The sequence below is a fragment of the Bartonella sp. SL320 genome (genome assembly GCF_059687635.1).
Genome location: NZ_CM185143.1, coordinates 672501 through 1595246, shown reverse-complemented (window position 1 = coordinate 1595246; position 922746 = coordinate 672501). Strand labels below are relative to the sequence as shown.

Genomic DNA, 922746 nt, shown 5'->3' with positions numbered 1-922746 from the left:
AAAAATATAGATATACTTTTTTTATAAAGTATTGTAAAAAAGTAACAGTAATAATTTACAAAAAATCTTCTTAAGAGTTGGTTTATTCATTAATATATGTAATTATTATAATATTTAAAAACATATTTATAAAATATTTTTTATGTATCATATATAGAATAATATATAATTATTTTATTATTTTATGAAGTTGATTTAATATTATTTTCAATGCATTTATATCAATAATATTGATTAAAATTTATACCGACTAAATATATAAAAATTAACTTTATTGTTGGGTGTATAATAAGAAATATAAAATTTTTTGGTATATATGAGAATATTATCAATAATGAATAGGAATGGCAGCACTGAAGTTTTATTTTCTATAGTGGTTTTTATTATAGATTTTATTATAGATTAAGTTTTTTATAGAGAGTATAATTTTCTCTACATTGTTTTTTTTAAGAGTATTTTTTCTAAAGTTAATTACTTACAGAAAGATCTGCTTTTATTGCCAATTTTAAAAGTTTATTTAAGTGTTTTCAGAAAATTTTATGATGCTTTTGATCTCTCTCTACGTTATTCAATGTTATTATATGATGTTAAGCTTCTTATTTTAAAGAAACCTTTCTCAAGGAACTCAAGCCTATTCCACAATACTCAAGTCTATTTCACAATGATGTATGTGAGTGGTATCATGATAAAGCCTCATAATATAAAATTCGTAGGGCGCTGCCCTTTTTATGTTTATATAGGAAAAAGGAGGGTACTATCATATACCTTTCTTGTTCTGAATATTACTAAAATCCTTGGTTTTTGAGATGCTTCATGAAGAGGCGTTTTATTCATTTCTTTTATAGATTCCGCGCATTTTAATGTATTTTCTATGATCAATATGCACATACCACAGAATTTTATCATGTTGGGCCATGTGTTTAATAAGCTGATGTGGCGTTGTTTCGGCATAAAATTTTTTTATATCTTATTGAGCATTGAGCAGGGCATCGTAATATTCTTTTTTTTGACAAATCTAGTCATTTACCAAGAGAGGTTACTAATGTTGGGAATAGAATATGGGATTTGAGAGAGAGAGTTTACCGGTAGAGGTGATTTCACAGAAGGTTGGGTTTTTGTGGGTTCATATCCTTACTTTTTTGCTTCCTTTAAAGCATGTACAATGGTTTCATGTTTTCTGGACGAGAGCGCTTATTTTTTCTTCACATTGAGATGCAATCGCCCCGTGTTGTGAAACGCGCATTTGTTGAAGTTATTATAAAAGGAGAGAAGCGAGAAGGGGAGGACATTTGGGGAAAAATCCCCCCTTACAAAAGTTTACAAACTAATATAGTCAAGAGGTTTTTTTATAACAAATCGCGCCATATTGCCATTGCTTCTAAGACTTCTCCTAAATGTGCATGTTTTGCGATAACTGTTTCCGCACCAGCTTCTGCAAGTGCATTAGAGTGGCCAAGATAGCTATGGGATCCTCCCGTAAAGCCGATGACACGCATGCCTGCTGCTATGGCGGCATGCACGCCATGAAGTGAATCTTCTATAACGATCGTGTTTTGAGGCTCTACCTGTAATTGTTCTGCGGCAAAAAGGAAAACATCAGGAGCAGGTTTTGTCTTTTTTGTTCCAACTTCAGGTGCTGAAAATATTTTACCTTCAAAAAGGTCATAGAGATTAACTGTTGTGAGCATCTCTTTTATATCTACACTCTTTGCATTAGAGCAGATACAGTAGGGATAGCGCGTTTGAATAATTTCTACGGCTTGTCTTACATCATCAATAGCTCGTAATTCAGTTTTTATTTGTGTACGAAAAATATTGGTCATCTGATCTATGAGATGAGCAGAAACTGGTTTTTCTGTTTCCTGTTCAACGTGTTTAAGAATATCGCGAAAGATAAGCCCTGAAAAACGCTCACTTAATTCTTCGGGTGATATTTCATATCCTGTTTGTTTGAGCAATTGAGATCCAATTTTTGCGGCAAGATATTCAGAGTCGACGAGAACGCCGTCACAATCAAAAATAATAAGATCTATCTGAGGCATAAGATATTCCTTTACATGTTACGAGATGGACAACTTTCATGAAAACAATATTAAGAGGACCTTATTTCATAAAAAGGTGCTTTGAAAATGATTCTTAATTCTTTTACGAAATAAAAGATACGGGAAGAGTACATTAAAGAAAGAAAAATAAGGATTCATTCATATGAAAGTTTTTTTTTACTTTAAAAAAAATAAAAACGAATATCAATTTTGCAGAAATTTAACGATACGTTTACTCTATTTTGTAAATATGAATTGGTAATGCGGGCCTATAAACTATTTTGATTGATTATAGGGCAAATTCAGTTCATTTTGTTGGGTTTTTCATGACAGTTATTCAGCTTCAAAAAGATTTCATTCGTACTCCTTCACAGATGCCATGGCGCAATAAAATTTTTAAAGGAGATTGTGTTGCCGTTTTAGAAAAATTGCCAAAACATTCCGTGGATATGATTTTTGCGGATCCCCCTTATAATTTGCAATTGGATGGTGCTTTATACCGTCCAGATCATTCGCTTGTTGATGCGGTTGATGATGCATGGGACCAGTTTGAGAGTTTTGCTGCTTATGATGCTTTTACCCGTGCATGGTTGCTTGCGTGTCGTCGTGTTTTAAAGCCCAATGGAACGCTTTGGGTTATTGGATCTTACCATAATATTTTTCGCGTTGGTACGGCATTGCAAGATTTAGGTTTTTGGATGCTTAATGATATCATTTGGCGCAAAAATAATCCGATGCCTAATTTTAGAGGGCGTCGCTTTCAAAATGCGCATGAGACGCTTATTTGGGCTGTGCGAGATCAAAAAGATAAAAAGTACACCTTTAATTATGATGCTTTAAAAGCAGCAAATGAAGATTTGCAAATGCGTTCAGATTGGCTTTTCCCTCTCTGCACTGGCGCTGAACGTTTAAAGGATGATTCAGGGCGTAAGTTACATCCGACACAAAAACCACAAGCGTTATTAGCGCGTATTATTATGGCTTCTAGTAAACCTGGAGATGTTATTCTTGATCCGTTTTTTGGTTCAGGAACAACAGGGGCTGTTGCCAAGCTTTTAGGGCGTGATTTTGTTGGGATTGAACGCGAGCAAGATTACATTGATGCGGCATGTGAGAGAATTGCGGCGGTCAAACCTTTAGCGCAACCAGAATTGGCGATTTTGGATAGAAAAAAAGCAGAACCGCGCGTAGCATTCAATAGCTTGCTTGAAGCTGGTTTACTCTATCCTGGAGAAGTTCTTTATGATCGCAAGAAGCAAGTATCTGCTATTGTAAGAGCTGATGGTACAATTATGCATGGTGGTGAAGCAGGTTCAATTCACGCAATGGGTAGAAAGGCTCAAGATTCGCAAAGCTGTAATGGTTGGACCTTTTGGTATTACGAGGAAAATGGTCGGTTGAAGTCCATAGATCATTTAAGAATGGTCATACGTTCACAAATGTTAAAAACGGGTGTTGTATAAACTAGGATGATCGCATCATTCTATTGACTACCGGTATATTCTCGATTGGTTTACACCTCTCATTCAAAACACAGTGCTATTGGGTTAGCAATTGACGCGCTTAAAAAAACATTTCTCAATGCATTCAATTCCATTTCGCGATGGCATCTGTGAATGATATAATGGTAAACGTCCCATGACGTGTATAAAGTTTATAGAGCACCCCCATCTTTACGTTTGTGAAGGAGGTAAGACGGCACTCTCATACACCTCAGTGGCTCCCAAATGTTGTAACAGCTCTTGGCATTTGAGACGATTGAGGCATTTTAAAATGTTTGTATTCATATGTTAGCTCTGCTTATGATGTGCAGGCAAGCATTTTTAATTGATTCAAAATAAACAGATTTGAAATGGGAGGATTTTACGATATTTGTGACTCTTATTTAACATGCAAAATAGTTAATTATCTTATAAATCAATATGTTGCCTTTATTGAGATGGATAGGAGGACACTTTATATCTTTCTTAGATTTTTTTACATAGCAATTTCGTTTGTAAATAACAAATGAGCGTTTTTTAGTTTTTTACAAAGAAATGAAAATGAGAAATTTTCACTCTATGCTCTCATTTAAGTTCCAAAAGAGTTAAATGATTAATCAATATATTTTTATGAAAATAAAACAACAAAATTTAAAAAATTCATTTGGAAGTTCAAAATTAAGTGCTTTTTGGGGAGGAGTTACAGCTATGGATGTGCGTACAATATTTCAATTTATTGCATTATAAAGACAACTTTGAATGGTTCAACTTAAATTAGCTCCTAAATATCATCAGATTTTCTCATTTAAAATCTGTTTTATGCTAAAGCAACAAAATCACTTAGCTTACATGTCATAAGCGGGGTTGGCGTGTGAGTAAAAACTGCTCCAGAAAGGATTTAGAAAAGTACCTCTTATAAACCATCTCAAGTGCCAAGGGTGGTAGAACAACATTAGAGATTGGTCAAGGTGTATGATGGTACGTACTTATTTGTTTTTTCAGAAGCAAAAAAAGATAAATTTTGCAACTTAAATCTAAGCTTTTTCTATCCCTTCTTAACTCTTATCCATAGAAAAAATTGGTCATTTTATTTTCATAAATTTTCCTTTTACAGAGGAAGAAATGGTTTCTAGAGATACAAAAGTTTCTGTTAACAAGTATTTTTACGAAGTGGAAAGGCTATTTAAGTTTGAAAGCATTGGGAAGTGCTATGGCAATGGCTTTTTTCATAACAGTAGGGAGGGCTTCTTCGGCAAGATGTTGAATGTTACACCACCAACCATTTTCACAATTCATTTCATGAACATCCTCAGTGTAGTAAACATCAAGTTTTAGAGAAAAGTGGGTAAAAACATGGGTAATTTGTCCTTTAAATTGCCAATTGGCAGTAAAGGGTGCGTTTTGGAGTCCATTTTCATTATTTATGCCAATATTGTTAGGAATTTGAGTCATTCCGCCAAGGAGTTTTTGCGTTTGTCGTTTTTCCAAATAAATTTGTCTCTTTTTATTAAGAATCACAAAAGCAACTCCTGTTTTTGAAGGGCGTTCTTTTTTAGGGGCTTTGACTGGAAAAGATTCCGCTTGTTGCATCTTTGCTGCTTTACATAAAACTTCAAGAGGACAGATATAACAAGATGGTTTGCGTGGAGTACAAATTGTTGCTCCCAAATCCATCATTGCTTGGGCAAAGTCGCCAGGGCGATTTAGATCAGTAATTTTTTGTGCTTTTTCTTTAATTTCAGCTTTTGCTTTTGGTAATATTGAAGTGATAGCAAAAAGGCGGGCGACGACACGTTCGACATTACCATCAACAACTGCTACAGGGTGGTTAAAAGCAATTGCAGCAATGGCTGCGGCCGTATAGTCTCCAATACCAGCAAGAGTTCGCAATGCTTTTACGGATTGTGGAAATTGTCCTGCATAGTTTTCAACAAGTTGTATTGCACATTTTTTAAGATTACGGGCACGTGAATAATAGCCAAGTCCAGCCCATGCTTTCATAACGTCATCTTGTGAGGCTTTTGCTAAAGAAGAAAGATCTGGCCAAAGTTTCAGAAACTTTTTAAAATAAGGCTTAACCGTTTCAACGGTTGTTTGTTGAAGCATGATTTCAGAAAGCCAAACTTGATAAGGATCAGGACGGATACCTTGTTTTTGCTCTTTGGGGGTAATCCGCCATGGGAGATGTCTGTGATTTTGATCGTACCAAGAAAGAAGGTGCGAAGAAACTTCATACATGATTGTTTTCAAGCATAGGAAGAGGTAAAATGCAAAAGAAAAGAGTATTTATTGGGGAATTCATGTTTTTTGTTCTTTTACGGTCAAGGTTTTGGTGAGAAGACAAATTTCTATTTTGTTGGTATTTTATAAATTAGAAAAGAAATATTTTTTAGATGAAACAAGTGATTGTCATTGAGTAAACAGTTGAACAATGATCTAAAGATGAGAAAACAACTAAAAAAACATACTTTTTATTCTCTTTCTGAGACGGTATTCAAAATACTTGATCCAGTTTTACGCAAAAGAACAGGGCTCAATGTCGCGCTTATAGAGCATTGGCCACAAATTGTGGGCTATGATATCAGCGAACATACAATACCACTTAAAATTATCTGGAAGCGTCGCGCAGATCAAGATGAAGTTTTTCAGCCAGCAACACTTGTTGTCGCATGTGAAGGATTTGCTGCGTTAAAATTGATGCATGAAACAGAGGAATTGCTTCATAAGATTAATGGTTTTTTTGGCTATATTGCTGTTGATCGTATCAAAATTGAGCAAAGGAGTATGTCGGTTTTTATGAAGCATGTGCCTTTCAAGCCGACGTTGAGTGAACAGGATAAAAAATGCGTGGAAAAAATGCTTGAAGGAATTGAAGATGAAAGCCTACGTCAGTCACTTTACAAACTTGGCTGTTGCATTTTTTCGGAAAAAAATAATAAATAGCAAGATATTTTATATATTTTCCTTTAGTATATGAGAAAGCATTGGATTCCTATTCGTTTAATAACAACAGAAAAGTAATATTTATGGTAAAATATCGTTCTTTTTTATCTTTCGGGATAATTTTTCTCTTCATAATGATTGTACAAAACAGCCTAGCAGTTGCTTTAGCGCGTGGTCCCAAACCTGTTGCAACGGTGGATATGGCTGAACTTCTTCAGTCGGGTAAAGTAAAAGATCGTTTTGAAGGAGAAGCGGATGCACCAGTCGTCATTGTTGAGTATGCTTCGTTGACATGTACGCATTGTGCGCATTTTTATAATGATATACTTCCTCAAATTCGTAAAAAATATATCAAAACAGGAAAAGTAAAACTGATTTTCCGCGATTATGCTTTTGATCCTCGGGCAACAGCAGGTTTTATGTTAGCGCGCTGTGCACCAGAAGATCGTTATTTTCCTTTGATAGAAGTTTTATTTCAAAAACAAAATGAGTGGGTTTGGGGAAAAGATGCTCTAACACCCTTGAAAAAAATTAGCTTAATGGCCGGTTTTACCGAAGAAAGTTTTACTGCGTGTTTAAAAAATCAGACCATTTTAGATGAAGTGAATGCATCTTTTGAGCGTGGTAAAGAACTGGGTGTCACAGCAACGCCTACTTTCTTTATCAATGGTGATAAATATGAAGGTGCCATGAAAGTAGAAGACTTTTTGTCGGTGATTGATCGTTATCTTAAAAAATGAGTTTTAATTTTCCAGAAGATGGATAAGTGAGACGTGTGATCATTATCTCTTTTGGGAAGATTGGTCTTATGCAGTTATGAAGCGATTATGAAACGATATTTTTTATTTTGCTGATTTTTAAATCAAATCATTGCTTTTAAATGAGCCTAGGTTGAATGATGTTTTGATGCTGATATGGGAGGATGTGTACAATGAAAAAATGGGTTTATAGTTTTGGAGATGGCAGCGCAGAAGGAAATGCAAGCGAGCGTAATCTTTTGGGAGGTAAGGGCGCTAATTTAGCAGAAATGAGTAATTTGGGTTTGCCTGTCCCTCCAGGCTTTACTCTGACAACTGAAGTTTGTAATTTTTATTATACTCATAACAAATCATATCCAGAAGAGCTACAGGAATCTGTTAAGCAAGCGCTAAGACGCGTGGGGGAACAAACAGGGCGTGAATTTGGGAATAAGCAAAGGCCACTTTTACTTTCTGTTCGTTCAGGGGCGCGAGCATCTATGCCAGGAATGATGGATACAGTGTTAAATCTTGGCATGAACGATGAGACTGTAAAAGCGATTGCTTTGCAAGCCAATAATGAACGCTTTGCCTATGATAGTTATCGACGTTTTATCCAAATGTATTCTAACGTTGTTTTGGGATTAGACCATTCATATTTTGAAGAAATTCTCGATGAAGCAAAAGCACGCAGTGGTTATACTATTGATACAGAAATGACCGCAGATGATTGGAAGAATGTTATTTTTTCTTATAAAGCCTATGTTGAAGAAAAATCAGGAAGCCCTTTTCCACAAGACCCTGAACAGCAGTTATGGGGGGCGATTGGAGCCGTTTTTTCAAGTTGGATGACGGCACGTGCGGTTACTTATCGTCGTTTACATAACATTCCTGAAAATTGGGGAACGGCAGTAAATGTGCAAGCTATGGTTTTTGGTAATATAGGAGAAGATTCGGCAACAGGGGTTGCTTTTACACGCAATCCGTCAACAGGGAAAAAAGAACTTTACGGTGAATTTTTAGTTAATGCGCAAGGGGAAGATGTTGTGGCGGGTATTCGAACGCCTCAAAATATTACAGAAAATGCGCGTATTGTTGCCGGTTCAAATAAACCGTCTTTAGAAAAAATCATGCCTGAAGCTTTTTTGAAGTTATGTCAGATTGCGCAGAATCTTGAACAGCATTATCGGGATATGCAAGATCTCGAATTTACCATTGAAAAAGGTAAATTGTGGATGCTGCAGACACGTTCAGGAAAACGCACAGCTCGTGCGGCTCTCAAGATGGCCATTGAAATGGTTGAGGAGGGGCTCATCAGTCGTGAAGAGGCATTGATGCGTATTGATGCAAAGTCACTTGACCAACTTTTACACCCAACACTTGATCCTAAAGCAGAACGTTTGGTTATAGGGCGTGGTTTACCAGCTTCTCCTGGAGCGGCAACGGGTGAAATTGTTTTTACTTCAGAAGAGGCAGAAACGGCGTCGGCAGAAGGGCGCAAAGTTATTTTGGTTCGTGTAGAAACAAGCCCCGAAGATATTCATGGTATGCATGCGGCAGAAGGAATTTTAACAACGCGTGGCGGCATGACAAGCCATGCTGCTGTCGTAGCGCGAGGGATGGGAAAACCCTGTATTTCTGGTGCTGGCAGTGTGCGAATTGACTATAACACAAATACGCTTCTTGCTTCAGGAGAAAGCTTTAAAAAGGGTGATATTATTACGATTGATGGTGGAAGTGGGGAAATTTTCAAAGGGAAGGTTGCGATGTTGCAGCCTGAGCTTTGCGGAGATTTTGCAACGTTAATGGAGTGGGCTGATGGGATGCGACGTATAAGAGTTCGTGCCAATGCTGAGACACCCTCTGATGCCCATATGGGGCGTTCTTTCGGAGCTGAAGGTATTGGTCTTTGTCGTACGGAGCATATGTTTTTTTCTGGTGAACGTATCGTTGCTATGCGTGAAATGATTTTAAGCCATGATGAAACGGGGCGTCGTAAAGCGTTAGACAAGCTTTTGCCAATGCAGCGTTCAGATTTTAGTGAATTATTTGAAATTATGTGTGGTTTGCCTGTAACCATTCGTCTGTTAGACCCGCCACTCCATGAATTTTTACCTAAAACCGATGCAGAAATTCTTGAAGTTGCAACAGCTATGGGGGTTTCTGCGGAAGTGCTTGCTGAACGCGCCCAGCAGCTGCACGAATTTAATCCTATGCTTGGATTACGAGGCTGCCGTTTAGCCATTACTTATCCTGAAATTGCTGAAATGCAAGCGCGAGCGATTTTTGAAGCGGCAGCAGAAGCTGCCCAAAAATCTGGATCCCCTGTCATACTTGAAATTATGGTGCCACTTATTGCGCTTAAATCTGAACTCGATTTTGTAAAAGAGCGTATTGATCAGGTTGCTGGGGAAGTGATGAAAGAAAAGAAAAGCACTATTCAGTATATGGTTGGAACGATGATTGAGCTTCCAAGAGCAGCGCTTCGAGCCGATGAAATTGCTGAAACGGCGGAATTTTTTTCATTTGGTACAAACGATTTAACACAAACCACGTTTGGAATTTCTCGTGATGATGCTGCTCCTTTTTTGGCAACCTATTTTCAAAAGGGCCTTTTAGAACAAGATCCTTTCGTCTCGATTGATCGTGATGGCGTAGGAGAACTGATTGCTATTGCTGCACAGCGTGGACGCTCAAAGCGTGCAAAAATAAAATTGGGAATTTGTGGTGAGCATGGGGGAGATCCTGCTTCTATTGCTTTATGTGAAGAAAATAACCTAGATTATGTTTCATGTTCTCCTTTTCGAGTCCCAATTGCTCGTTTAGCAGCAGCGCAAGCGGCCATAGCAAAAAGGATATAACGGGTTAATATTTTTTATTATATCGTTACCACTGAAATAAATTTTTATGTACACTCCTTTATTTTCTTCCTTAAAGAAAATTATAATGCATTATAATTTATCTCATGTGAAAAAGTGTATTTTGAGAGGTCTGTGAAAGAAAATATAAAGTAAGATAAAAAAGTGTATTATTAATATAATTTCAGTATTGAGGGGATTCTTGATAAAGAGTGACGCACTATTGTGCAGTTAATTCATATACCTGCTATTTTTATTAAGGGGATCTCTTATGCAAGAAAGAGTACTCTAAACAAAAGCCTCTATTTTAAACATTTATTTATTGTTTTTAAGAAACGTCTCTTAATTCATTTCATGTTATCAGCCGTGGAATGGGATTACATACAACTCTTTGTAGGTTTATAAAATTCCCTCTAGAGTTTAAAAGTCCATTGCGTGCGACCAACTTTATACTTATGAAGAAATATCACGATTGTACAAATTATTGATTTATAATGATAGTTTTTTATTTCTCATATTGAATAAGAGCTTTAAATATCGCATGATTTTCTCATTTCAAATTTTTTTATAATTGAACCAATCAAAACTATTTCTCTTGCACGTTATAGAGGGAGAAAGCAAGATGAAGAAAAAAATTAAAGCAAGAATATACCTCTTATAAATTGTCTCAAGTGCCAAGAGCTATCGCAACATTGGAGATAGACGTAGTCGTGTGTAACAGTATCAGCTTACTTCTATTACAAGTATAAAGATGATAGTGCACAGTGGGGCTGTTATTATATTATTCACGGGGTATTGTTGCAAAATAGGCTTGACGATTTTGCAGGATATTTCTCTAAAAAAAGCCTGTAAATATGCAATTCAAGTATCCCATTGAGGGTGTTTTTTTCATGAGGGGGCGTGAACCCAAAAAGACACGTGATAAAAAAGTTTTAGGGCAATAATCCCCATTATTTAAAAGAAAGAACATCCTTTAGATGTCTTTGAAAGTCGTAAAGCTGAATGAAAGGAAAATGGTCAAAATGGGAAGCGATTTCTAGCCTTAAAATTTTATATTCTGCTCAAATTATAAACTGCCTCCCTATTTTAAGAGATTACATAAATAGAAATACACAATACGTTTGCACTCATTTGTTATACAAAAGCTACAACAGCAGACAAAGTACATCTTAGTCTTTATCTTAAACATGTGATTGAATGAGGACTTGAATGTTGATTTAGAAGTCATAACAAAAGCATGAGCTTTTTTAGAAAACAACACCATAGAACACAAAACTTTCCAGTAATGAATTGGAAAAATGTGCTGTCCTTTTATAAAACACTTTACAAAATAAAAACCATAACATAACTGGCTTTTCATCTATGCATTTTTACAGGTGTTCTGACATATCCTTTATATCATATTCACACAATCAAATAGATAGTCATAGATGGATCATTTCTGGATCGAGAATATAAGAGGAAGATGTGATGCTACAACAGAGTGTTGGGTCCCTTTATCATCAAAAGCAACAAAATTTTAAAAACAAGCGCGTTTGCTCTCTTACAACGATTTCTTTTTTCTGTAATCGGTCGTGATCCCCTTACTAGAAAATTGTATGGCTCAATATAGAATGTGTGTAAGAAAGCCATTCTGATTATTAAATATAAAAGGGATTGTGGTGAAAAAATATTTTTGTATTTAGGAGGCATTAAATAAGAGAATGACAAATTATCATTATCAATAAAGAGATTATTTTTATAATATAGATGGTTAGCTTTAATTTAATAAACCAATTTCACGCATTTTCGTTAAAACTGTGTGGTTAATTTTTCCCGTGATAGGAAGATCAAATATTTTTTGAAACTGTTTTAAGGCCTCTGTGGTCTTTTGATCTTCTATTCCTGTGACAATAACTTCCTCATGACCAAAATGATGTAAAGCTTTTTGCACCTGTAAAATATCTTCAACAGAAGGATCTAAAACAGTATCTTTCGAATTTGTTACATTTCCTGTTGTTATATCACTGGCCATTTCTATTTCACTCTGTTTAATTAATATCGCAATTTCATCTGTTTTAGGATTGGATAAAACATTGTTTTGCATTTTTTGAGTAGCTTGTTGTTCTAATAGAGCGATAGCACGACGCGTCTTAGGCCCATCCAGCCCATCTAAAGGCCCATCATAAAGTCCTAATTTTGCTAATTCTTTTTGCTTTTCCAGCATGTTTGCTGATTGAGAGAGAAAGGATGAATTTGTCTGCTGATGACTTGGAAGAGTCACAGAATCTACATGAGAAAGTTTTTGTGATCTTACTTCTTTTTCAGATAAATGAGGTTTTTTTTCTATAGTTTGAGCAGAGGAAAACTTCATTTGAGTTAAAATATTTTTATGCGTTGTTATTTGCAAAAATAGAGCATTAAATGAAACAAATAAAAAACTAATGATAAAAAGAAGAGAGCCGATAGAAAATAAAGTATTTTTTCGTGTATAGAAATAAAGAGTTCTTGTTATCCAAAAAATAAAATAAAAAATTATAAGAAGAAGGGTGATAACAATACTACTCTGGTATTTACGATTTTTTACAGTTTTTTTTCGGGATGTCTTTCGGTTTGTTGTCATTCGTTTTGATTTTCAGTTGCATTTATTTTTCAAAAAAGAAACGAATATAAATTATTTCTTACTTCCAGCTAGAAAGAAGCACATTATTTATATGATTGCTTCTTTCCTTCAAGCTCTTAAAGTGAGCAGCTTCATTATATCAATTTATAAGTTGATAAATCAATAAGGGCATTTATCAACTTTTATTAATTTCATATTTAAAAATCTTTAATCTCTATAAAGGGAGTGTTCAATGAATAAGCATCCAAGGCCATTTTGGTATTCGCAAAATGCATTATCATAGTTAATTATCGAAATAGTTATATCACGTCATTCTTCATTTTGGGTGCATAGGGTTACTTATACTTTAAAATTAGGTCGAGATTCTTTTCTTATAACGCTAAAAAAGACATCCATTATATATTTTTCATAATTTACATATAAAGGGTTACTGCTCTGTAAAGGATTTAGGAAGAACAATGATTTCTTAATGATCTTATATTTTTGTATAAAGGCCTTTACACATAATAAGGATCAATGAAATTTATATTTACAATGTTATAGAAAAAACTTTCCTTGAGATGGAATTATAAGAAATGCGTCTATTTTTTTAATGTTTTATCGACATATTGATTATTTTCGTAACATACCAGTAAAAGTCTTATAAATTCAGTAAAATTTTATAGCAAATGTACAGATTTTATCGATAATAGAATAAGAATGGCAGAATTTTATTCCCTTTAGTCTTTTCAGCTAAGCTTAAAATAATAAGTTATTATTTAAAATAAATATATATGCAACATAGGAAAAAATTAGACTATGTATTTAATCCTTATGCTTTTGTTATACTTTTATGAAATAAAAAGCTGCAAATGTGCATTTTAACGGTAACCCCATTGAGTGTTTCTATCTTGGTGCTTATAAAGAAACAATCTGAATCATCACATATTTCTCCAGCGTCCAATATTTTGTAACCAACCTTGACACTTTAAGCGGTTCATAAGAGGAATTGTTAGCTTTTTTTGTAAAGTTTTTATCCATATGGCTTTCCCCGTTTGTAATGTGCAAGTAAGAGATTCTGATTGTTTCAACATAGAATAGGTTTGAAATGAGATAATCTATGATATTAAGCTCTTTCGTTAAACATAGAAATCAAAAAGTTATTATGATGAATCAATATGTTGTACATTCTCTATTTCTTATGCACGAACATAATTATATCTCTCAATATGCTGATGATATAATCGGCCTATAAATATATAATATTTTTTGTACAATTTTGATGTTGATTTTTTACCGAATAAACCATGTATCCTATTTTTATGCAGCGGCATTGTATTATCTATAAAAGAGCCTTTGACATAGGTCACAGAAATGAGGACTCAATTTTATAAAACTCATTTTATAAATTTTTTATAAAGAAGTGGCATATAAAATGCTTCTTTTGTTGTATTGACCACTGCAGTACATTGATTGCTCATGATACGTTTTTTTATCAAATTATCATTTTTTTTGTTTGTTGTTTTTATCATTATTTCATTTTTTGTTGCAAATCCAGGGAGTAACCATTCTCCTCGCTCCCAAAATAATGAGACAACAACGAGCGATGTGATTATTGCTTTTAAAGAAGCTTTAAGTGATTTAGGAACATTTTGTGACCGTAATATAGAAGCCTGCAAAGTAGGCAGGTCCTTTTTAAGTTTACTTGGCGAACGTGCATATCATGGTGCAAGAGCTGCTTATGAATATTTAGGGCATATATTAGGAAACAAAAATAATATAGAGAATTCTTCTAATGTTTCTCGCAAAATGGAAATACAAAAGTTCTTACAAAACCGTACAATATTATCTTGAAAGAGTAGTTTTTAACATTCTTCATATTCATTATGTTAGAAAAAATAAATATTGATCTGTTAATGAATGTATTTAACAATGATTATTCAGATCAAACAGGACTAAAATAATGGCAGAAACAATCGATAATATTATAGAGAACTTTTCACTTTTGGATAATTGGGAAGATCGTTATCGTTATGTCATTGAGCTTGGTCATGAGTTGCCACCTTTTCCAGAAAGCGCGCGAAACGAAGCCCACAAAGTTCCTGGTTGTGTTAGCCAAGTATGGCTTTTATCTTCACGAAATAATTCGGAAGACCCAACATTAACCTTTCAGGGCGATTCCGATGCTCACATTGTGCGTGGACTCATTTATATTCTTCTGGCTTTTTATTCCGGTAAGAAAGCTTCTGAAATTCGCAATTCTAATGCTCAAGATCTCTTTGAAAAACTTGGTTTAAATGAAAATATCACACCACAACGATCAAACGGTCTTAAATCAATGATTAAACGAATTCACGACGAAAGCTCTGTATAATCCTCTTTTTAGAAAGGATTATACAGATAACACTTTTATAAAAAACATATACACGAAAAATAAACTTTATATACGAACTGTTTTTTCGCAAAATACAATTTATTTAGCTTTTTTTCGTTTGCTTTTGCGTCCAAGCCCCATTTCTTTAGCTAAAGCTGACCGTGTTTTTGCATAATTAGGCGCTACCATAGGATAAGAGCTATCTAACTGCCACTTTTCACGATATTCCTCTGGCAACATTCCATAATGTGTCATAAGGTGACGCTTGAGAGATTTAAATTTTTTTCCATCTTCAAGACAAATGAGATAATCAGGAAATACTGAACGCTTTGGATTAACGGCAGGCCTTTGTTTTTCAGTTTCGACTTCTGTTAACTCTAGATTCCCTGCTTTACGAAAAGCAGCATGGACATCAGCAATTAAACTTGGCACTTCAGTCGGTCGAATAGAATTATTACTCACGTAGGCAGCAACAATATCAGCAACCAATGTAATAACTAAATTGCTTTCAGTCTCTAAGACTGCACGATGTTCCATTCTTGTTTCCTTTAATTCAAAATCGAGTAATTTAAAATCGAGATATAGCGCATATACTCATAATACAAAGACGCCATGCACATGAGCTTCATATTGTACAAAAATCTTTTTTGTCAATTCAATTATTCTATAAAATTGCCAAAACACAAAAAAATCAAAGAAAGACCTCTTTTTTGTCATAATATACAATAAGAAAAATTAAATTCTTACATGATGAAATATAGCTTTATTCTATAACATGATGTGCATAATATATAATATAGCACAAATATAAAAAAATATAAGGTAAAATTTATTTATTTTTTTTGAGAATGTAAAAGTAAACTTAGGAGTTATAAAATAAAAAACGTAAATTATTATTTTTTTTAAATTTATAATTAATTAAGTATTTTTTATGAACTATTAAATTTATTTTAATATTTTGTATTTACTAAGTTTAATAATAATAAAAAAATATATTTGTGAATATAATAAAGAATTATTGTTAATAACACCAATTATTATTCAATAAATTATAGAATATTTATTTATTACTTACAGTTTAATAATAAAATTTTAAATACATATTTATTCACTTCTATAAAATTATAAACTTATACTGTTTCAAAAAAAATCATTTCTTCCTTTCATAACCTAATTGTTTTACCAGTCACTTCCATTATAAAAGTGGCACTCCACCTCTAGAAAACAATAGCTGTGACAAGTGATAAATAGAAGGATATTAATTGTAAAAGTCATCACGGCGCTATTTTTGCAATTGAGTAAAGTTGATATTTTTACACTTGCAACAATAACTGTGATTCTAGCATATAAACACAGCTAATAACATATTTTATATAGGATTGTGTATGACCCACACTTTTATCACTCCTCCCAAAGCGTCTAGAATCACTCATAAGGAAATGTATCATGGTATTTTGCGTGATGATCCCTATCATTGGTTACGTGCATCTAACTGGCAAGATGTTTTTAAAAATCCTAACTGTCTTGATCCCAATATTCGACATCACCTCGAAAAGGAGAATGCTTATCAAGAAGCTCAAATGGCTGATACAAAGTCATTAAGAGATTTACTTTTTAGCGAAATGAAAAGCAGGATCCAAGAGAATGATAGTTCCGTTCCTATAAAAAAAGGACCTTTTGCTTACGGATTTTCTTATGTTACTGGAGGGCAGCAACCACATTATTTTCGGACACCAAGGAATGGTGGAGAAAGACATGTTTATCTTAATGGTGATCTTTTGGCTGAAGGTAAGGAATATTTCAATTTTGGTTCAGTTCAAGAATCTCCTGATCATAGATATGTTGTATGGACCTATGACGATAAAGGATCAGAATTTTACACAGCTAAAATTCGTAATTTAGAAACATTATCTGATTTTACGGACACTATTACTGATACATCTGGACAAATTGTGTGGGATGCTCAATCTGAAGGTTTTTTCTATACAAAAGTGGATGAAAATCATCGCCCTTCGAAGCTTTATTATCATCGCTTAAACACGGATCAATCGCAAGATAAACTTATTTTTCATGAAGATAATCCAGGTTTTTTCTTAAATGTAAGCGGTTCTAAGCTTCATGATGTTATTTATATTAATATTCATGACCATGAAACGTCAGAGATCTGGTTAATTCCTGCAAAAGCACCTCTTAATGCTCCTCAATGTGTACGAAAACGGCAAAAAGGTGTTGAATATTCACTGACAGAAGGTGGAGACGTCTTTTATATTCTTACAAATGTAGACAATGCAAAGGACTTTAAAATGATGGTTGCGCCATATGCAGCGCCGCAATCAGAAAATTGGTCAGAACTTGTGTCTCATCAGCTTGGACGTTTGATTTTATCCCATGATGCATATCAAGATTTTCTTATTTGGCTCGAACGCTTTGAAGGACTTCCTCGTATCAACATTATGGATCGTACGACGCAACAAATCCATTCCATTGCTTTTGATGAAGAGGCTTATTCTTTAGGTCTGCAAGGTGCAGCGGAATATAATAGCCAGTCCATTCGTTTTTCTTACTCATCGATGACGACACCTGATCAAATTTTTGATTATGAGGTGAAAAGTCGCAAACGAATATTGTTAAAGACACAGATCATTCCCTCTGGTCATAATAAAGATGACTATATAACGCGGCGTATTATGGCCACTGCAGAGGATGGTGAAAAAATTCCCATCTCACTTTTTTATCATAAAACGACATCTCTTAATGGTCGTGCACCTTGTCTTCTTTATGGTTATGGTGCTTATGGAATCTCTATACCTGCCAGTTTCAATAGTAATGTACTCTCTCTCGTAAACAGAGGTTTTATTTATGCCATTGCTCATATTCGTGGCGGCAAAGAAAAAGGGGTTGAATGGTATGAGAAAGGAAAGCATTTTTTTAAACATAACACATTTACTGATTTTATTGCTTGTGGGCGCTATCTTGTAAACAATAATTTCACAGCTCATGATCGGCTTATTGCGCACGGTGGTTCGGCAGGTGGAATGTTGATGGGGGCTGTTGCCAATATTGCGCCACAGGATTTTGCTGGGATTATAGCCAATGTACCTTTTGTTGATGTTTTAACAACGATGCTTGACGCTTCTTTACCCCTAACGCCTCCTGAATGGCCTGAATGGGGAAACCCTCTTAAATCACAAGAAGATTATAATCTTATAGCTTCTTATTCTCCCTATGATAACGTCAAAGCGCAAAAATACCCTCCTATGCTTGTGATAGCAGGATTAACCGATCCTCGTGTAACTTACTGGGAGCCCGCAAAATGGGTAGCAAAATTGCGTGCGTTAAAAACAGATGATAATGCAATTTTATTGCGTATTAATATGGACTCAGGACACGCTGGCGCAGCTGGACGTTTTTCAAAGTTAGAAGAAATTGCTTATATCTATGCCTATATTCTAAAGATAGCAGGAAAAGACTTTTGCTAATCTATAATATCTTCGTTTGTAAGTCCCTATAACTTATCGGATTATAGGGACTTTTATGCCATAGAAAACTATTTAGGTAGCTTACAATCCGCAATCTTCATAAAGTTTTAAAACATAATCCCAATTGATCAAATGATCTACGAAAGCTTCAAGATATTTCGGGCGAGCATTGCGATAGTCAATGTAATAGGAATGTTCCCACACATCCACACCTAGAATAGGTTGAGCATCATAGACCAAAGGATTTTCACCATTCGGCATTTTCATAATTTCAAGTTTACCATCTTTAACAGCAACCCACGCCCATCCAGAGCCGAATTGCGCACCAGCAGTAGCAATAAAATCAGCGCGGAATTTGTCATAGCCACCTAGATCAGATTCAATAGCTTTTGCTAGCTTTTCTGGCAGCTTTTGACCTCCACCATCTTTTTTCATCCAATGCCAAAAATGGTTATGGTTGTAATATTGCGCTGCATTATTAAACAAACCAATATTTTTTCCAAAACTCTTTTTAATAATCTCTTCAAGGCTTTCATTTTCCAAGCCTGCGTCTTTTATAAGGTTGTTGGTATTGGTGAGATAAGCGAGGTGATGCTTATCATGATGATATTCAAGCGTTTCGCGTGACATATAGGGCGAAAGAGCATCGTAATCATAAGGCAATGCAGCCAATTCAAAAGCCATTTAAAAATCTCCTCGATTCTAATTGTTAAGCTTACTTTAAAAACCTAATTTGCCATTTGCAGCACTTAAAAGCAAATGTTGAATGCTTATATTAATTAATTTTAATGTCTTCCTTTTTGTCGTAAAAGGAGCTTTTAGAAAATATATGCTAATGAATGAAAAAACAGCACGGGCCCATATAAATATTGCTTTTGAAGATTTTTTTACATCTATGAATAGGCTAAAATATCATAATCTTTTAGATAAAAAGTAAATAGAGAGAACGATCATTCCTTGTTTTGATACCTGAAAATCTTTTTTCAAAGATCACATAAAATGTTTTTAATTTCTGCAAAACTTTCCTAATTTATCGGTGTATCATGGTATTAAAAACAGAATATTACGTTCATATATTTAAGAGATATTCCTCAATGCACTTAATCTCATTTCATTGCGCTATCCATGAATAACAAGCCATTGGACATTAGCACCTTTATGCTTAATGAATGAGTATAGCGGTCATCATACACTTTGCCAGTCTCCAATGAGGTGATAGTTTTTGCTTTAATTGAGTTAAGGTGAGATTGGAATATATCAAGAAAAATAAAGCATATGCTAATTTATTAGAAACATGAGTAAACAGTAAGCTTTTTTGTTTCTAGGAAATTAATACAAGAGCAAAAAATTGATAGATAAAGTTTTATGACTTGTGTTAAAATAAAAAATGTCTATACGTTTCTGTTACAAATTGGTATCGATGCAATATCTCACAAAGTGGAGAGACTTTTTGATAAAAAAGTAAAGTCTTTTATTTTCAGATATTGCGTCCAATCACAGGAATCGCTATAAGGTGCAAAAGCAGTTATAAAGCGTATTTTTTTGGGGTATAGCCAAGCGGTAAGGCACCGGTTTTTGGTACCGGCATTCCCTGGTTCGAATCCAGGTACCCCAGCCATACTTTAGTGAAATCAATGAGGGTGGGGCATTCAGATTTCAGAATTTAAGCGTGGATTGGACTCTTAATTTTCTGCTGTTACTTGTTAGATTTTGTAAACTGAAAAGTGCTCATTTGTAGTGAGTTGGCGCTAAATATGCTAAGGTTTCTTTCAATAGCTATTGCCAAATAGTTTTTTTCAAGACTCTTTTCTATAAGAGGGAGCTTAAATGATTTATGTTTTCTGAGTGTATAAAGGTTGGATAGAGACTTTTAGTGCGCTGAAAAGGGAGCATACGGTCAGTAATTGCTTGAAAAATAAAAGGGTTTACTAAGCTTAGTAAACGCAAAACAACCGAGTTTGATGACATAATAAATATATTTCTTTGTTGTTTTTGTAAACCAAGAGAAGGCTACGGGTTTTTCTTGTGAATGACTCATTTGAATTTATGATTTTCTTTAAAAGAAAGAGCAATGAGTGTTGCATATTTAAACAGTATTATTTCTTAATAAGTAATATACATTTTGTGAGAATATAATATATTGTTTATACAGTATTTTTATTGTTATTTTTACAAACCATATTTGATAATTTTCTAAACATCATGCTACCCGCTTTCATTGTATCACTGTGATACGTTTTTTTAACAAATATTTAAAGGAGGACTAAAATGGGGAGTTCAAGCTCACGCAGTGATCCACGGGGATCATCAAGTTTTTTTCATTATGAAACATGTAGTTCTACTGATTATGCTGTTACAATTGTTGAAGGGGCTGCAGCTGGAGCAGTTACAGGAGCAGCAGGCAATGCGTTGAAAGGTGCTGTCTTAGGACCAGAAGGTATGGGGGCGGCCGCTTGGGCAGGAGCAATAACTGGCGTAGGTTCGGGGGCAGTTGGAGCCGGTATAGGTAAATGGGTACAATGCCACTAAAAAATTGAAGAGCGCTGGTATTTGTTTTTAGAAAATAACCAGTAAATTATTCCTGAAGTTTATTTCATATATTTATATATGAAATAAACTTCAGGAATATAAAATTTTGAGCTGGATTTTATAATGGTAGATTTTTCTAATAGTATTACGGCTTCATTAATATCAACAATTATATTTGTATTTTTATGTATTATTCCTTATATATTCAAATCCCATAATTGGAAAAAAAATGCAAAGGGGGAATTATTTAAAATAGCTATGTTCTTTATGTTATATTCTCTTATTGATTATTTACGTAGATATATTGGTTTATACTAGATTCATATAAATTTATTTTTTACAGAGTTTTTTCTTAAAAACCGCGAATTGTATCAACTTTTCCAATACGCTTAACAACTACTCCATTTGCTGAGTGCATATTGATTTCACTCTGATAGTTATGATGTGGGGCATTATGCTTAGATGTAGTCGCAAATGATCTTAAAGGCGCAGTAGTCGTGGGATGCATGGGTCTAATTAAAAGACAAAAAGCGCTACCGTTGGAGCGTTCCTAGGTGCAGCAGAACAAGGTGGTAATACATTGATCGATAAGATAGATGAATGTTATCATCGATAAAGTGAAAGAATGCTGTTTCTAATTTATTAGAAAATATCTAGAAAGATATTTCAGAGATCAGTGATATTGTAAACACACTTTAAAGTTATGGCTAAACTGATTTCAGGGATATTTTTGTTTATGACAATAGATGTTTTATTTTGGATTTTTTTTATGAATGATCTTATTCGTATTATTGTATAATTATTATCTTCTATAGGTGCTTTATTTATATTTTTCTATACATTATTTTATATTATAAATATAAAGGTTATAGTAAAAATAAATTAGAAAAAGATTTTGTTAAGGATATTTTTGTTCATTATATTATTGTCTATGACATTTTTTATTTGTATACGTTATTTATATGAATAATTATTATTTTATATACTGTTAATCTTAAAAAATATTTACTGATTACATTTAGACAGATACTTTAATATTAGTATAATATTCCTGTTTTTTATTTGCTATTTTAAAATTTTTTTAATTATTTCAAGAATGGTTCGGTTTGAGATTATTGTCTTTTGTATAAAAATTCTCAGTTTATAGCTTTTGAAAAATGATTTTTTATGAATCATATTTATTGAAAAATAAGCAATTTTTATGAAATAAAATGCCTTATCTCTCTTGATTATTATCCATCATCTGGTGAGAGAGGAAGTGAAGCGATTTCTGTATCAAGGGCATCCATAAAATCGATAATAAAAGCAGCATTGGTTCCCAAATCTCTTGGCAAATAACGAGAGGCAGAACGCATATCAACAAAGGTGGTATCACCTTCATTCGTTAAACGTATCACAATGTCCGAAATAAAACCAAGGTAAAAAGTTTTAGCTTTCGTTTCAATATAAATCTCATTCTCTTCGCCTTTGAATTCTCGTTGCGCTACAATAGGCCAATCATACGCAGCTAAAACATTGAGAACAGATTCACGGATCCGTTCAGGTGAGCCATCATAACGGCGCCCTGATATTTCCGGCCATTGTGATCTCTGTAATGTTGCTTGTTCCAGCAACATACTTTTAAGTGGTAAAGCATTGCTGGGACGTATTGTACGAAAAAAAGCCGGTGGTCTTTGTGTATCGGTAGAAATATCGTAAAGAGCGGGTAAGGTAAACCAGAGTCCAAAAAATAACATCAATGGTGTTGCAGTTATGAGTGAATAAACGATCCCTTTTAAAGCTTTCATGCCCCCTAAAGCCGCACTGACCCACAAACTATGAAGTGCTTTAATAGCAAGAAAAAGAGAAATAACCACACAGCCCGTAGAAATGCCGATCAAAATTATAAAATCAGTTACGTTAATGACGGAAAAACGTTGTAAAATAATCGAAAATAATAGAATAAAGAACGCTAATCCACCAAATCGAGGAGACCATACCGCTGCTCTTGAAATTAACCGAACATATTTCTTTTGCATGAAGTTTTTTCCCCTCAACTGTAAACTATAAGCAAAGTTTTTTAGAGTGCATATCCCACAAAAAGCTTCCGCTCATAAGACAAAAGTAAAGCACTTGTTTTTGAGATCAAGGATGCGTGATATTTCATTAATTTCCAGCGATTATTTTAGAGCTTTTATGGAAGGTAATAGGTATTTCTTCGGAAAATTACCATGTCATTGATCGAGTTTTATGGAAATGTTTGTTAATAAATAGAAATAAACTCAAATGATAAGTTCTCCAGTTGTTATGAGCCTATTTATCTAAAATTTTACACTTTCTCTTTTCGTTGCGGGGAGTTTTTTCTGTCAGGTAATGTCTATCGAATAACGAAATATCATTGAGTTGCCAATTCACGGTGTTTGTTTTAAAAAGATATCTCTCAATGCTCACACTCATTTTGCGACAGTGTCTATGAAGGGGTTAACAATCAAGCAATTGAGCATCTCCATCTCTACGTTTATAAACAAGAAAACCAGCCTCATCATTCTATTTTTTAGACTTCAATGTTGCAACAGCTCTTGAGCAGAGACGGTTTATTATAGGCATTTTTATTGTACAGTGTTTATTTACACATCAATTTTGCTCGTACTATGCAAAAGACGCGGGGGTTGATTGATTCAAATGGGACAAGTTTGTTAATGAGAAAATCTTAGGATATTGGGCGCTTTTAATTCAACATCTAAAGAAATAAATTATCATTATAAATAAAAGTGTTGTCTAAATATAAGATGAGTATGTGCAACAGAGATTTCATTCTCTCTTATATAGATAATCAATGGACCTCCATACATGTGGTTTGTATTTCCATCAAAGATTAATGTGAGGGGATTAAAAACATTTTATCTATCTTTATAAAAAACGAGGGATCTAAAATCAGACAAACCTAAATTATAATATATCGATTAATAGAAAAAATTGATCGAGGGAAAAGATAACCATTCTTATAGGTTTTGTTTCATTTTTATTAAAAAGTAGGTCGCTGTACAAGTAAGGATATTTTTATTCATAAAATATGCGACAAGTAGCCGATGAAAGAAAAGTTTCACTTTCTTTCTTTGCCATGGAAGAAGGGGTAAAAATACGTAAAATGACAAAACCTTCATTCAAATTTTTAGCAACCAAAACTGCATTGGCATTTTTTTTAGGTTTTGATTTTTTAAGTTCTATTATTTGTATTGGTTTTCCAATGATAAGATCGAGTGTAGCATCAGGGGCGGTTCGATCATTAAGGCTGTAGAAAATGATTCCGTTGTGTGTGTAGGCAGCCAGTGACCAAAATTGTTGTGTTTTCAAAGCCTTTAAATGAACGGGTCCATTTTCAAGATTAAATCTGCAAACTTTAAGAAGAAAGAGTGGATCAGAAAACTCTTGAATAGGATTATCAGGGGTAAAATCAACAAATTGATAAGGGGCTCCGGATTTTTTAAGAGCTGTCCATATATTATTTTGTGCCCAAGAGGGGATCAGAAAGAGAACACAAATATGAACAATAATAGCACCAATGAATGCAAGAAGTGCGGTATGAATAAATCTAGTCACAATTTATTTGTCCTGATGGGATCTGTTCTATTGAGGGCATGGTGAGATTGTGTAATGCTGTTGCAGTGATGATGGGGGTATCATATAAGGTGAGAATAAGCCCGAATTCTTTTTGACTAACGGTTGCAAGCCAATTTCCAGTTTGCGGTGTAGATGAAATATTGATGTGCAATGAGCCATCATGCTCATAGATAATATTATCAGTGTGAAGTTCAAAGGGTATTTCTTTCGATGAAATGTAGGGTTTAAGGTATTTATCCGCTGTATAAAGGGTAAAAAGACGGGTTTGAGGGAGAGTGCCTTTGAGCAAATAATGACAGTGAGGGTGGAGTGGGCGTCCTTGGTTGTCTTGCCAAATCTGGAATTGAAGACCTTCAGTGTATCCAAGTGAAACAATACCTTGTTTGATCGTGCGGGCGCGGGTGTAAGGATCCATATTGGCGGTCCCTATTTGTGGGTAAGCACTCCAGTTTCCAATTGTAAAGCGTCCAAAATGAGGAAAGGAGTTAAGCACATAATCGACACTCAGTGTTCCCCATAAAATGGAAAAAGCGAAGATAAATACGAAGATAGTGATATTTAAAAACAACAGAGAGTATCTTGAATTCACAATATTTCATCTCCTGTTGTTTTTGTTTTCAAAAAAATTGCAGAGGTCTTTTTCAGATCTTTGTTAATCAAGCGCACGATAGTTAATGTTTCAGGAGAAAGCATAGAGGGTATTGGGGGAAAAAGTTCAGAATCTGCATGAGAGGGAAGTTGTGAGGGCTGATAAGGAAGGAGAGAATCTTTAACACCGTAGAGCTGTTTAAGCATGATATTTTGATGAGCAGTAAGCATAATACGATGCCATATCATGGCAGGAACGCCCCCTCCAAAAGCACGATTCATGGGTGAAAAGTTATCATTTCCCATCCATACTGCGCCAGTATAATTACCCGTAAAGCCAACAAACCAAGCATCGCGATAGGATTGTGATGTTCCAGTTTTTCCAGCAACAAGAGTCATAGGCAGAGCAGCACGCTTACCGGATCCTCGTGTTGTGACACCCACCATCATTTGGTTCATATAAGCAGCTGATTGTCTGCTGAGAACTCGGTGTAGTTTTTTCCCGTTATGCTCGAAGTCCCATACTACATGTCCATTAATTGTTTTTATTTGTGTAAACCCATGACGATTACCAGCTATCCCACCATTCGCAAAGACATTAAAGCCAGTTGCTTGATCCATGGGGGTCATGTTGGAAGTACCAAGAACCATCGTTTTGTGTGATAGAATATGTGCGTTAATTCCCATACTTTTGATGAGATCTATGATGGGTTTTGTATCGCGGTGAAGATATTGATAGGTCAGATAAACAGGGACGGTATTAATGGAAAAAGCTAAAGCGGTTGCCAAATCAATTTTTCCCAAATAACGACCAGAATTATTTTTGGGTGTCCAACCGCCCCAGTTGATAGGGGCATCTAAAACGATTGTTGAAGGTGAAAGACCGTGTTCCAGTGCGGCTGCGTAAACATAAGGCTTGAATGAAGAGCCAGGTTGCCGCCCGCCTTGTGTTGCTCTGTTAAATTGACTCTTTTTATAATCTACTCCTCCAACAATTGCGCATACGGCACCATTATTATCGAGTATGACGGTGGCCGCTTGTGTTACATGATATTGTTGACCATATTGATGTAAGTGATATGCAATAGATTCTTCTGCTATTTTTTGGAGTGCTGGATCAAGCGTTGTTTGAATAATTAAACGATGGCTTGGAAGTTGATCACGCATTTTTTTGACTTCCTCGAATGCCCAATCAAGAAAATAGTCAGGCTGATAATTGTCTAGTTGGGGAAGAGCCTTAGCAGGGTGGCGATGTGCGTTAATAATCTGGCTTTTTGTCATAAAGCCGCTGTTAACAAGATTAGAAAGAACGACATTGGCACGTGTTTGCGCAGCAAAAAGATGCCGATGAGGTGCATATTTTGTTGGCGCTTTAAAGAGTCCTGCTAACATAGCCGATTCACTTAAAGATACGTGACGGATATTTTTTCCAAAGTAAAATTTTGCCGCTGCTGCAATACCAAAATTGTTTCCTCCCATATAGGCACGGTCAAGATAAAGTTGCAAAATTTGTTTTTTGCTAAAATTTGCTTCGAGCCAAAGAGCAAGATAAGCTTCTTTGATTTTACGTGTTATGGTTCGCTCATTTGTTAAAAATAAATTTTTAGCTAATTGTTGTGTAAGGGTTGATCCCCCTTGTACTACACCTTTAGCTTGCATGTTTTGTGAAATTGCCCGTGTAAGCCCTTGAAAATCAATGCCAAAATGATCAAAAAAACGACGATCTTCTGTAGCCAGAACCGCTTTAATAACGGTGTCCGGCATTTCTTCAACGGGGACAGAGATCGCCGGTAGTGCACCACGGTGACCAATGGGATTTCCATAGCGATCTAAAAAAAGAATAGAAAAGTTTTTAGGAGATGACCAATCTGTTTTGGTCAGTTCAAAAATAGAAATGCCCAAAATGGTGAAAAGGGTAAAGCCTATCAACCCTAATGTAAGCATTTCATCGAGAACTTCAACGATAAAGCGTTTCCATCCTTGAAGATGAAAATTTTGTGAGATGATTTTTGCCTTTTTCCAGAAAAAACGGTTAGCAGAACGAAGGCGATAAAGCGCAGTATCTAATCGTGCATCTAATTCGATGAGAGCAGGGCTATGAAATGGCTTATGTTGTTGTCCTTTCTTTTTTTTAAAAAAATTAAACATCTAAAAAGAGCCTGTGGAAAAGTCATACAACCAAATAAATCTATCAAAATTATATGGAGTAGAAGTATTTTTTTTCTATAGCTCTTAACGAAAAGGCGTTTATTTGAGAATTATTCATATCTCATAAAAAAATGTATTAAGATTTTATTATTTTATTCAATAATTTTTCTTTTTATTATTAAAAATATTTTATTTTTAATTTTTAAAAATTTGGAGTAATATGAATGTGTTATTCTGGAGGATGAAGGATTTTCCATTTGTCATTTTTAAATTGATCCCCAAAAAAAACATTATTTTTTTTATCCTTTAGAAGATTAAGAAGATAGATTATTGAGATGTCTATGATGAAAAAAGTTTTCTTGTTTCTGATAATAACAGCTTTTTTAGGAGCTGATTCTGTTTTAGCTGCGGGGTGTGTTGAGGTAGGCAAGAGGGTTGCAGCCCAAGAGGATGGGGTTCTTGTTCGTTCAAAAGCGGTTGCTCAGGATGGAAGGGATATGTGTGCGATTGTGTTTGTTGTCCCGGCTCGTAATGGTGAAAAGTTGCGCCGTGTTGAAGTTGTTGTTCCCGCCGATTAGCATTTGGCAGCTGGTTTCGTGATGCGTATCTTAATCGTTGAAGATGATCGGAATCTTCATCATCAGTTAGCAGAAGCAGTAAAACAAGCAGGATATGTTTCCGATAGTGCTTTTGATGGGGAAGAGGCTTATTTTTTAGGCAGCACAGAGGCTTATGACGCGGTGATACTTGATATAGGTTTGCCGCAGATTGATGGTGTTCGTATTGTTGAAAAATGGCGTCAAGAAGGGCGCACCATGCCGGTTTTAATGTTAACGGCACGGGATCGTTGGTCTGATAAGGTGCTTGGTATTGATGCAGGGGCTGACGATTATGTTGTAAAGCCATTTCATTTGGAGGAAGTAATGGCGCGCTTGCGGGCGCTAATTCGTCGCTCTGCAGGACATGCGACCAGTGCCTTATGTTGTGGAAATGTTTTGTTAGATACCAAGACATCTCGTGTTTTTGTGGATGGTCAACCCATTAAACTAACATCTTATGAGTTTAGACTTCTTTCGTATCTCATGCATCATTGTGACAGAGTCATTTCAAGAACAGAGCTAACGGAGCATCTTTATGATCAGGATTTTGATAAGGATTCAAATACGGTGGAAGTTTTTGTAGGGCGGTTACGGAGAAAGCTTGGCGTGGATTTGATTGAGACCATTCGAGGAATGGGGTATCGCGTAAAAACGCTAGGTGATGAATGAATGTTTTCAAAGAGGATAATTGGTTTCAGAGGCTCTTTTTTGTCATTACACGATCGCTCAGTTTACGGGTTATGATCTTGTCAACATTATGGATTGTTATTTCTCTTTTATCAATTTCTGCAGTGAGTATTTTATTTTATAAGCGTTCAACTGAAGAGAGCTTGGAGCGTATTCTTTCTGCTCAACTCTACAGTTTGATTGCAACAGTGACAGTGTCACCGGAAGGCATTTTGAGTGGAGGGGCTGGAATTGATGACATTCGTTATGCTGATTCAACAACGGGATGGTATTGGGAAGTGGTGGCCATATCCCATAATTTGAAAGGAAGATTGACCTCCCCCTCATTGGGAACAGGAGAGATTTTTACCCCCAACGATGTCGATATACCTTTTGATAATAAATTCTTTCGCTCTTATCGGATAAAGGGAAATAATGGTCAAAAGCTACAAGTGATCGAGAGTGATGTTGTTCTTGATAATAAAAATCATATTGCACGTTTTCGGCTTGTTGGGAATATTGATGAAGCACATGCCCAAGTAAAGGAATTTAAGAAAACTTTGCAAATTTTTCTTTGGAGTTTTGGTCTTGGGAGTGTTCTGATTAATATTGCGATTATTTTCTTTAGTTTTCAACCATTGAAGCTTATTCAACGCGCATTGAATAATATTCGAGAAGGACGAGTTCACTATGTCAATACCGATCTCGTTAGCGAAGTCATGCCGCTTGTCCAAGAGATGAATGCTCTCATTAAGAATAACCAGCGTATTATTGAGCGATTTCGTACACAGGTTGGTAATCTTGCGCATTCATTGAAAACACCTTTGTCTGTGGTTATGAATGAGACAGATAAGATGCGCGGAGGAAAGGCTGATTTGTTGAGAGAGCAAACGCAAATAATGCAAGCTCAAATCAATCATTATCTTCAGCGGGCGCGAATTGCAGCACAATGCGATAGTATTGTCTATCATACATCTGTTCGCAGTGTGATTGATCGTCTAATACGGGTTATGAAAAAGCTTAATCCCGAAAAACAAATTGAATTTATTATGGATGCTGATGATATTGTTTTTTCTGGAGAGAAGGAAGACTTAGAAGAAATTGTAGGGAATTTGCTTGAAAATGCTACTCAGTGGTCTCGCGAACATGTATTGATCTCTTGTTGTTTAGAAGAAAATATTGAAGAAGAAAAATATTTTAGTATCCTTGTTGAAGATGATGGTCCTGGTTTAACAGAAGATAAAATTGATGAAGCGTTAAAAAGAGGGCGGCGGTTTGATGAAAGTAAGCCGGGAACAGGTTTAGGGTTAGCAATTGTTTCAGATATGGTCAATGAATATGGTGGTCATCTCTTTTTATCGCGTTCTGTCTTGGGGGGATTGTGTACAAAAGTCTTATTACCCAAAATGGGAGAATAACGTATTTCTCCTTAATCCGTAGATGTCTATAAATTTTTTGTAAAGAAATGTTTAGACCATACAAATAAAGGAGGGAGGTCTTTCAGAAGATCGGTATTCATAATCAAAATAGAAAATAAAGCCTTATTTTTATTTTATTGATAAAAGTGATCTATATGAGAGAAATGAACAATAGATTTTTCGATGTTTTTTATAAAAAGATAAATTTTAATTATTTTACATCATTCTTCTCATGAAAAGGATAACAGGGTCAGCGGGTTATCTTCTGGTCGTATTGGAAAAAAATGATATGCTTTTACTCATTTTTGCAGCATTTTTTCTTATTTTTCTGGCAGCTATTCTTTTTTTTTCACTCCGTTTTGATGATGGAATAAAGAAAAAGTGGCAAATTCAAATCATAGACGGTTATAAAAGTCATCTGCCTATGGTTGAGGCTCATAAGCTTTATAGGCATTATAAAAAAAGAAATATTCTTAAAACTTTAAGTATTTTTTTTGTTCTTCTTATGACTTGGAGCATCTATGGGCTGACAGGCAATCCAGAAGTGAAAAGTTATTTTTTTAGCGAATTAATGGATAAAAATCCTAAAACTCTTAGTAAGCAAGAAAGGCTTGTTCGTCTACAAGTGCTTTTTTTCCGTTCCCCTCATGATGGCAAGTTAGCCGATGCGTTAGCGGTAGGGTATCTCGAAGAAAGTCATTTTCAAGAAGCTGTGAATACTTATTTAGATGCACTTCGTTTGAATGGAGAAACAGCGCCAAGGCTTGTAGGATATGGTTTAGCATTGGTTGGTTATGAAGGGGGAGTAATCACGCGAGAGGCACAAAGTGCTTTTCAAAAAGCAGCAGATTTAGCGCCAACAGATTTTTATCCGCGCCTATTGTTAGCTGATGCATTTCATCAAGCTGGAAAAACAGCAAAAGCAGTGCAGTTTTTACAAAGCTTTCTTGATACAATGCCTGAAAATTTTGCAGGACGTTCACGGGTTGAAAAAATGATGATTCAATTACGAGCTTCAGAAAGTAAACAGACAAAGGGGGCGCTGCCAATCGAGATAGAGAAAAGCAAGTTAGAATGACAAGCGCAATGATTATCTTAGAAATGGAAAACATAGGTAGAGGGAGTTGAAAAACAAAAAGGAAGAATGTCAAGAGCGTGGCACAAGTCATTATAGATTAAATAAAAATTGGTGTAAAAACTAAAAAAGGAATAAAGGTATCAATAAGCGTGTTGGGCAGAGGTGAGGTACTGGATAAAAAGTTGCACCTACGGAGAAGATATGCAAAGCTCTTAAAAAAGTAAAATATGGATGCTTATATAACTTATTTCAAATTTTTTTCGCAGAGTGTCTATGAACAATCAACCTTTAAAAAATTCTGCTTCATTGAAGCTTGTTTTAAAGCAGCGAAAAAAAAAGCGCTTACTGATCATCGTATTGTGTTGTTTGGTTATGGCAATTGCGGCAAATCTTATTCTGTATGCAATGCGTCATGCGGTCAGTTTTTTTAGAATGCCCTCTGAAGTTACGAGAGAAGATATTTTAACGGGGCGCCCTTTGCGTTTGGGGGGCTTTGTTGAAAAAGGGACCGTTCAATATGTGGGGGAGAGTGGCATTATGTTCTTTGTAACGGATAACAAAAAACATGAAAAAGTAATTTTCAAGGGGACCTTACCGGATCTTTTTCGTGAAGGTCAGGGGGTGATTGTAGAAGGGCATTTCGATAAACAGGGTTTTTTTATAGGAACGCGTATTTTAGCAAAACATGATGCAACTTATAGGCCTAAAGAAACCGCTGATCGCTTGAAAAAACATTACAGTGTGGAGAAATAATTCGATTGTGCTTGTCGAACTGGGTCATATTTTTTTAGCTGCAGCATTTGCCGTAAGCTTATTAGGAGCTTTCTTACCTGCTTTCGGTTTTTGGAGGCAAGAGCGTTTGTTAATGCAAACAGTGATCCCTCTAACCTATATCACTTTCACATTATTGCTCTTATCTTTTTTCGTGATGATTTACGCGCATGTTGTATCTGATTTTTCTGTCTTGAATGTTGTTGAGAATTCTCATTCAGAAAAACCGATGCTCTATAAAATCACGGGCCTTTGGGGCAATCATGAAGGCTCCATGTTATTATGGGTTTTAAATCTTTCTTTTTTTAGTGCGCTGATGGCTTTCTTTAGTCAACATTTGCCAGTAGATTTTAAGGCGCTTGTTTTAATTTGCCAAAGTTGGATTACAAGCGCTTTTCTCTTATTTATTCTTTTTATATCCAATCCATTTTTACGTGTGAATCCGCCAGCGTTGCAGGGCAATGATCTCAATCCTCTTTTACAAGATATTGCATTGGCAATTCATCCCCCACTCCTTTATTTAGGTTATGTTGGCTTTTCACTTTGTTTTTCTTTTGCTGTTGCGGCATTAATTAGGGGGCATATTGATAAAATTTGGGCACGTTGGATTCGTCCTTGGCTTTTACTTTCTTGGTGTTTTTTAACATTGGGGATTATGGTTGGCTCCTATTGGGCTTATTATGAATTAGGATGGGGAGGCTATTGGTTCTGGGATCCCGTTGAAAATGTTTCATTTATGCCTTGGCTTTCAGGAACAGCTCTTTTACATTCTACTCTTGTTCTCGAAAAACGAGAAATATTGAAAAGTTGGACTTTATTTTTAGCATTGCTTACTTTTTCCCTTTCCTTGATGGGAACTTTTCTTGTGCGTTCGGGACTGTTAGTTTCTGTTCACAGTTTTGCTGTTGATCCAACACGGGGACAAGCCATTCTTGCACTTTTATTTTTCTTTACGGGAGCGGCTTTTCTTCTTTTTGCTTTGCGTATTCCTCTTTTAAAAACAGAAAGATTTTTTCAACCAATTTCGCGTGAAGGGTTTATTGTTTTAAATAACTTATTACTGATAACAATAACCGCAACAGTATTGATTGGTACGCTCTATCCTTATTTTATTGAGATGTTAACAGGACAAAAAATTTCTGTAGGGGCTGCTTTTTTTAACCTGACCTGTGGACCGCTCATGCTTTTATTGTTGTTGCTTGTTCCATTTGGGTCAATGATGGCATGGAAACGCGGTGATGTTCTCGCAGTTTTTGAACGTTTGTGGTTTGTTTTTTTCTTGGTTGCTATCGTCTGTTTTATATTATTTTATGCGGCATCTGTGCGCGACATTCTTGCAGTTTTAGGTATTGGGCTCTCATCATTCGTTTTTTTAGGTAGTTTAGCGGATCTGTGGGGAAGGAGTGGATATGGCAAGAGAGCTTTTTTTGTGCGCGTTAAGAGATTTCTTGGATTACCATGGTCTATTTTTGGTGCAACCATGGCACATATGGGATTAGGTGTTACATTATTTGGTATCATTTGTGTGGCAAGTTTCGGGCAAGAACGTATTTTAATCATGACCATAGGAGAGCGGGTAAAGATAGCCGATAAAACGCTTCATTTTGATGCCGTGCAGGACAGTTTCGGTTCGAATTATTCGGCAATGGCGTTTTATTTTAAAATATATGAAAATCAAAAAATCGTGGGTCATGTAACAGCCTCTAAGCGATTTTATTCAAGCCAAAATACATCAACAACGGAAGTTGGTCTTCAAAATCATGGTTTATCGCAGCTCTATATTGTGCCCGGACATCTCGATAATCGGGGGCTTGTTGTGCATATATGGTGGAAACCTTATATAATATGCGTTTGGTTAGGGGCATTCATGATGGCTGTGGGAGGATGTCTTTCTCTTCTAGGGTATTGGTTTCGCACTGGAGCCTATAAGAGGGTATTGCTTGCTTTAAATTTAGGGAGGAGACATTGAGATGAAAAAAAATCTTTGGGTTTTATTTTTTTTAATCACAACATTTTCTTTTCGATTAGCGATAGCCGTGGAACCAGATGAGATTTTAAAGGATACAGTCCTTGAAATGCGCGCGCGCGATATTTCATCGCGTTTACGTTGTCCTGTTTGTCAAAATCAATCAATTGATGATTCAGATGCTTCTCTAGCACGTGATTTACGGCTTTTAATTCGGGAAAAACTAAAAATGGGCTATAGCAATCAGCAAGTGATTGACTTTCTTGTTGAGCGATATGGTGAATTTATTCTCTTAAAACCACCCTTGAATAAAACAACTTGGTTGTTATGGTTTTCGCCTTTAATTATTATCATCATTGGTGCAAGTGTCATATTTTTCCAGTTAAAACAGTATAAGCGTGAGAAAATGATGATTGTAAAGGCAACGGAGAAAAAACAGTTAAAAACGCCGTTGCATTAAAAGAGATATTCCATAAAGGGAGAAGTTTAGCGCACCTGAAATGAACATTCAATCTTATTGTAATTATATTGGAGAATACTGAAATCTTACAAAACTTTAATAATTTAGACAGAAAACGGTAAGGTCTGGTATTTTATAAATAATCAGATTGGGATAGGAATATGATTGAATAGGAGCATAGAGTAAATGTTAAAAAAAACTTTCTTTAAAACATTTGTCGCAGTAAGTTTTTCCGCAGCATTGGAGAGTGCGCTGTTTTTTAGTGGATGTACATCAAGCTTATGGACGACAAAGGCTCATGCAAGTTCTGTATTTACTTCGTTGGTGCAACAACAGGGATTTGCAGATATCGTTGCGCAAGTAAAGCCAGCGGTTGTTGCAGTGCAAGTAAAGAGCAATAAAAAGAAAGAAGATTGGTTCTTTAGCAACTTTTTTAGTGGTCCAGGGATTGATCAATTACCAGATCAACATCCTTTAAAAAGGCTTTTTAGAGAGTTTTATGATTTTGATAAGCCTAAAAATAAATTTCCCCATCATTCACAAAGACTCCGTCCTGTCGCTTTGGGATCGGGATTTTTTATTTCATCTGATGGTTACATTGTGACCAATGATCATGTGATTTTTGATGGGACAAGTTATACTATTGTTCTAGATGATGGTACAGAATTGAATGCAAAGCTCATTGGAAAAGATCCTAAAACCGATCTTGCAGTCCTAAAAGTAAATGATAAAAGAAAATTTTCCTATGTTGATTTTGGTGATGATTCAAAGCTTCGTGTTGGAGATTGGGTTGTTGCTATTGGTAATCCATTTGGTCTTGGTGGAACTGTAACAGCAGGGATTGTTTCGGCACGTGGACGCGATATTGGCACGGGTGTTTATGATGATTTTATTCAGATTGATGCGGCTGTTAATAGAGGAAACTCTGGTGGTCCAACATTCGATCTTAATGGAAAGGTTGTAGGGGTTAATACAGCAATTTTTTCTCCTTCTGGAGGAAATGTGGGGATCGCTTTTGCTATTCCGGCAGCGACTGTAAAACAGGTTGTACAACAACTTATCGAAAAAGGTTCCGTTCAACGTGGTTGGCTAGGTGTTCAGATTCAGCCCGTAACAAAAGAGATTTCCGATTCAATAGGTTTGAAAGAAGCCAAAGGTGCTTTGGTGACTGATCCGTTAAAAGGACCCGCAGAAAAGGCTGGTATTAAGGTTGGTGATGTCATTATTTCGGTAAATAATGAAAAAATTGCTGATGCGCGTGAGCTTGCGAGACGTATTGCAAATACGAAGCCAGGAGAAACAGTCACTATAGGGATTTGGAGATCAGGTAAGGAGGAGAGTGTAAAGGTCAAACTTACTTCGATGTCTGAAGATGAAAGTAAGAAAGAGGGGGCAAAGTCTTCAAATGGACACGGTGACTTAGATGAAACATTGGAAGATTATGGTTTGATTGTTATTCCTTCTGATGATGGGGTAGGGGTGGTCGTAACGGATGTTGATACCGATTCAGATGCTGCTGATAAAGGGATACGTCCTGGCGATATCATTGTGACAGTGAATAATAAACCGGTTAAAAAAACCTCTGATATTACTGATGTCATTAAGAATGCCCAAAAATTAGGGCGAAAAGCTATACTCCTACAAGTGCGAACAAATGATCAAAATCGTTTTGTTGCTCTTCCAATTTTTAAAAAATAGTATTTTATTATGAGTGGGACAGAGATTTTGTAGATTTCTGTCCTACAATACAATTTTATAAAAATAATGGAGATGCGTTTTATGAAAATACTCGTTATCGAAGATGATCGTGAGACAGGACGTTATCTCGAAAAAGCTTTTTTGGAGGTCGGACATTCCGTTGATGTTGCTTATGATGGTGATACTGGATACGCTTTAGCAGAAACAGAAAATTATGATGTTATGGTTGTTGACCGAATGCTTTTACATCGCGATGGTCTTTCTATTATTTCTGAATTGCGTGCTAAAGGTCATGAAACGCCGGTTCTTGTTCTGTCGGCTTTAGGGCAAGTTAATGATCGTGTAACGGGGTTGCGTGCAGGGGCGGATGATTATTTGACAAAGCCGTATGCTTTTTCCGAACTTCTTGCGCGTGTTGAAGTCTTACAACGGCGGAAGAATCCTAAAGAGGCAGAAACTGTGTATTGTGTAAGCAATCTTGAGCTTGATCGATTAGCTCATACAGTAAAACGGGGGCATAAAAACATCATATTGCAACCACGAGAGTTTCGTTTACTGGAGTATTTAATGCGTTATGCGGGGCAGGTTGTTACACGTACGATGCTGTTGGAAAATGTTTGGGATTATCATTTTGATCCACAAACGAATGTCATTGATGTCCATATTTCTCGTTTAAGAGCCAAAATTGAAAAAGATTTTGATGTTCCCCTTCTCCATACTGTGCGTGGTGCTGGATATATGCTGAAAGCACCAGATAACAAAGCATGAATCGTTTGATTAATATAATGCGCACGACAGCGCTAAGGCTTTCAGCACTTTATATTTTATTGTTTGGATTGGTGGCAACAGGCCTTTCTATTTATATGACGGCATTTTCTGCTTCGTTGTTAACAGAGCAAACTGAACAGGCTTTACATGAAGAATTAAAGTATATTGAAAATGCTTATAATTATGGGGGACTGTCCCTATTAATGCGCACGATAGATTATCGTTCAAGACAACCAGGGGCATTTCTTTATCTTGTCACAGACCCTATGGGACGCATTCTAGCAGGAAATGTCGCACGGATTGAATTAGGTCTTTTAAATCAGAGTGGTTTTATTTCTACCTCTTTTTTGTATTCCCGTTTTGGAGAACACGGAAAAACAAGTGAACATCGCGCTTTGGCAGTTATTGTTGATTTGCCTAATGCTATGAAGATTCTTATAGGACGGGATTTAGATGAACCAGAACGTTTTGCAGCAGTTATTCGTAAGGCTGTGATCATTGCACTTGCGGCAATGGTGGGAGGCGCTTTACTTATATGGTTTTTTGTTGGCAGGAGAGCTTTACAAAGGATTGATCAGGTCACAGCAGCATCACGGCGCTTGATGGATGGTGATTTCAGTGGGCGTTTACCGGTTTCTGGGGTAGGAGATGAGTTTGATCGATTATCAACAAATCTGAATGTTATGTTAGACCGCATTGAAGAGTTAAATATTGGTTTGCGTCAAGTATCAGATAATATTGCTCATGATCTGAAAACACCGTTAACGCGTCTTAGAAATCGTGCTGAAGAGGCGCTTTCGGGAGACAAGACAAAGCTTGAATATCGTCAGGTCCTTGAGAGTGTTATTGCTGAATCAGACCAACTTATTCGTACGTTTAATGCGATTTTAATGATTTCACGCATCGAAGCGAGCAGTGCAATTGAGCATCTTGAGATGATGAATATGAAACTTATCCTTGAAGATGCTGTTGAGCTTTACGAACCTTTTGCTGAAGAGTCAGGTGTTTTACTTCAGTTAGGAAATATCTTTGATAAAGAACTTAAATTAAATCGTGAGCTTATTGCACAAACAATTTTTAATCTTATCGACAATGCGATTAAATATGCCTCTAAAGATGAAGGAAAGGCGAAGGTTTTATTATCAATGGAATATCGTGATGAACATTTATTAGTTGTTGTAAGCGATAATGGTCCAGGAATAGCAGAGGACAAACGTGAAAAAGTCACAGAGCGCTTTGTTCGTCTTGAAGAAAGCCGTACACAACCTGGTTTTGGGATTGGTTTAAGTATAGCAAAAGCAGTGATGAAGCTGCACGGGGGTGAACTATTACTTGAAAATGCCAATCCAGGGCTTCGGGCTGTTTTGTTATTTCCTTAAAGATATTTTTTCACTTTTTTCTTTTTATCCGTAACGACTATTTTAAAAGTATAATTGCAATAGAAAGGAAGGCAAAATGCTTTTCAAGGGAGATCAGATGAAACAAGCTTTTTTTAAAACACAGCTTCTCCCTTTATGCCCTCTCAATGAAAGTGGTTCCCAATGGTTAAAAGATATGGAAGAACAAGCAAGGAAAGAAGGTTTAGAGCCGCTTATTTCCGCCATTTTAGAGAATGGAACACAGATTGATTTTATCCGTGCAGTGTTGACCTTATCTCCTTTTTTGCGTGAGGTTTTAATTAGTAATCCATCATATCTTAGTCCTTTGTTGCATGTTGATATAGAAACAAGATTGAGTGAAATTATCGATGATATTATGGTTATTGATAAAAATGAACAGATCAATGAAACTTCATTGATGGCTGCTTTAAGACGCAAAAAACGAGAAGCGCATGTTCTCATTGCATTAGCTGATTTGAGTGGTCTTTTTACTTACGAAGTTTCATGTGCTTGGTTGACACGCTTGGGTGAAGCTGCATTAGGTGTAGCATTGCGTTTTCTCTTAAGAGAAGCACATAATCATGGTAAGATCAATTTGCTGAGTCTTGAAAATCCAGAAAAAGACTGTGGTTTAATTATTTTAGGGATGGGAAAATTAGGAGCAGGGGAACTTAATTATTCTTCTGATATTGATCTTATTGTTCTCATTGATGAAACGTCTCCTCATATTGGTAATCTTTCTGAAAGTGTCGACATATTTTCTAAAATGGTTCGTCGATTAATCCGTATCATTCAAGAACGCACTGCGGAAGGATATGTTTTTCGCCTTGATTTTCGTCTTCGTCCAGATCCAGGATCGACACCTTTGGCCTTACCAGTAAGGACTGCCTTGCGTTATTACGAAGGGCGTGGACAAAATTGGGAACGAGCCGCTATGATTAAAGCACGTCCCGTTGCTGGCGATAAAAGAGCAGGTTTTAACTTTCTTAAAGAGCTTTTTCCCTACGTGTGGCGAAAATATTTAGATTATGCTGCGATTGCTGATATTCATTCGATCAAACGTCAAATTCATGCGCATAGAAGTTATGGTCAAATTGCAGCTTATGGCCATAACATAAAGTTAGGTCGTGGTGGTATTCGTGAAATTGAGTTTTTTGTTCAGACACAACAGCTCATTGCTGGTGGACGTTTTCCTCAATTACGTGGGCGTCAGACAGTTGCAATGTTAACAGAACTTCACACGCTTGGTTGGATTAGTGAGAAAACGAGAGATAGTCTTATAAAAAGTTATGCTTTTCTAAGAAATGTTGAACATCGTATTCAGATGCTTGCGGATGAACAAACGCATCTTCTTCCAAATGATATTTCTCAATTCACGCGTGTTGCTTATTTAATGGGTTATCACGACAAGTGCATTTTTATCCGTGATTTATTAAAAACACTTCAGACTGTTGAAAAACACTATGCAGCACTGTTTGAGAATGAACAAGAACTTGGTTTAGAAACTGGCAATTTAGTTTTTACAGGTGAAGAAGATGATCCGGAGACATTAATAACATTAAGCCGTTTAGGTTTTGAAAGAGCGAGTGATATTTGTCGTATTATGCGCACACTCCATTGTGGTCGTTATAAAGCAACGCAATCAGCTGAAGCACGTGAGAGGTTAACGGAATTAACACCAGCTCTTTTAAAAGCCTTTGGTGCAACAAAACGAGCAGATGAGGCGATGTTGCGTTTTGATAGTTTTTTACAAGGACTGCCTTCAGGAATTCAGCTTTTTAGTCTTTTGCAGTCTAATCCCTCTCTTTTAAATATGCTTGTCCTAATTATGGGAGCTGCTCCACGTCTTGCGGAAATTATTACACGCAGGTCCCATGTTTTTGATGGAATGTTAGACCCCAATATTCTTTCAGAATTACCGACAAAAACCTATTTAGAAAAACGGCTTGAATATTTTCTTGAAGATGTTCTTTCTTATGAAGAAACTCTCGACCATTTAAGGATTTTTGCGGATGAACAACGTTTTTTGATTGGTATTCGAATTTTAAATGGTACAATTACAGGAGAAAGAGCTGGATTTGCTTTTACTGCACTTGCTGACCTTATGATCACAAAAACATTTGCTGCCGTTCAAGAGGAATTTTTTCGTCTTCATGGTCGTATTAAAGGGGGACGTGTTGGCATCTTAGGCATGGGGAAGCTTGGAAGTCGTGAATTAACGGCGGGTTCGGATGTTGATATCATTTTGGTTTATGAACACGATGATGATGCAGAAATATCTGATGGAGAAAAACCTCTTTACATCTCTCAATATTATACGCGTTTAGCACAGCGCCTTGTTTCTGCTTTATCCACACTTACAAGCCAAGGTGTTCTTTATGCTGTTGATTTAAGATTACGACCCTTGGGCAATAAAGGCCCTGTTGCTGTTTCTTTTCCATTTTTTAAAAAATATTATCGCCAACAAGCCTGGATATGGGAATATCTTGCTTTAACAAGGGCTCGAGGCATAGCAGGAGATCCTGATTTTTTACAAAAGCTAGAAAATGAAGTGTGTGCAATTATTGCACTTTCTCGGAATAAAAATGAAGTTGCAAAAGACGTATGTGACATGCGCTCTTTGATTGCAAAAGAAAAGCCGCCAAAAAATCAATGGGATTTTAAAACGATGTCTGGTGGCATTATGGATTTGGAGTTTATTGCTCAATTTGCTCTTATTACGCATGTCATTGAGTTTAAAATTGGAGCAACGACAGCGGATATTTTAGATCAGTTACCGAACAGTTTTCTTCATCAGTCATGTATTGCTGATTTACATTATGCCTATGATCTCTATACAAATTTGAGTCAAATTATACGGCTTTGCTTAAATGATCCTCTTGATCCCAATGATATGCCACCTGGTTTAAGTGATCTTTTGTTAAACAGCGTTGGAGAGCCTGATTTGCTTCGTGTTGAAAAACTAATTGCAGAAACTGGGCAGTCAATCTGTTCAATTTTTACAAAAATTATGAAACATTAAATACATTTTATAATAATTTTATGAAAGCATTGAATGTGATTTTTAGATAAAACATAAACAGATATTATAGAATGATAAAAACTGCTCATTCCATTTTTATATATTAATTTTGATATCTTATTATACATTGAAGAGCTTTGGAGAATGAAAGTTTTTTTCTATTAGCTTCTCAAGTATGATGAAAGAACTTTTCTGTTAAATGAGCTTATCCTAGGCATTATTCTTTATACAAAAAAATGAAATAATGATGCAGTGACATCCTTTTAGTGAATGATACTCGTTTCATGAGCCTTAGCTCATGGGTATGTAAAAGCATAGCTCATTTATTAAGCATCAGTATACCAGATACATTTATAAATTGAGAGATCTTCAACATAGGGATATGTGCCAGAGTGCTTTTATCGCATAGATTTAGATAAACTATTATAAAGGTTATGACTATTTCTTATTACAATAATAGTACCAATATATTTAAGTAAATAAGCTAAAAAGTTTTATAAATTATATCTCTCATTTTAAAAAAAATGATATTAGGATTATTTATATACTGCTGGATAATAACAATTAATATAAAGATATAAAATTTAATAGAGAGAAGTATTTTATGAAAAAAACAAAGAAACTTTAAGTTTTGTACAATTATTATTTAACAAAAAATACTTTAATATTTAAATAGAAACTTCATTTTTTTATAACTGTGTCATTTTTGCTATAGATTTTTTGCAAAAAGTGTGAAACGATTTGTTATTATTTATGATCACATTAGCTTTTAGAGGAGCAATTATGATTACTAAGTATTTAATCTCAACATCTATCTTTTCTTTAATTTCAATTTCTGTATTACAGGCAGCGGATATCGTTGTTTCTGAACAGCCTGTTCCTGTTATTGCAGCTCCTGCCTTTTCTTGGACAGGGTTTTATGTTGGAGGGCAGATTGGTAACTTTTCAAGTAAAACAGCTGTAAATTATTTAGCAGATGCAACTGCTGGAAAATGGGAGCCAGTTCCAAAAGAAAATTTACCTAAACTTTCTGGTTTTATAGGGGGAGTTTATGCAGGTTCCAATATTGATATCGATAATGGTTTTATTATCGGTGTCGATACGGATATTATGTGGTCTAATAAAAAGCATACGAAAGAGATCAGTGTACCGAAAAACAACCAAATCGGCGAAACAGCAGGAACTTCAAAAAAAAGAAGTTCTGGTGATGATGACTCTGCAGCGTCGCAAATTGAATCTATACATCATACTCTAAAACAAAAATGGTCTGGCGCTACGCGGGTGAAAGTTGGTTTGTCGATTGAGCGGATGATGCCTTATCTTTCTGGGGGGATTGCTTATACGCAGCTTCAGAATGTTATTGGAGTAGCGGCTAATAACACAAATGCTGAGAGCAGAAGTGAAGCAATTAATATTGCTGATTTTGTCAGTGATGAAAAAAAGACTATGGTTGGTTATACCCTTGGAGGGGGTGTTGATTTTGCAATGACTGATAATATTATTGTCCGTGCAGAATATCGTTATTCAGACTTTGGTAAGAAGAAGTTCGTACAGGACAGATTTGAAATGGACTATAAGACAAACGATTTCCGCGTAGGTGTTGCTTATAAGTTTTAATTTTCTGCAGAATTAAACAGTTTAAAAGCCTCATTTTCGAATGAGGCTTTTATTTTTCAAATAGGTCTAGAAAAATATTTTTCACTCAGAAGAGATATTGTTTTATTCGGATAATAATTTGATTTATAAAGAGAGTTCACTGTTTTGCTTATGGAATGGGAACTCCAAATATCATAGAATTCTTTTATTACCTATTCTACGTTGAAACAATCAAAATCATTTGTTTGTACTTTATAGATAGGGAGGGGGCGTGAGTATAAAAAACATTAAAGTAAGAATAAAAACACTGCTTGCGAACCATCCTAATAAGCACAAAAGGCGATTATCGCATTAAGGGGTGGCAAAGTGTGTGATGGTAGCAATTTTCTTCTTTATAAACGTAAAAATGTAGTGTTCAGTGTATTTTATCATGAAACTATTTATCGGGATCGTCGAGAAATAGGCTTGGAAAACAATAATATTGCTTAAAACAAGCGTATGAATTGGCAATCCAATGGCATTCTACTTTTATGTGAAATATCTTTTATATAATCAGATTTTTCTATGTCATATGATTATAAAATATTTTATGCGGTAGAAAAAAGTCGCAAAAATTTTAAAAATAAACAGTTTTATATTCACAATATAATTCAAGAATTATCCTAATATCATTTAATATGATTTATAGGAATAAATACCCCCAAAATGCATACTATAATTTTGTATTATTATTGGATAATTTATGTTCTATTATAGAGAATAATGCATAATAATACAATAATTATAAAGTGATTTATAGGAAAAAACGGAGAGTAAGTGAGAAATTTATAGGGACATAAAAAACATTATTCCTTATGCTTATTATTGAAATAGAATTTATCATTCTTTATAAATTTCTCAAATTTCCCTATTAATAGTAAAGAGTTATTTAAAATCCATTTACAATAAAGCAATCAACATCATTATTTGCACATTTCTAAGTAGAATTTCCATATAGAAAGTATAGACTTTAGTTATTCGTGGTTTTTTTATCATCATTAATATTTAGACATAGAAGCTAAATGATCTTCTCCATCTATCCTACAAAATATCATCACTATAGGGGTATAAGGATTTTATGTATGAGATGCTTTGAGAGGGAATTTGTGATGAAGTGCAAAGAAAGATTTGTAGAACTTTATTAAGTCAATCATAGGGAGCAATCGGTAGATGAAATTTGCACGAAAAAAATCCGAATTATTTATAGATCAGATAGGATAGAAATCTTCGTCCTTTAGGGTGGGAAGGAGGGAGACTAATAAGTTTGTAAAGTCAGTTACATAAGTGGGATAGCTCATGAAGTTCTCTGAGAGACACTGATTGATCCACAGAGAAGCTAAATCTTTATTTTATTAAAGAAGAAGAGAGAAATAAAATTATGATTTATGAAAGGGATATGAAGTAAAAATATTGTCTTTTTTTGGGGGCAATTTGGGAAGCATTCTTACAAAATATTTAAAGATTAATTGTTTCAGTACAGGCAATCTCGTTTTGGAGATTGATAATGCTATAACGTTGTAATTGGCAGCACCATTGACTTTGTAAGCGTTCAATAGAAAATAAGTTAAAGCCGGCAGGTGGTTTTTTACCACCAAAAGCTTGTGATGCGGAAGAAACACCAACAACAGGAATTTTTTTTATTGGTCCTTCAATGTATTTCAATGTGGGTAAATGAGTATGTCCATGAAGAATAAGTTCACAACCGTGATGTTTGATAACGTCTAGAAAACGTTTTGTATCCCGTAATTTTTTATGCCAAGAAGTTGCTTTGGGAAAGGGAGGATGGTGGATCATGACGACACGAAAAAGGTTGCGCTGTGCTGCTTCATTCAAAAGATGCGGTAACGTTTGTGCTTGCATTTTACCAAAATAACCAGAAGCTTGAAAAGGGGGGGTCGCGATGGCTGAAGAAGCTGCTATGATGGCGACATCTTTGCGAATGCGCATATAAGGAAAAGGAAAGGCATTGGCTTGAGGCACGTCACCTGTGATCCAAGGTTTAAAGAGAGTACATGCTTTTTGCAGGGCTCCACGGACATAGGCATCATGATTTCCAAATGTCAAAGAAATATCCTGAGGGTGTCCTAAGGCAAGAAGCCAACGACGTGCTTGTTCAAATTCCTTATCGAGAGCAAGGTTCACAAGATCGCCAGAGATCACTAGATGATCAGGTTTTGTTTTGTTCAAGGCATCTATTAAAGTTTCGAGGACATTTGTTGCCATTTGGCTCTTACGCTTTTTTTGCCAATTTAAGTAACCGGTAAGGCGTTTTCCAGAAAGTTCTAAAAGGGAAGGTTTTGGGAGAGGGGAAAGATGGATATCCGATATATGGGCAAGATAAAACATAAAAGCTCGTAGAGTATTAAAAACGTTTTAAAGAATAAACATAAGATAAGTTGCTACTTAAAGGCAAGAAGGATTGTAAAATGAAAAATAGCTTTTTGAAAGGATGAGAAAATTCTTTGGAGAATTGATGCTGAATTGTATTCTTTATGAAAAAGGAAGCCTAATATAATAGGCTACTGTCGGCAACCGATATGTCTTTTGTATGATGGGATAAACTTTAAAATGATGGTCATAAAGTTTTAAAATTTTTAAACAGCTTTTATACGACCCTACATTATCACAAAAAATCTAATCACTCAGTGTTAAAATACAAAAGGATCTATCGTATTTATCAGAGTTTTTTACGGTTTTGCGCTGTCATACATTGCTTTTCATGGGTAAATATTTTTCACGCAAAACAGAACGCTCCAAACGAAATATTCCAAATAAAATATCATTATATTGTACATTTACATATTTGTTTTAAAGAAATATTTTCCAGAGTGCTTGATTTCATTTCACGAAAATTCTTCATTGCTATAAAAAGTCTCGTTTGTAAGGTTTATGCATACACCACTATTTTTATACCATGGACAAGATATTGATTTATAATGATAATTTATTCATATTGAATTGAGAGTTCCGAATATCGTAAGATTCTCTCATTTTAAATTTCTCTATCTTAAATCAATCAAAATCACTTGCTTGAATGTCATAAGCGGGGTTGGTGTGTGGATAAAATTTGTATAATAAAAATGGCTCACCGTTTTAAGTGCCAAGATCTGTCGCAACACTCAAAGGCTGGCAAATAGTATGATGGTGCCGGCTTGTTACACTATATACAAGGTGCTTACCAAAACAATCATACGGTTTCTCCTAAATTTATAAAAATTCTTGCTTTAAGAGGATGAATAAGAGAAGATTTCATTCTATTTTTCAATGGTTTTTATCCATATAGAACTTCTTCTAATGATCTGCAAAAGAATGATTTTTATTAATTCAATGTGGATTATAAATTAAGAAAAATTCTATAGGGAATAATACCTCAATATGAGAAAAGAATAATGATTTATTAAAAATCAATAACTGATTTAATTAAAAAACAAGAAAATACACAGAAAAGATAAGCTGAATTTTAAATTATTCTACGAAATCTCAAAACTTTTTAACGGCCTTCACGATACCACATACTGCTCAACAGTAATAGGCAAGCAAGCAGTGCAAAAAAACCAGAAAATATTGAAAAATAAAAGGTATTGATTAAACGCGTTTCTGTTGCTTCTTTCAAAACAATTGAATGTGCCGGAGAAGATAAAGGTTTTGTTTGTGATTGAATGAGTTTGAGTGGAGGAAGATAAATGTTTTCTTTTCCCTCAAGGTGTAAACGTCCAATGTAACCACCGGTGTGTTTAACAATGGGGGCTAGTTTTTCCTGTGTTGAAATTAAGTCAAATAATTCAAGATTATCCAACATCCCGACAGAAGAAAGAGCTGTTAGATGCCCATTTTTAATAGTAAAAATCCCTGTTTCATCCGTGGCTATAGTTGCACTGAAGAGTCCTTCTTGCTCTTTAGTAAGAACGATTTTTTGTTTTTTTCCAGAAGGAAAAGTTATTTCAGCAGGTTCTGGATGATCTTTGAGGGTTTGACGGCGAATTGTTAAATGATGATGACTGCTGGTTGCGCTTAATTTTTCTTCCTCAAGTTCTGGTTCTTTCATGAGCCAATGGGCAATTCGGCGATAAAGAGCTGCATAAGGACCACCGCCTTCAAAACCTCGTGCCCAAAGCCAACTTTCATCGGAAAGCAACATGCCTACACGGCCTTTATCAACATGGGAGAGAAGTAAAAGCGGTTGTTCATCGGCTCCTTTCATGAGGGCGATCCCGTTGTTTATGTTTTGAATAGCAATTTGTCGCAGCCATCGACCCCACTGAGAAGCTGGATAAGCAGGGGTTGCAAGATCCCTTGTAACAGGATGGCGTTCACCTTCTTTGGTTAATGCGGGGCGAAAAGGTTTTTCAATAATATCTCCATTAGGTAATGCCGGTAGAATGCTTATTAGAGGTGTTTTTGCAAGTGAGTTTTTTTGAGTAAATTCAGGTCCTGTTACCATCAATAACGCACCACCCTTTTGTACATATTGGGCAATATAATCATAATAGATTAAGGGCAGAACAGCAGAGTGTTGGTAGCCATCAAGAATAATGAGATCAAAGTTATTAATCTCTTCAACAAAAAGCTTTCTTGTGGGAAAGACCACCAGTGATAATTGGCTTAAGGGCGTATTATCTGCTTTGGTGGGAGGACGCAAAATAGTAAAGTGAACAAGATCAATATTGGAGTCACCTTTCAAAAGGTCACGCCATGTCCGTTCTCCATTATAAGGGGCGCCTGAAATAAGAAGAACGCGTAAATTTTCTCTGACTCCCTCAATCGTTGTTATGGCGCGGTTATTTTCAAAGCTTAGTTCACCTTTGTAAGGTTCAGTCGTCGCTTGGATAATATTTTTTTCAGCATGAGGCAGAGTAATTTCAGTTTGAAAAATAATGCCAGGAGTTGCAGAATAATGGCCAACTTCTTGTCCATTAACACTGAGTATAATATTGGCTTTCTGTGGTATTGTTTTTTGAGAGACTCCTTTATCTTCTACCAAAATGGAGAGCCTTTGTGGTCTGTTGACAAGAGCAAAGCGTGGAGGAGAAATAAACTTGATTTGACGGTCAAATTCATCTGAGTGCCCTGTGATCAGAGCATTAAGAGGTGCTTCATGATGAAGATCTGATAGGTTAGGAATGTCATGCACTTGTCCATCAGTGATAAAAATGGTTCCTGCATAACGAGAGGGTGGGATATCAGAGAGTGCTTGTGTTAAAGCATCAAACAAATTCGTTGAAGAGGCATATTGATTATCAGCTAGTTTTCCAGCTTCAATAAAACGTGGTTCAAATTGTGGATAATGTGCCAGTGCTTGGGTTAATTGCGCGCGCGCTTCATCCGTATCCTTTGTGCGTGTTCCCAATGTTTGACTTTTGCTGTGGTCAATGACAATCCCTACCGTGCTTTTCAGCGGTTCACGCTGTTCTTTTATGATCATTGGATTGAGCAAAGCAAGAATAAGGCAACTCAATGCCATTAGACGCAATAAAGATCCTTGACGCTTTGTAACAAGACCAACAACGACAAAAAGAATGGATATTCCGCTTAACAGCAGAATCCAAAAGAAGGGCAAAAAAGGCTGAAAAGTTAAAAATGGTATCATTGCCTTCTTTCTCTTTTAAAGCGTTCCAGAAGTGCTGGAACATGAACTTGGTCCGCTTTATAGTTTCCAGTAAGGATGTAAAGGACAATATTTAAACCTGCACGAAATGCCCATAGACGTTGCATTGGATCATTGGGAACAAGCGGATATTTCCATGTTCCTTTTTCATCAAGTGCCCAAGCCCCAGCAAAGTTATTTGCGGTGATGAGCAGGGAACTTACATTATCGCCAGAGCTAAAAGAACTTTTATTTTTTTTGTTCGTTGATGAGGATTCAACCCATAAAGGTGAACCACGGTAGAGACCAGGAAAATCAGGCATAATATAAAAAGAACGCGCAACAACATGATCTTTTGAGGCAGGCTCAATGGAGGGAATGTTTAACCCTTTTAAGATGGTTCGTAATCTTTGCGTTTCTGGAGTGGTATCTCCTTCAAGATTAAGATTGCTATTCATTTGATCGCGCGTATCAAATAAAATTGTTCCTCCATGTTTCATAAAGTTATTTATTTTTTCAAGCGCTTTAGGAGTTGGTATAGGACTCTTAGCATCAATTGGCCAGTAAATAAGGGGATAAAAGGAAAGTTCATCTTTATCGAGATCAAGAGCTGTAACAGAGCCTGGGGTAAGCATTGTGCGTTCTGCGATAAATTGACTTAAAGCTTTTAGACCACTTTTACTCGTTGTATCAATTTCATGATTGTTGGTTATAACGTAGGCAAGGTGTGTTGCACCAGCGGCTTGTACACTATCATGATGATTTTCTGTCGTTTGTGCATGCAAAGTCGGGTCATATGAAAACAAGACAATAAAAATGATGAGAGGGAGGAGAAACATATTACGCCGTTTATTAAAAGAAAAAATACCTCCCATCCATAAAATGAGAAAATTATCAAAGGCAAATAATAAGAGAGCTAATCCTAAAAGAGGACCGATAAGATTTTTTTCTTTTGTGTCGTAAGATAAAGGGCTCTTGTTAAGAGAAGTTGGCAATGATGATTGTTTCATCAAGCGCGATGAATGATTTAAGAGGTTGAGTGCATAAAAATTGTTTTTGACACCATAAAGTCCTGGAGGCGTATGATAGGAAGGGTGGGGCGGATTTTGAGCATCAAGGACCAGAGGAATAACATCAGATGGCGGTACTTGTAATTGTCCGTCAGACGCTATGGTTCGCCAAGGGTTTTGTACCATTGTACTTTTTTCTCGATATGCTGAATTTGTGTTTTCAAAAGACCCTAATGTGATCAGTTTTTGCAACATTTGTGCAAAAAAGCCAGAAAGAGGAAGATTAGACCATGTAGGATCAGGAGCAACATGAATGAGAATGAGGGTTCCTTTACCACGCTTTGCTGCGGTAATAAGAGGGGTTCCATCTGAAAGGCTAAGCCATGTTTTTTCAAAAAGATCTGGGGTTGGTTCTGCGAGGATTTGGCGCGAAACAGTAACCTCTTCTGGAAAAGGAAGATCAAAGAAAAAACTCTTTTTTGCAAAAGGGGCAAGTTTTTGCGGTTTTGTCCAAGACATAATACTTCCAAGGGAACGTTGACCTTGACGCAGCGGTACTGGAAGAAGGCTATCGTAATGTTCTGCGCTACTGAGTTTTTCTCCTGCAAAGCGGATGAGTGTCCCTCCTTTATTCACAAAATCAGAAAGCTTTTTTTCTGCTTTTTCAGGGATATTAACCATGTCACCCATAATGAAAACAGATGGATTTTGTTTAAGCAAATGATCAATATCCGTTGAAAGCTCTCTTCCACCGGCTGTAATAAGCTGTGTATGACCTTGTAGGGCTTTGATAATATAATAAAATGGCGCCAGTAAAGGTTGAGCCATTTCATTGGTATCGGGGGAGAGAAGAGCAACACGGCTTATTTTGCTATGGCTGTCTACTAAAAAGGTTGCAGCAGCATGGTTTTGGTTATTGATTTTTATCCAAGCAATATCATTGCGCAGTTCAAGGGGAACATCAAAAGGAACAAGTGCTGTTGTTTCACCTTCAGAGAAATTTTTCGTGAATTGACCGAGCAGTTGATTATTTGAATCGTAAAGGCTGAGTATCGCGGGCGTTGTACCATGTGTTGTTGAGCGGATAATACGCGCGACCATATTTCCATCGTTATTTTCTATGGATGTTATGCCAATTAAATCGGAAATATCAGCCAAATACCATAAGAAGTTTTTAGGTTTTAATTCTTCAAGAAGTGCAAAAGCTTGCTCATCTTCATTTGTTTTTAATCCATCACTTAAATAAACAATATCAAGAGGTTTTTCGTTGGTTATTTCTTTGAGTTTTTGTAAGGCATGCAAACGGTTGACAGGCCAAGGACGTGGCTGCAAATGCATTAAATGCTTCTTTATAATCTTTGCTGGTTGGGGGGACACATTAGAGGTATCATTTTCAGCTGTAGCAACAAGATAAATATTTTTTTGCTGTTTTTCTGCCTGAGCAAGGATCGTTTCAGCGATAGCGATGCGTTTTTCCCATTCTTTTACAGATGCCCAACCATTATCAATAATGAGTGCAAGGGATTGAGATTCAGAAAAGCTTATTGGTTTTTGATTCAAAGTAGGGCGGGCCAAAGCTATGATAACAAGTGCTGCTATGATTAAACGCAACAAAAGTAACCACCAAGGCGTATGTTTTGCTGTTTCCTGCTGATGGGTTGATTTAGGTAAGAAACGTAGAGGAGGAAAAAGCTCTTTACGCGCAGATGGAGGGGTTATCCGCAACAGCCACCAAATGACCGGTAGAACCAAGAGCCCTAATAACAGAAAAGGAGCAGCAAAACTCAAAGTGCCCTCCTTTTTTGCAAGGGAAAGTTACCCATTGTATTTGCAAGATGCAAAATGGTTTCTGTTAAAGGTTGATCCGTTCTGCTAACGTGATAAGACCAGCCTTGGCGCGCGCAAAAATTTGCTAACTCTTGTCGCCGTGCTTGATAGAGCTTACAATAGTTTTTACGAAGATTTTCTGCTTTTCCAAAGGTGAGTTTTTCTTTCGTTTCAGGATCAAAAAACTCTGTACGACCTGCGTAGGGAAAGTTTTCTTCTGCGGGATCAGCAATTTCAATTAAATGAGCTGTCACTTGTTTTGTCGATAAAGTCGTTAAATGTTGGATGATTTTTTCAGGAAGGTCGAGAAAATCACTCATTATAATGGTATGTGAAAAGCGCGTAATCGTTGAAAAATCAGGAAATGAATTTTCATCTGAATGATTTTCTAAAGCAAAAGCTATTCGCTCTACAACATTAGATGTCATTGTGGGGGGCATTAAATTGGGAATAGCAATATGTTCGCCACTGCGTGCAAGAAGTGATGCTAAGGCAAGGGTCAGAATAATGGCATGATTACCTTTAGAGATTTTAGAAAAACGCGAACAGTAATGCATTGATGGGCTCTGATCGGGCCAAAGCCAAATGGTTTGTGTCATTTGCCATTCGTGTTCACGCAGATACGTATTTTCATCGCGGGCTGAGCGACGCCAATCAATACGGGTAATGGATTCTCCTTCCATATAAGGACGAAATTGCCAAAAATTTTCCCCATTACCACGTTTACGTTGACCATGCCATCCGGTTATCAGTGTATTAGCGATATGACGCGCTTGTAACAAGAAATATGGCATTTTGCCAATATCCTTATGCAGCTCTTTTGCCAGCGACAATGGAGGTTTTTGTAAAACTTTTTTGCCAATAGCCATTTAAAGAGCATCTTTCACAAGCTTATTGATAATATCTTTGACGGTTATATCTTCAGCACGGGCAGAAAAATTAAGCGCCATACGGTGTTGTAAGACAGGATAGGCCAATGCTTCAACATCATCAAGTGAGGGCGCTAAACGCCCATAATAAAGGGCACGGGCGCGAACACAAAGTGAAAGGGCTTGTGATGCACGTGGACCAGGCCCCCAAGAAACATAAGTATTGGCAAGGCTATTGTCTTTATGAGGGCGGGCTGAGCGGACAATTTTTAAAATAGTTTCGACCACATTTTCTGAAAGAGGCATTTTGCGAACGATATTTTGAATCTTTTGCAATTTTTTGGCGGATAAAATTGCTTTTGCATTTGATTTTTTTTCTTTTGTTGTTTCTAAAATGATCCGCCGCTCTGTTGTAAGGTCAGGATAGTCAATATCAATTTGCATCAAAAAGCGATCGAGTTGTGCTTCAGGAAGTGGGTAGGTTCCTTCCTGTTCAAGAGGATTTTGCGTTGCAAGAACATGAAACGGTTGGGGCAAGTCATAACGGGTTCCTGCAACGGTTACATGATATTCTTGCATAGCTTGTAGAAGGGCCGATTGTGTGCGTGGAGAAGCACGATTGATTTCATCAGCCATGAGAAGTTGCGTGAAAATAGGACCTTGAACGTAACGAAAAGAACGTTTTCCTTCTTTATCGGAATCCATAATTTCAGAACCAATAATGTCGGATGGCATTAAGTCGGGGGTAAATTGGATCCGTTTTTCATCAAGCCCTAAGACGGTTCCCAATGTTTCAACAAGGCGTGTTTTAGCAAGTCCTGGAGCCCCAACAAGAAGAGCATGACCACCAGCAAAAATAGCGATTAAGGCATATTCGATGACATGACTTTGTCCAAAAATAACTTTGTCAATTTCTTGTTGTAGGATATCTAATTCTTTGTGTGCTGTATCAATATCTCCAATAATGACTTGGGCATCATGATTGGTATTGACCTTTTTTACAGAATTAGATGACGGATCACGGTGACTCATATTTCTTCCTTAAAGCGTTTGGCGCAAAAAAAAATGGTAATTTTCTCTGTATGATAATGGATATTTTATTGTTTGTAACAGAAAATAAGAAGAAAAGAAGCATCATATGTCGTTTTTTTTCATATTTGTCTATAAAGGGAAAAGTTTCTTTGGAGAAAATAGGCAATGTTTTATAAGGGGTGTCTTAAAAATTTTGTTTTATGAAGAGAATTCTTTAAGATAAGGGAAACAACTTTTTTGAAAGGTTAAAGGGTGAATATAAGGCAGAACTTCAAACAGGTTGCGTGGTTACAAAAAAATGATATCCAAACACTTCTTCGTGTTCTATCTTTAGAGGGGGAAGAGGCGCGTATTGTAGGGGGAGCGGTGCGCAATCAACTGCTAGGTCAGCCTATTAGTGATATTGATATTGCGACAACCTGCTTGCCGCAACAAGTTATAACGCGTGTAGAAAACGCAGGATTTAAAGCTATTCCTACAGGGATTGCTTTTGGTACCATAACAGTAGTTACGCATTCGTGTTCTTATGAGGTCACAACGCTTCGCAGCGATATTGAGACGGATGGTCGTCATGCAAAAGTAGCCTTTGGTCGTGATTGGAAAAAAGATGCTGAACGGCGGGATTTTACGATAAACGCGCTTTATTGTGATGCAGATGGCAACCTTTATGATGACGTGGGAGGTTTAAATGATATTGCGAGCCGAACAGTTCGTTTTATCGGTGTTGCAGAAAATCGTATTAGCGAAGATTATTTGCGTATTCTACGTTTTTTTCGCTTTTTTGCGTGGTATGGAGCAGGGCGACCTGATGGGCAAGGGTTGAAGGCATGTGTTCGTTTAAAACACGGTTTAGAAAAACTGTCTTCTGAGCGTATTTGGGCAGAAATGAAAAAGCTTCTTTTAGCTTGTGACCCAACACGGGCCCTTTTATGGATGCGACAAAGCAGAATTTTGTCACTCATTTTTCCTGAAACAGAAAAATGGGGCATTGATGCAATTCACGCATTGGTAAAAACAGAACAGATGCTTGGTTGGAAAGTTGATCCACTTTTACGGCTAGAAAGTCTTCTTCCTCCTGACCCTATACGTCTTCATGACATGGCACAGCGCTTGCGTTTTTCCCATAAAGAAACAACGCGGTTAAAGGAATGGGCAGAATTAGAAATAATAAGCCCAAACTGTTCTGATCATTTTGTACAAAAATTGCTTTATTTTCATGGGAAACAGCCGGTTTTAGATCAATTATCTTTGTCTGTTGCTGCATTACATGCCGATACTCTAGAAAAAAAGGATATTGTACAAAAAAGAGAAGATTATCTCAAGCTTTATCAACTGGCTCAAAAATGGCAAATTCCAACTTTTCCCATTAATGGTAATGATTTAATAAAAAAGGGTTTTTCAAAAGGTGTCCTTTTAGGAAAAAAGCTTAAAGAGCTAGAAATGATATGGGTTGAAAACGGATTTTTAATGGATCGCCATACATTATTAGAAAAAATTGATTGATAATATTGTTTGTTTATAAATGCGTGAGTTTTTTACTTGTTAAGTTAACATATTCATTGATAATAATTTATCATTATTCACATGAGATAAGAGTGCCGAATATTGTAAGGTTATCTTATAGTCTGTTCATATTAAATTAATCACAATGACAGTCTTAATGTGTCATAAGCGGGGAAGTCGTGTGAAAAAAACGATTATAGGGAGAAAAAATGCTTCTTATGACTCAACTTAAAATAGGGAAAAAACTTTTAAGCGGGCACAGATTGTGAAGAGGCTGACTTGCATATTTATTAAGTATGAGAGAGTAGGATGCCCAATGTTTTTTTTTACTATGCACGAGGGATATTTATATCATTGATAGGCGTGGTACGAAATGGATGTGATGGATCTAAGAAAAGTTTATTTTAACAAGTGTATGAATGAGCAATACAATGGCGTTTTGTACTTTGTGATAAAGTGACTTTAGTTAAGTTTTTTTCTTATTTTTGAGCATTATAAGCTTATCGCTGTTTATTTTTCAGCACTTGATTATTGGAAAATAGCAGATATTATATGCTTTAACTGTTATTTATATGATAGCTTGTAGGCTTTATTCCAAGAATATTGTTGAAAAGTATGTGCTTTTAAGATTTATAAAATTCTTGAAAGGTGAATTTTTTCTACTTATTTGAAAACCAGAGTTCATGCATTTTGATCATTCTATTCAAGCTTTGATAGAATGATTATGTTTTTACAGATGACAGTTTCCTTCATAATAACCAATTTGGCGCAGTGCTTCTCCTGTTGTTATGGCTACGCTCATAGCAAGATTGAGAGAGCGTGCCTGTGGTTGCATGGGAATTTTCAATGTGTAATCGGCAGATTTATGAACATAGTCGGGGACTCCAGCTGATTCACGACCAAAAAGTAAAACATCATTTTTCTGGTAGCTTATCTGCGTATAGCATGTTTTTGCTTTTGTACTTAAAAGCAAAAGACGGCGGTTAAAGTGTTTCATGGAGCTTAAAAAATGTTGCCAATCAATATGTCGTTCTAAGGAAGCATATTCGAGATAATCCAATCCTGCACGTTTGAGATTACGATCCGACAGATTAAAGCCTGCGGGTTCAATAATGTGTACATGTAAACCAAAACAAGCACTAAGACGCAAAATCGTTCCGGTATTACCAGCAATGTCAGGTTGGAAAAGAGCAATATGAAGTGTCATGTTCTCTGTAGTATGATTTTTTTTTCGACGTTGTAAAGAAGTGCTATAATTTATTCTAAAAAAATATAATTGAGAAATATATCGTTTTCGCATTGAGCTTGTATGCATTTTTTAAATTTCAGGAAAAAAGTTACGGTTAAAGATTTTTTTTGAGATGAGAGAGAAGCTTCTATTATGAACTTCTTTGATTGAGCGATCCATAAAATAGATTGGCTCATTATAGTGAAAAGTACGATATTCAATTTATGGTAAAAAGTAGGATATTTAAAGAGGTTGGATCATTCGTTCTAGTTAAAATCGACAAAAGATGCTGTTTATGTATCAAGAGGAAACAGAAAAAGTACTCATGCTACAACAAGTTGAGTTTGGGAGATGGAGAGATAGTATAAGTTTATTAAAGAGTTAGCTAATAAATTTAAACTTATTGGTTGAGATCTGATGATAACAAGACAAATTTTTGAAGAGTGTTTGTTTACACGCTCTTTCCGTTTATCTCACATCAGAGAAGGGGGTGATTGATTGAATATGAATAGGTTTGAAATAAAAGAAAATCAGGGTATTTTGGGATTATACTTACTCTTTAAAATGGCAAGTTATCATTATTAAATCAGTTTCTTGTATAACTCGTATAAATGGCATGTTTGTTTGATGGGGCTATTTTCATGGGGGAAGGCAACGAAGTAATCTAAGCATTGTACAATAGAAGAGGGTATGATAAAAAAATAGTTTAGCAAAGTATCTCTTTAAAGTTAAGGCAATGGGTGAGCAGACGAGACGGGATTTTCTGTTTTTGGTAACGGCTGTTGCAGGAGCCGTTGGGATGGGGGTGGTCGCGTGGCCTTTTATTCGTCAGTTGCGTCCAGATGAAGCTGTTCTGGCATCCTCTTCTGTTGAGGTTGATCTTTCAGGTATTGAAGAGGGGATGTCGGTGACGGTAAAATGGCGAGGACAGCCTGTTGTTATTCGAAACCGTACGGCAAAAGAAATTGCTGATGCACGTGCTACGAATTTAAATCTTCTAAAAGATCGTCAAGCCCGCAATCCTAATCTTGGAGGGGAAAAAGAAGCGACAGACTTGGCACGTTCAGCAGGTAAAGGGCGTGAAAATTGGCTTATTGTCATTAACCTTTGTACGCATCTAGGTTGTGTGACACTTGGGCAATCAGGTAAATTTGGAGGGTGGTTGTGCCCGTGTCACGGGTCTGTTTATGATACCGCCGGAAGAGTGCGATCAGGTCCAGCAAACTATAATTTAGCTATTCCACCTTACCAATTTCTTTCTGATACTTTGCTCAAAATAGGATAAGGTTATGACAAGGTTTCCTCCCTATTGTCCTAAAAATGCTCTTTCCCGTTGGTTGGATAAGCGTTTGCCTCTTCCCCGTTTTTTTTATAATGCATTTGTGATTTTCCCTATTCCACGTAATCTTAATTACTTTTATACATTTGGCGGTATTTTGACCATTATGCTTTTATCACAGCTTTTGACTGGTCTTGTTCTGTCATTGCATTATGTTCCAGATATTCATTTGGCTTTTGAAACGGGTGAACGATTTCGACGTGAAGGTCAGTTTGGTTGGCTTTTTCGTCCATGGCATAGTGTAGGCTCTTCGTTTTTTTTTATTGCCGTTTATATCCATTTGGCACGCGGACTTTATTATGGTTCTTATAAAAATATGCGAGAAATGGTGTGGATCACAGGAATTTTGATTTATATCATCATGATGGCAATTGCATTTTTTGGTTATGTGCTTGTTTGGGGGATGATGTCTATTTCAGCCGCTTCAGTGATTGCAGGGCTTTTCAAAACGATACCTTTGGTGGGGACATGGTTGCATGAAATACTCCTTGGTGGTTATGGTGTAGGACAACCAACATTGAATCGTTTTTATGTTTTCCATTATGTTTTATCCTTTGTTTTGCTTCTTTTTGTGGGGCTTCATATTTGGGCAATCCACTGTGTTGGGCAAGGAAATCCAACGGGTCTTGTTGTGCAATCAGATAAAGAAATAGTTCCGTTTTCACCCTATGCGCTTATCAAAGATATTTTTGCCATTACTGTTTTTTTGATCTTTTTTGCTTGGTTTTTGTTTTATATGCCCGATTATATGGGGCAGGCTGAAAATTATAATGTCGCCGATCCTTTAAAGGCACCTCTTCGTGTGGTTCCAGAATGGTATTTTTTGCCTTTTTATGCCATGTTGCGTGCGATAACTTTTGATATTGGTATTTTTTCTTCAACTTTTGTAGGTTTTGTTCTCTTCATCAGTTCGATTTGTGTTTTAATTTTTGTTCCATGGTTAGATCGCTCTAAAATATGTTCAGCAAGGTATCGACCTGTTTATAAAATTTTCTTTTGGGCGTTGGTTTTTGATGTTGTTTTTCTTGGTTGGCTGGGGTCAAGAGAAATAAGTGACGCAATTCTTTTATGGACGCAATTGGCTACGGTTTATTATTTTATATTCTTTTTGGTTATTCTGCCGACTTTGCCAGCATTTGAAAAAAGTCCTGCTCTTCCATCGTCAATTATGCAAGATCTAAAACAGAAAAAAAAGAGACTATGGTAAATGTTTTTGTGGGACTGATTATTATTATTGCTATGAACTTTTCTGTTCAGAGTTTAGCGAGTGATGTCTCTGATCGATCCGATCAAGAAGAGGAATTTATTTCTTTTCCTCTACAGATTCCTAAAAAACAAGAATGGAGTTTTTCAGGTCCATTTGGATTCTATGATAAGGCGCAATTGCGGCGTGGATTAAAGGTTTATAAACAAGTTTGCTCCAGCTGCCATGGATTAAAATATGTGTCTTTTCGCCATTTAAAGGCTCTGGGCTATGATCAAGAACAGATTAAAGCTTTGGCGGCACAATATGAAGTGCGCGATGGTCCTAATCGAGAAGGAAAAATTTTTAAACGTCCTGGAGGGGTAACGGATTATTTTCCTTCTCCCTTGGCGTATGAAGAAGAAGCAAGATTTGCTTTAAATGGTGCTTATCCTCCAGATTTATCATTGATGGCACGTGCACGAGGCGTATCTTTGCCATTTCCTGCTTTAATTACTGATGTATTGACTCATTATGATACGGCTGGCCCAGATTATATTACAGCTCTTTTAACAGGATATCAGGAGGCGCCAAAGAATATAAAAATTGTGGATGGTTATTGGTATAATCCTTATTTTATTGCCAGTAACGCTTTAACTATGGCGCCTCCTTTAAGTGATGGTGTGGTTGCTTATGAAGATGGAACCCCAGAAACTGTTGAACATTACGCGCGCGATGTTTCTGCTTTTTTGATGTGGGCTGCTGATCCTCATATGGAAATTCGTAAAAAAACCGGTTTTCGTGTTATTTTATTTTTAATCATTTTTGCAGGGCTCGTTTATATCTTAAAAAATCGTATTTGGTATGATTTAGAGGAAGAGTTTGAAAAAAAAACAAAAGATGGAATAGAGAAAAAAGGATAAAGTGACTGTTCTTGAAAGATTAGAGAGTATGAAGGGTATAGAGAGCATAAGGAACAAATCGGTTTATGATGCATTGAGCTTTTGTAAAGTAAAAGCAAAGTAAAAACGGAGATGTTAAAATGAAAAAAACTATATGTACTACTCTTATGTCAATTTTGATGGTTTCTAGTACTTATGCTCAGTCTTTTGAAGTGCCTTCTAAACCTGAAGTGATTTCTTCGACAGGTATTGTACAGGTAGGGATCGATAAGTCTGTGCGTTATGTGACACCTTTAGCAACGGATTTTGTTGCTTCCAGCCTTATAGGTGCCGAGGTTTATAATATAGAAGATGAAAATATTGGTGAAGTAAAAGATATTATTTTACGTGAAAATAATATTGCGGGGTTTGTGATTGCTGTTGGCGGCTTCCTTGGCATAGGCGAGAGTTATGTGGTCGTTTCTCCAGAAACAATACAGATGACAAATGATTATGGTAAGTGGAAACTTATTACAAACGCAACAAAGGATTCCCTAAAGAATGCTCCAACATTTAAATACGAAGGTCGTTGGGCACACTAACCTTATATTTCTATTTTTTAATGAATAAAGAGGTTGCTATCATCATAATATGGTAGCAACTACTTTTTGTTCAGGAGAACTTTAGGAGTTCTTACAACAATCCTCTATGAACTTACGACAAAATCTTCAAGATAAAATATTAAGGAAGAGTGAAGATTTAAGTATTATGTTTAAATAACATGATATCGCCATCTTGCACAATGTATTCTTTTCCTTCATCACGGGCTTTGCCTGCCTCTTTTGCACCGCTTTCTCCCCCTAGAGTAATATAATCATTGTAGCTGATGGTTTGGGCACGAATGAAGCCGCGCTCAAAATCTGAGTGAATAACGCCGGCGGCTTGGGGAGCTTTTGTACCGCGTGTAATTGTCCAGGCTCGTGTTTCTTTAGGTCCACAGGTGAAGTAAGTGATAAGATCAAGCAAATGGTAACCAGCGCGAATGAGGCGATTTAAACTTGGTTCAAAGAGTCCTAGAGCATCGAGATATTCTGATGCTTCAGCTTCACTCAATTGTGTGATTTCCGCTTCGATAGAAGCAGAAATGATAATGCTTTGCGCATTTTGCTCTGTTGCCATTTTTTCAACGGTTTGGGTAAAGTTATTTCCATGAGCAGCATCATTTTCGCTTACATTGCAAACATAAAGCACAGGCTTGGAGGTTAAAAGATTTAAATTTTTCAAAATGTGGTGTTCATCTAAGGAGATATCTTTGAGTAATAACCGGACAGGATTTCCTTTTTGCAGGATATTTAATGCTTTTTCCATAACGGGTAGAATTGTGAGAGCTTCTTTGTCCTTTCCAGTTGCTCGTTTACGGGTTTGTACGATTCGTCTCTCTAGACTTTCCAGGTCTGCTAGCATGAGTTCAGTTTCAACCGTTGTAGCATCAGAAATAGGATCAATACGTCCTTCTACATGGGTAATATCTTCGTCTTGAAAACAGCGTAAAACGTGGATAATGGCATCGACTTCGCGAATATTGGCTAAAAATTTGTTCCCTAAACCTTCGCCTTTTGAAGCACCTCTTACAAGCCCCGCAATATCAACAAAGTTAATACGTGTAGGAATCAGTTCTTTCGAACCAGCAATTGATGCAATTTTTTCCATTCGCAAATCTGGAACCGCAACTTCACCGGTATTAGGTTCAATGGTACAAAAAGGATAATTGGCAGCTTGTGCAGTAGCTGTTTTTGTTAATGCATTAAAAAGAGTTGATTTCCCAACATTAGGTAATCCGACAATACCGCATTTAAAGCCCATGAGAGTCTTTCTTTTCTGTTGATTTTATGGACGAAAATAAAACTTCGTTTTTATAGCATATTTTCAAAAGAGTTATAGTCTTGTATTACGATAAGTGAGAAAAAAGTCTACAGCAATGAATAATCTGCTTTTTTACCTTTTAAAGTTTTTCTTATCTTAGATAATTTAAGAAAACTTCGAGTTAATGTTAATAGTGTGCTAAGTTTTTCATGGTAGGCAAATTTGCATAAACAATGAATCGGAGAAAATAGAAGAGTGTTATCTCGTTATGCCTTTTTAATTGCAGCACTTTTAGCTTTGTCTGGATGTGCTACACATCGATTAGATCTGTCATCGGCTTCTGTTCAACAAGCTCGATACATTCCACCAGAAATACAGGCTTTGTACGGTCCTGTGACCAATGAAACTTATCCGTTACCTGCTATTGATCTTGCAAAAATTGATCCAAAGTTTTGGCGACAAGAAGTGATTTATTATACATCTTATCCCCCTGGAACATTGGTTATTGATACGCAAGAATGTTTTCTCTACCTTATTGGTGAAAATGGAAAAGCTTTACGCTATGGGATTGGAGTGGGTAAGGAAGGCCTAGCATTTGAAGGTGAGGGGGTTGTCCAGCGCAAGCGTCGGTGGCCAAATTGGGCTCCTACTGCAGCCATGATGGCGCGAGAACCAGAACGTTATGGTCATTTGGGGAAAGGAATGCCACCAGGACCTGATAACCCATTAGGTGCGCGAGCACTTTATCTTTTCAAAAATGGAAAAGATACACTTTTCCGTATTCATGGTTCACACGAATCTTGGTCCATTGGGCATGCTATTTCAAGCGGATGTATTCGTTTGCTTAATCAAGATATTATTGATCTTTATGATCGTGTTCCCATTGGTTCGCGTGTTGTGGTCTTGCAAAAAAATGAGAGTACACCTAGAGTTTATAGTCAACAAGCAAATGGGTACGATCCGCTGCAGTCAACCATTCAACCAAATGATTTTTATTAACTTTAGAGAGAAGATTGAAGCAAGCCACTTGAGTATATCGGTTTTATCTTCAATCTTCTCTTTCTTCCAAAAGAGAGAATAAACCTCTCTTTTTTAAAAAGGTATACAAGTATCATTATTCCATTTATCAGGTTCTTATGTTGTCAGAAGCTTTTTCCTTTGAGAAGATGCATAAGAGATGTTTTTTTCTCTTTTCGAGAGTTTTTATTAATTATGTCTTCTATGTCTTCCAACTTGTAAGGTGTAAGTCAAAGGGTTTGATTTTTCCATGATTAATAGATTTGTATAAATCTTATGATATTCAATTTATAAAAATAATGGTTATAAATCAACAGGTTATATAAACCCCATAGAGAAGTGTTGATTTTCTACTGATGAGAGAAAATAAGCTTTTAGAGTAAGTTTTTACTTTTTATCGTTTGTGAAATTTCATTCATAAAGAGGGATTGATCATCTTTTATGAGAAGAGCAATATTTTTTGCAATTGCTTTTAAGAGGGGGGATAACCATTCTTGATCAGATTTGGTAAAATTTCCTAAAACATGCTGATGAACAAGCTCTTTTCTTCCAGGATGACCAATTCCTATACGGAGACGACAATAATCAGTGCCACAATGGGCATCAATAGACTTAATACCATTATGTCCATTACTTCCACCTCCGATTTTTACACGAACTTTTCCCGGAGACAGATCTAATTCATCATAAATAATGATTAAATTCTTCAAGTCTAATTTATAAAATCGCAAAGCTTCACCAATAGCTTGACCAGAAAGATTCATAAAAGTTTGCGGTTTTATAAGAAAAATTTTCTCATTATTTATGAAACCATTGGAGATTTCTGCTTGAAATTTCTTAGACCATGGAGAAAAAGGAAAAGACTGATAAATGGCATCGATAGCCATAAAACCGATATTATGGCGGTTATTTTGATATTGTAAACCAGGATTGCCAAGACCAGCAATAAGCCACATGTGTACCTTTTCTCAAAGTATGAGGGAGGAAAATATCTGATAAATGAAGGCGGGAAATATTCCCGCCTGTTGATTTTTATGAAGTTTGTGTATCGTCTTCATCATTTTCTTGTTCAGGAGTTTCATCACTGATCTCCAAGGTAGCAGGAGCTGCAATGGTTGCAATGGTAAAATCTCGATCTTGGATGATAGGCGTCACATCTTTTGGTAGTTGTACAGCTGAAATGTGAATAGAATCACCAATAGAGTAGCTGGAGAGATCAATTTCAATGGCTTCAGGAATAGCATTTGCTGGAGCCATACATTCAATTTCGTGCCGAACAATATTGAGGACACCACCCTTTTTAATTCCAGGTGCTGTATCTTCATTGAGGAAGTGGACAGGAATGTTGACTTCCACAACAGATTTTGCTGAAATGCGCAAGAAATCGACATGGAGGGGAAAGTCACGCACAGGGTCTAATTGATAATCTTTTGGCAAGACCATAATTTTTTGCTTGCCGAGAACAATTGTTGCAACAGTAGTACGAAAACCACCGGCGTGAATTTTATAAAAAATTTCCTTATAGGGAACTGTTATTGCCAAAGGAGGTTGTTTTTCACCATAAATGACAGCAGGAATAAGACCGTTGCGGCGAAGTTCACGGGAGGACCCCTTACCAACCCGCTCGCGTTTTTCGGCCTTAAGAGTGTAGCTTTTACTCATAATTTAAGTCCTTATTTACATGATTGGAGATCCTTCAAAAACAATAACAGTTTTTGCATGGATATGAAGATATTTACTGATAAACAGCAATTGCTCCATTCTGCGTTGCCTCCAAGGGTGTCTACGCAGAAGTCTGTTCTATAATTCAAACTATTCATAGATGCAAGAGTTGTGGGAAAAATCGATGATTTCTACCGTTAAAAAGGAGGAAATGTTACAAATTGCGGTGCGGATGGAGAATCAACCAATAGGCGCTGATATGTTTAAAATTAAACACTGGAGATGTTATGAAGGTTGATATTGCCTTGGGTGAGATGTCAGAAAGTCGTGCTTTGCATAAATCGATGCCAGCACTTCTTGATCTGGAAGAATTATTGGCGACACGTCTTCTTGTACAAGGAAATTCCGGTTCAGGAAAATCACATCTTTTACGCCGTCTTTTAGAACAAAGTGCTCAGTGGGTACAGCATTGTGTAATTGATCCAGAAGGCGATTTTGTAACTTTGGCAGATAAGTTTGGTCATGTTATTGTAGAGGCTCAACGCAGCGAATTAGAGTTAACGCGTATTGCACATCGCATTCGACAACATCGGGTTTCGGTGGTGTTTAATCTTGAAGGATTGGATACTGAACAACAGATGCGTGCTGTGGGGGCTTTTCTTGGAGCACTTTTTGATGTGGAACGTGATTATTGGTATCCTATGCTTGTTGTTGTTGATGAAGCACAATTGTTTGCTCCAACTGCAGCAGGAGAAGTTTCCGATGAAGCACGTAAAATTTCTCTGAGTGCTATGACCAATCTTATGTGTCGAGGACGGAAACGGGGGCTTGCTGGTGTTATTGCAACACAACGTTTAGCTAAGCTTGCCAAAAATGTTGCTGCTGAAGCTTCAAATTTTTTAATAGGGCGGACTTTTCTAGATATCGACATGGTGCGGGCGGCTGATCTTTTGGGAATGGAGCGTCGTCAAGCGGAAATGTTTAGAGACCTTGAGCGGGGACATTTTATTGCTTTAGGCCCTGCTTTATCACGGCGCCCCTTACCAATCATCATTGGTTCGGTTGAAACTTTGGCACGCTCTTCTAGTCCTAAATTAATGCCACTTCCAACAGAGCGGGATGATATAGATGTACAAGAACTCGTTTTTACGGCTTCACCAGAGGAAATTTTAACACCATTTAAACAAACACGAGAGCCGGTGAGAGAAAAATCAATGCACGAGATGTTAGAAGAGGTCGTGCATAAAAAACAAGAAATATTGGAAGAAACCCCAAGCTTATTTCCTGAACTTTCTGATGTTGAGCGTGACAGTCAAGCAGAACAAGTTATTCGGGAAATTCTGGAGGATCCTGAGGCTTTTTATCGTTCAACAGCGGTACTTTATCAAGACTTTTCAGTTCGTTGCCGTATCCATGGTATGTCAAAGGTTCCTTTTAATCTTTCACAATTTCGGCGTAAATTGGCTATTGCGCAAGCTTTTGTTGATGAACAAACCGCTGTCAGTGAACATTGGAAACATATTTTGCAGATATCAGAAAGCTTGGAAGATGATGTTCAAGGCGTTTTCTTGAATGTGGCACAGGCTGCATTAGGCGGAAAGCCGTGCCCATCCGATGCATTTTTGGCCCGTCTTTATGGGACACATTCTTTAAGCCGTGCACGTCGACTTTTAACCTATTTCGAAGAGCGTGGACTCATTGTTATTCATACGCATTTTAGTGGACAACGTATTGTTGCATTTCCCAACCTTGGTGTCGAAACAGCACCAGGAGATCCTAAGGAACCACTTTAACCAAATAAGCTGGAAACGGATTGCTCTGCTGCTGTTCTGGCGATTGCTTCTCCAATGAGATCAGCAATGGGCAAAACGCGAATATTATGGGCTTTCTCAATGGCCCCTGTTGGCATAATTGAATCTGTAATAACGAGTTCTTTCATTTCTGAATGGGTAATGCGTTCAATAGCACTACCAGAAAGAACACCGTGGGTGATATAAGCTGTGACACTATTGGCACCATGTTTAAGCAGAGCGCTTGCTGCATTGCATAAAGTTCCCCCTGAATCAACAATATCATCCAGCAAAAGACAATCTTTTCCTGATACATCTCCAATAATATTCATAACTTCTGATTCACCAGGGCGTTCGCGACGTTTATCAACAATAGCAAGTAAACTGTTCAAGCGCTTAGCGAGCGAGCGAGCGCGGACCACCCCTCCCACATCCGGTGAAACAACAATAACATTTTCAAGAGAATAATGCACTTTGACATCGCGAGCAATGACAGGAACAGCATAGAGATTATCTGTGGGGATATCGAAAAAACCTTGAATTTGTCCTGCATGAAGATCCAATGTTAAAACCCGATGGGCGCCTGCTTCAGTAATGAGGTTAGCAACAAGTTTTGCAGAAATAGGAGTCCGTGGTCCAGGTTTCCTATCTTGTCGGGCATAGCCAAAATAAGGAATAACCGCTGTAATACGACGCGCAGAAGAACGACGAAGGGCATCAATCATGATAAGCAGTTCCATCAAATGATCATTTGCCGGATAAGATGTGGATTGCAAAACAAAAACATCTTGTCCACGTACATTTTCATGTAACTCTACGAAAATTTCTTGATCAGCAAAACGCTTTACAGTTGCTCTTCCTAAGGGAATATTTAAATAATTTGTAACATCTTCGGCTAGGCGTGGATTAGAATTTCCGCAGAAAAGTTTCATAGTAGGACCTCTGAATAATCATGGTGAGAATGCGACACGGTTTTTAATTTCTTTTTACTAAATTGCAAGAAAACAATTACAAAAGCCTTACAATTTTATTGATTACTATTAAAGAACTATGCGGCGTGCTTTCTCTTTTTCCAAAATTTTTGTTCTTTGTAGAGTTAATTCTTGAAATTGTAACAAAAAACAAAGGATGTGATTTAATTGGTACGGATGAGAATGTGCGATAGAGAATGATTTATTTATTTTTTTTTGTTGTAAATTTCTGCAACATATATTTGTTGTAAAAAAAAGGAGAGGTTATGAGGATTTTTTTATCTTAAAATGTTCATTCAATGTTGATTGGCTTTTTCTAGAGTTATTTATAAAAAACAGCTTTCATATAAATAGTATTTCATGTTTGAGGTAAAGGATAGGGCGTATCCGAATAATTATTTTGTTAGAAATAATGATAATCAAATAGTAAAAAAGAGAGCAATTGTTTTATAATAGCTACAGTTTTTTTGCTTTATGAAGCCGACGAGAATTTTGTGAAAAAGCCATAAAGGGACTTACTTATTTCTTTGCTGTTTTGATCTTTTTATGAATGAAGAAATATTTATCTTTTATTGCAGCATAATAGCAGACATTTGCCGTCCATAATCAGGCTCATCGCGGTGTGTTGCTCGTCGATAAGAAAAAAAACGCTGTTCATCTTGATAGGTACAAAGCTCTACACAAGAAGCATTAACCCCTGCTTCTTTAAGTTGATTGATAATAAATTCCCACAGATTAAAGTAAAAGTGATTGACTTTTTTTGTTTTTAAAAAATATTTTTGAAATTTGCTATGAGACTCAATAAATTGATTGTAAAACTCACCTGTGACTTCATAGTGGCAAGGGCCAATACAAGGTCCCAGCACTGCTGTTATTGATTGCCTTTTAGCGCCTTGTTGTTCCATAATAGCAATTGTTTTCTCGATAATTCCATTTAAGCTTCCGCGCCAGCCAGCATGCGTTGCGGCGATGACTCCAGCTTGTGGATCAGCAAATAGAATGGGGCCACAATCTGCTGTAAGAACCCCAATAGCAAGTTTTTGGGTGGTCGTAACAAGAGCATCTGCTTGAGGAAGATCTCCGACAATTGCTTGATCAACGACGACAACGTTACAGGAATGTATTTGATTAACTGTGACAAGATTGTGTGCCTCAATAGCAAAATAATCAGCGATCAAAAGACGGTTGTGCGCAATATGGTCAGGATGATCATTTGAACTTTTTCCAACATTAAGACTATGATAAAGTTTTTTTGAAATACCACCTTGACGTGTAAAAAATCCATGTTTTATTCCATAAAGGCGTAAAGTAGAAAGATCTTTTGCAAGGATAGGATGAAGGACAGGTTTCATAAAAGTTCCTTGATGGGGATTATTGGAAGTAGGGGAGGGGGACGCTCATCTTTGTCAATAAATATTCCAAATAATAATGAATTTATTACCACAATTGCCGATCATCAAAATTGAGGAGGTATCGATATATTTTTATCACTGACATGTAAAACTTTAAATAATGTGCCCATTTGATCTGGACCAGTGAGCCGTTCGATGTCTTGGCAGATTTTTTCTTGCAAGGGAGCACTTTTGTTCATTCCAAGCTGTTTTGCACGTTCTAAAATTCCCATTTTAAAAAGAAAGTCTCTTTGGTCCAAGATTTCAGAAAAACAGCCTTTTTCAAGAGCTATGTTTTTTAAAAAAGAAAAATCAACATGGGATGTTAAATCATGTTCACCAGGAGCATCAAAAACATCGCGAAATTGATGTTTTGAGAGTGCTTGCAGGGTATCGCCAAAAGCAAGGTCACAAGCACCATAGTCAATAAGCAAAGCAGAACCTGTCATTTGCACTAAATGGTGGCTGATTTGTTGCATGAATTGATGTCGTAAGGGGGCATGTTCAAAAATTGTTCCATCAGGAACTTTAGAACAATGGGTTTGTAAACAAGAAGAGGGAAGTTTATGTGGAGCGGCAATAAAGATAAGATCTCCATCTTGATTGACAGTAATGCAGCGTTCTTTCCATTCTCCATTGACTTTAATATATTGGTTTATGGGGAGTGTATCAAGGAATTCATTCGCAATAAGGAAGAGAGGTTTTAAAGGAATTTGATTAAAATTTTCAATGTGATGGATTTTTTTTTGATAAGAGCAAAGGCGCGTTTTTTGTTCTTTTGCAAGTTGTTGGCTTATTTCCACCAAAAAAATTTCGGCCGCATTAAATGCTGTTATAGAGAGCTTTTGGATGGTTCGCAAAATATCATCCATCAAAGTTCCACGTCCTGGACCTATTTCAGCAAGAATAAAAGGATGAGGACACCCTTGGGCTTTCCAGCTTGCAAGAGTCCAAATGCCAATCATTTCTCCGAATAATTGGCTTACTTCTGGGGCTGTAATGAAATCACCAGTACGCCCAAAAGGCGTTTGTGTTTGATAATAGCCAAATTGAGGGTCTGTGAGCGCCAATGTCATATATTGACTGACAGTAATGGGGCCATGAGATACAATAATGTCTTTAATTTTTTCTTTGAGGGATGCCATTTTCGGTAGATTTGTCTTTAAATGCTTGAAGGAGGAGATAAAACCCTAAAAGAAACATGGGAAGAGATAAAGCCATGCCATAGGTAAAGCCTGTAGAATGAAAAAGAGTCGAGAACCATTCTGGATCTTCTTGAGGAGCACGGTAAACTTCTGAGATACTGCGTGCTATTGCATAACCTATAATAAATATTCCTGACACAGCTCCGCGGCGTTTGAGTGCTTTGAAGGCAAAAATAACAATGAAGAGAATAATAAAAAGAATAAATCCTTCCATAAATGCTTCGTAAAGTTGGCTTGGATGGCGCGGTAAATAGGAAGGATCTAGGGGAAAACAAACTGCCCAAGGTTGAGTGGTAACGTTGCCCCATAATTCTTGATTAATAAAATTGCAGATTCGTACAATGCCGATACCGATAGGAGCACCGGCAGCAATGATATCAAACATGGATCGTATGTTGATGTTATTTTTACGAGCAAATAAAATCATTGCAATGATGATACCAATGAGACCACCATGAAAAGACATCCCCCCATCCCATACGGCAATGATAGCACTTGGATGGCTAAAGTAATAAAGAGGATCCCATACAAGAACTTGTCCTAAACGCCCTCCGATAACGACGCTTATAGCAGACCAGACAACAAAGTCTCCGATCTTCTCTTTATCCATAGGGGGGTAATTTTTATGCCATAGAGATGATTTCTTTAATAATTTTTGCGCATACCACCAAGCAAAAAGAATACCGATAACGTAACCAAGTCCATACCAATGGAGAGCTATGGGCCCTAGCTGGACAATGACAGGATCAAGAAAAGACGGAAAAGCAATAGCTGGACAAGACAGATTATTCATGAATTAAGCACTTTACATGATATGAAATGGATATGAAGTGACTCTGATGATCAGAAATGACAGATGAAGGCATAATGGTCAAGTCAAGAGAGAGGCAAGTCAGAAAGGTGAAGGGGTTTCCACTGGTTTATCATTATAAAAAAAATTATAATGATAAAAGGGACATTAAAAAACTTCTAAACACAATCATCATAAAAAGTTTGTATAGCAAAAATAGGGTAAAAGGAACAAATTACAGTATCTAAATGTTATGAGAATACGCTATAATGCATGTATCAATAATTATTTAAGGAAATTTTTTATGCGTAATGGATCAAACCGTATTCTTGATGAATTAGCCAAATTAGCAACGGATGCCGCTGACGTTGCGCAAGGTATTCGCCGTGAAGCTGGAACAGCTTTTCGTGTGCAGGCCGAAAAGATAGCCAACAAACTTGATCTCGTTTCTCGCGAAGAATTTGAAGCCTTTAAGGAGTTAGTGCTGAAAGTCCATGCCGATAATGCTGATTTGAAAAGGCGCCTTGATGATTTGGAAAAAAATGATTTAAAAAAAACACAAACACGAAAAAAGTAAAATCGTCTTTTAAAAAAATGCCTCAAAAAAATATCCCCAATTTTTCAATATGATGCGTGAAACTAAAAAATGCTTAATCTTGAGTCTGTTAGAGGGAAGTGTTTGTTTATTTTTGGTAAAAATACATTTTTTGAATCAAGGGGGGACTGGCGCTATGAAATTGTATCAATACACTGAAAAGACTTGATGATTCGTTTTATGATTTCAGGTTGCCCTCAAAGAGCATGCCAAGAGTGTGGTTATGTTCTGGGTATTTGCGTACTGTTGATGTCTTTAATGTGTATTTGTTTGGTGTAAAGGTTCTGATTGTAGCAAAATATTGTTACAGTTCAGTTGATTTATATTTTGTTGACGATGTTTTAAGATGATTGAGGATTATGATGAGGCTTGCATTTTGCGCCACAGAGAGAAAAGAGCATCCTGTTGACTTTATTGAACAGATTGCTTGTGAATATGACTGGTCGTTTGAGCGGGATGCACAAGATGAAATTTGTGTTTGTGTGGAAGGAAAACGAGCAAATTATCGTCTTGCTTTTTCATGGATGGAAGAGCAGGAAGCCCTTCATTTGGCATGTTCATTTGATCTTTCTATTGAAAATGCTCGAACAGCTGAAATACAGCGTTTATTACTCGCGATTAATGAAAAATTGTTGTTGGGACATTTTGATTATTGGCAAAGGAATAATTCGGTTATTTATCGACAAGGACTTCTTTTGGCGGGTGGGGTTCATCCATCCCATATACAGGTTGAAACATTGTTGATACACGCACTTAAGGTCTGTGAAAGCCATTATGTTGCTTTTCAGATGGTCGCTTTATCAGGGGAAAGCGCTTACAATGCACTCCAATACACTTTATTTGAAACTGTAGGGAATGCCTAAAATATCAAATCTGTTATTTTTTACAGATAGTTTGCTGAAATATTGCTCAGAGGGGGATATCGAGAATAGCGCGTAAGCCCCCGAGAGGGCTCTCATCGAGTTGTATATTACCACCATGGCTGCGTGCTATGTCCTGAGCAATAGAAAGGCCAAGTCCTGTTCCACTTTCATCTTGATTTCGTGCTGTATCAATTCTGAAGAATGGTTTAAAGACTTCTGTTCGCATATCTTTATGAATCCCAGGTCCATCATCATCGATGATCAATATAAAAGATTCTTGTTGAGAGTGAGCTGTTAGTTTAACGGTTGTGCCGTAACAAAATGCGTTCGAGACAAGATTGCTGACCAAGCGTGTGAAAGCCCAGGGGCGTACTTGTATCTCTGTAGGGCCTTCAATGGTGTAGGAAAATTGTCGTTTGTGAAGATGAGCATCGGCAGAGAATTTTTGCATAAGAGCATTAAGGTCAAAGGTTTTGACACTTTCACTTCCTTCACCCCGGGCAAAAGCAAGATAACCTTCTAACATATTTTGCATATCACTTACATCTTGCTCAAGTGGTTTAATATCAAAATCAGTATTTGCTAATGCTAACTGAAGTTTAAAACGTGTAAGAATAGTTCTCAAATCATGGCTTACACCTGAGAGCATCATGGTGCGTTGTTCTATCTGGCGTTCAATCCGTTCACGCATGCGTAAAAAAGCAATGCCTGCACGACAGACTTCCTCAGCTCCTTGTGGTTGAAATCCTTTTGGTAAGGGACGTCCACGCCCAAAACTTTCAGCAGCTTCAGCAAGTTGTTGAATGGGTTTTATTTGATTGCGTAAGAAATAAATTGCTATCAGCAATAAAACAAGAGCAGTTCCCAGCATCCAGCTTAAAAAAATAGCAGTATTGGAAGCATAAGCTTGACTGCGTGGTGCAAAGACGCGCAAGATGCTGTGACCAAGGTGGATACGGATTTCAACAAGATCAGAATCCCCTACGGTATCAATCCAGAAGGGACGATTGATTTGGCGGGTGATTTCTTCACTGAGAAAATAATCAAGAATTGCAAAAAATGGTTTCGGTCCTGGAGGAGGAAGAGGGGCAGGAGAGAGAATAGAAATATTGAGACCCAGACGTTGTTGTGCAATACGTTTGATATCTTCATAGTTATCTTTGTTATCTTTCTGCGGATAGGTTTCAATAATATCAATAATGGCTGCAATATCATGTACGACAGCTGTTGAAAGACGCTCAGTGACCATTTGCCAATGACGTTCCATAAAGACATAAGCAATGACCGTCTGCAGAAGCACCATGGGAGCGATAATAATGATCAAAGAGCGAGCATAAAGCCGTTTAGGCATCTTTTTCGTTAACCATCGAAAAAAAATTCTTAAAGGTTTGACCATTTTAGCGCCTATTCAATTGAGAGTTTATACCCTATTCCTCGCACGGTTTGGAGCCATATAGGCAGTGCTGGATTTTTTTCGATCTTACGACGAAGGCGATTGATTTGTACATCAATAGCACGTTCACTGATTGTATTTTCATCCAGTGCAAATTGATGACGCGGAATAATGTCACCAGCATTTTCAGCAAAAATGACCATCATTTTTTGTTCTTTATCGGTTAATTTAATAATTTCTCCTCCCCTTTTAAGTTCACGCCGTGAAATTGAAAATATATAAGGACCAAAAACGATTTGCTCAATTTTAGGTTGGGAAAGGGGAAAACCACGTCGTAAAATGGCGTTGATGCGAAGGAGAAGTTCACGAGGATCAAACGGCTTGGCAAGATAATCATCTGCGCCTGCTTCTAATCCACGGATACGGCTGTCTGTTTCTGATAAAGCTGTTAGCATGAGGATAGGAACATCTTTTGTTTGGCGAAGTGAATGGGTAAGATTAATACCGTTTTCACCCGGCATCATGACATCAACAACAAGAAGGTCAAAATCTAGACTTGCCAATAGTCGTCTTGCTTGATTGGCATTAGCTGAAACGGAAACACGAAATCCATGTTTAATGAGAAACTGAAATAAAAGATTACGAATACGTGTATCGTCATCAATCACAAGAAGGTGAGGGGCATCGTCACACAAAACTTGAACGTGATCGGTCATTCTTCAAAACCTTTAAACTATTTTTCAAAATATTTAACTTTACATAAGTTGCATAAAGCTGTCGAGCAGGCTATCCTATAGATAAAAGGAAATGTTTCTTGTAAGCTTGAAGAAAGTAATCTTGAAAAATTTATTTTTTGAAAAGAATTTCATGAGTAATTTTAGTACACATATTATTCCGGTTACACCTTTTAAGCAAAATTGTACTCTGCTTTTTGATGAGGAACAAAAAAGTGGCGTTTTAGTGGACCCTGGTGGGGATTGGCTTCGAATTCAAAAAGTCATTAAAGAAAAGGGTGTTACCGTTGAAGCGATTTGGATAACACATGGTCATTTTGATCATGTGGGGGCAGCCATGCAAGCAAAAGAGACGCTTGGTGTTAAAATTATCGGTTCACATTGCGATGATAAGCCTGTGATGGATGCTGTGGTTGAGAGTGCAAGAAGCTATGGTATTACGGATACTTCTGTTTGTATTCCAGATCAATGGTTAGAAGATGGCGATAGTGTTCATTTTGCTGAACATGTATTCCAGGTTTTTCATACACCAGGGCATTCTCCTGGTCATGTTATTTACTTTAATGAAAAAGAGCGTTTCGCTTTATTGGGTGATGTTCTCTTTCGTGGTTCTATCGGACGTACAGATTTTCCTTTTTGTTCCCATGAAAAATTGATGAAATCACTTCGAGAAAAAGTTTTATCTTTAGGGGATGATGTCCGTTTCATCTGTGGGCATGGTCCTGGGAGTTATCTAGGCTATGAGCGTCAGTGGAATCCTTTCCTTCAAGAATTAAATACATAACCCTAAAACGCTTGAAAGCGTTTTAGGGTTATTTAAAAATTTTTGGCAAAGTAAAAATGTTAATTTAATGGAGCATAACAAAAGTGGTCTCGTCCATCATAGCCTCGAAAAGTACCTGTTTGAGGGTTGAATGAACGATATTTTTTCTTGCAATATTGAATCCAGCCACGAGTCCACGGTTGCTGAAGAGGTTGGCCTGTTACTGTTGACTGAACTTCATAAATGACTTGGTTTTCTGGAACTTGTTGATATATTACTTGCGGAACCTCTTGATATATGACCTGTCCTTGTGGCACAGGTTGATAGATAACTTGTGGTTGTTCTGGTTTTTTCAAAACATTGCCAAGAATTGCTCCGGCTGCGAGACCCAGAATACCTGCTGCTAAAGCATCTCCTGAGTTATTACGCGTCACATGATGTTCATGTATATGATGATGTGTTGTCTTTTTGCGTTCAACATAACGATATGTTTTGCGCTCAACATGATGACGATTATGTTCACGTCTTTTATGCTCCACATGATAATGAGGATGAGTATGATAATGGGGATGAATATGAGAAGAGTGATGTCTCTCAAAAGTAGAATGGCTATTAGAATGATAAGAAGGGAAATAGGAATTCATTCCTCTCCTCATGTCATGCATTTGCTTATCCATACTTTTTCTCATATCATTTATTTGCCTATCAACATGATTTTCACTATGCATCCATTTCATATCTGCAAGCGCTGTACTGAGTGGCATCAGAATGGTTGCTGCTGATACCGCTGATAATACCGCTAATTTACTTATTTTCTTCATAGCGACACTCCTTGACCTAAATTCGTATTTCTTCACATCATATACATGACAAGCTGAACATAATCTGAACGACTTTTGACTTTATTTAGACAAAACGAATTAAAGAGCTATTTGGTTGATAAAAAATGATAAAATAAACAGAAAATAAAGATTTTTTTTCATAAAAAACACATCTATTAATGTTAATCGACAAGAATCATATTGATAAAATCTCATTTTTACAAGAGTAACAAAGCTTTTAGTTTAATAGATAACTCTTGTATCATATGATACTTTATAACTTAAAAATACAAAAATATAAATCAAAAAAATACCAACGTTATTATAAATATATGCTTTTATAATAAGAGGATATTTTATATTTGAGGGAGCATATTGTGTATTTTTATGGATGTATCCTCCAACTTTTAAGATTCATCAAAATAACATATTTCTCGTGAATGATATACAGCATGATCTTTACACTGATAAAAACATAAGGGTGATGACATCATTGTATGTATGAATAATATTTATAAGCTCTTCATTTTACGATCGGTTTTAGTCTTGAGAAAGTTTGGAAAAGATGACCATCTTTTTCTCTGTTTCTTTCATTTTTTGAAATGTTGGTATCTATGGATGAACCTTCGTGATTAAGATTTGTATCATCTAAAAGTTAATGGAATTATGGGGAGGATGTTTGCTACACTATTTTAAAGGCTCATCCGCAATGACGAGTTCTATTTTCTGGAGTTGTTTTATTTCATCACGAAGTCGTGCAGCTTCTTCAAAATTCAGGTCTGCTGCTGCTTTACGCATTAGTTTTTCTAGAGATTGAATATGGCCTGCTAACTTGTTACGATCCATATTATTTTGTGTGATAAAATTAGGAATATTTGAAGGATTTTGATAGTTTTCACTTCCTGCATTGAGAATGTCGTCGATATTTTTTTTGATACTGGTTGGTGTGATATGGTTCTCTTTATTGTAAGCTATCTGTTTTTGTCGACGTCTTTGTGTTTCTTGTAAAGCACGTTCTATAGAGCCCGTAATGGTATCCGCATAAAGAATAACGTGGCCATCTACGTTGCGTGCGGCACGTCCGATGGTTTGAATGAGCGAGGTTTCTGAGCGCAAAAAACCTTCTTTATCGGCATCTAGTATGGCAACAAAACCGCATTCTGGAATATCTAAACCTTCTCGAAGGAGGTTAATCCCAATGAGGACATCAAAGGTGCCAAGCCGCAGATCACGAAGAATTTCAATACGCTCTAATGTATCAATATCAGAATGCATATAGCGTACCCGAATACCTTGTTCGTGGAGATACTCTGTCAAATCTTCGGCCATACGTTTAGTTAGGACAGTGACCAATGTACGATAGCCTTTTTGGATTGTTGTACGAATTTCATTCACAACATCATCGACCTGAGTGCGTGCTGGACGAACTTCTGTTTCTGGGTCAACAAGCCCTGTTGGGCGAATGATTTGTTCAGCAAAAATGCCATGGGATTGTTCTATTTCCCAGCGTCCAGGTGTTGCAGAGACAGCAATCGTTTGTGGACGCATCGCATCCCATTCTTCAAAGCGTAAGGGGCGGTTGTCCATACAGGAAGGGAGACGAAAACCATATTCTGCTAGAGTGGCTTTTCTGCGAAAGTCACCGCGATACATGCCACCAATTTGGGGAATGGTTACATGGCTTTCATCGATAAAAGCAAGCGCATTGAGTGGAATATATTCGAATAAGGTTGGTGGTGGTTCACCAGGATTTCGTCCGGTTAAATAACGCGAATAATTTTCAATTCCTGGACATGAACCTGTTGTTTCTAACATTTCTAAATCAAAAATTGTACGCTGTTCTAAGCGTTGTGCTTCTAAAAGACGTCCAGCAGCATTCAATTCATCAAGACGTTGAACGAGCTCTTTTTTGATCGATTTCATTGCTTGATTTAAGGTTGGACGTGGTATTACGTAGTGTGAATTAGCATAAATTTTAATAGATTGAAGGTCATCTGTTTTTTGTCCTGTTAGAGGATCAAATTCCGTAATTGTTTCTACTTCATCACCAAAAAGCGAGATACGCCAAGCACGATCCTCAAGGTGAGCAGGAAAAATTTCAATGGTATCCCCGCGTACACGAAAGGAACCACGAACGAAATTAATGTCTTGTCGATAATATTGTTGAGAAACTAAATCAGCCAAGAATTTCCGTTGATTGAGTTTTTCCCCTTTTTCTATTTGGAAGGTCATAGCCGTATAGGTTTCTACCGAGCCAATTCCATAGATACAGGAGACAGATGCAACGATGATAACGTCATCACGCTCTAAAACGGCGCGTGTTGCAGCATGGCGCATACGGTCGATTTGTTCATTAATAGAGGATTCTTTTTCAATATAAGTGTCAGAACGTGCCACATAGGCTTCTGGTTGATAATAGTCATAATAAGAAACAAAATACTCAACAGCATTGTGAGGAAAAAAACTTTTAAATTCCCCATAAAGCTGCGCTGCTAAAGTTTTATTCGGGGCTAAAATGAGAGCTGGACGCTGTGTTTTTTCAATGACTTTCGCCATCGTATAGGTCTTTCCTGAGCCTGTAACCCCCAAAAGCACTTGTGTCCGTTCATCTTTTTCAATTCCCTCAACCAGCGTTTTAATGGCTTGAGGTTGGTCGCCTGCTGGCTGAAAGGAGGTTTCGAGTTGAAATGGAATACCGCCTTCAGATTTTTCAGGACGAATAGGGCGGTGAGGTGTCCATAGTGCACCATTCTTAAAAAGAGGATTACCTGAAGCAATAAGAGCAGAAAGAGCTTCTACGGTTGCAGTAACACCATTTTTCATTGTTGTATCCTTTGATAGAAAAGTGCTGGTGATCTTAAAGGAAATACGAATTTTTACAATTTCATTACGATAACAGCAAAACGTTATAGAACAAGTTTGTTTTGGTTTACTGGAGTGTTCATGAGGATATTGATCAAGTTTTTTCTATGAGACGAATTCTTCGAAATGTTTCTTTGGAGGGGGCGTATTCATGGACACTATTGCCTTCTTGTCATGATGATCTTTAAAAGGGCATAAGTTATTATGGCTGTGATAGAGAATAATCATATGTGGTTTGTTTGGGAACTGAAGACATTGTGTATGTGTGATAAAGATCATTTCCATCTTTAAATGAAAGATAACGAGATGACACCCAGCCTACTTGAGTATTATATCGGATATGGCACCAATTTCCTTCACAGTTTTTAACAAAGACCAGCTCTCCAGCAGAGATTAAGCCATAAACCTCATGCTGAGTGCTTGGTCCTGTTCTAAAATTAAGATTTGTTGTCACAAAGGCATCTGCTGCCTCAGATATTGTTGGGGCTAAAAAGAAAGAGGCAATCATAAAAAAAGTGACAAGTTTTTTCATTTTTCTGCAAAAAAATTCTTTAAAAATTATCCTTCTTTCTCCACATCTCATATGATTTCTTTTTCTAGACTATGATAAAGAAGAAAAAAATACAATTCTTTCTTCTTTAGAAAACTGTAAAGAAGGAGAGTGAAGTTGAACATTCTAAATACAAAAATGAGATGTTTTAAACACTATTAGTGCATGTTTTGTTTCCTTTGATTTATTTTTATATGGAAAACAGGGATACTGTGCTATATAATAGGAAAGATCGTAGTTTTCGGATTCCAAAAGTAATTTTGGAAGCCGTTTTTTGTATTTTTATTAAACCTTCCGTGTAATAGAAAGGGACGGGTTATGGAAAAAGTTCCGATGACTACAACTGGTTTTGAAAGTCTTAAAGAAGAGTTGCGTTGGCGTCAACAACAGGAACGTCCAAGAATTATTGAAGCAATTTCTGAGGCGCGTGCCCATGGTGATTTGTCTGAAAATGCCGAGTATCATGCTGCTAAAGAAGCACAAAGTCATAATGAGGGGCGTATAAATGAGCTTGAAGATTATATTGCGCGGGCAGAAGTTATAGATGTCTCTCGTCTTTCAGGCGACAAAATCAAATTTGGAGCGACCATTAAACTCTTGGACGAGGATACTGAAGAAAAAAAGGTGTATCAGATTGTAGGGGATCAAGAAGCTGATGTAAAGGTTGGTAAAATCTCTATTTCTTCACCGATTGCACGTGCACTCATTGGTAAGCAAGAGGGTGATGTGATTGAAGTGAATGCGCCTGGTGGTGCACATAATTACGAAATCATTAAGGTTCAGTACATCTAAATATCTAAATTGTTATGCGTGTGTCTTTAGAAGAAACTGAAATTATTGCGCCTCACTTTAAAAGGCGTTTATCGGGAGTAACATCTACGATTATTCAGCTTGTTCCACTGCAGCGCGAACAGGGGGTGCGTATATCCACTTTCGGGCTTGGATTACCAAGAAGTTTACCGGCTCTTGCCTTTAAGGACCTTTTCGGACTTTGGAAAAGTCCGAAAGGGAAGTCGTTTCGTGTTTGGCATGCAAGGCGTAATATTGAGATGCTTTGTGGGATCTTTTTGCGTGATGTCTTGCGTATGAAGCTTAAACTTATCTTTACATCCGCTTCTCAACGTCATCATAAGTCTTTTACAAAGTGGTTAATTCGCCGTATGGATAGAGTAATTGCTACAAGTGTACAGACGGGATCGTATCTAGAAGTGCCTCATAGAGTTATTATGCATGGGGTGGATATGAGGCGGTTTACGCCACCACAGACTCTTGATGATTCCTTTTCCTCGACAGGATTTCCAGGAAAATATGCGGTGGGATGTTTTGGCCGTGTGCGCAGCTCAAAGGGAACAGATTTATTTGTGGAGGCAATGATAGCGTTATTGCCGCGCTACCCAGAGTGGACAGCACTTATCGCTGGTCGTACGACAGAGCAACATTATCATTTTGAAAAAGAATTACGCAAAAAAGTTGCTAAAGCAGGTTTGGAGGATCGCATTATTTTTCTTGGTGAGATTTTGGATACACCTTTGTGGTATCGTCGCCTGTCGCTTTATGTTGCACCTTCCCGTACAGAAGGTTTCGGTTTAACGCCTTTGGAGGCAATGGCATCACAGGTTGCGGTTGTAACGAGTGATGCAGGAGCTTATAAAGAATTGGTGGTGGAGGGAACCGGAACGGTTGTTAAAGCAGGAGATGGGGGAGCTTTAACAGAAGCGATTGAACCTTATTTTGCGGATGTAGAAAAAACATTGGCAGACGGAAAGAAAGCTTTAATCCACGTCCGTACACACTTCCCTTTGGAAAAAGAGGCAAGTGAGATTGAAAGTGTTTACAAAGAATTGTTTGAGGAAAAAACAGTTTAATACTATATAAAAAAATCCTTTTGGGAATGATAAAAAGTACTCTCTTAAAGGTTCTTTCATAATTATTAAAAAAATAAATATTATTTTACAAAATTTATTTTGTCTTGAGTAGAATGCTATAAGAATTTCTCAAAATTTTGGATAAAAGACTAAAAATGTCTACGCTTGAGAATGATATATGGCTTATAATAAAAGTATACGCGGAGGGAGGAAGGCTATTCTCATAATATATTCAAAATAAGGCAATAAGACTTTAGCTCAAGTCTAGAAATTATACACTACCTTGACAGTATTATGCTGATATTATTCGTTTGATAAGACTTAAATAGACAGCGAAAAAATGTTTCTGATCTTAAAAAAAGAATAATAATGCTATCTTCCATGGATAAAATAGTCATACATATTTTCAATAAATTCATAATAAGATGGTTTTAAAATCAATATATTGATTCATATAGATAACTTACCTTTTAAATTTGCATAAGAGCTTTGAATATCGTAAGATTTTTTCATATCAAATCTGTTGATATTCAATCAATAAATTAATGAGAGCTCTCCGCTTGCACATCACAATTGGAAGATGGCATAGGGTGAATAAATATTATTTTGCATATTCTTCACGCCTTTTTAGCTTGTCAATTTTTTTATCACGGGAGAATAAAATGTTATACATTAGAATTGTTCACGCCAGAAAGCGGGAATAAAAAGGACGAATATTGTTATGATTTCAAGGCGTCCAGCTAACATTAGAAAACTTAAAATCCATAAAGCATTATCGTTGATTGTAGAAAAGTTACCAGCGGGGCCAATAATATCTCCAAAACCTGGGCCAACATTTGAAAGTGCTGTTAAGACGCCTGTGAAGGCAGAGGTAAAATCAAGACCCGTTGTCAGCAAAAGCGCGGTGCCAATAACAAGGCAAAACATATAAAGACAGACAAAAAACAAAACAGCTTGAGCAACATCGTTTGATATATTTGAATGATCGTAGCGCGCTTTTACAACGACATTAGGAGAGAGAAGTTTTTCTATATTTGTTTGTGTAATACGCCAAAGAATAATGAGGCGATTGATTTTCATCCCACCAGAAGTAGAACCAGCACATCCGCCTGTAAAAGAAACAATGAAGAAAATTCCAAGCGCAAACGGTCCCCAAAGTTGATAATCTTTCGCACTGTAACCTGTGGTGCTAATAATGGATGAGAGGTGAAAAATGACATCAAGAAAAATCACGTGGAAAGCACGAGGATCATGAAACCGTAGCCATGCTGCTAAAGCAAAGCTAAAAATGAGAACAATGTGGAGAAAAACAATCACTTGTGGATCAAGGAAGCGTTTGGAGTGCCCTGGAAGGACTAATTTAACATAAAGCACGAAGGGCAAAGCAGAAAGCAACATGAAAATTGTTGAAATAATTAAGATGGCTGGTGTATCAGAAAAGTAGCCAAAAGAAGCATCATGCGTTGAAAAACCAGCGGTTGCAACCGTACTCATTGCATGGTTAATGGCATCAAATAAGCTCATACCTGCAGCAAAATAAGAAAGCATACAAGCCAGTGTGAGTCCAACATATGCAATGATAATTCCGTTAGCAATTTGGTTGATGCGAGGCAATATTTTTTCAGATTTATCAGATGATTCCATATGAAAAAGTCGTACGCCCCCCACACGTAGAGAAGGCAAAAGCAAGAGGGCTAAACCGATAAAACCAATGCCTCCAATCCAGCATATAATGGAGCGCCATAACAAAATACTTCGCGATAAATTATCAAGCCCAGAAAGGACTGTGGAGCCTGTTGTTGTGATTCCAGAAACAGATTCAAAGATGGCTCCTGCTAGAGAAATGGGAAGAGAGGAAAGATAAAGAGGTAAGGCACCCACAATGCTTCCTGTAAGCCAAAGACAAACGGTAAGCATAAAGCCAAGCCGTGCTGAAAAACGACAAGTAGCGCCCTTTGTTGCTAAAAGAATCAGCGTTGCTAACATTGTCGTTATGGCACAAGAATAGAGAAAGATCATCCAATTACGGTTGTTGTCGTGCAAATCCACAAAAATTGGTAAAAGCATCGCTCCTCCCATAATTAACGCAAAACGTGCACAGACATTGATAATAAACTGAAAAATGACCGTTCCCTATCTTCGTATCTCTTTTTATTATGGTTTTGTGCTGATAAGAATTTACGTTTTTCTCTTTATAGGATAAAGTTTAATTCTTAACATTAACATGCCTTAATGAATTGGTGATCAAACCTTTTCATAAAATTTTAAAAGAAGTATATATACAACATAATTGAGGCTATTGAAAAATGTTTTTTTAAAAAGGCTGTATTCCGTTATCATTTATAGAATTATTAAGTTGCAAAATTATTAAGTTGTAAAAGGTGAAGGGGATTTAATGGTACAATCGCATATACGTCTGCTGATTATTGGCTCAGGTCCGGCTGGTTATACAGCGGCGATCTATGCGGCAAGAGCAATGCTCAAGCCAGTCTTAGTGACAGGTTTGCAGCAGGGAGGGCAATTAACAATTACAACAGATGTCGAAAATTATCCAGGTTTTGCTGATCCCATTCAAGGTCCATGGCTAATGGAACAAATGGCAAAACAAGCTGAGAATATGGGGACAAAAATTGTTTATGATACGATTACAAAAGCAGATTTATTGAAGTATCCTTTTGTTTTATATGGGGATTTAGGAACACAATATTCTTGTGATGCCTTGATTATTGCTACAGGAGCTCAAGCGCGCTGGCTTGGTTTAGAAAGTGAACAGACTTTTATGGGCGGTGGTGTTTCTGCTTGTGCAACATGTGATGGTTTTTTTTATCGGGATAAGGATGTTATTGTTGTAGGAGGAGGCAATACGGCCGTTGAAGAAGCCCTTTATTTATCGCATATAGCAAAAAGTGTAACTGTTGTTCATCGACGAGAACAATTTAGAGCAGAAAAAATTTTGCAAGATAGGTTGTTTGCTTATAATAATGTACGTGTTCTGTGGGATCATGTGGTCGAAGAAATTGTAGGGCTACCAGCTCAGGGAGCGAAGGGAGCTGTTGTAACCGGGGCACGTTTGAAAAATGTTAAAACAGGTCACGAGATGAAGATAGAAGCAGAGGGAATATTTATTGCTATTGGGCATGATCCTGCTGTGTCTCTATTTGCAGGACAATTGAAACAAAAACGAGGTGGCTATTTATGGACGGCACCAGACTCAACAGCCACAAGCATTGCTGGTGTTTTTGCTGCAGGGGATGTAACAGATGACACATTTCGCCAAGCTGTAACAGCAGCAGGAAGGGGATGTATGGCAGCATTGGAAGCAGAGCGGTTTTTAGATAGATCTAAGCATTAATAATTCATTGAAAACATAGAGAATCTAGAGGTAGAATTAGTTGTGGCGCCACCGTTGGATTGGGATAAGTTAAGGGTTTTTCACGCTGCGGCAGAAGCGGGATCATTTACGCATGCTGCTCAAAAGCTTCATTTATCCCAATCAGCAGTTTCACGACAGGTTGCGGCTTTAGAACAAGAGGTTGGGGTTTCGTTATTCCAGCGTCATGCGCGTGGTTTGATTCTTACACAACAGGGTGAAACTCTGTATCGTACAGCTCATGATGTTTTGATGAAGCTTGAAAGTGTACGTTTGCAATTAAGTGAAAGCTATGCAAAACCAACAGGGCACTTGCGTGTGACTTCGACCTTTGGAATGGGGGCAGGGTGGATTGCAGAGCGTATGCCAGAATTTCTTAGTCTTTATCCTGATATGCAGGTCCAGCTTTTGCTTTCCGATGAAGAACTTGATTTGACAATGTATCATGCAGATTGTGCTGTTCGCCTTCATCGTCCCCAACAACCTGATCTTATACAAAGAAAATTATTTACAATCCATATGCATGTTTATGCTTCGGAAAAGTATATTGCAAATTATGGAAAACCGGAAAAATTGTCTGAGCTTGATGAACATCGTATTATTTCGTTTGGTGAACCAGTTCCCCCTTATTTGTCTGGTTTAAATTGGTTGGAAAAAGCTGGTAGAAGTGATGGATCATTGCGCACTTCAGTCCTACAAATCAACAATATTATTTCAATAAAGAATGCGCTTATGCGTGATCTTGGGATTGCAGTACTGCCTGATTATATTGTCAATAATGATGAGCGCTTGGTGCGTCTTTTTCCTGATATGGTTGATATTCCTTCTTTTGATACTTTTTTTTGTTATCCTTATAATTTGAAGAATTTGGCAAGGTTGAATGCTTTTCGAGATTATATTTTTTTGAAAGCACGTCAGTGGTCTTTTTAATATTCATGCCTTAATTTATAAGGAATAATTAATTATTTTGCACTTTGAGACTTTCATAATATTCTTTCGTTTCAAATCTTTCCATATTAAATTAATGAAAATCATTCATTGCATGATGTTGTAAATGTGCCAATTATAGATTTAATCATAAGAATCCAGCTTTATTTATATTAAATTAGAAGCGTGCTACCCTTAAGCTTCTCTCATTTAAAACCTGTTTATATCAAATCACTTTCTTTCTCATCATAAGAGTGGGATGGCAGATGTGGATAAAAATTGTATAAGAGGCATGCCTTTTCATAATCCCTTTTAAGTTTCAAGGGGCATCGCACAATTGGGGGCTGGTAAATTAGTGTGAGGGTTGAGACTTTTCTTTCACAAGTGTAAAGGTGAGGGGGCTCAATAGATTTTATATTATTTCATAGGGGTTTTATTGTTAGACCATTTACGGGTGCTGCCGCGAAAGGAGCTTGAATGTTTTGAGAAATATCTCTTTAAAACAAGCGTGTGAATTGGCAATGCAAGTATATTCCATATAGGGCGATCTATTTTACGTGAAGGGTGTGACCTTATTAAAGAACGGGATAAACAAAATTTAAGGTAATGCAATCTCTATTATTGAAAGGATATTTCTCTAGAGACTTTTGAAATCTGTACAGCAGAATTAAAAGGTGATGGTAAAGATGGGAATGGATTTCTATCCTTAAAATTTTATATTTTTTTCAAATGAGATTGTCTGCCTGTTTTTAGAAATTACATAAATAGAGATACACAATACTCTTGTCATCATCTAGCATATAAAAAAAAGCTAATAGAGTTCTTAAAGCACTGAACTGTCTTAATCTTTGTTTCAAACATGCTGCGGTGTTAGGATTGAATGTTGATTGACAAGCAGCGGAAAAAGCACGTTCTCTGTTAGGAAAAAAATACCATAAAACGCGAAACTCTTCAGCTATGAATTGGAGAGATACCGCAATTTTTTATATTACAAAACGCTTTGCCAAACAATAATCATAACACAACGGGCTTTGCATTTGCTTATTCTTGCAAGGGGGGCTTTTCCCTTATGTCATATTCATAAAATCAGGTTGCGGATGATAGTCTCTACCATCCTTGGTTCGAGAATATGAAAGGTCGATTGATCCGATGAGAGAATTTCGTATGTCTTTATTATTAGAGATTTTAAAGCAAGCGCACTTTCTTTCACATAATGATTTCTTTTTTTCTGCGAGAGGTCGCAGTTACTTGGTTAACAGTTGTATGTCAAAGTATATGAGAAAAATAAACTTTAAGCTTGTTCACATGGGGTTCACTCTAATTTACAAGGGGATTGGTTAGCTAAAATAACCGATGCCTTTCATGAGGACGCTGAAACTATTTTAAGTCATACGGTAGAAAGTATGCGTGTGGATAAACACTTTTGCAGAAAAAAATAAAATATCTTTTATAAATGCTTTCACATGAGAAGGCTGCTATAATATTGAAAACAAATGATCGTATGAGGGATAAGCTCTCTCTATTTAATCAAAGAGAATGGTATAAGATTGAAGAAAAATTAAAGCTATGTGTTTATTGCATAGCAGATACGCTTAAGTCTTTATTGTGCTTCCTCTTATAAAATGACATAGAATGTTATCTCTTGATTATGTTGCCTCCCATTGCATTTTCTTGAGTGTTCCCTTACGAAGATCTGTCAGATTGATTTTATCTCTGAGGATTTTCCAGATTTGCCGGACATTTGTCCGGCTTTTTTTTACTCCTCCAAGAGCTTTTTGAAATTTCAATGCATGGGAAGATTGATAAGAATAAAATTTCAAAACTTGTAGATATCCAACAATTTTTTAAAAGCATACTAAAGCTCAACGAGGAATTTGAGAGAGGTTTATTCTGTTGTACCCTAAAAACACTGTTTTTAGGGAGGTGATATACAGCGTATAAATTTTGTACATGAAGTGTTTTGTCTGAGAATATGAGGTGAATATTGAGGACTTTTTCGTAAAAGCTATGAAGTTAATCAAATCGTTAATAGAGAAAACTTAAGAAAAATTGAACTATTGACACAGCGAAGAAGGATAGGCTCTTCTTAATTTTAAAGTGAATAGGAATTTGAGAAAAAATTTAATTTAGGACCATTTTATAAGAGTGATAATGCTTAAAAGTAGGAGGTCTTTTTTCGTATTATAAGTAAATAGGGAAGGAAAACTTTATCAATTCACGCGCTTCCTTAAGTGGCGTCTTTCAGTGTGCTCAATATTTTTACAGCCGTGGATCGTATAACGTAAAAGTTTTCACAAAGAATATAAGATTTATTGTATATAACTATTTTTATACTTATGAAGCAGCAAGCTGACCATTAGCATTCTTTTACCAACTTTCAACAGTTGCATAATCTTTGTATTTGAGAAAAGAAGGTATTTTGGCTCTTTTTTTATTGTTTGTACTCACACATTGAATCTTTTTGTGATGAGAAAGATAACAATTTTGATTAGTTTCAGACGAATAAATCTGCAAACTCTGCGAGAGGGACAACGCAAGTTAAAAATCAAAGAGTTATAACCAATAAATATTTTTCTATATTTTATCTTAATAAGAGGGAAAGAAAATCGATTTTTTAATTCAAGTTATTCTCGTAATCTTCAGATGTATGTTTTGGATGGAGAAAGCAGAATAAGCTTTTCATGCCTTATGAACATAGACCGATTATTTAATCTCTGGATTTTTTTAATCTTTATATACAGCCTTTATTTTTGCCTTGTGTTTATTCATGGATATTTTTTCTAAAAATCGATTGACTCGCTCTATGATACAAACTCCGATATTTTCTCAGATCAATTGATATTTGGCAAAAAATGATCACGAGAAATGATGTTAAAATTTTTAAATTAAATTATTGCAAAAGCGTTGGATACGTGTACAAGCTTCTTCAAGTAATTTTTCTGATGTGGCATAAGAAATACGAAAAGCAGATCCAAGCCCAAAGGCCGATCCTTGGACGACAGCAACAGCTTCTGTTTCTAGAAGCGCTATAGCAAAGTCTTCATCATTTTTAATACATTGACCGTTCGGTGTTTTTTTGCCAATAAGTTCTTCGCAAGAGGGATAAACATAAAAAGCACCTTCGGGTGTTGGACAATGAATTCCAGGAGTTTGGTTTAGCATGGAAACAACGAGATCACGGCGTGCTTGAAAAATACTTTTATTTTTAACAATAAAGTCTTGCGGCCCATTGAGTGCTTCAACAGCAGCCCATTGTGAAATAACACTTGTACCAGATGTTTGCTGACCTTGAATGATATCCATTGCTTTAATGAGTTCTTGTGGTCCACCGGCATAACCGATCCTCCAGCCTGTCATCGCATAGGCTTTAGAAACACCATTCATTGTGAGTGTACGCTCATAAAGTGCGGGTTCTACTTGAGCAGGCGTTACAAAGGTAAAATCTTCATAGGTGAGATGTTCATAGATATCATCGGAAAGGATATAGACATGAGGATATTTTACTAAAACATCCGTGAGGCTTTTCAATTCATTATATGTATAAGCGGCACCTGATGGGTTTGAAGGAGAGTTAAAGATGAACCATTTTGTTTTAGGAGTAATGGCTGCTTCAAGCTCTTGTGGTTGGAGTTTATAAGAAAATTCGGCTTTTGTTTCTAGAAAGACAGGTGTACCATCATTAAGAGCAACCATTTCTGGATAACTTACCCAATAAGGGGACGGAATGATGACTTCATCTCCTTTATTCAAAGTTGCCATTAATGCATTAAAGAGAATTTGTTTTCCACCGGTACCAACAATAATTTGTTCCGGTTGGTAAAGAAGGTTATTTTCTCTTTTAAATTTGGCAGAAATTGCTTGACGCAATTCGGGAATTCCAGATATAGGAGGATATTTTGTTTCTCCTCTTCGAATAGCTTCAATGGCTGCGTTTTTTATGTTGTCTGGGGTATCAAAGTCTGGTTCTCCAGCACTTAAAGCAATAACATCGCGCCCTAATGTTTTTAAGTGACGGGCCTTTTGGGAAGCAGCAATTGTTGCAGAAGGTTTGATGCGAGACAGCTTGTCGGCAATAAAAGCCATAATTTAAAATCCTTATATTATATCAATAAATAGTTATTGCTTTAAGGATATTCTATAAGAGATTATACTGTATGCAATAAAAAACTTCCAAAATACTCTTACACAGACTTTATATTGTTCTTTTTTGGAGGTTTTTACAAGGTTATTGCTGTTAGATTTTATGAAAGTTTTAGAAGAAGCATAGGAATGTCTTGATAAATTATTTAAGATAGATAAACAGGGATTTTCTTTATCAAGGTCAATTTTTTTTATACAAAATAAAAAAAATCTTCGTCTGTAATGACGAAGATCTTTGAATAAAATACTGCAGAGTTTAAATTTTAAAGAGCTGCAAGATTGCCAGCGGCAAATTTTCCTGAACGACGATCTTGAAGAACATCGTAAGAAATTTTTTGTCCTTCATTAAGATTGCTTAGACCAGAACGCTCAACAGCGGAAATGTGTACAAATACATCTGCACTGCCATCACTAGGCTGAATAAATCCGAAACCTTTTGTTGTATTAAACCACTTAACTGTTCCTGTAGACATAGGAAACTCCTTAGATATATAATTATAGTGTGTACTGAAGTTATAATTCTTCAGTACGATTGCAGATCGAAATTAGGTGGGAGAGGTTTCGTCAAAAGTGCAGAACGCACAGGAAAGAAAGTCACGTAACCGAAAATTCGATAAAACCCGTATAAAAGCCTTTAGCATAAAAAGCAAGCTTTAATTGCTATTTTTTATACAAAGAAAAAATCGAAAAAGCCTATATTTTTCACATAGCAAGAAATTTAACTGAAATAACTTTGCAGGGAATGTACTTCAAGGCGCTTTTTTTTGAGTGCTTTGATCGCTTCTACGACAGCTTCAGCCCCTGCTATTGTTGTATAATAGGGGACATTTTGCATAAGGGCGGCATAACGTAATGATTTGGAGTCTGAGATAGCACTGGCTGTGCTGGTTGTATTAAAAATCAATTGAATTTGGCGATTACGAATAGCATCTTCAATATGCGGATGTCCCTCTAGAACTTTGTTGATTTTTTCTGCTTGAACATGATGTTCGGTGAGAAACTTTTGTGTTCCACTTGTGGCAACAACAGAAAAGCCAAGCTCTGTTAAACGTTTTACAGGATTTAAGATGCGCCTTTTGTCTTCATCTCTTACAGAAACGAATACAGTTCCCTCCTTGGGGAGCTTTACACCAGCTCCAAGTTGTGCCTTAGCAAAAGCAAGCGCAAACTCATAGTCAAGCCCCATAACTTCACCGGTTGAGCGCATTTCTGGACCAAGGAGTGTATCAACACCTGAAAAACGGGCAAAAGGAAACACGGCTTCCTTGACTGCCATATGTTGTGTTTTCTGCGAAGCAGGTAAACCACCATAAGCCTGGAGAGCATTATGAAGTGTTTCTCCAGCCATAATACGTGCAGCCATTTTAGCAATAGGGCGACCAATTGTTTTTGCAACAAATGGAACTGTTCGTGAAGCACGGGGATTGACTTCTAAGACATAAATGGTGTCATCTTTAATAGCATATTGTACATTCATTAAGCCACGAACATGAAGGGCTTGTGCTAATGCTTTAGTTTGGCGCTCTAATTCAGCGACGATGTTCTGTGAGAGCGTATGAACGGGTAGGGAACACGCTGAATCACCGGAGTGGATTCCTGCTTCTTCAATATGTTCCATAATGCCAACAACAAGTGTTTCTTTGCCATCACAAAGACAATCAACATCGACTTCAATGGCTTCTGTTAGATAGGTATCAAAGAGAAGCGGATTTTTACCAAGCAATATATTGATTTGTCCTGTTTTATCGTTGGGATAACGGGCTTTGATATCTTCAGAAATTAATTCAGGAACAGTTTCAAGTAAATAATTTTGCAAACTTCGCTCGTCACGGATAATTTGCATAGCACGTCCTCCTAAAACATAAGAGGGACGGACAACTAATGGGAAACCTAGTTCATGGGCAATAAGACGTGCTTGTTCGACAGAGTGAGCAATGCCATTCTTAGGTTGTGTTAAGTTAAGTTTAAAGAGTAGTTTTTGAAAGCGATCTCTATCTTCCGCTAAATCAATGGCGTCAGGTGAAGTACCGAGGATGGGAATATTGTGTTTTTCCAGAGCGCTTGCTAATTTTAATGGCGTTTGTCCACCAAATTGGACGATGACTCCAACCAGTTCACCTTTTTCCTTTTCTGCTTCTAAAATAGCGATAACATCTTCTGTTGTTAAAGATTCAAAGTAAAGACGATCAGAGGTATCATAGTCAGTTGAAACGGTTTCAGGATTGCAGTTAATCATAATCGCTTCAAAGCCCGCATCGCGTAGTGCAAAAGCCGCGTGGCAGCAACAGTAATCAAATTCAATTCCTTGTCCAATGCGGTTTGGACCACCCCCTAAGATAGCAATTTTTTTGCGTTCAGAAACGTGTGCTTCTGAGTGCTCTATACCTGCAAAGGGAACCTCATATGTTGAATACATATAGGCTGTAGGGGAAGAAAATTCAGCAGCACAAGTGTCAATCCGTTTGAAGACTTGTTTAACATTCAGTGATTTTCGCAAAGTGGCGATATCATCGGGTTCTTGTCCGGTAAGGGTGGCTAATCGCGCATCTGAAAATCCCATAGCTTTTAACATACGTAAATTATCTGCATCTTGGGGTAATCCATGGATGCGAATACGCTGCTCCATTTCAATGATGGAAGCTATTTGCTCTAAAAACCACGGATCAATTTTGCTGATTTGGTGAATTTCATTTAAAGGTAAGCCTGCACGCATAGCTTGAGCAATATAGCGTAAACGATCAGGACTTGGTATGGCAATGGCTGAGCGTATAGAACTTCTTTCATCACCTTCAGCATGTTCTGGGATGACAATTTCATCAAGACCGGTAAGTCCTGTTTCAAGTCCACGGAGTGCTTTTTGTAATGATTCTTGAAAAGTACGTCCAATGGCCATGACCTCTCCTACAGATTTCATCGCTGTCGTGAGGACAGGTGATGATCCAGGAAACTTTTCGAAAGCAAAACGAGGAATTTTGGTCACAATATAGTCAATAGAAGGCTCAAATGACGCTGGTGTTTCTCCACCGGTGATATCATTTTTTAATTCATCAAGTGTATAACCAACAGCAAGTTTTGCTGCTACCTTGGCAATGGGAAAACCGGTTGCCTTTGAAGCGAGCGCTGAAGAGCGAGAAACACGAGGATTCATTTCAATAACAATAAGGCGTCCATTTTCAGGATTGACAGCAAATTGTACATTGGATCCACCTGTTTCAACACCAATTTCACGCAAAACAGCAATCGAAGCATTGCGCATACGTTGATATTCTTTATCGGTTAAGGTAAGGGCAGGGGCTACGGTGATCGAATCACCAGTATGAATCCCCATCGGGTCAATGTTTTCAATAGAACAAACAATGATACAGTTGTCGTTTTTATCACGAACAACTTCCATCTCATATTCTTTCCACCCTAAAACACTTTCTTCAATTAAAACTTCTGTTGTCGGAGAAGCTTCAAGCCCACGTTCAATAATTTCGTAAAATTCAGAGCGATTATAAGCGATTCCACCACCAGTCCCACCAAGGGTAAATGAAGGACGAATAATCGCTGGAAGCCCAACAACATCAAGCGCTTGAACTGCTTTTGCTGTTGCATGAGCGATATAATGTTGTTTGCGATCAGCTTCGGTATGTCGCCAATTGCGTTCAAGTTCTTCAAGGGCTTTTTCAAGGGCTGCACCAGAAAGTTTTTCTTTAAGTTCAGCACGCGTTTTTGCATGTTGTTGGCGATTTTCTTCTTTTAATTCTGTTGCATTGGCTAACATAGACTTTGGTGTTTCCAAACCGATTTTTGCCATTGCTTGGCGGAATAAAGCACGATCTTCTGCTTTATCAATAGCTTCTGCATTAGCGCCTATCATTTCAACATGATAGCGGTCTAAAATCCCCATACGCTTTAATGATAAAGCGGTATTGAGAGCTGTTTGTCCTCCCATGGTAGGTAAAAGGGCATCGGGACGTTCATGAGCAATAATTTTTGCAACAATTTCAGGTGTAATGGGCTCTATATAAGTTGCATCAGCGAGATCTGGATCTGTCATAATCGTAGCAGGATTAGAATTCACCAAAATAATGCGGTACCCTTCTTCTTTTAATGCTTTACAGGCTTGTGTGCCGGAATAGTCAAATTCACATGCTTGACCAATGATAATAGGTCCTGCTCCGATGATAAGAATAGATTTTATATCTGTGCGTTTGGGCATGGCTTTTTCCTATGACAAATATCCGTGCACGATTGTGGCAAGAAAAATATTTAAGTTTTGAGGTAACAGTCATTTTATAAGTTAAGTGACAAAGAAAGTAAGCACTAAAATACCTTTTCCATGCTTTTTTTTCATAAAATTGAAGATATTTTTTTAAATTGGGGCACTTTATCAATATATCAAAAGGATAACCTTGGATAGAAAAATAAGAGTGCTCCAAAGAATGAAACTATTCAAGTATTTGTGCGGAATAAAACATAAACCATTATTGATGTTTCAATAGAGTTTCGTAAAACAGAACACCCCAAATGGCATATAGATATGTTGCACATTCACGGGCTTGTTTTAAAGAGAGACCTCTCAAGGCATTCAAGCCCATTTCACAGCGGCGCTCATGAATGGTATAATAATAAAATCCTATAAATTATAAATATTGAGCACCCCCATCTTGATGCTTATGAAGGAGAAAGTCGGCACCATCACACGCTTGTGTCAGCCTTTGAGTGTTGCGACAGCCGTTGGCACGTATGACGATTCATGAAAAGACATTTTATTATACAGTTCTTATCCAATAAGCCAGTCCAGCTTTTGATGTGCAAGGGAATGGTTTGGATTGAGTCAACATAAGGGAGATGTGAAATGAAAGAACCTTATGATACTCGGGGAAGGATTCGATATAAATAATGCTATATTATCTATATAAATCAATGTTTTGCTGTAAAAATAGGGAGATTATTGTGTTGTTTGGTAAAATAATACGGTTTAGAGCGGTGTGATATAGAGCATAACATGAGACATGAGATATTTTTTGTTAAAGTTTTTTAGGTGTGTGATAAAATCTAATTTAGAGTTTGTTAGGAGCCTTTATGAAGTAAACCATTTGAAGTGGTTGGAGTTGGAAACTGTGAGAGAAAAAGCTAGATTATTTAAAGATTGTCTCTGGTTGTAGTCTTGGGGTTTGAGGAGAGGAAGAACGTCAATTTCTGTATGATTTCATTCCATAAAATGAGGAAAGTAGTATTTTAGGATAATAACGATAAAAATAATCTCAAAATGATTTTGTTGGGTTTTAAAAGCTAATCAATACTCTCCTTTGACTTTAGGGATGATGTTCAAAACTTTTTTAAATAGAGAGAAAATTAAAATGTTGAACATTTCTCAAAAGAGAATTTTCTGTCTGAAAGATGTATCCATAGGAAAACTTTTGGTGGCTAAGTCTCAAAAGGGGATTTGTTATACTGCGTTAGGCGATACCACAGAGCAATTATTACAGGAGTTTACGGTACGCTTTGGTGATGCACAACACGTTGTGGGTGATGATACATTTAAAAGAGAAGTCGCTCATATTATAGCTATGATAGAAACACCTAAATCGGTAAAAAAATGTGATTTCCCTTTAGATATAAAGGGTACAGTTTTTCAACGAAAAGTATGGGCACTATTATGTGAAATCCCGTGTGGTGAAACAATTTCATATGAGGTCTTAGCGTGTCGTGTGGGGATGCCCAATGCTTTTCGTGCCGTTGCGAATGCGTGTGCCCGTAATGAATTGGCTGTCATCATTCCGTGTCATCGTGTTGTGCGGAAGAACGGTTTTATTTCAGGGTATCGTTGGGGAGCTAAACGAAAACAAATTTTGCTCCAACGGGAACAAAATGGAGATAAAAAAATTTAACTTTGTGTAATAGGCATGATAATGGTTACCGTTGTTCCTTTCATTTCTTTTGAAGTAATTTCAAGTTTTCCTTTATGAAGTTCTAACAGAGAGCGTGAAATAGCTAACCCAAGACCTGAGCCCGTATGAGATTTTGTAAGCTGATTTTCAACTTGTTCAAAAGGCTGCCCAAGTTTTTTAATGGCTGATTGCGGAATACCAACACCTGTATCGGTAATTTTAAAAATAAGATTATTTTTTTTCCGAAAAGCGCAGACATCAATATTTCCGCCAGAAGGCGTAAATTTAACAGCATTAGAGATAAGATTAAGAAAAATTTGTTTCATTGCACGACCATCAACTTCAGCATGAAGTTGTGGGGTAATGTTTGTTGTAACAGCAATATTTTTTTCTTGAGCTTGAGGCGTTAGTGTTCGTACAGCTTCACTAATAATGGGCTCGAGATCGGTATTTTTACAATCAAGCGAAAATCTTCCAGCTTCGATTTTTGACATATCAAGGATATCATTGATAAGAGTTAAAAGATGGGTCCCTGAATTATAAATATCATGCATATATTCCTTATAGCGTTGTGAACCAAGAGGGCCAAAAGTTGATTGCAGCATGATATCTGAGAAGCCAAGAATAGCATTCAATGGCGTGCGCAATTCATGAGACATATTGGCTAAAAATTCTGATTTAGCCTTATTCGCACTTTCAGCACGCTCTTTTTCTTCTTTCAGACTTTTATTAAGTTTCTCAACTTCTGTTGCACGTTGTTGAGCACTGCCCCGTGTACGTTTGAGTTCTTGAATAAAAGAAAAAAGACGCCTTTCACTGTCTTCAAATTTTTCCTGTTGTTGTTTAAGCTCAGAAATATCAGTACCAATACAAACCAATCCTCCGTCTTGGGTCCGCCGTTCATTAATTTTAAGCCAATAACCATCGGCTGTTTGACGAATACTGGTTAAGTTGCCAGTACCATCATCTTTGAGGGGATATTCACTGAGTGCAGGGCGAGCCATGGCTTCGACGGTTTCTCGTTGGATTCCTGATTGTAGAATTTGTTTAGGAATAGCAGCATATTCACAAAATTTGCTGTTGGACATAACTAAACGCCCCTCAGCATCCCATAGCACAAAAGATTCTGAAATATTTTCAATCGCATCACGAATACGAAGATCTGCTTGAGCTGTTTGTTCAGCCAATTGTTGCTGTTCACTAATATCGAAAGAAATACCAACCAAATGGGGTTCTTCTTCTTCAGTAACTTCAGCGCGAAGTCGCATCCATACATAATGACCATCCGCATGACGCATGGGAATATTGATATCGATATGTTTTTTTTTGCCTCCCATTAATTCTTGAGCAAGGTCAAAAAAATTGGCATCATTCGGATTAATAATGGCGCTAATTTGGGAAATTGAGAGCAATGCATCTTGAGGGATATAGCCAAGCATTTCGTACATTGCTCGTGACCAGTAGACGCGTCCACTTGCCATATTCCAATCCCATAATCCACAGCGTCCACGCATCATAGCCATATCAATACGGTTTTGAATTTTTTCTGAAATAATATCTGTTTTACGTGCACGTAAAAGTTGATTATAATAAACATAAAGAAGAACAAGAATAATACCGCACGTTCCGATGAATAGCGTTATATTAAGCGAAAAAAACTTGCGCCATTCCATAGCGCTATCTTGTAACTTTTCGCTAATGAATACGCCATATTGCCCGTTTTTTGTTTGGTGGAATGAAGCAAGAGCAGGGATATCCTTGCCTATTGTGATTTTCATTACTCCAACGTGTTGTCCAAGAGCTTGTAAAGCAATGCTGTCAGAAATAAAATCTTGTAAAGCTTTTCCTAAGACAATCTGTGAACTGGATGAAGCTAAGACATTGCCTTTTTGATCAACGATAGCCATTAGAGTGCTGGAATTAATAAGGTCCTGATTGCGCAAGGTGGTGAGGATATTTTGCAAATGATCATGAGAAAGGGCAGAGACTTTTCCTTTCTGAGAAAAAGCCAATAAGTCACGCTCAATTGTATTGGCAATATGAGAAGCTAAGAGAGCGAGGGTAGAGCGCGTGCTTTTGTCAATTGTATCGCGCCAATCATAGAGTGATACAAAACGAATTGCTGCAAGGACAATAAGAAATGTGACAATAACAAATGGAAGAAAGCGTCGTAACCAAGGTTCAATAAAGAGAAGCTTTTGATAGGAAGCGCCAGAAAAAAGATGAATACGCTTTGTCTGCGCTTTATGATTTTGAGCGCTCGATTTTGAATCAGCATACATCTCCGTTGGCGCATCATATGCGTCCAATTTAGTCATCTCTTGTTCCTTTAATTCCGGAATAATGTGATTTAAAAACTGCTTCGATTTGCATGAGTAACCCCATCGAGTGCAGTGAATCAAAACAGGAGTCTTCTGTCCAGTCTTTTTTTTAAAAAAAAGTATTTTACTTTTATGAATGTGGAATATGAAGAGGCAAAGGTATTAAAAACATGACCGATAAACAAGTTTAGATTGCTTGTTTATCGGTTTAATGATGATCAAGGTATTGGTAGAATTTATTTTAAAAAATATTATAGCATATTGATTTAAAATATTCTTTTGTTTCAAGTGAGCAGACGATCGATGATATCAGCGACATCGCTTGATAATTTTGGCGCAGCAGCAATTGTTTTTAATTCGGTTTCAAGTTTTTGTTGACGAATGGGTTCTAATTGTCGCCAAGAGCGCATCATTGTTAATAACCGTGAAGCCAGCTGTGGATTTTTTTTGTCAATTTCCAAAATGATTTGGCAAAGAAAATGATAAGACGCTCCATCCAGTCGGTTAAAGCTCGTGAGGTTATTAGAGGCAAAGACACCGATTAGGGATCGTACACGATTAGGATTATCTAGTGAAAATAGTGGGTGTTGCATGAGCTTTTGAACATGTTCCAAAGTTGATGCACCAGCAACCATTGCTTGAATAGAGAACCATTTATCCATGACCAAAGGATCATGCCGATAGCGGTTTTCAAAATCATTTAAAGCATTTTGTGCCTGCTCACTTTTGTTAAAACGCTTCACGAGAACAGCAATACTCGCCATACGGTCAGTCATATTGTTGGCTGTTGCATATTGTGTTGCAGCACGGTTTGGATTGTCCTCAGCAATAGAAAGGTAATCCAGTATGATATTCTTTAAGGCTCGCTTTCCAGCTTGTACAGTGTTTGGGGAATAGGGCTCATTACTTTCCATTTGCGCATAAAACTTTGTTAAGAGCTCTTGGTGTGTTTGTGCAAGTGAAACGAGAAACTGATTACGGATTTGATGGATACGATCTGGATCAATATTTTTACCGATTGTATGAGCAAGCTCAACTTCACTAGGTAAATTTAAACAGAAGGCACGAAATTCAGGCTCTAACGTTTCATCTGTTAGGATCATTTCAATGAGATTGAGCAAAGCAGAGGGAAGTGTTGCTTTTTCTTGTGTTTTATCTTGAATGCTTTGAATTAAAGCTTGCGTCATTAATTGGTTAAGAGATTGCCAGCGATTGATGTGATTGTCATCATGTTGCGCAAGAAAAATAAGTTCGCTTTCATTGAATGGCGTCTGTAAAATGATTGGTGCAGAAAAATCTCGCAGCAGTGATAAAACAGGTTTTTCACGAAGACCCTTTAATGTGAATGTTTGGCTTTCCTTAGACAGCAGCATAACATCTGATTGAATATCTGTATCCGCTTCATAAGCAAGTTTTTCTCCCTTAGATCCTAACAAACCAAATGCAATAGGGATAAGCATGGGCTTTTTTATATTTTGTTGTGGGGTTGCAGGAATATGTTGCTTTGCATGAATTGTTAAAACACCATCACTATAGTGGCTGTCTATTTCTACATTGGGGGTGCCTGCCTGTTCATACCACAGCATAAACTGAGAGAAGTCTTGATGAGATACTTCAGCAAAACAAGCAATAAAATCTTCAATTGTACAGGCTTGTCCATCATGGCGTTGAAAATAAAGATCCGTGCCTTTCCGAAACAGAGTAGGACCCAAAATCGTTCGTATCATGCGAACCACTTCAGCACCTTTTTCGTAAACAGTTGTGGTGTAAAAATTATTAATTTGGCTATATTGGCGAGGACGTACAGGATGAGCGAGAGGTCCAGCATCTTCGGCAAATTGCGTTGCTTTTAATATTTTTACATTTTCAATTCTCTGTAGGCTGCGGACATTTTGATCGGATGAAAACTCTTGATCACGATAAACAGTGAAACCTTCTTTTAAACAGAGTTGAAACCAATCGCGACAGGTAACACGATTACCACTCCAATTATGGAAATATTCATGGGCGATGACACGTTCAACATTTCTATAATCCTGATCGGTTGCTGTTTCAGGGTCAACAAGAACATATTTATCATTAAAAACATTAAGTCCTTTGTTTTCCATTGCGCCCATGTTAAAGTCGGAAACAGCAACAATATTAAAAATATCAAGGTCATATTCGCGTCCGAAACATTGTTCATCCCAACGCATGGAGCGTTTGAGTGCATCCATTGCATAAGCAGCGCGTTTTGTTTTTCCTTTTTCTACATAGATACCAAGCTCGATACGTCGTCCAGATACAGTTGTAAAATGGTCTTCTAACTTATCAAGATCTCCACCGACTAAAGCAAAGAGATACGATGGTTTGGGATAAGGATCTTCCCAAATAGCAAAATGACGATTATTCTCTAACGTTCCTGTTTCCACCAGATTACCGTTTGAAAGCAAGATTGGGCTTGTTTGGGAATCGGCTTCAATTTTCACTCTATAGGTAGAAAGAATATCTGGGCGGTCGTAAAAATAAGTCATACGACGAAAACCTTCGGATTCACATTGTGTGCAATAAACACCATTTGAAAGATAAAGCCCCATAAGTTGGCGATTGCTTTCAGGATTTACTTCCGTAACCAAACTCAATGTAAAAGGAGCCGTTGGTGGCGTGGTAATTTCTAAACGTGAAGGCGTAACTTTATAAGCGTTTGGGGCTAATGTCTCACCATTAATCGCAACAGAAATTAAAGTAAGATCATCACCCGAAAGCACGAGAGGTGTTAATTCTTTTGTATTTTGACGGGGCTCAATAGACAATATGGCTGTAACAGAGGTTTTTGTTGGTGCTAATTGGAAGGAAAGTTGTGTTTTAGGAATGGTGTAAGGGGTTGGTTGGTAGTCTTCCAAACGATAAATAGGTGTTGTTGGCTGTTTCATAATTTTCTCCCATTCGTATTTTTACAGTTTAAAGAAAGTGCTTAATTTTAAAGACAAAGAAGATTAAAAATCATACAAGGTTATCGAGACGATTTTTTACTTCTAAAAAGTCTATCCATGTAAGCTTTTTTTGACTAGGGGTTCGAAGAAGGTAAGCAGGGTGAAAAGTTGGCATAACAGGTATTTTTATATTATCTTCACTTTCATAAACATGCCATTTCCCTCGTGTTCGGATAATCCCATTTTGAGATCCCGTAAGAAATTGTGCAGCAACGCCTCCCAGCGCTATAAGCACACGAGGACGTGCTAAATAAATGTGCCGTTCAATAAAAGGGCGGCACAAGGCAACTTCTCTTGGTGTTGGTGTACGATTGCCTGGTGGGCGCCAAGGAATAGTGTTGGCGATATAGACATTATCTCTTGTTAAGCCAATTGATGCTAGAATTTTATTCAGTAACATTCCTGCCTTTCCCACAAAAGGAATTCCCTGTATATCCTCTTCTCGTCCAGGGGCTTCGCCTATGAGCATCAGGGGGCTTCCTGCTGTTCCATCTGAAAAACAGGTATTTTTTGCTGTCAACTTTAATGAACAACCATTAAATGCAAGAAGAGCAGATTTTAATTCATCGAGTGTCTTTGCATTTTTGGCACTCTCGACAGCTGCAGGGTCATTTTGTATGACCTTAGAGTTATGCTGCGTATGATGATTTAATTTTATGGTTGGAGATGTTTTGGGGGATGTTCGTTGATTATGAGAAATATCCACAACAGGTGTTATTTTTTTCTCTGAACAAGCAGACGACTTCAAACGATCAATCGGTAAGTCTGTCAGAACAGCATCCGCACCACTTTCTTTATAAAAGTTTAAGAGTTCTTCATAGGAAATTGAGTACGGTGTTTGATTGAGCATTTTATTTTTTCTAATGATCTAACGACTATAGATCAAACAAAATTATCCTTCAAGTTTTATAAATATTTTTGTTAGCGTTCTTATATAAGAACGATGATAGCATTTTTTCTTTATCATAAAAAAGCTAGATCGTAAAATGCAGGTGTTTGTGATTATACACACCTGTTAAATGTACAAATTGTTTAAATTTCAGTATATTATCTTCTAAAAAAGAATTAATATCTTCATGGTAAAAGAGTTTTAGACTGAATGCAAGTGTAATAAATAATAATATTTGTAAGCATTATATTCTGTAATTAATAATTAATGAAATTTATCATATTCTATTTATAATTTTAGTTATAAACTTTTTATTATTATATTTTTATCTTTGTTGATAAATTTTATTAAAAAATATTAATCATATAAATAAAAGATATTAATATTACTTTCATATGAGAAAATATGAGGACTTTAAGAATTGTTTTTACAATGATTTAAAAGCAATGTGTGGGTATATTCTTTTGCTTTTTTTACAGCTGAAATAAGAGATTCATCGAGTGCTAAATGAGCCGCAATAGCACTTGAGAGAATACATCCTGTTCCACGCATTGTTCCTTTTATACGGGGAGCAGAAATATTGATGATTTCCATTTTGTCAATGAAGCTATCAATTGCAAGGGGGCCCTCTGCATGTCCCCCTTTTACTAAAACAGAACGGGCTCCCAATGATAAAAGTGTTTTTGCTTGTTGTATTATCTCTTCATGATGAGATGCTAAAGGGGTTTGGCTGAGAACAGCGAGTTCGTCTCTATTTGGTGTTAAAAGAGTAACACGTGGAAGAAGCTGATTGATCATAATTTCTATAACTTTTTCTGTTGTCAGCTTTCCTCCTGATGAGGCAACCAGTACAGGATCAAGAATAACGGGAATATGAGGATAATCTTCAAGGACACGACAAATTGCTGCTATAATTGCTTGATTTCCTGTCATACCAATTTTTATTGCGCTGATGGAATGAGCCTCTAAGGCACTGCGCATTTGTGCGGCAATCAGTTTTTCATTCATGGGGACAATTTCAGCAACGTGATGATCATCTTGTACATTGACACAAGTGATGGCTAAATTTGCTTTGATGTGAAAATAGGCAGCTGTTTCTATATCACGAACAATGCCAGCACCACCTGTTGGATCAGTGCCTGCAACAATAAGAATAGAAGGTGTTAACGCCATGGCTGAGTTACCGTAAGCCATTGTTTTACTCGCTCTTCGGGTTTTTTATGCAGGATAATGTCGGTAACAACAGCCGCGCTATTGGCTCCTGCGTTCAACACATCTATTGCGCGTTCTGGGTTTAAACCACCAATGCCAACGAAAGGTAAATCCCCAATCTGTTTTCTCCATTGTTTAATTTTTTCTAACCCTTGAGGTTGCCATTTCATTTTTTTTAAGATTGTTGGATAAATAGGACCAAGAGCAATATAATCAGGATGAACAGAGAGTGCGCTATCCAACTCATATTCATCATGGGTGCTAAGACCAAATCTTATGCCATTTTTACGAATTGCGGGAAGATCAGCATTGCTTAGATCTTCTTGTCCAAGATGAATAAAGTCGCATTTTTCATCAATGGCTATGCGCCAATAATCATTAATAATGAGTTGTGCCCCCCATTGATCACAGATATTTTTTGCGCGTCTGATATGTTGATGGATTTTTTGAAGCTCTTCGTTTTTCATCCGCAACTGTATGAGCTTAATACCAAGAGGAACTAAGCGTTCAACCCAATCAGCATTATCAACGATGAGGTAAAATGGATCTAATTTCATCAAAAGACCGCTTTACCGATAACAGGGGTTGAAGGAACCGCTACATTGCGTGCTTCGAGAATACCGGCTTTATATCCCATACGTCCTGCCTGAATAGCTTTAGAAAATGCTTCAGCCATCAAGGCAGGATCACCTGCTTTAGCAACTGCGGTATTAAGAAGGACCGCATCATAACCCAGTTCCATCGCAACCGCAGCATGGGATGGACGCCCAATGCCGGCATCAATCACAAGAGTAACATCAGGAAGGTAAGCGCGGATAGAACGCAGTCCATCAGTATGATGAGGGCCTTTTGCCGATCCAATAGGGGCACACCAAGGCATAATGACACGGCAACCAACATCGAGAAGCTTTTCAGCAACAATAAGATCATCGGTTGTATAAGCAAAAACTTTGAAATTTTCACTGTTTAAAATTTTTGCGGCTTCAATTAAAGAAAAAACATTGGGCTGCAAAGTATCGGAATTACCAATAATTTCGAGTTTAATCCAAGAGGTTTTAAAGAGATCACGAGCTAAATGGGCTGTCGTTACTGCTTCTTTAACAGTGTAACAACCTGCAGTATTGGGAAGTATCGTTATATCAAGCTCTTGAAGGAATTGCCAAAATTGTCCCCCTCCTTTTCCACCGGCACTTTCTCGGCGCAACGAAACGGTTATAATTTCTGTATTCGATTTATGAATAGCATCACGCAGAATTGCAGGTGAGGGATATTGCGCTGTACCTAACAGTAGACGGGATGAGAATTCACGTCCATAAAGATTCAACATAAAGATTAGCCTCCTTGCATTGGGCTTAAAATTTCTACTTTATCTCCTTCACACAAAATAAATTGATCGCGCGCCTCTACAGGAATAACTTGTGCATTAACAGCTGTTGCGAGCCACTCTCCTTCATACCCCAATTCCACAAGCAAGAGATTAAGAAAAGAGGCCTTTGTTTGAATTTTTTCACCATTAACAAATATTTGCATATTTTATTCCAATGCCAATTTTACTGCTCGTTTTGCCATTTCTGGAGATAAAAGAAAACCATGTCTATAAAATCCATTTATAGAGATGTGATTACCATATTTGTATACAGAAGGGAAGTTATCAGGATAGGCTGGGCGAACTCCAACGCCGGATTCAACAATTTCTGCTTCAGCAAAAGCAGGGTGCAATGTATAGGCAGCGTTGAGCAGTTCCATCATTGATCTAACCGATATGGCCCCCTCAAAGTCACTTTCAATCATCGTTGCACCAATCATAAAAATATTATCTTTCCGTGGTACAATATAGAGCGGAATCCGTGGATGGAGGAGACGAATTGGGCGGGAAAGTTTAATATCTTTACTGCGCACCAGCAGCATTTCACCACGCACCCCCCGTATATTTTTATCTTTTCCCAAACGGTCTATGCCTGTTGCATCAATAATCATATCAAAATCTGTTTCAGCTATTTCGACATCAACAAAACATGCCCCGTTTTTTATCAGGATTTCTTTTAAAGCAATAAGCGCTTTACGAGGATCAAGATGAGCTTCATTTTCATAAAAAAGAGCACAATCAAAATGTTCTGCAAGATCGGGTTCAAGATGCGCTATTTCTGCATGGTTTATCATTCTATAATGATGTGTCCGCTCTGAAAATCGTTTAAGTTCTACCTTATCTCGTGCTGGTGCAACGACTAAAGTTCCTTTTTGTATAACAAGATCCGGAAATGTTGTAGACCACCATTGTATGGCTTGTACACCAAGGTCTTCAACAATCTGTTCAGCATTTTCTCTTTCACAGTAAGGGGCGAGCATTCCGCCCGCATACCAACTTGCCGTTCCTATAGGAGAAGAAGAAGGGGCCGATACAGTCACATGAGCGCCTTTTTGTTTTAACATAAAAGCAACGGTTAAACCACCAACCCCCGCACCTTTGATAAGGATATTCTTCAACTGTGTGCTCTCTTTTTTTGAGGTGCTTCAACATAAAGATCACCATTTTCTTGATATTTTTCAGCCATAGCAACCATCCCTTCACCTTTTGTTTTTTGGAGTGCTGCAGCATCACGAATATCATGAGAAATACGCATAGAACAGAATTTTGGTCCACACATGGAACAAAAATGCACCAATTTATGGGCATCTTTCGGCATTGTTTCATCATGAAAGGCACACGCTGTTTCTGGATCAAGAGACAGATTGAATTGATCATGCCATCTAAAGTCAAATCGTGCACGTGAAAGAGCATTATCGCGCAATTGTGCTCTGGGCAAACCTTTTGCAAGATCAGCCGCATGAGCGGCGATTTTATAAGTGATAACACCCGTTTTGACATCACTTTTATCGGGAAGTCCTAAATGTTCTTTAGGGGTTACATAGCACAACATAGCGGTTCCAAACCATCCAATCATCGCCGCCCCAATGGCGGATGTGATATGGTCATAGCCAGGAGCGATATCAGTTGTAAGAGGTCCCAAAGTATAAAAAGGGGCTTCATGACAAAGATCGAGTTGCTGCTCCATATTTTCTTTAATTTTGTGCATGGGAACATGTCCTGGTCCTTCAATCATCACCTGTACATTTTTTTTCCAAGCAATTTTTGTCAATTCTCCTAAAGTTCTCAGTTCAGCAAATTGGGCTTCATCATTAGCATCAGCAATAGAACCAGGGCGTAATCCATCTCCTAAGGAAAGAGAGATATCATAGGTGCTTGCAATATCACAAATTTCATCAAAATGCTCATAGAGAAAGCTTTCTTTATGATGATGGAGACACCATTTTGCCATAATAGAACCACCTCGTGAAACAATACCTGTGACACGATCAATGGTCATCGGAATAAATGGTAACCTTAAGCCAGCATGAATAGTAAAATAATCAACGCCTTGTTCTGCTTGTTCTATGAGAGTATCACGAAAAATATCCCATGTTAAATTTTCCGCAATACCTTGTACTTTTTCGAGTGCTTGATAAAGAGGAACAGTCCCAATGGGAACAGGGGAATTTCGAATAATCCACTCACGAATATTGTGAATATTCCGCCCTGTCGAGAGATCCATTACTGTATCTGCCCCCCAACGAATAGCCCAAACCATTTTATCAACTTCTTCTGCCATTGAAGACGTTACGGCAGAATTGCCAATATTGGCATTAATTTTAACACGAAAATTGCGTCCGATAATCATTGGCTCGCATTCTGGGTGATTGATATTTTGGGGAATAATAGCGCGTCCATTTGCAATTTCATTCCGAACAAATTCCGCAGTATAAATTTCTGGTATTTCTCCCCCCAATGGATTTGATTGCGCTTTTTGTTGATCTTTTACGGCTAATCCTTCATTTTCTCGTATAGCAACATATTCCATTTCTTCTGTAATAATCCCCGCACGGGCATATGCCATTTGTGTAATTCCTTTACCACTTTTGGCGCGTAAAATAGGACGTTTTTGTTCAAAGGCTGGTATAGGAGAGCTTGTTAATCCATTATCTTCAGGTTTAATTGGGCGTGCAGGATAAGCTTCAGTATCAGCACGCTTAGAGAGCCAAGATGAGCCAATTGCGGGTAAACCTTTGGTAAGATCAATGGTTGCATCTTTGTCGGTATAGGGGCCAGAAGTATCATAAACACTTAAAGGTTTTTCACCACTACCATCGGTTAATGAAATTTCACGCAATGGAACACGTACATCAGAAAAGAGCAGGCTCTGTTGATAAATTTTGCGTGAAGCGGGAAAGGGACCACAACTGATTGATGGAATATTTTTCGGCACAAACTTTTTCCTTCTAAATACAGAGTTTAAAAACCAAGGTGGTATGGGGATATATTCAAACGATCAATTATGTACTCTTAAATGAAGAAAGACTTATAATACTTTATAGTAAGCGGCCTTCAACAAAGCTTAAGAAAATTTATTTTGAAAAGATTAACGCAATATTTAAATAATATCTGCACTCCCCCATGTAAACACTTTTATGAGCACAGATATGATTGGCTTAAATACGGACATTGTCAATCACAAAGATATATTTTAACGATTTTGATGTGTTTTTAGAGAATGAAAATAGATATTATGAAGCCATAAACTATAATATTAAGAAGTCATCTTGGACCGTTGAAGGGATAGCAAATGCTCAATTAATGAAGCATTTTTGTTTTTTTTATTAATGAGCCAGATGAGTTTGCAAAATAGTTTGGAAAATGCTTATTTTTATATCGTAATGAATTAAAGAAAACTCCAATAATTGCGAGATCATGTTTAAAAGGATTTATTGTTCTTGCAAAAAAAATATACCTATAATAAAATATATACACTAGGAGAGCCGTTTTAAGTGTAAGAGGGGAGCAGGCGGTTACAGAGCGTTGGTTTTAAAGAGCTGGCGACATGTTTTTATAAGAGGTTGGGGGTGAGGGCTTGTTTCTTAGGGCCCAGATCGGATACAATCTTCAGAGATACAGATACAATTTTAGATTTGAGAAAAGTCTATGATTTTGTTTTAGTATTTCAGTCTACTGAAGAGAAGAGATTATCATATCGAATATATTTTCTATGATACATTAAGGTTGAAGAGAAGTCAGTTCAAAAAACATTGGTACTGATCTCATAATACACTTTCAGGAATAAATTGAATGAAATAGAATAAAGTATCTGCATGTAAATAAAAATATAATGAAGCATGCAAAGAAGAAACTAAATTTTGAATTTTTAAAATACAAATTATAGTCAAAAAATAAATTAACATATTGAAAAAAAGTATCTCATTAAAAATTTAAATCAACAGATTTCTATGTAGATGACAAGTTACTGCATTTAATAATGGTTATATGAAATCCATAGCGATGGAAAATTTGAACAGTATTTGTAAACTTTGCAACAAGATGCAAGATTAAAAATACAATTATATAACAATAATAAAGCAACAAAGTAAGATATTAAGTAACATCAGATGAGATGGCTATATTACACAGTAGAAGTGGAAGCATTTAAGACTGATATTATAAAAAAATCTGATGAAATTAGCTTATTAAATTGAAAGGAGTAAAGAGCAAGAGAGCACGTAAAATATGGGGATTGTACAGTGGTTATGATATAACAATGCGGTAAGAACATTTTACAGCATAGAATGAAAAATTATTAGAAAAACGATGAACATTATGGGGGATTTATAATGTCTAATATTTACGATTGGTCACTAAAAGCTGATGAAAATGCTCATTCAGATAATATCATTAATTGGGCAGAAGGTCAGCCACCTAGTTCTGTCAATGATAGTGCGCGGGCGATGATGCAGCGCGTGCGTGAATATCTTGCAGATAATGGTGGATCTATTGACTCAAGCTTTGTGATCAATGCGGAAGATAAAACAACATTAATTACTTTAAAGACAGTTTCGTCTATAAAGAAATATAATAATGATATCGTTATACGTTTTAAAGCGCGTGGTGTGAATATTGGCACGACGACAGTAACTCTTAATAACATAGGAGAAAAACTTATCTATAAAGCCACTGATGCAGGCATTACACCATTAGAAGGCGGAGAATTACAAACAGATGGCATCTATGAAATGGTATACAATAATGGTTTTTCAATACAAGAGCATGAGGGATGGTATTTATTAAATCCTACACCACCAAAGATAGAAATTTTTCCTGCTGGATTTATTGCGACATTTGCTATGCAAGAAGCACCAGTCGGTTGGCTTTTATGTGATGGTAAAGCCTATAAACGTGAAGATTATCCGCAGCTATTCAAGGCAATAGGGGATACATGGGGAAAAGACAGTGAAACAACTTTTAAAGTTCCAGATTTTAGGGGCATGTTTTTACGTGGTTTTGATGATGGCCGTGGTTTAGATGAGGATAGACTATTTGCCAATGAACAGCAAGATAGCATAAAATCGCATACGCATATTGGAACCATTGAAGAAGCAGGCGAGCATACACACAATTTTCAATATAAAGGCGTTGGATGGCAGACTGGTGATATTGGGAGATCATCGCGTTATTATACCTATAATGCTACCTTGCAAGGGACAACAGATCCTATTGATGCACATACACACAAGATAACTCTTTCCCATACGGGTGAGACAGAAACGCGACCTGTTAATACAACGGTTGTCTATGCTATAAAGTCATGAGCGTGATCGAGGAATAAAGAAGCTCTACACATTTGATAATTTTACTAACGCGGAGTAATTCCGCGTTATTTTTATGCATGTGAAAAGAAAACCTATACTGTTAATACGATACTTAAAAGAGTCAAAAAACAATTTTTAAATGATAGGAGGCCGTTGAATCTGTAGAGCTGATGATATAGCTTAAATTGTAATTTTTTATAATGATGACATAGAGAAAATGTGTAAAAATCATTTAAAAATTTATCCTTGAGTGATCTTGATATATATTTTTTCGTAAGATGTTTTGAGAGGGTAAAAAGAGAGAGCGTTATTCAATTTGATGCATGAAAAAATGCAATGTTTGTAACGTTTTTTAGTGTGCAAAAACAACAGACCTCTCTATGAAGGTCATTCATCTCATAAAGAGATCTTTCATCTGTAAAACTTATTTCTTGGAGTATTTTCATAAAGACAAGAGTGATAGAAAGAGCCGAAAATGTGTATTTCATGTTATATAAACGCGTGATAGCAAAATAAAAGCTCCAATATTTCTAGTTACGTAAAATCTTAAATGATTTTAATGAGGTGGTTTTTTCTAAAAATATCTTTTGTGTGTGTTGTTAATGATAGATGACAGAAAGACACTTGTGTAAAATAAAACAGACTCTTGAATATTGGCATGTTTTATTTTTCTCATGGCTTGTAATTTTGAAACTAAAGTCGATGGTTTTGAGATCTGACTTCATAGGAGGATGCTGTTTGAGGGAGTATAAACGGGATATCTTCTTTAGGTAATTCAGAAACGTTTAAGGAACAATGATAAACATTGCGGAGATTTTGTGTTGTCAAAACGGCAGAAGCATTTCCTTCGCAATAAACCTCTCCCTCTTTGAGCAAAATCATGCTATCTGCATAATGGGCCGCGAGATTGAGGTCGTGAAGAACAGCAAGAACACCACCACCAGAATGAGCAAATTGTTTTGCAATATCCATAACGATAATTTGATGTTGAATATCGAGGCTAGCAATAGGTTCATCTAATATCATCCAACGGGGAGTTCCATTATAAATGGGTTCCCAGATTTGACAGAGAACACGCGCAAGTTGTACACGCGCTTGTTCTCCACCTGATAATTGGTGATAATAAAGGTTACCGTAATCAGAAAGGTCAACGCGCTCTAAAGCTTCGTGGATAAGATTTTGCAGTTTGGCTTTGGCAGTGGTAATTTGATTGACAGAAAGGCCAAGCCCTACAACTTCATGGACTAAGAATGGAAATACAAGCGTTGTTGATTGCGGGAGCACAGCGCGCATTTTTGCCATCTCATAAATCTTTGTTTGTCGGACATCATAACCATTTAAGATCATTTTTCCACTGTAAGGAATTTCCCCACTCAATGCTTTGATAAAAGTACTTTTCCCAGATCCGTTGGGACCAATAATGATGGTAAAAGCTCCACTTTTAGCTTGAAGATTAATGTGCTTAAGAATCTGTTTCTTTCCGCGCTGAACGCAAATATCTGTCGCTTCAATCATGAAAAGTCTGTTCCTCTTTTGCATATAAGGATCCACAGGAAGAAAGGGGAACCAAAAAGCGCTGTTACGATTCCAATTGGTAATTCTGCGGGGGCAACAATTAAGCGTGAAAACGTATCAGCAAAAATAAGTAATGCTGCTCCCAAAAGAGCAGAATAAGGAATGAGATAACGGTGATCGGGACCAATGAGCTGACGTAAGATATGAGGAACAATAATACCAATAAAACCAATACCACCACTGACAGCAACAGAACTACCACACATAAGAGCAACAAGGGGAATAGCAATATTTTTAACACGTTGCACAGGGAAACCGATATGGCCAGCAACAGCTTCTCCAAGAGCCAGAGCATTCAGTGCGCGTGATAAAAAAGGAGAAAAAAGAAGACCAACAAAGATGAAAGGGAGAACAAGCCATACTTTCAACCATGTTGCACCCGCAAGAGAACCAAGACTCCAAAAAGTGATATCACGTAATTGTTGGTCATTGGCCATAAAAATCAACGTTCCGACAACTGCACCACTTAAGGCACCAAGAGCGATACCAGCAAGCAACATGGTTGCAATAGAGGTAAAGCTATGATGCGTTGCGATTATATAGAGAATAATCGTTGATAAAAGCCCACCACAAAAAGCGCCTATGATAACTTTGTAAGGTTCTAGAAAAGGTGCAAATGAAACAGGAAAGGCAAAACCTACAACAATGGCTAAAACAGCACCAAGACCGGCCCCTGCTGAGACACCTACAATGCCAGGATCTGCAAGAGGATTACGAAAAAGTCCTTGCATAAGAACGCCAGAGACAGCCAAAGCGGCGCCGATCAATAACCCTAAGATAACGCGAGGAAGCCTTATATCAATAAATATGAGATAATCGCGTGTTTTACGACTGACAGAAAATTCTTGCGTAAACATGCTATAGAGAAAATCAAAAAATGAAGTATTTGAAGCACCATTTAAAAGGCCGCTTAACATACTAAAGATGAGGAATATTACGAGGCCTAATAAGAGTATTTTTCTCGCATTTTCACGATTTGTTTTTTTATTTTTTCCTGTTTCAGAGGCATAAACCATGGATGGATTCTCTACCAATTCTATCCGTTTTTATCGCTTTGGTTTGCACCATAAAGCATATGAATAAGGTCTCTTGATGCCTCTGGAGTGCGTGGACCAAATCCTAAAAGATACATAGCATCCATTTGTTTAATAGCATGATTTTTAGCGGCAGTTGTTGCTTGAATGGCTGGTATCGCTAAAAGCTTCTCAAGATTAGTAGATTTTCCACTATGTGTTATCAGTAAAATAGCATCAGGATTTGCTTTCAATAATGCTTCGTTATTGAGAAGCTTATACCCCTTATAATCCGTAATAGCATTAATAGCTCCTGAAAGTTTTATGATACCATCAGCCGCTGTATTTGTTCCAGATGCCATAACGCGTCCATTTTGCACGGACAAAATAAAAAGCACACGCTTTGGTTTGGTTACTTTTGCCAAAAGAGCATCATTTTCTACAAAATCGCGACTCACTTTTTGAATGAGCTCAGCAGCCTGTGCTTCACGATGGATGGCTTTTCCCACAAGGCGAATTTTTTCTATGACACTTTCTCGAGAATAGTCTTCTGGTATAATCACGATAGGAATTGATGTTTTTTTGAGAATTTCAATTGTTGAAGGAGGCCCACTTCCTTCAACAAGTAAGATGCCTTCTGGAGCAAGAGACAGCACACCTTCCGGTGAAAGAGCGCGCATATAGCCCAGTACAGGAAGTTTGAGGGCTTCTTTGGGATAAACACTCGTACTATCACGGGCAACAAGTCGATCTTGTGCGCCTAATGCATAAACAATTTCTGTAAGAGAACCACCAATGGAGACAATTCGTGCATTTTCAGAAAAATGTGTGGTAGGTTCAGCAATGGCTCTTTGAGAAAAGAAGCTAAGAGAAAGCAATATAAAAAGAAGAAAAAAGCTTAAGTGTCTGCGCAAAAGAAGTATAAGCATATTTCATCTTCCTAAGCGACGACTAATTCTTGATAGAGCGGAAGAGATTTCAATAAAGAACGCCAATCTTCACGCTCTTTTTGACCTTCTTTGCGCAGGCCAAAGAATTGAACAATCATTTCATCATTCTTATCAAAAACCTCAAGTGAACTGACATAACCATCACGGGTAGGTTTTCGAACATGCCATACACTCGCAATTCCAGACGTGAGTAAATGGAGGTCAAATCCTGGATCAAGAACATTAAGCCAAGGTCCCATTTGCTTAATATTTTTTACAATTCCACTAAAAATTTGAATACATCCCTTATTTCCAACAAAGCACATAATGGGCAATTCTTGTTGTGCGGCTTGATTCAACATTATTTCAACAGCATTGACCTGTAATTCTTCAGCAAATTCATTGCCAGCATATTTTACAGCATGATGTCGATTAATTTTAAATTCAGAAATAATTTCGTGAAGTTGGTGTACATTGGTCATTTTCCGCCAACGATCTCGAAACTTCTCAATGTCCAATTCTGTTATGTCACAATGAATGGGGAGAGAAACAGGAAGGATGTCGAGAACAGAAGACTGATCTTCAAGAAGGAGCTTCTCAACAAGTTCATTCCACTCTTCCATATTCGTCATATCTTGAGAATAGATTTTTAAAATAGCAACGCCATGTGGATCAAAGAATTGTAAACTTTTTGCAGGTTTTCCACGAATGATGAGATCATATTCAAAACCAAACTTCCAGTGTTTCGTAAAAATACGCAAATCAATTTCACCAAGTGTTATAGGAACATGTTGATTTTGAACAATTTTTTCAAAACATCCTGTTATTTCATGAACAGCATGTTCGTTGCGTGTTAAGACCATGACTTTTCCAAGTCGAGGAGCACTCTCCAAGAGAGTAGCAACATCAGTTTGTAGCTTTTTTGCTTTTCCAACACTACAATAAGCCGCAATCAATTCCGCTTCAGATATACCAATCGAAACGGCAAAATCACGGTTTCGCATTTCTTTTTTTTCTTCACGTAAACGAAGAATCATTTCAGCTGTATGGGGCATGGACTTCAACCTTATTTTACTTAACTCAAAAACGAACTCTCAAATTTTACATTCCACGGTGATAGATTGAACGCTTAAAGAAGTTCAATCTATCACAAAATAACGCTTTATCACCAACAGCAGAACAATCAAAAAACGATAAAATGGAAAGAATACAAGCTTCCAAATCTTTATGATTTTAAAGATATTAAAAACAGAAACACAAATAATTTATCCTTTTATCGATATGATTTTCTATTAACTAAATTGCTAACAGAAGTGATTAAAATTTTTGTACAAACGATACCTTAAAGTTGCGACCAGGCTGGCTATAATAATCCTTCGGTGTTGAACTTTTTCCTGAAGGAAGCTCTGATGCATTCCAATATTTTGTATTGAAAAGATTATAAACACCAGCTCTTAGAACAGGCCCCGTTTCACCGAATGGCTTCCACCATCCTGTCATATCAACGACATGATATCCTGGAATTTTTTGATAATCAGATTCCTCTGCCACTTTATCACGTTTGGCTGCCAAAGTAAGAATAATATCACTTCCCCAAACCTCTTTTGCATATCCCAATCCGATAATGGCTTTTAAAGGAGGAATTGAGTTAAGATATTCCTTTTTGTCAAGGTCTTTTCCTTGCGAATAAGTAAGCGCAACATTGGTATGAAAACCATTTTTAAGAACTAAATGCGCATTTGTTTCAAGACCAAAAATCTGTACACGCGAACGATTCATGTAATGCCGACGCGCAAATCTGAATTCTTCTGATGGTCCTCTGTCCTCGGTATCTATGAAATTTTTATATTGATTGATAAAGGCGTTAAATGAACCACCGAAATTTGCATTTCCATACCGCAGACCAACATCATACCCATTGCTTGTTTCTGGTTGAAGATCAGGATTTCCTTTCACGTAATAAGCAGAGGGCTTAATGTAAGAGACGTAAAGCTCTGAAATACGGGGTGCACGAAAAGCTTGTGCCCACTGAGCATAGAGTGTAACTTGATTACGAACATCCCATTCGGCACGTAATTTAGGAGAAAAGCGTGATCCATTTCTTTCTGGAGGGAATTTATCAGAAATCAGTGCCTTCTCATAAGCAGGTGTTTTCTGAGGAACATACTTGTACCAATCATATCGAATTCCCGGTGTTACACGAAAACGATTATCATTCAAACCAATTTCATCTTCAAAAACAAAACCTAAATTGTAACCATTGGTGTCTGGTGAATCTGATCGGTTAGCAGGAACAAAAAGACATCCTCTCGCATATTCTTCTATATGGCAATTGTCTTTACCGAACAAATAGTGATGAAATTTAGATGACGCAACATCTGTTGCAAATTTCAACGTATGGCTTACAGTACCAAAATCAACTTTTTTAAGCGCATTAGCATTGAAACCATAATTGATGTTCCGCAAAAAATTATCCCTTAAATAATCGCCTTTGGGGGCTGAAACACGAACGCCGGTCGTAACGTAACGACTTGATTGCCTTTGCCAATAAAGCTGCCCACTAAACGCATCAAGAACCGCATCGCCATTACCACTATAATTATAAGAAAGAGAAAAGCGCTCACGAAGTTTATCATCTTGCTCATAAACAGAACCTGGAGCATATCTCTTAGATGAATTTAATGCATGTGTATTACTATTATGACCAAAACGCTCTGCGGTAAAACCAAGCCGGTGATTATCACTCAAATATTGATGAATTTTAAAGAGCAAATTATTTTTGTCAAAATGAGAGGGGTTTTTACGTGTACGCTCTCCATACCCGTCCTCTGTTCCCATATTTTTACGCTCATGACCTTCTATATAAGAGCCTTGGAAAAGCAAAAATGTCCGATAATTGCGCACAGCAAAAGCTTGATCAATGCGCCAACTATTATCAACAGAATGATACCCCCCTTTGATAAGGCTTCCCCAATTTTTCCCTTCCCCAATAAGATCTTCAGGATTAAGGGTACGCAGCGCAATTATTCCTCCTAGGGCGCCAGAACCATAAAGACTAAAATCGGACCCTTGAATAGTATCAAACGTAGAAAGAGCATTGAAATCAAAAGTGGTATTTCCACCGCCACCACGGAATATATCATTAAACCATGGAAGAGAAATACCATCCATTGTCGTAACAACACGGTTTGCATCTAAACCACGAATAACAAAACTATTATTTTCCGAGTTATAGGAGACAGAAGGATTAAGACGACTGACATCATAAACATCAGTTATTTGTTTTTCATCAATATTCTTGCTGGTTTGACGATCAGTTAGAACGGTTATTGAATTTGAAGCATCCTTTATCTTTTTTCCTTTAATAAGGATTGGCTTGAGTTCAGTTACAACATTCTTATCGCTGTTTTGTGCAAAAACAAATGAAGGTATACAGACCGACAACGCACCTAAAATCACACAGCTCTTATGGATATTTTTTCGTCTTATTTGCATAACACATTATAACCTTTTTTAAAAACATCCCCTCTCTAAGCTTGAAATTTTACATATAAAAATGCCCGTAAAAACGCTTGACTTAACCCTATCAAAAATTAGCCAACCAAGCAGGAATGATTTAATAATATAAAATCACAGAGAACCATATTAAACATGATAAAATCAGTCAAGAAAAAAGTTGCAATTTCAAAATAGCTTGTTTTAATGAGATGAGATACCAATATTGCACTTAGAATAGTGGCGGAAGCAACGATGAATTTTGCAAATACGAGGCAGTTATCAACTCTTTGGATTGGTGCATTTGTTGGCGCTCTTTCATTGCATATTGCATTGGGAACACAGTTTTATTTTCGAAAGACGGGTGTTCGTAATGGTATGCTCTCGTCAACAGTTGTGCTAACGCTTACTCAAGAGTCTCCACATTTGGATATTGATATAGATTCATCGAATCCAGATCATGATATAGATTTATCAAATGTCAGTACAGAATCAGAACGATTACAGCCGGATCTTGCAGGACAAGAGCCAGAAATATTGGAAACACTAGATGAAATTCAACCGGAAGAGCCGCAGCATACTGTAGAAAAAGATGATTTTACAGAAAAAAAACTGGAAGAATCTTTTCTCCCAAAAGTAGAAGATAAAATATCTGAGAAAAAAATAAGACCAAAGACCGTTGTGAAACAACCCCTTGCAAAGGCTGTGCGTTCATCAAGCGCCAGAAAAAGCAGCAGTACAGCAGGGCTTGAAGATATAATGTTAATGGAGTGGTTAGCAAAGGTGCAGTCGCAATTAGAACAGCAAAAAAATTATGTTGTAAGACAGCGTACCAGTAGTGCAAAAGGAACGGTGAAGTTAGAATTTAGAGTGCATGAGCAGGGGAGTATTTTTTCTAGTCGTATCGTTGTTTCTGCTGGAGATCCAGAGCTTGATCGATTGGCTATGGCAGCTCTTCAACGTGTTGGTTCTTTTCCGCCCCCTCCACCATCAAAAGTAAATAAAATGATCAGAGTATCCTTGATATTTAGCTGATTTTATAGGGAGCTCTGTTGGGGTAATATATTGATTTGTAATGATGACTAGCTATTTTATCATTTGAATGAAATATGGTTTTTCAAATCTTTTTGACGTTGAATCAATCAAAATCATTCGCTTAAAGGTGTCACAAGAGAGAACATGGATAAAAAATTTTAGGAGTGAACATATTTCTTAGAATGCTCTAGACCAAAAGGCTTTTTCACCATTGGGAGTCTGGAGATGAGAGAACTATATTTTACGTAAGTAAAGGTTATATGTCTCATCGATTTTTATACCATTCGTAAGCGTTTTTTCATCTATACTCTTCAGTAACATCATTGTTGTGAAATGAGTTTAGAAACATTAAAAAATATCTTTTCAAAATAAAAATAGGCATAAGAAACACCTACATTTGGGCCAGATATTCTATTTTGTATGAAGGATGTGAACTTATATAAAAAGAACTTATATAAAAATAAGAGAAATAAAAGGCAAAGCTTCCTCTTCATTTTTTTTAGATATCGATATGTTTTTAAAGTCGTCAAGCTAAATGAAAAGGGAAGGGGCGGGAGGATATTTTTTAAAGGTTTTCACGTTCCATGAGTCTTTCTTTTTGCTTCAGAATGCTCCAAGTAGATAGATGCAATAATGCCTCCGATTTAGTATAGAAATATTGTAAACAGAAAAAACACTCTCAAAACATGGTGTTGTACAAGATTTGAATGTTGATGAATAAGAAACAGTAAAAAAATGAACTATTCTTTTCACTTTTTTTACATTGAAACCTCTGTGATATTATTGTTTATGTGTTAAGATGAAATGCACTATTTGTGCAACATGATGATTTGTAATGATAAATCATTATTTTATATTTAAAATGAAAGCCCCAAATAGCATAGGATTTCCCCCTTTCAGCTCTATTAATACGACATCAGTTCAAATCACAGATTTGCACTTCATAAAGCAGGGTTATATGCGAGTACTCTTTAGAAGAGGATAAAATGTTTCTTAAGAACACCATGCTATTAGGGAAGATTAAGGCATATTATTTCCAGCGACCCGAAAGCAGGTCGGTTTTGATATCTATTTTTCCAGTAAGTCTTGCTTTATAGACACCGTAATTTTCCATGACACGCATCACATAATTGCGTGTTTCTGTATAAGGAATGCGCTCAATCCAATCAATGATGTTATCAAGAGATTGTCCTCGAGGATCGCCATAACGTTTTATCCATTCATTGACCCGACGAGGCCCCGCATTATAGCCAATAAGCGTTAGTATATAGGATCCATTAAAACGTTCCAATTGTTCATTGAGAAAATGAGCTCCTAATGTTACATTATAACGGGCGTCGCTGCTGAATTTTTTATGAGACCATGCGATTGAGTATTTTTTTGCGAGTGCCTTTGCTGTTGTAGGAAGCAATTGGAGTATGCCTTGTGCTCCTGCTTTTGATATGGCTGTCGGATTAAATTCGCTTTCTTGACGAGCAATAGCATAAATAAGTGATTTTTCTTCTACAGAAATATGAGTAGAAGCTGGTATGGCTCCCAGAGGATGAGCAAGTGCTCCGACATTTTTTCCCCGAAATGCAGCCATTTTTCCGATTTTGAGGCTGGTATAATAGTCCCCATTTTTTTCTGCCATAACAGCCAGAAGAGCTAATTCACCGGGGCTTTCTATTTTTTTTCCGAGTTCTCTATAAAAAACTTTAGCAAAATCAGTATAGCCTGCTTCTTCAAGACGTTGAATGGCTTTGATCGCTTTTCGTGCACTAAAATGTTGTCGCTCAGCGGTTGTCGGTTTTGGAAAGGAAATATTCAGCTGTTTTTGGTTGAGTCGTGCAGCGGCTAATTGACCATAATAGGTTGCACCAAAATGAGCTGCGCGATGAAAGTAATGCTGGGCATTTTTGTGTTCTCCTAGCGCTTCTGCTGTTCGTCCCATCCAGTAATATCCACGTGACGCAGAAAAAGGTGAAGAAGAGAGTTGAGGAATGCATGAAAAATGCTGCATTGCTAATTGAGGGTTATGAAGAAACCGTAGAGCATACCATCCTGCGTGAAACTGAGCATCGACGGCTAATTCAGAGGTTAACCCTGTGTGCATCACAACGAGTTGATAAGCTATTTTTGGTTTGTTTAAATCGAGCATTTCGCGAGAAAGTGCTCGTTGTTCTTTCCACAATGAATAAGGGTTCATAAGATGAAAGGCATCTTTGGATGTTTTCATCATGAGCGTTGCAGCTGCATCATATTGCTCTGTTTTTCGAAGATGGCGCATTCGAGTAAACTGAAAGAAAGAATTTTTTTTCCATACTCTCTCTATCGCTTGTAATTTTTTTGTCGCTTTAGGATCCTTTTTTTCAACGGCCACAAAGGCATTAAAAAGAGATTGGGCATGGGCTAGTTTTGCAACGCGTGCCGCTGAATCAAAGCGATGTGCATACAGCATAGACTGCATGCGTTTTAAATGATCAATGGGTTTTAAAGCAGCGCCTGCATTTTTAAGAACAAACATTTCTTCTTTCGCATTAAGCGGTGTTTTATGCCACCACGGTGCAATAACGTGTTGAGCACGAGTGGTTTGTCCTGTTGCCATAAGCGCTTTAGTAAAGAGAGCCATGCCTTGTGCTGTTCGGGGGGGATGATGAGAAAATTTTTGGATGATAGCGCGTGTAACATTGGTTTCATTCAGAAAAGCACGTTCAGCATTGCGTTGCATCGTTTCTATGCCTGGCCATCCTTTGAGCACGTTGATTGCATTAAATATTTCAGCACTTGGTATCTTATCTTGGTTGGATATCCCCAGTGCCCATGTCAAAATGTAACGATCAAGATTATGTTTTTCCAGTGAATTACGAAGACTTATTGTTTTTGCAACATTGTTGTTTGCAAGAGCATCGAGCCCAGCTTTCAGTTTCTTGAGTGCTGCAGTAGTATGTGCTGTCGAGTCTTTCTGTTGAGAAGATTCTTGAGCTTTTTGTTTTAAGGTAAGGGGGGTAGGGCGCGCCAAAGGAATGGGGGCTGTTCCATGTAAAAGAGGTGTTTGTGCATAGGCACTTGAAAGTAAAATTCTTATTGCCAGTATAAATGCAGTAAAGGTTGATACGAAAAGAGAGGTGGAAAATACACGCATAGAAAAAAGACCTTCAGACCTTGCTTTTTGTAAAAACTGAAGAGGTTATAGAACATAAGCATGAAAAACGCGTTAATATAGACAGTTTATTTTAAAGAAATGTTCAAAATTCAAGGAAAAGGCAAGTTTATCTTATGGGGGCTTTTTTTTAAATTCATCTTGCCCCAATGATAGAGCAAGATTATGCTCTATCTAAAGTTTATAAAGGCGATTATTAAAAAGAATAAAAGCGAACATTATAGGGAGTTTATCATGCTCAAGGGAGCTATAACTGCGCTCATTACACCGTTTGATCATAAGGGTGAAATTGATGAGAAAGCGTTTTGTGATTTTGTTGAATGGCAGATCACACAAGGGATTAACGGTGTAAGCCCTGTTGGAACAACAGGTGAATCAGCAACTTTAAGCCATGAAGAACATAAACGAATTATAGAATTGTGTGTTAGGCAGGTTGCAAAGCGTGTTCCTGTTGTTGCTGGAGCAGGATCCAATAGCACAAGTGAGGCTATAGAGCTTGCACAATATGCGCAAAAAGCTGGTGCAGATGCCGTTTTGGTTGTCACCCCCTATTATAATAGGCCCAATCAGTTAGGTTTATATAAGCATTTTTCTTCCATTGCCAAAGCTGTTTCTATTCCGATTATAATTTATAATATTCCGGGGCGTTCTGTTATCGATATGGCTGTAGAAACGATGCGAGAGCTTTATCAAGATTTTAGCAATATTATTGGTGTTAAGGACGCAACGAGCAGAATTGAGCGCGTGAGTGAACAAAGTGAAAAGTGCGGCAAAGATTTTATGCAACTTTCCGGTGATGATTGCACAGCATTAGGTTTTAATGCTCATGGAGGTGTCGGTTGTATTTCGGTTTCCTCCAATGTTGCTCCAAAACTTTGTGCAGAGCTTCAAGCCGCTTGTTTCCATGGTGATTATAAAACAGCACGGGAATTAAATGATCGTCTCATGCCTCTCAATCGTGCGGTATTTATTGAACCGAGTCCTGCCGGTATTAAATATGCTGCTGCAAAATTAGGATTTTGTGGTGAGACTGTGCGTTCTCCGATTGTTCCATTAACAGAGGGCACAAAGAAGATTATTGATGCTGCTCTTAATCATGCTGGTCTTTTAAAAGCGTAAAATGATATTAACAAAGCCATGAATAAAAAAAGAATGCGCCCGTACGGAAAATAATTGCTGACAATCGTAAAGCACGTTTTAATTTTGAAATCCTTAATAATCTTGAGGCGGGGATTGTTCTTCAAGGAGCGGAAGTAAAGTCTTTACGTTCTAATCATGCAAATATTGCTGAAAGCTATGCGAGTTTTGAAAATGGGGAACTATGGTTAGTAAACAGCTATATTCCTGAATATACGCAGGCTAATCGTTTTAACCATGAGCCGCGACGTTTGCGTAAGTTATTACTTTCAAAACGTGAGATGGCACGCTTTTTTAATGCAACATCTCGTGAAGGAATGACTCTTGTTCCTCTCAAACTTTATTTTAATGAACGGGGACGTGTTAAGTTAGAGATTGCTCTAGCACGTGGAAAAAAACTTCATGATAAGCGCGAAACGGAAAAAAAACGTGATTGGGGACGCGAAAAAGCAAGACTTTTAAAAAGATATGGATGATCGGCTTGGATATCCTTTATTAATTTAACATTGATCCAAGTATGTTTTTGCTGCTTGAAAAATTTGGTGAAACATAGCGTCTGTTAAGCGACCAGTATTCGTATTATAACGAGAACAGTGATAGCTTGAAAAGATGCGCAATCTTCCAATGTTATTGATTTTACCATGTCCAAAAGGGTGAGCTAAAACTTTTGCATTAAGAGCGCGTATCGTTGAATGGTGTGCAATGGTACCTAAGGTAATAACGGCTTTGAGTTTGGGAAGATTTGTTAAAAGAGGCGAAAAGAAAGAGCGGCACGTGTTAATTTCTACACTGGTGGGTTTGTTTTCTGGTGGAACACAACGAACAGAGTTAACGATTGCAGCATCAATCAGTTCAAGAGTATCGTCTGCTCTTTCTTCAAAAACGCCTTGTGCAAACCCGAATTTTTTTAAAGTAGAATAAAGTAAGTGCCCAGCATAATCACCCGTAAATGGACGTCCAGTTCGATTGGCTCCACGCAATCCAGGAGCAAGACCAACAATGAGAAGACGCGTTGTTTCTGCTCCTTTATAGGGAAAGAAAGGGCGTACCGGTGCATTATACCAATTTGGTTCTTTCATACGCCAGTCAGCGATAAACTGATGGAGCCTAGGGCATAAATTACAATTTGGGGGTGGTTCTGGGCAAAGCGATGTTAATGGGGTATTCATGGCGTTTAGCATCAATTATTCTTTATTCTTTCGAGTCTTTTGTGGTGTGTATGACGGGTTATGTTTGGATAAACAACCTAGAATATAAATAAACTGTTTTAGAAGAAAGTTTAATATAAATTCATAGCTAATTATGATATAATGAGAGGCAATTTTTTAGTCATTTATTGAATGAATAAGAGTGCGATGCACATAATGTTCAAAAAAATCTGTTTTCATAAATATATTAATCATAAAAAGCATGTATAAGGCTGTTGTTATTGGAAAGAATTTTTAAGAGTTGGTATTCCTTTTAAAAGGATAAAGATTCTTAAAGAGATATTTTTTCAAGAAACACCTTCCTTTGTTTGAATCCAGTCTATTGAAGTTCTTTTAAGAGCAGTTTTTATAACGAACATGAAGAGGATATACATTTTTTATAAAGTTTCCAAGAATTTTCTCAAATTAAGTTTTTTAAGCAAAAAATATGAAAGTTTGTATTGTTTTCCTTGTGTTTTATTTTGATTATTGTATATACTCCTCGTATCCGCTATTAAATTTTTATTTGAGAAAGAGGCATAAATGGCCCGCGTAACGGTAGAAGATTGTATTGATAAAGTTGATAACCGCTTTGAATTGGTACTTTTAGCAGGTCATCGGGCGCGTCAGATTTCACAAGGAGCGCAGATTACAGTTGATCGTGATAATGATAAAAATCCGGTTGTTGCTTTGCGTGAAATAGCAGAGGAAACATTGTCGCCTGCTGATTTAAAGGAAGATCTTATTCATTCGCTGCAAAAGCATGTGGAAGTCGATGAGCCAGAAATGGCAAGTGAACTTATTACCCATTCAAGTGAAGCTGAAAATGTTTTTAATACATCATCGCAAGAAGAAGGCACTTCATTTGATCAGATGACAGAAGAAGAGCTTTTAGCGGGTATAGAAGGTTTGGTTGTTCCGGAAAAAAGTGACGATTATTAATTGCGCCAGTGAATATTACAGGAGTGTTCATATTACAGGAATAAAGATACTTTGTCTGTAAGAAGCTGTTATTTTTCTTGTCTTTTATTGATAAGATGTGTTCAATGGGTATTAGAGGTGTGAAAAGATAAAGGATATACTCGTATGATGCGTCAGTGTGAGCTTGTTGAGCGTGTTCAGCGTTACAAGTCTGACGTAGATGAGGCTCTTTTAAACAGAGCCTATGATTATGCAATGAGAAAGCATGCACATCAAAAGCGTGCTTCGGGTGATCTCTATTTTTCTCATCCTTTAGAAGTTGCTTCTATTTTAACAGATATGCGTTTGGATGAAGCAACGATTGCTGTCGCTCTTTTGCATGATACGATTGAAGATACAAGCGCTACACGAGCAGAAATTGATCAACTTTTTGGTTCTGAAATTGGGAAGTTGGTTGAAGGTCTTACAAAGCTTAATAAGCTTGATCTTGTCTCAAAAAAAGCTGTACAAGCAGAAAATCTTCGTAAACTTCTTATTGCCATTTCTGATGATGTTCGTGTTCTTTTAGTCAAACTTGCAGACCGCCTTCATAATATGCGTACTCTTGGTGTTATGCGTGATGATAAACGTCGACGCATTGCTGAGGAGACGATGGATATTTATGCGCCACTTGCGGGGCGTATGGGTATGCAGGATATGCGCGAAGAGTTAGAGGACCTCTCTTTTTTTTATTTAAATCCAGAAGGTCATCGTACGATTACCAATCGGCTTTCTGAATTATTGAAGCACAACCGTGATTTGCTTTCCACAATTGAAAATGAATTGACAAAGCTTTTTTTTGAGCATGGCATTAAGGCAGATGTTAAAAGCCGTCAGAAAAAATCTTATTCAGTCTTTCGCAAAATGGAAAGTAAAGCCTTATCTTTTGAACAGTTATCGGATATTTTTGGATTTCGTGTGATTGTTGAATCGGTTAATGATTGTTATCGTGCTCTTGGTGTTATCCATACGACATGGCCAATGGTTCCTGGTCGTTTTAAAGATTATATCTCTATTCCCAAGCAAAATGATTATCGTTCTATTCATACAACTATTGTGGGGCCTTCAAGACAACGCGTTGAATTACAAATTAGAACGGCTGCCATGGATGAAGTTGCTGAATATGGGGTTGCTGCCCATTCCATATATAAAGAGCAAGGTTCCAATTATTCGACTTCAAAGTTATCAAGCGAAACGAATGCCTATGCATGGCTGCGTCAAACGATACAATCTTTATCTGATGGAGATAATCCAGAAGAGTTTTTAGAACATACAAAACTTGAGCTTTTTCAAGACCAAGTTTTTTGTTTTACGCCAAAAGGTCGCTTAATTGCTTTTCCTAAGGGCGCAACGCCTATTGATTTTGCTTATGCTGTCCATACAGATATCGGTAACTCTTGTGTGGGCGTAAAAATTAATGGTCGTATTATGCCTTTAATGACTAAATTAAAAAATGGTGATGAAGTTGATATTATCCGTTCACACGCTCAAATTCCGCCAGCCGCGTGGGAACTTCTTGTTGTCACGGGGAAAGCGCGTTCAGCCATTCGACGCGCCAGTCGTGCAGCGGTACGTAAGCAATATTCAGGTTTAGGATATCGTATTCTTGAGCGTTCGTTTGAATATATGGGGAAACAATTTTCAAAAGATGTTGTGAAGAAAGTTTTGCCACGTTTGGCACGTAAAGATGTAGAGGATGTCTTGGCCGCTGTTGGGCGTGGAGAACTATTTTCGGCTGATGTGATTAAAGCGGTTTATCCTGATTATCAAGAGCGTGTGGTACAAAAGTCATCTTTTAAGCCTGGGGAAGAAGGGTGGTTTAATATTGAAAATGCTCAAGGGATGATTTTTAAGGTTCCAGAAAATGAGAAGGATGCGACGATAGAGGATCATCAGTCTAAAGCATTACCTATTCGAGGAACCCGTGGAGATATACCTGTGCGTTTTTCACCAGAAGGTGCTGTACCTGGAGATCGGATTGTTGGTATTATGCAACCAGGCTCTGGAATCGTTATTTATCCAATCCAGTCTTCGGCTTTGATGGCCTATGATGATCAGCCAGAACGGTGGATTGATGTCCGCTGGGATATTGATGCCCAAATGAATGAACGTTTTCCTGCACGGATAAATATTTTGGTTGTAAACAGTCCCGGTTCTTTAGCAGAAATTACGCAAATAATTTCTGCTAACGATGCGAATATCCAAAACTTATCTTTTATTCGTACAGCACCAGATTTTACAGAAATAATGATTGATTTAGAAGTTTGGGATTTAAAACATTTGAATCGTATTTTTTCTCAGTTAAAAAAGGCAGATTCAGTGAGTACAGTACGACGGGTTCATGGATAACAAGAAAGATTTTGCAATGAATACACAAGATGTTATTGATATTTTTAAACAAGCAGATGCTATTTTAGAAGGGCATTTTATTTTAACATCGGGGCGCCATAGTGCGATTTATATGCAAAAGGCAAAAGTGTTTATGCATGCTGACTTGACGGAAAAGCTTTGTCGTGGATTGGCTGAAAAAATCAAAAAATCTATTGAAGGAAAAATTGATTATGTCGTTGGTCCTGCAATTGGTGGTCTTATTCCTTCCTATGAAACTTCGCGTCACCTTGGTGTTCCTTCTCTTTGGGTGGAGCGTGTCAATGGAATCTTTGAATTGCGTCGTTTTGAAATCAAGAAGGGGGCACGGGTTGTTATTGTCGAAGATATTGTGACAACGGGTCTTTCTATTCGTGAGACTGTTGAGGCTTTGTCAGCAGTAGGAGCAGAGGTATTGGCAGGAGCATGTATCCTTGATCGTTCTGGTGGTAAGGCGGATGTTGGTGTTGCGTTGATTGCGCTTGCTGAATACGAGATAGCTTCTTATGCGAGTGATGCACTTCCTGCGGATCTTTCTGTTCTTCCAGCGATTAAACCGGGCAGTCGAAATATCTAACTGTCTTTCTATTTTTTTATGCAAAAGCTTAAAAAGATTAATTTGGATGATGTAGATTATTTCATCATCAAAAGATGTGTATATGAGAGTTATATGCTTTTTCGTCGTAGAAAACCAATTGATTTTGTAACGCGTATTAGACTTTGGTTATGGCCACGTCGTTCATTTTCTCGCTCATTTTCTTACATCTATAAACGTATTTTGCGTATATCGGCAACACCGCATGAAGTTGCGTTAGGGTTTGCTATTGGCATTTTTTTAGCCTGTTCTCCTGTTTTCGGGGTGCATATCATCTTGGCAATATTTCTTTCTTGGCTTTTGCGTGCAAACTTTGCGGCTGCAATCATCGGGACGGTTTTTTCTAATCCACTCACATTTTTATTGATTGCTATGGCTGATTATAAAGTAGGATATTTTTGTTTATCGCTTTTTAGCGATGTCCATGAGACTTCGCTTTCTCAAATTCGTGCTCTGTTTAATGGTTTTAAAGTGTCCAATTTCTCTCTTCTTTTTAAAGGTGCATGGGACACAATTATGAGTCCTATGATTTTAGGTGGAACTCTTTTAGGTGTTGTTTTTGGTGGTTTATCTTATATAGGTGTTTACAGAGCAACGGCTCGTTTTAAACAAAAGCGCTATCAAAAGATTATAAAAAAAAGGCGTTTAAAGAAGCGTTCATCTTAAGAAAGATCGGGTAATATCTTATGATTGTTGGTCTTGGAAATGATTTAGTTGATATACGACGTATTGAAAAAATGTTGGTTCGTTATGGCGAGCGTTTTATCCAACGTATTTTTACGGATATTGAAAGGAATAGATCCGAAAGTCTTAAAAAAAAATCTTTTTCTTATGCGAAAAGATTTGCTGCTAAAGAAGCGTGTGCTAAAGCCTTAGGAACGGGAATCGCTTGTGGTATCAATTGGAAAGACATAGGCGTAGTGAATTTGCCATCTGGTAAACCAGTCATGGAATTAACAAATCGTGCGCAAATGCAACTTCAAAAGTTATTACCTCCGCATCATGATGCGGTTATTCATCTTAGCATAACGGATGATTTTCCTTGGGCGCAGGCATTTGTTATTATCGAAGCACTTCCACGTGGATAGATAGCATGAGAGATTGTACTTTTGTTATTTGAATATTATGATGAAAATAAGTTATATTTGTGATGAGAAGGCAGTTGGTGATGATCCAAAAAGATAAAGTGCATAAAAAAGAAAAAAAAGGTGGGATTCTTGAATTAATTTCTGTTTTAATACAGGCTCTGCTTTTAGCAGCGTTTATTCGGACACTTTTTTTTCAGCCTTTTAGTATTCCTTCTGGTTCAATGCGTCCTACTTTATTGGTGGGGGATTATCTGTTTGTTTCTAAGTATGCATATGGGTATTCTCATTTTTCCCTCCCTTTTTCTCCGCCTCTTTTTTCTGGACGTATTTGGGCATCCCAACCTCAACGTGGAGATGTGGTCGTTTTTCGTTTACCAAGTAATCCAAAGATCGATTATATAAAACGCGTTGTTGGGCTACCAGGTGATCGTATACAAGTTCGTCAAAGTGTCCTTTATATTAATGATGAGGCTGTTTCACGTCACTTTATGGGGGAGATTGATAATTCTGATATAACGGAAGTGAATTATCCCGTTGAGGTCTATCGTGAGACACTGCCCAATGGTGTTAGCTATGATACGCTTGATTTAGCTTTTATCCCAAAAGTTGATGATACAAAAGTCTTTGAAGTTCCTCAGGGACATTATTTTATGATGGGTGATAACCGCGACAATTCGGATGATAGTCGTTTGGATGTAGGCTATGTTCCAGAAGAAAATCTTATTGGTCGCGCGAGCATAATTTTCTTTTCTATCAGTAACGGTTCAAGTGCTTGGCAGATTTGGCGTTGGCCATTTGATGTGCGTTGGAAACGTTTGTTTTCTTTCATAAATACGGTTCATGATTTGCCGCTTATCAAGCAAGGAAACAACGATGAAACGTCTCATGATTGATCAGCTTTTCAAGCTGACGGGGCATCGTTTTAAAGATGAAGAGAGATTAAAAAGAGCATTAACCCATGCAAGTGTACAAGATTCGGAACAGGGAAATTATGAACGGTTAGAGTTTCTAGGTGATCGAGTTTTAGGGCTTTTGATTGCAGAGATGCTCTATCAACTTTTCCCCCAGGCAAGTGAAGGTGAATTATCAGTCCGTTTAAATCATTTGGTTAATGCGCAGACATGTGCTGATATTGCGCGCGAAATGAGGCTTCCTGATATGATCCATGTTGGTTTTGAGATGAAAAGTTTTGCAAGACGTCGACTCATCAATATGCATGCAGATGTCGTGGAAGCTTTGATTGCCGTGATTTATCTAGAGGGAGGATTGGAAAGCGTTCGTCCCTTTATTCAAAAATATTGGCAAAGTCGGGCAAAGAAAATGGATGCTGGTCGGCGTGATGCCAAGACGGAATTACAAGAATGGGCGCATATCCAAGGCAATGCACAACCACATTATCAGGTTATCAAACGTTCAGGCCCAGATCACGATCCTGTTTTTATGGTAGAGGTCAGTATTTCAGGTTTTGCTTCAGAGATTGGGCAGGGAAGTTCTAAAAGATATGCCGAAAGAATGGCCGCTGAAAAAGTTTTGAGACGAGAGGGGGTATGGAAAAACGTGGAAAAAAATGATCATGAGTGACGTTATGAAAACCCGTTCTGGATTTGTTGTGCTTATTGGGATGCCAAATGCCGGTAAATCGACTTTGGTTAATCAATTGGTTGGAACAAAAGTTTCAATTGTAACGCATAAAGTACAAACAACACGAACTTTAATCCGCGGCATTGTCATTCATGATGATGTGCAAATTGTGTTAGTCGATACACCGGGTGTTTTTCGTCCTCATAAGCGTTTAGAACGTGCCATGGTCTCTGCGGCTTGGGGAGGGGCTAAAAGCGCTGATGTTCTTCTTGTTTTAATCGACGCTCAAAGTGGTCTTTCAGATGAAGTTGCTATGATGTTAGATATTGTAAACAATATGAAACAAGAAAAAATTCTTGTTCTCAATAAGGTTGATACTGTTGTTAAATCATCTCTTCTAGCATTAACCACTCAAATAAATGAACGTGTGAAATTTGCGCAAACATTTATGATTTCTGCTCTAAACGGTTCTGGTTGCAAGGATTTACTTCATGCGTTGAGTAACATGATGCAGGAGGGGCCATGGTATTATCCGGAAGATCAAATTTCTGATATGCCTATGCGTCATCTCGCTGCAGAAATTACGCGTGAAAAACTTTTTCTTCGCCTTCATGATGAGCTTCCTTATTCTTCCACGGTTGAAACAGAAAGTTTTGAAGAGCGTTCAGATGGTTCTGTTAAAATTAATCAAGTTATTTATGTAGAGCGTGAGAGTCAGAGGAAAATTGTTTTAGGCTCAAAAGGCGATACAATTAAAACGATTGGTCAAGCAGCACGCAAGGAACTCATGGAAATTATGGACCAAAAGGTTCATCTTTTTCTCTTTGTGAAAGTGCGCAATAATTGGGATACCGATCCAGAACGTTATCGTGAAATGGGATTGGATTTTTTGAAATAATTAAAATAAAATGAAGTGGAAAGAGCAAGCTGTTATTCTTGGGGCACGCCAATATGGTGAAACAAGTGTTATTCTTGAGATTATGACGCGCGAGCATGGTCGTTATATGGGGGTGGTAAAAGGGGGGCGTTCGCGTCGTATGGCTGCTCTTCTTCAGCCGGGAAATTTTGTGGAGGCTGAATGGTGTGCGCGTTTAGAAGAACATTTAGGGCTTTTTCGCCTTGAGGCGCTTGATTTACATGCGGCGCGATTAATTTGTCTACCGGAAGCACTTTATGCTTTGCAATTGATTGCTTTTCATTTACGGCTTCTTCCCGAGCGTGATCCGCACCCTGTCTTATACGATATTTTACACCTTTTTATGCAGAATTGTGATGAACCATTTGTCAATGCGGAATTGTTGGTGCGCTTTGAAATGCGGCTTCTTGAAGAACTTGGTTTTGGTCTTGATTTATCTTGTTGTGCTGCCACAGGTCGCCAAGAAAAGCTTTATTACGTATCGCCAAAATCTGGACGGGCTGTTTGTGAAGAAGCAGGGGAGCCTTGGAAAAAAAAGCTTCTCATTCTTCCACAGTTTCTTGTGCAAAGAGCAATCCGTCCTGCTGATTTTAGGGATATAATGGACGGTTTTAACTTAACGGGTTTTTTTCTTATGCGTCATGTCTGGGAGCCACGAGATATCAAACAGCCATCGGTGCGTATGAATTTGATACAGTTGTTTGAGCGTCGATTTGGTATACAAGCCTTTATTTGTTGATCTGATCATAATTGAATAGAATGGAAAAATGAAAGTTTTAGAGACAATTGCGGAAGTTCGCCAATATATTTCACAGGAACGGCATTTAGGCTTTTCAATTGGCTTTGTTCCAACAATGGGAGCACTCCATGAGGGGCATCTGGCATTAGTACAGCGTGCAAAAGCAATGTGTGACCGTGTATTGGTTTCTATTTTTGTTAATCCAAAGCAATTTGGACCCCATGAGGATTTTGCTCAATATCCAAGAGATTTGAAAAGCGATTGTGCTTTATTAAAAAAAGCGGGTGTTGAATATGTTTTTGCGCCTTCCGTGGAAGAAATGTGGCCCTTGGGAAATGATACGATTGTAGAGGTAAAAAAATTATCACGTATTTTGATGGGAAAATTACGTCCAGGGCACTTTTGTGGTGTAACAAGCGTTGTTGCTAAGCTTTTTAATATTGTTCAACCCGATAAGGCTTTTTTTGGAGAAAAGGATTTTCAACAAATTTTAATTATTCGGCGTATGGTTGAAGATCTAGCTTTTCCTGTTGAAATTGTTGGCGTTCCTATTTTACGTGAAGCAGATGGTGTTGCGCACTCTTCACGGAATAAACTTTTAACCTTAGAAGATCGTAAAGCTGCCAAAATTATTCCTGAAAGTGGAAAAGCTGCTGAAAAGCTTTACCATGAAGGTGAACGGTCGGTTGATAAGTTATGCAAAACTGTTCGTAATATTTTACAACAAGAAACGCGTGCCATCATTGAAGCAATAGATTTACGCGATATGAAAACTTTGCATGCGGTCAAAGGAAAGTTGAATAGACCGGCAGTTTTATTGCTTACGGTTCGTTTTGGTGAAGTAAGGCTTATTGATCAATATATATTGCAAGAAAAGGGCGGAAAATGAGTATACATAAAACTGTAAGGCGTATAACATCTTCTCAAATACGTGAAAGAAAAGGACAACAGCCAATTGTTTCTTTAACAGCTTATCAAGCTTATACGGCGCGGATTGCTGATCCCTATTGCGATATTCTTTTGGTTGGTGATAGCGTTGGTATGGTGGTATATGGCTTTGAGACAACACTTCCTGTTAATTTGGATATGATGATTTTACACGGGCAGGCTGTGGTGCGTGGGTCTCAAAAAGCTCTTGTCGTTATTGATATGCCTTTTGGCTCTTATGAAGAAAGTAAAGAGCAGGCTTTTGTTAATGCATCGCGTGTTCTGGCACAAACGGGATGTGGGGCCGTTAAGCTTGAAGGTGGTGCTTATATCGCCGAAACAATAGATTTTTTATGTAAACGAGGTATTCCAGTGATGGGGCATATTGGTCTCACACCCCAAGCGGTGAATCGTTTTGGTGGTTTTAAGACACAAGGACGTAAAGAGAGTGATTGGCAGAAAATTGAAGATGATGGGATTGCAATTGAAGAGGCTGGTGCTTTTGCTGTTGTTTTAGAAGGGATTGTCGAGCCTTTAGCGGTAAAACTGACAGAAAAGCTTTCTATTCCAACCATCGGTATTGGTGCATCCAGTCAATGTGATGGACAAGTGTTGGTGATGGAAGATATGCTGGGCTATGGTGCTCATGTGCCAAAATTTGTACGTCGTTATGGAGACCTTGAACAAGCCATGGAAACTGCAATCAAAAACTACGCAGAGGATGTTACATCCCGTGCTTTTCCAGCGGATAATGAAGTTTATAAACTGAAATAGATGTTCAGTTTAAGATAAAAAGTTTGAGAATAGCACATTTGTTGTTTCGATAATAAATGGGGAGTGTTTCGTATATTTTTGTATGTCATTTGAATTGTGATTTCTCTCATTGCTTTTTTCTTTAATTGGAACATGCTTTTCATGCAAAAGAGAAACGCCATTGGCATGCTAATTTGCGCGCTTTAAAAAAACTTTCTTAAGATCCCCAATCCCATTTCGTGACAGCACTTGTAAATAGCATAACGATTATAACGATAAAGTCTCTATGAAGTATATAAAATTTGTTAATTACCGTCATCTTTACGTTTCACAAAAGAGTAAGCTGGTTCCATTACACATTTTACCAACTTTCAATGTTGCGGCAGTGCTTAGTACTTGAGGCGGTCCATAAGAGGCATTTTTAGTTCTTTCTTGTATAGTTTTATTCACATAACTCTCTCCGCTTAGATGTGTAAGAAAATGGTTTGATTGATTCAATATAAACAAAAAAAATAATAAATTATTATTATAAATCAGTATATTGACTTTATAGGTTATTGGTAAATGGTTACGGAGTTTTTTTTAAAAGGCTCTTCGTTGGGTGTAAAAAACTTTGGCTTCGATGATGTTTTTTAATTGATAGGATATAAGGGCGGTAATTGTAGAAGAATAATAAGGATACTCAGCTTTATTTTTTATAAGAACTTTTGCGCCATAAATGGAAAAAAACGATATATATTCAGCTATAATGACAAGAATAAATAATGCGAAGAGATCTATGATCTTTGGGTATCCAAGTCATTAAAGCGCGTTAAAAATGCGTTTTCAATTTGTTGTGTAGAGGAGGGGTGTAAATGAAGATCATCCGGTACAATATTATTGGGAGAGCCAAAATAGCGAACGGCTTCTTCTGTCTTAAATCCAGCAAGCGTGATCGCTTCATAATATGCTGCGATACGGTCAGCTTGTTTAATTTTTTTTAAAAGTTTTTGAGAAAGATCAACAGAAAGAGAAAAGCGCATGTGAATAGCATCTTGAATGCGCTTTTCGATGCATTCATATTGTTTTCCTATGACAGCTTTAAAGGGTGAAATCATATCACCGATGACGTATTCTGGTGCATCATGAAGAAGCGCATAAAGACATTCGGTGCTCCCTGCTTGTGGGAAAAGTTTTTGAAATATTTGTTCAACCAAAAGTGAATGTTGGGCAACAGAATAGGCATGATCTCCTCGTGTTTGACCATTCCAACGGGCCACGCGGGCAAGTCCATGGGCAATATCTTCAATTTCAATATCAAAAGGAGAAGGATTGAGAAGATCGAGTCTGCGTCCAGAGAGCATTCTTTGCCAAGCGCGTGCTTCTCCACTTTTTAATAGTTCAGCTTTAGCCATACGTATTTTCTATCTTAATTTTCAGGAAAGGTAAAATCCATATTTTCAGCAATATGTATGGTGACAGGAATATTTTTTACAGTAAAGGGGATATTTTGATCCATAGCATCTTTGACGTGGTCAATACGCATTAAAGCAAGAGCTTCATTTCCAACACATGTTCCCAAGTGCCCAAGTACTTTTGTTCCTGCTTCAATATTTGCTTGAGGGGGAAGATCATACTGGCCTTTTACAATTAAAATACGGCGTCGTGCTGCACGGCGGTGGTGCATTCGTGAAACAATTTCTTGTCCAATATAACATCCTTTGTTGAATGCAAGTCCATTGATTTGATCGTAATTAATATCATGAGGAAAGACTTTTCCGACTTCATAGTCTTGACCACTTTCCGCAATCGCATAACGAATACGCAATTGATTCCATGTATCATAATCTTCTGAAGTTAAAAACGAAACTTTGCCGTAGATTCGCATTATTTTTTCTTGTTGTGGGAAGCGTTTATCAACAAAATTTGAATCAAAATTTAAACTATCTGATTCATTTTTCCAAGAAACTGTGACAAGCTCTTGTAATGGTTGTATAATTTCTACTTTTTTACGCAGTTTATAGAGCAACAGACGCTTATAGAGTGTATCGGCCAAAGACATCTCAATATCAATAAAATAACCTTCCTCTCTTTTACCGATAAGAAAATCAGAAAGAATCTTTCCTTGTGGAGATAAAAGAGCCCCAGGAAAAACTTCTTTGGGGCCGATTTTTTTTACATCTGTTGTAATTAGAGATTGCAGAAAATCTGTTGCTTCTTCGCCTATAACTTGAATAATTCCGCGATTTTTTAAGCAAATGGCATTTTGTTTTTCAATCATGGTTCTTGCCTTTCTGCTCAAAGTTACCTAATCGATAAGTGAGCAATATGTAAGGAGCGTGGCTATGTTTAAAACATTTGATACAATTTTTAAAGGTGCAACAGTTGTGAACCATGATGGAAGAAGCAAGCGTGATATTGGTGTTACAAATGGCCGTATTGCTGAAATTGGCGACCTCACATATGCTTCGGCCGGTGAGGTGATTGATTGTACGGGACTGCATATTTTGCCGGGAATTATTGATAGCCAAGTACATTTTCGTGAACCAGGCAATGAACATAAGGAAGATTTGGAAAGTGGTTCATATTCTGCTGTGTTAGGGGGAGTTACAGCAGTCTTTGAAATGCCGAACACCAATCCATTAACAACATCAGAAGATACATTAAGGGATAAGGTTAAGCGCGGATTTCATCGCATGCATTGTGATTTTGCATTTTGGGTTGGAGGAACGCGTGAAAATGCCCATGAACTCTCTGAATTAGAAAGACTTCCTGGTGCAGCTGGAATTAAAGTCTTTATGGGGTCTTCTACAGGTGATCTTTTGGTCGATGATGATGAAAGTGTACGTCTTATTTTGCAAAACACACGCCGTCGTGCAGCTTTTCATTCAGAAGATGAGGAAAGGCTCAAAGAGCGTAAAATACTGCGTATTGAAGGGGATGCATCATCACATCCCGTTTGGCGTGATGAGATTGCGGCGTTAAAGTGTACACAACGTTTGGTAAAAATTGCGCATGAAACGAAGGCACGCATTCATGTGTTACACCTTTCAACAGAAGAAGAAATTGATTTTCTAAAAAAACATAAAGATGTTGCAACAATTGAAGTGACACATCATCATTTAACGCTCACGGCTGATGATTATAAGCAATTTGGTACATTAATTCAGATGAATCCACCTATTCGTGAGCCACGTCATCGTGAAGCTCTTTGGTATGGTGTTCAACAGGGGATTATTGATGTTTTAGGTTCTGATCATGCGCCACATACCCTTGAAGAAAAGCTTCAACCTTATCCTTCTTCGCCTTCAGGAATGACAGGAGTGCAAACAACAGCAGCCATTATGTTGACACATGTGAATGCAGGAAAAATGTCTCTTGAGCGTTTTGTTGATCTCACTTCACATAGTCCTAGTCGTATTTTTGGTATAAGTTGTAAAGGACGTCTTGCTGTTGGATATGATGCTGATTTGACGATTGTTGATCTTCAACGGGAAGAAGTCATTACGAATGCCCTGATTGGTTCGCGTGCCGGTTGGACACCTTATGATGGTCAAAAGGTTAAAGGTTGGCCTGTTGGAACAATTATCCGTGGTATGCGCGTTATGTGGGAAGGTGAAATTGTCACACCTTCACAAGGAGAACCGGTTAAATTCATAGAAACTTTGGTGTAGACAGCATAAATTTTATCTTACTTATGCTAAAAACACCATCTTTTAGAGCAGTGATGCGATATTAAGGCATATCAGATTTCTTGACACATAAATGTTTGTTCAGTGTCTAATGAATGTCTTTAGGCTTTTTTCTAGAGTGTTAATGAAGCAAATTGCATGAGGGGGTATCGGGGGGAAATCTGCTAGAATTCGGACTTTTACATTGGTATGGGGTAGGAATTTTTATCCTTAAAACGCAGGAAGGAGGATAAAGAACGATATAGAGAAAAAACTCTCATAAGAATAAAAATTATTCTTCAAAAGTTACTCTCTTTTGAGAAGACAGCTTACTGATCTTTGCATTTATAAAGGCGGCATCGTTGATATTACTAAAAGTGAGGGAGATATTTTTTTACAGGTTCGCTGTTATAATGCGTGAGAAGGTTTTCAGATAAAGTTCTTCCCTCTTCAATGTATCTTTGATTAGCTTCAATGGCTGCTTGTGTACAATGATGATAATTTTCAGAAAAAGCAAGATAGGCTTCATTAAATGCTTCATAAAAATAAGCGCGTCTTTGTGGGGTGGGGTGTTCTGCTTCAATCAGTGCGTTCATATAATCATACCATTGGTTTGTTGGGGACTCGCAAAGACTTTGGAGGGAATGCAGGGATCCCAAAATTTCTGCGAGGCGAAGGAGTTTTTTTTCATAAGGTGGAGATTGTTGCGCAAAGACTGGCATTGAAATGATAAGAAATATTAAAATAATAATGTTCATCAATCTATTACGCATTATTTTTATTACTTTCTTTGAATAAAACTCTGTACAAATAAAATAATTATGTCATGAAAATGATGTCTAAAAATAGAGTAATTGCGACGTTATTCTCAATGATTGCTTATAAAATATAGGGCGTAAGAGACCGTAAGAAACCCATTGTGAAATATTGAAAAGACGGATGAAACTCTGTGTGGTTAAAAATTTAGGTTTTGTTCCTTTTCATATAAATTCAAACTGTATAGTTTATGGAATTGTTTCTAAGGCTCCTTTTCTTAAGGAGGAATAAGATCTTTATCAAATCAAATGCTTTTAATTAAATAAAAGAGAGTGTTTTTATGATAAATGATGAATACAGTTTCGAGACAATTGGGGAAGAAGAATTTTATATAAAATAAAAGTTTTTACTCTAAACTGCATAATACGATCATTTGAGATAAGAGACATCTAAAAGGGCGGCACATCATATCGTTCACGGAGTATAATGATGAAAGAGTTGCGATTTTATAATACGCTGACACGAAAAAAAGAAAATTTTATACCAATCGATCCGACAAAAGTGCGTCTTTATGTTTGTGGTCCAACAGTTTATGATTATGCGCATATAGGAAATGCACGTCCTGTCATTGTTTTTGATGTTTTATTTCGCTTATTGCGTCATGTTTATGGTAATGATCATGTTCTTTATGCGCGTAATATTACCGATGTCGATGATAAAATTAATGCACGAGCCGCCCACGAATATCCAAATTTGTCATTCAATGACGCTATTCGTCAATTAACAGAACGTACATATGCCCAGTTTCAACAAGACACAATAGCGCTGGGGTGTTTATTGCCAACCAGCCAGCCACGTGCAACTGAGCATTTAGAGGAGATGCGCGCGCTCATTGAAAGGTTGCTTGAAAAGGGGCACGCTTATAAAGCGGAAAATCATATATTATTTTCTATAAGCAGCATAAAAAATCCTCCCTATTATGGTGCATTTGCCAATCGTTCTTTAGATGAAATGAGGGCAGGGGCGCGTATTGATGTTGCTGCTTATAAACGAGAGGAGATGGATTTTGTTTTATGGAAACCTTCTGCGGAAGGAGAGCCAGGTTGGGAATCGCCGGGAGGCATACCTGTTTTAGGTCGTCCAGGTTGGCATATTGAGTGTTCTGCCATGTCAATGGCAAAGTTATTAGCGCCCTATGGCGGTGGTTTAACTTGTGATGATCCAACGGCGAATATTTTTGATATCCATGGTGGTGGACTTGATTTAATTTTTCCGCACCATGAAAATGAGATAGCACAAAGTTGTTCAGCTTTTGGGACGGAACGAATGGCTAATTTTTGGATGCATAACGGCTTTTTACAAGTTGAAGGCAAAAAAATGTCGAAAAGCTTTGGCAACTTCATAACCATTCGTTCTGTTTTAGAGAATAATTTGGGGGAATTTAATGGTGTTTTAGCCGATGAAATGAAGCAAAATTGGGCGGGTTTGTCTGCACGTTTTTCGATGCTTCAAACGCATTATCGTGAACCATTAAATTGGACCGCACAGCGTTTAAGACAATCAAGCCGTGAACTTTATCGTTGGTATGAACTGCTTCGCAGTAAAAAGAATATAATAAACAACAATGAAACGATTGATGATACTTTAGTAGATGCTCTTAGTGATGATCTTAATACGCCCAAAGCATTAACGCTTTTGCGAAAATTTTATAAAGCAGGGGATGCTTTGGCTCTTGCTCATGGAATGAATTTATTAGGACTATTACGACAAGAATGGATTAAAGAAATAGACAGTCCATTATTCATAAGAAAAACATGGCTTGATTCAAAATTTATTGATCAGCGCATTGCCGAAAGACTACGGCTTATCCATAATAAAGAGTGGGACGCTGCGGATACAATTCGTGATGAGCTTGCAGCCGAGGGGATTCTCTTAAAAGATAGTAAGGATCCGCAAAGTGGTGAGCGTATAACTATGTGGGAAATAAAACGATCCTAATTTCCCTATTCCAGCAGTTCTCATAAAGTAAAGGGAGAATATGATGGAATTTTTAGATCATTACGGGTATATCGCGCTTAAGCTGGCTGTAGGTCTTATTGCTTTCCTATTCATTTTAAGAACAACGGGTCGTGGGAGTTTGAGGCAAATGACACCCATCGATTTGGTCAGCAATTTTGTCATGGGAGGTATTATTGGAGGAGTCATTTATAACCAGAATATTAGCAGCATTCAATTATTGCTTGTTTTATTGATTTGGCAAACCTTGATTGCCTCTTTTAATCTTTTTGCACGCTATTCAGTTTTTTTTCGCCGTCTTATTGCAGGGAGGAATGTTACATTGGTTTTAGATGGAGCCTTTCAAATGGATAAGATTAAAAATTTAGGGATCAATATCAATGATCTTATTGCGATGTTACGTCTTAAAGGATGTCACTTACATGAAGCTGCTTTTGTGCGTTTGGAAACCAATGGTGATTGCACTGTTATTAAAAAGGAAGAGGGGAAAAAATCAACGATTGTCGTGGAAAATGGTGAGGTTATTGATGATGGTCTTAAAGAGATTGGTAAAACAAAAAAGTGGCTTCATGCAGAATTGAAAAAAAAGCATGTAAAAGTTGAAAATTTATTTGCAGCAGAGTGGTATGAGAAGACAGATCAAAATAATAAACTGTATCGTGGATTATTTCTTGTTCCTTTTTCAAAAACAGTCTAACTTCACACAACGAGTAGGTATAGCTTATCGAAAAGCGTAACAAGAGATGGACCTATGAATATATAAATAACACAGGGGGGTGTTTTGCCTGTTTGTGTGGATGATAGAGAAGTAAAGGCTTTATGAAACGCAATGAAATGAGAAAAACTGTATCATCTGATACAGAGGGAACTCTGCACACACTTTACAATTTATGGCCTTATATGTGGCCGGTAGGTCGGCGTGATCTAAAAATACGTGTGCTGTGGGCAATATTTTATCTTGTTTTGGCTAAGCTCGTTCTTATATCTGTACCGTATTTTTTTAAATATGCTACGAATGTGCTTGATACAAGCTTTCAGCTCCCAGAATGGTTTCCATCCAGTTTACTTATTCCCATCATGCTTGTTTTGGCATACAATGCTGCACGTATTATACAGGCTGGATTAAATCAATTACGCGATTCTCTTTTTGCCACTGTTAGTCAATACGCTGTGCGTCAACTCGCTTATAAAACCTTTGTCCATATTCATGAGTTATCTTTACGATTTCATTTAGAACGCCGAACTGGTGGGCTTTCTCGCGTGATTGAACGTGGTACAAAAGGGATTGAAGCAATCGTAAGATTTTCAATTCTCAGTACCGTACCGACAGTTTTAGAATTTATATTAACGGCTTTTGTATTTTACATCAATTATGGGGGGTATTATCTTCTCATCGTTGTTATAACAGTTTTATTATATACTTTGTTTACTATTAAGGCGAGTGATTGGCGTATTCGTATTCGGCAACAAATGAATACAGCAGATACGGAAGCGAATACTCGCGCTGTTGATTCTCTTTTGAATTTTGAAACGGTCAAATATTTTGGCAATGAAACGCTAGAAGCCGATCGTTTTGATGCCGCTATGGCCGGTTATGAAAAAGCTGCAACAAAGATTTGGACATCGTTAAGTTGGCTTAATTTTGGTCAAGCTCTTATCTTTGGTATTGGCATGACGATCATGATGTTGATGTCAGCTTATGAAGTTTTTTATAAGACACAAACTTTAGGAGATTTTGTTTTTATTAATGCTCTTTTAATGCAACTTTCTATTCCATTGAATTTTATTGGTTCAATTTATCGTGATGTTCGACAAGGTTTAACGGATATTGAAGCGATGTTTGATCTTTTAGATGTTCAGCAGGAAATCGTTGATAAATCAGATGCTAAACCGTTAGAGATAAGTGATGGGACCATTCGTTTTCATCAGGTAAAGTTTTCTTATGATTCGGCGCGTCAAATTCTCAGAGATATTAATTTTGAAGTCCCAGGAGGAAAAACAGTCGCTATTGTCGGTCCATCAGGTGCTGGTAAATCAACCATTTCTCGATTGCTTTTTCGGTTTTATGATGTTGATGCGGGCTCTATCACAATTGACGGGCAGGATATTCGTAATGTAACACAAAAGAGTTTGCGGGAAGCAATCGGTATGGTTCCACAAGATACAGTATTATTTAATGATACAATTGCCTATAATATTTGCTACGGACGTCCAAGTGCGACAGATGAAGAGATGCGCAAAGCTGCTGAAATGGCACAAATATCAAAATTTATTGAGGTGTTACCGGAAGGTTTTCAGTCTATGGTAGGAGAGCGTGGTCTAAAATTATCAGGGGGAGAAAAACAACGGGTGGCTATTGCACGAACACTTTTAAAAGCTCCCCCCTTCTTATTCTAGATGAAGCAACAGCGGCTCTTGATACGACAACGGAACAGGAAATTCAACAAGCATTAGATATTGTAAGCCGTGGACGAACAACATTGATTATTGCGCATCGTCTTTCTACGGTTATCAATGCTGATGAAATTTTGGTTCTTAAAAGTGGTCGTATTATTGAAAATGGGACGCATACAGAGCTTTTACGCAAGAAAGGTTTATATGCTTCAATGTGGAACAAGCAGCTTGAAGCATCGCAAGCTGAAGAAAAATTACGTAAAATGCGTGAAGAAGATGAGACAGGTATTGTTAATCGTAAAAAATAAGGTGGGCAAAATGTAATCTATACCTTTATATAGGGTGATTGATAAAATACATAAAAAGACACAAGAGGAACAAAAAGGGTTATTGCTTGTTTAAGTTTACGATGAATAGGAAATTATATGAGTATTCTACAATCTGTCCATAATAGCTTTGTGCCGATTCATAAAGAAGGTTATCCTTTTATTGTAGCATTTTTTGTTATTTCGCTTATTCTTGGTTGGATATGGAGTCCATTGTTTTGGTGCGGGCTTGTTCTCACGGTGTGGTGTATATACTTTTTCCGCGATCCCGATCGTGTGATCCCTTTAAATTCAAATTGGGTTATGTCGCCTGCAGACGGCCGCATTTCATTTGTGGAATCATGTGTTCCACCTGAAGAATTAGGGTTAGGGCAAGATGAAATGATCCGTATTTCTATTTTTATGGATGTTTTTTCATGTCATATCAATCGTATCCCTATCAATGGTACAGTAGAGTCGATCGTTTATCATCCAGGTCGTTTTACCAATGCTGAGTTTGATAAGGCTAGTCAGTTTAATGAGCGTAATGGGCTGGTCATTGAGAGCAAACATGGTAAAATCGGTATTGTACAGATAGCAGGGATGCTTGCGCGTCGCATTGTTTGTTGGTCAAAAGAAAATGATGCCGTTATGACGGGGGAACGATTTGGATTGATTCGTTTTGGTTCTCGCCTTGATATTTATGTACCAACTGAAATGAAATTGCGTGTTGCGGTTGGTCAGACAGCAATTGCTGGAGAGACCGTTTTGGGCTCTTTTGATGATAAGAGTGCTACAACGGACTTCAGATACGATTAGGATAGACAATGAAAAATTTTTCGCCATTTTCTTCATTCAACCCTGAAGGGCAGCATGATGATGTTACAAATCGGCGGCGTTCACCTACATCAATGCGATATGTCATTCCCAATATCATTACTATCTTAGCAATTTGCGCAGGGATGAGCAGCATTCGTTTAGCTTTGGAGCAACGCTATGAAGCTGCGATTTTAATGGTTCTTTTGGCCGCAGTTTTAGATGGTGCGGATGGTCGCATTGCACGTTTAATAGATGGGAGTTCACCTTTTGGAGCACAGATGGATTCTCTTGCTGATATTGTAAATTTTGGTGTGACTCCTGCACTTATTGTTTATTCTTTTATTTTGCATCAAGCACACCACATTGGTTGGGTTGCAGCCCTTGTCTATTGTGTTGCTTGTTGTTTGCGATTAGCGCGTTTTAATGTGATGTTGGATAATACCAATATACCTCAGTGGCAAAAAAGTTATTTTGTTGGTGTTCCAGCACCAGCAGGTGCATTGCTCCTTTTATTACCTATGTATTTAGGGGCTCTCGGTTTAGTTCCCAGTTGGGGGTGGGCATTATTTTTTAGTCTTTATACGGTAATTATTGCTTTTCTTTTGATTAGTCGCCTACCAGTATGGAATGCAAAAACAATTGATCAAAATTTAAGACGTGATATCGTTATACCGTGCATGTTGGTTATTGTTATTTATGTCGGTTTTCTTGCAACTTATACATGGAAAACTTTATTGATCACAGCTGTTAGCTATATGATTTTTCTCCCCTGTAGTTTTATCGCTTATAATAAACGTGCTTCTTTAGAAGAAAAAAAGGCTGAGGCTAAAGCTATCCAAGATTCATAAAGCGCTTTATTCTTCTGTTAAAAATCATTGATTTATAATGATAATCTAGCGTTATTCATGTTGAATTAGACCCTCGAATAACGTAAGCTTCTTTCATTTCAAATCTCTCTCATGTTGCATCAACCAAAATCATTCTATTGCACGCCAAAGGCGGGATGAATGTGTGGATAAAATTTGTATAATAAAAATGGCTTTTCATAAACCGTCTTAAGTGCCAAGGTTTATCGCAACATTGTGAAAAGTACAGGAAGAAAGAGAGAGTAGGCTATTTACATTTCAGATGATGATCAATCAGGGATATGATAATCCACAAACCGATTTTTACGGACATTAAAGAGTTTTCCAGTTTCCTTTAAATCAGGTGAGAGCAAATGAACTATTTTTTTTGCAACCTCTTGTGGTGATGGGAGTGTTTCTGGATCTTCACCAGGCATAGCTTCAGCCCGCATAGCAGTTCGTGTGGCACCAGGGTTGACACAATTAATTTTAATAGGGGTTTGTTTGAGCTCTTCTGCCCAACAGCGCGAAATCATTTCTAAAGCTGCTTTAGAGGCTGCATAAGCCCCCCAGAAAGGGCGCGCATCATGCGCAACGCTTGAGGATAACAGGAGAGCCCGTCCAGCATCAGATTCACGTAATAAAGGCTCTAAGGCTTTTATTAAGCGCCATTGGCTGAAAAGATTTATTTGAAAGACATCTTCAAAGACCGTGTTTTCTATATGCGCTATTGGTGAGAGTGTTCCAAGGATTCCTGCATTTGCAACGATAATATCAAGTTTTTTCCAACGTTTTGTAATAGAGAGTGCAAGAGCATCGATATTTTCCATATGATGCAAGTCAAGAGGAACAAGGGTAGCAAAAGCCCCTTTTTCTTGGATTTGATTGTCCAGTTCAGTAAGCCCACTGACTGTTCGTGCAAGAGCAATAATATGAGCACCACGTGCAGCAAGCTCGAGTGCCAAATAATAGCCAATTCCTCTTGAGGCACCAGTAACAAGTGCAACACGCCCATGGAGACTAAAGTCATGTTTTGTCATCATTAATCTCTTGTTTTAAGAACAGATGATTGATGAATTTTGGAGAAATTTTCTTGATCAACCAGATGTGTAGGATAATATCCAGTAAAATAATGGTCAGTAAATTGTGGATCGGCGTTATTTCGTTTTTCTCCTGCTACAGCAAGATATAATCCATCCGTTGAAAGAAATTCTAAAGAGTCCGCTCCAATAAAATTGCACATAGATTTTAAATCTGGATATTGATTTGCTAAAAGACTTTCAGCTTTAGGGGTATCAATACCATAAAAGTCAGGATAGAAAATCATAGGGCTAGAAACACGCATATGAACTTCTTTTGCTCCTGCATCACGGAGCATTCGCACAATTTTAAGCGATGTTGTCCCTCGTACAATAGAGTCATCAATTAAAATAACCCTTTTTCCTTCAATGATAGGGCGGTTTGCAGAATGTTTTAACTTGACGCCAAAAGCGCGAATTTGTTGTGTTGGTTCGATAAAAGTACGGCCAACATAGTGATTACGAATAATACCAAGCTCGAAAGGAATTCCAATTTCTTGTGCATAGCCAATTGCGGCAGGTGTTCCTCCGTCCGGAACTGGAACGACAACATCTCCCTCACAAGGGGCTTCCTGTGCTAGACGGATCCCCATATTTTTGCGTGTTGTATAAACACTCCGTCCTCCAACGATAGAGTCAGGACGAGCAAAATAAACATATTCAAACAAGCAAAGTTTTTCTGGCTTTTCATTTTCTGGTTTTATAATTTTTTTCGTAATTTCCCCATTCTTTTGTATTTCACAGATAATGATTTCCCCATTTTTAACATCACGGACATATTTTGCTCCAATAATATCAAGAGCACAAGTTTCGGAACAAAAGATAGGCTTACCATCAAGTTCCCCCATCACGAGGGGTCTAATCCCTGTTGGGTCACGTGCAGCAATAAGCTTTGTACGTGTAAGCGCTAACATAGCATATCCCCCTTCTACTTGCCGAATTGCATCAACAAAACGATCAGAGGACGATTCATAACGTGAGCGGGCAATAAGATGGAGAAAAACTTCTGAATCTGATGTTGATTGACAGATAGCACCAGAAGCAATGAGTTCACGGCGTAATGTAAGACCATTGGTAAGATTACCATTATGAGCAATAGCAATGCCTCCAGCTTTCAATTCAGCAAAAAGGGGTTGAACATTGCGTAATGCTACTTCTCCAGTTGTTGAGTAACGCGTATGTCCAATAGCGCGATTTCCTGGCAAGCGTGCAAGTGTTGCAGGGTTTGTATAGTGATCACCAACAAGACCTAAATGCTTTTCTTGATGAAACATTTTATTATGGTAGGAAACAATACCAGCTGCTTCTTGTCCACGATGCTGGAGTGCGTGGAGTCCAAGAGCTGTTAATGTTGCTGCATCTTCATGCCCAAGAATGCCAAAAACCCCACATTCTTCATGAAGGGTATCATCATCTAATGAAAATTCTTGACAGGAAATATTGCTTTTTATCATCATATTCTTTCAGTTGTGATAGAGAGGAATTATTAATATCACATTTTATATTATTTAGTTTTTTTCCTTGTGAAAAGCTATTCTCCATTTTTTAGAATTGTCTTTTCATGAGGGAGCTCCTTATGCGTATGTTTATCGCTGTCTTTAAATAAATTTTCCGCCTTTTCGAGGACAGATCCAAAATCTTTTGGAAGTATTTCCCAAACCTTTTGTCCCAGTGAATCTAAAATAGGCCTCATTTTAGCATCTTTTAACCAGTTTGCTTGGTGCTCGGGTTTAATCAGGGCATTAATCAGCAACATAGCGATGACCATAATCAGTAAACCACGAAGTGCCCCAAAAATAAAACCAATAGAACGGTCAAGAAGACCAATTCGACTATCAATAATAAAATCAGAGATCTTCATTGTAATAATTGAAGTAATAATAAGAACAATAATAAAAATTGTGACCAATGTTGTGATCAATGCAATCATTTTATTAGAAAGATATTGTTCAAAGAAAGGTAAGACAGGCTTGAATAAAAGCAATGTCGTAACAGCTGCAACTGCCCAAGAAACCAACGATAACACCTCACGTGAGAATCCTCGAAGCATAGCAAGAAAAGCGGACAACAGGATGATTACTACGACAATTCCATCAAGGATTGTTATGATCATTTGTTTGTTCCTTATACATAAAGTTTTGTTCTTTTAAGTCAGTATAAAAATACATTTTTTGTGCTTATAGCAAGGATCTTTCATATTTTGTAGATTTTTTTCTATATTATTATAACTGTGGTAAAAATCATTTTTTACTTGCGGTAAGAGTAGCAACGAGTTCAGGGAGGTCGGAGAAAGTTTTTTGTTGAAAATTAAGCGACTTCATCATTTCGGTTGTTGTCGTGGGATGAAATGCTCCCTGAAAGCCGAGTTTTTTTGCTTCATTGATGCGTTGTGCTGAATGAGCAACAGCGCGGGTAGCTCCTGAAAGACTGACTTCACCAAAATATACATAATCTGTTGGCAAAGGGATATTGGCAAGAGAAGAGACTAAAGCCGCGGCTACAGCTAAATCAGCGGCAGGTTCTGATATGCGATACCCACCTGCCACATTTAGATAGACATCATGCTGCCCAAAACGAATGCCACAATGGGCTTCTAAAACAGCAAGAATCATAGAAAGACGATTTCCATCCCAACCGACAACCGCACGTCTGGGGGTTCCAAGGGAAGAGGGAGCAACGAGCGCTTGAATTTCTACTAATATCGGGCGTGTTCCTTCCATTCCAGCAAAAACAGCAGCGCCTGGTGCTTTTTCATTGCGTTCTCCTAAAAATAATTCGGATGGATTGATCACTTCGCGTAAGCCTTTATCAGACATTTCAAAGACGCCAATTTCATCTGTTGGCCCGAAGCGATTTTTTACAGTTCTAAGAATGCGATAATGATGTCCTCCTTCACCCTCAAAATAAAGAACGCCATCAACCATATGTTCAACGACCCGAGGACCAGCAATTTGACCATCTTTTGTCACATGACCAACAAGAACAACAGCAGCTCCTGTTTTTTTAGCAAAGCGTATCATAGCTTGAGCACCAATACGCACTTGTGTGACAGTGCCGGGAGATGAATCTGCTGTATCTGACCATAAGGTTTGAATTGAATCGATAATCACCATATCAAGATTTTTATGCTCGCTTAAGGTTGCAAGAATATCTTCAACATTGGTTTCAGCAGCAAGCTTTACCTCTGTATTATGCGCTCCAAGCCTTTGCGCACGCAGACAAATTTGCGCAATAGCTTCTTCACCTGAGACATAAATAACATTATGTCCTTTGCGTGCTAAAGCAGCAGCTGTTTGTGTGAGCAATGTTGATTTTCCAATACCTGGATCACCACCAACAAGGAGTGCGGATCCACGAACAAACCCCCCGCCGGTAACACGATCAAGTTCAGCAATACCAGAATGAATACGTGGAGCATCTTGGATATCTCCAGAAAGAGATGTAAGGGCGACGATGCGTCCTTTACGAGTATTCTGCTTAGGTCCACTTCCTATGCCGCTATTTATATTTTCTTCAATAAGGGAATTCCATTCTCCACAGGCGTTACATTTTCCTGCCCAACGAGAATGAACAGTTCCACAATTTTGGCAAATAAATTGAACACGGGTGCGTGCCATACTGATTTAACCGATTTGTTCTGGAAGATAATTGCTGTCTGCCAGATCACTAAAGCGTGTAAATTCAGATTGAAAGGCAAGGGATACGATTCCTGTCGGCCCGTGTCGTTGTTTTGCAACAATGACATCAGCTTTCCCCATAATTTCATCCATTGTCTCTATCCATTTCATATGTTCAAGAGTGCCCAATTTTGGTTCTTCATTTTTGAGATAATATTCTTCACGATAGACAAAAAGAACGATGTCGGCATCCTGCTCGATAGAACCAAAGCCACCTAAATCAGAGAGTTTTGGGCGTTTATCTGTTCTGTTTTCAACTTGATATGAAAGTTGTGAAAGAGCAATAATAGGGATATTTAATTCTTTTGCTAATGCTTTTAATCCTACGGTAATCTCTTGAATAGGATTTTCAGATGAATATTTTAAATCACTTATCATAAGTTGGATATAATCAATAATTAAAATATCCAAACCATGTTGTTTCTTGAGGTGTCGTGCACGGGCAGCCAGTTGTGAAACTGATATCCCCCCAGTTTGATTAATATAAAGGGGTGCCTTTTTGAGCTGGTTTACCGTACGCATGACTTTTGAAAATTGTTCAACTGAAATATTACCTCGTCGAATATCAGAAGAAGAGATTTCTGTTTGTTCAGAAATAATACGGGTTGCAAGCTGTTCAGAGGACATTTCAAGTGAGAAAAACCCTACAACACCCCCTTCATTTTCTTCGGTATTGCCATTATGATTATAAGCATTGGCAATATTAAAGGCAATATTGGTTGCCAGTGAAGTTTTTCCCATACTAGGACGCCCAGCGAGAATAATTAAGTCGGAAGGCTGTAGTCCACACAGTTTGTCATCAAGTGTTTTAATGTGGGTAGCTATTCCCGATAATTGTGAAGAGCGCCTTTTCGCAGCACTGGCTATATCAAGAACTCTTTTGATTGCTTGATCAAGACTGTCAAATCCATTATCGCAGTCTTCTTTTTTTTCTAGCATAATTATACACTTTCCCTTTATCGAAATATCAGTTCTTATACAATTTTATATCAAGAATAGTTTGCATCTTGTAGAAGTTTCTCTGTACTATAATTTAAAACATAAGCTGTGCTTTATATGTGGTCATGAGGGTTGTTTTTTTAGACAGGTTAGAAAATGTTTTATTAAAAAATTAGAGATTTTTCTGTGAAGAGGAAACATCTTGCTATTTTTTATGATAATTTATTTTGCACAACAACAGAAATTATTTTTGAATTTAAAAATAAAAAATGAGTGTTTTGTGAGAAGAAACCTTGGTAAAAGAAGAGGCAATAGAGCAAGATCTAAGTTAGCTATGGATTTTAATATATGAGTTTCACTTACAACATTAAGAGATACGTTATCATTTCGTCCAAGAGGGATGTTATTCAATAGCTTTTAAAGAGCAAATAATGACGGCAAGAATCACTAAAAAATAATTTTTTATAAAAAATTCTATTCTTGATAAAAGAAATACATTTTTTCTCTAATGAGAAGAATGGTTTCACAGTTTTGATAGATAAGAACACAGGTGTGTGCCATGTTGATTTAACCGATTTGTTCTGGAAGATAATTGCTGTCTGCCAGATCACTAAAGCGTGTGAAATCCGATTGAAAGGCAAGGGATACGACGCCTGTGGGCCCATGTCGTTGTTTTGCAATAATGACATCAGCTTTACCCTCAATTTCACCCATTTCATCTATCCATTTTGTATGTTCAGAAGTGCCCAACTTGGGTTCTTCATTTTTAAGATAATATGCTTCACGATAGACAAAAAGAACGATGTCGGCATCTTGCTCGATAGAACCAGATTCACGCAAGTCTGAGAGTTGTGGTCGTTTATCCGTTCTGTTTTCGACTTGGCGCGAAAGCTGTGAAAGAGCGATAATAGGGATGTTCAATTCTTTGGCTAAGGCTTTGAGCCCCGTCGTAATTTCTGTAATCTCTTGAACACGATTTTCAGACGAACGCTTTGAACTACTTGTCATAAGTTGGATATAATCGATGATTAAAATATCCAAACCATGTTGTCGCTTAAGACGCCGTGCACGAGCTGCCAACTGCGTAATTGATATTCCCCCTGTTTGGTCGATATAAAGGGGGGCCCTTTGGAGTTGCTTTACCGCACGAATAATTTTTGAAAATTGCTCATCTGAAATATTCCCCCGTCGAATATCAGAAGAAGAAACTTCGGTTTGTTCAGAAATAATACGGGTCGCAAGCTGTTCTGAGGACATTTCAAGTGAGAAAAATCCTACAATGCCCCCTTCATTTTCTTCGGTCTTGTCATTACGGTTATAAGCATTGGCAATATTAAAGGCAATGTTGGTCGCTAGTGAGGTTTTTCCCATACCAGGGCGTCCAGCAAGGATAATTAAGTCAGATGCTTGTAATCCTCCCATTTTTTCATCAAGTGTTTTAATATGGGTAGCTATCCCTGATAATTGTGAAGTGCGCCTTTTCGCTGCACTTGCCATATCGATAGCTTTTTTGACAGCCTCATCAAAATTTTCGAATCCGCCGCCATATTTCCCTTTTTCTGCGAGCTCAAATAACTGATTTTCAACAGTTTCAATTTGTTGGGCAGGCGTAAGCTCTACAGGAGCATCAAAGGCTGTATTGACAACTTGAGTTCCAAGATTAATCAAAGAACGGCGGATAAAAAGGTCATAAATAACGCGTCCATAATCTTCCGCGTTAATAATGGTGACGGCCTCTTTTGCTAAGCGGACAACATACTGGTATACAGTAAGATCTCCAATTTTCTCTTCCATTTGGAGGTGAGGTTTGATCGTAACGGGATCTACATGTTTTCCGGTTTTAATAAGGTGAGATAAAACAGTATAAATCTTTTGATGGAGCGGGTCAAAAAAGTGTTCTGGTTTTAGAAAGTCTGAAACGCGATCAAGAGAATCATTGTTGATAAAGATGGCACCAAGTAATGCCTGTTCAGCTTCAATATTATGTGGAAGTTGCCGAAAAGAAGAGGAATCTTCTTTTTTCGAAGAGCTGATATTAACAACGCTAGTTTCTTCCATAATATTTTCCACTAAAATTCTAAGTCTAGCAACTTTAGGCGATCAATTTAAAATCGTATATTAACAGTATAGAGCTACAAAGCTTCATTTTAAGTTAAAATCATATAATTTTAAAAAAAACTTTTTTCGTTGTTCATTTATCATGCGTGTTTTATTGATATAATAACACCTATTGCGTATATTTTATTTTTACAATATGCACTTTAAAAGTGGCGGATTTCGGTAATCTAAATTTAAGTATTTTAAAGTTATGTGATCTTAAAATTCCAATATCATACATAAGTATAACTGCTTTTTTATCATTAAAATTATTTTAGATCATATGAAGATATAATAAAATGACACCTCATTCAAACGTTAAACTTAAGAGTAGAATTTTAAATTATTTTTTACTTCTATTCTGGAAAATAAAAAACATTTCCTCTTAGTGATATTACCATTTTAATCATGTAATATTTTTAGATAATATACTTTTCATTATTCATAAAAATTAGATTATTTATGTACGATAGTCATAAAATACTCAATTTTAAATCGTGAGTATTTTATGACTAATATTTTAAATGAAATAAAAGATATAAAACAGAAAACAAAAGGAGCAATTAAGCTTCTTGATGAGGACTGTTTATATCGTTGTCATTCATTTCTTCTACCAACATTTCTTCTGACAATAATTCTTCCTGATTTTCTTCTAATGTTTCTTCTTGAATATTATATATTTCTTCAGCAGAAGTGAGTGTTTCACCTTCTGCTTGGCGTTGTGCTTCACTGGCAGAACGTGCAACATTAATAACCACAGAAATTTGAACCTCAGGATGGAGGCTGAGAGTAATTGTGTGAAGACCGATCATTTTGATTGGATGATTCAGTTCAATTTGATTTCGTCCAATAGAAAATCCTTCATCTGTTATGATTTCAGCAATATCACGTGTTGATACAGATCCATAAAGTTGTCCTGTTTCACCAGCAGAACGAACAACGATAAATGATTGACCATCAAGTTTTTCAGCAATTTTTTGTGCTTCGCTTTTGCGTTCAAGATTACGTGCTTCAAGCTGTGCACGTTGTATCTCAAAATGTTTTTTATTCGCTTCATTTGCACGTAAAGCTTTCCCTTGAGGCAAGAGAAAGTTACGTGCATAACCATCTTTAACTGAGACAATATCACCCATCTGACCAAGACGAGGAATGCGCTCAAGTAGAATAATATCCATAGTTTTTCCTTTCGAATAAATAAATTTAGGGAAGTTTTTTGCGTGATTGAAAATTGTATTGAATAGCGGCCCAAACCCCCATCAAAAGCATCATGAAAGAAACAGGCGGGAAAAAAACAACAGTTAAAATAGCAATATAGACAAGCGAAAGTATAATAACCCGACCGTTTACCCCTTTTGTAATATTGTGAAGGTAGGCTAAACCGCTAATTGATATGATGACAGTATAGGCAGAGCTAAAGACATATGTTCCCAAATTAAGAGAATCGCTCAATTCAATCATTGATGCCATGGAAACAACAACGAAAATAACAATTCCAGAAATCGGAAGACGAAGGGTTTTGCTCCAATCATCTCGAGGTCTTTTTAGCCACTTCATATATTGAGCTGTCATTATTGAAAAATAAAGATTACCAATGAGGAAAACCAAACTATAAACCGTCAGAGCAACAGCTGCTAGAGTCGCAGCATGCGCCATTACAAATTCACTAATATTAAGTATATCAGCTTCTTTTAATGATTGCGATTGCTGTAGAGCTTGTACTATATTTGCAGCGATTTTTTGTGCAACGAAAGGGCTATCTGGACGGGCTTTTACATAGAGTCCAATGAAGGTTACCATAAAAGCAATAAAGTTTGTTAAATGAAAAATAACAGATGATAATGGGTACCATATCAGTGTATTTTCTTTTTGCTCTGGTCGTGCAAGTCCAAGCATCCAAGAAGCATAAACAGCAGGAAGAAAAGATAACAGCATAAGCCCGAGAGAAATATAGATATCAGTGACTAAGGAAAGAATAACAGTTGCACTAATTAAAGCAACGAAACTAGCAAATGTTCCTTGGCCAAATGCAACAATAAAAATTGGTAATGAAAGAAAGCAACCAAGAAGTAGAGATAAAGAGGGTACTATCTTTTCAATACTGATGATCGCCACTCCTATCACAGCAGCAAACAACCCCGCTAAAACACCGGTCAATATCTCATCAGTACGATCTTTTTTCATTTATTGCTGTCCTGCTTTTTTGCAGTTAGAGGCGTGGTAATACCTCAACTTTAATATTTAATAGCCTAACATAGTATATAATAAGCCATTTTCCTAAACCATACAAGAAAAGCAACTGAAGAGTTTCTCCAGTTGCACAAGTGTCTTGATCGTTTACTTTATAACATATGGGAGTAAGCCTAAAAAGCGAGCACGCTTGATCGCGTTAGCTAATTCACGCTGCTTTTTCTGACTAACAGCTGTAATCCGTGAAGGAACAATTTTCCCACGTTCAGAAATATAACGTTGCAATAATTTGATATCTTTATAATCAATTTTAGGAGCATTCGTTCCTGAAAAAGGACATGTCTTACGACGACGATGAAAGGGACGACGTGTAGAGTTTTGATTAGTATCAGCCATCATTCTACCCCTTCTATAGCATTTTCGCGTTGACGACGTGGAGAACGAGAGCGCTCTTCATCCTGACCAATATGGGCATTACGATCAAGGTGTGAGAGCATTGCAGATTTTTCTTTTTCGTGTTTTTCTACACGGATAGTCATGTAACGCAAAATATCTTCATTGATTCGCATCTGACGCTCCATTTCAGCGATTGCTGCAGCTGGTGCATCAATGTTGACCAAGGCATAATAAGCCTTACGGTTTTTACGAATACGATAAGCAAGAGGACGAAGTCCCCAATTTTCTACACGCCCAACTTTTCCACCGTGCGTTTCAATGACACCTTTGTAAAGGTTCAAAAGCTCATCAACTTGCTGTGGTGCAATATCTTGTCGGGCAAGGAACATATGTTCATAAAGAGCCATTGTTTTGCCTTTCTTCAATTAAGTCTTACCGGTTTTAGCGCAAAGCCTCTGCGACTTGTCTTTTTTGGAAATCCAAAGAAGAAAGGACGCTTTTACAATTCGAGACATCTCAGAGCGGAGACACGGGAGGCCGGAAACATTGTATTTCCTACTGATATTCTACAGCCCTCCGTTCAACCTCCAGCTAAAATGCCGGCAACGAACATTTCACATCTACAGGTTATTTTTAAAAATAGCAAGTTTACGCACATAAAAAAATTGATTTATTAAATCTTGATATATTTTCACTATATTTCCCTCTTCTACAAAGAGAGTGTGCTGTAACATACAGATAAAGGAGATAAAAATGGACTTGTTAAACCAGATTGATGTGACATTCTTTAAGATGCTTGTCGGCAATCATCAATCTTGGTCGATTTTAGTTTTGTTTAGTATTTTTTGTGCAAAATTTTTAATTTATATTATTCCTCTTCATCTATGTGCGTTGTGGTTTTGTGGTGGAGAAAGGGAACGATGTGTTGTGCTAAGCATTTGCATGAGCATTTGTACGGCTCTTTTTATAGGTTATCTTATTTCTCTCATTTATTTCCATCCACGTCCATTCGTTGTAGGGTTGACAACACCGTTGATTAAACATCGTGCCACAGCTTCTTTTCCTAGTAATCATGCTTTAACCATTGCATCTTATACAGCGAGCTTTTATTTTTATCGATACAAAGGGACTTTTAAATGTGCCGTGGTATTTTTATGCTTAATCTGCTGGGCTCGCATCTTTGTGGGGGTACATTATCCCTTTGATATTTTAGCAGGTGTAATTTTAGGAACTCTCATAAGTTTGGGCGTTATTCAGTTTATCGCTCCTTATTTTCCTAAGTTTTTATATCAAATTCCGCCCTTAAAATATAATTTTAAGAAAGATATTCATTCTAAATAAAGCACTTTATCTTGACTTTTTGCGGATGAATAAGGTCAAAAGAGAATAATTTAATGGCACAATTTTAGGAGTCGATTAATGGGTGCAGCTTTTATTTTTCCAGGGCAAGGGAGTCAACTTGTTGGGATGGGAAAGGCGCTTGCAGAGCAATTTGTTGCAGCGCGAATGGTTTTCGAGGAAGTTGATGATGCTTTGGGGGAAAAATTATCAGAGATCATTTTTGAGGGACCTGCTGATGTTTTAACGTTAACAGCCAATGCCCAACCAGCACTCATGGCTGTATCCATGGCTGTCATTCGTGTGATGGAACAATTGGGGCTTCGTATAGAAGAAAAGGTAACGTTTGTTGCCGGTCATTCTTTAGGAGAATATTCAGCTCTTTGTGCTGCTGGTACATTCAGTCTCACAGATACGGCAAGGCTTTTGCGTATTCGTGGCAATGCCATGCAGGCTGCTGTTGCGGTTGGTGAAGGCTCTATGGCAGCTCTTATCGGTTTGGAAGAGCATGTTGTGGAAGAAATTTGCCAAACTGTTTTGGGAGAAGGATTATGCCAGATTGCCAATGATAATGGTGGGGGGCAAATTGTTATTTCAGGTGTCGCAAAAGCCGTTGAGAAAGCAGTAGAGATTGCCTCAACAAAAGGTGCAAAACGTGCAGTTCTTCTTCCAGTTTCTGCTCCTTTTCACTCAATGTTAATGCAGCCTGCTGCCGATGCCATGAAGAAAGCACTTTTGACTGTTAATAAGGCAGCGCCTATTATTCCTTTGATTGCCAATGTTTCTGTTGTTCCAGAAAGTGATCCTGAGCGTATTTCTACTCTTCTTGTTCAACAAGTAACAGGAAGGGTGCGGTGGCGTGAAACAATAGAATGGATCGGTGCGAATGGGGTCGATACACTTTTTGAGGTTGGTTCTGGAAAAGTATTAACAGGTCTAACGCGCCGTATTAACAAGGATATAAAAGGGGTAACAATTGGAACAGTTGATGAAATAGAAGCAGCGCTAGAGATGCTTGGTGTTTAATCTACAAAGGAGTTAAAAAATGTTTAGATTAGCAGGACGTAAAGCTCTTGTAACGGGGGCATCGGGAGGAATCGGTGAGGCAATTGCACGTTGTTTCCATGCACAAGGAGCCATTGTTGGACTTCATGGAACACGTGAAGAAAAGCTTCAAGAAGTGGCAGCAGAATTAGGACAGAATGTTTTTGTATTTCCCGCTAATCTTTCTGAACGTCAATCGATTAAACAATTGGCTGAAGCTGCAGAAAAAGAAATGGATGGTGTTGATATTTTAGTTAACAATGCGGGAATCACCAAGGATGGTCTTTTTGTGCGCATGCAAGATAAAGACTGGGATAATGTTTTAGAAGTTAATCTAACAGCTGCTTCTCTTTTGACGCGTGAATTAACACATTTTATGATGCGCCGTCGTTATGGAAGGATTATTAACATTACATCTGTTGTGGGTGTTGTGGGTAATCCTGGACAAACGAATTATTGTGCTGCAAAGGCAGGATTGATAGGTTTTTCTAAAGCTTTGGCACACGAAATTGCTTCACGAAATATTACTGTCAATTGTATTGCTCCAGGATTTATTAAATCTGCCATGACAGATAAGCTTAACGAAAAGCAAAAAGAAAATATTATGGCTGCGATTCCAATGAAACGTATGGGAAGTGGGGAAGAAATAGCTGCTGCTGCTGTTTATTTAGCGAGCGATGAAGCGGCCTATATGACAGGTCAAACACTCCATATTAATGGTGGAATGGCAATGATTTGAGTATTTTCTTGTATTCCACATTGATTTATAAGACGTATTATTTTAGATAGTAACGATTGAAATAGAAAGATGCGTCTGTTTCTTTATAAGGTCGTTGATCAATTGATCTCAAAATGTCAAATTGGTTCATTTTGGAGGGGATATCCACAGGATGTTTTAAATCATTGCTAAAATCTTTTAAAGAAATGCATCTATTGCTTGATTAGATGAGCCGATATAGTTAACCAAATTATAGGAAAATATAAATTCGAGGATTTCAACATGAGTGATACAGTAGAGCGCGTTAAGAAAATTATTGTGGAGCATCTTGGGGTTAATGCCGATAAAGTCGTAGAAAATGCAAGCTTTATCGATGATTTAGGGGCTGATAGTCTTGATACGGTTGAACTCGTTATGGCTTTTGAAGAAGAATTTGGTGTAGAAATTCCAGATGAAGCTGCTGAAACGATTTTTACAGTTGGTGATGCAGTCAAGTTTATTGATAAAGCTTCTGCATAATTACGAAAAGGCAAAGGCATTTATTGCTTTTGCCTATATTCTACGAGCCTTTTTTGAAAAGAAAGCTTTGAGAGCTGAAGTTTAGTTCAAGGTTAGAAGTTATGAGACGTGTTGTTGTTACTGGTTTAGGATTAGTATCACCATTAGCTGGTAATGTTGAATATAGCTGGAAACGACTTCTGGAAGGAAGAAGTGGTGTTCGGCGTGTTACTGAATTTGATGTGTCTGATTTGCCATGCCAGATTGCAGCACGTATCCCCTTAGGGGATGGAACAGAAGGAACTTATAATCCTGATTTGTATATGGAGCCTAAAGAGCAACGTAAGGTTGATGCATTTATCGTTTATGCAATGGCTGCTGCTAACCAAGCGCTTGCAGATGCTGAATGGTTTCCTAAAAATGATGAAGATCAGATTTGCACAGGGGTATTAATTGGTTCTGGAATTGGGGGAATTGAGGGCATTGTTGAGGCTGGTTATACGCTTCGTGATAAAGGTCCACGTCGTGTTTCTCCTTTTTTATTCCAGGTCGTTTGATTAATCTTGCTTCTGGTTATGTGTCTATTCAATATGGTTTACGGGGCCCTAATCATTCTGTCGTAACAGCTTGTTCAACAGGGGCGCATGCGATCGGTGATGCCGCACGTTTGATTATGTTCGGTGATGCAGATGTCATGGTAGCAGGGGGGACCGAATCTCCGATAAATCGGATATCTCTTGCGGGCTTTTCTGCTTGTAGAGCTCTTTCTACTTGTCGCAATGATGATCCTGAACGGGCCTCACGTCCTTATGATGCTGATCGTGATGGTTTTGTGATGGGGGAGGGAGCCGCAGTTGTTGTTTTAGAAGAGCTGGAACATGCCAAAAGGCGAGGGGCACGTATTTATGCTGAGGTTATTGGCTATGGTTTATCGGGTGATGCTTACCACATTACGGCGCCTTCAGAAAGTGGTGAAGGGGCTCAGCGTAGTATGATGGCGGCTCTTAAGCGTGCACAAGTGAATGTGAGTGAACTTGATTATATTAATGCTCATGGGACATCGACGATGGCTGATTCCATAGAGCTAGCAGCTGTTGAGCGTGTTTTAGGGAGTTATGCCTCACAAGTTTCTATGTCATCAACGAAATCATCTATCGGGCATTTACTTGGTGCTGCCGGTGCTGCTGAGGCTATTTTTTGTGTTTTAGCTATACGAGATAATATAGCCCCAGCGACCCTTAATCTTGACAATCCGTCGATTGAAACAAAAATCGATCTTGTGCCACACAAACCGCGTGAGCGAAAGATTGATACGATACTTTCAAATTCTTTTGGATTTGGTGGGACAAATGCATCGTTAGTGATGCGACGTTTTAGGGGATAATAAGTATTTTCATTTAATTTCTGCTTTTGAATTTTCTCCTTTATTATAAGGTGAAAGGGAAATTATAATATTGTCCTTAATTTCTATTGAGGGGTTATGTCCGATGTGAAAAATCATTAAAGGACAGAAGTGATTCCTCTTCGAATCATTGAAGCAGATATATGACATGTTAACACATAAAAAACGAAAGAAATCATCTATCGTCCGTAACCCATTGGTTATTATTGGTCATTTTTTTCTTATGCTGATTGTGATTATTCTTTTTGGCATAAGTATTCCTCTTTATATTGGAAAAGGTATTTTTGAGGAAAAGGGAAAAATTGAGGAAGAACAAGTTGTTCTTATTCATCCAGGAACAGGAATTCGTGAGATTGCTTCACTATTAGAAAAACGGGGTTTCATTCGGTCATCAGATATTTTTATTTATGGGGTTGGTTATCACCAAAATACAACTCATCTGAAGGCTGGTGAATATTTAATTCCAGCCCATGCATCAATGCGAGATATTATGGATATTCTTGTGAAAGGAAAATCCATTGAGTATACATTTACAGTACCAGAAGGGTTAACAGTTCAGCAAGTTTTTGATCGATTAGCGGAAAATGAAATTTTGATTGGGGATCTTCCAAAAATTTTGCCTCCAGAAGGCTATTTGATGACGGATACTGTTCGTTTTATTCGAGGGACGACGCGTGCAGAAATTATCAAAAGATTGCTCGAAGGACAGAAAAAATTGATTCATGCGATATGGGCTACACGTTCACCTGATTTACCCATTAAATCAATTGATGAATTTGTCATATTGGCCTCAATTGTTGAGAAAGAAACAGGAGTTGCTTCAGAAAGACCAATGGTTGCTGCGGTATTTTATAACCGCCTTACAAAGCATATGCGTCTTCAATCGGATCCAACGGTAATTTATGGTCTCTTTGGAGGAAAAGGAAAGCCATCCGGTCGTGCAATTTACCGTTCAGATCTTGAGAAGGAAACACCTTATAATACTTATAAAATTAATGGTTTGCCGCCAACAGCTATTGCAAATCCAGGGCGCGATTCTTTGAAAGCGGTGGCACATCCACCAAGCAGTGATGCGCTTTATTTTGTTGCAGATGGTTCAGGAGGGCATGTTTTTTCTCGAACCTTAGAGGAACATAATGTGAATGTTCGCAAATGGCGAGAATTAAAGGCAAAAAATTGATTTATAATGATACCGAATCTTTTGGTTTCGTAAATGAGAGCCGAAATAGAGTAAGATTTTTCTATGTAAACTTTTGATAAGAGTGATAAAAAAATCGTTTTCTTATATGTTACGAATAGAGTGAACGTATGAATAAAAAATCTTTAAGAAATAAAATAATATATTTTTTGATAAATTATCTCAATGGAAGAACAAAAGAAAACAATTGATTGGGAAAAAGGTTGAGATAATGTATCACTCAAATTTTAAAAAATATGAATATAGTAGAGTAGTATGATGACAGTCTGTGAAAGTGCATTGAATAGGATAAAAACAAATCAACGTCGTGGTTTTTTATTTATTCTCTCTTCACCTTCAGGTGCTGGTAAATCAACAATTTCTCGGTTACTTCTAAAAGATGGACAATTAGAGCTTTCTATCAGTGTGACAACGAGGAAAAAGCGTCCTAGTGAAGTCGATGGACTCCATTATCACTTTATTTCAAAGGAAGAGTTTGAACATAAACGTGATAGAGATGAATTTATTGAATGGGCAGAAGTCCATGGGAATTATTATGGCACGTTACGTGAAACTGTTGAAAATGCATTGAGCGCTGGCCAAGACATGTTGTTTGATATTGATTATCAAGGCACTGAGCAAATGAAAAAAAAAATGCCAGGAGACACCGTATCTGTTTTTATTCTTCCACCATCAATGAAAGAGCTTGTTTCGCGTTTACATCGTCGAGCAGAAGATAGTCAAGATATCATCAATTTACGATTGGAGAACGCGCGAACGGAGCTAAAACATTGGCATTCTTACGATTATATTGTTATCAATGAGGATTTAGATCAGTCTTTATCACTTATTAAATCAATTTATTTAGCTGAAACCGCAAAACGCGATAGATGTGCTTTTCTTGGCTCTTTTGTTAATGGACTTATTGCTGAAAAGATTGATTAATATTTCTTACTGTTTTGAAAAAGCTATACTTTTTAGGTTATCAAATTTGCTAAAGTTACAAATTCGGAAATCGAAAGTGTTTCAGCACGGCGTGTTCCATCAATGCCAGCTTTTTCTAACAGCACTTCACCTCCAAGTGTTTTGAGGTTTTGACGAAGCATTTTTCGTCTTTGTCCAAAAGCGGTTTTTGTGACGAGGCTTAATTTTTCTGCAGAACAGACAAGAGGTCGTGCTCGTGGAATAATATGAACAACGGAAGATGTTACTTTAGGCGCCGGTATGAAAGCTTGAGGAGGCACATCAAAAGCAATTTTAGCCGTGGTACGCCAGCCAGTTAAGACACTAAGACGTCCATAATGAGAAGATTGGGGTTTAGCCGTCATTCGTTGGGCAACCTCTCGTTGAAACATCAATGTCATTGATTCATAAAAAGGAGGCCATGGTTCCACGAGCAGCCAATTTAATAAGAGTTGTGTTCCAATATTATAAGGAAGATTGGCAATAATGCGTGGTTTTTCAGGGGTTGTTTCAAAGAGTTTTGAGAAATCTTGCTTTAGGGCATCATGACAAATAACTTTTAATTTATTTGGATAGTTCTTTTCTATTTCTAAGAGAGCCGGTATGCAGCGCTCATCGCGTTCTATTGCTGTTACAATAGCACCCTTTGCGAGTAAGGCGCGTGTGAGACCTCCAGGACCTGGTCCAACCTCAATAACGGGTTTTCCTTCGATATTTCCTGCTTGATGAGCAACTTTAGAGGTTAAATTCAGATCAAAAAGAAAATTTTGTCCCAAAGATTTATGAGCTTGTAAGCCATATGTATCAATGACTTCACGCAGAGGAGGGAGATTATCTATTGGCATGGTATCAAACTATTTTTTGCAAGTTGATTTGCAAGTTTAAGAGCAGCAATAAAGCTTTCAGGAGAAGCTATGCCTTTATCAGCAATGTCAAAAGCAGTTCCGTGATCTGGAGATGTGCGAATAAAAGGGAGACCTAATGTAACATTAACGGTCGTATCAAAATCGAGAGTTTTAACAGGAATAAGAGCTTGATCATGATACATGCAAAGGGCAACATCATATGTCTTTCTTGCACATTCGTGGAACATTGTATCGGCAGGAAGCGGGCCTGTAATATTGAGTCCTTTCTTTTTAAGATATTCAATAGCAGGAGCAATAACTTCAAACTCTTCTTTTCCCATTGCACCTCCTTCTCCAGCATGAGGGTTGAGACCAGCAACAGCTAAGCGGGGGGACGTTATTTTAAAACGTGTTTTTAAGTCATATTCAGTAATGAAGGCTGTTTGAGTGATTAAATGATGGGTCAGTTGTGAAGGAACATCTTTGATTGGAATATGAACAGTCATTGGAACTGTCTTTAGTCGAGGTCCTGCCAACATCATAACAGGATGATAACATTTATGAAAAGTTTTATGGGCCAAATCGGCTAAAAACTCTGTATGACCTGGGAATTCAAATCCAGTATCATAAAGATTCTTTTTTGCAATAGGACAAGTGACAAGAGCACACGCATGACCATCATGAATTAATTGAACACAGCGTTCAATCGCTTCAATGATTCCAGCGGCATTGTCTGATAAAGATATACCTACTTGATCACTTTGTTTGTTTTTTAACGGTATAATAGGAAGAGCGTTTTGAAAATTTTTGACAGAATTGGTGGCTAAAACAGATTCCACTTCAACATCAATCTTTAAAAAACAAGCGCGTGAACGAATAACATCTGGATCAGCAACAAGGACAAAAGGTGGAACTTGACGGGTAACGCGCAAATTCCACGCTTTTAGAGCTATTTCAGGACCAATTCCGGCAGGATCTCCACCGCTAACAACAAGAGCAGTCATTATTGAATACGAGCGACGCGCCGCAGTTCTTCTAAATATTTTTCGCTTAATTCTTCAAGTTTTTTCGGGCTTCTTGTTTTACTGTCTTGAAGAGAAAATATCAGCCGCGCGACATAATCATCAGAAACCCTTTTTATTTTGCAAACAGCAATTGCTTCGATGCCATCAGATGTTTCTTGCAATTTTGTCATCTTTCCAGCAGGTGTTGCAAGAATAGCTTGCTCCCATGCACTGGGAAGTTGAGGCTCCAGAAACTTTCCTAAATGGCGGATTGTAACATCTAAAATGCCTCTTGCTTGATTGTGAGCATTTGCACATCCACGGAAATGCGCGCGAAAATTGCTTGCTTCTCTTTGACGTTTTTCAAAGATTTCTGAACGACGGTGTGCAGGAATAACAAAAATAATGCGCTGTAATGTATATTCATTGGTTGAAGGCTTAACACCACCATTTTTTAATATTCTACGTACAGCATCTTGTTCGCTAATCATCCCCGTTTCAGCTTGATAACGTGCGCTAACAAGACGCCCCCATCCTATCTGTCCACGAATGTAATCTTTAAAATGTTGTACAGTAATATCACTTTGGATCAAAATTTGATCGAGCTGATCGATCGTCATATTATTTTGTGTTGCAAAATTCTCAAAAGCTCTATCAACTTCATCATTGCTCACTTCAATATTACGGCGTTTTATTTCAATATCTTTCAGCTTTTCGTCAATAAGCTCTTTTTTAGCCTGTGCCACCAAATTGCCTTGTTTTTGTTGCAATCTGAGAAAAGCAACACGCCTTTGTATATCATAATTTGTAATGGGGTTGCCATTAACTGTAACAACAATAGCAGTCTGCGCAAAGGCCAACGGAATCGAAAGTTCATTTATTAGCAGGCTGCTTACACTCAAAGACGTAATATAAAATAAAGCAAGAACACGCTTTTTCAATTTATTCATGTAAATAGGCTTTCGCATTGTTTATTAATTCTCATTAACAACTTAAACTATACGCTTTCTTTCATAAAAACAATAATAAGTTAAATCACTTATACATTCTCTTTATAAATTTGAATCCATCTTTTTTCCGATATCCGCAATTGTACGTAATGAAAAAGAAAAATTAAAGTTTTGCAAGGGGGCTTTTTTCCCTGGATTTATTACCTGTTGATAACCAAATGTAAGCCCGAAACATTCATCTGCATAATTCAAGCTAATCCCTCGCTTTATAAATCTACCAGATACAAGATCATAACCGGCGTTGCTATTAATAGACCAATAGTCTGCCAGTTTAAGTCCTGTTTGAAAAGAAATTTCTTGTCGCTCTTTGGGATATTCATAATTTTCTTGGCTTGCGATATAAGCATATTGTATAGAGGCCCAAAAGAACTTCCACCTTTGTGATGCTTCGATTTCACTACGATGGATTTTTCCTGTTTTTTTATCAAAGCGTCCACGTGTTTCTAAGGAAAAGCCGTTTTTATGGGTTGCACCAAACATTGCAACATAGTCTGAACGTTTTGCTTCTAGGCTAGAATGAATACCGACATTAACAAAGTCTTTTTCTGCAAAAGAATTTTTCCCTGCGAGATGAAAAGATTGTCCAATAAGACCATAAAGAGACCAGTTGTTATTAAAGCTTCCAGAATATCTTAGACCTATATTGGCTCTTGTACCCCCTTCTATACGATCATAACCAGAAAATTTATCTCGTTGAAAGAGAGTGGTTGCATCAAAGACAAAGCTTTGTGCATCTTCATTAGGAAGTTGTCCGATATATTGTTCATTATTGCGTATAAAAATTTGTGCAGTTGGTTCTATAATATGTGTAGAATGAGCCGTTGTAATGAGGAAGGGATAGCGTGCTTCCAACCCTGCTGTTGCCATGCCACGAATTTTTGAGCCGCGAATTGCGGATAAGGCATTGTTTTCTACAGAAGGTGCATGATTTTCTTGTCCATTGATTGTAAGGATATCGGCGCGTAGAGAGAAAAGGGGGGTTAATATGAGTCCATTGTGCGTATTGAAGCGCCTTTTCCACTGAATCTCATTTGTTAAACGCAAGCTATTTCCAGCCATACCAGAAAGTCTCACTGTGTTGAGAGGATCTTTTTTCCAGTCGGATGAACTGACGTCAGCATGAGAGCGATAAATTGATTGCATATTGCTATGGAAGGTTAACTCTCCATTATAAATAGGCCCATCTGGTGTGAAAGAATAATCAATGCGTGGTAGAACCCACGCTTGCCGAGAGTGACGTTCATAATAAGGATCATTTAATATCGAATCTTGAATTTTAAAATGATAAAAACGCATATCAAAATGGTTTTTCCTTGCAAGACCGTTCAGATAGATCTGAGAAAGTTGTGTAGGGTTTCTATAATTTTCAAGTTTGTAGGCACGGCTAAAATGTCGATCTGATTGTGCAAGAATATCCCATCCATAAGTCCAATGTGCATTAATACGAAAGTCCCCCTTTGTCGCCAGCATATAACGGTTTTTATATTGTGCATCAATTGTATCACTATCAAATCTATGCGGTTTCATTTGATAGATATGAGCAAAGCGAATATTATAACGGCCCGTTTTTAAACGCTGACGCCATTCTCCTTCGGTTAAAAGTCCTTGTTGGGTATAAATGGTAGAAGAAAGCGTGAAATCATAATGGGGGGCGAGATTCCAGAAATAAGAATTCTTTATGCCCATACCAAGATAATTAGTAAAAGAAAAATGAGGTGTAAGCAGACCGCTCGCACGCTTGACAGTTGGATCATAGAGTTCAAAAGTTGGAAATTTTATAATAGGAACACCAAAAACTTCAAAGCTGCTATTTTCAAACCGAATTTTTTTGACGCTATTATTCCATATGATCTTTCTGGCTTTAATTTTCCACAAGACCTCTCTATCGGGTTTATAAGAGCAAGGTTCACAGGCTGTATAGGTTGCATTTTCAAAGACTGTTATTTGATTGTTTTTGCGTGTTGCATTTTGAGCTGCAAAGTGAACATTGTTGGCCGTATCAATCCGTAAGGCATTTACAAAACCCTCGCCAAGATCTTTGGTCATATCAATTTGGTTGGAATAGATTTTATTCCCATCTTTTTGAGTAATTTCAACATTCCCTTGTGCGATAAGTCGTCCTGTTTTTTGATTGTAAATAATTTTTTGAGCGACAACTTTATTGCCATCATATTCGATTTGGACATTCCCTTGTGCAGAAACAGTGTTTTCATCACGATTGTAGATGAGTTCATCCGCAGAGAGCAAAAGAGGACGTTCTGAATTGTGAATGCGACTTTGAGAAGAAGATATAAGGCTTTGAGCATGCGCACTATAAGGCAAAGCTCCCCCTAAAATAATCCCCATAACACTTCTAAAAGCAAGAGCACTTAGTTTTTTTAAAATGATTTTCTTATCTGTTAATGCTTTCACTTAGCCATCCTCTTTATGAAGTAAAAAAGAGATTCCCAAGAATAATGCAATAACAACTGGTGTCCAAGCGGCAATAATTGGTGGGATATATCCAGCATTACCAAAGGCCTGAACAAGTACGGAAACAACATAAAGCATAAACCCAGCGATTACGCCACCAAGAATCAACGTTCCAGATTGGCCAGAACGTGTAAAATTTAAAGATACAGTTGCCGCAATAAGAGTCATTGCCACAAGCAATGCTGGTAAGGCAATCAAAGATTGTAAATACATATCAAAATTATGAGCAGAATGGCCAAATGAACGTGCAATCATAATTTTTTTTGGCAATTGGTAAAATGGAATAGTTGCCGGATTTACTAAGCGTTCCGTTAAAAATTCAGGTTTTAGATTGGTCTTTATTTGCAACATGGAAAATTTTTCGGGGGAATGCCCTATTTTATAGATTGTTCCATTTGTTAAGAGCCAGGCACCATTGGTTAAGGTTGCTTTTGGGGCGTTAATCCAATTTTTGACGGTTGCGTTATCCTTGTATTGTACAAAGGTTGCATCGAGAAGAGAAAGTCCTTGATCGGTGATAAATTTAGCACCAATGGTTGTTCTGCCTAAGTCTGTACGCTGTGTTAACCAATGAATACGTGGATTATGAAGAGGGGTTAATACATTACTATTGCGCCATTCAGTCATCATTTTTTCTGCTTTGGAAAATCCCCATGCCGCAAGAGGGTTAATGAGAAGAATTGAAAATAGTCCCAAAAGAAAAGCTCCCAAACAGGCTGGCATAAGAAATTGCCATGCAGAAACACCAATTGAACGCGTTATCACAAGTTCAAGTTTTTTATTAAGCGAGATAAGCGTTGCCATTGCTGAAAAGAGCGCAATAAAAGGGATAAGTTGTTGCATAATAAAAGGGATGCGTAAAACAGAGAGAAGAAATGCATCTTTTGTTGTATAATGTGCAAAGGAGGGAAGTCTACCAGAATTTTCTGTAAAATCGATTAAAAGAGCAAGAACAAAAATGCCCCCCAAAAAATAACAAGTTATTTTAAGGTAACGTATAAAAAAATAGCGTCCTAGTGTCCACCCAATCATGATATTTCATCCGGAAAGTCTTGAGATTTTCGTTGTTCAAATTTGTTTATTACTTTTTTTAAAAAAATTTGAAGTATCTCATTCAGTTTTGTGGGGAATCCAATTTTATGATTCGTTAAAAGCATAAACAAGACCAATATACTTGTTCCTATGGGTGTAATATAAAGAAAAGGAACATACGCAAGATTGTTCTTTGCTTTTTCAGCGAAAAAATATCCTATCCAATAGACCAGAAAAGAAAGAGCAATTGCCAAGACACTTGTAGCGTGATGAGCTTGTCGATGGGAGCGTACATCGCCTGCCGTTGCTAAGGCAATAAGTGAAAAAACGATAGGATAGAGCCATTGTGTTAGTCGGCGGTGAAACTCAGCTCTATACTGGAGTGGTTTTCGTTGATAATAGGGATCTTTTGGATCTGGATTTTGTAAATAAGAAAGAGACCGATCTTTTGGATAAAAAGTAGGTGCTTTATCGTTGGGGATAAACTCCCCTAGGCTAAAAGTATATGAGCTAAATTGAACGATTGAAACAGTGTTGTTTTGATGGTTTATTCTTTCTATTTCACCGTTATTGAGAACTAAAAAGCGACCATTTTGATTGTTTACAATGGAAGCTTTTGTTGCATAATAAAAAAGATCAGTTTGAGGATCACGCTGGTCGGCAATGAAAAGACGTTCAAGTGTTCCGTTTGGATTCCGTTCGCCAATTTCTATATAAAGGTTATTGGCAAGTTTTTGAAAGCTTCCTTCACTAATCAACAGATTAATAAGGTCAAAATGGGCACTTGCTAGCATTTGTCGCATATGAAGACGCGCTTGAGGAACAACAAAATTAGCGATAGAAAAAGAGATACATGATGCAACAATAGCAAGCAGAAGAATAGGTTTCCAAACAATACTTTTCGGAAAACCAGAGGCATTAATAACAGCAAGTTCTGAGTCTTGATTCATGGTTGAAAGGATGGTGGTCACTGCAATCACTAATGCAAAGGGAATGACAACAAAAATAACAGAAGGAACCAATGAAAGTGAAAATTGTAAGACCGTAAGGAGTGTTTGTTTACTTGTTGTAAGAAAGTTTATCCGTGCAAGAATCTGTACTGTCCAACTAACGCCTACGGCTGCAATCATGACAGAACTAAATAAAATAAAGACACGTTTCAGGATGTATAACTCAATAATACGCATAAATTAGGGAACACTCTCAGCCTTTAATTCGATAGCAAATATTTTCATTGCTTTCGGTTAAAATATAATAAAATCAAAAAACATCCTCCCCTAGACTAGATGTTCTCACCCTAATACAAAATTACTCACTAGATTCCTTTTAATTTTTTTACATATTATATTTTATTTTCAACGATAGTCTACAAACAATCTAGAAAATAGCTTAAAAAAACCTTTTTATTAATGTTGAAAATAAGATTTTTTTGCCTTTTAAAAAGCTTTTTAAAGACATAAGCAAAAAGATGATGCTGCTCAATAGAAAAAGAGGTTTATATCTTGAGCCATTTCCTTTTATATAGAGAAAGAATTTTCCCTAAAAAAGATGTTGGCTTTTTATAGAGAATGATGAGGGCTTAAGAAATTGGATATTTTATTCTATCATTTGACGCAGTCAACGCTGAAAGATATTTTACCAACGCTTGTGGAGCGTGCATTGGATCGTTTTGGTAAAGTAACAATACAATGTGTGAGTAAAGAACAACGCGATTTTATAGATATGCATTTATGGGTTTATGCTGATGAATCATTTATTGGACATGGAACGGAGAGTGATCAATATTCAAGCTTTCAGCCTGTATTTCTGACGACAGGACAAGAAAATCCCAATGATTCCAAGATTCGTTTTCTCGTAGAGGGGGCCGTTTGTTCCAATATTGATGCTTATCAACGGCTTGTTGTGCTCTTTGATGGTAGAAATGATGAGCAGTTGAATTTTGCTCGAGCACAGTGGAAAAAATATAAAATGGAAAATCATAATTTAACGTATTGGCAACAGAGCGAAGATCGTAGTTGGGAAAAACAGGTTTAATGCGTCTTGTATCTCTTGTTCTGATTTTTATAGGATTGCTAGGAATGGTCAATCCAGCACTTTTTGTTGCGGAGGGATCAGGAGGAGGGCGTTGGGTCTTTATTGTGATTTTTCTTTTAGGTATACTAAAAATATGGCCTATAAGTAAAATATTGAAACGACGTGATGATGATGATTGATCGCATTTTGCTTGTTTTATGGGCTGTGATATTGGCTTTTTTTTGCGTTTCGTGGCTGGGAACAACGCATATTCTATCAGGAATATTCGCTGTTACTGATATGAGCAATGTTGCGGATTTTTTATTTTTCTTTTTGAGTACATTGTTTGCAGGAATATTGTGGTGGCGTATACCGCAGCCTCTGTCTTTAAAAATGAGACTGGCAGCATTTTTGCTGCCAGTCCTTATTTTATTTCTCTTCACAATATTTTAGTTAGATATTTCATCATCTGTAAATCCGACAAAGCAAATCAGTGAAATAAAAGAAGCGAGAAGCAAATAATAGCCGATATAAGATGTATCAAAATGTTGCACTAGGTATTCTGCAATATAAGGCGCAAGAGAGGCTCCTACGATACCAGATAAGTTGAAGGTGATAGAAGAACCCGTGTAGCGAATGGCTGTTGGGTATGGTGAAGCCAAAACAGCACCAAGAGGGCTATAGATCATCCCCATGATAGACAAACCAATGACAGACATTGCAAGAACTCCTATGACTCCAGAGTTTAAGAAATAGGGAATTGCAAAAGAATAGATACCAGTGATGATTGTAATCCAAATCATCAAAGTTCTCCGTCTAATACGATCAGCGAGCTTTCCAGTGATGACAGTAAAAATTCCACAGAAAATAGCACCGATAATTTCGACTTGAAGAGCTTGATAAAACGGCAATTGTAGATGATTTGTTGAGTAGCTCAACAAATATGCAGTAACCAAGTAAAACAAAACAAATGTTGCCATACCAGAGAATATGCCAAGAAATAGGATTCGTGGACATTTTACAAAGACATCGATGATAGGAACTCTGACGCGTTCTTTACTTTCAAGCGTTTTTTTGAATTGAACAGTTTCATTGATTGAAAGACGGACCCATAATCCTATAATCATAAAAACAACTGAAGCAATAAATGGAATGCGCCATCCCCAAGCTAAAAGTTCATCATGATCGAGAAAATACAAAAGAGCTAAATAAACAGCAATGGATAAAAACAAGCCGATTGGAACGCCCAGCTGGGGGAACATTGCATACCAGCCGCGTTTTTCTGGTGGAGCATTTTCTGTTGCGAGCAAAACTGCTCCTCCCCATTCTCCTCCTAACCCCATTCCTTGTCCAATACGGCACAAAGTTAAGAGGAAAGGGGCAATCCATCCAGCGGTTTCATACGTGGGAAGAAAACCAATAATGACTGTTGAAAGCCCCATTGTGAGAAGAGAGGCGATCAGTGTTGCTTTTCTTCCAATTTTATCTCCAAAATGTCCAAAGACAATTGATCCAAAGGGGCGGGCAAAAAAAGCCGCTCCAAAAATAAGGAAAGATTGCAAAATGGCAATCTGATCATTTTGTGTTGGAAAAAACACATGAGGAAATATGAGAGCTGCGGCAGTGGCAAAGACATAGAAGTCAAAAAATTCAATTGTTGGGCCAATAAGGCTTGCAAACAAAATGCGACGAGGGGAATTTCTGTTGCTTGTACCTTGTATTTCTGAGTTTATAGACATGAATAGAATGTCCCTTTCAGTATATGACAAATCAAATATGAATTAACCAACTATAATTATAAAAATTTCAAATCAGTGTCGAGTCGATATTATGCATATTCTCAATATATTAAAACAATGCTTATAAACTGATGAGCATGAATAAGTGTTTTGGGGATTATTAAAGTTGAAATGAATAAAAAAACTATTTTAAATGCTATCAAAGGCAAACATATATGGCTATTAAAGGGTGTTCTCCTTCCCAGAGCTATTTCCTTTAAAGTTTAAAGCCAATTTTTATCTATTGAGAATCAATCTTATTCGTAGATCAGTGGCTAGGTCTCAAAACATTAAAAAATTTTTCTATGAATATAATTACAACACTTTTTAAGTGTATGAATCGAAAGTAAATCTTTTGGTTGTGTGTGCGTTTTAAAACACATAGTGTATATTTTATCCGTCAGAGCTTAAGCCATCGAATGCTTTGTTATCTTTAAAAAAATATGAGGTTAATCCATTACAGAATGTTGTTTTGGTCTATGCACTTTTTTTTAAACGGGGGATTTAAATTTGGAATGATGGAGTGTGAATCATGCAACGCACATTAAAAGTAAGTTTTTGCGCGTTAATGACCAGCAGTTTTTTTATCAAGATTGCAAATGCACATGGAGTAGCAACACCAAACGAAAAACTATTAAAACCAGTAGGTATCAATGAACATCTAGAAAAGACAAAAAAATTGTTATCAAAAGTGAGGGGATTAAAAGAAAAAAAAGAGGGGGCAAAAATGATAGTGCATGAAAAGATAATAGAAGGAAGTAAGTCCTCAGAGGAGGAAAGGAAGGAATCAGAAAACCTGTTTTTTGAAGTCTTAACAAATTCAATAATAAGTGATGGTGCTGCTATTTATATTACCCCCCGTGATTCTGATGCTTCTGAAATAAATAACTTTAGCTATGAAGATGCAGGCTATTCCATCAATAATACGGTTCGAAAGGGTGGAAAACTCTACATTGATGCAGCAAGTGTTAGTAGGGATACGACAATTGAACATGATGGAATTGAGTTTGTTCGAAACTTGAGCAGTTCAGAATATGCCATTGTAAAAAAAGGGGGAAACCAAACTGTTGAAAGTGGTGCAAATGCAGAAGGCGCTCAAATCCATGGTGGTGAGCAGACTGTTTTTGGTAAGGGCATCCTTGGATCTGGTTTGTCGCGTACAAATAAGGAAAGTAGTGCTTATAACACTGAAATTCATGCTGCAGATGGAATGCTAGGAATACAAAATATCTATAGTGGGGGGATGGCTGTTGACACAAAGGTGATGAAAGGCGGTGTCCAGAATCTTGATGGTCAAGAGAATTTTAATAATGGTTTCTCAGAGGATGCTGATACAGCTGATATAGAAGAGGAAGATTTTACTCTCAATGAGGGGGCTTTTGCACTGAGTACTGAACTTTTTAAAAATGGGGTGCAGAATATATTTGCAGGAGGGAATGCGAGTGAAGTTACTTTATATGATAGAGCTACTCAGAAAATATATGATACCGGATATGTAGACACTTTGACAATTAATCATCAAGCAGAATCATGGGTTTTAGCTGGTGCAATAGTAGATAAGAATACAAATGTTCATGATTTTGGTAGCCTTTATCTTTATGCTGGGAGTGGTGAAACAGTTACGGAAGTAGAAAATCTTCATTTAAATGGAGAAGATACCAAGCTATACATTATTGCCTCTGAAGATAATGGCAAAAAAACTCATGTTAATATCCAGAGTTTAAAAGGAAATGGTCGCGTTATTTTTACGTCTTCTGGTGCTAATAAGAATTACTCTGAGCTTAATATTGATGATCTTTCAGGTTCTTTACATTTCGATTTCAAGGTCAATTTTTCCAAGCATCTTAGTGATTATCTCCTCATAAAAAAAGGAGCAGGTCATCACACAATCAGTGTGATGGATTCTGGACGTGAAGTGACAAACTCTTCTCACAAAAAGCTTAAATTAATTTCTGATCGTAGTGGAAACGCTCATTTTATTCTGACAAACACTTTTGGTGAAAAGGTCGAAACGATTGATGCAGGAACCTATAGGTATCGTTTGAAACACAGAAATAATAAGGATACCGGTAAAATTTGGTATTTAGATGCGAATTATGCCGTTGATGAGACAAGTCCCTCCTTATTTTCTGACTTTAATTTGCAACCATCTGCCATGGCTTCATTATCGAGTGATCTCACAGAACACACAATCGAAAAGGGAATGATTGTTACGATTGCGGATCCTAGCTTTAACAGTAGCGGTGAGAAAGTTGATAGTAATGGAGAAACTTCAATTAGTAATACAGTTAAAAATGGTGGAAATCTCTCCGTTTATAGCGGTGGTTTTAGCTTGTATACCAAAATTGAAAATAGCAGTATTGAACTTATTAAAACACAGGGAGTTTCACAAGATACGATTGTTTATAAAGGAGGAACACAAAGGGTTGAAGATGGGGGAAAAGTAGAAGATACACAAGTTCATGGTGGTGAGCAGTTTGTTTCAGGAAAGTCTGATATTCAAGGTGAGATGGTGAAGAGCAGTGCCTATGATACTGTTATTTCTGGTGAAAATGAAGTGCGAGGATATCAGAATGTCTATGATGATGGAGAGGTTTTTGGTACAAAAATTAAGGAAGGAGGGGTACAAAATCTTTATGTAGAACAGGATCTCAACGATTATAGCAGTTTTGCATTTAATACAGAGGTCTTTTCTGGTGGAGAACAACACGTTTTAGCAGGAGGAATCGCTCTTGGCGTTCTTTTACAAGGGCATGCTTTCCAGAAAATAGATTTAGGGGGTTATGTAAAAGATTTAACCATTAAGGATCAAGCACAATCATGGTTACATCATGGTGCAACAGTAGAAGGAAGCACCATGATTCATGATTCAGGGCGAATTTATCTTTATGCTGGTGCTGATCAATCTCGTACTGAAGTCGAAAAAATTGTGTTAAACGGCAAAGATACAAAATTGTACGCTATTGCTTCTACGATGGATGGCGAAAGTTCTTTGATTGAGAACTTAAGTGGTGATGGCAGTATTCTTTTTACTTCTACGCCGTTTAATCCACATCACTCTAAACTTGAGGTTGGTAATCTTTCAGGGAATTTACATTTTAGGTTGAATACTAATTTTTCAGAGCAGCGCGGTGATTATCTCCTTATAAAAAAGGGAGAAGGACATCACACCATAAGTGTGATTGATTCTGGTGTTGAAATGACCAATTCTTCTCTACTAAATCAGAACTTAGTTCTTGAGCTTGATTTGATTCATGAACAAAGCGGAAAGGCTCATTTTACTCTGATAGATTTTTCTGGTGAAAAGACAAGTACAATTGATGGTGGAGCCTACATGTATGCTCTAAAGATGAAAGAGCATAACGGTGGAAAGATTTGGTATTTAACATCATCACAAACAACTTCTATTCCTATAACTTCCTCTCCTCATACGGAATTATCTATAGAGGAAACTCCGGAAAAAGAAGAAAATATCACATCACCACTAGATGTTAGTATTAATTTTGATCCATATTCTGATGTCATTCATTTCAGTATTGGTGAGGGAGGAGGGATTTTACAAAGCTTTTTGCTTGGTGATGATCGCGTCGTTTATATCTCTGATGATGGAGGCGCTCTTAAACAGTCCATTAATGCGACAGTTGAGGGATCTGGAACACTTTATGTTGAAGCGGGTGGTTTCAGTAAGAATACAACAATTGAAAATGGTGGTTCCGAGATTATAGGGGAACAGGGAATCTCAGAGTCGACGATTATTTACGAAGGGGGAAAACAAAAAGTAGAAGGAGGAGGATCTTCTTTGCAGACGACAATCTACGGTGGTAATCAACTTGTTTGGGGAGATAGTTACGAAAACGGGGGGATTGTTGGAAGCAGTGCTTATGATACGATAATTTATAGTCAGGGGGATACACTAGGGCAGCAGAATGTCTATGATGATGGAATGGCAGTGGGAACAAAAGTGATGAGTGGGGGAATACAAACTCTTGCTAAATGGTTTCCAGATGATGATAGCTTTGCAGAAAAGGCCGGTGGTTTAACCGTGAATACTGAAGTTTTCGCAGGTGGTGTCCAGCGAGTATTGGCAGGAGGTGAAGCCCACAGCGTAATTTTACACCGCCATGCAGCTCAAGAAGTTCATGCTGGTAGCATTGTAAAAAATCTAACAATTGGAGAGGGAGCCACTTCATGGGTTTTTTCTGGTGCGCTGTTAAGAGGAGAAATAACGGTTCAGGATTCTGGGCAAATCCATCTTTATGCTGGAAGTGATCCACATCATACTACAGTAGAAGATGTCCATTTAGAGGGGGAAAATGCTCAATTATACTCTGTTGCGAGTGAATTTGACGACAAAAGTATACAGATTCAGAAGTTAAGTGGTGTAGGAAAAGTTATTTTTACCTCTGCTGAGGACGATTTATATTACTCTAAGCTTTATGTTGATGATCTTTCGGGGAGTCTCCATTTCAATTTTAATGTTAGCCTTGCAGAAGGAGAGGGAGATTATCTCTTTATTAAGAATGGTAGCGGTTCTCACACAATAAGTGTGGTTGATTCTGGGATTGAAATTGTTGATCCTTCTGCAACAGAACTTGATTTGATTGTTGATCAAAGTGGAGGCGCATCTTTTACTTTACAAAGTTTTTCTGGCGCCAAAATTCAAATTGCTGATGGTGGAACCTACACATATGCTTTAAAACAAAGAGTTGATGAGGATGGGGATGAAAAAATTTGGTATTTATCTGCAGTCTTTATTGATGATTTTTCATTTCTCAATAGTCTGCCACGCAGTAGAAGCAGATCTGCACGGCACTTAAGTCAAAATCAATCCGTTTCTTCTCTTTCAACGCTTACAAAGACACAAGAGTATGCGATTAATTTGCCACGTCAAATAAAACAGCACCACAACTTAAGGAAGAAATCTTCAGCTTCTGTTGCTTCAATTGTTGCAACTTTGAAAAGCCAAATGATTAAAGGAGCACCTCCCCCTCTTTCTACTGATAAACAACAGATGGTTGTTTCAGCATCTTCTCAAGTTTCAGCTGATCAAATGACTTTGCGTCCAGGCAATCAAGAAAAGCCATCTCCACAATTAAGTGAAACGCTTTCAGTTTCTCAACTTTTAACCACGCCTTCTACAGATGCGGTCTTGTCTATGTCTGTCGCTCCAGCAATGGTGTTTCACAATGAAATGCAAACTGTGCGTGCGGGAAGAGGAATTTTAGATCAAAGTCAAAAGAATACGTCTTTATGGAGTTATGCGATTAAATCGAAAGAGAGTATTGCGACAAAGCATATAGACTTTAAGCTCGATCAGACCGGTATCGTTTTAGGGATCAATGGCTTAAGCGAATGGGAAAATGGAGAATTTTATATTGGAGGTTTCGGAAGTTATGACCACGCACGTATTGCACATGCACGGGGTGGGATCAGCAGTATCAATAGTTATGGCATTGGGGCTTATGTCACTTATCTGGATCATGGCGGCTGGTATTTAGACAGTATTTTAAAATACAATCATTATCAAAATACTCTTAAGGCAGTTTCCACGAATGGTTTAGGCATTGAAGGAACCTATACGCAATGGGCAGTAGGAACCACCTTTGAAGCCGGTTATCGACTTCAGACGTCCAAAAGCAGTTGGTTACAGCCTTATGGACAATTTACATGGTTGCAAGTTGAAGGTAAAAAAATCAAATTATCGAATGACATGATCGGTAACATGCGTCCCTTCACTTCTTTACGCAGTGAGGTTGGTTTATCTTTAGGGTATGAATTTGGCTCTGGCATGGCTTCTTCCTCACAGGCATATATTACAGCAGCATGGTTGCGTGAGAATAAAGACGACAATCAGACATTGATTAATGAACAACATCCATTTACCACAGATTTATCAGGCAATGCGGGTAAATTGGGCATAGGTTTGAGCAGTTTTGTGAGTGAGAAGTTGAAGTTATATGGTGAGGCCAATTATGTTAAAGGGCGTAAAACAAAACAATCCCTTCAAGGCATTATAGGGGTACGCTATAGTTTTTAGCGATATGGTTATTTTTCCGTTATTTTTAAATATATGATTGTTTTTAAAAGCCTTTAATGAAGCGTCAGAAAATATTTTATAGCATGCAGATTCGCTTTTTATGATAAGTCGTATAGCCTTATATACTCTGTGATATATTGCTTTTTTCTTTGATAAGAAATCTTGAAAAGCGTGCTAAAGGGACACGATAAAAATGTCCTTATATTCTCGATCAAAAAGCATCTAAAAGATTGCAAAGAGTGCTTTTAAAGTGAGATGATGGGGATTCTCAGAAGAATTATTACAGCTTAAGATTGAAAATATATTTTGCAGAGCTAATTACGTTTGTTGTCTAGGCAAGACGTGAAAGGGGGGAGGATATGGCTCTACAATATAAATGGAAACGAAATTGTTGGGTGCTCATGTTGAGCAGCTGTTTTGTGCAAGCTGCTGCTGCAAATGAGGGAGGGATACCTCTTTTTTGTCAATCGTCAAGTTATGAAAATAACCAAGTATTTCAGGCTCAATATAATGGGGATATGAAAACAGAAAAATGCATATTGGGAGCATCGAATGATGTCATTGTAAGAGCGAACAATGAAGTAGACTTCTTTAAAAAGCCTATCGATTTTACTCTTGTTAAGAGCGCTAGAGTATTTGCGAGCCAACAAGAGCTTAATGGCAATTATCGTAACAATGTTGGATATAGTACGCAAGAACAAAAGATTGCGTCTCTTAAAAAGCCTGAACTTATCTTCATTAAAGATGGGGCATTGCTCGAAAATTATGTTCTTGATCATGAAGGTAAAGCTTACATTTCAAATGATGGTGAGATTGATAGTCCAGGGCGATCTATCAATAACACGGTAAAGAATGGTGCAGAGCTTTATGTGTATGCAGGAGGTCTTAGTGAGAATAGTAAAATTGAATATGGTGGAATTGAAAATGTTCAGGCTTTGAAAGGAAAACAAGGCTTTTCAAAAAATGCTGTCGTTAAAGAAGGTGGACAACAAAGTGTTGGAAATGGAGGAAGAGTCGAGGGGACTAAAATTTATGGTGGGGAGCAGCTTGTTTTTGGGAAGGGAGATGTTGGAGAAGAGGTTAAAGGAAGTAGCGCTTCTCATACGGTCATTTATGGTCAAGGTAAAACACTAGGTCAACAAAAAGTGTATGATGGGGGAATAGTTTGGAATACAAAAGTTATGCGAGGGGGCGTCCAAGAGATTGGAAAAAAATCTCAAAATACAAAAAATAATGGTGTTGCATTTGACACAGAGGTTTTTGCTGGTGGTAAACAGCGTATTTTAAAAGGCGGTCAAGCTATTGGAGTCACTTTAAATGAGAGTGCTGTTCAGGAAATATATAATGACGGATCTGTAAAAAATCTAACAATGAATGATGAAACAACATCATGGGTGCATGCTGGAGCGACATTAGAAGGTAAAACACAGGTCAATCATTCTGGACAGCTTCATCTTTATGCGGGGACTGATCAGCAGCGTACAATCGCAGAAGATATTCTTCTCAATGGAAAAGATACCAAGCTGTACGCACTTACGGATGAGTTTGATGGAAAAAGCTCTTTGATAAAAAAATTAAGTGGTGAGGGAAGTGTTATTTTTGCATTTACAGGTTCTGATCCCTACTATTCTCAGCTTCATGTGAATAATCTTTCAGGAAACTTACATTTCGCGTTCAATACCACGATTGCTCATAACCGTGGCGATTATCTCTTGGTTGAGAAAGGTACTGGGAATCATACAATAAGTGTTGCTGATTCTGGTGTTGAAATCACGGATCCTTTTTCAAATAAGCGTGATTTAATTACGGATCAAAGTGGTGGAGCGCATTTTGCCTTAACAGATCTTAAGGGTGAAAAAATAAACGCCATTGATGGTGGAACTTATATGTATGGCTTAAAAGAAAGAAAGGATGAAAATGGAAAAGTTTGGTTTTTATCTGCAGATCGCCTCAGTGGACCAGAAACCTCTATTCCAGATCCTAAAAATCCGTTCGTTCCTGGTGGAACATCAACCACTCCTTCTACGGATGCAGTATTAACGTTGTCCGTAATCCCTGGACTTATTTTTAACAATGAATTGCAAATTGTACGGAATGGTAGAAAAATTTGGAACAGAAATAGAAAAGATATCGAACTGTGGACTTATGCAATTAAGAGCAGAGAACGCATTGCAACAGGCCATACACACTTTAAACTTGGGCAGACAGGTTTAGTTGTTGGGGCGGATCAGTTGAATGAATTAAGGCATGGAGAGTTGTATATTGGTGGTTTCGGTAGTTATGATCAAGCACGTGTTTCACATGCACGAGGGGGAGATAGTGGTCTAAGTTCTTATAGCATTGGAACGTACGCAACTTATTTTGATCGTCGTGGATGGTATATGGACGGTGTTTTGAAATATAATTATTATCGAGATAATTTGAAAGCTATCTCAACGAATGGCTTCGCTTTTCAAAGCCACTACAATCAATGGGCGATAGGGGGATCATTTGAGATTGGTTGTTATTTTGAACCAGCACAGAATACTTGGATGCAGCCTTATATCAAGTTAACAGGACTACAGGTTGAAGGTAAAAAAATAAAGCTTTCCAATGGAATGATTGGTGATTTAAACCCATCGACTTCATTCCGCAGTGAAGTTGGATTAACGGCAGGACATGAATTCTTTGTGAATTCAGAAACGTCATTAACAGCTTATATTATGGCAGCTTGGTTGCGTGAGAATGTAAATAATAATGATGTGATAATTAATAACCAGCATAAATTTATTACGGACTTATCGGGTAGTGCAGGTAAACTGGGAATTGGTTTAAACAGTTCGGTCAATGATAAACTAACACTTTATGCGGAAGCACATTATTTAAAAGGACGTAAGATTAAGAATGCTCTTCAAGGTATTTTAGGGTTACGTTATAGTTTCTAAATACACATTTATACGGCTGATTAATTTTATAAATGTCATTGTTTTCATTTTGGATAAGAGTGTCCTGAATATCGTAGGATTTTCTCATTCCAAATCTATTCCATGTTGAATCAATCAGAATCATTTGCTTGCATGCCACAAGTGGAGAAGAGTTGTGTGGCGTAAAATTGTATAAGAAAGCACGCAAAATGCTTCTTATGAACCGCCTCAAATGCTAAGGAGTATCGCAATATTTTAGAGCTAGAAAAATGTGTGATGATTCCGGCTTGCTTTGCTATAAGCGTAAAGATGTTGGTGCTCAATGGATTGACCATTTTATTATTGATGTTGGGGAAATGGGCTTGGGGCGTATTGAGAGATATTTCTTTCAAACAAGTGCATGAGTGAGTAACGCAAGTATGTTCCGTTTAGGATTTTCTGTTATACGTGAGGGGTGTGACCCCATTAAAGGGCACGAGCATTTTTTAGTGGTTTATAGGTATACAACTTATAATTGTTTTAAATCAAATAAACACACTAAAAATTGTATTTAGACATAAATAAAACACATTATGATACATTCTAAAATGAACGACCTACGTAGATGTGGGATATTTTTCTAAATAATTGAGAGTGGAGTGTGGATAATGCGGTATAAATACAAATTAAGCTTTTCAGTATTGATGATTAGTAGTTGTCTCGTGCCATTTGCAAATGCAGTTGAGAACAAGAATAGAGAGCTAAAAAGATTAGAAAATGTGATGCCTAGAGGAACGGTATCAAAGGGTTCAGCACTGATTACAAATGCACTTCCTAGTATGAATATTAAAATTGAGGATGGTGGTGTAGAAGTCGTTGAAAATGGATTAGTTTCTCTAGGATCCACTATTCAAAAAGGGGGGATGCAAATAGTTACACGCAGAGGAACTGCAGTGGAAGCTAAAATTCTTGGAGGTAAGCAGTTTATTCATGAAGAGGCAAATCTTGATCTGACAACTGTGGAAAGAAAAAGCAGTGCATATAATACAACAGTTGCTGGGGGTGGTGGAGCAGTAGGGCAGCAGAATGTGTATGATGGAGCATGGGCTGAGAATACGAAAGTGGGAAAAGACGGAGAACAAAATCTTTATGCGGGGCAAAGAAAAGAAGGTGGGAAAGCAAAGGATACCGAGGTTTCTGGGAATGGTAGACAACACGTCTTAGCAGGAGGAGATTCCTTTAATACTACCTTGAAGGATCAGGCTATTCAAGTTGTATATCCTCAAGGATTTGTGGATACTTTAACAATTATGGATTCTGCTAAGTCATGGTTACATGTTGGTGCGAAAGGTGTTGTTGGAGAAGTAAGGGTCAATGGTAACGGAGAACTTTATTTATTCTCTGGCGATAGGACAAATCATACTACTAAGAAAAAGATTCCTATAAAGGACAGACCTGAGGAAACAATATTTGAGGTTGGTGAACGGAATATAGGAGAAAAACATCAGATTGAAATTGAAGATTTAGGAGGGGAAGATGGAACTGTTATTTTTACTTCTATTCCGTATGATCCACGCCATATTTCACTTCATGTTGAGAGGCTTTCAGGTAATTTACATTTTCGATTCAGTATTAGTGCCAAAGGGAATGCGAGTGATTACTTGTCGATTGATGAAGGCACAGGTAATCACAAAATAAGTGTTGCCGATTCTGGTGCTGAAATTACAGGTCCTTTCTCACAAAAAAATGGTTTGGTCACAGAGATTAATTTAGTTACTGATAAAGGCCAAAATGAAGGAGCTAATTTTACTCTGGAAAACCTTTCCGGTCAGGAAATCCAAAATTTTGATGGTGGAACCTATCTGTATGTTTTACGGAAGAGAAGAAGATGTGCTGATTCTAGTGGTTATTCTACAACTTGGTATTTGAGTAGAGCCACTGAAAATTTAGAGCATTCTAATTCTGAAGTACAATGTGTAAACAAGAAAACGAAGGTTCCTGTTGCATTGTCTGATCAAGCTGCTCCTTTTGGAAAAAAAAATACCAATTCTCGTAAACCTTCTAAAAAAGAGCAATCTAGACCACGTCCTCCACGTCATTTAAGAGAAGCACAAAATGTTTCCAGTATTTCGGTGTCTTCTTCTCAAGAAAATCAAACTCATGTGGTATCTCCTCCAGCACCACCTCCTCCTCTTTCTGCTGACCAACAACAGATGGCTGTTTCAGTATCTTCTCAAGTTTTAGCCGATCAGATGACTTTGCGTCCAGCGCATAAAGAACAACCTTCTTTACAATTAAGTGAGACGCTTTCAGTTTCTCAATTTTTAACCACGCCTTCTACAGATGCGGTCTTGTCTATGTCTGTCGCTCCAGCGATGGTGTTTCACAATGAAATGCAATCCGTGCGTGCGGGAAGAGGAATTTTAGATCAAAGTCAAAAGAATACGGCTTTATGGAGTTATACGATTAAAACGAAAGAGAGTATTGCGACAAAGCATATAGACTTTAAGCTCGATCAGACCGGTATCGTTTTGGGGCTTAATGGCTTAAGCGAATGGGAAAATGGAGAATTTTATATTGGAGGTTTCGGAAGTTATGACCACGCACGTATTGCACATGCACGGGGTGGTATCAGCGGTATCAATAGTTATGGCATTGGGGCTTATGTCACTTATCTGGATCATGGCGGCTGGTATTTAGATAGTATTTTAAAATACAATCATTATCAAAATACTCTTAAGGCAGTTTCCACGAATGGTTTAGGGATTGAAGGAACCTATACGCAATGGGCGTTGGGAACCAGCTTTGAAGCCGGTTATCGGCTTCAGACGTCCAAAAGCAGTTGGTTACAGCCTTATGGACAATTTACATGGTTGCAAGTTGAAGGTAAAGAAATCAAATTATCGAATGACATGATCGGTAACATGCGTCCCTTCACTTCATTACGCAGTGAGGTTGGTTTATCTTTAGGGTATGAATTTGGCTCTGGCATGGCTTCTTCCTCACAGGCATATATTACAGCAGCATGGTTGCGTGAGAATAAAGACGACAATCAGACATTGATTAATGAACAACATCCATTTACTACAGATTTATCAGGGAATGCGGGTAAATTAGGAATAGGTTTGAGCAGTTTTGTGAGTGAGAAGTTGAAGTTATATGGTGAGGCCAATTATGTTAAAGGGCGTAAAACAAAACAATCCCTTCAAGGCATTATAGGGGTACGCTATAGTTTCTAATTATGGAGGTATTTTGGGGTTGATCTTAGTATGTCAGGCATTTTTCAAACCTAAATACGAAGTGTTTAGCCGAGCCTTTTTTCAAGGAAAAGGCTTTTTATAAAAGGTATATGTTTTGCATGTTGATTTTTTCTTATAATTTTTTATTGCTTAAATGGTGATTTTGATGAGAGGCATTTAGGGTAGAGGAGGGATTATAAGTAAAAAATATAATAAAGACAATATGTTGAATGAAATTATTTTATATGAATCTACCTTTTTAGACGTGATTCATTTGACTACTTTTAATATAAGATTCCATGTATGAATAGAGTATAAAGAGCAAATCATGATGAAAATATTATAACGCATTGTTATTCAAATGAAATGAAAAGCAGTTATCATTCATAACGGTTCATAAATTTCATGATACGTTTTTATCACAGAATAAATCGCATTAAAGAATATGGATTTTTAGAGAATAAGGATTTTTTTAATTTCGATAAATTTTTAGCGAAATCATTATAAGCTTATAGGTTTAATTTATAAGATTGTATACAAGGACTTAAAGACAAAGTCGTTCTTAAAGCCTTTTTAATGATATAGCAAGCGAGCAATAAACGTTTTAAAAGTTATAATTTTAAAATATGAAACCAAATGAGGTCAATCCAAATTTGGATTAAGTGATTTTAGTCATCTAAAAATTGGGGAAACTTATTGAGATAAAGATAAGCAGGAAAAATTCAAAACCACTATACATCACAAAAGCACAGAATTTTGCTCAATTTTTAGAAAAAGCTATAATGTTTAAAGATAGTTTTATTCTAAAGTTAGCGAGATTGAATTTGATTTGGTTAATATTATTAACTCAAAATTAAGCCGGCTAATTTGCAAAGAAGTTATGTTTGAGTGCAAAATGAAAAGATACTTATGATAACCTCTATAAATGCACGTTTAAACGTTTGAAACATAAAATGAGCCTTTATTAAGAAACGTTTAAAACCTTAGATTTTATAAAAGCGGTTGTTTATTTGTCTTATGAAAAGCTGCTTTTAAAAACCAATGCTCGTAAATGTCAAACAGATTGTATTACAGACATTCATTTCAAACGCATTTTTTTTGAATTGTATTGATAAAGTTACCAGGCATTTTGATAATTTTTTTTGTATATAGGTATTCATGATTGATTTCATTCGTATAGATCATTTGCATCTCTATTTGAAAGCCGCGTCATATCAATTGGCATGGGTATAAATACAAGCTGAGCCCTAGCAATTGTGGCACGACCATAGATCTTACATAATTAAAAATCACAATGTCATAAGAGACATGCGCATTACTACAAACTTGAGAATAATGATGTATTTTACATTGTCATAAACACGAGCATGACCATATACATAAGCATCATTATCATATATCCAGCAATTGCCATAGTGTGATAAGTTGCTTTGATTTTATAAGATAAACGATAAATAAGACAATTATGATTTATTGCTTGTTATGAAGACATCTAAAGAGAGACTGATAATTATATAGATCAGTAAAATCCCTTTGAATAATCTCTTGTTGTCTCTTATATGTAACAGTTGCAATAAAGTAGATATATTTTGTGAATAACAGTCTTTACTTGCACCTCAAAATTATATTATATGCAACCCCTTAAAATTAAGAAGCGTATAGAATGTATGATTGTCATTTAACTGTGCAATTATACGCTTTTCAGAGGCGGGGGGAGTGATATGGTTTGGATAACCAATAAAGCGGGTTTATACAGGGGAGCCTATACTTTTCTTTTAGATATTATAAGTATTACTCTCATCAAAAAATTAAAAAATTGTTACGCGGTCGGCAGTTATTTCTACAAAGCTGATAAAGCAGTTTATTTTACTCTTCATATTGAAGGTAAAGTAAATGTGTAAGTTTTATTTTTCTTTTGTGTGTGCAGTGTTTTTTTGTTTTTTTTCATGGGGGAGTTTTGCAGAAAGCATTCGTGAGCAAGCAATTGATCAATTCGAGAGGATTCAACGTCAACAAACGCAAGATCGGCGTTTTCAACAATTACATCGCAGGAATGAAGCACACGAGACTTTATTACAAGATGATGAAGAATCCACGGTATTTCAAAACGCTTCAACACAAAAAAACTGTTTGCTGATTAAAAACATTGAATTTGTTGGTGCTCAGTTGATTTCTCGCACCGATCTTCATCACACCATTTCTTTTTGGGAAGGACGGTGTCTTGGTATTGCCGAGATCAACAATGTTCTCAAAGCGGTCACCAAGCTTTATATGAAGCACGGCTATATTGCGGTGCGGGCTTATTTACCTGAACAAGATTTAAGAGGTGGTCGTCTTAAAATTGTTGTTGTTGAAGGACAAATAGAGGATATCACTCTGGAGGGTCATAAAGTTGACAGGCAATATCAAGGGGAAATTATAACGGCTTTTCCACATCTGATTGGTCAACCTGTTCATCTGCGCTCGATAGAACAAGGACTTGATCAAATCAATCGGCTTTTTTCTCGTCATGCGACCATTAATCTTGGTGCTGGGGATGCTCCTGGTGGTTCTATTCTTGATATTCATATTGATAAACAGAAGCCGTGGCTCGTTACACTTTCTAGTGATAATCTTGGTGCTAAAGCGACGGGGATTTACCAAACGCGCGTTAGCCTTTCTTTTGATGATTTATTAAGGATCAATGATCAATGGTCTTTTAGTTATCAGCGCTCTATGAATGGTCATCCGTATCATTTTTCTCATAAGCGGCCCAATAGTGATACAATAACAGGTTCCTTTTCCATTCCCTATGGCTATTGGACGGTAGGTCTTGATGGCAGTTGGAGCCAATATCATTCGAATATTAAGGGAATATTTTCTGATATTGATACTGACGGTAAATCTTTATCGCTTACGCCATGGGTTTCACGGGTTATTGACCGAGATCAAGAGGGAAAAACATGGATTACAGGACGATTGACATGGAAATCTTCTGATAATTTTATTATGGGCAGTAAGGTTGATGTTTCCAGCCGTAAACTAGCTATTGCCACATTAGAACTTGATCATTCACGCAAATGGATGGGAGGAGAATTAAGCGCTCATATAGAGTTTCATAAGGGTTTGGCGATTTTGGGTGCTTATGATGATAAAGAACAAGAAATTTCGACAAAAAACGTTCCCAAAGGGCAATTTTCAAAGTTGTCTTTTTCTTTAGGGTATGGGCGTGCCTTTTCGCTAAACCAGTCTAATTTTCGCTATAACACGTTGTTTTCAGGGCAATTGTCCCCTGATACGTTATTTAGTTCAGAACAACTGTCGCTTGGCGGAAATTCTTCTGTGCGTGGCGTGCGTGAGGCGGTTTATTACGGCAATAGTGGGGTGTTTTGGCGTAATGAATTATCGCTATTATTATCAGGTTTTTCTTCGAAAATAGGGCGTAAATTTATGGGGAAGTTTACACCGTATATGGCACTTGATTTAGGGATGGTCGCCAATGCTCCCCTTAGAAACAGTTTGGGTGGTAGCCTTGTTGGGGCAACGCTGGGTTTCCATGCAAATGGAGAGATTTTGGATATTGATGCCTCTTATTCGAATATTTTAACCCAATCGACACCGATAGAAAAGGGGAATGCGACAGGGTTGTTTCAAATGCGGGCATTATTGAGATTTTAAAAGCAAAGAGGCAGAAAAAGATTGCCTTGCTTGTATCCATTAGGGTGTTTTTTTTAAGAGATAGAAGCTTTTTGAGGAGATTAAGATGCGGGGATTGAAGGGGCAGAAGCATAAAGTGGGATTTGTACGTGAGATAGGGTGGAGAATTCTTGGATTTTTAAAGCAAGGAGCCCATAAGGGGCTTTCCCTGATTTTAAGTTTTAGTTTAGCTTTCCAACCTTTGTTAGTGCAAGCCCAAGCAATGGGTGCACAAAGATCAGCAGTTCAAGAGACCCAAGGGATTAAAGCGGCTGATGGGGTTGGCTCTTCTTTCCGCCCCACGATAGGGGAAGCCAGCAATGGTGTACCACTTGTTGATATAGCACGCCCCAATGGGCAGGGTCTTTCTCATAATAAATATGACAGTTTTAATGTTGATGCTCATGGCGTGATTTTAAATAATTCGACCAAGGAGGTTTCGCGTTCACAGCTTGGCGGTTTGGTGCTTGGCAATGGCAATTTACGGAGCACTGGTGCGGCAAAGGTTATTCTCAATGAAGTGATAAGTGCCAATCGTTCGCGTCTTGAAGGCGTGAGCGAAGTACATGGGCATGCAGCCGATGTTATTATCGCCAATCCTAATGGAATTACCTGTCAGGGCTGTGGCTTTATCAATACACCCCGGGTGACTTTATCGACGGGACAGCCGATTATTGGTGCCAATGGGGCTTTGAGCGGTTTACGCGTTGAGGGAGGTAATATCACCATTGGTGCTAAAGGGGTTGATGGGCGCACAGTGGATATTTTTGATCTTGTATCGCGCAAGATCAGTGTCGCAGGTCCCATACAGGTCAAAGGGGATTTAGCCGTTATCGCGGGGCATAATCATTTTGATTATGATAAACGGGAAGCAACGTCTCTTGGTTCTGATGGCAAAGAGCCGGAATTGGCAATAGATTCCAGTGAGTTTGGTGGGATGTATGCGGGTCAGATCCGCGTGCTTGCCAATGATAAAGGAGCTGGCGTTAAAATGCGGGGAGACATGGTTGCCAATGCAGGTGCCATGAGATTGACGAGTGATGGCAAGTTGGTGCTGGCTAAAGCCCGTGCTAAAGGTGCAGTACATGCACACTCTCACCATAACGATGTTCATGTAAAAGATTTTCTTTTTTCAGAAAAGGCGATTGAGCTTAAGGCGCGTCACACGGTTGAATTAGCAAAACATGCACGGGTTGCTGCGAGCGGCAATATTGATGTGAATGCCAATACGATCAAGCTTGGGGTCAACGCTTTATTGGCAAATGGCATTGGCAATGATGGAAAACAGTCAGCTACGGGTTCTTTACATTTACAAGCCACAAAAGTTGAGGCAGGCAGTGGGCGAATTGCGGCTGGTGCACTTTTACAGATCAATGCCGATGTCATTGATCTGGATCGTTTGCAAGACAACAATCAGACAGGGGTCTCTTCCCTTGGTGATTTGACCATTAAAACCAATCAAATTACGGCTTTAAACAACCATATTGGTGCTGGGGGAAATATTGTTCTAACAGCCGATGATGCATTGAATGTAGGAGCTGGTCATTATAGTGCAGGCGGCTTTCTTTTGGCGAAAGCAGCAGCGCTCACATCACAGGCTCGTTTAGCGGCAGAACAAAAAGTTGATCTTTTTGCGCAGAGTGGTGATCTGATCCAAGAAGGCAGTGTCTCGTCTAATGGCGATGTAACGCTTCAAGCGCATAATGCACTTACCAACAAAGGTAAGATCCTCAGTATGCAGAAGGCTGCATTGATAGTCGGTGGCATGCTCACAACCAGCGCGAACAGTACGATATTGGGGCATGATGTGCTCTTAAACGCTGAGAGTTTAAGCCAAGCGGGATCTGTGGAAGCAGAAGGTGGAGAACTTGCTTTCCAAGTGCGTGATCAGATCATTAATCATGGCGTAATGCGTGGTGACAGCGTCAATGCTGATGCCGGTGCTTTGATCAATCAAGGGATGTTGATTGCCAACAATGATTTACATCTGACGATCAGCACACAAGAAGGGAGCGATACACAACAGGCTTTAGTTGAAAATGCTTCAGGGGCACTTATCCAAAGTGGGGGAAGTTTTGTTTTGTCTGCAGGACAATTGCGCAATGCTGGTACGCTTGGTTCTAGTGGTGATATGGTTGCTCTCAATGTGAGCGGAGATCTGAGCAATAGTGGGCTGATTTACGCAAAAAAGTCCATGAATATATCCAGTGATGGTGATCTGATCAATAAGCGTGGCAGAATAATTTCTGAAGAATCTCTCACCATTGGCGGGCTGAAAGAGACACGAGCTGGTCATGTAAACAATGAGGCTGGTCTTCTCAGTGCTCTTGCCGGTGAGATGAAGATTATTGCAACGTCTTTTGTCAATAAAGGCGCTAAAACGACAACTTCAGACCAACAAAGTGCTACTACACATGATGAAGGTGCACATGTTTTAGTGCGGGATGGTTTGCGTATTGATGTGGGGCGTTTTGAGAATATTGATGGTCTCATTTCGACGCAAGGGGCAGTTAACGTTGTTGCAGACAGTGTGATCCAAGCAGGGCGCGTGGAGGTGGAGCGTGGTGCTCTTCAATTCACGAGCCGTGGTGATTTAAGCAATAGCGGTACAATAGAAAGCAATGATGCAGTTGGCTTGCATGCGCAAACAAATCTCAACCAAACAGGGCGCATTGTTTCCAAAAAGCGGATAGAGTTTTCTAGCGATGCCATCTTAACAATGGGTGAGACAAGTGAGATTGGTGCCTATGATGTTGCGTTGAAGGCAGGCATGCTCACCAATGCAGGGCGTGTGGAAGCGCAAGGTGGAGCGCTTATCTTAAATAGCTCTGGTATTGTAAGCAATCAGGGCATCATGGTGGGGGGTGTTGTTGATGCAAGGCTTGGTTCTTTAGCAAATTCGGGTCAATTTTTAGCCAATGGCGCCTTTAGGCTTGTAGCAGAAAACCATGATCCACTATTGGGGCAAGCGGCTCTGGTTTTAAATGCTGAAGGTGGGGTTCTCAAAAGTGGTGGCGCTTTTGTTTTGACGACAGATGCATTGAACAATGCCGGCAGCCTTGGTTCCAGTGGAGATGGGGTTGCGCTCAATGTGAGTGGAGATTTAAGCAATAGCGGGCTGATTTATGCCAAGAAATCCGCAACACTCTCCTTAGATGGAGATTTTATCAATCAGTTTGGCGATGTCATCGCTGAAGATAATTTGATTATCCGTGGCTTAAAGGGAGAGCGAGCTGGTCATGTCATCAACAGTTCGGGGCTTTTAGAAGCTGTCTCAGGCGATATGCGTTTTGATGTCTTAGCGCTTACCAACATGCGTGAAGGTGGGGTTGAGGTAAGCGATAAAGTGGTTAAGCATAATGTCTATGAAACATCACATACAGAAACAGATGGGTGGTTTTTTGTTGATACAACGACCACAACTACCAGAGTTACAACGACGGTTAGTCAGCAACAGCCTCATTTTAAGCATAATGCTGCACAGATTTTAGCAGGGCGTCATCTCACGGTTCATGCTGGCGATATCCGCAATAGCTATAGCTTGATTTCTGCCAATGGCAACATTGAGATGCGGGGTGATACGCTGCTCAATGAAGGGCGCGATTTAATCGAAACAACCAAGATTGTAACTAAAACACGTATCGAAACTACGTCTGGCGATATTTTAGGTGCAGGGTTTGTTCAAATAGGAGGCACAGACACATGGGATTATGTTGGCGAACCTGTAACCAACACACGCACCTATGATGCAGTTTATGGCACGATTGAAGCGGGGGGAACGCTTGATGCCAAGGTGACAGGCTATATTGACAATCATGCGGTGCGTGAGGGGGTGGAGCAAGTTGGCTTAAGCTCTGGTGATAAAGGCTTGGCTGGAGTTAAAAACACCGATTTTGACGGCTCTAAACCACTGATCAGTGATGATCGATTAGACGGGATTATCAATGGTTTAACGGGGCACAAAGCCCTTTTTACACCGAGTATCGAAACACCAGAACCAGAATCCATACAAGTACCAAAGCAAGATGGTCTGAGCTCTGTCCAGACAGAATTGGCAAAACCCCAAACACCAGATGTGCCGTTTTTAGTCGAGACGCGTCCAGATTTTGTTAACCCCAGCAAATTTTTGGGTTCTGATTATTTCCTCAAAAGGGTTGGCAATTATAAGCCTGAGCACGTGTTTAAAAGATTAGGGGATGCCTATTATGAATATCGTCTGATAAGTGAGCAAATTTTTGAACTCACCGGTAATCGCAGTCTTATAGATGTTGATGATCCCAATGCACAAATGCAAAGGCTTTATGACAATGCCATCGCTCAGCAAGGCCCATTAGGGTTAGAGCTAGGCAAACCTTTATCGTCTCAGCAAATTGCTGGGATTAAAGAGGATATGATCTGGCTTGAAACGCATGTTGTCAACGGGCAAGAAGTCTTGGTGCCTCGCGTTTATTTGTCACCAAACTCTTTGCTCACGCAGGATATTTATGGGGCAAAAACACAGCAAGCAAGCCTTGCCAGTGCTCGAATAAAAGGCAATGGCGTCACTATAGAGACGGATCGCTTTGCCAATAGCGGCACCATTTTGAGTGAGGATGTACTCAACGTTTCAACAACACAAACTTTGTTGAATGATGGTGGGTTTTTACTGGGCAGCGGTGCTGTTGATTTGAGCAGTCAAGGGCTTTTTGTCAATTCGTCAGGGGTTATTCTGGGGGATATCATCACTATCGATGCAGAAACTATAGCCGATGGGACGGCCAAAATCCGTGACACGAATCCATATGGTTTTGTTGATCGGAGCGGACAGCAGGCTCAAATTATTTCTGTTCAGGATTTGAATATTCATTCTCTTGGCGATTTAAGCATGAATGGTGGACAATGGAGCAGTGGTGGCTCGATGACGGTGATTGCTGGTGGTTCTGCGACCATTGGTTCATTGGTACTAGAGAGTGATCATAAGCAAAGCTTGGAAAAAGGGCATTATGATGCTCAAAGCAGTTTGCATCAGTTGGCCGAAGTCAACAGTGGTGACAATCTAACCATTGTTACAGGCGGTGAGCTTAATCTTGCGGGAAAGATTAAAGCCAAGGGTGATGGGGATTTCACCAGTGGTGGCGCTCTCACTGTGGTTTCAGAGCAAGATTTTAGCAGTTTTGACTTAGACCTTAGGGGGAAAGAAGGCGATAAATCGAAGCAAAAGAATAAGTTTCGTCAACAATCAACCGAAGTTACCACCAATAAAACCACGATAGAAACGGATGGCAATCTCTCCATGCATGCCAAGGATGGAGATCTCACACTTAAAGCCATAGGGGCAAAAAGTGGTGATAAGATACATCTTGCATCAGATAAGGGGAAGATCAAGTTTCTGACCAACAAGGATCAGGATTTTAAAGACACCTATCAGCGCAATGAAAACCTTGTGTGGTGGAGTGAGAGCGACAAAGGCTATCTGCAGGAGACCATCGAGCATGTCACCATGGAAGCTGGTGGGGGCATGAAGCTTGATGCGGGCGATGGCTTTGTTGTTGAATATGAACAAACCGGTGATTTTGACCAATCTCTTGAGGAATTGGCACGTTCTCCAGAACTGTCCTGGATCAAGCAACTGCGGGATGATCCAGAATTAGCCAAGCAGGTCGATTGGCAGGCTGTGAAGGCTGAGTTTCAAGAGTGGGATTATAAAAAGCAAGGTCTCACAGAAGTAGGGGCCGCTTTAGTCACCTTGATTGTGACAGCTGTTACCGCCGGAACGGCTTCCAGTGCAGCCGGTGCCATTGCTGGCACATTAGGTGTTGGTTCCAGCACAGCCATGAATGCAGCGATACAAGCAGGTGTCCAAGCATTGATCAACAAAAGTGCTGTGGCTCTTGTCAATAATCGCGGCAACATTGCCGACGCACTCCATGAGCTAGGCTCTTCGAAAAATGTTTTGAGTATTGTCTCTTCAATGTTAACAGCAGGCTTGACCAGTCAACTCACACAGATGGCTGGTGTTGGTCAGTCCTTACCAAAAACCGCACCTTTGGTCGATCGCATTACGCGTGAGGCAGAAAAGAATCTGATCAAAGCCGCTATTGGCACGGGCGTTCAAACAGCGCTTGAAGGCGGTTCTTTAGATAAGAACTTTTTTAACAATCTGCGCACTGCCTTGTCAGGAACCCTTGGCAAGACGTTGGCGGAAGAAATTGGTACCGCCAAGGCAGAGGGCAAAATAGATACGGTCACACAAATTGTTGCCCATGCGGGGCTTGGCTGTATTGTCGGTGCGACAGCGAGTGGGGATTGTACGGCTGGCGCTGTTGGGGGAGCAGTGGGGGAAGCCGCTGCCATGCTCCAGTTTAAACTGTCGACCAAAAATTTTATACAAAAAGAAATAGCAGCATTGGATGGTCGTATTCCAACGGCAGAAGAACAAGCGCGTATAAATGCAAAGATTGAAGCACAGTTTGCTGATTTTAATGATCATGTCATTGATATTTCCCGTATTGCGGGGGGCTTTGCTGCTGCTCTTGCTGGTGGTGATGTCAATACCGGCGCTGATGCAGCTGGTAATGCTGCGGAGAATAATTTTCTTCCCGCAGTAGCAGCATTCGCAGCATTTATTGTATCGCTTGCACCAGAAGAGTTGGCCGCTCTCTCCCTTTTTATGGCTGGCGGAGCAACTCTTGTTCAATCTTCTAGCAATAGGTCGACTATAGCTGATTTTCTTGCCGATTGGTTTGCATCAAAAAATTCTGCAGAAGACAGTGAAAAAACAAATCAAAACTCACAAGAAGAAAAAGATAAAAATTCTCAGAAAGAAAATAAAAATAAGGACAAAAACGGAAAAAATAAAGATCCACAAAACAATAATAATGGAAAAGGTAACCTACTTCACCAAGCCAGGAAGCATCATGACAAAAAGCGCGATGAGAAAAAACAAGAATTAAGGGATGAAGGCTGTATAGTATGCGAGGCAGAAATAGTATTCAAAACTAAAAATGGTAATAAGACAGCAAGATCTCGTGCGGATATTGTTTATATAGAGGATGGTAAACTAAAAATTGGTGAGGTAAAAACGGGAAAGAATTCTAAACTAAGTGAACTGCAAAACATTTTAAAAGAGGCACATGAAGAAGGAAATGCAGAGCCCACAAAAGGAAAATTTATAAAATTTCTTAAAGAGAATAAAGAATTCTTAGAGAAATATCAAGAAGATTTTAAAAATTTCAAAGGAAATCAAGATCAATTGAGAAAAGCTAATCAAAACTGGATTAAAGAACAATTAAGTAATAAGTTAGAGAAAACCGAATTTAATCTTTTTCGTTATCCAGGACTTAAGGAAATTGAGTGATGCAGAAAACTAAAAATATAACAGGGCTTTGAAAGTTAAGTTGGGAGTATGAGATCAGCTATCAACTACGGCAGTAGATTAATTAGTATTAACAGGAATAAGCTTTGAATTGTGGAGAATAATCTATGAACTTTGCTTTAAAAAAAATACATCGCCCTGATATTATTTATATAGAAAAAGGTATATTGAAAGTTATTGACATGAAAACTGGTAATTCTCAATTAACAGCATGTCAAAAAGATTTTGAAACAGCTTATAAAATAGGAGATGCAAAGCCTTTTGGAAAAATTATGAAACGGTATCTAGAAGAAAATAAGGAACAGCTTAATAAATATCAAGAAGATTTAAAAAAATTTGAAGGGGATGCAGAGCTTCTGAAAGAGTTTAGAGACCATTGGAGTGAGAATCAAATAAACAAAGAGTGGAATAAAATAATTACTTACGCAGTTAGCCGTTATCCAGGGATGGGAGAAGAGTGAAATATTATGCAAACTAAAGATGCAGCAGAAATATTAAAAAGTCTTGGCTGTGAGCTTTATCGTGATGAAGTAGGCGATACATTTGCCTATTATTATCTTCCCGATCGCATTGTGGATTTGAGCTATGGTGTAAAATATGAAAAGGATGGTGAAAAATTTTGGTTATTAGCTAGTCTCACAACTGCTTCTTATAGTCTTGCTTGTGAATATTCTAGAGGACAAAAGTCGCGGTATGGATATGTACTGTATCCAGAAATAGGTGATTTCGGGATTACGGTACCGGATCTTTCTGAAATCCATATTGAGGAAGCTTTAAATAAAGTAATCGTTTGGGCACAAACACAGGATATTGAACAAAAATTACATGAAGAAGCTGCTAATCATTCTCTTGTTGCAAGGGCTCTTCTCGGTGATATAGAAGCTTTAAGGAGTTATGAGTCTACGCCCAAAGTATTTGTGCCAGAATTTTCTGATTATAAAATGATGACGTGGACTGACCGCCTTATTTTATTTGCACAAGCCTATAAGAATGGGGAGTTAGACGATATTCTAACGTGCAAAAATCCCAAACTGCGCTCGATAAGCTTTACAGCAGCAATGCGCATTCTTAAAACCCACGGTTGGTTTTCTACGGAACCTGGAAAGATGTGGCTCTCTTTGCCTGATCGTTTTATTCAGTTTGATTTTGGTTTTGTGCATCTTCTTGATAGATACAATGTTCGTCTTGAAGCTGAGATTTCTAACGAAGAGATTTCTGTAGCTTGCGAATATATTCACTATAGAGGAGAGTATGAGTATATATCTCCTACAAATATTTATAATTCTTTTAATACGATTGGGGGAGGGATTTTTAGCGGTTTTGGTAAAGGGATTGATATTTGTGTAGAGACGTTGAATGAGCAAGAGCTTATCAAAATTTCTGAGCGGATAATACAATGGGCACGCGCCCAAGATTTACAAGCATCGATTGAAAGCAAAACGCTTGTTCAAAAATATAGCTACAATACAGATATAATTTGGCATTTGGCTTGTTTAGCATTGACAGGTAAAATTGATGTACTGAGATCTTATCAAAATTCCATTGCGGTAGGTACAATTTCTGAACATTTGGATGATGATGAAGTAGAAAAATATGTTAACCATGCCGTTGAATTTGCTGAAAAACATTTGAAAGTCCTTCATGAGCGAGAAGCAGCAGAAGCACATTTTGGTCCACAAGCTTTTATTACTTTCAATAAAGTTGCTGAGCAATTAAAAGAAATAGGTTGGACAGTTTATCGTGATAAAAACTACAATCGCAATGCTTATTTCATAAGTAAAGACCGTATCATTAATATAGTGTACAGCCTTCAAAGTGATGACAAAGAGCCGATAGTTGTATTTAAGGCTTCCCTTTCAACACTGGGCTTTTCCACGGCTCATAGAGAGATTTTCTATAATATGCCTCAATATACAGCTCTCAAAGAAGCAGAAGAAGTTTATACAGTTTCTAGTACTGAATTAGATGATGGTAAAGTTAAGGAGATTTGTGCGGATATTCTTGAATGGGCTGAGCAGCAAAATGTCAATCAAATCATTTATGATTATGTAGCGTTTCCCCCAGACAGTGAATTTGATCTTGTAGCACGTCACCTTATTGCACTTGTTTTGATTGGGGATATTGAAAAGCTCAAATTTTACAAGGAGAGTTTTAGAAAGGGAAATCCTTTAGGCTTTGTGGAAGAAATTTCAAAATATAGAGTTGATAATCTTCTCACTCTTGCACGGGGTTATCGGGTCGGTTTTCCAAAAAATGCTCCGATTTTAAGCTTGGATCCACAAACAACATCTGTTGCCTCCAAAACTATTGCTGTTGAGGCGACAGAGGAAGTAGATGAAAGGGATGATAGAGATGCTCCATTAACCATGGAAAGTGCCACAGCACTTTTAAAAAGCCTAGGCTGGTCAACAGAGAAAATCGATGAGAATGACCATATGGCAAGCTATCAATTGGCTGATCGTGAAGTAGATATTCTTTATAACGATGAAATTGCTAAAGATTGTCCGCAATTTGATAGCGCCTTTTTGATTAGCACCGGTATTCTTTCTGCTGCTTGCAAATTTATTGATCCTACACACACAGAAGATATCCAAGATATACAGCTTAATTTTGAAGCCAAGGGGTTGGAAATTTTTGAACCAGAAGTCACAGCAGATCGTTTAACACAGGCACTTGATGATGCACTAGAATGGGCGGTCAAAGAGATTGACCTTTCTGAAAGACTTCGCTGTGATTATGGCATAGTTCCTTGGCAACAGGATGCAAAGTCTAAAGCAGATGATACGGATTATGCTTTACTTCATCTTGGAGCCCTTGCTTTGTTAGGCGATATTGAGACTTTGCAGTCTTATCAGCAAAGCTTTGCCTTAGGAGATCATTTAGGCTTTGATGAAAACATTCAACAGCTTCATCTTGAACGCGCTATCGCTTTAGCCAAGGAAGTAGCAAAATCAAAGCAATTGAGCTACGCCTTGATTGAAAAAGTATCAAAAACATGAGCCATCTGGAAGAAAAATAATTCTGAACAAGAGCTTTCTAGCGAGGTGAAGCTTTATTCCTAGCAAAAAAAGTCGCTAAATTAATCGGAAAAAAAGATAAGAAATAGCATTTTAAGAAATATCAATTTGACCAATCTCTTGAGGAATTGGCACGTTCTCCAGAACTGTCCTGGATCAAACAACTGCAGGATGATCCAGAATTAGCCAAGCAGGTCGATTGGCAGGCTGTGAAGGCTGAATTTCAAGAGTGGGATTATAAAAAGCAAGGTCTTACAGAAGTAGGGGCCGCTTTAGTCACCTTGATCGTGACAGCTGTTACCGCCGGAACGGCTTCTAGTGCAGCCAGTGCCATTGCTGGCACATTGGGTGTTGGCTCCAGCACAGCCATGAATGCAGCAATACAAGCAGGTGTACAGGCATTGATCAACAAAAGTGCTGTGGCTCTTGTCAATAATCGCGGCAACATTGCCGAGGCATTGCATGAGCTAGGCTCTTCGAAAAATGTCTTGAGTATTGTCTCTTCAATGTTAACAGCAGGCTTGACCAGTCAATTCACACAGATGGCTGGTGTTGGTCAGTCCTTACCAAAAACCGCACCTTTGGTCGATCGCATTACGCGTGAGGCAGAAAAGAATCTGATCAAAGCCGCCATTGGCACGGGTGTGCAAACGGCTCTTGAAGGCGGTTCTTTAGATAAGAACTTTTTTAACAATCTGCGCACTGCCTTATCAGGAACCCTTGGAAAAACATTAGCGGAAGAAATTGGTACTGCTAAGGCAGAAGGCAAAATAGACACGGTTACACAGATCGTCGCTCATGCGGGGCTTGGCTGTATTGTTGGTGCGACAGCGAGTGGTGATTGTACAGCTGGTGTTGTGGGAGGGGCTGTAGGTGAAGCCGCCGCCATGCTCCAGTTTAAACTGTGGATGCAAAACATTGTAAAAGAGGAAATGGGGGACCTTAATGGTCGCACCCCAACGGCAGAAGAACAAGCGCGCATCACCGCCAAGATTGATGCACAATTTGCCAACTTTAAAGAGCACACCATTGATATCGCACGCATTGCGGGGGGCTTTGCTGCCGCCCTTACTGGTGGTGATGTCAATACCGGTGCTGATGCTGCAGGTAATGCTGCGGAGAATAACTTTTTGGGTAGCGCCCAACGCGCTCAGATGAAGAAAGAGTTAGAAGAGTGTCCTGATGATCAATGCCGAAAAGAAGTTAATGAAAAATGGTTCGAGATTGACGAACAACAAGATAGAACTTTTGGGACAGGCATGATGTTTGGTCTCATTGCCGATATACCAATCAAGCTATTGGACTTAGCTGATGACTTAGCTCATCGCGCTATGCAAAACATACTGTTAGCAGTAATAGTTAATAGAAATCCATGGGAGAGCAGTAAAGCAACTCTTAATAGTATTGGAACAGGAGCGTCTTGGGTTGTGAGTGGACATATGGTTGATGATGTCAAGGAAGCTGCCGGTCAATTCTGGGGAGGTGTTGAGGATTCTTTTATAGGGCATATAGGTTACATAAAAGAGAATTTTGACAAAGCGGAGGTTGACGGAGCTTTTAATGCTGGTTTTGAAAGCGGCAGATTATCAGCCGGAGTTCTAGAAAACTTTGCTGGAGGAGCTGGGGCAGTCAAGGGAGGCATACAGCTTGGCGAAAAGGCTTGGATCAAATTCATGGCGAGGAAAGATTTTGCTCAATTTGCTTCCAAGAAAAATCTTGCAGAACTTGCCGCTCAGGGAGATCTGACCAAACTTGCAGCGAAAAAAGAACAGACAAAACTCGCTTCTAAAGAAAAAAAGAATTGGTTAAAAGGCAAACCCACTAAATTTACCGATAGCTTTGGTCAGACATACAAAGTCTATTGGAGAGACGATTTGTTTGATCCTTACAGAATTTCTGATTGGAAAGAAAATAAAAAAACGGTATGGGGTACTAATCTTGATAGAATAGAAACAGGAAGAGCACCTATAGGACATGATGACTGGCCTGTTGAGTTGCATCACCTAAATCAAACCCCTGATGGGCCCTTAGCAGTAATGAGCCATGAGTTTCATAAAAAATATACTTCCGTGATTCATGCTAATCCTAAAAAACATCAATCGCTTATAGATAGAAAAAAGTTTGAGAAGCAGAGAGAGGAATTTTGGAAAGAGCGCCGTGAAGATTATAGAGAACAAAAAAACAGTTATTTAGGAGGAATAATCGATATGAGATGGGGGATTATAGGTCTAGATTTTAACAGATGGGGACAGGAGCATTAGCAGTAATGCTCTACGGTTAATGAAAAGAGACTTATAGAATAATTTATGGAGAATAATTAATGAAAACCTATACCTTAAATGATGTTATAGTATTAGTTGATAAATATAATGGTGATATTATAAATTTTGGTACTGAAGATGATGCAGTTGATGATCTTGTGATTAAAAAGGCGGAGAAAGCTCTCGGTTTACAATTCACATCGTCTTACAAGAGTTTTTTAAAACATTGTAAAGGTGGAGATATTGGTGGTGATGAAATTTATGGCCTGTATGAGCATCCTATAGGTGTTTCTGTTAATGACATTGTTTACCAAAACTTACTCGATAGAAAACATGGTTTTGCGACACCAGAACAGCTTGCCGTTAGCAGAACAGATTTTGGTGAAACCTTTTATTTTGATTATACACAGTTTCGGGATGGAGAATGCCCACTTTATGTCATGCTTCCATCTGAAGATTGCGAATATTACGCGAGTAATTTTTATGAATTCCTTTGTAAAAGAATTAAAGAAAGCGTAGGAGCTGAGATACCTGAAGGTGATCAACCGATTGAAAAAATTGAGCCCCCTCTCACTCCGCAACCTATCCCTTTTTACAAGCGCTTTTGGAAAAAAATATGGGGGAGGTGACATGGGGGGGAGAAAATATGTAACGTTTATAAGGGATATACAGCAGATATTCCTAGTAGTGGTATTATTTACGATCTCTTAATTCGCTTCCAAGAAAAATCTTGCAGAACTTGCCGCTCAAGGAGATCTTGAAAAACTTGCAGCGAAGAAAGAACAAACCAAACTCGCTTCTAAAGAAAAAAAGAATTGGTTAAAAGGCAAACCCATTAAATTTACCGATAGCTTTGGTCAGACATACAAAGTCTATTGGAGAGACGATTTGTTTGATCCTAACAAAAGAGTTAAATGGAGAGTAAACAAAAAAGACGTGTGGGGCACCAATGTTGAGAGAATGAAAACAGGCAGAGCACCTATAGGGGTTGATGGCTGGTCTGTTGAGTTGCATCACCTAAATCAAACCCCTGATGGCGCCTTAGCAGAAACGAGCCATGAATTTCATAAAAAATATACTTTCGTTATTCATGATAATCCAAAAACACATCAATCGCTTATAGAGAGAGACAAGTTTAATAAGTGGGGAGAGGAATATTGGAAGGAACGTGCTAAAGGCTATAGAGAACAAAAAAACAGTCATTTAGGAGGAATAATCGATATGAGATGGGGGATTATAGGTCTAGATTTTAACAGATGGGGACAGGAGCATCAGCAGTAATGCTCTACGGTTGATGAAAAGAGAAAAAACAGAGACTTATAAAATAATTGATGGAGAATAATTGATGAAAACCTATACTTTAGATGATGTTATACAATTAGTTGATAAATATGATGGTGATATTGTCAATTTTTGTTCTGAAGAAAATGCAGTTGATGATCTCGTGATTGAAAAGGCAGAGAAAGCTCTTGGTTTACAATTCACATCCTCTTACAAGAGTTTTTTAAAACATTATAAAGGCGGGGATATTGCTGGTTATGAAATCTATAGTCTTTATAAGGATTGTGAGAAAGATATTCCTTTTGATGATATTGTTCACCAAAACTTAAATTATTATAGAAAACATGGTTTTGTAACACCAGAACAGCTTGCCGTTAGCAGAACAGATTTTGGTGAAACCTTTTATTTTGATTATACACAGTTTCGGGATGGTGAATGCCCACTTTATGTCAGGCTTGCATTGGGTGATTGTGAATATTACGCAAGTAATTTTTATGAATTCCTTTGCAAAAGGATTATAGTACACGTAGGAGATGAGATTCTTTATGGGGATCAACCGATTGAAAGAACTGAGATCATTCCCACTCCACAACCTATCCCTTTTTACAAGCGCTTTTGGAAAAAAATATGGAAGAGATGATATTGGTGATGGGAAATCTCTAATTTTTCTAGAGATCCTCATTATTACATAAGCAATTTTTGTGATTTTTTATGCAAAAGAATAAGGGGGGGGCACGCAGGGGAAGATTCATGAAAACCTATACCTTAGCTGATGTTGAACAATTAATTGATAAAGTGAATAAATATGATGATGATATTATCAATTTGGGTAGTGAAGATGATGAAGAGAATGAAACAGATGATCTACAGATTGAAAGGGCGGAGAAAGCTCTTGGTTTAAAGTTCACATCGTCTTACAAAGTTTTTTTAAAGAAATATGGAGGAGGAGAAATTGGTGGTGATGAAATTTTTAGCATTTATAACGCAAGTTTTGAGGATCATCCTGCAGGCGATATTGTGTATAAAAACTTATATCATAGGAAACATGGTTTTGCGACACCAGAACAGCTTATTGTTAGCAGAACAGATTTTGGTGAAAGCTTTTATTTTGATTACTCTCAGTTTCGGGATGGTGAGTGTCCGCTCTATCTTAAATTTCCACCTAGAGATCCCCAGTATTACGCGAGTAATTTTTATGAATTTCTCTGTAAAAGAATTAAAGAGCACGCAGGTGAAGATTCATGAAAACTTACACTTTAGATGATGTTGCACAATTAGTTGATAAATATATTGATAGTGTTGATTTTGGCACTACAGATGAAGCAGTTGATGATGTATTGATTGAAAAAGCAGAAAAAACTCTCGGTTTGCAGTTTACATCTTCTTATAAAAGTTTTTTAAAAAACTATGGAAGAGCAGAGATCTGTGGTGAGGAAATATTAAGTGTTTATAATACAAATTTTGAAATTGCTCGTAGTGATGATATTGTTTACTATCATATAACGGATATAGAAAATGGTTTAGCAAAACCACAGCAGCTTGTTGTGAGTAGAACAGATTTTGGTGAGACATTTTATTTTGATTACTCTCAGTTTCAGGATGGTGAGTGTCCGCTCTATCTTAGATTTCCACCTGGCGATCCCCAGTATTACGCAGGTAACTTTTATGAATTTCTTTGTAAAAGGATTACAGATAACTTGAAGTAAATTTCTTTGTATGGTGGTTTTACTTCTGAATTCAAATGTTAAACCACCATTATTTTTTTAGGGGGGATCATCTATGAAAACCTATACCTTAAATGATGTTATAGTATTAGTTGATAAATATGATGATATTATCAATTTTCGTACTGAAGATGATGTTGTTGATGATCTCGTGATTGAAAAAGCAGAGAAAGCTCTTGGTTTGAAATTTACATCCTCTTACAAGAGTTTTTTTAAACATTATAAAGGCGGGGACATTGCTGGTGAAGAAATCTATAGTCTTTATGAACATCCTATAGGTGTTTCTGTTAACGATATTGTTTTCCAAAATTTAAATGATAGAAAACGTGGTCTTACGACAACAGAAAAGCTTGTCGTTTGTGATGCTGATTTTGGTGAAACTTTTTATTTTGATTATACGCAGTTTCGGGACGGAGAATGTCCACTTTATGTCAGGCTTCCATCTGAAGATTGTGAATATTACGCGAGTAATTTTTATGAATTTCTTTGCAAAAGAATTAAAGAGCACGTGGGAGATGAGATACTTTATGGGGATCAACCGATTGAAAAGATTGAGACCATTCCCACTCCACAACCTATCCCTTTTTACAAGCGCTTTTGGAAAAAATTATGGGGGAGGTGACATGGGGGGGGAGAAAATATGTAACGTTTATAAGGGATATACAGCAGATATTCCTAGTAGTGGTATTATTTACGATCTCTTAATTCGCTTCCAAGAAAAATCTTGCAGAACTTGCCGCTCAAGGAGATCTTGAAAAACTTGCAGCGAAGAAAGAACAAACCAAACTCGCTTCTAAAGAAAAAAAGAATTGGTTAAAAGGCAAACCCACTAAATTTACCGATAGCAAATTTGGTCAGACAAACAAAGTCTATCGGAGAGACGATTTGTTTGATCCTAACAAAAGGGTTAAATGGACAGTAAACAAAAAAGACGTGTGGGGCACCAATGTTGAGAGAATGGAAGCAGGAAGAGCCCCTATAGGATATGATGGTCAACCTGTTGAGTTGCATCACCTAAATCAAACCCCTGATGGTCCCTTAGCAGAAACTAGTAAGGAATTTCATAACAAGTATAGTTCCGTGATTCATAATAATCCAAAAAGACATCAATCGCTTATAGATAGAAAAAAGTTTGATAAGCAGAGAGAGGAATTTTGGTATAAACTTGGTAATGAGTATGGAGAACAAAAAAACAGTAATTTAGGAGGAATAATCAATATGAGATGGGGTATCATAGGTCTAGATTTTAACAGATGGGGACAGGAGCATCAGCAGTAATGTCCTACGGTTAATTGAAAAAAGAAAAAACAAAGATTTATAAAATAATTGATGGAGAATAATTAATGAAAACCTATACCTTAGCTGATGTTGCAGTATTAGTTGATAAATATGATGGTGATATTGTTAATTTTTGTTCTGAAGAAAATGCAGTTGATGATCTCGTGATTGAAAAGGCGGAGAAAGCTCTTGGTTTACAATTCACATCCTCTTACAAGAATTTTTTAAAACATTATAAAGGCGGGGACATTGCTGGTTATGAAATCTATAGTCTTTATAAGGATTGTGGAAAAGATATTCCTTTTGATGATATTGTTCACCAAAACTTAAATGATAGGAAACGTGGTTTTGCGACACCAGAACAGCTTATCGTTTGTGATGCTGGTTTTGGTGAAACCTTTTATTTTGATTATACACAGTTTCAGGATGGAGAATGCCCACTTTATGTCATGCTTCCATCTGAAGATTGCGAATATTACGCGAGTAATTTTTATGAATTCCTTTGCAAAAGAATTAAAGAGCACGTGGGAGATGAGATACTTGATGGTGATCAACCGATTGAAAAGACTGAGAACCCTCCCACTCCACAACCAATCCCTTTTTACAAGCGCTTTTGGAAAAAATTATGGGGGAGGTGACATGGGGGGAGAAAATATGTAACGTTTATAAGGGATATACAGCAGATATTCCTAGTAGTGGTATTATTTACGATCTCTTAATTCGCTTCCAAGAAAAATCTTGCAGAACTTGCCGCTCAAGGAGATCTTGAAAAACTTGCAGCGAAGAAAGAACAAACCAAACTCGCTTCTAAAGAAAAAAAGAATTGGTTAAAAGGCAAACCCATTAAATTTACCGATAGCTTTGGTCAGACATACAAAGTCTATTGGAGAGACGATTTGTTTGATCCTAACAAAAGAGTTAAATGGAGAGTAAACAAAAAAGACGTGTGGGGCACTAATCTTGAAAAAATGGAGAGAGGAATATTGGAAGGAACGTGCTAAAGGCTATAGAGAACAAAAAAACAGTCATTTAGGAGGAATAATCGATATGAGATGGGGTATCATAGGTCTAGATTTTAACAGATGGGGACAGGAGCATCAGCAGTAATGCTCTACGGTTGATGAAAAGAGAAAAAAGGGACCTATAGAATAATTTATGGAGAATAATTGATGAAAACCTATACCTTAAATGATGTTGCAGTATTAATTGATAAAGTGAATAAATATGATGATGATATTATCAATTTGGGTAGTGAAGATGATGAAGAGAATGAAACAGATGATCTACAGATTGAAAGGGCGGAGAAAGCTCTTGGTTTAAAGTTCACATCGTCTTACAAAGTTTTTTTAAAGAAATATGGAGGAGGAGAAATTGGTGGTGATGAAGTCTTTAGCATTTATGGAGATGGTGGGGAAGGTATTCCTGCTGGTGATATTGTTTACCAAAACTTACTCGATAGAAAACATGGTTTTGCGACACCAGAACAGCTTTTGATTATCATGAACAGGACAACGGGCCGTTGCCATAACGCCCATGCCAAACACCCCGCAAGGCACGTGTAATGTCATGAGAATTTATACAAGAATAAATCTTTTACCCTATGATGATTACGTCATAGAATGGCTTCTGCTATTCATAAGCTTCGTGTAAAATGAAAAGCCTTGTCCATTCTTATGTGACAAGTTTTTTATGACACGTTACTTTGACGTTGCTGTTTTTCTTGCTCGATAATATTCAAAAGATCTGATTGTAACCAACGCGATAAAACACCAAATTTTAAAAGTTTTTGGAGAGAGCTATTGGTGATATGACGGCGGAAAGTTGAGATACGCATATGAAGTAGTTTTGCATATTCATGGGTTTGTTTTAAAGAAACATTTCTTAAGGCACCCAAGCCCATTTCGCGGCGTTGATCAATGATATAACGATAAAGCCATTGAGCACCGCCATCTTTACGCTCATGAAGAAGTAAGCTGGGCATCATCGTTATATTTGCCAGCCCCAATGTTGCAACAGCCCTTGCATTAAGACGGTTCATAAGAGGTGTTTTTTGTCTTTTCTTGTATAGTTTTTACTCACACTCCAACGCTACTTTTTGATGTGCAAGCGAATGATTTTGATTGATTCAACATGAGAGAGATTTGAAATGAAAGAATCTTACGGTATTCAAAGTTCTAATTTAATATGAATAACGCTATATTATTATAAATCAATATCTTTTCTAGGAATATAAAGAGAGTTCAATATTTACTGAGAGGTGGCAGTGCATTTTATGATGGGAGGAGATATTATAGGTATTCCTATTGATGTTTTATTTACAGGTTATTTTATATTTTGAGAATTTGTATAGATTTTTGCAGAGTCACTTGGCAAAGGGCTGCTTGCTCGCTATAGAAACAGTCAGAAAATGTTATAAATGAAATAAAGGTGGTTAAATGGCTTTAGAGCGTACTTTTTCGATGATTAAACCAGATGCAACACGTCGTAATTTGACTGGTGCAATTATCAAAATGCTAGAGGATGCGGGCTTGCGTGTTGTAGCATCTAAACGTGTGTGGATGAGCAGACGTGAGGCTGAAAATTTTTATGCTGTTCATAAAGAACGCCCTTTTTTTAGCGAATTGGTTGAATTTATGTCTTCTGGTCCAACAGTTGTACAGGTTTTAGAAGGAGAAAATGCTATAGCTAAAAACCGTGAAGTAATGGGGGCTACAAATCCTAGTGATGCAGAAGAAGGGACAATTCGTAAGGTTCATGCTTTGTCGATTGGTGAAAACTCTGTCCATGGATCCGATAGTGCTGAAACAGCAAAAACAGAAATCGCTTTTTGGTTTTCTGAGATAGAAATTGTTGGTTAATAAAAGCGTAAATAAAAAGCAAAAACCCGAAACATTGTGTTTTGGGTTTTTGCTTATAAGATTATAGATCTCTTTGGCAGATATGTAGATTTATCGTTTTTTCCGCTTGTAATATTGCAACTGTTTTGTGGAGAGATAAGGCCTATTTATTTTTTGAATGCCTTTTAACTGTACGCCAATTTTGGTAGTGACGGGTGAAGAAGTGCTGTAATTGTTTCATCATCAATAGATTTGAAGTAAGTCAATCTTACGCTATTTTTATCTCTGGTTTAAGTAGCAGAAAGATAGATTATCAGTACAAATCAAGAGATTATTTTACGATATCACATGTTTTAAACCTGCGCGAAAATAATCCCACCCTGTCCACAATGTAAGCAGGGCTGAAATCCATAGCATAGTAATGCCAAATTCCACTGTGTAAGGAAAAATTTTGTTACCAGCTGGTCCTGCTAAAAGAAAGATAATAGCGATCATTTGTACAAAAGTTTTCCACTTTGCAAGACGAGAGACCGGAACGCTCACTTTTAATTCAGCTAAATATTCACGCAATCCTGATACAAGAATTTCTCGGCAAAGAATGATAATGGCTGCCCATAGAGTCCATCCAGCGATGGTACTGTCTGCGGCAAGTAAGAGCAGGCACGCAGAGACGAGAAGTTTATCGGCAATTGGATCTAACATGCGACCAATATTGGATGTTTGTTCCCAAATACGAGCAAGGTAACCATCAAGAAAGTCAGTAATGGATGCAATGATAAAAATGGAAACGGCAATCCAGCGCACGATATCACTTGATTGTAGGCGTCCTTCTACAAAAAAGCACGCAACCACCATTGGGACTGCAACAATTCTTGCATACGTTAAAAGATTTGGAAAAGAAAAAGTATGATTTTTCATAGAGCTATTTTAAATTCTTGTGAAAGAGAATATATCCCCTTAAACGTAACAAGGCTAAGGTGATGAAACAAGCCTATTTTTCATGAAAATGGTTATGAATTTTTTGTGCAATTGTGACAGAGATTCCCGTGACATTTTTCAAATCTTCAAGTGAGGCATTAGCAACAGCTTTAGCACTTCCGAAATGATGAAGCAACGCACGCTTTCTTGTCGGACCGATATTTTCGATTTCATCAAGGGGATTTTTGAATGTTGCTTTTTTTCGTTTTATTCTATGTGTTCCAATGGCAAAACGATGTGCTTCATCACGCAGACGTTGCAAAAAATAGAGGATGGGATCACGGGGCGGAAGTGTAAAAGGAGGGATACCTTTTATAAAAAATCGTTCACGCCCCGCATGACGGTCAACACCTTTGGCAATTCCAATAACGGTGATCAAATTATTTAATTGTAATTCAGCAAGTATTGTATGCACACTGTTGATTTGTCCTTCACCACCATCGATTAAGATAAGATCAGGCCAAATGGGAAAAAGGTCATGATCTTGTATGTCATGACTTTTATCGGGTAAATGATGCTCTTTGATAAGGCGTGAAAATCTTCGTTTAATCACTTCTTTCATCATGCCAAAATCATCACCAGGCGTGATATCTGTTGAGCGAATGTTGAATTTGCGATATTGATTTTTAACAAATCCCATTTGACCAGCAACAATCATAGCGCCTACCGAATTTGTTCCCATAATATGAGAATTGTCATAGACTTCTATACGGCGCGGAGGAAAGGGTAGTTGGAATGTTTCAGCAAGCCCTTGAAGCAATTTTGTATGGGTTGCTGTTTCAGCAAGCTTATGTTCAAGTGCTTCATGAGCATTAAGATAGGCATGGTTAACAAGCTTTTTGCGTTCACCTTGCTTGGGTAAAGAGAGAGATATTTTGTGATTTGCTTTGAGACTCAATGCTTCTGTAAGAAGTGTCTTTTCTTCAATTTCTTCGGATAAAAGGATGTTTTTGGGAAGTGGTTTATCATCGTAAAATTGGGCAAGAAAACTCGCTAAAATTTCAGTCCGAGAAAAAGAGGGATCTGCTTTAGGAAAATAGGCACGGTTTCCCCAATTTTGCCCCATGCGAAAAAAGAACACTTGAATACAGGTCATTCCTTCTTTTTGTGCAATTGCAAAGACATCTGCTTCTTTTACTGTTTGAGGATTAATACCTTGATGGCTTTGAATATGAGAAAGAGCGGATAAGCGGTCACGATAAGAAGCGGCTTGCTCAAAATCAAGATTTTCTGCGGCTTTATGCATAGCTTGAACCATATCATTTTTAACAGACTGATCTTTTCCCGAAAGGAACGCTTTTGCTTCTCTCACCAGTTCTTTATAATCACTATCATTAATTTCATGGGTACAAGGTGCAGAACATCGCTTAATTTGATAAAGCAAACAGGGACGCGTACGGTTTTCAAAAATTGCATTTGTACAGGTCCGTAATAAAAAAGCACGTTGTAAAACATGAATTGTTTGTGTTACTGCACCAGCAGAAGCAAAAGGACCAAAATAATGAGCTTTTTGTGTTCGAGCACCACGATGTTTGTAAAGTGCAGGTGCTCGATGATCATCTGTAATCATAATATAAGGAAAGCTCTTATCATCACGGAGTAATACATTAAAATGTGGATGCAATCTTTTGATGAGATTGGCTTCTAAAAGGAGTGCTTCTGTCTCTGTATGGGTAACAATAAATTCCATATGATATGTTGCACGAATCATGCGGGTAATACGATTATTGTGTCCTTGTTCACGTGCATAGTTTAAAACACGTTTTTTGAGATTACGGGCTTTTCCAACGTATAGAATATCACCATTTTCACCAATCATTCGGTAAACTCCCGGCTTATGCGGCAGGTGTTTAGCAAACTCTTGTATGAATTTGACGCCTTGGAATTGACTTTTTTCATTGTTTTGATTGGCATTGTTCCACGTAAGATTAGAGAGAAAAGAAAGCTTTTCTCGTTTATTTTGCGAACAATTTGTATTATTTTTCAGGATCATTCCATTTATCAAGAAACGCTTTTTGTTTACTCTTCTATTAAATAATGATTATTTATGCCTTTAATAATTTTTGTCTATAAATAATACACTATAGCATAAGAGTATGATTTTAGAGTGCTTATTTTACGTAAAAAAATATGAGAATTGTTATTTAAGATAGCTTTATGAACGCACCCCACTGATTCATTAAAAATGATTGGAATAGGAAATCCATGATGATAAAAGAGGGGAGAGAGTTTTTAAAAGAAAGAGAACGACTTCAAGTTTATAGTCATTAGCTCAATGATATGGTGATATTATCCAAAAAGTAAAAGAGTATTATCACCTCTTACAAAATGGCATGTTAATTTAGGAAAAATATAAAGAAAACTGAGATCATAGATGTTCTGTTTGAAGCCACTTATGTGTTATTTGGGCATGTTCATCTTGTCCAAGACGGTTGATAAGAAAAGGGCTGAGCTGTTTCATTTCTTCTTCCAAAAGATAGGGAGGGTTGATAATAATCATCCCACTTCCATTCATTGTAGGTGGACTTGAACTTTTTCGAATACGCATTTCAAGCTGTAGAATCTTAGGAATTCCCGTTTGGTAAAGCGCGTGAAGAAAATGTTTAATTTCCTTGTCATATTTAACGGGATACCATAAAGCGTAGATCCCTCCAGAAAAACGACGATAGGCTTTCATTAATCCTTCAATAAGGCGGGAAAATTCTCCAGTTTTTTCAAACGGAGGATCAACAAGAATCAATCCACGTTTTTCTTTTGGTGGTACATGAGCATTTAAGGAAAGCCAACCGTCCAAATGTAGAACTTTTGTCTGATAATCACCGGCAAAATTTTTTGCTAAAATATGATAATCTTCATTGTGCAATTCTATTGCGGTAAGGCGATCTTGTTTCCGTAATAATTGACGAATAAGAACAGGAGATCCAGGATAAAATACAATTTCTTTTTTCTCTTTATTGAGGGCATCAATGATATCATACCATGGACAAAGGAGTGCTCTTAAATCTTCAGGGATAGACGCTGAAAAAATTTGTTGTACACCTTCACGCCACTCTCCAGTTTTTTGGGCTTCTAAAGAAGAGAGATCATAAATACCGATACCAGCATGCGTATCTATAACGCGGAAAGCTTTTTCTTTTCGTTTGAGATATTCTACAATGCGGGTGACAATAATGTGTTTAAAAACATCAGCAAAATTGCCAGCATGATAAATATGCCGATAATTCATGGAAGAAACTCTATCATTTGTATGACTGTATTAGATTATTAGCACAGAATAATAGAATTGATATCCATAAAAATTCTTTTGTAGAAAGAATGTTTTCATCAAAAAATTATACACATATTATGATTTTTTATTGGTAACGGATAGTTTCGAAGAAATGTTTGTCTGATACCGTCCCACACTGTTTTTTTATAAAGACATTGGATAGAGTGTTTGCGGATACAGTGTTTGCTTAGTCCTCTAAGGGATCAGATAAATTTCTTTTAGAAAAGTTTTTAAACCTTTTAAAACTATCTATGAAGCGGTTTATTATTTTTGAATGGTTTACGTGATAATATGCTAAAAGGCGTGTGATTGCTTTTAAGTTAAGAAAAAAATATATAATTAGGATACGATATTTGATACTCTCTTCAGAGGTAAGTGAGAAAACAATTAAAAGCATAGGGTTAGAGAGAGTAATGGGTAATATTTTTTCACCAACACATTTAATTATAATTTTATTGCTTATTTTTGTGCTTTTCGGACGCGGTAAGATTTCTGAATTAATGGGCGATGTTGCTAAGGGAATTAAAGCCTTTAAAAAGAATATGAAGGAAGAAGAGGTGGGCGTTGAGGATAAAGTTGAAATGACTGCTTCTTCCCAAATAATTGATAAGGAATCTGAGCCGTTATCGGTGAAACATGCAGCAACACGCAAAAAGGCTTCTTCTCACTCTAAAGGAGGCAAGACATCTGTTGCTAAAAAACAGCATATCAAATAACAAAGACGCCATTATCATTGTATATTAATTTTTTATCAGGAAGTCGAGTTAAGCGATGTTTGGGATTGATGGAGCAGAGCTTGTCGTAATCTTACTTGTTCTGATCATTGTTGTTGGACCAAAAGATTTACCTAAAATAATCAAGATAATAGCAAAGGTAAGAGCTTATGTATCTTCAACAGCAAACGAACTTCGTCACCAGTTTGATGAGGTAATAAAACAAATCGAGCTTCATGATGTGCAAAATACATGTTCGGATATAAGCGATTCAAGCAAGAAGTTGGCAGAGACTTTTGGTTCCATTGAAAATACATTAAAGGATATCCCTGATAATATGGATATTCAGGCAACAAATCATAAGTCAGAAAAAAATAAAGAAATTTTGGAATGTGATCAAAAAGCGATCAAGAAAGATGGAGCCGTCTCTCTTGCTTCTCATCATTCTGAAAGCATTTCTGTTGCCTCTAAAGATAAAGAATCTGTATTATGAATGTAAAAAAAGATGAAATTGATGGCAATATAGCGCCATTTTTAGAACATTTAATTGAACTTCGTCAGCGAATTATTTCTGCTTTGGTTGCATTTATGATTGCTTTTTTGATGTGTTTTCTTGTTAAAGATTATATTTTAAATTTTTTACTATGGCCTTATCAATGGGCAATGAAAATATCAGGGGGACATCCTGAGAATATTCGTTTGCAATCAACGCAAGTATGGGAAACTTTTTTAACAAAGATGAAACTTGCTGCTTTTGGGGGGATTATTTTATCTTTTCCCTATACAGCTTTCCAGTTTTATAGTTTTATTGCACCAGGGCTTTATAAAAATGAGCGGATGGCTTTTTTACCATTTCTTATTGGAGGACCTCTTTTATTTTGTATTGGGGGAGCGTTTGTTTATGCTTTATTGGCACCGATAATATTATGGTTTAGCCTTTCTCAACAATTTCTTCCAGATGTTCATTTAAGAATAGATTTTATCGTGCGTATTTCTGATTATTTAGGCTTTATGACGTCGTTTATCCTTATTTTTGGTTTGATTTTTCAATTGCCTCTTGTCATCAGTCTTTTAACAAAAGTTGGACTTTTAACATCTCATGATTTGGTGTCTAAACGAAAATGGTTTATTCTTCTCTCTTTCATTATTGCGGCAATGATAACGCCGTCGGATTTTTTTACGATGTTTGCAGTAGCTTTACCAACGATAGCACTTTATGAGATCTCCATTTTAATTGCTTACGGTCTAGAAAAGAGAAGAAAATCCGCTTAAGAAAAATGTATACTCTTACACGATGAGAAATAAGTAAAAATAATATAAATGAGGAATGTTAATGCTTGATATTAAGTGGATTCGCGAAAACCCTAAAGAATTAGATAAAGCGCTTGTAAGTAGAGGTCTTGAACCACAAGCTGAAAGGTTAATACAACTTGACTTGGCACGCCGGTCACATGTTGCTAAGGTACAATTGGCGCAGGAACGTCGCAATGCGCTTTCAAAAGAAATAGGACAAGCTTTAGCTCTATCTGATCAGCAAATGGTTGCACGCCTTAGAGCAGAAGTTGAAGAAATAAAAGTCTTTCTTTCCTCAGCAACAGCGGAAGAAAAACAGCTGACAGAGAGTCTTGAGAAAATTCTTTCAGCACTTCCCAATATTCCATTGGATGATGTTCCAGAAGGTAAAGATGAAAGTGATAATGTCGTCATTCGACATTTTGGAACGCCTCCAACCTTTAATTTTACACCAAAGGAGCATTTTGATCTTGGTCTAAATCTCAAGCAGATGGATTTTGAACGGGCTAGTCGTTTGTCTGGAACACGTTTTACAGTACTTTCAGGGGCGTTAGCACGGTTAGAGCGCGCATTAGGACAATTTATGCTTGATGTGCATGTCAATGAGCATGGTTATACGGAAGTTTCAGTGCCTCTTCTTGTTCGTGATGAGATTGTTTACGGAGCAGCACAATTGCCGAAGTTTGCTGAAGATCTTTTTCAGACAACAGATGGTCGATGGCTTATTTCTACAGCAGAAGTGCCCTTAACCAATTTGGTTAACAATGAAATTCTTGAAATATCAGATCTGCCACTACGATTTTCTTCTTTGTCTCCCTGTTTTCGCTCAGAGGCAGGAGCCGCCGGTCGTGATACGCGCGGTATGTTGCGTCAACACCAATTTTGGAAGGTAGAAATGGTTTCAATTACCAGTGAAGAACAATCTCTTACTGAATTGGAACGTATGACGGAATGTGCAGAAGATATCTTAAAACGGCTTGGTTTGCCTTTTCGTACGGTGGTTCTTTCTACGGGGGATATGGGGTTTGCAGCACGTAAAACCTATGACATCGAGGTTTGGCTTCCTGGTCAAGCATGTTATCGTGAAATTTCTAGCTGTTCCGTTTGTGGAGACTTTCAAGGTCGTCGTATGAATGCGCGCTATCGTCAAGAAGGCGATAAAAAATTGCATTTTGTTCATAGTCTTAATGGTTCTGGTACAGCTGTTGGTCGTTGTCTTATTGCTGTGCTTGAAAATTATCAACAGGCCGATGGGTCAATTATTGTTCCAGATGTTTTACAACCCTATATGGGGGGGATACGTTGTATTGCTGCTTAATTTTGCGAAAGGAGAGATAATATGCTTTTATTGCAAAGAGGTCATGGTATGCAAAAACGCAAGGTTTTGCCATTTTAAAATAAGCGATTTGTAGAGACGATACAAAGTGCACTTCCATTAATAGAGTGAATGATACTATGGGGCAAAAGGGTATTTTACAGTTTCGTGAGGAGTTGGCTGCTCTTGTACTGAAAATGCGTCGCAAAGGCATTGATGACGTGCAATTTTTTTCAGTGTTAGAAAAAATACCACGTCAAAAATTTGTTTCTGCCCCTTGGTTTAATAGTGCTTATGATAATAAAGTTATTCCCCTTGAGTGTGGTGAATATATGGAACGTTTGGAAGAACAACTGTTAATTCTTTCTGCACTATCATTGAAAAAAAAACATCGTGTTTTGGAAATCGGTACAGGCTCTGGTTTTTGCACTGCTCTTATGGCATGCTTAAGTGATCGTGTGACAACGATTGATCGTTACAAAACGCTTGTTGATTTGGCACGCCAAAAGTTTCAAACTTTGGGCATTGAGAATATTATTATACGACAGACTGATGGAAGTCATAGTGTGGCAGGTTTGGGATCATTTGATCGCATTCTTATTTGGCCATCACGTTCTGATGAACCCAAGGAATTTTTAGAACTTTTAGCTGAAAATGGAATTCTCATTCAGGCGATAGGACCTGATGAAGGAGTACAAACGGTGACGCGCTATACAAAAATTGGTAGTCGATTTGAGTATTTAGAGCTGTTTCAAGTGCGTTATCAACCTTTTATTAAAGGTATTGCAGAAATACTTTAGTTTTTAAAATTTAAGAAAGAGTACAAATTATTTCACTCTTTTTATTTTGCCATTAAATTCATTTTGATCTTCAGTAAAGATATTTATGAATAAAACATCTCATTTTAACTCTTCGGTAATTTAAAAAAGCTTTAATGGAGTAAGTTGAGTATTGATGAGTGAGCGAAACGATGTGTTTAAAAGCTTTGGATAATATTTTCCGGCATAATTTTCAGAGAATAACTTTTTTAGCGGTGGTCATTATTGTTGCTGGTTGTAGTTCTGGTACACAACGTTTTTCCAATATTTTTTCTCATCATACGGTATCATCTCAATCAAATATAGCGAACTCTATGTCTACGGATCCGCGAATGCTATCGTATGGCGAAGGGATGATACAAAGCACTGAATTGCCACCTGTAGACTCAAGCGATGATTCGTGGATTGATGACAATTCTCCCTATAATTCTTCACAGCAAGATAGGAGAGTTTTTTCGGATGGTCGCGTTATGGGAGCTCCTCCACGTAATCTTGGAACGCTTTCTCGTTCACAAATGGATAATTCTCCTATTTTTCGGCAAAACTCTTATATTGTCCAGAGTGGAGACACACTGCTTAGTATTGCAAGACAAACAGGGGTTAGTGTTGAGGCATTAAAGTTAGCAAACGGTATAAACAGCAATTCCATTTATATCGGTCAGGTCCTTGTCGTTCCAAGCAAACGTACATTAGCAACTTCAAAAGCGCACAATAATAACGATTGGGCAACGTCAACAGCAGAATCTTCCCTCCAATCTCAAGTGACGTCTTCTATAAAGCATAAGAAGACGACGCCTATATATAAAGCTCCTATAACAACGCCACCTTCTACACAGATGATGCAATTGAAGCATGAGTCTGGTTCATCAAGTACTGTTACGCGTACAGATAATATTATGACACCGCAAGCTACAGGGATTTCTAAGATGCGTTGGCCAGTACGAGGGCGTTTACTAAGCCAGTTTGGTCAAAAAAAGGGAACAATAATGAATCGAGGAATAGACATTGCAGTGCCTGAAGGTTCATCGGTAAAGGCGGCAGAAAATGGTGTGGTTATTTATGCAGGAGATGGATTAAAAGAACTGGGTAATGTTGTTATGATTCGACATGAAAATAATATTATCACTATTTATGGATGCAATAGTAAGCTTGTTGTTAATAAAGGAGAAAGAATAAGACGTGGTGATGAGATTGCTAAGTCTGGTGTTTCTGGAAATGTTAAAACGCCACGTGTTTATTTTGAGATGCGTAAGAATTCATTACCGGTTGATCCTCTTAAATATTTAGAAAACTAATTGGTTGAGTATTTTAAATGAGACTGATCTGATAGTTGATAAATATTTCATAAAAAATAAGTTATTTTCTTAACTTAATGATACCCCCAAAAATATTTTAAACCTTCTAGAGTTTTTATTTTTAGAGCTAATTCTGCAATAACATGACCTTTCTGCTTGATTTTCTTTGATGCCTAAAAACACCTAGCTATGCTTGAGGCGTTGAATAATCAGTCTGTAGTATTGCTCTTTTTTTCAAAGCAGTTCATATTTGATAACGTATTGATATTTTTTTTATCATTATGCTCGATCATTGAAAGATGTTTATCCATATCTCATGTAATGTGGTCTCAGATAATTATTCATTTAGAAGAACAGTTGGTTGCGTTCATTGAATATCATCATCTTTGTGAAGGTATAAGACGATAACATCATACGATTTGTCAGCACCCAATATTCTAACTATTTTTGCATTTCAGAGGGAGCATAAAAAGAGATATTTGATTCTTTATCATCAAGAATTTTTATCTTCATGTTCATTTTATAATTGTGATGTGCAAGAAAATTGTTTTGATTAATTCAAAAGGTTTGAAATGAGAGCTAAGGTGTTGAGCTTGATCATTTGATACTAAAAATAATAAATTATCATTATAAATGAAAGTTTTTTCCTTAGAAAAGTTATTTTGTATCATTTATTGAGTGAGTGAGAAGGATTCTAGTGTAGGATATATAATCCAAGAGAAATAAATCTGTTTTTTAAATATTTTTCTTATTGTATTCTGTCGCTTAAGGATTTATTGCATTTTTATAAAGCTGAGATTACATTATCTCGTCATCACTTTTTATAATAAATTCTTTAGAAAAGTTTTTCTGAATGGGAATTTTATTTTAATAGAGTGGGAAATACCTGAAGTTTAACGAGTAGGAGATAAACATGTTTATTACGAACGCTTATGCTCAAGGTGCAGGCGATGTTTCCAGTGGAATTTCATTTGTTAGCGTTGTCCCGCTCATTTTAATTTTTGCAATTATGTATTTTTTTATCATTCGTCCACAGCGTGCACAAATGAAAAAGCGACAGGAAATGCTTAATGCAGTACGTCGTGGTGATACGGTTATAACGGGTGGTGGTATTATCGGCAAGGTTACGAAAGTTCACGATGAGAGTGGTGAACTAGAGGTCGAAATTGGTGATAATATGAATATTCGTGTTATTCGCTCGACACTAGCTGATGTGCGCGTTAAAGGTGAGCCGATTGCAGAAAAGAAATTAAAGCTCAACACTAAAACAAAAACACCACAAAAGTCTAAGTCTAAAACGACTGAGAAAGAAAAAGTGAGTATCTCTAAAGAGAAAAAAGCTATATCAAAGGAAAATAAGGATAAGGCATCTTAAAGTATAAATGAAGTTTATACTATTTTTGAAAGCATTTTTATAAAAAAATTCAAAATATAAAGACAATTTCATTAGGAGGAATAGTTTTTATAGTCACAATCCCAAGTGGTTTTTTTGTTTTCTGTAGACTATTAAAATAGTTGCTTTATGTTATGGAATATTACGGCAAATTTTTCTGTCTTTTAAAAGGTATCCTTATCTCTTTCAAAAAGAAGCTTTTTATTTTTGTATAAATTTGGTTGAGGCAGATTTTTCCAGGGTAGAATAAATATATAGCATTTAATCGCACAGTTTATAGCTGATTTTTCATATATTTGTTGTACGATCCGATAAAGGTTTTATAGCAAAAATTTCTCTCTCAATCCTTTTAGGATTATGGCTAATATATCAATTTTGTATTACCATTAAATTTTATGATAAGAAGTAAAAGACAAGAGGATTTTCAAAAATAAAGGGTGCTTGTTCATGTCCAATGCAATTCAAATCCGTGAAGCACATTTTCCAAGCCGTGCACCTATTGATGCTTACGGAAATGGTGGATTTCGTTTTGCTGATATGTCTCATAGAGGTTCTATTATTTGTGTCCCATCAGGAATTTATGGCATTGATATGGCAGGTCCTATTCCTACTCAAGGTGATCTATTTCGTGTTTTAGAAGAAGCATCTGAGATTGAAGTTTTATTAATAGGGACTGGAATTGAATTATTACGATTACCTGAAGAGTTACGGGTTCTTTTAGGGGAAAAGCATATTTCATCAGATACAATGAGTACGGGAGCAGCGGTGCGTACATTTAATGTTTTATTGGCTGAAGATCGCGCTGTTGCGGCGTTATTATTTGCGGTAGAATGACGTATTTTTAATAAAATAAATGTTTTCGTCTAGCATAAAAGACGAATATAATTATTACGTTGCACTGCAAAATACCGCTGTTTAAAGCGGTAATATAAAGAAATATAAAATATACATAACTTGATACATCAAGTGTATTTTTAATACAGCAGAAAGTATTCATAGCTAGGGAAGATGAGAGTGCCTCGTAAATCACATAAGGGATAAGATTCTAGCGCTTGAGATGGTTGATAAGAGGCATTTTTTATTCTTTTTTTAAATCTACGTATCCGCTCCGCTCGTGGCGTTTAAGAGAATAGTTTTGATTATTTTAATATGCAATAAGTTTGCAATGAGAAAATTCTATGAGATCCTGGATTTTAATTCAATATCCAAGGTGATAAATTATAATTATAAATCAATGCATTAATAATAATAAGATTTTATAGAAAGGGCAATTGGATTTTTTATAAATAGGTGCGGGGAGGGACTTTTATCTTTAGGATGGGAATAAGGCTAATAAGTTGATGAAGTCTTTGTGATCAGTGTATGTTTTATAAAAGTGCCTTGTTATCTATTCAGTCAAAAGTGTTTTGCGTTGTCTGTTGCTCTATCTCAGTTTTACTATACATGTTAGGATTAGTTTTTAGATGTTTTTACGACATGAGTTGGATAAGATAAATTTTGTTCTAAAAATGAGTTATTTCATTTTTAAAAACTTTCTTTCTGAAAAGAAAAGTGATTAGAAAAGAAGTCTTAATTCATCATACATTAAGAAACACATTGAAAATGTCTTACTTTCTGGGCTTTATTTTTAAATATGAATAAAAAGAGAATTATTAATTTAATGGCTAAAAAAGGGACGTTAATCGGTTCATAGAATGGTAGGTTCTCTTCCTTATTGTTTTGATATTTTACGTAATATAGATCGTGATCGCTATATATCGGTTTTATTTGCACCTAAAAAAAAGCGTCAAGCATTGGCGGCTCTTTACGCATTTAATGCTGAGATTTCTCGTATTCGTGAAAGTGTTCATGATCCACTCATTGGAGAAATGCGATTGCGCTGGTGGTATGATTCTATTGCGCATGGTGAAGAGCAAACGAGTGGAAGTAATCCGATTTTGAGTGATTTATTGACAGCAATAAATCTTTTTAATTTACCTAAGGCAGATTTTTTACGGTATTGTGATGCACAAATTTTGGATCTTTACCACAATCCAATAGAAACGCTTCATGATCTCGAGCACTATTGTGGAGAGACAGCAAGTGTAATTTTACAGCTTTCTTGTCTGATATTAGATCCTGATGCTGCACAAGATTTTACAGATACCTATGAACATGGAGGGATTACTCAGGGATTAAGCGGTGTATTGCGCCTTTTATCATTCATGCAATCACGATATCAATATTATTTACCTACTGATATTTTGAAGGCTGTAGGGGTAAACAGGGAGGATTTAGATTCTCATCGTCTCAGTGATCAACAAAAGAGCCGTATTGTTGAAGCTATGGTAGCATTATCACGCGATCATTATAGCAAACTTTACGCATATTCTTGTACTTTACCCAGAACTCTTAAGCCCGCATTTCTTCCCTTGGCCATTATACCGGCTTCTCTTCAAAAGGCTCTTCAGCTAGGGGCCGCAGTTTTTCAAGAAAATGCAACTTTACCATTGATATATCGCTATTGGTTGATAACAAGGACAGCAATAAGCAGTAATCTGCCAAAGATAGTGTAAAAGATTAAAATTAGACTAATTTTTTTATGTTGAAGTTAAAAGGGGATGTTCGTGATAAGAAACCATTTCCTTGTTATAAAAAACATTGATGTGTTGATTTTTATGAACAAAAAAGAATGAGAAATTTCATAACCTTTTAAAATATGGTGTATTGGATGGATGAGAGGCAAGCCAACACCATTTTTATTATTGTCCAGCTCCCAATGTTACGACCGCCCTTGGCACTTAAAACTCTTTATAAGATCGATCTCCTCCCTTTAATGTTTATTCAAACGCTCATTCCATTTATATACGCGGAAGAGAGGCTTTGATTGATGCAATATGGAACAGATTTGAAATAAAAAAAGTTTAAGGTATTTAGAATTTTTATTCAATATGAATAATGCTGTATTATGATTATAAATCAATGTATTATCCAATAAAGAAAAACATAAGATAAAGCTTAATTACATTGGTTTTCTAGGATAAAAGCTTTTAAGTATTCTGAATATATTGACCATATTTCATTTGCAAATGAAATATGATTCCTTCTTATGAGAGATGTTATCTTGGTATTCTATAAATCAATAAAAAACGTTCACTTTTGAGAAATTAAAATGATGAAGTCATAATTGATGGTTGTTATGATCTATGAAAAAAATAATTTATCATGAGAGTTCGTTTTTCATTCATATTGAATGAAAGCCTTGAACAGAAGAAAATTTTCTCATTTTAAATCATGTTTAGAATGAATTTTAAAAGTGTTTTTTCATGTTATAAGTTGGGTGTGTCAAAAAAACATTTAAGGAAGAAGCAATGGGTTCCTTATGAAGGCATATTAAGAGTAGCAATATGATGAGTTGTCAATGAATGACAGTGGGGATGATAATCGGGGATGATATTAAGCGCTGAATTGGTGAGAACCTTTACAGTCTTTGGATATATAATATTATTTACTGTGTTGAAAAAAAACGCTCCGACATTTCATTCCTCATTTTCTTGCAAATCCATAAATGCACCGACTTGCAAGAAAATGAATTGTAATGCCGATCTTAAGATATCAGTAACAAGAGATTTATCTTACCTTTTCAACGACAGATGAAATAGTGATAGAAAGCCTATCAAGTAAGCTCTTTAACTTATGTCCCCCTCTCTTTATTGGAGAGCGTTAAAGATCTGATTATAATTCGTACTATTAATTTCCAAAGGATTTTCCTTATTGGCAATTTGTAGCACTTCTAACTTGAGATCTTCTCTTATCATCATATCTATATTGGTACGGATATCAGGTGAAAGAGTATGAGGCGTGATATCTTTAGGCATCGTTACAGTCTTTATTTGATAAATAATACGGTTTGTTGCAACTGGACCTTTTATGATGCCATAATGATCTTTGGGACCGGAAAATAGTGCTTTAATCCCTTCAGCCCCAAGGGTTTCAGATGAGTCTTGACGCCGGAGGGCTTGTGTTGTGTGTTTTGTAACACCAAGTGTACGCGCAAGAGCAACAAGACTTTTTCCTTCCCTAAGCTGATTGAGAGCGTTTTGGGCTTTTTCATCAAGAAGGCGTTGAGTTTCTTCACTTTTCCATTGAGAAAGAGCATCTATCTTTGATTCTTCAAGTGTTTTATCGCGGGCAGGAATAATTTTATCGACCTTATACCAGAGATATCCACCATGTTGAAAAGAGAGAGGATCAAGATCAACACCTTCATTTGCTTTATAAATGGCATTCAGTAGAATATCTTTTTCAGGTAAATCCGTGAGGAGGGTACCTTCAAGCGTTTTTCCTGTTTGATCAAGGGTAATTGTGCGCAAAGATAAGTTGTATTGCTCAGCAAGTTCTTTAAGAGAAGCACCCTCAAAACGAGCATTTTCAATGGCAACATAATTGTTACGAATCTCATCATTAGCACGATTTTTGGCAAGCGTTTGACGAATATTTTCTTCTACCTTTTCAAAGGGGAGAGAACTTGCAGGCTCAATATGGATGACGCGAATGAGAACAGGCCCCTGTAAGTCATTGATGACAGGGCTAACTTCCCCCTGTTGGAGTTCAAAAACTTCAGATGCGAGATGATTAGAAAGTTCATTTTCTGCAAGAGGCCCTTTTTTTATGTCATTAAGGGTCTTTTTTTCAGCTTTTACCAGCTCATCAAAACTCAATCCATCGGCCATTTTTTTGGCTGCATTATCAGCTTCTTTACGTGTGGAAAATCGCAGTTCTTCAAATGTACGTTTTTCAGGCGTTACAAAACGGGAAGCATTTTGGGTATAATAGGCTTTTGCTTCATCTGTTGAGATATCTTGAGGTTTTACGAAATCATTAAGTTCCATAGAGAGTAAAGAGACAGTGCGGTATTCTGGAGCACGAAATTCACTTTGATGTGTTTCAAACCATTTTTGTAGTGTTTCGTGATCAGGATCAGCAATTGTTTGCTTTTCTTTTAGGTCAATCACAAGATAATCAGCACTCCGCATTTCTCCTTGATAAAGAGCAAGGGCTTTATAAAAGAGATCAGGTGCTTTCATATCAGAAAGCAAAGCTGTAATAAGTTGATTACGCTTTTCTTGTTTGGTATAATAATTAAGAAAAGCACTTTCGCTGATCCGTAAATACTGAAGATAGTTGTGAAATAAATTTTTATCAAAAGTGCCATTTACTTGGAACATATTATCAGAACCAATTGTATGAGCTATGGTATCTTTTGAAAGACTTATTTTCATTTTACGAACTTGTTCATCAAAGAGTGCATTTTGTTGTAATTGATTAAACACAAAAGCAGGAATTTGATATTGCTGCATTTCATTTGGTGTAAACATGCGTCCAAGATGGGCCGCCTGTGCTAAACGTGAACTTTGATCGGCAAGTGCGAGACGATAATCATCAATAGTTACTGTGGACTTTCCAGAAGTAATGAGATCCCTTTCGCTTTTTGTGTGTAGCTGTGGTATCCCCCATAAAAGAATGAAACATAAGAGTAAAATAGCAAGGAAAGTTCTGGAAATCCAAGAATTTGTAGCACTTCTTATGACGTCAAGCATTGTTCAATTCCATTTTTAACATAAATTATTACCAAAGCAGTAATGGAATTTGCAATAAAGAGACAAAAGATGCAAGCTTTTAAAGACTTGCTTTCGTTTTATAATTTGATACTACAGATAAACTAAAGTGTTATAAGAACTCTTGAGGTAAAAATATGTCTCCGAATATTCGACCTTTTCTTGCTGGAAATTGGAAAATGAATGGAACAAATGAATCGCTTGGAGAGTTGCGTGCTATTGCTACAGGTATAAGCTCTGATTTCCGTCATCTATTTGAAGCACTTATTTGCGTTCCAGCGACGCTTTTATCGCGTGCTTCTGATACACTGGATGGTGCCAATCTCCTTCTAGGAGGACAAAATTGTCACTTTGATGATCATGGTCCTTATACGGGGGATATTTCAGCTTTTATGCTTAAAGAAGCCGGAGCAAGTCATGTTATTCTTGGGCATTCAGAACGTCGTACAGTGTATAAGGAAAATAATGCAATTGTCCGTGCCAAAGTGCAAGCTGCGTGGCGCGCAGGTCTTGTAGCTCTTGTGTGTATTGGGGAAACATTGGAGGAGCGTAATAATAATAAAGTATTGGATGTTCTTGAGCAGCAGCTTGCAGGATCTTTACCAGATGATGCAACAGCAGAAAATACCATTATCGCCTATGAACCTATTTGGGCGATAGGCACTGGCAATACGGCGACTTTAGAAGATATTGCAAAAGTGCATCATTTCATTCGTGATGAGATGCGTGCTCGTTTTGGTGATGAAGGAAATAAGATGCGTTTGCTTTATGGCGGATCCGTAAAGCCATCCAATGCCTTTGAGCTTTTAAGCATTGCACATGTTAATGGTGCTTTGATCGGTGGAGCTAGCTTAAAAGCAATTGATTTTTTAACTATTTGCGATGTTTGTCGTAAATTATAGCAGAGAAATTTGAGTTCCCTCTTGGATTGTGTGTTATTTATGTGTAAATAACCATGAAAGAGTTATTTGAAGAGCAGGGTTTATGCAAACAGTACTTATTGTTATTCATCTATTGATTGTGATTACTTTGGTTGGGGTTATCTTAATCCAACCTTCAGAAGGTGGTGGGCTCGGCGTGAGTAATAATAGCTCAGGCTTGATGAAAACCCGTGGATCTCAGAACCCTTTAACACGTTTGACGGCTATTTTAGCGTGTTGTTTTTTTGTTGTGTCCATTGGGCTTAGTGTGGTGGGAAGTATATCAAATTCTAGTTCTGACATTTTAAAACGTATACCAGCTAACTCACAGCATAATTCCCCCAATCAAAGTTCAGAATCAGTCCCATCGTCAAATGGTAAGTCTTCACCCTCTATTCTTGAACAGCTTGGAGGCACTTCGGATTCCACACCGGAACAAAAGCAAGAACAAAAACAGTCTACAATGCCTGAAGCGGAAAGTCCGGTCCCACCTGTTCGTGAAGTCCCACCTGGTCTTGAAAAGACAGTACCAGATAACAGTACAAAATAGTTTTTTTAAAAAAATATGGACTTTTTAGAAAAGGTGATTTTTTCACCTTTTTTATTTTAGAAGAAAAATTGTTTCTTTTTGCATTTTTTACTGGAAAAATCATTATAAATTGCTTATCAGCATAAGCCCATGGCACGTTATGTTTTTATTACTGGTGGTGTGGTTTCTTCCCTTGGAAAAGGCATCGCAGCAGCGGCGTTAGCAGCGTTATTACAGGCGCGTGGTTATCGTGTACGTCTTCGCAAACTTGATCCTTATTTAAATGTTGACCCAGGGACGATGTCGCCTTATCAACATGGTGAAGTGTTTGTAACCGATGATGGTGCAGAAACGGATCTTGATCTTGGTCATTATGAGCGTTTTACAGGGCGCTCTGCAAATAGCCAAGATAATATTACAACAGGGCGTATTTATCGCAATATCATAGAACGAGAGCGGCGGGGTGATTATTTGGGGGCAACCGTTCAAGTTATTCCGCATGTTACAGATGAAATTAAGCGATTCATTACGACAGGAAATGAAGAATTTGATTTTGTTTTGTGTGAAATAGGGGGAACGGTTGGTGATATTGAAGCCATGCCCTTTCTAGAAGCGATTCGTCAGCTTGGTAATGAACTTTCTCGACAAAATGTCGTTTATGTCCATCTTACATTAATGCCTTATATTTCTTCGGCAGGTGAATTAAAAACCAAACCAACACAACATTCTGTCAAAGAGTTGCAATCAGTTGGTATTTCTCCTGATATTTTGCTTGTGCGTGCCGATCGGTCTATCCCCGAAACAGAGCGGTGTAAGTTATCACTTTTTTGCAATGTTCGCTCCAATGCCGTTATTCAAGCATTAGATATGCCAACAATTTATGATGTTCCCATGGCCTATCATAAAGAGGGATTAGATTCTGAAGTACTTTGTGCTTTTGGAATCGATTCGGCACCTCCACCTCAGATGGATCGTTGGGAAGAGATTACGCATCGCATTCATCATCCTGAGGGAGAAGTTACGATTGCTATTGTAGGAAAATATACAGGCTTAAAGGATGCTTATAAATCTCTTATCGAAGCGATTGCGCATGGTGGTTTAGCGAATAAAGTAAAAGTTAATATTGAGTGGATTGATTCGCAACTTCTTGAAAAAGAAGATTCCGTTTTAGCTTTACAAAAAGCGCATGGAATTTTGGTTCCTGGGGCTTTTGGGGCTCGAGGGGCTGAAGGGAAAATTCGAGCAATTCAATTTGCACGAGAGCGTAAAATTCCATTTTTAGGGATTTGTTTTGGCATGCAACTGGCTTGTATAGAAGCTGCACGCAATATTGCAAAGATTAAGAATGCTTCATCAAGTGAGTTTTGTGAAACAGAAAATCCAATTGTCGGTTTAATGACGGAATGGCTCAAAGGCGATGTTCTTGAAAAGCGGACAAGAAATGGTGACCTTGGTGGATCTATGCGCCTTGGTGCTTTTGCTGCTGAATTAAAAGAAGAGAGCCATATTGCCAAAATTTATGGGATGACAAAGATTGTTGAACGGCATCGCCATCGTTATGAAGTCAATATTGATTATAAAGATCAGTTAGAACAATGTGGTTTGATTTTTTCTGGCATGTCTCCCGATGGTATTTTGCCGGAAACAATAGAATATGCAGATCATCCATGGTTTATTGCTGTTCAATATCATCCAGAACTAAAATCACGTCCTTTTGATCCACATCCGCTTTTTTCTTCTTTTATTGAGGCCGCTGTAGAACAAAGTCGATTAGTTTAATACATAAGTTTTGTTACTTTTTTTGAGGGATAAAATGACGAAACCAAATGCTCGTATAAAAGTTGGAAATGTTATTTTTTCAAATGAAATGCCTTTTTCATTAATTGCAGGTCCATGTCAGATGGAAAGTCGTGATCATGCTTTTGAAATGGCTGGTCGGATTAAAACAATGACCGATCAGCTTGGTATTGGTTTTGTTTATAAATCAAGTTACGATAAAGCCAACCGGACCTCTTTGAGTGCAGCACGTGGCATTGGTCTTGAAAAAGCAATGGCCATTTTTTCTGATTTAAAAAAAGAGTTTGATTGTCCCATATTGACTGATGTGCATACCGAAGAGCAATGTAGGATTGTTTCTTCTACAGTTGATGTTTTACAAATACCAGCTTTTTTATGTCGTCAAACAGATCTTTTGGTTGCAGCTGCCAAAACAGGACGTGTTATTAATATTAAAAAAGGTCAGTTTTTGGCGCCGTGGGATATGGAGAATGTTTTAAAAAAGGTTGTTTACAGTGGTAATCCCAATGTGATGCTTTGTGAGCGCGGTACGTCATTTGGTTATAACCGACTTATTTCGGATATGCGTTCGTTGCCTGTCTTACGTTCATTTGGGGCTCCTGTTATTTTCGATGCAACACATTCTGTTCAAGAACCTGGAGGGCAGGGGGCTTCATCTGGTGGACAGCGTCAGTTTGTTGAAGTTTTAGCGCGTGCGGCTGTTTCTGTTGGGGTTGCAGGTGTTTTCTTAGAAACGCATCAAGATCCAGATCATGCGCCTTCTGATGGTCCCAATATGATTAAAATTGATGATTTACAAAGATTGCTTGAGACTTTAATGGAATTTGATTATCTGTCAAAAAAGCTAAATTAAGAAGAAAAAATGTTTTATTAATAGGGCATTAGAAATAGACGCGACTTTTGTTAAATAGGGAAATATAGATGACTATAATTGTCGATATCATTGGGCGTGAGGTTCTTGATAGCCGTGGTAATCCAACGGTAGAAGTTGATGTTCATTTGGAAAATGGAGCTTTTGGTCGCGCTCTGGTTCCCTCAGGGGCTTCAACGGGGGCACATGAGGCTGTTGAGCTTCGTGATGGTGGTTTGCGCTATCAAGGGAAGGGTGTTGAAAAAGCAGTTGCAGCAGTTAATGGTGAAATCCTTGAAGAACTTGGTGGGCGGGATGCAAGAGATCAAATTGCTATTGATCAAGCAATGATTGCTTTGGATGGAACGCCAAATAAATCTCGTCTTGGTGCTAATGCACTTCTTGGTGTTTCTTTGGCTGTTGCAAAGGCAGCCGCGGACTCATTAAATCTACCTTTGTATCGTTATATTGGTGGGACGCAAGCGCATATCCTTCCCACCCCCATGATGAACATTATTAATGGGGGCGTTCATGCTGATAATTTGATTGATTTTCAAGAGTTTATGATTATTCCTGTAGGAGCCCCTACCGTAAGAGAAGCCATCCGTTATGGTGCTGAGGTTTTTCATGCGTTGAAAAAGCGTTTAAAAGATGCGGGGCATAATACCAATGTTGGTGATGAAGGTGGTTTTGCACCTCAATTTAAAAGTGCAGATCAAGCAATTGATTTTATTATGGAATCTATTATCTCATGTGGTTACAAACTCGGTGAAGAGATTGCACTTGGTTTAGACTGTGCTTCCACTGAATTTTATAAAAATGGCTCATATTTTTATAAAGGTGAGGGCAAATGCCGTGATATCCAAGAACAGGTAGATTATTTGGCACATCTTGTGAAAAGTTATCCTATTATTACCATTGAAGATGGAATGGCAGAGGATGATTGGGAAGGTTGGAAGCTCCTTACTGACACAATTGGAAAAAAATGTCAGCTTGTTGGCGATGATTTATTTGTAACAAATTCAGAACGTTTGCGTGAGGGTATCAAAATGGGGGTAGGCAATTCTATTCTCATAAAAGTTAATCAAATTGGGACATTGAGTGAAACTCTTGATGCTGTAGAAGTCGCACATAAAGCAGGTTATCGTGCCATTATATCTCATCGTTCAGGTGAAACAGAGGATTCTTTTATTGCAGATCTTGCGGTTGCAACAAATTGCGGACAAATTAAAACAGGTTCTCTTGCACGTTCGGATAGATTAGCAAAGTACAATCAACTTATTCGTATTGAGGAAATGCTAGGAGCCCAAGCATGTTATGCTGGTGATATATATCGTTGATTATTGTGAGCATAAAATATGAGAGTATAATATCATTTAGATTATGAAATTAAGATTTTTTATTAAAGGCATATCACAATAATTTTATAGGCATTTAAATTTATAGGGATTAAGATGAGAGGTATAATTATTAGTCAAGATCAAGGAACGTATCTCGTTTCGGGAGATGATGGTAAGCGTTATCAGTTTGCGACTTGGGATTGGTTGGGAAAGAAACCACCAAGGGTTGGAGATACCGTTGATTTTGTCTGTGAAGGGGGTGTTGTCAGTTCTGTTTTTCCATTATTAAAACCAAATGCAGAGAACTCAAAAGTCATGTTTGCACTTCTTTGTTGGTTTGCTGGTATCTTTGGTGTTCATCGCTTTATGGTAGGGAGAGTTCGGACGGGTGCTTTAATGCTTATTCTATCTTTATCATTTTTTGGATTGATGATTTCCGGTATTTGGGCAATTGTTGATTTTATACTTATTGTTGCTGGAAGATTTACGGATAAAAATGGAAATAAGATTACAGATTTGTGATAATTTTATAATAATATAACGAGCAGGAAATTTATTTTATTATTGTTATCAATATATTAAGTTAATAATGTCCAGTTATTGCACTATATGTCTCTAATGTGGGATATTAAGAAAAATATGCACAGTTAAGTAACAGTATTGAAAAAGACCGTGCTATTTTATATAGGTAAAACAACGACGTAAATCAACGAAGGTGTATTTTGCCTTGCTGCTTATAGAAGCAGAAAACATTGATTATTGGGGGCCTCAAAACTATTTTAATTTCACATTTATCACGGTTGCTACGAATGTTGTTTACGCCGTGAAGGTCGTCAACATGTCATGGAATTAGAAATAACCTCTTTATGGATGATATATAAGGAATAGCTTTGTAGGTGAGCAAGGATGAAAGGTACAATTATTGGTCAGGACCAAGAGGTTTATCTTGTTTCGGGAGATGATGGTAAACGTTATCAATTTTCGAGCTGCGATTGGTTAGGAAAAAAAGTGCCTAATATAGGAGATATCGTTGATTTTGTATATGAAGATAATACCGTAAGATCTGTTCTCCCTTTATTGAGTAAATCTCAGTCAGACAAATCAAGGTTGGCGATAGCACTTGTTTGTTGGTTTTTTGGTTCATTAGGAATTCATCGTTTTATGGCTGGTAAAGTTGGGACCGGTATTGCAATGCTTCTTATAACAATAACAGGTATAGGATTATTAGTTACTATACCTTGGGCATTTATTGATTTCATAGTTATTTTATCGGGATATTTTAGGGATGACAATGGCGATAAAATTATAAATTGGTAAAATTTTAGAATAATATAAAATATTAAAGAGCAAGGAACTCTCTTTACTTTTAATATTGTCGATATATCAGATCCATAGTATTAAATTACTTTAAATATATGTTTTTAAAGGAAAATATTAGAAGTATATAAATAAAACTATTGAAAAATAAAGTAATATTTTATATAAAAACAAAAGTACAAATCGAACAGCGTGCTTTATATTGCTACTTATATTTGCAGGAATTTTAAGCTTTTTAAATTGTCATATATCACGGTGAGTACAGATCGTATTCATGTAGTGAGATTTATCCAACATATTATCATATTAGAAAAAAGTTTCTTTATGAATAATAATTTTCTAGATGATGAAGATGAAAGGTAAGATTATTGTTCAAAATCAAGGAGATTATTTCATTTCAGGGGCTAATGGTAAGCGCTATCAATTTGCGAATTGGGATTGGTTAGGGAAAAAAACTCTAAAGGTTGGTGATGTCGTTGATTCTGTGTGTAAAGGGGATACTATTAAATCTATTTTCCCTATTTTGACTGAAAGTCAGTCACAACAATCAAAAGTGACGTTAGCGGTCATTTATTTTTTTTAGGGGGACTAGGGATTCATCGTTTTATGGTTGGTAAAGTTGGAACTGGCATTGTAATGCTTCTTATAAGTATAATAACTATACCATTTACTATGGAGTTAGGGGGTATAGGGATTATTTTTATAATTATTACCTTGGGTATTGATTGATTTTATAGTCATTTTAACAGGAAATTTTAAGGACAAAGATGGGTGTAAGATCACAAGTTAGTGAATATCCGGTTTATAAGATAAAAAGTGAGACATTCAGCTTACTTTGAGTATCTTAAGGGGGGTAAACTGGTGATAACAAATTGTTTGTCCTGTAGATTGAGTAATGAGGCGTTAATTAAAATCGTGCATAGTTAGGCAGAATATTTAAAAAACTTATGCTGTAGAGACTGTGCTATTTTATGTGGACAAAGCAAAAACGTCGATCAATCAAAGTGCGTTTTGTACTACCTCTTATGACGGTAGGTGTTTTAAGCTATTTCAGTTACCATATTTATCATGGTGAGTATGGATTGTATTCACGCAGTGAAGTTAATCAACAGATTAGCGAATTGGAAAAGGAGCTTCATAAAATAGAAGCTGAGCGGGAATTTATTGAAAAACGCATTTCTCTTTTACGCAATGGACATATCGAAAAGGATATGTTGGATGAGTATATTCGAAAGAATTTAAACGTTTCTAAGCCAAATGAATTAACAATCTTAACGCCTTGTAAATGATAGAAAAAATGAATGAAAGGTCGCTTAATTTGAACGACAATCAGCAATGATATTGTTTAAGCTGATTGATAAGGCTTGTAACTTTTGTTCGTAAAGGGTATTCCTAAATAATCATAAAAGGGAGTTTAATATGGCAGAAAGACTTAAAAAAAATTCTGCGTCGGTAGCGCACACTGCATTATCAAGCACCACAAAGAAAGCATCAATAGTAGATTTTACAAAAGAGGAAGAAATTGATGTTTATCGTGAAATGCTCTTAATTCGCCGTTTTGAAGAAAAAGCAGGACAACTTTATGGGATGGGGCTTATTGGGGGATTTTGTCATCTTTATATTGGGCAGGAAGCTGTTGTTATAGGCACTTTAAAGGCAGCTAAAGAAGGTGATCAGGTTATTACGTCTTATCGTGATCATGGCCATATGCTAGCTGTTGGGATGAGCCCGCGTGGTGTTATGGCAGAATTAACAGGACGTCAAGGGGGCTTTTCCAAAGGGAAAGGGGGCTCGATGCATATGTTCTCTAAAGAAAAGAACTTTTATGGTGGACATGGTATTGTTGGTGCGCAAGTTCCCATAGGTTCAGGTTTGGCATTTTCGAATCAATATCTTGGTAAAGATAATGTGACATTGGTTTATTTTGGTGATGGTGCTGCCAATCAGGGGCAGGTTTACGAAAGTTTTAATATGGCTTCACTTTGGAAGCTACCCGTTGTTTATATTATTGAAAACAATCAGTATGCTATGGGAACATCCGTTTCACGGGCGTCTGCAGAAACTGATTTTTCCCGTCGTGGTCTTTCTTTTGAGATTCCAGGTATTGTTGTTGATGGTATGGATGTTCGCTCCGTAAAAGGGGCTGCTGATGAAGCAATTTCTTGGGCTCGTTCAGGTAAAGGGCCGATCATTCTTGATATGCAAACCTATCGTTATCGTGGTCATTCCATGTCTGATCCAGCAAAATATCGCTCTAAAGAAGAAGTCCAAAAAATAAAAGAGGAACACGATCCGATTGATCAAGTAAAAAGTCGGATTCTTAAACAAAATTGGGCGAGTGAAGACGACTTGAAGTCTATTGAGAAAGAGATTCGTGCAATTGTTGCTGATGCGGTAGATTTTGCACAAAGTGATCAAGAGCCAGATGCTTCTGAGCTCTACACTGATATTTTAGTTTGATGCGAGGGAAGCAAGTATGTCTATTGATATTTTGATGCCGGCGCTTTCACCAACCATGGAAGAAGGTAAACTATCTAAGTGGCTTAAAAAAGAAGGTGATAAGGTTAGCTCTGGCGATGTTATTGCTGAAATTGAAACGGATAAGGCAACAATGGAAGTAGAGGCTGTTGATGAAGGCACTCTTGGTAAAATTTTTGTGCCTGAAGGTTCTGAAGGCGTAAAGGTTAATAGTGTTATTGCGGTTTTATTAGAAGAAGGTGAGCGTGCTGAGGATATTTCTCAACCTACAAATACAACACAAAAATCTGAAGCATCTTCTCCTTCTCTTCCTTCCTCAGTTCCACAGTCTCCAACTTTTGCGCCACCTCCTGATTTTGATATTCCAGCGGGAACACCAATGGTGACAATGACAGTTCGTGAAGCACTTAATCAAGCTTTGGCTGAAGAAATGCGCCGTGATGAAAAGGTTTTTCTCATGGGGGAAGAAGTCGCGCAATATCAAGGAGCCTATAAAGTTAGCCAAGGTTTGTTGGAAGAATTCGGGGAGCGCCGAGTTATTGATACCCCAATTACAGAACACGGCTTTGCTGGGCTGGCTGTTGGTGCTGCTTTTGGAGGACTACGCCCCATTGTCGAGTTTATGACATTTAATTTTGCCATGCAGGCAATGGATCAAATTATTAACTCAGCAGCAAAAACACGTTATATGTCTGGTGGACAAATGAGCGTTCCTATGGTTTTCCGCGGTCCCAATGGTGCTGCTGCTCGTGTTGGTGCTCAACATTCTCAATGCTATGCTGCATGGTATAGTCATATCCCAGGGTTGAAAGTTGTTATGCCTTATAGTGCAGCAGATGCAAAAGGTTTACTAAAAGCAGCTATTCGTGATGATAATCCTATTATTTTCCTTGAAAATGAGATTTTATACGGGCATCAATTTGAGGTTCCTCAACTTGATGATTTTGTTTTGCCTATTGGTAAAGCGCGTATCCATAAGTCTGGGCAAGATGTGACGATTGTTGCATACGGGATTGGAATGCATTACGCTGTTCAAGCATTACCAGAAATTGAAAAGCTTGGTATTGACGTTGAATTAATTGATTTACGAACTATTCGTCCTATGGATCTTCCAACAATTCTTTCTTCCGTTAAAAAAACAGGTCGTTTGGTAACGATTGAAGAGGGGTTCCCTCAATCATCTGTGGGAACTGAAATAGCAACGCGTGTTATGCAGCAAGCTTTTGACTATCTTGATGCACCAATTGCGACGATTTCTGGCAAAGATGTTCCGATGCCTTATGCAGCGAATCTTGAAAAGTTGGCTTTGCCTGATACGGCTGAAATTATTGAGGCTGTTAAAGCTGTGACGTACAGAGCATAACGGAGGAAAGCATAATGCCCATTAAAATTACAATGCCAGCGCTTTCCCCTACGATGGAAGAGGGAAATTTAACAAAATGGAATATTAAGGAGGGCGATAAGGTTTCTTCTGGGGATGTTATTGCGGAAATTGAGACGGATAAAGCGACGATGGAAGTCGAGGCCGTTGATGAAGGTACAGTTGCTAAAATTGTTGTTCCTGCTGGAACACAAGGCGTTAAAGTGAATGCTTTGATTGTGGTTTTAGCAGAAGAAGGTGAAGATTTAGCTGAAGCTGCAAAAGTTGTAGAAGACACGCCTTCTGTCGCAAGACAAGAACCAGAGGGTAAAGAGAGCGTAAAACAAACAGATTCTCTAAAGCCGGCGGACTCAAAGGATGTAAAAATGTCTCATGAATCATCAGTGCAGCAATTCATACAGCAAGATAAAGAAGGAAATCGTCTTTTTGCTTCTCCTTTAGCACGGCGATTAGCCTCGCAGGCTGGTCTTGATTTATCTCTTATTTCTGGAAGTGGTCCGCATGGGCGTATTATCAAGCGCGATGTAGAAAAAGCTATGAGCGGTGGTCTTTCTCAAGCTTCTTATGCGTCACAGATGGGAGAGGCGGTCGCAGCAGGTGCTTCTGATAAACAGATATTGAAGCTCTTTAAAGAGGACGAATATATCTTCACTCCCCATAATAATATGCGTAAAACGATTGCTACACGTTTGGTGGAATCAAAACAAAGAGTTCCACATTTCTATATAACGGTGGATTGTGAACTTGATGCGTTATTAGCGCTGCGTACACAATTGAATGCTGCTGCACCAATGATTAAGACGCAGGAAGAAGCTAAGCCTACTTATAAGCTTTCAGTTAATGATATGGTGATCAAAGCTGTCGCTCTTTCTTTGAAAGCGGTTCCTGATGCGAATGTCTCTTGGCTTGAAGGTGGAATGCTTCATCATAAACATTGTGATGTTGGGGTTGCAGTTTCTATTCCCAATGGATTAATTACGCCGATCATTCGCCATGCAGAGGAAAAGCCGTTATCGCTTATTTCAAAAGAAATGAAAGATTTTGCAAAGCGGGCGCGTGAGCACAAGTTAAAAATGGAAGAATATCAAGGCGGGACAACAGCTGTATCCAATATGGGGATGTATGGTGTAAAAAGTTTTTCTGCTATCCTTAATCCACCGCATGCGACGATTTTTGCCATTGGTGCAGGAGAACAACGCGCTGTTGTTAAAAATGGTGCATTAGCTGTCGCGACAGTTATGTCGGTTACTCTTTCTGCTGATCATCGCGCTGTTGATGGAGCTTTAGCAGCAGAGCTCGCACGAACTTTTAAGAAGATAATTGAAAACCCACTAGCAATGTTGGTTTGAACAAAAGTTCTTCACGCAAATTGTCAGAGAGTGTGTTAAGAGAGTAAAAACAAATTTAAAAAGTCTGAAGAGCAATATTATGGCCGTTTCTAGGATATTATTGCTGTTTCTAGTTTGGATAAAATATTTATATGATACTGAGAGTAAAAGACATAAGATAATTCTGTCATGTTGTTTTTTAGTCTTAAGTTTAAAAAGTACATAGCCATTTTATATATATCCATGGAGGAATTACTGTGGCAAGTCTTTATGATGTAATTGTGATTGGGTCAGGTCCAGGCGGATATGTAACCGCAATTCGTGCAGCACAATGTGGCTTTAAGACAGCAATTGTTGAGCGTGAACATTTAGGGGGGATTTGTTTAAATTGGGGATGTATTCCAACAAAAGCCCTTTTACGTTCCGCGGAAATGAAACATTTTGCCGAACATGCGAAAGATTATGGACTAAAAATTAATGGTTCAATTGAAGCAAACATCAAAGACGTTGTGGCACGTTCACGCGGCGTTTCAGCACGTTTAAATGCGGGGGTTGGTTTTTTAATGAAAAAAAACAAAATTGATATTATCTGGGGTGAAGCAAAGCTTACGAAGGAAGCGAAAGGAAGCCAGCCTGCGGAAATTATGGTTTCGTCATCGTCCAAGCCAATTATGCAACCGCAAAATCCAGTCCCTAAAGGAACATTAGGGGCGGGGACTTATCAAGCAAAGCACATCATTATTGCAACAGGAGCACGCCCTCGTGTTCTTCCTAATATTGAACCAGATGGAAAGCTCATTTGGACTTATTTTGAAGCGATGATACCACCAGCAATGCCAAAATCGCTTTTGGTTATAGGATCTGGAGCTATTGGCATTGAATTTGCTTCCTTTTATCGGGATATGGGCGCTGAGGTCACTGTTGTTGAAATGATGCCTCATATCATGCCGGCTGAAGATATTGAAATTTCAACATTTGCTCGTAAACAGTTAGAGAAAAAAGGTTTACGCATTCTTTGCCAAGCAAAAGTAACAAAAGTTGAAAAAGCTCTCAATTCTGTGACTGTACATATTGATGTTCAAGGCAAAACACAGACCATGACTGTTGACCGATTAATTTCTGCTGTTGGGGTGCAAGGTAATATTGAGAATCTTGGGTTAGAGGCGTTGGGTATAAAAACCGATCGTGGGTGCATTGTAACTGATGAATGGAGTTGGACAGGAGTTGCGGGTATTTATGCTATCGGTGATGTGGCAGGCCCTCCTATGTTAGCGCATAAAGCAGAAGAAGAAGGCGTGATATGTATTGAACGTCTTGCTGGTTTAAAAAATGTTCATCCGCTTGATAAGAAAAAAATTCCAGGATGTACTTATTGCACACCGCAAGTTGCTTCTGTAGGGTTTTCAGAAGCGGCAGCAAAAGAAGCAGGTTATGATATACGTATTGGTCGTTATTCCTTTTCAGCCAATGGCAAAGCGATTGCTTTGGGTGAAGATCAGGGATTAGTCAAAACAATTTTTGATAAAAAGACAGGACAGCTTCTTGGAGCTCATATGGTAGGGGCTGAGGTAACAGAATTGATTCAGGGGTTTGTTATTGCCATGAATCTTGAAACTACAGAAGAAGAATTAATGCATACTGTCTTTCCACATCCGACCTTATCGGAAATGATGAAAGAAAGTGTATTGGATGCTTATGATCAAGTTTTAAATGCTTGATGATTAGCTTTGTGTGAAAAATCTTATATTTTTCATGAATCCTTCGTATTTATAAGGCAAAGGCTTAAATGGTTACGGTTGTTGATAGAGTTACGAATAGACGTTTGCGTCATCCTGAAAAGGCCCATCGTCCAGATACAAGCGTTCAGAAAAAGCCAGATTGGATTCGTGTAAAAGCACCAACATCACCGATCTATAAGGAAACGCATAGCATTGTTCGCACCCATAAGTTAGTAACTGTCTGTGAAGAAGCAGGTTGTCCTAATATTGGCGAATGTTGGAGCCAGCGGCATGCCAGCTTTATGATTTTAGGTGAGATATGTACACGTGCGTGTGCTTTTTGTAACGTTGCAACAGGTATTCCGCTTGCCGTTGATGATAATGAGCCAGAACGTGTAGCTGATGCTGTTGCTCGGATGGAATTAAAGCATGTCGTCATCACATCGGTTGATCGCGATGATCTTGCTGATGGGGGCGCTGAGCATTTTGCAAAAGTTATTTATGCGATTCGTCGAGAAGCACCTAAAACGACAATTGAAGTTCTTACCCCTGATTTTCGTCATAAGGATGGTGCTTTAGAAATTGTTGTTGCTGCTAAGCCTGACGTTTTTAACCATAATTTAGAAACAGTTCCTTCTAAATATTTGAAGGTTCGTCCAGGAGCACGTTATTTTCATTCAATTCGTTTGTTACAACGTGTTAAAGAGCTTGATCCAACAATTTTTACAAAATCGGGAATTATGGTTGGCCTTGGAGAAGAGAGAAATGAAATTCTGCAATTGATGGATGATTTACGTGCTGCAGATGTGGATTTTATGACCATTGGACAATATTTGCAACCTACGCGAAAACATCATCCAGTTATTCGTTTTGTACCTCCTGAAGAGTTTGAATCTTTTGCTAAAATTGGTAAAGCAAAAGGATTTTTACATATGGCTTCTAATCCTTTGACTCGTTCATCTCATCATGCAGGAGATGATTTTGCCATTTTGCAAAAAGCGCGTGATGAAAAATTTGCTTTACAGAGATAATGATGCCAACTTTTTCAACACATCGGCAAGTTGCTCATAGTGCTCGTGAGATGTTTGATCTTGTATCAGATATCGAGCGTTATCCTGAATTTTTACCTATGTGTGAGGCCTTAATAATACGCTCTCGCAAGGAATGTGAAGAAAAAACATTGCTTCTTGCCGATATGACTGTTGGCTATAAGGTTATTCGGGAAACTTTTACAACACAAGTTTTTCTTCAGCCGAAAAAAGGTTTGATAGAGGTTAACTATATTGATGGGCCATTTAAATATCTTGAAAATCGTTGGGCCTTTCATGATATTGAAAATACCGATGCCTGTAATGTGGAATTTTTTATTGATTATGAATTTAAAAGTAAAATACTCGGACACGTGATGGGCTCAATGTTTGATATTGCGTTTCGTAAATTTACCGATGCTTTTGAAAAACGTGCTCATCAGATTTATGGCTCTTCGGTAACATAATCTATTGCATTATTTTTTAACAATACACCTTGTTATAAAGGTATAGAGATAAAAATAAATTTCTGTCTTTATGTCTTTTAATTGAAGGTTTTTAGCTTTCGAAAGCATATCAAGAAATATCATTTTAAATAGTGAAGACGATTCATAGCTTCATACTTTTGTTTCTTTCTTTTTTAGGGGCATATCTTTTAAACAGAACATCACAATATTATTAGATAATATATTTTTTTATAATGATAATATAGTGTTATTCATATTGAACTGAAACTCTTAATACCGTAGGTTTCTCTCGTTCTAGGTCTGTTTTTATATTGGAACAATAAAACCACTTACTGGCATGTTATAAGTATTTCACACAGTTTTTTTCATTTGTGGTCTGCAAGTGAATAAATTTGATTAACTCAACATAAAAAAGGATCGGCGATAACTTTATGATATTCGGGGCTTTTATTTCCAAGTTGTAATATAATAAGTTATTATGACTCCAATGTGGAAGAGAAAGTTTTGAAATTGGTATGGTAATTCAGTGAAGTAGTTCCAGAATCATTTGAAAAGCATTCTCAACAGTTGCATGACGGATAGCTTTTCGATCAAGATCACCAAAATGCATTTCTTGGTGCAGGGGGGAGTGATTTTTGTAAGCGACCGCAAAATGCACAAGTCCGATAGGTTTGTTCAGACTTGCACCTCCTGGACCAGCAATTCCTGTTACAGAAACTGCAATGTCAGCTTGTGAATGTTTTAATCCACCCTCGGCCATTGCAAGAGCAACTTCTTTTGAAACGGCACCGTAGGTTTTTATAAGTTTAGCGCATACACCAACAAGGCGCGTTTTGGATTCATTTGAATAAACAACAAATCCACAATCGAGCACATCGGATGATCCTGCAATATTCGTGAGGTTTGCAGCAATGAGTCCTCCTGTACAAGACTCGACAGTTGTTAACAGCAAACCTTTTTGGCGACAGGTATTAAGAACTTCACGCGCTTGTTTTTCACAAAAACATGTCATTTGGGAATTTCTCCTGGATAAAGAACACTCGCTGTTGCCAAAGCCGCAATGCCCTCGCTACGACCAATAAATCCGAGTTTTTCATTTGTTGTTGCTTTGATAGAGATACGATCAGGTGTTATTGCAAGTATTGTCATAAGGTTTTCTGTCATAGCGTGACGATAGGGGCCAATTTTAGGGTTTTCAGCGATAATTGTGATATCCACATTCGCGATACGCCCCCCCGCTTGTATAATAATATCAAGAGCATGGCGTAGAAAAATTTCTGATGATACATTTTTCCATTGAGGATCAGAGGGAGGAAAATGTGTACCAATATCTCCTGCACCTTGGGTTGCAAGAAGGGCATCTGTTAATGCATGAAGAGCAACATCCGCATCGGAGTGTCCATTTAATTTTTTATGAAAAGGGATTTTTATACCACATAATATAAGAAAATCTCCTTCTTCAAAAGAATGAACATCATAACCATTCCCAGTACGGATATCAGGAAACATTTGCATTTTTTTCTGGAGGTGGAAAAGGGCGCTATCAAAGTCTTCTTGCCATGTAATTTTTATATTATGAGGATTACCTGGAACAGTAAGCATAGGAATCCCAAACCATTCGGCAATTGCACAATCATCAGTAAAGTCTTCTTTACCAAGTTTTTTTGCTTGTTTATGGGCTGCTAAAATATGATCAAAAGGAAAACACTGTGGCGTTTGTGCACGATAAAGATGGGTACGGGGGATTGTTTCTAAAACATGCTGATGATTGACATGTTTAAGCGTATCAGAGACGGGGAGAACGGGAAGAACGCCTTTTTCAGGCGTGATCGTGTTATGAATGTTATCAAGGAGCTTGTTTTCGATAAAGGGGCGTGCGCCATCATGAATATGAACATATTGGGGATTGAGATTTTTAAGAGCCTGAAGTCCATGTAAAGTAGAGATTTGACGTGTATTGCCTCCTTCAACGATAATAAGGCGCTCTTTAAATTCGGCGAGTGCCTGTTCACAGATTTGACGATCTTCTGGATGAATAACAAGAATAATCGTTGTGATAGCTGGATGCTGCAAAAAACAATGAACAGTATGATAAATAACCGGCTTTTGTCCTAGAAGCCGATATTGTTTGGGAATTTTATGGGGAGATCCTACTCTTTCACCACGTCCAGCGGCTAATATTATTGCTGCAATAGAAATATTAAAATCTCCTTGTCTTAATAATCTTAGTTTACTCTTTTATCGTTAATTTTAAAATGATTTTGAAAAGACGATCGTTGTAAATCAGCAAGAGATATCACGGATAACACCTCAAAAAAAGCATTTAATGCTTTTTGAAGTGCGGTATTTAAACCACAAAAATCAATCAATGGGCAAGTCGGTTCTGCAGTATCGAAACATTCTGCGAGGGAAAAGTTATCTTCTGTAACTTTCACAACATCAGCAACTGAAATTTCTGCTGCGGGTTTAGCCAATTTAACACCACCATTGCGTCCGCGCACTGTTTGTATAAAACCTGCTTGAACAAGCGGCTGAAGGATTTTGAATAAAAAAAGTTCTGAAACAGCATATGTTTTAGCAATTTCTGGAACACGACTGAGAGTTCCCTGATTATCTGCACAATACATGAGCATTCGAAGAGCATAATTTGTCTGTTTTGTTAATCGCATCTCATTTCCTTTGTAAAGTATTGTCGAACGCGGTTTATTTTAAAGATTTTGTAAAATGGAGAAGTTCTTTTCCATTGACTATATTTGCTCTATTTTAAATGGAGTATTACTATTGTCAATTTCTGTCACAAAAGGTTATATGAGAATAATGGGATAAGGATCTGTAAGCTCATGATGGATGCAACGTCTGTGACGAAACTTCAAGACATGGATAAAAATACTTATAACGATGAGTTATATCGTTTAAATAAGGTATATATCTTTTTAGGGGTTGCTATTATTGTCTTGGCTTTACTTACAGCCTCTGCTTCATTTATTATCCTTATTGGGTTAACCCCTGTTGTCCCCAGTAGAACGGTCACCCTTATTCTTATAGGGATTAATAGTTTTTGGGTTTTAGGGCTTGTTGTCATCGTTTTTTATGAGATGATTCCTATTATTCGTGCTTGGCGTTCAAGACGTGCAGGATCACGCCTTCATGTGCGTCTTATTTCATTGTTTGCACTTGTTGCAACGATGCCAGCTGTTGCTGTCGCTCTTGTGTCAGGGCCTGCACTCAATTTAGGGCTTGATCGATGGTTTGATACAACAACGCGGCAAATTGTGGGGTCTTCTATTGATTTAGCAAATGCTTATGCAGATGAAATGCTTCAAAATTTAAAAAATTTATCCTATGCTATGGCGTTTGCACTTGATAACAAAAAACTTTTAGAACGTAATCCAGCTGAATATAGGATGCAATTGACGCGTCATGCTCTAGGGCGCAATTTGCGTGGTGCATTTTTGTTAAGTTCTCGCGGAACTATTTTTATATCGAGTGCTCTTGGTGATGAGGATAAACTACCAATCCCTCCTTCTCATCTTATTGAACGTGCAACCAGTGCGAGGCCTTTTTCTTTTCAGCCAGGTGTTCACGATTATTTTGGTATTATTTTAAAATTCACCAATATTCCAAACACATTTTTATATTTGGTGCGTGATGTTGATAAAGGCGTTTTATCGGCTTTGCGTTTGACAGAAGTCAATACAGATCGTTATCGCGATTTAAATGAAAACCGCCTGCTGACGCAAATTGCATTTGGTATGCTTTATTTATGTCTTTTTTTTAGTTTGTTCTTATCCGCTATTTGGGCTGCGATTGCTGTCGCTGATCGCTTAGTTCGTCCTATTCGTCTTCTGATTAGTGCTGCTGATGATGTTGCTTCTGGAAATATGGAAATTTTTGTACCAGTACGAGCAAAAGATGGAGATATTGGGCAATTATCTAAAACTTTTAATTATATGGTCAGTGAATTAAAAAGTCGGCGCAATGAACTGATTGCAGTGCGTGATCAAATTGATGAAAGACGGCGTTTTTCTGAAGCTGTGTTATCGGGCGTAACTGCGGGAGTAGCCGGTATTGATGATAATGGTGATATTACAATTATTAATAGGTCTATTGAAACGATGTTTGATATTCGTTTTGAACAGGTTGTTGGACAAAGCCTTTTATCTTTGAGTGCTGAAATCTGGCAGGTTTTTCAATTTGCACGTTCATTGGGGCGTAAAAATCATCATGAGCAGGTCACTTTAAACGTTGCAGGAAAAGAGCGTGTCTGTAATGTTCAAGTTACGATGGAAGAGGATGATGGACAGGGGCAATCTTGGGTTCTAACCATTGATGATATTACAGATCTTGTTGCAGCACAACGTACAGCAGCGTGGGCCGATATTGCACGGCGTATTGCACACGAAATAAAAAATCCCCTCACACCTATTCAGTTATCGGCTGAACGTATTCGTAAACGTTATAACAAAGTTATTACACAAGATAGAGAGGTTTTTGAACGGTGTATTGACACAATTATTCGACAGGTTGGCGATATTGGGCGTATGGTTGATGAGTTTTCTTCTTTTGCACGTATGCCCAAACCACAAATGCATGTTTTAGATATACGTGAATTGTTGCGTGAAGCATGTTTCTTGATAGAAGTAACGCGACATGATATTCATTTTGAGCAAGACTTAGGAAGTCATCCCCTTATGGGGGCATTTGATAATCGCCTTATTGTACAGGCTTTTTGCAACGTTATCAAAAATGCCAGCGAATCCATAGATTCTGTTATGCGAGAGGAAAATATTCGCGGTCATATTCTTATCCGTTCTTATCGTCAAGAAGAATGGGTGATTGTGGATGTTGTTGATAACGGGAAAGGACTTCCTAAAGAGCAAAGACAAAAGCTATTAGAACCCTATATAACAACGCGGGAGAAAGGAACAGGACTCGGGCTGGCCATTGTACGCAAAGTTATAGAAGATCACGGTGGTTCTATGGAGCTTCATGATGCACCAGAGAGTTTTTATGAAGGTCGTGGTGCGATGATCCGTTTAATGTTTCCGGCGCAGGGAGAAAAGCAGGGTCGTATTATACAAGCTATAAATCATAAGATAGGGGAATAGTATGGTATCAGATATCTTGATTGTTGATGATGAAGCGGATATTCGTGAGCTTGTTGCTGGTATTTTAGATGATGAAGGTTATGAAACGCGTGTTGCTTGTAATTCTGATGAAGCATTGGCTCAAATTAGTGAGCGTATTCCAAAACTCATTTTCTTAGATATTTGGTTACAGGGAAGCCGCCTCGATGGTCTTGCACTACTTGATGAAATTAAAACGCAATATCCGGCTCTTCCGGTTGTTATGATTTCTGGTCATGGGAATATTGAGACTGCTGTTTCTGCTATAAAGCGAGGGGCCTATGATTTTATTGAAAAACCTTTTAAAGCAGACAGACTTGTATTGGTTGCTGAGCGAACACTTGAAAACTCAAATTTGAAACGTGAGCTTTTAGAATTGCGAAAACGCTCGAACGAGACATTGGAGTTGCTCGGAAAATCAACGGTTATTAAAAATTTGCGCCAAATTATAGAAAAAGTAGCACCAACCAATAGTCGCATCATGATAACAGGTCCTTCAGGGGCGGGAAAAGAGACTGTTGCACGAACGATACATGCGCTCTCAACACGTTCAGATGGGCCCTTTGTTACAATAAATGCAGCAACGATTACGCCGGAAAGAATGGAAATAGAGTTGTTTGGGAGCGAAATGGAGGGAAGAGAGCGCAAGATCGGTGCCTTAGAGGAAGCCCATGGTGGAATACTCTATCTTGATGAAATTGCTGATATGCCGCGTGAGACTCAGGGTAAGATTCTTCGCGTGTTAACGGGACAGGCATTTGAGAGAGTTGGCGGTACAAAACGTGTTAAGGTGGATGTTCGTATTATTTCTTCAACAGCGCAAAATCTTGAAAATCTTATTTCTGACGGGCGCTTTAGAGAAGATCTTTTCCACCGCCTTTCCGTTGTTCCTATTGCTGTTCCTCCCCTTTCAGCCCGTCGTGAAGATATTCCAGAACTGGTCCATCATTTTGTAAAAACAATATCGCAGCAGGTTGGAATTAAGCCGCGTGAAATCAGTGATGATGTGATCGCTATATTGCAAACGCATGCTTGGCCGGGTAATGTACGGCAATTACGCAACAATATTGAGCGTCTTCTCATTCTTGTGCGGGATGGTGATGGTCCTATAACAGCGGACTTTCTCCCCAGTGAAGTGAGTGATTCTTTGCCACGTTTTCAAATGGATTCAGATGAAAGTATCATGGATTTACCGTTGCGTGAAGCACGAGAATTGTTTGAAAAGAAATATTTAGTCGCGCAAATTGGGCGTTTGGGTGGAAATATATCTCGCACTGCTGAATTTATAGGCATGGAACGTTCAGCCTTGCACCGTAAACTTAAAGCGCTTGGAGTTTCTTAAGGTTATGCGTATTATTATTTGCGGTGCAGGACAGGTTGGTTATGGGATAGCAGAGCGTCTTGCTGCTGAAAATCACGATGTGACTGTTATTGATATTGAAACCAGATTAATTGAAAAAATTCGCGACACATTGGATGTAAGAGGTTTTGTTGGTCATGGTTCACGGCCTGAAGTTCTTTTGGCTGCCGATGCGGACAAAGCTGATATGCTGATTGCTGTTACTTTGTTTGATGAAGTGAATATGGTCGCGTGCCAGGTCGCTCATTCATTATTTAATGTTCCCACAAAAATTGCTCGTATTCGCTCACAATCTTATTTAGAGCCACGCTATAAGACACTTTTTTCCAGAGAGAATATTCCCATTGATGTGGTCATTTCGCCAGAAGTTGAAGTTGGGGAAATGGTTTTACGTCGTATTGCTCTGCCTGGTGCAATAGATGTTCTTTATTTTTGTAATGATGATATTGTTGCGCTAGCTTTAGAATGTATGGAAGATTGTCCTGTTATTAATACCCCTTTGCGTCAATTAACAGAGCTTTTTCCAGATCTTCATACAACGGTTACTGCCATTAAACGTGGTTCAGAATTGTTAGTTGCACATTCAGAAACACAATTACGTGTTGGTGATATAACCTATCTTGTTGTTGCTCGTGAACAGATGCGTCGTGCTGTTGGGCTTTTTGGTCATAAAGAACAAGATGCCCACCGTATGATTATTGCAGGGGGAGGACATATTGGTCTTTATGTAGCACAGGCTATTGAAAAGCGTCTTCATAAATTAAAATTGAAGATTATAGAGTCGCAGAGAGAAAGAGCCCTCACAATCGCTGATCAGCTTGAAAAAACAACTGTTTTATATGGGAATGTCTTAGATCCGGTTATTCTTCAAGATGCAGGAATTGATCAGGCTGATTTAATGATTACATTAACCAATCAGGATCAGGTTAATCTCTTAAGCGCTATTATTGCTAAAAGATTGGGTTGTAAAGCTAATATGGTGTTGATTAATAATGTTGCTTACCAAGAATTTAGCCGTACCGTTGGTGTGGATGCCTATCTTAATCCCCATAGTGTTACAATATCGAGAATTTTACAACAAATGCGCCGTGGGCGTATTCGTTGTGTTCATTCAGTTTTTAATGGTCGGGCAGAAATTATTGAAGCTGAAGTGATGCAAACCTCTTCATTGGTTGGTAAGTCATTATCAGAGCTTAATTTATCAGATGGTTTGAGAATTGGGGCAATTTATCGTAATAAAACAATAATACAACTTTCAGCAGAGACGCGTATTTTGTCTGGTGATAGAATAGTAATTTTTGCCCTTGCTGATAGAGTTCGAGAGGTTGAACAACTTTTTCGCGTAAGTTTGGAATATTTTTGATAGATTATTGATGGATATTTGTACTTTTTGGTATAGTGGGCAGTTAAGATTAGTGGATAGACTTTGTTTGTCTTCAATGGTTAAAACTGGACAGCGCGTTAAGCTTTTTAGTTATGATAAGGAAATAGGCAATCTCCCTGCTGGTGTTGAGTTGCATGAAGCCGAATCAATTTTACCGCGTTCAGCAATTTATCGCCTTGATCCCCATTTTTCTGAGGATAAACCAGGATGTACAATTGTTCAGTTCTCGGATTTTTTTCGTGTTATGCTGATGAAATATCAACAAGGTGTTTGGTTAGATACAGATGTTTATCTCGTTAAACAATTTCATCCAGATGCGAATAAGGTTTGGTTAGCAAGAGAAAATAATGTAAGAGTAGGCGTTTCTGCCCTTTATTTTCCTCCAGACAACCCTATCATAAAAGTGTTTGAAGATTATTGGGCAAGCACAGAAATTGTTCCTCATTGGCTTGGTTTTAAGCGCCGTGTTTGGAGACCATTCTGGTTAAAGAGAAAAAAAATACCAGTCTTACCGAGAAATCTTGGCGTTACGATATTTGGCAATGATGGTATTTCACGCTTAGCAAAACGGTATGGTTTTTTTCATGAATCAAAAGAAAAGGAAACTTTTTATTATTGGACTGGGCGAAAAACTGAATACATTTTTGAACCAACTTTTGGTGTAAAACCGCTTACAGATTCACGCATGATAGGATTTCATATTCACAAAAAGATAAAGACCACACAAAAGCCTCAGGAAGGAAGTTTTTACCATTGGGCAGTTTCTCGCATTCCTGAAGTTCATGATTTGTTTTAAGTAGAGTTATTATAGCTATTTTAACCATTGGGATTTTAATCTATCTTAAACAGCTCTTGATTGTCGCTTACACAAGAGAGTAATGTTAGCCTATGGATAAAAATATTGAATGTATAAAGAGCGATTGTTATATGACAAGGAAAGTGAAAATATGAGTGATCCAATGAAAACAGCCTTAAGCCTTGTTCCTATGGTTATTGAACAAACCAATCGTGGTGAGCGGGCCTATGATATTTTTTCCCGTCTTTTAAAGGAGCGGATTATTTTTATTAATGGTCCTGTTGAAGATGGTATGGCAATGCTTGTTTGTGCTCAATTGCTTTTCTTGGAAGCGGAAAATCCCAAAAAAGAAATTAGTCTTTATATTAATTCTCCAGGGGGAGTCGTGACATCTGGTATGGCAATTTATGATACGATGCAGTTTATTCGCCCTCCTGTTTCTACGCTTTGCATGGGGCAGGCAGCATCTATGGGATCGTTATTGTTAACAGCTGGAGCAAAAGGGCACCGTTTTACTTTACCAAATGCGCGTATTATGGTGCATCAACCATCTGGTGGTTTTCAAGGTCAAGCGTCAGATATTGAGCGACATGCACAAGATATTATAAAGATGAAACGGCGTTTAAATGAAATTTATGTTCAACATACAGGTCAAGATTATGAGGTTATTGAGAGAACGCTCGATCGCGATCATTTTATGACAGCAGAAGAAGCTAAAGCATTTGGCTTAGTTGATGATGTTATACATTATCGTGCTGAGACTGAAAAAGAAGAAAAAGATTAAGGATTTTTATAGAAAAAATAGCTACTTTAAATAAAGAATTTTATAGTATCGCAAAATTAAAAGAGACACCTAAAAAATATTGAGACATTTATGATTTTCTATATGTCTTTTAGTTTTCATGATGAACAGCTTCCTTTGAAAAGGCGAAGTATTCATATATCGTGGTGAAAGGAAAGAAAAATGAGCAAAATTAGCAATAGCGGGAACGAATCAAAGAACACTCTCTATTGCTCGTTCTGCGGCAAGAGTCAGCATGAGGTGCGTAAGCTTATTGCAGGTCCTACTGTATTTATCTGTGATGAGTGTGTAGAGCTTTGCATGGATATTATTCGGGAAGAAAATAAGTCTTCTGGGGTTAAGGTGCGTGATGGCGTTCCTACTCCGCAGGAAATTATAACTGTTCTTGATGATTATGTTATTGGTCAGCAGCATGCAAAGCGTGTTCTTTCTGTTGCAGTCCATAATCATTATAAACGGTTAGCGCATCAGTCCAAAAGCAATGATATTGAGTTAGCGAAATCAAATATTCTTCTTGTTGGTCCAACAGGTTGCGGTAAAACTTATCTTGCGCAGACATTAGCACGTATTATTGATGTTCCTTTTACAATGGCGGATGCGACCACTTTGACTGAAGCGGGCTATGTGGGTGAAGATGTTGAAAATATTATTTTAAAGCTTCTTCAAGCGGCGGATTATAATGTTGAACGTGCGCAGCGTGGTATTGTTTATATTGATGAGGTCGATAAGATTTCTCGTAAAGCTGACAATCCTTCTATTACAAGAGATGTTTCGGGGGAAGGTGTTCAGCAAGCGTTATTAAAAATTATGGAAGGAACGATTGCTTCTGTTCCTCCTCAAGGTGGACGTAAACATCCGCAACAAGAGTTTCTTCAAGTTGACACGACAAACATCTTATTCATTTGTGGAGGAGCCTTTGCAGGTTTAGAGCGAATTATTTCAGGGCGTGGTGAAAAAACTTCTATTGGTTTTTCTGCGACCGTTAAGGCCCCTGACGAGCGTTGCGTTGGTGAAATCTTTCGTGATTTAGAGCCTGAAGATCTTATAAAATTTGGTTTAATACCAGAATTTATTGGGCGTCTTCCTATTGTTGCTACTTTAGAGGATTTAGACGTTAACGCTCTTGTGCAAATTTTATCACAACCTAAAAATGCCTTAGTAAAACAATATCAGCGCCTTTTTGAAATGGAAAATGTTGAGTTAACATTTCATGAAGATGCTTTACGTGTTATTGCGAAGAAAGCTATTGAACGTAAAACTGGTGCCCGTGGTTTACGTTCGATTATGGAAAAGATCTTGCTTGAGACGATGTTTGAGTTGCCAGCTCTTGAAGGCGTTCAAAAAGTGGTTATTTCGAGTGATGTCGTTGATGGGAAAGCACGTCCTCTTTATATTTATTCAGAACGTACAGAAGATAAGGAAAATGTATCGGCATGACAGTGTGTGGTGTACAATATAGGAAGTGGTTATGAACAGTATTGAGTGAGTATTTCTAATAATATCGTTATAGTGCTTGATTTATGTGTTCATAATTACCACTTCATGTATTGTGAAGAGCTGAGATTTTCTAAGAGTGGGCTTGTTGTTGTAGATAGCTCATAGGCTCCAGAAAGGAGAGTTATGCAATATATTGATGAAAAGACAGATGAGTTAAGAGATGGGGTTTATGCTGTTTTACCTCTTCGTGATATTGTTGTCTTCCCCCATATGATTGTTCCACTTTTTGTGGGTCGCGAAAAATCTATTCGTGCTCTTGAAGAAACGATGGCGGTTGATAAGCAGATACTCTTGGTGACACAAAAAAATGCCTCTGATGATGATCCAAAAGCAGAGGATATTTATCATATTGGTACATTTGCAAATATTCTTCAACTTTTAAAGCTTCCTGATGGCACTGTAAAGGTTTTGGTTGAGGGAACAGCACGTGCAAAAATTAGTCAGTTTGCTTTAAGTGAAGGCTATCATCAGGCTTTTGCAACTGTTACAGAAGAACCTAGAGAGGGTGATGTTGAGATTGAAGCTCTTTCAAGGTCGGTAATTTCTTATTTTGAAAATTATGTAAAGCTTAATAAAAAAATCTCTCCTGAAGTTGTCAATGCGATTGGCCAGATTGATAATCCTTCTAAGCTTGCTGATACGATTGCCTCTCATTTGATGATTAAACTTGCAGAAAAACAGGAGATATTAGAGCTTTTACCTGTACGGGATCGTCTTGAGCGTGTCCTGTCTTTCATGGAAGGAGAAATTTCTGTTTTGCAGGTTGAAAAGCGGATCCGTTCGCACGTTAAACGGCAAATGGAAAAAAACCAACGGGAATATTATCTCAATGAGCAGATGAAGGCTATTCAAAAAGAGTTAGGAGCAGGTGATGATAGCCGCGATGAGCTTTCTGAACTAGAAGACCGTATTAAGAATACAAAACTTTCCAAGGAAGCACAGGAAAAAGCTGTGGCAGAGCTGAGAAAATTACGGAATATGTCTCCTATGTCTGCAGAAGCGACAGTGGTCCGTAATTATCTTGATTGGTTATTAGCAATGCCTTGGGGTAAAAAATCTAAGATTAAAAACAATTTAGATTTTGCTGAAAAGGTCATGAATAATGAACATTTCGGTCTTGAAAAAGTTAAAGAGAGAATTATTGAGTATTTGGCTGTACAAAGTCGCGCGTCGAAGATAAAAGGTCCCATTATTTGTTTGTTAGGTCCTCCTGGTGTGGGAAAAACATCATTAGCGCGCTCTATTGCAAAGGCGACGGGACGTGAATATGTTCGTATCTCGTTGGGAGGTGTACGGGACGAAGCAGAAATTCGTGGACATCGCCGAACATATATTGGTTCGATGCCTGGAAAAATTATCCAGTCTATGAAAAAAGCAAAAAAATCTAATCCGCTTTTCTTGCTTGATGAGATTGATAAAATGGGACAAGATTTTCGTGGAGATCCTTCTTCTGCTTTATTAGAAGTTCTTGATCCTGAACAAAATGGTACATTCACCGACCACTATTTGGAAGTTGAATATGATCTTTCTGATGTCATGTTTATCACAACTGCCAATACGCTTAATATTCCAGGTCCGTTAATGGATCGAATGGAAATTATTCGTATTGCTGGTTATACTGAATGTGAGAAAATGGAAATTGTTAAGCAGCATCTTTTACCGAAGGCCCTAAAAGAGCACTGTTTGTCTAAAAAAGAGCTCAGTATTTCTGATGAAGCAGTAAGGTCAATTATTCAGTTTTACACACGCGAAGCAGGTGTTCGTAATCTTGAGCGTGAACTCATGAAAGTTGCTCGTAAATCTGTTACAAAAATTCTAAAAACACATCAAAAATCTGTAAAAGTTACCGAAAATAATATTAATGATTTCCTAGGAGTTAAACGTTACCACTATAATCAGATTGAAGGAGAAAATCATATTGGTGTTGTAACAGGCCTTGCGTGGACAGAGGTTGGTGGAGAGTTATTGACCATTGAAGGCGTTATGATGCCCGGAAAAGGAAAGATGACTGTCACTGGGAATTTGCGTGATATTATGAAAGAGTCTATTTCTGCGGCTGCATCTTATGTCCGTTCTCGTGCTGTTGATTTTGGTATTGAACCTCCACTTTTTGAAAAACGCGATATCCATGTTCATGTCCCAGAGGGAGCAACACCAAAAGATGGTCCATCTGCTGGAATTGCAATGGTAACCGCGATTGTTTCGGTCCTTACAGGGATAGCTGTGCATAAAGATATCGCTATGACTGGTGAAATTACTTTACGTGGGCGTGTTTTACCCATTGGTGGATTAAAAGAAAAACTCTTAGCTGCGCTTCGAGGAGGAATAAAAAAAGTACTCATTCCTGAAGAAAATGCAAAAGATTTGGTCGATATTCCTGATGATGTCAAAAATAATATGGAAATTATTCCAGTAAATCATGTGAGTGAAGTTTTGAAACACGCTTTAGTTCGTTTCCCCGACACTATTGAATGGAAGGAGCCTTCTACAGTGGCTGTTCCCATCCGGTCAGAGAACAGCGATGGTGAAGGAATACAGATTGCACACTGATTCACTTAATCTCTTTATAACGGCATTTTTTAAGCGACTGAAGGTGATTTCATAGTTATTATTTTGTTTTTTATCAAAAAAAAATAAAAAATTCCGTGAATAACTGTGATTATTGCTAAAAAAACAATGTTTTGGATAAAAATAAGACTTCTGTTTGCTGTACTTTTCAATAAACTGACCAATAACATGATTAGGTCATGTTGCCAGGTAATATAGGGAAAGGAAATATCTCATGAATAAAAGTGAATTGGTTAGCTCCGTTGCTGAAAAGGCAGGTGTTTCAAAAGCGCAAGCAGGGGCTGTTGTTGATGCTTTTATGGCGTCTGTAACAGAAGCGTTGGCTTCAGGGGGCGATGTTCGTCTTCCAGGTTTTGGCTCTTTTGAAGTTTCTCATCGTGCTGCGACAAAGGGGCGTAATCCTTCAACGGGTGCTGAGATCGATATTCCAGCACGTTCTGTACCTAAATTTTCTGCAGGAAAAAGCCTTAAAGAAGCAGTTAATAAAAAATAATTTAAACAATATTAAAAAAACCCGATTTATTTATAATCGGGTTTTTTTAACATATATGCATCGTATGCGTTTTTCATACAAAAATTTTTTAGATTTGTACGGTACTTTTCTCATTTCATGAATTTCTAATATTTTTGAAAATCATTTCAAATATTGTCTAAAATACCGTGGTTTTCAAATGTATTGTCTCAAGATTATTTCAATAAATACTCTATTTTAATAATAGGGTATTGTATAGCTCATAAATATGATGTTCACTTTTATGATGTGGAAGTGCTACGGTATTTATTTCCAAATAACACTCATAAAGAGTATAAGGTAAAAAACTCTGTGAAATCTATAAAACTATTATGAATTACAATTTTTACACTTAATATAAAGTGCACGTGAGTTTTCTAATGTTATTTTTCCAGTTTTTATAATATTATGACTAGCTACTTAGCATTTGAGGTGGGGCTCTAAGAGGTTGTCTTTTTCCTTTCTTCTATAGTTCTCTTAACTTACAATAACAATTTCACTTATGAGGCAATAGTTGACTGGTTAAGCAGATGATTTTTATCGATAGACTATAAGATGATTTGAAATAAAATAGTTTTGTAATATTGAGATTTATCACTCACTATAGATAAGAGGTTTTATAAATATTAAGAAAAGAAATTTAAAATAAAAAAATATATTATAAAGTGATATTATAGTATAAATTAATAACATTATTAAAATTTAATTATTGTTTTTTTATTGTCATAATAGTTTTATATTATTAATTTGTTTTTATCATTTATTAATATTAACTTATTTGTAAAGAGAATTGATTATTTATAATAAAAGATTATTTCATATCTTTTACATTATTGAATAAATGATGAAATATAGAATAGCGTTTATTGATTGAGAGAGTCCTTTTAAACAAGGCTTTAGAATGATTATTTTATGAGGGTTATAGAGACCTATTCAGTAGATGAGAGGTGAATCATGTATTTTTTATAAACAGGGGCTCTTGGATTCTTTATTTGTTAACCACTGAATACAATCATTGAGAGCTCTTGCTGTTATAACTTGTTTTTTTGCTAATTTTTTTTCTTTACTTGGCAAGCGTTTTCCTGAATGTTTAAAAGAAGAAATAGGGGGAAAGAGTCCAAAATTGATATTCATAGGCTGAAAAGACTGTCTTTCTGCTTCTTCATCTATAATGTGTCCCCCTGTAATATGATTCAAAAGAGCTCCGAATGCTGTGGTTTGTGGGGGGAGACAAGGACACTTATGATGATAGTCGGCCACAGAAAAACGTCCAGCAAGAAGCCCTATTGCTGCTGATTCTACATAACCTTCACATCCAGTAATTTGTCCAGCAAAGCGTAGCTGTTTTTGTTGTTTTAAACGAAGGGTTTGATCAAGAATGATTGGAGAGTTGAGATAGGTATTGCGGTGAAGGCCGCCAAGACGTGCGAATTCTGCTTTTTCAAGACCGGGGATCATTCTAAAAATACGGATTTGTTCACCATATTTCAGTTTTGTTTGAAAGCCAACCATATTATAAAGCGTTCCAAGCTTATTATCTTGGCGTAATTGAACGACAGCATAGGGTTTAACGGTGGGGTTATGGGCATTGGTTAAGCCCATAGGTTTCATAGGTCCATGTCTTAAAGTTTCAAGTCCGCGTTCAGCCATAATTTCAATGGGGAGGCATCCATCAAAATAGGGTGTTTTTTCAAAGTCACGAAACTCTGTTTTCTCTGCCTTTTTTAGCGCTTCAACGAATGCTTCATATTGTTCTTTATCGAGGGGACAATTAAGATAATCTTTTCCTGTTCCCTCAGGACCAATTTTATCGTAGCGAGACTGATACCAACAAATATTTGTATCAATACTATCGGTATGGATAATAGGTGCAATAGCATCAAAAAAAGAAAGAGCTTTTATACCGGTTATTTCTTTTAATTCTTGAGCAAGTGCAGGTGAGGTAAGGGGCCCCGTTGCAATGACAACATGCTTCCAATCTTCGGGAATCTCTTGAATTTCTTCGCGTTTGATTGTTATAAGCGAATGATTTTCAAGTGCTGATGTCACAGTTTTTGAAAATCCATCACGGTCAACAGCAAGAGCACTCCCAGCAGGGACTTTGTTGGCATCAGCTGCTTTCATAATTAACGATTTTGCTAATCGCATTTCAGCATGTAAAAGCCCTACGGCATTTGTTGATGAGTCATCAGAGCGAAAGGAATTTGAACAAACCAGTTCTGCTAATTTATCAGTTTTATGGGCATCTGACTTTTTTTGGGGACGCATTTCATGCAAAATAACAGGAATTCCTGATTGAGCGATTTGCCAGCTTGCTTCACACCCTGCAAGACCGCCACCGATAATATGAATTGGAGTATCGAATTTCTTTAACATAATCGACTTATTAGCGTAAGCCGCCGTGTATGAAAAGCCTAGATTTTGTTTTTATTTTTTATAAGAATGGCGCGTATTGAGTTTTTTTAATATATTTGTTTGCTTTTTTTCTATAATTAATGGTATAGAAACGCCGCTTGTATAAGGTTATTAGCTTGCTAAGTTTGAGCGGATGTGGCGAAATTGGTAGACGCACCAGATTTAGGTTCTGGCGGGAGACCGTGGGGGTTCGAGTCCCTCCATCCGCACCAAAGCAATCCCTTAAGTGCTACGGATTTCTAAATGTCTGAAATTCCGCTTACATGGTAATGTAACACTTAAAGTGTTAGAATGTAATGATGATTAGAGTGGGGTTATCCCTCTCCTTGAGAAAAATGAAGGTGTTTAATGCAGGTTACCGAGACGCTTAATGAAGGACTGAAGCGCGAAATTAAGATCGTGGTTCCAGCGAAAGATTTAGAAGAAAAACTAAATGAACGATTGGATGATACCAAGGGTAAGGTTAAGCTTAACGGTTTTCGTCCCGGTAAAGTGCCTAGTGGACATTTGCGAAAAATGTACGGTAAATCTTTTATGGCAGAGATTCTCAATGAGATACTCGCTGATGCGCCACGTTCTATCTTAGCGGACAGAAATGAACGTGCAGCGATGCAACCGAAAATTGATATAGACGAAGATGAAGAAATTCTAGAGGGAAAAGCCGATTTTACTTTTAGTTTAAAGTATGAAGTTTTACCAAAAATTGAAATTAAAGACTTTGAATATATCGAAGTTATTCGTGAAATTGCAGCGATTCCTGAAAAGGACATTGATGAGCAAGTTAATCGTGTCCTTTCTTCTACGCGTAATTATTCCCTAAAAGAAGGGATTGCTGAAGAAGGTGATCGTATTACCATAGATTATTTGGGTAAGCTTGAGGGGGTTCCATTTGAAGGTGGGGCAGATAATGATGCACAACTGATTCTTGGATCAAAACAATTTATTCCAGGTTTTGAAGAGCAATTAGTTGGTGTAAAAGCTGGGGATGCAAAAACGATTTCTGTTCAGTTTCCTGATAATTATAGTGCCGCACATTTGGCAGGACGGGAGGCAGAGTTTGATATTACTGTCAAGGCTGTCTTTAAACCAGATGAGTTAAAAATTGATGATGAAGCAGCGCAAAAGGTTGGTTTAGAATCTCTAGAGCGTTTGCGTGAGGTTGTTCGTGGGCAGATTGAAAGCCAATATGGTTCAATGACACGTCAAAAAGTTAAACGTCAAATTCTTGATGCTTTAGATGCTGATTATAATTTTGAGATTCCTGAAGGTCTTTTAGAAATTGAGTTTAACAATATATGGGCGCAGGTTAATGATGATTTGAAAAAGGCGGGGCGTAGTTTTGAGGACGAGGGGATTACAGAAGAAAAGGCACGGGAAGAATATCGTGTTCTTGCACAACGTCGTGTCCGTCTTGGTTTGGTGCTTTCTGAAATTGGAATGAAGGTTGGTGTTAAAGTTAGTGAAGATGAGCTAAAAGCAGCTGTTTTTGAGCAAGTTCGTCAGTATCCTGGACAGGAAAAAGAGATTATGGACTTTTTCCGCAAGACACCGGAAGCTGTTGAAAATCTACGGGCTCCGATTTTTGAAGAAAAGGTTATTGATCATTTGTTGGCGAAGATAAAAGTCACAGATAAAGAAGTGACGGTTGAAGAACTGATGAAAGAATATGACGAATCAGATGCTCCTGAAGAAAAGACAGCAAAGAAAAAATCTTCAGTGAAAGAAAAGTCTGCAGAAAAAGCATCAGCTAAGAAAAAGGCTCCTAAAAAAGCGTAGATTTAAATGAATAGAACAAGCTCGATGGAATCGGGTTTGTTTTGAAATTATATTCTAGGCTTACACTGGGAATAGTTTTAGATGAGCCGTGAGATATGTTTTAAAATATTGGTAGTGGATTGGCAATGAGCATCATTGATACGCGTATTCCTGATTCTAAGCGTTTTATTTCTGGCGTTACAGGTGATTGGGAAGTCATCATTGGCATGGAGGTTCATGCACAAGTCATATCAAATTCAAAACTTTTTTCAGGAGCATCAACCAAATTCGGTGCAGAGCCGAACAATCATGTATCACTTATTGATGCGGCTATGCCAGGAATGTTGCCGGTTCTTAATCAAGAATGTGTTCGTCAAGCGGTTCGAACGGGTTTAGGATTAAAAGCGCGTATTAATTTAAAATCTGTTTTTGATCGCAAGAATTACTTTTATCCAGATTTACCGCAAGGGTATCAGATTTCTCAGTTTCGCTATCCCATTGTAGGGGAGGGGAAGATTACCATATCTGTTGGTCCAGATTCGAATGGCCAATTTGAGGATATCGAAGTAGGGATTGAAAGGTTGCATCTTGAACAGGATGCTGGAAAATCCATGCATGATCAACATCCAACGATGTCTTTTGTGGATCTTAATCGTTCTGGTGTTGCTCTTATGGAAATTGTTTCCAAACCTGATATGCGCTCATCAGATGAAGCCAAAGCTTATATGACAAAACTGCGGACGATTGTTCGTTATTTAGGAACCTGCGATGGCAATATGGATGAAGGTTCTATGCGTGCGGATGTGAATGTATCCGTTCGTCGTCCTGGTGAAGATTTTGGAACGCGTTGTGAAATCAAAAATGTTAATTCTATTCGCTTTATTGGTCAAGCAATTGAATATGAAGCACGTCGTCAGATCGCAATCTTAGAAGATGGGGGCGTCATAGAGCAAGAAACACGGCTTTTTGATGCGACTAAAGGTGAAACCCGCTCTATGCGCTCAAAGGAAGAAGCGCATGATTATCGTTATTTCCCTGATCCTGATCTTTTACCATTAGAGTTTGATCAAGCATTTGTGGATGCTTTGGCAGCAGACTTGCCTGAATTGCCTGACGCTATAAAAGCACGTTTTGTTAAGGAAATGGGATTGACCGTGTATGATGCTTCCATTCTTGTGACAGAAAAGGCTATTGCGGATTATTTTGAAGAAGTAGCGTATGGGCGTGATGGAAAAATAGTTGCCAATTGGGTGATTAATGACCTCTTAGGAGCTTTAAATAAAGATAATCGCGAAATTGAAGCGTCACCAGTATCGCCAAGTCAGTTGGGAAGCATTATTGATCTTATAAAAGAAGGCGTTATCTCTGGAAAAATTGCCAAAGATCTTTTTGAGATTGTTTGGAATGAGGGGGGAGATCCACGCCAAATTGTAGAAGAACGCAATATGAGGCAGGTAACTGATACGAAGGCTATTGAAAGAGCCGTTGATGAGATCATTGCTAATAATTCTGATAAAGTTGTGCAAGCAAAGCAAAAACCTGCTTTAGCAGGTTGGTTTGTTGGACAGGTCATGAAAGCAACAGGGGGTAAGGCAAATCCTCAAACGGTTAATGAATTGGTTAAGATAAAACTTGGCATAGATTAAATTTTATGGGGTAGAGACAAATCCATAAATATGATATCTTGTCGAAATTAAGGGATAGTAAGTTATCCAATCAATTGAGGTGTGGCTGGATTTACCAGTCACTTTTTTGCTAATTTCAAGCATTACTAAGTTTATTCCAGCGCTTGATTTTATTTATGAGCATACTGAGGAAATGGAATAGGAAATGGCTCGTTTTTTTAAGCAAATATTTACCTGGTGGAATGGTAATACCATAGGTACGCGTTTTTTTACATGGCGCAAAGGTAAGCGGATAGGGGAAGATCAATTTGGAAATATATATTATGAGGGGGGACTTCATAAAGATGGTTATCCGCATCGTTGGGTTATTTATAAAGACTATTCGGAAGCTTCCACTATTCCACCAGGTTGGCACGGTTGGATTCATCATCGCTTTGATAATCCACCAACACAGGAGGATTATCACCCCTATGAATGGGAAAAGCCTCATGTTGCAAATATGACAGGAACAAGTGAGGCTTATCGACCAAAGGGAGCTATTCCTTACAATGATGAACGTCCTTTTGTGCATGAGGATTATGATGCCTGGTCACCTAAAAGATAAAATGGTCACCTAAAAAATAAAATGTTTTAATGGACGTGTGTATTTTCATCTTATTGGGCTCTATGTTATGATAAATATTATTTTAAAGGTGCGATTGATTTTGAGATGATGAGTTTTTTTTTATTATTGAGGTTGAGACGTTTTAGATATATTTTTTTTATAGGAATTTTGGTGTTTTTATCCTTAAATAGTGGGGTGCGTGCTGAACGTATTAGCAATGGAATTGCTGTTTTCGCGGGTCTTGATAAAATTACGGGGCGGACGACTCGTTTTGAAGTTTCTCTTGGTGAAACTTATCAGTATGGTGCATTGCAGGTGACTCCTCGTGCTTGTTATACGAGCTCTAAAGATGAACCAACGCGTACAACAGGTTTTGTTGAAGTTAATGAAGTAACATTAGATAAAAAAATACGGCGTATTTTTACAGGGTGGATGTTTGCAGATAGTCCTGGTTTAAATGCTGTTGAGCATCCTATTTATGATGTGTGGTTAAAAGATTGCAAGCAGGCTTCTCAAGACTTACCTCTTCAATGATTACGGTATTATCTATTTGTAATCCATTGATTTATAATGAGAGTTTATCATTTCACAATTCGAATGGGAAGTTTGAGTTTTATGATTTTTTTATTCTAAACTTTTTATATTGAAAAGAGCAAAACTCTTGCCTTATTCGTTACAAACGGTCTGCTATTTAAGAAAGAAATAAAATTTTTTTCATGAACCTTTTGCATCCAAGGATGCATTATGCAAATTACGTATTGTTTTTAGAGTATCCCATAGGCAACAATTCTTGAATTATATCTATTAGAAGTTGAAGTAAAAGCTTATTCATATTGGCTAAAAAGATAAACTGATTCTTGTGCCTTTAATAAGGTTAAACCTCTTATGAAGAACGGAACATCATTGTGTTTTATATTTACGGGCTTGTTTTAAAGTGACCTCTCTTAAGGCTCGTCACATTCATTTCATGATGGCGCTCATGAATGGTATAAAGATAAATCCATTAAGTATTTCCTATCTTTAGGCTTGTAGAAGAATAAGCAGAGATCATCACACATTTGGGACCGCGCCCAATGTTGCTCCTCGATAGTCCTTGACACTTAAAACTCTTCATAAGAGGCATTTTTATTCTTCTCTTGCACAGGTTTTATCAACACAGTTCTTTCCGCTTGTAACGTGCAAGCCAATGGTTTTACTTAATAAAATGAGTTTGGGATGAGAGAATCTTACGATATTGGAAAATCTAACTCGATATGAATAAAATTAAATTATCATTATAAATCAAAATTTTGACCTTATGAAAAAACAGACATGTAAAGTGCATAGTTTATGAAACACCAAGAATTATATCGAGAAAAAACAAAAGTACTGGTAGGCCTTCATTCTTATGGAGATTTCTTTTGTCATTCACAAAGTAGAAGCAATTCAAGCTCTTTTGTTGGAACAATTAAGCTTTAAGATTATTTAAAATTTTAATTTCAGTATAGCATGTTTAAAAAAATGCCAAAATTGATATGTTTCTGGAAAAAAACAACATTTATGGTATTTTACATTTTTATTATAAAGTGCTTCACAATAAAGTTTGTATATTGCATGACAAACTTCATATTTTAATAATCAAGATATCATTACATATTTTACGTGATATTTTGGATATCCATGCTTTTAAAAATCTTTTTATATAAGAGACACGTATTTTTATAGTGAGCTTTTAAAAATTTAATAAAGGGATTTCGAAAAGCCGTTAAAAGATTTCGTATTACGGGGAGGGATACCTTTATTTTGCGTAAAGAATGTCCTGTTATTCCAAAGAATAAGAGATTTTATACAATGAAAGTTTCTAGTCATCAATATAAGAATGTTTCCCGATTGCCAAGAAAACCTAAAGAACCTTTATTGAATGTTCCATTTATTATTGTTGTTTTGATCGTATTTTGTTTTTGTCTTTATTGCATTCCTCAGTATTTTTTTTCTCCTCAGCTTTATACTGAAAGTTTGGAGTTTTTTTCATTTACACCAACATTGTTTAAGACGGATCCTCTTGCATTTTTTTATACCATGGTGAGTTATTCATTTATGCATGGTAGTTTTAAACATGTTACTCTTAATATGGTTTGGCTTTTGGTTTTTGGTTCTCCTTTAGTAAAGCATTTTGGTGTTTTACGTTTTTTAATTTTTTGGGTTGTAACGGCCGTTGTTTCTGTTTTGACTTATTTTATCTTTCATCAAGAAAGTGTCATCTCACTTGTTGGGGCATCAGGGGCTGTATCTGGCATGATGGGAGCTATTGCACGTTACGGTTTTCCCAGCAGTTATTTAGGGGCCAATGCGCAGAACGAAAAACCTTTGGGGGCTTTATTATCCATCAAAAAAGCTCTTTGTTCCAAGGGCGTACTCATTTATATAAGTGTATGGCTGGCGGCTGATTTTATCATAGGTATTTCTTCTGTTCTGTTTGAAGAAAATGGTATCTCAATAGCATGGGAAGCGCATATTGGCGGGTTTGTTACGGGTTTTTTGTTGGTTCGTTTTTTTGATGTCTCACAAAAAATTAAAAGCTAGAATCTAAGATATCGATGCGCTACATAAAGTGCTATTGTTGCGGCGTTTGAAACATTTAATGATTTAATATTTCCAGGCATATCAAGGCGCGCTAAAGCGCAAACGGTCTCACGAGTTTTTTTACGCAAACCTTTGCCTTCTGCTCCTAAAACAAGAGCAACTTTATTTCCTGTTAGTGCTGTTTCTAGAGGTTGTTCCCCTTCTGAATCAAGACCAAAGCTTGTAAAGCCTGTTTGGTGGAGTTCTTGAAGAGTTTCAGCAAGGTTTCGTACGGTAATGTAATGAATCATTTCTAGGGCTCCAGATGCCGCTTTCGCAAGAACGCCGCTTTCCTGGGGAGAGTGTCGGTAAGTAGTAATAAGGGCCTTAGCTTTAAATGCAACGGCAGAGCGCATAATGGCACCAACATTATGAGGATCAGTAATTTGATCCATGACAATGACCAGATCACTATTGGTTAGCTCCGATAGCTTGCACGGTTTGAGAGGAGACGTTTCCAAAACAATCCCTTGATGAACCGCCTCACTTCCAACGAGCGAATCAAGATATTTAGGGGTGCATAATGTAACAGGGCAAGGATAATCTGATTCGGACATATTTAATCGTTTTAAGGCATTTTGTGTAACGTAAAGACATTTAAAAGTTCTTTTTGGGTTTTTTAAAGCAGCCTGAACGGAATGAATGCCATAAAGACGGATTATCCCTTGCTGTAAGGCAACAGTTTCCTTCTTTAGCTGCGTAGAAGATCGAGAAGGAGAGCCTTTTCTATCACGATATTGACGACGTAAACGAGCATAATGAGAATTTTGTGATGTTTTATCTTTCATAACTTCTTTATAGCCTCTTAATAAGAAAAATAGCTAGAAAAAATCTATAATTTAAAGTTATGAGCAGGAAATTTGTACAGAATTGTATTTATTCTGTTGACAGATACAATCGTAATCGTCATAACCACATCGCAATCAGATTGAATTGAATGGGTATTCGAGATGATTGTCGTGATGCCTCATCGCGCGACTTTGCCGGTGTAATGGAGGGGTGCCCGAGTGGTTAAAGGGGGCGGACTGTAAATCCGTTGCGTATGCTACGTTGGTTCGAATCCAACCCCCTCCACCATTCATCGAAGGAGAGTTAGTCCATGGGTCATGCGGGTATAGCTCAATGGTAGAGCAGCAGCCTTCCAAGCTGAATACGCGGGTTCGATTCCCGCTACCCGCTCCAAATGGTTGTTGGTGATCAGGCAGTTTGATGTGATATACGATGGAAGATATTCCATTGTTTAAAGTGGGCGGGCTTTTCCGTCTAGGTATTATGGTGATTGGGCTGGTTATAGGGTCCAGTTGAATTCAGTTCTGCAGACCTGTTTTTAGGGGCAAACAAAGATAGAGAATAGAACAAGAGACTAATAGCGATGGCGAAGAGCAAATTTGAACGTACGAAACCACATGTTAATATTGGTACGATTGGTCACGTTGATCATGGGAAGACTTCGTTGACAGCAGCGATTACGAAATTTTTTGGTGAATTTAAAGCCTATGACCAAATTGATGCTGCACCGGAGGAACGTGCCCGTGGGATTACCATTTCTACAGCACATGTTGAGTATGAAACGGAGAATCGTCACTATGCTCACGTTGATTGTCCAGGACACGCTGACTATGTGAAAAATATGATCACTGGGGCAGCGCAGATGGATGGAGCCATTTTGGTTGTTTCTGCCGCTGATGGTCCTATGCCTCAAACCCGTGAGCATATTTTGCTTGCTCGTCAGGTTGGTGTTCCAGCGATTGTTGTTTTTCTGAATAAGGTTGATCAGGTTGATGATGCAGAGCTTTTGGAACTTGTAGAGCTTGAGGTTCGTGAACTATTATCCAAATATGACTTCCCAGGCGATGATATTCCGATTGTTAAAGGTTCTGCATTGGCAGCACTTGAGGATAAAGATAAAAGCATTGGTGAAGATGCGGTTCGTCTTTTAATGAGTGAAGTTGATAGTTATATCCCAACGCCTGAGCGTCCTGTTGATCAGCCATTTTTGATGCCGATAGAAGATGTTTTTTCTATTTCGGGTCGTGGAACGGTTGTTACGGGTCGTGTTGAGCGTGGTATTATTAAAGTTGGCGAGGAAATTGAAATTATCGGAATTCGTCCGACTTCCAAGACGACGGTTACAGGGGTTGAAATGTTCCGCAAGCTTTTAGATCAAGGTCAAGCGGGTGATAATATCGGGGCTTTGCTTCGTGGTGTTGATCGTGAAGGGATTGAGCGTGGTCAAGTATTGGCGAAGCCCGGTTCTGTTACACCGCATACCCGTTTTAAAGCAGAGGCTTACATTTTGACGAAAGATGAAGGAGGTCGTCATACACCCTTTTTCACGAATTATCGTCCGCAATTTTACTTCCGTACGACGGATGTTACGGGTATAGTTACGCTTCCAGAAGGAACGGAAATGGTTATGCCAGGCGATAATGTTGCGATGGATGTGTCACTGATTGTTCCGATAGCGATGGAAGAGAAACTTCGTTTTGCTATTCGTGAAGGTGGTCGTACTGTTGGTGCCGGTATCGTCTCTAAGATCATTGAATAAATAATGTGTGTTAAAACATTGCTGGAAGAGTTGCTAAAGGTATTTTAGTTTTGAGAGTTAGGGGTATAGCTCAGTTGGTAGAGCGGCGGTCTCCAAAACCGCAGGTCGCGGGTTCAAGTCCTGCTGCCCCTGCCAAAAGGGGGATAGAGTTTTAGATATGGGGGAACAGATCTTGCAGCCTTTTTCGCTTTTTTTTATATGGGGCTTGTTTTTTTGTGTGTGAAACGCTATTGAATAGAAAGTAAAGAGAATTGCATCAGTCTGGAAGTTGGCTTTTGCATTTTTTGTATTTGTATAAAACACAGTGGGACTAGAAGAGAGTATATAGGGCTAGAGAGAGTATAGTGTGACGATGGCATCTAAAACCAATCCGATTACCTTTTTAAAGCAAGTTTATGCAGAGACAATTAAAGTGAAATGGCCTACACGTCGTGAGACGGTTATTTCTACTGTTATGGTTTTGCTCGTGACTGCTTTAGCTTCAGCTTTTTTCTTTATTGTGGATCAGGTTATGCATTTTAGTGTTTGGCGGGTTATTGATCTTCTGAAATATCTTTTTAGTTGAGAATGTAAGGAAGTGTGACTGTGGCGGCTCGTTGGTATATTGTTCAGGCATATTCAAATTTTGAAAAAAAAGTAGCGGAAGCTATTGATAAAGAAGCTAAGCAAAAGGGACTTGACCATTTATTTGAAAGGATTTTTGTTCCAACGGAGCGTGTTGTAGAAGTCCGTCGTGGACGAAAAGTTGATGCTGAACGAAAATTTTTTCCTGGCTATGTTCTTGTTCGTGCTGAGTTAACGGATGAGGTTTATCATCTTATTAAGAATACACCTAAAGTGACGGGATTTTTAGGGTCGGATTCGCGTCCTGTTCCCATTTCTGATCGAGAGGTTGAGCAAATTCTCAAACAAGTTCAGGAAGGTGTTGAGTCTCCAAAATCTTCTGTATTGTTTGAGGTTGGAGAGCAAGTTCGCGTTGCTGATGGTCCTTTTGTTTCATTTAATGGAATTGTTCAAGAGGTTGAGGAAGAGCGCTCTCGTCTTAAGGTTGAGGTGCTCATTTTTGGGCGTCCTACGCCTGTTGATTTGGAATTTGGTCAGGTTGAAAAACTCTGATTAAACTTAGAGTGATTTTGAATGACTTTAAGGAAGACGTGGGAGGTGATTTATGGCTTTTGTCGGCTTAATGATCCGAACCACATGACTGCAGCGGGTGGCGAGCAAGATATCAAGAAAGATATATTGTCAGTATACCAGTAAAATTGAAGGCAGATTATTATGGCAAAAAAAAGTATAGGTCAGCTCAAGTTGCAGGTTCCTGCAGGGGCTGCTACTCCATCTCCACCGATTGGTCCAGCTCTTGGACAACGTGGTATTAATATTATGGAGTTTTGTAAAGCGTTTAACGCAGCGACACAAGAAATGGAAAAGGGAGCACCGATTCCAGTTGTTATTACGTATTATCAAGATAAGTCTTTTACGTTTTCTCTCAAAACACCTCCCGTATCGTTCTTTTTAAAGAAGGAGGCACAACTAAAGTCAGGATCAAAAGAGCCTGGTAAAGTGTCTGTAGGAAGTATTTCTCGCGATAAAATTCGTTCGATTGCGGAATCAAAGATGAAGGATCTTAATGCGAATGATATTGAGGCAGCAATGCGTATGGTTGAAGGTTCTGCGCGCTCGATGGGCTTAGAAGTGGTGGGCTAGTATTATGGCAAAAGTAGCAAAGAGAATAAAGAATATCCGAAAAGATATTGATTTTAATCAACTTTACGCTTTAAAAGATGCCGTTTCAATGGTTAAGGAGCGTGCTGTTGCTAAGTTTGATGAGACAATTGAAATTTCAATGAACTTGGGTGTTGATCCTCGTCATGCTGATCAGATGGTTCGAGGTGTTGCTCATTTGCCAAACGGTACGGGACGAAATATTCGTGTTGCTGTTTTTGCTCGTGGCGACAAGGCTGAGGAAGCTAAGGCTGCAGGAGCTGATATTGTGGGTGCTGAGGATTTATTTGAAAGCGTTAATGGGGGAACAATTAACTTTGATCGTTGTATTGCAACGCCAGATATGATGCCTCTTGTTGGTCGTCTTGGTAAGATTTTAGGGCCACGGAGTTTGATGCCAAATCCGAAAGTTGGTACCGTAACACTTGATGTTTCTGGTGCTGTTAAGGCTTCTAAGGGTGGTGCTGTCGAGTTTCGTGTTGAAAAAGCTGGTATCGTACATGCTGGTATTGGGAAGGCTTCTTTTGGCGTTGAAAAAGTCGTGGAAAATATTAAAGCCTTTGCAAGTGCAGTTATTAAAGCAAAACCGCAAGGCGCGAAAGGTGAGTATATTAAGCGTGTTGCTGTTTCTTCAACGATGGGGGTTGGCATTAAAGTTGATCCCGCAACAGTTCGTTCAGAGTCAGTATAGGTCTGAATTATAATTTTTTTGAGGTATGTGATTATCAAAGTTATATTTTAAATGTCAGTTTTAACAGGCATTTAGCTATCTAAGCTTTATAAGGCTTAGGTTATACCGGAAGAAATTCCGGAATATCCTGTCCGAGATTGTAGGTGATGCTTTTAAGTATCTTAATCAAGAAAAACCTGCATGAGACTGGGGTAAAAAAACTGAGAGTTAAAAAGACTTGAAGGGTTTGAGCCAGGGTTACCTTTGAATGCTATGCGTGAAAAGGGGACAGGATCCTCATCGGTGACATGAAATATTTTTATGTTATCAAAGGTAACCAACAGATTTGTTCTAAACAAATCTGTTAAATGGAGAAAGACAGTGAATAGAGCGGAAAAACGCGAGTTTGTTACATGGCTTAACGAGGCTTTTAAGAAGTCTGGTTCTGTTATTGTTGCACATTATTCCGGTCTGACAGTTTCGCAGATGAACGATCTTCGTTCAAAAATGGGTGAAGCTGGCGGTGCCGTTAAAGTCGCCAAAAACCGTCTTGCTAAAATCGCTCTTCAGGGCACGGAATCTGAATCGATAGCAAGTTTGTTTACTGGGCAGACGCTTATTGCTTATTCAGAAGATCCAATTACAGCACCGAAAGTTGCTGTTGATTTTGCGAAAAGCAATGACAAATTTGTCATCCTTGGTGGTTCAATGGGTGCAACGAATTTGAGTGTAGACGCTGTGAAGTCATTGGCTTCATTGCCTTCGCTCAACGAGTTGCGGGCAAAAATTGTGGGTATGATTTCTACCCCTGCGACCCGTATTGCACAGGTTGTTAATGCACCTGCTGGTCAGGTTGCACGTGTCATTGGAGCATATGCTCAGGAGGATAAGGCGGCTTAAGGCTGTTTGTATTCATATTTATGGGAAAGTTTTGCTGCTTTTCTGTTTTTTGAATAAATTTTAAACAATGGTTCAAATCTTTTAATTGAAGGAATTTAAAAATGGCTGATCTAGCAAAGATCGTAGAAGACCTTTCTAACTTAACTCTTTTGGAAGCTGCAGAGCTTTCTAAGTTGCTTGAAGAAAAATGGGGCGTTTCGGCTGCTGCTCCTGTAGCTGTTGCTGCTGTTGCTGGTGCGGCTGCTCCAGCTGCTGAAGAAAAAACAGAATTTGATGTTATTCTTGTTGAAGGTGGCGCACAAAAGATTAATGTTATTAAGGAAGTTCGTGCTCTGACAGGACTTGGTCTTAAAGAAGCAAAAGATCTTGTTGAAGGGGCGCCTAAGCCTATTAAAGAAGGGGCTTCGAAAGAAGAAGCAGAAAAAATTAAATCTCAACTTGAAGCTGCTGGTGCTAAAGTTGAACTTAAATAAGTTTAATTGTATCGGCGGACATAAATGTTCGCCGATTTTCTTATCTCTTAGATAAAGAGGGAAAGTAATGAGTAAGAAAACCTTTTTCCAATGGTTTTATAACAGTTATGGTATAGGTTGGATTTCTCGTTCCTCATCATAGAGCCAAATAGATGAATGGCTTGTTTTGGTGGGAAAAGTTAACGATGCTCATTATTGGGTGTCAAGTGAACTGATCTGCATATGCAGGTTAATGATGTAAGGCTTTCAAGGTTGGTCTATCTTGAAGAGTAAGGATCAAGGAGCGATGATGGCTCAGACTCACGCAATGATGTCTCAATTCAATGGTCGTAAGCGGGTACGCAAATTTTTTGGTAAGATTCCTGAAATAGCAGAGATGCCGAATCTTATTGAGGTTCAAAAAGCGTCATATGATCAGTTTCTCATGGTTGAGGAACCGAAAGGTGGACGACCAGATGAAGGTTTGCAAGCTGTTTTTAAATCGGTATTTCCTATTTCCGATTTTTCCGGTACAGCTATGCTTGAGTTTGTTGGTTATGAATTTGATTTACCGAAGTTTGATGTTGAAGAATGTCGTCAACGTGATTTAACTTATGCGGCCCCATTAAAGGTCGTATTACGTTTGATTGTTTTTGATGTTGATGAGGATACGGGGTCAAAAGATATCAAAGACATTAAAGAGCAAGGCGTTTATATGGGCGATATGCCTTTAATGACGACAAATGGTACCTTTATTGTTAATGGTACGGAGCGCGTGATTGTTTCTCAGATGCATCGTTCTCCTGGTGTCTTTTTTGATCATGATAAAGGGAAGTCTCATTCATCGGGAAAGCTTCTTTTTGCTGCTCGTGTTATTCCATATCGTGGCTCTTGGTTGGACATTGAGTTTGATGCTAAGGACATCATTTATGCGCGTATTGATCGGCGGCGCAAGATTCCTGTTACCAGTCTTTTGATGGCATTAGGTATGGATGCCTCAGATATTTTGTCAACCTTTTATGATAAAGTGACTTATGAACGTGATGGAGAAGGATGGCGTGTTCCTTATTCTGTTGATCGTTTTAAAGGCATGAAGCTCATTTCTGATCTTATCGATGCAGATAGTGGTGAAGTTGTTGCAGAAGCTGGGAAAAAGCTAACAGTTCGTAGCGCAAAGTCTTTGGCAGAAAAGGGCCTCAAGGCGGTTAAAGTCAGTGAAGATGATTTATTAGGGTGTTATCTTGCCGAAGATATCGTCAATTATGAGACAGGTGAGATTTATCTTGAAGCTGGCGATGAAATTGATGAAAAAGTATTAAAAACTTTGCTTGATGTGAGTGCTGATCAAATCAATATCCTTGATATTGATCACATGAATATCGGTGCCTATATCCGCAATACTTTAAAGGTAGATAAAAATGAAAGTCGACAAGATGCATTATTTGATATTTACCGCGTAATGCGTCCAGGTGAACCTCCAACAATTGATACAGCAGAAGCAATGTTTCATTCATTGTTTTTTGACCCAGAGCGTTATGATCTTTCAGCTGTTGGACGTGTTAAGATGAATCTGCGTATGGATCTTGATTGTCCAGATACGGTCCGCGTTTTACGTCAAGAGGATATTCTTGCTGTTGTGAAGATGTTGGTTGAATTGCGTGATGGTCGTGGTGAAATTGATGATATTGATAATCTTGGTAATCGTCGCGTTCGTTCGGTTGGGGAATTGATGGAAAATCAATATCGCATTGGTCTCCTTCGTATGGAGCGTGCGATAAAAGAACGTATGTCATCCGTTGAAATTGATACAGTTATGCCGCAGGATTTAATCAATGCAAAGCCTGCCGCAGCAGCCGTTCGTGAGTTTTTTGGGTCTTCACAATTATCACAGTTTATGGATCAAACTAATCCGCTGTCGGAAATTACCCATAAGCGCCGTCTTTCTGCTCTTGGTCCAGGGGGATTGACTCGTGAGCGTGCGGGATTTGAGGTGCGTGACGTTCATCCTACCCATTATGGTCGTATTTGTCCGATTGAAACACCAGAAGGCCCCAATATTGGTCTTATTAACTCTTTAGCAACATTTGCGCGGGTTAATAAATATGGCTTTATTGAAAGCCCATATCGAAAAATTGTTGATGGTAAAGTCACCAAGGAAGTTATTTATCTTTCAGCGATGGAAGAAGCAAAGCATTATGTTGCACAAGCAAATTCTTCATTAGACAGTGAAGGACGTTTTATAGAAGAGTTTGTTGTTTGTCGTCATGCGGGTGAAGTTTTAATGGCGCCGCGTGATTATGTTGATTTGATGGATGTTTCACCAAAACAGTTGGTCTCAGTCGCAGCCGCACTTATTCCTTTTTTGGAAAATGATGATGCGAATCGTGCGCTTATGGGATCGAATATGCAGCGTCAGGCCGTTCCTCTTGTTCGCGCGGAAGCGCCATTTGTTGGGACGGGGATGGAATCCGTTGTTGCGCGCGATTCAGGAGCTGCGGTGAGTGCAAAACGTAGCGGTATTGTTGATCAAGTTGATGCTACCCGTATTGTTATCCGTGCAACAGAAGATTTAGATCCTTCAAAATCGGGCGTTGATATTTATCGCTTACAAAAGTTTCAGCGTTCTAACCAGTCTACCTGTATTAATCAGCGTCCTCTTGTGCATGTGGGTGATCGGGTAGAGAAAGGTGATATCATTGCAGATGGACCCTCTACGGATCTTGGTGACTTGGCTCTTGGGCGGAATGTTCTTGTCGCCTTTATGCCGTGGAATGGATACAACTACGAAGATTCCATTTTGTTATCTGAGCGCATTGTTGCAGATGATGTGTTTACTTCGATCCATATCGAAGAATTTGAAGTTGCAGCCCGTGATACAAAACTTGGGCCTGAGGAAATTACCCGTGATATTCCGAACGTTGCGGAAGAAGCGTTAAGAAATCTCGACGAAGCTGGCATTATTTATATTGGTGCTGAAGTTCAACCAGGTGATATTTTGGTCGGAAAGATTACACCAAAGGGTGAAAGTCCGATGACACCGGAAGAAAAGCTTTTGCGTGCAATTTTTGGAGAAAAGGCGTCAGATGTTCGTGATACTTCTATGCGCATGCCTCCTGGGACATTTGGGACTGTTGTTGAAGTTCGCGTTTTTAATCGCCATGGTGTAGAAAAAGATGAACGCGCTATGGCCATTGAGCGTGAAGAAATTGAGCGTTTAGCAAAAGACCGTGATGATGAGCAATCGATTCTTGATCGCAATGTTTATGCGCGCCTTACGGATATGCTGACCGGTAAAGTCGCTGTAGAAGGTCCAAAAGGCTTTTCGGGAAGCAAAAAGCTTGATAGTACGGTAATGGGGAATTATCCACGATCGCAGTGGTGGCATTTTGCCGTTGAGGATGAAAAGCTTCAAAATGAAATTGAAGCTTTGCGCAAGCAATATGATGAATCAAAAGAAGCGTTACAACGTCGCTTTATGGATAAAGTTGAAAAGGTCCAAAGAGGTGATGAAATGCCTCCTGGTGTCATGAAAATGGTTAAGGTTTTTGTGGCTGTGAAGCGTAAAATTCAACCAGGAGATAAGATGGCGGGACGTCACGGCAATAAGGGTGTTGTCTCACGTATTCTTCCCGTCGAGGATATGCCATTTCTTGAAGATGGAACCCATGCTGATATCGTTTTAAATCCACTTGGTGTGCCCAGTCGTATGAATGTTGGACAAATTCTTGAGACACACCTTGGCTGGGCATGTGCGGGGATGGGCAAGAAGATTGGTGATTTGTTAGAATTATATCAAGAGACTGGTGATATACTCCCTCTGCGTCAGCGTATTGAAAATCTTATGCCTGATGATAATCATAATGAACCTGTGCGTCAGTATGATAACGAAAGCCTTTATAAGTTGGCATTGCAAATGAAGAAAGGGGTTTCAATTGCAACACCTGTTTTTGATGGAGCCCATGAGTCTGATATCAATATGATGCTTGAAGACGCAGGATTAGATAGCTCAGGGCAGGTTACGCTTTATGATGGTCGTACGGGAGAGCCTTTTGATCGTCCAGTAACGGTGGGGTATATTTACATGTTGAAATTGCACCATCTTGTTGATGATAAAATTCATGCGCGTTCTATAGGTCCTTATTCGCTTGTTACGCAGCAGCCATTAGGCGGTAAGGCACAATTTGGTGGTCAGCGTTTTGGTGAAATGGAGGTATGGGCACTTGAAGCTTATGGTGCAGCATACACTTTGCAAGAGATGTTGACAGTAAAATCGGATGATGTTGCGGGGCGGACAAAAGTCTATGAAGCGATTGTGCGTGGTGATGATACATTTGAAGCCGGAATACCTGAAAGCTTTAATGTGTTGGTGAAAGAAATGCGTTCACTCGCTCTGAATGTAGAGCTTGATGATGCACGTGAACTCATTGCACAGCGTGTGCTATCTGATACAGCAGAACAATAATTCAAGGAGCGCACTAGAAAATGAGTGCGCTCTGATTACTTATACGAGGTTCAATAACCTTATTAAGGCCATACAGATTATTTTAAAAGTAAATGTCTTTTAAAAGAAGATCTGTTATAGAATGAGTAAGATATTACAACAGGTTCTAAGAATCTTTGAAGGAGACCAGCATGAACCACGAGGTCATGAATCTTTTCAACCCTCAAGCGCCAGCGCAGACATTTGACTCTATTCGTATTTCTATTGCGAGTCCTGAGAAAATTTTGTCCTGGTCGTATGGTGAGATTAAGAAGCCTGAGACGATTAATTATCGGACTTTTAAACCAGAGCGTGATGGTCTTTTTTGTGCGCGTATATTTGGCCCGATTAAAGACTATGAATGTTTATGCGGCAAATATAAACGCATGAAATATAAGGGGATTATTTGTGAGAAATGCGGCGTAGAGGTGACTCTTTCGCGTGTACGTCGTGAACGTATGGGGCACATTGAGCTTGCAGCGCCTGTTGCACATATATGGTTTCTTAAATCGTTACCAGGTCGTATTTCTACACTTTTAGATTTGACTTTAAAAGATATTGAGCGTGTTCTTTATTTTGAAAATTATATTGTAACCGAGCCAGGGCTGACCTCCCTTAAACTCCACCAACTTCTTTCTGAAGAAGAATATATGCTCGCTATTGATGAGTTTGGAGAAGATCAGTTTACAGCGATGATTGGTGCTGAAGCTATTTACGAGCTTTTAGCGAGTATGGAGCTCGATAAAATAGCCAATGATTTGCGTCTTGAATTAGCTGAAACAACTTCAGAGTTAAAGCAGAAAAAATTGATTAAACGACTTAAGATCGTTGAAAATTTTCTTGAATCTGGAAATAAGCCAGAGTGGATGATTATGAAAACAATTCCGGTTATTCCACCGGATTTACGTCCACTTGTTCCACTTGATGGTGGGCGTTTTGCGACATCAGATCTCAATGATCTTTATCGGCGTGTTATCAATCGTAATAACCGTTTAAAACGGCTGATTGAATTACGTGCTCCTGGGATTATTGTACGCAATGAAAAACGTATGGTGCAAGAGGCTGTTGATGCGTTGTTTGATAATGGGCGGCGCGGGCGTGTAATTACGGGAGCCAATAAACGTCCGTTAAAATCTCTTTCAGATATGTTAAAAGGTAAGCAAGGTCGTTTTCGTCAAAACTTACTTGGAAAGCGTGTTGATTACTCAGGGCGTTCTGTTATTGTGACAGGTCCTGAATTAAAATTACATCAATGTGGTCTTCCCAAGAAAATGGCCCTTGAATTATTTAAGCCCTTCATTTATGCGCGACTTGATGCGAAAGGGTATTCCTCAACTGTAAAACAAGCAAAAAAACTTGTTGAGAAAGAGCATCCAGAAGTTTGGGATATTTTGGATGAGGTTATTCGTGAACATCCTGTTCTACTTAATCGTGCACCAACATTGCACCGTTTGGGAATTCAGGCTTTTGAACCTATCTTAATTGAAGGGAAGGCTATCCAACTTCATCCATTGGTATGTACCGCTTTTAATGCGGATTTTGATGGTGATCAGATGGCTGTTCACGTTCCGCTTTCTCTTGAAGCACAGCTTGAAGCTCGTGTTTTGATGATGTCGACCAATAATATTCTTCATCCAGCCAATGGTGCCCCCATTATTGTTCCATCACAGGACATGGTTCTTGGTCTTTATTATCTTTCGATTGTTTCTGAAAAAGAACCAGGTGAGGGAATGGCTTTTTCCGATATAGGTGAGCTTCATTATGCTTTGGAAAATAAGGTCGTAACGCTTCATACAAAGATTAAAGGTCGTGTTAAAAGTATCGGTAAGGATGGAAAAGAAGTTGCTAAACTTTATGATACGACACCTGGTCGTTTGATTATCGGTGAACTTTTACCGAAAAATCCTGACATCTCATTTGATATTGTCAATCAAGAAATGACGAAAAAGAATATTTCTAAAATGATTGATCATGTTTACCGCCACTGTGGACAAAAAGAGACGGTTATTTTTTGTGACCGTATTATGCAGCTTGGTTTTTCTTATGCTTGTCGTGCAGGAATTTCATTTGGTAAGGATGATATGGTTATTCCTGATAGCAAGTCACGTTTGGTTGCAGAAACAGAAGCTTTGGCTAAGGAGTACGAACAGCAATATAATGATGGTTTGATTACACAAGGTGAAAAATACAATAAGGTTGTCGATGCTTGGGGTAAATGTACCGATCGCGTTGCAGATGAAATGATGAAACGGATTCAAGCTGTTGATTTTGATCCAAAAACAGGTCGTCAACGGCCCATGAATTCAATTTATATGATGTCGCATTCTGGGGCTCGTGGTTCTGCTAACCAGATGAGGCAATTGGCTGGTATGCGTGGATTGATGGCAAAACCATCGGGTGAAATTATTGAAACACCTATTATTTCAAATTTTAAGGAAGGTCTAACTGTTAACGAATATTTCAACTCCACGCATGGTGCACGTAAAGGACTTGCTGATACTGCATTAAAAACGGCGAATTCTGGTTATCTAACACGGCGTCTTGTTGATGTTGCACAAGATGCTATTATTTCGGCTGTTGATTGTGGCACAGCAAAAGGGCTTACCATGCAGCCAATTGTTGATGCAGGACAAATTGTTGCTTCTCTAGGGCAAAGAATTCTTGGTCGTACAGCGCTTATTGATATTTTACATCCCGTCTCTGGAGAGGTTATCCTTGAAGGTGGAGCGATGATTGAGGAAGCTGATGTTGCGAAGATTGAAGAAGCGGGAATTCAATCTGTTCAAATTCGTTCTGCTTTAACATGCGAAACACGTCTTGGTGTTTGTGCTAAATGCTATGGCCGTGATTTGGCACGTGGAACACCTGTTAATCAGGGAGAAGCCGTTGGTGTTATTGCTGCTCAGTCAATTGGTGAGCCAGGAACACAGCTTACTATGCGTACTTTCCACCTAGGAGGAACAGCGCAGGTTGTTGATTCATCGTATTTAGAAGCATCTTATGAAGGTACGGTAGAGATTCGTAATCGTAATGTGGTTCGCAACTCTGAAGGCCATTTGGTTGTTATGGGGCGTAATATGGCTATCCTTATCAAGGATGAGTTAGGAAAAGAGCGCGTGGTGCATCGTGTGAGCTATGGTGCGCATATTTTTGTTGATGATGGTGATGTGGTTAAACGTGGTCAGCGTATAGCAGAATGGGATCCTTATACACGTCCGATTTTAACGGAAGTTGATGGCTACGTAGGATTTGAAGATATGATTGATGGTTTATCGGTCACTGAAACAGCTGATGAATCTACGGGGATTACAAAGCATTTGGTGATTGATTGGCGTGCTAATCCACGTGGTGCAGATCTCAAACCAGCTATTATTATTCACGCAGATAAAAAAGGCGAATCCATTGCTAAATTGTATAAGGGAGGTGAAGCCCGTTATATGATGTCAGTAGAAACGATTCTTTCTGTTGAACTTGGTGCTCATGTTAAGGCTGGTGATGTGATTGCTCGTTTGCCAATGGAAAGTGCCAAAACGAAAGATATTACAGGTGGTCTACCACGTGTGGCTGAACTTTTTGAAGCACGTCGTCCAAAGGATCATGCGATTATTGCTGAAGTCAGTGGTACGATTCGATTTGGTCGTGGTTATAAGAATAAACGTCGTATTATTATAGAACCAAATGATGAAACTCTTGAGCCAGTAGAATATTTAATTCCGAAAGGTAAGTTATTTCACTTCCAAGAAGGCGATCAAATTGAAAAAGGCGATTATATCCTTGATGGTAATCCAGCGCCTCATGATATCTTGGCGATTAAGGGCGTTGAAGCTTTAGCATCTTACCTTGTTAATGAGATTCAAGAGGTTTATCGTTTGCAAGGGGTTCTTATTAATGACAAGCACATTGAAGTGATTGTTCGTCAAATGTTGCAAAAAGTTGAAATTACTGAATCTGGGGATTCTGGTTATATTCCAGGTGATAATGTTGATCGTATTGAACTTGATGAAATCAATGATAATTTGATCGCAGAAGGGAAGAAACCTGCATCTGGTAATCCCATTCTTCTTGGGATTACAAAAGCTTCTCTTCAAACGCCTTCTTTCATTTCGGCGGCATCGTTTCAGGAAACAACCCGTGTTCTTACTGAAGCGGCAGTTTCTGGTAAAATTGATACTTTACAAGGACTTAAGGAGAACGTTATTGTCGGTCGTCTTATTCCTGCCGGTACAGGAGGTACAATTTCTCAAATCCGTCGTATTGCAGCAGTTCGTGATGATTTGATTGTTGATGAGCAACGTAAGTCTAGTAAAAATGAAATGGCTAAGGCTATGTTGACAAATATGACAACTGAAGCCGTTGCTGAATAATTTTAGGATAATACCCCTAATAAATATAAAAACGTCTGAATAGAAAATTCAGACGTTTTTTCATTTTAAAGTTCTTTAAGCAGTAGAGAAAGTTGTTTTTTAAGATATGTGAAATTTAAAATCCATATTCAAGGAAAGAAGGAGTTTCTACAAGGGCGGCTGATTTCGAATTTTAAGAAGATTTTTGATTGATATCTGTTATAAGAAATAGACATATTTCTTATAAGAATGCGATCTATGAAGATAGAATGATAAAATGTATGAGTATTATTCAATTGGATGAATTGACACGTGTATTTTCAATAACAGTTTGGATTTTTCCTTATTATGAAGAAGACGGATTTCTTTTTCCTTTCTGGCGTGCTTTATACAAAACGGATCGCTATAAGCTAAAACAAAATGCTGCATGCTAAAAGAGTTAGATGTTCATTGTTTGCAATATCACATGTATAATAATGAGAAAAACACTTGATAATGAAAAAAAGCTTAAGAAATTAAGTTCAGGAGTTTATAAAAGCAAACTGATTCAAAGTAGATATCAGCGTGATATTGATGATTTTCAGCAGAATTTAAAAATAAATTAAAGAGATTTTTTTGAGAGCTTAGCGAAGTTGAGCAGGTGGAACATTGATTATAAAAATTATTTCATCTTCTTTTAGATAATTTCCTTTCTATTAAAAGAGATAGGTTGTATTATCTTTAATGGGGGTATTGAACACAGCTTAATTTAAAGAAATAGAGCATTTCAAAAAAGTTGCAAGAGTATTTGCGCGGTATATTGTCCTTGATAGGGAAAAACTCATAAAGAAAGTAAAGAGAATGCCAGTTTCTCCTATGAATATTTTTCAATCTATTTTGTCACGAAAGTCAATTCGTTCTTTTACTAATCAATCAGTTAGTCTGGAAACAGTCAAAGAAATCTTAAAACTTGCAGCACGTGCACCATCTGGAACAAATATTCAGCCATGGCAAGTAATTGTGCTTACGGGAAGTATATTACAAAAAGTAGGGCAAGAACTTTCCCAACTTGTGCTTTCAGGTGTAAAAGGAGAGCGTGAATATCATTATTATCCACGTCAGTGGCGCGAGCCTTATATTTCCAGGCGTCAAAAAGTTGGTTTGGATCTTTATCAGAGTCTTGGAATTGAAAAAGGTGATGAAGAAAAAATGATTCATCAAAAAGCACGAAATTTTTTATTTTTCGATGCACCTGTAGGACTCCTGTTTACAATGGATCATGATATGGAAAGGGGGAGTTGGCTTGATTTGGGGATGTTTATGCAGACCATTATGTTAGCAGCACGTGGATTTGGATTAGATACCTGTCCTCAAGCAGCTTTTGCGGATTATCATAAGCAAATTCGTAGCCTTTTATCTATCCCCTCTGATCGCAATATTATTTGTGGTATGGCACTTGGTTATCGCGATACAAGTGCTCCAGAAAACAATTTTGAGACAGAACGAGAACCTTTAGAAAACTTTGTACGTTTCATTGAAAGATGTCCATAGGATAGTTTTATATAATGAAGCATATGTTTTGAAGAACTTTGGTATGATAAAAAACACCCTCATCCAGAATCTCTTATTCTTGTTGAAAGCTTACTATTGCATATTAGCACTTATTTTACTACGTTTGAAAAATGAAGAAATTAAAGTGATGACTTTAGGAGCATTGTCCGTTTTGAAGGTTGGCTAATAATGGAAAGCACTATAGAAAGAAAATGTTGGGTGGTCGCAAGGCGCGCGACATTCGTGTTTATCGCTGTTATTTTTTTAGTTTATCTCGCAATTTGATTCTAAACGGGATAAACGTTATAAAAAAGCGTATATGCTCAAGCTGTACTGTAGTTTTGAGGGGATGCATGTTTTTATCTGTTTTTGAACTTTTTAAAATTGGGATTGGTCCTTCTAGTTCACATACAATGGGGCCGATGACAGCTTCCAATATGTTTTTGCAAAAGATACGAGACTTTTCTCAGTCATCTGATATTCAAGTTTCGCGTATACGTGTTTATCTCTATGGCTCTTTAGCTTTCACAGGTATTGGTCATGCGACAGATAGGGCTATCATATTAGGACTTTTAGGAGAAAAAGCTTCCACGGTTGATCCTGATAGCATGGCGTTCCTGTTAGAAAAAGTTATACGTGAAAAAAAAGTACAACCAGAAGGTCATCCTGCTTATCAGTTTGATTCACAAAGTGATCTTATTTTTGAGCGAAAGGAAATCTTACCTGGACACACCAATGGGCTAGCGTTTGAAGGACTTGATACGGAGGGGAATGTTTTATTGCGGCAGATTTATTATTCTATCGGTGGTGGCTTTGTAGTGACTGAAGATGAATTAAATCATATGAGTGATAATGTACAAGCAGAAGTGCCTGACGTGCCATATCCATTTGATTCTGCGCGTACAATGTTATCAATGGCAGAAAAATCAGGGCTTTCAATTGCTGAAATGAAGCGCTTAAATGAAGAAACAAAGATAGAGCGCTCTTCTCTGGATGCAGGGCTTGATAAAATTTTTTCAGCAATGACAAGTTGCATTGATAGAGGTCTTGCACAAGAAGGGGAGTTGCCTGGTGGATTACATGTTTTAAGGCGTGCTAAAAAGCTGCATGAAACGCTTTTGGAAAAACAAAAGAAAAATTACAATTATCCACTTTGGGCAAATGATTGGCTTTCGGTATATGCTATGGCAGTCAATGAGGAAAATGCCGCTGGTGGTCGTGTTGTTACAGCACCTACAAACGGGGCGGCTGGTGTTGTCCCAGCAGTTTTGCGTTATTATCTTCAGTTTAATGATGGTTCAGATCAAAAGGGAATACATAATTTTCTATTAACGGCAGCCGCTATTGGTGGCGTTATCAAACATAATGCTTCTATTTCTGGTGCAGAAGTTGGATGTCAAGGTGAAGTTGGAACAGCATCTTCAATGGCTGCTGCAGGATTGACCGCGGCGTTAGGTGGAACACCGGCTCAAATTGAAAATGCAGCGGAAATAGCGCTTGAGCATCATTTAGGAATGACGTGTGATCCTGTTGCAGGTCTTGTACAAGTTCCTTGTATTGAGCGTAATGCAATGGGGGCTGTTAAGGCAGTAACGGCTTCTTCTCTGGCATTATATGGTAATGGAGATCATTTTGTTTCTCTTGATGCTTGTATAGAAACAATGCGCCAAACCGGTCATGATATGAGTGAACGCTATAAAGAAACAAGTAAAGGTGGACTCGCAGTTAATGTGACGTCTTGTTAAGAATGCGATCTCTTGTTAGGAGCTGGAATATTTTTTAAATCTATGGTTGCAATCTTTGTGAAATGATCACATTGTTGTTCCTAAAAAGGTTGAGTTTTTTACTTATTAATCAAAATTTAAATTTAATTCACCAGCATGCTTGAAGTAAATTAGAGATGTATTTTGTATTGTTTTTAACAAGAAATAGTCTTTGCTAGCAAGATTTAAGGGAGAGTATTTCTTGTATCTGTTTAACGTATCTCCTGAAATGGGAAAACAGTCTCACTAAGAAAAAATATGAGCGCATAAAGTAAAATGAGCGTTCAATCTCTCATTACTTTTTTCTTAGGTCTTATGACTTTTAAAAATTTCTGTAGCAATATCTTTTAAAGAATGAAAAATTAAACCTTTATCGAGAGAAATTCTTTAAATCTAAATGATGATGGGGTGCGAGGGGAGCTTTAAAAAATTAATTTCTTTAAAAGTAAAATTCTTTTAGACATCTGATATGTTAAAAATTATTTTTAAAACAAAGATATATGATAAAATATTAATCCTTAATTTTTATTTTATAAATCCTGTACTGTCAAAAAAGTTAAACTAAATAATAACGTATACATTGAAAATAGTTATCAAAAACTTTGGTGAAGAATAGAATGTATATAATAGAACATTATCATGTCGCTTGTTCATGAGTTTGTCTTAAAGAGGTATTTCTCAATGCTCGTCATACCTATTTCGAGATGGCACTCATAATTGGTATAAAATTGACAGAATATCAGCATCTTGATTTATAAAGGGAGCAAATGAATATTACCATTCTTTTTATCAGCTCTCAATGTTACAAAAACTCTTGGTATTTGAGACAGTCCATAAGAGGTATTTTGTTTTCTTTTTTAATAGTTTTACATGCCGATCCTTTTTGTGATGAGTAAACAAATAATTTTGATGGATTCAATAGAGGAAAATCTTACGAAAATTTTTCATTGAATATGAAAAAATAAATTATCATGCTCCTTTAAGTTTTTTTCTTGCTTGAATTTCATCAAAGAAAAATTGTCAAGCAGTTCATTATTAAAATTAAAATCTTATGAAAAGCGTGTAATGATCTTTAATTTTGATATTTTTTCGTTTTTTATCAATAATATTTGTATGTCTAAATTTGCTTTGTCTGTTGAAAGAAATACAAGAAAAAGGGCTTAGATTACTTTTTACAGCGTTTATTTTACAGCGTTTATATTGTAGAGGAAGTCGTTATTAAAAGGGGGGCTTGATTGAACTTTTACAATAATCTCATCAAGTGATAAGTCATTCATCCAATAAAGATATTTATTTTTTCCAGATAGATATCAAGGACACTTTTTTATATTAAATTAAAAAGTGGAAACATATTTGGTATTTTTTATATCCTTAAAAAAGGTCTAATTAGAATCTTGAGGATATTTGGATAGTTGGAAAAGCCGTTAGCATAATTCTTATGATTAAAAAAATATGTCAGTTCAAAGGCTTTTCTAAAATGTCGATAATGATGCAATAAGAAACTCTCTTTTTTTGAGAGGATTGGTAGAATTAAATATTTGTTGCTCCTAAACGGATTTTAATAGGCACGTTACCAGTTTGGCTCGCAACGCGTAAATGAATACGTACAGGAGGCATTATAAGGCGACGGTTGCGCATTGTTTGGCAAATGAGAAGATTAACAAGAGATTGTGTATCTAATATAGTTGGATTATATTTTAAACCAGCAAGTTTTGCTGCAGCATCATGAAGAGAACGCAATGAAATGAGGGATGATTGCTTCAATAAAATTTCTTTTTTATAGAATGAAGCAAAAGCATTATCTGTCATAATACTATCCTTAACGCAGAATTCAAAAACTTTTAGTAGGCTACAGTATAGCAGTTAAAATTTGCTTTCTTTAATGTAGAACAAGCATCAAATGCTTCTTTTTTTGATTGAAACCCTGTAAAGCGGGCTCGATAATAACGCCGCCCCTTTTTTTCAAACAGTTGCATATGTGAAGAGGCGTGCTTTAAAGTAGAAAAAGCTGTATTTTTTGCTTTTACAAGCAAAGTTTTGGCTTGTTCTTTACTAGGAAGAGAACCAATTTGGATAGCCCATCCGGCGTTTGTGGACAAAGAGGCAGTTAGAACTTTATGAGTCTCAACAGGTATAATTTTTTGAGGGTTAGGTATTGGTATAATTACTTTATTTACAGCCGTTATTGCGATATTGGAGTTTTTGGGTTGTTCTGCAAATGCTGTTAACAGAGTCGAAATTTCATCGTCAAAATTATTTGAATCAGCTTTAATAGTCGGTATAGGCGTATTGGCACCATTGGGTAAATGATAGTGTACAGAGGCCATTAAATGTTTATCACTTTTCATTTGGCTTGCTTTTGGTAAATATCGATTCAATAAGCTCGCCATATGTTCGTCACGTGCAGTAGATGATTTTCCTCCCATAACAACAGCGACAATAGAGCGCCCTTCAAGACGCATCGAAGTTGCTAAATTAGAACCTGACATTTGTGTATATCCTGTTTTAATTCCATCAACACCTTTCATTATTTTGACGAGTTTATTATGGCTGTTAATGGTATGTCCACGGAAATTAAAGCTTTTTATTTTGAACAATTTATATTGTTTTGGAAAATGTTTACGCAGAGCTAATGACAAAGTAGCTATATCTCGTGCTGTAGAATAATTGTGCACATCCGGCAGTCCTGAAGCATTGGCAAAATGCGTATGTTTCATGCCAAGTTTACGGGCTTTTGCGGTCATCATTCGAGCAAATTTTTTTTCACTGCCTCCAAGATATTCTGCAATGGCTGCAGCAACATCATTTGCGGATCTTGTAATGAGTGCTTTAGCGGCAGCTTCTGCAGAAATTGTTTGGCCTGCTTTAAATCCAATTTTTGTCGGTGGGCGCATTGCTGCGTAATGTGAAACAGGAATTGGTGTATTGGGTGTCACACGACCCATCTGCATTGCTTCAAATAGGAGGTATAATGTCATCATTTTTGTTAAAGAGGCAGGATAACGTTTCAGTGTTGCATTGGCTTGAAAGAGCGTTTTTCCCGTAGAGGCATCAATAACAATGGCCGCATACTTATCAGGATAAGCTCCTTGAGGTGTCGCTGATGCCCAACAATAAGAAAAAGCTAACATAACAAAAGAAATTGTTATTTTTTTATAGTAGCACATAATTTTCTGACCGTTAATATACACTTGCAGTATCCTATTTCTCCATTTACCCTAAAAAACTTCTATAAAGTTTTCTTTTTTGTAACAAGTTGGTGCAGTTTAGACGAATGGTATTACTAATTTGTTTACAGAAGTTATTTTATGAGTGATTTAAATCTAACCATAGAGGAAAGTCTTTTCTTATACGAAAGAGCTATTGCAATAGTTGTGAAAGAACTTAAAATTAATAAAAAATATGCTGCATGGAAAACGATAATGGGACAAACACTCATAATAAATCCTATACCTTATATTATGCATAATATTATGCATCATGAAAAGGGCAAGAGTTGGGAGGGGGGTAGGCATGATGTGGTTATAATACCTAAGGCTAGACAAAAACTCCAAAAACCTAAATTATATCGTGTCCTTTTACTTAATGATGATTACACACCTATGGACTTTGTTGTTTTCATTTTGAAAAACTTTTTCAAAAAAAGTTTCGAAGAGGCAACGCAGATTATGTTAGATGTTCATCATAATGGGATAGGCGAATGTGGAACCTATACTTATGAAGTGGCTGAAATGAAAATAGAACAAGTAAGGGAGTGTGCACGTCAAAATGAACATCCATTACAATGTGTAATGGAATGGAAGTGAGGAATTATGCCATCTTTTACACCTAGCCTTGAAGAGGTTTTACATCGTGCATTAACAATTGCTACTCAAGCGCGGCATGAATATGCAACATTAGAGCATCTTCTCCTTGCGTTATTAGATGATGCCGATGCAAATTTGGTTATTCAAGCATGCCAAGTAGATATAGAGGAATTGCGAGAACGCTTAACCAATTATCTTCGCTCAGAGTTAGATGAACAAATTAAAGCTGATGAGGATACAAAGCCTACGACTTTTTTTCAGCGAGTTATCCAACGTGCGGTGATACATGCTCAATCAGCAGGAAAAGATGAAGTATCGGGAGCCAATGTTCTTGTTGCAATTTTTTCTGAACGTGAAAGCCATGCAGCCTATTTTCTTCAAGAGATGGGAATGACACGCTATGATGCTGTACGTTTTATTTCACATGGTATCACGCGTGATGATGGGTTATCTATGTTACTTGAAGGACTTGAAGAGCAATTAGATCAGCAGATTTCAGACAATGGTGAAAGGGTAACAAGTGCTTTAACGAGTTATTGTGTTGATCTCAATTGTAAAGCACGGAATGGAAAAATTGATTTATTAATTGGCCGTGAAAGAGAAATTTCACGCATGATTCAGATTTTATGTCGAAGATCAAAAAACAATCCGCTTTTAGTTGGTGATCCTGGAGTGGGAAAAACGGCTATAATTGAGGGATTGGCAAAGCGTATTGTTGATGGACAAGTGCCTGACATTTTATCAAATGCAACGATATTTTCTCTTGATATGGGGGGACTTGTTGCTGGTACCCGTTATCGTGGTGATTTTGAAGAACGATTAAAGCAAGTGATTAAAGAGTTTGAGCTTTGTCCTGATGCTATTTTATTTATTGATGAAATTCATACCTTAATTGGAGCAGGGGCAACATTAGGGGGAAATATGGATGCGGCAAATCTTTTAAAACCTGTATTGTCTTCTGGAACTATGCGATGTATTGGGTCAACAACTTACAGAGAATATCGAAAATTTTTTGAACAAGACCGTGCTTTAGAGCGCCGTTTTCAGAAGATTGATATTAATGAACCTTCTGTTCCTGATGCGATTAAGATTTTGCAGGGGATGAAGCCTTACTTTGAAGATTTTCATCAGATCAAATATACCGATCAGGCGATGAAGGCATCGGTAGAACTGTCTTCACGTTATATGGTTGATCGTAGATTACCAGACAAAGCAATTGATATTATTGATGAAAGTGGTGCGGCGCAAAAGCTTTTGCCACAAAAACAGCGTAAAAAAACGATAGGTGTTAAGGAAATTGAAGCGACGGTTGCGACAATTGCAAGAATTCCTTCCAAAACAGTTTCGCGGAATGATCAGAAGATATTGAGTAAGCTTGAAAGGGAGCTCAAGCATGTTGTTTATGGGCAAGATCAGGCCATTTCTGCATTAGTGTCATCCATTAAATTGGCTCGAGCTGGTTTACGCGAACCAGATAAACCAATAGGAAGTTATTTATTTTCAGGACCAACAGGTGTAGGAAAAACTGAAGTTGCAAAACAGCTGGCATCATCTTTAGGCATTGAACTCTTACGTTTTGATATGTCAGAATATATGGAACGCCATACGGTAGCGCGTTTAATCGGTGCTCCTCCAGGTTATATAGGGTTTGATCAAGGAGGTCTTCTTACAGATGCAGTTGATCAGAAGCCTTATGCAGTCCTATTGCTTGATGAAATTGAGAAAGCTCATCCAGAGTTATTTAACATTTTATTGCAGGTCATGGATTATGGTCGATTAACAGACCATAATGGCAAGAAAATTGATTTCCGTAATATTATTTTAATTATGACAACCAATGCTGGTGCTTCAGATATGGCAAAATCAGCGATTGGATTTGGAAAAGTTAATCGCGATGGTGAGGATATAGAAGCAATCAATCGGTTATTTACACCAGAATTTCGTAATCGGTTAGATGCAATTATTCCGTTTGCACCTTTATCGCACTTAACGATTAATCAGATCGTGCAAAAATTTATTTTTCAGCTTGAAGCACAGTTAGCTGATCGGGGAATTTCTTTTGAATTAAGTCCTTCTGCAACTTTATGGCTTTCCGATAAAGGATATGATTCTCAGATGGGAGCACGCCCATTAGGCCGTGTTATACAAGAATACATTAAAAAGCCATTAGCGGATGAAATTTTATTTGGAAAGTTACGTAACGGTGGCATCGTTCGCGTATTGACACAAAAATCAAATGGCGAAAAAGAAAGATTACAGTTAAAAATTTCCTCTTCCGATATATCTATTGGCTCAAAGAAAAGTAAAACAAAGAATTTTAATAAAAAAGCTGTAGGAAAGAAAAGCACAACATCTTAAGAACGTGTTACAAGAGGGCCTATTATAGGGCAGCACGAATTTTTTTGGCATTCTCTTCAAGTATTTCTGTAGGTGTTATTACTTCATTGTGGGGGGAAAGTTCTATTCCTGTCATACGTGGTATAATGTGGAAATGAAGATGGTAAACGCTTTGTTGGCTCGCTGCTTCATTAAATTGCATGACCGTTATACCATCTGCTTGAAAAGCTTTTTTAACAGCATTGGCGATTTTTTGAACAGCTTTAATAACAGAAAATAACGTTTCAGGATCGGCATCAAGTAAGTTTCTAGAGCCTTTTTTAGGAATAACCAGCGTATGACCTGGAGCTTGTGGCATAATATCCATGAAACCAATAACATCATCATCTTCGTAAACACGAACAGAAGGGATTTCATTACGAATTAATTTAGCAAAAATATTGTTATTGTCATAAGCTTGTTTCATACGAATATTTCCTTTTATTGTAAGTTTAGAATTTTAATTTCAAAACAAAAAAACGCAAGTTTTATCAGAGTGTAAGACAAAGAATATTTTGATTTCAGTTATATTTAAGAGAGACAATGTCTTTAATAAAAATTTAAATTTCTATGATAGCTTCAATTTCTACAGGAACATCCATAGGAAGAGAAGCAACACCGATAGCAGAACGGGCGTGTTTTCCAATTTCACCAAGAATGTTAACGAATAAATCAGAAGCGCCATTGGCAACAAAAGGGATATCGGTAAAATGAGGATCGACAGCTACAAAAACAGTAATTTTTACTACGCGTTTTATTTTATTTAAGTCTCCTAGAGTTTTTTTAAGTTGAGCGAGAATATTAAGAGCACAAGCTTCGGCTGCTTGTTTTGCCTGCTGAGTATTTACAGTTGCACCAACTTTACCAATGGCTGTAGGCTTTCCATTCATAAGAGGAAGTTGTCCAGAAATAAAGATTTGATTACCACTTTGTGAAGTAGTAATATAATTGGCGAGAGGTTGCGTTGCTTCAGGAAGAGTGATACCGAGCTTTTCTAAGTTTTTTTCGATCACATTGGTCATAGTTTAAACTCCATAGCTGTTCTATATACATTCATTGCATAACCTATTTTCTGACTGAAGGAAATGTGTGGTTAATTGAGAAATGAGCCTTTTTTGCTTTATTGTATAATGTTACGCAACGGGAATAAAGTTTGGAAGTTAGGAATGATTAGATTATTATTTATAATAATTTTATATAGTATTTTTTTATGTACTGTGAGAGCTGAAGAGCCTATTTTTATTGTGCCTCATCGAGCAATTTATGATTTTCATCTTGATAGCGTCTCTCATGAAATGGCAATTTCAGGGATGTCAGGGCGAATGGTTTATGAGCTTACCGGTTCTCCATGTCAGGGCTATAGCACACGTTTTCGTTTTATTAGCCGTACTCACATTGATGATATGCCAGTACGTTTAACAGATCAACAGACGACGAGTTATGAAACGGGGGATAGTCGTACATTTCGTTTTGATATTACCGATCAAGAGGGAGAAGAGGTTGCACATCGTGCTGAAGGGGTAGCACAGCGTACTGAAGATGGACTTACAGTTACTTTAAAGAAGCCAAAGGAAAAAGAGTATAAGCTTGCCATGGCTGAATTTCCAATAATGCAACTAAAGAATATTATCCGCCATGCAAAAGCAGGAGATCACTTTTATAATGTTACTGTATTTGATGGGACCAATAAAGCCGATAAAGTTATAAAAGAAAGTATCGTTATCGGAAAAAAAACGGCGCTTTTATCTGATAGCGAAACGGAAAAAATGAAAAAACTGAATGAAGAAGAATATTGGCCTATTACAATCTCTTATTTTGATGATGCAGAAAATAAAGATGGTTTGCCGGTTTATCAAAGCAGTTTTCTCTTAAATGAAAATGGTGTTATGCGTGATCTTCGTATCGATTATGGTACTTTTTCAGTGCGTGCAAAATTGAATAGTCTCGAATTTCTCGAGCTTGGAAAAGATCTTGATCAATGTGAAAATGCAAATATTAAATGATTGAAGAAAATGACTTGAAAAAGAATCAAATATTAGTATGTTTGCGCTATTCCACACGCGGAGTTTGGGTGTTTGCCAATGATTTGTAAAAAAAGTCTAGTAAGCATCCGCCGGTAGCAGTTTTTTCTGCTTTTTTCCGCGGAGGTTAAACCGGAAAGGATAAAATTTATGGCACTACCCGATTTTACGATGCACCAGCTTTTAGAAGCAGGTGTGCATTTTGGTCACCAGACTCATCGCTGGAATCCTAAAATGACTCCCTATATTTATGGGCAGCGGAATAATATTCATATTATTGATCTTGCTCAGACTGTTCCACTTTTACATCAAGCGCTTAAGCTTGTTTCAGATACTGTTGCGCGTGGTGGTCGCATTCTGTTCGTTGGAACGAAAAGGCAAGCTTCTGAAATTATTGCTGATGCGGCGAATCGTTCAGCGCAATATTATGTTAATGCGCGTTGGCTTGGCGGTATGTTGACGAACTGGAAAACAATCTCCAATTCGATTCATCGTTTGCGTAAGCTTGATGAAATTCTTGCTGCTGAAGCCCAAGGCTTTACCAAAAAGGAACGTTTAAATCTTGAACGTGACCGTGAAAAGCTTAATCGTGCGCTTGGTGGTATTAAAGATATGGGCTCTGTTCCAGATCTTATTTTTGTTATCGATACAAATAAGGAAAATATTGCACTCCAAGAAGCGAAACGTTTGGGTATTCCAGTGATTGCTATTATTGATACCAATTGTGATCCCGATGATGTAACACATCCAATACCAGGCAATGATGATGCTTCACGTGCAATTTCGCTTTATTGTGATCTTTTTGCTCGTGCTGCTCTTGATGGTATTGCGCGCCAGCAAGGTGCGATGGGTATTGATTTAGGAGCTCAAGTTGAGGCACCTGTGGAGCCTGTTTTGGAAGAAAACGCGGTTTCAGCAGTTCCTGAGTGATATAAAACGCCTAATTAAGGTACTTTTATTATCGAAAGAAAAGGGTATAGGCGTGCAGAGGAAGTTTGCACGCTTTCACTGTTACAGAATAAAGAGGCAAATATGAGCGTTACTGCTGCACAAGTAAAAGAACTTCGGGAATTATCGGGCGCCGGTATGATGGACTGTAAAGCTGCTTTAGCAGAAACCAATGGTGATATGGAAGCTGCTGTTGATTGGCTTCGTAAAAAAGGAATAGCTAAAGCAGATAAAAAGGCTGGTCGTACGGCGGCTGAGGGATTAATAGGAGTTGTATCAAAAGATTCACAGGCAGTTTTGGTTGAGATTAATTCTGAAACAGATTTTGTTGCACGCAATGATGGATTTCAAGATATCGTGCGCAACGTAGCAACTGCTGCCTTGGATACGCCAGGTGATGTTGAATCTGTTGCTGTTTCTCTTTATCCAGGCTCTGAGAAGACTGTAGACGTTACGATTAAAGATGCAATTGGTACTATTGGCGAGAACATGACGTTTCGTCGTTCTGCTAAATTATCTGTTGAGAATGGTGTTGTGGCGACTTATATACACAACAGTGTGGCTGATGGGCTTGGGAAACTTGGTGTTTTGGTTGCAATTGAAACAACAGGAAATAAAGAAGCTGCTCTTGCTTTTGGGCGGCAGGTTGCCATGCATATTGCGGCAACCAATCCATTAGCGCTTACAGCACAAGATGTTGATGCTAGTGCTGTTGAACGTGAAAAAGCAATTTTTTCAGATCAAGCGCGTCAGTCTGGAAAACCTGAAAATATCATTGAAAAAATGGTAGAAGGACGTATGCGTAAGTTTTTTGAAGAGGTTGTTTTGCTTTCTCAAGCTTTTGTTATGAATCCTGATATGACCGTTGAAGCTGCTTTAAAAGATGCTGAGAAATCAATTGGTGCTCCAGCAAAGATTACAGGCTTTATTCGTTTTGCACTGGGTGAAGGTGTGGAAAAAGAGGAGTCTGATTTTGCTGCAGAGGTTGCGGCAGCTGCAAAAGGCTAGTTATTACAAACTCTTGATTAGAGATTTAAAGCCATTATTGGTTTTAGGGTCTTTGAGTAAAACAATATAATTGTTTGAGAGGGCGTCACGTGAAAGAAGTGGTGCCCTTCGTGGTGTCAAAAGCAAAAAGACAATGTGCTTTTGGGGAGATTATGAATGGCATTAGCGCTTCCGTATAAACGTATTCTTTTAAAGGCTTCTGGTGAAGCTCTTATGGGGGGGCAAAGTTTTGGCATTGATGTTTCTGTTGTTGACCGTATTGCTGCTGATATTGCAGAAGTGCGAGCAATGGGGATAGAAGTTGCAGTCGTTATCGGGGGGAAATATTTTTCGTGGTGTTGCTGTTGCTTCGCATGGAGGAGATCGTGTGACGGGTGATCATATGGGAATGCTTGCAACGGCTATTAATTCTTTAGCATTGCGAACATCATTAACAAAATTAGGGGTCGAAGCCGTTGTACTTTCTGCGATTGCTATGCCACAAATTTGTGAAAGTTTCTCACAACGTAAAGCAATAGCTTATATGAATCAGGGAAAAGTTGTTATTTTTGCGGGCGGTACAGGAAATCCATTTTTTACCACTGATTCTGCTGCGACTTTACGGGCAGCGGAAATCGGTGCGGATGTTCTTCTTAAAGGAACACAAGTTGATGGTATTTATTCAGCAGATCCCAAAATAGATCCTACGGCTAAGCGTTTTGATCAATTAACGCATGCTGAGATTTTGCAATGGGGATTATCGGTGATGGATTCAACGGCAGTCACTTTAGCTCGTGAAAACAATGTACCGATTATAGTGTATTCTATTCATGAAAAAGGCGGTTTGGCTAAGGTCTTGAATGGAACTGGACGCTTTACAATAGTATCGGAATAAAGGTAATCTTCAAAAGATAATTGAAGGAGGCATAAATATGAATATTACGTCAATTATGGATGATCTGAAACGTCGTATGGATGGTGCTATTACAGCTTTTAAACATGAATTGGGTGGTTTGCGGACGGGGCGAGCATCGGCCAGTTTATTAGAACCGTTGACTGTTGAATCTTATGGTTCTGTTGTGCACATCAATCAGGTTGCAAATATCTCTGTTCCCGAACCTCGGATGCTTTCCGTTTCTGTTTGGGATAAAACGATGGTAGGAGCTGTTGAGCGTGCTATCCGTGATTCTGGTCTTGGTTTGAATCCCATAACGGATGGTGCGACTTTACGTATTCCTTTACCTGAATTGAATGAAGAGCGTCGTAAAGAACTTGTAAAAATTGCGCATCACTATGCAGAGCAAGCGCGTGTTGCTACACGTCATGTTCGTCGGGATGGTATGGACAATTTGAAAAAGTTAGAAAAAGATGGTGAAATCGGACAAGATGAAGCCCATAATTTATCTGAAAAAGTTCAAAAACTCACAGATGAGACTATTGCTGATATCGATAAAATTTTAGCTGTGAAAGAATCTGAAATTATGCACGTTTAGAACCGTTTTTTCATCAGAAAAAAGATATTATATGTCCAGTGTGTAAATTGTCTTTATAGATTAAGAGCAGGTAAGTAATCACACTGTGATAGCAAGGTGGTGTGATACAGGAGGTTATTTTATCATCTTTGTAGTTTATAAGGGAAAGATTCATTAGAAAAGGCTGATTGCTTTTATTCTTTAATTTGCGCAGCAAATTATGCCCTTTGCTGAAGGAAACTATTTAACAACGTGCTAAGAATTTTTTGTTCAGTATGTCGTTGTTAAGCTACATGATTAAAAACATTAAAGATTACTTCAATATTCTAAGATGGAGCTGAGAAAAGTATAATGCATTGCTCTTACATTCAACGATAAAATATGCACATAGGAAAATATGCACATAGGATGGGTCAAGCGGATGTTATGGGGTATTCATTTTTTTATGGCGAAGAACTGATAGGAAAGTTTTTATACGAAACTTCTGTGAATTAATTTATGTGGGGCGTAGATAGTTTCTTTCTCATTTTAATTTAAAAAATATTGAAAAAATTATTTTAGGATTAGCTTTAATAAGGGAGATTTTTGAAGCTGTTCTCATTGATTATTCGTCTTGTAAGCGCTATCTTGGTAGATGAGATCATTTATGATAAATTATAAGAGGAATTTGTACAAGTGTGCAATAAAAATACTGTGTAGGGAATTTTTGTTGCATCAATTTTAGAGTTTGTATTTTTTTACTTTTATTGTTTGGATGTTGTTTTGTCTAATTTGGTCTATCGCGTTCTGACAGCTTTTATATTTGGCGTTATTGCTTTGTATCTAACGTGGCTGGGAGGAATCTACTTCATTATATTTGCATGGTGTATTGGTGGTTTTATTCTTTATGAGTGGATGCGTATTACGCAGGAGAAGTGGTGTGTTTTACAAAAAATATTAGCAAGTATTTTTTATTTTCTCTTTGGCTTTTTTTTAGTGTCGAGATTATCTGCTTCATTGGTTTTTTGTGTTTTAGTTTTTTTGGCTTTGGTCCTGGCTATTCTTTCTAAAAAAAAGAATGGTTGGGTTTTTTGTGGTTTTTTATATGCATCTTTTCCTGTTGCGGCTTTATGCTTTTTACGGGACCATGAGATGTTGGGGTTTCAAGTTGTTATTTTCTTATTTACGATAGTGTGGGGAACAGATATTGGTGGATATTTTATCGGCCGTGCATTGGGGGGGCCTAAATTAGCACCACAATTTTCTCCTAATAAAACATGGTCTGGAGCACTTGGAGGTACATTATTCGGCGTTTTAGGTGGTCTATGGGTTGCTTTTGGATTTTTTGATATCAATTTAGCAAGTTTTTTTGTGCCACTCCTTACACTTATTTTATCAATTGTTTCCCAAGTAAGTGATTTAGGACAATCATGGTTTAAAAGGCACTTTTCTGTTAAAGATTCTAGCTCTTTGTTGCCTGGACATGGTGGATTTATGGACCGCATGGATGGGTTGGTAGGAGCGGTTTTACTTCTTTATTTAATTGGTTCTTTTATGTCTGATATGGACACACCTTTTAATCTTTTTAGTATGGTTTAATGGGGAGAAGGTATTTTGGAATTTTTAAATCATATGGTCACGACGGGTGACATTCTTTTAAGAAGTTTGAGTATTCTTTTCATCGTTATGATTATCATTTTTGTGCACGAACTTGGGCATTATCTCATTGGGCGGTGGTGTGGTATCAAGGCTTTGGTTTTTTCACTTGGATTTGGGCCACAAATAGCCAGTTACACAGATAAGCATGGTACGAAGTGGCGTTTAGCGCTTATCCCCTTAGGAGGTTATGTAAAGTTTGTTGGAGAAGAGGAAAAAAACGATACGGTATCATCCCAATCATCTCCGATTATTGATGGTTCATTTGCTGGTGCACATGCTTGGAAAAAAGCAGCAACTGTTTTTGCTGGTCCTTTATTTAATGCCCTTTTTACTGTTGTTATTCTAACATTTTTTTTCTTTATTTATGGTCGTGTTATCATTGAACCTGTTGTTGGCTCTTTGGTAAAAGAGGGCCCTGCTGTTCAGTCTGGTTTAGCGTTAGGAGACCGTTTTATTGAAATGGATGGTCAACGGGTTGAAAGTTTTAAAGACTTGATGAATTATGTGGCTTTTCATGGAAAAAAACCGATAGAGTTTAAAATAGAACGCATGGGGCGAGAGTTTACAACGGTCATTACCCCGGAAGTTGTTGAGCGAGATGATGGATTTGGGAATCTAACACAAATTGCTATGATAGGTGTGGGGGGGCCTGTCGATTTAAATAATCCTTCAAATGTAGATCCAGTTTATATAAAGCATGTCCGTTATGGTTTTATAAAAGCGGTAAAAGAAGCATCAAACCGTACAGTATTTATTGCCACTCAAACTGTTCTTTTTATGAGTCGTTTAATCGGGGGTAAAGAAGATCGTTGTCAATTAAGTGGTCCTTCTAAAACCGTTAAAATTGCTTGGAAAGTAAGTGAGACAGGTTTTATCTCTTTATTGAATTTGGCTGCTATTCTTTCAATAAGTGTTGGGATTATTAACCTTTTTCCGATTCTACCGCTTGATGGTGGGCATCTTGTATTTCATGTTATTGAGGTCATCACAAGGAGGAAGATATCCGCTAAAATTCAGGGAATGGTTGTTCGTTTAGGTTTTTCCCTTCTTCTCCTTTTTATGATTTTTGTCTTTTTTAATGATTATTTTTGTTGGTTTAGCTAATTAAATTATGGAAAAGACTTTATAAATTGGGTAATAATAGCAAAAATAAATTGAAGGTCGTTTACCATGTCTGCAAAATGTTGTGGCGTTGTATATTATAATGGGTAATTAAGGGATAAAAAGTCTCGCAGTAAAAAGGTTGTTATGGCATAGCTTTTTAAGGCATCATGTCTAAGGAACAAGAGTAAGGTAAAAAAACCAATGACTACGAATTCAAAGTTTTTAAATGCAGCATCTGTGTTGGTGTTAAAGATGGGGATGATCGCTCCGGCAGCGGTCTTTATGTCAATTGCTGCGGTTGGGGAAATACAAGCGTCTGTAGTCCGTTCTATTGAGGTTCGTGGGAATAAATTCGTGAGTTCTCAGGCGATTCGTGACAATATGGGTATTAAGGCTGGACAAGGGGTTTCCAGGGGTGATGTCGATCATGCTGTGAAGAATCTTTTCGCATTAGGTTTATTTTATGATGTTAAAATAAATCAAGTAGGTGATAAATTGGTTGTGTTCGTAAAAGAATACGAGGTTGTCAATCAAGTATTATTTCAGGGAAATAAATCTTTTAAAGACCCAGATCTTAAACGGTTTATTTCTTTAAAACCGAATGAGCCTTTTAACTCTGCTAAGCTTTCTGCTGATATAAATACAATTCGTGAAGCTTATAAAACGCTTGGCCGTAATAATGTCACTGTTAACGTTCAAACGATTAACCTTGGAAAAGGGCGTGTTAATGTGGTATTTAATGTGGTTGAAGGACAAAAAACAAAGATTGGTGATATTACTTTTAGGGGAAATAGTGTCTTTGGAAACCGTCGTTTGCGTGATGTGATTTCAACAAAATCTTCAGGAATTTTTTCGAAGTTGTTAGGAGGCGATGTTTATAGCGAAGAACGTCTTGCTGCTGATGAAGAAGCTTTACGTCGCTTTTATTATAATCGTGGTTATGCAGATTTTCGTGTTGTTTCCTCTAAAGCGACTTTTGATGCTGCAAGCAATACGTATAAAATTTCTTTCCTTCTTGATGAAGGTCCGCGCTATAAAATTAGTGATATTCAGATTGAAAGTGATGTTGATGGAATTGATATTCAATCTGTAAAAAGCAAGCTTAAAACCCAACCAGGTAATGTTTATAGCGCAGAGGATATTGAACAGTCTGTCGCAATTATTAATAATAAGGTTGCTGATTCTGGGTATGCTTTTGCTAAAGTTGAGCCGCGGGGAAACCGTGATTTGGCAAATCATACAATTTCAATTTTATATAATATTGAACAAGGTACACGTGCTTACATTCAGCGTATTGATATCCGTGGCAATGAGAAAACCCGTGATTACGTTATTCGCCGTGAGCTTGATTTGAATGAAGGAGATGCCTACAATCAGACTTTATTACAACGAGCAAAGCGTCGTCTGGAAAGTTTAGGTTTCTTCAAAGCTGTTAATATTTCGATGGTTCCCACTGATCAATCTGATCAGGTTATTTTAGTGATAGATGTCGTTGAAGCTTCAACAGGAGATCTCTCTCTTTCTGGGGGATATACGACGGGAGGAACAAGCCCTGGTATGTCACTTGAAGTTTCAGTTACTGAGCGTAATCTTGGAGGACGTGGCCAGTATGTTCGTTTAGGGTTAGGAGCGGGGCAAGAGAAATCTCGTAATTATAATTTATCATTTGTTGATCCATATTTTTTAGGGTACCGTTTATCGGCTGGTATTGATGTTTTTCGTAGTACTTATCGTGCTGATAAAGCCTATGATGTACGACAGACAGGAGGATCATTACGGTTTTCGTTACCGATTAATAATCAATTATCTGCAAATGTTGCTTATTCTTATGTACAGGAAGAATATGACTTTGGCGGAGAGTATGATTTTGACAAAGAGAGTGATATAATAGAATTATATGGGAAATATTCTGGTGCGATTGTTCAAGCGGCAAAGAACAGCCCATGGAAACGTTCATCAATTAGTTATGGTTTAACCTATAATACGATTGACGATATGAGAAATCCCCATGATGGGTGGTATGTGCATCTTCTTCAGGAATATGCAGGACTTGGTGGAAATGCAAAATTCTTGAAGACCACGGGTAAGGCGATGATGTACAAAACTCTTTCTGATCAGAGAGATATTGTTGGTTTGCTTTCCTTTGGCGGTGGTTATATCCACGGAACAGGCAAAGAGGGTGTTCGTATTTTCGATATGTTTAAAGCCAATACTGATATGATCCGAGGGTTCAAATACAATGGGATAGGTCCACGTCAGATTTCCAGTAAAGGTGAAGTTTATTTCTTAGGGGGAACGACATATATGAATGCAACTGCTGAAGTGCAGTTTCCTATTCCTGTTGTGCCTGAAGGATTTGGATTACGCGGTGCTTTATTTGCGGATGTTGCTACGCTTTATGGCAATAATTATAAAGCCGTTTTTAGTGGGGAACCGCCTGTTACCAATACCAAAAGTGCTTGGCGCTCATCTGCAGGTGTGAGTTTGATGTGGGAATCTCCATTTGGTCCGTTGCGTTTTGATTATGCTTGGCCAATAACAAAGCAAGAAGGTGATCGTTTGCAGCAATTGAACTTTGGTATTTCTACGAAGTTCTAATTTGAGTGTTTTAAGAAGGAAAAACTTGAAGAAAATAGCTTAGGCTGGGAGAGAAAGTGTTTTGATGGCGGATACATTTTTTTTTACGCCGTCCCGGCAATTAACAGTTGCAAATGTTGCTGAGTTGACGGGTGCAAAGCTTCTTAATCCAGAGTTTTCTCATAAAGTTATTAATACTCTTTCTTCGCTTGACAGTGCTGTAGAAGGTTCCCTTATTTTTGTAGAGCATCGGAAGTTTTCTGATGCTTTACTAGACAGTTCTGCTGCTGCTGTTTTTTGTACGAATGATATTGTTTTTAAAGTTCCTGAAACGATGGCAATTTTAGTGACATCTACACCGCAGCGGGATTTTGCTCAGATTGGTCGTATTTTGTTTCCTGATTCTGTCAAGCCGATGCCCTGGTTGGGAGAAAAAGGGATTTCACCGCATGCGCATATTCATCCAACGGCTAAATTTGCCCATGATGTGTGTATTGAAGCGGGAGCAGTTATTGGTAGAAATGTTGAGATTGGGGCAGGAACTCTTGTTTCATCCACAGCTGTTATTGGTGAAAATTGCCGTATTGGACGTGATTGCTATATTGCTCCTAAAGTAACTGTTCAATGTTCTTTAATCGGTGATAGGGTTCAGCTTTATCCTGGTGTTTGCGTTGGACAAGACGGTTTTGGTTATGTTGGGAGTACTTCTGGAATTGAGAAAATCCCACAACTTGGTCGCGTTATTATTGAGGATGATGTAGAAATTGGTGCGAACACAACGATTGATCGTGGGACATTTCAAGATACTGTTATTGGAGAAGGCAGCAAGATTGATAATCTTGTACAAATTGCTCACAATGTAAAAATTGGCCGTTATTGCCTTATTGCTGCTCAATGTGGAATCGCAGGAAGTACATCGATAGGGGATATGTCTCAGCTTGGCGGAAGTGTTGGAGTAGCGGATCATATTGTTATAGGTAAATGTGTTCAGATTGCAGCGCGCAGTGGTGTTATGAATGACATTCCGGATGGTGAAAAATGGGGAGGTAGTCCAGCGCGACCATTTAAACAATGGTTTCGTGAAGTAGCGACGTTACGCAGTATGGGAAAAATTAAAAAGGAGAAAAGCTGATATGATCAGCACTGAAGGAGTAAAAAAATTAGAGGCTGTTGATATTGAAAAACTGCTATCGATATTACCGCATCGTTATCCATTTTTATTAATCGATCGTATCGTTGATATTGATGGTGAACAAGAAGCGATTGGTATTAAAAATATAACGATTAATGAACCACATTTTACGGGACATTTTCCCGCAAAGCCTGTTATGCCTGGCGTTTTGATTTTAGAAGCTATGGCACAAACGGCAGGAGCAATAGCACTTTTAAATTTAGGCAATAAACGAACGAATCTAGTTTACCTTATGACGGTTGATAATGCGAAATTTCGTAAGCCGGTTATGCCTGGTGATCAGCTCAAGATTCATGTTCAGCTTTTAAAAAGGAGATCTGGCATGAGGCGCTTTTCATGTGTTGCAAAAGTAGAAGATGTCTGCGTCGCTGAAGCAGAAATTGCTGCGATGATTGTTGAAGAAGAATAAACGATATTTGATGGGAATTTTAAAATGTCCGGTACGAGAATCCATCCAACTGCCCTTGTAGAGAAGGGAGCACAGCTTGGTGAGAATGTACGCGTTGGGCCATTTTGCCATATTAGTTCAGAGGCTGTTATTGGTGATGAATGTAGTTTGACAAGTCATGTTGTAATCATGGGAAAGACAACTTTAGGGGCCAAGAGTAAGGTTTTTTCTCATGCCGTTTTGGGAGCAGAGCCACAAAATAATAAACATAAAGGGGGAGATACAACTCTTTCTATTGGTAAAAATTGTACGATTCGTGAAGGCGTAACAATGCATAGAGGCTCCGATTCGAGTGTGGGAGTGACGATTGTTGGTGATAATTGCCAATTTTTTTGTTATGCGCATATTGCTCACGATTGTCATGTAGGCAATCATGTAACATTTGCTAATAACGTAATGATTGCTGGTCACGTTACGATTGGTGATTATGTGATTATCGGTGGTGGTGCTGCTGTTCACCAATTTGTTCGTGTTGGACATCATGCATTTATTGGCGGTGTATCTGCACTGGTAGGTGATCTAATTCCTTATGGAACAGCTGTTGGTGTGCAGGCAAAACTTGCTGGATTGAATATTATCGGCATGAAGCGTGCAGGGCTTAAGCGTCAAGATATTCACGCACTTCGTCATGCGGTTTCTATGCTTTTTGATCATAGCAAGCCATTTAAAGAACGTGTCGATGATGTTGCTTCTTTCTATTCTTCCTCTCAGTCGGTTGCCGACGTTGTTAATTTTATTAGAGAAGAAGGAAGACGTTTTTATTGTACACCAAAATTTGAAGGTGATAGAATAAAAGAACATAAGGATTAAAAATGCCTATTTGGGGTGCCAGAAATGTTCTTTCCGGCCGTACTGCTGTTATAGCAGGAAGTGGTGTTCTACCGATTACTGTTGCGCAGGCTCTTGAGAAGAATGGAGAAAATCCTTTTCTTGTGCTTTTGCAGGGTGAGGCGGATTCTGTTCTTTACCGCTATGAGCATTGTGAACTATCAATTGTAGAATTAGCGCGACTTGTTAAAATCTTAAAAGAAGCTGGCGTTTATAATGTTGTTTTGGCAGGTGGTGTGAAAAAGCGACCACTTCTTACACAATTGCAACTGGACTGGACAACATTTTTAGCTCTTCCTAAGTTAATCGGAGCTTTGAGGAGGGGGGACGATGCGTTATTAAAAGCTTTTATAAGGGTTATTGAAGCGCATGGTTTTTGTGTTATTGGTGCTCACGAAATAGTCTCAGATCTTTTAGCGCCTATAGAATTTAATTTAACAGTACGGCGTGCGACGCAGAAAGAGAAAAAAGATATTCTTTTAGCAGCACAAGCAGCAAAGCTTTTAGGTCAATTGGATGTCGGGCAAGCCGTTGTCGTTGTCCAAGGAAGGGTGGTTGCTCTAGAGGGCGCTGAGGGAACTGATAATATGTTGTGGCGTGTTTATGAAATGCGAGAAAGAGGGAAAATTCCCCCTAAAGGTGGTGTTCTTGTTAAATGTGCAAAGCCTCAACAGGATGATCGCGTTGATTTGCCATCAATTGGGCCTGCCACAATAATGAATATTGCAAAGAGTGGTTTATCTGGTATTGCGGTAGAGGCAAATAGAAGTCTAATATTATCAGTGAAAACAACAGTAGAAAAAGCCAACAAATATTCTCTATTTATAGAAACATTTGAAAAGTCTGATCATGAATGATGGTTTTTTAAAGATTGCTGTAGTTGCAGGTGAGGAATCTGGTGATTTACTGGGGGCAGATTTAATTTCTTGTTTATCACAACAAATAGGATGCAACATTCATTTGATAGGTGTTGGGGGAACGCATTTAAAGGCCTTAGGTTTAAAAAGCTTTTTTGATTCTCATGATATTGCTTTAATAGGTTTAAAAGAAGTATTAAAAAAATTACCGTTGTTGTTGCTTCATATTCGCAATTTATCCAAATTTATCGCGCGAGAACAACCTGATTGTTTAATTATTATTGATAGTCCTGATTTCACGCATCGTGTTGCAAAAAAGGTACGTGTTTTAGCGCCTTCTATTCCGATTATTAAATATATTGCACCAACCGTTTGGGCATGGAGGCCAGAGCGTGCAAAAGCTATGCGCGGCTTTATTGATCATGTTTTAGCGGTTTTTCCTTTTGAAGAAAAGGTTATGCAGGATTTGGGAGGTCCTACGACCACCTATGTTGGACATCGTCTTTTGACATATCCTCCTCTTTTGAAAGTTCAGTCAGAAAAAAAGCACCAGGTAAAGCAAGGAAATTTGTGTGATCAACAAACATCATCGCTGACATTAGTTATTTTGCCAGGGTCACGCAATTTAGAGATTCGTTCTTTAATGCCTATTTTTCGAGAAACAGTAGAGATTCTTGGTCAACGTATTCCTCATTTACAGATTATTTTACCAACTTTACCCCATTTGGTGGATAGAATTCGTGATTTTGTGCAGGGCTGGAAAAGTAAAGTAGAAATTGTTGTTGGTGAGGATGAAAAATGGCGTGCTTTTGCGCAAGCGGATGCAGCTCTTGCGGCCCATGGAACGGTTTCTCTTGAATTAGCCTTAGCAAAAATTCCTACGATTCTATGCTATAAACTTGATTATTTTTCTAGACTGTTTATTTTTCCAAAAATGATGTTATGGAGTGCAGCCCTTCCAAATATCATTGCTGATAGACCTATTGTTCCGGAATATTTGAATGAATTAATCCGCCCTGGCATGTTAGCAAGACAGTTAGAACAACTTTTATCTAATCCTTTATTGCGTCAAGCTCAACTCGATGCTTTTGAGGAGGTGGAACAGAAAATGAAAATTGAAGTCCCATCGGGAATTGTCGGTGCACAAAAAATTATCACTCTTTTAAAAAACAGAACTGAAATTATATAAATAAAACAATATTTTGATAATTAATGTTTAATTTTAGCAAGAAAATCACACGCACGTTGGCTTTGAGGGGCGGTAAAAAATGTGTCCGAGTTTGTATCTTCAACAATTTTTCCATTTTCTAAAAAGAGTATTCTTTCTGAGACTTTACGTGCAAAGCCCATTTCATGGGTAACACAGAGCATTGTAATCCCTGTATCAGCCAATCGAGCCATGACTTCCAAAACTTCCCCCACACTTTCTGGATCAAGAGCTGAAGTGGGCTCATCAAAAAGCATGACTTCAGGTTCCATACAAAGCGCACGGGCAATCGCAACACGTTGCTGTTGTCCACCAGAAAGTTGTAAAGGATATTTTTCACAGTGTTTTTCAATCCCGACATGCGTTAAGTAACGAATTGCGCGTTCTTTTGCTTGTTGTTTGGAAAGTCCTTGAACCGTCATAGGAGCTAAAATACAATTTTGTATAACACTCATGTGAGGAAATAAATTAAAGTTCTGAAAAACCATTCCTATCTTTCGAAGAACATTTTTTTGCTGTTGTACAGGAGCGGTGTTGATGTCAACGTTATGGATACAGATTGAACCTTTTTGTGCTTGTTCTAATTGGTTCATACAACGAATGAGTGTTGATTTTCCTGATCCGGATGGACCACAAATAACGATATGTTCACCAGCTTGAACATCAAAATTGATGTCATGGAGGACCTGAAAGTTTCCATACCATTTATTGAGGTTTCGAATGGAGATCACAGGGTTTTGACTAGGAGAGATCGATAGCTTATTTTTTAAATTCATCTTTTTTTATTCTTTCATTGATGGATAAATTGATTAATTCAACATTTGGATTTGGTAAAGTTTTTTATGATCGTTTTATTTTATCGTAAATATCGAGTGAGGTGATGTTCGATAAAAACAATAAAACGATGAATAAGTTCAACCATAAAAAGATAGATAAGAGCAGCCCAAACGTAAACTTGAAAATCAAATGTACGTGAATAAGTGAGTTTAGCAATCCCCATTAAGTCATAAACAGTAATAAGTGAGGCAATGGCACTGGATTTAATCATTAAAATCAACTCATTTCCCAATGGGCGTAATGCTACAATCATTGCTTGTGGAAGAATAATTTTAAAAAATGTAATAGAATTGCTCAGACCTAAAGCTTTTGATGCTTCACGTTGTCCAGTTTTTACGGATAGGAAACTTCCCTTAAAGATCTCAGATTGATAGGCAGCAGAATTGAGTGTAAAAATAAAAAGACAACAATACCATGCGTTTTGAAAAAACCACCATAGACCAACTTGTTGCCAAAAACTGTTCATGGAACCAAGTCCATAATAAAAAAGGAAGAGTTGGGCTAACAAAGGAGAACCGCGGAAGAAATAGACATAAGCATTTGCAAGATATTGTAAAAATTTATTTTTTGATAAACGTGCAAAAGCGATAAGCATACCAAGGAAAAAACCAAGAGAACAAGAGATAGAAACAAGCTTAATAGTAACAATAAAGCCATCAATAAATTTGGGCCCATAACGGCTTAAAAGATCAGGATTAAAAAGAAAATAAAGCCATTCAGGAATCATTAACTTAGTACCTTTTTATAGCCCATTTGAGTATATGTTTCCAAACGGTGTAAGATTACAGTAAAAAACGCTGAAAATAATAAATAGAGTAAGCAGGCAACAAGATAAAATAGCATGGGTTCATTGGTTGCAGCGACAGCTAAATTCGTTTGTCGCATAAGGTCAACAAGCGCGATGGTTGAAACGAGGGATGTATCTTTCAGTAAAGTAAGCCAATTATTAGAAAGTCCTGGTAAGGCGTTTTGGATGAGTTGAGGAAAGACAATACGGAAAAATGTGGTTGACCGTGAAAGGCCTAAAGCTTTAGCCGCTTCATATTGACCTTTATCAAAAATGTTAAATGCTCCAAGCCAAACTTCACAAGAAAAGGAAGCAAGAACCATACTGAGTGCGAGAACACCAGCAACAAAAGCATTAATACTGAACATGACTTCAAAATTAAAATAGTCAAAGACATTTTGAATAAGGCTTTGTAATCCGTAGTATACTAAAAATAAGGTTAAAAGCTCTGGTAGTCCACGAAATACCGTTGAAAAGAGACGTGCTATAGTTTTGGCGATCTTAATATTGGATCGAATCATCATTGCATTGAGAAGCCCTAGAGGAAGTCCTAGAAGGCCACAACATAATGCTAATGACAATGTCACTCCTGCACTAGAAAGTATAACCATTCCCCAGCCACCATTGCTAAAAGATAGCAATGCTAAACTTTCAATCATTTTTATGTTCCTCTTGAAGAGTTAGATAATATTTTTTAGAAATAACGATCGGATTTCATTTAAATATTATAGTGATATTTAATTGATATCGAATGTAAAATATTTTCTCATAATTTTCTCATAAGTTCCATCCAAACGGATTTCTTTTATTGCTTCATTGAACTTATTTTTAAGGTCATTATTATTTTGACGCAATGCAATTGCAACAGGAAATTTTGTTTCCTCTAGGGTTCCTAGAAGGAGACAGCAATCTTTTCCTTCATTTTTAAGCCAATTTAATGCTTGTAATTTATCAACAATAATCATATCAAGTCGATGATTTAAAAGGTCACGGTTTACCTCTATTGTGGAAGGATAGAGTTTTACTTTCACCTCTTTAGAGGCATAATGATCTTCTGCATAAACAGCTTGTGTTGTATTTGATTGTACACCAAGGTTTTTACCTTTAAAATCTTGAGGCGAGATTTCTTTAATTCCCGAAGCTTTGGTAACAATGACAGCCAGTGCTGTGTCGTAGTAAGGATCTGTGAAGTCAATTTTTTGTAAACGCTCTTGCGTATGAGAAAGGGAAGCAACGATAGCATCATATTTTTTTGCAATAAGTCCGGGAATCATTCCCTCGAAATCTTGCGTAACAATCGTACACTCAACATTCATTTTTTTACAAAGCGCATAAGATATATCAATATCAAATCCCTGTAGTTTGTTATTTGAATCAATATAACTAAAGGGAGGATAAGTGCCTTCACTGGCGATTTTTAATGTTTTCGCATCAGCCAATGGGGTGAATAGCGCGGCGCTTATTATAAGAGCTCCTGCTAATAGTTTCATGATATTCTCCTATTGGATAAGCGGGCAAATATGAAATCGTTACATTTTTATAATCTGTAAGTTTTTCTGGAGCAATGCAAAAATTTATCGCTGTTTATTTTAGATTATTATGCTGGACATTATTATCAAAAAAATTATCTTTTTTATTGATTTAAAGAAGCGTAAATATTGTACTGTTTGTACGATGCCTAATTTGCTGAAATGATAAGTCTATATTATTTCATGAGAAAAAGCTGAGAATTTTTCTCGAAAAACAAGGCTATTCAATTTGAAGATAAAAAAATAGATCTTGATAAGATTAAAAACAAAACCCTGTTATTATCCTCAAATTTTATAAAATGTTTAACTATTGAAAAACAATTAAGAATTATTTTTTTAATAAATGTACATTTTACTCATAAAAATGCTGAATTTCTCACTATTTTTTCTGAACAAAAATTTAAAAATTGTTTTTTGAAAAGATTCGATTTTAATTGATATCGAATGTAAAATATTTTTTCATAATTGTCTCATAGGTTCCATCGGCGCGTATTTCTTCTATTGCTTTATTAAAACTATTTTTAAGATCATTATTATTTTTACGCAGTGCAATTGCGACGGGAAATTTTGTTTCTTCTAAAGTTCCTAGAAGCTTACAGCAATCTTTTCCTTCATTTTCAAGCCAATTTAAGGCCTTTACTTTATCAAAGATGATGATATCAAGCCGATGGCTTAAAAGATCACGATGAACTTCTATGGCTGTAGGGTAAAGCTTGATATTCACACCTTCAGAAGAATAGTGATCCTCTGCGTAGGCAGCTTGTGTGGTATTCGATTGTACACCAAGATTTTTACCTCTAAAGCTTTTCGTTGAAATGTCTTTAATTCCTGAATTTTTGCTAACAATGACAGCGAGTACCGTATTGTAGTAAGGATCAGTAAAATCAATTTTTTGTAAGCGTTCTTTTGTAGGAGAAAGGGAAGAAACAATGGCATCGTATTTTTTGGCAAGAAGGCCGGGAATCATTCCCTCGAAGTCTTGTGTGACAATCGTACATTCCACATTCATTTTTTTACAAAGGGCATAAGATAGATCAATATCAACCCCTTGAAGTTCGTTATTTGAGTCAATATAGCTAAACGGGGGATAAGAAGCATCACTTGCAATTTTCAGAGTTTGAGAATTAGCCGATAGGGTAAAGAGTGTTGTGCTTATTATAAGAGCTCTTGCTAATAACTTCATTATGTTCTCCTATTGGATAAGCGGGCAAATATGAAACCATCATGCATTTGTATAATCTGTAAGCTCTTTTGGAGCAATGTAAAAAATTTATCGCTATTCATTTTGCTATCATTATGCTGGATATTATAATCGAAAAAATGATTTATTCGTATCCAATATGGGGTATGGGGAAAGAAATACAAAAAAGAAGGAAAGTTTTTGTTTATAATAGGATGTGTTTTAATAGTTTCATTTAAATCAATAAGTTATCTTTAAAAGAAAAACGATTGATTTAAATATAAAGATAATTTTAATTCTCAACAGGATAAATTATCAATTATTCTTAAATTTTGTATAAAATATTTCAATATTAATCATATAAAAATAAATTTATTTTCTAATATTCGTGAAGTTTTTTGTAAAAAGAAGCACATTTTTAACAGATTTTGTTAAGGTAAACAGTTGCATAAGACACAATCATTAACGAAATGATTGCTATCAAAAAGTATCATTTTGTATAGAAAACTTAAGAGTATATTTCATTTCTTTCTCATTGTTTTTAGGAAGAATAGGAAGTTTTTGGTAGATAAAAACACACTTAAGGGAAGCTTTTTTATTTGGGGAGGATAGAGAGTGAAACTTTAACATTTCTCAATTTAAATATGTAATTAGTTTTTTTATACGACACAATAAATATGCTTATCTAAAGGATAATAAGAATTATAAGATCAATTTTATACTCAATGTTTAGCCTATTTTTAAAGAGTACTCTCTCATTGACCCATTGAGTCAAAAGTTAGATTTTTTCATAAACTTTTATGGTGATGTTGTCTCTGTAAAAAGAGTTTTAAAATCAGATCTTATAAAAATTCTTAAAGGATGCTTTTTGTTCACTTTCAATAAAGCTTCAGGAAATTGAAGCTTTATTGAATGATTTATTTTTTTTAATTTGCACGTTTATCTATAGAAACATAATCACGCATAGCATAACCTGTGTAGAGTTGGCGGGGACGACCAATTTTTTGTGCTGGGTCTTCAATCATTTCTTTCCACTGTGCTACCCATCCGACACTGCGTGCTAATGCAAAAAGAACAGTAAACATTTCGGTTGGAAAGCCTAGAGCTTTTAAGGTAATACCGGAATAGAAATCAACATTCGGATAAAGCTTTTTCTCAATAAAATATTCATCACTTAAGGCAATTTTTTCAAGTTCTATTGCAATATCCAGAAGTGGATCATCTTGAATGTTGAGCTCTTTTAAAACTTCATGACAGGTTTTTTGCATGATTTTCGCACGGGGGTCGTAATTTTTATAGACACGGTGTCCAAAACCCATAAGGCGGAAAGGGTCATTTTTATCTTTTGCACGTGCAATAAATTCAGGAATTCTTTTAATAGAACCTATTTCTTGCAGCATTTTTAGACATGCTTCATTGGCTCCACCATGTGCTGGTCCCCAAAGGCATGCAACACCTGCTGCAATACAAGCAAACGGATTAGCACCCGATGATCCAGCAAGACGGACCGTAGATGTAGAAGCATTTTGTTCATGATCTGCATGAAGAGTAAAGATTTGATCCATCGCTCGTGCAAGAACAGGGTTTACTTTATATTCTTCACAAGGAACAGCAAAGCACATATGAAGGAAATTTGCAGCATAACCAAGATCATTGCGTGGATAAACAAACGCTTGTCCAATACTATACTTATAGGCCATAGCAGCAAGTGTTGGAACTTTTGAGATAAGACGCACAGAAGCGATCATTCTCTGTTGAGGATCTGTAATGTCAATAGAGTCGTGATAGAACGCAGACATAGCGCCAAGGCAGGCAACCATGACGGCCATGGGATGCGAGTCACGACGAAAGCCGTGGAAGAAGCGTGAAAACTGTTCGTGGACCATGGTATGCTGCATGATACGTCGATCAAAGTCATTTTTTTCTTGCTGTGTCGGGAGTTCCCCATAAAGGAGCAAATAACAGCTTTCAAGAAAGTCTCCCTTTTCAGCCAATTGGTCGATAGGATATCCGCGATAAAGCAATATCCCTTTATCGCCATCAATATAAGTAATTTTTGATTCACAAGAAGCCGTGGAAGTAAAACCAGGGTCATAAGTAAAAGTATCGGTTTTTTTGTAGAGAGAAGCAATTTCGATGACATCAGGTCCACTCGTGCCTTTACGCAGGGGAAGCTCTACTTTTTTATCATTCACAATAATATGTGCGTTATTCTCAGACATTCGGCATTCCTTTCAGATCCTTCTCTTCTAAAAATTAAGACTCTGCTTCATCAGAGTGGAGATGTATAACTGAAGCTTTTCTTACTTAATATTAAAGGTAGATTGCATCTAAAAGTGAGTACATGCAATCTAAAAATATTTTCTTATCGATCATTATTACTCAATAAAAACTGTATTTCAATGATATAACATAAAAAAATTCTTTTAGATCGCTTTGAGATATCCGTATAGATACACTCAGGATACATCATGAACCTATGGTTGTGATAAGTTGGTCATTGATGCGGTGAAGAGATTCATCGCGTCCCAATAAAATAAGCACATCCAAAACACCTGGCGATGTGGTACATCCTGTAAGAGCTGCACGAAGTGGTTGGGCGATAGAGCCAAATTTAAGATTCTGTGTTTGGATATAAGAGCGAAGAGCTTCATCGAGGACTTTTGTGTCCCAAGAAGGGCAAGCTTTCAGAGCAAGATAAAGATCCTTTAAAATAGTTCGTCCATTTTCATCTAAGAGCATTTGGGCTTTTTCATCAAGTTGTAATGGCCGTTGCGTAAAAATGAAGGAAGCATTGTCAATCAGCTCGCACAGGTTTTTTGAACGTTCTTTCAAGTGTGGGATTGCTTTGAAAAATTGAATACGGCGCTGTTCATCAAGTCTTTCAATGATCTGTGCCCCCCCCTCTATTTCCGGTAGAATATCAAGAGCCGCATCAAAAAGTTCTTGATCCTTACTCATGCGCATGTAGTGCCCGTTGATGGAATCAAGCTTTTTGAGATCAAAACGAGCAGCACCTTTGTTAATATCTTCAATATCAAACCAAGAAATCATATCTTCAAGTGACATGAGTTCGTCATCACCATGACTCCATCCTAAACGGACAAGGTAATTGCGCAAAGCAGCAGGAAGGTATCCCATTGTTCGATAAGCATCAACACCGAGCGCACCATGCCGCTTTGATAACTTTGCACCATTTTCACCATGGATAAGAGGAATATGGGCCATAACAGGAATATCCCACCCCATTGCTTTAAAGATAATCGTTTGTCGGGCAGCATTGGTTAGGTGATCATCACCACGTATGATATGTGTGACACCCATATCATGATCATCAACGACAACAGCATGCATATAGGTAGGTGAACCATCAGAACGCAAAATGATAAAGTCATCTAAATCTTTATTAGGAAAACGAATATCTCCTTGAACACGGTCATGTACAATCGTTTCTCCATCTTCAGGGGCTTTGATACGAATAACAGGTTTGACACCTTGAGGCGCTTTAGAAGGGTCACGGTCACGCCAACGTCCATCATAACGTGGTGGGCGTCCTTCTGCACGGGCTTTTTCACGCATTTCAGCTAACTCTTCAGGTGAGGCATAACAATAATATGCTTTGCCATTTTTGACTAATTGTTCGGCAATTTGGCGGTGACGTTCTGCACGTTCGAATTGTGAAATAGGGGGACCATCATAACTAAGCCCCATCCAGTGCAAACCATCTATAATAGCTTTTACAGCGGCTTCAGTTGAGCGTTCTCGGTCTGTATCTTCAATGCGTAGAAGCATTTTTCCACCGGTATGTTTTGCATAAAGCCAATTAAAAAGAGCCGTACGAGCGCCACCAATATGAAGAAAGCCTGTGGGCGAGGGAGCAAAACGAGTAATAACAGACACGAATATTTTCCTTTAAATTATGAGATATTACTTATAGAACTTTATAAAAAGGTTATGTTAGCATAGGTTATGAGGTGTGCAATAGCTGCATTGCGAGTTAAAAGTGGGGGCGAGTTAAAAGTGGGGGGCGGATGTTTCATCAAAGTAAAGTTAAAGAGGGTTTATCCGCAAAATCTGTTACAGAAAGAAAAAAGCCATGTCAAATAGGGCAGCGTCTTTTTTCGAGGTGTAATGGTGCCAAGAATGGCGGTTATAATCAACAAAGATTCTTTTTATTGAAGCTTTTAAAAGAAGCAATCATTTTTGTTGGGAAATGGTTAGCAGATTGTATTAATAAAGAAGTTTCTTTTGGTATCCTTTTTTCGCTAACTTTGTTCTTTTTTTCTCTAGGAATCATTTTTTATTTTCATTTAGAACAAGAGCCAAGTTGGGGACAATTGGGGGCGTTTCTCAGTATTTTTCTGGGAATATTCTATAGTGCACATTTTTATCGAAAAATGTGGATTCCGACGTTTTTTTTGTTTTGTATCGTATTGGGAGCTTTGGCTGCCAAAATAGAAACCTGGCGTATTGCAACACCCATGTTAAGCAGCGACATTGTCACCACATTGACGGGAAGAATTGTTTCTATTGAATCAGGAACCAAAGGGAGATTCCGTTTAGTCTTGGATGTTTTGAACACAGAAAGGCCCATATTACGCCATCGTCTTCATCGTGTGTATCTATCGGCAAGATATTTGCCATCTGGATTAGCAATTGGTGATGGTTTGCATGGAAAAGTTAAGCTTCGTGCGTTCTTGGGGCCGGTGCGTCCAGGGGGCTACGATTTTAGTTTTCATAATTATTTTAAAGGAATTGGGGCTCAAGGCGTTTATTTAGGAAAACCAAGAAAAATATCCGTTGCAAAGCCTGATGCAATATTTGCTATCATTTTACAGAAAATTGAAAGTTTACGCACAAAGATAACACAAAGAATCCGATTAGCTCTTGAGGGAGAAAAGGGAAGTGTTGCTGCGGCTCTCATAACAGGACACCGTGCTGGCATTTCAAATGAGACAAATGAAGCGCTACGTACGGCTGGATTAGCCCATATTTTATCAATATCAGGTTTACATATGGCTTTGTTGAGTGGCATAGTTCTTTTGGGTGTTCGTAGTTTTTTAGCACTTTTTCCAGTTTTTTCTTCCTATTACTCCAGTAAAAAATTTGCTGCTATCGTTGCATTTATGATAACAGCGTTTTATTTGCTTTTGTCAGGTTTAGCGATATCAGCACAAAGAAGCTTTGTGATGATTGCTGTTATGTTGATTGCTATATTGTGTAATCGCTCTGCTGTAACAATGCGTAATTTTTCTATTGCAGGGTTGATAACTCTAGCGATTAGACCCCATGAAATATTGGGACCTAGTTTTCAAATGTCCTTTTCAGCGACAGTTGCTTTGATTGCGTTTTTTGATTGGTGGAGTGGACGGTCATTTTTTCGTAAAAGAAAAACATCCCCTTCTTATGTTGGAGGAGGAGTTATCAATGTTACTTTCTTATCGATACTTTCAATATGTGCATCTTCCCTTGTTGCAGGGAGTGCAAGCGGAATTTATGCTGCTTATCATTTTTCTAATACGGCATCTTTGAGTATTTTCAGTAATGCTTTTGCTTTGCCTATCATTTCAATGTTGGTTATTCCTTTTGGATTAATTGCAGTTCTGGCAATGTTAGGGGGGGTCGAATGGCTTCCTCTTCAAATTATGGGGTTTGGTATTGATCTTGTAATAAAGATTGCACAGACTATTAAGGCTATTTCTCCTGATTTAAATCCTGGTTTTATGCCGTTATCCGCGTTGGTTTTATTGAGTATAGGCTTGGTTGGGCTGACTTTTTGCAAAACACCTATCAGACTCCTTTTTAGTCTTTTTATCTTAGCTGGTATGTTTATTTGTGTCATGCATTCACCTATACAATTGATTATAGCCGATAATATGCGTCTTGTAGGTGTTATCCATGATAAAAAATTATATATTGATCGTCACCATTATTCTAAGTTTACGACATCCATATGGAAAAAGTCATTTCGTTTGAATGAAACGATTAAACCCACAAGGTATGGTCCTTCGTTTCACGGACAATTTATTTGTGATCGTCATGTATGTACGTCTTTATTAGAGAATAGATTAAAAGTTATGGTTTTACAGAGAGAAACAGATCAATGCTTAGAGGCAGATATTCTTATTCAGACACGTTTAATGCATAACAAAACATGCAACAACAAGGCAAAAATAATATTTATGCCTCAACAATTGCAATCAAGAGGAAGCGTTATGATAACGAAAGGTGGAGATGTTATTTGGTCTTCGCTAGGGTTTTATAGACCGTGGAATATGCACAGACAATATTCACAAAAAAAACTATAATTTGTCGCATTTTCTCATATCTAGATAATTAACCAAACAAAAATCAAGAGAAGATTTTTCTGATATATTTTTGCGTTGAAATAGAAAAGATAATTGTTGATTATTCCATTTTATTCTTATCATATATTTCTATAATGGGTAACATCTCTTCAAAAGAAAGTAGCAGTTAAGTTGCAATAAAGTGTATCAAAAGATTGCCTTTTATTATCGTTATTGCTGATGGTAATGGGGTGGTGTGTGTGTGTTGCTTGCGGATAATAAAAGGTAAAGTCATTCATGGATGTTCAGCGGTTAAAAAAAATGGCAGCTGCTAAAGCGCTTGAATTTATTGAAGATGGTATGCGGCTTGGTATTGGATCTGGTTCAACTGTTAATGAATTTATTCGTCTTCTTGGTGAGCGTGTTGCGGAGGGGCTGCGTGTGACGGGTGTTGCTACCTCACGATATTCTGAACAACTCTGTCATCAGTTTGGGGTGCCTGTTAGCACTCTAGAACAAATACCCGAACTTGATCTTGATATTGATGGAGCAGATGAAATTGGTCCTCAGATGTCTCTCATTAAAGGGGGAGGGGGAGCATTGTTGTATGAAAAAATTGTCGCATCGGCATCTCGTGCAATGCTTGTCATTGCTGATGAAACAAAGATAGTCAAAAGACTTGGTGCTTTTGCGCTACCGATTGAAGTGAATTCATTTGGTGTCCATACAACACGCAAAGCCATCGAAAAAGTTGCGTGTGATTTAGGACTTTCTGGAGAAATTTCATTGCGAATGAATGGAAAAAAGCCTTTTGAAACAGATGGTGGTCATTTTATTCTTGATGCATCTTGGGGATGCATTTTGCAGCCCAAATTATTATCAGACGCGCTTCTTGCCATTCCTGGGGTTGTTGAGCATGGTCTTTTTTTGGGGGTGGCTTCACGTGCAATTGTCGCTATGGCTGATGGTCAAATAAAAGTTTTAGAGCCATTTGATTTTTAGAAAAGACATTTGCATGGTGATGTGGTAGCACAGTAAAAAAGATTTTGGGTAGAATAACGAATTTAAATTATAATTAGCGATTGGGGTAATCATTAAATGAGAGTAATATTTTCTTTTCAGCGTTTTTTCGTATACTTAGCTGCAATTACCGTTTTTTTTAATATTGGCATGGTTCATGCGCAAGGTGTGAGTGAGCAGCATTTAGATGCTGCACGAAAGGCAATCAGAGCTATTCATGCAACGGATCAGTTTGATAGTTTTTTACCAAATGCAGTCCACGATTTTAAAAATGAATTGATTAGTGATGATCCGAATTTGGCAACAACTATTTCTGATATTGTTGATAAGCAGGCGCTTGCTTTAATTAAAAGGCGCTCTGATCTAGAAAAAGAGGTTGCTCATGTGTATGCAAAATATTTTACGCAAAAAGAGCTTGATGCAATCACAGCATTTTATAATTCTGATACCGGTAAAAAGTTTTTGAAAGAAGTTCCTAATATCGCACGTGATTCCTATTCTGCATTTGATGTATGGCGTTCTGCTCTTATGCAAGATCTTGTAGAAAATGTAAAAAAAGAAATGTCTGAAACACTTAATTTGGATAATACTGCGATTCCTACAAAATCAGAATCTCCAGAAAGTAAAAAATAGTCTGATGGATATCATAACAGCAATAGGCAATTTCTGATTTTTAAAGAGCGGCGGTTTTTCCGCCGTTTTTAATATTTTAATTTAAAAATCCGTTCTTTTTAACTATAAAAAATGCTTCTTCAAAAGAAAAAAACTTTTCTTTGAAAATAAATGATCTTAGCTTATTGTTGCAGATATATTAAGAAGGAATAGTTTGTGAGCTCATTTGATTTTGATTTATTTGTTATTGGAAGTGGTTCTGGTGGGGTGCGTGCAGCACGGCTTGCAGGAGGTCTTGGTAAGCGTGTCGCTATAGCAGAGGAATATCGCATAGGGGGAACTTGTGTTATTCGCGGTTGTGTTCCCAAAAAACTTTATGTTTATGCTTCACAATATACAAAAGAATTTAAGAAAAGCGTTGGTTTCGGGTGGAAATATGCGGATCCAATTTTTAGCTGGGAAAAGTTGGTTGAGGCTAAAAATAAAGAAATATCAAGATTAGAAGGGCTGTATCGTCAGGGATTAGAAAATAACAATGTGCATATTTATGAAAGTCGTGCTACTTTTATCGATGATCACACATTAGAGCTTTCTGCTACCGGTGAGCGCGTAACTGCAGAAAAAATTTTGATTGCAACGGGGGCGAAAGTTGCACCAAATACGACCATAGAAGGCGCTGATTTTTGCCTGACATCTAATGAGATTTTTGATCTTGATGAACTTCCAAAATCAATAGTCATTGTTGGTGGTGGGTATATTGGTGTTGAGTTTGCTAATATTTTTCATGAGCTAGGTGTAAAAACGACACTCCTTCATCGTGGTGATTTAATTCTCCGTGATTTTGATCATGATTTGCGGCAATTGCTCAGCGATTCAATGATTGAAAAAGGGATTTCTATTCTCTATGGCGTAACAATTTCTAAAGTGCAGGCGGCAGAAAATTGTTATACTGTTGTTTTATCCAATGGGCAAACGATCAAGACCGATCAAGTTATGTTAGCTATGGGGCGTATGCCTAATACCGTTGGTTTAGGACTTGAGAGGGCAGGTATAAAAGTGAATGCGTTTGGTGGTGTTATTGTTGATGAAAAAATGACAACAAATATCCCCCATATTTGGGCTGTAGGGGATGTAACAGGTCATATTCAATTAACACCTGTTGCGATACATGATGCCATGTGTTTCGTGAAGACAGCATTTGAGAATATTCCTACAAAACCTGATTATGATTTAATTACAACGGCCGTTTTTTCACAGCCTGAAATTGGAACAGTAGGTCTTTCAGAAGAAGAGGCCATACAGCGTTATAAGCGTCTTGAAATTTATCGTACTATTTTTCGTCCTATGCGTAATGTTCTTTCCGGTAGTTTAGAGAAAATGTTTATGAAACTCATTGTTGATGGTGAAAGCCGTATTGTTGTAGGTGCTCATATTTTAGGAGAAAATGCCGGTGAGATGGCACAGCTTATTGGAATATCTCTCAAAGGTAGGCTGACGAAGGATATCTTTGATGAAACAATGGCGGTGCATCCAACGATGGCAGAAGAATTTGTGACGATGTATAAACCAAGTTATATATATGAAAATGGAAAGAAGATAGAAAGTTAAACAGCCCTTAAGTTTGATAAAAAGTTTTTGATATGCCAAGCTGGAAGCTTAATTTTTTAGAGAGAGCGTAATGATAAAAGAATGGGCGCCTGACTCTTGGAGAGAAAGGCCAATTAAACAAGTTCCGACTTATCCAGATAAGTCTATGTTAGAAGATGTTGAACGAAAGCTGAGAAGCTATCCTCCTTTGGTTTTTGCGGGTGAAGCACGTGATTTAAAAAATGAATTAGCGGCTGTTGCGAAAGGCAGGGCTTTTTTATTACAAGGTGGAGATTGTGCCGAAAGCTTTGCCGAACATGAAGCTGATAATATCCGTGATTTTTTTCGTGTATTTTTGCAAATGGCGATTGTTTTAACCTTTGGGAGTTCTAAACCCGTTGTTAAAATTGGTCGTATTGCTGGTCAATTTGCAAAGCCTCGTTCTTCTGATATAGAAAAAAAAGATGGCGTTGAATTTCCTGCTTATCGGGGGGATATTATTAATGGCATTGAATTTGGAGCTGATTCTCGTATTCCAGATCCACAACGGATGTCTATGGCTTATCGCCAATCTGCGGCAACACTTAATCTGTTGCGCGCTTTTTCACAAGGTGGTTATGCTAATTTAGAAAATGTTCACACATGGATGTTGGGTTTTGTTTCTAACAGTCCGCAGGGGGAGCGTTATGAATTATTGGCAGAACGTATTTCTGAAGCAATTGATTTTATGCGTTCCATAGGGATCACATCCAAAACGCATTCTTCATTGCGTGAAACATCTTTTTATACCAGTCATGAAGCACTTTTGCTTGGTTATGAAGAGGCTTTGACGCGGATTGATTCAACTTCAGGAAATTGGTATGCAACATCTGGCCATATGTTATGGATTGGTGACCGTACACGTCAGATTGATCATGCTCACGTTGAATATTGCCGCGGCATTAAAAATCCCATAGGATTAAAGTGTGGTCCTTCTATTGAACCTGATGAGCTTTTAAGATTAATTGATATTTTGAATCCTGAGAACGAACTGGGGCGTCTTACACTTATTACGCGCTTTGGTTATGATAAGGTTGAAAGTTATCTTCCGCAACTTATCCGTGCCGTTGAACGGGAAAAGCGTGAGGTTATATGGTCCTGTGATCCAATGCATGGCAATACAATTACTGCCAACGGTTATAAGACGCGCCCCTTTGAATATGTGTTAAAAGAAGTAGAGAACTTTTTTGCTGTGCATCGTGGAGAGGGAACCTATCCAGGAGGCATTCATATTGAGATGACAGGTCGTGATGTAACCGAATGTACGGGGGGGGCGCATGCTATTTCTGTAGAAGATTTATCTGATCGCTATCATACGCAATGTGATCCACGATTAAATGCAGATCAAGCATTAGAATTGGCTTTTCTTGTTGCTGAACTCCTTAAAAAGAATCGTGCAACTGACCCGTTAGCACTGGCTGCTGGTAAGTAGATAAATATCTTCCTAACATCTTTTATTTTAGATCATTATGGTCATTTTAAAAGAAGTAATATTTTTCAATGATGAAGAATAAAGTTGTGGTCGCCAAACAGATGAAGTGATACAAAGGTTTATGAAAAATGATTTTCGGATAGCAGTTGCTCAATTAAATCCCATTGTCGGTGATATTGAAGGAAATTTTTCTCTTGCTGTTATGGCGCATCAAACGGCCAAAGAAGAGGGGGCTGACCTTGTTTTATTCACGGAGCTTTTTATAAGTGCTTATCCGCCGGAAGATCTTATTTTAAAACCTGCTTTTACAAAAACATGTGAAGAGGCTGTTGAGAAATTAGCAAAAACAACCATAGGTGGACCAGGAATTGTTATTGGTCTCCCATTAAGGCGTAATGGCTATATTTACAATGGTGTCATGCTTCTTGATGAAGGGCGAGTCATTGCTGAAAGCTTGAAGTTTGATTTACCTAATTACGCTGAGTTTGATGAAAAGCGTCTATTTTCCCCTGGACCACGTCCTGAGCCGATTAATTATCATGGAATAAAATTGGGAATAGTGATTTGTGAAGATATTTGGAATGATTCTTCTTTATGTGAAGAACTTGGCAATAAAGGGGCTGAGATGATTCTGGTTCTTAATGGATCTCCCTATTATCGTAATAAAACGCAAAAGCGGATAGACGTTGCTCGTGCACATGCACTTCAATCTGGGCTGCCAGTTATCTATGCTAATCAAGTTGGTGGTCAGGATGAATTGGTTTTTGATGGGGGATCTTTTGCCTTGAATGGACAAGGCAAAACGGTATTTCAAATGAAACATTTTGACAGCCATCTTTCTTTAAGTCATTGGCAACAAACAACGACAGAATGGCACTGTATTTCAGGTCCTAATGAAAGTCTTTTCAATGGATTAGCTGCTGATTATCAGGCTTGTGTTTTAGGTTTGAAAGATTACGTTAATAAAAACGGCTTTAAGGATGTTATTCTTGGTCTTTCAGGAGGAATTGATTCAGCCCTTTGTACGGCAATGGCGGTGGATGCTCTTGGTGCTGAGAGGGTTCGCACCATTATGATGCCCTATCACTATACTTCGCAAGAATCATTACAAGATGCTAAAGAATGTGCTGATCTTTTAGGATGCCATTATGAAATCATACCGATTGAGCAAGCTGTTGAGGCTTTTTTGAATATAGTATCGCCTCTTTTTGTAGGCTTATCCTCTGATGTGACGGAAGAAAATCTTCAAAGTCGTATCCGTGGCACACTTTTAATGGCTCTTTCAAATAAATTTGGGTCAATGGTGGTAACAACAGGCAATAAGTCAGAAATGGCTGTGGGATATGCAACACTGTATGGTGATATGAATGGCGGATTTAATCCCCTTAAAGATATTTATAAAATACAAGTGTATGAATTAGCTGAGTGGCGCAATAAAAATCACTTACATAATTTAAAAGGACCAAAAGGAATTGTCATTCCGCCCAATATTATAGAAAAAGCACCTTCTGCAGAGCTGCGGGAAAATCAAAAAGATGAAGATTCTCTTCCCCCTTATCCTATTTTAGATGATATCTTGCAATCTCTTGTAGAAAATGACATGAGTATTTGTGATATTGTTCAGCGTGGGCATTTGCGGGAAACTGTTGAGAAAATTGAACAGCTTCTTTATGGTGCTGAATATAAAAGGCGACAATCTGCACCCGGTGTAAAAATCAGTTACAAGAATTTCGGACGCGATCGTCGTTATCCCATTGTCAATCATTTTCGCGATAAAAATTGAGTATTCTTTTATGGTTAAAGTTCGTTTTGCTCCCTCTCCAACAGGTTATATTCACATTGGCAATATCCGTAGTGCGCTTTTCAATTGGCTTCATGCGCAAGCACATAAGGGAAAGTTTATTTTGCGCTATGATGATACAGATATTGAGCGTTCTAAACAGGAATATATCGATGCTATTGCTGTTGACCTTGAATGGCTTGGAATCCAACCCGATGAAATTTATTACCAATCTAAGCGATTTAAGCGATATGATGAAGTGGCAGAAATTCTCAAACAACGCGGTCTTCTTTATCCTTGTTATGAAACAGCGGAAGAATTAGAGCGACGTCGTAAAATCCAGCTTTCACGCAAACTGCCTCCCATTTATGACCGTGCAGCATTGAAGTTGACAGCAGAAGAGAAAAAAAACTTTGAATCACAAGGTCGTAAACCCCATTGGCGTTTTCTTCTTCCTAATTTTGAAAATAATCCTTTGCAAACAAAGAGAACAGATGTTTGTTGGAATGATGCCGTAAAGGGAAAGTTAACGATTGATTTGGCTTCTCTTTCAGACCCTGTTCTTATTCGTGAAGATGGAACCTATCTTTATACATTACCGTCTGTTGTAGATGATGTAGATATGGCCATTACACATATTATTCGTGGCGATGATCATGTTACAAATACAGGTGCTCAGATTGCTCTTTTTAAAGCTCTGGATGCAGAATTACCGGTTTTTGGTCATTTTAATTTATTAGCGACAGTTTTAGGAAAAGGATTTTCAAAACGTAACAATGATCTTTCTATTCGTTCTCTACGGGAAGAAGGATTTGAATCGATAGCTGTTCAATGTCTTGCTGTTTTGATTGGGACATCACAAAATGTGCATCCCTATCCCCATCAAGCAGCGCTTTTAGAACACTTTAATTTACAAAATACATCAAAATCGGTGGCAAAATTTGATATTGCTGATCTTTATACTTTAAATAGTCACCTTGTTCATGAATTAAATTATGAGGACGTTAAAACGCGTCTTCAAAATCTTTCTATTGAAGGAGAAAAGGCGGAGTATTTTTGGAATGCGATAAAAGGCAATATTGATAAAGTCAATGATGCTGTCTTGTGGTGGAAAATCATTCATGATGAACAGAGTTTTGATACCGTTGCACCAGAGGATCGCGCATTCGTACAGCAGTCACTTGATTTCTTACCTGAAGGTGTCTTGAAGGATGAAAGTTGGCAAGTTTGGACGACAGCCTTAAAAGAAAAAACCGGACGGAAAGGAAAGTCTCTATTTATGCCATTACGTCAAGCACTTACGGGCATGGATCATGGACCAGAAATGGGAAAGCTTTTACAGCTTTTAGGGCGTGAAAAAGTAATAGAAAGACTCTCTGGGAAATAAGAGAAACTTTTTTAAAAGCATTTTCTATTTATTTTACGCTTACAGAGAGAAAAGCGTGAGTTTATTTACGCGTTTTTATCAGCATGAATGCAGGAATATCATCACCAAACCCAAGGGGTACGTAATTCCTATTTTTTCGTGGGCGCTGTTGCTCAGATGGACTTTCTTTACTTTTCACGTTTTTGATAGGGTCTATTTTATTCTCTTTTACGGACTTTTTAGAGGGGGTAACGGATTCTTTTCGAGCAGTTTTCTTTGATGATTGTGAAGATTCTTTCTTTACAACAATATCTTCTGTTTGATCATCGGTTATCAAAGTTGAGAGATCTCCATTGAGCCATTCAATTTTTTCATGACTCATTTCTTCAATAGCGTTGATATATTTTTGATCCTCTTTTGTGACGATTGTAAAAGCTTTCCCACGACGATTTGCACGCCCTGTACGACCAATTCGATGGATATAGTCTTCAGCATGTGTAGGAACATCATAATTAAACACATGACTTACCGCGGGGATATCGAGACCACGGGCAGCAACATCAGAAGCAACCAAAAGCGTAAGTTTATTATTTTTAAAATCAGCGAGCGTGTTCATGCGTGAATACTGATCCATATCTCCATGAAGTGCCCCGACATTAAAGTTATGTTTAACGAGAGATCTAAAAAGTTCGGAGATATCTCTCTTTCGATTACAGAAAATGATGGCATTTTGCAGCGCAGCCCCTTCATTTTGGATAAGTTCTCGTAAAACCGCTCTTTTATCCCATGATTTATTGCCGGATTTGACAAGCCTTTGTGTAATTGTGGTCGCTGTTGAAGAAGCTTTTGTAACTTCAACAGATACAGGAGAATGTAAAAATTGTTTCGTTAGCTTTGTAATTTCTGGCGCCATTGTTGCAGAAAAGAACAAAGTTTGACGCGTAAAAGGAGTTAGTTTACAGATGCGTTCAATATCAGGAATAAATCCCATATCCAACATACGATCAGCTTCATCAATTACAAGAATTTCAACACCCATAAGGAGTAATTTACCGCGCTCGAAATGATCAAGAAGGCGCCCAGGTGTTGCGATAAGAACATCCGCTCCTCGTTCAAGTTTGCGATCTTGGTGTTCAAAAGAAACTCCACCAATTAAAAGAGCAACATTTAAACGATGATTTATTCCATATTTATCGAAATTTTCTTCAACTTGGGCCGCAATTTCCCGTGTTGGCTCCAAGATGAGCGTACGAGGCATTCGTGCTCTTGCACGACCTTTTTCAAGGAGAGTGAGCATAGGCAATACGAAAGAGGCGGTTTTCCCTGTTCCCGTTTGAGCAATTCCTAGAACGTCTTTTCTTTGAAGAACATGAGGAATGGTTTCACTTTGAATAGGTGTTGGAACTGTATATCCCGCTGACTTTACTGCATTAATAACCTTTGCAGAAAGACCTAAATCATCAAAACTGTTTAAAGATGGTATCATTTTTTTTATCAATTGCTCTGAGATTTTAACTTCGCACTCTCAATGATGAGTATAATTAATATCCCCCACTCTTAGAAGAGTGTTAAGATACTTTCAGAAAAAACACAACTATAACAATCATATACATATAAAGCACATAATACAATCATTAATAGCGAAATTGTTCTGATAAAATGCGCTCATCCCATGAATGATTTGAGTCAAAAAGGATTGAAGCTGTTACTTCTGTTGCCATTGAAATAGTTACTGAATGGACAGATTTAACTTCAACATTATCAGCAGCAGCATTAACAGGGCGTTTGTCGGGTTCGAGCATATCAAAGCGTACTGTTACTGTATCGGGAAGCAATGCGCCATGCCAACGTCGAGGGCGAAATGGGCTAACGGGTGTGAGGGCCATAAGGGGGGCCATAAGGGGGAGAATAGGTCCTTGTGCTGATAAATTATAGGCGGTTGATCCTGCAGGTGTTGCGACGAGGACACCATCACAACTTAATTGTTCCATGCGTACATTATTATCAATACTGATACGAATTTTTGCTGCTTGATAAGATTGTCGAAAGAGGGATACTTCATTAATGGCAAGCGCTTCGATAGATCCTTGACATTCAGTTTTTGCAATCATACGCAAAGGATGGATTTCTTTTTTATGGGCGTCAGCAATACGATTAGGTAATTCTTTTTCATGAAATTCATTCATAAGAAATCCTACAGAACCTTGATTCATACCATAAATAGGTTTTCCAGTGTTCATCACGTCTCGTACTGTTTGTAACATTGTTCCATCACCGCCAATAGCAACAACAATATCAGTTTCTTCCAAAGAAGAATGACCATAAACGGAAATTAATTTATGAGTAGCTTTAAGAGCTTCCTCTGTTTCTGCGGAAATAAAATGAAAGCGACTTGGTACTGTAGTCATTTAAGAATTATCCTGATACTTATACTTTATTTTGTAGCCTATTTTTTAAGAGTTTTGAAGTTGCAATAAAAGCTCTTTTTATAATAAAAAGAGTATTGAAGACAAAAAGATAAGCTATTTCAAGATAAAGCATCATTGTAGAAAAAAGAAGATTGCGTCGTTAGATAATTTACAAACAAGTAATTTTTTTATTAAAACGGTTATTTAAACATTGAAGCTGAGAGTATGATTGGTTAAAAGATCACAACTGATTTTGATAATCAGTGTGGAGCACCCGTAGCTCAGCTGGATAGAGCGCTGCCCTCCGAAGGCAGAGGTCACAGATTCGAATTCTGTCGGGTGCACCAAATTCTTCAATTTAACAGCATCCTCAATAACAATTTTCCCTAAAAGAATTGAATTCCCTCTTTATGAAAATGGTCATTTGAGTTGTTTACTAAGTTTTGTAGCGGATGAGCAAATCATTTTGAGAGAAGTAGAATTTACGATTGCATTTATAATTTTTCGGTTAATCATTTTGAATATCGAGATAAAAAAGCAAAACGATCTCAATATGCTTTCAATTTAAATGTGAACACATATAACATAAAAATTCATTTAATTCACTCTGTTATGATGTAACTGATTCAGCCATGTTAACATTAGAGCGTTAAATATGTTGCGATGGCTATTAAAATAGATAGATCTGCTTTTATTCTCTAAGCTAAAGGCTTTTATGGTGAAATGGGATGCGGATGAGAATATTAACCGCTAGAGGAATAATAAGGAGTTGGGGGAAAAGTAACTATCTAGATTTAAATTCTTTAAAAATCGCTCTATGCAGTATGGTTATCATGGTTTTTGTGGGGGGATTGGGTGATTTCTCTATACACCAATATTACCAGTTATACTGGATGAGGGATTGTTTACCTTTAATCAACTTTCTTATATAGCCAGTGCTAATTATGGTGGTTATTTAGTTGGGAATATGTTTTTTACATTTAGTAGAATTGGGAATATATCTCTTGCTCCTTGCATGCTATTTGGTTCAGCCATAGTGACAACAGCACTTATTATCTCTATGACATTAGCTGTTTTGAGCCGTTTTTCTGCTGGTGTACACGTGTTGCAATGATGGTTTTGGGTTCTATTATGATTATGTAGTATAACCATAATGGGCGAATTATTTCTTCGCTTTATGCGGGTGTAGGAATGGGTATTCTACTAGGTAATGAATATGTTACTGTTGGTCTGAGCAGAGCGTTTGACGTGACAAACATTTGGTGTGGAGCCGGCTTAATATCGATTGTATTGTTATTTTTTTGTTTCCACATCGTATTGATAAGCCTTAATTTTCTGTTAATGTACCGTTAGCGCATGAAAATATTGTTTGATGGAAATTTGCTTTACTTCACAGGTTAGAGGGATTTGGTTACATTATTGTCGCAGCATATCTTTCACTGATGGCAAAAACATTTAATTTCCAACCCTTTTCAAGTCACTTATGGTTGCTTGTTGGAAGTGCCATTGTTCCTAGTTGTTTTATCTGGTTGTGGGCAGCACATCGGCGGGAGATACTACGTTGTCTGATGTTCAATTTACTTATCCAAGGAGGATGCATCTTATTGGCACTCTTTAGCTAGTTTCCCATTCTGGTAATCATCAGTTGCTGAGGGTTTGGATTCACTTTTATGGGGACGGTCTCTCTAGTTATGCCGCTAGCTAAACGTTTACGTACGCCACATGGCATAAATCTATTTGGAGCTGTTACATTAACTTACGGCGTTGGCCAAATACTGGGACGAGTCTTATGCAATTTGGTTCATATACTATTACATTATCAGTTATCTATGGTGCTGTCGCATTCTTTTCAGCTGCTGGAATCTGCCAATATTTTCTTTGTAAAAAGATGGTTGGTATTTGGATAAATTAACAACCTTCACTAAAAAACAAAAAAACTATAATGATCCACTTGACCCAAGTGATCCGCAAAAATATCGTAGCAATGAAATTAATTTAAGCCATGCAATTTTTCATGTTGACAATAGTATAAGTTATTTTGGAAGTCTTTTATGATGCTTTTATTATTCTAATAAGGAGATGACAGTATATCTCACTCTAAAGTTGCTATTTTGAGCGTTATAGAAACAGTATTTTCGAACGTTTGCTCACGCTTTATTGCCATTATCCGCTTTCTGGGGACATTGATATTTTATTAATTAATTCCAACAAGATCGAAACAGGTGTGCATAGTGTGCACCATCCCGATCATTTGTTCGTTAACATAACTAGCCTAACAAATTACTTTATTTAGTGATGATACGGTTAAGAATATAGGGCCTATTCGTAAAGGGCTCAATTTTTATCAATGAGCTATTCAACCAGGCTATCGTAATATTAATGGTGTTTTTTCTCGTACAAAACATGATGAAAAAGAGCAGAGAAAATGATTATTTATCACGTCGTTTGTTAGGCGAGTACTTATTCTTGGGCGTACAGAGAGTTCACGCGAAATTTACCTTCTGCTATTCGTATTAAGGAGATACGACAAAGAGCTGAAAATCTCCATCACTGCCTAAATAGCCATAAGGTGGATATTGTTTTGGCAGAAGGTTATCATGACAGTGCAGATTTCGTTTATATCACGACAGGCTAGGGTAAGAATATATATTCTCAACATGATGACAGCCTGCAACAGTTTGTGATTACTCATCAAAAGAGAAATGTGCTTCTGGACTATTATCCAACGTCTCATCTAATTGAACAGCTGGATTCTATAGCGCCTCAATCTCGTGTGTTGAATCAAGGAATCGGATTAAGTGCCTATGATGTCTTGTCGCAGTTGACTTACGACCGTGGTGGTAACTTTACGGAAGATGCTGGTCAGCTGCACTAACACCAAGCGAAAAAAGAACCTACGATAGCTCCATTCTCTCGTCAAACACTGCCTTTTAGTCGTCGTGGCGTTAGTCAGAAAGGTGATGTGGTGAATAATATGGATATTCATTCTTTACTCTTGATGTGATACATCATCGGCAAATGCAGCAATAGCATTGCTATCGGTTCGCCACAACTAAATTTAAAAACACAGATCTTGCCACTGTTGCTTAAAGAAATGAGCGATGTTTATCGAAGTACGTAACTGGAGCGCTGATTTTCCTCTAGATCTTATGTTGTTACTCCCAAAGATACAAATGTTTTATTTTGATGACGATTTTTCTTTTATTCGTAATATTTCTTCTCAGGGCATCATTCGGCCATTTATAAATCATCAATATCATACTGTGGGTATCGACATTAATCGTCATCAGAATCCTATAAATACAGAAGGACAAGTACAAAATATATTATGGGTGTTGGGTAACCCTGTAGAGAGGATAAACTTTTATACATATATTGTGTCTAGATCATTAGTTAATTCGCGAGCACTGCAGGATGCATGATATATATATGAGTAGCTATATCATCGCTACTCAGCTAAAAATACGACAGTGAATGTACATTGATGATATAAATTTTTTTAGTACGCATATTGTCAGTATCTGCTATAGCAACGATATTAATACACTTCGTTTTTTCACATCTACTTCAATAAGAGCTTGGCTATTTGTTTTATTGGGTGGCGTTACTGTTATCGCTTATTTATCTCTGTTCAATTTCTTTTTCTTGTATCAATACACACTATTTTCTGCTCGCAATCTGCATGTTATCACCGATAAATACTCATTTTAAAATGCATATCTGTTATGTATTAATCTTTTCGTCTTCGTTTATCTGAGTTTTTTATTCGATACTTACTAAATTATGGAAATCTTATGATCTACGTAAACATTCAAATTACGAATGAAGATGTTACCTATGAACAAAAGAAACAGTTGATCGAAGGAGCCACTCAATTATTGTATTGGTTGATATTTTGAATGAAAATCCGATAACGACTGTTGTTGTAATTGATGAAGTGGAGACGGATAATTGGGGGATCGGCAGTGTTCCAGTGACAAAATTAAGGAAAAATTTAAATAGTGAATAGCTTTACGTATTTTACGATAAATTAATCCGATCAATCGGGATCCATTCGCTATTCTATTAGTCTGTTGCCGTTTTTTGATGGGGAAAAACACAAGGTTAACACCAAGTGGGGCAATATCAAGGTGATCAGTATCAAGGGGGACAAGAGGAGGACACCCCATGAAGATCCCCGCAAAGCATCTTGTGGTCGAGCTTGAAGATATGAGTCTCGATATGATTTGTTATCACCATGCCTTGTCTGTTTTAGGAGACCGGAGGCAAGCGGGTTTATTGAAAAGCTATTTAGAAGCCACGCTGGAGGCTAATCCAGAGATTGCGGGGTATGGGGCTTTTTTACCGCGGGGCTTAAAAGTCTTTCTGCCTGAATTTGTATCATGCGAAAAGAACAGTATGGTCAAACGGCTATGGGATTAATGCGCACATATCACTTTATTGAGGTAAGGGGTAGGAATGCTATATTTCTATAAAATCAATAGATTATATAGAAGTTCGGGAATTTTGATTCCGGTGATTCTTTTAACTTATTTTCTGCCTATCCCGAACCTTTTTAGAGCTTATTCTCGATCATTTAGTTCTAAATTTATCTTTTATTTTCTCTTCTTTCAGATATTAAGAAAGATGGCTGTGAGAGAAGGAATTGTGTTAGAGGTCTGCTAAGGTTATTGTGTTTCAAAGGTTACTTTTTAACACCTTTTGAACTATATTACCACCTTATTGTAAGGTAGGAGTATAGTCATGGCTACAACTGTTAAACTGTCTGATGATCTCATTAATGAGGCTAAGCGTTACGCGTCTATTTATAGCCGCTCGGTTCCTAAGCAAATTGAATATTGGTCGCGTATGGGCAAAATAGCCGAAGAAAATCCAGATCCCTCCTTTCAATTTATTCAAGCAATCTTACTTGGACAACAAAAAAATGCAGATGGCGATGTAACAGCATTCGAATTTGGCTGAATCTATGCAAGTTTTACAAACCCATTCATTTAAAAAACTGTCAAAAAACTGCATGCCAACCAAAAACAAGATCTAGACCAAGCTGTTTGCGTCATTATGAAAACGCCCACCATTGGTCAAGCCAAAACAGGTGATCTTTCTGGTGTTTTTGTCTATAAATTTAAAATGGCTAAGCAATTGATGCTGCTTGCTTACAGCTATGAAGATCACACGATTACTTTGACCTTGTTAGCACTTGGCTCTCATGAAAATTTTTACCGAGATCTTAAAGCATAATATATTTTACAACTTGATAGAGGCACACAGCATTAATTTTACTAAAGTTCTCCTGTGCTAAAGGTATTAAACCAAAATTTATAGACATGATCAAGCTATATTGGGCACCTAATTGCGGCATAATATTTTTAGCTAAACCGATTGGAGGACTTTGCAGCAAAGGAGTACTGCACTCATCTGCTATTACATACCTCTAACTTGAGTTAAAAACAAAGCTCTTCCGTACACCCCAACAAATGGCTTTGTCATGATAGAATTTTACTAGATTAGAGGTAAGTCAGTAGCATCTGTTATAAATTTAACGCTTCGCACTTTCCTCGGTAAATTCAAGCCGCAAAATACTAAATACAACTAAGTCCTATAGCTCAATGCGCACATAATCATGCATGGTGTTTCTACGCTCAACAAGTTACACCTCAGTTCTCTTGCGCAAATACGAATAAGAAGGGTTTAATTTGCTAATTTTAGCTCAGTCTTAAGTACAACGTCTGGAAAGGCTACACGTGCCTGCTGCATCAACGTAATATTAATGCCATAGAAAAATCCCTTACTATCTGCTATAGCTTCATAAGGATTGCCTATAATGTAAAAAATGAAAAATAATATAAAATAAATTTACAAAAATGATTGACTAGGATAGTAGAGCACGATAACGATTCATGCAATGCGAGTCCGCAAGAGGAGATAAGGTATTGCATTTTAATTGAAGGTTTAGTTTTTAAGGAAAGTAAAAGCCTTATCCAACTAAGGCTCCGTGGGGAGGGGGCCATTACATGCAAGAACAAACATTTGTAAATTATAATAAAAATGCTTATGAATTAGGCGTGGAGCGTTTACGCTCTATGGAATTGGTCGAGACCCCTTCAATTCTTGAAGAAATGGCCGATGTTGCCCCTGATCTCGCAAAATTCATCATCTCTTTTGTGTATGGAGAAATTTATGAGCGACCTCACTTAACAAGCCGTATTCGGCAGCTTGCCACCGTTGCCATTTCTGCAACTCTCGGTAATGCAAAACGGCAACTCAAATTCCACCTTACCAGTGCTCTTAATATTGGGTGTAGTCCTGCTGAGCTGATTGAAGTAATAGGGGCTATACTGGTGGGTTGCGCTTATGGGGAATGCCACAAAATATTCGTGTTTGTTCACTCCAAGTTGATAAAGTTAATACGGATTTTCGTCGCAATTTTAAAGGATTCCCAGAGATACCTCCAGAGAATCTTGCCAAAATGCTTCACCCAGATGACATTGCTTCCGCGGTCAACTTTATTCTTTCCTCATCTAATACCGCACAAATTTCTTCTATACGTCTCGATGCTCCACTTTGGTATCAAGTATAAGGATCTATCCAATGAAAATCACGCCCAGAATAGCTCTTGTCTTAACTCTCGTAGGAACCTTTTTTTGGGGTTCCAATTTCCAAGCCACTAAGATAGCTTTAACGACTGTTTCTCCATGGACAGCTTCTTTTGAGCGGTTTCTCATTGCTGTAATCGCCATATTTTTAATTATGATTTTCAAAGAAGGCTTGCGGTGGCATGTTTTATCGCAAAATTTTATTTCTTATATTTTCCTAGGGATTATCGGTGTGGCAGGGTTTAATGGCGCTTTATTTGTTGGCTTGCAAACGTCAAATCCCATAACAGCCTCCCTCATCATGGCGACAACCCCTATTAGTGCTAATATTATTGAAGCTATCATGAATAAATCTTTCCCAACCTGTGAGAGGGTTATAGGGATGCTCATTAGCATGTTCGGGGTCTATTTAGTCATAACAAATGGGAGATTTTTGTCTAACCATGTTTCCTTTGCCAAAGGAGATATTATGATTCTTTTAGGTTCCATTGGTTGGGCGTTCTATACCGTGGGCACGCGGTCATTTGTCAAGAACGCAACCCCGCTTGAAACAACAAGCTGGACGATGCTCTCTGGCACCATCGCCCTTGGCGTCCTAACCTTTTTATTCGAATCCCCTCTTCAAGAAACGATGTCTATGTCCGGCGCTAGTTTATTCGCACTCCTTTGGATAGGGCTTGCAGGATCAGTTTTAGCCTACCTATTTTGGAATATTGGAATAGCGATCCGAGGTCCGGGTAAGACGGCGATATTTTTCAATTTTGTACCTATTTCAGCCTTATTGGTGCAAATCCTGTTCGGCTTCATCCCTCAAATCATGCAAATCATAGGCGTTTTTGTTACGATTTTTGGAGTTCTAATCGGACAAGGCTATATATTCAGCTTACTAGGATCTAGAAAAGCCGTTCCCAATGCGCATAAAGAGTAATATACTTTTTAAGATGAATGGAAATTGGCGTGTTATTTTTCGCTTTATCGGAACAGATGTGGAGCTTGTTGATTATCAAGATTACCATTGATGAAAGGAATGAAAACAAATGACGCATAACCCCGCCCATTCTAGTGAAGTTCTAAAAGTAGCTTTTTTAGAAGAAATGGGGATAACAATACAAAAATTAGCGTATTGTCTTCATATAACAAAATACGTATTTATTGTCAAATAATATTTATCTTTTTTTGATATTTTTTTGTATTTTTTAAATACGTTGTGTATTGATAATATCTTATGATTATGAATTTCTTCTTTTATATTTATATGCGTTTAAAGCTATATTATGGGCTTTATGAAACGATTGCGTTATGTTTTGATCGTATACATCTATAATATTTAAAAAGGCTCTCATAATGCGTATTTTTATCTTTATAACCTATCAGTTTTTTTACTAAATGAATTTAAATTTTTTTTTGAATTTTGTTTATAATACATTTAAAATTTAATAGCCTCTTATAGGTGCTCTCTTTATAATCAATGCGCTCATTTACAGTTTAGTTATTTGAAGCTGCTGTTTTTACGCATTTTCTATAGCTGTTATATGCTTTATAGCCATGGCATCATTTTTCATTTTCATAAGAGAAACGATAAGTAGGATAATTGTAATTTATAGACTGTTATGAAAACATCTAAAGAGAGATTGATAATTATAGAGATCAGTAAAATTCCTTTTAATAGGCTTTTGTCAGTGATGTCAGTTTTGTCAGTTCTTTTTAGACCCTAGAGTATTTTTTTTAATGAGATAAAAAAATAAAAGTTATTATATTTCAATATGTTAATTTTTATCAAATTTAAAAATAACAACCTATAGTGATATTATAAAGATATAAACACAACTTATGATATATTTTGAAGGTATTTTGAGGGTGTTAGGAACCTTCAAAACTATAAGAAAAATGAATATACATAACTCTCTTTAAACAAAGCTTTTGAAAAGGATAAACTATCATTTGAGATTATGGTATAATCTCTTAAAGACAATCCAAAAGAAGCGTATTCACTTTAAGATGGGATTTCTTATAAGTCTTAAACCAAATTAAGAGTGTTTAAAAATGCAAATAATTTTTTTTAGAATAACGCATATAAACACTCCTTTTAAGATTGTATGTAATCAACTTAATAAAAGAGGTACAGATTATATAGCTATATCCTATACCCCTTATAATTAGCATACCCATTATGTGAGCATGCCTTAATAAGTAATAAGCTTATTCAGTTTCTCTAATTTCTAATTTTGGTAAGCTCTTAACGATTTTCATTGTCTCTAAACTTACAGTAATAATCCTTTGAAACAACTCCAATGGATAAGCAGGATTTCCAACGGTTTCAACAGCATAGCGATTGGCATCATTCACAATACCGCTCTTTTTATCAGTCTTAACGCATTGACGCCCCATAACCCATTCAAGAGCGGACTTGCCATTCACGATATACTCATAAGCTTCCTTAGGTATATCAGTCATTGTGATATTGCTGTTGTAAATAACCGTCGATTTATCCTTTTCCTTATTATTCTTAATTTTTGCGAATTTCATTTCTGTAACGTAATAAAATTCCTTAGGATTAGAGATATCTGTTTGTTTCGGATTGCCTTTTTTAAATGAGACTGGATAAGGTTTCACATCTTCATAATTCACGTGCAAATGACCGAGTTCACGCCCTGCTGTAACAAATTTCCAAAAGTCATCAGCACTCTTTACACAAGGGATACGAGGCAATTCTTTAGAGAGGTTATCAGCATAGCGAACACGATAATCTTCCGAATGTAAAAGACCATAAACATAGTAGAATAGATCATCTTTTGTTATATTCTCATTCGGATAAGCCGCTTTAAAATAAGCTAGCCCTTCATCCGTAATGGCATCACGCTTTTGTAAACCATTATTTTTGCTTTCTTCTGTAGCATTTGCGAACAAATGGGATTGTTTCTCACTTTTATTTTTTGAAACCGTAGTGTCTTCATAAATATAGCGTGGAAAGCATTGACCATTCTCTATCACCTGAAGATCAGACACAGTCTTAATCATAAGTAGGGAAAAGTCTTTTTTTGCTCCTGTACCTGTAAGTTGTATCACTCTATTTTCAACCGCTTCTCCTATCGGAAATATGCGCGGCATTTGATAAACCATTTCATTGAAGGTACGATTATAATAGAGCCATTGTTGTGTAAAAGGACGATATAGGTTTTGAATAAGGCATTTATCTTCAAATTCAAAAAACTTTCCTTTTTCCAAATCTTGTTTAAGAGCACGGCTCCAACTGATTTTACTTTCATCAGAATTTACAAAATTGTTTATAGTATTTTTACGTATCCTGCGATCAACATGTCTATAAGCATCTTTAAAACGTTTTACTTCACTATTATAGAAAGTAATCATATTACTCATGTTTTTTTCTAAAACTTCATGGCTTGAATTATATGCCCAAGCATCACGATTGGTTACAACTCCAAGAGAAAAAATTTCAAAGAGCTTTCTATGATTGTTCTTGTCACCTAAAGTTAAGAATGTCTCGAAACTATCATCACGTTGACCAAGCCAATCACCATGTCTGTCTGGTGTGATTATTTGCCAACCTTGTTCATTCCGTGTAATACCATCAATGCTACCAAAATCCTTAATTGTCTTAAGCTTTTTTTCTCTTGTGCAATAATCTTCCAAAGCATGGAAATATATCTTACCACGCTGTTGAGATTTTGGATTTTTGACGAGAATGGAAATAGCAATAGGCGCCCGAGAACCTTCACCAAAAATTCCATCACCTTCTTTTTTACGTTGTTCTCCAGACGTTCGTGCATTCCCCCGTAAATGGAAAATATAAAGGCTGCTAAATTCTTCAACGAGGCACTTGCGTAAACCATCCATGGATTTAGTATCTACAAAACCCGCATTTGTGACAAAACCAATAATACCACGGTTTTGTATACGGTCACTAGCCCAGCGGATAGCGCGGATATAACTGTCATAAAGTGCTTGTACACAAGTTGCTTTTGATTGAGCAGCATAAGTTTCTCCAATACGGTCATTCAATATGGGATAGGGAGTGTTCTTTGCATTATCATTTTCACTTTTTTGCCCTGTTGAATAAGGAGGGTTCCCAAAGATAACTTCGATATTTAGATTTTTTTGATGTTCTAAATATTCACTATTTTCTTTCATAGTACCTTCCATCAGATCTTTTTGCTCAAAAAGATAAAACGTATCAGTTAAACCAATATGCTTGAATGGGATATAATTCCCTTTCATAAGACCATGATAGGTTGCTTCGATATTAATGGCTGCTATGTAATAAGCGAGCAAGACAATCTCATTAGCATGGATATCATAACGATATTTATATTCCATATCCTCTGGTTTGATCAGTTTAGATTGTAAAAGCCGTGTGATAAAGGTACCAGTACCTGTAAAAGGGTCGAGAATAGAGACACCCCGTGATCCTAAGCTTTTCCCAAATTCATTGCGTAAGATATCATCAACAGAGTGAATGATAAAATCAACAACCTCAATGGGGGTATAAACAATTCCTAACTTTTCTACCGTACGCGGAAAAGCATAACGGAAAAATTCATTATAAAGCTCTACAATTAAGCTTTGTTGTGCTTCAAGAGTGGTAATTCCACGCGTGTAAAATTGTATACTTCTAGAAATATTGTTGAGATCTTGAGATTCTTCTTTAAGAGCAAACTTATCAAGGGCATTGAGTACACGTTGTAAGGCGCAAGATACGGGATTTTTTTGAACAAACTGATGCCCCTCAAATAAAGCATTAAAGACTGGACGCGTCACAAGATGTTGCGCAAGCATTTCAATCGCATTTTGTTCGGAGATATTTGTGTTTAAATTGCTACGCAATTCGGTCATAAAATCATCAAACACCTGCCGTGTTTCAGTTTCTGATTTTGTTAAAACCTCAGTTAAGCGTGTGATATGAGTTTGAGCAAGATCAGCAACATTTATTGCCCATTTTTTCCAATAGCTAGGGTCGTAAAATCTATTGACAATAGCAGCTTTAATGACATCTTTACATTTAGAAAAAAGGGGGAGTTCTCCTTGTTCTCCACTTGTATGAGAGGGTTCATAAGTTGCTAACCCAATATTAAGTCCTAAATACTCTAATTTTGAGCGTGTAGGTAAATCATCAATAACCGTGGTCGTATCTTCTAACGCAAGTTCTTGAGAAGCAGCGACGATTTCGAGAGCATAGCTTACGTCTTGTTTTTTGTGCATATGATGAATTATTTTATTAAAGTTATCATCATGGGCACGTAAAGCATTAAGAACTTGCCAGATAACATTATACTTTTTGTTGTTTTCTAAGGCTATTTCCGGCGGAATGCCAGCGGGTATCCCAATGGGTAGAATGATATAGCCTCTTTTTTTACCCTCTGCTCGACGCATGACGCGTCCTATCGCTTGAATAATCTCAATTTGACTTTTGCGCGGGTGTAAAAATAGAACAGCATCAAGAGCAGGAACATCAACACCTTCAGACAAACAACGTACATTGGTCAGAACACGGCAAGTATTTTCCCCCACATCTTCCTTTAACCAGTCAAGTTGTTTTGTACGTTCTTTAGCACTAAAGCTTCCATCAATATGGGCAAAGGTACAGTTAAGAGGAGGAGCATCTTTATAGTTTTTATGAAGAGCGCGCAAAGATTCTTGCACTTTTTCTTTTTTGAATCTTTTGCATATGCGTTTAGAGGTATCAATATCTTTGCAAAATGCTAAAGCTCTACGCATAGGCTTGGGGTCATCTTCAAGGTCAAGTTTCAGATCCATTTTGGTAAGGGCTCTATAACAGCCATTAATCTTGGTCCTATCGTCAAGAATAAGTTCATAATTCTCATCGGTAATCAGATGTTGAATGGATTCACTCACTTCTTCTTCGTTGACAACTAATATGATAACTTTACAAGGTGATAACAGTTTATCCTCTAAAGCACGTGAAAAGCTGTAAGCATAAAGTTGTTTGCCATAGAGTTTTTCATTATCCATGGACACCAAAACGTTATTGGAGAAGACAGCATTCCTTTTTAGCTTGTCACTAAAGATCCTTGGGGTTGCTGTCATGTAGAGGCGTTTTTTGCCGCCAATGATGCTGTTATCGTGAACTTTGATAAATTCAGATTCATGCTTGTCTGTTCCCAATACAACCCCCGTTGTTCTATGGGCTTCATCACAAATGATCAGATCAAATTCGGGTAAATCATATTCTTTTTGCGCATCGGAAATCACTTGAATAGAATGGTACGTCGAAAAGATGACGGTCATCACATCAAGAGAGGCTTTATTGGCTTTACGCGCAAGTTCTTTCGCATCCGTTGTAGCCGGTAAAACAAGATCAGAGGCATCCAACCCCGCTTCATCATCATGTTTGCCTTTACGACGCTTGCCTACTTGTGTATCCGAACACACCGCAAAGGAACGCAAGGGGATTTCTGTATCAATGGTCCATTCACGGATTGTTTGTGACATCAAAGCAAGAGAAGGCACTAAAAACAACACACGCTTGCCTTTTCCGGCGAGAGTTTCTGCTATCTTAAGGCTTGTGAACGTTTTCCCTGTACCACATGCCATAATCAGTTTGCCACGGTCTGCTTCTTTTAAACCTTCACAGACTTTCTCAAGTGCTTCCTTTTGATGATCTAAAAGCTTTTTTTTCGGTTGCTCTTTAAGGGCAGCTTGTCCTCTTTCTTTATAAGCCCCCCAATCAATTTGACTGTTTTCTAAATCAAACAAATTAATCTGTTGAATGCGAACTTCTTGACCATCACACGTGTTGTTCGCATTATCACTCCAATTGCTTTCAGTGCTATCAACAAGAATACGACGCGTAAAAATCTTTTTTCCAGAAGCTGCTATAAAGCTATTAATATCTTCTTTTTTAATGATGTGAGAAGCATCATAACATTTACATTGAATAGCCGCATAGCCGCCGTCATCACGGATTGTAGCGACCAAATCAATACCGATATCACGCCTATCTTCATCATGTTCCCCAGCCCATTCCGAATAAGTCTGAACCTTTTCGTATTCTTGCTTTTGTAAAGGGTCTTCAGACAGATAATCCTTCACAAGATTTTCAAACAGCGTTCCTAATTCACGGGGGGATTTTGCTTGTTGACGATAATATTCCAACAGAGAGCGTAGCGTGACGTGTTCATGATCAGACTTAACAGATTGCAGCATATTACAATAAAAATCCCTTGCCTTATAAGATGATCAATAATCATCAAAAGAATCAAAACGAATTCAATTAAATATACTTAAAACAAATATCGATAATAAAGTGAGAAAAAAGTGCTAAAAAAGCCGATAATTTTTTCAAAAGAGGTTTTTAAAGGTTGTTTATCAACAACCTATGAACCATGGTCAGATCAGCAAAATAGTGAAATTTGCTATTCGTTTGATGTGTGAATCAGACAATACACTATGGGCTTTTAAAACATCATAATGATTATTTTGATAGGTTTTATACAAATTTTACAGAGAGATTTTGAAGGTTTCTCAAATCCTCAAAATACCTTCAAAATATATTATGAGTTGTATCTATAGCTTTATAATATCACTATAGGTTGTTATTTTTAAACTTGGTAAAAATTAACCATTTGAAATATAATAATTTTTATTTTTTTGATTTCAAAAATATATAAGGGGGCATAAAAAGAACCTTCAAAATCTTCAAAATCCTCGAAATTAAGAGATAAAAAGACTTTGAAGATTCATGACACAAATAAAGGTTATAAAGTTTAGTGTTTTATAAGATTTTCAGATTACCTATTGTGATATCTTACCACTTTTCACTAAAGGATTCCATTCATAGCGTATGGTAGGTCGACCGCCTTTAGAGCTATGATCACTTGCTATTTGACGAATATAGTTACAACGACATAAAAGCTCTAAAGCTTGCTTGACGGCTCCATTGTCCTTTAAACATTTCCAGTCACGTTTATAAACATCACGTAAAGTAAAACCATCGGGTAAATAATCACAGCGTTCGACAATTAATTTTGCACGCTCTGCTGTTAATGTATCCCCCGCCGCATAAAGACGTTTTGCGTGACTTATCAGATATTTTTCCCAATACAAAGCTCTCTCAAGAGCATTTCTATTGATTTCAAAACGCCTCCCTTCACACAGTTCAAAAATCAACGCAAGGGTTGGGATAGTTTTATCCATTTTCAAAAGATATGATTGTAAATTTGTAGAGAAATTTTCCCCTTTGATTGTTCTTTGAAAATTTTCCCACCATTCACGAAAGATCTCTTGAGCTTCAGCAGAAAAGCGTATGGTTATGGGGTGTTTTGGTGATCCTAATGGTTTATCATAAAGGGAACAAAAAACACCTTCATACTTTTGCCAGCCCTCTTGATTGGGTGGTCTATCAACCAATTGCCAATCTTTTGTCTCATCGGGCCACACCAACATTTGAAACCGTTGCAATAAACCGTCATCATTTATTCCATGGTGCATGGCTTGAATAATGGGAATAATTCGTGAAGGTTGAATGCCTCCAATCATTGATAAAGTTACATGGGGGATAAAAATGGTTCCACGCTCTATACGGTCATAGGTAAATTGATCATCTCCATTAAAAGCTGTTAAATAGAAAGAACGGTCTGTTTGATATTCCTTTCTCTCCAAATTGGCTAAAAAACCAGATAATTCATCACGGACCATTAAGAGACCACGGGGGGTTCTTTTAACAATTCCCCAAGCTTTTCAACCGTCACATCATTGACGATAAAGCGAGAGACATCATCATCATGCGCATTGTCTTTAGAGAGTGTCTCAAACAACAGAGCACGGGCTGTTTCACACTCACCTTTTTTAAGCGCTTTATTGGCTTGTCTTTCTTTTTCTCTTTTGCCTAAACTTTCTAATCTCTCTTCAATTTCTTGCCTTTCTTTCTGCTTTAACCACTCTTTATACCATTCCTTTTGGGGCTTGCATCATAAAGACCTCAAAGCCTTGGCTATAAGCACGCGCAGCGAGGTTAAAACCTGCTTTACGACCCGCATCATCGCCATCCATTGCAATTGTCAGACGTCCTTTATCGGGGGTAAATTCACACGCATCATGCCACTGGTGGAAAGAGACGCCCATAAATTCACGGGCTCTGATAATAAACCAGACAGCAGAGCTAGACCCGTTTCAATGCCTTCACAAATAACCAGATGCTTTGGATTGGCTTGACTTAAGTGCACAGCACCGCCCATGACAGACCCCAACATGGCTTTTGCTGGTTTCTGATCTGTTTTGCAGCCATTGGCTTGTAAAAAGGTCCTATGAATAGCAAAAGAGCCAGCCCCCTTAACAAGCGCTACCAACGCGGGCAGTGTCATTCCTAATGGATGCGGACAGTTGTCGTGAAAGCGTAAATCGTGAAAGCGTAAATAAGGAAATAAGTCATAACAAATACCCCGCATACGTAAATAGGTTTCTGCTAAGGTATTTTTAATCGGTTGACTTTGTTGCCAAATTGCTTTTGCTCTTTCTGCTTTCTGTTTTGCTCGTTTGAAATCAGCACAAAACTGTTTTGAGAAAGAAAGCGTATGATCATAAGTTTTATCCAAAAAGGCTTGTTTCCCCAGCAAGCCAATTCTTCTGAGTGCTTGTATGATCTCTCTAAAAGAGCAACCAGCATAACAGTAGAGTAAAAGACGCCCATCATGTCCATTGGAAAGAGATAAGCTAGGCCATTGATCATCATGGGCTGGACAACGGGCACTTCCATAATCCCCATACCAAACCCCATGCAAGGCACGTGTAATGCCCTGCGCATTCCGTAAAAGAAAACATATTTTTTGATCCTATAATGATTGCATCATAGGACGGACTCTGCTATTCATAAATCTCGTGTGAAAATGAAAAGCCTTGTCCATCCTTATGTGACAAGGTTTTTTTTATGCCGCATCACTTTGATGTTGCTGTTTTGCTTGCTCGATTACATTCAAAAGATCCGATTGTAACCAACGGGAAAAAAACCAAATTTTAAAGGTTTTGGTAAAGAGCTATTGGTCACATGACGGCGGAATGTTGAGACACTCATATGAAGCAATTTTGCACTTTCACGGTCTGTTAAAAGAACATCATTTTCTATCATAGTAAAATCCTTTCAAATATTAAAAAATGAGAACAAATTATGCCCATTTATTAAGCACATTTTGGTTCATTTTTGAAGGTATTTTATTCATAGAAAACAATATTTTATTATACATTTTCTCATGTGATAATTTATGAGTTTAATTGAGAAAGAATGAGAGAACAGAGAGAGAAAGTTATCCACAGATAATGGGGTATTGCACCCCATATCTTAAGATTGCCCTGTAACATAAGCCGCCCATTTATCCATATAGACACGGCGCTGTTCTAAATAATCAGTACGACGATAGGCACGCTCTACTTGCCCTCCGACCGTATGACTTAGAATAGTTTCAGCAACCTCATAGGGGGCATCGGTTGTTTCAGCAAGCCAATCGCGTAAACTAGAGCGAAATCCATGGGGACGTGCTTCAATTCCAATCTGTTGCATATAGTGTGACATGCAATTCTCACCAAGAGGACCCCGACCGGTTGCAGAAAAAAAGAAATCATTGCGAGAAAGCAAACGCGCTTGTTTCAAAATGTCTAATGCTTCTGATGATAAAGGCACACGAAATTCTTTTGTTGTATCAAGCTTTCCTTTCATATTCTCAGCAGGGATAGTCCATATATCATCTTCAATTTGATCTTTATGAATATGACGTAAAGGAAAAGTACGAACGCCTGTCAAAATAAGCAAACGCAAAGCCAGTTGTGTTAGGGTTGTTTTTTGGCAAAGTGTTTTATAAAAAGAAGGAACATCTTTCCAATCCATGGCAGGTAAATTTTGCGTTTTATGACGTTGTTTACCTAAGAGCGCGCGTGCTTTTTCTGTTGCTTGTAAATCAACATTCAATCCTAATGCAGCCGCATATTTGAGACAAAGATTAAGACGATTCAGTGCTTTTCTTGCTGTTACAGCTTTTGTATGCCAGATAGGGGCAAGCGTATTGCGTATTTCTGTTTGTGTAATTTCTGAAACGGGCAGGCAACCTAATTTAGGGAGAATGTAAAGCCGCAAAGGTGCAAACCAATTTCCAGCCTTGCCGTCACCTTTTAATTCAGCTTTACGACTTTCAAAAGCATCTAGTGCAATATCTTTTAAATAATGGAGATTGCTTATTGCTTCACGCTTTTGTTTATCGCGTTCTTTAATGGGGTCACGACCCTCATGTAAAACAGAACGCCATTGGTTTGCCAATTCACGTGCTTGTTTTAAAGAGACATGTCTTAAGGCACCCAATCCCATTTCACGACGCCGACCGTGAATGGTGTAACGATAAAGCCATTGAGCACCCCCATCTTTACGCTTATGAAGAAGCAAGTCAGCACCATCATTATATTTGCCAGCCCCCAATGTTGCGACAGATCTTGTATTAAGACGGTTCATAAGAGGCATTTTTAGTCCTTTCTTGTATAAATTTTACCCATACACCAGCCCCGCTTGTGATGTGCAAATGAGTGATTTTGATTGATGCAACATAAACAGATTTGAAATGAGAGAATCTTACGTTATTCGAGAGTCTAATTCAATATGAATAACGCTAAATTATCATTATAAATCAATGTGTTGCCTTGTGCATGCGCCGCTTAATTGCGTTTTTGATTTAATAAAAACAGCGTTGAAGGCAGAGTTTGATGGTTCTCTAAAAGAGCTAGAGAAACGCTTAGAATCCTTGAGAGAAGATGTTGAAGATTTGAAAGAGTGTTCATTGGATGAAGTACTCTAGAGGGTGTAAGGAGGAAAGCATATGAAGATACCAGATCATAGTCATGAATATTTGATACCGGTAGCGACGAAAGAGGAAATTAGAGAAGGCACTTCGCAAGATAGTGTCGTTGTCCCGAAATTGTTAGGGACAGCCTCTTTGTATTCTTATGAAACCTTTGCGCCGTTAGAACAGGTTGTTAATGCAAGGCAAGAAGCAGAAAAAGCCATGGCACGCGCAAATAGTGCGCAACAGGTTGCAGAAGAATCAAAGCGGGTATCGGAACAAGCGCTTACAGAAGTGACAAAAACGGTTGAGAAGGTTGGTACAGCGCTTATGACCTCTACTGAGGCAAAAGAAGCGGTTACAACAGCAACGACAGCGGCGAATATAGCGAAACAGACAGCTGATGATGCCAAGGGCTTAGCCGAAGAAGCGAAGAATGCATCAGATGCGGTGAAGCAAATAGCAGAAACCTTAAAGACGTCTGTTGATAGAGCCTCTGGGGAAATCAGTGGTACGAAAGGTTCATTGGCAACAGCATTGGAAAGTTTTTCAGAGGTCAAGCAGGCAAGTGATAGTGCAGTGAATGTCTCGACAGAAGCCAAGAGGTTGGCCGATGAATCGAAGTCGATTGCTGAACGCGCAGAACAAACAGCGAGAGAAGCTTCACAAACAGCTACAGAGACAACGCAAGTAGCCGCGACAGCGGTAGCGACGTGTAATGAAGTCAAGACTGTAGCGACCCAAGCCAGTCTTAAGGCAGATGGAGCCAAACAGACAGCCGATGATGCTAAGGATATAGCGGAAGAGGTCAAAGGGTTATCGGAGCGGGCGACATTTTCAGTCACAGAACTCACAAAAACAGTCTCCCAAGTAGAAAAGTCAGTAGAGACAGCTTTAAGCGATGCAAGAGCGGCCAAGGAGGCAGCAGAGGGATCAAAAACTCTTTCAGGAGAAGCGAAAAAGATAGCCGGCGAAGCGACGTCGAAAGCGGAAGAGGCTCAACAAGAGGCATCAGAAGCCTCTCGAATAGCCAATGAAGCGAAGTTAGCAGCAGAGCAAGCCTTACAAGCCGATAGACAAGCGGTTCGTGAAGGGAGTGAAGCGTCTAAAAGTTTAGCAGAAGAAGTTCAGAAGAAAGTTGAGGAAGTAGAGAGTGTTTGTGAAAAAGCCAAACAGCTCGCAACAGAAGCTAAAAATACCTCCACAAATGCGCTTACATCAGTCAATGATGTAAAGGGGATTGTTGAAGAAGTTAAGGTTTTAGCAGAAAAAGCGACGACAGCCTCTACAGAGGTGCAAAAGACAGCAGAGCAAGCCTTAAGAGAAGCCAATACAGCGAAAACAACGGCGGATACGGCGTCTAATACAGCCAATGATGCCAAGGTGATTGCGGAGGAAGCTAAACAAACGCTAGGAGAAGTCAAAGGAATTGCAGACACGGCATTATCGACAGCGACGACAGCCAAGCAGAAAGGAGATGAGGTAAGCCAGCAAACTTCAGAAGCGTTGACGAAGTCTGGAGAAGCCAAGATACTAGCGGAAGAGGCAAAGGCTAAAGCGGAAAGCGTAGAGAGTGTTGCGAATGAAGCAAAAGAGACGAGTGATGAGGCAAATCAAACAGCAACCTCTGCGAAGAGCCTCTCAGAAGAAGCTAAAGAGGAGGCAAGTAAAGCCAAAGTAGCAGCTTTAGAAGCAAAAAGCGCGGCGGATAATGCAAATACGAAAGCTGATCAGGCTCAACAGGGTGTAGAGGAAGCAACAAAAATAGCCAATGAGGCGAAAGCAGCGGCAGAAGCAGCAACGCGTTCAGGAGAGACATCAGGTCAAGAGAGTGTAGAAGCGGTTAAGAGTTTAGCAGAGGAGGCAAAGAAGGTTGCCGATGGTGCACAAAAGAAGGCATCACAGGTAGAGACAGTAGCGGAGGAAGCGGAAAAATTAGCTAAAGAAGCCAAGCAGACAGCAGGTTATGCGAAACATGATGCAGAGCAAGCCCGTAGTGAGGTGGAAAAGGCAAAAAACATAGCGTATGGAGCTTCCAACAAAGCAAGTGACGCAAAGGAAGCAGCAGATAGCGCGAAGGTAAAATCCAGCTTGGCAGAGAGAGCTGCCGAAGAAGCTAAGAAAATAGCGAATAAAGCTGATGACCGAGCGTATGAAGCGAAGAATGAAATAGAAAAAGCTAAGGAAATAGCAGAGAGTGCAAAATATATAGCATCAGAAGCAAAGAAGGCAGCAGAAGAAGCTGGTAAAAAAGCTGTGTCTTTGGAGAAAGAAGCAGACGAGGCACAAAAAATATCGAAGGAAGCCAAAGATCAAGCTTCTTATGCGAAACATGATGCGGGACAGGCGCGGTCAATAGCAGAAAATGCAGAGCAAATAGCCTCGTCTACACGGAGTAGGGTTATAGATATCAATCAGGTTGTTGATAATTTTAAAGCTCCCGTAAGTTTAGCGCGGATGTATTCAGAAGAAGCTAAGAAAAAAGCTGAGGCAGCAGATTCACAAGCTTATCAAGCCAAGAGTGAAGCCACTAAAGCTAAAGAAACAGCCGATAAAGCGAAAAGGACAGCAGAAGAAGCCAAAACAACAGCCGAAACAGTCGTCACTACAGTAGCCGCACAAGCAAAAAGTTTCGCAGAAAAGGTAACCACTCTTCTGCAACAGTCTAATTTAACGGTTTTATCAATTCCCACCCCATTTCTTGTTGCGACGGACAAAGCGCAATTAACCGTGAAAAAAGGCACCTATCTCACTTTGCCACGAACCCATGATATTTTGGTTATAAATTATACGACAGATGAGAGAATAGACGTGTCGTCTCTTTCGGCGGGCAAGGATTATTATCTTTATTTGGTACCGGAGGGAGATTCTCATAAAATTGTTGTCTCAGACAACTCTAGCTATCCAAGGGATTACATCTTTAGTAAGTACCGCAAGATAGGAAGGCTTCATACGCTTTGTGCGGATGTTGGTACGATTTATGATCATCCTTTATCGGGTTATAAAGCAGGGGATATTTTACCGAATTCTGTATGGTGTCTTAATCACCGCCCTTATAGTTCACCAGAGGGAATGGTCTATGACCCTTCTCAAGATCTTTTGGTTGATATTTATCTTCAATCAGGTACGGGTAAAAATACAAAATCGGCGTATAATGTTCCAATCACAACGGGTCGTATCTATACAGAGCATACAACAGATATGATGCGTGTAAAGAAATCTTTATTAAGCGATAAGGAGTTTATCACGGCACTGTATGGCAGTAATGAGAAAACAAGTATAGCAGGCAATAAAGCCCCTAGTCCTAAAAATTCAGGAGGACATAGGGATACGGAAAATCGTCGTATGATTTCTCATATAGGGTGTGAGGATGGTTGCGGTTATGTTTGGCAATATTTGTCAGAGACTTTTCCCATGCAAGCAGCTTCAGGTGGGGCAAGTTTGAAAACTACCATGAATGTGTTGGTAGGTGGAGGAAGTTGGCAACAAGGTTCGTATAATGGTCCTTCTTATCGCAATGGTCAGTATACACGTGGTTTCAAGGATGACAAAATAGGCGCGCGCGGTTGTAGCCGCCTGCGTCATTTTGTTTAGGAGTGAGAGATGATAGATTATCCAGAGCATTTAAATACGAAGCAAGATTATCTTAATATGCTTGAATTTGATAAGGCTGAAACGGTAAGACGGCTAGAGATGCTTTTAGCAACGCGTTTTTATTGGGTCTTTATCAAAGAGCTTAGTGAAGGAGAAGAGGGGCTAGAAGATGATACACACAGGGTTTGTGTAACAACCGAAATTCCGTCTGATTCAACCGATGATTTTGTAGAAAAGCGTTGTCAGTATGAATTACAGGAAAGCGAATATGCGCCGCTTTTTCAACTTGGCTTTGGTGTTGAAGAAGTAGAACAGTTGATCAAAGAGAACAAAGACTGAAGTCATAATAATCGTACATTATGTTTATCCAGCTCCACGTTTGTGGGGCTTTTTTTATGGAGGATTTAGATGAGAAAGATCTCAAAAGAAGGGTTAGAGCTTATTAAACAGTGGGAAGGTTTACGTTTAGAAGCTTATAGAGATGTCGCATGTATCTGGACCATTGGTTATGGTCACACCAGCAATGTCGGTCAACCGTTTGTCAAAAAAGGCATGTGTATTACGCAAGAGCAAGCGGAAGAAATCCTTTGTGAAGACTTAAAGAAATTTGAGAAGACGGTAGAGGAATCGGTAACGGTTTCGTTAACGGATTGCCAATTCGCGGCATTGGTATCGTTTTGTTATAACGTAGGAACAAAAGCTTTTTGCAAGTCAACATTGTTGAAGAAGCTTAATCAGGGGGATTATGAAGCCGTTCCCTTCGAGTTACAGAAATGGAATAAAGTGGGCGGCAAGCCTCTACAGGGTTTGGCTAATCGTCGCGCTGCAGAAGCTGGTTTTTGGGCCAAGGGGTCTTATGTTGCTTCGAACTATCAAAGGGTAGAAACGAAGGAGGCAACGGGTCTTTTAAAGATAGAAGCACTTGCACCGATTATAGGGTCTTGTTCAGGGTTTGGAGGCTTTTTGGTAGGCAATGGACCCGTCCAATGGGCATTAGCAGGGATTATGGTTTTAGCTGCGTGTACAGGACTGGTGATTGTTGCCAAGCGGTTTAAGGAACAGCGCTTGTGATTTTTTGGTTCAAAAGAAATCTGTCTCTTTTGTTAGCGGCTTTAGCCGTTTTTTTAATGGCTTTAGCCAAAGCGTTTCACCTTGGCAAGAAATCAGAACGGCAAAAGCAAACGGAGCATGCTTTAAAGACAGCAAGAACCCGTTTTGAGGTAGAAAATAAAGTTAATCAAAAAACTGATGCTGGTGTGCGTTCTGCTTTGTCTCGCTGGGTGCGCGGCAAATAGGTCTGTTTCTTGTGTTGGTTGGTTGCCAATTTATTTAGACCATAAAGATGTTGAGGTCATTAGTTCTAATCTAGCAAGAGATATCTTGAAACATAATCAACAGGGAGCACGCTTATGTGGTTGGCAAAATGAGTGAAAAAAAAGGAATCAGGAACGAGGTCTCTCAGAAACAGAACAACGGCTGCTTCAGGAGATGATAGAAACCTATCAAGGCTTAAAGATGATGTCACGTATCATCAAGTGGTTAGCCTTCATTGTTTTTATGTTTGTAATCGATTTTTCTCGTTTTATGGACGCGTTAGGGAATAGCTTCTCACACTTTAAAAAATGGATAACCAAGAGTTAGAGAAAACCTATGTTTGATATACCACATAGAATTAGATTTTTAAAAACTCATAATGGAGATGCAAGCTTAGAACAAGATTGCCTCTTAACATCAACAATGAATCGTCAATGGCAAAAAATTTTTAATAATCTTCTCATAGCTAGCTATCATTGTCGTAAAAAAAATAAAGTAAAGAATCCAGATATTAGTTTTCAGAAGGATGTGATTGATGTTTTTGATAATGATGCGATTGAACAACGTATTGCGTTGATTAGTTATTATTTGTCTAATTTCTTTAAAGAAGATTTTGATGATTGCTATATTGCAAGATGCTATAGTTCTGGTAGTTTTGACGATTTTTATTTCGTAGCAAAAGTAAACGGTTTTAGTTTTCCACTTCATTTAGGAAACAAAAAATACCGTAAGGTTTTTCATTCTAAAATTATCCAAACCTCTCCTCGAAAAGAAGTTTTGATTCGCAATAATTGAGCGCATATTGCAAAATTCTATTCCCGAACCCTTATTTACTTATCCCGAACCTTAAAAAAGCACCTATAAAGTCAATAAGTTACAGCACGATAAAAGCGCTGTGGCGGAGGGGGTGGGATTCGAACCCACGGTACAGTCTCCTGCACGCCGGTTTTCAAGACCGGTGCCTTAAACCGCTCGGCCACCCCTCCAAATTAGATACGCTTTTTGACAAACTTCTTACAAAAGGTCAATCATTTTAATACGCCTTCTAAGGCTTTTTTATAAAATTGTTTAAATTTTAATTAAAATAATTCTTCATAAGTCAATTCCTTGAGTATATTCTCCAATATTCTCGTTTTTTAAGTCTCACTGGGTAGACTATTGAAAACATCGATAAACCTTATTTAAGAAAGCTATATTTGTAGGATAAGCTAGGAACATATTTCACTGAGCTAGGGTATTGTTAGAATATCAAAGACCAACGCCTTAAGATGAGGATTCAGAAAGCAGAAAGGTAAGTATTCACGCAAAAGTAATAACTTATGTCGATATTACTATAAAGATGAATGGGGAAGATTGGTGTGAGAATTTTCAAAGATGAAAACCTTCCAATTTGTTATCCTAGCGCTGTCATTTCAGAAAGAAATGTCAAGAAGTCCTTAAATAGCCATTTTTGTAAAAAAATATAAGATCACATCTGGATATGTGTCTTACGCTTGCTAGTAACGGTCAACGTTTCTCATATCCATGTGTTTTCGCAGCTTGTGAGGAAAGAAGCCATCCAACATTTAATGCTATTTATCCATAGAGATGATAACTACAATCGAAAAAAATATAAAAATATCTATTTAAATTATAATCAAAACATTAATAATAATTATAAGTATAACGTTGATATAATGTAATTTTAGTAGTAATTTTATTGTGTTTTTGATACAGTACTTACGGTATATTTATCGGAAAGAGATAAAAAAGATTGGTAATGTCTAATTATTATTTTGAAAATAAAAAAACAGAACATAAAATAATTTAATATGTTGTTTCGTAATATCAAAGTTATTCAAGGATAGGGAAATGAAGCAGATTATAAAATTATTAAGCGGGATAACTCTATTTGTTATGGCTGGATGTCTCCCAGAACAGCCTTCTCGAACAGCTGTAGATACATGGGAAAAATCTGGTGCAGATCAGCTGGAAATTAAAAAAGCTTTATTGGAATGCGGAATCCAAAATCTTGATGGTCGTCTTGATACTGAAAAAAGTACCGATGAGAGGTTCAATGCCGAGGAAACTGTGAATGCATGCATGATACAAGCAGGTTTTAAGGATAAATTGGGAAGGGTGAAATGGTGTGAGAAATATGAAAATCTTCCAATTTGTCAGCCTGATGCTGTTATTCCTCAGCGAAGTGTAGAGAGGCGCTTGAATAGTCCTCATTGTGAAGAGCACAAAGAACAACCTGAATGTCAGCCTTAAGTATTGTGGCTACTGTAATCAAAAAAAATCTTACATTTTTGTATTTGTATGGGGGGTGGGGTTGTTTTTTTAATATTTGTATGGTAGCGGAAGTCATCTTGCATATGAGAAAATATTAGCAGGCCTATCAGTCTTACTATCGTAGGTATTGAAGGGGGGGGAAATGAAAAAAATATTGAAATTATTGAGTGCTGTAATTTTATTCAGCTCTGCTGGATGTATCAGTAAACCTCCCCCATCGACTTTAGCATTATGGGAAAAGCCCGGTGCTAATAAGTCTGTTGTCCAACAAGCACTATCAAAATGTGGCTGGAAACCAGTCTACGCTTCTTCTGAAAATATGGATTCACGTGTAAGTGAGTTTGCAGCAATTTATGAGTGTATGACTAAAGCAGGTTATCGTTACAAATTGCAAGATTCGAAGGGAATCTATTTTTCACCAGCGCCGCGAAGTGATTCATTTTTAGCCAATTTAATGATAGCAGGGTATCAGCAGGTTATGGATAATGATACTTTTGGTGTAACCAATTCGACAAAACAAGAGCGAGATTTGATGTTACGTTTGGAGAATGATAAAAAACGCCAAAAAATAAAAAAAGCTTTGAAAAAGTAAAACACTCATCTTTAAAGAAATAATTGAATGAAAACACTATGGAGGAGAGAGAGAAATAGAGCTCTTTTATCCTCTAATGTAGCTATATTCATTAGCTGTCATGTGTGCAATAGTTTTATTATCAGATGATGATAGTGGGGAGTATGTAGAAATCTATTCAGTATAAAAAATGGCAAAGAATAGCTTTACTAAAATAGCTGTTTTTAATGATAATAAGCGGATTACTTTCATAGAACTAGTTTTGATGAAATTTTATTTTGTTACTTTTCAATTTTAGGGTAGTGAATATTTCACTATATTTTATTTTATATTTGAATATTTAAAGTATTACGCAAGAAGTTTTGGTGTCAATAGCTTTTCATTTTATGATCTTTTTTCAGATGATATCTCCTAATGTATTTCATTAATTCATTCAAACCATTGATGATGATGGGATATTTAAGGAAAGTTTTGTTTATTCAATTTTTGCTAGAGAGCTGATAAGTTTGGTGTAGATATTATATGCACCGGCTTATATCTCAGTGCGCGTTTCCTTGGGGAGGGGCGAGGAAATGATATGGTTATAGATTTTACTGTATCTCATTGTATGATATTTTTATTAACATATTTTGATTATTTAAAGCTTAAAAGTTATTTTCATTTTGTTGTAATTTCGTTTTGGAAAATGAGATAAGTTGAATATTATATCTCTTCAACATTCATATTTTTTCGCATTGTAAAAGATTAATTTTCTGGCGCTTTATGTGATACTCTTAGTATTGGGGATAAATCTTAAAGAGACCGTTATCTTCAATGATATTTTTAAATTTTTTGTTCTTTCTTTACATAAAATACAAAACATACTATTAAATGTTGTAATTTATCATAAAACAATAAAATAGCCTTTCTCATTTTGTTCTTATTGTATTTAATTCGCAGTTTATTGTTTTGCCAGCATTTTTTGTTGAAAAAAGAAAGTTTTAAAAAGCAATGATAATCAAGGTATCTAATAATCGCTTGTATTTGTATGTTTTTACGGCAGCTATTTTTTCTTTTTTGTTAAACATAAACGTTGCGGCACAGTCGCGCCCATTTGTATCACTATCGTGTGATGGAAACAAATTACCTTATGAATGCAGTGATGGTGAAAAACATACAATTAGTGATAAAATATATAAGTTCACAGCACCTGTTAAACTAAAGGATGGAGAGGGGAATTTTTTCACTTTGCCGGTTGCTATAGGAGTACAGGAGCCCAATACAGTTATTCAGGCAATGCGTATACAGATTGAAGGGACTGCAGGCGTAGAAGATATTTATGGTGCTGTTGTATCACGAGGGGGAAAAATTGTCTTGAGTGATTCAGCTTTTAAAAATCTTTCAATAGGTCTTAAAGCTGATAGCGGAGTAATTGAGATTGATCGTGGAGTAATTGAGGCTTCTCAGGCTGCTGCTTATGCAGAGAAGCTAGGAGGATCTATTAAGCTAACAAGTACAAAAATTAAAGTGGAAGGCCAGGGTATTGGTCAAAAGAGTGCTCTTTTTGTTAGTGCTGATGCGGGTATTCAAATGAAGGGGGGATCCATTGATGTGAATAATGCGGCTGCGCTTTATGTGGGGAGAGGGGGAAATGCAACTTTAGATGGTGTTACCATTACTTCAAAACGTCAAACAACAAAAGAGAGAGAAAATGAAGAAATTGCACCTCCAGTTTTCAATGTAAAACAGCAGGGCTCTGTGTATTTAAAAAATACGAATATTGTCTCTACGGATGTTCATGTTTTAACAGTTGGACAAGACTTTAACACACAATCTGATGTTGGCAGAGAAGAAATTTTTTTAATTTCACGGGTTAATATTGAAGATTCAAAGATTAAGGCAGGAGGTAACAAACATGGTATGCATTTTGAGATGGGGGAGAAAAGCAATGCGCGCGAACAAGGGCTTGTCTTTTTGAAAAGAACGGCTTTTGAGGTTCCAGATGGAACGGCTATACATAGTCAGAACAGTCGCAGTTATATTGCGGTAACGGAAGGCACAACAATTTCTGGTGATTTATTATTAACAGCTGAAAAAGGAGGGACTATAGCGATTCTGGCCGATTCTTCTTCATTGATAGGAGGGACTCGTGTTGTCGATGATTCTGTTGCTGAGCTTTATTTGACAGGAGGATCAAAATGGTTTTTGACAAGAAAAAGAGGGAGAGATTTGCACCTTACAAATCGTACAAGTTCATTTATTTCATTTGTAAAACTTTCTGATGGTTTTATTGCTTTTGAAACGCCAATGTTTCAGGAGTATCAGACGCTTTATATTGGGAAGGGAGAGAAAGAAGTTTATAGTGCACAAGATAGGGCAGATATTTATCTCAATACCTATCTCAGGAGTGATGGTTTGCTCGATAATAAAAAGACTGACCGCCTTTTGATTCATGGTGATGTCTCTGGAAAAACAACGGTTTATGTGCAATTTATTGTAGAAAATCAGGGAGAGGTAGAAACGGGTGAAAATGCTCATAGTATTTCACTGATTCAGGTTTCTGGAAAAGCAGCAGAGGATTCTTTTCAGTTAGATCGTGCTTATATTGCATTACAGGGGTTACCTTACCAATATTATCTTCATGCCTATGGTCCAGCTTCTTCTCTTGGGAATACACAAACTTCTCACAGATTGGTTGAAGGGGAGGGAGACTTTTGGGATTTCCGCCTTGAAAGTAAATATATTCAGCCTGTTTTAGGAATGTCGGTTAGTCCTCATTCTGATTTAAAGATTAGGGATGTTGTTCCACAAGTTCCGACTTATCTTCTGTTGCCAAATGCTTTTTTTCATGTGGGGATTATGGATATCAGTCATCAACAAAAGCGGTTGCAAACTACGCGGTCTATTTCTCGTAAGCCCTTAAAAGCTGAAAGAGATTTTGCTTTATCTGTTTATGGTTACGGTGGAAGTTATCATTATGTCTCAGATTTGTCTCTCCTTGAATATGGGTACGACGGGAATGTTGATTATAGCGCTATCGAAACAGACATTTTACTTAAAACAATAGAGGGAGCATATAATACCACATCTTTAGGGATTATGGGAACCTATGGAAAGCTTTCCTTACAACCTTGTGGTGTGGAACAAAGTCAAAAGAGTCCGTTTAATAAAGGGTCATTTACCGTATACGGTAGTGTGAAATACAACACTGGTTTTTATGCGGATGGTCTTTTATCTTATGGTTTTTTTAAAGGGGATGTGCTTACTCATGCTTGGGGCAAGACGGCGACATTAAAAGCAAAACCTCTGAATGTTTCGTTGTCTGCTGGTAAAATGTTTATAACAGGTCGTGAAGGTCTTATTTTTGATCCGCAGATTCAGTTTATTTATCAACATCTTCAATTTGATAAGTTTCGTGATATTGATGGATTTGATGTTGAAATACAAAAAAGCTCTCAATGGTTGATGCGTATTGGAGGGTATTTAAGTAAAACATTTACGGCAGATAAAAAAGATCGTATCATTTCTTTTAATGGCAATATTCATCTTGCACATCGTTTTGGTGAAAAACAATTTGCTCATCTAAAAGATGTTTTCCAGTTAGGTTCTTTTGGTTCTTCTTTAGAAACAGGTTTGGGTATTAAAGCGCAATTTTCTTCTAAAGTTACGCTTCATAGTGATCTTAGCTATCAGCATAAGTTAACTAAGGCAGGTTTTTCTGGTGTTCGTCTTTCTGGTGGATTGCGTTATCACTTTTAAGAAATCTTTTTAAAAATAATATATGTGATTTTTAAAATCTTATTCTCTTGTTGAGAATTAAAAATATTGTTGATGTGGCATTTTAGTTCTTCTTTTGATAATGACACCATGTGTTTTAATAAATAGCAAAGGATCACGTTGTTTTAAACTTTTTATCTGGTTGATAGGGAGCGCAAATGCTTCAAAATTGCCAATAAAACTCTAGATCTGTTTTTATGTTGTTTGGGCTACAAATATATGAGATGTATTCGTTATAGTTTTTTAATAGCTGTATTTTTCATCCTCTTATGCTATAAAAAAACTGTTGTTTGAGGTATGTTAATATCAAAAAGCAGACGGGATATTGGTTGCTGATTAGAGGGCTTTGTTATTAAGCAAAGATGGGTGATGTGTAAAATGCACAGTTCATATTTTTTGTGAGGTGTATTTTTTGCTTTGTTTTATATGCTGTAAGGAGCATTTTAAAAACATGTGAGTAAGCTGTGTAAATACCTCTCTTTTTTAGATGGGGAGTATGCAAGGTGATGGGTAAATTACTATTATCAAATTCAAGATTTGCGTTTTTCAATCGAGATAAATTCTTCAAAAAATTATTCTGGCAGCTGTTGCTGAATATATGAACAAGACCATGTCTTATTTGTTCAATAAATAAGAAATACAATTCTTAAATCAGAGTGATGTTGGGAGGGGCTTTTTCCTTTTTTGAGGCGTGCGGCGAAGAAGTTGATCACGTTAAACAAGTCGATCATAAGTTTTTGTTATTGTTTCAAATATAGGACATATTGAAGAGCTTCCATTAAAATGCGGTGGAAAGTAGGTTATAGACTCCCTCAATCCTTTGTTTCTGAAATATGCATTTTTTAAAAAAGAAGTGTTGGCAGAGTTTTAGGCAATCGCATGGTGATTTCGTCTGTTTTGATGAGATTGATATCAAAATTGAGGTTGCGTAGAAATTCTTTATCGGATTACTGATCATCATGGTGTTTCCACAAGATGCTTAAGGTATCATCAAGCCATTTATGGTAATCGCGCGCTTCGTGATCTGAGGCATGAACAGAGAAAATAAAACCAGGATATCCACCAAATGCTGGTGGCGGTGGTGCAATATGATCGGTTTCAAAGAAAATTATCGTTCTGGCAGTTTGAGGATGTTGTGCAACCTTATCGAGACCTGAAAAACCGCAAAAATGTCCATAACCTTGAAGAGGAATAATGTAATTGGCAGCCACTTTTTTAGCGGGGAGTATATCGGGAAGGTCTGGGGTTTGTTCAGCTAAAGCGGCCTTCATACAGAGTTTTGCAAATGAAATACCGGTACTTTGTTCCACAATAAAATGGGAAACACCTGATCCACCGATATGAGCACCAATCTCAATGATATAAGGTAAATTATTGGCATCTAGGCGGAGCTCTACATGCGCAGCACCCATATTGATACCAAGAGCTTTAACCCCAGAGCACGCAGTCTCACATAAAGCAATCATGAGAGGATCATCTCTATCACAGCGTTGACGATAAATTGTTTCTTCAAACCATGGACCTTCCGGTTGTCCTTTGTCACCAACGGCGAGAACATGGACACCTGCTGTATCAACAAAACATTCTACGACGAATTCTTTTCCTGGCAAATACTGTTCTATTACTAAACCTATAGGTTGATTTTTATCGTTAAAACGCGCCATATCTTTATGCTGAACATTCCATACAGCTTTGACGAGATCAGGAAGTTCGGCGGAATTTTTAGCTAACATTACGCCTGTACTCGCCCATCCAGAGATGGGTTTAATGACCAATGGATAGTCCAAGGTATGTATTTGTGATAGGTCTTCTGGATTATCTATATAAAAAAATCTTGGTGTTCTAAGCCCTGCTTTAGCAAAAGTTTGACGCATGAGATATTTGTTTCGGGTTAATGCCGCTACTTTTGGCTCAATACTTGGGGTATTAATTTTTTTTGCTGCCAAAGCTGTCCATAGAATGGCTTCTTCGCGAAGGGTCATAACTCCAGCAATATTGCGTTCTTTTACGCCTGCTGCAAAAGTCTCTAAAGCTGCCTCTGGGTTTTCAAAAACAGGAAGTTGCCAAGTTGAAGTAACTGCTGTAGGTAGCTGAATAGGAGCGCTTTCAGCGCAATCATAGATCATGACTAATTCGATATTAGCGGCTTGTGCTGCTTCAAATATAAAGGATAGTTTTGCATTGCGCTGGCAAACTAACGCGAGTTTTTTCATTTTGTTTCCTCATTAAATTTGGAATTTTTAGCACGGTGTTGTCGTTGCCATGCAGATACCTTTGAGGCATCTATAAATAAGAGTGTCATTCCTATAACAGCCATGATCATGGCAATTATTTTGATTATATTGAGAGAAGTGTTTGAGCCGATGAGCCATTCACATGCAACCACTGCAAAAGGAGATAATACACCGATCGTGTTGGCGTATAATACGCCCCCTTCGGCGAGAACTTTTTGGTACAATACATAAACGGGTGCCGAGCAAACAGTTCCTAAAATCAATATTTTAAAGATATCTTCTAACTGAAGATAGAAGAGGGGGGTAGGATCAAAAATGAATAATGGCATAAATGATGCGGTAGAAATTGTCGTAATCCAAGCCAGTGAGGTGAGCAAAGGTAAATTTTTAAGATAACGTTTAGACAATAAGCCATAAGTCGAGTAAGAAAACGCCGCTGTTAAAGTAAGAGCTATGCCTATGAGACTATAAGATTCACCCTCTGTACTGTTTATATTGAATGCTATAGCCGCTATGCTGACAATGATCATACCAATAAGCTTGAACCATGAAAACATAAGACTATTCGTGAGTGTTCCCAATATATAGGTTATTCCTGGAATAGTGGCTAAAACCATGGTTAAATCACTGGCTTTGAGTGATTTTAAGGCTCCAAAGCTGCAGACAAAGTACAGTGAAAATCCTAACACTGATAGAATTAAAAAAGAAGGTATCATGGAAAGTAATGGGAGGGATCTGAAAACAGCTTTTTCACGAAAGACTGCAATCAACCATAAGGTGGCGGCAGTTGCACACAACCTCAATCCAACTGCATGCATGACGGGTATATTGCTCACCAAATTCTTAGATAATAACCAACTTATAGAAAACAATGCTAGAATGGCAAAAGTAAATAAGAATAACCGTCCTTTTAAAAAACTCAATGATTCAATTCCCCAATAACGCGCCGTGCATAATATGATGTTGAAAAATTAAATCGTGACTTTAAGGTTTGCAGTCTTCCCAGATTATTTTGGATATAATCCTTAGCCCCTGCCAAATAAGCGTCATCATCTAACGTTTCAAGTGCTTCTATATCTTCTATCATCAATGCTATTACTTCTTCAAGACGCTTTAAATCAAATTGAAGATAACCTTGATCCGTTTCAATCAATGCTTTGTTACGCATCAGTATTTCAAAAAGCAAGATATAAGAAAAATAAATTCTTTAAAAAATTATTCTAACAGCTGTTGCTAAATATATGAACAAGACCATTGTCTTGTTTGTTCAATATTAAGGATATACTTTAAAATCAGGTTGCGATGGGTAAGATTTTTTTCTTCTGCTCAGATAGAAAAATTTGTAAGATAGGAAAATAAATCAATTTAAACCTTAAATAAAATATATAGAGCTTTGAAAAAAACACTTTTTAAATATCAGAGGTGAAAACAATATGCGTGAAATTTTGAATCATTTTGATAGGACCCTGAATAAAAATAGTTTGAATAAAAGTGATCCTGTTCAGAAGACACGAAATCTTTCACGTCAACCACATCCAAAACGGTTTTATAGGGAAGTGAAGATTGCTTATGAGGAAGGGGGCTTTACAATCTTATTGGATGAACGTCCAGTTAAAACACCAGCAAAGCGTCATTTTCTTGTACCAACGGAAGTGTTTGCTGAATTCATTGCGCAAGAATTTGAGAGCCAAAAGGACATTGTTGATCCAGCCAAAATGCCTATGACGCGTCTGGTTAATACTGTTATTGATGGTATTGCTGATGATATGCAGATTGTTTTTGAAGATCTATTGCGTTTTGTTGCCTGTGATATGATCTTTTATCGTGCACAAACACCAAAAGAGTTGGTACATCGGCAATGTGAACAGTGGGATCCTTTATTGGATTGGGCCGAAGAAAAACTAGGAGCGCGGTTTTATTTAACAGAAGGGTTGATGCATGTGGAACAACCGCCAGAAGCCATTCAAGCCGTGAGTCATTATTTGCGTAATGTTGAATCTCCTTATATGCTTGCTGCACTTCATATGATGACAACCTTAACGGGATCTGCACTTATTGCGCTTGCGGTTGCTGCTGGAAAAATTGACGCGGACCATGCTTGGTCTATTGCCCATTTAGATGAAGACTGGACGATGGAACAATGGGGAACGGATAAAGAAGCAACAGCATATCGTGCGCATAAGAAAGCTGAATTTAATGCTGCTGCTACAATTGTTAGAACTTGTTTATAAGGTTAAATCTTTTATGATGTGCATTCTTTTTGATTACAGCATTTTTGTAATTTTTATAGGATTGATTTTAATTTTTTCAAGTCCGGGAAATTCTTCAGTGGTGATGTTTAAGAGCGCTTCTTCATTCCCATGAATGAAATACCAGTGGGGGTAGCCGAATTGGGGGTGATCAAGCAGCGCAATAATCTCAGTTTGAATAGAAGATTTTTGTCCAGAATTTGTTGTCGCTACAAGCTCTACAGGTATCACAAAATAAAGAACGCCATTGTCAAGCTCGCCTCCACGTCTTTGCTCTTGATTGATGTGTATGCTTTCAATTTTATAACGTTCTGTCAACCGTTCTATTTGGCTTTTCATGATTTGTCGAAATTGTGATTGACTAAGATTTTTTTTGGCTGTTAAGCTGTTGATAATTTGGGGAGGGATAGCATTTAAAATAGCATTCGCATCGGCGTTTTGAAGTGCTTTACTGTAAGCTAATATCTCCTCTTCAAAGAGACGAAATACTGGGTTTTTCATGGGGCTTGCTTGTGTTATCGGTGCGATAAAGAGCATGTATAAAAAAACGAAAAAACAAATTCGCAGCATTAGAAACCTTATTAATTTATTTGAAGAGACTCAATGCATTATAAAGGAAAAGCAGATGAGAAAAAAAGTCTCTTATGCTCTGGCATGAGACGGATATCCACAAAAATGGAGGCTTTTGCCTCCATTTTAAAAATCAAAAGAATGCATACTAATTGTTTAAACAGAATAGTACATATCAAATTCAACAGGATGCGGTGTTGTTTCATAGCGCAAGACTTCTTGCATCTTGACTTGAATAAAGGAGTTAATCTGATCATCATCAAAAACGTCGCCAGCTTTAAGAAAGCCACGATCTTTGTCGAGTGCTTCAAGTGCTTCGCGTAGACTTCCTGAAACGGTAGGGATTTCTTTGAGTTCTTTTAAGGGAAGATCATAAAGGTCCTTATCCATAGCATGGCCAGGGTGAATTTTGTTTTTGATGCCATCAAGACCAGCCATTAAGAGGGCTGCAAATGCTAAATAGGGATTTGCTGTTGGGTCTGGAAAACGCACTTCTACACGTTTTGAATTTGGCGAAGAACTCATTGGAATACGGCAAGATGCAGAACGGTTACGTGCCGAATAGGCTAGAAGGACAGGAGCTTCATAACCAGGCACCAAACGCTTATAAGAGTTTGTGGATGGATTGGTGAAGGCGTTGATTGCTTTTGCATGCTTAATAACACCACCGATAAAAAATAAGCAGGTTTCAGAGAGACCGGCATATTCATTTCCTGCAAAAATGGGTTTGCCATCTTTCCAAATGGACATGTGAACATGCATTCCAGAGCCGTTATCACCAAAAACTGGTTTGGGCATAAAGGTTGCTGTTTTCCCATAACTATTTGCTATTTGGTGCACGACATATTTGAAAATTTGCATCTTATCAGCTTCGCGAACGAGCGTATCAAAACGAATACCCAACTCATGTTGGCCTGCTGCCACTTCGTGATGGTGTTTTTCAACCTGTACACCCATATCTTTGAGTGCTGTGAGCATTTCAGAACGCATATCTTGGCAGGAATCAATCGGTGGAACAGGAAGGTAGCCCCCCTTCATTCGTGGGCGATGCCCCAGATTGCCCGTTTCATATTCTGTATCATCATTGGAGGGAAGTTCACTTGAATCGAGTTTAAATCCTGTATTGTAAGGATCTGTTTTATAACGCACGTCATCAAAGATAAAAAATTCTGCTTCTGGACCTATATTGATTGTGTCTCCAATACCTAAAGATTTCATATAAACCTCAGCTCTTTTGGCAATAGAGCGAGGATCTCTACGATAAAATTCACCAGAGACAGGATCCAGTACGTCACAAAATATGACCAAAGTAGACTGAGCAAAAAAAGGATCAATATGTGCCGTTTGGGGATCTGGCATTAAAACCATGTCAGATTCATTAATTGTTTTCCAACCAGCAATTGAAGAACCATCAAACATAACACCATCACTAAAGGTATCTTCGCTGATTTCTGCAATATCCATTGTAATGTGATGCAATTTTCCTCGTGGATCAGTAAAACGTAAATCAACAAAACGGATTTCGTTGTCTGCAATCTGTTTGATAATATCTGATGCGGTTGTCATATTCAATTTCCTTAATATGGCGTTGAGGGTAATAAAAGGTGAATTTTTCGTTGTTTATTAAAGAGCATCGGTCCCAGTTTCGTCAGTGCCTATACGAATGGCATCATCAATAGAAAAAACAAATATCTTTCCATCTCCTATATGTTTTGTTTGTGCTGCTTTGCGTATTGCATCAACAGTTTGTTCTAGTTTTTCATCGGATACAACAATTTCAATCTTTACTTTAGGCAGAAAGTCAACAACATACTTTGTACCACGATAAAGTTCTGTATGCTCTCTTTGACGACCAAAACCTTTCGCTTCGGTTACTGTAATACCATGTAGTCCAATTTTTTGAAGCGCTTCTTTTACTTCATCAAGTTTGAAAGGTTTTATAATGGCTTCAATTTTTTTCATGCTGAAATTATCTCCAACGTTATTTTGTCTTTTTAGACTTCATCACATTATATTGACAACTGTAAGATGTCCAACAGATACTTTTTGCACAAAAAGTCGAAAATGATGATATTCTATGCTTTTGGAGAAGCGTTTCTTTTGTGTTGAATACTGCGTTGACTTATAAGGATACTTAGATTTCTTTCGCATTGAATAAGAAAGTTTAGTAGCGTAAGCTTTTTATCATCTTAAATCTTTTTTATCGTCAATCAATCAAAACAACATCTTCGTATAGCATAAATAATACAGGTGTGTGGATAAAAACGATTAAGAGAGAAATAAAATGCCTATTATGAGCGGAATTTCAAATGCAAGGGCTTTGGAGTGTCGATGGTGGGGGGTAGCAAGTATTGGAAAATATAATGATAGTGCCGATTTGCTCGGTCATAAGTATAAAGACATTGCTGTACCATAATGGAGGTATCAGATTATCAGTTGGAGGGGATATCGTGAAATGGACTTGAGAGAATTGAGAATTTTTTTAAACAAGCGTCAGGAATTGGCAACGCAAATATAGTCCATTTGGAGCGTTTCGTATTCCGTGAGATGCTCATTAATAATATGGTTGATAAAAGTATGAAGCTATGCGTAATTTTCATGATAAGATATGATTGTGGATGCTTTTGAAGATCATTCAGATGAATTAAAAGGAGATATGAAAACTTTATTTATATCTTTAACACTTCAGATCCTTTTAAAATGAGACTGTTTGATCGTTTCAGATATAAACAAAGAGAGAAAAGAAACACAATTATGTGCGCATTCCTATTTGTCAATAGGAAAACTGAGACTGCTTATAAAGCACTAAATTGTTTCAGTTTTTATTTCAGATATGCTGCTATACTGAAATAAGATGTTGCTTTATAAGCAACAATAAAAGTACAAGCTTTGTTCGTATGCTGTATTTTACAAGGTAAGCCTTTTTAAGAGTTGGAATTGTAGAGAGATTGACGCCGTAAAACATCTTTGAGAAATTTTCCCGTATAGGAAGCGGGAACCTTAATAATGTCTTCAGGGCGTCCAATTGCAACGATTTCTCCACCGCGATCTCCACCTTCTGGTCCTAAATCAATAATCCAGTCGGCTGTTTTGATAACGTCAAGGTTATGTTCAATGACGATGACGGTGTTGCCTTGCTCGACCAGTTCATGGAGCACTTCAAGAAGTTTGGAAATATCGTGAAAATGTAAACCTGTCGTTGGTTCATCCAAAATATAAAGTGTACGTCCCGTTGTCTTGCGTGAAAGTTCTTTTGCAAGTTTTACACGTTGTGCTTCCCCACCAGAAAGCGTGGTGGCTTGCTGTCCTACTTTTATGTACCCCAGTCCCACTTTAATGAGGGTTTCCATTTTATTATGAATAGCGGGAACAGCGTGGAAAAATTCCTCTGCCTTTTCGATGGTCATATCCAAAATATCAGCGATAGATTGTCCTTTGAATTTTATTTCTAGTGTTTCTCGATTATAGCGCTTTCCTTTACAGACATCACAAGTCACATAGACATCCGGTAAAAAGTGCATTTCAATTTTGATGACTCCATCACCTTGACAGGCTTCGCAGCGTCCTCCTTTAACATTAAATGAAAAACGCCCTGCTTTATAACCACGGGCTTTTGATTCTGGAAGTTCGGCAAACCAGTCACGAATAGGGGTAAACGCACCTGTATAGGTTGCGGGATTAGAACGTGGGGTGCGGCCAATGGGAGATTGGTTGATATCGATGACTTTATCCAGAAATTCTAAGCCTTCAATTTTATCATAGCTGGCAGGGCTGTGATGGCTGCCCATGATCTGATGGGAAGCCGCTTTGAAAAGCGTTTCAATAAGAAATGTTGATTTTCCTCCTCCAGAAACACCGGTGACGCATGTGAAGGTTCCAAGAGGAATGTTCGTACTGATATTTTTAAGGTTATTGCCTTTGGCGCCAATGACTTTAAGGGTTTTAGATTTTGATATTTTGCGTCGTTGAGGCGGCATTTTAACAGTCATTTTTCCTGAAAGATATTGACCTGTGAGAGAGGCTGGATTCTCTATAATTTCTTGCGGTGTCCCTTGCGCTATGATTTCACCACCATGAACGCCCGCAGCAGGGCCCATATCGACAACATGGTCTGCTGTGAGAATAGCATCTTCATCATGTTCAACGACAATGACTGTATTGCCAAGATCGCGCAAATGCCGTAGCATTTCCAAAAGACGTTCGTTATCACGTTGATGTAAACCGATGGATGGTTCGTCTAAAATATAAAGGACCCCTGTAAGACCAGAACCAATCTGGGAGGCTAATCGAATGCGTTGGCTTTCTCCTCCTGAAAGGGTTCCTGAATTTCGAGATAAGGTAAGATATTCCAATCCTACATGGTTTAAAAAAGCTAAGCGTTCGCGAATTTCTTTTAAAATACGTGTGGCGATATTACGTTGTTTTTCCGTGAGATATTGATGGATATTGGCAAACCAATCATCTGCTTTGAGAATAGAAAGATCTGATATTTGTCCAATATGCATCCCATGGATTTTTACAGCAAGTGCCTCTGGTTTTAAACGATAACCATGACAGGCTGGGCAAGGTGAAGAAGACATATAACGCTCAATTTCTTCACGGGACCAAGCAGAATCGGTCTCTTTCCAGCGCCTCTCCATATTGGGGATGATTCCTTCAAAAGATTGAGTTATTTTATGTGAACCAGAATTATTTTTGTAGATAAAAGAGATTTCATTTCCTTTTGTACCGTAGAGAATAGCTTGTTGTGCTTCATGAGAGAGTGCATACCATTGATCTGTGAGTTTGAAACCGTAAGCTTTCCCTAATGCTTCTAAGGTTTGGCTATAATAAAGTGAATCTGATTTAGCCCAAGGTGCAATGGCTCCGCCTTTTAAGGTAAGATTTTTATTGGGCACAATTTTCAGTGGGTCCATTGCCTTTTTGATGCCCAACCCATCACAAAGGGGACAGGCGCCAAAAGGATTATTGAACGAAAAAAGACGAGGTTCAATTTCAGGGATAGAGAAACCTGATACAGGGCAGGAAAACTTTTCTGAAAAAAGAATCCGTTTGTGTGTGTCATTTTTTGACTTATGAGCAGATTCTTTTGTCGTTTCTTTTTGTGCCAAGGGTTGGTCTGCCATTTCAGCAATGGCAAGTCCATTGGCTAGCTGTAAACAAGTCTCTATACTATCAGCCAAGCGAGAGGTAATATCCTTTTGTACAACAATGCGGTCTACCACGACATCGATGTCATGTTTATATTTTTTATCAAGAGGCGGAATATCAGGGATTTCATAGAATGTTCCATCAACTTTAGCGCGTTGAAATCCTTTTTTTAGAAGTTCTGTTAGCTCTTTTTTATATTCTCCTTTTCGACCTCGCACTAAGGGAGCCATAATAAAAATTCGTGTTCCTTCTGGTAAGGCCATAATTTGATCAACCATTTGGCTTACCGTTTGACTTTCAATAGGAAGTCCTGTTGCAGGAGAATGAGGAATACCAATACGGGCAAAGAGAAGACGCATATAGTCGTGGATTTCAGTGACAGTACCGACCGTGGAGCGAGGATTGCGGCTGGTTGTCTTTTGTTCAATGGAGATAGCAGGCGAAAGGCCGTCGATACGGTCAACATCGGGTTTTTGCATAACTTCGAGAAATTGACGTGCATAAGCCGAAAGACTTTCGACATAACGGCGTTGTCCTTCAGCGTAAATTGTATCAAAGGCTAAGGATGATTTACCAGAACCAGAAAGTCCTGTGATAACAATAAGTTTATCACGAGGGAGATCGAGATCAATATTTTTGAGGTTATGCTCACGTGCACCGCGAATGGAGATATATTTTTGATGAGTCATATTTTATCCTTGGCATGTGTGACAAAAATTGAGCCTCTAAAACGGAATAAAACTGTTTTTTTTAAATTACAATGTGTTTAACTGCTTTAACGCAGAAAGAAGGTATAGGTTTTATAGAAAGAAAAATACAAATAAGCAGGTTTTTATTCTCTACTGATGGAATAAACTATGCGTTGTTATCATATTTTGTTATAGTTATGCGGATACAACCTTGGAAAGGATAGCAATATCCATATTGAAGGTCAATTACAGACATGTAAATTGAAGGTCAAGATGTTTATAATTGTTCTATAATAGACTATTTACGAATTAAAATTTTGGAGTTTATGCGATGGCTGGTAGCCTTAATAAAGTTATTTTGATTGGTAATCTCGGGGCAGATCCTGAAATCCGCCGTTTGAATTCAGGAGATCAAGTGGCAAATTTGCGTATTGCTACCTCGGAAAGTTGGCGTGATCGGAATACAAATGAGCGAAAAGAACGCACCGAGTGGCATAATATTGTTATTTTTAATGAAAACCTTGTCAAAGTTGCAGAGCAATATTTAAAAAAAGGCAGCAAAATTTATATTGAGGGGCAGTTACAGACACGAAAATGGCAAGATCAAAATGGCAATGATCGTTATACAACAGAGATTGTTTTGCAAAAATATCGTGGTGAATTGCAAATGCTTGATGGACGTGGAGGAGCGAGTGGGGAGCAGGGAGCAAGTCAAGGGGGCAATTACAGTGGTAGCTTTGCGGATAGTAGCTCAAATCAGAGAAATACTTTTGGTCAGAATAATAGCCAAGCAGGAGAAAGCTTTTCTCATAAATTAGATGATGATGTACCTTTCTAAGATTCTTTGAAATTACAAGATTACGATTTCTTTATGGTTTGTTTGTTTCAGATTTTTAGAAGTTTAGAGAAGTGGAAACTGTTCATTATTGGTTATTTTTAATAGAAATTAATAACATCTTGAAAAATATTGTTAAATTCATCCTTTGTTATGAGAGAGAAAATAGCATTCTAGTGTATTTTTCGATATAAATAAGGCCAAATGATTCTTTAATGATTCTTTAACATTTGAAAGTTTTGAAATTGTGACCGATCTTATTCCACAGCCAGAACGTGATGTGCTGACCGGTATTGAACCAATCAGTATTATTGATGAAATGCAACGCTCTTATCTCGATTATGCGATGAGCGTAATTGTCTCGCGTGCACTCCCTGATGTCCGTGATGGTCTTAAACCTGTTCATCGACGTATCCTACATGCGATGAATGAGATGGGGCTTGTTTTTAATAAGCCATTTCGTAAATCTGCTGGTGTTGTTGGGGAGGTTATGGGTAAATTCCATCCCCATGGTGATGCTTCGATTTATGATGCCTTGGTGCGTATGGCGCAGGACTTCTCTTTAAGAAATCCATTGATTGATGGTCAGGGGAATTTTGGTTCCGTTGACGGTGATCCTCCCGCGGCAATGCGCTATACTGAGTGTCGTTTAGAAAAAGTTTCAGAAGCGCTTTTGGCTGATATTGACAAAGATACGGTTGACTTTCAGGATAATTATGATGGACGTGAACGTGAACCGGTTGTCTTACCAGCCCGTTTTCCTAATCTTTTGGTTAACGGATCAGGGGGGATTGCTGTGGGAATGGCAACCAATATTCCGCCCCATAATCTTGGTGAAGTTGTGGATGGTTGTATTGCTCTGATTGATAATCCTGCTATCACACTCGATCAAATTATTGAAATTATTCCTGGTCCAGACTTTCCTACAGGGGGGATTATCCTCGGCCATTCTGGTGTTCGTTCAGCTTATGAAACAGGACGTGGCTCAATTATTATGCGTGCTAAAGTTGATATTGAAGAAATTCGCAATGGTCGCCAGGCCATCATTGTGAGTGAGATTCCTTATCAAGTTAATAAGGCAACGATGATTGAGAAAATGGCCGAATTGGTGCGTGATAAGCGCATTGAGGGAATTTCTGATTTGCGTGATGAATCTGATCGTGATGGGTATCGTGTCGTTATTGAGTTGAAGAAAGATGTTGTTGCGGAAGTTGTTTTAAACCAATTATATCGTTATACGCCGCTGCAAACTTCTTTTGGTTGTAATATGGTGGCGTTGAATGGGGGAAAACCTGAACAAATGACGTTGCTTGATATGCTTCGTGCATTTGTTTCTTTTCGGGAAGAGGTTGTTAGCCGACGGACAAAATATCTTTTGCGTAAGGCACGTGAACGGGCCCACGTTTTGGTGGGGCTTGCTCTTGCGGTTGCCAATATTGATGAAATCATAGCACTTATTCGCAAAGCTCCTGATCCACAGACAGCACGTACACAATTAATGGAACGACGCTGGCCAGCGATGGATGTTGCGCCTTTGATTAGACTTATTGATGATCCCCGTCATATTATTCATGAGGATGGTACTTATAATCTCTCTGAAGAGCAAGCACGTGCTATTTTAGAATTGCGTTTGCAACGGTTAACAGCTCTTGGGCGTGATGAAATTGCTGATGAATTGAATAAAATTGGCGTGGATATTGCTGATTATCTCGATATTTTGGCATCGCGTGTACGAATACTTCGTATTGTTAAGGACGAATTGAGTGCTCTTCGTGAGGAATTTGCAACGCCGCGACGGACCGTATTTGGTTTTGGTAGTGCTGAGATGGAGAGTGAGGATCTCATTGCGCCAGAGGATATGGTGGTAACGGTGAGCCATAGCGGCTATATTAAACGTGTCCCTCTTAATACCTACCGTGCACAACGCCGTGGCGGTAAAGGACGTTCTGGTATGTCCACGAAGGATGAGGATTTTGTAACGCGCTTGTTTGTCGCCAATACGCATACGCCAGTCCTTTTCTTTTCATCACGGGGCATTGTTTATAAGGAAAAAGTTTGGCGACTACCGTTAGGGACACCGCAATCGCGTGGGCGGGCTTTGATCAATATGCTTCCCTTACAACAAGGCGAACGCATTACAACGATTATGCCTTTACCTGAAGATGAAGCGAGCTGGAGTGCATTGGATATCATGTTTGCGACAACACGTGGAACTGTGCGTCGTAATAAGTTATCAGATTTTGTTCAGGTTAATCGTAATGGTAAAATTGCCATGAAACTTGATGAAGAAGATGAAATTCTTTCTGTTGAAACCTGTACAGAACATGATGATGTCGTTCTCACAACAGCAAATGGGCAATGTATTCGTTTTCCTGTTGTAGATGTTCGTGTTTTTGCAGGGCGTAATTCTGTGGGGGTTCGTGGTATTAATTTGGCCAAAGGCGATAAAGTCATTTCAATGACAATCTTAGAGCATGTTGAGGCGACGTCTGTTGAGCGTTCTGCCTATATTAAACGTGTGATGAATGAACGGCGTGCTGCTGGTGCGGATACTGATATTGAAGATATTGTCACTCTTGATGAAGAAGATGAGGGACTTGCAACAGAGTTAACAGATGAACGTTATGCAGAACTCCATGCACGTGAACAAATGCTTTTGACGGTGAGTGAATTTGGTTATGGTAAACGCTCTTCTTCCTATGAATTCCGGATTTCGGGACGTGGGGGAAAGGGGATTCGTGCAACAGATCCATCTAAAACAGCTGAAATTGGTAAATTAGTCGCGGCTTTTCCGGTGAAGGCGCAAGATCAAATTATGTTGGTTTCAGATGGGGGACAGCTTATTCGCGTCCCTGTTGAGGGAATTCGCACTGCGGGTCGTTCAACGAAGGGGGTGACGATTTTTAATACAGCCGAAGGTGAAAGAGTTGTGTCGGTTGAGCGTATTTCTGAACCTGAAGATGATACGCGTTCATTAGAGGATGAAGATAGGCAGCATTCTGATACAGTTGATATGAACGAAGAAAAATAAATTTGAAGAGGGTGGAGTAAAATCGTGAAAATTGCTTTTTATGCTGGTTCCTTTGATCCTCTTACAAACGGTCATCTTGATGTTTTGAAAGGGTGTTTTGTCTTAGCTGATAAGGTGATTGTCGCTATAGGTATACAGGCGAGTAAAAAAACATTCTTTAGTTTTGAAGAGCGCGTTGATTTTATTACACAGGTCGGGAAAGATTTTTTTGGTGCCGATTCTGATCGGTTGCAGGTTCTTTCATTTAATAACCTTCTCATTGAGAAGGCGCGTGAAGTTGGCGCTTCGTTTCTCATTCGTGGGTTGCGTGATGGTACTGATCTTGATTATGAAATGCAAATGGCAGGGATGAATGCTATTATGGCCCCTGAATTGCAAACTGTTTTTTTGCCGGCAAGCGTTTCTGGACGTGCGATAACGTCTACATTGGTTCGTCAAATTGCTTCTATGGGAGGGGATGTGACACCGTTTGTGCCGCCCAATATTGCACAAGCTTTACATTCGAAATTTCAGTCTTTTAAAGGTGAATAATTGTGTTTCGTAGATTCTTTGCTATTTTGATATGTGTTTTTTGCTTTTTTTCATGGCACGCTGTTGCTGATGATTCTAACTCAGCAAGTCATGCAAGCCTTCTTGTTTTATCTCTCAAAGACGGTGACGTTATTATTCGTCTGCGTCCTGATTTGGCGCCAAAGCATGTTGCGCAAATCAAGAAACTAACAGAAGAGGGGGCTTATAATAATGTTGTGTTTCATCGCGTTATTCCTGGCTTTATGGCACAAACTGGTGATGTGAAGTTTGGAAAAAAAGGCAGTAGAGATTTTGATCTAAAACGTGTTGGTATGGGAGGCTCAGATTATCCCAATATACCAGCTGAATTTTCAAAGCAGCCGTTTAAACGCGGTACTGTTGGGATGGCACGTTCACAAGATCCAGATTCAGCAAATTCTCAATTTTTCATTTGTTTTGATGATGCATCTTTTTTAAATGGTCAGTATACGGTTGTTGGGGAGGTTATAAAGGGGATGGATGTTGTTGATAAAATAAAAAAAGGGTCCACAAGTAATAATGGATCTGTAAAAAATCCTGATGTTATTCATGCTGCTATTTTACAAGTTGAGAAATAAATCAAGAAATAAATCAAAGGAGCTTTCCATATGGCTGAGAATAAAAATCCAGAAAATACTTTAATTCTTGAAACAACGAAAGGCAGGGTTGTCATTGAGCTTTTTGCTGATTTAGCGCCTCATCATGTGGCACGTATTAAAGAGCTTGTCCGTGAAGGTGCTTATGATAATGTTATTTTTCATCGTGTTATTGATGGTTTTATGGCGCAGACTGGTGATGTGCAATTTGGAAAAAAGGATGGTGAAAAATTTGATTTATCACGTGCAGGTATGGGCGGTTCAGAAAAACCAAATTTAACAGCAGAGTTTTCCAATCTTTCTCATAAGCGTGGTACAGTTTCTATGGCACGGAGTCAGAATCCAAATTCTGCTAATTCGCAGTTTTTTATTTGTTTTGCCGATGCTCCGTGGCTTGATCGTCAATATTCCATATGGGGGAGGGTCGTTGAAGGTATGGAAAATGTTGATAAAATTAAGCGTGGTGAACCCGTTATCGATCCTGATGCAATTACCAAAGCTGTTATTGCAGCGGATGAACAATAATATAAATCATACGTGTTTCAATTTTAGATTTTTAGGAAAAATACTCTTTTCTGATTAATAAAGGCATGCGGGATTTTTTATAGTATCACGCCTAATTTTCATATTTTCGAGCCAAGAATTGTCTGTATATTTCCTTCAATTTGATTTTCACGAATATGGTGCCAATGATTTGTACGAACAGTTGTTAGGATAAGAAAAAGTAAAGTCCGTTGTGTTAGGGTTGTTATTTTGCGAAGCTTTTTATAAAAGTTGGTACTTCTCTTCGATGTATTGCCGATCTTTTAATGGTTTTATGATGTTATTTTTCTAAAAAAGTACGTGCTTTTGTTGCTGCTTGTATATCAATATTCAAGTCTCATGCTGTAGCATGTTTGAAATACATATTGAGAATGGATAAGAGTCTAGTTGCTTCAGTGTTTGGTGAAAACATGAGCGTATTGTTCCTTATTGGCATAATCTTTAAAAACAGGAAGATTGCTTAATTTAGGGAGAATATAAAGGCGTAAAGATGAATACAAAAAGTTAGATGTGTTATTTGCTTTTTAATTCAGCTTTATTTTTTTATGCTCGTTGAGTGAATCACAAATTAATTCATAAAATTTATGGTAATGCTTCGTAAGGAAGATATCTTATCTCTTTCTATGAGAGATATGCATTGATGGAATCAAAAAGATAAGAGTGATGATAAAGACATTTCATTATAGAAAAATTGCTCAAGATGGATGTGCGCGTCGAGGCGAAATTATTACTGGACGGGGGTGTGTTCGCACACCTGCTTTTATGCCTGTGGGGACAGCAGGAACTGTTAAGGCTATGTATATGGATCAAATACGTGATCTTGGGGCGGATATTATTTTGGGGAATACTTATCATTTAATGTTACGTCCAGGAGCTGAACGTGTTGCACGTTTAGGGGGATTACATGAATTTTCACGCTGGAATGGACCTATTTTAACCGATTCTGGTGGTTTTCAGGTTATGTCATTGGCGGGCATCCGTAAAATTACTGAACAAGGTGTGATTTTTCGCTCTTATATTAATGGAGCTTATTATGAAATGAGTCCAGAGCGTTCTATCGAAATTCAAGGACTTCTTGGTGCCGATATCCAGATGCAGTTGGATCAATGTATTGCATTACCAGCCACTGAAAAAGAGATGGAAGAAGCTATGGAACTTTCATTGCGGTGGGCACAACGTTGTAAAACAGCTTTTGGGAATCAGCCAGATAAAGCAATGTTTGGGATTGTTCAAGGTGGTGATAATACGAAACTGCGTGAGCGTTCCGCTCAAGCATTAAAAGAAATGGATTTAAAGGGATACGCGATTGGAGGGCTTGCTGTTGGTGAGCCGCAGAGTGTTATGACAGCAGTGTTGGACGCTACGTGTCCGATGTTACCAGAGGATAAACCACGCTATCTTATGGGGGTGGGAACTCCTGATGATATTTTACAAAGTGTTGCGCGTGGTGTTGATATGTTTGATTGTGTTATGCCGACGCGTGCAGGGCGTCATGGTTTAGCTTTTACACGCTTTGGTAGGATTAATTTACGGAATGCACGTTATGCAGAAGATCCCCACCCTCTTGATCCACAGTCACTTTGTCCGGCAGCAAATGATTACAGCTGTGCTTATTTACATCATTTGATAAAATCTGGTGAATCTCTAGGTGGTATGTTGTTGACTTGGAATAATCTTTTTTATTACCAACAACTGATGCAAGAAATTCGTGATGCCATTGAAGAAGGCTGTTATGCTGATTTTTGTGCTGAAACGCGTGCTCTATGGGCACAAGGACGCTAAATATATATTATCTGATATAGCACTTTATTTGTTTATTCAATTTATCTTTTTACTTACAAACTTTACGAAGAAATGAAACTACAAAACTTTTCAAAAATATAAAATTGCACTATTTTAAAACGTAAAGGTACTACTTTATGGGATACATATTTTTTTATCATTATCATAAAAAAACAGAAACTGTTACTCCGGTACGCGCTACCTGATCCGGAGAAAAACAGTTTGTTTCTGTTTCTGCAGACTGTTTAAAGCAACAATGTTAATGAGGCGTTAGCGAACTCTTAAAGAAGTATGAAAATTGTACTTTTATGCGTTTCTTTGTGTTTTCTATTGATTAAGGTAAATAATTTGTTATATAAGTTATAACATGTAATTTATTAGAAAATTACAATAATGATAAAATAATGTTATATCATTTAAAGTTTATAATTTTATGTTTTTATTATTTTTATATAATTATACTTTTATAAAAGATCGATAAATACATTTAACTGAAAATATTATATTAATTTTATTCTCTATTGATAAAGTTTATAAGAAAATAAGTCATAATATATTACGTAAATATTTCAAATTTACAGATAGTAAGTGAGATAAAAACGATCTTATACTCTCTCTATGAAATGAAAGAGGGAATATTTTTAGAATAGGATTATTTAATCAATGGAGAGATCAAGCACTATTATCATGAAAATTTAAAAGAATCTGCAATAACGCATAAGGATGGCGGATTTGTTGAAATTATAGCTTATCGGTTTGGAGGTTGTGCATTCAAGTAATAAAAACGAAGAAATAATAAATTGAGAAGAAGTTTTATACTTATATCAAGATAATGATGAGATATTATTTACCTATTGGAAATGCATTCTTCGATAAGGCTTAGAGTTTTTTATAGTGTGGCACATTGTTTTTTAGTAAAAGTTTTAAGATAAAATTGTGAAATTGCTGAAGAGAGAAAACAAAGTTTATTATTTGACTGGGTTCATAAAAATAGTTGCATATATCTATAATCGTTAGATTTTTAAAAGATCATTCATTAAAGAATCTTATTTAAAACTTCATATATCAAAATGTTTCTAAAACTTTATTGGGAAAGATTTGGTATGCATGTACAATATTTTGAATTTTTATTTTTACCTATTACAGATATCTATAGCTCAAACTCTTATTTAGAAGTGATGATATGAAGGATTCGCATAAAGAAAACATCCTTGCATTGGGAATTGATTCGAGAATACGGCGTTTAGCAATTTTAGCTCTTGCAGTGGGGAGTTTTGCTATTGGAACTGCAGAGTTTGTAGCAATGGGGCTTCTACCAGAAATGGCACGAAGTTCATATGTTGATATTCCTACGGCTGGTCAATATATTTCTGCTTATGCATTAGGGGTTGTGATTGGAGCGCCTCTGTTAGCTGTTGCGACAGCTCAGATTTCACGCAAAACTGTTTTAATAGGGCTGATGTTTTTTTATGCCTTAGCGAATATTGCGAGTGCTTTTTTTTCTGATTTTAGCATATTAGTCGCTTTACGCTTTCTTAGTGGTCTTCCCCATGGAATCTATTTTGGGCTTGCGGCTCTGGTTGCCTCTTCAATGGTGGAAATGAATGAGCGTTCTAAAGCCGTTGGGGCTGTTATGCTTGGTTTGACCATTGCAACCGTTTTGGGAGCACCAGGGGCTACTTGGATTGGTCAACTTATTGGTTGGCAGATTGCTTTTGTCCTTGTGGGTATGATTGCTTTATTGTGTTGTTTGCTTATTGGAAATTTTTTGCCGTGTGATTCAAGAACCCCAAGAACGAGCCCTTTACGCGAAATGGGGGCATTAAAGCAAAAGCAGGTGTGGCTTCTTTTGGTCATGGTTTCGGTGGGAGCATCAGGATTATTTTCTATTTTTACTTATATTAAGTCAACATTAATGCATATTTCTGGTGTTTCCCTTGAATGGGTGCCATTTATTATGCCCTTAGTTGGATTGGGGATGGTGGGTGGAAATCTCTTGGGGCCTAAATTGGCTGTTAAAATAGGCATTTCGCCGATGATATTTTTTTCTATGCTTTGGAGTGTATTTGTTTTTTTGCTTTTTTTCTTTTTATCTTATGCTCCATTAACAGCAGCACTAGGATGCTTTTTGGTTGGAACTTCTTTTGCGGCTATGCCTTCTATACAAACAAAAATTATGGATGTTGCACGACAGGGACAAATTTTGGCAGGCGCATTAATGCAGTCTGCTTTTAATATTGCCAACGCTCTTGGTGCAGAATCTGGAGCATTGGTTTTAAAATTGGGCTATAGTTATGAATATACAGCTATTTTGGGGAGTCTTCTAACTTTGTGCGGTTTAATGGTGTTTTGCGTCTCATGGTCTCTGGAGAAGCATACTTAATATTTTTCTTTTTTTGCGTGAAGAAAAAATTTTTATATTTATTTCTCGTTATTGGCATGTCCTGTTGGATTTTTTAATATGCAGTAAGAAATGCGCAGCGCTAATGGAATAGCAAAACAAAATAAAAGACCTATGAGCACGATAAGAAGGGTTTTTGCTGCTAAGATCATGCCTATTGTTCCTCCAGGATTAAAGAGTCCAGCAAGATTAGTGATGACTCCTGCTAGAGTTGCACTTAAGGCTGCTGAAAATAGTTGCACAGAGGTAAGGGATTCACTGGCACGCAAAGCATCTTCCTCATTTGTACATTGTAAGATCCTTGTAAGCAAATGGGGCCACGCTATGCCAGCACTGACCCCAATAAAAAAGAGTGCTAAGCAAATAATAAGAATATATCCGAGTGTAGAAACTTCTGTTGGAATGAGCCATAAAAGAATAATGATACCTAACAATTTTAATAAGGGGGAATATATAATGATATTGCGAATTTTTTTTGCGGAGACACCAGCACTTGAGAGGGCGCCACATGTCCATCCTAGGCTCATAAGTGCTGCTATATAACCAGCAATAAGAGGCGCTTGCTTATGAAGCTCTTGAAGGAAAAGGGGTAAATAAAGTTCTATACTGTATACGACTGTTGTCATAATAAGTATCAATGCGTAAACAGGAAAAATTTCAGAAGAAAAAGAAAAGGTTTTGTGCGGCAACATGGGATGAAGAGACGATGTTTCGATTTTTTCTAAAACAAAGAGAAGACTAAATCCGATAACGAGCCCGCAAATTTTTGCCATTGTTGCCTCCATAGCGCCTCCAATAGAAATGATAAAAATCAATAAGGTGAGTGTAAGAAGCTGAAGAAGAGGGAAAGGAGATGTTGGAATGTCGGTTTTATTCTTTTGAGGTAAAAGTTTAAAGGCGATGAGTGAGAAAAATATAGCGAAGATGCCAATGATCCAAAAGGATGCTCGCCATAGGCCATAATATACGGAAAGCCCTCCGATCGCTGGTCCTAACAAGGTGGATATTCCCCACATTCCAGAAATAACACTTAATGCGTGTGACCATAAAGATGGACTGAAAACAATACGTATCATGGAATAAGATAAGGATAACAAAGAACCACTTCCAAATCCTTGAATAAAGCGTCCTATTAAAAATAATGGCATAGATGAAGAAATGCTGCATAGAAAAGTTCCTAGGGTAAAGATCAGTCCAGAGATAACATAAGCGTTGCGAGGACCTAGTTTCCCTAATATTTTTGTTGCAAGCGAAGTGCCCAGCAGTGAAGCCGTAATGAAGACAGTCGCCACCCAAGAGTAATATATTTCACTGCCAATATGATTCATGAGAGAGGGTAAAATAGTAATAACAATATAAACGTTGGTGGCATGCAACACAACCCCACCTGTAAACGTTAAAAAGCAAAGACCATTTTTACCCAATAAAAGCGTAGACCAGCTTTGTTTTTTCACTGTTTTGCTATTTAATAAAAAATTATTCTCTTTATTACTTATAAAGTAGTTCTTTAAATTTTCCAAGAAAAATTCAAAGCTCTAAACAGAGCTTTGAATTATAGTTAATTTATTTCTTAATTGCCCATTGCTTTTTTGAGATTTTCATCAATTTTATCGAGAAAACCTGTTGTAGAAAGCCATTTTTGTTTCGGACCAATCAAAAGTGCAAGGTCTTTAGTCATAAAACCTTCTTCAACGGTTTTAATACAAACTTCTTCCAATGTTGTGGCAAAGTTTTTTAATTTCTCATTGTTATCCAGTTTGGCACGGTGCGCTAGTCCACGGGTCCATGCAAAAATAGATGCAATAGAATTTGTTGAGGTTTCTTCATTTTTTTGATGCTGACGATAATGGCGTGTTACAGTGCCGTGTGCGGCCTCTGCTTCAACAATTTTACCATCTGGTGTCATGAGAACGGAAGTCATAAGCCCAAGAGAACCAAAGCCTTGAGCAACAATATCAGATTGAACATCACCATCATAGTTTTTACATGCCCATACGTATCCACCGGACCATTTTAATGAAGAAGCAACCATGTCATCAATGAGGCGATGTTCGTAATGTAATTTACGATTTTCGAACTCCTCCTTAAATTCTGTATCGAATATTTCTTGAAAGATATCTTTAAAACGACCATCGTAAGTTTTTAGAATGGTATTTTTTGTTGAAAGATAAACTGGAACATTCCGTTGTAGTCCATAATTAAAAGATGCGCGGGCAAAGTCACGAATTGATTCATCAAGATTATACATCGCCATGGTAACCCCTGCGCTTGGGGCATCAAAAACCTCATGCTCAATAACTTGATTATCATCACCGACAAATTTAATACTTACTTTTCCTTTTCCTGGAAACTTAAAGTCTGTAGCCTTATACTGGTCACCAAAAGCATGACGTCCGATAATAATTGGTTTTGTCCAGTTAGGAACAAGGCGGGGGACATTTTTACAGATAATGGGTTCGCGAAAAATAACGCCTCCTAAAATATTGCGGATGGTGCCATTGGGGGATTTCCACATTTTTTTAAGGTTAAATTCTTTAACACGAGCCTCATCAGGCGTAATGGTTGCACATTTTATACCAACCCCATATTTTTTGATAGCATTGGCAGAATCGATTGTTACCTGATCATTGGTTGCATCACGGTTCTCGACCGAAAGATCATAATATTTGAGATCAATATCGAGATAGGGATGGATTAATTTATCTTTGATATATTTCCAGATGATACGGGTCATTTCATCCCCATCGAGTTCAACAACGGGGTTTTCTACTTTGATCTTTGCCATTAGAAGTCCTTTTTCTTTTCAGTGATATTACTTTATAGCACTTTCAGGTTTATAATGAAAAGTAAAAACAAAGGGAAAGAGCATACAAATATGGATGTTAGAAGATATGATCAATAGAGTGTAAACTTTGTTGAGGAATTGAATTTTTGAAAAGAAATAATGTGTTGGAAAACCTGTAGTTATTGTATAATTGATAAAAAGTTTGTTTATAGATAAGTAAGTAGGTCTCTGGGAAACAGGGGGATACATTTCTATTATCAAAGTTTTTATTTAACTATTTGATAAGTCGATTGTATTTTTTAATTATCTTTCTTAGCCTGAGTAAGAATCTATTTTTTGCATTGCTCTTTAAATTCTAAGATTACGGTCTGTTTGTTTATAGAAAAATTTAATCTGATACAGATGTGATACAACGGTCCTGTAATGGGGAATGATTCATCTGAAATGCGTTTTTGGAGCAACTTCAGTTTTGAACATTGAAGGGAATACATAAAGAGTCAGGCTGGTTTTAATTTAAAAACGAATAGCTTATGTATGAACACGGCGCATAAGATTACCCTGTCACGAGAGAGCACACTAATTTATAATTTTCTGATTTTTATTGCTGTTAAGTGCCCATAATCAAAGGGCTATTCTTAAAAAGAAAAAAATGAGTCACATCAATGACTTTCGCACCTTTTTTACAGATAGATTATCTATACCTTATTCCCTTATTTTTATCGGGTATCCCTAATATTTAAAAATACGAATAAAATCAATATATTACACAGATATAAATAAAGAATGGTACGCCCAAGGGGAATCGAACCCCTGTTTCCGCCGTGAAAGGGCGATGTCCTAACCGCTAGACGATGGGCGCGAACCAATGATGAGGCTTATAGAGAGGATCTTTTTACTGCGCAAGCCCTCTGAGGCATTTTTTTGAAAAAAAGTGTGTTTTATTGAATAATTTTTGTGTGTCTCTTGTTTTGATCATTTTATTTTTTCAGATTTTTTGTAAAAAAAATATAGAGTTATCATGATGAATAGAGAAAACTTTAATATAAAAATTTATACTTAATGAATGATAACATTGTTCATTTTCAGTTTGAAGGTGTAGGTAAAAACAATCATAATAGCATTTTAAAGATGTTTATTTTTTGCATATTTTACTCATTTTTGTTTCATGCCAGCACATGTTAATGTTGTTTAACTCACCTTGAGAGAGCGTCTACACAGAAGGCTGCTTACTTGAGCTTATCATAAAGCAAAAACAGTACCATTTATGAAGTAAAAGCCAATATTTATGAGCATACTAACAAATAGGGCGAATCATAAAAAAGTTTTCTTTTAAAGCATAACCTATTGATTCTTTTCAGTTAACAAAATTAAAGAACCACAATGATAAAAATGAAAAATATTGAGAGAACTTTTATGAAATATCTTAAAAATTATTTTTTCTCAACTTCACTTTGACATGGCTGTCGGAAATTTAAAAGCTCTTTATTTGTTTTCTTAACGATTAATAAAGATTATTTATTTGCAAATTAAAGCAGTGTAGGTAAAGGGCTGATTTAGTTTTTTGTCATGTCAGTTTGTTTTTTTTAGGGATAGAGATAAGTTGAGGTAAAATATTCGAATTTTACAAATTTATTCTCCATATTTATAATGCCTCGGGACGATGTTGTGTATATGTGTATACATGAGTTTTTATTTTTTACTTTAAATGTAAGATTCTGTTTTGATAGAGGAGAGCATTAGGGAGTTTGCATTTTTGCATTAAAGAATGATCGTTCAAGCTATATAATGGTGGGAAGGAATGTGGTATTATCTACTGATCTATTTTATTGTATCCATTCTCGTAACATATCATATGAAAGAATGCTTTTTTTTCAAATTTTTATAGCAACTTGTATTAATTTTGCAGATTTTTATCCTTAATTCATTTTGTTATAAAGATTATGAAATCTTTGAAAAAAATAAATATTTATATTTTTAGGAATTTTCCTTGAATAAATGAGGGTAATTCTATTAGAAAAAATTAAAGTGAAGAGAGCAGGGGATTTCTTTTGTCCTGATGGGTATCAGTGTTCTTTGTGTTGATAAGCACAATCATTTAAATAGTTTTTCAATTAAAGATAGGGATCAGTGGTTAGATAATGGCAGAAGCTTTAAAAGTTGGCGTTGCGGGACTTGGTACGGTTGGTACTTCAGTTGTTCGAGCTCTGTGTGAAAAAGAAAATAGTTTAGCTTGTCAATGCGGACGATCTATCAAAGTCGTTGCTGTGAGTGCACGTGATAAAAGCCGTAATCGTGGTATTGATCTTAGTAATATAAGATGGTTTGATTCACCTGTGGAGATGGCTGCCTTTGATGAGATTGATGTTTTTGTCGAGTTAATTGGTGGTGAATTGGATATTGTGTATACCGCTGTTAAGCGGGCGCTTGAGGCAGGACATCATGTTGTGACTGCCAATAAAGCTCTTCTTGCTCGACATGGGGTAGAGTTGGCTATACTTGCGGAACAAAAAGGTGTTTTTCTTCATTTTGAAGCCGCTGTTGCAGGGGGAATTCCTGTTATTAAAGCGATGAGAGAATCACTTGTAAGTAATCACATATCGCGGATTTATGGGATTCTCAATGGAACCTGTAATTATATATTAACACGCATGTTTACGGAAGGTCTTTCATTTAAAGATTGTTTAGCAGATGCACAAAGACTGGGCTATGCTGAAGCAGATCCAACTTTTGATATTGAGGGAAATGATACGGCTCATAAATTAGCTTTGTTGACAAGTTTGGCATTTGGAACAGCTGTTTCGTTAGATGATGTTTATGTTGAAGGAATTCATAATATTTCCCAAATTGATATCCGAGCGGCTGATGAGTTGGGATATCGAATTAAGCTTTTAGGCGTTGCATTAAAAACGGATTCTGGAATAGAGCAACGAGTTCATCCAACAATGGTCCCAACATCCTCAATGATTGCACAGATCAATGGTGTAACCAATGCTCTTTCTATTCAAAGTGATTTGTTAGGTGAATTACTGTTTTCTGGTCCTGGGGCTGGAGGGATGGCAACAGCATCAGCCGTTATTGGTGATTTGGCTGATATAGCAAAAGCGCGTTCTGGTTTTTACTATGCACCTGTTTTAAGACGTCCAGCATTAGAACTTGCTCCTCATACAAAAGCCCGCATTTCAAATCATGCAGGGGGGTATTTTATTCGTTTAAATGTTCATGATCGTGCTGGTGTTTTTGCAGCGGTTGCAAGGCATATGGCTGATCATCACATTTCTTTAGAGTCGATTGTTCAAAGACCGTTTGTAGAAAATCAGATTGAAAAAACAATTATTTTAATCACGCATGAAACCACAGAAGTGAATGTACGACAGGCACTTGCAGAAATTGCAAAAGATGGACTTCTTGTTGCAAAATCTCAATTCATTCGTATTGAACGTATGGCAGAGAATTGATAACTTACCTTGATTAAGACAAGCTTGAATAGTTTTATCTCTTGTGGAATGTTTTCATCTTTGTCAAAAGCTTTATTCTTAGAGCTTAATAAAGACTTGTATTTTTCTGGTATTCATTCGGTAGGATTTTTTATATGCCCACAACTCAGAAGACTTTAAATGGACTTGATCGTATTTTGACACTTGAATTGGTACGTGTCACTGAACGTGCTGCTGTTGCTGCTGCACGCTGGCGCGGACGTGGCGATGAAAAGGCGGCAGATCAAGCTGCTGTGGACGCAATGCGGCGAGAGCTTAATCGATTGCCTATTGAGGGTACAGTGGTGATTGGTGAAGGTGAGCGCGATGAAGCACCTATGCTCTATATTGGAGAAAAAGTAGGTCTTCAAAGTGGACTGGCAATTGATATTGCACTTGATCCACTGGAAGGAACAACACTTTGTGCTAAAAATCTTGCCAATTCTTTGGCGGTAGTTGCAATTGCTGAAAAGGGTAACCTCCTTTATGCTCCTGATGTTTATATGAACAAAATTGCTATTGGTCCTGGTTATCCAAAGGGAGTGGTCGATATCGATGCTTCTCCTACCGATAATATTCATGCTCTTGCAAAGGCTAAAGGAGTGGCTGTTAATCAGATGACTGTTTGTATTATGGATAGACCCCGTCATGAAAAGTTGATTGATGAAGTGCGAACGACAGGAGCGTCAATTCGCTTGATTGGTGATGGAGATGTTGCTGCCGTTATTGATACAACGAATCCAGAAGAAACAGGTATTGATATCTATATGGGGATTGGTGGAGCTCCAGAGGGCGTTCTAGCATCTGCTGCTTTACGCTGCATTGGAGGGCAGATGCAAGGGCGTTTGTTGCTTGATACAGAAGAGAAAATTGCTCGTGCAGCCAAAATGGGGATTAGTAATCCCAATAAGGTTTATACAATGGAAGAAATGGCAAAGGGTGACGTTTTGTTCTCAGCAACAGGGGTGACAGATGGTAATATGCTTTCTGGTGTTAAATTCACGCCTCGCTACATTCAAACGGAAACGCTTGTCATGCGTTCTCATACAGGGACAGTTCGTAATATTAAAGCACAGCATAGAGATCATTCAAAATTTGATTAATATTTTTGTTATCTCTAAAAAAATAAAAGATGACTTTTAGGGCATACGCTTCCATGAAGGTTATTCATGGAAGCGTAGATATGAGAATATCGTCTTATTATGAGAGCTGGACAGAATGCACCCAGCCATTTGTGTCTTCTATATTCCCTTTTTGAAGACCAACCAATTGTGTTTTAAGTTGTTTTGTGACTTCTCCAATCGTTTCATTTCCGATAATAAATTCTCCGCCTTTATATCTAAAACGACCGATTGAGGTAACAACAGCAGCTGTACCACAAGCAAAGACTTCTTTAAGATGTCCACTTTTTGCATCTTCTTGAAGTGTTGCAAAAGAATAAGGATGCTCTTCTATCGTTAAACCCATTTGTTGAGCTAATTGTAAAATTGAATGACGCGTTATTCCTGGAAGGATCGTTCCATTAAGAGGAGGGGTTATAAGTGTATTATTGTCCATAATAAAGCAGACATTCATACCGCCAAGTTCTTCAATCCATTTATGTTCAACCATATCAAGGAAGAGAACTTGGCTACAATTGTTTTCAGTTGCAATTTTTTGTGCAAGCAAGCTGGCTGCATAGTTGCCTCCACACTTGGCAGCACCTGTTCCTCCTGGACCAGCACGACTATACTCTGTTTCAATCCAGACGCTGACAGGTTTTTCTTCTCCTTTAAAATAGGATGCAACTGGAGAGGCAATGATACAAAAAAGGTAATCTTGAGAAGGACGAACGCCCAAAAAGTTTTCATTACCAAACATAAATGGACGGATATAGAGGCTCGCATTAGGATAATCCGAAACCCATTTTTGATCAATTTTCACGAGTTGATGAACGGCATCTAGAAAAATATCTTTTGGTAATGCTGGCATAGCTAATCGTTGTGCTGACTCGATTAGCCGTTGTGCATTAGCATCAGGACGAAAGAGCAAGATGCGTCCATCTTTTGCACGATATGCTTTTAAACCCTCAAAAACTTCCTGTCCATAATGCAAAACGGTACTTGCAGGGTTAATTTCTAACGCTTTGTATTGAGAAATAACGGCGTTGTGCCAACCTTTGTTTTCAGTCCATCGAATAGTACACATATGGTCTGTAAAAAATTGACCAAAACCAGGATTTTTTAGAATTTCTTCACGTTTTTCTTCTGATAGAGGTGATGGGTGCTGTTCTATTTTAAAGGGAAGTGACGATAGGGGAGATTTCATAAGAAAAACCTTTTGAGATTGTTTTATTTTTTATTAAATAAAAATAATGAGATATTTTAACCATAACTCTATTATTAGCAAATCCTCTGTGTCAATGTTTTATTATAGAGTTCAAAGGGAAGTCTTATAGAATTCAAAGGCTGTGGTAGACATTTTAATTTTATTTTTGTCTCTTTTTCCAACTTTATGCAGCAAACTGGAACCTTTATCTCTCTTTATCGTTTTCTCAAAATAAATGCCTGAATAATTTCATGTATGCATATTTTCTAGAAATTTAAAGGTAAGGGAATTGAGAAAAGGAATCCACTATGATTGATAAAAATTATCACACATATGAAGAACGTATGGCAGAAGAAAGAAAAGAACATGAACAGCGTGTTTCAATTGCTAAGGGTATTTTTGCTATTCTTCTTGCACTCGTTATTATCTGGTTTATTTTTGGTTTTTTAGGATCTTTTTTTGCAAAATCTCCTGAACACAGTTCGCACTATAATACTCCAGAAACAAGCCAGACCACAACAACACCTCAAAAAGATTTAAATTCACCTCCCCCTGTGCCTTATACCTATAAGGATACACAGTGATTTTTTCGTAAACATAATCTTAAAGTGAAAATCGACGTAAATTAAAGAATAAAATCATAAGCAAATAGATAAGCAAAAAAGACAGAGATGATTTTAATTTCTAAAGTTTTTGATAAATCATTAAAAGCTTTTGAAATACATGGACTTGAAATCAATCATGCAACGGTTGTTAAAACCGTTGCATTGATTAGTTTAGCGCGTGATAAAGCAACTTCCACCAGAATTTTTAATGGTTTCACAAAGATTTATAGCTTCATTACGATTCTGTGTTTGAATACGAATACGGTAATAGGTTCCTTTTCCCGGTATAAAAGCCGGTTGAATATTTAAAGGACGAGATCCGATAAGGAAGCCAAATTTAGATCTCATATTTTTTAAAGAATCTCTAGCCAACTCATGCGTTGGTTGAGAGGCAAGTTGCACATAATAACTCTCTGAATTTTGTGGTGTAACTCTGTTTTGTGATGTCGGACGAGAGGCGGCGTGCGTTTCTACTTCTGCATTTCTTTCGGCATGAGAAGGTATTGGGATAAATTTTTCTTCGATATCCGCATTAGAAGTATTTTCAGCGATTATTTTATCAATATTATTTTTGAGATCATATTCTATTTGGGGGGCGTTGTTATCAGAATCATGCGAGGAAATAACAGATGGCTCTTGAACTTCATCAGGGGTTTGATCAATCGTTTCTGCAGATTGAGCAACAGTTTTGCTTTCTGTTTGATGCACGGGAGACAGTGTCACTGTACCATCTGGGTTAACAATAACTGTTCGTACTTCTTGCGTGGGAATAGTATGATGAATGGCTTGTGCGACGGCATCTTCAACATCAGATTCATTTGAAGAAGATGATGAGAAGTTTTGAGGTTGTTCTGAATTTAATGCTTCTAAATTTTCGGGTTGTTCAGAGTTATCAATAAGAAATTTTTGAGTATTTTCTTGTTTTTCATTTTCTTCTGTTGTTTGTTTATAGATATCTAAATTATGGGCAACATCACTTTTCGTTTCAGTTGTTTCTGGTTTAAATTTAAAAGGTGTATTATCTGCATGGATAATGATCGTTTCTTCATTTTTTTGTGAGGACATAAAAAAGTGAGAATAACCAGCAACTCCAACGGCTACTAAAATAAGAAGAAAAAGTCCTTTGATGAAAAATTTACCAAAAATAGAGTTTTTAAAGGGAGAAGGCGTTGAGTGATGTGTGAGCTCTCCGTCCGATCCTATGTGGGTTGAATTCTCATTTAAAGAGGGAGAATTATATTCCATATTGGCGGTAGAGAAATAGTCGGCATTTTGTTCTTTAGAGTTTATATAAATACCTTCTTTTGAATTTTGCATACTTTGATGAAAAACTTCATCTTTCTGTTGTTTTTGAAAAAAGTTGTCTGTTGGAACATTTCCAACATTAAGGACATCAGCAAACTCTTCTTCTAGACCACCGCTCGTTGGTACATCGTATTCTGGAGCTTCATATGGGACTTCCGGAACCATAATAGAGCCAGTTTTTTCTACGACTTCCTCTGAAAATTTATAAGTATCAACATTGGGAGGGGGGGTATTTCTGTGTGTATAGTTATGGGCAAAAAAGCTATCTGTTTGTTTTGTATCAAGAGGTTCTGACGCGGAAAGAAACGCATCTAAATTATTTTCATTATAGGTTGGAACTTTTTCGCTATAAGTTTCCTGTTGTGAGGGGCTTTCTTGAAAAAAGTGGGGATAATTGGCTGTATGATCCTCTTGTGAAAGTTCCTTTAAATCAGACTGTCTATCAACGTGTGTAGAATCCAAAGGTGATGAGAAGTTACTTGTTGTTTGACTTCTTGTCGTGTTTTGTTCTTCTGACACAAGGTTGGAAGATGAGAAAAAATCATTTTCTTTTGAGGAAGAGGAGACATCCGTATAATTTTTTTCAGTCCAATTTTCTTGAGCCGCTGAAATTTTATAGGGATGATTTATGGGAGTGTCGTAGAAATTTTGATTATCATCATAATTTTTTTGTATATTCGCAGTCTCAGGCTGTTGTGAGATTGTTTGTGAGAAGCGATTAGTTTGTTCAGCAGCTTCTCTTTCCTCTTTCTTATTTTCGCGTCTTTCAGATTTATCAAAGGAGAAGTTTTCTGATTCTGATTTTGAAATAAGATTACTTTTTTCAAAAAAAGGATCAGCACCGATTGCTGTCATTTTCTGTTGAGAGGATTGATTCTTTTGGATTGGTAGTGGAGAAAGCGCATCTAAAATTTGTTCTTCATCATGACTGGGTGATGAAGAATGTTTCTCTTCAGATAAATTATTTTGTTTCACATGGTTGAAAGAAGCAGTTTGGGCAATATTTGACGCTTGTGCATTGCTGGTTGCGTGCAAGTCCCATTGCTTATTTTGATCATCAAATGGTAAGTCATGCGTTAGATTATTTTCAAGTTCTGCTTCTAGAAAGGACAAATCAAAATCATCATCATGGGATGATGTTTCGGGATGAGATGTTGATCGATCTGTCTGTGAAGAAGATTGCTCATTTCGGTTTCCGCTTTGTTTGTTCGGATTAAAAATGCGCGTAAGTCTTTCTAAAGGATCATGGTGTTCATGATCGTGTTTTATTTCGTGCGGATTTTTGCGATCGTTATCGCTCATAGCTTTTCTCACATGATGATTTGCATTTTCATGCAATCAATGGTTAACTTTGATTTGTTAATTAAAATTATAAATTTTCCCCCTCTCATGCAAGGATACATGAAAAAGTTCATCAATACAGTATCTATTGTATGTATTTATAGAACTTTTTCAACGCATTTCTATTGGTGCTTCAACTCCTATGATGGTAAGTCCGGATGATAAAATATTGATAACAGCTTGTATCAGTCCTAATCTTGCAAAGGATAATTCTTTATCATCAGGCTGAATAAAGCGTAAATTAAAGTCTTCACTCCCTTTATTCCAAAGGGTATGAAAGTTAGAGGCAAGGTCATAGAGATAAAACGCTAATCTATGGGGTTCTTTATGAACGACGGCTTGTTCAATGATACGCGGATATTCAGAAAGTTTGCGTATTAATAGTATTTCATTATCATCTGTTAGTCGATGAAGATGGGTGGTCAATGTGTCCTTTGAAAAGTTTTCAATATGAAGTGTTTCTTGTGCTTGACGAAAGACTGAGTGACACCGTGCATTGGCATATTGTACATAAAAGATGGGGTTATCTTTTGATTGCTCTGTTACTTTTGTAAAATCAAAATCAAGAGGTGCTTCACATTTACGATATAGCATCATAAAACGCACTGGATCACGACCAACTTCCTCGACAACATCCCGTAGAGTAACAAATGATCCTGCTCTTTTTGACATGCGTACAGGTTGACCATTGCGAAAGAGTTTGACCAACTGACATAAGAAAACACTTAATTTGGCTTTATCCCCAGAAATTGCTTTTGCCATGGCTTCTAGCCGCTTTACATAACCAGCATGGTCTGCGCCTAGAATATAAATCATTTCATCAAAATGACGATTAAATTTATCCCGAAAATAGGCAACATCTGCAGCAAAATAAGTATAAGAACCATCAGATTTGACTAAAACACGGTCTTGGTCATCACCAACATTTGTTGAACGGAATAAAGTTTGTTCGCTTGGTTCCCAATCTTCTATATTTTGTCCTTTTGGAGGGGGGAGCTTTCCTTTGTAGATATAACCATTTAAGGTAAGTTCGTTAATAGTATTACGAATAGCAAGGGCGTTATCGGCATAAAGCATTCGCTCAGAAAAAAAGATATCATGATAAATATTAAGAGCAGCCAAATCTTCACGAATCATGGACATCATTGCATGAACGGCACGTTCTTTCACGAGAGATAAGGCTTCATCTTTATCCATTGTGAGGAGTTGCTCACCAAACTCTTGAGCCAGTGATTGACCCAATGGTATCAAGTATTCTCCGGGATAGAACCCTTCTGGGATTTCATCAATTTTTTCTCCAAGAGCTTCACGATAGCGCAACAGCACGGAGTGAGCGAGGACTTCGATTTGTTGACCCGCATCATTGATATAATATTCTCTCGTAATGTTATAGCCTGTAAATTGCAGCAAATTGGAAAGAACGTCTCCAACAACAGCTCCGCGACAGTGTCCTACATGCATGGGGCCTGTTGGGTTTGCTGAAACATATTCAACATTGACGCGCTTGCCTTCTCCCATTGGGATACGACCATAAGAAAGGCCTAATTCAAGCATGGATTTTATAGCATCTTGCCAAAATAATTTTGTAAGCTTGATATTTATAAAACCAGGACCGGCAACATCAATATTCTCGATGGAGGAATCATTTTTAAGCAACTCTATAATTTTATCTGCAAGTGCACGGGGTCCCATCCCAATAGATTTTGCAAGCACCATAGCAGCATTGGTTGATAAATGACCATGGGAGGAATCACGTGGGGGATCAACGGTGATTTTCGATAAATCTGGATCTTCTCCATTTTTTCCTTTTATATCGGATAATTCAATTGATTTTTTTATTTTTTTTTCAAAGTTTTTAAAGATATTCATATTGAGCTTCCATGATGATGCCAAAAGCCATTAAACGAAATGATCTTTATGGTCAAATAAACGATGATATTCACGTAGAGCATAGTGATCAGTCATGCCCGAAAGGAAGTCAGCAATCAGACGTGCTAACTCTTGATTTTTTAAGTGTTCTGTTTTTTTGCACCAACTTTCAGGCATTGTATCTGGATTTTTATAATAACAATTGAATAATTTTTGTACAATGCATTTTGCTTCATTGCGACGACTAAGAACTTGTTCGTGATAATAAAGATTTTTAAAGAGAAAGTTTTTTAGTTCTTTTTCGTAAACGGTCATTGATGGTGAAAAGGTAACAATGGTTTGTTTTGCTTGGTGAATATCGTTTATGCTGGTTGGTTTGATGCGTGCTAAATTTTCGTTTGATTGCTTGATAACATCTTCGACCATGGTTGTTATTTGTCTTCGTACGAGTGTGTAACCGCGTCGTGCTTGGTCAAGGTGGGGATGCTCCTTTGTTATATCTTTTAATATTTCTGCAGTTAGAAAAACACTTTCGAATTGTTCGAGTGTTAAAAATTGCGACCGTAAACCATCATCAATATCATGGGCATTGTATGCAATATCATCTGCAATCGCAGCACATTGCGCTTCTAGTCCTGCAAAACAATCGAGTGCAAGATCTTGCTTTGCGTTGTATTGTAAAATATCAATAGGAACTTCTTTATTCTTTGCGTGAGGACCTAAAAGGGGACCATTATGCTTTACAAGTCCCTCGAGGGTTTCCCATGTCAGGTTGAGGCCATCAAAATTTGCATAGCGCTGTTCTAGTTTTGTAACAATGCGTAAGGCTTGTGCATTATGATCAAAACCGCCATAATGAGCCATGGCTTCATTGAGAGCCTCTTCTCCTGCATGGCCAAAAGGTGTGTGCCCAAAGTCATGAACAAGAGCAATAGCTTCGGCAAGATCTTCATCAAGACAAAGGGCACGGGCTAATGTTCGTGCAATTTGAGAAACCTCTATGGAATGGGTAAGGCGGGTACGATAATGATCGCTTTCATCAGCAATAAACACTTGCGTTTTATGTTTAAGACGTCGAAACGCATTAGAATGAATAATACGATCTCTATCTCGTTGAAAGGGTGAGCGTATAGGGCTCATCGTCTCATGGAATAATCGACCACGGCTTGTTTGTGGATGAGCACTGTAGACCGCTCGAGATTGGTAATTAAAGTTGATCGTGCCTATATTCATTGCAAGCTGTCCATTATCATCTTAAAATCGAGAGTGGTTTATGATGAATAAGTTTCTCTTTACAGTGTGGGATACTCTTTCTTGATGGTTTAATGCAAGGATATATAAAATGAATGTAAAAATTTCAGATGTTGCTGCTAAGCAAATTGTACAGATACTTTTGCGTGAACCCGATAAAATAGCTTTACGTATTTCTGTTGAAGGGGGTGGGTGTTCTGGTTTTTCTTACAAATATGACTTGGTTTCTGAAATAAGTAAAGAGGATCTTGTTCTCAAAAAAGATGGGGCAACAGTGCTTATTGATTCCCTTTCACTTCCTTTCATGGAAGGAGCTGAGATTGATTTTGTTGATGATCTTATGGGGCAATCTTTTCAAATCCATAATCCCAATGCTGTTTCATCATGTGGTTGTGGTGTGAGTTTTTCAATTTAAGAGTGATGGCTTTGTGATATTGTTTCTTGAAAAAAATATCATGTTGGTCAACAATGCGAAAATGGCTAGTCTTATAAAAATAGTGCACCGATGTGTGTGGTTATATTTGTTGCTCAATTTATTGATCTGGAGCCCCTATGCTTTTTGTGAAGAAAGTGTCGATCAGCAGCAGGGACAATCACGGAGTTTTATTTTAAAGTCTCAAGAGCCAGAAAAAGAGAATTTAACATCTCAGGCACAACTTATTTTAAATGCTCAATTAACAAATAGTCGTCAAGATATTGAGAAAGGGCTTGTCTGGCGGGTTTATGCTCCTATTCTAGGGATTGATAATAAATTACCCTTAGTGGCAACTTATAAGGGGGGAAGTGCGCGTTTTGATTTAGAGCCCGGAAGTTATATTGTTCATGTCTCATTTGGTCATATGAGCGCTGTGCGTCAGGTTCGTCTAGAAAATGGGCAGAGTCTTGTGAAAAATTTTCACCTTGAGGCTGGGGGGCTTATTTTAAATGCAACACTGCTCAATGGTGTTATCAATGAAAAAGAATTACGTTTCACAATCTATGAGGATGAAAAAGAAAATGATGATACGGGGATAGTTTTATCAAATGTAAAACCTCAATCCGTTGTGCGTTTAAAAGCTGGCCGTTATCATGTTGCTTCTCATTATGGTTCCATTAATGCGACAGCGCGTTCGGATATTCAAGTAGAAGCTGGTAAAATGACAGAGGTTACCCTTGAGCATCAGGCGGCTCAAATTGTTTTAAAGCTGGTACGACAAGAAGGAGGAGAAGCGCTTGCAGATACAAGTTGGTCTCTTGCCAATGATTCTGGTGATATTGTGTATGAAACCGTTGGTGCTTATGTTTCGCTCGTCTTAGCAGAGGGAGAGTATATTGCCATTGCTAAAAATAAAGATAAAATTTATCAAAAAGTTTTTTCTGTCATTTCTGGTCACGACGAAGATATAAGTGTGGTGGCGAATGAACAAAATATGCAACGTATTGATGAAGATGCGGATTGATCGTTTTTTATGGGGGTAAACTATGATGAGAGATGAGAAAAGGGGGGCATTTTGATTGAAATTTCTACGGTTGGTGTGTTTTTTGCTGGGGCACTCTCTTTTTTATCGCCATGTGTTTTGCCATTAGTCCCTCCTTATTTATGCTATATGGCAGGGGTTGGTATTGATGATTTTCGTTCAGAAAAGCGTGATGAGAAAGCCCTTATACGGTGGGCTTTATTGTCTTGTGTTATGGCTTTTGTTCTGGGGTTTACCACTGTTTTTGTGGCCTTAGGTGCAAGTGCAAGTACAATTGGTAAGTTCATCGGTTATTATCGTGATTGGTTTGCTCTTGCTGCTGGAGTGATTATTATTATTTTTGGTTTAAATTTTTTAGGGCTTTTCAAGATTAACTTTTTATTTCGTGAAGCGCGTTTCCAGACCCATAAAACACCGGCAGGTCTTTTAGGGGCCTATGTTATTGGTTTAGCTTTTGCCTTTGGTTGGACACCGTGTATTGGTCCTATTTTAGGGCCTATTATAACGCTTGCTGGAACAAAAGAAACTGTGGGAGAAGGAGCTATTTTATTAGCGATCTATGCATTAGGTCTTGCGGTTCCTTTTGTGTTGGCAGCTTTATTTTCGAGTCATTTTATGCGATTTCTAGCAGCTTTTCGTATTCATTTAGGAAAAGTTGAAAAAATTATTGGTGTTTTTCTTATTGTTACAGGGATTTTGTTTTTAACAGGCTCTATGCAGGATCTTTCATTTTGGCTTTTAGAGCATTATCCTTCATTGAGTTATGTTGAAGATATTGGTTGGCACGATATTATGAACTTTTTTGGATTTTCTCATTAGTCTTGTGTGTTTTTATGGTTAGAAGTTGTCTTTCTATTGTTCTTGCTGCAGGTGAGGGGACGCGTATGAAATCGTCTCTGCCTAAGGTGCTTCATAAAATTGCTGGATTGCCTCTTATATGCCACGTTCTAAAACAAATGGAATTGGCAGGCTCTTCACAATTGGCTGTTGTTGTAGGATTTGGTGCTCAAAAAGTTACACATGTTGTTCAGTCATTTGTAAAAGATGCGATGATTTTTGAACAAAAAGAGCGTTTAGGAACGGCGCATGCTGTTTTATCGGCTCGTTTAGCTTTGCAAAAGGGAGCAGATGATATTCTCATTGTTTTTGGAGATACACCTCTCATTCAGCAAGATTCATTGCTGAAAGTTCGTGCTGAACTTGCTGAGGGAGCCGATGTTGTTTTTGCAGGCTTTCATACTAAAAATCCAACAGGTTATGGGCGACTTCTCAAGAAAAATGGTCAATTGATCAAAATTGTAGAAGAAAAAGATGCGAGCAGTGAAGAAAAAAAGATTTCTTTTTGTAATGGGGGAATCCTTGCTATGCGTGGAAAGCACGCACTTTCTCTTTTAGAGAAGGTTGATAATAATAATAGAAAAAAAGAATATTACTTAACAGATATTGCTTCTCTGGCAACACGTGAAGGTTTAGATGTGCGTGTTGTCGAAGTTCCTTTTGAAGATATCGTAGGAATTAACAATTGTTTTGAGCTTTCTGAGGCTGATTCTTTGTGGCAAAAACGTAAAGCGCGCGATTTAATGTTATCAGGTGTGACACTCTTAAAACCAGAAACAGTCTATTTTTCTTATGATACAGAAATTGAACCAGGGGTGGTGATAGAGCCGAATGTTTATTTTGGATTAGGTGTGAAAGTACACTCTGGTGCTGTTATTCATGCATTTAGTTATCTTGAAGGTGCTGTGGTTGGTCAAGATGCACAAATTGGTCCCTATGCACGTTTGCGTCCAGGAACAGAGTTAGCAAAGTCTGTAAAGGTTGGAAATTTTTGTGAAGTTAAACAAGCTAAGATAGGAGAATCTTCTAAAATCAATCATTTAAGTTATATTGGTGATGCTGAAATTGGTGTACATACCAATATTGGAGCTGGTACCATTACGTGCAATTATGATGGATTTAACAAATATAAAACCACGATTGGTGATCATGCTTTTGTTGGGTCTAATACGGCGCTTGTTTCTCCATTAGTGGTAGGGAATGGTTCTTATATTGCTTCAGGAAGTGTTATTACTAAAAATATTCCTATGAACAGTATGGCTTTTGGGCGTGCACGACAGGTTATAAAAGAGGACTATGCAACAAAATTTCGGGCGCGCTTGTTAGAGAACAATTTGTCAGAAAACAAACAGAAAAAATGATCATTTTCAGTCTATTTCTGTGTTTTGTGCCGATCTAACGATGAGTAAGAGGTTTGCTCTGAGAGATTGCCGTATTCTATGTTTGAATTATTTTATTATTTATCGTTTTAAATAAAGGCTGTTGGATTATTTTATAAAATTTAAATCTTTAAGATGTGGGTTGGAGCTTTTTAATGTGTGGAATTGTTGGAATTCTTGGAAAAAGGTGTGTTACATCTTCTTTAGTGGAAGGATTAAAACGTCTTGAATATAGAGGGTATGATTCATCTGGGGTGGCAACAGTCCATAAGGGGCATCTTTCTCGTGTACGCGCTGAGGGAAAGCTTGTTCATTTAGAAGAAAAATTAAAAAAAACACCTCTGGAGGGAAATTTAGGGATTGGCCATACCCGTTGGGCGACGCATGGCGTTGCTGTTGAACGCAATGCGCATCCCCATGTAACTGAAAAGCTTGCAGTTGTTCATAATGGGATTATTGAAAATTTTGTAGAATTGCAAAAGGAACTCATTGAAGATGGTTATATCTTTGAAACAGAAACGGATACGGAAGTTATTGCGCATTTAATAACGCGTGCATTAAAAAGTGGTCTTTCTCCGCAAGAAGCCGTGCGTACCAGTTGGAAAAGGTTGCAGGGGGCTTTTACTATTGCTCTTATTTTTGAAGGCGAAGATAACCTTATGATTGCAGCTTGTTCTGGTCCACCGCTGGCCATTGGCTATGGAAAAGATGAATTTTTTGTGGGATCAGATGCTCTTGCTTTGGCACCATTCGTTGATCATATTAGCTATCTAGAAGATGGCGATTGGGCTGTTCTCACACACGAAGGCGTTACAATTTATGATGGAGACAATCAACCCGTAAAACGCCCTGTGACAACCTTACTTGAAGGAGCTTTATTGATTTCTAAGGGAAATCATCGTCATTTTATGCACAAGGAAATGTTTGAGCAACCTGAAGTGATTTCGCATAATTTAGCGCATTATCTTGATCTTGGAAATTATACCGTTCGCCCCTTTGAGAATTTGATTGATTGGAAAAATATTCATCGGCTTTTTTTCGCAAGTTGTGGGACGGCTTATTATTCAACCTTAGTTGCGCGCTATTGGTTTGAGAAATTTACCGCTTTAAGTGTTGATAATGATGTTGCGTCCGAGTTTCGTTATCGTGAGCCTCCTATAACGTCTGATGTGTTATCGCTGTTTGTTTCTCAATCTGGTGAAACAGCGGATACATTGGCTTCTTTGCGGTATTGTCGTGAGCGGGGTGTAAAAACAGCAACAATTGTCAATGTTGAGCAATCAACAATGGCAAGGGAAGCTGATTTTATTCTCCCAACACTTGCTGGACCAGAAATTGGGGTTGCTTCAACAAAAGCTTTTACCTGTCAATTAGCAACGCTTGCTTCACTCGCACTGAGTGCTGGGAAACAACGTGGACGTCTCTCAGTTCAAATGGAAAAGCAATTGGTTCAACAGCTGGCGGAAGTTCCCCGTATTTTAAATGAGGTTTTAAAATTAGAAGGTAAAATTGAATCTCTTTGTCGTGATTTGGTGAATGCAAAAAGTGTTCTTTATTTGGGACGTGGCACATCTTATCCGATTGCTTTAGAGGGAGCCCTTAAACTGAAAGAGCTTTCTTATATTCACGCTGAAGGGTATGCGGCGGGTGAGTTGAAGCATGGACCCATTGCTCTGGTGGATGAAACAATACCTGTTATTGTTGTCGCGCCTTATGATCGATGGTTTGAAAAGACTTTTTCTAATATGCAAGAAGTGGTAGCGCGCAATGGTCGTATTATTTTGATCACCGATCAAAAAGGCGCTGAAGCAGCTTGTCTGAACACTTTATCAACAATTACTTTGCCAGCTGTTCCAGAATTTATTTCTCCTATTATTTATGCGCTTCCCATTCAATTAATTGCTTATCATACGGCTGTTTTATTAGGAACAGATGTCGATCAGCCACGTAATTTAGCAAAATCAGTCACAGTTGAGTAAAAATAGATTGTGTCTTTCTGAATTTTTAGAGAATAATTAAGTGTAACAAATTGATTTATAATGATGGTTTGTTTTTCAATTTTTCTCTGTTGAAAGAGAGCACCAACGACAGGATTTTTTCATTTAAAATCTTTGATGATAGAATGACGAATATTCTGTCAAAAAACAGATCAGGTGTATGGATATAAGGGTAAAAAGAATGGTAGTAGGTTTCTATTCTAAGAAAGCGCGTACTTTTTCTTATAATATTCACATTTCGTGCAGTTTCATGTTTGAGACACATATTATAGACGGATAGGAGTTCTGTTGGTTGTTGTCGCTTTTGTATGCAAGATAGGAGCAGTGTGTATCCTTTTAGGGGGCTTTTTTTAAACGGGTAGACAGCCTTATCTGAAGAAAATATAAAGCCATAAATATCTAAATGAACTTCTATTCTTATCATAGTCTTTAATGCAGCTTTACAGCTTTCAAAAGTATCTAAAGCAATATCTTAATAGAAATTATGTATTGCTTCACGCTTTGATTTATTGTCCTCTTTAATGGGGGGAATCCTTTTCAAGGAAAATAGATCGCTCCAAACAGAATATATTTAGGGGGCATATTCACGCACTTGTTTTAAAGGAACATCTCCCAAGGTTTCCAAGCCCACATTACGACTGTCGCCTATGAGGCGGTATATCGGAAAATCCATCGAGCACCACCGTCTTTAGGTTTGTGAAGATGCAAATCAACACCACTACAAACCAGCTCTATTGTGACAGCCTTTGGTACGTGAAAGGGGTTATAAGAGGCATTTTTAGTCCTTTTTTGTACAGTTTTTATCCAAAAACTAGATCCGCTTGTGGTATGCAAGAAAACGGTTTTGATTGATTTAATATGGGATAGATTTAAAGTGAGAAAATTCTACGGTATTCAAGCTTCTCATTTAATATAAATAAAATTATATTATTTTATAAATCAATACGTTAATCTTTTAATGCAAGCGTAATTCAGATAGGGAGAGGAGATGCTTCTGTTGGTTTATTCTTCCTTCATGAAGTATAATGGTGTAGGGATTGCGTTAGGCCATTTATGAGTGATCCCAAGAAAGAAAATCATATTTAAAGAGAGAGGTATTTTTATTTTTTCAGAGAGTCTTTATTATCCTGATTATCCTGATTATCCTGATCGTAAGAGACGTGTAGCATCATCGTGTCCGAAAAGATAAAGGAGCAATCGTAAAGCTTGTCCTCGATCAGAAGAAAGATGAGGATCACGTTGTAAAAACAAGCGTGCATCCTTTCTTGCCATTGACAAAAGATCACTGTGAACGGCAAGGTTTGCTATATGAAACTCAGGGACACCGGATTGTTTTGTGCCCAAAAGTTCTCCTTCGCCTCGCAATCGCCAATCTTCTTCAGCAATTTCAAAACCATCTTCTGTGTTGCGGATAATATTCAGGCGTTTTGCTGCTGTTTTAGTCAGTGGATCTTTATAGAGCAAAATGCAGGAAGATTTTTTATCGCCTCGTCCTACACGTCCACGTAATTGGTGCAATTGTGAAAGGCCAAAATGTTCTGCGTGTTCGATGATGATAATCGAAGCGTCTGGAATATCCACGCCCACTTCAATAACGGTGGTTGCAACTAAAATACGTGTATTCCCGCTTTTAAAAGATTCCATAGCAGCTTCTTTTTCTACTGTAGACATTTTGCCATGAATCATCCCAACGCAAGCTCCAAAGCGCTCATGGAGAAAGGCAAAACGGTTTTCAATGGAGGTGAGATCAAGAGCGATTGATTCTTCTACTAAAGGACAAATCCAATAGAGCTTTTCTCCTTTTTCGAGTGCAACGGCGATTCGTTCTATAAGCTCATGAATACGTTTCAAAGAAAGCATTGCTGTCGTAATAGGCTGTCGTCCCCTTGGTTTTTCTATAATTTTAGAGACATCCATATCACCAAAAGCGGTTAAAACAAGTGTGCGAGGAATGGGGGTTGCTGTCATAACCAGCATATCCGGTTTATCGCCTTTTTCTGTAAGAGCGATACGTTGGTGCACACCAAAACGGTGTTGTTCATCGATAATGGTTAAGGCGAGATTGTTATAAATAACACTTTCTTGTATAAGAGCATGGGTTCCAATGACAATGGATACTTGACCTGATGAAATATCATTCAAGATATTTGTCCGCAATTTTCCTTTTTCTCGTCCAGTTAAAAGCGTTGTTTTTAATCCGATTTTTTCGGCAAGAGGGGTAATGGTGGCAAAATGTTGCCGAGCAAGCACTTCTGTGGGTGCCATTAAAGCTGATTGTCCTGAATTTTCAGCAATTTGTGCCATTGCCATGAGTGCTACGACGGTTTTTCCTGCTCCTACATCACCTTGGAGCAGTCTTAGCATTGGTTCTGGTGAAGCAAGATCATTGGTGATATCCTCGACCGCTTTTATTTGTCCCGTTGTGAGTTGAAAAGGGAGGACATTGAGCAATTTTTTCGTATAAATTCCTGTTGATGGTCGAGAGGTCCCAACAAGAGATTTTGTTTTTAAACGCACAAGGCCTAGAGCTAATTGACAGGCAAGCAGTTCATCATAGGCAAGACGTTTGCGTGCTGTACTATCTAAAGATAGATCATCAGGATTAATGGGCGCATGGATACGGCGTAAGGCAACAGAAAAAGAAGAAAAATTCTGCTGCTTTTTAACATTTTCGTCTATCCATTCTGGGAGGAGAGGAATAGAATCAAGAGCGTTTTGTATGGCACGTCTTAGTGTCTTTGCCGCGAGACCAGCGGTAGAGGGATAAACAGCTTCGATAAGAGGAATTTGATTTGATTGTTCGCTTGGAGCGATATAGTCAGGATGGACCATTGAGAGTTGCTCATTAAACCATTCAACTTTTCCTGATACAATAATTTTCCCTCCCTCGGGGAGTTGTTTTTTGAGCCAAAGAGGTTGAGCATGAAAAAAGACTAAATTTATTTTTCCTGTTTCATCATGGGCGTTAACACGATAGGGGATTTTGTTATGGCCACGGGGTGGTGGTTGATGTTGATCGATGACAATTTCGAGTGTAACGGTCTCTCCTTCTTTTGCATAAGCAATGCTGGGACACCTTCTACGATCTATCACGGAATGAGGCATTAATTGAAGAAGATCAATAAGGGTTGCTTCACGTTGTGTAGGATTAACATTTAAAAGTTTTGTCAATAAGCCATAGATTCTAGGTGTAATACCAGAGAGCGTTCGAATAGAATTAAAAAGAGGAATAAGAAGATTTGGAGGCATGAGGAAATTTAACCTGCTCTTTTTGTTTTTTCTAGACCTTTCAAAGAGCCTCTTGGGGATAAAGTCATAAAGAGGAGATTTTTTTACACATTAAGTTTTAGGAAGAAAAATTAATATTTAAAGAGAAATATAATAAAAGAATATAAAAATAGAAAAAGAATGCAAAAATTAAAGTTCTTATATAAATCATCTATATTTTTCTTTTTATTTTAAGCGTTTATTTGCTGTGAATAGAAGCATTTTCTTGATAGAACTCTCTTATAAATATCAATAAAATTGAAATATTTTTCTTATGTGGGATGATGAATTTATAGCTTTAAAGTTATGGTAACTTGAAGGTTTTTCTTTAAAGAGTGCAGTGCTGTTTGGCGTTTATTTTGTAGTGGGAAATTGTGAGAGTGAAAAAAGATAAAAATAAAATGCAAGAATATAAAAATTCTCTTCCTCGCTTTATTCATTTGAGAGTGCATTCAGCTTATTCCTTGCTCGAAGGGGCTTTAAAAATCCCACAAATTATTCAACAGACGATTTCAGATCATGCACCAGCGGTTGCTATTACTGATACCAATAATTTATTTGGTGCTTTGGAATTTTCACAGTATTGTCTTTCTCATGGGGTCCAACCTATTATTGGTTGTCAGCTTAACGTTGACTTTTGTGATGAAAATGAGCATTCACGTTTGGTTAAAGGACGTAATCCGTCTGATTTTTGCTCTATGGTTCTGTTGGCAGCTAATGAGAGCGGTTATGCTCATTTGGTTCGCCTTGTGAGCCGTGCTTATCTTGATAAATGTGATACTGATCCTCCTCATATTAAAGCGGATTGGTTATCGGCGCACAGTGAAGGCATCATTGCTTTAACGGGCGGCAAGGGAGGACCTATTAATCTTTCTTTGGCAGAAGAGAAAAAAGAACGTGCTGTTGAGCGTTTAATTTATTTGAAAAAAATTTTTACTGATCGTCTTTATATAGAATTACAACGGCATGGTTCTTATGACCGCAGAATAGAAGCTGGTCTTATTGAATTGGCTTATGCGCATGAAATCCCTCTTGTTGCAACGAATGAATCTTTTTTTCTGAAGAGAGAAGGATATGAGGCGCATGATGCGTTAATGGCTGTTGCAGAAGGACAAATTGTCTCTAATCCAGAGCGAAAACGAGTGACGCCAGATCATTATTTGAAGTCCCAAGATGAAATGGTAAAACTGTTTTCTGATCTTCCAGAAGCTTTAGAAAATAGCGTTGAAATTGCCTTACGTTGTCATATTGCTTCTCCCATCCGAAATCCGATATTGCCTCGCTTTATAGAACAATCTACTGATTCACAAATTACTTTAAAGGTAGAAGATAGTGAATTGTTAAATCAAGCTAAAGCTGGTTTAAAAATGCGTCTTGAAACAATTGGATTAGCTGAAGGCTATACCGTTGCAGATTATGAACAGCGGCTTGATTATGAAGTTTCAGTTATTACACGGATGCAATTTTCTGGATATTTTCTTATCGTTTCAGATTTCATAAAATGGGCAAAGGCTCATGATATTCCTGTTGGTCCAGGGCGGGGCTCTGGTGCTGGTTCACTTGTTGCTTATGCTTTGACGATCACTGATGTTGATCCATTGCGTTTTTCTCTTCTCTTTGAACGTTTTCTCAATCCAGATCGTGTTTCAATGCCAGATTTTGATATCGATTTTTGTCAAGATCGTCGCGAAGAAGTTATTCAATATGTTCAAAAAAAATATGGACGTGATCAAGTTGCTCAAATTATTACCTTTGGTAAATTACAAGCACGCGCAGTTTTACGCGATGTAGGGCGTGTTTTAGAAGTTCCTTATCGTCAGGTGGATTATCTGACAAAACTCATTCCTGCTACGCCAGGAAGTCAAGTGGAATTGGCTGATGCAATTAAGGATGAACCGAAATTTGAAGAGGAAAAGAAAAAAGATCCGCTCATAGGACGTGTATTAGATATAGCACTTCAATTGGAGGGACTTTATCGTCACGCTTCCACGCATGCCGCTGGGATTGTCATTGGAGATCGTCCCCTTTGGGAGCTTGTCCCGATGTATCGCGATCCTCGTTCTGATATGCCAGTTACACAATTTAACATGAAATATGTTGAGCAGGCAGGGCTGGTAAAATTTGATTTTCTGGGATTAAAAACGCTGACTGTTTTGAAAATGGCTGTTGATTTTGTTGCCAGAAAAGGGATCAAAATAGATTTGTCAAATATTCCTCTCAATGATGAAACAACCTACGCTATGATGGCGCGTGGTGAAACGGTTGGCGTGTTTCAGGTAGAAAGTTCTGGTATGCGCAAGGCGCTCATTGGCATGAAGCCAGATCGTATTGAAGATATTATTGCGTTGGTTGCGCTTTATCGTCCTGGCCCAATGGAGAATATTCCAACTTATAATGCACGCAAACACGGGGAAGAGGAAATCGCTTCTATTCATCCTAAAATAGATCATCTGATTAAAGAAACACAAGGGGTTATTGTGTATCAAGAGCAGGTGATGCAGATTGCTCAGGTGCTGGCTGGTTATTCACTTGGAGAAGCTGATTTATTACGTCGTGCTATGGGGAAAAAAATTCATGCAGAAATGCAAAAACAACGTACGCGTTTTGTCAATGGAGCCGTTGCTGGTGGTGTTGATAAAGAGCAAGCTGATATTATCTTTGATCTTTTAGCAAAATTTGCCGATTACGGATTTAATAAATCGCATGCTGCTGCTTATGCCATTGTTTCTTATCAAACAGCTTATATGAAAGCCAATTATCCCGTTGAGTTTTTAGCTGCTTCAATGACATATGATATGACGAATACGGATAAGCTCAATGATTTTCGGCGTGAGGCATTAAGGCTGGGTATTGAAGTTATTGCACCCTCTATACAAACATCTCATCGTGTTTTTGAGGTTGGTGATAACTGTATTTATTATTCTCTTGCAGCCATTAAAGGGGTGGGAGAAACGGTTGTTGATCATATTGTTGCCAGTCGTGGGAAACAGACTTTTAAGGATTTGGAAGATTTTTGTGCGCGTGTTGATCCTCGGATTGTCAATAAGCGTGCGATGGAAAGTTTAGTTTGTGCTGGTGCTTTTGATTGTTTTAACATTGCACGTGAGGTTTTATTAGCCAATCTTGGAACGCTTCATGCACGGGCACTTCGTATTCTCGATGATAATTCGAGCGGGCAGGTTGATATATTTGGAATGGTAGGTGGGTTAAGAGAACCTTTGATTTTATCACAAACCACTCCTTGGTTGCTGGCTGAAAAGCTTTATCGAGAATTTCAAGCAATAGGTTTTTATTTTTCAGCACATCCATTGGATGAGTATCAAGCTATTCTTGCCAAAAAACGTGTTCAGACTTGGAGTGATTTTTCCAATGCCGTTAAGGGAGGAGCAACCGCTGCACGCCTTGCTGGAACCGTTGTGGCAAAAAATGTGCGCAAAACAAAATCAGGTAAAAAGATGGGAATCATTCATTTTTCTGATGCAAGTGGACAATATGAGGCGGTTCTTTTTTCTGAAGCACTTTCGGATTATGAAGAAATGCTAGAACCCGGAAAATCTTTTATTATTACGGTGAGTGCAGAAAATCGCTCTGAAGGGGTTAGTTTGCGAATTGAGACAATTCAATCTTTGGAAAAGGAAGCATTACAGCAGCATAAAATGATGCGTCTCTTTATAAAAACTGTTGATATGCTTCCACAAATTGAACAAAATTTAAACCTTGGAGGAAATGGAGAGGTCGGGATTATCTTAATTCAGGAAGATGGATTACGAGAAGTCGAAATTGCACTTCCCAAGCGATATAAGGTAAATTCACATGTCGCCAATGCTATGAAGTTGATTCAGGGTGTTGTTGATGTTGAATTGAGTTAAAGAATGGTACTGATTTTAAGTGGTATTTTTTTAGAGAGCTAGAAACTATCTTTTAAAATCGGAAAGGTGATTTCGAAAGATCTTTTTGTTATTTGATATACATGATGATGAACTTTTAGTGTCATAAAGCCCAAAAATCTTTTTCCTTAATAATATTCAAAGGATTAGAAGAATTTTATAAGTTTTTATTATGATTTTTTATGGAATTCATCGCATCATACATATAAAGCCAATTGAGATTTGACATTATACTCTCTGATGTACGAATTTTCATCATGAAATTACGGGCTATTGCTATGGGGCCGGTTGCATGATAAACGAATTTGTTGAAATCTCCGCGTTTTTTTACTGCTTCAATACGGGGGATACGTGTTGTTTCGTAAAGCGAAAGAGCTTTCGTTAATGAAAGATCTTTCAAGGAAAGAACTTCTGCTAATGTGGCAGAGTCTTCGATTGCCATAGCAGCACCTTGCGCTGCAAAAGGTAGAGCTGCATGTGCACAATCGCCAACAAATACTTGTCTCTCTAAGCCTACAAAGCGATTTTGTTTCATGTGAAAGAGTGGCCAATATCTCCATTCATCAATATGATCAAAGATTTGTAAGATTTTTGAATTCCAGCCCTTAAAAAGAGCTTTGAGTTTTTCTTTATCGCCTTTATGGGCCCATCCTTCTTTTGAATTTTCTCCATTTGTGATGGCAACAAAATTAAAAATTTTTTCTGATGCTTGAATGGGATAGACAACAAGATGATTATTGGGTCCCATCCAAGCTGTGATTGTCTTCATATTTTGCAACGAAGAACGAAAGTTTTGAGGAAGATTATCAAATGCTGTTGTTGCACGCCAAGCAATAAAGCCACTAAAAGTTGCTTTTTCATGAAAAGGAGATTGTTGCCGTAATGTTGACCAAACGCCATCACACCCGACCAGGAGGGGCGTTGCATAAAGCTGTTCTGTTCCTGTATCTGTTTTGATTGTTGTTATTTTAATGTCGGTTGCAGATTGACTAGAAGAGACAATCGTTTCACCTGCTTTGTATTTGATCAAAGAATTTTCAATCACGGCGTTGTATAAAGTTTTTTGTAAAGCCGCACGATGAATTGTTATATAAGGGCTTTTCCAATATTTTTCTGTTAGATTAATAAGATGAGCACGTAGACGTATTTTAAAAGATACGCCATCTTTTAACTCAAGAAAATGAGGAATTATTGCAGCTTCAGTAAGTTTATTAAGAAGTCCCCAGCGTGCGAGAATAGATGTTGCATTTGGAGTCAGTTGAATACCAGCGCCTACAGTTTCAAGTTGCTTACACTTTTCAATAATGGTACTCGCGATTCCTTTATGAGCAAGCGCTAAAGCAGTACTTAAACCAGCAATTCCTCCTCCAACGATAATAGGTGATGGGTCCACAAATGATTTCATATTAAACAAGCAGAATTAAAAGGGTATTAGAAAAGCCTAAAGAACCCATTATAATTGCTTGTCTGGTTGGTATAAACATCCTATAGGGTTTGTTTGATTGTACGAGAGTGAGGGAACATAACGATAAAGTGTTGAGCAATAAGGGCAGACTTTCTCATCAGCTGCTCCCATGTCGATGAAGATATGGGGATGATCGAATGGTTGTGTAGCGCCCACACACATAAATTCTTTTACACCAATTTCGATTGTCTTACATCCAAGGTCATTTTGGAAATGGGGAATATTGTGATCAGCCATGGTGTGCAAACTCCAGAATAAATTATTTCATTAGGCATGATGAAGTTCTTCTATTTTACAAGTATGAGTTTGTAATAAAGCTTGTAATAATGCAAGATGCTTTTTAAGATAAATTTCCCCTATTTTATGCTATATTAGAATAGTTATCATACTTTTAGCGCTTTGCGCATGGAGTGAATTTTAAGTATTTTTAAATATCAAATGCTAACATGATGAGAAAAATTAAGCATTAATGTGTTCGTATGATGATAACATATTATAAAATATTATGTGAGATATTTCCTAAAGGCTTTTTAAAAGCATAAAAGAAGATTAATGAGAATATATGGAACAGAGGGTGGCAGATAAAATTTCTATATCGGGTTTAACAATGAAAAATCCGGCGCGGTTTATTAATCGAGAGTTTTCATGGTTACAATTTAATAATCGTGTTTTGATGGAAGCTGCTAATCCGAAACATCCTTTATTAGAGCGGCTACAATTTCTTTCGATTTCAGCGACAAATCTTGATGAATTTTTTATGGTTCGTGTCGCTGGTCTTGCGGCTCAAGTTCGTGCTCATGTTACAACGTGCAGTGCAGATGGGCATACGCCACAAGAGCAGCTTGATATTGTGTTAGCTGAGACTTCAAAGTTGCAGGCTCTCCAACTACAGGAATTGAATATTTTACGTGAAGAATTTAAAAAGAATAATATTGAAATTATTTGTTCTGATGATCTGTCAGAAATTGAAAAATCATGGCTTGAAAAATATTTTCTTGAGAAAATCTTTCCTGTTCTCAAACCTTTGCCTGTTGATTCTATACAGCCTTTTCCCTTTATTCCTAATTTAGGATTATCTCTTGCGCTTCAATTGTCTGGAGGGGCGGATCAACACTCATGTACAATGTTATTGCCACTTTCAATGCTTTTGAGGCGTTTTATTCTTCTTCCCCAAAAGGGTAATCATTTTCGTTTTATTGCATCTGAAGATGTTATTTGCTTATTTATCAAATATCTATTTCCTCACTATAAGGTTAATGGAATTGGTACATTTAGAGTGATTAGGGATAGTGATATTGAAGTAGAAGAAGAAGCTGAAGATCTTGTTCACTTTTTTGAAACGGCTCTTAAAAGGCGAAGACGTGGGCAGGTTATCCGAATTGAGTTTGACACAAAAATGCCAGAAAACTTGCGTCAATTTATCGCAAGTTGTCTTGCTGTTCCTGATAATTGTCTTAATGTTCTTGATGGATATTTAGCGCTTAATATGGTCTCAGAGATTATTACGATTCCTCGTGATGATCTCAAGTTTACTCCTTATGTTTCTCGTGTTCCAGAATCTATTCGTAAACATAATGGGGATTGTTTTGCAGCTATTCGTGAAAATGATATTGTGATCCATCACCCTTATGAAACATTTGATATTGTTGTTCAATTTTTACGTCAAGCTGCCTGCGATCCTGATGTTATAGAAATCAAACAAACTCTTTATCGGACATCAAATGATAGTCCCATTGTTAGCGCTCTGATTGAAGCTGCTAAACAAGGAAAGTCTGTGACTGCTTTGGTAGAGGTTAAAGCACGTTTTGATGAGGAAGCCAATATTCGTTGGGCACGAGATCTCGAATGTGCTGGCGTTCAAGTTATTTTTGGTTTTATTGCCTTAAAGACACATGCCAAGATGTCGCTGGTTATAAGACGTGAAGGAAAACATCTTTGTTCTTATGTTCATCTTGGAACTGGAAATTATCATCCCGTTAACGCTAAAACTTATACGGATCTATCTTTTTTTTCCACGGATAATGATATCGCTCATGATGTTGCATTATTATTTAATTATATTGGGCAATATGAGCGCCCAAATGAGGTAATGAAAATTGCTTTTTCACCCTTAACATTGCGTGGTCGTATTTTAGAGCATATTAAAGGTGAAATTGTTCATGCACAACAAGGAAAATGTGCTGCTATTTGGATGAAAGTAAACGCATTGGTTGATCCTGAAATTATTGATGCTTTATATCATGCGAGTCAAGCAGGGGTACAGATTGATTTGATCGTGCGGGGGATATGTTGTTTACGTCCTCGTATTCCAGGAATTTCGGATAATATTCGTGTAAAATCAATCGTAGGGCGTTTTCTTGAACATAGCCGCATTTTTTGTTTTGGGAATGGTCAAGATTTGCCTAATGAAAATGCCCTTGTTTACTTCGGCTCTGCTGATATGATGCCTCGTAATCTAGACTACCGAATTGAAATATTGGTTCCAGTTTTTAATAAAATGGTACGACAGCAGATTCTTTTACAAATTATGGTGGCTAATCTCATTGATAATCAACAAAGCTTTGCTATACTCAAAAACGGAACATCGAAACGTATCACACCGCAGAGAGGTGAAAGCCCGTTTAATGCGCAGGAGTATTTTATGGCCAATACAGATTTTGCGGGGAGAAATGAGTTCTTTTGAATCTTCGATTTCGCGCTTAGTTGCATTGCATCGGCAACAAGCTGAAATGTATAAAGACTGAAGTCCAATGACATATAGAGGTGCTCAAGGTCGGCTAAAAGGGCGCAAGCCTGTTGCTGTGATTGACATTGGATCAAATTCTGTTCGACTGGTTATTTATGAGGGACTTGTTCGCTCACCGACGGTTTTGTTTAATGAAAAGGTTCTTTGTGGCCTTGGTCATGGTGTGGCAAAAACGGGATTTTTAGAAGAAAATTCGGTGAAAATGGCATTGCAAACACTAGAACGCTTTCGTACGCTTTGTCGACAGATTGGGGCCGATAAGGTCTATACTTTAGCAACGGCAGCAGCACGAGATGCAAAAAATGGATTAGAATTTATTCAAAGTGCTGAAAATGTTTTACAAAATAAAATATATCTTCTTTCAGGAAGTGAAGAAGCGATGTATTCGGCCTATGGAGTTGTCTCTACTTTTTATCAACCAAAAGGTCTTTCTGGGGATCTTGGTGGTGGAAGTCTCGAGTTAATTGATATTGATCATTCTGATGTCGGTGAAGGGATAACGCTTCCATTAGGTGGTTTACGGCTACATTATATGTCGAATAATGATAGTAGTGTGGCCGCAAAAATTGTGCATGAGCAATTTTATAAATCTTCTGTTGCACGTACGCGTAAAGGTCGGGCACGTTATTTTTATGCCGTAGGGGGGACATGGCGTAATTTGGCAAAACTCCATATGGCAATGAAACACTATCGGCTCCCTGTTATGCATGGCTATGAAGTTGATGCCGTGGAAATGGAGAACTTTTTGCGTCTTGTCGCAAGTGGCGACATTGATAATATGAAAGGGATTGCAGCGGTTTCACAAAATCGTCGGAAGCTTTTATCCTATGGGGCAATTGTTCTGATCGAACTCATTCAGTGTATGGAGTTTGAAAAAATAATCTTTTCTGGTGCTGGCGTTCGTGAAGGTTTTCTTTATTCACGTTTGTCCCAAGCGGTTCGATCTTCAGACCCTCTCATTGCGGCGTGCACAGAAATGGCTATTTTACGGGCGCGCTCACCAAAACAGGCAGAAGAACTTATTGACTTTACAACGAAAGCCTTTGAAGTTTTTGGTATTTCAGAAACTGAAAATGAATGCCGTTATCGTCAAGCGGCTTGTCTTCTTGCCGATATTGGTTGGCGTATACACCCAGATTATCGAGGTAATGAGGCGGCAAATCAGATAGCATTAGGGTCTTATCCAGGAATTTCTCACGAGGGGCGTCTTTATGCGGCACTAGCTGTTTTTTTTCGTAATACGAGTTTACTGGTTGATAAAGAATCTCTGCCCATTTTTCAATTAGCAACGCAAAATCTCATTGAGAAAGCACGTATTCTTGGTGAAACCATGCGTATTGCTCATCTTTTTAGCGCTTCTGTTGCAGGAATCTTGCCTCATTTATTATGGCATAAAAAAGTAGACCATATTGTTTTGAAAATCCCGAAAAATTACGCTGGTTTATTGGGAGAACGCCCTCTTGGACGGTTAAAGAAATTATCAAAAATCATAAAACAACCTCTTGATTTTGAAATTTCTTGATTTTTCCTCCTAATTTATTCGTGTTTCAGATTTGAAGAGGTTCGGTATTTTCGTTTCTATGCTCGTTCATTTTTAATGATTATATTGCAATTTCGATAAGGATTTTGTTCGTCTCATACTTTAAGACCATATTTATGGATGGCTTATAAGCGCATACCAATTGATTTTGATACAGAGCGTAATGGATTTTTAAAAATGAGAATATTTTAAACTTACTCAAAGATTTTTTCTATATTATTTCAAATAAAATGAGTTTAATGGGGAGAGGTTGTAAAGCCTTTCTTTTCTGTTTTTTCATTCATTTTGACACAAAATAAACCTCTCTTGAGAGACTCTATGGAAATCTCAGAATATTAAAAATATGAATTAAAACTGTTTTGTGCTTATTTTTCCATCGTTAAAGTAAAATCCTATCTGGCCTTTTAGAAGTTGTTCAGCTTTTTGACCAAATATTTCATAGCGCCAGCCATTCATAGCAGGAATATTTTTCTTTATTCCTCCATTAGCAATTTTTTCTAAATCATTAGATGTTGCAATCATTTTAGGGGCAATGCCGTTTTCGTTTGCAACAAGTTTTAAGAGTACTTTGAGCAGATCAATAGCCGCGGCTGTTGTGTCATTGATTGGGTTATGTTTAGGAATAGGGGGTAAAGTAGAAAGATCGACCTCTAAGCCTTCGTGGACAGCCTTAATTAATGATGATGCGATTGAGCGTTTATCCCAATTTTTACTAAGACCGCGCAACCGTTTTAACGCAGCTTCATCTTTTGGTTGTTGGGTTGCTATTTCGATAAGACATTCATCTTTCATGATATGGCGACGGGGCATATTGTGTTTTCGTGCTTCACGTTCACGCCACGCTGCTATCTTTTGTAATACAGCAAGTTCACGCGGTTTTTTAACTTTTCCTTTCACTTTTTTCCATGCTTCATCTTCTGGCATATCATAGGTTTTAGGATTTAAAAGGATTTTTATTTCGTCATCCATCCAATGAGTCCGTTGATCTTTTTCTAACCTTTTTTTCAAGAGGAGATAAACATCTCTTAGATAAGTGACATCAGCAAGGGCATAGAGCAGTTGTTTTTCAGACAGCGGGCGACAGCTCCAATCTGTAAAACGGGAGGATTTATCAAGATGATGCCCCGTGCAGCGCTGTACAATTTGATCATAGGAGATAGAATCACCAAATCCGCAAATTGATCCTGCTACTTGTGTGTCAAAGAGAGGGGAAGGAATAACGCCTCCAAGATAATAAATTGTTTCAATATCTTGGCGAGCGGAGTGAAAAACTTTGACAATTTTTTTATCGATCATAAGATCAAAAAACGGTTTTAAATCAATATCTGGTGCTATGGGATCAATCAGAACGGTAACATCTGGTGATGCAAGCTGGATTAAACACAGTTGAGGCCAAAAAGTTGTTTCGCGGATAAATTCAGTATCGACTGTTACAAAATCAGAGGTGCTGAGAGCGTTAAGTGCAATTTCAAGATCTGTTGTTTGTGTAATAAGATTCATCATTTTATTATAATTCGATAAATTGATTTTTTTCTTTATATTGACTTTATTTTCGCGTTTTTATTCTTAATATCTTGACAAATGGTGATTAAAAAGCGTTTGTAGCGCATGTGAATATTATAATCAAAGGCAAAAAAACATGCACCGTTATCGCAGTCATCATTGTGCGGCTCTTCGTAGATGTGATGTAGGAACACAAGTTCGTCTTTCGGGATGGGTTCATCGTGTTCGTGATCATGGAGGAATTCTTTTTGTGGATTTGCGTGATCATTTTGGAATCACACAAATTGTTGCGGACCCTGCTTCACCAGCTTTTAAAGTTATTGAAAAAGTGCGTTCTGAATGGGTTATTCGTGTGGATGGAGAGGTGTGTGCACGTTCTGATGAGGTTATTAATGCAACGCTTCCAACAGGTGAGATTGAGATTTTTGCACAAGAGGTCGAAATTCTTTCAAAATCTGAAGAGCTTCCTTTACCAGTTTTTGGTGAGCCTGATTATCCAGAAGATATTCGATTAAAATATCGTTTTCTTGATTTGCGTCGAGAAACGATGCACAAAAATATCATGCGTCGGACTGAAATTATTGCGGCTATGAGACGGGCTATGCAAAATAATGGTTTTACGGAATTTACAACACCGCTTTTGACAGCCTCATCACCAGAAGGGGCGCGTGATTTTTTGGTTCCAAGTCGTGTCCATCAGGGAAAATTTTATGCACTACCGCAAGCGCCACAGCAATATAAACAGTTGTTGATGATGTCAGGCTTTGATCGTTATTTTCAAATTGCGCCATGTTTTAGAGATGAAGATCCACGGGCCGACCGTTTTGCTGGTGAGTTTTATCAATTAGATGTTGAAATGAGTTTTGTTGAACAAGAAGATGTTTTAGCAACGATGGAACCCATTATGCGTTCTATTTTTGAAGAATTTGCAGATGGAAAAAAGGTAACACAAAACTTTCCTCGCATTCCTTATGATGAAGCAATGCGTAAATACGGTTCTGATAAACCTGATTTACGCAATCCGATCATTATGGAGGATGTTTCTCAGCATTTTAATAATTCTGGTTTCAAAGTTTTTGCTCAGATTTTAGCAAATGATAAGAATGCGCAAGTATGGGCTATTCCGGCTAAAACAGGTGGAAGCCGTGCTTTTTGTGATCGGATGAATGGATGGGCACAAGGCGAGGGGCAACCAGGGCTCGGGTATATTTTCTGGCGCGAAGAAGAAGGAAAGTTTGAAGGAGCAGGGCCTATTGCCAAAAATCTCGGTGAGCAGAGAACTGAAGAAATTCGTATACAACTTGGCCTTGAAAGTGGTGATGCTTGTTTTTTTGTCGCAGGAGATCCAAAGAAATTTGCATCTTTTGCTGGAGCAGCCCGTATACGGATAGGGGAAGAATTAAACCTTGTCGATAGAGAGAGTTTTTCTTTAGCGTGGATTGTTGATTTTCCATTTTTTGAATGGAATGAAGATGAAAAAAAGATTGATTTTTCCCATAATCCTTTTTCCATGCCACAAGGAGGGGAAAATGCTCTTGAGTGTCAAGATCCTCTTACGCTTAAAGCTTTTCAGTATGATCTTGTTTGTAATGGTTATGAGATTGCATCTGGTGGGATTCGTAATCACTTACCAGAAATGATGCTTAAAGTTTTTGAACTTGTAGGGCTTTCTAAGGACGTTGTGCAAGATCGTTTTGGTGCTCTTTATCGCGCATTCCATTATGGGGCTCCCCCCCATGGTGGTATGGCTGCAGGAATAGATCGCATCATTATGCTATTGCAAGGTGTTAAAAATTTACGTGAAGTTGCTTTATTTCCTATGAATCAACAGGCGCTTGATCTTTTGATGAGTGCGCCGTCTGATGTTTCGTCTACACAATTACGTGATTTAGGAATTCGCATTGCTCCTCCTCAAAAAAACAATTCATAAAATTGATTGATGAATTGTTATCGTCCCTTTTCCGTAGCGTGAGTTTTGATGCGTCTCTTTGATGATTCTAAAGGGCATAGGTGCTGGATTTAGAGAGGAAAAAGAATGCTATTGTTGTTAATGCTTCAAGAGGCATGGTTTCTAAAAAAATGCCTCACAATGCAGTTGCTCTCATTTTACGATGTTTACTCGTGAAGGATATAGCTTAACTCATGACTGCTATAAGAGCCATTATTTAGCATAATCTTTATTAAATAAAAGGGTAAGCCGTCATTCTGCCTTCTAGGTTTTAATGTTTCTGAAAATTTTTGTATGCAAATGGTTTCAGTATTTTTATTTCTTGCTTGGATAGTCGCTCTTATCTTTTGATAAGCAAGAAAATGATAATGATTGAGTTATCATGAATAAATTGGAAATGAAAAAACTTTATAATATTTAGAAGTCTCGTTTAAGTTATAAAATATCTTTATATATCAATATATTAGTTATAATTTATTAAAGTTTTTACAATGTCATAAAAGAAAAAATGTCTTTTCGTTTTTATGGGAATACTGCACTTTTTTATCCTATAGATTCAATTTTAGAAAAACTAGGAAAATTTATTTCATATCGCTTTAAAAAGTTATGTCATGCTTGCATTTTTCTTAGACATATCAACTAAATAATGGCATTTTTTTAGATTTTTATTTATTTTGAAATGCTTTTTGCTTTCCTTAACAATGAAAATATTTTATTTTTATCCCTTAAAGAGGATATTGAAAGAAGCTTTTGATAATGCATGAAATGTTTTCATATATCGTTTAGGAAAAGGGGAAAAACATGTATAAGTTTTTCAAATTGATATAATTTTCTGTTCATGTTTTAATTGCAATGTTTATTTTTATATCGTTGACTTTTAATAAAAAATTAGACTCATAAAAGTTTTCATGAAATAAATCCTACAAAATAATTTCTTATTATTGTGGGAATTGTTATTCTAATACTATGTCTGATAAAATGAATTTACCTTTTGATAAAGAACATATTGAACCAATAGAATTACGATCTGCTTTACAAGAACGTTATTTGGCTTATGCACTTTCTACGATTACGCATCGTGCATTGCCTGATGTGCGTGATGGATTGAAACCTGTGCATCGGCGGATTGTTCATGCGATGCGTCTTCTCAAACTGAATCCTGGACATTCTTATGCAAAATGTGCACGGATTGTCGGTGATGTCATGGGAAAGTTTCATCCTCATGGGGATGCATCTATTTATGATGCTTTGGTGCGTTTGGCTCAAAGCTTTGCGGTTCGTTATCCGTTGGTTGATGGACAAGGCAATTTTGGCAATATTGATGGTGATAATGCTGCGGCTATGCGTTATACGGAAGCACGCATGACTGAAGTAGCTGCATTGTTGCTTGAGGGAATTAATGAAAATGCTATTGATTTTCGTTTGACCTATAATGAAGAAGATGAAGAGCCTGTTGTGCTACCAGGGGCTTTTCCTAATCTTTTAGCCAATGGTTCTTCAGGTATTGCTGTTGGTATGGCAACGTCTATTCCTCCTCACAATGTTTCTGAGCTCTGTGATGCGGCGCTGCATTTGATTGCACACCCCGATACGCGTGATGAGGATTTAAATCAATTTGTGCTGGGACCTGATTTTCCAACCGGTGGTATTTTGGTTGAACCTAAAAAGAGTATTGAGGAATCTTATCGTATCGGGCGGGGTTTCTTTCGATTGCGTTCACGTTGGCATCAGGAAACTGGTAGCCGAGGTTCTTATGTGATTGTTGTGACTGAAATTCCCTACCAAGTTCAAAAGTCACGCCTTATTGAAAAAACGGCAGAATTATTGCTTGCACGACGTTTACCAATGCTTGAGGATATTCAAGATGAATCAGCAGAAGATATCCGCATTGTGCTTGTTCCCAAAAATCGGTCGGTTGATCCTGAACTTCTTATGGAATCCCTTTTTAAATTGACTGATTTTGAAGTACGATTTCCTCTTAATCTTAATGTTTTATCTTTGGGAAAAATACCCAATGTTCTCTCGTTGCGAGAAAGTTTGCAGCAATGGCTTGAACATCGTCAAGAAGTGCTTATTCGACGTTCTCATTATCGGCTTGATCAAATTGATGCCCGATTGGAAATTCTTCATGGCTATCTTATTGCTTATTTGAATCTTGATGAGGTCATTCAGATTATTCGTGAAGAGAATGATCCGAAAAGCAAGCTGATTAATCGTTTTGAATTAACAGAAAATCAAGCGGAAGCTATTCTTAATATGCGCTTGCGTTCTTTACGAAAGCTTGAAGAATTTGAAATTCGTAAGGAATTTGAAATGCTTAAGGGTGAAAAAGAAAAACTACAGAATTTGTTATCCTCTCCTACAAAACAATGGAAAATCATTTCAGAAGAGATCAAAAAAGTTCGAAATACATTTGGTCCTGAAACACTCTTAGGAAAAAGACGGACAACATTTGAAGAAGCACCAAGACATGATCTTGACGATATTCAACAAGCAATGATCGAAAAAGAACCGGTTACTATTGTTATTTCTGAAAAGGGGTGGATGCGTGCTTTGAAGGGACATTTGAACGATTACAAAGCGCTATCTTTTAAAGAAGGAGATAGTTTAAAGTTAGCATTTCCCGCATTTACGACCGATAAGATTGTGCTAATAAGTACTGGGGGAAAGTTTTTCGCACTTAGTGCAAATAGCTTACCTGGAGGGCGGGGACATGGTGAACCTATTCGTCTTTTAGTGGATATGGATGATGAGCATGATGTTCTTACAGCTTTTGTGCATCATGCAGAAGAAAAATTGCTCCTGGTTTCATCTCAAGGTAATGGCTTTATCGTTCCTGCTTCAGAAGTAATTGCGAATACACGAAAAGGAAAACAAGTGATGAATGTAAAATCTTCTGATGAGGTCAAGCTTTGTGTTCCGGTCAATGGTGATCATGTTGCCGTGGTTGGTGAAAACCGCAAAATGCTTATTTTTTCTATTGAACAAATACCAGAAATGAATCGTGGTAAAGGGGTTCGCCTACAACGTTACAAAGAGGGTGGCATTATTGATGCCAAGACTTTTAATTTATCAGAAGGCTTAAGTTGGCAAGATAGCGCTGAACGAATCTTTAACCGTCAAGCGGATGATCTCATTGAATGGATGGGAACACGTGCGGGTGTTGGGCGTCTGGTACCAAAAGGATTTCCAAAATCGGGTAAATTTATCAATTAAAGGATAGAACGCTTTTATGCCAAGCCTATAAAAGCGTAAAATGCTACGTGTTTTTGCTATACGATAACTAATTGAGTTATAAGAATAATTAAAATATTATTTATATTAAATGAAATGCTTTATTGTTGACTTATTTCAACTTTGTTCATGTTGAAATAAACAAAGTGATGTATTTGCACATCACAAGCAGATTAGTGTATAAATAACAAATTATAAAGAAAAGCATTAAAAGTGTCTTTTATGCATTATTTAAAGTCCCAAAAACTATCGTAACACTAAAAACTTAAATAGACGCAAAAGGTTTATACGCTTTATAAGTGTGAGGATGATCGGAACCATTTTTATACACTTTATTGTTTTACCATTACATTATTCATGAGTACTGTTGTGAAGTGATTTGATGTTTTTGTATCTAAATAAGGGTAAGTGTATTGCGTATGTCTGTTTGTGTAATCTCCGAGACGGAGAGGCAAGCTAATTTGGAAAGAATATGAAAGCATAATAGTAAAAAACAATGATTATTTTTATCATCACCTTTTAATTCGGTTTTCCGGCTTTCAAAAGCATCCAGAGCAATATTTTTTTAATAATGGAGATTACCTATTGTCTCACGCTTTTGTTTATTGTGTTTTTAATGGGGGCACGTCCTTAGAAAAAAACAGAGAACCATTCACACGCTTGTTTAAAAAAAAACATCTCGCAACGCTCTCAATCCCATTTCGCAGCGACACCTGTGAATAGTATACCGATAAATCCATTGAGCCCCTGCGTTTTTACGCTTGTGAAGGAGCAAAGCAGGCAACATCACACTATTTTCTAGCTTTAGAATTTTTGCTACCAAACCTTGGAACTTAAAACGGTTCATAAGAGCTATTTTTAGTCTCTTCTTATACAATTTTACCCACACACCAGCACCACTTTTGACGTGTAAGAGAATGGTTTTGATGGATTCAAGATAAACAAATTTGAAATGAGAGAATCTTACGGGATTCGGATCTCTAATTTAATATGAATAACGATAAATTATCATTATAAATCAATATCTTGATACTTTAAGAAGTGTATCTTAAAAAATATATGGATGAATAATACAAGAGTATTTTATTTGAAAACATTCCATTTTGTTTAATAAGCATAGCTTTGTTTATTAAGAGAAATGGTACTAATCTTCTCTTAAGCATATTTATTCGTTAGGATTATGGTGATATTGCCTAAAGAGATGACCACGTTCAGCCCATAAGACAAGAAGGATGGCAACAAGACTGAGAAAGAAAAATCCTGCTGAGTTTGGGATAGTTGTTTCATCAAATTGTTGGGCAATAAAAAAGCTCAATCCTGCACCGATAGAAGTTTGAAGAAAGCCAGATACAGAAGAAGCTGTACCAGCAATCTCGCCTACGGATTCGAGAGCGAGAGTATTGAAATTAGCCATAAGACCACCGCAGGCAAACATTAATATACAATATAATACCATATAAAAAGGAAAAGGAAGAACACCATTTGCTAAAATGGAGCCAATAAGCCAAATGCATGAAGTGGCACAAAAGAGCAAAAGCATCGTATGTGCAATACGTCGCATTCCAAGACGTCCGACAAGTTTAGAATTCATGAATGATGAGAAAGCTTGAAATGCAGCACCAATAGCAAATGCTACTGGAAACCAAAAACCTAAATTATAAATTCCTTCATAGGTTTGTTGTGATGTATTAACAGCAATAAAAATACAACCTAAAATGATGGACGCTGCGAGTGTGTAGCAAAGTGTTGTACGATTTGTCATAACAACCCATAAATTGTGTTTTATGGAAGAAAAAGAAAGAGGGCGTTGCTCGTGAAGTGTTTCAGGTAAGCGAAATAATATCCAAATTATCAACCCAAAACCAACCAGCGCCATGAACACAAAAATAAATTGCCAGTGTCCGAGCAGTAAAATGATCTGCCCTGCTGCGGGGCCAACCATTGGGGCAACAAGAAAAACCATCATAACAATAGACATGACTTCTGCCATTTTTCGACCACTGTAGAGATCACGTACAACAGAAACTGTAAGAACGCGCATAGCTGCGCCTCCAATACCTTGCAAAATGCGCAAAACAAGTAAGAGAGAAAAATCAGTTACAAAGGCGCAGCCAATCGCCGTAAATGAATAAAAAGCAAGCCCGATAAGTATAAGCTTGCGTCGTCCATAGCGATCGCTTATTGGGCCAAAAAATATCTGGGCAATACCATAACTAATAAGATAACTCGAAATGATATAATGTTGATCATTTTCGTTGAGAACATTTAAGCCTTCCAAAATATTAGGCATAGCCGGTAACATAATGTCTACAGCTATAGCGTTAATAGCCATAAGTGAAGCAATAAGAATAACAAATTCTTTATAGCCAATTTTTTTCCTAATCGCATCACTGTGCGTCTGTTCATCAACTAAATATGACATACGGCATCCTTGAAATAAAAATTTCGTCTAAAAACAGTTCTTTTTTTAGAGTCTGAATAAAATGAAAGATACCTATGATTGATTACAGGGAATATTTTTTTCTTTCAAAAGTTGTTGTAACTCATTGTTTTGAAACATTTCTTTAACAATATCACAGCCTCCTACGAATTCCCCTTTAATATAAAGCTGTGGAATCGTTGGCCAATTTGAGTAATCTTTGATCCCTTGACGCAACTCGTCAGAAGTCAAAATATTAATTCCTTTATAATCCAATCCTAAATAGTTGAGGATTTGAACAACTTGTCCTGAAAATCCGCATTGTGGAGCGTCAGGCGTCCCCTTCATGAATAAAATGACGTCATTTGTTTTAATTTCGTTGTCAATAAAATCATGAACAGTGGTCATTTTTATCCCTCGATATCTCAGATTTGTATAAGTGTGTAATGATCTTTATACTATTTTTAATCGTATTGAATGAATGAATGCAAGAAGAAATTTAGTTTATTTAGGAATATTCGTTTGCAACATTAAGGCGTGAAGGTCATTTCCCATATTACCTTTAAGGGCATCATAGACCATTTTATGTTGCTGAACACGGGTTTTACCACGAAAACTTTCAGAAATAACTTCTGCAGCATAATGTTCACCATCGCCAGCAAGATCACGAATTATTACAGTAGCATCGGGAATACCTTCACGAATAAGTGTTTCAATTGCATGGGCACTCATTGCCATCATTATTCTCCTATGTTGTTCATTTTTTTGTAAGAGCTTTTTTAAAAGAATAGATTTTTTACGCTTCACCCATAAATTGTGAAAACCAGTTCTCATAGGCTTGTGTAAGCGTGTCTATCGAAAGTGTGAATATCCCCTCTATATCAAGCGAATCTCCTTTAACTTGGCCTAGCTCTATTATCGAAACGTCATGGGTTTGTGCATGCTCTTTAAGACTGTTGAGTGCATCAGGTTTAACGGCTAAAAGATAACGTCCTTGGTCTTCTCCAAAAAGTTCCGCATGGTGAGGCGATTTATGGCTTAGTTTTACCTTGATTCCTTTTCTTGCTTTAATCACCATTTCTGCTAGTGCAATTGCTAATCCCCCATCAGAAATGTCATGAGCAGCATGAACAAAACCGCTATGAATGACATCTCGGACAAATTGACCATGCTTTTTCTCAAGTTGCAAATCAACGGGAGGAGGGGCACCAGCATCAATATTTAAAATGTCACGGGCATAGATTGATTGTCCTAAATGAGAGCCACAATTTCCCACTAAAATGAGACTATCTCCATTTTGCATACCACTTATTGTTACCATTTTAGACCAGTCACTCAGAAGGCCTACACCAGCAATTGTGGGAGTGGGAAGAATAGCTTTCCCATTTGTTTCATTATAAAGAGAAACATTACCGGAAACGATAGGAAAGTCGAGGCTTCTGCAAGCTTCTCCGATGCCTTTAATTGCAAAAACCAGTTGTCCCATAATTTCAGGTTTCTCAGGATTCCCAAAATTGAGATTATCTGTCGCAGCCAGTGGTGTTGCACCTGTCGCGCTAATATTTCGCCAGCATTCTGCGACAGCTTGCTTTCCTCCTTCATAAGGGTCTGCTTCACAATAGCGGGGTGTTACATCAGAAGAAAAAGCAAGAGCACGTTTACTCTGATTGTTGATACGGATAACGCCTGCATCACCTCCGGGACAAATAAGGCTATTTCCTTGGATAAGAGTATCATATTGTTCATAAATCCATCGCTTTGAACTTTGATCAGCAGAATTCAATAAGGACAAAAGTGCATCACCAAGATTCTCAACTTTTTTAAAGTCTTCTGCTTTTAGGACTGTTTTTTTTGCAGGTTCACTCCAAGGACGATCATAAACAGGGGCTTCATCACCAAGTTCTTTGATCGGAAGATTGACAACTTCTTCTCCTTGATGAAATACACGGAAACGTAAATCATCGGTTGTTTTTCCAATGATAGAAAAATGGAGCCCCCACTTATGAAAAATAGCTGCTGCTTGCTTTTCTAGCTCCGGTTTAAGAACCATGAGCATACGCTCTTGACTTTCAGAAAGCATCATTTCATAGGCTGTCATGTTTTCTTCACGAACCGGAACGGTATCGAGATTAAGCTGTATTCCTAGATTTCCTTTGGCACCCATTTCAACAGCAGAAGAGGTAAGTCCTGCAGCCCCCATATCTTGAATAGCAACCACAGCGCCAAGCTCCATGAGCTCCAAACAGGCTTCAAGAAGACATTTTTCTGTAAAAGGATCACCAACTTGAACAGTTGGACGTTTCTCACTGATTGAATCATCAAATTCAGCAGAAGCCATTGTGGCTCCACCGACACCATCGCGCCCTGTTTTTGCACCAAGATAAACCACAGGGAGTCCTACACCTTGTGCTTTAGAATAAAAAAGAGCATCTGTCTTTGCAATACCAGCGACAAAAGCGTTAACAAGGATATTACCATTATAGCGCGCATCAAAATTAGTCTCTCCACCAACCGTTGGAACACCGAAAGAATTGCTATAACCACCAATTCCAGAAACAACACCAGCAACAAGATGGCGTGTGCGGGGGTGTTGAGGGGCACCAAAACGCAATGCATTCATAGCAGCAACAGGACGGGCGCCCATTGTAAAGACATCACGTAAAATACCACCAACACCTGTTGCAGCTCCTTGATAAGGTTCAATATAAGAAGGATGATTATGACTTTCCATTTTAAAAACAACACATTGACCTTCACCAATATCGACAACACCAGCATTTTCACCAGGTCCTTGAATGACGCACTTTCCCTCTGTTGGAAGCGTTCTGAGCCATTTTTTAGAGGATTTATAGGAGCAATGTTCGTTCCACATTGCAGAAAAAATTCCCAATTCAGTAAATGTTGGTTCTCGACCAATTAATGTTAGGATACGTTGATATTCATCCTCTTTTAGGCCGTGTTGTGCAATGAGCTCTGGGGTAATCGTGATGTTATTGCAAGGATTCATGAGTATTTATCCGTCAAATTAATCGAAATTTAGCATTTTAATTTTTTTAATCTAGCAGCTTAGATTATGGAAAACTATGTAGTTTAATAATAAAAATGTTCATAAGAACATAAGCTGAAGATTTTGTTCGTTTTGTTGGGTGGATTTAAAAACCAAAAACAATTTTAAATAATGATGTGTTTAGAGAATAATATCCATTGTTGTTTATAAAGAACTTCGCTCATAAATTTGTGACGTAAAAAATGATATAGATCCTTGTTTTTACAATTATAGAGAAGAAAGATTTTTGTAGCATCAGTCATTAACCAATTCTAAAACACTTTGAAAAAGTAAACGACCGTCAATTCCTCCATGGGCGGGTTCAATAAGGTTTTCAGGATGGGGCATCATGCCAAGAATATTACCAGCTTTATTAACAATACCAGCAATATCTTTTATCGAGCCATTAGGATTTGTATTTTCTGCATAACGAAAAACAATTTGTTCATTGTCTTCCATCTGTTTTAATGTTTCATTATCAACAAAATAATTTCCATCGTGGTGAGCAACAGGACAACGAATAATTTGTCCTTTAGAATAATATTGAGAAAATTTTGTCTTGGCGTTAACGACTTCAAGTTTGACTTCACGGCAAACAAATTTTAAGGAAGCATTACGCATTAAAGTTCCAGGTAACAATCCAGCTTCCGCCAAAATTTGAAATCCATTACAAATGCCTATTATTGTAACACCTTTTTGTGCTTTTTCACGAACGGCTTTTAAAATGGGGGTTCGCGCTCCGATAGCACCACATCTTAAATAGTCACCATAAGAAAAACCACCAGGAATAATAATAACATCTACATCTGGAATTGTTGTTTCTGTTTGCCAAATTTTGAGTGGCTCAACTCCTGTTATATGATGCAATGCTGCAACCATATCTCGGTCACGATTTAATCCAGGAAATTGAATGATGGCAGTTTTCATGAGCGTTCCATTTAAAGAAGTTCGATAGTATAATTTTCAATGACAGTATTTGCGAGTAACTCTTCACACATCTGCTCAAGCTTTTTCTTTGCAGTTCGAGAGGGTTGATCATCAAGGACAATGTCAAAAACTTTTCCTTGACGAATAGAATGAATACCTTCGAAGGCTAAACTTTTTAAAGCACCAACAATTGCTTCTCCTTGTGGATCAAGGACGCTTTCCTTTAAAGTAACTGTAATGCGTGCTTTCATTTTTTACTTCCTGTTCTTAAAAGAACCTCTTCCTTGAAGAGGTGTATTGATAAAAGATGATATTATTTTTATCTTGACGAGGTTTTTATTTTACGAGGACGGGACCACTTGGTCGAATTGGTTCATTTTCATTCATAATACCAAGGCGTTTGGCAACCTCTTGATAGGCATTAATAAGCCCCCCCATATCGCGACGAAAACGATCTTTATCCATTTTTTCTCGTGTTTGCATATCCCACAATCGTGCAGAATCAGGTGAAATTTCATCAGCAAGGACAATGCGCATTGTTTCATCTTCCCACAGGCGGCCAAATTCCATTTTAAAATCAACCAATTGGATGTTTACGCCGGCAAAAAGCCCAGAAAGAAAATCGTTAATACGAATTGAAAGTTGCATGATATCTTCGAGCTCTTGCGGAACTGCCCACCCAAAAGCCGTGATATGTTCTTCTGTTACCATAGGATCATCAAGAGAATCATTTTTATAGTAGAATTCGATGATAGATTGTGGAAGTGGGGTTCCTTCTTCCAGTCCTAAACGCTTAGCAAGAGAGCCAGCCGCAACATTTCGAACAACAACTTCCAATGGAATGATTTCTACTGCTTTAATAAGCTGTTCGCGCATATTTATGCGTTTGATAAAATGTGTTGGGATACCCAAACGTCCAAGGTGGCTAAAAATATGTTCTGAAATTCGGTTGTTTAAAACCCCTTTTCCATCAATAATTTCATGTTTTTTTGCATTAAAGGCCGTAGCATCATCTTTAAAAAATTGAATATACGTTCCTGGTTCAGGTCCTTCATATAAAATTTTGGCCTTGCCTTCATAAATACGGTGGCGACGATTCATTACGCTTCTCTGGTTATCTTGAGAGGTTTTAATAACATTAATAAGTGATACTATCCTAATTGATAGAAATTCTCAATGATATTGCTATAATACTTTTATAATTTTTGTCATGATACATCTATTCAAAGGTGGAGTTTCAGAGGCGATGAAAAAAAGATCCCCTCTTTTAGATTAAATTTTTGCAAGAAAGTGAGAGAGGACCATAAGTCCTTCAGGCCAAGGTCCGTGTCCAGATTCTGCGTTAATGTGGCCAGAATAGCCAGCATCAACAAGGAGTGCACCCCAATCATTGGCAATTTTTTCTGCTACGGAAAATTGACAAAATTCATCGTTGCGGCTGGCGATGACAATGGAAGGAAAAGGCAATTTTTGACGATGATAGGGGCCAAATGTCATTAAATGTTTGGGACGTATTTTTTCATTGGAGACATCTGGAGGTGCAACAAAGAAAGCACCACAAATTTTTTCTGTATTTTGTACAGTTGCATGAAGTGCGGTAGGAACGCCTAATGAATGAGCAATAATCATAACAGGTCTTTGCGCTTGTGCTATGCCAGTTTTAACTGCATTAACCCAATCTTCACAAACAGGTTTTGACCAATGGGCTTGTTCTATGCGACGGGCTGTCGATAATTTTTTTTCCCAGCGTGTTTGCCAATGATCAGGACCAGATCCTTTGTAGCCTGGAACAATAAGAATATCGAGTTGATTTGCTTTCATGGGTTGTTTTCTTTTTTACAATAGATTTTGATCGTCAATAGAATAAGATTTAGGATTTCTATGTCGCTTTATTGTTGTTCAAAAACACGTTTAAAAATCGTATTGATATGTTTGGTATGGTAAGAAAGGTCAAATTTTTCTCGAATCTCTGCTTCACTTAAAGCATTGGTAACCTCTTGATCATGGAGCAGTTCTTCTAAAAAGTCTTTTCCTTGTTCCCAAACCTTCATCGCATTTCGTTGTACAATCCGATACGAATCTTCGCGACTGATTCCTGCTTGTGTAAGTGCTAAAAGTACCCGTTGTGAGTGAACAAGTCCTCGGAATTTATTGAGATTTTTTTGCATATTTTCTGGATAGACAATGAGATTCTCAATGACAGATGTGAGGCGAGAAAGAGCAAAATCAAGTGTAATCGTTGCATCAGGACCAATATAACGCTCAACAGATGAGTGAGAAATATCACGTTCATGCCAAAGGGCGACATTTTCCATAGCAGGGAGTGCAAATGCACGGACCATACGGGCTAATCCTGTTAAATTTTCTGTTAAAACGGGATTACGTTTATGAGGCATTGCCGATGACCCTTTTTGGCCCGGTGAGAAGTGCTCTTCTGCTTCAAGAACTTCCGTTCGTTGTAAATGGCGTATTTCTATCGCTAACCTTTCAATAGAGGATGCAATAACACCAAGTGTTGCAAAAAACATCGCATGACGATCCCGCGGTATGACTTGGGTGGAAACGGGTTCAGCACGCATCCCCAAGGCTTTTGCGACATGTTCTTCAACGCGTGGATCGATATTGGCAAAAGTTCCTACAGCACCTGAAATTGCGCAAGTAGAAATTTCTTCGCGTGCTGTAAGAAGACGTTTGCGACAACGGGAAAATTCAGCATATGCGAGAGCAAATTTGACTCCAAATGTTGTTGGTTCAGCATGAATGCCATGACTGCGTCCAATGGTAATGGTCTCTTTATGCTCAAAAGCACGTCTTTTTAAGGCTTTAAGAAGTTGGTCTATATCCTTGAGTAAAATATCACTCGCACGCATCAATTGAATGCTTAGTGTTGTATCGAGAACATCAGATGAGGTCATACCTTGATGGATAAAACGTGCTTCTGGTCCAATAAATTCAGCAAGATGGGTTAGAAATGCGATAACATCATGTTTGGTAATTGCTTCAATTTCATCAATGCGATTAACATCAAATTTAGCGGCTGCTCCTTTTTCCCAAATAACTTTGGCGGCTTCTTTCGGAATAATCCCCAATTCAGCTAGGGCATCACAGGCATGGGCTTCAATTTCAAACCAAATACGATATTTCGTTTCGGGAGACCAAATTGCGACCATTTCAGGGCGAGAATAACGTGGGATCATCATTTTTTTCCTTGTTGTGAGAGGATTGCGGCTTGGCGCAATGCACTTATGCGTGTTTTGTAAAGCTCTTTGTTTCCGTTTTTATAAATTGCAGAGCCTGCGACAAATACATTTGCACCAGCTTTTGCAGTTATTCCAATCGTATCAACGGTAATACCACCATCAACTTCAAGATCAATAGGGCGGTTGGCAATCATGCTTTTAACACGCTTAATTTTGTCTTTTATTTCTGGGATGAAGTTTTGTCCACCAAAACCGGGATTGACTGTCATGATGAGGATGAGATCTAATTGATCAAGCAAATATTCAAGGACATGTTCAGGGGTGCTTGGATTAAGTGCAATTCCTGCTTTTTTACCCATTGCCTTGATTGTTTGGAGTGAACGATGAAGATGGGGACTTGCTTCAGCATGAATCGTTATAATATCTGCGCCAGCTTTTGCAAAAGCTTCCAAATAAGGATCAACAGGTTTGATCATCAGGTGGACATCAAAGACTGCTTTGGTTAATGGGCGCAGTGCTTTGATAATTTCAGGACCAAAGGTGATGTTAGGAACAAAGTGCCCATCCATAATATCAAGATGGAGCCAATCTGCACCAGCATCAATAACATCTAATATTTCTTGTCCAAGTTTAGAAAAATCAGAAGCCAAGAGTGAAGGTGAAATGAGATAAGAATGGGGCATAAAAATCTCCTTGATTGGCTGTTTTTATCATGTCGCTGTGTATACACAAATATCTTTTGTGTTATGACGGAAAAGAAAAAATATGTATATAGATCTCTTTGATGGAAAGATCGCTTGAAATTTTAAAGTTTGATAAGTGAAAGATATGTCGAATCATAAAACACGTTTGATGCCTGAACTTCAAGATAATATTACCGTTTCTTCGCAAGAATATCGAGATGCTATGAGCCATTTTGCAGGCGCTGTGCATATTGTGACAACAGATGGCATTAAAGGAAAGCGCGGAGTAACGGTTTCGGCTTGTTGTTCTCTATCAGATAATCCTCCAACACTTCTTGTTTGTCTCATGCGCCATAATCTAAAGAATCATGTTTTTATGGAGAATGGAATTTTTTGTGTTAATAGCTTGGCTGGCAAACATCGTCCATTAGCGGATGCCTTTTCAAGGCGTTGCAATGTTACACAAAATGAGCGTTTTGATTTTGCACAATGGGGAACTTTGCAAACGGGAGCGCCTAGTCTTTCAGACGCTTTAGCGTCTTTTGATTGCCGTTTGATTTGTTGGCACGAACACGCAACCCACTATGTATTGATTGGTGAAGTTGTTGCAATCAACCGTAGTCAAGAAAAAGATGCCTTGATGTATTTAAAACGTGGATATCACACTTTGCCTTTATAAAGATTTTATTTTTTTCGTATGGGTTAAATAATGCGTTGCTTCATTTACATTTTAGTACAATGATGAGGTGGCGATAAGATGGCGACAATATTTAATTTTTTTTCTTTTTGAGTTTTTTTAATAAACGAGAAAAATCATTTTTCTGATGATTTTTTATCGAGAGTCTAATTTAGATAAAAAAGCAATCAAGACCAAATAGCGTATTTAGATACACTTGTAGATTGTGATAAAAAAATATTTTCCCCTTGTGTTAATAAGGATTGCACAATATATAGACCGCACAGAGCATATGTGGAGGTTTTTTGTTGCATGAGCGAAGAGATTGATCGTCAATATCGCCCTAGTGAAGATGAGCCTTTTATGAATGAGCGGCAAAAGGCGTATTTTCGTGCTAAATTGATTTCTTGGAAGAATGATATTTTAAAAGAAGCGCGTGAGACTTTAGAAAATTTGCAAGAAGAGAATGTGGGACAGCCCGATTTGACCGATAGGGCATCTTCTGAAACTGATCGTACAATTGAATTACGTGCTCGTGATCGTCAAAGAAAACTTATTTCAAAAATAGACGCTGCTTTAGAGCGCATTGATAATGGGACATATGGTTTTTGTGAAGAAACCGGCGAGCCCATTAGTATCAAGCGTCTTGAGGCTCGGCCAATTGCTGTTTTGTCGTTGGAAGCACAAGAACGTCACGAACGACGTGAAAAAGTTTATCGCGATGATTAAAACCACTTCAATGATAAACAAATGAAGTTTGTAGCGATAACTATATATTTTATTTTGGGGAGGTAGGAATAAACAAAGATGGTTCTTGCCTTCCTTCAATTTCGGCTGTGATTGCTGAATCTTTTACCGCCTGATTCGTAAAAGAAGCAGAGGTTTTATCTGGCGTATTGTTACTTTCTGTTAGGGAAGAGGTAGGATGAGTATGTATTTCTCTCTCTTGTCTTCTGGATATGCTGGCAATATCGGATTCTACAACCACATCTGTTAATCCGCCAATAAGAAGCAAATGTTCTTTATTATCACAACGCACTAAAACAAGGCGGCGTGCTCGATCTATAGAAATTGCTTCACATAATGCTAATCGTGATGGAGTTTTTTTTCTATTAATACTAAATCTTCCTGTATTTAAACGGCGTAAAAACAAGATAATTATGGTAATAGCTGCGATTGTTATTATAAAAAATAAAAAGCTTATCGTTATGTTTGCAGCAGATACACCTATTTGGTCTGATAACCAGCTAACCATAAAATTTCTCCCATTTCGGTATGGAAATATCATTTTTTATTGAGATAAATTAACACACATACCCTTAAAGGTTCACTTACAAGACAAGAAATAAACTTTTTAACTAAGTGAGCTTTCTTAAAAGGATAATATCATAGTATATATTTTATAACAATGAATATAAAGGAATTCCTTAGTATAAGAAACAGCTATAATCTGAGGCAATGAGAGAGATGGATAAAGGTTTTGAGAATAATGAAAAGTCAGCATCTTCTTTTCATCGGAGAGTTGCTATTTGGGGTGTTGTTTTTATCTTCGTTTTCTTCTTTATCGTGGGCATTTTAGATTTTTTTTATCCACAAGGTTATTTACAAAAGGCTACGTTGGCATTTCTTTTAATTCTAGCAATTATTGGTGTTGCAACAGTTATTTTAAGTGTGATGGGAATTTTAAGATACCATGCATTATGGTTGCATGAAGATTTTGATTTTAGCATCTTTAATAAGAGCGATGATGCAATTGTAATCTCTGATCTTTCTGGTTTTGTTTATTATTCTAATCAAAACTATCAAAAAATTCTGACCTATAAGCCTGAGGGGTCTTGTTATAGGGTTATTGCTGATCTTCCAGGAGCGGGGGCACTTGCCTATCGCTTAAAAGTTGCAGCCTGTAATAACTTTGCTGCACAAGAAGAATTAAGAGTAGAGCAACCAATTTTTACTGATTCTACACAAAAAAAATCTGTTTGGTATAACATTTCTGTTCAACCAATTACAAAACAGAAAAAAAAGCTTTTATTTTGGCGCATTAGCGATATTTCGCATTTACAACACACCCAAGAAGTTTTTTTCTCAAACCTTCAAGAGGCGATTAATCATTTAGACCAAGCACCTGTTAGTTTTGTGTCCGTTAATACACGAGGTACACTTCTTTATGCGAATGCGGTTTTTGCCGAATGGTTTTCAATTGATTTAGCAAATTTTACCGTAGGTCAATATCATTTTGATTCGTTATTGGAGAGCGCTGGCGCGCAGATCTCATGGAATGATATTTGTTTGCAAATCAATCGATATCAAAGTTTAGGTTATTCTTTACCTTATAGTTTTTCGTTGTGTTTAAATTCGCAAACGATTGGTGAGAAAATATTCCATTGTTTTATATCTGCTTCTTCTTTGTTAGAGGAGGAAGCCATTTATCGCATTGTGATCATTCCACAACAAATAGAAAAACAAGAGAATGATCAATTAAAACTACCGAATATATTAGAAGAATATTTTGATGCTAGCCCTTTTGCAATAGCCGTGGTGGATCAGGAAGGGCAATTGGTTCATATGAATAATGCTTTTTCATCACTCACAGGATGTATGAATAAAACTATCAATTTTTATGATGTTATTTCTCGTCGTGATTATGGGCAGTTAGAGCGTGCCTTTCAAAAAATTGCGATTAATAAAAATTATTTTGTTTCTCTGGAAACTGTTTTAGAAAAGAATGAAGAATGCCATTTACGACTTCATATTATGTCTATGCCGTCTTATCATAGTGATTCGGTAGAAGATTTAGTTATTATCTCTGTCATTGAAACAACAGAACAAAAAACGCTTGAAGATAAAATGGTGCAAAGCCAGAAGATGCAAGCTGTTGGACAATTGGCTGGTGGTATTGCTCATGATTTTAATAATGTTTTAACCGCAATTTTAATGTCATGTGATCTTCTTTTAAATACGCATCGTAGTTCTGATCCTGCTCATGCTGATCTGATCAATATTAAAAATAATGCTAATCGTGCTGCTGCTCTTGTACAGCAATTGCTTGCTTTTTCTAGAAAGCAAACACTTCGACTTGAAGAGGTTGATTTTACAGAATTTTTATCAGACATTCGCAATCTTATTTTACCACTTTTGGGGAATAATACTCAGTTAAAAATTATCCATGGAAGAGATTTGTGGAGCGTTGAGGTTGATCAAGCATCTTTTCAGCGTGTGATTATGAATTTGGTTATTAATGCACGTGATGCCATGGTCGATGGAGGGATTGTTACGATTGCGACAAACAATATTACAAAACAACAAAGTACTGAATTTAATCATCTTGGTTTAGCACTTGGTGAGTATGTGCAATTAACTATTGCAGATACAGGAACTGGGATATCTGCCGCTATACAAGAAAAAATGTTTGAGCCATTTTTTACAACCAAAGAAGTTGGAAAAGGAACAGGCCTTGGTTTATCAATGGTTTATGGAATTATCAAGCAAAGCGGTGGGTATATTTATTGTGATAGTAAAGTGGGAGAAGGAGCAACATTTCATATTTTTCTGCCTCGTTATATCCCCCTTATAAAAGAAAACATTTCTCAAAAGATTGAAAAAGATGAAGAGAAAGATAAGAATATAGATCTAACAGGATCTGCGACTGTTTTATTGGTTGAAGATGAGGATGCGGTCAGAATGGGGGGCGTAAGGGCTCTTCAAATGAGAGGATATACGGTTTTAGAAGCGGCAAGCGGGGTGGAAGCTCTTTCTATTCTTGAGGAAAAAAAGGGCGCTGTTGATATTATTGTTTCTGATGTGGTGATGCCAGAAATGGATGGTCCTACTTTATTGAAGGAAGTTCGTAAACTCTATCCTGATATCAAATTTCTTTTCGTTTCTGGATATGCAAAAGATGCTTTTGCTAAGAATCTTCCACAAGATGCTGTTTTTGGCTTTTTATCTAAACCTTTTACACTCAAACAGTTAGCTATAACAGTTAAAGAAACACTTTCATCATAATACAATAAAAAAACGGCGCATTTATTTTTTAGGGGAAAATACGAGAGTATTTTGATCAATAGAATTTATGGTAATGTCAAAGAACTGAATAAAAAAGAAAAATTTTGAAATTTAATTCAAATTCAAAAAAGTTGCACATTTGATGCAAAAATTTATGAAGAAGTCGGCTTTCCTCTATCAACATTTCATCGTTTTTTTTATTATAGTTATCAGATACGTATGGCGTTGAGAAATATTGTAGATTGCTGATATCCTCAAAAGGATACGAGCTGTTGTTGCGTATCGACCATTTTTCTCTTTCCTTCAATAAATGTTTTTAAAGCTTCAGGGTAGAGCTTATGCTCTGCTTTAAGAACTCTTTGTGCTAAGTTTTCAGTGGTATCATCAGGATAGACTGGAACGGCTGCTTGGGCGAGGATTTTTCCAGCATCCATGTCTTCTGTAACAAGATGAACAGTGCAACCTGTGATTTTTACACCTGCTTGTAAAACTCTTTCATGTGTATTTAAACCTTTAAATGAAGGTAAAAGAGAAGGGTGAATGTTTAAAATTCGTCCCTCATAAAGTTTTACAAAACGCGATGAAATAAGGCGCATATACCCCGCAAAGCAGAGAAAATCTGGTTTGTATTGATTTAAAATCGTGAAAATATTTTCTTCATGTTCTTCTTTCGTTTTGTAGTTTTTGCGATCAACAATATAAACAGGTAAGTTATGATGTTGTGCTTTTTCAATACCATTTGCATGGGGATTATCGCAAATAACGGCAACGATTTTAGCAGGATACTCTTTTTGTTGACTTGCTTGAGCAAGTGCGACCATATTGGATCCATTACCAGAAATGAAAACGACAATTTGTTTTTTCATAAATGCAGCACTCCTTTATAAAGTATTCCTTTATTTTGATCTTGGCGTTTTGTTAAAACTCCAAGGGGAGTTACAAACTCTCCATTTTTTTCAAGAGCTTGCGTAATTATTTCAGCGACATGCTGTGCTACGATAATGATCATGCCAATACCACAATTGAATGTTCGTAACATTTCTGTTTCTTCTATTTTACCTTGTTTGGCAATCCATGAAAAGACGGAGGGAACCTTAATGGTAGAAAGATTAATTTCAGCGCAGAGAGAAGAGGGAACGACACGTGGAATATTTTCAGGAAAGCCTCCACCCGTAATATGCGCTAGAGCTTTAATTCCTTCGTATTTTCGCATGATAGGAAGAAGCGACTTCACATAAATGCGGGTTGGTGTCAAAAGTTCTGTACCAAGACTGTTTTGGGGGGCAAAAGGGGCAGGGTCATTCCATTTGAGATCATTTTGCTGGATGATTCGTCGAACAAGCGAAAAGCCATTGGAATGAATTCCCGAGGCGCTTAGACCTAAGATAATATCGCCTTCAGTCAGATTCTTTGAAGGGAGTAGCGCACTGCGTTCACACGCCCCTACAGCAAAACCTGCTAGATCATAATCGCCCTCTGCATACATTCCTGGCATTTCCGCAGTTTCTCCCCCAATAAGCGCTGCACCGGCTTGTTTACATCCCTCTGCAATACCAGAAACGATTGCAGCACCTTGTTCAGGGTCAAGCTTTCCAGTAGCAAAATAATCCAGAAAAAAGAGAGGTTCTGCCCCTTGTACAAGTAAATCATTGACACACATAGCGACCAGATCAATACCTACAGTGTTATGGTGACCCACTTCAATAGCAATTTTTAGTTTTGTTCCTACACCATCATTGGCAGCAACTAAGATAGGATCTGTAAAACCCGCTGCTTTTAAATCAAAAAGGCCACCAAAACCGCCAATTTCCGCATCTGCTCCGGCTCGTTTTGTCGCACGGATAAAGGGTTTAATTTTTTCTACCATAGCATTACCCATATCGATGTTTACACCGGCTTTTGCGTAGGTAAGACCAACTTTAGACTTGTCCTCAGCCTTGGATTTATTATTTGTAAGATCTTGATTGCTCATTGGAGCCTTCCTTGTAATGGAAAATCAGGTTTTGACCTTATGCAATGCCATGATAGAGTTTTCTCTGCAAGAGATATTAATAAGAAAATAAGCAACTTTTCTTGTACCTTATTTTGAAGATGTTTATAATTTTTGTGAAGAATTTTTTTTAGGATATTTTATGAGCAAGATATCAGATAATCACGGACAGTTTTCTTGGAAACTTATGAAAAAGAAAGCGAGTGAGAATACATCCCCTGACCGTTATAAAACTTATATGCCCGCATATACTCAATTACCGTTACCCAATAATATGAAAAGACAAATCTTTTTTTGGCTGGGGACACTGATTTTTTTCATTCTTTTTATGTTTATTTTTGGATCAATTTTGCTTCCTTTTGTTGCAGGAATTGTGTTGGCTTATTTTCTTAATCCCATTGTTCAACTTCTTGAAAAATTTGGTCTTCATCGTGTGTTTGCAACTGTCCTTATTACTTTATTTATTGTTATTGTCTTTGTTGCTGCTTTAATTATTTTGATTCCTATCATTAGTTGGCAAATACAGCAATTTGTGAGTGATGGCTTACCTGTTTATATTAATCGTATTCAAACCTTTTTTGTTGAGCATGATTTTGATTGGATCAGACGTTATTTTGGAAGTGATCCAAATGAATTACGGCGTAATATTAAAGGATTTTTAGGAGAAGGTTCTGATCTTATTACATCTCTTTTGAATTCACTTTTGAAATCCGGGAAGTCTATTGTTAATATTATTAGCCTATTTGTTGTCGCGCCTGTAGTGGCATTTTATATGTTATTAGATTGGCCACGTATGGTGACAGCAATTGATTCGTTAATACCGCGTGATCATCTTGAAACCGTTCGTAGTATTTTTCATGAAATGGATAGAGCTATTGCAGGATTTGTTCGTGGACAAGGAACTGTTTGTCTCATATTGGGGGGGTATTATGCTATTGGTTTAACAATCGCAGGACTCAACTTTGGTCTTTTGATTGGTATGTTTATTGGCCTTATTAGCTTTATTCCTTATATTGGCACAATGAGTGGTTTAGTTCTTTCTGTTGGTATTGCATGGGTCCAGTTTTATCCCAATAATTGGGGGGAATCATCGTCGTGATAGCACTTTTTCTAATTGGTCAATTTATTGAAGGGTACATCCTTCAACCAAAACTTGTGGGTTCATCGGTAGGATTACATCCCGTGTGGTTGATGTTTTCACTTTTTGCTTTTTCTTCACTCTTTGGCTTTACTGGTATGCTTGTTGCGGTTCCTGCGGCAGCAGCTGTGGGCGTTTTAGTGCGTTTTGCTCTTCATACTTATCTTAGTTCTCAGATGTATTCGCAAAGTGGAAATTCGGAGCCGCTAAAATGAATGGGCGTGAAACGCAATTATCTTTAAATTTTCCTTATGAGCCGATTTTTCAGTTTGATGATTTAGTGGTAACGCAAAGCAATCGTATGGCTTTTCAGTTGATTGATCACTGGCCAAATTGGAGCTTACCTATTGCTGTTTTGGTTGGAAAAAAAGGATCTGGAAAAACGCATTTTTCGAGTATATGGCTCCAAAAAGCAAATGCATTCCGGATTCAGCACAATGAAATTGATCAAGCTGTTGCTAGAGCTTCTTTAGGGAGATCATTTTTAATAGAGGATATTGATACTGGTGAAATTAATGAAACAGAACTTTTTCATTTAATTAACAGCGTTAAACAAGCAAATGTTAATGCACAACAAGCTACTTTATTGATGACGGCACGGACATTCCCTTCTACTTGGAATTTGAAGTTAAGTGATCTAAAAAGTCGTCTTAACTCGGTGATGTTCGTTGAAATTAATCAGCCTGATGATGCATTGTTAACAGCTGTTGCCTTTAAGCTTTTTTCCGATAGGCAGCTTATCGTGCATCCAGATACAGTTTATTATCTTATTAGCCGTTGTGAACGTTCTTTATTTTCATTGAAGAATGTTATTGATTCTGTTGATCAGTTAGCGTTGCAAAGAAAAAGAAAAATAACGCGTGCTGTGATTGCTGAAGTTTTGAATAGAAAAAAAATATAAACACTCCTTATCACGGTTTTACGTATTTTTTCTTTCTATTATTGTTTGAATATAAGGGAAAATAGGTCAATTTAAATTTTCTGCTTTTGTAGTATCTATTAAGAATAGAAAAATATTATTTTTCACTCTTTTATGCGTTTCGTTTCAATTGTTTTGAGATTTTATCGGATGAATATTTTTTCATCACTGGCAAGCTTGTATTTTGGTATTTAAAATATGTTTTAAAAAATTCTTTGTTTTGTTTATAATAAAAATTTTATAATTTGCAAATTTAGCTAAATGAAAAAATTAGAGTTTTTAAATCTTTGGGAGAATAGAAAAAGGGGAAAAGGAGTTAAATACAGCTGAATTTTATATGAGTACAGTAAAAATACCATATCCCCTTTGGGTAAGTTTTTGTAACATTTAAGTCGTTTTTTCTAAAATTTTATCTGTAAAATGCATTCTGATACAATGAGAATTGCTTAGATCAGAATAAAAACTGTCGAGTTTTTATAGAGGTGTTTGATATTTTTTATGGAAATTAGTTTTTATTTTTGTCAATAAATTTTTGTTATTGAGTAGGAAAAAATTTAAAAACATTCTTTTTTGTAAAGAAATGCAACAAAATTGAAAAAAAGTGTGTTTTTCTCTTGCACTTCTGTTGTGAAAATTTTAGGAAACATGCATGCAAATGAATTCAAATGGCGGAGCGTAGCGCAGCCTGGTAGCGCACCTGATTTGGGATCAGGGGGTCGTAGGTTCGAATCCTATCGCTCCGACCATATATTTGATGCAGTGTATGAAAATAACCCAGTTGGGTGCGTGTGGTGAGAAAAGATCATTCAAGCGTTGTGTAATCTGAAGGGAAAAGACATGATCGCACGTATTTATAGTCCTGCTAAAACAGCTATGCAGTCCGGTAAGGGAAATGCAGGTTTTTGGATTCTACAGTATGAACCGGTGAAAGCAAAAATGATAGAGCCTCTTATGGGCTATACAGCAACTTCTGATATGAATAATCAAGTAAAAATTCGATTTAATAGGAAGGAAGAAGCAATTGCTTTTGCACGCAAAAATGCTATTCCTTATCGTGTAGAAAAGACACATATGTCGATTCGACGTGCTGTTTCTTATTCTGATAATTTTCGCAGTGATCGGCAGCAACCTTGGACACATTGAATTAAAGATGCTGTTTTAAATTGAGAAAATAATCAGTTGGGTCCCGTAGCTCAGCTGGATAGAGCAACGGCCTTCTAAGCCGTGGGTCACAGGTTCGAATCCTGTCGGGATCACCATATTAAAAAATATCGATAGACTACAAAAGTTTAGGAATTTTTTTCATTTTGATTCTATCAGTATATCTTTCTGTACGCTCCACGCTTTTTTGTTTTTTTATTGATGATATTGCAGTTTTCTGGCTGACCGAAAAGTGCCTTCAGTTGTGATATGCTGACTTTGCGCATTTGTTGCCGTCTATTGCTGTCAATTTTTTTAGCCATTGCTGATTCTTTTAATGTCTGTTGCATTTCATGCTTTAGAATATAGATTGCCAAAACTTTCTTTTACGCGCTTCTTTTCATTTTTTTAATGAATAATATTATTACGTTTTTCAGTATGATCTTTGGTAAAATGAATTCTGATGAGATAAGAGGTATGATGATTTCCATTCAGAAGTGTTTTACAAAACATTCAAGAATCAAAATGCTATCTGTTTATGATGAGCGTTTAGGAACAACATCTCTTAAAGGGATGGGGAGGTTCTTTCTGTAATGAAAACTATGTCTTATAGCGCATTATGACATTAGATTTTGGGTATAAAAAGATGCTGTATATGCTGTCTAAATAAGATATTGTTTTTTTCAATGAGATACACTTATTACCAATCTGATTTAATGTGTTTGTTATTTTTGCTCAGGGTAGGGCTATAAATTTCAGCAATGTTACATATTCTATTTGAGTTGTGAATGAAAATGGATGGTATTTTAGGGGGCAGTTTTTAGATTTTACATTTATATTTTTAAATATTTTTCTTATTTCTTTATAGTTTTTGCTCTATGCAAGAACTATTTTAGTATGGAATAATACTGGTAGTAAAGTACTACGCGGATAAGGTCTGATGTTCTAAACGCATACGATTTAAGGTGATCATTGTTTCAATAGGAATACAAAGAATAGAGTGCCATTATATGGCATAGTTTATGTATTTCTTTTAAAGAGACAGCCCTTAAAGCCTCCAAAAAACCATTGGTGGCGAGAAAGTGGTATACAATATATCTGATTGTTCCTTTATAAAGCGTAAAGATGATGGTATTTTATGAAATTTAGTATTATACTATTCACGAACATCAACGTGAAATGTTGCGATAAACTTTAGCTTTTCAGATCATTATAGTTATTTACTATCTTCCACTACAATTTTTATTCATATACCAATCCTTCTTGTGACGTGCAAGAAAGTGCTTCAACATGGGGAGAGGTTAGAAATGAAAGAATGTTACAATATTCGGATTTCTCATTCAACATATCAAGCAATAAAATATTTTTATAAATCAATATTTTGATCAAAGAAAAATTTGCTTTTATTAATATTTTATGATCCTGTTATTGATAAGCTTAAAATACTGCTCTAAAAACCAAGTGTTTTACGCATTGATAAAACTGTTATTATAACTCTAACGATTTTGAGAGCAGGTGTGCGTCAGTAGAGAAGAAAGAATCATAAAAAGGGAAACAGATTAAAAGACAAACAATGTTTTTTAGAAAAAAGTTGACGTTTGTTGAAAGAATTTTACAGTTTTATAATGAAATTTCCTAATTCGTTGCAACCGAAACTGTTGATGCACTTACAATGCCTTCAGATAATTTATCCCATAAGGTGTTATCAGAGCTTAAAAAATATTAGAAATATCCTTTAGAGCATGTCTTTATCGAGGCATATTGCAAAATCCTATTCCCTCACTTCTTAAAACATAGGTGAAAATTAATAAGTTATTTAAACTAAAACCCGAATGGTGGGCGTGACAGGGATTGAACCTGTGACCCCTACGATGTCAACGTAGTGCTCTCCCGCTGAGCTACACGCCCATTCACCGATGTTGCATACACCATATCGAATGACAAACGTCAATGCTTAATTTCATTTTTTCTTACAATAGATGAAAATAACCTAAAAAAGCATCTTTTTAAGCAGCGATAAGGATCTTTTCAACCTCATTGACGAGTTCCCGTAAGTGAAATGGTTTAGACAGTACTTTTGCATCAGGAGGGGCATCACTATTTGAATTGAGTGCAACCGCTGCAAAACCTGTAATGAACATTACTCGTAAGTCAGGGTCAATCTCAGTCGCGCGCCGTGCAAGTTCGATTCCGTCCATTTCTGGCATCACAATGTCAGTCAGGAGAAGAGAAAATGGTTCTTCTTGTAAACGTTCATATGCGCTAATACCATTATCGAAATCGGCGACTTCGTAGCCTGCACGTTCTAGGGCTTTTACGAGAAAGCGACGCATATCGTTATCATCTTCTGCGAGCAGGATTCGTTTCATGATTATGTTCCAATGGCTCCATTTGTCAGAGTTTTTGCCGCATCAATTATACAATATAGAATATTTATAAAAAAGATGGTAAAATACTCATAATTGAAATGAATGGCAAAATGGTTAATTCTTACATTTTTATTCAGAATACAGCATATTCGTTGTGAGTTAGTTAAATTCGAAATGTATGTGATTTTTTAAAGATAATTCATCGTTGTTTTTTCTTGTAAATTTTTTCATTCTTATCAGAGTTCTATTAAAAAACCTATACAAATCATTACTGTAGGACTATCCATATTGGGAAAGTAGAAGAATATTATGTTAATTTATTGTTTTTAAAAATCTCTACAACAAAATAGAATGTTTATAGTCATTTGTGTTTTATAGAAACGTGTAAACAAAGTTATAAACGAAGTTTATTTTTAGGGTATTTTTCTTAAATGCTAATATACCGATTTATAAAGATAATTCATTTTTTATATGTTTAATTAAGAATCCCAAACATCTTAAGACTCTTTCATTTCGAACCGCTCTATATTGAATCAATCAAAAGCACTTGTTTGCACATCAGGAGCGGGATGAGTGTGTGGATAAAATTTATATAATAAAAATGATTCTCATGAACCGTCTTAAGTGCCAAGGTCTGCCGCAACATTGGGTGCTGAAAAATAGTGTGATGGCGCTGGTTTACTTCTTCACAAGAGTCTCAAGTAGCTAAGAGTGATGTGACAACATTGGTGGAATTTCTAAAATATAATGGTGGATACTAGCCTCTTCCTTTACAAGCGTAAAGATAGTTGCTTCAATGGGGGAACCATTATAGCATTCATAAGCGCCGTCATAAAATAGGATGGAATCGCTGAGAGATGTCTCTTTAAAATAAGCGTATGAAATTGTAATACAATAAATAAAAACTATTATTTATCTCTAAATATAGAATAACTACTTATCAATAAATCAAAAATAGTCCTTTGAAGTTTTGTTTTGAGTAATTTATAGTATTTATTGAGTAATTTTATTATCTTTATTTTTTATTAAATAAGTTATATTTAAATATATAAATAATATATTTGTTTTATTAAGTTATATTACAGACAATAACAATATACTTTAATATATTTTGTTAGAGGATTTTATAAATATTTAAATTATGGCCTGTCTTTAGAGTCTATGAAGTGATTCATATGAATGATTAAAAAAGGAATCCATTATATAAGAAGTATCCATAGATTAACGTTATTCGTATAAATCTTCGTTTTGGATAAGGCTGAGCAGAAGCTAAAGTCTGCTGTTATTTTCAGAGATATTATCAGGGATAAACGCATCAAATGCAACCCAAAACTGTTTTTTATAACCTTCATTATGCATAATTGTATCAAGTTCAGCGCCTGTAATGGTAATACTTTCTGTCAGGCGTGTGTGTTGGCATAATTGCCGTACTTCAATGTTATTAGCAAGATTATTTTGATTGGCGAGAATAAAGAGTGTTGGGATTTGTAAATGTCCGTGACATATATTTTTCTTTACAGAATCAATCGCATCAAATACCGACGCCATCCATCGAGATGTCGGGGGCTTGATGGAAGGGAATAGTCCTTGAGAGGTGTGTTCCAATTGTAGATTTTTGGAGGTATTTTTTTTAAACTTTTTACCATTTTTTGCGGGGATGAAACCAAGACCTATATCAGAAAGAAATTGTGTTAGTTGATGTTGAAAACCATTTGTTTTATTACGGAATGGAGCAAAAAGGGGAGAAACACAGAGCAGTCTATTAAACTGATGATTAATAAAATCTAATCCGCTAAGTGCTATTAGTCCCCCCATACCATAGGTGAGCATAGAGTAAGGTGGTGGACAGTTATGATAAACAACATTTTTAAGAAATTCATATAAGTCATTAATATCATTATTTATATCAAAGTAATAATGTCGGCTTTTTTTCCGTGTTGTGAAGGATGTTTTTTGGGGATTAAACCAGTCAAATATTGCTGTATGAAACCCTCGTTTAGATATTTCATTTATGGTTAATAAATATGTCTCTAAAACATTTGTGTTATTTTCGAGAATAACAATTGTTCCCTTAGACTTTTCCGCTTCAGGATATGTTATCGCAAAACGAATTTCGCGATCCACTGCTATTGTAAGGGTATCATGATGGATATTCGTAGGAGTAGAATCCCAGTCGATGGGATAAAGAGGTGTTTTCAATTGAAATCCTTTAAGTTTATTTGCTGCTGAGTGCAAGGTGAGATAACGAGAGGACTTTGTGATATTTATGTAATGATGAAAAAGGATTAAGAAAGGGGTATATTGTTTTTTAGATCGTTTTTATCAATTTAGGTACAAAAGAAGAGTTGAAATAAGAAAAGACGATTACCAAATAATATAATGTGGTTGCCATGATGGGGCCGCGGGTTCACAGGTAAGTTTGCCATTTGGGAGCTTTGTGAATCAGTTATAAATTATAGTCGCTCTAAAGGAGGGCAGTGTTATGCGTCAAGTAGACTTTTCACCATTTTATCGTTCTACAGTAGGTTTTGATCATCTTTTAAACTGGTTTGATTCAAGAACACAACCAGAGGAAGTTTCCTCTTATCCCCCTTATAATATTGAACGTTTAACTGAAGATTCTTATAGAATTTCTATGGCTGTTGCTGGTTTTTCTCAAGATGAAATTGATATTGAAACGCATTGTAATCAGCTAATTGTTAAGGGAGATAGAAAGCCTGAAAAGAATGATGAAGAACGAGAATTTCTTTATCGCGGTATTGCTTCACGTGCTTTTGAACGGCGTTTTCATTTGGCTGACCATGTGAAAGTTATTGGAGCAGAACTTGGAGATGGGCTTCTTCATATTCAGCTTAGAAGAGAAACGCCTGCTGAATTAAAACCCAAAAAGATAACCGTACAGATGTCTCCACCCGCTACCAAAAATGATAGCAGCGACATTGTTGCGTAAAGCAAGGTTAGAGAATATCAAAACCGAATAATTATAAGTTTTTAAATAATAAAATAACGCGAGGCAAAAATCTCGCGTTTCTTGTCTTCTTATAAAAACGAAGATGATTCTTATAAAAAAAGTTTTTCTCAAATTGATGAAAAAAAATATTACTGCACGATTCTACCTTGAAGAAAAAATCACGGATGTGCAATTGAAATGAAAAATTCTAAATAAGCTTATATTTTATAGCGTTTAAAAAATGGTCGGAGCGGCGGGATTTGAACCCACGACCCCTTGACCCCCAGTCAAGTGCGCTACCAAGCTGCGCTACGCTCCGAGCTCGTGTAACGATTAAATGACTGTTTCTTTAAAGGCAAGAGAAAAAATAAACAGAATAAAATATAAAATGCTCTGAAGACCTATAGCTTTTGAAAGTAAAAAATTTGCATATCAATATGTTGGTATTTATTCAAAATGAGCAATGAATCTGTAAAGCTTTTTGTTATCACTAAATTTTTAGCTCTATAGTTAATAGATCTATGATTTAACTCCTTTTGCAGATTATGAAGGGATAGGATTTATGACTTTGGGGATATGGGGGAAGGAGGAAATAAGTATGGGAGATATATTTTTATCTTATAACTTATTGAAGAATAAATCTTTTTAAAAAGATAGAAGTGAATGTATGGCATTAAAATATTTTTTTTATTTAGAGTTTTTATAGGAAAAGCATTTTGTGTTTTATGTGAACAAAAAATTATAAATTCTCTCTTGTACACTCAAGAATCTCATTTTAGGGGGATGCTTTTTTATACCAATAAAAAGATTAAGATGTTTTAATTTATGTCTTGTTGTTTTTTTTCTAAAGGACCAGATAGAATATGGTAGAGAAAAAACGTTTAAAGTTATTCATTAAGCCAAGAAAAGAGTAAACAATGAGCCGTTTTTCAGTAATAAGTTTAACACAAGCCGCTATAAATCGTGTAAAAGCGATTATGGATGCAAAAGATGCACGAGGTATTCTTGTTGGGGTTAAAAAGGGCGGTTGTGCAGGAATGGAATATACAATTACTCTTGTCAAAGAAGAGAGGATAGAGGCGGATGTTGTTGAAGTAAATGGTGCTCGTGTTTTTATAGCGCGTGATGCGGTATTATTTTTATTAGGTACACAGATGGATTATGAAGTAACAACACTTCGTTCTGGTTTTGTTTTTAAAAATCCTAATCAAGTGTCAGCATGTGGGTGTGGCGAGTCGGTTGAACTTCGTCCTGTTTCCCAAGATCAATATAAAATAAATCAAGCTTCATGAAATTATAGCTTAAGAGAAATTATCATTGTGTAATTTGGGGTGACTTGTTCTTTTTGATAGAAAAAGTCTAAATTTTTTTATCATTCATTTTTAGCTTGCTTCCAAAGTACTTCCATTTCGTACAAGGATGCGTCCGTGAGTGTTTTAGATTGAGCGGATAGCTTTTCTTCAATATAAGCAAAACGTTTTCGAAACTTTATATTTGTTTTCTTTAATGCTTTTTGTGAATCAATTGCTAAGTGGCGTGCAAGATTAAGAAGGACAAAATAAAGATCCCCAAACTCTTCTTCTATCTCTGAATTTTTTCTATTTTTGATGGCTTCTTTGAGTTCTTCGAGTTCCTCTTCTATTTTTGCAAAAATTTTATCACTTGCTTGCCAATCAAACCCCATTTGAGCTGCTTCCTCTTGTAAAGAAAGGGCCTCTTGGTTTGCTGGCTGGATTTGTTTTACTTTTGCAAGAATACTCATACTTGAATTGATATTGTTTTCTTCGCACAATTTTTTGTGTTCAGTCTGTTCTCTCTTTTTTATATATTCCCATTCTTCTTTTATAAACCCCCGTTTTCTTTGCTCAGCATTTCCAAAAACGTGAGGATGGCGGCGAATCATTTTTTCTGTAATTGCATAAACAATATCTTCAAAGGTAAAGCTGCCTTCTTCTTGTGCAATGGTCGCATGATAGACAACCTGAAAAAGAAGGTCTCCAAGTTCTTCACAGAGATCTCTTCGATTTTTTCGTTCAATGGCATCGATGACTTCGTAAACTTCTTCGAGCATATAGGGGATGAGGGATTCAAAATTTTGTTTTTTATGCCATACACAGCCACTATCGGGATTTCGTAAGGCTGTGATAATTGCGGTAAGATCTTTGATATCTTTTGAGGCTAACATTTGTCCTTCCTCTATAAGCAATAGAGCTTATGTTAGATGTCCCAACGTCTGTGTAACCACGTCCATTGTCCAGGATATTCACGAACCCAAGCTTCAACAATATCATTTAATTTTTGCGTAGAAGCAGCGATATCAATATCATTTTTTTTATCACGTGGAAGTTCTACATGTTCATACAGCTCTAAACGATGACGCCCTCCAGGTAGACGAATACAGCGTGCTGGATAAATATTACAGTCATATTGTCGTGCAAGCTTTATAATTAAGGGATTAGTTTTAACGGGTCTATTAAAAAATGTTCCCATAATGCCGCGGCGAAATTTTTGATCAACGAGCATGCCAACATTTTCACCTTCTGCTAATTTACCTGCTAATGCCCACGCTGCACCAGCTTTTGAGGGAACAAGATGTCCCATAGAAGTTTGTCGTGCTTTAAGGACTCGTTTGGCAACATAAGGGTTGTTGGGTGGTCTAAATAAGACCGTAACATTCAGATCAAAACTTTGTGCGCAAATAGGCAGAAGTTCAAAGTTTCCAGTATGCGCTGTGAAAAAAATATGTGGCTTTTTTTCTTCTTTTAATCGTTCAAAAATTTCAACGCCTTTAACTTCAATAAAACCAGGTTGGTCCGCATGGGGATCAAAATCAAAAATTTTATCAAGAAAAATATATTCGGCCAGAAAGCGTCCTATATTTTCCCACATTTCTATTGCAATCGTCTGAAGTTCTTTTTCTGTTTTTTCTGGGTATGCGCTCCTAAGATTTGTAAGTGTTATTTGATGACGATGTACAAGGGGACCGATTTTTTTTGCCAACCAAGAAAAAAAGGAAATTCCCATTTTGGCTGGAAAGAATTTTAGAATAAATAAAGAACAAAAGAGCAGATATGCTCCTAATAAGTAGGATATTTTTTTGGCAATAACTTTAATACGATATAGGAGTTTTTTTAAAGAAAGTTTCATCATGATTTAATCGATTTTAAGAATAATTTTACCAAAAACATTACGGCTTTCCATTCGTTTTAAAGCTGTATCAATTTCATCAAGCTCAACAATTGTATCAATGACAGGATGTACGATTTTTTGTGCCATTTTTTTCATGGCATTTTTCATATTTTCCATACGACAGCCAAATGAACCAAATATCTTAAGCTGTTGTTGGAATAATTGCATGAGATTTAATTGGGCTGAAACACCAGAGGTAGAACCGCACGTCACTAAGCGGGCTCCTTTTTTCATACACAACAGAGAACCGTTCCATGTATCGACACCAACATGCTCAAAAACAACATCAACCCCTTTTTTTTGGGTTAATTTGCGCACGACACCTTCAAAACGATCTTTACGATAATTAATCACATGATCTGCTCCAAGAGCATGTGCTTTTGCAATTTTTTCATCTGAACCTACCGTCGTAATAACGGTACATCCCATATGTTTTGCAAGTTGAATGGCTGCAGAGCCAATACCGGAACCACCAGCTTGTATCAGGATTGTTTCTCCTGCTTGTAGTTTTGCATTATCGAAAAGCATATGTTCTACGGTACCAAAAGTAATGGGAGCAACAGCGGCTTGCAATTCATCACATTGGGGAGGGGCTGGAACCAATAAACGTGCAGGTAAATTGACAAGCTCACAAGCAAATCCATCAAGATGAAAACCGTAGACACCCTTTACATCAGTGCAAAGATTATCCCGTCCTTCATGACAGGCTTGGCAAACTCCGCAGGTTTTTGCACCATAAATTGAGACAATCTGTCCAACTTGGAGATTTTTAACGCCATCTCCTACTTTTACAATCTCACCAGAGGCTTCAGCACCAATGATAAGGGGCATTTTTCTTTTGGCAAAGGCCATGCCTCGCCATCCCCATACATCAATATGATTAAGAGCAACAGCTTTTATCCGCACTGTTACTTCACCTAGTCCAGGTGAAGGGGGCGGGGAAATATTGGTGATTTCAAGCTGGCGTTCATTGAGCAATTGTAGCGCACGCATTATTATTCCCCTTAAATTGATAATTGTTATTGCTTCAGTATGATTAATTTTAGTCAGTATGGAAAAGACTAACCTTTATAAGCTGTGATAACAAGACTCGTATTTTGACCACCGAATCCAAATGAGTTTGACAGAACCGCATTGACATTGGCTTTACGGCTATGATGAGGAACAACGTCTAAAGGGATAGCAGGGTCAGGATTATCGTAATTTATTGTAGGTGGAAGTATTCCTGATTGAATCGTTAAAAGTGAAAAAACAGCTTCTATGGCTCCAGCAGCTGTTAAAGTATGTCCAATCATTGATTTATTAGAAGAAACGGGAATATGTTCTAAAATATCACCGAAGACTGTCGATAGTGCGAGATATTCCATTTTCTCATTTTCAGGTGTTGAGGTTCCATGGGCATTAATATAGTCAATCTCATGGATGGTTATTTGTGCATCATTTAAGGCTTTGCGAACGGAACCAATGGCTGGTGAGGCATCCGGTTTTGAACGTGTACGGTGAAAATCATCGGCGGTTTCGCCACAACCTGCTAAAATTCCTAAAATTGTAGCATTACGGTCTAATGCGCTTTGAAGTGATTCAAGAACAAGAGCGCCTGAGCCTTCTGCCATAACAAATCCATCTCTATCACGACTGAAAGGTTTTGCTGCTTTTTCGGCTGGTTCATTCTGAGTAGAAAGAGCAGATAGCAATGAAAAGCGAATGAGAGATTCTGCTGAAACTGATCCATCTGTCGCAATGGTCAGAGCGCGATCTGTTTCTCCTCGTCGAATAGATTCAACACCTAACTGAATTGCTGTTGCACCAGATGCACAAGCTGTGGAAAGTGTAACGGGAAGTCCTTTTGTGCCAAAGTTTTTTTGCAGTTTTTCAGCAATTGCACCAAATTGTGTGGTTTCAAAAAGCGCCTCATGGCGTTTATGCTGACAGATTTTAAGAAGATGTGCATAAGAAGGTTCATTGTTGAATTCTTCCTCTTGATCAAGACTAAAACGTGCTTTCCATTCAAGTTCAACAGGAGGCGCAGCTAAAAAAAGGGGGCCATTAAAGTGTGTTTTATCAAGTGCGGCTTGTTCTAAAGCTTCTTCAGCAGCAAGATGTGCAAGCTTTTCAGAAAGAGCCGAAGCACCAAGCGTACTTTCTTTGAGAAAATCAATTGTTCCAGCAATATATGTATTTAATCCCTCAACGGGAAAACGCGTTATTTTGTGAATTCCGCTGACACCGCTTGTTAATTTTTGCCAATTTTCATCTTTTCCTTTTCCCAATGATGTAACAATGCCAGCTCCCGTTATAGCGACAAGTGGACGTCCAAAATGATCATGATATTTCACGCTAGAATTCCCCTTCAAACAGCCGTAAGACGTACAATACCTTCAGCTCTTTTTATACCAATCGTTGTAACAAATATTTCATTTATTTCTTTAGAAAAAGGCTTTTCATGAGGACTTAACGCTGGAAAACAGTGTTTTTTTTCAATTGAAAGTGCAGCAAGGGCAAGTGCTAGAGGAAATTGCGCTTCTCGCATATAACCAAATAATGTTGTAATACCACGGTAAGATAGACCAGCATCATCAAGAGCATTTTGTTCTGCTTTTGTAGCTTTATGAGCACCTGAAGCCCCTGAAATGGCTAAGGAATCTTCAGCGCCCACCGTTTTCAACATTGTCGCAATTGACTCCTTTAGTGGCGTTTTTGTTCTATCTACTTGGTCTGTAATAATTTGGCTAATTTCAGCATATGCACGTGCGTTACGTTTTTTTGCATGTTTTCCACTTTCAAGAACAAGAAAGACACCACCAGAACCGGGTATAATACCACCACCAGGGTGAATTTCACGATCCCACACTGGACTCCATCCATTATGAGTTAAAAGCTCCCCAAGCTCATGCGCCAATAACATATCATAACTTTGTGCGTTATAGGAACTTCCTACAAGAGCATGAGTACTTTGTCCTGATTGAATACGGGCTACAGCAATTTGAAGTGCAGAAAGTCCACTGCCTTCTTCTCCCATAAAGGTGCGCGATGATCCTGTGACTTTATGAACAATTGAAATATTTCCTGCCAAAAGATTTGAAAGTTGTGCCAAAAATAATGTTGGACGAAGCTCGGTTGAAAGTGCGACATTCAACATAGAAGCATGGTCGGTGACTGTGCGTGCTTTGGCAAGAATCTGTGTATCAACAGTAATATCACGTTCTCCTCCACTTGCTGCTACGATCATATCCATCGTTGACGTGAACTGTTCGTTATTTTTCATGCCAGCATCATCAAGAGCAAGACCAGCCGCATAGGTACCAAGACGTTGCCATGTCCCCATTTGCCGTTGATCACTCTTTTTAGGAATTTGTAAACTCCAATCAATGTCTGGCAATTGATGAACTGTGTAGGGTGAAAAAGTCGTACAATCTAGGTTTGGTTTACAGTTTGGATCATTTAAGAGTTTCCAATGTTGATCCGTTCCTTCTCCCAGAGAGCTTATGAGGCCTATACCCGTGATGAATACAGATTGATCATGCATGGTAAAAAAATTACTCCGCCTGTTTTAAGGCAACGAGAGCATCAATTTTTGCACAAAGATTTTTAAGAACAAAATATTCTTCTGTTGCAACGGTCCCTTCATTGACTTCTTGTGTCCATTGTTCTAGGGGAACTTTTATTCCGAAAGCTTTATCAATAGCAAAAACAATATCAAGAAAATCAAGACTATCGATTCCTAGATCATCAATTGTATGACTTTCAGGGGTGATTGTATTGCGATCAATTTCACTGATTTCCGCAATAATATCGGCGACTTTATCAAATGTGGAAGGCAATGTATGGATTCCTTATTATAGAGTTAGTCAATTAAAAATACATGTAATACTATTCTTCTAGCCTTTTTTCTCTTTAAAAAAAAGCCTTAATAGAGAATATAGTTGTCTTTTCTAGAGAGAAAAAAGCTTCATCGTACGTGAAATACTATACCTCAATATTTAAAAAACTTTGAAGTTTTATTGTACATTTATTTTACGAGTTTATTTTTTCTATTTGCTGCAAGAACGGCAAGGGCTGTCATATTAACAATGCCTCGTGAAGTTACTGAAGGTGTTAAAATATGTGCGGGACGTGCAGCCCCGATTAAGATAGGACCAACATGGAGTGCATTTGTGAGACTTTTTACGGTGTTGAGCGTGATGTTGGCTGAATCAAGGGTTGGAAAGATAAGCAAATTTGCTTCACTTTTAAGACGAGAATCAGGAAAAACACGATCTCGAAAAACTTTGGAAAGGGCAGCATCGCCATGCATTTCACCATCAGCTTCTAAATGAGGATGTAATTTGGCAAGAATTTCTGTAGCACGGCGCATTTTACGCGCACTTTCTGTGTTTTTAGAACCAAAGTTTGAGTGTGATAATAAGGCGGCTTTGGGTATTATTCCAAATGCTTCAACTTCTTGAGCTGCCAATACAGTCATTTCAGCGATTTCTTCTGCAGAAGGATTTTCGTTGACATAAGTATCAGTGAGAAAAAGAGTACGCTGTTGAGAGATTAGCAAACTCATAGCAGAAAAACGATGAACATGAGGATCAAGTCCGATAATTTGTTCAATCAATTCGAGTTGACGTTCAAAACGTCCTTCCAAGCCGCAAATCATTGCATCTGCTTCTTCACGCATGACGGCAAGGGCAGCAATAGCCGTTGTTGATGTCCGCACAACTGTTTTTGCCATTTCAGGCGTCACACCACGTCTTCCTGTATAATGAAAAAATAAATTAACATAATCATGAAAACGTGGATCATCTTCAGGGTTTGTTAATTCAAAATCTATATGAGGGCGAATTCTTAAACCAAAACGTTTTAATCTTGCTTCTATGACGTGTGGACGGCCGATAAGAAGGGGTGTTGCTGTTTGTTCTTCAATAACAACTTGCGCTGCACGAAGAACGCGTTCATCTTCACCATTTGCATAGATGACGCGTTTACGTTTTGCTGTTTTTGCTGCAGCAAAAACAGGTTTCATTGTTAAGCCAGAAAGGAAGACAAAGCGATTGAGGATATCATGGTAGGCTTCCATATCTTCAATGGGACGAAGTGCGACACCCGTTGCCATCGCTGCTTTAGCAACAGCGGGAGCAATACGCAGTATTAAACGCGGATCAAAAGGAGAGGGGATCAGATAATCTGGTCCAAAAATAGGTGGTTCTTTTGAGTATGCACGTGCGACAACATCTGAAGTTTCTTCACGAGCAAGGGCCGCAATCGCATGAACAGCAGCCATTTTCATTTCTTCATTAATGGCAGTTGCACCTACGTCCAATGCACCACGAAAGATATAGGGAAAACAAAGGACATTATTAACTTGATTAGGATAATCAGAGCGCCCTGTGCAGATCATTGCATCAGGTCTTATAGAATAGGCTTCTTCGGGCATAATTTCTGGTACTGGATTAGCCAGTGCTAAAATGAGTGGATTTGCAGCCATTCTTTTAAGATATTCAGGCTTTAAAACACCACCCGCCGAGAGGCCTAGAAAAATATCCGCATCATCAATAATATCGGATAAAGTTCGTGCGTCAGTTTTTTGTGCGTAATTGACTTTCCAACGATCCATAAGGGTTTGGCGGCCTTCATAAACAACGCCCTCTAAGTCACTCAGCCAAATATTTTCAACTTTTGCTCCAAGACGGACCAAAAGATTAAGACAAGCAAGGGCTGCAGCTCCAGCACCGGAGGTAACTATTTTTGCATTTTCAATCTTTTTTCCGGAAAGATTTAAGGCATTTAATACAGCCGCAGAAACAATAATAGCCGTTCCATGTTGGTCATCATGAAAAACTGGAATATTCATCTTGGCACGCAGTTTTTCTTCGACTTCAAAACATTCAGGAGCCTTGATATCTTCAAGATTAATACCACCAAATGTGGGCTCTAAGGTCGATACTGTTTGTACCATTTGTTCTATATCGGATGCATCAATTTCAATATCAAAAACATCAATATTGGCAAATTTTTTGAATAAAACGGCTTTGCCTTCCATAACAGGCTTTGAAGCAAGTGGGCCAATGTTTCCTAACCCCAAAACAGCCGTTCCATTTGATATAACAGCGACTAAATTAGAACGAGACGTATATTGAGCAGCAAGATTAGGATTTTCATGAATTGCAAGACATGGTGCTGCAACACCTGGAGAATAAGCAAGAGCTAAATCACGTTGATTATCAAGAGGTTTTGTTGCTTGTATTTCTAATTTTCCAGGTTTGGGGTATTGGTGATAAAAAAGGGCGGCACTATCAAGTTCAGCTTTTGGTGAACTGAAATTACTCTTTTGTTCTCTAGACATGTTTATGATATCCAAGTTAGTGTATGTTTATACGAGTGTTCCATTTACGATAAGGTTTTATCCACTAATAGCTTCTCATTTCTCTGAATATCAAAATGCATGAGCAAATTCTTCTGGATCATAAAACCAGTTTTATGTTTCTCTTCGTTTGTGCGCATGAATCATTTCATAGGTAGTAGCACATCTATTTTTCTTATCCTTAATAAAACGCATCAAAATTGATGAGTCTATAAACAAACAAAATATTTTACTAATGATTACATTACCAAGCCATTATTTTTTTTGCAATGGTTACAAAACAAGGAAAGAACAGAAGCGTGTTTCCTATTGCTTTTATCAGATTTTTATAAAATATGTCTTTTACTTAAAGTTTTTAAACTTAGCTAGAAGAATCTTTCAATAATACTTTGAAAGTTGAAGTTATGTTATTTATTGTCTAATGAACTTTTTAATCGTTCAGAGCTGTTTTTTTATATACTAACAAGTATAATTTTAATAAATAAAGACGTTGCTGTAATAGCTGTCATTATACATTTTATACCTGAACTCTTCTATTCCATATGATGCCCTATTTTATAACTGATAATAAAACATCTCATATGTTGAATAGGAAATTTTAATCCAATAAGATTCATTCAATTCCAATTTTCTTACGATAAGAAAAAATATTTCCTTATATAGTTCAAGTAAGAGTATGCTTGAGATAAAAAAGTTAAGTAAAAAAGTTAAGAAAGAGATATTTTTTATGAGCTGCTTTAATCAAAAGCACGAAAAATTGTGAGAGTTAGCAAATAAAATAATATTACCGATTGTGTGCCTTTATAAAACTGTAAAAATAAAAAGGATAAAAAAGTAGGAAATATTATTTATCGTTTTTAGAGTGATAGGCTTTTTAAAAAGTTATTATGCTTTCTTTAGGGTTATTGCTTAGGCTATCAAAAACACATAGCGACTATTTCAGCCTTTGAGGCACAAAGCCCCAGGTGAAAGCAAATAACTCTATGATGGGCAATAAAGACAACTAAAGAGAAAAAGTGAAAAAATATTTTCTCCACTCTTCTTAAGAATAGCTTTTTTCATTTCTTTTGCTGTCTATTGGATTCGTCCACTGGCATGAGCAAGCATGGTATAAACTTTTCCTGTATCTGAGATCAGGTATTTGCGGACTGAACTGGATGAACCAGAACTGCGCGATATATCACGTAAGAGTTTTTCAAAATCCGCAACATACTGATTTACTGAACGTTTAAATTCAAAATCACTCATATATTTTTTCTGAATCATTTCAAATATTGTTTTTCCATTCAAGGTATAAAGGTGTTCTGTTACGATGTTTTTTTGTCCACGTTGATAATGATCCCATAACTCAACAATAGCATTGTGATTAATAGCTTGCACGATACCCGATGCTAACGCGTTAAGAGAACTGCTTGCAGGACGTGGTTTTGTTTGTACAGATGTTAAAACGGCCTCATTTGGGGTTTCATCATACAATGTTTCTTCACGTGATGCTCTTTCTAAGAGATTTGACACCCATTTATTGGATCTTTTTTTGCTTTGATCTTGTTGCAAAATAGGTTTAGGGGGGATGATCTTTTTAATGGACTCAGAAGAATTTTCACTTCTTTTATTAAGCATTGATGGTGTAGGAAATGCCGATACTAACTGTTCTCTTGCATCCTTTTGATCATTTTGTATAACACCGACGAGATCTTTTAATGCGGTAATTTGTTCATTCAAAGCCGTGCGAATTGTTTGTGTTGTTTCTTTTGTTTTTTCTGGAAGCTTTTTAGCATTTTCATGAATATCATTATTAATCTTTGAAAGCTCTAAACGAACTTCATCTGCGGAGCGACGTATATCTTCGGCTGCTCCTGAAAAACGCGTTGACGCTTCACTAATAAGCCTATTAAGGGACTGTTGGAATGAATCTGTGGCGTTGCGCGTATTCTTATCAGAGCGTTCAAGGGCTAAGTTGAAGATTTTTTCATAATGCTCAATCATTTGATTAATTTCATGAGACTTTGAAACAAGAGCATCACTTAATACAGAAAGCGTATTATGTTTTTCTTCAAGTGTTGCACTTAGTGAATTTTCAGACTGTTCAAGAACGTGAATAGTTTGGGAAAGAGTTTTTGCATGTTCACCAAAACTGTTCGTTATATGATTAATTTGCTCAAAAGTGTTGTTTGAGAGCCCTTGCAAAATTTCAACATTGTTATTGAGTGCTTGATTTGAGGCTGATAAACGCTCTGCTACTTGGTTTGTATTGCGGAAAAAATTGTTCGTCGTTTCATTAAACTGACCATCAATATTTTGAACGGCTGATAATAAAACATTACCATTTTCGTGGAAGTTATAAATTGATTGATTCAACTGCGTTAAGAGGGATGAGACATTATTAACAAGCTCTTCCTTCATAGAAGTTACGGTTTGAAGTGTTTCAGAATTTGCTTTGTTCAAGCTATTCACTAAAGATTCATTATGGGCATAAATTCTTTGTTCAGCATCTTGTGTGGAGAGAGAGAGTTGCTCACCGATATGCTGCGTTAAAGAATCTATTGATTCTGTTGTACTCTGCGCTGCTTGATTTAAGTGATTTGTTAGCTCTGTTATTTTTCCAACATGTTCTGAAATTTGTGTTGCTGTCTGATTTCCTGCGTCTTCCAGACGGTTTGTTACATCAGAAAGCTGATATCCTAAATTATTTTTAAGATTTTGCATAGAGTGATGAAGAACGTCACAACGCTCATTAAGGACTTGCTCTATTGCTGTTGTTGATGTGTGAATTGTTTCATTCAATAATGCTTGTGCATTATGACTGGCTGTTGCAAAGGCTTCGACCGTATGTGCTGTTTGTTCAGACAAAACAGACAGAACTTTTTCACTGGTATCATAAACTGTTTTCTTAACGTTTGATACAATACGATTACCTGACTCTGAGAGAATATTTTCTGCTTGTGTCGTAACATTCGTAACAGATGAAAGAATTTGTTCACTTGTAGAAGACAGAATATCAGAGGCTTTTATAATCTTATTATGCAGGCTATCTGTGACTATGTTAACAGAATCTTCTAAGCTAATACGCATATTATCAACACTGCTTTCCAGGGCTTGTTGAATGAGTTGATTGTGTTCATTATTAAGCATGAGAGACGTTTTTAATGTGTCAGAACGTTCCTCAATAACAGATGTTTGCATATCAATGGCTTCACAGACTTGGCTAAATTTTTCCGATAACTTTTCCTCTAGTGTTGTCGTCCGTTCAAAAATTCTGTGTGCACGATCTTCCAAATTTGTATCGAATGATTCCATACGTGTTTCAAGGGTTTCAAAGAAAACACCACTCGACTGAGAAAGAGTATTTTTTAAAACTTCAGCGTGGCTCTCAAGATTTTTGATATGATCTTGAACCGTTTCAGTAATGTTTTTATTATTGGCAGCAATGGCACTTTCAACTAAATCTATTTGTTGTTTCAATGCAACATCAACGCGGATATCACTTTTTGCGATAAGGTTATGGATTGTTTCCATACGTTGCTCGAGTGTGCGTGCTTGATCGGCAAGAACCTCATTGAGAGAAAAACTATTAATTGCTAAAGAATCACGCAGAGCATCAGCACGGATATCAATATTTCTCGCTTGTGCTTCTAAAGCATCTTGCGTTGTATTACAGCTTTGTACAATGACTTCTTGTAGTTTATCCGTGCATTGAATAATATTTGCAATATGATTTTCAGCTTGTTTATCAACGACTTGAACATTATCAGTCAAAACTTTTTCAATATGAGAAGTATTTTGTGCCAAGACATCAATCTGATTTCTTAATGCATCAGCGATTTTATTCTTCTCATTATCGAGCATGTCTGCCATGAGGGCTCGTTGATCAGAAAGTTGCACTTTAAAATCTTGCGAACGTTCTTGTATGATATCAACAATAGCATTGTCGACATGTTGAATTTCTTCTCTTAAGTTTTCTTTACTTTTATCAATTGCAGAAAGAATAGCTTCACGTCCACTCGTAAACGCATGGGTAATGTCAGCTGTTTTTTCTTGGAGGTTCTCATTTATTTTCAAGACATGAGCTTCCAAGAAGTTACCAAGTTTCTCAGCATTATCCTCTAAAGCCTGACTACGTTCTATGAAGGAATCAATGATAGAGTTACTGTGTTCTTTAAGAGAAAGATCAACAGTTGCTAAACGTTGCTCAAAAGCTCCAATCGCTTGCGAGGTTACGTTATCAAATTTAGAAGAGAGTTTATTTGCTTGATCGTCAAGCTTTAAGATCTTCTCATCAAAATTTTGTAGAGATTGATTATTGCGATCAATAAGAGCTTTATCCAGGGCTTTAAACTTTTCATCGACAGCGTGCAACGTTTGATCGGTTACTGTTTGTATATGTGTTGCAATCTTAGCAGCATGAACTTCCGCTTTTTCTGCTGTTTCATTAAAGGTTCTTTCTATTTGTTTTTCATTATGATCAAATCGTTTTGCAAAACCATCAAAATTTTTTCCTAATTCATGAAAAAAATCTATGTTTTTCTGCTGAATTTGTGTTGTTGTTTCGTTAAACTTTTCAATAAGCTGATTTGTTACGCCACCACCGGTATAGGAAAGTTTTTCAACAAGATCTTCGCCTTGTTTTTGCAATGTTTGCGAAAGAGTTGCGCAAGCTTTTCAACATTGGTTACAATCTTAGAAGTAACCAAGCCAAATTCATCGCTCAGTTGCTCTTGGGTTCCTTTAATTGTTGATTGTACGCGATCGGCGTGATTCAAAATGGCTATGCGTTCATTACTCAATTCTTTGATGAGTGTATGAATACGTGATTCATTTTCAGCATAGGCTTGTTCTAAGTTATGAACTTCACCTTGTATGATTGCTTCAAGTTCAACAGCACGTCCGAGGGTACGCTCAATGCCTTCGTTCATCGCTGCTACTTCTTCACGAATGGTTTGCCCTATAGCAATAGCTTGTTTTTCAGATAGATGTTGCGGTTCACTAAGACGTTGTGCAGCATTTGTCATAAGAAGAGCAATATTATGCAATTCGTTTGAACGTTTTGTTAATTGAGCAACGCCCCAAGATATAAAGATAGGAATTGCTGTTCCGGCTGCTACAGCGAGTCCTGTTGGGGATGTCACAAAAGTGCTAATATTGGATAAAGAGCTGAATGCGGTAGGGGCAAGCTTATGGGCAATAAAAGCTCCTCCTGTTGCCCATAAAGCACTAAGTGCTGTTGTATACCAGTAGATCCGAGAAGAAGAACGCTGTTTTAAGGGACCAAAATTGACAGGGGTTGTTATATCATCATTTGCAGGAAGAAGTTTTGTCGATAACAACGTATTGTGAACGGTTCCTCCTGAAATATCAGGTGAAGGTTTTGGAGCAAAAAGCTGTTCAACAACGGACTTATCAATAACAGCATCATCATGAATATTAGAGACAAAAGTTGAAGAACCATTTTCAGCAAAAAATTCTTCTTCTGCCATTGCAATTTTTTGAATCAAATCATCCACGTTAACAATATTTTCAGAGTTATTGGATGATATCGTTTCAAATCCCGTGTCATCGAAATCAAAGTTCATCGCTTTTGTGAGGGCTTCTTCAACTTCAACTTCAAATGTTTGCAATTTGGTTCTGCGTGCCATACTCGCCTCGTACTCTTACAGACGGAAAAAAGGGATACGTCCTTTTCCATATAAATTCTGCATACTAGCTGTTAATTATTTAGAAAGGAATATGCTGAGGAAAAAAAATTGAAAACTTATCAAAATAAAGTTAACGCCGTATCTTAACCTCTGTTGAAAGGATTATAAAATACAATAAAAACAATCCATTATTTTATGCTAACAAAAACAAAAATACTGTTTACAACTTGTTCTTATCAAAAACTTTATCAACTTATTATCTTTAAAGATAAAGACAATTTAATGGCAGTTATATTAATCTTAAAAAACAGTGCGGTGCGAATGCTTATCTTAAATATTGATAATCGATAATAAATAATGTTGTTGTCCGCTTACTTTTATTGATTCTAAATGAAGGGGATTCATTATCCCGTATATATTTTGGGATGTATAAAAGTCTGTCTTTTTAATTGTAAGCTCATCAAAAAGTAAACGTGGAAAAAATTTGAATTTAATGCTAGATTTTCGTAAGCTGTACTCTATTATTGCCTTGAGGATCCTTTTTTTCTCTAATTTCAGTTGTTTGTTGCTAAAATTTGAAGCTTCTACGTTGACAATTGGATATTTTTCAGTCGATATGCATGCACGAATATTTTATGCAATCGAGATGAAGGTGTAATAATAATGGCAGAGCGATCACAACACCTGCAAGATGTATTTTTAAATACGGTGCGTAAGCAAAAAATCTCCCTTACAATTTTTCTTGTTAATGGCGTTAAACTCACAGGTATTGTAACTTCATTTGATAATTTTTGTGTTCTTTTGCGTCGTGATGGACACGCGCAATTGGTTTATAAACATGCTATTTCTACGATTATGCCTGGACAGCCTGTACAGATGTTTGAAGGAGAAAATCCTGAATAACCACATCATTTTACGATAAACCTCTTATCCCCTTTAAAAGTATTTAGATTACTATGATAAATGAAAATGAGAGATTAGAAGGGGTATTTTCGCAAATTATAAAGCAGGTGCGCACGCTTGTTTTGATACCAATTTTTCAAGAGAGTAGAAGTGAAAACTCTTTAAGAGAGCGTTCTCTTTCTTCTCGTGTTCAAGAGGCATTGGGGTTAGCGCGTGCGATAAGGTTAGAAGTTGTTAATTATGAAACAATTAACATTGCAACGCCTCGTCCTGCAACTCTTTTTGGAAAAGGTAAAGCAAATGCGCTTGCCGATTATATTAATGAACATTCCATCGATCTTGCCATTATAGATCACTTTTTAACGCCGGTACAGCAGCGTAATTTAGAAAAATTATGGAATTGTAAAGTTATCGATAGAACAGCTTTAATTCTTGAGATTTTTGGTGATCGTGCACGAACAAAAGAAGGAGTTTTGCAAGTAGAATTAGCGCATTTGTCCTATCAAAAAGGACGGCTTGTACGCAGTTGGACGCACTTGGAAAGACAACGGGGGGGGCGTGGATTCCTAGGTGGACCTGGTGAAACGCAAATTGAAGCAGACAGGCGTCTTTTACAAGAAAAGATTATTCGTATTCGTCGCGAATTGGCAACGGTTATTAAAACACGTGCGCTTCATAGAGTAAAAAGAAAAAAAACATCTTATCCTGTTGTTGCTTTGGTAGGGTATACAAACACAGGAAAATCAACACTTTTTAACCATTTAAGCGGTGCGGATGTTTTGGCACAGAATATGTTATTTGCAACGCTTGATCCGACTTTGCGCAAAGTTAATCTTCCCCATGGAAAAACTATTCTTTTATCTGATACTGTGGGTTTTATCTCTAACTTACCAACAAACTTGATTGCAGCGTTTAGAGCAACCCTTGAAGAAGTGGTTGAAGCGGATCTCATTCTTCATATAAGAGATATGTCAGATCTTGATCATCGTGCTCATGCTGAAGATGTCTTAGAAGTGCTTTCAAGTCTTGATATCGATATTGATGATACAGAGCGTATCATAGAAGTTTGGAATAAGATTGATGTGTTAGATGAGCAAGCATTGAATGTTTTACAAACGAGCGCAAAGACACGGTTAAACTCTGCTTTCATGATATCTGCGCTTAAGGGAGAAGGACTCGATCAGCTATTAAGAGCCATTGAAAAGCGAATTTTTGGAGAGGTTCAACGCATTGAATATCTTTTAAAGTCTCATGAAATGTCGCTTATTGATTGGTTTTATGAAAATTCTGCGGAAATAATGCAAGAAGGACATGATGATGGGTCTGTTACCATTAGAGCTGTTCTTACTTCTGAAGCAAAAAAACAACTAGAGAACATCAAAAAAAATATGAATTAGTTTTTTTAAGCTATTGTTGAACATCTTTGCTTAAGTTTTATGTTTTTCTTATTTCAAAATAATATCACAGCAAGTTAAGAGGATAGTTACTACTTTCTCTTAATAAAACAATATGAAGAAGTATTTTGCTGGTTAAAATAAAGATGAGTCTTAAATATAATAAAAGACTGTTTATATACACAGTATGGCGAAACATTGTGATTGTTTTGCTGTTACCAATGCTGTGTATCTCTTTGATTTGGGGGTATTATTTTATTCAACCCCGTGGCTACCAAGCAACTTTAACATTCTTATTATCTGATTCTGTAGGAAAGCCATTACCAATTGAAGAACAAGACAATATTATCGCCTTTTTATTTTCAAAGCCTCTATTCTTAGATGATTCGCATGCTTCTTTGAAGGATTCTTATCGGAAACAAAATCAAGGAAATATCCGTTTATCCCGTCATGGTAACCTTATTGATCTTACTTTTGAATCTGAAACACTTGAAGCAGCTCAACAGGGAGTAGAAACTTGGTTTTCCGTATTTTCACAAGCAGTCACGCCCCAAAAACAGTCTTTGTTAAATGAGAAGTTAGAAGACAAACAATATGATAATACTGCAATCGTTAATATTATGCAGGAATTCCGTGCATCGATCGATTCGTTTATTCAACATAGTGTAAAACAAACAGAGCTTCATGATATTTCAATGCAATTAACGCAAGCAACTTTAAAGCGTATTCATTTAACAAGTTTGAATGCAACAATTAATATGATGCGTGAAAAGGGGCAATCTTTACTATCTTTATCGTTTATTGCAGAAAATTCAGCAATTGTTGCTTTGGAATCTAAACGTGATCTCTTGGAGACGCAAAGAGCACATATGGCTGCACAATTGGGGTGGGCACATCCTCAAATTAAGGCGATGACTGCAGAATTAGAAGCTATTTCTCAACAATTAAAAAATAAAATTTTACAGATCGTTTATCAAATCCATTCAGATGAGGTTATTACAACGGAATTGGAAAAACAGCTCAAAAAAAGAATGAGTTCTTTTGTAAAAGATCAATTCCAATCTTTAAGTCAAATATTTAATGAATTTGAAAATAAAATAGAAGCAGCGATCAATGCACAAAATAAAGCAATAAGTAAGTCTGCTCAAGGGAAAGAAAAAGTCATTGATTCGAATGATGCTTCTCTTCTCTTGAAAAATACAAAAATCCAGGTGGTGATGCCAACAAAGTTAGCACCAATTTCTTTTATATCTCTTTATGGAAAAAATATTCTTGTGAGTGCCTTGGTTAGTCTCATTACTCTTTTACTTGGAATAGTGTTATTTTATCCGTGCTTTAGAAGAAAAAGAGAACAACACTCAGAAGAGGATTTTAGATCAAAAGAAAATTTTCTTAAGAAGAATGAGAATATTTTAGTCTCTCAAGAAACAAAAAATCTTGAGGCTTTTATTACGATAGAAGGATTATCTGATGTCTTGAAATGGTGTGCTTCAACCGTTATTTCAATCATTGGACCAGAGGCAGCACGGACAGCGGCAAAGCTTTCACTTAATCTTGCAAAAGAGAACAAAACAATTTTATTGGTCGATATTTCTGGTCAACAAATAGAGAAAGTCATTGGTCCACATCGAGGACTGAGTGATATTTTAACAGGCAATGCCCAGTTTCATGATGTCATTTACCGTGATTATGATACGGGGGTTGATATTCTCCCTCAGGGGTTAACGAGCGCTGTTTCTGCACAAGATTTTTCAAATGATATTTCTCATATATTACAAGAATTTAAAAAAGAGTACGATTTTATCATTTTAGAGATGGCAAGCGAACCCCAATATGGGGTTGAGCAATTTGCAGAGCTAACAGACTATTATATTTGTAATACTGTTCTGAATAAACAGGATTGGATGATGCGGATGGTCAATTCCTTTCCAAAGACTGTTTATCGCATTATTACAGCATAAATGTAAAAAAAAGATACATATGTATCGTATATTATATTATCGTGGTGTTCTTGTATTTTTCTAAGGTTATAGTAGATATTATCCTATAAAGATTTAATGTTTAAACTTTGAAATGCATGTGCATTTGGAGAGAAGCGTGGGGCAATCAGAGATGGCAGTAAAAAAATTTAACGAGAGCATTTTGACACCTGTGCAGAAGAAAAATCGAAAGCAAATTCAGGTGTGGCTTTATGCTATTTTATTGCTTTGCTTGGCAATTGTTTTGGTAGGGGGGGCAACCCGTTTAACAGGATCAGGATTATCGATAACCGAATGGAAACCGATACACGGTGTCATACCACCAATTGGTATTGAGCAATGGCAAGAGGAATTTTTAAAATATCAACAGATAGCACAGTATAAACTGCTTAATCGCGATATGACTTTAAGTGCTTTTAAGGTCATATTTTGGTGGGAATGGGCACATCGTGTTCTCGGACGTCTTGTTGGTCTTGTCGCTTTATTGGGGCTTATTTGGTTTTGGGTAACGAAGCGTATTGAAAAAAATATTTTACTGCCGCTTATTGTCGTGCCAATTCTTATCGCTTTTCAAGGTTTTATCGGTTGGTGGATGGTTGCTTCAGGGATTGGACAAAGTAATTTAACAAGTGTGAGTCAATATCGTTTGGCATTTCATCTTATAACGGCATGCCTGGTTATTATTTTTGTTACTTATTTATCTCGAGGACTGGCAGAATATTCAGAAAAACCAACCAATCAAAGAGTGCAATATTTTGCAGCTTGGCTTGTTATTCTCGTCTTAATAGAAATCTATTTTGGTGCTTTGGTCGCAGGGCTTCATGCTGGAAAAGTCTATAATACATGGCCGCTTATGGATGGTCAGATTATTCCTGATGGATTGTTAGAGCATCGTCCTATTTGGCTCAATTTATTCGAAAACTCCTTAACAGTTCAATTTGTGCATCGGTTTTTTGCTTATTTTTTATTTATTGTCTCGGTTTTTCATGCTTTCTATGTGCAAAAAAATATTCCGCATTCAACGCACTCGCGCCGGGCATTTCTTATTTGTGTTATGATTATTATCCAAGCGCTTTTGGGAATCTTGACGCTGTTACATGAGGTTCCAATAAGTTTGGGACTTATTCATCAAAGTATGGCACTAGCAGTGTTATGTTTTGCAGTTGCGCACTGGCGAGCAACCAAAGGGGCTTATCGCGTTGTTGAATAAAGCGTGTATCCAGATGAAGTTTAATGACCTGAAAGCATTAAATCGAGGTTTTGGATAGCAGCAGCGGAGGCGCCTTTTCCTAAATTATCAAAGAGGGCACAGAGATTAAAAACGCCTTCGTGATCATTTCCAAATACGAATAGTTTCATACCATCTTTATTGGCAAAACATTCAGGATTTAGTCTTTGAAGAGAAGAGGTCTCTTCTTGTGATGCAACTGAAATGATATTTTGTCCATCGTAATGGTTTGTAAGAATTTCGCGCAGATCAGAACAATTTGCTGATTTTGTAAATAAATGACGGTGCAGTGGAAGATTCACAATCATGCCCTGAGGAAAACGACCAACACTGGGTATAAAAAGTGGCGTGTGGTTGATTTGTCCATGGAGTTTAATTTCTGGCACATGTTTGTGTTCAAGATTGAGTCCATAGATAAAATAATTTTCCGGAATATTTTCTTGAGATTGATTTTCCATTTCTGTGATCAATTGCTTTCCACCACCGGTATAGCCAGAGATTGCATGAATCGAGATAGGATAATCAGCGTCTAGCAATCCTGCTTCGCGAAGGGGGCGAATCAAGCTAATGGCACCGGTCGGATAACAGCCAGGATTAGATACGTAATGGGCTGCTTGAATGCGCTTTTTTTGGCCTGCTGTCATTTCAGGAAAACCGTAGATCCAGTCTGAGGCTACACGGTGAGCTGTTGAGCTATCAATAACCCTAATGTTTTTATTCTTTTTAAGCCAATAAACAGTTTCACGTGCTGCATCATCTGGAAGACATAAAATGGCAATATCGCTTTGATTAAGATAGTCTTGCCGTAAATGAATATTATGGCGATCCTTATGAGCAAGAGAGAGTAACTCTAAATCTGTACGCTTCTCTAAGCGTTTTTGTATTTGTAGTCCAGTGGTACCATGTTCACCATCAATAAAAACTTTGGTTGCCATTCTTACTTGCCTTGATAAAACTTCTCTTAACTTATCTCAACGATATCCATCTTTTCATATTATAAATTATTTTAAATCATTACCAACTTAAATAATAATCATTAACTCATTGAATTTATTTATATTAAAGGTATTTCGTAAAACATATAAACAAATTAAGAGTTTAAAAGAAGGAACTTAACTTAACTTTTTTACTGTTTCTATCACAAGGACTAAGATAACAAATGAGTATTTTCCTCATTATTTTTTAAATGTAAGGGGGTTAAAATATTTGGTTTACAAGGTGTGCTGTGTTATCGTTTAGTGACTTTATTTTTTAATGTTAGGAACACGTTTTATGACTCAGCAAGAAAATGACACACAAAAGCGCTTTTTTAATGATAATTTACAAACTGTTGATAGTGCGATTTTTGATGCCATTAGAGATGAATTTGGGCGTCAACAGCATGAGATTGAGCTGATTGCTTCAGAGAATATTGTTTCAAGAGCCGTTCTTGAAGCGCAAGGATCAGTTTTAACCAATAAATATGCAGAAGGTTATCCAAGAAAGCGCTACTATGGTGGGTGTCAATTTGTTGATGTCGTTGAAGATTTAGCCATTGAAAGAGCAAAACAGCTTTTTGGAGCTGCTTTTGCAAATGTACAGCCTAATTCTGGTAGTCAAATGAATCAAGCTGTCTTTTTAGCTTTACTTTATCCAGGTGATACATTTATGGGGCTGGATTTAAATGCTGGTGGTCATTTAACCCACGGTTCATCTGTCAACATGTCAGGAAAATGGTTTGACGTTGTTTCCTATGGAGTGCGTCAAGAAGATCAGATTATTGATATGGAGGAAGTTGAGCGACTTGCAAAAGAACGTAAGCCTAAACTTATTATAGCAGGAGGCTCGTCTTATCCTCGATTCTGGGATTGGAAAAGATTCCGTGAAATTGCCGATGAGATTGGTGCTTATCTGCTCGTTGATATGTCTCATATTGCAGGTCTCGTTGCTGGGGGCGTTCATCCTTCACCTGTTCCTCATGCCCATATTGTAACGACAACAACACATAAATCGCTTCGAGGTCCTCGTGGTGGTTTAATCTTAACAAATGATGAGGCTTTATCCAGAAAAATTAATTCTGCTATTTTCCCTGGTCTTCAAGGCGGACCTTTGATGCATGTGATTGCGGCAAAGGCTGTTGCATTTGAGGAAGCTTTACGTCCTTCTTTCAAGAGTTACAGTGCCAATGTTGTTGCTAATGCGAAAACGTTAGCAAAAACATTACAGAGTAATGGTTTTGATATTGTTTCTGGGGGCACAGATAATCATTTATTGTTGGTTGATTTACGTTCGAAGAATCTAACAGGAAAACGTGCCGAATTGGCTTTAGGACGCGCTCATATTACCTGCAATAAAAATGGCATTCCTTTTGATCCTGAAACGCCATCTATAACATCGGGAATTCGTTTAGGATCACCTGCTGCTACAACACGTGGTTTCTTAGAAAAAGAGTTTGTTCAAGTTGGTCATCTAATCGCAGAAGTTCTTGATGGTCTTCGGAATGCAACAAATGATGAAGATAATCATGCTGTTGAAATGTCAGTTAAGAAAAAGGTGGAAGAGATAACAAATCAATTTCCTCTTTACTCTTATCTTAGCGCACATTGAGGATATAAAAGAAATGCGCTGTCCTTACTGTCAATATGAGGATACACAGGTTAAAGATTCACGTCCTGCAGAGGAGGGGGCGGTTATTCGCCGCCGCCGTGTATGTTCCGTTTGTGGTGGCCGTTTTACAACTTTTGAACGTGTTCAACTGCGTGAGCTCTTAGTGACTAAAAAAAGTGGACGATGTGAGCCATTCGACCGTGATAAATTAATGCGATCGGTTGATGTGGCTGTACGTAAGCGTAATATTGATCCTGATCATATTGAACGAGCAATTTCTGGCATTGTGCGTCAGCTTGAAAGTTTGGGGGAACCAGAGATAGCTTCAGAGAAAATTGGACATCTTGTAATGGAAGCATTGAAAAGAATAGATGATATTGCTTATATCCGTTTTGCATCTGTCTATCGAGATTTTCGTAATGCAAGCGATTTTCACGATGTTATTGATGAGTTATCAAAGGGTATAGCGGAGACAGAATCTCATTTTGATGAATAAAAAAGTGCAAGATGAACGGTTTATGGCTGCGGCTATCCGTTTAGCAGAGCGTCATGTGGGACTTACAGGTGAGAATCCTTCCGTGGGTGCGTTAATTGTGCAAAACAATGACGGTGAGGGATCGTCTATTGTTGGCCATGGTGTAACCGCTCTTCATGGCAAGCCTCATGCCGAAGTTCAAGCTTTATGCATGGCTGGTTCTTTGGCTCAAGGAGCGACTGCTTATGTGACTTTAGAGCCTTGTGCACATTATGGAAAAACTTCTCCGTGTGTCAATGCTCTTATTGATTCAGGTATTTCCCGAGTTGTTGTTGCTCTGACCGATTGTGATAAGCGTGTGAATGGTCGTGGTCTGGCTCTTTTGCGTGCGGCTGGTATTGAAGTCATTGAGGGCATTTTAGCTGAAGAGGCTTTGGAATCTTTGTGGACACATTGGTGTATAAAGAAGATACAACGCTGTGCTGTCACTTTTAAAATGGCAATTTCTGCTGATAATGGTGTGGGGAAAAAGGGGCAGGGGGGAATAAAAATTAGTGGAACGCTTTCTCATGCCCATACGCATATTTTACGGGCTCAAAATGATGCTATTCTCGTTGGTATTGGCACTATACTAGCAGATGATCCACAGCTCAATTGTCGCTTGCCAGGGATGGAGATGCGCTCACCAATTCGTATTATTTTAGATGCAGATTTATCTATCCCTCTCGATGCGAAAGTTGTCCAAACCGCTATAAAAATTCCTACTTGGGTTATTTGTGATGTGGATCTTGCAAAGAAAAGCAAAAAAAATGCACTGGAGAAACATGGTGTATCTATTTATTCGATAGAGATGAATAATGGTTATTTAGAACCCTTCGCTCTTTTACAGATGCTTTATAAACACGGGATCAATAGTGTTTTACTGGAAGGGGGTGTGAAGACAGGGGAGAATTTTTTGAATGCTGGTTGTATTGATCATTTGATATGTTTTTATAGCCCTGTTGTTTTAGGAAAAAATCGTATTGAAGCGCCTCATTTTGGAAATTATCTCTCGCAGTTTCATGAAATTGAGACAAGAATGTTTGGAAATGATCGTTTTTATAAATGGAGACGTAAGACATTATGTTCACAGGAATTGTAACAGATATCGGTTGTGTTGAAGATGTTCAGTCTTTAAAGCAGGGGATACGTTTAAAGATTACGACACGCTATGCTATCGAAAGCTTAGCAATTGGTGCATCAATTGCCTGTTCAGGAATTTGTCTGACGATTGTGGAACGAGGATTTAATCAAGAAGATTCCAATTGGTTTGTTGTTGAGGCGTGGGAAGAAGCGTTACGTTTAACGAATCTTCCTCGATGGAAAAAAGGAACTTTTGTTAATTTAGAACGTTCGCTCAAATTGGGTGATGAAATGGGAGGACATTTAGTTTCCGGTCATATTGATGGCTTAGCTGAAATCATTGAACAAAAAATTGAAGGAGATGCAATTCGTTTTTATTTAAAAGTTTCAAAACCATTTATGCCTTTTATTGTTCCTAAGGGATCTCTTGCACTTAATGGAACATCTTTGACTGTTAATGGTGTTGATGATTGTGTTTTTGATGTTCTAATTATTCGCCATACACTTGAAATGACAACTTGGGGACAAGCTAAAATTGGAGATTGGGTCAATCTGGAAATTGATCAACTTGCTCGCTATGCTGCTAAGCTTTTAGCTTTTAAAAGAGAAGATAAATAAGCAACAACTCTATTGATCGTCTTTAGAGTTTTATGCTCTATAACTTTGAGTTTTTTGATTCGTTTTTTGTGGAATTTCATTATGATGAAAGAGATACGTAAAAAGTCTCACGTATTGATTGTTGAAGCACGTTTTTATGAAGATATTTCTGATGCGCTTTTGAAAGGTGCTGTGAATGCTTTGCAAAAAGCTGAAGTAAGTTATGATGTTATAACGGTTCCAGGCGCCTTAGAAATACCAGCGGCAATCGCTTTTGCTGAGAAAAATAAGATATCATCTTATGATGGTTATGTTGCACTGGGATGTGTTATTCGGGGTGAAACATATCACTTTGAAATTGTTGCCAATGATTCTTGTCGGGCTTTGATGGATTTAACGGTTCATAAGCACTTAGCTATTGGAAATGGTATTTTAACTGTTGAAAACAAAGAACAAGCATGGGTGCGTGCAAAACAAGATGAAAAAAATAAAGGTGGTTTTGCGGCCGAAGCTGCTTTATGCATGATCGCTCTAAAAAAGAGATTTGGAGATAATCGTTAAATATGGCTGATATAAAAAGCAGACATTTCCCGCGTTCAGCCAATAAACGTGGAGCAGCAAGATTGGCTGCAGTTCAAGCACTGTATCAAATGGATATCGTAGGTTCGGGTGTGATGGAAACGGCAGCTGAATATGAGGCTTATCGTTTGGGAAAAGATATTGATGGAAATCAGTATCTTGAAGCGGATTTTCAGTGGTTTTTGGCGATCATAACGGGCGTTGTAAAAGATCAAAAGCAGCTTGACCCTTTGCTTCATCAACAGCTTTCTGCAGAATGGTCTCTTTCACGTCTTGATTCTATATTGCGAGCAATTTTACGAGCAGCTTTATGGGAGCTAATCAACCGTAAAGATGTTCCTGTTGCGGTTGTCATGAATGAATATGTTGATATAGCCAAAGCGTTTTTTGAAGGGGATGAGCCAAAACTTGTTAATGCAGTTCTCGACAGTATGGCCAAAAAAGTCCGATCCTAGAAAATTATAATCCTCTGCATTATTAGGCCTGATAAAATCAGACCTAATAATATTAAAACAGTATGCAGCGTTATATACCTTAATGAGGAGTAGGCAGATTCGCAGGGCCCTTTATAATTTGAATTAAGAAAGGGTGTTCTTTTGTTACTGTTGGTGTTGTTTTTGTAATAAAATCAAAAACTTGACCGTCTTGTAGACCGTAGTTAGCAACTTTTGTAACCTGATTATTTTCATTGAAGTAAATAGCTAAAACTTTTCGATCAACAATTTTTGTTTTCATAAATTGCATCCCACGATAGCGTGTTTGTGAGATGTAATAAAAAACTTCATTATCGTATTTTGTTTTTAATGAAGGGGTCCCTAAAGCTAAAAGAACCTGCTCTTGACTTGAACCAATAGAAATAGAACTCAGAGCATTTTTATCAAGAATATAGCCCTCTCTATAAATCTGACTCGACCCTGAAGAATCAAGAAAACTACAACCCGCAAGTGTTATGACACTTGCTATTGATAGACCAATCAATAATTTACGTTTGACTAAGTCCATTATGTAAGGCATTTGAAACAATGATATCTCCTTTTATACTGAGATTTAAGACAAGAAGGCAACCCCAAGTTTTTTCCAATTTTAGCTTAATCTACCGTAGCTTACACTGAGTTTCCCTGTTATAAAGCAAATTATGCCATATAGAGTTTCTTTAGAAAAGAAAAAAATAATGAAATACCCTTGAGCTAAATAAAAGTATGGTGCTTTATACGTTTTCATATTTAGGAGTTGTCAATGAATGTTCAAAATGTTTCTCAAATAACATTTGCTTTGGCTTATCCAATATCTGTACGTTCTCTCCCTGCTAAAGGGATCAGAGTTCATCTTTGCGCCAATAAAAAAGAATGTACACATTTAGCTCAGAACCATGATTTAGTTGAAGTCAAATCTTGCGAGGGAAAATTCCATATTTTTCCGTGGAAAAGGCGTGGTGTGCGTATAAAAGGTTTGTTACAAGCGCGTATAGTACAGTTATGTGTTGTGACATTAGAACCATTAGAAAATATTCTCCGTGAAAATATTGAGGTTGTTTTTGTTCCTGAAGATTCAGATTTAATGAAGCCACAAATATCAGACGATACACGAGAATTATTTTTAGATGTGGAAGGGCTTGATACTCCAGAAGTTTTTTATAACGACAAAATTGATATTGGTGCAATCATGGAAGAATTTTTTGAGTTGTCTATTAATCATTATCCACGTAAAGAAGGAAAAAAAATACATGTGGTTGAAAATTTAGAAGAAGCAGAGCAAAAAAATTCGCCATTTTCTGTTTTGAAAAATTGGAAGTAATTGTAAAAACACAAAAAAAATATTTATTGTATACTATGATAAAAACGGTATTTTCTACAAAGCTGTTTTCATAAGATATGCCTGATAAGTATTTAGGAGCTAAAAATCATAATATATGTTTAAAGATATTAGTGAAAAAAAAGATGTAGGATATGCAAGCGTGATTAAAATTTCTGTAGATGTCATGGGCGGTGATTATGGTCCAGAAGCAGCTATTGCAGGAGCAGCAATTATACAAAAAAAATTGTCCAATATTTATTTTTTGTTTTATGGGATAGAGGAGGTTGTTAAGCCGGTTTTAAAAAAATATCCCAATTTGGATTCTGTGTCGCGCTTTTATCCTACAGAAAGTTATACACGCATGGATGAAAAGCCAAGCCAAGCGCTTCGTAATGGGCGTGGTAAATCATCAATGTGGCATGCCATTGAAGCTGTAAAAAATGGTGAAGCTGATGCTTGTATTTCTGCTGGTAATACAGGGGCTCTTATGGCCATGTCTTATTTTTGTTTAAAAATGTTAGCAGAGGCTGAACGCCCTGGTATTGCGGGTATTTGGCCGACACTTCGCAATGAGAGTATTGTTTTGGATATCGGAGCAACGATTGGGGCATCGGCACGTCAGTTGGTTGATTTTGCTGTTATGGGAGCGGGGATGTTTCGCGCTTTATATCATACTAAAAAACCAAGTGTTGGCCTTTTAAATGTGGGAGTAGAAGAGGCTAAAGGGCTTGATGAGATTAAAAAAGCAGGGATGATATTGCGTGAAGTACGATTAGAAGGGTTGGAATATAAAGGATTTGTTGAGGGTAATGACATTGGCAAAGGAACAGTCGATGTTGTTGTAACAGAAGGATTTTCTGGTAATATTGCTTTAAAAGCCGCAGAAGGAACGGCACGGCAAATAGCAGAGATTTTAAATTCTGCAATGCGCAGTTCTTTTTTAACATCTCTTGGTTATCTTTTATCACGAGGTGCTTTTCGTATACTGAAACATAAAATGGATCCCGATAGGGTGAATGGAGGCGTGCTTTTAGGTTTGAATGGTGTTGTCATAAAAAGCCATGGCAGCGCCAATGCTAATGGTTTTGCCTCTGCGATCCGTGTTGGTTATGAGATGGTTCACAATGAACTTTTGCAAAAAATAACGGCTGATTTACGATGGTTTCATGAGAATAAAGAAACGCTTTTTAATCAGGAAGATGACACGGCGATGAATGAGGAAACCTTATGATAAGCTCTTATAATAAAAATGAAAAATCTAAAGAAAAGGTGAGAGCTGAATGATTCGATCAATTATACGTGGTGTAGGAAGTGCTTTGCCCCAAAATAGTTTATCAAATGATGAGATTGCAAAGTTTGTTGAAACATCAGATTCATGGATTATTCAACGTACTGGAATACATCAACGTTATATTGCCAATGAAAATGAAACAACGGTTTCTTTAGGCATTGAAGCTGCGCGAGCAGCCCTTATAAATGCTGGTTTAACAATAAAAGACATTGATTGTATTATTTTAGCAACCTCAACACCCAATAGGACTTTTCCCGCTTCTGCTGTTGAAATTCAATATGCTTTGGGGATGAGCCATGGGTTTGCTTTTGATATTCAAGCGGTTTGCTCTGGTTTTATTTTTGCTTTAACAACTGGAGATGCTTATGTTCGCTGTGGAGCTGCTAAAAGGATTTTAGTTATTGGATCCGATACATTTTCTCGAATCTTGGATTGGAAAGATCGTACAACATGTGTTTTGTTTGGTGATGGTGCGGGTGCTGCTATTTTAGAAGCACAAGAAATTGAGGAGAAAAGTACTTTTGAGCGTGGTATATTGTCTGCGAAACTGCGTTCTGATGGTGCTCATATCGATAAGCTGTATGTTGATGGTGGACCTTCAACAACACAAACCATTGGCTATTTACGTATGGAAGGACGGGAAGTTTTTAAATATGCTGTTGGTATGATAACGGATGTGGTTGATGACTGTTTTACAGCAACAGGTATAGATTCTTCACAACTAGATTGGTTCGTACCGCATCAGGCTAATAAGCGCATTATTGAAGCATCAGCTAAAAAACTAGGAATTTCACCAGATAAAGTTGTGATTACCATTGATCAACATGGTAATACTTCTGCAGCCTCCGTTCCGTTGGCTTTAACAAAAGCTGTTAGCGATGGAAGAATAAAAAAGGGAGATCTTGTTATGTTAGAAGCCATGGGTGGTGGGTTTACGTGGGGAGCAGTTCTTATTCGTTGGTAAATTATGGGTGCTTGACCATATTTGAATAAAACGTATAAGTCATTTTGTAATTTTTAATATTTGAATAGGTGGTTATAATGACAAGTAAGACAGTAACGCGTGCAGATTTAGCGAGCGTAGTTTGTAAAAGAGTGGGCTTGTCACATACTGAATCAGCAGCTTTAGTCGAATTGGTTTTGGATGAGATTTGCAACTCACTTGTAAGAGGTGAAGCAGTTAAATTATCTTCTTTTGCAACTTTTCAAGTTCGTAGTAAAAATGAACGTGTTGGACGAAATCCAAAAACAGGTGTTGAAGCACCTATTCCGCCACGACGTGTTGTGACGTTTAAGGCTGCAAATGTCCTTAAACAGAGAATTTTAGATTCACATCGTGCAAGACAGAAAAATGATATTTCATAAATAAACATTATGATAATGTTTGGTATTTGTTAAAAAGTGTATAAAATAAAGATCTATATTTAAAAAGGCTATTTAGTAAGTAGTCGAGGTCTTATTTTTGACTAATCTTGTTGAGAAATTGAGACGCAATGAATCATTATCAAATTATTTGTCGTGCTTTAGATAAGGTGTTGCAAAATGGATAAAAGCTCTGATGCTTTTCGCACAATTAGCGAAGTAGCCGAGTTACTGGAGCTTCCGCAACATGTTTTAAGATTTTGGGAAACACGTTTTAGGCAGATTAAACCAATGAAACGTGGCGGAGGGAGGCGCTATTATCGTCCAGTTGATGTTGATTTACTCAATGGTATTAAGCAGTTATTGTATGATCAAGGTTATACGATAAAAGGTGTGCAACGTCTTTTGAAAGAGAACGGTGTTGCTTTTGTAACTGCATTTGGTAATGGCGATCTTGATGCCATGAATGTTGTTATAGAGAAAAAACATGCAGGACAAACTTTTGAAAATACGAGCAATAAACCTAAAAAGTCTTCTTTTGGGCTTTTGAGTTTCATGAGGAATGAGGGAGAAGCAGCTGTTGGCTCCGTGAATCTTTATAAAGATAAAACCGATAAAGCATTGTTGCAAGAAATCCTATTTGAACTCATTGAATGTAAGCGTGTTCTTGATAGAGCTCGATAACAATAATATCTTTTACTTTATACTTTGCTTCTTTTTTAATGAAATTTACGTTTTAAAAGTTTATTGTAAGTCACTATGAGCATCTAGTGCGATAATGTATTTCGTGGAGATATTTAGACGTTTTATGCGTATAACGCGAACCAGCCACTAACCTACTATGTATCTGTCGTTGGCTAATTTTTTAAAAAAATTAAATTTAGTTAGATATGAAGAGAGGAAAGAATAAACGCCAAACATTGTTATTTTCCTTTAGTTTAGCTTTATAACTAAACTCTCAAGAGATGTTAAAGCAATATCTGGTCAGCAAAATTGCGAGTTCTTCTATAGTATAGAATGCTATCGGGTTATCAATTCACGTAATCTGTTAAAGAATTTTTCTTAAGGATTTCTCAAGCCCGTTTCTCAACAGTGTATGTGAAGGGTATAACGATAAAGCCATTAAGCACTTCCCTCTTTACGCTTATGAGTAAATAAGATGACATCATCATGATATTTAAACAGGCTCTCCTAATATATGTGACGACCCTTGCACTTGAGACGGGGTATTATTGTATACATTTTTAAAACTCTTACTAAATAGTTTTTATTCATATGGCACAGATTCGAATTATTACATACAAATGAATAATTTTGATTGATTTAATATAAATAAATTTAAAATGAAAAAATCCTATGATATTGGAGATTCTTGTTTAAGATAAATAGCGGTAGAGATATATCATTATAAATCAAATTGTTATTTTTTAATGAGAACATCTCATGAATAAGGCACATCATTATTCAATTCATTTACATATTTATGATAATTCTTGCTTGAGGTTGCACTAATTATCATAATGGTTTCCCGTGTATCACCAATCAAGTAAAAGATTAATTGCTATTGTTAATATGCATTTGTTTATGGCTTGCTTCTAAACAGTTTATAGCTCCTACATTCAATCTTATCATCAACCTTTCTTATGGATTATAATTTATGATTTTTTTGGAGATTATAAATGACCGTTTATAGTAAAGATTAATATTTTACGACCTTTTGTGATGTTATGCGTTTATTACACGCTGTAAATCAGGAGGTGTTGCCTCATTTGAGAGTTGCTTAATGGCATCTTCTACAGATAAAAGAGTTTGATTTGGGCTTCCTAAGCGACGCATATTTACACTGTTTGTTTCAGCTTCACGTTTACCACACACCAAAATAACGGGAACTTTTTGTAAAGAATGTTCTCGTATTTTATAGTTAATTTTTTCATTGCGAAGATCTGTTTTTGCAGAAAGCCCAACAGCTTTAAGCTTTGCAGTTATTTTTTGGGCATATTCATTGGCTTCGGCTGTAATTGTTGCAACAACAACTTGTTCTGGAGCAAGCCAAAGTGGCATATGTCCAGCAAAATTTTCAATTAATATACCAAGAAAACGCTCCATTGATCCAAAAATGGCGCGATGGATCATAACAGGCTGGCGCTTTTCTGAGTTTTTATCAATATAGAATGCTCCAAACCGTTCAGGGAGATTAAAGTCTATTTGTGTTGTTCCACATTGCCATTCACGACCGATAGCATCCTTTAATGTATATTCAAATTTTGGACCATAAAAGGCCCCTTCTCCCGGAAGAATGCTTGTTTTGATTTGTCCCGCAAATTTTTTTTCAATCGTTTTAAGGACAGATTCCATAATATTTTCTGCATGATCCCATAATGCATCAGATCCAACGCGTTTTTCTGGACGCGTTGAAAGCTTAAGACTAATTTCTTTAAAACCAAAATCGGCATAAGTTGATAAAATAAGATCATTAATACTCAAACACTCATCGGCTAATTGTTCATCTGTACAAAAAATATGCGCATCATCTTGAGTAAAACCACGCACACGCATAAGACCGTGTAAAGAGCCTGAAGGTTCATAACGATGAACAAGACCAAATTCAGCAAGCCGAATAGGCAAATCACGATAAGATTTTAAACCATGCTTAAAAATTTGCACATGACCAGGACAATTCATTGGCTTAAGAGCATACTCATTCCCATGATCTGAATCTTCTGCGGCAGGAATTGCTTTGAACATGTTTTCCTTATACCAGCCCCAATGCCCCGATATTTCCCAAAGTGATCGATCGAGAACTTGCGGTGCATTAACTTCGGCATATTGATGATCATCAAGGCGTCTACGTATATAGTTGATCAAATTTTGGAACATTTTCCAGCCTTTTTGGTGCCAAAAAATCATTCCTGGCCCTTCTTCTTGAAAATGAAACAAATCCATTTCACGTCCCAAGCGGCGATGATCACGTTTTTCAGCTTCTTCTAGCATATGAAGGTAAGCTTGTAAGTCATTTTCATTCGCAAATGCTGTTCCATAAATTCTCGTAAGCATGGGATTATTAGCATCGCCACGCCAATAAGCCCCCGCGACTTTCATTAATTTGAAAGCATTTCCAATTTGTCCTGTCGATTGCATGTGCGGTCCGCGACAAAGATCAAACCAATCCCCTTGATAATAGATTTTTAAATCTTGATTGTCTGGGATGCTCTCAATAATCTCAACTTTATAAAATTCCTTTTTCTCAGTAAAAACGTCTTTTGCTTTTTCACGAGACCAAATTTCTTTTCTAAAAGGTTTATTGCGTTGGATAATTTCACGCATTTTCTTTTCAATGACGGTAAGATCATCTAACGTAAAAGGTTGTTGGCGTGCAAAATCATAATAAAATCCATTCTCAATGACAGGACCTATTGTCACTTGTGTGTCAGGAAAGAGTTCTTGCACTGCTTCAGCAAGGACATGGGCGCAATCATGTCTTATGAGCTCAAGAGCCCGTGAATCTTCTCGGGTGATAATCTCTACTTGACCAGATTGTCCCAATGGATCCGATAGATCTCGCATAATGCCATCAAGACTATAAGCGACTGCTTTTTTCGCAAGCGATTTAGAAATGGATTCTGCTAATTCTAAGCCTGTCATTTCGGCGGGGTAATTACGTTTTGAACCATCGGGAAAAGAAAGAGAAACAGAGCAAGACATAAAAACACCCTTTTAATCCAATTCCGCCAACGATTGCGGATGGTTTCGTGAAAATTGAGTTAAAAGCTTATAGACTATCCTTTCTATCAATACATATGAAAAAATGAAAGGATTATTTGTTGTGTTTGTCAGAAATTTTCCAATAACGCCAAGGTTTATAAAAGCAGCAAGAACTTCCAAGTGATGGAGGGACTGGATCAAAGCCATCTGTTCCAAAGGGGCCACACCGTATGATACGAAAGAGTCCCATCCATGCCCCAGCCCAAAGCCCATGACGTGCGATTGCTTCATATATATATTCTGAACAAGTTGGAGCATGGCGACACTGATTACCGATAAGACTCGAAAGTGTTATTTGATAGAAACGTATAAAGAAAATTCCCAATAATCGTCCAGGTGTTTTTTGCCAAGCACCGGTGTAATTTCGAGTCATCTTTTTTTGTCGAAACTGTGATTTGAGCATTTATTTTCTTCAATTTGTTGAATACAGTCCACGGTTGCATCAAAGGGTAATAGTGTTGCAGCATGGCGCACTTTATAGTCTTTAATGGGCTGTAAGCAAGAAAAATCCTCAAAGGGAGCTTGAGGAGAAGGTCCATTTTGCGTTAGCATTTGATAAATAATTTCACGTAATATTTTAAGATCTTGCGTTTCTTGTCCAATAATATGAGAGGCTAAAAGTGAAGCTGAGGCCTGTCCTAGCACACATGCATGTATTTCATGAGCAAAATCTGTCACAATATGATTTTCCACCTTTAGATCTACAGTGATTGTTGAGCCACAAGGATATGCATGTTTTTTTGATGTTGCATCAGGATTATCAAGACGCCCAATTCTGCTTATATGCGCAGCATATTCAAGTATTTTATCACTGTAGATATCATCAATCATGCACTATTGCCTGAAACTTTGAGAGACGTGATTGTTTAAACTTTTAATTCGCTTATATAGAGATTATACAAAATGAAATATGTCTATAGCAAATATTTTGTATAGAAGAAGGTTGGAGTTTTTGAATGCGTGATGTGGTTAAAGAAGGAACAAATTTATCTGAAGAAAAGTATCCGAGTATTGAAGAGGTGGAAGAAGCGATTCGTACACTACTCTTATGGGTGGGTGAAAATCCAAGCAGAGAAGGGCTTTTAGAAACTCCAAGACGTATAGCGAAAGCATATCGCGAGCTTTTTAATGGTTATCATCAATCGGTTGAAGAAACTTTAGGTACCGTTTTTGAAGAGGTGTCTGGATACAATGAATCGGTAGTCGTAAAGAATATTCCTTTTTATTCGCACTGTGAACATCATATGATCCCAATTATAGGGAAAGCGCACATAGCCTATCTTCCAGATGCAAAAATTGTTGGTCTTTCAAAAATTGCGCGTGTTGTAGATATTTTTTCTCGTCGTTTACAAACACAAGAAGCGATGACAGCGCAAGTGGCTCAAGCTTTGGAAATCCACCTAAAACCTCGTGGTGTAGCCGTATTGATTGAGGCTGAACACATGTGTATGGCTATGAGAGGAATCCAAAAGCAGGGATCTACAACAATTACAAAAAAATTTCATGGTTATTATGAAAAAGATCAAGCTGCACAAGCACATTTTATGATGATGGTTCAAAGATCATAGTCAAAATCCATATTTTTAGTGATCACTAAATTAAGTTATAAACTATCTGGATAAAATAAATTATGAGAAAGAGAAAATTGGCTTGTACCTTTCTTTATGATTTGTTAAAGGCTGAGAGCCAAAAAAATTTACTTCACTATGTGCGGTCGTGGCGGAATTGGTAGACGCGCAGCGTTGAGGTCGCTGTGGGGCAACCCGTGGAAGTTCGAGTCTTCTCGACCGCACCATTTATAGATTCTCTATAATATCACTTGATATCGTTGTTTATCTCATTTCACTTATAAGTTATTGTTTTTATTTCCTTAAATGTTTTCTACATATGATTTTGATATCTGATGAATCCGCCGAAAGCGCAATTCAAAAGGTGGTTTGAAAAGTGACTAGGAAAACAAGAATACGTGATAGATTATCTGCTTTATCTGTAAAAAAGTTTGCCTAAAGGTAAATATGCTGATGGAGCTGGATTATGGCTTATTAAAACAGCACAGAATCAAGGACGTTGGGTTTTTCGATTCGATTTCAATAAAAAACGTCGTGAAATGGGGTTAGGCTCTTGTAGTGTTGTATCTTTGAAAGAAGCAAGACTTAAAGCTACTGCTTGCCGTGATCTTTTAAACCAAGGGATTGACCCGATTCGTAAAAGGAACAATGAAAAATTACAGCGGTCGATTGACAGTATTTCTTTACGAGAAATTGTTTTAAGTGCCTTTGAAGCCAAAAAAAGTGAATTGAAAATGAAGGAACAGCCGGAAGGTGGTTAACGCCTCTTACATTGCATGTTTTTCCAAAGCTTGGAGATATAGCAATTACTGAATTGACGCAGATTGATATAAAAGAGTGCTTATCCCCTATTTGGAAAACAAAAAACGAAACGGCAAGCAAAGCTTTATCGCGTTTAAATATTGCTATAAAACATGCGGCAGCACGTGGTATAGATGTGGATATGCAATTGGTACCAAAAGCAAAAGCTTTATTGGGAAAATTTATTCAAAATGTTCAAAATATTCCGGCTATGCCATGGCAAGAAGTTCCAGCTTTTTATCAATCTTTAAATGATGAACTTGTATCCAATTTAGCCTTAAAACTTCTCATTTTAACAGGTGTTCGTTCAATGCCAATTCGGCATATACGGTTGGAGGAAATCAATCAATCAATCTGGACGATTCCAAAAGAAAATATGAAAGGGATAGTTGGAAAGGTTTTTGATTTTCGTGTACCGCTTACAGATGAAGCGCTTGCTATTATTGAAAAAGCAAAAGCAATCGAAAAAAATGGATTTTTGTTTGTTGGGAATTCTGGACAGCCTATATCTGATATGACGCTTTCTAAATTTATGAAAGAGAGAGGGATTACTTATCGTCCACACGGTTTCAAACAAAAGAGCACGGGCTGTTTCACACTCTCCTTTTTTTGAGCGCTTTATTGGCTTTTCTTTTCTTTTCTGATTTGTCTAAACTCTCTTGTCTCTCTTTCTACTTTAACCATTCTTTGGTTGATTAGTTTTAATATTATAAAGTTTTGCAGGTTAAGATGAGATACAAAATATCGTTTACAAAACTTAAGGGCGGGGTGATCTTTACAGTAATTTGGTTCTCTTTGTTTTTCTTGAAATTATAATACTTTTATCAAAAAAACTGCTCATAGTTTTTCATCAACTGTGCCGAAAAAATAAGGTATATCACGACAAGCCTAATAAAGTAGATTTAAGGTTATAGAAAAACTGTATATATCAGAATTTATCAGGATAATTGATTGTTGCAATCGTACATTTTTTTATATATATTGCCGCTGGATATGAAAATGAACGAAGCTTTAATTTTCTTGCTACCAACTTGATGTTAAGCGGTGTGGAGCAGGAGTAAGCGGTGTTGTTATTCGTACTTCCCACCTATAGTTTCAAAAGCATTATAGGTGATGAATTTCCAAACCATTAATTTTTGAGGGCTACTGTGTTAGCTACATTACCTAAAGATATACGCTCTTTAATAATACAAGCGCCTATGGCTGGTGTATCGACCCCTGAGATGGCGGCTGCCGTATCTAATTCTGGTGCGGTTGGTTCGCTAGCTATTGGCGGATTGGGGCCGGATGAAGCAGTTTTATTAATTCAAAAAACGAAAGCACTAACTGATCGGCCGTTTAATATTAATCTTTTCTGTCATGATCCCTTTTTGCGTGTGGATACAGCAAAAGATTCTCACTGGCGAACTAAGTTAAACGATCATTTTTTAGGGGGGGAAATGATTCTAAATACTCCTCTTAAGAATATATACACCTCTATTAAAAATAATAAGGCTTTAGCTATCGCTGTTGCTGCACAATCCCCTGATATTATTAGCTTTCATTTTGGTGTTCCTGATGATGATATCATTGACATCTTTCGACGGACCGGTGCCAAACTTATGGCTACTGCAACTTGTCTTGAGGAGGGGAAAGAAATTGCAGTCAAGGGTTTGGATGCAATAATTGCTCAAGGCTTTGAGGCAGGAGGACACCGAGGACAATTTAATCTTTCACAATTTGACGAGAAGTTATCAACGCACGTCTTGACTCGGCTTTTGTCCAAGCACTTGTCACTTCCTATAATTGCTGCGGGCGGTATAATGACTGGGGCTGATATAGCGAGCGTTATGCTCATGGGTGCTCAAGGGGTACAATTAGGGAGTGCCTTTATAGGGTGTAGCGAAAGCGGTGCGAGCCATTGTCATAAAAGTCTTTTAAAGTCTGATAAGTCCATACCAACCGTTTTGACGCGAGCCATTTCTGGGCGGCCAGCGCGGTCAATAATGACGTCGTTTGTCCAATGGGCGATGAGTATTACTGATAAGGATATTCCGGAGTATCCTTACGGTTATGATGCCTTCAAACAGCTGCAAAAAAATATGCTCTCACGAGGAGATCCTGATATAGGTCCTTTTTGGGCGGGGCAAAATGCTTTCTTGGCGCGTTTTATTCCGGCAGCACAAATTATCGCAGAGTTAGAAAACGAGTATGCTCACTCTATACAGAGCTAAGAAAAAGTGAATCTAAAGCTAATATGACAATGAATAAAACGGTCAAGTACGTATTGAGTGGGTTTGCCGCATCCTTGGTTGGTATAGGTTTATCACGCTTTGCTTATACACCTGCAACACCTTATCTTATAAGCCAAGGTTGGCTTGATGAAAATCATATTTTTTGGGTAGGTTCTGCAAACTTTTTAGGTTACTTCATCGGTGCTTTTTCATCGCCTTATATTTTGCGCCTCATTTCTCCAAGATATGCATTAAGATTAGCATTCTTCATGAGTGGGCTGTCTTTTTTATGCTGTTGTTATCCATATGGAAGCTTGTGGTTCATGATATGGCGTTTTATTGTAGGCTTGTCGGGTGGGGTTTTAACAGCTGTGGCTGCTCCGACTTTGTTATCGGCTATAGATCCAAAAGATCGTGCTCGTTCTGGTGGCATAATGTTTTCAGGAGTGGGGTTAGGCTTGCTATTGTCTGCTTTGTTTACGCCTATGATAGCAAGTATTAAAGTATATTATTATTGGGGGGCACTTTTTTTAATCACTCTTATATTTTTTATAATAACCTATCAGTCTATCCCCAACACGAAGTTTAAGCACGTTAAAAAGTCGTATAAGTCTAGGCGAATAGATTATTTCATATATCTAACATATGGCATCAACGCTGCAGCGTTAATGCCATATATATTATTTCTTGTGAATTTTGTTTTACTTCGCACAATACCATCAACCTATTTTGCTTCTATCATTTGGCTAGTTTATGCCTTTGGTGCATTTTTAGGAGCCATAATATTGGGCATAGCAGCTAAAAAAACATCGTATTGCTCAATGATATCTTTGATGAATTTTGTGCAATTATTTGCCTCGTTTCTATTACTATTGTTCCCTGATTTGAAGATCGCGTTGTTACTATCGGCTCTTATTATGGGTGCCGCTACTCCTGGCATTGTGCCTTTATATCTTGGTTTAATAGGAGAATTGTCTTCATCTGATCCACAAATTCAGCAGATTATTTGGAGCAGAGCAGTATCAGCATTTGCCTTATCACAAGCAATAGCTGCATATATGTTCACTTGGCTTTTCTATATAATAGAAGATTATATTCTAATATTCTCTATTTCATCATTTCTTCTTTTTATTCTATGCGTGTGGTTTATACAGGAAAGACACTATGGCTACAAACAGAAAAAAAATTATTAATTGTGCTATCATCGGTTTTGGGGCTCGTGGCATTAGTTTTTATGAGAGGATAAATGCCTATGCTCGTCGTTATATAAGTAGTGTTCATATAAACCTGACAATATTTGATCCCAATGAACATGGTTGTGGATCTCATTCGCCAAGACAAGCAGATTATCTATTAGTCAATACAGTTGCATCGCAAATGACTATGTTCTTAGATAAAACTTGTGAAGTTTCCGGCCCATATACCAATGGACCATCATTTGCTCAATGGGCTAAAGATGTAGGTATTCGTAAAATAGGTTCTAACTTCTATCATATGGCTGAAGACTCAGATGTTGGAACACCTATAGATGATAACGACTATCTATCACGTGCTGAGTTAGGGAATTATTTACAATTCGTTGTAGATCAATTGACAGCAAACAGACCGCGTAATGTAGATGTGTCTATTATCAGGTCTCATGTGATTGATATTAAGCCATTATCAGAGCGTGAATTTATTGTTGTGGTAGATGGGGATTATAAGCAGACTTTTGAATTTATATTTATGACTACTGGGCATGGTACTAATATACTCACAGAGAATGAGCAACAAAAAATAGATTTTGTTTCTTCAAATAAGCATAAAAATCCCAACTTAGGATTTATAAGATCTCCTTATCCTTTATCCATGATAGAAAGTGTTAGCCCTGATGCTCGAGTGCTAGTGCAGGGTATGGGATTAACGGCGCATGATGTTATAGCCGAGCTAACTGTTGGAAGAGGAGGCCGATATAAAGAGAACAGAGGCCGCTTGGAATATATACCATCAGGGCGAGAGCCTGTCATCAGTCTCTTCTCAAGACAAGGGCTTCCATTTTCTTCTAGAGCCATAAATGAGAAAGGGGTCTCTGAGGCTTATACAGCTGAATTCTTTACATTAGATTACTTCAAATCTCTGCGACAGGAAAAAAAGAAATTTGATTTTTTTGAAGATATTCTTCCAGTCTTGAAAAAGGAAATGTTGAGGGCATACTATCATGCCATGGGTAAGACTGAATGTATTGACTATGAAGATTTTAGGAAAATTGACGAAATATTATATCCCTTAGAAGGCGTTGTATTCAAAAATGCCGTTGATTACAAACGCTATATCTATGAATTTTTGGAAGACGATCTCAAAAATGCTTACGCAGGAAATGTTTCTGGCAGTGTCAAAGCAGCAGCCGATGTCTTGAGAGATGTGCGCGATACCATGCGCTATTGCGTTGAATGGGGTGGTTTGACACCAGAGTCTCATGCGCGTTTTGTAAGTGACTTTGTCCCTATTATGAATCGTATAGCTGTTGGTCCGCCTTTAGTGCGGAATAGGCAATTACTCGCTTTAATCGATAGTGGTTTACTTCGCATAGATCTTGGTCCTTCACCTATTTTAGAAATCGACGAGAAAAATTCTGTTTTCCGTATTGTTGGTACTTTCTCAGAAGAAACAACGACTCAGGTTGCAGATGTTGTTATCCAAGCAAGGATAGATCCATTTGACATAAATCTTGAGCGCTCACCATTAATCAGAAACCTTTATAGTAAGGGTTTTCTCACAGAATATGTAAATGGAGACTACCATACTGGTGGCTTGAATATTGACAGAAATTATAACATTATAGATCTCAATGGAGGTGTGAGAAAAAATGTGTGGTCTTTGGGTAATCCGGTTGAAGGTCCTTGTTTTTTTACCTTTGTTCTGCCACGACCAGGTGTGAATTCTCGCTTTCTATTGGATTCAGATAAATGTATCCAGCAGATGTTTAACGAAATAGAAGTGAATTATGTCACATCTAGGTAAATTTAATGCCTCAAAAGCATTTGGAGGCGCTAATTAAACAGTTAAGCGTGATAAAGATATCCGACAGTATATTTGGGGTAACTCTCATGTTGATGATCGATAAAAAGAAGTAAATTTATCGATAAATCTAAAAAACCGTTACAAGAACGAGTAATTGTTTGTGTGGGGGATATCCCAATTGAGGCGAAAAGGATGGACATTTCGCTACTGTATTCGTGCTTATAGATATGGGAGCGATTCTTGAAGTAAAATCACATGTGAGAAGCGCACTGAATGTTGGTTAAACTAAGGAAACTATGTGAAATTAAGATTCAGGTAATATGTTGATTCATAATGATAAGTCATCACTCTACACCTTGAATCATAATCCTAAATATTGTAAAATACTCTTATTTAGAGCCTTTCTATGTTGAATTAATTATATTCGCTTGCTTATGCACCACAAGGGGAGATGTATGGGAGACTAGAGAAGATAGGTGGGAAAATGCCTCTCATAAATCACCTTGGGTTGTCGCAACATTGTAAATCTCACTCTTAATTTTGAATAGAGTGCATACCATTGCTAAGCATTTCTGCTTGATCCTGTGGCTGCAATGAGCGAATTTATTCAAGGAGTTTTCTGGATTTTCTCACAATTTCTCATCCACGCTTAAGAGGACTTAAAACCTGAAAAAGAGTGGACTGAGTAAATTTAGCTTTATGGGATAAATATCTCATATATCAGGATAGCTCGCTAATTTAATTCCTCGTACAGTTTACCTCTCCACTTTCACCACATCCTTGTTCAGATCTAAATTTTCTGGTGCAATGTCAATAAAATGGGCTTTATTTATTTATACGTGGTATATGGTGAAGAGGCGTATATGCAAGAGTATATTTGTCTGTGAGATATTGAAGATCTTGAATATTACCTTAACTCCATTCATAAAATGCTTTTTGAGATTAAGGATGTCGATACGTTTTCTATAAGTTTGTTGCTGTAAAGGTCCCGCGTATTCTAATGCGTTTGCCATGACCAATGCATACATACCATACGATTTTCCCACATTGGGTAATTTGTTTAACAAGATGAGGGGGGCGTGGTTTAGGCATGGTATTTTACATCTTATATAGTAAATCGTCGTAATATTCATTCGTGGACAAATTTAAAAATTTGTCTGGGTGTGTTGTTGAATTTGGTAGTGGAATATCGGATTTAAGATAGATAAGCAGTTCACCGGTGGGCTTTATTTCTATGAGTTCGCACCCTTGTTTTTTGGCTTCTCTTAAAGCGCGCGCAATGGCTGGTTGCGTTATGGTAGCTGAACGAGGCGCCATATTTTTCTCCTTAAATTTAAGATGAAATTCACTCGTGTTGTGAATCAGGGATTGATTGAAAACTGTTAGGAAAGGGTGGAGTTAGATGTGTTTAATTTCATATTTCCAACCTTGTCGTTGTATAAGAGTCAAAACGACTTCTCCTCTATGACATAAGCACACATCAGCTTCAAAGCAAGTAATTGCAACACACCTTTTATCCCCCAAAAAGCTAGTGTAATTTTTTTATTGCATGAGGATTATTTTTAAGAGTTGTGTTGTTATAGTCATCAAAAAGCTTTTCATAATCTTCTCGTGTTTACAGATTGCGTCTTTTTTTGGAGGCAATTCCAAATTCAGGCAAGTTCATATATGTAATGCCAATGTTGTTTATAGCTTTCTCTGATTGCTTTTTGAAACACCATGTTTTCTACTTATTGGATTTTTACGAACCTCACATAAAGCTTTTATATTATTTTCTATGAGACAATTTAGATAATGGTCTAGTGATTTTCCTTCATAGCCAATGGTAAAGAAACAATATTTTTCATCGTTAGCAGGGGTTATGATTTTAGTCGCGTGTACAGGACTGGTGAGGTTTAAGGAATAGCATTTGTGATTTTCTGGTTCAAAAGAAATTTATCTCTTCTGTTAGCGGCTTTAGCCGTTTTTTTAATGGCTCTAGCCAAAGCTTTTTACCTTGGCAAGAAAAGTGAACAGTACAAACAAACAGAGCATGCTTTAAAGACAGCAAGAACCCGTTTTGAGGTAGAAAATGAAGTTAATCAAAAAACTGATTCTGGTGTGCGTTCTGCTTTGTCTCGCTGGGTGCGCGGCAAATAGGTCTGTTTCTTGTGTTGGTTGGTTGCCAATTTATTTAGACCGTAAAGATGTTGAGGTCATTAGTTCCAACCTAGCAAGAGATATCTTGAAACATAATCAATAGGGAACACGCTTATGTGGTTAGCAAAATGAGTAGAAAACATAAGCCGGAAAAAGATCTCTCAGAAACAGAACAACAGCTGCTTCATGAGATGATAGAAACCTACCAAGATTTAAAAATGATGTCACGTATGGCTAGCCTTTATTGTCTTTATGTTTGTCATGGATTTGTCCCGTTTTATGGACGTCATAGAGAATAGCTTCTCACACTTTAAAAAAATGGATAACAAAGAGTTAGATTAAACTTCTTTATTTAAAATGGTAAAAAAACCTTGAAAATAAGCTCTGATTCGCAATTGCAATATATAGATGATGATGCTATTTGATAGTGTTATAGGTTTTGTATATCAGGTGGTTTAAAAGGTGGTCTTATTTTTAAATATTCTTATTAACGCATTGAAAAGTAGTAAGAAATTATTATAAAATGGTATCTCTCGACCACACCATTAGAGGTTAGTCTCTCAGTAACGAGAGGAAGTTGTGTAGAGAGGGGGAATCTATACGTATTATAGAAAAATATTTCTTTGTGTGTTATTCATTGGTGCGTTCCTCATAATGGTTCATTTTTTATTACTTCATCTGTACATTTGAAATGTTATTTTTTAAGGATTGGGTGGAGTTGCAGTGAGAAGTATAGTGATTTTAAGGTATTTAACACTTCTTATTTGTATTTCTTTATTATCAGCATGTAGCGATTCACGTGCTGTCCTTTGGCATGGGATTCATGCAACCCCTTCTATGACTGCAGTAGAAAGAGAAATTGGGGGGAAACCAATTGTCCCAAAAGCCATCATCCCAGTGTATGTTGCCACAAGTCGTATGATGCAAAATAATTACGCTCAACCTTATGGCTCAGAGCGATCAAATAAAGTGCATTATAATCGCGTTGATGTAGGAATTCCTCAGCAACATGTAAAAGGAGTTGTTGAAATAAATGCGTATAAACCTACACATGATAAGTATTTTGCAGCAGTAGCATTGCAAAAATACGATAATAAAGAACAGTTTAAGCAGCAATTAAATGCTGCTTTAGCAAAAAAAACAAAAGGAAAAAGGGAAATTTTTCTTTTTATCCATGGATATAATAATAATTTTGCAGATGGAACGTTTCGTACTGCACAGTTTACGTACGATTATTCTTTAGATGCTGTCGCTGTACATTATTCTTGGCCTTCTGCTGGATCAATCCCTCTTTATATTTATGATCGAGACAGTGCTAATTTCGCTCGCGATGGATTGATAGAGCTTTTGACACTTATTAGTGAAACTAATGCTGATCAAATTTCGGTTATTGCACATTCTATGGGCAATTTTGTTATAATGGAAGCATTTAGAACCTTAGCACTACAAGGAAAATATAAACCTATTCGTCGTATTACAAGTTTATTAATGGCTGCGCCAGATATTGATATTGATGTATTTGAGCGTCAACTTAATGATATTAAAAAACTCCCACAGCCCACAGCTATTTTAGTATCTAGAGCGGATAAAGCTCTCGCTGTTTCAGGGCGTCTTACAGGTGGGCATCATCGTGTCGGAGATGGTTCAGATATTGAAATGTTGCGTAAAAATGGAATAGCTGTTCTTGATTTTTCTCATGTGGATGGAGGGGCACACAATGTATTTGCGTCTTCACCAACATTGATGGCTCTTTCTCGAGAAGGTTCTTTAGCTTCAACAATTATGCAAGGTACAGAATTGTCACCTAGTCAAGCGCTTCTTGCTGATGGTAGTAGCGTATTGGAGAAAACAACACATCTTATCCTTTATACCCCCATACGTTTTCTTTCTCCGCGAATTTCACGTTGATCGTAAAAAGAGAGAAGAGACTCATCGAATAATGTATTGGGATAATATTTTTTAGTACTTTCTTTAGAATAGCTTTGTAAAATAGAAAATAGATAGCGGGATGGATGTAAAAACCAATTATTAGGTGATTTTGAGATGATTGCACCGGAACGCTACGGTAATACGCCTAAAGTTATTGACTATTTATCTCATTCCGCAATTAATTTGTTAAACATTCATGCGATGCTTGTGAAGGTGAGAAAAGGTGATATGGGGGAAAAACCAAATTTATTGCGTCAAATTAATTCTACAAAAAAACAATTAGACGAGATAAGCCACGCTCTTATTTTAGAATACCGTAAGCGCCAAGAAAATGAGCGCTTTTTAAAACAGATGTTGCTATCTATTTCCGATCAACTTTTTTCACTTAATAATGGTTTTAAGGAAACAGGACGTCTTTTCTTTCAAGAAATTAGAATGCTTCAATCTCAGATACAATGCTTATACGAGGGTAAAGAGAGGCTACATTTGTTGAATAGTCAAGAAGCTTTTTGTTCTCCATCAAAAATTGATGAAGTCATTAAACAGTTACAAAAAGCTCGAGAAAAGCTCATTCTTGAAAGCCCACATCTCTTTGAGAAAAAGCATAAAAGCTAAAAAATAAAAGTTCTTTTAGTTGAGCCGATAGATAATTTTAATTTTACAGAAAAAGGGATACTAGAAGGTTATGTTTTTTTAATAAAAGAATTTTCATTATCATATAAGACATGCTTATTTGATAAGCATACTATTTGTCACATTAAAGCATTAATAAAAAATTTAAGGTGATCTAAAAGGTTGACGAGAAGGTGAATTAAGAGAGGGCGATTCATAGATTATCAGCAGTATTGGTAAAGGCATCTTCTTAAGAGAAATATTATGATGGGGCGGGGCTGTAGTCGAATATTCGAAAAGAGAATACACATTCTTAGTTTTTTCGCTATACATACTACAATAAGCGCCGTAAATGGGGCTTGGTTCTGCCACAAGACTTTCTTTAAAGGAGCGCGCGAGCTTGCTAAATCTTATAGCGATATTCTTAAAGAAGGCAATGATCCTATTGTCTTTCTGAGAACAAACTGTCTTAAAACAGCAAAGTAATAGCTTTAAAGAGTTGTGCAGGCGGCTTTTGAAAGTAAAAAAGCAGATACGGTATGAAAAGCACTTAATCGTATTAACATTTGTTTGAAATATGCTGCGGCCTTTGGTTTGGATGTTGATCTACAGGCTTGTATGAAAGCACGCGCCCTTTTAGGAAAGCCTCGTACTACATCACAAATATTCCGGCTATGTCTTGGCAAGAGATTCCAGAATTTTATCAGAATTTGGATGATAAAATCCTTTCAAATTTAGCACTGAAATTACTTATTTTGACTGGAGTACAGTTATATCTATTGCGATATTTACGTCTTGAACAAATAGAGAAGAATATATGGATAATATCGAAAGAAAATATGAAAAGTATTGTAGGAAATTCATGTGCCATTGAGTGATGAAGTCTTAAAAGTGATTGAAAAATCTCTTCCTTTTGAAACTCCCCTTTGAAAAAAATGTTTTTTTATTTGCTGGTCTTACCGGCAAGCCAATTTCTGATACAAGTATGGCAAAATATATGACCGTTTGTAGTTTGACTTATCGCCCCCATGGTTTCCGTTCACGCTTATGGGATTGGATAGCAGAAACAACGTCAACACCATTTGAAATTGCCGAAACTGTTCTTGCCCATTCAGTTGGTAGTTCAGTTACAAAAGCTTATATGCGGACAGATTTTTTAGAACAATGACACGCCCTCATGGAACAGTGGGCAGCGTTTATAACAGAAGCGGCATGATAAAGTATTCACAGCCATTAGAGTAAAGATATAATCGTCCTTATTCTATCCTAATGGTAACCCTAAAGCTTCAAAGAAGCGTTGATGTCTTTTTTCGGCGTCAGCTATGAGCTTATTAAATGAAATCACCTCTATATAGGATTTATAGCCTTTGTGATATCCAAAATATCCCATATGATCACCTGTCTCTGTTAAATCCCAATCTGTGCAACACTCTCTTATGCTAGGAGTTAAATCACAGATAATATAACAATAACCGGGAACTTTTCCCTCCAAATCTATTGGACGTCCCTTTGGGGTACATACTTTACCCTTACGAATTTCTTTTAAATAAGTCATGACCTGTTGAATAGGATCTGTTTCAATACCAGCTTTTGCATCATTTCTCATGGGACGCTTAATTTCTACTATAGTAAGAGATGCCAAAGGAGAATATTCTGAATCCCCTTTGCTATCTGATACTAATAAAGGATTCTCATAGAGAGAATTATCACACAATTTTAAACTACATATATCAGGTCTTTCCTTTGCAATAGATCCTGTAATAAGCATTTTTTGTAATGGGAGATCAGAAGCTAAATAATCATGGAATACTAATTTTTCGTCTATTAACCACAAGTTACAATTATTCATAGCTACGGAATTAGAATCACACTTCATCGGTACTATGAGTTGATGAATAACGTCTTCTTTAACATATTTTTTATCACCTTCAGAAAGAGAATTTAAAGATTCCTTCAAAAGTTCTATGATCGTTTTTCTGTGAAATAAGTAATTTGCCAAATCGGACTTTTTAAGATCACCTACAGCATTTACATATTTATTAATTCTTGCAGTATAACTGTCTAAATTTTCTCCTTGTTGAACTGCTAAAATATTATGACCTTCTTTTAAAATTTCATTTTCTATTCTAGCGAAACGTTCATGTAAATATAGCTCTAATTCTGAATCCTTTATTGTAGGAGAAATCATATAGTCATTGTCTGTTAAATAGTTTAAGAGTGGACGATAACGTGGTACTTTATGTGTGAACTGTTCAACTATCTCCTTACTGTTTTGAATGTTTTGCTGTAACTCTACAGCTAAATATTCTTGAATTTTTTCATATATAGCTTGCCGTATTATCGAAAATGATATTTTTATTCTTTCAAATAAATTTTCTTGTTTATCTTCAATCTTTTCTTCAATATCAAAGCCTATTCTTTCAGAACGTACTCTCTTATCCAAAAAAGGGGAGCTTATGTAGCAAGAGTAGATAAATTCACCTGTATTATCTTGTAGTTTTGATTGCATACCAGGAATTTTCTTAGATAATTTTTCTTTTGTAATAACCCTATTGCCTGCACAAAAATATAAAGCCTGATTTTCTAAAGGTAAGGATCTAAATTTAATATGCATAATAGAAAAAATATCATTTCTAATTTTGATTTCTTCATTAAAAATGTCTCCATGCATACATTGCTTATATAGATCATTCAACGATATCTTTTCCGTGTCATCTTCAATAGTTATGGAGGGACAACCACCAGTTCTTGCAAAATACCAGAGACAATGTTCTAAAAGTGCTTTTGCAATAGATTGTAGCGCTTTAGGAATATGAACTTGATATTTTTTTTCAGATCTTTTAATTCGACAACAGTTTCTCTTTTTGCACAATTATCTTGAAAATCCTCTAATGTTTTTATACCTGCGGTAGTATCAAATAAAAATGCGCGTCCTTTTAACCCTTTATCTGTTTCATAAATACTCCTGATTTTTATATTATCAAAAGCTTTAAGCCATAAAAGTCGTCCTATACCATGACAGCCTTTTTCTATCTTGTAATCTGAGTCTAAAGTTTCAAATGATTGAAAATTATGATCATTAAAGCCTGTACCATTATCGATTACTTTAAAACCTATAATTTGTGTTTTGTTTAGTTTTTCAGTGCCTTCAAGTGTTAGTAAAGCTTGCTCTGATCTTATGACTGAAATTATAATGTAGCTTGAGGAAAAATCATTTCCTGTTTCTTCAATGGAATGGATAGAATTTACAACTGCTTCAAAAAGAGGCAATAGAGCATGATTTTCTGGTAAAGATGTATTTCTTACGCGGCCACTTAAATTTGTTTTCATTATCTCCCCCTGATTTATACAAGATAAGCAATCGTGTTGTATTATAAAAATCTGATTTTCTTCACGTCTTTAAAGAACCAAAATTTCAAAGCCAATCACACTTAGTATACGCTATTAGAATCTTTAAATCCATGAAACAAGCTAATTCAAAGGCTAATTTTTCAAAAAACACTTTTTTAAATATGCAAAGACATTATCATGATGTCTCCATGAGACGTGCAAAATTAAAAATCTATAGGCTAAAAATTTTGCACGTCTCAAAGTGTATTTAGAGTCGGATATTTGGTTTTTGTGTAAAAATACTTCCCAATGCATCTATAAGGCGTGAAAAATCAAGCGCTAATAAGAGTATAATAAGTACAATCCATTTCGTATAACGCGACATCACTTTCACGCTTTTATAAGTCATGATGATCTCTTGAAGAATTTCTTTTTCCGCTTCTGTAAGCTCTATATCGTCTCTTGTTTTTCTTTTAGCCATGTTTCCATCCGCACAAACGTTCACCTAGGGTGTTATGTTTTAAGATATTTCTTGCTAAGCTTGAACTGATGACGTCAACATCTCTTTTGTTTAAATAAATGGGTAACCAACCAACGAGAAAAAGCAGTACGCACATCAGTGTCATTTTTTTGATTAACTTCATTTTCTACCTCCAGACGTGTTTTTGCTGCCTTTAGCGTTTTTTCTGTTTGCTTTTGTTGTTCTGCTTTTTTGCCAAGCATGAAAGCTTTGGCTAAAGCCATAAAAAAAGCGGCTAGTGCTGCACCTGTTAGGAGTAAATTCTTTTTCAACCATAAGATCATAGGCGGTGCTCCTGAAAGCGTTTGGCAACAAAGATAATGCCTACACCTGCTGCTAAAACCATAATGCTAGCAAAAGCCCATTGCACTGGACCATTGCCTGCCAATAAGCCTCCAAGCCCTGAAAAAGAGCCAATAACTGGTGCCAATGCTTCTGCCTTAAAGCGTCCCGTTGGTTCTTTGGTTTCCAAGGTTTAGTAGTTAGAAGAAATATAAGCACCTTTTGCCCACAGTCCTGCTTCTGCTGCACACCGGTGCACAAGACCTTGTAAACGCTTACCACCGGCTTTGGTCCATTTTTGTAATTCGGCCGGTACCGCTTCATAATCGCCACTATTGAGTTTTTTAATAGGGTAGAATTGCAAAAAGCTACTGTTCCTACATTATAACAAAAGGATACTAATGCTGCGAATTGTTCGTCTGTTAATAAAGCTGTAATAGTGCGTTCAACAGCATTCTCAAATTGTCTTAAGTCTTTACAAAGAAGACTTTCATCTTGTTTTTCGATGATTGCCATCGTTTTGTGAACAAAAGGTTTACTGAGGCAGCTTTAGATCAAGAGAAGGATTCTCTGTAAAAAAAGAAGCTTATGCTTGCCGTAAGAGTTTAACAATAAAAACTTCAGATTCATTTAAAGGTGAAGTTATTGGTATGTTTGTTAGAAACTTAGACAATTTTTCACAACAAGACATAGCAAGATTTAAAAAATTATTGGAGAAATTAGGTAAAAAGCAGGCGTCCTATAGAGGCAAGTTGCAAAATCCTATTCCCTTACGTTTATTAACGAATCCATCACCTCTTAAAACATACATAAAATCAGTAAGTTATAGGACAGATAAAAGAATATGGTGCCCCCAGAGAGACTCGAACTCCCGACCCCCTGATTACAAATCAGGTGCTCTACCAACTGAGCTATAAGGGCATAACCATGTACGAGTTAGCACAAACTCATAAAAAGGCAAACAGAAAATTATCAATTCTTGTGTATATTATGTGCATATTAAAAGAAAATTATATAACAAATAAAAAAATAATCAGCTTATTCCTTTTCTCACGATTATTTATAGTAACGTTGTAATTATCCTTAGTGATATCTTATAGAATCTTTGATAAGAATTTAGCATTTTTCTATTGAATTACGAATCTTAAGACGCTGACTGATGAGCAAGATATTTTTCTAGCCAGTGAATATTATAATCACCATCAGCAACATCTTGATTATTAATAAGATCGCGAAAGAGAGGTAGTGTCGTTTTTATGCCATCAACGACAAATTCATCTAAAGCACGTCGTAAACGCATCATACATTCTCGACGAGTACGTCCGTGAACAATCAGCTTTCCAATCATACTATCATAATAAGGAGGAATCCGGTAACCTGAATAAGCACCCGAATCAACGCGAATTCCTAAACCTCCAGGGGTATGGAAATGTGTAATGATTCCAGGTGATGGCGTAAAATTAATAGGATCCTCTGCATTAATACGACATTCAATGGCATGACCGGAGAAACAAACATCATCTTGTGTCACTGAAAGCTTACAGCCTGATGCAATATGAATTTGTTCATGAACTAGGTCTATACCTGTAATTGCTTCAGTTACAGGATGTTCGACTTGTAAACGCGTATTCATTTCAATGAAATAAAATTCACCATTTTCATAAAGAAATTCAATAGTTCCAGCTCCACGGTATCCAAGTTCAGCACAGGCATTTGCAACAATACTGCCAATTTTTTCCCGTTGAGTCTCATTAAGGGCAGGTGATGTAGCTTCTTCCCATACTTTCTGATGCCGTCGTTGAAGTGAACAATCTCGTTCTCCTAAATGAATAGCATTTCCCGCACCATCACCTATGACTTGAACTTCAATATGACGCGGTTTTTCTAAATATTTTTCTATATAAACAGCGTCATCACCAAAAGCTGCTTTTGCTTCTGAACGCGTTGTTTTGAGAGCTATAGAAAATTCCTCTTCAGAATGAACGACCTTCATACCACGCCCCCCACCTCCAGCAGAAGCTTTGATAATAACGGGGTAACCAATTTCACGAGCAGTGCGCAAAGCATCTGATTCTTCAGTAACAGCACCATCTGAACCAGGAACAACAGGGATACCAAGTTTTTTTGCAGTTTTTTTGGCTTCAATTTTATCACCCATGATTCGGATATGAGCAGCCGTTGGACCAATGAATGTAATATCATGGGCTTCTAGAACATCTGCAAATTTTGCATTTTCAGAAAGAAAGCCATAACCTGGATGAACCGCATCAGCTCCTGTAATTTCACATGCAGCAATAATTTGTTGAATACTTAAATAAGAATCACGAGCAGGAGGAGGGCCAATACAGACACTTTCATCAGCAAGGCGCACATGCATTGCATCTGCATCAGCAGTAGAGTGAACAGCTACGGTTTTTATGCCAAGTTCTTTACAGGCACGTAAAACCCGAAGAGCAATTTCTCCCCGATTAGCAATGAGGATTTTTCGAATCATGGTTGCCCCTCGCTTTATTCAACAATAATAAGTGGTTCACCAAACTCAACGGGTTGAGCATCTTTGACAAGAACAGTCGTTACCGTACCTGAGCGTGGTGATGAAATTTGATTCATTGTTTTCATGGCTTCAATGATCAGTAATGTTTCACCTTCAGAAACCTTTTGACCTACTTCTACAAACGGTCGTGCACCTGGTGAAGGAGCAAGATAAGCTGTTCCAACCATTGGAGAAGTTATTGTATTTTTTGATTTATCTTCTTGGGGAGATTGTACGGGAGATTCAGTTGTTGCAACTGGAGAAGATGTTACAGAAAAACTAGGAGTAGAAACAGGGGTATAGACTGCTTGTTCGGAAAAAGTTGAGGTATTTTGGCGTGAAACACAAATACGAAGCTCCCCTTGCTCAACTTCAATATTCGTTAAATTCGTATCATTCAAAATTTCAGCAAGATCACGAATAATTTTCGTATCAATTGCGGTATATTTTTCCGAATCTATTTTTTTTGTTGCCATTTTATTTCTAACTCCTTGATCAATAAAGATCGTCATTATCTCATTTTATGACCGAATATCTCTAGATTTAAGGATAATATCTTTTGAGTCTTTAAAGATATTTATTTCCTTTAAGTCATTATACTTTGCAATTTTAAATTCGTATCTGCTTCATGCAAAATTGCACTTATAAGCCTGTTGTCAAAAAAGAGAAAGCCCAAAATCACTCCATTTACAGTATTCTTCCTAAAACGGATTAGATATAGAACTGCTACTCACTGTATATTGTCTATTGCTTGTTTTAGAATATCTTGTCTGGCTGCACCGATAAATACTTTATTACCGATGATGTAAGAGGGGGTTCCCGTGATATGAAGTGTAGAGGCAATTTGAATATTTTCTTTAAAGGCGTTTTGTAAATTAGGATCTTTTATTGCATTACGGAGTTTTTTTTCATCGGCTCCTAATGAAACAGCTATTTTTATAGCTTTAGCCTCATTTGCGCGTCCCTGATTCACTAGGAGTGCTTTATGAAACTGTGGATATTTTTCTGGAAGTTGTTTTCGAAATGCATAAGCAACCGTATGAGCTGCCATGGAATCAGGTCCTAAAATTGGTAAATCCTTGATAATAACGCGTAGATCTGGGTATTCTTTTATCAAGTCTTCTATATATGAATATGACATCTTACAATATCCACAATTGTAGTCAAAAAAATCAACAAGTACTTTTTTACCATTTGGATTTCCTAAAATTGCGTCATGAGGGGAGTGGAAAATTTCCTTTTCTAAAGAATGAATAACTGAAGTTTGTCTTTGGTTTTCGTATTCATTTTGTTTTTCCAGCTTGTCTTGAAGGATAAGCTGCATTTCAATCATAATTTCTGGATGAGTAAGAAGATACTCTCTGACAATTTTTTGAATATAATGAGAATCAGTATCGGATATCATTTTTTCTTTAAGCTTAGATAAAAAGCTAGAATCTTCCAAAAGTTGTGTTTTAAGCTTTTCTAAGTTTAAATGATTTTCTGCTTTGGGGTGTGATGCTGCATTTGATAAAGAAGGTGAAAAGATTGAAAGAGTCAACATAACTGGGACTAAAATTTTTGAAACAAGCATTAATTTCGAGTTTTGAGATTGATGGATCATCTGTATCCCTTCATATTTTCTATTGCGTTATTAAGTGAACTATATGAAAAGCGTTATCTAAGTGCAATAAAGCATTTAGCTATAGTATGTATTTACGAATGAGAGAAAACATCAATTTTTTCTAAAAGCTTTTCATACGTATTTATTGTGGAAAAAAGCAGGTTGGTCGTACAATGAAGAACGCTTGTGTTGATTTTTGCCAGTTACCTTATTGAGTAGTGTGAAACAAAATTAAATAATGAAAAGTAAAATTATGAAAACCACAACACATTATGAATTGTTTATCATTGGGGGAGGAATAAACGGGTGTGGATTAGCAAGAGATGCAGCTGGACGCGGTTTTAAAGTGGGATTAGCTGAAATGAATGATCTTGCATCGGGAACTTCAAGTGCATCAACAAAGCTTATTCATGGGGGGCTGCGTTATCTTGAACACTATGAGTTTAAACTTGTTCGTGAAGCACTGAAAGAACGTGAGGTCATTTTACGTATGGCGCCACATATTGTGCGTCCTTTGCGTTTTCTTCTTCCTTATCATAAAGAATTACGTCCTGCTTGGATGTTGCATTGTGGACTTTTTATTTATGATTATTTAGGTAAATGGAATCAGAAACTGTGGCGCAGTAAAACAATTAATTTTTCAAAAAGTTTTTGCTCTACACTGAAAAAAGAATATGAGAAAGGGTTTGAATATTCTGATGCCAGAGTAGATGATGCCCGTTTAGTCATTGCCAATGCACGTGATGCAGAAATGTGGGGAGCTGATATAAAAGTACGAACAGAAGTTCTCTCTTTAAAAAAAGAAAACAAAAAATGGCGTATTGTTTTACAAGACAAATTAAGTGGTAAAAAATACAGTGTCACAGCCTCTTATATCGCGAATATGACGGGACCGTGGATTGATCGTGTTTTGACAAACATATTAGATTGTAAAGAACATTCCTCGGTACGGCTTGTTAGAGGTTCTCATATTTTGGTTCCCAAGCTTTATACGCATGATCGTGCTTATATTTTTCAAAATGGCGACGGGCGTATTATATTTGCTATTCCATATCAAGAAGAGTTTACATTGCTTGGAACAACGGATTGTAACTATCAGGGAGATCCAGCTGACGTTCGTATTACGGATAAAGAGATTAATTATATTTGCGCAGCAGCCAGTGAATATTTCATACAACCAATATTACCAGAAACTGTTGTTTGGTCTTACTCTGGAGTTCGTCCACTTTATGATGATGGAGCTTCGAAAGCACAAGAAATTACACGTGATTATGTTTTAAAAGAAATGGGAACAGGAAGCACACCCAAAATTCTTAATCTTTATGGTGGAAAAATTACAACGTATCGTAAATTAGCTGAAGATGCGATGAAATTCGTTGAAAAAGCGCTTGGCAAAAAAGGAGCATCATGGACGGCTAATGCAGTACTTCCAGGAGGTAATTTTCCTTATAACCAATTAGATACAATCGAAAATAGGATTGCTCTTTTGATGCCAGATTTAGATGCTTTTACACAGCGCAGACTTGCACGCTCTTATGGTACAGAAGCATTGGTGATATTTGCAGATGGTAAGGCGGTTAGGGGAAAAAATTTTGGACACGGGCTTTATGAAGTAGAAGTAAAATGGTTGATGGAAAAGGAATGGGCTAAAACATGTGAAGATGTGTTATGGCGTCGTTCAAAACTTGGCCTCTTCTTTGATGAGCAAGAGGTTGCTGCTCTTTCTTCCTATATGCAAAGTCAAAAAGGCAATTAAAAAATTTTTATAGTCATTTAGCTTTACAAATTTTATCTGCAGTGTTGTAAAATATTTTTTTATCAAAAGATATTGATACAAGCTATACACATTGAAAAAGGCTAAAGAAAATTAAGTTCATCAGGGAAATTATGTCATGTTTTAGTTTATTATCCTAAACTCTGTGCTAAAACATGTAAAGATAGAAGGCTCATGAGTATAAAAAAGAACTTGTAAATGAGTTTTTATTATAGATGAAGATGTTCTTTTCTCATTTATATATCTGAGCATGACTCCATGAAAGTATGGTTTAGTATGATTGATTATCGTAATCCTTTATATCAATTGAATAAAGAATTTGAATAGAGAGGCTTTTATTATGCTCATGATGGTATCAGAGAATAAAACTTCTTATAAACTAAAAAGTAACTATTTTTCTATGTATAAAGAGAAACCTATGAGGATATGAGAGTAATACCCTCGTGATATTTTACAACCTTCCATCGCCTATAAAATTTGCAGTAGCACCAATGTTGGACTGGACAGACCGGCATTGCAGGTTTTTTTATCGTCTTTTAACGAAAAAAGCACTCCTTTACACAGAAATGATCGTAGCAGATGCTGTTATTCATGGTGTTCGTGAACAATTGTTGGCTTTCAGCCATGAAGAAGCTCCCGTTGCATTACAATTAGGGGGAGCCGATCCGAAAAAGTTGGCAGAAGCCGCACGGATTGCTGAAGATTTTGGTTATGACGAGATAAATCTCAATGTTGGTTGTCCATCAAATCGTGTTCAAGCGGGTATATTTGGAGCTTGTTTGATGTTACAACCTGATATTGTGGCAAATGCTGTGGAAGCGATGAAAAAAGCAGTGACTATACCTGTAACGGTCAAATGTAGGCTTGGGGTTGACGAACAGGATGAAGAATTCGCTTTAGATTTTTTGGCGGATAAAGTTTGGAATGCAGGGTGTGATGCTCTTTGGGTCCATGCACGTAAAGCATGGCTAAAAGGATTAAGCCCGAAAGAAAATCGCAATATTCCACCCCTTAATTATGAAAGAGTTTATAAGTTAAAACGAAAATATCCTCATAAGTTCATTGGGATAAATGGTGGAATTAAATCAATTGATGAGATAAAAGAGCACTTGCTTTTCTGTGATGCTACCATGGTTGGTCGCCAAGTTTATCATAATCCAACTTTGTTAAAACATATTGATTTTGAACTCTATGGTAAGTCACAGAATAATTTGAGTGAGAGTGATCTTATTGAAACCATGTGTGATTATGCGGCTCGACATATTGCATCGGGAGGACGGCTTTCTCATGTGACACGTCATATGATTGGTTTATTTCATGGTCGGGGTGGGGGACGTCGATGGCGGCAAATATTATCAAATGATGCGACAAAAGCAAATGCAGATGTATCTATTTTGAAAAAAGCTTTTTCCGCTCTCATTGAAGAACAGCCCCAAAATTAATATATATTACAAAGTTTGAATTTTTAGCATTTTGATTTATTGGCGATGACTTTAATTACTTCTGTTTTATAAGTTTTTAAAAGCTTTTACTTTTATTATGAATAAGAAGGTTAGAACTTATATATTAAACGGCATGCTGATGGTGCCTATTAAATAGAGAAATAGATTAAGAATGTGATATTAAAGATAGTTATAAGATATTGATAATATTTTAGATCGTGTTAGGTCTTACATGTTTGTTATTGGGGTAGAAAATAGAATATAAAAATCATCGCTTTTATAAGGTTTAACATTTTTAAAACACTGTTAAAAAAAGCAATAAATTATTCATACCCTATCTATATGACATCATTTTCATTATAAACATTGTAGATTTTAAAAGGTATTCTCATGACCGCTCGTCCATTTGATGATTTTCGTGCTTTGCTTACAAATTTACCTGTGGCTGATGAGTTTTCTATAATTTTGGCTAAAAAACGGCAAGAAAATTTAACAAAAGCACGAGGAACATTAGGGAAACTGGGAGATATTGCTGTTTGGTATGCGGGGTGGAGAGGTACGGAAAAACCTATTGTAACGCGACCTTTGGTCGCTATTTTTTCTGGAAACCATGGTATTGTAGAAGAGAATGTTACACCATTTCCACAATCTATGACACAAAAGATGGTCGAAAATTTTTCATCTGGTGGTGCTGCTATCAACCAAATTTGTATAGCTTATGATCTTGGATTAAAAGTTTTTGATTTAGCACTAGAATATCCAACAATGAATATTACAAAGGATGCTGCAATGGATGAACGAAGTGCGGCTGCTACAATGGCATTTGGCATGGAATCTATTGCTGGCGGAACAGATCTTTTGTGTATCGGTGAAATGGGGATCGGAAATACAACAATAGCTTCAGCTTTATGTTTTGCATTATTTGGTGGAGAAGTTGAAGAGTGGACAGAAAATAATATGGGGGCTGAAGACGATTTTGATCAGCGTAAAATAGCAGCAGTTAAGACAGCGATCGCTTTGCATAAGGAGCATTTTAATGATCCCTTTGAGATAATGCGTCGCCTAGGAGGACGTGAAATTGCTGCTATGGTTGGTGCTATTTTAGCAGCAAGAATGGAAAAAATACCCGTTATTTTAGATGGTTTTGTGGCAACAGCTGCTGCTGCTATCCTTTATAAAATGCATCCAAGAGCGCTTGAACATACTCTTGTTGGACATGTTTCTTCTAAGACAGCTCATCGTCGACTTTTGAAAAAAATTGGGAAAGAGCCACTCCTAGATTTAGGGATAGGCCTTGGTGAAGGAACAGGAGCCGCTATGGCTGCTGGTATCGTTAAAGCTGCCGTTTTAACACATGCGCAAATGGCGGTTTTGGAACAAGAAAGTCTGAGTACCTAAAAGGATGATGAGAAGAATATCAAAAAACTCTTAAGAGTTTTGTTCATTCGCCTTTTCGTGTAATTTAATATAATTAAGTGGAAGTTCTGTTGTATATTTAATCTGTTCCATTGCGAAAGAGGATGAAACATCACGGATGTCAATTTTAGAAATTAATTTTTTATAAAAAAGATCATAAGCTTCAATATCGGGAACAACAACACGCAATAAATAGTCAATATCTCCACTCATTCGATAAAATTCAATGACTTCACGAAATTCTTGTACAATTGTTGAAAAACGCTTAAACCATTCATGACTATGGGTGTTTGTGCGAATAGAAACAAAAACCGTGACATGCGCATTGACTTTTTCTGGAGAGAGAACAGCAACACGACGCTGAATAACGCCATCTTCTTCAAGTTTTTGAATTCTACGCCAGCAAGGAGTGGTCGAAAGTCCTACTTTTTTAGCAATATCAGCAACAGAAAGTGTAGCATTTTCTTGCAGAAGGTGTAAAATTTTTCGATCAAGACGATCCATATTTTTTCTCAATATTTTAATTTATAAAAATTTACGCACTAAACAACGCAGATATACAACAAGCTCATCATTAAACCATGGATTTTTCTGTAACCAAGAAGTATTTCTCCATGATGGATGAGGCAAAGGCATAACATTATAACCTCTAGGTTGCTGTATGGAAAGAATATTCCTCCAGTCTTTAACGGTTTCTGAAACAGTCTTATGTTTTAACTCTGTAATATGCCACTTTTGTGCATAACTTCCAATAGCAAGAACAAGCTTTATTTGCGGCATCGCTTGAAATATCTTTTCATGCCATATTTCACGACATTCACGTCTTGGTGGCAAATCAGCTTTATTTTTGTCATACCCTGGAAAACAAAATCCCATAGGAACAAATGCAAAGAGAGACCTATTATAAAATTCTTCTTTTGTTACATTAAGCCAATCACGTAATCTTTCGCCAGAGCGATCATTAAAAGGGATAGAGGTTTCATGAACACGCAAGCCTGGTGCTTGTCCTGCAATGGCAATAGAAGCCGTATGAGATAAATAAACAATAGGATTTGGTTCATGAGAAAGAGGAGGAAAATAATGTGGTTGTTGGATACACACCCGACAGGAATAGATTTCTTTTTCAAGTTTAATGAGCTGATTATATTTTTTCATCGGTAAAAAATAAAGAATCTCTCTCTTATTCCATGCGAGGATTCGCTTTGCGCCATTCTTTCGGTCGTTGAAAACTTGATGCCCATATTCCCCTTTTTTTTCTTTTAGCTTCTTGCTCCTCTTTAGGGTATCCATAATAGCTTACAGCCCAACCATTCTGTACAAGCGCCGCATTGATATTGTTAACATGTTTCGTTTTACATGTTGCAAGGATACGGTGGTATTTATCTGTTTTATGCCAGTGACATGTAACAGTTTGATTTTCTAGCAATTGTTCTAAATATTTTTTTGCTTCAAGACCACAAGGGTAGCGTGCCTCCTTTTTTCCACACAATTGGTGAAGTTCAGGGGCATCAATTCCAAGCAATCGAATCTTAATAAAAGAAATCATGATGGAATCGCCATCAATAATGAGCGCTTTTCCTTCAACAGAATTTTGAGAAGAAAATTTTTCTTTTTGAGAAACTGGTTGAGTCTGCTTAAAATAAGTTGCCATAATGACAACTATACTAGCAGCGATTAAAATACTAAAAACGACACTTTTTTTAAAACTTCTTAAGCCAAGATGAGAAAGAATTCTTTTCATGAAAAAATAGAGAAACTGCAACCGTCATTATAACCCATTTTATTGAGTATTGCTTATAACCCTTTCAAAAAACTTTTATTCATATGACAAAATAACATCTCGTTCTAATGAGAAAATTTTTTTAGATATTATAACAATCAAATACTCATGCAGTATGATATGTAAGCAATTTAAACAATAAATCAACTTAACTAAATTTGTACAGAACATACAAATTTAAAGTTATATAGATTCTAAAGTGAATTCTTTAAGGAAACAAAAATCACCCCTCAGACAGTAACTTTGAAGAGCAATAACCTCACATTTTTTCTGGAATATAAAACCTATCAACAATGAGCGGCTTATTTATTTAATTTTTGTTTCCTTAAATTCAACGTGCTTTTTTACAACTGGATCGTATTTACGTTTGCTCATTTTATCTGTCATTGTGCGGCTGTTTTTCTTTGTTACATAGAAAAAACCAGTATCTGCAGTTGATAAAAGCTTGATCTTAATGGTTGCTGCTTTAGCCATAATGTAAAAACCCTATTTATACTGAAAAAAATATTACCACTGTCAAAAATTATTTCCGACATCATCAGATTTTCCGGCAACAGTACGGATGTTCTTAAAAAAGTCAAGAGCTGATTAATTTTCTTATAAGTTGGATAAATACCAAAATAACATATAAACCAAAAAAAACAGCCATAGCTATTGAAAAACCAAAGGGATGAAAGATATCCATAAATTTTCCGATAAAAGTAGGTCCGATGAGCATGCCAATTCCATAGCAAAAAATAAAAGCAGAATTAGCAGCAGCAAGTTCTTGGCCCTTGAGGCGTGCCCCTAAATGTGCAAGACCAATAGTATAAAGGCTTGCAGATACACCCCCAAGAAGGAATAGATCAGTCATCAAAATCCATGGATATTGAATAATCCATGGTGCCATGAAAGTTCCCGTAAAACCTAATATAGCGCAACTGATTAGCGGGTAGCGTCGATCTTGGGCATAATCACTTATCATGCTGATAGGAATTAAGAGCAAGACATTCCCAAGTGCAAGCGTTGCCATAAAATGTGCTGCTTTATTCTCATCATAACCAATGGATAAACTAAAGGGTGTTATAAGAGTCAATGCCCCCATTTGAATAGCACCATAAACAAGGACAGCCATCATTGCGCTTGGAACATGAAAAAGATAACGAAAAAATGGCGTATATTGGCTTTTTTGAAATTCTGGACTTAATTTCCAAGCGGCAAAAATTGGAATAGCAGCAAGTATAATAAGGCTATAGCCAATGCCGAAAGGAATAAATCCTTGTGTTCCTACTTTTATTAGCAGCGTTGGACCTACGGCAAATCCTAATCCTAAGACAATAGCATAAATGGAAAGAACCAAACCACGTTTTTTAGGGGGAGCATAACTGTTGATCCAAAATTCTGACAGGATAAACATCACTGTCATCGTAAAGTGTAATATAAACCTTAAAATGAACCAAACCCATATGGATTCGAAAAAATAGAATCCTAGAAAACTTAAAGATCCTATAACCATCATAAGCAATATTGTTTTAGAAATTCCTAAGCATAAGGCGATTCGCGACGTAAAAATAGCGGCAATAATTGTAGCGATACCGCCAACTGTTCCGCTATAACCGATCGTACTGTTGGAAAATCCTTTCTCTGCCATAAGAAAAGAGACAAGTTGTGTTCCCATTCCCAATGCTATTCCAACAGTACCAATGGTTGCAATAGCGGCAACAATTGCACGCAAAGAATTATTTTGAGGGGCTAAAAATTTTTTCATAAGAATAGTTTAAGAAACTTTTGTTTACTCGAACAATGAAGAGGAAAACTGAAATAAAAGAAAGATTAAATAATCTTTTTTAGATTTTTTCAATTCATTGAATATAAAAAACTTTGCAAGATTTAATATATTTATTATAGATAAAAAATATTATAGATATAAAACGCATGGATTTATATGCTAAAAAAAGCATATTGTATATATAAATAATCTCAATTATAGGAAGTTTCTTATTTTAAAGCATTATTATAGTATTTTTATTAAATGTGCTCTTGGATAGAAGGTCAAGGGGCTTATTTTTTAAGGATTATAATTTAAAATAAAATCATGAAAATTTAAGAAATATTTTTAATTAATATTTTTTTCTTCCATAAAAACGATGCTTTTGTTTTTTTAATTTGTTTTTATGGTAGGAGCTCGATGAGAATTTAATTGGACGAGGTTCTGTTAAGAGCTCAAAGCTTAAAGCACCAGCAAAAGGTTGTACCGTTATAAGTCTTACTTCTACAATATCACTAAGCTGATAGCCTTTATGGCTATGTTGTCCTATAAGAACATGTTGCGCTTCATCGAAATGATAATAATCATTTTTAAGTGTAGAAATAGGGACAAAACCATCTGTATTGAGTTTATCAAGTGAGATAAAAAGACCTGCTTTTATAACTCCAGAGATGCGCCCTGTAAAAACACGGCCGATTTTACTGGTTAGATAATGAGCCACAAGCCGATCAATGGTTTCTCTTTCAGCCATCATTGCACGACGCTCGTATAGAGAAATTTGCGCAGCAATTTCTGCAAGATTTTGTTCTTGGGTATCTGTTAATTGATCATTGCCTAATTTGAGAGCTTTTATCAATGCCCGATGAATAATGAGATCAGCATAGCGACGGATTGGTGATGTAAAATGTGTATAATTTTGTAAATTCAAACCAAAATGGCCACTATTTTTAGGATTGTATTCTGCCTGTGATTGTGAACGCAAAATAACTTGATTAACCAATTCTTGTTGTTCGGTATGAGCAACCTTTTCTAAAATTCTATTAAGGCGTGCTGATGTTAATTCTGCACTTTTGGAGAGGGATATTCCTAAACTTTGAAGAAAATTCCGCAATATTTCTTGTTTGGCAAGAGAGGGTTTATCATGAATACGATAAATGAGGGGTTGGTGATGTTTTTTTAATGTTTCAGAAGCTGCAATATTGGCTTGTATCATAAACTCTTCAATTAAACGATGAGCTTCTAAATGTTCCTCACTTACAACATCTTGGATGCAGCCATTTTGATCAAGAATAATCTTTTTTTCTACTATTTCTAATTCTAGTGGTTGTCGACGATCCCGCGCAATTTTAAGGCACGCATAAGCTTCCCATAAGGGTTGTAAGATAGTCTCAAGCAGGGGTGCGATTTTTTTATGGATATGTCCTTTTCTTGCCAATTGCACCTCTTGATAGGAGAGTTTGGCTTTGACACGCATCATAATACGATGAAAACTATGTTTTTGTTTATGACCATTTGCATCAAAAATCATACGAACGGCTAAAGCAGGTCTTTCTTTTCCTTCACGCAGAGAACATAAATCATGAGAAAGGCGTTCAGGCAGCATTGGTACAACAGTATCAGGAAAATAAACAGAATTTCCACGTTTTAATGCTTCTTTATCTAAAGCACTTCCTGTTTTGATATAGTAAGAAACATCGGCAATGGCCACAATAATAATCCAACCACCATGATTTGCAGGGTCCTTGTCCTTGCTTGCATAGACCGCATCATCATGGTCTTTTGCATCTGGTGGATCAATCGTAATAAAGGGCAATTGTCGCCAATCTTCGCGATTATCCATATTGGCCGCTTTGATATGTTTGACCTGCTCAAGAACACTTTCAGGAAAAATATAAGGAATTTCTTTTGAAAGAAGAGCAATCATTGAGAGTGTTTTTTCACTCTCAATATGTCCTAAAACATTTTTTATTTGCGCACTTTTTAGTCCATAACCAGTATTTTTTGTTATTTCAACTTCAACAAAATCCCCCGCTTTGACCTTCATTTTTGAAGACATTTCAACCATGAGTTCATTGTTTTTGCGGTCTATAGGCTCAAGACGCCATTGATTATTTTCTAACTTTCGTACAACACCCAATATGCTCTTTGGAGATACTTCGATCTTACGAATAATTCGCCCCGTATAAGAGGGATTTTGAGAATTTTTATTTCGAAAAACTTTTACAAGAACATGATCCCCAACGCCAATGCTCCCTCCTTTTATGTGACGAAAAGAGTGTATTTCAATATTGGGCTTTGGCGTACCTTCCCATTCAAGAGGTTGTGCAATAAAACTGCCATCTTTATCACGCTCGCTAATTTTTACTAAAGCAATAGGGGGTAATTTTCCCTTGTTTATTCCTCTTTTGCGCTGTTTAGATATAAGATTTTGATCCTTTAAGGCACGCAATATATCTTTAAGCCAAATACGAGAATTGCCTTTTAACTTAAAAGCTTTGGCGATTTCTCGTTTGCTTGATCGGTCAGGGTTCTCATTGATAAAGGAAAGAATTTCTTCCTTAGTGGGTAATTTTTCTCCCTTGACTGAGGAAAGGCATTTTATATTTTTTTCATTTTTAGCCAAAGTTTATGTCTCTTTTGTTTTTGCTTTTGTTTTGGAAGAAGTTCTTTTTGACGTTGTCTTTTTACGCGATGCTTTAGCCGATATAAGTTCTAATGCCTCTGAAAGAGTTACACTAATAGGATCTTTATCTTTTGGCAATGTTGCATTAATTTTACCCCAATTGACATAAGGACCATAACGTCCATTGCGCACGGTGATAGTTCCTCCTTCTGGATGCTCCCCTAATGTTGCCAATGCCGCAGATGTCGTTCTGTTTTGCTTGGTTTTATTTTCTTGTTGTTCTGCCAATACTGTAACAGCGCGATTGATACCAATATCAAAAACTTCATCTGCATCAAGAAGGCGCGCAGATTTTCCATTATGACTAAGGTAGGGACCATAGCGTCCGATTGTCGCCGTGATTATTTTACCAGTTTCAGGATGAATACCAACTTCACGGGGAAGAGATAGTAAAGCCAAAGCTTTTTCAAAGGTTATATTTTCTGCCTGCCATTCTTTTGGTAGTCCTGCACGCTTAACTTCTTTGCCTTCACCCAGTTGAATATAAGGACCAAAGCGACCATTGCGAAGAGAGATATCTTTTCCTGTTTCAGGGTCAATACCAAGCATAATAGGTTCGTCATTGCGTACAGCTTCATTCTCTTCTCCTGTATCTGTACCCAGTTGACGTGTGTATTTACATTCAGGATAATTAGAACAGCCAACAAAAGCACCATAACGACCAAGTTTTAATGATAATTGACCATTTTTACAGAGAGGACAGGAACGTACATCACTTCCATCTTCGCGTTCAGGAAAGGCGAGAGGGGCTAATGTTACATTTAAAGCATCAAGAACATTAGCGATACGCAGTTCTTGAATATTGCTAATAGATGCATTAAATCCATCCCAAAAATCGCGTAATACATCTTTCCAAGAAAGTTTTCCATCAGAGATAAGATCCAACTTTTCTTCAAGATCTGCTGTAAAACCATATTCTACATAGCGATTAAAGAAATTTTCAAGAAAGGCTGTAACAATACGCCCCTTAGCATCAGGAATGAGCTTCCGCTTATCAATAACAATATATCCACGATCACACAATGTCGCCAATGTGGAGGCATAAGTTGAAGGACGACCAATTCCTAACTCTTCAAGCTTTTTAATTAACGAGGCTTCAGAATAACGAGCAGGGGGCTCTGTGGTATGTTGTAAAGATTCAACTTTTTCTTTTGTAAGTGCTTCACCCGTATTTATTTGTGGTAAACGTGTTGATTCATTTTCTTCATTATTTTCTTCGTCTCGTTGATCCGTATAGATGGAAAGAAATCCGTCAAAACGAATAACAGATCCTGTTGCACGAAGATTCGCACGCTCTTGTCCATGTTGTGCTTCAATTTCAACGGTTGTACGTTCAACTTCAGCAGAACGCATTTGGCTAGCAATCGCGCGCTTCCATATCAGTTCATAGAGTTTTGCCTGATCGCTATCGAGAAAATTACGGACCTGGGTTGGAGACCGTTGAAAATCTGTTGGGCGGATTGCTTCATGGGCTTCCTGGGCATTTTTTGCCTTTGTTGAATAAAAACGTGGCTTTTCAGGAATATAGTCTTTTCCGAAAGATTCATGAATTACTTTTCTTGCAGCATCAATGGCTTCTGGCGCTATTTGCACACCATCGGTACGCATATAAGTAATAAGCCCTGCTGTTTCACCATTAATTTCAATGCCTTCATAAAGTTTTTGGGCAATTTGCATTGTACGAGAAGCTGAAAAGCCTAATTTCGAAGAAGCCGCTTGTTGTAGTGTAGAGGTTGTAAAGGGAGGAAAAGGATTTCTTTTTGTGGGTTTTGCTTCAACACTAAGTGTCTGATATTGGGCCTTCTCCAACATAAGACGAATTTGGTCGGCTTGTTCTTGAGATTGAATATCAAGTTTGCCAATCTTCCTTTGATTAAACGTTGTCAATCTTGCTTGGAAAAGATCATTTCGGATGGTTTTTAACTGTGTTGTAATAGACCAATAATCTTCTTTGATAAAATGTTCTATTTCTGATTCACGGTCACAAATAATACGCAAAGCAACCGACTGAACACGCCCAGCCGAGCGGGCACCAGGAAGTTTACGCCATAAAACCGGTGAAAGTGTAAAACCAACGAGATAATCGAGAGCACGACGTGCAAGATAAGCATCGACAAGTGATGTATCAATATCACGTGGATTATCCATAGCATCAAGCACAGACTTTTTGGTGATAGCATTGAAGACAACCCTTTTAATAGGTTTATCTTTTAAAACTTTTTTTTGGCGAAGAACATCCAGAATATGCCATGAAATGGCCTCTCCTTCACGGTCAGGGTCTGTTGCTAGAATGAGGCTATCGGCTTCTTTAACAGCTTTTGCTATTTCATTTAAACGTTTAGCAGCCGCAGAATCTATATCCCATTTCATCGAAAAATCTTGATCTGGTAAAACAGAGCCATCTTTTGCAGGTAAATCACGAACATGTCCAAATGATGCAACAACTTTGTATTGAGACCCAAGATATTTATTAATTGTTTTTGCTTTTGCTGGAGATTCAACGATAACGATATTCATAATTTTACCCGAATATTGAAATAAAAAACTTTTTTATAAACGCCTTTCATGTGAATAGCTAATGGCAATTGCTTAAGAACACATAAAAAAAATATTAGCCATATAAAAAACATGAATATTGTACAACTTGTGATTGTTATTATTAAAACGCACCCTATATAAAATTACACGATTTATTTTCCACTGTTATTACAAAAACGTACGGCGAAATACTAAGATAACGTCTATTGAGAAGTAGGAGGGGAAATGCTCAAGGATAGAGGATTATGTTTATAAATCATTTGAAAGTTATCCAATATATTACAGATATGTCAAAGCAAATGAATCAGATGGCGCGTCAGGCGCATAGTCCGCTTTTAGCATTGCTTTTGGATATGGTTGCCAAAGAAGGGCAAAGCATTATTAATAGTGCTGAGACTCTTGGGGAAGATCAAGATTCGACAATGACACACAACCACCAGAGTGTCGAATAAGCTTTCCAGCAAGCTCGAGTTCTACCAAAAAGAGGTAGAGAGTTGGGAGCGAAACACCGGAGTGAGTACTGAGTGTGTCTATGTCTATTGGCGTTGTTGAAAGAGCACAGAGAACTGCTGCGCGTGCTGCATCATCATCTGTTAGAGAGGGATGAGAGTTTTTTTCGTCTTCTGAATTAAAATTCTCTTTTTCAAGTTGTTGTAAAGAGGATGATTCTTCAAAAAAGTTGAGTTGAGAATTGGGAGGCGATGAAATTAATGGCGTAAGGGTTTCGATGATGTCAGAAGGATGTGTAGTGAGTAGAGCACCGTCCTTGATAAGGTTATTTGTACCAACAGATCTTGGATCAAGTGGAGAACCGGGAATGGCGAAAATCAACCGTCCCATTTCGGCTGCTTGACGCGCCGTAATTAAGGACCCTGAGCGCAATGCGGCTTCTACAACCAAGAGGCCAAGTGATAAAGCAGCAATAATACGGTTTCTTCTGGGAAAATCGATAGCGCGCGGCTTCCAGGAAATAGGCATTTCGCTGATGATGGCTCCACCATTGGCGATGATATCTTCATATAAATTTTTATTTTCAGGAGGATAGATATGATCAATTCCCCCAGCCATGACGGCAATAGTGCCTGTTTTTAAACTTGCTTGATGCGCAATGCTATCAATTCCACGAGCGAGTCCAGAAATTATGACAAAGCCTGCTTCTCCAAGAAAATGCGCAAATTGAGCCGTAAGCTTTTTTCCAGCCGCTGAAGCATTTCGAGAGCCTATAATTCCAACAGAAGTTTTTTGAAAAATTGAAACATTACCTTTGATCGCAATCAGTGGTGGAGGGGATTGCGTAACCTTAAGAAACGCTGGATAATCTGGTTCCCCCATACAGATAAATCGAACACCTAATTTTTCAGCTTTTTGTATTTCTTTTTCTGCATCTTCTAAGCTTGCTATTTTAATAGACGCAGAACCACCCCCTTTTCTACTAAGCTCTGGCAACGCTGCTAAAGCGTTTTCTGCTGTTTTATAATGATCAATGAGATTGCGAAAACTAACTGCACCAATATTTTCACTGCGTAATAACCGTAACCAGCTTAAACGTTGATGATCAGTAAGCAGAATTCCTTCATTTATCTCCGTTTTGCGTACCAATCTTACTTTCTTTCCCAATTAATAATCTACTGATATTTGCAGAATGTTTTATAAATACAAATAAGCTCATCACAATGAGCATACAACAGAAATAAGAATCGGAAAAATAAAAAACAAATATCGGCGTGACCGTAACAGCAACAAGCGCAGATAGTGAAGAATAACGCATGAGGAGGAAAATAGCACTCCATACAATCATAAAAATAATAGCTGCAGGCCAATAGACTCCTAAGCAAACGCCTAGATAGGTCGCAACCCCCTTGCCCCCTTTAAATTTAAGCCATACGGGAAAAAGATGTCCTAAAAATGCAAAAAAACCGGCTAGAGAAACAAGAATACTATTGTCTAGCGGATCACTAAAGAATTTTATAATGAAAACAACGATAGCTCCCTTCAGCATATCACAAAGAAGGGTTAGAGCAGCAACTTTTTTATTTCCTGTTCGTAAAACATTTGTTGCTCCAATATTGCCGGAACCGATTGTTCTTATATCGCCAAGTTTGGCCAATTTCGTAAACAGAAGACCAAATGGAATTGAGCCAATGAGATAAGATATGAGGAAAATAAGCCATGGAGTGGATTGAAAAAATATTTCTGCTTCATTCATGTAAAAATCTCATTAAGTTTGTTGATCAAGTTTAAAAACGGATTTCCCTTTCACAAGGGTTTGGAGCACACGTCCTTGAAAACGTGCGTTCTCAAAAGGGGTATTTTTCGAACGTGAATAAAATTTCTCTGTTGAAACAACCCATGGTTCTTCAAGATCAACCATAATAAGATCTGCATAAGCTCCCTTCTTCAATGTTCCTGCATTCAGTCCAAAGAGCTTTGCAGGCATCGTTGACAAAAGTTCAGTTATCCGTAGAAGAGATAGGCTCTCATCATGATAAAGACGTAAGGCCGCACTCAATAAGGTCTCCATACCAATAGCACCAGCTTCTGCATCATTAAATGGTAACTGTTTTGCGTCGATACCCTGAGGATCATGGGAAGAGACAATGATATCTATAGTTCCATCTTTTATGGCTTCAATCATTGCTATACGGTCTTCTTCTGCACGCAATGGGGGCATGAGGCGGAAAGAAGTTTGATATTGGCCAATATCATTTTCGTTGAGAGATAAATGGTTAATCGATACACCGGCTGAAATTTTCTCACTACACTGTTTGCTTAAACGAAGGGCATCAACAGAGAGTGCTGTCGATATCTGGGCAGCATGATAACGTGTTTGCGTTAATGTTGCTAAGCGCAGATCCCTTTCAAGGGCGATAACTTCTGCTTCGCGGGGAATACCAGAAAGCCCAAGCCAACTGGCGAGCAACCCTTCATTCATGACGCCTTGTTCTGTAAGATCTTTATCTTGCGTTTCGTGGATTAATGGTACATCAAAATCGCGTGCATAAGTCATTGCACGCCGCATAACAGATGAATTTTGAAGTGTTTTTTTTCCTTCACTAAAAGCAACGGCTCCTGCATCCTTGAGCAAACCAAATTCGGTTATCTCTTTTCCGTTGAAACCTTGGGTGATTGCCGCAACGGGATAAATATTGACTAAGGACATTTCCTCTGCTGTGCGCTTAATAAATTGAACAAGGGCAACATTATCAATAATTGGTTGCGTGTCTGGCATCATGAGGAAGGAAGTAATACCACCTGCTGCGGCTGCTTGACTTGCAGATGCAATTGTTTCACGGTTTTCATTTCCTGGTTCTCCAACAAAAACACGTGCATCAACAAGTCCAGGGAGAATTGCTTTGTTTTGTGCATTAATAATTTCTGCTTCTATAGGAGCTCCCTGATTTAAAGCTTCTTTTCCAGCAGCTATAATTTGTCCATTTTCAACAATAACAGTACCAATTTCATCGAGTGCACGTGAAGGATCAATAATACGAGCCTGTTGAAAAACAATTGGTTTTATCATTTTTTTTCTCCATTGGTCTTCAAGCGTGAATCTAATAACGCCTCCATGACCGCCATACGCACTGCAATTCCCATTTCTACTTGTCTATGAATCATACTTTGTGGTCCATCAGCTATGTTAGATGCAATCTCCACACCACGGTTTATGGGACCAGGATGCAAAATAATGCAATCGTTTTTGGCATGGGCTAAATTTTCTTTATGTAAGCCAAAATAATGAAAATATTCACGCGTGGAGGGAATAAAAGAACCTGTCATCCGTTCATGCTGTAAACGTAACATCATGATAACATCAACATCTTTAAGGCCTTCTTTCATGGTGTTAAAAACCTCAACACTCATGTGATTAATTTCGGGTGGTAAGAGTGTGGAAGGGGCAACAGCGCGAACACGAGCCCCCAACGCATTAAGACTAATGATATTAGAACGTGCAACACGTGAGTGCAGAATATCTCCGCAAATGGCAACCGTTAATCCTTCAATACGACCTTTGGCCCTTTTAATGGTGAGAGCATCTAATAAAGCTTGAGTTGGATGTTCATGAGCACCATCACCTGCATTAATGACACAACAATCAACTTTTTGCGCTAATAAAGCTGCTGCTCCCGCACTGCTGTGGCGAAAAACCAGTATATCTGGCCTCATCGCATTAAGCGTTGCGGCTGTATCAAGGAGTGTTTCTCCTTTTTTTACAGATGAGTTACCAATAGCGATATTCATCACGTCTGCACCCAATCTTTTTCCGGCTAATTCAAAAGAAGATTGTGTGCGCGTAGAAGCTTCAAAAAAGAGATTAATTTGAGTCCGTCCACGCAAAACAGATTTTTTTTTATCAATTTTATTAGAATTAGAAAGAGTAACGTTTTCTTCGGCACGACTAAGCAATGTATTAAGGTCTTGTACACTCAGATCTTTAACAGCTAAAAGATGTTCATGAGGGAAAAGTGGAAAAAAATTATCTTGAATCATAGCATTCTTTTTTATCTCTCTTTAAAACAGGTTAAACAGGCATTTGTTTGAATATGATAAATGTTTCTTAACTCTAAAAAGACAAATAGTCTATGATATGAATGATTTGAATATAGGAATAGACCTATGACTGCTGTATCTGCGCAAAATACTCGTCGAAAAAATACATTTCTTAACGATACTCTTATGTTTCGTATGGCCTCTAATTTGCCTAAGTTTTTATTAGCAAGCTTTGAGGAAATAGGGGATTTTGCTGCGAGTCAAGAAGCATGGAGGCTCTCTTGCTTAGCCAATCATCATAAGCCTTTATTATATTATAATGATGAATGGGGACAGCAGGCAGAAAAATTAGAAATACATTCTTCCTATCAAGATCTTCAACAATATTCTAGACAAACAGGGTTGGTTACCTCGCTTTGGGAAAATACTTCTTCAGAAAATGGGGTACGCTATCAAGCGCGTGCGATTCGTTTGGCTTTATCTGCTGGTTTAGAAACAGGACATTTAAATGAGGTGATTATAACCAGTGCAGCGATTGCTGTCTTAATTAGTGATAGTGAGCTCTTCAAAAAATGGCAAAATGTTCTTTTGTCTCGCCAACATGATTCCTCATCAAAGCCTATTCATCATAAAAAATCTGCTTCCCTAACATGTGCCTTTGATGACATTGAACAAAACGCTTTCAATTTTCCAAATATTAAGAAAATTTCTTTCGATGAAAATATGGAACGTGATCTGTATCGTTTAAATGTTGTTAAAACCAATGTTATTAATCCTACAGCTGATGGATATATTGTTAGTGCAGAGTTAAATGGTCATTTAAGTTGCTTTTTTGTTCCACGTATACAGGAAAATGGTGCATTAAATGGATTTATATCGATTCGCCATTTAATTCAGCGTTCTGGAGAACTTTCAACCCCGGAGGGAGTTGTTGATTTTCAAGGCAGTTATGGCTGGCTTTTGGGAAATGCTGGGGAAGGGATTAAAGTTATTAAAGATATTGAAACGATGATGCGTTTCGATCAATCCATCATATCGGCCGGTGTTTTGCGAGCAGCCCTTCAATTTGGCATAGATTTTTTCCGAAAAAAAATGCCCAATCGGCCTTTACCACCGCTAACAGAACGTATTTTTGCAGATATTGCATTAGATATTGCTGCTTCGCAAGCATTGGTTTTACGTCTAGCACGCGCATTTGATAATGCAGCAAATGACCGTTCTGAAGCCGCTTTTGCACGCATTATGACCCCTATTATTGCTTATCACGTTAGTCAATTGGTTTTACCTATTGTTGGTGAAATTATTGCACAACTTGGTATTGAAAGCTTTATAGAGAATAATCCATTATCACAAATGCTGCATAACGGTCCTGCGCGAATTGTGAGAAATAGTTCTGCTAATCAATTGGTAAAAGATGCTATTCTGATTGCTAAAAAAGCACCAGGATTGTTTCAAAAATTGTTAGAAAAAATTGCTCTTGATATTGGTCCTGCAGGACCACGAGCCATCGAAATTATTAAGTCTGCCGGTGATATGGCCGCCGAAAATGAAGGAGCAGGAAGGTTTTTTGTTGAACAAGTAGCCTATGCTGCAGCCGCCGCATCACTACGTTCTACGGATATAGAACATGTTGCCAATGCCTACATGGAAAGCCGCCTTGGGGGACAATGGAGATCTTCCTACGGAATGCTCATTGCGCGCTATAATGCAGGCCATTTGCTCAACGTCCTCTATCCTTCCATATGATGAAAGTTTTGAATTCTATTGAGAGCACCTTGCAATATAAAAGCAGCAGCTGCCGAATCAATCCTATTTGCTCTTTTAGTGCGTGATACATTCATTTCTAAAAGAGAACGTTCTGCAGCAATTGTTGATAAACGTTCGTCCCAAAAAACAAATGGAATTTTTGTATGCTCTTTCATATTGCTCACAAAAGCTTTGGTTGCTTGAACACGAGAGCCACTGCTTCCATTCATGTTAAGAGGTAAACCAATGATGATAACGCCTACATTTTCATGATCAAAAATTTTAATAAGCGTGTGGGCATCCTCTGTAAATTTTTTTCGCTGGAGTACAGGACGTGGATTTGAAACAGTCAACCCCATATCAGAAACCGCAATTCCGATGGTTTTTGTCCCTAAATCTAAGCCTGCTATTGTTTGTCCAGGCAAAAGATGTGTCATAACTTCATTTATATTAATAATAGCCATAAAAAATTATAATACGTTCTTTAATATTTCAGATCTATAATCATATTCTTTATTCATGTTATCTAATATTCTTGCGCTTGCAAGCGCAGCCTTGTATAGCCAAATAAAGATCAATTCATAAAATAAAAAACAGAAAGGCCTAAAGAGTATGTCTGTTGATCAAGAAACCGTCAAGCGGGTTGCACGTTTAGCGCGGATTGCCATCCACGATAGTGAGGTAGAACCTATGACGAAAAAATTTAATGCTGTTTTAGGTTTTGTAGAGCAATTGAATGAAGTTGATGTGAATGAAATTGATCCATTAACATCTGTAATACCGATGACTCTACGAATGCGTGAAGATAGTGTTACAGATGGCAATAAAGCAGCAGATATTGTCGCCAATGCCCCTGTTACAGAAGAAAATTTTTTTCTTGTCTCAAAAATTGTTGAGTAACTTTTTATATTTTTGAAATTTGAGAACCAATATGACTGATTTAACAAACCTCACAATTGCACAAGCTCGTGATGCTCTCATAAAGAAAAAGCTTAAAGCAACGGAATTAACAGAAGCTTATTTAAAAGCTATTGAATTGGCTAATCCAACTTTGAATGCTTATGTCGCAATAACAGCAGAACAAGCAAGAAAAATGGCGGCTGAATCAGAGTGCCGCTTGGCAAAAGGAGAGGGGAGGCTTTTGGAAGGAATACCCTTAGGAATTAAAGATCTTTTTGCAACCCGTGGTGTTCATACGCAAGCCTGTTCAAATATCCTTGATGGTTTTAAACCGCATTATGAATCAACTGTCACGGCTAATTTATGGCAAGATGGTGCCGTAATGTTAGGGAAACTTAATATGGATGAGTTTGCTATGGGCTCCTCTAATGAGACATCCTATTATGGTCCCGTTATTAGTCCTTGGAGAAAAAAAGGCTCGAATGAACAACTCGTCCCTGGTGGTTCTTCGGGGGGATCGGCTGCGGCTGTTGCCGCACAAATTTGTGCTGGTGCAACAGCAACAGATACAGGTGGCTCAATACGTCAACCAGCAGCTTTTACAGGAACTGTAGGAATAAAGCCAACCTATGGACGTTGTTCACGATGGGGCGTTGTTGCGTTTGCTTCATCTCTTGATCAAGCTGGACCTATTGCCAAAGATGTTCGTGATTGTGCTATCTTACTTAGATCAATGGCCTCTTTTGATGAAAAAGATTCTACTTCCATGAATTTACCCGTTCCTGATTATGAAAGTTATCTCGGTCAGTCAATCAAAGGAATGAAAATTGGTATTCCAAAAGAATATTATCTGGATGGAATGTCTTCTGAGATTATTGAACTTTGGCAAAAAGGAATAAATTGGTTAAAAGAAGCAGGCGCTGAAATACGCGATATTTCTTTACCCCATACAAAATATGCTTTACCTTCTTATTATATCATAGCTCCTGCAGAAGCCTCTTCTAATTTAGCGCGTTATGATGGTGTTCGTTTTGGTTTGCGCGTGCCTGGAAAAGACATCATTGAGATGTATGAAAATACACGCTCTGTTGGTTTTGGTGATGAAGTCAAGCGGCGTATTTTGGTTGGGACGTATGTTCTTTCATCAGGGTATTATGATGCCGGTTATCTAAGAGCTCAAAAAGTCAGAACACTTGTAAAACGTGATTTTGATCAATGTTTTGATTCAGGCATTGATGCTATTCTTACACCAGCAACACCAACACCTGCCTTTGGTATTGCTGATGAAAAAATAAAAAATGATGCTGTCGCAATGTACCTTAATGATATTTTTACAGTACCCGTTAATATGGCTGGGTTACCAGGAATTTCTGTTCCTGCTGGTCTATCATCAAATGGTTTACCCCTAGGATTACAATTGATTGGTAAACCTTTTGCTGAAGAAGTTATTTTTCAAATAGCACACATTATTGAACAAGCTGCAGGAACGTTCTATGCAGAAAAATGGTGGATATAATCGTCAAACTTCACAAAAACATTTCTTATCTCTGAAATAACATCTGTGCCTATTTGTATCCCTAAAAAGAACGGATTGCTCTTTAATAGCTTCAAATATGGTTGAATATAGATGTGCCCCTTGTTGCAATCCGAAAATATTTTTTACAAATGAGACACATACAAGTATATTTATGAAGTAAATCATTATCGAGCTCAAAAGGCTCTCCACCAGAAAGAATAATAAAATCAGATTTTATGTCATTTATTGTATATAAAGATTCAGGAAACGCGTCATCTCTCACCATACATTCCATCGAATACGGACAATGATTGCAGCCCGCACTGCAATTTTCATTACAAATTACAATATTATCGCTCATGAAATTTCTCATTCAAGTTCATATAATCCAATACTAATTGTTTCATGAAAATATTTTGGTATAGACAAAGATCAGAAATTTTTTTAGCTACAAACGCTTTTATCATTGGTAAAGCTTCATCCTTTGATATAGACAGCAAATGAGAAATATAGTCTATCCGTTCTTCTACATTAAGAGATAATCTTGGACTGGTGAAAAATGTTAAGATATCCAATTTCGGATTGGCTTCTTGACATAAATCCCAATCCACGACCATAAAAGAATTATCAGGAGTAACAATGATATTATCAGGATGTAAATCTCCATGTGATAAGATTATATTCTTGCTTAATCGATCTTGAAAGATCTTATTGATTTGATCAATAATCGCCTTTTGATGTAGCAAATCCATTTGGCTCAATACAGTACCCCGAATAAACTCCCATTCGACTACTTCATCGCAAAGTGTTATCAAATTTGGGGCAGGATAGAGACTTTGTCGAAAAGAGCCATCCTTGATGTTTTCATTAATGCACGATGCTTCCGGATAAATTTGCCCATAGCAAAACTCTTGATGCTTGCGTTTCAAGAAATGTTGTTTTGACGATTGTGCATTTTCAGGCTGTAACCAAATGATTTCTTCTTTTCTGACAAAAATAATTAAAGCAGACACCCCAAAAATCACAGCCATAATCACTGCCAACCACAAATTAGCTTGCCAGAATGTTGAAAAAACATGACCGTATAAAAAACTAAATGCAAAGGATACAACAGCTGTAATAATGGCTGTAAATGATAAAACAGTCGCGATAGCTTTGGGATCAATCAGTGAATTTATAAGAAGAGACGACAGATAAGATCGATAAGCAGATTTAAAAACACATAGCAGTAAAAAACCTAATATAAGAGCCGCAATGATTTGAAATGACATGAGAAAAAAAGCAATGGTTACCATACAACCAATTATTAAGACGGGAAAAATAGGATTTTGAAACTTTGAAAAATACTTCTGAAACAATATATTGGAACTTGCTGAAAAAAAATTCCCAATGATAAAAATAATCGAAACCAAAATAGCAGGTTGAAATGGCAAAAAATCAGAAAATGCGATAGAAACAGTTCGATTATTAACCAAAATAGCAAAAGCTGAAACTGCACTTAAAAAAATAAGAGTGAAGCGATAAGGATTTTTTACTTCTTTACGGCTGGCGCACATAACTGTGAAAATACTCGGATGAGCATTGATATGAAAACTATCTAATCCTTTCGTCAGTTTTGAAAACATAAAAATAGCAAAAATTAATGAAAGGACTTGAAAAATCATAGGCAATGCAGGATTCACATAATAAAGTATTCCCCCTAAAAAAATAAGTACCGTTGTCACACTATAGGTAACAGCAGCCACTTCGGACTTAACGGAAAACAGTGTGCGATGCTTTGGTACTACAGAAAAGAGTAAACTATCTTCCGCACCTGAGAAACAAGCGGCTGCTAATGTAATACACAACAAATAAGTGGCGTAAGCAAAATATGCATAATTCATAAAAAGAGCTAAAAAACCGCAAAGAAAGAAAAACAGCCCAGTATAAATAACGCGCTTACTTCCATAAACATCTGATAATAAACCCAAGGGGACTTCTAAGATCAAAGGAAGCAATAAAAAATAACTACCGATTAAAACAATATCCGCTTGCGACAAATGCAGTTTTTCCGACAAAAAAAGTGGTAAAACAGCAACCACTAGAGCAGTAGACTTGCTAACAGTATAAATCTTAAATTGCTTAACCTTATCCACAAAATACCTTCCCACGACATCCGCTATATGCGCCAGATTCTTTCAAAGATTTTAAAACGCTTTGAGCAGACTAATCTATTGCCTCATAATTTAGTAGATTCCCAAAAGCTTCTGAATAAAAGCAATTTTTTAAATTTCCATTATAGTCCAATACCAAGGATAAAAATGGAAATAAACACATTAACGGCGACGAAACGTACGTAGAATTTTCGCCTAAGTAATAATTAATACAATTTACAAAATTTTGTGACGTCCATGCGATTTTCTTCTCTTGGAACTTTTTATCTATATAAATTTGGAGGGGGGATTCTTATCCTTGATAATTTATCTCTCAAATGAAAAAGTGAGGCGTTTGGCGGAAGAGTTTTGTTTCTTAAAGACTTAGATCGATCCTTTGTATTATTTCAAAAATCGATAAAATTAATAATATTTTCTAGAATCTCTTTGGTAACTGTCACTCTTATTCTTATACTTTGCAGAGGTTTAAGATTCTTAACTGTTTCAATGTTTTTCCACACGCGATCAAATTTATTCGCTCCCCGTATATCATAATATCCTTGGACACTCGTTGAATTCATAGAAATAACAATTTCTTTTATGTCATACTGTAAAATCCATAAATTTTTATGCAATAAGATGCCATTGGTATTTAATTCAACAAGCAGACCTAGTTCATTCAACGTTAATAAAATATCTTTAAGCTTTGGATGCATTAAAGGTTCTCCCCCAGAAAGCCTCACTGAGGCAACTCCTTTTTCTTTCAACATTCTAAATAATGGGTATTAAACTTTCTGGAGTATGCCAATTTTTTTCCTTAATCTTCCAGCAATCGCACATGGTAAGCTATTACAATTCTGGATAATATGTATAATAGGTGTCACAGGTACCTATAATTTTTTAAGATCAAAAATCGAATCTGACGCACTAATCAAGTTTTCCTTCTTTAAAAGAAAACCATTCTTTTCTAGTTCTCTTAACAAGATTCAAAAATCTGATGCTAAAATCTCTGTCTCTACATTAAGCTTTGCCGCAACAGTTTCAATTTTCTGATTCTGTAAAAAAACTGAATCAATTAAAATTATAGCTCAACCATTAAGCACAATAGTTTGAAAATCATTTAATCTAGTTATGCTATTCTCGTCGAGATTAATACGAAACATTTCCCCTCCTAAATTGTTTCTTAATAATACAATGGATAAGAGTGCTGCTGCGCCCTTATCCTGCTTTTTTATTTTTTTCTATCTCGCACCAATGGTTTATAACTGATGAGAAATGTTTTTTTAAAGGAGAAAAGATGAGCTCTATTTTCTTAATTTCTTGCCTTTATCCACCAAGATAGGCTTCTTTAACACGCGGATCAGAAAGCATAGCTTTGCCTTCACCGTGAAATAAAATATGCCCAACCTCTAAAATATAAGCATAATCAGCGATAGAAAGTGCAGCAAATGCATTTTGTTCAATAAGAAGAACAGTTTTTCCCATATCATTAATTTTTCGGATAATCGAAAAAATCTCCCGAACGAGAAGGGGGGCTAACCCTAACGAAGGTTCATCTAATATGACCATATCTGGGTTGCTCATAAGTGCGCGCCCTACAGCAACCATTTGTTGTTCCCCACCTGACATTGTTCCTCCCAACTGTTTTGATCTTTCACGTAAGCGCGGGAAAAGATCAAATATCCATTCAATATCACGAGAAATTCCCTGCTTATCATGACGAATATAAGCACCGAGATGAAGATTCTCTAAAACAGTAAGATGAGGCATAATACGCCGCCCTTCAGGACTAAGAGCAATCCCTAATCGCAAAATTTCTTCGGGTGATTTTTTAACAATGGATTGGCCATTATAGCTAATCTCTCCATAAACAGAGCGATTAAGTCCTGTAATAGAGCGTACAATACTGCTCTTTCCAGCACCATTGGCTCCAATTAAAGTGACAATACTGCCCCGCTTTATCGACATAGAAAGATTTTGGACCGCTTTAATGGCACCATAATGAACATGAAGATTTTTTATTTTAAGAATATCCATAAACATCTCCGCCAAGATAAGCTTCAATAACTTTAGGGTTATTACGAATTTCATCTGGTGTACCATTAGCAATACAACAGCCATATTCCATGACAAAAATATGTTGGCAAAGCCCCATAACCACTTTCATATCATGTTCAATAAGCAAAATTGTAAGATCAAAGTCTTTTTGTACTTTTGCTATGAATTTTCTAAGATCTTCACTTTCTTGTGGATTCATGCCAGCAACAGGTTCATCAAGAAGAAGCAATTTAGGCTTTGTTGCTAACGCGCGTGCAATTTCTAAACGTCGCTGCACACCATAAGGCAGCGCTGTTGCAGAATGACTGGCAAGATGATCAAGTTGTAATCGTTCAAGAAGTTCCATAGAATTTCTATAAACTTCTCTTTTTTCTTTTATTGCTTTTGGAAAAAAGAGAGCTGAAGAAAACCAAGGATATTTTTGTCGAACATGCGCTCCTACCATAACATTCTGCAAAACCGTTAAGCCTGAAAAAAGACGAATATTTTGAAATGTTCTCGCAATATGATGTCTGCAGATAACATAAGGAGGCGCTCCAGAAATTTTTTGCTCATCAAAAAGAATGGTGCCGCTTGTAGGAGCATAAAATCCAGAAATCATATTAAAAACGGTTGTTTTTCCAGCGCCATTAGGACCAATTAATCCAGTAATACTTCCTCGTTTAATGCCTATATTAATATTATTGACAGCAACCAATCCGCCAAAACGCATCACAATATTATTGAGTGAAAGAAGAGTGTCGTTCATAGCTCTCCCTCAGTCTTAGAAAGCTTTTTGCGTGTCAAAAAACTATAAATTCCATTCCATGAGAATTCATGTTGTCCCATCAACCCTTTTCTCCAAAACAAGATAATTACCAGCAATAAAAGTGAGAAAACAACCATGCGAAGTCCTGGTGTTTCTGGAATATGTATAAAACCTAAATCAAACGGACTTTCAATAATACGAAGCCATTCCAGCATAACTGTAATAATAATACTACCAATAATACTTCCTGTAATTGAACCAAGACCACCAGCAACAACAATCATCAAAATATTAAAAGTGAGAAGAAAATTAAACATTTTGGGATCAATAGTTGAAATAAGAGCAGCCATCAATGCACCACCTATCCCTGCAAAAAACGCTCCAATAGTAAAGGAAAAACTACGGTAGAAAAAAGCATTCACGCCCATGGTTTTTGCAGCGATTTCATCATCACGAATAGCGCGTAATACGTTGCCAGTATTGCTTTTCAGTAAGAGGACAATAAAGAGAACTGTAAATGCTAACCAACCATAATTCCACCATAATGTCGCCTCTTGAGGAATCCCTTTGATTCCCAAAGAGCCATTTGTGAGTGATGTTGCGTTTGTAATAACAATGCGAATAATTTCTGCAAAACCCAATGTTGCAATTCCAAGATAATCTCCACCAAGACGCAATATTGGCAACGCAATCAATAAACCAATAACTGCAGCACACAAACCACTGACAATAACAGCAATAAAAAAAGGGAGTTGCAAATGGGATAATGGTTCAGCAATAGGCTCAAGAATCCACATCATCTCTTTTTGTTCTGGAGACAGAAGTAAAATTGCACAGACATAAGCACCAATAGCCATAAAACCGGCATGTCCAAGGGAAAACATACCTGTAAAGCCGTAAATCAAATTAAGCGAAATTGCCAAAATCGCATTAATAGCGATCAGATTTATGATACGGAGTGTATAGTCATTAAAATGATTATCCGCATAGAATAAAAAAACGATAAGAAGAAAAATACTGATACACGATAAAAGAATTGTCGCTGACTTAGCCATTAGATTTTCTCCTGACTTTTTTTACCCATTAATCCCGTGGGCAATACCAATAAAATCAGAATCAATAAAATGAAAGCGAAAGCATCTCGATACCCAGATAACGCGGGAAAAAATGCGATAATCATAATTTCAATAAACCCTAATAACAATCCTCCCAACATTGCTCCTGGTATAGAGCCAATACCTCCAATAACCGCAGCGATAAAGGCTTTGAGACCAGGAAGAATGCCCATATAAGGCTGAATTTGAGGATAACGTAAAGACCACATAATTCCTGCTATAGCGGCAAGTGCTGAACCTATCCCAAATGTAAAGGCAATAACCTTATTGACAGAAACGCCCATCAAACGCGTCGTTTCAATATCATGAGAAATTGCACGCATAGCAAGACCCGGTTTTGTTTTGTGGATAATCCATAGCAGTAAGACAATAAGAATCAATGACACAATGGGAACAATCAGAGACATGGGAGCAATTCTAATGATACCCTCTGTTCCTGAACCTATATGCCATAAAAATGGTGTTACCAAAAAATCTGGTTGTTTGACACCTTTGGGAACACCACTAAAGAGCACAGTAGACAGATTTTCAATAAAAAAAGAAACACCGATTGCACCGATCAGTGCCGAAATACGCGGCGCATGGCGTAGAGGTTTATAAGCAAGTTGATCAATAATAATCCCCACTGCACTTGTAATAAAAATCGAAAAACAAAGAGCTAACACCCAGATAGGGGTAAAATCTTGTGGAGAAATTTTAAAATAATAAATAAACCCTAACACAAGAATTAAAAAAACAGCAATCCAATAAATTGGAGGGCGCCTTTTGAATCCTATAAAGACTGAATAATAAATAAGGGCAGCAAGAAACAAAAGAAGAAGTGCAGCCCAAGCAGGCATAAAGCTAATTGTGGAAAAGAAAACAAAGTAGGCTCCCAGCATAAAGATATCACCGTGAGCAAAGTTAATCAGTCTCAGTATACCATAGACCATGGTGTATCCAATAGCGATGAGCCCATAAAGAGACCCCAATGCCAGTGCATTAAAAAAATACTGGATGAACATTTCAGTGCTCATCTCTCATCCTTCCACATCTGTTAATTTACATAGGATAATAATAAATTCTTAAGTTTTTGGTTGAGAAAAAGATCCTCAACCAATTCTTATATCTTAATAAGTACAAGCCTTAAATTAAAAAGCAGGCTTAACTTCTTCTAAATAAACACGTTTTCCATCCTGTATTTTAATAATACCAATAGGAATTTTAGGGTTATGATTTTCATCCATTGACATATCGCCAAAGGGCGTTGGAAAGTCTTTTAATTGGCTCAATGCAATCGTAATTTTTTCACGATCAGCACTACCAGCATTTTCAATCGCCTTCATGAACATCATATAACTTGTGTATCCCAAAACGGAATTAATATTGGGCTCTTTATCAGGATAAGCTTTTTTCCATTCTTTAGTGAATTCTTGTGCAGCTTCTGACATATTTGGCATATCTTCACTATAGGGAAGTGTCGTATGTAGGAACCCTTCTGCTGCACTTCCTGCAATCGTAATGGTTTCTGGATTATCCATGGCATCCCCGCCCATAATTAGAAACTTTGCTCCTAATTCACGCGCTTGTTTCATAATAATGGCGCCTTCAGAAAAGTAAGATGGGATGAATAAAATATCAGGCTTTTGCGCAATAATTTGCGTAAGAACTGCTGAAAAATCCTGATCTCCAGAATTATAATTTAAATTTGCGATAACTTCACCACCTAATTTTTTGAACGCACGCGTAAAGTAACTTGAAAGACCAATAGCATAATCGCTTGAAATATCTTTAAGAATAGCAGCTTTTTTTGCATGTAAAGTCTGGCTTACATAAGTTGCAATTCCTTTCCCTTGATAAGAATCAATAAAGCAAGCGCGGAAATAATATTTTTTACCCTGCGTAACAAGAGGACTCGTCGAAGACGTTGCAATGGTTGGAGTCTGTGCTTTTTCAGATATTTCACCACCCGCCAATGAAAGTGAAGAACCATAGCTACCAATGATTCCACTGACCTTTTCACTTGCTGTTAAACGCATAACAGCATTGGCTGCTTCTACTTTATCAGACTTATTATCAATGATAACAAGTTCCACTTTACGTCCCAAAATTTCTGGAACTTGTTTATGAGCTAATTCGATACCTCGAATTTCAAGCTGACCTCCAAAGGCATTTTGACCACTTAATGGAAGATAAACACCAATTTTGATAGGTTCACTCGCATAAATATTTGTTGTAAATGCCATAAAAGCTGTGATTGCCGTAAGGACTTTTCTCAATTGCATTGCGCATTTTCCTTGAATTGAATTTTCGTTTTTGCACCTTATATTGAACTTCTTCATCATGCAAGTTACACATTCATGAAAATATCATTATGTGAAAAACCTTTTTATATGACCTTTTTTGTAGGGCATCCCTTTTAAGATATGTAAAGCATACAATCAAATAGTTTTGTAAATATTTTTTATAAATATTCTTCAAGTGACACGACAATATGGGGAAATCTTATCTTGGGGCTTGCGTGTTGATACAAGAGCAATGTTTACTTAAGCCTAGAGAATCAATATCGTGCAATTTATAAGCTACAGGATCACGTTATTATGACGAGTAAGGATGCATTAAAGGATTTTTCCCTATCTAAGGAGAGTGTAGGTACTTGTGGGGAGATTATCGAAATCAGTGGTGTCATTAAGTGGTTTGATGGTAGTAAGGGCTATGGATTTATTGTACCTGATTTACCTAATTTCCCCGATATATTATTACATGTTACAGTGATGCGAAGGGATGGTTTTCAAACAGCTTTGGAGGGTGCTAAAATTATTTGTGCTGTAGAAAAAACGGAACGAGGGTTAAAGTGCGTTCAGGTGAAATCCATCGATTGTTCTTCAGCGGTTCATCCATCGGAAGTTCCAGCCCGTACGCATGTTGTTGTTACGCCAGAAAGTGGACTAGAACGTGCCATTGTTAAATGGTTTAATCGTGATAAAGGTTTCGGTTTTCTTAGCCGTGGGCAGGGCACAGAAGATATTTTTATTCATATGGAAACGTTGCGCCGTTTTGGTTTGGCAGAGCTTCGTTCAGGACAAGTTGTTCTTGTCCGTTTTGGTAAAGGGGAAAAAGGTTTAATGACAGCAGAAATTTATCCGGATATAGGCTTTCCTTTTGCGACACATTAAATCGTTGCACATTGAACTTTACAAGTAAAATCAGTATTTTTCTGTATTTTAAAAGGGGAGCTATTGCGTAAATAGCTAGAGAAGTGTTCTTGTTATGGCTCTCACAAACTTATAAAGTAAATGAAAAAATGTGCATATTCTAAATAAAGGAACAGCTCTCTTGTTTTTTGGGCTTTTAAATGCTGGTGTTTTTTATTTTAGAAACAAAATTAAAAAAATTTCTATGGTGGAGACGAGAATGTTAAAGCCTTTTAAAAAAGGGCATATTATTTTATTGACAATACTTTGTATGTTAGAAATGCGTATTGGTGTCGCAAAAGAGCCTATAGAGATTCCTATTCATCCAATTCCTTTAGAAATACACACAAAGCACGGTACGGTTTCTTATAAGGTAGAGCTTGCTTTTACGCCCTCTCAAGCAGCAGCTGGTTTAATGTATCGGACTGATTTCCCACGTGATCGCGCCATGCTCTTTAAGCAGCAAAAAAACGATCAATCGGGAGATGAACAACAGTTTTTTATGTGGATGGCCAATACACCTTTACCCTTAGATATGATTTTTTTAAACTCTGAAGGGATTATTGTATCGATTATTGAAAACACTTCTCCATTTTCAAAAAAGACTATTTCATCGGGCGTTCCCGCTGCTTTTGCTCTTGAGATTAATGCTGGTGAAGTTTCTGAAAAACAGATACAAAAAGGGCAGCGTGTTATTCATCCTGTTCTTTGTGGAGAGTGCAATAAAAAATGACAGCTGAAGATCTTCGTTTTTTTGAATATGATGGTTTGCGATTTGCTTATCGAGAAGAAGGGCAAGGGGCGCCTATTTTATTGATCCACGGTTTTGGATCTTCTGCGCGGGTAAATTGGTATGCAACGGGTTGGTTTCGTATTCTTACTGAAGCAGGATATCGCGTTATTGCACTAGATAATCGTGGTCACGGGGATTCAGTTAAAAGTTATGATCCTAACTTTTATACACCTCAAGCTATGGCAAACGACGCAGTAAGACTATTACAGTATTTAGAGTTATCTAAAGCCCATGTTATGGGATATTCTATGGGAGCTCGTATTAGTGCTTTTATGGCTCTTTTGCATCCAACATATGTAAACAGCGTTATTTTTGGTGGTTTAGGGATTGGTATGGTAACAGGAGCAGGAAATTGGGAACCAGTTGCTGAAGCTCTTTTAGCGGAAGATCCCTCTACTATTACTAATCCGCGTGGTTTAATGTTCCGTAAATTTGCTGATCAAACAAAAAGCGATAGACGTGCTCTGGCTGCGTGTGTTATCACATCAAAACAAGAGTTAACAGCATCTGAAGTTTATAAAATTAAACAACCTGCACTTGTTGCCGTTGGTTCATTAGATGAGATTGGCGGTGCTGCAGAACCATTAGCAGCCTTGTTGCCTTGTGGTGAAGCTTTATCGATTCCTAATCGAGATCATATGCTTGCTGTAGGCGATAAAGTTTATAAAAAAGGTGTGATCGATTTTCTTTCGCGTTACCCTATAAAATAAGAATTTTTGTAGATTTTAGTATTTACTAGAATACTCATTCTTTATTGCATATAAACTGAAAAACTTATGTAAAAAATTTTCTATTCTGGCGTAAATTTTTATACAAAAGTAGGAAGAGAAATAAACTCTTGTTTGCTTATTTTGTATATTCCCTGAATCTTATAATAATATTTTTTATTTAAAAATGCAGTTTTAAATAAAAAGTTATGATTAGTTTAATTTTTTATAGAAAGGACAAAATTATAAAGGGTTAATTAATTTTTCTTACCAATATGTATCACAAATGCAGATGCTAAAATTGGATACAAAGTAAAATTCTTCAAAATATACAGTTTTCTGCCATCTTTTTATCTATACGGGTATATTTAATAATGATAGACTCCTTTTATAAAAGTTCTTTATGAAGATATAAAGAAAGAACTGTAAATATATGTAATATTAAGAAAATATTCAGATTAAGCTTTTTTACTAGCTTTACAGAATCAGAGGGGTGTCTTATTCGCGCGACACGCAATTATTTTAGCGACACGCAATTATTTTAATTGTCTCAAAAAACAGGAGAGCATAGTGAATGCTGATGAAATAAAAAAACTTGATAATTATTTAAAAAATACATTCCAAAACTCAGCATTGCAAGTTAGAGCACGACCTAAAAAGGATGATTCTTGTGAGGTTTATATGGGGGATGAATTTTTAGGCATTATCTATCGAGATGAAGATGAAGACGAGCTGTCCTATAATTTTTCAATGGCTATATTGGATATTGATTTAGAAAATTGATTTTATTCATTCTTGAATGAAATCTTTTTCCCCATAAGGTTTATATAAGTTTTAATGCTTTAAAACTTGTATGGTTATGTCGTGCAATAATAAGATGATCATGGATCGTAATGCCTAATGCATTTGCTGCATCTTTTAATCTGTATGTCATTGTTATATCTGCATCAGAGGGGGTGGAATTGCCAGAAGGGTGATTGTGGACTAAGATAAGTCCTGATGCAGATAACTCTAAAGCGCGAGAAATAACTTCACGAGGATAAACAGGGGTATGATCAATCGTTCCAGTTTGTTGTACTTCATCGGCAAGTAAGCCGTTTTTTTTATCGAGAAATAAAATACGAAACTGTTCACGTGTCTCGTGAGCCATAACCGCTTTACAATAAGCTAATACTTTATCCCATGATGAAAAAATATCACGTTTAAACAATTGTGCACGAGCAATACGTCCAGCAACATCTGAAATAATTTTTAAATCAATTGCCGTTGCAGGACCACATCCTCGAACCTCTTGAAGTCGATGAATATCAGCTCCCAACACATCAGCTAATGAACCAAAATGTGCTAACAAACTTTTAGCTATCGGTTTTGTATTTGCGCGGGGTATTGTGCGAAAAAGCAATAATTCAAGATATTCATAATCTTCAATTGCATTTCCCTTTGACTTTAAATAGCGTTTTCGAAGACGCTCACGATGTCCTTGATAATGTTTATCAAGCTGTGCACCTTTCTTAGGCTCTTTACTTTTTCTTTCTGATGCTGGGGTGATTGAAGAATTTGATGTTAATGCAAAGTGATTACTTTGAATATTTTCCTTTTTATTTAATTTTTTAGCCATAACATCTCTACAGTGCATTAAGTCTGCGAATTTGGAATATAAAAAATATTTTTAGGCGATTGTGTAAATATTTCATACCCTTCATTTGTGACACCAATTGTATGTTCATATTGTGCTGTCAAAGAGCGGTCACGGGTAACGGCAGTCCAACCGTCAGATAAAATCTTCACGTGTGGCTTACCAAGGTTAATCATAGGTTCAATCGTAAACATCATCCCTTGTTTTAATTCGATTCCTTCTCCAGGATTTCCATAATGGAGAATATTGGGAGAATCATGAAAAAGCTGCCCAATACCATGTCCGCAAAAATCTCTCACAATTGAGCAGCGTTCAGATTCTGCATACTGTTGAATAGCTGCACCAATATCACCGGTCGTTGCTCCAGGTTTAACAACAGCGATTCCTCTCATAAGACTTTCATAGGTTATTTGTAAAAGGCGTTCTGCAGCACGTTTGATTTTTCCAACAGGATACATACGGCTTGAATCACCATGCCAGCCATCAAGAATAAAGGTCACATCAACATTCACAATATCGCCTTCTTGCAAGGGTCTTTTATTGGGAATGCCATGACAGACGACGTGATTGATAGATGTACAGCATGAATGGCTGTATCCATGATAATTAAGATCAGCAGGAAGAGCGCCTTTTTGGGCGCCAAAAGTAAATACAAAGTCATCAATTTCTTGCGTCGTGACACCAGGTTTAATAATATCCGTAAGTGCATCAAGGCATTCTGCTGCAATACGACCGACTTCACGCATTTTAGCAAAAGCATAGTCATCGAAAATGCGGATTTTCCCGTTAAATTTTAAAGGGGTTTTATTATATTCAATATACTCAATCATTGTTTTTTCTATTTTCTATTTTTACTCTCTGAATCGGAAAAATGCCTTCTACATTTACGTGACACTTTACAGCATAACATTCTACCCCTGATTTTAATGCTAAATCAAACTGACGTCCATAGATTGGATCAAGATCATGACAAATTGTAAAAGCTTCACAATCTTCTCGTTGAATAACATAAAGCATTGCCGCTCGTTTTCCTTGTTGTACGACTTGTATGAGTTCTTCAAGATGACGGGTCCCCCGTTTTGTCACGGTATCAGGAAATTCTGCTAATCCTTTTTGACGAATAAAATGAACATTTTTGACTTCTAAGTAACAATCAGGAAGACTGCCATCTTGTAAAAGAAAGTCAATACGTGATTGTGTTCCATAACGTTGTTCTTTTAAAATTGTTTTATATCCACTTAATTCTGGCAGTAATCCGTTTTGAATCGCTTCTAACGCAAGTTTATTCGGTAAAGTGGTATTAATGCCAACCAAACTATTATTGGATTCAACAATTTCTAATTGATAGGCATATTTTCTCTTGGGATTTTTATGATATGAAAGCCAAATATTAGCGTTGGAATCTGTCAATCCAAGCATTGATCCTGTATTTGGTACCGATACGGTGAAAATATGTTGATCATCTTGTTTAACATCTGCAAGGAAACGTTTATAACGGCGGATAAGCTTTGCAGGAAAAAGTTTGGGAGTAAAGTGCATACTCTTTTTTAGGATTTATAATTTCATAATTCAACTGAGATTATGATTTGTGGAGCTATTTCCTATCAAAGAAGATAAAATTAATATAACAAACGCGACGATATCTTATATAAATTATTATAAATTCCATCGTTCATTTTAAGGACTTTTAAGATTTAATATGAGAGAATTCATACTCTGAGTGAAAAAGCAACATTGTCTATAATTTATTATTAAAAAACATTAGACTACTGTGAAGAAGGTTACATTAAAAAAATAGTTGAGAAAGAGCGTTAAATGACACTAGGTAAAATTGATGGCTGGAACGAATAAAAATCGTAAAAATTTAACAAATGGTCCCATTATTATTTTAGTTGAACCGCAACTTCCTGAGAATATTGGTATGGTCGCAAGGGCAATGGCAAATTTTGGACTCTCTAAACTTCGGCTCGTCAAACCTCGAGAAGCATTTCCAAATGAAAAAGCCATAGCTGCTGCAAGTAAAGCAGATCATGTCATTAACAACACTGTAATTTTTGACACATTGCGTGATTCAATTGCAGATTTACACTATGTTTTTGCAACAACAGCCCGTGAAAGATGTGGATTTAAAACTGTAAAAAGTGCTGTAGAAGCGGCAAATGTACTGCGTCAGCGTGAAAATATCGGACATAAAACAGGTATTGTCTTTGGAAGAGAGAGATGGGGATTAGAAAATGATGAAATCAGCCTTGTTGATGAAATCATTACTTTTCCGGTTAATCCTGCTTTTGCGTCACTTAATATCGCGCAAGCGGTTCTTTTGATGTCTTACGAATGGATGAAAGCAGGTCTAGAAAATGTGAGCGATACGGCATTTCGTGCCGTAGAGATGGAGCCTGCAAATAAAACAGTGTTTCATGGTTTTTTATCTCAATTAGAAGAAGCTTTGGATATCCGTGGGTACTTTAGACCCCGAGAACGAAAAGAGGTTATGCTTACAAATTTGCGCTCTGTTTTTACGCGCGCTAACTTTAGTGAATCTGAGGTTCGCTTATTGCGAGGCGTTATATCTTCATTAGATCATTTTTCTCCACAATATCCACGGGGAAGTAGAGCTCCTGAAGAACGTGATCGTCAAAAAATTAAAAATAAGTGTGAAAATTGATGGATGAACGGCCTGTTCTTTTTTTTGATAGTGGTATTGGTGGTTTAACAGTGTTGAGACAAGCGCGCACTCTTATCCCTGAAATACAATTTATTTATGTGGCTGATGATGAAGGATTCCCCTATGGTAATTGGGAAGAAAGCGCTTTAAAAGAGCACATTTTAAAGATTTTTACAAATCTTTTAACACGCTATAATCCTTCCTTATGTGTAATTGCTTGCAACACTGTTTCTACACTGATGATGGCAGATTTACGGCAAAACTTTCCGCATGTTCCCTTTGTTGGAACGGTTCCTGCAATTAAATCAGCTGCTGAACAAACAAAATCTGGTTTTATTTCTGTATTGGCGACTCCTGGAACCGTTAAACGTGCCTATACAACTGAATTGATTAACGCGTTTGCTGGACAGTGTCATGTTCAACTTGTAGGAAGTGAAAAACTTGCTGGATTTGCTGAAGATTATTTACGGGGAAAACCTATTGATTCAGAAGAGTTAAGAAAAGAAATCTTACCATGTTTTGTGGAAAAAGATGGCAAATATACGGATGTTATTGTTTTAGCCTGCACGCATTATCCTTTTTTGATTAAACTCTTTCGTGAACAAGCTTTATGGTCCGTCAAATGGATTGATCCAGCAAAAGCAATTGCCAAACATATCAGATCATTATTGCCCTTGTCGGACAAAATACATCAGCAACCCATAAAAAAATACCAAGATTTTGCGTTGCTAACATCGAAAAATATCACGTCTTCAACGGAACATTTATTAAAAGGGTTTGGCTTAAAGCTTATAAAAGGAGTTGACTTTGGGATACGAGAGCAATAAAGCTATTTTAGCTTTTTCTCTCAAGAAAATGGCAATCATTAACGTGTCCCGTGGATAACTTTGCATGTTGGTATGTTAAGCTATTCTGTCAGTCTTTAAGCATTAAAGGCAGAGGAGGGCGCGTTTCCTTGGGATCTTAAGATCTCGTGTTTTATTTTAAAGGAAATGCGATGAGTAAACGCGAAACAACAAAATATAAAATTGACCGACGTATGGGGGAAAATATTTGGGGTCGTCCAAAATCTCCTGTCAATCGTCGTGATTATGGTCCAGGTCAGCATGGACAGCGCCGTAAAGGAAAACTTTCTGACTATGGAGTACAATTGCGCGCTAAACAGAAGTTGAAGGGCTTTTATGGCGACATTTCAGAAAAACAATTTCATAAAACTTATGTAGAAGCTGCTCGCCGGCGGGGTGATACGGGTGAAAATCTTATTGGTTTGTTGGAATCTCGTTTGGATGCTGTTGTCTATCGTGCGAAATTTGTGCCTACGATTTTTGCTTCTCGGCAATTTATTAATCATGGTCATGTGAATGTAAATGGACGACGTACAAATATTCAATCATATCGTTGTAAACCAGGTGATGTTATTGAGGTTCGGGAAAAATCAAAACAACTTGTTTTGGTTTTAGAATCTGTGCAATTGGCAGAGCGTGATGTCCCTGATTATATTGAAGCAGATCATAAACAGATGAAAGCGACCTTTACACGCATTCCTGCTTTTGCAGATGTACCTTATGCTGTGCAAATGGAGCCTAATCTGGTCGTTGAATTTTATTCTCGATAATTTTTCTATAAGAAAAATTGTTTCTCTTCTATTGTTATAATTTCAAACTATTGTGTTGTTTTTATAATCTTTGAAGTTAGGAAATGCTTTGGAAATGGTTCTATATTGAGTTTATTACACTATTCTAGTGTTATAGGCTTATATAGTTCCATTTCTTTTTTTCGTATCTGTTTTTATAAATTCAAAAAATATAAATATAAACTTGCTTTATGTTTGTTTTTGTCTTTGCAAAACAAGCTATTACTTGTGCAGGACATGGTCTTATGAATAATGTTTCCGTTGAATATCAGGCAATAGAAGAAAACAAAGAGAAAGATAATCTTTTGGCAAGCGAAGAAGATAATTGTCATCCCATATTTCGGCGGGCTCCTTCAAATGTGGAGTTTAATAAATTACGCAAGCGGCTTTTGCGTCATATGCGACAAGCTTTGGATGATTTTTCTATGTTCTCTACTGGAAAAAAATGGATTGTCGCTTTATCGGGCGGAAAAGACTCTTATGGTTTATTAGCACTTCTTTTAGATTTAAAATGGCGTGGTCTTTTACCCGTTGAAATTCTTGCTTGTAATCTTGATCAGGGACAACCAGGATTCCCTAAACATATTCTTCCAGATTTCTTAAGCTCTTATAAAATTCCCTATCGTATTGAGTATCAGGATACTTATTCCATTGTTACAGATAAATTAGCAGAAACGCAGACATATTGTTCACTTTGTTCTCGATTGCGACGTGGTAATCTCTATCGCATTGCACGTGAAGAGGGGTGTTCTGCATTAGTTCTTGGTCATCATCGAGATGATGTTTTGGAAACATTTTTTATGAATTTGTTTCACGGGGGCCGATTAGCCGCTATGCCTGGAAAACTTAAAAATGATGAAGGAGATCTTTTTGTGTTACGTCCTCTTGTCTATGCCGCTGAGGAAGATCTGGAAAAATTTTCTCAAGCAATGCAATTTCCGATTATTCCTTGTAATCTTTGCGGTAGCCAAGATGGTTTACAACGTAATGCCATGAAAGAAATGTTAAAAAATATCGAAAGACAAATGCCAGGACGTAAAGATACAATGATTCGCGCTTTAACGAATGTGCGTCCAAGCCATTTGCTGGATAAGAAATTCTTTGATTTTAAAATGTGTTAATGAAAGTGAGATATTAAAAAATAAGTTTAAAGAGTTTGAGATAAGATGCTTATTTATAATGATTTTATTGCTTTGCAATTTAACAGCCATAGGCGTTTTATTTCGAATTTTCTTATATTGTATCCATAAAAAGTCCCCATTATATCATAAGCGACGCTCTTATATGCATAAAACACAATTTTAAATGCCTCCTTTAAATAACCCCTCCTTTAAATAACCAATGACAGTCCAATAATAATATGATTGTTGATTTACGCATTTTAAAATAAAAACGAAAGAGGTTTGTAGGTTTTAGCTTATCTTGTTGTGCCGTAAAACACTGTCATTTAAGGTGACGATCAACCAAAATAATAGCTAACTTCTTGTTAAATTAAAATATTTTTAGAGTGTCTAGAAATTCTTAAGGACAGGGATTGTCCGCAAATTCTCATGAAGTGAATCATAAGCGATTGAGTTCTATTACGGAAAACTGATTTTTTAACCGATGCTAATAGGAATCTCTGACATTGAGGAGAGGAAAAGTCAAATTTTCAAACAGCTATACCATAAAGATCATAAGAATCCGATTGTTCAATTTTAACGGTGACAAATTCACCGACACGCAAGGGGCGTCGCGATGATATATGGACAACACCATCTATTTCTGGAGCATCATATTGACTTCGTCCTTTGGCTACTTTTCCTTGACTTTCATCGATAAGCACTTGGAGTCTTTTTCCAATTTTTTTCTTTAAAAGATGTGCAGAAATTTGTTGTTGTTTTGCCATAAAACGATGCCAGCGGTTTTCTTTTACGTCTTCAGGAATATTTTCTAATCCCAAATCATTTGCAACAGCTCCTTTTACTTCTTCATATTTAAAGCATCCAGCGCGTTCAATTTTTGCTTCTTCTAACCATTCTAGCAACATATTAAAATCGTCATTTGTTTCGCCTGGAAATCCAACAATAAATGTTGATCGTAAAGCGAGATCTGGACATATTTTTCGCCACTTTTCAATTCTACGATTTGTTTTTTCCATAAGAGCAGGACGCTTCATATGACGTAAAACAGTCGGTGATGCATGCTGAAAAGGAATATCCAGATAAGGGAGAATTTTTTTAGCTGCCATAAGTTCAATAACTTCATCCACATGGGGATAAGGATAAACGTAATGCATACGGACCCAGATCCCCATATCGCCTAGTTCGCGACACAGATCAAAAAATTTTGTTTTAATTGTGCGATCTTTCCAAGAGTTTTCGAGATATTTCAGATCAATACCATAAGCACTCGTATCTTGCGAAATAACCAAAAGTTCTTTTACACCCGCTTGTACGAGTTTTTCAGCTTCGCGAAGAACGTTACTGATGGGGCGTGAAGTAAGATCACCACGCAGTGTAGGGATGATACAAAAGCTACACCGATTAGAGCATCCTTCAGAAATCTTTAGGTAGGCATAATGGCGAGGTGTTAAACGAATCCCTTGGAGAGGAACTAAATCAAGAAAAGGATCATGAACGGGCGGAATCGCTGTATGAACTGCTTCTATAACACTTTCATAAGCTTGTGGTCCTGTAATGGCCAATACATTAGGGTATGTTTGCCGAATAACATCAGGATCAGCACCAAGACACCCTGTTACAATAACTTTTCCATTTTTTTTGAGAGCTTCCTCAATATTGTCTAATGATTCTTTTCTGGCAGAGTCAAGAAAACCACAGGTATTCACAATAACGACATCTGCCCCTTGATGTTGGCGTGAAATTTCATACCCTTCAGAGCGGAGGCTTGTAATAATTCGCTCAGAATCTACGAGTGCTTTTGGACATCCGAGAGAGACAAAACTAATACGAGGAGCGACCATGATAACCCTATAATTATGATGAACGATTGCATTCCATTTTTATTGACTTAAAAAGTCAATAAATGTGCTTTATTTTTATACATAACAATCTGTTACAAATTTATTTGATTTTTTTCTATAATATTTTGTGTATGCTTACAATTTTATCTTATTGCGCTGTCAAATATCTTTATTAAGGACGATGATATAAGACAGCCCCCTTCAAAGCATTCAAGTTTTTTAGGTAAGTGCTGAATATTAAAAAAAACCGGCATCATCGCACTATTTGCTAGCTCTAAAATGTTGCCAACAAACCTTGGCACGGAAGACGGTTCATAAAAGCCATTTTTAGCTCTTTCTTATATACAATTTTCACCCACACGCCAGCCCCGCTTTTGACGTGCAAACAAGTGATTTTGATTGATTCAAGATAGAGAGATTTGAAATGAGAGAAGTTTACGTTATTTGAGAGTCTAATTTAATATGAATAACACTAAATTATCATTATAAATCAATATATTTATGCTTACTTATTGAGCCTTGCATTAAGTAAAAATATAAGAGAGGAGAGGGGAGGGAGGAAAGTTGAAACTCGCTCAACAAAGATTTTGATTGTTTATAGACCGATTGAGGCACATTTTTAGCTGTAGGAAGAAAATCAACTGCGTATAGCATAATGTCAAAAAACACTCCGTAGTTTTTTGTGCTGCATTTTATTACGATATCCATCGCGTATATAAGTTTATTTTTTTAATATTTGCGAATAAGTCCGGTAAGTTTTCCTTGTATTTCTACACGTTCGGACTTGTATGTACGTATTTCGTAGTGAGGATTAGCAGCTTCTAATGCAACAGAGGTTCCTTGGCGTCGATAACGTTTTAATGTTGCCTCTTTTTTATCAATAAATGCGACAATAATTTCACCTGATATTGCTGTATTTTGACGTTTCACAATAATCGTATCTTTATCAAGGATACCAGCCTCCACCATAGAATCATCTTTAACTTCTAATGCATAGTGCTCACCTGTATTAACCATATCATGTGGGAGAGAAAGTGTGCTTGTTTGTTGCAGGATAGCAGAGGCGGGTACACTCGCAGAAATACGTCCCATAATGGGAATGGTAGTATTTTGTTTTTCTTCTGCCTCTAAGTTACCAAGATTAGTCAAGTTTTTTGATATTTCCCTTTTATTTTTTTCTATCATACTGGGAGAAATTTTCCGTGCGAGAGAAAGGTTAAATGTTATTTTCTCAGGAAGTCGAATCACTTCTACTGCACGAGCACGATTGTGTAAACGACGTATAAAACCTCGTTGTTCTAAGGCTATCATGAGCTTATGAATGCCAGACTTTGAAGAAAGTCCTAAAGCATTTTTCATTTCTTCAAAAGAGGGAGGAACACCAATTTCTTTTATATGATTGTGAATAAATAAAAGCAGCTCATATTGTTTACATGTTAGCATTCAGTGTTCCAATCAAAAGAATAAAAAATATTACCGTAAAAAAAATACATGTATATAAAATAATTCTACATTTTTTTTGAGTTAAATCAAAATTATTTTCTTTTATTTTGATCTTATACATGAAGTTAATTAGACAATATGTTTATTTATAGACATATTTAATGTGTGATAATTATAAATTTTTACTTTAATAAAGGTATCATAATATTTTTATATATTATAAAAATACATTAATATTAAAAAATAATATTTTATAGCTCTGATTGAATTATCCGACACTAAAGTTATGATCAGTATCGCCTTTCTATTTTTAATAGATCTATGTATTTTTTAATTTCTCGTATAAAAACTTAAAAAAATGCATTCTTTCAATAGCAAAACGGATTACTTTATGTGCATTTAGAATCATTTTACATATCGTTTCTATTTTCTTATTTTTTAGTCAAATGATCTACAGCTACAATAATGAACGTCACGTATAATCATATTTGATATTTTTAATGAGATTAAATTTTTTTGTTCTATATCTTCTTCATTTTATAGAACAATTGACTTTCGTTATAGAATCATTGTGCATGAATACGAAAACTGCATCCTCAAAATATCATTACTTCTTATTCAAACATTTTTTAAGAATAGCTCTTCTCAATAGACTTGCTTCCATCAAAATAACCTTGCAAATACTACAAAATTTATTGAATCGTGCTCTCTTTACATTTCAACAGTTTAAAACATCATATTATTTTTCCCCAAGCTTCATCTTGCGATAATTTTTGTTGTTGAAAAAAAATATTAAGAGGCATTTTCATTTTTTAATCGTTTTATTCTTCTCCTTATGTTGGCCAAACAAATGATTTTTATTATTTTAATATAAAAATAAAATGCGAGAACCTTGCAATATTTGGGGTCTTCATTCGAGATGAGAAAGAAATAAAAAAAATCAATATGTTATATTAATCTTTATGCATATTAAAAATTGAAAACTAAAACATGACGCGATAAAAATGATAGTGTATTAAAGGGTACTTTCTGCTCATCCCATGATGCTCAACTGCCCATGTAAGGAGAAAAAGGGGAGAACTTATAATTTTAGTGCTTCAAATCTATGAGATATTTTTATAGTTAAATTATTTTTTATTAAGATTTCAAAAGAAGATCAAAGAGTAACTATGCTATGACGAGGAAAGGGACAAAAAACAAAAATTATTGATAACTAGAAAAAATAATAATATTTTTTTTAAAAGGTGTTGACCAAATGAAAAGTCAACCGTATGTTCCCCTCACTTTCTGCAAACTAGATAGCTTGTATGAGAGCGCGTAGCTCAGCTGGTAGAGCAACTGACTTTTAATCAGTAGGTCCAGGGTTCGAATCCCTGCGCGCTCACCAACTTTAAACAATACCAATAAGCTATACAAAATTTAGAGAATCTTTGTTGTTTTGATTCCTTTTAGTTTTTTTAACTGCCACAATTGTCTTTGAATTTTTTTATTTGATTCTTCAGGCAACTGTTTTCCATCAGACATTTTGATAGAATATTCTCCAGTCTAAATCAAAAGTGCTTTAAACTCCATGATACAATGACATCTGAATTGATAGCAGATGTGGCTGCTCGTTTTCGCAATTCATGGTTTGATTTTTTTATACTCTCTATATTAGATGAAATAGGCAGGTAAAATCATCATACTTATTCACAATTTATATTATGAAGTGCTTTCTCAGTAACATATTGATTTTTTTTATTTTTTATTTTTTAATATTTTTACATAGTGCATTTATTTCTTATGAAAGTCACAAAATGGTTAACAATATGTTAATTTTTTGATAAAAGGCCAAATTTAAGGGTGGTGTATGCGCGAGAGCGAGAGAAATTATTTAGAAACGTGGATTTTCCTCTCGTGTGCAGAAAGCGTAACGTTTTTTTTACAGCAGTACTTAACCAAAATAAGTGGACTGAATAAATGCCTTCAAAAAACAAAAAGAATTTTGCTTCTATTATTAAACCGACACTTCAATTATTTTCTATGATCGTTATTTCTCAGTCATTGGTGTCTTGTTGCGCAAGCCAAACTGCACATTTTTCAATAAAAGATTCCCATTATAATAAACCAATTGACGTAGATACTTCTGTTCTACCAAAGCAAATGTCCAATAAGAAAAATCAATCAAAAGAAAACAAACGTGGACGGGCCGTTGTTGGTAGACCTTACCAAATAAAAGGGAAGTGGTATTATCCTGAACATGATCCAACCTATAAACGTGTTGGCGAAGCATCATGGTATGGTTCAGATTTTCATGGGCGTTTAACGGCCAACGGTGAAATTTATGATATGAATCTTTTGACGGCTGCTCATCCTACAATGCCTTTACCTAGCTATGCTCGTGTTACTAATTTGAAAAATGGATCTTCACTTATTGTTAGAGTAAATGATCGTGGACCTTTTATGAAAGACCGTATCATTGATTTATCCAAACAAGCTGCGGCAATCCTTGGTTATGTAGATAAGGGGGTCGCAGATGTTAAAGTAGAATATATTTCTGAAGCTCCTATTGGCCATTATGATGGTGCATATTTAATGGCCTCTTATACTCCTGGGAATACTTCCTCATATTCACTAGCATCGAAAAATGTTTCGAAAAAAAGAGAAACTGCTTTGCTAAAAGAGCCCAATACAGGAAACAAGGCAGAATTAGCTAAGGTAGCTGCTATTAAACAGGAACAACACAATGAAACTGTTGCAGTGAGATTGCCAGAAATCGGTCCTATCATGGCTGATAAGCCGGTGCCATTCGATCAAGTTGCTTCTATAAGTAAGCTCAACAAGAAAACAAAGTTCAATTGGCTACAACTGTTTTAAGAAAAAGTGCGTTAATTTTTTATCGATATAATTTTTAAGTAAAAATGATAAAAAATCGTGGATTTCATTTTAAGTTTTTCTTTTAAAGGAGGTCCTTCTTAAAAAAAGAGGAGGGAGATTGTAAAAAAACAGCTCTCTCTCCAGTCCATTGCCGATTCACACACTTATTTTAATTAACATTCTCAAGCCCATTTTACGGAAACGCCCGTAAATGGTATATAAACCATGAGTCATTGCTTTCTTGCCCCCTATAAAGATATAAATTTATACCATCGTACAACTTTGCAAAGCCCTTATGTTGTCAATAATTCTTAGGACTTGAGAAATTTATAAAAAGTATTTTTTACTCTCTCTTTAGTAACCTTAATCTTCACCTCTATACGAACCTTGCTTATGAAGGGTAGAAAAACAAATTTAATTGTTTCAAAGGAGGATGATGAGAAAGACTTACAGTATTTTAGTCAGATTCAAGTTTAAAAAATGATCATTTATCATAAGTAATAAAAAGATAAAAAGCTTTTTTGGCTTTCATGCCTTTAAATTAGTTCTCGCATGGAAGATAATTTTTTTCTTGAGTTTTCAATAATTCCTTAATTTGCGGAAATAAGAAGAATTTTTCCTATATAGTAGATTCTGCTGATCTTTGAATGGGAGGAGGGCTCATGTGTATAGCATTAAGGATCTTATTAATTTTATGGGGAATATTGGCATTTGACACGTGGGGACAAGCGCAAGACTTTAAAATTTCTGCCTCACAAGTGTTGTTACTCGATGATGATACAGAAACAATACTTTATGAAAAACAAAGTGATCTTCCTTTTTTTCCTGCGTCATTAGCAAAATTGATGACAGCGGAAGTCGTCTTTCATCAGTTAAAAGAAGGACTGTTAAGGAATACACAAAAATTTAAGGTTAGTGAAAATGCTTGGCGCAAGGGTGGGGCCCCTTCCGGTACAACCACTATGTTTGCAAAAATAAAGACAAAAATCAGTGTTTCTGATCTTTTACGTGGTTTAATTATTGTCAATGCAAATGATGCTGCTATTATCCTAGCTGAAGGAATATCAGGTGATGAGGCTCATTTTGCACAGCTGATGAATCAGCGCGCTAAAATAGTTGGATTATCTCAAAGCCATTTTATTAATGCGACAGGGCTTCCCGAAGAGGGACAATTTGTAACCGTGCGCGATATGATCATATTAGCGCGTCATATTGCTCAGGAATATCCTGATTATTATACACTTTATCGTGAACCTCATTTTACCTGGAATAATATTTTTCAACGAAATAAAAATCCTCTTATTTCTAAGGAAATTGGTGTAGAAGGTTTTGGTTTTGGCTACAGTGAAAAAGAAGGATTTTCAATGGTTGCCACCATTTATAAAAATCATCGGCGTCTTTTTTTAGCAATTAATGGTTTGCAAGATGGTAAAAAACATACAAAAGAAATAGAACGCATTCTTCAGTGGGGAATAACAGCTTTTGATCTCAAAACGATTTTCACAAAAGAAAAAGTAGTTGGTCGTGCTTCTGTTTATGGTGGAAAGCAAAATTTTGTTCCACTGATTGTCAAAAATCCAATAAGTTTTATGCTTTCAAATGAAAAAGAAGTTAACGTTAAAGCAAAAATTAAATATCATGGTCCATTGAAAGCGCCCATTGTTTCAGTGCAACCTGTTGGCGTTATTCAAATTTTAGAAGATAACAAGGTTATTTTAGAAAAACCGGTTTTTGCTGGAATAAATGTTCAAGAAGGAAGTTTCTTTACAAAAGTAAAAGATGCATTCTATGAAATAACAATTGGATGGTTACGGAAATATTTGTAGTTACACGCTCATAAGATTAAGGTTCATACGTGTCAGGTTATTTTATCACATTCGAAGGAGGGGACGGGGTAGGAAAAACAGTACAGGTCTCTTTACTTGCTGAGTATCTCTCTCACCAAGGTTATGATGTTGTCACAACACGAGAACCAGGAGGAACAGCAGGGGCAGAAGCAATCCGGCATATTTTGTTATCGGGGCAGGCACAACAATATGGACCGCTAATTGAAGCTGTTTTGTTTACAGCGGCACGCGCTGACCATGTTGCAGAGATTATCGCACCTTCTTTGCAAAAAGGTAAAATCGTTTTATGTGACCGCTTTATTGATTCTACACGCGTTTATCAAGGGCTTAACGAAGCAATCAATCCCTCTCTCCTTTCTGTTTTAGAGTGTATAGCGCTTAATGGTATCATGCCCCATTTAACATTTTTATTAGATATGCCAGCAGCGTTTGGTATGAAGCGTGCAAATTTGCGAAGAAAAAAAACTGAAGAAATCGATTATTTTGAAAAAGATCAGTTGGAAGTTCAAGAACAAAGGCGTCAAGCTTTTCTTCAATTGGCTAAACAAGAGCCCGATAGGTTTCGAGTCATTGATGCGACTGCTTCAGTAGAAATCATTGCGCATCAAATCAAAAATATTTGTCATCAAAGATTATTGGATCAATTTTCATGAGTGATATAAATATCTTACGCCAATATGATGATATTGATACAATTTTATCTCCGTCTCAGAATAATATTATCTTTGGTCATGAGGATGTTCGTCATTTTTTAACACAAATGCTTAAAGAAGAGCGTTTGCATCATGCGTTATTATTTAAAGGAGAATATGGAATTGGAAAGGCCACATTAGCGTTTCATCTTGCTTGGAATATTTTAAGTTCTCAAAAAGGGGATTTTCTAAAACCCGATCCTCATTCTACTTCATGGCGCCAAATAACTCAGGGAAGTCATCCTGGTCTTTTGTATATTTCGCGTCGATTTGATGTAAAAGCACAAAAGTTTAAAACAGGAATACTCATTGATGATATCCGCGATATTCTGCATTTTCTAAGCCAAACATCGCAAGATAATGGATGGCGTATTGTGATTATTGATTGCGCAGATGATATGAATAGAAATGCCGCCAATGCAATTCTTAAAATACTTGAAGAACCTCCTGCAAAGACGCTCTTTATTATTATCGCGCACTCTTCAGGAAAACTACTTCCAACCATTCATTCACGGTGTCAAAAAATTTCTTTTCGCCCGTTAAATTATGATGAAATGAAAAAAGTCATTACACATATTTTTTCCAACCAGGATTTATCTGATGAAAAAACAATTGAAATGATTATTAAAAAATCTAAAGGAAGTCCCCGAAAAGCTGCTTTACTTGTTCGCCATGACGGTCTTGAAATTATTAAAACGATTGATGCTCTCTTAGAGCAACCTATTTGTAATGCAACGCTTGTACACACGCTTGCGCAAACATTTTCATCTGTTTCTTCCCCATTTCAATTTCAACAGTTTTGTGATGAAATCCTTTATAAAATTCAACAAAAAGCTATCGTGTTCGTTGAAAAAGGAAACTTATTTCTCTCAAAAAAATATGCGCAAAAATGGCAAGAGATACATCAAGAAATAGAGGAAATACAACTGTTTAATCTCGATAAGAAGCAGTTTGTTATTAACTTACTTTTTAGAGTTCATAAGATCATTCATGAGGATTAGTTTTTCCGTGACAATGTGATAAACAGACATTATGTCATTATATCTATTTATGGCATTTTACAACGAGTATGACATGCGTGACACATATTACATAACAACTCCTATTTTTTATCCTAATGGTACGCCGCATATTGGACATGCCTATAGTGCCATTGCAAGCGACGTGTTAGCCCGCTTTCAACGCTTAAACGGAAAAAATGTATTTTTTCTTTCGGGTACAGATGAGCATGGTCTAAAGATGCAACAAACTGCAGCAGCATTGGGTATGACACCTCAGCAACTTGCAGATCGTAATAGTGCTGTGTTTCAAAAAATGCTTGCGGTATTAAATTGTTCTAACGATGATTTCATCCGTACGACAGAAGAGCGTCATTATCAAGCTTGTCAAAAAATTTGGAAAAAAATGGAAAAAAATGGCGACATTTATCTCGGCTGTTATAAGGGGTGGTATTCGGTTCGCCAAGAAGCCTATTATGAAGAAAAAGATACGGAAGTTGGTCCAGACAATATTCGTCGCGAAAAGGAATTAGGTTCTCCCGTTGAATGGAATGAAGAAGAAAGTTATTTTTTTAGACTTTCTCGTTATGAAAAGGCGCTTCTTGAATATTATGAAAAACATCCCAATTTCATTGCTCCCCTTGAGCGGCGTAATGAAATTATAAGTTTTATAAAATCTGGTTTAAAAGATATTTCTATTTCACGAACAAGCTTTAATTGGGGAATTGCTGTTCCTGATAATCCAAAACACGTGATGTATGTTTGGGTTGATGCACTTACAAATTATCTATCAGCAATTAATTTTTTCAACGAAGATTCAAAAAAACGTGATTTTTGGCCTGCCAATACGCATATTATTGGTAAGGATATTATTCGTTTTCATGCTGTCTATTGGCCAGCATTTTTAATGTCTGCTGGAATTGAACTGCCTCAAAATATTTTTGCACATGGTTTTTTATTAAATCGTGGTGCAAAAATGTCAAAATCTGTTGGAAATGTTGTTGATCCTTTTGAAATGGTCAATCATTATGGTCTTGATCAGGTTCGTTATTTTCTTCTTCGTGAAGTGCCCTTTGGACAAGATGGTAGTTATAGCCATGAAAGCCTTGTGAACCGTATTAATGCCGACCTTGCGAATGATCTTGGTAATTTAGCACAGCGTTCTTTATCGATGATTGCCAAAAATTGTGAGGCAAAAGTCCCTAGACCGGCTGCATTTTTAGTTCAAGACAAAGAGCTTTTAGAACAATCTCTTCACGTTCTTGAAACTGTACACCAAGCGATGTCTTCTCATAGTATGCATTTAGCCCTTTCAGCTATTTTTTCAATTGTAGCAGATGCCAATCGCTATTTTGCTAACGAACAACCTTGGAGTTTACGGAAAAATGATCCAGAGCGATTTTCTACAGTTCTTTATATAACTGTAGAAATCTTACGACGAATAGGAATTTTTCTTTTGCCTTTCATTCCCCAGTCAGCAACAAAACTTCTTGATAGCCTTGCAGTTGCTGAAGATGATCGATTGTTGTATCATATAGCTCATGCAAAAATTCAAGAAGGGATTGATCTTCCACCACCAGAGCCAATTTTCCCTCGTTATATCTTGAAGAAAGAAGATTCTCATGCTCATTGATACACATTGTCATCTTGATTTTGAAGATTTTTCACAAGATTTAGATAATGTTATCCAACGGGCTTTGGATGCTGGCGTTGGACGTATGATAACAATTTCAACTCATGTTCATAAGTTAGATAAGCTACTAGCCATTGCGCAAAACTATGATCAAGTCTTTTGTTCTGTTGGGACACACCCCAATCATGCGCATGAGGAACAAAATATTACAGCCAAAGAACTCATACAGCTCTCAGATCACCCTAAAGTTGTTGCGTTTGGGGAAGGGGGGCTTGATTACCATTATGATTATTCGACACCAGAAGAGCAAAAAAAAGTTTTCCAAGAGCATATTATTGCTTCTCGAGAAACACAGATTCCTCTTGTTATACATTCACGCGATGCAGATACCGATATGGAGAAAATCTTACGCGAACAGATAAAGGAAGGGGCTTTTCCCTTTATTCTTCATTGTTATTCGTCTGGAATGCAACTTGCTCGTGCGGGCATTGAACTTGGTGGTTATATTTCTTTTTCAGGTATTCTTACTTTTAAAAATGCATTTGAAATTCGTGAAATAGCAAGAATTGTGCCCCATGAGCAGTTGCTGATTGAAACAGATGCACCATTTTTAGCCCCCACTCCCCATCGGGGAAAAACCAATGAACCATCTTTTGTACGCTATACTGCAGCTATTTTGGCTGAAACAATTGGCTTAAGTCTTGAAGAAACAGCTCAAATAACAACGCGTAATGCTTTTAATTTATTTAGAAAAATAAAATAAGGCAAAAGCTATGTGTGATCAATACCGATTTACAATATTAGGCTGTGGTCCCTCTCCAGGAGTCCCGCGGCCCAATGGTGATTGGGGAGCATGTGATCCGGATAACCCTAAAAATAAACGCTATAGGAGTTCTTTATTAGTTGAACGCATTAAACCATCAGGAAAAAAAACAACGGTTGTTATTGATACAGGTCCAGATTTTCGCTCACAAATGATCGATGCACGTGTAAACCATCTTGATGCTGCTCTTTACACCCATTCTCATGCAGATCATATCCACGGTATTGATGATTTACGCAGCTATGCACTTGCACAAAAATGTTTAATCGATATTTATGCCGACAGCTTTACACTAGAGCATCTTAAAAATTCTTTTGGATATTGTTTTCAAACAGCAAAAGATTCATCTTATTCCCCTATTTTAAAAGAGCATCTTATCGATGAAGATAGCCAATTTATTATTCAAGGGCAGGGTGGAGCAATAAGTGTCAAGACACATTTACAATACCACGGAAACATTCATTCCTTAGGTTTTCGTATTGGAAATGTTGCCTATTGTACAGATGTTAGTGAATTTCCTAAAAAAACATTATCCAAATTAATGGATTTGGATGTCCTCATCATTGAAGCTCTTCAATTTAAATCCCATCCGAGCCATTTTTCTGTTGATCAAGCATTACAATGGATAGAATATTTAAATCCTAAACAAGCCATACTGACACATATGGACAGATCACTCGATTACAATGAAGTTGTCAATTACGTTCCAGCTTATGTAAAACCTGCATATCAAGGTCTTATTTTTGAAACAAAAGCATAAGCTTATTAACGCAATATTTTACGTTAAATAAAAGCACTTTTTTAAAATTACCCTTTATTTTGTTTCGTTTTTGTCGTAATTGGTCTTTTTTCATGTCAAAAATGAGGTTTTTTATGCATAAGAGTTTTAAGCGGGGTATGTGTATTGTGGCGTTAGCCGTTTCCTTAACAGGATGTGGGGGACGTTTAGAAAAAAATATTTCAACGACAACATTACATGACGGAACAATGAGTTGCGCCGATATTCAACGGGAGTTTTATGCTAATAAACGCCAGATTAATGATACAATTGCAGAGCGTTCTAAAGCAAGAAACAAAAACGTAGCTTTAGCAGCAGCAGGTGTTATATTTGTACCGGCTTTGTTTTTTATGGATGTAAAATCAAGCGAAAGCAATGAAATTTCAGCTTTAAATAATCGTAATGCTGTTTTAAGTGATCTTGCGCGTATGAAACGTTGTAAAATAGTACAATAATTATTCTTATTTATTATAGTATTTTATTATAAATTATTTAGGCCTTTAAGAAATATACCTTAAAGGCCTATCTTTTAAATAAGTTATTCGCACTCAATAGATAAAATACTTTATAAAAATACTTTTTTGACAAATTATTGCCATAATTTTGTTTAAAAAGAGAAAAATGCGATATCAATATGGCATTTATATCAAAATAAGGGATTGCTTATTTCTATTGAGATTAGAGCTTTTATTTTTGTGCTTTATTATCGCATAATATATATTATGGAACTTTTTATGGAGAGGGAGTTATTTTATGGCAATGGCACTTTGGGGAACAATAGCCTCATTATTATGGATATTTTGCACAAAAGCAGAGAGTCCTTGGCAATTATGGTGGGTACCTTTTATTTAAGATTTAAGAAAGCTTTTTAAGCTTTATGAAAGAATAGAAATCGGGCTAGTCATCTTGGCCCGATTTTTAATTACGATAATTTTTTATTTTTTACTCTTTTTAAAAAAATTATCTTTAAGATCACAAAGACTAAAAATAATATTCCATGAAATAATGGTACAAATGGCGGATCAATAAAATTGGAATAATAAAATGCTATTGTTTCAATCAATGCTGCACTACACCACAAAATAATTCCCCATAGCGAATACATCCAAAGTCCAATCAAGGCAATAGGATAGAGAATAGCCAATATAGCCGATGCAAATTGCCACTGCCAAGGCATAAGATCAAAACGCCACAGAACACCTGGAAAAACACCAACAAGGCGTATCCAATAAAAAATACTTAAGCTTAAGCAAACAAGCGCCAAAAACCGTAAATAACAGTTATAAATTAAGTTGATTTTTGAAATCCGTTTGTGTGAATTATTTTTCACAATAATAACTCTTGTTCAACAGGTTGAAAGTAAGAAGCTACCATTTCATCTGTGACATCTGAAAGCTTATCTGGCTGCCACCGAGGCGTTTTGTCCTTATCAATTAACATAGCACGTATTCCTTCATGAAAATCATGTGAATTAATCATATGATGTGCAATGCGATTTTCAATTTTCATGCAATCTTCCAAAGTCCGATGTGTATTTTGTTTCATTTGTTTCCAGATAACTTTTAAACTTATCGGAGAACGTGACTGCAAAATATCATAACATTCTTGAGCAAATAAAATACTTTCTTTACCTTTTTTATAAAGTAATTCAAGACATTCTTCCAATGTCTGAACACTAAAACACGTGTTAATAATATCACGTATTTCATGACTCGTTTCATAGTCTCTTATAATCGCGCGCTCGTCTAAAGCTAAATTAGGATTTCCTTTCTCAATAATTGCTTTCTTAATCACATCGAATTCAACTTCAGGAACAGCATGTGTTGCTAATCCCAAATTTAAGCAATCTCCCCATTTTATGCGTGCGCCAGTTAATGCAAGATAGACACCAAAATAATTGGGAAGAGAGGGGAAGAAAAAACTTGCACCAACATCTGGAAAAAATCCAATTGCCCCTTCTGGCATAGCAAAAATTGTATTTTCTGTAACAACTCTATGGGAACCGTACAACGAAATTCCTACCCCTCCTCCCATCCAGATACCGTTTAAAAAAGAAATGTAAGGCTTTGAAAAACGTTTAATATAAGCATTTAAACTATATTCATCCCTAAAATATTCATAAGCAGAAGCATTTTTCCCCATATGATAAATTTCTACAACATCTCCACCAGCACAAAAAGCACGCCCTTCCCCTTCAATTAAAACACAAGACACCTCATCATCTGTTTCCCATGTCTTGAGAGCTTTTTTAAAGCGAAAACCATTCGCTGATTAAGAGCGTTTAATGCTGAAGAGCGTGTAAGCTTTATAATACCAGCACAGCCCTCTTTCGTAAAAGAAATATCATCACCTGCCCCAAAATCAATTTTCATCTTACACCCCTTCTTAAAAAACTATTTTATTGTTCTTTTTATACTTTTTGCTCCAAGCTGAGGAAATATTTGCATGATCGCACCAATACAATATATATAAATCCCTGTTACTGAAATTCCTATTTTAACCCAATATGGAGCCTCTAAGCGATAAAAGAACGCAGAAACACCAAAAAAACACCATAAGAGAAAAATTGGAAAATTAATTTTTCGTAAACGAAGGACTCTTACAGGATGGATAAAATAAATTGGCAAAAAAGATATAATGGCCGATAAAACAATGATGATAAAAGTAAGCCACTCCTCTGGTCTTACGACAAAAAGTGTAAAAACCATCATATTCCAAACGACTGGAAATCCTTTAAAAAAGTTTTCTTTGGTTTTCATACCCGTATCAGCATAATAAATAGCCGATGAAATAACAATAATTGCACTCAATGAAAATGAGAGCCCTACTCCCATAAAACCACTTTGATAAAGTGCAAAAGCAGGAATTAAAACATAAGTTACATAATCAATGATATTATCTAATAGCTCTCCTGACCATGTTGGAAGTACGTATTTTACATCAAGTTTGCGTGCAATGGGTCCATCTATACCATCAACGAGAAGTGCAAGCCCAAGCCAACAGAACATAGCTGTCCATTCTTTTTGAGAAGCCGATATAAGAGAAAGAAACGCTAAAAATGATCCCGAAGCTGTTAGTAAATGAACAGAAAAAGCTTTTGCTTGTGGCATTGTTACTTTTTTATGGCGTAATAATTTAGCATTTGTTTTGATTTTTTTTGTTAGTTTACGTTTCAAGGTTTTCTTATCCTCGTTTTTAAAGTCTTCATCCATCTACCAATACGCCATTTTTATCTATGATATGAATCAGCATAAAAAAATCATAAAAAAGTTACTTTTTTATATCGCATTATTTATTACATAATATAATAGAAGAGCTTCATACAATAAAAAGAGAGCAATCATTTAGAAATGTTAAAATATTTGTACAATGAAGAAAGGCTCAAATTGTTGTGATCGTTGAGAAGAAAGAATATAAGAACATTATTGTTATTGGTGCAGGTCCTGTTGGGATGTTAGCCGCATTGAGGCTTGCTCATAAGGGTTTTTCGGTTTTTCTTGTTGGCCCTCCTGCTCATACAGATGAGTTACGAACAACAGCTCTTATGATGCCTGCAATACATACACTTCAAAAACTCAATATTTGGCATAGTCTTCAAAAACAGGCGGCTGCTTTATCATGCATGAGAATTATCGATATAACTTCTAGGATTGTGCGGGCTCCTACAGTGCATTTTTCTTCTGCTGAAATTGGTGAAAAAGCTTTTGGCTATAATATACCCAATGTAGAATTGAGCCATGCTTTAAACGATGCTGTTACACAAATGCCCAATATTAAAAGATTTGTTTCTGAAGCTAAATCTTTTCATCATACCAAAAGCCATGTATCTATTACTCTTGCTGATGATAAAGTCATTCAAGCACCACTTGTTATTGCTGCTGATGGACGGCATTCTCTTACGCGTGCGGCAGCGGGGATAAGTGTCAAACAGTGGAACTATCCACAAAAAGCACTTGTTCTCAACTTTTCTCATGAATTTTCTCATCAAAACACATCAACTGAATTTCACACAGAACAAGGTCCATTTACACAGGTTCCACTACCAAGACGAAGATCCAGTCTTGTATGGGTTGTTCATCCTTCTCGTGCTGAGGAATTATTGAATATAGAATCAAAAGAAATTGCAAAGATAATCGAAAATCAAATGCAATCAATGCTTGGAAAACTAACCTTAGAAACATCAATTCAAGCATGGCCGCTTTCAGGACTTCTCGCTCATCGTTTTGCTGCGAATCGAACGATTCTAGTAGGTGAAGCTGCTCATGTCTTTCCCCCTATTGGAGCACAGGGATTAAATTTAGGATTCCGTGATGTTCAAACTTTGATTGATGTTTTACCCGATAAAATATCCGATTTTAATTCTGAAATAATGATTGCACAGTATAATAAATGTCGAAAACCAGATATATTAATTCGAAGTGCAGCTGTTCATACCCTTAACTTTGCTTTACTTTCTCATATGTTGCCTGTTCATATCATACGAAGTGTTGGACTTGGTTTATTACATAATTGCTCGCCATTACGCAGTTTATTTATGCGTGAAGGAATATATCCCGGTTACGGATTGAAGGAAATGATGCCAATATTTCCAACAAAATCCCCCAAATAGCTCTATTGAAAAATAAAGAGATAGCAAAAGATAAACGCTTATTTTATATCTAAATTACTCATAAAAAACAAAAAAATAGCAATAAGGGCATAAGGCATAAATAGCTCGATAAATAATTATTTATAAAAATGTACTTTAAAGTAAGTTTATTCAGTAAAAAACAATGCTCCACCATAGATTTTCTGACGTAAATATTTAAGAGTGTTTTTTAATGCAACAATAAGAAGGAACGGTTTGTTTCTTAAGAGATAATATAAATCGCTCTATGGTTTCATATCTATCACTGATGTGAAAAACTTTTTGATTTGCATAATAATGAAGAATATTGCTTTGAATTTGTATAATAATATATCTAATTATATAAAATTTTATTTTTTTTATTAAGTATAATATTAAAAATAAAATCATCTTTGGAACCTGTTAGCAATACAACGATTAATAAAGTGTTGTTTCAACTAAAGAGTGACAAGATGAAATTAAATAACAGTTTGAAGTTAAGTATTTTTTTTATGATGATTGTATGTGTTTCATTAATCGTCACGACTTCAATTAGCGAAGTTTTTCATCTTCCTTATTGTCAAACCTTTATCTATGGCACTCCTCAAAATGTCACTAAAATAGGTCAAAATTCATTTACGGCTTCACAAGTTAAAAACTGTCTTATGCAAAATGGTTTTAAGAATATTAAACGATTGCGTTTAGATGACAAAGGCATCTGGCGTGCCTTAGTAAAATTTAAAAAGTCCCATTTTCTCGTCTCTGTTGACTACTCAGGAACTGTTAGCATTCAAAATGAAAGAAAAAAATATGATTGATTTTAAAACTTTCAGCAATGTTTCTGCTCATCGTTGTAAGAAATTTTTTTTAAAAAAGTGCCGCTATTCTATAAAAGAATTTACTTTTATCGGTGGTTTAAACGGTAGCATCTCAGGAGCAATCTCAGCAACTCTTGCTACTTATGGCTATATTGCTCTTCCAGGATTTGGTCCAGTGATCGCCATGGGTATAGGAATAGCACTTTCTGCCGGAATAATCATAGGAGCACTAATAGGATCAGGAATGGGGGGAGCTATCGGTATATGCTGTATTTTATGGGAAGTTTATATGAATAATAATGGTCCTTTCCCTTATAAATTTCACGATAAATAAAAAGTTTTCGTCATTTTTTCTATGAACAAAGATTAAATTTTTCCATAAATTATATATGCTGTTTTTTGATGAAATCTCATCATATTATAAATACAATCATCGCTAACCTATTAAATTTATGGACTTAAGCTCTTATTATACCTCAAAATTATACCTCAAAAAATAATTTTTTTTAAAACGCATCTCTTGAAGAAAGATAAATGAGATATAGTTATTCTTTTATAGATAAAAAAGATAGATATTTTATAAAAATAAAAAGTATATTTTAAAATTTAAACTTATTTACTTTTTATAATTAGTAATATTTTTCATTAGTTTTTATATTAACCATTATTTTTATGTAAATTTAATTTAAACAATTTATCTATATTTAGATTTTATTTAATAAGGTATTTTATGAAAAGAATAATACTATCATTATTAGCTTTTACAGCATTTTTAAATTATAAAAACTCTGCATTAGCACTATCAACAAAAGTAAATATTTATAAACTAGAAGATAATAATTCAAAAAAGGCTATTGGTAGCATTCAAATTGAAGAAAACACACATGGTTTAGTTTTCATTCCTCATTTGTCTACCTTACCAGAAGGAATGCATGGTTTTCATATACATGCAAATCCTTCATGTGATACAAAAGATGGCATAATTGGTGGAGGCGCAGGTGGACATTATGATCCTGAACATACCGGAAAACATTTAGGACCTTATAATATCAATGGTCATCTTGGTGATTTACCTGCACTTTATGTTGATAAGCATGGGAATGCTACGATGAGCGTTCTTGCTCCACGACTGAAAAAAATCTCTGAAATTACAGGGCGCTCATTAATAATTCATTTTGGGGCCGATAATCAGTCAGATAAACCATTACCGCTTGGCGGAGGTGGTGCACGCATAGCGTGCGGTATTATTGGAAAATAAAAAAGTATTATGCTAAACTATGATAGTATACACTCTCTTTAGCATAAGATGTGATAGAAATAATTAAATAATTTTATAAAATTGATGTTTTTTACTGAAAAGATATGAATATAAATTCTATGTAAGAAGGTGTCTCAATATAAGCAAGAAAAATTTTACTCATCTTCGCTTGAGACATACACAAAACATTCTACTGTTTCAATATTCTAACCTCTAAGATAAGTTAAAGAGAACTGAATATTTATAAATCAATATAATAAGGAAAATAAAATAGTTAAAGTAATTTTTTATCACTCTGAAAAAGAGCTTTTAAGCAAATAGAGTCTTTTTAAATACCCTTCATGGGGCCTATATGATCCCAATCGGACGAACGTATCTCACCAGTTTGATAAAATTGACGAATGAGCTTAACATAATGAAGAAAGTCTTTGTTTTCCTCCACTAATCTATTAGCAGTATCCCAATCAATATCAGTCCGTTCTTTAGCTGGAATTATGATTTCACTCTCAGAAGCGTTTTCCTTGTCGAGTCTTATAAATCCAATTCCATGCAAACTTGAAAGCATCCGCAATTCTTTTAATGTATCAACACCTTCAATTTCACTCGCAACTAAATAACCAAAATTAGCCCATGAAGAATTGCTAACTGTTTGAAAAAATGCTTTTCGTAAATTTGAACGATTGATGAGAACTTTAACTTCAAAAGACCAAAGCTTCGTCTTTTTATCAAAATATTGCAAAACGCAATCTTTGATTTCACGATTCCATTCTTTACTTAAATCTTGTATCCCTACGAGGTCCGGATAAAGCCATTTGTTTCCGCCCGAACCATGTTTATTGTGAGAACATTTCTCATTAATACGCTTACTGTAAACTGCAAGCTCTGACCATAAAAATTTAGATAATAACGGATAAAGATCTTGTTCTTTAACAGAACCATCTTTTGTTCTACTCTCTGTATTGTCCTCTACGGCATCAATTTCAGCGCTATCTGTTTGTTTTGTAAAATAATATTGCCGTGGTCGTCCTTCTGTGGTTTTTATTTCTGGATAACGCCTTTGTAACTGAGGTCGCTTAGATCCTATTTCAGCGACAATTTGCTGAATAAGAGCTGTATCGTTCTTAAGAGGAGTGATTATTGCCGTTGAACGCTTTTGTTTTTGGCGGCATTTTTCTGGATAATTTTCAAATATCCATTGCGCAATTTCTCGAGCCGTAAATTTTTTTGACGGGTTTTTCTTTAAAAAATTAAAGACAGTGTTTGTTAAGTTCAAAGTCATATATAAAATCTCCCCCTTTTATCCTCTGGATATTCCATTGTATTTAAATATTTCAGAATTAAGAATAATAAAATGTTTATTTTTTTGAAAAAAACATAATGTTGCGTAACTCTTTTATATATTTTCATTTATTTAGAATAAATAATAATAATTTTATAATTTAAGCAATCTCCAATATTCTTAAATTAATGGTGCAAGAGCGTACAAAATTAAAAATAATATTTAAACATTTTATTGAGCCTCACATCCATCAATTAAAAAACTTATTTGTTTTATTTTTAAAGAGAAACATTATGAACTCTCAAGTATAGATTCTGAAATGGTAAACTCTGCGTATAAACCTTCAAAATTCCTATTTTCTTGAATAGCATTAAGGGCGCCAAATCGTTTTGTCTTTTTAGCATAAACTATTATAAAATCATGGTTATCAGAAAGCCATTTTGCATCATTTTGTGGGGCATATTTCTTTTGCCAAATAATATTGTTGATGAAATTTTTTCCGGCCAAAAATTTCATCCATCATCACTTTCAGATAGGCTTGTTCATCATTATCAATAGATATCCAAATACTTCCATCATCCGCAAGCAAATGATGTAACAGTTCTAACCTATCTCTCATAAGACTTAGCTATATGGAATGCTCCAAGCCATCTTCATAATGTTCAAAGGCATTGCCTGTATTATAAGGTGGATCGATATAGATGCATTTTACCTTCCCCGTATATTCTTGCTCAAGCGCCTTGAGTGCGAGCAAATTATCACCAAAAATAAGTTTATTATCAAAAATATCTTGAGATGATATTTGATGCGAAGCATGATAAGATTTTTCAACATCTTCTAATAAGATACGAGGTTCCAGTTTGGGGCGTTTTTCTTTTCCAACCCAGTTAAGTTCTAATTTTTGTTTATGATAATGCATGTGATCGTTTTTAAATCTAACTGTTTGTAAAAAATAACGTATTCACAAACAGTATTGTTAATACCATCCGACAGCAATTTGTGCTTCTTCTGACATACACTCAGGGGTCCATGGTGGATCAAAAGTCATAGTGACTTCAACATGCGAAACCCCTTCAACAGCACTAACAGCATTTTCTACCCATCCTGGCATTTCACCGGCAACAGGACAGCCCGGCGCTGTAAGAGTCATTTCAATTTTTACTGAACGATCATCTTCGATATCAATACGATAAATCAGTCCTAGCTCATAAATATCAGCAGGAATCTCTGGATCATAAACTGTCTTAAGAGCAGCAATAATATCATTCGTCATACGATCAATTTCGTCTGCAGGAATGGCTGATATGTAAGAGTTTTTATTTTCGCTTACAGTTTCAGCAGCTTCTGTAGAATGACGCTCTTCTATTAACTCACCCATTAAAAAATGTCCTTGTTTCTTTCAATGCTTCGACAAATTGGTCTATATCTTCTTGAGTATTATACATGGCTAATGACGCACGACAAATAGATGTTAAACCAAAGCGCTGTAATAAAGGCTGGGCACAATGCGTTCCCGCACGTATTGCAACCCCTTTTCTATCAATAAACATAGCGATATCATGAGCGTGAATACCTTCAATTGCAAACGATATAATAGCGCCTTTATTGGGAGAGTGACCATAAATACGCAATGATTCAATCGTTTTCAGTTTTTCATGCGCATAAGCTGAAAGAGACATTTCATGGGCATGAATTGTACTGCGACCTTTCTCTTGTATATAGTCAATAGCCGCAGCTAATCCAATAGCTTCAACAATAGGAGGCGTTCCTGCTTCAAAACGATAAGGAGGAGCATTATAAAGGACCTTATCGGTTGTTACCTCCTCGATCATTTCCCCTCCCCCTTGAAAAGGACGCATTTCTTCTAACCGGTGTTCCTTACCATACAGAACACCTATACCGGTGGGACCATAAAGCTTATGTCCTGTAAAAACATACCAATCACAATCGAGATCTTGCACATCAACAGTTAAATGTATGGCTCCTTGAGAACCATCAACAAGAACAGGAATAGAATTTTGATGGGCTCGCTTAATCATCTCCTTAACAGGGGGCACAGTGCCTAATATATTGGACATATGGGTTATAGCAACAAGGCGGGTTTTTTCACTTAAAGCCTTTTGGAAATCTTCTATATGCAGAACACCATTTTCATCAACGGGCACAAAAATAAGTTTTACACCTTTTTGTTCACGCAGAAAATGCCAAGGAATAATATTTGCATGATGTTCCATAATCGTTAGAACAACTTCATCACCTTCCTTGAGTTTGGGCATTGCCCAACCATAAGCAACCGTATTAATTGCTTCTGTTGCATTTTTCGTAAAAACAATTTCCTCAGCTTTTTGAGCATTCAAAAAAACACGAACAGTTTCACGAGCATTTTCATACAATTGTGTTGCTGTATTGGCTAAAAAATACATTCCCCTATGCACATTAGCATAACTATAGTGATAATAATGATTCATTGCATTGAGGACTGATTGTGGTTTTTGAGCAGAAGCACCACTATCAAGATATGCTAATCGCTTTCCATAAACTTGATGGTGTAAAAGAGGAAAATCACGTCGAATTTCGTCGACATTATAATTGCATGTTTGTACGTCATTTTCCATTTTTTCTCTCTTAAACATTTTTTTCAAGCCATTGACCAATAATATTCTCCAAAACAGTTTGGATATTATCTTGTTTGATGTCATCAATGAGCTCAGCAATAAATCCTTTAATCAAAAGAGCTCGAGCCGTTTTAAAAGGGATACCGCGCGCCATAAGGTAAAATAGATAATCGTGATTAATATTAGCAACCGTCGCCCCATGACCACAGGCAACATCATCAGCAAAAATCTCCAGCTCAGGCTTTGCATTAAATTCAGCATCATCTGAAAGAATAAGGCTGTTACAGGCCATGCGTGCATCTGTTTTTTGCGCTTTTTGAGCAACACGTATGATGCCTTGGAAAACACCAACAGCCTTATCTGTAACCACATTGCGTATAATTTCAGTTGAAGTTGATTTTTCTTCCACGTGACGAACAGTCATGGTAAGATCACTATGTGTTTGTCCTGATAATAAATTGATAACACGCAATTGAAAATCAGATTCCTCCCCCTGTAATTCAATATCGACTTCCTGACGATTGAGTTGGCTTCCTATGTTAATGACATAAAGTGATAACTTCGCTCCTCGAGCAAGAACAGCACGCAATCGACCAAATTGCGTCGAATTAAAACCACGATTACGAATGAGAATCCACGTAACATCACTATGAGCGGCAATGTCTAATGAAAATACTGAACTGACAAAAGTATCTTGATCATTGCCAACTTGATGCTCAATAAACATAACTTGACTATTTTTATCAACTTTTATGTCTGAAAAAGTATGAGATTGTCCTCCCATTTGTATATTTTGTAATTCAATAGGGATATTTAGCTTTGTATTTTCCGGAATGTTAAAAAGCCAACCATCTGTAACAAAAGCTGTATTCAATTGCCCAATAAAATCTTCATCAGAAATGTTTTGATCAATCTTTACAGAATTATCTTCTAATGCATCTGAAAGGCATTTTACTGTAATCTCGTCTACTTTTGACTGTGTTGCTACTTTTCCATTATTTAAGGAAAAAACAGCGCTTTTTGAAAGTAAGGCGTCAATTGATTGATTATCTTGATCTTTTGAAAAATTACTCACAGATTTCAGTAACGTGCGCAGATTGGTATAATGCCAATTTTCGATTTTACGGGAAGGAAGCCGTGCCGCTTGAAACTTCTCAAGAGCCCTTTTGCGAATTTCATATACGACTTTATCACCCGGTAAGTCATTGATATACTGATTGAAATTACTAATAATATTTTTTTCAACCGGTAAAAGTTCTTGCTGTACCTTCATAATACCCTCAAACCGCTTCCCTGATAAGATCAGCATAGCCATTTTGTTCTAAATAAAGCGCTAAGGATTTGTCTCCGCTTTTGATAATTCGTCCTTTATGGAGGACATGTACCGTATCAGGAATAATATAATTAAGTAGCCGTTGATAATGGGTAATCACCAAAAATGAACGGTTTGAATCTTTAAGTTTATTAACACCATCTGCAACAATTTTTAATGCATCAATATCTAAACCAGAATCCGTTTCATCTAAAATGCAAAGTTTAGGTTCAAGAAGTGCCATTTGTAAAATTTCAGCGCGTTTTTTTTCTCCCCCTGAAAAGCCTACATTTAATGGACGTTTTAGCATGTCCATATCTATTTCAAGCTTAGCTGAGACCTCTTTAACATATTTTATAAATTCAGGAATTTTAAGCTCTTCATCACCACGTGCTTTGCGCTGAGAATTCATCGCGACTTTTAAAAATTCCATTGTTGCTACCCCTGGTATTTCCATGGGATATTGAAATGCAAGAAAAATACCATATGCCGCACGTTCTGCTGGATCCATTTCTAAAAGTGATTGTCCTTTATAGAGAATATCACCTTGTGTTACTTCATAATCATCACGCCCAGCAAGCAAATAAGACAAAGTTGATTTTCCGGCACCATTCTGCCCCATGATCGCGGCAACTTCTCCATCTTGAACCGTCAGGTTTAAACCACGAATAACTTCTGTATCCGTCCCTGCGATACGGGCGTGCAAATTTTTTATCTCTAACATCATTAAATCCTGTTCTCGCTGTAAGTCTTGTTCTGGCTGTTTTTTCAGATATCAATGCGTATTTTGCTTTCGCATACAGCTTCTTTTGGTCATCACCATAGAAGTTACTTTTTTACATTATTTTCTACTGTTACAGCCTTTTTGCATCAAGTCTTCTATTTATCTCATTAAATAAAATCATCCAACACTCCCCTCAAGGCTAATACCGATAAGCTTTTGCGCTTCAACAGCAAATTCCATGGGAAGTTTTTGAATAACTTCTTTTACAAAACCATTGACAATTAATGCAATGGCTTCTTCTTCGGGAATGCCTCTCTGCATAACATAAAAAAGTTGGTCATCAGAAATTTTTGATGTTGTGGCTTCATGCTCAAACTGAGCTGTTGCATTTTTTGCTTCAATATAAGGAACTGTATGCGCCCCACAATCATTGCCAATTAATAAACTATCACATTGTGTAAAGTTACGCGCATTGTGTGCTTTTCGATGGGCTGAAACTTGTCCTCGATAAGTATTATTTGAAAAGCCCGCAGAAATGCCTTTGGAAATAATACGACTGGAAGTATTTTTCCCTAAATAAATCATTTTTGTACCAGAATCAATTTGTTGGTAACCATTTGCAACAGCAATAGAATAAAATTCTCCACGCGCATTATCACCGCGAAGTAAACAGGATGGATATTTCCAAGTAATCGCGGAACCAGTCTCAACTTGTGTCCATGAAATTTTAGAGTTGTCCCCTCGACAATCTCCACGCTTCGTCACAAAGTTATAAATACCACCCTTTCCATCTTTATCGCCAGGGTACCAGTTTTGTACTGTAGAATATTTAATCTCTGCATTTTCAAGAGCAATAAGCTCAACAACAGCAGCATGAAGTTGATTTTCATCACGTTGGGGGGCTGTGCACCCTTCAAGATAAGAAACATAAGAATCTTCAGCAGCAATAATTAATGTTCGTTCAAATTGCCCTGTATTGCGTTCATTTATCCTAAAATAAGTTGAAAGCTCCATAGGACAACGAACCCCTTTGGGAATATAAACAAATGAGCCATCTGTAAAAACAGCTGCATTTAAAGCTGCATAATAATTATCTCCCGCTGGTACAACGGTTCCCAAATATTTTTTAATAAGCTCAGGATGTTCAATAATCGCCTCTGAAATAGAGCAAAAAATTACACCTGCACGTGCCAACTCCTTTTTAAAGGTTGTCACAACAGAAACAGAATCAAAAACCGCATCAACAGCCACCTGCCCTGATACCGACATGCTGTCATCAAATGTAGAGGGATCAGACTGTTTTCTTACCCCTGCCAAAATCTCTTGTTCTTTAAGGGGAATGCCAAGTTTTTCATATGTTGCTAATAACTCAGGATCCACTTCGTCCAAAGATTTGGGTCCTGTATGATTTTTCGGAGCTGCGTAATAATAAAGCTCCTGAAAGTCAATTTTAGGATACTCAAGACGCGCCCAATGAGGCTCTTGCATTGTCAGCCAACGGCGATAAGCTTGTAGGCGCCATGTTAGCATCCATTCAGGCTCATGTTTTTTAGCAGAAATAAATCTGATAATATCTTCATTCAAACCTTTGGGCGCTTTATCCGTTTTAATTTTCGTTTCAAAGCCATATTTATATTGGTCAACGTCTATTTCACGGACTTGGCGTATCGTTTCTTGTACTGCCGGCATAAAATTTCTCCATTTTTGGGCATCAAAAACCGGTAACTAAAAGTCTTGTTTTTTTTCAAGAGTAAAGTTAAGCAAGTTATTTCTTAAGGCTATAGGTAAAGTGCGAAAATTTCAATCAAAGTTATTTTATTTTTAAAATAATTCTAATTTTTATAATTTTCTCATGATGAGTTTTATCCTTTTTTCTTACTGATCATTTGAGAAAAAAACAATAAAAAGTCGTCAATATCTTCTGAAGTTGTGTCACGCCCTATTGAAATGCGAATGGCACCATTTGGAACATGATACCCCATTGCTTCCAGAACTTTGCTTTGTTTTACCTTTCCCGAAGAACAAGCAGAACCAGCTGATACAGAAAAACCTTCTAAATCAAAAGCAATTTGCATCGTTTCAGCTTTGATATTTTCTATAGCAAAGTAAGTTGTATTTGGTAAACGTTGAACTCTTTTGCCAAAAATCTCAATATTTGGACTTATTTTTTGGAGTCCATCTTCTAATTTATTGCGTAAATACATTAACTGTTTTATCTCTTCTTGGCTATAATTGTCAACCATTGCTGCTCCAAAAGCAACAATAAGAGACAATGCTTCTGTTCCTCCACGTAAGCCTTTTTCTTGTCCTCCTCCGATAATAAGAGGATGTGGCATAAGAAGATGACCACATGAAACGAAAGCACCGACTCCCTTAGGACCGCCAACTTTATGTGCAGACAGTATAAAAAAGTCTCCTCCTAGCTGATTAATATCAACGAAATTCTTATCCACATATTGTGTCAAATCAACAATAAGAGTACCTCCTAAATCCCGTACAATCGCAGCGATTTCTTTTAATGGTTGAATAACACCCGTTTCACTATTTGCAGCTTGAATAGCAACAAGAGGTAAACCTTTGGTCTTATCGTGATCCCTTAAGAGTGATGTTAATTTATCTTGTTGAATAAGCCCATCTTGATCAACAGTAATAATACTTATCAACTCTTTTGGAAAACGCCCTCCTTCTGCAACAGAAGGATGTTCAGTCGCTCCAAGGTAAAGATGAGAAAACTGAACCTTTGCTTTTCCCATCGTGTAAAAGGGTGTTAACAAAGTCATTGCTGCTTCACTCGCACCAGAAGTAAAGACAACATTATCTGGATTTGTTTTAAGACTTTCAGCAATTTGTCGGCGCGCCTTTTGTAATAAAATTTTAGCAGCACGCCCTTCCTTATGAACCGATGAAGGATTACCAAATATCTCTAAAGATTCCAGTAACGCCATCCGCGCTACTTTTTTGAGCGGTGTTGTTGCATTATAATCAAAATATCGGCGTTTTATAACCATTTTACATCGGCCATTATTAATCTTCTGAATGGATTAAAAAATAATGCAATTTGCTTGAAAAGTGCATTTAAAAAAGAATATCTAATGATTATTTAAGAGATTCTATGGTAAAAGTCGACTAAGGTCAATGAGAGCCTTTTATAGCATTTAAGGAGCCTTTTATGCCAGAAATTATTTTTAACGGTCCCGCGGGGCGGCTCGAAGGGCGTTATCAACCTTCACAAGAAAAAAATGCCCCCATTGCGATCATTTTGCATCCTCATCCCCAATTTGGTGGAACAATAAATCACAAAATTGTCTATGATCTCTTTTATATGTTCCAGCAACGTGGCTTTACAACCTTACGTTTTAACTTTCGTGGTATTGGTCGTAGTCAAGGTGAATTTGATTATGGAATAGGGGAACTTTCAGATGCTGCTGCAGCTCTTGATTGGGTGCAAACACAACATCCAGACTCTAAAAATTGTTGGGTAGCAGGATATTCATTTGGAGCATGGATTGGTATGCAGCTTTTAATGCGCAGACCGGAAATTGAGGGATTTATCTCTGTTGCCCCGCAGCCGAATGTTTATGATTTTTCATTTCTTGCACCTTGTCCCTCCTCTGGGCTTATCATTCATGGTGGTATCGATAAAGTTGCCCCCCCAAAAGACGTTCAAATACTTGTCGATAAATTGAAAACACAAAAAGGGATCGTCATTACACAAGAGATACTGGAAGGAGCTAATCACTTTTTTAGTGGATGTCATGAGGAACTTATTGAACGATGTGCCCACTATTTAGATAGCCATATCACCAATGAACTTATCGCCCCTCCTCCGGAAATACTTTCACTCACTTAGCAAAACACGAGAGAGTGATAAAAAAACACAAAGCTTATTTCTAGATATAAAGAAGTAACTTATTTTTTAGACTGTATTTTCGGCTTTCATTAAATTTTATTTCACAATAAAAGTGAGAATGAACAAATACCTTTTTATTATTGGATCGTCTCTTTGTTTAGCGTAAAAGAAGGATCATCTATCTTATTTCTTCATGACCAATATATCTCGCTCTCTTGTGAGATTTGCGTCATTTATGCTAGATAAGGAATTCATGATCCATTATATAATCATCTATTATATACAATAAATTCACCCTATTAATGAGGAAATTGACTCTGTGTTTGCCTTTAAATCTGATTTTTTACACATTATGAGCGAACGTGGTTTTATCCACCAAATTTCGGATGAAAAAGGCTTAGATGATCTTTTTTCAAAAGAAACTGTAAGCACTTATACTGGATTTGATCCGACAGCATCAAGCTTACATGCTGGAAGCCTTCTTCAGATTATGATGCTTTATTGGCTCCAAAAAACAGGTCATCGCCCCATTGCTTTGATGGGCGGAGGAACAGGATTGATCGGTGATCCTTCCTTCAAAGATGAAGCACGACGGCTTCTAACACAAGAGGATATTGCAACCAATATTGAGGGTATTAAAAAGGTATTTTCTAACTATTTGACCTTCGGTGATCGAAAAACCGATGCATGTATTGTGAATAATGCTGAATGGTTATGCAATTTAAACTATTTAGAATTCCTGCGTGATGTAGGAAAATATTTTTCTGTCAACCGTATGTTGTCATTTGATTCTGTTAAACTCAGACTTGAGCGTGAGCACTCTTTGTCCTTTTTAGAGTTTAATTATATGATTTTGCAAGCTTATGATTTTGTTGAACTTTATAAACGTTATGGCTTGCGTATGCAAATGGGGGGATCTGATCAATGGGGAAACATTATTAACGGAATCGAATTAGGGCACCGTTTAGGAACACCACAATTATATGCATTAACATCACCATTGCTGACGACCTCTTCCGGTGCCAAAATGGGTAAATCATTGAATGGTGCTGTATGGCTGAATGCTGATATGCTTTCTCCTTATCAATTTTGGCAATATTGGCGCAATACAGAAGATGCGGATGTTACGCGATTTCTAAAGCTTTATACGACATTGCCAATGGATGAGATTCTCAGACTTTCCTCATTACAAGGGACTGAAATTAACGAAGCCAAAAAAATTCTTGCAACAGAAATTACAGCCATGTTGCATGGACGCACTCTTGCTGAGGCAGCTGCAGAAACTGCCCGCAAAACCTTTGAAGAAAAAACACTTGGAGAAAATCTTCCAACCGTTGAAATAAACGCAACAGAATTAAAAACAGGGGTTGGATTGCTCTTTCTTCTAGTAAAAGCAGGACTTGCAAAATCCAACAGCGAAGCGCGCCGTCATATTCAAGGTGGAGGCATACGTGTTAATGATCAAATCATAAAGGATGAAACACACCTTGTTATTGAAAAAGATATTACGACAAAAGGAATCATTAAACTTTCTTTTGGTAAGAAAAAACATGTATTGATCAAACCACTATAATCTATTGATGTCTCATTCATTCTATAGATTTTTATCCATGATAACGATGTTTTGTGCGCTTTTCTCTCGCATTTTTCATTGAGTTTTTATGACAGAATAATTTTTGTATGATCGCGAAAAAGCTTTGAAATAATTTTACTTTAGAGAGTTGAAACTTTATGCCTTCTCTGTATGCTAGTCATGGATCTTTTCACTCAAAAAGAAAGATAAGAAAATGACAAAATCACTGAAAGGCACTTTTGCTCCTGATTTTAATTTGCCACGCGATGGAGGAGGGACAGTTTGTCTTTCTGACTTTAAAGGCAAACCAGTTGTTTTATATTTTTATCCTAAAGATGACACCAGTGGCTGCACAACTGAAGCACTCGATTTCACACAATTAAAGACGAAATTTGATGAAATTGGTGTTGCTGTTATTGGAATCTCTCCAGATAATGTAAAAAAACATGATAAATTTAAAGTAAAACATGGACTTGATCTCATCCTTGTTTCAGACGAAGAAAAAACAACCCTTGAAGCTTATGGTGTTTGGGTAGAAAAAAGCATGTATGGACGCAAATATATGGGTGTTGAACGAAGCACTTTTTTAATTGATGCAAATGGAAAAATAGCAGAAGAATGGCGCAAAGTCAGTGTATCTGGACACGCTGAAAATGTTTTAGCAGCTGCAACGCTTTTACATCGTAATGGTGTCGTGTAAACGGAAAGATTGCTTCGTCTTTAAAAAACAAAAGGGATTTTCTCCAATTCATTTTATTTTTCTGACAGATTCAAATTTACAACTCTATTGTTTCATAAAGGTCATTAATAACTTTATATTGACCCTCTAAATAGAGTCAAACTCTCCCCTATTAGATTCTTATTATCTTGAATGAATGATGATCCGTTCCCTTGCAACATCATCAAAAAAATTAGCACGTGAAAAAAAACAAATCCTCTGAACCTCTCAAAGATCAAGAGCCATCATAATATCACGACATAGTTCAAGAAAACAGCTTAAAAAGTAAATCTGCACAGCTTTAAGGAGAAACTAATGAAGCTCCTCAATTTCTTTGTCTTTTCCATAAATACGTTGAGAAAGTGCGGCCTCTATAAATGCATCTAAGTTCCCATTAAGGACGGATTGTGGATCAGTATTTTCAACGCCTGTGCGCAAATCTTTTACAAGCTGATAAGGTTGAAGAACATAAGATCTAATTTGATGCCCCCATCCGATTTCTGTTTTAGAAGATTCAAGAGCATTGGTTTCTTCTTCTCTTTTTTTGAGCTCTTCTTCATAAAGACGTGCCCGTAACATCGACCAAGCCGTAGCACGATTTTTATGCTGAGAACGCTCAGTTTGACATTGAACAACAATACCCGTTTTTATATGTGTGATGCGAACAGCAGAATCTGTCGTATTAACGTGTTGCCCTCCTGCTCCCGATGCACGGTATGTATCAATACGCACATCTGCTTCTGAAACATCAACTTCAATATTGTCATCAATAACCGGATAAACCCAAATGCTCGCAAAAGAGGTATGACGCTTTGCATTCGAATCAAAGGGAGAAATTCGTACCAAGCGATGAACGCCTGATTCTGTTTTCAACAATCCATAAGCATTATGCCCTTTTACAAGAATAGTCGCTGATTTTATTCCTGCTTCTTCTCCATCATGAATTTCTAATAGCTCAACTTTCATTTCATGCTGTTCAGCCCAGCGCATATACATGCGCAAGAGCATAGAAGCCCAATCTTGGCTTTCTGTTCCTCCTGCCCCAGCATGAATTTCTAAATAGGTATCATTAGGATCGGCCTCTCCTGAAAGAAGCACATCAATCTGCCTTTTATCAATTTCATTTTTAAGATTACGTATAGAATTTTCCGCATCAGCGATAACTTCAACATCACTTTCTTCTTCCCCCATCGCAATGAGCTCTATGCATTCTTCAAGTGTTTTTGTAAATGATAAAAGGCCATTGATTGAATCATCAAGACGTTGACGCTCACGCATCATATCCTGTGCTTGTTGCGCATCATCCCAAAGTGTAGGATCTTCTGCTTTTTGATTAAGATATTCAAGACGCTTTAATGATTGATCCCAGTCAAAGATGCCCCCTTAGCAATTGAATTGCTTTTTGAATTTCATCAACTAATGTTTCTATTTCTGCTCGCATAATCTAACACCGTATTTTTTAATACTCGTTCTGGTTATATCTCTTAATATTTTACACAAATCTAATAGATTCTAGAAAGAAATGGCGCGAATTTATCATTCTATTTACAGAACCGATACTCTAAAAAAATAGAAAAAAACAAGATTCATGGCAAAGGAGATTTTGTCAATTAATACAGACCACCTGTCCCACTTTCAAGAGCTTTATTGACTTGTGGAGAAGTGGTTACTGCAGGAACACCTTCTTGAAAAGAATTCGTACCTCCAATGACTTGATATATATCAGCAGGGCCAGTCCCCGGTTTAAATGCCTCTATAATGACATCTTGATCTCCTCTTTCTGCAAGCATCCCTGTTTTCCGATTAATGGGCATTAAAATCATACCCTTTGGCATCTTAAAGGGAACATCTGGCTTTCCCTTCAAAGCATCTGCCATAAACTCACCAAAAATAGGTGCTGCTAATGAACTTCCCGTTCCATTATATCCTAATGGAGCGGGTTGATCGTAACCAATAAAAACACCAACGACGAGATCCGGCGTAAACCCCATAAACCAGACATCTTTAGAGTCATTGGTTGTTCCCGTTTTAGCCGCAATATGTCGATTAAGATAACGTAAACGCGCTGCCGTACCGCGTTGGACAACCCCTTCCATCATCGAAGTAATCTGATAAGCTGTCATAGGATCAAGAACTTGATCTCTTTCATCAATCAATGTGGGCTCACGTTGATTATTCCACGTCTGAGCATTACAATTTTCACAAATCCGATCGTCATGACGATAAATTGTCTTCCCATAACGATCTTGAATTCTGTCTATCAAAGAAGGTTTAATAGAACGTCCCCCATTGGCAATAACAGAATAAGCCGTAACCATTCGTAATACAGTTGTCTCAGCAGCTCCTAAAGCCATGGGAAGATAAGGCTGTAGTTTATCGACTATACCAAAACGTTCTGCATATTCAGCAACAAGAGGCATTCCCATATCATTGGCAAGCCTTACTGTCATAAGATTACGAGAACGTTCAATACCATAACGTAATGTTGAAGGTCCTGCAAAGGTACCACCATAATTTTTAGGTTGCCAAACTTCACCATTATATTGGCGAACTTCGATGGGACCATCTAAAATAACCGATGCTGGCGTATATCCATTATCAAGTGCGGCCGCATAGACAAAAGGCTTAAAAGCAGACCCCGGTTGACGATAAGCTTGTGTTGCTCGATTAAATTCAGATGCTGCAAAAGAAAAGCCTCCTACCATCGCAAGAACGCGCCCCGTATGAGGCTCCATAGCAACAATGGCACCTTCAACCTTTGGAATTTGTTGTAAACGATAAATGTTATTTGTATTGGGTAGCTTTTCAACAAAAATGACATCTCCAACGTGCAGAACATGAGACAAGCTCTGAACAGTTCTTCGATAACCATTTTCTTTCACAACATGGAGAGCCCATTTTGAATCAGCTTCAGATAAAATAGCAATTTCACGTTTTTTTGAGAGCATCCCTGAAGCTTTGCGCTGTGGCTGTAAACCAATCTCTACTTTATTGGGATTAGCAGAAAGAACAACGGCTAAACGCCATTCAGGAACATCACTTAAGCCCGTGATATTCGCAAGCTCTTCCCCCCAATCACCTTTCTGATCAATATGCGCATAAGCGCCACGCCATCCTTGCGAATGATCAAATTTAACTAATCCATTGTGTAAAGCGCGCCGAGCAATAAGTTGTAAATGCGGGTCAAGCGTTGTACGGATGGATAACCCACCTTCATAAAGTGTTTTCGCCCCATAGCGATGCATTAAACGACGGCGTACTTCTTCAGTAAAATAATCAGCCGCAAAAACATAGTTATCACTTCCTCGGATTGTCGCTCCTAAAGGCTTAGCTTTCGCTTTTTCACCTTGTTCACGCGTTACATAGCCATTGGCAACCATCCGGTCTATAACCCAATTGCGCCGATCAATAGCACGCTGTGTATTCTTAAATGGATCATAATTGGCTGGTCCTTTTGGAAGAGCCGCCAAATAAGCACATTCTTCTAATGTCAAATCATTGACGGATTTATTAAAATAAGTCAAAGAAGCAGCGGCTATACCATAAGTACCTCGACCTAAGTAAATTTCATTGAGATAAAGCTCCAAGATATGATCTTTTGAGTAAGTTTTCTCAATACGCATTGCTAAAATAGCTTCTTTAAATTTACGCTCTAATGTTGTTTCTGAACTTAAAAGGAAGTTTTTAGCGACTTGTTGTGTTATGGTCGATGCACCCTCTGGACGTCTTCCAGAACCAATATTACGAATATTATTGATCAAAGCGCGAGAAAGCCCTTCAGGATCTAAACCAAAATGATGATAAAAGTTTTTATCTTCAGCCGAAATAAAAGCATCTTTAACAAGCTTTGGGATTGATTGAATCGGTAAATACAGGCGATGTTTTGTTGCAAACTCTGCCATAAGACTTCCATCAGAAGCATGGACACGGGTCATTACCGGTGGCTCATAAAGTGAAAGAACTTCATAATCAGGAAGTGCATTTGCTTGACCACTGGTCATAATACCCCATATTATTGCGCCACAAAGCCCAGTAGCAACAAAAAAACGAAGAAGATATCTCAAAAAAATCATCATAAAAACAGCTATCGCTTTCTTAAGAATTGATCAAAGAAAAAATATGTTACCTCAACCACATTACGTAGATATCGCTACAAGATTGAGATAAAGAAAAATTGTTTTCTATCTTATTTAGACTAGGATACACTAAAATCCCATATTGATTACTCTATTTTCTTACAAATTTAAAGAGGCTGTACCATTTTCTGCCGATAATCAGCAAATTGACGAATAGAATGAGCAATAGAGGCTGCCATTTGTTTTCTCCAATGAGGGTCGTTTAATAACTTTTCATCCTCTTTATTGGATAAATATCCTATCTCTATCAAGACAGAGGGAATATCTGAAGCTCTTAAAACTTGAAAATTAGCATAACGATGAGGGTTATTGATCAAATGAATATGACTCTTTGATAAATTTGAAATAACACTATTGGCAAAATTAACCGAAAATGTATGTGTTTCACGCCGCGTAAGATCCATCAAAATATCTGTAACTTCAAGCGTTTCATCAGCAGGTAAACCATCAAGTAAATCAACTTTATTTTCATTTTCAGCTAAAGATTTTGCAATCGCGTCAGAAGCTTTATCTGATATGGTATATACTGTGGCACCACGGAGAGAATGCACATCAATCGTATCGGCATGAATGGATATAAAAAGATCAGCATCAAATTCTTGCGCTTTTTTAACTCTTTCACTTAATCTTAAAAAGATATCGGAATCACGCGTTAAAACAACACTAATATGCGGGTCCTTTTGTAATTCATCTCGCAATGCACGCGCAAAATATAAAGTTACATCTTTTTCTAAGATTCCAGTTACACCCCTTGCTCCGCCATCAATACCACCGTGACCAGGGTCAAGAACAACACGAAAATTCTGGACTGGAAATAATGGCGTTTTTATATCAAAATTAATCTTTTGTTGATTCTTTAATATCTCATCAAATTTTTCTTGTGTACTTTTACGAATATCAATCAGCAATTGCCATAAGCCATTATCTAATTTTTTTACAACGCTCCTTTCAACAGTAAAAGCCGTTTTACTTGTCAAAATAATGCGTGAAGTCTGTATGTCAGAGAAAGCATAACGCATATCTAAGAGCATAACAGATAATTTATTCTGTTTCTTTAAAGATGTATTTTGCATCGAAAAGTCAATTATCGGTAAATTAATAACCAAACGTGCAGGTCTATCCAAAATCTGCAAACGAACATTTGGTTTTGAATTAAAAACCGCAATAATACGTGTGTGAACATTATCACCAATGGTTCGAAAATTAATAAGTCTTAAAGGATCTGCTGCTTGAGCACTGATTTGGAATACCAAAAAAAATAATAAAAAGTATGTGAATTTCATAATAATATTCCAATAGGCTGTTGTCAGACTTTTGGTAAAAAAAATTCTTATCATAAGCAAAATACTCTACATTCCATGTATAATAATTTATTTTGGCTCTATAAAAACGACGCCTCAACTTATTCTTTAATTTTCAATAAATACTCACTTTCTTCGTTATAAACAGCCTAAAATGAAATTTAAGGTAATAAAGGTGTTATCATGGTATCTGATTTACATTGTTACTTGCCAAACGCATGATATCAACATAAAAGAATATTTATGCTTCCTAGCTGATAATAGCCATCTAAATTATCTATAATGTATAGTAAGTTGTCTTCAGAGGGGTTGTTGCGTATTATGCGTTGAGACTTTGTTATGGATGAAAAACTTCTATGTTATAACATTAGGATTGCATCACTTAAGATTCGTTGGTTCGGATACCCGAACTGTTTTAAAGATTATTTTACCGGAGACTTTTTAAAAATATGAGTCATACAAAACGGATGGAAATAATGATGAGAAATGGTGTAAATGCATTTATGCATCTGCACGTAGTATTCCGTCCTGTTTTTCTGGTACCTCCCTTTTATGGCAGACAGCCTTTTATGTTTACGAATAGTTATACCATTCGTTTGAATAAAATTGTGCGTGTCGCCTTCAGGATATTAACTTATGTCAAACAAAATGCTTATAGATGCCTCCCATCCGGAGGAAACGCGTGTTGTTGTTGTTCACGGCAACAAAATTGAAGAACTTGATTTTGAATCAGAACATAGAAAACAGCTCAAGGGGAATATTTATCTTGCACGTATTACACGTGTGGAACCTTCTCTCCAAGCAGCTTTTGTTGAATACGGTGGAAATCGTCATGGTTTTTTGACATTTTCTGAAATTCATCCGGATTATTATCAAATTCCTGTTGCTGATCGCCTTGCTCTCCTTGAAGAAGAAGAAAAAGCGACTGTAGGAGAAAATTCTGCTGATTCTTTTACGGAAGAAGCCACAAAAAATAAAAAGCGTTCCAGGAAAACAAAGAAAAAAGAAAAAAATAATGTCATAGCAGCTGATGTTGAAAGTGATGTCACATCCGAAGCAACAACAGTTGATGATACAGAAGAAACGGATATTTCTTATGATGAGATTGAAATGGTTGGTGCTGAAGATATCCGTGAAGAGCTCCCAACTTATCAAAGAAAACAAGGGCGCCAATATAAAATTCAAGAAGTCATTAAACGACGTCAAATTTTGCTGGTGCAAGTCATCAAGGAAGAACGTGGTAACAAGGGTGCCGCACTTACAACCTATCTCTCTTTGGCAGGCCGTTATTCTGTTCTCATGCCCAATACAGCACGTGGCGGTGGCATTTCACGAAAAATTACCAATGTGCAAGACCGTAAGCGTCTTAAGGAAATCGTAAAAGAATTAGCCGTTCCAAAGGGTATGGGCGTTATCCTGCGAACCGCAGGTGCCAATAGAACAAAAGCTGAAATTAAACGCGATTATGAATATCTTATGCGGTTATGGGATACCATTCGCAATTTGACGCTCGAATCAACAGCACCATGCCTTGTTCATGAAGAAAGCAATCTCATAAAGCGTTCTATACGAGATCTTTATAATAAGAATATTAGTGAAATTCTTGTTTCTGGAGACCAAGGATATCGTGAAGCAAAAGATTTTATGCGTATGCTTATGCCAAGCCATGCAAAAGTTGTACAACCTTATCGCGACCCAACCCCCATTTTCGCAAGAAATAATATTGAAATTCAACTTGATAAAATGTTGCAACCACAAGTTTCTTTAAAATCTGGTGGTTATCTTGTTATTAATCAAACAGAAGCCCTTGTTGCTATTGACGTAAACTCTGGCCGCTCCACGAAAGAATTCTCTGTTGAAAAAACAGCCTTACAAACGAATCTTGAAGCTGCAGAAGAAGTTGCTCGTCAATTACGTTTACGTGACCTTGCCGGTTTAATTGTGATTGATTTTATCGACATGCTTGAAGAACGCAATGTGCGACTGGTCGAAAAAAAATTAAAAGATTGTTTAAAAAACGATCGTGCCCGTATTCAAGTCGGTCATATTTCACATTTTGGCCTATTAGAAATGAGTCGTCAACGTATTCGCATATCGGTTTTAGAAAGTACAACACAGCCCTGCCCCCATTGCGCGGGAACAGGAAATATACGTTCTAAATCATCAATTGCTTTACATGTCATGCGCTCAATTGAAGAATATCTTCTTCACAATTCGCAATATAATATTATCGTACGTACACCCGTAGCAACAGCGCTTTATGTGTTAAATCATAAGCGCAATACTCTTGTTAATTTAGAATCTCGCTTTAAACTTAATATTAGTATTGAAGCAGATGATAGTATTGGAACGCAGCATCTTGTTATTTCTAAAGGCACAATAGCACAGAGCATATCTCAACCTTCATTAGAAGATGATAATAAGCAAGAAATTGAAGATTCTGCTTTTATGAAGAGTGAAACTGTTGAAAATTCCTCTTCCATTGAAACAAACCAAAAACGTCAGCGCAAAAATCATCACGATCAAATCACGGATCATTCTCCCCCCATCGTTCATAAAAAAGAAGAGACGTTGAGTAATGATTCTCATCGTCGAGGACGTCGTCGAGGACGTCGAGGTGGTCGACGTAATCAAGATAATAGTTCTTATCAGACACGCATTCCTTATGCAGAACCAGTGGGAGATTTTGCTAAACAAGCTTTAGCAGAAATTAAAGCAGAACATCGCAAACGTCGTGTTCCATCTTCTCAACGTGAAGAAATGAAAAATGATACACAAGCTCTCAATATAAAACGACAAGATGAAACGGCGAAAACTGATCCAAGTGTTAAACCTAAAAAACGTAAAACACGTTCTTCAAAAGCAGTAGAAAGTCAACCTTCTCTAGAGAATGATCAAAATACTACAGAACAAAACTCTCTTGAAGAAAAGCCTAAAACCCGTTTGATACGTAAAACAAAAACAAAAAAAGAAGATAAACCTATTGAGGAAGAGGATAAAATTCCTGAAAATAGTAAAAAAACAACACGGAGAACACGTAAAAAATCATCCTCTAAAGAGACAACGCAAAAAGATTTAGAGGAAGAAACTGTAATAAAACCGGAGAAAGTTGTTGAATCCTCTCCTTCCCCAATTGAAGAAATAATTAACCAACCCGTTGTTGTCTCATCTACGCCTAATGATATTTCCAAAACTGAGCGTGTTGGTTGGTGGAAACGCAGAACTCTTACAAAAAATTAAGAAAAAACCGCCACAGAAAACTGTGGCGGTTTAAATAAGAAATTATAGAAAAAGTTCAATTAATTCTATGGTATTGTGTGTATTATTTTTGTTTTGCTTTTTCTTGTTCAGCCCGCATACGCTCTTCAATTTCTTTTTGCTTTGATTGAATGGCTTGCTGCAGCTTTATTTGCTCTTGTTGAAAATCTTTTTCTTCCATACCAGGACCGGTATATGCAGCTGTAAATCCATTAAGAGAAAATTCAATAGGATTAGCTGAACCACGGAAATTAACAGTGGTTACGACCATTTTTGTACCACTTTTCATGGCTGCGATAAGCTTATCATCTAAGACATCATTAGCAATACAACTTGGTCCATTACAAATGATATAGGGAATTTTTTTAGAGAAGCCATCACCTATTTGAATGTGAACACCTTCTGGCAAAAAACGACCTGTAGGCACTTGAATACCTATACGTTTTTCATTTTGCTTCCCTTTTATTTCAACAATATTAAAAGCCGTTAAAGGTTGTCCCGTATTCGATAATACCGTATTCATTGTATTACAAATATCAACATCATGCTGCTTACTGCAAACTTTGTACCAACCTTGCGATAAAGTTTGCGCATTTGCAGAAATACCAGCTATAAGAAAAAGGGCAGCAGCTCCAACCAATACTGAAACAGCAGAATAAACATTTTTATGCGACATGATTAAGTTAATCCTTTCAACGCGCTTTTAAGTAATTTCAAAAAAATATTAAATATAATTCCAACTTAAATTTATTAAATTATAATGAAATGATACTTAATTTTACTATTTTTACTTTAATATAAAAAAAAAAGTCAAATTTATAGAAAATAACTATGACGAGCATTTTAATTTTATACACCGATATAGCATTCCCCTATTATCACACCCGTGTTTGACGCAATCAATCCATAAAACACCTCTGTGCATCGCAGCTAAGATTACACAAACGAATCAATATTGCAATATTAATTACAATAAACTCCCATGCTCGTCTAAAAATCTTTACGAATTTAAATTCTTTACACTAAAATGACTCTTGAACGATATTATAGAGCCTTAGCAACAAATACTACAATCCCAAAAGCCCCAAAACATCGAAAAAGTTTTACTATTTTTATTATCTGTTTTGTCATACACGAAAATAAAGTCATTAAAGTCATTTATGATATGATTTCAGCATTTGAGGGATTAAAGCTGCTCATTATCTGAAACTTCGAATAACAGCCCCAAGAACAGAAAGAAAGCTTTTTGCTAACGGACTATTTTCTGCTTTTGTTGACAAAACAATAGCCCTACATCTTTATCATAAAGCTATATTTACACTCATCTCACTAAGATATTGAAATAAAATGAAAATATATGTGGTTTATCTTTTTTCTTCATTAAAATGACATATTTTTTACTGAAAAATCGACAACAATTAAAACTGTTTTAATTTACGATAAATCTATCTTAAAAATAAAATTAGAAATCCCTTTTCATTTAAAAACTTATAAATTTCCACTTCTTTTAGCAAACATACGGCCCAATAAAGCAAAAAACATTATGAATCTGAATGATAAAAAATGAACTGAATAAAATCATAGACCGCTGTCTTAATAACACTGCTCATATATCATATAAATGAACAAGCTAAAAACACACTCTTGATAACAGAATTACAGAAAGAAGAAACATCCTATTCATAAGAAAATATTTATCCGATCTTTTTAACTTTGAATAAGTATCCTTTCTTAATAAGATCAAAAGATTATTGATCTCTGTAAACACAAAAAGCATTAAGACTCTAAGCTGTTCTTTCTAAAGTCATAGATAGAAGCTACTATATGCTTGATATAAATAGATTAAAGCCTTTTCTATTATTTACTATATTATTTTAATGTCACTATATTTACTTAAGATTTTTTTACTGTTCTTATAGCGCTATTTTTATCAAACTCTTCAAGTATATTATTATGATAATAATTGAATATTTTTATACTTTTCACACATTGTAAAAAAATATCCTTTAATTGAACCACTCCATAACACGAGAAAGCATACGGTTCATAATACTCTTTCTTTTTTCTGGAAGCATTATATTATATATTTCTCTCGTACTTCTACATAATGATGGTATGCTTTTTACATTCTCAGGATTGCGTATCATCATATTCTTTATACTATTAATTACATGTTCTTCAAAATCTGAGGCACTAATCAGCATTATTTCTTCAAAGTGCTTGATTAATGCAGGATCTATTGAATTAATTGCGTCTTTTGCCCAAGAAAAATCTTCTTGTTTCCAACCAAAATCTCTTCGTAACAAAGCCCCTACATCACTGTACAACATACTCTCTTGAATTTTACAAGAAAGCATAATTACGGGATAATACTCAACAGTTTCATCAATCGCTCTATCGTTTAGAATCTCTGCATTTTTTGCATCACTACTTATTCCTAATTCATAAGCGCTTCGAGATTTTAGATATTTTTTCACTTGACTTATTTTATCTTCATATTCCCCTATTCTATACTCTCTTGCTCTATGCGCTCTATATGCCAATTCCGTCTTTTGTTTCGCTAAATCATCTAGTTTTGAATCAAGCTTATAACGCTCTTCATTAAGATCTTTTTGTTCTTGTATAAGCCTATCATGCTCTATATTATGAGAGCGTATTTGCGAAAGCGTTAAATCAGCAAATGTCTTCTCAATAAACTTCATCCTTTTTTCAATAACTTGTAGTCTTTCTTTAATACGTTTATATTTTTCATCAAGCGTTAAACCAGAAAGCGATAATTCGGTTAAACTAAACTCAGCATGAGCACTTTTTAGGCCATATATGCAAGAGAGTAACAAAAAAATAATCGTTAAAAACTTTTGTAATGAAGAAAACATGTTATCTTGGTTTAAATTTTTAGAGAATTGACAGAAAATACTTATGTGTAAATGCTATTATTGCGGTTATGCTGTCTAAGCTATTTTTCTCATTATATCAATACGTCTTATAATAAAGATGTAAGGAATCCTTTTTATTATAAACTTTAATTTTCTCTTATAAAAAACTAATAACTGGTTATTTTTATATAGTTTTATAAAAATAAGGCATCATTCTAAAAATTAAAGAAACTTCTTTAAACAGAATGCTGTTCTGTCATTTCTACAAGCTGTGTCATAATCGTTGCTGCCCCAATAAGTCTTTCATCAACTTTAGCCCAATCCCGAATAAGAGCAATAGTTTGATCCGGACGAATTTTTGCCATTGAACCTTGTTTTCCTACCCACTGAACAAGAGCAACACTATTGGAAAAATAGTTATTGCGAAATTGTAGAACTATACCCTTTGGTCCAGCATCTAATTTTTCTACATTTGCTTTTCGACACAATGTTTTGATATAAAAGACTTTAAGGATATGTTGAACTTCAAGAGGTAAAGGACCAAAACGATCGATTAACTCCGCTGCAAATTCATCAATCTGTTCTAAATTCTCGAGTTCTGTCAAGCGTCGGTAAAGTCCCATGCGTAATGATAAATCAGGTACAAAACTTTCTGGTATCATCACGGTTGTACCGAGTGAGATTTGAGGTGACCATTGCTTATCCTCACTGAGCTCTCCATCTTTTAATTCAGCAACAGCTTCTTCAAGCATTTTCTGATAAAGCTCAAATCCAACTTCTTTAATATGTCCTGATTGTTCTTCACCTAAAAAATTGCCTGAACCACGAATATCCATATCGTGACTTGCCAATTGAAATCCTGCCCCCAATGTATCAAGAGATTGTAAAACTTTAAGACGACGATCAGCCGCAGGCGTTAAAACTTTACCAGATGGAAATGTAAAGAGTGCATAAGCACGTTGTTTTGAGCGCCCTACCCTCCCGCGTAATTGGTAGAGTGCAGAAAGACCAAACATCTCAGCACGATGCACAATTAACGTATTGGCTGTTGGAATATCAAGACCAGATTCAATAATGGTGGTCGATATCAAAACATCGTATTGCCCATCATAAAATGCATTCATAATATCATCAAGTTGTCCAGCCGGCATTTGTCCATGAGCCACAATGAATTTAAGTTCTGGTACATGGGTTTTGAGATATTCTTCGACAAAAGCCAGATCAGAAATACGAGGACAAACATAAAAACTTTGTCCACCACGATAATATTCTCGAAGCAATGTTTCGCGTATAACAAGTGCATCAAATGGTGAAATAAAAGTACGAACTGCCATTCTATCAATAGGGGGAGTTGTGATGAGTGAAAGTTCACGTACCCCTGATAATGCCAATCCTAAAGTTCGTGGTATAGGGGTTGCTGAAAGTGTCAGAACATGAATATCACTTTTGAGCTCTTTTAAGCGCTCTTTGTGTTTTACCCCAAAATGTTGTTCCTCATCAATGATAAGAAGACCTAACCGTGAAAAATTGACTGCACCACTTAAGAGTGCATGGGTTCCAATGACAATATCAATTGTACCATCTGAAAGACCTTTTTTAACTTGTGCAAGTTCTTTCGCTTTTACAAGCCTTGAAGCATGACCAATTTTAACTGGTAATCCTTGAAAACGCGAAACAAACGTTTTGTAATGCTGACGTGAAAGTAAAGTTGTTGGGACAACAACAGCCACTTGATAACCATTTAATGCTGCAACGAAAGCACTTCGAATAGCCACTTCTGTTTTTCCAAAACCAACATCACCGCATATCAAGCGATCCATCGGTTTACCTGCGGCTAAATCATCTAATACAGCATCAATGGCATTCATTTGATCTTCCGTTTCTTCATAGGGAAAACAAGCAACAAATTCATCAAATGGTCCAACTGGTGGTAATAAAGCAGGCGCAGCACGTGTTGTCCGCTCTGCAGCTATACGGATTAATTGCCCTGCCATTTCCAATAGATGTTTTTTAAGACGAGCTTTACGTGCTTGCCAAGCAACACCTCCTAATTTGTCTAAAGTTACCTCTGTTCCTTCTGAGCCATAACGCGAGAGAAGCTCTATATTTTCAACAGGTAAAAAAAGTAAATCACCTCCAGCATATTTTATTTCAAGACAATCTCGCAAAATTCCAGTGGTTGTAATGGTTTTTAGACCAACAAATTGGCCAATGCCATGATCGATATGCACAACAAGATCACCAGAATTTAAAGCAGAAATCTCAGAAATAAAATTTGTATTGCTCTTACGCCGCTTTGGCGATCTTATGAAGCGGTCCCCAAGGATATCTTGCTCTGCTATTATAGCTAAATCTTCAGCTTCAAAACCATGTTCTATCATGATAACAGCGGCTAATATGCGATCTCGTGGGGTTGCTTTGACAGTTTGCAAGGATTTTACGACATCTATTTTTTTCAATCCATGCTCTTCAAGAACTTGTACCAAACGATTGAGAGAGCCTTCACTCCAACACGCTAAAAGCACTTTTTTGCCATCAGCACGTAAAGATGCGATGTGATCAATAACACTTGAAAAAACATTTTTTTCTTGCGCATTACGCTCTTTGACAAAATCATACCCCTGTTTAACTTGTGCGTGAATAACTGTTTGTTCCAAACTTTGTGGAATATTAAAAGGCGAAAAATCAATACGCTGTGAAAATTGTTGCACGCATTCTAAAACACGCTCTGGCGTTAAATAAAGAAGATTAGGGTCTATTGGATGATACGAAGTCGAATTTTCTTTATCATTTTCGCGCTCTTTACGTGCGCTGTAATAATCTTCAATAAGGCGATAACGTTCAATGAACACATCTTCTATAAGATGATCAAAAACAAGGGGTAAATCGCCACAATGGTCAAAAAAACTATCAAGGTTTTCATAAAAAAATGGAAGCCAATGTTCCATACCAGCAAAACGCCGACCTTGAGCAATTGCTTCATAAAGCATGTTATTTTTTTGTGATATACCAAATGTACGGGTATAATTGCTTTTAAAACGGCTGATGCATTCTGATGTAAGAACAACCTCGCTCATTGCCTGTAATAAAAGTTCAGTTTTTTGACGTGTTGTTCTTTGACTTTCTGGATCAAATACGCGGATACTTTCTAGGGTATCTCCAAAAAAATCAAGGCGTAAAGGTTCAATATCCATAGGAGAAAAGATATCAAGTATTCCTCCCCTTACAGCAAATTCACCAACATCACGGACAACCGTAACGCGTTCAAAGCCATTGGTTTCTAGGAATTGAATGAAATGCCCCATGTTATGGCGTTGACCAACATGTGCGTGAATAAGCTGAGCTTCTATCACTTCACGGGGAGGCAATTTTTGCATAATCGCATTGGCTGTTGTTAATATAATTGCAGAATGTGGATTTTTGCGTAAATTGGCTATATGTGCCAGCGCCGATAATCGACGTGCCATAATAGCAATTCCTGGTGATACGCGATCATAAGGCAAACAATCCCATGCAGGAAATTGAAATACCGGCAAATTGGGTTCAATAAAATTTAAAACTTGTTGTAAATGAGCAATTTTTGTGCCGTCTCGAACAACATAGATGAGGGGTTTACCTTGTGCAATTTCTGAACTTAATTGTGCAAGAGCAAAGGCTTCAAATCCATCTGTAACGCCATCAAAAATCATAGGAACAGAACTATTGGGGGGAATGACATTTTTTTTAAATATAGGCATAAAAATCAACAATTTAAGCGATTACGATAATTGGCAATATCACGAAAAAGTGGACTATCAACTTCAGAAGGTGGTGCAATTTCTCCGGTAATCCATGTGAGCAAGTCACGATCATCAAAAGACATAATATATTCAAGTTCACAGAGCGTTTTATCATTCATCTCAGTGATATGAGAATCAACATAATGTCCAAAAATGAGATCCATTTCACGAATACCACGATGCCATGCACGAAAAACCAACCGGCGACGACGCGCATCCAGTTGATTTTTGTCAACAACAAAAGCTGTCATAAAAAGACTCCTTTAATAAATTAATATAAACTGTTCAATCTTTAAGAATTAAAATTTATATCTTTCCTTTAAGGAAGCTCAATAATCTTTTGTTCTTTAAGTGTAATTCGACGATGCATTTGCTTTGCCAAAGCATAATTATGTGTTGCAATAAGAGCAGAAAGACCAGATTGACGAACAAGAACAGATAAAGCTTGAAAGACATAAGCTGAAGTTACGGGATCAAGATTCCCTGTAGGTTCATCTGCCAGAAGAACTGATGGTCCATTTGCTACAGCACGTGCAATAGCAACACGTTGTTGCTCTCCTCCCGATAATTCTGAAGGACGATGGTGTGCTCGATGAGAAATACGCAGATACGTCAATAATTTACGCGCACGATCTTCTGCGATGGGCTTTTTTAATCCTGCTATCATTTGCGGTATCATAACATTTTCTAAAGCCGTAAACTCTGGAAGTAAATGATGAAATTGATAGACAAAACCAATATCATTTCGTCTGATAGCTGTTCGCTCACGATCAGAGCGCTTTGCACAAGAAATACCTCGTAACATCACATCACCAGCGGTTGGTTTTTCTAATAACCCAGCAATATGAAGCAGTGTTGATTTTCCTGCACCAGAGGGTGCAACAAGTGCAACCAGCTCTCCACGATTAAGAATAAAATTCGCTTTATCTAAAACAATAAGCGGCTTATCACTCTCAAAAAAGCGTCTTTCAATCTCTACAAGCTCTAAAATTGCTGTCATTATTCATACCTCAAGGCTTGTACAGGATCTAGCTTAGCAGCACGCCATGCCGGAATGAGAGCAGCAAGAAATGACAAGAATAAAGCCATCATAGCAACCAAGACAGTTTGTTTCCACTCAATTTGTGCAGGCAGTTTTGTTAAGAAATAAAGTTGAGGATTAAATACGTCGACATTAAATAACCAAGATATAAAGTCTTGAATATGATTAATATTCAAGGTCGCAATAATACCCAAAATTAACCCCAATATTGCTCCAATAAAACCAATCATCATTCCTGTAATGATAAATATACGCAAAATCGCACTTTGTTGTGCACCCATTGTACGTAAAATTGCAATATCATGGCTTTTATCTTTTACAAGCATAATGAGCCCTGAAATAATATTCAAAGCAGCAACAAGAACAATTAGAGAAAGAATGAAAAACATAACATTCCGTTCAATCTGTAAGGCTGAAAAAAAAGCCTGATTGCGTGTACGCCAATCAATTAAATAGATCGGTTGATCAATGGCTTTTTCTACAACAGGTTTTATTTGATCAACAGCATCAGGATCGTTTAAAAAGAGCTCTAAAGATTGAACTTTATCGCCTAAATTAAAAAACATTTGTGCTTCATGAAGAGGCATAAAAACGAATATTGAATCATACTCAGACATACCAACTTCAAAGATCGCAACAACTTTATAAGCTTTCACACGCGGTGTAACACCAAAAGGAGTTTCATCACCATTGGGGGAAATAATACGAAGATCTCTCCCAACGGTAAGTCCCAATTTTTCTGCTAAGCCACTTCCAATTGCAACACCTTCTTCTTGATCAAACCGAGAAATTGATCCTAATTTAATGTTTTGAGAGACTGTTTTAAGCTTTTCTAGATCTTGTTTGCGCATCCCGCGAACTAATGCACCAGAACCACCTTGAACTTCACCTTGAACAAGCGCTTGACCTTCAATAACAGGCAAAGCAAATTTCACACCATTTGTCGCTTCTAAAGAAGAAATAAGACTCTTATAATCATCAAAACCAGAATCAACTGTTTGGACAATAAGGTGCCCATTCATACCAAGAATACGATTAAGAAGTTCTGTACGAAAGCCGTTCATCACTGCCATAACAACAACCAGAGCGAAGACTCCCAACATAATCCCAATGAGAGAAATAATTGAAATAACAGAAGCAACAGCATGCTTTTTATTGGGAATCATATAACGAAAAGCGATCATCCACTCATAAGACGAAAACCATTTATTTTTCAGCCTCTTCATAACATTTCCTATTAAATTATAGAAAGTTGGCTGATGACATCTTCAACCTTTAGAGATTTTTTTGCACCTGTTTTTCGATCTTTAATTTCAACTTCATTTTGTGCAATGCTGTTGGGACCAATAATAATTTGAGTTGGCAAACCAATCAAATCCATTGTTGCAAATTTTGATCCAGGGCGTTCATTTCTATCATCTAATAATGGATCAAAACCGACATCTTTTAATCCTTTATAGAGAAACTCACACGCCTTTGTACATTTTTCATCATCGGGTTTCATATTGATAATGCCAAAATCAAACGGTGCCATTGATTTTGGCCAAATAATTCCTTTTTCATCATGAAAAGCCTCAATAGCGGCCGCCACAAGACGTGAAGGTCCAATACCATAAGATCCCATAGAGACCACATGCTCTTTTCCATCTTGTCCCATAACTTTTGCTCCCATAGGAGCAGAATATTTCGTCCCGAAGTGGAAAATATGCCCAACCTCAATACCACGCGCTGAAAGACGATTTTCTTCAGAAACTTTAGCCCACTCTTTCTCATTATGCATTTCTTCTGTCGCTGCATAAAAAGATGTCCACTGTTTAATAGTATCATCTAAAATAGCTTTATTACTAAAATCGATTGAACTGTCGGGAACGCTAAGTTCAAGAAATTGTCTATCACAGAAGATCGCACTCTCTCCTGTTTCAGCCAAAATGATAAACTCATGACTAAGTTCCCCCCCTATTGGACCTGTATCAGCACGCATGGGAACTGCTTTTAAACCAAGGCGAGAAAAAGTGCGTAAATAAGCAACAAACATACGATTATAGGATGTTTTAGAACCTTCATAATCAAGATCAAAAGAATAAGCATCTTTCATTAAAAATTCTCGTGCCCGCATTACACCAAAACGTGGGCGAATTTCATCACGGAACTTCCATTGGATATGGTACAAATTAAGCGGAAGATCTTTATAAGAACGCACATAGGAGCGAAAAATATCTGTCACCATCTCTTCATTGGTCGGACCATAAAGTAAATCACGCTTTTGACGATCTTTAATGCGGAGCATTTCCAAACCATAATCATCATACCGACCGCTTTCACGCCAAAGATCAGCGGATTGAATTGTCGGCATTAATATTTCTATTGCACCAGCACGCTCTTGCTCTTCACGAATAATTTTACAAACTTTATCAAGCACTTTCTTTCCCAAAGGAAGCCAAGAATAAATTCCTGATGTTTGTTGTCGAATCATCCCAGCACGCAACATGAAACGATGAGAAACAATCTCTGCTTCTTTAGGATTCTCTTTTAAAAGTGGAAGGAAATATTGAGAAAGACGCATTGAAATAATTAACTCCTACTCAGATCTATCATATTGAAACAATTTAACATACCCTCTATTCATCTATAACTGCATTTATAACTGCATTCTGAATACTTGCAAATATAACGATCTTATTGTTTAAAAATTTGTTGTGCTTTAATCTCTATTTTTCTTAATTAAGCAGTAAAATAAAAATGCTCTTCTCTTTTTAAATAATGTAATCTGGAAATGCTTTATTTTGACTGATGTAAAAAAACCGTGCAGAGAGGTTTTTTTTGCCAAATTTCATAAACAGCTGCTCTCACTGCACGTCGTGTTGCCTCTCGAATAAGTTCATTATTTTTTCGTTTCATGCGTGGAATATTATAAACTGTATTTTCTACAATATCTAAAAGAATATCTTTCAATTTTTCCCCCTCTCCATTAGTTTCAGGCAATCCCAATGTTGTTAAACCAATATCCCCTAATAATTCATGCTTACTATTCATATGGAGAGAAACAGCAACATGACCAGCGTAACTTAACTTTCTACGTTCACGAATTCCTAGCTCATACTCATCTCCAAGAAGACAGCCATCCTTATAAATACGACCAACAGGCACTTGATCAATAACTTCTACAGGCGTTGGTGCAAGACGCAACATATGGCCATTTCGGATATCTCTAACCATTTTAATCCCTGCTTGACGTGCTAAAGCTGCTTGAGCCGTAAGATGTATTGCCTCACCATGTACAGGCACAAGTATCTGCGGTTTTATCCAATCATACATCTGTAAAAGTTCTGAACGACGGGGATGACCTGAAACATGAACCAGTGCATCTTCATTCGTAATAACTTTAATACCCAAATCGATGAAACGATTTTGTATCTCAAGAATTGCTTTTTCGTTTCCTGGAATGCTTCGTGATGAATAAATAACAGTATCACCAGCAGAAAGCGCAAGATTCCTCATCCCCTCACGTGACAGTTTAGCCAAAGCAGCACATGGCTCACCTTGACTCCCTGTGACAATTAAAACAAGTTCTTTTCGTGGAATATAACCATAATCATCTTCCGTTATAAATGGCGCTAACCCATCCATATAACCAAGCTCTTGTGCAACCATAATCGTTCTCTTAAGGGAACGCCCAATAACAAGAACCTTACGCCCAACAGCTTCAGCAGCAAGAGCAATAGAACGTATCCGACCGATATTAGAAGCAAAAGTTGCTATTGCAACACGCCCTTCAGCTTTTGAAATAACCTCAGAAAGACTGTTTTGAACCTGCTCTTCTGATGGGGATATACCATCCCGACACGCATTTGTGGAATCACAAAGCAAGGCTAAAACACCTTCATTACCTAAAGCTCGAAATCTTTTTTCATTCGTTATAGCCCCGAGCGAAGGGGTATGATCAATTTTCCAATCACCGGTATGAACGACAGTCCCCAAAGATGTTGTAATGGCTAAAGATACAGACTCTGGTATTGAATGGTTAACAGCAATAGCCTCTATAGCAAAGGGTCCAACCTGTAAACAGTCTCCTGCTTGAAAAATATTGCATGACATTTTATGAGACATAAAGTCGGCTTGCCTTTTGCTTTCCAATAACCCTGCCGTAAAAGCTGTACAGTAAAGTGGGACTTGTAACTTTGGCCATAAATCAAGAACAGCCCCATAATGATCTTCATGTGCATGTGTTAAAACAAGACCCCGTATATTATGTTTTTCATTTTCTAGAAAACGAATATCCGGAAGAATAAGATCGACACCTGGTAATTCAGAACCCGCAAAACTAACGCCCATATCAACCAGCAACCATTCACGAAAATTTTGGGAGCCAAATCCATAAGCAGCCAAATTCATCCCTATCTCACCGACACCTCCCAAGGGGACAAAAACAAATTCATTCTCACAGGCTGCAACCATACAATAGCTCCTCAATGATTTAAGATAATCTGATCGTGTAATAAACTTTTATAAACTAATAACATCCCGCATGAACTGAAGCAGCCGAACCAAAATGTACATCCCCAGATGTTACAATAGCTTGTCTTCCATCTTCTTGCTTGATAATACAGCTAAAATCACGATCAAGGCCATCAAAAATACCCTCTATGATTTTTTTATCATTCACAATTTTGACATGTTTTCCAAGATGAGCAGAATATAAAAGCCATTTATTTCGGATTATTTCACATCCTTTTGCTTGTTTCCAAAGAAGGTAATTTCTAGAAAAAGATTCCGTCAAAACCGTAAATAACTGCTCTGCCTCAATATGCAAACCGATATCCCATAAGCTTGAAGTAGGATAGGGTGCATCTTCATAATTATATTTCACATTTATTCCAATACCAATAACCAATGCATATTTTCCTGATGATAGTTTAAAAATTTCAAGCAAAATTCCAGAACTTTTAGCACCTTTCAGTAAAATATCGTTTGGCCATTTTAAGCGCACAATATTATTTGTTTGCTTTTCATCTTTGATAAATTGTTTTATTGCCTCTACAACACTGACTCCAGCAACAAAACCAAGCTGTGCAGCTGTTTCATGAGCTATATCATCAATTAACAAAAGACTAGAATAAAGGTTCCCTTTTGGACTAGACCAAGACCTCCCCCTTCTTGCCCTTCCTTGTGATTGTTCTTGTGCAACAATCCAAAGATAACCACAATGACCAGCATGCGCTTTTCTCTGTGCAATGAGATTTGTGGAATCTACACTTTCGTACGACTGAACAGTGTATCCTTGCTTTTGTGCAAAATCTGATAAAATAGAGACCATATTCATTAAAATAATGCAGCGGCTGCTTTTTCTGCCAATTCAGCAAACCAAATTCCAAAAAAGGTGTAAAATAAAATAAATAATGCAGAAAGACCGAGGCAAAACTGAAGCTCTTTTGATAAAATAACAAAATGCGCTTTTGCGTCATCAAACCACATAATTTTAATGACCCGCAAATAGTAAAAAGCGCCAATAACAGAAGCTATCATACCAACAATCGCAAGCGGTGTTAAACCTGCATGAACAGCAGCAGAAAATGTATACCACTTCCCAAAAAAACCAGCCATAGGGGGTATACTGGCTAAAGAGAAAAGCTGTATTGTCATGACAATCGCCATAAATGGATTTGTCTTTGCTAATCCTGAAAGATCATAAATATTTTCAACATTACCACTCTGAGATCGCATTCCAAGAATAAAAGCAAATGAGCCAAGCGTAACACCAAGATAAATGGTCATATAAAGAATAACACTTTTTACCCCTAGCATATCTCCAGCCGATAAACCAACAAGGGCATAGCCCATATGACTGATCGATGAATAAGCCATTAAACGCTTAATATTATTTTGACCAATTGCAGCAAACGCACCAAGTATCATTGATGCTAGCGCCATGAAAACCAAAATTTGTTGCCATGCAGGCATCACACCATCAACACGCCCTAGTGGAATAAAGGCTATTACAATAATACGGATGATTAAAGCCATTGCAGAAATTTTAGGGGCACCGGCAAAAAATGCTGTAATCGGTGTTGGTGCTCCTTCATAAACATCAGGTGTCCACATATGAAATGGAACCGCAGAAATTTTGAAAGCCAAACCAGCTAAAATAAAAACGATTCCAAAAATGACCCCCAATTGTAAATTTTCACCTTTTAAAGCAAGAGCAATTTCGTGAAAACCAATCTGACCGGTAAAACCATAAAGTAAAGAAATACCGTAAAGCAATAATCCTGAAGATAATGCGCCTAAAACAAAATATTTCATACCAGCTTCGGACGATTTCACATTATTACGATTAATCGCTGCTAAAACATATAATGCTAAGGATTGCAGTTCTAACCCCATATAAAGCGATAGCATATTACCTGCTGAAATCATAAACATCATGCCAAGGGTTGCTAAAAGAACAAGCACGGGAAATTCAAATATATTAAACTTTTGCGCATTCGCAAAGCCAACAGACATGATAAGAGAAAAGAGCGCGCCAATGAGCATTAAAATTTTCATATAACGACCAAAAGAGTCAATAATAAGCGCATTGGTTTGAAATGAGCCTGTCTTCGGAAAAACGATGAGAATAATAATGGTTGCCACAAGAAGCGCCATGGCTAAACCTGTCACTGTTAAAGAAGCACGTCCATTGGAATAAACACCAATCATAAGCAATATGATGGCGCCTAATGCAATTAAGATTTCCGGAAGAATTAAAACTAATTGCGTTATTATTTCACTTTGCATAAGAATTCTTCCCTTATCTAGTGTAGCTTATTGATGAGGGCTTCTACGGAAAACGCCGTCGCTTTGAGAATTGGCGTTGGATAGATACCAAAGAATATTGTAAGAACAACCATCGGATAAAGAATAAATTTTTCTCTTGAAGAAAGATCTACCAGCACTTTTAAATTCTCTTTATCCAAGGAGCCAAAAACCACGCGCCGATAAAGATAAAGGGCATAGGCAGCTGATAAGATAACACCTGTTGTTGCTAAAACAACAACCAATTTATTTACTTGGAAAACACCTATTAAGGTTAAAAATTCACCTAAAAATCCTGAGCTTCCAGGGAGTCCGACATTTGCCATCGTGAAAATTAAGAAAACAACAGCATATTTGGGCATATTATTGACTAAACCACCAAACGCGGAAATTTCACGCGTATGCAAGCGATCATAGATCACCCCAACACAAAGAAATAAAGCCGCAGAAACAATTCCATGTGATAACATCTGATAAATAGCCCCTTGTATCCCCTGTTCATTCGCAGCAAAAATACCCATCGTTACATATCCCATATGAGCGATTGAGGAATATGCAATAAGTTTTTTGATGTCACTTTGAACAAGTGCAACGAGCGAGGTATAAATAATAGCGATAAGCGATAATGTGAAAACAAAAGGTGCAAAATCTGCTGAGGCAATAGGAAACATCGGTAAAGAAAAACGAAGAAAACCATATCCCCCTAATTTTAGTAAGACACCGGCTAAAATAACAGAACCTGCGGTCGGTGCTTCCACGTGCGCATCAGGAAGCCAAGTATGAACTGGCCACATTGGCATTTTAACAGCAAAAGAAGCAAAAAAGGCAAGCCATAACCACATTTGCATATGAGCCGGAAACTGATAATTGAGTAAAGTTGGTATATCAAGTGTTCCTGCCTGCCAATACATAGCCATAAGAGCAACCAACATAAGCACTGAACCAAGTAAAGTGTATAAGAAAAACTTGATACTTGCATAAACACGACGTGCTCCACCCCACACCCCTATAATGATAAACATTGGAATGAGGCTGCCTTCAAAAAAAACATAAAACAATATTGCGTCAAGAGCACAAAAGACTCCAATAATTGCAACTTCAAGAAGAAGAAAAGCAATCATATAAGCTTTTAATCTCTCTTTAACATTTTCCCAACTTGCTAAAATACAGAAAGGTAAGAGAAAAGCAGAAAGAACAACAAAAAGAATAGAAATACCATCAACCCCCATATGATAGCTAATGCCATTTCCTAGCCAATTGAATTTTTCAACCATTTGAAAGTCTGGATTAGTGGAATCAAATCCTATCCAAATAATTAAAGAAATAATAAAAACAAATATCGTCGTAAAAAATGCAACATTACGTATATTATGGCGTGCTGCTTCACTATCATCTTTGATAAACAAAATCAGAAGCACACCAACAAGTGGCAAAAATGTAACCGTAGAAAGAATAGGCCAATCGGTCATTAGTTTACGCCCCCGATCATCATCCATGTAATGAGCAATGCAATACCTATAAGCATCGCAAATGCATAGTGGTAAAGATAGCCTGTTTGCAGCCGAACAACTCTATTTGTAATATCAACAACCCGCGCAGCAATACCGTTAGGACCTAGGCCATCAATAATTTTACCATCCCCTACTTTCCAAAGAAAGGAACCAATTTTAAAGGTAGGACGAACAAACAAAAAGTTATATAATTGATCAAAATACCATTTTTGGTAAAGAAATTGATATATTCTTGGCATGGCATGAGCCATTTTCTTAGGCAGGGATGGAAAAGAAATATAGAATAAATAAGCGAACATAAATCCAAGAACCATTGCTATAAAGGGTGACCATTTGACCCAATTAAAAACATGGTGGGCATCATGAAGAATGTGATTATGGCTGCTTGTAAACAATGCGCCCTTCCAAAAAGTGTCATAGAGATCACCAAAAAAGTAAGGCTGAAAAACAACACCAGCAAATATTGCTCCAAGAGATAAAATAAAGAGTGGAACTAACATAACTGGAGGTGACTCATGAACATGGTGCATAACATCAACCGTTGCCCGTGGCTTTCCATGGAATGTCATAAAGATAAGCCGCCATGAATAAAAGCTTGTCAAAAAAGCTGCAAAAACAAGAAGATAAAAAGCATATCCTGAAGCAATATTATGGGATGCAAAAGCAGACTCTATAATCGCATCTTTGGAGAAAAAACCAGCGGTTCCGAAAAGTGTTCCTGGGATTCCAACACCGGTCAATGCAATAGTTCCGATCATCATCATCCAATAAGTGACCTTTATATGCTTGCGTAATCCCCCCATTTTTCGCATATCTTGTTCATCAGATACAGCATGAATGACAGAACCCGCACCTAGAAATAATAAGGCTTTAAAGAAAGCATGCGTAAAAAGATGAAAAACGGCAGCACCATAAGCCCCAACGCCTAATGCCACAAACATATACCCAAGTTGAGAACATGTAGAATAAGCAATAACACGCTTAATATCATTCTGCACCAACCCCACAGTTGCAGCAAAAAACGCTGTTGTTGCTCCAACAATAATAACCACGGTCAAAGCAATTGAAGACAGTTCAAAAATGGGTGACATGCGCGCAACCATAAAAACACCCGCTGTGACCATTGTGGCAGCATGAATAAGTGCTGATACAGGCGTAGGTCCCTCCATTGCATCAGGAAGCCAAGTATGTAAAAGAAATTGTGCTGATTTTCCCATCGCACCAATAAATAATAAAAGACATGTAATGGTAAGTGCTGCCTGTCCATTAAGCTGCCAACCTAAAAATGTCATATTTTGTACAAAGCTATTGTCTGCAGCTTTTGCAAAAATAGAGGCAAAATCGACCGATTGAAATAAAACGAAAATACTAAAAATTCCTAAGAGAAAACCAAAATCTCCAACACGATTGACCACAAAAGCTTTCATTGCAGCCTTATTTGCAGAATCGCGTTGGAACCAAAAACCAATCAGCAAATAAGAAGCAAGCCCTACACCTTCCCAACCAAAAAACATCTGAATCAAATTATTGGATGTCACCAACATCAGCATCATAAATGTAAAAAGAGAAAGGTAAGAAAAAAAACGAGATCTTGAAGGATCATGATGCATATAACCAATTGAATAAATATGCACTAATGCTGAAACACTGTTCACCACAATAAGCATAACAGCTGTTAATGTATCAATATGGAGAGCCCAATTAAAGCTTAAACCACCAACGGTAAGCCAATGTAAGACCAACACATCAACCACTGGAGCATGACCAAGTGCAACATTAAAAAATGCTGTCCACGACAATATAGCAACAATCACCATAAAGCTACATGTTATCAGTTCACTGGCACGATCTCCTATCGTTTTTCCACCAAGTGCAGCAATTAAAAAACCCAAAAGCGGAAGAAAGACAATTGTATGATACATCACTGGTTAGCCTTTCATTACATTAACATCTTCAACCGCAATAGAACCACGATTACGGAAGAAAACGACAAGAATTGCTAAACCAATAGCAGCTTCAGCAGCTGCAACGGTTAAGACAAATAAAGCGAATATTTGACCAACGAGATCATGAAGAAATGCTGAAAATGCAACAAAATTGATATTAACAGAGAGTAATATAAGCTCAATAGACATCAAAATAATAATCACATTTTTTCTGTTGAGAAAAATTCCAGCAATACCAATTGTAAACATCAAAGCAGAAACGATAAGATAATGCGTAATATCAATATACATATCCATAGCCCCCCTTAAATACCTTTACCTGATTCAACCTGCTTGATTTCAATGGCACTTTCTACCGTTCTAGAAACTTGTTCTGCAATAGACTGTCTCTTAACTCCCGATTTATGACGAAGTGTTAAAACAATAGCACCAATCATTGCAACCAATAAAATTATTCCAGCAATTTGAAAATAAAAAACATAATCCGTATAAAGAACGTCACCTAATGCTTGTGTATTTGTTCGTTGCACTAAATCGGGCATTGGTTGCATCACATGCGTTCTCAAGGCTGGAGAAAAATGGCTGCTCACAAAAACAACAATCAATTCTACAGCGATAATAATGCCGATAAGAGCTCCAATAGGCGCATATCGAAGAGCACCGCTCCTTAACTCAGCAAAATCGACATCCAGCATCATAACGACAAATAAAAATAAAACAGCAACCGCTCCAACATAAACAACAAGTAGAATAAGCCCTAAAAACTCTGCTCCTGCAAGCAAAAATAAAGCCGCGGCATTAAAAAATGCAAGAATTAAAAACAAAACAGAATGCACAGGATTGCGTGCTGTAATAACAATCACTGCACTTATGAGCATAATAAAAGAAAACAAATAGAAAAATGCCACCGCTAGATCTGTTAGCATAGGCTTCTCCTTAATTATTCAAACGATTGGTATAAAATTTTCATACCAGATTACAATTTATCGGAAAATTATCCGACACCTCATTAACGATACACTTAACGATAAGGCGCATCTATCAATATATTTCGAGCAATTTCTCGCTCCCAACGATCTCCATTCATTAAAAGCTTTTCTTTATCATAATAGAGTTCTTCACGCGTTTCTGTTGCAAATTCAAAGTTTGGGCCTTCAACAATAGCCTCTACGGGACAAGCTTCTTGACAAAAACCGCAGTAAATACACTTAACCATATCGATATCATAACGAACAGTTCTCCGTGTTCCATCATTCCGTCGCGGTCCAGCCTCAATTGTTATCGCTTGTGCGGGGCAAATTGCTTCACATAATTTACACGCAATACAGCGCTCTTCACCATTTGGATAGCGACGCAGTGCATGCTCACCACGAAACCGTTGAGAAACAAATCCTTTTTCATAAGGATAATTAATCGTAGGCTTTGGCGAAAAAAATTGACGCATAGCTAGAAAAAAAGCACTCACAAACTCCAATAAAAGAAGTGACTTTGCCGCCTGAATAAAACCTGACATCGTAAAATCTCCTCTTAAACGAAATTTGTAAACTTTAAAAAAGCTGCAGTTATCACAACCATTGCGAGTGAGAGAGGAAGAAAAACCTTCCAACCAAGCCGCATGAGTTGATCATAGCGATAGCGTGGAACAAATGCTTTGACCATAGCAAACCAAAAAAATACAAAACAGACTTTTAAAACAAACCAAATGATACCAGGAACCCAATTAAGCCACCAAACATCTAGGGGAGGAAGCCAACCGCCTAAAAATAAAATGGTTGTCAAAGCACACATTAAAACAATAGCAACATACTCACCAAGAAAAAAGAGCATATAAGGCGTTGAAGAATATTCAACCATGTGACCAGCAACAAGTTCAGATTCTGCTTCGACTAAATCAAAAGGGGGACGATTGGTCTCTGCAAGCGCAGAAACAAAAAATATAATAAACATTGGAAAAAGAACAAGCCAATTCCAATCGAGAAAACTGTTAAAAGGAAGACCAAGAGTTGTACCAAGCCCATGACTTTGTTTCAAAACAATTGTTGTGAGATCCAGTGATCCACTTACTAAAATGACGGTCACAAGCACAAAACCAATAGAAACTTCGTAAGAAACCATTTGTGCCGCTGAACGAAGAGCCCCTAAAAAAGGATATTTTGAATTTGATGCCCATCCCCCCATAATAACCCCATAAACTTCAAGAGATGAAATGGCTAAGATGTAAAGCAAGCCAACATTAATCTTCGCAACCTCCCAACCTTCATTGACAGGAATAACAGCCCACGTTGATAAAGCCAGTGTTGCTGAAACAAAAGGAGCCAAAAGAAAAACCCCTTTATTGGCACCAGCAGGGATAATAGGCTCCTTCAAAACAAATTTAATTAAGTCTGCAAAAGATTGTAGCAATCCCCATGGCCCAACAACATTGGGACCACGCCGCAATTGCACAGCAGCCCAAATCTTTCTATCTGCATAGAGGAGATAGGCAATCAATACTAAGAGAACAACTAAAAGAAGAAGTGTCTTCCCAACGATAACGAGTAATGGCAACAACCAAGTTATAAAGAAATCATACATCATTATTCCTTTTCCTTTGCCCTTACTCTACAGCTTCTATAGCACGGCTTTTTGCCAGAGATGAACATTCAGCCATAACGGCAGAAGCACGCGCTATCGGATTTGTTAAATAAAAGTCTTTAACCATAGAAGTAAATATTTGACTTTCTAGGGAAACCATTTTTGAACCAAGCACCTTAAGATCACTTATATCAGAAGGCATGATATCATCAACAGCATCAAAGTGTGGATACTCATTAAACAAACATTGCCTTAATTGAGAAAGAGAATCAAAGGGAAGCCTTTGTTCTAAAACATCCGATAAGGCACGCAAAATGGCCCAATCTTCTTTTGCTTCACCTGGAGCAAAACCAGCCCGATTGGTCATTTGAACACGCCCTTCTGTATTGACATAAAGCCCTGACTTTTCAGTATAGGCCGATGCAGGCAAAATAACATCAGCAGCATGCGCACCATTATCACCATGGCTCCCAATATAAACTTTAAAAGCTTTTGTATTGGCTAATTCCACCTCATCAGCACCAAGCAAAAATAAAACCTCACAGGTTTTAAGAATATTTTCAACCCCAAACTGAGAAGTAAAACCTATGTCCAACCCTCCAACGATTGAGGCTGCATTATGAAGGATGCCAAATCCATTCCATTCTTCGCTAAGAGCACCAATATTGTCCGCTAATTTAGCAAGGCTTTTTAAAACAGATAACCCTTCATTTCCGCAAATCGCCCCCTCTCCGATAAGAATGAGAGGCCTCTTTGCGTCCTTTAAAGCATTATAAAAAGCATCCTCTCCACAAATAAGTGTATTTAATGCATCACTCCCAGATCCAAGATAAGAATAAGGATAACGTAAATCGACTTTCTCTCCAATAAGCGCGATAGGAAAATTTCCCATCCGTTGGCGCTTTAAAATGCGCGCATTTAAAACAGCAGCTTCATGGCGCGGATTAGAGCCTACAATAAGGAGGGCATCAGCCTGTTCAATCCCCGCAATTGTAGGATTAAAAATATAACTCGAACGCCCAAATTCAGGCGATAAAGCCCCCCCTCTTTGACGACAATCAAAAAGCTTTGAACCCAATGAGATCAGTAACGTTTTAAGGGCATACATTTCTTCAACAGAAGCAAGATCCCCAGCAATAGCTCCAATTTTTTCTGGCAAAACCTTAGAGGTCATCATTTTAATTTTCGCAAAAGCCTCTGTCCAACTGGCAGGTTGAAGCTTTCCGTCTTTACGGATATAGGGTCTATCAAGCCGCTGAGTCCGTAATCCATCCCAAATAAAACGGGTTTTATCAGAAATCCATTCCTCATTTACATCGTCATTTGTACGCGGCATAATCCGCATAACTTCACGGCCGCGACTATCAATACGAATAGCACTGCCAAGCGCATCCATCACATCAATCGATTCTGTTTTAACCAATTCCCAAGGACGGGCATGAAACGCATAAGGTTTTGAAGTTAAAGCCCCCACAGGACAAAGATCAATGACATTGCCCTGTAATTCAGATGTCATCGCTTTTTCAAGATATGTTGTAATTTCAGCATCTTCACCACGACCGATCAAACCAAGCTCAGAAATACCGGCCACTTCCGTTGTAAAACGAACACAACGTGTGCAATGAATACACCGTGTCATTACCGTTTTAACAAGAGGCCCAATATATTTATCTTCTACAGCACGCTTATTCTCCGTATAACGAGAACAATCTCGCCCATAGAGCATGGCTTGATCTTGAAGATCGCATTCGCCCCCTTGATCACAAACAGGACAATCCAAAGGATGATTGATGAGAAGAAACTCCATCACACCCTCACGGGCTTTTTTTACCATCTCGGTATTGGTAAAAATTTCCGGTGCTTCACCATTAGGCCCCAATCGTAAATCACGAACCCCCATAGCACAAGAAGCCTGAGGTTTTGGAGGACCACCTTTGACCTCAACCAAGCACATACGACAATTTCCAGCAATTGACAAAGTTTCATGAAAACAAAAACGCGGAATTTCAGCACCAGCGGCCTCCGCTGCCTGAAGCAACGTATAGTAATCAGGGACTTCAATCTCTTTACCATCAACTTTGATATTTATCATCACCCATCCAACCTGCGGACAATCCACTTAAAGTTTGCATTCAGTTGCTCTTAAAAAAAAACTCTATCCTACGGCTTCCAAAGCAATATTCTTTCTTTGAACAACATTTCGCGTATATTCATCAATTCTACGCTCAATTTCTGGACGAAAATTACGGATCAATCCCTGTATCGGCCATGCTGCTGCATCACCAAGTGCGCAAATCGTATGCCCTTCAACTTGTTTAGAAACTTCAAACAAAAGATCAATCTCACGTTTTTGTGCTCTTCCCTCAACCATGCGCCCTAAAAGACGCATCATCCATCCTGTACCTTCACGACACGGCGTACATTGACCACAACTTTCATGTTTGAAAAAAGCCGCTATACGCCAAATTGCTTTGATAATATCAGTTGATTTATCCATAACAATCACACCACCAGTACCAAAAGAAGATCCGACATCGCGCATTCCATCAAAGTCCATGATCGCATCAACCATATCCTCACCACGAACAACCGGACAAGAAGCCCCCCCTGGAATAACAGCTAAAAGATTATTCCATCCACCACGAATACCCCCTGTATGTTTTTCAATCAATTCACGGAAAGAAACACCAAGAGCTTCTTCAAAGGTACAAGGGGCATTCACATGCCCAGAAACCATAAACAACTTCGTTCCGACATTATTTGTACGCCCAATAGACGAAAACCACGAAGCCCCACGACGTAAAATCGTTGGAACAACCGCTATAGACTCCACATTGTTGACTGTTGTTGGACAACCATAAATGCCCATATTTGCAGGAAATGGCGGTTTGAGACGAGGTTGCCCTTTTTTTCCTTCAAGACTTTCGAGAAGTGCTGTTTCTTCACCACAAATATAAGCACCGGCCCCATGATGAATAATAATATCACAAGCATGACCATATTTCGTTTTTTTGCCAAGCAAACCTGCTTCATAACATTCATCCACAGCTGCTTGAAGTGCTTCACGCTCACGAATATATTCACCACGAATATAAATAAAAGCGACATTAGCTCCCATAGCAAAAGTAGCAATGACACATCCTTCAATCAAAGTATGGGGGTCATGACGTAAAATATCACGGTCTTTACATGTTCCAGGCTCTGATTCATCAGCATTTACAACCAAATAATGAGGACGACCATCACTCTGCTTTGGCATAAAAGACCACTTCATTCCGGTAGGAAAACCAGCACCACCACGACCGCGCAAACCCGATGCTTTGACCTCATCAATGATCCAATCACGACCTTTATCAATAATCTCTTTCAGACCATTCCAATGCCCACGCAACATTGCAGCCTTTAATGATTTGTCTTTTAAACCATAAATATTGGTGAAGATACGGTCCTTATCAGCTAGCATACCCCACCTTTTTTTTCTATTGCCCGTAGCATTTTAGCTTTTCCTCAAATGCAATTTAAAAAAACTTCTTAAAACTTTCTATTTTAAATCAAATGTCATTAGAATATGGATAAAATAATGAAATATCTTTTCAAAAAAATATTTAACTAAGATTCCACTCCCTTATGATTCTTTTTCTTTGAAGACTTAGGCGATTTGCTTTTTTCTTCATCCTCAAGCAGAGATGTTAAACCACTAATTGGCTCCGACGATTGACGACTGTTTTGTGGACCAACCGCTATTTCAGAACCTTTTCCTGCCTCAAATGCATCAATAATCTCTTCAAGGCGTTCCGCTGTAAGATCTTCATAAGTATCTTTAAAAATCATGACCATAGGAGCATTAACACAAGCACCAAGACACTCCACCTCTTCCCATGATAAGGTTCCATCCTGATTGGTCGTAAAAGGTTCATGATGAATTTTTTTCTGACAAACTTTAATCAATTCCTCAGAACCACGTAACATACAAGGAGTCGTACCACACACTTGAATATGCGCTTTTGTTCCTACAGGTTTAAGCTGAAACTGAGTATAAAAAGTAGCAACCTCTAAGACTCGGATATACGCCATAGAAAGAATTTGAGCGATATGCTCAATGGCCGCACGCGTCACCCAACCATCTTGCTCTTGTGCACGCATTAATAACGGAATAACAGCCGATTGTTCACGCCCTACAGGATATTTTTTTATGGTATTTTTCACCCATATCTGATTTTCCTTTGTAAAAGAAAACTCTGCGGGCTGATAAACATCATCGGCAAGACGGCGTACGGACATTAGCGATCAACCTCCCCAAAAACAATATCAATCGAACCCAAAATAGCTGTAGCATCTGCCAACATATGGCCACGGGTTAAAAAATCCATGGCTTGGAGATGAGCAAACCCAGGAGCACGCAACTTAACGCGATAAGGTTTATTGGTTCCATCAGAAACAAGATAAACACCAAACTCACCCTTTGGCGCTTCCACTGCAACATATACTTCTCCAGGAGGCGTATGAAAGCCTTCCGTATAGAGTTTAAAGTGATGAATCAGTGCCTCCATTGAGCTTTTCATCTCGCTCCGCTTTGGTGGTACAATTTTGCGATCCAAACTCGAAACAGGACCATTCTTTTCACGACCAAGTAGTCGTTCTACACATTGACGCATAATTTTCGCTGATTGACGCATTTCTTCCATACGAATAAGATAGCGATCATAACAATCACTATTTTTACCTATAGGAATATCAAATTCCATTTCATCGTAACATTCATAAGGCTGACTTTTACGCAAATCCCATGGCACACCAGCGCCACGGATCATAACCCCAGAAAAACCACGTGCCCAAGCTTCGTCGATACTGACAACACCGATATCCACATTACGCTGCTTAAAAATCCGATTTGGCGTCACAAGCGCATCAAGTTTTTCAAGAGAAACAAGAAACGGATCAATAAAATTACCAATATCCTCAACTAAAGATTCCGGTAAGTCTTGGTGTACGCCACCGGGACGAAAATAATTTGCATGAAGACGAGCGCCACAAGCACGCTCATAAAAAATCATCAATCTTTCACGTTGCTCAAATCCCCAAAGCGGTGGAGTCAAAGCACCCACATCCATCGCCTGTGTCGTTACATTAAGCAAATGATTAAGAATACGCCCAATTTCAGAAAACAAAACACGTATTAATTGCCCTCTTTTAGGAATTTCAATATCTAATAACTTTTCAATTGCAAGAACAAAAGCATGCTCTTGATTCATAGGAGCAACATAATCTAAACGATCTAGATAAGGACCTGCCTGAAGATAAGTCTTTGTTTCCATTAACTTTTCTGTACCACGATGTAATAACCCAATATGTGGATCTACACGCTCAACAACTTCACCGTCCAACTCTAAAACCATGCGCAAAACGCCATGCGCTGCAGGATGCTGCGGACCAAAATTGATATTAAAGTTTCGAACATTGACTTCAGCCACAATCAACCCCTTGCTTTCTTAAAAACTTCATATCAAATATCAAAGAAATCTATCACACTAAAAAAATAATTATTTAAGAAATAAACGACTCTAATATAACACCTTATCAAAACCAATCTTATTTTTCTCCATCGGCTTTTCCATCGCGAGGCAAAGCATATTGCCCTCCTTCCCAAGGAGAAAGAAAATCAAAATTACGCATTTCTTGGCGCAAAACAACGGGCTCATAAATCACCCTCTTTGCTTCATTATCATAACGACATTCAACAAACCCTGTCACAGGAAAGTCTTTACGTAAAGGATACCCTTCAAACCCATAATCTGTTAAAATCCGTCTCAAATCTGGATGACCAGAAAATAAAATTCCGTACATATCATAAGTTTCACGTTCATACCACTCTGCACCAGGATAAACCGTACAAGCTGAAGCAACAGGCGTATTCTCATCCGTACGAACTTTAACACGTAAGCGTAAATTCTCACGAGGAGACAATAATTGGTAAGAAACATCAAAACGCTTATCGCGAGAAGGATAATCCACACCACTAATATCTGTAAGATTAATAAACTGACAGCGAGAATCATCACGAACAAACATTAAGACATCAGTAATTGCATCAAGACGTACCACAATGGTCAATTCACCAAAAGCAAGAACGGTCTCTTCAAGCTTATTTCCTAACTTATTTTTCAAATAAGCAGCAAGCTCAGCCAATGCTTCATTCATCATGATAAGAAAACTCTCTATCGCTCTATAGATCCGGTACGACGGATTTTTTTCTGTAACAACAATATGCCGTATAATAAGGCCTCTGCAGTAGGTGGACACCCTGGAACATAGATATCGACAGGAACAATCCGATCACATCCACGCACCACTGAATAGGAATAATGATAATATCCTCCACCGTTTGCACATGATCCCATAGAAATGACATAACGTGGCTCTGGCATCTGATCATACACTTTTCTTAAAGCAGGTGCCATCTTATTTGTTAGAGTACCTGCCACCACCATCACATCTGACTGACGGGGTGAAGCTCGTGGGGCATATCCAAAACGCTCATTATCATAATGCGGCATTGAGCATTGCATCATTTCAATAGCACAACAAGCCAAACCAAAACTCATCCACATTAAAGAGCCGGTACGTGCCCAAGTAATCAAAGCATCTGCCGAAGTAACTAAAAAACCTTTATCTGATAATTCCGCATTAATATCACGAAAAAACTGATCATCTGATCCTATTAATTTACCAGTACTGGGATCAATGATTCCTTTTGGTTTTGGAGCCATAATTGTTGAATTATTAGATCTTAATTCCATTCAAGAGCTCCTTTTTTCCATTCATATATAAATCCAATGGTCAAAATTGCCAAAAACATAATCATTGACCAAAAGCCAAACATACCTATCGATTCGAATGAAACAGCCCAAGGAAAAAGGAAAGCAACTTCAAGATCAAAAATAATAAATAAAATTGATACCAAATAGAAACGAATATCAAACTTCATGCGTGCATCACTAAATGAATTAAACCCACATTCATAAGCCGATAACTTTTCAGGGTCTGGGGAACGATATGCTACAATGTAAGGTATAATCAACAAAACCCCAGTAATAACCGCTGACACAATAACAAAAATCAAAACTGGCAAATAAGAGCTCAATAAATAAGCCATAACCCTCTTCCATCGTAACAAAATGCCTGAGTTTAACACAACGACTCGACATTGCGAGTTCAAACAGACAAATTTAATAATCGCTCTATTAATTTTACTTACAATGCTCAAAAGGCATAAAGAGCGATATTTTTCTTATCGGCATAGGTAACGCAGAGCAAAGAAAGACGCAAGTCCTATTCTTATAAACCATATAAAAAGGAAGAAAAAATATTCCCCCCTAAATTAGATACCCCACACCTAACCCATGGTACACGAATATCTTAAAAAGTGATTTCCATCAGAAAATATAAAATGGCGCGAGTGACGGGGCTCGAACCCGCGACCTCCGGCGTGACAGGCCAGCACTCTAACCAACTGAGCTACACCCGCGCACTTTTTTGAACCAATCCATTATTGGTACAAGCGGTCGTGTAAAATGTTCGTTCGTTTATGTCAAGAAGGATTATGCATTTTTTAAAAAAATTATCAAATACCATCTTTATTCTTGCGTTTAGAAAAATTTTTCCTTAAAGAGGTCCTACTCAGTTGTTGATCATTATATTGGGCGATTAGCTCAGCTGGTAGAGCGCCTCGTTTACACCGAGGATGTCGGGAGTTCGAGTCTCTCATCGCCCACCATATGTTTTTTCTTCTTATTTAACTTGCTGATTTTATGTATGTTTTAAGAGGTGAGGGATTCGTTAATAAACGTAAGGGAATAGGATTCCTTGATAGTTATTATGCGGAGCATATCGTTCTTTTACCGAATTTCTTTAATATTGATAATTTCAGCCAATTATCAGTTATGTTATAAACTTCTCTAGGTTTCTAACAAACATACCAACAACTTCACGTCTAAATGAATCAGAAGTTTTTATTGTGAAACTCCAGCAGAAAGAATCGGATTCTTTTCTTAAAAAGCATGCTATCTTTTGGTTTGAAGAGTAGCATTTCACGACCTTGTTTCCCATATCAACGAGTACTTATTTTTTGCTAATTCTTATAAAAGACAAGAATGCTGTAAATACGTCTAATGTTTCAGCCATATCAAATAAGCGTAAAAAAAACATTCTCATGAATCTAACAAATACTTTTGAAGTTTTCATCAATTATTACGAATCAAAACCTCTTTTTAAATTGTTTTTAATGATTTTAAGAAAAGATTGGGAATATATAATTCTTTGAAAACCACTATTTTAAATATGCAAAAACATTACCTATTGCATTCATGAGAGGAGAAAAATCAAGAATCAATAAAAATTCACTCCTTTTCATAAAGCGTAACATTTTTTGATAGGTATACATCATTTCTTAAAGCATTTTTTCTGCTTCTGTAAATTTTGTCTGTTTTGTCGTTCTTTTTCTAATTATATTTCCATCCCCACAAGTGTTCACCTTTCTTATTATATTTTAAAATCTCTCTTGCTAGGTTTGGGTTAACGATAATAAAGTCTTATTTTTCCAATAAATGGGTCACCAAGCAACATGAGAAACTTGCTTATTTACCACGCATCCAAGCAGAGAGTTCAAAGTGCACATCAACATCACTTTTTCGATTAGCATCATATCGGTTTCATAGGCTTGATTATCGGCTTGCTCTACTATTTTATCAGTTTCTTTTTCTGTCATTTCCGCTAAACCTGTTTTAACCTTAGCGCTATTTTCTACTCCCTTCGCATCTTGAGCTTTATTCCACGCTTTATAATCACTACATGATGCTTACTACGGCATCCATGTTTGGTAAAATATGCTGTATTTTTCGATTCCTTAGCAATTTTTGGACTTCATCCGCTTACTGTTTCCAACCGTACTGCCTTCTTTTAGTTTTTTTTAGAAACCTTCTTTACCTCTTCCGCTATCAATTTCGCACCATTGGTTAATTGTTTTTAATCATCTAAACGACCTTTAGATTCTTGTGTAACCTTTTCTATTGCTACAGCTTTACTCTTTTCCTATTTTACTAAACACTTCAGATTCTGCCTTTGCTTTGACTTCATTGGCTATTCAAGATGCCTCTAACATATCCGTATTGAGCTTGCTCGTTTTTTACTGTTGCACCATCCACAAAATTTTTTGTTCTAAGGCTATCGACTTTTTAAATAACAAAATTTTAAAAATTAATTTTTAAAAAACCTTACAACGTAAGCTATCGGCTCAGTTGAGTGTAGGTAAAAAAACATAAATTAAACAATAAAATAATTCTTGTAATACCCATTTAATTAAATAGAACTTCATTAATAAATAAAAAAATATTTCCCTATAATCTTGTATCTAGTAAAATCTATTGATATTTTTAGGCATTTAGCATGAAGCGCCTCATTGAGAGCACCCGCCATCATCAAACAGCAGCTAATATTTATATGATGAGGGCGTTATCATAAGCAATAATTCACAAAAACTTCTAAAAAAATGATAACGAGCAGATTCACTTCGATCTAGTTTATTCAATCCTTAGATAATAACACTCAACCACCTATTTCCTTTATGCCATCAGCTATTTTTCAGCGTAATCTTTATTTATTTTTAGCTTCTTCTTTGAATGATAAATTTTAAGGGCATAGAAACAAACCACAAGCCAAGAAATCCAACTAACACCAACAATTAAAACAGGGCGCGTCTCATCAAAATACCATAAGAGAATAAAAATAAAGACCATAAATAAAATAGAAAAAATCGATCCTATTGGCCAAAATGGAATTGGAAATTTTAAATCATGCTGTGCTTCTTTAGGCATCTTAATTCGCATAAAAATTTGCGAAAGTAGAATCATCATCCAAACAAAAACCGTCGCAAATGTTGCCATTGCTGCAATAAGAAAAAAAAGCTTTTCATGATAAAAATAATTAAGGACAGCACCAAGAAGAAAAATAACAAAGATCATCAAAATAATAAAAACTGGTATACCGTTTTTTGATAAATATTGAAACTTCTTTAAAGCATAACCTTCCTGCGATAAACCATGTATCATACGACAAGCACCGTACATTCCACTATTCATTGCTGAAATAGCCGCTGTAACAACAACAATATTTAAAATATTTGCCGCATATGAAATCCCAAGATTTTCAAAAATGGATACAAAAGGACTATCCATAAGACCAATCTCATTCCAAGGATAAAGAGACATCAAAATAGCTAACGTCATAACGTAAAAAAGCAAAATACGAACTGGAGTAGAATTAATTGCCTTTGAAATCGTTTGATGAGGATTTTGAACTTCCATGACTGCCATGCCAATGATTTCTATACCACCAAAAGCAAAGACAACAACACTAAAGCAAGCTAAAAAACCAAACCAACCATTAGGAAAAATACCACCATTGTTCCATAAATTATGAACCGTAACAGTGGAAGAATCGGTACCTTCACCCCACCCTAAGAAAATAATGACTATCCCTAAAATAATCATCGCAATGATAGCAATAACTTTAATAGAAGACAGCCAAAACTCTAGTTCACCATAGACTTCTACAGCAGCTAAATTAATAGCGGTGATGATTAATGTAATACTCAGTGCCCATACCCAAGGAGCAACATCAGGATACCAAAAGCCCATATAAGTGGAAAAAGCTGTAATATCAGCCAAACCAACAAGAATCATCTCAAATACATATGTCCATCCCGTTAAGAAACCTGCCAATGGCGATATATAATTTGCTGCATAACGAGCAAAAGAACCAGGTAATGGATTATGGAGTATCATCTCACCTAAAGCCCGCATAACCATAAAAATAGCTAAACCAGCAATACAATAGGCAATCAAAACACTGGGCCCGGCAAGCTTAATTGCCTGAGCTGACCCATAAAAAAGGCCTGTTCCAATAGCAGAACCAAGAGCTAAAAAAATAACTTGGCGCTTACTCATCCCTCGTTTCAGTTCATTTATTGCCATTTTTTTCCTTCTTTATTGAAAGGCTTACAAAACCCACACCACAATAACAGCTTTATGATTAATAAAGCCTCATGTTTCTTTCACGAATATATTTCAAAAAACATCGTAAACCAGCAGTCCAACACTTTGCTCTAAACAATGAAAAAATAATTTTAAAAATAATTTTATTGTGAATCATTCAGCTTTTATAAGCTTGCAATTTCATATTATTTTATTGGAATAACGTGATAATGAATTTTTTTATAATTGTCATTTAATTCATTTCGTATTCTCTAGTTTTTTACAAAGAAAATTAGCTTTACATAGAGTATAAACTCTTAAGGCTTCTATTTCGATGCATTGAAATAGAAGCCTAAAAATTCGCAACCGGTGCATTAACTATGCATACAATGAATTTTTTTGTTATTTTAAGAAAATGCTCTTGGGGCCCATAAAACAAATTTTTTACGCTAATTAAATAGCTCAATCAGTGATAAAGCGAATCTCGCCAATTTTCAAAAGTATGAGAAAGTGTATCTAAAGCCCATCTTTTAAAGGCTCCAACTGCCCTAACGACAAGCTTTCCAATGAAAAAAAAATATATGGTAAACATAGCATCTTTGACTGTTGGTCCGAAAATCGCTCTCTCCTTGTCTCTGGGAGTTTTTCCTAAAATAGAAATGAAACCTTTGTTTTTTTCCATAACAAAAGGCTCTTTCTCTTGAGCCACGATCATAATAAAAATTTTCTCTGGAGAGCTAGCGCTTCTAAAATTTGCATGAACCTCAAGAGTTTGTGAAAAACAAAAAAGAATTGTTATTAAAACACATAATCTAGCACTTTTAAACATTTCTTTCTCCTTTTTTACTTAAAATATCAAAAATGAAATATAAAACCCATAAATCATTAACAAATAAGAGGAATATGAAATACATTTTTTATTTTTACTTAAAAATAAATACTATAATGTAATTTTATACTTATAAAAGTATAATATTACAATTATATAATTTATAATTATTATTTAATTTATATTAAAATTTCTGATAAAAATTAAGAAAATATAGGACCTTTAATTTTATAGTTTTTGTAAATTTTTAATAATAGTTTCAGATCACTATAAAATATCTAGTTTGCTAGAAACAGAAGCTACATACAATAAATAAATACATAAATTATTAAATAATTCAAATATAGTATTGCTCTTTTATATTTTTGTATGAGGAAGTTTCAAAATTCAATATCCGCCCTTCCTCATTGCCTTAAAAAAATATTATTAAACACTGAATGAGGGAAAAATTGTTTCTGGTAAAACAGATAATAAAGTCCCTTCACTTACAAGTATATGTGCTTGATGAAGATCTGGTGCCATATAGCGATCTTCCTTAAGAGACGCAATATTTTCGCGTAAACATTTCATAATAGACTGCAAAAGAATACTTGTTTTTAAAGGAGAACGATATTCAATTCCTTGTGCAGCAATAAGCGTTTCAATGCCAATAATTGTAAAAAGGTTTTCGCTCATTACCAACAGCCGACGAGCGCCATGGCAAGCCATTGAAACGTGATCTTCTTGATTAGCTGAAGTTGGTGTTGAATCAACAGAAGCCGGATGAGCCATTTGCTTATTTTCAGACATTAAAGCTGCTGCTGTTACTTCAGCAATCATAAAACCTGAATTAAGACCTGCATTGTGTGCTAAAAAAGCAGGAAGACCACAAGAAACTGCTGGATCAACCATAAGAGCAATACGCCGTTGAGAAATAGATCCTATTTCACATAAAGCAAGTGCAATCTGATCAGCAGCAAATGCTACAGGCTCAGCATGAAAGTTCCCCCCTGATACAACCTGACCATTCCTTAAAATCAACGGATTATCTGTAACAGCATTTGCTTCAATAATCAGTGTTTTTGCAGCCGCGAGCAAAATATCAAAACATGCCCCCATAACCTGTGGCTGGCAACGTATACAATAAGGATCTTGGACACGCTCATCACCATGTAAATGTGCTGCACGAATTTCTGAATCCCCTACAAGCTCTTCTAATGTTTTCGATACGGCAATCTGCCCATAATGCCCTCGTAAAATATGGATATCAGAATGAAATGGCGCTGTTGACCCCATGATAGCATCTGTTGTCAAAGCCCCTGCTAACAATCCACCACACAATGCCCGATAAGCTCGAAAAAGACCAGCAAGTGCAAGTGCTGTTGATGCCTGTGTCCCATTAATAAGAGCGAGACCTTCCTTCGCTTCTAAAATAATAGGGGACAAACCCGCTTTCTCTAACGCAAGAGCTCCACTCATACGAACATCTTGAAAAAACGCTTCTCCCTCTCCCATCATAACAGCCGCCATATGAGCAAGTGGAGCAAGATCACCTGAAGCACCAACAGATCCTTTTTCTGGGATAACAGGAATGACGCCCTTTGCAAGCATATTTTCCAGCAAGTTGACCAATTCTAGACGAACCCCAGAAGCCCCTCTTCCTAAAGAGATAAGCTTTAAACTCATCATCAAACGTACAATATTTTTAGCGAGAGGATCTCCTACCCCACAACAATGAGACAAAATAAGATTTCTCTGTAAAACAGCGACCTTGTCCGCATCAATTTTAATGGAAGCTAACTTCCCAAAACCAGTATTAATACCGTACACCGGCTCACTTCCAGCAGCAATTTCAGCTATGCGCTGTGCCCCTTTCTCGATAGCTGAATGCGTATCATTACAAAGTTTACTAATTTCACCATTAAAATAAATAGCTTCAAGTTCGCTAAGCGTTACCCCGCCCGGTTTTAGTATAATCGTCATAATTTTCTTTCTTTTTTAATTAAAGTATAATGCTAACATTATTACCTCTTCTATAAAACCCCAAACTATAACAACTCTTTAAATAGGAATACTTTAACAAAACATTCCCTACAATATCCAAAGAATATTTAACGACAAATACAACAAAGGCTGTGAGTTGTAAAAATAGAAAATATATTGATTTATAATAATATAGTGTTTCTTATCTTGAATTAGAGACCTGCATATCGGAAGATTCTCTTAGTTTAAATCTGTATATGTTCAATCAATGAGAACTATTTTCTTACACATAGATCAAACGATATATGATAGTATTAAAAATAAAACAAAGCATTCATTTGAATATATTCAAATATATAGAAAATACATTTGGAAAAAACCTCGATAACTCTAAGGACTTAAATAGATAGTCATCCAATGACTTCACTAAATATACTTAAATGATTATAGCCTAAAGTGTTATCACTTTTTCTTTGGCTCATCACCTCTTTTTAGAATAACATGCACTTCGAGATCCCCCACGAAGAATAAAATTCTTTCTTATCTCATTTAATCAAAAAACGCATGTTCAAAGCTATAGCCCAAATTAATGAATGCTATCAAAACTTACTTCTGAACTATTGAGAAAAGATGTTGTTTACACAATTATATCTTTCCAGTACAAAGAAAAAGAAAGTTTAGGGGTTATCCTATGATTAATAGTATTTATTGCGTCGGATACAATTATGTAGAACATGCTCATGAACTTGGCAATATTGTTGAAGATGAACCCGTTATCTTTAGCAAGCCTAACAGTTCACTCATCTTAGGAAATCAAATTGAGCTCCCTAATTTTTCTAAAGAAATCCATTTCGAAACTGAAATTGTCCTTAGAATCTCAAAGGACACCTTTATGGCTGATGAGATAGAAGCTGAAAAATGTTATGATGCCGTAGCCATAGGTCTTGATTTAACCGCGAGAGATTTACAAACAAAATTAAAAGAAAAAAAGCTCCCTTGGCTTTTGTCTAAAGGATTTAAAGGAGCCGCATACGTTTCTAACTTCATAAACAAAGAAAAAATAAATGACCCAATAACCTTTGAAATGAAGCTGAACGGTGAAACAAGGCAACTTGGCAATACGAAAAATATGATCTTTAGTTTTGAGAAAATAATATCATTTGTAAGTCACTACATTCAGTTAAAGAGTGGAGATATCATATATACAGGCACTCCACAAGGCGTGGGTAAACTTTCCCCATTCGATAAAATAGAATTATATCTCGAAGATCAATTAATTTCAGAAATAAAGGTGAGATAAATCACCAAATACTAACCTTACCTTATTATTGCATTCTGTTATTTAGGATAAACATATACTTTTATAAGTTATAAGAAGAACATTATCATTTCTATAACAACGCAATTATTTCTATAACAACGCAAGACGGTAAGAAACTAAAAATGTATGCAATATAATTTTTTTATCAACGAGTTTATATTAAAAAATTTTAAAATACTTTTTACTGAGAAGATATATCCTATATAATACATAAGATAGCTGTGGAGATATTTTTATGTTTAATTTACAAATTGCTTCAACCGTATTTTCTTACCCTGCAATTAAAATGTTAAGACAATTTTCAATCGCTCTTTTCTTGGCGTTTTTAATACCATTTTTAAGTGGCTGCGGATTTAATACAATACCAACAAATGAAGAAAAAGCACAAGCTGCATGGAGTGAAGTGCTCAATCAGTATCAACGCCGTACAGATCTCATTCCCAATCTCGTGGAAACAGTTAAAGCTTACGCAGCCCATGAACAAGCTGTTTTTACAAATGTCATTGAAGCGCGTGCCAAAGCAACGCAAGTCAATATTAATGCTGATATGTTGAATAATCCGGAAGTAATAAAGCAATATCTCAACAATCAAGCCAATTTATCAAGTGCACTTTCTCGGCTTATGGCAGTTGTCGAAAACTATCCAGATCTTAAAGCAAACCAGAACTTTCTTGCTCTTCAATCACAGCTAGAAGGAACTGAAAATCGTATCTCCGTTGCACGCCGTGATTATATCGAAACAGTCCGGGCCTATAATACAGCACTCAAAACAATGCCAACAATGATTTGGGCTAAATTATGGTTTCGTGATGCTAAACCTATGCCAACTTTTACCATCGATACGGAGAACCAACAAACACCAAAGGTTAATTTTAATTAATGAAGTTATTTCAATACTCCATAAAACGTCATATTTTTCTACGTTTATGGATCCCTTTGAGCATTCTCTATCTGATCATCTCATTTTGGGATGTCACTTACGCGCACACGAAGTTTCCTCCCTTAACTGGCTATATCAACGATATGGCTCATTTACTCGATCATACAACAAAAAGAAATTTAACGGAAAAGCTTACAACACTCGAGAAAAAAACAGGAGATCAAATTGTTCTTGTAACCCTCCCTACTCTTTCGGGCAATGATATAGAGACATACAGCAATTCCCTTTTTCGTACATGGAAGTTAGGTCAAAAACAGATCAATAACGGCGTATTAATCGTCATTGCCCCCAATGAACGTGAAGCACGTATTGAAGTAGGCTATGGTCTGGAGGGAGAACTAACAGATGCCATTTCCTCTGTCATCATTAATAGCTTTATGATTCCTAATTTTCGTGAAGGAAATTATCAAAAAGGAATTGTTGAAGCGGTTCATGCAATTATCAAAGTGATCACACAAAGTGATGCTGACTTTTCTTTTCGAATCAATCAAAAAGCTAAAATTATTGAAGAACAACGTAAACAAGCTGAAAAAGAAGAAATGATTATAAATACAATCATGTTTCTCATTCTCTTTATCATCTTTGGTTTACCCCTTCTTGCCATGATTTTTGGTAAAAAAGTAGGTCCACGAAAATATCTTTGGATGGGGTTTATCTTCACACCTTGGTTTCTAAATTTAAATGCAAGCAGTAGAGGCTATGGCGGAATCTTTGGTGGACATTCAGGAGGAGGAGGCTTTAGAGGTGGCGGTGGATCATCAGGTGGTGGTGGTGCAACAGGAAAATGGTAAAATAAATATAATAATTTTTTTAATAAAATTCATTGCACTTCTTATCAATTGTCTCTTAATCTTACGTTCTTGTTATTTTTTAAGTTATAATATAAACTAAAAACATTAAGATAAATATAGCCAATGACATTTGAATTAAAACATAGCGATCGTAATCACTTATCACATCATTTTAATGCAATTTTAGGAAATCCACCTGTTGAATGGAAAATAAGTGATCATTTGGTCGAGTATCCTGAAGCGCTGCATTATATGCAAGAACGTGTAGAAAAAATTCTTGCAAAAACTGCCCATGAACAAGTTTGGCTTCTTGAACACCCTTCCCTTTATACGGCGGGTACGAGTGCAGATAAAAAGGATCTTTTATCACCTCATTTATTCCCTGTATATGAAGCAGGGCGAGGAGGTGAATTTACATATCATGGTCCAGGACAGCGTATTGCTTATATTATGCTCGATCTAAAACGTCGAAAACAAGACATCCGTGCTTTCATTAGTGCAATAGAAGAATGGATCATACAGATGCTTGCAAACTTTAATATTAAAGGGGAACGCAGAGAAGATCGCGTTGGTGTCTGGGTTAGACAGTCTCATTATCCATCAAAACAAAAAGAGCTTTCTTCCGAAGATAAAATTGCGGCTATTGGTATTCGCGTACGTAAATGGATAAGTTTTCATGGCGTTTCTATCAATGTTAATCCTAATTTAGCGCATTATTCAGGAATTGTTCCTTGTGGAATTGCAAACCACGGTGTAACCAGCCTTCTTGATTTAGGGTGTTCTGTAACAATGCATGATGTTGATATTGCTCTCAAACAAGCTTTTGAAAAAATTTTTGGTCCAACAATTGATGTTTCCTAAGTTCATTGATTTTTAAATAAAAAACAGGCATAAAACTTATTTTAATGAAGATTATATTTTATGAGGTAGATAGTTAAACGCTATGAGTGATAACAACAAGGATCTTTTTAGTGTTTTAAATAAAGCTCAATCTCGGGTAAATACAAAAGAAAGTACTCTGCAGTCTCCAACGAAATCAAAAGCAATGATTTCAAAAAAAAGTGCAAAAAATACGCAAGAAGACGAGTATAATGCTCTCTCTATTCGCGTACTTGAGGGGTTAGAGCCTGTACGTTTACGCCCTGGAATGTATATTGGTGGAACAGACAGTAAAGCACTTCATCATTTATTTGCCGAAATTATTGATAATGCGATGGATGAAGCTGTTGCAGGTTATGCAGACTCCATTGAGGTTTCATTAGAGAGAAACGGTTATATAACCGTTACAGATAATGGACGCGGTATTCCTGTTGAAAATCATCCTCAAATGCCGGACAAATCTACTCTTGAAGTTATTATGACACAACTCCACTCAGGTGGAAAATTTGATGGAAAAGCTTATCAAACCGCAGGTGGACTTCATGGCGTAGGAATTTCTGTCGTCAATGCTCTTTCAGATGATATGGAAGTCGAAGTAGCACGAGAACGAAAACTTTATCGACAACGCTTCTCACGGGGGATCCCTCAATCTGAATTGGAAGATTTGGGGGATATTTATAATCGCCGTGGTACGCGTGTTCGTTTTCATCCTGACCATGAAATTTTTGGTGAAAAAGCAACTTTTGATCCAGAAAAAATTTATAAGATGGCGCGCTCCAAAGCCTATCTTTTTGGCGGTGTAAAAATTCGCTGGACTTGTGATCCCGACATACTTGAAGGTGTAAAAAATATTCCTGAAAAAGCGGTTTTTCATTTTCCCAATGGGTTGAAAGATTATTTACTTTCATCACTAAAAGATGAATATCGCGTAACGTCAGAGGTTTTTTCTGGCAAAACACAACAAAGTAATGGCCATGGATCGGTTGAATGGGCCATCGCTTGGCATGGGGGGATTCTTGTATCCAATCTTACTGTAATACTATTCCTACCGGAGAAGGGGGAACACACGAAATAGGACTGCGTCAAGCTCTTTTACGTGGATTGAAGTCCTATGCTGAGTTAATAGGAAATAAGCGCGCAACCATCATTACATCTGACGATATTATGATTTCAACAGTCGCAATACTTTCAGTCTTTATCAGTAATCCTGAATTTGTTGGACAAACAAAAGATCGATTAGCAACCATTGAAGCACAGCGTCTTGTTGAAAACGCAATCCGCGATCCTTTTGATCATTGGTTGGCAAATTCCCCACAAGAAGCAACAAAGCTTCTTGATTGGGTTATTGAACGTGCTGAAGAACGCGTTAAACGACGTCAAGATAGAGAAATAAGTCGAAAAACGGCTGTCCGTAAATTACGCCTACCCGGTAAACTTGCAGATTGTAGCCAAAACCATGCTGCGGGTGCTGAATTATTCATTGTTGAAGGGGATTCTGCGGGAGGATCAGCCAAACAAGCAAGAAATAGAGCAAACCAAGCAATTTTACCTCTTCGTGGTAAAATCCTCAATGTCGCCAGTGCGGCCCATGAAAAAATGAACTCAAGCCAAACAATTAGCGATCTTATTCTTGCTCTTGGATGTGGAACACGCTCTAAATATCGTGAAAAAGATCTCAGATATGAACGTATTATCATCATGACAGATGCTGATGTTGATGGTGCTCATATCGCATCATTGCTCATTACCTTCTTCTTTCAAGAGATGCCCGACCTTATTCATCAAGGACATTTATATCTTGCCGTTCCTCCTCTTTATAGAATATCACAAGGAGGAAAAGTTGCTTATGCACGCGATGACATCCACAAGGATGAACTACTCAAAACTGAATTTACAGGAAGAGCTAAAATTGAAATTGGGCGTTTTAAAGGACTGGGTGAAATGCGTGCAGAACAACTTAAAGAAACGACGATGCATCCTCAAAAGCGTACATTGCTGCGTATTTCTATTGATACCATGGAAATGCAAGAAACAAAAAAAACTGTAGAAAGTCTTATGGGAACAAAAGCAGAGGCACGATTTCGTTTCATACAAGAAAATTCTACTTTTGCTTCTAATTTAGACATTTAAGAATATTTCTTAAACCACTGCAGCAGCGTCAATCACGCGCAGTTGCGGATTGATCGTTCCATTCCAATAATTCAAACTAAGATGACCCGCTAAATGAATTATTTCCCCAATATTTCTCGACAAAAAATCACCAAGTGCTGTCCCGACAGCACGAAAAGCTATTCCTTGTAGTTTTTTGCCTTCCACATTAGATACAATGAGGCGAAGGTGTCCTTTACCAACTTCAGATAGATTCATTAATCGATGAGAAGGAAGAACAAAAACAGGTGTTGTATTCCCAGTCCCAAAAGGCCCCGCTTTTTCAAGCAACTCAAAGAGTTCTTGATTGACACCAGAAGCAGAAAGAGAACCATCTATACTAAGAGACTTTTTTGCATGTAATTGTGAAACCATTCCAGCAACTTTATCTTCTAACCATTTTTGAAAAGCTTCAATTTTTGTTGATTGAATTGTAATTCCTGCTGCCATACCATGCCCCCCTCCTTTTTCTAATAAATTAAGTGTAACGGCTTCACGAACGAGTGCGCCTAAATCTATGCCATTAATTGAGCGTCCCGACCCCACACCCCTTCCATCTTCTTTCAAAGCAATAGCAAAAACAGGACAAAAAAAACGCTCTTTGAGGCGAGATGCAAGAATACCAATAATCCCCGGATGCCATTCTTGATGAGAAATGACAAGTGATAACGGTGTTTTTTGATCTTGATAAAGAGAAGCAATATAAGATTCCGCTTGTGCTAATTGAATATTCTCCATTTCTTGACGTTCTTGATTAAGCTGATCCAATTGTTCTGCTATTTTGTCCGCTTCATCTTTACTCTCACAGCTCAGCAAACGCGCTCCTAAAGCTTGATCGCCAATACGCCCTCCTGCATTAATTCTAGGACCTAATAAAAAACCTAAATGAAAACTATTCAGTGGCTCCCCTATCCGCGCTACCTTTGTTAAAGCCGCTATCCCTAGATTGTGCATAGAACGAGCAACTTGAAGTCCTTTTACCACAAAAGCGCGATTAACCCCCTGTAATGGAACAACATCACATATGGTTGCCAAAGCAACAAGATCAAGCATACTGAGAAGCTCAGGAAGCCCCCCTTTGAATTGTTTTTTCCGCAGCAAACGATGAACCCACGCTAACGTAATAAAGACAACGCCTGCTGCACATAAATGCCCTTGTCCAGAAAAATCATCAGGACGATTAGGATTGACAAGAGCAACGGCTTCTTGATGAACCTCTGACATTTGATGATGATCTAAAATCACAACATCAGCACCTGCAAGCCTTGCTGCTCTTACGGCATCTGGACTGTTTGCCCCACAATCAACGGTAATAATTAAACGAGCACCTTCTTCCACAAGCATTCTCATTGCTTGTTCATTCGGCCCATAACCTTCAACAATACGATCAGGAATATAAATTTTGACTTCAAGCCCAAAATAACGAAAAAATCGTGCTATAAGTGCTGATGAACAAGCACCATCCACATCATAATCACCAAAAACTGCAACCTGTTCTTGATTGAGAATAGCCTTTACGATGCGCTCTGCTGCGCATTGCATATCGATAAAACTTTCTGGATCAGGCATAAGTGCGCGCAGTGTTGGATTAATAAAAGCAACAGCCTCAGCTTCATCGACATCTCTTGCTGAAAGGACTCGTGCTAACTGATCTGGGAAACCAAACTTTTGAGCAATAGCGCGCGCGTTATTGATCCCTTGAATATCAAGAGCATCTAACCAAGCCTGACCACAAGCAGAAGATTCAACATTGAGAAAATAACGAGACGACTGCATTATTATTTATATTATAATGAAGATCGATAAAATACAATCATACGTTAAAGATAAAATAACCTTTTGCAACATTCATTTTAAATTTAATCAGCATGCTTAACACCTTTATGTTTATAAGGCTCAAGTCTGCGATATTTGCGAATCTCCGCTGCAACTTATCCGAATTCTTCATAAACTTATTTCAATAAGGTATTATAATACCTCTCTTATAAAATACTGTTTTATAAAGTTTTTATTTTCTCTTGACGTTAAACGAAAGACATTATATCAGAGCAGATAAGACGCGTTAAATATTTTCGCTGTGATAACAATTTTCAACGCAAACAATCAAAATGCCCTCATAGTACAAGGGCTTTAATAAAGGATACTTCTATGGCAACTTTTTCACAAAAGCCAACTGAAGTGGTAAAAAAATGGGTTATTATTGACGCAGAAAACCTTGTTTTAGGTCGTCTTGCCACATTCGTTGCAAACCGCTTACGTGGTAAACATAAAGCTACATTTACACCACATGTTGATGATGGTGACAACGTTATTATCATCAATGCTGATAAAATAGCTCTTACCGGCAAAAAATATACGGATAAAAAATATTATTGGCATACCGGCTATATTGGTGGAATCAAAGAACGTACAGCACGCCAACTTCTTGAAGGACGCTTTCCCGAACGCGTTGTTGAAAAAGCTGTAGAACGCATGATTCCGCGTGGTCCCCTTGGTCGTCGTCAATTGAAGAATCTCCGTGTTTATGCTGGAAACCAACATCCACATGAAGCACAGCAGCCCGAGTCTCTTGACGTTAGTGCTTTAAACCGCAAAAACAAAAGGATTGCTTGATTATGGCTGAAATTAATTCTCTTGCTGAGCTCAGTGTCGTAACAAATACTGTGGAAGCTCATGAAAATGTCGCTCCTGTCCATGTGCAAAAGCTTGATTCACAAGGGCGTGCCTATGCAACAGGAAAACGTAAAGATGCTGTCGCTCGTGTATGGATTAAACCAGGTTCTGGAAAAATTACCATTAACAACAAGGAATTTGACAAATATTTTGCGCGCCCTGTTTTAAGAATGATTCTTCGTCAACCAATTGTTGCAACAAATAGAGATACCCAATTTGATATTATTGCAACCGTTGCAGGTGGAGGTCTTTCTGGACAAGCTGGTGCTGTACGCCATGGTATTTCCAAAGCGTTAACTTATTACGAACCAGAACTTCGCCCAATTTTGAAAAAAGGTGGATTTCTTACTCGCGATAGCCGTGTCGTTGAACGTAAAAAGTACGGTAAAGCAAAAGCGCGTCGTTCCTTCCAATTTTCAAAACGTTAATTTCGATTTTTGTACAATATTTTATGCAATATATAGAGCCCCGTTTTTATCGGGGCTTTTTTCTTTTTGCTAAAACAAACTTTTAGATAAATGTAGAAAAAACTATACCAACGACAAGAAAACAAAAATGTAAAAAACTTCTTATCTTAAGACAAAGCTAAGAAGAATAGACTGAAAAAATCAAAACTTCATTTCAACTTTGAAAGCCTGTTTTGGTAACCTAAATATACCAACGCGCTAAAGCATAGAAATGTTTTATATTATAACTTTAACAATCTCATAGACTCTTCGATGTCTTTTTCTCTCATCGCTTGACAAAAACTTTAGTCCACAAAATGTTTTACCATTGTAATAAAATGAGGAACGGAAATGGGCTTTGACATATATTCTTCACATCCACTGGCACGAATTCGTTCTTCATCTCCCTTCATAGCAAAGGCTGTTACAGCAACAACAGGGATTGATCTCAATTCATCATCTTCTTTTAATTGTTTAATAACATCTATTCCAGAGACTTCCGGCAACTGAATATCCACAAGGATAAGAGAAGGCATCGATGAACGCGCCAAATCTAATGCCATAAGACCATTACGTGTTTCAACGGTTTCATAGCCACTCGCTTCTACAAGATCACGAAATAACTTCATATTAAGCTCATTATCTTCCACGATCATGACTTTTTTTGGCATTCGTATAACTCCATCCCTCTCAAATAAAATCGAGAAAATAGAACTAAATCCACATTCTCTTTGCTTAAGATAAAATGATTAAAAAAATTGTAAACCACAAAGAGACTAAAAGCTGCCAATAAAAGCATTTTTACAAATATTTGTAAGACCCATCACTATGCCTTTTTACTTCATCAAAATAAAATTCACAATAACTGTCAGATTGTATTCCCTTATATTTTTGAATGGATACGCACAGTTTATAGATATCTCAATTAAGGCATATGAATTTTCATCGTAGAAAAAATATCAACCACAAACTTAGCTCAAATACACATTATGAAGAGGAAAAAATTTAAGTAACTTTAAAAAGCAGCCTATATTACTCTTTTCCAAAATAATATCTTAAGGATATAAAAGGATAAATTTACCAATATCATTCAGATTGCAAAATAAATAAACTGTGGTATTTAAACACAGTTTCTTTAATATAAAACATTCAATAATAAAACAATTTAAAATTTATCAAGGATTAAAAGCCCATGTACTATAAACAAGAGCACCGAATGTTTTTCCACCCGTCGCTCTATTAAGATTTGGCGGTTTTCTAGTAAAGAAATATACAAGATATGCAATTAAACCAAAAATCACCGTCTCCATCCCCATTAAAGCCGCGAATTTTGAGACATTTTTCTCAGCGCTTTGTCCTCCCAATTGGCTCATAATCATATTAACAACCCTACGAATCCCATTTTTTTGTGTCACTATAGAAATAAAGCTAGTATTTTGAAATCTATCATTGAAAGAATTGGCATGAGCACCTAAAATCTATGAAAAAATAGCGACCGCAACAACACATAATATACAATACTTAAATATTTTCATCATAACCCTATTATATTAATAAAATATTTTTTACTGTGCCATCTAAACAAAAAACAGAGTATTAATTATTTATAATGTATATTTATATTATGATAATAAGAATATAATACGAAAACTAATTAATATCTCTATTTTAATTATCATTTTATACTATGTAATATTTATTATTCATATAATACATGTTTTTTAAATATGTTAATTTGTTAAGCATCGGCTTAATTCTTTGATTAAAAAAATTAAACAAAATAATACAAGAGATAACATTGATAGATGCGCTAAATTTAAGCAATAAAGCTATTACATATTTCAATGATCTTATAAACATTCTCTTTTAAAAAAATCGCGAAATAACTTCAATTTAAGTTTATTATCTTTCACGATCATGGCTTTTTAATATTAATATAACGCCACCCTTTAAGAAAAATAAAAGAAATATATATTCTTTCTAATCAAAACAACTGATAAAAACTATACTATGATCAATAAAGTATTTCTGTAATAATAGTGAAAAAAGAATAGAAACAAGAGAATTAAAACTTGCTAGCCATTTTTGATAGTTTTCTAGCACGACAACCGTAAAAAAGAGCAAATCAGACCCGTCTCATGAAGTGGTATTATACCCTATCTTGCCATTGGTTTTAGTCATCAAACTATTATCTAAATTTAAAGAAAAATTGATTGAAATTAAGTCCGTTAAATCTCTAATTTCTGTTTCACACCCCTTACGAGCGGCTCGTGAAAACATGCCAATATTATTCGTCAATATATCTCATAAAAAACACCTATGAACAGATTTTATCTGTCTTACACTACCAGCATCAATAACAATATTTTACGATATAATAGAATTAGTCATTCAATTTTCTTTATTTTTATGATCAGGCTGACTTTCATCTCATCCCCCTAATCCGTTAAATTTACGAATTGTTTTTTTATAGATTATAAAAGTCATGGCAATGGAAAAAAAAGTGCTCAACCAAAGATAGCTGATATGCCACTCATTTTTACCAAGCAACAGGGACACAGGCAAGGAAGCAGAAAAAACTAGAGGCAGCAGAAACAGCAGCCATTTCACAAGATTTAAGGGATAAATTGCTATGGGAATAAAGGAAAGTTGGTAAAGCATTGCATGAAAATAGGCAACAGGCATCTTACGGCTGGTGATAAATGTTATAAAATTGAACATCATGAAAAAACATAAATTGATGATAAAAACACAAACAATTGCAACGATAAAAGAAAACCATTTCAGCTTTATCTCTAACATATCTGGTAGCGAGACAAATGAATAAGCACTCACACAAACAATAAAGAGCTTGATCAGATAGAGAGGTTTGCACCAACCAAACAGGATTAACAGCCAAACTGAAACCGGCTTTGTCAGATATCCTTCAATTTTACCCTCTGCAACTTTTTCAAAAAATGTTTCAATAGAACTGGTAAAAATATTCAAAAATATCCCAAGCAAAATAAAGACAACAAAGATAAGATGAATTTCATCTCTGCTATAGTTTCCAATGTTTTCTGAAAAGTGAGAGATTTTATCAATAAAGATGAATTGAATAAAATAATAGCACAGAGAAAGAATAAACTCTCCCGTGAAATTTTTACCGTAAACAATTTGTCGGCGCACATTCATGCTGATAAAGTAAAGGATTGTTTTCACCTCATCCCCCCGCTCCATGATAGGCTTTCATCCCTTTTTTCCAAGCAATCTGAATGAAGAATAAAAGACACAAAATATAAAAAACACTGCCCACAATAAATTGCTGAAACACCTTCACATTATGCATTGAAAGAAATTCGGCAGGAGCCGATATGGTGAAACGATAAGGATTAAACTGCATCAAGGGAATGAGCCATGTTGGCCAAAAAGATGGGGGTAGAAGAGTACCACCCAAAAGCGCAGAACTAAGAATACTAAAAGAGAGCAAGATATTGTATTCAATTACCCAGAAACTCAATAAGGCAATGGCAAAGGAGAGGAAAAAACACAGCAATTGCGAGAGAACAAGAATGAGGAAAAACAACAGAAAAGTGATGACCAGTCCTAAAATATTTTCATATGATAAACTAAGCTTTACAGCAAAAATAGCCAGTAAAGGTATAGCATAGAGCACACTTTCACCCAAAAAAGTAAATAGCATTCGCATCATGTAACTAAATGGTTTGGTGAGATAGACTTCTAATTTTCCTTCTTTAACATGCTGAGAGAAAGATTGAATGATGCCATAACCATTATTTAAGCGTGAGAAAATTAAGGCAAAGGCATAATAATACATCATGTCATGAAAGCCAAAACCGTTTATGTTGTCGCGCATATCAGAAAAAAGAGCATTCCACAACAGAAGTTGAATGACAAAAGGCGATAGCGTCCCCATAACAACATCGGTAAAAAACATTGCCCTGTCACTGAGAATCGTGAGCAATCCATTTTTGCTAAAGAGAAAGAAAGCAAAACAATGATTAGAGAAATTCTTTAAATTTAACACGGAGCATCTCTTCAAGTGAGGGAGTGGATACAGAGAACGGACAGTTAAGTTCTGTTGCAATTTCTCTTATAAAACGTGGCACATCTTCACGCGACAGTGAAATCTCCAGTGTACATTTTTCATCATTAAAGTGTTTTTCTTTAAAAGAAGTAGATAATTTTATCGCAAGTTCATCAATGTCTTTTATAAGCTTTGAAGCTGTTGGCAAATGTTCACAAAAAAGTGTTATTCTCACACATGAGGGGATCATCTCTTTCAATGTATCAATATCGCCATGGAACTGCTTTTTTCCTTTATGCAAAAGAAGGATATCATCGACGTAACCATCAATATCTCCCATGTCATGACTGGTGATGATATATCCTATACCCCGCTCTTTTTTGAGTTTTTTAAGCAGCTCCCTGATTTCATGTTTAGAAGTAATATCAAGACCAATACTCGGCTCATCAAGAAATAATAATTGTGGTCTAAAGGATAAATTAAATGCTAATTCGCTTTTTACTCTCTCACCAAGGCTTAGCATACGCACAGGCTTATCCATGATATGCTCAATATTCAAGAGCTCGATAATTTCTTTAAGATCGCGGTGAAAAGAGTGTGCTTCAAGATCATATAAAGGACGAACCATGTCCAGACTGTAGCGTAAAGGTAAATCCCACCATAAGCAATTTTTATGACCAAAGACAACTCCTAAAGATTTGAACAGATTTTTTTGGGCATTATAAGGATGAAGACCTAGGACTTTAACATCTCCCTCATCAGCAGCTTGTATGCCAGAAAGTATTTTAATCAATGTTGATTTACCCGCTCCGTTAGGCCCAACGATGGCGAGTGCTTGCCCTGAAAAGAGAGTAAAACTAATCTCTTTCAGTACCTGATAATTTGAATAAGTAGGCTTAAAAAGAGAAACCACTTTGTTGGTAAAACCAGTAACACTGTTTATGCTGCGGTATGTTTTTGAGACGTTATTAACGTCAATCAACAATGATCCCATCAGTTGCTCCTCATTTCAATTTATCCCCTCTTGAAACATGTCCATAATCTTTAAAAATGTGTTTTTTCACTGGAGAAAACGTGTTTTCCCTCCTCAATAACCATAAAACACACCAAACGCTTTTTCTCCAATTTTGGGTATGGTAGTTTCTTCAATGTGATAAATTCATGCCATTGAAGCATTAAGATTCCAAAAACTTATTTTTTTTGTAAAAGATAATCTTTTAGATAAACTCAGTAAGAAAAAGAATAATTGATCATTAAAAGGAAAACTTTGCTCATCAGTTCTCATTGTATAAGAAAAGATACAAACCATAAATCTATAAATAGGTATATTAAACCACACTGATAATAGAATAAACTTCCTTGAAAATAAGACTTTTTAAGAAGCTTCTCTCGTTAAAAGTTCTTATAAAAGATTCCAATTATACCCCATAAAAAAAATCAAAAACTTTCCTTACTTTTTCAGTAAATATCCTTCAAATTTTATCTTATTGATCTTCCTCAATAGATACGCCTCCCCAATATATGCCCCTTATAAATAATTCAAAGGAGCTGCCTCATCAGCTCAGATTATAAAAAGCATATTCTATCCAGAAAGAATAATACAATCAATATGAAATAAAAACGAACAAATAAATTTTTTTATTCCGTTTCAGCATCACGCTCATTAAAAGACAAAAGATTAAAACTTTGAACCATATGAGGGGGTAAAGGAGCAACGATATCCAATATGCCTCCTGAAGGATGAGGAATACGAATACGGCGTGCATGAAGGTGAAGGCGGTTTTGAATACCTCCTGGTAATGTCCAGTTACTATCAGAAAAAAAATACTTTGAATCGCCAATGATCGGATGATCTATATGGGCAGCATGCACACGAAGCTGATGTGTTCTCCCCGTATAAGGTTCCATTTCAAGCCATGAAAGAGCCCGCCCTCGCGCGTCTAAAACGCGATAATAGGAAACCGCATGCTGTGAATCGGGTTCCCCATGTTCACAAACACGCATTTTATCACCTTGTGCCGTTACATCTTTGACCATCCATGTTGAAATTTTGTCCTGCTTTTTTTTAGGAACACCTCGAACCAACGCCCAATAAGTCTTTTTTGTTTCCCGTGCTCTGAAAGCCGCTGTTAAAGCCTGCGCTGCCCCTCTTGACCGTGCAACAATAAGTACGCCGGACGTCTCGCGATCAAGACGATGAACCAAACGCGGCTTTTCACCTTTTTTATTGCGCCATACTTCAAGCATGCTGTCTATATGACGTGTTAAACCAGAGCCTCCTTGTACAGCGAGACCCGCTGGTTTGTTAAAAACAAAGATCTTTGGATCTTCATACAGCAGCATTTTTTTCAAAACAGCGCCATCATCCTGACCACGAAGTGTTTTTTCCGTTATTGGAAGACTTGGTGTATCATCAAGAGGGAGAGGCGGAACACGAACAGACTGCCCCATACAAAGACGCGTATCAGCTTTAACACGTCTACCATCAAGCCGTATCTGACCAGAACGCAATAATTTTTGCAAAGCTCCAAATCCAAGTCCTGGATAGTGCACTTTAAACCAACGGTCTAAACGCATTCCATTTTCGTCTGTCTCAACTTTTTTTATTTCCACGCCTGCCATGAAAGTTCCCTTACCTGATAATTTGGGTCCTGATAATTTTATTGATCGATTTTTACGCCTTTATAAACGCAAAAATTTCTATTCTCGTTGGCTTTATCACACCATATTACAATAAGTATCCAAAATTGCCTTTTCTTAACGTTCAAATTTTATTAGCTAGAAATTTAAGTGTTATAAAAATCAACCGCCTTTACGCTTAACAGCGAATGGAGATCATTAACAGTGTCCTTATTCAAAACATATGCACGTGTTCTCACTTACCTAAACAGAGAAAAAAATGCATCCCTTTTAATCTGTAGCGCTAATATTATGTTGGCGATTATCACCATTGCAGAACCTATTTTATTTGGACACGTTATTGATTCCATTACAGAAAAATCAGGGATTATCCCTACCCTTGCCATTTGGGTTTGTTTTGGTTTTTCCCATATTGTCGCTTATATTCTTGTGGCTCGTAGTGCAGACCGCTTAGCCCATAGACGCCGTTTAACGGTTTTAACAGAATCTTTTGAACGTATCATTGCCATGCCTTTAATTTGGCATCAACAACACGGAACTTCCAACACACTCCATACACTTTTGCGCGCAATAGATGCCATGTCAAGCATATGGCTTGATTTTATGCGCCAACATCTCTCAACGCTTGTTGCTTTATTGGTTCTCATCCCCACAGCCTTTAGTATGAATTGGCGTCTTTCAACAGTCTTAGTTGTACTTGCCATCATCTATGGATTAATTGCACGTTTAGTGATGCGAAAAACAAAAGGCGGACAAGCCGCTGTAGAATGCTATCATCATAATCTTTTTAAACATGTCAGTGATTCAATCTCTAATGTTTCTATTGTACAAAGTTATAACCGAATAAAAGAAGAAACATCCATACTGCACCAACATACAAATGACCTTCTTAAAGCACAAAATCCTGTTCTCAATTGGTGGGCGCTCGCCAGTGGATTAAATCGAATGGCTTCCACAGTTTCAATCGTTTGTGTTCTTCTCCTTGGAGCTTTTTTTGTAGCAAGAGGTCAATTAAGGGTAGGTGAAGTCGTTGCTTTTGTTGGGTTTGCACAACTCATGATTAGTCGTCTAGATCAAATGAGCAATTTTATTAATTGTGCGATATCCTCACAAGCAAAACTGCAAGATTTTTTTGAAATGGAAGACTCAACCTTTCATAATAACGAACCACAAAATCTTCCTGACCTCCAGAATGTTAAGGGCGCAATACAATTTCACAACGTTACCTATAAATTCCCAAATTCTTCTCAAGGTATTTTTGATGTTTCCTTTGAGATTAAAGCAGGACAAACTGTCGCGATTGTAGGACCAACAGGGGCTGGGAAAACAACATTAATCAATCTGCTGCAACGCGTCTATGACCCTAGCTTTGGGCATATCTCCATTGATGGAATAAATATATGCTCGATCAATCGTGAATCTTTACGAAAATCTCTAGCGACAGTGTTTCAAGATGCAGGTCTTTTCAACCGCAGTATTCATGACAATATCTCAATAGGAAAAGAAAATGCAACAAACGAAGAACTTTATGAAGCAGCAAAAATAGCACAAGCCCATGACTTTATTCTAAAGAAAGATGATTGTTATAACACCATGGTAGGCGAGCGAGGATCTCAATTATCTGGTGGAGAAAAACAGCGATTAGCAATTGCACGTGCTGTTTTAAAAAATGCCCCCATGCTTATTCTCGATGAAGCAACAAGCGCTCTTGATGTTGAAACAGAAGCACGTGTCAAAGAGGCTCTCGATTGCATTAGCCATAACCGCACCACTTTCATTATAGCCCATCGCCTCTCAACAGTACGCAATGCTGATGTAGTCCTCTTTTTGGAACAGGGTCATTTAATTGAAAAAGGAAGCTTTCAAGAATTGATCGATAAAGGAGGGCGTTTTTCTAAATTTTTAAAAGCAAGTGCTTTAACAAGCCAACCACCAAAAAGAGAGGGAGAAAATGAAAATGTCATTCCCTTACATGAAGCCATAGCATCATAAAAATGATACGCTTTACAAAGCGCGTTCTCCAAATCAACTTTTCAATACAACAAAGAAAAAGTATTTGCGTAATGCCAATCAACGAATTTCTAAGAATACCACAATCCATCTTAGGGGCTTAAGACAACGATTAAAACCGTTGAGTGCTTTCTCTAATGTTGCAATTTTACGAGATTGGAACAAACTATTGCATATATTTTGCATAGTAACGCGTACATGCTCTCATTAAAAAAATATCAAAGATGTAAAGCCTCCAGCTCTAATATTTTCTTCTAGTTCAACTTTACAAATTTCAAAACGAACGAATATCTTTTAAATAATAAACACGATGCTCTTAAAACCCATTTTCACAATAGCAATCGTAAGTGATTTTAACTAATTGAGCATAGACAGATTTAAAGTAAAAAAATTCTACAAATATTGAGAACACTTATTCAACATATAATAACGATAAATTATTATAAATCAATGTGTTGAGATAATCAATTCATACTAAATAAGATATTAATATAAAAATTTAGATTTAGGAAATATTCCTTTGATTTATATCAATAATTTATTAACTGATAACTTGCAGTAAAGATTCACAAATAGAAAAAATATAAAAAGTATCGATAAGAAAGAATTTTACTTTTTAATTTTTTTCAAGAAAATCTTTGAGTGCTGTAATTGCTTCTTCAGCCTTGTTTCCTTCAGGACCACCAGCCTGCGCCATATCAGGACGACCACCGCCACCTTGACCACCAAGAGCAGCAGACAGAATACGAACAAGATCAACAGCATTTAACTTATCTGTTAAATCATCCGTAACGCCAACAACAGCACTCCCTTTTCCATCCTCCGAAGTACTAATAAAAGCAACCACTCCCGATCCAATTTGTTTTTTCCCAGAATCAACGAGCGCCTTAAGATCCCGTGGTAAAATATTTTTGACAAGGCGTCCCATAAAAGAAAAACCCTTGATGATAATAATATCACCCTGACCACTTTCTGCTATTCCCCCACTCAACACCATTTTCTTGCGCACATCATTTAACTCTTTTTCAAGTTTACGACGATCATCAAGCAAAACGCTCACCCGTTCTTCTAAACCAGAAGAAGAAGTTTTTAAAAGATCAGCAATTTCACGGATACGCTCATCTTGGCGACAAAGATAAAGACGCGCTGCTGCACCTGTTAAAGCTTCAATACGTCGCACTCCAGATGAGACAGAACTTTCAGAAACAATATGAATCAAACCAATATCGCCTGTCCTTTCCACATGCGTTCCTCCACAAAGCTCAATGGACCAATGTTTTTTTAATCCTTCCTGTTCAAGTGGCACCCCCATAGAAATAACACGAACTTCATCACCATATTTTTCCCCAAAGAGCGCCATTGCACCTTCAGAAATAGCATCATCAACATCCATAAGGCGCGTTGTCACCTTACTATTTTGCAAAACAATTTCATTGGCTAAATCTTCTATTTTTTTCAATTCTTCTGCACAAACAGCTTTGGGATGAGAAAAATCAAAACGCAACCGTTCCGGCGACACAAGAGAGCCCTTTTGAGTCACATGAGATCCCAATACTTGACGTAAAGCCTCGTGTAACAAATGAGTAGCAGAATGGTTTGCGCGAATTTTTTTACGACGCATAACATCAACGGTTAACTCCACACAATCAGACCTCGATGCACGACCAGACTTTACTTCTCCAAGATGAATAAAAACACCATCAGCCTTTTTCTGAGTATCATGTACTTCAAAAATAAAACCTTCACCAGAAATGATACCGCTATCACCAATTTGCCCACCAGATTCACCATAAAAAGGCGTCTGATTGAGCACAAGAATAGCTTTCTGCCCTGCAGAAACCTCATCAACAATTTTACCCTCACACACAAGAGCTGTAAGAATACCTTCGGCTTTTTCTGTTTCATAACCCAAAAATTCTGTAACCCCTATTTGATCACGAACAGAAAACCAAATTGCCTCCGTGACAGCTTCACCAGAACCAGCCCAATGAGCACGTGCTTCTTCTTTCTGGCGTTCCATTGCTTTATCAAAAGCATCAACATCAACAGATATTCCACGACGCCGAAGCACATCTTGCGTTAAATCAAGTGGGAAACCATAGGTATCATAAAGCTTGAAAGCAACTTCACCATTTAAATAATCTCCTTCCTTAAGCCGTGCACTTTCTTCATTTAACAACCCCAGTCCTCGTTCAAGCGTTTTACGAAAACGTATTTCTTCTGATTTTAAAGTTTCCGAAATCAAAGATTCAGCCCGCACCAATTCAGGATAAGCTTGTCCCATTTCGCGGATGAGAGCAGGCAAAAGCTGCCACATTAAAGGCTCTTTAGCACCCAGAAGATGCGCATGACGCATAGCGCGACGCATAATGCGACGCAAAACATATCCCCTTCCTTCATTAGAAGGCAAAACACCATCTGCAATCAAAAATGCTGATGAACGAAGATGATCAGCAATAACACGATGACTGGCAATAAAATTACCCTTAGCCTTAATCCCTGTAATTTCTTCTGATGCTCCAATTAATGCACGAAAAAGATCAATATCATAATTATCATGCACGCCCTGTAAAACAGCAGCAATACGCTCTAATCCCATACCTGTGTCGATAGAAGGATGTGGTAAATCAACACGGGTCTCCTTAGAAATCTGCTCATACTGCATAAAAACAAGATTCCAAATCTCAATAAAGCGATCACCATCTTCTTCAATACTTCCAGGGGGACCACCCCAAATTTCATCACCATGGTCATAAAAAATCTCCGAACAAGGACCACAGGGACCTGTATCGCCCATCGCCCAAAAATTATCAGCTGTTGCAATACGGATGATCTTTTCATCTGGAAGACCTGAGATTTTACGCCATAATTCAGCAGCCACATCATCATTTTGATAAACAGTGACCAGTAATTTATCTTTTGGTAGGCAAAATTCCTTTGTTAAAAGATCCCATGATAAAAAGATGGCTTCTTCTTTGAAATAATCACCGAAAGAAAAATTCCCCAGCATTTCAAAAAATGTATGATGGCGTGCCGTATAGCCAACATTATCAAGATCATTATGCTTTCCACCCGCACGAACACATTTTTGTGCCGTTGTCGCCTTTTTATAAGAATGCTGTTCAAGTCCAGTAAAAACATTTTTAAACGGCACCATCCCTGCATTTGTAAACATAAGTGTAGGATCATTGCGTGGAACAAGTGGGCTAGAAGGCAGAACTTTATGCCCATTCCGATGAAAATAATCCAAAAATGTTGACCGGATATTATTAACACTATTCATATGAATACCTGCTCAAAGCACAAAACTATAAAAAACACCCCCTCATTAAATATCCTCTTTGCCACGCATAGAGTCAATTTAATCAAAGAATGGAATATTTTTTCAAAAAAATTGAGAAAAAAATGACCGTATATTAAAAAAAACTCAAACAAATAAAAACAGAAAAATATAAAATGAAAAACTTATAGACGAAAAAACGCTCCATCAAATGGCTTCATCGCTCTCTGTATTGTCTGCCCCTGCATTTTCTAACAATTCAATCGCAATCAAACCAGCATTTTGACGCAAAGCCGTTTCAATTTCTGTCGCTATCTCTGCATGTTCGCGTAAAAACTGCTTAGCATTTTCACGTCCCTGTCCTAAACGTTGAGAATTATAAGAAAACCATGAGCCAGATTTTTCTACGATACCCACTTTGACCCCCAAATCAATCAACTCGCCTAACTTGGAAATACCTTCCCCATAAATAATATCAAACTCAACCTGTTTGAAAGGAGGAGCCAACTTATTCTTCACCACTTTAACACGCGTCTGATTGCCAACAATCATATCCCGATCTTTAATAGAGCCAATACGGCGAATATCCAAACGAACAGAAGCATAAAACTTTAACGCATTTCCCCCTGTTGTTGTTTCAGGCGAACCAAACATCACACCAATTTTCATGCGAATTTGATTAATAAAAATTACCATACAGTTAGAGCGAAAAATAGAAGCTGTAAGTTTCCGCAAAGCTTTGCTCATCAATCGCGCTTGTAATCCTGGTAAAGCATCACCCATTTCACCATCAATTTCTGCTCGCGGTGTTAAAGCTGCAACAGAATCCACAACAAGCACATCAACGGCACCAGAACGAACCAACGTCTCTGTAATTTCTAATGCCTGTTCACCGGTATCTGGCTGAGAAATGAACAAATTCTCTAAATCAACACCAAGCTTACGCGCATAGATAGGATCAAGCGCATGTTCAGCATCAATAAAAGCACAAATCCCCCCTCCTTTCTGGGCTTCAGCGATAGCATGCAGAGCCAATGTTGTTTTCCCAGAACTTTCTGGTCCATAGATCTCAACAATACGCCCCTTTGGTAATCCACCAACCCCTAAAGCAATATCTAAGGATAATGATCCTGTAGGAACGGTTTCAATTTCAACCACTTGCTCTTTTTGCCCAAGACGCATAATCGAGCCTTTACCAAAAGAACGTTCAATTTGTGAGAGAGCAGCATCGAGAGCTTTTGTTTTATCCACGATTATATCCTTGACCGATTTCATAATAATCTAATACTTAAACTGTACACTGTACTTTTAATTTAACGAAAGCCTTAAGTTTAGATTTTCACAGACTATTTTCATCCCTATTCCCACGTTCATGTCTATAACATATCATAACCCTCAAAATAAAGGACGGACCCTCTTTACCTTATGATATAAAATAGACTCCAAATAAATACTCTATAGGAGAGTAAATTAACACATTTATCTCTCTAGAAAAGGAACAATTTAAATTTCAACACAATGTTTAATCTTTCTGCTTATCCCTTAGGCTAAGTCCTGAAAGAAAAAGACTTACCCTCGTAATCATACAAAAACACATTATCACGAAAAACCACACCGTATTGCATCGAAGAACAAAACGCCTCTATGTTGCATATTCGCGCACTTGTTTTAAAAAGACATTTTTCAACGTTTGTCACACCCATTTCGCGACAAGGCCCATAAATGATATATTATAAAAGCCATTAAGCATCAACGTCTCTACTTTACGCTTGAAACACTCCAGCAGCAGCAGCATTATACCAACACACATTTCTTCACGCCCCAATGTTGCGACGTCTTTCAAAACTTGAAACGATTCATCAAAGCCATTTTTAGTTTTTTCTTATAGAGTTTTGACCACACATTAATCCCACTTATAACATACCAAGAAAATAGCTTTGATTGATTAGGTTTAAAATGAGAAAAGCATACGGTATTTGAAACTCTTATCCAACATACAAAACAGCGGATTATCCTTATAAGTCAATAGATTACTAAATTAAAGCCATAAAAAATAAAGTATCTTAAGAATTGAATGACTTAATTTAAATGTGAATCTATAAAAGGATATTTCTTTTTAAGGGATCAAAAAATGAGCAATATTATAAATGTTTAAAATATAAATTGTTCCTACAATGATACGAGAGATAAAAAAATAAATCCAAAATCAATAAAAAACGTGTTCTAACTCAAATTTTAGTGTTGGCTTTTACGTTTCCTGCGCAATTGTTTCCACCATTCAAGACGTTTCACAATTTCACGCTCAAATCCACGCTCAACAGGTTTATAAAAACTCTGACGCCCAAGTTTTTCAGGAAAATATTCTTGTCCTGAAAAAGCATCTGGTTCATCATGATCATAACAATACCCCTCTCCATACCCTTCCTCCTTCATTAATTTTGTCGGGGCGTTAAGGATATGTTTAGGAGGTGGCAAAGAACCATTTTTTTGCGCACAACGCAGTGCCGCTTTATAGGCGAGATATGTGGCATTTGACTTTGGTGCCGTTGCAACATAAAGACAAGCCTCTGCCAAAGCCAATTCTCCTTCTGGTGATCCTAAATAATCATAGGCGTCTTTTGCCGCATTACAAATGACAAGCGCTTGCGGATCTGCCAAACCAACATCTTCAACAGCCATACGAACCAATCTTCGCCCAATATAGAGAGGATCTTCACCAGCATCCAACATACGTGTTAAATAATAAAGTGCCGCATCAGGATCAGAGCCACGAACGGATTTATGCAACGCTGAAATAAGATTATGGTGCCCATCTCGTCCTTTATCATAAATGGGTGCACGACGCTGAATAATTTTTTGTAAAGCACCCGCATCAAGAATCTCTCCAGAACGCACAACAGACCAAATTTCCTCTGCCAATGTCAATGCTACCCGTGCATCACCATCAGACATCCCGATCAAAACGTCTCTGGCCTCATTATCCAAGGGTAGAAACTTTCCTACCACCTCTTCAGCACGCTTCAAAAGCATGTCTAAACTTTCATGATCATGAGAATGAAATGTTAAAACCCGTGCACGCGAAAGAAGAGCAGCATTAAGTTCAAAAGAAGGATTTTCAGTTGTTGCACCAATAAGGACTACCGTACCATCTTCCATCACAGGAAGAAAACTATCTTGCTGTGCACGATTAAAGCGATGAATTTCATCAACAAAGAGAAGCGTTTTATCCCCAGACATAAAACGCCTCTGTGCAACTTCAAAAATCTTTTTAAGTTCAGAAACACCTGTAAAAATAGCAGAAACTTGTTCAAACGCAAAATTTGTTTCAAGTGCTAGCAAACGCGCAACTGTTGTTTTTCCCGTCCCTGGAGGTCCCCAAAAAATCATCGATCCAATTGAGTCTGCTGCCACCATCCGTGAAAGCACGCCATCTTCTCCAATTAAATGCTTTTGTCCCACAACCTCATTGAGAGAACAAGGACGCATTCTTTCTGCAAGGGGCTGATTTTTATTCACTTTAGGATCAAACGACGAAGTAAAAAAATCTTTCTTCAAAAACAACCTCAACGAATAAATTGGCGAATATACATACCATCACGTTCATATTCCAATTGCCAAGTACGCGAGCGCGTTTGCATAAGAATCTTTTTCAACTGATGAACTGTTTGAATCTTATACCCATTGACAATACGTAAGATATCTCCTGGCCGAAAAATTCCAGCAGCATTACTCATCTCATCAAGATTGGTAATCACCACACCTTTTGCCGATATAGGAAGATGAAAACGTCGACTATTTTGCGGTGTTAAATCTAACACCTCAGCACCAGAAAGAGGACTTTCACCCATAATTTTTTCAGATTTTAAAAATGCAGTTTCCGATATTGATTCAACTTTTATCTGTGTTTTTAAAGTTTTTCCACTTCGTAAATATTCCAAAACAAGACTATGCCCAACATCCGCTGTCATCAAACGATAGCCAAGACTATCTGGACTATCAACGCGTACCCCCTGCACACTTAAAATAACATCGCCTACTTTTAAGCCGGCTTTTTCAGCAGGACTGCCTTTGATAACTTCAATAACAAGAGCACCATAGGGACGTTCCAAGCCTAAACCACTTGCAATATCAGGTGTAACATTTTGAAAGGAGGCCCCAATATAAGGCGGCACAAAATATTTTCCACCGCGTTTAACAGTCTCAAGCATCACTTTTACCAGATTAACCGGGATAGCAAAACCAATCCCTACAGAACCACCGGAACGCGAATAAATAGCGGTATTAATTCCGATTAATTGACCTTTCATATCAATTAAAGCGCCACCAGAATTTCCTGGGTTAATGGCAGCATCTGTTTGAATAAAAAAGTCAAAATCAGAAATCCCAACACGTGTACGCGCTTGCGCTGAAACAATACCACTTGTAACTGTTTGACCAACACCAAAAGGATTACCAATAGCCAGAACAAGATCACCCACTTCAACAGCATCAGAATCCCCCAAAGAGAGAACAGGAAACTGCGTATCTTTTGCATCAACTTCCAAAATGGCGATATCCGTTGCTTCATCTTTAAGCACAATCTTACTCTCAAACTCTCGCCCATCAGAAAAAGCCACTTTAATTTCGCTTGCATCTTTAATGACGTGGTAATTTGTAACAATCAAACCACGCTTATCAACAATCACCCCTGATCCTAATGATGATTGCTTACGCACAGGAAAGTTATTTTGTAAACGATCAAAAAATTGCTCAAAAAATGGATCACCCTCAAAAGGAGATCGTGCTCTAATTTGTCGAGCCGCATAAATATTGACAACAGATGGAACTGTCTTTTTAACTAAAGGAGCAAATGAAAGAGTGATTTCTTTTTGTGTTTGAGGAACATGAGCATATGCATGATCAAACGATATCAGCACCATAATTACAAAAAAAAGCCGCACCCCAAAAGAATACCTCATAAATCTACTCCTTATAAAATCAGCCCATTCGTTGAAGATTCATAGAACTTTTAAAATACATTCCCGCAAGATCTCTATTAATATTTCATAATAGAGAATAAAAACAACCTATTTAAGAAAAAAATATTATACAAATCAAATAATTCAATATCCTATAATTTTCTCTGCTCATCTATTTCTCAAGTAAAACAAAATAAAAAAATACGCATAAAAAAACCGCCCATGACAAGGCGGTCTTTTAAAAAAAATGATAGAATAAGAAAACTTTAGGAAGAAGCGCCCTTTTTATCCTCTGAAGCTTCTATACGAGCACGATCTCCCGCTCCCTTCGCTTCAACATCACGATCAACAAACTCTATAACAGCCATGGGCGCATTATCACCGGTACGAAACCCTGCCTTCATAATACGCAAATATCCACCATTGCGCGATGCATAACGTGGTGCAAGAACATCAAATAACTTTGCAACTTTTCCTGTATCACGAAGTGCAGCAATTGCTTGTCGACGCGCATGCAAACCACCACGTTTACCAAGAGTAACGAGCTTTTCAACAATAGGACGAATTTCTTTAGCCTTTGGAAGCGTCGTCACAATCTGCTCATGCTCGATCAACGAAGTTGCCATATTTGCAAACATCGCTTTACGGTGACTAGCAGTCCGATTCAATTTGCGTCCTGACTTACTATGGCGCATAAGTCTTCTCCTTAAATTCTAATTTCAATACTGATCTTCATAACGTTTAGCAAGATCATCAATGTTTTCAGGCGGCCACGCTGGAATTTCCATCCCAAGATGCAATCCCATACATGCCAAAACTTCTTTAATCTCATTCAACGACTTACGACCAAAATTAGGGGTCCGAAGCATTTCAGATTCTGTTTTTTGAATAAGATCACCAATATAGACAATATTATCGTTCTTAAGACAATTTGCCGAACGAACGGAAAGTTCTAATTCATCTACTTTTTTGAGAAGTGCAGGATTAAAGGAAAGCTCAGAATCAGCTTCTTCAACAGCCTCCTTCTGTGGTTCTTCAAAGTTAATAAATAACGATAATTGATCTTGAAGAATGCGCGCTGCAAAAGCAACGGCATCTTCTCCATGAACAGCACCATTTGTCTCAATTGTTAACGTTAATTTATCATAATCGAGAACTTGACCTTCACGTGTATTCTCCACCTTATAAGATACTTTACGAATTGGTGAATAAAGACTATCAATTGGAATAAGTCCTATATGGGCATCATCAACATAATTACGATCAGAGGGAACATATCCCTTTCCTGTGTTGACAATAAACTCCATACGAATTTCAGCACCTTCATCAAGAGTACAGATAACATGATCTGGATTGAGAATCTCCATATCTCCAACGGTATTGATATCTCCAGCTCTCACAACACCAGGACCCTCTTTATAAACGACGACACGTTTAGGCCCCTCTTCTTCCATACGAAGTGCAATTTCCTTTATATTCAGAATAATATCTGTAACGTCCTCACGAACGCCTGGGATTGATGAAAATTCATGTAAGACACCATCAATCTGTACAGCTGTAATAGCGGCACCACGAAGAGAAGATAACAACACACGACGAAGTGCATTTCCTAATGTTAAGCCAAATCCCCGCTCAAGAGGCTCAGCAATGACACTTGTAATATTCGGATTATCATGCTTACATGATTCAACCTTATTGGGTTTAATAAGTTCCTGCCAGTTTTTCTGGATCATATTTTTATTCCCGTTCTTTAGTTCCGTTACCATCCAATCGTAACGACCAATGTGAACATCAGAGAAATCTCCGATAACAAAAAAACAACACCCAATTAAACACGCCGCCTTTTCCGCGGACGACATCCATTATGAGGGATTGGTGTTACATCACGAATAGAAGTAATGACAAAACCAACAGATTGCAATGCACGTAGAGCAGATTCACGCCCCGCCCCAGGACCACAAACTTCAACTTCCAAAGACCGCATTCCATGTTCTTGTGCTTTTCTCGCACAATCCTCCGCAGCAACCTGAGCGGCAAAAGGCGTAGATTTACGTGCCCCTTTAAAGCCTTGAGCACCAGCAGATGACCACGCAATTGTATTCCCCTGGGCATCAGTAATCGTAATCATTGTATTGTTAAATGTTGAATTAATATGCACAACACCCGATGAAATATTCTTACGTTCGCGACGACGAACACGTGTGGCTTCCTTGGCCATATTCTTCCTTTCAATGATCTCATCACTGCCGTAATATCAGCAGCTCCACCCTCTTTTTCTTGTCAAAGCTAGTATAACAAGAAAAAGAATATATAAAAAAACCTTCGTAAAGATTCTTATTTTTTCTTACCAGCAATTGCTTTAGCTGGCCCCTTACGGGTACGAGCATTCGTATGTGTACGCTGTCCTCGAACAGGCAAAGACCGACGATGACGCAATCCACGATAGCAACCAAGGTCCATCAAACGTTTAACATTCATAGCAACTTCACGGCGAAGATCACCTTCAACTTGATACCCCTGATCTATCGCCTCACGAATTTGCAAAACCTCAGCATCCGAAAGCTCATGCACACGACGCCCTGTGGGAATACCAACCTTTTCAATAATTTCTTGAGCAAATTTTGGTCCAATCCCGTGGATATATTGAAGCGCAATAATTACACGCTTATTTGTCGGGATATTGACGCCAGCGATACGAGCCACGCCTACTCTCCTTAGTTATGTTGACAAATTATTATAAAATACCTGATGTACCTTACAAAAAAGAATAGACTCAGAACAAAACTCTTCCGAATCCGCTTATTTAACTGAAACAAATTAGAATTGTTTTGTGATAGATTTTATCTCAAAAGTCAACTCTTTTCATTTCCTTCTAAAAAAAATCTCATAAAAGAAAACCTTTAATCATACGGGTCACTTCAGCAATATCAATCATCCCATCAATGACCTTCAAAATTCCTCTCTCTGAATAAAATTTTGATAAGGGCGCCGTTTTCTCACGGTATTCTACTAATCTTTTTGCAAAAGCAACAGGGTTATCATCTAAACGGACCTGCCCTCCAGCCGCTATTGTCTCCTGAACACGCTTTTTCATACGTTCAATCAATGCATCTTCGTCAACGCACAACTCAATAACGGCATCAAGCTGCATATTCTTTGACTCAAGAATCTGTTGTAACGCTTCAGCCTGCCCTACAGTTCTTGGATACCCATCCAAAATAAAACCATTTACACAATCAGCTTCATCAATTCGATCTGATACAATTTGATTAACAACGCTATCAGGAACCAAAGCGCCAGAACTTATAGCAGCTTTAGCTTTTTTACCAATTTCTGTTTCTCTGTGAATAACCTCACGCAACATGTCGCCCGTCGACAGATGAGGGATATTATATTCCTCAGTTAACATTTTAGCTTGCGTCCCCTTCCCCGCTCCAGGAGGGCCTAAAAGAACAACTCTCATCGATTTTTTCGACCTCCACGAAGTTTTGATTTTTTTATCAACCCTTCATATTGGTGTGCAACAAGATGCCCTTGAATTTGAGCAACCGTATCAAGAGTAACAGTCACAACAATCAACAAGGATGTTCCCCCAAGATAAAAAGGAACTCGGAATGCAGATATCATAAATTCAGGAAGTAAACAAACCAAGATAATATAAATAGCACCCACAACAGTAATACGTGTCAAAACATAATCAATATATTCGGCTGTACGCTCACCTGGACGAATTCCTGGAATAAAACCAGAATGCTTTTTCAACTGATCTGCGGTATCACTTGGATTAAATACAATAGCCGTATAAAAAAAGCAAAAAAATGCCATTAAAAATGCATAAACAATCATATAAAGTGGCTGTCCATGACCGAGAGAATAAGAAATCGCCTGAACCCATTGTGGCATTTGATCAGAAAAATTATTAATAGTAGCAGGCAATAACAATAAAGATGAAGCAAAAATAGGTGGAATAACACCAGCAGTATTCAACTTTAAAGGAAGATGCGACATATCGCCTTGAATCATTTGATTCCCAACCTGACGTTTCGGATACTGAATAAGAATTCGCCGTTGCGCACGCTCTATAAAAACAATAAGCCCAATAACCAAAACAGCAATAAGGACAATGCCTATTAAAAGAAAAGTTGATAAATCAGCCTGACTATGCGCCGTCAAAAGCTGAGCAAAAGTAGAAGGAAAATTGGCAACAATCCCTGAAAAAATAATGAGAGAAACCCCATTACCAACACCGCGTGACGTAATTTGTTCGCCAAGCCACATGAGAAACATTGTTCCACCAACAAGTGTAATAACAGAAGAGATACGAAACATAAGACCTGGTTCTACAACAATTTGAAGCCCTGTCCCTATACCGCTTTCCAGCGCAACTGCAATACCAAAAGCTTGCAAAATAGCCAATACGACTGTTACATAACGCGTATATTGATTAATAATCTTACGACCTAATTCCCCTTCCTTTTTAAGCGTTTCCAAAGAAGGAATAATAGATGTTAACAACTGCACAATAATAGATGCCGATATATAAGGCATAATACCGAGCGCAAAAATTGCCATACGCCCAACAGCACCCCCAGCAAACATATTAAAAAGTCCTAAGACACCTGATGCATGATGTTCAAATGTTTGCCGCAAAGCATCAAGATTAATACCTGGAAGAGAAATATAAGTTCCGAAACGATAGACAAGAAGCGCTGCTAAAGTAAACCAGATGCGTTTCTTTAACTCAGTTGCACGCGAAAAGGTACCGAAGTTTATATTGGAAGCAAATTGCTCTGCTGCTGATGCCATAAAACGTCTCCACTCCACACTCCAGTTCTTCAAATCACAGAAGTATAATCCTAAAACTTATATCTTTATACACAAATAATAGCTGGATTTAAATAACTCTCCACAAAATATTCAAAAGAATAGATGTAGCTCTTCTTTAAATCACTATTCATACCAAAAAACTATCGGACGACATCAGGAAAAATAACCTGACCGCCCACTTTTTCAATCTTAGCACGAGCAGCTTGTGAAGCACCAGAAACATGAAAAATAATCTTCGCTTTCAAATCACCATCAGAAAGAAGACGAACCCCATCTTTCTCACGACGAATAATACCCGCCTCTTTTAAAGCAATTATGTCAACAGGTTTTTCAACGCTCAAATTACCTGAATCAACAGCCAACTGAATACGTCCCAGTGAAACTTCATTATAGTTTTTGGCAAAGAAATTTCTAAATCCACGTTTTGGCAAACGACGATAGATAGGCATTTGCCCACCTTCAAAACCATTAAGAGAAACACCAGAGCGCGATCTTTGCCCTTTTACACCACGCCCACCTGTCTTACCAGTACCCGAACCAATACCACGTCCAACACGTTTACGATTTCTTGTTGCGCCTTCGCAATCACGCAGTTCATTGAGTTTCATATCTAATACTCCCGCAACTTTTAACCTTCATCTATAACGCGAACAAGATGCCGAACCTGAGCAATCATACCCCGCACACAAAGTGTATCTTCCAAAACGCGCCGCCGACGTATTTTATTGAGTCCAAGCCCCTTCAAGGTCGCACGCTGAATCCGCGAATTCCGAATCGGACTTCCAATTTGCTCTACCGTCACAGTTTTACCACTCTGAGATTTTTTCTGAACCATTTCCTAATCCCTTTTCTGATAATCCCAGAAACTATCCTTCTATGTCGACTAAATGGCGACGACGCGCCTGCAAAGTCGAATATTTTATACCACGTTGAGCAGCAATATCTCTTGGATGCATTTGGTGCTTCAATGCATCAAAGGTTGCACGAACCATATTATAAGGGTTCGATGACCCTAGTGATTTTGCAACAACATCCTGCATACCAAGAGCTTCAAAAATAGCACGCATCGGTCCCCCAGCAATAATACCAGTACCAGCAGATGCTGAACGGAGCAAAACACGCCCAGCTCCGTGACGACCTTCAAGATCATGATGCAGCGTACGCCCAGAGCGAAGTGGAACATAAATCATCCCACGCTTTGCAGACTCCGTCGCTTTACGAACAGCTTCTGGAACTTCACGGGCTTTACCATGTCCAAAACCCACGCGCCCTTTTTGATCTCCAACAACAACAAGAGCAGCAAAACCAAAACGCCGACCACCCTTTACAACTTTAGCAACACGATTAATATGAACGAGCCTATCGACAAATTCATTATCGCGTTCTTCTCTATCATTACGTTCTTTTTGTGCCATTCCTCATTCCTTTTTCTTTTCCGGAAGCACGATAACAAAGTTCCTCATCCAATAAGAAGAACTTAAATGAAATATTTTAAAGTATCCTAACGTACTCATCAATAGGAAACTTTAAAAGCTTAAACCACCTTCACGAGCAGCTTCAGCCAAAGCCTTAATGCGACCATGGTACACATAAGCTCCACGATCAAAAACCACTTCATTAACACCAGCTTGCTTGGCACGTTCAGCAATCAACTTACCAACAGCAAAAGCAGCTTCTTTATCAGCACCACTTTTTAATGATTTTTTCAAATCACTTTCAAGAGTAGAAGCCGAAACAAGTGTACATCCTCGTAAATCATCAATAATTTGAGCATAGATGTTCTGATTTGAACGATAAACACTCAACCGAGGACGATCATGAGAAACCATCTTGATTCTACGACGAACACGCCTTGCACGACGCTGGATAATGTCCTTAGATGAAACCATAATACAAAATCCTTATTTCTTTTTACCTTCTTTACGGAAGATGCGTTCATCGGCATGCTTAACACCTTTACCTTTATAAGGTTCAGGCCTACGATATTCGCGAATCTCCGCTGCAACTTGTCCAACTTGCTGTTTATCAATTCCAGAAATAACAATCTCTGTTGGCTTAGGAACAGTCACAGTCACACCCGCTGGAACTTTATAGACCACATCATGGGAAAAGCCTAGAGAGAGCTGAATATCTTTACCCTGCAAAGCTGCACGATAACCAACCCCATTGATCTCTAATCTTTTTTCAAAACCATCTTTTACACCACAAAAAATGTTTTCAATCATTGAACGTGACATACCCCATTTAGAGCGCGCATCTTTTGACTGATCGCGCGGCATAACGGATATGACATTATCCTCGAATTTAACTAAGACCTCATCATTAACGACGTAACTTAGTTCACCTTTTGGACCTTTTGCCTTAACCAGCTGACCTTCAACAGTAGCAGTAACCCCAGAAGGAATTGAAATGGGTTTCTTTCCAATACGAGACATTGTTCTAACCTACTTTTCTTCCGTTTTCTTGGACACACTTAGAAAACACGACAAAGGAGTTCTCCGCCAACATTCTGTTCACGCGCTTCATGATCAGCCATAACACCTTTAGGTGTCGATAAAATCGAAATACCGAGACCATTTGCCACCTGTGGCAGTGACTTAGCGGAAACATACACACGACGACCGGGCTTTGATACGCGCGAAATCTCACGAATAGCAGCCATTCCTTCAAAATACTTCAATTCGATTTCAATTTCAGCTTTTCCATCACCTAAATCTATTTGATTATATCCGCGAATATAACCTTCTGACTGAAGAACATCAAGAACATGCGCACGAAGCTTTGAAGCTGGAGTAACAACTTTGCCTTTTTTACGACCAAGGGCATTACGAATACGCGTTAACATATCACCAAGAGGATCTGACATAGACATTAAATAATCTCCTCTTACCAACTAGACTTTACAATACCAGGAATATGGCCAATAGAGCCAAGTTCACGCAATGCAATCCGTGACATTTTTAACTTACGATAATAAGCCCTAGGACGACCTGAAACCTCACAACGATTACGAACACGAACTTTTGAAGAATTACGCGGCAATTCTGCCAATTGAACAGAAGCTTTAAAACGTTCCTCAAGAGAAACCTTCTGATCCATCACGATTGCTTTCAAACGTGCACGACGAGCAGCATAACGCTTCACCATCACCGCACGACGCTTATTTTTTTCAACGGCACTTACTTTGGCCATAATCTCACCTCGCTACATTTGCCGTTACGAACGAAAAGGAAAATTAAAAGCACGCAATAATTCACGCGCTTCATCATCCGTTTTTGCTGTCGTACAAACGATAATATCCATGCCCCAAATTTGATCAACTTTATCATAATTGATTTCTGGAAACACAATGTGCTCTTTAATACCCATAGCAAAATTGCCACGACCATCAAAACTCTTTGGATTTAAACCACGAAAGTCACGAACCCTAGGGAGAGCAATCGTAACAAGACGATCCAAAAACTCAAACATACGATCTTTACGCAATGTCACTTTCGCCCCAAGAGGCATTCCTTCACGAACCTTAAAGGTCGCAATAGAATTACGCGCACGGGTAACAACGGCCTTCTGACCTGTTATAAGTCCTAAATCCTCAGCAGCAAGGGAAGGCTTTTTCGAATCAGCTGTTGCTTCGCCTATCCCCATATTAATTACAATTTTATCAATCCGCGGAATTTGCATCGCATTTTTGTAATTAAACTTTTCCTGAAGTGCTTTACGAATCACTTCAAAGTAATGCGCTTTCATACGCGGTATTTGTCTTTCCTCAGCCATTAATCAACTCTCCCGAACGCTTGGCAAATCGTACCTTATTACCATCCGCATTCACACGAAAACCTACGCGTGTAGGTTTACCATCTTTAGGATCAGCAATCGCCAAATTAGACAGATGAATCGGAGCTTCTTTAGAAATAATTCCAGCTTCTTGCTTCTGCGTTTGACGTTGGTGACGTTTAACCATATTAATCCCACGAACAAAAGCCTTGTTCTCTTTCGGACTAACCTTAATTACTTCACCACTAGATCCTTTATCCTTACCGGATAAAACAACAACTCTATCACCTTTTCGAATCTTCTGCATAACATTAACTCCTTACAGCACTTCAGGAGCGAGCGAGATGATCTTCATATGATTTCTCCCACGCAATTCACGGGGAACAGGTCCAAAGATACGCGTACCGATCGGCTCTTTTTTATTATCCACTAAAACCGCAGCATTACTATCAAAACGAATGACACTACCATCTGCGCGACGAATATCCTTAGCCGTACGAACCACAACAGCTTTCATAACATCACCCTTTTTAACACGGCCACGAGGAATAGCATCTTTGACCGAAACAACAATAATGTCACCGACCGAAGCATATTTCCGCTTTGAACCGCCTAACACTTTGATGCACATGACACGACGAGCGCCAGAATTATCAGCAACGTCGAGGTTTGTTTGCATCTGAATCATGACTGGTCACCTTCTCTTAACATATATATCCGCTTGTACTTTTTATACAATCGAATTATCCCTGCCAAATAACGACAAAGCCATCGTCTTCAAATTTATCAACGAAAAACCACTGTTAAATTCTAAAACAATAAACTCAACTTATTACGCTACATTGTCCTTTAGAACAATCCAACATTTATCTTTCGAAATTGGTCTCGATTCCTGAATAGAAACTTGATCCCCAATCTTGAATTGGTTGTTTTCGTCATGCGCTTTATAATTTTTAGACTGCCGAACAGTCTTTTTCAGAAGCGGATGAGAATAACGACGCTCAACTTTGACAACGACAGTCTTATCGCTTTTGTCGCTAACAACAACACCCTGCAAAACGCGTTTAGGCATCTCTTATTTCCTTAAACCTTACTTTCACTTAATCTTTGACGAAGAAAAGTCTTAATGCGCGCAATATCACGACGAACCTGCCTAACACGCTCAGTCTTTTCTAATTGACCTGTTGCTTTTTGAAAGCGCAAATTAAATTGCTCTTTTTTTAACTTAGCCAACTCATCTTTCATTTGGTCGAGCGTTTGCGCCCGTAATTCTCTGGCTTTCATCGCTTAACCTCTTTATTCAGCAATACGCTGGATGAAACGCGTTTTTATCGGCAACTTCGCAGCACCCAACCTCAGTGCTTCACGAGCAACATCTTCAGGGACACCATCAAGCTCAAACATGATGCGTCCAGGAGCAACACGCGCAGCCCAATAATCAACACTTCCCTTACCTTTACCCATACGAACTTCCGTTGGTTTAGATGTAACCGGAAGATCTGGAAAAATACGAATCCACACACGACCAGAACGTTTCATGTAACGTGTAATAGCACGACGCGCCGCTTCAATTTGACGAGCAGTAATCCGCTCCGGCTCAACAGCCTTCAAACCGTAAGCACCGAAATTCAAATCCGTACCACCCTTCGCAACACCGTGAATACGGCCCTTGAACTGTTTACGGAACTTTGTGCGCTTTGGCTGCAACATTGTTCTCTACTCCAAATTTTAGTTCAATCTTAAAAACTAAGCATTTTCGCGGCGACGATTCGATGAAGAACCAGATTGATCAGCTTCCGTAGCACGACGTTCTGAAGCCATCGGATCATGTTCAAGAATCTCACCCTTAAAGACCCAAACTTTAATACCACAAATACCATAAGCAGTCTTAGCTTCTGCTGTACCGTAATCAACATCGGAACGCAAGGTATGAAGTGGAACACGACCTTCACGATACCATTCCATACGCGCAATTTCAGCACCACCAAGACGACCAGAACAGTTAATACGAATACCCTCCGCACCAAGACGCATAGCCGATTGAACAGCACGCTTCATGGCACGACGAAAAGCAACACGACGCTCTAACTGTTGCGCAATTGATTGCGCAATGATTGTAGCATCAATCTCTGGCTTACGAATCTCCACAATATTCAATGAAGTTTCAGCATTGGTCATTTCTGAAAGCTTACGACGAAGCTTCTCAATATCAGCACCCTTTTTACCTATAATGAGACCAGGACGCGCAGAATGAATCGTAACACGACATTTTTTATGAGGGCGCTCAATAACAACCTTAGAAATCGCTGCCTGTTTAAGCTCTTCAAGCACATAAGAGCGAATTTTCAAATCTTCATGAAGAAGACGTCCATATTCACCACTATCAGCATACCAACGAGAATCCCAAGTCCGATTAACACCAAGACGAAGTCCTATTGGATTGATCTTCTGACCCATTACGCGGCCTCCACTTTTTCGCTAACTTCACGAACAATAACAGTAAGATGTGAAAATGGACGCTCAATTCGACTAGCACGCCCGCGACCACGAACATGAAAGCGTTTCATCACGATCGACTTACCAACATAAGCCTCTGCTACAATAAGCGAATCAATATCAAGATCATGGTTATTCTCTGCGTTTGCAATCGCTGATTCAAGCGTTTTTTTCACAGTAGCGGCAATACGTTTGCGCGAAAACATCAAATCAGCAAGCGCCACATTAACTCTTTTACCACGAATCATTGCAGCAACTAAATTAAGCTTCTGCGGACTAACACGAATTGTCCGTGTGACAGCCTTTGCTTCATTATCTTTAAGCTGGCGCGGAACCTTAGCTTTTCCCATTCCTACTTCCTCTTCGCTTTTTTATCGGCACCATGACCATAATAAGTCCGGGTAGGAGCGAACTCACCAAACTTATGTCCAACCATCTCTTCAGAAACAGAAACAGGAATATGCTTATTGCCGTTGTAAACACCAAAAGTTAAGCCAACAAATTGTGGCAAAATAGTAGAGCGACGACTCCATATTTTTATAACTTCATTGCGCCCACTTGCACGAACCTTCTCTGCTTTACCAAGAAGATAGCCGTCAACAAACGGACCTTTCCAAACTGAACGAACCACTTCAGACTACCTTTCTCATTTCTTGCGCTGATGACGCGTACGCATAATAAACTTATCAGTGGCTTTATTGGAGCGCGTACGCTTACCTTTCGTAGGCTTACCCCAAGGAGACACCGGATGACGCCCCCCCGATGTACGCCCCTCACCACCACCGTGTGGATGATCAACGGGGTTCATTGCAACACCACGAACATGTGGACGCTTACCACGCCAACGTGATCGACCTGCCTTACCATCATTAATATTCCCATGATCAGGATTTGAAACAGCACCAACAGTTGCAAAACAACTGCTAGGAACTAACCGCTGTTCACCAGAATTTAAACGAAGAATAGCCATACCGTGATCCCGTCCAACTAACTGTGCATAAGCACCTGCTGAACGTGCAATCTGCCCCCCTTTTCCTGGCTTCATTTCAACATTATGAATAATTGTGCCTACCGGCATACTACCAAGGGGCATAGCATTGCCTGGTTTAACATCAACGTTTGAACCAGCGATAACACAATCGCCAACACCAAGACGCTGTGGTGCAAGAATATAACTTAATTGACCATCTTCATAGCGAATTAAAGCGATAAAAGCAGTACGATTAGGATCATACTCTAAACGTTCAACTTTTGCTGAAACATCACGTTTAAGACGTTTAAAGTCAACAAACCGATAACTACGTTTATGGCCACCACCTTGAAAACGAGCCGTAACACGACCGCGATTGTTACGTCCACCCTTTGAAGATAAACCTTCAGTTAACATCTTTACAGGTTTTCCCTTATAAAGACCAGAACGCTCCACAATAACAAGCTGACGCTGCCCAGGTGTCGTTGGATTAAATTGCTTAAGTGCCATTATTCCTATCTCCGAGCCTCTTTAAAGACCTGTCGAAACGTCGATAGTCTGACCACTGGCCAGAGTTACGATCGCTTTTTTGACATCACTCTGCCGACCAACAATACCCTTGAAACGCTTCACTTTACCCTTACGGACTATCGTGTTAACTGCTTTAACTTTTACGCTAAAAAGCGCCTCAACAGCAGCCTTAATTTCAGGTTTCGTCGCTTTCGGCGCGACATTAAAAGCAACTTGATTATATTCAGAAATCATAGTCGACTTTTCAGTAATAACTGGACTGATAATTACATCATAATGGCGAAGATCTGTCATTTAAAACGCTCCTCAAGAGCCTCAACAGCTGCCTTTGATAAAACAAGTTTGCTGCGACGCAAAATATCATAAACATTAATTCCCTGAATGGGTAAAACATCAATATTAGGAATATTCGATGCTGCGCGAAAAAAGTTAACATCAATCTCTTTACCACCAATCAAGAGAGCATTATTGAACCCAAGCTTAGAAAAATGAGAAACAAGCTCTTTCGTTTTAGCATCCTTAACAGTTAACTCATCCACAATAATTAAATCTTTTGTTTTTAATTTTGCAGATAAAGCAAGACGTAACCCAAGAGAACGAATCCTTTTAGGAAGATCATGCGCATGACTGCGAAAAACCGGTCCATGAGCTTTACCACCACCTCGAAACTGTGGAGCACGTGCAGATGAATGCCGAGCACGCCCAGTTCCCTTTTGCTTAAACATCTTTGCTCCCGTTCGTGATACATCAGAGCGCCCTTGAGACTGATGAGTCCCCTGTTGACGACGTGCAAGCTGCCAACGAACAACACGTTGCAAAATATCTTCACGTGGAACAAGATCAAAGATAGATTCAGAAACCTTTAATTTACCAGCTTCATTACCATCAAGAGTTTTAATTACAAGATCCATTATTAGGCTCCCTCAACTTCAGAGGTTTCCGTCACCGGAGCAACCATTTCCGTGTTCTCCTTTACAAGACGGCGAATACCCGCAGGCTTAGGAGCATTGTCAGGAAGACGCTTCTTCACAGCATCTCTCACCAAAATCCAAGACCCCTTAGAACCAGAAACAGCACCACGCACTAAAATTAAACCACGCTCAATATCAGTGGAAATAACTTCAATATTTTGTGTTGTTACACGCACCTGCCCCATATGGCCAGCCATTTTTTTACCTTTAAAAACTTTACCAGGATCTTGGCACTGTCCCGTAGAACCATGAGCACGATGTGTGATCGAGTTACCATGGGAAGCACGGTGTCCACCAAAGTTATGCCGTTTCATAACACCAGCAAATCCCTTACCAATACTGGTACCGGTCACATCAACTCTCTGTCCTGGAACAAAATGTTCCACTGTAATTTCTGTACCGATTTCAAGAAGATTATCGGGACTTACACGAAACTCTGCTATTTTTGCTTTAGGCTCAACAGAAGCCTTAGCAAAATGTCCACGAAGAGCTTGTGAAGTATTTTTAACCTTAGCAAAGCCTACACCTAATTGAACAGCAGTATAACCATTCTTTTCAACTGTACGCTGAGCAACGACTTGACAATTCTCCAAACGAAGTACTGTCACCGGCACATGCTCACCAGCATCATTATAAATACGGGTCATGCCCAGCTTCTGTGCTATTACACCTGAACGCATCGGGTCTGTTCCTTCTGTCCTCAAACCTCAGAGCTTAATTTCTACATCCACACCAGCAGAAAGATCGAGCTTCATAAGCGCATCCACTGTTTGCGGCGTTGGATCAACAATATCAAGAAGACGTTTATGTGTGCGCATCTCAAACTGCTCACGGCTCTTCTTATCGATATGCGGTCCACGATTGACCGTAAATTTCTCAATCCGCGTTGGAAGCGGAATGGGACCACGGACATTTGCACCAGTCCGTTTAGCAGTTGATACAATCTCACGCGTCGACGTATCAAGAATCCTATGATCAAACGCTTTCAAGCGAATGCGAATATTCTGACTGTTCATGCTCTTTATTTCCCTGTCATATAAAGCGCCTTCGATAATCGAGGCGCTCCACACACATTATTTATTCAATGATCTTAGAGACGATACCGGCACCAACAGTACGACCACCTTCACGAATAGCAAAACGAAGTTTCTCTTCCATCGCTATCGGAACAATCAGTGACACATCCATCGCAACATTATCGCCTGGCATAACCATTTCCGTTCCTTCTGGAAGCGTAACTATACCCGTAACATCCGTCGTACGGAAGTAAAATTGCGGACGATAATTCGTGAAAAAGGGTGTATGACGACCTCCTTCATCTTTCGTCAAAATGTAAGCCTCTGCTTTAAAACGGGTATGCGGTGTAACAGAACCGGGCTTCGCCAATACTTGACCACGCTCAATCCCTTCACGATCAACACCACGAAGCAAAGCCCCGATATTATCACCCGCTTGACCTTGATCTAAAAGCTTGCGGAACATTTCAACCCCTGTCACCGTCGTCTTGGAAGTCGGACGAATTCCGATAATTTCAATTTCCTCGCCAACTTTAATAATACCACGCTCAACACGACCCGTAACAACCGTTCCACGACCCGAAATAGAAAAAACATCTTCTATCGGCATCAAAAATGGCTGATCAACAGGACGCTCAGGCGTTGGGATATAACTATCAACTTCACTCATTAAAAGACGAACCGCATCTTCACCAATGCTTTTATCTTTATCCTCAAGTGCTGCCAATGCAGAACCTTTAACAATCGGGATATCATCTCCTGGGAAGTCATATTTGGATAATAGTTCACGAACCTCAAGCTCTACAAGTTCCAAAAGCTCTGCATCATCAACCTGATCAACCTTATTCAGAAAAACAACAATCGCTGGAACACCAACCTGACGAGCAAGCAAAATATGCTCACGGGTTTGAGGCATAGGACCATCAGCGGCAGAAACAACCAAAATGGCTCCATCCATCTGCGCTGCCCCAGTGATCATATTTTTCACATAGTCAGCGTGTCCTGGACAATCAACGTGAGCATAGTGACGATTCTCCGTTTCATACTCAACATGTGCTGTAGAAATGGTAATCCCACGGGCACGTTCCTCCGGTGCCGCATCAATTTGGTCATAGGCTTTAAATTCACCAAAAAATTTCGTAATCGCTGCTGTCAACGAAGTCTTCCCATGATCAACGTGACCAATCGTACCAATATTAACATGTGGTTTCGTACGTTCAAATTTGCTCTTCGCCATTTGAGCTCTCCATTTTCCGTCCAAAGAAAGGACTAAGTTAAAAATTAATTACCAACCTGAAATTACGCGTATTTCTTTTGAATCTCCAAAGCAACAGCGGAAGGAACAGGCTCGTAATGATCAAACTGCATTGTGTATTGTGCACGCCCCTGACTCATAGAGCGAAGAGTATTCACATAACCAAACATATTTGCCAAAGGAACCATTGCATTCACAACTGTTGCAATACCACGCGCTTCAGTTCCCGAAATCTGCCCTCGCCGAGAGTTAAGATCACCAATAACATCACCAACATAATCATCTGGCGTAACAACTTCTACTTTCATGATCGGCTCAAGAAGCTGTGCGCCTGCCTTCTTTGCCCCATCACGAAACGCTGCACGAGCAGCAATCTCAAAAGCCAACACAGATGAATCAACATCGTGATAACCACCATCAATAAGCGTTGCTTTTACACCAAGCATAGGAAAACCCGCAAGAGGTCCTGATCCCATAACACTCTCAATACCCTTTTGAACACCTGGAATATATTCTTTAGGAACAGCACCACCAACAATCTTCGACTCAAAAATAAAATCGTCACCTTCATGAGGTTCAAAAATAATCTTCACACGAGCAAATTGACCAGCACCACCCGATTGTTTCTTATGCGTATAATCAATTTCTGCCATTTTAGTAATTGACTCACGATAAGCAACCTGAGGCTGCCCAACATTTGCTTCAACCTTAAACTCACGCCGCATACGATCAACAATAATATCAAGATGAAGCTCACCCATTCCAGCGATAATGGTCTGCCCTGATTCCTCATCTGATTTAACACGAAACGAAGGATCTTCCGCAGCCAAACGATTAAGAGCAATACCCATTTTTTCTTGATCTGCTTTTGTCTTCGGCTCAATAGCAATCTCAATCACAGGTTCTGGAAATTCCATCCGCTCCAAAATAACAGGCTTTAAAGGATCACAAAGCGTATCACCTGTTGTTGTTTCCTTAAGACCAGCAAGCGCAACAATATCACCAGCAAACGCTTCCTCTATATCCTCACGAGAATTTGAATGCATTTGAAGCATACGCCCTAAGCGCTCTTTCTTTTTCTTCACAGTATTCTCAAGAGAAATACCTTTATGAACTTTACCAGAGTAAATACGACAGAAAGTCAACGAACCAACAAAAGGATCATTCATAATTTTAAAAGCAAGCATAGACAGCGGAGCATCATCCGAAGACTCACGTGTCGTCTCAGCCTCAGTCTTCACATCAATACCCTTAATCGCCGGAATATCAATCGGTGAAGGAAGATAAGAAACAACAGCATCTAAAAGCGGTTGCACACCCTTATTTTTAAAAGCTGTACCACAAAGAACAGGATGAAACTGAACATCTACAGTCCCCTTACGAATAAGGGAAACAAGCTGCTCGTTGGTTGGCATAACACCTTCCAAATACGCCTCCGTCGCAGCCTCATCAACTTCCACAGCCGTCTCAATCAACTTCTCGCGATATTCTTCAGCCTTTTCCTTTAAATCAGAAGGAATTTCACTGACCACCGCAGGGGCACCAATAGAACCATCCCACTTTAAAGCTTTCATCTCAACAAGATCAATAACACCTTCAAAGTCATTTTCAGCACCAATTGGCAACTGTAAAACAAGCGCCTTAGCCCCCAACCGAGTACCAACCATTTCCACACTACGATAGAAATCAGCACCGATCTTATCCATTTTATTCACAAAAACCATGCGAGGCACACGATATTTCTCAGCTTGCCGCCAAACAGTTTCCGTCTGAGGCTCCACACCAGCATTGGCATCCAATAACGCAATAGCCCCATCAAGAACACGCAAAGAACGCTCAACTTCAATCGTAAAGTCCACGTGCCCTGGCGTATCAATAATATTGAAGCGACGCTTGCGACCATCACGCCCTTCCCAAAAAGTTGTCGTTGCAGCAGATGTAATCGTAATACCACGCTCCTGCTCCTGCTCCATCCAATCCATCGTAGAAGCACCATCATGGGTCTCACCAATTTTATGGTTCTTCCCCGTATAGAACAGAATACGCTCAGTCATTGTGGTCTTACCGGCGTCAATATGCGCCATAATACCAAAATTACGATAATCTTCAATTTTATATTCGCGAGCCATTATATTTGCCTTAGTTTAAAACTTCTACCAGCGATAGTGAGAAAAAGCACGGTTAGCTTCGGCCATACGATGAACATCCTCACGTTTTTTCACAGCAGAACCACGATTATTAGCCGCATCCATCAATTCACCAGATAAACGCTCAATCATCGTCGTCTCATTACGACCACGCGCCGCAGAAATCAACCAACGAATAGCAAGCGCCTGACGACGATCAGGACGAACATCAACTGGAACCTGATAAGTAGCACCACCAACACGACGTGAACGAACCTCAATATGAGGAGCAACATTCTCTAAAGCCCGATGAAACAACTCCACAGGATCTGTTTTCACTCTCTTCTCTACAGAATCAAGCGCACCATAAACAATACGCTCTGCAACTGATTTTTTACCATCAAACATAATGGCATTCATAAATTTCATAATAACCAAATCACCAAACTTAGGATCCGGGTTAATTTCACGCTTTTCTGCTCTATGACGACGGGACATTGGCTTTGTCTCTCAATATTATTTTGGACGCTTCGCGCCATATTTGGAACGACGCTGTTTACGATTCTTAACACCTTGCGTATCAAGCAAACCACGAATAATGTGATAACGAACTCCTGGCAAATCCTTCACACGACCACCACGAATCATCACAACAGAGTGCTCTTGAAGATTATGTCCCTCTCCAGGAATATAACCAATCACCTCAAATCCATTCGTCAAGCGAATCTTTGCAACCTTACGAAGAGCAGAGTTAGGTTTCTTCGGCGTTGTTGTATAAACACGCGTGCAAACACCACGCTTCTGTGGATTCGACTGCAAAGCAGGAACCTTATTCCGTCTAACTGGCGCTATACGCGGCTTGCGAATCAATTGGTTTACGGTAGGCATGCAACCTTCCTCTTTTCGATCTACATTCTTCTTACCCAACCGGGCTTTTATTTATTTTCACCCACTTCAACAGAATCGAAATGGATACCGATTTTCCATACAAAATCGGGCACAGCTGCTAAAAACAGTCTACCCGATCATAAGCAGAGAAGGCAATAGCCTTTTGCACTAGCATTTGCTTTTAATCTTCTTAACATCCATTCGAAGGATCTTTTGGAGCATACCCAAAAACAAATGATCACTTCAACATCGGTTATGTTCGTGTCTAATAGCGAGAACACAGACATTCGTCAAGAACTAAACAACAGAAAGTTCGTAAAAATGAAAATAAATTAAATTTTAAAACTTTCAATTTGTTTTTGTACCCTTGATAAATCAATTTACCATAGTAATATCAACTTAAATAGAAAAATGAGCGATGAAACATAATAAAATATGGATGCAGTCAATTAAATTGAATTGCATATTTAATGTCTAATGATAAACACCATGAAAATAGCAACGTGGAATATTGCCGGAATAAAAGCCCGACATGAAACGTTGTGCCAATGGCTACAGAAAAATCAGCCGGACATAGTTTGTCTACAGGAAATAAAAAGTATTGATCAAAATTTTCCACGCGATGCAATTGAACGTCTAGGTTATCATATAGAAACACACGGACAAAAAAGTTTTAATGGCGTTGCAATTCTTTCTAAAAAAACGCCAGATGAAGTAATCCGTCGATTACCAGGCAATGATCATGATGAACAAACACGTTATATTGAAGCCGTTTATTCAACAAACAAAGGTGTTGTGCGTATTGCCTCACTCTATTTGCCAAATGGAAACCCTATTGAGAGTGAAAAATATTCCTATAAAATGGAATGGATGGAAAGATTATATGCCCATGCAAAATCACTGCTTGCGTATGAAGAGCCTCTTATTCTAGCCGGTGATTACAATGTCATCCCCACCCCATTAGATGCAAAAAAACCTCAAGAATGGAAGCAAGATGCTTTGTTTCTTCTACAAACAAGAAAAGCATTTCAACGTATTCTTCATTTAGGTTTTTACGATGCTATCCGGAATGTTACCGATGCTCCCTCCTTTAGTTTCTGGGATTTTCAAGCGGCTGCTTGGCCTAAAAATAATGGGATTCGCATTGATCATTTACTCTTATCACCAGAAGCTGTTGATCACCTTATTTGTGCTCAGAGTCAAACAGAAGTAAGAGGATATCAAAAACCATCCGACCATGTTCCTGTTTGGATTTATCTTAATATCAATTAAGAAAGTGAAAATACAGCCCTCATTTTATGAACCAACAAAAAAATCCACTCAGAAAAATAACTATGCTACACCATCCAAACAGTATAACTTGAGTAACTAAAAAATACTTGAATAACTCAAAAAGTAAATGAATGGAGGACATAAATGAAGAAATCATTATTAATGTTTATTGCAGCAGCAGCCATTGGGCTCACAAGTGTTGCGCATGCTGGGGACGATACCCTTGAAAAAATAAAACGAACAGGAGAAATCACTTTAGGAGTCCGTGAATCATCAGGGTTGGCCTATGCCCTTGGGAATAATAAATATGTAGGTTTTCACACAGAAATGGCAGAACGTATCATTAATGATATCTCAAAAAAAATTGGTAAACCAATTAAAATTCATTATCTCCCCATCACTTCTCAAAATAGAATTCCTCTCTTAAAAAATAAAACCTATGATTTTGAGTGCGGCTCAACAACAAATGATATTGCCCGCAGTAAAGAAGCAGCATTTGCTTATACAACATACGTTGAAGAAGTTCGGATTGCTGTTAAGAAAAACTCTAACATTAAATCTCTTAACGATTTAAATGGAAAAACAGTTGCAACGACCACCGGTACGACATCGGTTCAACTTATTCGTAAAAATAAACGTGCAAAAAACATTCATTTTAAGGTCGTCAAAGGAAAAGATCACGCAGATAGCTTCTTATTGCTCGAGTCGGGTCGTGCCGATGCATTTGTTATGGATGCCTCAATTCTTGCTGGACATATTGCAAAATCAAAAAATCCATCTGATTATGTCATTCTTGATACCGTACTTTCAGTCGAGCCCATCGCCTGCATGCTTAGATTACATGACAAAAAATTTGAACAAGTAATCAACGACAGTATTCTCCGTCAAATTAAAGACGAATCACTTGAAAAACTTTATGATAAGTGGTTTATGAAACCGATTCCACCTGCCAATACTGTGATGAATCTTCCCTTATCAAAACAAACAAGATATGCTTGGGATCACCCAAATAATAAGCCTCGGGAAAGCTACACAGAAGAAGATTTATAAAATTTGAAAAAACCACACTCTTTAAAAATTGAGTGTGGTTTATATTTTAGTTCACTTTTTAATAAATTCCACCTATGTAAATACACTTGGATTTATTGTTCTGTTTGTGAATGACTAATTTGAGGGAATATCAATTAATGGACTTTTCTTTCCTTTGTAGAGATGACCTTACTCAAACACTGGTAACAGGATGTTTGGGTACTCCCGGTGTGAGTCATACCTATTTAGATACGCTTCTCGATGGCTTAAAAAATACGGTTATATTGTCCATCACTTCGCTGATATTAGCCATATTTTGTGGTGTTATTATAGGAACAATCCGCACTTTACCCAAAACATCCATCATCAATTGCGTATTTCGCACAATCGGTGCTATTTGGGTGGAGATTATGCGTAACATTCCCCTCCTTGTACAGGTATTTTTGTGGTATTTTGTTGTTCCTAAAATTTATCCACCAGCGATGAAATTTTCCCCGATTCTCTTAGTAACATGCGCATTGGGATTCTTTACATCAGCACGCATTGCAGAACAGGTTCGTTCAGGTATTGAAGCAATTCCTTCAGGACAACGCTATGCGGCTATGGCAATGGGGTTTACAACTTATCAAAGTTATCGCTATATCCTATTACCGCGTGCTATCCGTGCAATTATGCCACCGCTTACTTCAGAAGCAATGGGCATTGTGAAAAACTCATCTATAGCGTTTGCTGTTTCAATCAATGAGCTCATGCAATTTCAATATCAAGCAATTGAAGAAATAAGCCATGTTTACGAAAATTATTTGCTTGTAACGATTCTTTATATCCTTATAGCCTTATTTGTATTCATTGTGATGACAGTCATTGAACAAATGCTCAAAATTCCTAATTTTCAAACAAAGGAAAATTGAATATGATAAATTTCATAAGCTCTCAGTTTGGACTTTATTTTCCTTTCAATTTTTCAGATTTTGATTTTTCCTTTTTTACCTTTGATGTATTTCGTTCTTACATTTTGTCAGGCTTGCTCTTTAGCGTTTTTCTAACTCTTTTTGCAACGGTATTAGGATTTATTTTCGGCACATTTTTAGCAATGATGCGCCTTTCTTCCATAAAGCTTCTTTCTTGGTTTGCAATCGTTTACATCACAGCTATGCGTTCAATACCGCTTGTAATGGTTATCTTATGGTTTTTTGTGCTTTTGCCTTTTTTAACGGGAACATCTATCGGTGCCAATAAATCAGCACTCATCACCTTTACCGCATTTGAAACGGCTTACTTTGCTGAAATTATGCGTGCTGGTATCCGTTCAGTTCCGCAAGGACAAAAATATGCAGGACAAGCTCTTGGAATGACGTATTGGCAAAGTATGTATATTGTTATTCTTCCTCAAGCCTTTAGAGATATGCTTCCAGTCTTTTTAACCCAAGTCATTATCCTTTTTCAGGATACAACCCTTGTTTATGCTATCAGCGGTCATAGCCTTTTGAATGGTTTTGATATTGCTGCTAATAATTTTGGTGTAAAGCAAGAAGCTTATATCTTAGCAGCTATTTTCTATTTTGTGATCTGTTTTACACTGTCACAAATCGTTTTATATTTACAAAAAAAAGTATCCATTATTCGCTAACGGGGAAAAAAATGTCTACGCATATGATCGAAATAAAAAATGTTTCTAATTGGTATGGCGAAATTCAAGTCCTTAAAAACTGTACAACCAACATTAATAAAGGAGAAGTGGTTGTCATTTGTGGACCATCAGGATCAGGAAAATCAACACTCATTAAAACCATTAACGCTCTCGTTCCTTTTCAAAAAGGTGAAATTTGGATTAATGGAATACCAGTGCATTCAAAACAAACGAATCTGCCTAAATTGCGCAGTCAGGTGGGAATGGTATTTCAACACTTTGAGCTTTTCCCCCATTTATCTGTCACAGAAAATTTGACAATTGCACAAATCAAAGTTCTAAAACGCAGCAAAAAAGAAGCGCTTGAACGTGGTTTGTTATATCTTGAGCGCGTTGGACTGACCGAACATAAAGACAAATATCCTGGTCAACTTTCTGGAGGACAACAACAACGTGTTGCTATTGCACGTGCTTTAACCATGGATCCACACGTTATGCTTTTTGATGAACCAACATCTGCTCTAGATCCTGAAATGGTAGGTGAAGTACTCGATGTCATGATCAGTTTAGCAGAAGAAGGCATGACAATGATTTGTGTAACACACGAAATGGGCTTTGCACAAAAAGTCTCAGAGCGTGTTATCTTCATAGATCAAGGAACAATTCTTGAAGACTGTTCATCTAAAGAATTCTTTTCTCATCCGCAAGAAAGAACACCAAGAGCGCAAGAATTTTTATCTAAAATCCTAAGTCATTAGCCATTATATTATCATAAAAGCTATCTCTACTCTAAACTTAGAAATTGGAAAAAATTTAATAACAGATGAGAGAATATAAAAAATATTATGATCAGATATTTTTAAAATTGTTATTTTTTTAATATCAGAAACCAGTAAAATTATTCTCTCAAATTCATCACAAAGAGTAAAAGCCTTCTCTTGCAAAGGTTGAATTCAATTTTTGTCTCTTACGTTAGCTTTTTCATAGGCAGCAGTTAACATTGCCGTACCGCGAACGATTTTTACTTCTTGAAGAAGTATATTTCCAAGAATTGCTTGGGCAGAAGAGTTTTCTTTTTTTGCTGAAAGTTGAAATCATCGCGTAGCTTGTATAAAGTTCTTCTCCCTTTCCTCTCCCTCTAAAAATATTTTTCCTAAATGATACTGAACTTTAAAATTTCTATAGTTCACCGTAGAATGCATATAAAGATCAGCGGCATAAGAAGAATTAAGCTTTATAGACGACTGAGAAATACCTTTTTATATATCCCGCAAGTTTAACCAATGCGTCAGAAACATAACTCTCATCCTCTGAGCCAAGATCAGCACCTTTTTTAACGATATATGCAAAAAAATAAAAAGTAAGAATTAGCCCAACCGCTCTAAAGCAATGGATATCTTTTCTTGTGCAACACGCAGTTCTACAACTCTATTTTGTTCACTCTCAACAATCTCTGCTTTTGCATTTTCTATAAATTTTGGATTATTTAATTTCAATGATATTTTTTCAATATCTTGTTCAATTTTACTGACTTCTTTCTTCAAACGAAGACGTTCAGCCTCTAAATCAATCAACTGCCCTAATGGCAAACAAAAAATAGCCTCTCCCAAAATCATTTGTGCTGATATTTCCGGAACCTTATCAGAGAAATCAATGACTTCAATACGTGCTAACTTTTTAAGAAGTGCATCATAGCGCTGCACACGCTCTCGCGTTACATCCCCGCCTTCGACAACAACAAGAGGGGCCCGTGTCGCCGCAGGAATATTCATTTCAAAACGTACAGACCGAATCCCCGTGACCAGATCAATAAGCCAATTAATATCAGCAGCAGCCTCTTCATCCATCAATGTTGCCTCTGGCCATTTTGTTAATGCGAGCACATCCTCACGCTTGATTGCTTGCGTTTCTGTAAGAGACCACAACTCTTCTGTTATATGCGGCATAAAGGGGTGAAGAAGTTTATAAACCTCATCCAACACCCAAGCAGTACAAGCCTGAGCCTCATTTTTAGCCCCTTCATCTTCCCCCTGAAAGATAGGTTTAAGCAGCTCCAAATACCAGTCACAGAAAGTATTCCAAATGAAGCGGTAAAGTGCGGCAGCAGATTCGTTAAACTTATAGTGTTCAATACCTGTCGTCACAACTGAGATTGTTTTAGAAAGCTCTGTTAAAATCCAACGATTAAGCGCCAGTTTTGCTTGTTCTGGCCTAAAATTTGGATCATGCTTTACACCATTCATCTGTGCAAACCGAGTAGCGTTCCATAATTTTGTAGCAAAATTACGATAACCAGCAATACGAGAAGCATCAAGTTTTACATCACGACCTTGTGCCGCCATAATCGCCAAAGTAAATCGCAATGAATCAGCACTATATTGATCAATAAGCTCTAAGGGATCAATAATATTTCCCTTTGATTTTGACATCTTTGCACCCTTTTGATCTCGGACAAGAGCGTGCACATAAACCGTTGGAAAAGGAACATCACCCATAAAGTGAAGGCCCATCATCATCATACGAGCAACCCAGAAAAAAATAATATCAAATCCTGTCACGGATAAAGATGTTGGGTAAAAGGTCGATAATTCAACCGTTTTATCGGGCCATCCTAGTGTTGAAAAAGGCCAAAGAGCTGATGAAAACCAAGTATCTAAAACATCCGGATCACGAATTAATTCCACCACCTCACCATAATGAGCAAAAGCCGAATCTAAAGCCTCTTTTTCACTTTTTTCAACAAAAGCTGTTCCATCAGGGCCATACCAAGCAGGAATCTGATGTCCCCACCATAATTGACGAGAAATGCACCAAGGCTGAATATTTTGCATCCAATTGAAGTAGGTTTTTTTCCAGTTATCAGGAACAAACTGCGTTTTTCCTTGTTGTACAGCCTCTATCGCGGGCTTTGCTAATTCAGCAGCATGAACATACCATTGATCTGTCAAAAAAGGTTCAATAGGTACACCACTGCGATCTCCATGAGGAACCATATGAGAATGATCATCAACAGAAGCTAAATATCCCTGTTCTTCCATCAAAGAAACAATCTTTTGGCGTGCAACAAAACGATCAGCTTTATCGAGATTTTCTACTAACATTTTTAATTCATCTGATAAAACCAAACCATCAAAAAATGCCTCATTCTCACGAAGAAAAATCTCAGCTTTTTGAGTGAAAATATTGATTAAGCGTAAATCATTACGCTGTCCTACTTCAAAGTCATTAAAATCATGCGCTGGGGTGATTTTTACAGCACCACTTCCAGCCTCAGGATCAGCATGCGTATCACCAACGATCAATAATCGACGACCAACAAGTGGCAAAAGAGCATTTTTACCAATAAGATTTCTATAACGCTCATCTTCAGGATTAACAGCAATTCCTGTATCACCGAGCATCGTTTCTGGTCGTGTTGTTGCCACGACTATAAAAGTTGTCGCATCATTTGAATCAAAAGTTTTCCCCTCAAGTGGATATCTAAAATGCCACAAATGTCCTTTAACTTCTTTTTGCTCAACTTCAAGATCCGAAATAGCCGTTAACAATTTAGGATCCCAATTAACGAGGCGCTTATCTTTATATATCAATCCTTGCTTATAAAGCGTGACAAAAACCTCACGAACAGCCTGCGACAACCCCTCATCCATTGTAAACCGCTCACGCGACCAATCACATGAAATGCCAAGACGACGCAATTGATGTGCAATAACGCCTCCCGTTTCATGGCGCCATTCCCAAATACGCTCAATAAACTTTTCTCTTCCCATCTCTTGACGCGTTGGCTCTTGGCGTTCTGCAAGTTGACGCTCTACAACCATTTGTGTAGCAATCCCAGCATGATCCATCCCCGGCTGCCACAACACATTTCTGCCACGCATCCGTTGAAATCGAACCATTATATCTTGAATTGTTGTATTGAGCGCATGCCCCATATGAAGTGAGCCCGTAACATTAGGAGGTGGCAGCATAACGCAAAAAGGTTCTGCCCCACTTTTAGAACCCGCTCCCGCTTTAAAAGCCCCACGATCCTCCCACCTCTTTGCAACCCGTTGCTCTATAGAAGCAGCATCATAGTTTTTTTCTAACATTCTATCCATTCATAACGTCGCTGAAAAACACAATATATGATCAAAATCCGATCAGAATCTCAGAAACCTCAACCCTTTACTAGAGAGCCCGCAAAGCTGTAAAAAAGTTTCTATAAAATGAAAAATATAAAAACAATGTAGAGAAAATCATTAAGACGACTTTTTAATCGCCTTCACAATCTCTTCACGCAAAATATCTTCCAGCAAAAGAGGCAACTTAGACTGTAACCATTCTGCTATAGCCGGACGCAACACATCCTTTGCAATCTTTTCTGCAGAAGAAATGCAGTATGCAGACAATTCCACACGACCAGCTCCTCCATCTGAGCGCGATTTTCTCATCTCATCTTCATATTCTTTTGCTTTATAAACAGAGTTCCGTTCTTCAGAAGAAGTCTTCATTTTTTGCGCATCTACACCCACTGTATTATTTTCTACCTCTGTATTCTCTTTTTCTTGCGCTATCCTTCCCTCTTGATTCTCAGTAGAAAGACCAATACGATCAGCTAAAGCTTTCATAGCATCATCAACCGATAAGGTTGTATCATAAACACCTTCTGAATGATCTTGGGAAGCATTTACTGCAACATCTTCATTTAAAAAGTGATCAGATTGAACCGCATTTTCTTCGATTATTTCACGAATAGATGTCAAGATTTCATCCATACTTGGCTCACGTAACACGCTTGAACTCTGTACCATACTTTACAACCTCTCAAAGACGCAACAATAAATAGAATCATATTTTCAGTGTATGCAAAAGAATCATAAGATCAACATGTCTCTCGTGATATTTTTAAATATGCTTGTCATAAAGAGGGCGCTACACACAACTTTATGCACTTAAAAAAAACACATTTCCACGTTGTTTTTCAACATATCCAAGGACTCATTAACTATTTTTTAAAAAATTAAATGATGTAAAATCAAAAAGAGCTACTTTTATGCATTATCGAATATATTGAATTGTTTTTAGTCCTAGATACTTTGCAGTCAATTTACCAATAGAAGATTGAACAGTATAGCTTGCCACAACAGCATTACGCTCTGCCATTGCAAGCGCAATTTGAGCATTAATTAATTGAGTACGAGAATTTAAAACATCCAATGTCGTTGCCTGCCCTACACGATTTTCTTGAACACGACCTTTAAGAGCAATTTCAGCAGCACGAACACTTTCACGGTAGGCAATAACGGATGCACGGGCCCCCTCCAACTGGAACCAAGCGGAAGTAAGTGCTTGCCTTGTACTACTATGTGCCAAATCGAGTTGAAGCTGTGCCTGTCCGAGCTGTTCCTTCGATTGGCGAATCTGCGCAGACGTACGCCCCCCTTCAAAGATTGGGACACTCACTGACAATCCTATTGATTTAGAAACGCCATCTTCTCCAACCCCGCTATAAATTCGATTATAAGATGCGGTTGCAGAAAAATCAACTTTAGGCAGCAGTGCTCCTTCTTTCGCCTTTACATTATAACCACTCGCATCGACCAAATATTGAGCGTAAAGGATTGCTGGGTGCATCACAACACTCATTTGATAAGCAATATCAAGACTGACAGGAAAATCTGTGGCGACAGGTGGGCGTTTTAACTTTTCAGGATCCGAACCAATAACTTGTCGATACACTGCCTCTGCTGCTTTTACATCAGCACGAGCAAGACTCAGTTCTGAAACCGCCACAGAGCGTGCCGCTTGAGCTTGAGCAAGATCAACACGCCCTCCCTCACCTACATCAAACTTTGCTTTATTGGAACGAACTTGCTCTTCAAGAGCTGCTAAATTTTCTCTCCGAAGATCGGCAACACGACGTGCCTGATAAACATTAGCATAAGCCGTCACAGTTTCCAGAAAGGTATTTTGTTCAGCATTACGAAGATATTCCCGTTGAGCTTGTAACTTAACTTGAGCGGAAGAAAACATATTTTGCGTGATAAAACCGTCAAATAACCTTTGATTTAATCTCACACCTATAGATCCAGAAGTAACATAAGAACCTGGAAAAGATTTACTCCGCCCATAGCTCCCAACCCCTTCAATTTGTGGTAAGAACCCTGACCGCGCAATGACAACATCATCACTGGATATACGCACAGCTGCCCGTTCACTATTCAACTTAGCATTGTTTTGATAAGCCTTAGAAAAGGCATCCATCAATGTTTCAGCAGAAACGGTCCCTGATAGTAAAAGACTCAAGAGCAGAAAAAAACACGCCTGAAACTTCTTGTTTACTTTGAACACAATACACACAATAATAAATCCCAAATAAATAATAGAACTATCTTTTATCCACAAAACAAACAAGCACTAAAATACAAAATCAGGTGTTTTTAAAAAACAAGGGAGAGGCTTTACAGCGAGATTAAAAGCACGACGAGATGAAATGATTCCATCTTCTTTTATATAAATTCGTGCCACAGCAGCATTTCCATTCCCTTCAACCACAACAAGACGCCCACTGTCTTTCATTTGATCAAAGATACCTTGTGGAATAAAATCAACAGATCCCTCAATAAAAATCACATCATAAGGACCCTCAACAGCGTATCCATACTCTAATGAACCATGAATGACAACTACATTATCACATTGATTACGTTCTAACGCTTCAAGAGCACGTTCAAAAAGAGACTTATTACTTTCCAATGCAATCACAGACCCTGCAAGTTTTGAAAGCAAGGCTGCACAATAACCACTATTGGCACCAATATCTAAAACAACATCTGATGATTTTACAGCAGCAAGCTGTAATAATTTTGCGAGAGATGCAGGCTTCATTAAGTAACGCGGTGGAATCTCATCTTGCATTGGACATAGAACAACATCCGTATCAAGGTAGCTTAATGCTTTCATATCTTCCGAGACAAAATCCTCACGAGATACCGTTAAAAACGCTTCAAGAACTGATAAATCCGTTACATCAACTGTACGAATTTGATTGTCAACCATTTTGCGACGAAGCTCAGCAAAATCTGCAACCATAACGACTATTTTCTCCTAACCTACAAAAACAAACAAAAACAACAACAATGAGGACCTAAGATCTCTTAAACTATGGGTGTTACAAAAAAGGATACAACAGCCAATCACTCGATTCTAGTAGTATAATCTCTCATACAAAAATGTCTTTACAACTGCAGAGGGAAATAATCTATTTTCCTATACCGCCCCTAAAAGCCGTTCTGTTTAAAATCGGCTGGAGGCCTCGCCCGGAATCGAACCGGGATACAAGGATTTGCAGTCCTCTGCGTAACCATTCCGCCACAAGGCCTTATCAACAGATATAAAGGTCTCAATAAGGGAAGGCAACGCATCCGTCAAGGTGTAGAAATCTTCTCTCGTCTTTTTTCCTCTTATTACACAATTTATCATATTTTTTAGCATATTTTTTAAAAAAAGTAATTTTATCCTTTGCAAATCAATCTTGCTTTGCTATAGCCTGTTCAGCTAAATGGTTGAGCATCGTTCCCCGGTAGCTCAGCGGTAGAGCAACCGGCTGTTAACCGGTTGGTCGCTGGTTCGAATCCGGCCCGGGGAGCCACTTTCTTTTTTTCTCCATATAACTTATTAAGCGTTATTAGTGTTTTTTCATGTAAGGGATGCACGAATAAAAGTGAGGGAATAGGATTTCTGCAATAAAAAGGCAATATCCTACAAAATATACTTTTTACAATGAACTTTAGAAAACAATCGATTCTGTTTAAATGAAAACTATTGTACAGTTTTTTTCTTATTGGTTAATTTTGAAAGAGCAGCAATAAAATTACTTTTTTTATATTGCACCATCAGAGCACCATAATGATTTGCACATCTAAATTACGATTTCTTTCATGAGAAAGAATTATGGAACTTCATGAGTAAATGAAAAATATTTTGTATCATCTTCCTCTTCCAATTCAAAAATGATGAGTAGTCGACAAAGCGATTAAGCTTAAAAACATGCTCATGAAGCAGTCATTTTAAAAAAGCAAAATCCCGTCCAAAAACAAGCCTCGTTTTTATTCTATCGGATCTCCCCTATTAATCACTTCATAGGCTTTACCAACAGCCTTGCCTTAAATATTCATCGCACGATCATAAAAGCACTGAATGCATAAAATTTTATAGACTTTATATCACGTCCCTAAATAAGAGTGTTTTACAAAATAAATAAGATAACAAGTGAAATGGATAAAAGTCTTGAGAAATCCTTCAACCAATCATGACATTCTCTCCACTATATTATGCAATTGCATGCTTATTTTTAAAAGATTCTCTTAATCCCTAATCCCCACAAGTTCGTTTCACAAAAGCTCTCGTAAATAGTATAAAATCCATTGATGAGCACTATCTTTACTGACAACAAAAGCTATACCATCATACTATTTTCTAACGCTCGATATTAGCAATAATCCTTACCTTTTCAATGTCTTAAAAGAGAATATTTATTTATTGCTTAAATGTTTATCCATACGACAATCTCGCCTGTAACAGGCAAATGAATAGCTTTAAGGGATCAATATAAATAGGGTTTTAAATGAAAAAATTTGACGATAGAGATGGATCATTTAATATATAAAACAATCACTTATCATTAGGTGATCAAGTTTCTAAATTAAACGTTATCATCAAAAATCAAACGCATCTTTTATATAAATTAAAATCTATCTTTATCCCTATTTTTAAAAGAGGGGAAGCAAATAAATCATCGTCTCTACACTGAAACTTTCTTTGCAAAAGATTTTTTAATCAATCCAAAAATTCAAAAGTTTTCATTTTTTAGAAATGAAAACTTTTGAAAACTTCTCTTATTGTGACGAAAATACCGTATATCTCTTTTCAATTAAGACGAAGTCGATAAAAGCAAAAAAACTCCTAGGATATGATCTCTTTTCAGGGCTTTAATTAAGCCGCTCTCTTGACTGACTTGCGGAAACGAAAGGACTTTGCACGCTTTGCCGCCGCTTTTGCTTTTTTATGCCTCTCATTGGGAGATGATGAACTTTTCCGCTGTAACTGTGCAGAATCATCTTTTCGATCTAAAGACCGTTTCTGACGTTTAGATTTTTTTAAACGGCGTTCTTTATTGTTCTCTATTTCTCCACTTTTTGGCAAAATCGGCTTTTCTGGAAATGCTGCAAATTGTTCTGGAATAGACTCAGACACTAATTTCATACGAATCAAGCGCTCTACAGCACGCAACCGAGCTCTTTCTACCTTTTCATCAAAAAGTGTAAGTGCTTCACCAGATGCACCATTGCGTCCTGTACGACCAATACGATGGACATAACTTTCAGCTTCATCTGGTAAATCATAATTAATAACGTGGCTTATCTTTGGGATATCAATACCGCGTGCTGCTATATCTGTTGCTACAAGAACCTGTATCGATCTTTCACGAAAAGCTTTTAAAGCAGATTGGCGAGCACCTTGTGATTTATTCCCATGAATTGTTGCAACTAAATAACCTATCTTTGCTAAATAACGTGTGACAGCATCAGCCCCATGTTTCGTTCGCGTAAAAACAATAACCGAATCAAAAGCTGGATTTGTCAAAAGTTTACTTAAAACATCCTTTTTTTCACGCGTAGGAACACAATATAATTTCTGTGTAATTTCTACAGCTGTAGTCCCTTGAGGAATAGTTTCGATCTTAACCGGATCATTGAGTAAACACTTTGCAAGTGCAGTAATTTCTTTCGGCATTGTCGCAGAAAAAAGGGCTGTCTGATGCTCCTGATGCAAAAGCTTTGCAATTTGCTTAACATCATGAATAAATCCCATATCCAACATGCGATCTGCTTCATCCAAAATCAAAAAACGAGATTGAGAAAGATCAACACACTTTTCACGAACAAGATCTCTCAAACGCCCTGGAGTCGCTATCAAAACATCCACGCCGGCTTCCATACGTTTAATTTGTTTTAAACGTGATATGCCACCAAAAATAAGACACGTCGAAAGATGCGTTCCTTTCGCCACAGTACGAATGACTTCATCAATCTGAACAGCAAGCTCACGCGTTGGCGCTAAAATCAAAGCGCGTGCAGTTTTAGGACGGCGTTTATTCCCCAAAGCTAAAATTTGACTTAAAATAGGTAAGCCAAATGCCAAGGTCTTTCCAGAACCTGTCTGAGCAATACCCAAAATATCGTTCCCTTTTAACATCACCGGAATAGCTTGTTCTTGTATAGGCTTAGGTTTATCGATTCCAGCAATATGTAAATTTTTAACCAAAAGAGCCGGCAAACCTAACTTTGTAAAAACATCTTCTTTTTTTATAGGCAAAATAAAATCTTTCCTCAGCTGAACAACTTCCATGAAGTCACCAGCTGAATTCTCCACTCAAGAATCCGCGCAAGAAAAATCCTTGATATTTTAAACAAAGCAACGCTTGAAAAGCGATCTGCGCAACTCATGAGCCCCTTGAAGCCAAGGTAAAGGCATATATTTCACTTTACAAAAAGCCAACAAACCAACTTAAATACCTTCACTCTTATTATCCTTGGATTATGATAAAAAAGCAAGGGTTTTACGAAATACATTTATCGCGATAAAAAATATTTAAATCATTTATTTTTTAATAGTTGTTTCCATTGGCAAATGTACCTTAATAAAGTCAGGATAAATCTCGAGAAAAACTGGATTTTGTAAAGTTTTTTGACCACCATAAACTAAATACCATTGGGTTTTATCAAAAATTGCTAAAGTTTTATATTGAATAAAGCGATCCTTCATCTCAAGAACCGTTGGAATTAAAGCATATAAAGTCCCGTTATCTGTTTGAAGGTACTCAATATTTTCTTTATCTAAAGAATAAGCACCAGAAGGCAAATTCTCAAATTGCCTATGCAACTGTTGAAGAAAATCACCACGTAAGGCATTCTCTGTTGTATTCAACCGACGTGCCATCTCTTTATAAAGCCGTTCAGGCATATAGTCAGATATAAGCGAAAAATTCCCACTTTTTATAGCATTATTGACATCAACAACTATTCTTGAAAGTTCAGCTTTTTGTACTTCTGTTGGCTGAGATGCTAAACTCTTTTGATGAACAATAAAAAGGAAAAAGAGACTTAGCACAAAATAAAAAATAGATTTCATTTTTACACTTCTCGTTTTAGTAAAATTTCAATTTCTCAAATAACAAAATCAAATAATGTTTGATCATCCGTAATATCACGATAACGCCACCCTAACGCTTGAAATTTCTCCTCTAAGAGATGAAAATTATTGTATTTTTTCGTTTCAATTGCAACCAATACAGAACCAAAGTTTCTCGCTGATTTTTTAAGATATTCAAAACGCACAATATCATCATCTGGTGATAATGTGGAAAGAAAATGACGTAATGCACCAGGTTGTTGCGGAAAACTAAAAATAAAATATTTTCTCAAGCCTTGGAAACGTAAAGAGCGCTCTTTAATCTCTGGCAAACGTTCAAAATCAAAATTACCTCCTGAAATAACAAGAAGGACTTTTTTACCCTTTAATTCTTGCGGAGGAATACTGTTAAGCGCATCAATCGATAAAGCACCAGCCGGTTCAAGAACCACCCCTTCTACGTTAAGCATTTCAACCATCGTAGAACAAACACGATTTTCAGGAACTGTAATGACAGAATCAGGAGAAAAATGCTTTAAAATTGTATAGTTTAGGGCACCAATTTCAGCTACAGCAGCCCCATCTACAAAAGTATCAATATTTTCCAATTTGACCCGTTTTCCACTCTCCAAACAAGCAAGTAGACTTGCTGCTCTTTGGGGCTCAACAAAACAAAGCTTTGTATTCCAACCATATTCACGTAAAAACTTGCTCACCCCACTTGCTAACCCCCCACCCCCTACCGGCACAATCATTAAATCCGGCTCACTTTCTCCATTAAGCTTTTTCCATTGCAAAGCAGCTTCGCAAAGCACTGTTGCCTGCCCTGTAATAATGCGAATATCATCAAAAGGTGGCGCCATCACACCACCGCTCTCCACAACAAAAGATTGGGCAGCTTCATAACATTGATCAAATGTTTCACCAACCAAACGGATATCAATAAATTCTTTACCAAAAATACGGGTCTTTTCAATTTTCTGTTGTGGCGTTGTCATAGGCATAAAAATCACGCCTTTACGTTTAAAATAACGACAAACAAAAGAAACTCCTTGCGCGTGATTCCCCGCTGAAGCGCACACAAATACAGAATCTGACGATATGCTGCTCAGCATTTCTGAAACAAAATTAAAAGCTCCACGAATCTTATAAGATCGTACCGGTGTTAGATCTTCACGCTTCAAATAAATTTCTGCATCATATTTTTGGCTTAGAAAATCATTTCTTTGAAGTGGTGTTTCAGCAAACACGTGATGCAATCCCACCATAGCTTTTGTGACATTTTGAATAAATTGGCTCATAACCCTCTGATCATTTCATGCTTTGTTTATATTATACAAGCTGTTCTAGCGATAAAGAAAACCATTGTCAGTCAAATTCACTAAAAAAGGAATTTTTTTTCTTTTGTTATTAATTCTTGATTCAATAAAAGATATAGCTTATGAGAGAACTCTCATCGCGGACGTGATGAAAACGGTAAACATAGCAGACTTAAAATCTGCCGGTCGAAGACCTTGCGGGTTCAAGTCCCGCCGTCCGCACCATTTTTACGTATTTTTTTATTTTCTGATCATTTGGATAGAAAAATAATCTTTAAGTTTACTCTTTACAGCCTATAGCGATATTATCAAATGAGATAGTAACGGTGTGAAAGATATCCTTTTTTTGCAAAAAAACATGTTAACCATACCTTGTGAACGAAAGAAACCCCTCCTTGATCATTAAGAATCTAGGGAACTCTTCCTTTCCTCTTCATCGTCACTCAAAATCAAAGATTCGTTTCTCACCACGAAATAGCATTGACAATGCATAAAATTAGAAAAAACAGAGAGAGACCCTATCAAAGGGATAGGACCTCTCTTAAGCTTCTTTATTTCCATAAGAACTAGAACTTATAAGCTATTCCTGCACGGAAGTCATTCGTCTTATACTTAACTTCAATCTCATCTTTAAATTTCTTTTTACCAAAATCTGAGTAACGATATTCCGCACGTACCACAAGATTATCTGTCATTGCAAAATCAATACCACCCCCGAGAGTATAACCAATCATCATTTTTTTTGCATCTTCTGTCCTATTGAAAGGCTCTTCTCCGGTAATAACTGTCGATAAAATATCTTCAAATTGCCCATAAGCAACACCACCAGCAAGATAAGGCATCACGCGCCCCACAGAAAACCCAACACGCACCCGTGTGGCACCAGCCCATTTTTGCTTTAATGTATGATTAAAAGTTAAACTATTATTCTCTTCTTGACTCCCCGGATCAGATCGAAGAAGGCCTCTGTATCCACTGACAAGTTTGGCCTTTTTCTCATGTCCTTCTACTGTATCTTCAGTGCCCGATTCAGTCTCTTCAGTGCCCGCGCTCGCCCCAGAATCCAATTCTTCAGCCTTAAATTTCGTTTTTGTATCCTTTTTTTCCGTTAAAAGGATATCCGTATCAAGCCCCACAATCCAATTATTACCGAGATCAAAATTCACACCGGCATATAAACCACCTACAAACCCAGAAAGTTCAGGCATATACTGCTTCTCAACGGGAACCCATGGTTTACTTTTACTCCCCTCATCAGGATAAAGAGGGATATCAACATCACGCGTTGTTGCAGAAATTTTACTGGAAAAGCCACCAACTTGCCCCCCAAAATAAAAACCTGCCCAAGAAAAAGGTGAAGAAGAAACAACTTCCGAAACAACATGTACTGGCTCTTCTGGAGCCACCACATCTGCTGCCTGTACTATAGAAGGTGTCATCAAAGAAAAAACAGATGCTGTTAGAAATTTTGTATTCATAAAATCATACCCCATTGTTAAATTTAAATATAATAAAAATCACATTTAGAAAAACAAAGTTTTATAAAATATTATGCCTAAAAATAGCATGTACTCATTTACTAGAAATATCATATACTCGTTTATAGTTATATTTAAACAATAACTATATAAATATATATGACATCAAAATTTTATTTTAGCAAATAAATTTTAATAAACATTAAAATAATAGAATATGAATACTTAAAAAGATAAATATTTAATAAAAGTATCTATTTATATACTTTTAATAATTAAATATAAAAACATTTTGCATTAAAAATACACATCACAAAAAACACAAAAAATAATTTATGTCTATTTTAATGAAAAAACTTATTAAATTTACTAAAAGAAATGTAATTATTATTTACAACAGTAAACTTTATTAAAATTATTATAAATATAGATCAATATTTTATATATAAAATAATAGCTATTTTATACTAAAATCATCCTTTTTTCCTACCCCCTTCAAAGGATGAGGTGATGAAAGCGTGCAATTTTATTATCCTTCTAGAACTTGCATCAAAACAAGAGTTCTTAATCATTTTATTTAAAAATTGCTCTTCCCCTACTAATTTCTATAGTATCATCTGCCTTTATTGCAAAACGGTCTTTATTAGGAAAAGTTATAAAACATCCCTTTATACAAATTGTTAGTGTTTGATGTGTATCTAAAGAAAATGTTAAAGGTATACTTCCTTCGACAACAATGAGAGAGTGTATCTTTAAATCATTATTCTTCACTGTTGCAGCAAAAGTCGTTATGGTAAAGATATTCAACAGAACACTTGTCATCAAAACATAAGTATATTTCAGCATTCTAAGATTCCTTCCTCAGCAAAACGCTTATATAAGACAAATCGAAGAGTATTAGTTATATGAGAAGGTGCGGTAATATTCGGCACATAAATAGCCAAATTAAAGGAAAAGCTTTTATGATCAAATGCCGTAAAACTGACCTGTGGAATAGGATTTTTTAAGACACCTTCTGTTGAAGAAGCAATCTCTAATAAAATTTCAGCAACATGTTCCGGAGAAACCTTTGATAATACAGTCACTGGAATATCAACTCTTCCTATTTTATTACGTCGTGTCCAATTACTAACATTGTTATTAATAAGACTTGAATTGGGAATAATAATGGTTTTACGCTGAATGGTCTCAAGTTCTGTTGCACGCACACTAATACGCTTAACAACCCCCCCTACTGATCCAGATTCTATATAGTCTCCTATTTTAAATGGTCTTCCAACTAAAATAATAAGTCCAGAGACAAAGTTTTGCACAATATTCTGTAAACCAAAACCGATACCAAGTGAAAGTCCTCCAGCAATAAGAGCAAAATTTCTAAGATCCAAACCTGCCATTGATAATCCTATCAAAGCAGACACAACAACGCCTCCATAACTTATCACTGTTTTGATAGAGTTACGGATACCAGAATCGAATTCTCCATGGGCCAACACCACATGATCTAACCAACCAATGAATTGGCGAATAAGAAACCAACAGACACCAAAAGAAACAATTCCTGTGATAAGAGAAATCAAAGAAATAGTCATATTTCCGATCTGAAAACCGGTTACTGATTGCCACAAAACTGCTTTCAAATCAGAATAAGAAAATCCAAATTGTACAGCAATTGGCATCGCACAAAATACAACAACAAACAAATTGAGAAAAATGCTCACAACAATTCCCAACTGATTCATCGCCTTTTCTTCTAAGTGAAACCTCTGCATTAAAAGATAACCAACTGTTGTTTTCATAAATTGGCCTTTAGTTCCAATTGCTTGGGCGCTTTTTATGCCTAAATACATGAGAATTAAAAATGCTCCACTAATCATAATCTGCTGCATAATAAAACGCGCGAGACCAACATAGCCTAAAAAAATCAACACAAAGAGCAATAATCCCAAGCCAATAAAAGGAATGCGTATATAAAATGGCCAAAAATATGCTTCTCCTTTCTCTCGTTGAAAAGATTGACGTCTAAATCGCAAAGGCACAAATGCTATTGTAAACAGTAAGATCGCGACAAAGAAAACAGCAAGAAAACTTTTAGCAATTGTCAAAGAGAGAGGCGCTGAAATAATTTGATAAATACTATCAAAAACAGCATCAAATGCCAAAACAGCCCCTAAAGCAGTCAGCAAAATCACCAATTGATAAGCAGACGATGGTGCAATATTGAAAAGACGTATATGGGGCATATTCGATGATAAAAGAACAACCGATAAACGATTGATTAAAAAGACTAAAATAATTTGACAACCGATCATATCAAAAACTGGTGTAAGCTTGCCTGGATCTAAGTTAAACTGACGAAATAAAAACAACACAAGATAAACGCAAAGAATACAGACAAGCGAAGGAAGGAGAACTGAAATAAAGGCAATCAATAAGCGTTGTAAATAAGATATTTCCTCGTTAGACTTGATAAAATGGTCATACACATGGACAAGAATCTTATGAGCAAAATATGAAAGTCCCAAAGTGATAAAAAGTGGAATCAAAAAGCAAAGAAATAGATGCAATAGCTTGAAATAAAAGATAAAATTCCACCAAGAGCTCAACAGTAAAAGAAAGTCTGATGAAGCCTCTTTTGTTTTTTGGACCAGATGTTTAACCATCGGGATCGAAAACTCAAACCTATCGGTAAGTGTGCGTTTAAAAAGCTCACGAGATTGAGAAATAGAAAGTTCAGCTATTCTATTTGTCGCCAAGAATATTTCCTCAAACTGAAGCATAATACTGTTAATTTTAGCTTTTTGCTCTATTAAGTAAGAATATTCCTTCACTGAATTCTCCAGTTTTTTGACGTCGTGGTGGAGCTCAGTTAATTGATCAAGAAGTGTATTGATTTCATTAAGAGGAGAACGCAAAATAAATGCCGCCTTAATAGCCCGTCCACTGATATCTTGGGCACGTAAGCGCAATTCTTCTAAAGCACGTTCGTTTTCTGATTTTTTCTCAAAGTCTCTTTTTAAAGTTTCAGTATTTTCTTCAAGGTTATCAATAATCAACTGTTGTTGTTGAATAATTTCATCAACTGAATAAGAAGCTATTGTTTGTTCGATAATTGTATGTTGCGCTCCCCTATTTCCCCAGGCACCAGAATTAAAAACAAAAATGATCCCCAAAAGAAGGAAAAATATAGGGGTGTTTTTTCTACAAAATGAATACATATCGACCTTATATACACAAAAAGGATTTTATACCCTCTTTTTAAATATGTATAAAGCAGATATTTTCAACTTTTGTAGAATAATCTTATAAAAGCTTTCCCTTATCCTATAATACTGGTAAGAAGAGAAAAGAATAGTCGTAAGTTAAACGCCATTAAGATTAAAGAAGGCACTCTCGCATGTTTTTTTTGCACCTCTCTTGCAAAAAAGAAAATCTTCTCCCTTTTACAACGTGGATTTTTCTATCCAGCTTGGGTGTATTTTTGACAAGCAACTTAGGAACGCGTGCTTCTTTAATTAAACAATCACACAACAGTAATATCATTAAAACGAATAGATTTATTTCACAAAACAAGTGTGATCAGTTGAATGTTGCAACAATTGAAACCAAAAAACGTGTAACACTCCACACAGAATCTATTTCTATGAAGACCTTTCGAAAAACTCTCACATTAGGTTTCTTTTTAACAGAAACTCCAGTTAATTATGCAAGACTTCGTGATCTTCAAACGCAATATTTCTCCAATAAACGTGCTCCTCCCAATTGCTCTCCCTAATCCTCCTCCTTGAATTATAAAACAATTATCTTATTTTATTTGTGCTTTTAACTTTGAATCACTGTTAGATTGCCCTATTAGCGGAATATATCATGCGTACACCTGGTTGGTTAACTACCCTTTATTGCTTTATTCTTTTAAGTAGCATTTATATTGCCTTACCCAATTTATTTTCACACGAACAAGTTAAAAATTCTAAATTCTTACCCAATACTCGTGTCGCCCTTGGTCTTGATCTGCAAGGAGGCTCTTCTCTCTTGCTCGAGGTTGATAGCAAAACGTTAAAACGCGATCAATTACACATTGTTTTAAGCAATGTGCGCAATACATTGCGTGAAAAACAAATCCGTACCTCAAGTGTGCGTATCGTCGAAGATAGTGTTATTGCTCTTATTTCTGATCCTACACAAACTGAAAAAGCACTCTCTGCTTTAAAAACATTAATAACCCCCATCCATAGTAGCTTTGGTACGACAGAACCTAACATCACGATCAGCGCTGAAAATGAAATGCTCCGTGTCACATTAACTCAAGCGGGAATAAAAGATCGTATAAGCAACGCTATTGAACAAAGCTTAGAAATCATCCGTCGCCGTATTGATCAAGTGGGGGTTTCAGAACCCGCAATCCAAAAGGTTGGAAATGATCGTATTATGGTCCAATTACCAGGCTTACAAGATCCAAAACAACTGCGAGATCTTTTAGGCACGACTGCTAAGATGAGTTTTCATCTTGTTCCCTCTAATGTGGACCTCAATAATCCTCCTATAGGTGTTTCTATTCTTCCTGGATATACGGATGAAACGCAACATTTTGCGATTTATGATCAAATCGCTTTAGATGGAAATGTCCTAAAAGATGCCCGTGCAGGTTTTGATCCGCAAATGCCCGGACGTTCTATTATTTCATTTACGCTAGATTCTACTGGTGCAAAAATATTTGCCGATATAACACGACAAAATATTAACCGCCCTTTTGCCATTGTTCTTGATCATAAGGTTTTAACCGCTCCTATTATCAATGGTGTCATTCCCAATGGCCAAGGTCAAATTACAGGAAACTTTGACCCCAAAGAAGCCTCAACTCTCGCCGCACTACTCCGTGCTGGCTCTCTCCCTGCCCCACTCACAGTCATTGAAGAGAGAACCGTAGGTCCAAATCTTGGTGCTGATGCTATCCAAATGGGACTTTACACCGGCATAATCGGTTTTATACTTGTCGCAATTTTTATTTTTCTTCTCTACCGGATTTGGGGACTCATTGCCAATATAGCACTAGCGCTCCACACGATTTTAACATTTGCAGCCCTCAGTCTCCTCGGAGCAACACTGACCCTACCTGGTATTGCTGGTATTATCTTAGGTATCGGTATTGCCGTTGATGCGAATATTCTCATCAATGAACGTATCCGTGAAGAAAGTCGAAAAGGTATGAGTGCTTTTGCAGCTCTAGATCGTGGTTTTAAACAGGCTTTTGCAACCATTGTTGATGCCAATGTTACGGCAATTATAGCGACTGTTTTACTGTTTTGGTTTGGTACCGGTCCCGTTCGTGGTTTTGCCGTAACCATGTTGCTTGGTATTATCATCTCCATGTTCACAAATATCACCATTGTACGCATCATTATGATTTGGATTGTTCGTAAATGGAAAATTAAAAAATTGCATATTCACTCTGCTTTCAACATTCTCCCCGAAAATACAACTTTCCACTTTATGAAAGCACGCTTTTTGGGTATTGGTGTCTCAATCGTTTTATCAGTTGCTTCGGTTTTTCTCTTCTTTAAACCTGGCTTGAATTTCGGCATTGATTTCATTGGCGGGAGCCAAATGAGTATTACCACAAAAGCACCAGCAGACTTAGCAACTCTGCGTTCCAAGCTTTCTACTCTTAATATTGGTGAAATTACCCTGCAAAATATTGATAACGAAAATACCGTACTCATTCGCATGCAGAAACAAAGTGGTAGTGAAGCACAACAAACTATCGCCATTGATAAGGTCAAAACAGCTGTACAAAAGATCTATCCCGATACCACATTTGACCAAATAGAAGTTGTTGGCCCTAAAATTTCAGGCGAGCTTGCCACAGCGGCTTTTACGGCTGTTATTCTTGCCGCGATTGCCATGACTCTCTATATATGGTTACGCTTTGAATGGTTCTTTGCCATTGGTGCCATTGTCACACTCATTCTAGACACCACAAAAATGATTGGTTTTTTTGCTTTATTTCAATTTGATTTTAATTTAACAGCCATCGCGGCACTCTTAACAATTGTTGGATATTCTATCAATGATAAGGTCGTCGTCTATGATAGAATGCGTGAAAATATGCGTCTTTATAAAAAAATGCCGTTGCGTGAACTCATTGATCTGTCCATTAATCAGGTTCTTGTCCGTTGTTTTTTTACATCGGCCACAACAATTCTTGCTATGCTTCCTATGGCAATATGGGGTGGAAGTGCCGTTCATAATTTTGCAGTACCCATGGTCTTTGGGATTATTGTTGCAACATCATCTTCTATCTTTATTGCTGCTCCCATTTTACTTCTGCTAGGAAACTGGTGGCGTAAACGAAATAATCGTGTAAATACTTAAAGTGAAATAAAAATGCATATAATCCATCACTCCTCTCATAGAAATATTAGTCATTTTTATTCATTTGTTTTTTGATCAAGAATAGTCAATAATCTATGCTCCATGACACGCCTCTTATCACAACTATTGTTGCCGGTTTATGTTTAGCATTTCTCTTGGGAATGATTGCTAGCCGTTTGCGAATTTCCCCTCTCGTCGGCTACTTATTAGCCGGTGTTATTGTGGGGCCCAATACAGGTGGATTTAAAATAGATTCCGTTATTATCAGCCAACTTGCTGAAATTGGTATTATTTTGCTCATGTTTGGTGTTGGGTTACACTTTTCCTTAAAAGATCTTTTATCTGTCAAAGCGATTGCTGTCCCCGCAGCTATTGCACAAATGGCATTTTCTACTTTTCTAGGCTTATGTCTTGGTCTGATTATGGGATGGGACTTCAGCGGGAGTTTGATCTTTGGTCTTGCTTTATCCATAGCAAGTACTGTTATCCTGCTACGTGCTTTGCAAGAGCGTCATCTTATTGAAACAGAAAAAGGCCGCATTGCCGTTGGATGGTTGATTATTGAAGATTTAGCAATGGTCCTTATACTTGTCCTCATCCCATCCTTGGCAAGCATCCTCAACAATACAAATAAAGAGGCCTTGGACCCTCTCGTTCAATGGTTAGATTTAAGTATTTGGGGTATTTTTGGTCTTACCATCCTGAAAGTGATTATATTTATCGCACTGATGCTCATCATTGGACGACGCATTATCCCATGGCTTTTAAAAATGAGCGCACAATCAGGATCACGTGAGTTATTCCGCCTTAGTGTCTTTGCTATTGCTCTAGGCGTAGCTTTCGGAGCGGCTCATTTATTTGGTGTTTCTCTTTCTCTTGGTGCTTTTTTTGCCGGTATGGTCATGAGCGAATCAGAATTAAGTCACCGTGCTGCTGAAGAATCCTTACCACTGCGCGACGCTTTTTCTGTTCTCTTTTTTGTTTCTGTAGGCATGTTATTTGATCCAGAAAAACTCTTGACTCATTTTTTTCCTCTCTTAGCTACCTTATTCATTATCGTCATTGGAAAATCTGCTGTTGCCTTTTTCATCGTTAAAGCTTTTCGCTATTCGAATGCAACAGCTTTGACGATTTCGGCAAGCCTCGCTCAAATCGGAGAATTTTCCTTTATTCTTGCTGGCTTAAGTTTAAGCTTAGGATTGTTAAACAATGACGCTCACGATTTAATTCTTGGAGGGGCAATTTTTTCTATTTTGCTCAATCCTCTTGTTTTTATTGCCTGTAATAAAATTAAAAAACACCTAGAAAAACTTTCTGCTTCTTCACAAAATACCCAAACAATTATTGATATTGATCCACAAGATCCTGACCAAGATTTTTTACCAGTGACTTTAAAAAATAACCATATCGTCATTATTGGCTATGGTCGTATTGGTCAGTGTGTTGCATTATCTTTAATAAATAGTGATAAACCTATAGTGATTGTGGAAGAATCAAAACGCCTCGCTGATAAGGCCATTTTAGATGGTTTTGAAGCTATTTGCGGCAATATTATTCAACACGAAATAATGAATGCAGCAAATATCAGTCATGCAGAGAAAGTTGTTATTACAATGCGAAGTACCATTGAAGTCGGAGAATGTATCGTAAATATACGTGATATGAAGAAGGATATCCAGATAATCACACATGCATTATCCGATACAGAAACAGCTTACCTCATTGATTTAGGTGCTGATGTTGTAGTAACGGATGATGAGGAAATTGCCAATGGCATTATAGAGCATATAACGGAACAAAGGTCTGTAAAGAATATGCACAATCATGAAAGTTTATAAAAAACATAAAATGGATAAAGAAGCGTGAAAATAAAGCAATTTATATGGCCCTTAATTGGTATCTTAGCAATGCTGATATCTATTCGGATTCTTTATATAAAGCTCTCTGCCATTTCGTTTGGGGATGTATTGGAACGTTTGAGCGATTTAAATGCACAGCACTGGTTATTAGCCTGTTTATGTTCTCTGCTTGCTTATGCTGCTCTTGCTGGATATGATCGTATTGCCTTACAACATCTAGGCCATAAAATTTCTTGGGTTTTTATTGCTATATGTTCATTTACAACTTACGCTCTTTCACACAATATTGGTGCTTCAGTTTTTTCTGGTGCCGTCGTGCGTTATCGTGCTTATAAAATGAAGGGATTAAATGGAACAGAAATCGCAATATTAGTGGGTTTTTGCTCTTTTACCTTTGTAATCGGCACAATCTTGCTGTTAGGGATCGTTTTAATTCTGCAACCTGAAATTATCTCTCTCATTCATGAAGAGCTTCCTCAATGGCTTGGAACGACAGTCGGAGCAGTTCTCCTCAGTTTCATAGCACTTTATACGTTTGGTAGCTGGCTTCAATTGAAACCCTTACGTTTGGGAAAGAAAATTCAGCTTTCCTATCCACGGTTAAAAATTGTCATTCAACAGCTTCTCATTAGCCCCCTAGAGCTTTTAGGAGCAGCTGGAATTATATATGCTGTCCTCCCCTATAATGCAGATATTCATTTTATTTCTGTTCTTGGTGTTTTCCTAGCATCTTTTACGATAACGCTTCTTTCTAACGCTCCAGCAGGCGGCGTAGGCGTTCTTGAAGCACTCTTCATAACGGGCATGCCTAATACAAATCCGACCGATGTTATCGCAGCACTTATTGTCTTTAGAATACTTTATTTGATCATACCACTCATCATTTCATTATTTGTGGTCGCCATTTTTGAAACGCAACAATATTGGAACAGAACGCCTAAAACGCCACCTAAATAAATTAAAAATCTATCAGTAGATTCTTTTTATGTGTCTATAAATGAGATGAGTATGCCGAATTTCAGTTACATGTATAAAATGATATAATCGTTATTTCTATTTATCTGCAAACTTGAAATTTCCCTTTTATTAAGAGGCATATCTTAAGTAAAAATAAAGGAATATTTGTCTATTTTTTTCAAAAGGATGCCCATAAAACTTTAAATGTTCATCCGTGTAGAAGATCATTGTTTTTATAAAACATAACATATTGATTTATAAATTATAATTTATCTTTATTCAATTTGAGTTATAATCTTAAATACCGTAAGATTCTCTCATTTCAAATCTCTCCTGCGTTGAATCAATCAGAACCATCGCTTGCATATTATAAGCGAAAAGAGCCTTATGTCGGAAAACTGTATAAGAAAGAACTTTAAATGCCTCTTATGAGGAGTCAGTCTCAAGTGCCAAGATTTTTTGGGATAACACTGGAGGTTAGAAAAAAGCGTGTAGTGGTGTAAGCCTACTCCTACTCCCGAATTTCATTTAGCCTTTTATGTCTTAAAAAATTTCACGCACTCAATAAACTACTTATAGTAAAATCAAATGGTGGGTGATGAGGGGATCGAACCCACGACCCGCTGATTAAGAGTCAGCTGCTCTACCGACTGAGCTAATCACCCATAAGCTTCCCAAAAGATAAGAATGAGCGTTTCTATAACGCTCCTAGGGGGAGATGTCTAGATATTTTATTGCTTTTATATCGCCTTCATTGTCTGTAAGATTAAAATATGGTATTCACCACTTGATCTTATATAAAAATAAACCCATTATAAGAAGCTCTATAAATAAATGTTCTGATTGTTATACAGAATCTACAGTTGGAGGATTATCGAGCATAATGCCCGAGCAAAATTTAGAGGAACCTTCTTGTCATTGTAAACAAGATGAGGCGTCCTTTTGTTTTATCAATAATCATATGCACTTAAGTAATATTTTGTTGTTTTTTACACTGAATGTAAGTTTTTTTACATTCAATGTTCATGATCGAATATACGAATAAGAGCCCATGAATTTTTTTTATCAATTGCGCGCTTTTAAGCTTTTAAAAGGTGAGAAATGATGGAATGGATCACTGATCCCCATGCGTGGTTTGGTTTGATCACGTTGGTTTTTCTCGAAATTGTTTTAGGAATAGATAACCTTATCTTTATTGCAATTTTAGCTGAAAAATTGCCGCTGCATTTGCGTGACCGCGCACGCTTGATAGGTCTTACTTTAGCATTAATTATGCGACTTTTCCTTCTGACTATTATTGGATGGGTTATGAGACTCGATACAATAATTCTTTCACTTTCATCTTTTGACTTTAGTTGGCATAGCTTTATTTTAATTGGTGGTGGAGCCTTTTTACTCGCAAAGGGAACATTAGAATTACATGAAAGGTTAGAAGGGGTATCGCATGAAAGAAAAACAGGTGTTGCTTATGCTGTTTTTTGGCAAGTCATTGTTCAAGTCGTGGTGCTGGATGCGGTTTTTTCACTCGATAGTATTATTACCGCAACAGGTATGATTGCAAAAGAACAGGCAGCGGTTATGTACATTGCAGTCATTGCTGCTATGGGAGTCATGATGTGTGGCTCTGGCCCTCTTATGCGTTTTATTAATCGTCATCCCACCATAGTCATCCTTTGTCTTGGATTTTTGATGATGATCGGTTTTTCGCTCATTGTTGAAGGGTTTGGTTTTCATATTCCAAAAGGGTATTTGTACGCTGCTATTGGTTTTTCTGTTCTCATAGAAGCTTTTAACCAAATTGGACGTCGTAATCGTGAAAAAATGATAACAACGAATGATCTACGCAGTAAAACAGCCGATGCTGTTTTAAGGCTTTTAGGAGGGGGAAGTAAAGATAGTCATCTTGCTGAAACTGTAGATGTCATTGCTGAACAGACCGCAACTTCTGAGTTATTTAGACCAGAAGAAAAGGAGATGATTCGTGGTGTTCTCGATTTAGCTGATCGTCCTGTTCGCTCTATCATGTCACCGCGAAATGAGATTGAGTGGTTAGATTTAAATGCTAACGAAAATGAAATGCGTGAAGAGTTACAAAAGGTTAAACATAGCCGCTTAATTCTTGCGCGTGAAAAAGTGGATGAATTTGTTGGCGTTGCGTTAACAAAAGATCTTCTTTTGAATTTGGCGGAAGGTAAAAAAATTAATTGGAAAAAAGCAATGCGAGAACCCCTTGTGGTTCATGAAAACACAAGTGTTTTACGATTGATGGAGCAATTACGTCATTCTTCAATTCAGCTGGCAATTATTGTTGATGAGCATGGATCTTTTGAAGGTATTGCAACACCAACCGATATTCTTGAGGCTATTGCAGGAGACTTTCCTGATGATGATGAAGAACTCATGATTGCAGAACAACTTGAAAATGGCAATCTTCTTGTAGAAGGATATGCCGATATCCGCCGTTTAAGTGGTTATCTTGGACGAAATCTTGTTGATGAAGCAGACCGTTATACGACTCTAGCAGGCTTTATGCTTTGGCAGTTTGGTCATTTACCGAATGAGGGAGAAAGTTTTGAAACGGAGGGTTTGCGCTTTAAAGTGATTGAAATGGAACGCCGTAACATATCTAAAGTTCTTATTTCTCCACTTATGCTACCAGAAAAAAGCTCATTCTTTAATCCATAAAGTAGATAAAAAATCTTAATGATTAGAAAATGAAAAGAAATTGTATTATCTCTATTTTATATTTTTTACAGCTTAAAATAATGGGTAGACAAAAGTTAAATTATCAACGCGTTTCCAGTACAAAGATTTTTCATTGATAATTTGCGAAGTGCGCTAAAAGAGAAAATAGTGCAAAATGAGTTGTAAATGATCATTAATCTTAAAAAATAATGACTTTATACAACATATTGATTTATAATGATGATTTATCATTTTTTATTAAAATACTCCATCACCCTCACATCAATCAAGCTTTTGCCAAACGTCAGATTGCCCCCACTGACGAGTTCTCTTCACTGATGAAAACAGCTTTCCTGATGAAATTCTGATGAATGTCTTATTGGTCTAATATGCTAAAATAACAGAGAAAACAGCCAAGAAATTGCATAAATATTAAGAAGAGCAAGACAATTTGGTATCAGTTATGAGCAAGTAAATGACAAAGAGCTAAGAAATACGGTATTGAATTTACTAACCTCCTTCTTCTTGTATAGATGAAAGAGCTCGTGATTTAGCAAAAACAACATAATAATGCTTAAAATCTTCTGGATTCAAAATTCTTTTCTATATCCGATATACTGATGAAGGTCTTGCTGAATTACGCAACTTCAAACTTTTAATGCACATCTCGGATAATCTGATGTGGTATCATTACACTACCCTCTTCCCACACCTAAACATATGGGAATGATTAATTCAGCATTCCTCAAAAACAGTAAAAAACTATCTTTGTAAACACCGCAAAGGACAAAATCCTCAGGACTTTGATTGCTAAGAGAAGCATTGAAACAAAAATCCTGAGTTTCACGCATTCCTTGATCTTCTTCCTGTAGAAGACCGCCCAAATAGCTCCCCTCTCATTAAAACCTGAAGAAACAATACTGACGATTGTTTATCATAAAAATTGGTCATTAATCCACATAATGCATTTTTTTCATAAAGCTCACATATCAACAATAAAATATTGTTTCCATAGTGGTATCTTTTCTATATAAAAGGAAAAGAAAAGCTTGGGGGTTTCCTATGATTAATAGTATTTACTGCGTTGGACGCAATTATGTAGAACATGCTCATGAACTTGGCAATATTGTTGAAGATGAACCCGTTATCTTTAGCAAGCCTAACAGTTCACTCATCTTAGGAAATCAAATTGAGCTCCCTAATTTTTCTAAAGAAATCCATTTCGAAACTGAAATTGTCCTTAGAATCTCAAAGGACACCTTTATGGCTGATGAGATAGAAGCTGAAAAATGCTACGATGCCGTAGCCATAGGTCTTGATTTAACCGCAAGAGATTTACAAACAAAATTAAAAGAAAAAAAGCTTCCTTGGCTTTTGTCTAAAGGATTTAAAGGAGCCGCATACGTTTCTGACTTCATAAACAAAGAAAAAATAAATGCCCCAATAACCTTTGAAATGAAACTGAACGGTAAAACAAAGCAAATTGGCAATACGAAAAATATGATCTTTAGCTTTGAGAAAATAATATCATTTTTAAGTCACTACATTCAGCTAAAACGTGGTGATATCATATATACAGGCACTCCACAAGGCGTGGGTAAACTTTCCCCATTCGATAAAATAGAATTATATCTCGAAGATCAATTAATTTCAGAGCTAAAAGTAAAATGAATCATCAAATACTGACCTTTTTTATCGTTTCATTTTTTTAGCCATCTCACTAGTTTTTAGTCATCTCACTAGAGCCGAATATGACCTTTATCATTGATAAGGCAACGAAGTTGGAAAAAAAGAATACATTTTTCTAACGTTTTAGGATTGTGTACAGCAACATATGCATATGACGCATTTTCCATATTAGGTGTATCAGCAATTGTTCTCAATAACAAAACGCTCTTTTTTTGGTAAAGCTCATGGGTGGCTGCTATTTATTATATATAGGCATTCAGTCGATTAAATCTGGAATTAACACCTTAAACTCAAAAGAAATAGTATCTAAAAATGAAAAGAATACTGAAAGTAAAGTTTTTAACCAGCTACATGGATGATTTTATAACACAAATACTCAATCCTAAAGTATCCATGTTTTATATCGCGGCCTTCCCCAAATTCTTATCCTCTGGCGGTAACATTCAAAAAGGCTTTGAACTTGTCACGATACATTCCTTCAATATATTTGCATGGTTTACTTTAATGACCATTTTTATATCATTTTCTCGCACCACTTAAAAAAATAAAAGGATGCATTAATAGTGCGACAGGAATAGTTTTGTCTCTATTTTCTTTTTTCATTTTCTTTGGATAGTTTTATCTTTCAATAACAAAAAACAAGCAGAGCAATCTTTTCATGCTTCTATCTATCGCTATGAATATTCCAACCTCTAACAGAGCTTATCAACCACTAGTTGCTTCTCATGTTCTCTGTATAACTGAATGACACCGCATTTCTTGATCATCGTCTAAAGAATTTTTGTATAAACAGTGCGAATTGTACGCAGAATTTTACAAAATATTATCAATAGAGAAACAAAATTATTATTCACCACTTTAAAAAAAGCTACGGCATTCCTCTCTTCCTTTATGAAAAGGATAACTCCTTCTCCCTTATGAGAGCATCGTAAAAATGAAAAAACTCTTCGTTATGCAAAAACAAATAAGATTCAGAACATTATAAAATTTTTCTGATAATTTTTAAAGGCATCCTATAATATGATGTCTTTTTTTAGCCATTTATTTGTTATCAAAATAACAAGAAAACTCCATATTCAAATATCTGCTACGTTATTTAAGGAGGAAACATACTCTTTTCTAAAACTGTATTTTTTATCTTTATCCACACAAAGTCATAAAAAACGTTTTTTTTCTTTACACCTTATTTATATCATGCTTCGATACAAAATAATGCCTTTTTTAGTGTAATTTAATGTCAAAATAATTTAAAGGGAACCCTCAAGAAATGAGCTCTAAACAAAATTTAAAAGATACTTCTCAAGATAAGCTGCAACGTGGACTACACAACCGTCATGTGCAACTGATCGCCATTGGTGGTGCTATTGGAACAGGTCTCTTCATGGGATCTGGAAAAACAATTAGTGTAGCAGGACCTTCCATTATACTCGTTTATGCAATTATTGGTTTTGCTCTATACTTTGTCATGCGTGCTATGGGAGAATTACTGCTTTCTAATTCACAATATCGATCTCTCATTGATTTTTCAACCGATATGCTAGGACCAGGAATCGCTTTCTTTGTCGGCTGGAGCTATTGGTTGAGCTGGGTTGTAACTGGCGCAGCTGATATTATTGCTATCATTACTTATATGCACTTTTGGTGGCCAACCCTCAATCCATGGATTATTGTTTTTGCTTGCATTGGTTTCTTTTTAATCCTTAACCTCCTTGCTGTAAAATTTTTCGGTGAACTTGAATTCTGGTTTGGTCTTATCAAAGTCGTCGCAATTATAGCATTAATCGTTGTTGGATTTTATATGATCGCTACAGGCTTTACTTCCCCCAATGGTACGGTTGCTTCTCTCAATAACGTATGGAATGATGGAAATATTTTCCCGCGAGGAATTACAGGCTTTTTTGCTGGATTTCAAATTGCTATTTTTTCTTTCGTTGGTATAGAGATTGCTGGAACAACGGCTGCTGAAGTAAAAGAGCCTAAAAAAGTTCTTCCCAGAGCAATTAATGCAATACCAGTGCGTATTGTACTCTTTTACATCTTTTCTCTCGCTGTCATTATGTCTGTCACACCTTGGAATCAAATTGTTCCAGATAAAAGTCCCTTTGTTTCGATGTTTTTGCTTGCAGGCATTCCGATAGCGGCTGGTTTGGTAAATTTTGTCGTTCTCACCTCTGCTGCATCTTCAGCAAACAGTGGTATTTTTTCTACCAGCCGTATGATATATGGACTTGCAACACAAAAAGGTGCTCCTAAAACTTTAGGAAAGCTTTCCAAATACCATGTTCCAGCTAATGCTCTACTTTTTTCCTGCCTCTGTATTTTAGTAGTATATATAGTTGCCTCACTCTCACCAAGCCTCATCAGTGCTTTTACAATTGTGACCAGCATTTCAGCTATTGCATTTTTATTCGTATGGTCTGTCATTTTGATTAGCTATATTGTCTATCGTCGCAATCATCCTCATCTGCATGCTGAATCCGTCTATAAAATGCCAGGGGGTGTTGTGATGTGTGGGCTGATTTTAGTTTTCTTTGCTTTCATGCTTTATTTGTTAACATTAGAACCTGATACTCTAACAGCTTTTAAATATGGTATAGTCTGGTTTATTATGTTAGGCGTAACGTACTTTATGTTCGTAAGAAAACATACTTCTCAAAATAATAAATAAAGCCACATACATAAAAAAACATTTCAAAAAAGGGTACTAAAAGTACCCTTTTTCTCTTTGATCTCCTCCCCACATCTAAAAGGATATGGATTCCTAAAATAGTCCGTTTACAAATAAGCCGGCTTGTTAAGGGAAGATACTTCTAAAAACTCATACGATTTGCCTACATAAGTGCTCTACGGGTAAAACCCGCCCCGAATACTCACTATATATTCTAAAAATGCCTAATGTGTAAAATTTTGCCTGATCACTGCATTAAACAATGATATTTTACGGCATAATAGAATAAAACATGAGAAATTCTATAAAGAGTTTTCTATAAACTTCACTTACATCATTGATGTAACAAAACATTTAAGTTTCACCTAAAAAAGCCAAAAAAACAAAGTTTATATTCAAGCTTTTCTTAAACTTAAACATACAACTCTCAACAGAATATTCCTAACAGCCATCTACAATACAAAATTTATGAAAATATTTTCTCTATTGTGTATAACTATATATAAACATATATAGTTATTTAAATAATACTTATTATAAATACTTATAATATATCTTGTATATAATTATGTATTAAGTTTAAAAAGCATAATAAAAAGTTTATTATATTAATAACATATAAAATAATTAACACATTAACCAATAATTTTTTCTTTATTATTATAGGATCGTAGAAAAAAATTCCTTTACTCCACAGCCATATCATGTTCCGATAGCAGGGATTACCTTTTTAAGGTAATTTTTATCTTAAAATAACTAAGGGGAATTTCCCAAAAATGAACAAAAAAAATTTAGAAAAAAAACCTAAGAAGAAATTGCAACGTGGACTACATAACCGCCATATACAGCTTATAGCCCTTGGTGGAGCAATTGGAACAGGTCTCTTTATGGGATCAGGAAAAACAATTAGCGTAGCAGGCCCCTCAATTTTACTCGTGTATGCGATTATTGGTTGTGCTCTATACTTTGTCATGCGTGCTATGGGAGAATTATTGCTTTCTAATACACAATACCGATCTTTTATTGACTTCTCAACCGATCTTTTAGGCCCATCTGCCGGATTCTTTATTGGCTGGACATATTGGTTATGTTGGATTGTCACTGGAACTGCTGAAATTATTGCTATTGTTACTTATGCACACTTCTGGTGGCCTGAACTTAATCCATGGATTCCTGTTATCGTTGGCCTTATGTCCTTTTTAATTCTTAACCTGGTTGCCGTAAAACTCTTTGGTGAACTTGAGTTTTGGTTTGGTTTTATCAAAATCGCAGCCATTTTAGTCTTAATTGTTGTAGGATTTTACATGATCTTTACTGGTTTTGTATCTCCAAACGGCACAGTTGCTTCCCTGAGAAATATATGGAACGATGGAAATATTTTCCCTCGAGGGATTAGCGGTTTTTTTGCTGGATTTCAAATTGTTATTTTTGCTTTTGTTGGCATTGAGCTGGCAGGAACAGCTGCTGCTGAAGTAAAAGAGCCTAACAAAGCCTTACCACAAGCTGTTAATTCAATACCTGTCCGTATTGTATTCTTTTATATTTTCTCTATTCTTGTAATTATGTCTGTAACACCTTGGAATCAAATAAGTCCAGACAAAAGTCCTTTTGTAACAATGTATGCACTTATCGGTATTCCAACTGCAGCTGGTTTAATGAACTTTGTTGTCCTCACAGCAGCCGCCTCTTCAGCAAATAGTGGAATTTTTTCTACCAGCCGTATGGTATATGGGTTAGCAACACAAAAAGGAGCTCCTAAATTTTTAGGAAAACTTTCTCGTAATCACGTTCCAGCCAACGCATTATTCTTTTCATGTTTATGCATCTTATTAGGTTATGCAGCTGTATCATTATCTCCAACTCTCATAGAGGCCTTTACGATTGTTACGACAATTGCCGCAACGTTGTTTATATTTGTATGGTCTGTCATTTTGATCAGCTATATCGTCTATCGTCGCAATCGTCCTCTCCAACATACTGTCTCTCCTTATAAAATGCCAGGAGGTGTTGTCATGTGCTGGGCGCTTCTTGTTTTCTTTGCATTTATTATTTATTTACTGTCATTAGAAGCGGATACTGCCATAGCTTTAAAATACACTCCAGCATGGTTTATATTTTTAGGCATTGTATATTTTCTTTTCGGAAGAAAGAATTATGCAAAAACTTAAAAACAACTTCTCCTAAAAAGTTAAACCTTATATTTCAAAAAAATCATATTAAAAAGGGTAACTCAAGTTACCCTTTTTAAATATTTATCTATAAAGTTATAAATGTGACGAAATATCTCTGTAGAGGCTTCAATTACGTTCTTTATCAACCAAAGCGTTAGATTTTATCCAAGGCATCATAGAACGAAGTTTTTTACCCACTTCTTCAATAGGATGATTATCATTTAAACGCCGCATACTTTTAAAATGAGCCGCACCAGCTTTATATTCCTGAATCCAATTCGATGTAAATTTACCCGTTTGGATATCTTTCAATATACGTTTCATTTCTGCTCTGGTTTCATCCGTAATCACACGTGGACCAGACATATATTCACCCCATTCAGCTGTATTAGAAATCGAATAATTCATATTCGCAATGCCCCCTTCATACATGAGATCAACAATCAATTTAACTTCATGTAAACACTCAAAATAAGCCATTTCCGGTGCATACCCTGCCTGTGTTAGTGTTTCATAACCTGCTCTAATCAGTTCAACAAGACCACCACACAAAACCGCTTGTTCACCAAAAAGATCCGTTTCACACTCTTCTTTAAATGTTGTTTCAATCACTCCAGCACGTCCACCACCAAGTCCACATGCATAAGATAAAGCTACATTATGAGCGTTCCCAGAAGCATCTTGCGCTACCGCTATTAAGCAAGGCACACCACACCCTCGCTGGTATTCATGACGCACTGTATGTCCTGGACCTTTAGGAGCAATCATCACAATATCAATAGTTTTTTTAGGCTCAATCAAGCCAAAATGAATGCTCAAACCATGCGCAAAAGCAATCGCTGCCCCATCACGTAAATGGTCATGAATATGCTCTTTGTAAATATCAGCTTGCAATTCATCTGGTGTTGCCATCATGATGAGATCAGCCCATTTTGCTGCTTCAGCAACACTCACCACTTCAAAACCATCAGCCATAGCCTTTTTAACTGTTTCCGATCCTAAACGTAAAGCTATTTGAACATTCTGGACACCGGAATCCTTCAAATTTAAAGCGTGCGCACGTCCTTGAGAACCATAACCAACAATGGCTACTTTTTTCCCTTTAAGGAGATTAACATCCGCATCACGATCATAATAAACACGCATAAAAACACTTCCTTCTTTTTCTACTTTAACTGGATTTCAGACTATTTTTATTAAATAAGAAACATTATCTTCAGTGCATCATATACCCATAAAGACAAAAATGCTGCTTATAAGAATACAGCAGTTGAATAGTCTTTAAAGTTTACATACTGCATAGGAAAAACCGTAGTCCCCAAACATTCCCAAAACATATATGGATCCCCAAATAAAATTTAACTGCTATTCTACAAAAACGATAATTACACAAACTAATATTTCTAAAGAAAATATATCTGCTAAGATTCTACTCTTCTGTCGCAAAACAAAGCATTATAGCCTAAAAATTAAGATATAACATACAGACTTTAACATGAACTAAATCAATACGGATAGCAAGAACAATTACAAAATGATAAAGATTATCGTAGTACAAGCATGGGAACACATGAAGGTGGGGATTGTTTCCATCAACAGCAAAACTTAAGGATAGCATTCATATTGTTCTGGATGTTTTTTACAAAATGGGCTGTTTAAGCGCCTCTTGACACTGCGCTGTGGGATGACAGCGCCTGGACGACAAATCGGCAAGTTTTCAGCTCTAAAAGTATAACACCACCCACCCGCTCTTGCTACCTCTTCATCTTTATAGCGGAATCCTGATTGAAGCATGCAAGCATAAGTTGTTTCTTTAGCGTTAATGCTCTGCTTTCTGTTTTCTGGAAATACATCATAAGGGGTCGGCATACCACATTCTAACAAGGCTTTTTTTATCTCAAGCCGATCTGCTCCCGGTTTTTCCCACATACTCAAGTAGCCTGGAGGAGGCTTATTAAATTGGCATCCAGTTATAATCAACAAAGTTATTGCGCTTAATAGTTTTTGAATTTGTTTCATTTTTTACTCCATGATTTCTTTAAAGGAAATTGTTCTAGATGAGATGAGCCATAACGTGCACTACACGTATCACCCGCATTTCCAAGGCAAGTATGAGGATTGTAAGGATCTGTGAACATTTTCCATGTTTCTTTCCAAAAGTTGCTGTCAGCAGGTATTGTCTCGTAACTATAGCCATTGCCACCAATCCATCGGCTTACAAAGTCATATTTATGTCCATCACAAGCAATGTTTAAGGTTGGCACTCAGGTGCAGTTTTATATTTTTGACAATAAGCACTATTTAAACGCTTTTTCACACTGCGCTTTGGAATGACAGCACCAGGAACACATATAGGAAGATCTTCGGCATTATAATTTCTACACCGATCTCTCCAATCCCATCCTAATTTACTATGAAAGCCTGCTTGGCTTAAGCATGCATAAATAGATGTATTCGCATTTATACTTAACTCTCTATTATCTATCATATAAGCATCATGAGGATTCAGCATTCCACATTCTAAAAGTACTTTTTTAATCTCAACCTTATCTGCTCCTAGCTTCTCTAATGCATCCAGAGCCTGGTGAGGACCTGGAGCACATCCAGCTATAATAAGCAAAACTAATCCACTCAATAACTTTAAAGTTGTTTTCACTTTTCCTCTCCTTCAATGATTTTTTACGAATTGCTTATAAGCTGTATAAGCTTGTTGATGTTTTTATATTCCTCCGTCCATACCAATTTGAAACACGTTGAATGCTGAGACAATCGAACCATACGCTTAGTGCAAAAAATAAAAAGAACTGAGGATTACTCTTAATCATACCAACATCAAGAAACTACGGTAGACATTCAGGTTTGTTTTTATTGATTTTACAATGGGGACTGTTTAAACGTTTATTGACACTTCGCTGGGGGATGACAGCACCAGGACGACAAATCGGGAAACGAGCATCAAAAAACTCACACGAACTCAAATATCCGGATTTATACCTAAAACCTGCTTGCACCATGCAAGCTTCAATTAATGCGTTCGCATTTCCATCTAACTTTCTGTTGTATTTATCATGAGAATAAGGGGTCGGCATGCCACATTCTAACAGCGCCTTCGCTATATCAATTGTATCTGCACCAGGCTTATCCCATAATTCCCATGCTGATAAAGGAACCTCAGGTTTATACTCACATCCAGATATACTTAACAGAGCTATACAGCTTAATAGTTTTAAAGTTTTCTTCATTCTTCCCCTCTTTTAATGGATTTCGTTACTATAAAAAATGCCTAAGCCTATTAATCTTTTGTCCAACATGTAGGACTGAGTTGAAATGCTTGCTTGAGGGAACAATCCCGCACCGGCATGGGAATACATGAAGGTGGGGATTGTTTCCATCACAAGCAATGTTTAAGGTTGGCATTCTGGTTTATTTTTATATTTTTGACAATAAGCGCTCTTTAAACGTCTCTCGACACTGCGCTTTGGGATAACAGCACCAGGAACACAGATAGGAAGATCTTCAGCATTATAATTATGACACCGGTCTCTCAATCCAACATTAAAAAGTTTATGATAAAAGCCTGACTTCACAAGACACATACGAACCGCAGCATTTGCATTCATGCTTAAGCCTTCTGAGTCCATACTATCATTGTAAGGGCTTGGCATGCCACATTCTAACAGGGCTTTTTTTACCTCAAGTTGATCTGCTCCTGGCTTTGCCCACATATCCAAAGCCAATTGCGTATCGAAAAGATTACATCCAGATGTACTTAACAGAGCTATACAGCTCAATAGTTTTAAAGTTTTCTTCATTTTCCCCTCTTTTAATGGATTGTTTCCATCACAAGCAATGTTTAAGGTTTGCATTCAGGTGCATTTTTATATTTTTTACAAAACGGGCTGTTTAAGCGCCTCTTGACACTTCTCTGTGGGATGACAGCACCAGGACGACAAATCAGCAAGTTTTCAGCTTTATGATTTTCACACCAAGTCCCCCCCCCACTTTATCACGAAAACCTGCTTGAACCATACAGGCATCAATAGTTGCCCATGCATTGTAACTGAGTTTTCTGTTTTCTGGATCGGCATCAATAAGGCTTGGCATGCCACATTCTAACAAAGCTTTTCCTACCTCTGTAAAACCTGCTCCTGACTTCTCCCACGTAGCCACCTCTCCTGGAGGAGGCTTGTTAAATTGACATCCAGTTATGATCAATAAAATTATAGTGCTTAATAGCTTTAAAGTTTGTTTCATTTTTTACTCCATGATTTCTTTAAAGGAAATTGTTCTAAATGGGATGTGCCATACTGCTTTTGGCATTTTGGACCCGCATTTCCAAGACATGTATGGACACTGACGGGATCTGAGAACATTTTCCATGCTTCTTTCCACCAGTTGCTGCCAGCAGGTGCTGTCTCGTAAGTATAGCCATTGCCACCAATCCATCGGCTTACAAAGTCATATTTATGTCCCTCAAAACCAATAGTGGTTTGTTGGCCATCACTCAAATGAGATAACAGACCGGCTGTAGCCCAAGCATTCGCCGCTGGACCAAAAAATTTGATTGTTGTTTTTTTCGCTATCCCATGCACGCCTTCTTGTTTGAAAGAATTCATTGCATTAAAGTCTGTCAAACTGCCACGACTATGGGCATCAAAATGTAATCCTGTGTTCCCATAACGAGACATCAGATCTTTTACTTCTTGTGTGGAATTGGTCAGCCCCCAAAAATTATTTTCAAAAATCCTCTGATAGCCTGCTATCAGCAGTTCTGAGATGGCAGAATCGGCTTGGGGGAATACAACAAAATAAAGCGGTGCATTTTTATCTTTCGCATGTTGTTCTGCATAAACAGCAGCTTCATAGGGTGGTGTAAAGATACCATTGAGGGACACATGGACCTTGCCATCAGCCCCTTCCTGCAAATGCTGCTTTTCTTCCTCCGTTAAATAATGAAATGGGAGGAACAATCCCGCACAAGCATGGGAATACATGAAAGTGGGGATTGTTTCCATCACAAGCAATGCTTAAGGTTTACACTCAGGTGCATTTTTATATTTTTTACAAAACGGGCTGTTTAAGCGCCTCTTGACACTTGGCTGGGGGATGACAGCACCAGGACGACAAATCGGCAAGTTTTCGGCTTTATAAGTATAACACCACCCTCCCTCATGTTCATTTTCATAATGGAATCCTGATTGAACCATGCAAGCATGAATTGTTGCCCATGCATTGATACTAAGCTTTCTGCTTTCTGGATCGGTATAATAAGGGGTTGGCATACCACATTCTAACAAGGCTTTTCCTACCTCTGTAAAATCTGCTCCTGGCTTCTTCCACGCTGCCACTTCTCCTAGAGGAGGCTTGTCAATGTTACATCCGGCAATACTCAACAGAATGAGTCCACTTAATAGCTTTAGAGTTTGTTTCATTTTTTACTCCCTGATTTACTTAAAGGTCTTTGTTCTAGATGAGATGAACCATAATTATATCTACATTGTGGACTCGCATTTCCAAGACATGTATGGACACTGACGGGATCTGTGAACATTCTCCATGCTTCTTTCCACCAGTTGCTGCCAGCAGGTGCTGTCTCATACGTATAGTCATTACCGCCAATCCATCGGCTTACAAAGTCATATTTATGTCCCTCAAAACTAATAGTGGTTTGTTGGCCATTACTCAAATACCTTAACAGATTGGCTGCTGCCAAAACATTCGCCGCTGGTCCATGGAAACTGATCGTCGTATTATTAGCTATCCCATGCACACCTTCTTGTTTGAAAGAATTCATCATGTTAGAATTTGTCAAACTGCCACGACTGTGGGCATCAAAATGTAATCCTGTGTTCCCATAGCGAGACATTAGATCTTTTGCTTCTTGTGTGGAATTGGTCAGACCCCAAAAATTATTTTCAAAAAACTTCTGATAGCCTGCTATCAGCAGTTCTGAGATAGCAGAATCGGCTTGGGGAAACACAACAAAATAAAGCGGTACATTTTGATCATTCGCATGTTGCACAGCATATCCCGCTGCCGCTTCTGCTGAGGTAAAGATGCCATTGAGAGAGACATGAACCTTGCCATCAGCCCCTTCCTATAAATGCTGCTTTTCTTCCTCCGTTAAATAATGAAATGGGAGGAACAATCCCGCACCTGCATGCGAACACATGAAAGTGGGGATTGTTTCCATCACAAGCAATGTTTAAGGATAGCATTCATACTGTTCTGGATGCTTTTTACAAAACGGGCTGTTTAAGCGCCTCTTGACACTTCTCTGTGGGATGACAGCACCAGGACGACAAATTGGCAAGTTTTCGGCTTTATGATTTCCACACCACCCCCCCCCACATCATATTTATAGCGGAATCCTGATTGAAGCATGCAAGCATCAATGGTTGCCATTTGATTGAAACTGCGATTATCGTTTTCTGGATCGCGATCATAAGGAGTTGGCATGCCACATTCTAACAAGGCTTTTCCTATTTCCGTAAAGTCCGCTCCTGGCTTTTCCCATGCCCCTATAGAAGATACAGGAGGTTTATTAAATTGGCATCCTGTTATGATCAACAAAATTACAGCACATAATAGTCTTAGAGTTTGTTTCATTTTTTACTCCATGATTTACCTAAAGGAAATTGTTTTAGATGAGATGTACCGTAAAGTGTGTTGCACATAGCATTTGCATGTCCAAGACAAGTATGGACGCTGTTGGGATCTGTGAACATTCTCCATGTTTCTTTCCACCAGTTGCTGTCAGAAGGTATTGTCTCATACGTATAGTCATTGCCACCAATCCATCGGCTTACAAAGTCATATTTATGTCCATCAAAACCAATAGTGGTTTGTTTTTCATCACTCAAATACCTTAACAGATTGGCTGCTGCCAAAACATTCGCCGCTGGTCCATGGAAACTGATCGTCGTATTATTAGCTATCCCATGCACGCCTTCTTGTTTGAAAGAATTCATCATGTTAGAATTTGTCAAACTGCCACGACTGTGGGCATCAAAATGTAATCCTGTGTTCCCATAGCGAGACATTAGATCTTTTGCTTCTTGTGTTGAATTGGTCAGACCCCAAAAGTTATTTTCAAAAAACTTCTGATAGCCTGCTATCAGCAGTTCTGAAATGGCAGAATCGGCTTGGGGGAATACAACAAAATAAAGCGGTACATTTTGATCATTCGCATGTTGCACAGCATATCCCGCTGCCGCTTCTGCTGAGGTAAAGATGCCATTGAGAGAGACATGAACCTTGCCATCAGCCCCTTCCTATAAATGCTGCTTTTCTTCCTCCGTTAAATAATGAAATGGGAGGAACAATCCCACACAATCATGCGAACACATGACCGTGGGGATTGTTTCCATCATAAGCAATGTTTAAGGTTTGCATTCAGGTGCATTTTTATATTTTTTACAAAACGGGCTGTTTAAGCGCCTCTTGACACTTGGCTGTGGGATAACAGCACCTGGACGACAAATCGGCAAGTTTTCGGCTTTATGATTCTCACACCATGTCCCCCCCCCCACTTTATCACGAAAACCTGCTTGAATCATACAAGCATAAGTTGTTGCTTTTGCATTGTAGCTCCGCTTTCTGTTTTCTGGATCGACATCATAAGGGGTTGGCATACCACATTCTAATAAGGCTTTTGCTACTTCAGTAAAATCTGCTCCTGGCTTTTCCCATGCCCCTATAGAAGATGTGGGCGTTTTATTAAACTGGCACCCAACTATACTCAACAGGGTTATCGCACTTAATAGTTTTAGAGTTTGTTTCATTTTTTACTCCATGATTTCTTTAAAGGAAATTGTTCTAAATGAGATGTGCCATAATCATATCTACATTGTGGACTCGCATTTCCAAGACATGTGTGGACACTGACGGGATCTGTGAACATTCTCCATGCTTCTTTCCACCAATTGCTGTCAGAAGGTATTGTCTCGTAAGTATAGCCATTGCCGCCAATCACTCGGCTTACAAAGTCATATCTATGCCCATCAAAACCAATAGTGGTTTGTTTGCCATCACTCAAATAAGATAACAGACCGGCTGCAGCCGAAACATTCGCCGCTGGTCCATGGTAATTCGTCGTTGTTTTTTTCGCTATCCCATGCACGCCTTCTTGTTTGAAAGAATTCATCATATTAAAATCTGTCAAACTGCCACGACTATGGGCTTCAAAATGCAATCCTGTGTTCCCATAGCGAGACATCAGATCTTTTGCTTCTTGTGTGGAATTGGTCAGACCCCAAAAATTATTTTCAAAAATCCTCTGGTAGCCTGCTATCAGCAGTTCTGAAATGGCAGAATCGGCTTGGGGGAATACAACAAAATAAAGCGGTGCATTTTTATCCTTCGCATGTTGCTCTGCATAAACGGCAGCTTCCTCTGGTGGTGTAAAGATGCCATTGAGGGACACATGGACCTTGCCATCAGCCCCTTCCTGCAAATGCTGCTTTTCTTCCTCCGTTAAATAATGAAATGGGAGGAACAATCCCGCACAAGCATGGGAATACATGAAAGTGGGGATCGTTTCCATCACAAGCAAAACTTAAGGATAGCATTCATATTGTTCTGGATGCTTTTTACAAAACGGGCTGTTTAAGCGCCTCTTGACACTTCTCTGTGGGATGACAGCACCTGGACGACAAATCGGCAAGTTTTCGGCTTTATAATTTTCACACCAAGTTCCCCCCCCCACTTTATCACGAAAACCAGCTTGAACCATACAGGCATAAACTGTTGCTTTTGCATTAATGCTTAGCTTTCTGTTTTCTGGATCGACATCATAAGGAGTTGGCTTTCCGCATTCTAACAATGCTTTTGCTACCTCTGTAAAATCTGCACCAGACTTCTCCCACGCATCCAAAGATGATGTAGAAGGTGTACCTAAATAACATCCAGCCATACTTAATAGCCATATACCAACACTCAATAATTTTAGAGTTTGTTTCATTTTTTACTCCATGATTTAATTTAAGGAACTTGTTTTAGATGAGATGAGCCATAAAGTATGCTGCACATACGCCCCCCATCCCCAAGGCAAGTATGGACACTGACGGGATCTGTGAACATTCTCCATGTTTCTCTCCACCAGTTGCTGTCAGAAGGTATTGTTTCGTAAGTATAGCCATTGCCACCAATCCATCGGCTTACAAAGTCATATTTATGCCCATCAAAACTAATAGTGGTTTGTTTTTCATCACTCAAATACCTTAACAAATTGGCTGCTGCCAAAACATTCGCCGCTGGTCCATGGAAACTGATCGTCGTATTATTGGCTATTCCATGCACACCTTCTTGTTTGAAAGAATTCATCATGTTAGAATTTGTCAAACTGCCACGACTATGGGCATCAAAATGTAATCCTGTGTTCCCATAGCGAGACATCAGATCTTTTGCTTCTTGTGTGGAATTGGTCAGACCCCAAAAGTTATTTTCAAAAAACTTCTGATAGCCTGCTATCAGAAGTTCTGAGATGGCAGAATCGGCTTGGGGGAATACAACAAAATAAAGCGGTGCATTTTTATCCTTAGCATGTTGTTCTGCATAAACAGCAGCTTCATAGGGTGGGGTAAAAATGCCATTGAGGGATACATGGACCTTGCCATCAACCCCTTCCTGTAAATGCTGCTTTTCTTCCTCCGTTAAATAATGAAATGGGAGGAACAATCCCACACAATCATGCGAACACATGAAAGTGGGGATTGTTTCCATCATAAGCAATGTTTAAGGTTTGCATTCAGGTGCATTTTTATATTTTTTACAAAACGGGCTGTTTAAGCGCCTCTTGACACTTGGCTGTGGGATAACAGCGCCTGGACGACAAATCGGCAAGTTTTCGGCTTTATGATTTACACACCATCCCCCCCCCTTTCATATTTATAGCGGAATCCTGATTGAACCATGCAAGCATGAATTGTTGCTATTGCATTAGTACTCAGCTTTCTGTTTTCTGGAAAGACATCATAAGGGGTTGGCATGCCACATTCTAACAAAGCTTTTCCTATCTCCGTAAAATCTGCTCCCGGTTTCTCCCATGTAGCCAGCTCTCCTAGAGGAGGTTTGTTAAATTGACATCCAGTTATGATCAATAAAATTATAGTGCTTAATAGCTTTAAAGTTTGTTTCATTTTTTACTCCATGATTTCTTTAAAGGAAATTGTTCTAGATGAGATGAACCATAGTCATATCTACACTTATCACTCGCATTTCCAAGGCAAGTATGGACGCTATTGGGATCTGTGAACATTCTCCATGTTTCTCTCCACCAGTTGCTGTCAGAAGGTATTGTCTCGTAAGTATAGCTATTGCCGCCAATCCATCGGCTTACAAAGTCATATTTATGTCCATCAAAACCAATAGTGGTTTGTTGGCCATTACTCAAATACCTTAACAGATTGGCTGCTGCCAAAACATTCGCCGCTGGTCCATGGAAACTGATCGTCGTATTATTGGCTATTCCATGCACACCTTCTTGTTTGAAAGAATTCATCATGTTAGAATTTGTCAGACTGCCACGACTATGGGCATCAAAATGTAATCCTGTGTTCCCATAGCGAGACATTAGATCTTTTGCTTCTTGTGTGGAATTGGTCAGACCCCAAAAGTTATTTTCAAAAAACTTCTGATAGCCTGCAATCAGCAGTTCTGAGATGGCAGAATCGGCTTGGGGAAACACAACAAAATAAAGCGGTGCATTTTTATCTTTCGCATGTTGTTCTGCATAAACAGCAGCTTCATAGGGTGGTGTAAAGATGCCGTTAAAGGACACATGCACCTTGCCATCAGCCCCTTCCTGTAAATGCTGCTTTTCTTCCTCCGTTAAATAATGAAATGGGAGGAACAATCCCACACAATCATGGGAATATATGAAGGTGGGGATTGTTTCCATCACAAGCAATGTTTAAGGTTGGCATTTACGGCTATTTTTATATTTTTTACAAAACGGGCTGTTTAAGCGCCTCTTGACACTTCTCTGTGGGATGACAGCACCTGGACGACAAATCGGCAAGTTTTCGGCTTTATGATTTACACACCATCCCCCCCCCTTTCATATTTATAGCGGAATCCTGATTGAACCATGCAAGCATGAATTGTTGCTATTGCATTAGTGCTTAGCTTTCTGTTTTCTGGAAAGACATCGTAAGGGGTTGGCATACCACATTCTAACAAAGCTTTTGCTACTTCAGTAAAGTCTGCTCCTGGCTTTTCCCATGCCCCTATAGAAGATGTGGGCGTTTTATTAAACTGACATCCTGTTATACTCAACAAAGTTATTGCACTTAATAGCTTTAAAGTTTGTTTCATTTTTTACTCCATGATTTCTTTAAAGGAAATTGTTCTAGATGAGATGAACCATAATCATATCTACATTGTGGACTCGCATTTCCAAGACATGTATGGACACTGACGGGATCTGAGAACATTTTCCATGTTTCTTTCCACCAGTTGCTGCCAGCAGGTATTGTCTCGTAAGTATAGCCATTGCCACCAATCCATCGGCTTACAAAGTCATATTTATGTCCCTCAAAACCAATAGTGGTTTGTTGGCCATTACTCAAATACCTTAACAGATTAGCTGCAGCCAAAACATTTGCTGCCGGTCCATGGAAACTGATCGTCGTATTATTGGCTATCCCATGCACACCTTCTTGTTTGAAAGAATTCATCATGTTAGAATTTGTCAAACTGCCACGACTGTGGGCATCAAAATGTAATCCTGTGTTCCCATAGCGAGACATTAGATCTTTTGCTTCTTGTGTTGAATTGGTCAGACCCCAAAAGTTATTTTCAAAAAACTTCTGGTAGCCTGCAATCAGAAGTTCTGAGATAGCAGAATCGGCTTGGGGAAACACAACAAAATAAAGCGGTGCATTTTTATCCTTCGCATGTTGTTCTGCATAAACAGCAGCTTCCTCTGGTGGTGTAAAAATGCCATTGAGTGACACATGGACCTTACCATCAGCCCCTTCCTGTAAATGTTGCTTTTCTTCCTCCGTTAAATAATGAAATGGGAGGAACAATCCCGCACAAGCATGGGAATACATGAAAGTGGGGATTGTTTCCATCAACAGCAAAACTTAAGGATAGCATTCATATTGTTCTGGATGTTTTTTACAAAACGGGCTGTTTAAGCGCCTCTTGACACTTCGCTGTGGGATGACTGCACCAGGACGACAAATCGGCAAGTTTTCGGCTCTAAAAGTATAACATGGCCCACCCGCTCTTGCTACCTCTTCATCTTTATAGCGGAATCCTGATTGAAGCATGCAAGCATAGATTGCTGCCTTAGCATTGATGCTATTCTTTCTGTTTTCTGGATCAACATCATAAGGAGTTGGCATGCCGCATTCTAACAAGGCTTTTCCTATCTCTGTAAAGTCTGCTCCTGGCTTCTCCCACGCACTCAAATAACCTCCAGGAGTTTTATTAAATTGACATCCTGTTATGATCAATAAAATTATAGTGCTTAACAGCTTTAAAGTTTGTTTCATTTTTTACTCCATGATTTCTTTAAAGGAAATTGTTTTAGATGAGATGTGCCATAGCGCCATGTACACTTATCACTCGCATTTCCAAGGCAAGTATGGACACTGACGGGATCTGTGAACATTCTCCATGTTTCTCTCCACCAGTTGCTGCCAGCAGGTGCTGTCTCGTAAGTATAGCCATTGCCACCAATCCATCGGCTTACAAAGTCATATTTATGTCCCTCAAAACCAATAGTGGTTTGTTGGCCATTACTCAAATACCTTAACAGATTGGCTGCTGCCAAAACATTCGCCGCTGGTCCATGGAAACTGATCGTCGTATTATTGGCTATTCCATGCACACCTTCTTGTTTGAAAGAATTCATCATGTTAGAATTTGTCAGACTGCCACGACTGTGGGCATCAAAATGTAATCCTGTGTTCCCATAGCGAGACATCAGATCTTTTGCTTCTTGTGTGGAATTGGTCAGACCCCAAAAGTTATTTTCAAAAAACTTCTGATAGCCTGCAATCAGAAGTTCTGAGATAGCAGAATCGGCTTGGGGAAACACAACAAAATAAAGCGGTGCATTTTTATCCTTGGCATGTTGTTCTGCATAAACAGCAGCTTCATAGGGTGGTGTAAAGATACCATTGAGGGACACATGGACCTTGCCATCAGCCCCTTCTTGTAAATGTTGCTTTTCTTCATCGGTTAATGAAATGGGAGGAACAATCCCAGACAATCATGGGAACACATGAAGGTGGGGATTGTTTCCATCACAAGCAATGTTTAAGGATAGCATTCATACTGTTCTGGATGCTTTTTACAAAACGGGCTGTTTAAGCGCCTCTTGACACTGCGCTGTGGGATGACTGCACCAGGACGACAAATCGGCAAGTTTTCGGCTTTATGATTTACACACCATCCCCCCCCCCTTTCTTCATAGCGGAATCCTGATTGAACCATGCAAGCATGAATTGTTGCTATTGCATTGTTACTTAGCTTGCTGCTTTCTGGATCACGATCATAAGGGGTTGGCATGCCACATTCTAACAAAGCTTTTGCTACTTCAGTAAAATCTGCTCCTGGCTTTTCCCATGCCCCTATAGAAGATGTGGGCGTTTTATTAAACTGACATCCTGTTATGATCAACAAAATTACAGCACCTAATAGCTTTAGAGTTTGTTTCATTTTTTACTCCTTGATTTACTTAAAGGCCTTTGTTCTAGATGAGATGTGCCATAATTATATCTACATTTATAACTCGCATTTCCAAGACATGTGTGGACATTGACCGGATCTGTGAACATTTTCCATGTTTCTCTCCACCAGTTGCTGTCAGAAGGTATTGTTTCGTAAGTATAGCCATTGCCACCAATCCATCGGCTTACAAAGTCATATTTATGTCCATCAAAACTAATAGTGGTTTGTTGGCCATTACTCACATAACCTAACAGACCGGCTGCAACAAAAGCATTAAAGGCTGGCGCATAGAGGTTGACCCTTGTATTGCCCGCTATATCATTTACACCTTCTTGTTTTAAAGAACTCAGCGTATTTCCCACTGTCATGCCACCGCGGCTATGGCCGTTAAGCTCCAACCCTGTATTCCCATAGCGAGACATCAGATCTTTTGCTTCTTGTGTGGAATTGGTCAGACCCCAAAAATTATTTTCAAAAATCCTCTGGTAGCCTGCTATCAGCAGTTCTGAAATGGCAGAATCGGCTTCTGGGAACACAACAAAATAAAGCGGTGCATTTTTATCCTTCGCATGTTGTTCTGCATAAACAGCAGCTTCATAGGGTGGTGTAAAAATGCCATTGAGGGACACATGGACCTTGCCATCAGCGCCTTCCTGTAAATGCTGCTTTTCTTCCTCCGTTAAATAATGAAATGGGAGGAACAATCCCGCACAATCATGGGAACACATGAAAGTGGGGATTGTTTCCATCATAAGCAATGTTTAAGGTTGGCATTTACGGCTATTTTTATATTTTTTACAAAATGGGCTGTTTAAGCGCTTCTTGACACTGCGCTGTGGGATGACAGCACCTGGACGACAAATCGGCAAGTTTTCGGCTTTATAATTTTCACACCAAGTTCCCCCCCCCACTTTATCACGAAAACCAGCTTGAACCATACAGGCATAAACTGTTGCTTTTGCATTAATGCTTAGCTTTCTGTTTTCTGGAAAGACATCGTAAGGGGTTGGCATACCACATTCTAACAAAGCTTTTGCTACTTCAGTAAAGTCTGCTCCTGGCTTTTCCCATGCATCCAAAGATGATGTAGAAGGTGTACCTAAATAACATCCAGCCATACTTAATAGCCATATACCAACACTCAATAATTTTAGAGTTTGTTTCATTTTTTACTCCATGATTTCTTTAAAGGAAATTGTTCTAGATGAGATGTGCCGTAAAGCTTATGGCACACATCATCCGCACTCCCCAAACAAGTATGAACATTGCGAGGATCTGTGAACATTTTCCATGCTTCTTTCCACCAGTTGCTGTCAGCAGGTGCTGTCTCGTAAGTATAGCCATTGCCGCCAATCCATCGGCTTACAAAGTCATATTTATGTCCCTCAAAACCAATAGTGGTTTGTTGGCCATTACTCAAATACCTTAACAGATTGGCTGCTGCCAAAACATTCGCCACTGGTCCATGGAAACTGATCGTCGTATTATTGGCTATTCCATGCACACCTTCTTGTTTGAAAGAATTCATCATGTTAGAATTTGTCAAACTGCCACGACTGTGGGCATCAAAATGTAATCCTGTGTTCCCATAGCGAGACATTAGATCTTTTGCTTCTTGTGTTGAATTGGTCAGACCCCAAAAGTTATTTTCAAAAAACTTCTGATAGCCTGCTATCAGCAGTTCTGAAATGGCAGAATCGGCTTGGGGGAATACAACAAAATAAAGCGGTACATTTTGATCATTCGCATGTTGCACAGCATATCCCGCTGCCGCTTCTGCTGAGGTAAAGATGCCATTGAGAGAGACATGAACCTTGCCATCAGCCCCTTCCTATAAATGCTGCTTTTCTTCCTCCGTTAAATAATGAAATGGGAGGAACAATCCCACACAATCATGCGAACACATGACCGTGGGGATTGTTTCCATCATAAGCAATGTTTAAGGTTTGCATTCAGGTGCATTTTTATATTTTTTACAAAACGGGCTGTTTAAGCGCCTCTTGACACTTGGCTGTGGGATAACAGCGCCTGGACGACAAATCGGCAAGTTTTCGGCTTTATGATTTACACACCATCCCCCCCCCTTTCATATTTATAGCGGAATCCTGATTGAACCATGCAAGCATGAATTGTTGCTATTGCATTAGTACTCAGCTTTCTGTTTTCTGGAAAGACATCATAAGGGGTTGGCATGCCACATTCTAACAAAGCTTTTCCTATCTCCGTAAAATCTGCTCCCGGTTTCTCCCATGTAGCCAGCTCTCCTAGAGGAGGTTTGTTAAATTGACATCCAGCTATGCTCAACAGAGCTACAGCGCTTAATAGTTTTTGAATTTGTTTCATTTTTTACTCCATGATTTCTTTAAAGGAAATTGTTCTAGATGAGATGAACCATAGTCATATCTACACTTATCACTCGCATTTCCAAGGCAAGTATGGACGCTATTGGGATCTGTGAACATTCTCCATGTTTCTCTCCACCAGTTGCTGTCAGAAGGTATTGTCTCGTAAGTATAGCTATTGCCGCCAATCCATCGGCTTACAAAGTCATATTTATGTCCATCAAAACTAACAGTAGTTTGTTTGCCACCACTCACATAACCTAACAGACCGGCTGCAACAAATGCATTAAAGGCTGGCGCATAGAGGTTGACCCTTGTATTGCCCGCTATATCATTTACACCTTCTTGTTTTAAAGAACTCAGCGTATTTCCCACTGTCATGCCACCGCGGCTATGGCCGTTAAGCTCCAACCCTGTATTGCCGTAGAGATACATCAGATCTTTTGCTTCTTGTGTGGAATTGGTCAGACCCCAAAAGTTATTTTCAAAAAACTTCTGGTAGCCTGCTACCAGAAGTTCTGAAATGGCAGAATCGGCTTCTGGGAACACAACAAAATAAAGCGGTGCATTTTTATCTTTCGCATGTTGCTCTGCATAAACAGCAGCTTCATAGGGTGGGGTAAAGATGCCGTTAAAGGATACATGCACCCTGCCATCAGCCCCTTCCTGTAAATGCTGCTTTTCTTCCTCCGTTAAATAATGAAACTCAGGAATTGGTTGTCCACGGGCATCTCTTAGAGGTACCCCATTTTCATCTGTTTTATAGATTGTGTTGCCATTTTCATCACGATCGACCACAGCGATGGGGTGTTCTTTAAGAAACATGGTTTTGTAAGAGTTATCACTGTATTTAAACCCTTCCTCCAGCAATTGCGTAGCCATCTCACGGTTTTCATGAACGAGTTGTTCCAGCTTGGCAACATCGAGCTGTTGAACACCCTGATGGGCGTTAACGGTATCGCGATTAAGGGAAGCAATGGCTTGTTCGCCATTTTGCCCCGTCAATGCTTTCTGCTCTGCTTCATCGGTAAGCACAATGGTGCTATCGCTGATGGCCGATTTGGTATAGCCGTCCTCAAAATCCTTGACTTTGGAATGATCTAAGATATTTTTGGTAATGTTTTTTGCAACGCTATATTTGCCTTGATTCATCGGCCCCCCCGTTGAAATGCTATAGCCTTTGCTGCTGGCTTGAGCTTCAGAACTGTTGATAATATCACTGGTTGTAATGGTGCCTGTTGTCAGACTATTTTTGTCTGCCGATGCGCTGCTGTCAATAATGCCTCCGGTCATGGTTGTTTTGTCTTTAACATTGATATCGTAGCCGCCCGCCCCAGCTTTAATCCCTGATTGTTCTACAACACTGTGATAATTGTTAGAGGATTTATCCTTATTCAAGGCAATATTGGTTGAAGCTTTATCATCCTTTTTTCCACCATTATAGCCAACAGAAAAGGAATTCTGCTTGCTGGAGCTGTGCATCGTGTCACTCTGGCTGGTAATGGTTAAATCGCCCCCAACACCCATCTCTACATGGTTTCCAGAAATCACGGCCCCATTCAGTGTGGTATCTCCTCCACTGCTGGTATGAACCGTGCCGGTACCTATAATATGGCTGTTCTTGTGCTGTACTTCATCACTAGAGCCCTTGCCTTTCCCAAAGGAAGCATTGCCCATCCAGCATGACCACTGGTGCCATAGGTATAGCCAACATTCATGGAAGCGTTTTCATTTTTGTTTTGTGTGCTTTGCGTATTTTGTGCACTTTCAAGAATGATATCTTGCCCCGCTGTCAGATTAATATTGCCGCTCTGTTCATCATTGATCAGAGGGTTTGTGCCTGCAATAATATCAACCCCTTCACCATAGATGTTGCCTTTGTGAGCGTTCATGTTAATAGCATGCCCCCCTTGTATGTTATTTGTGAGCGCAGTGGAGACGTTAGAAGAGCCCTCTATCTTTTCAGTCTTAAACCCTGCCATAATGCTGGCTGAGACATCAAGAGCATTGCGAATGTCTTTTGGGGTTGCGCCCCCCTTTATCCCACTATAGAGACCTTTGCCTTTATTATAGAGATCATAGCCTTTCAAGCCAGCAATCAAACCATTGCCGATTTTGTGTTTTATATCCCCATGACCAAAACGTGTGCCTGCATCCTTCACGTCTTGTATATCACCTAATATCCCTACATTGACAGATCCTGTCACACCAGCAAAAAACTTTTCATACCTAAACGATTACGCAATATACCCTCAAGCTGTGTGGCATCTATTGATGCGACAGACTGGTGGGCTGCAGCGGTGTTGCGGTTGAGGAAATAATCCCACACTAGCATGGGAACACATGAAAGTGGGGATTGTTTCCATCACAAGCAATGTTTAAGGTTGGCATTCACCCGCGTTTTTATACCTTTTACAATAAGGGCTGTTTAAGCGTTTCTCAACACTGCGCTTCGGAATAACAGCACCAGGTTGGCAAATCGGGAGATCTTTCCTGTTAAAAGGAGAACACCAGCTAGCTCTCCCTTTATCACGAAAACCTGCTTGAATCATACAAGCATCAATGGTTGCATTATCATTGTCGCTTAGTTTTCTAACTTCATCATCAAGATAGTCAAGGTGCGGCAAACCACATTCTAGCAAGGCTTTTCCTACCTCAGTAAAATCTGCTCCTGGCTTTTTCCACTCTGCCACTTCTCCTGGAGGAGGTTTATCAATATTTTCAATATCACATCCAGCAACACTTAACAAAATGAGCAGGCTTAATAAGTTAAATAATATTTTCATTCTTTGTTTCCTGTTCTCGTTGAATAAAGTTTTTCAAAACCAAATGAACCGTAATTAGTTTGACACTTACGACTTGCATCAGCGTAACAATTATGGGGACTAGGGTTATAGCCTAAGACCGCTTTTCCTTGCTCTCTTATTGCAATTGCTGGTGGAAATAATACATAGGGGAACTTCAAGGATACCTTATAAGCTGTAGGCCAATTGTAACCAATCACCGTACTAATAGGGTCAAATATATGACCTTGTGTATAGATGTAATTTTTTTCGCCATCGCTTAGGTAATCTACTGTATTGGCTACCGATTGCGTATGAGCAGGCGCTCCAAAAAGATAGAAGTCTGTTTTCTTGGCTATACTGTGGATACCACGCTCTTCAAAGTCACGCAGTCCATTGCCTACTGTTAAAGTACCACGGCTATGCGCACTCACAATCGCCCCCTCATTGCCATAACGAGTGATAAAGTCTTGGAACTTCTTGGTTGAATTACTCAATGCCCAAGTATCACCTTCAAGAAACTTTTGATAAAATGCTATCCCTAACTCTACAAGCGCATCTTTAGATTGTGGGAAATATGTAAAATAAAGGTGACCATTGTTATTAACTGCCATTTGGACAGCATTAGCCGCGGCATCATCTGGTGAATTAAAAATGCCATTGTAGAACATATAAACATTGCCATCAGAGCCTTTTTGTAAATGCCCCTCTTCCTCTGGTTTTAAATAGTTATACAGAATAATATTTTTTCCATCATTGCCTTTTATAGGTTCTCCATTGTCATCGGTTAAATAGAGGACATTGCCATTTTCATCGTGCGCAACCTCACCCACTGGGTGAACAACACGAAATGCCATTTTACGAACCCCGTCCCATATATCAAACCATTCATCCACCAATTGATTTTTCGTACCTAAACGATTACGCAATATACCCTTAAGCTGTGTGGCATCTATTGATGCGACAGACTGGTGGGCTGCAGCGGTGTTACGGTTGAGGAAACAATCCCGCACAAAGCATGGAAATACGTGAATGTTGGGATTATTTCCATCAACAGCAAAACCTATGGCACGCATTCATCCGCATTTTTATACCTTTTACAATAAGGGCTGTTTAAGCGCTTCTCAACACTGCGCTTCGGAATAACAGCACCACGTTGACAAATCGGGAGGTCTTTATAATTATAGCACCAATATGGACCTCCTGACTTTTTACGGAATCCTGCTTGCACCATACAAGCATAAATTGTTGCTATTTCATTTTTGCTGAGCTTTCGAACTTCATCATCAAGATAACTAAGATGCGGCATGCCACATTCTAGCAAGACTTTTCCTACTTCGGTAAAGTCTGCTCCTGGCTTCTCCCACACTGCTACTTCTCCTCGAGGAGGTTTGTCGATATTTTCAATATCACATCCAGTGACCGTTAATAGAATGAGCAGGCTTAATAAGCTAAATAGTATTTTCATTTTTTGTTCCCTGTTCTCGTGGAATGAAGTTTTTCAAAACCAAATGAACCGTAATTATCCCCACACTCAGGACTCGCATCACCATAACAATTATGGGTGCTAGGATCATAGCCTAAAACCGCTTTCCCTTGCTCCATCAGTGGAAGAACTAACGGATGCAATACATCATATGGTCGAAAGCGTACCCCATAAGCTGTAGGAAAATTGTAACCAATCACCGTACTAACAGGGTCAAATATATGACCTTGTATATAGATGTAATTTTTTTCGCCATCGCTTAGGTAATCTACTGTATTGGCTACCGATTGCGTATGAGCAGGCGCTCCAAAAAGATAGAAGTCTGTTTTCTTGGCTATACTGTGGATACCACGCTCTTCAAAGTCACGCAGTCCATTGCCTACTGTTAAAGTACCACGGCTATGCGCACTCACAACCGCCCCCTCATTGCCATAACGAGTGATAAAGTCTTGGAACTTCTTGGTTGAATTACTCAATGCCCAAGTATCACCTTCAAGAAACTTTTGATAAAATGCTATCCCTAACTCTACAAGCGCATCTTTAGATTGTGGGAAATATGTAAAATAAAGGTGACCATTGTTATTAACTGCCATTTGGACAGCATTAGCCGCGGCATCATCTGGTGAATTAAAAATGCCATTGTAGAACATATAAACATTGCCATCAGAGCCTTTTTGTAAATGCCCCTCTTCCTCTGGTTTTAAATAGTTATACAGAATAATATTTTTTCCATCGTTTCCTTTTATAGGTTTTCCATTGTCATCAGTTAAATAGAGGACATTGCCATTTTCATCGTGCGCAACCTCAGCCATTGGATGGGTAACATGAAATGCCATTTTACGAACCCCGTCCCATATATCAAACCATTCATCCACCAATTGATTTTTCATACCCAAACGATTACGCAATATATCCTCAAGTGGTGCTACATTAAGCTGTCCTACTGCCTGGTGGGCTGCGGCGGTATTGCGGTTGAGGGCATCGATGATGTGTCCAGCATCTTGCCCCATCGCCCTCTGGGTGCTTGCACCCGTTAGGATGATGGTACCCTCACTGATAGCAGATTTGGTTTCCTCTTCTGCGCCATCCTTGGCTTTGTCATGGTTTAAAACATTCTTGACAATGTTTTTTATCGTGTCACTCCCCGAAAGGCTAAAGCCATGACTGCTAGCTGTAGCATGGGCGCTGTTGGCAATATCACTGGTGCTAATGCTTCCGGTGGTCAGACTATTTTTGTCTGCCGATGCGCTGCTGGCAATAATGCCTCCGGTCATGGTTGTTTTGTCTTTAACATTGATATCATAGCCGCCCGCCCCAGCTTTAATCCCTGATTGTTCTACAACACTGTGATAGTCACTAGAGGATTTATCCTTCTGGAAAGAAGCGTTCATTGAACCTCCACCACCGGCTTGTCCAGCGCCAAAGCCAACAGAAACAGAGTTTTGCTTGCTCGAGCTTTTTCCCGTATCGCTCTGGCTGGTAATGGTGAAATCACCCCCAACACCCATCTCTACACGGTTTCCAGAAACCACAGCCCCATTCAGTGTGGTATCTCCTCCACTGTTGGTATGAACCGTACCCGTGCCTATAACATGGCTGTTCTTGTGCTGCACTTCATCACTAGAGCCTTCTCCTTGACTAAAAGCTGTACTGCCTGTTGCCCCTGCACCCCCCGTGCCATAACCATACCCAACACTCATGGAAGTACTTTGCGAATGATTTTGCGCTGTTAAGGTTGGCATTCAGGTTGTACTGGACTTCTTTTACAATAAGGGCTGTTTAAGCGCTTCTCAACACTGCGCTTCGGAATAACAGCACCAAGTTGGCAAATGGGAAGATCTGTATAATTATAGCACCAATATGGACCTCCATATCTATCACGAAATCCTGCTTGAACCATGCAGGCATCAATGGATGCCATTTCATTTAAACTGAGGTTTTTATTTTCTGAATCCTGATCAATAAGACTCGGCATGCCACATTCTAGCAATGCTTTTCCTATCTCAGTAAAGTCTGCTCCTGGCTTCAACCACCCATATACCTCTCCTGGAGCAGGTTTATCGATATTTGATATGTCACATCCAGTGACACTTAATAGGACTATAGCACTCAATAATTTTAAAATTTGTATCATTTTTTCTTCCATAAGTTATCTAAAATTTAATAAGTTGAATTTTTGTGTTGTAGGAACGTTTCCATAGGCATCTTGGCATTTTTTTCCTGCATCACCATAACACTTATGGGTGGTAGTAGGGTTATGGCCCAAAACCGCTTTTCCTTGCTCTCTTATTGGATTTGTTAGTATGGTAAATAAACTGTTTACTCCAAACAGCGTCATATATAAAGGATTGTTTATACCTTTCTCCAAAATTGAAGCATCTAGATTTAAAGGTAACTTATAAGCTGTAGGAAAATTGTGACCAATTACCGTGCCAATGGGGTCAAATGCATGACTTTGTAAGTAAACATGATCATTTTTGCCATCGCTTACGACATATAATGCATTCTTTATCGATTGAGCGTGATCCGCTGGTCCATAAAGATAGATATCTGTTTTTTCTGCTATACCGTGGATACCACGTTTTTTAAAGTCACGCAGTCCATTGCCCACTGTTAAGCTACCACGACTATGCGCACTCACAATCGCCTTGTCATTCCCATAACGAGAGATAAAATCTTGGAATTTCGTGGTTGAATTACTCCATCCCCCAATATACTCATAAATTGCTATCCCGACCTCTACCAATTTGTCTTTAGATTGGGGGTGGTAGGTAAAATAAAGGTGACCATTGTCATTAACTGCCATTTGGACAGCATTAGCCGAGGCATCATCGGATGAATTAAAAATGCCATTGTAGAACATATAAACAGCCCCATCAGAGCCTTTTTGTAAATGCCCCTCTTCCTCTGGTTTTAAATAGTTATACAGAATAATATTTTTTCCATCATTGCCTTTTATAGGTTCTCCATTGTCATCGGTTAAATAGAGGACATTGCCATTTTCATCGTGCGCAACCTCACCCACTGGGTGAACAACACGAAATGCCATTTTACGAACCCCGTCCCATATATCAAACCATTCATCCACCAATTGATTTTTCGTACCTAAACGATTACGCAATATACCCTTAAGCTGTGTGGCATCTATTGATGCGACAGACTGGTGGGCTGCAGCGGTGTTACGGTTGAGGAAACAATCCCGCACCGGCATAGGAATATATGAAAGTAGGGATTGTTTTCATCACAAATATTTAAGGTTTGCATTCAGGTTGTTCTGGATGTTTTTTACAAAAAGGGCTGTTTAAGCGCTTCTCGACACTCCGTTTTGGGATGACAGCACCTGGACGACAAATCGGAAGGTCTTCTTCTTTAAATGTATAACACCAGTTACCTCTCCCTTTATAATGGAATCCTGATTGAATCATACAAGCATGAACTGTTGCTTGCTCATTAATGCTCTGCTCTCTACTTTCCGAATCCTCATCATAAGGCGTTGGCATGCCACATTCTAACAAGGCTTTTCCTACTTCAGTAAAATCTGCCCCTGGCTTCTCCCACATGTATATATACCCTGGAGAAGGCTTAAAAAAATTGCATCCTCCTATAATAAACAAAACAAGCACACTCAATAATTTTAAGATGTATTTCATTTCTTGCCCCCTGAGTTAATTGAATGAATTTGTATACGATGAGATGAGCCATAGAACGATGTACACTCACGACTTGCATGACCATAACAAGCATGGACAGTAGGATAAGTCTTAAATATTCTCCACGCCTCGTTCCAGGAGCTACTGCCAGCAGGTATCTTGTCAAAAGTAGCCGGATTTTTGCCAAACATTACACCAACAAAGTCATATGCGTGGTTTTCCAAGCCGACAAAGGTTTGCTTGCCGTCACTTAAATAATCGAGCATATTCGCCATCGATTGAGCGTTGTAAGCCGGACCAAAAAGATTGATACTCGTATTGCCTGCTATACCGTGAATGCCACGCTCTTCAAAATCATGCATTCCGTTACCTACTGTCATACTACCACGGCTGTGCCCATCAATGTGTAATCCTGTATTGCCATAAAGATACATTGTATTCTGAAACTTTTTAGTCGAATTGGTCAATCCAAAGAAAAATTTACCTTCAAAAAACTTCTGAAAAAACGCTATACCTGCCTCCACTACCATGTCTTTAGATTGGGGGAAATATGTAAAATAAAGATTATCATGATCGTTGTCAGCAAATTGGACGGCATAACGCGCGGCATCATCGGGGGAATTAAAAATGCCATTGTAAAACATATGAACCTTGCCATCAGAGCCTTTTTGTAAATGCCCCTCTTCCTCTGGTTTTAAATAGCTATACAGAATAATATTTTTTCCATCATTGCCTTTGATATACTCTCCATTGTCATCGGTTAAATAGAGGACATTGCCATTTTCATCGTGCGCAACCTCAGCTATAGGGTGGACAACACGAAATGCCATTTTACGCACTTTATCCCAGTATCCCAATCCTTCATCCAATAAATCATTGATCCCGTCTAAACGATTATGAACGATGCCTTCAAGTGATGTAGCGTCTATTGGTGCGACAGACTGGTGGGCTGCGGCGGTATTGCGGTTGAGGGAACAATCCCGCACAATCATGCGAACACATGAAAGTGGGGATTGTTTCCATCACAAGCAATGTTTAAGGTTGGCATTTACGGCTATTTTTATATTTTTTACAAAACGGGCTGTTTAAGCGCCTCTTGACACTTCGCTGTGGAATGACAGCACCAGGACGACAAATCGGCAAGTTTTCGGCTTTATGAATTTCACACCAAGTTGGATGACCATATCTGTTACGAAAACCAGCTTGAAGCATGCAAGCTTCAATAGTTGCCCATGCATTGTAGCTAAGCTTTCTGTTTTCTGGATCGACATAATAAGGGGTTGGCATGCCACATTCTAACAAAACTTTTCCTACCTCTGTAAAATCTGCCCCTGGCTTTACCCACATGTATACTTCCCCTGGAGGAGTTTTATTAAACTGGCATCCAGCCATAATCAACAAAATTACAGCACCTAATAGCTTTAGAGTTTGTTTCATTTTTTACTCCTTGATTTACTTAAAGGAAATTGTTTTAGATGAGATGTGCCATAAAACTTTTGGCATTCTGGACTCGCATTTCCAAGACATGTATGGACACTGACGGGATCTGAGAACATTCTCCATGCTTCTTTCCAAGCGTTGCTGCCAGAAGGTATTGTCTCATACGTATAGTCATTGCCGCCAATCCATCGGCTTACAAAGTCATATTTATGTCCATCAAAACCAATAGTGGTTTGTTTTTCATCACTCAAATACCTTAACAGATTGGCTGCTGCCAAAACATTCGCCGCTGGTCCATGGAAACTGATCGTCGTATTATTGGCTATTCCATGCACACCTTCTTGTTTGAAAGAATTCATCATGTTAGAATTTGTCAAACTGCCACGACTGTGGGCATCAAAATGTAATCCTGTGTTCCCATAGCGAGACATCAGATCTTTTGCTTCTTGTGTGGAATTGGTCAGACCCCAAAAGTTATTTTCAAAAAACTTCTGATAGCCTGCTATCAGAAGTTCTGAGATAGCAGAATCGGCTTGGGGAAACACAACAAAATAAAGCGGTGCATTTTTATCTTTCGCATGTTGTTCTGCATAAACAGCAGCTTCATAGGGTGGTGTAAAGATACCATTGAGGGACACATGGACCTTGCCATCAGCGCCTTCCTGCAAATGCTGCTTTTCTTCCTCCATTAAATAATGAAATAGGAGGAACAATCCCACACAATCATGGGAATATATGACCGTGGGGATTGTTTCCATCACAAGCAATGTTTAAGGTTGGCATTTACGGCTATTTTTATATTTTTTACAAAATGGGCTGTTTAAGCGCTTCTTGACACTGCGCTGTGGGATGACAGCACCTGGACGACAAATCGGCAAGTTTTCTTCTTTAAAATTCTCACACCATCCCCCCCCCATTTATCTTTATAATGGAATCCTGATTGAATCATGCAACCATGTATTGTTTCTATTGCATTAATACTTAAGTTTCTAGTTTCTGGATCAGCATCATAAGGGCTCGGCATACCACATTCTAACAGGGCTTTTCCTACTTCGGTAAAATCTGCTCCTGGTCTTTCCCACATGTATATGTACCCTGGAGAAGGCTTATCAATGTTACATCCTGTTATACTCAACAAAATGAGTCCGCTTAATAATTTTAAAATTTGTTTCATTTCTTGCTTCCTAGTTTAATTGAACTTAATTTTTATGCGGTGAGCATAAGAATCCCCATAAGCATGTCGACATGCTGGATCCGCATGACCATAACACGCATGGACATTGGGATAGCTTGTCATCATTTTCCATCCCTCTTTCCACCAATTACTGCCAGAAGGAACCTTGTAGAAAGTACTTGGATTGCCACCAATCCAAACACCAACAAAGTCATCTGCATGGTTTTCTAACTCAATAGAGGTTTGTTGGCCATTACTCAAATAAGATAACAGACCGGCTGTAGCCCAAGCATTCGCCGCTGGACCAACAAATTTGATTGTTGTGTTTTTAGCTATCCCATGCACGCCTTCTTGTTTGAAAGAATTCATTGCATTAAAGTCTGTCAAACTGCCACGACTATGGGCATCAAAATGTAATCCTGTGTTCCCATAGCGAGACATCAGATCTTTTACTTCTTGTGTTGAATTGGTCAGACCCCAAAAATTATTTTCAAAAATCTTCTGATAGCCTGCTATCAGAAGTTCTGAGATGGCAGAATCGGCTTGGGGGAATACAACAAAATAAAGCGGTGCATTTTTATCCTTGGCATGTTGTTCTGCATAAACGGCAGCTTCCTCTGGTGGTGTAAAGATGCCATTGAGGGAAACATGCACCTTGCCATCAGCCCCTTCCTGTAAATGCTGCTTTTCTTCCTCCGTTAAATAATGAAATGGGAGGAACAATCCCGCACCGGCATGGGAATACATGAAGGTGGGGATTGTTTCCATCACAAGCAATGTTTAAGGATAGCATTCATATTGTTCTGGATGTTTTTTACAAAACGGGCTGTTTAAGCGCCTCTTGACGCTTGGCTGTGGGAAGACAACGCCTGGACGACAATTGGGAAGGTTGTCTTCTTTAAAAGTATAACACCACCCCCCCCCCTCAACTCTATTTTTATTGCGAAAACCTGATTGAACCATGCAAGCATCAATGGCAACCATATCATTAGGAGTGAGCTTTTGAGTCTCTGGATCGACATCATAAGGTGTTGGCATACCACATTCTAACAAGGCTTTTTTTATCTCAATCCGATCTGCTCCTGGCTTCTTCCACATAGCTATGTACCCTGGAGCAGGCTTACCTAAATTACATGCAGTCATGCTTAACAGAATGAGCCCACTTAATAGTTTTAAAATTTGTTTCATTTTTTACTCCATGATTTACTTACATCAATTTGTATACTGTGAGGCATCCCATAATCGCTTTGGCACTCTTTACTTGCATGACCATAACACGCATGGACATTGGGATAGCTTGTCATCATTTTCCATCCCTCTTTCCACCAATTACTGCCAGAGGGAACCTTGTAGAAAGTACTTGGATTGCCACCAATCCAAACACCAACAAAGTCATCTGCATGGTTTTCTAACTCAATAGAGGTTTGTTGGCCATTACTCAAATAAGATAACAGACCGGCTGTAGCCCAAGCATTCGCCGCTGGACCAACAAATTTGATTGTTGTTTTTTTAGCTATCCCATGCACGCCTTCTTGTTTGAAAGAATTCATTGCATTAGAGTCTGTCAAACTGCCACGACTATGGGCATCAAAATGTAATCCCGTGTTCCCATAGCGAGACATCAGATCTTTTACTTCTTGTGTTGAATTGGTCAGCCCCCAAAAATTATTTTCAAAAATCTTCTGGTAACCTGCAATCAGAAGTTCTGAGATAGCAGAATCGGCTTGGGGGAATACAACAAAATAAAGCGGTACATTTTGATCATTCGCATGTTGCACAGCATATCCCGCTGCCGCTTCTGCTGAGGTAAAGATGCCATTGAGGGACACATGGACCTTGCCATCAGCCCCTTCCTGTAAATGCTGCTTTTCTTCCTCCGTTAAATAATGAAACTTAGGGATTCTTTGTTCATGGCTGTCAGTTACATATTGTCCATTTTTATCTTTTAGATAAATAATATTGCCATTTTCATCACGATCCACCACAGCGATGGGGTGTTCTTTAAGAAACATGGTTTTGTAAGAGTTATCACTGTATTTAAACCCTTCCTCCAGCAATTGCGTAGCCATCTCACGGTTTTCATGAACGAGTTGTTCCAGCTTGGCAACATCGAGCTGTTGGACACCCTGATGGGCGTTAACGGTATCGCGATTAAGGGAAGCAATGGCTTGTTCGCCATTTTGCCCCGTCAATGCTTTCTGCCCTGCTTCATCGGTCAGCACAATGGTGCCATTGCTGATGGCCGATTTTGTATAGCCGTCCTCAGAATCCTTAGCTGTGGAATGGTCTAAGATATTTTTGGTAATGTTTTTTGCAACGCTATATTTACCTTGATTCATCGGCCCGCCCGTTGAAATGCTATAGCCTTTGCTGCTAGCTTGAGCTTCAGAACTGTTGATAATATCACTGGTTGTAATGGTGCCTGTTGTCAGACTATTTTTATCTGCCGGTGCGCTGCTGTCAATAATGCCTCCGGTCAGTGTTGTTTTATTTTCAACAGTGATATCATAGCCACCCGCCCCCGCTTTAATGCCTGATTGTTCCCCAACACTGTGATAATTGTTAGAGGATTTATCCTTATTCAAGGCAATATTGGTTGAAGCTTTATCATCCTTTTTTCCACCATTATAGCCAACAGAAAAGGAATTCTGCTTGCTGGAACTTTGCATCGTGTCACTCTGGCTGGTAATGGTTAAATCGCCCCCAACCCCCATCTCTACATGGTTTCCAGAAACCACGGCCCCATTCAGTGTGGTGTTTTTTCCACTGTTGGTATGAACCGTGCCGGTACCTATAATATGGCTGTTCTTGTGCTGTACTTCATCACTAGAGCCCTTGCCTTTCCCAAAGGAAGCATTGCCCATCCAGCCATGACCACTGGTGCCATAGGTATAGCCAACATTCATGGAAGCGTTTTCATTTTTGTTTTGTGTGCTTTGTGTGTTTTGTGCACTTTCAAGAATGATATCTTGCCCCGCTGTCAGATTAATATTGCCGCTCTGTTCATCATTGATCAGAGGGTTTGTGCCTGCAATAATATCAACCCCTTCACCATAGATGTTTCCTTTGTCAGCGTTTATGTTAATAGCATGCCCCCCTTGTATGTTATTTGTGAGCGCAGTGGAGACGTTAGAAGAGCCCTCTATCTTTTCAGTCTTAAACCCTGCCGTAATGCTGGCTGAGACATCAAGAGCATTGCGAATGTCTTTTGGGGTTGCGCCCCCCTTTATCCCACTATAGAGACCTTTGCCTTTATTATAGAGATCATAGCCTTTCAAGCCAGCAATCAAACCATTGCCGATTTTGTGTTTTATATCCCCATGACCAAAACGTGTGCCTGCATCCTTCACGTCTTGTATATCACCTAATATCCCTACATTGACAGATCCTGTCACACCAGCAAAAAACTTTTCATGCATTTCTTGTGTATTAGAGGTATCATAGCTTTCCGACAATGTAATATTATTGCCTGCATTCATGTTCACATCATGCTCTGCCAAAACATTTGTCGCTTTTAAATTTGCATCATTGTCGGCTTTAAAATTTGCATCATTGCCGGCGTGGAAACTGGAGGGTGTATTGGTCTTTTCCCATTGATCACCTTTATCCTTCGCACCCGCAACACCAAGCCCGACAGAAACACCGGTGCGACTTTTGCTAAACTGAATGCCAAAGCCTGAGCGATCTTCTTTTGAGTTTGCGCTATGACTATTCTGCCCCGGTAATACATTAATATCATGGGCTGCCGAAACATTAATATTTTCCTGTGCGCTAAAGTCAGAACCTACGATTGTCACATCGTCCTTTTTAGCGGTAATGGTGATATTTTTTCCATTGAGCGAAGAGCCTTGATGCTCAAAACTTTCTTCATTGTTTGTCTTTGACTCACTGCCATAGATTGAGACAAAGCCCTTACCTGACCCCACACCAAAACCCGTTTTATGGGTTTCTGAATGGCTCTTATGATGATCTGTCATGCCATCAATTGTCACATTTTCTGCTGTAACATTGATGTCTTCATTGGCAATCATATGAGAAGCCGTAATCGTGGCTTCTTTTTCGGCATTCAAATCAATATTGCCGGTTGCCCCAAGAATAGAGGAAACCGTTGTGGTATGGGATTCAGCTGTATTGGAAGATTTACTGCTGAAAAGTCCACTTTTAGACGATTGTGCTTGCTGATCATAGTTTTCTTGTACGCCTTTGATGATCATCTTTTCCCCAGCGTGAATCGTAATATCCGCTTGTTTCTGATCTCGCGTTTCCTCTGTCTTGCCGGCTGTAAGCGTCGAGGCAACAACTTCCGTGTTGCGTCCTGAGTCAATGGCAACACCATTGCCCCCCGATACGAGTGAACCTACCACTTGGGTCGCATCAATCTTGCTATGCCCAGATTTGCTGCTGCTAAATACGCCACCCTTTTTATGGTACGACATCTCATAATGGAGACTATTTTCCGCATTGTTGATCAGAACATCGTGGCTCGCTTTCAAGCCCACTTTGCCATCAGCCGTAACAGCACTGCCCGTGATGGTGAGATCATGGGCTTTGCCATCCTGCCCTGCTACAGCGGTAATATCCCCGCCAGCATTGATCGAAGAGCCAACCGCAACGGACAGTGAACTGTCAACTTTGGTGTTTTTATTTTGAAAATGATACGCCATCTCATCGGATTTGGTCTCTATCGTGATATTCCCTTGGGCACCAAGATCCACATTGCCTTTTGTATCTATACTGGACGCAGAAACATGGATATCTTTTCCGGATATGACCGTGGTATCTTTGCCAGAACTTAAATGAGAGCCATTGTGCACCGCAACATGAGAGTTTTGATCTCTCCGATGCTGATTCGCACTGTTGCGTGTGGCATCAATCGACACATTTTCTTTTGCTTGTAAGTGCAAATCATCATGAGCTTGAACTTCAGAGCCTAAAATATTCAAATCTTTTCCGGAGAGGAGTGTTGTTGAGCCCCCTGAATGGATTTCTGATTGATGATGCATTGTCGCATCCCCCTGTGCATCATCATGATGCGTGGCTGCCGACCCTATGGTCAAGTTTCCTTGTTCTGTCGACATGGCAAGATCACCCCCTGTGGTAACCTTTACCCCTGAGGTTGTGATATCTTGTTTGGCTATCACAGCCCCATTGCCCCCGGAAGACAAGGCATTGGTGTTTAATACTGTCTCCACACCATCAACGCTTGTGCGCCCTGCCTCCAAACGAATAGTGTTCTCTGCAAGCAAAACAGCATCATTTCCGGCGGCAAAATGCCCCCCTTTACCCAAAATATTCTCACCCTTTACAGACAAATTGTGAGTCGCACTGATCCGCCCTGAATTGACCACATCTTTGCTGGTTATATTGACATCTTCACCCATAATCAAAGCACCAGAAGAAACAAAAGAAGCTCTGTCTTTTTCTGGAATGTAAAGCACCGGTGCGTAGACCTCCATGCCCTTGACCTGTTGGCGAACATAAATGACCATCGGCGCTTCTAGGTTTGCCAATTGTTCTTTACTTAAAGGCTCACCGAAGGCAAGATTGTGGGCTTTGGCATAGTCTACCCCTTCATCCAGAAGGCTCTTGACTTGTTCAATGGCATCACTTCCTGGAATAAATGAGCCTTTGCCTAAACCTTGCCCCACAAGATCACGCATTTGTTTTTCAATCAGTTGCTTTTCAAAATAAGCATCCCCTAAGAAAAAAATCTCCCGATCTGGCTTATACCCAATTCTGTTTAAAAAATAAGCCGATCCATAAAACTTACCAACATCAAGGAAATCTGCCCTAGTTTCATAAATGAAATTCTGTTGAGGCAATGTCCCCCCAACACCGCCTGATTGGGGTTTTGGCAAAGGCAACCCATCAGCAAATTCCCCTGCCCCATTAATATCCACTTTGGGGGTAAAAAGAGCCCCTCCTGCGGTCAAACCGTTCAGTGCTTCCAGCGGATTGCCCGAAACAGCCTTCGCCTCAAAATGTGCATCCCCCGTAATGGACCCTTCAACAGCCGTGTTGTTGAGTTTATCAACCACCAGATTCAACGTGCCTGCTGCCTGAACAAGACCAGAAACCGTATCGAGAACTTCTGAGCCAGTTTGGCGATTCTTGCCATTTGCTATGTCGAGACTCGTATTGCGGCTGCCATCAGCATTATAGGCATAACAATAGGCATCTGTATGAGCCTGACAGCCGAGATAGGTATTTTTATAAGCTGTCACCCCCAAATTAGTCAGCGTTTTGGCTTGGATATCCGCATTGCCGCCCGCTTTTATAATGCTATAGTTATTCTCAATATTCTCAGCGTTAATGATAAGATTACCATGAGATTGAATCATCCCCTGAACCGCAGGCTTATGCGAAAAACTCTGCGTGACAGTCTTCTCGCTCATGTGAGATCCCCAATTCCATATATACTCTTCTATAGATTTTCTTGCATCATTATATTTCCACGTAAAAGCCTTATAGATCGTTCCGTCTTTCAAAGTTGCCGTGCCATAGGTCCCTTCCTTGCTTGCCCATAGCTGCTGTTCAAATATATAGTTCTTTTTACCAACAAGCGGCCACTTAGAATGCTTTCCTTTACCCCAACTATCCCAGCCCATATCGTGATATAAAGGTCTGCCATCGAGAAAATTATATTTGTCTGGTTTTTGGAAAGAAATATCGCTATTTTCCGTTTTTTCCTTCTTTTCAGGCGTGCTATCGGCTTCGTTTTTCAAAGTATTGGTTTGGATCAATAACTTCCCCCCTGCCTGAATCAAGCCTGCTTTATTGACAAGAGAAAGGCTCTTTCCTGTGCCTGCTGCATTGGTGAAATATAAATCACCTTCTGCCATCATAGCACCAAAATCATTCAACAAAGCCCCATCAACTTGTAAAGCCCCATTGCCCCCCACATAAATTAAGCCGGTTTTGTTGTTGGTCACATCCCCTGTCACACGAAAGACTAAATTCTGCCCCGCTGCCAATTGACCGCTATTCTTAAGCTCTCCTGTTTTGATGGTAAAATCTTTTGCCGCTAAAACTGATGTTGCCTCATCAACCATAACCCCTGGAGCCGTAAACAGAATATCTCCCGTCCCGCCTTCATCGGTAATGGCTCTGAGTAATGCATGGTGAATATCAAGCGCGTTTGAGCTGTTAAAATCTAAACCACCATACGTCAACTGGCTGCCCGAGACATCAATATGATCTGCTATTAAATACAGCGTTTGAGGCGTGTAAATATGAGACCGATTATTGCTTAAATCCAGTGTTGTTGCTTTCAACCGCACATCCCCCATGACAGACAGTACATTCTCAACACTAATCCCCCCTGACAGGGATGTTAATGTGGCTGTACCGTACCCGATAACCTTGTCATAATAAATATCGTTGCCGGCAAAAAGTTCAATATTACCCCCACTGGCAATCTGCCCAACCTTGATACCTTTGTCCGCTATAATAGAAAGAGAGCCTTGCTCATGCAAAACAATATTCTCTGAGCTACTCAGTGCAAAATCAACACCGGTCATCAAGGTGCCAGCATCCAAATTCCCAACCGTTAAAGTTGTATCGCTGCCTGTCATCAGCGAAGAAAAGCCAACCGCTCCACCACGAATATCAGCCTTGCCATAGGCAATCAATTGACCAAAATTTACCGCTGCATCAGATTGCGTATGAAGAGCCACATCGTGATGTGAGAGAAGGGATTGAGAAACAAATATCCCCTTATGAGAACCTAAAGTAATATCCCCTGCGCCATAAATGTTTTCTGCTGCAATAACACCCTTGACACTTTGGAGATCAACACCCCCTTGGCTGCCCAAAACAAGGCTCCCAGCCTCTTGGGTCGCTTCCATATCAACCCCACCGGCTAAAAAGTACCCTTGTATATCACCACCAGCCTGCGCCTTTAAAGTGCCTCCAGCTAAAACAATGCCCCCAATGGTTAGATCACCGCCCGTTTCAAACGCCATATCGGCCCCTGCCCCTAGCCCAGAGACTTTGATAGCATGGCGTGAAGACAATTTCATATTGCCTCCAGAGGTTGCTTGCCCTGCAATGGTCAAAAGCCCTTCCTCTGCCTCTGCTGTCAAATGCCCCTCAGTCCCAACCGCTTCTAAAGTCACATCCTTGTGTGCGGCTATATCAACATGTCTTTTAGAAGCGATATTCTTTGCCAAGACACTCTTGCTTTTCGATTTTATGGAAACACCTCCATGACCAAAAACATTCTTCAGCGAAATCTTTCCATCCGCAGAAAGATGCAACTGCCCCGCATTGGACGCCATATCATGACGCATACGAACCCCAACACCTTTTTCGGTCGCCACAAGTTTAATCTGATCCGCCTGTAACGCCCCCAAAGCAGAGCCATCTATGGCATATTCCGGTTTACCAGTAATATCGGTTAGCTCCTTCATTTCCCGTGAAGCATAATCATAATGGCCCGTTCCAGCAAAAACTCCAATTTCCTTCCCCGCAACAGGTCCTTCAAAATGCACTGTACGTGAAACAATATCAACAATATCAACAGCCCCTCGGCCTGAAAAAAAGTTTGCTCCGTGTGGACCAAAAGTGATATCCCCATCCCTGACCGCAAAACCTTTCAGAAAACCAGAAGCATCAACTTCAGGAACACCGGTGGTTAATGTCGCATGAGGCGTATTGATAAACCCACAACCATCACAAGTTATCCCATTGGGATTGGCTATAATCACATCGGCAGGGCGCCCAAAAACCTCTCCTGGACCATTCAACGCACTGCGCTTACCACTGGTGACTTCATTTAAAATCACTTTCGCTGAACCCGTAACTCGCAAACGGGGATTACCCGGCATAATGCCTCCCAATTGCGATTGCCCTACTTCCTGCGCGTGATTGTTCCAAATAACCCCAGAATGACCAATATTAAAATCATAATATTTATTGTGTGATAAACCAGAACTGTTGGGGGTTACAATATCAATGGAAGGAACCCCATTGGGCGCTGCAACAATATCTGGACGATGAGCTGCATTGGCGTGAGAGTCAACAGAAATTTGCGCCTGTAAGGCTGAAGGTGCTAACAAACAAGAAAAACCAATTCCCCCTAATAAAACCTTTTTGAGCATCGTACTAGAAACTAAAATACCCAATAAAGCTGCTCTTTGTTCTCTCTTCTCATCTCTCATCTTTTATCTCCCCATCGCTATCCTTAAAGATCCATTGTTTTAAAGATCCATTGTTAATGTCATCAAAAATGTGCCTGACTTTTTATGCTCAACTGTGCTCCACAAAATATTGGAGTAACTGGCATCAAGAGAAACCATGCCCCCTGCAAGCTTGACACCCGCTGTCCAACCAGCAAGTTCTTCACTCTTAAAACCGTACAAAGGTTGTGCAAAAACACGACCATAATCCAAACCAATATAGGGACGAAACTCACCCAAAACCTTTTTAAGTGTCGCGTTGTTGCGCCACGGAATGGTACGCAGCATCAAATCATTACGGGTAAAAAAACCATTATTGCCAAAAATCAAACTCTCACGCGTGCCACGAACATTGGAAAAGCCCCCCACAGAAATCTGCTCTGCAGCCAATAAATTATGCGGTGAATATTGCCCACTCAAAAGATTGCTTAAGATAAAATTCCACCCGTTCACTTTAAAGGGAGTCATAACATTGATCGTACCAGTAAATTTGGCAAATTGAGGCTCTGCATCTCCTGCTCCTGGAGCATATTTCTTAACTGCATGAAAAAGGGGAAGTCCTTGTAAATAACTGATATCAAAAGTCCAAGTCCCCCCTAACATTTGGCGAGAATGCGATACCCCAAAATTGGCAACACTATATTGACGACTCCCCACTTCAATCTTATTGCCAAGTAGGTAGTTGTTAGTTCTTTTATAGGAAAGACCTAAATTCAAAGTCGTCAGTGAAACACTATCACGGTGGAGTACCCTGCTTATACTGGCGTGTAACTCACTGGAATCGCCTGTCGTTTCAATATCTGAAAAATTGCCCTTGATAATACTTTGATAATTATAAGCATAGCCATTCAAACCAAAGGTCCAATAACCATAGGGAATACTCACACTCGCAGAAATATTATTGCTATGTCCCTCTTGTTCGCTTCCGCCCCAATAGTCGGTTTGACTGCGTTGATAGCTAAAATCCCACGCATCATTAAACCCTAAAATATTTTCTAACTTTAAACCGGCATTATAACGCGCATAACCCGTTGAGGATTGTCCTAAATTATCGTGGGAAACAGTAATCTTGAAAGCTTTATCCGGTTTATTGTTAATATTCACTATTGTGCTCCCCTCTTCACTCCCTGGAAGAAGTTCACTTTTAGCATGTGCTGAAAAAAGCCTGTTGATTTGATCTAGACCCTGCTCAATATCGCGCATATTGAGAATATGCCCTTCCAACCCCGGAAAAGCATTCCATACAACATGATTATGCGGTAAAGCCGGTAAACCATTGTAATAAATCTCTGACAGCTTGCCCTCAATAACAACAAATTTGAGCATCTTGCTGTTTTTGATATCTTGATCGGGGATATAAAAGCGCGCCGTGACATAGCCTTTATCTAAATAAACCTTAGTTAACTGCTTGATTAAAAGCTGGATATCAGCAAGACCTATACATCTTCCAACATAAGGATCTGTTACCGATGCTATAGCACGCTTTTTGATATGATAGACACCATCAACAATAATATCATGAATTGGAAAACAGTACCCATTGCCCCAAAGTGCTCCCTGCTTTTCTTCAAAAGGTGTTGGAATGCCTTTGGGCGTTAAGGCACGTAAATTCTCAATTCTCTCTAATTGCTGCTTCTCAGATTGTTGGCGGGAAAAATTATCTGCTGGAGAATGAAAAATAGCCGGTGACCGCGCATAAACAATGACGCTACGAAACATGCTAAACAACACTAAAATGGCTAGAAAAAGCCTTAAAAAACGCTCTCGACGTAAAAAGGTAAATAACACAATAGATTTCCCCCCGCTTTTATCATTTATGAAGCATTATATCGCTTCATAATCCTCTGAGCATGCCATTCAAAACACTCATTATTCTATGACGATTTCTAACAACAGAGCATATCGCTGCGCCCAAATAAAAACTGCGTCAAAATTCTGATTTTTATTTCTGAAGGCCTCTCCCCGCACACATATATGACAAGGTTTCTAACCAAAACTGTTTAACAAGTCAATGTTCAATGCCTCAATATCCCCAGTCAATAATTAGAGAATAAATCCACTCTCCTGCTCCTCTAAGCCACTCATATGAAACACATAAAGAAATGACACATTATGCTATAAAGCACTATCTTTATTGTAAAATATCACAGTACCAAACAAAAAAATCTCTTTTGAGAGCTTTTTAAAGGAGTCATTCAAAACTCCTTTTAATGGTATTCTCATCAAGGAATTGTTCTCCAAAGAAAATAACTTGAGGGGCTTTGTAAAAAGAATTTTGTCATTTTTATCAGTTTAGTCAGTTCACTCTAGGCCCTATATTATTTTTTAAATAATAAAAAATTAAAATCATTACTTTTCAATATGTTAATCTTTTAAGGCACAATCCATATAGGCATCACACCCCATAAATACATCCAATAATACATATTTATCAGTATTCTATCCGTAAATTGAACGGATAAAAGGATCCTTTCAATGATTCATAAAACCTATCAAAATAATCATTATGATGTTTTAAAACCACATAGTACGTTTGGCTTGATTAACACGTAAAGCCAATAGCAAATTTCATTATTTTACTGATCTTACCCCTCTCAAAAGCTGTTTATAAGCGGCCTAAAAAACTCTTAAAAAAATATCAGCTTTTTTAGTACTTTTCTCTCTTTTGTACGCACAAATGAAACGCGTGTATTTGGTAAATATATTCTTTATCGTATTAAAGCATTAAGAGACTTTTCTGATATCAAAGCTAGTGATTTAGGCGGGTTTATTGAAAATAAAAGTAATCTCCCTCATGATGGCAATTGCTGGGTTTATAATAATGCTTATATGTCGTGTTTATGAAAACGCTCGTGCTTATGGCATGGCTATTGTAACTAAAAATGCCTGTGGTGATACAAAAGAGAATGTTTATATAGAGCGTCTTTCTCCTTATGGTGAAATCTCTTTCATGATGTATCGACTATTTAAAAAAAAGCAGCATAAATAAGGGTATAGCAGGGGCGCCTTCTTTATGGCTATAAACGCATTATAAGATACATTATTTAAAACGTATCATACTACAAGATCTCTATTGTTTGTATGAAAATTTATCAAAAATAAAGCCATGAGATAAGTTCAAACATATTGAAAGACGTCTTCCAAACACTTTATTAAACTCAAGAAAATTATAGCAGTAAAGCTTCTTGTATAATGGGCGCTACGCATAAAAACATCCCACGCACTCAAAAACAAAAAAATAGAAAGCGCCCCATAAACAGAGCAATAATAGAGTATTTATCATACAGGCTAATAGTGCTATTTATCTAAAAAAATATTATTTTTTCAGATAAATGAGCAAAGCTTCATTAAAAAATTTTCCACTTTATAGAGAGAAAAAGATTACGATAATAACCGAATAAAACGCTGAACAGTCTCATGCATTCCATATTCTAAAGCATCAGCAATAAGCCCATGGCCAATAGAAACTTCATCAAGCCAAGGTATATTCTTGATCAGAGCAGGAAGATTGATAACCGTCAAATCATGCCCTGCATTTATACCTAACTGCAACTCTTTTGCTCTTTTTGCGGCTAAAACAAGTTTATTGAGTTCTTGATCTTGTTTTGTTTTATCCTGAAATGCCCCGCCATAAGGCCCTGTGTAAAATTCCACACGATCAGCCCCTATTGCTTTAGCACGATCAAGACCATCGCTCGTAGGATTAGCAAAAAGTGATACACGAATTTTTCGTGTTTTTAAATTCTGAATAATAGGAGCTAAAAATTCTGCATCCTGAGCAAAGTTCCACCCATGATCAGACGTTGATTGATTTGGATCATCCGGTACAAGAGTAATCTGATCAGCGTAGTTTTCGGCGATATCCAAAAATTGATCACTTGGATAACCTTCAATATTAAACTCAGCCGTAGGAAAACTGTTCTTTATTAAACCATATATCTCTGGCAAATCGGCAAAACGAATATGTCTTTCATCAGGGCGCGGATGAACCGTCAAACCTGCCGCTCCAGCAGCAAGCGCTATATGCCCAATATTCTTAATACTTGGCCACGGAAGATTACGTCGATTGCGCAAAACAGCAACAGCATTAAGATTAACCGAAAGTTTTACCGCCATGCCCATTTCCATTTTTTTTTACAGTGTGTAACAAGATAAAAAAAGGTATTTTCCACCTGAAACTTAGATGATATACATATTTTCTCTATCGAACAATCGTTAAACGCTCTGCGGCGCGTGTAATTCCCGTATAAAGCCAGCGTGCATACATATCACGAAATGCAAAACTTTCATCAAACAAAACGACATTATTCCATTGAGAACCTTGCGCTTTATGCACCGTCAATGCATACCCATAATCAAAATCATCATATCGCTTTTTTAATGCCCACGAAATTTCCTGATCAGGATTTTCAAAGGCTGCTTTTAAAAGTTTAATCTTTGTGACCCCACGCTCACTTTCTTCTGGTTTTACCAGAAGATTAATACTCGGTTTAACTGTCTCCTTTTGTGAAGTCATCACCTTCCATAAAGAGCCATTTAACAAACTTTTAGGAGGATCATTTCGCAAACACACAAGCTTATCTCCCGCTTGTGGATACTCTGCTGTAAAGCCCTTTAACATACGCAAACGCTGATTATAAAGGTGGCGTGTCCGATTAACGCCTACCAAGACCTGATCAGCATCTAAAACCAATTGTTGATTAACCTCTTTACGTGTCACAACGCGCGCTTCTCCATAATCACCATAAGCAATATCGCGTCCTTCACGCACGTCCATAGCAAGACGTATAATGGGATTATCACGCGCTTGTCGATGAATTTCTGAGAGAAGAAAATCTGGTTTTCCATTGGAAAAAAATCCCCCACCGGATATAGGAGGCAATTGACCTGGGTCACCAAGAACAAGAATTGGCGTCCGAAAACTCATTAAATCACGTGCCAATTGTTCATCGACCATCGAACACTCATCCACGATAATGAGTTTAGCTTGTGCGGCCGCACTTCTTCGATTTAATGTAAATGTCGGAGCAATAGACTTTTTTCCCGTAACTTCATCGGAAACTTCCTCTTCTCCACGCGGACAATAAATTAATGAATGAATTGTACAAGCATTGCTTGCACCTTTAGAACGCAAAACCTGCGCCGCTTTGCCTGTAAAAGCAGCAAACTGGACAGAGCCATCAACTGTCTCTGCAAAATAGCGCGCAAGCGTCGTCTTACCCGTTCCCGCATAGCCAAAAAGGCGAAAAAGAGGTGAACGCCCTTCCCTTAACCACGCGGCAACAGCCTTCAATGCATTATCCTGTTCTGGCGAAAACTGCATAATTTATCAAAATAAGATTCGCATAAAAAGAGCAAGCATTAAAAAGATGATCAAAAAAAACTGTCGCTAAGAATTGCCGACACACGCCCATCGAACAACTCTCATAGCACATAGCACAATGATCAATTATTGATCCATTGCTTTTTCAAAATATTGTAACAATCTAAATTTTATCTATACATCAATCTGCTTGGTAACATCTTATACTTATCAAATAAAATATCATTTTTTACAACAATCACACCAACAATGGAATATGCATATCTTAAATTTTAAAAAACACCTATATATGCTTTTTCTTACCAAAATGTAGAAATGAGAAAAAGGACATTGCAATTGCAAAACCCCCGCGAGAAAAAATCTCCTTAATAAGATAAAAATAATGTAATTTTATGAATACTCTTGACCACAATCAATCCGCTTTCTTACACATAAAAATAAAGTACATCCACTATTACAAAATAATCATTAAATATATCAAAAACCTTTTGGCGAAAATAAAAATATCTCTCAACAAAACGACTTCATCCTATGATGATACACTCATAAAGTTCCTCTCTCCCTCTTATCATGATTTTAATAACATGCTCCAAATAAGTTATATCTCAACGAATAAAGAGAGACATCATGCTTATATGAAGCACGCTTTATTATCTCGCACAAATATGTAGCTTTTTCTGTTGCGACAATAAAATCTGGTTCGCAAATATGGCCTTCTTGCCAATCTATTACAATCTATTATAAGAAAACTGGCTATTATAAGAAAACTGGGACATGATTTCATGTCTAACCGAGCACTTCAAGTTTACTATAGAATATGAGAAAATCGCAATCTATCATCGATTTGAGTCAAACTTTTTCTTTTTGTCGCAATGTGTTAAAGTTTATAAACACTCACTGATTAACACTATTCTTATTGTTAGAAATAATAAGCTCAAATATTGATGAATGAAACGGGAGGGGTAAATTGAAAATATTAATTCCAGATGACTATCAAAAAGCTACCCTAACATTACAGTCCATTAAAAAATTAATGAAATCGCATGAAGTGCTGATTATCAATAATTTAGCGACAGAATGTGATTTAGAAGATAAGCTCAAAGAAATAGATATTCTTATCTTAATCAGAGAGCGGACTATAGTTGATAGAAATCTTCTCCTAAAACTGCCAAATTTAAAATTAATCTGCCAAACAGGCCCTATAGGTCCCCATATTGATAGAGAAGCTTGTAGAGACTTAGGAGTTAAAATATTAGATGGTGGTGGAGATCCAACTTCTGCTGCTGAATTTGCATGGCTCTTAATAATGTCTGCGCGTAGAAAACTCTGTCAATCTGTGTCTGATATGAAAAAAGGACGATGGCAAACAACATTTGGCAACCAAATGAAAGGGGCTACTCTTGGAATATTCGGGTTTGGGCGTATTGGTAAAATGGTTGCTCAATATGCTCAAGCTTTTGGTATGTCCATTTTGGTTTATGGGAGCGAACGTTCAACACAAGAAGCAAAAAATTTAGGGTATCATTTTACGCATTCAAAAGAAGAGTTTTTTACACGCCCTGATATTATATCTCTACATTTACGTTTAAGCGATAAAACCAGAGAAATCATTCAATTAGATGATCTATTAAGCATGAAACCTCATGCTATTTTTGTCAACACAGCACGTTCAGCTTTGGTTGAAAAAGGAGCGATAGAAAAAATACTAAGTTTGGAAAATTCAATTTACTTTGCACTGGATGTTTACGACAGCGAACCCGTATATGAGAGCAAATTATTGCAATCAGATAGAGTTCTTTGCACGCCGCATCTGGGCTATGTAACTGGGAACAGCTTTGAGAATTATTTTGAAAAAGCTTACCAAAATATAGAGTCTTTTATGAAGAACATTTAATGCTGTCTGAGCCAATGCCAGCTAAGTCAATATTTGTAAAATTTATCTTATATCGCTAGCGTATCAAATTTGCACGACACATCATAGCTTATTTTCTTAAATTAAGCACATTCCTTAAGCTTTCATATGAATACCAATCGTATTGACAGATTTTTATGTCATTAACATAAAATACCTCATTTATTGTTGCAATCATGATTTAAAAAGGCAACTTTATTGGCATACCCTTTAATTGGGGGGCATAATGAGCAATAATAAATTTATAGAAAATAATTATCATTGATAGATTGTATTGCTTGTTGCCACGATTGCTCAAACATCAGCCTGCTTCTTTGTTCAAGGGATTGGTCCTTTAGCTGAATTTTTTAAGAAGGACTTCTCGTTTAGTGACTCTCAGACAGGTTTGCTGTCTTCAGCAGCGCAGTTCCTACTCATTATTGGTTTACTTGTCGCTGGCAAATTACTCGACAAGTTTAACGAGCGCTATATGTTGGCATTGGCGCGGTCGGCGTTTCTGTCGCTCTTTTATTGGAAACAATCGCAGATAACTATATTTCTCTTTTAGTTTGTTTGCTCATTGTAGGAGGATTTTATAGTTCTGCTCAACCCAGTAGCGCTAAATCTGTTTCTTCATGGTTTCCACAATCGCAGCGCGGATTTGCAATGGGAATAAGACAGGCGGGGCTGCCATTAGGTGGAGCATTAGCTGGGATAGTTCTTCCCGCCAGTGCGCTTGTCTATGGCATACAAGGTGCGTTTTTGGTTGGTGCTATAGTTTCTTTTTTAGGTGGATGTATATTTATTGTTTTTTATCACGCACCAGCAAAAGTTGTCGCTACCGTTCCAAAAAGCAAGGCAAGAGTTTCGTTCTATGCAAATGTAAGGTCTCGTCTTGCAATGTTAGCTGCGGTGCATATGAAGAATATTATTTTTTCCTTTATTTTCAATCTACTAGGTAGCTTCTTCTATCAAGCCATTGAAAGAGCGATTTGGCGTAATTTCATAATGTCGAACCTAATCAGAGTGACAAATCTTTCTATTGTTTTCATAAATATGATGGTTTGCATGGTTGCACATTTCAAACACGATGCGGTAGCTCTTTTTCTTGCGCGATAAAATCTTTCATATATGAGACAACATCATTAATTTATAAAAGTTAATTCAATGTATTATCTAAAAAATGCAACAAAATAGCTCTTAATGTGAACATATAAATTAAAAAAACAAACACCGCGTACAAATAAATTCAAACATAATTGGGCACACGATTTATAACATTTTTTAGATGAACAAATAATCATACACCCCATGTCTTTAGACAAAGAATGAAAATCATAAAAATGAGCTCTAAGAATAATAGAAGCTCTTCGCAAAGAAGAGATAGAGATGAAGCCTCCGAAGACTTCATCATCACCATCCTTCACCATTTTGCGAACATATTCATTTTATACAAGAATTTTTCCCTCATCAGAAACAGCATTGGCAACAGCCTCCTCGCTTGCTTCATCAGGTAATAACATCTCATTATGGGCACATCCCGATGGGATCATGGGAAAACAATTTTCTAAATGATAAACACGACAATCAAAAAGAACAGGCTTATCACAGTCAATCATCTGCTGAATTTTATCATCAAGTTCATCGGGCTTTGAGCAATAAATTCCCACCGCTCCATAAGCTTGTGCCAATTTCACAAAGTCAGGCATCGATTCTGTATAAGAATGAGAAAGGCGATTACCATGCAGCAGTTGCTGCCACTGACGAACCATTCCCATATACTGATTATTTAAAATAAAAATTTTCACAGGTGTATCATGCTGAATAGCTGTTGCAAGTTCTTGAATATTCATCTGAATGGAAGCATCCCCAGAAATACACACAACAAGCGCATCAGGATGGGCTATTTGAACACCAATAGCCGCAGGCAAACCATACCCCATAGTTCCAAGACCACCAGAAGTCATCCAATGTTTTGGTTCATCAAAGTGATAATATTGCGCTGCCCACATCTGATGCTGTCCAACATCCGTTGTAATGTAAGCACGAGCATTTTTGGTCAATGCATAAAGCCGTTCAAGAGCATATTGGGGCATGATGACATCTTTTTTTTCCATATAGGCTAATGAATTGCGTGATCTCCAGCGATTAATTTGCGTCCACCATATTTTTCGACTTTCTTGATCAAACCTTGATTGCTCCTTATGCAAATGCTGCATGATTTCTGCCAAAATATCAGCCACATCACCAATAAGTGAAACTTCTGCTTTGACAATTTTATTGATAGAAGAAGGATCAATATCAATATGAATAATACGCGCATGAGGTGCAAAAGCATCAAGGCGCCCCGTGATACGGTCATCAAATCGTGCCCCAACAGCCAACATAACATCACAATCATGCATGGCCATATTAGCCTCATAGGTTCCATGCATTCCCAGCATTCCCAACCAATTTTTACCAGAGGCTGGATAAGCACCAAGTCCCATTAAGGTTGAAGTAATGGGAAAATCTCCCAGTTGAACTAAATTACGCAACAGCTGGATAGCTTCCCCCCGATGAAATAACACCCCCACCAGAATAAATAACAGGGCGTTTTGCTTCAACTAAAAGAGAAACAGCCGATTTGATAGCCTCAGCATTATTCTCTTTCAATGATAAAGAAGAATGCATAGATTTCTGAACTTTCGGCGCTCTATAAAATCCTGAAGCAAATTGAACATCCTTAGGAATATCAATCAAAACCGGTCCTGGACGCCCGGATTGAGCAAGAAAAAAAGCTTCGTGAATAATATCCGCAAGATCATTAACATTTTTAACCAGCCAATTACGTTTCGTACAGGGCTTTGTTATTCCAACGGTATCAGCCTCTTGAAAAGCATTTGTTCCAATCACCGTTGTCGCTACCTGACCAGAAAAACAAACAAGAGGGATAGAATCCATGAGAGCATCTTGCAAAGGTGTCACGGCATTCGTTGCCCCTGGACCTGAAGTCACAAGCATCACACCAACCTTTCCAGTACTGCGTGCATAGCCTTCAGCAGCATGCCCCGCTGCTTGTTCATGACGCACCAAAATATGCTGGAGTGCATCTTGGTGATAAAGAACATCAAAAATAGGAAGAACAGCCCCACCAGGATAACCAAAAATATGTTTAACCCCTTGATCGATAAGAGCCTGAACCACTATTTCAGCCCCTGACATTACTTTTCCATCTGCACGCTCTTGCTGTCTTGGATCATTTCTCATTTTTCCCACTCACCTATTTAATAGGACAATAAAAAAAGCCCCTAATGGAGCCTATAAAGAAGACTCTCAAGGAGCCCATTACACAACATATATTGTATGATCTCCCCCATTATTCCAACGCATAAAATATATAAAAAAATTCCTTATAAGAGAATCTCTAATTCCATTGAACCCATTCGTCAATAAAAAATTAATACTTTTTTTAAAAATTTTCCTTCACGAATTCTTTTTTATCTTTTAAAAATTTCTTGGCAAAACCTCGGTTCTTTCATTAAAAAACCAGTTCTTTCATCAAAAAGCCAGTTCTTTCATCAAAAAGTAAGTCTCCATTCTTCATCAAATTGATGACGAAACCATGTTATTTGTCTTTTTGCATATCTCCTCGTTTGTGTTTTTACCGCTTCCAGAGCATTCTCAAAGCTTCTATATCCATCCAAATAAGCCATAAATTCAGGTATACCAATCGCTTTCATCGCTGGTAACGAAGGGGAAAGCATAAGTTTTTTCATGGCCACCACTTCTTCTAAAACGCCTCTTTCAATCATAATATCCAAACGTTTATGAATACGTTCATAAAGCAGTGGGCGAGGGGGCATGAGAAGAATTTTTTCGGCACAATTTGCTGCGATAAGAGGCGTTGTTTTTTGCTTCTGCCAGCAACTGAGCGTCGCACCGGTTGCATCGTAAACTTCCAAAGCACGAACAATACGCTGTCCATCTTGCGACGAAATTTTTTCGGCAACAACAGCATCAATGTGCAATAACTGACGATAAAGACTTGCAGCGCCCTCTTTATTAAGCAGCAAACGCCATTTTTGCCGCACAACATCTGGAACATGAGGGATTTGCGAAATCCCCTCCAAAAGAGCACGAAAATAAAGTCCTGTTCCACCAACAAAAATAACCGATCTCGACGTAAAAGTAGCCAACAGCTTTTCAACATCACACAACCATTGACCAACTGAATAATTCACAGTAGGATTTACATGACCATAAAGATAATGGGGAACAATCGCGGTCTCAGCCTCACTTGGCCGTGCCGTTAAAATATTTAAAACGTCATAAACCTGCATTGAATCAGTATTAATAATGAAAGCATCTTTTTCTTGAGCCATTTGCAATGCAAGTGCTGATTTTCCACTTGCCGTTGGTCCTGCTATTAATGTAATTGTTCTTTCTGCCATGAAGAGTAATCTCTCCCAATCAGCAATTTATTGCAATACGCATGAAAGCCCCCAAAGACTCTGTATTTTCTTCTCTATTATCATAAAGTAAAAACTTTAAACAAAAACACGAACAAGACTTCTCCTCAAGATAAAGAAAACCCTTATAAAAACTATAAAAAATGGGGGTTAATAACAACATCAAAGGAATTTTCCAAACATTCTTTGCTACCATACTTCAATAACCAATTACAGCCACAAATATTCTGCCCGTTAGATCATTTACTACAGGCTGTTGATGATCATTTATGAAAATAGTATCGAGCTTAACCTATACAATCAAATAGATGTATTCTTCCCTATAAAAATAGCATACTGCTCTGGCTTATTAATTAAAAGCTTCAGAACTTTTCTTGCTTACACTTTGTTATTACTATTTCTTTTCATCCACCACAAAGAAAGATATAAATCATATCGATAACTAATTGCTTCTAATGTAATTTTTATATGAAATGCTTTTTAAACTGAAGTAAAAAACGCCTTTTACAACACACAAAGTATAATCACAAAGTGCTGAAAGTCTTACTGGATAAAACATTATGTATAATAATAATTGAGCATTTTATTTATAAATAGTTGGGTGTTTTGCAATTTGAATGCGAACCTTCAATATCACAAGATTATCTCATTTTTTCTTCTCATCAAGCATCACATCAGTACCATTCACGTGCAGCACAAGTAGGACTAGAAATCACTTAAAAAAAGACCACAAATACCTCTCATATAACATTTCAAAGCAAAGGCTGTTGTAATATTGAAAACCAACAAATATCACTGTCAACTTGTACTTTTATTCAGCGTAAAAATGGAACTGCCCAATGGATTTTTGTTATATAACCCATACGCTCCATCCAAAATGAACTAAAAAATACGAAATCCCACTTGGTTGAACACCTAAGTCCCCATACATGAAGGTTGATAAAAAACTTCCAACTATCAATCTATAAGGTATCAATCCATTGGGATCGTTACAAACCGTAACTCTCCATCGGGGCGTGCTACAATGAAGAGAGCATTTTTTCGTCCAGCTTCACGTAATTTATGAAAACGTTTTTTAGCTTCATCAACTGTTGTAATAGCACTCTGATTGATATCAACAATCACTTCACCAACGCGAATACGCTTTTTATCCGCAGCACTATTTTGTGCAACAGATGTTACTACCAATCCTTGAAGTTTATCTGAAATTGAATAACGATGACGCAAATCCTCTGTCAGCTCAGATAACGTCATTCCCATCAATTGCATTGTCACGCTTTTCGACAGAGCATCATCTTTTTGATCATCAACTTCTTCCTCTGCATCTTCATTGGTATCGGTTTCAATCAAACGTCCAAGCTTAACTGTTACTGTTTTTTCTTGCCCATTGCGTAAAACAGTAATATCCACCACTTTTCCTTCAACACTCTCCGCAACTAAACGAGGTAAATCACGAGCATGCTTAATCTTAGCCCCCCCAAAAGAAAGAATAATATCCCCCGTTTGCAACTGGCTATTATCGACATTATTTTCTTCCGTCTGTTCTATTTTACCAGCAACCAATGCCCCTACAGCATTGTCCAGTTTTAAACTTTTGGCAATATCCTTTGTCACCGGCTGAATACGAATAGCCAACCAACCACGCCTTATTTCTCCAAAATCACGCAATTGATTAATAACAGAAAGCGCCATATCCGATGGGATAGCAAATCCAATACCGATAGATCCACCAGAAGGTGAAACAATCGCTGTATTAACACCAATGACTTCACCATTTCTATCAAATAACGGACCACCAGAATTGCCTCGATTAATCGCTGCATCTGTTTGAATAAAATTATCATAAGGACCAGCATTAAGATCACGGTTACGGGCAGAAATAATACCAACCGTCACACTCCCACCAAAACCATAAGGGTTACCAATAGCCATAACCCAATCACCAATGCGCGCCTTTTCTGAATCACCAAAACGTACAGCTTTTAATTTTTTAATTCCCGCATCCACTTGAAGCAACGCTAGATCCGTTTTACTATCCTTTCCAAGGAGCTTTGCCTTGAGTTTTGTACCATCTGTAAAGTTAACTTCAATATCATCAGCATCAACAATAACATGATAATTTGTAACAATAATTCCCTTTTGGGCATCAATTACAAAGCCAGACCCCAGAGAGCGCACCTTTTGAAATTGACTATTTTTTTGACCATCTTTGGGTGTAAAAAAATCATTAAAATATTCCTCCAACAATGAATCTTTGGGAATAACGGGTACCGAAGTATTTTCATCTTGTTCTGTTCCTTCAACAATCTGTGCCGTAGAAATATTCACAACCGTCTCTAAAAGCTCAGAAGCTAAATCAGGAACAGAAAGCAATGTCTTATTTGTCTCTGCGCCCCACGACAAACGCACGGCCCCAAATGAAAACAAAATCACACAAAAAACAACTCTTGTGATAAAAGACTTCAAAAATGTATTTCTACTCACCACACTTCTACCCATGATATGCCTTTAAACCCAAGCTGCAAAAAACCTTACTCAATTTGTTATACAAAAATTAGTATAGTTTCACATTCTCTCACATTCATCATAAAACAGGAAACTATAGGGCATACTCCTCACACGAGTATCCCCCATACACTGTTTCATCTATTCTCCACCAGACTTTGAATCAGCTTTACTCAAACTAGGATTCATTGTTGATGAAGGGGATGACGTTTTTTTCTTTGCTTGCAGGGGATTGCGAAAATAAAAAAAGAAATCCTCATTTGGTGAAACGACCATCGGTATTCTCTCTAAATTTTTATACTGTTCCATTGCTAACCAAAAATCGTAAAAAGATGGATTAGCTTCCCGCGCCTTTAATAAAATGCGAATACTTTCAGCCTGTCCTTCACCGCGCGTAATTTCAGCATCACGCTTTGCAGCTGCGACAATTTCTTCATATTCACGATTGGCCTCCGCCACAATACGATCCCGCTCTTGTTGACCACGCGCCCGAATATTTTCCGCCACTGCTTCCCGTTCCGCAGCCATTTGCCGATAAACATCTTCTGAAACAGCATCGGTTAAATCGGTTTTTCGAATGCGCACATCAACAATCTTAATACCCAGCGAGCCTGCATCTATAGAAAATTGTCGTTGGACCTCAGCCATCATTGCGCCTCGTTCATCCGATAAGGCAGCTTTGAATTCTCGTTTACCATAGACAGCCCGCAAAGCGTCAATAAAACGTGGTGCAAGATTTTCACGTGCTGCAATCTGTGGGCGTCCTGAAGCAATACGCTGTAAAAACAATTTAGGATCCGTAATACGATAAATAAAGAACGCATCCACTTCATAATAAGCTCCTCCACGAACTTGCACAGATTGCGTAGGAACATCGTAACGCAACAGCCGATTATCCACCACAATCATCTTATCGACAAAGGGCATTTTAAAATAAATTCCAGGATTAGACTCGACCTTAATAATTTGTCCAAAACGTTTAATAGCCACTTGTTGACGAGGATAGACAACAAAAAGTGACATCCACAAAATGAGTAAAAAAATTACTATAGTACTAAAAATAAACAAAAAACGGGACTGCTGCATTATTAACGTCCTCCAGAAATTTGAGAATCTAAGAGCGATACAGAACGTGCTGATTTTATTTTTGCTTTTTCTGATAAATTATTACGCAACAATTCGTTTAAGGGAAGATAAGGCACCGCAGGAGAATTCATTTGATCGAGAATCAATTTATTGGGTGAAGAAAAAACACGCCCCATCGTCTCCATATACAGACGATAACGTGCAGCCTCTGGTGAAATGGCAGCCTCACGAGCTATGGCCTGAAAACGTTCAGCACGCCCTGTTGCCTCTTCAACCATTTGTGCTTTTTCACCTTTGGCGATTTCCCGTGTACGTGAAGCTTCACCATTGGCTAAACCAATCTTCGTAAAACGCACACGATTTCCTTCTTCAATCATCCGTCCACGTTCCTGCTCTGCCTGCTGAACAGAATTAAACGCCGCAGCAACCTTAGTAGGAGGCGCTGCTTCACTAATCGATACACGACTTATTTCGACACCGAGTTGATATTTATCGACAATCAACTGAGTAATCTTTCTCACATCATTAGCAACTTCTTCTTTTTTATCGCGTAAAACATCATCAACAGGTCTTGAACCAATAACCTCTCGCATTGCACTTTCAGCAACCTGACGAACCGTTCCTTCTTGATCATTCACATTGAATAAAAATTGTCCTGGATGTGAAATACGATAGTAAACAGAAAAATTGACATTCACAATATTTTGATCACTCGACAACATTAAACCTTCACTTTGTTGTCTCTGTCCAGGATGCCCACCAATGGCAATTGTTTTTTCCGTTAAAGGCACTTTCATATAGGTCTCAATTGGCCAAAAGTGAAAGTGCAATCCATCACCAATAACGCCTTCCTTAGGCACACCGAAACGCAATTCTACGGCTTGTTCATTTTGTTGGACAATATAAAGTGACTGATAGAGAAAAAAACACACAGCAAGTAGAAGAAATAAAACAAAAATTCCTCCCCTACTAAATTGTTTAAACTGATCTTGTCCTTTACGCAAAATATCATCAAAATTGGGACCATTGTCACCGCCATTATGTCCACCAGAACCAAAAAGATTCTTAGACGATGTTTTTTTGTCACCACTATTCTTGTTTTTATCGCCACTCCACGGGCCACCACCATTTTGATTTGTCCAGGGCATTACCACCTCTTTAACTGACTACTATTCATTCAAATACCAAGCATTTACTGAGAACTCATAGGATCCTTATCTTAATTATGCAACCGATAAACCCTTTTCACTTCACATTACAAAACATTATTTCCGCTCATAAACAACAAAGTGTGTCGGATGACTATCTTTATCTCCTTTGGGAATATCTTGTGTTTGCACAATAGTCCACTTTTCTTTGTCAAAAACAGGAAAAAAACTATCACCTTCTATAGATGCTAAAACTTTTGTAAGGAATATTTTATCAGCCAAACTGAACCCTTGTTGAAAAATTTCACCCCCACCAATAATAAAAATCTCCTCTACATCATTTTGAGCCGCAACGCTTTTTCCAAGAGAACAAGCCTGCGATAAAGAATGAACCACAACCGCCCCTTCAGCGATGAAAGTACGATCACGTGTAATGACGATATTTGTACGCCCTGATAAAGGTCTCCCGATAGAATCCCAAGTTTTCCGTCCCATAATAACGGGCTTACCCAACGTCAATGCTTTAAAGCGTTGCAAATCTGTTGATAAATGCCAAGGCATTGCACCTTCACGACCAATAACACCATTTTCTGCAACAGCAGCAATTAAACAAATGGAAATCGTCATATGGCTACCGGCGCTTTAATATGGGGGTGTGCTTCATAATTAAGCAATTCAAAGTCCTCAAATTGAAAAGAAAAAAGATCTGTTACGGCTGGATTTATGCGCATACATGGCAGAGCATTGGGGACACGAGACAATTGATGTTTTGCCTGTTCAAAATGATTAGAGTAAAGATGAGCATCCCCTAAAGTATGAACAAAATCACCAACTTTAAGGCCACTAACTTGTGCAATCATCATCGTTAACAATGCGTAGGACGCAATATTAAATGGAACCCCTAAGAAAATATCCGCTGAACGCTGATAAAGCTGACAGGATAATTTTCCCTCAGCGATGTAAAATTGAAAAAGACAATGGCACGGAGGCAAAGCCATTTCCTCTATTAATGCGGGGTTCCAAGCTGATACAATCAAGCGACGAGAATCTGGCGTTTCTTTAATCATCGTTAAAAGATTGCTCATTTGATCAATATGGCGTCCATCAGGAGCAGGCCAAGAACGCCATTGATAACCATAAACAGGACCAAGATTTCCTTGTTTATCGGCCCATTCATCCCAAATCGATACACCATGTTCTTTCAACCATGCAATATTTGTATCGCCTTTCAGAAACCACAAAAGCTCATAAATAATTGAACGTAGATGGAGCTTCTTTGTCGTCAACAACGGAAATCCCGCTTGTAAATCAAAGCGCATTTGATATCCAAAAACAGATCGCGTTCCAACACCCGTTCGATCTTTACGATCAATACCATGATTTAAAACGTGGGATAAAAGATCCAGATATGATTTCATAGAGTTATTATGTCCGATTCTTTTCATTATAGAAAATAAAAACTGTAAAATCCCTATAAACAGAATTCAATTTTTTAAAAAAAACATCTTACACAAGAAATTATCATGATCTAACTAAATTTTTGATGCAAAAGATAAAATACTATAGACAGATTCTTAATAAAATAACATAGAGGAATAATGAACAAAGATAGATGAACGTGAAATAGAAGGGATTAACTATGGAAAAACAAGAATCTTTAGCACCACATGATACAAGAAAACGTGTTCTTTCTATCATATCGAGTGCATCAGGCAATTTGGTAGAATGGTATGATTTTTATGTTTATTCTTTTACATCTATTTACTTTGCCTCACAGTTTTTTCCTTCTGATGGAGATGTTGTTACCGAACTTTTAAAATCTTCCATTGTCTTTTTTATTGGCTTTTTGATGCGTCCAATTGGTGGTTGGCTCTTTGGTTATATTGCCGATCGTTATGGACGTAAACGCTCTTTACTCATTTCTGTTTTTATGATGTGTGGAGGCTCTTTCCTTATTGCTCTCCTTCCTACCTATGAAACAATTGGAGCAACAGCAGCCGTTTTACTCATTTTGCTTCGTATGATCCAAGGACTTTCCGTTGGCGGTGAATATGGTACAACAGCAACTTATATGAGTGAAATTGCTCTTAAAAAACGCCGTGGCTTCTTTAGCTCCTTCCAATATGCAACACTTATTGGCGGTCAGCTTCTTGCAAGTCTGGTTATGTTTGTTCTCGCCTTTTATCTCACAGAAGACCAGTTAAAGGCATGGGGATGGCGTATTCCTTTTGTGATTGGTGGATGTGGCGCCATTGTTGCAATTTATCTGCGCCGTTCTCTTCATGAAACAACCACAAAAGAAAGCCGCTCTCAAAAACACTCTGGTAGCCTTAAAGAACTTCTACGCAATCATGGAAAGGCGTTCTTTTTGGTGGTCAGTTTCACAGCTGGAGGATCACTTATATTTTATACCAGCACAACTTACATGCAAAAATATCTGATCACAACGACCGGATTTGATAAACCCACTGCCAATACAATAATGACGGCTGCACTCTTTGTTTTCATGTTACTCCAGCCTCTCTTTGGTTCTCTAGCGGATAAAATTGGCACGAAAACTTCACTGCTTATTTGGAGCAGCCTCTCCATCATCTTTATCGTACCAGGACTCAGAATAATTGGGAGCACCAATGATACTTGGATTGCGCTCTTAATCGTTATTGGAATGCTATGTATTTTGAGTTTTTATACATCTGTCTCTGGTATCGTAAAAGCAGAAATGTTCCCTGCTTCAGTACGCGCCATGGGAGTTGGGCTTTCTTATGCTACTGCCAATGCAATCTTTGGCGGCTCTGCTGAAACTGTAGCACTCGAATTTAAAAAGCATGGATATGAATCTATATTCCATTTTTACATAGTCGGCATGATGATCATTGCTTTTATCGCAATTTGCCTAATGCCCGATGCGCGTAAAAAGGGATATTTACAAGGAGATGATATTCATTAATTTTTGATATTAATAAAAAAAGCCCAGAATACTGGGCTTTTTTTATATCTGTCCTCTAAAAGTTTAAAGCTTAAAACTTTTCATCCCTGTCAAACACTCCAAAGAAGAATTTTTTTCTCCCACACAAACCGCTTATAAAAATAAACAGCTTCATATTGTTATATAATACACATTATTATACGATAAACACTTCTTTTGCTGAATTTCGTTTGCTAAAAATAAAAATTTTTTGATTTATTTTAATATTCTCATTTCCAATCAAAATCGAAAAAAACGATTATCTTTCAAAAAATTTTTATCAATAATAAATTACATATTGTCTCATGCCTTATGTTTAATACATTTTTTAATGGGCTTTCCATGCAAAACAAAGGCCCCACGAAAAAGTAGAAAATCCCATTATATGATGAATCTCTGCACTTTTTTAAGATTTCTCAATATCCCCAAATCGATTTCACGATAACGCTTATGAATGACATAAATAAAAGTGCTATAAATTATAAATATTAATCAATAGATTGATTTATAATAATCTATGGTTATTCAACTTAAATGAGAGTTTCGAATGCCGGCAGGCTCCTCTCATTTTCAAACTTATTTATATTGAATCAATTAAAACCATTCGCTTACACGCTACCATGTGACAAAGCCATGTGGATAAAACGGTACAAGAAAGAACTAAAAATACCTCTTTTGAACTGTCTTAATGGCTCAAAGGCTATCGTCACATTATGGACCAACACTTTTACGCTTAATCAGAATGCAAGCTGCTATCATAATATTATGTTCTAAACCTCAATGTCGCCCTCCCCCTTACTACTTAAAAAGAGCTCATAAAAAGTGTTTTTATGCACATACCAACCTCACATGTAATATATAAATAGCCACTAATGCTATTTTACGAAACAATATCAAGCCTATAAACTAAAAAGCCTCATATCTTCATAAACACACTCATATGCCCATAATTCACAATGAAACAAAAAATAATATTCCCTTAAAAGATTACCAAACGTACGATTTACGCAATATAGCATATGCCCAAAAACATTGATCTTTCTAGAAAAATCTTAACAGTACTCCCTGAACTTTAAGTACAAAAGCTCGCTCTTTTTCCATCTCAAGTTTTTAGCCTCTGAACTAAGGATATAATCATGAAATAAAAGCCCATTGACGAATAGCCAATAGTAGAAATTAATACATCCCTCTTACCACAATTTAATTCAATTTTACTTGAGTTATATAATGATACTATAAATAATAATATTATTATTTATTCTTTTAAATTCCCCAATAAAAGCCTTGAAAAAACTAAAAATACTATAACTTAAAGTATCTTCTTAAAAATTATCATGATACAATCGCGTATTTTATAATACACATTGTAAAACAGCGTTTAAGAAAAAATTTATTAATTAAAAAGGGGAATGTTTCATGAATAACCAAACAACTTTAGAGCCCCATGATACAAGGAAACGTATTTTTGCTATCATATCCAGTGCCTCAGGAAATCTGGTAGAATGGTATGACTTTTATGCTTACTCCTTTGCATCAGTTTATTTTGCCTCACAATTTTTTCCTGAAGATGAAGATATTGTTACACAACTATTAAAAACTGCAGGAATCTTTTTTATTGGCTTTCTTATGCGCCCCATTGGAGCATGGCTCTTTGGCTTCATTGCTGACCGCTATGGTCGTAAACGTTCAATGCTTATTTCTGTTTTTATGATGTGCGGTGGCTCTTTTCTCATTGCCATACTTCCTACTTACCAAACCTTAGGCATAACAGCAGCATTCCTTCTCCTTCTCGTGCGTATGTTTCAAGGACTTTCCGTTGGCGGTGAATATGGTACAGCTGCAACTTATATGAGCGAAGTTGCCCCCAAAGATCGTCGTGGACTTTTTGCTTCTTTTCAATATGCAACAACGATCTCTGGTCAGCTTCTTGCGAGTTTTATGATATTTATTTTAGCCATTTACCTTACGGAAGATCAGTTAAAAGCATGGGGATGGCGTATTCCTTTTGTCATTGGTGGCTTTGGAGCAATTGTTGCACTTTATCTGCGCAGTCTTCTCCATGAAACAACAACCCACAAAAGCCGTTCTGAACAACACGCTGGTAGTCTTAAAGAGCTTTTTCGTAATCATAAAAAAGCTTTCTTTTTGGTTGTTGGCTTTACAGCCGGCGGATCTCTCACATTTTATACCTACACCACTTATATGCAAAAATACCTGATCACAACCACGGGCTTTGATAAACAAACCGCAACAACGATCATGACTGCCGCCCTCTTTGTTTTTGTGTTATTCCAACCCCTTTTAGGCGCCTTCGCCGACAAAGTTGGCGCACGATTTTCGCTCATCAGTTGGGGGGTCTTATCCATTATCTGTACCATTCCTGCTCTTAAAATGATTGGAAATGCCCATAACCCATGGAGTGCACTCTTAATCATTATTGGAATGCTCTGTGTTATGAGTTTTTATACCTCCATCGCCGGTATCATAAAAGCAGAATTGTTCCCTGCTTCAATCCGAGCCATTGGTGTTGGATTTGCGTTTGCCATTGGCAATGCACTCTTTGGTGGTTCTGCTGAATATGTAGCACTTGGACTAAAAAATATAGGATACGAATCCGTTTTCTTTTTTTACATCGTTGGAATGATGATCATTGCCCTCATCTCTATTCTCCTTATGCCCGATATCGATAAAGGAGGATATCTCGATAAAGATGAACTTCATTAAAGTAATTTGCTGAATAAAAAAGCCCAAAAAATTGGGCTTTTTTCAATCTCCACGCCGCACATTAATAATCACACCTTAATAAGAACGAAGGGCCTGCCCCCGCGTTGGTCTTGTAAACAGCTTATCTCTCCCTAAACTGTCTATCGTTATTAATCTCTTTATGCGGTTTACTTCATAAGGTTCTATGGACAAACCCTATCCTCAATCTTTATCACGATATCTAACAAAAATACCGCATATGTAAAACCTTACATAGCCATTCTAAAAGATCATATTTTATGACAAGACAATAATGAGTAGAAACATAAAAATCTTTTTTTATATTGCTGAAGCTTTATGAAGTATCCTTATTTTTGGCTTTCTACACATAAAAATCATCTCTTCTATGATCTTTCAGTACTCTTTATAATCTTCCAGTATTAAGCCTATAACAATCCAAATGGTCATTTGAGCATTTTTCTCATCAAGATTAAAGATATCTTGATCGACTTTTTAATGTCCTCTTTTCTTTAGATATAATGACATAACTTTTATTCTACGAGAAAATAAAAAGACAAAAACAACTGATAATATAATTCCAAATAACGCCAATAAATCATCTTAAAGTATTTTCCTAAAAAAATACCATGATACAATTGTATTTTGATGATACACATCGTAAACAACTTTAAAGAGAAAAACTGACGATGTAAAAGGGGAAACTTTGATGGAAAACCAAACAACTTTAGCACCACATGATACAAGAAAACGTGTTTTTTCTATCATCTCTAGTGCATCAGGAAATCTGGTAGAATGGTATGATTTTTATGTTTACTCATTTACATCTATTTATTTCGCATCACAATTCTTTCCTTCAGATCATGATATTGTTACGCAACTATTAAAGACTGCAGGAGTCTTTTTTATGGGCTTTCTTATGCGCCCTATTGGAAGTTTGCTCTTTGGCTTCATTGCAGATCGTTATGGACGCAAACGCTCGATGCTCATTTCTATTTTTATGATGTGTGGGGGCTCTTTTCTCATCGCCCTCCTCCCCACCTATGAAATGATTGGAACAACAGCAGCCGTTCTTCTGCTTTTAGTTCGAATGTTACAAGGACTTTCAGCGGGGGGTGAATACGGAACGGTTGCAACTTATATGAGCGAAGTTGCTCTAAAAAATCACCGTGGATTCTTCGCTTCTTTCCAATATGCAACACTTATCACCGGTCAACTTCTTGCCAGTTTTGTTATATTTATTTTGGCACTTTATCTGACAGAAGATCAATTAAAAGCATGGGGATGGCGTATTCCTTTTATCATTGGTGGTGTGGGAGCAATCATTGCACTTTATCTACGTCGTTCTCTTCATGAAACAACCACAAAAGAAAGCCGCTCTCAAAAAAAAGCTGGTAGCCTTAAAGAACTTTTTCGCAATCACAAAAAAGCTTTGTTTTTGGTTATGGGCTTTACAGCAGGAGGTTCTCTCTCATTTTATACTTATACCACTTATATGCAAAAATATCTGATCACAACAACTGGTTTTGATAAGCAAACTGCAACAACAATCATGACAGCTGCACTCTTTATCTTCATATTGCTTCAACCTCTATTTGGTTTTCTAGCGGATAAAATTGGCACAAAAACTTCACTTGTTCTTTGGGGAATCTTATCCATCATCTGTACAGTTCCTGTATTAACAGCCATTGGGAATACAGATAGTGTATGGGTTGCATTCTTCATTATTGTTGGAATGCTTTGTATCATGAGTTTTTACACATCCATCGCAGGGATCATAAAAGCAGGTGTATTTCCAGCCTCAATCCGTGCAATGGGTGTTGGATTGTCCTATGCAATTTCCAATGCGCTATTTGGTGGTTCTGCTGAATACGTTGCATTTGGATTAAAAAAAATTGGTCATGAATCTGTATTTCCTTTCTACATAATCGGCATGATGATCATTGCGCTCATAGCAATACTTCTGATGCCGGATATAAATAAAGGAGGATATCTTCAAGATGAGACCCATTAATATTCCATAAAATGTAAAAAAGCCCCAATGAACGGGGCTTTTTTATCATGAGCACATAAAAAGCCCATTTTTATATCATGATATCCATTTTATCAGCTTACTCTCAATAATAAAAAGTTATCAGATACTTTCTATAACTTTGACATGTCACTTCCATAACTTAAGCTTCCTCGCAATGCTTTCTTGAAACTTATGAATATTTTTTTCTAATGAATGAAGTCACTTAAAAAAATATAAAAATACCTGTTATGAAACAGATAAATTAAAGAAATTACACACTATTACATTAATAATAAAAAAGTAAAATAACATTATTATATTATTAATATAAAAAAATATTACTATAAAATTACATTTATTTACTTAATTTTTAATATGTTTAATTATTTAAAATAAGAAAATTACTTTTTATACAATATAATAAAGAGTAAAAATTAAGCAGAGTACATTATTTAAAATAGTTTTTATAAAAATAATTATTATACAAGTGAATTTTTCTGGAAATCACAAAAAATTACGTTTAAAAAATATAAACTATAAATCTAAAAGGGGAACACTCATGACAAATGAAACAATTTCAGCATCGCATGATGCAAGAAAGCGTATTTTTGCTATTATAGCAAGCGCATCTGGAAATCTCGTAGAATGGTTTGATTTTTACGTTTATGCATTTGCATCGATTTATTTTGCCTCACAATTTTTTCCTTCAGATGGCGATACAATTACACCACTGTTAAAAACTGCAGGTGTCTTTTTTATTGGCTTTCTCATGCGCCCTATTGGCGCTTGGCTTTTAGGATTCGTTGCCGATCGTTACGGACGTAAACGCTCAATGCTTGTATCCATTTTTATGATGTGTGGAGGCTCTTTTTTCATCGCCATACTTCCCACCTATGAAACCCTAGGAATAACATCAGCAATCCTTTTACTCTTAGCGCGAATGGTACAAGGGCTTTCAGCGGGGGGAGAATATGGTACAGCAGCCACTTATATAAGCGAAGTTTCTCTCAAAAAGCATCGTGGGCTGTTTGCTTCTTTCCAATCAGCCACCCTTATTACTGGTCAGCTTCTTGCCAGTTTCATTATATTTATTTTAGCCATTTACCTTACTGAAGACCAGTTAAAAGCATGGGGATGGCGTATCCCTTTTGTCATTGGTGGCTGTGGAGCACTCGTTGCGATTTATCTACGTCGTTCGCTCCACGAAACAACTACAGAAGAAAGCCGCTCTCACAAACACTCTGGCAGTCTTAAAGAACTTCTCACCAAACATACAAAAGCCGTTGTGGTGATTGCCTGCTTTGCATCAGGCGGATCGCTCACATTTTATACCTTTACGACTTATATGCAAAAATATCTGATCACAACTACAGGCTTTGATAAACATACCGCAACAACGATTATGACAGCGGTACTGTTTATTTTTATCCTGTTCCAGCCCATAGCAGGTATCATTGCCGATAAAATTGGCACAAAAACTTTACTCATCATTTGGAGTATACTCTCTGCCATCTTTACATTTCCTGGACTCTGGATAATCGGTAACACCCATAGCGTATGGGTTGCCTTTTCCGTCATTATTGGCTTGCTCTTTATTATGGGCATGTATACATCCATCTCTGGTGTTGTAAAATCTGCCATGTTTCCCTCTTCCGTACGTGCATTAGGCGTTAGCATCTCTCATGCTATTGGTAACGCCTTATTTGGTGGTTCTGCTGAATACGTCGCGCTTGGATTAAAAAAGTACGGTCATGAATCACTCTTTTATTTTTATGTAACCGCCGTGATGATCATGGCATTTATTGCGCTTCTCTTTGTCCCAAGTATGCGTAAAGGAGGATACCTCCAAGACGATGAAAAAGGTTAACGCCCTCTATAAACAAAAAAAGCCCAAAAAATTGGGCTTTTTTATCATGATCACAAATTTAATATTATTTAAATTTTATGAAGTGCATTGAGTTGCTTAGCAACTAAGTAATAAAAAGTCATACGACTTTTTCTACGTTCCCCAGCCATCATCTGAGCAACTTTTGCAACAGCCATTTTAGCACTCTGCTCATCAACTTCTAAAACATCTTTAACCCACTTTTCAACACGTTCTAACTCTTTTGGATCCGATGTGGCAACAAGCGCTGCATCTTGCTTTTGCATCACCAAAGCTAAACGACGGCTAAGTCGCTCAACTGCTGCTTCATCAGGGTTTGAATCATATATTTTAATATCTGCTAGATTATTTTTCATTTTGCATCATATCCTCTCCAAAAATGAGCGGTTATATTTCACCGCCACATCATATAGCTCCATAAATAATTAGAGGATTAAAAATATTAACAACCCCCCCTTTTCCTAAGACTGTTCTTCATCTATATTTAAGAGGCTGACTTTTCAGCTATGGTAATAAATGGACGGTGAAATAAACCTATTGGACCCGGGGGCGGTACCCGGCGCCTCCACCAAAATATAAGAAACTAAAATTATATTTTGGTGGGGGCGAAATAGGATCGACAAGGGTGTAAAGATCGCTCTTTTACTCGGCATTGTACCACCGTTATCGGGCTAAATGAGTAGTTGCAAATGACAACTATGCGGAAGCACGTCTCGCTGCTTGAAGCAGTGTGAATGTTTCAAATTGACTCTTAAACCGTCGCAGGTTTAAGCGGGGTTCGAAGGCACCTGGCAACAGAAGCCTTCACTTTTAAAAATGTTATTGATTGATCTTTCAGACATTATCAGACATTATTTCTCGTGTTTTTTCGATTCAAATGAGGTGCCTCGTAGACAAAATGCTGCTAATTTTTAAATATATTCTCTTATACAAGATTAATACGACCCATTCTGCTACGTGAAATAAAAGGAACAAACTTCAATGGTTAAAGATCAAATCCGTTACGATATTCTCGTTCAGGATGCGCTTCGTGGAGTTATCCGTAAAGTTTTATCGGAAGTTGCTAAAGCAGGTCTTCCGGGAAATCATCACTTTTTTATAACTTTTTTTACAAATGCCGCAGGCGTTAAAATTTCTTCTCGGCTAAAAAGTCGCTATCCTGAACAAATGACCATCGTTTTGCAGCATCAATTTAGAGATCTCAGTGTTTCAGAGACAGCCTTCGAAGTGACTCTCTCTTTCAGGGAAGTTACCGAAAAACTCGTTATTCCTTTTACTTCCATTCAAGTCTTTTACGATCCTGTAGCAGCATTTGAAGCTGCATTTGATCTGCCCTCAAAACTTCCTTCTGCAGAATCTACAGAAAGTGAAAATGCAGAAAATACCCCATCTACCCCCATTGCTCTATCAGACAAACAAAAAAAAGAAAATATGCTCACAAAAGAACAAAATCTCAATACCAATAAAGAATCTTCAAAGAACGATGCAAAACAAAGTGCTGATGTTGTCTCTTTAGATTCTTTTCGGAAAAAGTAATTTTTCTCATGACCAAACCGGTTAACCTTCGCCAATTTCGAAAACAAAAAAAGCGCGCAGAAAAAGCTCTTCATGCTGAAGAAAATCGTTATCGTTTTGGACGAACAAAAACTGAAAAGCTTTTTGAGCAAAAAAGATCTTTAAAAACGCAAAAGTTTCTTGATCAAAATCGTTTACAAAACGATGAATAGATGAATAAAGGGGAAAGAATGCACGAAAATAATTCTATCGATTGGTCAAAAGTTATTCCAAAAAAGATATCAGTTCGTGTTGATGGACATGCAACAAGCGTTTCTTTAGAACCACCATTTTTAGATATTCTCAAAGATATAGCCCGCAAAAAAGGACAATCTTTAGCCTTTATTATCACCGATATTGATAGTAAAAGACCGCAACAAGTTAATCTTTCAGCCTCATTGCGCATTTATGCTCTTCAAAGCATTCTCGCTCAGCGTCTTTCGTCCTGATCTTTTGTTTTAGTGTCTCTCGTTCAATGAAGACTGTTGCGGTTTGTAAAAGAAAAGTTTTTTAAACCTAGCACTTTCATGAAAAAAAGATTAGAAAAAAGGTATAATGAATAATTTTTCCGATAACATACCTTTCTTTGAAGAAGATGCTCCCCCATCCCATGATGAAAAAAACTCTGGGATTTCTTCCCATGTTCTAAAAGAAAAAAAATCATATAACATAGACTATTTAGAACAGCTCAATCCAGAACAACAACAAGCTGTTATGAATACTGAGGGGCCTCTTTTAGTTCTTGCAGGTGCTGGTACTGGAAAAACACGCGTTTTAACAACCCGTATTTCTCATATTCTGCGCTCTGGACTTGCCTCTCCTCAACAAATCCTTGCTGTCACCTTCACCAACAAAGCAGCTCGTGAAATGAAAACACGTATTGGTGAACTCATTGGTGAAGTTGTTGAAGGCATGCCTTGGCTTGGAACTTTTCATTCCACTGGTGCTAAAATTTTACGCCGCCACGCAGAGCTTGTTGATTTAAAAAGAAACTTTACAATTCTCGATAGCGATGATGTGCTTCGCCTTTTAAAACAGCTCATTCAGGCTGAAGGCTTAGACGATAAGCGTTGGCCAGCAAGAAACCTTGCCATGATGATTGATTCTTGGAAAAATCAAGGACTTTCACCAGAATATATTTCAAAAAGTGAGGCGCATTCCTTTGGCAACGGCATGGGACGCGAACTTTATCATAGTTATCAAAATCGATTAAAAGATCTTAATGCTTGTGATTTTGGTGATCTTCTCCTTCATTCTATCTCTATCCTCCAACGCAATCCAGATATTCTTCGCGAATATCATTCTCAATTTCGCTATATTCTTGTCGATGAATATCAAGATACAAATACAGCACAATATCTTTGGCTTCGCCTTTTGGCACAACATCCTCAAGGACACAATGTTAATCTTTGTTGTGTTGGCGATGATGATCAATCCATTTATGGATGGCGTGGTGCGAAAGTCGAAAACATATTACGGTTTGAAAAAGATTTTCCTTCTGCCAAAATTATTCGCTTAGAGCGCAATTACCGCTCAACATCCCATATTCTAAAAGCTGCCTCGCATCTTATTGCTCATAATGAAGAACGGCTAGGAAAAGTCCTTTTTTCCGCTCAAATAAAGAGTGAAGAAGAAAAAGTAAAAATTCATTCAGCATGGGATTCAACAGAAGAAGCGCGAGCAATCGGAGAAGAAATCGAACGCGCTCAACAAACCGGTCATGCATTAAATAATATGGCTATCTTGGTACGCGCATCATTTCAAATGCGTGAATTTGAAGATCGCTTTGTAACACTTGGCCTTAACTACCGAGTCATTGGGGGACCCCGTTTTTATGAGCGCATGGAAATACGAGATGCCATGGCTTATTTACGTGTTGTTGTCCAACCCGCTGATGATTTAGCTTTTGAACGTATTATCAATACACCTAAACGCAGCATAGGCGATGCAACCTTACGCATTCTTTATGAGAGTGCGCGAGCACGTGCTATTCCCCTCTTTTCTGCGGCTGCTGACATCATTGAAACAGACGAATTAAAGCCTAAGGCACGCAGCGCTTTACGAAGCCTTATTGAAAACTTCCGTCGCTGGCAAAATATGCTGCAAGACACCCCCCACAGGGAACTTGCCGAGATCATTCTTGATGATTCTGGTTACACAACCATGTGGTTAGAAGATCGCTCACCAGAGGCTCCTACACGATTAGAAAACCTTAAAGAAATGATCCGTTCCATAGAACAATTTGAAAATCTTCAAAGCTTTTTAGAACATGTTTCACTCGTAATGGAAACGGACAATAATGAAAGCATGGATGCCGTCAACATCATGACACTTCATTCTGCCAAGGGACTTGAGTTTGAAACCGTTTTTCTTCCAGGTTGGGAAGAAGGACTCTTTCCCCATCAACGCTCATTAGATGAAGGGGGGCGTTCAGGCTTAGAAGAAGAACGGCGCCTTGCTTATGTAGGACTTACAAGAGCAAAAAAATATCTACATATATGGTTTGTATCCAACCGCAGAGTGCACGGACTATGGCAATCTGCTCTTCCCTCCCGTTTTCTCGATGAATTACCAGCAGAACATGTAGAAGCCATAGCTATGGAAACATCTTATGGTGGTTATGGACAATCCTCTTTTCAATATCATGATGCTTTTTATAATGACTACGCAGCACCAAGACAAAAACGTGCACAAAAAAACAAGAATATCGAAGGGAAAGTTATCGCTCAATCAATCTCCCATGCAGAATCAGATTTTTCTGTCAATGATCGAATTTTTCACATAAAATTTGGTTATGGTTACATTACCGCGATAGATGGTCATAAGTTGACAATAATGTTTGAAAAAGCGGGTGAAAAACGTGTATTGGATAATTTTGTCGATAAAGCTTAACAAAAGAAAACCGTAATCCGTTTTTTCAAAAGACCACTTGATTTTATTCTGAAACTCACTTCCATTTTTGAACAAAAGCTTCAATGGATAAATTTTGCATATCAGGCACTGCATTATAAATTTTATCAAGCGGCCAATCCCACCAAGCCATAGCTAAAAGATCTTCTATCACATAATCAGGAAAACGCATCCGCAATTTCTGAGCAGGAACCCCAACAACAATCGTATAAGGCGTAACATCTTTCGTTATAACAGCATTAGCTCCAATAATCGCCCCATGATCCACTGTTACCCCAGGCATAATAACCGCTCCATGCCCAATCCATACATCATGCCCAATAATAACACGTTTTGCACAACGCCTTTCTCGAAAAGAACGATCGAGAGCTCTATAACGAAAATATTCATTTGGACGATAGGTTATTTTATGTGTTGAAACGCGTTCCATGGGATGCTCCAACGCATTCATCCGCACATGAGATGCGATAGAACAAAAACGACCAATATCGCTATAAATAGCCTCGCTATCATGTTCTAAATAAGAAAAATCCCCAACGGTTACATCCCGTAAAATAACCCGTTCATTAATTTCTACATAGCGTCCCAATTTACAACCATGCAATCGTGCCGTCGTATGAATGCGCGGTTTACTTTCATGGAATCGAAGATCATTATCAATATTCATATGGCCTTCCATTAACTGTTTCATCAAGAGATATGAAAAGACATACCAACCAAACCCATAAAATCAACCACGAAACAAACATTGCAATACAAACCTGCCAATGCTAGAGTTTTTTCAAACTTTTAAGAGAGATAAGTTATGAAAAATGTAATCCGCATCTTAGGACTAACAGTTATATTTCTTGCGGGAATTTTTATTTATGATACATTGATAAACAAACCTTTAGGTGATGACTTCACGCTCACCGATTCAGATGGGCAGACTATTACCCAAGCTGATGTTCGCAGTAAACCTTCAATTATTTTCTTCGGTTTTACAATGTGCCCTGAAATCTGTCCTACGACATTAATGAATCTTGATCGATGGCTTACAGCCATTGGGCCTGAGAGTAATAAATTAGGAAAATGGTTCGTAACTGTTGATCCTGAACGTGATACCCCTGAAGTGCTTCATGAATATCTCAGTAATTTTTCTAATAAGATTATTGGCATTAGCGGAGATCCTGAAAAAGTTCATAAGATGGTCAATTCTTTCAATATCATTGCTGAAAAAGTGCCTGGCACAGATGGAAACTATACTTATGACCATACAGCAGCGATTTTTTTACTCAAAAAAGGCGGTAAGTTAGCAGGTGTTATTCGTTATGATACGAAAGAAAGCGATAGTGAATTAAAAGATGAAATCGCCATTGAACGGCTAAAAAAACTCATCTCAAACTAAAAAAGCCGATCAAAAGAAAGAACAGGATGTCGCAGCAAATTCGTCTCTATTATACTGCTTTAAAAAGTAAAGCAGAAAAGTTTTATCCCCTTATAGAAACCGCTTTTGAGGAAGAAGGCTATCCTCTGGCTCTTACAGAGATAGACGAAAAAAGTGCTCTCTATGAGCTGTCTCTATATGTCGATCAAAATAATCAAGAGGACGCATTAAGGCGGTTTGCAAGCATCCTTTCTATCGATTCTGATAAAATTAATAGAGAAGTTTTACCCAATATTGACTGGGTACAAAAAAGCCTGGAAGGGTTAAAACCAATACATGCAGGTCCTTTTTTCCTTCATGGAAGTCATAACCGAGACGCCATTCCAGAAAATGTTCTCCCCATTGAAATTGACGCAAATCAAGCTTTTGGCACTGGACATCATGGAACAACAGCTGGTTGTTTGGAAATGATTGCCAAAGTCATGAAACACGAAAATCCACAAAATGCTCTTGATCTTGGAACGGGCAGTGGGATCTTAGCCATTGGCATAGCTAAGCTCAAGCCCATTTCTATTCTGGCATCCGATATTGATCCTGTTGCTATTAAAGTTGCACAACATAATATCATGCTTAATGGTGTAAAAGAACATATTACAGCTGTTACAGCAACAGGTTTTACTCATGATCAAATTGCAAAACGGGCTCCTTTTGATCTCATTGTGGCCAATATTCTTGCCAATCCGCTCATTGAACTTGCACCAGAAATGGTTCAAGTTCTTCAAAAAGGAGGATCACTTATCCTCTCTGGAATTCTTGAAGAACAGCATCCCCATGTTTTAGAGACTTATATAAAACACGGACTCAAACATATTGAAACGTATCACCGACATGGCTGGGTTACGATACATCTGAAATAAAAAGAAAAGGACGTTGCTATGTATCAATCTTTTGAAGCAACAACAAATCCCGCACATGCTCTCGAACGCATTTCTTGCCTTCGTAAAGAGCTCAATCGCCTTGGGCTCGATGGTTTTCTTGTTCCACGCAACGATGAACATCAAGGGGAATATGTTCCCCCTCATGCGCAACGCTTAAGCTGGCTTACAGGCTTTACTGGATCAGCAGGGATCGCACTTATTTTAAAAAATAAAGCCCTTATATTCACAGATGGACGCTATAAACTTCAAGTTCGCCAACAAACTGATCCTCATATCTTTACCTATGAAGACCTCGTAACCTGTCCCCCCACGCAATGGCTTGAAAAAAATGGACACAAACTTTCTATTGGTTTTGACCCATGGCTCCACACAATCGCCGCTACAGCAACCTTAAAGAAATCTTTAGAGATAAAAGCTGGCGGAAAACTTGTAGAAGTTCAACAAAATCCTATTGACCTTATTTGGCATGATCAACCACAACCACCACAATCTGCCTTATCCATTCATTCACTTAAATATGCTGGATGCGATACGGATGAAAAACTCGCTTTAATTCGCAAAAGCATACAACAAGCCCGTGCAAATGCTTTTATTTTCACAGACCCCTCCTCTATTGCATGGATATTCAATATACGAGGCAATGATATTTCCAATACACCTTTTTCTCTTTGCTTTGCTCTCATTCCACTCAACGAACCCCCAGCCTTATTCATTAACAATAAAAAACTTGGTGAAGAACAAAAGCAATATCTAGAAGGCTATGCAAAATTATATGAACCAGAACAACTTCTTGCAAAAGTCAAAGAATATGCGCAAAAAGGAACAGTTTTTGCCTTAGATCCACAGCTAACATGCGAAAAATTACGGATTGTCATTGAAGAAGAAAAAAATTCTTTCATCACACTGACCGACCCTGCTGCTCTACCCCGTGCCATTAAGAATACCACAGAATTAGAAGGTGCACGGAGGGCACATCTTCGTGATGGTGTTGCTCTTACCCGCTTTTTTTCTTGGTTAGATAGACAAACAGCAGGTACAATAAATGAGATTTCTGCTGCTCAAAAATTAGAAGAATTTCGCATATACACAGCAGAAGAAATGGGAGAAAAACTTGAAGATCTTTCTTTTGATACAATCTCAGCAGCAGGAGCCAATGGTGCCATTGTTCATTACCGTGTAACGAATGAAACCAATAAACAACTCAAAGCTGGGGAACTGTATCTTGTGGACTCAGGTGGACAATATCGTGATGGCACGACAGATGTCACACGCACAGTAGCCATTGGAAATATTGGAGAAGAAGAAAAGCGCTGTTTCACGCTTGTCCTCAAAGGTATGATTGCTCTTTCAACTGCACGTTTTCCAAAAGGCACGCGTGGACAAGACATTGATGCTCTCGCACGCATTGCCTTATGGAAAGCCGGTTTTGATTATGCCCATGGCACGGGTCATGGTGTTGGCTCTTATCTCTCTGTTCATGAAGGACCACAAAATATTTCACGCAGAGGATGTCAAGAACTGAGCCCTGGGATGATTGTTTCGAATGAACCTGGATATTATCGCGAAGGTGCTTTTGGTATTCGTCTTGAAAATTTGATAATCGTAAAACCAGAGCAAAAAATTGCTGGTGGAGATATCGAAATGCTTTCGTTTGAAACACTCACCCATTGCCCCATTGATCGAAGACTTATTCTTCCAGAGCTTTTGACACAAGAAGAACGACAATGGCTCAATGAGTATCATGCGCGTGTTTATCAAATGAATGCACCTTATTTAAATGAAGAAGAGAGGGAATGGGCAAAAGAAGCAACTATGCCTCTTTAAAGCAGTGCAGATATTTTCTAGAAAAAACACTTACACTTTTTTCTAAGCAAAGATCCGCCTTTACTATGAGGAAATATATAAAATCTTTGCATCATCTTATCATCCTGATAAGATAATATTTTATAACATTAAACAATAATTATGAATTGACTTTTAAGATCAGTAAATTACCTTGAATGAGGAAAAAACGAGTATATCGATCATACTTGAGAGTCATTTCTCCCTAAACATGATGTTTCTCAATCAGCTGTAGCCAAGCTTCTTCATCGATCACCTCAACACCTAATTCCTGCGCTTTCGTCAATTTTGATCCCGCTCCAGCTCCAGCAACAAGGATATCCGTTTTTTTAGAGAGTGAACCCGACGTTTTAGCCCCTAGTCTCTCAGCCAATGCTTTTGCTTCATCACGTGACATATGCGCTAAAGTTCCTGTAAAAACAATGATCTTCCCCGCTATTGGTGAAGAATCTATCAAAACAGGCCCCTCATCAAGAGGCGTTACTTCTTCAAGCAAAACAGATAAAACCTCACGATTATGCGCTTCTTGATAAAAATCAACAATTGCACTGCCGACCTGTGGTCCAATTCCCTCTATATTGGTAAGCTCCAGCCAAGTTTCATTGCCTTCTTTATTTTCTCTCTCACATGGTATAAGTGCTTCCATCGCCGCAGCTTCAAAAGCTGTATAAGTTTGATAAGCTCGCGCAAGACGGCGTGCATTAACCTCACCAACATGACGAATCCCCAATGCAAACAAAAAACGGCTTAAAGGAACTTCGCGGCGTGCATTAATAGCATCATACAATTTCCGCACTGAAACAGTACCAAAACCTTCCATATTTTCCAAACGTATCAAAGACTTTTCTTGGCGCCGTTCTAAAGTAAAAATATCAGCTGGTGTACGAATACAAAGGGACTCATCTTGCGCATGGAAAAAAAACTCCACCTGTTTTTTACCCAAGCCCTCAATATCAAAAGCATTGCGTGCAACAAAATGACGAATACGCTCAATCGCCTGTGCAGGACAAATAAGCCCCCCTGTACAGCGACGCACCGCTTCTCCATCTTCACGAACAGCATGACTCCCACACGCTGGACACAAATGAGGGAAAACAAAAGCAGAAGAATCTTTTGGGCGCTTTTCAATGATAACATCAACAACTTGAGGAATCACATCACCAGCACGTTGTATAATCACGCTATCCCCTACGCGGACATCGCGTCCTTCACGAATAGGCTCTCCTTTATGACCAATTCCCTTAATATAATCTTCATTATGCAAACTGGCATTGGTCACCACTACCCCACCAACAGTAATAGGCGTAAGGCGCGCAACAGGCGTCAAAGCCCCTGTGCGTCCCACTTGAATATCAATATCTTCCAAAAGCGCTATTGCTTTTTCTGCTGGAAATTTATGCGCTATTGCCCAACGCGGCGAACGAGAAACAAACCCCAAGCGCTTTTGGAGTATCAAATCATTAACCTTATAAACAAGGCCATCAATATCATAGTTTAAGATATGACGGCGTTCTTCAATATCACGATAATAGGAAATAATTTCCTCGATTGTCTTAAAGACTTTTGTTAATGGATTGATAATAAAGCCATATTCTTTGAGCTTTTTCATCATCTCCATTTGACTTTGTGCAAATGTTTCACTCACCTCACCGCAAGCATAAGCAAAAAATTGCAGCTTTCTGCTGGCCGTTATCCGTGAATCAAGCTGACGGAGTGAACCAGCCGCCGCATTTCGAGGATTGGCAAAGGTTACCTTACCCTTCTCTTGTTGGCTAATATTCAATGCTTGGAAATCCTCCCTCCCCATATAAACTTCACCGCGAACCTCAATGATATCAGGAAAATCACCTTGCAAAACGTGCGGAATATCAGAAATTGTTCGAGCATTCGCTGTCACATTTTCACCGACAGTTCCATCGCCCCGCGTTGCCGCACGCACAAGCCGCCCCTCCTCATAGCGCAAAGACAATGATAAACCATCAATTTTAGGCTCCGCTGTTATTTCCAACATTTGTGTTTCTGGAATGCGTAAAAAACGATGAATACGCTCAACAAATTCGCTGACATCTTCAAAGCTAAATGCATTATCAAGGGAAAGCATAGGCTGTGCATGAACAGATTTTTCAAATTTTTCTGAAACCGGTGCTCCAACTTTATGTGAAGGAGAATCCATACGAACAAGTTCAGGAAAAAGAGCTTCAATTTCTGCATTACGGCGGCGCAAAGCATCATATTCTGCATCAGAAATTTCAGGCTGATCATCACGATTATAAAGCACATCATGACGCGCAATCTCTTTTGCCAACCACTCTAATTCACTTTCTGCTTCAAGAGCAGTAAGTTTTTTAACTTCACCCTTGTTCATAAAATCTATTCCAAATTACAAACTACTGCCATAAGGATCTCTACTCTTTTTCATAAAATAAATCTCAATGAAGACAAGTTTCCAATATTTTTATCGTTCATCAATGACCTTTATGCCAAAAGCTTTTGAGCCGCTGCACGCGCTTCTTCAGTAATCTGTTCCCCTGCCAACATACGAGCGATTTCTTCTGCACGCTCCTGTTCTTCCATTTTATGAAGAACAGTCACAAAGCGCCCTTCATCATCACTTTCAATCTTTGAAATAAGAAAATGGCTATGCGCTTTTGACGCGACCTGGGGGGCATGCGTAATAGCAAAAACCTGAATCCTTTCCGACAACCGTTGCAACCGTTGCCCAATAGCCGCCGCAACAGCGCCCCCAGCGCCTGTATCAATTTCATCAAAAATCAATGTGGGAGCCGATCCTCGATCAGATAAAACAACTTTTAATGCTAATAAAAAACGAGACAACTCACCGCCAGAAGCCACACTAAACATCGGCCCAGCACGCGTTCCAGGATTTGTTCGCACCCAATATTCAATACGATCACACCCCTCTGCACTTCGTCTTTCAACATCTGTCTGCATTTCAACAATAAATTCCGCCTTTTCTAATTTCAATGCCGGTAACTCAGCCATTACGCTTTCAGATAAATGTTTTGCTATTTCTCGACGCTTTATTGTTAAAGCTTGTGCCAAGGTATCATAATTTTTCTTTGCCTGCTCTGCCTCATCTTCAAAACGCGTTAATGTGTTCTGAGCCTCTTCAAAATCAGCTAATTCAGCATCCATTTTATCGCGTAATTGAACCAACCCATCTGCAGAAACTTGATATTTACGCGCAAAACCTCGAAGAGCAAAAAGACGTTCTTCTATCCGTTCCAATTCATTCGGTTCAAAATCCAATGCGCGTATTGCCGCCTCAATGCCTTCTTGTGCGGTTGCAAGGGCATGCAATGCCTCATCAAGTGATTTCACTACTGGTTCAATGAGCTCTTGTGCTTCAGGAATTTTCCGTTCCAAACGCCTCACCAAATTAGACAACACTGGAATTGGTGATTTTTGACCACTTAAAAGATCATCGGCTTCTTTAATATCCGTTGCTATTTTTTCTAATTTAAGCATATCGGCACGACGAAGAGAAAGAGCATCCTCTTCTCCCACTTGAAAATCAAGTTTTTCAAGCTCTTCTACACACGCACGAAGATAATCAACCTCGCGCACAGCACTCTCTACTTTAAGACGCTGTTGTTGTAAACGTTCCTCACATTCACGCCATAGCCGATAACACTGGCGCAAATTTTCCACGTCATCTTCAAGTCCACCAAAAGCATCTAATAATTGCCGATGTGTCGCAACATCAACAAGGGCACGATCATCATGCTGTCCATGAATTTCAACCAAGTGACGACCAACACTCCGCATTAAGGAAACACTAGCCACCTGATCATTGATAAAGACACGACTCCGTCCATCACTTGATTGCACACGTCGTAGAATAATATCACCCTCATCATCAAGGCCATTCTCATGAATAATCTGACGCGCAGGGTGTGAAAGAGGAACATCAAAAACAGCCGTAACCTGCCCTTGGGTTACACCATGACGCACAAGCGAAGCATCGCCTCGCCCTCCAAGAGCCAGTGATAAAGCATCAAGCAAAATAGACTTTCCCGCCCCTGTTTCTCCAGTTAAAACCGTCAACCCCGCCGTAAAATGAATATCGAGCGTTTCGATCAACACAATATTATGAATCGAAAGCTGTACCAGCATGAGAGAATCAACGTGCCCTCTTCTTATCACGACCTAAAGCATTTGAGATCCAAGAAGACTTATGCTCCTGTGGCGATATTTTGTTCTTTTGCAAGAGATTATAAGAAAACTTATACCACTGACTTTTGGGGTAATTACGCCCTAAAATAGCAGCTGCCGTCTGTGCTTCCGCCGTTAAACCAAGAGCAAGATTAACTTCCGTTAAGCGGAAAAGCGCTTCTTCAATTTGATTGGTATCCGAATACTCTTCAACGACAGTACGAAAGCGTCTACTTGCAGCAAGATAGCGCCGCCCCTCTTCATAATAACGGCCAATCTGCATTTCTTTACCAGCCAGCTGTTCACGCCCGAAACGTATTTTATCCTTAGCATCCTTGACATATTCAGAATTTGGATAACGCTCTATAAGAAGCTGCATCGCAGCAATAGCGCGTTTCGTATCCCGTTGATCACGCGTAACATCAGGAATCCGGCGGAAGGAAGAAAGACCAATAATATAGTATGCATAAGCTGAGTCATCCGAGCCAGGATAAAGAGTAATATAGCGTTGAGCCATACTAATTGAATCATCATACTTTCCGAGTCGATAATTTGTAAAAGCTCCCATGACTAAAGACTTACGTCCCCAATCTGTATAAGCATACTGTTTTTCAATCTTCAAAAACTTCTTCGCAGCATCCGCAAGACGCCCACTCTCAAGACTAGCAAGCCCCTGATTATAAAGAACATCGGGGGGATCTATTTTTAGAACATAAGCAGATGGATCGAGAGTATTTTTCTCTTTAAAAAGACACCCTGCTAACATACAAGTGCTTCCTAAAAGAACCACCCCCAATATCTTGCGTACAGAGTTAGATTTTCTATATGCCATATTTCCAATGCACAGATGAGCTTTTTTCATAGTTTTTCCGGCCTCCACAGAATATAACCTTGTCGCAAAATAATTTATTAAAGCTTTTTATACCATATCACTTTAAAATCCACATAACTAATTTAGCCGCTTAGGTCAATCATCCCCTTAAAAATCAAATAAACAATAAAAAAATCTTATCACTTTTATTTTATTCCTTCTCTAACGAGCTTTTTTCATAATATGATTCGTCTGCCAAAACAGCTTTGACCAATTGTGCATTAATTTTATGTCCACTACAATAAGAACGAAATAATCCAATAAAAGGGGCCCCCAGCAAAGCAGTATCACCAATCGCATCAAGCATCTTGTGCCGAACACATTCATTCTCCCAATAAGGACCATTAGGATTCAAAATTTCGTCATTAAGGCCAATAACAAGAGAATTTTCTAAAGAAGCGCCTCTCGCCTTTCCAGAAAGCCGTAATTTTTCCACATCTTTGATAAAACCAAAAGTTCTCGCACGCGACAAATCATCTCGAAACCCTTGTGTGGTAAGATCAAAACTGAAATGTTGTCTACCAATAGCAGGAGAAGGAAAAGAGATCGTTATATCAAAATGCCGCCCATCAAAGGGTAAAAGCTCTGCAAAACCATGTGCTCCTTCAACCCGCAACGGTTTTTTTATAATGAAATAAGAACGATATGCATTTTGCTGGACAATGCCCGCATCTTCAAAAGCTTGGCAGTATTGCCATGCGGAACCATCTAAAATAGGAAGCTCGTTATGAGATACTTCAATAATAAGATTATCCAAATTATAAGCAGCAATGGCAGCCATCAAATGTTCAATTGTTTCAACCCTTACATCGCCCTCTCCAAGCATCGTTGATAACTCAGTTTCTCCCATTTGCGATGCATGGGCTTGAAATATTTTCGCTGTTCCGTCTAATCCACAACGCTTAAAAAGAATACCACATCCAACATCCGCTGGATAAACCTTTACCTCTGACAAACAGCCACTGTGAACGCCAATACCCTTAAATGTTACTGCTTTTTTAAGAGTAGACTGATATTTTGGCTCTAAATTCATCATATCATTTTATTGAATTGCTCTTACATCTTTTGAAATGCGTTATAAAACCATAAAAAAATATTCATAGCAAATAATAAAAACCCACTTATTATAAGCGGGTTTTTAAAAATAAAGCATTTTATAAAAAATAGCAGTATATTTTACTGTATAATTCTTAATTCATCATAAAATAAGTAATAAAATTTCTTACTTTGCCTCATCCTTTATCAATTAATTGGCTTGACGACGTAAAAATGCTGGTATTTCCAACTGATCTTCTTCACTAATAAAAGTACGCTGATCTTGTGGAACTTGCGGATGCAACTCACCAGAACGACGAGGAACATAAACAGAAGCATCTTGAGAAAGTGCCTGAGAATTTTTACTGTAAACATGAGATTCTTGCTGCTGAGACGATCTTACAGCAGGCTCTAGCCTCGCTTCCGGTTCTGCTTCCTCACGATGTGTCAAACTCTGCTTCAAACGCTGCCAAAGGTTACGAGGACCTTGATCAGTAGAAGATGTTCTTTGACTTTGTCCATGAGCAACAGGAGGAAAATCTTTTAACTCAGGCATACGCATTGGAGCACGCGTTTGCATCTGTTGAGCTTGTTTTTGTTGCACTGGTTTTTCTTTTTGCCTCACAACCCCTGTCATCTCATCAAGAACATGCGCTGTTGCCTCCATACTCACAGGAGCTGCCATAGTTTGTTGAGTAGGACGACTTACTTGCATACGTGGACCATTTAATCCCTGATCCTGCATAGTATTGGAACCATAAGCAACAGCTTTCGTCGCATTTCGTGTCGTCATTGCCTCTGCAGGTTGTGCAAAAATTTGACTTTTGGGACGGAACTGTTCTCCTGTTGGCTTACCCTTTTCTATTTCAAGTGACTCGATCACTTCTACCATTGACTCAGAACGCAAAGGCGAAGACTGAACATGAAAAGAACTGTGTGGCGTTCCAGAATCATTCTTGCGTATTGAAGAAGTCGGTCTTTGAAGCTGAGACTGAGAAGACTGAACAACATCACTAACCTCACGATCAATACCGGTAGCCACCACAGAAACACGAATGACACCTTCCAGCGACTCATCATCAATGGCGCCAAAGATCACATTCGCATCAGCATCCACTTCTTCACGAATACGATTAGCAGCTTCATCAACCTCAAAGAGAGTCATATCACGACCGCCCGTAATAGAAATCAATAAACCACGTGCTCCACGCATAGAGGTATCATCCAAAAGTGGATTGGCAATAGCCGCTTCAGCAGCAGCCAAAGCACGCCCCTCACCAGATGCCTCCCCCGTTCCCATCATAGCGCGGCCCATTTCGTGCATAACAGAACGAACATCAGCAAAATCAAGGTTAATCAAGCCCTCTTTAATCATCAAATCCGTAATGGAAGCAACTCCAGAATAAAGCACTTGGTCAGCCATAGCAAAAGCATCAGCAAATGTTGTCTTATCATTTGCAATACGGAAAAGATTTTGATTGGGAATAACAATCAATGTATCGACAGACTTTTGTAATTCTTCAATACCAGCCTCTGCCGTTTTCATACGACGTGCCCCTTCAAACTGAAATGGCTTTGTCACAACACCAACGGTCAAAATACCTTTTTCACGCGCTGCACGAGCAACAACGGGAGCAGCCCCTGTTCCAGTTCCTCCCCCCATACCAGCAGTAATAAAAACCATATGAGAATCTGCAAGATGATCGATAATTTCATCAATACATTCCTCTGCCGCGGCTTGTCCAACTTCCGGTAAAGCCCCAGCACCCAAACCTTCTGTTACAGCTGCTCCAAGCTGGATAACACGTTCAGCCTTTGACATAGCCAAAGCCTGTGCATCCGTATTGGCAACAACAAAGTCAACTCCCTGAAGACCAGCATTAATCATATTATTCACGGCATTCCCGCCACCACCTCCAACACCAAAAACGGTAATGCGTGGCTTCAATTCCGCGATATCTGGCCGATGCAGATTAATCGTCATTTTCTTTTCCTTCTCATAAGACACCGCAAGCCAAAGCGATGAAATTTATCCAACTAGACTTAACTAAAAACTCTCACGCAACCACTGACCAACACGCTGAAAATACCCACGCGTGCCCATCGATAAATGATTTCCTGCCGTCTGCATTGTTTTTTCTTCAAAACCTACCAATTGCGGATAAATTAACAATCCAACAGCAGATGTAAACGCCGCCCCTTTTGCAAGAGAAGGAAGCCTCGAAATCCCTAAAGGCCGCCCGATACGAACATTTCTTCCTAATATAGTACGTGCCATTTCTGGCAATCCTGTTAACTGGCTTGCTCCCCCAGTCAAAATAACACGCTTACCAATGACGTGACCAAAACCAGAACGATTTAAACAATCACGAACCATTTCTAAAATTTCTTCAACACGCGCACGAATGATGCGCCCAAGAACCGCGCGAGGATATTGCGTTTCACGCTGTTCACTACCAATTTCTGCTATATTAATCATTTGCCGCTCATCAGCACTTGTTAAAAGTGCTGAACCATAAACAACTTTCAAACGTTCCGCCTCTTTCAAAGACATAGAAAATCCGCGTGCAACATCAAGAGTGACATGATGCCCTCCAACAGCAAGAGCATCCGCATGAACAAATTTTCCCTCAAAAAAGACTGAACACGTTGTTGTTCCACCACCAAAATCAATACATGCAGCCCCTAAATGTGCCTCATCGTTCATCAAGACAGCAAGACCACTTGCAAAGGGAGTAGCAACCATCGCTTCAACACTCAAATGTGCACGATTAATACAAGTCTCTAAATTACGCAAAGCGGCTGTTTCTGCTGTTACCACATGCACATCGGCCCCAAATGTTTCTCCTGCCATGCCAATAGGATCAGAAATTCCTTTATCCCCATCCAAGACATAAGAAACTGGAACTGAATGCATAACATGACGTTCAGCATCAAAAGCTTTACGCGAAACATCTGAAAAGGCCATACGCATATCACGCTTGGTAACTTCACGACCATTCAAATGGATCTTTCCATGAATTAAAGCACTTTGTAATCGACTTGAGGAAAAATTCACAATCACTGAATCCACCACCAAACCAGCCATTTTTTCTGCCGCATCAACAGCCAAGCGTATTGATTGTTCTGCTGCAAACATATCCATGACAACACCAGACTTAATCCCGCGTGAACGCTGTACTCCAAAGCCTAGAATTTCCATAGAATGGGTACGACCATGTAAATAGTGTGCATGTTTTAAAGGACGCAAACAGGCAATAAGACAAACAACCTTACTTGAGCCGACATCAAGAACCGTTAAAAAACGCATTTTACGTCCCCCCTTGTGATGTGATCTGAGCAACATCATAGGTTTCCTGCCTTTCGCGCCTTTAAAATACGTTCTTCTTCTGCAACACCCGCTTCATAGTGCCCCAATGCTTCATCTGATAAAGAAACGGTAATTCGATCAGCAAGACGTAAATCAACACTGAGAATATCGCGCGATAAAAGATCTTGCATCCTACCGGACAAAACAAGAGAAGAAAGCCTTTCAAGAGCACCATTTTCAGGCAACATAACGCGCATTCCATTATCCAAAACAAGATCCCAACGCCGATCACCTACCCGCACAAAAGCACGAACACGATCATATATTTGCCGATAGACTGACAACGCTTGAATAAACGCTTTAGCAGCATTTTGTGCACCCTGCCCAACCACAAGAGGCAAATCCCGAACAACTTCTCCTTTAAAAGGCACAATGACACGTCCTGTATGATCAACAATATCCATCACACCATCATGTTGCCAAATAGCATAAGGTTCACGCTCCACGATAGAAATACGCATTCTATTGGGATAAATTTTCTGAACATTCGCCGATTGAACCCAAGCCTGTTTTTCCAAAAGAGAACGTGCTCTTTCAACATCAAAAGTGAAAATAGAAGGCGCAACATCAAGTTCTAAAATTTTCAAAATATCCTGATTTGCCAAGCGCTTATTACCGCTTATATCAACATTGCCGACCACAAAACCACTATCCGATATGATCGAATTTACGATCACAGCCATCTGGCCACTGACTGAAAGTCCATAAAAAGCCGTTACAAAGAAAAACCATACAACAGCAAAAGAGCCGAAATGACGTGGAATATGAACATTAACAAGAACAATCTCAAACATAAACCGAAGAAAACGACGATAAAGACGTGGCAAAGCCGGCACTAATAGCACCTCCATCGGACTATTTGTTTTATTAACATTCAACGCATACATGATGCGTCCTCCACCATCCATTGAACAATATCGCCGTAAGTACGGCCGCTTGCTTTTGCAATATCAGGAAGAAGGGACGTCGATGTCATACCGGGTTGCGTATTAATTTCAAGCCAAACCAATTCTCCTGTTTTCTCATTAAAACGAAAATCAGAACGGCTAACACCTCGACACCCTATTGCCTGATGGGCTGCTAAAGACATTCTTTGCACACTTTGGTAAATATTTAGTGAAAGTTTTGCAGGACAAATATGGAGAGAACCACCTGTTTTATATTTTGAGTCATAATCGTAGAATGGAAAATGTTGACTGGGAAGAATTTCACACACATCCAACACTTCATTTCCTAAAACAGCACAAGTCAATTCACGACCAGGAATATATTTTTCAACCATCACCTCATCGGCATATCCCCACTCAGATCCCCCAATATTATGCGGCGGCACAGCTTCATGTTCCTGAACAATGACAACACCAAAACTTGATCCTTCACAGACAGGTTTAATCACATAAGGAGGCTCCATGGGATGCGTTTTTCCAATAGCAAAGCGATTCATGATACGAGAAGGAGCAACACAAACTCCAACATTTGCAACAATAATTTTTGCACGTCCCTTATCCATGGCCAAAGCGGATGCCATCACACCAGAATGAGTATAAGGAATTTTTAAATATTCAAGAATCCCCTGAATACGACCATCTTCGCCAAATGGACCATGCAATGCATTGAAAGCAATATCGGGCTGCAACCGTTCAAGAACAGAAGCAATATGCGCATCAACATCTACACGGCTCACACGATATCCTTGCGTCTCAAGAACATCAGCACAAGCTGCTCCTGAAGATAAACTTACAGACCGTTCAGAAGAAAAACCTCCCATTAACACAGCTATATGTTTATCTTTCATCATAAATCACCCTCTTTCGCATACTATATGTAGTCTATATAAAACACATCTACACCACATACAGGAAAAACGAAGTTTATCCTTGCGAATCAATAACCTAGCATTTTGCATAATGAATCAGACTCAAAGGCTTGATGCAAGAGATTCTTTGTTAATTTATTGATTCTTAATAGAATTTTTTTATTATCTCTTTGAAATGACTCAATTTTTTATTTACACTTTTTTAGTGAACAATAAATCAATGAAATGGATCAAAAGGAGCAACATCTCGACCAGGCTCAAATTGACCAATACGTTCTATTTCCCATTGTAAAAGATGAGATGAATGTGCAAAAACACGCGCGCGCACTGTTTCTCCCAAAGCTTCAAGATCATATCCTGTTGCTTGCCCTGTATTAATCATAAAATTACAGTGCATTTCACTCATTTGAGCCCCCCCAATCCTCAAACCTCGACACCCTGCTTCATCAATCACGCGCCACGCAGATGTATTTTCAGGATTTTTGAAAGTTGATCCCCCTGTCTTTTCACGAATAGGTTGCACAGTTTCTCTGTGGAGAGCAACTTCATCCATAGCAGCACGGATATCATCTTTATGACCAGGTTCTCCTTCTAATAACGCAGCGGTAAAAATAAAGTCTTTAGGAATATCACAATGGCGATAAGAATAATGCATATCCTTCAAACTCAAGATATGGCGCTGTCCTTGACGATCCAGTGCATAAACCTCAATAACACGCGCTGCGGTTTCAACACCATTCGCCCCCGCATTCATTTTGAGAGCTCCACCAAGACCACCAGGAATACCATGATAAAAATGAAAACCTGCAATTTCTGCTTTTAAAGCAGCGGCAGCTAAATGTTTATCTGCCGTACCAGCACCAACTAAAAAACCCTTTGAAGAAACTTGCTGAACTTGCCCAAAATTTTTGGGCGAAAGACGAATAACAACCCCAGGAACGCCCCCATCACGCACCAAAAGATTAGAACCGATACCGACAACGGTTACAGGAACAGCTTCAGGTAATTTTTGAAGAAAGAGCGCCAAATCTTCTTCATCAACAGGCTGATAAAAAAGCTCTGCCAACCCGCCCGTGCGAAACCACGTTATCTTACGCATCTCAACATTCGGGGTAAGCTTGCCTCTGACATCACGCAACAGCGGTTGCAATTGCGCCAATAGCGCCTCACCATCAATATACTGAAACTTCATCATGACCATCAAGTCCCAACACCCCCATCAAATCCCGACAACCGATGAGGCAACGCGCAAGCCCATTGTGTGATATTGCCAGCCCCAAGAAAAACAACATAATCCTCTTCCTGAGCAAATTTTGAAACAAGAGATACAACATCTTCCAGATCATGGACCAAGCGCACATCACGATGACCAGCCATTTTAATATGCTCTACCAATTCTTGCGAACCAAATCCTACGATAGGCTCTTCACCAGCCGCATAAACAGGAGTAATCAACACGGTATCGGCATCATTAAAACAAGCAGCAAAATCATCGAATAAATGATACAAACGCGAATAACGATGGGGTTGTGCAATGGCAATAACACGCCCTTTTGCACTCTCACGTGCCGCACGCAAAACAGCCTTTATTTCCACAGGGTGATGTCCATAATCATCAAATATTTCAATACCACGCCAACTTCCTGTTCGCGTAAAACGCCGTTTTACGCCACCAAATTCTGCTAAGCCCTTCTTTATCAATTCATTTGAAATGCCAAGTTCATGCGCAATGGCTATCGCTGCTGTTGCATTGGCAACATTATGCTGTCCTGCCATGGGCAAAAGTAAATTTTTCAACTCAATCTTTCTTCCTGTCTTGCGTGACCGAATAAGAACATCAAAATATGTTTTTTGACCATCCATCGAAAGATTTAAAAAACGAACATCCGCTTGTGGATTTGCACCATAAGTAATCACCCAACGATCATCAATACGGCCTGCCAATGCTTGAACCTCTGGATGATCAAGGCACAAAACAGCAAAACCATAAAAAGGAACATTTTCTGCAAATTGTCGAAAAGCCTCACGCACAGCATCAAAACTTCCATAATGGTCTAAATGCTCAGCATCAATATTGGTAACAACAGCAATATCAGCAGGCAGCTTTAAAAATGTTCCGTCACTCTCATCTGCTTCAACAATCATCCAATCGCCCTCTCCTGTACGAGAATTCGTACCATAAGCATTAATAATGCCGCCATTAATCACCACTGGATCAAAACGGCCAGCATCAAGAAGCGCTGCAACCATTGATGTGGTCGTTGTTTTACCATGTGTACCACCCACCGCAATTGCACGTCGAAACCGCATCAGCTCCGCCAGCATTTCTGCACGTCTAACAAGCGGCAAATGTCTTTCTTTTGCAGCAATATACTCAGGATTTGTTTTTTTAACGGCAGTGGAAAAAACAACAACCTCTGCATTCCCTAAATTTTCAGCACAATGACCAATATGAATGTTAATTCCTTTTCTCCGCAAACGTTCAACATTGGCACTTTCAACTTGATCGGACCCTTGAACTTTATAGCCAAGATTATAAAAAACCTCCGCAATTCCACTCATGCCAATCCCCCCGATTCCAATAAAATGGATAACGCCTATATCAAGTGGCATCTTCATCAAAAAGCTCCTCTTTTATATCTGATAACAAGCGCCCTGCAATTAAGGCTTCAGCCATATCAGCAAGGCAACGGGTTGCATGAGGTTGCCCAGCTTTTTTTGCAGCAAGCGCTTGTTTTTCCAATAAATGGGGTGCACAACAAGCTTGCGTTAAAAGAGCAGAAAGTTTTTGTGCACTTAAATCCTTTTCTAAGACAATTTTCGCCCCCTCCACACGTGCAAGAAGAGTAGCATTGGCTGCCTGATCATGATCCAAAGCATGGGGATAGGGAATAAGCAAAGAAGGTCGACCAATTACCGCGATCTCACAAACGGATGATGCTCCAGCACGTGATAAAATGAGATGAGACCGCGCCATACGTTCAGCCATATCATCAAAAAAAGGAGCAACCTCTGCTTGAACACCCATATCATGATAGATTTTGATCAACTCTCCAACGTCACCGCGAACTTGCTGCACAATTCGTAAACGTTTACGATTTTTATCATCAAGTAAAGCAATGGCTTCTGGAACAATCTGTGAAAAAACAGAAGCCCCTTGGCTCCCCCCAAAAATCAAAAAATGAAATGGCTCATCACCTTTAGAAGACTGATAGGGAATTTCTGCCGCCTTCAGCACAGCCTCCCGGACAGGATTCCCCGTCAAAAGCATTTTATGTGCATACGCACCTTGGAGCGATAACAAACCACCAGCGATTGCACGCACAAAAATTGCCAACATCCGATTGGCACGTCCCATAACAGCATTTTGCTCATGAATAAATGTTACACGCCGCATGAGAGCTGCAATAAAAAGAGGAGGAAAGCTAGGATAGCCCCCAAAACCACCAACAAGAACAGGGCGTAATTTATAAAACAACACCAATGACTGTCTCATTCCCTTCAACAAAGTCCAAAACATCTTTATCAGAGCAAAAGGATGGCGCCTTGTAAATGTTGCCGACGAAACGACATGTATATGCTCTTCATCAAAGCTGCGGACAAAAGAGCGCGCTCTTTCATCGGTTATCAAATGAATATCATATCCACGCCCCCTTAATTCAACAGCAAGTGCTTCAGCAGGAAAAAGATGTCCACCTGTACCACCCGCCACCAAAATAATAACTTTTTTATCATTCATAAAGGTGTATCCGAGAAAGAAGAAGAAAAAGCGGAAAGGCGCGCTTCTGGCCAACGACGTGTTAAACTGAGCAAAATTCCCATTGAAAACGCAATCGCCATCATCGATGAACCGCCATAAGAAATAAACGGCAATGTCATACCTTTTGGAGGAATTAAGTGAAGATTAACGGCCATATTAATGGCTGATTGAAAACCAATCATCATGGCTATGCCCGTAATACCAAGACGCATAAAAGAATCCCGTGTATTCATGGCGATATATAATGAACGCATAACAATAAAGCCAAAAAGCATCATAATTAACAAACAAAGGATAATACCATATTCTTCAGCAGCAACAGAAAATACAAAATCTGTATGGCTATCAGGGATGATACGTTTGACTGTTCCCTCTCCAGGACCTTGTCCAAACCACCCCCCATTTAAAATAGCCTCACGCCCCACATCCACTTGAAAAGTATCTCCTTCACCGGTCAAAAAACCATCAATACGCTCACGCACATGATGGAGAAAAAAATAAGCTAAAATAATTCCTACAGCACCCAAAATGAGAAAGAGAAAAATAACCGTAAGAGGGACACCAGCAATAAAAAACAGCCCTCCCCATGTTGCACTTATTAGAAGTGTTTGTCCAATATCAGGCTGCAAAACCAGAAGCACACAACAAATAGCATAAAGTACAATCGCTAATGTGTAGCCCCCAATTCCTCTCCGCCGTATCTGTTCTGAAAAAAGCCAAGCGGACATCACGACAAAAGCCGGCTTCATAAACTCTGAAGCCTGTACAGAAAAACCAAAGAGCAAAATCCACCGACGTGCTCCCTTTAGTTCTGGACCCCAAAATAAGGTTGCAACCATAAGAGCAAGCGTTACAATGAGCAAAAGAGCACATAGGCGACGAATATTGCGAAGCGAAAAAAAAGAAATGGTAACCATCGTAAAAAATGCTGCAATGCTGAAAATGATATGCCAGCGAACAAAATAAAAACTATCAGCAATTCCGATTTTTTTTGCAATAGTGGGACTAGCAGCAAAAGAAAGCATAATGCCAATCCCCATTAAAATTAAACAAGCTGCAAAGATAGAGCGATCAATCGTCCACCACCAGTGAGCAATTGGATCTCTATCTGCACGCGTAATCATTTATATCCACCATATCCGTTTTATAAATTGTCTTAAAGTGGTAAGGTTCCCCAACCTGTTTAATAGACACTTTAAAAGCTAAATTACACAAAAAAAGATTCTGGAGTCTTAACGAAAAAAATATTTTTTTATAATTGGCCCTTCTTTTTATTATAACTGCATCACCAAAGAGGTAAATGCTTCGCCCCGTACTTCATAGTTTTTAAATTGGTCATAACTTGCACAAGCAGGTGATAAAAGAACCACTACCTCCTTTGCTCTACACCCCATAGCATCAATAGCAGCTTCACGCACCGCATTTTCCAAAGTTGAGCTCATAGAAAAGGGAAAATCAGAACCAATAATATGAGCAAATTCTTCCGCTGCACTCCCAATCAAATAAGCTTTACGAATTTTAGGAAAAAATTCTTTAAGAGACTCAATTCCTCCCTTTTTTGCTAATCCCCCAACAATCCAAAAAATATCATTAAAGGCGCAAAGTGCAGGCGCTGTTGCATCTGCATTCGTCGCCTTGCTATCATTGATAAACAAAACCGCCCCCATTTTACGCACCTGCTGCATACGGTGGGGCAATCCTTTATAGCTTGCTAAATGCTTGCTTATACAAGGATCAGTTATTTTTAAAGCCTGCAACGTTGCCAAGGCCATAAGAGCATTTTGCGCATTATGACCTCCACGCAAAGCAGCCATAGAAGCAAGATCTGCAAGCATATGCCGCTGTCCTTGACGAACAGAAAAAAGCTTGGTGCCCTCCGCATAAAAACCATTTTCAACAAAATGATCCTTAGAAATAGCCTCAATTTTATGCCCCTCGTAAAGCAACTGTTGATACAAAGTCTCACAAGCTGCATCATCAACGGAAATAAAAGCCTGAGAAGCCCGAGCAACCAGATACCTTTTGGTTTGCACATAAGAAGCAAAACTCCCATGGCGATCAATATGATCAGGTGTCAAATTCAATAAAAGTCCAATGGTTGGTTGAAGCGAAGGAGAAAGATCAATTTGAAACGATGAACATTCAATCACATAGATACGTTTTTTAATAAAAGGCTTAAGCGTCAATATCGCCTGTCCAATATTTCCTCCCATCTGCACATCATACCCCATTTTTTCCAACAAATGGGTAAGCAAAGCCGTTGTTGTCGACTTTCCATTCGTCCCCGTAATCGCAATAAAAGGAACATCCTCATCACAAAAACCAGAATACTGTAAAAAATGACGGCGTGCACGAACAAACAGTTCAATATCACCGATAATTTCTATATTTGCTTGACGTGCTTTTTCAACGACCCAATGCGGTTGCGGATAATTTAAAGGCACACCCGGAGCGAGAATCAAGGCAACAAATTCTGACCAATCCTCATCATGAAGATCTCTTGTTGGAATATTTTGCTGAAAAGCTTCTTGCACGCTTGCAGGATTATCATCCCATGCCACCACTTCTGCACCGCCACAAATCAATGCTTGTGCCGTTGCTAATCCAGACTTGCCTAATCCAAATAGAGCAACTTTTTCCCCCTTATAACACGTAACAGAAATCAAAATCTCACCGCAATTTAAGTGTTGAAAGACCAATGAGAGCAAGAACAATTGAAATAATCCAAAAGCGTATCACCACTTGGCTTTCAGTCCAGCCTTTTTTCTCAAAATGATGATGGATCGGTGCCATAAGAAACACGCGTTTTCTTGTCAATTTGAAATAACCAACCTGAATAACGACCGAAAAAGCTTCCACAACAAAAAGCCCTCCAATAAGAGCTAAAACAATTTCATGCTTCGTAGCAACCGCAACAGTCCCCAATAATCCCCCAAGAGCCAACGAGCCGGTATCTCCCATAAAAATAGCTGCAGGCGGTGCATTAAACCATAAAAAGCCAAGTCCTGCTCCAACAACAGCGCCTAATAAAACAGCCAGCTCACCTGTTCCCGATACATAGTGTATTTGCAGATAATCAGCAAAATTCATATTACCACAAAGATAAGCAATCAGAGCAAAAGATAAGGCTGCAACCATCACAGGAACAATAGCCAGCCCATCAAGTCCATCCGTCACATTAACCGCATTCCCCGTCGCGACAATGACAAAAGCAGAAAAAGGAATAAAAAACCAACCCAAATTAATAAGATAATCTTTCAAAAAAGGTAAAGCAAACCCCGATGAGCCAATTTGCAGGATGACAAAAGCCGCAATTGCGGCAACAATAAACTCCAAGCTTAACCGCGCTTTCCCAGAAAATCCTTTCTCTGTTTGTTTTGTGACCTTAAGATAATCGTCATAAAACCCAATGGCTCCAAAAGAAAGCATAACCAAGAGCGATACCCAAAAGTAAATATTCGATAAATTACACCACAAAAATGCTGATACCATAATGCCGGTCAAAATCATTAATCCACCCATTGTAGGTGTTCCAGCCTTTTTAAAATGCGTTTGAGGACCATCGGCACGAATGGGTTGCCCTTTGCCTTGCCTCAATTTAAGAGACGCAATGATGCTAGGTCCAAACAAAAACACAATAAGCCCCGATGTCAGCATCGCTGCTATCGTGCGAAAAGTAATGTAACGGAAAACATTCACACCTGGAAGCCAATCACTAAACGAAGAAAAAAACAGCATCATGGGAGAAAAAACCTCTTAAAACTAGGAAGAAACCGCTTTATAGCGATCAAGTAATGCCGTTACAATATTTGATGAACAAAGACTATTGGATGATTTAATCATCAAGAGATCCCCAGGAGAAATTTCTGTCAAAAGAAGCGGTAAAATTTTCTCAATATTTTCAGCATAATAAACCTTAACATCAGCCGATAAATCACTGACTAAAGATTTCATTGCCTCACCAAATAAAAAAACGGGATTAGCACCAGAAAAACGTATGGGCTTTATTAAATCACGATGAAGTTTTTCACTATACGCCCCTAACTCGAGCATATCCCCTAAAATAGCAATTCGCCGCCCCCCTTCCCCAACGGGTCCTTTTGCGAGAAGCTCAAGAGCAGCCCGCATAGAGGCGGGATTAGCATTATAGCTTTCATCAATGAGATAAAAGTCATCCCCATTCGATAAAGACAACCGATAACAAATGCCCCGCCCCTTTTGAGAAGAAAAATGGCTTAAAGAAAGCAAAACAGGCTCTAAATCAACCCCCATAGCATCACAAGCCGCAATAACCCCTAAACTATTTTGCACAATATGGCGTCCAGGAGCACCAATTTTGACCTTCCTATCCTCTCCTCCAATAGGCACCATCATAGAAGAACGATCGATTAAAAGACGTATATCCCGCGCCTGATAATCAGCATTTTCACTCTCACCAAAGCTTAAGATCTTTTTCACACCGCAGTTCTTTGCTTTTTGAATAAGATAAGAAAAAAAAGCACTATCTGCATTTAAAATAGCAATACCTTCCTCATCCAATCCTTCAAAAATTTCAGCTTTTGCCTCTGCTATTTCTTCAAGATCTTTGAAAAAGCCCATATGTCCTGCACTAATATGCGTAATGAGAGCAACATGCGGACAAACCAATTTGACCAACGGGCGAATTTCATCCTTATGATTCATGCCAATTTCAAAAATACCATAATCACTTTCCATTGGCATCCGCGCTAATGTAAGCGGAACCCCCCAGCAATTATTAAAAGAAGCAAGATTCGCATGAACGTTTCCAGCCGTTGCAAGAGCTTGTTTCAAAGCTTCTTTTGTGGTTGTTTTTCCCACAGATCCTGTTATCGCGATAATTTTAGCTCTTGAACGTTTGCGTGCGGCTTTCCCAAGTTTTTCCAGGGCTTGCAAAACATCAGGAACAACAATGAGTGGAGCCGATATCTTTTCCATATCAGCCAAACGATGTTCAGCAACGATAAGAACGCCTGCACCTCGTGCATAAGCTTGCGCAGCAAAATCATGACCATCAAGATGATGCCCCTTAATGCAGAAAAAAATATCGCCTTCCGCAAGAGTACGGCTATCAATGGAAACTCCAGGAAAAGTTTCTGGCAAGCTTCCTATGACAATACCGTCAACGGCTGCAACAAGCGCTTGTTTATCCCATAAAACTGTCATCTCTTTTGGCCCTCTAGAGCTTCTATCGCTTTTAGACGATCTGAAAAAGGATACGTTATCTGCCCTATAATTTGGCCATCTTCATGACCTTTTCCAGCAATGATAAGTGTATCACCAGCTTTCAAAAGCCCTACCGCATAAGAAATAGCTTCACCACGATCTGCTATCTCTATGGCTGTTGGTACCGCCTGTAAAATATCCTTGCGTATTTTTTCTGGTATTTCTGTGCGCGGATTATCATCCGTTATAATAACAATATCTGCTTTATCCGCTGCAATTTTTCCCATCAAAGCTCTTTTTCCTTGATCTCGATCCCCTCCACAACCAAAAACAACAAGCAAACGCCCTTGCGTAAAGGGACGAACAGAAAGCAAAACCTGCTCTAAAGCTTCTGGTTTATGCGCATAATCAATATAAACAGGTGCATTATTTTCTGTTTTTCCAACAAGCTCTAATCGACCAGGAGCCCCCTGCAAAGTTTCAAGCGCAGGAAAAACCTTATCAGGAGAGACACCCGTTGCAATGGCTAGTCCTGCCGCCACAAGTGCATTGGCCACTTGAAAATCTCCAGCTAAAGGCAAATCAAATGTATAAATCTTATTTTCTACACGACACTCAATACACTGTTTTGTGCGTTGATGTTCAACACGATTAATTGTGATAAATTGCCCCTTACGACCAATTGTCAAGACATGGCGGCGCGCTTTTCTAACTGCATCAATAACCTTTTGTGAATAGACATCATCAGCAAAAATCACAGCAGGAGCAGAGACAGGTAACAGTGTATCAAACAACCTCATTTTAGCGCGTAAATAATCCTCTACAGAACTGTGATAATCCATGTGATCTCGCCCTAAGTTGGTAAAGGCCCCAGCCGTTAAACGAACGCCATCAAGACGTGCTTGATCAAGCCCATGTGAAGAAGCTTCAAGAGCTGCATGAGTCACCCCTTCATGAGAAATTTCACAAAGAAGACGGTGCAAGACAACCGGATCAGGTGTTGTAAGAGAACCATAATCATTCCGATGAGGCGAAACAACACCAACCGTTCCTATACTTGCCGCACACAATCCAACATGAGTCCAAATTTGCCGAATAAAAGAGACAACAGATGTTTTACCACTGGTCCCTGTTACAGCAACAACCGTTTCAGGCTGAGAACCGTAAAAACGTGCCGCTGCCAACGCAAGACTATGACGAATATTAGAAACACGTAAAATTGGAACAGATAAATCCTCAAGAACAGCCTGACAATCAGTGACAATAGCGCACACGCCACGCTTTATTGCATCATGGATATAGTTTCTTCCATCCCCTTGTTTTCCTTGAATAGCGAAAAAAACATAACCCGGCAAGATTTGCCGAGAATCTGCACTGATTCCTGTTATTTCCATTGAAGAAAGATTCTGATCTTCAAGAGTTTCTGTAAAAACTGTCCCAAACAACATAACGACACACCTTTATCTTCATTTTACCGTTGTTTAACGAAATTTGAATAGCTCTCTTTATTTAAAAGAGGCTCATATTCTTTTTTTAAATCGGGCTTTACACCAAGAAAACTCGCTGAGCGACGAATAATATTAGCCAGCATTGGTGCAGCATTCATCCCTGCTGTTGCGGAATTTTTCCCCTCCTCTGGCTTAGGTTCATCAATAATTGTTAAAACAACATAAGAAGGATCATCAATCGGAAAAGCAGCCAGAAAACTATTGAAGTTTTTTGTTTTAGAATATTTTCCATTTTCAACTTTCTCAGCTGTTCCTGTCTTTCCACCCACCCTATAACCTTCGACTTTTGCATTACGTCCAGAACCAATATCACTATTTAATTGATAAAGGTAACGCATATTTTGACTTGTTTTGGCCTGTAAAACCTGTTTTGCATGATGCAAAGCTTGTTCTCTTGTCCGTTTTAAAAATGTTGGTGTAATCAACCAACCACCATTCATTAAAGCTGCAGCCCCAACAGCTGTTTGTAAAGGGGTTGTTGCCATGCCATGCCCAAAAGAAATTGTCATAGAATGGATATCCTTCCAATGATGGGGGACAATAGGATGAGCAACTTCCGGCAACTCTGTTGTAAGGCGATCCAAGAGCCCCAGTTTTTGCAAAAAACGACGATGTTTATCAATCCCTATCGTTAATGCCTCTTTAGCAGAACCAATGTTGGAAGAATAAATAAAAACCTCCCATAACGTTAAGGGACGATTTTTTCCGTGAAAATCATGAATCGTATAGCCACTGCTTGCTTTTATGGGTTTTGAAGCATCAATAACACTGTTTAAATGAAAAAGACCAGAATCAAGAGCCATGGCAGTCGTAAAACTTTTAATAATCGACCCCATTTCAAAAGCTCCAGCCGTCATGCGATTTAAACGATCACTTTTTAACGCTTCAGTAGGATTTTCAGGGTCAAAATCTGGGAGTGATGCCAAAGCCAAAATTTCCCCCGTATGGATATTCAAAATAACAGCGCCTGCAGCAATGGCCTTATAACGCTTCATAGCTTGAATAAGTTCATCATGGACAATTGCCTGAACACGTACATCAATCGAAAGCTGCACTTGTTTTAATGACTCTTCCACGGCAAGACCAGCAGCACGCAGAGCACTCAAACCCGTATCATCAATATATTTTTCCATACCGGCAATGCCCTGATTATCCACATTGACCATGCCGAGAATATGCGAAGTTATAGGCCCATCTGGATAAAAACGACGAATTTCCGTCCGAAACCCAATGCCTGGAATACCAAGAGCCATAATCTGCGTCTTCTGCATGGGTGTTAACCCACGCTGTATCCAAGAAAAAGCAGTTTTTCTTTTTAAACGATTATAGGTTTCCTGCCAATTAAGATCAGATAAAACGGTTGAAAGCAATTCTATTGTTTCATCCACATCAATAATACGTCTTGGCTCAGCAAAAAGTGAATAAGTTTTAATATCTGTTGCCAATAAACGACCATTACGATCCACAATATCAGGTCGTGCCGTCAATTGAAGAACGGTTGGCCCCTTTGCTTCTTCGATCTGTCCCCCTTGCAGTCCATAAGAAATTAGACAAGCGCCCATGATGCCATATAAAATTAAAAAACAGAACAATGAAAAAAGCAAACGGGGACGACTAGAAGACGAACCACGAATAGAAACATTATGATTATTCAACGCGTTCTTTAAGCGCTTTTTCTTCTGTGAGAATAAAAAGCTTGATTTCATCGCCGTGCGCCTTTTTGAACAGCGCCTTTGACGTGAGAAGCCCGATTATTTGCCAAAATATCCTGATTATCTTCCAAGATATTTTGTTTAATCACTTCTTCAATTGGATCATGTACCCGTACTGGAATATCTTTAAACTCCACAATTTGACGCGGCTGTATAACCTCTAATCCAAGTTCTTTTTGATAACGTTTCGCAAGTTTTTGCATGCGTGAAGGCTTTATCATCACAGCCCATTCAGCATGAAGCAAACGCACCGTATTTTTTGCTGCTGCAATTTCATGCTCCAGATGACGAACCTCGCTCATTCGTTTTTGAACATCATATTTTACCTTATAAGTAAGCCCTGCCATACAAATCATAATCATCACTAAAATCATATCAAATGTACGGAAAACTGTCATTTCTTGCCACCTTCAAAACTGGCAATATCTGCTAAACCAAACAATTTCATATCTTCCCCAAGAGCCTCTGCATCAGTCCGCACCCCCATACGCAATCTCGCAGAGCGTGAACGAGGATTTTGTTGTAACTCCTCTTTATTTGCCGTTATTCCCCCTTTAAACAAAGGGAAAAATGTTTCTGGAGAATGCTTTATTTCAGGCAAATAACGTGACCTCATACATTCTCCAGAACGCGCTGAAAAAAATCTTTTGACCATACGATCTTCAAGAGAATGAAAACTAACAACCCCCAAACGGCCTCCAGCTTTTAAAATGCGTTCAGCAGCAAATAAACCACGCGCTAATTCACCAATTTCATCATTAACATAGATACGAAGAGCCTGAAATACACGTGTTGCGGGATGAATGCGATCTCCTGGCTTACGCCCTACCAACGCTTCAATAGCATAGGCTAAATCACCTGTACGCAAAAAAGGCTGAACAACACGACGCTTTTCAATCATTCGTGCAATGCGCCCTGCATAACGCTCTTCTCCTAATATTTTAAAAATCCGCGCTAAATCCTTTGCTTTTAAATGATTAACAACATCGCTGGCTGTAAACCCCGTCTGAGCCATTCGCATATCCAATGGACCATCTTTTTGAAAGGAAAAGCCTCTTTCTGCTTCATCAAGCTGCATTGAAGAGACACCAATATCCAAAATAACCGCATCCACCTTCTCTTCAACGACACGATCGAGCTGTGAAAATTCCATATGGACCAAACGAAGTCGTGGAAAAAACTCATCAACAAGGGCTTGTCCCGCACCAATAGCATGAGGATCACGATCAAGAGCAATCACTTCCGCCCCTGCTTTTAACAAAGCGCGCGTATAACCACCAGCACCAAAGGTACCATCAATCACTTTTGCTCCAACCAATGGCATAAGCCCAGCCAAAACTGGCTGCAACAACACTGGAATATGACGTTCAGCTCTTTGATCTTTTTTTGTCAAAATAATCCGTCTTGAAGTTATGCTGTTTCAAATCAACAGCTCTCTCATAGCAACCGATATCAGAATAACCCAAACCTTAACTTTCATATTAATCACGATGAACGAAAAAGCTCACGTTATTCCAAGGCAAATCCTAACGTATTATACTTAAAGAAATGTTATAATTTTTTAAAATGCTCTTTATTCAAGTGTCCATTTCAAAAACAGACTCCATAAAGCCCATATCTCTTTGATTTTATAAAAAAATCATGCAGCATCATGAAATATCAGTCGGCCTATAAGCCGGGTTCTGTATAGTAAAGCTTATACTTTACATGGCAACCATTCATCTAGGACGGATGTTACCATCCGCCTCATGCAACCTACCCGAATGACTCGCCCGGAAATCGGCTGCAAATTAAATCTTGCACGTCATTTCTATTTGGTCTTGCTCCCGGTGGGGTTTACCTTGCCACATTCATTACTGAATGCGCGGTGGGCTCTTACTCCACCCTTTCACCCTTACCTATAAAAATAGGCGGTTTACTTTCTGTGGCACTTTCCCTAGGGTCACCCCCGCCGGGTGTTACCCGGCACCGTCTTTCCATGGAGCCCGGACTTTCCTCACCTACCGCTTTTCAGCATTGGACAGGCGCGGTTGCCCAGCCGACTGACACATTAACTTATAAAACACTTTTTGCTTCGTGAAAATAGCATCTTAAAATATTTTATAGCCAATCTCTTTTTAAAAAACATTTTTATTTTAATGAAGCCAAATACATTTTTACTTTTTTGCAATATTTCGCAGAAATGGCGTTCATTTTTTTTGCAGCATGACCTGCATTATATTTAAGGATTGTACCACACGTACTTCCACCACTGAGTTTATAGGCCCGTGCCAAATAACGCATACCATATTCAAGATTGGTTGCAGGATCGTATAAATCTTGCACAGAACCACTAAAACCCAAGCCTCGTGCCGTAGAGGGTTTTATTTGCATTAAACCTATTTCTCCCGCGGCTCCTTTTATGCGAGCTTTATAATTACTTTCAATTTTTACAACAGCATGTGCTAAATTAACCGGAACATTATGCTTCGTTGCAAATTTCTTAATAAGAAACTCATAAGGACGAGCAGGTTTCTTAGAAGCAACAGTCACCGAGTCTTCTTTTGATTCTACACTCTTTAAGGCACTATGTGTCCAGTCTATATTAAATACAAAAAATACAGCACACGCTGTATTTAAAAAAATTTTCAAAAATTGCATTTTCTTTCTCTTCACAACATTCTCAAACTCTATCCGCAAATAGTTTGCAAGTGTATTGTACAAAAAAAGAAAGCAAAAGAACGGCTTGAAAAAGGAAATACTAAGACAATTTCAAGATAAAATTCTATAACAAAAGAAAATCTCTTTATGCACAAATTATAGATTTCCTTATATCATAAAATAAAAAAAATAAATAGAATATAGTTAATCTTATAGCGTATTCAATAAAATGATATACTCTTTCTGTTTATTTTATTGATGTCGTATCACTCAATTTTTACAGTAGAAAATAGAAATTTAAGGAGAAATAATATTTTTTAAAAAAGATAATTAAATTCTTTATTGAGATCAATTCTACAAAGTAATAAAGACAAAACCGTTCTACGCTTTACTCTCTTTAAATATTACAATAGCCTTTAATGTTTGAAATCACTCAAAGAAGATTTTTACTTCTTTCTAAAAAAGCTTTATTCCCCCAAAACTCTCGGCCTGTGCTGTGCCACAAAACTGATTTTGATTGCTTTAACGGATTGAAAACAAGAGAATTTTACAATATTTGAGATTGTCACTTCGCATGTAAAATGATCAATGATCACTATAAATAATAAATAATATTCCTCTTGTTCCTACAACAAAGTTTAACGGTTATTTCTGTCTGCTTTTTTAAATTCTCGAAAATACAATCGCACAAAGCTTTTTGAAGGAAAATGGCTCTCTCACCTCCTCTCAACATTTTTTCTTGATCCCACATTAGCATCTTATCAGCCTTGCGCCTCATCTTCAAAAAATAAGACAAGTGAATAAATATCCTAAAATACACAAAAAAAAGGAGGCTAAAACCTTTTGAGAATTTTTTATCTTTCCTATCAAACAAAAAATAACTGGCATATAAGCACTTAATATGTTTTGTTATAGAAATTCATGCTTTTTCTTTTCTACAAATGGGCACTCTCAGATTACTCTCACCCTTTATAAAAATATTGTCTTGATTTGAGTTTTTTTATTCTTTTTATCGTTGTAGCCATTAATAATGCAATTAACCTGAAACACTCTCAATGAGCTTGTAATCACTCCTATCATAATTGTAACATTACCGGCATGCTCTCACTTCTTATCTTTTGAATAAGAGAGTTTTTACTCATTATCTGACAGATTGATCATCTTCTTGCTTTTCAGAACTTCATGAAAAGCAACACCCCTTAAAATCACCCCCATAAAGCGCGATTAAAAAAATAACTAAAAATAAGTATTCACAATGGAAGGACGAGAAATCGCTTTTGAGAGAGCCATAGCAACAGTTTCACCAAACTTGTGCGCCTGTTCAAGACTCTGGCCATTTTCAGAAGCAAATAAAATCGCATCGCGACGCACTTTCTCAATAAACAGCTCTTGCTGCTGAGGACGCATCTTATAAAGATGCATGATAATATCTGGAAAAGAAATAAGCACTCTCTCAAGCAACAACTCTTCTGTTACATCAATTTGCTGAGAATAAGAAAAAGAGCGATCGGAAAAAAATCTATAAACAGCAACATTCCGAGAAGCAAAAAGGCTAGCGCCAAAAATAAAAAACACAAATAAAATAAAAACAATACGACGCCAGAAAAATCCCATTCTCTCTTCCCTAAAGATCACAGAATATAAATACAGCCCCCTTTATAGCATTCAACGCTTCCTTAATAAAGAAAAATTCTCATCATTGAAAATAAATACGCTCACACTCATAACCCTCTAGTGGCATTACCACCCTATATATTCAGGGCCTATAGGCTACACAATAACAAGCCTTACATTTTTTCCCTAATAACACCCCCCCCTAAAAACAGTTACAAAAAAACCTGACTGAGGAAAACCTCAGTCAGGCCAGACAATCTAGGGGATCCACGCGGGGGGGGGGAGGAGGTTCCCCGATCGTCTTCTCACATCAGCCACTAAGATAGCCGATGCAATATCTTTGCTATGGAATAAAATGCTTTAAACAACAAGAAATTCTTATCATCTTCTACAAAAAAAAACATAAAATAATTATAAATTTCTTAAAAATGGTAAAATTTAGGCAAAAAAAATTTAAAATGACCCAATTTGAAGCAATTTTATTTCGATAAGCATCAATCAGAATCTACTGCCATTATAATTTTATAATATTTTCTTTCACAACTCTGATAATCATCATTAAAAAACAAGCCGTTTATATATATTCACCCTATAAAAAGGTGAATCAGAAGAATCACTTAATCCAACATCGATCACCACAAAAGAGAAACTTAGTTTTTCAACCTCATACAATAACCACAAAACATCTGTTCAAAAGAAAATATAAATATTTAAATAAAAACAACAGATTGTAGAGAAAAAGTCTTATTTATCTTTATGAAATTTTCTGAAAATGATCATTTAAGAATATTGTCAAACCCTTTACGCAACAACATCAATAAATGAATTTTGCCGCTTACGAGAAAATGAAAAACTTAAAGGTATTTATTTCAAATCATGCCCTATGACCATTCCTAACCTTGATACACGCCCCTCATTTAAATCTTCATCTATTGAATCAATCAAAGCCATCCTATTGCACGTTATCAGTGAGATTAGCAGAGGGATAAAAATGATAAAAACAGGGACAAAATATCTTCTCTTGTAACAGACAAACAAACATTTTTGGATTGTAAAAAAGATTTGAAATAAAAAAATATGATATCAAGACACCTTAAATGACAATCCTCATAGTCTTAATCTATAAGAATTCATTACACAGCTTCCACGCCACTATGAAACACCAATCCCCTCCTATAAAAATAATATGAATATAAACAAACAATAGCTTTTCAATGATTGAATAAAGCTTTATCTCTGCACTATTTCTTGAAAAAAACCAGAGAATAAAGCACACGAACAAATATGTTTTATGCAAAATTGATTTGTTTATCTTTGATATCATCAACCAATAAACGCGGATCACGAGCAAGCCAAAGTGTAACCATATCCTCCTCTCTTTTTGCATTTTTTATGGGAGTAAGATGAATTGTTTGCTCTAAAATAAGTCCTGCATTTTTAAGCCATTGTTCTATTTGTAAAGCCGAAAATCCAAGATGCATAGGCACTTGATCAGAATGTAAAGACTCAACATCATGATAAGCAAAATCCACAATCAATAAACGCCCATGAGGACGCAAAACACCTGATATCTTATGAAAAGCCTTTTCAGGATTTTCAAGAAAATATAAAGCCCCATAAAGAATAACTAAATCAAAAGTTGTCTCTCCAACAGACAAATGCAAAACATCACGATCAAGTACAACTTCAACCGCATGCGTATAAAGATCAGAAAATAATTTTAAGACAAAATCTCCCCCCATTCCAATATTCAGCATCGTCTGAAACGGCTTATCACCCACGATTTTAAGTAAAGCATTTTCCATACCATGATCTGCCCTATCGGATGACCGTAAAACATCCCACCGCGACGCGTTTTGTAAGAAATGCTTCTTTCTCATTTTTTGACGCTGCTTTTTGACGTCCTTCAAACGTTCTAAATCGTGCGCTAACAAGGCATCATGCTTTGACAAAGCCGAAAGAACGCTCATAATAATGTCTTTACCCCAAAAATCATGACAAAGCTTAAAATAAAGGCAACCTTCCTTCTGATAACGCTCAATCAATCGTACTTCGTACAATAAAGCTAAATATCGTGATATACACGCTTGTGACTGATCGAGGATAAAAATAAAATCAGGAATTGTTAAATCTTCATGATGCAAGAGTCTAAGAACACGTAAATGGTTCACTTCTGCGACCGCTTTCAATAGCACAGTCACCACATCTAAACTTGCACTTTTTTTCATAAATTTCCCTCCAACATTCCTATAAACATTTGTTTATAGGGAAAAAGTCAAGCATAAGACGCATATTCTTATTTATTCTTTTCCTACTGTTTTATCATACTATGGTAAAAATAGATTATGGTAAAAAAACAATTTTTATTCCACCTCCCCGAATAGTTATAATAAACTGATTTATAAAGATAATTCATCACTCTATACCTTACAATAAATGCCCCAAAACTGTCAGTTTTTCTCATTTCAAACCTATTCATGATAAAACCAATAACAACCATTCTCTTGCACCTATAAACAAGAGGTAAAGATAAAAATCATAGAAATAAATGAAAATGCTTCTTATTGCCTGCTCAAAACAAGAGCGATACACCATGGGGAGCGAGTAAATACCATAGATACTGGTCTACAACTTTATTAAATAATAACAATAACACTCAATGACCAGTGTATTTACAAAATAGTAATATACTCTCAACCTTCCTCTCTTTATAGTAATTTTACAAGCAATAACCAGTTATATATAATAACCCAATTATATATCATGAATAGAATAGCTTTACTTACGCCATGATCTCATAAAGAGTTTTTGTCTCATAAAGCATTTATATTTCCAATAAATAAAAACTTTCACACAATACAGACGGCTTTATTGATTGAATAATAATAACTACAAAAACACACTATTTTCTCAATAAAGCTTCAATAAGATAAGAAATTCTAGCGTGTAAGAGGCTTATAATTTGCATGCTTAGGGTTAAGGGATTCAGCCCCAAGACGGCGAACTTTATCAGCTTCATATTCAGCAAAGTTACCCTCAAACCATTCCACGTGGCCATCACCTTCAAAGGCTAAAATATGTGTAGCCAATCGATCAAGAAACATACGATCGTGCGATATAATCACAGCACACCCAGCAAAATTTTCCAATGCATCTTCCAACGCCCCCAATGTTTCAGTATCAAGATCATTTGTCGGTTCATCAAGAAGAAGCACATTGCCCCCCTCTTTTAGAAGTTTCGCCAAATGGACGCGATTGCGCTGCCCCCCTGATAAGTTTGCGACCTTCTGTTGCTGATCAGTTCCCTTGAAATTAAAAGCCCCACAATAAGCACGACTATTCATCTCATACTTGCCTAACTTAATAATGTCATTCCCACCAGAAATCTCTTCCCAAACCGTTTTATCACCCGCTAAAGAATCGCGACTCTGATCCACATAACTCATGTGAACTGTTTCACCAATACGAATTTTACCAGAATCGGGCTGTTCTTGTCCCGTCAACATTTTAAACAAAGTCGACTTTCCCATACCATTGGCTCCAATAACACCGACAATACCCCCAGCAGGAAGCTTAAAAGAAAGAGAATCAATCAACACACGCTCACCATAAGCTTTAGAAAGATGATCAACTTCAATGACAACCTGTCCTAACCTTTCTCCAATAGGAATAATGATTTGAGCCTCTCCAGGACGTCGTTCACGTGCAGCTTGAACTAACTCATCATAAGCTTTAATTCGTGCTTTTGACTTTGCTTGTCGTCCTTTTGGACTAGATGCAATCCATTCTTGCTCCCGCGATAAAGCGCGTTGACGCGCAGCCTCTTCACGTCCCTCTTGAGCCAAGCGCTTAGCTTTAGCCGCCAAATAAGCAGAATAGTTCCCCTCATAAGGGATACCTCTCCCGCGATCTAACTCTAAAATCCACCCCGTAACATTGTCGAGGAAATAACGATCATGGGTTATCAAAAGCACGGCGCCGGGATATTCACGCAAATGCCTTTCAAGCCAAGCCGTCGTTTCAGCGTCTAAATGGTTTGTTGGTTCATCCAAAAGCAACAAGTCAGGTTTTGACAAAAGCAATTTACAAAGCGCAACACGCCGCTTTTCACCACCCGAAAGTTTTGTTACATCTGCTTTAGCGGGTGGACAACCAAGAGCAGCCATCGCCATTTCCACTTGGCTTTCTAAATCCCAAAGATTCTGACTGTCAATAATATCTTGAAGCTTTGCACTTTCATCGGCCGTTTCCTCGCTATAATTCATCATCAATTCATTATAACGCTCAAGAATGGCTTGTTTATCTGCAACACCTTCCATCACATTGCCACGCACATCCTTACTGGCATCAAGCAAAGGCTCTTGTGGTAGATAGCCACAACGCGCTCCTTCAGAAAGCCATGCTTCGCCCGTATATTCCTTATCTAATCCAGCCATAATACGTAAAATAGTTGATTTACCCGCACCATTGGGCCCTAAAATACCGATCTTCGCATCTGGATAAAAAGACAAATGAATATTTTCTAAAATTTTTTTATTGCCGTAAGACTTGTTGAGCCCAGCCATATGGTAAATAAATTGACGTGCCATAAATTTCTCTTTAGTATAGAACTCTTTTTATTATTGTGCGATATTACAAGGTTAGGATTTTGAAAAAATTGCTTTCGATTTTTGAAACTATACAATTAAATAGCACTTACATCGTATCAAAAGCTTTTCGCTTTATATTGGTACATTTTTTCTAATCTCACAAGCCCCAGTATGGTTTTAAATGCAAAAAAACATTCTTTCAAAAAGCAAAAAACAAATCTTTTTAGCTGTGCCTGAAACGTGTTATCAAATATTACCACTCTTTTCCATACCAGATATAACAGTGTGTTTTTATCGTATTAGACCAACATATCAATGTAATGTGGCGCCAAAAAGAAAAGTCATTCTCTATGCGCCTTCTTTTTTTGCTTTATGGGCTTTATATTACGCCGTTAAAAATCCTTCGCTTTTTTCATCAATTTTCTGTTACGGAAAACAGTGGACTTCACCCCTTGCCTTGATGTGGCTTCAATTACGTTTACAAAACGACCGCCGTCTTATGGGATCTGACGTCCCAAGCCCGATGATCATGAAAGCTTTGCGTCAGCACGTAGCAGAAAATAACGACACGACACTTCCCATTGGTACATGGTTACACTTTGTAAAACACTATAAAATAAATTGTAAAAACTTATCTATCCCCCTCTTTTGGCTTGATAATTATAAAAATAAAATCAAAATCCAAGAAATCATTTCAAAACTTCAAGACTGAATATAGCTTTTTGAAAATGCGGTAAAAACTCATCTCCGATAGGAATATATTTATGGAAAAAAAAGCCTTAATCGTCATTGATGTTCAAAATGACTTCTTACCCGGTGGAGCACTCGCAGTACCACAGGGTGATGCTATTTTACCCGCCGTCAATAATCTCATCAATCATTTTGACCACGTTATTTTAACCCAAGACTGGCATCCAAGAAACCATTGTAGCTTTGCTTCCTGCTATCCTGAAAAAAAAACTTATGATACCATTAATCTTGACTATGGTCCTCAAATACTATGGCCTGATCATTGCATACAAGGAACAAAAGGAGCAGAATTTCATCCATCTCTCAAAGTGGAAAAGGCACAACTTATCCTTAGAAAAGGCTATAATCAAAACATGGATAGTTATTCTGCTTTTCTTGAAAATGATCAAAAAACATCAACAGGTTTACACGCCTATCTTAAAGAACATGGCTTTACCAAACTTGTTATGTGTGGCTTAGCTACAGACTTCTGTGTTGGATTTTCTGCTCTTCACGCCATACAATTTGGTTTTAAAGTTAGTGTTTCATTAAATGCTTGCGCTGGTATTGATGTAAATGAATCCCTAAACACAATGCTTAAAACAATGAATGAAGCTGGTATTGAATTGTTAATGGTCGCCTGAAATATTGTGTTCTGACTCTCTATTATAAGAAAAAAATATTTTATACATATTCAAGTGAGAAACCAGAATAGGGTAAAATTCTTTCATGCCAAACCTATTTATAATGAATGAACCGCTCTCTTACACATCACAAATAAGATAAATCTGCAAATAAAGATCATTCAAAAAGCAGCCAAAATGCTTCTTATAAGTCGTGAAATACCATAGCTGCCATAGTACTGAAAGCAGGTAAAAAATATACCATGTATTCAACTTTAAAATAAAAAAACAACAGCATTCTGTTTGGCATCAAAGACCTTTCCTCTTCAAAGAGATATGATAAACAAAAATAACAGAAAATATGAAATCTCCATGACTTAAGATGCAGCATTTTTATCCAATTGACGACGCTTAAAACGAATTGAAGAATACAATGCTATTCCAATAATACTAACGCCCACAAGTCCCGTTAAGACTTCCGGAACCGATATAATTGTTTGCAAATACATAATCACTGCAAGAATTAAAATTGCATAAAAAGCACCATGTTCCAAATAACGATAATGCAACAATGTCCCTGATTCGACTAACATAATTGTCATAGAACGAACATAAAAGGCACCAATACCAAGACCAATTGCGATAATAAAAAGGTTATGTGAAAAGGCAAAAGCACCCACCACACCATCGAAAGAAAAACTTGCATCAAGGACTTCTAAATAAAGAAATGCCCCCATTCCCCCTTGAGCCACTGTCGTTAAAGTCTTTTTAGGCGTATCCAAAAGATGACCAATAGCCTCAACCCCTATAAAGGTCAAAAGTCCATAAAGAGCTGCCAATAAAAAAGTGATTTTATCTTCTGCAGCAATCTGCCTTGAAACAAATAAGATCAAAATCAAAATAATTGCGATATCAATCCCAATAATGGCCCCAAACTTTTGCGCTGGTCTCTCTATAACGTTAAGCCAATGTACCTCTTTTTCAGAATCAAAAAAATATTTTAAGCCAACCATCATAAGGAAAGTTCCCCCAAAAGCCGCAATTCCCATATGCGCATCAATTAAGACTTCGGCATATCGATGTGGTTCCCATAGCGCTAATTTAACTGCTGCAATTGGATTAATTCCAACAGCAACAACAACCACCAATAATGGAAAAACAATCCGCATCCCGAATACAGCGATCAAAATTCCCCATATAAGAAAACGACGACGCCATAACGGATCCATTCTACCAAGAACACGTGCATTGATAATCGAATTATCAAAAGATAAAGAAATTTCCAAAACCCCTAAAACACAACAAATAAAAAAATATTTAAGAAAACCAGTCATGCTTCCCGTTTCAAACCAACCGATAGCGCCTCCTAAAAAGACACCAATAATCGTGAAAAAAAAAGCAAACCCAAAATAGCGCAACAGGGCCATGATCATTCCTCAAAATTTATTTTCTAATTCATCGACAAAACACCCATAGTGCAAATCGAAAGCTTGTATCCCTTTAAAGTTGCATCTCTTAATGCAGAGGTGTATAGAATACAATGGTAGAGTTACATGAAAACTTTCTCAAAAAAACAAGAGGCAAAGTGCACCAAACAAAGAATTTTTGTTTGAAATGAATAGTAATCGTTAATACAATAGAATTGAGAAGTTGTTTTCTCTACACTAAAATAAAAAAATAAAGAGAAATTAAAGCTATAAATATTGACATTATATCATAAATATTAATACATAGTGTGGTTTTATTGTTTTATAATTTATACCATGATGATTTACTGAGGGAGATAATTCGTGGCACGTCCTGAAACTGAATCAAAAACCATATTTGGAAAACGTTTACGTTATGTACGTCTTGCTTTAGGCGATCCATCACGTGAGACCTTAGCTAAAAGTTTTAGCATGACGAAAAATTCCATTGCTTTTTATGAGCGTGGAGAAAGAGAACCCAATCTTAGTGTCTTACAAACATACCGCACGTTATATGGTGTCAACATTAATTGGCTTTTAACCGGACAAGGAAAAATGTTTGACGCCGAATATACAAAAGGTGATTTTGACTGGAATTATTTTATTAAAAAAATTGAAGGGCTTGAAGAGACACTTACCAAGTGCGATCGTAATGAAAAACTAAATCAAGAAAAAATCGATAGCTCTTATGAAAAGTTGCAGCAATATTTGTCAAGACAAGGTTTATCAAATGGTCTTAACTCTAAAACGGCAACCTCTCTGATCGATATGAAAGCCAAGATGACTAATTCTTATACCCTTAGCTTATTCATTGATTTACTCATTCGAAGCGTATCCCAAAAAGAAGTTATCGCTAATCAATAAATGCCTATTTCAAAAGAAAAAAAGAATTTTTTAACCTCACCTGCATGGAGAAAAGTATTTTTCCTTTCTCCATGTAAGTGGAAGTTTGTACGGTCTATAAAATTTACTTCTATAAAAGAAAAATATTTGTATTGTAAATGAGCATATAGTGTCATTAAATTGGAAAAAAATTATTTTATAGTATAAAATTCTCATTCATATCTTATTGACAAGAAAATTTTTCTTGTTAAAAGAATAATAGCTCTCATAGAAATTATGTAAGGTCAGAAAATTTAAGGGGAATATATTGACGACTTCCTATAGAGACATACATTAGTATTCGTAAATGGGTTAGTTGAGTATTTATCCTGAAATTATAGCTATTTTATGAGGTGGGAAACATGTATTTTGAGGTGTTTCAAGGCGTTCACAATCAGTGGTACTGGCGTTTAATCTCGGGAGATGCACAAAAAATTGCTTTTTCTAGCAAAGGCTATCCAACAAAACAAGATATCCTAGTTAATATTGAACAAATCAAAGAAATTACCCATAAAGCTCTTATTAAAGAACTGCAGTCTTGATGTCCTTTATCGTTAATAAAAGAATTTGCTTTGTATAATATTTTGATATTATTTTCTGTAGCAAATGAAAAGTAACTGTTTTTTCTTTGAAAGGGAATTTTTTTCCGACAGATTCAAATGATCGTTAATGTCTTATAAGTTGCCTGTTTGTATTTAAACATAATCAAAATTCTGTAGTGTCTATCAAGCAGAAAATCTCTCAAACATTGTGTCTTTTCATCAAAAGTGAACAAAAAAAACGCATTTGAAAAAAGATAAACTATAAATTAGCAAGATGATTGTTCATCCAAGTATCAATATCTTTTATATTTACCCTCCTATTCCGTCTCCGATAATCATGATATCGGCTTCATTTTTATAAAAAGCAAATATCTCCTTCTATTATCATGCAATACCATTTTATGCCTATTGCTAAAACCTATCGTAGCTATTAACCTCATGTCCAAAAGGGATACGCAAAATTGTTTTCTATAATAGTATATATCGCCATAACAACTTCTGGATCGGATAGATATGCTTTTTAATAACAGCATATCTACAAATTGACGCATCATTATAAACTTTTACGCTACGATCAAAGATACTCTTAACTTAAATATCTTCACTTAACTTAAATATCTTCATAAGTCGGAATAAACTTGAATATTCTTTTCCAAGATAATTTCCCCACGAGCACTGTAATGAACGTCATTAAAGTTCATCTCTCTCTCCTTACTTACAATCTTTCTAATAAATGTCTAAATCCTTTAATGCATAAATTCGATGTAAAATATTAAATACAGTCACTCTTTATTATTTTCAGGTTCAAGAACTTTTTGATATTTCTTTTCATTTTCTTTATACTGCTTAATTTCTTTTTTCAGCTTTGCAATTGTTTGATCACGCCTTTTAATCACCATGCTTTGTTCTCTAATGGCTCTATCTCGTTCTTCAGTCATCTTCATAGAATCTCTTAAAAACTCATGCTTTATCCTTCTGGATTCCTCTTTTAGAGCTTTAACTTGACTGCGAAAATATAAAGCAAACCGAAATATAATCCCGCAGAGCAACACAACAACAACAACCGCTCCCAATAAAATTTCGTTTACACTCATTTTTATCTCCTCTAATTGTCGCTCAAGTGATCATCTTAAGCAATTTGTTTTGTTTCATAACCCATTAAAAAAGAAGGCAATAAACCATATCCCAAGTGCGAATAATCGCTCTTAGCATTCTTGTTTTCTCTATTAAAAACATTGATAAATGACGCAAAAAAGCACTCTAAAAGCGGCTAACCCCACACGCTCTCATCGATTATTTGCGACATATTGATTGATATAAAATAAGGAACTTCAAATAAAATGAACAACGTAATAAAATCAATATACGCCTCTCTCAAATCGTTCCTATCTTCCTCTTTGATGCCGTGCGGAATATAGCTATATGTGAAAGTTTTTTTATAACGACAAAAAACTTCGATGACACAAAGCACAGCTTTTCTGTAAAGTTTTACCTCCCCATAAATCTTAACATCATCACAGACCAAAGCATTCCTATAAACATGAGGATTTCTATAATCACCAGCATCACGACAAGATTCAATATATTGAGCATTCAAAATTTGACTAAAAACAACTGCATTAGTGTAAACATATGTCTCTCCACTCATATTCAAATGACAATAAAGCGCTCCCCTTTCATAAACATGCAAACTCTTGTCCCACCCTAAACAACCATATATTAATGCTTTTTCGTAAACAAAAATATCATCGTAAATACAAATTTTATTATAAATTGCAGCCTCATCAAAAATACACCTATCCGCATAAGAGTATAGGCCACATGTATCATATTCTACCAAACGAGCACGCTCGTGCCCCAAATTATTTTTATATTTTATAAAAATACCAAAATCACTTTTTCTGATATTTTCAAATTTTTTTAACGCATACATACGATGTATCATCTGATAGTGACCTAATTTATTACAACAAAAGAAAAAAGGACATTTTTAACCTGTGAATTTATGTTTTTTTCTACAATCATGATTTTGCCTCTTAAGGCTGTAAAGCTTCATTATATGCCCACATAACACCTAACGCAGATTTTTTTTACAAATGCTGATGTTGGGGTATATCTTGATTTATAATGCTGCTCCGTATACTATCACAGTGAAATCTCATGAACACACGCGTGCGTATCACCGTTTCTGGTATACGCGTTGATTTCTTTACAACCGTGGAACTAAGGAACCATTTTTATTGATTCGAATCTGAAAGTGTATGGGGATATTTTGTTATTATTTAAAAACAACTCTATATGCTTCATTAGCGAAGAGCTACGCATGGATATCTTCACGCTCCTTGTATCATATATTCTGGATTCGCAACGCAATATTAACGCTATAGCGTAAATGTGTAAAGGTCTAAAAATGACAAAGACTGAAAAAGATTGGTTCCAACGCTTAATTGAATTGATAAAAAGTGACGGACGAACAATGATCGAAATAAGCAGAGCAGCAGGCTGTGGACAAAACTATGTCCAACAAATGATAAGGGGAGGAAAGAGACCTTCAGTCGATAAGCTTATGGCTATTCTAAACACACTTGGAAATGCCAGTGCCATATATGTCATAACAGGCTTCAACATCTCTGATGAAGATTTACAACTTATAGCTTTGATTTCGTCTGGAGATAAAAAGAAGATTGAAGCTTTAAATGTTCTGTTGGACGAGAAGCCGTTGTAGAATTTTCAACTCTATCCAATATTGCTTGCTTTTGAGATGTTGATAAAGACTCCCATTTCACAATAATATCAGATAAAATCGTCCCAAACTTTTCATCATTCTTCATAGTTGTACTCCGTATTGTCGAACAATATAACGCTAAAGCGTTTAAACATATCTCATACCTTAGAAAAAAATATTTGCAATAGGCAGTATGGAAGCAATTGTGTACAAACTTATTTTATAAAACCAGATGAAACTCTATGAGACCTGTACCATCTTGAAACAGAAAACATCGCTTGATCCAGAACTTCTTATGAAAATTGGTATGATCTATCAACAACGCGAATAATGTTACGCAAATCTTCTGATTCGGACCAATAACAAATTAATATGAAAATATCCCTGAAGATATTCCTGAACACTCTATAAGAAAACACGAAAAAGCTTATTCCAAAAGAAAAATATTTTTTTGCTACCATCTATATTTTTTTCACGATATGGCAAAGCAGTAATAAATATAATAATGTCATAGGGATAAATTCTTATAAACCGCCGCGCCCCTAAAACTCTGTAATACATTTACAAAGTTCCTCTCTGAAAGCACCCTTTAAATACTGATTCTCTACCATGAATAAGGATAGTAATATAAAAAAATAAAGCGAATCATCATCCATAATCTCTGTAGGAAAATTGTATGTTTTACAACAAGGCAGGATTCTCTCAGGTAAATGAAGAATGATATTTTACCAAATGTAGTCTTAAAAAAGAAATGTACTTTATCCAACAAACAATCTCTCCCCTTACCGACCATCTTGCAGAAAAAAACTCTCTTCATAATCAGTACGAAAAAATTTTAGCAATATAAAAAAGAACCAGTTTTACCCAAATACTGCTCATACCTTATGAGCATAAAATCAAAAAACGCCTTGTGACTTCAATAATACTTTGAATTAAGAAAGAACTATAACTTGTGATGAAGCAAAAAGCGCATAATGGTCAAAAATGACATTTTAATTGGCTTTTTAATATCATAGAGAATATTCTTTACAGAGTAATAAAAATACCTGTCACAATAAAATTTGATTCATGTAAGATACCACCGACAATCACTCAATTTTAGTGTTTCAAAGAAAGATTAATCACTTTGTTGAAAGGACACTTCACCGCCATAGCTCTCAAAAGCCAGAAAAAGCTTTTTTCTTGAGAAAAGAATATCAACAAATATTACTCTTATTATCCCCATAATACCTGTGAACGTCTATAAATCATATCCTTTTATAAATAATCTTTTATCATGATGATGTGTTAGAGCATCTGAAAAAATATAAAGACCACTCACAGAAAGCGGATTTATATTCATTCTTTTTAGGAGACACTTATGATGAATAAGCACAGCGTTTAGCATTAATTTTATGAGACCCCATTTACTTGCAAAACAAGCATAAATAAATTCATTTCATGAAGGGGAAATCTCCTGCTTTATAGAGAACATCATCCAGAAAAAATAAAAAACAGCCTATAAATTGAGGACGTAAACAGCAACACATATCAAATTAATCCAAATGCTCCAATGTTGCGAATAAAAGCATGCCATCATTTTATATATTAAAATGACCGATAGAAAAATACTCCCAAAAATGACAAGAAAATGTAAAACAAAAAGAGAAATAAAATAAAAAGAACGAAGGATATAGAATCTTCAAGTTTTCATTAAGTTATGTATTTTCCTTAAACTTAAGCTATATATTTTCCTATTAGAAAATTTCCTATTGGTGGGCCCGGAGGGACTCGAACCCCCAACCAAGCGGTTATGAGCCGCTGGCTCTAACCAATTGAGCTACAGGCCCCATATAGGTGGTTCTTCTCTAAACTAAAATGCTCTATGATACAAGAGCTGACTTGAGTTATAATTAATCTTTTTACCTTTTCTATTGGTTTTTTTTCGAGTGCCCTAATTTCTTTACAAGAACGCTCAAAAATGAGAAAGTATTCATAACAAATATAAAGGAATAGATATGATAGAAAAGAAAATTCAACCACTGAAGAGTTCTTTTGTTAAAATAGCTATATTAACATTCACACTCTTAACCGCTTCATTAACTGTCCATGCTTATGCTGAGGACAATAAAAGAGAAGCGACGATTACAGTAACTGCAATCGGGGAAAGTCAAGCCACACCAGATATGGCAATTATTAACCTTGCTGTTGTTACCTATGACAAAACGGCACAGAAAGCTTTAGCTTCCAATAATCAATCGATCAATGATATTATAAAAGCTTTTAAAAATAATGGCATTCAAGCACATGACTTACAAACATCCGGTTTATCCATTTACCAATCAAACCACGAAAAAAAGAATAATGAAAAACTCTATCACGTTTCTAATTCTTTAACTGTACGCATTCGTGATCTTAGCAATGCAGGTAAAATCTTTGATCAAGCGATGGCACTAGGGGTTAATTCAGTCAATGGTATTACTTTTACCAACGCAGATACAAAGCCATTTTATCAAGAAGCACGAAAAAAAGCTATTGCTGAGGCTATTGAAAAAGCGCAAACAATAGCGCAAGCAGCCGATTTAAAGTTAGGAAAAATTATTGAAATCAATGAAGATGGTTATCATCGTCCAACACCGCGTCTTATGAGCAGAGCTGCAGATGCAAACTACGCAGATTCAAATTTTGCAGGGGGTGAGTTAAATTATGATGTAAGCGTTACTGTCGTCTTTGCGATCGATTAACCTATCAACCATTGTATAAAACACGCATATCACTGACCTTTACATAGAAGGCCAGTGATATGATTGAGATAATCTTCTTCAGATAATAATTCATCTTCGTAGACTTCTATGTGTCCGCGTGCAGAAATATGTTCTTTATGCACCAATTGACTATCTCCTGATACCAATGGATGCCACCATGGGAGATCTTTTCCTTCATAAACTAATCTATAAGCACAACTTTTTGGAAGCCAACGCGCTGTTTTAACTGTTGTCATGTCTAATGATATGCAGTCTGGTACAATCGACTTACGATGAGCATAGTTTCGACACTGGCAAGTTTCTCCATCTAAAAGACGACAAGCAATACTGGTTGCATAAAGATCACCCGTATCATCATCCTCAACTTTGTGGAGACAACAAAGGCCACAACCATCACAAAGGCTTTCCCACTCAGAGAAAGAAAGCTCTTCTAATTTTTTTACTTTCCAAAAAGGAAGTTCTCCATTCATAAACTCAAGCACACCATTTTTAATTAAGAAGATCGATAAAAAAAATTAAAAGTTTAATTTCTATAATTTTGTCTCTTACAAGGATTCAACTCAATGCGTACTTCATAACAGTTTCTCAAAATCTATCTGAAGAAAAAGGAAATACTCAAAAAAGAGCACCTATAAATAAACATAAGCTATTAAAAAATTCCTTTTTCAACTGACAAAGAGCAAAATATGTCACCTAAAATGATAGAATAACTCCGTAAAGAATACACTTTTTTATCAAAAGATAGTACGCTGCACGATAACTTTATTCTTGAGATATTCCATTTCTAAAAAACGAATTTCTCGAAGCAAGATGATATTTTATCATTCATTTCTTGAAAGTCCCCCTCAACCTTTCTACTCCATAACTACTCTTTGCCCTCTATCTGTTCTTTTGAGACAGAGAGGTACAAAAATCCAAAGCTGCAAAAAACATTTAATATCGTAAACTTTTTAGATTATTCAAAGTATTTCCATATTTTTCTCAAAAAAGAAGCTGAATACACAATACTTCCCTCCATAAAAAAGACAGGGGGAATGATTAAAATGCATCAATTCCTTTATTTAAGAATCGAGAAAACTGCGTAATTTTCGTGAGCGACTAGGATGCTTTAATTTACGAAGTGCCTTTGCTTCAATCTGACGAATACGTTCTCTTGTCACTGAGAACTGCTGTCCTACTTCCTCTAATGTGTGATCAGTATTCATCCCTATCCCAAAACGCATTCGCAAAACACGCTCTTCCCGTGGCGTGAGGGAGGCAAGAACGCGTGTTGTTGTATCGCGCAGATTTGCTTGGATAGCAGCATCAATGGGTAATAATGCATTCCTATCCTCAATAAAATCACCCAAATGGGAATCATCTTCATCGCCAACAGGCGTCTCCAATGAAATAGGTTCTTTTGCAATTTTGAGAACTTTTCGCACTTTTTCTAAGGGCATAGAAAGCTTGCTCGATAATTCTTCTGGTGTTGGCTCTCGTCCAATTTCATGGAGAATCTGACGTGAAGTACGAACGATTTTATTAATTGTTTCAATCATATGAACAGGAATGCGAATAGTGCGTGCTTGATCTGCAATCGAACGCGTAATAGCCTGACGAATCCACCATGTGGCATAAGTTGAAAACTTATAGCCGCGCCGATATTCAAATTTGTCCACAGCCTTCATTAAACCGATATTGCCCTCTTGAATAAGATCAAGAAACTGTAAACCACGATTCGTATATTTTTTTGCAATTGAAATAACAAGACGTAAATTAGATTCGACCATCTCTTTTTTCGCAATGGTCGATTCGCGTTCACCTTTCTGCACCTGCATAACAATCCGGCGAAATTCACCAATCGAAATAGCCGTTTCTTGTGCAAGATTTTGTATTTCACTGCGCAATTTTTGAATTTCTTTTGCTTCTCGCATTGAAAATTCTTTCCACCCCGGTGCAGGCAAAGTGGCAATATAATTCACCCAATCTGCATCTAATTCACGCCCTTGGTATTCTCTTAAAAAATCCTCATGGCCAATACCATAACTGTTAGCGATTCGTTTCAGCTTACCTTCGTTATGAATCAACCTCTTATTGATATCGTAAAGCTGTTCAACCAAAGCTTCGATACGATTTTGGTTCAAAGAGAGAGATTTTACAGCCTGAATCAATTCACCCTTTAATTGAACATATTTTTTCTTTTGAGAAGCTGTAAGAGCGCCCTCTTTACGCTCTGCCAAACTGCTTTCAACATGTTGATCTTGTAATTTTCGTAATTTTACATAGGTTTGAGCAATAAAATCTAATGTTTCCATAACTTGAGGACAAAGCTCATTTTCCATGGCTGCAAGGGATAAGTTAACATCGTCCTCATCGTCTTCATCGTCTTCTTCAATGCTTCTTTCCCCTACATTTTCCCCCATATTACGGATACCCGAAGACATCTTTTCTTCTTTTATCTTATCAACTTCACTTCGCTCGATAACAGGAGCCTGCTTTGCTTCTGGACCAGCATAAGTCGTTTCAAGATCAATAATCTCACGAAGAAGAACACGCTGTTCTTTTAATTCATCACGCCAGATAATCAGAGCCTGAAAAGTCAAAGGGCTCTCACAAAGTCCAGCAATCATTGTTTCACGCCCTGCTTCAATACGCTTGGCAATAGCAATTTCGCCTTCCCGTGAAAGAAGCTCAACAGCTCCCATCTCACGTAAATACATACGTACCGGATCATCCGTACGATCTGTTACTTCACGTTTATTCGTCGTCGTTGCAAGTGCATGGCTAGAGGCTTCTACTAAGTCCCCCCCTCTACCGTACCTTCCTCTTCATAATTTTCAGATTCAACTTCATCCTCATCATCTACAACATTAACCCCCATTTCAGAAAACATCGCCAAGATATCTTCAATCTGTTCGGATGTAACCTCGTCGGAAGGAAGAACAGCATTGAGTTCATCCATCGTGACATAACCATTTTTTTTGGCCAGTTTAATCATTTTCTTGATGGCATCATCAGAAAAATCAAGAAGAGGACCATCCAAACTCGCTTGGCTTGTTACTTCTGCATTATCTTTCTGTTTAACCTTTGTTGCCATACCATAACTCCACTCGATCACTTCATCGTTTCCATGTAACCATAGTTTCCATGTGACCAGCTTTTTTGTTCTTACTTAAAATCGACCAATAGCTTCTCATATATACTTCCTTTTAAGAGATTACTATTGGAAAGAATACATTTTGTACACGCTGTGACATCCAGACAAACCTGTCATCCAGACAAAAACGCGGGAAAACTCCAGAAGTTTCCCCGACACCTCTCAACGCTTCTGAGATAATCTCTGTACCCGATCGTAAGAACCAATTTCCCGCTTTTCCTAAAATTTATTCTAAAATTTAACTGTTATCTTTATGATTTAATTGTCATCTTTATGAAAACGTCACTCCACATAAAATTCCTCATCTAAAATCTAAGTGACTGATTCGCATAAAAAAAGCGAATCATTTTATCGTATCTTGTGTATTCCCGTCTATTTTTTCATCCAAAAAACTTCCAAATCCTTCAATTAATGCTTCTGTTGCCTGCATCTGCTCTAGCTCATTTTTTACCTCACGAAGCAGATCAAAAACCTCACTCTTAGGATTTTCTACAAGTTGCTCTTCAATGTCCTGTAACCTCTTATGTAGGTGGTGTTCCTGAAGATGCAAGTAGACAGCTTGTTTTAATATAGCACGTGCATCTTCTATGGAAGCGCCCCCAAAGATAATACGCATACCAATATTTTGCACAAGATGTTTCATACGCTCTAATAAAGCCTTTTGCCCTCTTTTTTCTAAGAACGCAACCATTGTCTCTTTATCATGAAGCGGCTGATCCCCAAGAATTTCCAACATTGTTTGATGAAAATACATCAATTGTGTGTTTTTTAATTCTAACGCACAGAGAATCTCAAAATTTTCATGCCATAACTCAGGATAATAAGCTAAAGTGAGTAAGATCACGGCTTCACGCAAAGGAATAGCTTGCGAAGAATTTCGTACGATTTCAGAATTTTCTAACAGAGAAAAGGATTTATCTTTAAAGATCCTATTGGATGAAAATTGATCATATCTCCCTCCCCTCTTTTTCGAAAAAGAGGGACGAAAAAAATCAAAAAGGCGTTGTTTTATATCTTGCAAATAATAACGACGAACATTTTCATCCTTAATCGTAAAAATTTGTTGTTTGAGTTGTTTTTCGAGCGCTGCTCGTGACTCTGGAGTTTCAAAATGCTTTCCATAGGTAGCCCGCCACCATAAAAGCTCAATCAAAGGAATTGCCTTTTGTAAAAAAGAAGAAAAGAGGGGCGCACCACCAGCACCAATAATTTCATCAGGATCTTTTCCTTTTGGCAACAAAACAAAGCGGACACAAACCCCAACCTTTAAAAGAGGCAATACCCGATCAGCAACACGAAAAGCAGCCTTTAAACCAGCATCATCCCCATCAAAACACAAAATAGGCTCCTTGCCCATCTGCCATAAAAGCTCAATTTGCGCTTCTGTTAATGCTGTCCCTAAGGGGGCTACGACTCCTTCAAAACCAGCTTTAGTCAAGGCAATGACATCCATGTACCCCTCGACAACAAGAAGTGAATGGTTTTTTTCATCGCCAACAAAGCGACTATTTTTACGAGCCGCAGCCGCATTATAAAGTATATTTCCTTTATGAAAGAGCACTGTTTCAGGGCTGTTGAGATATTTTGCTCGCGTCTCTTTCTCTAACGCACGTCCTCCGAAAGCCACCACACGTCCGCGCAAATCTTCGATAGGAAACATAATACGATTTCTAAATCGGTCATAAGAATCTGCACTCTCCTCATGGGCTGTGAGAAGTCCACATTCTTCCATTTGCTTTATTGAAATACCCCGAGCAATTAAAGCTTCTTTCAAAGCTGTACGTCTCACCGGTGCAAAACCAATTCGAAAACGCTCTATAAGCTCTTGCGTAACACCGCGTGTCTCCAGATAACGACGTGCCTGCACACCTCCTTTATCACGTAAATGGGACTGAAAAAAATCTGTAGCAATTTTCATTACATCATAAAGGTCAGCTTTTTCCATTTGACGTTGATGACTTTGCGGATCAAAAACGGGTAGTTTCATTCCTGCAAAATCAGCCAAACGCTCGACACTTTCGGAAAAGCTTAATCCATCAAGCTCGCACAGGAAGGTAAAAATATCGCCGCTTACACCACAACCAAAACAATAATAGCGCCCTTTATGATCATCACAATGAAAACTCGGTGTTTTCTCACCATGGAATGGACAACAACACCAAAAATCTCCCCGTGAAGGCTTACTTTTTCGCGGATCAAAGTCCACTCGTTGGCCAATCACTGTAGAAATTGGGAGTTGCTACGCAGTTCATCAAGGAAATCAGGCGGAAAACGCATTATCTCTCACAGAGGTTTAAATTTCTTTTTTGCATATTTAACGACTTTAGAGCATAATTCCAAGACTTCCTCTTAAGCAGTTGTAAATTTTTAATCTATCGACTGTTCATAATTTTAGCAATGGAGAGTAAACAAGTGATCGAATTTATTGTTCAATATCCGTGGTTAGAAGCTATTTCTTGGCTTATTATTCTTACTATAGTTGCCCTTTTAATCAACTTTGTCGGACGAAAGTTACTTATTCACGGAGCAAAAAAACTCTCTTCTTTCCTTCCCAAGAAGACCACCACCGATATTCAAAATGCTATTCAATACCTAGCGAATATCATTTCAGCCTTTATTCTTTCAGTCGGCGTTAATTTTATCCCAACATTGCCCGATGCATTCAGCACTGTTGTCGATAATGTTGCCAACGCCTTTATTATCTTCTTTGTTGTTCTAACAATTTCTGCTTGTCTCAATATCGTTAACATCATTTACGAACAACGACCAACAGCACGACTAAAACCAATAAAAGGGTATATTCAAATTGCTAAAATTGCACTTTTTGCTATTGCAGCAGTTTTAATGGTTGCCACATTAATTGACCGCTCCCCTCTTATTCTCTTCTCCGGTCTTGGTGCAATGGCCGCAGTTCTCATGTTAATTTTTCAAGATACACTTCTTTCTCTTGTTGCCGGCATTCAAATTTCGTCGACCGATATGGTTCGTGTTGGTGATTGGATTGAAATTCCCAACCTTGGTGCCGATGGTGATGTTATTGAAATTGCCCTCCATACTGTTAAAGTTCAAAATTTCGATAACACTATTACCTCAGTTCCTATCCGTAAACTTGTGACCGACCCTTTTAAAAATTGGCGTGGAATGCAAGAATTGGGTGGCAGACGCATCAAACGCTCCCTTTTTATTGATCAATCCAGTATCCGTTTTCTCACAGAAGAAGAACAAAAATATCTTTCCCGCTTTAATTTATTAGAAAATTACTTCACGCAAAAAAGAGCCGAAATTGATCAATGGAACGCTCAATTAGATAAAAATTCTGATATTTTAGCCAATACACGCCGTTTAACCAACGTTGGAACTTTTCGTGCTTATGTTTTTGCTTATCTACAACAGCATATCAACATCAATCCCAATATGACCTTTATGGCCCGACAACTCCCCCCGACAGAAAATGGTTTACCCTTGGAAATCTACTGCTTTACGAACACCACCGTTTGGCTAGATTATGAACAAATTCAAGGGGATATTTTTGATCACCTTTATTCGATTCTTCCCAGTTTTGGTCTAAAGGTTTTTCAAAACCCAAGCGGTTATGATTTTAATCAAGCATTAAAAACAAAAGCGAAGTAAAAACAATAAACTTTAATTGATCAATTTTGAGTCAAGCATACTCATAAACAACCAAGAAAGCAAAAGTATCATGAATGGTTCATTGGTACTCCTCCATCTGGCTGGCGCTATTTCCCTCCTTCTTTGGGCCACACGCATGGTGCGCACAGGAATTGAACGCGCCTATGGCGACAGGCTTAAATATAATATGCGGAACGTCATTTCAAAACCATTGTTTGCTGTAAGTTTTGGGCTTTTTACAGCGATGATTTTACAAAGCTCTACAGCCATAACGCTTCTCGTTGGCTCTTTTGTTGAATCTGGTTTTGTCTCTGGAGTAGCGGGACTTATGGCTGTACGTGGAGGAGAATTAGGATCAGCACTCGTTGTTAAAATTCTCACCTATGATCTCACACTTGTTGTCCCCCTTTGTCTTTTAATCGGCACGAGTATCTTTATGACAACACAAAAACGTGAATGGCGCCAAATAGGACGGATTGTTATCGGTATTGGTCTTTTAATTTTGTCTTTACAAATGATCAGTACAGCGACAGAACCTTTACGCGATAGCGAAGTTTTACCAAGCATCATTCGTTACCTTTCAACCGATCCTGTTTCACCTTTTTTGTTGGCTGCAGCCTTAACTTACCTCTTACATTCATCCATTGCAGGAATTATTTTGCTGGTTAATTTTGCCAACTACGACCTTATCCATACGCAACTTTGCGTTATCATGGTTCTTGGTGTTAACTTTGGCTCTTCTCTTATAGCTCCCCTTTTAACACGCAACGCTTCTCCCAATACCCGCCTCGTTCCCTTGGGGAATTTACTCATGCGTGGTGCCGGTTCAATCCTTGTGCTGATCCTATTTCTCTCCTTTCAGCCCTCCATCACATGGCTTGGCAATGACGTCCCTACTCAAGTGATCAATGCCCATATTATTTTTAATGTTTTCATTCTCCTTGCTGGAATACCGCTTTCAAAATGGGTCTTAAAATTGACCACTCAAATTGTTCATATGAGTATACCAAAAACGCAAACCGATAAAACACTTAATTTATCGGAGCAAACAGCTCTTGATGAGAGTGTTCTTGAACGCCCTACTCTCGCCCTTTCCAATGTCATGCGTGAAGTCATTCATATTTGCGATCTTGTCGACATCATGCTAGAAAAAATCATGGGACTTTATGAAAATCCCGATCCCAATATTATTGCTGAACTCAATCAACTAAATACTATACTGGACAAAAAACATACCGCCATCAAACTTTATCTTGCACGATTAGCCGGACAAAAGCTATCGGATGAAGAAGCTCTTCAAATGCAAGAACTTCTAGGCGCCTGTATAAAATTAGACCAAGCAGGCGATATCATTATTCATAATATGCTCATGCTGGTTAAAAAGAAACAGCAAAAAAATTTAAAGTTCAGCAGTGAGGGCTGGGGAGATCTTCTTCGTTTTCATTCCATTGTTCTAGCCAACGCGCATATCGCCTTTAATGTTCTCGTCTCCCGTGACACACACACTGCCCATCTATTGGTTCAAAAAAAGGATCAACTACGAAACTTAGAAAAAGAGATGAGTTTAAAACATTTTAAACGCTTACGTGAAGGGGATCTTAAAAATGTAGAATCATCCAGTCTTCATCTCGATACTGTTCGCGACCTCAAACAAATTAACTCTCTGTTGACCTCAATGATCTACCCTATTTTAGAAGAACAGGGACTTTTGCAAAGTTCGCGCCTACGCAATCCTGCTGAAGAAAAGGAAGAAAAAACTTAAACTTTTAAAATAAATCAAACAAGAAACATACCAGACCTGTTACTCAGTTTTGAACATTCAAATAGCTTGCTTAACATATTGATTTAAATGTGTTCTTTTCAAAAGCGTAACTTTCTTTCATTTGAAGCTATTCATAATGTATTCCTCAAAACCGTCCGCTTGTACTTCTACAAGCGATTTAGCCATGTAGAATAAAGCTCTTGAAGAAAGAATACCTTTCTTTTTAAAGCAAAGACGGTTAGCCATATAAAGTAATATATTGCTTTATAATAATAGCTTACTTTTTATATTGAATAAGCCCCCCGAATAACGTGAGATTTTCTCATTCCAAACCTGTTTCCTGTTACATCAATCAAAACTATCCGCTTGCACAGCAAAAGTGGGAGATCCTGCATGGAGTAAAACGATACAAAAAATATATAAAAAGGACTTAACATGCCTCTTATGAAGAATCTTAAGAACCAAAATGTCCACAACATTCCTGGCCAGTATACGCTGGTGTGCCAGCTTTCTCGTTTATGAAGCCTAAAGATAAGGCTCTATGAATTCACTCCCCTCCACAGGGGCGCCGTCGCAAAATGAGACTTGAGTGTATGGGGAAAGGTCTCTACAAAGAGATAGCAAAAAGCATAAGCGTACCAACCTAAATTCATCTTATGAAACAGCCACCACTTCACAGGAGCAGTAAAATAAAGAAATACCGATAAATAATGCTCCCCCAATGATAATTGTTTATGCCAATAAAAATTTATATCAATATTTTTTCGAGATTGAACTTATACAGTATTTTATCACGCATTAACAAAACAGCTTTAATTTCATTTCAAATAATATGGATATCGGTTGGCAAACGCAAAAACTTTAAATATCTATTTGCTTGATTGTTTTAAGCGCAATTATTTTTTAAATTTGGAAGATAAGTATAGTTAAAAAGTTAATAAATACACTTTATACACTCTTAAAATATTTTACCAGTATTCACTTTTTTAAGATTCGTAACATCAAGTTAATTAATGTATTTACGAAATAAAATTTATTATATATATTTAAGATTATTATTTATTATCCTAATATAAATAGGAATATTATTTTATTATACAGGAACTTAATCAGTAAAAACTCTAACAAAAATATTCTTTCCTCTGGGTAAAAAAGGCATAAACCTTGATCTTTACAAAGTTTACTCTAGTTACAATCTAAATTCAGGCAAAGGAGAGTATCATGGAAAATGCAAACATCGGTTGGATTGCAGCTATCATTATCGGCGGGGTTGCAGGTTGGGCTGCACAGTATATTATGAAAAGCCAAACAGGAATATTGTTAAATATTATCTTAGGGATTATTGGCGCGGCCTTAGCAAGCTTCCTTTTTAGTCTTTTAGGTGTAAGTTTTGCTGGTTGGCTGGGTTATCTTATTTCGGGTTTTATAGGAGCCTGTATTCTTATATGGATAGGACGAAAAATCCGATCATAGAGCATTTATTTAATCACCTTTTGGTGCTTAATGTAAAAATAGAAATATTTTACTGTAATGCGTTGATACCATTTTGGGGATGAAGGTAAAATGCTTCACGAAGGACTTCTAGCATACATTATCATCCATCTTAACGAAAAGCAGTAAAGACTTTTATCATGCACCCTTTCATAACATATATCAGGAGGGGTGTATGTATTATCTTAATAAAATACAAACTCATTTTTGTACCATGTTTTCGTACCAAACGTGTAAATCCAACTCATCTCACTGCCATAGCAATAGGTTACAAAAACGAATAATGGTAAAAAGATCTTATCACATAAAGCTTAATGCCTATATACTTTATTAACAAGACCATTTTTACTAAAAAACCAAAGAGCTCTTTTGCATCCTTAAGAGATAAAAATATGAAGTAAGCGCAAAGGATAAAAATAATTTTTCTCGTATGAAAAATAAAAAAACAATAATATTAATAAAACAAACTATTTTAAAAGATTTAAATTTGAATATAATTTTATTTTTTCAAGGATAAAATAAGAGTTTTGCACCTCTTAACATTTTCTCTTTATATCGTCTTACATAAATGAATTCTTCATCCATTTTGCCTATACATTACAAACGAATATCAAAGCACGAAATATTCCACCCATTCCCCTCATGTTATCAAAGTAACTTTATAACCTATCTTTCACATATCTTCTTTTAAAGATCTTTGCTTTCGATTTTCCCTTTGATATTTTCCTGTTAAAATCTTGCTGCTTTTATACGCCCGTATTACAATAGAACCATCTCTTGAGCTCACTCAGCACAACATACGAAATAGAACTTTAGATGCGGAGTAAAATGATGTCTGACTTTGAAGATTCCATCTTACCACCTCTAAAGTGGCTCTTTGATCAAAATCCCTCCATACCAGAAAACATTCGCGATTGGCTCATGGAATCCGGTTCGATGACGCTTCGATTAAAAAAATATTGTACCTGTCTCCAAATTCAACCAAAACGCGAATGTTTTATTACGCGAAATAAATTAAAAGAAGAAGCAGAACATCTTCCCGAGAGTACACGTTATTGGCTGCGTGAAATTATATTGATGGGAGATAATAAACCTTGGCTTCTTGGACGCACTGTAATCCCAGAAGAAACCCTTCACTACAATCAAGCCTTGATGCATCTGGGAACTGTCCCCCTAGGACACTATTTATTTAACAGTGATAAACTAACCCGCGATTACATTCATATTGGCCAACAAGGCATGCTATGGGCACGCCGTTCCCGTTTGCGGCTAACAGGAAAGCCATTGTTGCTAACCGAACTGTTTTTAACCGATTCACCACTATATCTTCCCCATAAATAGAGGATACTCATTTTATTCTGCATAATTTACAGATTTTTTATAATTTAAAAGGACTTAATCAGAGAAAATAATTTTCAAAATCATCTCAATACAGATTACACACAAAGACTTCTTTTTCGAAATATCTCTTAATCTCCGCTTCAAAATATTCCCCACCAAAAGCATTTTAAAGTTCTGCCTTTCTTATCATAATCATGAAAACCAGCGCTTGAATTAAGTAAATACGCACAACATTAATAAGATTATCCGGATTAAAATATCTTGCCGAATAATCAACACTCTTGCAAAATAATAGAAACTCTTGAATTAAATAAGCACTTTGAATCATAAAAAAACGATAATCTTTTTGTTTTTCAATGATGCAACAGTTTAAAAAAACAGTAAAATATAAGACAGAAAAAACATTTTACAGCTCCACGATCTCCCGAAAATAGATTCATTTATTTCAAAGAATGATTTTTTGATAAGAGCTTTACATATAATATAAATACTATTGATCAATATTCTTCTGATCTACAAGAGTCCCGCACAATAAAAAATATTTTCCAATTCCCTTAAATTGATAAAACCTATTGCAGCTTTTGACGAAGACTATTGCACACTTTAGAAAAATTCATTTGTCCCGCATACCGTTCCTTAAGCCACGCCATTACCTTACCGATATCACGTAATTTTTCAGCTCTTGTTTGTGCTAAAGCCTCACAAATAACCTCTTCTACTTCCATCTCCTTAAGTTGATAGGGAAGGAATTCACGAATAACGTCTATTTCTGCTTGTTCTTTCTCTACTAACTCCAAGCAACCAGACTCCTTATACACACGCATTAAAGCTTCACGCTGTTGAAGCATTTTTGTGAAAACAGACTGTATCTGCTGATCATCTACTTCTAACCTCCCTTCATCATAATAAAGAATATCACGATCTCTAACCGCAGCATTCATTAAACGAAGTGTAGCAAGACGCGCACTATCTTGCGCTTTCAAAGCAGCCTTAAGGGCCCCATCAATCTGGTCACGCAACATAAACTTATCCAATTTTGTTTAAGCAGAAAGGGCCTTTTAACCAATCTTTATCCATCTTTCAATGCAGAATAAAAAATAATTTAAGAATGCATTCTTATGAAAAGATAAAAACAAGACTTTACCTCTTCATGGAATACCCTTATACACTCTACTCTAAGAAAAACATAACTAGAATAATAGACACAGCATCTGTTAAAGGTATGATTTTTTTTGTAAAGTTGATCATCATGCCTTTCAGAGAATAAATTGTGGATACACACTATGATACAGACGACTTCATCTCACAGCCCTTGGAGTATCAGCAAACCTACAGCTCTCTTAGTCTTATCGGATGGAACTGTTATCGAAGGCAAAGGAGCAGGTGCGACAGGTGTTGCTGAAGCTGAAGTGTGTTTTAATACCGCCATCACAGGCTATGAAGAAATCCTCACCGACCCATCATACACACAACAAATCGTTAATTTTACTTTTCCACATATAGGAAATGTAGGGGCAAATAGTGAAGATATTGAAGCCCTCACCCCTCTCAACTATCATGGTGCTGTTGGCGCTATTTTCAAGGCAGACATTACCCATCCTTCAAATTATCGTGCCAATGAAAACTTTCATCAATGGCTTAAAGCGCGTAAAATTATTGCACTTTGTGGTATTGATACACGCGCGCTCACAATTCTTATTCGTGAAAGGGGTGCACAAAATGCTGTCATTGCGCATGATCCTAATGGAAATTTTGATATTTCTTCTTTAAAAAAACGTGCACAAAAATGGCACGGTCTCGTCAATCTTGACCTTACGAAAGAAGTAACATCTCAATCATCAATGCAATGGGATGAAGAACCGTGGCATTGGAATAAGGGATATGGTACAAACAATGTGCACAATCTTCATATTATTGCCATCGACTATGGTATTAAACGCAACATTCTTCGCCTTATAGCGATGCAAAAAGCACGCATTACTGTTGTGCCTGCCCACACAACGGCAAAAGAAATCTTGTCCATGAAACCTGATGGTATTTTTCTTTCCAATGGCCCCGGAGATCCCGCAGCAACAGCTCAATATGCGCTCCCAACAATCAACACATTGATTGAGCATAATTTACCGATTTTTGGAATATGTCTTGGTCATCAACTTCTTGCTCTGGCAGTTGGTGCAAAAACCATAAAAATGCACCAAGGACATCATGGCGCCAACCACCCCGTTAAAGACCTTAATACTGGAAAAGTTGAGATTGTATCAATGAATCATGGTTTTGCAGTTGATGCAACTTCTTTACCAAAACATGTTCAAGAAACACATATTTCTCTCTTTGATGGTTCAAACTGTGGTATTCGAATTATTGGAAAGCCCGTTTTTTCTGTTCAATATCACCCTGAATCTTCTCCTGGACCACAAGATAGCCACTACCTCTTTCAGCATTTTTCTGATCTCATTATGAATTATAAAAAAATCTCTTAAAACAAAATACTGCACCCTAGATTCTCTTCTTCGGATGATATCGTTTTTCTACATATCACAATACTATTACCGACAATTTATGGGATAAGTATTATATTTTGCAATGTAAATGAGAACGCTCGATATAGCGTAAAAATTTTTTTCTCTCCCCCCTACTCATTCTCAAACCTCTCCTTTTAGGATTGTATCAATCAAAGTCATAAGCTTACACACGCTAGGCAAGATAATGTGTCGATAAAAAACTATTTTTAAAAGGAGTAAACTGTACAATTATATCAAGGGTCAAGAGCTGTCACAACATTGGGGGCTGGTAAATAGTGTAATGGTGCCAGTATTTCACCAGCATAAAGATGGAGGAGATCAATATTTATAACTGATGGGGCTTTATCGTTATACCATTCACAAACAACATCGTGAAATAAGCTTAACGTACTTAAAAAAACGTCTTTTTAAAGCAAGCCAATGAATATGCAATAGTGTTCTTATATTCATAAGGGATGCCTCCATTAAAGAACAGAACAAACAAAAGCGTGAGGCAATGCGTAATTTTCATTATTTAAAAGATAGTGCTCCCAATGCTTTTGAAAGCCATAAAGCTAAATTAAAAGAAACTGGTAAAGCGAGTGATTGGCTTTCATCTTTAAAACTTCATATTCTCCCCAGATTAGATTGTCTTCCTGTTTTAAAGATTATACAAATAGAAATACACAACACGCTTGCTCTCATCTAGCATACAATAACGAGGATTGCTCGGATAACATTGGACCCTCTATAATCTTTATTTTAAACATGCGGCTGCGTTAGGGGTGCATGTTGATTGATAAACATAACAACATCACAAAAAAATTGCTTATCAAATGTAATTTTTTTGGCATCTTTTAGAAAAATATTTTTACCAATCCCATTCAATAAATTAACGTACCCGCAAGGTAAAAATGACTGTTGCAAAGACAAGAAGCAAAAAGCCTCCAACAAAAGGAGCACCAGAAAAATAAAACAGTGCATTTTTATCTGTAAAACATTCAAAGAGAAAAATATAAAAAACCGAACCAAATATTAAACTCAATGAAAAAACAGAGGTCATCGCTCCTTGCAATTCTCCTTGTACATTTGTCGGCACCTGCGCTGAAGCAATAGCACGAATAGGTGCATGAACAAGATATTCAAGCATTGTACACGCACAGACCATATAAACCATCCACCCTTTTGTTGCAAAAGTATAACCCAGCATAGCAACGGATGCAAACAAAAGCCCCACTATCGTAATACGCCAATCACTCCATCGTTTAGAAAAATAAGGTAAAATAAGAGCGACGACAATAAACTGGCCTATCCCAAAAACACTATAAGAAAGCCCAATGGAAAACGAACTCCAATCATAGCGTTCTTTTGCAATGAATGCCCAAATACTGAGCCATAGTGATTCCGCAAACCAATAAAGAAAAAAGACCAACAACACCCAAAGAACCATTGGATATTGCTTCAATTGCCAAAAAGCACCTAAGGGATTTGCCCGTTTAATATTAAAAAAGCGCCTATTCCATAACGAGAGAGTTTCAGGCAGCATAACCCAAGCAAAAATAAAATTAATGAGTGAAAAACCAGCAGCAAAATAAAATGGAATACGCGGTCCAAACTGACCTAAAAAGCCACCAATAAACGACCCCAAAATAAACCCTAATGCGGATGCAATACCTAAGAGACCAAAATTGCGTGTACGATTTTTTTCATCTGATATATCAGCAAGATAAGCTGTACAAGTTGCAAAACTAGCACCACTTATCCCCGACAAAAGACGCCCGATAAATAACATAGAATAGCTCCATGCTATAGCACATATCAGATTATCAAGAGCAAAGCAGATAATAGAAACAAGCAAAATAGGACGACGACCATAACGATCAGAAAGATTGCCAATAACAGGAGCAAACAAAAACTGCATCACTGAATAAGCTGCAAGTAATTTTCCTCTTTCTACAAAAGATGTACTCACATCTTTTCCAGTTAACTGAGAAAAATATTCAGGCAAAACAGGACAAATAATCGCAATGGCAAGAATATCTAATAATAAAGTGATGAACACTAAAAGGAGCCCACGCTGCACAAATTTCGGATTGAGCATCTGATTTTGCATAACACATACACACTATTTTACACGTACAGTTACTCCCCCGCGCTCATTTAACTACCTTCTTTTTAAGTACTCTATACTGTCTACTATTATCATCAAAAATAATAACAAAGTAAAAATTTAAGAAAGAGTCAAGATAAAAATATAAATTTTTAGTTAATTAGTATATTACTTTAAAATTACAAAAAATATTTTTTATATTATACGAATAAATATTCATAAGGATAAACTATAAATAAAATATCAGTTAATGTAGAATATATCCAATAGTTTTAGAGAAATTATTCTTGATTTATAAAACACCATTTCCTCTTTTCGTAACGATTACTTTCAAGAATTTTAATGCTATTTGATCGAGCAGATCACCTACAAAAATTGAAATCTTCCAAAAGATAAGCGCTTAAAATTTTTTCCTCTCAAAATATGCGACAGGCTAAAGCAACAGTATCACAATAACTTAACACCGTAGAAAAACTGATCATATTTATTTGAGGTACTCAATGATTATATGCTATGATGAGATTCAATTAAGCGTGAGAAAATAACACTTTTAGTGGGAACTGGCTATGAACGGTTAATGCAAAAATGATGTATAAAATGCGAAAAATATCCCAACTCATTCTCACTTTATTGTTCGTAACGGGATGTGATGTTCAAAATTCTGATTCACAAGAGGATGTTTTAGAAAATAAAATAGAAAACCAACAAATAACCAACGTTGCGCTAGATCCCTATACTTTAGATAAATTAAATGCTCTTCTCAAAAGGCGTGCTGAAACAAATGATCACGAAAAGCGAGCCCTGATTGAGTTTCTTTCTGAAGCTTTTTTAGGGACACCTTACAAAGCCAATATGTTACATGGCTCAGAAAATACACCAGAAAAACTCATCATTGACTTTAGAGGCTTAGATTGCTTCACTTATCTAGATTATGTTGAAGCATTGCGCACATCAACATCTCCAAAAGAATTCATCAATAACGTTATAAGAACGCGTTATATTAAGGGAAATGTTCATTTTTTAAATCGAAAACATTTTTTTACAGACTGGGCGTATAGAGAATATAAACTCGCCACTGATATTACCACTGAAATAAGTCCTCATGCGGTAAGCATAGAAAAATATCTCAATAAGAAAGCAGATGATGAAAGCTATCTTCCTGGACTTCCAATTGTGAAACGCACAATAACGTATATTCCAAGTAACTTTATTAATGAAGAGGTTATAAGCCGTTTAAAATCAGGCGATTTCATTGGCATTTATACAAAGCTTCCTGGATTGGATGTAACACATGTAGGGTTCTTTATCATGACAGATAAAGGACCCATGTTACGAAATGCTTCTTCACGAAAAGAAAATAAAAAAGTCGTCGATTCCCCTTTTATGGATTATATTGGAAAAACACTAGGAATCATTGTTTTAAGAGCCCTTGAATAACATCATAATAATAAGGAAATTCTCTATTATAGCTTGTATGAAGTTATTCAGGTAAATATCTAACTTTATACAAACTATACAGATACAGTCACATTTATTGATAGTTTTAAAAGAAAAACAATTGTTTTGATGCTCACTTTGTATATCAATATGATAAAATCATTTTTAGATAAATAGCGGATTGATAATCACTTCTACTGGCTGAAAGCTGAAGACAAGCAAAACTCTATTGTTGTATCATGCTTTCCTTTCATATTCTCAAACTAAGTAAAGCTAGATAGGTTACGACTGTTGTTTCACAAAGTATTTTAAAAAATTTGATCGCTCTCTTCAGTTTATGGCATATCAATTAATGCTGTATTCATATCTCTCATGCAACTTACAGAATAATAAATTATTATAAGCCAATAAGATTGTATCAATAGATAAAATACATTTGTTACTCATCGTCATAATAATTCATCGATGATCACAAACATAAAAATTCTATTCCTGATTTTTATATAAACTTTATAATTAAATCTGATTAAACTTAGTATGAAAATTTCATGCTTCTTCGCCTTTAAAAAAAGAGATTTATTCACGGTTCCGTCAACAATTTATCCTCTTAAGCAAATTTTAAAAGCCCTACTGTTAAATATTTACCGCACACTCTAAAAACACTTAACAGATCGCATTTTATAAACTTTATTTATAGGCTTTATCTGAACACACCTTAAATGACTGTGTTTGGCAACAAAATGAATCTTGCCTTAGATAATAAGGCTTAATCTTTGAGCTTTATTGGTGAAAAAATAAAATAAACAGAAGAGCATCATTATATTTTCAAGAGATATAAACGACCTCATCGTAAAAAATTAATGTTGGTAATATAAAATATTCGTAACATGATAAGAAACTTGAAAAAATCTTTTTATATAAAAGGGATCATCGTTGTACCGGGAGGCAATTTGGCCTCATCTTCAGGCTCGACATGAATAGAAATACGCACATTATCAAGTTCTTTTTGAAGAGCACCTTCAATTTTATCACAAATTTTATGGGCTTCTCCAACCTGCATGACAGCGGGCACAACCAAATGAAACTCTATAAAAGTAACCCTACCAGCAACACGCGTGCGTAAATCATGAACCTCAAGCGCACCAGATGCATTTGCAGAAATCAGCTCTCGAATCCGCATGGTTTCATTCAATTCAACACCAACATCCATTAATCCTTGAACAGCATTCCTAATTATCTTCCATCCCTGTAAAAGAATATTAATAGCAACAATTATCGCTAAAATAGGATCTAAAACGCCCCATCCTCCTACGAAACCAGCAATCAAACCAATTAAAATTGCAAGCGAAGTAAAAACATCGGTTATAAAATGCACACCATCAGCTTTAAGAGCCGGTGAGCGATGACGTTTTCCCTGCCGAATAAGAACCACGCCCCACATGCAATTTATGACCGTTGCAACAAGCTGAATAACAAGCCATACTCCGGGTTTCTGCAATAATTTAACGGTAGCAAGCGCTATCCATGCTTCTCTTAAAATAACAATTGCCGCAATAATAATGAGGATTCCTTCAAGAATCGCGGAAAAATATTCTGCTTTATGATGTCCAAAGGGATGATCATGATCCGCTGGCTTCATACTCACTTTAACAGCCCACCATGCTGCCAATGACGCAAGAATATTAACAATTGATTCCAATGCGTCAGAATAAAGTGCAACAGAACCCGTAATGTGATATGCCCAATATTTCAAAGCAAAAACAATACATGCAATAAAAATAGAATATAAAGTTAAGCTTTGTATATTGATTTTTGCCTCCATAAACCCTGTCCTTTTCTTCACGAAATAAGGAAAAATGTTTTCAATCCTATAATGCTATTTTTGACATATCATCAATATCTTCTCAATCTTACAGAAGATTTATTATACACTAAATGCCTCAGCTCACCATCGTTATCGCGAGAACTGCTCAGTAATACGAACACCACCAATAAAGGATAAAGAGAGACAAATCATCAATAAAGAACTTTCCCTAAGAGCAATGAAACACATGGCCTTCATGAATCCTTTTCTTAATAACTTAATGCTATCTCACGTCTCATGAACAAAAACTTTCTTTTGCTTGAATGCTTCATGATCATTCATTATTTTTTTAAATCCTATGATGTGCATTATACCCCTATCTATAGGCATCTTTTCACCTTAGAAAAAATCAATAAGCACCTGTAATCTTACAGCTTAAGGAAGTTTCAAAATATGATTGCTAGAAAACTTAAAATAAAAAAGAGAAATTACACCCAAAAAAAAGAATCTGGGCATTGGGGACCCAGATTCTTTTCCCTTAAAATTAAGGGCATACAGAACTTGGGAAATAGCGGGGACCCAAGACACTGTAACCGATACGAAAACAAAATCTTTTATCCCGTATCAGTATTTTTACTTTACACCCATTGATATAGGTTGTCAATATTATTTCTACTATAGGTTTAAAAAAATAATGTTCTTTTATCTCTCTTAAAAAATGCAGCAAATTTTAATATCTGAAAATTGGAAAAAAACATTAAGAATATCGCAATGCATTTGAATATCACAACAATCGACGAAACGAGTGATCCACGTCTGAAAGACTATCATAATATCCGTGAAAAAGATCTCGTTGGACGACAACAGCAATTTATTGCTGAAGGTAAAATAACAGTATCCGCCTTATTGCATTCGAAAGAATTTACTGCCCTCTCACTGCTTATCGTAGAAAAACGTCTCCCTGGGCTTCTACCGCTTTTAGAAAAGACACAGCCTCTATGTCCTATTTATTGCGTTCCACAAAAAGTTATGGACGATATCACCGGTTTCCATGTTCATCGTGGTATTCTGGGTATCGGTAAACGCAAAACGCTCCCATCATTACAAAGTTTTTTACAAAATCTTCCAGAAAAAGCTTTGATTCTGGTTTTATGTGGTATTTCGAATCACGATAATATGGGATCAATTTTTCGTAATGCAGCCGCTTTTGCCAGTCACGGCATTATTGTCGACAAGACCTCATGCGATCCACTTTATCGCAAATCAATTAGAGTTTCTGCCGGCGCAGCTCTAAAAGTTCCCTATACGCAAAACGCTGATATAAATGACATTCTAGCGGCTTTAAAAGATAAATACTTTCATCTTTATGCACTCTCCCCTTCTGCCTCACACACACTCAAGCAAGCCCAAAAAACCAAAAGAATGGCTCTTATTTTTGGAACAGAAGGCGATGGTTTGCCCCTCCATATACTACAACAATCAAACACCTTACGTATTCCCATGACTGCAGGCTTTGACAGCCTCAATGTTGCCACTGCCTCAGGAATTGCCCTTGCGCATTTCACCGACTTTGAATAGTCAAAAATACTTTAAGTTGTAAAAATATTCGATAATATATGTTCTTTAAAGAAACATCTCTCAAAGTGCACCCAAGCCCATTTCACGGCGGCGCCCGTGAATGGTATAACGATAAAACCCCACCAATTATAAATCATCAGTTATAAATATTGATCCCCCCATCTTTACGTTTATGGAGTAACAAACCGGCACCATCGCACTATTCTGTCAGCTTTTGAGTGTTGCGACTAACCTTGGCACTTAAGACGGTTCATGAAAAGCCATTTAGTCTTTTCTTATATAATTTTACCCGCATACAAGCCCCGCTTGTGACGTACAAGCAAGTGATTTTGATTGATTCAAAATAAACAGATTTGAAACGAGTGAAGCTTACGTTATTCAGAATTCTCATTCAAGTTGAATAACTCTATATTATCATTATAAATCAATGTGTTATCTTAACAATATGCAAAGGGTTCTATCCTCTAACGAGAGCATTGATAAAAGTATTTCTCTTTCATCACTCCCCTCCCTAATCCTGCTTATGATGTACAAAAGATACGATTTTGCTGGACTCAATTATAAAAACAAATTTGAAATAAGAAAGCCTTACACCATTACACCAGCCTCTTATACAAGTTGAAGGCTATAAATTATTATTATAAATCAATTTACTATCTTTTTATGAAACCGTTGTTTTAAGTTTAAGAGAAACAGAATCTTGTGTTTCGGAATTGCACAAAACACGTTTTAACATCATTTCAGTATCGGCCGCGCGTTCTGAATGCGTTACAAATCCCCCTCCAAGAATACGTGCCTCATGACCATTTCCATCATAAAGAACACAAGCTTGCCCCGGTGCCACACCGTTTTCACATTCCAATAGATCAACGGAAAAAACACCTTCTTTATAATGCAAGCGTGCAAGATGAGGAGGACGTGTTGAACGCACCTTTACAGCTAATTCAATACCTTGAGAAGGAAAATTATCCAACGACTCATCACCAAGCCAATTCACATCGCGTAAAAAAAGCCTATGCGTTTCTAACATTTCACGCGGCCCCACAATAACACGTGCATTTTCTACATCAAGATAAACCACATAAAGCGCTTCCCCCGTTGACACCCCAATCCCACGACGTTGACCAACGGTATAATTAACAATTCCTGAATGTTTACCTAAAATCGTTCCGTCGATATGAACGATAAAGCCAGGATTAGCAGCTTCTGGACGCAATTTTGTAATAACATCTGAATATTTTCCTTGTGGTACAAAACAAATATCCTGACTATCATGCTTATTAGCAATCATAAGGCCCATTTCTGCGGCCATTTCACGAACGCGCGCTTTGGGAAGGTCACCAAGAGGAAAACGCAAATAATCAATCTGTTCTTGTGTCGTTGCAAAGAGAAAATAACTCTGATCACGATCGTTATCGAGAGGACGAAAGAGGGCTCGATGGGCTCCATGGGAACGTGAACGAATATAATGTCCCGTAGCTAAAGCATCTGCCCCCAATTCGCGTGCGGTTGCTAATAAATCAGCAAACTTAACCGTCTGATTGCACGCAATACATGGTACAGGTGTCTCACCATGAGCATAGCTTTCTGCAAAAGGATCAATGACAGCTTCGCGAAAGCGCTTTTCGTAATCAAGAACATAATGCGGTATTCCCAACGTTTCTGAAACGCGACGTGCATCTTCAATATCTTGCCCCGCACAACATGCCCCTACCCGATGCGTTGCAGCCCCATGATCATAAAGCTGCAATGTAATGCCAATGACATTATATCCTTCCTTTTTCAAAAGGCCTGCAACAACCGATGAATCAACCCCCCCCGACATTGCAACAACAATGCGAGAATCCTCAGGTGGTCCTGGTAAATCAAGACTGTTTAAAAACATGTATTCATTCTCTACTTAGTGCTCTATTTATTTAATAATCTCTTTAATGGATATCCATATGTTAACATTTTGCTGCATGCTTCTTCATTACTTTTATACCATTGGTTGCCTTTATATTGTTTTTTTATCCTTTCCACAACCTTAGCATTCCTTTCATAAGAGCAGCTGTAAATAAAAAAGAGTGATAGAAATAAGGCACAATGAAAGTCTTTTTGGGAGAAACCTTTTTAAGAAAACCTTTTTTCTCTTGTTAAAATCCTGCAAAATGCTGCAAAAGGCTCTTCTATACACTTGACTTGAACCTCTTTTATATACATCCAGTCATTTTATTAATTTTTTCTTTCAGCGCGTTTAGCTCTTTTTTAAATTTCATGCTCTATAAACGAATCAAGTCCTTGACTAAAAGGTAGAGGATAAGGATGACTAATTTGATAAAAACACAAATGAAATATGTTATTGGGCCCGATGGAAGTCCACTGACAATTGCTGACCTACCGCCGCAAACCACACGGCGTTGGGTGATTCGTCGCAAAGCTGAAGTTGTTGCAGCCGTCAGAGGTGGATTGTTAAGCCTCGATGAAGCGTGTCAACGTTATACTTTGACGGTGGAAGAATTTCTTTCATGGCAAAGTTTGATCGATGAACACGGTTTAGCGGGATTACGAACAACCAAGATTCAAGACTACAGACATTAAGTTGTCATTGATCGTGATTCGATAACATAGAGTACTTTATAAAACAGCCAAGCTTCTATTAAGCTTGGCTGTTTTATATTATCTTAGACAGATAAATCTACAAAGTATTGATTTTTCGATGATCGTTTTTAATCATCCAGTCATGGGATTAACCCGCCATTGAATTAGATTGAATGAAAATATCTTCATCATCCGCAGCAGTCTTCTTGTCACGTGCTTCCAAAAGCTGTGCACGTTGCAGCTCTGTATTGGCTTCATGGAGAGCAATTTCAGCATTTGTTTTTTGAAGCTGTAAATCACGAATTGAATTGATCAGATTATCACGTCTTTGCCGCGCTGCACGTGCAAAAGCAGAATAAGCAAAATGGTTAACATCATTGTTTCCAGATTTGCGTTCTTCATGAGTAATCTGCGCTTCCAGTTCTAATACCATTCGTTCAAATTCCGCGATCATCATCTCAAGCTGTGCAATTTCACGGCGCTTTCCACGCACTTGAAACATCCTTAATCGCACCATATTTTCCCGTGGCTTCATACTCACTACTCCTTGACTGCGGCAACTCAAAACACGCATTCACACCCAATACATAACATATCTTTTTAGTTGTATGTCTATCCGACAAAAACAATCTATTAACTTGACACTATAATAACCTTGCCTTTTCCTAAAGCATCTGCACACACAACCTTCTTTAAAGAGCAATAACTATTTTTTATTTCCCCTCACCATAAAATAAAGAGGTTTAAAGCTCCGTAAACAAACACTAAAATTGTAAAAAAGTCATTTACAATGCTCTTTTATAAAAAATTTTTTTAGGTCAAAAATTATAAAAAAGTCCTTTATTTTTTTATAATTTAAAAAAATATGCAATTTTTCTAAAATAATTTTGTATCCTCTTTCAAAAATAAAAATATTTTGTTAACCACTATCATGGATAATGGGGATTTTAGTAGTGATCGTTACGCGTACTACTGAAATGTTCATAAATGCTTATTATAAGTGTTTGATTTCATAGTTTTTTATAACAGTGTTTTTTACCAACTGTTTATAAAATAGAAATGCTCCTTTATGATTCGTGAAGGAGCAAAATGAGGGATCTAAAATGCGCGTATTATTAATTGAAGATGATAGAGCGGTTACTAAAAGCATTGAGTTGATGCTAAAGTCAGCCAATTTTAATGTCTATATCACTGATCTAGGTGAAGAAGGTATCGATTTAGGAAAGCTTTATGATTATGATATCATTTTGCTTGATTTAAATCTTCCCGATATGTCAGGGTATGATGTCTTGCGGACTTTGAGATTAGCAAAGATAAAAACACCTGTTCTTATTCTTTCTGGTATGAATGCTATTGAGGACAAGGTTCGTGGTTTTGGTTTTGGGGCAGACGACTATATGACGAAGCCTTTTCATAAGGATGAGCTCATTGCGCGTATTCATGCCGTTGTTCGTCGTTCTAAAGGGCACGCACAATCTGTTATTGTTACCGGTGATCTCACCGTCAACCTAGATGCAAAAACCGTCGAAGTTGCAGGACGCCCCGTTCATTTAACTGGTAAAGAGTACCAAATGCTAGAGCTTCTCTCTCTACGCAAAGGAACCACCCTTACCAAGGAAATGTTTCTCAATCATCTCTATGGTGGAATGGATGAACCAGAGTTAAAAATTATCGACGTGTTTATCTGTAAACTGCGGAAAAAATTGGAAGCAATCTCTTCTAGTGCGAACTACATTGATACTGTTTGGGGACGTGGTTATGTATTGCGTGATCCAGTGGAAGAAAACGTACGCAAAACCGCTTAAACAGTGAAAATATACATTGTAAAATCTCGGGGTGTAGCGGGCCGAGATTTTTCCCCAAATGTTTTTCTGTCACAAATAAAAAAACTCGCACATAAACAGTTTTATATAGAAAGCGCTTAAAGCTTAAACAGTAGCCACACTCTATTTAAAAATATAATTTTATCGCTCGTAAATTTGATCGAAGTTTCTTTCTCGCCAACATGGCTTAAGCGCTTCTCTCTTATTCAAAGTTTTTTTACACTTTCTAAAACAATACAGCCATCTCTTTCATCAATATTTATTTTCATCTCTGTCACTTCAGCAAGTAACATTGTATAATAGAATTGGATGACATGTGCATCCATAAGCTCTTCTTGAACATCTCCATGATATAATGCAAGAAAATGAGGAGGAATACGGAGAATTTTACCGAAGATTTCAAATCGAAATAAACGTTTATTTTCCTCTTGCACAATCATCACAACAATTTCACCGCCACGAGAAACCGTTGCATTTGCAATCAATAACAAATTAAGTAAAAGTTTAACTTCATCTTTTTGTAATAAAAAAGAGGGAGCTTGCCATTTTAAAGTTGCTTTTTCTTGCTGCATATATTGCTGAGCAACCTGCTCTGCAGTCTGTGTATCTATTTGTCCTCCACTTGCACCAGCAAAACCAAAAGCCAATCGCGCAAATTGTAAACGTGCAGAAGCACTCGCAATAGACAAACGCACCAATTGCAAAGCATCTTCTTCAGCGCCTCCTTCATCATAAAGCTCCATTGCATTTTGAATAGCCCCCACAGGTGAAATCAAATCATGGCAAATACGACTACAAAGCAAAGCAGCAAGATCCATAGGTTTTAAAGAAATAGCGAACGTCATAACGATTGAAAACTCCTAAGTTCAAAAAACAAACTTTATCTTAAAGAAAAACTCTTAACATCTGATGCATAAGATAAAACATTAACAATCATGCTAAAAAAATTTTCAGAAATAAATTCAAGAATTTAAATAACCTTACATCTTATTTTTTATTTGAATAGAATGAAAATCCTAATATTATCTTTTTGTTTGTTACTAATAAAAGGAGAAAACTCCATGGCTCTCTCTCTACTAAAATACTGCTACAAAAACATTATATCTTTAATCTTCCTTTTATTCGTCAGCATAAGCACTGCACATTCTCAACTAAAACCAATAGAACCAAACGAACCTCATTATTCACTCCAAGAAATTATTGATTCTGGTCATATTTTTTTTGGAAAAACAGCCAGCGGTCTAGCCGTTGCCATTCAAAATATTTTTTCACAATACGGTTATCCTAATGCCTATATCTTAGGAGAAGAAGCTTCTGGTGCCTTTTTTGCTGGATTAACCTATGGCGAAGGAAAAGTTTTTACCAAAAGCTATGGTCAGCATAAAGTTTTTTGGCAAGGCCCCTCAGTAGGATGGGATTTTGGCGGTCAAGGTTCCCGTCTTATGATCTTGGTTTACAATCTTAATAACATAAATAATTTATGGGGGCGCTATGGTGGTATTTCAGGTTCGGCCTATTTAATTGCAGGTGTTGGTTTTCATGTTCTCAAATACCATGATACCTTGCTAATCCCTATCCGGACAGGAATCGGTGCACGTCTTGGTATCAATATAGGATATTTAAAATTAACACCTAAACCGACATGGAATCCGTTTTAAACGTATTCTGACTTGAAAAGGGGTATCATGCTTATTCAATCGTTTCTTTTTTTTATTCTTGGCGTTGCTTCCATTTCTTGGTTACTGGTGCTTTTGTCCCCTCTTATTTGGCGTAAAGCCATTCATTTTGCGCATAAAGATATTTGTGCGCAAATTCCGTTATCACACGCGGAAATAGAAGCAAACCATGATTTTCTTCGCGCACAACATGCCGTAGAAATAGCGAAGAATCAACAAAAGTACGAATCTTTACAAAAAAAATACGTTCAACAGAAAATACAACTAAACCAAGTAACAGAACAACTTTATCGTCTACACTTCCCCACCCAAGGCATTCCTACCAAAGAAGCGATAGCCATAAAACAAAAGATCACCACAACAAATATCTTCAAGGAAAAGAAAAATGATGCGTGAAAAAATTGTACACTATCAGCAACGTTTACAAAAAATCCAAACGCATGAACCTGACAAAACAGATAACCAGGAAGTGCTAGAAGAACTACGTGAAGAAACAAAAGAACTGGCAGCAACACTGGCAGCCAAAATAGCACTAAAAGAAGGGAATACATCCCCAATCAATACACTAATTCAAAATTCCAAAAGCAAAAATGACCTAGCATCACGCATTCGCAAAAAAATAGATTTTCTCTCCAAAAGTCCCCTTTAATGAATTATCTTTTGAAATGCCCTAAATGGAAGAGCAAAATCAACAAAGGTTCATTGTAAATTTTATAAGCCAAATAATTTTTATTAAGTGTAACTTTCTCGTCAAGTGAAAGAATAAAGCTTCTCAAGCTAGACTATTTTATAAAAAATCCATCTTCCTATCTAGCCGATTCCATTTTCTAATCATGTCACAAACCTAAAGAACCATGTTTCATAGGTTCTAGCAGAAAATAATCCTTAAAAATATTTGTCACACGCCATAATAAAAAACATCTTCTAAAATAGACTACCAATAAAGCTTTCACTATAGGTTAAAAAAATAAAAGCATACTCTCAAGAGTAAAAATCTTTTATTTTTTGGATAATCATATCCTGATCCTTTTGCGCCAAATAAGGATGCATTGGTAAACTTAACACACATTCCCCTAAAGACTCAGAGACAGAAAGGGAATCTTTTACATAAGAAAAGTGTTTATAAGCTGGCTGTTGATGTAAAGGCGTTTTATAATAAATCATTGTAGGGATAGAATTTTTTTGTAAAAAATCTTTTAATTTATCACGCTCTTTTACCTTAATCGTATATTGTGCATAAGCAGAACGAATATTTTCTTCTATTTCTGGAACGATAACAATATCTCTTAAACCATTGGAATAGCGTTGCGCAATTTCTATACGCTTTTCCATTTCATCTTCAAAAATTACAAGCTTTTCGAGTAAAATTGCAGCTTGAATACTATCAAGACGCGAATTCATACCAATCCGTACATTGTCATATTGTGTTTTACCTTTACCATGAAACAAAATAGAGCGTAAAAGTTCTGCCAAATCATCATCATTGGTCATCATAGCGCCTCCATCGCCATAACACCCTAACGGTTTTGCAGGATAAAAACTTGTGGCAGCCACATCACCAAAAGCACCGCACATAGTATTACCGCTTCTTCCCCCCATAGATTGAGCAGCATCTTCAATAACAAAAAGATTTTCCTTTGCAGCCACTTGAGCAAGTCCCACATAATCAGCCGCAAGCCCAAATAAATCAACAGCAATAATAGCCTTTGGCTTTAAGCGTCCTTCTTTCTTAACCATTTCGATAGCATGAGAAAGTTTTTCAACATCAATATTGAATGTATCAGGCAAAACATCCACAAAAACAGGCTCGGCTCCCACCAAAGCAACCACTTCAGCCGTTGCAGAAAATGTGAAACTTGGACAAAATACAGCATCCCCTGGACCAATATTTTTCGCCATAAGAGGCATCTTCAAGGCATCTGTTCCATTAGCACATGCAACCACATGTTTAACGCCAAGATACTCTGCCAATTTCTCTTCAAATTCGGTTACTTTGGGCCCCAAAATATACTTACCACTAGCGACCACATGTGCAATTGCAGAATTAATTTTATCTTCAATACGCGCACGCTGCGCCCCAAGGTCGATGAATTGCATATTAACTCCATTGATCATCACAAGAATGCAAAAGCGCTACCTATCTCTTTTATCGATCATAATTGACATGAGCAGCTGTTAAAATCCGTAAAACCGCAATAGCATCATCACCATTTGTACGCGGTGATTGACGTGTTTTAATACAATGAAGGAAATGCTGCAATTCACAAGTAAGCGGCAAATCCTCACAAACTTCAATGTAATTAAGCTCATCCATGCTAAAAGCCCACTCTTGATTCTCTTTCCAAACAGCAAAATGATGCATTGCCAATTTACGACTCCAAGGTTCCATATCATCAAAAATGAGCATAGCCTTTGTCCCCACAACGATTAAACGCCTCTCACGATAAGGGCTCAAGCGTGAAGTAAAAAGATGGCTACGCACACCATTGGGAAAAGCCATATGAACATGAGAAAAATCAGAAATCCGATCAACAACAGCAGCTCCCTCACCGCGAATTTCGGAAGGTTCACATCCTGTCAAGGCCAAAATCATTGAGAGATCATGAGGAGCAAGATCCCATAAAGCATCACTGTGTGTATGAAATTTCCCAAAACCTAATCGATGAGAATAAATATATCGTACCTCTCCCACTTCTCCACTTTTCACCAATTCACACATTTTTTCAAAAGCTGGATGAAACCGTAAAATATGGCCCACCATTAAAATTCGTTCACATTGGCGAGCCACTTGCACTTGCTGTTCAGCATCCGCAACATTCAAGGCAATTGGTTTTTCCACCAAAACATCTTTACCATTTCTCACAGCGCGCAATACATTTTGTGTATGAAACTGCGGAGGCAGCGCTAATATTAACGCATCTATATTTTGATGAACAAAAAGATCATCTGGTGGAACAACCTCCACACCATACATCGCTGCAAAACTGGCAGCACGATCAGAATCAATATCAGAAACTGCTGCTAAAGCTCCAAGAGAGTGGAGTGTTTTTATATGATTTCCACCCCAATGACCGCATCCTAAAACCGCTACACGTGGCACCATTTTTATGCTTTACCTTACCTCATCAATAAAAATTATATTTTCCTATACTCCATATCGAGGATAAAATAGAATGACAAGCAAAAAGCTTAAAAACGATGCTTGACATCTTACTATTCTACCCCTTATATCCGCAGAAGATGTGATTATTTGCAGTCATTTGTTTATTTTGGCGGAGTAGCTCAGTAGGTTAGAGCAGAGGAATCATAATCCTTGTGTCGGGGGTTCAAATCCCTCCTCCGCTACCATTTTCCTTTATTGTTGTAGCTTGCCAGCAGGTTTTGTATATTTTGACACTAGATTTTATACCAATTTATTTTTTTCACATGATTTTTAAAAGGGTTCTCAAAGAATCTTCAAAGAGCATTTTAAAGACTCTTTAATGTGTAGCTCAGCCCAACATCTATTTTATTCCCTTTTTCTTCAGTAATTGACTAAACATTACCGCTTAAACGAAAGGAATTCGGTCAAGTTGACCGAATTGCTCGTCATTGTGCCGTTAGATCAACCTGATCCTATTGCTCCTTTAAGGAATAAGGACAACTTGTCCCAATTGCCTTCTCCTACTCAAAGTGCAAACATTGCATTTTGATCTTAGGACGTATTATAATCGATCAAAGGTACAGATTGCATTTTTGATTTTTCATCTCCCTCATACACAATTTCATTGTAATTTAAAGTTACTTTTCCCGTTTCAAAAATAGGATCAACTTGACCCAATTTTTCTTCATCATGCAATTGTGCAATGTTTGTACTATCGCTCCTTATCTGCAATTGGTGCAACTTGCACAAATTGCTCTAAATGTTCATCGTTACCGATCAAAGGATCAAGTTGACCCTTTGTTTTCTGCTCTGACAAAGTTTCCTTTTCTCCTGTTTCCTTTCTTTGATTTGGTGCTTCTAGGATAATTTCTGTGATATATCCGCTTTGTTTTTCATAGCGCTGGATCACCATTACGGCTTGCCATGAACCATTGATCTCTCTGCGAAACCCTTGCAATAAAAACGGTTGACCTGCCATGATCTCAGAGCACCTCTCGAGGGTCAAAGAACCACTGCCCATACCACAGCAAAGCCTATCCGACTCAGAGGCTGCTGCTGCTTGTGCTTGCTGTTCACAAGGGTAGCAGATCCGCAGACGGCGAATGGGCCCCGTATACCCCGTGTGATGCTTGATAGAATGCTGTTGTCCTTTTGATGAGCGATCAAAAGAGCTTTATAAGTATATAAAGTTTTTTTGATTTTTTTATAAGAATTTCTCAAAAGATTTATCCCTTTATTGATTTTGAGATAACAGCGTCAAAAAAATCTCTAACATAGGGACTATTCTTTCTTATTCTTTTTTCTATATTTTATTGTCTTATGCACTTTTAAAACCTTCAACATAAACGCACGAAGGGGAACACATAATAAGGCCTAATATAAATAAAATATGTTCACAAATAAATATACTGTAGTTTTATATAAATATTAAAATAATATTATAATAGATTTATACTATAAAAACATTATGTATTTTATTAAAATAATAATTCTTATACTTTACACAAAGATAAAAATAACCTATTCGTGTCTGAAGATAATCATCCATTTAATATCCTTCTTATAAGCGGGGGACTTTTGGAATTTATAAGAAGGATAAATCTTATGTGTAGAAAACACACTTTATCATGCACAGTTGCGACAATTGTTATGCTTTCTAGCGCCCATTTCAACGCCCATGCTTATCCCATTCTCTCAGCGACAGATGGACAAGAGATAACTGGCAAATCAGGCACAACCTATGAAAAAATTGAAGCAAAAAGCAGCAGCATAATCCATGGTAAAGATTTAACAATTCATGGACCTACATATGATCAGGAAGTGCCTAGAAAAGATGAGCATGATAATCAACTTACGGGTGAAAATGGTAAACCATTATACGATCATTATTATTGGGCAAACGGAACCGGTGCAGAAGCATTTGGGCATAGCCATATTGATTTGGAAAATGTAATCATTAAAAATGTAGCAAAGGGGCTTGTTATCAATGAAAATAGCGAAATCATCATCAATGGTGGAAGCATTACTGCAGGGAAAACGAAGAGTCAGCAAAGAATCGCTGGGATGAAAATAAGTGACCAGAGTACCGCTCAACTCAATGATGTCACCGTTGATGTGACAAATGGATTAGGAGCTGAAATAACAAACTCTGTATTAAATATGGTCGGTGGTTCCATAACATCTTCTACAAATGCTGTTTCCTTTGTGAACAGTGCAGGAGAAGAAAATAAGCTAGAAAATGTGACGATTACTTCCGGAGAAAATGGAATAACAACCGATGCCAGTACAGTCACTTTAAAAAACGTAATCGTTAAGGACGCCAAAAAAGGTCTTTTTTCGGATAAAGGTTCTCAAATAACAGTCTCGGCCAGTTCATTTAAAGGAGACAAACTCGAATTAGGAATATATGCTGGAAACGGTAGCAATCTTATTTTGGAAGATGGTGTTAAAATTGTCTCTACTCAAAATGGGATACAAGCAGAAAAATCAACAATTACGATGACAAAAGGAGCTGTACAAACAACTGGCTCACAATCTGCATCCTCTGCCATCCACGCAAAAGCTGGTGGGCAGATTGATCTTACAGATGTTGCTATAAATGCTCAAGGAAATGGGCTTCTGGCAGAGGGACAAGACGCAAAAGTCTCAATGACAGGGAAAACATTAGAAACAGCTGGTGAACAATCTGCAGCCTATGCTAAAGCTGGTGGACAGATTGACCTTACAGATGTTGCTATAAATGCTCAAGGAAATGGGCTTCTGGCAGAGGGACAAGACGCAAAAGTCTCAATGACAGGGAAAACATTAGAAACAGCTGGTGAACAATCTGCAGCCTATGCTAAAGGTGGACAGATTGACCTTACAGATGTTGCTATAAATGCTCAAGGAAATGGACTTCTAGCAGAAGAACAAAACGCTAAAATCTCAATGACAAGAGGAACATTGACGACAATGGGGCCACAGTCTGCGGTATACACAAAAGCCGGTGGACAGATTGATCTTGAAAATGTTGTCATAAATGCTGAAGAAAATGCGCTAAAGACGCAAGGTAATCAATCAAAGATCATGCTAAAAAATTCAAAAGTTTTTGCTGATCTTTTATTAGTCGCCGCTGTTGATACAAAAAAACCTGGGGTATCTTACGTAACTGCAGATAACTCTATTTTAGAAGGTGGCGCAAGAATTTTAGCCAATGACTCTGATAACGTCGATCAAGCATCTTTAAGTCTCATAAATGGCTCAAAATGGCTTTTAAAGACCAGTACAAAAGAAAAAGATGCTGATGGCAATCTACTTGATATTACCAAAAGATCACGCTCTGATGTTGCTGTGCTTAATCTTGATAATAGCTCTATCACTTTTGATGCACCAACTGAAACACAATATCAAACGCTTCATATAGGGGCTGGTAAACGAGACACTTCTGCCGTCTACAACGCAACAGGAAGCGCAAAAATTTATTTCAATACGAAATGGAGCGATGGCGCGGCAATAGCCAAACAAAAAACCGATCGTCTTCTCATTCAAGGCGACGTATCAGGTATCACAACCATTTATTTCCAAAATCCTTTAGAAAAAGGAACTATACAAGCAGACGATTCTGACCCCTTAAATACCCTTGGCATTTCGCTGGTTCAAGTTTCTGGAAAAGCGAATAAAAATGCCTTCAAACTAGAGCATGACTATATGGCAATAAAAGGTTTGCCTTATAAATATATCCTTAAAGCTTATGGAAGTGATGCAAATTATGGCAAAGCAAATGCTAACCAAAACCTGTTAGGAAACGGTGATGATTTTTGGGATTTTCGTTTACAAAACGAATTTCTAGATCCTCATTTAAGAATAAAAGCAGTTCTTCCACAAGTACCAAGTTATTTGATCATGCCCAATGCGATTTTCTACGCTGAATTGACTGATATGGCTAAGCAAAATGCACTGTTAGCCACTATGAGAACATCTGCCTTAGGGAACAAACAAGAAAAACAAAACGCCTTCTTCTTATACACTTACGGCAGCATAGGAACATTATCCTCGCAAAACGCTCCACGTCAATATGGTTATAGCGGTGCTCATCTTCGCTATGCTGCTTTACAAGGTGGTGTTAATTTTGCAACATTAGAAGGACAAAACACTACAACACATTTGGGTCTTTTTGGAACCTATGGACGTCTTTCTTTCACCCCAAAAGAAATACAAGACGCAGGGAAGAGTACACTCAATAAATGGTCACTCACAGCCTATGGATCCATACAACATGACAATGGCGTTTATCTTGATACGCTGTTATCCTATGGTATCCTAAAGGGGGACATCACCAATGCCCTCATTGGCAAAACTGCAGAATTTAAAAATGCAAAGATGTTGAGCATCTCCACCACTGTTGGCAAGCAATTTGCAACCGGTATTGAAGGCGTAACGTTTGAGCCACAAGCACAGCTTGCTTACCAATATTTAACGTTTGATACCATTGCAGATGCCAATGGCTTTAATGTTGATATGCAAAATCCGCATCAATGGGTGATCCGTGTTGGTGGACGTTTGACCAAAACCGTTGTCACAACTGAAAACGGGCGTTCTTTTTCCTTCTATGGAAAAGTGAATGCAACCAAAACTTTTGGCAATAAGCAAGCAATATATATTGATAAAGATTATCCACTGGATTCTATGGGGTCTTTTCTTGAAGGTGGACTTGGTCTTAGTGCGCAATTGTCTTCAAAGCTCTCCCTTCATGCTGATGTTAGTTATCAACAAAAGCTGCAAAAAACCGGTATCTCTGGAGCAAGCTTTTCAGGCGGAATACGCTATAAGTTTTAAAGAAAAACTATAATAACAGCCATTCTATTCAATTTAATAAAAAGGCAGCATATTATGCTGCCTTTTTATTCTGAACATTCTTTCATGAAAAAGATCGCTCGAATAGCTTTGTTGTTTATTTCCTAAAACACCATTTTCATCAAGATTTATTGATTGATAAGGCTAGCTATTATTTTGGAAACATAGAAGCATATCAGATTGGATGCGTTCATCTCTCTCAAATAAAATATCACAAAGCACTTCCATCCCCAAGTGAAAGCAAAGTCTTCAGAAAAAATACCTAGAGAGGATTATACCCAACCCAGATTTTACTGATATAATATCGGATATAATATCGCTTGTTTCATAAAATCCCCTGCCCTTTTGATCAAGAAAAATGTAAAGTAATTTTGATCTGGAATATGTCAAAGCCCTAAAGGATAAAAACGGAGCCCCTTTAATAAAAGTACAACCTCTCATAAAGATGCCATTTATTGGCCACAACACTATTCATTTCAAAGCTTCAACGTGAAGATTTATATGAATAACGTCTTTAAGTTTAAGATATGCCTGTTTTAACACCTTCAATTAAGACAAACGCTTATGAGAAGTTTTCTCCTCATCAAAAACCTTCAACAAATTTTACTTTTCATACAATATTAATTAAAACAAAATAAAATATAAAAAAACTGTAAATAATAGATAGTAAAATATCTATTTTGTTTTTTAATAAATTGATATGAAAATAATTATCAGAATTTTTATTAATTTAATAAATAACAATAAGTATTTTTTAAATGCTATATTTATTAATTATATTAATGCCGTATCATATAACAAATAATTCTATTATATATGACAACTAAATAAACTTATTTAATAAAACATAAACTATATACAACATCAATTTCTGCACAGATTACTTAAAACCTTTGACAAAAAAACAACGATATCCTACTACGCTAGAGGAAATTTAACAAAACTAAAAGCAATAATTCATTTTCTATTCTTCTTATGAAGTTCGGTGGGGGAATGAATATTGGGGGCTTCAAAGGAGAATACAGATGTATAAAAAATCCCTTTTATCATATACAGCAACAGTCGCGATCATACTCTCTAGCATGCATTTCACTGCCCATGCTGAAGCTCTTAAAGCTTCAGGAGAAGGGCAAGAAGTTACTGGGAAAACAGAAGAAAGCTATGAAATTATTCACGCAGAAAAGGGTGGAAAAATCACTGGTGAAAACTTAACAGTTACCGGAAGTTTATCCGCACCTTCTCCAATACCACCCGCTGCTGTAATAGCTGAAGGCAAAGGTAGTATAATCACATTAATGGGAGATAAAACAACCATTAAAGGAACTGACTCAACCATTATCCACGGTCTTAAAGCAAAAGAAGGCGGCGTAATTTCTATGACTGGAGGCTCCATTATTGCTTCTGAGTTTGGTGCGACCTTCGAAAACAGTAACAGCAACAACAACAAACTGAAAAATGTAAACATAAAACAAGCAAGAAAAGCCATTGTTGCAGATAGTCAATCTAAAATAGAGATCATTGGAGGATCATTTGAGGCACTGGAGAATACAATATCTGCTTTAAACGGCAGTACCATTAATATAAAAGATGGTGCGACAATTAAATCATCTTATGGAAATGGGCTCTATGCAGAAGGTGAAAACTCAAAAATTATAATGACAGGTGGAACAGTCAAAGCAACAAATAAAAAAGCTGCATTGCGAGCAACAGAAAATGGATTCATCAATGCCACGGATGTTACTCTAACAACAGATGATGATGGAACCGGTGCAATTGCATATGGTTCGAAAAGCAAAATTGAATTGCACGGACATACAACAATTGAAAATACGTTTAACGGTCTTGGAGCAACGAATGGGGGTAAAATTGTTAGTGATGGGCATTTAAAAATAACCGCCGGAGAAACAAATTCAGACCCCGAAGAAGATCGCTCTGGTATATGGAGCAGCAATTCTGGTAGTGAAATTATTTTAAAAGGCAATACAACCATTGAAGGTTTTTATGAAGGCCTTTATGCAGATGATGGTGGAAAAATTGTTAGTGATGGTGATTTAACAATAATTGGCGGTAAATCTGAAGAATTAACCGTTGGTTTAAACATTTGGAAATCTAATAGCGTCGTTGAATTAAAGGGAAAAACAACTATTAAAGATGTTGATAGTGGCCTCTTTGCAACTGAGGATGCTACAATTAAAGCAAATAATAGCACTAAAAATGAGATAGAAGCAAAAAAAGTTGCGTTAGCCGTAGTAAATGGCGGTCATATGGATCTCAAAAATATTTCTGCAACAGCAGACATTGCTGGCTTACAATTCACAAATTTTTCTGATGATGATTCACTTCACCCAAGTGATCCACAAAAATATCGTAGCAATGAAATCAATTTAAGCCATGCAATTTTTCATATTGACAATGGCACAGGAATTTTCATTAGCGTTTTGACCCCCAAGGACAATGATGATGATGTTCCCAATCTATCAATTGGTAAAGTTAATCTTATAAATTCAAAAATCAGCGCCGATGTTTTATTAAATGACGGTAATTTTTGGGACAAAATTTCTTTGAAAGATAAAAATATCTGGAATGGTAAAGAAGTTAAGAAAATAACCAATGGTAGCTTCACCTTAAACGCAGATCATTCCACTTTAGAAGGCAGAGCAAACATTGCACAAGAGAGAAATGTACGCTTTAATCTAAAAAATGGGACACAATGGCTCTTAAAAAACAGTACAAAAGAAAAAGATGAAAATGGAGAACTCCTTGATATCGCTCAAAGATCACGGTCTGATATTTCCACGCTTAACCTCGACAATAGCACGATTGCCTTTAGTGGACCAACGGAAGATGGTCATTACCACACATTGCATATAGGATCTGGTAAACCAGATGACACAAAAGTCTACAACGCTTCTGGAAATGCAGAAATTCACTTCAACACAGCCTGGAGTGATGGCATTGCCATAGCAGATCAAAAAACCGATAGACTGTTGATCCACGGTGATGTCACTGGCAAAACAACCGTTTATATTGACAGTGATAGAGGAAAGGAAAGTTTTGTAGAAAATGCTTCTGACCCTTCAAACACTGGTGGGCTTTCACTGATCCAAGTCTCTGGAGAAGCAGAGGAAGATTCCTTTAAATTAGCGCATGGTTATACCACAAGAGGTGGTTTGCCTTATAAATATACGCTAACCGGTTACGGACCAGAATCAAGTCATGGCCAAGCAAATATTGACCAAAACCTCTTTGATACAAAAGATGAAAATTTTTGGGATTTCCGTTTACATAAAGGCTTTCTTGATCCTGATTTAACCGCCGAAGAACTTGTTCCACAAGCAGCAAGCTATATCGTCATGCCGAATGCTCTCTTTCACGCTGGATTAACCGATATTGCTAAACAAGACGCGTTTTTAGCCAGTATGAGAATGTCAGCCACAGAACAAAGACAAGGACTGGGACAAGGAATAAAGAACGCATTCTTCTTAAACACCTATGGAAATACAGCAACCTTATCTTCCAAACGTGGTCCTCTCAAATACGGTTATGGAGCTGATTTCCGCTATGCTTCTCTCCAAGCCGGTGTTGCATTGGCAACCTTAGAAGGACAAAATACCACAACTCATCTAGGATTGGGGGGAACTTACGGACGCCTCTCCTTTACGCCAAAAGATATGCCAGATGCAGGAAAGAGCACGTTGGATAAATGGGCCGTGACAGCCTATGGGAGCATAGAACACAACAGTGGTTTCTATATCGATGCACTTTTATCTTACGGTATCCTCAAAGGCCATATCACCAATGCCATCAGAGGAAACACTGCAAAATTAAAACATGCAAAAACACTGAGTATTGCCGCCACCATTGGGAAACAATTTGCAACGGGTCTTGAAGGCGTTTCTTTCGAACCACAAGCCCAGCTGGTGTATCAACGTTTAATGTTTGACACCCTTGTCGATGTCGATAACTTAAAAATTGATATGAAAAATCCTCATCAATGGTTAGCACGAATTGGTGGACGTTTAACAAAAACAGTCTCCATTCAAAAGAATCGTCCTCTTTCTTTTTATGGAAAAGTAAACCTTCTCAAAGCCTTTGGAGATGATAGTACAATACAGATGGGCAAAGACTTTGACCTTGACACTACCGGAACCTCCCTTGAAGGAGGCGTTGGCATCAATGCGCAACTTTCTCAAAATCTCTCCCTTCATGGTGATGTCAGTTATCAACAAAAGCTGCAAAAAACCGGTATCTCTGGAGCAAGCTTTTCAGGCGGAATACGCTATAAGTTTTAAAGAAAAACTATAATAATAGCTATTCTATTCAATTTAACAAAAAGGCAGCACAATATGCTGCCTTTTTTATTCTGGACACTCTTTCATGAAAAAGATCGCTCAAATAGCTTTATTGTTTATCCCCTAAAACACCATTTTCATCAAGATTTATTGATTGATAAGGCTAACTATTATTTTGGAAACATAGAAGTATATCAGATTGGATGCTTTCATCTCTCTCAAACAAAATATCACAAAGCGCTTCATCCCCAAGTGAAAGAAAAACTCTCAGAAGAAACACCTAAAAAAGGCTATGTCCAGCAGATTTTATTGACATAATATCGCTTGCTTCATAAAATCCCCTGCCCCTTTGATCAAGAAAAATGTAAGGTAATTTTTATCTAGAATATGTCAAAGCCCTAAATAATAAAAACAAAGCCCCTTTAATAAAAGTACAATCTCTCATAAAAGTGCTATTGTATTGGCCACAATACTATTCATTTTAACGATTCAACATGAAGCTCTTTATATAATGTTTTTCCACTCAAAATAGGCTTTTCCTTCTCTTTACATGAATTTTCCAGCCATATTTTATTCGCGAATTTATCCATAAAACTTAAGAAAAGTGCATTTTTAAATAATATACAGACAACCATATTGAAAGAAGATTATAAAAGACCCTTGCTATATACCCCATTCTTTCAATTAACACGCTTAACACCCATCTATAAAGCTTCATTGAACCTTCTCTGATGTTTTTAAGCAAAAAGTTTTGAGAAAGCTCACCTCTCCTATCTAGCTCATCTCACTGAAAGAAAATAAAACAATGGAAAAACGATCAAAATCCGTAGAATAGAGATGAATTTATTAAGTGCAATATGATACTATCAATCATAAAATGATATTGTAAAACAACTCAATTTTATAAATATTAATATTTAAACAAATTTTCGTATAAATTAAATTTAAAGTAAAATATATCATTATTCTTTAAATATATTACATACAAATTTAATATTATAATTCAATATTTACTATATTAAATATAGTTTTAGATAAAATTATATAAATTATTTATTTTAAAGCTATAAATATAAATTAATTAAATATTTATAACAAAAAAAATAATCTACTGTAAACAGAATATGTAACAATTTTACTATTTTCTACCTATTATGTAGAAACTAAATTTCTTGAAGTCTCTGGTGCAAAAAGCATATTCAACAAGGCTTATGAGATACTTCATGCAAAAAATCATCGACGAATATTTAACAATAACAAAAGAATAGAAATACAAATTATTGGACCTTAAAATGTTTCTACAGCTGTAAAAGCTAAAGAACCGAAACGCATAATTATTATAAATATAAAGAAATTAACGGATTTATTTTATTGATTTATAAATAGAGTATTCATTGTTGTGCCTGTAAAATGAGAATCCAGAATACCGGAGGATTCCCCCATTCCAAACCTGTTCTCTATTTCCAAACCTGTTCTCTGTTAAAGTCATTCGCTTATACATCACGAACAAAGAGAATTGTGTAAATAAAAACAATACAAGTAAAGCCTAAAATGCCTTTTTATGAATGATCTCAAGACCAAGGGGTATATCGCCATATTGGAGAGGCCCAAGTGTATGATGGGCTTGTTTTTTCATGAAGGTGTAACCTACTCCTTCACAAGCATAAAATGATCGGGCTTAACCTCAATGGCTTTATCGTTATATTATTCACAGATGCCGGCGCGAAATGGGCTATGTTACCTCAGAAAAATGGGCTCAGCCCCTTTAAAAAAAGTCTCTTTAAAGAAAATCCATAAATATTCTCCTCTCTCTTCTTAGTGCAGATCCTCTTCTATAGCAGAGAAAATTGACTGAATTTTCTGAATGCCTAAAACAATCCATCTCAACATTATAAAGCTTTTATAATGACGATCCTAAATAAATAATTTTTAAACAGCGTGCTTCATCATGTTTTTAGCATAAACTTACCAAGCGAAGTTTTGTAGAATTCATTTTTTCTGACTTTTTATAATCATATAAAAAGCTTTTCTAAAACAAAACTTCAAATCATAGAGAACACCACAATATAATTTGTTTTGTTGTTTACAATAAAAACATAATGATATAAAAGCTCACTGGGTACTTGCGCCATCAGGGGAATGAAGTAAGCATCAAAGCATACCAATATTAAAGGCATATCTATGTGTAAGAAATATATTTATAAAAAAAATTTTTTGTTATGTACAATTGCTGGAACTTTGATTTTTTCTCATTTCGGTTCAACTTATGCAAATAAATCAGCGCCTGAAACTCCTAAAATTTTGGGGAAAATTGAAGTAAATAAGGGAGAAAAAAAGACTTTTAATAATGTTCTTGTTAGCGATAAAGGGCCTGGAGTATTAGCACAAGATAAAGCAGTTATCACAATTGAAAAAGCAACAATACACACAGAATTGTCTGCACTTTCTGCATCAGAAGGTGGACGCATTCATGCTAAAGAAATCGAAGCAAATACATTCTACAAAAGTTTAGAAACTAAAAACGGTGTAATTAACGTTGAAGATTCAACCATCATTGTTCAACGAGGAGGCGGAGGCGGTATCGTTTTTTATGAAACAAAGGATTCTGCACTAAAAAATGGGGACAAGGTTATCAATAGGGTCGTTCTTAGCAATACAAAACTTCTTGTGGAAAGTGGTACCGGTATTCTTGGCCCCTACTGCTCAAAAGCTGTTGCTGAAGTTCAACTTAAAGACTCAGAAATTCGAGCCGACGTATTATTGAGAAATAAAACGAAACGTAAATATTATGACGAAGACACTCTTCCTGTTACGCTTGCATTAACCGCTGATAATTCGACGATAGAAGGAAGAGCAAGAACTTTAAAAATAAATACAACGGTTTTGACTTTAAATAACAAGAGCAAATGGCATTTAAAAACCTCTCAAGAGGAAGTTGATACTGACTTTAGTACATTTAGTTACGATCTCAGTGATATTAAACAACGAGCACTTTCTACTGTTTCAGTACTCAATCTTAATGATAGCTCTATCATCTTTAAAGCGCCGCAAGAGCGGGAAAAAGACCACTATCACACCTTGCATATAGGACGAACAGCTGAGGTTCGTAGACCGCAAGAAAGTACAATTCCTGATATAGAAAGCGCTTACCGTACAGTTTACAATGCTACAGGTGATGCAAATATTTATTTTAATATTGAATGGAGTGATGGTCTTGCAAAAGAACAGCAAAAAGCTGACCGCCTTCTTATTCTCGGAGATGTATCAGGCACCACAACAGTCCATATCAATAACCTTGCGAAAGGTGAGGCGTTAAAAGCTAAAGATGCTGTCTCCTCTAATATGCGTGGGCTTTCACTCATTCAAGTCTCTGGGCAAGCAAATGAAGATTCTTTCAAACTTGCACGCGGCTATACCACAATGGGAGGCTTACCTTATAAATATATACTCAATGGCTATGGCCCCACATCTAGCCATGGACAAGCCGATAGCACACAAAGTCATTTCAGTGGAATATCGCAAGAATCGGGAGAGAACACCCTCAAAGACTACACAATCTATACCATATCAGGAAAAACGATCGAAGGTGTTTCACCAAAAGAGAAAGATGCGAAAGGTGCTGGTGCAACATCCCTTGAAAAAGCAGACAATGTGCCGCCTTCCTTGGAAGAAAAACAAAGTTTCTGGGATTTCCGCTTACAAAGTGCAACTCTCGATGATGAAGGAAAAATTAAAGCTCTTGTTCCTCAAGTCGCAAGCTATTTGGTCATGCCAAACGCACTATTTTCAGCTGGATTAACAGATGTAAACAATCAAAATACTTTACTAAGTACAATGCAAGAAGCCGCCTTTGAAACAAAGGATTATAAAGATAAAGGGATCTTCTTCTCAGCTTATGGCAACAAAGTAACATTATCCTCTCATCGTACGCCATTACAATATGGCTATGGTGCTGATGTTCACTATGCTGCCTTACAAGCCGGCATGGCATTCGTCGCTCTAGAAGATGAAAATATAATCGCTAATTTTGGTCTTTTGGGAACATATGGGAAATTAGCTTTCACCCCCAAAGATATGGAAGGAGCTGACAAGACTACACTCGATAAGTGGTCAATTGCTGCATATAGTGGACTGCGCTATAAGAATAGCACATATATCCATGCACTTTTCTCCTATGGAATGCTCAAAGGGGATATTACCTCAGCGCTCGTAGGAAAGACTGCACAATTGACGAACGCTGATACGTTGAGTGCATCGGCAACTATTGGACAAAAGTTCGAAACCAGCATGAAAGGATTGGCCTTTGAACCACAAGCACAAGTTGTTTATCAACGTCTTATGCTTGGCACACTCTCAGATGTTGATGGCTTTGATGTGAATATGGGCAATCCTCATCAATGGTTGGTGCGTGTTGGAGGACGTTTGACGCAAACAACACTTTTTGGTCAACAAGACACTCCCCTTTCTTTTTATGGTAAATTAAATATTGTTAAGGCTTTTGCCGATAATGGCGCCATACAGATCGGTGAATCTTTCCACCTTGATTCTATGGGAGCTTCTGTTGAAGGTGGACTTGGTGTGCATGCACAATTATCAAAAAACATTGCTCTGCACGCTGATGTTCATTATCAACACAAGCTTCAAAAAGCTGGTATATCTGGAGCAAGCATTTCAGGTGGCATTCGCTATCAGTTCTAAAAAAGCAAAAAACAATTTATATTACTCATTTTAGCAAAAGGCAGTACATTCCGTACTGCCTTTTTCAATCTATGGAAAACATCAATCAATAAAGATTCTTCCTATACACCTTTCTTGAAAAAATTAATCTCATTCAAATCCAATGTAACAAAATCCTCTATCTCTCAATAACGGTTGAAACCTCAAGAGAGTTGTCTTTTTGATTGATAAAAATCAAACGGATTCAATGAATTTATATATCGATATAAAAATACAAAGTATTTTAGTTTTTTATAATATAAAATACATAGTAAATACTTCTATGTATAAGAAAACCAATTAAACACTTTTTAAGCATACAACGCTGCTTTTACAAAAAATTTGTAAAGTTTCCATAACAACGGCTTTAAGCAATAAACGCTCTTTAAAAATATTTTGATTCTTTGTGCCTTTAAACAAAATACTTATCAAATTTGCTTTTCTGCAATCCATCATTACGAATGCACTTTCTATGTTAAAAGCGCTGCTAAGATTAATTTTAAACATAGTGCAATATTTCGTTTTGTTGTTTACAATAAAAACATAATGATATAAAAGCTCACTGGGTACTTGCGCCATCAGGGGAATGAAGTAAGCATCAAAGCATACCAATATTAAAGGCATATCTATGTGTAAGAAATATATTTATAAAAAAAATTTTTTGTTATGTACAATTGCTGGAACTTTGATTTTTTCTCATTTCGGTTCAACTTATGCAAATAAATCAGCGCCTACAATGACTATGGCTCGTGCGGATAAAGCAGAAGAAGAAAAAACCTTTAATAACGTTTTTATCCGTGGCAATTCTACGTCAGTAGTAGCTGATGACAAAGCCTTTATTATCGTTAAAAACTCAACAATGTACTCGAATTCTAATTTGTTTTCCGCAACGACAGGTGGACGTATTCATGCTAAAAAAGTTGTAGGAAAGTCAGATTCACGTGGTTTAGAAATTTCAAACGGTATCATTCATATTGAAGATTCAATCATAAATGTTTCTGGACATCATAAAAGTCGTGGTATCCTTTTTGATTACATCTCGAGTTCCCGAGTAAAAGAGGGAGAAAAAGTTGTCAATAAAGTAATTCTTACCGATACGAAACTTCTTGTTGAAAATGGTATTGGTATTTTGGGGCCAGATTATGCAAAATCTGTTGCTGAGGTAGAATTTAGAAATTCAGAAATTCGTTCTGATATGCTCTTGAAAAATAAAATCCCAGAAAGTTCAAAAGATATCAATCCTCGCACTCTTGTATTAACTGCTGACAACTCAGTTTTAGAAGGAAGAGTAAAAACTTTTCCTCAAAATACAACGGTTTTTACTCTCAACGATAACAGCAAGTGGTACTTAAAGGTTAGTCAATTCGAAGTAGATAAAGAATTTGACTATTCTAAAGGATACGTGCTCACTGATATTAAACAACGGGCACAATCCATTGTCTCAATATTGAATGTTAATAATAGCTCTATTATATTTAAAGAGCCCTATAAACTCGCAAAAAATCAATATCAAACCTTGCATGTCGGAAAACAGCCAGCAGCTGAAGTTGCTCAACCGATGCAAAACAGCAGCTCTCATGCAACAGCGGTTTATAATGCAACGGGTGACGCACGGATTTACTTAAATACCCAATGGAGTAGTGGTCTTACAAAAGAACAACAACGAACTGACCGTGTTCTTGTTCATGGGGATGTTTCAGGCACCACGACGATCTATTTCAATAATCTTTCACACCATGCAGAACTATTCAATCATGAGAAGGCAGAAGATTTTATTCCTTTAAATGCACGTGGGCTCTCACTCATTCAAGTCTTTGGAAGAGCAGAGGAAAATGCTTTCAAACTGGCAAATGGCTACACCACAATGGGAGGCTCACCTTATAAATATGTACTCAATGCCTATGGGCCGACATCCAGCCGTGGGAGAGCCGATAGTGCACAAAGTCATTTAAGCGGAATATTACAAGAATCAAAAGAAAAAGATGCGCAAAATACTGATGCATCATCCCTTGAAAAAGAAAATAATAGACAAGTTTCCTTGGAAGAAAATGAGAATTTCTGGGATTTCCGCTTGCAAAATGCTACTCTTGAATTTATGGAAGAAATTAAAGCTCTTGTTCCTCAAGTGGCAAGCTATCTGGTGATGCCTAATGCAATATTTTCCTCTGGTTTGACTGATGTAAGCAATCAAAATACACTGTTGGATAATATGCACTCAACAGTTTTTGGATTAGAAGGTCATAAAAAGAAAGGATTTTTCTTATCTACTTATGGCAACAGAGTGACATTATCTTCCAGCCGTAGTCCATTGGAATATGGTTATGGTGCAGATGTTCGCTATGCTGCTATACAAGCGGGCATGACATTAGCAACATTAGAAAAGCAAAATATGACCGTAAATTTTGGTCTTTTAGGCACCTATGGAAAGCTTGCTTTTACGCCAAAGGATATGGAAGGATCTGACAAAAGCATCCTAGATAAATGGTCCTTTACGGCCTATGGAAACCTCCACCATGACAATGGTCTTTATATTAATACATTGTTTTCTTACGGCGTTTTAAATGGGCATATCACAACAGCCCTTATCGGCAACACCGCAGAATTAAGCAATACGGATACATTAAATATATCGGCAACCGTTGGACAAAAATTAGCAACCGGTGTTGAAGGATTGGCCTTTGAACCACAAGTGCAACTTATTTATCAAAATATTGCATTTGGTACGCTTTCAGATATTGATGACTTCCAAGTTAATATAAGCACCCCCCAACAATGGTTAGTTCGTATTGGAGGGCGTTTAACGAAAACTATACTTCCTATTGAAAAAGATCGTGTTCTTTCATTTTATGGGAAGTTGAACGTTCTTAGAGCTTTTGGTGAAAAGAGCACGATTGATATTGTTGAGCCTTTCCAACTTGATACTATGGGATCTTCTCTTGAAGGTGGGTTTGGCATTAACGCACAACTTTCCAAAAATATTGCGCTTCATGCTGACGTAAGCTACCAACATAACCTTCAAAAAGCTGGGGTTTCTGGAATTAACTTCTCCGGTGGAATGCGTTATCGCTTTTAGAAATCTTAGCTTTTACTTTTGACAGATAAGCAGCGCTGAAATGTAAACAGTGCTGCTTAATTTTGCTCATTACAAAAAATCGTAATGTATCAAATAGTAGTTAATTTTTATCAAAAAAGAAAAACATCATAAGGAACATTTCTATGCATAAGAATCTTTTGTTCTGTACAACCGCTTGTGCTTTGTTTTTTTCTTCTTTTACCTTCATATCGATAAGTCACGCCTCTAGCTTAAGCCCTCAAACACGCCATGCTCTTGAAGAAATTACCAAATTACCAGAACAATATCGCCATGCCATTGATGTAATGAGCACTCCAACACAGGCCGAAAAAAATCTTGAAAAAATAGCCTCTGGCGCCATGATGGGAGAGAGTTCACAAGTACTTCAAAAAAGCCTAGATGAGGCAGACAGTAGAATTAATAGCTACTTCTCAGGGCTTGGTCGTTATGGATCTGGTGCACATACAAATGAATCGCAGAAAGCAAGAGATTATATACGTACCCAAGTTATGGCTAAACAACATCAGCTGGATATGCAACACAAGATACAAGCCAATGCCTATCTTAATCGCTTACGACAAGACCGGTTGATAAAGAGAGAAAATTTAATACGCGGCTACGAGAAAGCGCTCTTAGATGCCGCACAAGCCGCCGCAATCCTTGATGCCGATAACCAACAGCGTATTGATGCCACTCACCAACAATGGGTAAAGCAAGACAATCATGGGTGGTCCACACTGCAAAATAAAGCAGAAATATTACATAAAGCAGCAAAAGTGGATAGTGCGCTACAAGGACAAAATAAAGAACTTTCCGATACTTTACGCAAAGCAGTACTCGATGCTTTGAACACCGAAGAAATAACAAACGTGAAAGGAAAAGAAGGCTCTCTCTCATCTGAAGAGAATAAACAACCTCTTCTTTACTCCAACGCAAGACAACAACGTACCAGTGATAACTTATCCACTGATGTCATTTCACAGCACAAGGACAATTCATCCTTAAGAACAGATCGTGGAATGACCCAGCTTGGGATCAATAAAAATGCGCAATCTGATCTTGATCCCCAAACGAACACTGCTTCCTCAGCGTCAAAAAAGGCTCTTAACGCATCCGCAGAATCTCATGTAAAATTACCCACAAAGATTGAGAGCACCTCTCCACTGACAGAAGATAAAGCAACCGCATCATCTTCTTCTCTTGATAAAGAAGCAAACAGCAAAACGCTTATACCACAAATAGAAAACTCTTTAGTCATGCCTATCGCGATGTTTGCTGTTGGGGCTTCTGATTTCAATAATCAAAATATCTTGTTAGACAATATGCAAATAACCATGTTTGAACCCAAAAATTATCAAGAGAGAAGCATTTTCTTATCCACTTATGGCAATAAGAACACGTTTTTCTCACGGATTCATTCACAACAAGAGGGTAGTCAAGCAAAACAAGAAGAAATACAGGCAGAACAAGAAAACGTTCAAAAAGAACAAAATGACGTTCAAGTAAAACAAGAGAGCGTTCAAGAGGCACAAGGGAGCATTCATGCCGATATTCGCTATGCTGCATTGCAAGCAGGAGCAACATTAATAACGCTACAAGATCAAAATATCAGCACCAATTTGGGTCTTTTTGGAACCTATGGGAAATTGTCTTTTTCTCCTAAAAAAGCAGAAAGCTCTCATAAGAATATATTTGATAAATGGTCACTTACGGCCTATGGAAACATTCAGCATGATGGTGGAATCTATGCAAGTGCCTTTCTCTCTTATGGAATTTTTAAAGAAAATATAAGCAAAGATTTCATCAAAGATACCTCCATAATAAATAATCATACAATATTAGGGGCAGCTGCAACTGTTGGTCAAAAACTATCAACCGGTTTTGAAGGTGTCATCCTAGAACCACAAGCACAACTTGTTTATCAGCGTCTCATACTTGGTTCTTCCTCAAATGATAGCTCTTCTTCAGATGAAGATAACGCTAAAATAACCATAAACAAACCTGATCAATGGTTGCTCCGTATTGGCGGACGTTTGACGCAAAACAAAGGCCATGCCCTTTCCTTCTATGGTAAACTGAATTTTCTCAAAACTTTTAGTAAAAAATTTCAACTGGCCGCTATGGGATCTTTAGTCGAAGGTGGTTTTGGTCTTCACGCGCACTTATCGGAAAATATCGAGCTTCATAGCGACTTGAGTTATCAACATAAATTCAAAAAAGTAGGCATCTCTGGAATAAATATTTCTGCTGGAATGCGCTATCACTTCTAAAAATACTTGTATTCCTATCTTGAAATATAAAGCACCCTCATTATGTTTCGTTTTGTCTCTTACAAAAGAGACATAATGAGGTCAAGGTTTTATCTTTGTATTAAGAGAGGGGAAATAGTTAGGAATACATCTATATGAAAAAAAGCTTCTTACTATACACAGTTTCTAGTGTTTTGTTTTATTCTTCCACCAGCTTGTCTTATGCTCTTCATCGTACAACTCCATCACCAACGATAGGTCTCCCTTCTCTACAACCTGTTCGTGCTGAGAGTTCGGTAAATATGCCTAAAATTTTTAATCCATATGATGGTAGTTCACCTGATGGGTTTGGAAACACTTATCCACCCTCCTCTTCCTTTCCACCTTCAATACCTAGCACCCCTACGTCCCTTACCCCATCTGAGCAACCAACAAAATCTGAAACGGCCCCTAAAAATACAGAAACTGTACAATCTAATCCGACAGCCACACAAGAAACGACAACACAACCTTCATCAACAGAAATGACTCCAGTAGCAGGAGCAGCAAAATCGAGAAGACGTTCAGGTGCTTCTGATACTTCCTCTTCGAGTGAATCCAGCGGTAAAACACTTTCGAATTCTGCTTTATCTTCACAGCCAGAATCGATACAATCTCAAACCCATTTACGGCCAATATCTGGAACATCTGAAACTACAGAACCAAAACTTACAAGACCGACAAAAGAGGTATCACAAACACCGGAAAAACCAGAATCTAAACGACTGGAACTTACAAGACCAGCCACAGAAATATCATCAACGTCTAAAGAACCAGAACCCGTACAATCAATATCTTTAAGGCCAGCAAGTGAACAAAACGCATCATCGCTACAATCAGCGCAAACTACATCTGCGCAAAACGTACCTGAAAAATCAGAGCTTGCAAAACCAATCTCTCCCATACAGCCTGCACAAATCGAAACTATAAGTACCGGCGTTGAGGTTAAGAACGGTACAACTGTAACTCTGCATAACAAAAAAATTCAAGACAGAGGAATTGCTGTACATGCGGAAGAGAACAGTTCAAAAATCCAAATGAACGGAGGAAACGTTGATGCCGGCTTTATTGCACTCAGTGTATTAGATGGTGGAGAAATTGATGCTACAGGAATTACGGCAACAGCAGAAACAGCTGGTTTGGTCAACATAGAAGGGATAATTAATCTTAAAGATTCAAGCGTCCATGTCACAGGGGAATCTGAAGCGAATGCTATTATTTTTAGCAATAATCTCTATCGCGCCCCTCAAAGGCGATATCCACGCCATGCTGAGAGAAAGGCCAATGCTGTTCAAGAACAAAATATTGCCGGTAAAGTAAATCTAGAGGGTACAAAGCTGCTCACTGACCATGGTTCAGGAATCAGCCTTTATGGAGCAAACACAAAGGGTGAAGTCAGCCTTAAAAATTCAGAAATTCATGCTGATATTTTAGTAAAAAATACGAAAAACGAAAGCGACTCCACAAACACTCTTACACTGGTTGCGGATCGCTCTTCTTTAGAAGGTCGAGTCAGAACTTCTAGAGATAATAGGACAATTTTTGATCTAAAAGAAGGGACGAAATGGTACATAAAGCCCAATAAAAATGCTTTAAATAGTGATAATATTTCAGATGATGATACTATTTTAGATGACTATGTACGGTTTGATCTTGATGAAAAATCATTCTCTAACCTTTCTACCTTACAGCTTACAGATAGTGCCATTATATTCGCTAAGCCAATAGAGGGAAAGTACCAGACTTTGTTGATAGGGTCTCAATTTCCACAAGAAGATGAAACTGCGCATACAGCAGCGGTTTATAGTGCAAAAGGTGTTGCAGAGATTTATGTAAACACTCGATGGGACAAACATTCTCCTATCAAAGAACAACAAACCGATCGCATTCTAATTAATGGTGATGTATCGGGGAGCACTGTTGTTCATATCAATCTCCAAGAAACAGATAAAAAAATAACCGATAACTCTGCTATTTGGGAAGAACACATGGCGTCACTTCCTTTAGGAACACATGGGGTTTCAATCATTCAAGTTTCCGGACAAGCAAATGAAAATTCCTTCAGGTTAGCCGGAGACTATATGACCATGGGTGGACAACCTTATAAGTATATCCTTGCAAGCTATAAACCTGGAACATCTCATGAAAGCCAAAATCTTTTGGGTAAGAATAATAATTTCTGGGATTTCCGCTTACAAAATGCCTACGTTGATAAGGATAAAAAAGTTCGAGCACTTTTACCACAGATGGCAAACTATTTAACTCTGCCGAATGCTTTATTTTCTTCTGGATTTTCTGATGTAAATAATCAAAACGCGTTGTTAGATACTATGCGAACAACAGTGTTTGGAGCTAAAGACCATAAAAAGAATAGTCTCTTTTTTTCTTCCTACGGCGAGAAAGTCAACTTATCTTCCAACCGCGGCCCACTACGTTATGGTTATGATGCTGATGTAAACTATAAAGCTTTACAATTGGGGCTCATATTAGCCGCCTTTGAAGGTAAAGACATAAGCACACATTTTGGTCTTATAGGAACATACGGAAAGCTTGCCTTTACACCAAAAGAAATGCAAGATTCTGAAAAGACAACACTTGATAAATGGTCACTCACCGCTTATAGTGGCCTCCAGCATAGCAATGGTCTATATGTCAATGCTCTTCTTTCTTACGGGGCCTTAAAAGGAAACATTACCACAGCTCTTGTTGGGAATGCTGCAAAATTAGATGGAACTGAGTTCCTTAATATATCGGCAACCATTGGTCAGAAATTAGCAACCGGCACAAAAGGACTGGTCTTTGAACCGCAAGCCCAAGTGATTTATCAAAATCTCATGTTTGATATCTTCTCAGATGCCAATGGCTTAAAAGTAGACATGGGTAACCCACATCAATGGTTGGTCCGTTTTGGTGGACGTTTAACAAAAACGATCATGGCTACGGAAGAAAACAAGGCTGTTTCCTTCTATGGTAAAATGAATGTTATCAGAACTTTTGGTGATGGCAAAACAATAAAAATTGCCGATACCTTTAATCTTGATCCTACAGGCTCTTCAATTGAGGGAGGCATGGGTGTAAATGCCTATCTTTCTCAAAATATTGTGCTGAATGGCGATATTAGCTATCGACAAAAACTGCAAAAAACTGGTGTATCGGGAGCTAATGTTTCGGGTGGCATACGGTATCGTTTTTAAAGCAAAAGAACTTTTAACTTCAATTAAATAAAAGAGCAGCACAAAGTGCTGCTCTTTTATTTAAACTTATATTTTTAAAACTCTCAAAAATCATTATTTTATCAAATAAGCTATTGGTTTATAATATTTTTTATCAATTAAAAAAACTGTATATCTTAGCATTTTCTCATTCATTTCCAAGCTTTTCCTCTTCAAGTAATAAAAACGCTCCTTCTGCGCATCACAAGTGGAAATGTTGATATACGGTAAAAACAATTAAAGAAGGAGATAAAAATCCCCTCTTATGAACCCAAAAGACTATTCAAGATTGGCAAAGTCAATAATCATACCAACTTGTTTCCTTGCACTGAATAAAAATAGCAGCTTTGTACCTCTCATGAGAGGATTGATAAACCTTCACGAAGCCCCTATACCGTTCATAAAGTGCCATTCGTGAAATGAGTATGAATATTGAAAGAGTTATCCTTAAAACAAGCATATGAATTGGCAAAAAAATCTATTCTATTTTGGGGATTTTCTTTTACATGAAGCGTATTTTCTCATGAAAGCCCCACCCCTATCATTATGATATCTCAATCGCAGCAAAAAGACCAAACGAACCATTTTAGTGATTGCTTAAAGGCTCTGTAACGTGCCTCATAAAGATTTATTTGAGCTTCACAACCAAGATTTTTCTTTGTGAAAAGCATATTTTATGAATTGAGTAAGCACACCTTAAAAAATTGAAAGGCAAACCGCCTTTCATAAAAAAATCTATCCGTTTCAAGAAAAATGATTTTTATTGCCAATTTTCTGAAATTACTTTACACATTAAAAGATGTTTTGGTCGTCTACGCAACGATCAAGTGGGCCTTGAAAACCCAAAACCCTAGCGTAAAAATGAACCCACTTTGTGGGTATCCCGGAATTCCGGGAGATTTTGCTATGTCCAGGTGCTTCCAAGCACTAAAAGCAAAATGCTGACTAGGGTTCAGTGTTTTCAAGCTCCCGGAATACCAATGCGAGGGCGCTCGCAACCGGAGGGGGCAAATGCGAACTCAAAACCTTAAACTTGATCTTTTTGTTGGCAAAAAAATTCGCTTGAGACGAAAAATCTTAGGAATGTCTCAAAAAACATTAGGAGACGCTTTAGGGATAAGTTTCCAACAAATTCAAAAGTATGAAAAAGACTTAAATCGTGTAAGCGCAGGACGTTTAAAGGAAATCTCCGATATTTTAAATGTTCCACTTACCTTTTTTTACACGGATATCATCACAAACGAAAACGCCCCGTACCATCATGATGAAATTGCATCGAGCAAAGAAGAATATTTGCTTTTAAAAAGTTTTAGAATTCTTCCCTCTGTCAAACAAAAAGCCATTTTAAAATTAATTTCTGATCAAAATTAAAATGCTTTAAATGACCTTTATCCTTTAATTTGCTCTCTATTCTAAGAGCAAAGCGCTGCAATTTATAAAAAATTCAGCTTCTTAATTTAGCAAGTTCCACTTAGTTGACTTCCTGCGATATAAAGCACGATATTTTCTCTTCCTAAACATTCATGCTCTTTGTCAGCCTTCACAAAGGAATCTAGAAGTGCACCATAGCGATAGCACTTTTATTTTTCCTGGAATTTTCTCCTCAAATCTATAAATAATCCAGTTTCTCATCGAGCCAAATTTTAGCTTCTGACCACTGATATAAATGCATCTCCTCAATACCTCTGCACCCATCATCCCTTTAAAATAATATATTGATTTATTATTATAAATCATCTTTTCAACTTTAATACCGAATAATGTAGGATTCTTTCATCACTTCCCTTCTCATATTGAACAATCAATCAAAATCTCTTGTTTTCACATCACAAGCAAAGGGGATATATGGATAAAAAAGAATAAAAATACCCCAATCTCAAGTATCAAAAGCTATCACAACGTTCAATGCTGACAAAGTGTATGACAATACCAACTTGGTCCTTCGTTAAGCATAAATATAGTCATACTCTATAAGTTTTACACTATTTCCATTAAAAGATTATTATGCCTTTCACAAACTCTATCGTATCACAATAATACATTGATTTATAATAATAAATAATACTTTTTCAATTTGAATCATAACGCCGAATATAGTAAGATTTTCTCATCACAAATCCTCTCATTGAATCAATTAATGTCACTTTCTTGCACATCATAAGCGGGGTTGGCGTGTGAGTAAAAATAAGAAAAGAAAGGAGTAAAAATGGTTTTTATGAATCGTCTTCATGCAAGGTCTGTCGCAACATTGGGGGCTGACCAATATAATGATGATGCCGGCTTTCTTCTTCATAAGCGTAAAGATGGTGGTACTCAATGGCTTTATCGTTATACTTTTCACGAGCGTCGTCACGAAATGGGCTCTGTTAGCAAATGGGGATAACAAGCCTTAAAAAATATTTCTTTAAAACAAACGCGTACATTGGGAGCAAGTACATTGGGAGCAATAAGTGTCTTTTTTTGAAAAATTCTGCTTTGCATGAGGGACGTGATCCCCTTTAAAAACGCAATAAACAAAAACATAAAGAAATATATTATCTTCACTCTTTAAAAGATAGTGCTGTAATTTTTTTAAAAACTGCAAAGCTAAAAGATGATGATAAAATATTTTACAGCTTTATAATTCTCCCCCAATGAAGCTGCCTCCTCTTTTTAAATATTAATCCCAATAAAGATACACAATATGTTCGTTCCAATTTTGGATGTTCTTTCCAGTCTAGCATACAAAAGCCGCAATAGCAGAAAAAGCCCTAAAGCGCCTTAATCTTTGTCTCAAACATGTAAGCTTCCAACACCTAACTGTCTCACATCACCACACTTTAAAGAAGGTTGTTTCGTAAGGCATCAAGAAGTCGTCTTAATATTCTCTTAGTTCCTTCCCCGAACGAAAAAACACTCCCCACTCAACCTACTCTGTAAAACAATGCTCTACACACAATCCATTTTTTCTGAAAGTGCTTTCTTTTTACTTTCTACAGATGTGTTGCACTTCACACACCATACTTCCAACAACAGTGCTTTATAAGGCTTCTAGGCAATATTCATCAAATACTCTAAAAAGTACCTCATTAGGATAAAACTTTCCATCCTCACAGTTTAAAAGAAGGCTATTTCATAAGGCATCATGGAGTCGTCTTAATATTCTCTTAGTCCCTTCCCCGAACGAAAAAACAAAGCCCCCACTCAACCTACTCTGTAAAACAATACTCTGCAAACACTCCAACTTCTCTTAAAGCCACTTACACTTGGGCTTCGCACTCATACACGCGCTTCACATCACCTTAAAGAGACCATTTTAAAGACTCTTTTTTACAGCACAGTAGAATGATAATTAAAATATTCAAACGTGCGCTTAAAACACGGAGACTCAACAAATACACTCTTTATGCAAATGACTGCTCTACCTCATCATTATCATCACGTAGAACAACGGATATGAAACAAATTTAGATCATTCCTCTGTTTCTTTTACATGTTTAGGTATTTGCATAGCTTGGGAAAGATCATTAACGGCACTTAAATGTGCTTGCAGTAACTCACTATTACGTTGTAATTTTTCTTGTAAATCAGACAACAAACTTTCAACCTCATGCTCAATATCTTGATTCATGTAGCGTTTTACATCGCTCATAGATTTATTAAGATCACGCAAACCACGTATTTTACATAAATTTATTTCTTCGTAATCTGGAACGCCACTGCTCTCTAGCATATTGCTTTCATAATCAACCACTTGAGCCAAACCCTTAACAGCCGCGACAAATTTTGTCATCGCCCAATCACGATCAATCAGATTATTATCAAGAACTTTTGCTTTTGCTGCAAAACTATCATCACCATATTGCACTACAGACATTTTTATTTCCCCTTCAACACTCTTGTTCAATCTTGCTTTCAAATGAGGGAGATTAAACAGTTTTTCTTCAATGCTGATACACTCAATTGAGTTCATTGTGCGAATATTACTCAGACAACAACACGACACTCCTTAGAAAGTGTATACCACTTCAACATTCAACGCATTTTATGAAATATTTTCTTGCCTTGCTCCAAAACCATCATTGCTACCCTGGCAATTCACCCAAACACTGTAAACTTGAAACCTCTACAATACCAAACCTTCCAAGCTCTCTCTATTTCTTTCGTCTTCTTTCATCCTGCCTGTCTCTTTTGTCTTGCCGATTTTATCTTTATTTACCGATTTCATCGCCACCAAGACCAACAGAAAACAACACTGCTTAACAATAATATTGGCAATAAAAAACACCTGCCAACAAAACTTGCAGCATACAAAGACTTAAGCTTATTTAAAGATTTCAGTATCTTATCGTTTCAGTATCTTACCGACAGCAACATTTCACCCTCCATAACTTTATGGCCTTCCCTACACCTAAACTCGTATACTTTTTACTTTTCACCACATAAGGTGACAGCCTACAAGATTAGTTGCATCCATTCAAAAAGATACATTCCCCCTGTATCCTTTTTGCATACATGCAAAATTTCGCATAAAATACAAAAAGAATGCACTTCTAAACAGAGCAGCCATATAGCACTATCAAAAAAGACATCTTAAAACAGCTAAACAGCCATCAATCTCTCTTTTTTAATTATTATTCGCTTTTCTTTGCAACGAATGATTATATAAGATTTTGAAAACCTTTTCAAGCGTTTCTTAGTCAATCAGTTTACTGCGCCTTCAATCGCATATTCACACGCTTGTTTTAAAGAAACACCTCTCAACGCTCGTCACCCCTATTTGGCACTGGCTTTCATAAATGGTATCATGATAAATCTTCCATGAAATGTATAAAATCCAGTATATAAAATCCATTGAATTCCCCCATCTTTACGCTTAATAAAAGAGCAAGCCTTATACATTTTGCCATTCCCAATGTTATTCCTCCTTAGAACTTTGAAACAGCTCATAAGAAACATACCTTTTTATACAATTTTACCTACACAGCCTTCCCCATTTGTAATGTGCAAAAGACATGATTTTTGTTGTTTCAATATAAAAGGAATTTAAAATGAGAAAACTCTACGATATTGAGAGCTGCTATTTAAATCGAATAACGCTAAATTATTTTTATAAATAAAAATATTATCAATGCATAATACTACCTCACATTAATATTTTTAAAATTTTTTCCCTCATCTTCCTTTAGATTATTTCATGCAATACCATACAGTTTACTCTTCATATCGCCGCTTTACATGCGCTGCTGGTATAAAAACTACGGCATTACAGAAAAACGCTAGATATTCTCTTAATCTCTTCCCCACACTAAAAAATGAACCGCTCCCAACCCAGTCAATAAACAATGCATAAAAATTATCAATTTATAATAAAAGCATAATTTCTATCACGCTCTCCTTCTCATCATCCCCCTTTAAATGAAACCTTTCTCTTTTATAATTACACTGAAATATTTATGCCCATAAGCTAAGATAATGATTTATGAAGATAAAGTATTATTCTATATGCTCAATGAAAAATTTGTAGAACTTGGAATGATCATATTTTAAATTTGTTCACTCTATTCCATGTTAAGCTCATTAAAATCACTTGGCTTATATATCTCAAACGGAGTCTGATAGGTTGATCAAAAATACTGAAAGAAAAAGGCCTCTGGTGCTCTCTCTTAAATGCCAAGAGCTATCGTCAATATAAAAGTACGATGATTAAAACTTTCTCTTTCACAAATATAAAGAGGGGCACATTCTATAGATTTTTATAGTATTAAAACTTTATATTATTTTATGAAAGCTTTCCTGTGACACTATCTACATTGACCACTATACCATTAACAAGCGCCATCGCAAAATGCCCACCATGTACATTGAAAGATATTTTTAAAACAAGCACATAAACGTACAATACAAGTATATTAATAGAGACTCCACAAATCTATTGCGTTTTAAACATTCTTTTTTCATACAAAAGTATACCCCACGCAAGAAAATTTAAATATTGCTATAATGAAAAATCGTATCAGAAAGCGTGTTGCCTCCCCACCCTTTAAAAGATAAAGACTTTAACCCAATCCTCTCTTATAAAAAGTAATAAGCTGGCCCCATCATTATATCTCGAAACCTCCAATGTTGTACGACAAACCTTGGTATTTGAGACGGTCCATGAAAAGACACTCTTAGTCTTTTCTTATATAGTTTTTACCACACGGCCCCCGCTTGTAACATGCACGCAAATGGATTTGTTTCATTCAACATGGAACAGGTTTGGAATGAGAAAATCCTACGAGTGTCAGGTACTCATTTAATATGCAAAACATTGAATTATTATTATTCATCAATGCTTTACCGTGCACAGTATTAATTTTTGTCAAGCAAACTCTCTCTCCACTTCCCCCCTCATGTGATAATTTAAACGAAAAACTCAATAAACAAGCTTATCAATATTCATCCCCCCTCAAAAACACTTAAACGTCTCAAGAAAGCTTACATACCTTATACGATGCCATAAATGACAATATTTTATGGCATAACAGGATAAAAAGATTTTTCTGCCAACAAAGCCTATCCTTCCCTTTAAAAGCTTTTCTTTTTTATGCCTTACAGTCCCCCAACTTCTCAAGCCTTTATAAAAAGGAAAAATTTAAAGCTTGTCGAATAGCATATATCAACATATATTACGAACTGTAACATCTTGTTATATAGAAAGTCACCTTCCAAAGAACAGAAAGAGGTTCTTATGGCAGATCTCGTAAAAACCGCGATGCTTTATTCAACCTTGATTATCAGCATCAATGCTTTTGTTGTTATTTTAGCTCTCGTAATAGAAATATATTAAATATATTTTCTTTTTCTAATCTGCACACATGCGCCTCTTCATTTCTTATAAAATCACAAACAAAAATTTAACTTTATAGATACCCCTAATTTCAAATATCGCACGCTACTTTTTTGATGTTAATCTCTGCTTTTTTTGGCACTTTTAACCATCAGTTTCTGTCTTTTCATGCTCGCTTAAAGCTCAATCACATCTCCACCTTAAAAGACCAAGATTTCTACCAAATCCAATCTATAAATAATTTTTCTTCTTATAGGGCAGGTTTTACTTAACTTCCCCCTTCGTTAACTATCACGACTCTAAAAGATACTCTTTCATGAAACTTACGTTGCTCATTTACGCGCTTTCTTTTAAAAAGATATCTAAGCTCCCAAACACATTTCGCAATGGCAATGGTGAATGGTATAATGATAAAATCCACTGTCCCCCATCTTTACATTTATAAAGAAACAAGCCAACACCATCACAAACTTTGCCAGCTCCCATTATATACATAACCTTTTACACTTGATACGGTTCATAAAAAGGTATTTATATCCCTTTCTCGATCGTTTTTTATCCACGAGGAAGCTCTTCCGTTTTTAATGTGCAAAAGACATGGGTTTTGATTAACTCAACCGAGAACAGATTTGAAATAAGAAAATCCTACAAGCGTCAGGTGCTCATTCAACATGAAATAGTAAACACTCTTTATAAATCAAAGCATTATTCAAATAATATTTATCACACACTTGAGAATAAAGAACACCCATAAAGTTGACGCATGAACACCATACACTCTATACCACCGTTCAAAACGATCATCCTACGGTACAATTCCGATCAAAAACACCCAGAAAAAATCATGAAAATTTGGAAGAGAAAGAAATTGAAAAGTTATAGAAAGCGGTAAAATCCCTACAAATCCCAAAAAGCCATCCTTGTATAACTGGCTCACGCTCTAATTGAGGCTATAGCCTTCTCAAATAAAAAGTAGTTTTTTAAAAATAGTTTGAGAAAAACATTTGAGTATAAAACGATAATACGTCCATTCAGAATGTTTTTTTCCTCTCTTAAAACAGAGAAAAGTAAAGAAGTCTTCCTCCCTATTTTGTCGGAATTAACCACAACATTTAAAGCCGTGCTTAATGTAATAAAACATTGAGCTGTATTAAACGCGAAAAAATGCCCCAAATATAGATTTAATCTCATGCTTTGTCATGCATGCAACTAAAACATTAAAAATTAGCGCATAGTTTAAAAAAAAATGAGCAGCAATATGCGGCTGCTCATTCCAATATAACAGTACCACAATTGGAAGCACTTTTTGCTGAATAGATAACCGTATAGCATCTGCTTTCACAAAGCGTGCAAATCATTAAAGGCTAATTCTTTAAAGCCATTTAAAAGCCCCCAAAAAGTTAGAGACAAAACTCCCAAAAAACGTAATAATACCAATAATTATCCAATCCCTGATTAAGATAATAACTTCCTTCGTTCTTTAATTAATGTCCCCCAAAAAGCTCCATATCGGCTTGTATGACATTTTGACAATTCTTAGTTGAAAAAGCAGAGGCTCCCATTTTCTCGCATTTCTTTCCCCATTCTTGCATCAACTTTTTATCCTTCTTAAAATCTTCTACGCTGTAGGTTTTCTCACAACCAACAGCGACAAGCCTTGTACAAAATAATAGTGCTGTGATAACAACTAGCTTCATAGGCCCCCCTCTCCTTTTCTAATACCAACCACCACCCTCTTGCATTTCAGATTTTTCTTTTGTTTTTTATTCAGATTTTCGCTTTTCCTCTTCAGAAATCCTTTTATCTCTATCTTCCATTAGCTTTCTATTATAATCTTCTATTTGCTTTCTATTATACTCGTCTCTAAACTTACGATATTTTTCGTCTGCTTTTTTTCTACGTTCTTCAGCAAATTCACGATCAGCTAACCGCATATTCTTACAGCTTTTCGAATTACCTGTCCATCCACATTTTTCTGCATATTCTTTGAATAATTTTTCATCTTTTTTAAAATCTTCAACACTATAAGATTCTTCACAACCAGCAACAACACCCCCTACGCAAAGCAGCAATGCTATAATAATAACTTTGTTCATCAACAAACTCCGCTTTTTTCAAATTTAAAAAGTTTAAGATACAATTGAGCATCTCCTTAAAATTGCACATTCGGTTCATTGTGCATTTTCAAAAACTCTAAATCCCCTCCTCTGCACGCAATGTTTTACAATCTTTAAAATCAATAGAATGCGAAGAAAGCATCCTTTTATCGATATTGTTTATAATTTAATGATTGTCCTGCTGTTTTTCAGTTTCATTCCCATTTTTGCTATTTTCACGGAGTTTCTTTGCAAGATTTCTATAATGCTCTTGAAAAAGTTCCATATCGGCTTGCATAACATTTTGACAGTTCTTGGTTGAAAAAGCAGAGGGGCCCATTTTATCGCATTTCTTTCCCCATTTTTCCATCAACTTTTTATCCTTCTTAAAGTCTTCTACACTGTAGGTTTTCTCACAACCAACAGCGACAAGCCCTGTACAAAATAATAGTGCCGTCATAATGATCTTGTTCATGATTTTTCCCTCTCTTTGTTTAATACTTTAATTACGACGTCGTTGAATTTACAAAATTCCTTTATCGTGCTCTTATCTATCGCTTTCCTTTGACAAATACGCATACTCAACGCCACTATGTTGTATCATGAGAGCTGCTTTATGGATCACACTTGCATTTGTAATGCTATCTCAGCAGCGGCTCTTTATATTTGAACTATTGAGACTTCAGCAGCAGTTTTAATCGCTTGACATTTGCAAAAAGCTTTTTAATCATTTTTCTTCAAGCCACCATTTATCATGAAAAGCAGCACGAATATCTTATTCAAAAATTCATCATGCCTAGATCTATTGCAAATTTTCTTCAAACGAAACAAAACTCTTTTAATGATCTGATTGTGCTCTGACTTATTTTTTAATCCGCCGAGCAAGAAAAAAACTTTAAATCCCCACCTGCACTTTATAAATACCAATAGAAATTCTAAAAAAATCCTATACCCTCTAATAGCAATAAAAAAGACTATCCCCTGCTTATCATCAAGTAGCATTCAATACGCAAACTATAAAATCATATCAATGCAAGAAATACTTTTTATAGCCTGTTCAATAACTTCTGTGGTTATGCGGACATCTTATAATGCATCCATATCAATCAGCTTTATTGATTTTTACCCCCCCCTTTATAAACATGAATAGAATTTAAAAAATGGAGTACTGTGTAGCAGAAAAAAGGAAACAAGGCTACTGTTAATTGACATTATTTACCCATGTATTCAGTAAAATAAAAAAACAACTTCACATTTAAAATCATGCTCACGATAATTTTTATTGAAAGAAGAAACTGATCTATTCAGCAAAGATATTAATAACAAGGGGAATGATAATGAAATGACAAGATATTATTTCATCATAATAGAGTATTATTCAACTAGAGTGAAAAAAACTAATATCATAAGCTTCTCTCATTTTAAATCTGCTTATCTTGCATCAATCAAAATCATGCCTCTTGCACATCAAAAGTGGAGCTGGCATGTGGGTAAAAATGGGAAAAAAAGAAGAAAAGTGGCTTTTATGAATCGTCTAAATGAAAAGACTATCGCAATATTCTAAGGCTGAAAACTATAATGATAGATTATGTCTATAAGGAAAAAGTTGAAGCAGAGAATTTTTCATAAGCTCATAGCTCTTTCATGAAATGAATCTCATGAAAACAACTTAAATGAAGCAATATTGAAGAAAAAAGAAAAGCGCTTTTATCATAATTAACGCCGCGCAAAACAAACTGATATCGTCTTTTTAAAACAACAAAAATCTATTATCATCTTATATCATTTTTTATTTTCCGTATTTTTTTGCAAGCAATTCGCGCACTTCATCAGCTATTTTAGTTCCACGACTTGCACAACTGACCTTAATTAACCGATGCAAAGTTTCTGGTATATCAATTGTGAGGCGCTTCATCTCTCCACTTGTGTTTCCTTTGTGGTTTTCTACCCATGCATCAGCGGTTAAAGGAATGGATTTATTGGTTGGTTTCGTGCCAATTTTAATTTTTTTATTCATCACGCTAACTCCTTGATTTCCGCTGCAACAGCTTCAATCTCTGCTGTTGCTGGTCCTTGCTTATCAACTTCATAAACAGCCTTGCCCTGTGCTGCAGCTTCTGCAAAAATTACACGCTGTGCAACGCTAGAAGAAAGAACATGGACGGGATATATGCCAAGAGCTTCGTTCACATCTCGCCCTATCGCTGTATTGACTATTTTACGATTAATAATAAAAGCAGATTTGAGATTTTCTTTATAAACGCGTGCTTCATCAATCAATTTTACAATTCCATCAGCAGCCCAAATATCATAGGGACTAGGCAAAACCGGTATAAGCACCAAATCTGAAGCCATAAGAGCACTCCGCGCCAGATCAGTGACACGCGGAGGACCATCAATAATAATATGATCATAACTATGACCAATCTGCGCAATCTCTTTGTGAACCGTTGCACGCGGTAAACCAATAACTGAAAACAAAGGAGCCTCTTCACGTGCGGCAGCCCAATCCAATGCACTCCCCTGAGGATCAACATCTATGAGCAATACCCGTGCTCCAGTACGCGCAAAACTAGCCGCCAGATTCACGCTCAACGTGGTTTTTCCGACACCCCCTTTTTGATTCAAAAGTCCAATGATCATTCATGACGCCTTTCAGCATTATCGTTTTTACGATAATACAGAAAATAACAAAATAAGCAAGCATCCAACACATATAAAACAGCTACTTTTCTTAATTTTTACGACAAAAAAGACGCTCTTTCTTTATACTATTCTTTTAGCATGAGCCCCAAAATATTATGACGATTGTGTTCTTGAAGATAAAAAGATAAATTTAAACAAGAGCTACACTCCCTTCCCCCACCTTGAAATGAAATTTCTTAAATCCATATCAATCTAATCAATAACACTGTCTTCATAAGATCCCTTGGGCTTCGCCCTTCATGAAGACCACGGCATACGAGCTTGAGAAATAGGCTCTACGCTAAAGAAATAACAAATTACCCAAGAGAATTTACGGTTTTAAATGTTGAATGAAAGAAGAAAAATCTATAAAATTCACGCATTTCCGCACTCTTATCTTCAATCAATTAAAATCACTTATCTGCCATCACCAACAGAACTGACATATGAGACACAAAAACTGAAAAAAAGAATAAAAATACTTCTTATGAAAGGTCTTAAATGTCAAAAGAACTGTTACAATATGGGTAAGCCTTTGGATAATGATGCCGGCTTGTCTCTTTTCTTGAACCCAAAATGGGGGTGCACAATAAATTTTATACTCTTTACACATAACCAAGTGAAATGAGGTTGAGAGAAATAAGGATATCTCTGCATGTAAACAAACACTCTAATGGAATGTTCTCGTACTTCACAACAACAATGAATAAAAAGAAAACTAGGAATAATCGATGGAGAAAAAACAGGCACCGTGCTTAAGGGGAGAAACAATTTCTCATCTCTCCTTCATTTAGCATTACAACTTTAAAAGATATCTTAAGACAATATCATTTAAATAATAAAAATTGCTTATTGCCTCACGCTTTTATTGATTGCAATCTTTAAATAGGAGCATGACTCTCATGTAAAAAGACGAACGCACCAAACGAAATAGATTTGAACCAAGACAACCCTCATGGTATCCAGAGTTCTCATTCAAGTTAAGTAACACTCGATTATCATTATAAATCAATGCATTGCCCAAGATCAAATAACAAACATATTGCGCAGTAGAATATTTTGCACCTTAACAGCGCATTTTTCCAATCAGATCTTCTCGACAAAAAGGATATTTTTGTTAAGATATTCTTGAAAATCTTATCTTCATCATGTCCTTTTAGTGACTTGAGAGTATCATGAAGATAATGCGATTGGGAATAAACAAAAATGAATTTACAACAAATTGATCCTGATATTTTTATCGGTGGCCAAATTAGCATAGAAAATATCAAAACATTAGCGCAAGCTGGTTTTAAAACAATTATCTGTAACCGCCCCGATCATGAAGAGCCTCATCAGCCTGATTTTTCGAGTATTAAAGCGATGGCAAATGACTATGGCATAAAAGCTTATCACATTCCCATTTCTCCTCCGACCATAGAAAAATCAGATGTTGAAGCCATGCAAAACATTTTAAAAACAGCGTCTCTGCCTCTTCTCGCTTATTGTCATCACGGAACGCGTTCACGACATCTTTATCGTTTAGCACGTCTTGAATCATAGGTTTTACACACTTATCATACGCTCTAAAAGACAGAGATTCTTTCACCTAAACCGATCTGGAAACAATATTTGGTCAATAATCTTTGTCTTGCACCTTCCCCTTGGATTTCTCCCTTCATAGGACGACTTTATAGAACTCGATAAGCAAGTTTTTTCTTAAATAGGCACTCCACCCTTAAAGTCCTAAAAATGCATGCAAATTGATGAAGCAATAAATTTTTAAATGAAAAAGTAATCGATTTTAAATTTTGTAAAATTCTAAAGTTTAAAAACGCCAGAAATTTTAAAAACAGCCATTCTCCCACTTCTATTCTTGCCAAATGTGCCGTGTGCTTATTCATTGACTTTTCATCATGGATTTTAACGGATCAGAAAGAAACAAGCAGTAAACTTTTGATTGACAACAAATGCCATAAAATGAACTTTGAAAAAGACAATGCCTCAATCAGATCTTCAGATATTCGATTCTCCCTCTCAACAACGGGAAAAACATATACTCCATGATATTTTGGAATATCTGTTTGTGATAATCATCACTTTAAGTGCTATTTTTACAGCTCTTCTCTCTTTTTCCGATAAACTTAGAGCATATTTTTAAAATTAAGCAACTGATCCAATTTTGATACGGGTTGGGCTGTCTTTAAAATTTCCTTTGCTTTTTGTTCATCACGGTGCATTTGTGCAATCAAAGATTCAAGCCCATCAAATTTTTCTTGTCCGCGCAAAAACTGGAAAAAAGAAACGGTACAGCTTTCTCCATAAAGGTCATCGTTAAAATCAAATAAATAGGTTTCCAAAAGTGGCGCCCCATCTTTAACAACGGTTGGACGACATCCAAAGCTTGCAACCCCATCATGCAACACACCGTTAGCACGACGCAAACGTACCGCATAAACGCCATGTGCCAAACGAACTTGAGGCGCTAACATCTGATTAGCGGTAGGAAACCCCAAAAGACGTCCAAGTTTATCGCCTTGAATAATATTGGAGCATACCCGATAGTGATACCCTAACAAATAGGCCGCTTTATCCACTTTCCCTTGTGAAAGAAGTTGCCGAATAAAGCTAGAGGAAATGATCAATGGTTGTGAATCTTGAGAATAAGAAACGCATGTATGAGAAACACAAGGAACTTGCACGAAAGGAACTTGCACGACCTGAAATCCCTCTTCTTTTCCTCTTTGGCAAAGAAGATGGACATTTCCACTTTTCTGATGACCAAATTGAAAGTTTTCACCTGTTACCACAACGGAAACATCGAAAGCTTCCTTTAAAATCGACCTAATAAATTCATCCGCTGACAGAGCTGCAAATTGAGCACCAAACGGCTGTTCAATCACGCCATCAAAACCAAGGATTTTAAAAATTTCAGCTTTTTCAGCTGCCTCTGTCAAACGATAGACAGGCGCTGAGCGTTGAAAAAAACTTCTTGGATGCGGTTCAAAGGTTAAAACAACAGCGGGTTTCTTTTTTATCCGCGCAAAATCAAGAGCTTTTTGCAACACCCCCTGATGTCCACGATGAACACCATCAAAATTTCCAAGTGCCAATACGGCTCCCCGCCAAGCCGAGGGAAACATATGAGTCCCCTGAAGACGTAAAAAATTCGCCATTACTGAAGTGTCCACATGATTGCTTTTGGTTTATAACCATGACGTTCTAGAAAAGAATGCAAAGCTTGCTTATCCATCACACCATTTTGCGTATAATCATAACGATGAATCCCCCCCATAATATAAAGGGCATCAAGACCAAAATGAGCCGCCCCCTTAATATCCGTCAAAAGACCATCACCAATCGCTAAAACGTGACTTTTTTCTACTGTTCCACGTATTTCCTGAAGTTTTTCAAAAGCACACTCATAAATAGGCGCATGGGGTTTTCCAGCAATGCGCACTTCCCCACCTAATTGCTGGTAAAGACGTGCCAATGCACCAGCGCACCAAAATTCCCTATTGCCATAATGGACAATCACATCAGGATTAGCACAAATAAAAGGTAAATTCCGCGCTCTTATGCGACGAAACATCTCCTCATAAGCAGAGGGTTCTTCCTCAAAATCTTCAAGAAAACCGCTACAAACAACAACAGAAGCTTCCCATTCTTCAACAAGCTCACACGCCAACCCTTCAAACAGCACCAAATCACGTTGTGGACCAATGAAAAAAACTTTACGCGGCGCAGCACAAATCAGATCACGCGTGACATCCCCTGACGTAATAATGGCATCATAATAATCACGATGAATATTCATGCTTTGTAATTGAGCCGCAACATCTTCCCGTAGTCGAGGAGAATTGGTCAATAAAATAACCGTTTTTTCCATTTGTCGAATTTTATGCAATGCTTTCAACGCTGGTTCAAAGGCCTGCACACCGTTATGTACAACACCCCACACATCACAAAAAACAGCATCATAATGCGCTATAACAGTCTCAATATGGGTAAGTTCATTCATGGTGCACCTATCTCTATGTATCACTTAATCAAGCTGTCTTTTACTTTAAAAGTACTTACCGAAAGATAAAACTTCTGTCATCCGCTTTTTTACACCCTATCCCAACTTTGCATCGCTTATAAAGATTATAAGAAATGATAAAATAAATCCGTTATCGTTAAGCTTTGCAAAATTTTAAAACGCTTTATAGCAAAAGCTTCTCATTCCACAATGCCCATTTTCTCATCAAAACTTCAAGTCTTAACAACAACTGCATTGATTCAGTTTTTTAGCGCAAACACTCAAGTTTTTAAACTTGAGAAAATAAACGGATAAAAAACCGCCTAAAAACCGCTTTTTTCAGTATAATATCATTGATTTAAAACAATCATTTATGATTCACGCTTAATAAAAAGCCAAAATATCTTTTCTTATTTCAAACCTGTTGATATTGAATCAATCAAAATACTTCGTTTGCATATTCATAAGTGGAATGAATAATAAAAACATTTAAAGATAAAGAATAAAATATCCCTTTTTCTCAAATGCAAAAACTTTCATAACATTTTGAACAAATAAAAATTATGTGCCAGTAATATAGGCTGTCGTGCATCTTTTTTTCAGTAAAGCGAAAAATATCGTTTTTATTCTATCCATAGAAGCTTTACCTTTATACACTTCATAAAGCGTCGTTGTGAAATGAGTGCGAGCCTTGAAAAGGTCTCTTTAAAACAAGCACATGAATATACGCACACCCCAATCTATTCTGTTTCGATTGTAGTTTTGTGTGTTCATTGAGCGCGCCCCTCTTATCATACTTCTAAAGACGCGTGAAAAAAACAAACCTTTTTTATAGATCATAATCTTCGTTAAGCGCCCCCTAGAGGGCTTAATCTTAAACTCCGTGGATTTGTTTTTTCCCTTTACCAAAAGCAGGACTGATAGCATGATTTTGGCAAACAAATATGAGAAAATTTGAAAACCCCCTTCTCATTTAAAAAAAATCTATCCATTTCAAAAAAATGATTTTTATTGCCAAGCTCCTAAAATTATTTTACACATGAGGAGATGTTTTGGTCGCACACGCAACGATCAATAGGGAAAACAAGCCCGAAACCTCGATACATAAATTTATCCCGCTTTGCGGATATCCCGGAATTCCGGGAGATTTTGCTATGTCCAGGTGCGTCTTACGCACTAAAAGCAAAAAGCTGATTCGAGGTCAGTGCTTGTTACTCCCGGAATACTCGTGCGAGGGCGCTCGCAACCGGCGGGAGGAAAAAATGCAAACCAACAATCTTAAACTTGATCTTTTTGTCGGCAAAAAATTTGCTTGAAGCGAAAAATGTTGGGAATGTCTCAAAAAACATTAGGAGATGCTTTAGGGATAAGTTTTCAACAAATTCAAAAGTATGAAAACGGCTTAAATCGTGTCAGCGCAGGACGGTTAAAGGAAATTTCCGATATTTTAAATGTTCCAGTTTCCTTTTTTTATGCGGGTATCATCACAAACGAAAACGCCCCGTACCATCATGATGAAATTGCTTCAAACAAAGAAGAATATTTGCTGTTAAAAAGTTTTAGAATTCTCACCACGGTAAAACAGAAAGCCATTTTAAAACTCATTTCTGATCAAAATTAAAATGTTTTAAATGATCTCTATCCTTTAATCTGCTTTCTATTCTAAGAACAAAGCCCAGCAATTTATAAACAACGCGTTTTTTTTACAGATTCTACTTGATTGGCTTCTTGACGATAGGAAACATGACTTTCTCTTCATAAGCCTTCATGCCGCTTCATCAATATTTCTCTGAAAATATCTCAAAAAACATCATGGCGAGCGCACACTCATTGAGTCCTAATGAAAACAATTCATGATACAAGCCTTAAAATATTGAGCGACACATCTTTTGATTGTTTCAAATTTGAAAAAGTTCTGTCCTCTTAACCTATTCTCGTGTTTAAAAGCACCAGCTTACAATCTAGTATCTTGTCTAACAATTCCACTTGGGGCAAACACTTCTAGACCTCAAAGGATAATATTCCATGAGGTTTTACGAGCAAGAAAAGCCTAAAAAGTTAACTTCCAGTGCTCCTTTAAGCGTAAAAACTCTTAAACTCAATCCAATCTGTAAATAATGCAACAATCCAGCTTTTTAAGTGAGCCCATTGATTTATTCACATCACCAATCTCAAAGAACAGCATTTTATGAGACTTATAAGTAAATTTTGTCCCGATCTCACTCACTTTTGCAATAAACCATCAAGGAGAATTAATGATACCAATCACGGATTTGCAAACGGGTTGTAAGAGCCATTATCGCGCCGCCACTTGAAAGGTTCAGTAAAATCACTTGACCAAAGACCAATCTTATTGTCACGCGCTTTTTCTTCTGCATGATGATACTGTGTTGGAATAGGATTTTTACCCTCCGTTGAAAGCACCAACATACCTTCGCTAAGACCGACCTCGGCTAAATCCCCCCCCTGAACAAAACACTGCGCATAATAAACACCATTGTGCATAAAAGCCTGCTTACAGGATACATCCTGATCAAGTGTTTTGGTAACAAGCCAAGCCATTGTAACCACACCACAGGGCCATTCTTGATCCTTTAATTTTGCTTTTTGACGAGGTGAACATGTGTCTACGCCATAAAGATGAATATCACGGGTCGTATGGGATCGCCAAGATTGTGCGGCAGGTGTAAGTAATTTAAATGTGACCCCACTGGTAACAGATGCCCGACCATGAAAAACAACAGCATGATTGACCCTATCGTTTGATACAATACTCTTTTGCAGATTGGGTGCTGGTTCATTTTCTTCGAATGGCTTCTTGGAGATCAATTGCCTTAATTTTTTTTCTTCCTTGTAGAGATCAACAACATCTTGGATATCTTGTGTCTTAAATGTTTTAAAAACGCTGAAATCTATTTTATCTTTGTACTGGATTAATCCCCAAACTATGGAACCCATAATGTAAATAATAACAATCAGTTTAAATAGCATCTCTTGACATACTCGCTCAAAAAATTCATTATTTTTCTCTCCTTTCACATGATATTATCAGTAATACCCTTGTTTTTAAAGAAAAAAATCAAGATATCTGTGTTGCATATTAACTACATTTTGTAAAGAATAATATTCTTTCTTGCCTTGTTTTAATATTGTTGTCTTGATCAACAAACACAACTTAAAATTGCCATTTTCATATAACACAATCTCAATTTGAAAAGACTGCTGTCTCTTAAAGAAGAGTTTGAGAGTGAGAAGATCAACGATCAAAACTTTTAGAACAAAAAATGCGGCGTTTAGGCTGTCATAAAAAATGACAGAATTCTCCAAGTGCTAGAGACAATGGAATGTCAACATATGAACGAATATTGTTTGTTAAAGAGAGGTAAAATGACAGATAATAGATTCCAGAACATCATTTTTATCGTAACCATGCTGTTTTTTACAGCAGTGTGTGTGTCCGATCTATCTTATGCTGCTTCTACTACTAGTGGAGGGGGATTTGGAAATCTTGATGGTGTTTTAGACAACATTGTTACAATGATGACGGGTTCAACAGCAAAGCTCATTGCTATTATATGCGTTGCCGCGGTGGGTATTGGTTGGATGTACGGTTTTATTGATTTACGCAAAGCAGCTTACTGTATTATTGGTATTGGTATTGTTTTTGGAGCTCCCGCTCTCGTCGGCAAATTAGTGGGTACAACGACATAAAATGAACGAAGATACCCTTTTCCTTGCCTGTACACGACCTGCCATGTTTGCCGGTGTTACAATGGAAGCGATGGCACTTAATGTCATGGCGACCTCCATTCTCTTTATTTTGACCAGTGGTTTTACCATGATTGGTTTAGGCATCGGGATGCACTTTATTTTGCGTGAAGTGACAAAATATGACCACAACCAATTTCGCGTATTATTTGCCTGGCTCAATACAAGAGGAAAGCAAAAAAATCTCAGCCGATGGGGAGGGGGATCGACTTCCCCCTTACGTCTTATCCGCACTTATAAGGAACTAAGCTGAAGGAATAAAACCGGTGAAACAGATAACAATGATGAAACGGGAAACTTTGCCTGAAGAATATATTCCCTATATCCGCCATATCAACCAGCATGTTATTGCGTTAAATTCACGCTGTTTAATGGTTGTTATGGCTGTTGAAGGTGTCAATTTTGACACAGCAGATATTGATCAACTCAATTCTTTACACAACCAATTAAACACTCTTTTGAAAAATATCGCAGATGAACGGGTTGCTTTATATTCTCACATCATTCGCCGCCGTGAAACAATTTATCCAGAAGGACATTTTCTTTCCTCTTTTGCCACAACATTAGATGAAAAATACAAAAAGAAAATGGTTTCGCAAGAGCTGTATCGAAATGATCTATTTATTTCACTGCTTTGGAATCCAGCAATGGATAAAACAGAACAATTGGCTTCATTTTTTCAACGCTTAAGCAAAGCAAAAAAAACACAATCTGAACCTGACGCAGAAGCTATTCGTAAACTCGAAGAATTAAGCCAAGATCTCATGCAAGGTTTAGAAGAATATGAAGTTCGTCTCCTATCAATTTATGAACATAAAGGGATTTTATTTTCAGAGCAAAGTGAATTTCTCCATCAGCTGGTGGGTGGAAGACGTGAACGTATTCCTCTTACATTTGGCACCATTGCCTCAACAATTTACTCAGATCGAGTTATTTTTGGCAAAGAAATTATCGAAATTCGCCATGAGAGCAATGAACGCTTTGTCGGTATGTTTGGATGGAAAGAATACCCTTCTAAAACCCGCCCAGGAATGACTGATGGTTTGCTTACAGTACCCTTTGAATTCATCTTAACGCAATCCTTTGTTTTTAAAAGTAAAGCAGCCGCCAGTGCAATTATGAGCCGCAAGCAAAATCAAATGATTAATTCAGCCGACCGTGCGAGCTCACAAATTGATGCGCTGGATGAAGCCCTAGATGATTTAGAGTCAAACCGTTTTGTTTTAGGTGAACATCACATCTCTCTAGCCGTTTTTGCGGATCATCCCAAAATATTGACTGAGAACTTATCAAAAGCCCGTTCTCATTTAACCAATGGGGGCGCTGTCATTGCCAGAGAAGATTTAGGACTAGAAGCCGCATGGTGGGCGCAATTACCTGGAAACTTTAGCTATCGTGCACGTTCAGGCGCCATTACCAGCAGAAATTTTGCCGCTTTATCGCCTTTCCATTCTTTCCCCGTTGGCAAACTGAACGATAATGTTTGGGGAGCAGCTGTCGCATTACTAAAAACACAAGCCGGTTCACCTTACTATTTTAATTTTCATTATGGTGATCTTGGAAACACTTTTGTTTGTGGTCCATCAGGATCTGGTAAAACGGTGATTGTTAATTTTCTGCTTGCACAATTACAAAAACACAATCCAACCATGGTTTTTTTTGACAAAGATCAAGGAGCAGAGATTTTTGTACGGGCTGGAGGTGGAAAATATAAACCTTTAAAAAATGGACAACCCACCGGTATTGCTCCCTTAAAGGGCATGGAATACAACGAAAAAAATAAAATTTTTCTTCGTAATTGGATCTTAAAGCTCGTAACGAGTGAAGGACAAACTGTGACCGAAGAAGAGCGACAAGATATCGCCAACGCCATCGATTCCTTGGAAAACTTACCTCCAACACAACGCTCTCTTGGTGCCCTTCAACTGTTTTTTGATAACACCTCCAAAGAAGGGATTGCCATACGGCTACAACGCTGGATTAGAGGCAATGATTTGGGATGGGTTTTTGATAATGACCAAGATGATCTCAATTTAAATGCACAATTTATTGGCTATGACATGACTGATTTCTTAGACAATGAAGAAATTCGGCGCCCCTTGATGATGTATCTCTTTCACCGCATTCTTGATCTGATTGATGGACGGCGCATTATTATTGTCGTTGATGAATTCTGGAAAGCATTAGAAGACGATTCCTTCAAAGCTTTTGCGCAAGATCGGCTCAAAACAATCCGTAAACAGAATGGCATGATGCTCTTTGCAACACAAAGCCCCAAAGACGCTTTGAACTCCACAATTGCACATACAATTATTGAGCAATGCCCTACCCAAATATTTTTTCCCAATCAAAAAGCAAATTACCATGATTATGTCGAAGCTTTCAAACTCACTGAGCGTGAATTTGAACTGATACAGTCGGAATTAAGCAGAGAATCCCGTCGTTTTCTCGTCAAACAAGGACAAAGTTCCGTCGTTGCAGAACTTAATTTGCGTGGAATGAACGATGAGATCGCCGTCTTAAGCGGCACAACAAAAAATATTGAACTCATGAATGAAATTATCAGCGAATATGGCGCAGACCCTGAAAAATGGCTGCCCATATTTTATCAAAGGAGAACAAACCAATGAAAAAATATAGCTTAGTGGCACTGTTATCTTTTTCTTTTATTTCACCTGCGCTATCACAAACGACACCTGATGTGGATGACTATTATAAACAAGCACTCGACACCACACAAAAACTTGATGCTGCAAAATCAGAAACTGCTGAAAGCATTTATAAGACTGCAGTTGAAACTTCAAAAAAAATCAAAGAGATAAGTGATAAACTTGAAAACGTTAAATCACAAATAAGTGCACTAACAGGCACGACAAAAAAAACTACCCCTGAAGAATTGGAGAAACTTCGAGCCGTTCAGCAAGAACTTCAAGTAGAAGCTTCTCTTCTTCAAGCCGGCCTTCAAGCAAATGTTTTAAAACTCCAAGCTCTTGATATGATTCAAGCCAGAGATACAAAACCAAGAGAAGAAATACGTGAAGAAAAGGAGCAAGAAAATCGTAAACACCTCCAAGCACAATTAAAGGAAGAAGAACAAAAACTCAAAGAAAAACTTGAGAGTGCTGGCGCAGATGTCAAACTATAATTTCCCTACATTTGATAAGTTTTCTCCCTTTGCAAGCATTTCTGGGTATATTTTAAAACCCCTCGACAATGTGATGAATACAACGGTGAGTGGGTTATCTTCTGCTATTTCAGCGCCCTTAAATCTTGCTGCCATCATTTTTATCTTTCTTTATGGCTATAATGTTATGACAGGTCGCGTTGCGCTTTCCATGCACAGTCTTCTCAATAATGTTGTTAAAATTGTTATTGTAACAACAATGGCAACGAATGCAGAGACATTTAACACGTATGTCAAAGATATTTTCTTTAATGATTTGTCCAACGCCATTGGGAATGCGTTGAACAGCAATCCTGCAAACTCCAATGTTTTTGATTATATTTTGTTGAAGGCAAGTCACCGTTATCAAGAAGTCTTACAAAAAGCTTGGTTTTTTGAAAAGATTGTTGTGGGCTTTCTTGGTTCTATCATGCTTCTCGGTGTCATTCTCTTTTGTATAGGTGGCTTTATTGTGCAAATGTTTGCACAAGTTGCGCTGGTTATGATTATAGGTCTTGGACCTCTGTTCATTAGTTTATATTTATTCAATGCAACGCGAAAATATACCGATGCATGGATCACAACTTTGGTCAATTTTACTATTTTACAAGTTCTTGTGATCATGCTTGGAACCATTATATGTCAAGTTATTCTACAGGTTCTCAACGTTTCCTATGAATCAATCTACGTTTTATTCCCTCCTGTCATCGTCATTTCGATCATAGGGGTTATTATCTTCCGTGCGCTTCCTGGTATTGCTACAGCACTCGCCTCTGGTGGACCATACTTTAGCGCTGGTGTCTCTTCAGGCGGACAAATTTTCACAATGCTTGCCAATAGTGCAAGAGCAAGTGGTAATGCCGTAAAAAGTGCCGCTTTACAAATCTCAGGGGCTGCCGGTAATGCTGCTAAAGGCGCGGCAGCAAAAGCAGGAAGATATGGAGGTGGTCGTGGTCGATTTTAAGACAAAGCACCTCAAAAGCAGCAGAATTTTTGTTTTTGCCTTGCGTGCGCTAACAGGCGCATGCACCATAATCTTGTTCTGTGTAAGGCCCAACATCTTGGGTCTTACAACAAAACCAATCATAATCTTGCATCCCATAAACTTGTAAAAATATTCAAAATAAAAGGCTCTCATGCATTGTATTCCAAGATATTTGTGCGTTCAAAAAATCAAACGAAATATAACTTTTGTTATGATCCTAACAATCGCGCTTGCCGGCTGTGCTTCTTTGAGTGGGCCGAAAAAACCACCACGCTGTAATGGCAAACAGACACGTGCTCTCAATAAAGATAAGTGGAATTGGGACAATAAAAACATTGCCTTTCCAGAAAAGACTGTGAAGTCTGTCACCACCCCTATTATTCTCAATACTTTGGAAAGTGAAAAAGCAACAGCCAACTTAGCAATTCATCCAGCTTTATTAAAGCCGGTCATTCCTGAAGCACAATCTGATAAAACTGTGGAGGTTACGCGTGAAAAGTGATGCCCTTGAAGAATATATAAAAGAAGCACGCTCATTTGATATTGATCGCATGCATAGCATGCGCGTGCGGATGAAAATTTCCATGGCTTTAACAGTACTTTTGGGATTGATGACAATTGCGCTTGCTTTAGCTGTCGCAGCTTTAACACCCTTGAAAACTGTAGAACCTTTTGTTATCCGCGTTGATAACTCAACCGGCATCATTGAGACTGTAAGCGCCCTAAAAGATTCCCCTAACGACTATGATGAAGCAATAACCCGTTATTTTGCCAGCCAATATGTTCGTGCCCGTGAAGGTTTTCAAGCATCAGAAGCAGAAAATAATTTTCGCTTGATCTCTCTTTTATCTTCTCCAAAGGAACAAAACCGTTTTGCGAAATGGTACGCAGGCAATAATCCAGAAAGTCCGCAAAATATTTATCATAACATGATTGCGACAGTCACAATAAAATCAATCTCTTTTATAAGCAAAGATCTTATCCAAGTTCGTTACTATAAAACGGTCAGAGATTTTAATGAAAAAGAAAATATTTCCCATTGGATCTCCCTCTTAAATTTTTCTTACGTGAACGCACACATTTCAACGTCTGATCGTCTCATCAATCCACTTGGTTTTCAAGTGTCGGAATATAGATCTGATCCAGAGGTGATAAAATGATCAGACTTTTACAAATAATATTTTTAATTTTTACGATCACGCTCAGCTTTCACACAGTCTTCACATTCGCGGAAACAGCACCTGTTAGTGCACGCAAAGATAACCGTATCAGATTTGTCAATTATGACCCCTACAACGTCGTACAAATCATTGGCTCCATTCGCTCTTCGGTTCAACTTGAATTTGCTGATGATGAAGAAGTAACTTATGTAGGCATTGGAAACTCTGTTGCTTGGCAAGTGGCTCCAGCTGGACACTTTCTTTTTCTAAAACCACGTGAAGTACAGCCTGTAACCAATTTACAAATCGTCACAAGCCGCCAAGATGGGACACAACGCTCTTATCAATTTGAGTTGCAAGTACGTGAAGGTGATGTTTCTGCTGGCAATGAGACTTATTTCTTGGTAAAATTTCGTTATCCAGAAGATGAAGCTTTACGCAAAAAATTAGTCGAAGCCGAAAAAGCCAAACAACGTGAAGAAAACTTTGTCAATGATATTTTAAATATCCATGAAGATTTTGGACCACGCAATTGGGCTTATGAAGCCCAAGGCTCATCCCTCATTGAACCTGCTTCTGTCTATGATAATGGGAAAACCACCACTTTTACTTTTTTAGGTAATCTTGAAATCCCTGCCATTTACCTTGTATCGCCTGATGGGCAAGAATCCCTTATTCCCAAATCGATTAAAGGCAACAAGGTCATTGTTCATGCAACAGCGGCACAATTCACGCTACGGCGTGGGAATGAAGTATTATGCATCTTTAATAGAAGGTTTGTTCCAGAAGGAATTAACCCCGAAACAGGGACGACATCACCATCTGTACAACGTAAAGTGAACATAGGAAGCAGCCATGAATAACACCGTGGATGAAAAAAACATTAATGATCGCGATACCATCAAAAATGCTCAAGGAAAAAATCAACAGAGCAATGTAGGAAAAGCAATTGCTCTTATTATTCTTTTCAGTGTCTGTTTTTATTTAGCTTATTCAACACTTGTCACAGACAAAAAACAACCGATAGAGAAAAAACAACCAATTGAATCTTTAAAAGAAGGAAAAGTTATCAAACAAACAGAGCTTTTCCGCCCTGCAAAGCCTGCCCCTCCCTCCCCTGAACAGCCTCACCGCAATAAGGCTCTGTTACCCAAAGTCGAGCTACCAGTACCTAACATCAAACAATTAAACTCTGATGATCCCCTGTTGGAAGCAGCACGACGTTCTCCTGTATTAGCTTATGCAAATGCACAGCAAGGCAAAACAGATGCACAAAGCAATGAGGGGACTTTGCCTTACCAACTGGAAAACAATCCTGATGAAACAACACAACGCTTTAATCATCTTCTCAAACCTACAGTGCTTGAAGGCATTCGTGCTTCAACCCTTGGCAATCGAAATTATATTATCACGATGGGAACATCTATCCCTTGTATCTTAGAAACAGCCATCAACAGTGATCAACAAGGTTTTGCCAGTTGTATTGTCTCCAGAGATATTTTATCCGACAATGGTCGTGTTGTTCTTCTTGATAAAGGCACCCAAATTGTTGGTGAATATCGCGGCGGATTAAAAAAAGGTCAAACCCGTCTCTTTGTGCTATGGAACAGAGCCAAAACGCCCAATGGGGTCATTATATCCTTAGCGTCACCGGCAACAGACAGTTTAGGACGTTCTGGTATTGACGGTGATATTGATAATCATTGGTTAGAGAGGATCGGCTCTGCCCTTCTTGTATCCTTGATAAAAGACGCAACAAGCTATGCCAATAAACATTTAGCAAAAAAACAAGATAAAGAAGAAAATGAAACGCTCTCTTCAGGACAAAACATTGCCAATATTCTTGTCGAAAATTACGCTAATATTCCCCCAACCCTATCCAAAAATCAAGGGGAAATGGTCAACGTTTTTGTTGCTCGCGATTTAGATTTTTCCAGCGTTTATAAATTAAAAGTCACCGAAAATAAAAAACAGATTATCAATCGAGCTGTTTCAAGAAACTTTTACAAAAATTCTGCGATACCTTTAGAATGAATCAATCCTTACACACCATGAGCGATGAAGCTGTTGCTATTGTTCTTACAAAACTTGAACCGATCAGTGCTTTTTTGAAAGATGAGAGTCTTTTTGAAATTGTTATCAATCGTCCCTATCAAGTAATGACGGAAGGGAGGGAAGGATGGAAAACAATAGAAGCACCGGCCCTGTCTTTTAATGAGCTTATGGGTATTGCGAAAGTTGTCGCGTCCTATTCCAAGCAAAATATATCAGACAAGAACCCAATATTATCCGCCACCCTACCAGGTAATGAGCGCATTCAAATTGTCATTCCACCAGCTGTCGAAAAAAATACGATTAGCATGACCATTCGTAAACCCTCATCACAAAGTTTTTCTCTCGAAGAGCTTGCCAATAAAGGTCTTTTCTCGCACTGTGAGCAGATCTCTTTCACGCCATTGAATGATTATCCTTCTCGTTTTAACGAACTCAAAATCATCGAACATGACTTAGCCAATGCTTATTGTAATAAAGACTTTGTTTCCTTTTTAAATCAAGCTGTCAAATGCCAAAAAAATATTTTGATTGCGGGAAAAACCGGTTCGGGAAAAACAACATTATCAAAAGCATTGATCGCTAAAATTCCTCAAGATGAACGTATTATCACCATTGAAGACACACAAGAATTGGTGATCCCGCATCCAAACCATGTTTCGATGGTTTATTCAAAAGATGGACAAGGCTTAGCCTCCGTTGGCCCTAAAGAATTGCTTGAATCATCTTTACGGATGCGTCCTGACCGTATTCTTTTGCAAGAGCTTCGAGATGGTACAGCCTTTTATTATATCCGCAATGTTAATTCAGGACATCCAGGTTCCATTACGACGGTTCATGCCTCAACAGCCCTTGCTGCCTTTGAGCAAATGACCCTTTTGGTCAAAGAAAGTGATGGGGGGAGTGATTTAGAGCGTGATGATATTCGAGGACTGTTGATTTCAATGATTGATATCATTATCCAATGCAAACGGATTGAAGGCAAATTTAAGGTCACAGAAATTTATTATGATCCCTTCAAACAACGAAATATCTTTGGTGGGAACTAAAAACAGGTCACTCTTTTTAAAAAAGGCTTTTTCAAGACGATTGTTGAAAAGCAGAAAATAAAGAATAAATGCTAACAAAGATAACAGAAAATCTTTTATCAATGATAGCAGGAGAATTAAAACAGCGCCATGAAACCGTTAGCTCCATCATCCCCTCTCATAAGATAGCCGAAAAACACTTCATTTCAAAGCGCTTAAAATTTTAGAAGAATACGCAAGAAGGAATATCTCACTGGAAGAATTGAACATGCTCATGGACAGCACAATATTATAAGGAGGCCACGATGCCAAAAGCAAAAGCAAAAACAAAAGGAATCCCTTCTCCTTATAATTATCTCTATCCTGATAGCAAGGTCTTTAAAAACCAATATGAAACAACAGATGTAAAGCTTTTTTTAGAAAAATGTTCGCATGATACAGCACAGAGTATAAAAAATCTTCGTGAAGAAGAGCTGCCAGAATGCTTTGATAGTGCTTATCTATGCCATATCCATTACCATTTATTTAAGAATACATTTGAATGGGCAGGACAAATCCGCACGATCCCTTTCACATTTGCAGATGGCACTGTTGCCGAGATGCCCTTCATGAAAAGAGCGGAATGGGATAATAATTTGGCAAGTGTTCATGAAATCCACGAAGGCTTGGAAAAATTCGATAAAACACTTGCTGAAAAAAATAATTTGAAAGGCTTAACGCGCACAGAGTTTATTTCTGAAGCTGTAAAATTGTTTATCTCTCTCAAACATATACATCCATTCATAGATGGCAATGAACACACAGAACTATTATTTTTTGAAAAACTTGCTCAAGCTGCAGGCCATCGACTTGACTTTTCACTCGCAACAAAAGAACGTATGACGACAGCCTGCATTCAAGCAATGCAATACGGCAATACACAACTGATAACAGATCTTTTTGAAGATATCTCTCATCCAGAAAAAATATGTGCTTTACAAGAATTCATGGATAACATGAAAGAGCTTGGGCTCAATGTTAATGATCGCCTTGTTATGACTGCAAAAGAAGGTGAAGCGTATGCAGGGATCTATAGAGGAGCTCATTTAAATGGCTTTGTGCTCGATGTGCAAGGCGTTTATATCATCGGCAATAAAGAACATCTTACACCAGAACAACTGAAAACATTAAAGCTTGGCGATAAATTTACCTTTAAAACCCCACAAGTGCAAGAACTTGAAAACACACTCATCCCCCAAAAAGCATTAGCACCTTTAACAGAAAGTGAATTTTCCAAAATGGTTGCGGAAAGTACCCGTGTCCAAACAGCGCAAGAGCAAATTCAAAAATTGTCAAAAATTGTTTATGGAAACTCAAATACTTTAAACAAACAGGTAGAAGCAATTATTAAAAATCCAGAATTAGGTCAACAGCTTGCTGATCAGATTGCACATTCTCCTCGTTTTATTGCTCATCTTGCAGGTGTCGATTTTCTTTGTTTTAAAAGTCAAACACGCGCAAATGCTGAAAATACTCTTGATCTTCTTTGTGAAGCGGTGACAAATTTTACCCATTCTGTAAAATATATGTATTATTCAATCGGCCAAGAATATAAAATCGAACAACAACGTTGTGGAACAGCAGTAGAGAAGCCGAGTCAAAATTTGCAAAATCTCTTTTGCTTATCACCAGAAAAACAAAGTGAAATCTTGTCTCAATCTCCTCTGTTGCACAAAGAGCTCCGCGCTTTTGTATGCCAATTAGAATATCGTCTCTCATCACAAGAGTTTAATGCAATCAAAAAAAATGACTATGAAGCACTTGCTAAAAGTATTGGTGTATCAGAACAGAAAGCACAAGAAATTACCAGCATTGTTCAAAAGTCCCAAGACGCACATCGGCAAACCTACACACGCACACTAAATTGCTCAAAAGCACTCGCCATAGCCAACTAAATATACATATTCTTGCACGCTTCATTTAAAAGTAAAAGCAGAATCCTTTGCACTCATGGTGCTCATAAAAACAAACAGAAAATTCAAAAGATGCATTTTATAACATGCCGTAATAAAGGAGAAAATATAAGACACAAATGCAATATAAAAATACTCTAGAGACGTTGATATTGCTGTAAATGATTACAAATTTAAAGAAAACATATTCTATCTAAAATACTTTGTATTTCAAAATAACATGCAAAAAAACTTAATATTCTTATGAAAAATTATATGATAAGGAAAAAACGATGCCTAAAGCCAAAGCAAAAACCAAACATATAGACTACCCTTCTCCCCATAATTATCTTTATCCTGGCACTCAAATACTCAAAAATAAATATGGAGAAACAGATTTAGATCTCTTTCGGGAAAAATGTTCGCATGATATAGGAGAAGGATTAAAAAGTCTGCGTAAAGAATCTATTCCAGAACATTTTAGTTGCCATTATCTATGCTATATCCATCGTCAGTTATTTAAAAACACATTTGAATGGTCTGGAAAAATCCGCTCTGTTCCCTTCACATTTTCAGACGAAAGTATTGCTTTCATGCCATTAATGCAAAGGGCAGAATGGAGCGGTGCCTTTGCAAACGATGAGGAAATCCAGGAATCTTTACAAAGATTCGACAAAACACTTACCGAAAAAGATTATTTAAGAGGCTTAACACGCGAAAATTTTATTTCAGAAGCACTCCCACTCTTTGTCTCTCTTAAAAATCTACACCCATTCGTAGATGGCAATGAACACACAATACAATTCTTTTTTGAACAGCTCGCTAAAAAAGCAGGCCATCAACTTGATTTTTCACTTGCCACACAAACACGCATAATGGCAGCCTACGAAGCAGTACACCATGGCAATATAGAACCGATGCAAAATCTTTTTGAAGATATCTCTCATCCAGAAAAAATATGTCTTTTACAGGAGTTCATGAACAACACAAAAGCTCTTGGGCGCGATGTTAATCATCGTCTTGTTATAGCTGCAAAAGAAGATGAAACCTACACAGGGATTTATAAAGGTTCTATGTTAAAGGGCTTTATGCTCGATGTAGAAGGGACTTACATCATCGGCAACAAAGCAGATCTTACACCAGAACAACTCAAAACATTAACACCTGGTGAAAAATTGACCTTTAAAGTCCCTAAAGTCGACAACATTCTCATTCCAGGAGAAAGTTTAGCCCCTTTGACAAAAAATGAACTCGCCGAAATGGTTGCAGAAGATGCTTGTGTCCAAACAGCGCGAAACCAAATTCAAGAGTTGGCAAAAATTGTTTATGGTAATAAAAAAACATTAGACGATCAGATGGTCGCAATGATTAAAAATCCAAGCTTAGGCCAACAGCTCGCTGAACGGATTGAAAAGACACCAAACTCTATTGCGCATCTTGCAGGTTTGAGTTTATGTGGACTACAAAATCAGACACGTACAAACGCTAAAAATCATGTTGAGATGCTCTGTACTGCCGTTGCAAATTTTACGCATGCCGTACAACATGCTAAAAAAGAAATTATTCAAGAACATGCAACAGAACAAAATCGCCGTGCACAAAAAATAGACATGCCAAGTCAAAGCTTGCAGGATCTCTTCATCTTGCCCAAAGAAGTTCAGCAGCAAGCTTTAGCGAAAAATCCTGGACTTCAACAAGAGCTGACCAACTTTGTCAAAAGCATCAATCATCGTCTCTCAGAAACTGACCATAAAGCTGTCAAAAATAATGAGTATGAGATATTAGCTCAAAGCATTGGTGTATCAGAAAATAAAGCCAGACAAATTACACAAATCGTTAAGCAAGCCAAAGAAGTACACCAGCAAGCCTGCACACGCACCGTCAACCGTTCAAATGTGCTCGCTATGGCCAGCTAAGAATAAATAAAATCTTCTTCCTTCATGAGAAGGCCCCATAGACGAAAACTGTTTAGCGTTCTCTAACTTTTGAAAAAAAGAGAGGATCACACATCTAAAAAAGGGCATTTTACAGCATATTCAGAGAACATTGAAAGTAAAATACAATGAAATATACCAAGACACAAATGGTCCTTATTTTAACCCCAATTGCTTTAGGTGCTTTAACGATATTCCTCGTCCCCCATTTTTTATTGCTTATAACCAATGGACTAAGAAGCGATCAAATTTATTGGACTCTTCGTTCAGAACCTTTATTAGTTCTAGCCCTAACAGCTGCTGTTTCACTGTTTTATAGTCTCTCGCAAAAACTGCATTTACGTAAAACAATCACTTTTGTCTCGGTTGTGTTTTTTGGAGCCACAGCTCTTTACTATATTGGAGGTGAAATAAAACGTTTAAGTCCCTATGTTGGCCAACAAGGAATAACGTGGAGCTATGCACTTCAATTCATGGATCCCATGATTGTCTTTGGCATTATCATTGGTGCTTTTTTTTCCATCATTCAATTCATCACAACTTCGCCACTTAAAAATAAGGTCAAGCGTGCAAAAAAAGGTGTTTTTGGTGATGCCTCGTGGATGGATTTAAGAGAAGCAGCAAAAATCTTTCCTGCCAATGGTCAAATTGTTATAGGCGAAAGATACCGTGTTGATCAAGATAATGTATGCAAAATTCCCTTTGCCCCTGGCAATAAAACAACATGGGGAAAGGGTGGAAGCGCACCTTTGCTAACTTTTAATCTTGATTTTGGTTCAACCCATATGATCTTCTTTGCGGGTTCTGGTGGTTATAAAACCACAAGTACAGTAGTTCCTACGTGTTTAACCTATCCAGGCTCTGTTGTTTGTCTTGATCCTTCAACAGAAGTGGCTCCAATGGTTAAATTTGCGCGTCAAAAAATGGGCAATAGAAATGTTATTGTTCTTGATCCCAATTCACTTTTAACAAAAAATTTTAATGTCATCGATTGGCTTTTAGATGACAGCGTACCACGCACACAACGTGAAGCAAATATTGTAAGCTTTTCCAAATTGCTTCTCACAGATAAAAAATCAGACAATTCTTCAGCGGAATATTTCTCGACACAAGCCCATAATCTTTTAACGGCTCTTCTCGCTCATGTCATATTTTCTGATGAATATGAAGACGAGGAACGCAATTTAAAAACATTGCGTGGAATTCTCTCTCAATCAGAAACAGCCGTTGTTAATCAATTACGCATGATTCAAGACACAACCCCTTCGCCTTTTATTCGCGAAATGGTGGGGATTTTTACAGAAATGGCAGAACAAACCTTTTCAGGAGTCTATACAACCGCCTCAAAAGATACCCAATGGCTTTCTTTGTCCAATTACGCAAATCTTGTCTGCGGCAATGATTTTTCCTCCTCAGATATCACAGATGGCAATACAGATGTTTTTCTCAATCTCCCCGCCAGCATTTTAAACAGTTATCCAGCGATCGGGCGTGTGATTATTGGTGCCTTTCTCAATGCCATGGTTACAGCAGACGGTAACTATAAAAAACGTGTTTTATTTGTCTTAGACGAAGTTGATCTTCTAGGCTACATGAATATTTTAGAAGAAGCGCGTGATCGTGGACGTAAATACGGAACATCCTTGATGCTCTTTTATCAATCCTCTGGTCAGTTGGTCAATCACTTTGGGGAATCAGGAGCACGCTCATGGTTTGAAAGTTGCTCCTTTGTCAGCTATGCTGCCATTAAAGACTTTCAAACAGCTAAAGACATTTCAGAACGCTGTGGTCAAATGACCGTTGAAGTCACCGGAACGAACAAATCAAGAGGCCTCTCTTTAGGAAAGAGTTCTTACAACATCAATTACCAACAAAGAGCTCTCATTTTACCCCACGAAGTTATTCAAGAAATGCGTCAAGACGAACAAATTATTCTTATGCAAGGACACCCCCCTTTGCGATGTGGTCGCGCCATCTATTTTAGAAGAAAAGAAATGTTAGCCGCCGCTGCAAAAAACCGCTTTGCCCCACAAAAGAAAAGCTAAATCCTATGATGAGATACTGATAAAAGATAACAGCAAAAAACATACATTCTTGTTTTTAAAAAGCTTATAAACGAAAAATCTTCCTCAAACATCCAAGAAAAAAAAGGTCAAAAAAATCCGTTATTTTTTCTTTTTATATTTTGTGTATCATTTTATCAGCACTCATAATCTTTAATAAGTCTTTATAAAAAACGCCCATACCTCCAACCAATAGCAATATCTCCACTTGGAAGCAGAGCACATTCCTACAACGCTCTTCACATATAAGATATTTATTTATAATCATAATTCACTTTTTGTCTTCAATGAAAAACAAAGTAGCGTAACATTCTCTTACTTCAAATCTTTTTCCTGCTGAATTAATGACAACCTGGTCGCTTACACATCAAAAACGCAGCCCCATGTGGAGTAAAATAGTACAAAAAAGGCATGCCTTTTCATAAACTTTCTCTAAAACTTAAAATCTTATCCGAAACATTGGGGACTTAAAATGGGTGATGGCCGCAACTTCTCTATAAAGCATAATATAGGGGTGCTCAATAGGTTTTATACACTTCATAGAGGCTTTCCCATTGTACCATTCATAATCACCGCTAAATGGATAGGTTAAAAGATGTCTCTGTTAAAACAAACTTGAGAAGTAATAACACAATGATGTTCTGTTTTACGTAAAGGGCGCCCCTCCATGAAAAAATAGAATAAACAAAAGATTTATCTTTGAGACAAAAAACTCTCCCCCCTACACAACAAACATTGATTTTCCCAAAAAATATTCAAAAATATACTCCAAAATGAATAAAACATTCTTATAGAATCTTTTTCTCCCCTTTACGATAATATCAAGTGTCCTATCTTAGTAACTAAGCGTTGAAAAAATACCTTTCCCCCAACAGGAGAAAGGTTCTCTTTCTTATGGATTAAAAAAGAGCGCGATACAGTAAAAGCAACAGAACAAAGTAAAATACTTTTTGTTTTTAAAAATACGAGCAATATACCCACATAGACCAATAAGAAAAACATAATGGAGAAGATTTTTGATGACTGCTTTGATCCATAAACCTCTCAACCTGAATATTGTGTATGAAAAGTCCCAATACCATCTGATCACCAAAAGCGATCCTACCCGCCATATTCACGCCGTTCATCAAAGCGCTTTTGCAAACAACTTTACTAAAAGCAAAACAGCAAAAACCTTAAACAACATTTTTCTTTTTAATCTCTTTACCTCACCTCAAAGAATGAAGATTTTCTCCAAAGTCGATTTATCAAAAATCTACCTTCTGACCCACGCTGTGGATTTATATCACCGTCTACCAGTATTTACAGCACAACAGGATCATAAACAAAAGGCAATATCAGAAAAGCTTTTCCCAAATAAATGAAAAAAGGAAACAGGCATGAAAACAATCACAACAGATCATTTGACATCTTTCATACCAAAAACCTTTCAAAAGCGTTACAAAACAATTGATACAACCATCCACACCCTTAAGGAACAACCTCTCATAACTCTCAAAATCTTAAAAGAATACGCGACGGGGGATTTTTAACATGACCCGCGTTTTAAGACGCGTATCAACCACCACCATACCTTCTTTAGGAGAGACTCTATGTTAGAGCAAAATTATCTATATAAGGGAACCAAAACACTCAAAAATAAATATAACATCAAAGACCCCAAAAAACTGTATGAACGCTGTGCTAAAGATGCCGCCCAAGAGGCCACCAATTTTCGTCATGAGCCACCACCCCTAAAATTTGATATTGCTTATCTCCAATTAATCCACTGGAGCCTCTTCCACAAAACTTTTGAATGGGCAGGTCAAACCCGCGATAAAACCTTTACCTTTGAAGATGGGAGCAAAGCTAGTATGCCAGCGATGCGTCCCAAAGGCTATGAAGCTCCTTTTGCTATCGGTCCGCAGATAAAAAAAGAGCTGAGACAACTTGAAAAAGCACTGAGTGAAAAGAACAATTTACAAGGCTTATCGCGCCAAGAATTTGCTGAACATGCCGCTGATGTTTTTATGGCGCTTGAGCATGCTCATCCTTTCCGAAAAGGCAATGGACGCGTCAATCGAATGTTTATGGAAAAGCTTGGACAAGCAGCAGGACATACCATTGACTTTGCGTTCATCACAAAAGGACGCATGACAGCAGCTTGTATTGAAGCCATGCAACATGGCAATCCCCAACCGATGAAAGATCTTTTTGAAGATATCACCCATCCACAAAAATCTCTTGTTTTAAAAGAATTCATCTCCCAAATGAGAGCCGCTGGACTGGAAGAAATTAACGATCGCATTGTTGTTGCAGCAAAGGAAGGTGTAACCTATAATGGCACTTTTAGAGGCTTCTCAGCAGAAGGTTTTGTCATGGAAATTGATGGAGGGTTCGTCGTCGGACACAAAGATGATCTTCCCCCAGAATATGTTAAAACATTACACAACGGTGCCCGCATCTGTTTTCAAAAATCCAATGTTCAAAATGTAAAAGAAACACTGATCCCACAAGAAACATTAGCCCCTCTCACAAATGAAGAGTTATTTGCAAGAGCTTCAAATGACGCTTATGTTACAACATGCCGAAAAGAAATTGAAAATCTATCAAAGATTGTTTATGGCAGTAAACATACCTTACAAGCAAAATTGAATATCGTAACAGCAGACCCAAGCTTAGGAAATCAGTTTGCCGATGAAATTCTACAAAATCCCCAAACAGTTTCTAAACTTGCCGGAAGAAAAATGCTTGACATGAAAAGCCCAAGTCGCAGACAGGCGGAACAAAATGTTCCACAACTCAGCCAAGCTCTTAAAAATTATAGCGCAATCACCCAACAAGCAAAAGATAACATTCTAGAGCACCACCACAGAGAACAAAATCGACTAAGCCACGCTGTCGAAAGGCCTGGGAAAAATTTACAAAGTCTTTTTGCCTTCCCAGAAGATCAACAAAGAGAAGCTTTATTGCATTCTCCAGCACTCCGACAAGAACTCCATACCTTTTCACGCCAACTACAAAGTCGTCTTTCCGCAGAAGATCGGAAAGCCATACAAGAAAATGATCCTACAAGACTAGCATGCCTTCTTGGGATATCAGAAAGCAAAGCAAAAGAAATTGCACAGACTGTCAAAAACACCCAAGAAGCACAGTCTCAAGCCCGCAGCTTAAGAGTTAGTCGTTCTTCATCGCTGGCTATGACTGGCTAAAAAGGCGAAAACTTTTATCTTCCACCTAAATTCTTGGCACCAATTATTCTATCGCAATTGTCCCCATAAATTGTTTTAGAATATTACAAAAAATAGTCTTAAAAATGGATCCTATAATTTATAATAACTTATTGATAAGATTTCACAAAAAAACTGTATAAAAGACATAAATCTCCATTAAACTTAAAAGCGAATAGCGCAAAATCTTTGGAAGCCATTCAATTTGATATCTTCAGTTACTTTAGATTTATCAAAAAAGTGGGGCGTGCACCAAAGAGGTTTTCTAAAAATATTGAAAGGAAACAGCCGTGAAAAAAAGTCACCCACAACCAACCCCTCAGAACCCAAACACTCAAGGCCCAGAAGCTCAGAATCCAGCCCCCCTCTACGCACAAGTGAATAAACCCAACAGAAGAGGAACACGCTTACAAAGAGGAGGACCGCGCACACTAAGTCCGGAAGAAATACAAAGCAGAAATGCTGGAAACCCAGAAAGAAGACAACCCTCAAGTGGTAGAGTTCTTTATGCAGATCTTGGCCGAGAAGGTGGTAGTACGCAAGGGCCAGAAGGCCCCTACGACATACCGCAAACGAGAGTGCAAGAACGCTCCCCTTATGATACACCTCCTCAACGACCACTAGAAACTGTCTATGCTCCACAAAATCCCCCTCAAGGCACGATCTATGCCCCGCAATACCCACTAGGACATGCATCTACCCGTCCAAGACTTGATAGGAGTTCACGTGAACCCTCCCCCGAAAACCCCACAAATCCCTATGCCGTCGTTAATCTGGGAACAGGTGAGACAGAGTTCCAAGAAACAAGAAACCCTCTCTATGACTCACCTAGCGGAAGTAAACAAGATCTGCGCCCGCACCAAAAACCAGCAGATCCTCTCTATGCGGAAATTGACCCCAGAACAGAAGGGGGACGCTCTCCCCATAAACCAATAGAATCTGTCTATGCAACATTGGGCATGGGCGCTGTAGGTGGACAAGACCCCCAACAACAGGAAAATCCTCTCTACGAAGGCCTTGGCAGAGCAGCAACCCCCCCTCCCAGAACCCAAAAAGATGTGGTGACAAGCAAACTTTTAAAACACACAGAGGTTCAATATGGTGTAAGAGAAACCCAAGAATGGTGTACAGTTGTTTATGGGAACCCACATGCTTTGAATGAGCAGCTTGCGGCGATTATTAACGATCCTCAGAGTGCAGATAAAATCTTATGGAACCTTGCAGCCAACCCTGAAAATGCTGGTAAGCTTGCTGGTCGGCAAGTTCTTGGCGTAAAAAGCCCTGATCGTAAGGCTGCCGAAGAGGCTTTTTCTCCCCTTTGTTCAGCACTTGAAAGACATATAGTTAAAGTACAAAGACTCCACAAACAGTTTACACATGAACTGACAAGAGATCAAAAACAAGACAGTCCAGAAAGAAGCCCTGAACACAGACGTCATCACCACCATCATCGTCGTCACGCAAGAGAACAGGAACAAAATAGTCCAGAACACAGCCCACGACAACAAAGACATGGAAATGAAAAAGGAATGGCTTTTGCCATGTAAGGGCGCATCAACATAAAAACAGATCAATTTTTGTTTTTCATATAACCTCTTTTGCAGTGAGTTTCTTGGCGCAAATTGTCTCTTAGCGGTTGCGCCAAGAGTTGTTTTAAAATGTTACAAAAAACAGTCCTAAAAGAGACCTAAAAATGACCCCTATTATTTATTGTAACTTATTGATAAAATTTCATAAAAAACTGTAGAAAAAACACAAAGCTCCATTACATATCAATATGAATAGCGCGGAATCTTTGGAAGTCATTCGGTGCGATATTTTTTTTGTTTCAAAGCAAATAAAGCATAAAAGACGAGAATGCCCCAAAGAGGTTTTCTAAAATATTGAAAGGAAACAGCCATGAAAAAACATCACCCAGACCCTCTTTATGCACAAGTAAATAAACAAACCAGAAGACACCAGCCCCAACCAAACCCAGAAGAGGAAGAAGTTCTATACGCATCCGTGGGCACCGTTAACCCTCTTTCAAGAGGTGAGCGTCATGATCGGCGACCAGAAGATCCTGAAACCGACTATACCGAGGTTGCTTCCCAAAGACGTGGAGAGGATGTTCTATACGCATCCGTGGGCACCGTTGATCCTCTCTCAAGAGGTGGGCGTCATGATCGGGGAAGAGGAGCTTCTGAAACCGAGTACGCAACGGTTTCTTCCCAAAGACGTGGAGAGGATGTTCTATACGCATCCGTGGGCACCGTTGATCCTCTCTCAAGAGGTGGGCGTCATGATCGGGGAAGAGGAGCTTCTGAAACCGACTATACAGAGGTCAATCCACAACAAAGAGGAAGACCTCCCCTTACAAGTGAGCAAATGAGTGCTATGCTTTTAAAAACCCCACAGGTCGGAGCATATGCAGAAGAGGTCATACATTGGGGAAAAGTTGTTTATGGCAATGACACGCTTTTCCAGAAACATTTGCAAGAGATACTGACAGATCCTAGTAAAGGAAGAGATCTTTCATATGAAGTTGCAGCAAATCCTGAAGGCCTTGGAAAGCTTGCTGGTAGACAACTCCTTGGTGTAAAAAGCCCCGATCGCAAAGTAGCTGAAGAAGGCTTTCAACACCTTGTTAATGCCATTGATGGTTATACAAAGGTTGTAACAGAGACAAAAGAGCGGCTCTTGCAAACCCCCTTGGCAGAACAACGACGCCAGCAAAAACAAGGAGGACCAGAAAGAGATGAGCACAGACATCATCATCACGCAAGAGGACGAGAACAAAACAGTCCTGAACACAGTCCTCAACGACAAAAACATGGAATGGCTTATGCCATGTAAGAGAGCATCAATATAAAAACAGATTAATTTTTGTTTTTCATATAATCTCTTTTTCATTTAATTTTTGGCGCACATCGTTTTCTTGCGGTTGCGCCAAGATTTGTTTTAGAACGTTACAAAAAATAGTCCTAAAAGAGATCTAAAAGTGGATCCTGTTATTTATTGTAACCTATTGATAAGATTTCACAAAAAAACTGTATAAAAAACACAAAGCTCCATTAAACTGAGAATGAATAGCGCAGATCTTTGGAGCGCATATCAGTTCGATATCTTCCTTTGTCTCAAAGTGATCCAAGCATAAAGGGCGAGAATGCACCAAAGAGGTTTTCTACAACAATTTTTGAAAGGAAACATGCATGAAAAAAGATCACCCTCACCCTTTTCCCTCCTCATCAATACAAGAACTTATAAAGCTTTATGAACAAGCGGCAGCAGAAGTCTCAGGCCCCACCCCTCTCCCTAAAGAAGCACCTTCAAAAAACAAAAAACTATCAACAATACTGGAACAAGATGAGGAAAGACCCTCTCTTTTGGAAGAAGAAACTGTCACGGAAGAAATTACACAAACATCCGTTAAAATGACACGTGCAACAACGCCTCTCACAAGAGAAAGCTCAATCCAAAGACCACAAGAATCTGAAAAAACAAACCCAGCAGTTGCTTCACACAGCGCTTCACAAAAGGTAACAACAATCCTCTCACAAGAAGAAATCTCTCTCTTGCTGTCACACCACCCATTGGTTAAAACATTTCAAGAAGAAATCAAACGTTTAGCGGCAAGTGCCTATGGCACCCCCCAAATTTTACAAGAAAAAATACAGGAAATTCAAAGCAATCCTCAAGCGGGAGAGGAGCTCTCATGGCGCATGGCAGCCTATCCTGAAAGTATCGCTAAACTTTCCGGCATCAGCATATTGGGCTTTAAAAATCAAGCACGAAGAAATGCAGAAGAGAGTTTTTCCGCCCTATGTGTCTCTATTGATTGTTATACAGAAGCCGTAAGGCAGGCAAGAGAAGACCTATCACAATCTCCAGAGCAAGAACTCAAAAACTATGAACGCCTCATGGGGAAAGCGGCTGTTGCTGAACTGCTCAGAAAACCCGAACCTTCTCAAAGGGAAGAGAGGCTTCCAGAAGCAGACATTTCCACCCAAATTCACCAACATTCAAAAGTCAAAAGATACCATGCCCAAATCCAATATTGGTGTGGTGTTGTTTTTGGTCAATCAAATATTTTGCAATCACAAGTAGAAACGCTTTTCCAAAACCCCGACACAATAGAAGAACTCGCACAGCAACTTGCCGGAAATCCTCGCTCTTTTGATAAATACGCTGGTCGCAACTTTTGTGGCTTTAAAAATAAAGCACGCAGACATGCTGAATCTGGGCTTTCTCACCTCATTGATGCCACTGATAATTATGCAATGACTGTAAAGCAATTAAGAGAAAGCCTTTCACAAGCTCCGCAAACCCAACAAGAACGCTATGAATCATCTGAACAAGCGCAAAACTTACATCAACAACAAAGCGTCTCACAATCTGCTCAACGCCTTGAGCATGCAATAGTCACTCATGAAGGAGCAACAACTTCTGGTCAACAAAGAGAAACAGATTTTCGTCCACGCAAAACTGCCGCCCCAAAAACAATGGTTTTTGCCAGCTAAACAGACATAAGTTTTCACGTTGAATCCAACATCTTGGCGCAACAAAGAACCGAGATAATTTGCGCCAAGAAAGAGAGAACGTTGAAACAAGTTCATTCCGCCATCACTTAATCTAACCCATTTAGAGAGTGATTATAACCTAAACCAAAGAGAGCCAAATCTCGTGAAGCCATACCTTCTCCCATAAAAGAAAATAAAAAAGCATAAAACAGGATAAAGACCAACTTAAGTTTTTAAATAGTATTCAAAAACAATATTGGAAGAGCTTGAAAGGAAGCATGTATGAAAAAAAGAAACCCATCCCCTTTAATCGCCCAAATGATGGAAAAATTTCAACAACAAGCTGAACAATCCCCCCCTAGAACCTCCCCTCCCAAAGTTTCTCAAAGCACACAACCCACCCCACATACAAAAGAAAGGCAACAACATAACACACGAGTTCAAGCCTCCCCCTCCACACACCCCAAAATGGCTCCACCCCCTCCCCCACGCATGAGAGATAAAACGCCTATCAGCGCAACATTCCCCGGTACTAAAACCCAAGAGGTGCCTCCTGTACAGACAAAGGTGGCTCCGCCAAAACCTCCACGTGCAAAAGATAGGCAACAAACCAGCACACAAGTTCAAGAGCCCTCTTCCACGCAAAAAAAAGTAGCTCCTCCCCCTCCTCCACGCGTGAAAGACAAAACGCCTTCCGGCGTAACAATCCAAAAGCCAGAAACTCTGGATCTCCCCTCCGCGCACACAAAAACTGCTCCACAAAGACCACCACGCGCAAAAGATAGGCAACAAACCAGCATAAAAAACCAAGAAAACCCCTCTGTACACATAAAAACCGCGCCACAAAGACCACCGCGAGCAAAAGACAGACAACAAAATAAACCAACAACTCAAGAGGACGAAGGTCTTTATGCAACGCCTTCTTCACAACCTTTCCCACGTATAAGAGACAAAGTGCAATACGGCACAAAAATCCAAGAGCCTGAAACACTCGCTCCGAGCGTTAGACCAAAAACACCCTCACATAGGATACCCAAGCAGCAAAGCAGTTCATCCTCACAAGACAGTGAAATCTATGACGTTCCTCGTTCAAGAAAAACACACCGTAGGGGAGACAGACAAAAAAGTGATGCTGTCGCCCAAAAAACAGATTCCCCACACACAGCAAGCGAACAACCAAAACCGCCCCATCAACAAAAAAACTCTATTGATAAAATGGAAAAAGAGCTCTTGCTTGGAGCCTATCACGAAGAAATACGATTTTTATGCGAAAAGGTTTATGGTGACCGGCTTATTTTAGAACAAAGAATAGAAGCAGTCAAAGAAAACCCCGCTATGGGAGAACAGCTCTTATGGGATATTACAGAAATCCCTCGGTCTATTGCTAAGCTAGCGGGGAAAAAGACTCTTGGTATTAAAAATGAAGCTCGTAAAACCGCTGAAGAATCTCTTCCCGCTCTATGTGACGCTATTAATGGTTATCTCTATACTTCAAAATACTTAAAAGAGAATATTTCACAGCATTCCCAGACGAAACAGCAACCGTATGAACAAGCGCCAGAGAAGGGCGCCATCAAGCAACACACTCAAATCCTACTCAATCCAGAAAAAAGAATCCAACCTCTCTCAAATCCAGAAATTGCTCGCAGAGTTCAACAAGATCCAACGGTTCAATATGGTCAAAGAGAGATCGAATATTGGTGCCAAATTGTTTATAAAGATCCATTTATTTTACAAGATAGAATGGAAGACATGCACAAAATCCCAGGTATGGGAGAAGAACTTGTCTTTCAAATTGAAAGTAATCCTACATTTTTTGCTCCGCTTGCTGGAAGAAAAACCCTTGGCATAAAAAACGGAGCACGCAAAGCCGCTGAAGAAAATCTTCCAACCCTTTGTACCGCTATTAAGGATTATGCTGAGACGATAAAACAGTTAAGAGAAACCATTGTACAAAACCATCAGGAAGAACAGCAACAACGCCATCAACCCTTAACCGATCTCGATAAAAAATTGCAACATCAGCAAAGCCTATCGCAGTCCCCGAAGCTCCCTGAGCGCTCAACAGAAAAGCACCGTCAAGAGGTTGCAGAAACCTCTCGACAAAAAGAGCAACTGCCTGTTCGAGCGCACAGAACCGAAACATCAAAAGCAATGGCTTTGTAATAGTTTCATCACCGTTAGCTTTTCATACAAAACTTTAGTGCAATTATCTGACCCAAATTGCATCACGGACGGCGTATAACATACAGAAAAATATGAATAAACTCTCACATAGCAAAACGTATTGAAAAAAATTCCGATAAGATCTCATAAAAATGATCAATATTGATTTTGTTCCATGATTAACGCGATTTCGACGCGAACAAAGTCAAATTTCTCCCATCATTCAAGTGAGCATTCTTCTTTGACAAAACATTATAGCAATAACATAAGGCAAAAAATTTAAAAAAGAAGCTTTAAAAAAAACAAATATTGAAAATTTGAAAGGAAATATGCATGAAAGAAAACACAGAACATGGTGCCTCTTCCACACAGGAAGAATTGCAAGAACAACACTCTGCAATGAATGCAACCATTTCTAGGCAAATCAATGAAGCAGCGCAAAATTTTTTCTATCCTAATACCAAAGTACTTAAGAATAAATACCGCATTAAAGATAAAGAAATATTAAAAGAACGATGTTCTGATGATGTAAAAAAAGAAATGACCAAACTGCGCCAAGAACCTCTACCAGAGCAGTTTAATGCCTCCTATCTTAAATATCTTCATCACCGCCTCTTTTACCGTGCATTCGAATGGGCCGGACAAACCCGTGAAGAATCTTTTACATTTGAAGATGGCAGCGTTGCTTCTATGCCCATTTTGAAAAGAAAAGAATTTACAAAACCTTTTGCAATTGGCACACACATACAGGAGGGACTAGACAAGTTAGATAAAACACTTGCTGACAAAAATAATTTACAAGGTTTATCCCGCGAAGAATTTGTTGAACATGCCGCTCTAATAATGATGGATTTGCATAACTTGCATCCTTTCAGAGAAGGCAATCGGCGTACAAAAAGACTGTTTGTTGAAAGGCTCGCTGAAACAGCAGGACATAAACTAGACTTTTCTATTGTGAGCAAAAAGCGCAAAGACTTTGTCCGCGCAGCCGCCATGGAACGTGGCGATCCAGAGCCCATGAAGCATCTTCTTGAAGATATTACCAATCCAGAAAAATTGCTCATTTTACAAGAATTCACCAACGCTATGAAAAATCTTGGAATGGGTGAAAACAATTATTATCTTGCTGTCGTTGCAAAAGAAGGTGAAACCTATTATGGGACCTATAGAGGCTGTGGCCTCAATGGCTTCATGATGGATGCTCAGGGAACTCTCATCTTAGGAAATAAAAAAGATCTTACACCAGAGCAAATACAAACATTAACAATTGGTGACACCTTCTCCTTTACAGCACCAGAGGCTCAAAGCCCACAAAAAACCCAGCAACACCCATTGCCTCCAGAAGAAAAAAGAACTTCTCTGAAAAACGATGAAAGAACGAAAAAGAGCAAAGACAACACATCCCTTCAAACAAAGAGAAAAGAAAACGCATCTTTTGCACCATGGGTTGCTCCTCATGCCTTAGATGACAACATTGAAAGTATATCCCAACCCTTGCAAGAAAAAGAACAAATAGAACAACCAATCGCTCAGTCCTCTTCCTCTATAAGGCCAACACAAAAAGATTTCCAAGAAACCATTTTACAGACCAGCCATACAGCGATAAATGATCAAACATCTGTCCAAAGAACAAAGGAAACACACGCTGATCATCAAGAAAGCGCAAAACACCCCCCCCAAAAAGCAATGGCCTCCTGGGATACAGGAACAAAAACAACAGACATAGCCACTCTCACCTCGCAGGAGAAATTATCTCCAACGTCTAAAGCCGAAAAAGATCATACAGCATCCCGTAATTTCTTTTATCCCAACAGTATCACTCTAAAAAATAAATACGGAATAAAAGACTCTGAACAATTAAAAATGAAATGTGCCCATGATACAGCAAAAGCAATCCTTCAGCTGCGTCAAGAAATCCCCCCACAAAATCTCACCTCCAGCTATCTCCAATATATTCATCATACTCTGTTTAAAGACACTTTTGAATGGGCAGGACAAACCCGTGAAAAACCATTTACATTTAAAGATGGTACCGTTGCTTTTATGCCAGAGATGAAAAAAGATGGGGTTCGTTTTGCCTCAGGAAAACAGATCCAGGAAGGACTAGAAAAGTTAGATAAAAAGCTTTCTGAAACGAATAATTTAAAAGGCTTAACCCGCGAAACATTTGTTGAACAAGCCACTGAACTGTTGATACAGCTCAACTATACGCATCCTTTCAGAGAAGGCAATGGGCGTGCACAACGAATGTTTTTTGAAAAAACTGCACAAGCAGCAGGACACACACTCGACTTTTCTCTTGTCACAAAAAAACGTATGGACCTTGCCAGCATTGCATCGCTACAACACAACGATAAGGAAATGATGAAACATCTGCTTGAAGACATTTCCAATCCAGAAAAAAGACTGATTTTAAAAGAATTCATGGATAGTATGAAAAATATTGGGGTTAAGAATATTCATAATCAGCTTATTATGACTGCGAAAGAAGATCATCTCTATAAAGGCTTCTACAGAGGGGCTAGCGCAAGTGCTTTCATGCTTGATGTTAATGGTACTTTCATCATAGGGAATAAAAAAGATCTCACTCCAGAGCAAATACAAACATTAAAAATAGGCGACTCCTTCTCCTTTAAAACACAAAAAATTCGAAACCAACAAGAAATTCTAATCCCCGCAGAAACAGTTCCTCCCCTTACACGCGACGAAATTATCACAAAAATAAAAAACAACGCATTCATTCAAGCAAAAAGAACAGAAATTGAAACTTTATGCCAAATTATTTATGACAACCGGCATATTTTGCAGGAAAAAATTGAAAGGCTTCATGAAAAACACACGGAGGGAGAACAGCTCACCTATCAAATTGCCACATCTCCTCAATCGATTGCTAAGCTTTCTGGGAGCAATATATTAGGCATAAAAAACAGCGCGCGCACTGAAGCTGAAGCCAATCTTTTGCCCCTCTGTAGCGCCATTGATTGTTATATCAATATTTTTAAACAAACAGAAAGAAACATTCTCCATAACCATCGCGCAAAACAAAGACGCTGCGAACAAGCGGTAGAAAAGCCTAAGGTTTGGATGCAAAATCTCCTTTCCTTATCCAATGAACAACAGCAAGAAACGTTATCAAACTCTCCTGAATTAAGGGAGGAAATAAAGGCTTATATCAAAAAAATCAACGAACGCTTATCCTCAAGCGAACATGACGCGATAAGGGAAAATAACCCTGAAAAACTTGCTAAAAATCTTGGGACATCAGTCAACAAAGCAAAAGAGATTCTGGAAATCGTCAAGCAAACAAAAGAGATAGAAGAAAACATACTCTCCATAAATTTTCATGATCGTCAATTGAATGAACACTCAGCTCCAAACCAGCATCAATCTTTCCCGTACCTATTGATAAAGAAAAACACTGAAAAAATGCGTTCAAACAGCCTTGATAAAGAAGCAAGGAAAGCACAGAAAATGACCGAAAACATCCATCAGAACATCAAGAGACAAGAAAATATTCAATCCCACCAAACGCAGTCAGCAAAGGCCATGACTCTCTAAAGTTTCTATAAGCTTTGATTTTTTTACCCTCTCAGGTCAAAATGCCCTCCCAAATCAAAAAGATTGCCTTTACTCGCTGCCTTCATCGGCAAACCAATGGTGCATCAACGAGATGCGAAAACTATAAAGGAAAAACTTTTCTTATTTGCTAAAACTTTACCCCTCAACGATGAAAAGGAATCTAAACAGTGCAATTGATAAGAATTGATCATTTTTGAAAAGACCATTTATCCCTTATCATTGCCCGCGCGGCTCTTATCTGTGGCGCTAAAAATAGGCAAGATGCTGTTGAAAATCATCTCTTGCCGTCCTCTGTTTATGGAATCTCTGAAATGAAAAGTACGCTTCATTTATGTCGAGAACATCAAACCGTAAAAGTGAAAACCAATAACGCGCTTTATCATCACCTTTGAACTCAACCTGACAAACTTTTAAAAGCCCTATCTGCTCGATAATGGAAATTGCAGATTCCTTCACGCTTTTATGTTCACTCTTTAAATTGGGTATAATAAATTGATTTATAATGCGTATTCACTATTTTGTATGTTAAATGAGAGCCTCCCAATATTGTAAGCTTCTCTGATGATAAATCTCTCTCATGTTGCATCAATCACAATCATTCGTTGACACGTTACAGATGGGATTAACGGATGGATAAAAAATGACTAAGAAAAGAGTAAAAATACCGTTTCATGAATTGTCTCCCTTTTCATGAATCATCTCAATACAAAATCTGTTACAACACTCAAAGATTAGCATAAGTGTGTGATGGTGCCGGCTTGTTACGTCATAAGCGTAAAGATGAGCCACCCCCCTTATGAACAACACAACACCTTGGGGTATCATTTTCATGAACATCACGCCTTAAGAGAGAAATGATCATTCTATATCTCTAAACTGTTTTGAAAAAGAAATTTTAATTATTTTATGGCAACCATAAAAAGTGTAATGCAACAATAAACAAGGAGTATTTAAAAAGTCTTCACGCATCATTGTTGACAGAAAGACAAACCCCGTCGTAAAACGCTGGAAATATATTTTTGTATGGATATACAGATCAGATTTTCACGATTTAAAACGGTTTATTTTTCCTGTCATCGCTTTTCTTTTACCATAAACCCGATAGATCTTTATGACATTGATTAAAAAAATTGCAACAGTTGCTTCCGGAACTCTCATGAGCCGTATTTTTGGCTTTGTCCGCGAAATGCTTATGGCAGCAGCCTTAGGGACGGGGCCTGTTTCTGATGCCTTTAATGCAGCTTTTCGTTTTCCAAATACATTCCGCCGTTTTTTTGCTGAAGGTGCCTTTAATGCTGCTTTCATTCCTCTGTTTGCAAAAAAAATCACTGAAGATGGTCAAGAAACAGCCTGCAAATTTGCAGAAGAAGTTTTTGGCGTTCTCTTTTCGCTGCTTTTATTGTTAACGATTGCGATGGAACTGGGTATGCCTTTTTTGGTACGAACCATTATTGCGCCAGGCTTTAGCGAAGATGCCACAAAATTTAACGCAACAATTCACTTTACTGCGATCATGTTTCCCTATTTAACCTGCATGTCGCTCGCCGCGATGATGGGAGGCATGCTCAATGCTCTGCGCCGCTATTTTATTGCCGCTGTTGCCCCACTCTTTTTAAATATTATTCTGATTGGTGTACTGGCCTATGCTTGGATCTATCAACTTGACGCTTGGCATATCGGCTTAAATCTTTCTTGGGGCGTGTTGGCCGCAGGACTTCTTCAACTGGCCTTAATTTTTGTCGCTTTACGTCAAAGTGGCATGAAAATTTTCTTCCGCCGTCCCCATTTCACCCCTAATGTTCGCAAGCTCTTAACTTTAGCGTTCCCTGCAGCCATCACCGGTGGTATCACGCAAATTAATTTGCTCATAAACACCAACATTGCTTCGAGCCAATCGGGGGCTGTCTCTTCTTTGATGTATGCTGATCGCCTTTATCAGTTGCCTCTAGGCGTAATTGCCATTGCTGTTGCAACCGTTCTTTTGCCAGAATTAACCCGCGCTTTACGAAGCAAAAAGCATGAAGAAACCCACCATTTGCAAAACCGCTCTATTGAACTCACACTCTTGTTAACACTCCCCGCCTCCATCGCTTTTTTGCTGCTCTCCACCCCTATTGTCAGTTTACTCTTTGAGCGTGGACAGTTTACCGCTCAATCAACACAACATGTTGCACAATTATTGAGACTTTATGGACTAGGACTTCCAGCTTTTGTTCTCATAAAAGTCTTTATTCCTAATTTCTTTGCTCATGAAGATACCAAAACACCGATGATTTTTACAGGTATTTGCGTTTTCATCAATATCAGTCTCGCCTTAACCTTATTTCCTCGTTTTTCAGCATGCGGCATTGTTATTGCTGAAATTACTTCTGGATGGGTCAATACCCTACTGCTTTGGGGGATCCTTATCAAACGTGGTTATTGGAAATACGACCTCCAACTGATAAAACGAATATTATGCCTCATGATTGCTTCACTTTTGAGTGCACTCGCGCTCTATTACGGTTTGAATGTGCGTGGATTTTTATCTTTTCCCTTATCCACAGGCGCCTCCTTTTTCTTGCGAGCCGGCACCTTAGCTGGGATCATGCTTGGCATATTCTTGATCTATTTTATTGCCTATTTTTCAATCAACCCCCGTTCCTTTTTTCACATGCTTAAAAAATTGAAAAAACGTCCATAATATCTATACTTTGTCAAAAACAATAAAACCAATAACCTTGAATGAAAGAAAGCACACTCCTATGGATACCTTCACCCCCCTTGTCTTTTCCGGCGTACAACCGAGTGGTCATTTACATCTTGGCAATTATCTTGGAGCCCTTCAAAATTGGGTTGAATTGCAAAACGCTTATCACTGCCTCTATTGTGTTGTGGATATGCATGCACTCACAGTCAATCCCAATCCCGTGATTTTACGCGAATCCACCAGAACAGTGACAGCCGCCTTTCTAGCCGCCGGTATTGATCCCAAAAAACACATTATTTTTAACCAGTCCCGTGTTTTTCAACATGCTGAACTCGCCTGGATTCTAAATTGTGTTGCCCGTATCGGCTGGCTTCAACGTATGACCCAATTTAAAGATAAAGCAGGAAAAGACCGCGAAAAAGCATCCCTTGGGCTTTTTGCATATCCCACGTTAATGGCTGCTGATATTTTAGTCTATCGAGCAACACATGTGCCGGTGGGTGAAGATCAAAAACAGCATGTTGAACTCACACGCGATATTGCACAAAAATTTAACAATGATTATGCAGACCGTATTGCTGACTTAAATTTGGGCATCTCTAAGCAAACGGATGAAGAAAAAAGACAAGGCTTTTTCCCTCTTCCAGAAGCACTGATTGGGACAACAGCCACCCGCGTGATGTCCTTGCGTGATGCAACAAAAAAAATGTCAAAATCAGATCCTTCAGATTTCTCACGCATTAATTTAACCGATGATGCTGATCTTATCGCCAAAAAAATACGCAAAGCCAAAACGGATTCCGCGCCTCTTCCAGATTCCCTTTCTGCTTTAAAAGAACGACCAGAAGTTGATAATCTGCTTGGTATTTATGCTGCCCTTGCCAAAATCAACAAAGAAAAGGTTCTTTTAGAGTTTTCTGGTCAACAATTTTCACATTTTAAAACAGCTCTAGCCGACCTCGCCGTCCATAAGCTTGCACCCATAACAGAAGAATTACGTCGACTTCACCAAGAAAGCAGTTATATTGACTCTGTTTTGCATGATGGCGCAGAACGTGCTAGTATGCTCGCAGAAGAAAATATGAAAAAAATTCGTGAAATAGTTGGATTTTTGCACAATACATAAAAACAACAAATTTAACAAACTGTAGAGAGCAAAAAAATCGTTTGTACAAAATAGAGAAAGTGCATGATTTCTAACCCCAAAAATCCGAAAAAAGAACCCAAGAAAAAAAACCTCGTCATCATCGATGAAACTCCAGAATGTCGGCGTGCCGTTGCTTTTGCCGCACAACATGCCCAAAATACCAATAGAACATTGGTCTTGCTTTGTATTGTTGATAGTGTAGAATTTCAACATTTTCTGGGTGTCAATAATGTTATGCGTACAGAATCAACGCAAAGTGCTCATAAAATATTAGGAGACATTGCCAGTGAAGTCCGCGCCTCCCATGCGCTTGAAACAGAAATAGTGGTGCGTGAAGGAAAAAAAATTGATGAAATTTCTAAACTAATCGACGAAGATAAAAGGATTGCACTGATTGTTTTAGCCGCCAGTGGACATACAGAAGGACCAGGTCCCCTTGTTCAATTAATCGGAAATAAAGGAACAGCTTTTTCAATCCCTGTCATTGTCATTCCCAGCAATCTTGCCGATGAAGATATTCAATCTATTGCCTAAAAAATATGATATTTTAAAATGCAATGATCTTATCTAATCCTTCATAATAAAGGAGAGACAATGTTTATTCAAACTGAAACCACCCCAAACCCTGCAACACTTAAATTTCTACCAGGACGCGTGGTCCTGTCTGAGGGTGTGTTAGAATTTCGTGACCGTGAAGAAGCGGCTAAAAACTCACCTTTAGCAGCTAAGCTATTTAATATTCCCAATATCAATGGTGTCTTTTTAGGCTATGACTTCATTACCGTAAGCAAAACAGAGGGAGAATGGCAACATCTCAAACCTGTCATTTTAGGCACAATTATGGAACATTTTCTATCCAATGAGCCTGTCATCACCCAAAGTGCGACAACACAAGCACAAGCCCATGCCCTTAACGAGGAATTTTATGACGAAAAAGACACAGATATTGTCCTAACCATTAAAGAACTGCTTGAAACACGTATTCGCCCAGCCGTTGCTAATGATGGTGGCGATATTACTTTTCGCGGCTTTGAAAATGGTATTGTTTACCTCAATATGCGGGGCGCCTGCGCTGGCTGTCCCTCTTCAACGGCAACGCTCAAACATGGTATTGAAAATCTTTTACGCCATTTTATCCCTGAAGTTTTAGGTGTTGAAGCCATGCCACAATAAATATTGGCCTTGAAATAGATAAAACAACAACTCATGTCTTTCTTCAACAAGGCTTAAAACAAACATGGAGTGCGAAGATCTTACACTATTTTATCCTCGATCATTTTAGACGGAATCCATGCCGCCATAAAAATACCATATGGCTTCAAAAAAATGAGAAAATGATAAAGCTTTCCTTATCCCTTACCCCATGGAATTTAAAATGATTTTGCCCCTTTCAAGGCATCATTTCAACGAATCCATCACAGACATGCAAAGATAATACATGGGCAGGAGCGCACTTTAAACTTAATTTGCCTCATGAACTTTTCATGCAAGTTTACCCCAAAAAAATAAAGATCCGTTACAGCAAAAGAAAAGAGTATAAGACAGAGTACAGACTTATCCCCTTCAATCTCATCTTTATCAATTAAGAGGCCAAAGGTATCAAGACTTATAAAGATTCATACATCAAAGCCAGATCTATGAGGGTTGTGTTGGAAATAAGCTAACAAAAAGTGAGAATGCTTCTTCTCTTCAGCCGTTGTCAGTTTCTCACTTTACGGTGTTTTTTTCTTATAAAGCGTGCACGACTATTTTCTTATCAATGAACATCTCGTCCTTAACCAACTAACCTGTTTGAAAAAAAGACAGCTATTTCTCTGGCAAGAAAGATAGGACTTTTATATCTCGAGATAAAATATATTTATTTGATTGGTATAATCTTTAAAAAAAGAAAACAACTCTCTTGGGAAAAATAGCCCTTATCGGAGATAAATATAAAAATAAAAAAACAACGATAAGTAACAACAATGGCAAGAGGATAAAGACTTAAACTTTTTTAACAAACTCCGACTTTAAACTCATCTGACCAATCCCAGGAATTTTGCAATCAATATTATGATCCCCATCCACCAAGCGAATATTCTTGACTTTCGTCCCACCTTTTAAAACAGAGGAAGCGCCTTTTACTTTGAGATCTTTTATTACCATAATGGTATCGCCGTTTGTCAAGATTTGACCATTGGCATCATAAACAATCTCGGCAAGAACAGTATCGTCATTTTTTTGAGACCATTCATGCGCACATTCAGGACACACAAAATTTTCACCCTCTTCATAAGTATAAGGACAATCACAATGAGGACATTTGGGATATTGAGTCATAAACTCCCCTTTTAAAAGAAAAACCATTCATGATAACCGGTCATAAAGCAAGAAGTGTTTATTGTCTATTATTAAAAAAAACATTTCTCTAAGATATCCCCCTCTCAAACGGTATGCATGCATGCAATCATCTTATACAATAGAATGTGTTGATAAGGATGATTGAACATTTTTCAACTGAAATTTCCTCATCATAAGATTCACGTATTGTCATTCCTTCTCATCAATCAAGCAAAATCATTTCCTAACATATGACCAATGAAGTGAAGTAATGGATAACATACATTAAAAAAGAATATCTTATCACCGCTCTCAAAAGCTAAAAACAGTAACAAAAAACAAGAAATTGATGTGCCCAACTTGACCTTTTCTTTTTAAAGAAAGACAACGATTATAATGTTAGAGAACCTATTGCTTTATAAGCATAGTCAATGATTTTATATATTCAATAAGAGCCTTCGAATACCGTAAGATTCTTTCAAACCCCCTTATATTGAATGAGCCCAAGCCTTTCGCTTGCATATGATAAGATGAAAAATTTAAACGCATCTTCTCTAAAATAAATATATGCAATTGCAACAATGATAATATTTTATTTGACATAAAGAGCATTCCTCTATGTCTTTCTTAAAAAAGCATTTCTATCAAACTACCAGACATCATTGGATATCAATATTCCAATGATCTCATGTGATAATATCAGGGTGATCTCGCCCCAATTCTTGTTGTATGTTTAACAGTTTTAGTGCCACCTGTTGCAAAGGTTGAAGAACTTCTTGCGGATTTAAATTATGTTTGCGCGGATCACCTTCATATTGTTCAAAATAAAGCCGTAAAGTAGCGCCAAGCGTCCCTGTTCCCGATAAACGAACTACCAACCGCGCACCATTTTCGAAAAAAATACGGATACCCTGCCGCGTACTCACACTTTGATCAACAGGATCATGATAAGTAAAATCATCTGCTTTTTTGACCAAAAATCCCGCAATTTCTGTTCCAGCTTTTGGTAAGTTCTCCCGCAAGTGCTCTAGGAGTGCCAAAGCTTTGTCTTCTTCAACTTCTTCATAATCATGACGCAGTGCATAAAAGCGCCCATAGCTGCGCCAATGCTCTTGAACAATTTGTGCAACCGACTTTCCTGTTAGTGCTAAAAGATTTAACCAAAATAAGACAGCCCATAAGCCATCTTTTTCGCGGATGTGATGAGAGCCCGTTCCAAAGCTTTCTTCACCACAAAAGGTTACTTTTCCCGCATCCAACAACGTCCCAAAAAACTTCCACCCCGTTGGTGTTTCAAAAAAGTTTAAGCCGCATTTTTCAGCCACCAAATCCGCAGCAGGCGTTGTTGGCATAGACCGTGCAACCCCCACCACACCTTTTTGATATCCTTTAATAAGATGAGCATGCTCAACCATAATCGCTAAAGAATCCGAAGGCGAAACAAATTGCCCACGTCCAATAATGAGATTACGATCGCCATCCCCATCAGATGCCGCACCAAGATCTGGTCCTTGCTCTGACATCAATAAATCGTAAAGAGGCTTAGCATAAACCAAATTGGGATCTGGATGACCGCCTCCAAAATCTGGTAAAGGAAGACCATTAACCACCGTCCCTTTAGAAAATCCTAAGCATTTTTCAAAAATTTCATGAGCATAAGGCCCTGTTACCGCATGCATAGCATCAAACCGTAAAGTCAAACCACCCGCCACGGCTTTGGCAATACAGTCAAAGTCAAAAATCTCCTGCATCAAAGCAACATAATCGGCAACAGGATCAATAATCTCGATCTGCATAGCTCCCATAAAGGTCATCCCTTGCCGATCTAAATCCACATCTGAAGCTTCAAAAATTTTATAAAAAGAAAGACGTTGTGATGTTGTAAAAATAGCTTCACATAAAGCATTAGGCGCTGGTCCACCATTGGAAATATTGTATTTGATCCCACAATCTCCATCTACCCCCCCAGGATTATGGCTTGCGGAAAGAATAATGCCACCATGCGCGTGGTATTTACGAATAAGATGCGAAACAGCAGGGGTAGAAAATCCCCCCCTTTCCTACTTTAATGCGAGAAACACCATGCGCTGCGGCCATCTTCAAAACAATCTGAAGCAGAGTCCGATTAAAAGTGCGCCCATCTCCCCCAAGAATCAACATTTTTCCTTCAAGAGGTCCAATGTTATCAAAAAGAGACTGTATAAAATTTTCCACATAATGGGGTTGTTGAAAAACAGATACCTTTTTACGCAAACCAGATGTTCCTGGTTTTTGCCCTTCAAAAGCTGTGGTCAAAACTGTCTTTATGGTCATGGCAATACCTTCATACTCTTTCCTTTAGTTTTAAGATGAAGAGTATTCAAAGTCGACCATTAATTCCACTTGACGCAGGTGTGAAATATTTGCACACTCATGAGAATTAAGAATTTTTAAAGAAGCCCTTTGATTTAAAACGCTCCTTTCCATATGCTTTTAAAGATGAAGGCTATTTTAAAACACAATTTTCGTAAAAAATATAGGAGCCTCCATATGATGAAAAAAACCGTTCCCAATGTCACATTTCACACACGTGTCCGCGATGAATCAGTGAGTGGGGATAACCCTTATCGGTGGCAAGAAGTGAAAAGCGATGCTTACTTTAAAGGAAAACGTGTTATCCTTTTTTCTCTTCCTGGCGCTTTTACCCCCACGTGCTCAACCTTTCAGCTGCCTGACTTTGAAAAACTCTATGATGAATTTAAACAAGCCGGTATTGATGAAATTTATTGCCTTTCCGTCAATGATGCTTTTGTTATGAATGCTTGGGGAAAAACACAAAATATCAAAAACGTAAAATTAATTCCCGATGGTTCTGGTGAATTCACACGCAAAATGGGTATGCTGGTTGCAAAAGACAATGTTGGTTTCGGCATGCGATCATGGCGCTATGCTGCTGTTATTAATGATGGTGTGATTGAACAATGGTTTGAAGAAGCAGGTTTTTCAGACAATTGTGCAACAGATCCTTATGAAGTTTCTTCACCACAACATATTTTAAAAGCTTTGAAAAACTAATTCCAACGCAAAATCGCTGATTGAAATTTTACGACACAAATTTTTCTAAAACAGGAAAATTTGTGTCGTTTATGTTTTTTTAAAACATCTATTTATAATAATATTTTGATTGATAATGATCATTTAAACGTTATTCAACTTGCGCTCGCCCCTGAAATATCGGAATATTTCTCATTTCAAATCTGTTTCTCATTGAATCAATAAAAATCACTTACTTGCACGTCATAAACGGAGGAGGATGTGGGTAAAAACTGTGCAATAACAATGCCTTTTCATGAAATCGTCGAGAAATGCCAAGGAGTGGTCCACAACATTTGAGAGCTGAAAAAGTCGTGTGATAGTGCCGTCTTGCTCCTTTAAAAGCATAAAGATGGAAGCTCAATGACTTTTATATTATTTCGTGGGAGCTTTATCGTTATAGCATTCATGGGTGCCGCCTATGAAAGAGACATGATGTGCACTTTGAGAAACGTCGCTTTAAAACAAGCTCGTGAATATGTAACAGACCTATATCTTCATATTCCATTTTGGGCGTTCTATTTTACATGAAAGTCACCCCCATGAAAGATACGCGATAAATAAAAGACAATGCATTATCTTCATTATCTAAAAGATATTGCTCTAGATGCTTTTGAAAACCATAAAGTCAAACGAAAGAATAATGGTAAAGAAGAAACATTGGTTTTTACCTTTAGGTCTTCTCCCCCCGATGAGGCAGTCCGCCGATTTTAGAGATGACACAAACTAAAGAAACCCAATACTTCCGCTTCCATCTGGCATACAAAAGCTGAAAACAGCTCACAGAGCTCTTAATCTGTTTTAATCTTTGTCTCACAACATGTGGACTGCTTTAGGTTGGCGGTTGATTGACAAGCAAGAACAAAAGCACAAGCTCTTTTAGGAAAACAACGCGATAAAGTCCAAAACTTAAAGCCTGCAATGTTACAGCCAATTGCCTTACACCCTTACCGCCTTTGGGATGCCAAAATATCTTTTACTGTTTGCACCAATTGCTCTTCATCAACCATAACTTGTGCAGGACGGCTTTCACGCCATGTTTGATTATCCTTAATTTCCTGAGACAAACGGGTTCCTTCAATCAAATCTTTAATCTGTATTTTTCCATTCTCACGTTCTTGTGATCCTTGAATAACCACACAAGGAGCTTTACGTCGATCAGCATATTTCATCTGCGCTTTCATTCCTGCGGCCCCCACATAAAGTTCCGCACAAATTCCCGCATTTCGCAATTGCATCACCATTTTCTGATAGCGTGCAACAGCTTCTGGCTCTTTATCCATCATCAGCACCACAACAGGTCCAAGCGTATTTTTCACGGGCAATTTTTCAAGGTTTTGCAAAGCAGCAATCAAACGAGAAATCCCTATGGAAAAACCTGTTGCCGGAATATTTTCCCCGCGAAAACGCGCGACCAATCCATCATAACGCCCCCCACCCCCAACAGAGCCAAAAACTACTTTTTGCCCATCATCATTGAGAACATCAAAAAGCAATACTGCTTCAAAAACAGGTCCCGTATAATATTCCAATCCACGCACCACCGAAGGGTCAATTTTAATGCGCTCGTGATACCCATTAGCCGCAAAAACTGTTTGCATTTCCTCAAGCTCGCGAACCCCTTCAAGCCCTTGCGCACTCTGACCAACGATTTTTCTTAAAGCATCAAGCGTTTCTTCTGCCGTTTTTGCTTCAACGGTAAGTAAAGAAAGAATATATTCAATCTCTTTATCACGAAGCTCTGCGCCTTTTGTAAAATCACCACTTTCATCCAAACGTCCCTTGCCTAAAAGCAAACGGACACCTTCAGGACCAAATTTATCCAATTTATCCATGGCTCGAAGAACAGTTAAGCGCTTTTCAAGTTGCTCCGTTTCTTCTAAACCAATCAACTGCAAAACACTTTCCAAAATTTTTCGGTTATTCAAACGAATAGCATAATCATGGCGTGCAATACCTAATTTTTCCAAACTATCGGCTGCCATCATGCAAATTTCAGCATCTGCTGCAACGGTTGGTGTTCCAACAATATCCGCATCAAATTGCATAAACTGCCGAAACCGCCCTGGTCCAGGCTTTTCATTGCGAAAAACAAACCCCAACCGATAACTGCGATAGGGTTTTGGTAAGGTTTCAAAATTTTCAGCAAAATAACGCGCAAGAGGAGCCGTCAGGTCATAACGCAAAGACATCCATTGTTCATCATCATCTTGGAGCGAAAAAACCCCTGCATTGGGACGATCTGAATCAGGTAAGAACTTTCCCAATACATCAGTATATTCAAAAATGGGCGTTTCAAGCGCTTCAAAACCGTAAAGTTCATAAACTTCACGAATTTGTGCAATCATGGTGTCAGTAGCATACAATTGCGCACTTGTACGATCCACAAAACCACGGGGTAAACGGGCTTTGGTTTTTTCTTGTTTTAATGACATGTTATTCTCTAGCAACAATATGTGTTTACGGATAACCATTATCCCATAGAAACAAACGCTGCAATGACTTTATCGCTCTTAAAGCTTTTAACAACATGTTAGAGGCTTTGATTTGACAAAAACAACCGTCTTAAAGCAACCTTTAAAAAATACCCTGCATAAGGTCACGCCCCCCACAAAACAAAACACCCACAATAAAGAACATCATTCTATCGCCCAATATGACCAATTGTCCCCCCTTGTTTTAAAAATAGCTCTCTATGCTCTCACATTTATTTCATAAATAATCTTATGAATCGTATCATGATGTTCGCATAATGTCCTCTGAGTGCAAAAATAAAGTCTTCATAAAAAGAATAAAGTCCATGATACATCCCTCCCTCTGATACCCCAAATATAAGCTGCAAGCCGCTCATACGCTTATAACATCCCTCAATGTTGCAAAAACTCTTGACACGTGAAAGAGGTCATAAGAAGCATTGTTATTTTTATCTTTAAGTATTTCCCCCCCAATTCCCCTTAGAGCAAGAGCCAAAAATTTAAGAGAGAAGCGTGTTTTTAGATTGCTCAGCAAAATGATGAATGACATTTTTTAAATCAGCACTCTTTGGACCAACCTCTGTAATCGACCTTGAAATTGAAGGAATAATATTCGGCCATAGCCTTTGAGGAAACTGCTGAGTTAATTGTGTTATTGTTCCCCCTTGAGCCCCAATGCCTGGCACAAGAAACAAGCTATTTTCTAACGATTCAATTGTCTCTTTTGCGTCACGACCTAATGTTGCGCCAATCACTGCTCCGATAGGTCCAATATGGCGATATTGACTTGAAGATTGGCGATTATAGTCATAAATACGCTGTGCCAAATGAACGGAAACCGTTTGATCCCCAATGCGGGCATTTCGAATGTGCCTTCCCTCTGGATTCGACGATTGAACAACCATAAAAACCGCTGTTTCTGTTTCTTCTGCAATCTTTATCAAAGGAATGAGAGCATCAAACCCTAAAAAAGGATTGACGGTCATAGCATCGGCTTTGAAAGGACTCTTAGCACCAAGCCAAGCGCTACCGTAAGCTTCAGCCGTAGAACCGATATCTCCTCTTTTAGTATCAGCCAAAACCAACAAACCTTGTTTTTGTGCATTTTCAATGAGTTCTTTAAGAACTTGAAGCCCCTCCACACCATACAATTCAAAAAACGCAACCTGCGGCTTTATTATCCCGACCTTCCCCACAACCGCTGTTAAGAGGATATCACAAAAATCTTTTAGCCCCTTATAATCGAGGCTCAAATTCCATGATTGCAAAACTTTATGACTCGGATCAAAACCAACACAAAGGGGTCCATATTTTTCACTATTTTTAAAAAAAGCTGAACAAAACATTTGATATCCTAACACGGTCTCTCTTTAAACTTTTTGATACAATCAAAAAGAAAAACATTTGTCAAAAGAATACAATCCTCAAAACACAAAGAAAGCACTTTCATACTATTCCTCTCATAGAAAAATTCTGCTTTTGCTTATGAAGGATATTCCCATTCATAAGACTTATCGCATGTTTATCAATCAAGACGTTGTCATGATGATTCCGTTCAATGACCTCAAAGCCCCCCACCTTATCTCTTTCACGCCCCCTTTATCTCTGATCAAAAAAAATCTCGATAAATTAAAAGAAAGTTAAAAAAACACTCCACCATAAGGCTCTCAATCTTAAATTTTAGATCTTTCCTATTCACCTTGATCGTGGCTCATTTATCCATGATGAGGCATAAACTTTGGAACATAATTGGCAAAAAGACATTGTATCTCCAGCATATTCAAGGAGATAAAACATGGAAACCCGCATTCCTGAAGACACAGCTTTCGATACGAATTTTTTCAGTGAAACATCTCGAGAAACAAAATATTCATTCTTTTATACCCCTATTTCATGGTCCGCCATTTTTGCTGGACTGGTGACAGCTCTTGCTGTTTCAATCTGCCTCTCTTTTCTCATTGCAGCGTTAGGTTTTAGCCAAATGGACTTTACCTCGTCCTCTCCTTTTAGAGGTTCTTTCCTCTCAATGGGTATTGGCTCTCTTATCGTTATGGTGATAAGCCTTGCAAGTGGAGGCTTTGTGGCGGGGCGTTTTGCTGAAATCTCTGGCACTATTCACGGCTTTCTCACTTGGGCTCTTGTAACATTGCTGATGACGCTCCAAGCCATTCATGTGGTTTCAAGCACAGCAAACTTAAGCGCTAAAGCGGTTGGAAAAAGCACTTCTATGATAGAACAAACTCTCGACAGCCTCCCCTCCCTCCTTTCAAAATTAAACAGCGAGGATTTTGCAAAGTTTTTTGCAACAAAAAATGACAATGAGATTAATTTTGACCAACTTGACAATGAATTACGCTCTCTTCTCAAGAAAAGCGATATTCCGGCTCTCAATCCTGAGCGTTTGAAACAAACCTATCAGGCAGCACTCAATGATATTGGTTCTGCGATAGCCGCTTTCAAAAATGATCCTTCGCATTATCGCACCACTTTGAAAAATCTAGGGGATAGCCTTTCCAATCACCTAGAAGCTTTAACAGAAAAATTGAATCAAAGCGATATTATCAAAGCCCTGATGAACAATGGCATGAGCCGTGCAGATGCACAAAAGGCAACCACCAGCGCTGTTCAACTTTATCAAAGTGCAGAGGAAAAAACAGAACAAGCCCTCAAAGCTCTAGAACAACAAGCCGATAGCTTATCTCAAAAGCTTGATGCTCAAGCAAAAGATGCTCTTCACATGGCTGATAAAGTCACGAACACAGCATCACATATGGGATGGTGGGGCTTTTTAGGAAGTCTGATAGGCGCCATAATTTCAAGCATTTGTGGTTATTATGGCTACAGAAGTCGTAAGGATGTTTTCAAGCTTTAAAAACTTGTCCCTCTAAAGCAAAACAAACAAGCATAAAAAAAGCTGCACAAATGGTGCAGCTTTTTTTTATGCTCTTTGCCTCTAAAACGATGAAAACAGTATCAGATATGGAATGGTAGAGCTTTTTAAGAAACCTAATAGGCACCTTCATTTCAAGTATTATGCGCCTGAGCATTTCCTCATTTTCAATCACAAATCATCTTCCCCCTTATAAGACACACCGTAAAAAAATAAAAATTTTTTAAAACATGATAGAGTATTTTTTACGCAAAATTCTTATATGAAGCGCAATACGATGTGTGAGATCTTTTACCAAAGATCACACAATAAAGATCATATTCTCAAAACCACTCCACACGGCACTTTTAAATACTATAAAGGCATACAATGGACTTATCATCCTCGCAAAACACATCTCAGAAAAACAAAATCCCTCCTGCAATCATTGGACTACTCCCTCAAATATTTTCAGACCATTATACGAAGAAAGAGTTAAACCACTTATTTTTTAACTTCCCTGCTCCTGATGAAACAGAAGAAGATAGCAAAGTCTTTAAAACCAAGAAACGGCTCCAAGCCATAAACACGGAATGCGATGAACCACTTGAAATTCTTAGCAATCTTCTTGCGGATTTTATGAACAAAGAGCATTATTATTATCCTCACAAAAATCCCCAGCTAAAGGAAGATAAATGTAAAGTTCTAAAAACTTTAGAGAAAACTGGATTAGAATATCACCGTGAAGGGTATATTACAAAAGCAGGCTTTCTCTCTATAGAAGAATTGCAAAAAGAAGTTGCAAAGAACGGGCTATTAGCCGTAGACACTGAAATAAAGAGAGCATTAGAACAAATAGAAAAAGATCCAAAGGGTTCAGTTGTACGTGCAGCAAATCTATTGGAGGCATCTTGTAAAGTTTATCTCGACCACCACTCTATCTCATATAAAGAAACAACCAGCACGCTGCCCGCTTTATGGGCACAAGTCGTAAAACATGCTGAGATTCGTCCAAAAGATATGGAGAAAAAAAACTTAAACGATCTGGATCCAAAAGACTTAAAAATGATTGCATCTGGTCTCTACCAAGTGGTGCAAGGGACCATGAATCTAAGAAACAAAAAAGGTGCATCCCATGGTCGCTCGGAAGCAAACTTTCGAAATATCAACCTCAAACCGCGTCATGCGTGCTTAGTTGTTAATGCCGCCTCTGCCCTTGCAATGTATATCTTAGAGTTACGTCAAAAAACATCATAAAAAATACGCTCGATAAACGAAACAGATTGATCCTAACATTTTCCCTTCATGAATCTCACACCAGAATGCGAACAAACTCTGTAAAATCGGACCAGATCTTATAAGAACTACAAACCTTTTGACCTTTGGAGCAGAGCCTTACACTTTTGTGGAGGCTCTGTTTTGCTTTCATGCAGAGAGAATTGACAGTCAATAGACTCCTCGATAAACTCTTTGAGATCTGCTTAAACAAGAGTTTACAAAGGGGGGTATACAAGAGGATAGCCAAAGGGGATAAGCATTGGGGGAAACCGTCAGCACTCCCAATGACATTCATGCCAATAACACAGCCTTTACAAACAGAGGGTTATTCTCAAAACCTGTGATTTGTGGGACAGAGCCAATATTGTAAAGACTATCAAGCAGGGGGAGCATAACAATGCAAAAAAGAGACTCTTATACAAAATCAGAAAAGTCCGTCATCTATACCGTCATCATCTCTAGCATATTGCCCTTGCTCGATGGGAGCATTGTGAATGTCATCCTCCCCAGACTTGCCAATTATTTTTCAGTGCAAGAAAATAATATACAATGGGTTGTAACCTCCTATTTTCTCGCCACCGTTCCAGGACTTTTGATAGCCGCTTTTGTGCAGGGGAGAATAGGCGTTAAAAAAACTTGGCTGCTTGCAAACGGCATTTTTATGCTTGGATCACTAGGGGTTGGATTAAGCTATGATTTTCAAAGCATTATCTCTGCCCGTATCATTCAAGGCTTTGGAACAGGTCTTTTATTACCCTTAAGCCAAACCATTATTGCCTTACAATTTGGACAAGATCGCGTTCGCCAAGCCATGGGGACAATCGCCGTACCAACGGTTTTTGCTCCTGCCTTTGGACCGCTTGTTGGTGCTTCCATTGCTCAATATGTCTCTTGGCGTTTGTTATTTTTTATCAATATTCCACTTATTTTATTAGCCATCGCCATTGGAATAAAACATTTAAAAACCAATGAAACAGTAAAAACAAAATTTAACGTACTGGCATTTTTAGCCTTTTCTCTATCCCTTATTTCATTTTTTTATCTCACAGAAGCTGGAAACAGCCATAACAACAACACGCTCTCTCTCATAGCCCTGATAGCGATCATCTCTCTCATATTCTTCATTGTTTCTAATCAAAAAGCAAAAAACAAATTAATTGTCTTTAGCGGATTTACCAATGTACGCTACACATTGCTCATGATCATGGGACTGATTGCCTCCTTTCTTTTTTATAGTTTTCTTGTTTATTACCCCCTAGCAATTGCCTTAGAAAAGCCCCATGAAACAAGCCTTCTCATCATTGGTGTCCTCCTTGCTCTACAAGGGGTTGGCGCATGGATTGGTAGAAAATTTATTTACCAGAAATGGAAAGAAAAATCTCCCTTTTTCATGATAGGAATTGGTCTGTTAATCTCAAGCTTTGGCTTATTATGCTTTGGCTATACAATAAGCATCGATGGATTGGGTTTCTTACTAAGAGGTATAGGGCTTGGTATTACCACCATTGTATGCCTATCCGCCCCCATTCAATATGTCGATCGTTTATACGTTAAAGATACAGCCGTTATCACACGCCTATTACAGCAAATAGGTGGGGCTTTGGGCGGTGTGTTCGCAGGCTATTTGCTCCATACGCTAACAACAGAAGTTCTTTCCCTCAACCAAACATATCTCCTATTTTTCCTCTTCTCTATTGCTGCATTTTTACTGTTTTGCCTCGTACTCTCCTCCGCACGTAAGGAAAAAAACGCAAATTTATGAAATATTTTGTGAAACACCATAACATTTGCAACGATGCATGAGATCATAGAGCATGTGCTTTAGTTGAAAAATACCAATAGGCTGGAACTTTAGCCCCAACCTTTATCTTTAAAACCCGCTAGGCTCCTTAAGCTCTAACATTAATCACCCCCTGTCAATGATACTCCATTACGCCTCTAACCGCTTTTCTAAAAGATGAGAGGGAAGATTGTATAAATATGCTCTTGGAAAATCTCTAAAAACTTAGAGCTATACTTCGCCATAAATAGCTCAATACATATTGCCATATGGCATGTAAGCATCTTTGAAAAGACCTATAGAATCTAAACATGCATTTCAATGTACGCTAAACCACCAGCACACTCCCCCCCTACACTCCATAAATACTATCTCTCAAGCATCGCGCTGCCACACACTGTGACATGGAAAATCATATCCTGAGCACACCAGTCATCTGATAAATGCATAGCGTATCTCCCTCAAAAGATAATTCTCATAACACCTATGCTTCATGTACTTAAGCATTTTTAACGGATCAATCATTTTTTTTGCCCTCTCGGCTTTTCCTTAAGCACAATGATGTGAACATGGAAACGTTTGTAAGATATCCTATTTGCAACAAATTTAGCCAGCTTTACAGTTGATCCATTCCCTCTCATAGTTAAGAGAGGTTTCAGCACTCATAGGCTATAAAGTCCACTGTTGCTATTTTCTGCTTTAGCGAAAGATAGGAAGGCATTTCAAACGATAAAGAAGCAACAAGAGCATGAACTTAAAGGAGCATTTTGAGTTTCAAACTGCAAATCTTCTTACGCAAATTATTTTGCATGTCTCCCCCGCCCCCCCGTTATTTACGTCTTCTGAGTGGGAATTATAGAGAATACAATGAAGAGAGAGAAGGTACTAATTTTTTATTTTCTTCATTGTCGCGAGGATTTTTAAACACTGATGATTTTTCGGGGAATGCTCGTATTTTTACGACACACATAAAAGTTTTATTTTGGACTGGCCCTGACTGACTTAAGCAATATGATAGGTGATGTAAAATAGGATGGGCATCTTTTATTGTTTTGATTTAGGATTTATTTTCTCCATGCTCTGAGCATGAAGGCTTTCACCATAACTTTCCCCAATGATAGCTTTCAGGTAGGTTTATTTGCCATTGAATTGAGCATTATTTTGCTGCGAAGAGAGCAAGGATATAGACATTAGAAGGGTATGCTGATTTCCCTATGATTTATGAGTTCTGGAGAATGCTTTTTGTAGCGTCATCATTTTTTTCAGCACTATTTTTTGAGATCTGGAAACATGTTGGATCATTTTTAATTGAGCGATTTTATTGAGGAGTTTTTTTAAGTTATTGATTATTGAGATTTGGTTGCGGGGGCAGGATTTGAACCTGCGGCCTTCAGGTTATGAGCCTGACGAGCTACCGGGCTGCTCCACCCCGCGTTATTATATTAAAACAAGAGTTTTTTGTTGTCTACAGAGTGTATTTATAATGTTTTATTATATTATATTTTTATTAAAAAGTTTTGAGAATATTTTATGCATTTAGCAGACCTGGCAGCGACTTACTCTCCCGTGCCTTAAGGCAAAGTACCATCAGCGCTGGAGCGTTTCACGGCCGAGTTCGGGATGGGATCGGGTGCGTTCACTCCGCCATAACCACCAAGTCAGCAAAATGCATAAGATTGAGAAGCTGGGTATATTATATTTTCAGAATGAATATGAGAAATGGGAACGATCAAGTCGATCGAACGATTAGTATCAGTAAGCTTCATGTGTTACCACACTTCCACACCTGACCTATCAACGTGGTGGTCTACCACGGTTCTCAGGGAATACTAGTTTTCAGGTGAGTTTCCCGCTTAGATGCCTTCAGCGGTTATCTCGTCCGTATATAGCTACCCTGCTATGCGGCTGGCGCCACAACAGGTCCACCAGAGATACGTCCATCCCGGTCCTCTCGTACTAGGGACAGGTCCTGTCAATATTCCAACACCCACGGCAGATAGGGACCGAACTGTCTCACGACGTTCTGAACCCAACTCACGTACCGCTTTAAATGGCGAACAGCCATACCCTTGGGACCTGCTCCAGCCCCAGGATGCGATGAGTCGACATCGAGGTGCCAAACAACCCCGTCGATATGGACTCTTGGGGGTCATCAGCCTGTTATCCCCGGCGTACCTTTTATCCGTTGAGCGATGGCCCTTCCACACGGGACCACCGGATCACTATGACCGTCTTTCGACTCTGCTCGACTTGTCAGTCTCACAGTCAGGCAGGCTTATGCCATTGCACTCAACAAACGATTTCCGACCGTTTTGAGCCTACCATCGCGCGCCTCCGTTACTCTTTAGGAGGCGACCGCCCCAGTCAAACTACCCACCATACACGGTCCCGAATCCGGATAACGGACTGCGGTTAGACATCCATATCGGTAAGGGTGGTATTTCAAGGATGACTCCACAAAGGCTGGCGCCCCTGCTTCAAAGTCTACCACCTATCCTACACATACAGACACAAATGCCAGTGTAAAGCTATAGTAAAGGTGCACGGGGTCTTTCCGTCTAACCGCAGGAACCCCGCATCTTCACGGGGAATTCAATTTCACTGAGTCTACGTTGGAGACAGCGGGGAAGTCGTTACGCCATTCGTGCAGGTCGGAACTTACCCGACAAGGAATTTCGCTACCTTAGGACCGTTATAGTTACGGCCGCCGTTTACTGGGGCTTCAATTCAATGCTTGCACATCTCCTCTTAACCTTCCAGCACCGGGCAGGCGTCAGACCCTATACGTCGTCTTGCGACTTCGCAGAGCCCTGTGTTTTTGGTAAACAGTCGCTACCCCCTGGTCTGTGCCACCCTCTAATGGTTGCCCACTAAAGGGTCACGCTTCTTCCGAAGTTACGCGTGCAATTTGCCGAGTTCCTTCAACGTAGTTCTCTCAAGCGCCTTAGTATTCTCTACCAGTCCACCTGTGTCGGTTTCGGGTACGGTCTATATGTGGGAGCTATTTCCTGGAACTGCTTCACTGCAAGATCAATCCAATAAGACCTTACAATACACGCAATCCGTCACTACCCACAGGTCCACGAATATTAACGTGGTTCCCATCGACTACGCCTTTCGGCCTCGCCTTAGGGGCCGACTAACCCTGCTCAGATTAACTTTAAGCAGGAACCCTTGGACTTTCGGCGAGGGAGTCTCTCACTCCCTTTATCGTTACTCATGTCAGCATTCTCACTTCCGATACCTCCAGGAGCTCTCACGAGTCTCCCTTCACAGGCTTACGGAACGCTCCGCTACCACTTACTCCAGAAGGAGTAAATCCACAGCTTCGGTGTATGGCTTTAGCCCCGTTACATTTTCGGCGCAGGGACCCTTATTTAGACCAGTGAGCTGTTACGCTTTCTTTAAATGGTGGCTGCTTCTAAGCCAACATCCTGGTTGTTTTGGGATCCTCACATCCTTTCCCACTTAGCCATAACTTGGGGACCTTAGATGGTGGTCAGGGTTGTTTCCCTCTCCACGACGGACGTTAGCACCCGCCGTGTGTCTGCTAGTTAGTTCTTCCAGGTATTCGGAGTTTGGTTAGGTTTGGTAATCCGGTGAGGACCCCTAGCCCATCCAGTGCTCTACCCCCTGGAGAATTCGACTAACGCTCTACCTAAATAGATTTCGCGGAGAACCAGCTATTTCCGAGTTTGATTGGCCTTTCACCCCTAGCCACAAGTCATCCCAATCTATTGCAACAGATACGGGTTCGGCCCTTCAGTAAGTGTTACCTTACCTTCAGCCTGCTCATGGCTAGATCACTCGGTTTCGGGTCTAATCCAACGAACTGAACGCCCTATTCAGACTCGCTTTCGCTACGCCTACACCTACCGGCTTAAGCTTGCTCGTTGGACTAAGTCGCTGACCCATTATACAAAAGGTACGCCGTCACCCAGAACTAATCTTGGGCTCCGACTGTTTGTAGGCATTCGGTTTCAGGTACTTTTTCACTCCCCTTGTCGGGGTACTTTTCACCTTTCCCTCACGGTACTGGTTCGCTATCGGTCATGCACGAGTACTTAGGCTTGGATCGTGGTCGACCCATATTCAGACAGGATTTCGCGTGTCCCGCCCTACTCAAGGACTTAAAGAAGAGTTACGTATACGGGACTATCACCCACTTTGGTTCGACTTTCCAGTCGATTCTACTTTTCTTTCTTCAAGCCACTGGCCTGGTCCGCTTTCGCTCGCCACTACTAACGGAGTCTCGTTTGATGTCCTTTCCTACAGGTACTTAGATGTTTCAGTTCCCTGCGTTTGCTTCTTACACCCTATTTTATTCAGGTGTAGATACCTTTTTATGACGACTAGAAAATTAAACTGTTTTTAAAAACAGCTTAATTTTTCTAGCCATCAAAGGTGGGTTGCCCCATTCGGAAATCTACGGATCAAAGGGTATTCGCACCTCCCCGTAGCTTATCGCAGCGTATCACGTCCTTCATCGCCTGTGCATGCCAAGGCATCCACCAAATGCCCTTAAGACACTTGATCGTTCTCATTGCCAATATTCATTCTATAATCTCTACCATTCATTCAAAGGATTGTTTCAACCAAATGATTAAAACAATAACAATGCCTAAATGATAATG

At 37.6% G+C, this 922746-nt stretch carries 695 protein-coding genes, 24 tRNA genes, 2 rRNA genes, 2 other RNA genes and 44 pseudogenes; 375 read left to right on the top strand and 392 right to left on the bottom strand.

Annotated features, from left to right (window positions below; genetic code table 11):
• Positions 1-1346: 1346 nt before the first annotated feature.
• Positions 1347-2042 carry an HAD family hydrolase gene (locus tag AC6ER8_RS06550; RefSeq protein WP_497077911.1) on the bottom strand — a complete coding sequence of 232 codons (696 nt, stop codon included), beginning with the start codon at positions 2040-2042 and terminating at the stop codon, positions 1347-1349.
• Positions 2043-2416: 374 nt separating this feature from the next.
• Between AC6ER8_RS06550 and AC6ER8_RS06545 the strand changes: the two genes are divergently transcribed.
• On the top strand, positions 2417-3505 hold the full coding sequence (locus AC6ER8_RS06545; protein ID WP_497079657.1) for a site-specific DNA-methyltransferase: 1089 nt from the start codon (positions 2417-2419) through the stop codon (positions 3503-3505).
• Positions 3506-4132: 627 nt separating this feature from the next.
• Positions 4133-4270, top strand: coding sequence for a hypothetical protein (locus tag AC6ER8_RS06540; protein WP_497077910.1), 138 nt, complete (start codon positions 4133-4135; stop codon positions 4268-4270).
• Positions 4271-4702: 432 nt separating this feature from the next.
• On the opposite strand, the gene mutY is transcribed toward AC6ER8_RS06540, so the two are convergent.
• Positions 4703-5761 carry an A/G-specific adenine glycosylase gene (gene mutY, locus AC6ER8_RS06535; RefSeq protein ID WP_497077909.1) on the bottom strand — a complete coding sequence of 353 codons (1059 nt, stop codon included), beginning with the start codon at positions 5759-5761 and terminating at the stop codon, positions 4703-4705.
• A 204-nt stretch (positions 5762-5965) separates the two neighbouring features.
• Here mutY and AC6ER8_RS06530 point away from each other — a divergent pair, with 204 nt between their 5' ends.
• The 3 genes from AC6ER8_RS06530 to ppdK all read left to right on the top strand — a co-directional run bounded on the left by AC6ER8_RS06530 (position 5966) and on the right by ppdK (position 10064).
• Complete coding sequence (locus tag AC6ER8_RS06530; RefSeq protein WP_497077908.1) at positions 5966-6466, top strand: DUF721 domain-containing protein; 501 nt, start codon at positions 5966-5968, stop codon at positions 6464-6466.
• Positions 6467-6549: 83 nt separating this feature from the next.
• Positions 6550-7206, top strand: a complete 657-nt coding sequence (locus AC6ER8_RS06525; RefSeq protein ID WP_497077907.1) for a DsbA family protein — start codon at positions 6550-6552, stop codon at positions 7204-7206.
• A gap of 191 nt (positions 7207-7397) precedes the next feature.
• Positions 7398-10064, top strand: coding sequence for a pyruvate, phosphate dikinase (gene ppdK, locus AC6ER8_RS06520; protein ID WP_497077906.1), 2667 nt, complete (start codon positions 7398-7400; stop codon positions 10062-10064).
• A 1756-nt stretch (positions 10065-11820) separates the two neighbouring features.
• Here the strand turns inward: ppdK and AC6ER8_RS06515 are convergent.
• A complete protein-coding gene (locus AC6ER8_RS06515) occupies positions 11821-12663 on the bottom strand; it encodes a peptidoglycan-binding protein (RefSeq protein WP_497077905.1) in 843 nt (280 codons plus the stop codon).
• A 1458-nt stretch (positions 12664-14121) separates the two neighbouring features.
• Between AC6ER8_RS06515 and AC6ER8_RS06510 the strand changes: the two genes are divergently transcribed.
• Together AC6ER8_RS06510 and AC6ER8_RS06505 are read left to right on the top strand one after the other, a co-directional pair.
• Positions 14122-14496 carry a DUF5330 domain-containing protein gene (locus AC6ER8_RS06510; RefSeq protein ID WP_497077904.1) on the top strand — a complete coding sequence of 125 codons (375 nt, stop codon included), beginning with the start codon at positions 14122-14124 and terminating at the stop codon, positions 14494-14496.
• 109 nt (positions 14497-14605) lie between these two features.
• Positions 14606-15016 (top strand): SufE family protein, encoded by a 411-nt coding sequence (locus AC6ER8_RS06505; protein WP_497077903.1) that lies wholly within the window; start codon positions 14606-14608, stop codon positions 15014-15016.
• Positions 15017-15115: 99 nt separating this feature from the next.
• Here the strand turns inward: AC6ER8_RS06505 and AC6ER8_RS06500 are convergent, their stop codons facing one another.
• Positions 15116-15553, bottom strand: coding sequence for a Ros/MucR family transcriptional regulator (locus AC6ER8_RS06500; protein ID WP_497077902.1), 438 nt, complete (start codon positions 15551-15553; stop codon positions 15116-15118).
• An 848-nt stretch (positions 15554-16401) separates the two neighbouring features.
• Here AC6ER8_RS06500 and AC6ER8_RS06495 point away from each other — a divergent pair.
• Positions 16402-18495, top strand: coding sequence for a S9 family peptidase (locus tag AC6ER8_RS06495; protein ID WP_497077901.1), 2094 nt, complete (start codon positions 16402-16404; stop codon positions 18493-18495).
• An 81-nt stretch (positions 18496-18576) separates the two neighbouring features.
• On the opposite strand, the gene AC6ER8_RS06490 is transcribed toward AC6ER8_RS06495, so the two are convergent.
• Positions 18577-19179, bottom strand: coding sequence for a superoxide dismutase (locus AC6ER8_RS06490; RefSeq protein WP_497077900.1), 603 nt, complete (start codon positions 19177-19179; stop codon positions 18577-18579).
• Positions 19180-20038: 859 nt separating this feature from the next.
• Between AC6ER8_RS06490 and AC6ER8_RS06485 the strand changes: the two genes are divergently transcribed.
• Positions 20039-20113: transfer RNA gene (locus tag AC6ER8_RS06485), tRNA-Gln, on the top strand.
• A 650-nt stretch (positions 20114-20763) separates the two neighbouring features.
• Positions 20764-21024, top strand: coding sequence for a hypothetical protein (locus tag AC6ER8_RS06480; RefSeq protein ID WP_497077899.1), 261 nt, complete (start codon positions 20764-20766; stop codon positions 21022-21024).
• Between the two features lie 1232 nt (positions 21025-22256).
• Here AC6ER8_RS06480 and AC6ER8_RS06475 read toward each other — a convergent pair.
• The 4 genes from AC6ER8_RS06475 to AC6ER8_RS06460 all read right to left on the bottom strand — a co-directional run bounded on the left by AC6ER8_RS06475 (position 22257) and on the right by AC6ER8_RS06460 (position 27360).
• On the bottom strand, positions 22257-23042 hold the full coding sequence (locus tag AC6ER8_RS06475) for a DUF1499 domain-containing protein (protein ID WP_497077898.1): 786 nt from the start codon (positions 23040-23042) through the stop codon (positions 22257-22259).
• Between the two features lie 1021 nt (positions 23043-24063).
• On the bottom strand, positions 24064-24603 hold the full coding sequence (locus AC6ER8_RS06470) for a DUF1254 domain-containing protein (RefSeq protein WP_497077897.1): 540 nt from the start codon (positions 24601-24603) through the stop codon (positions 24064-24066).
• A complete protein-coding gene (locus AC6ER8_RS06465; RefSeq protein ID WP_497079656.1) occupies positions 24596-25192 on the bottom strand; it encodes a DUF1214 domain-containing protein in 597 nt (198 codons plus the stop codon). Before AC6ER8_RS06465 ends, AC6ER8_RS06470 begins: the two co-directional genes overlap by 8 nt.
• Positions 25193-25209: 17 nt before the next feature.
• A complete protein-coding gene (locus AC6ER8_RS06460; protein ID WP_497077896.1) occupies positions 25210-27360 on the bottom strand; it encodes a transglycosylase domain-containing protein in 2151 nt (716 codons plus the stop codon).
• Between the two features lie 341 nt (positions 27361-27701).
• On the opposite strand from AC6ER8_RS06460, the gene AC6ER8_RS06455 reads away from it, so the two are divergent.
• From AC6ER8_RS06455 to AC6ER8_RS06400, 12 genes are all read left to right on the top strand, one after another.
• Positions 27702-27938 (top strand): hypothetical protein, encoded by a 237-nt coding sequence (locus AC6ER8_RS06455; RefSeq protein ID WP_497077895.1) that lies wholly within the window; start codon positions 27702-27704, stop codon positions 27936-27938.
• Between the two features lie 21 nt (positions 27939-27959).
• Positions 27960-28628 (top strand): response regulator transcription factor, encoded by a 669-nt coding sequence (locus tag AC6ER8_RS06450; RefSeq protein WP_497079654.1) that lies wholly within the window; start codon positions 27960-27962, stop codon positions 28626-28628.
• Entirely contained in the window at positions 28625-30043 is a 1419-nt protein-coding gene (locus AC6ER8_RS06445) for an ATP-binding protein (protein ID WP_497077894.1), read from the top strand. The genes AC6ER8_RS06450 and AC6ER8_RS06445 overlap by 4 nt, the downstream gene beginning before the upstream one ends.
• A gap of 289 nt (positions 30044-30332) precedes the next feature.
• A complete protein-coding gene (locus AC6ER8_RS06440) occupies positions 30333-31121 on the top strand; it encodes a tetratricopeptide repeat protein (RefSeq protein ID WP_497077893.1) in 789 nt (262 codons plus the stop codon).
• Positions 31122-31394: 273 nt separating this feature from the next.
• Positions 31395-31874 (top strand): cytochrome c maturation protein CcmE, encoded by a 480-nt coding sequence (ccmE, locus tag AC6ER8_RS06435; protein ID WP_497077892.1) that lies wholly within the window; start codon positions 31395-31397, stop codon positions 31872-31874.
• Positions 31875-31881: 7 nt separating this feature from the next.
• Positions 31882-33861, top strand: a complete 1980-nt coding sequence (locus tag AC6ER8_RS06430) for a heme lyase CcmF/NrfE family subunit (protein WP_497077891.1) — start codon at positions 31882-31884, stop codon at positions 33859-33861.
• Position 33862: 1 nt separating this feature from the next.
• Positions 33863-34318 carry a cytochrome c-type biogenesis protein gene (locus AC6ER8_RS06425; protein ID WP_497077890.1) on the top strand — a complete coding sequence of 152 codons (456 nt, stop codon included), beginning with the start codon at positions 33863-33865 and terminating at the stop codon, positions 34316-34318.
• A gap of 186 nt (positions 34319-34504) precedes the next feature.
• On the top strand, positions 34505-36016 hold the full coding sequence (locus AC6ER8_RS06420; RefSeq protein ID WP_497077889.1) for a Do family serine endopeptidase: 1512 nt from the start codon (positions 34505-34507) through the stop codon (positions 36014-36016).
• 81 nt (positions 36017-36097) lie between these two features.
• Positions 36098-36784 (top strand): winged helix-turn-helix domain-containing protein, encoded by a 687-nt coding sequence (locus AC6ER8_RS06415; RefSeq protein WP_497077888.1) that lies wholly within the window; start codon positions 36098-36100, stop codon positions 36782-36784.
• A complete protein-coding gene (locus AC6ER8_RS06410; protein WP_497077887.1) occupies positions 36781-38163 on the top strand; it encodes a sensor histidine kinase in 1383 nt (460 codons plus the stop codon). The genes AC6ER8_RS06415 and AC6ER8_RS06410 overlap by 4 nt, the downstream gene beginning before the upstream one ends.
• Before the next feature lie 97 nt (positions 38164-38260).
• Positions 38261-41185: a bifunctional [glutamine synthetase] adenylyltransferase/[glutamine synthetase]-adenylyl-L-tyrosine phosphorylase gene (locus tag AC6ER8_RS06405; protein ID WP_497077886.1), complete on the top strand. Its 2925-nt coding sequence runs from the start codon at positions 38261-38263 to the stop codon at positions 41183-41185.
• A 783-nt stretch (positions 41186-41968) separates the two neighbouring features.
• Positions 41969-42802 carry an outer membrane protein gene (locus tag AC6ER8_RS06400; RefSeq protein ID WP_497077885.1) on the top strand — a complete coding sequence of 278 codons (834 nt, stop codon included), beginning with the start codon at positions 41969-41971 and terminating at the stop codon, positions 42800-42802.
• A 1473-nt stretch (positions 42803-44275) separates the two neighbouring features.
• Here AC6ER8_RS06400 and AC6ER8_RS06395 read toward each other — a convergent pair.
• The 5 genes from AC6ER8_RS06395 to AC6ER8_RS06375 form a co-directional block, all read right to left on the bottom strand.
• Positions 44276-45166 (bottom strand): metallophosphoesterase family protein, encoded by an 891-nt coding sequence (locus AC6ER8_RS06395; RefSeq protein WP_497077884.1) that lies wholly within the window; start codon positions 45164-45166, stop codon positions 44276-44278.
• 1144 nt (positions 45167-46310) lie between these two features.
• The gene (locus tag AC6ER8_RS06390) at positions 46311-48407 is read right to left on the bottom strand and encodes a glutamine amidotransferase (RefSeq protein ID WP_497077883.1); all 2097 of its coding nucleotides are present in this window, start codon (positions 48405-48407) and stop codon (positions 46311-46313) included.
• The gene (locus AC6ER8_RS06385; RefSeq protein WP_497077882.1) at positions 48404-51202 is read right to left on the bottom strand and encodes a DUF4159 domain-containing protein; all 2799 of its coding nucleotides are present in this window, start codon (positions 51200-51202) and stop codon (positions 48404-48406) included. Before AC6ER8_RS06385 ends, AC6ER8_RS06390 begins: the two co-directional genes overlap by 4 nt.
• The gene (locus tag AC6ER8_RS06380) at positions 51199-52110 is read right to left on the bottom strand and encodes a DUF58 domain-containing protein (RefSeq protein WP_497077881.1); all 912 of its coding nucleotides are present in this window, start codon (positions 52108-52110) and stop codon (positions 51199-51201) included. The genes AC6ER8_RS06385 and AC6ER8_RS06380 overlap by 4 nt, the downstream gene beginning before the upstream one ends.
• Entirely contained in the window at positions 52111-53142 is a 1032-nt protein-coding gene (locus AC6ER8_RS06375; protein ID WP_497077880.1) for an AAA family ATPase, read from the bottom strand.
• A 252-nt stretch (positions 53143-53394) separates the two neighbouring features.
• On the opposite strand from AC6ER8_RS06375, the gene AC6ER8_RS06370 reads away from it, so the two are divergent.
• Entirely contained in the window at positions 53395-54645 is a 1251-nt protein-coding gene (locus AC6ER8_RS06370; protein WP_497077879.1) for a CCA tRNA nucleotidyltransferase, read from the top strand.
• A gap of 730 nt (positions 54646-55375) precedes the next feature.
• Here the strand turns inward: AC6ER8_RS06370 and AC6ER8_RS06365 are convergent.
• Complete coding sequence (locus tag AC6ER8_RS06365; protein ID WP_497077878.1) at positions 55376-55852, bottom strand: tRNA (cytidine(34)-2'-O)-methyltransferase; 477 nt, start codon at positions 55850-55852, stop codon at positions 55376-55378.
• A 757-nt stretch (positions 55853-56609) separates the two neighbouring features.
• On the opposite strand from AC6ER8_RS06365, the gene petA reads away from it, so the two are divergent.
• The 4 genes from petA (at position 56610) to AC6ER8_RS06345 (ending at position 59878) form a co-directional block, all read left to right on the top strand.
• Positions 56610-57158 (top strand): ubiquinol-cytochrome c reductase iron-sulfur subunit, encoded by a 549-nt coding sequence (gene petA, locus AC6ER8_RS06360; protein ID WP_497077877.1) that lies wholly within the window; start codon positions 56610-56612, stop codon positions 57156-57158.
• A gap of 4 nt (positions 57159-57162) precedes the next feature.
• Positions 57163-58419, top strand: a complete 1257-nt coding sequence (locus tag AC6ER8_RS06355; RefSeq protein ID WP_497077876.1) for a cytochrome b — start codon at positions 57163-57165, stop codon at positions 58417-58419.
• On the top strand, positions 58413-59318 hold the full coding sequence (locus AC6ER8_RS06350; protein ID WP_497077875.1) for a cytochrome c1: 906 nt from the start codon (positions 58413-58415) through the stop codon (positions 59316-59318). Before AC6ER8_RS06355 ends, AC6ER8_RS06350 begins: the two co-directional genes overlap by 7 nt.
• 119 nt (positions 59319-59437) lie before the next feature.
• Positions 59438-59878: a PRC-barrel domain-containing protein gene (locus AC6ER8_RS06345; protein ID WP_497077874.1), complete on the top strand. Its 441-nt coding sequence runs from the start codon at positions 59438-59440 to the stop codon at positions 59876-59878.
• Between the two features lie 157 nt (positions 59879-60035).
• On the opposite strand, the gene ychF is transcribed toward AC6ER8_RS06345, so the two are convergent.
• Positions 60036-61139: a redox-regulated ATPase YchF gene (ychF, locus tag AC6ER8_RS06340; RefSeq protein ID WP_497077873.1), complete on the bottom strand. Its 1104-nt coding sequence runs from the start codon at positions 61137-61139 to the stop codon at positions 60036-60038.
• Between the two features lie 255 nt (positions 61140-61394).
• Here ychF and AC6ER8_RS06335 point away from each other — a divergent pair, with 255 nt between their 5' ends.
• Positions 61395-62138 (top strand): L,D-transpeptidase, encoded by a 744-nt coding sequence (locus AC6ER8_RS06335; RefSeq protein ID WP_497077872.1) that lies wholly within the window; start codon positions 61395-61397, stop codon positions 62136-62138.
• 392 nt (positions 62139-62530) lie between these two features.
• On the opposite strand, the gene pth is transcribed toward AC6ER8_RS06335, so the two are convergent.
• Positions 62531-63112 (bottom strand): aminoacyl-tRNA hydrolase, encoded by a 582-nt coding sequence (pth, locus tag AC6ER8_RS06330; protein WP_497077871.1) that lies wholly within the window; start codon positions 63110-63112, stop codon positions 62531-62533.
• Positions 63113-63188: 76 nt separating this feature from the next.
• Positions 63189-63818, bottom strand: a complete 630-nt coding sequence (locus AC6ER8_RS06325; protein ID WP_497077870.1) for a 50S ribosomal protein L25/general stress protein Ctc — start codon at positions 63816-63818, stop codon at positions 63189-63191.
• A 287-nt stretch (positions 63819-64105) separates the two neighbouring features.
• Here AC6ER8_RS06325 and AC6ER8_RS06320 point away from each other — a divergent pair, with 287 nt between their 5' ends.
• A complete protein-coding gene (locus AC6ER8_RS06320; RefSeq protein ID WP_497077869.1) occupies positions 64106-65611 on the top strand; it encodes a helicase HerA domain-containing protein in 1506 nt (501 codons plus the stop codon).
• Here AC6ER8_RS06320 and AC6ER8_RS06315 read toward each other — a convergent pair.
• The 4 genes from AC6ER8_RS06315 to lgt form a co-directional block, all read right to left on the bottom strand.
• Positions 65608-66540 carry a ribose-phosphate pyrophosphokinase gene (locus AC6ER8_RS06315; RefSeq protein WP_497077868.1) on the bottom strand — a complete coding sequence of 311 codons (933 nt, stop codon included), beginning with the start codon at positions 66538-66540 and terminating at the stop codon, positions 65608-65610. The two genes, AC6ER8_RS06320 and AC6ER8_RS06315, sit on opposite strands and share 4 nt — an antisense overlap.
• A 608-nt stretch (positions 66541-67148) precedes the next feature.
• A complete protein-coding gene (gene pgeF, locus AC6ER8_RS06310) occupies positions 67149-67931 on the bottom strand; it encodes a peptidoglycan editing factor PgeF (RefSeq protein WP_497077867.1) in 783 nt (260 codons plus the stop codon).
• A gap of 104 nt (positions 67932-68035) precedes the next feature.
• A complete protein-coding gene (locus AC6ER8_RS06305) occupies positions 68036-69115 on the bottom strand; it encodes a class I SAM-dependent methyltransferase (RefSeq protein WP_497077866.1) in 1080 nt (359 codons plus the stop codon).
• Positions 69090-69968, bottom strand: a complete 879-nt coding sequence (lgt, locus tag AC6ER8_RS06300) for a prolipoprotein diacylglyceryl transferase (RefSeq protein ID WP_497077865.1) — start codon at positions 69966-69968, stop codon at positions 69090-69092. Before lgt ends, AC6ER8_RS06305 begins: the two co-directional genes overlap by 26 nt.
• Positions 69969-70269: 301 nt before the next feature.
• Between lgt and AC6ER8_RS06295 the strand changes: the two genes are divergently transcribed.
• Together AC6ER8_RS06295 and AC6ER8_RS06290 are read left to right on the top strand one after the other, a co-directional pair.
• Positions 70270-70542, top strand: coding sequence for an accessory factor UbiK family protein (locus AC6ER8_RS06295; RefSeq protein WP_497077864.1), 273 nt, complete (start codon positions 70270-70272; stop codon positions 70540-70542).
• A 380-nt stretch (positions 70543-70922) separates the two neighbouring features.
• The gene (locus AC6ER8_RS06290) at positions 70923-71423 is read left to right on the top strand and encodes a type III secretion system chaperone family protein (protein WP_497079652.1); all 501 of its coding nucleotides are present in this window, start codon (positions 70923-70925) and stop codon (positions 71421-71423) included.
• A gap of 46 nt (positions 71424-71469) precedes the next feature.
• On the opposite strand, the gene AC6ER8_RS06285 is transcribed toward AC6ER8_RS06290, so the two are convergent.
• A complete protein-coding gene (locus AC6ER8_RS06285; RefSeq protein ID WP_497077863.1) occupies positions 71470-72819 on the bottom strand; it encodes an ATP-binding protein in 1350 nt (449 codons plus the stop codon).
• 8 nt (positions 72820-72827) lie between these two features.
• A complete protein-coding gene (locus AC6ER8_RS06280; protein WP_497077862.1) occupies positions 72828-73532 on the bottom strand; it encodes a response regulator in 705 nt (234 codons plus the stop codon).
• 151 nt (positions 73533-73683) lie between these two features.
• On the opposite strand from AC6ER8_RS06280, the gene AC6ER8_RS06275 reads away from it, so the two are divergent.
• The gene (locus AC6ER8_RS06275) at positions 73684-74334 is read left to right on the top strand and encodes an MBL fold metallo-hydrolase (RefSeq protein WP_497077861.1); all 651 of its coding nucleotides are present in this window, start codon (positions 73684-73686) and stop codon (positions 74332-74334) included.
• A 59-nt stretch (positions 74335-74393) separates the two neighbouring features.
• Here AC6ER8_RS06275 and AC6ER8_RS06270 read toward each other — a convergent pair whose 3' ends face one another.
• From AC6ER8_RS06270 to AC6ER8_RS06260, 3 genes are all read right to left on the bottom strand, one after another.
• The gene (locus AC6ER8_RS06270; RefSeq protein ID WP_497077860.1) at positions 74394-75134 is read right to left on the bottom strand and encodes a BA14K family protein; all 741 of its coding nucleotides are present in this window, start codon (positions 75132-75134) and stop codon (positions 74394-74396) included.
• Positions 75135-75821: 687 nt separating this feature from the next.
• On the bottom strand, positions 75822-77957 hold the full coding sequence (gene uvrB, locus AC6ER8_RS06265) for an excinuclease ABC subunit UvrB (RefSeq protein WP_497077859.1): 2136 nt from the start codon (positions 77955-77957) through the stop codon (positions 75822-75824).
• A gap of 241 nt (positions 77958-78198) precedes the next feature.
• A complete protein-coding gene (locus AC6ER8_RS06260) occupies positions 78199-78528 on the bottom strand; it encodes an SH3 domain-containing protein (protein ID WP_497077858.1) in 330 nt (109 codons plus the stop codon).
• A gap of 336 nt (positions 78529-78864) precedes the next feature.
• Between AC6ER8_RS06260 and greA the strand changes: the two genes are divergently transcribed.
• Together greA and AC6ER8_RS06250 are read left to right on the top strand one after the other, a co-directional pair.
• On the top strand, positions 78865-79338 hold the full coding sequence (gene greA, locus AC6ER8_RS06255) for a transcription elongation factor GreA (RefSeq protein ID WP_497077857.1): 474 nt from the start codon (positions 78865-78867) through the stop codon (positions 79336-79338).
• A 14-nt stretch (positions 79339-79352) separates the two neighbouring features.
• Positions 79353-80411 carry a glycosyltransferase family 4 protein gene (locus tag AC6ER8_RS06250; RefSeq protein WP_497077856.1) on the top strand — a complete coding sequence of 353 codons (1059 nt, stop codon included), beginning with the start codon at positions 79353-79355 and terminating at the stop codon, positions 80409-80411.
• 672 nt (positions 80412-81083) lie between these two features.
• Here the strand turns inward: AC6ER8_RS06250 and AC6ER8_RS06245 are convergent.
• A complete protein-coding gene (locus AC6ER8_RS06245) occupies positions 81084-82478 on the bottom strand; it encodes a TrkH family potassium uptake protein (RefSeq protein WP_497077855.1) in 1395 nt (464 codons plus the stop codon).
• A 328-nt stretch (positions 82479-82806) separates the two neighbouring features.
• Between AC6ER8_RS06245 and trxB the strand changes: the two genes are divergently transcribed.
• Positions 82807-83763: a thioredoxin-disulfide reductase gene (trxB, locus tag AC6ER8_RS06240; protein ID WP_497077854.1), complete on the top strand. Its 957-nt coding sequence runs from the start codon at positions 82807-82809 to the stop codon at positions 83761-83763.
• A gap of 42 nt (positions 83764-83805) precedes the next feature.
• The gene (locus tag AC6ER8_RS06235) at positions 83806-84711 is read left to right on the top strand and encodes a LysR family transcriptional regulator (protein WP_497077853.1); all 906 of its coding nucleotides are present in this window, start codon (positions 83806-83808) and stop codon (positions 84709-84711) included.
• A gap of 2877 nt (positions 84712-87588) precedes the next feature.
• Here AC6ER8_RS06235 and AC6ER8_RS06230 read toward each other — a convergent pair.
• The 3 genes from AC6ER8_RS06230 to carB form a co-directional block, all read right to left on the bottom strand.
• Complete coding sequence (locus AC6ER8_RS06230) at positions 87589-88791, bottom strand: pyridoxal phosphate-dependent aminotransferase (protein WP_497077852.1); 1203 nt, start codon at positions 88789-88791, stop codon at positions 87589-87591.
• Positions 88792-89111: 320 nt separating this feature from the next.
• Positions 89112-89321 (bottom strand): cold-shock protein, encoded by a 210-nt coding sequence (locus tag AC6ER8_RS06225; RefSeq protein WP_100128310.1) that lies wholly within the window; start codon positions 89319-89321, stop codon positions 89112-89114.
• 245 nt (positions 89322-89566) lie between these two features.
• Positions 89567-93052 (bottom strand): carbamoyl-phosphate synthase large subunit, encoded by a 3486-nt coding sequence (carB, locus tag AC6ER8_RS06220; RefSeq protein ID WP_497077851.1) that lies wholly within the window; start codon positions 93050-93052, stop codon positions 89567-89569.
• A gap of 1144 nt (positions 93053-94196) precedes the next feature.
• Between carB and AC6ER8_RS06215 the strand changes: the two genes are divergently transcribed.
• Positions 94197-94727, top strand: coding sequence for a methylated-DNA--[protein]-cysteine S-methyltransferase (locus AC6ER8_RS06215; RefSeq protein WP_497077850.1), 531 nt, complete (start codon positions 94197-94199; stop codon positions 94725-94727).
• Here AC6ER8_RS06215 and AC6ER8_RS06210 read toward each other — a convergent pair.
• From AC6ER8_RS06210 to thiC, 9 genes are all read right to left on the bottom strand, one after another.
• Positions 94724-97045 carry a sensor histidine kinase gene (locus tag AC6ER8_RS06210; protein ID WP_497077849.1) on the bottom strand — a complete coding sequence of 774 codons (2322 nt, stop codon included), beginning with the start codon at positions 97043-97045 and terminating at the stop codon, positions 94724-94726. The two genes, AC6ER8_RS06215 and AC6ER8_RS06210, sit on opposite strands and share 4 nt — an antisense overlap.
• A 287-nt stretch (positions 97046-97332) precedes the next feature.
• Positions 97333-99960: an aminopeptidase N gene (pepN, locus tag AC6ER8_RS06205; RefSeq protein WP_497077848.1), complete on the bottom strand. Its 2628-nt coding sequence runs from the start codon at positions 99958-99960 to the stop codon at positions 97333-97335.
• A 70-nt stretch (positions 99961-100030) separates the two neighbouring features.
• Positions 100031-100870 carry a uracil-DNA glycosylase gene (locus AC6ER8_RS06200; RefSeq protein WP_497077847.1) on the bottom strand — a complete coding sequence of 280 codons (840 nt, stop codon included), beginning with the start codon at positions 100868-100870 and terminating at the stop codon, positions 100031-100033.
• A 453-nt stretch (positions 100871-101323) separates the two neighbouring features.
• Positions 101324-102082, bottom strand: coding sequence for a hydroxymethylpyrimidine/phosphomethylpyrimidine kinase (locus tag AC6ER8_RS06195; protein ID WP_497079650.1), 759 nt, complete (start codon positions 102080-102082; stop codon positions 101324-101326).
• Positions 102073-102678: a thiamine phosphate synthase gene (locus tag AC6ER8_RS06190; RefSeq protein WP_497077846.1), complete on the bottom strand. Its 606-nt coding sequence runs from the start codon at positions 102676-102678 to the stop codon at positions 102073-102075. Before AC6ER8_RS06190 ends, AC6ER8_RS06195 begins: the two co-directional genes overlap by 10 nt.
• Entirely contained in the window at positions 102678-103448 is a 771-nt protein-coding gene (locus AC6ER8_RS06185; RefSeq protein WP_497077845.1) for a thiazole synthase, read from the bottom strand. The genes AC6ER8_RS06190 and AC6ER8_RS06185 overlap by 1 nt, the downstream gene beginning before the upstream one ends.
• A 5-nt stretch (positions 103449-103453) precedes the next feature.
• Entirely contained in the window at positions 103454-103651 is a 198-nt protein-coding gene (thiS, locus tag AC6ER8_RS06180; protein WP_497077844.1) for a sulfur carrier protein ThiS, read from the bottom strand.
• Positions 103652-103654: 3 nt separating this feature from the next.
• Complete coding sequence (locus tag AC6ER8_RS06175; protein ID WP_497077843.1) at positions 103655-104605, bottom strand: FAD-dependent oxidoreductase; 951 nt, start codon at positions 104603-104605, stop codon at positions 103655-103657.
• A complete protein-coding gene (thiC, locus tag AC6ER8_RS06170; protein ID WP_497077842.1) occupies positions 104602-106422 on the bottom strand; it encodes a phosphomethylpyrimidine synthase ThiC in 1821 nt (606 codons plus the stop codon). The genes AC6ER8_RS06175 and thiC overlap by 4 nt, the downstream gene beginning before the upstream one ends.
• Before the next feature lie 1396 nt (positions 106423-107818).
• On the opposite strand from thiC, the gene bgtC reads away from it, so the two are divergent.
• Complete coding sequence (bgtC, locus tag AC6ER8_RS06165) at positions 107819-108793, top strand: gene transfer agent tail collar protein BgtC (RefSeq protein WP_497077841.1); 975 nt, start codon at positions 107819-107821, stop codon at positions 108791-108793.
• A gap of 693 nt (positions 108794-109486) precedes the next feature.
• Here the strand turns inward: bgtC and AC6ER8_RS06160 are convergent.
• The 5 genes from AC6ER8_RS06160 to AC6ER8_RS06140 form a co-directional block, all read right to left on the bottom strand.
• Positions 109487-110308, bottom strand: coding sequence for a heme ABC transporter ATP-binding protein (locus tag AC6ER8_RS06160; protein WP_497077840.1), 822 nt, complete (start codon positions 110306-110308; stop codon positions 109487-109489).
• Entirely contained in the window at positions 110305-111384 is a 1080-nt protein-coding gene (locus AC6ER8_RS06155) for a FecCD family ABC transporter permease (RefSeq protein WP_497077839.1), read from the bottom strand. The genes AC6ER8_RS06160 and AC6ER8_RS06155 overlap by 4 nt, the downstream gene beginning before the upstream one ends.
• A 20-nt stretch (positions 111385-111404) precedes the next feature.
• Positions 111405-112310 (bottom strand): heme/hemin ABC transporter substrate-binding protein, encoded by a 906-nt coding sequence (locus AC6ER8_RS06150; RefSeq protein WP_497077838.1) that lies wholly within the window; start codon positions 112308-112310, stop codon positions 111405-111407.
• Between the two features lie 11 nt (positions 112311-112321).
• The gene (locus AC6ER8_RS06145) at positions 112322-113365 is read right to left on the bottom strand and encodes a hemin-degrading factor (RefSeq protein WP_497077837.1); all 1044 of its coding nucleotides are present in this window, start codon (positions 113363-113365) and stop codon (positions 112322-112324) included.
• A gap of 262 nt (positions 113366-113627) precedes the next feature.
• Positions 113628-115805: a TonB-dependent hemoglobin/transferrin/lactoferrin family receptor gene (locus tag AC6ER8_RS06140; protein ID WP_497077836.1), complete on the bottom strand. Its 2178-nt coding sequence runs from the start codon at positions 115803-115805 to the stop codon at positions 113628-113630.
• 255 nt (positions 115806-116060) lie between these two features.
• Between AC6ER8_RS06140 and AC6ER8_RS06135 the strand changes: the two genes are divergently transcribed.
• On the top strand, positions 116061-116840 hold the full coding sequence (locus AC6ER8_RS06135; RefSeq protein WP_497077835.1) for an energy transducer TonB family protein: 780 nt from the start codon (positions 116061-116063) through the stop codon (positions 116838-116840).
• A 1030-nt stretch (positions 116841-117870) separates the two neighbouring features.
• Here AC6ER8_RS06135 and AC6ER8_RS06130 read toward each other — a convergent pair.
• Positions 117871-119964 carry a lytic transglycosylase domain-containing protein gene (locus AC6ER8_RS06130; protein WP_497077834.1) on the bottom strand — a complete coding sequence of 698 codons (2094 nt, stop codon included), beginning with the start codon at positions 119962-119964 and terminating at the stop codon, positions 117871-117873.
• Between the two features lie 252 nt (positions 119965-120216).
• Here AC6ER8_RS06130 and dapA point away from each other — a divergent pair, with 252 nt between their 5' ends.
• Both dapA and smpB read left to right on the top strand, forming a co-directional pair.
• Positions 120217-121101, top strand: coding sequence for a 4-hydroxy-tetrahydrodipicolinate synthase (dapA, locus tag AC6ER8_RS06125; RefSeq protein WP_497077833.1), 885 nt, complete (start codon positions 120217-120219; stop codon positions 121099-121101).
• Between the two features lie 29 nt (positions 121102-121130).
• A pseudogene (gene smpB, locus AC6ER8_RS06120) lies at positions 121131-121595 on the top strand (SsrA-binding protein SmpB); the annotation flags it as partial.
• A 24-nt stretch (positions 121596-121619) separates the two neighbouring features.
• Here the strand turns inward: smpB and AC6ER8_RS06115 are convergent.
• Positions 121620-122288: a uracil-DNA glycosylase gene (locus tag AC6ER8_RS06115; protein ID WP_497077832.1), complete on the bottom strand. Its 669-nt coding sequence runs from the start codon at positions 122286-122288 to the stop codon at positions 121620-121622.
• 561 nt (positions 122289-122849) lie between these two features.
• On the opposite strand from AC6ER8_RS06115, the gene rpoZ reads away from it, so the two are divergent.
• The 11 genes from rpoZ to panB all read left to right on the top strand — a co-directional run bounded on the left by rpoZ (position 122850) and on the right by panB (position 132253).
• Positions 122850-123248 carry a DNA-directed RNA polymerase subunit omega gene (gene rpoZ / locus AC6ER8_RS06110; protein WP_497077831.1) on the top strand — a complete coding sequence of 133 codons (399 nt, stop codon included), beginning with the start codon at positions 122850-122852 and terminating at the stop codon, positions 123246-123248.
• A gap of 144 nt (positions 123249-123392) precedes the next feature.
• Positions 123393-125615 carry a RelA/SpoT family protein gene (locus AC6ER8_RS06105; RefSeq protein ID WP_497077830.1) on the top strand — a complete coding sequence of 741 codons (2223 nt, stop codon included), beginning with the start codon at positions 123393-123395 and terminating at the stop codon, positions 125613-125615.
• A gap of 16 nt (positions 125616-125631) precedes the next feature.
• Positions 125632-126210, top strand: coding sequence for an orotate phosphoribosyltransferase (pyrE, locus tag AC6ER8_RS06100; RefSeq protein ID WP_497077829.1), 579 nt, complete (start codon positions 125632-125634; stop codon positions 126208-126210).
• 93 nt (positions 126211-126303) lie between these two features.
• A complete protein-coding gene (locus tag AC6ER8_RS06095; RefSeq protein ID WP_497077828.1) occupies positions 126304-126894 on the top strand; it encodes a DUF2062 domain-containing protein in 591 nt (196 codons plus the stop codon).
• Positions 126895-126914: 20 nt separating this feature from the next.
• Complete coding sequence (gene acpS, locus AC6ER8_RS06090) at positions 126915-127316, top strand: holo-ACP synthase (RefSeq protein ID WP_497077827.1); 402 nt, start codon at positions 126915-126917, stop codon at positions 127314-127316.
• A gap of 80 nt (positions 127317-127396) precedes the next feature.
• Positions 127397-128209: a signal peptidase I gene (gene lepB, locus AC6ER8_RS06085; RefSeq protein ID WP_497077826.1), complete on the top strand. Its 813-nt coding sequence runs from the start codon at positions 127397-127399 to the stop codon at positions 128207-128209.
• Complete coding sequence (gene rnc / locus AC6ER8_RS06080; protein ID WP_497077825.1) at positions 128190-128897, top strand: ribonuclease III; 708 nt, start codon at positions 128190-128192, stop codon at positions 128895-128897. The genes lepB and rnc overlap by 20 nt, the downstream gene beginning before the upstream one ends.
• Complete coding sequence (era, locus tag AC6ER8_RS06075; RefSeq protein ID WP_497079648.1) at positions 128890-129795, top strand: GTPase Era; 906 nt, start codon at positions 128890-128892, stop codon at positions 129793-129795. The genes rnc and era overlap by 8 nt, the downstream gene beginning before the upstream one ends.
• Before the next feature lie 10 nt (positions 129796-129805).
• Positions 129806-130552 (top strand): DNA repair protein RecO, encoded by a 747-nt coding sequence (gene recO / locus AC6ER8_RS06070; protein ID WP_497077824.1) that lies wholly within the window; start codon positions 129806-129808, stop codon positions 130550-130552.
• Positions 130553-130580: 28 nt separating this feature from the next.
• The gene (gene panC / locus AC6ER8_RS06065; protein ID WP_497077823.1) at positions 130581-131441 is read left to right on the top strand and encodes a pantoate--beta-alanine ligase; all 861 of its coding nucleotides are present in this window, start codon (positions 130581-130583) and stop codon (positions 131439-131441) included.
• Positions 131438-132253: a 3-methyl-2-oxobutanoate hydroxymethyltransferase gene (gene panB, locus AC6ER8_RS06060; RefSeq protein WP_497077822.1), complete on the top strand. Its 816-nt coding sequence runs from the start codon at positions 131438-131440 to the stop codon at positions 132251-132253. The genes panC and panB overlap by 4 nt, the downstream gene beginning before the upstream one ends.
• Positions 132254-133008: 755 nt before the next feature.
• On the opposite strand, the gene AC6ER8_RS06055 is transcribed toward panB, so the two are convergent.
• Together AC6ER8_RS06055 and ygfZ are read right to left on the bottom strand one after the other, a co-directional pair.
• Complete coding sequence (locus AC6ER8_RS06055) at positions 133009-133626, bottom strand: YfbR-like 5'-deoxynucleotidase (protein WP_497077821.1); 618 nt, start codon at positions 133624-133626, stop codon at positions 133009-133011.
• A gap of 14 nt (positions 133627-133640) precedes the next feature.
• Positions 133641-134492 (bottom strand): CAF17-like 4Fe-4S cluster assembly/insertion protein YgfZ, encoded by an 852-nt coding sequence (ygfZ, locus tag AC6ER8_RS06050; protein WP_497077820.1) that lies wholly within the window; start codon positions 134490-134492, stop codon positions 133641-133643.
• A gap of 64 nt (positions 134493-134556) precedes the next feature.
• On the opposite strand from ygfZ, the gene AC6ER8_RS06045 reads away from it, so the two are divergent.
• Complete coding sequence (locus AC6ER8_RS06045; RefSeq protein ID WP_497077819.1) at positions 134557-135885, top strand: dihydroorotase; 1329 nt, start codon at positions 134557-134559, stop codon at positions 135883-135885.
• A 368-nt stretch (positions 135886-136253) separates the two neighbouring features.
• On the opposite strand, the gene AC6ER8_RS06040 is transcribed toward AC6ER8_RS06045, so the two are convergent.
• Positions 136254-136655, bottom strand: coding sequence for a TIGR02301 family protein (locus AC6ER8_RS06040; protein ID WP_497077818.1), 402 nt, complete (start codon positions 136653-136655; stop codon positions 136254-136256).
• A 472-nt stretch (positions 136656-137127) separates the two neighbouring features.
• On the opposite strand from AC6ER8_RS06040, the gene cysS reads away from it, so the two are divergent.
• From cysS to pssA, 5 genes and pseudogenes are all read left to right on the top strand, one after another.
• On the top strand, positions 137128-138636 hold the full coding sequence (gene cysS / locus AC6ER8_RS06035; RefSeq protein WP_497079646.1) for a cysteine--tRNA ligase: 1509 nt from the start codon (positions 137128-137130) through the stop codon (positions 138634-138636).
• A gap of 43 nt (positions 138637-138679) precedes the next feature.
• Entirely contained in the window at positions 138680-139351 is a 672-nt protein-coding gene (locus tag AC6ER8_RS06030) for a DUF421 domain-containing protein (protein ID WP_497079644.1), read from the top strand.
• A gap of 122 nt (positions 139352-139473) precedes the next feature.
• Positions 139474-141356, top strand: a pseudogene (locus AC6ER8_RS06025) (ABCB family ABC transporter ATP-binding protein/permease).
• Between the two features lie 117 nt (positions 141357-141473).
• Entirely contained in the window at positions 141474-142172 is a 699-nt protein-coding gene (locus tag AC6ER8_RS06020) for a phosphatidylserine decarboxylase (protein ID WP_497077817.1), read from the top strand.
• A gap of 8 nt (positions 142173-142180) precedes the next feature.
• Complete coding sequence (gene pssA, locus AC6ER8_RS06015; protein WP_497077816.1) at positions 142181-143020, top strand: CDP-diacylglycerol--serine O-phosphatidyltransferase; 840 nt, start codon at positions 142181-142183, stop codon at positions 143018-143020.
• Between the two features lie 287 nt (positions 143021-143307).
• On the opposite strand, the gene AC6ER8_RS06010 is transcribed toward pssA, so the two are convergent.
• From AC6ER8_RS06010 to rpsF, 10 genes and pseudogenes are all read right to left on the bottom strand, one after another.
• A complete protein-coding gene (locus tag AC6ER8_RS06010; protein ID WP_497079642.1) occupies positions 143308-144057 on the bottom strand; it encodes an SDR family NAD(P)-dependent oxidoreductase in 750 nt (249 codons plus the stop codon).
• A 2-nt stretch (positions 144058-144059) separates the two neighbouring features.
• The gene (gene purF, locus AC6ER8_RS06005; protein WP_497077815.1) at positions 144060-145553 is read right to left on the bottom strand and encodes an amidophosphoribosyltransferase; all 1494 of its coding nucleotides are present in this window, start codon (positions 145551-145553) and stop codon (positions 144060-144062) included.
• A 74-nt stretch (positions 145554-145627) separates the two neighbouring features.
• Positions 145628-146209, bottom strand: a complete 582-nt coding sequence (locus tag AC6ER8_RS06000) for a CvpA family protein (RefSeq protein ID WP_497077814.1) — start codon at positions 146207-146209, stop codon at positions 145628-145630.
• 127 nt (positions 146210-146336) lie between these two features.
• Complete coding sequence (gene radA, locus AC6ER8_RS05995; protein ID WP_497077813.1) at positions 146337-147713, bottom strand: DNA repair protein RadA; 1377 nt, start codon at positions 147711-147713, stop codon at positions 146337-146339.
• A 6-nt stretch (positions 147714-147719) separates the two neighbouring features.
• Positions 147720-148643 (bottom strand): annotated as a pseudogene (locus tag AC6ER8_RS05990) (DnaB-like helicase C-terminal domain-containing protein); the annotation flags it as partial.
• 636 nt (positions 148644-149279) lie between these two features.
• Entirely contained in the window at positions 149280-150770 is a 1491-nt protein-coding gene (locus tag AC6ER8_RS05985) for a replicative DNA helicase (RefSeq protein ID WP_497077812.1), read from the bottom strand.
• A gap of 602 nt (positions 150771-151372) precedes the next feature.
• Positions 151373-151984 (bottom strand): 50S ribosomal protein L9, encoded by a 612-nt coding sequence (rplI, locus tag AC6ER8_RS05980; protein WP_497077811.1) that lies wholly within the window; start codon positions 151982-151984, stop codon positions 151373-151375.
• Positions 151985-152009: 25 nt separating this feature from the next.
• On the bottom strand, positions 152010-152990 hold the full coding sequence (locus AC6ER8_RS05975; protein ID WP_497077810.1) for a hypothetical protein: 981 nt from the start codon (positions 152988-152990) through the stop codon (positions 152010-152012).
• Between the two features lie 153 nt (positions 152991-153143).
• Complete coding sequence (gene rpsR, locus AC6ER8_RS05970; protein WP_497079640.1) at positions 153144-153392, bottom strand: 30S ribosomal protein S18; 249 nt, start codon at positions 153390-153392, stop codon at positions 153144-153146.
• Complete coding sequence (gene rpsF, locus AC6ER8_RS05965; protein ID WP_497077809.1) at positions 153392-153799, bottom strand: 30S ribosomal protein S6; 408 nt, start codon at positions 153797-153799, stop codon at positions 153392-153394. Before rpsF ends, rpsR begins: the two co-directional genes overlap by 1 nt.
• A 346-nt stretch (positions 153800-154145) precedes the next feature.
• On the opposite strand from rpsF, the gene AC6ER8_RS05960 reads away from it, so the two are divergent.
• The 7 genes and pseudogenes from AC6ER8_RS05960 to gmk all read left to right on the top strand — a co-directional run bounded on the left by AC6ER8_RS05960 (position 154146) and on the right by gmk (position 160514).
• Entirely contained in the window at positions 154146-154733 is a 588-nt protein-coding gene (locus AC6ER8_RS05960) for an undecaprenyl-diphosphatase (protein WP_497077808.1), read from the top strand.
• A gap of 78 nt (positions 154734-154811) precedes the next feature.
• Entirely contained in the window at positions 154812-155756 is a 945-nt protein-coding gene (gene fabD / locus AC6ER8_RS05955) for an ACP S-malonyltransferase (RefSeq protein ID WP_497077807.1), read from the top strand.
• A gap of 19 nt (positions 155757-155775) precedes the next feature.
• Complete coding sequence (gene fabG, locus AC6ER8_RS05950; RefSeq protein WP_497077806.1) at positions 155776-156513, top strand: 3-oxoacyl-[acyl-carrier-protein] reductase; 738 nt, start codon at positions 155776-155778, stop codon at positions 156511-156513.
• Positions 156514-156774: 261 nt separating this feature from the next.
• Entirely contained in the window at positions 156775-157011 is a 237-nt protein-coding gene (locus tag AC6ER8_RS05945) for an acyl carrier protein (RefSeq protein ID WP_004860281.1), read from the top strand.
• A 101-nt stretch (positions 157012-157112) separates the two neighbouring features.
• Positions 157113-158374: pseudogene (gene fabF / locus AC6ER8_RS05940) on the top strand (beta-ketoacyl-ACP synthase II).
• Positions 158375-158460: 86 nt separating this feature from the next.
• A pseudogene (gene mltG / locus AC6ER8_RS05935) lies at positions 158461-159572 on the top strand (endolytic transglycosylase MltG).
• Positions 159573-159848: 276 nt separating this feature from the next.
• On the top strand, positions 159849-160514 hold the full coding sequence (gene gmk, locus AC6ER8_RS05930) for a guanylate kinase (protein ID WP_497079638.1): 666 nt from the start codon (positions 159849-159851) through the stop codon (positions 160512-160514).
• Between the two features lie 32 nt (positions 160515-160546).
• On the opposite strand, the gene rsmA is transcribed toward gmk, so the two are convergent.
• The 6 genes from rsmA to lptF all read right to left on the bottom strand — a co-directional run bounded on the left by rsmA (position 160547) and on the right by lptF (position 168082).
• The gene (gene rsmA / locus AC6ER8_RS05925; RefSeq protein WP_497077805.1) at positions 160547-161377 is read right to left on the bottom strand and encodes a 16S rRNA (adenine(1518)-N(6)/adenine(1519)-N(6))-dimethyltransferase RsmA; all 831 of its coding nucleotides are present in this window, start codon (positions 161375-161377) and stop codon (positions 160547-160549) included.
• Positions 161368-162381 (bottom strand): 4-hydroxythreonine-4-phosphate dehydrogenase PdxA, encoded by a 1014-nt coding sequence (gene pdxA / locus AC6ER8_RS05920; RefSeq protein WP_497077804.1) that lies wholly within the window; start codon positions 162379-162381, stop codon positions 161368-161370. The genes rsmA and pdxA overlap by 10 nt, the downstream gene beginning before the upstream one ends.
• A complete protein-coding gene (locus AC6ER8_RS05915) occupies positions 162381-163331 on the bottom strand; it encodes a SurA N-terminal domain-containing protein (protein ID WP_497077803.1) in 951 nt (316 codons plus the stop codon). Before AC6ER8_RS05915 ends, pdxA begins: the two co-directional genes overlap by 1 nt.
• A gap of 102 nt (positions 163332-163433) precedes the next feature.
• On the bottom strand, positions 163434-165803 hold the full coding sequence (locus AC6ER8_RS05910) for an LPS-assembly protein LptD (RefSeq protein WP_497077802.1): 2370 nt from the start codon (positions 165801-165803) through the stop codon (positions 163434-163436).
• Positions 165804-166895: an LPS export ABC transporter permease LptG gene (gene lptG, locus AC6ER8_RS05905; protein ID WP_497077801.1), complete on the bottom strand. Its 1092-nt coding sequence runs from the start codon at positions 166893-166895 to the stop codon at positions 165804-165806.
• The gene (gene lptF / locus AC6ER8_RS05900; RefSeq protein ID WP_497077800.1) at positions 166892-168082 is read right to left on the bottom strand and encodes an LPS export ABC transporter permease LptF; all 1191 of its coding nucleotides are present in this window, start codon (positions 168080-168082) and stop codon (positions 166892-166894) included. Before lptF ends, lptG begins: the two co-directional genes overlap by 4 nt.
• Before the next feature lie 400 nt (positions 168083-168482).
• Between lptF and AC6ER8_RS05895 the strand changes: the two genes are divergently transcribed.
• From AC6ER8_RS05895 to AC6ER8_RS05885, 3 genes are read left to right on the top strand one after another with little or no spacing between them, the layout of a single operon-like run.
• On the top strand, positions 168483-168929 hold the full coding sequence (locus AC6ER8_RS05895) for a DNA polymerase III subunit chi (RefSeq protein WP_497077799.1): 447 nt from the start codon (positions 168483-168485) through the stop codon (positions 168927-168929).
• Positions 168929-169108, top strand: a complete 180-nt coding sequence (locus AC6ER8_RS05890; RefSeq protein WP_497077798.1) for a hypothetical protein — start codon at positions 168929-168931, stop codon at positions 169106-169108. Before AC6ER8_RS05895 ends, AC6ER8_RS05890 begins: the two co-directional genes overlap by 1 nt.
• Positions 169095-169361, top strand: a complete 267-nt coding sequence (locus AC6ER8_RS05885) for a hypothetical protein (protein WP_497077797.1) — start codon at positions 169095-169097, stop codon at positions 169359-169361. The genes AC6ER8_RS05890 and AC6ER8_RS05885 overlap by 14 nt, the downstream gene beginning before the upstream one ends.
• On the opposite strand, the gene AC6ER8_RS05880 is transcribed toward AC6ER8_RS05885, so the two are convergent.
• Complete coding sequence (locus AC6ER8_RS05880) at positions 169358-170647, bottom strand: MFS transporter (RefSeq protein WP_497077796.1); 1290 nt, start codon at positions 170645-170647, stop codon at positions 169358-169360. The two genes, AC6ER8_RS05885 and AC6ER8_RS05880, sit on opposite strands and share 4 nt — an antisense overlap.
• Positions 170648-171218: 571 nt before the next feature.
• On the opposite strand from AC6ER8_RS05880, the gene bafA (AC6ER8_RS05875) reads away from it, so the two are divergent.
• The 19 genes and pseudogenes from bafA (AC6ER8_RS05875) to AC6ER8_RS05785 all read left to right on the top strand — a co-directional run.
• Entirely contained in the window at positions 171219-176723 is a 5505-nt protein-coding gene (bafA, locus tag AC6ER8_RS05875) for a BafA family autotransporter (protein ID WP_497077795.1), read from the top strand.
• Between the two features lie 359 nt (positions 176724-177082).
• The gene (gene bafA, locus AC6ER8_RS05870; RefSeq protein WP_497077794.1) at positions 177083-179647 is read left to right on the top strand and encodes a BafA family autotransporter; all 2565 of its coding nucleotides are present in this window, start codon (positions 177083-177085) and stop codon (positions 179645-179647) included.
• 248 nt (positions 179648-179895) lie between these two features.
• Positions 179896-180030, top strand: coding sequence for a hypothetical protein (locus AC6ER8_RS05865; RefSeq protein ID WP_497077793.1), 135 nt, complete (start codon positions 179896-179898; stop codon positions 180028-180030).
• Between the two features lie 243 nt (positions 180031-180273).
• Complete coding sequence (gene bafA / locus AC6ER8_RS05860; protein WP_497077792.1) at positions 180274-182844, top strand: BafA family autotransporter; 2571 nt, start codon at positions 180274-180276, stop codon at positions 182842-182844.
• Positions 182845-184737: 1893 nt separating this feature from the next.
• The gene (locus AC6ER8_RS05855; protein WP_497077791.1) at positions 184738-186501 is read left to right on the top strand and encodes a ShlB/FhaC/HecB family hemolysin secretion/activation protein; all 1764 of its coding nucleotides are present in this window, start codon (positions 184738-184740) and stop codon (positions 186499-186501) included.
• An 85-nt stretch (positions 186502-186586) separates the two neighbouring features.
• On the top strand, positions 186587-193855 hold the full coding sequence (locus tag AC6ER8_RS05850) for a two-partner secretion domain-containing protein (protein WP_497077790.1): 7269 nt from the start codon (positions 186587-186589) through the stop codon (positions 193853-193855).
• A gap of 125 nt (positions 193856-193980) precedes the next feature.
• Positions 193981-194334 carry a hypothetical protein gene (locus AC6ER8_RS05845; protein ID WP_497077789.1) on the top strand — a complete coding sequence of 118 codons (354 nt, stop codon included), beginning with the start codon at positions 193981-193983 and terminating at the stop codon, positions 194332-194334.
• Positions 194335-194340: 6 nt separating this feature from the next.
• Complete coding sequence (locus AC6ER8_RS05840) at positions 194341-196872, top strand: DUF6990 domain-containing protein (protein ID WP_497077788.1); 2532 nt, start codon at positions 194341-194343, stop codon at positions 196870-196872.
• 128 nt (positions 196873-197000) lie between these two features.
• Positions 197001-199151: pseudogene (locus AC6ER8_RS05835) on the top strand (DUF637 domain-containing protein); the annotation flags it as partial.
• Between the two features lie 59 nt (positions 199152-199210).
• Complete coding sequence (locus tag AC6ER8_RS05830) at positions 199211-199780, top strand: SMI1/KNR4 family protein (protein WP_497077787.1); 570 nt, start codon at positions 199211-199213, stop codon at positions 199778-199780.
• A gap of 307 nt (positions 199781-200087) precedes the next feature.
• Positions 200088-200432 carry an HNH/ENDO VII family nuclease gene (locus AC6ER8_RS05825; protein WP_497079636.1) on the top strand — a complete coding sequence of 115 codons (345 nt, stop codon included), beginning with the start codon at positions 200088-200090 and terminating at the stop codon, positions 200430-200432.
• 64 nt (positions 200433-200496) lie between these two features.
• Positions 200497-201072 carry an SMI1/KNR4 family protein gene (locus AC6ER8_RS05820; protein WP_497077786.1) on the top strand — a complete coding sequence of 192 codons (576 nt, stop codon included), beginning with the start codon at positions 200497-200499 and terminating at the stop codon, positions 201070-201072.
• A 110-nt stretch (positions 201073-201182) separates the two neighbouring features.
• Complete coding sequence (locus AC6ER8_RS05815; protein WP_497077785.1) at positions 201183-201677, top strand: SMI1/KNR4 family protein; 495 nt, start codon at positions 201183-201185, stop codon at positions 201675-201677.
• Positions 201674-202138 carry an SMI1/KNR4 family protein gene (locus AC6ER8_RS05810; protein WP_497077784.1) on the top strand — a complete coding sequence of 155 codons (465 nt, stop codon included), beginning with the start codon at positions 201674-201676 and terminating at the stop codon, positions 202136-202138. Before AC6ER8_RS05815 ends, AC6ER8_RS05810 begins: the two co-directional genes overlap by 4 nt.
• A 73-nt stretch (positions 202139-202211) precedes the next feature.
• A complete protein-coding gene (locus AC6ER8_RS05805) occupies positions 202212-202778 on the top strand; it encodes an SMI1/KNR4 family protein (RefSeq protein ID WP_497077783.1) in 567 nt (188 codons plus the stop codon).
• A 263-nt stretch (positions 202779-203041) separates the two neighbouring features.
• The gene (locus AC6ER8_RS05800; protein ID WP_497077782.1) at positions 203042-203434 is read left to right on the top strand and encodes an HNH/ENDO VII family nuclease; all 393 of its coding nucleotides are present in this window, start codon (positions 203042-203044) and stop codon (positions 203432-203434) included.
• Between the two features lie 65 nt (positions 203435-203499).
• A complete protein-coding gene (locus AC6ER8_RS05795) occupies positions 203500-204072 on the top strand; it encodes an SMI1/KNR4 family protein (RefSeq protein ID WP_497077781.1) in 573 nt (190 codons plus the stop codon).
• A gap of 322 nt (positions 204073-204394) precedes the next feature.
• Entirely contained in the window at positions 204395-204541 is a 147-nt protein-coding gene (locus tag AC6ER8_RS05790; protein ID WP_497077780.1) for a hypothetical protein, read from the top strand.
• 62 nt (positions 204542-204603) lie between these two features.
• Positions 204604-204930: pseudogene (locus AC6ER8_RS05785) on the top strand (SMI1/KNR4 family protein); the annotation flags it as partial.
• 191 nt (positions 204931-205121) lie between these two features.
• Here AC6ER8_RS05785 and AC6ER8_RS05780 read toward each other — a convergent pair.
• Positions 205122-205334 carry a helix-turn-helix transcriptional regulator gene (locus tag AC6ER8_RS05780; RefSeq protein WP_497079634.1) on the bottom strand — a complete coding sequence of 71 codons (213 nt, stop codon included), beginning with the start codon at positions 205332-205334 and terminating at the stop codon, positions 205122-205124.
• Between the two features lie 535 nt (positions 205335-205869).
• Between AC6ER8_RS05780 and ndk the strand changes: the two genes are divergently transcribed.
• On the top strand, positions 205870-206292 hold the full coding sequence (gene ndk, locus AC6ER8_RS05775; protein ID WP_497077779.1) for a nucleoside-diphosphate kinase: 423 nt from the start codon (positions 205870-205872) through the stop codon (positions 206290-206292).
• Positions 206293-206607: 315 nt separating this feature from the next.
• On the opposite strand, the gene pgsA is transcribed toward ndk, so the two are convergent.
• The 3 genes from pgsA to AC6ER8_RS05760 form a co-directional block, all read right to left on the bottom strand.
• Entirely contained in the window at positions 206608-207189 is a 582-nt protein-coding gene (pgsA, locus tag AC6ER8_RS05770) for a CDP-diacylglycerol--glycerol-3-phosphate 3-phosphatidyltransferase (RefSeq protein WP_497077778.1), read from the bottom strand.
• Positions 207190-207262: 73 nt separating this feature from the next.
• Positions 207263-209242 carry an excinuclease ABC subunit UvrC gene (uvrC, locus tag AC6ER8_RS05765; RefSeq protein WP_497077777.1) on the bottom strand — a complete coding sequence of 660 codons (1980 nt, stop codon included), beginning with the start codon at positions 209240-209242 and terminating at the stop codon, positions 207263-207265.
• A gap of 375 nt (positions 209243-209617) precedes the next feature.
• Positions 209618-210475: a 23S rRNA (adenine(2030)-N(6))-methyltransferase RlmJ gene (locus tag AC6ER8_RS05760; RefSeq protein ID WP_497077776.1), complete on the bottom strand. Its 858-nt coding sequence runs from the start codon at positions 210473-210475 to the stop codon at positions 209618-209620.
• Positions 210476-210930: 455 nt separating this feature from the next.
• On the opposite strand from AC6ER8_RS05760, the gene tatA reads away from it, so the two are divergent.
• The 9 genes from tatA (at position 210931) to AC6ER8_RS05715 (ending at position 219899) form a co-directional block, all read left to right on the top strand.
• A complete protein-coding gene (gene tatA, locus AC6ER8_RS05755) occupies positions 210931-211233 on the top strand; it encodes a twin-arginine translocase TatA/TatE family subunit (RefSeq protein ID WP_497079633.1) in 303 nt (100 codons plus the stop codon).
• Positions 211234-211288: 55 nt separating this feature from the next.
• Positions 211289-211723, top strand: coding sequence for a Sec-independent protein translocase protein TatB (gene tatB / locus AC6ER8_RS05750; RefSeq protein ID WP_497077775.1), 435 nt, complete (start codon positions 211289-211291; stop codon positions 211721-211723).
• Positions 211720-212502 (top strand): twin-arginine translocase subunit TatC, encoded by a 783-nt coding sequence (gene tatC, locus AC6ER8_RS05745; RefSeq protein WP_497077774.1) that lies wholly within the window; start codon positions 211720-211722, stop codon positions 212500-212502. Before tatB ends, tatC begins: the two co-directional genes overlap by 4 nt.
• Before the next feature lie 61 nt (positions 212503-212563).
• The gene (gene serS / locus AC6ER8_RS05740; RefSeq protein WP_497077773.1) at positions 212564-213841 is read left to right on the top strand and encodes a serine--tRNA ligase; all 1278 of its coding nucleotides are present in this window, start codon (positions 212564-212566) and stop codon (positions 213839-213841) included.
• A 137-nt stretch (positions 213842-213978) separates the two neighbouring features.
• Complete coding sequence (locus AC6ER8_RS05735; protein WP_497077772.1) at positions 213979-214638, top strand: protein-L-isoaspartate(D-aspartate) O-methyltransferase; 660 nt, start codon at positions 213979-213981, stop codon at positions 214636-214638.
• Between the two features lie 170 nt (positions 214639-214808).
• The gene (locus AC6ER8_RS05730; protein WP_497077771.1) at positions 214809-215951 is read left to right on the top strand and encodes a peptidoglycan DD-metalloendopeptidase family protein; all 1143 of its coding nucleotides are present in this window, start codon (positions 214809-214811) and stop codon (positions 215949-215951) included.
• A gap of 913 nt (positions 215952-216864) precedes the next feature.
• Positions 216865-217326 (top strand): preprotein translocase subunit YajC, encoded by a 462-nt coding sequence (gene yajC / locus AC6ER8_RS05725; RefSeq protein WP_497077770.1) that lies wholly within the window; start codon positions 216865-216867, stop codon positions 217324-217326.
• A 465-nt stretch (positions 217327-217791) separates the two neighbouring features.
• Positions 217792-218178, top strand: a complete 387-nt coding sequence (locus tag AC6ER8_RS05720; protein WP_497077769.1) for an Mth938-like domain-containing protein — start codon at positions 217792-217794, stop codon at positions 218176-218178.
• An 860-nt stretch (positions 218179-219038) separates the two neighbouring features.
• Entirely contained in the window at positions 219039-219899 is an 861-nt protein-coding gene (locus AC6ER8_RS05715) for a phytoene/squalene synthase family protein (RefSeq protein WP_497077768.1), read from the top strand.
• Between the two features lie 1134 nt (positions 219900-221033).
• Here AC6ER8_RS05715 and AC6ER8_RS05710 read toward each other — a convergent pair.
• Complete coding sequence (locus tag AC6ER8_RS05710) at positions 221034-222923, bottom strand: peptidyl-prolyl cis-trans isomerase (protein ID WP_497077767.1); 1890 nt, start codon at positions 222921-222923, stop codon at positions 221034-221036.
• A gap of 155 nt (positions 222924-223078) precedes the next feature.
• On the opposite strand from AC6ER8_RS05710, the gene tpiA reads away from it, so the two are divergent.
• From tpiA to AC6ER8_RS05635, 15 genes and pseudogenes are all read left to right on the top strand, one after another.
• Positions 223079-223843, top strand: a complete 765-nt coding sequence (tpiA, locus tag AC6ER8_RS05705) for a triose-phosphate isomerase (RefSeq protein ID WP_497077766.1) — start codon at positions 223079-223081, stop codon at positions 223841-223843.
• A gap of 82 nt (positions 223844-223925) precedes the next feature.
• On the top strand, positions 223926-224411 hold the full coding sequence (gene secG, locus AC6ER8_RS05700; RefSeq protein WP_497077765.1) for a preprotein translocase subunit SecG: 486 nt from the start codon (positions 223926-223928) through the stop codon (positions 224409-224411).
• Between the two features lie 129 nt (positions 224412-224540).
• Entirely contained in the window at positions 224541-226169 is a 1629-nt protein-coding gene (gene pyrG / locus AC6ER8_RS05695; RefSeq protein WP_497077764.1) for a CTP synthase, read from the top strand.
• Positions 226170-226203: 34 nt separating this feature from the next.
• Positions 226204-227040 (top strand): 3-deoxy-8-phosphooctulonate synthase, encoded by an 837-nt coding sequence (gene kdsA / locus AC6ER8_RS05690; RefSeq protein WP_497077763.1) that lies wholly within the window; start codon positions 226204-226206, stop codon positions 227038-227040.
• A 68-nt stretch (positions 227041-227108) separates the two neighbouring features.
• Positions 227109-228377, top strand: a complete 1269-nt coding sequence (eno, locus tag AC6ER8_RS05685) for a phosphopyruvate hydratase (RefSeq protein WP_497077762.1) — start codon at positions 227109-227111, stop codon at positions 228375-228377.
• Positions 228378-228491: 114 nt separating this feature from the next.
• Entirely contained in the window at positions 228492-228899 is a 408-nt protein-coding gene (locus tag AC6ER8_RS05680) for a TM2 domain-containing protein (RefSeq protein WP_497077761.1), read from the top strand.
• A gap of 384 nt (positions 228900-229283) precedes the next feature.
• Positions 229284-229694, top strand: a complete 411-nt coding sequence (locus AC6ER8_RS05675) for a TM2 domain-containing protein (RefSeq protein ID WP_497077760.1) — start codon at positions 229284-229286, stop codon at positions 229692-229694.
• Positions 229695-230046: 352 nt separating this feature from the next.
• Positions 230047-230484, top strand: a pseudogene (locus AC6ER8_RS05670) (TM2 domain-containing protein).
• A gap of 181 nt (positions 230485-230665) precedes the next feature.
• Positions 230666-230983: an FtsB family cell division protein gene (locus AC6ER8_RS05665; protein WP_497077759.1), complete on the top strand. Its 318-nt coding sequence runs from the start codon at positions 230666-230668 to the stop codon at positions 230981-230983.
• A gap of 130 nt (positions 230984-231113) precedes the next feature.
• Positions 231114-232154 carry a pyruvate dehydrogenase (acetyl-transferring) E1 component subunit alpha gene (pdhA, locus tag AC6ER8_RS05660; protein WP_497077758.1) on the top strand — a complete coding sequence of 347 codons (1041 nt, stop codon included), beginning with the start codon at positions 231114-231116 and terminating at the stop codon, positions 232152-232154.
• A gap of 16 nt (positions 232155-232170) precedes the next feature.
• Entirely contained in the window at positions 232171-233535 is a 1365-nt protein-coding gene (locus AC6ER8_RS05655; protein ID WP_497077757.1) for a pyruvate dehydrogenase complex E1 component subunit beta, read from the top strand.
• A gap of 14 nt (positions 233536-233549) precedes the next feature.
• Positions 233550-234902, top strand: a complete 1353-nt coding sequence (locus tag AC6ER8_RS05650) for a pyruvate dehydrogenase complex dihydrolipoamide acetyltransferase (protein WP_497077756.1) — start codon at positions 233550-233552, stop codon at positions 234900-234902.
• A gap of 236 nt (positions 234903-235138) precedes the next feature.
• Complete coding sequence (lpdA, locus tag AC6ER8_RS05645; RefSeq protein ID WP_497077755.1) at positions 235139-236599, top strand: dihydrolipoyl dehydrogenase; 1461 nt, start codon at positions 235139-235141, stop codon at positions 236597-236599.
• A 68-nt stretch (positions 236600-236667) separates the two neighbouring features.
• Positions 236668-237630, top strand: coding sequence for a lipoyl synthase (gene lipA / locus AC6ER8_RS05640; protein ID WP_497077754.1), 963 nt, complete (start codon positions 236668-236670; stop codon positions 237628-237630).
• Positions 237631-237632: 2 nt separating this feature from the next.
• On the top strand, positions 237633-238094 hold the full coding sequence (locus AC6ER8_RS05635) for a type II toxin-antitoxin system RatA family toxin (protein ID WP_497079631.1): 462 nt from the start codon (positions 237633-237635) through the stop codon (positions 238092-238094).
• A gap of 523 nt (positions 238095-238617) precedes the next feature.
• Here AC6ER8_RS05635 and AC6ER8_RS05630 read toward each other — a convergent pair.
• Genes AC6ER8_RS05630 through rirA form a run of 3 tightly spaced genes read right to left on the bottom strand, consistent with a single transcriptional unit; the run spans position 238618 to position 240763 of the window.
• Entirely contained in the window at positions 238618-239106 is a 489-nt protein-coding gene (locus AC6ER8_RS05630; protein WP_497077753.1) for a CinA family protein, read from the bottom strand.
• On the bottom strand, positions 239103-240293 hold the full coding sequence (locus AC6ER8_RS05625; protein ID WP_497079629.1) for a bifunctional 2-C-methyl-D-erythritol 4-phosphate cytidylyltransferase/2-C-methyl-D-erythritol 2,4-cyclodiphosphate synthase: 1191 nt from the start codon (positions 240291-240293) through the stop codon (positions 239103-239105). The genes AC6ER8_RS05630 and AC6ER8_RS05625 overlap by 4 nt, the downstream gene beginning before the upstream one ends.
• Positions 240294-240319: 26 nt before the next feature.
• A complete protein-coding gene (gene rirA / locus AC6ER8_RS05620; RefSeq protein WP_497077752.1) occupies positions 240320-240763 on the bottom strand; it encodes an iron-responsive transcriptional regulator RirA in 444 nt (147 codons plus the stop codon).
• Between the two features lie 174 nt (positions 240764-240937).
• On the opposite strand from rirA, the gene AC6ER8_RS05615 reads away from it, so the two are divergent.
• From AC6ER8_RS05615 to AC6ER8_RS05580, 8 genes are all read left to right on the top strand, one after another.
• Positions 240938-243202: a sensor histidine kinase NtrY-like gene (locus AC6ER8_RS05615; RefSeq protein WP_497079627.1), complete on the top strand. Its 2265-nt coding sequence runs from the start codon at positions 240938-240940 to the stop codon at positions 243200-243202.
• A 1-nt stretch (position 243203) separates the two neighbouring features.
• Positions 243204-244562, top strand: coding sequence for a nitrogen assimilation response regulator NtrX (gene ntrX, locus AC6ER8_RS05610; RefSeq protein WP_497077751.1), 1359 nt, complete (start codon positions 243204-243206; stop codon positions 244560-244562).
• A gap of 4 nt (positions 244563-244566) precedes the next feature.
• On the top strand, positions 244567-245943 hold the full coding sequence (trkA, locus tag AC6ER8_RS05605; RefSeq protein WP_497077750.1) for a Trk system potassium transporter TrkA: 1377 nt from the start codon (positions 244567-244569) through the stop codon (positions 245941-245943).
• 10 nt (positions 245944-245953) lie between these two features.
• The gene (locus AC6ER8_RS05600) at positions 245954-246760 is read left to right on the top strand and encodes a glycosyltransferase family 32 protein (protein WP_497077749.1); all 807 of its coding nucleotides are present in this window, start codon (positions 245954-245956) and stop codon (positions 246758-246760) included.
• A 151-nt stretch (positions 246761-246911) separates the two neighbouring features.
• Entirely contained in the window at positions 246912-247544 is a 633-nt protein-coding gene (gene clpP, locus AC6ER8_RS05595; RefSeq protein ID WP_212112123.1) for an ATP-dependent Clp endopeptidase proteolytic subunit ClpP, read from the top strand.
• A gap of 180 nt (positions 247545-247724) precedes the next feature.
• The gene (gene clpX, locus AC6ER8_RS05590) at positions 247725-248999 is read left to right on the top strand and encodes an ATP-dependent Clp protease ATP-binding subunit ClpX (protein WP_497077748.1); all 1275 of its coding nucleotides are present in this window, start codon (positions 247725-247727) and stop codon (positions 248997-248999) included.
• A 183-nt stretch (positions 249000-249182) separates the two neighbouring features.
• A complete protein-coding gene (lon, locus tag AC6ER8_RS05585) occupies positions 249183-251609 on the top strand; it encodes an endopeptidase La (protein ID WP_497077747.1) in 2427 nt (808 codons plus the stop codon).
• A 232-nt stretch (positions 251610-251841) separates the two neighbouring features.
• Positions 251842-252120 carry an HU family DNA-binding protein gene (locus AC6ER8_RS05580; protein WP_012231443.1) on the top strand — a complete coding sequence of 93 codons (279 nt, stop codon included), beginning with the start codon at positions 251842-251844 and terminating at the stop codon, positions 252118-252120.
• 981 nt (positions 252121-253101) lie between these two features.
• Here the strand turns inward: AC6ER8_RS05580 and trmFO are convergent.
• On the bottom strand, positions 253102-254514 hold the full coding sequence (trmFO, locus tag AC6ER8_RS05575; RefSeq protein WP_497077746.1) for a methylenetetrahydrofolate--tRNA-(uracil(54)-C(5))-methyltransferase (FADH(2)-oxidizing) TrmFO: 1413 nt from the start codon (positions 254512-254514) through the stop codon (positions 253102-253104).
• A gap of 168 nt (positions 254515-254682) precedes the next feature.
• Here trmFO and AC6ER8_RS05570 point away from each other — a divergent pair.
• The 6 genes from AC6ER8_RS05570 to AC6ER8_RS05545 all read left to right on the top strand — a co-directional run bounded on the left by AC6ER8_RS05570 (position 254683) and on the right by AC6ER8_RS05545 (position 261099).
• Positions 254683-254765, top strand: a tRNA-Leu gene (locus AC6ER8_RS05570).
• A 136-nt stretch (positions 254766-254901) separates the two neighbouring features.
• Positions 254902-256329 carry a trigger factor gene (tig, locus tag AC6ER8_RS05565; protein ID WP_497077745.1) on the top strand — a complete coding sequence of 476 codons (1428 nt, stop codon included), beginning with the start codon at positions 254902-254904 and terminating at the stop codon, positions 256327-256329.
• 125 nt (positions 256330-256454) lie between these two features.
• Complete coding sequence (gene gatB / locus AC6ER8_RS05560) at positions 256455-257954, top strand: Asp-tRNA(Asn)/Glu-tRNA(Gln) amidotransferase subunit GatB (RefSeq protein ID WP_497077744.1); 1500 nt, start codon at positions 256455-256457, stop codon at positions 257952-257954.
• A gap of 184 nt (positions 257955-258138) precedes the next feature.
• The gene (locus AC6ER8_RS05555; protein ID WP_497074065.1) at positions 258139-258537 is read left to right on the top strand and encodes an NADH:ubiquinone oxidoreductase subunit NDUFA12; all 399 of its coding nucleotides are present in this window, start codon (positions 258139-258141) and stop codon (positions 258535-258537) included.
• A gap of 108 nt (positions 258538-258645) precedes the next feature.
• Positions 258646-259071: a DUF2155 domain-containing protein gene (locus AC6ER8_RS05550; RefSeq protein WP_497079625.1), complete on the top strand. Its 426-nt coding sequence runs from the start codon at positions 258646-258648 to the stop codon at positions 259069-259071.
• Positions 259072-260367: 1296 nt separating this feature from the next.
• Positions 260368-261099, top strand: a complete 732-nt coding sequence (locus AC6ER8_RS05545) for a rhomboid family intramembrane serine protease (RefSeq protein WP_497079623.1) — start codon at positions 260368-260370, stop codon at positions 261097-261099.
• On the opposite strand, the gene AC6ER8_RS05540 is transcribed toward AC6ER8_RS05545, so the two are convergent.
• Positions 261096-261926: a TrmH family RNA methyltransferase gene (locus AC6ER8_RS05540; RefSeq protein ID WP_497077743.1), complete on the bottom strand. Its 831-nt coding sequence runs from the start codon at positions 261924-261926 to the stop codon at positions 261096-261098. The two genes, AC6ER8_RS05545 and AC6ER8_RS05540, sit on opposite strands and share 4 nt — an antisense overlap.
• Positions 261927-262131: 205 nt before the next feature.
• On the opposite strand from AC6ER8_RS05540, the gene AC6ER8_RS05535 reads away from it, so the two are divergent.
• The 15 genes from AC6ER8_RS05535 (at position 262132) to AC6ER8_RS05465 (ending at position 279531) form a co-directional block, all read left to right on the top strand.
• Positions 262132-262215, top strand: a tRNA-Tyr gene (locus tag AC6ER8_RS05535).
• A gap of 31 nt (positions 262216-262246) precedes the next feature.
• Positions 262247-262320: transfer RNA gene (locus AC6ER8_RS05530), tRNA-Gly, on the top strand.
• 190 nt (positions 262321-262510) lie between these two features.
• The gene (gene tuf / locus AC6ER8_RS05525; protein ID WP_142417119.1) at positions 262511-263686 is read left to right on the top strand and encodes an elongation factor Tu; all 1176 of its coding nucleotides are present in this window, start codon (positions 262511-262513) and stop codon (positions 263684-263686) included.
• A gap of 59 nt (positions 263687-263745) precedes the next feature.
• Positions 263746-263821: transfer RNA gene (locus AC6ER8_RS05520), tRNA-Trp, on the top strand.
• 217 nt (positions 263822-264038) lie between these two features.
• Positions 264039-264251 (top strand): preprotein translocase subunit SecE, encoded by a 213-nt coding sequence (gene secE / locus AC6ER8_RS05515; protein WP_497077742.1) that lies wholly within the window; start codon positions 264039-264041, stop codon positions 264249-264251.
• A gap of 20 nt (positions 264252-264271) precedes the next feature.
• On the top strand, positions 264272-264802 hold the full coding sequence (gene nusG, locus AC6ER8_RS05510) for a transcription termination/antitermination protein NusG (RefSeq protein WP_497074068.1): 531 nt from the start codon (positions 264272-264274) through the stop codon (positions 264800-264802).
• 162 nt (positions 264803-264964) lie between these two features.
• Positions 264965-265393 carry a 50S ribosomal protein L11 gene (gene rplK / locus AC6ER8_RS05505; protein ID WP_012231471.1) on the top strand — a complete coding sequence of 143 codons (429 nt, stop codon included), beginning with the start codon at positions 264965-264967 and terminating at the stop codon, positions 265391-265393.
• A gap of 4 nt (positions 265394-265397) precedes the next feature.
• On the top strand, positions 265398-266102 hold the full coding sequence (gene rplA, locus AC6ER8_RS05500; protein ID WP_497077741.1) for a 50S ribosomal protein L1: 705 nt from the start codon (positions 265398-265400) through the stop codon (positions 266100-266102).
• A gap of 360 nt (positions 266103-266462) precedes the next feature.
• Entirely contained in the window at positions 266463-266981 is a 519-nt protein-coding gene (gene rplJ / locus AC6ER8_RS05495; RefSeq protein WP_497077740.1) for a 50S ribosomal protein L10, read from the top strand.
• A 101-nt stretch (positions 266982-267082) separates the two neighbouring features.
• Entirely contained in the window at positions 267083-267454 is a 372-nt protein-coding gene (gene rplL, locus AC6ER8_RS05490; RefSeq protein WP_012231477.1) for a 50S ribosomal protein L7/L12, read from the top strand.
• A 289-nt stretch (positions 267455-267743) separates the two neighbouring features.
• Complete coding sequence (gene rpoB, locus AC6ER8_RS05485; protein ID WP_497079621.1) at positions 267744-271895, top strand: DNA-directed RNA polymerase subunit beta; 4152 nt, start codon at positions 267744-267746, stop codon at positions 271893-271895.
• A gap of 170 nt (positions 271896-272065) precedes the next feature.
• Entirely contained in the window at positions 272066-276277 is a 4212-nt protein-coding gene (gene rpoC / locus AC6ER8_RS05480; RefSeq protein WP_497077739.1) for a DNA-directed RNA polymerase subunit beta', read from the top strand.
• Between the two features lie 260 nt (positions 276278-276537).
• Positions 276538-276690 (top strand): hypothetical protein, encoded by a 153-nt coding sequence (locus AC6ER8_RS05475; protein WP_497077738.1) that lies wholly within the window; start codon positions 276538-276540, stop codon positions 276688-276690.
• 406 nt (positions 276691-277096) lie between these two features.
• Complete coding sequence (locus tag AC6ER8_RS05470) at positions 277097-277786, top strand: nitroreductase (RefSeq protein ID WP_497077737.1); 690 nt, start codon at positions 277097-277099, stop codon at positions 277784-277786.
• A gap of 353 nt (positions 277787-278139) precedes the next feature.
• A complete protein-coding gene (locus tag AC6ER8_RS05465; protein ID WP_497077736.1) occupies positions 278140-279531 on the top strand; it encodes an L-serine ammonia-lyase in 1392 nt (463 codons plus the stop codon).
• Positions 279532-281079: 1548 nt separating this feature from the next.
• Here the strand turns inward: AC6ER8_RS05465 and AC6ER8_RS05460 are convergent.
• Together AC6ER8_RS05460 and AC6ER8_RS05455 are read right to left on the bottom strand one after the other, a co-directional pair.
• Complete coding sequence (locus tag AC6ER8_RS05460) at positions 281080-281358, bottom strand: hypothetical protein (RefSeq protein ID WP_497077735.1); 279 nt, start codon at positions 281356-281358, stop codon at positions 281080-281082.
• A 32-nt stretch (positions 281359-281390) separates the two neighbouring features.
• Positions 281391-282740, bottom strand: coding sequence for a D-alanyl-D-alanine carboxypeptidase (locus AC6ER8_RS05455; protein WP_497077734.1), 1350 nt, complete (start codon positions 282738-282740; stop codon positions 281391-281393).
• A gap of 231 nt (positions 282741-282971) precedes the next feature.
• On the opposite strand from AC6ER8_RS05455, the gene clpS reads away from it, so the two are divergent.
• Both clpS and clpA read left to right on the top strand, forming a co-directional pair.
• The gene (clpS, locus tag AC6ER8_RS05450; protein WP_497079619.1) at positions 282972-283355 is read left to right on the top strand and encodes an ATP-dependent Clp protease adapter ClpS; all 384 of its coding nucleotides are present in this window, start codon (positions 282972-282974) and stop codon (positions 283353-283355) included.
• A gap of 6 nt (positions 283356-283361) precedes the next feature.
• Positions 283362-285713 carry an ATP-dependent Clp protease ATP-binding subunit ClpA gene (gene clpA, locus AC6ER8_RS05445; RefSeq protein WP_497077733.1) on the top strand — a complete coding sequence of 784 codons (2352 nt, stop codon included), beginning with the start codon at positions 283362-283364 and terminating at the stop codon, positions 285711-285713.
• A 22-nt stretch (positions 285714-285735) separates the two neighbouring features.
• Here the strand turns inward: clpA and AC6ER8_RS05440 are convergent, their stop codons facing one another.
• Positions 285736-286158, bottom strand: a complete 423-nt coding sequence (locus tag AC6ER8_RS05440; protein WP_497077732.1) for an HIT family protein — start codon at positions 286156-286158, stop codon at positions 285736-285738.
• A gap of 133 nt (positions 286159-286291) precedes the next feature.
• Positions 286292-286753 carry a RidA family protein gene (locus AC6ER8_RS05435; RefSeq protein WP_497077731.1) on the bottom strand — a complete coding sequence of 154 codons (462 nt, stop codon included), beginning with the start codon at positions 286751-286753 and terminating at the stop codon, positions 286292-286294.
• 144 nt (positions 286754-286897) lie between these two features.
• Between AC6ER8_RS05435 and AC6ER8_RS05430 the strand changes: the two genes are divergently transcribed.
• The 13 genes and pseudogenes from AC6ER8_RS05430 to lpxB all read left to right on the top strand — a co-directional run bounded on the left by AC6ER8_RS05430 (position 286898) and on the right by lpxB (position 300992).
• Entirely contained in the window at positions 286898-287734 is an 837-nt protein-coding gene (locus AC6ER8_RS05430; protein ID WP_497077730.1) for a cell envelope integrity EipB family protein, read from the top strand.
• Positions 287735-287902: 168 nt separating this feature from the next.
• The gene (gene rpsB / locus AC6ER8_RS05425) at positions 287903-288682 is read left to right on the top strand and encodes a 30S ribosomal protein S2 (protein WP_497077729.1); all 780 of its coding nucleotides are present in this window, start codon (positions 287903-287905) and stop codon (positions 288680-288682) included.
• A gap of 102 nt (positions 288683-288784) precedes the next feature.
• Positions 288785-289708, top strand: coding sequence for a translation elongation factor Ts (tsf, locus tag AC6ER8_RS05420; RefSeq protein WP_497077728.1), 924 nt, complete (start codon positions 288785-288787; stop codon positions 289706-289708).
• Positions 289709-289864: 156 nt separating this feature from the next.
• A pseudogene (gene pyrH, locus AC6ER8_RS05415) lies at positions 289865-290582 on the top strand (UMP kinase).
• 37 nt (positions 290583-290619) lie between these two features.
• The gene (gene frr / locus AC6ER8_RS05410) at positions 290620-291180 is read left to right on the top strand and encodes a ribosome recycling factor (RefSeq protein WP_497077727.1); all 561 of its coding nucleotides are present in this window, start codon (positions 290620-290622) and stop codon (positions 291178-291180) included.
• 741 nt (positions 291181-291921) lie between these two features.
• The gene (locus AC6ER8_RS05405) at positions 291922-292737 is read left to right on the top strand and encodes a phosphatidate cytidylyltransferase (protein ID WP_497077726.1); all 816 of its coding nucleotides are present in this window, start codon (positions 291922-291924) and stop codon (positions 292735-292737) included.
• A 15-nt stretch (positions 292738-292752) separates the two neighbouring features.
• On the top strand, positions 292753-293901 hold the full coding sequence (gene rseP / locus AC6ER8_RS05400; protein ID WP_497077725.1) for an RIP metalloprotease RseP: 1149 nt from the start codon (positions 292753-292755) through the stop codon (positions 293899-293901).
• 201 nt (positions 293902-294102) lie between these two features.
• Complete coding sequence (gene bamA, locus AC6ER8_RS05395; RefSeq protein ID WP_497077724.1) at positions 294103-296499, top strand: outer membrane protein assembly factor BamA; 2397 nt, start codon at positions 294103-294105, stop codon at positions 296497-296499.
• A gap of 64 nt (positions 296500-296563) precedes the next feature.
• On the top strand, positions 296564-297610 hold the full coding sequence (gene lpxD, locus AC6ER8_RS05390) for a UDP-3-O-(3-hydroxymyristoyl)glucosamine N-acyltransferase (RefSeq protein ID WP_497077723.1): 1047 nt from the start codon (positions 296564-296566) through the stop codon (positions 297608-297610).
• 1 nt (position 297611) lies between these two features.
• Positions 297612-298079: a 3-hydroxyacyl-ACP dehydratase FabZ gene (gene fabZ, locus AC6ER8_RS05385; protein WP_497077722.1), complete on the top strand. Its 468-nt coding sequence runs from the start codon at positions 297612-297614 to the stop codon at positions 298077-298079.
• Positions 298080-298103: 24 nt separating this feature from the next.
• Positions 298104-298928 (top strand): acyl-ACP--UDP-N-acetylglucosamine O-acyltransferase, encoded by an 825-nt coding sequence (gene lpxA / locus AC6ER8_RS05380; RefSeq protein ID WP_497077721.1) that lies wholly within the window; start codon positions 298104-298106, stop codon positions 298926-298928.
• Positions 298929-298930: 2 nt separating this feature from the next.
• Positions 298931-299803, top strand: coding sequence for an LpxI family protein (locus AC6ER8_RS05375; RefSeq protein ID WP_497077720.1), 873 nt, complete (start codon positions 298931-298933; stop codon positions 299801-299803).
• Positions 299796-300992 carry a lipid-A-disaccharide synthase gene (gene lpxB, locus AC6ER8_RS05370; RefSeq protein WP_497079617.1) on the top strand — a complete coding sequence of 399 codons (1197 nt, stop codon included), beginning with the start codon at positions 299796-299798 and terminating at the stop codon, positions 300990-300992. The genes AC6ER8_RS05375 and lpxB overlap by 8 nt, the downstream gene beginning before the upstream one ends.
• A gap of 20 nt (positions 300993-301012) precedes the next feature.
• On the opposite strand, the gene AC6ER8_RS05365 is transcribed toward lpxB, so the two are convergent.
• The 7 genes from AC6ER8_RS05365 to gltX (AC6ER8_RS05335) all read right to left on the bottom strand — a co-directional run bounded on the left by AC6ER8_RS05365 (position 301013) and on the right by gltX (AC6ER8_RS05335) (position 309243).
• Complete coding sequence (locus AC6ER8_RS05365) at positions 301013-301786, bottom strand: amino acid ABC transporter ATP-binding protein (protein WP_497077719.1); 774 nt, start codon at positions 301784-301786, stop codon at positions 301013-301015.
• Positions 301787-301866: 80 nt separating this feature from the next.
• Positions 301867-302574 (bottom strand): ABC transporter permease, encoded by a 708-nt coding sequence (locus AC6ER8_RS05360; protein ID WP_497077718.1) that lies wholly within the window; start codon positions 302572-302574, stop codon positions 301867-301869.
• A complete protein-coding gene (locus AC6ER8_RS05355; RefSeq protein ID WP_497077717.1) occupies positions 302574-303293 on the bottom strand; it encodes an ABC transporter permease in 720 nt (239 codons plus the stop codon). The genes AC6ER8_RS05360 and AC6ER8_RS05355 overlap by 1 nt, the downstream gene beginning before the upstream one ends.
• Before the next feature lie 78 nt (positions 303294-303371).
• Positions 303372-304124 (bottom strand): transporter substrate-binding domain-containing protein, encoded by a 753-nt coding sequence (locus AC6ER8_RS05350; RefSeq protein ID WP_497077716.1) that lies wholly within the window; start codon positions 304122-304124, stop codon positions 303372-303374.
• A 469-nt stretch (positions 304125-304593) separates the two neighbouring features.
• Positions 304594-305346, bottom strand: a complete 753-nt coding sequence (locus AC6ER8_RS05345; RefSeq protein WP_497077715.1) for a transporter substrate-binding domain-containing protein — start codon at positions 305344-305346, stop codon at positions 304594-304596.
• 923 nt (positions 305347-306269) lie between these two features.
• The gene (gene gltA / locus AC6ER8_RS05340) at positions 306270-307565 is read right to left on the bottom strand and encodes a citrate synthase (RefSeq protein ID WP_497077714.1); all 1296 of its coding nucleotides are present in this window, start codon (positions 307563-307565) and stop codon (positions 306270-306272) included.
• Positions 307566-307812: 247 nt separating this feature from the next.
• The gene (gene gltX, locus AC6ER8_RS05335; protein ID WP_497077713.1) at positions 307813-309243 is read right to left on the bottom strand and encodes a glutamate--tRNA ligase; all 1431 of its coding nucleotides are present in this window, start codon (positions 309241-309243) and stop codon (positions 307813-307815) included.
• Positions 309244-309374: 131 nt separating this feature from the next.
• Between gltX (AC6ER8_RS05335) and AC6ER8_RS05330 the strand changes: the two genes are divergently transcribed.
• The 7 genes from AC6ER8_RS05330 to gltX (AC6ER8_RS05300) all read left to right on the top strand — a co-directional run bounded on the left by AC6ER8_RS05330 (position 309375) and on the right by gltX (AC6ER8_RS05300) (position 319487).
• Positions 309375-311651, top strand: a complete 2277-nt coding sequence (locus tag AC6ER8_RS05330; protein ID WP_497077712.1) for a ComEC/Rec2 family competence protein — start codon at positions 309375-309377, stop codon at positions 311649-311651.
• 276 nt (positions 311652-311927) lie between these two features.
• Positions 311928-312632, top strand: a complete 705-nt coding sequence (rpiA, locus tag AC6ER8_RS05325) for a ribose-5-phosphate isomerase RpiA (protein WP_497077711.1) — start codon at positions 311928-311930, stop codon at positions 312630-312632.
• Positions 312633-312728: 96 nt separating this feature from the next.
• The gene (locus tag AC6ER8_RS05320; protein WP_497077710.1) at positions 312729-313283 is read left to right on the top strand and encodes a DUF2059 domain-containing protein; all 555 of its coding nucleotides are present in this window, start codon (positions 312729-312731) and stop codon (positions 313281-313283) included.
• 195 nt (positions 313284-313478) lie between these two features.
• Positions 313479-314870, top strand: a complete 1392-nt coding sequence (gene gor / locus AC6ER8_RS05315; protein ID WP_497077709.1) for a glutathione-disulfide reductase — start codon at positions 313479-313481, stop codon at positions 314868-314870.
• 70 nt (positions 314871-314940) lie between these two features.
• Entirely contained in the window at positions 314941-316320 is a 1380-nt protein-coding gene (locus AC6ER8_RS05310) for a class II 3-deoxy-7-phosphoheptulonate synthase (RefSeq protein ID WP_497077708.1), read from the top strand.
• 121 nt (positions 316321-316441) lie between these two features.
• Entirely contained in the window at positions 316442-318103 is a 1662-nt protein-coding gene (locus AC6ER8_RS05305) for an NAD+ synthase (RefSeq protein WP_497077707.1), read from the top strand.
• Positions 318104-318113: 10 nt separating this feature from the next.
• Positions 318114-319487: a glutamate--tRNA ligase gene (gene gltX / locus AC6ER8_RS05300; protein ID WP_497077706.1), complete on the top strand. Its 1374-nt coding sequence runs from the start codon at positions 318114-318116 to the stop codon at positions 319485-319487.
• A gap of 61 nt (positions 319488-319548) precedes the next feature.
• Here the strand turns inward: gltX (AC6ER8_RS05300) and AC6ER8_RS05295 are convergent, their stop codons facing one another.
• Together AC6ER8_RS05295 and AC6ER8_RS05290 are read right to left on the bottom strand one after the other, a co-directional pair.
• The gene (locus AC6ER8_RS05295) at positions 319549-320952 is read right to left on the bottom strand and encodes a DEAD/DEAH box helicase (protein WP_497077705.1); all 1404 of its coding nucleotides are present in this window, start codon (positions 320950-320952) and stop codon (positions 319549-319551) included.
• Between the two features lie 148 nt (positions 320953-321100).
• Positions 321101-321874: an NAD kinase gene (locus tag AC6ER8_RS05290; protein ID WP_497077704.1), complete on the bottom strand. Its 774-nt coding sequence runs from the start codon at positions 321872-321874 to the stop codon at positions 321101-321103.
• 270 nt (positions 321875-322144) lie between these two features.
• On the opposite strand from AC6ER8_RS05290, the gene AC6ER8_RS05285 reads away from it, so the two are divergent.
• From AC6ER8_RS05285 to AC6ER8_RS05220, 14 genes and pseudogenes are all read left to right on the top strand, one after another.
• Positions 322145-322221, top strand: a tRNA-Arg gene (locus AC6ER8_RS05285).
• Positions 322222-322775: 554 nt separating this feature from the next.
• The gene (locus AC6ER8_RS05280) at positions 322776-322988 is read left to right on the top strand and encodes a YbfB/YjiJ family MFS transporter (protein ID WP_497077703.1); all 213 of its coding nucleotides are present in this window, start codon (positions 322776-322778) and stop codon (positions 322986-322988) included.
• 77 nt (positions 322989-323065) lie between these two features.
• Entirely contained in the window at positions 323066-323227 is a 162-nt protein-coding gene (locus tag AC6ER8_RS05275; RefSeq protein ID WP_497077702.1) for a hypothetical protein, read from the top strand.
• 62 nt (positions 323228-323289) lie between these two features.
• Positions 323290-323781, top strand: a pseudogene (locus AC6ER8_RS05270) (YbfB/YjiJ family MFS transporter).
• Positions 323782-324578: 797 nt separating this feature from the next.
• A complete protein-coding gene (locus AC6ER8_RS05265; protein ID WP_497077701.1) occupies positions 324579-324749 on the top strand; it encodes a hypothetical protein in 171 nt (56 codons plus the stop codon).
• Between the two features lie 1008 nt (positions 324750-325757).
• Positions 325758-325883: a tautomerase family protein gene (locus tag AC6ER8_RS05260; RefSeq protein ID WP_497077700.1), complete on the top strand. Its 126-nt coding sequence runs from the start codon at positions 325758-325760 to the stop codon at positions 325881-325883.
• 158 nt (positions 325884-326041) lie between these two features.
• Positions 326042-326296, top strand: a complete 255-nt coding sequence (locus tag AC6ER8_RS05255; RefSeq protein ID WP_497077699.1) for a tail protein X — start codon at positions 326042-326044, stop codon at positions 326294-326296.
• 321 nt (positions 326297-326617) lie between these two features.
• A complete protein-coding gene (locus AC6ER8_RS05250; protein WP_497077698.1) occupies positions 326618-326836 on the top strand; it encodes a TA system antitoxin ParD family protein in 219 nt (72 codons plus the stop codon).
• A gap of 48 nt (positions 326837-326884) precedes the next feature.
• The gene (locus tag AC6ER8_RS05245; protein WP_497079615.1) at positions 326885-327112 is read left to right on the top strand and encodes a type II toxin-antitoxin system RelE/ParE family toxin; all 228 of its coding nucleotides are present in this window, start codon (positions 326885-326887) and stop codon (positions 327110-327112) included.
• A gap of 773 nt (positions 327113-327885) precedes the next feature.
• Positions 327886-328158, top strand: a pseudogene (locus tag AC6ER8_RS05240) (carboxymuconolactone decarboxylase family protein); the annotation flags it as partial.
• A gap of 74 nt (positions 328159-328232) precedes the next feature.
• On the top strand, positions 328233-328451 hold the full coding sequence (locus tag AC6ER8_RS05235; protein WP_497079709.1) for a hypothetical protein: 219 nt from the start codon (positions 328233-328235) through the stop codon (positions 328449-328451).
• Between the two features lie 11 nt (positions 328452-328462).
• Positions 328463-329395 (top strand): DMT family transporter, encoded by a 933-nt coding sequence (locus tag AC6ER8_RS05230; protein WP_497077697.1) that lies wholly within the window; start codon positions 328463-328465, stop codon positions 329393-329395.
• A 13-nt stretch (positions 329396-329408) separates the two neighbouring features.
• Positions 329409-329486 (top strand): annotated as a pseudogene (locus AC6ER8_RS05225) (type II toxin-antitoxin system RelE/ParE family toxin); the annotation flags it as partial.
• A gap of 18 nt (positions 329487-329504) precedes the next feature.
• Positions 329505-329609: pseudogene (locus tag AC6ER8_RS05220) on the top strand (helix-turn-helix domain-containing protein); the annotation flags it as partial.
• Positions 329610-330666: 1057 nt separating this feature from the next.
• Here AC6ER8_RS05220 and AC6ER8_RS05215 read toward each other — a convergent pair.
• The 5 genes and pseudogenes from AC6ER8_RS05215 to AC6ER8_RS05195 all read right to left on the bottom strand — a co-directional run bounded on the left by AC6ER8_RS05215 (position 330667) and on the right by AC6ER8_RS05195 (position 339943).
• Positions 330667-335649: a DEAD/DEAH box helicase gene (locus tag AC6ER8_RS05215; RefSeq protein WP_497077696.1), complete on the bottom strand. Its 4983-nt coding sequence runs from the start codon at positions 335647-335649 to the stop codon at positions 330667-330669.
• A gap of 588 nt (positions 335650-336237) precedes the next feature.
• A pseudogene (locus AC6ER8_RS05210) lies at positions 336238-337403 on the bottom strand (DUF3987 domain-containing protein); the annotation flags it as partial.
• Positions 337387-338264, bottom strand: a pseudogene (locus tag AC6ER8_RS05205) (DUF7146 domain-containing protein). The pseudogenes AC6ER8_RS05210 and AC6ER8_RS05205, both read right to left, overlap by 17 nt.
• A gap of 102 nt (positions 338265-338366) precedes the next feature.
• A pseudogene (locus tag AC6ER8_RS05200) lies at positions 338367-338566 on the bottom strand (helix-turn-helix transcriptional regulator).
• A 210-nt stretch (positions 338567-338776) separates the two neighbouring features.
• Positions 338777-339943 (bottom strand): tyrosine-type recombinase/integrase, encoded by a 1167-nt coding sequence (locus AC6ER8_RS05195; RefSeq protein ID WP_497077695.1) that lies wholly within the window; start codon positions 339941-339943, stop codon positions 338777-338779.
• A 352-nt stretch (positions 339944-340295) separates the two neighbouring features.
• Between AC6ER8_RS05195 and AC6ER8_RS05190 the strand changes: the two genes are divergently transcribed.
• From AC6ER8_RS05190 to AC6ER8_RS05165, 6 genes and pseudogenes are all read left to right on the top strand, one after another.
• Entirely contained in the window at positions 340296-343853 is a 3558-nt protein-coding gene (locus AC6ER8_RS05190) for a phage major tropism determinant (protein ID WP_497077694.1), read from the top strand.
• A 9-nt stretch (positions 343854-343862) separates the two neighbouring features.
• Entirely contained in the window at positions 343863-344192 is a 330-nt protein-coding gene (locus AC6ER8_RS05185) for a hypothetical protein (protein ID WP_497077693.1), read from the top strand.
• Positions 344193-344261: 69 nt separating this feature from the next.
• Positions 344262-344924: a gene transfer agent endolysin BgtA gene (gene bgtA, locus AC6ER8_RS05180; RefSeq protein ID WP_497077692.1), complete on the top strand. Its 663-nt coding sequence runs from the start codon at positions 344262-344264 to the stop codon at positions 344922-344924.
• Complete coding sequence (locus tag AC6ER8_RS05175) at positions 344921-345148, top strand: hypothetical protein (protein WP_497077691.1); 228 nt, start codon at positions 344921-344923, stop codon at positions 345146-345148. The genes bgtA and AC6ER8_RS05175 overlap by 4 nt, the downstream gene beginning before the upstream one ends.
• Positions 345149-345264: 116 nt before the next feature.
• Positions 345265-345494: pseudogene (locus AC6ER8_RS05170) on the top strand (hypothetical protein).
• 9 nt (positions 345495-345503) lie between these two features.
• Positions 345504-345962, top strand: coding sequence for a hypothetical protein (locus tag AC6ER8_RS05165; RefSeq protein WP_497077690.1), 459 nt, complete (start codon positions 345504-345506; stop codon positions 345960-345962).
• A 101-nt stretch (positions 345963-346063) separates the two neighbouring features.
• Here the strand turns inward: AC6ER8_RS05165 and AC6ER8_RS05160 are convergent.
• A tRNA-Ser gene (locus AC6ER8_RS05160) sits at positions 346064-346153 on the bottom strand.
• 865 nt (positions 346154-347018) lie between these two features.
• Here AC6ER8_RS05160 and AC6ER8_RS05155 point away from each other — a divergent pair.
• From AC6ER8_RS05155 to AC6ER8_RS05145, 3 genes are all read left to right on the top strand, one after another.
• Positions 347019-347420, top strand: a complete 402-nt coding sequence (locus tag AC6ER8_RS05155; protein WP_497077689.1) for a hypothetical protein — start codon at positions 347019-347021, stop codon at positions 347418-347420.
• Between the two features lie 163 nt (positions 347421-347583).
• Positions 347584-348033, top strand: a complete 450-nt coding sequence (locus AC6ER8_RS05150) for a hypothetical protein (RefSeq protein ID WP_497077688.1) — start codon at positions 347584-347586, stop codon at positions 348031-348033.
• A gap of 969 nt (positions 348034-349002) precedes the next feature.
• On the top strand, positions 349003-351750 hold the full coding sequence (locus AC6ER8_RS05145; protein ID WP_497077687.1) for an autotransporter outer membrane beta-barrel domain-containing protein: 2748 nt from the start codon (positions 349003-349005) through the stop codon (positions 351748-351750).
• A 965-nt stretch (positions 351751-352715) separates the two neighbouring features.
• Here the strand turns inward: AC6ER8_RS05145 and AC6ER8_RS05140 are convergent.
• From AC6ER8_RS05140 to AC6ER8_RS05130, 3 genes are all read right to left on the bottom strand, one after another.
• Positions 352716-353981: an ATP-grasp domain-containing protein gene (locus AC6ER8_RS05140; RefSeq protein WP_497077686.1), complete on the bottom strand. Its 1266-nt coding sequence runs from the start codon at positions 353979-353981 to the stop codon at positions 352716-352718.
• Positions 353978-354838 (bottom strand): DMT family transporter, encoded by an 861-nt coding sequence (locus AC6ER8_RS05135; protein ID WP_497079613.1) that lies wholly within the window; start codon positions 354836-354838, stop codon positions 353978-353980. Before AC6ER8_RS05135 ends, AC6ER8_RS05140 begins: the two co-directional genes overlap by 4 nt.
• 83 nt (positions 354839-354921) lie before the next feature.
• Positions 354922-355170, bottom strand: coding sequence for a hypothetical protein (locus AC6ER8_RS05130; RefSeq protein ID WP_497077685.1), 249 nt, complete (start codon positions 355168-355170; stop codon positions 354922-354924).
• Positions 355171-355435: 265 nt separating this feature from the next.
• Between AC6ER8_RS05130 and AC6ER8_RS05125 the strand changes: the two genes are divergently transcribed.
• Positions 355436-356233, top strand: coding sequence for an ATP12 family chaperone protein (locus AC6ER8_RS05125; protein WP_497077684.1), 798 nt, complete (start codon positions 355436-355438; stop codon positions 356231-356233).
• 33 nt (positions 356234-356266) lie between these two features.
• Here the strand turns inward: AC6ER8_RS05125 and AC6ER8_RS05120 are convergent, their stop codons facing one another.
• The 3 genes from AC6ER8_RS05120 to AC6ER8_RS05110 all read right to left on the bottom strand — a co-directional run bounded on the left by AC6ER8_RS05120 (position 356267) and on the right by AC6ER8_RS05110 (position 358783).
• Positions 356267-356821 (bottom strand): hypothetical protein, encoded by a 555-nt coding sequence (locus AC6ER8_RS05120; protein WP_497077683.1) that lies wholly within the window; start codon positions 356819-356821, stop codon positions 356267-356269.
• Positions 356822-356977: 156 nt separating this feature from the next.
• Positions 356978-358387, bottom strand: coding sequence for a type I glutamate--ammonia ligase (gene glnA / locus AC6ER8_RS05115; protein WP_497077682.1), 1410 nt, complete (start codon positions 358385-358387; stop codon positions 356978-356980).
• Between the two features lie 57 nt (positions 358388-358444).
• Positions 358445-358783 carry a P-II family nitrogen regulator gene (locus AC6ER8_RS05110; RefSeq protein ID WP_497077681.1) on the bottom strand — a complete coding sequence of 113 codons (339 nt, stop codon included), beginning with the start codon at positions 358781-358783 and terminating at the stop codon, positions 358445-358447.
• Positions 358784-359105: 322 nt separating this feature from the next.
• Here AC6ER8_RS05110 and AC6ER8_RS05105 point away from each other — a divergent pair, with 322 nt between their 5' ends.
• Complete coding sequence (locus tag AC6ER8_RS05105; RefSeq protein WP_497077680.1) at positions 359106-359237, top strand: hypothetical protein; 132 nt, start codon at positions 359106-359108, stop codon at positions 359235-359237.
• A 508-nt stretch (positions 359238-359745) separates the two neighbouring features.
• Here the strand turns inward: AC6ER8_RS05105 and uvrA are convergent.
• A complete protein-coding gene (uvrA, locus tag AC6ER8_RS05100) occupies positions 359746-362661 on the bottom strand; it encodes an excinuclease ABC subunit UvrA (RefSeq protein ID WP_497077679.1) in 2916 nt (971 codons plus the stop codon).
• A gap of 331 nt (positions 362662-362992) precedes the next feature.
• On the opposite strand from uvrA, the gene ssb reads away from it, so the two are divergent.
• From ssb to AC6ER8_RS05065, 7 genes and pseudogenes are all read left to right on the top strand, one after another.
• Positions 362993-363499 carry a single-stranded DNA-binding protein gene (ssb, locus tag AC6ER8_RS05095; RefSeq protein ID WP_497077678.1) on the top strand — a complete coding sequence of 169 codons (507 nt, stop codon included), beginning with the start codon at positions 362993-362995 and terminating at the stop codon, positions 363497-363499.
• A 244-nt stretch (positions 363500-363743) separates the two neighbouring features.
• Positions 363744-366527, top strand: coding sequence for a DNA gyrase subunit A (gyrA, locus tag AC6ER8_RS05090; RefSeq protein ID WP_497077677.1), 2784 nt, complete (start codon positions 363744-363746; stop codon positions 366525-366527).
• Positions 366528-366551: 24 nt separating this feature from the next.
• Positions 366552-367071 (top strand): annotated as a pseudogene (gene coaD / locus AC6ER8_RS05085) (pantetheine-phosphate adenylyltransferase).
• Positions 367061-367654, top strand: coding sequence for a peptidylprolyl isomerase (locus AC6ER8_RS05080; protein ID WP_497077676.1), 594 nt, complete (start codon positions 367061-367063; stop codon positions 367652-367654). The pseudogene coaD and the gene AC6ER8_RS05080 overlap by 11 nt, the downstream one beginning before the upstream one ends.
• Positions 367655-367684: 30 nt before the next feature.
• On the top strand, positions 367685-368197 hold the full coding sequence (locus AC6ER8_RS05075; RefSeq protein ID WP_497077675.1) for a peptidylprolyl isomerase: 513 nt from the start codon (positions 367685-367687) through the stop codon (positions 368195-368197).
• Positions 368198-368878: 681 nt separating this feature from the next.
• Positions 368879-369997: a tRNA guanosine(34) transglycosylase Tgt gene (gene tgt / locus AC6ER8_RS05070; RefSeq protein ID WP_497077674.1), complete on the top strand. Its 1119-nt coding sequence runs from the start codon at positions 368879-368881 to the stop codon at positions 369995-369997.
• Between the two features lie 1183 nt (positions 369998-371180).
• Positions 371181-372380 (top strand): MFS transporter, encoded by a 1200-nt coding sequence (locus tag AC6ER8_RS05065; protein ID WP_497077673.1) that lies wholly within the window; start codon positions 371181-371183, stop codon positions 372378-372380.
• A 38-nt stretch (positions 372381-372418) separates the two neighbouring features.
• Here the strand turns inward: AC6ER8_RS05065 and AC6ER8_RS05060 are convergent, their stop codons facing one another.
• The 3 genes from AC6ER8_RS05060 to AC6ER8_RS05050 form a co-directional block, all read right to left on the bottom strand.
• Positions 372419-373852, bottom strand: a complete 1434-nt coding sequence (locus tag AC6ER8_RS05060; RefSeq protein ID WP_497077672.1) for an MFS transporter — start codon at positions 373850-373852, stop codon at positions 372419-372421.
• Between the two features lie 116 nt (positions 373853-373968).
• Complete coding sequence (locus tag AC6ER8_RS05055) at positions 373969-375183, bottom strand: NADP-dependent isocitrate dehydrogenase (protein ID WP_497077671.1); 1215 nt, start codon at positions 375181-375183, stop codon at positions 373969-373971.
• Positions 375184-375967: 784 nt separating this feature from the next.
• Positions 375968-376042: transfer RNA gene (locus AC6ER8_RS05050), tRNA-Glu, on the bottom strand.
• Between the two features lie 1279 nt (positions 376043-377321).
• Here AC6ER8_RS05050 and AC6ER8_RS05045 point away from each other — a divergent pair.
• Together AC6ER8_RS05045 and glpX are read left to right on the top strand one after the other, a co-directional pair.
• Positions 377322-378638: a homoserine dehydrogenase gene (locus AC6ER8_RS05045; protein WP_497077670.1), complete on the top strand. Its 1317-nt coding sequence runs from the start codon at positions 377322-377324 to the stop codon at positions 378636-378638.
• A 134-nt stretch (positions 378639-378772) separates the two neighbouring features.
• The gene (gene glpX / locus AC6ER8_RS05040; protein WP_497077669.1) at positions 378773-379759 is read left to right on the top strand and encodes a class II fructose-bisphosphatase; all 987 of its coding nucleotides are present in this window, start codon (positions 378773-378775) and stop codon (positions 379757-379759) included.
• Between the two features lie 97 nt (positions 379760-379856).
• Here the strand turns inward: glpX and AC6ER8_RS05035 are convergent, their stop codons facing one another.
• Positions 379857-380963, bottom strand: coding sequence for a branched-chain amino acid aminotransferase (locus AC6ER8_RS05035; RefSeq protein ID WP_497077668.1), 1107 nt, complete (start codon positions 380961-380963; stop codon positions 379857-379859).
• Positions 380964-381271: 308 nt separating this feature from the next.
• Between AC6ER8_RS05035 and AC6ER8_RS05030 the strand changes: the two genes are divergently transcribed.
• Entirely contained in the window at positions 381272-381547 is a 276-nt protein-coding gene (locus AC6ER8_RS05030; RefSeq protein ID WP_497077667.1) for a hypothetical protein, read from the top strand.
• 192 nt (positions 381548-381739) lie between these two features.
• Here the strand turns inward: AC6ER8_RS05030 and AC6ER8_RS05025 are convergent, their stop codons facing one another.
• The 3 genes from AC6ER8_RS05025 to AC6ER8_RS05015 all read right to left on the bottom strand — a co-directional run bounded on the left by AC6ER8_RS05025 (position 381740) and on the right by AC6ER8_RS05015 (position 387316).
• On the bottom strand, positions 381740-384175 hold the full coding sequence (locus tag AC6ER8_RS05025) for an SPOR domain-containing protein (protein WP_497077666.1): 2436 nt from the start codon (positions 384173-384175) through the stop codon (positions 381740-381742).
• A gap of 150 nt (positions 384176-384325) precedes the next feature.
• Positions 384326-386083 carry an arginine--tRNA ligase gene (gene argS / locus AC6ER8_RS05020; protein ID WP_497077665.1) on the bottom strand — a complete coding sequence of 586 codons (1758 nt, stop codon included), beginning with the start codon at positions 386081-386083 and terminating at the stop codon, positions 384326-384328.
• Between the two features lie 30 nt (positions 386084-386113).
• On the bottom strand, positions 386114-387316 hold the full coding sequence (locus AC6ER8_RS05015) for a deoxyguanosinetriphosphate triphosphohydrolase (protein ID WP_497077664.1): 1203 nt from the start codon (positions 387314-387316) through the stop codon (positions 386114-386116).
• Positions 387317-387425: 109 nt separating this feature from the next.
• Between AC6ER8_RS05015 and AC6ER8_RS05010 the strand changes: the two genes are divergently transcribed.
• The 5 genes from AC6ER8_RS05010 to glmS all read left to right on the top strand — a co-directional run bounded on the left by AC6ER8_RS05010 (position 387426) and on the right by glmS (position 392986).
• Positions 387426-387749 (top strand): HesB/IscA family protein, encoded by a 324-nt coding sequence (locus AC6ER8_RS05010; RefSeq protein ID WP_497077663.1) that lies wholly within the window; start codon positions 387426-387428, stop codon positions 387747-387749.
• 13 nt (positions 387750-387762) lie between these two features.
• A complete protein-coding gene (locus AC6ER8_RS05005) occupies positions 387763-388773 on the top strand; it encodes an RgsD C-terminal domain-containing protein (protein WP_497077662.1) in 1011 nt (336 codons plus the stop codon).
• A 48-nt stretch (positions 388774-388821) separates the two neighbouring features.
• A complete protein-coding gene (locus AC6ER8_RS05000) occupies positions 388822-389610 on the top strand; it encodes a cytochrome c biogenesis CcdA family protein (protein WP_497079611.1) in 789 nt (262 codons plus the stop codon).
• Between the two features lie 14 nt (positions 389611-389624).
• Positions 389625-390989 carry a bifunctional UDP-N-acetylglucosamine diphosphorylase/glucosamine-1-phosphate N-acetyltransferase GlmU gene (gene glmU, locus AC6ER8_RS04995; protein WP_497077661.1) on the top strand — a complete coding sequence of 455 codons (1365 nt, stop codon included), beginning with the start codon at positions 389625-389627 and terminating at the stop codon, positions 390987-390989.
• Positions 390990-391162: 173 nt separating this feature from the next.
• Positions 391163-392986, top strand: coding sequence for a glutamine--fructose-6-phosphate transaminase (isomerizing) (gene glmS, locus AC6ER8_RS04990; protein ID WP_497077660.1), 1824 nt, complete (start codon positions 391163-391165; stop codon positions 392984-392986).
• 1158 nt (positions 392987-394144) lie between these two features.
• Here the strand turns inward: glmS and recG are convergent.
• Positions 394145-396253, bottom strand: a complete 2109-nt coding sequence (recG, locus tag AC6ER8_RS04985; protein ID WP_497077659.1) for an ATP-dependent DNA helicase RecG — start codon at positions 396251-396253, stop codon at positions 394145-394147.
• A 398-nt stretch (positions 396254-396651) separates the two neighbouring features.
• Between recG and dnaE the strand changes: the two genes are divergently transcribed.
• Complete coding sequence (gene dnaE, locus AC6ER8_RS04980) at positions 396652-400140, top strand: DNA polymerase III subunit alpha (RefSeq protein ID WP_497077658.1); 3489 nt, start codon at positions 396652-396654, stop codon at positions 400138-400140.
• 175 nt (positions 400141-400315) lie between these two features.
• Here dnaE and AC6ER8_RS04975 read toward each other — a convergent pair whose 3' ends face one another.
• Together AC6ER8_RS04975 and AC6ER8_RS04970 are read right to left on the bottom strand one after the other, a co-directional pair.
• Entirely contained in the window at positions 400316-401563 is a 1248-nt protein-coding gene (locus AC6ER8_RS04975; RefSeq protein WP_497077657.1) for an FAD-binding protein, read from the bottom strand.
• A gap of 48 nt (positions 401564-401611) precedes the next feature.
• The gene (locus AC6ER8_RS04970) at positions 401612-401860 is read right to left on the bottom strand and encodes a zinc-finger domain-containing protein (RefSeq protein WP_497077656.1); all 249 of its coding nucleotides are present in this window, start codon (positions 401858-401860) and stop codon (positions 401612-401614) included.
• Between the two features lie 325 nt (positions 401861-402185).
• On the opposite strand from AC6ER8_RS04970, the pseudogene AC6ER8_RS04965 reads away from it, so the two are divergent.
• Both AC6ER8_RS04965 and ppx read left to right on the top strand, forming a co-directional pair.
• Positions 402186-404367: pseudogene (locus tag AC6ER8_RS04965) on the top strand (RNA degradosome polyphosphate kinase).
• A 6-nt stretch (positions 404368-404373) separates the two neighbouring features.
• Entirely contained in the window at positions 404374-405891 is a 1518-nt protein-coding gene (gene ppx / locus AC6ER8_RS04960; protein ID WP_497077655.1) for an exopolyphosphatase, read from the top strand.
• A gap of 366 nt (positions 405892-406257) precedes the next feature.
• Here the strand turns inward: ppx and rnd are convergent, their stop codons facing one another.
• Complete coding sequence (gene rnd / locus AC6ER8_RS04955; protein ID WP_497077654.1) at positions 406258-407412, bottom strand: ribonuclease D; 1155 nt, start codon at positions 407410-407412, stop codon at positions 406258-406260.
• A 136-nt stretch (positions 407413-407548) separates the two neighbouring features.
• On the opposite strand from rnd, the gene aspS reads away from it, so the two are divergent.
• Positions 407549-409342 (top strand): aspartate--tRNA ligase, encoded by a 1794-nt coding sequence (gene aspS, locus AC6ER8_RS04950; RefSeq protein WP_497077653.1) that lies wholly within the window; start codon positions 407549-407551, stop codon positions 409340-409342.
• A 984-nt stretch (positions 409343-410326) separates the two neighbouring features.
• A complete protein-coding gene (gene parC, locus AC6ER8_RS04945; protein WP_497077652.1) occupies positions 410327-412576 on the top strand; it encodes a DNA topoisomerase IV subunit A in 2250 nt (749 codons plus the stop codon).
• A gap of 415 nt (positions 412577-412991) precedes the next feature.
• Here the strand turns inward: parC and AC6ER8_RS04940 are convergent.
• The 11 genes and pseudogenes from AC6ER8_RS04940 to rpe all read right to left on the bottom strand — a co-directional run.
• Positions 412992-413450 (bottom strand): annotated as a pseudogene (locus tag AC6ER8_RS04940) (integrase); the annotation flags it as partial.
• Between the two features lie 309 nt (positions 413451-413759).
• Positions 413760-415016, bottom strand: a complete 1257-nt coding sequence (locus tag AC6ER8_RS04935) for a multidrug effflux MFS transporter (RefSeq protein WP_497077651.1) — start codon at positions 415014-415016, stop codon at positions 413760-413762.
• A gap of 72 nt (positions 415017-415088) precedes the next feature.
• On the bottom strand, positions 415089-415421 hold the full coding sequence (grxD, locus tag AC6ER8_RS04930) for a Grx4 family monothiol glutaredoxin (protein WP_497074319.1): 333 nt from the start codon (positions 415419-415421) through the stop codon (positions 415089-415091).
• Between the two features lie 96 nt (positions 415422-415517).
• Positions 415518-415751 (bottom strand): BolA/IbaG family iron-sulfur metabolism protein, encoded by a 234-nt coding sequence (locus tag AC6ER8_RS04925; protein WP_142416870.1) that lies wholly within the window; start codon positions 415749-415751, stop codon positions 415518-415520.
• Between the two features lie 58 nt (positions 415752-415809).
• Positions 415810-418020 carry a phosphoribosylformylglycinamidine synthase subunit PurL gene (purL, locus tag AC6ER8_RS04920; protein ID WP_497077650.1) on the bottom strand — a complete coding sequence of 737 codons (2211 nt, stop codon included), beginning with the start codon at positions 418018-418020 and terminating at the stop codon, positions 415810-415812.
• 294 nt (positions 418021-418314) lie between these two features.
• Positions 418315-418986, bottom strand: coding sequence for a phosphoribosylformylglycinamidine synthase subunit PurQ (gene purQ, locus AC6ER8_RS04915; protein WP_497077649.1), 672 nt, complete (start codon positions 418984-418986; stop codon positions 418315-418317).
• 11 nt (positions 418987-418997) lie between these two features.
• Positions 418998-419237 carry a phosphoribosylformylglycinamidine synthase subunit PurS gene (gene purS, locus AC6ER8_RS04910; RefSeq protein ID WP_497077648.1) on the bottom strand — a complete coding sequence of 80 codons (240 nt, stop codon included), beginning with the start codon at positions 419235-419237 and terminating at the stop codon, positions 418998-419000.
• 85 nt (positions 419238-419322) lie between these two features.
• Positions 419323-420087, bottom strand: coding sequence for a phosphoribosylaminoimidazolesuccinocarboxamide synthase (purC, locus tag AC6ER8_RS04905; protein ID WP_497077647.1), 765 nt, complete (start codon positions 420085-420087; stop codon positions 419323-419325).
• A 171-nt stretch (positions 420088-420258) separates the two neighbouring features.
• Complete coding sequence (locus AC6ER8_RS04900) at positions 420259-420807, bottom strand: RBBP9/YdeN family alpha/beta hydrolase (protein WP_497077646.1); 549 nt, start codon at positions 420805-420807, stop codon at positions 420259-420261.
• A gap of 68 nt (positions 420808-420875) precedes the next feature.
• Positions 420876-422183 carry an adenylosuccinate lyase gene (gene purB / locus AC6ER8_RS04895; protein ID WP_497079609.1) on the bottom strand — a complete coding sequence of 436 codons (1308 nt, stop codon included), beginning with the start codon at positions 422181-422183 and terminating at the stop codon, positions 420876-420878.
• Complete coding sequence (gene rpe, locus AC6ER8_RS04890) at positions 422183-422869, bottom strand: ribulose-phosphate 3-epimerase (protein WP_497077645.1); 687 nt, start codon at positions 422867-422869, stop codon at positions 422183-422185. Before rpe ends, purB begins: the two co-directional genes overlap by 1 nt.
• 145 nt (positions 422870-423014) lie before the next feature.
• Here rpe and AC6ER8_RS04885 point away from each other — a divergent pair, with 145 nt between their 5' ends.
• The gene (locus AC6ER8_RS04885; protein WP_497077644.1) at positions 423015-423548 is read left to right on the top strand and encodes a flavin reductase; all 534 of its coding nucleotides are present in this window, start codon (positions 423015-423017) and stop codon (positions 423546-423548) included.
• A gap of 309 nt (positions 423549-423857) precedes the next feature.
• Positions 423858-424274: an RNA polymerase-binding protein DksA gene (dksA, locus tag AC6ER8_RS04880; RefSeq protein ID WP_497077643.1), complete on the top strand. Its 417-nt coding sequence runs from the start codon at positions 423858-423860 to the stop codon at positions 424272-424274.
• A 49-nt stretch (positions 424275-424323) separates the two neighbouring features.
• Here dksA and AC6ER8_RS04875 read toward each other — a convergent pair whose 3' ends face one another.
• A complete protein-coding gene (locus AC6ER8_RS04875) occupies positions 424324-424800 on the bottom strand; it encodes a flagellar biosynthetic protein FliO (protein WP_497077642.1) in 477 nt (158 codons plus the stop codon).
• Between the two features lie 212 nt (positions 424801-425012).
• Here AC6ER8_RS04875 and AC6ER8_RS04870 point away from each other — a divergent pair, with 212 nt between their 5' ends.
• A complete protein-coding gene (locus tag AC6ER8_RS04870) occupies positions 425013-427550 on the top strand; it encodes a response regulator (protein WP_497077641.1) in 2538 nt (845 codons plus the stop codon).
• Between the two features lie 254 nt (positions 427551-427804).
• Here AC6ER8_RS04870 and purN read toward each other — a convergent pair whose 3' ends face one another.
• On the bottom strand, positions 427805-428416 hold the full coding sequence (gene purN, locus AC6ER8_RS04865) for a phosphoribosylglycinamide formyltransferase (RefSeq protein ID WP_497077640.1): 612 nt from the start codon (positions 428414-428416) through the stop codon (positions 427805-427807).
• The gene (gene purM, locus AC6ER8_RS04860; protein ID WP_497077639.1) at positions 428413-429522 is read right to left on the bottom strand and encodes a phosphoribosylformylglycinamidine cyclo-ligase; all 1110 of its coding nucleotides are present in this window, start codon (positions 429520-429522) and stop codon (positions 428413-428415) included. The genes purN and purM overlap by 4 nt, the downstream gene beginning before the upstream one ends.
• A 160-nt stretch (positions 429523-429682) precedes the next feature.
• On the opposite strand from purM, the pseudogene AC6ER8_RS04855 reads away from it, so the two are divergent.
• The 5 genes and pseudogenes from AC6ER8_RS04855 to AC6ER8_RS04835 all read left to right on the top strand — a co-directional run bounded on the left by AC6ER8_RS04855 (position 429683) and on the right by AC6ER8_RS04835 (position 432856).
• A pseudogene (locus tag AC6ER8_RS04855) lies at positions 429683-430893 on the top strand (AI-2E family transporter).
• On the top strand, positions 430890-431579 hold the full coding sequence (gene hdaA, locus AC6ER8_RS04850) for a DnaA regulatory inactivator HdaA (protein WP_497077638.1): 690 nt from the start codon (positions 430890-430892) through the stop codon (positions 431577-431579). Before AC6ER8_RS04855 ends, hdaA begins: the two are co-directional and overlap by 4 nt.
• Positions 431580-432266: 687 nt before the next feature.
• Positions 432267-432343: transfer RNA gene (locus AC6ER8_RS04845), tRNA-Pro, on the top strand.
• A 91-nt stretch (positions 432344-432434) separates the two neighbouring features.
• Positions 432435-432740: an ETC complex I subunit gene (locus AC6ER8_RS04840; RefSeq protein WP_497077637.1), complete on the top strand. Its 306-nt coding sequence runs from the start codon at positions 432435-432437 to the stop codon at positions 432738-432740.
• Between the two features lie 39 nt (positions 432741-432779).
• Positions 432780-432856: transfer RNA gene (locus tag AC6ER8_RS04835), tRNA-Arg, on the top strand.
• Positions 432857-434570: 1714 nt separating this feature from the next.
• On the opposite strand, the gene AC6ER8_RS04830 is transcribed toward AC6ER8_RS04835, so the two are convergent.
• The 3 genes from AC6ER8_RS04830 to AC6ER8_RS04820 form a co-directional block, all read right to left on the bottom strand.
• A tRNA-Val gene (locus AC6ER8_RS04830) sits at positions 434571-434645 on the bottom strand.
• A gap of 98 nt (positions 434646-434743) precedes the next feature.
• Positions 434744-435106, bottom strand: a complete 363-nt coding sequence (cpdR, locus tag AC6ER8_RS04825) for a cell cycle two-component system response regulator CpdR (RefSeq protein WP_005773448.1) — start codon at positions 435104-435106, stop codon at positions 434744-434746.
• A 1269-nt stretch (positions 435107-436375) separates the two neighbouring features.
• Entirely contained in the window at positions 436376-437305 is a 930-nt protein-coding gene (locus AC6ER8_RS04820) for a serine aminopeptidase domain-containing protein (protein WP_497077636.1), read from the bottom strand.
• 283 nt (positions 437306-437588) lie between these two features.
• Between AC6ER8_RS04820 and AC6ER8_RS04815 the strand changes: the two genes are divergently transcribed.
• Entirely contained in the window at positions 437589-438056 is a 468-nt protein-coding gene (locus AC6ER8_RS04815; RefSeq protein WP_497077635.1) for an Hsp20 family protein, read from the top strand.
• Between the two features lie 242 nt (positions 438057-438298).
• Here AC6ER8_RS04815 and AC6ER8_RS04810 read toward each other — a convergent pair.
• Positions 438299-438375 (bottom strand) — tRNA-Pro (locus AC6ER8_RS04810).
• A 598-nt stretch (positions 438376-438973) separates the two neighbouring features.
• Between AC6ER8_RS04810 and AC6ER8_RS04805 the strand changes: the two genes are divergently transcribed.
• The gene (locus AC6ER8_RS04805; RefSeq protein WP_497077634.1) at positions 438974-439348 is read left to right on the top strand and encodes an iron-sulfur cluster assembly accessory protein; all 375 of its coding nucleotides are present in this window, start codon (positions 438974-438976) and stop codon (positions 439346-439348) included.
• Positions 439349-439428: 80 nt separating this feature from the next.
• On the opposite strand, the gene mazG is transcribed toward AC6ER8_RS04805, so the two are convergent.
• From mazG to AC6ER8_RS04765, 8 genes and pseudogenes are all read right to left on the bottom strand, one after another.
• Positions 439429-440241, bottom strand: a complete 813-nt coding sequence (gene mazG, locus AC6ER8_RS04800) for a nucleoside triphosphate pyrophosphohydrolase (RefSeq protein ID WP_497077633.1) — start codon at positions 440239-440241, stop codon at positions 439429-439431.
• Between the two features lie 32 nt (positions 440242-440273).
• Positions 440274-441203 carry a lipid A biosynthesis lauroyl acyltransferase gene (locus AC6ER8_RS04795; protein WP_497079608.1) on the bottom strand — a complete coding sequence of 310 codons (930 nt, stop codon included), beginning with the start codon at positions 441201-441203 and terminating at the stop codon, positions 440274-440276.
• Between the two features lie 6 nt (positions 441204-441209).
• On the bottom strand, positions 441210-442238 hold the full coding sequence (locus AC6ER8_RS04790; protein ID WP_497077632.1) for a zinc-binding dehydrogenase: 1029 nt from the start codon (positions 442236-442238) through the stop codon (positions 441210-441212).
• Between the two features lie 68 nt (positions 442239-442306).
• On the bottom strand, positions 442307-443581 hold the full coding sequence (locus AC6ER8_RS04785; protein ID WP_497077631.1) for a beta-ketoacyl-ACP synthase: 1275 nt from the start codon (positions 443579-443581) through the stop codon (positions 442307-442309).
• A 14-nt stretch (positions 443582-443595) separates the two neighbouring features.
• Positions 443596-444771, bottom strand: coding sequence for a beta-ketoacyl-ACP synthase (locus tag AC6ER8_RS04780; RefSeq protein ID WP_497077630.1), 1176 nt, complete (start codon positions 444769-444771; stop codon positions 443596-443598).
• A 10-nt stretch (positions 444772-444781) separates the two neighbouring features.
• The gene (locus AC6ER8_RS04775; protein ID WP_497077629.1) at positions 444782-445066 is read right to left on the bottom strand and encodes an acyl carrier protein; all 285 of its coding nucleotides are present in this window, start codon (positions 445064-445066) and stop codon (positions 444782-444784) included.
• Positions 445067-445254: 188 nt separating this feature from the next.
• The gene (locus tag AC6ER8_RS04770; RefSeq protein ID WP_497077628.1) at positions 445255-447573 is read right to left on the bottom strand and encodes an NADP-dependent malic enzyme; all 2319 of its coding nucleotides are present in this window, start codon (positions 447571-447573) and stop codon (positions 445255-445257) included.
• A gap of 1092 nt (positions 447574-448665) precedes the next feature.
• Positions 448666-453224 (bottom strand): annotated as a pseudogene (locus AC6ER8_RS04765) (coiled-coil domain-containing protein).
• Positions 453225-453887: 663 nt separating this feature from the next.
• On the opposite strand from AC6ER8_RS04765, the gene hfq reads away from it, so the two are divergent.
• The 4 genes from hfq to AC6ER8_RS04745 all read left to right on the top strand — a co-directional run bounded on the left by hfq (position 453888) and on the right by AC6ER8_RS04745 (position 458710).
• Entirely contained in the window at positions 453888-454127 is a 240-nt protein-coding gene (gene hfq / locus AC6ER8_RS04760; protein ID WP_497077627.1) for an RNA chaperone Hfq, read from the top strand.
• A 53-nt stretch (positions 454128-454180) separates the two neighbouring features.
• Complete coding sequence (hflX, locus tag AC6ER8_RS04755) at positions 454181-455524, top strand: GTPase HflX (protein WP_497077626.1); 1344 nt, start codon at positions 454181-454183, stop codon at positions 455522-455524.
• A 143-nt stretch (positions 455525-455667) separates the two neighbouring features.
• A complete protein-coding gene (locus tag AC6ER8_RS04750; RefSeq protein ID WP_497077625.1) occupies positions 455668-457482 on the top strand; it encodes a GumC domain-containing protein in 1815 nt (604 codons plus the stop codon).
• A gap of 151 nt (positions 457483-457633) precedes the next feature.
• Positions 457634-458710 carry a COX15/CtaA family protein gene (locus AC6ER8_RS04745; protein WP_497077624.1) on the top strand — a complete coding sequence of 359 codons (1077 nt, stop codon included), beginning with the start codon at positions 457634-457636 and terminating at the stop codon, positions 458708-458710.
• A gap of 20 nt (positions 458711-458730) precedes the next feature.
• Here the strand turns inward: AC6ER8_RS04745 and argC are convergent, their stop codons facing one another.
• Positions 458731-459663 carry an N-acetyl-gamma-glutamyl-phosphate reductase gene (argC, locus tag AC6ER8_RS04740; RefSeq protein WP_497077623.1) on the bottom strand — a complete coding sequence of 311 codons (933 nt, stop codon included), beginning with the start codon at positions 459661-459663 and terminating at the stop codon, positions 458731-458733.
• Positions 459664-460000: 337 nt separating this feature from the next.
• Between argC and glyA the strand changes: the two genes are divergently transcribed.
• From glyA to nusB, 6 genes are all read left to right on the top strand, one after another.
• The gene (gene glyA, locus AC6ER8_RS04735) at positions 460001-461314 is read left to right on the top strand and encodes a serine hydroxymethyltransferase (RefSeq protein WP_497077622.1); all 1314 of its coding nucleotides are present in this window, start codon (positions 460001-460003) and stop codon (positions 461312-461314) included.
• A 13-nt stretch (positions 461315-461327) separates the two neighbouring features.
• A complete protein-coding gene (gene nrdR / locus AC6ER8_RS04730) occupies positions 461328-461810 on the top strand; it encodes a transcriptional regulator NrdR (protein WP_497077621.1) in 483 nt (160 codons plus the stop codon).
• Positions 461803-462930 carry a bifunctional diaminohydroxyphosphoribosylaminopyrimidine deaminase/5-amino-6-(5-phosphoribosylamino)uracil reductase RibD gene (gene ribD, locus AC6ER8_RS04725; RefSeq protein WP_497077620.1) on the top strand — a complete coding sequence of 376 codons (1128 nt, stop codon included), beginning with the start codon at positions 461803-461805 and terminating at the stop codon, positions 462928-462930. The genes nrdR and ribD overlap by 8 nt, the downstream gene beginning before the upstream one ends.
• Positions 462912-463529, top strand: coding sequence for a riboflavin synthase (locus tag AC6ER8_RS04720; protein WP_497077619.1), 618 nt, complete (start codon positions 462912-462914; stop codon positions 463527-463529). Before ribD ends, AC6ER8_RS04720 begins: the two co-directional genes overlap by 19 nt.
• An 81-nt stretch (positions 463530-463610) precedes the next feature.
• Positions 463611-464069, top strand: coding sequence for a 6,7-dimethyl-8-ribityllumazine synthase (locus AC6ER8_RS04715; RefSeq protein ID WP_497077618.1), 459 nt, complete (start codon positions 463611-463613; stop codon positions 464067-464069).
• A gap of 2 nt (positions 464070-464071) precedes the next feature.
• Positions 464072-464542: a transcription antitermination factor NusB gene (gene nusB / locus AC6ER8_RS04710; RefSeq protein ID WP_497077617.1), complete on the top strand. Its 471-nt coding sequence runs from the start codon at positions 464072-464074 to the stop codon at positions 464540-464542.
• A 79-nt stretch (positions 464543-464621) separates the two neighbouring features.
• Here the strand turns inward: nusB and AC6ER8_RS04705 are convergent, their stop codons facing one another.
• Complete coding sequence (locus AC6ER8_RS04705) at positions 464622-465101, bottom strand: outer membrane protein assembly factor BamE (RefSeq protein ID WP_497079607.1); 480 nt, start codon at positions 465099-465101, stop codon at positions 464622-464624.
• 222 nt (positions 465102-465323) lie between these two features.
• On the opposite strand from AC6ER8_RS04705, the gene AC6ER8_RS04700 reads away from it, so the two are divergent.
• The 5 genes from AC6ER8_RS04700 to AC6ER8_RS04680 all read left to right on the top strand — a co-directional run bounded on the left by AC6ER8_RS04700 (position 465324) and on the right by AC6ER8_RS04680 (position 469218).
• The gene (locus AC6ER8_RS04700) at positions 465324-465881 is read left to right on the top strand and encodes a YceD family protein (protein ID WP_497077616.1); all 558 of its coding nucleotides are present in this window, start codon (positions 465324-465326) and stop codon (positions 465879-465881) included.
• A gap of 160 nt (positions 465882-466041) precedes the next feature.
• Positions 466042-467112, top strand: coding sequence for a phosphate acyltransferase PlsX (gene plsX / locus AC6ER8_RS04695; RefSeq protein ID WP_497077615.1), 1071 nt, complete (start codon positions 466042-466044; stop codon positions 467110-467112).
• A gap of 49 nt (positions 467113-467161) precedes the next feature.
• On the top strand, positions 467162-468136 hold the full coding sequence (locus AC6ER8_RS04690; RefSeq protein WP_497077614.1) for a beta-ketoacyl-ACP synthase III: 975 nt from the start codon (positions 467162-467164) through the stop codon (positions 468134-468136).
• Positions 468137-468213: 77 nt separating this feature from the next.
• Complete coding sequence (locus AC6ER8_RS04685; protein WP_375626479.1) at positions 468214-468537, top strand: integration host factor subunit alpha; 324 nt, start codon at positions 468214-468216, stop codon at positions 468535-468537.
• Positions 468538-468714: 177 nt separating this feature from the next.
• Positions 468715-469218: a MerR family transcriptional regulator gene (locus tag AC6ER8_RS04680; protein ID WP_497077613.1), complete on the top strand. Its 504-nt coding sequence runs from the start codon at positions 468715-468717 to the stop codon at positions 469216-469218.
• A gap of 1041 nt (positions 469219-470259) precedes the next feature.
• Here AC6ER8_RS04680 and thrS read toward each other — a convergent pair.
• From thrS to AC6ER8_RS04665, 3 genes are all read right to left on the bottom strand, one after another.
• Positions 470260-472236 carry a threonine--tRNA ligase gene (gene thrS, locus AC6ER8_RS04675; RefSeq protein ID WP_497077612.1) on the bottom strand — a complete coding sequence of 659 codons (1977 nt, stop codon included), beginning with the start codon at positions 472234-472236 and terminating at the stop codon, positions 470260-470262.
• Between the two features lie 112 nt (positions 472237-472348).
• Entirely contained in the window at positions 472349-472699 is a 351-nt protein-coding gene (gene yidD, locus AC6ER8_RS04670; protein WP_497077611.1) for a membrane protein insertion efficiency factor YidD, read from the bottom strand.
• A complete protein-coding gene (locus tag AC6ER8_RS04665) occupies positions 472666-473127 on the bottom strand; it encodes an iron-sulfur cluster assembly scaffold protein (RefSeq protein WP_497077610.1) in 462 nt (153 codons plus the stop codon). Before AC6ER8_RS04665 ends, yidD begins: the two co-directional genes overlap by 34 nt.
• Positions 473128-473252: 125 nt before the next feature.
• Here AC6ER8_RS04665 and folE point away from each other — a divergent pair, with 125 nt between their 5' ends.
• The 7 genes from folE (at position 473253) to AC6ER8_RS04630 (ending at position 479878) form a co-directional block, all read left to right on the top strand.
• A complete protein-coding gene (gene folE / locus AC6ER8_RS04660) occupies positions 473253-473864 on the top strand; it encodes a GTP cyclohydrolase I FolE (RefSeq protein WP_497077609.1) in 612 nt (203 codons plus the stop codon).
• A 142-nt stretch (positions 473865-474006) separates the two neighbouring features.
• Positions 474007-474091: transfer RNA gene (locus tag AC6ER8_RS04655), tRNA-Leu, on the top strand.
• A 204-nt stretch (positions 474092-474295) separates the two neighbouring features.
• Positions 474296-474625 (top strand): Arm DNA-binding domain-containing protein, encoded by a 330-nt coding sequence (locus AC6ER8_RS04650; protein ID WP_497077608.1) that lies wholly within the window; start codon positions 474296-474298, stop codon positions 474623-474625.
• An 11-nt stretch (positions 474626-474636) separates the two neighbouring features.
• Positions 474637-475278, top strand: a complete 642-nt coding sequence (locus tag AC6ER8_RS04645) for a tyrosine-type recombinase/integrase (RefSeq protein WP_497077607.1) — start codon at positions 474637-474639, stop codon at positions 475276-475278.
• 535 nt (positions 475279-475813) lie between these two features.
• Complete coding sequence (locus tag AC6ER8_RS04640; protein WP_497077606.1) at positions 475814-476878, top strand: NAD(P)H-dependent flavin oxidoreductase; 1065 nt, start codon at positions 475814-475816, stop codon at positions 476876-476878.
• A gap of 29 nt (positions 476879-476907) precedes the next feature.
• Positions 476908-478071, top strand: a complete 1164-nt coding sequence (locus AC6ER8_RS04635) for a YbfB/YjiJ family MFS transporter (RefSeq protein ID WP_497077605.1) — start codon at positions 476908-476910, stop codon at positions 478069-478071.
• The gene (locus AC6ER8_RS04630; protein ID WP_497077604.1) at positions 478043-479878 is read left to right on the top strand and encodes an FAD/NAD(P)-binding protein; all 1836 of its coding nucleotides are present in this window, start codon (positions 478043-478045) and stop codon (positions 479876-479878) included. Before AC6ER8_RS04635 ends, AC6ER8_RS04630 begins: the two co-directional genes overlap by 29 nt.
• Before the next feature lie 981 nt (positions 479879-480859).
• On the opposite strand, the pseudogene AC6ER8_RS04625 reads toward AC6ER8_RS04630, so the two are convergent.
• Positions 480860-480970 (bottom strand): annotated as a pseudogene (locus AC6ER8_RS04625) (tyrosine-type recombinase/integrase); the annotation flags it as partial.
• Positions 480971-480976: 6 nt separating this feature from the next.
• Entirely contained in the window at positions 480977-481195 is a 219-nt protein-coding gene (locus AC6ER8_RS04620; protein WP_497077603.1) for a hypothetical protein, read from the bottom strand.
• A 594-nt stretch (positions 481196-481789) separates the two neighbouring features.
• Between AC6ER8_RS04620 and AC6ER8_RS04615 the strand changes: the two genes are divergently transcribed.
• The 5 genes and pseudogenes from AC6ER8_RS04615 to AC6ER8_RS04595 all read left to right on the top strand — a co-directional run bounded on the left by AC6ER8_RS04615 (position 481790) and on the right by AC6ER8_RS04595 (position 485726).
• Positions 481790-482017 (top strand): hypothetical protein, encoded by a 228-nt coding sequence (locus AC6ER8_RS04615; protein ID WP_497077602.1) that lies wholly within the window; start codon positions 481790-481792, stop codon positions 482015-482017.
• A 116-nt stretch (positions 482018-482133) separates the two neighbouring features.
• Positions 482134-482354: pseudogene (locus AC6ER8_RS04610) on the top strand (hypothetical protein).
• A 386-nt stretch (positions 482355-482740) separates the two neighbouring features.
• Positions 482741-483925, top strand: a complete 1185-nt coding sequence (locus AC6ER8_RS04605; protein WP_497077601.1) for an alpha/beta hydrolase — start codon at positions 482741-482743, stop codon at positions 483923-483925.
• Positions 483926-484060: 135 nt separating this feature from the next.
• Positions 484061-484561 carry a hypothetical protein gene (locus tag AC6ER8_RS04600; protein ID WP_497077600.1) on the top strand — a complete coding sequence of 167 codons (501 nt, stop codon included), beginning with the start codon at positions 484061-484063 and terminating at the stop codon, positions 484559-484561.
• Positions 484562-484836: 275 nt separating this feature from the next.
• Positions 484837-485726, top strand: a pseudogene (locus tag AC6ER8_RS04595) (tyrosine-type recombinase/integrase).
• A 93-nt stretch (positions 485727-485819) separates the two neighbouring features.
• Here AC6ER8_RS04595 and AC6ER8_RS04590 read toward each other — a convergent pair.
• The 9 genes and pseudogenes from AC6ER8_RS04590 to AC6ER8_RS04550 form a co-directional block, all read right to left on the bottom strand.
• Positions 485820-487253 carry a hypothetical protein gene (locus AC6ER8_RS04590; RefSeq protein ID WP_497077599.1) on the bottom strand — a complete coding sequence of 478 codons (1434 nt, stop codon included), beginning with the start codon at positions 487251-487253 and terminating at the stop codon, positions 485820-485822.
• 77 nt (positions 487254-487330) lie between these two features.
• Positions 487331-487888 carry a hypothetical protein gene (locus AC6ER8_RS04585; protein WP_497077598.1) on the bottom strand — a complete coding sequence of 186 codons (558 nt, stop codon included), beginning with the start codon at positions 487886-487888 and terminating at the stop codon, positions 487331-487333.
• Positions 487889-488156: 268 nt separating this feature from the next.
• On the bottom strand, positions 488157-488369 hold the full coding sequence (locus AC6ER8_RS04580) for a hypothetical protein (protein ID WP_497077597.1): 213 nt from the start codon (positions 488367-488369) through the stop codon (positions 488157-488159).
• Positions 488370-488443: 74 nt separating this feature from the next.
• Entirely contained in the window at positions 488444-488692 is a 249-nt protein-coding gene (locus tag AC6ER8_RS04575) for a hypothetical protein (RefSeq protein ID WP_497077596.1), read from the bottom strand.
• Positions 488689-489227 (bottom strand): annotated as a pseudogene (locus tag AC6ER8_RS04570) (lysozyme); the annotation flags it as partial. The gene AC6ER8_RS04575 and the pseudogene AC6ER8_RS04570, both read right to left, overlap by 4 nt.
• A 308-nt stretch (positions 489228-489535) precedes the next feature.
• Positions 489536-489611 (bottom strand) — tRNA-Thr (locus AC6ER8_RS04565).
• A gap of 223 nt (positions 489612-489834) precedes the next feature.
• Positions 489835-491184: an acetyl-CoA carboxylase biotin carboxylase subunit gene (gene accC / locus AC6ER8_RS04560; RefSeq protein WP_497077595.1), complete on the bottom strand. Its 1350-nt coding sequence runs from the start codon at positions 491182-491184 to the stop codon at positions 489835-489837.
• A 14-nt stretch (positions 491185-491198) separates the two neighbouring features.
• Positions 491199-491699, bottom strand: coding sequence for an acetyl-CoA carboxylase biotin carboxyl carrier protein (gene accB / locus AC6ER8_RS04555; RefSeq protein WP_497077594.1), 501 nt, complete (start codon positions 491697-491699; stop codon positions 491199-491201).
• Between the two features lie 254 nt (positions 491700-491953).
• Complete coding sequence (locus AC6ER8_RS04550; RefSeq protein WP_497077593.1) at positions 491954-492826, bottom strand: DsbA family protein; 873 nt, start codon at positions 492824-492826, stop codon at positions 491954-491956.
• A 235-nt stretch (positions 492827-493061) separates the two neighbouring features.
• Between AC6ER8_RS04550 and glpD the strand changes: the two genes are divergently transcribed.
• The 3 genes from glpD (at position 493062) to cobT (ending at position 497440) form a co-directional block, all read left to right on the top strand.
• A complete protein-coding gene (gene glpD, locus AC6ER8_RS04545) occupies positions 493062-494582 on the top strand; it encodes a glycerol-3-phosphate dehydrogenase (protein ID WP_497079606.1) in 1521 nt (506 codons plus the stop codon).
• Positions 494583-495043: 461 nt separating this feature from the next.
• Positions 495044-496042: a tRNA dihydrouridine(20/20a) synthase DusA gene (gene dusA / locus AC6ER8_RS04540; protein ID WP_497077592.1), complete on the top strand. Its 999-nt coding sequence runs from the start codon at positions 495044-495046 to the stop codon at positions 496040-496042.
• Positions 496043-496432: 390 nt separating this feature from the next.
• On the top strand, positions 496433-497440 hold the full coding sequence (gene cobT / locus AC6ER8_RS04535) for a nicotinate-nucleotide--dimethylbenzimidazole phosphoribosyltransferase (RefSeq protein ID WP_497077591.1): 1008 nt from the start codon (positions 496433-496435) through the stop codon (positions 497438-497440).
• Between the two features lie 30 nt (positions 497441-497470).
• On the opposite strand, the gene AC6ER8_RS04530 is transcribed toward cobT, so the two are convergent.
• From AC6ER8_RS04530 to topA, 7 genes are all read right to left on the bottom strand, one after another.
• Positions 497471-497962, bottom strand: a complete 492-nt coding sequence (locus AC6ER8_RS04530) for an Lrp/AsnC family transcriptional regulator (protein ID WP_142416796.1) — start codon at positions 497960-497962, stop codon at positions 497471-497473.
• Positions 497963-497983: 21 nt separating this feature from the next.
• On the bottom strand, positions 497984-498613 hold the full coding sequence (locus AC6ER8_RS04525; protein WP_497077590.1) for a uracil-DNA glycosylase family protein: 630 nt from the start codon (positions 498611-498613) through the stop codon (positions 497984-497986).
• Positions 498614-498638: 25 nt separating this feature from the next.
• Positions 498639-499199, bottom strand: a complete 561-nt coding sequence (locus AC6ER8_RS04520) for a thermonuclease family protein (protein WP_497077589.1) — start codon at positions 499197-499199, stop codon at positions 498639-498641.
• Positions 499200-499544: 345 nt separating this feature from the next.
• Entirely contained in the window at positions 499545-499712 is a 168-nt protein-coding gene (rpmG, locus tag AC6ER8_RS04515; protein ID WP_004864083.1) for a 50S ribosomal protein L33, read from the bottom strand.
• A gap of 103 nt (positions 499713-499815) precedes the next feature.
• Entirely contained in the window at positions 499816-500985 is a 1170-nt protein-coding gene (locus tag AC6ER8_RS04510; RefSeq protein WP_497077588.1) for an MFS transporter, read from the bottom strand.
• Positions 500986-501337: 352 nt separating this feature from the next.
• Positions 501338-503608 (bottom strand): ribonuclease R, encoded by a 2271-nt coding sequence (gene rnr, locus AC6ER8_RS04505; protein WP_497077587.1) that lies wholly within the window; start codon positions 503606-503608, stop codon positions 501338-501340.
• 3 nt (positions 503609-503611) lie between these two features.
• Entirely contained in the window at positions 503612-506185 is a 2574-nt protein-coding gene (topA, locus tag AC6ER8_RS04500; protein ID WP_497077586.1) for a type I DNA topoisomerase, read from the bottom strand.
• A gap of 266 nt (positions 506186-506451) precedes the next feature.
• Between topA and AC6ER8_RS04495 the strand changes: the two genes are divergently transcribed.
• Complete coding sequence (locus AC6ER8_RS04495; protein WP_244979417.1) at positions 506452-506658, top strand: hypothetical protein; 207 nt, start codon at positions 506452-506454, stop codon at positions 506656-506658.
• Here the strand turns inward: AC6ER8_RS04495 and dprA are convergent.
• From dprA to AC6ER8_RS04475, 4 genes are read right to left on the bottom strand one after another with little or no spacing between them, the layout of a single operon-like run.
• Positions 506588-507823 carry a DNA-processing protein DprA gene (gene dprA / locus AC6ER8_RS04490; RefSeq protein ID WP_497077585.1) on the bottom strand — a complete coding sequence of 412 codons (1236 nt, stop codon included), beginning with the start codon at positions 507821-507823 and terminating at the stop codon, positions 506588-506590. The genes AC6ER8_RS04495 and dprA overlap by 71 nt on opposite strands.
• Entirely contained in the window at positions 507780-508412 is a 633-nt protein-coding gene (gene plsY, locus AC6ER8_RS04485) for a glycerol-3-phosphate 1-O-acyltransferase PlsY (RefSeq protein ID WP_497077584.1), read from the bottom strand. Before plsY ends, dprA begins: the two co-directional genes overlap by 44 nt.
• Before the next feature lie 12 nt (positions 508413-508424).
• Positions 508425-509726: a dihydroorotase gene (locus AC6ER8_RS04480; protein ID WP_497077583.1), complete on the bottom strand. Its 1302-nt coding sequence runs from the start codon at positions 509724-509726 to the stop codon at positions 508425-508427.
• A complete protein-coding gene (locus AC6ER8_RS04475) occupies positions 509723-510694 on the bottom strand; it encodes an aspartate carbamoyltransferase catalytic subunit (protein ID WP_497077582.1) in 972 nt (323 codons plus the stop codon). Before AC6ER8_RS04475 ends, AC6ER8_RS04480 begins: the two co-directional genes overlap by 4 nt.
• Before the next feature lie 126 nt (positions 510695-510820).
• Between AC6ER8_RS04475 and AC6ER8_RS04470 the strand changes: the two genes are divergently transcribed.
• Positions 510821-512440 carry an acyl-CoA dehydrogenase family protein gene (locus AC6ER8_RS04470; RefSeq protein WP_497077581.1) on the top strand — a complete coding sequence of 540 codons (1620 nt, stop codon included), beginning with the start codon at positions 510821-510823 and terminating at the stop codon, positions 512438-512440.
• Here AC6ER8_RS04470 and ruvX read toward each other — a convergent pair.
• Positions 512425-512904: a Holliday junction resolvase RuvX gene (ruvX, locus tag AC6ER8_RS04465; protein WP_497077580.1), complete on the bottom strand. Its 480-nt coding sequence runs from the start codon at positions 512902-512904 to the stop codon at positions 512425-512427. The two genes, AC6ER8_RS04470 and ruvX, sit on opposite strands and share 16 nt — an antisense overlap.
• 148 nt (positions 512905-513052) lie before the next feature.
• On the opposite strand from ruvX, the gene gatC reads away from it, so the two are divergent.
• Positions 513053-513340 carry an Asp-tRNA(Asn)/Glu-tRNA(Gln) amidotransferase subunit GatC gene (gatC, locus tag AC6ER8_RS04460; protein ID WP_497077579.1) on the top strand — a complete coding sequence of 96 codons (288 nt, stop codon included), beginning with the start codon at positions 513053-513055 and terminating at the stop codon, positions 513338-513340.
• Between the two features lie 31 nt (positions 513341-513371).
• Positions 513372-514856, top strand: a complete 1485-nt coding sequence (gatA, locus tag AC6ER8_RS04455; protein WP_497077578.1) for an Asp-tRNA(Asn)/Glu-tRNA(Gln) amidotransferase subunit GatA — start codon at positions 513372-513374, stop codon at positions 514854-514856.
• Positions 514857-515206: 350 nt separating this feature from the next.
• Here gatA and AC6ER8_RS04450 read toward each other — a convergent pair whose 3' ends face one another.
• The 7 genes from AC6ER8_RS04450 to AC6ER8_RS04420 all read right to left on the bottom strand — a co-directional run bounded on the left by AC6ER8_RS04450 (position 515207) and on the right by AC6ER8_RS04420 (position 523173).
• Complete coding sequence (locus AC6ER8_RS04450) at positions 515207-516991, bottom strand: MFS transporter (protein ID WP_497077577.1); 1785 nt, start codon at positions 516989-516991, stop codon at positions 515207-515209.
• 404 nt (positions 516992-517395) lie between these two features.
• Positions 517396-517731 (bottom strand): radical SAM protein, encoded by a 336-nt coding sequence (locus AC6ER8_RS04445; protein WP_497077576.1) that lies wholly within the window; start codon positions 517729-517731, stop codon positions 517396-517398.
• A gap of 583 nt (positions 517732-518314) precedes the next feature.
• Complete coding sequence (locus AC6ER8_RS04440; protein WP_497077575.1) at positions 518315-519025, bottom strand: ABC transporter ATP-binding protein; 711 nt, start codon at positions 519023-519025, stop codon at positions 518315-518317.
• Positions 519012-519794: an ABC transporter ATP-binding protein gene (locus AC6ER8_RS04435; protein WP_497077574.1), complete on the bottom strand. Its 783-nt coding sequence runs from the start codon at positions 519792-519794 to the stop codon at positions 519012-519014. Before AC6ER8_RS04435 ends, AC6ER8_RS04440 begins: the two co-directional genes overlap by 14 nt.
• Entirely contained in the window at positions 519791-520849 is a 1059-nt protein-coding gene (locus AC6ER8_RS04430) for a branched-chain amino acid ABC transporter permease (protein ID WP_497077573.1), read from the bottom strand. The genes AC6ER8_RS04435 and AC6ER8_RS04430 overlap by 4 nt, the downstream gene beginning before the upstream one ends.
• Positions 520849-521925, bottom strand: coding sequence for a branched-chain amino acid ABC transporter permease (locus AC6ER8_RS04425; protein WP_497077572.1), 1077 nt, complete (start codon positions 521923-521925; stop codon positions 520849-520851). The genes AC6ER8_RS04430 and AC6ER8_RS04425 overlap by 1 nt, the downstream gene beginning before the upstream one ends.
• 114 nt (positions 521926-522039) lie before the next feature.
• On the bottom strand, positions 522040-523173 hold the full coding sequence (locus tag AC6ER8_RS04420; RefSeq protein ID WP_497077571.1) for an ABC transporter substrate-binding protein: 1134 nt from the start codon (positions 523171-523173) through the stop codon (positions 522040-522042).
• A gap of 315 nt (positions 523174-523488) precedes the next feature.
• Between AC6ER8_RS04420 and AC6ER8_RS04415 the strand changes: the two genes are divergently transcribed.
• From AC6ER8_RS04415 to AC6ER8_RS04400, 4 genes are all read left to right on the top strand, one after another.
• Positions 523489-524064, top strand: coding sequence for a cold-shock protein (locus AC6ER8_RS04415; RefSeq protein WP_497077570.1), 576 nt, complete (start codon positions 523489-523491; stop codon positions 524062-524064).
• A gap of 238 nt (positions 524065-524302) precedes the next feature.
• Complete coding sequence (locus AC6ER8_RS04410) at positions 524303-524815, top strand: DUF192 domain-containing protein (protein ID WP_497077569.1); 513 nt, start codon at positions 524303-524305, stop codon at positions 524813-524815.
• Positions 524812-525585, top strand: coding sequence for an alpha/beta fold hydrolase (locus AC6ER8_RS04405; RefSeq protein ID WP_497077568.1), 774 nt, complete (start codon positions 524812-524814; stop codon positions 525583-525585). The genes AC6ER8_RS04410 and AC6ER8_RS04405 overlap by 4 nt, the downstream gene beginning before the upstream one ends.
• Before the next feature lie 567 nt (positions 525586-526152).
• Entirely contained in the window at positions 526153-526365 is a 213-nt protein-coding gene (locus AC6ER8_RS04400) for a DUF3126 family protein (protein ID WP_208440890.1), read from the top strand.
• Between the two features lie 40 nt (positions 526366-526405).
• On the opposite strand, the gene radC is transcribed toward AC6ER8_RS04400, so the two are convergent.
• The 3 genes from radC to sfsA are packed head-to-tail and all read right to left on the bottom strand — an operon-like array spanning position 526406 to position 528757.
• The gene (gene radC, locus AC6ER8_RS04395) at positions 526406-527200 is read right to left on the bottom strand and encodes a RadC family protein (RefSeq protein WP_497077567.1); all 795 of its coding nucleotides are present in this window, start codon (positions 527198-527200) and stop codon (positions 526406-526408) included.
• Between the two features lie 17 nt (positions 527201-527217).
• Positions 527218-528048 (bottom strand): type I methionyl aminopeptidase, encoded by an 831-nt coding sequence (gene map / locus AC6ER8_RS04390; protein WP_497077566.1) that lies wholly within the window; start codon positions 528046-528048, stop codon positions 527218-527220.
• Positions 528041-528757, bottom strand: coding sequence for a DNA/RNA nuclease SfsA (gene sfsA / locus AC6ER8_RS04385; RefSeq protein WP_497077565.1), 717 nt, complete (start codon positions 528755-528757; stop codon positions 528041-528043). The genes map and sfsA overlap by 8 nt, the downstream gene beginning before the upstream one ends.
• 295 nt (positions 528758-529052) lie before the next feature.
• Here sfsA and AC6ER8_RS04380 point away from each other — a divergent pair, with 295 nt between their 5' ends.
• From AC6ER8_RS04380 to ttcA, 4 genes are all read left to right on the top strand, one after another.
• Entirely contained in the window at positions 529053-529883 is an 831-nt protein-coding gene (locus tag AC6ER8_RS04380) for an RNA methyltransferase (protein ID WP_497077564.1), read from the top strand.
• Positions 529883-530710: a glutamate racemase gene (gene murI / locus AC6ER8_RS04375; RefSeq protein ID WP_497077563.1), complete on the top strand. Its 828-nt coding sequence runs from the start codon at positions 529883-529885 to the stop codon at positions 530708-530710. Before AC6ER8_RS04380 ends, murI begins: the two co-directional genes overlap by 1 nt.
• Before the next feature lie 170 nt (positions 530711-530880).
• On the top strand, positions 530881-531498 hold the full coding sequence (gene rpsD, locus AC6ER8_RS04370; protein ID WP_012231733.1) for a 30S ribosomal protein S4: 618 nt from the start codon (positions 530881-530883) through the stop codon (positions 531496-531498).
• A gap of 263 nt (positions 531499-531761) precedes the next feature.
• On the top strand, positions 531762-532637 hold the full coding sequence (gene ttcA, locus AC6ER8_RS04365; RefSeq protein WP_497079605.1) for a tRNA 2-thiocytidine(32) synthetase TtcA: 876 nt from the start codon (positions 531762-531764) through the stop codon (positions 532635-532637).
• A gap of 530 nt (positions 532638-533167) precedes the next feature.
• Here ttcA and rimO read toward each other — a convergent pair.
• Both rimO and lexA read right to left on the bottom strand, forming a co-directional pair.
• Positions 533168-534481, bottom strand: coding sequence for a 30S ribosomal protein S12 methylthiotransferase RimO (rimO, locus tag AC6ER8_RS04360; RefSeq protein ID WP_497077562.1), 1314 nt, complete (start codon positions 534479-534481; stop codon positions 533168-533170).
• A gap of 729 nt (positions 534482-535210) precedes the next feature.
• Positions 535211-535924, bottom strand: coding sequence for a transcriptional repressor LexA (gene lexA, locus AC6ER8_RS04355; RefSeq protein WP_497077561.1), 714 nt, complete (start codon positions 535922-535924; stop codon positions 535211-535213).
• Between the two features lie 1311 nt (positions 535925-537235).
• Here lexA and AC6ER8_RS04350 point away from each other — a divergent pair.
• From AC6ER8_RS04350 to AC6ER8_RS04310, 9 genes are all read left to right on the top strand, one after another.
• Positions 537236-537311: transfer RNA gene (locus tag AC6ER8_RS04350), tRNA-Lys, on the top strand.
• A 572-nt stretch (positions 537312-537883) separates the two neighbouring features.
• Positions 537884-538780 carry a septal ring lytic transglycosylase RlpA family protein gene (locus tag AC6ER8_RS04345; protein WP_497077560.1) on the top strand — a complete coding sequence of 299 codons (897 nt, stop codon included), beginning with the start codon at positions 537884-537886 and terminating at the stop codon, positions 538778-538780.
• Positions 538781-539442: 662 nt separating this feature from the next.
• Positions 539443-540606, top strand: a complete 1164-nt coding sequence (locus AC6ER8_RS04340) for a D-alanyl-D-alanine carboxypeptidase family protein (RefSeq protein WP_497077559.1) — start codon at positions 539443-539445, stop codon at positions 540604-540606.
• 29 nt (positions 540607-540635) lie between these two features.
• Entirely contained in the window at positions 540636-541280 is a 645-nt protein-coding gene (gene tmk, locus AC6ER8_RS04335; protein ID WP_497077558.1) for a dTMP kinase, read from the top strand.
• Positions 541277-542320, top strand: coding sequence for a DNA polymerase III subunit delta' (locus AC6ER8_RS04330; RefSeq protein WP_497077557.1), 1044 nt, complete (start codon positions 541277-541279; stop codon positions 542318-542320). Before tmk ends, AC6ER8_RS04330 begins: the two co-directional genes overlap by 4 nt.
• 73 nt (positions 542321-542393) lie before the next feature.
• The gene (gene metG, locus AC6ER8_RS04325; protein WP_497077556.1) at positions 542394-543950 is read left to right on the top strand and encodes a methionine--tRNA ligase; all 1557 of its coding nucleotides are present in this window, start codon (positions 542394-542396) and stop codon (positions 543948-543950) included.
• Complete coding sequence (locus AC6ER8_RS04320; RefSeq protein WP_497077555.1) at positions 543940-544713, top strand: TatD family hydrolase; 774 nt, start codon at positions 543940-543942, stop codon at positions 544711-544713. Before metG ends, AC6ER8_RS04320 begins: the two co-directional genes overlap by 11 nt.
• Before the next feature lie 10 nt (positions 544714-544723).
• On the top strand, positions 544724-545533 hold the full coding sequence (locus tag AC6ER8_RS04315; RefSeq protein ID WP_497077554.1) for an MBL fold metallo-hydrolase: 810 nt from the start codon (positions 544724-544726) through the stop codon (positions 545531-545533).
• Positions 545534-545646: 113 nt separating this feature from the next.
• Positions 545647-546006, top strand: a complete 360-nt coding sequence (locus AC6ER8_RS04310) for a hypothetical protein (protein WP_497077553.1) — start codon at positions 545647-545649, stop codon at positions 546004-546006.
• A 467-nt stretch (positions 546007-546473) separates the two neighbouring features.
• Here AC6ER8_RS04310 and AC6ER8_RS04305 read toward each other — a convergent pair whose 3' ends face one another.
• From AC6ER8_RS04305 to pcsA, 3 genes and pseudogenes are all read right to left on the bottom strand, one after another.
• Positions 546474-546881, bottom strand: a complete 408-nt coding sequence (locus AC6ER8_RS04305) for a DUF6163 family protein (protein ID WP_497077552.1) — start codon at positions 546879-546881, stop codon at positions 546474-546476.
• Positions 546878-547923 (bottom strand): annotated as a pseudogene (locus AC6ER8_RS04300) (enoyl-CoA hydratase/isomerase family protein). The gene AC6ER8_RS04305 and the pseudogene AC6ER8_RS04300 overlap by 4 nt, the downstream one beginning before the upstream one ends.
• Before the next feature lie 21 nt (positions 547924-547944).
• Positions 547945-548763: a phosphatidylcholine synthase gene (pcsA, locus tag AC6ER8_RS04295; RefSeq protein WP_497077551.1), complete on the bottom strand. Its 819-nt coding sequence runs from the start codon at positions 548761-548763 to the stop codon at positions 547945-547947.
• Positions 548764-548942: 179 nt separating this feature from the next.
• On the opposite strand from pcsA, the gene AC6ER8_RS04290 reads away from it, so the two are divergent.
• The 4 genes from AC6ER8_RS04290 (at position 548943) to sodC (ending at position 552233) form a co-directional block, all read left to right on the top strand.
• Positions 548943-550160, top strand: coding sequence for a UbiH/UbiF family hydroxylase (locus tag AC6ER8_RS04290; RefSeq protein ID WP_497077550.1), 1218 nt, complete (start codon positions 548943-548945; stop codon positions 550158-550160).
• A 470-nt stretch (positions 550161-550630) separates the two neighbouring features.
• Positions 550631-550975, top strand: coding sequence for a hypothetical protein (locus AC6ER8_RS04285; RefSeq protein WP_497077549.1), 345 nt, complete (start codon positions 550631-550633; stop codon positions 550973-550975).
• Positions 550968-551309, top strand: coding sequence for a hypothetical protein (locus AC6ER8_RS04280; protein ID WP_497077548.1), 342 nt, complete (start codon positions 550968-550970; stop codon positions 551307-551309). Before AC6ER8_RS04285 ends, AC6ER8_RS04280 begins: the two co-directional genes overlap by 8 nt.
• A 396-nt stretch (positions 551310-551705) precedes the next feature.
• Positions 551706-552233: a superoxide dismutase [Cu-Zn] SodC gene (gene sodC / locus AC6ER8_RS04275; RefSeq protein ID WP_497077547.1), complete on the top strand. Its 528-nt coding sequence runs from the start codon at positions 551706-551708 to the stop codon at positions 552231-552233.
• Positions 552234-552561: 328 nt separating this feature from the next.
• Here the strand turns inward: sodC and AC6ER8_RS04270 are convergent, their stop codons facing one another.
• The 10 genes from AC6ER8_RS04270 to AC6ER8_RS04225 all read right to left on the bottom strand — a co-directional run bounded on the left by AC6ER8_RS04270 (position 552562) and on the right by AC6ER8_RS04225 (position 561171).
• Positions 552562-553512, bottom strand: coding sequence for a COG2958 family protein (locus AC6ER8_RS04270; RefSeq protein ID WP_497077546.1), 951 nt, complete (start codon positions 553510-553512; stop codon positions 552562-552564).
• A gap of 291 nt (positions 553513-553803) precedes the next feature.
• Positions 553804-554019, bottom strand: coding sequence for a hypothetical protein (locus tag AC6ER8_RS04265; protein WP_497077545.1), 216 nt, complete (start codon positions 554017-554019; stop codon positions 553804-553806).
• On the bottom strand, positions 553958-554131 hold the full coding sequence (locus AC6ER8_RS04260) for a DNA methyltransferase (protein WP_497077543.1): 174 nt from the start codon (positions 554129-554131) through the stop codon (positions 553958-553960). Before AC6ER8_RS04260 ends, AC6ER8_RS04265 begins: the two co-directional genes overlap by 62 nt.
• A gap of 9 nt (positions 554132-554140) precedes the next feature.
• Entirely contained in the window at positions 554141-554431 is a 291-nt protein-coding gene (locus AC6ER8_RS04255) for a hypothetical protein (protein ID WP_497077541.1), read from the bottom strand.
• A 57-nt stretch (positions 554432-554488) separates the two neighbouring features.
• Positions 554489-554890, bottom strand: coding sequence for an SUF system Fe-S cluster assembly protein (locus tag AC6ER8_RS04250; protein ID WP_497074207.1), 402 nt, complete (start codon positions 554888-554890; stop codon positions 554489-554491).
• A complete protein-coding gene (locus tag AC6ER8_RS04245) occupies positions 554883-556127 on the bottom strand; it encodes a cysteine desulfurase (RefSeq protein ID WP_497077539.1) in 1245 nt (414 codons plus the stop codon). The genes AC6ER8_RS04250 and AC6ER8_RS04245 overlap by 8 nt, the downstream gene beginning before the upstream one ends.
• A gap of 10 nt (positions 556128-556137) precedes the next feature.
• Positions 556138-557400, bottom strand: coding sequence for a Fe-S cluster assembly protein SufD (gene sufD / locus AC6ER8_RS04240; RefSeq protein ID WP_497079603.1), 1263 nt, complete (start codon positions 557398-557400; stop codon positions 556138-556140).
• A 7-nt stretch (positions 557401-557407) separates the two neighbouring features.
• Positions 557408-558163: a Fe-S cluster assembly ATPase SufC gene (sufC, locus tag AC6ER8_RS04235; RefSeq protein ID WP_497079601.1), complete on the bottom strand. Its 756-nt coding sequence runs from the start codon at positions 558161-558163 to the stop codon at positions 557408-557410.
• Between the two features lie 177 nt (positions 558164-558340).
• Entirely contained in the window at positions 558341-559852 is a 1512-nt protein-coding gene (sufB, locus tag AC6ER8_RS04230) for a Fe-S cluster assembly protein SufB (RefSeq protein ID WP_497077537.1), read from the bottom strand.
• A 173-nt stretch (positions 559853-560025) separates the two neighbouring features.
• Positions 560026-561171 carry a cysteine desulfurase family protein gene (locus tag AC6ER8_RS04225; RefSeq protein ID WP_497077535.1) on the bottom strand — a complete coding sequence of 382 codons (1146 nt, stop codon included), beginning with the start codon at positions 561169-561171 and terminating at the stop codon, positions 560026-560028.
• Positions 561172-561332: 161 nt separating this feature from the next.
• Here AC6ER8_RS04225 and AC6ER8_RS04220 point away from each other — a divergent pair, with 161 nt between their 5' ends.
• From AC6ER8_RS04220 to AC6ER8_RS04210, 3 genes are all read left to right on the top strand, one after another.
• The gene (locus tag AC6ER8_RS04220) at positions 561333-562013 is read left to right on the top strand and encodes an alpha/beta hydrolase (RefSeq protein ID WP_497077533.1); all 681 of its coding nucleotides are present in this window, start codon (positions 561333-561335) and stop codon (positions 562011-562013) included.
• A 319-nt stretch (positions 562014-562332) separates the two neighbouring features.
• A complete protein-coding gene (gene tyrS, locus AC6ER8_RS04215; protein WP_497077532.1) occupies positions 562333-563586 on the top strand; it encodes a tyrosine--tRNA ligase in 1254 nt (417 codons plus the stop codon).
• A 214-nt stretch (positions 563587-563800) separates the two neighbouring features.
• Positions 563801-564286: a peroxiredoxin gene (locus AC6ER8_RS04210; RefSeq protein ID WP_497077531.1), complete on the top strand. Its 486-nt coding sequence runs from the start codon at positions 563801-563803 to the stop codon at positions 564284-564286.
• A 330-nt stretch (positions 564287-564616) separates the two neighbouring features.
• Here the strand turns inward: AC6ER8_RS04210 and prfB are convergent.
• The 3 genes from prfB to AC6ER8_RS04195 form a co-directional block, all read right to left on the bottom strand.
• A protein-coding gene (prfB, locus tag AC6ER8_RS04205) for a peptide chain release factor 2 (RefSeq protein WP_497077529.1) occupies positions 564617-565745 on the bottom strand; the annotation gives its coding sequence in 2 pieces (ribosomal slippage) (positions 564617-565675 and positions 565677-565745; 1128 coding nt in all).
• 169 nt (positions 565746-565914) lie between these two features.
• On the bottom strand, positions 565915-568380 hold the full coding sequence (locus AC6ER8_RS04200; protein ID WP_497077528.1) for a penicillin-binding protein 1A: 2466 nt from the start codon (positions 568378-568380) through the stop codon (positions 565915-565917).
• A 167-nt stretch (positions 568381-568547) separates the two neighbouring features.
• Entirely contained in the window at positions 568548-569777 is a 1230-nt protein-coding gene (locus AC6ER8_RS04195) for an N-acetylmuramoyl-L-alanine amidase family protein (protein ID WP_497079559.1), read from the bottom strand.
• A 600-nt stretch (positions 569778-570377) separates the two neighbouring features.
• Between AC6ER8_RS04195 and AC6ER8_RS04190 the strand changes: the two genes are divergently transcribed.
• Entirely contained in the window at positions 570378-572981 is a 2604-nt protein-coding gene (locus AC6ER8_RS04190; RefSeq protein ID WP_497079557.1) for an Rne/Rng family ribonuclease, read from the top strand.
• 82 nt (positions 572982-573063) lie between these two features.
• Here the strand turns inward: AC6ER8_RS04190 and AC6ER8_RS04185 are convergent, their stop codons facing one another.
• The 24 genes from AC6ER8_RS04185 to AC6ER8_RS04070 form a co-directional block, all read right to left on the bottom strand.
• A complete protein-coding gene (locus AC6ER8_RS04185; RefSeq protein ID WP_497079555.1) occupies positions 573064-573675 on the bottom strand; it encodes an invasion associated locus B family protein in 612 nt (203 codons plus the stop codon).
• A 1330-nt stretch (positions 573676-575005) separates the two neighbouring features.
• The gene (locus AC6ER8_RS04180; RefSeq protein ID WP_497079553.1) at positions 575006-575875 is read right to left on the bottom strand and encodes a hypothetical protein; all 870 of its coding nucleotides are present in this window, start codon (positions 575873-575875) and stop codon (positions 575006-575008) included.
• Between the two features lie 236 nt (positions 575876-576111).
• Entirely contained in the window at positions 576112-579612 is a 3501-nt protein-coding gene (gene mfd / locus AC6ER8_RS04175; RefSeq protein WP_497079551.1) for a transcription-repair coupling factor, read from the bottom strand.
• A gap of 5 nt (positions 579613-579617) precedes the next feature.
• Complete coding sequence (locus AC6ER8_RS04170; protein ID WP_497079549.1) at positions 579618-579905, bottom strand: FAD assembly factor SdhE; 288 nt, start codon at positions 579903-579905, stop codon at positions 579618-579620.
• Positions 579906-579973: 68 nt separating this feature from the next.
• Entirely contained in the window at positions 579974-580654 is a 681-nt protein-coding gene (locus AC6ER8_RS04165) for an ABC transporter ATP-binding protein (RefSeq protein WP_497079547.1), read from the bottom strand.
• Entirely contained in the window at positions 580654-581922 is a 1269-nt protein-coding gene (locus AC6ER8_RS04160) for a lipoprotein-releasing ABC transporter permease subunit (protein ID WP_497079546.1), read from the bottom strand. Before AC6ER8_RS04160 ends, AC6ER8_RS04165 begins: the two co-directional genes overlap by 1 nt.
• An 11-nt stretch (positions 581923-581933) precedes the next feature.
• Positions 581934-583259 (bottom strand): proline--tRNA ligase, encoded by a 1326-nt coding sequence (proS, locus tag AC6ER8_RS04155; protein ID WP_497079544.1) that lies wholly within the window; start codon positions 583257-583259, stop codon positions 581934-581936.
• A 215-nt stretch (positions 583260-583474) separates the two neighbouring features.
• Entirely contained in the window at positions 583475-585151 is a 1677-nt protein-coding gene (locus AC6ER8_RS04150; RefSeq protein ID WP_497079542.1) for a ribonuclease J, read from the bottom strand.
• A gap of 55 nt (positions 585152-585206) precedes the next feature.
• Positions 585207-586016, bottom strand: coding sequence for a biotin--[acetyl-CoA-carboxylase] ligase (locus tag AC6ER8_RS04145; protein ID WP_497079541.1), 810 nt, complete (start codon positions 586014-586016; stop codon positions 585207-585209).
• Entirely contained in the window at positions 586016-587470 is a 1455-nt protein-coding gene (nuoN, locus tag AC6ER8_RS04140; RefSeq protein ID WP_497079539.1) for an NADH-quinone oxidoreductase subunit NuoN, read from the bottom strand. The genes AC6ER8_RS04145 and nuoN overlap by 1 nt, the downstream gene beginning before the upstream one ends.
• A 17-nt stretch (positions 587471-587487) precedes the next feature.
• A complete protein-coding gene (locus AC6ER8_RS04135; protein ID WP_497079599.1) occupies positions 587488-588957 on the bottom strand; it encodes an NADH-quinone oxidoreductase subunit M in 1470 nt (489 codons plus the stop codon).
• Complete coding sequence (nuoL, locus tag AC6ER8_RS04130; RefSeq protein WP_497079537.1) at positions 588957-590921, bottom strand: NADH-quinone oxidoreductase subunit L; 1965 nt, start codon at positions 590919-590921, stop codon at positions 588957-588959. The genes AC6ER8_RS04135 and nuoL overlap by 1 nt, the downstream gene beginning before the upstream one ends.
• 6 nt (positions 590922-590927) lie before the next feature.
• On the bottom strand, positions 590928-591236 hold the full coding sequence (gene nuoK / locus AC6ER8_RS04125; RefSeq protein WP_497079535.1) for an NADH-quinone oxidoreductase subunit NuoK: 309 nt from the start codon (positions 591234-591236) through the stop codon (positions 590928-590930).
• Positions 591237-591250: 14 nt separating this feature from the next.
• The gene (locus tag AC6ER8_RS04120) at positions 591251-591871 is read right to left on the bottom strand and encodes an NADH-quinone oxidoreductase subunit J (protein WP_497079534.1); all 621 of its coding nucleotides are present in this window, start codon (positions 591869-591871) and stop codon (positions 591251-591253) included.
• Between the two features lie 95 nt (positions 591872-591966).
• A complete protein-coding gene (gene nuoI / locus AC6ER8_RS04115; protein WP_120101470.1) occupies positions 591967-592458 on the bottom strand; it encodes an NADH-quinone oxidoreductase subunit NuoI in 492 nt (163 codons plus the stop codon).
• A 14-nt stretch (positions 592459-592472) separates the two neighbouring features.
• Entirely contained in the window at positions 592473-593519 is a 1047-nt protein-coding gene (gene nuoH, locus AC6ER8_RS04110) for an NADH-quinone oxidoreductase subunit NuoH (protein ID WP_497079597.1), read from the bottom strand.
• Between the two features lie 22 nt (positions 593520-593541).
• Positions 593542-595611 carry an NADH-quinone oxidoreductase subunit NuoG gene (nuoG, locus tag AC6ER8_RS04105; RefSeq protein WP_497079595.1) on the bottom strand — a complete coding sequence of 690 codons (2070 nt, stop codon included), beginning with the start codon at positions 595609-595611 and terminating at the stop codon, positions 593542-593544.
• Between the two features lie 63 nt (positions 595612-595674).
• Complete coding sequence (gene nuoF, locus AC6ER8_RS04100) at positions 595675-596982, bottom strand: NADH-quinone oxidoreductase subunit NuoF (protein ID WP_497079532.1); 1308 nt, start codon at positions 596980-596982, stop codon at positions 595675-595677.
• Positions 596983-597128: 146 nt separating this feature from the next.
• Positions 597129-597800: an NADH-quinone oxidoreductase subunit NuoE gene (gene nuoE, locus AC6ER8_RS04095; RefSeq protein ID WP_497079530.1), complete on the bottom strand. Its 672-nt coding sequence runs from the start codon at positions 597798-597800 to the stop codon at positions 597129-597131.
• Entirely contained in the window at positions 597800-598990 is a 1191-nt protein-coding gene (locus AC6ER8_RS04090; protein ID WP_497079528.1) for an NADH-quinone oxidoreductase subunit D, read from the bottom strand. The genes nuoE and AC6ER8_RS04090 overlap by 1 nt, the downstream gene beginning before the upstream one ends.
• A gap of 118 nt (positions 598991-599108) precedes the next feature.
• Positions 599109-599717: an NADH-quinone oxidoreductase subunit C gene (locus AC6ER8_RS04085; RefSeq protein ID WP_497079593.1), complete on the bottom strand. Its 609-nt coding sequence runs from the start codon at positions 599715-599717 to the stop codon at positions 599109-599111.
• Positions 599718-599734: 17 nt separating this feature from the next.
• Entirely contained in the window at positions 599735-600316 is a 582-nt protein-coding gene (locus tag AC6ER8_RS04080; RefSeq protein WP_497079526.1) for a NuoB/complex I 20 kDa subunit family protein, read from the bottom strand.
• Entirely contained in the window at positions 600307-600672 is a 366-nt protein-coding gene (locus tag AC6ER8_RS04075) for an NADH-quinone oxidoreductase subunit A (protein ID WP_497079524.1), read from the bottom strand. The genes AC6ER8_RS04080 and AC6ER8_RS04075 overlap by 10 nt, the downstream gene beginning before the upstream one ends.
• Before the next feature lie 295 nt (positions 600673-600967).
• Positions 600968-601044, bottom strand: a tRNA-Asp gene (locus AC6ER8_RS04070).
• A 173-nt stretch (positions 601045-601217) separates the two neighbouring features.
• On the opposite strand from AC6ER8_RS04070, the gene AC6ER8_RS04065 reads away from it, so the two are divergent.
• Positions 601218-601293, top strand: a tRNA-Val gene (locus tag AC6ER8_RS04065).
• 834 nt (positions 601294-602127) lie between these two features.
• Here AC6ER8_RS04065 and AC6ER8_RS04060 read toward each other — a convergent pair.
• The 4 genes from AC6ER8_RS04060 to hutH form a co-directional block, all read right to left on the bottom strand.
• Positions 602128-602283: a hypothetical protein gene (locus AC6ER8_RS04060; RefSeq protein ID WP_497079522.1), complete on the bottom strand. Its 156-nt coding sequence runs from the start codon at positions 602281-602283 to the stop codon at positions 602128-602130.
• A gap of 865 nt (positions 602284-603148) precedes the next feature.
• Positions 603149-604546: an amino acid permease gene (locus AC6ER8_RS04055; RefSeq protein ID WP_497079520.1), complete on the bottom strand. Its 1398-nt coding sequence runs from the start codon at positions 604544-604546 to the stop codon at positions 603149-603151.
• Between the two features lie 466 nt (positions 604547-605012).
• Positions 605013-605375 (bottom strand): hypothetical protein, encoded by a 363-nt coding sequence (locus AC6ER8_RS04050; RefSeq protein WP_497079518.1) that lies wholly within the window; start codon positions 605373-605375, stop codon positions 605013-605015.
• A 426-nt stretch (positions 605376-605801) separates the two neighbouring features.
• Positions 605802-607337 carry a histidine ammonia-lyase gene (gene hutH, locus AC6ER8_RS04045; RefSeq protein ID WP_497079516.1) on the bottom strand — a complete coding sequence of 512 codons (1536 nt, stop codon included), beginning with the start codon at positions 607335-607337 and terminating at the stop codon, positions 605802-605804.
• A 691-nt stretch (positions 607338-608028) separates the two neighbouring features.
• Here hutH and AC6ER8_RS04040 point away from each other — a divergent pair.
• The 5 genes and pseudogenes from AC6ER8_RS04040 (at position 608029) to parE (ending at position 613398) form a co-directional block, all read left to right on the top strand.
• Positions 608029-608637 (top strand): fumarylacetoacetate hydrolase family protein, encoded by a 609-nt coding sequence (locus tag AC6ER8_RS04040; RefSeq protein WP_497079514.1) that lies wholly within the window; start codon positions 608029-608031, stop codon positions 608635-608637.
• A gap of 256 nt (positions 608638-608893) precedes the next feature.
• Positions 608894-609538 carry a LemA family protein gene (locus AC6ER8_RS04035; RefSeq protein ID WP_497079512.1) on the top strand — a complete coding sequence of 215 codons (645 nt, stop codon included), beginning with the start codon at positions 608894-608896 and terminating at the stop codon, positions 609536-609538.
• Complete coding sequence (locus AC6ER8_RS04030) at positions 609538-610389, top strand: TPM domain-containing protein (protein WP_497079510.1); 852 nt, start codon at positions 609538-609540, stop codon at positions 610387-610389. The genes AC6ER8_RS04035 and AC6ER8_RS04030 overlap by 1 nt, the downstream gene beginning before the upstream one ends.
• A gap of 123 nt (positions 610390-610512) precedes the next feature.
• Positions 610513-611250: a lipoyl(octanoyl) transferase LipB gene (gene lipB / locus AC6ER8_RS04025; RefSeq protein ID WP_497079508.1), complete on the top strand. Its 738-nt coding sequence runs from the start codon at positions 610513-610515 to the stop codon at positions 611248-611250.
• A gap of 82 nt (positions 611251-611332) precedes the next feature.
• Positions 611333-613398, top strand: a pseudogene (gene parE, locus AC6ER8_RS04020) (DNA topoisomerase IV subunit B).
• Between the two features lie 9 nt (positions 613399-613407).
• Here the strand turns inward: parE and recJ are convergent.
• The gene (gene recJ / locus AC6ER8_RS04015) at positions 613408-615192 is read right to left on the bottom strand and encodes a single-stranded-DNA-specific exonuclease RecJ (protein ID WP_497079506.1); all 1785 of its coding nucleotides are present in this window, start codon (positions 615190-615192) and stop codon (positions 613408-613410) included.
• A gap of 83 nt (positions 615193-615275) precedes the next feature.
• Positions 615276-615347, bottom strand: a pseudogene (locus AC6ER8_RS04010) (50S ribosomal protein L6); the annotation flags it as partial.
• A gap of 217 nt (positions 615348-615564) precedes the next feature.
• On the opposite strand from AC6ER8_RS04010, the gene rplM reads away from it, so the two are divergent.
• Positions 615565-616029 (top strand): 50S ribosomal protein L13, encoded by a 465-nt coding sequence (gene rplM, locus AC6ER8_RS04005; protein ID WP_497074171.1) that lies wholly within the window; start codon positions 615565-615567, stop codon positions 616027-616029.
• A gap of 2 nt (positions 616030-616031) precedes the next feature.
• A complete protein-coding gene (rpsI, locus tag AC6ER8_RS04000) occupies positions 616032-616517 on the top strand; it encodes a 30S ribosomal protein S9 (protein ID WP_497079504.1) in 486 nt (161 codons plus the stop codon).
• Positions 616518-616840: 323 nt separating this feature from the next.
• Here rpsI and AC6ER8_RS03995 read toward each other — a convergent pair whose 3' ends face one another.
• From AC6ER8_RS03995 to AC6ER8_RS03970, 6 genes are all read right to left on the bottom strand, one after another.
• Positions 616841-617206 (bottom strand): response regulator, encoded by a 366-nt coding sequence (locus AC6ER8_RS03995; protein WP_497079503.1) that lies wholly within the window; start codon positions 617204-617206, stop codon positions 616841-616843.
• Between the two features lie 504 nt (positions 617207-617710).
• Complete coding sequence (locus AC6ER8_RS03990; RefSeq protein WP_497079501.1) at positions 617711-617914, bottom strand: hypothetical protein; 204 nt, start codon at positions 617912-617914, stop codon at positions 617711-617713.
• 1051 nt (positions 617915-618965) lie between these two features.
• Positions 618966-619754, bottom strand: a complete 789-nt coding sequence (locus tag AC6ER8_RS03985; RefSeq protein ID WP_497079499.1) for an ABC-2 family transporter protein — start codon at positions 619752-619754, stop codon at positions 618966-618968.
• Positions 619738-620472, bottom strand: a complete 735-nt coding sequence (locus AC6ER8_RS03980; protein WP_497079497.1) for an ABC-2 family transporter protein — start codon at positions 620470-620472, stop codon at positions 619738-619740. The genes AC6ER8_RS03985 and AC6ER8_RS03980 overlap by 17 nt, the downstream gene beginning before the upstream one ends.
• Before the next feature lie 64 nt (positions 620473-620536).
• Positions 620537-621556 carry an ATP-binding cassette domain-containing protein gene (locus tag AC6ER8_RS03975; protein WP_497079495.1) on the bottom strand — a complete coding sequence of 340 codons (1020 nt, stop codon included), beginning with the start codon at positions 621554-621556 and terminating at the stop codon, positions 620537-620539.
• A 644-nt stretch (positions 621557-622200) separates the two neighbouring features.
• Complete coding sequence (locus tag AC6ER8_RS03970; RefSeq protein ID WP_497079493.1) at positions 622201-623184, bottom strand: RluA family pseudouridine synthase; 984 nt, start codon at positions 623182-623184, stop codon at positions 622201-622203.
• Between the two features lie 222 nt (positions 623185-623406).
• Here AC6ER8_RS03970 and AC6ER8_RS03965 point away from each other — a divergent pair, with 222 nt between their 5' ends.
• On the top strand, positions 623407-625194 hold the full coding sequence (locus AC6ER8_RS03965; RefSeq protein ID WP_497079491.1) for a glucan ABC transporter ATP-binding protein/ permease: 1788 nt from the start codon (positions 623407-623409) through the stop codon (positions 625192-625194).
• 634 nt (positions 625195-625828) lie between these two features.
• Here AC6ER8_RS03965 and alaS read toward each other — a convergent pair.
• The 35 genes from alaS to rpsL all read right to left on the bottom strand — a co-directional run bounded on the left by alaS (position 625829) and on the right by rpsL (position 652304).
• A complete protein-coding gene (gene alaS / locus AC6ER8_RS03960) occupies positions 625829-628495 on the bottom strand; it encodes an alanine--tRNA ligase (RefSeq protein ID WP_497079489.1) in 2667 nt (888 codons plus the stop codon).
• A gap of 204 nt (positions 628496-628699) precedes the next feature.
• Complete coding sequence (gene recA / locus AC6ER8_RS03955) at positions 628700-629743, bottom strand: recombinase RecA (protein WP_142417272.1); 1044 nt, start codon at positions 629741-629743, stop codon at positions 628700-628702.
• Positions 629744-630727: 984 nt separating this feature from the next.
• Positions 630728-632047, bottom strand: a complete 1320-nt coding sequence (locus AC6ER8_RS03950) for a replication-associated recombination protein A (RefSeq protein ID WP_497079487.1) — start codon at positions 632045-632047, stop codon at positions 630728-630730.
• 8 nt (positions 632048-632055) lie between these two features.
• On the bottom strand, positions 632056-633450 hold the full coding sequence (locus AC6ER8_RS03945) for a DegQ family serine endoprotease (RefSeq protein WP_497079485.1): 1395 nt from the start codon (positions 633448-633450) through the stop codon (positions 632056-632058).
• A 266-nt stretch (positions 633451-633716) separates the two neighbouring features.
• The gene (gene rplQ, locus AC6ER8_RS03940) at positions 633717-634145 is read right to left on the bottom strand and encodes a 50S ribosomal protein L17 (RefSeq protein WP_497079483.1); all 429 of its coding nucleotides are present in this window, start codon (positions 634143-634145) and stop codon (positions 633717-633719) included.
• A gap of 24 nt (positions 634146-634169) precedes the next feature.
• The gene (locus AC6ER8_RS03935; RefSeq protein WP_497079481.1) at positions 634170-635183 is read right to left on the bottom strand and encodes a DNA-directed RNA polymerase subunit alpha; all 1014 of its coding nucleotides are present in this window, start codon (positions 635181-635183) and stop codon (positions 634170-634172) included.
• Positions 635184-635278: 95 nt separating this feature from the next.
• On the bottom strand, positions 635279-635668 hold the full coding sequence (gene rpsK, locus AC6ER8_RS03930) for a 30S ribosomal protein S11 (RefSeq protein WP_100130778.1): 390 nt from the start codon (positions 635666-635668) through the stop codon (positions 635279-635281).
• A gap of 116 nt (positions 635669-635784) precedes the next feature.
• The gene (gene rpsM / locus AC6ER8_RS03925; RefSeq protein WP_100129410.1) at positions 635785-636153 is read right to left on the bottom strand and encodes a 30S ribosomal protein S13; all 369 of its coding nucleotides are present in this window, start codon (positions 636151-636153) and stop codon (positions 635785-635787) included.
• 181 nt (positions 636154-636334) lie between these two features.
• Entirely contained in the window at positions 636335-636913 is a 579-nt protein-coding gene (locus AC6ER8_RS03920) for an adenylate kinase (RefSeq protein ID WP_497079479.1), read from the bottom strand.
• A complete protein-coding gene (secY, locus tag AC6ER8_RS03915; protein WP_497079477.1) occupies positions 636910-638256 on the bottom strand; it encodes a preprotein translocase subunit SecY in 1347 nt (448 codons plus the stop codon). The genes AC6ER8_RS03920 and secY overlap by 4 nt, the downstream gene beginning before the upstream one ends.
• Before the next feature lie 161 nt (positions 638257-638417).
• Positions 638418-638885, bottom strand: a complete 468-nt coding sequence (rplO, locus tag AC6ER8_RS03910) for a 50S ribosomal protein L15 (RefSeq protein WP_497079475.1) — start codon at positions 638883-638885, stop codon at positions 638418-638420.
• A 20-nt stretch (positions 638886-638905) separates the two neighbouring features.
• On the bottom strand, positions 638906-639112 hold the full coding sequence (rpmD, locus tag AC6ER8_RS03905; RefSeq protein WP_497079473.1) for a 50S ribosomal protein L30: 207 nt from the start codon (positions 639110-639112) through the stop codon (positions 638906-638908).
• A gap of 31 nt (positions 639113-639143) precedes the next feature.
• Complete coding sequence (gene rpsE / locus AC6ER8_RS03900; RefSeq protein ID WP_142416452.1) at positions 639144-639692, bottom strand: 30S ribosomal protein S5; 549 nt, start codon at positions 639690-639692, stop codon at positions 639144-639146.
• 111 nt (positions 639693-639803) lie between these two features.
• Positions 639804-640166, bottom strand: a complete 363-nt coding sequence (gene rplR, locus AC6ER8_RS03895) for a 50S ribosomal protein L18 (RefSeq protein ID WP_497079471.1) — start codon at positions 640164-640166, stop codon at positions 639804-639806.
• Between the two features lie 12 nt (positions 640167-640178).
• Positions 640179-640712, bottom strand: coding sequence for a 50S ribosomal protein L6 (gene rplF, locus AC6ER8_RS03890; RefSeq protein ID WP_497079469.1), 534 nt, complete (start codon positions 640710-640712; stop codon positions 640179-640181).
• A 38-nt stretch (positions 640713-640750) separates the two neighbouring features.
• On the bottom strand, positions 640751-641149 hold the full coding sequence (rpsH, locus tag AC6ER8_RS03885) for a 30S ribosomal protein S8 (protein ID WP_497079467.1): 399 nt from the start codon (positions 641147-641149) through the stop codon (positions 640751-640753).
• A 14-nt stretch (positions 641150-641163) separates the two neighbouring features.
• Positions 641164-641469, bottom strand: a complete 306-nt coding sequence (gene rpsN, locus AC6ER8_RS03880; RefSeq protein WP_497079465.1) for a 30S ribosomal protein S14 — start codon at positions 641467-641469, stop codon at positions 641164-641166.
• A gap of 24 nt (positions 641470-641493) precedes the next feature.
• Positions 641494-642051: a 50S ribosomal protein L5 gene (gene rplE, locus AC6ER8_RS03875; RefSeq protein ID WP_497079463.1), complete on the bottom strand. Its 558-nt coding sequence runs from the start codon at positions 642049-642051 to the stop codon at positions 641494-641496.
• Positions 642044-642358, bottom strand: coding sequence for a 50S ribosomal protein L24 (rplX, locus tag AC6ER8_RS03870; RefSeq protein WP_497079462.1), 315 nt, complete (start codon positions 642356-642358; stop codon positions 642044-642046). Before rplX ends, rplE begins: the two co-directional genes overlap by 8 nt.
• A 12-nt stretch (positions 642359-642370) precedes the next feature.
• Complete coding sequence (gene rplN / locus AC6ER8_RS03865; protein ID WP_004855715.1) at positions 642371-642739, bottom strand: 50S ribosomal protein L14; 369 nt, start codon at positions 642737-642739, stop codon at positions 642371-642373.
• A gap of 144 nt (positions 642740-642883) precedes the next feature.
• Entirely contained in the window at positions 642884-643123 is a 240-nt protein-coding gene (rpsQ, locus tag AC6ER8_RS03860; RefSeq protein ID WP_497079460.1) for a 30S ribosomal protein S17, read from the bottom strand.
• A gap of 11 nt (positions 643124-643134) precedes the next feature.
• Positions 643135-643335 carry a 50S ribosomal protein L29 gene (gene rpmC, locus AC6ER8_RS03855; protein WP_497079458.1) on the bottom strand — a complete coding sequence of 67 codons (201 nt, stop codon included), beginning with the start codon at positions 643333-643335 and terminating at the stop codon, positions 643135-643137.
• 12 nt (positions 643336-643347) lie between these two features.
• The gene (gene rplP, locus AC6ER8_RS03850; protein WP_015856581.1) at positions 643348-643761 is read right to left on the bottom strand and encodes a 50S ribosomal protein L16; all 414 of its coding nucleotides are present in this window, start codon (positions 643759-643761) and stop codon (positions 643348-643350) included.
• A gap of 36 nt (positions 643762-643797) precedes the next feature.
• Complete coding sequence (gene rpsC, locus AC6ER8_RS03845; RefSeq protein WP_005773275.1) at positions 643798-644508, bottom strand: 30S ribosomal protein S3; 711 nt, start codon at positions 644506-644508, stop codon at positions 643798-643800.
• Entirely contained in the window at positions 644508-644897 is a 390-nt protein-coding gene (gene rplV / locus AC6ER8_RS03840) for a 50S ribosomal protein L22 (RefSeq protein WP_273717730.1), read from the bottom strand. Before rplV ends, rpsC begins: the two co-directional genes overlap by 1 nt.
• A gap of 2 nt (positions 644898-644899) precedes the next feature.
• Positions 644900-645178 carry a 30S ribosomal protein S19 gene (gene rpsS / locus AC6ER8_RS03835; RefSeq protein ID WP_004855734.1) on the bottom strand — a complete coding sequence of 93 codons (279 nt, stop codon included), beginning with the start codon at positions 645176-645178 and terminating at the stop codon, positions 644900-644902.
• Positions 645179-645193: 15 nt separating this feature from the next.
• Positions 645194-646027, bottom strand: coding sequence for a 50S ribosomal protein L2 (gene rplB / locus AC6ER8_RS03830; RefSeq protein WP_497079455.1), 834 nt, complete (start codon positions 646025-646027; stop codon positions 645194-645196).
• Between the two features lie 21 nt (positions 646028-646048).
• The gene (locus AC6ER8_RS03825; protein ID WP_005773270.1) at positions 646049-646342 is read right to left on the bottom strand and encodes a 50S ribosomal protein L23; all 294 of its coding nucleotides are present in this window, start codon (positions 646340-646342) and stop codon (positions 646049-646051) included.
• Positions 646339-646959: a 50S ribosomal protein L4 gene (gene rplD / locus AC6ER8_RS03820; RefSeq protein WP_497079453.1), complete on the bottom strand. Its 621-nt coding sequence runs from the start codon at positions 646957-646959 to the stop codon at positions 646339-646341. Before rplD ends, AC6ER8_RS03825 begins: the two co-directional genes overlap by 4 nt.
• Before the next feature lie 2 nt (positions 646960-646961).
• Positions 646962-647699 carry a 50S ribosomal protein L3 gene (rplC, locus tag AC6ER8_RS03815; protein ID WP_497079451.1) on the bottom strand — a complete coding sequence of 246 codons (738 nt, stop codon included), beginning with the start codon at positions 647697-647699 and terminating at the stop codon, positions 646962-646964.
• A gap of 27 nt (positions 647700-647726) precedes the next feature.
• On the bottom strand, positions 647727-648035 hold the full coding sequence (gene rpsJ / locus AC6ER8_RS03810) for a 30S ribosomal protein S10 (protein ID WP_005773267.1): 309 nt from the start codon (positions 648033-648035) through the stop codon (positions 647727-647729).
• Positions 648036-648096: 61 nt separating this feature from the next.
• Positions 648097-649272, bottom strand: coding sequence for an elongation factor Tu (tuf, locus tag AC6ER8_RS03805; protein ID WP_142417119.1), 1176 nt, complete (start codon positions 649270-649272; stop codon positions 648097-648099).
• 62 nt (positions 649273-649334) lie between these two features.
• Complete coding sequence (gene fusA, locus AC6ER8_RS03800) at positions 649335-651419, bottom strand: elongation factor G (protein WP_497079449.1); 2085 nt, start codon at positions 651417-651419, stop codon at positions 649335-649337.
• Positions 651420-651443: 24 nt separating this feature from the next.
• Positions 651444-651914: a 30S ribosomal protein S7 gene (gene rpsG, locus AC6ER8_RS03795; RefSeq protein ID WP_497079447.1), complete on the bottom strand. Its 471-nt coding sequence runs from the start codon at positions 651912-651914 to the stop codon at positions 651444-651446.
• An 18-nt stretch (positions 651915-651932) separates the two neighbouring features.
• Positions 651933-652304 (bottom strand): 30S ribosomal protein S12, encoded by a 372-nt coding sequence (gene rpsL / locus AC6ER8_RS03790; protein ID WP_497074132.1) that lies wholly within the window; start codon positions 652302-652304, stop codon positions 651933-651935.
• Between the two features lie 489 nt (positions 652305-652793).
• Here rpsL and xth point away from each other — a divergent pair, with 489 nt between their 5' ends.
• The 5 genes from xth to AC6ER8_RS03765 all read left to right on the top strand — a co-directional run bounded on the left by xth (position 652794) and on the right by AC6ER8_RS03765 (position 656993).
• On the top strand, positions 652794-653576 hold the full coding sequence (gene xth, locus AC6ER8_RS03785; protein WP_497079445.1) for an exodeoxyribonuclease III: 783 nt from the start codon (positions 652794-652796) through the stop codon (positions 653574-653576).
• 144 nt (positions 653577-653720) lie between these two features.
• Positions 653721-654626, top strand: a complete 906-nt coding sequence (locus AC6ER8_RS03780; RefSeq protein WP_497079444.1) for a transporter substrate-binding domain-containing protein — start codon at positions 653721-653723, stop codon at positions 654624-654626.
• Between the two features lie 137 nt (positions 654627-654763).
• A complete protein-coding gene (locus tag AC6ER8_RS03775; RefSeq protein WP_497079443.1) occupies positions 654764-655516 on the top strand; it encodes an amino acid ABC transporter permease in 753 nt (250 codons plus the stop codon).
• A 2-nt stretch (positions 655517-655518) separates the two neighbouring features.
• Positions 655519-656235: an amino acid ABC transporter permease gene (locus tag AC6ER8_RS03770; protein ID WP_497079441.1), complete on the top strand. Its 717-nt coding sequence runs from the start codon at positions 655519-655521 to the stop codon at positions 656233-656235.
• Positions 656236-656246: 11 nt separating this feature from the next.
• Entirely contained in the window at positions 656247-656993 is a 747-nt protein-coding gene (locus AC6ER8_RS03765) for an amino acid ABC transporter ATP-binding protein (RefSeq protein WP_497079439.1), read from the top strand.
• A gap of 609 nt (positions 656994-657602) precedes the next feature.
• On the opposite strand, the gene AC6ER8_RS03760 is transcribed toward AC6ER8_RS03765, so the two are convergent.
• From AC6ER8_RS03760 to AC6ER8_RS03740, 5 genes are all read right to left on the bottom strand, one after another.
• Positions 657603-660326: a valine--tRNA ligase gene (locus AC6ER8_RS03760; RefSeq protein WP_497079437.1), complete on the bottom strand. Its 2724-nt coding sequence runs from the start codon at positions 660324-660326 to the stop codon at positions 657603-657605.
• Between the two features lie 150 nt (positions 660327-660476).
• Positions 660477-661028 (bottom strand): DUF2497 domain-containing protein, encoded by a 552-nt coding sequence (locus AC6ER8_RS03755; protein WP_497079436.1) that lies wholly within the window; start codon positions 661026-661028, stop codon positions 660477-660479.
• Positions 661029-661275: 247 nt separating this feature from the next.
• Positions 661276-662601, bottom strand: a complete 1326-nt coding sequence (locus AC6ER8_RS03750) for a TolC family outer membrane protein (RefSeq protein ID WP_497079591.1) — start codon at positions 662599-662601, stop codon at positions 661276-661278.
• Between the two features lie 33 nt (positions 662602-662634).
• The gene (locus AC6ER8_RS03745; RefSeq protein WP_497079434.1) at positions 662635-663309 is read right to left on the bottom strand and encodes a protein-L-isoaspartate O-methyltransferase family protein; all 675 of its coding nucleotides are present in this window, start codon (positions 663307-663309) and stop codon (positions 662635-662637) included.
• Positions 663310-663524: 215 nt separating this feature from the next.
• Positions 663525-663598: transfer RNA gene (locus tag AC6ER8_RS03740), tRNA-Cys, on the bottom strand.
• Between the two features lie 195 nt (positions 663599-663793).
• Between AC6ER8_RS03740 and AC6ER8_RS03735 the strand changes: the two genes are divergently transcribed.
• Positions 663794-663868: transfer RNA gene (locus AC6ER8_RS03735), tRNA-Asn, on the top strand.
• Between the two features lie 1343 nt (positions 663869-665211).
• Here AC6ER8_RS03735 and AC6ER8_RS03730 read toward each other — a convergent pair.
• The 3 genes from AC6ER8_RS03730 to ilvA all read right to left on the bottom strand — a co-directional run bounded on the left by AC6ER8_RS03730 (position 665212) and on the right by ilvA (position 668711).
• Entirely contained in the window at positions 665212-666627 is a 1416-nt protein-coding gene (locus AC6ER8_RS03730) for a DEAD/DEAH box helicase (protein ID WP_497079589.1), read from the bottom strand.
• 252 nt (positions 666628-666879) lie between these two features.
• Positions 666880-667410, bottom strand: coding sequence for a hypothetical protein (locus AC6ER8_RS03725; RefSeq protein ID WP_497079432.1), 531 nt, complete (start codon positions 667408-667410; stop codon positions 666880-666882).
• 35 nt (positions 667411-667445) lie between these two features.
• Entirely contained in the window at positions 667446-668711 is a 1266-nt protein-coding gene (gene ilvA, locus AC6ER8_RS03720) for a threonine ammonia-lyase IlvA (RefSeq protein WP_497079431.1), read from the bottom strand.
• 157 nt (positions 668712-668868) lie between these two features.
• Between ilvA and AC6ER8_RS03715 the strand changes: the two genes are divergently transcribed.
• Positions 668869-668954: transfer RNA gene (locus tag AC6ER8_RS03715), tRNA-Leu, on the top strand.
• A gap of 341 nt (positions 668955-669295) precedes the next feature.
• Here the strand turns inward: AC6ER8_RS03715 and AC6ER8_RS03710 are convergent.
• The 3 genes from AC6ER8_RS03710 to AC6ER8_RS03700 all read right to left on the bottom strand — a co-directional run bounded on the left by AC6ER8_RS03710 (position 669296) and on the right by AC6ER8_RS03700 (position 673422).
• A complete protein-coding gene (locus AC6ER8_RS03710) occupies positions 669296-670207 on the bottom strand; it encodes an outer membrane protein (protein ID WP_497079429.1) in 912 nt (303 codons plus the stop codon).
• Between the two features lie 573 nt (positions 670208-670780).
• On the bottom strand, positions 670781-671053 hold the full coding sequence (locus AC6ER8_RS03705; protein ID WP_497079427.1) for a hypothetical protein: 273 nt from the start codon (positions 671051-671053) through the stop codon (positions 670781-670783).
• Complete coding sequence (locus tag AC6ER8_RS03700) at positions 671047-673422, bottom strand: mechanosensitive ion channel domain-containing protein (protein ID WP_497079425.1); 2376 nt, start codon at positions 673420-673422, stop codon at positions 671047-671049. Before AC6ER8_RS03700 ends, AC6ER8_RS03705 begins: the two co-directional genes overlap by 7 nt.
• Positions 673423-673601: 179 nt before the next feature.
• Here AC6ER8_RS03700 and AC6ER8_RS03695 point away from each other — a divergent pair, with 179 nt between their 5' ends.
• From AC6ER8_RS03695 to AC6ER8_RS03680, 4 genes are all read left to right on the top strand, one after another.
• Entirely contained in the window at positions 673602-673979 is a 378-nt protein-coding gene (locus AC6ER8_RS03695) for a hypothetical protein (protein WP_497079423.1), read from the top strand.
• Between the two features lie 92 nt (positions 673980-674071).
• Positions 674072-676576 carry a protein translocase subunit SecD gene (gene secD, locus AC6ER8_RS03690; protein ID WP_497079421.1) on the top strand — a complete coding sequence of 835 codons (2505 nt, stop codon included), beginning with the start codon at positions 674072-674074 and terminating at the stop codon, positions 676574-676576.
• 95 nt (positions 676577-676671) lie between these two features.
• Complete coding sequence (locus AC6ER8_RS03685; protein WP_497079419.1) at positions 676672-678414, top strand: cation:proton antiporter domain-containing protein; 1743 nt, start codon at positions 676672-676674, stop codon at positions 678412-678414.
• A gap of 24 nt (positions 678415-678438) precedes the next feature.
• Entirely contained in the window at positions 678439-679392 is a 954-nt protein-coding gene (locus AC6ER8_RS03680) for a lysylphosphatidylglycerol synthase transmembrane domain-containing protein (RefSeq protein ID WP_497079417.1), read from the top strand.
• Positions 679393-679981: 589 nt separating this feature from the next.
• Here the strand turns inward: AC6ER8_RS03680 and AC6ER8_RS03675 are convergent.
• Positions 679982-680057, bottom strand: a tRNA-Lys gene (locus AC6ER8_RS03675).
• A gap of 436 nt (positions 680058-680493) precedes the next feature.
• On the opposite strand from AC6ER8_RS03675, the gene AC6ER8_RS03670 reads away from it, so the two are divergent.
• From AC6ER8_RS03670 to AC6ER8_RS03655, 4 genes are all read left to right on the top strand, one after another.
• Positions 680494-682077 (top strand): TerC family protein, encoded by a 1584-nt coding sequence (locus AC6ER8_RS03670; RefSeq protein WP_497079415.1) that lies wholly within the window; start codon positions 680494-680496, stop codon positions 682075-682077.
• 1062 nt (positions 682078-683139) lie between these two features.
• Positions 683140-683748 (top strand): fumarylacetoacetate hydrolase family protein, encoded by a 609-nt coding sequence (locus tag AC6ER8_RS03665; protein WP_497079413.1) that lies wholly within the window; start codon positions 683140-683142, stop codon positions 683746-683748.
• A gap of 1285 nt (positions 683749-685033) precedes the next feature.
• Positions 685034-686434 carry an amino acid permease gene (locus AC6ER8_RS03660; RefSeq protein WP_497079411.1) on the top strand — a complete coding sequence of 467 codons (1401 nt, stop codon included), beginning with the start codon at positions 685034-685036 and terminating at the stop codon, positions 686432-686434.
• A gap of 776 nt (positions 686435-687210) precedes the next feature.
• Positions 687211-688602: an amino acid permease gene (locus AC6ER8_RS03655; protein ID WP_497079409.1), complete on the top strand. Its 1392-nt coding sequence runs from the start codon at positions 687211-687213 to the stop codon at positions 688600-688602.
• Positions 688603-688731: 129 nt separating this feature from the next.
• Here AC6ER8_RS03655 and ilvC read toward each other — a convergent pair whose 3' ends face one another.
• From ilvC to AC6ER8_RS03430, 45 genes and pseudogenes are all read right to left on the bottom strand, one after another.
• A complete protein-coding gene (gene ilvC, locus AC6ER8_RS03650) occupies positions 688732-689751 on the bottom strand; it encodes a ketol-acid reductoisomerase (RefSeq protein ID WP_497073956.1) in 1020 nt (339 codons plus the stop codon).
• Between the two features lie 459 nt (positions 689752-690210).
• A complete protein-coding gene (locus AC6ER8_RS03645; RefSeq protein WP_497079407.1) occupies positions 690211-690624 on the bottom strand; it encodes a hypothetical protein in 414 nt (137 codons plus the stop codon).
• Positions 690621-690869 carry a hypothetical protein gene (locus AC6ER8_RS03640; protein ID WP_497079405.1) on the bottom strand — a complete coding sequence of 83 codons (249 nt, stop codon included), beginning with the start codon at positions 690867-690869 and terminating at the stop codon, positions 690621-690623. The genes AC6ER8_RS03645 and AC6ER8_RS03640 overlap by 4 nt, the downstream gene beginning before the upstream one ends.
• On the bottom strand, positions 690857-691261 hold the full coding sequence (locus AC6ER8_RS03635; protein ID WP_497079403.1) for a hypothetical protein: 405 nt from the start codon (positions 691259-691261) through the stop codon (positions 690857-690859). Before AC6ER8_RS03635 ends, AC6ER8_RS03640 begins: the two co-directional genes overlap by 13 nt.
• Before the next feature lie 184 nt (positions 691262-691445).
• Complete coding sequence (locus tag AC6ER8_RS03630) at positions 691446-691847, bottom strand: hypothetical protein (RefSeq protein WP_497079401.1); 402 nt, start codon at positions 691845-691847, stop codon at positions 691446-691448.
• 162 nt (positions 691848-692009) lie between these two features.
• Positions 692010-692417: a hypothetical protein gene (locus AC6ER8_RS03625; RefSeq protein WP_497079399.1), complete on the bottom strand. Its 408-nt coding sequence runs from the start codon at positions 692415-692417 to the stop codon at positions 692010-692012.
• A 41-nt stretch (positions 692418-692458) separates the two neighbouring features.
• Positions 692459-692859, bottom strand: a pseudogene (locus AC6ER8_RS03620) (hypothetical protein).
• A complete protein-coding gene (locus tag AC6ER8_RS03615) occupies positions 692856-693620 on the bottom strand; it encodes a filamentous hemagglutinin (RefSeq protein WP_497079397.1) in 765 nt (254 codons plus the stop codon). Before AC6ER8_RS03615 ends, AC6ER8_RS03620 begins: the two are co-directional and overlap by 4 nt.
• Before the next feature lie 12 nt (positions 693621-693632).
• Positions 693633-694037: a hypothetical protein gene (locus AC6ER8_RS03610; RefSeq protein WP_497079395.1), complete on the bottom strand. Its 405-nt coding sequence runs from the start codon at positions 694035-694037 to the stop codon at positions 693633-693635.
• Positions 694034-694627, bottom strand: coding sequence for a filamentous hemagglutinin (locus AC6ER8_RS03605; RefSeq protein WP_497079393.1), 594 nt, complete (start codon positions 694625-694627; stop codon positions 694034-694036). Before AC6ER8_RS03605 ends, AC6ER8_RS03610 begins: the two co-directional genes overlap by 4 nt.
• 183 nt (positions 694628-694810) lie before the next feature.
• A pseudogene (locus tag AC6ER8_RS03600) lies at positions 694811-695214 on the bottom strand (hypothetical protein).
• Complete coding sequence (locus AC6ER8_RS03595) at positions 695211-695804, bottom strand: filamentous hemagglutinin (protein WP_497079391.1); 594 nt, start codon at positions 695802-695804, stop codon at positions 695211-695213. Before AC6ER8_RS03595 ends, AC6ER8_RS03600 begins: the two are co-directional and overlap by 4 nt.
• 183 nt (positions 695805-695987) lie before the next feature.
• Positions 695988-696389: a hypothetical protein gene (locus tag AC6ER8_RS03590; RefSeq protein WP_497079389.1), complete on the bottom strand. Its 402-nt coding sequence runs from the start codon at positions 696387-696389 to the stop codon at positions 695988-695990.
• Positions 696386-697150, bottom strand: a complete 765-nt coding sequence (locus AC6ER8_RS03585) for a filamentous hemagglutinin (protein ID WP_497079387.1) — start codon at positions 697148-697150, stop codon at positions 696386-696388. Before AC6ER8_RS03585 ends, AC6ER8_RS03590 begins: the two co-directional genes overlap by 4 nt.
• Positions 697151-697162: 12 nt before the next feature.
• Entirely contained in the window at positions 697163-697567 is a 405-nt protein-coding gene (locus AC6ER8_RS03580; RefSeq protein ID WP_497079385.1) for a hypothetical protein, read from the bottom strand.
• Positions 697568-697587: 20 nt separating this feature from the next.
• A complete protein-coding gene (locus tag AC6ER8_RS03575) occupies positions 697588-698331 on the bottom strand; it encodes a filamentous hemagglutinin (protein ID WP_497079383.1) in 744 nt (247 codons plus the stop codon).
• A 9-nt stretch (positions 698332-698340) separates the two neighbouring features.
• Positions 698341-698744 (bottom strand): annotated as a pseudogene (locus AC6ER8_RS03570) (hypothetical protein).
• Positions 698741-699505: a filamentous hemagglutinin gene (locus tag AC6ER8_RS03565; RefSeq protein WP_497079381.1), complete on the bottom strand. Its 765-nt coding sequence runs from the start codon at positions 699503-699505 to the stop codon at positions 698741-698743. The pseudogene AC6ER8_RS03570 and the gene AC6ER8_RS03565 overlap by 4 nt, the downstream one beginning before the upstream one ends.
• A 12-nt stretch (positions 699506-699517) precedes the next feature.
• Positions 699518-699921 (bottom strand): annotated as a pseudogene (locus tag AC6ER8_RS03560) (hypothetical protein).
• The gene (locus AC6ER8_RS03555) at positions 699918-700682 is read right to left on the bottom strand and encodes a filamentous hemagglutinin (protein ID WP_497079380.1); all 765 of its coding nucleotides are present in this window, start codon (positions 700680-700682) and stop codon (positions 699918-699920) included. The pseudogene AC6ER8_RS03560 and the gene AC6ER8_RS03555 overlap by 4 nt, the downstream one beginning before the upstream one ends.
• 12 nt (positions 700683-700694) lie before the next feature.
• Complete coding sequence (locus AC6ER8_RS03550) at positions 700695-701108, bottom strand: hypothetical protein (RefSeq protein ID WP_497079378.1); 414 nt, start codon at positions 701106-701108, stop codon at positions 700695-700697.
• Positions 701105-701830, bottom strand: coding sequence for a filamentous hemagglutinin (locus AC6ER8_RS03545; protein WP_497079376.1), 726 nt, complete (start codon positions 701828-701830; stop codon positions 701105-701107). Before AC6ER8_RS03545 ends, AC6ER8_RS03550 begins: the two co-directional genes overlap by 4 nt.
• Positions 701831-701877: 47 nt before the next feature.
• On the bottom strand, positions 701878-702279 hold the full coding sequence (locus AC6ER8_RS03540; RefSeq protein ID WP_497079374.1) for a hypothetical protein: 402 nt from the start codon (positions 702277-702279) through the stop codon (positions 701878-701880).
• Positions 702276-703043: a filamentous hemagglutinin gene (locus AC6ER8_RS03535; protein ID WP_497079372.1), complete on the bottom strand. Its 768-nt coding sequence runs from the start codon at positions 703041-703043 to the stop codon at positions 702276-702278. Before AC6ER8_RS03535 ends, AC6ER8_RS03540 begins: the two co-directional genes overlap by 4 nt.
• A 9-nt stretch (positions 703044-703052) precedes the next feature.
• On the bottom strand, positions 703053-703457 hold the full coding sequence (locus AC6ER8_RS03530; RefSeq protein WP_497079370.1) for a hypothetical protein: 405 nt from the start codon (positions 703455-703457) through the stop codon (positions 703053-703055).
• Positions 703454-704047 carry a filamentous hemagglutinin gene (locus tag AC6ER8_RS03525; RefSeq protein WP_497079368.1) on the bottom strand — a complete coding sequence of 198 codons (594 nt, stop codon included), beginning with the start codon at positions 704045-704047 and terminating at the stop codon, positions 703454-703456. Before AC6ER8_RS03525 ends, AC6ER8_RS03530 begins: the two co-directional genes overlap by 4 nt.
• A gap of 183 nt (positions 704048-704230) precedes the next feature.
• Positions 704231-704634 (bottom strand): annotated as a pseudogene (locus AC6ER8_RS03520) (hypothetical protein).
• Positions 704631-706310 (bottom strand): hemagglutinin repeat-containing protein, encoded by a 1680-nt coding sequence (locus tag AC6ER8_RS03515; RefSeq protein ID WP_497079366.1) that lies wholly within the window; start codon positions 706308-706310, stop codon positions 704631-704633. Before AC6ER8_RS03515 ends, AC6ER8_RS03520 begins: the two are co-directional and overlap by 4 nt.
• Positions 706238-706840, bottom strand: a complete 603-nt coding sequence (locus AC6ER8_RS03510) for a hemagglutinin repeat-containing protein (protein WP_497079364.1) — start codon at positions 706838-706840, stop codon at positions 706238-706240. The genes AC6ER8_RS03515 and AC6ER8_RS03510 overlap by 73 nt, the downstream gene beginning before the upstream one ends.
• The gene (locus AC6ER8_RS03505; RefSeq protein WP_497079362.1) at positions 706837-706968 is read right to left on the bottom strand and encodes a hypothetical protein; all 132 of its coding nucleotides are present in this window, start codon (positions 706966-706968) and stop codon (positions 706837-706839) included. The genes AC6ER8_RS03510 and AC6ER8_RS03505 overlap by 4 nt, the downstream gene beginning before the upstream one ends.
• 43 nt (positions 706969-707011) lie before the next feature.
• Positions 707012-707419, bottom strand: coding sequence for a hypothetical protein (locus AC6ER8_RS03500; protein WP_497079360.1), 408 nt, complete (start codon positions 707417-707419; stop codon positions 707012-707014).
• Positions 707416-708492: a hypothetical protein gene (locus AC6ER8_RS03495; protein ID WP_497079358.1), complete on the bottom strand. Its 1077-nt coding sequence runs from the start codon at positions 708490-708492 to the stop codon at positions 707416-707418. Before AC6ER8_RS03495 ends, AC6ER8_RS03500 begins: the two co-directional genes overlap by 4 nt.
• Complete coding sequence (locus AC6ER8_RS03490; protein ID WP_497079356.1) at positions 708480-708884, bottom strand: hypothetical protein; 405 nt, start codon at positions 708882-708884, stop codon at positions 708480-708482. The genes AC6ER8_RS03495 and AC6ER8_RS03490 overlap by 13 nt, the downstream gene beginning before the upstream one ends.
• Positions 708881-710644, bottom strand: coding sequence for a hemagglutinin repeat-containing protein (locus tag AC6ER8_RS03485; RefSeq protein WP_497079354.1), 1764 nt, complete (start codon positions 710642-710644; stop codon positions 708881-708883). The genes AC6ER8_RS03490 and AC6ER8_RS03485 overlap by 4 nt, the downstream gene beginning before the upstream one ends.
• On the bottom strand, positions 710632-711036 hold the full coding sequence (locus tag AC6ER8_RS03480; protein ID WP_497079352.1) for a hypothetical protein: 405 nt from the start codon (positions 711034-711036) through the stop codon (positions 710632-710634). The genes AC6ER8_RS03485 and AC6ER8_RS03480 overlap by 13 nt, the downstream gene beginning before the upstream one ends.
• A gap of 15 nt (positions 711037-711051) precedes the next feature.
• On the bottom strand, positions 711052-712113 hold the full coding sequence (locus AC6ER8_RS03475) for a hypothetical protein (protein WP_497079350.1): 1062 nt from the start codon (positions 712111-712113) through the stop codon (positions 711052-711054).
• Between the two features lie 40 nt (positions 712114-712153).
• Positions 712154-712552: a hypothetical protein gene (locus AC6ER8_RS03470; RefSeq protein ID WP_497079349.1), complete on the bottom strand. Its 399-nt coding sequence runs from the start codon at positions 712550-712552 to the stop codon at positions 712154-712156.
• Positions 712549-713544 carry a filamentous hemagglutinin gene (locus AC6ER8_RS03465; protein ID WP_497079347.1) on the bottom strand — a complete coding sequence of 332 codons (996 nt, stop codon included), beginning with the start codon at positions 713542-713544 and terminating at the stop codon, positions 712549-712551. Before AC6ER8_RS03465 ends, AC6ER8_RS03470 begins: the two co-directional genes overlap by 4 nt.
• A 43-nt stretch (positions 713545-713587) precedes the next feature.
• Positions 713588-713989, bottom strand: a complete 402-nt coding sequence (locus tag AC6ER8_RS03460) for a hypothetical protein (RefSeq protein ID WP_497079345.1) — start codon at positions 713987-713989, stop codon at positions 713588-713590.
• Complete coding sequence (locus AC6ER8_RS03455) at positions 713986-714750, bottom strand: filamentous hemagglutinin (RefSeq protein WP_497079344.1); 765 nt, start codon at positions 714748-714750, stop codon at positions 713986-713988. Before AC6ER8_RS03455 ends, AC6ER8_RS03460 begins: the two co-directional genes overlap by 4 nt.
• Positions 714751-714762: 12 nt before the next feature.
• Positions 714763-715166, bottom strand: a pseudogene (locus AC6ER8_RS03450) (hypothetical protein).
• Between the two features lie 15 nt (positions 715167-715181).
• A complete protein-coding gene (locus AC6ER8_RS03445) occupies positions 715182-715934 on the bottom strand; it encodes a filamentous hemagglutinin (RefSeq protein WP_497079343.1) in 753 nt (250 codons plus the stop codon).
• 12 nt (positions 715935-715946) lie between these two features.
• Positions 715947-716354, bottom strand: coding sequence for a hypothetical protein (locus tag AC6ER8_RS03440; protein WP_497079342.1), 408 nt, complete (start codon positions 716352-716354; stop codon positions 715947-715949).
• Positions 716351-724327 carry a hemagglutinin repeat-containing protein gene (locus AC6ER8_RS03435; protein ID WP_497079340.1) on the bottom strand — a complete coding sequence of 2659 codons (7977 nt, stop codon included), beginning with the start codon at positions 724325-724327 and terminating at the stop codon, positions 716351-716353. The genes AC6ER8_RS03440 and AC6ER8_RS03435 overlap by 4 nt, the downstream gene beginning before the upstream one ends.
• Before the next feature lie 39 nt (positions 724328-724366).
• On the bottom strand, positions 724367-726133 hold the full coding sequence (locus AC6ER8_RS03430) for a ShlB/FhaC/HecB family hemolysin secretion/activation protein (protein ID WP_497079339.1): 1767 nt from the start codon (positions 726131-726133) through the stop codon (positions 724367-724369).
• Between the two features lie 849 nt (positions 726134-726982).
• On the opposite strand from AC6ER8_RS03430, the pseudogene AC6ER8_RS03425 reads away from it, so the two are divergent.
• Positions 726983-727238 (top strand): annotated as a pseudogene (locus AC6ER8_RS03425) (hypothetical protein); the annotation flags it as partial.
• 488 nt (positions 727239-727726) lie between these two features.
• On the opposite strand, the gene AC6ER8_RS03420 reads toward AC6ER8_RS03425, so the two are convergent.
• Complete coding sequence (locus AC6ER8_RS03420; RefSeq protein ID WP_497079337.1) at positions 727727-728461, bottom strand: pyridoxine 5'-phosphate synthase; 735 nt, start codon at positions 728459-728461, stop codon at positions 727727-727729.
• 85 nt (positions 728462-728546) lie between these two features.
• The gene (locus tag AC6ER8_RS03415) at positions 728547-729668 is read right to left on the bottom strand and encodes an ATP-dependent DNA helicase (RefSeq protein ID WP_497079335.1); all 1122 of its coding nucleotides are present in this window, start codon (positions 729666-729668) and stop codon (positions 728547-728549) included.
• Between the two features lie 967 nt (positions 729669-730635).
• Here AC6ER8_RS03415 and AC6ER8_RS03410 point away from each other — a divergent pair.
• Together AC6ER8_RS03410 and AC6ER8_RS03405 are read left to right on the top strand one after the other, a co-directional pair.
• A complete protein-coding gene (locus AC6ER8_RS03410; protein ID WP_497079333.1) occupies positions 730636-731562 on the top strand; it encodes a D-2-hydroxyacid dehydrogenase family protein in 927 nt (308 codons plus the stop codon).
• A gap of 292 nt (positions 731563-731854) precedes the next feature.
• Positions 731855-732678: pseudogene (locus tag AC6ER8_RS03405) on the top strand (MFS transporter).
• Positions 732679-733007: 329 nt separating this feature from the next.
• On the opposite strand, the pseudogene AC6ER8_RS03400 reads toward AC6ER8_RS03405, so the two are convergent.
• From AC6ER8_RS03400 to AC6ER8_RS03370, 7 genes and pseudogenes are all read right to left on the bottom strand, one after another.
• A pseudogene (locus tag AC6ER8_RS03400) lies at positions 733008-734808 on the bottom strand (acetolactate synthase 3 large subunit).
• 311 nt (positions 734809-735119) lie between these two features.
• Positions 735120-735992: a tRNA (adenosine(37)-N6)-dimethylallyltransferase MiaA gene (miaA, locus tag AC6ER8_RS03395; protein ID WP_497079331.1), complete on the bottom strand. Its 873-nt coding sequence runs from the start codon at positions 735990-735992 to the stop codon at positions 735120-735122.
• Positions 735993-736982: 990 nt separating this feature from the next.
• On the bottom strand, positions 736983-738509 hold the full coding sequence (locus tag AC6ER8_RS03390; RefSeq protein ID WP_497079329.1) for a Do family serine endopeptidase: 1527 nt from the start codon (positions 738507-738509) through the stop codon (positions 736983-736985).
• A gap of 147 nt (positions 738510-738656) precedes the next feature.
• The gene (gene hflC / locus AC6ER8_RS03385) at positions 738657-739601 is read right to left on the bottom strand and encodes a protease modulator HflC (RefSeq protein ID WP_497079327.1); all 945 of its coding nucleotides are present in this window, start codon (positions 739599-739601) and stop codon (positions 738657-738659) included.
• A 2-nt stretch (positions 739602-739603) separates the two neighbouring features.
• A complete protein-coding gene (gene hflK, locus AC6ER8_RS03380) occupies positions 739604-740749 on the bottom strand; it encodes an FtsH protease activity modulator HflK (RefSeq protein WP_497079325.1) in 1146 nt (381 codons plus the stop codon).
• Positions 740750-740866: 117 nt separating this feature from the next.
• On the bottom strand, positions 740867-741376 hold the full coding sequence (locus AC6ER8_RS03375) for a dihydrofolate reductase (protein ID WP_497079323.1): 510 nt from the start codon (positions 741374-741376) through the stop codon (positions 740867-740869).
• Positions 741373-742167 (bottom strand): thymidylate synthase, encoded by a 795-nt coding sequence (locus AC6ER8_RS03370; RefSeq protein ID WP_497079321.1) that lies wholly within the window; start codon positions 742165-742167, stop codon positions 741373-741375. The genes AC6ER8_RS03375 and AC6ER8_RS03370 overlap by 4 nt, the downstream gene beginning before the upstream one ends.
• Before the next feature lie 221 nt (positions 742168-742388).
• On the opposite strand from AC6ER8_RS03370, the gene AC6ER8_RS03365 reads away from it, so the two are divergent.
• The 4 genes from AC6ER8_RS03365 to AC6ER8_RS03350 all read left to right on the top strand — a co-directional run bounded on the left by AC6ER8_RS03365 (position 742389) and on the right by AC6ER8_RS03350 (position 750316).
• A complete protein-coding gene (locus tag AC6ER8_RS03365; protein WP_497079320.1) occupies positions 742389-743696 on the top strand; it encodes an MFS family transporter in 1308 nt (435 codons plus the stop codon).
• A 1434-nt stretch (positions 743697-745130) separates the two neighbouring features.
• The gene (locus AC6ER8_RS03360) at positions 745131-746438 is read left to right on the top strand and encodes an MFS family transporter (RefSeq protein WP_497079318.1); all 1308 of its coding nucleotides are present in this window, start codon (positions 745131-745133) and stop codon (positions 746436-746438) included.
• A 706-nt stretch (positions 746439-747144) separates the two neighbouring features.
• Positions 747145-748449 carry an MFS family transporter gene (locus AC6ER8_RS03355; RefSeq protein ID WP_497079317.1) on the top strand — a complete coding sequence of 435 codons (1305 nt, stop codon included), beginning with the start codon at positions 747145-747147 and terminating at the stop codon, positions 748447-748449.
• A 559-nt stretch (positions 748450-749008) separates the two neighbouring features.
• Positions 749009-750316: an MFS transporter gene (locus AC6ER8_RS03350; protein ID WP_497079315.1), complete on the top strand. Its 1308-nt coding sequence runs from the start codon at positions 749009-749011 to the stop codon at positions 750314-750316.
• Between the two features lie 68 nt (positions 750317-750384).
• Here the strand turns inward: AC6ER8_RS03350 and AC6ER8_RS03345 are convergent, their stop codons facing one another.
• The gene (locus AC6ER8_RS03345) at positions 750385-750690 is read right to left on the bottom strand and encodes a DUF2853 family protein (RefSeq protein WP_497079313.1); all 306 of its coding nucleotides are present in this window, start codon (positions 750688-750690) and stop codon (positions 750385-750387) included.
• 96 nt (positions 750691-750786) lie between these two features.
• Here AC6ER8_RS03345 and ssrA point away from each other — a divergent pair.
• The 5 genes from ssrA to AC6ER8_RS03320 all read left to right on the top strand — a co-directional run bounded on the left by ssrA (position 750787) and on the right by AC6ER8_RS03320 (position 754780).
• Positions 750787-751143: a transfer-messenger RNA gene (ssrA, locus tag AC6ER8_RS03340) on the top strand.
• Between the two features lie 172 nt (positions 751144-751315).
• Complete coding sequence (locus AC6ER8_RS03335; protein WP_497079311.1) at positions 751316-751870, top strand: SspB family protein; 555 nt, start codon at positions 751316-751318, stop codon at positions 751868-751870.
• A gap of 8 nt (positions 751871-751878) precedes the next feature.
• Positions 751879-752061 carry a DUF4169 family protein gene (locus AC6ER8_RS03330; protein ID WP_497079309.1) on the top strand — a complete coding sequence of 61 codons (183 nt, stop codon included), beginning with the start codon at positions 751879-751881 and terminating at the stop codon, positions 752059-752061.
• An 18-nt stretch (positions 752062-752079) separates the two neighbouring features.
• Positions 752080-752337, top strand: coding sequence for a ribbon-helix-helix domain-containing protein (locus AC6ER8_RS03325; RefSeq protein ID WP_497079307.1), 258 nt, complete (start codon positions 752080-752082; stop codon positions 752335-752337).
• Between the two features lie 106 nt (positions 752338-752443).
• Positions 752444-754780, top strand: coding sequence for an ATP-dependent helicase (locus AC6ER8_RS03320; protein ID WP_497079306.1), 2337 nt, complete (start codon positions 752444-752446; stop codon positions 754778-754780).
• A gap of 55 nt (positions 754781-754835) precedes the next feature.
• Here AC6ER8_RS03320 and AC6ER8_RS03315 read toward each other — a convergent pair whose 3' ends face one another.
• Positions 754836-755465, bottom strand: a complete 630-nt coding sequence (locus tag AC6ER8_RS03315) for a DapH/DapD/GlmU-related protein (protein WP_497079304.1) — start codon at positions 755463-755465, stop codon at positions 754836-754838.
• Between the two features lie 138 nt (positions 755466-755603).
• Here AC6ER8_RS03315 and AC6ER8_RS03310 point away from each other — a divergent pair, with 138 nt between their 5' ends.
• The 3 genes from AC6ER8_RS03310 to AC6ER8_RS03300 are packed head-to-tail and all read left to right on the top strand — an operon-like array spanning position 755604 to position 758926.
• Positions 755604-756185, top strand: coding sequence for an SCO family protein (locus AC6ER8_RS03310; protein WP_497079302.1), 582 nt, complete (start codon positions 755604-755606; stop codon positions 756183-756185).
• 26 nt (positions 756186-756211) lie between these two features.
• Positions 756212-757081: a 50S ribosomal protein L11 methyltransferase gene (locus AC6ER8_RS03305; protein WP_497079300.1), complete on the top strand. Its 870-nt coding sequence runs from the start codon at positions 756212-756214 to the stop codon at positions 757079-757081.
• Positions 757082-757099: 18 nt separating this feature from the next.
• A complete protein-coding gene (locus tag AC6ER8_RS03300; RefSeq protein WP_497079298.1) occupies positions 757100-758926 on the top strand; it encodes an aminopeptidase P family protein in 1827 nt (608 codons plus the stop codon).
• Positions 758927-759149: 223 nt separating this feature from the next.
• On the opposite strand, the gene ligA is transcribed toward AC6ER8_RS03300, so the two are convergent.
• The 24 genes from ligA to ettA all read right to left on the bottom strand — a co-directional run bounded on the left by ligA (position 759150) and on the right by ettA (position 791219).
• The gene (ligA, locus tag AC6ER8_RS03295; RefSeq protein WP_497079296.1) at positions 759150-761309 is read right to left on the bottom strand and encodes an NAD-dependent DNA ligase LigA; all 2160 of its coding nucleotides are present in this window, start codon (positions 761307-761309) and stop codon (positions 759150-759152) included.
• 110 nt (positions 761310-761419) lie between these two features.
• Positions 761420-763081, bottom strand: coding sequence for a DNA repair protein RecN (recN, locus tag AC6ER8_RS03290; RefSeq protein ID WP_497079294.1), 1662 nt, complete (start codon positions 763079-763081; stop codon positions 761420-761422).
• 7 nt (positions 763082-763088) lie between these two features.
• Positions 763089-763982: an outer membrane protein assembly factor BamD gene (locus tag AC6ER8_RS03285; RefSeq protein ID WP_497079292.1), complete on the bottom strand. Its 894-nt coding sequence runs from the start codon at positions 763980-763982 to the stop codon at positions 763089-763091.
• 160 nt (positions 763983-764142) lie between these two features.
• Positions 764143-765027 (bottom strand): UDP-3-O-acyl-N-acetylglucosamine deacetylase, encoded by an 885-nt coding sequence (lpxC, locus tag AC6ER8_RS03280; protein ID WP_497079290.1) that lies wholly within the window; start codon positions 765025-765027, stop codon positions 764143-764145.
• 210 nt (positions 765028-765237) lie between these two features.
• On the bottom strand, positions 765238-767010 hold the full coding sequence (gene ftsZ, locus AC6ER8_RS03275) for a cell division protein FtsZ (protein ID WP_497079288.1): 1773 nt from the start codon (positions 767008-767010) through the stop codon (positions 765238-765240).
• Positions 767011-767073: 63 nt separating this feature from the next.
• Positions 767074-768375 (bottom strand): cell division protein FtsA, encoded by a 1302-nt coding sequence (gene ftsA, locus AC6ER8_RS03270; RefSeq protein ID WP_497079286.1) that lies wholly within the window; start codon positions 768373-768375, stop codon positions 767074-767076.
• The gene (locus AC6ER8_RS03265) at positions 768372-769283 is read right to left on the bottom strand and encodes a cell division protein FtsQ/DivIB (RefSeq protein ID WP_497079284.1); all 912 of its coding nucleotides are present in this window, start codon (positions 769281-769283) and stop codon (positions 768372-768374) included. Before AC6ER8_RS03265 ends, ftsA begins: the two co-directional genes overlap by 4 nt.
• Positions 769271-770191: a D-alanine--D-alanine ligase gene (locus AC6ER8_RS03260; protein ID WP_497079587.1), complete on the bottom strand. Its 921-nt coding sequence runs from the start codon at positions 770189-770191 to the stop codon at positions 769271-769273. Before AC6ER8_RS03260 ends, AC6ER8_RS03265 begins: the two co-directional genes overlap by 13 nt.
• Positions 770192-770429: 238 nt before the next feature.
• On the bottom strand, positions 770430-771407 hold the full coding sequence (gene murB, locus AC6ER8_RS03255; protein WP_497079283.1) for a UDP-N-acetylmuramate dehydrogenase: 978 nt from the start codon (positions 771405-771407) through the stop codon (positions 770430-770432).
• A 5-nt stretch (positions 771408-771412) separates the two neighbouring features.
• Positions 771413-772831 (bottom strand): UDP-N-acetylmuramate--L-alanine ligase, encoded by a 1419-nt coding sequence (gene murC, locus AC6ER8_RS03250; RefSeq protein ID WP_497079281.1) that lies wholly within the window; start codon positions 772829-772831, stop codon positions 771413-771415.
• Positions 772815-773951 carry an undecaprenyldiphospho-muramoylpentapeptide beta-N-acetylglucosaminyltransferase gene (gene murG, locus AC6ER8_RS03245; protein WP_497079279.1) on the bottom strand — a complete coding sequence of 379 codons (1137 nt, stop codon included), beginning with the start codon at positions 773949-773951 and terminating at the stop codon, positions 772815-772817. Before murG ends, murC begins: the two co-directional genes overlap by 17 nt.
• Entirely contained in the window at positions 773948-775096 is a 1149-nt protein-coding gene (locus AC6ER8_RS03240) for an FtsW/RodA/SpoVE family cell cycle protein (protein WP_497079277.1), read from the bottom strand. The genes murG and AC6ER8_RS03240 overlap by 4 nt, the downstream gene beginning before the upstream one ends.
• Positions 775097-775246: 150 nt before the next feature.
• A complete protein-coding gene (murD, locus tag AC6ER8_RS03235) occupies positions 775247-776638 on the bottom strand; it encodes a UDP-N-acetylmuramoyl-L-alanine--D-glutamate ligase (RefSeq protein WP_497079275.1) in 1392 nt (463 codons plus the stop codon).
• A 4-nt stretch (positions 776639-776642) separates the two neighbouring features.
• The gene (gene mraY / locus AC6ER8_RS03230) at positions 776643-777713 is read right to left on the bottom strand and encodes a phospho-N-acetylmuramoyl-pentapeptide-transferase (RefSeq protein WP_497074545.1); all 1071 of its coding nucleotides are present in this window, start codon (positions 777711-777713) and stop codon (positions 776643-776645) included.
• Between the two features lie 21 nt (positions 777714-777734).
• Positions 777735-779156: a UDP-N-acetylmuramoylalanyl-D-glutamyl-2,6-diaminopimelate--D-alanyl-D-alanine ligase gene (locus tag AC6ER8_RS03225; protein ID WP_497079273.1), complete on the bottom strand. Its 1422-nt coding sequence runs from the start codon at positions 779154-779156 to the stop codon at positions 777735-777737.
• The gene (locus tag AC6ER8_RS03220; RefSeq protein WP_497079271.1) at positions 779153-780604 is read right to left on the bottom strand and encodes a UDP-N-acetylmuramoyl-L-alanyl-D-glutamate--2,6-diaminopimelate ligase; all 1452 of its coding nucleotides are present in this window, start codon (positions 780602-780604) and stop codon (positions 779153-779155) included. The genes AC6ER8_RS03225 and AC6ER8_RS03220 overlap by 4 nt, the downstream gene beginning before the upstream one ends.
• A 23-nt stretch (positions 780605-780627) precedes the next feature.
• Positions 780628-782370 carry a peptidoglycan D,D-transpeptidase FtsI family protein gene (locus AC6ER8_RS03215; RefSeq protein WP_497079269.1) on the bottom strand — a complete coding sequence of 581 codons (1743 nt, stop codon included), beginning with the start codon at positions 782368-782370 and terminating at the stop codon, positions 780628-780630.
• On the bottom strand, positions 782367-782774 hold the full coding sequence (ftsL, locus tag AC6ER8_RS03210) for a cell division protein FtsL (RefSeq protein ID WP_497079267.1): 408 nt from the start codon (positions 782772-782774) through the stop codon (positions 782367-782369). Before ftsL ends, AC6ER8_RS03215 begins: the two co-directional genes overlap by 4 nt.
• Positions 782771-783769 (bottom strand): 16S rRNA (cytosine(1402)-N(4))-methyltransferase RsmH, encoded by a 999-nt coding sequence (rsmH, locus tag AC6ER8_RS03205; protein WP_497079265.1) that lies wholly within the window; start codon positions 783767-783769, stop codon positions 782771-782773. The genes ftsL and rsmH overlap by 4 nt, the downstream gene beginning before the upstream one ends.
• A 262-nt stretch (positions 783770-784031) precedes the next feature.
• An RNA gene (gene rnpB, locus AC6ER8_RS03200) (RNase P RNA component class A) lies at positions 784032-784422 on the bottom strand.
• Between the two features lie 84 nt (positions 784423-784506).
• Positions 784507-785016, bottom strand: a complete 510-nt coding sequence (locus tag AC6ER8_RS03195) for a lytic transglycosylase domain-containing protein (RefSeq protein ID WP_497079263.1) — start codon at positions 785014-785016, stop codon at positions 784507-784509.
• Positions 785017-786252: 1236 nt separating this feature from the next.
• Positions 786253-786630 carry a hypothetical protein gene (locus tag AC6ER8_RS03190; protein WP_497079261.1) on the bottom strand — a complete coding sequence of 126 codons (378 nt, stop codon included), beginning with the start codon at positions 786628-786630 and terminating at the stop codon, positions 786253-786255.
• Between the two features lie 1289 nt (positions 786631-787919).
• A complete protein-coding gene (locus AC6ER8_RS03185; protein ID WP_497079259.1) occupies positions 787920-788858 on the bottom strand; it encodes an ArsR/SmtB family transcription factor in 939 nt (312 codons plus the stop codon).
• A gap of 711 nt (positions 788859-789569) precedes the next feature.
• Positions 789570-791219, bottom strand: a complete 1650-nt coding sequence (gene ettA, locus AC6ER8_RS03180; RefSeq protein WP_497079257.1) for an energy-dependent translational throttle protein EttA — start codon at positions 791217-791219, stop codon at positions 789570-789572.
• A gap of 181 nt (positions 791220-791400) precedes the next feature.
• On the opposite strand from ettA, the gene AC6ER8_RS03175 reads away from it, so the two are divergent.
• Together AC6ER8_RS03175 and pncA are read left to right on the top strand one after the other, a co-directional pair.
• A complete protein-coding gene (locus tag AC6ER8_RS03175) occupies positions 791401-791931 on the top strand; it encodes a hypothetical protein (RefSeq protein WP_497079256.1) in 531 nt (176 codons plus the stop codon).
• A 52-nt stretch (positions 791932-791983) separates the two neighbouring features.
• Positions 791984-792592, top strand: a complete 609-nt coding sequence (gene pncA / locus AC6ER8_RS03170; RefSeq protein WP_497079255.1) for a bifunctional nicotinamidase/pyrazinamidase — start codon at positions 791984-791986, stop codon at positions 792590-792592.
• 356 nt (positions 792593-792948) lie between these two features.
• Here the strand turns inward: pncA and AC6ER8_RS03165 are convergent, their stop codons facing one another.
• Positions 792949-793998 (bottom strand): DUF475 domain-containing protein, encoded by a 1050-nt coding sequence (locus AC6ER8_RS03165; RefSeq protein ID WP_497079253.1) that lies wholly within the window; start codon positions 793996-793998, stop codon positions 792949-792951.
• A gap of 363 nt (positions 793999-794361) precedes the next feature.
• Here AC6ER8_RS03165 and AC6ER8_RS03160 point away from each other — a divergent pair, with 363 nt between their 5' ends.
• Positions 794362-794901, top strand: a complete 540-nt coding sequence (locus AC6ER8_RS03160; RefSeq protein WP_497079251.1) for a helix-turn-helix domain-containing protein — start codon at positions 794362-794364, stop codon at positions 794899-794901.
• Positions 794902-795281: 380 nt separating this feature from the next.
• Positions 795282-795461 (top strand): YegP family protein, encoded by a 180-nt coding sequence (locus AC6ER8_RS03155; protein WP_497079249.1) that lies wholly within the window; start codon positions 795282-795284, stop codon positions 795459-795461.
• Between the two features lie 782 nt (positions 795462-796243).
• Here AC6ER8_RS03155 and AC6ER8_RS03150 read toward each other — a convergent pair.
• Positions 796244-796555 (bottom strand): hypothetical protein, encoded by a 312-nt coding sequence (locus AC6ER8_RS03150; protein ID WP_497079248.1) that lies wholly within the window; start codon positions 796553-796555, stop codon positions 796244-796246.
• A 176-nt stretch (positions 796556-796731) separates the two neighbouring features.
• A complete protein-coding gene (locus AC6ER8_RS03145) occupies positions 796732-797406 on the bottom strand; it encodes a hypothetical protein (RefSeq protein WP_497079246.1) in 675 nt (224 codons plus the stop codon).
• A gap of 465 nt (positions 797407-797871) precedes the next feature.
• Between AC6ER8_RS03145 and AC6ER8_RS03140 the strand changes: the two genes are divergently transcribed.
• A complete protein-coding gene (locus AC6ER8_RS03140; RefSeq protein WP_497079244.1) occupies positions 797872-798186 on the top strand; it encodes a helix-turn-helix domain-containing protein in 315 nt (104 codons plus the stop codon).
• On the opposite strand, the gene AC6ER8_RS03135 is transcribed toward AC6ER8_RS03140, so the two are convergent.
• The gene (locus AC6ER8_RS03135; RefSeq protein WP_497079242.1) at positions 798110-798292 is read right to left on the bottom strand and encodes a hypothetical protein; all 183 of its coding nucleotides are present in this window, start codon (positions 798290-798292) and stop codon (positions 798110-798112) included. The two genes, AC6ER8_RS03140 and AC6ER8_RS03135, sit on opposite strands and share 77 nt — an antisense overlap.
• A gap of 1646 nt (positions 798293-799938) precedes the next feature.
• Positions 799939-800015 (bottom strand) — tRNA-Ile (locus tag AC6ER8_RS03130).
• Positions 800016-800183: 168 nt separating this feature from the next.
• Between AC6ER8_RS03130 and AC6ER8_RS03125 the strand changes: the two genes are divergently transcribed.
• Positions 800184-800909: an SIMPL domain-containing protein gene (locus AC6ER8_RS03125; protein WP_497079240.1), complete on the top strand. Its 726-nt coding sequence runs from the start codon at positions 800184-800186 to the stop codon at positions 800907-800909.
• Positions 800910-800938: 29 nt separating this feature from the next.
• Here AC6ER8_RS03125 and AC6ER8_RS03120 read toward each other — a convergent pair whose 3' ends face one another.
• The 3 genes and pseudogenes from AC6ER8_RS03120 to dnaG form a co-directional block, all read right to left on the bottom strand.
• A complete protein-coding gene (locus AC6ER8_RS03120; protein WP_497079238.1) occupies positions 800939-801400 on the bottom strand; it encodes a YcgN family cysteine cluster protein in 462 nt (153 codons plus the stop codon).
• A 591-nt stretch (positions 801401-801991) separates the two neighbouring features.
• Positions 801992-804006: pseudogene (gene rpoD / locus AC6ER8_RS03115) on the bottom strand (RNA polymerase sigma factor RpoD).
• Between the two features lie 403 nt (positions 804007-804409).
• Positions 804410-806343 (bottom strand): annotated as a pseudogene (dnaG, locus tag AC6ER8_RS03110) (DNA primase).
• Between the two features lie 135 nt (positions 806344-806478).
• On the opposite strand from dnaG, the gene AC6ER8_RS03105 reads away from it, so the two are divergent.
• The 4 genes from AC6ER8_RS03105 to ubiC all read left to right on the top strand — a co-directional run bounded on the left by AC6ER8_RS03105 (position 806479) and on the right by ubiC (position 812290).
• Positions 806479-807696, top strand: coding sequence for a mechanosensitive ion channel family protein (locus tag AC6ER8_RS03105; protein ID WP_497079236.1), 1218 nt, complete (start codon positions 806479-806481; stop codon positions 807694-807696).
• Between the two features lie 70 nt (positions 807697-807766).
• Positions 807767-809458 (top strand): Na/Pi cotransporter family protein, encoded by a 1692-nt coding sequence (locus AC6ER8_RS03100; protein ID WP_497079234.1) that lies wholly within the window; start codon positions 807767-807769, stop codon positions 809456-809458.
• Between the two features lie 1221 nt (positions 809459-810679).
• Positions 810680-810931: a GlsB/YeaQ/YmgE family stress response membrane protein gene (locus AC6ER8_RS03095; RefSeq protein ID WP_100128479.1), complete on the top strand. Its 252-nt coding sequence runs from the start codon at positions 810680-810682 to the stop codon at positions 810929-810931.
• Positions 810932-811777: 846 nt separating this feature from the next.
• The gene (gene ubiC / locus AC6ER8_RS03090; RefSeq protein WP_497079585.1) at positions 811778-812290 is read left to right on the top strand and encodes a chorismate lyase; all 513 of its coding nucleotides are present in this window, start codon (positions 811778-811780) and stop codon (positions 812288-812290) included.
• A 569-nt stretch (positions 812291-812859) separates the two neighbouring features.
• On the opposite strand, the gene AC6ER8_RS03085 is transcribed toward ubiC, so the two are convergent.
• A complete protein-coding gene (locus tag AC6ER8_RS03085) occupies positions 812860-813312 on the bottom strand; it encodes a GatB/YqeY domain-containing protein (RefSeq protein ID WP_497079233.1) in 453 nt (150 codons plus the stop codon).
• Positions 813313-813573: 261 nt separating this feature from the next.
• On the opposite strand from AC6ER8_RS03085, the gene carA reads away from it, so the two are divergent.
• Both carA and AC6ER8_RS03075 read left to right on the top strand, forming a co-directional pair.
• Positions 813574-814770, top strand: coding sequence for a glutamine-hydrolyzing carbamoyl-phosphate synthase small subunit (gene carA / locus AC6ER8_RS03080; protein WP_497079231.1), 1197 nt, complete (start codon positions 813574-813576; stop codon positions 814768-814770).
• Between the two features lie 538 nt (positions 814771-815308).
• Complete coding sequence (locus AC6ER8_RS03075; protein ID WP_497079229.1) at positions 815309-815500, top strand: hypothetical protein; 192 nt, start codon at positions 815309-815311, stop codon at positions 815498-815500.
• Between the two features lie 183 nt (positions 815501-815683).
• Here AC6ER8_RS03075 and AC6ER8_RS03070 read toward each other — a convergent pair whose 3' ends face one another.
• The gene (locus AC6ER8_RS03070; RefSeq protein WP_497079227.1) at positions 815684-816904 is read right to left on the bottom strand and encodes an MFS transporter; all 1221 of its coding nucleotides are present in this window, start codon (positions 816902-816904) and stop codon (positions 815684-815686) included.
• 594 nt (positions 816905-817498) lie between these two features.
• Between AC6ER8_RS03070 and AC6ER8_RS03065 the strand changes: the two genes are divergently transcribed.
• The gene (locus AC6ER8_RS03065) at positions 817499-818338 is read left to right on the top strand and encodes a DUF1460 domain-containing protein (protein ID WP_497079225.1); all 840 of its coding nucleotides are present in this window, start codon (positions 817499-817501) and stop codon (positions 818336-818338) included.
• Between the two features lie 913 nt (positions 818339-819251).
• Here AC6ER8_RS03065 and AC6ER8_RS03060 read toward each other — a convergent pair.
• On the bottom strand, positions 819252-820160 hold the full coding sequence (locus AC6ER8_RS03060; protein ID WP_497079223.1) for a cation diffusion facilitator family transporter: 909 nt from the start codon (positions 820158-820160) through the stop codon (positions 819252-819254).
• Positions 820161-820913: 753 nt separating this feature from the next.
• Here AC6ER8_RS03060 and AC6ER8_RS03055 point away from each other — a divergent pair.
• Positions 820914-821720 (top strand): TrmH family RNA methyltransferase, encoded by an 807-nt coding sequence (locus AC6ER8_RS03055; RefSeq protein WP_497079221.1) that lies wholly within the window; start codon positions 820914-820916, stop codon positions 821718-821720.
• Between the two features lie 661 nt (positions 821721-822381).
• Here AC6ER8_RS03055 and mnmA read toward each other — a convergent pair.
• The gene (gene mnmA / locus AC6ER8_RS03050; protein ID WP_497079219.1) at positions 822382-823605 is read right to left on the bottom strand and encodes a tRNA 2-thiouridine(34) synthase MnmA; all 1224 of its coding nucleotides are present in this window, start codon (positions 823603-823605) and stop codon (positions 822382-822384) included.
• A gap of 419 nt (positions 823606-824024) precedes the next feature.
• On the opposite strand from mnmA, the gene sciP reads away from it, so the two are divergent.
• Complete coding sequence (sciP, locus tag AC6ER8_RS03045) at positions 824025-824300, top strand: CtrA inhibitor SciP (RefSeq protein ID WP_005773151.1); 276 nt, start codon at positions 824025-824027, stop codon at positions 824298-824300.
• A 148-nt stretch (positions 824301-824448) separates the two neighbouring features.
• Here sciP and AC6ER8_RS03040 read toward each other — a convergent pair whose 3' ends face one another.
• Entirely contained in the window at positions 824449-824835 is a 387-nt protein-coding gene (locus AC6ER8_RS03040) for a flagellar export protein FliJ (RefSeq protein ID WP_497079217.1), read from the bottom strand.
• A gap of 568 nt (positions 824836-825403) precedes the next feature.
• On the opposite strand from AC6ER8_RS03040, the gene ctrA reads away from it, so the two are divergent.
• On the top strand, positions 825404-826105 hold the full coding sequence (gene ctrA / locus AC6ER8_RS03035; protein ID WP_497079215.1) for a response regulator transcription factor CtrA: 702 nt from the start codon (positions 825404-825406) through the stop codon (positions 826103-826105).
• 224 nt (positions 826106-826329) lie between these two features.
• Here the strand turns inward: ctrA and chpT are convergent, their stop codons facing one another.
• Positions 826330-826968 (bottom strand): histidine phosphotransferase ChpT, encoded by a 639-nt coding sequence (gene chpT / locus AC6ER8_RS03030; RefSeq protein WP_497079213.1) that lies wholly within the window; start codon positions 826966-826968, stop codon positions 826330-826332.
• Positions 826969-827184: 216 nt separating this feature from the next.
• Between chpT and AC6ER8_RS03025 the strand changes: the two genes are divergently transcribed.
• Positions 827185-827781 carry a DUF1134 domain-containing protein gene (locus tag AC6ER8_RS03025; RefSeq protein ID WP_497079211.1) on the top strand — a complete coding sequence of 199 codons (597 nt, stop codon included), beginning with the start codon at positions 827185-827187 and terminating at the stop codon, positions 827779-827781.
• Positions 827782-827808: 27 nt separating this feature from the next.
• A pseudogene (locus AC6ER8_RS03020) lies at positions 827809-828448 on the top strand (hypothetical protein).
• Positions 828449-828780: 332 nt separating this feature from the next.
• Here the strand turns inward: AC6ER8_RS03020 and AC6ER8_RS03015 are convergent.
• Both AC6ER8_RS03015 and AC6ER8_RS03010 read right to left on the bottom strand, forming a co-directional pair.
• Positions 828781-829896, bottom strand: a complete 1116-nt coding sequence (locus AC6ER8_RS03015; RefSeq protein WP_497079209.1) for a DegT/DnrJ/EryC1/StrS family aminotransferase — start codon at positions 829894-829896, stop codon at positions 828781-828783.
• A gap of 49 nt (positions 829897-829945) precedes the next feature.
• Positions 829946-830902: a Gfo/Idh/MocA family protein gene (locus tag AC6ER8_RS03010; protein WP_497079207.1), complete on the bottom strand. Its 957-nt coding sequence runs from the start codon at positions 830900-830902 to the stop codon at positions 829946-829948.
• A 168-nt stretch (positions 830903-831070) separates the two neighbouring features.
• Between AC6ER8_RS03010 and AC6ER8_RS03005 the strand changes: the two genes are divergently transcribed.
• Positions 831071-831147: transfer RNA gene (locus tag AC6ER8_RS03005), tRNA-Met, on the top strand.
• A 617-nt stretch (positions 831148-831764) separates the two neighbouring features.
• On the opposite strand, the pseudogene AC6ER8_RS03000 reads toward AC6ER8_RS03005, so the two are convergent.
• A pseudogene (locus AC6ER8_RS03000) lies at positions 831765-832115 on the bottom strand (hypothetical protein); the annotation flags it as partial.
• A gap of 431 nt (positions 832116-832546) precedes the next feature.
• On the opposite strand from AC6ER8_RS03000, the gene AC6ER8_RS02995 reads away from it, so the two are divergent.
• The 9 genes from AC6ER8_RS02995 to AC6ER8_RS02955 all read left to right on the top strand — a co-directional run bounded on the left by AC6ER8_RS02995 (position 832547) and on the right by AC6ER8_RS02955 (position 855738).
• Entirely contained in the window at positions 832547-835756 is a 3210-nt protein-coding gene (locus AC6ER8_RS02995) for an autotransporter family protein (protein WP_497079205.1), read from the top strand.
• A 1043-nt stretch (positions 835757-836799) separates the two neighbouring features.
• Positions 836800-840066, top strand: coding sequence for an autotransporter family protein (locus AC6ER8_RS02990; RefSeq protein ID WP_497079203.1), 3267 nt, complete (start codon positions 836800-836802; stop codon positions 840064-840066).
• Between the two features lie 54 nt (positions 840067-840120).
• The gene (locus AC6ER8_RS02985) at positions 840121-840384 is read left to right on the top strand and encodes a hypothetical protein (protein WP_497079201.1); all 264 of its coding nucleotides are present in this window, start codon (positions 840121-840123) and stop codon (positions 840382-840384) included.
• Positions 840385-842247: 1863 nt separating this feature from the next.
• Positions 842248-844764 (top strand): autotransporter outer membrane beta-barrel domain-containing protein, encoded by a 2517-nt coding sequence (locus tag AC6ER8_RS02980; protein ID WP_497079199.1) that lies wholly within the window; start codon positions 842248-842250, stop codon positions 844762-844764.
• Between the two features lie 646 nt (positions 844765-845410).
• Positions 845411-847855 carry an autotransporter outer membrane beta-barrel domain-containing protein gene (locus tag AC6ER8_RS02975; RefSeq protein WP_497079197.1) on the top strand — a complete coding sequence of 815 codons (2445 nt, stop codon included), beginning with the start codon at positions 845411-845413 and terminating at the stop codon, positions 847853-847855.
• 143 nt (positions 847856-847998) lie between these two features.
• Positions 847999-850125, top strand: a complete 2127-nt coding sequence (locus AC6ER8_RS02970) for an autotransporter outer membrane beta-barrel domain-containing protein (protein ID WP_497079195.1) — start codon at positions 847999-848001, stop codon at positions 850123-850125.
• Positions 850126-850259: 134 nt separating this feature from the next.
• Positions 850260-853337, top strand: coding sequence for an autotransporter family protein (locus tag AC6ER8_RS02965; RefSeq protein WP_497079194.1), 3078 nt, complete (start codon positions 850260-850262; stop codon positions 853335-853337).
• Positions 853338-854366: 1029 nt separating this feature from the next.
• Positions 854367-854726 carry a helix-turn-helix domain-containing protein gene (locus AC6ER8_RS02960; protein ID WP_497079192.1) on the top strand — a complete coding sequence of 120 codons (360 nt, stop codon included), beginning with the start codon at positions 854367-854369 and terminating at the stop codon, positions 854724-854726.
• An 835-nt stretch (positions 854727-855561) separates the two neighbouring features.
• Positions 855562-855738, top strand: a complete 177-nt coding sequence (locus AC6ER8_RS02955; protein ID WP_497079191.1) for a DUF4102 domain-containing protein — start codon at positions 855562-855564, stop codon at positions 855736-855738.
• A gap of 1068 nt (positions 855739-856806) precedes the next feature.
• Here AC6ER8_RS02955 and AC6ER8_RS02950 read toward each other — a convergent pair.
• The 6 genes from AC6ER8_RS02950 to parA form a co-directional block, all read right to left on the bottom strand.
• Positions 856807-857211 carry a flagellar protein FlgN gene (locus AC6ER8_RS02950; protein WP_497079189.1) on the bottom strand — a complete coding sequence of 135 codons (405 nt, stop codon included), beginning with the start codon at positions 857209-857211 and terminating at the stop codon, positions 856807-856809.
• 4439 nt (positions 857212-861650) lie between these two features.
• The gene (locus AC6ER8_RS02945) at positions 861651-861863 is read right to left on the bottom strand and encodes an EexN family lipoprotein (protein ID WP_497079187.1); all 213 of its coding nucleotides are present in this window, start codon (positions 861861-861863) and stop codon (positions 861651-861653) included.
• 66 nt (positions 861864-861929) lie between these two features.
• A complete protein-coding gene (locus AC6ER8_RS02940) occupies positions 861930-862262 on the bottom strand; it encodes an EexN family lipoprotein (protein WP_497079185.1) in 333 nt (110 codons plus the stop codon).
• Positions 862263-862449: 187 nt separating this feature from the next.
• Positions 862450-862737: an EexN family lipoprotein gene (locus tag AC6ER8_RS02935; protein ID WP_497079183.1), complete on the bottom strand. Its 288-nt coding sequence runs from the start codon at positions 862735-862737 to the stop codon at positions 862450-862452.
• A 1314-nt stretch (positions 862738-864051) separates the two neighbouring features.
• Positions 864052-864279, bottom strand: coding sequence for a plasmid partition protein ParG (locus AC6ER8_RS02930; protein WP_497079181.1), 228 nt, complete (start codon positions 864277-864279; stop codon positions 864052-864054).
• Positions 864279-864905, bottom strand: coding sequence for a ParA family partition ATPase (gene parA, locus AC6ER8_RS02925; RefSeq protein WP_497079179.1), 627 nt, complete (start codon positions 864903-864905; stop codon positions 864279-864281). The genes AC6ER8_RS02930 and parA overlap by 1 nt, the downstream gene beginning before the upstream one ends.
• A 1248-nt stretch (positions 864906-866153) precedes the next feature.
• Between parA and AC6ER8_RS02920 the strand changes: the two genes are divergently transcribed.
• Positions 866154-866489 (top strand): protein tyrosine phosphatase family protein, encoded by a 336-nt coding sequence (locus AC6ER8_RS02920; RefSeq protein WP_497079177.1) that lies wholly within the window; start codon positions 866154-866156, stop codon positions 866487-866489.
• Between the two features lie 581 nt (positions 866490-867070).
• Here AC6ER8_RS02920 and AC6ER8_RS02915 read toward each other — a convergent pair.
• Both AC6ER8_RS02915 and AC6ER8_RS02910 read right to left on the bottom strand, forming a co-directional pair.
• Entirely contained in the window at positions 867071-868102 is a 1032-nt protein-coding gene (locus tag AC6ER8_RS02915) for a bifunctional riboflavin kinase/FAD synthetase (RefSeq protein ID WP_497079175.1), read from the bottom strand.
• Positions 868102-868947 carry a TIGR01459 family HAD-type hydrolase gene (locus AC6ER8_RS02910; protein WP_497079173.1) on the bottom strand — a complete coding sequence of 282 codons (846 nt, stop codon included), beginning with the start codon at positions 868945-868947 and terminating at the stop codon, positions 868102-868104. Before AC6ER8_RS02910 ends, AC6ER8_RS02915 begins: the two co-directional genes overlap by 1 nt.
• 1262 nt (positions 868948-870209) lie before the next feature.
• Here AC6ER8_RS02910 and AC6ER8_RS02905 point away from each other — a divergent pair.
• Positions 870210-870568, top strand: a pseudogene (locus AC6ER8_RS02905) (helix-turn-helix domain-containing protein).
• Between the two features lie 644 nt (positions 870569-871212).
• Here the strand turns inward: AC6ER8_RS02905 and AC6ER8_RS02900 are convergent.
• Entirely contained in the window at positions 871213-871938 is a 726-nt protein-coding gene (locus AC6ER8_RS02900) for a hypothetical protein (RefSeq protein ID WP_497079171.1), read from the bottom strand.
• A gap of 396 nt (positions 871939-872334) precedes the next feature.
• Between AC6ER8_RS02900 and AC6ER8_RS02895 the strand changes: the two genes are divergently transcribed.
• The 25 genes from AC6ER8_RS02895 to AC6ER8_RS02775 all read left to right on the top strand — a co-directional run bounded on the left by AC6ER8_RS02895 (position 872335) and on the right by AC6ER8_RS02775 (position 905493).
• Entirely contained in the window at positions 872335-872658 is a 324-nt protein-coding gene (locus AC6ER8_RS02895) for a TrbC/VirB2 family protein (RefSeq protein ID WP_497079169.1), read from the top strand.
• Between the two features lies 1 nt (position 872659).
• Positions 872660-872968 carry a VirB3 family type IV secretion system protein gene (locus tag AC6ER8_RS02890; protein WP_497079168.1) on the top strand — a complete coding sequence of 103 codons (309 nt, stop codon included), beginning with the start codon at positions 872660-872662 and terminating at the stop codon, positions 872966-872968.
• A 22-nt stretch (positions 872969-872990) separates the two neighbouring features.
• The gene (locus AC6ER8_RS02885) at positions 872991-875345 is read left to right on the top strand and encodes a VirB4 family type IV secretion/conjugal transfer ATPase (protein ID WP_497079583.1); all 2355 of its coding nucleotides are present in this window, start codon (positions 872991-872993) and stop codon (positions 875343-875345) included.
• Entirely contained in the window at positions 875342-875860 is a 519-nt protein-coding gene (locus AC6ER8_RS02880; RefSeq protein WP_497079166.1) for a type IV secretion system protein VirB5, read from the top strand. The genes AC6ER8_RS02885 and AC6ER8_RS02880 overlap by 4 nt, the downstream gene beginning before the upstream one ends.
• Positions 875847-876842 (top strand): TrbL/VirB6 family protein, encoded by a 996-nt coding sequence (locus tag AC6ER8_RS02875; RefSeq protein ID WP_497079164.1) that lies wholly within the window; start codon positions 875847-875849, stop codon positions 876840-876842. Before AC6ER8_RS02880 ends, AC6ER8_RS02875 begins: the two co-directional genes overlap by 14 nt.
• 208 nt (positions 876843-877050) lie before the next feature.
• Positions 877051-877365: a type IV secretion system protein VirB7 gene (locus AC6ER8_RS02870; protein WP_497079581.1), complete on the top strand. Its 315-nt coding sequence runs from the start codon at positions 877051-877053 to the stop codon at positions 877363-877365.
• Positions 877319-878023 carry a VirB8 family type IV secretion system protein gene (locus AC6ER8_RS02865; RefSeq protein WP_497079580.1) on the top strand — a complete coding sequence of 235 codons (705 nt, stop codon included), beginning with the start codon at positions 877319-877321 and terminating at the stop codon, positions 878021-878023. The genes AC6ER8_RS02870 and AC6ER8_RS02865 overlap by 47 nt, the downstream gene beginning before the upstream one ends.
• On the top strand, positions 878020-878886 hold the full coding sequence (gene virB9, locus AC6ER8_RS02860; RefSeq protein ID WP_497079162.1) for a P-type conjugative transfer protein VirB9: 867 nt from the start codon (positions 878020-878022) through the stop codon (positions 878884-878886). The genes AC6ER8_RS02865 and virB9 overlap by 4 nt, the downstream gene beginning before the upstream one ends.
• Entirely contained in the window at positions 878879-880057 is a 1179-nt protein-coding gene (virB10, locus tag AC6ER8_RS02855; RefSeq protein WP_497079160.1) for a type IV secretion system protein VirB10, read from the top strand. The genes virB9 and virB10 overlap by 8 nt, the downstream gene beginning before the upstream one ends.
• The gene (gene virB11, locus AC6ER8_RS02850) at positions 880054-881124 is read left to right on the top strand and encodes a P-type DNA transfer ATPase VirB11 (RefSeq protein ID WP_497079158.1); all 1071 of its coding nucleotides are present in this window, start codon (positions 880054-880056) and stop codon (positions 881122-881124) included. The genes virB10 and virB11 overlap by 4 nt, the downstream gene beginning before the upstream one ends.
• Before the next feature lie 284 nt (positions 881125-881408).
• On the top strand, positions 881409-883037 hold the full coding sequence (locus AC6ER8_RS02845; RefSeq protein WP_497079156.1) for a BID domain-containing T4SS effector: 1629 nt from the start codon (positions 881409-881411) through the stop codon (positions 883035-883037).
• Positions 883038-883327: 290 nt separating this feature from the next.
• Positions 883328-884950, top strand: coding sequence for a BID domain-containing T4SS effector (locus AC6ER8_RS02840; protein ID WP_497079154.1), 1623 nt, complete (start codon positions 883328-883330; stop codon positions 884948-884950).
• Between the two features lie 146 nt (positions 884951-885096).
• Positions 885097-887013, top strand: a complete 1917-nt coding sequence (gene traG, locus AC6ER8_RS02835; protein WP_497079152.1) for a Ti-type conjugative transfer system protein TraG — start codon at positions 885097-885099, stop codon at positions 887011-887013.
• A gap of 1037 nt (positions 887014-888050) precedes the next feature.
• Positions 888051-888395 carry a hypothetical protein gene (locus AC6ER8_RS02830; RefSeq protein WP_497079150.1) on the top strand — a complete coding sequence of 115 codons (345 nt, stop codon included), beginning with the start codon at positions 888051-888053 and terminating at the stop codon, positions 888393-888395.
• Between the two features lie 15 nt (positions 888396-888410).
• Entirely contained in the window at positions 888411-888563 is a 153-nt protein-coding gene (locus AC6ER8_RS02825) for an antitoxin VbhA family protein (protein WP_497079148.1), read from the top strand.
• 60 nt (positions 888564-888623) lie between these two features.
• On the top strand, positions 888624-890222 hold the full coding sequence (locus AC6ER8_RS02820; protein ID WP_497079146.1) for a BID domain-containing T4SS effector: 1599 nt from the start codon (positions 888624-888626) through the stop codon (positions 890220-890222).
• Positions 890223-890530: 308 nt separating this feature from the next.
• A complete protein-coding gene (locus AC6ER8_RS02815) occupies positions 890531-891787 on the top strand; it encodes a BID domain-containing T4SS effector (protein ID WP_497079145.1) in 1257 nt (418 codons plus the stop codon).
• 352 nt (positions 891788-892139) lie between these two features.
• Positions 892140-893075, top strand: coding sequence for a BID domain-containing T4SS effector (locus AC6ER8_RS02810; RefSeq protein WP_497079143.1), 936 nt, complete (start codon positions 892140-892142; stop codon positions 893073-893075).
• 356 nt (positions 893076-893431) lie between these two features.
• Positions 893432-894739 carry a BID domain-containing T4SS effector gene (locus AC6ER8_RS02805; protein ID WP_497079142.1) on the top strand — a complete coding sequence of 436 codons (1308 nt, stop codon included), beginning with the start codon at positions 893432-893434 and terminating at the stop codon, positions 894737-894739.
• A 282-nt stretch (positions 894740-895021) separates the two neighbouring features.
• Positions 895022-896905, top strand: a complete 1884-nt coding sequence (locus tag AC6ER8_RS02800; protein ID WP_497079140.1) for a BID domain-containing T4SS effector — start codon at positions 895022-895024, stop codon at positions 896903-896905.
• Positions 896906-897238: 333 nt separating this feature from the next.
• Positions 897239-900463, top strand: coding sequence for a BID domain-containing T4SS effector (locus AC6ER8_RS02795; protein WP_497079138.1), 3225 nt, complete (start codon positions 897239-897241; stop codon positions 900461-900463).
• A 1132-nt stretch (positions 900464-901595) separates the two neighbouring features.
• On the top strand, positions 901596-903167 hold the full coding sequence (gene murJ / locus AC6ER8_RS02790) for a murein biosynthesis integral membrane protein MurJ (RefSeq protein WP_497079136.1): 1572 nt from the start codon (positions 901596-901598) through the stop codon (positions 903165-903167).
• A 61-nt stretch (positions 903168-903228) separates the two neighbouring features.
• Positions 903229-904299, top strand: coding sequence for a tryptophan--tRNA ligase (gene trpS / locus AC6ER8_RS02785; protein WP_497079134.1), 1071 nt, complete (start codon positions 903229-903231; stop codon positions 904297-904299).
• A gap of 63 nt (positions 904300-904362) precedes the next feature.
• The gene (locus AC6ER8_RS02780; RefSeq protein ID WP_497079132.1) at positions 904363-904854 is read left to right on the top strand and encodes a universal stress protein; all 492 of its coding nucleotides are present in this window, start codon (positions 904363-904365) and stop codon (positions 904852-904854) included.
• 60 nt (positions 904855-904914) lie between these two features.
• Positions 904915-905493: a NifU family protein gene (locus AC6ER8_RS02775; RefSeq protein ID WP_497079130.1), complete on the top strand. Its 579-nt coding sequence runs from the start codon at positions 904915-904917 to the stop codon at positions 905491-905493.
• A gap of 810 nt (positions 905494-906303) precedes the next feature.
• On the opposite strand, the gene AC6ER8_RS02770 is transcribed toward AC6ER8_RS02775, so the two are convergent.
• A complete protein-coding gene (locus tag AC6ER8_RS02770) occupies positions 906304-906639 on the bottom strand; it encodes a zinc ribbon domain-containing protein YjdM (protein ID WP_497079128.1) in 336 nt (111 codons plus the stop codon).
• 686 nt (positions 906640-907325) lie between these two features.
• A pseudogene (locus tag AC6ER8_RS02765) lies at positions 907326-908952 on the bottom strand (alpha-D-glucose phosphate-specific phosphoglucomutase).
• Positions 908953-909168: 216 nt separating this feature from the next.
• Here AC6ER8_RS02765 and AC6ER8_RS02760 point away from each other — a divergent pair.
• The gene (locus AC6ER8_RS02760; RefSeq protein ID WP_497079126.1) at positions 909169-909693 is read left to right on the top strand and encodes a peroxiredoxin; all 525 of its coding nucleotides are present in this window, start codon (positions 909169-909171) and stop codon (positions 909691-909693) included.
• A 965-nt stretch (positions 909694-910658) separates the two neighbouring features.
• On the opposite strand, the gene hisS is transcribed toward AC6ER8_RS02760, so the two are convergent.
• Together hisS and pyrF are read right to left on the bottom strand one after the other, a co-directional pair.
• Complete coding sequence (gene hisS, locus AC6ER8_RS02755) at positions 910659-912146, bottom strand: histidine--tRNA ligase (RefSeq protein ID WP_497079124.1); 1488 nt, start codon at positions 912144-912146, stop codon at positions 910659-910661.
• A 539-nt stretch (positions 912147-912685) separates the two neighbouring features.
• Positions 912686-913531 carry an orotidine-5'-phosphate decarboxylase gene (pyrF, locus tag AC6ER8_RS02750; RefSeq protein ID WP_497079578.1) on the bottom strand — a complete coding sequence of 282 codons (846 nt, stop codon included), beginning with the start codon at positions 913529-913531 and terminating at the stop codon, positions 912686-912688.
• Between the two features lie 449 nt (positions 913532-913980).
• Here pyrF and AC6ER8_RS02745 point away from each other — a divergent pair, with 449 nt between their 5' ends.
• The 3 genes from AC6ER8_RS02745 to AC6ER8_RS02735 all read left to right on the top strand — a co-directional run bounded on the left by AC6ER8_RS02745 (position 913981) and on the right by AC6ER8_RS02735 (position 918094).
• Entirely contained in the window at positions 913981-915057 is a 1077-nt protein-coding gene (locus tag AC6ER8_RS02745; RefSeq protein ID WP_497079122.1) for a YrzE family protein, read from the top strand.
• A gap of 387 nt (positions 915058-915444) precedes the next feature.
• Positions 915445-916311 (top strand): abortive infection family protein, encoded by an 867-nt coding sequence (locus AC6ER8_RS02740; RefSeq protein ID WP_497079120.1) that lies wholly within the window; start codon positions 915445-915447, stop codon positions 916309-916311.
• Between the two features lie 418 nt (positions 916312-916729).
• Positions 916730-918094 (top strand): MFS transporter, encoded by a 1365-nt coding sequence (locus AC6ER8_RS02735; protein WP_497079118.1) that lies wholly within the window; start codon positions 916730-916732, stop codon positions 918092-918094.
• A gap of 1375 nt (positions 918095-919469) precedes the next feature.
• Here AC6ER8_RS02735 and AC6ER8_RS02730 read toward each other — a convergent pair.
• From AC6ER8_RS02730 to AC6ER8_RS02720, 3 genes are all read right to left on the bottom strand, one after another.
• A tRNA-Met gene (locus tag AC6ER8_RS02730) sits at positions 919470-919546 on the bottom strand.
• 109 nt (positions 919547-919655) lie between these two features.
• Positions 919656-919770, bottom strand: a 5S ribosomal RNA gene (gene rrf / locus AC6ER8_RS02725).
• A gap of 67 nt (positions 919771-919837) precedes the next feature.
• Positions 919838-922648: ribosomal RNA gene (locus tag AC6ER8_RS02720) — 23S ribosomal RNA — on the bottom strand.
• Positions 922649-922746 lie beyond the last annotated feature (98 nt).

Bases quoted from the DNA above. Each gene is read 5' to 3' on its own strand.
- AC6ER8_RS06550 (WP_497077911.1), bottom strand. From the start codon at position 2,042: ATGCCTCAGATAGATCTTATTATTTTTGATTGTGACGGCGTTCTCGTC.
- AC6ER8_RS06545 (WP_497079657.1), top strand. From the start codon at position 2,417: ATGCCATGGCGCAATAAAATTTTTAAAGGAGATTGTGTTGCCGTTTTA.
- AC6ER8_RS06540 (WP_497077910.1), top strand. From the start codon at position 4,133: ATGATTAATCAATATATTTTTATGAAAATAAAACAACAAAATTTAAAA.
- mutY (WP_497077909.1), bottom strand. From the start codon at position 5,761: ATGTATGAAGTTTCTTCGCACCTTCTTTCTTGGTACGATCAAAATCAC.
- AC6ER8_RS06530 (WP_497077908.1), top strand. From the start codon at position 5,966: ATGAGAAAACAACTAAAAAAACATACTTTTTATTCTCTTTCTGAGACG.
- AC6ER8_RS06525 (WP_497077907.1), top strand. From the start codon at position 6,550: ATGGTAAAATATCGTTCTTTTTTATCTTTCGGGATAATTTTTCTCTTC.
- ppdK (WP_497077906.1), top strand. From the start codon at position 7,398: ATGAAAAAATGGGTTTATAGTTTTGGAGATGGCAGCGCAGAAGGAAAT.
- AC6ER8_RS06515 (WP_497077905.1), bottom strand. From the start codon at position 12,663: ATGACAACAAACCGAAAGACATCCCGAAAAAAAACTGTAAAAAATCGT.
- AC6ER8_RS06510 (WP_497077904.1), top strand. From the start codon at position 14,122: ATGATACGTTTTTTTATCAAATTATCATTTTTTTTGTTTGTTGTTTTT.
- AC6ER8_RS06505 (WP_497077903.1), top strand. From the start codon at position 14,606: ATGGCAGAAACAATCGATAATATTATAGAGAACTTTTCACTTTTGGAT.
- AC6ER8_RS06500 (WP_497077902.1), bottom strand. From the start codon at position 15,553: ATGGAACATCGTGCAGTCTTAGAGACTGAAAGCAATTTAGTTATTACA.
- AC6ER8_RS06495 (WP_497077901.1), top strand. From the start codon at position 16,402: ATGACCCACACTTTTATCACTCCTCCCAAAGCGTCTAGAATCACTCAT.
- AC6ER8_RS06490 (WP_497077900.1), bottom strand. From the start codon at position 19,179: ATGGCTTTTGAATTGGCTGCATTGCCTTATGATTACGATGCTCTTTCG.
- AC6ER8_RS06480 (WP_497077899.1), top strand. From the start codon at position 20,764: ATGGGGAGTTCAAGCTCACGCAGTGATCCACGGGGATCATCAAGTTTT.
- AC6ER8_RS06475 (WP_497077898.1), bottom strand. From the start codon at position 23,042: ATGCAAAAGAAATATGTTCGGTTAATTTCAAGAGCAGCGGTATGGTCT.
- AC6ER8_RS06460 (WP_497077896.1), bottom strand. From the start codon at position 27,360: ATGTTTAATTTTTTTAAAAAAAAGAAAGGACAACAACATAAGCCATTT.
- AC6ER8_RS06455 (WP_497077895.1), top strand. From the start codon at position 27,702: ATGATGAAAAAAGTTTTCTTGTTTCTGATAATAACAGCTTTTTTAGGA.
- AC6ER8_RS06450 (WP_497079654.1), top strand. From the start codon at position 27,960: ATGCGTATCTTAATCGTTGAAGATGATCGGAATCTTCATCATCAGTTA.
- AC6ER8_RS06445 (WP_497077894.1), top strand. From the start codon at position 28,625: ATGAATGTTTTCAAAGAGGATAATTGGTTTCAGAGGCTCTTTTTTGTC.
- AC6ER8_RS06440 (WP_497077893.1), top strand. From the start codon at position 30,333: ATGCTTTTACTCATTTTTGCAGCATTTTTTCTTATTTTTCTGGCAGCT.
- ccmE (WP_497077892.1), top strand. From the start codon at position 31,395: ATGAACAATCAACCTTTAAAAAATTCTGCTTCATTGAAGCTTGTTTTA.
- AC6ER8_RS06425 (WP_497077890.1), top strand. From the start codon at position 33,863: ATGAAAAAAAATCTTTGGGTTTTATTTTTTTTAATCACAACATTTTCT.
- AC6ER8_RS06420 (WP_497077889.1), top strand. From the start codon at position 34,505: ATGTTAAAAAAAACTTTCTTTAAAACATTTGTCGCAGTAAGTTTTTCC.
- AC6ER8_RS06415 (WP_497077888.1), top strand. From the start codon at position 36,098: ATGAAAATACTCGTTATCGAAGATGATCGTGAGACAGGACGTTATCTC.
- AC6ER8_RS06410 (WP_497077887.1), top strand. From the start codon at position 36,781: ATGAATCGTTTGATTAATATAATGCGCACGACAGCGCTAAGGCTTTCA.
- AC6ER8_RS06405 (WP_497077886.1), top strand. From the start codon at position 38,261: ATGAAACAAGCTTTTTTTAAAACACAGCTTCTCCCTTTATGCCCTCTC.
- AC6ER8_RS06400 (WP_497077885.1), top strand. From the start codon at position 41,969: ATGATTACTAAGTATTTAATCTCAACATCTATCTTTTCTTTAATTTCA.
- AC6ER8_RS06395 (WP_497077884.1), bottom strand. From the start codon at position 45,166: ATGTTTTATCTTGCCCATATATCGGATATCCATCTTTCCCCTCTCCCA.
- AC6ER8_RS06390 (WP_497077883.1), bottom strand. From the start codon at position 48,407: ATGATACCATTTTTAACTTTTCAGCCTTTTTTGCCCTTCTTTTGGATT.
- AC6ER8_RS06380 (WP_497077881.1), bottom strand. From the start codon at position 52,110: ATGGCTATTGGCAAAAAAGTTTTACAAAAACCTCCATTGTCGCTGGCA.
- AC6ER8_RS06375 (WP_497077880.1), bottom strand. From the start codon at position 53,142: ATGAGTCACCGTGATCCGTCATCTAATTCTGTAAAAAAGGTCAATACC.
- AC6ER8_RS06365 (WP_497077878.1), bottom strand. From the start codon at position 55,852: ATGACACTTCATATTGCTCTTTTCCAACCTGACATTGCTGGTAATACC.
- petA (WP_497077877.1), top strand. From the start codon at position 56,610: ATGGGTGAGCAGACGAGACGGGATTTTCTGTTTTTGGTAACGGCTGTT.
- AC6ER8_RS06355 (WP_497077876.1), top strand. From the start codon at position 57,163: ATGACAAGGTTTCCTCCCTATTGTCCTAAAAATGCTCTTTCCCGTTGG.
- AC6ER8_RS06350 (WP_497077875.1), top strand. From the start codon at position 58,413: ATGGTAAATGTTTTTGTGGGACTGATTATTATTATTGCTATGAACTTT.
- AC6ER8_RS06345 (WP_497077874.1), top strand. From the start codon at position 59,438: ATGAAAAAAACTATATGTACTACTCTTATGTCAATTTTGATGGTTTCT.
- ychF (WP_497077873.1), bottom strand. From the start codon at position 61,139: ATGGGCTTTAAATGCGGTATTGTCGGATTACCTAATGTTGGGAAATCA.
- pth (WP_497077871.1), bottom strand. From the start codon at position 63,112: ATGTGGCTTATTGCTGGTCTTGGCAATCCTGGTTTACAATATCAAAAT.
- AC6ER8_RS06325 (WP_497077870.1), bottom strand. From the start codon at position 63,818: ATGAGTAAAAGCTACACTCTTAAGGCCGAAAAACGCGAGCGGGTTGGT.
- AC6ER8_RS06320 (WP_497077869.1), top strand. From the start codon at position 64,106: ATGAAGGTTGATATTGCCTTGGGTGAGATGTCAGAAAGTCGTGCTTTG.
- AC6ER8_RS06315 (WP_497077868.1), bottom strand. From the start codon at position 66,540: ATGAAACTTTTCTGCGGAAATTCTAATCCACGCCTAGCCGAAGATGTT.
- pgeF (WP_497077867.1), bottom strand. From the start codon at position 67,931: ATGAAACCTGTCCTTCATCCTATCCTTGCAAAAGATCTTTCTACTTTA.
- AC6ER8_RS06305 (WP_497077866.1), bottom strand. From the start codon at position 69,115: ATGGCATCCCTCAAAGAAAAAATTAAAGACATTATTGTATCTCATGGC.
- lgt (WP_497077865.1), bottom strand. From the start codon at position 69,968: ATGAATAATCTGTCTTGTCCAGCTATTGCTTTTCCGTCTTTTCTTGAT.
- AC6ER8_RS06295 (WP_497077864.1), top strand. From the start codon at position 70,270: ATGCGTAATGGATCAAACCGTATTCTTGATGAATTAGCCAAATTAGCA.
- AC6ER8_RS06290 (WP_497079652.1), top strand. From the start codon at position 70,923: ATGAGGCTTGCATTTTGCGCCACAGAGAGAAAAGAGCATCCTGTTGAC.
- AC6ER8_RS06285 (WP_497077863.1), bottom strand. From the start codon at position 72,819: ATGGTCAAACCTTTAAGAATTTTTTTTCGATGGTTAACGAAAAAGATG.
- AC6ER8_RS06280 (WP_497077862.1), bottom strand. From the start codon at position 73,532: ATGACCGATCACGTTCAAGTTTTGTGTGACGATGCCCCTCACCTTCTT.
- AC6ER8_RS06275 (WP_497077861.1), top strand. From the start codon at position 73,684: ATGAGTAATTTTAGTACACATATTATTCCGGTTACACCTTTTAAGCAA.
- AC6ER8_RS06270 (WP_497077860.1), bottom strand. From the start codon at position 75,134: ATGAAGAAAATAAGTAAATTAGCGGTATTATCAGCGGTATCAGCAGCA.
- uvrB (WP_497077859.1), bottom strand. From the start codon at position 77,957: ATGAAAAATGGTGTTACTGCAACCGTAGAAGCTCTTTCTGCTCTTATT.
- AC6ER8_RS06260 (WP_497077858.1), bottom strand. From the start codon at position 78,528: ATGAAAAAACTTGTCACTTTTTTTATGATTGCCTCTTTCTTTTTAGCC.
- greA (WP_497077857.1), top strand. From the start codon at position 78,865: ATGGAAAAAGTTCCGATGACTACAACTGGTTTTGAAAGTCTTAAAGAA.
- AC6ER8_RS06250 (WP_497077856.1), top strand. From the start codon at position 79,353: ATGCGTGTGTCTTTAGAAGAAACTGAAATTATTGCGCCTCACTTTAAA.
- AC6ER8_RS06245 (WP_497077855.1), bottom strand. From the start codon at position 82,478: ATGCTTTTACCAATTTTTGTGGATTTGCACGACAACAACCGTAATTGG.
- trxB (WP_497077854.1), top strand. From the start codon at position 82,807: ATGGTACAATCGCATATACGTCTGCTGATTATTGGCTCAGGTCCGGCT.
- AC6ER8_RS06230 (WP_497077852.1), bottom strand. From the start codon at position 88,791: ATGGCTTTTATTGCCGACAAGCTGTCTCGCATCAAACCTTCTGCAACA.
- AC6ER8_RS06225 (WP_100128310.1), bottom strand. From the start codon at position 89,321: ATGTCTACAGGAACAGTTAAGTGGTTTAATACAACAAAAGGTTTCGGA.
- carB (WP_497077851.1), bottom strand. From the start codon at position 93,052: ATGCCCAAACGCACAGATATAAAATCTATTCTTATCATCGGAGCAGGA.
- AC6ER8_RS06215 (WP_497077850.1), top strand. From the start codon at position 94,197: ATGTTGAACATTTCTCAAAAGAGAATTTTCTGTCTGAAAGATGTATCC.
- AC6ER8_RS06210 (WP_497077849.1), bottom strand. From the start codon at position 97,045: ATGACTAAATTGGACGCATATGATGCGCCAACGGAGATGTATGCTGAT.
- pepN (WP_497077848.1), bottom strand. From the start codon at position 99,960: ATGAAACAGCCAACAACACCTATTTATCGTTTGGAAGACTACCAACCA.
- AC6ER8_RS06200 (WP_497077847.1), bottom strand. From the start codon at position 100,870: ATGCTCAATCAAACACCGTACTCAATTTCCTATGAAGAACTCTTAAAC.
- AC6ER8_RS06195 (WP_497079650.1), bottom strand. From the start codon at position 102,082: ATGGCGTTAACACCTTCTATTCTTATTGTTGCAGGCACTGATCCAACA.
- AC6ER8_RS06190 (WP_497077846.1), bottom strand. From the start codon at position 102,678: ATGAAATTAGATCCATTTTACCTCATCGTTGATAATGCTGATTGGGTT.
- AC6ER8_RS06185 (WP_497077845.1), bottom strand. From the start codon at position 103,448: ATGTTGAATCTTTATGGACGTGAATTCTCATCCCGTCTACTGTTAGGT.
- thiS (WP_497077844.1), bottom strand. From the start codon at position 103,651: ATGCAAATATTTGTTAATGGTGAAAAAATTCAAACAAAGGCCTCTTTT.
- bgtC (WP_497077841.1), top strand. From the start codon at position 107,819: ATGTCTAATATTTACGATTGGTCACTAAAAGCTGATGAAAATGCTCAT.
- AC6ER8_RS06160 (WP_497077840.1), bottom strand. From the start codon at position 110,308: ATGATTGAAGCGACAGATATTTGCGTTCAGCGCGGAAAGAAACAGATT.
- AC6ER8_RS06155 (WP_497077839.1), bottom strand. From the start codon at position 111,384: ATGGTTTATGCCTCTGAAACAGGAAAAAATAAAAAAACAAATCGTGAA.
- AC6ER8_RS06150 (WP_497077838.1), bottom strand. From the start codon at position 112,310: ATGCTTATACTTCTTTTGCGCAGACACTTAAGCTTTTTTCTTCTTTTT.
- AC6ER8_RS06145 (WP_497077837.1), bottom strand. From the start codon at position 113,365: ATGCCCCATACAGCTGAAATGATTCTTCGTTTACGTGAAGAAAAAAAA.
- AC6ER8_RS06140 (WP_497077836.1), bottom strand. From the start codon at position 115,805: ATGCAAATAAGACGAAAAAATATCCATAAGAGCTGTGTGATTTTAGGT.
- AC6ER8_RS06135 (WP_497077835.1), top strand. From the start codon at position 116,061: ATGAATTTTGCAAATACGAGGCAGTTATCAACTCTTTGGATTGGTGCA.
- AC6ER8_RS06130 (WP_497077834.1), bottom strand. From the start codon at position 119,964: ATGCGTGTATTTTCCACCTCTCTTTTCGTATCAACCTTTACTGCATTT.
- dapA (WP_497077833.1), top strand. From the start codon at position 120,217: ATGCTCAAGGGAGCTATAACTGCGCTCATTACACCGTTTGATCATAAG.
- AC6ER8_RS06115 (WP_497077832.1), bottom strand. From the start codon at position 122,288: ATGAATACCCCATTAACATCGCTTTGCCCAGAACCACCCCCAAATTGT.
- rpoZ (WP_497077831.1), top strand. From the start codon at position 122,850: ATGGCCCGCGTAACGGTAGAAGATTGTATTGATAAAGTTGATAACCGC.
- AC6ER8_RS06105 (WP_497077830.1), top strand. From the start codon at position 123,393: ATGATGCGTCAGTGTGAGCTTGTTGAGCGTGTTCAGCGTTACAAGTCT.
- pyrE (WP_497077829.1), top strand. From the start codon at position 125,632: ATGAATACACAAGATGTTATTGATATTTTTAAACAAGCAGATGCTATT.
- AC6ER8_RS06095 (WP_497077828.1), top strand. From the start codon at position 126,304: ATGCTTTTTCGTCGTAGAAAACCAATTGATTTTGTAACGCGTATTAGA.
- acpS (WP_497077827.1), top strand. From the start codon at position 126,915: ATGATTGTTGGTCTTGGAAATGATTTAGTTGATATACGACGTATTGAA.
- lepB (WP_497077826.1), top strand. From the start codon at position 127,397: ATGATCCAAAAAGATAAAGTGCATAAAAAAGAAAAAAAAGGTGGGATT.
- rnc (WP_497077825.1), top strand. From the start codon at position 128,190: ATGAAACGTCTCATGATTGATCAGCTTTTCAAGCTGACGGGGCATCGT.
- era (WP_497079648.1), top strand. From the start codon at position 128,890: ATGAGTGACGTTATGAAAACCCGTTCTGGATTTGTTGTGCTTATTGGG.
- recO (WP_497077824.1), top strand. From the start codon at position 129,806: ATGAAGTGGAAAGAGCAAGCTGTTATTCTTGGGGCACGCCAATATGGT.
- panC (WP_497077823.1), top strand. From the start codon at position 130,581: ATGAAAGTTTTAGAGACAATTGCGGAAGTTCGCCAATATATTTCACAG.
- panB (WP_497077822.1), top strand. From the start codon at position 131,438: ATGAGTATACATAAAACTGTAAGGCGTATAACATCTTCTCAAATACGT.
- AC6ER8_RS06055 (WP_497077821.1), bottom strand. From the start codon at position 133,626: ATGGCTAAAGCTGAACTATTAAAAAGTGGAGAAGCACGCGCTTGGCAA.
- ygfZ (WP_497077820.1), bottom strand. From the start codon at position 134,492: ATGATTGAAAAACAAAATGCCATTTGCTTAAAAAATCGCGGAATTATT.
- AC6ER8_RS06045 (WP_497077819.1), top strand. From the start codon at position 134,557: ATGTTTAAAACATTTGATACAATTTTTAAAGGTGCAACAGTTGTGAAC.
- AC6ER8_RS06040 (WP_497077818.1), bottom strand. From the start codon at position 136,655: ATGCGTAATAGATTGATGAACATTATTATTTTAATATTTCTTATCATT.
- cysS (WP_497079646.1), top strand. From the start codon at position 137,128: ATGAAAGAGTTGCGATTTTATAATACGCTGACACGAAAAAAAGAAAAT.
- AC6ER8_RS06030 (WP_497079644.1), top strand. From the start codon at position 138,680: ATGGAATTTTTAGATCATTACGGGTATATCGCGCTTAAGCTGGCTGTA.
- AC6ER8_RS06020 (WP_497077817.1), top strand. From the start codon at position 141,474: ATGAGTATTCTACAATCTGTCCATAATAGCTTTGTGCCGATTCATAAA.
- pssA (WP_497077816.1), top strand. From the start codon at position 142,181: ATGAAAAATTTTTCGCCATTTTCTTCATTCAACCCTGAAGGGCAGCAT.
- AC6ER8_RS06010 (WP_497079642.1), bottom strand. From the start codon at position 144,057: ATGACAAAACATGACTTTAGTCTCCATGGGCGTGTTGCACTTGTTACT.
- purF (WP_497077815.1), bottom strand. From the start codon at position 145,553: ATGATGATAAAAAGCAATATTTCCTGTCAAGAATTTTCATTAGATGAT.
- AC6ER8_RS06000 (WP_497077814.1), bottom strand. From the start codon at position 146,209: ATGATCATAACAATCCTTGATGGAATTGTCGTAGTAATCATCCTGTTG.
- radA (WP_497077813.1), bottom strand. From the start codon at position 147,713: ATGGCACGCACCCGTGTTCAATTTATTTGCCAAAATTGTGGAACTGTT.
- AC6ER8_RS05985 (WP_497077812.1), bottom strand. From the start codon at position 150,770: ATGGAAGAAACTAGCGTTGTTAATATCAGCTCTTCGAAAAAAGAAGAT.
- rplI (WP_497077811.1), bottom strand. From the start codon at position 151,984: ATGGATATTATTCTACTTGAGCGCATTCCTCGTCTTGGTCAGATGGGT.
- AC6ER8_RS05975 (WP_497077810.1), bottom strand. From the start codon at position 152,990: ATGAAAAAAGATCGTACTGATGAGATATTGACCGGTGTTTTAGCGGGG.
- rpsR (WP_497079640.1), bottom strand. From the start codon at position 153,392: ATGGCTGATACTAATCAAAACTCTACACGTCGTCCCTTTCATCGTCGT.
- rpsF (WP_497077809.1), bottom strand. From the start codon at position 153,799: ATGGCTCTTTATGAACATATGTTCCTTGCCCGACAAGATATTGCACCA.
- AC6ER8_RS05960 (WP_497077808.1), top strand. From the start codon at position 154,146: ATGGACTTGTTAAACCAGATTGATGTGACATTCTTTAAGATGCTTGTC.
- fabD (WP_497077807.1), top strand. From the start codon at position 154,812: ATGGGTGCAGCTTTTATTTTTCCAGGGCAAGGGAGTCAACTTGTTGGG.
- fabG (WP_497077806.1), top strand. From the start codon at position 155,776: ATGTTTAGATTAGCAGGACGTAAAGCTCTTGTAACGGGGGCATCGGGA.
- AC6ER8_RS05945 (WP_004860281.1), top strand. From the start codon at position 156,775: ATGAGTGATACAGTAGAGCGCGTTAAGAAAATTATTGTGGAGCATCTT.
- gmk (WP_497079638.1), top strand. From the start codon at position 159,849: ATGACAGTCTGTGAAAGTGCATTGAATAGGATAAAAACAAATCAACGT.
- rsmA (WP_497077805.1), bottom strand. From the start codon at position 161,377: ATGCCAATAGATAATCTCCCTCCTCTGCGTGAAGTCATTGATACATAT.
- pdxA (WP_497077804.1), bottom strand. From the start codon at position 162,381: ATGACTGCTCTTGTTGTTAGCGGTGGAGATCCTGCCGGAATTGGTCCT.
- AC6ER8_RS05915 (WP_497077803.1), bottom strand. From the start codon at position 163,331: ATGAATAAATTGAAAAAGCGTGTTCTTGCTTTATTTTATATTACGTCT.
- lptG (WP_497077801.1), bottom strand. From the start codon at position 166,895: ATGATTGGGTGGACACTAGGACGCTATTTTTTTATACGTTACCTTAAA.
- lptF (WP_497077800.1), bottom strand. From the start codon at position 168,082: ATGCGTATTATTGAGTTATACATCCTGAAACGTGTCTTTATTTTATTT.
- AC6ER8_RS05890 (WP_497077798.1), top strand. From the start codon at position 168,929: ATGCGTCTTGTATCTCTTGTTCTGATTTTTATAGGATTGCTAGGAATG.
- AC6ER8_RS05885 (WP_497077797.1), top strand. From the start codon at position 169,095: ATGATGATGATTGATCGCATTTTGCTTGTTTTATGGGCTGTGATATTG.
- AC6ER8_RS05880 (WP_497077796.1), bottom strand. From the start codon at position 170,647: ATGTCTATAAACTCAGAAATACAAGGTACAAGCAACAGAAATTCCCCT.
- bafA (WP_497077795.1), top strand. From the start codon at position 171,219: ATGCAACGCACATTAAAAGTAAGTTTTTGCGCGTTAATGACCAGCAGT.
- bafA (WP_497077794.1), top strand. From the start codon at position 177,083: ATGGCTCTACAATATAAATGGAAACGAAATTGTTGGGTGCTCATGTTG.
- AC6ER8_RS05865 (WP_497077793.1), top strand. From the start codon at position 179,896: ATGTGTGATGATTCCGGCTTGCTTTGCTATAAGCGTAAAGATGTTGGT.
- bafA (WP_497077792.1), top strand. From the start codon at position 180,274: ATGCGGTATAAATACAAATTAAGCTTTTCAGTATTGATGATTAGTAGT.
- AC6ER8_RS05855 (WP_497077791.1), top strand. From the start codon at position 184,738: ATGTGTAAGTTTTATTTTTCTTTTGTGTGTGCAGTGTTTTTTTGTTTT.
- AC6ER8_RS05850 (WP_497077790.1), top strand. From the start codon at position 186,587: ATGCGGGGATTGAAGGGGCAGAAGCATAAAGTGGGATTTGTACGTGAG.
- AC6ER8_RS05845 (WP_497077789.1), top strand. From the start codon at position 193,981: ATGAACTTTGCTTTAAAAAAAATACATCGCCCTGATATTATTTATATA.
- AC6ER8_RS05840 (WP_497077788.1), top strand. From the start codon at position 194,341: ATGCAAACTAAAGATGCAGCAGAAATATTAAAAAGTCTTGGCTGTGAG.
- AC6ER8_RS05830 (WP_497077787.1), top strand. From the start codon at position 199,211: ATGAAAACCTATACCTTAAATGATGTTATAGTATTAGTTGATAAATAT.
- AC6ER8_RS05820 (WP_497077786.1), top strand. From the start codon at position 200,497: ATGAAAACCTATACTTTAGATGATGTTATACAATTAGTTGATAAATAT.
- AC6ER8_RS05815 (WP_497077785.1), top strand. From the start codon at position 201,183: ATGAAAACCTATACCTTAGCTGATGTTGAACAATTAATTGATAAAGTG.
- AC6ER8_RS05810 (WP_497077784.1), top strand. From the start codon at position 201,674: ATGAAAACTTACACTTTAGATGATGTTGCACAATTAGTTGATAAATAT.
- AC6ER8_RS05805 (WP_497077783.1), top strand. From the start codon at position 202,212: ATGAAAACCTATACCTTAAATGATGTTATAGTATTAGTTGATAAATAT.
- AC6ER8_RS05795 (WP_497077781.1), top strand. From the start codon at position 203,500: ATGAAAACCTATACCTTAGCTGATGTTGCAGTATTAGTTGATAAATAT.
- AC6ER8_RS05780 (WP_497079634.1), bottom strand. From the start codon at position 205,334: ATGGGCTTGGGTGCCTTAAGAAATGTTTCTTTAAAACAAACCCATGAA.
- ndk (WP_497077779.1), top strand. From the start codon at position 205,870: ATGGCTTTAGAGCGTACTTTTTCGATGATTAAACCAGATGCAACACGT.
- pgsA (WP_497077778.1), bottom strand. From the start codon at position 207,189: ATGAAAAATCATACTTTTTCTTTTCCAAATCTTTTAACGTATGCAAGA.
- uvrC (WP_497077777.1), bottom strand. From the start codon at position 209,242: ATGATCCTGAAAAATAATACAAATTGTTCGCAAAATAAACGAGAAAAG.
- AC6ER8_RS05760 (WP_497077776.1), bottom strand. From the start codon at position 210,475: ATGAATTATCGGCATATTTATCATGCTGGCAATTTTGCTGATGTTTTT.
- tatA (WP_497079633.1), top strand. From the start codon at position 210,931: ATGGGTAATATTTTTTCACCAACACATTTAATTATAATTTTATTGCTT.
- tatB (WP_497077775.1), top strand. From the start codon at position 211,289: ATGTTTGGGATTGATGGAGCAGAGCTTGTCGTAATCTTACTTGTTCTG.
- tatC (WP_497077774.1), top strand. From the start codon at position 211,720: ATGAATGTAAAAAAAGATGAAATTGATGGCAATATAGCGCCATTTTTA.
- serS (WP_497077773.1), top strand. From the start codon at position 212,564: ATGCTTGATATTAAGTGGATTCGCGAAAACCCTAAAGAATTAGATAAA.
- AC6ER8_RS05735 (WP_497077772.1), top strand. From the start codon at position 213,979: ATGGGGCAAAAGGGTATTTTACAGTTTCGTGAGGAGTTGGCTGCTCTT.
- AC6ER8_RS05730 (WP_497077771.1), top strand. From the start codon at position 214,809: ATGTGTTTAAAAGCTTTGGATAATATTTTCCGGCATAATTTTCAGAGA.
- yajC (WP_497077770.1), top strand. From the start codon at position 216,865: ATGTTTATTACGAACGCTTATGCTCAAGGTGCAGGCGATGTTTCCAGT.
- AC6ER8_RS05720 (WP_497077769.1), top strand. From the start codon at position 217,792: ATGTCCAATGCAATTCAAATCCGTGAAGCACATTTTCCAAGCCGTGCA.
- AC6ER8_RS05715 (WP_497077768.1), top strand. From the start codon at position 219,039: ATGGTAGGTTCTCTTCCTTATTGTTTTGATATTTTACGTAATATAGAT.
- AC6ER8_RS05710 (WP_497077767.1), bottom strand. From the start codon at position 222,923: ATGCTTGACGTCATAAGAAGTGCTACAAATTCTTGGATTTCCAGAACT.
- tpiA (WP_497077766.1), top strand. From the start codon at position 223,079: ATGTCTCCGAATATTCGACCTTTTCTTGCTGGAAATTGGAAAATGAAT.
- secG (WP_497077765.1), top strand. From the start codon at position 223,926: ATGCAAACAGTACTTATTGTTATTCATCTATTGATTGTGATTACTTTG.
- pyrG (WP_497077764.1), top strand. From the start codon at position 224,541: ATGGCACGTTATGTTTTTATTACTGGTGGTGTGGTTTCTTCCCTTGGA.
- kdsA (WP_497077763.1), top strand. From the start codon at position 226,204: ATGACGAAACCAAATGCTCGTATAAAAGTTGGAAATGTTATTTTTTCA.
- eno (WP_497077762.1), top strand. From the start codon at position 227,109: ATGACTATAATTGTCGATATCATTGGGCGTGAGGTTCTTGATAGCCGT.
- AC6ER8_RS05680 (WP_497077761.1), top strand. From the start codon at position 228,492: ATGAGAGGTATAATTATTAGTCAAGATCAAGGAACGTATCTCGTTTCG.
- AC6ER8_RS05675 (WP_497077760.1), top strand. From the start codon at position 229,284: ATGAAAGGTACAATTATTGGTCAGGACCAAGAGGTTTATCTTGTTTCG.
- AC6ER8_RS05665 (WP_497077759.1), top strand. From the start codon at position 230,666: ATGTGGACAAAGCAAAAACGTCGATCAATCAAAGTGCGTTTTGTACTA.
- pdhA (WP_497077758.1), top strand. From the start codon at position 231,114: ATGGCAGAAAGACTTAAAAAAAATTCTGCGTCGGTAGCGCACACTGCA.
- AC6ER8_RS05655 (WP_497077757.1), top strand. From the start codon at position 232,171: ATGTCTATTGATATTTTGATGCCGGCGCTTTCACCAACCATGGAAGAA.
- AC6ER8_RS05650 (WP_497077756.1), top strand. From the start codon at position 233,550: ATGCCCATTAAAATTACAATGCCAGCGCTTTCCCCTACGATGGAAGAG.
- lipA (WP_497077754.1), top strand. From the start codon at position 236,668: ATGGTTACGGTTGTTGATAGAGTTACGAATAGACGTTTGCGTCATCCT.
- AC6ER8_RS05635 (WP_497079631.1), top strand. From the start codon at position 237,633: ATGCCAACTTTTTCAACACATCGGCAAGTTGCTCATAGTGCTCGTGAG.
- AC6ER8_RS05630 (WP_497077753.1), bottom strand. From the start codon at position 239,106: ATGACATGTTTTTGTGAAAAACAAGCGCGTGAAGTTCTTAATACCTGT.
- rirA (WP_497077752.1), bottom strand. From the start codon at position 240,763: ATGCGATTAACAAAACAGACAAATTATGCTCTTCGAATGCTCATGTAT.
- AC6ER8_RS05615 (WP_497079627.1), top strand. From the start codon at position 240,938: ATGGATGCAACGTCTGTGACGAAACTTCAAGACATGGATAAAAATACT.
- ntrX (WP_497077751.1), top strand. From the start codon at position 243,204: ATGGTATCAGATATCTTGATTGTTGATGATGAAGCGGATATTCGTGAG.
- trkA (WP_497077750.1), top strand. From the start codon at position 244,567: ATGCGTATTATTATTTGCGGTGCAGGACAGGTTGGTTATGGGATAGCA.
- AC6ER8_RS05600 (WP_497077749.1), top strand. From the start codon at position 245,954: ATGGATATTTGTACTTTTTGGTATAGTGGGCAGTTAAGATTAGTGGAT.
- clpP (WP_212112123.1), top strand. From the start codon at position 246,912: ATGAGTGATCCAATGAAAACAGCCTTAAGCCTTGTTCCTATGGTTATT.
- clpX (WP_497077748.1), top strand. From the start codon at position 247,725: ATGAGCAAAATTAGCAATAGCGGGAACGAATCAAAGAACACTCTCTAT.
- lon (WP_497077747.1), top strand. From the start codon at position 249,183: ATGCAATATATTGATGAAAAGACAGATGAGTTAAGAGATGGGGTTTAT.
- AC6ER8_RS05580 (WP_012231443.1), top strand. From the start codon at position 251,842: ATGAATAAAAGTGAATTGGTTAGCTCCGTTGCTGAAAAGGCAGGTGTT.
- trmFO (WP_497077746.1), bottom strand. From the start codon at position 254,514: ATGTTAAAGAAATTCGATACTCCAATTCATATTATCGGTGGCGGTCTT.
- tig (WP_497077745.1), top strand. From the start codon at position 254,902: ATGCAGGTTACCGAGACGCTTAATGAAGGACTGAAGCGCGAAATTAAG.
- gatB (WP_497077744.1), top strand. From the start codon at position 256,455: ATGAGCATCATTGATACGCGTATTCCTGATTCTAAGCGTTTTATTTCT.
- AC6ER8_RS05555 (WP_497074065.1), top strand. From the start codon at position 258,139: ATGGCTCGTTTTTTTAAGCAAATATTTACCTGGTGGAATGGTAATACC.
- AC6ER8_RS05550 (WP_497079625.1), top strand. From the start codon at position 258,646: ATGAGTTTTTTTTTATTATTGAGGTTGAGACGTTTTAGATATATTTTT.
- AC6ER8_RS05545 (WP_497079623.1), top strand. From the start codon at position 260,368: ATGAAAGTTTCTAGTCATCAATATAAGAATGTTTCCCGATTGCCAAGA.
- AC6ER8_RS05540 (WP_497077743.1), bottom strand. From the start codon at position 261,926: ATGAAAGATAAAACATCACAAAATTCTCATTATGCTCGTTTACGTCGT.
- tuf (WP_142417119.1), top strand. From the start codon at position 262,511: ATGGCGAAGAGCAAATTTGAACGTACGAAACCACATGTTAATATTGGT.
- secE (WP_497077742.1), top strand. From the start codon at position 264,039: ATGGCATCTAAAACCAATCCGATTACCTTTTTAAAGCAAGTTTATGCA.
- rplK (WP_012231471.1), top strand. From the start codon at position 264,965: ATGGCAAAAAAAAGTATAGGTCAGCTCAAGTTGCAGGTTCCTGCAGGG.
- rplA (WP_497077741.1), top strand. From the start codon at position 265,398: ATGGCAAAAGTAGCAAAGAGAATAAAGAATATCCGAAAAGATATTGAT.
- rplL (WP_012231477.1), top strand. From the start codon at position 267,083: ATGGCTGATCTAGCAAAGATCGTAGAAGACCTTTCTAACTTAACTCTT.
- rpoB (WP_497079621.1), top strand. From the start codon at position 267,744: ATGGCTCAGACTCACGCAATGATGTCTCAATTCAATGGTCGTAAGCGG.
- rpoC (WP_497077739.1), top strand. From the start codon at position 272,066: ATGAACCACGAGGTCATGAATCTTTTCAACCCTCAAGCGCCAGCGCAG.
- AC6ER8_RS05475 (WP_497077738.1), top strand. From the start codon at position 276,538: ATGAGTATTATTCAATTGGATGAATTGACACGTGTATTTTCAATAACA.
- AC6ER8_RS05470 (WP_497077737.1), top strand. From the start codon at position 277,097: ATGCCAGTTTCTCCTATGAATATTTTTCAATCTATTTTGTCACGAAAG.
- AC6ER8_RS05465 (WP_497077736.1), top strand. From the start codon at position 278,140: ATGTTTTTATCTGTTTTTGAACTTTTTAAAATTGGGATTGGTCCTTCT.
- AC6ER8_RS05460 (WP_497077735.1), bottom strand. From the start codon at position 281,358: ATGACAGATAATGCTTTTGCTTCATTCTATAAAAAAGAAATTTTATTG.
- clpS (WP_497079619.1), top strand. From the start codon at position 282,972: ATGGGACAAACACTCATAATAAATCCTATACCTTATATTATGCATAAT.
- clpA (WP_497077733.1), top strand. From the start codon at position 283,362: ATGCCATCTTTTACACCTAGCCTTGAAGAGGTTTTACATCGTGCATTA.
- AC6ER8_RS05440 (WP_497077732.1), bottom strand. From the start codon at position 286,158: ATGAAACAAGCTTATGACAATAACAATATTTTTGCTAAATTAATTCGT.
- AC6ER8_RS05435 (WP_497077731.1), bottom strand. From the start codon at position 286,753: ATGACCAATGTGATCGAAAAAAACTTAGAAAAGCTCGGTATCACTCTT.
- AC6ER8_RS05430 (WP_497077730.1), top strand. From the start codon at position 286,898: ATGATTAGATTATTATTTATAATAATTTTATATAGTATTTTTTTATGT.
- rpsB (WP_497077729.1), top strand. From the start codon at position 287,903: ATGGCACTACCCGATTTTACGATGCACCAGCTTTTAGAAGCAGGTGTG.
- tsf (WP_497077728.1), top strand. From the start codon at position 288,785: ATGAGCGTTACTGCTGCACAAGTAAAAGAACTTCGGGAATTATCGGGC.
- frr (WP_497077727.1), top strand. From the start codon at position 290,620: ATGAATATTACGTCAATTATGGATGATCTGAAACGTCGTATGGATGGT.
- bamA (WP_497077724.1), top strand. From the start codon at position 294,103: ATGACTACGAATTCAAAGTTTTTAAATGCAGCATCTGTGTTGGTGTTA.
- lpxD (WP_497077723.1), top strand. From the start codon at position 296,564: ATGGCGGATACATTTTTTTTTACGCCGTCCCGGCAATTAACAGTTGCA.
- fabZ (WP_497077722.1), top strand. From the start codon at position 297,612: ATGATCAGCACTGAAGGAGTAAAAAAATTAGAGGCTGTTGATATTGAA.
- lpxA (WP_497077721.1), top strand. From the start codon at position 298,104: ATGTCCGGTACGAGAATCCATCCAACTGCCCTTGTAGAGAAGGGAGCA.
- AC6ER8_RS05375 (WP_497077720.1), top strand. From the start codon at position 298,931: ATGCCTATTTGGGGTGCCAGAAATGTTCTTTCCGGCCGTACTGCTGTT.
- lpxB (WP_497079617.1), top strand. From the start codon at position 299,796: ATGAATGATGGTTTTTTAAAGATTGCTGTAGTTGCAGGTGAGGAATCT.
- AC6ER8_RS05365 (WP_497077719.1), bottom strand. From the start codon at position 301,786: ATGAATTTAAAAAATAAGCTATCGATCTCTCCTAGTCAAAACCCTGTG.
- AC6ER8_RS05360 (WP_497077718.1), bottom strand. From the start codon at position 302,574: ATGATTCCTGAATGGCTTTATTTTCTTTTTAATCCTGATCTTTTAAGC.
- AC6ER8_RS05355 (WP_497077717.1), bottom strand. From the start codon at position 303,293: ATGATTGAAAGTTTAGCATTGCTATCTTTTAGCAATGGTGGCTGGGGA.
- AC6ER8_RS05350 (WP_497077716.1), bottom strand. From the start codon at position 304,124: ATGAAACTATTAGCAGGAGCTCTTATAATAAGCGCCGCGCTATTCACC.
- AC6ER8_RS05345 (WP_497077715.1), bottom strand. From the start codon at position 305,346: ATGAAGTTATTAGCAAGAGCTCTTATAATAAGCACAACACTCTTTACC.
- gltA (WP_497077714.1), bottom strand. From the start codon at position 307,565: ATGTCTGAGAATAACGCACATATTATTGTGAATGATAAAAAAGTAGAG.
- AC6ER8_RS05330 (WP_497077712.1), top strand. From the start codon at position 309,375: ATGTTTCATCAAAGTAAAGTTAAAGAGGGTTTATCCGCAAAATCTGTT.
- rpiA (WP_497077711.1), top strand. From the start codon at position 311,928: ATGGATGTTCAGCGGTTAAAAAAAATGGCAGCTGCTAAAGCGCTTGAA.
- AC6ER8_RS05320 (WP_497077710.1), top strand. From the start codon at position 312,729: ATGAGAGTAATATTTTCTTTTCAGCGTTTTTTCGTATACTTAGCTGCA.
- AC6ER8_RS05310 (WP_497077708.1), top strand. From the start codon at position 314,941: ATGATAAAAGAATGGGCGCCTGACTCTTGGAGAGAAAGGCCAATTAAA.
- AC6ER8_RS05305 (WP_497077707.1), top strand. From the start codon at position 316,442: ATGAAAAATGATTTTCGGATAGCAGTTGCTCAATTAAATCCCATTGTC.
- gltX (WP_497077706.1), top strand. From the start codon at position 318,114: ATGGTTAAAGTTCGTTTTGCTCCCTCTCCAACAGGTTATATTCACATT.
- AC6ER8_RS05295 (WP_497077705.1), bottom strand. From the start codon at position 320,952: ATGATACCATCTTTAAACAGTTTTGATGATTTAGGTCTTTCTGCAAAG.
- AC6ER8_RS05290 (WP_497077704.1), bottom strand. From the start codon at position 321,874: ATGACTACAGTACCAAGTCGCTTTCATTTTATTTCCGCAGAAACAGAG.
- AC6ER8_RS05275 (WP_497077702.1), top strand. From the start codon at position 323,066: ATGGGTATTCTACTAGGTAATGAATATGTTACTGTTGGTCTGAGCAGA.
- AC6ER8_RS05255 (WP_497077699.1), top strand. From the start codon at position 326,042: ATGAAGATCCCCGCAAAGCATCTTGTGGTCGAGCTTGAAGATATGAGT.
- AC6ER8_RS05250 (WP_497077698.1), top strand. From the start codon at position 326,618: ATGGCTACAACTGTTAAACTGTCTGATGATCTCATTAATGAGGCTAAG.
- AC6ER8_RS05235 (WP_497079709.1), top strand. From the start codon at position 328,233: ATGCCACAAAATATTCGTGTTTGTTCACTCCAAGTTGATAAAGTTAAT.
- AC6ER8_RS05230 (WP_497077697.1), top strand. From the start codon at position 328,463: ATGAAAATCACGCCCAGAATAGCTCTTGTCTTAACTCTCGTAGGAACC.
- AC6ER8_RS05215 (WP_497077696.1), bottom strand. From the start codon at position 335,649: ATGCTGCAATCTGTTAAGTCTGATCATGAACACGTCACGCTACGCTCT.
- AC6ER8_RS05195 (WP_497077695.1), bottom strand. From the start codon at position 339,943: ATGCCTCTTATGAACCGTCTTAATACAAGATCTGTCGCAACATTGGGG.
- AC6ER8_RS05190 (WP_497077694.1), top strand. From the start codon at position 340,296: ATGAAGATACCAGATCATAGTCATGAATATTTGATACCGGTAGCGACG.
- AC6ER8_RS05185 (WP_497077693.1), top strand. From the start codon at position 343,863: ATGATAGATTATCCAGAGCATTTAAATACGAAGCAAGATTATCTTAAT.
- bgtA (WP_497077692.1), top strand. From the start codon at position 344,262: ATGAGAAAGATCTCAAAAGAAGGGTTAGAGCTTATTAAACAGTGGGAA.
- AC6ER8_RS05165 (WP_497077690.1), top strand. From the start codon at position 345,504: ATGTTTGATATACCACATAGAATTAGATTTTTAAAAACTCATAATGGA.
- AC6ER8_RS05155 (WP_497077689.1), top strand. From the start codon at position 347,019: ATGAAGCAGATTATAAAATTATTAAGCGGGATAACTCTATTTGTTATG.
- AC6ER8_RS05150 (WP_497077688.1), top strand. From the start codon at position 347,584: ATGAAAAAAATATTGAAATTATTGAGTGCTGTAATTTTATTCAGCTCT.
- AC6ER8_RS05145 (WP_497077687.1), top strand. From the start codon at position 349,003: ATGATAATCAAGGTATCTAATAATCGCTTGTATTTGTATGTTTTTACG.
- AC6ER8_RS05140 (WP_497077686.1), bottom strand. From the start codon at position 353,981: ATGAAAAAACTCGCGTTAGTTTGCCAGCGCAATGCAAAACTATCCTTT.
- AC6ER8_RS05130 (WP_497077685.1), bottom strand. From the start codon at position 355,170: ATGCGTAACAAAGCATTGATTGAAACGGATCAAGGTTATCTTCAATTT.
- AC6ER8_RS05125 (WP_497077684.1), top strand. From the start codon at position 355,436: ATGCGTGAAATTTTGAATCATTTTGATAGGACCCTGAATAAAAATAGT.
- AC6ER8_RS05120 (WP_497077683.1), bottom strand. From the start codon at position 356,821: ATGCTGCGAATTTGTTTTTTCGTTTTTTTATACATGCTCTTTATCGCA.
- glnA (WP_497077682.1), bottom strand. From the start codon at position 358,387: ATGACAACCGCATCAGATATTATCAAACAGATTGCAGACAACGAAATC.
- AC6ER8_RS05110 (WP_497077681.1), bottom strand. From the start codon at position 358,783: ATGAAAAAAATTGAAGCCATTATAAAACCTTTCAAACTTGATGAAGTA.
- AC6ER8_RS05105 (WP_497077680.1), top strand. From the start codon at position 359,106: ATGCCTATTATGAGCGGAATTTCAAATGCAAGGGCTTTGGAGTGTCGA.
- uvrA (WP_497077679.1), bottom strand. From the start codon at position 362,661: ATGACTCATCAAAAATATATCTCCATTCGCGGTGCACGTGAGCATAAC.
- ssb (WP_497077678.1), top strand. From the start codon at position 362,993: ATGGCTGGTAGCCTTAATAAAGTTATTTTGATTGGTAATCTCGGGGCA.
- AC6ER8_RS05075 (WP_497077675.1), top strand. From the start codon at position 367,685: ATGGCTGAGAATAAAAATCCAGAAAATACTTTAATTCTTGAAACAACG.
- tgt (WP_497077674.1), top strand. From the start codon at position 368,879: ATGATAAAGACATTTCATTATAGAAAAATTGCTCAAGATGGATGTGCG.
- AC6ER8_RS05065 (WP_497077673.1), top strand. From the start codon at position 371,181: ATGAAGGATTCGCATAAAGAAAACATCCTTGCATTGGGAATTGATTCG.
- AC6ER8_RS05055 (WP_497077671.1), bottom strand. From the start codon at position 375,183: ATGGCAAAGATCAAAGTAGAAAACCCCGTTGTTGAACTCGATGGGGAT.
- AC6ER8_RS05045 (WP_497077670.1), top strand. From the start codon at position 377,322: ATGGCAGAAGCTTTAAAAGTTGGCGTTGCGGGACTTGGTACGGTTGGT.
- glpX (WP_497077669.1), top strand. From the start codon at position 378,773: ATGCCCACAACTCAGAAGACTTTAAATGGACTTGATCGTATTTTGACA.
- AC6ER8_RS05035 (WP_497077668.1), bottom strand. From the start codon at position 380,963: ATGAAATCTCCCCTATCGTCACTTCCCTTTAAAATAGAACAGCACCCA.
- AC6ER8_RS05030 (WP_497077667.1), top strand. From the start codon at position 381,272: ATGATTGATAAAAATTATCACACATATGAAGAACGTATGGCAGAAGAA.
- AC6ER8_RS05025 (WP_497077666.1), bottom strand. From the start codon at position 384,175: ATGAGCGATAACGATCGCAAAAATCCGCACGAAATAAAACACGATCAT.
- argS (WP_497077665.1), bottom strand. From the start codon at position 386,083: ATGAATATCTTTAAAAACTTTGAAAAAAAAATAAAAAAATCAATTGAA.
- AC6ER8_RS05015 (WP_497077664.1), bottom strand. From the start codon at position 387,316: ATGAATATAGGCACGATCAACTTTAATTACCAATCTCGAGCGGTCTAC.
- AC6ER8_RS05010 (WP_497077663.1), top strand. From the start codon at position 387,426: ATGAATGTAAAAATTTCAGATGTTGCTGCTAAGCAAATTGTACAGATA.
- glmU (WP_497077661.1), top strand. From the start codon at position 389,625: ATGGTTAGAAGTTGTCTTTCTATTGTTCTTGCTGCAGGTGAGGGGACG.
- glmS (WP_497077660.1), top strand. From the start codon at position 391,163: ATGTGTGGAATTGTTGGAATTCTTGGAAAAAGGTGTGTTACATCTTCT.
- recG (WP_497077659.1), bottom strand. From the start codon at position 396,253: ATGCCTCCAAATCTTCTTATTCCTCTTTTTAATTCTATTCGAACGCTC.
- AC6ER8_RS04975 (WP_497077657.1), bottom strand. From the start codon at position 401,563: ATGAAATCATTTGTGGACCCATCACCTATTATCGTTGGAGGAGGAATT.
- AC6ER8_RS04970 (WP_497077656.1), bottom strand. From the start codon at position 401,860: ATGGCTGATCACAATATTCCCCATTTCCAAAATGACCTTGGATGTAAG.
- ppx (WP_497077655.1), top strand. From the start codon at position 404,374: ATGACATATAGAGGTGCTCAAGGTCGGCTAAAAGGGCGCAAGCCTGTT.
- rnd (WP_497077654.1), bottom strand. From the start codon at position 407,412: ATGATGAATCTTATTACACAAACAACAGATCTTGAAATTGCACTTAAC.
- aspS (WP_497077653.1), top strand. From the start codon at position 407,549: ATGCACCGTTATCGCAGTCATCATTGTGCGGCTCTTCGTAGATGTGAT.
- parC (WP_497077652.1), top strand. From the start codon at position 410,327: ATGTCTGATAAAATGAATTTACCTTTTGATAAAGAACATATTGAACCA.
- AC6ER8_RS04935 (WP_497077651.1), bottom strand. From the start codon at position 415,016: ATGTCATATTTAGTTGATGAACAGACGCACAGTGATGCGATTAGGAAA.
- grxD (WP_497074319.1), bottom strand. From the start codon at position 415,421: ATGACCACTGTTCATGATTTTATTGACAACGAAATTAAAACAAATGAC.
- AC6ER8_RS04925 (WP_142416870.1), bottom strand. From the start codon at position 415,751: ATGGCAATGAGTGCCCATGCAATTGAAACACTTATTCGTGAAGGTATT.
- purL (WP_497077650.1), bottom strand. From the start codon at position 418,020: ATGAATCCTTGCAATAACATCACGATTACCCCAGAGCTCATTGCACAA.
- purQ (WP_497077649.1), bottom strand. From the start codon at position 418,986: ATGAAAACTGCCATCATTCAATTTCCTGGATTAAATCGTGACCGAGAT.
- purS (WP_497077648.1), bottom strand. From the start codon at position 419,237: ATGAAAGCACGCATTACAGTTACTTTAAAGGAAAGCGTCCTTGATCCA.
- purC (WP_497077647.1), bottom strand. From the start codon at position 420,087: ATGAATCGTCGCCACCGTATTTATGAAGGCAAGGCCAAAATTTTATAT.
- AC6ER8_RS04900 (WP_497077646.1), bottom strand. From the start codon at position 420,807: ATGAAAGCAAATCAACTCGATATTCTTATTGTTCCAGGCTACAAAGGA.
- purB (WP_497079609.1), bottom strand. From the start codon at position 422,183: ATGATCCCACGTTATTCTCGCCCTGAAATGGTCGCAATTTGGTCTCCC.
- rpe (WP_497077645.1), bottom strand. From the start codon at position 422,869: ATGCCCCATTCTTATCTCATTTCACCTTCACTCTTGGCTTCTGATTTT.
- AC6ER8_RS04885 (WP_497077644.1), top strand. From the start codon at position 423,015: ATGTCGAATCATAAAACACGTTTGATGCCTGAACTTCAAGATAATATT.
- dksA (WP_497077643.1), top strand. From the start codon at position 423,858: ATGAGCGAAGAGATTGATCGTCAATATCGCCCTAGTGAAGATGAGCCT.
- AC6ER8_RS04875 (WP_497077642.1), bottom strand. From the start codon at position 424,800: ATGGTTAGCTGGTTATCAGACCAAATAGGTGTATCTGCTGCAAACATA.
- AC6ER8_RS04870 (WP_497077641.1), top strand. From the start codon at position 425,013: ATGGATAAAGGTTTTGAGAATAATGAAAAGTCAGCATCTTCTTTTCAT.
- purN (WP_497077640.1), bottom strand. From the start codon at position 428,416: ATGAAAAAACAAATTGTCGTTTTCATTTCTGGTAATGGATCCAATATG.
- purM (WP_497077639.1), bottom strand. From the start codon at position 429,522: ATGAGCAATCAAGATCTTACAAATAATAAATCCAAGGCTGAGGACAAG.
- hdaA (WP_497077638.1), top strand. From the start codon at position 430,890: ATGAATGGGCGTGAAACGCAATTATCTTTAAATTTTCCTTATGAGCCG.
- AC6ER8_RS04840 (WP_497077637.1), top strand. From the start codon at position 432,435: ATGATCGCACGTATTTATAGTCCTGCTAAAACAGCTATGCAGTCCGGT.
- cpdR (WP_005773448.1), bottom strand. From the start codon at position 435,106: ATGAAACGAATCCTGCTCGCAGAAGATGATAACGATATGCGTCGCTTT.
- AC6ER8_RS04815 (WP_497077635.1), top strand. From the start codon at position 437,589: ATGCGTCAAGTAGACTTTTCACCATTTTATCGTTCTACAGTAGGTTTT.
- AC6ER8_RS04805 (WP_497077634.1), top strand. From the start codon at position 438,974: ATGAGCCGTTTTTCAGTAATAAGTTTAACACAAGCCGCTATAAATCGT.
- mazG (WP_497077633.1), bottom strand. From the start codon at position 440,241: ATGTTAGCCTCAAAAGATATCAAAGATCTTACCGCAATTATCACAGCC.
- AC6ER8_RS04795 (WP_497079608.1), bottom strand. From the start codon at position 441,203: ATGAAACTTTCTTTAAAAAAACTCCTATATCGTATTAAAGTTATTGCC.
- AC6ER8_RS04790 (WP_497077632.1), bottom strand. From the start codon at position 442,238: ATGCGTGCGCTACAATTGCTCAATGAACGCCAGCTTGAAATCACCAAT.
- AC6ER8_RS04780 (WP_497077630.1), bottom strand. From the start codon at position 444,771: ATGCATGATCAATCTGTATTCATCACGGGTATAGGCCTCATAAGCTCT.
- AC6ER8_RS04770 (WP_497077628.1), bottom strand. From the start codon at position 447,573: ATGTCTAGAGAACAAAAGAGTAATTTCAGTTCACCAAAAGCTGAACTT.
- hfq (WP_497077627.1), top strand. From the start codon at position 453,888: ATGGCAGAGCGATCACAACACCTGCAAGATGTATTTTTAAATACGGTG.
- hflX (WP_497077626.1), top strand. From the start codon at position 454,181: ATGATAAATGAAAATGAGAGATTAGAAGGGGTATTTTCGCAAATTATA.
- AC6ER8_RS04750 (WP_497077625.1), top strand. From the start codon at position 455,668: ATGAGTCTTAAATATAATAAAAGACTGTTTATATACACAGTATGGCGA.
- AC6ER8_RS04745 (WP_497077624.1), top strand. From the start codon at position 457,634: ATGGCAGTAAAAAAATTTAACGAGAGCATTTTGACACCTGTGCAGAAG.
- argC (WP_497077623.1), bottom strand. From the start codon at position 459,663: ATGGCAACCAAAGTTTTTATTGATGGTGAACATGGTACCACTGGACTA.
- glyA (WP_497077622.1), top strand. From the start codon at position 460,001: ATGACTCAGCAAGAAAATGACACACAAAAGCGCTTTTTTAATGATAAT.
- nrdR (WP_497077621.1), top strand. From the start codon at position 461,328: ATGCGCTGTCCTTACTGTCAATATGAGGATACACAGGTTAAAGATTCA.
- ribD (WP_497077620.1), top strand. From the start codon at position 461,803: ATGAATAAAAAAGTGCAAGATGAACGGTTTATGGCTGCGGCTATCCGT.
- AC6ER8_RS04720 (WP_497077619.1), top strand. From the start codon at position 462,912: ATGTTCACAGGAATTGTAACAGATATCGGTTGTGTTGAAGATGTTCAG.
- AC6ER8_RS04715 (WP_497077618.1), top strand. From the start codon at position 463,611: ATGATGAAAGAGATACGTAAAAAGTCTCACGTATTGATTGTTGAAGCA.
- nusB (WP_497077617.1), top strand. From the start codon at position 464,072: ATGGCTGATATAAAAAGCAGACATTTCCCGCGTTCAGCCAATAAACGT.
- AC6ER8_RS04705 (WP_497079607.1), bottom strand. From the start codon at position 465,101: ATGCCTTACATAATGGACTTAGTCAAACGTAAATTATTGATTGGTCTA.
- AC6ER8_RS04700 (WP_497077616.1), top strand. From the start codon at position 465,324: ATGAATGTTCAAAATGTTTCTCAAATAACATTTGCTTTGGCTTATCCA.
- AC6ER8_RS04690 (WP_497077614.1), top strand. From the start codon at position 467,162: ATGATTCGATCAATTATACGTGGTGTAGGAAGTGCTTTGCCCCAAAAT.
- AC6ER8_RS04685 (WP_375626479.1), top strand. From the start codon at position 468,214: ATGACAAGTAAGACAGTAACGCGTGCAGATTTAGCGAGCGTAGTTTGT.
- AC6ER8_RS04680 (WP_497077613.1), top strand. From the start codon at position 468,715: ATGGATAAAAGCTCTGATGCTTTTCGCACAATTAGCGAAGTAGCCGAG.
- thrS (WP_497077612.1), bottom strand. From the start codon at position 472,236: ATGTCTTGCTCTGTTTCTCTTTCTTTTCCCGATGGTTCAAAACGTAAT.
- yidD (WP_497077611.1), bottom strand. From the start codon at position 472,699: ATGCTCAAATCACAGTTTCGACAAAAAAAGATGACTCGAAATTACACC.
- AC6ER8_RS04665 (WP_497077610.1), bottom strand. From the start codon at position 473,127: ATGATTGATGATATCTACAGTGATAAAATACTTGAATATGCTGCGCAT.
- folE (WP_497077609.1), top strand. From the start codon at position 473,253: ATGCGTGATGTGGTTAAAGAAGGAACAAATTTATCTGAAGAAAAGTAT.
- AC6ER8_RS04635 (WP_497077605.1), top strand. From the start codon at position 476,908: ATGAATAAAACGGTCAAGTACGTATTGAGTGGGTTTGCCGCATCCTTG.
- AC6ER8_RS04630 (WP_497077604.1), top strand. From the start codon at position 478,043: ATGGCTACAAACAGAAAAAAAATTATTAATTGTGCTATCATCGGTTTT.
- AC6ER8_RS04620 (WP_497077603.1), bottom strand. From the start codon at position 481,195: ATGGCGCCTCGTTCAGCTACCATAACGCAACCAGCCATTGCGCGCGCT.
- AC6ER8_RS04600 (WP_497077600.1), top strand. From the start codon at position 484,061: ATGATTGCACCGGAACGCTACGGTAATACGCCTAAAGTTATTGACTAT.
- AC6ER8_RS04585 (WP_497077598.1), bottom strand. From the start codon at position 487,888: ATGAAAACAAATTTAAGTGGCCGCGTAAGAAATACATCTTTACCAGAA.
- AC6ER8_RS04580 (WP_497077597.1), bottom strand. From the start codon at position 488,369: ATGGCTAAAAGAAAAACAAGAGACGATATAGAGCTTACAGAAGCGGAA.
- AC6ER8_RS04575 (WP_497077596.1), bottom strand. From the start codon at position 488,692: ATGATCTTATGGTTGAAAAAGAATTTACTCCTAACAGGTGCAGCACTA.
- accC (WP_497077595.1), bottom strand. From the start codon at position 491,184: ATGATTCGAAAAATCCTCATTGCTAATCGGGGAGAAATTGCTCTTCGG.
- accB (WP_497077594.1), bottom strand. From the start codon at position 491,699: ATGGCAACAAAAAAAATAGATTCGGAAAAATATACCGCAATTGATACG.
- AC6ER8_RS04550 (WP_497077593.1), bottom strand. From the start codon at position 492,826: ATGATCCATCAATCTCAAAACTCGAAATTAATGCTTGTTTCAAAAATT.
- cobT (WP_497077591.1), top strand. From the start codon at position 496,433: ATGACCGCTCGTCCATTTGATGATTTTCGTGCTTTGCTTACAAATTTA.
- AC6ER8_RS04530 (WP_142416796.1), bottom strand. From the start codon at position 497,962: ATGGATCGTCTTGATCGAAAAATTTTACACCTTCTGCAAGAAAATGCT.
- AC6ER8_RS04525 (WP_497077590.1), bottom strand. From the start codon at position 498,613: ATGAAAAAATATAATCAGCTCATTAAACTTGAAAAAGAAATCTATTCC.
- AC6ER8_RS04520 (WP_497077589.1), bottom strand. From the start codon at position 499,199: ATGAAAAGAATTCTTTCTCATCTTGGCTTAAGAAGTTTTAAAAAAAGT.
- rpmG (WP_004864083.1), bottom strand. From the start codon at position 499,712: ATGGCTAAAGCAGCAACCATTAAGATCAAGCTTTTATCAACTGCAGAT.
- AC6ER8_RS04510 (WP_497077588.1), bottom strand. From the start codon at position 500,985: ATGAAAAAATTTTTAGCCCCTCAAAATAATTCTTTGCGTGCAATTGTT.
- topA (WP_497077586.1), bottom strand. From the start codon at position 506,185: ATGAATATCGTTATCGTTGAATCTCCAGCAAAAGCAAAAACAATTAAT.
- AC6ER8_RS04495 (WP_244979417.1), top strand. From the start codon at position 506,452: ATGTTTATAAATCATTTGAAAGTTATCCAATATATTACAGATATGTCA.
- plsY (WP_497077584.1), bottom strand. From the start codon at position 508,412: ATGAATGAAGCAGAAATATTTTTTCAATCCACTCCATGGCTTATTTTC.
- AC6ER8_RS04480 (WP_497077583.1), bottom strand. From the start codon at position 509,726: ATGATAAAACCAATTGTTTTTCAACAGGCTCGTATTATTGATCCTTCA.
- AC6ER8_RS04475 (WP_497077582.1), bottom strand. From the start codon at position 510,694: ATGATTCAAGATAATTTTTTTCCACTTTTCCCTCATGAACATCTTTTA.
- AC6ER8_RS04470 (WP_497077581.1), top strand. From the start codon at position 510,821: ATGACTGCTGTATCTGCGCAAAATACTCGTCGAAAAAATACATTTCTT.
- ruvX (WP_497077580.1), bottom strand. From the start codon at position 512,904: ATGGCTATTATTAATATAAATGAAGTTATGACACATCTTTTGCCTGGA.
- gatC (WP_497077579.1), top strand. From the start codon at position 513,053: ATGTCTGTTGATCAAGAAACCGTCAAGCGGGTTGCACGTTTAGCGCGG.
- gatA (WP_497077578.1), top strand. From the start codon at position 513,372: ATGACTGATTTAACAAACCTCACAATTGCACAAGCTCGTGATGCTCTC.
- AC6ER8_RS04440 (WP_497077575.1), bottom strand. From the start codon at position 519,025: ATGGATATTCTTAAAATAAAAAATCTTCATGTTCATTATGGTGCCATT.
- AC6ER8_RS04435 (WP_497077574.1), bottom strand. From the start codon at position 519,794: ATGAACGACACTCTTCTTTCACTCAATAATATTGTGATGCGTTTTGGC.
- AC6ER8_RS04430 (WP_497077573.1), bottom strand. From the start codon at position 520,849: ATGGCTAAGTCAGCGACAATTCTTTTATCGTGTATCAGTATTTTTCTT.
- AC6ER8_RS04425 (WP_497077572.1), bottom strand. From the start codon at position 521,925: ATGAGCACTGAAATGTTCATCCAGTATTTTTTTAATGCACTGGCATTG.
- AC6ER8_RS04420 (WP_497077571.1), bottom strand. From the start codon at position 523,173: ATGCAATTGAGAAAAGTCCTTACGGCAATCACAGCTTTTATGGCATTT.
- AC6ER8_RS04415 (WP_497077570.1), top strand. From the start codon at position 523,489: ATGACGAGTAAGGATGCATTAAAGGATTTTTCCCTATCTAAGGAGAGT.
- AC6ER8_RS04410 (WP_497077569.1), top strand. From the start codon at position 524,303: ATGTTAAAGCCTTTTAAAAAAGGGCATATTATTTTATTGACAATACTT.
- AC6ER8_RS04405 (WP_497077568.1), top strand. From the start codon at position 524,812: ATGACAGCTGAAGATCTTCGTTTTTTTGAATATGATGGTTTGCGATTT.
- radC (WP_497077567.1), bottom strand. From the start codon at position 527,200: ATGGCTAAAAAATTAAATAAAAAGGAAAATATTCAAAGTAATCACTTT.
- map (WP_497077566.1), bottom strand. From the start codon at position 528,048: ATGATTGAGTATATTGAATATAATAAAACCCCTTTAAAATTTAACGGG.
- sfsA (WP_497077565.1), bottom strand. From the start codon at position 528,757: ATGCACTTTACTCCCAAACTTTTTCCTGCAAAGCTTATCCGCCGTTAT.
- AC6ER8_RS04380 (WP_497077564.1), top strand. From the start codon at position 529,053: ATGGCTGGAACGAATAAAAATCGTAAAAATTTAACAAATGGTCCCATT.
- murI (WP_497077563.1), top strand. From the start codon at position 529,883: ATGGATGAACGGCCTGTTCTTTTTTTTGATAGTGGTATTGGTGGTTTA.
- rpsD (WP_012231733.1), top strand. From the start codon at position 530,881: ATGAGTAAACGCGAAACAACAAAATATAAAATTGACCGACGTATGGGG.
- ttcA (WP_497079605.1), top strand. From the start codon at position 531,762: ATGAATAATGTTTCCGTTGAATATCAGGCAATAGAAGAAAACAAAGAG.
- rimO (WP_497077562.1), bottom strand. From the start codon at position 534,481: ATGGTCGCTCCTCGTATTAGTTTTGTCTCTCTCGGATGTCCAAAAGCA.
- lexA (WP_497077561.1), bottom strand. From the start codon at position 535,924: ATGCTAACATGTAAACAATATGAGCTGCTTTTATTTATTCACAATCAT.
- AC6ER8_RS04345 (WP_497077560.1), top strand. From the start codon at position 537,884: ATGCCTTCAAAAAACAAAAAGAATTTTGCTTCTATTATTAAACCGACA.
- AC6ER8_RS04340 (WP_497077559.1), top strand. From the start codon at position 539,443: ATGTGTATAGCATTAAGGATCTTATTAATTTTATGGGGAATATTGGCA.
- AC6ER8_RS04330 (WP_497077557.1), top strand. From the start codon at position 541,277: ATGAGTGATATAAATATCTTACGCCAATATGATGATATTGATACAATT.
- metG (WP_497077556.1), top strand. From the start codon at position 542,394: ATGCGTGACACATATTACATAACAACTCCTATTTTTTATCCTAATGGT.
- AC6ER8_RS04320 (WP_497077555.1), top strand. From the start codon at position 543,940: ATGCTCATTGATACACATTGTCATCTTGATTTTGAAGATTTTTCACAA.
- AC6ER8_RS04315 (WP_497077554.1), top strand. From the start codon at position 544,724: ATGTGTGATCAATACCGATTTACAATATTAGGCTGTGGTCCCTCTCCA.
- AC6ER8_RS04310 (WP_497077553.1), top strand. From the start codon at position 545,647: ATGCATAAGAGTTTTAAGCGGGGTATGTGTATTGTGGCGTTAGCCGTT.
- pcsA (WP_497077551.1), bottom strand. From the start codon at position 548,763: ATGGATGAAGACTTTAAAAACGAGGATAAGAAAACCTTGAAACGTAAA.
- AC6ER8_RS04285 (WP_497077549.1), top strand. From the start codon at position 550,631: ATGAAATTAAATAACAGTTTGAAGTTAAGTATTTTTTTTATGATGATT.
- AC6ER8_RS04280 (WP_497077548.1), top strand. From the start codon at position 550,968: ATGATTGATTTTAAAACTTTCAGCAATGTTTCTGCTCATCGTTGTAAG.
- sodC (WP_497077547.1), top strand. From the start codon at position 551,706: ATGAAAAGAATAATACTATCATTATTAGCTTTTACAGCATTTTTAAAT.
- AC6ER8_RS04270 (WP_497077546.1), bottom strand. From the start codon at position 553,512: ATGACTTTGAACTTAACAAACACTGTCTTTAATTTTTTAAAGAAAAAC.
- AC6ER8_RS04260 (WP_497077543.1), bottom strand. From the start codon at position 554,131: ATGAGAGATAGGTTAGAACTGTTACATCATTTGCTTGCGGATGATGGA.
- AC6ER8_RS04255 (WP_497077541.1), bottom strand. From the start codon at position 554,431: ATGCATTATCATAAACAAAAATTAGAACTTAACTGGGTTGGAAAAGAA.
- AC6ER8_RS04250 (WP_497074207.1), bottom strand. From the start codon at position 554,890: ATGGGTGAGTTAATAGAAGAGCGTCATTCTACAGAAGCTGCTGAAACT.
- AC6ER8_RS04245 (WP_497077539.1), bottom strand. From the start codon at position 556,127: ATGGAAAATGACGTACAAACATGCAATTATAATGTCGACGAAATTCGA.
- sufD (WP_497079603.1), bottom strand. From the start codon at position 557,400: ATGAAGGTACAGCAAGAACTTTTACCGGTTGAAAAAAATATTATTAGT.
- sufC (WP_497079601.1), bottom strand. From the start codon at position 558,163: ATGTTAGAGATAAAAAATTTGCACGCCCGTATCGCAGGGACGGATACA.
- sufB (WP_497077537.1), bottom strand. From the start codon at position 559,852: ATGCCGGCAGTACAAGAAACGATACGCCAAGTCCGTGAAATAGACGTT.
- AC6ER8_RS04225 (WP_497077535.1), bottom strand. From the start codon at position 561,171: ATGGTTATAAAACGCCGATATTTTGATTATAATGCAACAACACCGCTC.
- AC6ER8_RS04220 (WP_497077533.1), top strand. From the start codon at position 561,333: ATGCCAGAAATTATTTTTAACGGTCCCGCGGGGCGGCTCGAAGGGCGT.
- AC6ER8_RS04210 (WP_497077531.1), top strand. From the start codon at position 563,801: ATGACAAAATCACTGAAAGGCACTTTTGCTCCTGATTTTAATTTGCCA.
- AC6ER8_RS04200 (WP_497077528.1), bottom strand. From the start codon at position 568,380: ATGATGATTTTTTTGAGATATCTTCTTCGTTTTTTTGTTGCTACTGGG.
- AC6ER8_RS04195 (WP_497079559.1), bottom strand. From the start codon at position 569,777: ATGATAAGAATTTTTTTTACCAAAAGTCTGACAACAGCCTATTGGAAT.
- AC6ER8_RS04190 (WP_497079557.1), top strand. From the start codon at position 570,378: ATGTCAAACAAAATGCTTATAGATGCCTCCCATCCGGAGGAAACGCGT.
- AC6ER8_RS04185 (WP_497079555.1), bottom strand. From the start codon at position 573,675: ATGTCGCATAAAAATGTTTATTCTGCTGTTTCAGTATTGGTTGGAGCT.
- AC6ER8_RS04180 (WP_497079553.1), bottom strand. From the start codon at position 575,875: ATGTTTTCTTCATTACAAAAGTTTTTAACGATTATTTTTTTGTTACTC.
- mfd (WP_497079551.1), bottom strand. From the start codon at position 579,612: ATGCCTATATTTAAAAAAAATGTCATTCCCCCCAATAGTTCTGTTCCT.
- AC6ER8_RS04170 (WP_497079549.1), bottom strand. From the start codon at position 579,905: ATGACAGCTTTTGTTGTTGACAAAAATCAACTGGATGCGCGTCGTCGC.
- AC6ER8_RS04165 (WP_497079547.1), bottom strand. From the start codon at position 580,654: ATGACAGCAATTTTAGAGCTTGTAGAGATTGAAAGACGCTTTTTTGAG.
- AC6ER8_RS04160 (WP_497079546.1), bottom strand. From the start codon at position 581,922: ATGAAGAGGCTGAAAAATAAATGGTTTTCGTCTTATGAGTGGATGATC.
- proS (WP_497079544.1), bottom strand. From the start codon at position 583,259: ATGCGTCTTTCTCAATATTTCCTTCCACTTTTAAAAGAGAATCCTAAA.
- AC6ER8_RS04150 (WP_497079542.1), bottom strand. From the start codon at position 585,151: ATGGTTGCAGCCTGTGAGAATGAATTTGTTTTTGTCCCCTTGGGAGGT.
- AC6ER8_RS04145 (WP_497079541.1), bottom strand. From the start codon at position 586,016: ATGAATATGGTCTCTATTTTATCAGATTTTGCACAAAAGCAAGGATAC.
- nuoN (WP_497079539.1), bottom strand. From the start codon at position 587,470: ATGCAAAGTGAAATAATAACGCAATTAGTTTTAATTCTTCCGGAAATC.
- AC6ER8_RS04135 (WP_497079599.1), bottom strand. From the start codon at position 588,957: ATGACCGATTGGCCTATTCTTTCTACGGTTACATTTTTGCCACTTGTT.
- nuoL (WP_497079537.1), bottom strand. From the start codon at position 590,921: ATGTATCATACAATTGTCTTTCTTCCGCTTTTGGGTTTTTTAATTGCT.
- nuoK (WP_497079535.1), bottom strand. From the start codon at position 591,236: ATGTATATTGATATTACGCATTATCTTATCGTTTCTGCTTTGATGTTT.
- AC6ER8_RS04120 (WP_497079534.1), bottom strand. From the start codon at position 591,871: ATGCTAACAGATCTAGCGGTGGCATTTTTCTATTTGTTTTCTTTTATT.
- nuoI (WP_120101470.1), bottom strand. From the start codon at position 592,458: ATGTCAGGTTTTATTCAGGCGGCAAAGTCACTTCTTTTATTGGAGTTT.
- nuoH (WP_497079597.1), bottom strand. From the start codon at position 593,519: ATGTATGATTTCTTTATAACTTGGTTGTTGCCATTACTCGTTATCGTT.
- nuoG (WP_497079595.1), bottom strand. From the start codon at position 595,611: ATGATAAATATCAAAGTTGATGGTAAAGAGATTGAAGTCCCTGATTAC.
- nuoF (WP_497079532.1), bottom strand. From the start codon at position 596,982: ATGCTAGCTGATAAGGACCGTATCTTCACCAATATTTATGGTTTAAAA.
- nuoE (WP_497079530.1), bottom strand. From the start codon at position 597,800: ATGTCCGTACGCCGTCTTGCCGATGATGTTTATCAGCCCGCAGAGTTT.
- AC6ER8_RS04085 (WP_497079593.1), bottom strand. From the start codon at position 599,717: ATGAATGAAGCATTGGCTGAGCTTGCTGCTTATTTGAAAAATAAGTTA.
- AC6ER8_RS04080 (WP_497079526.1), bottom strand. From the start codon at position 600,316: ATGGAATTAAGATCTAATAATTCAACAATTATGGCTCCAAAACCAAAA.
- AC6ER8_RS04075 (WP_497079524.1), bottom strand. From the start codon at position 600,672: ATGGCTTATTTATTGAGCTCTTATTTGCCAGTTTTGATTTTTGTTATT.
- AC6ER8_RS04060 (WP_497079522.1), bottom strand. From the start codon at position 602,283: ATGACAGAAAAAGAAACTGATAAAATAGTAGAGCAAGCCGATAATCAA.
- AC6ER8_RS04055 (WP_497079520.1), bottom strand. From the start codon at position 604,546: ATGGCAATAAATGAACTGAAACGAGGGATGAGTAAGCGCCAAGTTATT.
- AC6ER8_RS04050 (WP_497079518.1), bottom strand. From the start codon at position 605,375: ATGTTTAAAAGTGCTAGATTATGTGTTTTAATAACAATTCTTTTTTGT.
- hutH (WP_497079516.1), bottom strand. From the start codon at position 607,337: ATGACGATTATACTAAAACCGGGCGGGGTAACGCTTAGCGAACTTGAA.
- AC6ER8_RS04040 (WP_497079514.1), top strand. From the start codon at position 608,029: ATGATTAATAGTATTTATTGCGTCGGATACAATTATGTAGAACATGCT.
- AC6ER8_RS04035 (WP_497079512.1), top strand. From the start codon at position 608,894: ATGTTTAATTTACAAATTGCTTCAACCGTATTTTCTTACCCTGCAATT.
- AC6ER8_RS04030 (WP_497079510.1), top strand. From the start codon at position 609,538: ATGAAGTTATTTCAATACTCCATAAAACGTCATATTTTTCTACGTTTA.
- lipB (WP_497079508.1), top strand. From the start codon at position 610,513: ATGACATTTGAATTAAAACATAGCGATCGTAATCACTTATCACATCAT.
- recJ (WP_497079506.1), bottom strand. From the start codon at position 615,192: ATGCAGTCGTCTCGTTATTTTCTCAATGTTGAATCTTCTGCTTGTGGT.
- rplM (WP_497074171.1), top strand. From the start codon at position 615,565: ATGGCAACTTTTTCACAAAAGCCAACTGAAGTGGTAAAAAAATGGGTT.
- rpsI (WP_497079504.1), top strand. From the start codon at position 616,032: ATGGCTGAAATTAATTCTCTTGCTGAGCTCAGTGTCGTAACAAATACT.
- AC6ER8_RS03995 (WP_497079503.1), bottom strand. From the start codon at position 617,206: ATGCCAAAAAAAGTCATGATCGTGGAAGATAATGAGCTTAATATGAAG.
- AC6ER8_RS03990 (WP_497079501.1), bottom strand. From the start codon at position 617,914: ATGATTATGAGCCAATTGGGAGGACAAAGCGCTGAGAAAAATGTCTCA.
- AC6ER8_RS03985 (WP_497079499.1), bottom strand. From the start codon at position 619,754: ATGGAGCGGGGGGATGAGGTGAAAACAATCCTTTACTTTATCAGCATG.
- AC6ER8_RS03980 (WP_497079497.1), bottom strand. From the start codon at position 620,472: ATGTTTTTTACCGATGTTGTTATGGGGACGCTATCGCCTTTTGTCATT.
- AC6ER8_RS03975 (WP_497079495.1), bottom strand. From the start codon at position 621,556: ATGGGATCATTGTTGATTGACGTTAATAACGTCTCAAAAACATACCGC.
- AC6ER8_RS03970 (WP_497079493.1), bottom strand. From the start codon at position 623,184: ATGGCAGGCGTGGAAATAAAAAAAGTTGAGACAGACGAAAATGGAATG.
- alaS (WP_497079489.1), bottom strand. From the start codon at position 628,495: ATGAATAGTGTTAATAATATCCGGTCAACATTTTTGGATTATTTTCAT.
- AC6ER8_RS03945 (WP_497079485.1), bottom strand. From the start codon at position 633,450: ATGAGGTATTCTTTTGGGGTGCGGCTTTTTTTTGTAATTATGGTGCTG.
- rplQ (WP_497079483.1), bottom strand. From the start codon at position 634,145: ATGCGCCATAGTAAGTCAGGACGCAAATTGAATCGGACTGCTAGTCAC.
- AC6ER8_RS03935 (WP_497079481.1), bottom strand. From the start codon at position 635,183: ATGATCCAGAAAAACTGGCAGGAACTTATTAAACCCAATAAGGTTGAA.
- rpsK (WP_100130778.1), bottom strand. From the start codon at position 635,668: ATGGCCAAGGAAGCCACACGTGTTCGTCGTCGCGAACGTAAGAATATT.
- AC6ER8_RS03920 (WP_497079479.1), bottom strand. From the start codon at position 636,913: ATGAGAGTTGTTCTTTTAGGCCCTCCTGGAGCGGGGAAGGGGACGCAA.
- secY (WP_497079477.1), bottom strand. From the start codon at position 638,256: ATGGCATCAGCAGCAGAGCAATTTGCTTCCAATATAAACTTCGGTACC.
- rplO (WP_497079475.1), bottom strand. From the start codon at position 638,885: ATGAAACTCAATGAACTGCGTGATTGCGAAGGCGCAACAAGAAATCGT.
- rpmD (WP_497079473.1), bottom strand. From the start codon at position 639,112: ATGGTTCAGAAAAAATCTCAGAGTGGTAAAACTGTGACGGTAGAGCAA.
- rpsE (WP_142416452.1), bottom strand. From the start codon at position 639,692: ATGGCACAAAAAGAACGTAATGATAGAGAAGAACGCGATAATGAATTT.
- rplR (WP_497079471.1), bottom strand. From the start codon at position 640,166: ATGGTTTCATCTAAGGACATTATCCAGCGTCGTGCAAGGCGTGTTCGT.
- rplF (WP_497079469.1), bottom strand. From the start codon at position 640,712: ATGTCTCGTATTGGAAAGAAACCCATTTCAATTCCTTCTGGGGTTACT.
- rpsH (WP_497079467.1), bottom strand. From the start codon at position 641,149: ATGTCTATGTCAGATCCTCTTGGTGATATGTTAACGCGTATTCGTAAT.
- rpsN (WP_497079465.1), bottom strand. From the start codon at position 641,469: ATGGCCAAAGTAAGTGCCGTTGAAAAAAATAAGCGTCGTGCGGTGATG.
- rplE (WP_497079463.1), bottom strand. From the start codon at position 642,051: ATGGCTGAGGAAAGACAAATACCGCGTATGAAAGCGCATTACTTTGAA.
- rplX (WP_497079462.1), bottom strand. From the start codon at position 642,358: ATGCAGAAGATTCGAAAAGGTGATAGAGTTGTTGTTTTATCCGGTAAG.
- rplN (WP_004855715.1), bottom strand. From the start codon at position 642,739: ATGATTCAGATGCAAACAAACCTCGACGTTGCTGATAATTCTGGCGCT.
- rpsQ (WP_497079460.1), bottom strand. From the start codon at position 643,123: ATGCCTAAACGCGTTTTGCAGGGTGTTGTTGTTAGCGACAAAAGCGAT.
- rpmC (WP_497079458.1), bottom strand. From the start codon at position 643,335: ATGAAAGCCAGAGAATTACGGGCGCAAACGCTCGACCAAATGAAAGAT.
- rplP (WP_015856581.1), bottom strand. From the start codon at position 643,761: ATGTTGCAGCCAAAGCGCACAAAGTTCCGTAAACAGTTCAAGGGCCGT.
- rpsC (WP_005773275.1), bottom strand. From the start codon at position 644,508: ATGGGTCAGAAGATCAATCCAATAGGACTTCGTCTTGGTGTTAATCGG.
- rplV (WP_273717730.1), bottom strand. From the start codon at position 644,897: ATGGGAAAAGCTAAGGTTCCGCGCCAGCTTAAAGATAATGAAGCAAAG.
- rplB (WP_497079455.1), bottom strand. From the start codon at position 646,027: ATGGCACTTAAGCAATTTAATCCAACGACACCTGGGCAGCGTCAGCTT.
- AC6ER8_RS03825 (WP_005773270.1), bottom strand. From the start codon at position 646,342: ATGACAGATCTTCGCCATTATGATGTAATTATCAGTCCAGTTATTACT.
- rplD (WP_497079453.1), bottom strand. From the start codon at position 646,959: ATGGATCTTGTAATTAAAACTCTTGATGGTAATGAAGCTGGTAAATTA.
- rplC (WP_497079451.1), bottom strand. From the start codon at position 647,699: ATGCGTTCAGGTGTAATAGCACAGAAGCTGGGCATGACCCGTATTTAT.
- rpsJ (WP_005773267.1), bottom strand. From the start codon at position 648,035: ATGAACAGTCAGAATATTCGCATTCGCTTGAAAGCGTTTGATCATAGG.
- tuf (WP_142417119.1), bottom strand. From the start codon at position 649,272: ATGGCGAAGAGCAAATTTGAACGTACGAAACCACATGTTAATATTGGT.
- fusA (WP_497079449.1), bottom strand. From the start codon at position 651,419: ATGGCTCGCGAATATAAAATTGAAGATTATCGTAATTTTGGTATTATG.
- rpsG (WP_497079447.1), bottom strand. From the start codon at position 651,914: ATGTCCCGTCGTCATAGAGCAGAAAAGCGTGAAATTAACCCGGATCCT.
- rpsL (WP_497074132.1), bottom strand. From the start codon at position 652,304: ATGCCTACCGTAAACCAATTGATTCGCAAGCCGCGTATAGCGCCAGTT.
- xth (WP_497079445.1), top strand. From the start codon at position 652,794: ATGAAAATAGCAACGTGGAATATTGCCGGAATAAAAGCCCGACATGAA.
- AC6ER8_RS03780 (WP_497079444.1), top strand. From the start codon at position 653,721: ATGAAGAAATCATTATTAATGTTTATTGCAGCAGCAGCCATTGGGCTC.
- AC6ER8_RS03775 (WP_497079443.1), top strand. From the start codon at position 654,764: ATGGACTTTTCTTTCCTTTGTAGAGATGACCTTACTCAAACACTGGTA.
- AC6ER8_RS03770 (WP_497079441.1), top strand. From the start codon at position 655,519: ATGATAAATTTCATAAGCTCTCAGTTTGGACTTTATTTTCCTTTCAAT.
- AC6ER8_RS03765 (WP_497079439.1), top strand. From the start codon at position 656,247: ATGTCTACGCATATGATCGAAATAAAAAATGTTTCTAATTGGTATGGC.
- AC6ER8_RS03760 (WP_497079437.1), bottom strand. From the start codon at position 660,326: ATGTTAGAAAAAAACTATGATGCTGCTTCTATAGAGCAACGGGTTGCA.
- AC6ER8_RS03755 (WP_497079436.1), bottom strand. From the start codon at position 661,028: ATGGTACAGAGTTCAAGCGTGTTACGTGAGCCAAGTATGGATGAAATC.
- AC6ER8_RS03745 (WP_497079434.1), bottom strand. From the start codon at position 663,309: ATGGTTGCAGATTTTGCTGAGCTTCGTCGCAAAATGGTTGACAATCAA.
- AC6ER8_RS03730 (WP_497079589.1), bottom strand. From the start codon at position 666,627: ATGGAAGTTGTTCAGCTGAGGAAAGATTTTATTTTGCCTATAAAAAAA.
- AC6ER8_RS03725 (WP_497079432.1), bottom strand. From the start codon at position 667,410: ATGAAATCTATTTTTTATTTTGTGCTAAGTCTCTTTTTCCTTTTTATT.
- ilvA (WP_497079431.1), bottom strand. From the start codon at position 668,711: ATGAGCCAATTTATTCAAAATGTCACAAAAGCTATGGTGGGATTGCAT.
- AC6ER8_RS03710 (WP_497079429.1), bottom strand. From the start codon at position 670,207: ATGAATACAAAATTTCTAACAGCATCTGTTTTTTCTTTGATGACACCT.
- AC6ER8_RS03705 (WP_497079427.1), bottom strand. From the start codon at position 671,053: ATGCTGAAATATACTTATGTTTTGATGACAAGTGTTCTGTTGAATATC.
- AC6ER8_RS03700 (WP_497079425.1), bottom strand. From the start codon at position 673,422: ATGTATTCATTTTGTAGAAAAAACACCCCTATATTTTTCCTTCTTTTG.
- AC6ER8_RS03695 (WP_497079423.1), top strand. From the start codon at position 673,602: ATGTTTTTTTTGCACCTCTCTTGCAAAAAAGAAAATCTTCTCCCTTTT.
- secD (WP_497079421.1), top strand. From the start codon at position 674,072: ATGCGTACACCTGGTTGGTTAACTACCCTTTATTGCTTTATTCTTTTA.
- AC6ER8_RS03685 (WP_497079419.1), top strand. From the start codon at position 676,672: ATGCTCCATGACACGCCTCTTATCACAACTATTGTTGCCGGTTTATGT.
- AC6ER8_RS03670 (WP_497079415.1), top strand. From the start codon at position 680,494: ATGATGGAATGGATCACTGATCCCCATGCGTGGTTTGGTTTGATCACG.
- AC6ER8_RS03665 (WP_497079413.1), top strand. From the start codon at position 683,140: ATGATTAATAGTATTTACTGCGTTGGACGCAATTATGTAGAACATGCT.
- AC6ER8_RS03660 (WP_497079411.1), top strand. From the start codon at position 685,034: ATGAGCTCTAAACAAAATTTAAAAGATACTTCTCAAGATAAGCTGCAA.
- AC6ER8_RS03655 (WP_497079409.1), top strand. From the start codon at position 687,211: ATGAACAAAAAAAATTTAGAAAAAAAACCTAAGAAGAAATTGCAACGT.
- ilvC (WP_497073956.1), bottom strand. From the start codon at position 689,751: ATGCGTGTTTATTATGATCGTGATGCGGATGTTAATCTCCTTAAAGGG.
- AC6ER8_RS03645 (WP_497079407.1), bottom strand. From the start codon at position 690,624: ATGAAACAAATTCAAAAACTATTAAGCGCAATAACTTTGTTGATTATA.
- AC6ER8_RS03630 (WP_497079401.1), bottom strand. From the start codon at position 691,847: ATGAAGAAAACTTTAAAACTATTAAGCTGTATAGCTCTGTTAAGTATA.
- AC6ER8_RS03625 (WP_497079399.1), bottom strand. From the start codon at position 692,417: ATGAAGAAAACTTTAAAACTATTGAGCTGTATAGCTCTGTTAAGTACA.
- AC6ER8_RS03615 (WP_497079397.1), bottom strand. From the start codon at position 693,620: ATGGAAACAATCCCCACTTTCATGTATTCCCATGCTTGTGCGGGATTG.
- AC6ER8_RS03610 (WP_497079395.1), bottom strand. From the start codon at position 694,037: ATGAAACAAACTCTAAAGCTATTAAGTGGACTCATTCTGTTGAGTATT.
- AC6ER8_RS03590 (WP_497079389.1), bottom strand. From the start codon at position 696,389: ATGAAACAAACTCTAAAACTATTAAGTGCGATAACCCTGTTGAGTATA.
- AC6ER8_RS03585 (WP_497079387.1), bottom strand. From the start codon at position 697,150: ATGGAAACGATCCCCACTTTCATGTATTCCCATGCTTGTGCGGGATTG.
- AC6ER8_RS03580 (WP_497079385.1), bottom strand. From the start codon at position 697,567: ATGAAACAAACTCTAAAATTATTGAGTGTTGGTATATGGCTATTAAGT.
- AC6ER8_RS03575 (WP_497079383.1), bottom strand. From the start codon at position 698,331: ATGATGGAAACAATCCCCACTTTCATGTGTTCGCATGATTGTGTGGGA.
- AC6ER8_RS03565 (WP_497079381.1), bottom strand. From the start codon at position 699,505: ATGGAAACAATCCCCACCTTCATATATTCCCATGATTGTGTGGGATTG.
- AC6ER8_RS03555 (WP_497079380.1), bottom strand. From the start codon at position 700,682: ATGGAAACAATCCCCACTTTCATGTATTCCCATGCTTGTGCGGGATTG.
- AC6ER8_RS03550 (WP_497079378.1), bottom strand. From the start codon at position 701,108: ATGAAACAAACTTTAAAGCTGTTAAGCACTATAATTTTATTGATCATA.
- AC6ER8_RS03540 (WP_497079374.1), bottom strand. From the start codon at position 702,279: ATGAAACAAACTCTAAAGCTATTAGGTGCTGTAATTTTGTTGATCATA.
- AC6ER8_RS03535 (WP_497079372.1), bottom strand. From the start codon at position 703,043: ATGATGGAAACAATCCCCACTTTCATGTGTTCCCATGATTGTGCGGGA.
- AC6ER8_RS03530 (WP_497079370.1), bottom strand. From the start codon at position 703,457: ATGAAACAAACTCTAAAATTATTGAGTGTTGGTATATGGCTATTAAGT.
- AC6ER8_RS03515 (WP_497079366.1), bottom strand. From the start codon at position 706,310: ATGGGCAATGCTTCCTTTGGGAAAGGCAAGGGCTCTAGTGATGAAGTA.
- AC6ER8_RS03505 (WP_497079362.1), bottom strand. From the start codon at position 706,968: ATGCTAGTGTGGGATTATTTCCTCAACCGCAACACCGCTGCAGCCCAC.
- AC6ER8_RS03500 (WP_497079360.1), bottom strand. From the start codon at position 707,419: ATGAAAATATTATTTAACTTATTAAGCCTGCTCATTTTGTTAAGTGTT.
- AC6ER8_RS03495 (WP_497079358.1), bottom strand. From the start codon at position 708,492: ATGCGTGCCATAGGTTTTGCTGTTGATGGAAATAATCCCAACATTCAC.
- AC6ER8_RS03490 (WP_497079356.1), bottom strand. From the start codon at position 708,884: ATGAAAATACTATTTAGCTTATTAAGCCTGCTCATTCTATTAACGGTC.
- AC6ER8_RS03485 (WP_497079354.1), bottom strand. From the start codon at position 710,644: ATGCCAACCTTAACAGCGCAAAATCATTCGCAAAGTACTTCCATGAGT.
- AC6ER8_RS03480 (WP_497079352.1), bottom strand. From the start codon at position 711,036: ATGATACAAATTTTAAAATTATTGAGTGCTATAGTCCTATTAAGTGTC.
- AC6ER8_RS03475 (WP_497079350.1), bottom strand. From the start codon at position 712,113: ATGCCGGTGCGGGATTGTTTCCTCAACCGTAACACCGCTGCAGCCCAC.
- AC6ER8_RS03470 (WP_497079349.1), bottom strand. From the start codon at position 712,552: ATGAAATACATCTTAAAATTATTGAGTGTGCTTGTTTTGTTTATTATA.
- AC6ER8_RS03465 (WP_497079347.1), bottom strand. From the start codon at position 713,544: ATGATTGTGCGGGATTGTTCCCTCAACCGCAATACCGCCGCAGCCCAC.
- AC6ER8_RS03460 (WP_497079345.1), bottom strand. From the start codon at position 713,989: ATGAAACAAACTCTAAAGCTATTAGGTGCTGTAATTTTGTTGATTATG.
- AC6ER8_RS03455 (WP_497079344.1), bottom strand. From the start codon at position 714,750: ATGGAAACAATCCCCACGGTCATATATTCCCATGATTGTGTGGGATTG.
- AC6ER8_RS03445 (WP_497079343.1), bottom strand. From the start codon at position 715,934: ATGGAAACAATCCCCACCTTCATGTATTCCCATGCCGGTGCGGGATTG.
- AC6ER8_RS03440 (WP_497079342.1), bottom strand. From the start codon at position 716,354: ATGAAACAAATTTTAAAACTATTAAGTGGGCTCATTCTGTTAAGCATG.
- AC6ER8_RS03435 (WP_497079340.1), bottom strand. From the start codon at position 724,327: ATGAGAGATGAGAAGAGAGAACAAAGAGCAGCTTTATTGGGTATTTTA.
- AC6ER8_RS03420 (WP_497079337.1), bottom strand. From the start codon at position 728,461: ATGGCGGTAAAACTTTCGGTTAATCTTAATGCTGTTGCTGTTTTGCGC.
- AC6ER8_RS03415 (WP_497079335.1), bottom strand. From the start codon at position 729,668: ATGCAGTTTTCGCCAGAACAGGATAATGCATTGAAGGCTGTTGCCGCG.
- miaA (WP_497079331.1), bottom strand. From the start codon at position 735,992: ATGGCAGAAAGAACAATTACATTAATAGCAGGACCAACGGCAAGTGGA.
- AC6ER8_RS03390 (WP_497079329.1), bottom strand. From the start codon at position 738,509: ATGGGTAGAAGTGTGGTGAGTAGAAATACATTTTTGAAGTCTTTTATC.
- hflC (WP_497079327.1), bottom strand. From the start codon at position 739,601: ATGCAGCAGTCCCGTTTTTTGTTTATTTTTAGTACTATAGTAATTTTT.
- hflK (WP_497079325.1), bottom strand. From the start codon at position 740,749: ATGCCCTGGACAAATCAAAATGGTGGTGGCCCGTGGAGTGGCGATAAA.
- AC6ER8_RS03375 (WP_497079323.1), bottom strand. From the start codon at position 741,376: ATGACGATTTCCATTTGTTTAATTGCTGCTGTTGCAGAAAATGGTGTT.
- AC6ER8_RS03370 (WP_497079321.1), bottom strand. From the start codon at position 742,167: ATGAAATCATATCTGGATCTTTTATCCCACGTTTTAAATCATGGTATT.
- AC6ER8_RS03365 (WP_497079320.1), top strand. From the start codon at position 742,389: ATGGAAAAACAAGAATCTTTAGCACCACATGATACAAGAAAACGTGTT.
- AC6ER8_RS03360 (WP_497079318.1), top strand. From the start codon at position 745,131: ATGAATAACCAAACAACTTTAGAGCCCCATGATACAAGGAAACGTATT.
- AC6ER8_RS03355 (WP_497079317.1), top strand. From the start codon at position 747,145: ATGGAAAACCAAACAACTTTAGCACCACATGATACAAGAAAACGTGTT.
- AC6ER8_RS03350 (WP_497079315.1), top strand. From the start codon at position 749,009: ATGACAAATGAAACAATTTCAGCATCGCATGATGCAAGAAAGCGTATT.
- AC6ER8_RS03345 (WP_497079313.1), bottom strand. From the start codon at position 750,690: ATGAAAAATAATCTAGCAGATATTAAAATATATGATTCAAACCCTGAT.
- AC6ER8_RS03335 (WP_497079311.1), top strand. From the start codon at position 751,316: ATGGTTAAAGATCAAATCCGTTACGATATTCTCGTTCAGGATGCGCTT.
- AC6ER8_RS03330 (WP_497079309.1), top strand. From the start codon at position 751,879: ATGACCAAACCGGTTAACCTTCGCCAATTTCGAAAACAAAAAAAGCGC.
- AC6ER8_RS03325 (WP_497079307.1), top strand. From the start codon at position 752,080: ATGCACGAAAATAATTCTATCGATTGGTCAAAAGTTATTCCAAAAAAG.
- AC6ER8_RS03320 (WP_497079306.1), top strand. From the start codon at position 752,444: ATGAATAATTTTTCCGATAACATACCTTTCTTTGAAGAAGATGCTCCC.
- AC6ER8_RS03315 (WP_497079304.1), bottom strand. From the start codon at position 755,465: ATGAATATTGATAATGATCTTCGATTCCATGAAAGTAAACCGCGCATT.
- AC6ER8_RS03310 (WP_497079302.1), top strand. From the start codon at position 755,604: ATGAAAAATGTAATCCGCATCTTAGGACTAACAGTTATATTTCTTGCG.
- AC6ER8_RS03305 (WP_497079300.1), top strand. From the start codon at position 756,212: ATGTCGCAGCAAATTCGTCTCTATTATACTGCTTTAAAAAGTAAAGCA.
- AC6ER8_RS03300 (WP_497079298.1), top strand. From the start codon at position 757,100: ATGTATCAATCTTTTGAAGCAACAACAAATCCCGCACATGCTCTCGAA.
- ligA (WP_497079296.1), bottom strand. From the start codon at position 761,309: ATGAACAAGGGTGAAGTTAAAAAACTTACTGCTCTTGAAGCAGAAAGT.
- recN (WP_497079294.1), bottom strand. From the start codon at position 763,081: ATGCTGGTACAGCTTTCGATTCATAATATTGTGTTGATCGAAACGCTC.
- AC6ER8_RS03285 (WP_497079292.1), bottom strand. From the start codon at position 763,982: ATGAAAAAAGCTCATCTGTGCATTGGAAATATGGCATATAGAAAATCT.
- lpxC (WP_497079290.1), bottom strand. From the start codon at position 765,027: ATGATGAATTTAGAGCCAAAATATCAGTCTACTCTTAAAAAAGCAGTA.
- ftsZ (WP_497079288.1), bottom strand. From the start codon at position 767,010: ATGACGATTAATCTGCATCGGCCAGATATCGCGGAATTGAAGCCACGC.
- ftsA (WP_497079286.1), bottom strand. From the start codon at position 768,375: ATGATGTTGCTCAGATCACATCACAAGGGGGGACGTAAAATGCGTTTT.
- AC6ER8_RS03265 (WP_497079284.1), bottom strand. From the start codon at position 769,283: ATGTATGCGTTGAATGTTAATAAAACAAATAGTCCGATGGAGGTGCTA.
- AC6ER8_RS03260 (WP_497079587.1), bottom strand. From the start codon at position 770,191: ATGAAAGATAAACATATAGCTGTGTTAATGGGAGGTTTTTCTTCTGAA.
- murB (WP_497079283.1), bottom strand. From the start codon at position 771,407: ATGATGAAGTTTCAGTATATTGATGGTGAGGCGCTATTGGCGCAATTG.
- murC (WP_497079281.1), bottom strand. From the start codon at position 772,831: ATGAAGATGCCACTTGATATAGGCGTTATCCATTTTATTGGAATCGGG.
- murG (WP_497079279.1), bottom strand. From the start codon at position 773,951: ATGAATGATAAAAAAGTTATTATTTTGGTGGCGGGTGGTACAGGTGGA.
- AC6ER8_RS03240 (WP_497079277.1), bottom strand. From the start codon at position 775,096: ATGATTACGCGTGCAGATAGAGATCCAATTGCTCACTGGTGGTGGACG.
- mraY (WP_497074545.1), bottom strand. From the start codon at position 777,713: ATGATGCTGTTTTTTTCTTCGTTTAGTGATTGGCTTCCAGGTGTGAAT.
- AC6ER8_RS03225 (WP_497079273.1), bottom strand. From the start codon at position 779,156: ATGACAGTTTTATGGGATAAACAAGCGCTTGTTGCAGCCGTTGACGGT.
- AC6ER8_RS03220 (WP_497079271.1), bottom strand. From the start codon at position 780,604: ATGTTGTTTGGGACAGTTTTTACAGAAACTCTTGAAGATCAGAATCTT.
- AC6ER8_RS03215 (WP_497079269.1), bottom strand. From the start codon at position 782,370: ATGAAATCAAGCTTTTTATTCTCACAGAAGAAAAAGCGCTTAAAGAAC.
- ftsL (WP_497079267.1), bottom strand. From the start codon at position 782,774: ATGACAGTTTTCCGTACATTTGATATGATTTTAGTGATGATTATGATT.
- AC6ER8_RS03195 (WP_497079263.1), bottom strand. From the start codon at position 785,016: ATGCAATTTTTGAAAATTTTTTTAAATACAGCGTGTGCTGTATTTTTT.
- AC6ER8_RS03190 (WP_497079261.1), bottom strand. From the start codon at position 786,630: ATGGGATTTTTCTGGCGTCGTATTGTTTTTATTTTATTTGTGTTTTTT.
- AC6ER8_RS03185 (WP_497079259.1), bottom strand. From the start codon at position 788,858: ATGAAAAAAAGTGCAAGTTTAGATGTGGTGACTGTGCTATTGAAAGCG.
- ettA (WP_497079257.1), bottom strand. From the start codon at position 791,219: ATGGCACGTCAATTTATTTACCATATGGCTGGGCTCAACAAGTCTTAC.
- AC6ER8_RS03175 (WP_497079256.1), top strand. From the start codon at position 791,401: ATGCAAAAAAACATTCTTTCAAAAAGCAAAAAACAAATCTTTTTAGCT.
- pncA (WP_497079255.1), top strand. From the start codon at position 791,984: ATGGAAAAAAAAGCCTTAATCGTCATTGATGTTCAAAATGACTTCTTA.
- AC6ER8_RS03165 (WP_497079253.1), bottom strand. From the start codon at position 793,998: ATGGCCCTGTTGCGCTATTTTGGGTTTGCTTTTTTTTTCACGATTATT.
- AC6ER8_RS03155 (WP_497079249.1), top strand. From the start codon at position 795,282: ATGTATTTTGAGGTGTTTCAAGGCGTTCACAATCAGTGGTACTGGCGT.
- AC6ER8_RS03150 (WP_497079248.1), bottom strand. From the start codon at position 796,555: ATGAGTGTAAACGAAATTTTATTGGGAGCGGTTGTTGTTGTTGTGTTG.
- AC6ER8_RS03145 (WP_497079246.1), bottom strand. From the start codon at position 797,406: ATGATACATCGTATGTATGCGTTAAAAAAATTTGAAAATATCAGAAAA.
- AC6ER8_RS03140 (WP_497079244.1), top strand. From the start codon at position 797,872: ATGACAAAGACTGAAAAAGATTGGTTCCAACGCTTAATTGAATTGATA.
- AC6ER8_RS03135 (WP_497079242.1), bottom strand. From the start codon at position 798,292: ATGAAGAATGATGAAAAGTTTGGGACGATTTTATCTGATATTATTGTG.
- AC6ER8_RS03125 (WP_497079240.1), top strand. From the start codon at position 800,184: ATGATAGAAAAGAAAATTCAACCACTGAAGAGTTCTTTTGTTAAAATA.
- AC6ER8_RS03120 (WP_497079238.1), bottom strand. From the start codon at position 801,400: ATGAATGGAGAACTTCCTTTTTGGAAAGTAAAAAAATTAGAAGAGCTT.
- AC6ER8_RS03100 (WP_497079234.1), top strand. From the start codon at position 807,767: ATGAATGGTTCATTGGTACTCCTCCATCTGGCTGGCGCTATTTCCCTC.
- AC6ER8_RS03095 (WP_100128479.1), top strand. From the start codon at position 810,680: ATGGAAAATGCAAACATCGGTTGGATTGCAGCTATCATTATCGGCGGG.
- ubiC (WP_497079585.1), top strand. From the start codon at position 811,778: ATGATGTCTGACTTTGAAGATTCCATCTTACCACCTCTAAAGTGGCTC.
- AC6ER8_RS03085 (WP_497079233.1), bottom strand. From the start codon at position 813,312: ATGTTGCGTGACCAGATTGATGGGGCCCTTAAGGCTGCTTTGAAAGCG.
- carA (WP_497079231.1), top strand. From the start codon at position 813,574: ATGATACAGACGACTTCATCTCACAGCCCTTGGAGTATCAGCAAACCT.
- AC6ER8_RS03075 (WP_497079229.1), top strand. From the start codon at position 815,309: ATGCGTAATTTTCATTATTTAAAAGATAGTGCTCCCAATGCTTTTGAA.
- AC6ER8_RS03070 (WP_497079227.1), bottom strand. From the start codon at position 816,904: ATGCAAAATCAGATGCTCAATCCGAAATTTGTGCAGCGTGGGCTCCTT.
- AC6ER8_RS03065 (WP_497079225.1), top strand. From the start codon at position 817,499: ATGCGAAAAATATCCCAACTCATTCTCACTTTATTGTTCGTAACGGGA.
- AC6ER8_RS03060 (WP_497079223.1), bottom strand. From the start codon at position 820,160: ATGGAGGCAAAAATCAATATACAAAGCTTAACTTTATATTCTATTTTT.
- AC6ER8_RS03055 (WP_497079221.1), top strand. From the start codon at position 820,914: ATGCATTTGAATATCACAACAATCGACGAAACGAGTGATCCACGTCTG.
- mnmA (WP_497079219.1), bottom strand. From the start codon at position 823,605: ATGTTTTTAAACAGTCTTGATTTACCAGGACCACCTGAGGATTCTCGC.
- sciP (WP_005773151.1), top strand. From the start codon at position 824,025: ATGACTAATTTGATAAAAACACAAATGAAATATGTTATTGGGCCCGAT.
- AC6ER8_RS03040 (WP_497079217.1), bottom strand. From the start codon at position 824,835: ATGAAGCCACGGGAAAATATGGTGCGATTAAGGATGTTTCAAGTGCGT.
- ctrA (WP_497079215.1), top strand. From the start codon at position 825,404: ATGCGCGTATTATTAATTGAAGATGATAGAGCGGTTACTAAAAGCATT.
- chpT (WP_497079213.1), bottom strand. From the start codon at position 826,968: ATGACGTTCGCTATTTCTTTAAAACCTATGGATCTTGCTGCTTTGCTT.
- AC6ER8_RS03025 (WP_497079211.1), top strand. From the start codon at position 827,185: ATGGCTCTCTCTCTACTAAAATACTGCTACAAAAACATTATATCTTTA.
- AC6ER8_RS03015 (WP_497079209.1), bottom strand. From the start codon at position 829,896: ATGCAATTCATCGACCTTGGGGCGCAGCGTGCGCGTATTGAAGATAAA.
- AC6ER8_RS03010 (WP_497079207.1), bottom strand. From the start codon at position 830,902: ATGGTGCCACGTGTAGCGGTTTTAGGATGCGGTCATTGGGGTGGAAAT.
- AC6ER8_RS02995 (WP_497079205.1), top strand. From the start codon at position 832,547: ATGTGTAGAAAACACACTTTATCATGCACAGTTGCGACAATTGTTATG.
- AC6ER8_RS02990 (WP_497079203.1), top strand. From the start codon at position 836,800: ATGTATAAAAAATCCCTTTTATCATATACAGCAACAGTCGCGATCATA.
- AC6ER8_RS02985 (WP_497079201.1), top strand. From the start codon at position 840,121: ATGCTGCCTTTTTTATTCTGGACACTCTTTCATGAAAAAGATCGCTCA.
- AC6ER8_RS02980 (WP_497079199.1), top strand. From the start codon at position 842,248: ATGTGTAAGAAATATATTTATAAAAAAAATTTTTTGTTATGTACAATT.
- AC6ER8_RS02975 (WP_497079197.1), top strand. From the start codon at position 845,411: ATGTGTAAGAAATATATTTATAAAAAAAATTTTTTGTTATGTACAATT.
- AC6ER8_RS02970 (WP_497079195.1), top strand. From the start codon at position 847,999: ATGCATAAGAATCTTTTGTTCTGTACAACCGCTTGTGCTTTGTTTTTT.
- AC6ER8_RS02965 (WP_497079194.1), top strand. From the start codon at position 850,260: ATGAAAAAAAGCTTCTTACTATACACAGTTTCTAGTGTTTTGTTTTAT.
- AC6ER8_RS02960 (WP_497079192.1), top strand. From the start codon at position 854,367: ATGCGAACTCAAAACCTTAAACTTGATCTTTTTGTTGGCAAAAAAATT.
- AC6ER8_RS02955 (WP_497079191.1), top strand. From the start codon at position 855,562: ATGGTTTTTATGAATCGTCTTCATGCAAGGTCTGTCGCAACATTGGGG.
- AC6ER8_RS02950 (WP_497079189.1), bottom strand. From the start codon at position 857,211: ATGTCTGTAGTGCAATATGGTGATGATAGTTTTGCAGCAAAAGCAAAA.
- AC6ER8_RS02945 (WP_497079187.1), bottom strand. From the start codon at position 861,863: ATGAAGCTAGTTGTTATCACAGCACTATTATTTTGTACAAGGCTTGTC.
- AC6ER8_RS02940 (WP_497079185.1), bottom strand. From the start codon at position 862,262: ATGAACAAAGTTATTATTATAGCATTGCTGCTTTGCGTAGGGGGTGTT.
- AC6ER8_RS02935 (WP_497079183.1), bottom strand. From the start codon at position 862,737: ATGAACAAGATCATTATGACGGCACTATTATTTTGTACAGGGCTTGTC.
- AC6ER8_RS02930 (WP_497079181.1), bottom strand. From the start codon at position 864,279: ATGAATAAAAAAATTAAAATTGGCACGAAACCAACCAATAAATCCATT.
- parA (WP_497079179.1), bottom strand. From the start codon at position 864,905: ATGATCATTGGACTTTTGAATCAAAAAGGGGGTGTCGGAAAAACCACG.
- AC6ER8_RS02920 (WP_497079177.1), top strand. From the start codon at position 866,154: ATGAATTTACAACAAATTGATCCTGATATTTTTATCGGTGGCCAAATT.
- AC6ER8_RS02915 (WP_497079175.1), bottom strand. From the start codon at position 868,102: ATGGCGAATTTTTTACGTCTTCAGGGGACTCATATGTTTCCCTCGGCT.
- AC6ER8_RS02910 (WP_497079173.1), bottom strand. From the start codon at position 868,947: ATGAATGAACTTACCCATATTGAGACTGTTATAGCGCATTATGATGCT.
- AC6ER8_RS02900 (WP_497079171.1), bottom strand. From the start codon at position 871,938: ATGCTATTTAAACTGATTGTTATTATTTACATTATGGGTTCCATAGTT.
- AC6ER8_RS02895 (WP_497079169.1), top strand. From the start codon at position 872,335: ATGACAGATAATAGATTCCAGAACATCATTTTTATCGTAACCATGCTG.
- AC6ER8_RS02890 (WP_497079168.1), top strand. From the start codon at position 872,660: ATGAACGAAGATACCCTTTTCCTTGCCTGTACACGACCTGCCATGTTT.
- AC6ER8_RS02880 (WP_497079166.1), top strand. From the start codon at position 875,342: ATGAAAAAATATAGCTTAGTGGCACTGTTATCTTTTTCTTTTATTTCA.
- AC6ER8_RS02875 (WP_497079164.1), top strand. From the start codon at position 875,847: ATGTCAAACTATAATTTCCCTACATTTGATAAGTTTTCTCCCTTTGCA.
- virB9 (WP_497079162.1), top strand. From the start codon at position 878,020: ATGATCAGACTTTTACAAATAATATTTTTAATTTTTACGATCACGCTC.
- virB10 (WP_497079160.1), top strand. From the start codon at position 878,879: ATGAATAACACCGTGGATGAAAAAAACATTAATGATCGCGATACCATC.
- virB11 (WP_497079158.1), top strand. From the start codon at position 880,054: ATGAATCAATCCTTACACACCATGAGCGATGAAGCTGTTGCTATTGTT.
- AC6ER8_RS02845 (WP_497079156.1), top strand. From the start codon at position 881,409: ATGCCAAAAGCAAAAGCAAAAACAAAAGGAATCCCTTCTCCTTATAAT.
- AC6ER8_RS02840 (WP_497079154.1), top strand. From the start codon at position 883,328: ATGCCTAAAGCCAAAGCAAAAACCAAACATATAGACTACCCTTCTCCC.
- traG (WP_497079152.1), top strand. From the start codon at position 885,097: ATGAAATATACCAAGACACAAATGGTCCTTATTTTAACCCCAATTGCT.
- AC6ER8_RS02830 (WP_497079150.1), top strand. From the start codon at position 888,051: ATGACTGCTTTGATCCATAAACCTCTCAACCTGAATATTGTGTATGAA.
- AC6ER8_RS02825 (WP_497079148.1), top strand. From the start codon at position 888,411: ATGAAAACAATCACAACAGATCATTTGACATCTTTCATACCAAAAACC.
- AC6ER8_RS02820 (WP_497079146.1), top strand. From the start codon at position 888,624: ATGTTAGAGCAAAATTATCTATATAAGGGAACCAAAACACTCAAAAAT.
- AC6ER8_RS02810 (WP_497079143.1), top strand. From the start codon at position 892,140: ATGAAAAAACATCACCCAGACCCTCTTTATGCACAAGTAAATAAACAA.
- AC6ER8_RS02805 (WP_497079142.1), top strand. From the start codon at position 893,432: ATGAAAAAAGATCACCCTCACCCTTTTCCCTCCTCATCAATACAAGAA.
- AC6ER8_RS02800 (WP_497079140.1), top strand. From the start codon at position 895,022: ATGAAAAAAAGAAACCCATCCCCTTTAATCGCCCAAATGATGGAAAAA.
- AC6ER8_RS02795 (WP_497079138.1), top strand. From the start codon at position 897,239: ATGAAAGAAAACACAGAACATGGTGCCTCTTCCACACAGGAAGAATTG.
- murJ (WP_497079136.1), top strand. From the start codon at position 901,596: ATGACATTGATTAAAAAAATTGCAACAGTTGCTTCCGGAACTCTCATG.
- trpS (WP_497079134.1), top strand. From the start codon at position 903,229: ATGGATACCTTCACCCCCCTTGTCTTTTCCGGCGTACAACCGAGTGGT.
- AC6ER8_RS02780 (WP_497079132.1), top strand. From the start codon at position 904,363: ATGATTTCTAACCCCAAAAATCCGAAAAAAGAACCCAAGAAAAAAAAC.
- AC6ER8_RS02775 (WP_497079130.1), top strand. From the start codon at position 904,915: ATGTTTATTCAAACTGAAACCACCCCAAACCCTGCAACACTTAAATTT.
- AC6ER8_RS02770 (WP_497079128.1), bottom strand. From the start codon at position 906,639: ATGACTCAATATCCCAAATGTCCTCATTGTGATTGTCCTTATACTTAT.
- AC6ER8_RS02760 (WP_497079126.1), top strand. From the start codon at position 909,169: ATGATGAAAAAAACCGTTCCCAATGTCACATTTCACACACGTGTCCGC.
- hisS (WP_497079124.1), bottom strand. From the start codon at position 912,146: ATGTCATTAAAACAAGAAAAAACCAAAGCCCGTTTACCCCGTGGTTTT.
- pyrF (WP_497079578.1), bottom strand. From the start codon at position 913,531: ATGTTTTGTTCAGCTTTTTTTAAAAATAGTGAAAAATATGGACCCCTT.
- AC6ER8_RS02745 (WP_497079122.1), top strand. From the start codon at position 913,981: ATGGAAACCCGCATTCCTGAAGACACAGCTTTCGATACGAATTTTTTC.
- AC6ER8_RS02740 (WP_497079120.1), top strand. From the start codon at position 915,445: ATGGACTTATCATCCTCGCAAAACACATCTCAGAAAAACAAAATCCCT.
- AC6ER8_RS02735 (WP_497079118.1), top strand. From the start codon at position 916,730: ATGCAAAAAAGAGACTCTTATACAAAATCAGAAAAGTCCGTCATCTAT.